The organism is Snodgrassella sp. W8135 (assembly GCF_016101225.1).
GTDB classification, from domain to species: Bacteria; Pseudomonadota; Gammaproteobacteria; order Burkholderiales; family Neisseriaceae; genus Snodgrassella; species Snodgrassella alvi.
In genome coordinates this window covers 57,672-980,417 of the sequence record NZ_JACFQX010000001.1, presented here as the reverse complement: position 1 = coordinate 980,417, position 922,746 = coordinate 57,672, and the positions used below count along the sequence as shown (strand labels likewise).

General features: G+C 41.2%; 806 protein-coding genes, 21 tRNA genes, 1 other RNA gene and 4 pseudogenes (2 of these 832 running past the window's edge). 362 read left to right on the top strand and 470 right to left on the bottom strand.

Annotated features, from left to right (window positions below; all coding sequences use genetic code 11):
• Positions 1-1,698, bottom strand: the 5' portion of a protein-coding gene (locus H3T75_RS04360) for a DNA internalization-related competence protein ComEC/Rec2 (protein ID WP_198211131.1). 570 nt of this gene lie to the left of the window's left edge; the window shows 1,698 of its 2,268 coding nt (coding positions 1-1,698); it begins with the start codon at positions 1,696-1,698; the stop codon falls past the left edge of the window.
• 430 nt (positions 1,699-2,128) lie between these two features.
• Between H3T75_RS04360 and H3T75_RS04355 the strand changes: the two genes are divergently transcribed.
• Entirely contained in the window at positions 2,129-2,845 is a 717-nt protein-coding gene (locus H3T75_RS04355) for a DUF502 domain-containing protein (RefSeq protein ID WP_025330720.1), read from the top strand.
• 71 nt (positions 2,846-2,916) lie between these two features.
• The gene (gene aspS, locus H3T75_RS04350) at positions 2,917-4,725 is read left to right on the top strand and encodes an aspartate--tRNA ligase (protein ID WP_198211280.1); all 1,809 of its coding nucleotides are present in this window, start codon (positions 2,917-2,919) and stop codon (positions 4,723-4,725) included.
• A gap of 91 nt (positions 4,726-4,816) precedes the next feature.
• Here aspS and trmA read toward each other — a convergent pair whose 3' ends face one another.
• A complete protein-coding gene (gene trmA / locus H3T75_RS04345; protein WP_110414213.1) occupies positions 4,817-5,908 on the bottom strand; it encodes a tRNA (uridine(54)-C5)-methyltransferase TrmA in 1,092 nt (363 codons plus the stop codon).
• Positions 5,909-5,943: 35 nt separating this feature from the next.
• A complete protein-coding gene (locus H3T75_RS04340) occupies positions 5,944-6,672 on the bottom strand; it encodes an SDR family NAD(P)-dependent oxidoreductase (RefSeq protein ID WP_198211130.1) in 729 nt (242 codons plus the stop codon).
• Positions 6,673-6,862: 190 nt separating this feature from the next.
• Here H3T75_RS04340 and bioB point away from each other — a divergent pair, with 190 nt between their 5' ends.
• Both bioB and tadA read left to right on the top strand, forming a co-directional pair.
• Positions 6,863-7,912 carry a biotin synthase BioB gene (gene bioB / locus H3T75_RS04335; protein WP_084586142.1) on the top strand — a complete coding sequence of 350 codons (1,050 nt, stop codon included), beginning with the start codon at positions 6,863-6,865 and terminating at the stop codon, positions 7,910-7,912.
• A 128-nt stretch (positions 7,913-8,040) separates the two neighbouring features.
• Positions 8,041-8,772, top strand: coding sequence for a tRNA adenosine(34) deaminase TadA (gene tadA / locus H3T75_RS04330; RefSeq protein WP_198211129.1), 732 nt, complete (start codon positions 8,041-8,043; stop codon positions 8,770-8,772).
• Between the two features lie 23 nt (positions 8,773-8,795).
• Here the strand turns inward: tadA and H3T75_RS04325 are convergent, their stop codons facing one another.
• The 6 genes from H3T75_RS04325 to lpxK all read right to left on the bottom strand — a co-directional run bounded on the left by H3T75_RS04325 (position 8,796) and on the right by lpxK (position 13,188).
• A complete protein-coding gene (locus H3T75_RS04325) occupies positions 8,796-9,572 on the bottom strand; it encodes a TSUP family transporter (protein WP_198211279.1) in 777 nt (258 codons plus the stop codon).
• Between the two features lie 9 nt (positions 9,573-9,581).
• Positions 9,582-10,112, bottom strand: coding sequence for a CNP1-like family protein (locus H3T75_RS04320; RefSeq protein ID WP_084551940.1), 531 nt, complete (start codon positions 10,110-10,112; stop codon positions 9,582-9,584).
• Between the two features lie 116 nt (positions 10,113-10,228).
• Positions 10,229-10,876, bottom strand: a complete 648-nt coding sequence (gene adk / locus H3T75_RS04315; RefSeq protein ID WP_037394928.1) for an adenylate kinase — start codon at positions 10,874-10,876, stop codon at positions 10,229-10,231.
• 49 nt (positions 10,877-10,925) lie between these two features.
• A complete protein-coding gene (kdsB, locus tag H3T75_RS04310; RefSeq protein ID WP_198211128.1) occupies positions 10,926-11,693 on the bottom strand; it encodes a 3-deoxy-manno-octulosonate cytidylyltransferase in 768 nt (255 codons plus the stop codon).
• Entirely contained in the window at positions 11,686-11,877 is a 192-nt protein-coding gene (locus H3T75_RS04305; protein ID WP_025330730.1) for a Trm112 family protein, read from the bottom strand. The genes kdsB and H3T75_RS04305 overlap by 8 nt, the downstream gene beginning before the upstream one ends.
• 273 nt (positions 11,878-12,150) lie before the next feature.
• Entirely contained in the window at positions 12,151-13,188 is a 1,038-nt protein-coding gene (gene lpxK / locus H3T75_RS04300; protein WP_198211127.1) for a tetraacyldisaccharide 4'-kinase, read from the bottom strand.
• A gap of 120 nt (positions 13,189-13,308) precedes the next feature.
• On the opposite strand from lpxK, the gene xseA reads away from it, so the two are divergent.
• Both xseA and H3T75_RS04290 read left to right on the top strand, forming a co-directional pair.
• On the top strand, positions 13,309-14,661 hold the full coding sequence (gene xseA / locus H3T75_RS04295; protein WP_198211126.1) for an exodeoxyribonuclease VII large subunit: 1,353 nt from the start codon (positions 13,309-13,311) through the stop codon (positions 14,659-14,661).
• 179 nt (positions 14,662-14,840) lie between these two features.
• A complete protein-coding gene (locus tag H3T75_RS04290; protein ID WP_198211125.1) occupies positions 14,841-15,710 on the top strand; it encodes a DUF4261 domain-containing protein in 870 nt (289 codons plus the stop codon).
• 204 nt (positions 15,711-15,914) lie between these two features.
• Here the strand turns inward: H3T75_RS04290 and H3T75_RS04285 are convergent, their stop codons facing one another.
• From H3T75_RS04285 to lepA, 8 genes are all read right to left on the bottom strand, one after another.
• A complete protein-coding gene (locus H3T75_RS04285; RefSeq protein WP_198211124.1) occupies positions 15,915-16,745 on the bottom strand; it encodes a murein L,D-transpeptidase family protein in 831 nt (276 codons plus the stop codon).
• Between the two features lie 74 nt (positions 16,746-16,819).
• A complete protein-coding gene (locus H3T75_RS04280; RefSeq protein WP_084551946.1) occupies positions 16,820-17,683 on the bottom strand; it encodes an ATP-binding protein in 864 nt (287 codons plus the stop codon).
• 30 nt (positions 17,684-17,713) lie between these two features.
• Positions 17,714-18,274, bottom strand: a complete 561-nt coding sequence (locus tag H3T75_RS04275) for a class I SAM-dependent methyltransferase (RefSeq protein WP_198211123.1) — start codon at positions 18,272-18,274, stop codon at positions 17,714-17,716.
• A gap of 192 nt (positions 18,275-18,466) precedes the next feature.
• Positions 18,467-19,390 (bottom strand): GTPase Era, encoded by a 924-nt coding sequence (gene era, locus H3T75_RS04270; RefSeq protein ID WP_198211122.1) that lies wholly within the window; start codon positions 19,388-19,390, stop codon positions 18,467-18,469.
• Between the two features lie 219 nt (positions 19,391-19,609).
• Positions 19,610-20,152, bottom strand: a complete 543-nt coding sequence (locus H3T75_RS04265) for a DUF2867 domain-containing protein (protein ID WP_144235879.1) — start codon at positions 20,150-20,152, stop codon at positions 19,610-19,612.
• Between the two features lie 42 nt (positions 20,153-20,194).
• The gene (rnc, locus tag H3T75_RS04260; RefSeq protein WP_078475618.1) at positions 20,195-20,920 is read right to left on the bottom strand and encodes a ribonuclease III; all 726 of its coding nucleotides are present in this window, start codon (positions 20,918-20,920) and stop codon (positions 20,195-20,197) included.
• Positions 20,921-20,997: 77 nt separating this feature from the next.
• Entirely contained in the window at positions 20,998-21,987 is a 990-nt protein-coding gene (lepB, locus tag H3T75_RS04255; RefSeq protein WP_198211121.1) for a signal peptidase I, read from the bottom strand.
• Positions 21,988-21,990: 3 nt separating this feature from the next.
• Positions 21,991-23,781, bottom strand: coding sequence for a translation elongation factor 4 (lepA, locus tag H3T75_RS04250; protein WP_037476315.1), 1,791 nt, complete (start codon positions 23,779-23,781; stop codon positions 21,991-21,993).
• A 421-nt stretch (positions 23,782-24,202) separates the two neighbouring features.
• On the opposite strand from lepA, the gene H3T75_RS04245 reads away from it, so the two are divergent.
• The 5 genes from H3T75_RS04245 to H3T75_RS04225 all read left to right on the top strand — a co-directional run bounded on the left by H3T75_RS04245 (position 24,203) and on the right by H3T75_RS04225 (position 29,522).
• Positions 24,203-25,333, top strand: coding sequence for a M14-type cytosolic carboxypeptidase (locus H3T75_RS04245; protein ID WP_100125536.1), 1,131 nt, complete (start codon positions 24,203-24,205; stop codon positions 25,331-25,333).
• A gap of 154 nt (positions 25,334-25,487) precedes the next feature.
• The gene (locus H3T75_RS04240) at positions 25,488-26,534 is read left to right on the top strand and encodes a lysozyme inhibitor LprI family protein (RefSeq protein WP_078475622.1); all 1,047 of its coding nucleotides are present in this window, start codon (positions 25,488-25,490) and stop codon (positions 26,532-26,534) included.
• A gap of 84 nt (positions 26,535-26,618) precedes the next feature.
• Entirely contained in the window at positions 26,619-27,689 is a 1,071-nt protein-coding gene (gene dinB, locus H3T75_RS04235) for a DNA polymerase IV (RefSeq protein WP_198211120.1), read from the top strand.
• Between the two features lie 143 nt (positions 27,690-27,832).
• Complete coding sequence (icd, locus tag H3T75_RS04230; RefSeq protein ID WP_198211119.1) at positions 27,833-29,071, top strand: NADP-dependent isocitrate dehydrogenase; 1,239 nt, start codon at positions 27,833-27,835, stop codon at positions 29,069-29,071.
• Positions 29,072-29,225: 154 nt separating this feature from the next.
• Positions 29,226-29,522, top strand: coding sequence for a CHY zinc finger protein (locus H3T75_RS04225; protein WP_037394973.1), 297 nt, complete (start codon positions 29,226-29,228; stop codon positions 29,520-29,522).
• 9 nt (positions 29,523-29,531) lie between these two features.
• On the opposite strand, the gene H3T75_RS04220 is transcribed toward H3T75_RS04225, so the two are convergent.
• From H3T75_RS04220 to ettA, 6 genes are all read right to left on the bottom strand, one after another.
• Positions 29,532-30,176 (bottom strand): toxin-antitoxin system YwqK family antitoxin, encoded by a 645-nt coding sequence (locus H3T75_RS04220; RefSeq protein WP_198211118.1) that lies wholly within the window; start codon positions 30,174-30,176, stop codon positions 29,532-29,534.
• A gap of 239 nt (positions 30,177-30,415) precedes the next feature.
• The gene (locus tag H3T75_RS04215; protein ID WP_198211117.1) at positions 30,416-31,762 is read right to left on the bottom strand and encodes an aldehyde dehydrogenase family protein; all 1,347 of its coding nucleotides are present in this window, start codon (positions 31,760-31,762) and stop codon (positions 30,416-30,418) included.
• Positions 31,763-31,874: 112 nt separating this feature from the next.
• The gene (locus H3T75_RS04210; protein ID WP_198211116.1) at positions 31,875-33,407 is read right to left on the bottom strand and encodes a peptidylprolyl isomerase; all 1,533 of its coding nucleotides are present in this window, start codon (positions 33,405-33,407) and stop codon (positions 31,875-31,877) included.
• Between the two features lie 153 nt (positions 33,408-33,560).
• Entirely contained in the window at positions 33,561-33,830 is a 270-nt protein-coding gene (locus H3T75_RS04205; protein ID WP_025330749.1) for an HU family DNA-binding protein, read from the bottom strand.
• 200 nt (positions 33,831-34,030) lie between these two features.
• Positions 34,031-36,475 (bottom strand): endopeptidase La, encoded by a 2,445-nt coding sequence (gene lon / locus H3T75_RS04200; protein ID WP_370570076.1) that lies wholly within the window; start codon positions 36,473-36,475, stop codon positions 34,031-34,033.
• Between the two features lie 195 nt (positions 36,476-36,670).
• Complete coding sequence (ettA, locus tag H3T75_RS04195) at positions 36,671-38,338, bottom strand: energy-dependent translational throttle protein EttA (protein ID WP_100126345.1); 1,668 nt, start codon at positions 38,336-38,338, stop codon at positions 36,671-36,673.
• 148 nt (positions 38,339-38,486) lie between these two features.
• Between ettA and H3T75_RS04190 the strand changes: the two genes are divergently transcribed.
• Together H3T75_RS04190 and mutL are read left to right on the top strand one after the other, a co-directional pair.
• Complete coding sequence (locus H3T75_RS04190; RefSeq protein WP_198211277.1) at positions 38,487-39,131, top strand: DedA family protein; 645 nt, start codon at positions 38,487-38,489, stop codon at positions 39,129-39,131.
• Positions 39,132-39,172: 41 nt separating this feature from the next.
• A complete protein-coding gene (gene mutL / locus H3T75_RS04185) occupies positions 39,173-41,095 on the top strand; it encodes a DNA mismatch repair endonuclease MutL (protein WP_100126344.1) in 1,923 nt (640 codons plus the stop codon).
• Between the two features lie 86 nt (positions 41,096-41,181).
• Here mutL and H3T75_RS04180 read toward each other — a convergent pair whose 3' ends face one another.
• The 12 genes from H3T75_RS04180 to ubiA all read right to left on the bottom strand — a co-directional run bounded on the left by H3T75_RS04180 (position 41,182) and on the right by ubiA (position 52,250).
• Positions 41,182-42,771 carry a YdgA family protein gene (locus H3T75_RS04180; RefSeq protein ID WP_084554117.1) on the bottom strand — a complete coding sequence of 530 codons (1,590 nt, stop codon included), beginning with the start codon at positions 42,769-42,771 and terminating at the stop codon, positions 41,182-41,184.
• A 140-nt stretch (positions 42,772-42,911) separates the two neighbouring features.
• Positions 42,912-43,718, bottom strand: a complete 807-nt coding sequence (locus H3T75_RS04175) for an RNA methyltransferase (protein WP_198211115.1) — start codon at positions 43,716-43,718, stop codon at positions 42,912-42,914.
• Positions 43,715-44,668 (bottom strand): tRNA-dihydrouridine synthase, encoded by a 954-nt coding sequence (locus H3T75_RS04170; RefSeq protein ID WP_198211114.1) that lies wholly within the window; start codon positions 44,666-44,668, stop codon positions 43,715-43,717. The genes H3T75_RS04175 and H3T75_RS04170 overlap by 4 nt, the downstream gene beginning before the upstream one ends.
• A 150-nt stretch (positions 44,669-44,818) precedes the next feature.
• The gene (locus H3T75_RS04165) at positions 44,819-45,568 is read right to left on the bottom strand and encodes a phosphate/phosphite/phosphonate ABC transporter substrate-binding protein (protein ID WP_025330757.1); all 750 of its coding nucleotides are present in this window, start codon (positions 45,566-45,568) and stop codon (positions 44,819-44,821) included.
• Positions 45,565-46,056: a PAS domain-containing protein gene (locus H3T75_RS04160; protein ID WP_232332590.1), complete on the bottom strand. Its 492-nt coding sequence runs from the start codon at positions 46,054-46,056 to the stop codon at positions 45,565-45,567. Before H3T75_RS04160 ends, H3T75_RS04165 begins: the two co-directional genes overlap by 4 nt.
• Positions 46,057-46,293: 237 nt before the next feature.
• On the bottom strand, positions 46,294-47,331 hold the full coding sequence (locus tag H3T75_RS04155) for a pseudouridine synthase (RefSeq protein ID WP_198211113.1): 1,038 nt from the start codon (positions 47,329-47,331) through the stop codon (positions 46,294-46,296).
• Positions 47,332-47,341: 10 nt separating this feature from the next.
• A complete protein-coding gene (locus tag H3T75_RS04150; RefSeq protein ID WP_198211276.1) occupies positions 47,342-47,932 on the bottom strand; it encodes an SMC-Scp complex subunit ScpB in 591 nt (196 codons plus the stop codon).
• Positions 47,933-47,985: 53 nt separating this feature from the next.
• The gene (gene ylqF, locus H3T75_RS04145; RefSeq protein WP_198211275.1) at positions 47,986-48,909 is read right to left on the bottom strand and encodes a ribosome biogenesis GTPase YlqF; all 924 of its coding nucleotides are present in this window, start codon (positions 48,907-48,909) and stop codon (positions 47,986-47,988) included.
• A gap of 89 nt (positions 48,910-48,998) precedes the next feature.
• Positions 48,999-49,859 carry an RNase adapter RapZ gene (gene rapZ, locus H3T75_RS04140; protein WP_078475638.1) on the bottom strand — a complete coding sequence of 287 codons (861 nt, stop codon included), beginning with the start codon at positions 49,857-49,859 and terminating at the stop codon, positions 48,999-49,001.
• Complete coding sequence (hprK, locus tag H3T75_RS04135) at positions 49,840-50,802, bottom strand: HPr(Ser) kinase/phosphatase (protein WP_025330762.1); 963 nt, start codon at positions 50,800-50,802, stop codon at positions 49,840-49,842. Before hprK ends, rapZ begins: the two co-directional genes overlap by 20 nt.
• Positions 50,803-50,814: 12 nt before the next feature.
• Entirely contained in the window at positions 50,815-51,270 is a 456-nt protein-coding gene (gene ptsN, locus H3T75_RS04130; RefSeq protein WP_100125658.1) for a PTS IIA-like nitrogen regulatory protein PtsN, read from the bottom strand.
• A 149-nt stretch (positions 51,271-51,419) separates the two neighbouring features.
• Positions 51,420-52,250 carry a 4-hydroxybenzoate octaprenyltransferase gene (gene ubiA, locus H3T75_RS04125; protein ID WP_198211274.1) on the bottom strand — a complete coding sequence of 277 codons (831 nt, stop codon included), beginning with the start codon at positions 52,248-52,250 and terminating at the stop codon, positions 51,420-51,422.
• 255 nt (positions 52,251-52,505) lie between these two features.
• On the opposite strand from ubiA, the gene H3T75_RS04120 reads away from it, so the two are divergent.
• Positions 52,506-52,973 carry a histidine phosphatase family protein gene (locus tag H3T75_RS04120; RefSeq protein ID WP_041881034.1) on the top strand — a complete coding sequence of 156 codons (468 nt, stop codon included), beginning with the start codon at positions 52,506-52,508 and terminating at the stop codon, positions 52,971-52,973.
• A 38-nt stretch (positions 52,974-53,011) separates the two neighbouring features.
• Positions 53,012-53,368 carry a YkvA family protein gene (locus H3T75_RS04115; RefSeq protein WP_198190077.1) on the top strand — a complete coding sequence of 119 codons (357 nt, stop codon included), beginning with the start codon at positions 53,012-53,014 and terminating at the stop codon, positions 53,366-53,368.
• A 19-nt stretch (positions 53,369-53,387) separates the two neighbouring features.
• Here the strand turns inward: H3T75_RS04115 and H3T75_RS04110 are convergent, their stop codons facing one another.
• From H3T75_RS04110 to H3T75_RS04075, 8 genes are all read right to left on the bottom strand, one after another.
• Positions 53,388-54,113: a glutamine amidotransferase gene (locus tag H3T75_RS04110; protein WP_198211112.1), complete on the bottom strand. Its 726-nt coding sequence runs from the start codon at positions 54,111-54,113 to the stop codon at positions 53,388-53,390.
• Between the two features lie 183 nt (positions 54,114-54,296).
• Complete coding sequence (locus H3T75_RS04105; RefSeq protein WP_025330768.1) at positions 54,297-55,889, bottom strand: bifunctional aspartate transaminase/aspartate 4-decarboxylase; 1,593 nt, start codon at positions 55,887-55,889, stop codon at positions 54,297-54,299.
• Between the two features lie 30 nt (positions 55,890-55,919).
• Positions 55,920-57,620, bottom strand: a complete 1,701-nt coding sequence (gene aspT, locus H3T75_RS04100) for an aspartate-alanine antiporter (protein WP_096765489.1) — start codon at positions 57,618-57,620, stop codon at positions 55,920-55,922.
• Positions 57,621-58,514: 894 nt separating this feature from the next.
• Positions 58,515-60,071 carry a patatin-like phospholipase family protein gene (locus tag H3T75_RS04095; protein WP_198211111.1) on the bottom strand — a complete coding sequence of 519 codons (1,557 nt, stop codon included), beginning with the start codon at positions 60,069-60,071 and terminating at the stop codon, positions 58,515-58,517.
• Positions 60,072-60,228: 157 nt separating this feature from the next.
• A complete protein-coding gene (locus tag H3T75_RS04090; protein WP_198211110.1) occupies positions 60,229-61,707 on the bottom strand; it encodes an efflux transporter outer membrane subunit in 1,479 nt (492 codons plus the stop codon).
• A gap of 31 nt (positions 61,708-61,738) precedes the next feature.
• Complete coding sequence (locus tag H3T75_RS04085) at positions 61,739-62,866, bottom strand: ABC transporter permease (protein WP_232339903.1); 1,128 nt, start codon at positions 62,864-62,866, stop codon at positions 61,739-61,741.
• Complete coding sequence (rbbA, locus tag H3T75_RS04080; protein ID WP_232339902.1) at positions 62,867-65,689, bottom strand: ribosome-associated ATPase/putative transporter RbbA; 2,823 nt, start codon at positions 65,687-65,689, stop codon at positions 62,867-62,869.
• Complete coding sequence (locus H3T75_RS04075; protein WP_198211109.1) at positions 65,673-66,671, bottom strand: HlyD family secretion protein; 999 nt, start codon at positions 66,669-66,671, stop codon at positions 65,673-65,675. Before H3T75_RS04075 ends, rbbA begins: the two co-directional genes overlap by 17 nt.
• 240 nt (positions 66,672-66,911) lie before the next feature.
• On the opposite strand from H3T75_RS04075, the gene H3T75_RS04070 reads away from it, so the two are divergent.
• The 14 genes and pseudogenes from H3T75_RS04070 to H3T75_RS11025 form a co-directional block, all read left to right on the top strand.
• The gene (locus H3T75_RS04070; RefSeq protein ID WP_198211108.1) at positions 66,912-67,769 is read left to right on the top strand and encodes a chorismate mutase; all 858 of its coding nucleotides are present in this window, start codon (positions 66,912-66,914) and stop codon (positions 67,767-67,769) included.
• A 389-nt stretch (positions 67,770-68,158) separates the two neighbouring features.
• Positions 68,159-69,883, top strand: a complete 1,725-nt coding sequence (gene ilvB, locus H3T75_RS04065; RefSeq protein ID WP_198211107.1) for a biosynthetic-type acetolactate synthase large subunit — start codon at positions 68,159-68,161, stop codon at positions 69,881-69,883.
• Between the two features lie 12 nt (positions 69,884-69,895).
• On the top strand, positions 69,896-70,387 hold the full coding sequence (ilvN, locus tag H3T75_RS04060) for an acetolactate synthase small subunit (RefSeq protein WP_025331818.1): 492 nt from the start codon (positions 69,896-69,898) through the stop codon (positions 70,385-70,387).
• Positions 70,388-70,473: 86 nt separating this feature from the next.
• Positions 70,474-71,490, top strand: a complete 1,017-nt coding sequence (ilvC, locus tag H3T75_RS04055; protein WP_025330776.1) for a ketol-acid reductoisomerase — start codon at positions 70,474-70,476, stop codon at positions 71,488-71,490.
• Positions 71,491-71,584: 94 nt separating this feature from the next.
• A complete protein-coding gene (locus tag H3T75_RS04050; RefSeq protein WP_198211106.1) occupies positions 71,585-72,925 on the top strand; it encodes an MFS transporter in 1,341 nt (446 codons plus the stop codon).
• Positions 72,926-73,061: 136 nt separating this feature from the next.
• Positions 73,062-73,508, top strand: coding sequence for an SsrA-binding protein SmpB (gene smpB / locus H3T75_RS04045; protein ID WP_025330778.1), 447 nt, complete (start codon positions 73,062-73,064; stop codon positions 73,506-73,508).
• 321 nt (positions 73,509-73,829) lie between these two features.
• Positions 73,830-74,087 carry a hypothetical protein gene (locus H3T75_RS04040; protein WP_084586369.1) on the top strand — a complete coding sequence of 86 codons (258 nt, stop codon included), beginning with the start codon at positions 73,830-73,832 and terminating at the stop codon, positions 74,085-74,087.
• Positions 74,088-74,194: 107 nt separating this feature from the next.
• Positions 74,195-74,710 carry a hypothetical protein gene (locus H3T75_RS04035; protein WP_198211105.1) on the top strand — a complete coding sequence of 172 codons (516 nt, stop codon included), beginning with the start codon at positions 74,195-74,197 and terminating at the stop codon, positions 74,708-74,710.
• 296 nt (positions 74,711-75,006) lie between these two features.
• Entirely contained in the window at positions 75,007-75,540 is a 534-nt protein-coding gene (locus tag H3T75_RS04030) for a hypothetical protein (RefSeq protein ID WP_198211104.1), read from the top strand.
• Positions 75,541-75,851: 311 nt separating this feature from the next.
• Positions 75,852-76,367, top strand: coding sequence for a hypothetical protein (locus H3T75_RS04025; RefSeq protein ID WP_198211103.1), 516 nt, complete (start codon positions 75,852-75,854; stop codon positions 76,365-76,367).
• A 156-nt stretch (positions 76,368-76,523) separates the two neighbouring features.
• Positions 76,524-77,090 (top strand): hypothetical protein, encoded by a 567-nt coding sequence (locus H3T75_RS04020; RefSeq protein WP_198211102.1) that lies wholly within the window; start codon positions 76,524-76,526, stop codon positions 77,088-77,090.
• Positions 77,091-77,273: 183 nt separating this feature from the next.
• The gene (guaA, locus tag H3T75_RS04015) at positions 77,274-78,839 is read left to right on the top strand and encodes a glutamine-hydrolyzing GMP synthase (protein ID WP_198211101.1); all 1,566 of its coding nucleotides are present in this window, start codon (positions 77,274-77,276) and stop codon (positions 78,837-78,839) included.
• A gap of 462 nt (positions 78,840-79,301) precedes the next feature.
• Positions 79,302-79,613, top strand: a pseudogene (locus H3T75_RS11030) (integrase domain-containing protein); the annotation flags it as partial.
• A gap of 90 nt (positions 79,614-79,703) precedes the next feature.
• Positions 79,704-79,853, top strand: a pseudogene (locus H3T75_RS11025) (helix-turn-helix transcriptional regulator); the annotation flags it as partial.
• Positions 79,854-79,964: 111 nt separating this feature from the next.
• On the opposite strand, the gene H3T75_RS04000 reads toward H3T75_RS11025, so the two are convergent.
• The 4 genes from H3T75_RS04000 to H3T75_RS03985 form a co-directional block, all read right to left on the bottom strand.
• Entirely contained in the window at positions 79,965-82,442 is a 2,478-nt protein-coding gene (locus tag H3T75_RS04000) for a DEAD/DEAH box helicase (RefSeq protein ID WP_198211100.1), read from the bottom strand.
• Positions 82,439-83,245: a hypothetical protein gene (locus H3T75_RS03995; protein ID WP_198211099.1), complete on the bottom strand. Its 807-nt coding sequence runs from the start codon at positions 83,243-83,245 to the stop codon at positions 82,439-82,441. The genes H3T75_RS04000 and H3T75_RS03995 overlap by 4 nt, the downstream gene beginning before the upstream one ends.
• Before the next feature lie 28 nt (positions 83,246-83,273).
• Complete coding sequence (locus tag H3T75_RS03990; RefSeq protein ID WP_198211098.1) at positions 83,274-83,948, bottom strand: JAB domain-containing protein; 675 nt, start codon at positions 83,946-83,948, stop codon at positions 83,274-83,276.
• A gap of 166 nt (positions 83,949-84,114) precedes the next feature.
• Positions 84,115-85,005, bottom strand: coding sequence for a LysR family transcriptional regulator (locus H3T75_RS03985; protein ID WP_198211097.1), 891 nt, complete (start codon positions 85,003-85,005; stop codon positions 84,115-84,117).
• A 242-nt stretch (positions 85,006-85,247) separates the two neighbouring features.
• Here H3T75_RS03985 and H3T75_RS03980 point away from each other — a divergent pair, with 242 nt between their 5' ends.
• A complete protein-coding gene (locus H3T75_RS03980) occupies positions 85,248-86,429 on the top strand; it encodes an MFS transporter (RefSeq protein ID WP_198211096.1) in 1,182 nt (393 codons plus the stop codon).
• Between the two features lie 150 nt (positions 86,430-86,579).
• Here H3T75_RS03980 and H3T75_RS03975 read toward each other — a convergent pair whose 3' ends face one another.
• The gene (locus tag H3T75_RS03975; protein ID WP_025330793.1) at positions 86,580-86,774 is read right to left on the bottom strand and encodes a CsbD family protein; all 195 of its coding nucleotides are present in this window, start codon (positions 86,772-86,774) and stop codon (positions 86,580-86,582) included.
• Between the two features lie 426 nt (positions 86,775-87,200).
• Between H3T75_RS03975 and H3T75_RS03970 the strand changes: the two genes are divergently transcribed.
• From H3T75_RS03970 to H3T75_RS03940, 7 genes are all read left to right on the top strand, one after another.
• The gene (locus H3T75_RS03970; RefSeq protein ID WP_198211095.1) at positions 87,201-89,567 is read left to right on the top strand and encodes a DUF2971 domain-containing protein; all 2,367 of its coding nucleotides are present in this window, start codon (positions 87,201-87,203) and stop codon (positions 89,565-89,567) included.
• Between the two features lie 171 nt (positions 89,568-89,738).
• The gene (gene dusA, locus H3T75_RS03965) at positions 89,739-90,812 is read left to right on the top strand and encodes a tRNA dihydrouridine(20/20a) synthase DusA (RefSeq protein ID WP_198211094.1); all 1,074 of its coding nucleotides are present in this window, start codon (positions 89,739-89,741) and stop codon (positions 90,810-90,812) included.
• A 36-nt stretch (positions 90,813-90,848) separates the two neighbouring features.
• Positions 90,849-91,643, top strand: coding sequence for a thymidylate synthase (locus H3T75_RS03960; RefSeq protein WP_198211093.1), 795 nt, complete (start codon positions 90,849-90,851; stop codon positions 91,641-91,643).
• Positions 91,644-91,648: 5 nt separating this feature from the next.
• On the top strand, positions 91,649-92,149 hold the full coding sequence (locus H3T75_RS03955) for a dihydrofolate reductase (protein ID WP_198211269.1): 501 nt from the start codon (positions 91,649-91,651) through the stop codon (positions 92,147-92,149).
• Positions 92,150-92,439: 290 nt separating this feature from the next.
• Positions 92,440-92,937, top strand: coding sequence for a thiol peroxidase (gene tpx / locus H3T75_RS03950; RefSeq protein WP_198211092.1), 498 nt, complete (start codon positions 92,440-92,442; stop codon positions 92,935-92,937).
• Positions 92,938-93,066: 129 nt separating this feature from the next.
• The gene (locus tag H3T75_RS03945) at positions 93,067-93,744 is read left to right on the top strand and encodes an epoxyqueuosine reductase QueH (protein WP_025330799.1); all 678 of its coding nucleotides are present in this window, start codon (positions 93,067-93,069) and stop codon (positions 93,742-93,744) included.
• 260 nt (positions 93,745-94,004) lie between these two features.
• Complete coding sequence (locus tag H3T75_RS03940) at positions 94,005-94,337, top strand: SMR family transporter (protein WP_084551132.1); 333 nt, start codon at positions 94,005-94,007, stop codon at positions 94,335-94,337.
• A 51-nt stretch (positions 94,338-94,388) separates the two neighbouring features.
• On the opposite strand, the gene hfq is transcribed toward H3T75_RS03940, so the two are convergent.
• The 15 genes from hfq to H3T75_RS03865 form a co-directional block, all read right to left on the bottom strand.
• Positions 94,389-94,637, bottom strand: a complete 249-nt coding sequence (gene hfq, locus H3T75_RS03935) for an RNA chaperone Hfq (RefSeq protein ID WP_025330801.1) — start codon at positions 94,635-94,637, stop codon at positions 94,389-94,391.
• Positions 94,638-94,722: 85 nt separating this feature from the next.
• Positions 94,723-96,174: a ribosome biogenesis GTPase Der gene (gene der / locus H3T75_RS03930; RefSeq protein ID WP_198211091.1), complete on the bottom strand. Its 1,452-nt coding sequence runs from the start codon at positions 96,172-96,174 to the stop codon at positions 94,723-94,725.
• Positions 96,175-96,309: 135 nt separating this feature from the next.
• Complete coding sequence (locus H3T75_RS03925; protein WP_041879496.1) at positions 96,310-96,936, bottom strand: tetratricopeptide repeat protein; 627 nt, start codon at positions 96,934-96,936, stop codon at positions 96,310-96,312.
• Positions 96,936-98,228, bottom strand: coding sequence for a histidine--tRNA ligase (gene hisS, locus H3T75_RS03920; RefSeq protein WP_198211090.1), 1,293 nt, complete (start codon positions 98,226-98,228; stop codon positions 96,936-96,938). The genes H3T75_RS03925 and hisS overlap by 1 nt, the downstream gene beginning before the upstream one ends.
• A gap of 67 nt (positions 98,229-98,295) precedes the next feature.
• Positions 98,296-99,564, bottom strand: a complete 1,269-nt coding sequence (gene ispG / locus H3T75_RS03915) for a flavodoxin-dependent (E)-4-hydroxy-3-methylbut-2-enyl-diphosphate synthase (RefSeq protein WP_078474907.1) — start codon at positions 99,562-99,564, stop codon at positions 98,296-98,298.
• Position 99,565: 1 nt separating this feature from the next.
• The gene (locus H3T75_RS03910) at positions 99,566-100,456 is read right to left on the bottom strand and encodes a RodZ domain-containing protein (protein ID WP_174830184.1); all 891 of its coding nucleotides are present in this window, start codon (positions 100,454-100,456) and stop codon (positions 99,566-99,568) included.
• Entirely contained in the window at positions 100,456-101,220 is a 765-nt protein-coding gene (gene pilW / locus H3T75_RS03905; RefSeq protein ID WP_041879487.1) for a type IV pilus biogenesis/stability protein PilW, read from the bottom strand. The genes H3T75_RS03910 and pilW overlap by 1 nt, the downstream gene beginning before the upstream one ends.
• A 4-nt stretch (positions 101,221-101,224) precedes the next feature.
• Positions 101,225-102,307: a 23S rRNA (adenine(2503)-C(2))-methyltransferase RlmN gene (rlmN, locus tag H3T75_RS03900; protein WP_041879482.1), complete on the bottom strand. Its 1,083-nt coding sequence runs from the start codon at positions 102,305-102,307 to the stop codon at positions 101,225-101,227.
• A 99-nt stretch (positions 102,308-102,406) separates the two neighbouring features.
• Positions 102,407-103,168: a hypothetical protein gene (locus tag H3T75_RS03895; protein ID WP_100125499.1), complete on the bottom strand. Its 762-nt coding sequence runs from the start codon at positions 103,166-103,168 to the stop codon at positions 102,407-102,409.
• A gap of 78 nt (positions 103,169-103,246) precedes the next feature.
• Positions 103,247-103,672: a nucleoside-diphosphate kinase gene (gene ndk, locus H3T75_RS03890; RefSeq protein ID WP_037395070.1), complete on the bottom strand. Its 426-nt coding sequence runs from the start codon at positions 103,670-103,672 to the stop codon at positions 103,247-103,249.
• An 88-nt stretch (positions 103,673-103,760) separates the two neighbouring features.
• A complete protein-coding gene (gene zapE, locus H3T75_RS03885; protein WP_037395072.1) occupies positions 103,761-104,921 on the bottom strand; it encodes a cell division protein ZapE in 1,161 nt (386 codons plus the stop codon).
• A 147-nt stretch (positions 104,922-105,068) separates the two neighbouring features.
• Positions 105,069-105,386, bottom strand: coding sequence for an integration host factor subunit beta (locus tag H3T75_RS03880; protein ID WP_037395076.1), 318 nt, complete (start codon positions 105,384-105,386; stop codon positions 105,069-105,071).
• 6 nt (positions 105,387-105,392) lie between these two features.
• Positions 105,393-107,078, bottom strand: a complete 1,686-nt coding sequence (gene rpsA, locus H3T75_RS03875; RefSeq protein WP_037395078.1) for a 30S ribosomal protein S1 — start codon at positions 107,076-107,078, stop codon at positions 105,393-105,395.
• A gap of 224 nt (positions 107,079-107,302) precedes the next feature.
• Positions 107,303-107,977 (bottom strand): (d)CMP kinase, encoded by a 675-nt coding sequence (gene cmk, locus H3T75_RS03870; RefSeq protein WP_084547713.1) that lies wholly within the window; start codon positions 107,975-107,977, stop codon positions 107,303-107,305.
• 173 nt (positions 107,978-108,150) lie between these two features.
• Positions 108,151-108,768: a hypothetical protein gene (locus tag H3T75_RS03865; protein ID WP_198211089.1), complete on the bottom strand. Its 618-nt coding sequence runs from the start codon at positions 108,766-108,768 to the stop codon at positions 108,151-108,153.
• 193 nt (positions 108,769-108,961) lie between these two features.
• Between H3T75_RS03865 and aroA the strand changes: the two genes are divergently transcribed.
• The 3 genes from aroA (at position 108,962) to H3T75_RS03850 (ending at position 112,878) form a co-directional block, all read left to right on the top strand.
• Positions 108,962-110,275 carry a 3-phosphoshikimate 1-carboxyvinyltransferase gene (gene aroA / locus H3T75_RS03860; protein ID WP_198211088.1) on the top strand — a complete coding sequence of 438 codons (1,314 nt, stop codon included), beginning with the start codon at positions 108,962-108,964 and terminating at the stop codon, positions 110,273-110,275.
• A gap of 80 nt (positions 110,276-110,355) precedes the next feature.
• Positions 110,356-111,396 (top strand): Holliday junction branch migration DNA helicase RuvB, encoded by a 1,041-nt coding sequence (ruvB, locus tag H3T75_RS03855; RefSeq protein WP_037395087.1) that lies wholly within the window; start codon positions 110,356-110,358, stop codon positions 111,394-111,396.
• A 93-nt stretch (positions 111,397-111,489) separates the two neighbouring features.
• Positions 111,490-112,878 carry a phosphomannomutase/phosphoglucomutase gene (locus H3T75_RS03850; RefSeq protein ID WP_198211087.1) on the top strand — a complete coding sequence of 463 codons (1,389 nt, stop codon included), beginning with the start codon at positions 111,490-111,492 and terminating at the stop codon, positions 112,876-112,878.
• 102 nt (positions 112,879-112,980) lie between these two features.
• On the opposite strand, the gene H3T75_RS03845 is transcribed toward H3T75_RS03850, so the two are convergent.
• The 3 genes from H3T75_RS03845 to H3T75_RS03835 form a co-directional block, all read right to left on the bottom strand.
• Positions 112,981-114,225 (bottom strand): MFS transporter, encoded by a 1,245-nt coding sequence (locus H3T75_RS03845; protein WP_198209166.1) that lies wholly within the window; start codon positions 114,223-114,225, stop codon positions 112,981-112,983.
• 742 nt (positions 114,226-114,967) lie between these two features.
• Complete coding sequence (trxA, locus tag H3T75_RS03840) at positions 114,968-115,297, bottom strand: thioredoxin TrxA (RefSeq protein WP_025330820.1); 330 nt, start codon at positions 115,295-115,297, stop codon at positions 114,968-114,970.
• 158 nt (positions 115,298-115,455) lie between these two features.
• Positions 115,456-116,640: an O-succinylhomoserine sulfhydrylase gene (locus H3T75_RS03835; RefSeq protein ID WP_198211086.1), complete on the bottom strand. Its 1,185-nt coding sequence runs from the start codon at positions 116,638-116,640 to the stop codon at positions 115,456-115,458.
• 210 nt (positions 116,641-116,850) lie between these two features.
• On the opposite strand from H3T75_RS03835, the gene yaaA (H3T75_RS03830) reads away from it, so the two are divergent.
• From yaaA (H3T75_RS03830) to H3T75_RS03820, 3 genes are all read left to right on the top strand, one after another.
• Complete coding sequence (gene yaaA / locus H3T75_RS03830) at positions 116,851-117,633, top strand: peroxide stress protein YaaA (RefSeq protein WP_198211085.1); 783 nt, start codon at positions 116,851-116,853, stop codon at positions 117,631-117,633.
• Positions 117,634-117,740: 107 nt separating this feature from the next.
• A tRNA-Ser gene (locus H3T75_RS03825) sits at positions 117,741-117,831 on the top strand.
• Between the two features lie 95 nt (positions 117,832-117,926).
• A complete protein-coding gene (locus H3T75_RS03820; protein WP_078474901.1) occupies positions 117,927-118,415 on the top strand; it encodes a DUF2321 domain-containing protein in 489 nt (162 codons plus the stop codon).
• 110 nt (positions 118,416-118,525) lie between these two features.
• On the opposite strand, the gene H3T75_RS03815 is transcribed toward H3T75_RS03820, so the two are convergent.
• The gene (locus tag H3T75_RS03815; RefSeq protein ID WP_078474902.1) at positions 118,526-118,735 is read right to left on the bottom strand and encodes a hypothetical protein; all 210 of its coding nucleotides are present in this window, start codon (positions 118,733-118,735) and stop codon (positions 118,526-118,528) included.
• Positions 118,736-120,096: 1,361 nt separating this feature from the next.
• Positions 120,097-120,399, bottom strand: coding sequence for a hypothetical protein (locus H3T75_RS03810; protein ID WP_100126317.1), 303 nt, complete (start codon positions 120,397-120,399; stop codon positions 120,097-120,099).
• A 798-nt stretch (positions 120,400-121,197) separates the two neighbouring features.
• On the opposite strand from H3T75_RS03810, the gene clpB reads away from it, so the two are divergent.
• From clpB to H3T75_RS03795, 3 genes are all read left to right on the top strand, one after another.
• A complete protein-coding gene (gene clpB / locus H3T75_RS03805) occupies positions 121,198-123,771 on the top strand; it encodes an ATP-dependent chaperone ClpB (RefSeq protein WP_025330826.1) in 2,574 nt (857 codons plus the stop codon).
• 177 nt (positions 123,772-123,948) lie between these two features.
• Positions 123,949-125,268, top strand: a complete 1,320-nt coding sequence (locus H3T75_RS03800) for a serine hydrolase (protein ID WP_198211084.1) — start codon at positions 123,949-123,951, stop codon at positions 125,266-125,268.
• A gap of 97 nt (positions 125,269-125,365) precedes the next feature.
• Complete coding sequence (locus tag H3T75_RS03795; RefSeq protein ID WP_078475785.1) at positions 125,366-125,839, top strand: CYTH domain-containing protein; 474 nt, start codon at positions 125,366-125,368, stop codon at positions 125,837-125,839.
• Positions 125,840-125,883: 44 nt separating this feature from the next.
• On the opposite strand, the gene prmB is transcribed toward H3T75_RS03795, so the two are convergent.
• From prmB to H3T75_RS03775, 4 genes are all read right to left on the bottom strand, one after another.
• On the bottom strand, positions 125,884-126,789 hold the full coding sequence (gene prmB, locus H3T75_RS03790) for a 50S ribosomal protein L3 N(5)-glutamine methyltransferase (RefSeq protein WP_198211083.1): 906 nt from the start codon (positions 126,787-126,789) through the stop codon (positions 125,884-125,886).
• A gap of 76 nt (positions 126,790-126,865) precedes the next feature.
• Positions 126,866-127,372, bottom strand: coding sequence for a type IV secretion protein Rhs (locus H3T75_RS03785; RefSeq protein WP_144235722.1), 507 nt, complete (start codon positions 127,370-127,372; stop codon positions 126,866-126,868).
• Positions 127,373-127,376: 4 nt separating this feature from the next.
• Complete coding sequence (locus H3T75_RS03780; protein ID WP_198211082.1) at positions 127,377-127,889, bottom strand: DUF2062 domain-containing protein; 513 nt, start codon at positions 127,887-127,889, stop codon at positions 127,377-127,379.
• 239 nt (positions 127,890-128,128) lie between these two features.
• Complete coding sequence (locus H3T75_RS03775) at positions 128,129-128,764, bottom strand: Smr/MutS family protein (RefSeq protein WP_232339901.1); 636 nt, start codon at positions 128,762-128,764, stop codon at positions 128,129-128,131.
• A 155-nt stretch (positions 128,765-128,919) separates the two neighbouring features.
• Between H3T75_RS03775 and ubiM the strand changes: the two genes are divergently transcribed.
• Positions 128,920-130,134, top strand: a complete 1,215-nt coding sequence (ubiM, locus tag H3T75_RS03770; RefSeq protein WP_174830195.1) for a 5-demethoxyubiquinol-8 5-hydroxylase UbiM — start codon at positions 128,920-128,922, stop codon at positions 130,132-130,134.
• 76 nt (positions 130,135-130,210) lie between these two features.
• Here ubiM and pyrF read toward each other — a convergent pair whose 3' ends face one another.
• From pyrF to H3T75_RS03755, 3 genes are all read right to left on the bottom strand, one after another.
• Entirely contained in the window at positions 130,211-130,939 is a 729-nt protein-coding gene (gene pyrF, locus H3T75_RS03765; protein ID WP_198211081.1) for an orotidine-5'-phosphate decarboxylase, read from the bottom strand.
• Positions 130,940-131,144: 205 nt separating this feature from the next.
• The gene (lapB, locus tag H3T75_RS03760; protein WP_084551214.1) at positions 131,145-132,329 is read right to left on the bottom strand and encodes a lipopolysaccharide assembly protein LapB; all 1,185 of its coding nucleotides are present in this window, start codon (positions 132,327-132,329) and stop codon (positions 131,145-131,147) included.
• 1 nt (position 132,330) lies between these two features.
• Positions 132,331-132,672 (bottom strand): lipopolysaccharide assembly LapA domain-containing protein, encoded by a 342-nt coding sequence (locus H3T75_RS03755; protein WP_198211080.1) that lies wholly within the window; start codon positions 132,670-132,672, stop codon positions 132,331-132,333.
• 330 nt (positions 132,673-133,002) lie between these two features.
• Between H3T75_RS03755 and H3T75_RS03750 the strand changes: the two genes are divergently transcribed.
• The 7 genes from H3T75_RS03750 to H3T75_RS03720 all read left to right on the top strand — a co-directional run bounded on the left by H3T75_RS03750 (position 133,003) and on the right by H3T75_RS03720 (position 138,874).
• Positions 133,003-133,926 carry a branched-chain amino acid transaminase gene (locus H3T75_RS03750; RefSeq protein WP_041879414.1) on the top strand — a complete coding sequence of 308 codons (924 nt, stop codon included), beginning with the start codon at positions 133,003-133,005 and terminating at the stop codon, positions 133,924-133,926.
• A gap of 92 nt (positions 133,927-134,018) precedes the next feature.
• Positions 134,019-134,210 carry a zinc-finger domain-containing protein gene (locus tag H3T75_RS03745; RefSeq protein WP_084565183.1) on the top strand — a complete coding sequence of 64 codons (192 nt, stop codon included), beginning with the start codon at positions 134,019-134,021 and terminating at the stop codon, positions 134,208-134,210.
• A gap of 133 nt (positions 134,211-134,343) precedes the next feature.
• Positions 134,344-135,300: a thioredoxin-disulfide reductase gene (trxB, locus tag H3T75_RS03740; RefSeq protein ID WP_174830202.1), complete on the top strand. Its 957-nt coding sequence runs from the start codon at positions 134,344-134,346 to the stop codon at positions 135,298-135,300.
• Between the two features lie 157 nt (positions 135,301-135,457).
• Positions 135,458-136,267, top strand: a complete 810-nt coding sequence (gene fabI, locus H3T75_RS03735) for an enoyl-ACP reductase FabI (RefSeq protein ID WP_198211079.1) — start codon at positions 135,458-135,460, stop codon at positions 136,265-136,267.
• Between the two features lie 267 nt (positions 136,268-136,534).
• Complete coding sequence (locus H3T75_RS03730; RefSeq protein ID WP_198211078.1) at positions 136,535-136,879, top strand: hypothetical protein; 345 nt, start codon at positions 136,535-136,537, stop codon at positions 136,877-136,879.
• A 269-nt stretch (positions 136,880-137,148) separates the two neighbouring features.
• Entirely contained in the window at positions 137,149-137,598 is a 450-nt protein-coding gene (gene mscL, locus H3T75_RS03725; protein WP_025330856.1) for a large conductance mechanosensitive channel protein MscL, read from the top strand.
• A gap of 214 nt (positions 137,599-137,812) precedes the next feature.
• A complete protein-coding gene (locus H3T75_RS03720) occupies positions 137,813-138,874 on the top strand; it encodes a hypothetical protein (protein WP_198211077.1) in 1,062 nt (353 codons plus the stop codon).
• A gap of 59 nt (positions 138,875-138,933) precedes the next feature.
• On the opposite strand, the gene H3T75_RS03715 is transcribed toward H3T75_RS03720, so the two are convergent.
• Positions 138,934-139,620: a glutathione S-transferase family protein gene (locus H3T75_RS03715; RefSeq protein WP_198211076.1), complete on the bottom strand. Its 687-nt coding sequence runs from the start codon at positions 139,618-139,620 to the stop codon at positions 138,934-138,936.
• Between the two features lie 176 nt (positions 139,621-139,796).
• Here H3T75_RS03715 and H3T75_RS03710 point away from each other — a divergent pair, with 176 nt between their 5' ends.
• The 5 genes from H3T75_RS03710 to H3T75_RS10950 all read left to right on the top strand — a co-directional run bounded on the left by H3T75_RS03710 (position 139,797) and on the right by H3T75_RS10950 (position 143,703).
• A complete protein-coding gene (locus H3T75_RS03710; RefSeq protein WP_198211075.1) occupies positions 139,797-140,645 on the top strand; it encodes a 23S rRNA (adenine(2030)-N(6))-methyltransferase RlmJ in 849 nt (282 codons plus the stop codon).
• Between the two features lie 281 nt (positions 140,646-140,926).
• The gene (locus H3T75_RS03705) at positions 140,927-141,907 is read left to right on the top strand and encodes a class 1 fructose-bisphosphatase (RefSeq protein ID WP_198211074.1); all 981 of its coding nucleotides are present in this window, start codon (positions 140,927-140,929) and stop codon (positions 141,905-141,907) included.
• Positions 141,908-141,960: 53 nt separating this feature from the next.
• Positions 141,961-142,452: a peptidylprolyl isomerase gene (locus tag H3T75_RS03700; RefSeq protein ID WP_110414278.1), complete on the top strand. Its 492-nt coding sequence runs from the start codon at positions 141,961-141,963 to the stop codon at positions 142,450-142,452.
• A gap of 463 nt (positions 142,453-142,915) precedes the next feature.
• Positions 142,916-143,347: a carboxymuconolactone decarboxylase family protein gene (locus H3T75_RS03695; RefSeq protein WP_037476433.1), complete on the top strand. Its 432-nt coding sequence runs from the start codon at positions 142,916-142,918 to the stop codon at positions 143,345-143,347.
• 227 nt (positions 143,348-143,574) lie between these two features.
• Positions 143,575-143,703: a hypothetical protein gene (locus tag H3T75_RS10950; RefSeq protein WP_255516528.1), complete on the top strand. Its 129-nt coding sequence runs from the start codon at positions 143,575-143,577 to the stop codon at positions 143,701-143,703.
• Between the two features lie 131 nt (positions 143,704-143,834).
• Here H3T75_RS10950 and H3T75_RS03690 read toward each other — a convergent pair whose 3' ends face one another.
• The 4 genes from H3T75_RS03690 to H3T75_RS03675 all read right to left on the bottom strand — a co-directional run bounded on the left by H3T75_RS03690 (position 143,835) and on the right by H3T75_RS03675 (position 149,477).
• Positions 143,835-144,326 (bottom strand): prokaryotic membrane lipolipid attachment site family protein, encoded by a 492-nt coding sequence (locus H3T75_RS03690; protein WP_084564387.1) that lies wholly within the window; start codon positions 144,324-144,326, stop codon positions 143,835-143,837.
• A gap of 173 nt (positions 144,327-144,499) precedes the next feature.
• Positions 144,500-145,432, bottom strand: coding sequence for a cysteine synthase A (gene cysK / locus H3T75_RS03685; protein WP_096765521.1), 933 nt, complete (start codon positions 145,430-145,432; stop codon positions 144,500-144,502).
• 326 nt (positions 145,433-145,758) lie between these two features.
• Positions 145,759-148,344, bottom strand: a complete 2,586-nt coding sequence (gene acnB / locus H3T75_RS03680; protein WP_084551246.1) for a bifunctional aconitate hydratase 2/2-methylisocitrate dehydratase — start codon at positions 148,342-148,344, stop codon at positions 145,759-145,761.
• 233 nt (positions 148,345-148,577) lie between these two features.
• Positions 148,578-149,477, bottom strand: coding sequence for a M48 family metallopeptidase (locus tag H3T75_RS03675; RefSeq protein ID WP_084551247.1), 900 nt, complete (start codon positions 149,475-149,477; stop codon positions 148,578-148,580).
• A gap of 364 nt (positions 149,478-149,841) precedes the next feature.
• Here H3T75_RS03675 and trkA point away from each other — a divergent pair, with 364 nt between their 5' ends.
• From trkA to H3T75_RS03655, 4 genes are all read left to right on the top strand, one after another.
• A complete protein-coding gene (trkA, locus tag H3T75_RS03670) occupies positions 149,842-151,239 on the top strand; it encodes a Trk system potassium transporter TrkA (RefSeq protein ID WP_084551249.1) in 1,398 nt (465 codons plus the stop codon).
• A 12-nt stretch (positions 151,240-151,251) separates the two neighbouring features.
• Positions 151,252-152,757 carry a TrkH family potassium uptake protein gene (locus tag H3T75_RS03665; RefSeq protein ID WP_025330868.1) on the top strand — a complete coding sequence of 502 codons (1,506 nt, stop codon included), beginning with the start codon at positions 151,252-151,254 and terminating at the stop codon, positions 152,755-152,757.
• 50 nt (positions 152,758-152,807) lie between these two features.
• Positions 152,808-154,676, top strand: coding sequence for a lytic transglycosylase domain-containing protein (locus H3T75_RS03660; RefSeq protein ID WP_198211267.1), 1,869 nt, complete (start codon positions 152,808-152,810; stop codon positions 154,674-154,676).
• Positions 154,677-154,783: 107 nt separating this feature from the next.
• Positions 154,784-155,326, top strand: a complete 543-nt coding sequence (locus tag H3T75_RS03655; protein WP_198211073.1) for an isochorismatase family protein — start codon at positions 154,784-154,786, stop codon at positions 155,324-155,326.
• A 138-nt stretch (positions 155,327-155,464) separates the two neighbouring features.
• Here the strand turns inward: H3T75_RS03655 and H3T75_RS03650 are convergent, their stop codons facing one another.
• Positions 155,465-155,935, bottom strand: a complete 471-nt coding sequence (locus H3T75_RS03650) for a universal stress protein (protein WP_198211072.1) — start codon at positions 155,933-155,935, stop codon at positions 155,465-155,467.
• Positions 155,936-156,037: 102 nt separating this feature from the next.
• Between H3T75_RS03650 and H3T75_RS03645 the strand changes: the two genes are divergently transcribed.
• From H3T75_RS03645 to H3T75_RS03620, 6 genes are all read left to right on the top strand, one after another.
• Positions 156,038-156,811: a ThiF family adenylyltransferase gene (locus H3T75_RS03645; RefSeq protein WP_198211266.1), complete on the top strand. Its 774-nt coding sequence runs from the start codon at positions 156,038-156,040 to the stop codon at positions 156,809-156,811.
• 8 nt (positions 156,812-156,819) lie between these two features.
• Entirely contained in the window at positions 156,820-157,653 is an 834-nt protein-coding gene (locus H3T75_RS03640; protein WP_198211265.1) for a ScpA family protein, read from the top strand.
• 58 nt (positions 157,654-157,711) lie between these two features.
• Complete coding sequence (locus H3T75_RS03635; RefSeq protein ID WP_198211071.1) at positions 157,712-158,191, top strand: PaaI family thioesterase; 480 nt, start codon at positions 157,712-157,714, stop codon at positions 158,189-158,191.
• Positions 158,188-158,625 (top strand): PaaI family thioesterase, encoded by a 438-nt coding sequence (locus H3T75_RS03630; protein WP_198211070.1) that lies wholly within the window; start codon positions 158,188-158,190, stop codon positions 158,623-158,625. Before H3T75_RS03635 ends, H3T75_RS03630 begins: the two co-directional genes overlap by 4 nt.
• Before the next feature lie 388 nt (positions 158,626-159,013).
• A complete protein-coding gene (gene pncB / locus H3T75_RS03625; protein ID WP_025330876.1) occupies positions 159,014-160,252 on the top strand; it encodes a nicotinate phosphoribosyltransferase in 1,239 nt (412 codons plus the stop codon).
• Positions 160,253-160,360: 108 nt separating this feature from the next.
• Positions 160,361-160,771 (top strand): RNA-binding S4 domain-containing protein, encoded by a 411-nt coding sequence (locus H3T75_RS03620; protein WP_198211069.1) that lies wholly within the window; start codon positions 160,361-160,363, stop codon positions 160,769-160,771.
• 77 nt (positions 160,772-160,848) lie between these two features.
• Here H3T75_RS03620 and H3T75_RS03615 read toward each other — a convergent pair whose 3' ends face one another.
• The 11 genes from H3T75_RS03615 to H3T75_RS03565 form a co-directional block, all read right to left on the bottom strand.
• Positions 160,849-161,409 (bottom strand): toll/interleukin-1 receptor domain-containing protein, encoded by a 561-nt coding sequence (locus tag H3T75_RS03615; RefSeq protein ID WP_037395175.1) that lies wholly within the window; start codon positions 161,407-161,409, stop codon positions 160,849-160,851.
• Positions 161,410-161,621: 212 nt separating this feature from the next.
• Positions 161,622-163,034 carry a dihydrolipoyl dehydrogenase gene (gene lpdA, locus H3T75_RS03610; RefSeq protein WP_198211068.1) on the bottom strand — a complete coding sequence of 471 codons (1,413 nt, stop codon included), beginning with the start codon at positions 163,032-163,034 and terminating at the stop codon, positions 161,622-161,624.
• A 151-nt stretch (positions 163,035-163,185) separates the two neighbouring features.
• Positions 163,186-164,403 carry a 2-oxoglutarate dehydrogenase complex dihydrolipoyllysine-residue succinyltransferase gene (gene odhB / locus H3T75_RS03605; protein ID WP_198211067.1) on the bottom strand — a complete coding sequence of 406 codons (1,218 nt, stop codon included), beginning with the start codon at positions 164,401-164,403 and terminating at the stop codon, positions 163,186-163,188.
• A gap of 65 nt (positions 164,404-164,468) precedes the next feature.
• Complete coding sequence (locus H3T75_RS03600) at positions 164,469-167,291, bottom strand: 2-oxoglutarate dehydrogenase E1 component (protein ID WP_037476466.1); 2,823 nt, start codon at positions 167,289-167,291, stop codon at positions 164,469-164,471.
• 187 nt (positions 167,292-167,478) lie between these two features.
• Positions 167,479-168,762 (bottom strand): citrate synthase, encoded by a 1,284-nt coding sequence (gene gltA / locus H3T75_RS03595; protein ID WP_198211066.1) that lies wholly within the window; start codon positions 168,760-168,762, stop codon positions 167,479-167,481.
• 78 nt (positions 168,763-168,840) lie between these two features.
• Positions 168,841-169,092 (bottom strand): succinate dehydrogenase assembly factor 2, encoded by a 252-nt coding sequence (locus tag H3T75_RS03590; protein WP_078475763.1) that lies wholly within the window; start codon positions 169,090-169,092, stop codon positions 168,841-168,843.
• Complete coding sequence (locus H3T75_RS03585; protein WP_025330883.1) at positions 169,092-169,796, bottom strand: succinate dehydrogenase iron-sulfur subunit; 705 nt, start codon at positions 169,794-169,796, stop codon at positions 169,092-169,094. Before H3T75_RS03585 ends, H3T75_RS03590 begins: the two co-directional genes overlap by 1 nt.
• A 12-nt stretch (positions 169,797-169,808) precedes the next feature.
• Positions 169,809-171,578, bottom strand: a complete 1,770-nt coding sequence (gene sdhA / locus H3T75_RS03580) for a succinate dehydrogenase flavoprotein subunit (protein ID WP_037395298.1) — start codon at positions 171,576-171,578, stop codon at positions 169,809-169,811.
• A gap of 2 nt (positions 171,579-171,580) precedes the next feature.
• On the bottom strand, positions 171,581-171,928 hold the full coding sequence (sdhD, locus tag H3T75_RS03575; protein ID WP_198211065.1) for a succinate dehydrogenase, hydrophobic membrane anchor protein: 348 nt from the start codon (positions 171,926-171,928) through the stop codon (positions 171,581-171,583).
• Entirely contained in the window at positions 171,925-172,305 is a 381-nt protein-coding gene (sdhC, locus tag H3T75_RS03570; protein ID WP_025330886.1) for a succinate dehydrogenase, cytochrome b556 subunit, read from the bottom strand. The genes sdhD and sdhC overlap by 4 nt, the downstream gene beginning before the upstream one ends.
• 141 nt (positions 172,306-172,446) lie before the next feature.
• Positions 172,447-173,211, bottom strand: coding sequence for a GntR family transcriptional regulator (locus tag H3T75_RS03565; protein ID WP_172338505.1), 765 nt, complete (start codon positions 173,209-173,211; stop codon positions 172,447-172,449).
• Between the two features lie 220 nt (positions 173,212-173,431).
• On the opposite strand from H3T75_RS03565, the gene H3T75_RS03560 reads away from it, so the two are divergent.
• The 4 genes from H3T75_RS03560 (at position 173,432) to argS (ending at position 178,482) form a co-directional block, all read left to right on the top strand.
• Entirely contained in the window at positions 173,432-174,409 is a 978-nt protein-coding gene (locus tag H3T75_RS03560) for a malate dehydrogenase (RefSeq protein ID WP_198211064.1), read from the top strand.
• Between the two features lie 336 nt (positions 174,410-174,745).
• Positions 174,746-175,885 carry a homoserine O-acetyltransferase gene (locus H3T75_RS03555; RefSeq protein WP_198211063.1) on the top strand — a complete coding sequence of 380 codons (1,140 nt, stop codon included), beginning with the start codon at positions 174,746-174,748 and terminating at the stop codon, positions 175,883-175,885.
• Positions 175,882-176,478 (top strand): methionine biosynthesis protein MetW, encoded by a 597-nt coding sequence (gene metW / locus H3T75_RS03550; protein WP_198211062.1) that lies wholly within the window; start codon positions 175,882-175,884, stop codon positions 176,476-176,478. Before H3T75_RS03555 ends, metW begins: the two co-directional genes overlap by 4 nt.
• 282 nt (positions 176,479-176,760) lie before the next feature.
• A complete protein-coding gene (gene argS / locus H3T75_RS03545; RefSeq protein ID WP_198211061.1) occupies positions 176,761-178,482 on the top strand; it encodes an arginine--tRNA ligase in 1,722 nt (573 codons plus the stop codon).
• Between the two features lie 547 nt (positions 178,483-179,029).
• Here argS and H3T75_RS03540 read toward each other — a convergent pair.
• The 4 genes from H3T75_RS03540 to H3T75_RS03525 all read right to left on the bottom strand — a co-directional run bounded on the left by H3T75_RS03540 (position 179,030) and on the right by H3T75_RS03525 (position 179,695).
• Positions 179,030-179,114 (bottom strand) — tRNA-Leu (locus H3T75_RS03540).
• 292 nt (positions 179,115-179,406) lie between these two features.
• A tRNA-Val gene (locus tag H3T75_RS03535) sits at positions 179,407-179,482 on the bottom strand.
• A gap of 28 nt (positions 179,483-179,510) precedes the next feature.
• Positions 179,511-179,587 (bottom strand) — tRNA-Asp (locus H3T75_RS03530).
• Between the two features lie 32 nt (positions 179,588-179,619).
• Positions 179,620-179,695: transfer RNA gene (locus tag H3T75_RS03525), tRNA-Val, on the bottom strand.
• Positions 179,696-180,574: 879 nt separating this feature from the next.
• On the opposite strand from H3T75_RS03525, the gene H3T75_RS03520 reads away from it, so the two are divergent.
• Together H3T75_RS03520 and H3T75_RS03515 are read left to right on the top strand one after the other, a co-directional pair.
• The gene (locus H3T75_RS03520) at positions 180,575-183,934 is read left to right on the top strand and encodes a PilC/PilY family type IV pilus protein (protein WP_198211060.1); all 3,360 of its coding nucleotides are present in this window, start codon (positions 180,575-180,577) and stop codon (positions 183,932-183,934) included.
• Positions 183,935-184,337: 403 nt separating this feature from the next.
• On the top strand, positions 184,338-187,766 hold the full coding sequence (locus tag H3T75_RS03515) for a PilC/PilY family type IV pilus protein (RefSeq protein ID WP_198211059.1): 3,429 nt from the start codon (positions 184,338-184,340) through the stop codon (positions 187,764-187,766).
• A 375-nt stretch (positions 187,767-188,141) separates the two neighbouring features.
• Here H3T75_RS03515 and ribA read toward each other — a convergent pair whose 3' ends face one another.
• Together ribA and H3T75_RS03505 are read right to left on the bottom strand one after the other, a co-directional pair.
• Complete coding sequence (ribA, locus tag H3T75_RS03510; protein ID WP_110414290.1) at positions 188,142-188,765, bottom strand: GTP cyclohydrolase II; 624 nt, start codon at positions 188,763-188,765, stop codon at positions 188,142-188,144.
• 5 nt (positions 188,766-188,770) lie between these two features.
• Entirely contained in the window at positions 188,771-189,475 is a 705-nt protein-coding gene (locus H3T75_RS03505; RefSeq protein WP_198211058.1) for a hypothetical protein, read from the bottom strand.
• A gap of 307 nt (positions 189,476-189,782) precedes the next feature.
• Here H3T75_RS03505 and H3T75_RS03500 point away from each other — a divergent pair, with 307 nt between their 5' ends.
• The 6 genes from H3T75_RS03500 (at position 189,783) to H3T75_RS03475 (ending at position 198,597) form a co-directional block, all read left to right on the top strand.
• Complete coding sequence (locus H3T75_RS03500) at positions 189,783-189,965, top strand: hypothetical protein (protein WP_084586340.1); 183 nt, start codon at positions 189,783-189,785, stop codon at positions 189,963-189,965.
• A gap of 783 nt (positions 189,966-190,748) precedes the next feature.
• Positions 190,749-191,978 carry an SLC13 family permease gene (locus H3T75_RS03495; protein ID WP_198211057.1) on the top strand — a complete coding sequence of 410 codons (1,230 nt, stop codon included), beginning with the start codon at positions 190,749-190,751 and terminating at the stop codon, positions 191,976-191,978.
• A gap of 338 nt (positions 191,979-192,316) precedes the next feature.
• Positions 192,317-193,630, top strand: coding sequence for an SLC13 family permease (locus H3T75_RS03490; RefSeq protein ID WP_198211056.1), 1,314 nt, complete (start codon positions 192,317-192,319; stop codon positions 193,628-193,630).
• Between the two features lie 253 nt (positions 193,631-193,883).
• Positions 193,884-195,122, top strand: coding sequence for a multifunctional CCA addition/repair protein (locus H3T75_RS03485; RefSeq protein WP_198211055.1), 1,239 nt, complete (start codon positions 193,884-193,886; stop codon positions 195,120-195,122).
• Positions 195,123-195,124: 2 nt separating this feature from the next.
• Positions 195,125-197,689 (top strand): [protein-PII] uridylyltransferase, encoded by a 2,565-nt coding sequence (glnD, locus tag H3T75_RS03480; protein WP_198211054.1) that lies wholly within the window; start codon positions 195,125-195,127, stop codon positions 197,687-197,689.
• Between the two features lie 23 nt (positions 197,690-197,712).
• Positions 197,713-198,597: an NAD(P)H-hydrate dehydratase gene (locus H3T75_RS03475; protein WP_198211053.1), complete on the top strand. Its 885-nt coding sequence runs from the start codon at positions 197,713-197,715 to the stop codon at positions 198,595-198,597.
• A 70-nt stretch (positions 198,598-198,667) separates the two neighbouring features.
• Here the strand turns inward: H3T75_RS03475 and H3T75_RS03470 are convergent, their stop codons facing one another.
• From H3T75_RS03470 to H3T75_RS03460, 3 genes are read right to left on the bottom strand one after another with little or no spacing between them, the layout of a single operon-like run.
• Complete coding sequence (locus tag H3T75_RS03470) at positions 198,668-199,366, bottom strand: aspartate/glutamate racemase family protein (RefSeq protein ID WP_041880825.1); 699 nt, start codon at positions 199,364-199,366, stop codon at positions 198,668-198,670.
• 25 nt (positions 199,367-199,391) lie between these two features.
• Complete coding sequence (locus tag H3T75_RS03465) at positions 199,392-200,045, bottom strand: HAD family hydrolase (RefSeq protein WP_174830260.1); 654 nt, start codon at positions 200,043-200,045, stop codon at positions 199,392-199,394.
• Positions 200,046-200,089: 44 nt separating this feature from the next.
• Positions 200,090-201,097 carry a cation diffusion facilitator family transporter gene (locus H3T75_RS03460; RefSeq protein ID WP_174830261.1) on the bottom strand — a complete coding sequence of 336 codons (1,008 nt, stop codon included), beginning with the start codon at positions 201,095-201,097 and terminating at the stop codon, positions 200,090-200,092.
• A gap of 701 nt (positions 201,098-201,798) precedes the next feature.
• Between H3T75_RS03460 and H3T75_RS03455 the strand changes: the two genes are divergently transcribed.
• From H3T75_RS03455 to H3T75_RS03445, 3 genes are read left to right on the top strand one after another with little or no spacing between them, the layout of a single operon-like run.
• Complete coding sequence (locus H3T75_RS03455) at positions 201,799-203,304, top strand: MBOAT family protein (protein WP_084564195.1); 1,506 nt, start codon at positions 201,799-201,801, stop codon at positions 203,302-203,304.
• The gene (locus tag H3T75_RS03450) at positions 203,291-204,502 is read left to right on the top strand and encodes an SGNH family hydrolase (RefSeq protein WP_078475743.1); all 1,212 of its coding nucleotides are present in this window, start codon (positions 203,291-203,293) and stop codon (positions 204,500-204,502) included. Before H3T75_RS03455 ends, H3T75_RS03450 begins: the two co-directional genes overlap by 14 nt.
• A gap of 37 nt (positions 204,503-204,539) precedes the next feature.
• The gene (locus H3T75_RS03445) at positions 204,540-205,655 is read left to right on the top strand and encodes an SGNH/GDSL hydrolase family protein (protein ID WP_172397125.1); all 1,116 of its coding nucleotides are present in this window, start codon (positions 204,540-204,542) and stop codon (positions 205,653-205,655) included.
• Between the two features lie 73 nt (positions 205,656-205,728).
• Here the strand turns inward: H3T75_RS03445 and nfsA are convergent, their stop codons facing one another.
• Both nfsA and wrbA read right to left on the bottom strand, forming a co-directional pair.
• Positions 205,729-206,469, bottom strand: coding sequence for an oxygen-insensitive NADPH nitroreductase (gene nfsA, locus H3T75_RS03440; RefSeq protein ID WP_110414299.1), 741 nt, complete (start codon positions 206,467-206,469; stop codon positions 205,729-205,731).
• Between the two features lie 20 nt (positions 206,470-206,489).
• On the bottom strand, positions 206,490-207,089 hold the full coding sequence (wrbA, locus tag H3T75_RS03435; RefSeq protein ID WP_078475740.1) for an NAD(P)H:quinone oxidoreductase: 600 nt from the start codon (positions 207,087-207,089) through the stop codon (positions 206,490-206,492).
• A gap of 126 nt (positions 207,090-207,215) precedes the next feature.
• Between wrbA and H3T75_RS03430 the strand changes: the two genes are divergently transcribed.
• The 5 genes from H3T75_RS03430 (at position 207,216) to H3T75_RS03410 (ending at position 214,281) form a co-directional block, all read left to right on the top strand.
• Positions 207,216-208,442, top strand: coding sequence for a YihY family inner membrane protein (locus H3T75_RS03430; RefSeq protein WP_198211052.1), 1,227 nt, complete (start codon positions 207,216-207,218; stop codon positions 208,440-208,442).
• A 79-nt stretch (positions 208,443-208,521) separates the two neighbouring features.
• Positions 208,522-209,853 carry a LysM peptidoglycan-binding domain-containing M23 family metallopeptidase gene (locus H3T75_RS03425; RefSeq protein WP_198211051.1) on the top strand — a complete coding sequence of 444 codons (1,332 nt, stop codon included), beginning with the start codon at positions 208,522-208,524 and terminating at the stop codon, positions 209,851-209,853.
• A gap of 75 nt (positions 209,854-209,928) precedes the next feature.
• A complete protein-coding gene (xth, locus tag H3T75_RS03420; RefSeq protein ID WP_198211050.1) occupies positions 209,929-210,693 on the top strand; it encodes an exodeoxyribonuclease III in 765 nt (254 codons plus the stop codon).
• On the top strand, positions 210,693-211,808 hold the full coding sequence (locus H3T75_RS03415; RefSeq protein ID WP_198211049.1) for an anhydro-N-acetylmuramic acid kinase: 1,116 nt from the start codon (positions 210,693-210,695) through the stop codon (positions 211,806-211,808). The genes xth and H3T75_RS03415 overlap by 1 nt, the downstream gene beginning before the upstream one ends.
• 112 nt (positions 211,809-211,920) lie before the next feature.
• Positions 211,921-214,281: a DNA translocase FtsK gene (locus tag H3T75_RS03410; protein WP_198211048.1), complete on the top strand. Its 2,361-nt coding sequence runs from the start codon at positions 211,921-211,923 to the stop codon at positions 214,279-214,281.
• 216 nt (positions 214,282-214,497) lie between these two features.
• Here the strand turns inward: H3T75_RS03410 and H3T75_RS03405 are convergent, their stop codons facing one another.
• Both H3T75_RS03405 and lgt read right to left on the bottom strand, forming a co-directional pair.
• Entirely contained in the window at positions 214,498-215,226 is a 729-nt protein-coding gene (locus H3T75_RS03405; protein WP_198211047.1) for a S24 family peptidase, read from the bottom strand.
• A 114-nt stretch (positions 215,227-215,340) separates the two neighbouring features.
• Positions 215,341-216,192, bottom strand: coding sequence for a prolipoprotein diacylglyceryl transferase (lgt, locus tag H3T75_RS03400; protein WP_084550189.1), 852 nt, complete (start codon positions 216,190-216,192; stop codon positions 215,341-215,343).
• 307 nt (positions 216,193-216,499) lie between these two features.
• On the opposite strand from lgt, the gene hmpA reads away from it, so the two are divergent.
• Together hmpA and H3T75_RS03390 are read left to right on the top strand one after the other, a co-directional pair.
• Positions 216,500-217,717, top strand: coding sequence for an NO-inducible flavohemoprotein (gene hmpA / locus H3T75_RS03395; protein WP_198211046.1), 1,218 nt, complete (start codon positions 216,500-216,502; stop codon positions 217,715-217,717).
• A gap of 87 nt (positions 217,718-217,804) precedes the next feature.
• A complete protein-coding gene (locus H3T75_RS03390) occupies positions 217,805-218,254 on the top strand; it encodes an Rrf2 family transcriptional regulator (protein WP_084562594.1) in 450 nt (149 codons plus the stop codon).
• A 41-nt stretch (positions 218,255-218,295) separates the two neighbouring features.
• On the opposite strand, the gene H3T75_RS03385 is transcribed toward H3T75_RS03390, so the two are convergent.
• The 4 genes from H3T75_RS03385 to H3T75_RS03370 form a co-directional block, all read right to left on the bottom strand.
• Positions 218,296-219,483 carry an LD-carboxypeptidase gene (locus H3T75_RS03385; RefSeq protein WP_198211045.1) on the bottom strand — a complete coding sequence of 396 codons (1,188 nt, stop codon included), beginning with the start codon at positions 219,481-219,483 and terminating at the stop codon, positions 218,296-218,298.
• Between the two features lie 217 nt (positions 219,484-219,700).
• Positions 219,701-221,143, bottom strand: a complete 1,443-nt coding sequence (locus tag H3T75_RS03380) for an aminoacyl-histidine dipeptidase (RefSeq protein ID WP_198211044.1) — start codon at positions 221,141-221,143, stop codon at positions 219,701-219,703.
• Positions 221,144-221,215: 72 nt separating this feature from the next.
• Positions 221,216-221,953, bottom strand: coding sequence for a bifunctional demethylmenaquinone methyltransferase/2-methoxy-6-polyprenyl-1,4-benzoquinol methylase UbiE (gene ubiE, locus H3T75_RS03375; RefSeq protein WP_198211043.1), 738 nt, complete (start codon positions 221,951-221,953; stop codon positions 221,216-221,218).
• A 69-nt stretch (positions 221,954-222,022) separates the two neighbouring features.
• Positions 222,023-222,409: a gamma-butyrobetaine hydroxylase-like domain-containing protein gene (locus H3T75_RS03370; RefSeq protein ID WP_232346179.1), complete on the bottom strand. Its 387-nt coding sequence runs from the start codon at positions 222,407-222,409 to the stop codon at positions 222,023-222,025.
• Positions 222,410-222,553: 144 nt separating this feature from the next.
• On the opposite strand from H3T75_RS03370, the gene nadE reads away from it, so the two are divergent.
• Positions 222,554-223,345, top strand: coding sequence for an NAD(+) synthase (gene nadE / locus H3T75_RS03365; protein WP_198211042.1), 792 nt, complete (start codon positions 222,554-222,556; stop codon positions 223,343-223,345).
• Between the two features lie 147 nt (positions 223,346-223,492).
• On the opposite strand, the gene H3T75_RS03360 is transcribed toward nadE, so the two are convergent.
• The gene (locus H3T75_RS03360) at positions 223,493-225,211 is read right to left on the bottom strand and encodes a proline--tRNA ligase (RefSeq protein ID WP_198211041.1); all 1,719 of its coding nucleotides are present in this window, start codon (positions 225,209-225,211) and stop codon (positions 223,493-223,495) included.
• Between the two features lie 124 nt (positions 225,212-225,335).
• Between H3T75_RS03360 and hemG the strand changes: the two genes are divergently transcribed.
• Complete coding sequence (gene hemG, locus H3T75_RS03355) at positions 225,336-225,893, top strand: menaquinone-dependent protoporphyrinogen IX dehydrogenase (RefSeq protein ID WP_198211040.1); 558 nt, start codon at positions 225,336-225,338, stop codon at positions 225,891-225,893.
• A gap of 760 nt (positions 225,894-226,653) precedes the next feature.
• Positions 226,654-229,422 (top strand): calcium-binding protein, encoded by a 2,769-nt coding sequence (locus H3T75_RS03350; RefSeq protein ID WP_198211039.1) that lies wholly within the window; start codon positions 226,654-226,656, stop codon positions 229,420-229,422.
• A 227-nt stretch (positions 229,423-229,649) separates the two neighbouring features.
• Here H3T75_RS03350 and H3T75_RS03345 read toward each other — a convergent pair whose 3' ends face one another.
• Positions 229,650-230,855: an acetate kinase gene (locus tag H3T75_RS03345; RefSeq protein ID WP_198211038.1), complete on the bottom strand. Its 1,206-nt coding sequence runs from the start codon at positions 230,853-230,855 to the stop codon at positions 229,650-229,652.
• Between the two features lie 55 nt (positions 230,856-230,910).
• Entirely contained in the window at positions 230,911-231,438 is a 528-nt protein-coding gene (locus tag H3T75_RS03340) for a C40 family peptidase (protein ID WP_084547271.1), read from the bottom strand.
• 340 nt (positions 231,439-231,778) lie between these two features.
• On the opposite strand from H3T75_RS03340, the gene H3T75_RS03335 reads away from it, so the two are divergent.
• Positions 231,779-232,948, top strand: coding sequence for a nitronate monooxygenase family protein (locus tag H3T75_RS03335; protein ID WP_025330929.1), 1,170 nt, complete (start codon positions 231,779-231,781; stop codon positions 232,946-232,948).
• A gap of 153 nt (positions 232,949-233,101) precedes the next feature.
• Complete coding sequence (gene dapC / locus H3T75_RS03330; protein ID WP_198211037.1) at positions 233,102-234,289, top strand: succinyldiaminopimelate transaminase; 1,188 nt, start codon at positions 233,102-233,104, stop codon at positions 234,287-234,289.
• A gap of 104 nt (positions 234,290-234,393) precedes the next feature.
• Here the strand turns inward: dapC and H3T75_RS03325 are convergent, their stop codons facing one another.
• Positions 234,394-235,266: a YicC/YloC family endoribonuclease gene (locus H3T75_RS03325; protein WP_037392972.1), complete on the bottom strand. Its 873-nt coding sequence runs from the start codon at positions 235,264-235,266 to the stop codon at positions 234,394-234,396.
• 162 nt (positions 235,267-235,428) lie between these two features.
• Here H3T75_RS03325 and rph point away from each other — a divergent pair, with 162 nt between their 5' ends.
• The 8 genes from rph to xerD all read left to right on the top strand — a co-directional run bounded on the left by rph (position 235,429) and on the right by xerD (position 242,182).
• Positions 235,429-236,166, top strand: a complete 738-nt coding sequence (gene rph / locus H3T75_RS03320; RefSeq protein ID WP_198211036.1) for a ribonuclease PH — start codon at positions 235,429-235,431, stop codon at positions 236,164-236,166.
• Between the two features lie 203 nt (positions 236,167-236,369).
• Positions 236,370-237,611, top strand: a complete 1,242-nt coding sequence (locus H3T75_RS03315; RefSeq protein WP_025330933.1) for an aspartate kinase — start codon at positions 236,370-236,372, stop codon at positions 237,609-237,611.
• Between the two features lie 109 nt (positions 237,612-237,720).
• Positions 237,721-238,653 (top strand): tRNA 2-thiocytidine(32) synthetase TtcA, encoded by a 933-nt coding sequence (gene ttcA / locus H3T75_RS03310; RefSeq protein ID WP_084563865.1) that lies wholly within the window; start codon positions 237,721-237,723, stop codon positions 238,651-238,653.
• An 8-nt stretch (positions 238,654-238,661) separates the two neighbouring features.
• Positions 238,662-239,900 carry an MFS transporter gene (locus H3T75_RS03305; RefSeq protein ID WP_037392964.1) on the top strand — a complete coding sequence of 413 codons (1,239 nt, stop codon included), beginning with the start codon at positions 238,662-238,664 and terminating at the stop codon, positions 239,898-239,900.
• Between the two features lie 71 nt (positions 239,901-239,971).
• A complete protein-coding gene (locus tag H3T75_RS03300; protein ID WP_084547264.1) occupies positions 239,972-240,355 on the top strand; it encodes a hypothetical protein in 384 nt (127 codons plus the stop codon).
• Positions 240,356-240,391: 36 nt separating this feature from the next.
• A complete protein-coding gene (locus H3T75_RS03295) occupies positions 240,392-240,838 on the top strand; it encodes a peroxiredoxin (RefSeq protein WP_025330937.1) in 447 nt (148 codons plus the stop codon).
• Positions 240,831-241,289, top strand: coding sequence for a methylated-DNA--[protein]-cysteine S-methyltransferase (locus H3T75_RS03290; protein WP_198211035.1), 459 nt, complete (start codon positions 240,831-240,833; stop codon positions 241,287-241,289). Before H3T75_RS03295 ends, H3T75_RS03290 begins: the two co-directional genes overlap by 8 nt.
• Complete coding sequence (xerD, locus tag H3T75_RS03285) at positions 241,283-242,182, top strand: site-specific tyrosine recombinase XerD (RefSeq protein WP_084563861.1); 900 nt, start codon at positions 241,283-241,285, stop codon at positions 242,180-242,182. The genes H3T75_RS03290 and xerD overlap by 7 nt, the downstream gene beginning before the upstream one ends.
• A gap of 325 nt (positions 242,183-242,507) precedes the next feature.
• Here the strand turns inward: xerD and H3T75_RS03280 are convergent, their stop codons facing one another.
• Entirely contained in the window at positions 242,508-242,726 is a 219-nt protein-coding gene (locus H3T75_RS03280; protein WP_037392948.1) for a hypothetical protein, read from the bottom strand.
• A complete protein-coding gene (locus H3T75_RS03275) occupies positions 242,716-242,931 on the bottom strand; it encodes a DUF4177 domain-containing protein (protein WP_037392945.1) in 216 nt (71 codons plus the stop codon). The genes H3T75_RS03280 and H3T75_RS03275 overlap by 11 nt, the downstream gene beginning before the upstream one ends.
• A gap of 292 nt (positions 242,932-243,223) precedes the next feature.
• Here H3T75_RS03275 and H3T75_RS03270 point away from each other — a divergent pair, with 292 nt between their 5' ends.
• Positions 243,224-244,471 (top strand): hypothetical protein, encoded by a 1,248-nt coding sequence (locus H3T75_RS03270; protein WP_198211033.1) that lies wholly within the window; start codon positions 243,224-243,226, stop codon positions 244,469-244,471.
• Between the two features lie 303 nt (positions 244,472-244,774).
• Complete coding sequence (locus H3T75_RS03265; protein ID WP_198211031.1) at positions 244,775-246,001, top strand: hypothetical protein; 1,227 nt, start codon at positions 244,775-244,777, stop codon at positions 245,999-246,001.
• Positions 246,002-246,452: 451 nt separating this feature from the next.
• Here the strand turns inward: H3T75_RS03265 and tssH are convergent, their stop codons facing one another.
• The 9 genes from tssH to recO all read right to left on the bottom strand — a co-directional run bounded on the left by tssH (position 246,453) and on the right by recO (position 257,044).
• Positions 246,453-249,143: a type VI secretion system ATPase TssH gene (gene tssH / locus H3T75_RS03260; RefSeq protein WP_084563853.1), complete on the bottom strand. Its 2,691-nt coding sequence runs from the start codon at positions 249,141-249,143 to the stop codon at positions 246,453-246,455.
• Positions 249,144-249,204: 61 nt separating this feature from the next.
• The gene (locus tag H3T75_RS03255) at positions 249,205-249,690 is read right to left on the bottom strand and encodes an Hcp family type VI secretion system effector (protein ID WP_037392137.1); all 486 of its coding nucleotides are present in this window, start codon (positions 249,688-249,690) and stop codon (positions 249,205-249,207) included.
• A gap of 34 nt (positions 249,691-249,724) precedes the next feature.
• On the bottom strand, positions 249,725-251,335 hold the full coding sequence (locus H3T75_RS03250; RefSeq protein WP_078474410.1) for an OmpA family protein: 1,611 nt from the start codon (positions 251,333-251,335) through the stop codon (positions 249,725-249,727).
• A gap of 8 nt (positions 251,336-251,343) precedes the next feature.
• Positions 251,344-251,985 carry a DotU family type IV/VI secretion system protein gene (locus H3T75_RS03245; protein WP_171991476.1) on the bottom strand — a complete coding sequence of 214 codons (642 nt, stop codon included), beginning with the start codon at positions 251,983-251,985 and terminating at the stop codon, positions 251,344-251,346.
• The gene (gene tssK, locus H3T75_RS03240; RefSeq protein WP_110414315.1) at positions 251,975-253,318 is read right to left on the bottom strand and encodes a type VI secretion system baseplate subunit TssK; all 1,344 of its coding nucleotides are present in this window, start codon (positions 253,316-253,318) and stop codon (positions 251,975-251,977) included. Before tssK ends, H3T75_RS03245 begins: the two co-directional genes overlap by 11 nt.
• A 27-nt stretch (positions 253,319-253,345) precedes the next feature.
• Entirely contained in the window at positions 253,346-253,609 is a 264-nt protein-coding gene (locus tag H3T75_RS03235) for a PAAR domain-containing protein (protein ID WP_025330949.1), read from the bottom strand.
• A 64-nt stretch (positions 253,610-253,673) separates the two neighbouring features.
• Entirely contained in the window at positions 253,674-255,206 is a 1,533-nt protein-coding gene (gene tssC, locus H3T75_RS03230; protein ID WP_037392136.1) for a type VI secretion system contractile sheath large subunit, read from the bottom strand.
• Between the two features lie 21 nt (positions 255,207-255,227).
• A complete protein-coding gene (gene tssB, locus H3T75_RS03225; protein WP_025330951.1) occupies positions 255,228-255,731 on the bottom strand; it encodes a type VI secretion system contractile sheath small subunit in 504 nt (167 codons plus the stop codon).
• Between the two features lie 581 nt (positions 255,732-256,312).
• Positions 256,313-257,044 carry a DNA repair protein RecO gene (recO, locus tag H3T75_RS03220; protein WP_198211029.1) on the bottom strand — a complete coding sequence of 244 codons (732 nt, stop codon included), beginning with the start codon at positions 257,042-257,044 and terminating at the stop codon, positions 256,313-256,315.
• 179 nt (positions 257,045-257,223) lie between these two features.
• Here recO and yegQ point away from each other — a divergent pair, with 179 nt between their 5' ends.
• Positions 257,224-258,591, top strand: a complete 1,368-nt coding sequence (yegQ, locus tag H3T75_RS03215) for a tRNA 5-hydroxyuridine modification protein YegQ (protein ID WP_198211027.1) — start codon at positions 257,224-257,226, stop codon at positions 258,589-258,591.
• Positions 258,592-258,663: 72 nt separating this feature from the next.
• Here yegQ and hemH read toward each other — a convergent pair whose 3' ends face one another.
• Positions 258,664-259,671, bottom strand: coding sequence for a ferrochelatase (gene hemH, locus H3T75_RS03210; RefSeq protein WP_198211025.1), 1,008 nt, complete (start codon positions 259,669-259,671; stop codon positions 258,664-258,666).
• Positions 259,672-259,884: 213 nt separating this feature from the next.
• A complete protein-coding gene (thiE, locus tag H3T75_RS03205; protein ID WP_198211023.1) occupies positions 259,885-260,511 on the bottom strand; it encodes a thiamine phosphate synthase in 627 nt (208 codons plus the stop codon).
• 117 nt (positions 260,512-260,628) lie between these two features.
• Here thiE and H3T75_RS03200 point away from each other — a divergent pair, with 117 nt between their 5' ends.
• The 6 genes from H3T75_RS03200 to H3T75_RS03175 all read left to right on the top strand — a co-directional run bounded on the left by H3T75_RS03200 (position 260,629) and on the right by H3T75_RS03175 (position 266,863).
• A complete protein-coding gene (locus H3T75_RS03200; RefSeq protein ID WP_084553439.1) occupies positions 260,629-262,224 on the top strand; it encodes an inorganic phosphate transporter in 1,596 nt (531 codons plus the stop codon).
• A 302-nt stretch (positions 262,225-262,526) separates the two neighbouring features.
• Positions 262,527-263,504 (top strand): bile acid:sodium symporter family protein, encoded by a 978-nt coding sequence (locus H3T75_RS03195; RefSeq protein ID WP_025330957.1) that lies wholly within the window; start codon positions 262,527-262,529, stop codon positions 263,502-263,504.
• A 753-nt stretch (positions 263,505-264,257) separates the two neighbouring features.
• Positions 264,258-264,665: a hypothetical protein gene (locus H3T75_RS03190; protein WP_198211021.1), complete on the top strand. Its 408-nt coding sequence runs from the start codon at positions 264,258-264,260 to the stop codon at positions 264,663-264,665.
• A 48-nt stretch (positions 264,666-264,713) separates the two neighbouring features.
• Positions 264,714-265,403 carry a polymer-forming cytoskeletal protein gene (locus H3T75_RS03185; protein ID WP_198211019.1) on the top strand — a complete coding sequence of 230 codons (690 nt, stop codon included), beginning with the start codon at positions 264,714-264,716 and terminating at the stop codon, positions 265,401-265,403.
• Positions 265,404-265,464: 61 nt separating this feature from the next.
• Entirely contained in the window at positions 265,465-265,917 is a 453-nt protein-coding gene (locus H3T75_RS03180) for a hypothetical protein (protein WP_198211018.1), read from the top strand.
• A gap of 109 nt (positions 265,918-266,026) precedes the next feature.
• Positions 266,027-266,863: a hypothetical protein gene (locus H3T75_RS03175; protein WP_198211016.1), complete on the top strand. Its 837-nt coding sequence runs from the start codon at positions 266,027-266,029 to the stop codon at positions 266,861-266,863.
• Positions 266,864-267,067: 204 nt separating this feature from the next.
• Here the strand turns inward: H3T75_RS03175 and H3T75_RS03170 are convergent, their stop codons facing one another.
• From H3T75_RS03170 to H3T75_RS02970, 41 genes are all read right to left on the bottom strand, one after another.
• The gene (locus H3T75_RS03170; RefSeq protein WP_198211014.1) at positions 267,068-267,403 is read right to left on the bottom strand and encodes a hypothetical protein; all 336 of its coding nucleotides are present in this window, start codon (positions 267,401-267,403) and stop codon (positions 267,068-267,070) included.
• On the bottom strand, positions 267,403-267,843 hold the full coding sequence (locus tag H3T75_RS03165; RefSeq protein WP_198211012.1) for a M15 family metallopeptidase: 441 nt from the start codon (positions 267,841-267,843) through the stop codon (positions 267,403-267,405). Before H3T75_RS03165 ends, H3T75_RS03170 begins: the two co-directional genes overlap by 1 nt.
• Positions 267,844-268,360: 517 nt before the next feature.
• Complete coding sequence (locus H3T75_RS03160; RefSeq protein ID WP_041880597.1) at positions 268,361-268,693, bottom strand: hypothetical protein; 333 nt, start codon at positions 268,691-268,693, stop codon at positions 268,361-268,363.
• On the bottom strand, positions 268,693-269,169 hold the full coding sequence (locus H3T75_RS03155) for a hypothetical protein (protein ID WP_198211011.1): 477 nt from the start codon (positions 269,167-269,169) through the stop codon (positions 268,693-268,695). The genes H3T75_RS03160 and H3T75_RS03155 overlap by 1 nt, the downstream gene beginning before the upstream one ends.
• Positions 269,170-269,234: 65 nt before the next feature.
• Complete coding sequence (locus tag H3T75_RS03150) at positions 269,235-270,272, bottom strand: hypothetical protein (protein ID WP_198211009.1); 1,038 nt, start codon at positions 270,270-270,272, stop codon at positions 269,235-269,237.
• Positions 270,269-270,838: a hypothetical protein gene (locus H3T75_RS03145; protein ID WP_198211007.1), complete on the bottom strand. Its 570-nt coding sequence runs from the start codon at positions 270,836-270,838 to the stop codon at positions 270,269-270,271. The genes H3T75_RS03150 and H3T75_RS03145 overlap by 4 nt, the downstream gene beginning before the upstream one ends.
• Before the next feature lie 66 nt (positions 270,839-270,904).
• Positions 270,905-271,468 carry a hypothetical protein gene (locus H3T75_RS03140; protein ID WP_198211005.1) on the bottom strand — a complete coding sequence of 188 codons (564 nt, stop codon included), beginning with the start codon at positions 271,466-271,468 and terminating at the stop codon, positions 270,905-270,907.
• A 97-nt stretch (positions 271,469-271,565) separates the two neighbouring features.
• Positions 271,566-275,033: a tape measure protein gene (locus H3T75_RS03135; protein WP_198211003.1), complete on the bottom strand. Its 3,468-nt coding sequence runs from the start codon at positions 275,031-275,033 to the stop codon at positions 271,566-271,568.
• A gap of 139 nt (positions 275,034-275,172) precedes the next feature.
• Positions 275,173-275,373 carry a hypothetical protein gene (locus tag H3T75_RS03130; protein WP_198211001.1) on the bottom strand — a complete coding sequence of 67 codons (201 nt, stop codon included), beginning with the start codon at positions 275,371-275,373 and terminating at the stop codon, positions 275,173-275,175.
• Between the two features lie 68 nt (positions 275,374-275,441).
• Positions 275,442-275,726 (bottom strand): HigA family addiction module antitoxin, encoded by a 285-nt coding sequence (locus H3T75_RS03125; RefSeq protein ID WP_078474829.1) that lies wholly within the window; start codon positions 275,724-275,726, stop codon positions 275,442-275,444.
• Positions 275,727-275,738: 12 nt separating this feature from the next.
• Positions 275,739-276,017 carry a type II toxin-antitoxin system RelE/ParE family toxin gene (locus H3T75_RS03120; RefSeq protein ID WP_198211000.1) on the bottom strand — a complete coding sequence of 93 codons (279 nt, stop codon included), beginning with the start codon at positions 276,015-276,017 and terminating at the stop codon, positions 275,739-275,741.
• Between the two features lie 97 nt (positions 276,018-276,114).
• Positions 276,115-276,861 (bottom strand): antA/AntB antirepressor family protein, encoded by a 747-nt coding sequence (locus H3T75_RS03115; protein ID WP_198210999.1) that lies wholly within the window; start codon positions 276,859-276,861, stop codon positions 276,115-276,117.
• A 665-nt stretch (positions 276,862-277,526) separates the two neighbouring features.
• A complete protein-coding gene (locus H3T75_RS03110; RefSeq protein WP_198210998.1) occupies positions 277,527-278,324 on the bottom strand; it encodes a J domain-containing protein in 798 nt (265 codons plus the stop codon).
• 86 nt (positions 278,325-278,410) lie between these two features.
• Positions 278,411-279,919, bottom strand: coding sequence for a hypothetical protein (locus tag H3T75_RS03105; protein WP_198210997.1), 1,509 nt, complete (start codon positions 279,917-279,919; stop codon positions 278,411-278,413).
• A 1-nt stretch (position 279,920) separates the two neighbouring features.
• Positions 279,921-282,056 carry a hypothetical protein gene (locus H3T75_RS03100; protein ID WP_198210996.1) on the bottom strand — a complete coding sequence of 712 codons (2,136 nt, stop codon included), beginning with the start codon at positions 282,054-282,056 and terminating at the stop codon, positions 279,921-279,923.
• Positions 282,057-282,058: 2 nt separating this feature from the next.
• Positions 282,059-282,640 carry a hypothetical protein gene (locus H3T75_RS03095; RefSeq protein ID WP_198210995.1) on the bottom strand — a complete coding sequence of 194 codons (582 nt, stop codon included), beginning with the start codon at positions 282,638-282,640 and terminating at the stop codon, positions 282,059-282,061.
• Positions 282,641-282,895: 255 nt separating this feature from the next.
• Positions 282,896-283,111 carry a hypothetical protein gene (locus tag H3T75_RS03090; RefSeq protein WP_198210994.1) on the bottom strand — a complete coding sequence of 72 codons (216 nt, stop codon included), beginning with the start codon at positions 283,109-283,111 and terminating at the stop codon, positions 282,896-282,898.
• 11 nt (positions 283,112-283,122) lie between these two features.
• Positions 283,123-283,473 (bottom strand): hypothetical protein, encoded by a 351-nt coding sequence (locus tag H3T75_RS03085; protein WP_198210992.1) that lies wholly within the window; start codon positions 283,471-283,473, stop codon positions 283,123-283,125.
• 41 nt (positions 283,474-283,514) lie between these two features.
• Positions 283,515-284,063: a hypothetical protein gene (locus tag H3T75_RS03080; RefSeq protein ID WP_198210990.1), complete on the bottom strand. Its 549-nt coding sequence runs from the start codon at positions 284,061-284,063 to the stop codon at positions 283,515-283,517.
• A 2-nt stretch (positions 284,064-284,065) separates the two neighbouring features.
• Entirely contained in the window at positions 284,066-284,449 is a 384-nt protein-coding gene (locus H3T75_RS03075) for a phage tail terminator-like protein (RefSeq protein WP_198210989.1), read from the bottom strand.
• A gap of 2 nt (positions 284,450-284,451) precedes the next feature.
• Positions 284,452-284,907: a hypothetical protein gene (locus H3T75_RS03070; protein WP_198210987.1), complete on the bottom strand. Its 456-nt coding sequence runs from the start codon at positions 284,905-284,907 to the stop codon at positions 284,452-284,454.
• Positions 284,904-285,260 carry a hypothetical protein gene (locus tag H3T75_RS03065; protein WP_084551476.1) on the bottom strand — a complete coding sequence of 119 codons (357 nt, stop codon included), beginning with the start codon at positions 285,258-285,260 and terminating at the stop codon, positions 284,904-284,906. The genes H3T75_RS03070 and H3T75_RS03065 overlap by 4 nt, the downstream gene beginning before the upstream one ends.
• A 1-nt stretch (position 285,261) precedes the next feature.
• Positions 285,262-285,672, bottom strand: a complete 411-nt coding sequence (locus tag H3T75_RS03060; protein WP_078474842.1) for a DnaT-like ssDNA-binding protein — start codon at positions 285,670-285,672, stop codon at positions 285,262-285,264.
• Positions 285,653-286,030 (bottom strand): hypothetical protein, encoded by a 378-nt coding sequence (locus H3T75_RS03055; RefSeq protein ID WP_198210986.1) that lies wholly within the window; start codon positions 286,028-286,030, stop codon positions 285,653-285,655. The genes H3T75_RS03060 and H3T75_RS03055 overlap by 20 nt, the downstream gene beginning before the upstream one ends.
• A 10-nt stretch (positions 286,031-286,040) precedes the next feature.
• Positions 286,041-287,015, bottom strand: a complete 975-nt coding sequence (locus H3T75_RS03050) for a major capsid protein (RefSeq protein WP_078474844.1) — start codon at positions 287,013-287,015, stop codon at positions 286,041-286,043.
• Positions 287,016-287,030: 15 nt separating this feature from the next.
• A complete protein-coding gene (locus H3T75_RS03045; protein WP_198210984.1) occupies positions 287,031-287,801 on the bottom strand; it encodes a DUF6651 domain-containing protein in 771 nt (256 codons plus the stop codon).
• Between the two features lie 44 nt (positions 287,802-287,845).
• Complete coding sequence (locus H3T75_RS03040) at positions 287,846-288,799, bottom strand: hypothetical protein (protein WP_198210982.1); 954 nt, start codon at positions 288,797-288,799, stop codon at positions 287,846-287,848.
• The gene (locus H3T75_RS03035) at positions 288,771-290,177 is read right to left on the bottom strand and encodes a DUF4055 domain-containing protein (protein ID WP_198210979.1); all 1,407 of its coding nucleotides are present in this window, start codon (positions 290,175-290,177) and stop codon (positions 288,771-288,773) included. The genes H3T75_RS03040 and H3T75_RS03035 overlap by 29 nt, the downstream gene beginning before the upstream one ends.
• A 4-nt stretch (positions 290,178-290,181) precedes the next feature.
• Complete coding sequence (locus H3T75_RS03030) at positions 290,182-291,468, bottom strand: terminase large subunit domain-containing protein (protein ID WP_198210978.1); 1,287 nt, start codon at positions 291,466-291,468, stop codon at positions 290,182-290,184.
• The gene (locus H3T75_RS03025) at positions 291,443-291,904 is read right to left on the bottom strand and encodes a helix-turn-helix domain-containing protein (protein WP_198210976.1); all 462 of its coding nucleotides are present in this window, start codon (positions 291,902-291,904) and stop codon (positions 291,443-291,445) included. The genes H3T75_RS03030 and H3T75_RS03025 overlap by 26 nt, the downstream gene beginning before the upstream one ends.
• Before the next feature lie 240 nt (positions 291,905-292,144).
• A complete protein-coding gene (locus tag H3T75_RS03020) occupies positions 292,145-292,642 on the bottom strand; it encodes a hypothetical protein (RefSeq protein ID WP_198210975.1) in 498 nt (165 codons plus the stop codon).
• Positions 292,643-292,814: 172 nt separating this feature from the next.
• Positions 292,815-293,339 (bottom strand): hypothetical protein, encoded by a 525-nt coding sequence (locus tag H3T75_RS03015; RefSeq protein WP_198210973.1) that lies wholly within the window; start codon positions 293,337-293,339, stop codon positions 292,815-292,817.
• 10 nt (positions 293,340-293,349) lie between these two features.
• On the bottom strand, positions 293,350-293,643 hold the full coding sequence (locus H3T75_RS03010; protein WP_198210971.1) for a DUF1364 domain-containing protein: 294 nt from the start codon (positions 293,641-293,643) through the stop codon (positions 293,350-293,352).
• 2 nt (positions 293,644-293,645) lie between these two features.
• Entirely contained in the window at positions 293,646-294,245 is a 600-nt protein-coding gene (locus H3T75_RS03005) for a DUF1367 family protein (RefSeq protein ID WP_198210970.1), read from the bottom strand.
• Positions 294,246-294,247: 2 nt separating this feature from the next.
• A complete protein-coding gene (locus H3T75_RS03000) occupies positions 294,248-294,595 on the bottom strand; it encodes a DUF1064 domain-containing protein (RefSeq protein ID WP_198210968.1) in 348 nt (115 codons plus the stop codon).
• Complete coding sequence (locus H3T75_RS02995) at positions 294,525-294,875, bottom strand: hypothetical protein (protein WP_084551488.1); 351 nt, start codon at positions 294,873-294,875, stop codon at positions 294,525-294,527. Before H3T75_RS02995 ends, H3T75_RS03000 begins: the two co-directional genes overlap by 71 nt.
• The gene (locus H3T75_RS02990) at positions 294,868-295,128 is read right to left on the bottom strand and encodes a hypothetical protein (RefSeq protein ID WP_198210966.1); all 261 of its coding nucleotides are present in this window, start codon (positions 295,126-295,128) and stop codon (positions 294,868-294,870) included. The genes H3T75_RS02995 and H3T75_RS02990 overlap by 8 nt, the downstream gene beginning before the upstream one ends.
• A complete protein-coding gene (locus H3T75_RS02985) occupies positions 295,121-295,936 on the bottom strand; it encodes an ATP-binding protein (RefSeq protein WP_198210965.1) in 816 nt (271 codons plus the stop codon). Before H3T75_RS02985 ends, H3T75_RS02990 begins: the two co-directional genes overlap by 8 nt.
• Positions 295,927-296,820 (bottom strand): hypothetical protein, encoded by an 894-nt coding sequence (locus H3T75_RS02980; protein ID WP_198210964.1) that lies wholly within the window; start codon positions 296,818-296,820, stop codon positions 295,927-295,929. Before H3T75_RS02980 ends, H3T75_RS02985 begins: the two co-directional genes overlap by 10 nt.
• Positions 296,821-296,877: 57 nt before the next feature.
• Positions 296,878-297,087 (bottom strand): helix-turn-helix domain-containing protein, encoded by a 210-nt coding sequence (locus H3T75_RS02975; protein WP_198210963.1) that lies wholly within the window; start codon positions 297,085-297,087, stop codon positions 296,878-296,880.
• Between the two features lie 12 nt (positions 297,088-297,099).
• Positions 297,100-297,321 (bottom strand): YdaS family helix-turn-helix protein, encoded by a 222-nt coding sequence (locus tag H3T75_RS02970; protein WP_100125409.1) that lies wholly within the window; start codon positions 297,319-297,321, stop codon positions 297,100-297,102.
• Positions 297,322-297,446: 125 nt separating this feature from the next.
• On the opposite strand from H3T75_RS02970, the gene H3T75_RS02965 reads away from it, so the two are divergent.
• From H3T75_RS02965 to H3T75_RS02895, 15 genes are all read left to right on the top strand, one after another.
• Positions 297,447-298,217: a helix-turn-helix transcriptional regulator gene (locus tag H3T75_RS02965; protein ID WP_198210962.1), complete on the top strand. Its 771-nt coding sequence runs from the start codon at positions 297,447-297,449 to the stop codon at positions 298,215-298,217.
• A gap of 110 nt (positions 298,218-298,327) precedes the next feature.
• Entirely contained in the window at positions 298,328-299,065 is a 738-nt protein-coding gene (locus tag H3T75_RS02960; protein ID WP_198210961.1) for a helix-turn-helix transcriptional regulator, read from the top strand.
• Positions 299,066-299,515: 450 nt separating this feature from the next.
• Positions 299,516-299,866 carry a hypothetical protein gene (locus H3T75_RS02955; protein ID WP_198210960.1) on the top strand — a complete coding sequence of 117 codons (351 nt, stop codon included), beginning with the start codon at positions 299,516-299,518 and terminating at the stop codon, positions 299,864-299,866.
• Positions 299,867-300,006: 140 nt separating this feature from the next.
• Positions 300,007-300,663 (top strand): hypothetical protein, encoded by a 657-nt coding sequence (locus H3T75_RS02950; protein WP_198210959.1) that lies wholly within the window; start codon positions 300,007-300,009, stop codon positions 300,661-300,663.
• Between the two features lie 138 nt (positions 300,664-300,801).
• Complete coding sequence (locus tag H3T75_RS02945) at positions 300,802-301,119, top strand: hypothetical protein (protein ID WP_198210958.1); 318 nt, start codon at positions 300,802-300,804, stop codon at positions 301,117-301,119.
• Positions 301,120-301,156: 37 nt separating this feature from the next.
• A complete protein-coding gene (locus tag H3T75_RS02940) occupies positions 301,157-301,387 on the top strand; it encodes a hypothetical protein (RefSeq protein ID WP_084548104.1) in 231 nt (76 codons plus the stop codon).
• A 66-nt stretch (positions 301,388-301,453) separates the two neighbouring features.
• A complete protein-coding gene (locus tag H3T75_RS02935) occupies positions 301,454-302,338 on the top strand; it encodes a recombinase RecT (protein WP_198210957.1) in 885 nt (294 codons plus the stop codon).
• Position 302,339: 1 nt separating this feature from the next.
• Complete coding sequence (locus H3T75_RS02930; RefSeq protein WP_198210956.1) at positions 302,340-302,987, top strand: translocation protein TolB precursor; 648 nt, start codon at positions 302,340-302,342, stop codon at positions 302,985-302,987.
• Positions 302,988-302,999: 12 nt separating this feature from the next.
• On the top strand, positions 303,000-303,467 hold the full coding sequence (locus H3T75_RS02925; protein ID WP_198210955.1) for a single-stranded DNA-binding protein: 468 nt from the start codon (positions 303,000-303,002) through the stop codon (positions 303,465-303,467).
• Between the two features lie 63 nt (positions 303,468-303,530).
• Complete coding sequence (locus H3T75_RS02920) at positions 303,531-304,190, top strand: hypothetical protein (RefSeq protein WP_198210954.1); 660 nt, start codon at positions 303,531-303,533, stop codon at positions 304,188-304,190.
• A gap of 39 nt (positions 304,191-304,229) precedes the next feature.
• The gene (locus H3T75_RS02915; RefSeq protein ID WP_198210953.1) at positions 304,230-304,370 is read left to right on the top strand and encodes a hypothetical protein; all 141 of its coding nucleotides are present in this window, start codon (positions 304,230-304,232) and stop codon (positions 304,368-304,370) included.
• 53 nt (positions 304,371-304,423) lie between these two features.
• A complete protein-coding gene (locus H3T75_RS02910) occupies positions 304,424-305,152 on the top strand; it encodes a site-specific DNA-methyltransferase (protein WP_198210952.1) in 729 nt (242 codons plus the stop codon).
• 63 nt (positions 305,153-305,215) lie between these two features.
• Positions 305,216-305,785: a hypothetical protein gene (locus H3T75_RS02905; RefSeq protein WP_198210951.1), complete on the top strand. Its 570-nt coding sequence runs from the start codon at positions 305,216-305,218 to the stop codon at positions 305,783-305,785.
• Between the two features lie 34 nt (positions 305,786-305,819).
• On the top strand, positions 305,820-306,275 hold the full coding sequence (locus tag H3T75_RS02900; RefSeq protein WP_198210950.1) for a hypothetical protein: 456 nt from the start codon (positions 305,820-305,822) through the stop codon (positions 306,273-306,275).
• 74 nt (positions 306,276-306,349) lie between these two features.
• Entirely contained in the window at positions 306,350-306,619 is a 270-nt protein-coding gene (locus H3T75_RS02895) for a hypothetical protein (protein WP_198210949.1), read from the top strand.
• On the opposite strand, the gene H3T75_RS02890 is transcribed toward H3T75_RS02895, so the two are convergent.
• Positions 306,608-307,597: a tyrosine-type recombinase/integrase gene (locus tag H3T75_RS02890; RefSeq protein WP_198210948.1), complete on the bottom strand. Its 990-nt coding sequence runs from the start codon at positions 307,595-307,597 to the stop codon at positions 306,608-306,610. The two genes, H3T75_RS02895 and H3T75_RS02890, sit on opposite strands and share 12 nt — an antisense overlap.
• Positions 307,598-307,732: 135 nt before the next feature.
• Positions 307,733-307,808: transfer RNA gene (locus H3T75_RS02885), tRNA-Thr, on the bottom strand.
• 568 nt (positions 307,809-308,376) lie between these two features.
• Here H3T75_RS02885 and H3T75_RS02880 point away from each other — a divergent pair.
• Entirely contained in the window at positions 308,377-308,892 is a 516-nt protein-coding gene (locus H3T75_RS02880) for an RNA polymerase sigma factor (protein ID WP_198210947.1), read from the top strand.
• A 99-nt stretch (positions 308,893-308,991) separates the two neighbouring features.
• Complete coding sequence (locus H3T75_RS02875) at positions 308,992-309,324, top strand: carboxymuconolactone decarboxylase family protein (RefSeq protein ID WP_084562332.1); 333 nt, start codon at positions 308,992-308,994, stop codon at positions 309,322-309,324.
• Between the two features lie 166 nt (positions 309,325-309,490).
• Here H3T75_RS02875 and H3T75_RS02870 read toward each other — a convergent pair whose 3' ends face one another.
• Complete coding sequence (locus tag H3T75_RS02870) at positions 309,491-310,426, bottom strand: hypothetical protein (protein ID WP_198210946.1); 936 nt, start codon at positions 310,424-310,426, stop codon at positions 309,491-309,493.
• A 142-nt stretch (positions 310,427-310,568) separates the two neighbouring features.
• On the opposite strand from H3T75_RS02870, the gene H3T75_RS02865 reads away from it, so the two are divergent.
• Positions 310,569-310,820 (top strand): hypothetical protein, encoded by a 252-nt coding sequence (locus tag H3T75_RS02865; protein WP_078474237.1) that lies wholly within the window; start codon positions 310,569-310,571, stop codon positions 310,818-310,820.
• 77 nt (positions 310,821-310,897) lie between these two features.
• On the opposite strand, the gene H3T75_RS02860 is transcribed toward H3T75_RS02865, so the two are convergent.
• Positions 310,898-312,553 (bottom strand): electron transfer flavoprotein-ubiquinone oxidoreductase, encoded by a 1,656-nt coding sequence (locus H3T75_RS02860; protein WP_198210945.1) that lies wholly within the window; start codon positions 312,551-312,553, stop codon positions 310,898-310,900.
• A 1,068-nt stretch (positions 312,554-313,621) separates the two neighbouring features.
• Here H3T75_RS02860 and H3T75_RS02855 point away from each other — a divergent pair.
• Entirely contained in the window at positions 313,622-313,837 is a 216-nt protein-coding gene (locus H3T75_RS02855) for a hypothetical protein (protein WP_025330962.1), read from the top strand.
• A 108-nt stretch (positions 313,838-313,945) separates the two neighbouring features.
• Here the strand turns inward: H3T75_RS02855 and H3T75_RS02850 are convergent, their stop codons facing one another.
• The 10 genes from H3T75_RS02850 to gshA form a co-directional block, all read right to left on the bottom strand.
• Positions 313,946-314,500: a hypothetical protein gene (locus tag H3T75_RS02850; RefSeq protein WP_198210944.1), complete on the bottom strand. Its 555-nt coding sequence runs from the start codon at positions 314,498-314,500 to the stop codon at positions 313,946-313,948.
• Complete coding sequence (locus H3T75_RS02845; protein WP_198210943.1) at positions 314,500-315,153, bottom strand: DUF484 family protein; 654 nt, start codon at positions 315,151-315,153, stop codon at positions 314,500-314,502. The genes H3T75_RS02850 and H3T75_RS02845 overlap by 1 nt, the downstream gene beginning before the upstream one ends.
• Positions 315,150-316,007 carry a diaminopimelate epimerase gene (gene dapF, locus H3T75_RS02840; protein ID WP_198210942.1) on the bottom strand — a complete coding sequence of 286 codons (858 nt, stop codon included), beginning with the start codon at positions 316,005-316,007 and terminating at the stop codon, positions 315,150-315,152. The genes H3T75_RS02845 and dapF overlap by 4 nt, the downstream gene beginning before the upstream one ends.
• Before the next feature lie 294 nt (positions 316,008-316,301).
• Entirely contained in the window at positions 316,302-317,219 is a 918-nt protein-coding gene (locus tag H3T75_RS02835; RefSeq protein ID WP_084548016.1) for a LysR family transcriptional regulator, read from the bottom strand.
• 27 nt (positions 317,220-317,246) lie between these two features.
• Entirely contained in the window at positions 317,247-318,179 is a 933-nt protein-coding gene (locus tag H3T75_RS02830; protein WP_174830305.1) for a DMT family transporter, read from the bottom strand.
• Positions 318,180-318,341: 162 nt separating this feature from the next.
• The gene (locus H3T75_RS02825; RefSeq protein ID WP_198210941.1) at positions 318,342-319,268 is read right to left on the bottom strand and encodes an AEC family transporter; all 927 of its coding nucleotides are present in this window, start codon (positions 319,266-319,268) and stop codon (positions 318,342-318,344) included.
• Positions 319,269-319,415: 147 nt separating this feature from the next.
• The gene (locus H3T75_RS02820) at positions 319,416-319,823 is read right to left on the bottom strand and encodes a diacylglycerol kinase (RefSeq protein ID WP_174830307.1); all 408 of its coding nucleotides are present in this window, start codon (positions 319,821-319,823) and stop codon (positions 319,416-319,418) included.
• Positions 319,824-319,873: 50 nt separating this feature from the next.
• The gene (gene gshB / locus H3T75_RS02815) at positions 319,874-320,845 is read right to left on the bottom strand and encodes a glutathione synthase (protein WP_198210940.1); all 972 of its coding nucleotides are present in this window, start codon (positions 320,843-320,845) and stop codon (positions 319,874-319,876) included.
• 70 nt (positions 320,846-320,915) lie between these two features.
• Positions 320,916-321,926, bottom strand: a complete 1,011-nt coding sequence (gene trpS / locus H3T75_RS02810; RefSeq protein WP_198210939.1) for a tryptophan--tRNA ligase — start codon at positions 321,924-321,926, stop codon at positions 320,916-320,918.
• Between the two features lie 94 nt (positions 321,927-322,020).
• Positions 322,021-323,379 (bottom strand): glutamate--cysteine ligase, encoded by a 1,359-nt coding sequence (gene gshA, locus H3T75_RS02805; protein ID WP_084548020.1) that lies wholly within the window; start codon positions 323,377-323,379, stop codon positions 322,021-322,023.
• Between the two features lie 606 nt (positions 323,380-323,985).
• Here gshA and leuC point away from each other — a divergent pair.
• From leuC to H3T75_RS02745, 12 genes are all read left to right on the top strand, one after another.
• A complete protein-coding gene (gene leuC / locus H3T75_RS02800; protein WP_025330973.1) occupies positions 323,986-325,392 on the top strand; it encodes a 3-isopropylmalate dehydratase large subunit in 1,407 nt (468 codons plus the stop codon).
• Between the two features lie 95 nt (positions 325,393-325,487).
• The gene (locus tag H3T75_RS02795; RefSeq protein WP_078474712.1) at positions 325,488-325,613 is read left to right on the top strand and encodes an entericidin A/B family lipoprotein; all 126 of its coding nucleotides are present in this window, start codon (positions 325,488-325,490) and stop codon (positions 325,611-325,613) included.
• An 18-nt stretch (positions 325,614-325,631) separates the two neighbouring features.
• On the top strand, positions 325,632-325,772 hold the full coding sequence (locus H3T75_RS02790; RefSeq protein WP_051506459.1) for an entericidin A/B family lipoprotein: 141 nt from the start codon (positions 325,632-325,634) through the stop codon (positions 325,770-325,772).
• A gap of 66 nt (positions 325,773-325,838) precedes the next feature.
• Positions 325,839-326,480, top strand: coding sequence for a 3-isopropylmalate dehydratase small subunit (gene leuD / locus H3T75_RS02785; RefSeq protein ID WP_174830315.1), 642 nt, complete (start codon positions 325,839-325,841; stop codon positions 326,478-326,480).
• A gap of 91 nt (positions 326,481-326,571) precedes the next feature.
• Positions 326,572-327,642 (top strand): 3-isopropylmalate dehydrogenase, encoded by a 1,071-nt coding sequence (leuB, locus tag H3T75_RS02780; protein ID WP_037392326.1) that lies wholly within the window; start codon positions 326,572-326,574, stop codon positions 327,640-327,642.
• 108 nt (positions 327,643-327,750) lie between these two features.
• Positions 327,751-329,088 carry a paraquat-inducible protein A gene (locus H3T75_RS02775; protein WP_174830317.1) on the top strand — a complete coding sequence of 446 codons (1,338 nt, stop codon included), beginning with the start codon at positions 327,751-327,753 and terminating at the stop codon, positions 329,086-329,088.
• A complete protein-coding gene (pqiB, locus tag H3T75_RS02770; RefSeq protein WP_084551011.1) occupies positions 329,075-330,712 on the top strand; it encodes an intermembrane transport protein PqiB in 1,638 nt (545 codons plus the stop codon). The genes H3T75_RS02775 and pqiB overlap by 14 nt, the downstream gene beginning before the upstream one ends.
• On the top strand, positions 330,712-331,248 hold the full coding sequence (locus H3T75_RS02765; protein ID WP_025330978.1) for a membrane integrity-associated transporter subunit PqiC: 537 nt from the start codon (positions 330,712-330,714) through the stop codon (positions 331,246-331,248). Before pqiB ends, H3T75_RS02765 begins: the two co-directional genes overlap by 1 nt.
• Positions 331,249-331,649: 401 nt before the next feature.
• Positions 331,650-331,904, top strand: coding sequence for a hypothetical protein (locus tag H3T75_RS02760; RefSeq protein ID WP_198210938.1), 255 nt, complete (start codon positions 331,650-331,652; stop codon positions 331,902-331,904).
• A gap of 253 nt (positions 331,905-332,157) precedes the next feature.
• The gene (gene aroC, locus H3T75_RS02755; protein ID WP_025330980.1) at positions 332,158-333,273 is read left to right on the top strand and encodes a chorismate synthase; all 1,116 of its coding nucleotides are present in this window, start codon (positions 332,158-332,160) and stop codon (positions 333,271-333,273) included.
• 101 nt (positions 333,274-333,374) lie between these two features.
• Positions 333,375-333,812, top strand: coding sequence for a ProQ/FINO family protein (locus tag H3T75_RS02750; protein WP_025330981.1), 438 nt, complete (start codon positions 333,375-333,377; stop codon positions 333,810-333,812).
• 44 nt (positions 333,813-333,856) lie between these two features.
• Positions 333,857-334,624 carry a TatD family hydrolase gene (locus H3T75_RS02745; protein WP_198210937.1) on the top strand — a complete coding sequence of 256 codons (768 nt, stop codon included), beginning with the start codon at positions 333,857-333,859 and terminating at the stop codon, positions 334,622-334,624.
• A gap of 207 nt (positions 334,625-334,831) precedes the next feature.
• Here H3T75_RS02745 and H3T75_RS02740 read toward each other — a convergent pair whose 3' ends face one another.
• A complete protein-coding gene (locus tag H3T75_RS02740) occupies positions 334,832-336,811 on the bottom strand; it encodes a ligand-gated channel protein (protein ID WP_198210936.1) in 1,980 nt (659 codons plus the stop codon).
• A gap of 303 nt (positions 336,812-337,114) precedes the next feature.
• A tRNA-Ser gene (locus tag H3T75_RS02735) sits at positions 337,115-337,207 on the bottom strand.
• A 459-nt stretch (positions 337,208-337,666) separates the two neighbouring features.
• On the opposite strand from H3T75_RS02735, the gene eno reads away from it, so the two are divergent.
• The 3 genes from eno (at position 337,667) to H3T75_RS02720 (ending at position 339,969) form a co-directional block, all read left to right on the top strand.
• A complete protein-coding gene (gene eno / locus H3T75_RS02730; protein WP_198210935.1) occupies positions 337,667-338,950 on the top strand; it encodes a phosphopyruvate hydratase in 1,284 nt (427 codons plus the stop codon).
• Positions 338,951-338,980: 30 nt separating this feature from the next.
• Positions 338,981-339,301: a cell division protein FtsB gene (gene ftsB, locus H3T75_RS02725; protein WP_078474718.1), complete on the top strand. Its 321-nt coding sequence runs from the start codon at positions 338,981-338,983 to the stop codon at positions 339,299-339,301.
• Positions 339,302-339,591: 290 nt separating this feature from the next.
• Entirely contained in the window at positions 339,592-339,969 is a 378-nt protein-coding gene (locus tag H3T75_RS02720; protein WP_198209008.1) for an STAS/SEC14 domain-containing protein, read from the top strand.
• 78 nt (positions 339,970-340,047) lie between these two features.
• On the opposite strand, the gene H3T75_RS02715 is transcribed toward H3T75_RS02720, so the two are convergent.
• The gene (locus H3T75_RS02715; RefSeq protein ID WP_198209006.1) at positions 340,048-340,740 is read right to left on the bottom strand and encodes an alpha/beta fold hydrolase; all 693 of its coding nucleotides are present in this window, start codon (positions 340,738-340,740) and stop codon (positions 340,048-340,050) included.
• A 217-nt stretch (positions 340,741-340,957) separates the two neighbouring features.
• Between H3T75_RS02715 and H3T75_RS02710 the strand changes: the two genes are divergently transcribed.
• Positions 340,958-341,443, top strand: coding sequence for a YbhB/YbcL family Raf kinase inhibitor-like protein (locus tag H3T75_RS02710; RefSeq protein WP_198209003.1), 486 nt, complete (start codon positions 340,958-340,960; stop codon positions 341,441-341,443).
• Between the two features lie 77 nt (positions 341,444-341,520).
• Here H3T75_RS02710 and rbfA read toward each other — a convergent pair whose 3' ends face one another.
• From rbfA to rimP, 4 genes are all read right to left on the bottom strand, one after another.
• Positions 341,521-341,892, bottom strand: coding sequence for a 30S ribosome-binding factor RbfA (gene rbfA / locus H3T75_RS02705; RefSeq protein WP_025330989.1), 372 nt, complete (start codon positions 341,890-341,892; stop codon positions 341,521-341,523).
• Between the two features lie 80 nt (positions 341,893-341,972).
• On the bottom strand, positions 341,973-344,894 hold the full coding sequence (infB, locus tag H3T75_RS02700) for a translation initiation factor IF-2 (RefSeq protein ID WP_198210934.1): 2,922 nt from the start codon (positions 344,892-344,894) through the stop codon (positions 341,973-341,975).
• A gap of 10 nt (positions 344,895-344,904) precedes the next feature.
• Complete coding sequence (gene nusA, locus H3T75_RS02695) at positions 344,905-346,392, bottom strand: transcription termination factor NusA (RefSeq protein ID WP_174833690.1); 1,488 nt, start codon at positions 346,390-346,392, stop codon at positions 344,905-344,907.
• Between the two features lie 47 nt (positions 346,393-346,439).
• Complete coding sequence (gene rimP / locus H3T75_RS02690) at positions 346,440-346,922, bottom strand: ribosome maturation factor RimP (protein WP_084585112.1); 483 nt, start codon at positions 346,920-346,922, stop codon at positions 346,440-346,442.
• A 441-nt stretch (positions 346,923-347,363) separates the two neighbouring features.
• Between rimP and H3T75_RS02685 the strand changes: the two genes are divergently transcribed.
• From H3T75_RS02685 to H3T75_RS02670, 4 genes are all read left to right on the top strand, one after another.
• Positions 347,364-349,235: a potassium transporter Kup gene (locus tag H3T75_RS02685; protein ID WP_084551045.1), complete on the top strand. Its 1,872-nt coding sequence runs from the start codon at positions 347,364-347,366 to the stop codon at positions 349,233-349,235.
• A 31-nt stretch (positions 349,236-349,266) separates the two neighbouring features.
• The gene (gene argC / locus H3T75_RS02680; RefSeq protein ID WP_144363189.1) at positions 349,267-350,313 is read left to right on the top strand and encodes an N-acetyl-gamma-glutamyl-phosphate reductase; all 1,047 of its coding nucleotides are present in this window, start codon (positions 349,267-349,269) and stop codon (positions 350,311-350,313) included.
• A 54-nt stretch (positions 350,314-350,367) separates the two neighbouring features.
• Positions 350,368-350,715, top strand: a complete 348-nt coding sequence (gene erpA / locus H3T75_RS02675) for an iron-sulfur cluster insertion protein ErpA (RefSeq protein WP_025330995.1) — start codon at positions 350,368-350,370, stop codon at positions 350,713-350,715.
• Between the two features lie 293 nt (positions 350,716-351,008).
• On the top strand, positions 351,009-352,529 hold the full coding sequence (locus H3T75_RS02670) for a catalase (protein ID WP_084551049.1): 1,521 nt from the start codon (positions 351,009-351,011) through the stop codon (positions 352,527-352,529).
• 357 nt (positions 352,530-352,886) lie between these two features.
• Here the strand turns inward: H3T75_RS02670 and H3T75_RS10995 are convergent, their stop codons facing one another.
• The 3 genes from H3T75_RS10995 to H3T75_RS02655 all read right to left on the bottom strand — a co-directional run bounded on the left by H3T75_RS10995 (position 352,887) and on the right by H3T75_RS02655 (position 367,032).
• Positions 352,887-363,050, bottom strand: coding sequence for a calcium-binding protein (locus tag H3T75_RS10995; RefSeq protein WP_198210933.1), 10,164 nt, complete (start codon positions 363,048-363,050; stop codon positions 352,887-352,889).
• 14 nt (positions 363,051-363,064) lie between these two features.
• The gene (locus tag H3T75_RS02660) at positions 363,065-363,883 is read right to left on the bottom strand and encodes a hypothetical protein (RefSeq protein WP_198210932.1); all 819 of its coding nucleotides are present in this window, start codon (positions 363,881-363,883) and stop codon (positions 363,065-363,067) included.
• A gap of 482 nt (positions 363,884-364,365) precedes the next feature.
• Complete coding sequence (locus tag H3T75_RS02655) at positions 364,366-367,032, bottom strand: calcium-binding protein (RefSeq protein WP_198210931.1); 2,667 nt, start codon at positions 367,030-367,032, stop codon at positions 364,366-364,368.
• A 484-nt stretch (positions 367,033-367,516) separates the two neighbouring features.
• On the opposite strand from H3T75_RS02655, the gene H3T75_RS02650 reads away from it, so the two are divergent.
• The 3 genes from H3T75_RS02650 to H3T75_RS02640 are packed head-to-tail and all read left to right on the top strand — an operon-like array spanning position 367,517 to position 372,463.
• A complete protein-coding gene (locus H3T75_RS02650) occupies positions 367,517-369,682 on the top strand; it encodes a type I secretion system permease/ATPase (protein ID WP_198210930.1) in 2,166 nt (721 codons plus the stop codon).
• 34 nt (positions 369,683-369,716) lie between these two features.
• Complete coding sequence (locus tag H3T75_RS02645) at positions 369,717-371,144, top strand: HlyD family type I secretion periplasmic adaptor subunit (protein WP_041879887.1); 1,428 nt, start codon at positions 369,717-369,719, stop codon at positions 371,142-371,144.
• Positions 371,144-372,463, top strand: a complete 1,320-nt coding sequence (locus tag H3T75_RS02640) for a TolC family protein (protein ID WP_198189981.1) — start codon at positions 371,144-371,146, stop codon at positions 372,461-372,463. The genes H3T75_RS02645 and H3T75_RS02640 overlap by 1 nt, the downstream gene beginning before the upstream one ends.
• A 647-nt stretch (positions 372,464-373,110) precedes the next feature.
• Here the strand turns inward: H3T75_RS02640 and lptG are convergent.
• Both lptG and lptF read right to left on the bottom strand, forming a co-directional pair.
• Positions 373,111-374,199 carry an LPS export ABC transporter permease LptG gene (gene lptG, locus H3T75_RS02635; protein WP_041879814.1) on the bottom strand — a complete coding sequence of 363 codons (1,089 nt, stop codon included), beginning with the start codon at positions 374,197-374,199 and terminating at the stop codon, positions 373,111-373,113.
• The gene (gene lptF, locus H3T75_RS02630; protein ID WP_041879817.1) at positions 374,199-375,308 is read right to left on the bottom strand and encodes an LPS export ABC transporter permease LptF; all 1,110 of its coding nucleotides are present in this window, start codon (positions 375,306-375,308) and stop codon (positions 374,199-374,201) included. The genes lptG and lptF overlap by 1 nt, the downstream gene beginning before the upstream one ends.
• Positions 375,309-375,442: 134 nt before the next feature.
• On the opposite strand from lptF, the gene H3T75_RS02625 reads away from it, so the two are divergent.
• Both H3T75_RS02625 and H3T75_RS02620 read left to right on the top strand, forming a co-directional pair.
• Positions 375,443-376,852 carry a leucyl aminopeptidase gene (locus H3T75_RS02625; protein ID WP_084549837.1) on the top strand — a complete coding sequence of 470 codons (1,410 nt, stop codon included), beginning with the start codon at positions 375,443-375,445 and terminating at the stop codon, positions 376,850-376,852.
• 10 nt (positions 376,853-376,862) lie between these two features.
• The gene (locus H3T75_RS02620) at positions 376,863-377,306 is read left to right on the top strand and encodes a DNA polymerase III subunit chi (protein WP_084549839.1); all 444 of its coding nucleotides are present in this window, start codon (positions 376,863-376,865) and stop codon (positions 377,304-377,306) included.
• A gap of 56 nt (positions 377,307-377,362) precedes the next feature.
• Here H3T75_RS02620 and rfbD read toward each other — a convergent pair whose 3' ends face one another.
• The 5 genes from rfbD to H3T75_RS02595 all read right to left on the bottom strand — a co-directional run bounded on the left by rfbD (position 377,363) and on the right by H3T75_RS02595 (position 381,569).
• Complete coding sequence (gene rfbD, locus H3T75_RS02615; RefSeq protein WP_084549840.1) at positions 377,363-378,223, bottom strand: dTDP-4-dehydrorhamnose reductase; 861 nt, start codon at positions 378,221-378,223, stop codon at positions 377,363-377,365.
• Between the two features lie 174 nt (positions 378,224-378,397).
• Complete coding sequence (ribD, locus tag H3T75_RS02610; RefSeq protein WP_198210929.1) at positions 378,398-379,540, bottom strand: bifunctional diaminohydroxyphosphoribosylaminopyrimidine deaminase/5-amino-6-(5-phosphoribosylamino)uracil reductase RibD; 1,143 nt, start codon at positions 379,538-379,540, stop codon at positions 378,398-378,400.
• 3 nt (positions 379,541-379,543) lie between these two features.
• Positions 379,544-380,131 (bottom strand): cytochrome C, encoded by a 588-nt coding sequence (locus H3T75_RS02605; RefSeq protein WP_198210928.1) that lies wholly within the window; start codon positions 380,129-380,131, stop codon positions 379,544-379,546.
• Between the two features lie 105 nt (positions 380,132-380,236).
• Positions 380,237-380,692: a transcriptional regulator NrdR gene (nrdR, locus tag H3T75_RS02600; protein ID WP_025331013.1), complete on the bottom strand. Its 456-nt coding sequence runs from the start codon at positions 380,690-380,692 to the stop codon at positions 380,237-380,239.
• 388 nt (positions 380,693-381,080) lie between these two features.
• Complete coding sequence (locus H3T75_RS02595; protein WP_025331014.1) at positions 381,081-381,569, bottom strand: GNAT family N-acetyltransferase; 489 nt, start codon at positions 381,567-381,569, stop codon at positions 381,081-381,083.
• Between the two features lie 146 nt (positions 381,570-381,715).
• Between H3T75_RS02595 and msrAB the strand changes: the two are divergent.
• The 8 genes and pseudogenes from msrAB to H3T75_RS02555 all read left to right on the top strand — a co-directional run.
• A pseudogene (gene msrAB, locus H3T75_RS02590) lies at positions 381,716-382,708 on the top strand (bifunctional peptide-methionine (S)-S-oxide reductase MsrA/peptide-methionine (R)-S-oxide reductase MsrB); the annotation flags it as partial.
• Positions 382,709-382,946: 238 nt separating this feature from the next.
• On the top strand, positions 382,947-383,519 hold the full coding sequence (pgsA, locus tag H3T75_RS02585; RefSeq protein ID WP_025331015.1) for a CDP-diacylglycerol--glycerol-3-phosphate 3-phosphatidyltransferase: 573 nt from the start codon (positions 382,947-382,949) through the stop codon (positions 383,517-383,519).
• A gap of 107 nt (positions 383,520-383,626) precedes the next feature.
• Positions 383,627-383,702 (top strand) — tRNA-Gly (locus tag H3T75_RS02580).
• A gap of 32 nt (positions 383,703-383,734) precedes the next feature.
• A tRNA-Gly gene (locus H3T75_RS02575) sits at positions 383,735-383,810 on the top strand.
• Positions 383,811-383,841: 31 nt separating this feature from the next.
• A tRNA-Gly gene (locus H3T75_RS02570) sits at positions 383,842-383,917 on the top strand.
• Between the two features lie 44 nt (positions 383,918-383,961).
• Positions 383,962-384,035, top strand: a tRNA-Cys gene (locus tag H3T75_RS02565).
• 19 nt (positions 384,036-384,054) lie between these two features.
• A tRNA-Cys gene (locus tag H3T75_RS02560) sits at positions 384,055-384,129 on the top strand.
• A 42-nt stretch (positions 384,130-384,171) separates the two neighbouring features.
• Positions 384,172-384,262, top strand: a tRNA-Leu gene (locus H3T75_RS02555).
• A 617-nt stretch (positions 384,263-384,879) separates the two neighbouring features.
• Here the strand turns inward: H3T75_RS02555 and H3T75_RS02550 are convergent.
• The 3 genes from H3T75_RS02550 to H3T75_RS02540 form a co-directional block, all read right to left on the bottom strand.
• Entirely contained in the window at positions 384,880-386,043 is a 1,164-nt protein-coding gene (locus H3T75_RS02550) for an FAD-dependent monooxygenase (RefSeq protein WP_084549850.1), read from the bottom strand.
• Between the two features lie 36 nt (positions 386,044-386,079).
• Entirely contained in the window at positions 386,080-387,261 is a 1,182-nt protein-coding gene (locus H3T75_RS02545) for an FAD-dependent monooxygenase (protein ID WP_084549852.1), read from the bottom strand.
• Between the two features lie 302 nt (positions 387,262-387,563).
• Entirely contained in the window at positions 387,564-388,751 is a 1,188-nt protein-coding gene (locus H3T75_RS02540) for an MFS transporter (RefSeq protein ID WP_198210927.1), read from the bottom strand.
• A gap of 633 nt (positions 388,752-389,384) precedes the next feature.
• Between H3T75_RS02540 and H3T75_RS02535 the strand changes: the two genes are divergently transcribed.
• The 6 genes from H3T75_RS02535 (at position 389,385) to H3T75_RS02510 (ending at position 395,158) form a co-directional block, all read left to right on the top strand.
• Positions 389,385-389,867 carry an Lrp/AsnC family transcriptional regulator gene (locus tag H3T75_RS02535; protein WP_025331019.1) on the top strand — a complete coding sequence of 161 codons (483 nt, stop codon included), beginning with the start codon at positions 389,385-389,387 and terminating at the stop codon, positions 389,865-389,867.
• Between the two features lie 103 nt (positions 389,868-389,970).
• On the top strand, positions 389,971-390,546 hold the full coding sequence (locus H3T75_RS02530) for a DUF1415 domain-containing protein (RefSeq protein ID WP_198210926.1): 576 nt from the start codon (positions 389,971-389,973) through the stop codon (positions 390,544-390,546).
• A gap of 162 nt (positions 390,547-390,708) precedes the next feature.
• A complete protein-coding gene (locus tag H3T75_RS02525) occupies positions 390,709-392,166 on the top strand; it encodes a sodium:proton antiporter (RefSeq protein WP_198210925.1) in 1,458 nt (485 codons plus the stop codon).
• A 36-nt stretch (positions 392,167-392,202) separates the two neighbouring features.
• On the top strand, positions 392,203-392,901 hold the full coding sequence (locus tag H3T75_RS02520) for a 16S rRNA pseudouridine(516) synthase (protein WP_025331021.1): 699 nt from the start codon (positions 392,203-392,205) through the stop codon (positions 392,899-392,901).
• A 1-nt stretch (position 392,902) separates the two neighbouring features.
• A complete protein-coding gene (locus H3T75_RS02515; protein ID WP_084552871.1) occupies positions 392,903-393,544 on the top strand; it encodes a trimeric intracellular cation channel family protein in 642 nt (213 codons plus the stop codon).
• A 498-nt stretch (positions 393,545-394,042) separates the two neighbouring features.
• Positions 394,043-395,158 (top strand): Tim44 domain-containing protein, encoded by a 1,116-nt coding sequence (locus H3T75_RS02510; protein WP_198210924.1) that lies wholly within the window; start codon positions 394,043-394,045, stop codon positions 395,156-395,158.
• 76 nt (positions 395,159-395,234) lie between these two features.
• Here H3T75_RS02510 and H3T75_RS02505 read toward each other — a convergent pair whose 3' ends face one another.
• The 13 genes from H3T75_RS02505 to H3T75_RS02445 form a co-directional block, all read right to left on the bottom strand.
• The gene (locus tag H3T75_RS02505; RefSeq protein ID WP_198210923.1) at positions 395,235-397,331 is read right to left on the bottom strand and encodes a TonB-dependent receptor; all 2,097 of its coding nucleotides are present in this window, start codon (positions 397,329-397,331) and stop codon (positions 395,235-395,237) included.
• A 265-nt stretch (positions 397,332-397,596) separates the two neighbouring features.
• On the bottom strand, positions 397,597-399,090 hold the full coding sequence (gene cls, locus H3T75_RS02500; protein WP_198210922.1) for a cardiolipin synthase: 1,494 nt from the start codon (positions 399,088-399,090) through the stop codon (positions 397,597-397,599).
• Between the two features lie 202 nt (positions 399,091-399,292).
• Entirely contained in the window at positions 399,293-400,357 is a 1,065-nt protein-coding gene (hemE, locus tag H3T75_RS02495) for a uroporphyrinogen decarboxylase (protein WP_198210921.1), read from the bottom strand.
• Positions 400,358-400,417: 60 nt separating this feature from the next.
• Positions 400,418-401,620 carry a heme biosynthesis HemY N-terminal domain-containing protein gene (locus H3T75_RS02490; protein WP_198210920.1) on the bottom strand — a complete coding sequence of 401 codons (1,203 nt, stop codon included), beginning with the start codon at positions 401,618-401,620 and terminating at the stop codon, positions 400,418-400,420.
• Complete coding sequence (locus H3T75_RS02485) at positions 401,617-402,996, bottom strand: uroporphyrinogen-III C-methyltransferase (protein WP_232339900.1); 1,380 nt, start codon at positions 402,994-402,996, stop codon at positions 401,617-401,619. The genes H3T75_RS02490 and H3T75_RS02485 overlap by 4 nt, the downstream gene beginning before the upstream one ends.
• Positions 402,997-403,052: 56 nt before the next feature.
• Positions 403,053-403,781: a uroporphyrinogen-III synthase gene (locus H3T75_RS02480; RefSeq protein WP_198210919.1), complete on the bottom strand. Its 729-nt coding sequence runs from the start codon at positions 403,779-403,781 to the stop codon at positions 403,053-403,055.
• Positions 403,778-404,710 carry a hydroxymethylbilane synthase gene (gene hemC / locus H3T75_RS02475; protein ID WP_198210918.1) on the bottom strand — a complete coding sequence of 311 codons (933 nt, stop codon included), beginning with the start codon at positions 404,708-404,710 and terminating at the stop codon, positions 403,778-403,780. The genes H3T75_RS02480 and hemC overlap by 4 nt, the downstream gene beginning before the upstream one ends.
• Before the next feature lie 78 nt (positions 404,711-404,788).
• A complete protein-coding gene (locus tag H3T75_RS02470; protein WP_198210917.1) occupies positions 404,789-405,505 on the bottom strand; it encodes an NAD-dependent deacylase in 717 nt (238 codons plus the stop codon).
• A gap of 11 nt (positions 405,506-405,516) precedes the next feature.
• Complete coding sequence (locus H3T75_RS02465; protein WP_198210916.1) at positions 405,517-406,704, bottom strand: acetylornithine/succinyldiaminopimelate transaminase; 1,188 nt, start codon at positions 406,702-406,704, stop codon at positions 405,517-405,519.
• Positions 406,705-407,050: 346 nt separating this feature from the next.
• A complete protein-coding gene (gene htpX, locus H3T75_RS02460; RefSeq protein WP_198208968.1) occupies positions 407,051-407,905 on the bottom strand; it encodes a protease HtpX in 855 nt (284 codons plus the stop codon).
• 221 nt (positions 407,906-408,126) lie between these two features.
• Complete coding sequence (locus tag H3T75_RS02455; protein ID WP_370570077.1) at positions 408,127-409,386, bottom strand: glutamate-5-semialdehyde dehydrogenase; 1,260 nt, start codon at positions 409,384-409,386, stop codon at positions 408,127-408,129.
• A gap of 161 nt (positions 409,387-409,547) precedes the next feature.
• Positions 409,548-410,474 carry a polyphosphate kinase 2 gene (gene ppk2, locus H3T75_RS02450; protein WP_025331034.1) on the bottom strand — a complete coding sequence of 309 codons (927 nt, stop codon included), beginning with the start codon at positions 410,472-410,474 and terminating at the stop codon, positions 409,548-409,550.
• A 340-nt stretch (positions 410,475-410,814) separates the two neighbouring features.
• The gene (locus tag H3T75_RS02445) at positions 410,815-413,163 is read right to left on the bottom strand and encodes a penicillin-binding protein 1A (RefSeq protein ID WP_198210915.1); all 2,349 of its coding nucleotides are present in this window, start codon (positions 413,161-413,163) and stop codon (positions 410,815-410,817) included.
• Between the two features lie 180 nt (positions 413,164-413,343).
• On the opposite strand from H3T75_RS02445, the gene pilM reads away from it, so the two are divergent.
• From pilM to H3T75_RS02400, 9 genes are all read left to right on the top strand, one after another.
• Complete coding sequence (gene pilM / locus H3T75_RS02440; RefSeq protein ID WP_198210914.1) at positions 413,344-414,390, top strand: type IV pilus assembly protein PilM; 1,047 nt, start codon at positions 413,344-413,346, stop codon at positions 414,388-414,390.
• Between the two features lies 1 nt (position 414,391).
• On the top strand, positions 414,392-415,039 hold the full coding sequence (locus tag H3T75_RS02435; protein WP_084584936.1) for a PilN domain-containing protein: 648 nt from the start codon (positions 414,392-414,394) through the stop codon (positions 415,037-415,039).
• 14 nt (positions 415,040-415,053) lie between these two features.
• Complete coding sequence (locus tag H3T75_RS02430) at positions 415,054-415,704, top strand: type 4a pilus biogenesis protein PilO (RefSeq protein ID WP_084547399.1); 651 nt, start codon at positions 415,054-415,056, stop codon at positions 415,702-415,704.
• Positions 415,705-415,755: 51 nt separating this feature from the next.
• Complete coding sequence (locus tag H3T75_RS02425) at positions 415,756-416,295, top strand: pilus assembly protein PilP (RefSeq protein ID WP_198210913.1); 540 nt, start codon at positions 415,756-415,758, stop codon at positions 416,293-416,295.
• A gap of 36 nt (positions 416,296-416,331) precedes the next feature.
• Positions 416,332-418,515: a type IV pilus secretin PilQ gene (gene pilQ / locus H3T75_RS02420; RefSeq protein WP_198210912.1), complete on the top strand. Its 2,184-nt coding sequence runs from the start codon at positions 416,332-416,334 to the stop codon at positions 418,513-418,515.
• A 239-nt stretch (positions 418,516-418,754) separates the two neighbouring features.
• Positions 418,755-419,306 (top strand): shikimate kinase, encoded by a 552-nt coding sequence (locus tag H3T75_RS02415; RefSeq protein ID WP_198210911.1) that lies wholly within the window; start codon positions 418,755-418,757, stop codon positions 419,304-419,306.
• 6 nt (positions 419,307-419,312) lie between these two features.
• Positions 419,313-420,395: a 3-dehydroquinate synthase gene (gene aroB / locus H3T75_RS02410; protein ID WP_198210910.1), complete on the top strand. Its 1,083-nt coding sequence runs from the start codon at positions 419,313-419,315 to the stop codon at positions 420,393-420,395.
• A 61-nt stretch (positions 420,396-420,456) separates the two neighbouring features.
• On the top strand, positions 420,457-421,164 hold the full coding sequence (gene trmB, locus H3T75_RS02405; protein WP_198210909.1) for a tRNA (guanosine(46)-N7)-methyltransferase TrmB: 708 nt from the start codon (positions 420,457-420,459) through the stop codon (positions 421,162-421,164).
• 108 nt (positions 421,165-421,272) lie between these two features.
• Entirely contained in the window at positions 421,273-422,466 is a 1,194-nt protein-coding gene (locus tag H3T75_RS02400) for an amino acid aminotransferase (protein WP_198210908.1), read from the top strand.
• Positions 422,467-422,564: 98 nt separating this feature from the next.
• Here H3T75_RS02400 and H3T75_RS02395 read toward each other — a convergent pair whose 3' ends face one another.
• From H3T75_RS02395 to H3T75_RS02385, 3 genes are all read right to left on the bottom strand, one after another.
• Entirely contained in the window at positions 422,565-423,140 is a 576-nt protein-coding gene (locus H3T75_RS02395) for an HdeD family acid-resistance protein (protein WP_198208952.1), read from the bottom strand.
• Positions 423,141-423,212: 72 nt separating this feature from the next.
• Positions 423,213-423,710, bottom strand: coding sequence for a DUF3465 domain-containing protein (locus H3T75_RS02390; protein ID WP_198189962.1), 498 nt, complete (start codon positions 423,708-423,710; stop codon positions 423,213-423,215).
• Positions 423,711-423,856: 146 nt separating this feature from the next.
• Positions 423,857-425,482: a CTP synthase gene (locus tag H3T75_RS02385; RefSeq protein ID WP_041880419.1), complete on the bottom strand. Its 1,626-nt coding sequence runs from the start codon at positions 425,480-425,482 to the stop codon at positions 423,857-423,859.
• A gap of 157 nt (positions 425,483-425,639) precedes the next feature.
• Between H3T75_RS02385 and gmk the strand changes: the two genes are divergently transcribed.
• The 10 genes from gmk to cueO all read left to right on the top strand — a co-directional run bounded on the left by gmk (position 425,640) and on the right by cueO (position 441,444).
• Positions 425,640-426,251 (top strand): guanylate kinase, encoded by a 612-nt coding sequence (gene gmk, locus H3T75_RS02380; protein ID WP_198210907.1) that lies wholly within the window; start codon positions 425,640-425,642, stop codon positions 426,249-426,251.
• 50 nt (positions 426,252-426,301) lie between these two features.
• Positions 426,302-426,505 (top strand): DNA-directed RNA polymerase subunit omega, encoded by a 204-nt coding sequence (gene rpoZ / locus H3T75_RS02375; protein ID WP_025331049.1) that lies wholly within the window; start codon positions 426,302-426,304, stop codon positions 426,503-426,505.
• A gap of 15 nt (positions 426,506-426,520) precedes the next feature.
• Positions 426,521-429,049 (top strand): bifunctional (p)ppGpp synthetase/guanosine-3',5'-bis(diphosphate) 3'-pyrophosphohydrolase, encoded by a 2,529-nt coding sequence (locus H3T75_RS02370; protein WP_198210906.1) that lies wholly within the window; start codon positions 426,521-426,523, stop codon positions 429,047-429,049.
• A 276-nt stretch (positions 429,050-429,325) separates the two neighbouring features.
• Entirely contained in the window at positions 429,326-429,538 is a 213-nt protein-coding gene (rpsU, locus tag H3T75_RS02365; protein WP_025331051.1) for a 30S ribosomal protein S21, read from the top strand.
• A 173-nt stretch (positions 429,539-429,711) separates the two neighbouring features.
• Entirely contained in the window at positions 429,712-430,155 is a 444-nt protein-coding gene (locus H3T75_RS02360) for a GatB/YqeY domain-containing protein (RefSeq protein WP_025331052.1), read from the top strand.
• Between the two features lie 82 nt (positions 430,156-430,237).
• On the top strand, positions 430,238-432,022 hold the full coding sequence (dnaG, locus tag H3T75_RS02355; protein ID WP_198210905.1) for a DNA primase: 1,785 nt from the start codon (positions 430,238-430,240) through the stop codon (positions 432,020-432,022).
• 60 nt (positions 432,023-432,082) lie between these two features.
• Positions 432,083-434,038 (top strand): RNA polymerase sigma factor RpoD, encoded by a 1,956-nt coding sequence (gene rpoD / locus H3T75_RS02350; protein ID WP_084547389.1) that lies wholly within the window; start codon positions 432,083-432,085, stop codon positions 434,036-434,038.
• 101 nt (positions 434,039-434,139) lie between these two features.
• A tRNA-Ile gene (locus H3T75_RS02345) sits at positions 434,140-434,215 on the top strand.
• Between the two features lie 971 nt (positions 434,216-435,186).
• A complete protein-coding gene (locus H3T75_RS02340) occupies positions 435,187-439,722 on the top strand; it encodes an autotransporter outer membrane beta-barrel domain-containing protein (RefSeq protein ID WP_198211262.1) in 4,536 nt (1,511 codons plus the stop codon).
• Positions 439,723-439,893: 171 nt separating this feature from the next.
• Entirely contained in the window at positions 439,894-441,444 is a 1,551-nt protein-coding gene (cueO, locus tag H3T75_RS02335; protein WP_198210904.1) for a multicopper oxidase CueO, read from the top strand.
• A 266-nt stretch (positions 441,445-441,710) separates the two neighbouring features.
• On the opposite strand, the gene ahpF is transcribed toward cueO, so the two are convergent.
• Both ahpF and ahpC read right to left on the bottom strand, forming a co-directional pair.
• Entirely contained in the window at positions 441,711-443,279 is a 1,569-nt protein-coding gene (gene ahpF, locus H3T75_RS02330; RefSeq protein WP_198210903.1) for an alkyl hydroperoxide reductase subunit F, read from the bottom strand.
• A gap of 158 nt (positions 443,280-443,437) precedes the next feature.
• Complete coding sequence (gene ahpC, locus H3T75_RS02325; RefSeq protein ID WP_198210902.1) at positions 443,438-444,004, bottom strand: alkyl hydroperoxide reductase subunit C; 567 nt, start codon at positions 444,002-444,004, stop codon at positions 443,438-443,440.
• Positions 444,005-444,437: 433 nt separating this feature from the next.
• Between ahpC and H3T75_RS02320 the strand changes: the two genes are divergently transcribed.
• Positions 444,438-445,037, top strand: coding sequence for a DUF2238 domain-containing protein (locus H3T75_RS02320; RefSeq protein WP_198210901.1), 600 nt, complete (start codon positions 444,438-444,440; stop codon positions 445,035-445,037).
• A 122-nt stretch (positions 445,038-445,159) separates the two neighbouring features.
• Here H3T75_RS02320 and H3T75_RS02315 read toward each other — a convergent pair whose 3' ends face one another.
• The 4 genes from H3T75_RS02315 to H3T75_RS02300 form a co-directional block, all read right to left on the bottom strand.
• Positions 445,160-445,447: a hypothetical protein gene (locus tag H3T75_RS02315; RefSeq protein ID WP_025331060.1), complete on the bottom strand. Its 288-nt coding sequence runs from the start codon at positions 445,445-445,447 to the stop codon at positions 445,160-445,162.
• A gap of 510 nt (positions 445,448-445,957) precedes the next feature.
• Positions 445,958-446,407: a ClpXP protease specificity-enhancing factor gene (locus H3T75_RS02310; RefSeq protein WP_198210900.1), complete on the bottom strand. Its 450-nt coding sequence runs from the start codon at positions 446,405-446,407 to the stop codon at positions 445,958-445,960.
• Positions 446,408-446,431: 24 nt separating this feature from the next.
• On the bottom strand, positions 446,432-447,037 hold the full coding sequence (locus H3T75_RS02305; RefSeq protein ID WP_025331062.1) for a glutathione S-transferase N-terminal domain-containing protein: 606 nt from the start codon (positions 447,035-447,037) through the stop codon (positions 446,432-446,434).
• 158 nt (positions 447,038-447,195) lie between these two features.
• The gene (locus H3T75_RS02300; protein WP_198210899.1) at positions 447,196-447,948 is read right to left on the bottom strand and encodes a Nif3-like dinuclear metal center hexameric protein; all 753 of its coding nucleotides are present in this window, start codon (positions 447,946-447,948) and stop codon (positions 447,196-447,198) included.
• Between the two features lie 274 nt (positions 447,949-448,222).
• Here H3T75_RS02300 and H3T75_RS02295 point away from each other — a divergent pair, with 274 nt between their 5' ends.
• Positions 448,223-449,059, top strand: a complete 837-nt coding sequence (locus H3T75_RS02295) for a hypothetical protein (RefSeq protein WP_198210898.1) — start codon at positions 448,223-448,225, stop codon at positions 449,057-449,059.
• A 153-nt stretch (positions 449,060-449,212) separates the two neighbouring features.
• On the opposite strand, the gene carB is transcribed toward H3T75_RS02295, so the two are convergent.
• The 4 genes from carB to guaB form a co-directional block, all read right to left on the bottom strand.
• Positions 449,213-452,434, bottom strand: coding sequence for a carbamoyl-phosphate synthase large subunit (carB, locus tag H3T75_RS02290; RefSeq protein WP_198210897.1), 3,222 nt, complete (start codon positions 452,432-452,434; stop codon positions 449,213-449,215).
• A gap of 72 nt (positions 452,435-452,506) precedes the next feature.
• Positions 452,507-453,187 carry a leucine efflux protein LeuE gene (gene leuE, locus H3T75_RS02285; RefSeq protein WP_198208925.1) on the bottom strand — a complete coding sequence of 227 codons (681 nt, stop codon included), beginning with the start codon at positions 453,185-453,187 and terminating at the stop codon, positions 452,507-452,509.
• Positions 453,188-453,244: 57 nt separating this feature from the next.
• A complete protein-coding gene (carA, locus tag H3T75_RS02280) occupies positions 453,245-454,378 on the bottom strand; it encodes a glutamine-hydrolyzing carbamoyl-phosphate synthase small subunit (RefSeq protein WP_198210896.1) in 1,134 nt (377 codons plus the stop codon).
• A gap of 307 nt (positions 454,379-454,685) precedes the next feature.
• Positions 454,686-456,146, bottom strand: coding sequence for an IMP dehydrogenase (gene guaB / locus H3T75_RS02275; RefSeq protein ID WP_198210895.1), 1,461 nt, complete (start codon positions 456,144-456,146; stop codon positions 454,686-454,688).
• Between the two features lie 182 nt (positions 456,147-456,328).
• Here guaB and H3T75_RS02270 point away from each other — a divergent pair, with 182 nt between their 5' ends.
• From H3T75_RS02270 to H3T75_RS02260, 3 genes are all read left to right on the top strand, one after another.
• Positions 456,329-456,775, top strand: coding sequence for a DUF4124 domain-containing protein (locus tag H3T75_RS02270; protein WP_078474736.1), 447 nt, complete (start codon positions 456,329-456,331; stop codon positions 456,773-456,775).
• Positions 456,776-456,879: 104 nt separating this feature from the next.
• Positions 456,880-458,742: an excinuclease ABC subunit UvrC gene (gene uvrC / locus H3T75_RS02265; RefSeq protein ID WP_198210894.1), complete on the top strand. Its 1,863-nt coding sequence runs from the start codon at positions 456,880-456,882 to the stop codon at positions 458,740-458,742.
• A 2,447-nt stretch (positions 458,743-461,189) separates the two neighbouring features.
• Positions 461,190-461,984 carry an N-acetylmuramoyl-L-alanine amidase gene (locus H3T75_RS02260; protein ID WP_198210893.1) on the top strand — a complete coding sequence of 265 codons (795 nt, stop codon included), beginning with the start codon at positions 461,190-461,192 and terminating at the stop codon, positions 461,982-461,984.
• A gap of 129 nt (positions 461,985-462,113) precedes the next feature.
• Here the strand turns inward: H3T75_RS02260 and H3T75_RS02255 are convergent, their stop codons facing one another.
• Positions 462,114-464,324 carry a bifunctional (p)ppGpp synthetase/guanosine-3',5'-bis(diphosphate) 3'-pyrophosphohydrolase gene (locus H3T75_RS02255; protein ID WP_084586664.1) on the bottom strand — a complete coding sequence of 737 codons (2,211 nt, stop codon included), beginning with the start codon at positions 464,322-464,324 and terminating at the stop codon, positions 462,114-462,116.
• A gap of 195 nt (positions 464,325-464,519) precedes the next feature.
• On the opposite strand from H3T75_RS02255, the gene H3T75_RS02250 reads away from it, so the two are divergent.
• Complete coding sequence (locus H3T75_RS02250; protein WP_025331077.1) at positions 464,520-465,086, top strand: adenine phosphoribosyltransferase; 567 nt, start codon at positions 464,520-464,522, stop codon at positions 465,084-465,086.
• An 81-nt stretch (positions 465,087-465,167) separates the two neighbouring features.
• Here H3T75_RS02250 and kdsA read toward each other — a convergent pair whose 3' ends face one another.
• The gene (gene kdsA / locus H3T75_RS02245; protein WP_198211261.1) at positions 465,168-466,007 is read right to left on the bottom strand and encodes a 3-deoxy-8-phosphooctulonate synthase; all 840 of its coding nucleotides are present in this window, start codon (positions 466,005-466,007) and stop codon (positions 465,168-465,170) included.
• A 296-nt stretch (positions 466,008-466,303) separates the two neighbouring features.
• Here kdsA and H3T75_RS02240 point away from each other — a divergent pair, with 296 nt between their 5' ends.
• From H3T75_RS02240 to H3T75_RS02205, 8 genes are all read left to right on the top strand, one after another.
• A complete protein-coding gene (locus tag H3T75_RS02240; RefSeq protein ID WP_370570080.1) occupies positions 466,304-468,184 on the top strand; it encodes an autotransporter assembly complex family protein in 1,881 nt (626 codons plus the stop codon).
• Complete coding sequence (locus H3T75_RS02235) at positions 468,184-472,077, top strand: translocation/assembly module TamB domain-containing protein (RefSeq protein ID WP_198210892.1); 3,894 nt, start codon at positions 468,184-468,186, stop codon at positions 472,075-472,077. Before H3T75_RS02240 ends, H3T75_RS02235 begins: the two co-directional genes overlap by 1 nt.
• A gap of 149 nt (positions 472,078-472,226) precedes the next feature.
• Positions 472,227-472,676: a DUF3592 domain-containing protein gene (locus tag H3T75_RS02230; RefSeq protein WP_110414381.1), complete on the top strand. Its 450-nt coding sequence runs from the start codon at positions 472,227-472,229 to the stop codon at positions 472,674-472,676.
• 154 nt (positions 472,677-472,830) lie between these two features.
• The gene (locus tag H3T75_RS02225) at positions 472,831-473,028 is read left to right on the top strand and encodes a hypothetical protein (RefSeq protein ID WP_084584843.1); all 198 of its coding nucleotides are present in this window, start codon (positions 472,831-472,833) and stop codon (positions 473,026-473,028) included.
• 150 nt (positions 473,029-473,178) lie between these two features.
• Positions 473,179-473,646 carry a DUF3592 domain-containing protein gene (locus H3T75_RS02220; protein ID WP_037394511.1) on the top strand — a complete coding sequence of 156 codons (468 nt, stop codon included), beginning with the start codon at positions 473,179-473,181 and terminating at the stop codon, positions 473,644-473,646.
• Positions 473,647-474,228: 582 nt separating this feature from the next.
• Positions 474,229-474,681, top strand: a complete 453-nt coding sequence (locus tag H3T75_RS02215) for a hypothetical protein (RefSeq protein WP_084565354.1) — start codon at positions 474,229-474,231, stop codon at positions 474,679-474,681.
• A gap of 572 nt (positions 474,682-475,253) precedes the next feature.
• Positions 475,254-476,111, top strand: coding sequence for a LysR family transcriptional regulator (locus tag H3T75_RS02210; RefSeq protein WP_025331085.1), 858 nt, complete (start codon positions 475,254-475,256; stop codon positions 476,109-476,111).
• Positions 476,112-476,142: 31 nt separating this feature from the next.
• Positions 476,143-477,411 carry a glycerate kinase gene (locus H3T75_RS02205; protein WP_198210891.1) on the top strand — a complete coding sequence of 423 codons (1,269 nt, stop codon included), beginning with the start codon at positions 476,143-476,145 and terminating at the stop codon, positions 477,409-477,411.
• Positions 477,412-477,512: 101 nt separating this feature from the next.
• On the opposite strand, the gene H3T75_RS02200 is transcribed toward H3T75_RS02205, so the two are convergent.
• From H3T75_RS02200 to H3T75_RS02165, 9 genes are all read right to left on the bottom strand, one after another.
• The gene (locus H3T75_RS02200; protein WP_198210890.1) at positions 477,513-477,755 is read right to left on the bottom strand and encodes a helix-hairpin-helix domain-containing protein; all 243 of its coding nucleotides are present in this window, start codon (positions 477,753-477,755) and stop codon (positions 477,513-477,515) included.
• 222 nt (positions 477,756-477,977) lie between these two features.
• Positions 477,978-480,668, bottom strand: coding sequence for a magnesium-translocating P-type ATPase (mgtA, locus tag H3T75_RS02195; RefSeq protein ID WP_232339895.1), 2,691 nt, complete (start codon positions 480,666-480,668; stop codon positions 477,978-477,980).
• A 439-nt stretch (positions 480,669-481,107) separates the two neighbouring features.
• Positions 481,108-482,181: an A/G-specific adenine glycosylase gene (mutY, locus tag H3T75_RS02190; protein ID WP_198210888.1), complete on the bottom strand. Its 1,074-nt coding sequence runs from the start codon at positions 482,179-482,181 to the stop codon at positions 481,108-481,110.
• 269 nt (positions 482,182-482,450) lie between these two features.
• Complete coding sequence (locus tag H3T75_RS02185; RefSeq protein WP_198210887.1) at positions 482,451-483,845, bottom strand: tetratricopeptide repeat protein; 1,395 nt, start codon at positions 483,843-483,845, stop codon at positions 482,451-482,453.
• Between the two features lie 175 nt (positions 483,846-484,020).
• Positions 484,021-485,211 (bottom strand): SEL1-like repeat protein, encoded by a 1,191-nt coding sequence (locus tag H3T75_RS02180; protein WP_198210886.1) that lies wholly within the window; start codon positions 485,209-485,211, stop codon positions 484,021-484,023.
• 164 nt (positions 485,212-485,375) lie between these two features.
• Positions 485,376-486,899 (bottom strand): SEL1-like repeat protein, encoded by a 1,524-nt coding sequence (locus tag H3T75_RS02175; protein WP_198210885.1) that lies wholly within the window; start codon positions 486,897-486,899, stop codon positions 485,376-485,378.
• A 312-nt stretch (positions 486,900-487,211) separates the two neighbouring features.
• On the bottom strand, positions 487,212-490,217 hold the full coding sequence (locus H3T75_RS02170; protein WP_198210884.1) for a tetratricopeptide repeat protein: 3,006 nt from the start codon (positions 490,215-490,217) through the stop codon (positions 487,212-487,214).
• Between the two features lie 65 nt (positions 490,218-490,282).
• On the bottom strand, positions 490,283-490,411 hold the full coding sequence (locus H3T75_RS10945; protein ID WP_255517918.1) for a hypothetical protein: 129 nt from the start codon (positions 490,409-490,411) through the stop codon (positions 490,283-490,285).
• A gap of 38 nt (positions 490,412-490,449) precedes the next feature.
• Positions 490,450-491,523: a tetratricopeptide repeat protein gene (locus tag H3T75_RS02165; protein ID WP_198210883.1), complete on the bottom strand. Its 1,074-nt coding sequence runs from the start codon at positions 491,521-491,523 to the stop codon at positions 490,450-490,452.
• 350 nt (positions 491,524-491,873) lie between these two features.
• On the opposite strand from H3T75_RS02165, the gene H3T75_RS02160 reads away from it, so the two are divergent.
• Positions 491,874-492,932, top strand: coding sequence for a bifunctional transcriptional activator/DNA repair enzyme AdaA (locus H3T75_RS02160; protein WP_025331094.1), 1,059 nt, complete (start codon positions 491,874-491,876; stop codon positions 492,930-492,932).
• Positions 492,933-493,055: 123 nt separating this feature from the next.
• Here the strand turns inward: H3T75_RS02160 and H3T75_RS02155 are convergent, their stop codons facing one another.
• Positions 493,056-493,340, bottom strand: coding sequence for a YciI family protein (locus H3T75_RS02155; protein WP_037391720.1), 285 nt, complete (start codon positions 493,338-493,340; stop codon positions 493,056-493,058).
• A 202-nt stretch (positions 493,341-493,542) separates the two neighbouring features.
• On the opposite strand from H3T75_RS02155, the gene H3T75_RS02150 reads away from it, so the two are divergent.
• The 6 genes from H3T75_RS02150 (at position 493,543) to H3T75_RS02125 (ending at position 501,420) form a co-directional block, all read left to right on the top strand.
• Positions 493,543-494,700 (top strand): class I SAM-dependent RNA methyltransferase, encoded by a 1,158-nt coding sequence (locus tag H3T75_RS02150; protein WP_198210882.1) that lies wholly within the window; start codon positions 493,543-493,545, stop codon positions 494,698-494,700.
• On the top strand, positions 494,697-495,443 hold the full coding sequence (locus H3T75_RS02145) for a pseudouridine synthase (RefSeq protein WP_198210881.1): 747 nt from the start codon (positions 494,697-494,699) through the stop codon (positions 495,441-495,443). Before H3T75_RS02150 ends, H3T75_RS02145 begins: the two co-directional genes overlap by 4 nt.
• A 113-nt stretch (positions 495,444-495,556) precedes the next feature.
• Positions 495,557-496,219, top strand: a complete 663-nt coding sequence (locus H3T75_RS02140; protein ID WP_025331098.1) for a CsgG/HfaB family protein — start codon at positions 495,557-495,559, stop codon at positions 496,217-496,219.
• A gap of 32 nt (positions 496,220-496,251) precedes the next feature.
• A complete protein-coding gene (locus H3T75_RS02135; protein WP_041880789.1) occupies positions 496,252-496,608 on the top strand; it encodes a DUF4810 domain-containing protein in 357 nt (118 codons plus the stop codon).
• Positions 496,608-497,294 carry a GNA1162 family protein gene (locus H3T75_RS02130; protein ID WP_198210880.1) on the top strand — a complete coding sequence of 229 codons (687 nt, stop codon included), beginning with the start codon at positions 496,608-496,610 and terminating at the stop codon, positions 497,292-497,294. Before H3T75_RS02135 ends, H3T75_RS02130 begins: the two co-directional genes overlap by 1 nt.
• A 295-nt stretch (positions 497,295-497,589) precedes the next feature.
• The gene (locus tag H3T75_RS02125) at positions 497,590-501,420 is read left to right on the top strand and encodes a DUF3683 domain-containing protein (protein ID WP_198210879.1); all 3,831 of its coding nucleotides are present in this window, start codon (positions 497,590-497,592) and stop codon (positions 501,418-501,420) included.
• A gap of 143 nt (positions 501,421-501,563) precedes the next feature.
• Here the strand turns inward: H3T75_RS02125 and H3T75_RS02120 are convergent, their stop codons facing one another.
• The 7 genes from H3T75_RS02120 to H3T75_RS02090 form a co-directional block, all read right to left on the bottom strand.
• On the bottom strand, positions 501,564-505,175 hold the full coding sequence (locus tag H3T75_RS02120; protein WP_198210878.1) for an SIR2 family protein: 3,612 nt from the start codon (positions 505,173-505,175) through the stop codon (positions 501,564-501,566).
• 837 nt (positions 505,176-506,012) lie between these two features.
• Positions 506,013-507,242: an MFS transporter gene (locus H3T75_RS02115; protein ID WP_084551995.1), complete on the bottom strand. Its 1,230-nt coding sequence runs from the start codon at positions 507,240-507,242 to the stop codon at positions 506,013-506,015.
• 28 nt (positions 507,243-507,270) lie between these two features.
• Complete coding sequence (locus tag H3T75_RS02110; RefSeq protein WP_198210877.1) at positions 507,271-508,488, bottom strand: MFS transporter; 1,218 nt, start codon at positions 508,486-508,488, stop codon at positions 507,271-507,273.
• A 144-nt stretch (positions 508,489-508,632) separates the two neighbouring features.
• A complete protein-coding gene (locus tag H3T75_RS02105; RefSeq protein WP_198210876.1) occupies positions 508,633-510,390 on the bottom strand; it encodes an ABC transporter ATP-binding protein in 1,758 nt (585 codons plus the stop codon).
• A complete protein-coding gene (locus H3T75_RS02100) occupies positions 510,390-512,141 on the bottom strand; it encodes an ABC transporter ATP-binding protein (RefSeq protein WP_198210875.1) in 1,752 nt (583 codons plus the stop codon). The genes H3T75_RS02105 and H3T75_RS02100 overlap by 1 nt, the downstream gene beginning before the upstream one ends.
• 284 nt (positions 512,142-512,425) lie before the next feature.
• Positions 512,426-514,636 carry a cation-translocating P-type ATPase gene (locus tag H3T75_RS02095; protein ID WP_198210874.1) on the bottom strand — a complete coding sequence of 737 codons (2,211 nt, stop codon included), beginning with the start codon at positions 514,634-514,636 and terminating at the stop codon, positions 512,426-512,428.
• Between the two features lie 38 nt (positions 514,637-514,674).
• Positions 514,675-514,881 carry a heavy-metal-associated domain-containing protein gene (locus tag H3T75_RS02090; RefSeq protein WP_198210873.1) on the bottom strand — a complete coding sequence of 69 codons (207 nt, stop codon included), beginning with the start codon at positions 514,879-514,881 and terminating at the stop codon, positions 514,675-514,677.
• Between the two features lie 110 nt (positions 514,882-514,991).
• Here H3T75_RS02090 and H3T75_RS02085 point away from each other — a divergent pair, with 110 nt between their 5' ends.
• The 3 genes from H3T75_RS02085 to waaA all read left to right on the top strand — a co-directional run bounded on the left by H3T75_RS02085 (position 514,992) and on the right by waaA (position 520,429).
• The gene (locus H3T75_RS02085) at positions 514,992-515,399 is read left to right on the top strand and encodes a MerR family DNA-binding protein (RefSeq protein ID WP_025331111.1); all 408 of its coding nucleotides are present in this window, start codon (positions 514,992-514,994) and stop codon (positions 515,397-515,399) included.
• 125 nt (positions 515,400-515,524) lie between these two features.
• Entirely contained in the window at positions 515,525-519,004 is a 3,480-nt protein-coding gene (gene smc / locus H3T75_RS02080) for a chromosome segregation protein SMC (RefSeq protein WP_198210872.1), read from the top strand.
• 135 nt (positions 519,005-519,139) lie between these two features.
• Positions 519,140-520,429 (top strand): lipid IV(A) 3-deoxy-D-manno-octulosonic acid transferase, encoded by a 1,290-nt coding sequence (gene waaA, locus H3T75_RS02075; RefSeq protein ID WP_198210871.1) that lies wholly within the window; start codon positions 519,140-519,142, stop codon positions 520,427-520,429.
• 186 nt (positions 520,430-520,615) lie between these two features.
• Here the strand turns inward: waaA and H3T75_RS02070 are convergent, their stop codons facing one another.
• From H3T75_RS02070 to H3T75_RS02050, 5 genes are all read right to left on the bottom strand, one after another.
• Complete coding sequence (locus H3T75_RS02070) at positions 520,616-521,605, bottom strand: sulfatase-like hydrolase/transferase (protein ID WP_198210870.1); 990 nt, start codon at positions 521,603-521,605, stop codon at positions 520,616-520,618.
• Between the two features lie 524 nt (positions 521,606-522,129).
• The gene (locus tag H3T75_RS02065; protein WP_084552005.1) at positions 522,130-522,591 is read right to left on the bottom strand and encodes a pilin; all 462 of its coding nucleotides are present in this window, start codon (positions 522,589-522,591) and stop codon (positions 522,130-522,132) included.
• 147 nt (positions 522,592-522,738) lie between these two features.
• Positions 522,739-523,200: a pilin gene (locus H3T75_RS02060; protein ID WP_198210869.1), complete on the bottom strand. Its 462-nt coding sequence runs from the start codon at positions 523,198-523,200 to the stop codon at positions 522,739-522,741.
• A gap of 150 nt (positions 523,201-523,350) precedes the next feature.
• Positions 523,351-523,800, bottom strand: a complete 450-nt coding sequence (locus tag H3T75_RS02055) for a pilin (protein WP_096765601.1) — start codon at positions 523,798-523,800, stop codon at positions 523,351-523,353.
• Between the two features lie 281 nt (positions 523,801-524,081).
• Complete coding sequence (locus H3T75_RS02050; protein ID WP_198210868.1) at positions 524,082-524,885, bottom strand: hypothetical protein; 804 nt, start codon at positions 524,883-524,885, stop codon at positions 524,082-524,084.
• Positions 524,886-525,255: 370 nt separating this feature from the next.
• Here H3T75_RS02050 and H3T75_RS02045 point away from each other — a divergent pair, with 370 nt between their 5' ends.
• The 9 genes from H3T75_RS02045 (at position 525,256) to hrpA (ending at position 537,998) form a co-directional block, all read left to right on the top strand.
• Positions 525,256-527,484, top strand: coding sequence for a FepA family TonB-dependent siderophore receptor (locus tag H3T75_RS02045; RefSeq protein WP_198210867.1), 2,229 nt, complete (start codon positions 525,256-525,258; stop codon positions 527,482-527,484).
• Between the two features lie 315 nt (positions 527,485-527,799).
• Entirely contained in the window at positions 527,800-528,741 is a 942-nt protein-coding gene (locus H3T75_RS02040) for an alpha/beta hydrolase (protein ID WP_198210866.1), read from the top strand.
• Position 528,742: 1 nt separating this feature from the next.
• The gene (locus H3T75_RS02035; protein ID WP_198210865.1) at positions 528,743-529,549 is read left to right on the top strand and encodes a siderophore-interacting protein; all 807 of its coding nucleotides are present in this window, start codon (positions 528,743-528,745) and stop codon (positions 529,547-529,549) included.
• An 81-nt stretch (positions 529,550-529,630) separates the two neighbouring features.
• On the top strand, positions 529,631-530,599 hold the full coding sequence (locus H3T75_RS02030; RefSeq protein WP_084552010.1) for a siderophore ABC transporter substrate-binding protein: 969 nt from the start codon (positions 529,631-529,633) through the stop codon (positions 530,597-530,599).
• Between the two features lie 91 nt (positions 530,600-530,690).
• Complete coding sequence (locus H3T75_RS02025; RefSeq protein WP_025331123.1) at positions 530,691-531,659, top strand: ABC transporter permease; 969 nt, start codon at positions 530,691-530,693, stop codon at positions 531,657-531,659.
• Positions 531,660-531,666: 7 nt separating this feature from the next.
• Complete coding sequence (locus H3T75_RS02020; protein WP_198211259.1) at positions 531,667-532,623, top strand: iron chelate uptake ABC transporter family permease subunit; 957 nt, start codon at positions 531,667-531,669, stop codon at positions 532,621-532,623.
• A gap of 60 nt (positions 532,624-532,683) precedes the next feature.
• The gene (locus H3T75_RS02015) at positions 532,684-533,442 is read left to right on the top strand and encodes an ABC transporter ATP-binding protein (protein ID WP_084565380.1); all 759 of its coding nucleotides are present in this window, start codon (positions 532,684-532,686) and stop codon (positions 533,440-533,442) included.
• A gap of 11 nt (positions 533,443-533,453) precedes the next feature.
• Positions 533,454-533,693 carry a hypothetical protein gene (locus tag H3T75_RS02010; protein WP_078475161.1) on the top strand — a complete coding sequence of 80 codons (240 nt, stop codon included), beginning with the start codon at positions 533,454-533,456 and terminating at the stop codon, positions 533,691-533,693.
• Between the two features lie 282 nt (positions 533,694-533,975).
• Positions 533,976-537,998, top strand: coding sequence for an ATP-dependent RNA helicase HrpA (gene hrpA, locus H3T75_RS02005; RefSeq protein ID WP_198210864.1), 4,023 nt, complete (start codon positions 533,976-533,978; stop codon positions 537,996-537,998).
• 83 nt (positions 537,999-538,081) lie between these two features.
• Here the strand turns inward: hrpA and H3T75_RS02000 are convergent, their stop codons facing one another.
• The 4 genes from H3T75_RS02000 to H3T75_RS01985 form a co-directional block, all read right to left on the bottom strand.
• Complete coding sequence (locus H3T75_RS02000; protein ID WP_078475159.1) at positions 538,082-538,501, bottom strand: hypothetical protein; 420 nt, start codon at positions 538,499-538,501, stop codon at positions 538,082-538,084.
• Complete coding sequence (locus tag H3T75_RS01995; protein ID WP_078475158.1) at positions 538,488-539,189, bottom strand: phosphoadenosine phosphosulfate reductase; 702 nt, start codon at positions 539,187-539,189, stop codon at positions 538,488-538,490. Before H3T75_RS01995 ends, H3T75_RS02000 begins: the two co-directional genes overlap by 14 nt.
• 743 nt (positions 539,190-539,932) lie before the next feature.
• Positions 539,933-540,400, bottom strand: a complete 468-nt coding sequence (locus tag H3T75_RS01990) for a YcxB family protein (protein WP_078475157.1) — start codon at positions 540,398-540,400, stop codon at positions 539,933-539,935.
• Between the two features lie 242 nt (positions 540,401-540,642).
• Positions 540,643-543,720, bottom strand: coding sequence for a S8 family serine peptidase (locus H3T75_RS01985; protein WP_198210863.1), 3,078 nt, complete (start codon positions 543,718-543,720; stop codon positions 540,643-540,645).
• A 619-nt stretch (positions 543,721-544,339) separates the two neighbouring features.
• Between H3T75_RS01985 and H3T75_RS01980 the strand changes: the two genes are divergently transcribed.
• Both H3T75_RS01980 and H3T75_RS01975 read left to right on the top strand, forming a co-directional pair.
• A complete protein-coding gene (locus H3T75_RS01980; RefSeq protein WP_025331132.1) occupies positions 544,340-544,921 on the top strand; it encodes a bacterioferritin in 582 nt (193 codons plus the stop codon).
• 305 nt (positions 544,922-545,226) lie between these two features.
• Positions 545,227-546,297, top strand: a complete 1,071-nt coding sequence (locus H3T75_RS01975) for a zinc-dependent alcohol dehydrogenase family protein (protein WP_198210862.1) — start codon at positions 545,227-545,229, stop codon at positions 546,295-546,297.
• Positions 546,298-546,477: 180 nt separating this feature from the next.
• Here the strand turns inward: H3T75_RS01975 and purF are convergent, their stop codons facing one another.
• From purF to H3T75_RS01945, 6 genes are all read right to left on the bottom strand, one after another.
• A complete protein-coding gene (gene purF, locus H3T75_RS01970; protein ID WP_198210861.1) occupies positions 546,478-548,013 on the bottom strand; it encodes an amidophosphoribosyltransferase in 1,536 nt (511 codons plus the stop codon).
• Between the two features lie 85 nt (positions 548,014-548,098).
• Positions 548,099-548,596, bottom strand: a complete 498-nt coding sequence (locus H3T75_RS01965; RefSeq protein ID WP_174832029.1) for a CvpA family protein — start codon at positions 548,594-548,596, stop codon at positions 548,099-548,101.
• A 14-nt stretch (positions 548,597-548,610) separates the two neighbouring features.
• Complete coding sequence (locus H3T75_RS01960; RefSeq protein WP_198210860.1) at positions 548,611-549,780, bottom strand: SPOR domain-containing protein; 1,170 nt, start codon at positions 549,778-549,780, stop codon at positions 548,611-548,613.
• A 43-nt stretch (positions 549,781-549,823) separates the two neighbouring features.
• A complete protein-coding gene (folC, locus tag H3T75_RS01955; RefSeq protein ID WP_198210859.1) occupies positions 549,824-551,128 on the bottom strand; it encodes a bifunctional tetrahydrofolate synthase/dihydrofolate synthase in 1,305 nt (434 codons plus the stop codon).
• A 4-nt stretch (positions 551,129-551,132) separates the two neighbouring features.
• Positions 551,133-551,618: a protein YgfX gene (locus H3T75_RS01950; protein ID WP_198210858.1), complete on the bottom strand. Its 486-nt coding sequence runs from the start codon at positions 551,616-551,618 to the stop codon at positions 551,133-551,135.
• Between the two features lie 6 nt (positions 551,619-551,624).
• The gene (locus H3T75_RS01945) at positions 551,625-551,984 is read right to left on the bottom strand and encodes a hypothetical protein (RefSeq protein WP_078475149.1); all 360 of its coding nucleotides are present in this window, start codon (positions 551,982-551,984) and stop codon (positions 551,625-551,627) included.
• Positions 551,985-552,113: 129 nt separating this feature from the next.
• Between H3T75_RS01945 and H3T75_RS01940 the strand changes: the two genes are divergently transcribed.
• The 5 genes from H3T75_RS01940 (at position 552,114) to H3T75_RS01920 (ending at position 557,563) form a co-directional block, all read left to right on the top strand.
• A complete protein-coding gene (locus H3T75_RS01940) occupies positions 552,114-553,520 on the top strand; it encodes an FAD-binding oxidoreductase (RefSeq protein ID WP_198210857.1) in 1,407 nt (468 codons plus the stop codon).
• A gap of 31 nt (positions 553,521-553,551) precedes the next feature.
• Positions 553,552-553,986, top strand: coding sequence for a ribonuclease HI (gene rnhA, locus H3T75_RS01935; protein ID WP_078475184.1), 435 nt, complete (start codon positions 553,552-553,554; stop codon positions 553,984-553,986).
• Positions 553,987-554,434: 448 nt separating this feature from the next.
• Positions 554,435-554,896, top strand: a complete 462-nt coding sequence (locus tag H3T75_RS01930) for a hypothetical protein (protein ID WP_198210856.1) — start codon at positions 554,435-554,437, stop codon at positions 554,894-554,896.
• A 259-nt stretch (positions 554,897-555,155) separates the two neighbouring features.
• Entirely contained in the window at positions 555,156-556,034 is an 879-nt protein-coding gene (locus H3T75_RS01925; protein WP_370570134.1) for an SDR family NAD(P)-dependent oxidoreductase, read from the top strand.
• On the top strand, positions 556,034-557,563 hold the full coding sequence (locus H3T75_RS01920; RefSeq protein ID WP_232339889.1) for a class I adenylate-forming enzyme family protein: 1,530 nt from the start codon (positions 556,034-556,036) through the stop codon (positions 557,561-557,563). The genes H3T75_RS01925 and H3T75_RS01920 overlap by 1 nt, the downstream gene beginning before the upstream one ends.
• A gap of 50 nt (positions 557,564-557,613) precedes the next feature.
• Here H3T75_RS01920 and H3T75_RS01915 read toward each other — a convergent pair whose 3' ends face one another.
• A complete protein-coding gene (locus H3T75_RS01915) occupies positions 557,614-558,495 on the bottom strand; it encodes a LysR family transcriptional regulator (RefSeq protein ID WP_198210853.1) in 882 nt (293 codons plus the stop codon).
• A gap of 140 nt (positions 558,496-558,635) precedes the next feature.
• Between H3T75_RS01915 and H3T75_RS01910 the strand changes: the two genes are divergently transcribed.
• Positions 558,636-559,910 (top strand): MFS transporter, encoded by a 1,275-nt coding sequence (locus H3T75_RS01910; RefSeq protein WP_198210852.1) that lies wholly within the window; start codon positions 558,636-558,638, stop codon positions 559,908-559,910.
• Between the two features lie 628 nt (positions 559,911-560,538).
• Here H3T75_RS01910 and groL read toward each other — a convergent pair.
• The 5 genes from groL to H3T75_RS01885 all read right to left on the bottom strand — a co-directional run bounded on the left by groL (position 560,539) and on the right by H3T75_RS01885 (position 565,959).
• Positions 560,539-562,185, bottom strand: a complete 1,647-nt coding sequence (groL, locus tag H3T75_RS01905) for a chaperonin GroEL (protein ID WP_078475142.1) — start codon at positions 562,183-562,185, stop codon at positions 560,539-560,541.
• A 61-nt stretch (positions 562,186-562,246) separates the two neighbouring features.
• The gene (gene groES / locus H3T75_RS01900) at positions 562,247-562,534 is read right to left on the bottom strand and encodes a co-chaperone GroES (protein ID WP_025331149.1); all 288 of its coding nucleotides are present in this window, start codon (positions 562,532-562,534) and stop codon (positions 562,247-562,249) included.
• 497 nt (positions 562,535-563,031) lie between these two features.
• Complete coding sequence (locus H3T75_RS01895; RefSeq protein WP_198210851.1) at positions 563,032-563,628, bottom strand: sigma-70 family RNA polymerase sigma factor; 597 nt, start codon at positions 563,626-563,628, stop codon at positions 563,032-563,034.
• 80 nt (positions 563,629-563,708) lie between these two features.
• The gene (tilS, locus tag H3T75_RS01890) at positions 563,709-565,022 is read right to left on the bottom strand and encodes a tRNA lysidine(34) synthetase TilS (RefSeq protein ID WP_198210850.1); all 1,314 of its coding nucleotides are present in this window, start codon (positions 565,020-565,022) and stop codon (positions 563,709-563,711) included.
• Complete coding sequence (locus H3T75_RS01885; protein WP_025331152.1) at positions 565,000-565,959, bottom strand: acetyl-CoA carboxylase carboxyltransferase subunit alpha; 960 nt, start codon at positions 565,957-565,959, stop codon at positions 565,000-565,002. The genes tilS and H3T75_RS01885 overlap by 23 nt, the downstream gene beginning before the upstream one ends.
• A gap of 405 nt (positions 565,960-566,364) precedes the next feature.
• Here H3T75_RS01885 and rpsP point away from each other — a divergent pair, with 405 nt between their 5' ends.
• From rpsP to purM, 5 genes are all read left to right on the top strand, one after another.
• The gene (rpsP, locus tag H3T75_RS01880; RefSeq protein ID WP_025331153.1) at positions 566,365-566,613 is read left to right on the top strand and encodes a 30S ribosomal protein S16; all 249 of its coding nucleotides are present in this window, start codon (positions 566,365-566,367) and stop codon (positions 566,611-566,613) included.
• A 16-nt stretch (positions 566,614-566,629) separates the two neighbouring features.
• Positions 566,630-567,142 carry a ribosome maturation factor RimM gene (gene rimM, locus H3T75_RS01875; protein WP_078475139.1) on the top strand — a complete coding sequence of 171 codons (513 nt, stop codon included), beginning with the start codon at positions 566,630-566,632 and terminating at the stop codon, positions 567,140-567,142.
• Positions 567,142-567,888, top strand: a complete 747-nt coding sequence (gene trmD, locus H3T75_RS01870) for a tRNA (guanosine(37)-N1)-methyltransferase TrmD (protein ID WP_198210849.1) — start codon at positions 567,142-567,144, stop codon at positions 567,886-567,888. Before rimM ends, trmD begins: the two co-directional genes overlap by 1 nt.
• A 13-nt stretch (positions 567,889-567,901) precedes the next feature.
• Positions 567,902-568,267 (top strand): 50S ribosomal protein L19, encoded by a 366-nt coding sequence (rplS, locus tag H3T75_RS01865; RefSeq protein WP_025331156.1) that lies wholly within the window; start codon positions 567,902-567,904, stop codon positions 568,265-568,267.
• Positions 568,268-568,649: 382 nt separating this feature from the next.
• Positions 568,650-569,684, top strand: a complete 1,035-nt coding sequence (gene purM / locus H3T75_RS01860) for a phosphoribosylformylglycinamidine cyclo-ligase (protein ID WP_084552028.1) — start codon at positions 568,650-568,652, stop codon at positions 569,682-569,684.
• A 142-nt stretch (positions 569,685-569,826) separates the two neighbouring features.
• On the opposite strand, the gene H3T75_RS01855 is transcribed toward purM, so the two are convergent.
• From H3T75_RS01855 to H3T75_RS01835, 5 genes are all read right to left on the bottom strand, one after another.
• The gene (locus H3T75_RS01855; RefSeq protein WP_025331158.1) at positions 569,827-570,009 is read right to left on the bottom strand and encodes a hypothetical protein; all 183 of its coding nucleotides are present in this window, start codon (positions 570,007-570,009) and stop codon (positions 569,827-569,829) included.
• A gap of 266 nt (positions 570,010-570,275) precedes the next feature.
• A complete protein-coding gene (locus H3T75_RS01850) occupies positions 570,276-570,911 on the bottom strand; it encodes an alpha/beta hydrolase (protein ID WP_110414423.1) in 636 nt (211 codons plus the stop codon).
• A 5-nt stretch (positions 570,912-570,916) separates the two neighbouring features.
• Positions 570,917-571,252, bottom strand: a complete 336-nt coding sequence (locus tag H3T75_RS01845) for a ferredoxin (RefSeq protein WP_110414424.1) — start codon at positions 571,250-571,252, stop codon at positions 570,917-570,919.
• A gap of 64 nt (positions 571,253-571,316) precedes the next feature.
• Positions 571,317-572,114: a polyamine aminopropyltransferase gene (locus tag H3T75_RS01840; RefSeq protein ID WP_110414425.1), complete on the bottom strand. Its 798-nt coding sequence runs from the start codon at positions 572,112-572,114 to the stop codon at positions 571,317-571,319.
• A gap of 578 nt (positions 572,115-572,692) precedes the next feature.
• On the bottom strand, positions 572,693-573,556 hold the full coding sequence (locus H3T75_RS01835; protein ID WP_198211258.1) for a phosphoribosylaminoimidazolesuccinocarboxamide synthase: 864 nt from the start codon (positions 573,554-573,556) through the stop codon (positions 572,693-572,695).
• Positions 573,557-573,778: 222 nt separating this feature from the next.
• Between H3T75_RS01835 and H3T75_RS01830 the strand changes: the two genes are divergently transcribed.
• The 3 genes from H3T75_RS01830 (at position 573,779) to H3T75_RS01820 (ending at position 574,880) form a co-directional block, all read left to right on the top strand.
• The gene (locus H3T75_RS01830) at positions 573,779-574,093 is read left to right on the top strand and encodes a YqjD family protein (protein WP_025331163.1); all 315 of its coding nucleotides are present in this window, start codon (positions 573,779-573,781) and stop codon (positions 574,091-574,093) included.
• A gap of 86 nt (positions 574,094-574,179) precedes the next feature.
• Positions 574,180-574,596 (top strand): phage holin family protein, encoded by a 417-nt coding sequence (locus tag H3T75_RS01825; protein WP_198186292.1) that lies wholly within the window; start codon positions 574,180-574,182, stop codon positions 574,594-574,596.
• Positions 574,593-574,880: a hypothetical protein gene (locus tag H3T75_RS01820; protein ID WP_078475131.1), complete on the top strand. Its 288-nt coding sequence runs from the start codon at positions 574,593-574,595 to the stop codon at positions 574,878-574,880. The genes H3T75_RS01825 and H3T75_RS01820 overlap by 4 nt, the downstream gene beginning before the upstream one ends.
• Before the next feature lie 73 nt (positions 574,881-574,953).
• On the opposite strand, the gene dapD is transcribed toward H3T75_RS01820, so the two are convergent.
• The 3 genes from dapD to fur are packed head-to-tail and all read right to left on the bottom strand — an operon-like array spanning position 574,954 to position 577,033.
• On the bottom strand, positions 574,954-575,772 hold the full coding sequence (dapD, locus tag H3T75_RS01815) for a 2,3,4,5-tetrahydropyridine-2,6-dicarboxylate N-succinyltransferase (protein ID WP_037475846.1): 819 nt from the start codon (positions 575,770-575,772) through the stop codon (positions 574,954-574,956).
• 23 nt (positions 575,773-575,795) lie between these two features.
• A complete protein-coding gene (gene aat, locus H3T75_RS01810) occupies positions 575,796-576,569 on the bottom strand; it encodes a leucyl/phenylalanyl-tRNA--protein transferase (protein ID WP_198210848.1) in 774 nt (257 codons plus the stop codon).
• Between the two features lie 29 nt (positions 576,570-576,598).
• Complete coding sequence (gene fur / locus H3T75_RS01805) at positions 576,599-577,033, bottom strand: ferric iron uptake transcriptional regulator (protein ID WP_025331168.1); 435 nt, start codon at positions 577,031-577,033, stop codon at positions 576,599-576,601.
• 129 nt (positions 577,034-577,162) lie between these two features.
• On the opposite strand from fur, the gene H3T75_RS01800 reads away from it, so the two are divergent.
• Together H3T75_RS01800 and dapB are read left to right on the top strand one after the other, a co-directional pair.
• On the top strand, positions 577,163-577,522 hold the full coding sequence (locus H3T75_RS01800; protein ID WP_025331169.1) for an outer membrane protein assembly factor BamE: 360 nt from the start codon (positions 577,163-577,165) through the stop codon (positions 577,520-577,522).
• A 3-nt stretch (positions 577,523-577,525) separates the two neighbouring features.
• The gene (gene dapB, locus H3T75_RS01795; protein WP_198210847.1) at positions 577,526-578,338 is read left to right on the top strand and encodes a 4-hydroxy-tetrahydrodipicolinate reductase; all 813 of its coding nucleotides are present in this window, start codon (positions 577,526-577,528) and stop codon (positions 578,336-578,338) included.
• Positions 578,339-578,518: 180 nt separating this feature from the next.
• On the opposite strand, the gene H3T75_RS01790 is transcribed toward dapB, so the two are convergent.
• Positions 578,519-578,848: a four-helix bundle copper-binding protein gene (locus tag H3T75_RS01790; protein WP_025331171.1), complete on the bottom strand. Its 330-nt coding sequence runs from the start codon at positions 578,846-578,848 to the stop codon at positions 578,519-578,521.
• A 449-nt stretch (positions 578,849-579,297) separates the two neighbouring features.
• Between H3T75_RS01790 and H3T75_RS01785 the strand changes: the two genes are divergently transcribed.
• Positions 579,298-579,570 carry a DksA/TraR family C4-type zinc finger protein gene (locus H3T75_RS01785; protein ID WP_084565404.1) on the top strand — a complete coding sequence of 91 codons (273 nt, stop codon included), beginning with the start codon at positions 579,298-579,300 and terminating at the stop codon, positions 579,568-579,570.
• Positions 579,571-579,793: 223 nt separating this feature from the next.
• Here the strand turns inward: H3T75_RS01785 and H3T75_RS01780 are convergent, their stop codons facing one another.
• On the bottom strand, positions 579,794-580,555 hold the full coding sequence (locus tag H3T75_RS01780) for a S24 family peptidase (protein ID WP_198210846.1): 762 nt from the start codon (positions 580,553-580,555) through the stop codon (positions 579,794-579,796).
• 1,281 nt (positions 580,556-581,836) lie between these two features.
• Positions 581,837-582,322: a cyclic pyranopterin monophosphate synthase MoaC gene (moaC, locus tag H3T75_RS01775; protein ID WP_084586124.1), complete on the bottom strand. Its 486-nt coding sequence runs from the start codon at positions 582,320-582,322 to the stop codon at positions 581,837-581,839.
• 71 nt (positions 582,323-582,393) lie between these two features.
• On the opposite strand from moaC, the gene mog reads away from it, so the two are divergent.
• Positions 582,394-582,969: a molybdopterin adenylyltransferase gene (gene mog, locus H3T75_RS01770; protein ID WP_198210845.1), complete on the top strand. Its 576-nt coding sequence runs from the start codon at positions 582,394-582,396 to the stop codon at positions 582,967-582,969.
• 213 nt (positions 582,970-583,182) lie between these two features.
• Here the strand turns inward: mog and pntB are convergent, their stop codons facing one another.
• From pntB to queA, 6 genes are all read right to left on the bottom strand, one after another.
• Positions 583,183-584,562 (bottom strand): Re/Si-specific NAD(P)(+) transhydrogenase subunit beta, encoded by a 1,380-nt coding sequence (pntB, locus tag H3T75_RS01765; protein WP_198210844.1) that lies wholly within the window; start codon positions 584,560-584,562, stop codon positions 583,183-583,185.
• A 12-nt stretch (positions 584,563-584,574) separates the two neighbouring features.
• Positions 584,575-586,110 (bottom strand): Re/Si-specific NAD(P)(+) transhydrogenase subunit alpha, encoded by a 1,536-nt coding sequence (locus H3T75_RS01760; RefSeq protein ID WP_198210843.1) that lies wholly within the window; start codon positions 586,108-586,110, stop codon positions 584,575-584,577.
• 346 nt (positions 586,111-586,456) lie between these two features.
• Positions 586,457-587,398 carry a siderophore ABC transporter substrate-binding protein gene (locus H3T75_RS01755; protein WP_198210842.1) on the bottom strand — a complete coding sequence of 314 codons (942 nt, stop codon included), beginning with the start codon at positions 587,396-587,398 and terminating at the stop codon, positions 586,457-586,459.
• 142 nt (positions 587,399-587,540) lie between these two features.
• Positions 587,541-587,858: a quaternary ammonium compound efflux SMR transporter SugE gene (gene sugE, locus H3T75_RS01750; protein ID WP_198186298.1), complete on the bottom strand. Its 318-nt coding sequence runs from the start codon at positions 587,856-587,858 to the stop codon at positions 587,541-587,543.
• Between the two features lie 239 nt (positions 587,859-588,097).
• The gene (gene gloA, locus H3T75_RS01745; RefSeq protein ID WP_078475657.1) at positions 588,098-588,484 is read right to left on the bottom strand and encodes a lactoylglutathione lyase; all 387 of its coding nucleotides are present in this window, start codon (positions 588,482-588,484) and stop codon (positions 588,098-588,100) included.
• Positions 588,485-588,501: 17 nt separating this feature from the next.
• Positions 588,502-589,542, bottom strand: a complete 1,041-nt coding sequence (gene queA / locus H3T75_RS01740) for a tRNA preQ1(34) S-adenosylmethionine ribosyltransferase-isomerase QueA (RefSeq protein ID WP_198210841.1) — start codon at positions 589,540-589,542, stop codon at positions 588,502-588,504.
• Positions 589,543-589,795: 253 nt separating this feature from the next.
• On the opposite strand from queA, the gene aroQ reads away from it, so the two are divergent.
• The 9 genes from aroQ to ppk1 all read left to right on the top strand — a co-directional run bounded on the left by aroQ (position 589,796) and on the right by ppk1 (position 598,508).
• Complete coding sequence (aroQ, locus tag H3T75_RS01735; protein WP_025331182.1) at positions 589,796-590,254, top strand: type II 3-dehydroquinate dehydratase; 459 nt, start codon at positions 589,796-589,798, stop codon at positions 590,252-590,254.
• 41 nt (positions 590,255-590,295) lie between these two features.
• Positions 590,296-590,757: an acetyl-CoA carboxylase biotin carboxyl carrier protein gene (accB, locus tag H3T75_RS01730; RefSeq protein WP_025331183.1), complete on the top strand. Its 462-nt coding sequence runs from the start codon at positions 590,296-590,298 to the stop codon at positions 590,755-590,757.
• A gap of 45 nt (positions 590,758-590,802) precedes the next feature.
• Positions 590,803-592,161 (top strand): acetyl-CoA carboxylase biotin carboxylase subunit, encoded by a 1,359-nt coding sequence (gene accC, locus H3T75_RS01725; RefSeq protein ID WP_084586118.1) that lies wholly within the window; start codon positions 590,803-590,805, stop codon positions 592,159-592,161.
• Positions 592,162-592,252: 91 nt separating this feature from the next.
• A complete protein-coding gene (prmA, locus tag H3T75_RS01720) occupies positions 592,253-593,149 on the top strand; it encodes a 50S ribosomal protein L11 methyltransferase (RefSeq protein WP_084547908.1) in 897 nt (298 codons plus the stop codon).
• 121 nt (positions 593,150-593,270) lie between these two features.
• A complete protein-coding gene (locus tag H3T75_RS01715) occupies positions 593,271-594,071 on the top strand; it encodes a hypothetical protein (RefSeq protein ID WP_084565486.1) in 801 nt (266 codons plus the stop codon).
• Positions 594,068-595,405, top strand: a complete 1,338-nt coding sequence (gene argA, locus H3T75_RS01710) for an amino-acid N-acetyltransferase (RefSeq protein WP_198210840.1) — start codon at positions 594,068-594,070, stop codon at positions 595,403-595,405. The genes H3T75_RS01715 and argA overlap by 4 nt, the downstream gene beginning before the upstream one ends.
• 62 nt (positions 595,406-595,467) lie before the next feature.
• Entirely contained in the window at positions 595,468-595,740 is a 273-nt protein-coding gene (locus H3T75_RS01705; protein WP_025331188.1) for an oxidative damage protection protein, read from the top strand.
• A gap of 6 nt (positions 595,741-595,746) precedes the next feature.
• Positions 595,747-596,361 (top strand): serine acetyltransferase, encoded by a 615-nt coding sequence (locus H3T75_RS01700; protein ID WP_198210839.1) that lies wholly within the window; start codon positions 595,747-595,749, stop codon positions 596,359-596,361.
• A gap of 86 nt (positions 596,362-596,447) precedes the next feature.
• Positions 596,448-598,508: a polyphosphate kinase 1 gene (ppk1, locus tag H3T75_RS01695; RefSeq protein ID WP_110414440.1), complete on the top strand. Its 2,061-nt coding sequence runs from the start codon at positions 596,448-596,450 to the stop codon at positions 598,506-598,508.
• A 145-nt stretch (positions 598,509-598,653) separates the two neighbouring features.
• Here ppk1 and dut read toward each other — a convergent pair whose 3' ends face one another.
• Positions 598,654-599,115, bottom strand: a complete 462-nt coding sequence (gene dut / locus H3T75_RS01690; protein WP_174830522.1) for a dUTP diphosphatase — start codon at positions 599,113-599,115, stop codon at positions 598,654-598,656.
• 82 nt (positions 599,116-599,197) lie between these two features.
• Entirely contained in the window at positions 599,198-600,379 is a 1,182-nt protein-coding gene (gene coaBC / locus H3T75_RS01685; protein ID WP_174830588.1) for a bifunctional phosphopantothenoylcysteine decarboxylase/phosphopantothenate--cysteine ligase CoaBC, read from the bottom strand.
• Positions 600,380-600,918: 539 nt separating this feature from the next.
• Here coaBC and H3T75_RS01680 point away from each other — a divergent pair.
• The 5 genes from H3T75_RS01680 to H3T75_RS01660 all read left to right on the top strand — a co-directional run bounded on the left by H3T75_RS01680 (position 600,919) and on the right by H3T75_RS01660 (position 606,156).
• Entirely contained in the window at positions 600,919-602,049 is a 1,131-nt protein-coding gene (locus H3T75_RS01680) for an ABC transporter ATP-binding protein (protein WP_025331193.1), read from the top strand.
• A gap of 19 nt (positions 602,050-602,068) precedes the next feature.
• Positions 602,069-603,037 carry an ABC transporter permease subunit gene (locus H3T75_RS01675; RefSeq protein WP_084565490.1) on the top strand — a complete coding sequence of 323 codons (969 nt, stop codon included), beginning with the start codon at positions 602,069-602,071 and terminating at the stop codon, positions 603,035-603,037.
• Positions 603,030-603,911 (top strand): ABC transporter permease subunit, encoded by an 882-nt coding sequence (locus tag H3T75_RS01670; RefSeq protein ID WP_025331195.1) that lies wholly within the window; start codon positions 603,030-603,032, stop codon positions 603,909-603,911. The genes H3T75_RS01675 and H3T75_RS01670 overlap by 8 nt, the downstream gene beginning before the upstream one ends.
• 78 nt (positions 603,912-603,989) lie before the next feature.
• Positions 603,990-605,306, top strand: a complete 1,317-nt coding sequence (locus tag H3T75_RS01665; protein WP_232339886.1) for an FAD-binding oxidoreductase — start codon at positions 603,990-603,992, stop codon at positions 605,304-605,306.
• A gap of 67 nt (positions 605,307-605,373) precedes the next feature.
• Complete coding sequence (locus H3T75_RS01660; RefSeq protein WP_198210838.1) at positions 605,374-606,156, top strand: hypothetical protein; 783 nt, start codon at positions 605,374-605,376, stop codon at positions 606,154-606,156.
• A 125-nt stretch (positions 606,157-606,281) separates the two neighbouring features.
• On the opposite strand, the gene fnr is transcribed toward H3T75_RS01660, so the two are convergent.
• The gene (gene fnr / locus H3T75_RS01655; protein WP_025331198.1) at positions 606,282-607,022 is read right to left on the bottom strand and encodes a fumarate/nitrate reduction transcriptional regulator Fnr; all 741 of its coding nucleotides are present in this window, start codon (positions 607,020-607,022) and stop codon (positions 606,282-606,284) included.
• 263 nt (positions 607,023-607,285) lie between these two features.
• Between fnr and hemN the strand changes: the two genes are divergently transcribed.
• Both hemN and H3T75_RS01645 read left to right on the top strand, forming a co-directional pair.
• Positions 607,286-608,671 (top strand): oxygen-independent coproporphyrinogen III oxidase, encoded by a 1,386-nt coding sequence (gene hemN / locus H3T75_RS01650; protein ID WP_174830527.1) that lies wholly within the window; start codon positions 607,286-607,288, stop codon positions 608,669-608,671.
• 465 nt (positions 608,672-609,136) lie between these two features.
• Positions 609,137-609,772, top strand: coding sequence for a CoA pyrophosphatase (locus tag H3T75_RS01645; RefSeq protein ID WP_198210837.1), 636 nt, complete (start codon positions 609,137-609,139; stop codon positions 609,770-609,772).
• Here H3T75_RS01645 and H3T75_RS01640 read toward each other — a convergent pair.
• Positions 609,761-610,381 (bottom strand): NAD(P)H-hydrate epimerase, encoded by a 621-nt coding sequence (locus H3T75_RS01640; protein WP_198210836.1) that lies wholly within the window; start codon positions 610,379-610,381, stop codon positions 609,761-609,763. The genes H3T75_RS01645 and H3T75_RS01640 overlap by 12 nt on opposite strands.
• Positions 610,382-610,414: 33 nt before the next feature.
• Positions 610,415-610,774, bottom strand: coding sequence for a dihydroneopterin aldolase (gene folB, locus H3T75_RS01635; RefSeq protein WP_198210835.1), 360 nt, complete (start codon positions 610,772-610,774; stop codon positions 610,415-610,417).
• Between the two features lie 58 nt (positions 610,775-610,832).
• Here folB and plsY point away from each other — a divergent pair, with 58 nt between their 5' ends.
• Positions 610,833-611,435, top strand: coding sequence for a glycerol-3-phosphate 1-O-acyltransferase PlsY (gene plsY / locus H3T75_RS01630; RefSeq protein WP_110414447.1), 603 nt, complete (start codon positions 610,833-610,835; stop codon positions 611,433-611,435).
• 70 nt (positions 611,436-611,505) lie between these two features.
• On the opposite strand, the gene H3T75_RS01625 is transcribed toward plsY, so the two are convergent.
• The 6 genes from H3T75_RS01625 to H3T75_RS01600 all read right to left on the bottom strand — a co-directional run bounded on the left by H3T75_RS01625 (position 611,506) and on the right by H3T75_RS01600 (position 618,749).
• On the bottom strand, positions 611,506-612,180 hold the full coding sequence (locus H3T75_RS01625) for a DedA family protein (protein WP_084587147.1): 675 nt from the start codon (positions 612,178-612,180) through the stop codon (positions 611,506-611,508).
• A gap of 37 nt (positions 612,181-612,217) precedes the next feature.
• On the bottom strand, positions 612,218-613,561 hold the full coding sequence (gene glmM / locus H3T75_RS01620) for a phosphoglucosamine mutase (RefSeq protein ID WP_037475785.1): 1,344 nt from the start codon (positions 613,559-613,561) through the stop codon (positions 612,218-612,220).
• 182 nt (positions 613,562-613,743) lie between these two features.
• Positions 613,744-614,604 (bottom strand): dihydropteroate synthase, encoded by an 861-nt coding sequence (folP, locus tag H3T75_RS01615; protein WP_198210834.1) that lies wholly within the window; start codon positions 614,602-614,604, stop codon positions 613,744-613,746.
• Positions 614,605-615,353: 749 nt separating this feature from the next.
• A complete protein-coding gene (ftsH, locus tag H3T75_RS01610; protein WP_198210833.1) occupies positions 615,354-617,396 on the bottom strand; it encodes an ATP-dependent zinc metalloprotease FtsH in 2,043 nt (680 codons plus the stop codon).
• 86 nt (positions 617,397-617,482) lie between these two features.
• Positions 617,483-618,103 (bottom strand): RlmE family RNA methyltransferase, encoded by a 621-nt coding sequence (locus tag H3T75_RS01605; protein WP_041880460.1) that lies wholly within the window; start codon positions 618,101-618,103, stop codon positions 617,483-617,485.
• Positions 618,104-618,281: 178 nt separating this feature from the next.
• A complete protein-coding gene (locus tag H3T75_RS01600) occupies positions 618,282-618,749 on the bottom strand; it encodes a hypothetical protein (protein ID WP_198210832.1) in 468 nt (155 codons plus the stop codon).
• Positions 618,750-619,134: 385 nt separating this feature from the next.
• Between H3T75_RS01600 and yhbY the strand changes: the two genes are divergently transcribed.
• Entirely contained in the window at positions 619,135-619,425 is a 291-nt protein-coding gene (yhbY, locus tag H3T75_RS01595) for a ribosome assembly RNA-binding protein YhbY (protein ID WP_041881436.1), read from the top strand.
• 86 nt (positions 619,426-619,511) lie between these two features.
• Here yhbY and greA read toward each other — a convergent pair whose 3' ends face one another.
• A complete protein-coding gene (greA, locus tag H3T75_RS01590) occupies positions 619,512-619,988 on the bottom strand; it encodes a transcription elongation factor GreA (protein ID WP_084586105.1) in 477 nt (158 codons plus the stop codon).
• A 644-nt stretch (positions 619,989-620,632) separates the two neighbouring features.
• Between greA and H3T75_RS01585 the strand changes: the two genes are divergently transcribed.
• Positions 620,633-621,067, top strand: a complete 435-nt coding sequence (locus tag H3T75_RS01585) for a hypothetical protein (protein WP_198189887.1) — start codon at positions 620,633-620,635, stop codon at positions 621,065-621,067.
• 252 nt (positions 621,068-621,319) lie between these two features.
• Here the strand turns inward: H3T75_RS01585 and H3T75_RS01580 are convergent, their stop codons facing one another.
• The 12 genes from H3T75_RS01580 to H3T75_RS01525 form a co-directional block, all read right to left on the bottom strand.
• Positions 621,320-621,853 carry a single-stranded DNA-binding protein gene (locus tag H3T75_RS01580; protein WP_100115512.1) on the bottom strand — a complete coding sequence of 178 codons (534 nt, stop codon included), beginning with the start codon at positions 621,851-621,853 and terminating at the stop codon, positions 621,320-621,322.
• An 84-nt stretch (positions 621,854-621,937) separates the two neighbouring features.
• Positions 621,938-622,561, bottom strand: coding sequence for a lytic transglycosylase domain-containing protein (locus H3T75_RS01575; protein WP_174830534.1), 624 nt, complete (start codon positions 622,559-622,561; stop codon positions 621,938-621,940).
• Between the two features lie 222 nt (positions 622,562-622,783).
• Positions 622,784-623,146 carry a VacJ gene (locus tag H3T75_RS01570; RefSeq protein ID WP_084547258.1) on the bottom strand — a complete coding sequence of 121 codons (363 nt, stop codon included), beginning with the start codon at positions 623,144-623,146 and terminating at the stop codon, positions 622,784-622,786.
• A 78-nt stretch (positions 623,147-623,224) separates the two neighbouring features.
• A complete protein-coding gene (locus H3T75_RS01565) occupies positions 623,225-624,145 on the bottom strand; it encodes a VacJ family lipoprotein (RefSeq protein ID WP_174830536.1) in 921 nt (306 codons plus the stop codon).
• Entirely contained in the window at positions 624,142-624,426 is a 285-nt protein-coding gene (locus H3T75_RS01560; protein ID WP_025331218.1) for a lipid asymmetry maintenance protein MlaB, read from the bottom strand. Before H3T75_RS01560 ends, H3T75_RS01565 begins: the two co-directional genes overlap by 4 nt.
• 2 nt (positions 624,427-624,428) lie before the next feature.
• A complete protein-coding gene (locus H3T75_RS01555) occupies positions 624,429-625,025 on the bottom strand; it encodes a phospholipid-binding protein MlaC (RefSeq protein WP_025331219.1) in 597 nt (198 codons plus the stop codon).
• 57 nt (positions 625,026-625,082) lie between these two features.
• On the bottom strand, positions 625,083-625,592 hold the full coding sequence (gene mlaD, locus H3T75_RS01550; protein WP_174830538.1) for an outer membrane lipid asymmetry maintenance protein MlaD: 510 nt from the start codon (positions 625,590-625,592) through the stop codon (positions 625,083-625,085).
• Between the two features lie 24 nt (positions 625,593-625,616).
• On the bottom strand, positions 625,617-626,393 hold the full coding sequence (gene mlaE, locus H3T75_RS01545) for a lipid asymmetry maintenance ABC transporter permease subunit MlaE (RefSeq protein ID WP_078475685.1): 777 nt from the start codon (positions 626,391-626,393) through the stop codon (positions 625,617-625,619).
• The gene (locus H3T75_RS01540) at positions 626,393-627,193 is read right to left on the bottom strand and encodes an ABC transporter ATP-binding protein (RefSeq protein ID WP_084553059.1); all 801 of its coding nucleotides are present in this window, start codon (positions 627,191-627,193) and stop codon (positions 626,393-626,395) included. Before H3T75_RS01540 ends, mlaE begins: the two co-directional genes overlap by 1 nt.
• Positions 627,194-627,268: 75 nt before the next feature.
• Positions 627,269-628,261, bottom strand: coding sequence for a 4-hydroxythreonine-4-phosphate dehydrogenase PdxA (pdxA, locus tag H3T75_RS01535; RefSeq protein WP_084553060.1), 993 nt, complete (start codon positions 628,259-628,261; stop codon positions 627,269-627,271).
• 135 nt (positions 628,262-628,396) lie between these two features.
• On the bottom strand, positions 628,397-629,356 hold the full coding sequence (locus H3T75_RS01530; protein WP_084552063.1) for a peptidylprolyl isomerase: 960 nt from the start codon (positions 629,354-629,356) through the stop codon (positions 628,397-628,399).
• Positions 629,356-631,692: an LPS-assembly protein LptD gene (locus tag H3T75_RS01525; RefSeq protein WP_174830539.1), complete on the bottom strand. Its 2,337-nt coding sequence runs from the start codon at positions 631,690-631,692 to the stop codon at positions 629,356-629,358. Before H3T75_RS01525 ends, H3T75_RS01530 begins: the two co-directional genes overlap by 1 nt.
• Before the next feature lie 59 nt (positions 631,693-631,751).
• Between H3T75_RS01525 and amgK the strand changes: the two genes are divergently transcribed.
• Positions 631,752-632,756, top strand: coding sequence for an N-acetylmuramate/N-acetylglucosamine kinase AmgK (amgK, locus tag H3T75_RS01520; RefSeq protein ID WP_084565505.1), 1,005 nt, complete (start codon positions 631,752-631,754; stop codon positions 632,754-632,756).
• A gap of 70 nt (positions 632,757-632,826) precedes the next feature.
• Here amgK and H3T75_RS01515 read toward each other — a convergent pair whose 3' ends face one another.
• From H3T75_RS01515 to mraZ, 20 genes are all read right to left on the bottom strand, one after another.
• The gene (locus tag H3T75_RS01515) at positions 632,827-633,804 is read right to left on the bottom strand and encodes a hypothetical protein (protein WP_174830540.1); all 978 of its coding nucleotides are present in this window, start codon (positions 633,802-633,804) and stop codon (positions 632,827-632,829) included.
• Between the two features lie 69 nt (positions 633,805-633,873).
• Positions 633,874-634,635, bottom strand: coding sequence for a class I SAM-dependent methyltransferase (locus H3T75_RS01510; protein WP_198210831.1), 762 nt, complete (start codon positions 634,633-634,635; stop codon positions 633,874-633,876).
• Positions 634,635-636,119, bottom strand: a complete 1,485-nt coding sequence (locus H3T75_RS01505; protein WP_174830542.1) for a sigma-54 dependent transcriptional regulator — start codon at positions 636,117-636,119, stop codon at positions 634,635-634,637. The genes H3T75_RS01510 and H3T75_RS01505 overlap by 1 nt, the downstream gene beginning before the upstream one ends.
• The gene (locus H3T75_RS01500) at positions 636,112-637,686 is read right to left on the bottom strand and encodes a nitrogen regulation protein NR(II) (RefSeq protein ID WP_025331230.1); all 1,575 of its coding nucleotides are present in this window, start codon (positions 637,684-637,686) and stop codon (positions 636,112-636,114) included. The genes H3T75_RS01505 and H3T75_RS01500 overlap by 8 nt, the downstream gene beginning before the upstream one ends.
• Before the next feature lie 6 nt (positions 637,687-637,692).
• The gene (gene parC, locus H3T75_RS01495) at positions 637,693-640,011 is read right to left on the bottom strand and encodes a DNA topoisomerase IV subunit A (protein ID WP_198210830.1); all 2,319 of its coding nucleotides are present in this window, start codon (positions 640,009-640,011) and stop codon (positions 637,693-637,695) included.
• A gap of 344 nt (positions 640,012-640,355) precedes the next feature.
• On the bottom strand, positions 640,356-641,534 hold the full coding sequence (gene ftsZ, locus H3T75_RS01490; RefSeq protein ID WP_084552070.1) for a cell division protein FtsZ: 1,179 nt from the start codon (positions 641,532-641,534) through the stop codon (positions 640,356-640,358).
• Positions 641,535-641,648: 114 nt separating this feature from the next.
• The gene (gene ftsA / locus H3T75_RS01485; protein ID WP_025331233.1) at positions 641,649-642,884 is read right to left on the bottom strand and encodes a cell division protein FtsA; all 1,236 of its coding nucleotides are present in this window, start codon (positions 642,882-642,884) and stop codon (positions 641,649-641,651) included.
• Positions 642,885-642,926: 42 nt separating this feature from the next.
• Positions 642,927-643,703 (bottom strand): cell division protein FtsQ/DivIB, encoded by a 777-nt coding sequence (locus tag H3T75_RS01480; RefSeq protein ID WP_174830544.1) that lies wholly within the window; start codon positions 643,701-643,703, stop codon positions 642,927-642,929.
• Positions 643,687-644,598, bottom strand: a complete 912-nt coding sequence (locus tag H3T75_RS01475; protein ID WP_174830545.1) for a D-alanine--D-alanine ligase — start codon at positions 644,596-644,598, stop codon at positions 643,687-643,689. Before H3T75_RS01475 ends, H3T75_RS01480 begins: the two co-directional genes overlap by 17 nt.
• A 65-nt stretch (positions 644,599-644,663) precedes the next feature.
• Positions 644,664-646,076, bottom strand: coding sequence for a UDP-N-acetylmuramate--L-alanine ligase (gene murC, locus H3T75_RS01470; RefSeq protein WP_232336187.1), 1,413 nt, complete (start codon positions 646,074-646,076; stop codon positions 644,664-644,666).
• A 77-nt stretch (positions 646,077-646,153) separates the two neighbouring features.
• On the bottom strand, positions 646,154-647,221 hold the full coding sequence (gene murG / locus H3T75_RS01465; protein ID WP_078475694.1) for an undecaprenyldiphospho-muramoylpentapeptide beta-N-acetylglucosaminyltransferase: 1,068 nt from the start codon (positions 647,219-647,221) through the stop codon (positions 646,154-646,156).
• 37 nt (positions 647,222-647,258) lie between these two features.
• Positions 647,259-648,413: a putative lipid II flippase FtsW gene (gene ftsW / locus H3T75_RS01460; protein WP_078475695.1), complete on the bottom strand. Its 1,155-nt coding sequence runs from the start codon at positions 648,411-648,413 to the stop codon at positions 647,259-647,261.
• Positions 648,410-649,756, bottom strand: coding sequence for a UDP-N-acetylmuramoyl-L-alanine--D-glutamate ligase (gene murD / locus H3T75_RS01455; RefSeq protein ID WP_198211256.1), 1,347 nt, complete (start codon positions 649,754-649,756; stop codon positions 648,410-648,412). The genes ftsW and murD overlap by 4 nt, the downstream gene beginning before the upstream one ends.
• A 64-nt stretch (positions 649,757-649,820) precedes the next feature.
• A complete protein-coding gene (gene mraY / locus H3T75_RS01450; RefSeq protein WP_025331240.1) occupies positions 649,821-650,906 on the bottom strand; it encodes a phospho-N-acetylmuramoyl-pentapeptide-transferase in 1,086 nt (361 codons plus the stop codon).
• Positions 650,907-651,056: 150 nt separating this feature from the next.
• The gene (gene murF / locus H3T75_RS01445; protein WP_198210829.1) at positions 651,057-652,415 is read right to left on the bottom strand and encodes a UDP-N-acetylmuramoyl-tripeptide--D-alanyl-D-alanine ligase; all 1,359 of its coding nucleotides are present in this window, start codon (positions 652,413-652,415) and stop codon (positions 651,057-651,059) included.
• A gap of 22 nt (positions 652,416-652,437) precedes the next feature.
• Positions 652,438-653,916 (bottom strand): UDP-N-acetylmuramoyl-L-alanyl-D-glutamate--2,6-diaminopimelate ligase, encoded by a 1,479-nt coding sequence (locus tag H3T75_RS01440; protein ID WP_198210828.1) that lies wholly within the window; start codon positions 653,914-653,916, stop codon positions 652,438-652,440.
• 76 nt (positions 653,917-653,992) lie between these two features.
• Positions 653,993-655,735, bottom strand: coding sequence for a penicillin-binding protein 2 (locus H3T75_RS01435; RefSeq protein WP_084552074.1), 1,743 nt, complete (start codon positions 655,733-655,735; stop codon positions 653,993-653,995).
• Between the two features lie 66 nt (positions 655,736-655,801).
• On the bottom strand, positions 655,802-656,077 hold the full coding sequence (gene ftsL / locus H3T75_RS01430; RefSeq protein WP_084552075.1) for a cell division protein FtsL: 276 nt from the start codon (positions 656,075-656,077) through the stop codon (positions 655,802-655,804).
• 24 nt (positions 656,078-656,101) lie between these two features.
• Entirely contained in the window at positions 656,102-657,046 is a 945-nt protein-coding gene (gene rsmH / locus H3T75_RS01425) for a 16S rRNA (cytosine(1402)-N(4))-methyltransferase RsmH (protein ID WP_198210827.1), read from the bottom strand.
• On the bottom strand, positions 657,043-657,498 hold the full coding sequence (gene mraZ / locus H3T75_RS01420; protein WP_025331245.1) for a division/cell wall cluster transcriptional repressor MraZ: 456 nt from the start codon (positions 657,496-657,498) through the stop codon (positions 657,043-657,045). Before mraZ ends, rsmH begins: the two co-directional genes overlap by 4 nt.
• 253 nt (positions 657,499-657,751) lie before the next feature.
• Between mraZ and H3T75_RS01415 the strand changes: the two genes are divergently transcribed.
• Both H3T75_RS01415 and H3T75_RS01410 read left to right on the top strand, forming a co-directional pair.
• Positions 657,752-658,936, top strand: a complete 1,185-nt coding sequence (locus tag H3T75_RS01415) for a class I SAM-dependent methyltransferase (protein ID WP_370570078.1) — start codon at positions 657,752-657,754, stop codon at positions 658,934-658,936.
• 244 nt (positions 658,937-659,180) lie between these two features.
• Positions 659,181-660,218, top strand: coding sequence for an NADH:flavin oxidoreductase/NADH oxidase (locus H3T75_RS01410; RefSeq protein ID WP_198210826.1), 1,038 nt, complete (start codon positions 659,181-659,183; stop codon positions 660,216-660,218).
• A 67-nt stretch (positions 660,219-660,285) separates the two neighbouring features.
• Here the strand turns inward: H3T75_RS01410 and ybaK are convergent, their stop codons facing one another.
• Complete coding sequence (gene ybaK / locus H3T75_RS01405) at positions 660,286-660,774, bottom strand: Cys-tRNA(Pro) deacylase (RefSeq protein ID WP_198210825.1); 489 nt, start codon at positions 660,772-660,774, stop codon at positions 660,286-660,288.
• 259 nt (positions 660,775-661,033) lie between these two features.
• Here ybaK and H3T75_RS01400 point away from each other — a divergent pair, with 259 nt between their 5' ends.
• Positions 661,034-661,393, top strand: coding sequence for a RidA family protein (locus tag H3T75_RS01400; protein WP_198210824.1), 360 nt, complete (start codon positions 661,034-661,036; stop codon positions 661,391-661,393).
• 52 nt (positions 661,394-661,445) lie between these two features.
• Here H3T75_RS01400 and argJ read toward each other — a convergent pair whose 3' ends face one another.
• From argJ to H3T75_RS01370, 6 genes are all read right to left on the bottom strand, one after another.
• Positions 661,446-662,663 carry a bifunctional glutamate N-acetyltransferase/amino-acid acetyltransferase ArgJ gene (gene argJ / locus H3T75_RS01395; protein ID WP_198210823.1) on the bottom strand — a complete coding sequence of 406 codons (1,218 nt, stop codon included), beginning with the start codon at positions 662,661-662,663 and terminating at the stop codon, positions 661,446-661,448.
• Positions 662,664-662,721: 58 nt separating this feature from the next.
• Positions 662,722-663,504: a CDP-diacylglycerol--serine O-phosphatidyltransferase gene (pssA, locus tag H3T75_RS01390; protein ID WP_041878862.1), complete on the bottom strand. Its 783-nt coding sequence runs from the start codon at positions 663,502-663,504 to the stop codon at positions 662,722-662,724.
• A gap of 27 nt (positions 663,505-663,531) precedes the next feature.
• The gene (hflX, locus tag H3T75_RS01385) at positions 663,532-664,710 is read right to left on the bottom strand and encodes a GTPase HflX (RefSeq protein ID WP_198210822.1); all 1,179 of its coding nucleotides are present in this window, start codon (positions 664,708-664,710) and stop codon (positions 663,532-663,534) included.
• Between the two features lie 74 nt (positions 664,711-664,784).
• Positions 664,785-665,546, bottom strand: a complete 762-nt coding sequence (locus H3T75_RS01380; RefSeq protein WP_198210821.1) for a phosphatidylserine decarboxylase — start codon at positions 665,544-665,546, stop codon at positions 664,785-664,787.
• 237 nt (positions 665,547-665,783) lie between these two features.
• Positions 665,784-667,313 carry a ubiquinone biosynthesis regulatory protein kinase UbiB gene (ubiB, locus tag H3T75_RS01375; protein ID WP_198210820.1) on the bottom strand — a complete coding sequence of 510 codons (1,530 nt, stop codon included), beginning with the start codon at positions 667,311-667,313 and terminating at the stop codon, positions 665,784-665,786.
• Between the two features lie 86 nt (positions 667,314-667,399).
• Positions 667,400-667,909, bottom strand: coding sequence for a HugZ family protein (locus H3T75_RS01370; protein WP_025331254.1), 510 nt, complete (start codon positions 667,907-667,909; stop codon positions 667,400-667,402).
• A gap of 322 nt (positions 667,910-668,231) precedes the next feature.
• Here H3T75_RS01370 and H3T75_RS01365 point away from each other — a divergent pair, with 322 nt between their 5' ends.
• Complete coding sequence (locus H3T75_RS01365; RefSeq protein ID WP_198210819.1) at positions 668,232-668,786, top strand: hypothetical protein; 555 nt, start codon at positions 668,232-668,234, stop codon at positions 668,784-668,786.
• Positions 668,787-668,874: 88 nt separating this feature from the next.
• On the opposite strand, the gene obgE is transcribed toward H3T75_RS01365, so the two are convergent.
• The 3 genes from obgE to rplU form a co-directional block, all read right to left on the bottom strand.
• On the bottom strand, positions 668,875-670,008 hold the full coding sequence (gene obgE / locus H3T75_RS01360; protein WP_198210818.1) for a GTPase ObgE: 1,134 nt from the start codon (positions 670,006-670,008) through the stop codon (positions 668,875-668,877).
• Between the two features lie 176 nt (positions 670,009-670,184).
• Positions 670,185-670,457 (bottom strand): 50S ribosomal protein L27, encoded by a 273-nt coding sequence (gene rpmA / locus H3T75_RS01355; protein ID WP_025331257.1) that lies wholly within the window; start codon positions 670,455-670,457, stop codon positions 670,185-670,187.
• A 20-nt stretch (positions 670,458-670,477) separates the two neighbouring features.
• Positions 670,478-670,786 carry a 50S ribosomal protein L21 gene (gene rplU / locus H3T75_RS01350; protein WP_025331258.1) on the bottom strand — a complete coding sequence of 103 codons (309 nt, stop codon included), beginning with the start codon at positions 670,784-670,786 and terminating at the stop codon, positions 670,478-670,480.
• A gap of 192 nt (positions 670,787-670,978) precedes the next feature.
• Between rplU and H3T75_RS01345 the strand changes: the two genes are divergently transcribed.
• The 4 genes from H3T75_RS01345 to H3T75_RS11020 all read left to right on the top strand — a co-directional run bounded on the left by H3T75_RS01345 (position 670,979) and on the right by H3T75_RS11020 (position 674,789).
• Positions 670,979-671,434, top strand: a complete 456-nt coding sequence (locus H3T75_RS01345) for a serine hydrolase (RefSeq protein WP_198210817.1) — start codon at positions 670,979-670,981, stop codon at positions 671,432-671,434.
• A gap of 360 nt (positions 671,435-671,794) precedes the next feature.
• The gene (locus H3T75_RS01340) at positions 671,795-672,769 is read left to right on the top strand and encodes a polyprenyl synthetase family protein (RefSeq protein ID WP_198210816.1); all 975 of its coding nucleotides are present in this window, start codon (positions 671,795-671,797) and stop codon (positions 672,767-672,769) included.
• 48 nt (positions 672,770-672,817) lie between these two features.
• Positions 672,818-672,892 (top strand) — tRNA-Arg (locus H3T75_RS01335).
• A gap of 310 nt (positions 672,893-673,202) precedes the next feature.
• A complete protein-coding gene (locus tag H3T75_RS11020) occupies positions 673,203-674,789 on the top strand; it encodes a phosphoethanolamine transferase (protein ID WP_198210815.1) in 1,587 nt (528 codons plus the stop codon).
• Positions 674,790-675,211: 422 nt separating this feature from the next.
• On the opposite strand, the gene H3T75_RS01325 is transcribed toward H3T75_RS11020, so the two are convergent.
• From H3T75_RS01325 to H3T75_RS01310, 4 genes are all read right to left on the bottom strand, one after another.
• Positions 675,212-676,267 carry a nucleoid-associated protein gene (locus H3T75_RS01325; RefSeq protein ID WP_198210814.1) on the bottom strand — a complete coding sequence of 352 codons (1,056 nt, stop codon included), beginning with the start codon at positions 676,265-676,267 and terminating at the stop codon, positions 675,212-675,214.
• Positions 676,268-676,325: 58 nt separating this feature from the next.
• The gene (locus H3T75_RS01320; RefSeq protein ID WP_198210813.1) at positions 676,326-677,489 is read right to left on the bottom strand and encodes a sugar transporter; all 1,164 of its coding nucleotides are present in this window, start codon (positions 677,487-677,489) and stop codon (positions 676,326-676,328) included.
• A 435-nt stretch (positions 677,490-677,924) separates the two neighbouring features.
• The gene (locus H3T75_RS01315; RefSeq protein WP_198210812.1) at positions 677,925-678,068 is read right to left on the bottom strand and encodes a hypothetical protein; all 144 of its coding nucleotides are present in this window, start codon (positions 678,066-678,068) and stop codon (positions 677,925-677,927) included.
• 80 nt (positions 678,069-678,148) lie between these two features.
• A complete protein-coding gene (locus H3T75_RS01310) occupies positions 678,149-679,999 on the bottom strand; it encodes an NACHT domain-containing NTPase (RefSeq protein ID WP_198210811.1) in 1,851 nt (616 codons plus the stop codon).
• 193 nt (positions 680,000-680,192) lie between these two features.
• Here H3T75_RS01310 and H3T75_RS01305 point away from each other — a divergent pair, with 193 nt between their 5' ends.
• Positions 680,193-681,890 (top strand): formate--tetrahydrofolate ligase, encoded by a 1,698-nt coding sequence (locus H3T75_RS01305; protein ID WP_198210810.1) that lies wholly within the window; start codon positions 680,193-680,195, stop codon positions 681,888-681,890.
• Positions 681,891-682,395: 505 nt separating this feature from the next.
• Here the strand turns inward: H3T75_RS01305 and tal are convergent.
• Positions 682,396-683,451 carry a transaldolase gene (gene tal / locus H3T75_RS01300; RefSeq protein WP_198210809.1) on the bottom strand — a complete coding sequence of 352 codons (1,056 nt, stop codon included), beginning with the start codon at positions 683,449-683,451 and terminating at the stop codon, positions 682,396-682,398.
• 206 nt (positions 683,452-683,657) lie between these two features.
• Here tal and H3T75_RS01295 point away from each other — a divergent pair, with 206 nt between their 5' ends.
• From H3T75_RS01295 to H3T75_RS01260, 8 genes are all read left to right on the top strand, one after another.
• Positions 683,658-684,632 carry a KpsF/GutQ family sugar-phosphate isomerase gene (locus H3T75_RS01295; protein ID WP_198210808.1) on the top strand — a complete coding sequence of 325 codons (975 nt, stop codon included), beginning with the start codon at positions 683,658-683,660 and terminating at the stop codon, positions 684,630-684,632.
• 41 nt (positions 684,633-684,673) lie between these two features.
• Positions 684,674-685,207: an HAD family hydrolase gene (locus tag H3T75_RS01290; RefSeq protein ID WP_198211254.1), complete on the top strand. Its 534-nt coding sequence runs from the start codon at positions 684,674-684,676 to the stop codon at positions 685,205-685,207.
• Positions 685,204-685,788 carry an LPS export ABC transporter periplasmic protein LptC gene (gene lptC / locus H3T75_RS01285; protein ID WP_084547647.1) on the top strand — a complete coding sequence of 195 codons (585 nt, stop codon included), beginning with the start codon at positions 685,204-685,206 and terminating at the stop codon, positions 685,786-685,788. Before H3T75_RS01290 ends, lptC begins: the two co-directional genes overlap by 4 nt.
• A complete protein-coding gene (gene lptA / locus H3T75_RS01280; protein ID WP_084565533.1) occupies positions 685,769-686,272 on the top strand; it encodes a lipopolysaccharide transport periplasmic protein LptA in 504 nt (167 codons plus the stop codon). The genes lptC and lptA overlap by 20 nt, the downstream gene beginning before the upstream one ends.
• A 9-nt stretch (positions 686,273-686,281) precedes the next feature.
• Positions 686,282-687,025 carry an LPS export ABC transporter ATP-binding protein gene (gene lptB / locus H3T75_RS01275; protein ID WP_110414528.1) on the top strand — a complete coding sequence of 248 codons (744 nt, stop codon included), beginning with the start codon at positions 686,282-686,284 and terminating at the stop codon, positions 687,023-687,025.
• 6 nt (positions 687,026-687,031) lie between these two features.
• A complete protein-coding gene (gene rpoN / locus H3T75_RS01270) occupies positions 687,032-688,408 on the top strand; it encodes an RNA polymerase factor sigma-54 (protein ID WP_198210807.1) in 1,377 nt (458 codons plus the stop codon).
• A gap of 64 nt (positions 688,409-688,472) precedes the next feature.
• Positions 688,473-688,811, top strand: a complete 339-nt coding sequence (hpf, locus tag H3T75_RS01265; protein WP_084552097.1) for a ribosome hibernation-promoting factor, HPF/YfiA family — start codon at positions 688,473-688,475, stop codon at positions 688,809-688,811.
• 191 nt (positions 688,812-689,002) lie between these two features.
• A complete protein-coding gene (locus H3T75_RS01260; RefSeq protein WP_198210806.1) occupies positions 689,003-689,206 on the top strand; it encodes a glycine zipper 2TM domain-containing protein in 204 nt (67 codons plus the stop codon).
• Between the two features lie 63 nt (positions 689,207-689,269).
• On the opposite strand, the gene H3T75_RS01255 is transcribed toward H3T75_RS01260, so the two are convergent.
• On the bottom strand, positions 689,270-690,835 hold the full coding sequence (locus tag H3T75_RS01255; RefSeq protein WP_025331277.1) for a TerC family protein: 1,566 nt from the start codon (positions 690,833-690,835) through the stop codon (positions 689,270-689,272).
• A gap of 274 nt (positions 690,836-691,109) precedes the next feature.
• Here H3T75_RS01255 and yihA point away from each other — a divergent pair, with 274 nt between their 5' ends.
• Positions 691,110-691,757: a ribosome biogenesis GTP-binding protein YihA/YsxC gene (gene yihA / locus H3T75_RS01250; protein WP_198210805.1), complete on the top strand. Its 648-nt coding sequence runs from the start codon at positions 691,110-691,112 to the stop codon at positions 691,755-691,757.
• A 134-nt stretch (positions 691,758-691,891) separates the two neighbouring features.
• Here yihA and H3T75_RS01245 read toward each other — a convergent pair whose 3' ends face one another.
• From H3T75_RS01245 to hisB, 13 genes and pseudogenes are all read right to left on the bottom strand, one after another.
• On the bottom strand, positions 691,892-693,322 hold the full coding sequence (locus H3T75_RS01245) for a cell wall metabolism sensor histidine kinase WalK (protein ID WP_084552099.1): 1,431 nt from the start codon (positions 693,320-693,322) through the stop codon (positions 691,892-691,894).
• A 42-nt stretch (positions 693,323-693,364) separates the two neighbouring features.
• Positions 693,365-694,048 (bottom strand): response regulator transcription factor, encoded by a 684-nt coding sequence (locus H3T75_RS01240; protein WP_084552100.1) that lies wholly within the window; start codon positions 694,046-694,048, stop codon positions 693,365-693,367.
• A 162-nt stretch (positions 694,049-694,210) separates the two neighbouring features.
• A complete protein-coding gene (locus tag H3T75_RS01235) occupies positions 694,211-696,019 on the bottom strand; it encodes a PglL family O-oligosaccharyltransferase (protein ID WP_198210804.1) in 1,809 nt (602 codons plus the stop codon).
• Positions 696,020-696,130: 111 nt separating this feature from the next.
• Positions 696,131-696,898 (bottom strand): twin-arginine translocase subunit TatC, encoded by a 768-nt coding sequence (gene tatC / locus H3T75_RS01230; RefSeq protein ID WP_025331282.1) that lies wholly within the window; start codon positions 696,896-696,898, stop codon positions 696,131-696,133.
• Between the two features lie 13 nt (positions 696,899-696,911).
• Positions 696,912-697,388, bottom strand: a complete 477-nt coding sequence (gene tatB, locus H3T75_RS01225; protein ID WP_084585739.1) for a Sec-independent protein translocase protein TatB — start codon at positions 697,386-697,388, stop codon at positions 696,912-696,914.
• 9 nt (positions 697,389-697,397) lie between these two features.
• Entirely contained in the window at positions 697,398-697,598 is a 201-nt protein-coding gene (tatA, locus tag H3T75_RS01220) for a Sec-independent protein translocase subunit TatA (protein WP_084585738.1), read from the bottom strand.
• An 84-nt stretch (positions 697,599-697,682) separates the two neighbouring features.
• The gene (locus tag H3T75_RS01215; RefSeq protein WP_232339882.1) at positions 697,683-698,030 is read right to left on the bottom strand and encodes a phosphoribosyl-ATP diphosphatase; all 348 of its coding nucleotides are present in this window, start codon (positions 698,028-698,030) and stop codon (positions 697,683-697,685) included.
• Between the two features lie 12 nt (positions 698,031-698,042).
• Positions 698,043-698,459, bottom strand: coding sequence for a phosphoribosyl-AMP cyclohydrolase (gene hisI, locus H3T75_RS01210; RefSeq protein ID WP_084565539.1), 417 nt, complete (start codon positions 698,457-698,459; stop codon positions 698,043-698,045).
• A 51-nt stretch (positions 698,460-698,510) separates the two neighbouring features.
• Complete coding sequence (hisF, locus tag H3T75_RS01205) at positions 698,511-699,278, bottom strand: imidazole glycerol phosphate synthase subunit HisF (RefSeq protein ID WP_025331287.1); 768 nt, start codon at positions 699,276-699,278, stop codon at positions 698,511-698,513.
• 34 nt (positions 699,279-699,312) lie between these two features.
• Positions 699,313-699,642, bottom strand: a complete 330-nt coding sequence (locus H3T75_RS01200; protein ID WP_025331288.1) for a hypothetical protein — start codon at positions 699,640-699,642, stop codon at positions 699,313-699,315.
• 147 nt (positions 699,643-699,789) lie between these two features.
• The gene (hisA, locus tag H3T75_RS01195) at positions 699,790-700,527 is read right to left on the bottom strand and encodes a 1-(5-phosphoribosyl)-5-[(5-phosphoribosylamino)methylideneamino]imidazole-4-carboxamide isomerase (protein ID WP_198210803.1); all 738 of its coding nucleotides are present in this window, start codon (positions 700,525-700,527) and stop codon (positions 699,790-699,792) included.
• A 49-nt stretch (positions 700,528-700,576) separates the two neighbouring features.
• Entirely contained in the window at positions 700,577-701,224 is a 648-nt protein-coding gene (gene hisH / locus H3T75_RS01190; RefSeq protein ID WP_198210802.1) for an imidazole glycerol phosphate synthase subunit HisH, read from the bottom strand.
• A 529-nt stretch (positions 701,225-701,753) separates the two neighbouring features.
• A pseudogene (gene hisB, locus H3T75_RS01185) lies at positions 701,754-702,344 on the bottom strand (imidazoleglycerol-phosphate dehydratase HisB); the annotation flags it as partial.
• Between the two features lie 242 nt (positions 702,345-702,586).
• Here hisB and H3T75_RS01180 point away from each other — a divergent pair.
• The 9 genes from H3T75_RS01180 (at position 702,587) to H3T75_RS01140 (ending at position 710,955) form a co-directional block, all read left to right on the top strand.
• Entirely contained in the window at positions 702,587-703,546 is a 960-nt protein-coding gene (locus H3T75_RS01180) for a PhoH family protein (RefSeq protein WP_041878921.1), read from the top strand.
• Positions 703,547-703,751: 205 nt separating this feature from the next.
• Complete coding sequence (locus H3T75_RS01175; RefSeq protein ID WP_198207177.1) at positions 703,752-704,594, top strand: SDR family NAD(P)-dependent oxidoreductase; 843 nt, start codon at positions 703,752-703,754, stop codon at positions 704,592-704,594.
• Positions 704,595-704,643: 49 nt separating this feature from the next.
• Positions 704,644-705,264, top strand: a complete 621-nt coding sequence (locus tag H3T75_RS01170) for a TetR/AcrR family transcriptional regulator (RefSeq protein ID WP_078475723.1) — start codon at positions 704,644-704,646, stop codon at positions 705,262-705,264.
• Between the two features lie 170 nt (positions 705,265-705,434).
• Positions 705,435-706,427 (top strand): MDR family oxidoreductase, encoded by a 993-nt coding sequence (locus H3T75_RS01165; RefSeq protein WP_078475724.1) that lies wholly within the window; start codon positions 705,435-705,437, stop codon positions 706,425-706,427.
• 158 nt (positions 706,428-706,585) lie between these two features.
• Positions 706,586-707,191, top strand: a complete 606-nt coding sequence (locus tag H3T75_RS01160; RefSeq protein WP_078475725.1) for a nucleoside triphosphate pyrophosphatase — start codon at positions 706,586-706,588, stop codon at positions 707,189-707,191.
• Between the two features lie 34 nt (positions 707,192-707,225).
• On the top strand, positions 707,226-707,468 hold the full coding sequence (locus tag H3T75_RS01155; RefSeq protein ID WP_078475726.1) for a hypothetical protein: 243 nt from the start codon (positions 707,226-707,228) through the stop codon (positions 707,466-707,468).
• 209 nt (positions 707,469-707,677) lie between these two features.
• Positions 707,678-708,301, top strand: coding sequence for a LexA family transcriptional regulator (locus H3T75_RS01150; protein ID WP_198186344.1), 624 nt, complete (start codon positions 707,678-707,680; stop codon positions 708,299-708,301).
• Positions 708,302-708,311: 10 nt separating this feature from the next.
• Positions 708,312-709,709 (top strand): 3'-5' exonuclease family protein, encoded by a 1,398-nt coding sequence (locus tag H3T75_RS01145; protein WP_198210801.1) that lies wholly within the window; start codon positions 708,312-708,314, stop codon positions 709,707-709,709.
• Positions 709,693-710,955, top strand: a complete 1,263-nt coding sequence (locus H3T75_RS01140) for a Y-family DNA polymerase (RefSeq protein WP_198210800.1) — start codon at positions 709,693-709,695, stop codon at positions 710,953-710,955. The genes H3T75_RS01145 and H3T75_RS01140 overlap by 17 nt, the downstream gene beginning before the upstream one ends.
• 478 nt (positions 710,956-711,433) lie before the next feature.
• On the opposite strand, the gene H3T75_RS01135 is transcribed toward H3T75_RS01140, so the two are convergent.
• Genes H3T75_RS01135 through H3T75_RS01115 form a run of 5 tightly spaced genes read right to left on the bottom strand, consistent with a single transcriptional unit; the run spans position 711,434 to position 721,094 of the window.
• Positions 711,434-713,326: an N-6 DNA methylase gene (locus tag H3T75_RS01135; protein WP_198210799.1), complete on the bottom strand. Its 1,893-nt coding sequence runs from the start codon at positions 713,324-713,326 to the stop codon at positions 711,434-711,436.
• Positions 713,316-715,064, bottom strand: a complete 1,749-nt coding sequence (locus H3T75_RS01130) for an AAA family ATPase (protein ID WP_198210798.1) — start codon at positions 715,062-715,064, stop codon at positions 713,316-713,318. Before H3T75_RS01130 ends, H3T75_RS01135 begins: the two co-directional genes overlap by 11 nt.
• Positions 715,065-715,070: 6 nt before the next feature.
• Positions 715,071-718,385 (bottom strand): DEAD/DEAH box helicase family protein, encoded by a 3,315-nt coding sequence (locus tag H3T75_RS01125; protein WP_198210797.1) that lies wholly within the window; start codon positions 718,383-718,385, stop codon positions 715,071-715,073.
• A 49-nt stretch (positions 718,386-718,434) separates the two neighbouring features.
• Entirely contained in the window at positions 718,435-719,598 is a 1,164-nt protein-coding gene (locus tag H3T75_RS01120; protein WP_198210796.1) for a restriction endonuclease subunit S, read from the bottom strand.
• Positions 719,595-721,094 carry a class I SAM-dependent DNA methyltransferase gene (locus H3T75_RS01115; RefSeq protein WP_198210795.1) on the bottom strand — a complete coding sequence of 500 codons (1,500 nt, stop codon included), beginning with the start codon at positions 721,092-721,094 and terminating at the stop codon, positions 719,595-719,597. Before H3T75_RS01115 ends, H3T75_RS01120 begins: the two co-directional genes overlap by 4 nt.
• A gap of 893 nt (positions 721,095-721,987) precedes the next feature.
• Between H3T75_RS01115 and H3T75_RS01110 the strand changes: the two genes are divergently transcribed.
• The 5 genes from H3T75_RS01110 (at position 721,988) to H3T75_RS01090 (ending at position 730,108) form a co-directional block, all read left to right on the top strand.
• Complete coding sequence (locus H3T75_RS01110) at positions 721,988-722,533, top strand: cysteine hydrolase family protein (protein WP_198210794.1); 546 nt, start codon at positions 721,988-721,990, stop codon at positions 722,531-722,533.
• A 600-nt stretch (positions 722,534-723,133) separates the two neighbouring features.
• Positions 723,134-724,585 (top strand): DUF3375 domain-containing protein, encoded by a 1,452-nt coding sequence (locus H3T75_RS01105; protein WP_198210793.1) that lies wholly within the window; start codon positions 723,134-723,136, stop codon positions 724,583-724,585.
• Positions 724,582-725,376: a DUF4194 domain-containing protein gene (locus H3T75_RS01100; protein ID WP_198210792.1), complete on the top strand. Its 795-nt coding sequence runs from the start codon at positions 724,582-724,584 to the stop codon at positions 725,374-725,376. The genes H3T75_RS01105 and H3T75_RS01100 overlap by 4 nt, the downstream gene beginning before the upstream one ends.
• Complete coding sequence (locus tag H3T75_RS01095) at positions 725,369-728,752, top strand: ATP-binding protein (RefSeq protein ID WP_198210791.1); 3,384 nt, start codon at positions 725,369-725,371, stop codon at positions 728,750-728,752. The genes H3T75_RS01100 and H3T75_RS01095 overlap by 8 nt, the downstream gene beginning before the upstream one ends.
• Positions 728,753-728,905: 153 nt before the next feature.
• Entirely contained in the window at positions 728,906-730,108 is a 1,203-nt protein-coding gene (locus tag H3T75_RS01090) for a DUF3322 domain-containing protein (RefSeq protein WP_198210790.1), read from the top strand.
• A 198-nt stretch (positions 730,109-730,306) separates the two neighbouring features.
• Here H3T75_RS01090 and H3T75_RS01085 read toward each other — a convergent pair.
• A tRNA-Lys gene (locus H3T75_RS01085) sits at positions 730,307-730,382 on the bottom strand.
• A 2-nt stretch (positions 730,383-730,384) separates the two neighbouring features.
• Positions 730,385-730,460 (bottom strand) — tRNA-Asn (locus H3T75_RS01080).
• 674 nt (positions 730,461-731,134) lie between these two features.
• On the opposite strand from H3T75_RS01080, the gene atoD reads away from it, so the two are divergent.
• The 6 genes from atoD (at position 731,135) to H3T75_RS01050 (ending at position 738,461) form a co-directional block, all read left to right on the top strand.
• The gene (gene atoD, locus H3T75_RS01075; RefSeq protein WP_025331310.1) at positions 731,135-731,791 is read left to right on the top strand and encodes an acetate CoA-transferase subunit alpha; all 657 of its coding nucleotides are present in this window, start codon (positions 731,135-731,137) and stop codon (positions 731,789-731,791) included.
• Between the two features lie 12 nt (positions 731,792-731,803).
• The gene (locus H3T75_RS01070; RefSeq protein WP_198210789.1) at positions 731,804-732,460 is read left to right on the top strand and encodes a 3-oxoacid CoA-transferase subunit B; all 657 of its coding nucleotides are present in this window, start codon (positions 731,804-731,806) and stop codon (positions 732,458-732,460) included.
• A 5-nt stretch (positions 732,461-732,465) separates the two neighbouring features.
• Positions 732,466-733,812: a TIGR00366 family protein gene (locus H3T75_RS01065; protein ID WP_025331312.1), complete on the top strand. Its 1,347-nt coding sequence runs from the start codon at positions 732,466-732,468 to the stop codon at positions 733,810-733,812.
• Between the two features lie 19 nt (positions 733,813-733,831).
• The gene (locus H3T75_RS01060) at positions 733,832-735,013 is read left to right on the top strand and encodes an acetyl-CoA C-acetyltransferase (protein WP_198210788.1); all 1,182 of its coding nucleotides are present in this window, start codon (positions 733,832-733,834) and stop codon (positions 735,011-735,013) included.
• A gap of 212 nt (positions 735,014-735,225) precedes the next feature.
• Complete coding sequence (atoS, locus tag H3T75_RS01055) at positions 735,226-737,046, top strand: two-component system sensor histidine kinase AtoS (protein ID WP_198210787.1); 1,821 nt, start codon at positions 735,226-735,228, stop codon at positions 737,044-737,046.
• Between the two features lie 20 nt (positions 737,047-737,066).
• Positions 737,067-738,461 (top strand): sigma 54-interacting transcriptional regulator, encoded by a 1,395-nt coding sequence (locus H3T75_RS01050; protein WP_041878951.1) that lies wholly within the window; start codon positions 737,067-737,069, stop codon positions 738,459-738,461.
• A gap of 285 nt (positions 738,462-738,746) precedes the next feature.
• Here H3T75_RS01050 and H3T75_RS01045 read toward each other — a convergent pair whose 3' ends face one another.
• Positions 738,747-739,532: an exodeoxyribonuclease III gene (locus H3T75_RS01045; RefSeq protein ID WP_198210786.1), complete on the bottom strand. Its 786-nt coding sequence runs from the start codon at positions 739,530-739,532 to the stop codon at positions 738,747-738,749.
• A 76-nt stretch (positions 739,533-739,608) separates the two neighbouring features.
• Here H3T75_RS01045 and pyrE point away from each other — a divergent pair, with 76 nt between their 5' ends.
• Positions 739,609-740,247: an orotate phosphoribosyltransferase gene (pyrE, locus tag H3T75_RS01040; RefSeq protein WP_198210785.1), complete on the top strand. Its 639-nt coding sequence runs from the start codon at positions 739,609-739,611 to the stop codon at positions 740,245-740,247.
• Positions 740,248-740,337: 90 nt separating this feature from the next.
• Positions 740,338-740,901, top strand: a complete 564-nt coding sequence (locus H3T75_RS01035) for a DedA family protein (protein ID WP_198210784.1) — start codon at positions 740,338-740,340, stop codon at positions 740,899-740,901.
• A gap of 178 nt (positions 740,902-741,079) precedes the next feature.
• On the opposite strand, the gene H3T75_RS01030 is transcribed toward H3T75_RS01035, so the two are convergent.
• From H3T75_RS01030 to H3T75_RS01020, 3 genes are all read right to left on the bottom strand, one after another.
• The gene (locus H3T75_RS01030; RefSeq protein ID WP_084565337.1) at positions 741,080-742,228 is read right to left on the bottom strand and encodes a porin; all 1,149 of its coding nucleotides are present in this window, start codon (positions 742,226-742,228) and stop codon (positions 741,080-741,082) included.
• Between the two features lie 879 nt (positions 742,229-743,107).
• Complete coding sequence (locus tag H3T75_RS01025; RefSeq protein ID WP_078475351.1) at positions 743,108-744,205, bottom strand: porin; 1,098 nt, start codon at positions 744,203-744,205, stop codon at positions 743,108-743,110.
• A gap of 518 nt (positions 744,206-744,723) precedes the next feature.
• Positions 744,724-747,483, bottom strand: coding sequence for an Rne/Rng family ribonuclease (locus H3T75_RS01020; protein ID WP_198210783.1), 2,760 nt, complete (start codon positions 747,481-747,483; stop codon positions 744,724-744,726).
• A gap of 565 nt (positions 747,484-748,048) precedes the next feature.
• Between H3T75_RS01020 and H3T75_RS01015 the strand changes: the two genes are divergently transcribed.
• Entirely contained in the window at positions 748,049-749,044 is a 996-nt protein-coding gene (locus H3T75_RS01015; protein WP_198210782.1) for an RluA family pseudouridine synthase, read from the top strand.
• A 32-nt stretch (positions 749,045-749,076) separates the two neighbouring features.
• Here the strand turns inward: H3T75_RS01015 and galU are convergent, their stop codons facing one another.
• Both galU and H3T75_RS01005 read right to left on the bottom strand, forming a co-directional pair.
• A complete protein-coding gene (gene galU, locus H3T75_RS01010; protein WP_198210781.1) occupies positions 749,077-749,958 on the bottom strand; it encodes a UTP--glucose-1-phosphate uridylyltransferase GalU in 882 nt (293 codons plus the stop codon).
• 169 nt (positions 749,959-750,127) lie between these two features.
• Complete coding sequence (locus H3T75_RS01005) at positions 750,128-751,777, bottom strand: dihydroxyacetone kinase subunit DhaK (protein WP_084565333.1); 1,650 nt, start codon at positions 751,775-751,777, stop codon at positions 750,128-750,130.
• Positions 751,778-752,221: 444 nt separating this feature from the next.
• On the opposite strand from H3T75_RS01005, the gene sppA reads away from it, so the two are divergent.
• The 4 genes from sppA to cysE all read left to right on the top strand — a co-directional run bounded on the left by sppA (position 752,222) and on the right by cysE (position 757,049).
• Positions 752,222-753,181, top strand: coding sequence for a signal peptide peptidase SppA (sppA, locus tag H3T75_RS01000; protein WP_198210780.1), 960 nt, complete (start codon positions 752,222-752,224; stop codon positions 753,179-753,181).
• A 259-nt stretch (positions 753,182-753,440) separates the two neighbouring features.
• Positions 753,441-754,511, top strand: coding sequence for a quinone-dependent dihydroorotate dehydrogenase (locus H3T75_RS00995; RefSeq protein ID WP_198210779.1), 1,071 nt, complete (start codon positions 753,441-753,443; stop codon positions 754,509-754,511).
• Positions 754,512-754,728: 217 nt separating this feature from the next.
• The gene (gene rng / locus H3T75_RS00990) at positions 754,729-756,225 is read left to right on the top strand and encodes a ribonuclease G (protein WP_198210778.1); all 1,497 of its coding nucleotides are present in this window, start codon (positions 754,729-754,731) and stop codon (positions 756,223-756,225) included.
• Positions 756,226-756,254: 29 nt separating this feature from the next.
• Complete coding sequence (cysE, locus tag H3T75_RS00985; RefSeq protein WP_198210777.1) at positions 756,255-757,049, top strand: serine O-acetyltransferase; 795 nt, start codon at positions 756,255-756,257, stop codon at positions 757,047-757,049.
• Positions 757,050-757,278: 229 nt separating this feature from the next.
• Here the strand turns inward: cysE and H3T75_RS00980 are convergent.
• Positions 757,279-757,355, bottom strand: a tRNA-Met gene (locus H3T75_RS00980).
• Positions 757,356-757,617: 262 nt separating this feature from the next.
• Between H3T75_RS00980 and ychF the strand changes: the two genes are divergently transcribed.
• The 3 genes from ychF to argG all read left to right on the top strand — a co-directional run bounded on the left by ychF (position 757,618) and on the right by argG (position 761,804).
• The gene (ychF, locus tag H3T75_RS00975; RefSeq protein ID WP_084551757.1) at positions 757,618-758,709 is read left to right on the top strand and encodes a redox-regulated ATPase YchF; all 1,092 of its coding nucleotides are present in this window, start codon (positions 757,618-757,620) and stop codon (positions 758,707-758,709) included.
• Between the two features lie 436 nt (positions 758,710-759,145).
• Complete coding sequence (tyrS, locus tag H3T75_RS00970) at positions 759,146-760,411, top strand: tyrosine--tRNA ligase (protein WP_037393053.1); 1,266 nt, start codon at positions 759,146-759,148, stop codon at positions 760,409-760,411.
• A gap of 40 nt (positions 760,412-760,451) precedes the next feature.
• Positions 760,452-761,804, top strand: coding sequence for an argininosuccinate synthase (argG, locus tag H3T75_RS00965; RefSeq protein ID WP_198210776.1), 1,353 nt, complete (start codon positions 760,452-760,454; stop codon positions 761,802-761,804).
• A gap of 426 nt (positions 761,805-762,230) precedes the next feature.
• Here argG and H3T75_RS00960 read toward each other — a convergent pair whose 3' ends face one another.
• Positions 762,231-763,361 carry a hypothetical protein gene (locus H3T75_RS00960; protein ID WP_198210775.1) on the bottom strand — a complete coding sequence of 377 codons (1,131 nt, stop codon included), beginning with the start codon at positions 763,359-763,361 and terminating at the stop codon, positions 762,231-762,233.
• A 539-nt stretch (positions 763,362-763,900) separates the two neighbouring features.
• Here H3T75_RS00960 and H3T75_RS00955 point away from each other — a divergent pair.
• Positions 763,901-764,578, top strand: coding sequence for a phytanoyl-CoA dioxygenase family protein (locus H3T75_RS00955; RefSeq protein ID WP_110414563.1), 678 nt, complete (start codon positions 763,901-763,903; stop codon positions 764,576-764,578).
• A gap of 217 nt (positions 764,579-764,795) precedes the next feature.
• On the opposite strand, the gene H3T75_RS00950 is transcribed toward H3T75_RS00955, so the two are convergent.
• Complete coding sequence (locus H3T75_RS00950) at positions 764,796-765,596, bottom strand: hypothetical protein (RefSeq protein ID WP_198210774.1); 801 nt, start codon at positions 765,594-765,596, stop codon at positions 764,796-764,798.
• Positions 765,597-766,003: 407 nt separating this feature from the next.
• A complete protein-coding gene (locus H3T75_RS00945; RefSeq protein WP_025331335.1) occupies positions 766,004-766,732 on the bottom strand; it encodes an OmpA family protein in 729 nt (242 codons plus the stop codon).
• A gap of 466 nt (positions 766,733-767,198) precedes the next feature.
• On the opposite strand from H3T75_RS00945, the gene H3T75_RS00940 reads away from it, so the two are divergent.
• On the top strand, positions 767,199-768,149 hold the full coding sequence (locus tag H3T75_RS00940; RefSeq protein WP_025331337.1) for a CysB family HTH-type transcriptional regulator: 951 nt from the start codon (positions 767,199-767,201) through the stop codon (positions 768,147-768,149).
• A 77-nt stretch (positions 768,150-768,226) separates the two neighbouring features.
• On the opposite strand, the gene fabG is transcribed toward H3T75_RS00940, so the two are convergent.
• The 8 genes from fabG to H3T75_RS00900 all read right to left on the bottom strand — a co-directional run bounded on the left by fabG (position 768,227) and on the right by H3T75_RS00900 (position 774,328).
• Positions 768,227-768,970: a 3-oxoacyl-ACP reductase FabG gene (gene fabG, locus H3T75_RS00935; protein WP_084553727.1), complete on the bottom strand. Its 744-nt coding sequence runs from the start codon at positions 768,968-768,970 to the stop codon at positions 768,227-768,229.
• Positions 768,971-768,980: 10 nt separating this feature from the next.
• Positions 768,981-769,925, bottom strand: a complete 945-nt coding sequence (gene fabD, locus H3T75_RS00930) for an ACP S-malonyltransferase (RefSeq protein WP_198210773.1) — start codon at positions 769,923-769,925, stop codon at positions 768,981-768,983.
• Between the two features lie 38 nt (positions 769,926-769,963).
• Complete coding sequence (locus H3T75_RS00925; protein ID WP_198210772.1) at positions 769,964-770,827, bottom strand: hypothetical protein; 864 nt, start codon at positions 770,825-770,827, stop codon at positions 769,964-769,966.
• A gap of 24 nt (positions 770,828-770,851) precedes the next feature.
• Complete coding sequence (locus H3T75_RS00920) at positions 770,852-771,814, bottom strand: beta-ketoacyl-ACP synthase III (protein WP_078475364.1); 963 nt, start codon at positions 771,812-771,814, stop codon at positions 770,852-770,854.
• A 78-nt stretch (positions 771,815-771,892) separates the two neighbouring features.
• A complete protein-coding gene (gene plsX / locus H3T75_RS00915) occupies positions 771,893-772,912 on the bottom strand; it encodes a phosphate acyltransferase PlsX (protein ID WP_078475421.1) in 1,020 nt (339 codons plus the stop codon).
• A gap of 9 nt (positions 772,913-772,921) precedes the next feature.
• Positions 772,922-773,449 (bottom strand): phosphoribosyltransferase, encoded by a 528-nt coding sequence (locus H3T75_RS00910; protein WP_025331342.1) that lies wholly within the window; start codon positions 773,447-773,449, stop codon positions 772,922-772,924.
• 163 nt (positions 773,450-773,612) lie between these two features.
• Entirely contained in the window at positions 773,613-773,792 is a 180-nt protein-coding gene (gene rpmF, locus H3T75_RS00905) for a 50S ribosomal protein L32 (protein ID WP_025331343.1), read from the bottom strand.
• A gap of 32 nt (positions 773,793-773,824) precedes the next feature.
• Positions 773,825-774,328, bottom strand: a complete 504-nt coding sequence (locus tag H3T75_RS00900; RefSeq protein WP_025331344.1) for a DUF177 domain-containing protein — start codon at positions 774,326-774,328, stop codon at positions 773,825-773,827.
• 51 nt (positions 774,329-774,379) lie between these two features.
• Between H3T75_RS00900 and H3T75_RS00895 the strand changes: the two genes are divergently transcribed.
• From H3T75_RS00895 to H3T75_RS00880, 4 genes are all read left to right on the top strand, one after another.
• A complete protein-coding gene (locus tag H3T75_RS00895; RefSeq protein WP_084551750.1) occupies positions 774,380-774,970 on the top strand; it encodes a nucleoside triphosphate pyrophosphatase in 591 nt (196 codons plus the stop codon).
• Positions 774,967-775,680, top strand: a complete 714-nt coding sequence (locus H3T75_RS00890) for an SAM-dependent methyltransferase (protein ID WP_078475365.1) — start codon at positions 774,967-774,969, stop codon at positions 775,678-775,680. Before H3T75_RS00895 ends, H3T75_RS00890 begins: the two co-directional genes overlap by 4 nt.
• An 82-nt stretch (positions 775,681-775,762) precedes the next feature.
• A tRNA-Pro gene (locus H3T75_RS00885) sits at positions 775,763-775,839 on the top strand.
• Between the two features lie 336 nt (positions 775,840-776,175).
• A complete protein-coding gene (locus H3T75_RS00880) occupies positions 776,176-777,462 on the top strand; it encodes a dicarboxylate/amino acid:cation symporter (RefSeq protein ID WP_025331347.1) in 1,287 nt (428 codons plus the stop codon).
• A 145-nt stretch (positions 777,463-777,607) separates the two neighbouring features.
• On the opposite strand, the gene metG is transcribed toward H3T75_RS00880, so the two are convergent.
• The 9 genes from metG to H3T75_RS00835 all read right to left on the bottom strand — a co-directional run bounded on the left by metG (position 777,608) and on the right by H3T75_RS00835 (position 788,256).
• Positions 777,608-779,665 carry a methionine--tRNA ligase gene (gene metG / locus H3T75_RS00875; RefSeq protein ID WP_084551749.1) on the bottom strand — a complete coding sequence of 686 codons (2,058 nt, stop codon included), beginning with the start codon at positions 779,663-779,665 and terminating at the stop codon, positions 777,608-777,610.
• Positions 779,666-779,765: 100 nt separating this feature from the next.
• Entirely contained in the window at positions 779,766-780,329 is a 564-nt protein-coding gene (locus H3T75_RS00870) for an SCP2 domain-containing protein (protein WP_198210771.1), read from the bottom strand.
• A complete protein-coding gene (locus H3T75_RS00865; protein ID WP_198210770.1) occupies positions 780,323-780,928 on the bottom strand; it encodes a TIGR00730 family Rossman fold protein in 606 nt (201 codons plus the stop codon). The genes H3T75_RS00870 and H3T75_RS00865 overlap by 7 nt, the downstream gene beginning before the upstream one ends.
• Positions 780,929-780,991: 63 nt before the next feature.
• Positions 780,992-782,068: a prephenate dehydratase gene (gene pheA, locus H3T75_RS00860; RefSeq protein WP_037393084.1), complete on the bottom strand. Its 1,077-nt coding sequence runs from the start codon at positions 782,066-782,068 to the stop codon at positions 780,992-780,994.
• A 70-nt stretch (positions 782,069-782,138) separates the two neighbouring features.
• Entirely contained in the window at positions 782,139-783,362 is a 1,224-nt protein-coding gene (locus H3T75_RS00855) for a multidrug effflux MFS transporter (protein ID WP_025331352.1), read from the bottom strand.
• A 35-nt stretch (positions 783,363-783,397) separates the two neighbouring features.
• Complete coding sequence (gene argF / locus H3T75_RS00850) at positions 783,398-784,396, bottom strand: ornithine carbamoyltransferase (protein ID WP_370570079.1); 999 nt, start codon at positions 784,394-784,396, stop codon at positions 783,398-783,400.
• A 10-nt stretch (positions 784,397-784,406) separates the two neighbouring features.
• Positions 784,407-785,564: a succinyl-diaminopimelate desuccinylase gene (dapE, locus tag H3T75_RS00845; protein ID WP_198210769.1), complete on the bottom strand. Its 1,158-nt coding sequence runs from the start codon at positions 785,562-785,564 to the stop codon at positions 784,407-784,409.
• Between the two features lie 119 nt (positions 785,565-785,683).
• On the bottom strand, positions 785,684-786,742 hold the full coding sequence (gene alr, locus H3T75_RS00840) for an alanine racemase (protein WP_198211252.1): 1,059 nt from the start codon (positions 786,740-786,742) through the stop codon (positions 785,684-785,686).
• 257 nt (positions 786,743-786,999) lie between these two features.
• Positions 787,000-788,256: a D-amino acid dehydrogenase gene (locus tag H3T75_RS00835; protein ID WP_110414571.1), complete on the bottom strand. Its 1,257-nt coding sequence runs from the start codon at positions 788,254-788,256 to the stop codon at positions 787,000-787,002.
• A gap of 177 nt (positions 788,257-788,433) precedes the next feature.
• Between H3T75_RS00835 and H3T75_RS00830 the strand changes: the two genes are divergently transcribed.
• Entirely contained in the window at positions 788,434-788,898 is a 465-nt protein-coding gene (locus tag H3T75_RS00830; RefSeq protein WP_025331357.1) for an Lrp/AsnC ligand binding domain-containing protein, read from the top strand.
• A gap of 47 nt (positions 788,899-788,945) precedes the next feature.
• On the opposite strand, the gene H3T75_RS00825 is transcribed toward H3T75_RS00830, so the two are convergent.
• A complete protein-coding gene (locus H3T75_RS00825; RefSeq protein ID WP_198210768.1) occupies positions 788,946-789,821 on the bottom strand; it encodes a LysR family transcriptional regulator in 876 nt (291 codons plus the stop codon).
• A gap of 122 nt (positions 789,822-789,943) precedes the next feature.
• Here H3T75_RS00825 and H3T75_RS00820 point away from each other — a divergent pair, with 122 nt between their 5' ends.
• The 4 genes from H3T75_RS00820 (at position 789,944) to H3T75_RS00805 (ending at position 793,373) form a co-directional block, all read left to right on the top strand.
• Positions 789,944-790,447 carry a phenolic acid decarboxylase gene (locus tag H3T75_RS00820; RefSeq protein ID WP_084548358.1) on the top strand — a complete coding sequence of 168 codons (504 nt, stop codon included), beginning with the start codon at positions 789,944-789,946 and terminating at the stop codon, positions 790,445-790,447.
• A gap of 277 nt (positions 790,448-790,724) precedes the next feature.
• On the top strand, positions 790,725-791,606 hold the full coding sequence (locus H3T75_RS00815) for a LysR family transcriptional regulator (protein ID WP_078475372.1): 882 nt from the start codon (positions 790,725-790,727) through the stop codon (positions 791,604-791,606).
• Between the two features lie 231 nt (positions 791,607-791,837).
• A complete protein-coding gene (locus H3T75_RS00810) occupies positions 791,838-793,046 on the top strand; it encodes an MFS transporter (RefSeq protein ID WP_198210767.1) in 1,209 nt (402 codons plus the stop codon).
• Positions 793,047-793,106: 60 nt separating this feature from the next.
• Complete coding sequence (locus tag H3T75_RS00805) at positions 793,107-793,373, top strand: hypothetical protein (RefSeq protein WP_198210766.1); 267 nt, start codon at positions 793,107-793,109, stop codon at positions 793,371-793,373.
• Positions 793,374-793,498: 125 nt separating this feature from the next.
• Here H3T75_RS00805 and H3T75_RS00800 read toward each other — a convergent pair whose 3' ends face one another.
• The 3 genes from H3T75_RS00800 to H3T75_RS00790 all read right to left on the bottom strand — a co-directional run bounded on the left by H3T75_RS00800 (position 793,499) and on the right by H3T75_RS00790 (position 796,212).
• Complete coding sequence (locus H3T75_RS00800) at positions 793,499-793,909, bottom strand: ACT domain-containing protein (protein ID WP_198207086.1); 411 nt, start codon at positions 793,907-793,909, stop codon at positions 793,499-793,501.
• 583 nt (positions 793,910-794,492) lie between these two features.
• On the bottom strand, positions 794,493-795,356 hold the full coding sequence (locus tag H3T75_RS00795) for a prephenate dehydrogenase/arogenate dehydrogenase family protein (protein WP_084551768.1): 864 nt from the start codon (positions 795,354-795,356) through the stop codon (positions 794,493-794,495).
• Between the two features lie 58 nt (positions 795,357-795,414).
• Complete coding sequence (locus H3T75_RS00790) at positions 795,415-796,212, bottom strand: 3'-5' exonuclease (RefSeq protein WP_198210765.1); 798 nt, start codon at positions 796,210-796,212, stop codon at positions 795,415-795,417.
• A gap of 299 nt (positions 796,213-796,511) precedes the next feature.
• On the opposite strand from H3T75_RS00790, the gene H3T75_RS00785 reads away from it, so the two are divergent.
• Complete coding sequence (locus H3T75_RS00785) at positions 796,512-797,366, top strand: DsbC family protein (RefSeq protein WP_025331366.1); 855 nt, start codon at positions 796,512-796,514, stop codon at positions 797,364-797,366.
• 219 nt (positions 797,367-797,585) lie between these two features.
• Positions 797,586-797,933: a DUF488 domain-containing protein gene (locus H3T75_RS00780; RefSeq protein WP_078475377.1), complete on the top strand. Its 348-nt coding sequence runs from the start codon at positions 797,586-797,588 to the stop codon at positions 797,931-797,933.
• A gap of 108 nt (positions 797,934-798,041) precedes the next feature.
• Here H3T75_RS00780 and accD read toward each other — a convergent pair whose 3' ends face one another.
• The 9 genes from accD to H3T75_RS00735 all read right to left on the bottom strand — a co-directional run bounded on the left by accD (position 798,042) and on the right by H3T75_RS00735 (position 809,222).
• Positions 798,042-798,914, bottom strand: a complete 873-nt coding sequence (gene accD / locus H3T75_RS00775) for an acetyl-CoA carboxylase, carboxyltransferase subunit beta (protein ID WP_025331368.1) — start codon at positions 798,912-798,914, stop codon at positions 798,042-798,044.
• A gap of 67 nt (positions 798,915-798,981) precedes the next feature.
• A complete protein-coding gene (trpA, locus tag H3T75_RS00770; protein ID WP_078475378.1) occupies positions 798,982-799,767 on the bottom strand; it encodes a tryptophan synthase subunit alpha in 786 nt (261 codons plus the stop codon).
• A gap of 156 nt (positions 799,768-799,923) precedes the next feature.
• Positions 799,924-801,285, bottom strand: a complete 1,362-nt coding sequence (locus tag H3T75_RS00765; protein WP_078475379.1) for a PFL family protein — start codon at positions 801,283-801,285, stop codon at positions 799,924-799,926.
• A gap of 9 nt (positions 801,286-801,294) precedes the next feature.
• Entirely contained in the window at positions 801,295-801,570 is a 276-nt protein-coding gene (locus tag H3T75_RS00760; RefSeq protein WP_025331370.1) for an ACT domain-containing protein, read from the bottom strand.
• Between the two features lie 89 nt (positions 801,571-801,659).
• On the bottom strand, positions 801,660-802,838 hold the full coding sequence (locus H3T75_RS00755) for an MFS transporter (RefSeq protein WP_198210764.1): 1,179 nt from the start codon (positions 802,836-802,838) through the stop codon (positions 801,660-801,662).
• Positions 802,839-802,856: 18 nt separating this feature from the next.
• Positions 802,857-804,059, bottom strand: coding sequence for a tryptophan synthase subunit beta (trpB, locus tag H3T75_RS00750; RefSeq protein ID WP_037393409.1), 1,203 nt, complete (start codon positions 804,057-804,059; stop codon positions 802,857-802,859).
• Positions 804,060-804,876: 817 nt separating this feature from the next.
• Positions 804,877-805,500: a phosphoribosylanthranilate isomerase gene (locus H3T75_RS00745; protein WP_198210763.1), complete on the bottom strand. Its 624-nt coding sequence runs from the start codon at positions 805,498-805,500 to the stop codon at positions 804,877-804,879.
• Between the two features lie 37 nt (positions 805,501-805,537).
• A complete protein-coding gene (gene truA / locus H3T75_RS00740) occupies positions 805,538-806,389 on the bottom strand; it encodes a tRNA pseudouridine(38-40) synthase TruA (protein WP_174830625.1) in 852 nt (283 codons plus the stop codon).
• Between the two features lie 469 nt (positions 806,390-806,858).
• Positions 806,859-809,222: a FimV/HubP family polar landmark protein gene (locus H3T75_RS00735; RefSeq protein WP_084551737.1), complete on the bottom strand. Its 2,364-nt coding sequence runs from the start codon at positions 809,220-809,222 to the stop codon at positions 806,859-806,861.
• Between the two features lie 442 nt (positions 809,223-809,664).
• On the opposite strand from H3T75_RS00735, the gene H3T75_RS00730 reads away from it, so the two are divergent.
• The 5 genes from H3T75_RS00730 to H3T75_RS00710 are packed head-to-tail and all read left to right on the top strand — an operon-like array spanning position 809,665 to position 812,485.
• Positions 809,665-810,201 (top strand): septation protein A, encoded by a 537-nt coding sequence (locus tag H3T75_RS00730; RefSeq protein WP_198208698.1) that lies wholly within the window; start codon positions 809,665-809,667, stop codon positions 810,199-810,201.
• Positions 810,201-810,494: a YciI family protein gene (locus H3T75_RS00725; protein WP_025331379.1), complete on the top strand. Its 294-nt coding sequence runs from the start codon at positions 810,201-810,203 to the stop codon at positions 810,492-810,494. Before H3T75_RS00730 ends, H3T75_RS00725 begins: the two co-directional genes overlap by 1 nt.
• The gene (locus H3T75_RS00720; RefSeq protein ID WP_084551735.1) at positions 810,487-810,762 is read left to right on the top strand and encodes a BolA family transcriptional regulator; all 276 of its coding nucleotides are present in this window, start codon (positions 810,487-810,489) and stop codon (positions 810,760-810,762) included. Before H3T75_RS00725 ends, H3T75_RS00720 begins: the two co-directional genes overlap by 8 nt.
• Positions 810,763-810,801: 39 nt before the next feature.
• Complete coding sequence (locus H3T75_RS00715; RefSeq protein ID WP_100125736.1) at positions 810,802-811,668, top strand: SurA N-terminal domain-containing protein; 867 nt, start codon at positions 810,802-810,804, stop codon at positions 811,666-811,668.
• Positions 811,669-811,723: 55 nt separating this feature from the next.
• The gene (locus H3T75_RS00710) at positions 811,724-812,485 is read left to right on the top strand and encodes a peptidyl-prolyl cis-trans isomerase (protein WP_025331382.1); all 762 of its coding nucleotides are present in this window, start codon (positions 811,724-811,726) and stop codon (positions 812,483-812,485) included.
• 97 nt (positions 812,486-812,582) lie between these two features.
• On the opposite strand, the gene H3T75_RS00705 is transcribed toward H3T75_RS00710, so the two are convergent.
• The 3 genes from H3T75_RS00705 to rlmD form a co-directional block, all read right to left on the bottom strand.
• The gene (locus H3T75_RS00705; protein ID WP_198210762.1) at positions 812,583-813,029 is read right to left on the bottom strand and encodes a GNAT family N-acetyltransferase; all 447 of its coding nucleotides are present in this window, start codon (positions 813,027-813,029) and stop codon (positions 812,583-812,585) included.
• Between the two features lie 315 nt (positions 813,030-813,344).
• On the bottom strand, positions 813,345-813,920 hold the full coding sequence (locus H3T75_RS00700; protein ID WP_084587169.1) for a YceI family protein: 576 nt from the start codon (positions 813,918-813,920) through the stop codon (positions 813,345-813,347).
• A gap of 166 nt (positions 813,921-814,086) precedes the next feature.
• Positions 814,087-815,400 carry a 23S rRNA (uracil(1939)-C(5))-methyltransferase RlmD gene (rlmD, locus tag H3T75_RS00695; RefSeq protein ID WP_198210761.1) on the bottom strand — a complete coding sequence of 438 codons (1,314 nt, stop codon included), beginning with the start codon at positions 815,398-815,400 and terminating at the stop codon, positions 814,087-814,089.
• A gap of 116 nt (positions 815,401-815,516) precedes the next feature.
• Here rlmD and H3T75_RS00690 point away from each other — a divergent pair, with 116 nt between their 5' ends.
• Positions 815,517-816,533, top strand: coding sequence for a L,D-transpeptidase (locus H3T75_RS00690; protein ID WP_078475389.1), 1,017 nt, complete (start codon positions 815,517-815,519; stop codon positions 816,531-816,533).
• A gap of 38 nt (positions 816,534-816,571) precedes the next feature.
• Here the strand turns inward: H3T75_RS00690 and H3T75_RS00685 are convergent, their stop codons facing one another.
• The 12 genes from H3T75_RS00685 to tpiA form a co-directional block, all read right to left on the bottom strand.
• Positions 816,572-816,880 (bottom strand): GIY-YIG nuclease family protein, encoded by a 309-nt coding sequence (locus H3T75_RS00685; protein WP_025331387.1) that lies wholly within the window; start codon positions 816,878-816,880, stop codon positions 816,572-816,574.
• Positions 816,881-817,203: 323 nt separating this feature from the next.
• Positions 817,204-820,650 carry a DNA polymerase III subunit alpha gene (dnaE, locus tag H3T75_RS00680; RefSeq protein WP_100125734.1) on the bottom strand — a complete coding sequence of 1,149 codons (3,447 nt, stop codon included), beginning with the start codon at positions 820,648-820,650 and terminating at the stop codon, positions 817,204-817,206.
• 456 nt (positions 820,651-821,106) lie between these two features.
• Positions 821,107-821,286: non-coding RNA, 6S RNA (gene ssrS, locus H3T75_RS00675), on the bottom strand.
• A gap of 6 nt (positions 821,287-821,292) precedes the next feature.
• Positions 821,293-821,595, bottom strand: a complete 303-nt coding sequence (locus tag H3T75_RS00670; protein WP_025331389.1) for a cell division protein ZapA — start codon at positions 821,593-821,595, stop codon at positions 821,293-821,295.
• Positions 821,588-821,920: a hypothetical protein gene (locus H3T75_RS00665; protein ID WP_037393362.1), complete on the bottom strand. Its 333-nt coding sequence runs from the start codon at positions 821,918-821,920 to the stop codon at positions 821,588-821,590. The genes H3T75_RS00670 and H3T75_RS00665 overlap by 8 nt, the downstream gene beginning before the upstream one ends.
• Positions 821,921-822,013: 93 nt before the next feature.
• The gene (locus H3T75_RS00660; protein WP_037393360.1) at positions 822,014-822,991 is read right to left on the bottom strand and encodes an NAD(P)H-dependent glycerol-3-phosphate dehydrogenase; all 978 of its coding nucleotides are present in this window, start codon (positions 822,989-822,991) and stop codon (positions 822,014-822,016) included.
• A 326-nt stretch (positions 822,992-823,317) separates the two neighbouring features.
• Positions 823,318-824,565 (bottom strand): beta-ketoacyl-ACP synthase II, encoded by a 1,248-nt coding sequence (gene fabF / locus H3T75_RS00655; protein WP_037393358.1) that lies wholly within the window; start codon positions 824,563-824,565, stop codon positions 823,318-823,320.
• Between the two features lie 95 nt (positions 824,566-824,660).
• On the bottom strand, positions 824,661-824,900 hold the full coding sequence (gene acpP, locus H3T75_RS00650) for an acyl carrier protein (RefSeq protein ID WP_025331393.1): 240 nt from the start codon (positions 824,898-824,900) through the stop codon (positions 824,661-824,663).
• 248 nt (positions 824,901-825,148) lie between these two features.
• Positions 825,149-827,173 carry a prolyl oligopeptidase family serine peptidase gene (locus H3T75_RS00645; protein ID WP_198210760.1) on the bottom strand — a complete coding sequence of 675 codons (2,025 nt, stop codon included), beginning with the start codon at positions 827,171-827,173 and terminating at the stop codon, positions 825,149-825,151.
• A 236-nt stretch (positions 827,174-827,409) separates the two neighbouring features.
• Positions 827,410-827,495: transfer RNA gene (locus H3T75_RS00640), tRNA-Leu, on the bottom strand.
• 19 nt (positions 827,496-827,514) lie between these two features.
• Positions 827,515-827,877 carry a preprotein translocase subunit SecG gene (secG, locus tag H3T75_RS00635; RefSeq protein ID WP_025331458.1) on the bottom strand — a complete coding sequence of 121 codons (363 nt, stop codon included), beginning with the start codon at positions 827,875-827,877 and terminating at the stop codon, positions 827,515-827,517.
• Between the two features lie 14 nt (positions 827,878-827,891).
• Entirely contained in the window at positions 827,892-828,647 is a 756-nt protein-coding gene (gene tpiA / locus H3T75_RS00630; RefSeq protein ID WP_084563470.1) for a triose-phosphate isomerase, read from the bottom strand.
• A 586-nt stretch (positions 828,648-829,233) separates the two neighbouring features.
• Here tpiA and H3T75_RS00625 point away from each other — a divergent pair.
• The 3 genes from H3T75_RS00625 (at position 829,234) to H3T75_RS00615 (ending at position 831,576) form a co-directional block, all read left to right on the top strand.
• Positions 829,234-829,890, top strand: a complete 657-nt coding sequence (locus tag H3T75_RS00625; RefSeq protein WP_084587176.1) for a protein-L-isoaspartate O-methyltransferase — start codon at positions 829,234-829,236, stop codon at positions 829,888-829,890.
• Between the two features lie 336 nt (positions 829,891-830,226).
• Complete coding sequence (locus H3T75_RS00620) at positions 830,227-830,454, top strand: ChaB family protein (RefSeq protein ID WP_025331461.1); 228 nt, start codon at positions 830,227-830,229, stop codon at positions 830,452-830,454.
• A gap of 798 nt (positions 830,455-831,252) precedes the next feature.
• A complete protein-coding gene (locus H3T75_RS00615) occupies positions 831,253-831,576 on the top strand; it encodes a rhodanese-like domain-containing protein (protein ID WP_198210759.1) in 324 nt (107 codons plus the stop codon).
• A gap of 95 nt (positions 831,577-831,671) precedes the next feature.
• Here the strand turns inward: H3T75_RS00615 and H3T75_RS00610 are convergent, their stop codons facing one another.
• Together H3T75_RS00610 and H3T75_RS00605 are read right to left on the bottom strand one after the other, a co-directional pair.
• Complete coding sequence (locus H3T75_RS00610; protein ID WP_198210758.1) at positions 831,672-832,565, bottom strand: DMT family transporter; 894 nt, start codon at positions 832,563-832,565, stop codon at positions 831,672-831,674.
• 313 nt (positions 832,566-832,878) lie between these two features.
• Positions 832,879-832,954 (bottom strand) — tRNA-Arg (locus H3T75_RS00605).
• A gap of 306 nt (positions 832,955-833,260) precedes the next feature.
• On the opposite strand from H3T75_RS00605, the gene H3T75_RS00600 reads away from it, so the two are divergent.
• The 4 genes from H3T75_RS00600 (at position 833,261) to ubiG (ending at position 838,586) form a co-directional block, all read left to right on the top strand.
• Positions 833,261-834,331 carry a metallophosphoesterase gene (locus H3T75_RS00600; protein ID WP_084585615.1) on the top strand — a complete coding sequence of 357 codons (1,071 nt, stop codon included), beginning with the start codon at positions 833,261-833,263 and terminating at the stop codon, positions 834,329-834,331.
• A gap of 310 nt (positions 834,332-834,641) precedes the next feature.
• Positions 834,642-836,054, top strand: a complete 1,413-nt coding sequence (locus H3T75_RS00595; RefSeq protein WP_219999562.1) for an amino acid permease — start codon at positions 834,642-834,644, stop codon at positions 836,052-836,054.
• Between the two features lie 112 nt (positions 836,055-836,166).
• The gene (locus H3T75_RS00590) at positions 836,167-837,831 is read left to right on the top strand and encodes a glycosyltransferase family 39 protein (protein WP_198210757.1); all 1,665 of its coding nucleotides are present in this window, start codon (positions 836,167-836,169) and stop codon (positions 837,829-837,831) included.
• 5 nt (positions 837,832-837,836) lie between these two features.
• The gene (gene ubiG / locus H3T75_RS00585; protein ID WP_110414587.1) at positions 837,837-838,586 is read left to right on the top strand and encodes a bifunctional 2-polyprenyl-6-hydroxyphenol methylase/3-demethylubiquinol 3-O-methyltransferase UbiG; all 750 of its coding nucleotides are present in this window, start codon (positions 837,837-837,839) and stop codon (positions 838,584-838,586) included.
• A gap of 75 nt (positions 838,587-838,661) precedes the next feature.
• Here ubiG and H3T75_RS00580 read toward each other — a convergent pair whose 3' ends face one another.
• The 3 genes from H3T75_RS00580 to H3T75_RS00570 are packed head-to-tail and all read right to left on the bottom strand — an operon-like array spanning position 838,662 to position 841,036.
• Entirely contained in the window at positions 838,662-839,099 is a 438-nt protein-coding gene (locus tag H3T75_RS00580; protein WP_084565289.1) for an SCP2 domain-containing protein, read from the bottom strand.
• On the bottom strand, positions 839,086-840,009 hold the full coding sequence (locus tag H3T75_RS00575) for a U32 family peptidase (RefSeq protein WP_198211251.1): 924 nt from the start codon (positions 840,007-840,009) through the stop codon (positions 839,086-839,088). The genes H3T75_RS00580 and H3T75_RS00575 overlap by 14 nt, the downstream gene beginning before the upstream one ends.
• Positions 840,010-840,025: 16 nt before the next feature.
• Complete coding sequence (locus H3T75_RS00570) at positions 840,026-841,036, bottom strand: peptidase U32 family protein (protein ID WP_078475417.1); 1,011 nt, start codon at positions 841,034-841,036, stop codon at positions 840,026-840,028.
• Between the two features lie 339 nt (positions 841,037-841,375).
• Between H3T75_RS00570 and H3T75_RS00565 the strand changes: the two genes are divergently transcribed.
• Positions 841,376-841,888, top strand: a complete 513-nt coding sequence (locus H3T75_RS00565) for a ClbS/DfsB family four-helix bundle protein (RefSeq protein WP_198210756.1) — start codon at positions 841,376-841,378, stop codon at positions 841,886-841,888.
• A gap of 1,127 nt (positions 841,889-843,015) precedes the next feature.
• Here H3T75_RS00565 and H3T75_RS00560 read toward each other — a convergent pair.
• The 11 genes from H3T75_RS00560 to H3T75_RS00510 form a co-directional block, all read right to left on the bottom strand.
• Positions 843,016-843,192: a hypothetical protein gene (locus tag H3T75_RS00560; protein ID WP_157785048.1), complete on the bottom strand. Its 177-nt coding sequence runs from the start codon at positions 843,190-843,192 to the stop codon at positions 843,016-843,018.
• A 26-nt stretch (positions 843,193-843,218) separates the two neighbouring features.
• Complete coding sequence (locus H3T75_RS00555; protein ID WP_198210755.1) at positions 843,219-852,470, bottom strand: hemagglutinin repeat-containing protein; 9,252 nt, start codon at positions 852,468-852,470, stop codon at positions 843,219-843,221.
• A gap of 272 nt (positions 852,471-852,742) precedes the next feature.
• Complete coding sequence (locus tag H3T75_RS00550; RefSeq protein ID WP_198210754.1) at positions 852,743-854,509, bottom strand: ShlB/FhaC/HecB family hemolysin secretion/activation protein; 1,767 nt, start codon at positions 854,507-854,509, stop codon at positions 852,743-852,745.
• A 993-nt stretch (positions 854,510-855,502) separates the two neighbouring features.
• Positions 855,503-855,922 (bottom strand): hypothetical protein, encoded by a 420-nt coding sequence (locus tag H3T75_RS00545; RefSeq protein ID WP_198210753.1) that lies wholly within the window; start codon positions 855,920-855,922, stop codon positions 855,503-855,505.
• A 44-nt stretch (positions 855,923-855,966) separates the two neighbouring features.
• Entirely contained in the window at positions 855,967-856,128 is a 162-nt protein-coding gene (locus H3T75_RS00540) for a hypothetical protein (RefSeq protein ID WP_172397377.1), read from the bottom strand.
• A 45-nt stretch (positions 856,129-856,173) separates the two neighbouring features.
• Complete coding sequence (locus tag H3T75_RS00535) at positions 856,174-856,404, bottom strand: hypothetical protein (protein WP_078474256.1); 231 nt, start codon at positions 856,402-856,404, stop codon at positions 856,174-856,176.
• 51 nt (positions 856,405-856,455) lie between these two features.
• Positions 856,456-856,776 (bottom strand): hypothetical protein, encoded by a 321-nt coding sequence (locus H3T75_RS00530; RefSeq protein ID WP_198210752.1) that lies wholly within the window; start codon positions 856,774-856,776, stop codon positions 856,456-856,458.
• Positions 856,777-857,140: 364 nt separating this feature from the next.
• Positions 857,141-857,404, bottom strand: coding sequence for a hypothetical protein (locus H3T75_RS00525; RefSeq protein ID WP_025331484.1), 264 nt, complete (start codon positions 857,402-857,404; stop codon positions 857,141-857,143).
• The gene (locus H3T75_RS00520; RefSeq protein WP_198210751.1) at positions 857,404-857,865 is read right to left on the bottom strand and encodes a hypothetical protein; all 462 of its coding nucleotides are present in this window, start codon (positions 857,863-857,865) and stop codon (positions 857,404-857,406) included. The genes H3T75_RS00525 and H3T75_RS00520 overlap by 1 nt, the downstream gene beginning before the upstream one ends.
• Before the next feature lie 26 nt (positions 857,866-857,891).
• Entirely contained in the window at positions 857,892-858,242 is a 351-nt protein-coding gene (locus H3T75_RS00515) for a hypothetical protein (RefSeq protein ID WP_198210750.1), read from the bottom strand.
• A complete protein-coding gene (locus H3T75_RS00510; RefSeq protein WP_198210749.1) occupies positions 858,243-858,494 on the bottom strand; it encodes a hypothetical protein in 252 nt (83 codons plus the stop codon).
• Between the two features lie 394 nt (positions 858,495-858,888).
• Between H3T75_RS00510 and H3T75_RS11015 the strand changes: the two genes are divergently transcribed.
• Positions 858,889-859,053: a SymE family type I addiction module toxin gene (locus H3T75_RS11015; protein WP_078474274.1), complete on the top strand. Its 165-nt coding sequence runs from the start codon at positions 858,889-858,891 to the stop codon at positions 859,051-859,053.
• 114 nt (positions 859,054-859,167) lie between these two features.
• On the opposite strand, the gene H3T75_RS00500 is transcribed toward H3T75_RS11015, so the two are convergent.
• Positions 859,168-859,584 (bottom strand): SMI1/KNR4 family protein, encoded by a 417-nt coding sequence (locus tag H3T75_RS00500; RefSeq protein ID WP_078474261.1) that lies wholly within the window; start codon positions 859,582-859,584, stop codon positions 859,168-859,170.
• Positions 859,585-859,714: 130 nt separating this feature from the next.
• Between H3T75_RS00500 and H3T75_RS11010 the strand changes: the two genes are divergently transcribed.
• Positions 859,715-859,879, top strand: a complete 165-nt coding sequence (locus H3T75_RS11010) for a SymE family type I addiction module toxin (protein ID WP_078474275.1) — start codon at positions 859,715-859,717, stop codon at positions 859,877-859,879.
• A gap of 65 nt (positions 859,880-859,944) precedes the next feature.
• Here H3T75_RS11010 and H3T75_RS00490 read toward each other — a convergent pair whose 3' ends face one another.
• From H3T75_RS00490 to H3T75_RS00480, 3 genes are all read right to left on the bottom strand, one after another.
• Positions 859,945-860,313 carry a hypothetical protein gene (locus H3T75_RS00490; RefSeq protein WP_025331488.1) on the bottom strand — a complete coding sequence of 123 codons (369 nt, stop codon included), beginning with the start codon at positions 860,311-860,313 and terminating at the stop codon, positions 859,945-859,947.
• A 268-nt stretch (positions 860,314-860,581) separates the two neighbouring features.
• Positions 860,582-860,998: a hypothetical protein gene (locus H3T75_RS00485; protein WP_078474262.1), complete on the bottom strand. Its 417-nt coding sequence runs from the start codon at positions 860,996-860,998 to the stop codon at positions 860,582-860,584.
• A 241-nt stretch (positions 860,999-861,239) separates the two neighbouring features.
• Positions 861,240-861,455 carry a hypothetical protein gene (locus tag H3T75_RS00480; protein ID WP_037474624.1) on the bottom strand — a complete coding sequence of 72 codons (216 nt, stop codon included), beginning with the start codon at positions 861,453-861,455 and terminating at the stop codon, positions 861,240-861,242.
• Between the two features lie 80 nt (positions 861,456-861,535).
• Between H3T75_RS00480 and H3T75_RS00475 the strand changes: the two genes are divergently transcribed.
• Both H3T75_RS00475 and H3T75_RS11005 read left to right on the top strand, forming a co-directional pair.
• Complete coding sequence (locus H3T75_RS00475; RefSeq protein WP_370570135.1) at positions 861,536-861,871, top strand: helix-turn-helix domain-containing protein; 336 nt, start codon at positions 861,536-861,538, stop codon at positions 861,869-861,871.
• A gap of 193 nt (positions 861,872-862,064) precedes the next feature.
• Positions 862,065-862,232 carry a SymE family type I addiction module toxin gene (locus H3T75_RS11005; RefSeq protein WP_198210747.1) on the top strand — a complete coding sequence of 56 codons (168 nt, stop codon included), beginning with the start codon at positions 862,065-862,067 and terminating at the stop codon, positions 862,230-862,232.
• A gap of 44 nt (positions 862,233-862,276) precedes the next feature.
• On the opposite strand, the gene H3T75_RS00465 is transcribed toward H3T75_RS11005, so the two are convergent.
• The 4 genes from H3T75_RS00465 to H3T75_RS00450 all read right to left on the bottom strand — a co-directional run bounded on the left by H3T75_RS00465 (position 862,277) and on the right by H3T75_RS00450 (position 864,329).
• Positions 862,277-862,759 (bottom strand): hypothetical protein, encoded by a 483-nt coding sequence (locus tag H3T75_RS00465; protein ID WP_034884800.1) that lies wholly within the window; start codon positions 862,757-862,759, stop codon positions 862,277-862,279.
• A gap of 12 nt (positions 862,760-862,771) precedes the next feature.
• Positions 862,772-863,194, bottom strand: a complete 423-nt coding sequence (locus H3T75_RS00460) for a hypothetical protein (RefSeq protein ID WP_198210746.1) — start codon at positions 863,192-863,194, stop codon at positions 862,772-862,774.
• Between the two features lie 502 nt (positions 863,195-863,696).
• Complete coding sequence (locus H3T75_RS00455; protein ID WP_025331481.1) at positions 863,697-863,987, bottom strand: hypothetical protein; 291 nt, start codon at positions 863,985-863,987, stop codon at positions 863,697-863,699.
• Positions 863,988-864,329 carry a hypothetical protein gene (locus H3T75_RS00450; protein ID WP_034884696.1) on the bottom strand — a complete coding sequence of 114 codons (342 nt, stop codon included), beginning with the start codon at positions 864,327-864,329 and terminating at the stop codon, positions 863,988-863,990. It abuts the gene before it with no gap.
• Positions 864,330-864,344: 15 nt separating this feature from the next.
• Here H3T75_RS00450 and H3T75_RS00445 point away from each other — a divergent pair, with 15 nt between their 5' ends.
• Positions 864,345-864,572, top strand: a complete 228-nt coding sequence (locus H3T75_RS00445) for a SymE family type I addiction module toxin (RefSeq protein WP_180214751.1) — start codon at positions 864,345-864,347, stop codon at positions 864,570-864,572.
• Between the two features lie 41 nt (positions 864,573-864,613).
• Here the strand turns inward: H3T75_RS00445 and H3T75_RS00440 are convergent, their stop codons facing one another.
• The 12 genes from H3T75_RS00440 to H3T75_RS00385 form a co-directional block, all read right to left on the bottom strand.
• On the bottom strand, positions 864,614-865,066 hold the full coding sequence (locus tag H3T75_RS00440) for a hypothetical protein (RefSeq protein WP_078474266.1): 453 nt from the start codon (positions 865,064-865,066) through the stop codon (positions 864,614-864,616).
• Positions 865,066-873,528 carry a hemagglutinin repeat-containing protein gene (locus H3T75_RS00435; protein ID WP_198210745.1) on the bottom strand — a complete coding sequence of 2,821 codons (8,463 nt, stop codon included), beginning with the start codon at positions 873,526-873,528 and terminating at the stop codon, positions 865,066-865,068. The genes H3T75_RS00440 and H3T75_RS00435 overlap by 1 nt, the downstream gene beginning before the upstream one ends.
• A 65-nt stretch (positions 873,529-873,593) precedes the next feature.
• Positions 873,594-875,366, bottom strand: a complete 1,773-nt coding sequence (locus H3T75_RS00430; RefSeq protein ID WP_198210744.1) for a ShlB/FhaC/HecB family hemolysin secretion/activation protein — start codon at positions 875,364-875,366, stop codon at positions 873,594-873,596.
• Positions 875,367-875,856: 490 nt separating this feature from the next.
• Positions 875,857-876,456: a nitroreductase family protein gene (locus H3T75_RS00425; protein WP_198210743.1), complete on the bottom strand. Its 600-nt coding sequence runs from the start codon at positions 876,454-876,456 to the stop codon at positions 875,857-875,859.
• 341 nt (positions 876,457-876,797) lie between these two features.
• Positions 876,798-877,100, bottom strand: a complete 303-nt coding sequence (locus H3T75_RS00420; protein WP_078475007.1) for an AzlD family protein — start codon at positions 877,098-877,100, stop codon at positions 876,798-876,800.
• Positions 877,093-877,731, bottom strand: a complete 639-nt coding sequence (locus tag H3T75_RS00415; protein WP_198211250.1) for an AzlC family ABC transporter permease — start codon at positions 877,729-877,731, stop codon at positions 877,093-877,095. The genes H3T75_RS00420 and H3T75_RS00415 overlap by 8 nt, the downstream gene beginning before the upstream one ends.
• Before the next feature lie 555 nt (positions 877,732-878,286).
• Positions 878,287-878,940 carry a YiiX/YebB-like N1pC/P60 family cysteine hydrolase gene (locus H3T75_RS00410; RefSeq protein ID WP_078475005.1) on the bottom strand — a complete coding sequence of 218 codons (654 nt, stop codon included), beginning with the start codon at positions 878,938-878,940 and terminating at the stop codon, positions 878,287-878,289.
• 100 nt (positions 878,941-879,040) lie between these two features.
• A complete protein-coding gene (locus H3T75_RS00405) occupies positions 879,041-879,499 on the bottom strand; it encodes a hypothetical protein (RefSeq protein ID WP_084564895.1) in 459 nt (152 codons plus the stop codon).
• Positions 879,500-879,643: 144 nt separating this feature from the next.
• Positions 879,644-880,483: a MurR/RpiR family transcriptional regulator gene (locus tag H3T75_RS00400; protein ID WP_084547476.1), complete on the bottom strand. Its 840-nt coding sequence runs from the start codon at positions 880,481-880,483 to the stop codon at positions 879,644-879,646.
• A 237-nt stretch (positions 880,484-880,720) separates the two neighbouring features.
• Positions 880,721-881,713, bottom strand: a complete 993-nt coding sequence (locus H3T75_RS00395) for a nucleoside hydrolase (protein WP_084564893.1) — start codon at positions 881,711-881,713, stop codon at positions 880,721-880,723.
• An 80-nt stretch (positions 881,714-881,793) separates the two neighbouring features.
• Positions 881,794-883,212, bottom strand: coding sequence for an MFS transporter (locus H3T75_RS00390; RefSeq protein WP_100125016.1), 1,419 nt, complete (start codon positions 883,210-883,212; stop codon positions 881,794-881,796).
• 49 nt (positions 883,213-883,261) lie between these two features.
• Positions 883,262-884,062: an inner membrane protein YpjD gene (locus H3T75_RS00385; RefSeq protein WP_037394291.1), complete on the bottom strand. Its 801-nt coding sequence runs from the start codon at positions 884,060-884,062 to the stop codon at positions 883,262-883,264.
• Positions 884,063-884,286: 224 nt separating this feature from the next.
• On the opposite strand from H3T75_RS00385, the gene ffh reads away from it, so the two are divergent.
• The 5 genes from ffh (at position 884,287) to hpaC (ending at position 890,569) form a co-directional block, all read left to right on the top strand.
• Positions 884,287-885,645: a signal recognition particle protein gene (ffh, locus tag H3T75_RS00380; RefSeq protein ID WP_198210742.1), complete on the top strand. Its 1,359-nt coding sequence runs from the start codon at positions 884,287-884,289 to the stop codon at positions 885,643-885,645.
• 191 nt (positions 885,646-885,836) lie between these two features.
• On the top strand, positions 885,837-886,001 hold the full coding sequence (locus H3T75_RS00375; RefSeq protein WP_198210741.1) for an SEC-C metal-binding domain-containing protein: 165 nt from the start codon (positions 885,837-885,839) through the stop codon (positions 885,999-886,001).
• A 419-nt stretch (positions 886,002-886,420) separates the two neighbouring features.
• Positions 886,421-889,267: a valine--tRNA ligase gene (locus tag H3T75_RS00370; RefSeq protein ID WP_084550083.1), complete on the top strand. Its 2,847-nt coding sequence runs from the start codon at positions 886,421-886,423 to the stop codon at positions 889,265-889,267.
• Positions 889,268-889,584: 317 nt separating this feature from the next.
• Positions 889,585-890,034: a homoprotocatechuate degradation operon regulator HpaR gene (gene hpaR, locus H3T75_RS00365; protein WP_078474998.1), complete on the top strand. Its 450-nt coding sequence runs from the start codon at positions 889,585-889,587 to the stop codon at positions 890,032-890,034.
• 4 nt (positions 890,035-890,038) lie between these two features.
• Complete coding sequence (gene hpaC / locus H3T75_RS00360; protein WP_198210740.1) at positions 890,039-890,569, top strand: 4-hydroxyphenylacetate 3-monooxygenase, reductase component; 531 nt, start codon at positions 890,039-890,041, stop codon at positions 890,567-890,569.
• A gap of 101 nt (positions 890,570-890,670) precedes the next feature.
• Here hpaC and fba read toward each other — a convergent pair whose 3' ends face one another.
• From fba to H3T75_RS00340, 4 genes are all read right to left on the bottom strand, one after another.
• Complete coding sequence (gene fba, locus H3T75_RS00355; protein WP_084586077.1) at positions 890,671-891,735, bottom strand: class II fructose-bisphosphate aldolase; 1,065 nt, start codon at positions 891,733-891,735, stop codon at positions 890,671-890,673.
• A 128-nt stretch (positions 891,736-891,863) separates the two neighbouring features.
• On the bottom strand, positions 891,864-892,799 hold the full coding sequence (locus tag H3T75_RS00350; RefSeq protein ID WP_198210739.1) for an ABC transporter ATP-binding protein: 936 nt from the start codon (positions 892,797-892,799) through the stop codon (positions 891,864-891,866).
• Positions 892,793-894,343, bottom strand: coding sequence for an iron ABC transporter permease (locus H3T75_RS00345; RefSeq protein ID WP_198210738.1), 1,551 nt, complete (start codon positions 894,341-894,343; stop codon positions 892,793-892,795). Before H3T75_RS00345 ends, H3T75_RS00350 begins: the two co-directional genes overlap by 7 nt.
• A 145-nt stretch (positions 894,344-894,488) precedes the next feature.
• A complete protein-coding gene (locus H3T75_RS00340) occupies positions 894,489-895,496 on the bottom strand; it encodes a thiamine ABC transporter substrate binding subunit (RefSeq protein ID WP_198210737.1) in 1,008 nt (335 codons plus the stop codon).
• A 97-nt stretch (positions 895,497-895,593) separates the two neighbouring features.
• Between H3T75_RS00340 and H3T75_RS00335 the strand changes: the two genes are divergently transcribed.
• The 6 genes from H3T75_RS00335 to H3T75_RS00310 all read left to right on the top strand — a co-directional run bounded on the left by H3T75_RS00335 (position 895,594) and on the right by H3T75_RS00310 (position 901,338).
• The gene (locus H3T75_RS00335) at positions 895,594-896,238 is read left to right on the top strand and encodes a pyrimidine 5'-nucleotidase (RefSeq protein ID WP_078474994.1); all 645 of its coding nucleotides are present in this window, start codon (positions 895,594-895,596) and stop codon (positions 896,236-896,238) included.
• A 72-nt stretch (positions 896,239-896,310) separates the two neighbouring features.
• Positions 896,311-896,580, top strand: a complete 270-nt coding sequence (locus H3T75_RS00330) for a hypothetical protein (protein ID WP_025331518.1) — start codon at positions 896,311-896,313, stop codon at positions 896,578-896,580.
• 81 nt (positions 896,581-896,661) lie between these two features.
• On the top strand, positions 896,662-898,032 hold the full coding sequence (gene glmU / locus H3T75_RS00325; protein WP_198210736.1) for a bifunctional UDP-N-acetylglucosamine diphosphorylase/glucosamine-1-phosphate N-acetyltransferase GlmU: 1,371 nt from the start codon (positions 896,662-896,664) through the stop codon (positions 898,030-898,032).
• Between the two features lie 325 nt (positions 898,033-898,357).
• On the top strand, positions 898,358-898,600 hold the full coding sequence (locus H3T75_RS00320) for a FeoA family protein (RefSeq protein WP_051506485.1): 243 nt from the start codon (positions 898,358-898,360) through the stop codon (positions 898,598-898,600).
• Positions 898,597-900,921 carry a Fe(2+) transporter permease subunit FeoB gene (feoB, locus tag H3T75_RS00315; protein WP_198210735.1) on the top strand — a complete coding sequence of 775 codons (2,325 nt, stop codon included), beginning with the start codon at positions 898,597-898,599 and terminating at the stop codon, positions 900,919-900,921. The genes H3T75_RS00320 and feoB overlap by 4 nt, the downstream gene beginning before the upstream one ends.
• Before the next feature lie 57 nt (positions 900,922-900,978).
• The gene (locus H3T75_RS00310; protein ID WP_084564873.1) at positions 900,979-901,338 is read left to right on the top strand and encodes a FeoC-like transcriptional regulator; all 360 of its coding nucleotides are present in this window, start codon (positions 900,979-900,981) and stop codon (positions 901,336-901,338) included.
• A 173-nt stretch (positions 901,339-901,511) separates the two neighbouring features.
• Here the strand turns inward: H3T75_RS00310 and H3T75_RS00305 are convergent, their stop codons facing one another.
• Positions 901,512-901,682 carry a hypothetical protein gene (locus H3T75_RS00305; protein WP_172397542.1) on the bottom strand — a complete coding sequence of 57 codons (171 nt, stop codon included), beginning with the start codon at positions 901,680-901,682 and terminating at the stop codon, positions 901,512-901,514.
• A 92-nt stretch (positions 901,683-901,774) separates the two neighbouring features.
• Between H3T75_RS00305 and glmS the strand changes: the two genes are divergently transcribed.
• Both glmS and H3T75_RS00295 read left to right on the top strand, forming a co-directional pair.
• Positions 901,775-903,616 (top strand): glutamine--fructose-6-phosphate transaminase (isomerizing), encoded by a 1,842-nt coding sequence (gene glmS, locus H3T75_RS00300; protein WP_084550106.1) that lies wholly within the window; start codon positions 901,775-901,777, stop codon positions 903,614-903,616.
• Between the two features lie 425 nt (positions 903,617-904,041).
• On the top strand, positions 904,042-905,547 hold the full coding sequence (locus H3T75_RS00295) for a glucosyltransferase domain-containing protein (protein ID WP_198210734.1): 1,506 nt from the start codon (positions 904,042-904,044) through the stop codon (positions 905,545-905,547).
• A gap of 54 nt (positions 905,548-905,601) precedes the next feature.
• Here H3T75_RS00295 and H3T75_RS00290 read toward each other — a convergent pair whose 3' ends face one another.
• Complete coding sequence (locus tag H3T75_RS00290; protein WP_198210733.1) at positions 905,602-906,684, bottom strand: ADP-ribosylglycohydrolase family protein; 1,083 nt, start codon at positions 906,682-906,684, stop codon at positions 905,602-905,604.
• 699 nt (positions 906,685-907,383) lie between these two features.
• Here H3T75_RS00290 and hutW point away from each other — a divergent pair.
• Genes hutW through H3T75_RS00275 form a run of 3 tightly spaced genes read left to right on the top strand, consistent with a single transcriptional unit; the run spans position 907,384 to position 909,965 of the window.
• The gene (hutW, locus tag H3T75_RS00285) at positions 907,384-908,766 is read left to right on the top strand and encodes a heme anaerobic degradation radical SAM methyltransferase ChuW/HutW (protein WP_198210732.1); all 1,383 of its coding nucleotides are present in this window, start codon (positions 907,384-907,386) and stop codon (positions 908,764-908,766) included.
• 40 nt (positions 908,767-908,806) lie between these two features.
• Positions 908,807-909,310, top strand: coding sequence for a heme utilization cystosolic carrier protein HutX (hutX, locus tag H3T75_RS00280; protein WP_198210731.1), 504 nt, complete (start codon positions 908,807-908,809; stop codon positions 909,308-909,310).
• A 10-nt stretch (positions 909,311-909,320) separates the two neighbouring features.
• Complete coding sequence (locus H3T75_RS00275; protein WP_084547273.1) at positions 909,321-909,965, top strand: NAD(P)H-binding protein; 645 nt, start codon at positions 909,321-909,323, stop codon at positions 909,963-909,965.
• A 118-nt stretch (positions 909,966-910,083) separates the two neighbouring features.
• On the opposite strand, the gene H3T75_RS00270 is transcribed toward H3T75_RS00275, so the two are convergent.
• From H3T75_RS00270 to H3T75_RS00260, 3 genes are all read right to left on the bottom strand, one after another.
• Positions 910,084-910,422 (bottom strand): zinc ribbon domain-containing protein YjdM, encoded by a 339-nt coding sequence (locus tag H3T75_RS00270; RefSeq protein WP_025331531.1) that lies wholly within the window; start codon positions 910,420-910,422, stop codon positions 910,084-910,086.
• Positions 910,423-910,542: 120 nt separating this feature from the next.
• Entirely contained in the window at positions 910,543-911,325 is a 783-nt protein-coding gene (gene yaaA / locus H3T75_RS00265; protein ID WP_198210730.1) for a peroxide stress protein YaaA, read from the bottom strand.
• Between the two features lie 331 nt (positions 911,326-911,656).
• Entirely contained in the window at positions 911,657-913,048 is a 1,392-nt protein-coding gene (locus tag H3T75_RS00260) for an NAD-dependent succinate-semialdehyde dehydrogenase (protein WP_025331533.1), read from the bottom strand.
• A 478-nt stretch (positions 913,049-913,526) separates the two neighbouring features.
• On the opposite strand from H3T75_RS00260, the gene H3T75_RS00255 reads away from it, so the two are divergent.
• Positions 913,527-914,078 carry a flavodoxin family protein gene (locus tag H3T75_RS00255; protein ID WP_025331534.1) on the top strand — a complete coding sequence of 184 codons (552 nt, stop codon included), beginning with the start codon at positions 913,527-913,529 and terminating at the stop codon, positions 914,076-914,078.
• Positions 914,079-914,180: 102 nt separating this feature from the next.
• Here H3T75_RS00255 and H3T75_RS00250 read toward each other — a convergent pair whose 3' ends face one another.
• Both H3T75_RS00250 and H3T75_RS00245 read right to left on the bottom strand, forming a co-directional pair.
• Complete coding sequence (locus tag H3T75_RS00250) at positions 914,181-915,158, bottom strand: TerC family protein (protein WP_084586011.1); 978 nt, start codon at positions 915,156-915,158, stop codon at positions 914,181-914,183.
• 498 nt (positions 915,159-915,656) lie between these two features.
• On the bottom strand, positions 915,657-916,133 hold the full coding sequence (locus tag H3T75_RS00245) for a hypothetical protein (protein WP_025331536.1): 477 nt from the start codon (positions 916,131-916,133) through the stop codon (positions 915,657-915,659).
• Between the two features lie 450 nt (positions 916,134-916,583).
• Between H3T75_RS00245 and H3T75_RS00240 the strand changes: the two genes are divergently transcribed.
• Complete coding sequence (locus tag H3T75_RS00240) at positions 916,584-917,546, top strand: urea transporter (protein WP_198210729.1); 963 nt, start codon at positions 916,584-916,586, stop codon at positions 917,544-917,546.
• Between the two features lie 353 nt (positions 917,547-917,899).
• Here H3T75_RS00240 and rpmE read toward each other — a convergent pair whose 3' ends face one another.
• Together rpmE and cysS are read right to left on the bottom strand one after the other, a co-directional pair.
• Positions 917,900-918,115, bottom strand: a complete 216-nt coding sequence (gene rpmE / locus H3T75_RS00235) for a 50S ribosomal protein L31 (protein WP_037394224.1) — start codon at positions 918,113-918,115, stop codon at positions 917,900-917,902.
• Between the two features lie 259 nt (positions 918,116-918,374).
• On the bottom strand, positions 918,375-919,784 hold the full coding sequence (gene cysS / locus H3T75_RS00230; protein WP_198210728.1) for a cysteine--tRNA ligase: 1,410 nt from the start codon (positions 919,782-919,784) through the stop codon (positions 918,375-918,377).
• A 317-nt stretch (positions 919,785-920,101) separates the two neighbouring features.
• Between cysS and H3T75_RS00225 the strand changes: the two genes are divergently transcribed.
• Complete coding sequence (locus tag H3T75_RS00225; protein WP_084547282.1) at positions 920,102-920,797, top strand: OmpA family protein; 696 nt, start codon at positions 920,102-920,104, stop codon at positions 920,795-920,797.
• Positions 920,798-920,928: 131 nt separating this feature from the next.
• On the opposite strand, the gene yidC is transcribed toward H3T75_RS00225, so the two are convergent.
• Positions 920,929-922,587 (bottom strand): membrane protein insertase YidC, encoded by a 1,659-nt coding sequence (gene yidC, locus H3T75_RS00220; RefSeq protein WP_198210727.1) that lies wholly within the window; start codon positions 922,585-922,587, stop codon positions 920,929-920,931.
• 19 nt (positions 922,588-922,606) lie between these two features.
• Positions 922,607-922,746 carry the 3' portion of a membrane protein insertion efficiency factor YidD gene (gene yidD / locus H3T75_RS00215; protein WP_084547360.1) on the bottom strand. 70 nt of this gene lie beyond the right edge of the window, so the window shows 140 of its 210 coding nt (coding positions 71-210); its start codon lies beyond the right edge, outside the window; the stop codon is at positions 922,607-922,609.

Below are 922,746 nucleotides of genomic sequence, written 5' to 3'. Positions count from 1 at the left end.
TACAGCACCCCCGTCATGATCAGCATCATTATGTGAGAGTACTAGCGTATCAAGTTGCCTGATACCGGCTGCGCGTAAATTAGGTAATAACACCGATTGCGCAGCATATGCTGTACCCGTATCAAATAATAATTCATGCCCGGCCGTACTAATGCTTACAGCCAGACCTTGCCCGACGTCCCATACTCTAACTAATGCTTCACCCTGAGCGGGACGTGGAGGCCGGTAACTAAGCATTAACAATAAAATTAGCAGGCATAGCGGACGCAGATGCCAGCCTCGGGGCAGCAACATAATTAAAACAGACATCATCGCCAGTAACCACATAGCCAATGGTGCATGTGCGGGATAATATTCCGGCGCATATTCGGCTATTGTGTACAGTATCTGCATAGTTTTTTCGGTAAGATATGCAGCAAAAGTACGCAAGAAATCTAACGGAACAATCATTGATAATAATGCTATTGGTACCAGAACCAGTGTGAACCAAGGAATGGCCAGAGCATTTACCAATGGCGACATGACAGGTACCGAACCAAAACAGAAAGCTACCAATACAACTGAAGCAAGTCCGGCAGCCCACTGTGCCTGCACTAACTGAAACAATTTAATTGTATGATTTACACCTTCTCCTGCCCACATCAGAACAGCAACTAACAAAAAAGAAAGCCAGAAACCAACACTAAGAACGGCCAGAGGGTCAAACAGCAATACAAGTGCTATCGTCAGCCACCAAATTTGAAATGCTCGCAAATACCCCCGCCGCCACGTCAGCGCCAGAATGATAATCATCAGCATACTTCGCTGGGTCGGCACGGCAAATCCGGCCAGAGCACTGTATACAATCGCAGTAATTACCGCTGCACCGCGTGTCAGTATCCATGGTTGTGAAATTTGAAAAGGGAGATATTGTAAGCATTTGCTGCACAGCCACGCGGCCAGCATGGCTAACATCCCTACATGTAAGCCAGAAATGCTGACCAGATGATTTAAACCCAAAGGACGGAATACCTGCCATGCCTCAGCCGGTAAAGCAGACTGTTCGCCAACAGTAAGTGCTTTTATTAATGCTACCCCCTGCGGGTATATCTGAGATTGTGTCTGCCATCGGGTACCACACCAGACACGCCAGCTTGTGAGCTTTTCTTTCCAGCCGGACGCAGCCGGAAGTGCTTTTCGCTGACCTTTTACCACTGTAGCCTGAGCGCTGATATGATTAGCCAGTGCCCATGCTTCACGATTGAAACCAACCTTATTAGCTTCACCGATTATAGCTCGCACTTTTGCTTTTATTTGCCATCGGCTGCCAGCCGGCCATTGTTGTTTTGAATAATCAGTCAGTAGCCATTGCTGTTGCCGGCCATCAGGTAATTTAACCTGTGCCACAAAACGACTGCGTTGCTGTTCATATTGCGGGATATCGCTTACAGTAAGCGTAATATTTTGCACACTTGCTTTATCAGTAAGTGGCCATTGATTTTGTAATAAATTATCCGTGCGCCATAATGCAAATATTATTCCGGCGCATAAAGCACAACCAAACAAAAAAACCTGCCAGCGCGTAAAAAATGCGAAGACTAACAAAATAAAAAAAGCATATATCCACGGTAAAATCGCTGGTGATGGCAGCAGATAAGAACCGCAAACACCCACTACCCACCACGGTAACCATCCACTGACTACGAGAGTTTTTGACATACAAGCTGCTGTTAATTTCAGATAAATATTTATTTGTAATTATCATAACCACATTATACTGAATAATTTAAAAATGTTATTGTAATTTTTTGGCCGTAAAGCTTTTAATACTAGATTTATAGAAATCTGAGATGATAATAACAGGACAGATAATCATGCATAAAATTAAATCAGGCAGATGAAAAATTTAATACTCGATTAACGGGTTTAATTCAGTCCTATTAAAATTATTAAATCCGGATAAGATGAAATTCCAATATGTTATTTTGAAAATATACAGTTATTTTGCCAATCTGAATTTTCAGTATCTGTACTGTTGAATTAAATTTAATTAATCTCAGTAATGCCGCTGTGAAAACAAATAAATATGGGTATAATATAAAGTTTGATAATTTTAAGCCGGCTTTAATTAAAAGGACTTAATCACACTATGGCACAACAGCCTGCCGAGGGCGGAAAACTGAAAAAATCATTAAAGAAATACATGCTCACTGGCGTGCTGGTATGGTTACCTATTATTGTAACAATCTGGGTAATCAGCTATATCATTGGCATGGCAGATCAGCTTGTCAACATTCTGCCTGCTCACTGGCAGCCACAGGCAATATTGGGATTCAAGATTCATGGTTTAGGCTTACTGTTTGCTATCATTGTTGTATTTTTCACTGGTTTACTGGCAGCAAATATGCTCGGACGCAGAATATTCGCTGCCTGGGATGCGTTGTGGGGGCGCATTCCTGTCGTAAAAAGTATTTATTCCGGAGTCAAAAAAGTTTCTGAATCTCTATTGTCAGATTCCCGGCAGTCGTTTAAAACACCCGTACTGGTACCCTTTCCTCAGCCAGATATCTGGACTATTGGATTCGTATCAGGTCACATACCGGATAAACTAGCATCCGCTTTACCGCACCATTCTGAAGAAGCTTCGTCAGATAATTATATTTCAGTATATGTGCCCACTACACCTAATCCGACAGGTGGTTACTATATTATGGTTAACAGTAAAGATGTCCGCGAAATTGATATGAGCGTGGATGATGCACTGAAATATGTTATTTCACTGGGTATGGTGCAGCCGGATGAACCACCACACAACCAGTCATTACAGGCTATTTTTTCTTTACACAAACCAGCCAAACCGCATTAATGCATGATTGGCCGGAAATGATATTCCTGAATGACACAATTAACCGTAATCATAGTAACAAAGGCATCAAAATGCGAACCAACTATTGTGGCTTAATTAATGAGCAATATCTCGACCAGACTGTTACCGTAAAAGGCTGGGTACATCGCCGCCGCGATCACGGCGGTGTAATATTCATTGACCTGCGCGACCGGGAAGGTATCGTACAGGTAGTGATTGACCCGGATACACCTGAAGCTTTTACCCTGGCTGACTCTGCCCGTAACGAATATGTACTGAGTATTACCGGTCGTGTACGTGCCCGTCCTGAAGGTACCAAAAACGATAAAATGATTTCCGGCGGTATTGAACTATTAGCCAAAGAAATTGACATACTCAATACTGCTGCCACCCCGCCATTTTTAATTGATGATGAATGCATCAGTGAAAATGTACGTCTGACTAACCGCGTAATCGATTTGCGCCGTCCGGTAATGCAAAATAATCTGCGACTGCGCTATCGTGTTGCTATGGCTGTTCGCCGCTATCTGGACAGTCAGGGATTTATAGACATCGAAACACCGATGTTAACCCGCTCTACTCCGGAAGGTGCACGGGACTATCTGGTACCCAGCCGTGTATTTCCGGGTGAATTCTTTGCGTTACCGCAGTCTCCGCAGCTATTCAAACAGCTACTGATGGTGGCAGGATTTGACCGCTATTACCAGATTGTAAAATGTTTCCGTGATGAAGACCTGCGTGCTGACCGTCAGCCGGAATTTACTCAGATAGACCTTGAAACTTCGTTTTTAAGTGAAAACGAAATCATGGATATCACTGAAAACATGGTTAAGCTGGTTTTTCAGGAAGCGCTGGCTGTAGACCTACCTGTTTTCCCGCGCATGAGCTGGCATGAGGCTATGTTCCTGTATGGTTCGGATAAACCGGATTTGCGTGTAAATCTGCAATTTACCGAATTAACCGATTTGATGAAAACGGAAGAGTTTAAAGTATTTCGTGCGGCCGCCGATATGAAAAACGGCCGTGTTGTTGCCTTACGTGTCCCTAATGGTGCTAGCCTGAGCCGCAAGGAAATAGATACCTATACAGAATTTGTTGGTATCTATGGTGCAAAAGGTTTGGCGTATATCAAAGTAAATGACATTAGCAAAGTAAATAATACAGAAGATAGCGGTTTGCAATCTCCGATTGTTAAATTCCTTTCTGATCGTGCTTTACAGTCTATTATTGAGAAAACCGGTGCACAAAATGGCGATATCATTTTCTTCGGTGCTGATAAAGCCAAAGTGGTTAATGAAGCTATTGGCGCGCTGCGCGTTAAAATTGGTCACGAGCATGGTGTTGCTAACGGCTATTTTGCTGACGAATGGCGTCCATTATGGGTAGTTGATTTCCCGATGTTCGAATATGATGAAGAAGAACATCGCTGGTCTGCTATGCATCATCCTTTTACTGCACCTAAGGCCGGTCATGAGGATTTACTGGTATCTGCACCGGATCAATGTATTGCCCGTGCTTATGATATGGTGCTAAATGGCTGGGAAATCGGTGGAGGCTCTATTCGTATTCATCGTGCAGATATTCAAGAGAAAGTATTTGCTGCACTGAAAATCACTCTGGAAGAGCAACAGAATAAATTCGGTTTTCTGCTGAACAACCTGAAATTCGGTGCTCCTCCGCATGGAGGTCTGGCGTTTGGTCTGGACCGACTGGTAACCCTGATGGCTGGTGCTGATTCAATTCGTGATGTTATCGCATTCCCGAAAACTCAGCGTTCGCAGGATTTACTGGTAGATGCACCAAATCATGTTGACGAAAAACAATTGCGTGAGCTTGGCCTGCGTTTACGTCAAAAAGTTCAGACTGAAGAGAAAAATTAATTTATTCTTTTGATAAAAAAACTGCCTGATAAAATTTATCAGGCAGTTTTTTTATCATTTAGGCAAAGTACTATTTATAAATTAAATTTAATCAGCGTCTCTTTAGCCAGACACCAGATTCAATATGCGGTGTGAAAGGAAACTGATCAAACATGGCGGCCTGTTTAACGCTATGAGTAGCTAATAATGTTTGCAGATTTTCGTGCAAAGTGACCGGATTACAGGATACATAAATAATGTTATCAAATTTCTGTAACAACTTAAGAGTGTCATGATCAATACCGGCTCTCGGAGGGTCCACAAAAACCGTACTGAACTGATAATCAGCCAGATTAATCTGCTCGCTGGCCAATCGCCGGAAAGTTCGGATGCCTGTAAATGCTTCTGTAAATTCTTCTGCTGAAAGTCGGGCTAATGCAATATTATTGATATGATTATTTTCAATATTCCAATGCGCTGCCTGTACAGAAGTTTTTGATACTTCTGTAGCCAGAACTTTGTGAAATTGGCGGGACAGCGGCAAAGTAAAATTACCATTGCCACAATAAAGCTCCAGTAGATCTCCGCCATTGATCGATTGAGCAACATCAACAGCCCAACCCAGCATTGACTGACAAACTTCTGCATTCGGCTGAGTAAAACCACCTTCAAACTGTTTATACTCAAAGATTTCATTATGAACTTTTAAGCGTTCAATAACATAATCGCGTTCCAGAACTACCTTCTGCCCACGGCTGCGTCCCAAGATCTGAATGTTCAGTTCACTAGTCAGCAATTTCGCCGACTGAGCCCAGACATCATCCAGTTTTTTATGATAAATCAGAGTAACCAGCGTATCGTCTGCCAGCGTTGTTAAAAATTCAACTTGAAATAAGCGTGCTTTTAACTCTTCACTGGCCTGTATTTTGCTCAGTAAAACTGGCATCAATGAGTTAATATTTTCATGAGCTATGGCAAAATCACGTATTTTACATACATTACCGGAACTGGCTTTTTCTCCCGGGGTAAACATAGCATAACTACATCTATCTCCTTCATGCCAGATACGAAATTCCGCACGCATCCGGTAATGAGAAGCCGGAGAAGTGAAAATCTGTATTGGCGGAAAAGCACAGTCTGCAAATAGTTGCTCCAGATAGTGCTGTTTATCAGATAATTGTTGCTGGTAAGTAATGCCGGTCATATAGTTATCAGCCAAAGCAAAAAGGGCTTATTATATCAAACCCCGTTCTGCTCCCGTACATCGCGCAGAATTTGCCGGCCATAATCATCTGCAGCAATCATATCCGCAATTCTTTTTGCAGTATCTTCAGCACTTTGCAACTGATTTTTATCCTTTAAGCCAATAAAATTTTGTACCAGGGGAAATTTATCAGCATCGGCAGAACGGATATTTTGCTGCATATTGGTATCAACAACGCCGGGAGCAATACTGGCAATACGTATATGCGGATGTTGTTCAGCCGCTACTACTGCTGCATGCTGATCCAGTGCCGCCTTAGTAGCTCCATATACGCTCCAGCCTGCTACCGGATGCCGTCCGGCACCACTACTGATATGTGCAATGCGAATTTCAGCTTTCGGAGCAGCGGCAATCACCGCATTAGTTAATAGTAATGGTGCAGTAGCATTTACGGTTACCGCTTTAATAATTGCATCACAATCCTGCTGGCCTATTATTGAATTCGGCTCTACCATACCAGCGTTGTTTATCAGAATAATTTCATTTTTATTTTCAAGACCACTTTGCCAGCTGGCTGACCGGATTAATGTCGCCATAGCATCAGCATCAGAAAAATCAATTGAATATTCCAGTAATTTTTCCGGCGGATTATCCCAGCCATGCCGTGATAGACCGACAACTTTGACTTCTTTGGTCAGGTAATATTCTGTGAGAGCCCGTCCCAAACCCCGGCTATGACCAGTAATAATTACACAACATTGCATATTAAATTCCCTTTTTCAAAAATTATCTGAGTTTCTAGCCAGATAGTAATCATACACTTTACTTATGCAGTAAAAAAATCAGATTTTAATTTGTTTAAATATAAACTTGATTTACGGAGAGATTGACTTTATTAAGTTAAGTATTATCATGCAATGTAAATTTTATGCCTGTTATTTAAAGGAAACTTTTATGTCGTTAAGTATTATTCGTCATGATTGGTCACTACCAGAGGTTATCAAATTATTTCAACTGCCATTTAATGATCTGATATTTAAAGCACAAACAATACACCGACAATTTTTTGATGCCAATAAAGTGCAAGTATCAACTTTACTATCCATAAAAACCGGTGCTTGTCCGGAAGACTGTAAATATTGTCCGCAATCAGTTCATTATGATACCGGTCTGGAAAAAGAAAAATTACTTGAAGTTCAAAAGGTAATTGAAAAAGCCAAGGCTGCAAAAGCAATCGGTTCAACACGTTTCTGTATGGGTGCTGCCTGGAAGCATCCCACTGCCAGAGATATGCCGTATGTTCTGGAGATGGTAAAAGGTGTTAAAGCACTGGGCATGGAAACCTGTATGACTTTGGGCAAATTATCACAGGATCAGGCTCATGCGTTATCTGAGGCCGGATTAGATTTCTATAATCATAATTTAGATACTTCACCCGAATTTTACGGAAACATCATTACCACCCGTACCTATGCGGAGCGTTTGCAAACATTGGCTTATGTCCGAGAAGCAGGCATTAAAATTTGCTCAGGCGGAATTCTTGGAATGGGTGAATCTTTAAAAGACAGAGCCAGTTTATTAATTCAACTGGCTAATTTAGATGAACATCCGGAAAGTGTTCCCATCAATAATCTGGTCAAGGTTAAAGGTACACCTTTAGCGAATGAACAGGATATTGAACCGTTTGATTTCATCAGAATGCTTGCAGTGGCCCGTATTATGATGCCTAAATCACATGTACGATTATCCGCAGGGCGTGAACAAATGAATGAGCAAATGCAGGCACTGGCTTTTTTAGCAGGAGCAAACTCTATATTTTATGGAGATAAATTGCTTACAACATCCAATCCTCAAGTTGAAAAAGATAATGCTTTATTTATTAAATTGGGTATAAGTCCCGAACAATGTGAGGATTATAGTGATGAGATACACCGGGCAGCTATTGTACAGGCAATTTCCGAGCAAACACAAAATAATATGTCTGGTAATATTAACGAAGCTTAGTAACTCAGTGTTGTTTAAACACGTTTGTACAGTAGAGTGATAATTCTATTATTTATTACATAAAAATTCCAAATGGCACAAACCTGTATTTATAGTAAGATACAATACAATAAATTTGCACTTTACTTATGAGCACGCCGTTAACAACGCCTCCGCTGGCACCTAAAACCATAGCTATTCTTAAACAACTTAATATACATTGCTTAGAAGATTTACATCTTCGCGGAGCGTTAACTGCGTTTTTACAATTTAAAAGTATGAGTACAGGCTGTACAGACAGTCTTTTGTGGCAATTTATTGCTCTAGTAGAAGATCGCTCAGTTCAGTCGTTTACATCTGAAGAAAAAGATTACTGGCGCAAGCAGCTTAAACTGCATCCGCCAGTAGCTGTCTTTCCATCTGAAAAAGTTATGCAGCAATGGATGCATCAGGCTCTGGGTGCAGCGCAACAGGCTTCTATACTGAATGAAGTGCCGGTTGGCGCTGTTGTAGTCTGTGAAAACACCTTGGTTGGTTATGGCTACAATCGCTGTATCGCTGATTGCAATATTAGCCATCATGCAGAAATTCAGGCATTAACGGCAGCCAGTAAAGCATTGGGAAATTACCGTCTGGAAAATTGTGATGTTTATATTACTCTCGAACCGTGCGCTATGTGTGCAAGCGCATTAATACAAGCACGAATCAGAAGAGTAATTTATGGAGCTAGTGAAACAAAAACCGGGGCAGCCGGCAGTGTGATTAATTTATTTACTAATCAACAGTTAAATAAACACACTGCAATCATTGGTGGTGTTCTGGCTAATGAATCTACCCAATTATTACAGGATTTTTTTCGGCGCAAGCGCAGCCAGGTATAAACCAATGCTGCTGCAATCATAAATTACAGTAAATCGTAGCCAAATTTACCAATCATAATACATAGCAGAATAATAAAAATTTTACGTATTAATTTGCTGCCGCCACGCATTGCTAATCCGGCACCGATGATCCCTCCGCTCAGATTAGCAATAGCCAAGGGAATCGCCCAATGCCAAACGACATACTGATGTGAAATAAAATATATCAGCGCGGCAATATTTGTCATGAGATTAATAACTTTAGAAGATGCTGTTGCGGTAATAAAGTCAAAGGCAAAAAAACGAACAAATATAAAAGCCAGTAAGCTGCCTGTACCGGGACCGAATATACCATCGTATAAACCAATTAAAGCACCCATTAACAGTCCAATAGTATACTCACGCCGAGTCAGCTGACTTTGGCGCTGAACCTGACCCAAATCCTTTTTCAAAAAGGTATAAATCGCCATAATGATTAAAATAACCAGAATAGACGGTTTCATCCATGCTGTGGGCAGATATTCCACAACATGAGTACCCAGATATGCAGAAGCAAATGCAAGTAAGGCAGCAGGTAATAGCATTGCCCATGGAACGGGTATACGTCGGGTATATCGCACAGCTGCTACCAAAGTACCACATGCAGAGGCAAATTTATTTACCCCAAAAATAATCAGTGAGAAGGTCTTCTCAGGTAGTATATTAAAAAGCCCGGGGATTTGTAACAACCCGCCACCACCGACAGCTGCATCCATTAAACCGGCACTGAATCCGATAATTAATAACCACCAGATATGAGAATCACTTAACCATTCCACGATATATCCCTACTAGCGCATGGCACGTGTGGTAATACGTTTAATTAACTCTTGCTGATTACGGGGTAACCCGTCTTCGCAGAAAGTCTGATACAGCACCGAACGCACTTTATCCAGTTGATTCAGGCTGGTACCGATTACTTTCCATTGACTATTGCGCGGCTGTATCCAGCGTTTATTCACATCGTCACCATATCCGAACACCTTCATGCGCCGTGTCGGGCAATGAATAGCTTCAGCAGTAAGGTTATTAATCCCCTGATCTGATTGCTGGTTCAGAATATAATGGATAGTACGGTCTGTATTGATTTGAATACTGTTCAGCATTAATTTTGGCTGGCCCTGATATGTCTGGCTGATATAAACATCAGCCCATTGCTCATTACCGGCCGGATACGCAGGCATAGGTACAGCCTGCTCTTCCCAAGGCTGATTTTCATCAGGCCCAATATAATGCTCGTTATATAAAGTTTCCCTGCGTGCCAGTGCACAAGCACAAACACCAAGAAGTAATACAGTCAATACGGTTTTGGTAACTTTCATACCATGCTCCGAAACCGGATATACAATCCGGCTTTATTCTGAAATACTGTTTATCATTTGTCATACAACAAAAAGCTGTCTGTAATCTTATGAGAACAGACAGCCGGATTCTGCCATCAAAGTTTTAAGGCGGCCAGAACCTGAGTTTTTACTGCTTCTACCGGTTGAGTTCCGTCTACACGGATATAGTCCGGTGCATTGGCATCATTCTGTTTACCATAGAAATCAATCAGTACTTCTGTTTGCTCGTGATACACCTGTAAACGTTTTTTAATGGTTTCTTCCTGATCATCATCACGCTGAATCAGTGGTTCACCGGTTTCATCATCAATATTGTTGACTCTTGGCGGATTGTAAACCAGATGATAAGTTCTGCCTGAAGCAAGATGGACACGGCGACCGGACAAACGTTCAATAATGACATCATCGGGTACGGCAATCTCTACTACAGCATCCAGATGCACACCCGCTTTTTCCATTGCTTCAGCCTGAGCCAGTGTACGCGGGAAACCATCAAATAAGAAACCATTAGCACAATCCGGCTGGGCAATACGCTCTTTTACCAGACCTATAATAATATCGTCACGAACCAGCCCGCCCGCATCCATAATTTTTTTGGCTTCAATGCCCAAAGGTGTGCCGGCTTTTACTGCTGCACGCAGCATGTCTCCGGTAGAAATCTGCGGTATGTTAAACGCAGCAGTAATAAACTGTGCCTGTGTGCCTTTTCCGGCACCCGGTGCACCTAATAATAAAACTTTCATTTCAACTCCTGAATATATCTGTGATTTGATTTAATATTATTACTAATATTTATTTTTTTACTTCTGTCCAGTTCGTGCGTACACGCTCCAGATCCGCAGCTGTATCCACACCCGCAGCCGGAGCATGCGGTGTGATTTGTACCGCAATATTGTAACCATGCCACAGTACGCGCAGCTGCTCAAGTGATTCAGCCTGTTCTAATGGTGATGGAGTCAAATCTGCATATTGGTGCAAAAATTGTACCCGATAACCATAAATGCCAATATGACGATATACCGGAATATTTGCCGGCATGACTTCAGTGCCGCTGCGCATTAATTCACGCGGCCATGGAATAGCCGCACGGCTAAAGTACAAGGCATTATTTTTGTTGTTTAATACAACTTTAACACAATTGGCATCTGTAAAATCTGTGTAATCAGTTAATAGATGTGCTGCTGTGGCCATTGGTGCTGAACTTTGCTGTAATTGTTCAGCTACAGCATTAATCAGCTCAGGTTCAATCAAAGGTTCATCACCCTGGACATTTACAACACAGTCTTCTCCAGCGAGATTCAGAATGCCGGCTGCTTCAGCCAGACGAGTTGTCCCGCTCTCATGCTCCGGAGCGGTTAAAACAGCTTCAATTCCATGAACCTGACATGCAGTCTGAATATCAGCATGATCTGTTGCCACAACTACTCTTCCGGCTTTGCTGGCAAGTGCACGCTCAGCTACCCTTACTACCATCGGTTTACCATGTATATCGGCTAAAGCCTTATTGGGTAAACGACTGGAGGATAGTCGTGCCGGAATCAGAACAACAAAATTACTCATGTGTCGCCGTACATTCTTCATCAGTTAAATTACGAGCTTCATTTACCAGCATATAGGGAATACCATCTTTTACCGGATAAGCCAGCCGTGATGCTTTACACCACAGTTCCTGCTGCTGTGCATGCCATTGCAGTTTTCCTTTACACTCGGGGCATACCAGTATATCCAGATATTTTTGATTCATTTTTAATCCTTAGTTTCGCAAAGGTGGCAAGCGAAGTTTATGGTTGTTGATTTAGCAGGTTTCCTGAATGCAGTAATACCAGTTAATAATTTATAAATATCGTCTTTGAATGACTTTACCATATATTAAAATGGCAATATAGAGGCTGCTTAATACAGAACCTGAAATCGTAGTCAGTTTGTATCGTCTTCCAACGATATACTGACAATTTATTGAAATTCTACCAGCAGCCGGAGTCCATGGCATCTTTTTCATTGCAGAAACGTATTTATTTTATTTAGAATGGTGTAAGTCTAATTTTAACTGAATCAATTCAGCTAACTCCGGGCAGATTTGTGCTGAAAGTGGTAAGACCCAAATATTATATTGCAAAGGTTTTTTCAGTTTGACTGCATCTTTTTCTGTAATAAATATTATTTCTGCATCAGGCCAGTCTTCGGGTTGAATGGTTGCATGATCATTCAGCGCAATGGTTTCTTTCAGATGAATACCCAGTATCTGTAATGCCTGAAAAAAACGTTGCGGTTGTCCGATACCTGCAATTGCCGCGCATTTTTTTTCTGAAAATTCATGGGCTTTTGCAGTCTGTTGCGGCTGATTTAAACAATAGAAATCGCCATAGTTCAATTGACTGAAACCACACCATTGTGTTTTTATTAAACTTAGTTGCTGTGCCTGCCGAACAGAATTCGCATCACCCTGACTGAATACTACCGCATCTGCTCCCTGTAGGCGCTCAACGGGTTCGCGCAATGGGCCATTAGGCAATATATCCAGTTTTTTTCCGATATCTGCAGCCGGAAATACTATAACTTCCATATCCCGGCAAAGTGCATAATGTTGTAAACCATCATCACTTAATAAAAGCTGTAAATCCGGATATGCATTTAACAATGCTCTGCCGGCAGCTTCACGAGTAGAAGCAACTGCAACCGGTGCCTGAGTTTGCTGAAACAGCATTAATGGTTCATCTCCGGCTTCTGCCGCGGTAGATTGGGCATGCAGAATAACCGTTTCTTTACTTAAACGCCCATAGCCTCGGCTGATGATACCAACCCTTATCTGCCGCTGCTGTAAGGTCTGTACCAGCGCAGCGACTAAAGGTGTTTTACCAACACCGCCAACATGAATGTTACCGATAACCACTACCGGACAAGGCAGTTTTTTAGTCGGCAAAATGCCCGATTTGTACAGCCAGCGCCGTAACAAAGCAATACTTTGAAATAATCGTGCAAGCGGCCACAGTAACAATACCAGCGCTATACGCGGATGCTGCCAGTGCTTTTGTATTAAACCGGCTAACCAGCCCATAACTCTGCCTATTAATTACAAAGCTGCACTATACCACGCTGTATATGCAGAACTGAACTATGATAAAAAAACGCCGTATAATATCTACAGAATAAAACCGCTCTGAATATGGTATCCATTATGTCTGATTTCTTTGCTCCGGCTGCTTTAAGTGTATCTGAACTCAATGCTTATGCCCGTCAATTGCTTGAAGACAATCTGATTGATTTATGGGTTGGCGGTGAAGTTTCTAATCTTACCCGTGCAGCCAGCGGTCATTTCTATTTTTCTTTAAAAGATGCCCGTGCACAAGTCAGATGTGTACTGTTTAAAGGTGTGGCACAGCAGCTGAGCCAGCCCTTACAGGAAGGTGATCATATAGAAGTGGCCGGAAAAATCAGTATTTACGAAGCACGGGGTGAGTTTCAGATTACCATTAATGCAGTGCGCCACAAAGGGCTAGGACAGTTATATGAAGCTTATGAGCGGCTGAAACAGCAGTTAACTGCCGAAGGTTTATTTTCAAAGGAACGCAAACGTCCGCTACCTGTTCATCCTAAAGTGGTCGGTGTAGTGACCAGTCTGGCCGCAGCAGCTTTACGCGATGTTGTAACAACCCTGCGCCGGCGCCATAGCGGTATCCGTGTTATTGTTTATCCGACAGCCGTACAGGGTGCAGGGAGTGAACATCAGATTGCTGCTGCTATTACCAGTGCCAATCAGCAGGCACTGGCTGATGTACTGATAATTTGCCGAGGAGGCGGCAGTATTGAGGATTTGTGGTCTTATAATGAAGAAATCGTCGTACGAACTGTAGCCGACAGCACAATTCCCACTGTGAGCGGTGTTGGTCATGAAACTGACTTTACCCTGACCGATTTTGCCTCAGATGTTCGCGCCCCGACACCGACGGCTGCTGCCGAATTAGTAAGCCCTGATATGGCGCAACTAAGACATAGTGTTACTCAATGGCAAAAGCGTATACACCAATTACTGGAACAACGTTATTATGATGCTTCACAAAAACTGGACTGGCTTGCTCGTCAGTTAAAGCACCCGCAGCAAAACTGGCAGCAACAGCAGCAGCAACTAAGGGATTTAGCACGTCTGTTACAAATTGGCATGCAGCGTCAGATCAGGCAGCATCGGCAAAATCTAATACAGCAACAACGCAGTCTGGAAAATACACGACCGCAAACTATTCATGCACTACAGGCACTTGAATACCGGAAACAACAATTACATCAAATCTGGCAAAATATTTTTATGCGCGCGCAACAACGGCTGCAGCAGCAGACATCTGTGTTACAGGCAGTCTCTCCTCTACAGATTCTAGCCAGAGGTTATAGCGTGGTCACTAATCAGCGCGGGCAGGTAATCCGCGATGCCAACAAATTAAAAACCGGCCAGTATCTTAATATTCGCTTTGCTTGCGGTGAACGTAGCGTACAGGTTGCTCCGCCGAAAATTCAGTCTGATTTATTTGATAATTAAGATATAAATTTTCAAATGTATTTCTATTCTATTGCGTAAATTGCTATCACTAAGAATTCGGTGATTAATTTTTTGTTGATTTAAATTCAGATTTTTAATTTAAAAATAAATTATTCTTTGAAATGTTATGTTAAATAAATTTTTGACAGGCAATTAACTTAATAAGAATAGGAATTTAAATGTCACTGTTTGCTCGTTTATTTGGTAAAAAATCTAAAGATACAGATACTACGGTAGCTGAAAATACAAATACTAAACAATCAATAGGATTAAGTGTAGTATTTAAAGGCTCTCTTAATTTTGATAAAGATAAATTATTAGATAAATTAAGATATCTGGATTCTTCAATAACAAATGTCAAATACGAAACCCCTGCCGGAGAGCTTGAACAAGGCGTTTTTGCTTTAATAAGTTGGGGAAAACACGTAGTTAAACTTATTGGGTTCAATGCGCCTTTTCCTGCTGATGCATTGGAAACTTGTGTTGAGCCAGCACATTATAGTCAGGATGTCAAAGATCAAGTTTGTAAAAATGATAGTCATGTAATTTTGTACTATACAGGACATGATGAAGATGTATTAGAACAATATTTAGCTTTATCCCGTCTGGCGGTATGTTTTGAAGAATTTAACGCATTAGCAGTTATTAATGAAAACGCTCATTCCTCATTGCCTATAAATGTTTTAAGTAACTTACTTAGTGATGAAGACAGTGCAAAGAGTTTATGCGATTGTTTACCGTTATTTTTCTGCGGGTTTGTTAAATATATTTTAGAAGACGTTAAAGGTGTCTGGATGCGCACTTACGGTGCTGATGTATTTGGATTGCCTGATTTTGCTGTATTAGCAAATAACCATGATGAAGGTTCTGACTATTTCGATATGTTTGGTAATATTTTATCCTATCTGCGTCAGAGCGGAGCAACTATGAATCCTGGGGATACAATGGAAATTGGCGATAATAAAATGTTGTCATTACGAGCTCCGCAGGAGGATGAATATTTTCTGAAAGATACAGGCAATGTTTTGGTTGTAGAAATCAGTAAATAGTTAAACAAATCAATAAATCATTCTTGAGCAGAAATTATCCATTATTAAATAATAAAAAACGACTTCTGATATTAAATTTGTTATCGGAAGTCGTTTTACATTTGGGTAAATTAAAAAATAACTGTTTGTTCAATCAGATATGCGAACACAATTAATTAATATTTTAAATATCACGATATCAGACAGTTACCTTACTGCTTCTGTTTATTTAATAACATAATGCTTATTGTGCACAGTAATATCAGCTACTCTGCGCTCTGACTGAAAAATATCATAAGCAGGCTTCAATTCTCTCCAGAAAGGCATATAAGCTGAGTTTTGAAACTTTTGCATATTTGATGCTGTCATTCTGAATGGAAAAATATGAATGGGTATTCGCTTCTGTCCGCTGTTTATAGCCTGATTAACAACAGCGTAGATTTGTTCTATTCCCTTGTCAGTCATTGCATAGCAACCGATGGACACACAGTTTCCATGAATCATGATAAAACTCCCTGTGTATCCATTGGCGCGGTCATAGGCATTCGGGTAGCCAATGTTAAAAGCAAGATGATAATTACTATTTGGTTTTAATAGATTTTTCTCAGTTGCGTAAAATCCTTCCGGACTTTTGCCATCCCCTTCGGCTTTTTTAGGTCCCAGACCACCTGAGTATGTACAGATATCCCATGTCCTGTATAGCTGATAATTGTTATTTTTATGTTTATACCATATTTCCAATATTCCCTCTTGTTTGAATATTCGCAGATAAATTTTATCACCACTAATAGGAGGAGAAACTGCTACAGCCGTATTTTTTACATCTATAGTTTTAATTTTCTGGTCAATAGTATAATTTCTAAAAAATAATGATACACTTGCAACTACCCCCGCAAATCCGATAACAATCATACAGATAGTCATTAATCTTCGAGATAGTGTCTTTACTTGATTTTTTTTATTAGCGAAAAAAGGATAAATAATTAAACCGATGCTTCCGATAAATATCAATATGGGAAGTAATATCATTAATTGTTCGCTAAATAATACAGACATAATTTGTTTCCATTGAGACCGGGTTATCCAGCAGTTAATCAGAAAACTGAATACAGAACAACCAATTGATTTAGCTATACAATTCTATCCTGAGGATTTCTTCCTGCCCAGTCGCATACAAACTGCCATGCTACTCTTCCTGAACGGCTGCCACGGCTCTGGCTCCAATTTAATGCTGCACGTCTTGCTGTTTCATCCAGATTCAGACCAGCTTCTTCCAGCCAGTTCTGTACAGCCTGTAAATATGCATTCTGATCAAATGGGTAAAAGCTTAGCCATAAACCAAAACGATCCGATAAAGATACTTTTTCTTCGACGGCTTCCTGAGGATGAACTTCTCCGCCATTACCTGTATGAGCCACATTGTCTGCCATATACTCAGGCATTAAATGCCGGCGGTTAGATGTAGCATATACCAGTACATTGTCACATCGCTGGGATAATCCGCCATCAAGGGTAGTTTTTAATGCTTTGTAAGCATCATCACCGTCTTCAAAAGATAAATCATCACAGAACAGAATGTATTTTTCCGGTCTGGCGGTTAGTAAAGAAAGTAAAGCAGGTAACGTTAACAAGTCACTTTTATCAACCTCAACCAGACGCAACCCCTGATCTGCATACTGATGCAGTAACGCCTTAACCAATGATGATTTTCCGGTACCACGTGCTCCTGTCATTAATACATTATTTGCCGGTCTGCCAGCAAGAAACTGTTCTGTATTACGTACCAGTTGTCGGCGCTGCTCATCAACAGCTGCCAGACAGTCCAGAGAAAAGGTATGCGGATTTGGTAAACTTTCCAGAATACCCTTGTTACCTAATTTATGCCAGCGGTAAGCAACTGCCGTCCAGTCAGGTTCCTGAGCCAATGGTGGCAAAATGGCATCCAGCCGCTGTAAAACAGTTGCAGCCAGATTGATAAATTCCTTACGTTTCATCTATTTCCCTTCAATTTCTATAGCTATGAATTATGAATGTTTTTGCAATATTAATGCAAAGGGTGCATCATTTATCCGGTTAATAAAAGCATATTTCAACACTGCTATCTGTTGTTGCGGTAAGCTTTGCGCCCATGTTTGTATTCTTTCCGCTTCAATTCTTCCCTCTTCATGACCCGGATATAAAACCGCAGCCAATACACCATTATCGGTAAGAAGGTTTAATCCGCTTTGCATCGCCTTAAGGGTTGTATTGACTTGGGTTGTACAGTTTTTATCTCCGCCAGGTAAGTATCCAAGGTTAAATATGATGGCACTAACCTTACTCTGAATATACTCACTCAGATGTTCATGTCCGGCTTGAATTAACTGTACCCGCTCACGATAACCGGCTTTTACCAGTCTGTTACTGGTAACGTCTAATGCACTAGCCTGTATATCAAAAGCGACTACTTTACCATGGGCACCGACGCATGAGGCCAGAAACAAAGTATCATGCCCGTTACCAGCAGTAGCATCAATGACTGTATCGCCAGCCTGTACAGTCTGCTGAATGTTTTTATGTACAAAATCCAGAATATTGAGAAGCATAAATTAATTTGTGCTATCTGATAATTAGATAGCCGCCAAGGCTATCTTTAAGATAAATAAGCATTAAGCATATCAGATTATATATTAACAAAATAAACAGGCATACTATGAATAGTAATTTTATTTATCTGTAATGCTGATACCAGAATAAAAATTGATACATATTAAGTTTAGGATTACCAGACTCTTACCTCACATTCCTAATTCACGCAAAAAGCGAATGTCATCAGCCCAGCCGGATTTTACTTTTACCCAAACCTTTAAAAAAACTTTTGTTTCAAACAATTTTTCCATATCCAGTCTGGCTTCAGTAGATATCTTTTTCAGTTTTTCCCCGCCTTTACCAATTAAAATGCCCTTTTGGCTTTCCTTATCTACCAGAACTGCAATATAAATCCGGTAAAGTCCGTCTTCCTCGGTAAACTGTTCTACTTCGACATTCATAGCGTAAGGTAATTCTTCACCAAGATAACGAAACAGTTTCTCCCGCACAATTTCCATAGCAAGAAATCTTGCCGATTTGTCTGTCACCATATCTTCAGGATAGAGCGGAATACTTATTGGCAGCATGGGCTTGAGAATATGCACAAGCTGAGCCACGCCCAGTCCGTGCTTTGCACTCACCAGAGCAACCTGAGTGAATTTATATGCCTGCTGTACTTCATCAATAAAGTTCTGCAGTACACTTTGGTCTTTTGCCTTAGCCTTATCGACCTTATTAATTACCAGCACTACCGGAATATGTGCAGGTAATTGTTGCAGTACTTCTCTGTCTGCATCCGAAAAGCGCAATGCTTCAATCACAAATACAATAACATCCACACCGGCAACAGCCTCAGTAACATTCTGATTGAGACGGTCATTAAGTGCATTGCGGTGATAAGTCTGAAAACCGGGGGTATCTACAAATATCAGCTGTGCTTCATTATCGGTATAAATACCATTAACTTTATGGCGAGTAGTCTGAGCTTTTTTACTGGTGATACTGATTTTCTGACCAATAAGGTGGTTCATTAATGTGGATTTTCCCACATTAGGCCGGCCAACAATTGCAACAAACCCGCAGCGAAAATTTTCTGACTGAGGTGGATAATTGTAACTGGATACTTCAGACATACATTCTTTCTTAAATGATACAAATAACCATAAAATGGTTGATAATAAGCTGAATTATTTCAAAACAAATAAAATCAATTTTGCTAAATAACACATTGCAGATACCAATTATAAACTACTAAATTACCTGAATATATACAGTTTTATTCGACCGATTTCAGAGAAACGGAGTCATTCTCACTGAGTGAATACTTTAAGTAACAAAAGACCTCAGAGTGATTAAACAATGTTTTCAAATAGTTTATTTACAATAAACGGATGAAATTTACTAACCGGCATCATATATAACCGTCCCAAAAAATTATGATTTTTTACTGAAGCGATCAGATAAAGCATTTTTTTATCCGGCTGCTGGGTATTATCAGTAATACGCAGGCAAAGACAAACATCTAAATGAGAATCTTTAATCACTAAAGTAAGTTTATCAGCAGTATTTTCAGTAATAGTAAAGAAATGGGCTGCGTTTGTTTCACCGGATTGAATCCTCTCTTCATCCAGATAAGTAAATCCCTCTATAGTACGTATGCCAGCAGGTCTAACTATATTATCTCTGATTTTAAATAATATTCTTAGCCATTCAGGCTGACGTGATGTCATCATTTTATATGCTTCAAAAGCTGTAATATTTTTACCGATTTCTTTTTTCTGACAATCAAGATAGTCCGGTTTATCCGTAATCAGGCTAACACACTCGGGTAATTCATTCAGTATTTCAGAAATTGATTTTGTTTTTCCCATTATTTCCCCTTTATTGTAAGACAATAAGTAATAACAATATGGCACCTTCAATGTATTGTAACTTATTTATTTTTTTCTAGGTTTAGCTGCCGGAAACTGCTTTTCTAACCAAACAAGAGCTGTTTGTGCGGTTTGTTGTTCTGCTTCACGCCGGCTGTGTCCGGCTGCTTCAGTCTGAAAGCCGGTTTCTCCTAAATCACATTGCACTACAAATTGTAAATCATGAACATCGCCAATCTGATCTACAATCCGATATTTTGGCAATGGCATATGTCGTGCCTGCAAGGCTTCCTGCAGACGTGTTTTTGCATCTTTTCCACTATTCTGAGGATTAATATTACGGATGCGGTCTGCGTATAAATGTCTTACCACAGTCTCAGCAGTATTAAAATCTGCGTCAAAGCTCACTGCGGCAAATAATGCTTCCATAGCATCGGCCAGTATAGATGGCCGCCGGAAGCCACCGCTTTTTAACTCACCAGTACCCAGCAATAAAGCGTCTCCGATTTTTAGTTCAGTTGCAATCTGAGCCAGTGTTTCCTGATTAACCAGATTCGCCCGCATTCGTGAAAGTTCACCCTCTGTCAGGCGCGGAAATGCATTAAACAGCATTTTGGCTACAGAATAATTTAAAATTGAATCACCAACAAATTCAAAACGTTCATTGTGTAATGCACTGTAACTGCGGTGAGTTAAAGCCTGCAGCAATAAATCAGACTGCTTAAATTGATAGCCAAGCTTTTGTTGTACATATTTCAAAGCATTTTCATGGCGTACATCAGTTTTTCTCATTTAACCGTCTTTGATAATAAATAACCATAATTATATAAACAAAGCGCAAGAAAAAATCTTGCGCCCGGTATCAGATATTACTGAATCTTCGTACCGATTCGTTTCATATCACCCATATTCAGCCATACCAGAAAGGCTTTACCTACAACAAGCTTATCATCTACAAAGCCCCAATAACGGCTATCTTCACTATTGTCGCGATTGTCACCCATCATGAAGTATTTTCCTGCAGGAACGGTACAACTAAACCCGCTGCCATCAGTATCATAGTTACACAATTCCCGATCTGGAAAATCAGTATGTACTGCTTGCAGAATAACGGGGGGTTGCTGAGGCATTTTCAGTATCTGAATCGATTTATTACCAAGCTGTTCGGTTACCTGCTGAGCCTGCATATTGATATTTCCATACTGAGGAACCTGTTCGGAATAATTATAAATTTTCTGCTCATCAGTATCAGTGATTACTTTACCGTTGATTGACAGGATTTTATCCTTGTATGTAATAACATCACCCGGCAGACCGATTACCCGTTTAATATAATTTATACGTGTATCTCGGGGGTAATTGAATACGATTACATCACCACGCTCTACTTTGTTTACTGGAATAAGTACATTATTCAGAATTGGCAAACGGATACCGTAAGTAAATTTATTTACCAGAATAAAATCACCGGTAATCAGCCCCGGACGCATAGAGCTGGATGGAATCTGAAAAGGCTCAGCTAAAAAAGTGCGCAGAATAAATACCACCAGAATAATCGGGAAAAAACCACTCATGTAATCAGTAAAGTGATTATTATCTACATGCCCCGGATTTTTTTTCTTCTGGCCACGATGAATAATCCAGGCTATTCCGGTAAACAATACAAAAATCAGCAAAACTGCGGTAAAACTCATTTTGTATGACAATACACCAAATGCACCAACCAAAATCAGCAAATACCCCCATTGTAATGCTCCGCTCCATTCCCCATTTTCTTCACGCTTTTTTGAGCTTTTCAAAAATAGAACTATCCCCAGCACCAGAAGGATTGCTGCGCCTATAATCATCGTGTTTGACATTTATTAATCTCCAACCTGTAAAATCGCCAGAAAGGCAGATTGCGGAATTTCTACATTACCCACCTGTTTCATACGTTTTTTACCGGCTTTTTGTTTTTCCAATAATTTTTTCTTACGGGTAATATCGCCGCCATAACATTTAGCCAGCACATTTTTGCGCAGTGCTTTTACGTTTTCACGAGCAATAATTTTACCGCCGATTGCCGCCTGAACAGCAATATCAAACATTTGTCTCGGAATCAGCTCACGCATTTTAGCTACCAGCTCTCTGCCGCGATGAACTGAATTACTGCGATGAACAATCAGACTGAGCGCATCGACTTTTTCACTGTTAACCAGAATATCCAGTTTAACCAGATCTGCAGCCCTGAATTCGAGAAACTCATAATCAAGCGAAGCATAGCCGCGTGAAGTTGATTTCAGCTTATCAAAGAAATCCATCACAACTTCATTCATTGGCATTTCATAAGTCAGCATTACCTGCCGACCCATGTATTGCATATTTCTCTGAACACCGCGCTTCTGATTACACAATGTCATTACCGCACCGACATATTCCTGAGGCAATAATATAGTTGCCGTGATAATAGGTTCATAAATTGCTTCAAGTGTACCGATATCAGGTAATTTAGACGGGTTTTCAATCTCTAAGCGTTCACCGCTTTTCATCAGTATTTCATATACCACCGTTGGAGCAGTGGTAATCAGATCCATATTAAATTCTCGTTCAAGCCTTTCCTGGACAATTTCCAGATGTAGCAGACCAAGAAAACCACAACGAAAACCGAATCCCAGTGCCTGTGAAACTTCCGGTTCGAATTTCAATGCAGCATCATTGAGCTGTAATTTTTCCAGAGCTTCACGTAATGCATCGTAATCGTGACTCTCAACAGGGTATAAACCGGCAAACACCTGCGGCTGCACTTCTTTAAAACCGGGTAAAGGTTCGCTGGCCGGCTCCCGCGCCAGGGTAATCGTATCACCTACTTTAGCCGAACCAAGCTCTTTGACACCGGTAATTAAAAAGCCTACATCACCGGCTTTTAATTCCTGCTTCTGCACAGATTTGGGTGTAAATATACCCAATTGTTCTACCTGTGTTTCGGCTCCTGTGGCCATGAAACGAACTTTATCTTTCAGACGTACCGTTCCATCGACCATGCGTATCAGCATTACTACGCCAACGTAATTATCGAACCATGAATCAATGATTAACGCTTTTAACGGTGCATCAATTTTACCATTAGGTGCCGGTACTTTTTTTACAATCTCTTCCAGCACATCCTCAATACCGATGCCGCTTTTAGCAGAACAGCGTACAGCATCAATGGCCTCAATTCCGATAATATCTTCTATTTCTTCTATAACCCGCTCAGGCTCCGCTGAAGGTAAATCAATCTTATTTAGAACGGGTAAAACCTCTACCCCCAGGTCAATAGCTGTATAGCAATTGGCTACGGTCTGAGCTTCTACCCCCTGTGATGCATCTACCACCAGTAATGCACCTTCACAGGCAGAAAGAGAACGGGATACCTCATAGGAAAAGTCCACATGCCCCGGGGTGTCAATCAGATTAAGCTGATAAACCTGCCCGTCACGAGCTTTATACTGTAAAGCTGCAGTTTGAGCTTTAATTGTAATACCGCGCTCTTTTTCAATATCCATGGAATCGAGTACCTGTGCACTCATTTCCCGATTTTCAAGACCGCCACAATACTGAATAAAACGATCAGCCAGTGTCGACTTCCCATGGTCAATATGGGCGATAATAGAGAAATTGCGTATATTGTTCATGTAAGCCAATAATTCAAATTAATTCAGACAGCAACATTCTGGTAAATCAATACCAGAAAACCAGAAAATAACTGCTTATTTTAGCGGAATGTACTGTAGTGCGCCCAAGAATTTATAATAATTCAGAAAAGCTTTTAATTTTCAAACATTAGAGCTTAAAAGCTTTCATTAAATACATCATTCAGGGCAAAGTGCTAATAAGTTAACGGATTTTTAAATAATCACACCTTAAGCAGATATTTTAATGTTCAAATTAAATTTTAAACTCATAAAATAAATTTTAAGCGGTACAAAAATTATTTATTAGCAAAGCGATACTATATTATCCTGCCATAAATTTTATCTGACAAACATAGAAAGTCACTGCCAGAAAGACTACAATATCTTTAACTCAGTTGTTTATTTCAATGAAAGTAGTTGTATGCTAAAAATCAGCACTCAGTTTGATGGTGGTAATATTGAGATTGTCGATGCCAGTGATCCGGCTAATATCCAGCTCAAATTACCTAAAGACAATGCGGCCGAATTTCGGCAATGGTTTTATTTCCGTGTACAGGGTGTTGCCTATCAGAATATTCGCCTGAACTTCATTAATACAACTGAATCCGCTTACCCGGAAGGTTGGGAAGATTATCAGGCAATGTGCTCTTATGATCGCATCAACTGGTTTCGTGTTCCTACAACTTTCGAAAACGACATATTAACTATTTCTCATACTCCGTTATCCAATAGTATTTACTATGCCTACTTCGAACCTTATTCATATGAACAGCATCTGAATTTACTAGGTGACAGCCAGAGCAGCGGCTTATGCCAGATAGAAGATTTAGGCAGCACTATTCAGGGACGTGATATTAATCTGCTGACAATTGGCAATCAGGTTGCCAGCGATTTGAAAATCTGGGTGATTGCGCGTCAGCATCCTGGCGAAACGATGGCTGAATGGTTTATTGAAGGTCTGTTAGGCAGATTATTAGATCATCAGGATCCGACAGCACGTGCTTTGCTGGATCAGGCTACATTTTATATTGTTCCGAATATGAACCCTGATGGATCCGTACTCGGTAATTTGCGTACTAATGCTGCCGGAGCAAATCTCAATCGCGAATGGTTACAGCCCAGCATGCAAAACAGTCCGGAAGTTTATCTGGTACGTGAAAAAATGCATGAAACAGGAGTGGATTTATTCCTGGATATTCATGGCGATGAATCTATTCCTTATGTATTTCTTTCAGGTAATGAGGGAATTCCTTCCTTCGATGACAGGCTGCATTCGTTACAGGAAATGTTCAAACAGGCCTTTCTGGTAGCAAGTCCGGATTTTCAGGATAAATATGGTTATGAAAAAGATGAACCGGGTAAAGCCAATCTGAATATTGCTACTGCATATATTGGCGAAACCTTTAATTGTTTAGCTTATACACTTGAAATGCCATTTAAAGACAATAATCAATGGCCGGATGACGATTTTGGCTGGAACGGCCAGCGTTCTCTGCGTTTGGGGGAAGCAATTTTAAGCCCGATTTACTCTATACTGGATAGTTTGCGTTAAATCAGTCATATTGTTTTCAAAGCCTGAGAGATATTTCAGGCTTTTTGTATTTTTGAGTAAAATCAAATGATTAATAATTACATACGCAGCATAATAAAGATGCATTATTTGTAATCAAGTTGTCTTTTATCCATTATCAATATAGGAAACAATCATGAAAAGAAGCATACTTGTATACAGCATCATCAGCATTATTTCTTTGGCAGCCTGTTCAAGGGATGATTCAGAAGCATCTAAAGCAAAGCTAAGCTGCAATAGTGAGCAGCTTCGCAGTCAGATTCAGCAAACCCTGCAGACAGGTATCAATAATAATGTTCATCAGTTTGCTCAAAATGACAGCCGTCAGTTTGTAGATGCAGATAAAGTAATCAATGCCAGCCATGAATTATCTGTAGCCGTGTCTGATGGCAAGCTGGATAAAGACAATAATGGTAATCCTGTTTGCAGCAGTGAGCTAAAAATTACCGTTCCCACTAATATTTGGCAGCAAATTCAGACAAATGCACCGTTGTTATTTGGTAAAACTGATTTTATTGCCCATCTGAATCAGCAGTTGCAAGGTAATGAAGTTACCCTGCATGATAATGTTTTTACTAAACCTATCCAATATGCACCTGTTTCAGACAAAACAAATGCTAATGCAGCATCTGTAACCAATTCCGCCAGCAAATTTGATCAGACAGGTATTCAAACCTTAAGTACTGTTTTAGGTAATGCACTATTACCCTATGGTATCAAGGATACAGTCATGATTGCCGGGCATATGTACAATCGTGCAGATGCTATCAAGCTGATCACTAATCCCAATGCCCAGGTTTTACCATTAGATCGCCTCAGCCCAGAAGCTCAGAAAGCAAGTGATATTCTTAACGGTCATTCTTTAGCAACAGAGAATAATAATCAGGCTGATAACAATCACATTATCCAAAACGATATAACTGCTGATCAGTTGCAGCAGGCACGGGATAATAACCGCAATGCCAATAGTGTTATTAATGCGAAATGGCATAATCTGAACGATACTGTTCGTAATACCTTGCAGCAGGAAGAACAGAAATGGATAGCCCAGAAAACCAGTCAGTGTCAGGCAAAAGCGGCTAAAGCCGCTTCGCCTGCTCAGGCGGAACTAATACGGCTGGAATGTGATACACTAATGACTAATGAACGTATTAAGTATCTTAACGGTTATAGCCTGCATTAATTCGTCATTATTAGTCTGGACATCAGTATTATTTTTTATATTACTGATGTCTGATCCTACATATTTAATAAATAAAGTATAAACATGTCGGATCGGAAAATCATTCATATTGATATGGACGCTTTTTATGCGTCAGTAGAGTTGCGCGATCGTCCCGAACTTCAAAGCAAACCTGTTGTTGTAGCATGGGATGGACCAAGGTCAGTAATTTGTGCTGCCTCGTATGCGGCTCGCAAATATGGATTACATTCTGCTATGGCTGTATCTACAGCTAAGCGATTATGCCCTCAGGCAATTTATATTACTCCGGATTTCAATAAATACCGTGTAGTATCACAGCATATTCACAGTATCTTTAGCCGCTATACACATCAAATTGAACCCTTATCTTTGGATGAGGCTTATCTCGATGTCACTAATTATCAGGGCAAACTGCCTTATGCCCGCGATATTGCCAGTGAAATACGCGCATCTATTCTGTCTGAAACCGGTTTGACCGCCTCCGCCGGTATTGCTCCTAACAAATTTCTGGCTAAAATTGCTTCTGACTGGCGCAAGCCAAACGGTCAGTTTGTTATAGCCCCTTCACAAGTAATGAATTTTTTGCAGAAATTACCATTAGGTAAAATTCCCGGAGTCGGTAAAGTAACTGAACAGAAAATGAATGCCTTAGGCTGGAAAACAGTCGGAGATTTAAGTCAGGTAAGCTTATCTGTTTTAGTGCATCATTTTGGTCGCTGGGGATACCGGCTGTTTGATCTAGCTCAGGGGCGTGATGACCGCGAAGTTACTCCTGAACGTAACCGCCAGCAGATATCTACGGAAATTACACTTATCGAAAATGAAAATCTGATTGAAATCGCCCGCCATCTGCCCGACCTGGCACAAACATTGGTAGAAACAATGCAGCAGAAACAGTTGCAGGGAAATTGTGTAACTTTAAAATTAAAAACTGCCGATTTTCAGATTCATACACGTTCGCAGACCTACTCTTCTCCTTTACCTGATGCTGCAGCTTTGATTGCTGCCGGGCAGGATTTACTCAAGCGGTTACCGGACAATGGCGAACAATTCCGTCTGATTGGTCTGGGTATCAGCCATTTCTATCAGCATGAATATCAGCCTGATTTATGGGCTTCTGAAAATGCATTCTAATGATATCTCCTTGAAACAATTTCGACTACATCGCACTACATTTTTCTGGCTTAAGTTAACAAAATAAAGGATAATGAGGCTGTCAGGCTGCAAGCGGGAGTAAGTAGCCCTTTATCAGAAAAAGTAACATCACAGGAGTTACCATGAGTCACATTAAAGTGCCGACAGAAGGTCATAAAATCGTTTCTGGCCAAGCTATTCCGAATGATCCAATCATTCCTTTTATTGAAGGGGATGGTATTGGTGTTGATATTACGCCAGTGATGAAAGACGTTATTGATGCAGCAGTAGCGAAAGCCTATAACGGCTCCAGAAAAATTGTCTGGATGGAAGTTTATGCCGGTGAAAAAGCCACTAAAGTTTATGGTGAAAATGTATGGTTACCGGAAGAAACACTGGAAGCCATTAAAGAATATAAAGTAGCAATCAAAGGACCGATGACTACACCGGTAGGCGGCGGTATCCGTTCACTGAATGTTGCCATTCGTCAGCAACTGGATTTATATCAGTGTGTACGTCCTGTACAGTATTTCAAAGGCGTACCTTCTCCGCTTAAAGATCCTAGTAAAGTTGACATGGTTATTTTCCGTGAGAACACTGAAGATATTTACGCAGGTATTGAATGGTTTGCAGAAACAGCAGATGCTAAAAAAATTATTAACTTCCTGCAAGGTGAAATGGGTGTTACCAAAATCCGCTTCCCTGAAACATCCAGCATTGGTATTAAGCCTGTTTCTAAAGAGGGTTCACAACGTCTGACCCGCGCAGCTATACGTTATGCTATTGATAATGACCGAGACAGTGTTACCATTGTTCATAAAGGTAACATCATGAAATTTACCGAAGGCGGATTCCGTGACTGGTCTTATGAAGTGGCTAAAAATGAATTTGGCGCAACTTTAATTGGTGATGGACCATGGTGCGAATTTAAAAATCCGAAAACCGGTAAAAATATCGTCATTAAAGATTGTATTGCTGATGCATTCCTGCAGCAGATTTTGCTGCGTCCGGCTGAATATGATGTGATTACGACACTGAATCTGAATGGTGACTACATTTCAGATGCTTTGGCCGCTCAGGTTGGTGGTATCGGTATTGCTCCGGGAGCCAATATCTCTGATGAATATGCCGTATTTGAAGCAACACATGGTACTGCACCTAAATATGCCGGTCAGGATAAAGTTAATCCGGGATCTATTATTCTGTCTGCCGAAATGATGTTACGGCATTTAGGCTGGAAAGAAGCTGCAGATTTGGTTATTACCTCAATTGAAAAAGCCATTGCCGACAAAATTGTCACCTATGATTTTGCTCGTATGATGGAAGGTGCAAAAGAAGTCTCCTGCTCAGATTTCGGTAAAGCTTTGATTGAACGTATGTAACTTTTCATATCTTGTATTCACAAAACCGAATCCTGAAACAGGATTCGGTTTTTTTATAAAATAAAATTTTTAATTCGTTCGATATATAAAGACAGTTATCTTTAAAAACATTTATGTTCAGATATAATGAATATTATCTGAAAAGTTGAAAACAATGATTTTAGGAATTCAAACCGACTCTTGCGGTCGCTGTGTACACTATCATAATGAAAATGATATCGCTGCCCTTCAATGTGCCCAGTGTAAACAATACTATGCCTGCTTTAAATGCCATGATTTGATGTGTGATCATACATTTGTAGCCATGACAACTGAAAATAGCCAACCGGTTATGTGTGGAAATTGCAAAACCCCCTTAACCTATAAACAGTATCAGCAATATCAGTGTCCGTTTTGTCAGGCTTCTTTTAATCCACGCTGTGCATTACATAAAGATATTTATTTTAAATAATATATATTATTAGTTATCATCAAGGTCAACAATTAGTCCGTCTTCATCCCATTCGGTTTTACGTACTAGTTCGTTCTTTTCAAATACAGATTCACTTTTTTTGGCACCTGAATCATACCAGGTTAGAACAACACCGCTGACTTTATTATCTATAATTGCAACATCAGAAATCAGATGTCCGCTGTTATCCCACGTAGTCATCGTTTTTACCACGCCTTGATGTACAGTCATATCCTGTTTTATCTGCCCGTTAGCGTACCAGCGCTGCCAGCGCCCTTCTGCTTTTCCGTTAACGAAATAAATTTCTCCGCGTTTATGGCCATTTTCATACCAGCTGCATGTTTTGCCATTCGGTAAACCGTTTTTCCAGCTTATTTCAATCGCAAGCCGGCCATTTGGATACCAGCTATGCCATTGTCCGACTGGTTTACCATTTTTATAATTGCCTTGTAGTTTCTTTTTACCATCCGAATACGAGAGCAGTAATACGCCTTCTTTCATAGCCGGAATTAACTGTTGTAATTGATCTATTGGTAAAGCATATTCAGCAGCGTATTTGTTTTTTTCAGGTTCAGAAATAATCTGTTCATTAACCTGATTGTTTTTTGATTGGTGAGAATTCTGATGATATTGAACCTTTGGCTGCTTATTCACAACCTGTTGGTTTATATCTGTATTGACAGTTTTATGCGCTTGGGACTTTATCTGCCATACAACTGTTATAAAAATCAAAAAAAGTATTATGGCAAGTACGAACCAGTAAAAGCGTCTGGCTACATACATAGTTTCTGTCCCTTTTTACTAAGTAGATTCATTATTTTATGCAATAAAAATTATATCTATAGATATTACATTCTTTTTCAAATAAATTATTGATTATATGAATGTATCAATTATTTTTGCCAGTAGGTTTTCACATTAACAAACTCATAAATACCAAATTCTGACAATTCGCGTCCGAATCCGGAATCTTTTACTCCACCAAAAGGCAGGCGTAAATCACTACTCGTATGTCGGTTAATAAATACACTACCGACATTTAAATGTTCTGCGAATTTCCATGCCTGTGAAGTGTTCTGCGTATAAATACTGGCTCCCAGACCAAAAGGATTATCATTAGCCAGCGTTAATGCATGATGATTATCACTGGCTCGCAGAATAATCGCTACTGGTCCAAATACTTCTTCATGATATACACGACAATCCGGATTGACTTTATCCAGAATAGTAGCTGGATAAAACCAGCCTTGTACATTTTCCGGGATTTTACCGCCAAGTAAGCATTGTGCACCCTGGGTTAGTGCATCCTGAACTTGCGCATGAACCAATGTACGTAAATCATTGCGATGCAGTGGTGCCAAAGTTGTGGATGGCAGCCATGGCTCCCCCATTTGCAGTTTTCGGCAGTGTTGCATAAAAACAGCCAGAAATTCATCAGCAATGTCATTATTTATAATCAGCCGTTTGGCCGCATTACATGACTGACCGGCATCGCGAAAGCGTGAATAACAAGCATCTGCCGCAGCCTGCTTAATATCCGCATCATTTAATACAATGAAGGCATTGCTTCCGCCCAGCTCCATAACACATTTGCGTAAATGGCTGCCGGCCAGTGCAGCCAGATATCGCCCGGTTTGGGTTGAACCGGTGAAAGCCAGTGCCTGTGTTTGAACAATAGCATATTCAATATCATCATTACTGAGCCAGACAAGTTGTAAAGGTAAATCATCCCCTATCAATTCAAACAGCATCTGGCTGATTTTGCCTACAGAAGGTGCCGGTTTCACCAGACAGGCATTTCCGGCACATAAAGCAGGAATAGCAAAGCGCAAAATCTGCCATACCGGATAATTCCATGGCATTACTGCCAATACTGTTCCTAGAGGCTCAAAACGTACCTGACTCAGGCTTGCCTGCGTGGCAATAGTTTTATGAGCAAGCAGCTCGGGCGCTAAATGTGCATAATAACGAATCAGAGCAATAGATTTACTGATTTCTGCTTCACATTCACGCAAACAGCGCCCTACTTCAATACAAATCTGATAGGCCAGTTCGGCTTGTGCTTGTTCCAGTCGCTGAGCAAACTCTAAAAGATAATGAGTGCGTGTTTGCACATTTTCACAGGCAAAATTACGTTGTTTACTGGACAGCTGCTGATACTGTAAATCGAATTCAGCTCTGGTCAGATTTTCACGGGTAAATAGAACTTCACCTGTAATGGCATGATAACTGGTATACAACTCAAAAATCCTTCAACTGCAAACGGTAAATCCATACGTATTGAATACAAGACAATATATGTCTGCAAAAAATATTGACCTTATAAAACTTATAAGGTCAATAATAATTTTATTATTCGTCAGCCGTATCCAGCTTTTGTACACCCTGCTTCACTTTATAGCGATTTTTTAACCATTGCAGATTAGCAACAGCAAGGTTTTGTGCCAGATTTTCGCTGATAATTTGCTTAGCCTGTGGCAAAACATTACCCATATCCTGAGGTGGTTTAATTGCATTAATTTTAACCAATACTGGATTTTGCTGATCAGTAAGTAAAATATATGCCGGTTTATTGTTTGCAGGTTTGGCTTTAATCCAAAGCTGGAAATCACCCTTAGACATCATCGCTACAGCTTGTTGTGGTGTAAGATCTGTACTTGGTGACCATGGCAGACTGGAAACATCACCTTTATTTAAATTTTCCAGAGCCTGCTTAGCTGATGCTGTCGCCAGCTTTTTGGCTTCCTCGGCAATGTAGTCCTGTTGTATCTGAGGTTTAATCTCTGCAAAAGATGCCTGATGTTCTTTACGTACATCCAGTGCACGTACCACCCAATATGTTCCGTTACCCAAATCAACTGGTTCAGAATTATATCGTTTTACCAGTACATCATTTCCAAATAAAACATCTTGCAACGCTTTAGGCATCCGATTGGCATTGGCTATATCGCGTGTTACCCAACCCTGATCTACCTTGTGAATTTGTAAACCGAGCTTATCATTAATCGGCTGTAATGTTTTTGGGTTATTAAATGCCAGATCACTGACAGTTTCTTTCATTTTCGCAACAACAGCTGCACCCTTACGAATCTGAATCTCTTGAGTTAATCGTGCTTTTACACTTTCCAATGAGGGTTTCGGAGCTGATGCGGAAGTCGGAATCTGATTATATGCTTCCTGTAGCTCAGCTTCACTGACTGTTTCCTTAGCGCCCAGCTCTGCAGCAGACAATTGTACAAATTCATATTTCACAGCCTGCGGCAGATAATAACGTTTTTTATTCGCTTCGTAATAAGCTTTTAGCTTGCTGTCATCAACAGCTACCTGACTGACAAATTTTGCTGCAGGAAAGGTAATTGTTTGAACCTGACGTGCAGATTGCAACAGATTAATCATTTGTCTGGCCTGTACGTCACTTACCAAATTACCGGCTTTCATAAGATTCAGCATAGTCTGCATAGCGTACTGTTTACGCATACCGTCTATTAGAGCTTCTTCTGTCATTCCTGACTGTTGTAAAAATGCGCGATATTTGGCTTCTACAAATTTTCCGTTTTCCTGAAAACTCGGATCAGATGCAATCACCTGTTTTATCTGGCTGATAGAAACATTAATATTCATATCATTAGCAGCCTGCTGAATATAAGCCTGATCACGCAGTGTTTCATAAGCAAGCTGTTTACTTACCGGATTACCAGATGCGTTCTGTAGACGCCGCTGAAAATCATTGACGTCGTTTATTTTAATTTTTATGTCACCTACTTTGCTGACATAATCAGAACCGGGAACAGCCAGTGAATAGCCACCTGCAAATACAAAACTTAGACAAATCGCGCCTAGAATAATCTGAGCCGGGGTTTTATATTTTTCTACAATATGAAACATGAGATTCAGTTAACTTTATTTAAAACAGACAGAACGATATTGTAACTTTTTTTATTAAGCTAAACCATGTTGATTAAAGAATTAATGCACAAAAGCGACAAACAATAAAAAAGGCGGGAAAATATCCCGCCCAGCTTGATTACAGAATTCAAATCAAAGAGCATCTTTCAGTGCTTTACCTGCACGGAACTTAGGAGTTTTGGCTGCTTTGATTTGCAATGGCTCGCCAGTTTTCGGGTTACGTCCGGCACGTGCAGCACGTTCACCAACATAAAATGTACCGAAACCCACTAAAGTTACAGTATCACCACTTTTCAGTGCTTTAGTAACAGAGCTAATCATACCGTCCAGAGCCTTTGCTGCAGAAGCTTTAGGTAAATCGGCTTCCTGAGCAATAGCTTCAATCAATTCAGACTTATTCACAATAAAGTCCCTTTCTGTTGTTATGTTCATATGATTTTCAGTTTCCGACCATTTCCTTTATGGCAAAAACTGAACAATACATTACGATTACTTTATAACAAGCCCAAATTCTTTATGTCAAGCGCCGACACATCTACATTGAGTTAAATCATGCCAAAAACAATGCCATTCACCATTAGTGTTGGTGAATGGCTGCATACTCAGTGTTTTACAGTTTTTGTTGTTGACTTAGGCGCCGATTTAGCTATTAAACTTTCTTCAGGTGTACTCTGCCACGGGCTGGGCGGATAAGCCAACCCCAGATTAAGTACTTCATCTATCCACTGTACCGGGTGAATAGTCAGCTGTTCACAGATGTTAGCCGGAATTTCTTCCAGATCTTTAACATTGTCTTTCGGAATCAGCACATGCTTTATTCCGCCGCGTAAAGCAGCTAGCAGCTTTTCTTTCAGCCCGCCAATTGGCAGAATTTCTCCTCGCAGAGTAATTTCGCCAGTCATGGCTACATCCGCACGTACCGGGATACCGGTGAAAGCAGAAACTAAAGCTAGAGTTATAGCACTACCCGCACTCGGACCATCTTTCGGCGTAGCACCTTCAGGAACATGAACGTGAATATCATTTTTTTCATAAAAATCAGGCTCGATACCCAGACTTTCAGCCCGTGAACGAACAACACTCCACGCAGCGCTGACAGATTCCTGCATCACATCACCCAGCTTACCGGTACGCAGAATATTGCCTTTACCACGAAATCTGCTGGCTTCAATCGTTAAAAGTTCACCACCCACTTCTGTCCAGGCTAATCCTGTTACCTGACCAATACGGTTTTCATTTTCCGCTACTCCATAATCAAAGCGACGGACACCAAGATAGTCATGTAAATTATCTGCATTAATTACAATCGTTTCTGGTTTTACTTTAGCTTTTTTACCTTTACTGGTATTTTCTGCTGCAACCGCTTGCTTCATTACTACTTTACGGCAAATTTTGGCTATTTCACGATCAAGTGAACGCACACCTGCTTCACGGGTGTAATAACGGATAATATCGCGTACAGCTGATTCCTCAATGCAGATTTCACCGTCGCGTACACCATTTTGCTTGATCTGTTTCGCTACCAGATATTTCATGGCAATATTGATTTTTTCGTCTTCGGTATAACCGGAAAGACGAATAATTTCCATACGGTCAAGTAGCGGAGACGGAATGTTCATACTATTAGAAGTAGCAATAAACATTACATCTGATAAATCAAATTCAACCTCTGCATAATGGTCAGAAAAAGAATGGTTTTGTTCAGGATCAAGCACTTCAAGTAAAGCACTGGCAGGATCACCCCTGAAATCATTACCTAATTTATCAATTTCATCGAGTAAAAACAGTGGGTTTTTAACACCAACCTTGGCCATGTTTTGCAGAATTTTACCGGGCATTGAGCCGATATAAGTTCGCCGGTGGCCGCGGATTTCACTCTCATCATGCACACCACCTAACGCCATACGAACATATTTTCGTCCGGTCGCTTTAGCAATGGATTCACCCAGTGATGTTTTACCTACACCCGGAGGGCCGACCAGACATAAAATAGGCCCCTTAAGCTGATTCATGCGTTTTTGCACTGCAAGATATTCAAGAATGCGTTCTTTAACTTTTTCGAGACCATAGTGGTCGGCATTCAGAATCATATCGGCTTTGCCAATATCTTTGCTTACCTTGGATTTCTTTTTCCACGGTAATTCAAGCAGCGTATCTATATAATTGCGAACAACAGTTGATTCAGCTGACATCGGAGGCATCATGCGCAATTTTTTGAATTCAGACAGACATTTTTCTTCTGCCTCTTTGCTCATACCAGCCTGACGAATCTGCGTTTCAAGATTAGCCAGATCATCATCTTCTTCACCCAGCTCTTTCTGAATCGCTTTTACCTGTTCATTCAGATAATATTCACGCTGCGACTTTTCCATTTGCCGCTTTACTCGCCCGCGAATACGTTTTTCTACCTGAAGGATATCCAGCTCAGACTCAAGCAAATGAAGTAAATGTTCCAGACGGGCAGTCACATTGGTCATAGCAAGGATTTGCTGACGCTGGTCAAGTTTCAGCTGCAAGTGGGCTGCAATAGTATCAGCCAGACGGCTAAGAGTATCGATACCGTTAATAGTAGTAATGACTTCTGCCGGAATTTTTTTATTCAATTTCGCCAGCTGTTCAAACTGGGATAATAAGGTACGACGTAATGCCTCATCATCATGTTTATCCTCTTCAATGGCATCCGTACATTTTTCTATATGAGCCTCAACATATGGCCCGCTTTCATCAATATACTGTACCTTAGCCCGGTACAGACCTTCCACAAGTACTTTAACCGTACCATCAGGTAATTTAAGCACTTGCAGAATACTGGCTACTGTGCCCATGTCATACATGTCTTCAGCATGTGGCTCATCAGTATCTGCGTTTTTTTGTGCCAGCAAAAATACCGGTTCATCATGCTCCATGGCAGCATCCAGAGCCGCTATGGATTTTTCACGTCCTACAAAAAGGGGCAATACCATATGCGGGTAAACGACAACATCACGCAAAGGCAACATTGCCATCGTGGTTGGCTGTAACGGAGCAGAATCATAAATTTCAGCCATGTAATGCCTCAATCTTTCCTGGAAATATGCAATTAAATTGGATGTTAAAATGGTGCTAAACCAGTTTTTTTCAAGTATTTCAAATATTGAATAATTATTGAAAAATTCTGTATCAAGAAGATTTATTTTAAAAAGAGAAATATTAGCCGGACAAATATATATAGCATCTGAATTTAATATGTCCGGCCAGACAAACTAGCGAATTACCGGTTTATAGCGAATGCGTTTGGGTTTTGCACCTTCTTCGCCCAGACGACGTTTTTTATCAGCTTCATACTCCTGATAATTGCCATCAAAAAATACCCATTTTGATTCGCCTTCAGCAGCCAGAATATGTGTGGCAATCCGGTCAAGAAACCAGCGATCATGTGAAACGACGAGTACGCTGCCGGCAAATTCCAGTAAGGCCTCTTCAAGTGCACGCAGAGTTTCCACATCCAGATCATTTGATGGTTCATCCAGCAGCAATACATTACCACCGGAAATTAAAGTTTTGGCCAGATGCAGACGTCCGCGCTCACCTCCGGATAGTTTTCCTACAATTTTACTCTGGTCACTGCCTTTAAAGTTGAATCTGCCCAGATAGGCTCGGGCAGGAATTTCAAATTGTCCTACCTGTAAAATATCATGCCCTTCTGCTATTTCATCAAATACGTTTTTATCATCATGCAGACCCTGGCGGCTCTGATCAACAATTGATAATTTTACTGTCTGACCAACCTTTACCTTACCTGTATCCGGCTGTTCCTGTCCGGTAATAAGTTTAAATAATGTAGATTTACCAGCTCCGTTTGGTCCGATAATTCCGACAATGGCACCAGGCGGAATTTTAAAACTTAAATCATCAATGAGTAATTTGTCACCAAAACTTTTGCTGACACGCTCAAACTCAATCACCTCATTACCCAGACGCTCGGCTACAGGAATAAATATTTCCTGAGTTTCATTACGTTTCTGATATTCGTAATTACTCATTTCTTCAAAACGCGCCAGACGCGCTTTAGATTTAGCCTGACGCCCGCGTGCATTCTGTCTTACCCACTCAAGCTCTTGCTTCATGGCTTTAATTCTTGCGGCCTCGGTTTTAGCTTCGTTCTCCAGTCGGGCTTCTTTTTGTTCCAGCCATGAACTATAGTTACCTTTCCATGGAATACCATGCCCACGGTCTAATTCCAGAATCCACTCTGCAGCGTTATCCAGAAAATAGCGGTCATGCGTAACAGCTACTACTGTACCCGGAAAACGAACCAGAAACTGTTCCAGCCATTCTACTGATTCTGCATCAAGGTGATTAGTCGGTTCATCCAGTAACAGCATATCCGGCTTACTTAATAGCAATTTACATAATGCAACTCTGCGTTTTTCCCCGCCGGATAAATTACCAATCCGTGCATCCCATTCTGGTAACCGCAGTGCATCAGCAGCAATTTCCAGCTGATGTTCTAAATTATCTCCGGCCCCTGCCGCGATAATAGCTTCCAGCCGTGCCTGCTCTTCGGCCAGCGCATCAAAATCAGCATCCGGTTCTGCATAAGCAGCATAGACTTCTTCCAGTTTTTTCTGTGCACCGGCTACATCCCCCAAACCGGATTCCACTTCTTCTCTTACTGTTTTATCAGCATCAAGCTGTGGCTCCTGTGGTAAATAGCCGATTTTGATACCACTCATTGGAATGGCTTCACCTTCAAATTCGGTATCCACTCCGGCCATAATTTTTAACACAGTGGATTTCCCAGCACCATTAAGTCCCAACAAACCAATTTTGGCACCGGGAAAGAAAGATAAAGAAATATCCTTGATAATCTGTTTTTGAGGCGGCACGGTTTTACTTACGCGCAGCATTGAGTATACATATTGGCTCATAGTGTATTCATCAGTGTAAATTAGTCAGAATCAGCCTGAAAGGAAGAGCTGATGATTATGATTTTAATTTTAGCATGCATATACCTGCTGTTTCCGAATGCTTTGCGTTAAAATACCACCATTTATTTCTTTGCTATCCTTCATGAATATAATCTCAACTCTGATAGATTTCATTTTACATATTGATCAGCACCTGCAATTTATTGTGACTCAATATGGAATATGGATTTATGTAATTCTGTTTGCTTTGATTTTTTGTGAAACTGGATTGGTAGTTACTCCGTTTCTGCCTGGGGATTCCTTGTTGTTTGCAGCCGGTGGAATCGCTGCTATAGGCGAGATGAATGTGCATTTTATGGTTGTGTTGTTACTGGCTGCCGCTATCATCGGTGATGCCGTAAATTTTTCAATCGGAAAAAAATTTGGTGCCCATCTGTTTGCAAATCCGCATTCGAAAATATTCAAACAAATTTATTTACACAAAACACAGGAATTTTATGCAAAGCATGGCGGCAAGACGATTATCATTGCCCGTTTTGTCCCAATAGTGCGTACATTCGCACCGTTTGTAGCCGGAATGGGACATATGCATTATGGTCATTTTATACGCTATAACTGTATTGGTGCTATCCTCTGGGTTGTGCTGTTTTCTTATGCCGGGTATTTTTTTGGTAATCTGCCATTTATTAAACAGAATCTTTCTCTGGCACTGATTATTATCATTGCTATTTCTCTATTGCCGGCTGTTATAGAAATACTGCGCCACAGATTTACAGCTTCAAAGCAAAATTAAATATTCTTTTCTGCTGTTAATAACGATATTACAGGCATGTTATGAGTCAGATACATGTATTACCCGATCATTTAATTAACCAGATAGCTGCCGGAGAAGTGATTGAACGTCCGGCCAATGCACTGAAAGAAATAATTGAAAACAGTCTGGATGCGGGAGCCAGCCATATTGATATTCAGCTGGAAGCCGGTGGTATCAAACGTTTGTCTGTTACTGATGATGGCCAGGGCATAGATAAGACAGATATTCCGCTAGCTTTACATCGTCATGCAACGAGTAAAATCAGTTCTCTGGAAGATCTGGAAAAGGTAGTAAGCATGGGTTTTCGTGGTGAAGGTCTGGCCAGTATTGCCTCAGTCAGCCGCCTGACTCTGACTAGTCGTACGGATTTGGATAATCACGCAACTCAAATTTACGCAGAAGACGGTAAACTCAGTGATGTTAAACCAGCTGCACATTCCACTGGAACGACTGTTGATGTAGTTGAACTTTTTTTCAACACACCGGCAAGGCGTCAGTTTCTTAAATCTCCTGCAACTGAGTTTGCTCATTGTCGTACCATGGTAGAACGTCTGGCACTGGCTCATCCTGAAGTAGCATTCAGTTTACAGCATAATAATAAAAATATACTTTCATTGCCTGCACAATCCCTGCAAGAGCGCTGCTCAGCCATTATGGGAGCAGATTTTACCGCTGCCAGCCTGAGTGTTGACGAAAAACTCAATGAAATGCGTTTACACGGACTCATTAGTAAACCCACTTTTACACATGGCAAAACCAGCCAGCAATATATTTTTGTCAATCAGCGATTTGTACGGGATAAAATTATTCTGCATGCAGTTAAACAGGCATATAACGATGTTTTACATCAGGCCTTAACACCTGCATTTATCCTGTTTCTTACCTTGCCGCCTACCGAAGTTGATGCAAATGTCCATCCAACCAAAACTGAAGTGCGTTTCCGCCAGGGTCAGGCTGTACATCAGCTTGTATTTCATACTTTGAATAAATGTCTGGCTTCTACGAATGCCAGCCATACCACCTCTGTATCCCAGCCGGAAACAGCACTCAAAGATATTATGCAAAAACAGCCGGCTGAAGTTCAACAAGTATTTGGTTCTAATAAAATCAATACTGCAATACAGTCTCCGGCACCATATCAGCGAAGCCATACACCGGTTCAGCGCAATCTGAGTTTAAAAGAATCACAGAGTGCTCTGAATACTTATGCTGAATTATATAAATCAGAACCAGTACTTGAAAACAATACAATCAGTATCTCACAATCAGCAGAAGTTGATAATGAACTGACCAGCTTGGAGCAAGTCCGCGGTATAAATTCTACTTATCAATCAGTACAGGCGAATGAAACGATAGTTCCCCCACTGGGATATGCTATTGCCCAGCTACTTGATATATATATTCTGGCACAAGCAGAAGACGCACTTATTCTGGTCGATATGCATGCTAGTGCCGAACGAGTAAATTATGAAAAAATGAAGCAACAGCGTGATGCAACGGGTAAAGTAAGTAGTCAGACATTACTGATTCCAATCCGCTTTAATGCCAGCCATGAAGAAATTGCCCTGGCAAATGAATATGCCGCTACTTTACAAGATTATGGTCTGGATATTTCGGTTGAAAATCATCAGCAATTGGTGGTGCATACCGTACCGGCTATGCTGGTAAAAAGCGATATTAAGCTGCTGGTACAGGAAGTTTTGGATGATTTAATGAAAATTGGCAGCAGCGAAGTCATCAGAGAACGGGAAAACCGCATTCTTTCCACTTTAGCCTGTCATGGTTCAGTACGTGCAGGACGTAAATTAACTTTACCGGAGATGAATGCATTACTGCGCGATATGGAAAATACAGAACGTGCTAATCAGTGTAATCATGGTCGCCCTACATGGGTAAAACTTCGCTTACAGGATTTGGATGCTTTATTTTTGAGAGGACAATAAATAATTATCTATACTAAAATTTGATATATGAATTAATAAAAAACCTCTTAATCAGCAAGATTAAGAGGTTTTTATACTAATGGTAGTTAGTGATTAGTGGCAGCTTGAGGGATAGAAGCAGTTTCAGATGCTGCCGGTAATTCAGCATAATCCGGCTCAGGTTCTGATTCGGTATTCCACATTTTGCCATTCAGATAAAGCTTGCCGCCCAATAATTTCAGATGAGTTTTAATAACCCCATTGTCGACCTGTATATAGCCTTTGGTCTGCATAGATTTAACCGCACTATCAATCATCAAGCGGATTGTCTGATCAATATCTTCAAGAGCTTCCGGCCCCCCTGCACTGGCATCTACAGTAAAAAAGGCACGCGCCTGACTGATGGCAAAATTTTCCATTACCGCCTGAGGAATGGCAAAGTCCATCTCTGACTCAGTTTTGTTCAGCATTAATCCAAACTGCTGCATATCAGAGGCAAGCAAATTTTTAAAACCAAGGCTGCCATGTATATCTATTAAGCCCTGCGGCATTTGCAATTTAAAACTGTTCAGTTTAATAAGCGGGTCATGAGTAAACAGTCCCTGCCCCTCATTACGCACAGCAGATACAATTGCTGCGCGAAGTTGCTCATTATTCAGATTCTGAGTTGATAACTGAGTAATTTTGTTGTTGATCGCCACCAGACTGGCTGCATCCAGATGTTCGGCAGATGCATCAATATCCAGTGGACCATAAACATCATTGCCATACTCTAATTTAGCAAAACCAAATTTACCATTACTATTAATCCACTGATCTTTTTCCTGGGTAGAAGTAGCCAGTTTCAGATCCTGAATGTTAATTTTGGCAGGAATACTGCTACCAGCCGGACTAATAAATGCACCTATCTGCAAATTTGTTACCAGATTAACCAATTGATCTAAACGGATACTGTTATCTGATACATCATTCCAGATAAATGTAATGTTTTTGATACTCAGATCACTATTACCTAAAGCCAGTGATGTTTTACCATGTTCTGTATGGCTGTTCAGCTTTAAATCCTGATAAGACGCATGTCCTTTAGTCGCCAGAATCACATCCAGACCGGGACTGACGGTATGGCTATCATAACTATTGAAATCTTTAGCATAATCAATTGTTGAATCCAGCCCCTGCCAATTGATTTTAATTCCGGATAACTCTTCATAATTGAATTTCGGAATTACTACGTGTATTTGTCCGCTTCCACTTAGATTAATAGTATTTTCAAGCTGTAGTGGCGCATTCTGACCAAAAAAACGATCAAGAATCTGTTTTGCCTGAGGCGTGAACTGTAGCTCAGTTTCTACATGAGCCCGTACAGGACGAATACTGCCGGCAAATAATCCATGATGTACATGATTAACCAAAGTAATCGGTTGTTGCAGTACCGTGCGTACATTATCCGGTAACTGTTGCTGTACACCGGCAAAAAAACTGGGTTTAAAGCGAATCTGCATAGTCTCTGTTGAGCTAAACCAGCCGCGTTCATAGTTCTGCTTTTCAATCAGCAGAAAAGAATTTTTGGCTAGTAAAGCACGCTGTTCGTCAAGACTTTGCTGGGCTTTAATACCCAGATAGTATGGCAAACCCAGTAAAATCAGTAATACAACCGCCACTAAGGCAGCAACAATCGTTACAATACGTTTATTCATGCTTGAAATATCTTATATATCTACGTTCTGCAAGATTAGCAGGATAACATCAAACAGAGCATTTGTCCGCCGGGTTTGCTGCTGATAACTGCCCTGGTTTCATTCCGGTATCTGCAAATCAGACCTGAAAAATAAAAATATTAATTGTTTGGTAGGGTGTTTACCAAAAGCCGCTGCCGCTGTTGTTCAAATAAACAAATAGTTGCAGCCATAGCCACGTTAAGTGATTCAGTCTGACCGGTCATGGGAATAATTACGCGTCTGGAAGCAGCTTGTAGCATTTTTGCACTCAGTCCGCTTCCTTCATTGCCGAATATCCAGCCGGCAGGTTCGTTCAGATTTAATGTATAAAGACTATGAGACTCAGGACTCAATACCGTAGCATACAACGGATAGGCATAATCTGTACACCAGGCTGTTAAATCGGAAACAGTCTGTATATTCAGATAGGCATGCGCGCCCATTGCTGCACGTAATACTTTAGGCGACCAGACATCAACACTATCTTTGCTCAGTACAATATTATGAACACCGGCAGCCAGAGCACTGCGTAAAATGGTACCGGTATTACCGGGATCCTGTACTCTTTCTAAAAGAATAACATCCTGAATATCTGATGCAGATACAACCTCCGGTAGCTTCACTATTGCTACAGGTTCTCTTGAATTAACTAAATCACTGATTTTATCCAGTAGATTGTTCGCAACCAGTACAACCTGATGTGCCGGAATTGTTGCAAGTAAATCAGAAATTTCCGGGGCATGAATACGCTGTTGCGGTAAATATAATGTCTGAATTAAATATCCAGCCTGAATGAATGTTTCAACCAGATGAACACCTTCCAGTACAGCAAGCTGATGCTGACGGCGGTAATGAGACTGAGCAATTAATTTGGACAAATGCTTCAGTTCATTATTACTGGCAGATTGTATAATTTTATAACTCATACAATATTCTGGCTTTCTTCTAATTGCTGATTAAGAACCTGACTGATTTGATTAACGGCTGTTAAAGTACGCAGCTGGGTAAATAACTTTCCTGCTTCAGGGTAATTTAATTTAAGCATGCCCAGCCATTGCTTTAGTCTGGATACCGGATAAGCAGAATCCTTGGCGACTTTATCACAGCAACTATTAAAAAAATCATCAATCCACGGCAGAATTTCTTGCCATGATAGAGCAGATATTATTTGCCCATGATTATAGGCAGCAATTTGCCGCGCCAGATCCGGACATTGAATTGCCCCGCGTCCCAGCATAACATCTGTACAATTACTAACAGCACGGATTTTCTGATAATCAGCCAGTGTAAATACATCACCATTAGCAATAACCGGAATACAAACTGTCTGATTAATACGTCCTATCCATTCCCAATGAGCGGGAGACCGATAACCTTCGATTTTTGTACGTGCATGTACTGTTAGCTGCTCTGCACCACCCTGTTCTATGGCCTGTGCACAATCCAGAGCCAGATCTTTATTTTCATAACCCAGACGCATTTTGGCACTCAGCATAATTTTATCTGGCAAGCTTTTGCGTACTTCGGCTACTATTTGTTCAATTTTATCCGGATACTGCAGGAGAACTGCACCACCCTGATGCTGGTTAACTGTAGGAGCCGGGCAACCAAAATTTAAATCAATATGTGTAGCCCCCAGTTCAACTACCTTTTGAGCATTCAGTGCCATATTTTCTGCATCGCTTCCTAATATCTGTACGGCTACAGCAGTACCAGCCTGAGTTTGATTATTATTTGTCAGTTCAGGCATATATTTCAGCCAGATAGAGCGACCATGAATGGTATGAGTTATGCGCACAAATTCAGTAACACAAACATCAAATCCGCCAATGCGTGTTAACAGATCGCGCATTGGCGCATCTATTAAACCCTGCATAGGCGCCAAAAATAATTTTGGTACAGTACTTTTAGTTTGCAAAATAATACAGCCCACACAAATTACAATTACTTAAATCAAAAAACAACGCAACTCGTTTTATAAACAAGTTGCGTCGACAATTATAAAATAAAATTGCTTTTAAAAGCTTTAATCGCGTAATGTTTCAATCAGATCAATTAATAATTCCACATCTTCTTTTTTCAATACTTCAAAGCCGTCATTTAAACCCAAGTCCTCCAGCAGCATTTCACCAGCCGGAGTATCATGCATAGTACTAAATGCATTCTGTAAGTTTTCCAGCATTTCTGCATTACGCGGATGCAATAAAATCAAATGATATAAATCATTGATTTTACTCTCAATTAAAAGATTTAAGCGACTTCGTGTAATAGCAGTCAGTTTATGATAGGCAGAGGACATAAATAAACCAATATTACCCTGATTCTGTATCAGTCCGCGGGCAACAGCTGCGAAAGATTCACTTTTAATCCATGTTAAATCTTTTTCTTCTATATCTACGGCTTCCAACAGTCGCAAAGCAATTAGTTTAACATCGTAATTCTCGGTACACAGAATTGACATACCGGGCTTGATATCGGCAAGTGATTTGATCTCACTGTCTGCACTACTGGCAATAACCATCTCATCAAAACAATTTACGGGCTTTACTACCGGCAAATAACCAAGTTCGCGAATGAGCTTGGAAGCATTGAACGGATTAGCATAGATAATATCAACATTATCCTTATCAATTTCCTGCTGTTCTTCTTCAGCATTGCTGGCCATTGATAAATGCACCGGTGCATCAATCAGCCGTTGCAGGCGAGTATTAAGAAAATGCCATCCGGCATAGTATTCAGGAGGAAAATCAGGGGCAATTAAAAAATTGATAGTCATGAGTTACCCCGCTCTTCTTTCATGAGGCCTTCATATAATGCCTGCATTTCTAATACTTTACTGCGGGAAGGTTTGCGTCGTACAGAGGTATAACCTTCAATAACACCATCGCGGATATTGGGTACTATCGTAGCGTAAACCCAGTAAAAACCACCGTCTTTACGCAGGTTTTTTACATAGCCATGCCATTTCTTTCCTTGCTCTACAGTATCCCACAAATCTTTATAAGCTACTTTGGGCATATCAGGATGGCGTAATATATAGTGCTCGGCACCCATCAGTTCATCGCGCGACCAGCCACTCATGTGTACAAACACTTCATTTGCATGAGTGATAATTCCCTTCAGATCAGTTCTGGAAGTAATCAGACAGCCATCAGGAAACTCTGTTTCTACATCAGTACAATATACCGTGCGTTTTACACCATCGTAATGTGTCAATTCAAATGTGCGGTGTTCGATTTCTGGCACTTTCATTGGTGAAATCATTATGACTCCATTTTCTTGAATGTGGACAACCAAGCAAATAATGCAAAAATTAATTTGCAATATATATTGCGCCGATTAGCAAAAGAACACAAAGCATTTAATCAGGTTGTGTAAAAAAAGACACTATTTATTGACACAAATCAATCAATATTCAACTTAATGTAAAAAAAAATATACACTGATTAATTAGATATAACATACAGTTGAGCCGTCTATCACCTCCAAAAAGCTCTATATTTACCGTTTCCTTGAGGACTCAGACTGATATAAACCAGCCCATTTCATAACATTGGCTACTTCAAATTCATTTAGTTCGTAATACTGACCACGTTTCAGCCTATTAGGTAAAGCAATCGGTCCGAAACGCACACGAACCAGACGGCTTACGGTCAGCCCCTGACTTTCAAATAAACGCCTTACCTCTCGGTTGCGCCCCTCTTTAATGATGATGTTGTACCATTTATTCGCTCCTTCGCCACCCTGTTCCCACAGATGCTGAGCCTGAGCAATACCATCTTCTAGTTCGACACCATTGAGCAAACTCTGTTTCTGTTCTTCACTCAGTTCACCCAGAACACGAACAGCATATTCGCGTTCTACTTCAAAACTCGGATGAGCAAACCGGTTAACCAGTTCGCCGGAAGTGGTTAATATCAATAACCCGCATGTATTGATATCTAGACGACCAATGGCTACCCAGCGACTGCTGGCTGTCTGAGGCAAGCGGTCAAATACACTGACTCTTCCCTGCGGATCATCACGGCTGACAATTTCACCTTCCTGTTTGTAATAAACCATAATGCGCGGCAAACGATCCGGCCATTTGATATTAATAGCAGAACCGCGCACACTGACTTCATCATCCGGCGTGATTTTGTCTCCCAATTGAGCCACTTTACCGTTAATACGTACCAGCCCCTGACTAATCCACTGCTCCATTTCCCGTCTTGAACCTGCGCCAGAAGCGGCAAGAGCTTTTTGCAGTCTTACAGGTTCCATTTTTTCCAGACTGATACGCTGTTCTTTCAACATCCGTGCCCGTTGCTGAATTTCTTGATTAGGCGTACGCTGCACCAGTTTTTTGGCACGCTGCACTTTCGTTTTTGTATTAGCTGTAATTACAGAACTATCCGCTTTACCACCAGTATTATTTTGCTGTCTGAGAGCTGATTTGGTCTTATTGCCGGAGTGCCGCCCGGAAACATGTTTATTGCTTTTACTGGCTACTCCGTCACGTATCTGACGTTTAGTTAATTTTTTCTTGGCTTGATTCATTCATATACTCCTATCTGTCTTCAGACAGTTCTTCTGCGGTAGACTGATCTACGGCAGGTTCATTTAAATCAGGTAAGACAAGTTCACCCAATTCTGTTAATGGTGGTAACTGGCTTAAATCTTCCAGCTGCAAATCACTCAGAAAGCCAGCTGTGGTAGCCCATAAATTTGGCCTTCCCAGGCTATCACGCTGTCCGATAATTTCTATCCAGCCTCGATCCTGTAATGTTTGTAAAACATTACTTGAGACAGCAACACCACGGATAGCCTCAATATCACTTCGCGTTACCGGCTGCTGGTAGGCAATGATGGCCAGTGTTTCCAGTACAGCCCGGGAATAACGGGGGGTGCGCTGAACATCCAGACTGGCCAAACGGGGATAGGCAGCATGAGTAACCTGAAAGCGCCAGCCCTCAGCACTATGCACCAGATTAAGTGCCCTTTCCTGCCAGCGTATTTGCAGTGCTTGCAGTATGCTGGTTAACTCATCTGATGATAAAGGCGGATCAGAAAGCGCAGACAAAATTTTTTCACTTAATGCTTCACTTTGGGTCAGCAATGCAGCTTCAATTAATGCTTCGATAGAAACAGATTGATTCATAGTCATATATTTCTATACTTAAATTGAAATCCGTTTTAAATAATCTATAAAGATTAACCTTTGCGCGCAGCTTTTCTGGCTGCCCGCTCTGCCTTAAGCTGTGCTTCATGCTGCTGACCTTTTTTCAACCAAACTGCCCACTGATTGGGCGTTTCCAATGTAATACGACCGATTAGTCCGTCACGAAAATCAGTCAGCAGGCGTTCAGCAGCTTTCTGGTAATCAATGCGCCCGCCACTTAATAATGCACCACGCTTTTTACCTACCCATTTTAACCATTGATCATCAAGCCAGTGAGGGCTTTCGCTCAGGTCAGCCTGATAGCGCTGTTGTAGTAACGGCAAATAATGCCGGCGCAGATAATCCAGTAATTCCAATGCTACCACCTCTTCATCCAGGGCATTACGACCCACAGCACCACTGGCAGCTAAATTATAACCGGCCTCCTCAACTATAATTTTCGGCCATAACATTCCGGGCGTGTCGTATAACCAAAAATCATCAGCCAGTATCAGCCGCTGTTCAGCCTTAGTAATACCCGGTTCATTACCGGTTTTGGCACTACGTTTACCCAGCATGCCATTAATCAGGGTAGATTTACCTACATTGGGAATACCGCAAATAAGCACTCTCAGTGGTCTGTCCAAACCGTGGCGGTTAGGAACCAGTGCGCGGCTGGCCGCAATAATTCTGTTAGCAGCCTGCTTTTCTGATGCATCCAGTGCCAACACATTAGTATTAGGCTGGGAACGGTAATCAGCCAGCCACAACTCTGTGCGCTCGGGATCAGCTAAGTCCTGCTTGTTCAGAATTTTCAATTTTGGTTTATTTCCAGACAGTTTTGCCAGCAAAGGATTGGCACTGGAGGCAGGCAGGCGGGCATCCAGCACTTCAATTACCATATCCACGCTCTTTATCCGTTCGGCAATGACTTTTTTGGCTTTGTTCATATGCCCGGGGTACCACTGAATAGCCATAAACTGTCCTTGTCTGAAATCAAAAATATCAAAACTGAAAACATTCAGGCAGCCTGACATCAGGCTGCCTGAATAACGCATAATGCGTATTATACCGTTTTTTCAGAATGATTACTTAATTCTAACTGTCTGTGCCGAATCAATACTGAATAAGCATTTAACCTGTTTGCCAGTGCTTCTACAATATAGACAGAACGATGCTGACCACCAGTACAGCCGATGCCAATATTAACATAACTGCGACTTTCTTTTTCCATTTGCGGTAACCAGCGCAATAGAAAACCGGATAAATCATTTATCATTTCTGCCATAACCGGCTGTCCGGAAAAAAATGTTCTTACAGGTTCATCTAGACCACTATACGGACGTAAGTGGAAATCGTAATAGGGATTAGGTAAAAAACGCACATCAAAAACGAAATCAAGACCGGCAGGTACACCAAATTTATAACCAAAAGACTCCAGAACAACACGCATTGGCGCTACCGGCAAGTGCAACCATTGCTGAATCTGACGGCGTAATTGCGGTACATTCAGTAATGAAGTATCTATTACATAAGCGTGGCTTTGCAAAGTGGACATGTATTGCTGTTCAGCAGAAACACTCTCACTTAATGTTTTATGTTCCCGTGCCAATGGATGGCTGCGGCGCGTTTCTGAAAACCGGCGCAATAAAACGGCTACAGAAGAAGTTAAAAACAGCAAATCTACCTGATGTCCCAGAGTACGTAACTGTGTGACCAGTTCCAATACATCTGCAGGGTTGAAGCGTGAACGGATATCTACGCTTACGCCAAGTTGTGCTACATGACTGGCTGCATAGTGTTCAATCAGACCGGGCAACAGTTTTACCGGTAAATTATCAACACAGACAAAGCCGACATCTTCCAGTAAACGTAAAGCAATGGATTTTCCGGAACCGGATAATCCGCTAATCAATACTATCCTCATGATTCACCGCATCCTCTTTCAGCATTGAATTATGACGATCCAGAAATTGCTTGGTACTGTCCTGACCACGCATTTGTAAAATAAAATTACTCACAGCAGCTTCTACCAGTACAGCCAGATTTCGACCCACTGCTACCGGCAGAGTAACACTGCGAATAGATACATTGAGAATGCTTTCAGTTTCACTTTTTATACTCAGACGGTCAATCCTTTGCATATGGGTATCATCGGCCAGTACCAGATTGATTATCAGCTGTAACTGCTTTTTGGGTCGTACAGCAGTTTCACCGAAAATTGCCCGTATATTCAAAACACCAAGACCGCGCACTTCAAGAAAATCTTTCAGCATAGCCGGACAGCGGCCTTCAAGTGTTTCCGGCCCGATACGGTATAACTCCACCGCATCATCTGCCACCAAGCCATGTCCGCGTGATATCAATTCCAGCGCCAGTTCGCTTTTACCCAGACCTGACTGACCGGTTATCAGCACACCAACTTCAAATACATCCAGAAATACACCGTATTTAACTGTAGAAGCTGCCAGCACTCTCTGCAGATAAATTCGCAAAACATCCATCAGAAAAGGGCTTTCTGTTTTGGATGTCAGCAAAGGAACATTATGCGTATGACAATAATCACGCAGCATATAGGGCACAGGTAAATCATTTGCAACTATGATCAGTGACATAGTCAAATCGAATAATTCATTAAGCGTGGTTTTGATTTCACCCGCTTCAATTTTATTCAGATACTCGACTTCTGCAATCCCGATTACCTGTACTTGATTGGGATGAATAAAATTCAAATGTCCTACCAGCGCCAGTACCGGCTTATCGGCGTCAATACTGATACGGTTATCCGCACCGGCTGTGCCGGCAGACCATGCAAGTTTCAGTTTTGTCTGATTGTCATGATATAAGCGCCGTACCGAAATACTGGGCATAGTAACGTTTCCTTATACCTGTTCTGCTATCAGTATTTCACGCACACTTTCGGCACTGGTAGCAGACAATAATGCATTGCGTACAGATTTTTGTGAAAATTTTCCGGCCAGTTCCGATAAAACATTCAAATGCTTGGTCGATGCATTTTCCGGTACCAATAATACAAATACCAGACTGACGGGTTGTTCATCCGGAGCGTCAAATGCGATGGGTGTCTGCAGACGGAAAAACGCACCTACCGTATCTTTTACTGCACCGGTACGCCCGTGCGGAATGGCTACACCCTTACCTAGTGCGGTTGAGCCCAGCTTTTCGCGTGCAAACAAACAATTAAATACATCTTCCTGCGACAAACCTGCCTCTTCGGATAATAATTGACCGGCTTCTTCAAACAGACGTTTCTTACTACTTACATTTAAATCAAGAACCACATGTGAAACCGGTAAAATATCCCCAATTAAACTCATGCTCATATTCAATTCCTATCAAACTGCACTGTACAGCCGGCTAATCCGGAAAGGGGACTAATTTACTTTGCTGATTCAGATGCAATTTATTTCAATACAATCAAATTACAAAATTATCTCTTATTTCTACCCGATAATGCATTCATCGTTCATGATTTGCCTATCCAGTAATGCAGAAGCAATCCAATAAACAGGATAAGACCAATCCGGTTATTACGAACAAATATGGTAAAGCATATTTTGCGGTCTCTCGTACGAATATTGAGCCACTGACAATACTGCAAAACAGATACAATTACCAGTGCCAGCCAGTACCAGATAGTGGCGTGAATCTGCCAGCCAGCCAGAATCATCAGCAGATCAAACCCTGCATGACACAACATAACAGCAGTAATATCGTGATTACCAAAAGTAATTGCAGATGTATGAATGCCGATTTTTAAATCATCTTCCTTATCTGCCATGGCATATATAGTGTCATAAGCTAAAGTCCACAATGTATTGGCAGCCAGTAAAATCCACGCAATCATCGGCACATGATTAGTTATCGCTGCAAACGCCATAGGTATCCCAAACGAAAATGCCAGACCAAGATATAACTGCGGTAATGGAAAAAAACGTTTAGTAAACGGATATGTCATGGCTAGAAATAGTGCGGGAATACTCATCAGCCAGGTAAGCCGATTCATAGGCAGCAAACAGAATGCAGATAAAATACACAATAGTAATGTCAGTATGAGCGCTTCTTTTTTACTTACCTTTTTTAAAGCAAAAGGTCGTTGACAGGTACGATCAACAGCACCGTCAAAATCGCGGTCTGCATAATCATTAATCACGCAACCGGCACTGCGCATTAAAAAAGTGCCGATTGTAAACAGCAGCACGATTAACCAGTCCGGATATCCGTCTGCAGCAATCCATAAAGCCCACCAGGTTGGCCATAACAGCAATAACGTACCAATCGGCCGGTCTATACGCATTAACTGTATATAGACTTGAAAGCGCTCAGCCAACTGCCCGTTTTTTTTATTTTGCAGTTTCCTTTCTACAGAAAATCGATTCACACCTGTCTTTCAATGTTAATGCTTGATTAAAAAATACAAAGATAGCCTCTGCCACATTGCCAGAACACTACTGATGCTACTACTATCAGAAAGAAGTCGGCAAACCAAATAATTGTAGCATAAGCATAACAGCTAACTGCACTCTGAAACCATAATCCAAAGGAGTAAGATATGGATTTAATTTTATGGCGTCATGCCGAGGCTGAAGACAGCCGCAATGATATGGCACGAAGATTAACAATTAAAGGTCAGCAGCAGGCAAAGTCCAGTGCTCAATGGTTGCATCAGCATTTACCGGATAACTTTCAAGTTTTCTGCTCAGAAGCAGTAAGAGCACAGCAAACTGCAGAATTTCTTAAACAGCCTTTGACTATTAATAAATTACTGAATCCTAACAGCCATCCGCTTAATCTCGCTACTTTTCTGCAACAGCAGAACGCTGCTTCTTCTGCACAGATATGGGTAGGTCATCAACCCTGGATAGGTCAGTTCTGCGCTTATTTGCTCAACGGCATCTGGTTACCGCAGCAATTCTGGTCAGTGAAAAAATCAGCTTTTTGGTGGTTTGATGTCCGTTTTTATCAACAGCGCCATCAGGCACGACTAAAAGTCGTTCTTTCACCCGCTGCTTTAAAATAAACCATACAGATATAATCAACAAATGAAAGCATATAGCGATGAGTTGGTTACATAAAAATGTCAATATCGGACATAATCAGTTCAATGAAAAAAGCTTTTTCACAAAGCTTAGTAAAAATACCTTAATTCTGGGTAAACCCGTAATGGTGCAGCTATACACCTTATATCTGCTTTTTAAATCAGCAGAAACACCGCTACGCAGTAAAATGCTGATATTGGGTGCCCTGCTCTATTTTCTCAGTCCTATAGATCTGATTCCCGATTTACTCGGACCAATAGGATTTACTGATGATATTGCGGTTATTACTATGGTATGCAGACAGCTGCAAAAAGCCATCACACCAGCACTTAAAGCTCAGGCTGAAACAGCTGTTTCCCGATTCTTTCACCGTTAAATCATATCTTTCTGCTAAGCTATTCAATATTATTTTGATATAGCCGCATCAGTTTATCCATAAAAATAAAAAGCTGCTGGTTCATAACAGAATAATCAAAAGATCTGATTTCCTCTGCTGACTGAATAAAAGGATAATCAGCTGCTTTCTCTAATTCAGATGCAGAAGCTGAAATTAATTTATCAATAGCTTTTGCATTCAGCTCCAGATGACACTGAAAACCGTATACCAACGGTGCATAACGGATAATCTGACGCGGACAACCTTTACTATAGGCAAGCACTTGTGCCTGTTCGGTCAGACCCGGCATATCACCATGCCAGTGTGCCACTAGCATTTCTTTATCAAAATGAGAGATAAGTTCATCAGCCATACCTGCTTGAGTTAAATAAATTGGAAAATAACCAATTTCTTTATTAGGACTGTGTTCATACATTCCGTTTAAAGCTTGCCCGATTAATTGGGCACCTAAACAAATACCAAGCACAGCCTTACCATCATTAATAGCATTGAGAATCAGACTTTGCTCTGCTTTAGTGTCGAAATAGGGACATTCCTCAATTGTCGTAACTGGTGATTGCGGCCCCCCCATAATAATCAGCATATCGAAACCGGCTTTAGATTCGGGTAATTTGTCGCCAAGATATACTCGTGAATGCGAAATCTGATAATCTCTGCTGAATGCCCATTCTTCACAAGCTGCAGCTTCTTCATAATCCTGATGAATAATAAAATGTACCCGCAATTTTATTCTCCTCATATACAATAAAATCAGAATGAACCGGTTAAACTATACGATTTTTTCAAGTAGATATCCAATTATATAAGGATCTCCATTCATCAGATTTTTGATTTAGGATACAGTCAAAGCAAATATAATAGCGCCGCACAAACAGTGCGGCGCTGATTTAAGCTAAGGTAAAATTAATTACTTGCTGGCTTTAAATTCTTCATGATATTCACAAGCCAGTTTATGCAGAGATGCACCAATAGCTTTGTACTGGTACTCATTCAGATTGGCTAATGAAACACGGCCGGATGGGTGACGTACGGCAAAACCTTTACCCGGTAACAATACTACGCCGGATTCATCCGCAATTCTGAACAGCAGTTCATTCGGATTTTTGGTTTTAACAACCCATTCAGCAAACTCATCACCATACAGCTGACGTGCAGTATCTTCCATATCAACCAGAGTGTAGTAATCCACACTGTTTTCATTAAACTCATGTTTAATGCCCAGCTGTTTGTACATGGCAGCACTGCGGTTGCGAATCAGAGCCATCAGAGCATCTTTATACTGTTTCTTGGTATCCATCATTTCGGCCAGAGAGAACAGTACCATCTGCACCTGCTGTGGTGTAGACAAACCGGCAGTATGATTCAGAGCAACAGCACGGCTGTCAGCAACCATACGGTCGATCAGTTTCAGTTTTTCCGGTTCCGGAGTAATAGACAGATAACGTTTGTGCAATACCTGACGTTCTTCTTCAGGCAGCTCAGCAATTTTCTTGTCCAGTACATTTTCTTTGGCCATGGCAATAACACCCAAGCGCCAGCCGGTAGCACCGAAGTATTTAGAGAAAGAGTACACTAAAATAGTGTTGTACGGGCACAGAGTAAACAGAGATTCAAAGTTCTCAGCAAATGTACCATATACGTCATCAGTCAGAATAATCAGATCAGGACGTTTTTTCACAATGTCAGCAATAATCTGCAGACTGCGATCATCCATTTTCACTGAAGGCGGATTGGATGGGTTAACCAGATAGAATGCCTTGATTGAAGGATCTTCCAGTTTGCGCAATTCGCTTTCAGGATACTGCCAGTCCAGTTTCGGATCAGCATTGATCAGAACTTCTTCCAGTTCATAATCGTTCAGTTCAGGAATTTCCAGATAGGGTGTGAAAATTGGTGCGCCCAGAGCAATTTTATCACCATGACGAATCAGACCATTCTGTTTCAGAGAACTGAAAATGTATGCCATAGCAGCAGTACCACCTTCAGTTGCAAACAGATCGATATCGTCATTAGACATCGTTTTAGCACCCATTTCTTCCAGAATATAGGTTTTAACGATTTCTTCAGACAAGCGCAGCATACGGTCAGGTACAGGATAATTGCAACCCAGAATACCTTCGGTCATTTCCAGCAGGAACTGATGCTGATTGTAGCCAAGCTGGTCACGTACATAGGACATGGCTTTGCTTAGAAAATCAACACCCGGTTTGTGGCGGTTACGACGGATAAAATCATCAAAACGTGCCATCAGATCATCTTTAAACGGCATACCACCGATATTCTGATCCAGGAAAGAGAAAGAAATTTCAGACTCTTCCGCAGCAAACAAACCTAATTCAAAAAAGGCATTGCGTGGTAAAGTAGCCAGAAAATTAGGGTTACCACGGCCGGCATTCAGCATCATCCGATCGTTGCGGCTCTGTGCCAGATCAATCAAGTGATTTTTCAACTCAAACGGGCTTAAATTAGCATATTTTTCAAAATCATGTTTTGAAGTCATAATAGTTTCCTCAAGAAGTTAAAGCACATATCAAACAAGAGCCACAATCAACGGACCTAACAATGTCAGGAACACATTGGCTAATGCATATGTAATGGCAAATGGAGTAGTCGGAATCGCATTGCCAGCTTTATCCAGAACTTCACCAAATGCAGGATTGGCACTGCGTGAACCGGCCAAGGCACCTGCAAATACAGCTGCATTGTCATAACGGAGCACATAGCGACCAAAGAAAATAGCCAGAATCATCGGAACCAGAGTAACCACCACACCAATCAGGAACAGAGTCAGACCATGTTCTCTAATAGTGGTAATTGCCTGTAAACCTGATTGCAGACCCACAACAGATACGAAGCCGGCCAAACCGAAATCCTTCATAAACTGAGAAGCCGCAGCAGGCATATTGCCGAATGTCTGTTTACGGGCACGCAGCCAGCCAAAGAAAAGACCGGATAACAATGCACCACCACCGGCACCAAGCGTAATCGGAATATTGCCGATACGAATTACCACCCAGCCGATAATCAGACCAAGTACTACGCCCAGACCGTGATAAGCCCAGTCGGTTTTACTATTAACCGTAATAGGTGCACCGATAATATGTACAACACGGTTAATATCACTGGTAGAACCGTAAATGGTCATTACATCGCCCAGTTTGAACTCTGTATCAGGTGTCAGATCTATTTTTTCACCATTGCGATGTAGTTCAATCAGGTAGATACCATGCTGAATTTCAAAGTCTTTATCGCTCATATGAACTTTGGAACGAATTTCAGCCATGGTTTTATTCGCATACTCAGGGTTGCGAAAAACCACATTTTTAGTATCAACAATGACTTCCAGACCCGGCTCGGCATCCAGTTCACGGCCGAATAAAGTGCTGACAGAAGTCACAGCTTCACGACGACCAACAATCAGGATGATGTCTTCCCGTTTCAGAATCGTAGACGGAGTGCAGTCAATCAGATTACCGTGACGTTTAATGCGTTCGATAGTTATACCCAGATTTTCTAATTCAATATCTTTGATAGATTTCTGAATATCATGTTCAACCACATAGATACGTCCCACCATCTGCGTAATTGCCATCCCCTGATTACCTTCCAGTGCCATAGCACCTTTCAGTTGTTCAGCTTCAGCAGCTACCGCATCATCGCGAATATCCCGACCCATGATTTTCGGTAACACATTCATACAAATTATGATTGCGCCCAAAGAACCAAAGATATATGTCACCGCATAACCAATAGCTACATTAGCCTGTAACTGTTGTAACTGATCGGCAGGCAGACCCATATGTGTCAGAGCATCAGCAGCCGTACCCAGAATTGCTGACTGGGTTAAACCACCGGCAGCCAGACCAGCGGCCAGACCTTTATCTAGATGGAACAGGCGTGCCATAATCATTACCGTAATAAAGCCGGTAATGGCGATAAACAATGCCAGAAAAATTTCACGCAGAGTTTTTACACCAAGTGAACGGAAAAACTGAGGACCGCTTTCATAACCCACAGCGTAAATAAATAAAGTAAACAGCAATGCCTTAAGACCAGAATCAATGTGAACATTGAGCAGGCTCAAAACCACTGCCACCAGCAGGGAACCGGCAACCCCGCCGAGCTGGAACTTACCGAAGCGTATATTGCCCAGCAAATAACCCAGACTTAACGACAGAAACATCAGAATAACCGGTGATTCCTGAATATTAGTCAATACCCAATTCAACATATGTCTACCTTCTCCTGAAAGAACGTAGGCTAGTGTGCGCTCGTGCGCTTTTAATTTTTGTCTAAATATTCATATGTACGAAAATTAATGATAATTTTGGTATTTTGTTAACAACATTGGCATTTAATTAATCCAATTAATCGCGTTTAATTACTATGTAAGAATAATTTCACATTCATGCACCAATACTGTTTTTTGCTTTTTTCAACTGATTTTAAAGAGAAAAGTTAAGATTTTGTTCAGAATTTTTTATTAATATATTAATATAATTTAGAACTATAATATCTATATTGAATAAAATTTATTAAATAATCTGTTATTCTTATATCTTACTAGCCAATAAAATAATTTATTTCTAATTGAATATATTTAGTCAAAATGCATATTTAATTATTAAACTATATAAACTATTTTTCAATACGATTGATAATCTCTAACATATTGAAATGATAATAAGAATCCTGTTTAACAACTCCGCTAAACAGTCAGATTTCTGTTGCCATTTCACAACAAATCATCTATTTTTTCTAAAAAAAATGATATTAAAATTAACACAAATTGCTAATTAAAATATCCATTCCAAATTATAACTAATTAAAACCATTTAACTACATAAAGTTTACATAATTATTTTTTGATTTCTCAAATTTGAATTTTGGCAGATGGTTTTATTGATAAGGGTTTACTTCATTGACATTTATACCAATAACTCTTTAATACTTAAAATAAATCAATTCAGACAAGAATTTTAGCCTGACATATACACGCTATATCTGATAAGAGCCTGAGTATTTCCAGAAATGAATATAAAAAAAGCCTGAATAATTTTCTTTCAGGCTCTTTTCAAACAATCAAACAGATAAAAGTATCTGCTTCACTATACAATAAAATTTTTCAGCGTAATAAAGGTAATGATTCAGTATTGATAAAATTAACCACATTACTCAAATTATTTTGAGGATTATCTTCTGCATTCGGTTGATCTGTAGCATCTGCTGAATCATCACCATCATCAGATTCTTCATCATATAAACTAAATGCCTTTGTATCAGTATCGGATGAATCTACACCAATATCTTTAATCAGCCGATGATATTCGGCAGACTGGGCTAATAGCTCTTTCGCAGCTTTACGCAAATTATTCACTTCACTGCGTGCCAGATAAAACGTTGTTGGTATATGAATTACTTTATCCCTTAAAGGGGAAGAAGGTAAATCCAGTAAATTCACACTTATATAATATACCCGCGGTGTACCCTCACTACGATTTTCATTCCACCAGTCTACATATTTCTGAAATTGATGCTGAGTATCTTCTGAATACTTCTCAATCGGAATACTGGTTAAAGCTCTCACTACTTCAGTAGTTCCGGGAACACTGGCGCTACTGTCAATTTCATTTTTGCGCTGTGTCTGGGCGTTGACATTAATAATGATAATTTTATGAATATTCGCTGATTCCAGCTGGTCATACAAAGTTTCATTACTATATAACTCAGTTGTGTCCAGCAAACTGCGTAATCCGAGATTATCCGTTAATCCACCATCCAGTAAATGAATATAAGGTCTTTTCTGACTATCCTGATATTGCTTGAGATTATTACGATAAGCTGTACGTGTCTGAGCACGGAAAGCTGTCGTGCCGGTAGCATCAGCATTATTACTATCAACCAGATTATCTGGTAACTGATAATGGCAATTACCGCCATTGTTATTCAGAGTTACCGGTGCAAAAACCAGTGGCACAGCACTGGATGCCGCTACGGCACGGGAAATGGGTAATTTAGTTAAATCAATGCAGAGTAAATCAAAATACTCCTGCGTAAAATCCAGCCGGCTGCCTAAACTCATATCAGTAGCACTAATTACCACAAACGGCCCCTTACGTTTATTATTTAAATCCTCATAAGTAGCGCCATGATATAAATGTAAATCCAGCTGTTCCTGTAACAAATCACCGCGGCCAAATTCCGGTGAAGCCAGCCGCGACCAGTTAGCCATCGAAAAAACCTGACCAACTAACATTTTCTGCAAATTTAAATTGAGAAAATTTTGCTCAAATTTCGGTATTGTATCGGCTCCGTGTAATCCAAAATAAGTAGCTAAAACTGAGCCTCCGGATATACCATAAACCACATCAACCGTATCAAGCAGACTTACCTGTTTACCGTCAATTTTTACTTGCTGCTTTTTCAGAGATTCCAGAACCCCATAACCAAACGCAGCTGCACGGGTTCCGCCACCGGAAAGCATCACAATACCGATTACATCGTCTATTTTCTTCGCATCATTGTTTAACAATGCATGTTGTATACGATAACCCTCCTGTTCATCAATATGATCAATTGTGTCTATAGGCTGATATTGCAGTGTAGAACAGGCACTCAGGCTCAATACGGCAATCAGTATCAGCAGGTACCATCTAACAGATCTCGTAATACTTAGCGGCATTACAGCTCCCGGAGCGGAAAATATCAGGATACCTGATATATTTTGATTAATTAATAATTGCTATTATCATGTAATCTATCAGTGTACCATTACTGCCACTTATTCATACAAACAGAAAATTAAACGATAACATAATTTTCAGCTTAATTATCTTAAATCAGTTTTCATCAGTAATTTGCCAGCCACCGCCTAATGCCTTATACAGATTAACCAGATTACGTGCCTCTTCCAGTTTGCCCTGAATTTGCTGATCATCCAGATCCTCGGCATTCAGGCGTGCCCGTAAACTGCGGTCCAGGGTCATATCGCCATAGCGAAACAGTTTTTCAGCCGCACCAGCCTGACTGGCAGCCTGCATTTGAGCCTCATGCATTAACCGGTTTTGTTTATTCAGACTAAATTGCATCTGATATGCACTATCTACTTCAGCCAGAGCCTGTAAAATCATCTGGTCATATCCGGCAATAGCTGCCTGTAACTGAGCATCAGCCCGCTCAATATTATGTTTGATTCTGCCTGCAGTAAACACAGGAATAGTCATGCTTGCATTCAGCAAACCGGCCGTATTTTTTAAATATGAAGTACTGCTGTCTAAATGTATTTGTCCGGTCTGCCATAAAAAATTAAGCGAAAATCGTGGCAGACGGTCAGCTTTAGCACTGGCTAAACCGGCACTCATCGCTTTCACCAGATTTTCCTGAGTGCGGATATCCGGTCTCCGGGTAATGAGATCCAGTGGAACCTGTCCCGCCGGAGCAGAAGGTAAATGCTGAAAAATATCCAAAGACGCAGGCGCAACCACAAATCCTTGCGAAGACTGACCGGTCAATACTGCTATATTGCGCTGATAAACATCAGCCTGTGCCTGATAAGTAGCAATTTTTGCCTGCATAGCTGAAAGTTTTGCCGCAACTTCTCTGACATCATAAGCCGATGCCTGACCTGCACGAAAACGCCCTTCCGTATATCGCTGCAATTGCTTAAGAGTAGCAACACTGTGCTCTCCTACTTTTACCCGTTGCTGCATCGCACGCATTTTCAGATAATTATCGGCAATTTCACTGCCAAGCATCATCTGCGCACCATGCCAGCGTTCTGTTTCGCTCAGACTCAGATAATGCATTTCATCAGCATCACTGCGTTTTTGTCCGAATACATCCGGCTCCCAGCTGGCAGTAAAACCTGCCTGAACCGTATTACCATGAACATGCCGGCGATTATTACCCAGAGGCGAACCAGTTGCTTGCAAGTAATCCTTTGCATTACCAATTGCTGGTAAATTTAAATCTTTAAGTGAATTATCACCATTGTAACGATGCAATCCTCCGCTACTTTCTACACCTGCCTGCGGTCCTAAATCAGACTCAGCCATAGCAGCACTGGCTCGTGCTGCAAGCATATTTGCTTTCATTTTGGCTAGATTCCGGTTATTTTTTAATCCGGTTTCGATTAACTCATTCAGCACCGGATCCGGCCAGCTTTGCCACCAGCGGCTGATATCAGCTGAGCCGCGTGCTGCCACATTCTGATCAAACTGCTTTGGCATTCCGACAGTAGATTTCACCTGAATATCAGTTCTGCTGCAACCTGCCACCAATCCTAAAGCCAATAATATAGACAACCATATTTTATTCATCACCATACTTCCCTAAAATCCGGTGTAAGCATCAGGAATGCTGTGCCAGCATGCCACGAAATCGCGATAGCGCCAGAGCCAGAAACAACACACCCATTATGCTCATCATCAAAATTTTCGGCCAGACAATATCCAGACCGGCATTGCGAAAGAGCACATCCTGACTAAACTGAGTAAATTGAGTTTCCGGTGAAAACCAAGTTATATACTGAAAAACTGCCGGCATACTTTCCAATGGCGATTCAGAGCCCGAAAGTAAACGCATTACCACATAAATCGGCAAACATAACAAACCAAACTGCGGCATGGTAGGAGCCAGCGTTGCAAACCAGATACCCAGAGACGCCACAGAAAACAAATAAATAAACATGCCCATACTAAATAAAAATATTGAGCCGTTTATCGGGATATGCAGCCAGCCCTGAATAACCAGCCATAAAGACAGCAGAGAAGCAATTGAGATAACCGCACCATTAGCAAAAATCTTGGCCATCACAATTTCACTGGGTCGTACCGGCATAACCAGCAACTGTTCAATCGTACCATGCTCTTTCTCACGGATTACCGCGGCACCGACCAGAATAATCGCCAGTAAAGTAAGATTGGATACCACATTCATCGTAGCGATAAACCATGAGGATTCACCATTGGGATTAAACTGAATATTTAACACCGGCGTAACCGGAGATAACTTCACTGCAGACTGCTGATGTAAAAAAGAACGTGTCTGTGCATCAATTATCTGGCTTAAATAATTAAAACCTATACCAGCCTGAGTTACTGACGTTGCATCAGCCAGCACCTGAATGGTAGGAGACCGTCCTGCGACCACATCGCGTTCAAAATTGGCCGGAATATCCAGTACAAAGACATAATCACCTTTATCCATAGCCGCATCAATTTCTTCACGCTTTACTTCTACCGGCTGTTTAAAATAAGGTTCCAGCAAAGAATCACGAATTTGGTAAGACAAAACACTGTGATCAGCATCCATAATGGCAACTGAAGCATGGCGCACTTCGGTAGTAATACTGGTTGCAACTGAGTAAATGGCTAAAGACAGCACGACTACCATTAATGCAATTAAAACCACATCACTCAGCAGGCTTTTCAGCTCCTTTACACTCAGCACCCATACATTTTTAAACCATTGCAGCATCTATACCTCCTGCTTCTTCAGTAAGCAGCCGGCCAGAAAAACGTATACCAGACAAAATACCATTAATATCAAGTAATAATTAATAAAGTCCAGAAAGCCTAAGCCTTTAGTAAAACCGCCTAAACTGATTAACTGATACCATGCAGTCGGGAAGCTCCAGCCAAACCAATAATTAACCCCGCTGAGTGTAGACAGCGGATACAGCAGACCGGAAAAATTCAGCGCTGGAATTAATGATAAGATTGCCGAACCGAAAATGGCAGCCACCTGCGACTTTACAAAGCTGGAAATCAATAAACCGAAAGCTGTCGCTGCAAATATCAATGCCAGTGCACCCAGACTCATCGCCAGAAAACTGCCACGCACCGGCACACCCAATGCCACTACGGCCAGCCATACAAGAATCAGATAGCTGAGAAAAGAAACAAAAACATACGGAAGCTGTTTACCAATCAGAAACTGTCTAACCGATGCGGGGGAAGTATACAAATTAGTAATTGAACCGATTTCCCGTTCTCTGACTACCCCGAGAGCTGTCATCATTACCGGTATCAGCATCATTGCCATCATAATCATACCCGGGGTGATTGCAAAAATACTTTTAAAATCCTGATTATAAACATAGCGCGGCGCGATCTGCGCAGCCGGCTTTAGAGAGATCGGCAAACCTGTTTCAGTCCATTTCATCGCAGTATAGTTATTTAGTGTCGATAAAATAAAACTTTTAATATTTTCTGCCATAAACGGCATCGTACCATCAACATAAAAGCCCACTTCCGGCTTATTACCACGCAACAGATCACGACCAAAATGCGGCGGGATATCAATCACCATTCTGGCATTGGAAACCTTAAGCGTATTATCAATCTCAGCAGCACTGTGAAGATTGCCAGTGAAAGTAAAATAACGTGAACCTTGAAATTGCTCAATCAAAGCACGACTTTCTACCGTCTGGTCTCGATCTATTACCGCAAATTTCACATGCTCAACATCAAAAGATACTGACCATGCAGCCATCATCATTAACACCACCGGTCCGAACAGAGCAAAGAATAAACGAATCTTATCCCGCAGTAATTCCTTGCCTTCGCGTACAGCAAATGTCCATATAGTCTGTAGCCAGTAAGCCAGGCTATCCACATCCGTTGTTTTACCCGAAGATTGACCAAATCCGTTTTCATGCGCGGTGTTTGCGGTTTCTTTTGTATCAGAGGCAGATACCTGAGATTTAGGCTGATTTTTATCTACAGCCTCCTGCAAATAATCAATAAATGCAGTTTCAAGATCATCTGTATCCTTACTTTCACATAGTTCTTCTGGTGTCCCGATAGCCAGAACCCGTCCCTGATGCATGAATGATATCCGGTCACAGCGCTCTGCTTCATTCATGAAATGCGTAGAGACAAAAATAGTAGTGCGATGATTTCGCGACAAATTTAGCAGATGATGCCAGAACATATCTCTGGCCACCGGATCAACCCCGGATGTCGGCTCATCTAGAATTAATACCTGAGGATGATGCAGACAGGCTGCTGCCAGCTGCAAACGCTGTCTGATACCCAGCGGCATTTCACTAGGCTGAATGTCTGCAAATTCAAACAGATCAAATTCCTGTAAAGACTGCTGAACAGAAGAATCAATCTGGGCAGCATCCATACGGTATAATCGGGCTGAAAGTACAAGATTCTGTCGTACCGTTAACTCTTCATATAAAGAAAACGACTGCGACATATAACCGATTTTCATCCGAGTCGTCATATCATTGGCATTAACCGTATGACCTAACAGCTCAGCAGAACCGGAGCTGGCATCCAGCAGCCCCGTCAGCATTTTCATGGTTGTTGATTTACCACAGCCATTCGAACCAAGAAAACCAAAAATCTCGCCCCGCTCAATCCTGAAACTAACATTATTAACGGCAATAAAATCACCAAAACGTTTGGTTAAATCCTTTGCCTCAATCGCCGGTGGAGAGTCTTTATCAGGAACAAACGGCGTTAGTTGCAGACTGCCCGATTTATTCTGCTTATTTTCAGGCAAAAGTTTGACATAAGCCTGTTCCAGCGTATCCGTATGAGTATCATCCAAAACCTGCTGAGTGGGCGCATTGACAATCAGATGACCATTATCCATTGCCAGCAGATATTCAAAGCGTTTCGCTTCATCAAAATATGCCGTGGCTACAATCACAGTCATATCCGGGTTTTCTGTCCGCAATTCATCAATCAACTGCCAGAACTGCCGACGGGATAACGGATCCACTCCGGTAGTTGGTTCATCCAGAATCAGTAATTCCGGATTGTGCACCAGCGCACAGCATAAACTTAATTTCTGTTTCATTCCACCGGAAAGCTTACCTGCCGGCCGGTCAGCAAAAGGTGATAATCCTGTCGCCTGCAACAAACGCGCAATACGTTCGTGACGCATACGTCCATGTAAGCCGAATAAACGAGCATGAAAATCAACATTTTCATTAACCGACAAAGTAGGATAAAGATTCTGACCAAGTCCTTGCGGCATAAACGCAATCCGATGGCTTAGCGACTGCCGGCTATGCTTGTCCGCCATACTGTCGCCAAATACCAGTATCTCGCCCTGCTGAATAATTTTTACACCGGCAATCAAAGACAGCAAAGTAGACTTACCTACCCCGTCCGGACCAATCAGACCCACCGTTGCACAGCGCCGGATTTGCAATGATACATCCTGCAATGCCTTCGTCTGACGGTACTGATGAAAAACATGGCGTAAATCTACAGCCCATTCTTCTCCTGTTACAGCCTGCTCTCTGGCCGTACTATCCATATCAGGCACCTTTGGCATATTGTTTTATACTGGGTAAATTTACCTGCCATTGCTGCGGCCATGCTTTATTGTTATCAAAACGGATATATCCATTACCTGTCAGCCCGCCCTTAAGCAGTCCACTGTATTTCAATGCAATCTCAGGCGGAATTTTCAGCTTAACCTTATACATCAGCTTTTGCCGTTCATTCTGAGTTTCTACAAACTTAGGCGTAAACTGAGCATTGGAATCAATAAAATCCACCTTAGCCGGCCAGACTGCACTCATTCCGTCCAGAACAATCCTTGCTTCATCTCCAAGCTTTAATTTTCCAATAGTATCTGTGGGTAAATACACCGACAGCGTCACATCAGACGGATCAAGTAATGACACAACTTTATTACCTTCACCCAGTACATTACCGGCCTCGGCAATACGATACTCTACACGCCCGGCTTTAGGCGCACGTATCAGCATATCGTTATTAGCAGAAGAAGTAGCATTAATCTGAGCCTGAGCCTGTTGTACTGCTGCCAGAGCCTCAGCGCGGGCTGCCTGAGCAGATTTAACTCTGGCTATTGCAGCATCACGTTCAGCCAGTCTCCGGCGTAATTCAGGTGAAGAAACCAGTTCATCTGATTTAAGCTGACGCGCATTATCCAGATCCATTTGAGCAACCTTATGTATCTGCTGCTGAGCGGCAATTTCTGCCTCTGCTTTAGAGACATTTTCCTGTGCACGCTTTTTATCAGCACGGGCAGCATCCAGCTTGCTACTGGTCTGATCAGATGAAAGCTCAGCCAGAACCTGATCTTTAGCGACTACATCACCTTCATCCACTTTCATTTCAATGACACGACCAGCATATAAAGTAGCCACATCCAGCCGTTTGAGTTCCATACGGCCATTACCGCCAGCAAAACCATCAGGTAAATCAGTATGGCTGCGCATATTAATCCACACTGCCAGTCCAGCTAATACCAATACCACCAACACAAACAACAGTTTTTTTGTTTTCATTTATTTTTCCCTGAACAAACTGTTTTATTGGTTCCGCATCACGAAACTCGCCATATCTTGCTCACACAATTTAACACATAAAATATCCATTCATTTCATCAATAACAATAGTTTACTATTACTGTTACATATTTGCGAAAATTGCGCCAAGCAAATTCTGAGTGCTAAACAACTAATTGCCACTTGTCAGCATTCTGTTTTTTTCTGACAATCAGAATACTGTTTTCAAGGAATCCGGATATGATTATCGTAATGCAGCGTCAGGCAACCGAAACACAGATCAGCAATGTCATCAGTTTTATCCGTGGACGCGGATTGCACGAACATTTATCCCGTGGCGCAGAACGCACCATCATCGGTGCTGTTGGTGATGAAAGAGTCTTCGAACCACGCGAACTAGAAGCACTTGCCGGCGTTGAAAAAGCCATGCGCATACTACAGGACTGGCGCATCATCAGCCGTGAAACTCAGCCCGAGGATACAGTTATCACCGTACGAGGACAGAACTTTGGCGGCAACCATTTTTATATAGTCGACAGCATGAGCGGCACCCGGCTTCCGCAAAGAGCTAATGTCTTTATCGATCCTTTTTATCAGGCATTTTCACCCTATTCGACAGTGCCGCAAACCAATATCAGCATGCAACAACAAATTAAGCAGGCACATGCAGCCAATAAACCCGTCTGGCTGCGTATCAGGGATGTGCGCCAGCTAGAACCGGCTTTACAGGCAGAAGCAGATATTATTTATCTGGGCGGAGAGTTAATGTCTAATCGCACCCTCCTTAACGAAGTAGGCTGTCTGAATATTCCGGTTGTACTCTGCAAAGACAAACATCATCAGGTAGATGAATGGTTGATTGCAGCTGAGCATATTGCCTTAAAGGGCAATCATCATCTGATGCTGGGTGAAGCAGGTACATTAAGTCTGGAGCGAAACGCTCCTTACCGGCTTGATGTAGAAGCCATTGTTAAAGCCAGACAGATTACTCATTTGCCCATTGTGGCCAATATTTCCCGCCTCGCTCATGCCTATATGGACAGTGCAACACTTATGCAACTGGCACAAGCTGCAGGAGCTCATATTGTCATACATTAACTGGACAATAAGTCCAAAACTAATAAATTTACAAAAACATATATTATTTATAAATTTAGACAAATTTAATCATTTATAATGTTAAATTTGTCTAAAACAAGTATAATATTGCGCAAAATATAAAATCTTTAGCATAAAATAAATTAATATAATCATATAACTAGCATTCTTTTCAAAATTAGCGCTTGCTTAACATCTATACCTGTTTTATCGTAAACACTCATTTAGCTAACCCAAACCTGCTATTCCGACTACCGGATGCAGAGCCAATAGATCATCACAATAAGTATATTCGCGTACCCTAAACCGCCGTTTACACTTATTAATCTTACCGGATGAAGATGCATTGGCAATGTATCAGTCGGACTACTAGAACATAAGAGGTTGATATGCAACTTTCAGGTGCACAAATACTCGTGCAGAGTCTTAAAGCCGAGAATGTAGAATATGTTTTCGGATATCCCGGCGGAGCAGTTCTCGAAATCTACGACGCCATCTTTCAATTAAAAAAATTCCGCCATATACTTGTCCGTCATGAGCAGGCTGCAGTTCATGCTGCTGATGCATACTCACGCGCCAGCAACGGAGAAAAAATCGGAGTCGCTCTGGTAACATCTGGTCCGGGTGCTACCAATGCCATAACCGGCATAGCCACCGCCAATTCCGATTCTGTCCCGCTCGTAGTCATATCCGGTCAGGTTGGCTCACCTGCTATCGGTACTGATGCCTTTCAGGAAGTCGATACTGTCGGCATTAGCCGCCCGTGTGTAAAACATAATTTTCTGGTTACCCACGTAAGTGAGCTGGCAGAAACAGTTAAAAAAGCCTTTCAGATTGCGCGTACCGGCCGACCCGGTGTAGTAGTGATTGATGTGCCTAAAGATGTGACCCAGGCAATGGCGAAATTCAGCTACCCGCAGGAAGACATCAATATCCGCTCCTACCAGCCCGTTACACAGGGACATACAGGTCAGATAAAAAAAGCAGCACAAGTGATGGCTGCAGCTAAACGACCAATTGTACTGTACGGCGGAGGCGTAATTCTGGGTAATGCCAGCAACATCCTTACCGATTTTATTCAGTCCACCGGTACACCCTGTGTCTCTACCCTGATGGGATTAGGCGCATTTCCTGCCACCAACCGTCAGTTTCTTGGCATGGTAGGTATGCATGGCAGCTACGAAGCTAATATTGCTTTACAAAATGCCGACGTAGTACTCGCTGTTGGTGCCCGTTTTGATGATCGTGTTATTTCTGTACCCGATAAATTCACTGACGATGGTAAAAAAATCATCCATATTGATATCGACCCATCCAGCATTGCCAAACGCGTAAAAGTAGACGTACCCATTGTTGGTGATGTTAAAAACGTTCTGGCTGATTTACTGGCCCTGTGGCAGAAGCAGAATCTGAACTTTAACAGTAATGCACTGGACAGATGGTGGAAAAACATCGAAAACTGGCGCAGCCGTAACAGCCTCTGGTTTGAAAGTTCAGATGAAATTATCAAACCTCAGCAAGTAATCCAGACACTGGCAAAACTGACCGACAACAATGCCCTCATCACATCGGATGTCGGTCAGCACCAGATGTTTACAGCACAATACTATCCATTCGTACGCCCGCGCCAGTGGCTCAACTCCGGCGGGCTGGGCACAATGGGCGTCGGATTACCTTATGCTATGGGTGCTAAACTGGCTAAACCGGAAGAAGACGTATTCTGTATTACCGGTGAAGGTTCTATACAAATGAATATCCAGGAACTTTCCACTTGTTATCAGTATCGTCTGCCGATTAAAGTGATCAATCTTAATAACGGCTTCCTTGGCATGGTTCGTCAGTGGCAGGAACTCTATTATGACAACCGCTATTCTGAAACCTATATGGAATCATTGCCTGACTTTGTCAAACTGGCTGAAGCCTATGGGCATGTTGGCATCAGAGTGGAAAAAGCAGCCGACATCGAAGGTGCACTGAAAGAAGCCATTGCACTCAAAGACAGACTGGTATTCATGGATTTCATTACCGACCGTACTCAGAATGTCTATCCCATGGTAGGCAATGGTAAAGGTCTGGATGAAATGGTATTACCGCCACATATGAGAGAAGAATAGCCGGAGCACATCATGAGACATATTTTATCCATTCTGATGGAAAATCAGGCCGGAGCCATGAGCCGTATTGTCGGTCTGTTTTCAGCCCGTGCTTACAATATCGATTCCCTGTCCGTATCTCCAACAGAAGACAAAACCCTGTCACGAATGACAATTGTCACCAGCGGTGATAACAAAGTAATGGAACAGATAACCAAGCAGCTTAATAAACTGATAGAAGTTATCAAAGTTATCGATCTGAACGATAGCAACTACGTTGAACGTGAATTAATGCTGGTTAAGCTGCGTGCTACCGGCAAGGATCGCGATGAAATACTGCGTCTGACCGATATCTTCCGCGGACACATCATTGATGTAACCGACAAAACCTATACAGTAGAAATCACCGGCACCAGCAGCAAACTAGATGCCTTTCTGGATACTGTGGGCAAAACACTTATTCTGGAAACCGTACGTACCGGTGCAGCAGGCATAGGTCGCGGCGAACGCATGTTACGTATTTAAGCCGGACATTTTTAAAGCATTATCCGACCTAAAAACATATTAAAACCCTGATTTTAAAATCAACACATTAAATTGAAGGAATAGCAATGCAAGTTTATTACGATAAAGACGCAGATCTCTCATTAATCAAAGGCAAAACCGTAGCCATCATCGGTTATGGCTCACAAGGTCATGCTCACGCTGCCAACCTGAAAGATTCAGGTGTAAACGTAATCGTCGGGCTGCGCAAAAGCGGTAATTCCTGGCATAAAGCAGTAAATGCCGGTCATGACGTACGGGAAGTTGCAGAAGCCACAAAAGCAGCCGACGTAGTGATGATTCTGACACCTGACGAATTTCAGCCGGCAGTTTATCAGAATGAAATCGCGCCTAATCTGAAAGACAATGCCACAGTAGCTTTTGCTCATGGTTTTAATATTCATTACAACCAGATTATTCCGGCCAAAAATCTTGACGTAGTGATGATTGCACCCAAAGGCCCTGGTCACACAGTACGCAGTGAATTCCTGAAAGGCGGTGGTGTGCCCAGCCTGATTGCAGTACATCAGGATGCAACCGGTCGTGCCCGCGACATCGCTTTATCCTATGCTGCCGCCAATGGCGGTACCAAAGGCGGCGTGATTCAGACAACCTTCAAAGAAGAAACTGAAACCGACCTTTTCGGCGAACAGGCCGTATTGTGCGGCGGGCTGGTTGAATTAATCAAAACCGGTTTTGAAACACTGGTAGAAGCAGGCTATGCTCCGGAAATGGCTTATTTTGAATGTTTGCACGAAATGAAACTGATCGTAGATTTAATCTACGAAGGCGGTATTGCAAACATGAACTACTCCATTTCCAATAATGCTGAATACGGCGAATACTTCACCGGCCCTCAAGTCGTAAATGAACATTCACGTCAGGCTATGCGCGAGGCATTAAAACGCATTCAGAATGGTGACTATGCCAAATCATTTATCGTAGAAGGTGCAACCAACTATCCATCAATGACTGCCCGCCGTCGTCAGAATGCTGATCATCCTATCGAAATCATTGGCAACCAGTTACGCAGCATGATGCCATGGATTGCCAAAAACAAACTGGTTGATCAGGATAAAAACTAATATAGCTGCTTAAGTCTGTTTGTAACAAAGCAAAAAGCTTGTGTATGCATTTTCATATACAAGCTTTTTTTAAACCCCGAATTCAAGAAAGAATATGACTACTCCACCCGCTCCGCAGTCTGAATCTGCAAACAAAATTACTCAGAACTCCCCTACCAAAGTAGCGATTGCCAGCCTCGTAGGTACAGCCGTAGAGTTTTACGACTTCTACATATACGGGCTTGCTGCTGCACTCGTATTAAGCGACCTGTTTTTTCCAACCAAGGATCGGGCAATTGCCATCATGTCCTCATTTCTTACTTTTGGAATAGCCTTTGTTGCCCGCCCTATTGGTGCCGGATTATTCGGACATTTTGGCGATAAAGTTGGCCGTAAAACCACCCTGATAGCATCATTACTGATAATGGGTATCAGTACAACCCTGATCGGTGTTCTGCCGACATATCAGCAGGCAGGTATTATTGCACCGGTTTGTTTATGCGTCCTGCGCTTTTGTCAGGGTCTTGGCTTAGGTGGTGAATGGGGCGGAGCCGCTTTACTGGCTACCGAAAATGCGCCCAGAGGTAAACGTGCTCTTTTTGCTATGTTTCCGCAAATTGGGCCTCCTATTGGATTCATTACTGCCAGCCTGATTTTCATTGTTTTATCCAAAAATCTTGATAATGCACAAATGATGTCGTGGGGCTGGCGTATCCCATTTTTACTGAGCATTGTTCTGGTTGGTCTGGGTATGTATGTTCGCATGTCCATTATTGAAAGTAATGCTTTTCGTACCATGGTTGCCAGACAGAGTGCTGTAAAAATCCCTCTGACTGACACTGTACGCAAACATTACAATCAGCTTATTTTAGGCTCTTTGGCCGCCACGTCGTGCTTTACTCTATTCTTTTTAACAACCGTATTTTCTTTGCAATATGCTACTACAAAGCATGAATGGCAAAATACAGCATTATTTAATAAAATTGAGTATTTATCCATTCTCATGGGTGCTATTGTATTTATGGCAGTCGGCTCCCCGATATCTGCATGGCTTTCAGACAGAATCGGTCGTCGCCCGGTATTTCTGATTGGTGGTATAGCCACAATCATAATCGGTTTCTTTTTTGGCGACTTAATCAATTCTTCCAGTGCCATTACAGCTGCCATTTTCTTATCCTCTGCACTGTTTATAATGGGTATCTTGTGGACACCTTTAGCGGCATTCTTACCAGAAATATTCCCTACCAACGTAAGATATACCGGTGCAGCTATCTCCTTCAGCTTTGGCGGTATTCTGGGCGGATCACTTACCCCATTTGCTGCAGCATGGATAGTTAAAACATATGGTTTACAGGGTACAGTATATATAGGATGGTTTCTGATTACCGCCTGTATACTTAGTATGATTGCAGTACTACTGCTACCAGAAACACATAAACAGGAAATTGAAAATTAAAACAGATAAAAAACCGATTTAACCAATCGGTTTTTTATCTTAGCGATTAATTCACATTAGTGTTAGCTTAATCTGTTTCCATAATAAATCTTTCTGCTAAAATACACATAAAAATACTATGTAGCAGATATCTAAAATGAGCATTATCAACAATAAAAAAGCATTTCACGATTACTTTATCGAAGAACAGATAGAAGCCGGAATTGTTCTTGAAGGCTGGGAAGTAAAGGCTATTCGTGCCGGACGAGTACAAATCAAAGAAAGCTATATCCAATGGAAAAAAGGTGCTTTTTATCTGGTTGGCAGTCACATTACTGCTTTACCCACCGCTTCCAATCATGTAAAACCCGATCCCGTACGGCAGCGAAAACTATTACTGAAACAATCAGAAATCAACAAACTGATAGGCAAAGTAGAACGCAGTGGTTATACCCTTGTGCCTGTTAACATGCATTACAGCCATGGTTATGTAAAAATCGATATGGGGTTAGCCAAAGGTAAAAAGCAGCATGACAAGCGCCAAAGCAGCAAAGAAAAAGACTGGAATCGTGAGAAACAACGCCTGCTTAAACAGACACGCTAAATCCTGGCAAATATTAATAATAAAACGGGAAATTAAATTCATTAATTTCCCGTATAAATAAAAAAATTAAACTAATTAAAGCATTTCTTTTTATCTGGTAAAATAATACAGCTAATAAACTCCAGAAAATCATATTTCATATAAACCAAATTAAATTAATCATAATCTATTATTAAATCAGTATTTTATATATCATCCTTTAACATCCATTCTTAATATAATAAATAGTTAAATTTAACTAGACATAAAAAAGTTAAATTATGTTAAACTTGTATTACTGTATCAATACAGGCAAGCATTATTAACAATACAGGGTGTGTAATGATGAAGAAAATCGGTCTGCTATCAATAATTTTATTGCTAAACGGCTGTATGACATTAAACGGAGATTACCGTCTCGTTGCATTGGATGAAAATGGTAACGACCTGGCACCTAAAGTACAAATGCTGGCTCAAGGAACAGGAATTTATCGCTCAAAAATTGTACTATGTAAGGCATTTCCTAAAGCCACAGTCCGGATTTACGACATCAGGACAAATGAAGAACTAAAAGGAAAAAGTCCGCGAAAATGCCGGTAAACATGAATTATTAAATAAATATTTTATTTACCATCAGACTCCATACTTAATTTAAGAAAACTGTTTATTCAAATTTTATGAATGGCCGACCACAAGATTTTAAAATCATGCATGAATGGTATTGTTGTTCAAGAGCCTATGCATTTATTTATTTATATTTTGGATCTGTAGGTGCTTATATTTGTTTTTTGTACCTAATGAATATATTATTTAAATGTCCAAACTTTAGCATAATAACAGTTTTACTTGCAGCAATTAGTACACTTTTTTTATGGAAACTCTTTAAAACTAAAAGAAATAATATTAAACAGGTTTACTTCACATCAAAAGACATTTATATAGAAGATAAAAAAATTGATATATCTTATCTTGAATCTGTTACATTGATTGAACAACCATACCCTAGTTTAAATAAAGCTCTATTTACGTTCTGCATAAAATTTACCAAAAACCCAGTAATTAAAGATGATGTATATTTTTACATGGCATTTGGTAATAGGCTATTTGAATGGAATGAAGATTATGACTATCAAAACCGCTTTATTACTATTCTGGAAACTATAGCAAAAGAACGAAGAGAGCTACTAAAAAACTCTGGTAAAGCATCTAATATATCTGAATGACAAGTTATTCATGCTGGTAGAATCTGAATAAGGAAAATAATATCTACCAACATATTTTTATTTAAAAATCAAATCACATAATCACTTTACTCATTGCATCTAATCATATAAAAATTGCTCCTGTGCACTTTAAATCACGTTGAATTTTATAATTTCACCAGACAAAAAAGTTAAATTATGTTAAAATAGTATTGCTACATCAATATAAGCAAACACCCTTACTAACATTCCATACCTGATTTAAGAAAACTGTATATTCAAATTTTATGAATGACCGATCCCAATATTTAAAAATCATGAAAGAATGGCATTGTTGTTCAAGATATCATGCATTTATTCATTTGTATTTTGGAGCTACGGGTGCTTATATTTGCCTTATGTACCTGTTAAATATAATATTAAAAGATCAACAGTTAAATATATTATTTGAAGATCAGATTTTAAACACATTAGTAGCTTTACTTGCAGCAATAAGTACTTTTTTTTTCTGGAAACTTTTTAAAGCTAAAAGAAAAAAAATTAAACAGGTTTATTTCACACCAAAAGCAATTTATATAGAAAACAAAAAAATAGATATATCTTATCTTAAATCAATTACATTTATTAAACTTAAATACCCTACTTATAATAGAGGGTCTACATTTAAGTTCTGCATAAGATTTACTGAAAACCGGGTAATTAAAGAAGATATATATTTTTACATGGAATTCGGTAAGCCATTTCGATGGAAGTATCAGGATTATAATTTTGAAGACTGTTTCATCACTATTCTGGAAGATTTAGCAAAAGAAAGAAGAGAGCTACTAAAAGATTCCGGTAAAGCGATCTAATTTTACTGAGAAAATAAGTTATTCATGCAGGTAGATTCTGAATAAGGAAAATAATATCCACCAACATATTTTTTAACTTATAAATCAATCCATATTACTAATTTACCTATTGCATCTAACCACATAAAAAACGCTCCTATACACTTTAAATCACATTGAATTTAATAATTTAACCAGATACAAAAAAGTTAAATTGTGTTAAAATTGTATAGCTCCATCAATATAAGCAAGCACTACTAACATTCCATACCTAATTTAAGAAAACTGAGTACTTAAATTTTATGAATGACCGATCCAGATATTTACAACTCATGCAAGAATGGCATTGTTGTTCAAATGATTATGCATATATTTATTTGTTTTTTACAGCTTTAAGTGCTTATGTTTGTTTTATATATCTATCAAATATATCATTTAAAGATCAAGATTTTTTTATCATATCAATAGCTTTATTTACAGCAGTAGTGACTTTTATTTTCTGGAAACTCTATAAAACCCAAAGAAAAAATATTAAACAAATTAATTTCTCATTAAAAGCAATTTATATAGAAGAAAAAAAAATAGACATCTGTTATCTTAAATCAATTACGTTTATTAATCATGTCTACTCTCCATATAAAGGGTCTACATGTAAATTCTGCATAAAATTTACTGAAAATCCAATAATTAAAGAAGAAATATATTTTTACATGGCATTTGGTAAATCATTTCAACGAAGATATCAGTATTATAACTTTGAAGACCGTTTTATCACTATACTGGAAACTTTAGCAAAAGAAAGAAGAGAGTTACTAAAAGATTCCGGTAAAGCAATCAAATATTTCTGAATAACAAATTATTCATGCTGGTAGAATCTGAATAAGAAAAATAATATCTACCAACATATTTTACTTAAAAATCAAACCACTTTACCTATTGCATCAAACTTTATAAAAATCTATCCTGTAAATTTTAAATCATGCAGAATCCCGGAAAGAGATTTTATGAATGACCAAGCACAAAATTTAAAAGTCATGCAAGAATGGAGAAGTGAATCTAAAAAATTTACCTCTAATAAACTTTTTGCACATATTAATTATTTCGTTTACTTTATTTATTTTTGTGCTTATTTGATTCCTTTCGTCTTTGGGCAATACTTTTGGTTTTGGTCAACAATACTTCTATTTGTAGTAATCCCTGCAGTTATTAAATTCAAAAAAACTAATGAATTAATTAAAAAGGTTCTTTTCACACCAGATGCAGTCTATGTAGAAAATGAAAAAATAGATATATCTTATCTGGAATCTATTGCATTTGTTCAGCATATAATCAAAGCTAATCCATTAATCTCCAGCGAGAATTATCCTGACAATATAAAAGCCTTTGAATTTGTTATGACATTTAATAAAAACTCAAACATAAAAGAAGATATACACTTTTATATACAATTTAGTGACGGAATTGAAGAAAATATCGCTGATTACGATTATCAAAACAACTTTATCAATATTCTGAAATCTTTTGCAAAAGAAAAAAGAGACTCATTAAAATGTGTGAGTACAGCAATATAACCACTAATATTCTGAGCAGATAACCTAAAATACAATCATATATCAATTTATTAAATATCTTTATCCAAACCTGATGTCTGGTTTTCAAAAACTGTTTTTTCCAGAACAAAGCACTTGCAGAAATAAAACCGGAAAAGTGTTAAAATAACTGGCTTCATACATAAAACCTGTCAAGAGCCTAGCATGAATCAGGATAAAATATTAATTCTCGATTTTGGTTCACAAGTAACCCAGCTTATCGCCCGACGCGTACGTGAAGCTCATGTTTATTGTGAATTACATTCATTTGACATGCCTATTGAAGATATCAAGGCATTCGCCCCTAAAGGCATTATCCTGTCCGGTGGTCCCAATTCAGTTTATGAATCAGACTATCAGGCTAACCCGGAAATACTCAATCTTGGTATACCCATTCTTGGCATCTGTTATGGCATGCAATGGCTGGCACATACCATGGGCGGCGAAGTCAGCGGTGGCGATCAGCGCGAATTCGGTTATGCTCAGGTACATACAGAAGATAGCCAGTTTACCAATGGCATTTTTGATAACCAGCCTAACACACTGGATGTGTGGATGAGCCATGGCGATAAAGTAAGCAAACTGCCAGAAGGATTTAAAAGTATCGGTCATACACCAAGCTGTCCGTATGCCATCATTGAAAACTCGCACAAGCACTTTTACGGAGTTCAGTTTCATCCTGAAGTTACCCATACCAAACAGGGACGTGAACTAATCAACCGCTTTGTACTTGATATCTGTCAGGCCAAACCCAGCTGGACTATGCCTAACTATATCGAAGAAGCCATTATCAAAATTCGCGAACAGGTTGGTTCCGATGAAGTTATTCTTGGCCTTTCCGGCGGAGTAGATTCATCCGTAGCTGCTGCACTGATTCATCGCGCCATTGGCGACCAGCTCACCTGCGTATTCGTAGATCATGGTCTGTTACGCTATCAGGAAGCGCAAATGGTCATGGATATGTTCGGCAAAAACCTTGGCGTCAATGTGATTCACGTTGATGCCTCGGCCGATTTTCTCACCAAACTTGCTGGTGAAACCGATCCTGAACGTAAACGTAAAATCATCGGAGCCGAATTTGTCGAAGTCTTTCAGCAAGAAGCCGGCAAACGTCAAAATGCAAAATGGCTGGCACAAGGCACCATCTACCCTGATGTAATCGAAAGCGCCGGTGCTAAAACCAAAAAAGCACATGCCATTAAAAGCCACCATAATGTTGGTGGTCTGCCCGAAACCCTTAATCTGCAATTGCTGGAACCACTGCGTGATTTGTTCAAAGATGAAGTACGCGAACTGGGCGTTGCACTGGGATTACCTCGTGATATGGTTTACCGTCACCCCTTCCCCGGTCCTGGCCTGGGCGTGCGGATTCTGGGTGAAGTAAAACGCGAATACGCCGATCTACTGCGCCGTGCCGACCATATATTCATTGAAGAGTTGCGTAATACCTGCGATGAAGACGGTGTATCCTGGTATGATAAAACCAGCCAGGCTTTTGCTGTATTCCTGCCGGTAAAATCCGTAGGTGTAATGGGAGACGGTCGCTCCTATGAATACGTAGTAGCCCTGCGAGCAGTAATTACCAGCGATTTCATGACAGCACACTGGGCCCACCTGCCTTACGACCTGCTCGGTCGTGTTTCCAATCGCATCATCAACGAAGTACGCGGCATTAACCGTGTCGTTTACGATGTCAGCGGCAAACCGCCAGCCACTATTGAGTGGGAATAGAAATTTAGTTTTTATTAACTCCTAATATTCTTCCTTAAAACCAGTTATATCAATAGATTAGCTGGTTTTATTTGTTAAAGCTTGATAATATCCACTACTATTTTTTATCGTAAATTAAACGGTAAAAAACTTAATATGTTCAGAAAATGCCAATATTATTATTTCTGTGCCTTTGTTGAAGTGAAAAATTTGGATAATACCTTCTTCTTACCGATTCTTCTTTTATCAGTAGTTATATATTGGGATTGATTGTCGATAGCAAAAAAGGAAATAAAGTTGCTATTACCGATAAACAGTTTCAAGTGGCTTACCACAAACATTCCAGAAATCTCCTGCATTAGTCGGTACTGTTTGAAATTACCAGAGTATTAGGCTAAATGTAGATGAAGTACAAAGTTTTCAATCATAAAAAACTGGCAAACAGCACCTATTAATTAAGCTGCCTTATTCAAAGTATTTTTTGGCATTAAAAGTGGTAGACCTAGAGAAACAACGAGATTAGACAGAACTAGAGTAATTAATGCTGTTAACAATACTTTAGCGATCGCTGAAGAACAAAATGAGAAGTTAATTAATAAACCAACTTTAAAACAGGCAATGACTTATTGGGATAATCATTGTAGTGCTATAGGGTTAACAGATAAATTAAAATCTCACAGTTTATGGTATACATTTACTCAGGATTTAATGCAATATTACAAAGCTAAAAGGGATTCAGAAAAGGAAGTCATGGCTATGGTTTCTATGGACTTAGGTCATAGTGATGGAAGATGACGCTATATTAAGCTGGTTTATGGCAATACAGGAGAAGAACAATGAGCAAAATTTTAGTCCGTATAACTAAAATAATGGAAAAAAACAGGCTTAAAGAGAGCCACTATCTATTTACATATCAAGCAAAATACCTTCCCTAAGCAGTTCAAGATAGGTCAACGAGCCGTTGCCTGGTTAGATAGTGATATTGATGCCTGGATTGATGAACATTTGGCTAAAATGGAGGTAGACTGTAAATAGCTAATTAATTAGTTAGATTTAGATTGTAAAAAAGTAGTGCTACAGTTTGTAGTACTACTTCTTGAAATATTTATAACTATTATTTGCTATGTTTATTATTATAGTATACATCTATTTGGTATGAAGTCCTGCCTCAAAAATAATAAATGATCCTTCATTATTTATTTGCATTTTATCTATTACTGTTTTTTTGATATATATATTATTATTATCTTCTATAACTAAATATTCAAAATAATTTTCTGATAACATTAGATCTGATAAAGATAAACTAAATCCATTTTTTATTAATTCAATCCTTATTGGATCATCAGTGCCATATTTTATTTTTTTAAAGAAATTATCATCAATTAAACCAAATTCATATAATATGTCGACAAACTTAAATATATTATTATCTAAAAAATCCTCTTCTTCCTTTATTCTTAATATAGCTAAATTAATTTTTTCTTTTTCTGTTTTAATTTTAATATCTGTATAATTTTGTATATGTTCAGGCATGTCATTTAGTGCCATATCGCCCCATTTTCCTACATAAACAATGGTATTCTCTACAGGCAAATTATTCCAATAATATAGCATTCTTTGTACCATTTCATTCATGGATAATCTTTCTATTTTCCAATCAATAAGCATTGCATAGAAAGTTTGAGCAGCTGTTTTTTTTAGCCGAGATAATAATCCTTTCTTTTCATTTTTTTCTATCTCCTCAAAAAAAATGCTTTCAGATATAAAGCAGTCTACAATTACTTTTAATAAAGTATTAGAGTCTTTAATAGGTTGGCTAAAGTCAGTAGTAAATTTATCTAATTTATCTTGTATGATTGATTCTTTATCAAAAATATCTATTTCTTGTACATCATGAGAAAATAATAAATATCCAATTTTAGTTGTTGCATATTTTTCTTTATAGTTGTCGATAATGCCATTTTCTACATTTTCAAGTTGAGAAATTGTTTTTTTAAATTGAAATTTATTCATATCGGTTATTTTAGTATTAAGTAATAGCTCATTTTTTACATCATCTTTTTGAGTTTTTTGGACACTCATTACATTTTCTACAAAGTTCTCTAGATTAGCATTAGATCTAACAAATCCTTCAGAGCCAACAACATAAATTTTAGGTGCCAATTTCTTGATCGATTCGTCAGAAATTGTACCGAAAACCTCACTAAATCTATTCACTCGCCCAATTAAATTTTTGAATTGTGATGGTGATAGTTGGTGTTTTCCCTTCTGATTACTTAATAAAAACAATGTATCTATTGGTAAATTAACACCCTCAAGTAAAGTAGAACTAGAAACTAAGTATTTTAAATTTTCCGAATAATTAAAAAGATTCTCTATATATAATCTAATCGTATCCGGAACAGAGCCATGATGGTATACAACCCCTTTTTCTAGACAATCTATTAATAGATATTGTCCATTAATATTTTTTGCTAACTCTTTACATGCTTCCTGTAGAATAGGGCAATTAATTACAGGTAAGGTTTTAGCAAAATCAACAGCAAATTCTTGTAATTTTTTAGGTGAATTTACATATATTATATTTTTAGAAGTAGAAGCCTGAGTAATCAAATCAACATGATTTTTATATTCTGAAGGGTAATTAAAAAATTGATTTAAAAATTGATCATAAAAAAAACTACATTCTTTTCTTTCTCTAAAATCAATTAAATATAAACATTCTGATTTTACATACTCATCAATTTTAAAATATTCAGCTTTATATTGAGTATAACGTAATTTTAAGTTATTAACATTGACTAAAAAGGGAGTTAAAAACTTAAAGGCAACATTTATATTACGATGCTCTAATATACAAATAGCTGAAGCTAATAATCTGCTTCTTGGATCGTCATCTAATAAATTATGAGCCTCATCAATAAATACAATATCAAATGAAAACTCTGGGTTAGAATTTAATAACCTATATAATCTCTCTTGAGTTAACACAAAAACAGCAGAACTTTCATCATTAACATTATACATTTCATGATGGATAACAATTTTTTTAATCCAAGTTATATTCTCGTTAAGGATTCTTTTCCTAGTTTGGGCTAATAGTGCTTTAGTAGGAACAATAATACATATTTTCCTATTATTATTTTGTTTTAGTGATTTTAATATTAATTCTGATTTTCCATAAGATGTAGGTGCTATAATAGCAAGAGAATTTTTTTCTTTTTCCTTGAAGAAATTATTCAATAAAAATTGTTGTTCAGTAAATACAATATTATTGTTTTTGAAAGTATCTATATGACTCTGAATAAATGTATTAAAAAATGAATTCTCATAATTATTTAATTCATTAATTAAATTTGCTACAGGCATTAAACCATTATTTAATGCTAACTCATAGATTGGTTTATAGTCTTTAGTCTCTATGCTATATAATAAGGCTATTCTATATCCTAATCTTTGAAGATTTTCATCTTCATGGTTAATAAGTACAATCGCGATTGAAAGTAGCTTCACTTTTTCTTCATCTGTGATGCTTTTTTCTAATAATAGTTTTTTGTATAGATCTGAAAAAGAGGTGTGTTTTAATCGATTAATCGTAAGCTGTTTTGCTGGTGTCTTCATTTTGATTCACCTGTAAAAAAATCTACAACTTTTTTATAAGTATTTTTTTGAATTGATAATACAATTAATTTTTTAAATTCATTTTGTCTTTCTTGATTTTCTGAAAATTCTTTTGGAATTGATTGATCAATAGGGTTTTTTACATTTTCAAATAAAACTGATACTAAAATTACATTATTATCTTTACTATTAGATTCGTTTTTAGATATTAATACAATTTCTTCTTCCAATATCTCTTCTATGACCTTTTTATAGTCTTTATTATCCTCAATAGCTATTTTTGCAGAATTTATTGCATTATCCCAAAATGTCTGCTCTTGCTCATTTAATCGTTTTTTTAAATCATAAAAAGCTGCGCTTAATAAAGCTTTTGTCGTTTCATTACAACATTTACTTTGATGTAGCTCCCCTGCTTTTACTTCTGTAATCCAAACTTCTTTTAAATTGTTCTCATACAATAAAACATCAAATCCTTTTCTAATACTTTTTTCTTCCATATTAAAATAAGGAGAAATTGTTTGGAATTTTGGAAATAATTCCAATATAAGTATGTGTACTAAAAGCTCCCCTATCATACCTTTTTTAGTTTCAATAGATTTACTATTAAAACGATCCATAAAATTTTTTAGTGTTGTTTTATAGTTATAAGCTCTAGATAAATTATTAGCTTTTGCTGCACCATAACAAACAGTAGTTAAATGTAGTCTAATTATTTCCTTAAATTCATCAGAAAAATTATATATATAGCATGCAGCATAATTATCTTTATGAATAAAATTAATGCCATCTATTTGCTTGCACACTTTAAAGACTCCTTTCTAAAATTTTGTATTATTTATCAATTAATTTAAATTTTCTTATAATTTTTTCTACCTGACTTTTACTTATATTCATAATATTTGCAATGGTCTCAACTGAAACATTTTTTTCTAATAAAGCATGAATTAAAGCTTCCTTTTGTGCTCGTTCAGCTTTAAGCATATCTTTAGTAGCTTTCATGCTATCCTTAGCAATCTTCTTCTCTTCCTTCCTAATCTGCTCAATCACCTGATAAGTCGGGACATAGGTAAGACTTTTCTCTAAATCATCCATAATGCCCATGCTTCTGAAACTTTCATAGGCTTCTGTGCTGATGATAAGATGATCAACGAGTGCAATATTAAGAATACGGCCTACCTGGATAAGACGATCAGTGATATCTAAATCTGCCTTGGAAGGAGCTAAGCGTCCAGTCGGATGATTGTGAATAGCAATAACACGTGTCGCATTTTTCATAACCGCAACACGATATACATTCATGGGCTCTATATTCACAGCCTTTACTGAACCTAAAGCAATTAATTCGATATAGAGGATATATCCTGCTTCGTTCATGCCGATAATCCAGAAATGCTCTTTTTCTTTGTCTATCTTATTTTCACGAAGAAGTACGCGTTGCATGATGCTGAATACATCATCTGAACCTTCTATATAACGCTTATCGTTTTTGCCAAGTTTAATATCCATACATCGTTTATAGTTAAGAGCATTAACCTAAAATATAACATAGTTTACTCATTATTATAAGTAAACAGCATTTGCTAAACCAATGATATATTGTTTGTATTTTTGCATATTAATTGATTAATTTAATGAGTTGTGAAGAAATAAATCTGTTGTCTGGATAGGCCGCTCAACCAAGCCGAGTTTTATTTTCTTGCACTAAATTACTCAGAAAATCAGCTACCACTCTTATTCTTCCTGAGTTAGTAAGGTCGGAGTGGATGACTAGCCAAATGGGTTGATTGCAGCCAATATCGTTGCGAACACAATTCAGATTTTTGGTTAAAGCAATAAAATTCGGTAAGACACCCATTCCGATACCTGCTTCAACTGCACTGATATGTGCAGACATGCTGCCGGCTGTCAGACAACAGGTTTTGCCACGGCTGTTTTTTTCTATCCACTTTGCTGCCGGCAAGTTCTGGTGTGTTTCCGGCCAGCCGATAAAATCAGCGTTTTTTAACATTGTTTCTTCTTTGTTTAGCGGTTTGCGCTGTAAATAGCTTTCAGAGGCATACAAACCAAAACCAAGCTCGCCTAATCGGCGGATGGTTACTTTACCCTGCTCCGGGCGAACCAGACGCAAGGCCATATCAGCGTCTCTTCTTTGCAGATTGATAGTTGATACTCCGGTAACCAGTTCCAAGGTTAAATCAGGATGTGCTGAATACAGCTTGGGTAAAGCCGGAATAATAAGATGATCAGCCAGCCCCTGAGCCGTAGCCAAACGCACGTGCCCGCTAACTCCGGCATTGACTCCGGTAGCCATGGCATCAAACGCGTGTCCGGCCTGTTCCAGTATTTCTGCCTGCGAAACCAGTATTCTGCCTTCATCTGTCAGCTTATAACCTTGCTGATCGCGGATAAATAACCGATATCCCAGTACTTCTTCCATACGTTCCAGACGGCGGTAAGTTGTAGCAATGCCAAGTTTTAATATCTTTGCAGCACCACTCAATGTGCCTTCACGTACGATTGCCAGAAATACTTTAGTATCATCCCAGCATAGTTTTTTGTTCATATTTGATTTCCGATTCTGGAAAACCAGTTACCAGATTTAGCTATATATCAGTCTATTTTCGCAAAGTATACTGAATTAACGCTGCTTTCACCAAGCTGATAACTGTGTTTAAAAGCAGATTTATAACAACTCAATACAATCTGTTTTCAGCCGGCTGTGAACAATTGCCGACCTTTTAGGTTCGTATATCGGGTCAAATTCTATCTGTTTGAAAAATTGATTACAAAAGAGGAAATGATTTAGTGAATAATTCAGAAAATAAGACACAATGGCGTAACTGGATGGCTGTTTGCATGCTTGCAATAGCGTCATTTATTGTGGTGAGTACCGAGCTGGCACCGATTGGTATGTTATCCGCTATAGCCTCATCTTTGGGACAAAACAGCAGCACTACCGGTTTGGTTGTGACTTTGTATGCATGGCTGGGGGCTGTTGCTGCCCTTGTTTCAGTTACTACATTCAGCCATCTGCCTCGTAAACCAGTAGTGATTGTATTAATGTTGCTGATGGCTGCATCGAATGGTATTGCGGCTATTAGTGAGCATTTTTCTGTACTTTTAATCGCTCGTCTGGCCGGTGCAGTTGCGCATGGTGCATTCTGGGCGATGGCGGGCACTATGGGGGCGCAACTGGTATCAGACAAATATACCGGCAGAGCCACAGCAATTATATTCAGCGGTGTTTCGATAGCCAGTATACTTGGTGTTCCCTTTATTAACTGGATTAGCAGCACTATTGGCTGGCGTTTATCTTTTTTATTGCTGAGCGTATTAGCCATAATTACCGCAATTATTCTTGCTTTTACCCTGCCGGCTGTATCCGGTACTTCCCGAATGGGGCGAAAACAATTTTCAGCAATTCTTCAGATTAAGCAGTTACGCCAAGTTTATCTGATTGCTACTGCTGCCATCATCGCCCATTTTGCCGCTTTTACCTATATTGAAGTATTTATGGCCGAAGAAATGGCTATTTCTGCCAACTGGATTGCTGTTTGTCTGTTTGTATTCGGTATAGCCGGTGTAGCTGGTAATCTGTTATGTGGTCTGTTTATAGACAGATATCTGAAAAGTATACTTGGTGCAGGCTTAGTGCTGATTTGTGGCAGTCTGATTCTACTGAGTGCAGTCTTGTCACATAATCCAATCATGCTGATGGTATTGGTGTTTGCGTGGGGTTTAGGTGTAGCCATATTATTTGTTGGTATTCAGGCATGGGTAATCCGGCTGGCTGGAAACGATAACGCTTTACCCGCCTCTGCTATTTATGCAGCTATTTTTAATGGAGCCGTAGGGATTGGGGCGATTATCGGAGCAGGAATTATTGATTTCCGCAATATGAAAATGCTTTATTTAATTGCCTCTTTGATCACTTTATTCAGCCTGTTGCAGTTACTAATCAGTAAAACGATGCATAAGCCGGTATAGTAAAACCAATATATTTCACTTATATATTTTTATATCTAATACCGCCAACTCAGAAAAATTTAAGCTGTAGCTAATTTGTCTGATTTAAAAGAAATATAAACTCAAATCAAAGACCGCTGAAATAAGCGGCCTTATTCACATATTTCAGAATTAATCCTGAAATTTTTTCTTGATTGAATCTACTGCACCATCTATGGCATTAGCCACATCATGCACAGCTTCTTTCACGCCGCCAACGGCCTTATCTACCATTCCTTCAGACTGTGTTTTAGTATCACCCACTACTTTACCCACATTCTGTTTTACTTCGCCTTTGGCTTTATCTACAAATCCATTATCGCTCATAACCATCTCCATTCTGTATGTCTACTGCATGCAACAGTATTCAATTAAACACAAGTAAATTCTTATCCTTCAATAATTTATCTTAGAGAGACAATTAGCGGTAAGCAATGGAAAACACCAATATTTGCAGCTAATTACATATAAAAATAATTAATTGGTTAATCTTGCAGTTCATTAACTCAATATCAATTTATTTACAATTTTCTTTATCTATTAATAAAAATCTATCTGGTTAAATACATCTGTAAATAGTTTTGTTTTTTTATGATATTAAGTTTAATTTTTGTTATTATTAGTTAAGTTGTAAATTAATAAATTTGTTTCTTTTTCGACAAAGTTAAAATTTTATTTTATTTGATTACTATCAGATAATGTTACGAACAGCATACAAATTAATTGCTTAGCCATAAATAAACAGGAATAGTAATGGAAGAAAAAGATATTGATCAGCGAATCGAAGAATTAAATAAAATAACCCGTGAAGATGGTAATGAAATATATGCTCAATCTCAGTTTAATTTAGGATGCGCTTATCTTTATACTATAAACGATTACGCTAAGGCTGAAACATTTTTTTTAAATATCAATAGAGAAGACAATCCTCAATTGTATGCTCTAGCTCAATTAAATTTAGGAAAAATATATCATAATATAAAACACGATTATGATAAGGCTATAGCTTTTTATTCAAATATCAATAGAGAAGACTATCTTAAAATTTATGCTGAGGCTCAATTAAGTTTAGGAAGTATATATAATAATATAAAACACGATTATGATAAGGCTGAAGCCGTTCTTTTAAATATCAGTAAGGAAGATAATCCTGAATGTTTTGCTATAGCTCAATCCATTTTAGGAGATATATATCATAATATAAAACACGATTATGATAAGGCTGAAGCCGTTCTTTTAAATATCAATAAGGAAAATAATCCTGAACTTTATGCTAAAGCTCAGTTTAATTTAGGAAATCTATATCTTAATATAAAACATGATTTTGATAAGGCTGAAGCCGTTCTTTTAAATATCAATAAGGAAGATAATCCAGAAGTTTATGCTTTAGCTCAGTTTAAATTAGGAGATATATATTTTAATATAAAACACGATTATGATAAGGTTGAATCCTTTCTTTTAAATATCACTAAAGAAGACAATCCTGAGATCTATATTCAAGCCCAGTTTAATTTAGGAAATGTATATCTTAATATAAAACACGATTTTGATAAGGCCGAAAAATTTTTTTTAAATATCACTAAAGATGACAGTCCTGAAGCTTATGCTAGAGCTCAATTAAGACTAGGAAATATATATTTTGATATTACACAAAATTTTGATAAGGCTGAAAAATATTTTTTAAACATCGCACAAGAAGACAATCCTAAAGCTTATGCTTGTGCTCAGTTTAATTTAGGCTGTTGTTATGACAGAAAACACAATTACAAAAAAGCTAAATCCTGTTATCACAATGTTTCTAAAAAAGATTTTCTTAATGCGTATGTTCAAGCTAAGTTCGAATTAGGCAAAATATATATTAGTAAAACTTTTAAAAATTTCCCTGAAGCTAAAAAATGCTTTTTTGAAGCTGCCAAAACAGCTACTTATTCTAATTGTTATCCATATTATTATATTTGTGCTCAATTTATTTTAAAATTAAAACAAAATAATTCCAGTCTTATTTCAAATAAGATGAAATTTGCAAAGCTTAATGAAACAATCTTTGCTAAAATTAAAAATATATGTAATTTGACCAATGATATAAAATATAATTTATTAGTTTTTAATTTATTTGATAATAATGAACAAGAACGACGGGTCGCTCATTATACCAAGCCAGCTGTATTATTTAGTCTGCTGAAAGGAAAAAATCCCAGTAAATTCCGGCTTAATATTGTAGATTTTATGAATGATCCCAGTGAAAATCAGGTATTAACCAGTTGGCTGAATATCAGCAATCATCCGGATAATGAAATTAAAAGCTTTTTAGCCAGTTTTTCATTTAATCATAACTGTCTAAATCAATTTCGTTTATACGGTAATGAAGATAACATCACTGGTTCCGGTGTCAGTATTGCTTTTAATAAAAATTTTTTTGGTCTGGATACAGAACGAAGTATCAATAACAAAATAATCTCATTACACAGTATAAAATCTATCAAATCGTTCGAAAATAAACAAGTAAAATTTGAAACTGAGCAAATCGAGATTAAAAGTGCAAATACTCTTCATCCTTTGCCTTTATACCGTTGCCTGTATTTTGATCCAGAAACAGGATATTTAGCGTTAGCCAAACGCAATAAACAATCCTTTTATCTGGAAAACAAAAATGAAAAAACAGCAAGAGTTATTGATAGTGAATGGGATGAATATATTAATTCATTAAATGAATCTGATAAAATTAGTAAAATTCGTGCTAAATTAAAAGACATACGAAATTTGATTGAAGAACTTTCGAATAATCCCGAGTTAAAAAAAATCTCCAATCTGCATGAACTACTTAGTCTGGCAGTTTTACCCATTTCCTGCCTGATAAAACATGCTGCTTTTGAAGATGAAGATGAGTGCCGGATGATTTATATTACCCATATCGCAGATGATAATATTGTTGAACCGCAGGATTACCAGTCTGCTAACAGTTTGTATGTCGAATATACGCATGTAGAAGAATATATTGATAATATTTATCTGGGTCCACAATGCAAGATGCAGCATAAAATATGGCTGCAAAATCATTTTAAAAAGAAACAGCGTAAAAGAGAAATCAAGCTGATTAAATCTGAAATGCCGCTGCGCTGATTCAGGCTAAAACAGCAGGATTAATTAAAATATCAGCTTTACTGCTATTGCTAAACTGTTAGTTTGGTTATCCCATGTATAATCTGCCTGTATCATAAATTTAACCGACTAAATACCGGCCGGAAATATCCGTTCGGTATTTCTTTGGCGGTGTTATATGAGTGCCGGATTATGCAGGAACATAAACAGTTAATTGCCGCAGAATATTCAGCCGGGAGTGATGCACACCAGCTCCGGCAAAATGCTAAACCGAAAAGAACTTTATCCGTAGCGCCGATGCTGGACTGGACAGACAGGCATTACCGCTATATGGCCAGACTGATTAGCAGAAATGCGTGGCTGTATACAGAGATGATTAATGCTAATGCAATCATCCATGGCAACAGTGACAGATTACTAGCCTATCATCCGCAGGAGCAACCTGTTGCTTTGCAGCTGGGCGGCAGTGAGCCGGCAGTTCTGGCACAGGCTGCTAAAATTGCTTCCGGTTATGATTATGATGAAATTAATCTTAACTGCGGCTGCCCCAGCCCGCGGGTACAGCAAGGCGCTTTTGGTGCATGTCTGATGCGTGAAGTTGAACTGGTAGTACAATGCTTAAATGCTATGCAGGAAGCGGTGAATATTCCGATAACGATTAAGCATCGCATCGGTCTGGATAAGGAAACAGCGTATCAGCCTCTGGCTGATTTTGTCGGTACGCTACGTGAAAAAACTGCCTGCCGTATTTTTGTTGTTCATGCACGCAATGCATGGCTGGATGGGTTATCGCCGAAAGATAACCGTGATATACCGCCTTTACGTTATGATTATGTTTATCGTCTGAAACAAGAATTTCCTGATCTGGAAATTATTCTTAATGGCGGGGTTACTGATAATGCACAAATTCACCGGCATTTACAGCATGTTGACGGGGTAATGGTCGGACGTGAGGCTTATCATAATCCGATGCTGATGCGCAGCTGGGATGCTGAATTTTACGCCAGTCACCAGCCGGCTGTTGAATATGAAGATCTGGTTAATCAGTTACTTGACTACGCTCACCGGCAGCTGGCTAATCCGGCTATTTCATTGCGCCATATGGCTCGGCACTATCTGGGGCTGATGCATGGTTTACCCGGTGCGCGCCAGTGGCGGAGGATGCTGTCTGATGCTTCGTTATTAAAAAATAACAATGCCAGCCTGATTGCGGAAGCATGGCAGGCGGTAAAAGAAGGTGCCGCAAACCAGTCTGAGTTGATTTAAGTTACAATTAGGTCGTTTTTATTTGGATAAATCCGCATGCAACAGTATCTTGACTTAATGCAACACGTTTTAGACCGTGGCACAGATAAAGCAGACCGTACCGGTACGGGTACGCGCTCGGTTTTTGGCTATCAGATGCGTTTTAATCTGGCTGATGGCTTTCCTGTGCTGACTACTAAAAAGCTGCATTTACGTTCAATTATTTATGAGTTACTCTGGTTTCTGCGCGGCGATACTAATATCGGCTATTTGCATGAACATAATGTTTCTATCTGGGATGAATGGGCAGATGCTGATGGTAATCTGGGGCCGGTATACGGCTATCAGTGGCGCAGCTGGCCGGCACCGGATGGCCGCCATATCGACCAGATCAGTAATCTGCTGAAACAGATTAAACACAATCCCGACAGCCGCCGCCTGATTGTTTCTGCATGGAATCCGGCACTGGTAGATGAGATGGCCTTACCGCCCTGCCATGCCCTGTTTCAGTTCTATGTGGTTGAAGGCAAGCTTTCCTGTCAGCTTTATCAGCGCAGTGCTGATATTTTTCTGGGTGTGCCTTTTAATATTGCCAGCTATGCTCTGCTTACGATGATGATTGCTCAGGTATGTGATTTAGAGCCGGGGGAATTTATTCATACGCTGGGTGATGCTCATTTATATAGTAATCATTTTGAACAGGCTAAACTGCAATTAAGCCGCACACCGAAAAAACTGCCGCAAATGCATCTGAATCCTGAAGTAAAAGATCTGTTTTCTTTTCAGTTTGAAGATTTTACGCTTACTGACTATCATCCGGATGCCCATATTAAAGCACCAGTAGCTGTATGAATACTCTGAATAAAATTACACTGATTGCCGCTCTTTCAGATAATAACTGTATTGGCGAAAATAACCGTATTCCCTGGCATGTACCCGAAGACTTTGAATTTTTTAAAAGTTACACTATGGGCAAGCCGGTTGTTATGGGACGTAAAACCTGGGAGTCGCTGCCCAGAAAACCGCTTCCAGGCCGCGCCAATTATGTTATCAGCCGGCAGGATGCGCAGACATTCAGCGGAGCAATTTTGTGTAACAGTGTTGAAGATGCGCTCAGGCAATTAGCCGGTTGCCCTGAAATTATTATTATGGGCGGAGCACAAATTTATACTCAGGCGATGCCTCTGGCTACCGATTTGCGGTTAACCAGAATTCATGTTGATGTTGCCGGAGATACTTTTTTTCCGGCAATTGACACGGATATCTGGCAGCAAACTGAAAGCAGCAGTCATGTAAGCAGTAAAAATAATATTGCTTATGATTTACAGCATTATGTACGCCAGTCTGGTGTTGAGTAAGTTTTATTGCGCAAGCCCGTTTGTATTCAGTCCGATTGCTCTGAAATCAGAGACTGCAATGCAGACTGGCTGATTGATGATGATGTAAATTTTCTCAGTAGTATTTTCTAAGATTTACTTTTTCTTTAAATTGTCGGGAAAATGTTGGTTTTCTGCGTTTATGCAGGCGCTATATTTGTCTGCTATTTACTGCATATAATCAGCATAGATAATCTTTGACAGTTCCCTGCCAATCCCCCACAATAAGTCTGCACATTGTTAATCAAATTAAACATCAGAAGGATGCAGTCATGAGTACAGTAACTCTGCAAGGTACCGCTGTTGAAGTCAGTGGTCAGTTTCCAAAAACAGGCAGTACAGCACCAGCTTTTACGCTGACTGATGCCGGTTTAAATGAATTATCGCTTACCGATTTTGCCGGTAAACGTAAAGTACTGAATATTTTCCCTAGTGTAGATACGGGTGTTTGTGCTGCATCTGTACGCCATTTTAATGCAGCTGCGGCCAATCTTTCTAATACTGTTGTGTTGTGTATTTCTGCCGATTTGCCATTTGCACAGGCTCGCTTTTGTGGTGCAGAGGGGTTGGATCAGGTAAAAACTCTGTCAACATTCCGTCATCCTGAATTTAAGGAAAACTACGGGGTTAAACTGAACAGCGGTGCTTTAGCCGGCTTATGTGCCCGTGCGGTTATTGTGCTGGATGAAAATAATCTGGTTTTATACAGTCAGTTAGTGGCTGAAATTACGACAGAACCGGATTATGAGCAGGCATTAGCCGCTCTTTAAAATGGCTTTTTTATACAAGCGTTCAGATATCTGAACGCTTTTTTTCTTTCGGGCTATGTCGTTGCGCTGGCAGCTTTGTTAAAATCTACTGATAAAGATATTTAACTAGAATAACAGGAAATCACATCAATGAACCCACAAAAACTGACTACCGATATACAGCGCCCGAAATTAACTCCTCCCAACGGGGAAAATAAAGTATTGCTTCACTCTTGCTGTGCGCCCTGCTCTGGTGAGGTTATGGAAGCAATGCTGGCCTCTGGTATTGATTATACGATTTACTTCTATAATCCTAATATTCACCCGAAAAAAGAATATGAAATCCGCAAGGATGAAAACAAGGCATTTGCGGAAAAATTCAATATTCCTTTTATTGATGCTGATTATGATATGGACAACTGGTTTGAACGCGCTAAAGGGATGGAGTTTGAACCGGAACGCGGCATTCGCTGTACTATGTGTTTTGATATGCGCTTTGAACGCACAGCATTGTACGCATATGAAAACGGTTTTTCGGTTATTACTAGCTCATTAGGGATTTCCCGCTGGAAAAATATGCAGCAAATAAACGATTGCGGCAAACGTGCGGCAGAAAAATATCCTAATCTTGTTTACTGGGATTATAACTGGCGTAAAGGGGGCGGTAGTCAGCGTATGATTGAGATTAGTAAACGTGAGCAGTTTTATCAGCAGGAATACTGTGGCTGTGCTTATTCTTTACGTGACAGCAATGCCTGGCGGCGTGAGCATGGCAGAGAAAGCATTAAAATTGGTACGAAATTTTATGGTACTGAAGAAAAGGCTTAAGTATTTTTGCTAATCATTGGTTGTATTCTGAGTCACTTCATCAGTATTACTATCTAAAAGCGGATTCAGACTTGAATCCGTTTTTATATGGGAAAGTGTTCAGGTTAAATTTTCAGGAATGGCTTCATTTTCATTCAAGCTGTTATTGAAAATTTTGGGTTGAACATTATGTAAAACTCGATAAATTTGTACTCAGTTTATACCAACCATACGTAATATAGCTGCACAAGGAAAATAATGCAGTAACGAGAAGGATAAACATGAATCAATGGATTTTTCTTTCCATCGCTATACTGGCTGAGATATTTGCAACCAGTATGCTTAAGCTGAGTAATGGTTTTACCCGGCTGATGCCCAGTATTTGTTCTGTTCTGGGCTATATTATTTCGTTTTATTCGCTTGCACAAACTCTGAAAACTATGCCTGTAGGCATTGCTTATGCAGTGTGGTCCGGTGTGGGCATTGTTTGTGTGTCAGTCATAGCCTGGATCAAATTCGGACAAAAGCTGGATATGCCGGCAATTATTGGCATCGGTCTGATACTGGTGGGTGTTATTGTGATTAATCTGTTTTCCAAATCGATGACTCATTAGCAAAAAAAACCGTGGAAATCCACGGCTTTTTGCTAATGCAGTATGACTGTATTATTCTGCTGATGCAGGTTTCGGTTCATGCTGCAAGCTTACTGCACGTGCAGGCACAATTGTGGAAATCGCATGTTTGTATACCATTTGTGTTACTGAAGTATTACGTAAAAGTACAACATACTGGTCAAATGATTCCACCTGACCCTGTAGTTTAATACCGTTTACCAGATAAATTGAAACTGGCACATACTCTTTTCGCAGTGCATTCAAGAAAGGATCTTGTAACATTTGTCCTTTGGCGCTCATTTGGCTACTCCTGTTTTTTTGATTATGTTATCGCTTAGCTGCACCTGCGTACAGCGATTTAGAAAGCAGTGTCAATGCTATCACATTAATGGGCATTTGTTTTCTTTGAACTGACTTTATTTTTACGCTTTACCTGCTTTTTCGATTGTTTTATCTGTTCACGCTTGGCAATCCGGTTACTTAGTTTGACACGACGCAATGGCTGCGCTGGTTTGCTGTCATTTTCCTGATATGGATTCTCGCTTACATTATATTGAATACGTAAAGGTGTACCCTGTAAATGAAATGCTTTGCGAAATGTTTGTGTCAGATATCGGGTATAAGCATCACTGATATGCTGTAAGGCATTACCATGTATGACTATAACTGGCGGATTCATGCCGCCCTGATGGGCATAACGCATTTTAGGGCGAATTAAGCCGGCGCGCGGAGGTTGCTGTCGTTCCAGCGCACTTTGTAATACGCGGGTAATTTTCGGGGTAGGCAGTTTAATCATTGCAGCATCATAGGCTGCCTGAATTGAACTGAAGAGCCCGTCAATTCCTTTTTCTTTCAATGCCGAAATATAATGAAATTTAGCAAAATCAAGAAAATACAGTTTACGTGCTATATCACGCTTAACCTGTTGCTTGCGCTCTTCGGTTATTCCGTCCCATTTATTTACTGCAACAACTAAAGCACGACCAGCTTCCAAAGCAAAGCCGGCAATAGTTGCATCCTGATCGGCTATATCCTGTTGTGCATCGAGTACCAGTACAGCTACGTTAGCCGCTTCGATAGCCTGCATTGCTTTAATAACGGAAAACTTCTCAATAGCGTCATCTACTTTGCCACGACGACGTACTCCGGCAGTATCGATAATGGTAAAAGGTTTGTCGTTACGCTCGAAATCTATGTGAATTGAGTCACGTGTGGTACCGGCCATGTCAAAAGCAATAACCCGCTCCTCACCCAAGATTGCGTTAACCAAAGTTGATTTGCCGACATTCGGCCGACCAATAACTGCAAAAACCGGATGATGACTGTTTACCGGTTCCTCTTCTTCGGGAAAGTCTTCCAGTACAGTTTCTATCAGTCCGTACACGCCGTCGCCATGCGCTCCTGAGATAACGACAGGCTCTCCCAGACTTAATTCATAAAACTCTGCTGCCAGAATCGGTCTGTTAGCACCCTCACCTTTATTCACTGCCAGATATACAGGCTGGGAACTCTGGCGCAAATGGTTGGCGATAATCTGATCCTGTGGTGTCAGACCAGTACGTCCGTCTACCAGAAAGATAACTGCATCCGCCTCATCTACGGCTTGCAGAGTATGGCGAGCCATTTCATATAAGATACCGCTATCTACTACCGGCTCAAAACCACCGGTATCAACAACTAGATAAGGTTTACTTCCCACTCTGCCATGCCCGTAATGCCGGTCGCGGGTTAGGCCGGGTAAATCGGCAACCAGTGCATCACGTGTACGAGTCAGGCGGTTAAATAATGTTGATTTGCCTACATTCGGGCGACCAACCAGAACAATCGTTGGTTTCATATTCATTCTTTCAGATAATTTCTATTGCTTTAAAACAGCAATAGCCTGCCAGCGGCAAGCTTTTCAGTACAACTGATAAACCTGAAATTCCGGCCGGAAAAACTGGCAGGAATTTCAGGTTTTATTAAGCATTGATTAACTCAAACTGCTTATTTTCATTTGGATGACTTCACGTTGTACTGAATCTTTTGATAATAAATTCAAAGCTTGCTGGTAGGCAGCAACGGCTTCGGTATTTTTCTTTTGCGCCTGTAAAACATCACCTTTGGTTTCAAGCAGAACCGGCTTTAATTCATTGGTTACTTTTACATCCAGCGCCTGTAATGCTTCATTGTATTTACCTTGCTGTAAATATACGGTAGCCAGCCGCTGCGCAACGATTGTTTGCAATAAGTCATCATGCTGTCTGGCTTTAACCCATTGCAAATGGCGGATGGCTTCATCATATTTACCATCATCAAATGCTGAACCGGCCATCATCAGTGTAGCCTGAGTTGCATTCATGGTATCAGGATATTTTTCCTGTAATTGTACAAGTGCCTTTTTACTTTCAGTTAAATTATTGGCACTAGCCTGAGAAATAAATGTATCAAATACTTCTGCTGCTTTTTCATTATTACTGCGTAAATGACTTTGATACAACACATAACCCAGATATGCCAATGACAATATAACCAGTATAGCAAAAATCCAGCGTCCCCAGCGTTGCCAGAAATATTTGAAATTTGCAACTTCCTGTTCATCCTGAATATGTACAACCATTATGCTTTCTTCCATTGTTGGATTAACTGTAAAGCTGCTTTGGCAGCAACAGTCTGTTGTTCATGAGTACTCAAATTCTTAAGCGTTAGTGTATTGTTTAATTGCTCTTCCTGAGCAACGATTACTGCTATTGCAGCACCACTGGCATCAGCTTTTTTCAACTGGGCTTTCAGACTCTGATCACCACAGTGTAAATAAACATTCAAACCTGCTGCACGTAATAATGCGGCATGCTGCATGGCAATCAGACTGCTTCCTTCTCCCTGATGCATGATATATACATCAGGCGCATTGTTAATATGCAGTTTGCCAAATTCCTGTACAAGCAGTAATAGACGTTCAATACCCAATGCAAAGCCAATAGCCGGCGCTGGTTTACCGCCAAGCTCCTCAATCAGCCCGTTGTAACGACCGCCACCACATACAGTTGCCTGTGCGCCAAGTTTAGTTGTCGTCCATTCAAATACGGTCAGATTATAGTAGTCCAGACCACGAACCAGACGCGGGTTTTCTACATATGTGATACCCAGCCCGTCCAGCATATTCTTTAAAGTATTATAGTGTGCAAGTGATTCTGCACCCAGATAATCTATAAGACGTGGCGCAGCATTTGCCATTGCCTGTAAATCGGGATTTTTAGTATCCAGCACACGTAACGGATTAGTATGCATACGACGCCGGCTATCCTCATCCAGAATGGCTTCATGCTGTTGTAAATAAGCAATTAGTGCAGTACGGTGAGCAGTACGTTCCTGCTGATTACCCAGAGTATTTAATTCAAGTGTGAGGTATTCCCGAATACCAAGCCGTTCCCAGAGATTAGCAGTCATGGCAATCAGCTCGGTATCTGCATCAGGGCCGTTAAATCCTAATGCCTCAACACCAACCTGATGGAACTGACGATACCGCCCTTTTTGTGGGCGCTCCCGTCGGAACATCGGCCCCATATACCATAATTTTTGCGGACTATTATAAAGTAAGTTGTGCTCAACAACTGCACGCAGACAGGAGGCTGTACCTTCCGGCCGCAGGCTCAGGCTCAGTTTGTCGTTGGAATCGGCAAATGTATACATTTCTTTGCCCACAACATCGGTTTCTTCTCCGATTGAACGTACAAACAAACCAGTTTGCTCAACAACCGGTGTACGAATCTGGTTGTAACCAAAACTGCGTGTCCATGCAACCACTACGTCTTCAAACGCCTGCCAGAGTGCAGATGTCAGTTTAAAATCTTTCTGCTCTACTGGCAGTAAATCATTCATGCCCTTAACGGCCTGGATTTTCTGACCCATATTAATTAATTTGTATATCCCTATTAAACTATATTAGCTGGCTGACAGCTATAACAGTATATTTATCTTATAAAGCCGTAATCGGAATCACTTTCGCTGTTTCCCGCTTTTTACCCTGCTCACCATAATTGGTCTGAATATATTCTTCCACCAAGGCCAGAAACTCTTCAGCCATATGCTCGCCTTTTAAGGTAGTTTTGCGCTCGCCATCCACATATACAGGAGCAACAGGTGTTTCACCCGTACCAGGCAAAGATATGCCAATGTCAGCGAGTTTACTTTCACCAGGCCCGTTAACAACACAACCCATAACCGCTACATTCAGATTTTCCACGCCCGGGTATTGCAGCCGCCATACTGGCATTTTTTCACGCAAATACTGCTGAATATCCCGCGCCAGTTCCTGAAACACGGTACTGGTTGTACGTCCGCATCCGGGACATGCTGTTACCAGCGGCGTAAAAGAACGCAATCCCATGGTTTGCAGGATTTCCTGAGCAACCACTACTTCCTGCGTCCGTGCACTTCCCGGCTCAGGAGTAAGCGATACTCTAATGGTATCACCTATACCCTGTTGCAATAAAATAGCCAAAGCCGCAGTAGACGCTACGATACCTTTACTCCCCATTCCTGCTTCGGTTAAACCAAGATGCAGCGGATACATACAACGGGAAGCAAGATTATGATAAACCTCTATTAAATCCTGTACATTAGATACTTTACAAGACAATATAATCCGGTCAGCCGGTAAACCAAGACTTTCTGCCTTTTGCGCAGATTCCAGTGCAGAAACAATCAATGCTTCTTTCATAACTGTTTCTGCAGGCTGAGGAGTTGCTAAAGCCAGATTATTGTCCATCATGCGCTTTGCAAGAGCCTGATCCAGCGAACCCCAGTTTACTCCGATGCGAACAGCTTTATCGTGCTCTGCTGCTGTATGAATCATGAAAGCAAATTTTTCATCGCCCTTCACACCTTTACCCACATTACCCGGGTTAATCCGGTATTTTGAAAGTGCTGTCGCACAATCTGGATAATCTTTAAGCAGGCGATCGCCATTAAAATGAAAATCGCCAACTAAGGGGACATTACAGCCCATGTCATTCAGACGCTGGCGAATTTCAGATACTCTGGCCGCCGCCTGAGGTGAGTTAACTGTAATTCGAACCAGTTCAGAACCGGCATCTGCCAGTGCTTTTACCTGAATGGCTGTTTGTTCAGCATCAGCAGTATCAGTGTTAGTCATAGACTGTACTCTGACGGGTGCTTCAGATCCGATAACTACATGATCAATTTTTACTTGATAGGTTTTCCTTCGTACTCCAGCCAAGGTCATTTCAATTTCCACCTACCGTCATTGCTGCGGTTCTTTTCTTGTTTTGTTCAATAGCGATATCTTTGCCGGCAAACCGGATACTGGCACCAGGGGTATAACCAAGTATTACTTTGTACGGAGCAGCTCCGCTAAACTGATGTGTACTACCGGGATCTACCACCTGACTGATGAGCAGCTTGCCATTTTTATCACTTACCTGTAACCAGCCTCTGTTTTCAAGTTTTATTACCAATGTATCTGAAGTTGATACAGCAGGCTGAGAAACTTGTGTATCTGTAGTATTGCTTGTACTAGCAGACTGACTGGCGGCAGTAACTTCGGTAACAGTCTGGGAACCGGTGTGTTCATTGTCCGTCATTGGTACAACACGAATATTACTGGCAGCGATATCACTAATAGAAGCTGTTTGCACAGATACTTCCTGACCCGCCGTAGCAGTTTGTCTGGCATTTTCAGATGTAGATTTAGTCTGCCATGCATATACCACTGCACTGATTAAAATTACTACCAATACAACAATCAGCCAGCGTGGAAAATGACGACGCTGCGGCTTACCTTTAAAATCAAGATCCGCAGAAACGACTTTATTATTGTCTGAAGTTGACAAATGACTGGCAGCAGGAAAAATCTGCTGAAAATATTGCTTCAGTTCTTTTTCATCTACTTCGAGCAAACGGGCATATGAGCTTAAAAAGCCTTTGATGAATACAGCTTCTGGCAAACCTTTATAGCTACCGCTTTCCATTGCCTCAATTTGCCGCGCCGGCAGTTTTAGACGTTCGGCAACTTCACCTACAGACAGTCCTTTCTGTTTTCGTGCCTGTGAAAGTAATGTTCCCAGAGTAACTGCTGCATTTGGGCCGGACTCGGGGTTTTTGGTTTGCTCATTCATCAGAATTTTCCTGTAGAAACCTGCTCTAACTCAGCAGAATAAGGGAAATTATTACGCAGTTGTGCTTCATATTCGTAAGCGGCCTGCATATTACCCAAAGATCTTGCAATTCTCCACCCCAATAATAAATCATCAGCAGATAAGTTATTTATCTGACTCTGATACTGCTTAAACAGATAATTGGCATCCGAAGCATTACCTGCCAGCAAATTATTACGAGCCATTTCTTTCTTTGCAGCAATAAAATTCGGATTAGCTGCCAAAGATCGTTCAAAATAGCTGTTAGCCAGCTGATACTGCCCCATTCGGCTACTGCAAATACCTTTATTGAACTGGGCAATTTCCGGTGTAGGATAAGTCGGATCAGCCAAAGCTTTATCAAAATAAGCTAATGATGCATTCGGCTTTTTCAAAACATCACACACAAACCAGCCATAGTTATTATTTACTTCTGCACTATCTGATGCTAATGACAAAGCACGCTGAAAACTCTCTTCTGCTTTTGCCGGTTCTTTTAAATACTGCCATATCTGAGCGCGTATCAACCATGCATCAAGTGAACTACTATTATTTTTTATCGCTTCATCAATTGCTTCAACAGCCTGACGGTAATTTTGATTTTTCAAATACTCTACCGCCAGCTGAGTTTTAATCTGTGCTACCTCTCTGGCTCGCTGTGCCGCTGTCGGTTTTTTGTTCATAGTCTGAGTAGCACAGGCTGATAATACCAGTGCACATAATAGAGTTAACCCCAATTTTTTCATCGAATCATCCCTGTACAAGTTGCCACTTTTGTTGTCGCTGCGTTTTATCTTTTACTTTTCCCGCAAGCTGACCACATGCTGCATCAATATCATCACCACGGGTTTTTCTGACTGTTACTACAAAACCTGCTTCCTGCAAAATTTCACGAAATACACGGATCCGTTCATTTGTTGAACGTTCAAACCCCGAATTTGCAAACGGATTAAACGGTATCAGATTAAATTTACACGGCACATCTTTAACCAGAGCGATTAATTCACGCGCATGTTCGGGAGCATCATTAATGCCTTTCAGCATAATATACTCAAAGGTAATAAAATCACGCGGTGCTTTTACCAAGTAACGCTGACATGCAGCCATTAACTGGTTAAGCGGATATTTCTTATTCAATGGAATGAGTTTATCACGCACCTGATCGTTAGAAGCATGCAGTGAAATAGCTAATGCTACAGGCATAACTTCTTTCAGGCGATCCATCTGGGGTACCATACCCGAAGTAGATACAGTTACACGACGACGTGATAAACCATAGCCGTGGTCATCCAGCATGATACTTAATGCTGTCACCACATTATCAAAATTGGCTAATGGCTCGCCCATTCCCATCATAACCACATTGGAAATTACTCTTTCATCCTTAGGCGTAACACCAAGGGCTTTGTTAGCCCACCATAACTGCCCGATAATCTCTGCTGTGGTCAGATTGCGGTTAAAACCCTGTCTGCCGGTAGAGCAAAACATGCATTCCAATGCACAGCCTATTTGCGAAGAAATACATAACGTACCTCTGGTATCTTCCGGTATAAAAACCGTTTCCACACCATTACCAGTACCAACATCAAGCAACCATTTGCATGTACCATCAGCTGACTTTTGCTCAATCAGTAAATCCGGTACTTTCACTTCAGCATTATCCAGTAATTTATGACGCAAAGATTTAGCCAGATCAGTCATATCTGTAAAATCGGCTATCCCGCCTAAGTGCATCCAGCGCATCACTTGTCTGGCACGAAAAGGCTTCTCTCCCATCTGAGCAAAATGGGCAGTTAAACCGGGTAAGTCAAAATTTAGCAAATTGGTTTTCATCAGGGTAATACATTAAGTAAGCAATAAATAGTAATAACTGGTTTTCAGTCATTCTATTATGCTGATAATACAACTTTATTCAACAATCTATACAATTCTTTAATTTTTACCAGACAGATAATGCCATATTTTTTTCAGTGGTGTTTCCGTTTTCTTTTTCTGAACAATGACATTAAATAAACGACGATAGTGGTTTGGAGGACAAGTCAAAACTTCAGTAGCATGCCATCCGTCGGAAGTATTTTTAAATAAAAAACTGCTGTTATCGCGGATATCAAAACCTTCCACCGTTTCAAAATCACTGATATCAGGATTCGTTTTATCTGTTTTTTTACCGCCAAGAGCTAAAATAGAACCGCCCCACTCAATTTCCCAGTCGGCTGAAGTATTGAAATAAAAAATGTGTGTACCGATTTTATCAAGACTATCACAGTGAGGTGAAACTTCAGAACCAGTTTCACCTACATGCCATGCGTAACGAATAGTATATTCATTAAGATTCAAATAACGATTTAAAAATTCTAGATAAGGCTCCGATGTTTGTACCTCACGTACAAATTCCTGCCATACATTCGGCAACTGCTCAATTTTGGTTACACCAAGTCCGGCCTGATCATTTTTATGATAGATAGATTTTTCAAATGCCAGATAGTATCGATTATGAGGCCGCTGCCCGCTTTTTCCGCGCGGTCTGTTCACATGCTTTTCAAATAGATCCAGACTGGGAAAATTGTTATACAATTCATTAAATGCTTCGGGTAATAATATTTCTTTAAACAAATGATTTGGAAATGGTTTGGTTTCATTAAATTTCTGAACCGGAAGCGATTTCAAAACAGATAAATTAAAAAAATCAGACATTTTATTTCTCCTACTTGTATTTATACAAATTAGTCCACCTGTACAGGTGGACTAAGTTCAGTAAATTTATTTACAGTATTAACGAGCGCATAGCTCATCGGCTGCAAAAAAATATGCAATTTCAATAGCTGCATTTTCAAGGCTATCTGAGCCATGAACAGCATTGGCATCAATTGAATCAGCGAAATCAGCACGAATTGTGCCTGCAGCGGCTTCTTTAGGGTTAGTTGCACCCATTAATTCTCGATTCTTGGCGACTGCATTTTCACCTTCCAGCACCTGAATCATCACTGGTCCGCTAATCATAAAACTTACCAGATCTGCAAAAAACGGACGTTCCTTATGAACAGCATAAAAACCTTCAGCCTCAGCTTGAGACAAATGTTTCATTTTAGCAGCAATAATTTTCAGCCCGTTATTTTCAAAACGGCTGTAAATCTGTCCGATAACGTTTTTAGCAACTGCATCAGGTTTAACAATAGATAATGTGCGCTCGATAGTCATATTTGTTTCCATAAATATTGAATATACTAATTTTTTGCCGCAAAATTGCTTCAAAAAACATATCTTGTCATTTTAACAAAATTCAGTCTTATTTAATATCTTTTCCTATACTTGCATTTTCACTATCAAGTGTTAAATGAGGTAAGGTTAAATATTCTTCTGAACGCATTTCTGTAAGACGGCTGGCTGTACGAGTAAACTCGTTGGCGAAATCGCCGTCTGTATAGATATCGTCTATAGCGACCTCGCAACTGGCACATAGCTTGATACGATAATCATATAAAACATCAATTAACCAGGTAAGCCGCCGTGCTTCAGCCATCTGACCAGATCCCATTTTGGGTATGTCTGACAAAATTAATACGCGAAATTTTTTTGCCAGTTCCAGATAATCATTTTGTGAGCGCGGACCACAGCATAATGTATTGAAGTCGAACCAGATTGTTGTATCAGAAATTGCTTTGTACGGTAATTTACGCCCAAGTATTTCAATTTCTCCGCCAGTAATTTCCTGTTCACCATTAATTTTGTGAAATAACTCTGTTAATTTTTGTTCACTACTTGCATCTGCTGGTATATAGAATATATCTGCGGGCTTTAATGTACGCATTCGATAATCTTCACCGCCATCTACATTTAAAATAGTCAGCTCTTTTTCAATTAGTGCAATAGTAGGCAAAAAGCTGGAACGATTCTGACCTTGCGGATAGAGCTCAGACGGAGCATAATTGGACGTAGCCACCATAACCACACCCTGCTCAAATAAGCCCTCAAGTAATCTTCCCAGAATCATGGCATCAGCAATATCACTGACATGAAATTCATCAAAACACAACACTCTTACTTCACGAGCAATATCCTGTGCGACTGCACTTAATGGATTAGTCTGACTATGATGATCTTTTAATCGTCCCTGTACTTCTGCCATAAAAGCATGGAAATGTACCCTGCGTTTGCGCCGATATGGTAAACATCCAAAAAAAACATCCATTAAAAAACTTTTGCCACGCCCGACTCCGCCATACATATACAAACCTTTTGGTGCGCGCGGCGAACGCAGACTGCGCCCGAGAAAGCGGTTTCGTTTACGTTTGAACATCATCAACTCTGTCCAGAGTCTGTCCAGTTGTTTAATTGCACGTAACTGAGCTGCATCATGTATAAATCCGGGTTGCTGTTCTGCAGCCTGATACCAAGTAAGAGGACTTTGATTATTAAATTCGGGAGCAACAAAGACTGATGTGGTCATATAATTGATTTCTTCTGGATGTCAGAATTGTATTTAGCAAAAGTTAAAAGACGTAACCTTAGCACACCTACTTAACATCCGACCACCATAAAATAAAAATACGCCGCAGAAACTGCGGCGTTAACGTCTATCTAAAATAAAACAGAATTATTTATCTTTAGATACGAGAGCTTTGTCAACACGTTCACGTAATTCCTTACCAGGTTTGAAGTGCGGTACATATTTTTCCGGTACTGACACCTTTTCACCTGTTTTAGGATTACGTCCAACACGAGCTGGACGGTGATTTAAATCAAAGCTACCAAATCCACGAATTTCAATTCGCTGACCTTTAGCTAAAGCTCGAGTCATCGTATCAACAAGAATCTTAATACTTTGCTCAACGTCCTTAGCATTTAATACAGTACTATCATTATTAGCAGTATATAATTCCGCCAGGCGAATCATTAATTCCGACTTCGTCATAACCGCTTATTCGCTTTCACCAGATAATTTAGCTTTTAACAAATCACCCAGGCTGGTAGTACCGGCTGAAGCATTGTTGTTAGTAGACAACGAACGCATAGCAGCACTGCTTTCCTGAGCATCCTTAGCTTTAATAGACAGATTGATATTGCGATTTTTACGATCTACCGTAGTAATCACAGCTTCAACATCATCGCCTTCTTTCAGGACATTGCGAATATCCTCAACACGATCATTTGAAACTTCTGATGCGCGCAGATAGCCTTCAACATCATCAGCCAATGCAATAACAGCACCTTTAGCATCCAGTGATTTCACTTTACCGGTTACGATGCTGCCTTTGTCATTTACGCTGACATAGTTGCTGAACGGATCGCCAGCCAGCTGTTTTACACCCAGAGAAATACGTTCTTTTTCAACATCAATGGCCAGAACCACAGCTTCAACTTCTTCACCTTTCTTGAACTGACGTACAGCTTCTTCGCCACCGTCTGTCCATGACAGATCAGAAAGATGAACCAGACCATCGATACCGCCGGGCAAGCCGACAAATACACCAAAGTCAGTAATGGATTTCACAACGCCTTTGATTTTATCGCCTTTTTCATGGTTGGATTCGAATTCCTGCCATGGGTTAGCCTGACATTGTTTCATACCCAGAGAGATGCGGCGACGATCTTCATCAATTTCAAGAATCATCACTTCTACTTCATCACCCATCTGAACTACTTTGCTTGGATGAACATTCTTATTAGTCCAGTCCATTTCAGAAACGTGTACCAGACCTTCGATGCCTTGTTCGATTTCCACAAATGCACCATAATCAGTCAGATTGGTAACTTTACCAAACAGACGGGTACCCTGCGGATAACGACGAGCCAGACCATTCCACGGATCTTCACCCAGCTGTTTCAGGCCCAGAGAAACGCGGCTGCGTTCCTGATCAAATTTCAATACTTTAGCTTCAACTTCCTGACCAACTTCCAGCACTTCGCTTGGATGTTTAACACGGCGCCATGCCAGATCAGTAATATGCAACAGACCGTCGATACCACCCAGATCAACGAAAGCACCGTAATCGGTAATGTTTTTCACAATACCTTTCACTACTGAACCTTCTTTCAGGTTTTCCAGCAAGGCTTTGCGTTCTTCACCAAGAGTTTCTTCCAGAACAGCACGGCGTGAAACCACAACATTGTTACGGCGTTTATCCAGTTTGATTACTTTGAATTCAATTTCCTTGCCTTCAAAGTGAGAAGTATCTTTAACCGGACGTACATCAACCAGTGAACCAGGCAGGAATGCGCGGATGCTGTTAATCATCACAGTCAGACCGCCTTTGACTTTACCATTAATCACACCAGACAGAATTTCACCATTTTCCATGGCTTCTTCCAGCTTGATCCAGTCAGCAGCACGTTTGGCTTTTTCACGTGACAGCTTGGTTTCACCAAAACCGTTTTCCACAGATTCAATAGTTACGGTGACAAAATCGCCAACCTTAACTTCAATCTCGCCCGCTGCATTTTTGAACTCGCTCACATCAATCAGAGATTCTGACTTCAGACCGGCATTCACAGTGACGAAATTATTGTCTATGGCAACAACTTCTGCGGTGATGACTTCGCCGGGATTCATCTCTTGCAAGGTGAAACTTTCTTCCAGCAACTGGGCAAAATTTTCCATAGTCATATATTTATGTTCTCAAACAGGTATCGTCAGGGGATACAAAAGTTAGTTAATCAAAACCGGCACACCCTGACTGTGCCAGTCAAATCATATAATTACTGCCAGCCTCTATTACAAGCCTGTCAGTATAAAAACATGTAAAACAATTATTTAGTACAAAATTCAAACATTTTCAAATATTGAAATACTAAGAATGTTAGTACAAAAAGTTTAATTATAACCTAATTTTAGATTTTTCGATACCAATCAAGTACTTTTTTCACACTTTCTTCAATATTAAGAGAGGAAGTGTCTAAAATTTTTGCATCACTGACTGGCTTAAGCGGTGCCACTGTACGCTGACGGTCCGCCTGATCACGTTTTTCAATATCAGTAAGAATTTGCACAAAATCCGGACCATCAATAGCTAGACCTAACTGCAAAGCCCGCCGCTGCGCCCGTACTTGTGCACTGGCTGTAAGAAATATTTTGAGTTCGGCTTGCGGAAATACAACAGAAGCCATATCCCTTCCGTCAGCAACCAGTCCTCTTGAAGTTAAAAAATCTCGCTGACGTTGTAACAATGCAGTCCGCACTTCAGGCAATGCCGCAATAGCAGATGCACCCATGCCAATACTTTCTGTCCGTATAGCTGAAGTTACATCCTCATCATTCAGAATAATCGAATCATTCTTGAAAACTACCGGAAGCTCTTGTGCAAGAGCAGCCACTTCATGTTCGTTATGCCAGCTTATATTCTGTTGCTGGGCATATAGTGCAGTTAACCGATAAAGTGCCCCGGAATCCAGATAATCTCTGGACAAAATAGCCGCCACCCTTGCTGCTACTGTTCCTTTTCCAGATGCACTGGGACCATCAATTGCAATTACCTTTAATCGCGGTTCTGATTGTATTGCAACCATATTAGTACCTTTTAACAAGCTCTTTTCAGCCTTATAGATTGTCCTGAATTATATTTATATATCAGAAAATTCGTTCTAAACACAAACTGATATCATTTATATCAAAAACTAATGAGCCATCAGACTGGTTAGCAAACTCTGATGGCTCAATTTTTATCTGTATCAATGAAATATTACACCTTAACCTGCTTTAAAGATCTTTTCATCTGCATAATTGTTCGCCATTGCAATACTGCAGAGACAGTAAATAATGCAAGCATGAACGGACATTCATACAATTCTTCAAGCATATCATCATAAACCGGATTTAACAAAATAAACTGTGCAATCCAGCGTCCACGCTCAATTGCATCAGCCAGCAGAAAGCCGGCTGCAGCCAAAAGGAAATTCCATACAGGAAATGGTTGATGGTAATAATACTGAATTCCTGCACGCAGCCGCGGCCACAGCAACATTAAAATCAGACCTAAAATCAGTACAGCAGCAATTCCATGATACACAGCATGAGAATATCCGGAAAAAGTTTGCCTGCCCCAGTTCTGATCACGACCCAGCAATACCAGCCACCATAATGATGCCCAGAGCCAGAATGCTTTCTCTTTTCCTTTTAAACCACTGCATAAAGTTGAAAGTAAAGTAAATAAAAAACAAAATAGCAGAAAAATGGTTTGTGTATTTTCTACATAGGATACCCAGTCAGAATTGATATGTAATTGCTGAACAAAAGGAACAGCCAGTATCATTAATAACCAAACTGTACTGGATTTAGACCAGCGCCAATCAAAATTCATATTTATACTTACTAAATTAATATATTAATATATTTGCTATTATAACCAATATTACTGCTGCTCACCTGAATTATACTCCTTCATGGTTCCAGATTTTATGTATATTTATCCTGTTTGCGATTGATATGCATATCCCACAGTACAATTAACTGATAAACTTTCAATCAAATACTTCAAATTTACCAATTTATACATGAAGACCTTGCATTTAAAAGCCTGTACCTGTCATCCTGCCAGTATTAATCTGCCCGGCTCCAAAAGTATCAGCAACCGCACCTTACTCCTTGCTGCATTGGCGGATAATGTCAGTGAAATTTATGATTTACTTGATTCAGATGACACCCGCTATATGCTGGAAGCACTGAAAACACTTGGCATTAGAATTGAACATCTTCCCGTAGACAGTACTAACTCTGGTTTAAATATCAGAATATATGGTTGTCAGGGTAACTTTCCTAAACAGAAAGCCGATTTATTTCTTGGTAATGCAGGTACTGCATTCAGACCATTAACAGCAGTACTGGCGATAACAGGCGGTGAATATTATTTACATGGTGTAAATCGTATGCATGAACGTCCTATCGGCGATTTGGTTAATGCATTGCGAATGACAGGCGCCGAGATTGAGTATAAAGGACAAAACGGCTTTCCGCCATTACAAATTCATGAAATCCGGCAACAGAATACTGATCATATTAGTGTTAAAGGTAATGTTTCCAGCCAGTTTTTAACTGCATTACTCATTGCTCTACCATTAACAGGTAAAAAGTATACTATCGAAGTTACAGGTGAATTAATTTCTAAACCTTATATCGCAATTACTCTGAATCTGCTCAAACAGTTTGGAGTAGACGTTGAACATGATCATTATCAGACATTCAGACTGAATGCAGGACAACGTTACCATGCTCCGGCTCAAATTTATGTGGAAGGAGATGCATCCAGTGCTTCCTACTTTCTTGCTGCCGGCTTAATTTCAGGAAAACCTATTCGTGTCAATGGCATAGACAATCAAAGTATTCAAGGTGATGTAGCATTTGTGCAAGAGCTTGAAAAAATCGGAGCAACTGTACACTGGGGTAAACAATTTATTGAAATATCCCGTGCCCCACATCAGAACATTCTGCCTTTTGATATTGATGCTAATAATATCCCTGACGCAGCTATGACACTGGCTATCGTCGCTCTTGCCAGCAAAAGTACCTGTCATATTCGCAATATTGCCAGCTGGCGTGTTAAAGAAACTGATCGAATCAATGCCATGGCTTGCGAATTACGTAAACTAGGTGCCACAGTATTAGAGACTGAAGACAGCATCAGTATTACACCACCGGCAAAATTACATTCAGATATTCATATTAGCACTTATGATGACCACAGAATGGCCATGTGTTTTTCACTTATCAGTTTACTAGGAACACCTGTTTATATTGATGATCCGCAGTGTGTCAATAAGACCTTCCCAGAATATTTTCAGGTTTTTGCCAGCATGTGCACACCTGTTTAAAATCATAACTTTACTTAGTCTGTTTTCTATTTACTCAGGTTTCAGTTCAATATTGATATAATTTATTTTTTTATTTACTCATGTTACAAACAGACCAACTATCAGGCGCACAGCCACAACGCGTCATCAGCCCGCAGACAGCTTCAGCACAGGAAGAGCTACTCGAACGAGCTCTGCGTCCGCGTGCGTTATCAGATTATATAGGTCAGCACAAATCCAAAGAGCAGCTTTCAATATTCATTCAGGCAGCAAAAATACGGCACGAAGCTCTGGATCATACTTTATTGTTTGGTCCTCCGGGACTTGGTAAAACCACTCTGGCACATATTATTGCTCATGAACTTGGCGTCAATTTACGTCAGACATCGGGACCTGTACTCGAACGCGCAGGCGATCTGGCCGCACTGCTTACCAATCTGGAACCGCATGATGTACTTTTCATTGATGAAATTCACCGGCTGAATCCTGTAGTAGAAGAGATATTGTATCCGGCACTTGAAGATTATCAGCTGGATATCATGATTGGTGAAGGACCCGCTGCGCGTTCAGTTAAAATCGATCTTCCGCCATTTACTCTGGTCGGAGCAACTACACGCGCCGGCATGTTAACAAACCCATTGCGAGATCGTTTCGGTATAGTTTCACGTCTGGAATTTTATAATAATGCAGATTTAACTACGATTGTGAGCCGATCGGCTCAGCTTCTGCAACTCAAAATTGATAATACCGGAGCGGCAGAAATAGCCAAACGCAGTCGCGGCACACCGCGTATCGCTAATCGTCTGCTCAGACGTGTACGAGATTATGCAGAAGTAAAACATCAGGGTGAAATAAATGCCGTTACAGCAGATGCAGCCTTAAAAATGCTGGATATTGACCAGTCCGGACTGGATGTTATGGACTGTAAATATCTGGAAGCAATTTTATATAAATTTTCAGGCGGACCTGTCGGCTTGGATAATATTGCCGCGGCAATTGGTGAATCAACTGATACCATCGAAGATGTTATCGAGCCCTATTTAATTCAGCAAGGATTCTTACAGCGCACGCCGCGAGGACGCATGGCCACTGAATTAAGTTATAGTCATTTTGGTTTACCCACACCCGGCAATAAAGCTTAATTGTTGCACCAATATTCCGGTTTTATCTTCAAATACCAATAAAATATAAACATACCTCGATCCAAATACAGGAACAAACAAGGAAAAAAACACATGAATACCAAACAGATAGATGCCGGCATATTCAAAGCATATGATATCCGCGGCATCGTAGATGTTTCACTGAATAAAGATACTGCCGAACTGATTGGCCGTGCTATTGCCACAATAGCCCTCAGCAAAGGAGTTGATCAGATTGCAATAGGACGTGACGGCCGTTTGTCCGGTCCGATTCTGGCAACAAGTCTGATTCAGGGCATCACTGCCTGTGGTATCAATGTAATCGATATAGGTATGGTTGCCACACCAATGCTGTATTTTGCAGCTGTTAAACATTGCCAAGGTAGCGGCATCATGATTACAGGCAGTCACAATCCGCCTGACTATAATGGTTTTAAAATGATGCTGGCGGGTACTACTCTGGCTGGAGATGATATTCAGGCTTTACGTAAAATTATCGAATCCGACGAGCTTACCGCTCAATCTGAACATACTGGTAATGTTGTTTCCTTACCTATTGCATCAGAATATATTAATTATATAACTAATCATGTTCAGCTCCAGCGACCAATGAAAATTGTTATTGATGCCGGAAACGGTGTGGCTGGAGCCTATGCCGGCGATTTATATCGCGCTCTGGGCTGTGAAGTACAGGAATTATTTTGCGAAGTAGATGGCAATTTTCCCAATCATCATCCTGACCCGGCTAAACCCGCCAATTTACAGGATTTAATTCAGGTATTGCAAAAAAGCGATGCCGAAATCGGACTAGCTTTTGATGGAGATGGTGACCGTCTTGGTGTTGTAACAAAAGATGGACGGATTATCTATCCTGACCGTCAGCTAATGCTTTTTGCTGCTGATGTTCTCGCACGCAATCCGCAAGCAAAAATTATCTATGATGTAAAATCCACCAGATTATTAAAACCCTGGATTGAACAGCATGGCGGTGAAGCTATCATGAGCAAAACTGGTCACAGTTTTATCAAAGCAGCAATCAAAGAACACAATGCATTATTAGCTGGTGAAATGAGTGGTCACGTATTCTTCAAAGAACGCTGGCTAGGCTTTGACGATGGATTATATGCCGGCGCACGTATGCTGGAAATTTTATCCAGACATAAGAATCCTTCTGCTGTTTTGAATGATTTACCTGAAGGAGTTTCTACACCAGAACTGAATATTGCTGTTCCGGCCGGACAAACCGGACATGAAATTATTTCCAGTCTGGCACAAAATGCACAATTTGAAAACGAGATTGAGCGCATCACTATAGACGGACTGCGTGTGGAATTTAAAGATGGATTCGGCCTGATGAGAGCTTCCAATACCACTCCTGTATTAGTATTACGTTTTGAAGCTGATAATCAGCAAGCTTTAGCCAATATTATCGCTCAGTTCAAAGCAGTTATTGCTCAAAATCCGGACTTAAACTGGGACTGAATTTACTTCAACCCAATAATTTTCTGACTTAAAATATAAAAGTAAACGGCTACTAAAGTAGCCGTTTTAATTTTAAAGCCGATTATTATATCCGCTCAAACATTATTTTTTAGCCTGACTGCCGGTTTCACGAACAAACATTGTCATGATAAATGCCAGAATCAAACCACCTACAAAAACATAGTCTGCAGTTTGGAAAACTTTCAAATTCAGCTGACCTTCTGCTTTTGTCAGATGGTCAATCAGAATATTAAACATATTGGTCATAATTGCACTAATCACAAATACGAAAAAGTTAATCACACCAGTAGCTGTACCTTTAACTTCATCAGGATTCACTTCTTTAATCATTGTATAAGGGATCATTGCTGCACCGGATGCAATACCGAATAATAAACCCATCACAAAAGGCGGCATAACATCAGGCAAGTAAACAATAAAACCACCAGTAATGCCCATAGCAATAAGGCTACCCATCACAACTGGTTTACGGCGACCAATTACATCAGATAAATAACCTAAAATCGGACAGCCAATTACCCAGCCTAGCGGAACCATTGCCAAACGTAAGGCTATGTCATCTTTAGCAATCAGTCCGTCCTGTAAAAACTGATTTCCCCATGCAATATTACCAACATTGGTAGGCAGGAACATCATGGCACCGATGAAAGCACAAATGTAAGACTGTGGATTTTTCAATACCACAATATAAGGATGGCTTAAACCACTCCAGTCAATTTTACCTTCACGAGTACGTGGTGTAGATAACACTGAACCAAAGAAAACTACAACCAGTATACCAGCAGCCACTATCCAGAACATCTGCCATGTCAGCACCTGATTTTTAATAATCGGCGATACAACAGCTTGTCCCATAAATCCGCCAAGCATACCGAAACACTGAGTCATACCGACAGCAGTTGCCAGCCATTTTTTCGGAAAACCGCGTGTGGCCAGAAATACCGCGCTGGTAAAAGCAAGCCCGGAGCCTGCACCTTGCAGGAATCGACCGAATTGAGCAGTAATAACTGTTCCGGAACAGAATAGTACGCAACCAATAGCAACTAAAATAATACCCAACGAGGCAGTAAAACGCGGCCCGATACGATCCAGCATCACACCTGATACCAGCGCAAAGAAAGCATATGAATAAAAATACAGACCGATAATGCCAGCCATTTCAACTTTAGAAATATGCAAAGTGTCTATAATTTCAGCCTGCATAATACTTGGGGCCGAGCGCAATGCATATTGTACAAAATAAAAAATGGCACAAATAAACCAGGCAATTATAAACGTTTTATTTAATGCACTGGATTGATCAGCATTTGGTGGAGAAACTGACATATTGGATTTATGATTCATAGCGTACTCGCTTTCGTTTAATTCCGAATGAAATATCACAAAATCATTCTAACAAAACCCGTGTTACGTACACAATAAAGTTCCCAAATACTTAAAATAAGAAAAAATATAATTAAATTACATTAATTTAAACAAAAAAATAAAACATTAATCAAACTTAAGCATTATTAGAACAATATTATGCTTTCAAAATGTCAAATTAATAAAATATTCTGTTCAATTTTACAAATATAACTATATTTCACTAATTATCGGATTTTTGATTTACACCATATTTACACAGGACACAAAAAACATCATAGCATGAACAAAAGTATTAAATGAAGTTTTATAAACACAATTTTAATTAAGCTCAAGATTAATACATAAACAAATATTTTATGAATTATAAATATTGATAGCGATAGTATTATATGTTTTGGTGATGGATTAATTATTATTTAAATTCAATAAATAATAAAATTATAAGACATTTTAAATATTTTTATATTAATCTAGTAAAAAACTTTATTATAAGAATATTTATTCAGTTTATACAAATAAACTTGCAGTTAATGGATTTGAGAAAATTTTGAAAAACCTGCCAGCTACAAAATAATAGATAAATACAAATAATAAAAAATTATGCTTTTGAAAGACTGAATCATATTAAGCTATTTATCTGGCTTATATATGATTTAGTCTTTCAAAAGCACGAAATAATTCTTAATTTAGTTAGAAATTATTAAATAGATGCATTGATAAATGCTTCCAGTTGTCCTTTATTCAAAGCTCCAACTTTTGTAGCAATACTGGCACCATCTTTAAATATCATTAATGTGGGTATACCACGAACATTAAATTTAGCAGGAGTATCCTGATTCTCATCTACATTAAGTTTTACAATTTTCAGCTTACCTTGATAAGCCGAAGCCAATTCGTCCAGAATTGGCGCAATCATTTTGCACGGCCCACACCATGGAGCCCAGAAATCCAGTAGTACCGGCACATTCGCCTGCAAAACTTCTTTATCGAAATTGCCATCACCTACATGAACAATTAAATCGCTACTCATTATGGTTTCCTTTTATTATCGGGTTTCTATATAAAATATAGCTAATCAGCTATCAATGCAATAGTAAAATAAAACTAACTGATTACATGATGATTAGATACCAAGTACACAAAACACTAATAGCTGTTTAAACTAATCTGAATATTATTTTAAATATATCAAATATTTATCTTACTTAATGCATTAGCTAAATCAGCTTTCAAATCAGAGGCATGTTCCAAACCGACAGATAAGCGAATCAGTCCGGGCTGAATTCCGGCTTCCAGCTTGGCTTCCGGAGGCATACGGCCATGTGTAGTCGTCCATGGATGAGTGACAGTTGATTTAACATCGCCCAGATTTCCGGTTTTACTAAACAGAGTTAACATATCAATTACCTGCCAGGCAGCTTTTTCACCACCTTTGACCTCAAAAGCTACAACAATTCCGCCACCTTGTTGTTGCTTCTGCACCAGTGATTTCTGCGGGTGATTAGACAGACCAGTATAATGTACTGTTATTACCCGTGGTTGCGTTGAAAGGAACTGAGCTACTTCCAGCGCATTAGCACACTGCTTTTCCATGCGGATATACAAAGTCTCCAAACCACTTAGGAGTATCCATGCATTAAAAGGTGACAATACTTCGCCGGTAGTACGGACATGTAAAAAAATTTCGTTTACCAATGCAGCACTGCCGCAGATAACTCCCCCCATTACACGCCCATGACCATCAATCGCTTTAGTAGCAGACTCGACTGATAAATCTGCCCCCAGTCGCAACGGCTGTTGCAAAGCCGGCGATAAAAAACTGTTATCAACAACCAGTATAGCCTGATTATTATGTGCAATTTCTGCAAGTTTAGTAATATCAGCCAGTTCATTCAGTGGATTAGACGGCGTTTCAACAAAAAGCATTCTGGTATTAGGACGGATAGCGGACCGCCATTCAGTAATATCAGTCTGACTTACCAGTGTCACTTCAATCCCAAAACGTGGCAAAATATTATTCAGTAATCCAATCGTGGTTCCAAACAAACTTTTACTGGCTACCAAATGATCGCCAGCTTTTAACAGAGCAAGAAAAGTAGCATTGATTGCAGCCATTCCTGTAGACGTTGCCAGACCAGCCTCTCCCTGTTCGAGCTGAGCCACCCTTGCCTGAAACGCCGCAACAGTAGGATTATTAGTACGTGTATAAGTATAACCCTGTGTAGAACCGGCAAATAAAGATGCGCCAGTTTCTGCATTTTCAAACATAAAACTACTGGTCAGAAACAGTGCAGAATTGTGTTCATTATAGGGAGTTTGTTCCTTAGCACCCCGGATGGCGATAGTTTCAGGATGCAATTGTAAAGTAGACATGATTGTTTAATTTATCTATAAATATTGAGTAAAGAATTGTGCCGCTTTTTTTATAATTGTGCAAATAACCGGCTTTTATAAATAAAGAATACTATATTCTTTATTTTAAGCCTCATACATCAAGCAAATAGCAACACCTCAGTATATGTTTATCATACATTTTGATAAATTATATATATTGGGAAAAATAATTGAAAGCAAGGATAAAAAATGTATTTTGTCATTTCACCTGCAAAAAAATTAAATGAATCAGTAGAGATTCCTACAAAAAAGTATACGCAAGCTAAACTTTTGGATCAGGCACAACAACTAATGCCATTACTACAACAACTGGCTCCCCACGAAATTGCTACTCTTATGAGTATCTCCGATAAACTCGCTTTACAAAATGCCGAACGTTATCAGAACTGGCAGCCCCCTTTTACACCTGAAAACGCCAAACAGGCTTTATATCTTTTTAATGGTGATGTTTATGAAGGCTTGGATGCGCTGCATTTAACTGAATCTGCATTAGATTATTTGCAACAACATATGTCTATCCTGTCAGGTTTATATGGTGTTCTTAAACCTTTAGATTTAATTCAGCCCTACCGTTTAGAAATGAGTATTAAACTTAAAAATGCTCGCGGCAAAGATTTATATACTTTCTGGGGAGACATCATTACCAACACCATTGAACAGAATATACAGTCAGAAGAATATAAAGTACTTATTAATCTCGCGTCACAAGAATATTTCAAAGCAATAAATACTAAAAAAATATCTGTACCTGTTATTGCACCTGTTTTTAAAGATCAAAAAAACGGTAAATATAAAATTATCAGCTTTTATGCCAAGCGTGCGCGAGGGTTGTTTATGCGCTTCGCGGCAGAAAATCAGTTAACAGATCCGGAACAGTTAAAAGAATTCGATTATGATGGCTATTATTATGATAAAGCCTCATCCAGTGAATCAGAGTGGGTATTCCTGCGTGATGAAAACAGCCATCACTAAATTTAATCAAAAATAAAATGAACGATTTAACCAGAAATTCGCTGTTTGCTTATACAAAACACTTGGCAAATCCGTATTAATCGTCTATTATGCGCATCTTCAAAGACGGAAGCGTGGCAGAGCGGTTTAATGCAACGGTCTTGAAAACCGTCGAGGGTTGATAGCCCTCCGTGAGTTCGAATCTCACCGCTTCCGCCAAATAATAAATAAAATAAACAATTAACTAATTAATGTTAGTTTTATCTCCCACATAAAAACCTACAACGAAGCGGACATTGCCGAAAAGGGAAGATATGGATACGTATCGAGTCGCTCAGATCTGTTTGAACGGCCATGTTGTAACAACCACCGCAGATGTACAGCCCGAACGTCAAGAAGCATTTTGTTCGAAGTGTGGCGAAGCGACCATCACTCAATGTCCAAATTGCAGCGCATCTATTCGGGGCAAATTTGAATATGAACGCGTAGTAGTAGTCGGGTTCGACGCCTTCTATAAACCTCCGGCGTTCTGCCACAACTGCGGTAAAGCGTTTCCTTGGACTGAACGAAAGATCGCAAGCGCCGTTGAGTTGGTCGAAGTTGGGGCGGATCTATCCCCCGAAGAAATGCAACAATTCCGTTCCGACTTGACAGAGCTAACGAAAGACAGTCCGAAAACGCAAGTTGCGTCGCTTCGCTTCAACAAGGTAATGGGCAAGGCCGGAAAATCCATCGCATCCGGTGTTCGAAATATTATTGTAGACGTTCTGAGCGAAGCAGCCAAGAAAGCGATTTGGGGCTGAACAGCCGCAGCTAGACAAAAAAAGCCCGGCATGAAGGTCGGGCATAGTCTTTCTGATACTGTGAATTCACATACGAACGCACTTCAAAGCTTTTGAAATAAACGCCTATTTTATAAGCTGCTGTAAATGTTGCCGATAGCCTTGTTGACTTTCGGTATAAATTCCCCAAGCGCGATGCTGTCTGTCATGCGCTTGTGGACGTCTGAAACCCAACGTTCCATCGTATCGTAACAAAGCTTCGAACGGGTTTCGGCATTGAAGCCCACAATGAAGCTGGGCGGATGGAAGATGACGGCGGCAACATCCTTGCTTTCGAGCATCGCCCGCCGTACACACCTTCGTCGAACCGTCTGCTTGCATCGCCCGTTCGCGGCTATACTCCGAATTTCGCTTTCATGGCTGGCGCGCGGTGACACGTTTTCGTGCTTACGCAGTCGACAATGAACGTGCTGATTTCGCGGTAAAATAAAGATGGTTGCGCCTTCACTTCTCAACCTACCTTACCAAGTATTGTTTCTAGCGCTCTCTTCCATGCGGCGAGGTTGTCATCTTCGCAGTATTCCATCGCTTTTGCATAATCCAAGATGGTTTCGATGCACCCGTGAAGGTAGTTCTCTCTTTAATCTTTGTCTGCCATATAGATTTAAGCACGGTGATAACATCGGACTTCATAATATTTTTACGATAGGTTCGACAGTAATCGGTTAAGCGTAGGTTTGAAGCTTCGATTTCCATTGCATGCGTAATTGGGTTCGCGCGAATCGTTCACAATCACGACTAGGGCGCATTCGCGGAACGTCTTTACCTTCGATTAATGAATGCGCAAGGCTTCGCAGTCTTGTTTCTCTGTTCGATGGGTCGATATACCGCTCCAAACTTATTTACAAAGTTAGCAGGTCTTGTCGCGAGCTTCGATCAACGAAACTTCAGGTTAACTGACTAGTCGTTCTCCCTACCGATGCACTATAGACTTGCCATTGTCTTTCTATCATGTCCGTCAGCTACGCGCACCACTTATACCCAGAATCTCCCAACGATGCGCAGAGGCAGTCTTTCTGCACCGTTTACGGCATGCCGTCCTATGCTAATCAACTTTAACAGACTAAATAATTATAAAACGGATATATTACTACGATAATTTTATTCAAATTTCATTTATCTAGCTTAAAGTCGAAGATAAAAAATAAAATACTGCATTGAATTACACATTAAAAAGGAAAGTAGATTGTAAAAAAGCTAAGATAAAGACTGATAAGCCTTAAGCAAAACCTTTAACCTGCTGATCACAGTTATTTCCAAAATATTAGAATATTTTATAAGAATAAGTCTAAGTAAATTGCATAATGAAATAAATAATTTTTACCACTCATTTCACTATTCTTGGTTGGCAATATTTCTGCCAATTATCAAAAAAATTTTTGATATTAATGCTTTAATGGTATAAATAGCAGAAAACTGCATAGACTGTCTTAGCTAGAAAATATTAGTAGAAATGACTACTCTATACGAAAGATTATCTACTTATAAAAAAACTAAATTCTTATTATAGTTTTTAAAAGATACAGCAAATAATTGTGATATGTAAAATAAAAGTTTTGCGTCGATATCATGAAACTTTTATTTTACAATTTTAACATACATATCATAGACATATTTTTTATACTCTACCATGTGAAACTAATTAACTATTCCCGAAATCATGATGCTTGATTCGCTGATAGTTATACCAGTTTGTTTGATTTGACATCAAATTAGGTTGATTTTGTTGTAGTTCAGTATATTTGGAATTACCATCTTTCAGCTCGGGATTATCTTCAGTACTACTGGATCCTGAAGATAAACTTGTCTGAACATGTTGCTGAAACTCCATTTTCCGGGCTTTTTTATCCAGCATTGATATATGAATTTCTGTATCATAAATGCTTTTCAGTTCGAGCAATTTTTGATAAGTAGCAATCAACTCTTTATTATCAGGAGTTCGCATGATTTGCCCTTCAAGAAATTCACGGCATTTATTAAACTCTTCAGTTCTCATGGCTCATATATTAAAAAAATCTCAATATCTAAATTTTACACCATTTACAGAAATTAGCATTGAGAAATTGAATTAATATTTAAGTTATTCAGATATTATTAATCTAAATATCTGATATTACATTCGTTAAAAAATTTATCTTTATTCTCACAAATACGGGAATAGAGAAATTTAAAATTCTGAATCAAAATTTCAAGTACTTTTTTCTCAAAATATTAGAGATATAAGCAAAGCAATTGCACAAAAATTAATCACGCTTAAATTGGATTGATTCACCTTGTTTTTTTATAGTTATCCACAGATATACTCACAAAAATTGTGAAATTCTGAAGGAATTTAAAATGATAATAAAGGCTGAATAATAAAAATAACCAATCATATATATATGTTTTTAAAACAATTTTACTTCATTAAGTAAATTGAAAAAGTAAAACAACATAATTGAAATTCAAGTTCAGTAGCTCCAGACGTTTTGAATTAAAAGCATCCTGACAAACGCTCACAATTTCTATTTGTATAAATTTTGTTTCAATAATATTGATGATGCACTATAAAATTATACAAAGTAGGAAATTGAGACTTGAATTCTTCAATAAACATAAATAAAAAATATTAAATATATTTAGGTTGATTTTTTATAAATCAATAATTTAAATCTAATCAAAATATTTATCCATACTGGTACTTGACATTAATTTTCTGATACCAATATATCTGTTAATGAAAATATAACTAAAGGAAATTTTGATGAGATTCGATAAGCTTACCGCAAAGTTTCAGCAAGCTTTACAAGATGCACAAAGTCTTGCTTTAGGACAGGATGCTGGTTATCTGGAAGCCGTATTTATATTGAAGGCTTTAATGAATGATAATGATAGTGGCTGTGCTGCTTTACTTACCCAGGCTGGTGCAAATGTTGCACAGGTTAAACAGCAGGTTGACTCTACTATTAATGGTTTACCCAGAGTATCCGGTCAGGGTGGTGAAATCTTACCCAGTACTGAATTGCAGCACATTCTCAATCTGATGGATAAAGCTGCTATTAAACGTAATGATGCTTATATTGCCAGCGAGTTGTTTTTGCTTGGTGCTGTTCAGGAAAACGGACAATGCGGACGTATTCTGAAACAGGCTGGTGTTACAGAAGATAAATTGAATTCGGCTATAGATGCCGTTCGCGGAGGCGCAAGTGTGGATAATCCTAACGCAGAAGATCAACGTGAAGCATTGAAAAAATATACAACCGACCTGACTGAAAAAGCACGTTCGGGTAAGCTGGATCCCGTAATCGGGCGAGATGATGAAATCCGGCGCACTATTCTGGTGCTTGAACGGCGTACTAAAAACAACCCTGTACTTATCGGTGAACCGGGTGTAGGTAAAACTGCCATTGTTGAAGGTTTGGCTCAACGAATTGTGAATAATGAAGTTCCGGATTCTTTGCGAAATAAGCGTTTGCTTTTGCTGGATCTGGCTAGTTTGATTGCCGGTGCAAAATTCCGGGGTGAATTTGAAGAACGTCTCAAAGCAGTACTTAATGATCTGGCTAAAGACGAAGGCAATACCATTATTTTTATTGATGAAATACATACACTGGTAGGAGCTGGTAAAGCCGATGGTGCTATGGATGCAGGTAATATGCTCAAGCCGGCTCTTGCGCGGGGTGAATTGCATTGCATCGGTGCGACAACATTGGATGAGTATCGTCAATATATTGAAAAAGACCCTGCTCTGGAACGCCGTTTCCAGAAAGTACTGGTAAAAGAACCAACAGTTGAAGATACCATTGCCATTTTACGTGGCTTACAGGAACGCTATGAAATCTATCATGGCGTAGAAATCACTGATCCGGCAATAGTAGCTGCTGCTGAATTATCTAATCGTTATATTACCGACCGTTTTTTACCAGATAAAGCCATTGACCTGATTGATGAGGCCGCATCATTAATTAAAGTTGAAAGCCAGTCTATGCCTGAAAGTATGGACAAACTTAAACGCCGTGAAATACAACTGGAAATTGAACGCGCATCTTTAGTGAAAGAAGATGATGAAGCCAGCAAAAAGCGTCTGGCACTGCTGGATGAAGAGCTGGATAATGTTAAGCGTGAGTTTGCTGATCTGGATGAAATCTGGAAAGCGGAACGAGCCAAAGCTCAAGGCAGCGTTACAATTAAAGAGCAGATTGATCAGCTAAAAGTTAAGATGGATGCGCTTAAACGTAATGGTAAATGGGAAGAAGTGGCCAAGCTCCAGTATGAAGAATTACCCCGGCTTGAATCCCAGTTACAGGCTGCTGACAACGGGCAACAGAATAATCAGCCTAACAAGCTGTTACGCACTAAAGTAGGCTCAGAAGAAATTGCTGAAATTGTTTCGCGCATGACCGGTATTCCGGTATCCAAAATGATGGCTGGTGAACGGGAAAAACTATTGAGAATTGAAGAAGTATTGCATGAACGTGTAGTAGGACAGGATGAAGCTGTACGCGCTGTAGCAGATGCAATCCGCCGCTCACGCTCCGGTTTATCAGACCCGAATAAACCCTATGGCAGCTTTTTGTTCCTTGGCCCCACCGGTGTGGGGAAAACAGAGTTGTGTAAAACTCTGGCAAGCTTTTTGTTTGATAGCGAAACCCATCTGATTCGGGTAGATATGTCGGAATATATGGAAAAACATTCCGTTGCGCGCTTAATTGGTGCGCCTCCCGGCTATGTTGGTTATGAAGAAGGTGGTTTTTTAACTGAGCAGGTACGCCGCAATCCTTATAGTGTGGTTTTGCTGGATGAAGTTGAAAAAGCTCATCCGGATGTATTCAACATTTTGTTACAAGTTTTGGATGATGGTCGTTTAACTGACGGTCAGGGACGTACAGTTGATTTCAAAAATACGGTTATCGTTATGACTTCCAATATTGGCAGTCAGGAAATTCAGAAAATGGAAAGCGATGATTATGCTGCGATTAAGGCAGTAGTAATGGATGAAGTTAAACAATACTTCCGCCCTGAACTAATTAACCGTATTGATGAAGTTGTTGTATTCCATAGTCTTAACCAATCCAATATTCGTGCTATCGCTAATATCCAGCTTGCCGGTCTGCGTCAGCGTCTGGAAAAAATGGATTTACATTTACAGGTTGATGATGCCGCTTTGGATGTACTGGCTAAGGTGGGATTTGATCCGGTCTATGGCGCACGTCCTCTGAAACGGGCCATTCAGACTGAAATCGAAAATCCACTGGCTAAAGAATTACTGGCTGGAGACTATGCTCCTAACAGTACAATTATGTTAACGGCTCAGGATGGTATTTTGACTTTTGCCTGATTATCAATTGAGAAACCTGCTTTACAGCAGGTTTCTTTTTAATTTCAAATCAGCTTTATATATTTATTTTATATAATTAATAAACCAAAATCATTGAAATTATCACTTTAAATATTGGTGGCATTTATAAGCTTATAAGATACCTGATAATAATTTAGATGATATACAGAATATTTTATGAAAATGATAAATAAAACTTTTAAAACTGCTTTATTAACTCTGTGTTTAACTACCAGTTTTAACATTCATGCAGCAACTACGCCAAATAGCTGTAAATCATTAGGTCTCAACAATTGCCCTACTCCATTGGACAAAAAATTACCGGATGTCAAAAACATGTTAAGCTGGAATCAGCAACAACGGGCAATTGGCTTTCGTAATGACTATCGCTCTTATCCCGGTGATGTTTTTCACGCTGCTCATGGCCTGCCACTGCCCAGAGCGCCTCAAAATCTGTCTAATGTAAATTATCAGATTCACGGTCAGTCATATCTGCTAAAAAATTATTTAAAGCGTAATAATGTAACCGGAATGATGGTAATTAAAGATGGCAAAGTAGTATGGGATTATTACGCCAATGGTAATAATCCTACTACACTCTGGACATCACGCTCAGTGGGTAAATCGGTGGTTTCTACACTAGTAGGTATTGCTCTGAAAGAAGGTAAAATCAAATCACTGAATGATGAGATAGTTAAATATAATCCTGATGTGCGGGGAACAGCATGGGAGCACGTGACGATTCGTCAATTGCTTCAGCATACTTCTGGTGTGAACTGGAACGAAGATTACACTGATCCGAAATCAGATTTTTCACAACTTACTCAATGTGAGGCCAATCCTAATACTTATACCTGCGTTAACAGTCTGGTAAAAGCACCCGGCCGCAAATCATATGCTAAGCCCGGTAAAGCATGGTCTTATTCATCCGGTGGTGCATGGCTGCTAGGAGACACACTGGAAAAAGCAACTGGTGAAAGTATTGCCCGATATCTACAGAATAAAATATGGCAACCATTCGGTATGAGCAAAGATGGTGTGTGGCACAGTTATACTGTGGGACAACATGATGTGGGTGCACACGGATTTAATGCTACGCTTGAAGACTGGGGTAAATTTGGCCTCTTCGTAATGAATAATGGTACGCTGCCAGATGGCAGGCAGATTTTACCTAAAAACTGGGTTAAAGATTCCCGTAACTGGAATCAGGCGAAAAATTCAGTCAGCAAACTGCATCCGGAAGGAAGTTATGGCTATGAATGGTGGAATAATAGTGTACCGGCTACTGTAAATGATGTTTCTCCAAAAACAGGGCTGAACAGTCAGGACAGCATGTGGGCTTTAGGAATTTACGGACAGATTATTATGGTTAATCAGAAACAGAAGCTGGTTATTGTACAATGGTCTACCTGGCCTAAAGCAGAGCCCTCTTTTCTGGAACAGCCACTGGAAGCATCTTTAATGTTTAATGCAATTGCTAACAGACTTGCATCATAACTGTTATTATTCAGCCTGACACAAATCTGTGCACCAGTTTACTACCAAACAGTTTCTGGTGCTTTTTGGCATATAGGTTGATTCACAAGATTTTATTATGGCACAGGAAATTGAACGTAAATTTCTGGTAGTAGGCAATGCGTGGCGGAATCTGGCATCAGCTAAGCATCTTTGTCAGGGCTATTTATCGACGGTTAAAGAACGAACCGTACGTATCCGTATTTGTGATGATAAAGCATGGATAACGATTAAAAGCACAAATCGTGGCATTACTCGTACTGAATTTGAATACTCAATTCCGGTTGCAGATGCCAGACATATGCTCACTCATATGGCAGAGCAGCCAATAATTGAAAAATACCGTTACCGCATACCTTTAAATGGACTTATCTGGGAAATTGATGAATTTTTAGGTGTGAATCAAGGCCTGATTGTGGCTGAAGTTGAATTAAACCACACTGATGAGCATATTATTTTTCCAGACTGGATAGGACAGGAAGTATCGGATGATCCCAGATATTACAATAATAATCTGGTCAGAAAGCCTTTTACATCGTGGCATAAGTCTTAATTTGCGGACTTCTGAACAATCTAACCAGATATATCACAGTTAATCTATGCTTCACCTAACAATTGTTCGCGTGTCAGCAAAAAGACAAAACCATCTCCGCCACTGGTAGGCATCCAGGTAAATGGCAATTCCGGAAATGCCTGCTCCAGTACTTCGCGATTATGCCCGATTTCAACCAGCAATACCCCTTTTGGGTTAAGATATCTGGCAGCCTGCTGAATAATCAGCCGAGTAGCATCCAGACCATCAATCCCGCTGCCTAATGCCAGTTCTGGCTCATGCAGATACTCTTCTGGCAATTGTGCGACTGATTCGGCATCAACGTAGGGCGGATTTGACACGATTAAATCATAAGTTGTATCAATACCGGTAAACAGGTCGGTATGAATCAGATTGATTCGATCCTCTAATCCATAGTCTTCAATATTCATACCTGCTACCTCAAGCGCATCAAGACTGATATCTACTGCATCAATCATCGCATCCGGATAAATGTGCGCCATCTGAATAGCCAGTGCACCGCTGCCCGTGCATAAATCCAGTGCTCTGTGTACCAGTTCATCATATTCAATCCATGGATGAAGCGGTGCACCTAAAAGCTCATAAATAAATGAACGCGGCACAATTACTCTTTCATCAACATAAAATTCATATGCACCTTGCCATGCCTGATGGGTAAGATAAGCCACTGGTATGCGTTCACTGGTACGGCGCTGAACAAGCTGTAGCAGCAGTGACTTTTCTGTGTCGAGCAAACGGGCATCAAGGAACGGCTCTAATGTGTCCAGTGGCAAATGTAAGGTATGTAAAATCAGGTAGGCAGCTTCATCATAGGCATTATCATTTCCATGACCAAAAAATAATTCTGCCTCTTGAAACTGACTCACAGTAAAGCGTAAAAAATCACGTACAGTTTGCAGTTGCTGCGCTGCTGCTTCAAATACAGACATGTATCACTCCGGCAATAAAACAAGTGTGGATTATAACAGTTAAGAGTTATCTAAAATAACCGGCCAAAGCCGGCTGTTAATAATGCGGTAACAGACTACGATTATCCGGATGTCTGATAAGCGGTTTAAGCAAGCGACGAAAATCCACTAGAGAGTGCTGATACCGTTTATCACCGCTCAATGCCAGAAAATAATGCTGTACTATATTCGCCTGTTGCTCCATATTCAGCTGATTAAGGCTGATAATTGTTTCCGGAGGCGGATACCGGTAGGCACGAGCCTGATAGTAGCCTGCTTTAAGTGCAAGACAAACTCCGGCAAATAAAATTGGAAAACCATGCTGGCTTTGCCAGACATGCATAAGCTCATGCATCAGCCAGCCTTGCATACTCAAATCTAACTGAGTAAAATCATCAACATAATATGCCGCCGGAAAAATAATATGATTTCCGCACGTTATGGCAGCATGCGGATGTACTAGCCACCATGCATCACATACTATCTGCACTTTTGTCCAGTCTGCTGCATTACCCAGAAACTTTCTGACCAACCTCAACTCGTTATCCGTTAATGATCTTTGCATGTCTTTATTTCTGAATGGTGGTCACATGTCTGCGTGCAAACCACTGCCAGCCATTCCAGACCACAATATATCCGAGGGTTGCGAGTATCATGCCCAATACTGGCACACCCAAAAGTAAAGGCTTACCAAACTGAATCAGCCATTGCCATAATTCAGTCCCGAGATGACCTAATTTAAACTCTGGCAGTTCAGGCATGGCTTTGCCCCACTGACCATATAATAAGCCCTCACCAATCTGATAAGCACAGTAATATAAGGGTATATAAGTTAGCGGATTCGTATACAGTGTAGTTAAAAGTGCCACGGGTAAATGTGTGCGTACCACATAAGCCACTATCAGAGCGGTAAGCATTTGGGTAGGTCCGGGCATGAGACCACAAAACATGCCAACAGCTACAGCAGAGGCAGCACGTTCTCGATTGAGCTGCCAGTAGTATGGCCTGTCAAACCAGCGTGCAAATGGTTTAAACCATGGAGACGAAAATAATGATGCCTGTGTTGGCATTTTTTGCCGCATATACTGAATCCATTTGGTCAGGCTACTGTTTATCATCTTGCCGAGACCAATTTTGAAAATTACCAATACAGATTTTCATACTAAAAAAAACATAACCTAATTTTTTAATTATAAATCAAACAAAAAATCAGAAACTTGCGATGATAATAACTCAATACTAATATCCGGTTTAACCTGATTCTGTTGATTTTCACTTTTATTTTATGCTGAGGGGTTAAGACAGGTACTTAAATACAAATTTATTCCCGTTCAAACGCACGATGCTTCTTTTTAACCAGCACATATACTGCACCGTCATTACGCTCATTTGGCTGGGCATAAGCCAGCACTTCAGGGTGCGCCATTAACCAGCGGCGTACAAGTGTTTTCAATACAGGCTGATAATCCTTTGATCCCAGTCCACTGCCATGGACTATTTCACCTACTACTCCATATTGCTGAATATAATCAATAAATTCATTCAATACTTCCTGAGCTTCATCCTGACGATAGCCATGTAAATCTACATAAGCTACGATAGGCCATTGCTTCGCCTGCAAACGCTTAATATCAGCCGTACCGCGACCATTTTTACTGAACACTGGCGGTGCAGTATCATTCTGATTTTCACCAACATAAAAATAGCTGCTTTCATCTATTGATTCTTCCTGACGGGTTCGCAATTTAATCGGGCTGGTATCACGCGGATGCTGAAACTGATTTCTTGCCTTTAATGGCGTAATATCTTTTCCGATCGCTTCAGCAAAATTGACATCTGTCTGGCGCTTTTGTACTTCTTTTGCCTGCTGCTCTTCTGCCAGACGTTTCGCTTTAGCCTGTTTACCCAGTTGCTGCAATTGATCCTGAAATGAGTTTTTAACCATTTGTATAATCATTCATATATAAATCCTATTACCATGATTTTAACAGAGCAATAATTTAAGGGTTAAGCTTGACGTTTATTAACTTTCTTTCAAACGGATATAGGATTCAAGCTCATTTTCAGTTATTCTAACGCTGTATTGAATATATTCATTCAGGAATGGATTTTATGGCAGCAAATAATGTGTCTTCACACTCAGATAAAGAAACTGATGTCATTATCGTCGGAGCCGGACCTGCTGGTTTAAGTCTGGCACGCGCTTTAGCTCCATCAGGGCTTTCAATTACTGTAGTTGAAAAACAGGAAATGGCTGTACTGGCGCACCCGCCTTTTGATGGCAGGGAAATTGCTCTGACACATTATTCAAAGGAATTAATGCAGCAGTTAGATATGTGGGACAAAATTGCACCAGATGAAATTTATCCTTTGCGTGATGCTAAAGTAATTAACGGCTATTCTAACTATCAGCTCCATTTTGAACAGCCAACAATGGCTCGCGGCAAACCGGCCAATACACTGGGTTTTTTAATCAGTAATCATAATATCCGGCGTGCTGCATACGAAGCAGTCAAAGCCTTTAATAATGTAAATATTATTACTGGCCATAGTATTATTGATGTAAAAAATGATCATGCAAATCAAATTGAAGCCAAGCTGGATGATGGCCGGCTAATCAAAGGGAAATTACTTGTTGCTGCCGATAGCCGTTTTTCCAACACACGCCGCCAGTTGGGTGTTTCGGCTCAGATTCATGACTTCGGGCGTACAGTAATTGTTTTCCGAATGCAGCATACATTGAGTAATCAGCATACTGCACTGGAGTGTTTCCATTACGGGCGTACTCTTGCTCTGCTGCCACTTGAAGAAAATCTCACTAATTGTGTTGTTACTATTAATAATGAACATGCAGGAGACATTCTAGCCATGTCTCCTGCTGAGTTGGCCGCAGATATTACCCAACAGCTCAAAGGTAAACTAGGTGAGATGCATTTGGTTAGCACTGTTCATCATTACCCGCTTGTCGGCGTCCATGCCAATGCATTTTATGCTCAGCGCAGTGCGCTTATTGGAGATGTGGCAGTTGGTATGCACCCAGTAACAGCTCATGGTTTTAATCTTGGACTAAGCGGAGTAGGCATATTGTCCAAACTGATTAACGAAGCCGTCTCTAAAGGAAAAGATATTGGCAGTCAGACATTACTGGCTCAATACCAGAGACAGCATATGCCTCATACCCGGATTCTGTATCACGGAACTAACGCTATGGTGTCTTTATTTACTAACGACAGCCACCCTGCCCGACTGATGCGTTCACTGGTATTGCGTATCAGCAATAATCTGCCTCCGGTGAAAAAACTGATTAGCAAACAGCTAACCGGATAATCCAATTTATACAACCAATAAAATAGCTGCTAACTGTATATGTGTTAGCAGCTATTTTTTATCAAAATTTTTTTACTTAAATCAGACCGTTATTAATTTGTTGTAATAGCTCAATCGAGTTCTGGCTTTGCGTTACCGGTCTGCCCATTACCAGATAGCTGCTGCCTGCTGCTAAAGCTGCTTTTGGAGTCATAATGCGCCGCTGATCATCCGTAATTGAATTTTGTAATCTGATACCGGGCGTAACCAGTAAAAAATCCTGCCCGAGCTGTCCGCGTAATAAAGATGCTTCCTGAGCAGAACAAACCACGCCATCAAGACCAGATTGCCGGGTTAATTCAGCCAGACGAATAACTGTTTCATCTATAGATGAGTTTATACCGGTTTCTGCCAGTTCATTCTGAGTCATACTGGTTAATACCGTTACTGCAATTAATAATGGCGGCTGGCTGCAATTACTAACAGCTTCAGCAGCAGCTTCCATCATTCTTCGGCCGCCCGATGCATGCATATCTACCATCCACACTCCCATATCAGCAGCCACTTTACAGGCAGAGGCTACAGTATTGGGAATATCATGGTATTTTAAATCAAGAAAAATCCGATAGCCTTGTAATACAAGCTGCTCAACCAGATAGCGACCAGTAGCAGTAAATAGTTCTTTACCTATTTTAAGCTGGCACAAATCCGGGTCCAACTGACGAACAAAATCCAGCGTTGTTTCAGCATTGGCAAAATCCAATGCCACAATAACAGGTTTAGCTTTCTGATTCATAAAAGTAGTATCAAGCATCAATGGATTCATATTCTGCAAGTCATCATTCAATATTGTCTTTAAAAATACACATATATGTATATTGCTAAAGACTTATTCATAGAAATAATTTAATTATGATAATAAACTCTAATTTAATATCATATTATTTTTAAAAATCATCTGTAACTGATTGTGTGCAGAATTTCTGTACATCAGAGCAAATATTCAGCAACTGATAAGATTTATCAGCCAACTACACATCAATACGATTTGGCGTAAATGTTTCCCATTTATTACAAGCCGGACAATGCCAGAAGAATACCTGAGATTTAAAATGACAATGGCGGCAACGGTACATCACAGATTTTTGCATCTGCATGCCCACTACTGAACGCATCATATCAACTTCGGCTTTCCACTTCGAACTGATAGTATTTTGTAAAACGCCGAGTAAACGGTAAGTTCCAGTCAGAGTAGGCTTACGCCGCACCAGATCAATAACAATTTCGGTAGCTCGGTCTTCACCATATACAGGTAAAGACTTTTCATATATCACACCAGATAAATCCAGCTGCGGAAACGTCTGAGCAAAACCAATCAGAACTTCCAAACCGTCTGCTGCTTTATTCATACCATCATAGGCATCATATAAACGTTCACCCACCAGACTGAGGTATTCATAATTCTGTTTTTCAATAGCGCTATAAGCATCTACAGCAGCCTGAAAATTTTGTTGTTTCAGTTCAACATCACCCAGAATCATATTAGCCCGGCTGCATTTGCGATTGACCGCCAGAGCCTGAAAAATATATTCACGTGCTTTATTGTACTCAGACTGATACAAAGCCAATTGAGCTAGCTCACAATAAAACTGAGCAATTTCAAATTGATAAGTCTGGTCTCCGGTACTGAGTTCTTCTGCCAGCTTAATGGCTTTTTCCCAGTCCCGATCCTGCTGATAAATATTCAGCAATATCTGCCGTGCCTGTCTGGCTTTACTGCCATCAAGCAAACCAACCAGAATCTGCTCAGCACGGTCTACCAGACCGGCAGCCTGATAATCCTGTCCAAGCTCGAAAGCGACAATATCACGACGTTCTGCGATAGTTTCCGGCAGCTCCAGTAATTTCTGATGTAAAGCGATGGCCTTATCATTTTCACCACGCTGACGGTACAACTTCCCTAATGTCAGATGCAGCTCATACGTGCTTTGACGGGCATCATTTTGCTGATCGACAACCTCAGCCAGTTCACGTACTGCAACCGCACTTTTATTCTCAGCCAGAGCATCCAGACTTTTATAAAATCCTTCCGGAATGGCTTTCGCCTGTTTCAGCACAGCCCGCATATCTACCCGGGCAGCAAACCAGCCCATAGCAAAAAATACAGGTAACAAAATAACCGGTGCCAGCCACATCCAGAAATCGTTACTATCCATATTAATTGTTTACTTTCTTCTGATCAGAATTACCGGATTGTGACTGAGTAGCAGTAGTGGCAAGATTTTCAGTATGTACTGCCTGAGCGGCTGCCTTAATTTGTTTATCAAGCTTAGCCTGTAACTGACTGACCTGACTGCGCAGACGTAATAACCGCCCAAACATGGCAAACACACCAAAAACAGCACCAATAATAAAAAATATCAGTAACAGGACAATTAATGGCAAATTGACAGTTTGTCCGGGTAAATAATTGAATGCAGTCATTTGTGTATTGCTTACAGCAAGCAGCAACAATATCAGCAACACCACTATTTTTATTAATGCATAAATAATTTTCATACTTATTCACCTTACACTGTACTGTTTTCTGAAGGTTTAATCAGACGTCAGATACAAGCCGGATTATTGAGGAAGCAACACAGTTTAAACGATTTCACGCCTTTTTAGCAAAAACCGCACTCTGCTTTCAGCATTGGCAAGCAAAACAGGCAGTGATAATATTTACTTTTACATAAAGTAACAGCGGCTATCGGCTAAAGATAAGACCAACAGCTGTTGTTACCATTATTTTTTTGTACTGCCTAGTCACCAATCCTGCCTTGCCCTATCCATTGCAACACAGGGTTCCGGCCACCGCAGCTTAATGTCTTATTTTGGAGAAGTTTTATTATGTCTATGGCCGACCAAGACGGTTTTATCTGGTTTAATGGTAATCTTGTTGAGTGGAGAAATGCTCAAACTCATGTTTTAACTCATACATTGCATTATGGTATGGGGGTTTTCGAAGGCGTACGTGCTTATGAAACGCAAAACGGAACAGCCATTTTCCGTTTACAGGATCATACTAAACGTCTGTTTAACTCCGCCAAAATTACTGGCATGCATCTGCCATTCACAATGGAAGAAATCAATCAGGCTCACATTGAAGTAGTTAAAGCCAACAAACTGGCTTCCTGCTATTTTCGACCTATGGCTTTTTATGGTTCAAACAAACTGGGTGTAGCTCCAGATCAAAATGATGTACAGGTAATTGTGGCTGCCTGGCCATGGGGAGCCTATCTTGGCGAAGAAGGTATGCAAAAGGGTATTCGCGTGCAAATCAGCTCGTTCACCCGTCATCACCCAAATATCACCATGATTAAAGCCAAAGCCAATGGCAACTACATGAATTCTATTATGGCTAATACCGAAGCTACCCGTAATGGCTATGATGAAGCAATAATGCTGGATTCAAACGGTTTTGTTGCTGAAGGATCCGGGGAAAATATATTTATCGTCAATGATGGCAAACTTTATACACCGGCTCTGGATGCAGCTTTGGATGGGATTACCCGGCGTACAGTAATGGCTATCGCAGCTGATATGAATTTAACCGTTACTGAAAAGCATATTACCCGGGATGAAGTTTATTGCGCAGACGAAGTATTCTTTACAGGCACGGCAGCTGAAGTAACACCTATCCGTGAAGTTGACGGTCGCGTAATTGGTTGTGGCTCCCGCGGTACGTTGACTACAGAGATTCAGCAGCGTTATTTTGACATTGTTCATGGCAAAAATACCAAATATGAATCCTGGCTGACTTATATCATTTAATTATCTGAATAAAAGGCCTGATTACAACATTATTTGCTGTAATCAGGCCTGTTTTGTATGATTAGCTCTCAGCTCAACCAAGGGAAATAATTATGAGTAATACTACCCAATCAGTTACAACCATTACACCGCATGATTTACCATTGATATGTACCGGCCCGGAACATGAAACATGGAATGGCCATCCCCGAGTATTTTTACCCATTCAATCTAACAGTAGTATTGAATGCCCCTATTGTGGCAAACAATATCATCTGGATGGTATTGCTGACAGTCATCACTAACTTTTTCAGACGTGCACTTAACCAATAACTACTCTATTAAATCGAAATTGGAGAATTTAATTCTTTTTTGATATTGTGGTACAGTTACCTCCATTTATCCTACCTAGTATTGCCCACATAATAAGGAAATGTCATGAGCGAACTCACACACAGCCGATTAATTATCCTTGGTTCCGGACCAGCCGGTTATACAGCTGCAGTTTATGCAGCCCGTGCAGGTTTGAAACCTACACTGATTACCGGTATGGCACAGGGTGGTCAGTTGATGACAACAACCGAAGTGGATAACTGGCCGGCTGATGTCAATGGTGTGCAAGGTCCTGAACTGATGCAGCGTTTTCTGGAACATGCCGAACGCTTTGGTACCAATATGATTTTTGACCATATCAATCAGGTGAATTTACAGCAGCGCCCGTTTACTCTTATTGGTGATATGGGAAGTTACAGCTGTGATGCATTAATCATTGCAACAGGTGCTTCTGCCAAGTACCTGGGATTACCCAGTGAAGAAACTTTTGCCGGCAGAGGCGTTTCCGCGTGTGCCACCTGTGACGGCTTTTTCTACAAAGATCAGGATATAGCTGTTGTCGGCGGGGGTAATACTGCGATTGAAGAAGCTTTGTATCTGGCAAATATCGCACGTACCGTTACCCTGATACATCGTCGTGACAACTTTCGTGCTGAAAAAATCATGATTGACAGATTACTGGAGCGGGTAAAAGAAGGCAAAATCATTCTTAAGCTTAATGCTACCGTTGATGAAATTCTTGGTGATGATAAAGGAGTAAACTCAGTACGCATCAATTATGCCGATAATGAAAGTGAAATTCTGGCAGTAACCGGCATATTCATTGCTATTGGCCATCAGCCCAACACCGAAATTTTCAAAGGTCAGCTGGATATGGATGCAACAGGTTATCTCATTACCAAAGGTGGTAATGATGGCAACGTCGGCGCAACAAATATTCCCGGCGTATTTGCCGCAGGAGATGTGAAAGACCACATATACCGTCAGGCTATTACCAGCGCTGCATCAGGCTGTCAGGCTGCACTGGATGCAGACCATTATTTATCCGGATTAACTGAATAATTTTTTAGTTATATTTAGTTATATATTGACCGGCTGAATGTCATCACATCAGCCGGTTTTAAAGTTTCTACTCTAGCGCTATATTTCGCGTAAAAGTAAATATTAGTTATAATGCGACCTTTAAGCTAAACACAAATCACGTTCAAGGATAATAATTATGGGCTTTTTGCAAGGCAAAAAAATCCTCATCACCGGTATGATTTCTGAACGCTCTATTGCCTATGGCATTGCCAAAGCCTGTCGTGAACAGGGAGCAGAACTGGCTTTCACCTATGTTGTAGACAAACTCGAAGACCGGATACGCAAAATGGCTGCCGAACTGGGTTCAGAACTGGTATATCGCTGTGATGTACAAAGTGATGATGAAATCAGCCAGTTGTTTTCTGATTTGGGGAAAAGCTGGTCACAGCTTGATGGTCTGGTCCATGCTATTGCTTTTGCACCAAAAGAAGCCTTAAACGGGGATTTTCTGGATAGTATTACACGCGAAGCATTTATGACGGCTCATGAAGTGTCTGCTTATAGCTTGCCTGCACTGGCTAAAGCTGCCCGTCCGTTAATGAGTGGCCATAACAGCTCTATTCTTGCCCTGACCTATCTTGGTGCAGTACGTGCCATACCTAACTATAATGTAATGGGTATGGCTAAAGCATCATTGGAAGCAGGTATCCGCTTCACAGCAGCCTGCCTCGGAGAGGAAGGAATTCGATGCAATGGTATTTCAGCAGGCCCGATTAAAACTCTTGCTGCTTCAGGCATTGCCAATTTCGGCCGTTTGCTGGCTCATGTGTCTGCACAAAATCCTATTCGTCGTAATATCACTATTGATGAAGTTGGAAATACTGCTGCTTTCCTGTTATCAGATCTGGCTTCAGGTATCACAGGCGAAATCACATATGTTGATGGCGGTTACAGTATCAATGCTCTGGGCGTACCGGAAGATCTGGTAAGTACTCATAACAGCTAAATTGTAAATAGTTTTATTAATACAAACTTAATTTAGAGTATATAAAATATTATGTATCAGCTGTTTTGATATAAAACTCAGTATATGCAAAGCCAAACTTTTTTCGGGTTTGGCTTTTGTAATTTAAGCTTTGAATCACTAAAGTCTATTTATCAATAATAATTTCTAATAATTTTATTATTTCTATTTATAATGGCAACAGAGCTGATGCCAGATGTAACTCCTCTCATCCCGACAATTCATTCGTGTATAAAATTCAAAAATATAATGAAGAAAACCATACTTTTTTTAATTTTATTATATTCAGCACTGGTACAGGCTGAATTTATTCATCCGATGGATTACGATGGTTCTCTGGAACAGAAAAAAGCAGTAAAACAATTTATTAAACAGCAGGTACAGCATGATTATTGTCAGGAATTAAATATCTGTAATGCATCTGCTCTGCGTAAAATGGAAAAGAAAAATTTCCGGGCATTTATGAAGGCAACGCATGCAACTGACAGAAAAGTCATGGATGAAGCGATTGACCATTGTATGCATTATATGGATATGTGCGAATATTCTATTATTGAACTTAAATATTCAGATATTAAGAAATCTGAATATTAAACCAAGCTAATAAACAAAACCTGACTTGCTTTATTATGCTACTAATCTGGTTAGCAAACTGTATATAAAGTAATCAGATTAACAATTTAAGTTGAAGCTATCTGTTTTAATTATCCTATTCTCTTTAGCCAACTTAATTTATTCTTAATTAAGTTATATCTTTTATTATTTTTACATTGAATAACTTAGCTCTGGTATGACTGCCTGCTTTATCGCGCTACTATGAAAAAGCCAAATACTTGATTTTCAGGCCAACTATGGAGGCAAACATGAAATTTATTGAACAGTTTAAAGCTTTTTTATTACGAGGCAATGTCATTGATCTGGCTGTCGGTATGGTAGTGGGTACTGCTTTTACTAATATGGTGAAATCACTGGTAGATAATGTCATTATGCCACCAATTGGTCTGCTGATTGGCGGGGTAGATTTTTCCAATTTATTTATTACTTTACGCAGTGGTTCTAAATATCCGGGCCCGTATGAAACACTGGGTGCGGCACAGGCTGCTGGTGCGGTAACACTCAATATTGGTTTATTCATCAATACTGTTATTAGTTTAGTAATCATTGGATTTGCGATTTTTTTGGTTGTCAAAGGAATCGACAAACTGCATAAAAGCCCTGCACCAAAAGCCACCACAAAACAGTGCCCTCAATGCTGTACAGATATTCCAATTCAGGCAAAACGCTGCCCGAACTGCACATCTGAGTTAAATTAATTTAAAACATTATTATGTTTTAAATCGTGGTGTACACTACAAGTTATCAAACAAAATCTGAGTTTTTGAGACGATTGATAAAAGCTACAAATTGTATGTAGCTTTTTTTGCGCCAGCGAATTATATATATTTTCAGGCAGGCAATGGATAAGTGTGCGTATTAAATATTTACTCAATATGTCACAGAAAATAATTTAAACTAACAGGAATAACAATGCAAAATAGCCCGACTCCGTTTTATAACCCTTTATTAAGCTATGAAGATAATTATCATCAAGGGCCTTTCGGTGATTTCAGAAATTTAAATGTATCTGCTGATATTCAAAGCCAGCCTGAGCGTTTTCTGAATATGGAGGTTAATTTACCTTTTGGTATTCCTGCCGGCCCTTTGTTAAATGCAAATTTTATTCGGGCTGCATTTAAGCATGGTTTTGATTTATGTGTTTATAAAACTGTCCGAAGCCGAGCTCAGGCCAGCCACCCGTTGCCTAATGTTCTATCTATTCATCCTGCCGGTAAGCTTTCTGCTAATGTGGATACTGTTCTGGCTGATAATCAGTACACTCAGCCTTTATCTATAACAAATTCTTTTGGCGTACCTTCTTATAATCCGGATATCTGGCAGGCTGATATGGCAGAAGCAATTCAGGCTGCGCAGAAAGGCCAATATGTTATCGGCAGCTTTCAGGGAACACCGGGTAATGAATCCAGTATAGAAAAAGATTATGCCCGAACGGCCGTTCTAGTAAATGAAACAAAGGCACCGATACTGGAAGCTAATTTAAGCTGTCCGAATGAAGGGGTAAATAAATTATTGTGCTTTGATTTTGACAAAGTGGAGCGGATAGCTAAAGAAATTAAAAATGCTGTTCCGGATAAACCTTTGTTTCTGAAACTAGCGTATTTTGCAGATGATAATGCTATCTTCCCCTTATTAAGTAAGCTGGACGGAGTAGTTGACGGCTACAGTACTATAAATACGTTATCAGCCAGACCGGTTGATGCAGATGGTAAACCTGCTTTAGGTACAGACCGACCTACCGGTGGTGTTTGTGGTGATGCCATCCGCTGGGCCGGATTAGAAATGGTAGAACGTCTGGCCAGATTAAGAGCCCGTCTGCAAAACCATTTTGCGATTATTGGTGTTGGCGGTGTAAGCTGTACTGAACATTATCAGGCTTACCGTGCCGCCGGAGCTGATGCTGTGATGAGTGCTACTGGTGCCATGTGGAATTCGCAGCTGGCTATAGAAATTAAGAAAAGTCTGAATAAATAATATAAAAGCAGACAGCCGGAAGTTGATCAGGCTGTCTGCTTTATATGTTCAGAATTTTTTCATCGCTTTATGCGATAAGGTTCATCCATAGCAATAAAATCTTTTTCTTCAAGCGCCTGAGCAATCCATGCTGCTACCGCTTCATTGGCACATAATGCATTTATATAATCAGTCAGGATTGCTGAAGTATGAATTTGGAAACCTTTTAATCTTAAACACATGGGTGCATAAAAAGCATCGGCAATACTGAATTTACCAAACAGAAACGGCCCTTGAGATACAGCCAGAAATGATGACAAATGCTGATCAAGGAAATCAATTTCTTGTTTTACATTGGGAAAATCCCGCAGGATAATCTGGCCGGTTTCAGGCAGCACTGCCTCAATATTCATGGGTAAATGCCGGCGTATATGATTGTAACCATTATGCATTTTAGCCACTATACTTCTGGCTCTGGCACGAGCTTTATAGTCTTGCGGCCATAATGCCAGTTCCGGATGTTGCTCAGCCAGATATTCACAAATTGCCAGAGAATCACTGACAATCAGATCATCATCTGTTAATACAGGCACGGTACCATAAGGATTGAGCGGCAGTATGGTTTGTTTAAAAACCGAATCGGGTGCAAAACTGTCAAAGCGTACCAGATGCTCAGTAAAATCTATCTGAAAATGCTTCATGACTACCCATGGCCGCATTGACCAGGTAGAATAATTTTTATTGCCGATATAAAGTGTGTAATTCATTCGCTTTTCTCTTTTAGTAGACAATTGATTAAGCATAGTATCAGCTTAATCTTATGTAATCTAGCTCAAGGAAAAGATAAATCAGAAAAGTGCTTTAATACAGATTTTTTTGCCCGTGCCGGTAAATTCGGTACAATAACAGGCTAAATTAATCAGTCCTACAGCAGTTATTGCACATGCTCAGCTATCGCCATGCTTTTCACTCCGGTAATCATGCCGACATTCTTAAACATTATTGTCTGATGACAGTACTGGAATATTTCAAACTGAAAGACAAACCTTTTTGTTATATTGATACTCATGCAGGTGCAGGACTGTATAATCTAATCAGTAAAGAAGCTCAGAAGGTTGGTGAATACAGGGAGGGAATCGGGCGGCTTCTAGCTGCAACTAATCTGGATAATAGTTTAGAACAATTCCGTAATGCTGTTGTCTCCTGCCTGCCAGATGATACAAATCTTTATTGCGGTTCTCCATGGCTGGCTCAGGCTCTGGCTCGCGAACAGGATCGTCTGCGCCTGTTTGAATTACATCCCGCAGATGCAGAATTATTGCGTAATAATATGCGTAATATTAAACAGCCAAACCGTGCTCAAGTGTTTTGCGATGATGGCTTTAAAGGTCTGCTATCTATGCTACCCCCGCCAAGCCGGCGTGCAGTCGTATTAATTGATCCGCCATATGAATTAAAGCAAGATTATCAACAGGTAACAGACACGCTGAAAACTGCCCTGAAAAAATTTGCCAGTGGCTGTTATCTGGTATGGTATCCATGTCTGAGCCGTGGTGAAAGTCTGAAATTACCCCAAAATCTGCAAAAACTGGCTCCCGATAATTTTGTTCAGGCAGAATTGTATGTACACGTACCACGCCCGGATGGTTTTGGCATGCACGGCAGTGGTATGTTTATTATCAATCCGCCGTACACATTGCCCGGGATACTGGAAAAGGTATTACCGGCAATGACTCGGCTACTGGCTCAGGATGACAGCGCACATTTCGTTCTTAACTCTGTGATTGCCTGAATATAAATAAAGTATGGTTAGCAGAGTCTGTTATTCAGTCTGGAAAAGTTAAAGCTATTCTTCTGTTAGCTTTCATGAGTAGTGTATCCGGCCTGTAATAAATAAATCAAGAAGATCGGATTAAAGTGGAAATCCGCAATCATTATCGCTGAATAACTTCATTGATTTTCTGAAAAAAATCATTCAAAGATAAATAAAATCTAATGTATATAGTGATTAAACGAGCTGAATAATACTTAAGAAATGTATAATAACAGTGAGTTTTAAAAGGGAGTATTCGCATGTCTGTTTTACTGTCTGATTATCTGCAACAGCAGCAGCAAAAATATGCTGTTACATCGAATTTGCCTGATGTGATTACAAGCATTAGTCAGGCCTGTCTACACATTAATCGTGAAATACGCATGGGCGCTCTGGATAATATTCTGGGCAGTGCTCATACTGGTAATATACAAGGTGAAGAGCAGAAAAAACTGGATGTTTTATCCAATCAGATTATGATTGATACCCTCTCTGCTAATCCGGCTATTGCCGGACTGGCCAGCGAGGAAGAGGATTCATTTGTTACAGCCAGTCAGAATGGACAGTTTCTGGTGTTATTCGACCCACTGGATGGAAGTTCCAATATTGATGTGAACATATCAATCGGGACTATTTTTTCGGTATTGGCTAAGCCGGATGGTGCGCTTACTACAGAAAGCTTTTTACAATCCGGCCGGCTACAGCTTGCCAGTGGTTATGTGCTGTACGGACCGCAAACCATTCTGGTACTGACATTGAAACATGGTATTGCCATGTTTACTCTGAATGAACATAACCAGTTTCAACTGACTCAGGAAAATCCGCAGATACCAGTATCTACAGCTGAATTTGCTATTAATATGTCTAATCAGCGCCACTGGCAGCCAGCTATGCAAAATTATATTGCTCAGTTGCTGGCAGGTAAAAGTGGCCGTCGCGGAAAAGACTATAATATGCGCTGGGTGGCATCGATGGTAGCCGAGGTGCACCGGATTCTTATTCGCGGCGGTATCTTTACTTATCCGCAGGATAATCGCAATCCTGATAAACCTGGTAAGCTACGCTTAATGTATGAAGCAAATCCTATGAGTTTACTGGTTGAGCAAGCTCAAGGGGCTGCTACAAACACCCGTCAGAACATTCTTGATATTCAGCCAGAAGGCCTGCATCAGCGTGTAGCCGTTGTACTTGGCAGCAAGGAAGAAGTAGACTACGTTACTGCTATGCATAATGCAGACTAACCGTTGCAGATCATTCTGCAATTTTTTTATTTTACTCCCCTCAGGAGATTTTAATGATTAAATTAACTACGAATTTTGGTGTTATCGGTATTGAGCTTAACCATGAGAAAGCACCCAAAACCGCTGAAAATTTCGAACGCTATGTTCGTGAAGGCTTTTATGATGGCACCATTTTTCACCGGGTTATCGATAATTTTATGATTCAGGGTGGCGGCTTTGATAAAGATATGCAACAAAAACCCACTCATGAACCGATTGAAAATGAAGCCAATAATGGTTTGAAAAATGATCGCTATACTATTGCAATGGCTCGTACCATGCAGCCTCATTCAGCCAGCGCACAATTTTTCATCAATGTAAAAGATAATGATTTTCTGAACCATACTAAACCGGATTTACACGGCTGGGGATATGCTGTATTTGGTAAGGTAGTTGAAGGACAGGATGTAGTTGATAAGATTAAAGGCGTCAAAACCGGTAATCATGGCCCGCATCAGGATGTACCAGTTGAAAATGTGATTATTGAAAAAGCTGAAATTGTTTAAATAACATTAAAATAAATGCATTAGATAATCCTGATGCATTTTAAAACAGCAATTAACTGCTTTTTTAACTCTTTTTTGTATAATTAATGAAGTCTTCATAAGCAAAATTTTTCGGCAATGAAAAATTTTGCTAAAGATTTACTTCAATAATTAAAATACAAGGAAGACTTAATGAATATAGTAACTTTCAAACTTAAAAAACGGTTGGAAGAATTACTGGCTAAATTTGAAGAACATAATAAATTTTTAGATTAATATTTTGCTAAAATAAGTTAATAGCATCAGGTCCTTTAGACAATAAAACTGGTGCTATTATTAACGTAAAGAACAAAATCATTAATATTGCAAATATATTAATATTATTTGTGGTAAGAATGATGATTAATTTTAATGTTATAGTTAGTTATGCCGCTGCATTATTAATATATTTAGCAGACAATAATGATAATAAGGAGATGAGAACATGAAAAATCTTAGAATGAAATATTTTGACTTATCGCCAGAACTCATGAGTGGTTTTAGAGCCGTGAAAGTCGCCCTTGAGAAAAGCGTTGTTGAACAGAATCTTATTGAGTTGGTCTATCTCAGAGTTTCTCAAATTAATGGATGTGCATATTGCCTGAATCTACATACAAATTCCTTGCTAAAAGCTGGTGAAACGCAGCGCCGCATATCTGAAGTGGCCGGATGGCGTGTTAGTGATCAATTTTCTAAAAAAGAACAAGCGGCATTGAACTGGGCAGAACAGTTAACGCTAATATCGACAAGCCACGCCGATGATGAGTCGTTTGAGTTATTAAAAAATTTCTTCAATGATACAGAGATATCTGACCTTACATTTGCAATATCGCTGATGAATGGAATGAACAGACTTGCCATTTCTATGCGGCAATGAGGTGCATTATGGGCAATGTTGAATAGTTGACTTAAGTAAGGTGTAGGTTATTTAGGAATCAGAGTTTAGGTGCTGGTAATTTCTTTTTTAAGGCCTTAAGTACTTATCCAAATAGTGATGCAGACTATAACTATCTTGAAAAAGAATTTATTATACCTAAGGGAAGGACTACAAAAGCTTTTCATTAAATTTTTATATAAAGTCATTAAAAGCGTTGCGGCATAGTAATGAGTGATTCACTTGAAGAAGCGAAAAACATTATGAAGTCAGATCCATTCTGTGTTTATGATCTTGTTGATTTAGAATTTACTTTATTTCAAGCTGCTAAAATCCCGCCTAACTTATTAAGTAATTAAGTCCATATTTTCACAGCAGGCAGTCTTGTTAAAGGCTGCTTTTTTATGCTATCAAAGAAACTGTATCTATGAATAAAACAATACCCTGCTAAACTATTTTGGCAGGGTATTTAGCTATAACATTAAATGATTTATTGAAGTGGCTTCATATTCATCACTTCCATCAGGAAGTTGGTGAATGCCGGATTAGCCGGTTTGGAGCGCATTACCGGCCAACGCTGCTGCCAGCCTGATAAAGCATTCTGAATATAAGCTTTTGATTGTGCTGTATCGATTGAACCTTGCTGACTTTCAACCACACTGCGTAAATAAATGGCATACATGTCATCATCTACCATGTTATGCCCTACCTGAGCAATGCGAAACTGATCCAGTAATTGTGCAGCCTGAACTTTGGTCATGCTTCCCTGTGAAACCTGAAAGCTCAGGCGGGTAGCTTCATCACGGATTCGTGCCACATCAGACCAATGACTGCTGGCTAAATGAAATTCGTTACTTCCAGTACCATCTACCACCTGTACTGGTTTAACTTCTTTATTATTCTTAGCCGTTAAAGGGTTTTTAACAGATGAACAACCACCCAAAAAGGCTGCAACGACACATAATGCTAATGTTTTTTTCATCATTTGTTTACTCAGTATATTGCTTGAAAATATTGCTTAAAACAAAATTAAAAGCCAGCTAGCTTAAGCGTGTGGCTGTACATATATCGTTTACAATTGTAACACAGCCATGACTGTAATAAAAAACCGAACCAGTTGTTTTCTGGTTCGGCATTATTCAGGCAAATAAATTATCAGGCTAGATCTGCAAATAGTGGTGTAGAAAGATAACGCTCACCATAAGAAGGAATTAAAACTACAATCAGTTTATTTTTGTTTTCCGGTTTAGCTGCAAGCTGCAGGCCTGCCCATACAGCAGCACCGGAAGATATACCGACCAGAATACCTTCTTTAGATGCCATGGCACGTGCAGTATCAAAACAAACATCGTTCGGCACTTCAATAATACCATCATATATTTCGGTATTCAGAGTTTTGGGAATGAAACCTGCGCCAATACCCTGAATCGGGTGCGGCCCCTTGCAACCACCGGACAATACCGGAGAAGCTTCAGGTTCAACTGCATAAATTTCTACTTCAGGTTTCTTCTCTTTCAATACTTCACCTACCCCGGTTATGGTACCTCCTGTACCGACACCGGCTACGAAAATATCGATTTTGCCATCGGTATCATGCCATATTTCCTGTGCAGTAGTTTCACGGTGAATCTCCGGATTAGCCGGATTTTCAAACTGTTGCGGCATAAAATATTTTTTCGGGTCTGAATCAACGAAAGCCTGTGCACGGGCAATGGCACCAGACATGCCTTCTGCTCCGGGCGTTAATACCAGCTCAGCGCCAAAAGCACGCAATAACATGCGCCGTTCTTTACTCATTGTTTCCGGCATGGTAATAATCAGTTTATATCCGCGTGCAGCGCAAACCATGGCCAGCCCAATACCGGTATTACCGCTTGTCGGTTCTACAATCACTGTATCAGAATGAATTTTACCGGCCTTTTCTGCAGCATCAATCATACTGGCTGCTATTCTATCCTTAACACTATTGCCCGGATTAAAAAATTCCAGTTTGACTACAACTTTACCCGGTAAACCCGCACTTAGACGATTCAACTGTACCAGTGGTGTATTACCAATTAAATCGGTGATGCTAGAGGCGATATTCATTTATTATCCTTCGTCATGAGAAACTATCTTTGTTATCTTAGATGAAAATTATGACCAGCCTAAATAATTTATATGCGGATAGATACAATTAATATTTATATAGGCGTACTAAATATATATGATATAGGCTTAAAATATTAATATTATTGCTAAAATGCTAGCAATTATTATAACAGTAATCTGAAAAATTATTTAATCTTAACATTTTGAAAACTACTCAATTAGAAAGCTTATGCAGGTTTGATATTGTCATAAAAATTTCAGCCAATAAAAAAGCTGCCGTCACCAGCAGCCTTTTGTACAGCAATCAGTATATATGTTACATCTTAGGCATCCACTTTAGCCGCTACATCTACATATTCCTGAATTTCATTGAAGTTCATATAACGATAAATTTCAATACCTTTATCATTGATAATGGCGATATTTTCGCGATATTCATCGATATTCGGAATATGTCCCAGTTTTGAACAGATGGCTGCCAGTTCGGCTGAGCTTAGATATACCTTGGTATTTTTACCCAGTCGGTTCGGAAAATTACGGGTAGAGGTTGAAACGACAGTTGATCCCTCTCTTGCCTGTGCCTGATTACCCATACATAAAGAACAGCCCGGCATTTCCATACGCGCACCTACCCGGCCAAGAATACCGTAATACCCTTCATCAGACAGTTCTTTAGCATCCATCTTGGTAGGAGGAGCTACCCACAGCCGGACTGGCAGATCAGATTTACCATCCAGTAATGCAGAGGCGGCACGATAATGACCAATATTTGTCATGCATGAGCCGATAAATACTTCATCGATATGGGTACCGGCCACGTCAGACAAGGTTTTCACATCATCCGGATCATTCGGGCAAGCCAGAATAGGCTCTTTAATCTCATCCATATTGATATCAATAATGGCAGCATATTCTGCATCAGCATCAGCTTCAAGTAATTTCGGTTCTGCCAGCCACTGCTCCATTTTTTCAATACGGCGTTTCAGTGTGCGTGCATCCTGATAACCATTGGCAATCATGTTTTTCAGCAATACGATATTGGATTTGAGATACTCCTCAATAGGTTCTTTGTGCAGTTTTACCGTACAGCCGGCAGCTGAACGCTCAGCAGAAGCATCTGTGAGCTCAAAGGCCTGCTCAACTTTCAAATCCGGTAAACCTTCGATTTCCAAAATTCGGCCAGAGAAAATATTCTTTTTACCTGCCTTGGCAACGGTAAGTAACCCCTCTTTAATAGCCTGCAAGGGAATAGCATTAACCAAATCACGCAAAGTAATACCCGGCTGCATTTTACCGGAGAAGCGTACCAGTACTGACTCCGGCATATCCAGCGGCATAACACCGGTTGCAGCAGCAAAAGCTACCAGACCGGAACCAGCGGGGAATGAAATACCCAACGGAAAGCGTGTATGTGAATCACCACCAGTACCTACCATATCGGGTAGCAGCATGCGGTTTAGCCAAGAATGAATAATGCCGTCGCCCGGACGTAGTGCCACACCACCGCGTGAAGACATGAATACCGGCAATTCTTTATGGGTTTTAACATCAACCGGTTTCGGATAAGCGGCGGTATGGCAGAAAGATTGCATCACCAAATCCGCACTAAATCCCAGACAGGCCAGATCTTTCAGCTCATCACGGGTCATAGGACCTGTAGTATCCTGTGAACCGACTGTGGTCATACGTGGTTCACAATAAGTACCCGGGCGAATACCCTGACCTTCCGGCAAACCACAAGCGCGGCCAACCATTTTTTGTGCCAGAGTAAAGCCGGCAGTGCTTGGCGCCGGAGACTGTGGCAAGCGGAAAACTTCTGAATGCCCCAGATTTAATGCATCTCTGGCTTTAGCAGTCAGACTACGACCAATAATCAGATTAATACGGCCACCCGCCTGAACTTCATCCAGAATTACCTGTGATTTCAATTCAAATTCAGCAACTGTTTCGCCGTTTTTAATAATTTTGCCTTCATAAGGCAAAATATCAACTACATCGCCCATTTCCAATTTGGATACATCAACTTCTATAGGCAATGCACCTGAGTCTTCCTGTGTGTTGAAGAAAATCGGAGCAATTTTGCCACCAAGACATACGCCGCCGAAGCGTTTATTCGGTACATAAGGGATATTTTTACCGGTATGCCAGATTACGGAATTTGTTGCTGATTTACGTGACGAACCTGTACCAACTACATCACCTACATAGGCAACCAGATTACCTTTGGCTTTCAGCTCAGCCAGTTGTCTGATTGGTCCCACCTCACCCGGTTTATCGGGTTGAATACCTTCACGCGGATTTTTAAGCATAGCCAGTGCATGCAAAGGAATATCCGGACGGCTCCACGCATCAGGTGCAGGTGATAAATCATCGGTATTGGTTTCACCTACTACTTTAAATACTGTGACCGTGATTTTTTCCGGAACTTTTTCACGCGCAGTAAACCATTCTGCATTAGCCCATGATTCAATGACTTCCTTTGCATACTGATTACCAGCACGCATTTTTTCTTCTACATCGTGGAATGCATCAAACATCAGTAAGGTATGTTTTAAGGCATTGGCTGCAGTAGAAGCCAATTCTTCATTATCAAGAAATTCTATTAAAGGCTGGACGTTATATCCACCCAGCATGGTACCCAGCAATTCAACAGCGAAAGTCGGTGTAATTAACGGACTGGTAACAGTTTTCTCTGCAACTGCGCCCAGAAAGGATGCTTTTACTTTAGATGCATCATCTACACCCGGCGGTACACGATGCGACAGCAGCTCAACCAGAAATTTTTCTTCTCCTTTGGGAGGATTTTTCAGCAATTCAACCAACTCTTCTGTTTGCTTAGCTGTAAGCGGCAATGGCGGAATACCCAGTGCTTCGCGTTCAGCAGCGGCTGCGCGGTAGGCTTCTAACATCTTGAATGTCCTTAATGTAATGGTTTTTTAAATTTTTCTTGTAAATTTATTATGCATTCCCAATGCAATAATATGAATGATAACCGAAAACAGGGACGATTGAAACAATTTGTAGTCGAATGTAGTCAGGATAAGAAAATGTAAAGATTAAAATAAAAGCAGCCTCAGACAGGCTGCTGAAAATAATATAGGACAGAATTTAATCTGAAGAAATCAATCTTATTTATTTAAATTCAGGAACGACTTTTCTTTTTAGTGGTTCCTTTTCGCGCACCACTTCCCTGTGTGTTTTTACTTTGACTAATCCCGGTTTTTTGCATTGTCAGATTATTTTGTTTTGCCTGCTCATAAACAGGTAATACCTCTGGCAGCATTTTCTTCAGTGCATTAATACGGGCATCATTGCTCGGGTGAGTAGAGAGTAAGCTTGTGCCACGGTTATTACCCATAACTTTATTCATTTTTTCCCATACCGTAATGGCTGCATGCGGATCATATCCAGCCTGTGCCATTAGTTTCAGCCCGCCGGCATCTGCCAGACTTTCCTGATGACGTGAGAAAGGCAGAGTCAGCCCAAACTGATTTAAAACATCTTTATAAATGCCTACATTGTTGGCACTGGCACCTGTTTTTGACTGTAAGGCAGAACTACCTATTTCAAGAGCAACACTAGTCAGAATTTGCTGACCGGCAGCTTTTTTGCTGTGCTCCTGAAGAGCATGCGTCATTTCGTGACCAATAATTGCCGCAATTTCATCATCACTCAGATTCAGACGATTAACAATACCGGTATAAACCACCATTTTTCCACCCGGCATTGCAAAGGCATTTGGTATTTCACTATTAATTACATTAAGCTGCCAGTCAAATGGTACGCCTGTCTGATTAGCTTCATTAGCATAAGGTACTAATCGCTGAAATATTGTATGTACACGCTTCGCAACAGGAGTATTGGTTTCAATTTCACCTTTGGCTTTAGCCTCCCCCATCATCTGAGTATAACTTTTGGCAGCAGCGGCATTTAATGTCTGAGTATCATAACCCATTACTTCTGCAACCTGAGCGCAACCACTCAAAGCCATTAAAACAGATGCCAAAGTAATTAATTTCGGTTTAAGCCTGATTAAATTCATAATTTATCCAAGTATAAAAGTAAATTGAAAATTAACACTTCTAAATGCCTTACATTTAGCTAAAAATGTAATAATGGGTTTTATTGTATTGTATTACATTAATTTACATATGATTAATTTAACTTAATAATACATTGAAGTATTCCATACTGCAATTTTCAACCGCCATCCGTGTTCGTCTGAATTATTATTAATACATAGATTCAATTATTTAAATATTATTCTTATCAGTTTTAAATCTATTTGGATTTTCTGCTATCTTTAATATTCAATTAACATAAGTGTCGTAGTTTTACACCAATATTTCCACCATTCAGCACAAAGGCTACAATAAAGAAGGTACCACTGAGGTGATGTAAATAACGTGAAAATCCTGATACTCGGTTGCGGGCAGGTTGGTTCAACTATCGCCAGTAATCTGGCCAGAATGACCAATAATGATGTCACTATTATTGATATCAATGAGAGTGCCTTGCAGCAAATTAACCAGCGCCTTGATGTACAAACGATTGTAGGTAATGGTGCCTGGCCTTCTGTATTATCGGCAGCCGGTGCACAGGATGCAGACATGATATTAGCATTAACTCAAAACGATGAAACCAATATGGCAGCCTGCCGGATTGCTTATGCTTTATTCAATACACCTAACCGTATAGCCCGGATTCGCTACAGCGATTTTGTTGAATTCGAAACCGGTAATAATAATTATAAAACCAGTCTGGATTTATTCAACATCACTGAAGCCATTAGTCCGGAGCAACTGGTAACAGAGCAAATTGTCAATTTATTACTACATTCCAGTGCGCTGCAAATTCTGCGATTTGCACACGATAAAATTCGTTTACTGGTAATTCGTGCTCAGAATGGCGGTATGCTGGTCAATCAGCCTATCAGTAACCTGAAACAGCATTTGGAAGAAGGTGTAGATTGTCAGATTTGTGCTATCTACCGCAATAATCATCTGCTCGTTCCCACCGGAAGTACAGTCATACAGGAAGATGATGAGGTTTTTGTTCTTACACCCACAGCCTATCTTGAAAACATCATGCGTGAGCTGCGCCCGATTAACAAACGCACTCGCAGGATTATGATTGCCGGTGGCGGAAATATTGGCTATCGTGTTGCCAGACAACTGGAAACTCAGCTGGATATCAAGATTATTGAACGGAAACAAAACCGTGCCGAATGGCTGGCGGAAAACCTGAACAATACTCTTGTGCTGGTAGGCAATGGATCAGACGAAAGTCTGCTGGAAAACGAATATATCGATGAAATAGATGTGTTCTGTGCACTTACTAATGATGATGAAAATAATATCATGTCGGCAATGCTGGCTAAAAATCTCGGTGCGAAAAGAGTAATGGCGATTATTAATCGCTCCAGCTACGTTGATTTATTGCAGGGAAGTGCCATTGATATTGTGATATCTCCGCATTTAATTACGATTGGTTCTATCCTGACTCATGTACATTTGGGCGATATTATGGCAGTTTATCCGCTACGCCGCGGTTCTGCAGAAGCGATTGAAGTAGTGCTGCACGGAGATCGCCATACATCTAAGTTAATCGGACGCACCATGACTCAACTGCGCCTACCCGCTGGTTGTTATTTTGGTGCAGTCATACGCAATGAAAAATTAATTATGTATCATCAGGATACAGTTCTCGCAGATGGAGATCATGTTATATTTTTTATCGCTCGGCGTAAGGCTGTTCAGGATCTGGAAAAAATGATTCAGGTCAAACTGGGCTTTTTTGCTTAAGGCTGCCAGACTATGAGCCATTTTACCAATCGCTTTGTTTTGCATCACAAGGAATCAGGTTTTCTAAATAAAATTGCGCCTACGGCACATATTGTGGCTAAAACCGGTTTTCTGTTTTCCTTGTTACTGCTTGCTCCGACGATTGTTTCTTTAATCTATATGGATCATGTGTTTCCAGCCTTTGCTTTTACTGCCGGCATTTGCATGAGTGTATGTGTAGTAGCATGGTTATTAACCATGCGCTATAACCGTGAATTGCGACCGCGTGATGGTTATACACTGGTATTTATGCTGTGGATTGGCTTTGCGCTGATCGCCTGTCTGCCCTTTTATATTTATTTACCCGGACTAGGCTTTACTAACGCCTATTTTGAAGCTATTTCAGGGCTGACTACTACCGGTGCTACCATTATTACCAGTCTGGATTCACTTGCGCCATCATTGAATTTCTGGCGACACATGCTTAACTGGCTGGGTGGCATGGGTATTATTGTACTGGCTGTTGCGGTGATGCCAATGCTAGGAGTAGGAGGTACACAGCTATTTAAAGCAGAAATACCCGGTGTAAATAAAGACAGTAAGATGGCACCGCGTATTTCTGAAACGGCTAAACGTTTATGGGGTGTCTATGTTTTATTTACTATAGTCGCTTTACTGGCGTTGCGTCTGGCCGGAATGAGCTGGTTCGATGCGGTCTGTCATGCCATGTCCGCTTTTTCACTGGGCGGATTTTCTACCCACGACAACAGTATTTCCTATTTTCATTCCGTTCCGATTGAAATAATTCTTAGTATTGCTACCTTATTAGGCGCAATCAATTTCAGTAATCATTTTAATGCATTACAGAAAGGCTCATTACGTTATTACTGGCGTGATGAAGAGGTAAGAGTTTTATTATGTGTACTCTTATTCAGCATTGTCGGTATCAGCCTGTATCTGTGGTGGCATAGCTTTTATTCTTTTTCAGAAGCATTTCGCTACACCAGTTTCAATCTGATTTCAATCGGGCTGGCAAACGGTTACTCAAATACCGATTTTGCTAAATGGCCTTTAATTGCTTCATTATGGATGTTTTTTCTGTCCAATATACTGTCTAATGGCGGTTCAGCCGGTGGTGGTATTAAAACGGTACGAGCTATTGTATTATTTAAATTCAGTCTGAGAGAAATGCTGCTGATGCTGCATCCAAATGCTGTCAGTATGGTTAAAATAAACGGCAGCAACATTCCTGACCGGCGTGCACTGACAGTAATGGCATTTGTATTTGTATATGTGCTGACTATTATTTTATTCAGCTTTGCACTGATGATCAGCGGACTGGATTTTCTGTCTGCACTTACCGCTGCCATAAGTTGTATTACTAATGCCGGCCCCGGACTGGGTGCTGTAGGACCGGCCAATAATTTTGCTTTTCTTTCAGACATTCAAAAGTGGTTATGTATTATGATTATGCTACTTGGCCGTCTGGAAATTTTTACTGTTTTTATACTCTTTACGCCAGCTTACTGGAAAAAATAAATTACATTATGAGAAAAAGTGAAGGAAAAAAATTGATAAAACATTTAATGATGCTGAAATCAAAATTATTAGTTCAACGGCATCGTCTGATTTCTGGTACTGTGCTTTTAATAACAGCATGCAGCAATCAGCATGAAGTAGCTGTCCAGCCAATCAATACTAATACAGGTAATGCGGTTCTGCCGGGGACTCAGGCTAGCGAAACACCAGATAAAATTATTAGCAGCTTCCAGCAATATCAGATTGCCCTTAAGGCAGTTAAAGACGGAGATGATGTTTTACCTGCTCAATTCCTGGCCCGTCAGCCGGACAGTGCAATGAGTAACAGTATTCGTAATAACTGGTTACAGCAATTGGGAAAAAGGGGAAACTGGGCTGTTTTTCGTCAGCAATATGCTTTACTGAATAAAAATGCCCGTGATATGGAAACCCGTTGCTATGCGGTACAAGGTGGTATAGAAAGTGATTCCAGCCTGATCGCTAGTCTGAGTCAGGAAACGGGTAATCTGCCGACAGGATGTAATCGCCTGCTTGTACAAGCTGCTGCCAGCCAGCAAATTAATGCACAAAATGGCTGGCGGCGTGTACGTTATCTGCTTGCACTGAATCAAATTACAAATGCACGTAATCTGGCTCAGGCTTTGGGCAGTCCTTTACCTGATCCGTTGAATGCCAGCGCAGGAAACAGTCAGGGCGCACAGGAAGCTTTGTTATATCAGGTAACCAGTAAAGAAAACCGCAGTAAAGACAGTGCTGCAAACACATTAATGCAAATATCAGCCAGTCTGACTAAAGAACAAATCGGTTTTGGCTGGGGGCAATTGGGATTGGCTCAGGCTTATAGTTTGAATTCAGTAAATGCACTGACATATTTCGACCGTGCCGATCCGGCTCAGATGAATAATGAAATGTGGGAATGGTATGCCCGTTCTGCGCTGCGTTTACAACGCTGGCAGAAACTGAATAATATTATTCGCAGCATGCCGGAAGCTTTGCAGCAACAAGTTACATGGCAGTACTGGCTGGCACGCAGCTACCGTACTTTAGGGCAAAATAATCAGGCACGGGAAATATTCGAACAAACTGCCAAACGCGGACACAACTTTTACTCTCTGCTTGCAAAAGAAGCACTCGGAAACAAAGCAAGTGTTCAAAACACTGTTGCTAAAAGCAGCCAGCAAATTCAAAGCAAAATAGCAACCGATGGCAATATTGACCGCTCCCTGACTTTATTTAAAACTGCACAGGCTGAAAACAACTGGACAATGCGGCGTCAGGCTCAGCAGGAATGGCGCTATGCGACACGTAATTTCAATGATGACACCTTAATTGCTGCCGCAACATTAGCCGAAAACAATGGTTTTTATGAAATGAGTATCTATAGTGCAGACCGGGCTGATAACCAGCTTAATTATGAATTGCGCTATCCGGCACCATTTAAAGAACTGACTGTTCCGTTTGCTCAGCAAGTCGGCATAGATCCTGCCTGGGTGTATGGCTTAATCCGGCAGGAAAGCCGTTTTATGATAGGTGCACGATCCAGTGTTGGCGCGACCGGACTGATGCAGGTCATGCCGGCTACAGCCCGTGATATAGCCAAACGTCTGGGCATGGACAGCAGTGAGCTGTATACCATGAGCGGAAACATTCGAATGGGTACATGGTATATGAGTAGCGTACGTAAACAATTTGCCGATGAAGTACTGGCTACAGCCGGCTACAATGCCGGCCCCGGACGTGCTCGTCGCTGGCAGGCCAATACGCCTCTTGAAGGAGCAATTTATGCGGAAACGATACCTTTTGATGAAACGCGAACTTATGTTAAAAATGTAATGGCCAATACCACTTATTACGCCAATCTGTTTGGTGAACCCAGAACCACCCTGACAGAACGCATGGGTACCGTCCCCGCCCGCTAGTACAGCCAGTGAGCATCATTGCTCTGATTAACCTGTGTTTACCTTAAGCTACATATAAATACTGCATAATTTACATGCAGATTATTTAACCTTTCTGAAAGCACATTATGTTGTTAGACAGTAAACGTTCCGCAGTATTAATGATTGATTTACAAACCCGCCTGTTGCCTGCTTTAAACAACACAGAAGAATTGCTGGCCAATAATATCTGGCTGGCCAGTCTGGCGCATGATATGGCGATTCCTACCTTAATCAGCGAACATTGTGTCGATAAAATCGGTGCCACTCGTGAAGAAATCATCACTGCTGCACCACAAGCAAGAATCGTCCAGAAACAAAGTTTTTCTGTATATGCTGCCAGTGTGCTGAATGAAGACAGCCTGCAACAGGCTAACCAGATCATCATATCCGGCATTGAAGCTCATATCTGTGTGCTGCAGACAGCTCTGGATCTGCGCGCACATGGCTATGAGGTTTTTGTGGTTGCTGATGCCGTCAGCTCTCGCAAACCGGAAGACGTTAAATTAGGTCTGGCACGAATGCAGGCGGCCGGTTGTGAAATTGTCAGCCGTGAAATGATTGCATTTGAATGGCTGGGTAGTGCCAATAACCCGCTATTCAGAGACATTCATAAAAAATATATTCGCTAAATTTGCCAGAATACTTTTTAAGTTATTGTGCGGTTAATGCAAATCAGACAAATAGCTAAAAAGCTGAACCCGATTTAATACGGATTCAGCTTTATTTTTCAGCTGTGACTTTATACTTAATGTAGAAAATCAAACTATTTAACCTTCATTTTTGGATTCACTGCGAATAATCAGTAACGGCAGATTGGTTTCACGCATGACAGTTTCGGCAAAACTACCCATTAACAAATGCATCAGACCACTGCGTCCGTGAGTACCGAGAATAATCAGATCACTGCCATGCCCGTCAGCGTAATCAACAAGCATCTGAGCCATTTCTCTTGCCCCTTTATTGGCAATCAGCAAATGCCGGTGAACTTTATGTTCCGGTAAGGCTGCTTTTGCTTTTTCGATTGCTGCATCCAGTACAGTATTGCCTTCTGACAACGCAGCAGCTTCATAACTTTCATGCTGGAGAAACTCAGGAGCCAAAGCCATATATTCAGTCGGATTGGCAACATTCACAACAGTTAATTCTGCATCCTCACCCTTAGCCAGACCAATAGCATGATCTAAAGCATTTTCCGAAGTATGGCTGCCATCTACCGCTACCAGTAAATGTCTATACATGAAACCCTCCTATCTTTTTAGCAATTCGAATCACTTGGCAGATACAGTATAATACCACTACCTGTACAAAACAGCTTTACGGATTTAATTCACGTGTCGCAAATACTCACTTTTTCTGCAAATTTTCAACGTCGCTTCGGCGGCATTGCCAGATTGTACGGTGAAGATTGTCTTCAGCGTTTTGCCTCGGCTCATGTTTGTATAGTTGGAGTGGGCGGCGTCGGCTCATGGGCAGTAGAAGCTCTGGCACGAAGTGGTATTGGTTATCTAACCCTGATTGATCTGGATAATGTAGCCGAATCAAATATCAATCGCCAGCTTCCGGCCTTAATCAGCCTGATTGGCAAGCCCAAAGTCGAAGCTCTGGCCGAACGTATTGCTGATATTAATCCAGATTGTCAGATTAACTGCATTGAAGATTTTGTGGAAGCAGATAATATCGAACATATATTCAGCCGGCCGTTTGATTTCGTAATAGATGCTATTGATCAGGTACGCGTAAAAGCGGCTATGGCTGCATTTTTTACCTCCCGAAACCAGCCTTTTATTGTTTCCGGTGGAGCAGGCGGACAAAAAGATGCCGGTTTGATTCAATGCGCTGATTTAAGCAGAGTAACCCATGACCGCATGCTGGCAAATATGCGTTATACATTACGTAAACACTATGGTTTTAGCCGTCAGCCGGCAGATAAAATGCACATCCCCTGCATTTATTCCAGCGAGACTATAACTCTGCCTCAGTCCGGTATCTGCCTAACAGAACAAACTGCTCCGCAAGGTCTTTCCTGCGCCGGTTATGGTGCCTCTATGGTAGTAACAGCCAGCTTCGGTTTGCGCTGTGCTCAGGCTTGTCTGGAATATCTGTGCAAACACTGAACCATAACATGAGTAAAGAAAGTATAGCGGATAAAACCGTTGCTATGCTTTTCGGGCAGCCTGTTACCGAAATTCCACAGGATCTGTTTATTCCCCCGGATGCACTTCAAGTGGTATTACAAAGCTTTGAAGGTCCGCTGGATTTATTACTGTATCTGATTCGTAAGCAAAATATTGATGTACTGGATATTCCTATGCTTACTGTTACTGAGCAGTATCTATCCTATATTCATCAGATGCAACAGCATGAGCTGGATTTAACCGCTGAATATTTGCTAATGGCTGCGGTGCTGATTGAAATTAAAACCCGTTTACTTCTCCCTGCTCCGCCCGCCAGCGAAGAAGAAGTAGCCGATCCGCGTGCTGAATTGGTACGCCGTCTGCTTGCCTATGAGCAGATGAAGCTGGCTGCAGCCGGTCTGGATGCTTTACCCCGTGCCGGACGTGATTTCGGCTGGGCATGGTTACCAGTTGAACTGGTAGCCGTGATGCAACCACCGCATGTACAAGTAGCTGATTTATCCCAGGCATGGCTGGCGATTCTTGCCCGCTCTCAGCACAATCGTAGCCATAATGTGGTCAAAGAAACAGTATCAGTACGCGCTCAGATGACCGTTGTCCTGCGCTTCCTGCAAACCCGGCAGCACTGTTATTTCACAGAACTCTTTAAGCATAACGACAGTATGGCATTGGTTGTCACCACCTTCATAGCATTACTGGAACTGGCCAAAGAAGGGCTTGTATTTATTACCCAGCATAGTACCGGAGATCCGATCTCTATCCAGACTGCCGGTATCGAATCCGGCAACAATCAAGAATTGATTAATAAACCAGCATTCTAGTGACAATAACTGTAAAAAACCCTAATATAACAGTTAATATTCCAATCAGGATAATCTTATGCCTGCTAACCCTGTATTATTTCAAACTCTGTTTAATCATTACTTAAATATTCCGCATTGCCGCTGGTTAAAAATCTACGGTGACAGTAGTTATGATGAACCTGTTATTTCGGTAGACTGGCGCGACGAATTGCTGGAAAGTCCGAAAACCGGCAATATTCATGGCGGCGTTATTACTACTCTGGTAGATATGGCTTCCGCCTGTACATTAGCAGCATTGTTTCAACAGTTTGAAACAACTGCTACACTGGATATGCGCATAGATTATCTGATGCAGCCAGTGCCTGATCAGCCTATACATGTACGTGCACACTGTTACCGGCAGGAAGGTTCAATTGCCTTTATCCGCAGCCATTGCTTTCAAAATGATGAAACCCGGCCATTTGCACTGGGAATGTCTACTTTTATTCATAACCCATTAACCCAAGCAGAACAGCAAGCATTACAGGCGTATCTGCAACAGGAGCAGGCAAAATGAACCCAACAATTTTTCAACCGGATGAACAGCTGACTATTCAAGCTCATCAGCGCATACCGTACTGTGCAGCAATCAATCTGCAAATTGGTACGGATAGTCTTAATAAACGTCTGTACAGTTTGCCTTTTGCCAGACAAAATATTGGTAACATTTTCCTGCCTGCACTGCATGGGGGTCTGATTGGCGGCTTTTTACAGAGTTGTATCAGCTTATATCTGATGGAACAGCAAAACCTGCAACAATCTGCCCAGATTATTGACTACTCAACGGATTATTTATTAAGCGGTAAGCCTGTAGACAGTTATGCACAATGTGAAATTATGCATGCCGGAAAGCGCATTTCACATGTTACTGCAACTATGTGGCAGGCTCAGTCAGATAAACCCATTGCTTTTGCACGAGCACATCTGCAAATGCCAGCAATTGCTAACTGATAAAAAGCTTTTCAAAAGTAAACAGTATTAAATCTCGGCTGAACATGAAATGAAGCTCAATCCCAGTTTAAGCAAATCCAAAGCAGATCAGAAACAATACTGATAGTAAATTATATTCAAGCAACGCAACTGTAATAATAAATCATGTTACAGTTATTCAAACGAACTGCACAGCAGCCGGGTAAAGATTACAACTATGCTGATAAAACCCATTTCTCAAATGGAAACAGAAGCGGAAAGTTTAGCCCCGAATAAATGAGGATTGTTAAATGAATGAGCTCAAATTTTGAAATGCGGATAAAAATTCTGTAACAATTCTGAAACAGAATTCAGTACATATATTTCCGCATAGTACATATTAATTACTTTTATGAATTGCTCCAGCAATATGACCATAGATACCAACCGTCCGCCCATTATTCAGTCTTTACTGGATACAGATTTATATAAATTCACTATGCTTCAGGTAGTATTGCATCAATTCCCTCAGGCAACCGGTGTCTATGAGTTTCGTTGCCGTAACAATCATGAAACAGCCTACCCGCTTGGTGAAATTTTAGAAGAACTTGACTGGGAGCTTGACCGACTATGCCAGATGAAATTCACTGAAGATGAATTGCAATATTTGCGCAGCCTGCGCTTTATTAAAAGTGATTTCGTCGATTATATGGAGCTGTTTCAACTAAAACGGCGTTTTATCAAAACATCTGTAGATGATAATCAATACCTGAATATCCGTATTGAAGGGCCGATTATTCAGGCAATGTTTTTCGAAATATTTGTGCTGTCTATTGTTAATGAATTGTACTTTCATCGGCTGGAATCTCCGGAAATACTGGCAGAGGGAGAGCGTCGTCTGCAAGCAAAGGCCGAACTGATTCATCACTATGCTAATGAACAGCACCATTACAACTCTCCTTTTGTTGTTTCCGATTTTGGTACCCGGAGGCGTTATCGTTATTCATGGCAAAAACATGTGATTAAAACCCTTCATGAGGCGGCTCCTGGCGTTTTCAGAGGAACCAGCAACGTACATATCGCCAAAGAACTCAATCTGATTCCGATTGGCACTATGGCTCATGAATTTTTGCAGGCTTTTCAGGCTTTAGATGTCCGATTACGTGATTTTCAGAAAGCGGCACTGGAAGCCTGGGTACATGAGTATCGTGGTGATTTGGGTATTGCCTTAACAGATGTAGTCGGCATGGATGCATTTTTGTGTGATTTCGATCTGTATTTTGCCAAATTATTTGATGGACTGCGCCACGATAGCGGTGATCCGTATATCTGGGGTGAAAAAGCCTATGCCCATTATCAGAAACTCAAAATAGATACCCGTACCAAAATGCTGACTTTCAGCGACAGTCTGGATTTACAACGCGCGTGGGACTTATATATTCATTTTAACAGCCGTTTCAAAACCAGCTTTGGTATCGGTACCAATTTTACCAATGATATGGGCTTAACCCCATTGAATATCGTATTAAAACTTGTTGAATGTAATGGCCAGTCTGTGGCCAAAATATCGGATTCGCCAGGTAAAACCATGACAGACAACAGCACTTTTCTGGCTTATTTACGTCAGGTTTTCAATATAACCGACAAAATTTCTGTTAAACCGGATTAAACTTATACATTTCGCGCAAAATCTGCTTTAAATAAGCTAAATTATTTAATCCAACAATTATCAGCAACTAAAATAAATAAAGATTACAAGCAGGAATATATAAATTACATGAATAAAAGCAACAATATCAGCACAGTAGCAATGCGTCTGGATAAATGGCTTTGGGCTGCAAGATTCTTTAAAACCCGCGCACTGGCACAAAAACACATTGAACTGGGACGGGTACAGGTCAACGGCGCCAAAGTCAAAAACAGTAAGAATATTCAGATTGGTGATACCATTGATTTAACTCTAAATTCTCTTCCTTACAAAATTCAGGTAAAACGATTAAATCATATGCGCCGCCCTGCTCCTGAAGCCCGTTTACTTTATAGCGAAGACAACAACAGCATCGCTAAGCGTGAAGAGATTAAGGCTTTAAATCAGGCAAGTCAGATAACTGCTGCATATCCGGACGGCAGACCCACCAAACGTGATCGCAGAGCACTTGATAAAATAAAAAAACACTGGCAGGAATAAATCCTTAACCTTAATAAGTAAGAATATTCAGATTCTAAAATACATTAAAATTTATAACGATTAAAAATAATTATATTTTAATCATTTAGCATATAATTATTCGGACTGAGATGGCTATTTTTAACAAAATTATTTTTCTTTAAGGCTTTAGATACCATTTCTTTATTTAGCGGTACATGCAACACAGGAACTTGCGATTTCAATTGTTTGAATAAGGGTAATTTATTTATAAAATAATGTACCTTAAAACTCATGTCTTTTTTCCCCTCTACCATCATAAGTTTTTTATCCTGTATATCTGCATACAGCACAATAACCGGTAATTTCAGATATCCTATACCATACTCCAATTCTTCTTTTACCCCTCTGGACTGAAAAGTATTTTCACTCAAAAACAAAATTATATTATCAGCTTTGTCCAGACGCTCTTTAATACGAGGTTTTAACACACTGTCCCAGTCGCTACCGTCACGGACATCATATTTTTTATGATGTATATCATTAAAAGGAAAAAGTTCATCCTTAAATTTCCATGTTCTTAACTGATTATAATAATAATAGTCCTTTTGAGCTAAAGCACCCGCAGATAACTCATTGAACGGTTCTTCAACATGAAAAATACTGTAATTATGCGCCATATTTCTTCCCTGATTTAGTTTTTTCTAATGAATAAAATAGCAATATTACAGATATTACAATAAAACAAAACAAAAACCTACAAAAATAATTATATAATACAAATAGATAGGACAAATAAATAGTACAAATAGATAAAAAAGCAATACACAATAATCCACTAAAAAACCCGTATCCTCACGGATACGGGCTATTTTTGGACAATATTTAAAACTTATTTAACTGAAGATGCTGCTTCATGAGTCACTTCAGATAAAGTAGGATGAGCGTGAACAATTCGGGTAATATCTTCGCTGGAAGCTTTGAAATCCATTGCCATAACGGCTTCGGCAATCAGTTCTGATGCAACAGGTCCAATAATATGCACACCCAGTACACGATCAGTATCTGCATCAGCCAGAATTTTCACAAATCCCTTAGCCTGACCCATACCCAGGGCGCGGCCGTTGGCAGCAAAGCTGGACTGACCTTTTTTGTATTTTACACCGGCAGCTTTTAGCTGTTCTTCGGTCTGGCCAACCCATGCAATTTCCGGATGAGTATACATAGCCGCAGGAATAGTGTTCATATCTACAAAAGGTTTCTGACCGGCAATTCGTTCAGCCACAGCAACGCCTTCAGCGGAAGCTTTATGCGCCAGCATCGGACCACGAACCACGTCACCAATTGCCCAGACGTTTGGCAAACTGGTGCGGCATTCATCATCAACAACAATAAAGCCACGTTCATCTTTTTGCAGACCAACAGCTTCAGCATTCAGACCGTTAGTATTGGGAACACGACCGATAGCAATAACCAGTTTATCAAAAGTTTCAGTTTTTTCTTCACCGTCAACTGTATATTTAACAGTGACATTGTTTTCACCTTTAACAATTTCTTTAACCATTACGCCAAGGTGAATATTAAGACCTTGTTCTTTAGTGAAAATTTTGAAAGCTTCCTTCGCTACCTGCTGATCAGCTGCAGCAAGGAAGGACGGCATTGCTTCCAGAATAGTCACCTCAGAACCGAGACGATTCCAAACTGAACCCATTTCAAGCCCGATAACACCGGAACCAATCATGCCCAGTTTAGCCGGTACCGCTTCAAGATTCAGTGCACCTTCATTATCCAGTACATTAACATTGTCAATTTCAGTTAAAGGCAGCGGGCGAGGTAAAGATCCTGTCGCCACAATTACATGTTTGGCAGTTATCTGTTGCTTGTTACCATTAGTATCAACTTCAATCTGCCATAAACCATCAGCCTGCCCTTGCAGAGAACCCCGGCCAAAAATACTTTCTACTTTATCTTTTTTAAACAGAAAACCAATACCATTAGTCAGTTTACTTACAATGGCATCTTTACGTTCAATCATTTTTCTGGCATCAAAGCCTTTAACCTGAACATCAATACCATGTTCGGCAAATTCAGTTTGCGCTGCATGGTAATTTTCACTGGTCTGTAATAAAGCTTTAGAAGGAATACAGCCAACATTCAGACAGGTACCGCCCAATGCCGGTGCATCACCCTGTTTATTCAAGCCGGCATCAATACAAGCAGTTTTAAAACCCAGTTCAGCAGCACGAATAGCAGCGACATAGCCGCCAGGACCTGCACCAATTACCACAACGTCAAATTGAGACATTAAAATTCCTTTCAATCATAAATATATCTGACTGATAAAATAAACCGTAATGCGGCACAAACGTCATTTGATAATGTGTGGCTGCCATCATTACGGTTGTTATTATTGCCTGCCAGATAAAAATACTAACTATAGCAGCCAGTTTATTTGCTTACAGTTCAAGCAGCAGACGGGCAGGATCTTCAAGAGCATCCTTAATTGCTACCAGAGTCAGTACGGCTTCACGGCCATCAATCAAACGGTGGTCGTAAGAAAGAGCCAGATACATCATCGGACGTACAACAACCTGACCATTTTCTACTACAGCACGTTCTTTAGTAGCATGCATGCCTAAAATAGCAGATTGAGGCGGATTAATAATCGGTGTAGACATCATAGAACCGAAAGTCCCGCCATTAGTAATACTGAAGGTACCACCAGTCAGGTCTTCAAGTGCCAGCTTGCCGTCTTTGGCTTTAACTGCATAATCATGAATAGCCTGTTCGATATCGGCAATACTCATCTGATCTGCATCACGCAGAATCGGTACTACCAAACCGCGCGGGCTGCCAATCGCGATACCAATATCAAAATAACCATGATATACAACATCAGTACCATCAATAGAAGCATTAACAACCGGATATTTTTTCAATGCGGCAACAGCTGCTTTAACAAAGAAAGACATAAAGCCCAGTTTAACACCATACTCTTTCTGGAACTGTTCTTTATAACGGTTACGTAAATCCATAACCGGTTTCATGTTCACTTCATTAAATGTTGTCAGAATAGCATTTTCGTGCTGTGACTGTAATAAGCGCTCAGCAACACGAGAACGCAGACGTGACATAGGTACACGCTGTTCCACACGTTCGCCGGCTGTAGAAGGTGCAGAGGCTTTGCTGGTTGCCATAACCGGAGCAGTAGCCAAAGCTGAAGCAGCAGCGGTAACATCCTCTTTAAGTACACGTCCGTCACGGCCTGAACCCTGAATATTAGCAGTATTCACACCTTTTTCTGCAGCCAGTTTGGCAGCAGCAGGCATGGCAACACCAGCCTGAGACTGATTAGCCGGAGCGGCAGTCTGAGTTGCAGCAGCTGCCGGAGCAGTTTCAACAGCGGCCGCTGCCGGAGCTGCGGCTTCAGCAGTAGCTGAAGTATCAATTTTTGCCAGTAACTGACCGGCAGTTACGGTAGCACCATCTGCTTCAATGATTTCAACCAGTTTACCTGCCTGCTGAGCCGGTAATTCAAGTACCACTTTATCTGTTTCCAGGTCAATCAGGTTTTCGTCACGCTGTACGAAATCACCCACTTTTTTATTCCAGGTCATCAGGGTCGCTTCGGTCACACTTTCCGGAAGCATAGGAACGGTTACATCAATAATCATGGATTACTCCTAAAAAAGGGTATCGGCCACCACTACAGTGGCCAGTTATTCATAACAGATTCGGATTACTTTAAGTCCAACGCATCATCAACCAGCTGTTTAAGCTGGGCAACGTGTTTACTCATGTAACCCACTGCTGGTGAGGCACTAGCCGGACGGCCTGCAAAAATAACCTTTTGCTTGCTACCAGCAATCTTTTCAATGCGATGACGAATCTGGAACCAGGCACCCTGATTTCTCGGTTCTTCCTGAGCCCAAAGAATTTCAGTTGCATTAGGATAACGGCTCAGTTCAGCAGCTAGCTGTTCGTACGGGAACGGATATAACTGTTCTACGCGGATAATCGCAATGTCTTTACCCAGATCACGTTCAAGACGTGCTTTATTGATATCGTAGTAAACCTGTCCGGCACACAAAATCACACGCTTAACACTATTTTCATTACCTTCAACCTGATCGCCGATAACCGGGCGGAAAGTGTGGCCTTCAGTAAAGTCACTGAGCTGGCTCATGGATTCATTAAAGCGCAGCAGACGTTTAGACATGAAGATTACCAGTGGTTTACGGTATGGACGTAATACCTGTCGGCGCAACAGATGGAACATCTGAGAAGCCTCAGACGGCATTACAACCTGAATATTTTCTTCAGAGCATAATTGCAGCCAGCGTTCCAGACGACCAGAAGAGTGTTCCGGCCCCTGACCATCATAGCCATGCGGCAGAATCACCGTCAGACCGCATAAACGTCCCCATTTGGTTTCACCGGAAGTGACAAACTGGTCAATGGCAACCTGAGCACCATTGGCAAAATCGCCAAACTGCCCTTCCCAGATAACCAGCTGGTCTGGCGCACTGCAGGCAAATCCGTATTCATAAGCCAATACAGCTTCTTCATTCAGAATAGAATCAATTACTAAGAAAGAAGCCTGATTTTCGCTCAGATTACGCAATGGTACATAAGCACCGGCATCACTTTTTTCACGTTTCTGATCGTGCAGTACTGCATGACGGTGTGAGAAAGTACCACGACCGGAGTCCTCGCCGGAAATGCGTACACCATTACCATTAGTCACCAGACTGGCATAAGCCAAAGTTTCTGCCATACCCCAGTCTACCGGCTGCGTACCTTCTGCCATCGCCATACGACTGGCCAGCATTTTTTTCACCGTATTATGCGGAGTAAACCCTTCCGGCAATGCAGTAAATTTTTCAGCAAGACGTTTAATATCGGCAGCAGGAATACCGGTTTCAACCGGATGATTCCAGTGGGTACCCATATAAGGTGTCCAGTCTACTGCATACTTATGGTTATAATCAGTCAGAGTAGTCTGCTCAACATGCTCACCTTTATCCAGTGCATCACGGTAAGCCTGAATCAGCCCTTCAGCCTGTTCTTTGGTAATAACATTTTCACTCACCAGACGATCAGAATACAGAGAACGGGTGCCCGGATGCTGATGAATTTTGTTATACATCATTGGCTGAGTCAGCATCGGATCATCACCTTCGTTGTGACCCAATTTACGGAAGCAGACAATATCCACCACCACGTCTTTACCGAAAGACTTACGGTAATCCATTGCCAGACCCATTACATAGCTCACTGCTTCAGGATCATCACCGTTCACATGGAAAATCGGCGCATCTACCATTTTAGCCAGATCTGTGCAGTAAACCGTAGAACGGGTATCACGTAAATCAGAAGTCGTAAAACCAATCTGATTATTGATGACAATATGGATAGTACCGCCAGTAGTATAGCCGCGGGTTTGTGATAGATTGAAATTAGCCTGATTGACACCCAGACCAATAAATGCAGAATCACCATGAATCAATACCGGCAATACCGCATTACGACCAGATTCACCACGGCGTTTCTGCCGCGCACGTACTGCCCCTTCGACAACAGGGTTAACAATTTCCAGATGAGAAGGATTGAAAGCTAGTGAAACGTGTAAAGGACCGTTACCGGTAGCCAGATCAGAAGTGAAACCCATATGGTATTTCACATCACCACTTGGCAGAGTAGTTGTATATTTACCTTCAAATTCGCTGAATAAATCACGGGGTTCTTTACCCAGAATATTTACCAGCACATTCAGGCGGCCGCGATGGGCCATACCAATCATAACTTCTTCAACACCCTGACTACCACAGTGCTGAATCAGATAATCAAGGGCGACAATTGTACTTTCACCACCTTCAAGCGAAAAGCGTTTCTGACCGACATAACGGGTGTGCAAATAGCGTTCAAGCGTTTCAGCCGCAGTCAGCTGCTTCAGAATGCGACGTTTATGCTCAGGCGTATAACTGGAAACTGATAAATCTTTTTCCACTCGCTCCTGCACCCAGTTGCGTTCATCCGGCCGGGTAATGTGCATATACTCCACACCCACGGTGCCGCAATAAGTCTGATCCAGGCGGTTAATAATTTCAGATAAAGGCAGTTTAGGACTGCTTCCAAAATCGCTACCGGTATAAAATTTAGTAGACATATCTGCTGCAGTCAGCCCGTATTGTGCCGGGTCAAGTTCAGCCAGATATTCTTTAGGACGGCGTTTTAACGGATCCAGATTTGCATTACGCGCACCGAGAATACGATAAGCGTTCATCAGATTTAATACTGATACCTGCTTTTGCAATACATTTAAATCAACACTACCCTGAGTAGCAGCATGCTGTCTGGACAGATTAACAAAAGATTCCTGAATCGGTAATTGCGGTATATCCTTGGCAACATAGCCCGGTAATGCAGCTACTTTGTCAAAATAATCTTTCCAGTATTCGTCAACTGAATCACGATCCTTTAGGTAGCTCTCGTAAAGCTCCTCAATGTAAGGAGCATTGGCACCATATAAATAAGAAAGATTGGTTTGTTCTTCCATCATGGTAAAAATCCTTTTTACCTCAAACTAATAAAACAGGAATATCACTATCCCCTACCAATAAAGAATCGATTGCCGATTCCAGATTACCGCATATCAACATACCGATTCCAGATCACCACGCATAAGCATGGTGATGAAGCATCAGTATGCTTCAGGCAGCAATAAAGCTGCCTGAATACATAAATAACTAGCGTTTATCCACCGGGAGATAATCGCGCCGACCGGATCCTGTATACAGCTGACGCGGGCGACCGATTTTCTGATTCGGATCAGCTATCATTTCGTGCCAGTGTGATACCCAGCCTACTGTACGTGCCAGTGCAAACAGCACGGTAAACATAGTTACCGGAATACCTAAAGCACTCAGCACAATACCGGAGTAAAAATCCACGTTCGGATAAAGCTTGCGTTCAACAAAATAAGGATCTTCAAGCGCAATTTTTTCCAGAGCCATTGCCAGCTTGAATTTAGGGCTATCATGCAATCCCAGTTCTTTTAACACTTCATCACATGTCTGCTTCATGATTTTGGCACGCGGATCCATATTTTTGTACACGCGATGTCCAAAACCCATCAGACGATAACGCTTTTCTTTAACTCCCTGCATAAATTCTTCAACGCGGGACACATCACCAATTTCATCCAGCATTTTCAATACTGCTTCATTGGCACCACCATGCGCAGGTCCCCACAGGCAGGCAATACCGGCAGCAATACATGCAAACGGATTTGCCCCGGAAGAGCCGGCAATGCGTACTGTAGAAGTAGATGCATTCTGCTCATGATCCGCATGCAAAATGAAAATCCGGTCTAAAGCACGTTCCAGCACAGGATTAACAACATAATCCTCAGTTGGTTTAGCAAACATCATATGCAGGAAATTACCGGTATAAGTCAGATTGTTCCGCGGATAATTAAATGGCAATCCTTTTGAGTAGCGGTAACACATAGCTGCGAGAGTCGGAATCTTGGCAATCATACGGTATTCCGCAATTCGGCGGTGTTCAGGATTATTGATATCCAGACTGTCCTGATAGAATGCAGCCAGTGCACCTACCACCCCAACCATCATTGACATCGGATGAGCATCACGACGAAAACCCCTGAAAAACCAGGTTAATTGTTCATGCACCATATTATGGCGCAAAACACCCAGTTCAAATTTCTGTTTTTCGACTGCATCAGGTAATTCACCATATATGAGCAGATAGCATGTTTCCAGATAATCACTGTGTTCAGCCAGCTGCTCAATAGGATATCCCCGATAATATAACTGCCCCTTTTCACCATCAATGAAAGTGATTTTGGATTCGCAGGATGCGGTTGAAGTAAACCCGGGATCAAACATAAATGTCCCGGTTTCACCATACAGTTTACGAATGTCCACTACATCCGGACCCAAACTGCCAGACAAAACCGGCATCTCAAAAGGCTCTTGCCCCTCAATGCTCAGTATAGCTTTCTTAGTCATCTCCAACTCCTTAATTTTCAATTTTTCTATTTAAATAAACTAAACTTAAATACGTTAACAAAAGCCAGGTATTTACAGCTACTGAGCCTGCCTGATTTTAGCCAGAACAGACTCAAATTCAGAGTCAGTACAACCCTCAGACTGATTGATTAACGCCAGAATTTCCGGATCAGGCAAATCCATTAACGCCACAAACACAGCTAACTCTTCGTTAGATAACTGATCAAAAGCATGTGTCATAAACCGACCAAGAATAATATCCAGTTCCAGTAAACCGCGTCGGGTTAGCCAGCGTATGCGACGTTTGGCATTATCATCAAAATCCTGCATCAGATAGCTCTTCTCAACATTAAATCTTTAATCTTACCGATAGCACGTGTCGGATTCAGATGTTTAGGGCAAACATCCACACAGTTCATGATCGTATGACAACGGAACAGACGGTAAGGATCATTCAGATTGTCCAGACGTTCATTGGTGCGCGTATCACGAGTATCAGCAATAAAGCGGTAAGCATTCAGCAAACCTGAAGGACCAACAAATTTGTCAGGATTCCACCAGAAAGAGGGACATGAAGTAGAACAGCAGGCACACAGAATACATTCATATAAACCATCCAGCTCTTTACGCTCAGCCTGTGACTGCAGACGTTCACGTGTCGGAGCAGCTGTATCATTGATCACATAGGGTTTAATTGAATGATATTGATTGAAGAACTGAGTAAAATCGACAATCAGGTCACGGATAACCGGCAAAGCAGGTAACGGTTTTAACACTATCGGCTGTTTCAGACTGCGAATATCGGTCAGACATGCCAGACCATTTTTACCATTAATATTCATACCATCAGAACCGCAAATACCTTCGCGGCAGGAACGGCGGAATGACAAACTGTCATCCTGCGCTTTAAGTTTAATCAGCGCATCCAACAGCTTTACATCAGTCGGTTCAATTTCGAGTTCATAATCTTTCATGTACGGCTTATCATCCACATCGGGATTATAGCGGTACACCTGGAAGCGGATTTTTTCCATCTTGATAGTTCCTTAGTAAACGCGTTCAGCTGGTTTTATGTATTCCACACTCAGAGGTTTAGTGTGTACTGGTTTATATTCCAGATGCTGATCTTCAGCGTAGTACAATGTGTGTTTCATCCAGTTTTCATCATCACGATTCGGATGATCATCGGAAGCATGTGCTCCGCGTGATTCTTTGCGTGCCTCAGCAGAAACCAGGGTCGCCTGAGCCACTTCAATCAGATTATCCAGCTCCAGCGCTTCCAGCCGCGCAGTATTCCAAACCTTACTCTTATCATGAATCTGGGTTTTGGCTACACGTTCGGCAATTTCATTGATTTTCTCAATTCCTTCTTTCAGCAGAGCATCTGTACGGAATACCCCAGCATGTGACTGTACACACCGCTGCAAATCATTACGCACTTCAGATACCTCTTCACCATTAGTCTGATTTTCCAGACGGCTCAGACGTGCAAGTGTTTTCTCACCAACATCTGCCGGCAACTCACGATGTGCTACCTGCTTTTTGATGTAGTCAATCATATGATCGCCGGCTGCTTTCCCGAACACCACAAGGTCAAGTAAAGAATTAGTACCCAGACGGTTTGCACCATGCACTGAAGCACATGCACATTCACCTGCTGCATAGAAACCAGGAACCGGAGCTTCCAGATCATCACCTTTGGCCATTACCACCTGACCATGATAATTAGTAGGAATACCGCCCATCATATAGTGGCAGGTCGGAACCACCGGAATCGGATCTTTAATTGGATCCACACCGGCAAATTGAATGGAAATCTCGCGGATACCTGGCAGTTTTTCCATAATTTTTTCTGCGCCAAGATGGTCCACTTTCAGCAGTACATGGTCTTTATTTTTACCTACACCACGGCCTTCATGAATTTCAATAGCCATTGCACGGGACACCACATCACGACAGGCCAGATCTTTTACAGTTGGCGCATAACGTTCCATAAAACGCTCGCCTTCACTGTTGAGCAGAATACCGCCTTCACCACGCACACCTTCAGTAATCAGCACCCCGGCACCCGCCACACCAGTAGGATGGAATTGCCAGAACTCCATGTCTTCCAGAGGAATGCCTGCACGGGCAGCCATACCCAGACCATCACCAGTATTCATATAGGCATTGGTAGAAGAAGCATAGATACGTCCGGCACCGCCAGTAGCAAAAAGTACAGCCTTTGCATGCAAAATAAAAACTTCACCCGTTTCCATTTCCATTGCAATAACCCCGATTACCACACCTTCTGAATCCCGAATCAGATCCAGAGCAGCCCATTCCACAAAAAACTGAGTTTCTGCATGCACATTTTGCTGATATAAGGTATGCAGCATTGCATGGCCGGTACGGTCTGCCACTGCACAGGCACGTTCTACAGCACGTTTACCAAATTCAGCAGTATGTCCGCCAAACGGGCGCTGATAAATTTTGCCGGATTCAACTCGATCAAACGGCATACCCATATGTTCAAGTTCAACTACAGCATCAGGAGCGCGGCGTGTCATGAATTCAATTGCATCCTGATCACCCAGCCAGTCGGAACCTTTAACGGTATCGTACATATGCCAGTTCCAATGATCTTCCTGTACATTACCCAGCGAAGCAGAAATCCCACCCTGGGCGGCTACCGTATGAGAACGGGTTGGAAAAACCTTAGAAAGCACTACTGTATTTAAACCTGCTTTAGATAATTGCAGAGCGGCACGAAGCCCTGCACCACCGCCGCCTACGATTACGGCATCAAAACGACGTACCGGCAAACTCTTGGGCATATTCATGCTACCCCCCAAATCACTTTAACAGAATAAATCAGACAGCCAACCAACCACAGGATAGTGGCAACATGCAAAAACAGGCGCAAACCTGCTGGTTTGATATAGTCCATCCACAAATCACGTATACCAACCCATGCATGCAATACCAGTGCCAGCACAAAAATCTGTGTTATCAGATGAACCCACGTCTGAGCAAAGAAACACTGCCATTCCTGATAACTATGCGGTAAACAGATAATCATAATTAAAAACAAGACTGAGTACACCAGCATGATTACTGCCGTGATACGCTGCATAATCCAATCGCGCAGACCATAGTGCGCGCCGGCTAATTTACGATCAATCATGATAACAAGCACGCTCCATAAATAATAACGGACAATACAATTGCACAAATAACCACCGCTTTAGCCGAAGCGCGTGCCGTTTTTAGTTCTGTGCCTTTATGAATATCCATAAACAAAAAACGTACACCGGCCAGACTGTGGTAAACATATGCCAGCAAAAGAACAAAAAGAATGCACTTCACCAAAGGATGATGCACAAGCTCCTGATAAGTATTGAACGCAGATTCATGAGAAAGCGTACCTGAAAACAGCCATAAAAACAGCGGAATACAGATAAATAGCGCGATACCACTAAAACGATGAAAAATAGACACAAGACCCGGAATGGGTAATCGTATCTTTTGTATATCCAGATACACTGGCCTTTCTTTTTGCATCGGTAACTCCTCTTGTATTATTAGAAGATATAAACTCAAACCCAGCGGCCAAAGCCGCACCCAACCGAAATTTACTGCAATTGACCCAGTTTTTAACAAACAGGTAACATTACTACACACCAATTATTTACAATACCGGTATCAGTACTCAGCAGAGCTACCATTTAATTGCAAAGACTGATTTCCAAGTTGTAAATAACGCCGGCGCCATTCATAAGGAACACCGTCGACACTTTGGCTCAAACGCCCGATACAAAGGGCATGCGAAGCCATATCTGCCTTCAACAGTCTGGCAATCTCAGGACGCAAAACTGTCTGCCAAAGCCATTGTCGCGCAGTATCCATCAAAACATCATACTCAAGCAACAAAAAAGCATAAAAACTACGGCGGCGGCGCATAAAACGTACATTTAAATCCTGCAATAACGCAACAGGTAAAAATAATTCATCTACCGCCACTTCAATATAACCGGTACGCCATAGCAGCATAATTTTCCATACCGGTTCTGCGATTTTTATACCTAACTGCATAGCAGTTTCTTCATCCGCAACAGCAACAGTGACACTCAAAACTTCAGCTACCGGCCAAACCTGCTCAGTTTTAGCCTGTTGCAATACCGGAATTTCAGTAAAAGGATAATATCCCCAGTCCCAGTTTTGCTGGGTAACAAAGGTTCCTACCCCTTGATAACGCTGTAAAATACCCCGCGCTGCCAGTTCACTCAAACCTTTACGCACAGTTCCCTGACTTACATTCCACTGCCTGGCCAGATCCCATTCACTGGGCAAAGGCTGACCAGGCTTGAAATCACCATCAGCAAGCAAATGAAAAACCCGCTGCATTACAGACTGGTATAAAGGAATGTGTCTTTTAAGCGAACTGATTTTAAATCTATTGTACGACATTTCAAACTCATGTAAATAAAGTCTTATATAAGACATAAGATAACACAGAAAAACTCACTTAATATTCTCAAAAAAGCATCAATCTATTACTTCAATTAATTTAATTTTGAAAATAATTTTGCTATCATACAGCCCAAATTCTTGTAGTACAGACATATTAAATACCTTTAAGACAAGAAAAAATATTTATAGTCGTGTTTTTATTTTAAGAGGATATGTTATGAAAAAACCTGTACGCATTGCCGTGACGGGTGCTACCGGTCAGATTGGTTATGCTTTACTGTTCCGGATTGCCAGCGGTGACATGCTGGGAGCTGATACTCCGGTTATCCTGCAATTGCTTGATTTGCCTCAGTCGCAAACTGCTGCCCAGGGGGTAATGATGGAATTACAGGACTGTGCATTTCCCTTGCTTACCGATATGTTTGCAACTCATGATCCAGAATTGGCATTCAAAGATGCAGATATAGCTATCCTCGTCGGTGCACGTCCGCGCAGTAAAGGTATGGAACGCAGCGACTTATTACAGGCCAATGCCGAAATCTTCAAAACACAAGGTGCAGCACTGAATAAAGTAGCCAGCCGCGATGTTAAAGTCCTTGTTGTTGGTAATCCTGCCAATACCAATGCTTATATCGCCATGAAGTCTGCCCCTGATTTACCGGCGAAAAATTTTACCGCACTGATGCGCCTGGATCAGAATCGCGCACTTAGTCAGCTGGCAGAAAAAATTAATAAACCAGTAAGCAAAATAAAACAACTGTGCGTGTGGGGAAATCACAGTCCTACCATGTACACTGATTACCGCTTTGCTCAGATAGATAATCAAAACGTAGCAGAAATGATTAATGATCAGGACTGGTATGTAAAAGAGTATTTGCCTAAAGTAGGCAAACGCGGATCAGCTATCATTGAAGCACGAGGTCTGTCTTCTGCTGCCAGTGCCGCCAATGCAATTATTGATCAGATTCATGACTGGGTAATCGGCAGTAATGGAGAATGGGTTACTATGGGCGTACCCTCAGACGGTTCTTATGGCATCCCGGAAGAAATAATATTCGGCTTTCCCATGACTTGTGAAAATGGCGAGTACACTATTGTTCAGGATTTACCTATTGATGAATTCAGTCAGCAGCGTATTAATCAGACATTGGCTGAACTTGAAGAAGAAAAAGCAGAAGTGAGCAGCTTACTTTAAATACTGAAAATATCTCTGGCCGGCCTGAAACATCAGACCGGCTTTTTTATCACCAGTTTGTATTAATGCTGATTAATACAAAACAGATTTCAATACAAATATCAGCAATATTAGCGAACTAATTACTATCAACACCAGCGCCAGACAGTTTACCCAGTATCCGAGCGTCTGTTTTTGCTGCCTTCCGAGTAAATACTTAAGCAAAACACCCAATAACATTACAAAAAGAAACAGACGCAACAAACGGCCTATCATTTATTTTCCAAAACAAGTTATATCTGTGCAAACCAGACAAAGTCGTTATAATGCCAGTTTTCTATTCTTTTAACTAATCCTATGAAAGAAATAGACAGCATTGGCATTGTAACCCCGCAAAAGTGGTCTTTTGACAGCCCGCTCACCCTGCAAAACGGTTGTATTCTGCCCCGGTTTGAATTAATGATTGAAACCTACGGCACACTTAATGCAGACAAAAGTAATGCGGTATTAATATGTCATGCCCTGTCAGGAAATCACCATGTAGCGGGTTACCATAGTAAAAATGATAAACACCCCGGCTGGTGGGATAATATGATTGGTCCCGGAAAGCCGGTTGATACCAATCGTTTTTTTGTTGTCGGCTTAAATAATCTGGGTGGCTGTCACGGCAGCACCGGGCCGTTGAGTATCAATCCGGACACCGGAAAAGCTTACGGTGCTGATTTTCCGATGGTAACTGTAAAAGACTGGGTAGAAAGTCAGTCTATGCTGGCCGACCGCTTCGGCATTGATAAATGGGCTGCGGTTATGGGCGGAAGTCTGGGTGGAATGCAGGCACTACAATGGGCAATCGACAAACCGCAACGCCTGAGACATGCATTGATTATTGCCTCAGCTCCACGATTATCTACCCAAAATATTGCCTTTAATGATGTAGCCAGACAAGCCATTCTTACCGATCCCGATTTTTGTCAGGGACAATACGCGCAACAGCAGAAAATTCCACGACGAGGTTTGCGTATCGCTCGCATGATGGGACACATTACCTATCTGGCAGAAGACGGATTGGGTAAAAAATTCGGGCGCCAGATGCGACAACCAAACTACCAGTATGATTACAACGTTGAATTTGAAGTTGAATCCTATCTTCGCTATCAGGGCGATAAATTCGCTGAAGTGTTCGATGCCAATAGCTATTTACTGATGACAAAAGCACTTGATTATTTTGATCCGGCGCGTGATTATGATGGTAATCTGGTAGCCGCAGTATCGGCAATTCAGGCCAGAATACTGATAGCCAGCTTCAGCAGCGACTGGCGTTTTTCACCCAGACGCTCACAGGAATTACTGGATGCTTTGGTAGCAGCCAACAAACCCGTGCAATATATTGCTCTTAAATCAGCTCACGGACATGATGCCTTTTTAATGGAAGATGCTGATTATCAGACGGCTATCCGCATTTATTTCAACAATATTGCCACTGAACTAACACAATGAACATATCATCAGTACCACTACGTGATGACCTGCAATTGATTTTCGACTGGATTACACCCAATAGTCGTGTACTGGATTTAGGCTGCGGAGACGGAGAACTGCTAGCCGCACTAGTCAAACACAAAAATTGTCAGGGATATGGATTAGAAATTAATACCAATAGCGTATTAGCTGCTATGCAACGTGGCATCAACGTAATACAGGCGGATCTGGAAGCCGGCTTGCAACATTTTAATGATAACAGCTTTGATATCATCGTTTTGAGCCAAACCATTCAGTCTATGCAAAATACGGAAAACATCCTGCAGGAAATGAAACGAGTCGCCGCAGAAGCTATTGTCACCTTTCCCAATTTCGGCTACTGGCGCAACCGCCTGCAAATCGCACTGGGCGGACATATGCCGGTATCCGAACGCATGCCCTATCAATGGTATAACACCCCGAACATTCATTGGTGCACCCTTCAGGATTTTGATAAATTATGTGCCAAAAATCATTTAAAAATTTTGCAACGTGCGGTGATGAGTGGAAATAAACGCATTTCTCTTTGGCCAAACTTGCTTGGTAGTCTGGCCTTTTATCGCGTAGGCTAATCATCACACAGTTAAAGTATACCGGCTGGTATCAGGTATACTTTAACAACATTATCCATTTACACACTAAAAACACACAACTCATATCCAACATAAATCAGCTAATCTGATTGATAATTACCAATCCATTTATCTATATAGTATTCTTATATAGCCACAAAAAAATTTTCTTAACTAATTTAGGCAATATTCCCGTCAAGTCTGTTTATTCATTGTGCTGCGCTAATGCGATTTACGCTTATTTATGCGAAAATTAGCCATTTTCCTATTTATTAGATCAACATGAAATTACATCAACTAGTTGCAGCTGAAGTTGAACAAGCATTCAGTGCAAACGGGCTCACAGACCAGCCAATTATTCTGCAACCAGCCAAAAATCGTGACTTTGGCGATTATCAGATTAACGGCGTCATGGGTGCCGCCAAAAAAACCAGACAAAACCCTCGCGAACTGGCACAAAAAGTTGCCAATGCATTACAGCAGAACTCACTGATTGCCATGGCAGAAGTTGCCGGCCCTGGTTTTATTAACTTAAAACTTCGCCCTGAAAAACTGGCACAATATATTAAGGACTCATTACAGGATGAGCATCTGGGTATTGCCAGAAACAGCAAGCCACAAACAATAGTTATAGATTACTCCTCACCCAATCTGGCTAAAGAAATGCACGTAGGTCATTTACGCTCCAGCATCATAGGAGACAGCCTCAACCGGGTACTTACTTTTCTCGGACATAAAGTTATTGCCCAAAATCATGTAGGTGACTGGGGCACACAATTTGGTATGCTGGTCGCCTACCTGATAGAACAACAGCAAAACGGGCATGCAGATCTCGAACTGGCGGATTTAGAACAATTCTATCGTAATGCCAAAGTACGCTTTGATGAAGATAAAAACTTTGCCGACACAGCACGTGATTACGTAGTTAAACTTCAAAGCGGAGATGCCAGCGTACTGGCATTGTGGCAACAGTTTGTACAGACCTCTTTGCAACATGCTCAGGCGGTCTATAAAAAACTTGGCCTAAAACTCTTACCAGCCGATGTAACCGGCGAGTCATTTTACAATGACCAATTACAATCAACAGTGAATGAACTTCTTGCCAAAGGTATTGCCGTTAACAGTGATGGCACTAAAGTTGTTTTTCTGGATGAATTTAAAAATCAGGATAATGAACCGGCAGCATTTATTATTCAGAAAAAAGATGGCGGATTCCTGTATGCCAGCACCGATTTAGCCTGCCTGCGTTACCGGATCAACACCTTGCACGGCAACAGATTGTTATATGTTGTGGATGCGCGCCAAAGCCTGCACTTTGATGAATTATTTATAGTTGCCCGTAAAGCCGGCTGGCTGCCTGATACCGTGCATGCGGAACATGTACCTTTCGGTACCATGATGGGTAAAGACGGCAAACCGTTTAAAACCCGTAGCGGTGACACAGTAAAATTAATGGATTTACTAAACGAAGCTGTAACACGTGCATCTGCTCTGGTTGCTAGCAAAAATCCTGAACTGAGCGCCGATGAAATCGCGCATATAGGTGAAGTCGTAGGCATAGGAGCCGTAAAATATGCAGATTTAAGCAAAAATCGTACCAGTGATTACATATTCGACTGGGACAGCATGCTCTCTTTCGAAGGTAATACTGCTCCTTACTTACAATATGCCTATACTCGTGTACAAAGTGTTTTTCGCAAAGCAGGTACCTGGGATAACAATGCTGCGATCACTCTGAACGAAGCCATGGAACAGCAACTGGCTGTAGAATTACTTAAATTTGAAGATGTTCTGAATAGTGTTGCCAATACCTCTTATCCGCACTATCTCGCCGCTTATCTGTATCAGATTGCTACCCTGTTCAGCCGCTTTTATGAAGCCTGCCCGATACTGAAAGCAGACGAAGCTACTCGCAATAGCCGGTTGCAACTTACCAGCCTTACCGGCAAAACCTTGCAACAGGGTCTGGCATTATTAGGCATAGATACACTTGAAACTATGTAACTAAAAACAAACATATCAGCAAAATAAAAATGCACTATTTAAATTTACACAATGGTGCATTTTTTATTTCAACTGACAAATAAGCTCAAAATCAGTCAGATAACATCTACAATATACTGTTTTTTACCTATTGATAAATATCATTTATCCGTAAATCATACCTTACGCATAAACTATATATCTGCATAAATACCTGTCAATAAAAGCTTACAACAGAATATATAGAATTAATTTAACTACGAATTCAGGTAAATTCGAATATCCTACCAAAGATAATTATACTTAAAATACAAAATTGAAAGCAGATAAAACAAATTTCTAAATAGTTTTTAGTCAGGATCAGGCCGATTACTTTAAAAATAATAAAAAATATACTGAGTATTTTTTAACTGCATCTGAATATAGAGACTCCAATATATAAAAGTACCTAAACTCAGTACGAATCTACTGCCAAAACAGTCATTTATACAAGTTACCAAATGCAAAAAAGGTATTGTCACGAATTCGTCACAATACCTTAATAATTCTTTGTTTCCAAAATATTTAATGGTGCGGATAAAGAGACTCGAACTCTTACGCCTTTCAGCGCCAGAACCTAAATCTGGTGCGTCTACCAATTTCGCCATATCCGCAATCAATCAGTAAAAGATTGAGCGATGAATTATAGGTTAGTTTGCAAATTGTGCCAAGTGAAATATCTTAAGCATATACAGACAGATGCAAATGAGCTGTGAATAAGCATAAATACCGTGAAGTTTCTTATTGCCCAATGCCAAGTAATAATAGTCTGAACATCACAAACTGATGATCGGCTATGCATGCCACCAGCACAGATAGTTTGATTATATACAAAAAACAGCAAACAAATAGCTCACTAACAACTAAGAGTTTAATCAAATTAGAAATCAGAAGAGAAAAATATATTGGTGGGTGATGACGGAGTCGAACCGCCGACATTCTGCTTGTAAGGCAGACGCTCTACCAACTGAGCTAATCACCCGTAAGAGAGAAAACAGCAAATATGAAATTGGCGCGGCGGACGGGGCTCGAACCCGCGACCCCCGGCGTGACAGGCCGGTACTCTAACCAACTGAGCTACCACCGCGCAAGTTTTATGCAACGCATAAAACAGAAAACTGGTGGGTGATGACGGAGTCGAACCGCCGACATTCTGCTTGTAAGGCAGACGCTCTACCAACTGAGCTAATCACCCTGTGCTGTCGAGGCGCGTATTTAATCACAGAGTAAGAAACACAGCAAGCCCTTTTTATCGCAATGTTGCACATTTTTTTTAGTTTACTGTTTTTTAAATTTAAATTTTAGGGTACTTGAAACTTGTTATTGATTATCCAATAGCAGGGGTTGGATACTCAGTTTAATTCAGACATTCAATATATAAAATTCTGCTCCTTTTTCTAATATCTCTATATTGAAAGTAGAAAATGATATTCTATATACCTGCAAAACAAACCAAAGCATATAGAACTTTTGTTATATCAAACAATACTTTCATACTCACTTAAAATTAAAAAAATATCTAAAACCAAATACAATATTTACAGCAATAAACACTTATTATCATCTTCTAAGCAATAAAATTGCTAAAAATCTATAAAATTAATTTTAAAATAAATTATTCACATTGAAATAATGATTTTAAATATTTATTAAATAAAAATAAAAAATTATTTATATAAAATTAAATAGCAATTTATAATAATAAAAATAGATAAAGAGCAATAATTAAGAATTTTACGCTAATTTATCAGCATAAACTAATCAAAGTTAATCAATCTTCTTCTAAAATAAACTATAGATTTTAATTTTTCAGATTTAAACTTTAATAGCATAAAATTGCTAAATAAGTTATTTAGCATATTAATGCCGTCGGTATTGAATCAGAAACATGACAGAGATTTTTCCTGAGTAACTATCACCGGAAAGTTAAATATAACCCTCTATTTGAATCTTTATATTTTATCTGACAATCAGCTGCACATTCATATTTTATTTTCTGTCTGTCACATAAAAAGCTTAATTGCCTAAGAATTTACTAAAAGTAAGCAACAGAAGCTACTGAACAAGGAATTCCATGAAAAAACAAAAAGATAAATTCCAAATTACCGGAACAAAACACATCACATCCGGTCGAACTTTGTGCCGCACAGTCCTGGGCCTTTTTAATCTTTTTGCTATTCCGTCAGCTTTGGCTGCGGCAAATATCTTTGCTGATATTCCGCTGCATCTGCAAAGTAAATCCATTACTACTTCGTCATATAGCGTTAAACCCAATGTTACCTTTTACATTGATGATTCAGGCAGTATGTCTATGAACATCGTACCGATTACCTATAAATGTCGGGTGAGTAAATGGATTCCCAATCCGGATGGTAAAGGGGGCAAATGGCCGCCATTTGGTAGTTATGAATACGGATTTACAAAAAAACCCAAAAATACCTCAGAAGTCAGATATAGCTGTGATACCTACCGGCGTATTGATTCCGTTAAAGAAGTACTGACAGATATCATCAAAAAATATCATGAAGATATGTACTTTGCATTTCGCCCGATGTGCGGCACCGGTGACCAGAAAAAATTCAATAAATTTTATGACACTTCTGATCCGGCCAATTATGAAAGCATGCTAAATAACATCAAAAAACTGGAAACACCATGCGACACCCCCACTACACGCCAGTTTCCTGTTATTGCGCGCAATCTGGTAATAAACAAACTGAAATATCGCTGCCAAAAATCTTATATTATTTTGCTAAGTGATGGTGAAGCTGATAATACATATTCTATTTCAGATAAAAATTTCACCAAAAATACAGATTCACGCTACGATAGCTACTTTGATCGGGATTTTGAAACTAATAACGATCGCTTAAATTTTCTTGCCCGCAATCACAATACCAATAAACCACTGCGTCTGAAATACTATACAGACAGGCTCAATAACTATAACTTTGGTGACTACATCTACACCAGTGATTACTATAGCTCAACCGGTAAATCCATTAATGCCTCACCAGTGCGGAAAAAAACTGATGATGCGGGTCAGCCGTGGAATGAAGTTGATCCAAAAACAAAAAAACGTTTTCGCCAAACTGCACAAACATTCACCATCGGAGTAGGACTCGGGCAGCGCAATACAAACGAAGCCAAAATCGCCATTCCTTATCTGGAAAATGCCGCAACGCCAAGTGGCGAATACAATGAGACAACCAACCCTGACGGACGTTTCTTTAACGCAAATTCCCGTGATGAAATTATCAGCGCTTTTGAAAAAATATTTAAAACCATCAAAGGAGAAATGACCGCATCAACCATTCAGACTACTACAACAGCTCCGACTGTAGCCATTTCCAATACCAACCAGGGTAATCTGTCGATTACCGCCAAGGTTGAAACCGGTTCATGGAGCAGCAGGATTTGTATTTACGATATCAATACCAAAAATAACAGCAGCTCATGCCCGATGCGGCCTACATACAGCAACCGGCAATTATTGCTTAATGATGGTAAATATACACATCTCTTTAACGAAAGCCTTAACAGCTTTAATAACAGCACATTTAAAATCAGCAACAATAATAAAAATCGTAATGAATGGCACGATGGCTTACTAGCATGGCTAAACCGTTCACTTACTGCTGATACTCAGAAAAAAAATGAATTTGTATTGGATTATCGTACCCGTCGCTCGCTGCCAGACTTCGGGAATACGCGGGATTTAGGAGATATTATAGATAATCCGATTCTTACAGCCGGCAATATAGAAAATAACCGCCAGCGGTATCTGATTACATCAGCTAATGACGGAATGGTCTATGTTTTCCGCTCGAGTAATAATTCCAAATTTCCTTATGATTTAAAATTTAATTACATGCCAATGGGGATTGAAAGGCAGAGTAATGACGGTTCTGATCTGGTTGCTCACTATTACAAGGATTTAACCAGCAAAAAATATGGTGTTAATGATAATTTTCCTCATCGTTTCCTGCTTAACGGAGGCATGGCGGTACAGCAAACAGATGGCAGCAACGGGCGACCACAGCAGATATTTATGGTTTCAACCCTCGGGCAAGCGGGACGAGGCGCATTTGCCATCAATATCGGCGGAAACGACATTATTACCGGCAGACCATTAGCCGGAGACAACATGCAGTCATCCCGCTGGTATGAAGATGTTTTCCTGTTCCAAACACCTAAAGGAAAAGACAATCAGTTTGGTTATACTATCGGTTCACCTGCCATTGCAAGAGTGCGGGTCAATTCAAATATTAATGCCTCAGATTCATCTATTACAGACCATATACGTCAGGCTGCATTTATCAGCAATGGCTATAACTACTCCCCCTCTCTGGCTCTGGATATCGCTGCCAAACCCTCACCTGAATCAGCTTTATATATTTACGACATACTGGGAATAGATGTAGGCACCCAGGCCTATATTCATACCGGCAGCAAAAAAGGAGATTTAATCGCCAAACTGGTTGCTCCTAATGGCAGCGGCGGTCTTTCCAGCCCGACAGTTATCGATATAGACGGAGACGGCGTAGCTGATATTGTCTATGCGGGTGATTATCAGGGTAATTTGTATCGGTTTGACTTACGTGCTCCTAATCCGTCAAATTGGAAAGTGTATAAAATCTTTACTGCTGATGGTCCCATCACTTCAGCACCCGGGGTATTTCTTCTTAAAGCAAAAGGAGCACAGCATACAAATAGCGAAATACCAACAGCAATTGTTATTTTTGGCACAGGCAGCGATATTTATCAGTCAGACCTGACAAATAAAGATCAGCAAAGTGTATATGGCATTTATGACGATCTGAGCCAGCAGGAAGTGCACGAAATCAGCAAAATCAGTCTGGTAAAACAAGAATTTATCCAAGCCGGCAATTACCGTTTACTGAGTAACTATCCGCTAAACCCGGCAGTTCATCGAGGCTGGTATTTTAATCTCAAAGAAAACACCGGTGAGCGCATTGTATCCAAACCGGTAATTGTTTCTTATGCTGGCGCAGTCCTATCGCGCACTTATAATGTAGAAAAAGAAAATAAACTGCCTGATCCGTGCAAAATTACTTCTGTCGTCCAGCGCAACTCCGTTACCACCGGTAAAATTCAGTTTAATGTAAAAACCGGGGGCGCATTACAAAGCACAGATCCGAACTTTGTATTTGATGAAGCAGCGCCGGCAGGCAGTAGCGTGAATACGGAAGGACCTTTTGGTTTTACCGTTTCAGGCAATAATAATATCGATATCGGCGGCTCATATACCCAGAAACCATTAACTGAAAAATCTCCTCCGGTAGAAAACTGCTCGCGTGCCGCCGTGATAGCAGCGACAACAGACGGGAATAAATTAACTATTAACGTCCCGCGCTGCCCGGTCAGAATTTACCGGATTTCATGGCGTGAAATAAAAGAAGGTTATCTTTAACCAAACTTATATTAATTACAACTTTTAATTAATTTTAATTTATTTTGCCGGTTAAACTATATAGTTTAACCGGCATTTTTATGACAAATATACATAAATACCAATAAATTCGGTTTAAACAGAAAAATTTCCTTTTATGAAGCCAAATAAATTTATATTTTTTATATAAATTTTACTTTTTAAATATATAAATAATTATATAAAACCAGTTAAGAAAAACATTATACATATAAACCACAGATTTCATTACACAATGAAATACATTTCAATTTTATTGACTTAAAGATTATTTTTACTTATATTATCAAACAATTTAACATTAAAATTTGTACGCTGATTTCAGCGAAATTTAATTTTCGCCAGAATCTATCCAAAATCTATTTTCAGCTTAGCAAGGTAAAGCATGAATACTGCGATTAAAAATAACAGGAAAACCAGATTTCCTAAAGGTAAAAAAGTTTTAGTTTCAGCTGTTACTGGAGCCTTAGGTATTTTTATGGCACCATATACTTATGCTACAGCAAATTCTTTCGCGGATACGCCATTACGACTTCAGCAAAAATCTATTACTCAGGAAGCTTACAACGTAAAGCCTAATATTGCTTTATTTATTGATGATTCTTCTAGTATGACGAAAGGATTAGTAAATAATCCGTCTATAAAACCAGCTAAAAAACGCTATTTTTATAAATGTATTCAAGGAACAGCGAAATCTTTATGGGACGGCAGACCTGGCTGGAAATTGAATTTAACTTTCGATCAAAAAGAAGCACTTCTTGCTAAAAAAGAAGGATGGGATTGTAAGAGATACAAAAGAATAGATGCGGCTAAAGAAATTCTTAATACTATAGTTACCGACAATCGGGATAAAATGTATTTCGCATTACGTCCTTTATGTAGCGAAACAAACAAATGGAATAATAGTTTTCATGATACTTCTAATCCATCAGAATTTAAAAAAATGATTGAGGAAATAAATAAGTTAAAAGCGCCATGCGGTACCCCAACTACTCGACAGTTCCCTGTAGTTGCAAGAAATCTGGTTATGAATCAATTGAAATACCGTTGTCAGAAATCTTATATTATCCTCTTAAGTGATGGTCTGGCTACTGCTGACTATTCAGCTTCAGATAAAAACTTTACTAACAAACCAAACAAAGATTTAGATGAATTTTTTGACAAAAACTTCGCTACAAGTGATGAGAGAGATACTTTTTTTAGAAAAAGAGATGCGCCTCAGATGATAGACAGACTGGGTTTTTATACAGATAAATTAGCAGACCCAAAAGCTCATACAGACACTGGAAAGCCAGATGGAATTCCAGTTGGTTTTGGTCCGTATATATATAGCGAAGATTATTATTCAGGAAGTGGTGGTACTATAACGCCGGGGATTTCAAAGTATTTGCGCACAACTGATGATGCAGGCAAACCGTGGAATTCAATAGATAATATTACAAAGAAACCCTTCTATCAAATTGCTGAAACATATACTATCGGATTTGCACTTGCTAACATCGATCCGGATGATAATATAAAAGATGATGATAGAGATGATCGTGCTTATTTCTATCTCGAAAATGGTGCAACACCAAAAGGACTTCATCCTAAAGGTAATTTCTTTAACGCAAATTCTAGAGATGAAATCATAGAGGCGTTTAAAACTATTTTTGACAAAATTAATGGGGAAGTAAAAACTAATGCAATTAATGTAACGACAAATGCTCCAAGTATGGGTATTTCAAGCTCATCAACAAATGATCTGGGCATTACAGCTAAAATTGAAACCGGTAACTGGAGTAGCCAGATTTGCATACATGATTTAACTAATAAAAATTCAAAAGACAAAGGACAAACAGTCGATAAAAATGATTGTAAAGTGCAACCATCTTTTACTAATAGAAAGCTATTAATTAATAATGGCAAGACTACTTATTTATATTCAAATCTGACACCAGATCAAGGCCTGGATAATAACTCATTTGAAATTAGTACGAATGCTGATAAAAATAAAAAAGAATGGCTTGATGGTCTGCTCACTTGGTTGAGCCGTGCCAAAGAAGATAAAGACATTTATCAGGATGGCTTCACTTTAAATTATCGTCAGCGACCGGATAATGCCCGTAATATGGGTGATATTATTGATAATACTATTGTAACAGCAGGCGGAATTGAGTTTAATAAACAGAAATATCTCGTCACTTCGGCTAATGATGGAATGGTATATGTTTTCCGTGCAGCAGATAATTCGAATCATCCGTATGATCTTAAATTTAATTATATGCCAATGTCTATTGAACGGGACAGTAGTGATGGAAGTGATATAGTTGGTCACTATTATAAGGATATGCTAGATAATGATTATGGTAAAGATTCTAAACATCCTCACAGATATCTATTAAACGGGGGGATCGTAGTAAGAGAAACCTCCGACAGAGAAGACAAACCAGGCGTAAACCAAATATTTATGGTATCAACAATGGGACAGGCAGGGCGCGGAGCATTTGCTATTAATATTGGCGGACAGGATATCGTTACTGGTAACAATATTGCTGCAGATAATATTGGCAGTGCGAGCTGGTATAACAATGTATCGCTGTTTCAGACACCAAGCGGTGCAAATAATCAGTTCGGCTATACTATTGGTAAGCCGGCGATTGCGAGAATAAGGGTTAACAGAGATACAAATGCATCAGATACAACAATAACAGACCATCTTCGTCAAACAGCTTTAATCAGTAGTGGTTATAACTCTAAAGATTCTAATGATGAATCCGCATTGTATATCTATGATGCATTAGGTGTTGATGTAGGCGTAGAGAGTTATCAAATAACAGGTGATCCTAAAGGTACACTAATCAGTAAAATGATTGCATCAAAAGATGGTGGCGGATTGTCCAGCCCTACAGCTGTGGACATCAATAGTGACGGGATTACCGACCTTGCATATGCTGGTGATTATAAAGGGAATCTTTATAGATTTGATTTCAGAAATCCGAATCCAAACAAATGGACTGTAAAAAAGATTTTTTCAGCTAATGCACCTATAACGGTTGCTCCGGCTGTCTATCGAGCTGCCGAAAACCTGAAAGATCCCTTAGCAAAAAACAAACTGGTCATTGTATTTGGAACAGGAAGTGATATTTATCCGTCTGATCGTGATAGTTTGCAGCAACAAACCATGTATGGAATTTACGATAATTACAACGAACAAACAAATATGTTAATTAACAAAAGTTCGTTAGTGCAACAGGTTATGACATATAAGGATGATTATAGTTATCTGACCAACAAACCTTTTTCATCAGAAAAAGATAAGGGCTGGTATTTTAACCTGAATAAAGACGGAGAACGCGTAACAGAGTCAGTACAAAAATTAATAACAACAGGTATTGTAATGACAAGATCATACTCCGTTAGCCAAAATGGTAAATTGAATGATCCTTGTGAAGATTCAACAATGGTTGAAAAAACAAATCTTGTTAGTCGTCTTACTCAGTTTAATGCACTTACAGGCGGAGCATTAACCGAAAACGACGCACACATTGTAGTAAACTCAGACTTTTCACTTGCTAACAGTTCTAAAATGGATGAAGCTATTGGAATGATGGTTTCAAATACAAATGATGGATTTGTTGATGCTTTGGATGCCGGAGGTTCGGGTAAAGAGGAAGATCCTAAAAAGCGAAGACAACCAAATAATTGTTTTCGAAAAAAACCTTTTGGGATGAATGATAAAGGTGAAATATTTGAGATTCAGGGGGTTGTTATGTGTCCCGTCAGTATCAATCGTTTATCATGGAGAGAAATTAAAACTGGTTATTTAAGCTAGGAATATTCATAAACTTCATCTGAACATAAACATTACACTCATCCCCTGAAATTTTATCTGTACAAAATTTCAGGGGATAATTTCTTATTTATGAGTTGATACCGACGAGTTGATTGTATTTGGTGATATCACCAGATGTGAATCAAAGAGTAATAACAGAATGATATGCTACATTCAAAAATAATTCAGATTGTGATTCACATGATATTTGAAGCTGTTGAAAACGTTCGGCTGCAATTTTTGCCTTTATTTCATTTTCCGGCATACAATTGCAGTTTTCACAGTAACTGTTTTCTAAGATTTTAAATTTAATCCATAATACTTAACTAATTGCAAAAATATTATGGAGAACATCCTCGATGTCATTTAATCAGATTAATCCGCAAAATGTCCGAGTTTTTCCATTTTGGTATGCAGATAATGCCGGTTTTCAGGATTTTGTCCGACATGTAAGGGAACACGATTAGTTACATGAATACCCAGTGCTTTTAGTGTATCGACTTTCTGCGGATTATTGGTCATTAACTGTACAGACTGTATGCCAAGATGATCAAGAATGTGTTTGGCCAAAGAAAAATCACGGGCATCGATGGGTAAATTCAAAGCAAGATTTGCTTCTACGGTATCCAGCCCTTCATCCTGAAGTTTGTAAGCCCGGATTTTATTCAGTAAGCCTATACCCCGGCCTTCCTGACGTAAATAAATAATTACACCTTTTCCTGCCTCCTGTACTGCTTTCATCGCAGCTTCAAGCTGGGGTCCGCAATCACAGCGTTTGGAAAATAAAGCATCACCGGTAAGACATTCAGAATGAATTCGTCCGAGTATATCTTCTCCTGTAGAAATATCACCTACGGTAAGAGCAATGTGTTCCTGCCTGTTGCGTACATCTTCAAATCCGTGCATGGTAAATTCACCCCATTGCGTTGGTAAACGGCAGGAAGCAATAAAGCGTACAGGACTATTATCTTGTATGTGGTTTTGATATATTTTTGACATAATATTTATCCCTTGGTATGTGTTGTGGCAGCGTTATGCAAATTATGCATCAGTGGTGTAATTACCATTGCCAGGGCAATCCAGTCGATAAGTTCCGTATCGGAAATGGCATCTTGCTGCTGATGAGCGGCAAACAATACACCCAGTACTTGCCCTTCTTCACCAGTAACAGGAACAGCCAGCTGTGAAGCCCCGCTTTGTTCTCCTGTCAGACTGCTGTCATTAATCCACATTTGTACATTATTTATCTGGTTCAGCCAGCCAGTAGAAGCTGTACGTGCAAACAAATACTGATTTACCTGCTGCTGATCGCAGTTTATTACAGCGGGAAAATGATACCCGCGTGCCAGTAGCCGGCATAACTTCCCTGTTTCATTATTTCCTTCATATAAATATAAAGCAAATACATCATTATGATGCCGGCTTGCTATTGAATCGAAAGCCAGATATAGCTGGCGCAAGGTATATGCACTGTTCTCATTGGCTGTAAATAAGTCTGCCGGATGAATCTGGTATAGTGAATCTGGACTTAAATTGAATTTACGAGCCAGACTAAATCCGTTTTCTTCATACCATAGCACAGACATATCGATTTCTGCCTGAGCAAGCTCCAGTACAGATTGCGCAACCAGCATTGCCATCCGGACTTCCTGCTCTGGTAATTTTAATCCTTGCGTTTGCAGGTAATCACGCACCTGAGCGCATGTCATACACTTCCTTACTTTTTTCTTTGCAAACAGGTATTGTAACCGAAAACGATGCAGATACCGGATAGCAAAAGCTCAGGCATCTTAAAGCAATTTATATTTTTTATTCATTTTATCCGGTATAAGCAGAACCGACATTATTATGGCAGTATTAGCACTAAGCAATTTACTTTTCATTACCTTAATGGAATTTACTGTGTTAATTTAATTCTGGCTAATTAAATTATAGTTAAGTACTTGTATTATTTAAAATTTAAAAGAATAATAAAGCTACCGTAGATTCACGGTAATTATTGAAAAGGAGTTGTATATGAGCAATCTGAAACCCGGCGATAACTCCGGAACCAATGGCGGGATTTATCAGGAAGTTGATCAGCATGGCCATGAGCTGGATAATTTTGCCACGATTAAAGACCATGAAAAAGCACCTCCAACCCAGCATCCGGGTAATACCTGGAAATTAAAAAACAGGACTCCTGACGGTAAACATTAAATATTTTCTGCTATTAAGCTGTCTGAATACATATATGTATTTTTTCGGATAAACTATATTTACAGCTTGTATCAATGTAATCAGGCAGCTTTCTTTTATTTAATCCTGATCATGTTACTTGATTAGAAAAATCAGTCTTATATCAATTGATATTATTTGCCGCTTTTTTCAGAAAAAAAATCTTACAACAGTACGAATTGATGGAATACTTTGATATTAATCTGTTTATTTTGTTTTATCAAAGTTCCATCTGAATCATCAAATCTTCTTTGAATATCAAGCTATTTTTATTCTCTGATTCAATATTTCCGCTTAAAACAGACAAACTAAACTGGTTTTGCTCCGAATCCGGATAAACGTTCAGCATAAATATGCAACACCGAAACTGATGTACTTTATTTTATTTTTATGCTTAGTTTATGTTTTTTATTAATAAATATTAATATCCGGTTTCAAATACTATCTGAATCAAAATTTAATTTTTAAGTTTGTCTGATAAATTACTTTACTTTACGGCTGTACAGATATTTAAAACCTATATTAACTATAAGCATCAATATTGTTTTTATCATTATTATTTTGGCTGGATAAAGCTAATTAATAGAGAACAATATTTGTTATGGATAATAGTTATAAAGTTAAAGAAAAAATAATATATTGTTCACATACATCGAAGGTATTAATCCATGAAGAAACACAGTACATGATTAATCTGATCCATTAAAACTTAAACATTTTAAATATTTAATTTATTAAATAAAATTATAAATTACGGATTTTTTTATGACTTTTCCACAAATACTATCTTTGGTATTGCTGGTACTGATATTGGTATTATCAATCTGGCGGCATGTAAATATAGGCTTACTGGGTTTTTGTGCAGCCGCAGTAATGGTTACAGCAACACAATTCTATGCGGTAACTGGTTCAGCGACAACACCAGGCTCGGCACTCCTACTGACTTCTAAATCAGTATTCGAGCATTTTCCGGGTTCAATCGTTACTTTACTCATTGGTGTATCGCTGCTTTTTGGGCATTTCGAACGCAGCGGAAGTCTGAGCTGGCTAACGGATAAAGTATATAAGGCAATTGGTGAACATACTTTACTGATTCCGTGGGTTGGCTACATGATTGGTTTGTTTATTTCTACAGCCGGCGCTTTTTCTACTGCGACAATTACATTACTGGTACCGGTTATTGCGGCTTTAGGCAGACGTATGCCAAAAATATTCTTCATCAGTGAAGTCGCTGCAATTGTGGGCGCCAATACTTGTGCTTTATCTCCGATTAATCCGGTAGGTACGGTTATTCGTGACTCTGCAAATCATGCCCAGGTCAATTTTAACGGATGGCTGTTATGGTTACTGGGCACAATAGTTAGTGTCAGTACTGTATTGGTATTGCAAATAATTTTTAGTCCTAGTCGCATGCAGGACAGTACGAATGGAAAAAAACCGGCTCGTGGTCTGGCTTTACTGAAACCTGTTGCCATTGATAATAATGATAAAGGACAACTGAATCCTGCCTATGCAATTTGCTCAACATTATCTGTATTGCTCTTTATCACTCTGGTGGTATTTGCAGGTACTGACGTGGGATTAACAGCAATTTCTCTGGCTGTATTATTGCTGTTATTGTTTCCGGAATATAGTAAAAATTTAGCCAGAAATATCCCCTGGAATGCTGTGGTAGTAATCAGTGGTTTACTGGTGTTTATTGGTACGATGATGTCGGTACATACCATGGATGCATTAGAGAACCGTTTACTTGGTATGACTACCAATCAGATAATTTTATTATTCATTATTAGGTATTTAACTACCAGTCTGAGTAATGTTGAATCTTCTACTATTGGTGTGATCAGTCTGATGACACCTATGATTTTTACGATATTCGGCGGTTCAGCGCATATGTCGCTGATTCTGGCTGCCTGTGTAGTGCTAACCATTGCTTTTTTCATTGTTCCGATTATTCCGGGGTTAACAATGATTTTGCCGGCAGTGATGCTTTAGCTTTAAGTTAAATGCTGCCGTTTGGCTTCTGTTAAGGCCGGTTACAGGATTCTCATCGCTGTACTGTATATAGATATCTGAATTCAGACTAACAGATCTATTCTCTTTGATTTAACATTAAAAAAGATATCTTATACTTTACTTTACATAAAAAGTGATTTTTTATATTATTTTATAAAGAATATATATTTTTTAAATCTAATTATATGACAATTTAATGATATCCGTATATTAGCTGCAGGCTGAAGAGTTCTCTGAATCCGAAATAAATACAAATGTTATTTATTGTGCGATTTTCAGCATATTCATTCTGAAACAATAACCATTCAGGACACTTTATGAACTTACCACAAATTTTATCGCTTATATTACTGGTTGTGATTTTGGTTCTGGCAGTCTGGCGACATGTCAATATTGGTCTTTTAGGTTTTAGTGCTGCGGCGATAATGGTTATGGCGACAACTGCAATTGCTGATGGTTCTGATACAAATACAGTCTTAAGCAGCAAGGATGTACTCAGTCATTTTCCCGGAGCCATTGTAACGCTGTTAATCGGTGTGTCCTTACTTTTTGCTCATCTGGAAAAAAGCGGTGGCTTAAGCTGGTTTACAGATCAGATTTACGCAAAAATGGGGCATCGCACTAATATTGTTCCTTGGATTGGCTATTTTATCGGATTTGCGATTTCGACAGCCGGTGCCTTTTCTACGGCATCGATAACGTTGCTGGTTCCGGTTATTGCTGCTTTAGGCAGAAAACATCCCAGATTATTTTTCATCTGTGAAATGGCAGCAATTATTGGTGCCAATACTGGTGCACTTTCACCTATTAATCCTACTGGTCAGGTTATTCTGGATGCAGCAAAAAAAGCACATGTTGAGTATAGTCCGTGGCTGGTCTGGTTTCTGGGAATGTTAATCAGTTTTGTGCTGGTTATTGCCCTGCAAATTGTATTTCAGGATAAAAGAGTAGTCGAAACAAGTGATTCTAAAGCGCCTGAAAAAGGCTTTGTACTGCTGAAACCAATTAAACAGGAAAATGGTGATAACCATCAGTTACAGCCATTTTATGCAATCTGTTCTACTATTGCGGTATTGATTTTTCTGATATTAGTGATATTTGCTAAAGCCAATGTCGGTCTGACTGCTCTGACGCTGGCAGTAATTATGATGCTGTTTTTTACGCAGCAAAGTAAAGATTTTGTGAAAAAAATCCCATGGAATGCTGTAGTGGTTATTAGTGGTCTGCTGGTTTTCATCGATACCATGATGCAGGTAGATACAATGAAAGCGGTAGAGCAAGGTCTGCTCAGTATGACCAGCAGTAAAATTGCTTTATTGTTTATGCTCGCTTACCTGACTACGTTCCTGAGTAATGTGGAGTCCTCTACTTTAGGTGTTATCAGCCTGATGATTCCGATGGTATTTACGATTTTTGGCGATTCTCCGCAAATTTCTTTGATTCTGACTGCCTGTGCGGCACCAGCTATGCTCAGTGTCGTTAATCCGATTCATATTGCCGGTACTCTGGTGGTAAGTGTGACCGAAGAAAAACAGCAGGAAATGATGTTTAAACGTTTACTGATTATTGCCTTTGCTACAGTACCGTTTTTTCCCGGGCTGGCTATGATTGTTCCGGCGCTGATGATGTAATATCAATATTATTTAAAAACGCTCCGCTTTAAAGCAGAGCGTTTTATATTTCTGCACAGCAGATATTTATCTGCCTGTTAAATATTCTTTAAGATGGTTTGGATTCAGCCTGCTTTTTTCCAAAGGCTGTTTTGCTTATTAATGCTGGCTGATGGAACTGCCAGCTGCATGTTTGCAAAAAACCAGTTAACAAGCTGATTGGACTACGGCACAATGATCATCTGTTTTCTGTTAATACTTTTTTATATTTTATATGCAAATTTATTTGGTTGGTGGTGCAGTAAGAGACAAGTATCTGCAGCGGCCGGTGGTCGACCGCGACTGGGTAGTGGTTGGCGCAGATGCAAAAAAAATGCTGGAAGCCGGGTATCAGCCCGTAGGCAAGGATTTTCCGGTATTTCTGCATCCGCAAACTCATGAAGAATATGCGCTCGCACGTACCGAACGTAAAGTATCTGCCGGTTACAATGGCTTTACTTTTCATGCAGCGGCAGATGTGACGCTGGAGCAGGATTTACAACGACGCGATTTAACCATTAATGCTATGGCCGAAGATGCATCGGGTAATCTGATTGATCCATATAACGGGCTGGCTGATTTACGCTGCGGTATATTACGTCATGTCAGCCCTGCTTTTGCAGAAGACCCGGTACGTATCTTGCGCATTGCCCGATTTGCAGCGCGTTATGGATTTAAAGTAGCCGATGAAACTATGGCACTGATGTGCCGGATGGTAAATAATGGTGAGGTAAATGCTCTGGTTGCCGAACGGGTATGGCAGGAACTGGCTAAAGGGCTGATGGAAAAGAATCCGCGGCTGATGATAGACGTTTTACGTGCCTGCGGTGCGCTGAAAGTAATTTTACCAGAGGTTGATGCGTTATTCGGCGTACCGCAACGCGCTGATTTTCACCCTGAAATAGATACCGGTGAGCATACTTTACTGTGTCTGCAATATGCTGCTGAAAATGATTATTCACTGGAAGAACGTTATGCTGCTCTCACTCATGATCTAGGCAAAGCACTGACTCCGGTAGATAAATTACCACGCCACCCCGGACATGATTATGCCGGAATAAAACCCGTAGAAGCGGTAAACCGGCGCTGGCAGGTACCCAAAGCCTGTGCGCAATTGGCATTACTGGTATGTGAATATCATATCAGGTTACATAGTGTCAGCCAGCTTAAACCCAAAACGGCTCTGGATATTCTGAAAAAAACCGATGCACTACGCCGTCCGGATCGATTCAGACAGATTTTGCGTGTATGCCTCGCTGATATACGCGGACGCCTCAGATTTGAACATCAACCATATCCTCAGCAACAGCACTGGCTAAATTTACAGTCTGCGGCAATGGCAATTGATGCAGCATCAATTGCCCGGACAGTGGCTGAACCGCAGCAGATAGCTCAGGCAATTGATCAGGCAAGGCTGAATCAGATTCGCCCGATACAGAACGCATATCGTCAATCTCAATCACACGGCTATTAATTATGTCATCTTCAGCACTTATTACTCAGTTGTCGGACAAGCTACACAAGCACAAACAACAAGCGGCAGAAATATACCGGCAGCGCAGGCATCCGTTTGTCTATTTTCGCCAGCATACCGGAATAATTGCTGATGTGCTGTCCACACTGTGGCAGGAATTGTTTGCCGGCGAAGAAATGTGTCTGCTGGCAATAGGTGGATTCGGACGCGGCGAAATGTATCCGTATTCGGATATGGATATTGCTATTGTCAGCAGAAATCCGATTGATGACGATATTCAGCAAAAAATTGGTGCTTTTATTCAAATATTATGGGATATCCATTTACAGCCCGCCCCTAAGGTGGGAACAATTAATGAGTTATGTGAAAGTGCCCGGGTTGATTTAACGGGTGATTCAGCCTTACTGGAAAGCCGGTATTTATGCGGCCGGCAGGATCTGGCTGCTGAATTGATTCATCAGCTTGATTTACAGCGGGATGTGGCTGCTTTTATCGAAGGTAAAATACTGGAACAGCGGCAACGATATACTAAAGCAGCCGGTGAAGCCAGTCTGCTGGAAGCCAATGTAAAAACTACTCAGGGCGGTTTACGCGATATTCATACTTTATTGTGGCTGGCAAAAGTTCAGGGATTACCCCCTCAGATTCATCAGCTGATGAAAAATGCTATTCTGAACCGAACTGAAGCCAGGCTGTTACTGAGCTGCCAGAAACAGCTGGCCAGAATCCGTATTGAGCTGCATCTGACTGCCAGACGGGCTGAAGACAGATTGATTTTTGATTTACAAACTCAGGTAGCACAGAATCTTGGCTATCGCGATGATGCAAATTCCCGGGCCAGTGAAAAACTAATGCATGATTTTTATCGTGCACTAAAAGGCGTGAAACAACTCAGTGGTATTCTGGTACCTATGCTGCGCGACCGCGTCTATGCTTCTCTGCCGCGTGTAGTGGTTAATCTGGATCAGCATTATTATCAGGTAGGTAATATGCTGGCAGTGCATAATCTTGAACTTTTCTCGCAACAGCCTGAGCATATATTTACCATTTTACGTGTTGCTCAGGAACACAATGACATAATTGGTCTGGCACCAAAAACCCTGCGTGTATGGTGGGCGGCTGCACACCAGCTGGTGAATGAAGAGTTTTATCAGAATCCGGCAAATCGCGAATGCTTTGCCGGATTCTTCAAACACGGGGAGGGCCTGACTCATTTATTGCGCTTCATTAATCTGTATGGTGTGCTCGGCCGGTATTTGCCGGCATGGGGAAAAATAGTCGGTCTGCTGCAACATGATTTATTTCATATTTATCCGGTAGATGATCATATTTTAATGGTGGTACGCAATATGCGGCGTCTGGCTATGGAACAGCACAGCCATGAACTGCCTTTTGCCGCAACATTAATGCATACTTTTGCACGCAAACATATTTTGTATATGGCTGCACTGTTTCATGATATTGCCAAAGGCCGTGGTGGTGACCATGCACAAAAAGGCGTAGCCGATGCCCGCTCCTTTGCCGAAGATCATTTTCTGGATAGTGAAGAAAGCGATTTACTGGCGTGGCTGGTAGAACAGCATCTGCTGATGTCAATGACAGCACAGAAAGAAGATATTCAGGACCCTGAAGTGATTACCCGATTCAGCAAACAGGTTAAAACTGTTGAACGGCTCACTGCTTTATACCTGCTGACCGTAGCAGATATCCGGGGCACCAATCCGAAAATCTGGAATTCATGGAAAGCCAGTTTGCTGGAAAATTTATATAAAGCCACGCTGCATCAGCTCAATGGTAAACAAAGTAACCGGCACACGACTATTCTTGACCGCCGGCAACAGGCAATGCATGAGTTAAATCAATATCACATCAGCGAATCACAGCAGCGCCAATTGTGGCATATTCTCGGTCAGGCTTATTTTGCCCGCCATGAGTGGCAGGATATTTTATGGCATTTATCAAAAATTATTAATTACGAACAGCAGGCTCAGGCACACAGCCAGATGCTGCCAGATAATGATACCTTGAAGGTGATGGTTTATATGCCTAACCGCCCGAAACTCTTCACTGAGCTGGCTTCGGTTTTCAGTGAAGCAGGGATGAACATTCTGACTGCCCGCGCCTATATCACCGAACACAACTTTATTCTGGATACTTTTATTCTGCAATTTCCGCCGAATCTCAACCCGAATGATTATCTGACCATCCAGAATAAAACCGAGCTGGCGCTTAATCAGTTTGTAAATGGTAATTTGCCGATGTCTGCGAGTAATCCGGCCAGTCTGAGCCGACGTAGCCGTCATATTCCGATTGCACCGCGAATCAGTATTGATGAAGAAGATAATCCCGGCTGGTACAGCTTGCACATTATTACAGCAAACCGGCGTTTTTTACTTGCCAACATTGCTGCTGTTTTATCCGATTTAAATATCAGTATTCGCTTTGCCAAAATCACTACTCTGGATGAACGGGTAGAAGACAGTTTTCTGGTATATGCACCTCAACTGGCCGACACTCAACAGCAATTGCAGCTTAAAAATGCCCTTCTGGATCAATTACTGCGCTAAGCAATGATAACGGGAAACAGGTAATGAACAGTTTTCAGATTGATAAAAATATTCTCAGCCAGTGGCAACGGCAGGCAAACAGACAGTATCCTGCATTATGTCAGCAACGTCCATCTCAGAGCCATAAGGGTACGTTTGGCACGCTGGGTATTCTGGGTGGTTCAGAAGGCATGGCCGGTTCGATTATTCTGGCCGGAATAGCTGCACTGCATTGTGGCTGCGGTAAAGTATGGCTTGGTTTTCAGCAACCAATATTACCAATGCCAATACTAAGCCAGCAGCCAGAAATTATGTTAAATACCGCTGAACGGCTTTTACACCGTTCCGATATTACCGCATGGGTGATTGGCTGTGGTCTGAGTACCTCAACTACGGCACTGGCAACACTGACTGAATGTCTGCAACAGAAACATATGATGGTAGTCGATGCCGATGCACTGAATTTACTTGCTCAGCAGCCTGCTTTACTGACTGGCAGGCAAAATAATCAAAATGTTGTTTTAACGCCGCATCCGGGAGAAGCTGCACGCTTACTGCAATGCAGTATTAATGAAATTCAGAATAACCGTTATCAGGCCGCACGCCAGCTGGCGCAAAAATATTCAGCATGGATAGTTTTAAAAGGTCATCAGAGTCTGGTTGTTTCACCTCACGGCCAGATACAGCAAAATGAAACCGGCAATCCGGGACTGGCAACAGCAGGTAGCGGTGATGTCTTAGCCGGCATCATCGGCAGTTTGCTGGCTCAGCAAATCCCACCGGAGCAGGCAGTATCAGCCGGAGTATGGTTACATGGTGCTGCGGCAGATATTCTTGCTGCCAATGATACCGGTCCTATAGGTTTATGCGCCGGTGAAATAGCTACAGCTGCACGCTGGCTGCGCAACCGTTTAACAGAATCTATCTGAAAAACAAAACAGATGGTTAGATAGCCATCTGTTTTATCCGTTTATCCGCTTTTAGATTTCGGAAACTGCATTATTTATCTGTTAAAGCCCAGTCTACTGCTGCAGTAGCATGAATTGCCGTAGTATCAAATACCGGTACCGGACTGTCATCCTGCGAAACCAGTAACATAATTTCGGTACAGCCAAGAATGATGGCTTGAGCACCCTTATCAGCCAGACGCCGGATAATCTGGCGGTACTGCTGGCGTGATTCTTCACGTATGATACCTGATACCAGCTCTTCATAAATAATTTTATGTACTGTCTGACAATCTTTATCATCAGGAATCAATACCTCTAAACCAAATTTTTCTGTAAGCCGGCCTTTATAAAAATCCTGCTTCATGGTGAATTCGGTACCCAGTAAGCCAACTTTTTGCAGCTTCTGGCTGCAAATTTGCTTAGCTGTTGCATCAGCGATATGCAGCAAAGGTATTGTTATACTATTCTGTACCTGTTCAGCCATACGATGCATGGTATTGGTACAAATTACAATACACTGTGCTCCGCCCTGCTCCAGCTGTCGTGCTGCTGTACACATATTTTCAGCCAGTTCACCCCATCGTCCCTGATGCTGCAAAGCTTCGATTTCGGCAAAATCTACAGATAACATGATGCTGCGGGCTGAATGCGTACCACCAAGACGCTCACGTACTTGTTCATTAATCATGCGGTAATATTCAGCAGAACTTTCCCAGCTCATGCCACCGAGCAACCCAATGGTTTTCATGTTTTCCCCTTGTTCGTTTAAAAAATTATTTACTTAATAGCTGAAGAATTTCTTTTGGCTGCTCAACAATATAATCGGCTGGCCATTGCGATATGTTATCTTCTGCACCGATATATCCCCAGTTCGCCAGCACTGTAATCATGCCGGCATTACGTCCTGCCTGCATATCACGCTCTGCATCACCGATATACAGGCAGTTTTCGGGAGCTACGCCAATGTGACGGCAGGCATAGAACATGGGTTCGGTACTGGGTTTCGGCGCACTGGTGGTATCTCCGCTTACGATTACAGCCGGTTCAATACTGCATCCGAGTTTTGGTACCAGACGGTCAGTAAAAACATGCGGCTTATTGGTAATAATCCCCCAGGCTATGTTCTGTTCGGCCAGTTTTTCTAATAACTCATTGATGCCGCCAAATAAAACTGTCTGATCAGTAAAATGCAGTTCATACTCAGCCATAAAATCCTGCCTCAAAGCTGCAAACGCAGGATTATCAGGCTGCATACCTGTACCGAGTTTAATCAGTCCTGCTGCACCATGGCTGGCAACCGGACGAATCTCTGCCATAGTTTTAGGCGGTAAATTCTGCTTTTTCAGCACATTATTAAGGGCTATCCCTAAGTCTGGCGCCGTATCGGCCAGGGTACCGTCCAGATCAAATAACACAGCTTTAATCATGATTTTCTACCTGAAATATGGTCTGATAATCTGATTATATTGTATTAATGAACATGCTGACCGGCAACAGAAGGAATACAGCATAAAAGATTATTGCTGTGTTTATGTGCTGCGCTTTCTGTCTGCACTGTAACATGATGTATATCATGTTTGAGCAATACTTCTGCAAGCTCATTAACCAGTTTCTCTGCTTCCGTTATCGTTAATGTACCATCAACAACAATATGGCAGGATAAAGCATTCATATTGCTGGTAATGGTCCATGCATGTAAATCATGTACTGCTTTAATTCCCGGCATATCCTGAATCACTCTGCCCAGCTGCTCCAGCTCAATTGTATCCGGTGTGCCTTCCATCAGAATACGCAAAGTGGTTTTCAGGATTCCGATTCCACTGTAAGCAATCAGGCAGGCTACCACTATACTTGCTACCGGGTCAGCCCAGCGCCAGCCAAACAGCATCATCAGTACAGCCGCGGCAATAGCACCCACCGAACCGAGTAAATCACCCAGTACGTGTAAAAACGCCCCACGCATGTTTACATTATGTTCTGTTTCACTACTGCTGTGCATATACCAGGCAATAATAATATTTACCAGTAAACCAATCGTACTGATAACCAGCATGCCCCGGGTAGCAATATCCGGCGGATTAACAAAACGACCTATGGCTTCATAAACAATCATGACTGCAATTACCATTAGCGCCAGACCATTTACTGCCGCCGCAATAATTTCAAAGCGTTTATAACCAAAGGTCTGCCGACCGTTTACCGGTCGCTCACTCAGGTGAAATGCGATTAACGACAGTGCCAGTGCCAGTGCATCCGAAAACATATGACCAGCATCCGACAGCAGTGCCAGACTATTGGTTAACCAGCCGCCAATAATCTCTACCACCATATATGCACCGATAATCAGCAGTGAAATACTTAAAACTTTTTTATCTGCACTATGTGCACCAAGGTGATGATGGTGATGATGAGTTTCATCATGTTTATGCTCATGTGTATGGTTATGGTCGTGGTCGTGGTCGTGGTCGTGGTCGTGCATAGTATTCCTTTAAATATTGTCTGATACCATTTAATACGTTAAACCCTGACATATGGTAAAAGTCAAATGTGAATATCAGCAGATTTCAGCTCAGATCATTCTGGAATCCATAGTTAATATTTATATACATACCGGCAATAAATTTTTTACATAATTTGATAATAGCAGAAAACACAGAAATTTTGCCGGTGTTTACTCTGGCTTCGTGCGGAGAAATATTGATATCAGCAAAAGCAGTAAATATTTTTAATATGTTTATTATTTAAATAATAAATTTTTATTTATTAATTTCCTTACATTGTTTCACATATCAAGGTAAAATACTTGTATGTACAAGTCATGTTCAGTGAGCTACTGAATCATTAATAGACTTGAGAATTGACAGCCAATTCAGATTAAGCGAAAAGAATACATATTCCGGTTTGCAGTGTTTATATTTTATGAATATGTATTTTTCATTCACACTGAGAATACTTGTTTATTCTGGTAATGTGAGATTTTTTGTAAGCTTATTCATAATACCGGATCATTGATTGATTATATGCTTTTACAAAACAAATATTGTATGCATATATTAGCTGCCGGAAATAATCCGGATTTAAGCATAAACATGAATTAACTGATTCTCAACTGTTGCTTTTCTTATTATTTATGTTTGGCATGGTTTAACAATCACTACTTTCTGACTGTTTATCTGTTTCATGTTTAGTTTTATATCTATTGAATTCGGCCTTTCATTTATTGTCTTTTTCTGTCTTTACTGGCTGTTGGGCAGCAAACCGAAACTGCAAAATCTGCTTTTACTGTGCACCAGTTATCTGATTGTTTATTTGTGCGGAAAAATACAGGCACTAATTGCATTACTGCTATTTACGGTATTTATTTATGCCACATCTGTACGAATAGTTCATGCCGCTAAACCCAGAATATGGCTGATAACTGCAATCATATGCACTATTCTGAATCTGGCATTATGGAAGTATTTTGATTTTTTCCGCACCTCTGTCAGCTATGGCCTGGAAAGTTTGAAACTGAGTTCCGACTGGCTGTCGGGTATCATATTACCGCTGGGACTGTCCTACTACTCATTTCAGGCCATCAGCTATCTGGTTTCGCTTTATCAGGAGCGATGTCACAATCAGCCTGCCGGTAAAGTTTTTACATTACCGGGTCTGGCCCTGCATCTGGCTTTTTTCCCTACTATTACTGCAGGCCCGATTGCACGCGCCTACGATGCACGCGGGTTAACGGATATATATAAACAGCCCTGCGGCATGGCAACACAAATCTATACTCCGCAACGCCGCAGAATTCTGGCACCTACTCTGGCATTGTGTCTGATTGTAATGGCTTTAATGAAAAACTGGTGGCTGTCCGGCTGGATTGCCGACAACTGGGTAGATCCGGTATTTGCCAATCCCATGCAATATCATAGTCTGGAAATACTGGCTGCCATATATGGCTATACTGTTCAGCTGTTTTTTAATTTTTCCGGTTACAGTGACCTGATGATTGCGATGGGGCTGCTACTGGGATTTCGCCTTCCGGTAAATTTCCGCACACCATTACTGGCACACAATATCCGCGAATTCTGGCTGCGCTGGCACATCAGCTTATCAACCTGGATACGGGATTATATTTATATTCCATTGGGCGGCGGCCGACATGGAATGGCTCGCACTCAGCTTAACCTGCTGATAGCGATGGCATTATCCGGAATCTGGCACGGGACAGGCTGGCATTTTTTAATCTGGGGCTTATTGCATGCAGCCGGGATGATCTTGCTTAATCTGGGCGACTGGCTGTACAGTCGTCTGCGTCATTGTGAATTGAATAAAGCTCGCGACGCTTTGAGTAAAAGTAGCCGGCCAGCTAAAATTGTCAGCATAGTTGTGACTATACATTTTGTATGTTTTTGTTTTATTTTTTTCCGCGCACCTACACTTAACGATGCTATGCTTTTGTTACACGCATTGCTTTACAACAATATTAATGTACCTCTGAGTACCAATCCGTTTTATTTTTTTAGTTTGTTATTGCTGGCATGGACACTGTATCCATTTCTGGCAAAATTTACCAATATGTTATACAAGCGCGCGGATTCTTTGCCACGATACCGTCTGATTCTTCCTTTATTACTGTTAGTGGTTCTGGTATTAATCTGTGCGCCGGCTGGTATTCCGGGATTTATCTATGCCAATTTCTAAATATCGCCGCGTGCCTTCTTACCGCAAAAAGGGAAGTAAAAAAAAGTTTTCCCAGTTCAGGGAAATAACAGATGTTAGTGTAAAAACCATCACGACCGTACCTATTGTCGTTGCAAGTGAAGAAACAGAAACCAGAGAGCGCCCAAAGAAAAGTAATAAACAACAATTTCGTTTTGTTTTACTATTCTTTCTCATCACTGCAACTATTTCACTTTGGCTGATGCAAAATTCTGTCATCGCCTATTATCAGCAAACTTACCACAGCAATAGTATTTTAACGAACCTGAAACAGCAGACATGGTGGCAAACAGGCAGCCATGCCGGCGAAACACTTAATAACGGTGTCAGCCAGCTTAATCAGTATATCAAGTCTGCTAACCTCAGCATCATCACTGCTTTTAATGATAATTATGCCTATACGGACAGCTATAAAGCCAAATTGCAGCAACAACTAAAACTTGCACAGGAACAGCATCGGTTAGCCCAGAAAAAAGCAGCAAAAGAAAATGATATGAAAGCAGCCTTTACGCTTATAGCTGCTGATGAAGTGTTTTTTGCCGGTGATTCATTAATGCAGGGAGTGGCACCGCATGTGCAAAAATGGCTCAGTGATGTTTATGGTATTAAAACCATTAACCTGAGCAAACAGAGTACCGGATTAACCTATCCGAGCTTTTTTAACTGGCCGCAAACTATTGCAAATACGCTGGATAATAATCCGCATATCAAAATACTGGTTATGTTTCTTGGTCCTAATGATCCATGGGATATTCCTGATCCGCATAACGGCAGCAGATTTGTCAGCTTCGCATCTCCTCAATGGGAAAGTATTTACCGCAACCACATCAAAACGATTATGGATAGTGCTCGACAGCATCAGGTCACCGTTTTGTGGCTGACTCCGCCAAGTATGAGAAAACAGAAATTGAATGAGCAAATGATTTATCTGCGTCAGATTACAGCCGATGAAGTAAGCAAAAATCATGGATATGTCGTAGATACCCGCGCAATGCTGGGTAGTAATGGTGATCAATTTTATGATACGGTAACGCAAACCGATGGAAAAAAAATTAAAACCCGCAGTTCAGACGGGATTCATTTTACTGTGACCGGGCAAAAAATTATTGCCCAAAATATTTTTAACCGCTTTAACCTGCCAGCACAAACTATGGATAACGATTCAACAAATGTACAGTAAAAAACATTTTGTCATTTTAAGTTGCTGCCTGTCGATCATGGCCTGTTCAGCAGATCCGGTTCCGGCAAAATCTGGCCGCAAACAGGTATCAGCATCTTCGCAGAATAATCATGCTGCTCAGATAGCCCAGGCATTACAGAAAAAAAGCATCAATATAGTACAAATCGGTGATTCACATACAGCAGCGGATTACCTTACTGATGCTGCCCGTATGTATTTACAGCAGCAATTAGGCAATGGCGGTCCCGGCTGGGCTATGCCGACTCAGTTTCCGGGTTTACGTCTGGCGCGTTTTACCTATCAGAATCAGGGCTGGCAGGCTATCTCCAGCCGTACCGATACCAGCCAGAATTATGCACTTGGCGGTTTGGTAGCTGTTCCTTCTGTGGGGGCTGTGATGACCATCAAAACACGTGGAGAGCCCGAAGCCGAACAAACGGTTACCGTCACTATCCGTCAGGGACCGAATGATGAAGATTTAACGATTACCGACAGTAATGGTAAACAGATTGAACTTGGCGCACAACCCAAAGACAATCAATGGCATTTCAGTCAGTTTAATGCACGTTTTCCGATTACCGTTACCGCCGGTATGAATTTTCAGACAGCCATAGGCGGCTGGTGGGTACGTAATCAAAACCGTCAGGGTGTGGTATTTTCTGCTCTGGGAATTAATGGAGCCCAGCTTACTCAGTGGCAACGCTGGAATACTCAGGCATGGCAGCAGGAGTTGAATGTTATTGCTCCTGACCTGATTATTCTTGCCTACGGTACCAACGAAGCCTATAACGGAGTTGAGATTGAAACCGTTAGACAAAATCTGATTGAAACTATTAACCGCATTCGTGCGGCCTCACCCAACAGCGCCATTATGATTCTTGGTGCACCGGAAAGCCTGAAAAGTACAGCCGGCTCATGCGGCGTACGACCGGAAAAACTCACTGAATTACAGGAAATGCAAAAAGAAGTGGCACAAAGCCAGCAGGTATTTTTCTGGGACTGGCAGGCTGTAATGGGTGGTGAATGCAGTATGAAACCATGGATTAATCAGGGACTGGCCCGCAATGATGGTGTTCACTTTACCTCAAAAGGTTATCAGCGACTTGGTCAGGCACTGGGTGAAAGTATTTTATCCATGCGTCAGCAGCGGTAATTCTACATTTAAATAAAAAACCGGTTCTGCGGGTAATTATCCTGCAAAACCGGTTATTTTTTATTCAGTCTGTTTAACGTTTCGCCAGCCCCTGCTGATGCAAAAATGGCAGAATCTGCGGACGTAAAGGCTGAGAAAAATTGTTAGTCACAGCCTTACTCCAGTTCAGATCCAGACCACTGCGCTCTTTATAATAAGCAGTGAGCTGTTCATCATAAGCAGCCAGTTTGGCTGCATCAAGTGCCTTATAGCGGTTTTCACTCACCAGTGTTTCCAGAGGGAGACGGGGACGATACATCGGATCCTGAGCCGGATGCCCGATACACATGCCGAACAGCGGAAAAGTTAATGGCGGCAACGCCAGTATTTCTGCCGCACGGACGACATTATTACGCAGAGAACCAATATACACACCGCCCAAGCCCATTGATTCAGCTGCCAGAAGACAGTTTTGTGCCATGATACCGGCATCCACAGCACCGAGAATTAATCCTTCAGTCCAGTCCAGCTGGGCTTCAGGAAAAGCCTGCCTGTGTTTTGTGTAATCAATACAAAATACCCAGAATTCTGCAGCAGTACGTACGTATTTCTGATTGGCTGCAACTTCACATAAAGCCGCACGTTTTTCTGCATCTGTGACGCGAATAATCTGGGTACTCTGCATAAAACTGGATGAAGAAGCAGCACGACCGGCCTCCCAGATCGCTTCACGCTGCTCATCCGTTAAAGCTTCTTCAGTAAATTTACGGATGGAGCGATGACGGTAAATAGTCGGTAAAGTAGCTTCACTCTTTAGATTGGTGTGGTAACTCATGATTATTCCTGATATTAATTTTAGCGTTTCAGACGCAGCGCCAGTTCAGCCAGCCGCTTACCCTGCGCAAACGCCAGTGCCTCTTCTTCAGCACTCAATTGGGTATTATTATTATGACCAGCCACATGGCTGGCACCGTAAGGTGTTCCGCCACTATGGGTACCATTAAGCTGTGGTTCACTGAACGGAATACCGCACAACAGCATCCCGTGATGCAAAAGCGGAGTCATCATACTTAAAAGCGTACTTTCCTGACCACCATGCAAACTGGTGGTACTGGTAAATACACAGGCTGGTTTGCCAATCAGACTTCCCGCCAGCCACAGGCTGCTGGTACTGTCGAGAAAATATTTAACCGGTGCAGCACAATTTCCAAACCTTGTCGGGCTGCCCAGAGCAAGCGCTGCACAGTTCTGAACTTCATCCAGAGTAACATAAGGCGCTCCTTCATCCGGAATCTCCGCTGCTGTTGCTTCACATACAGCCGATACTTTCGGTACAGTGCGTAACAAAGCTTCACACCCTTCCACACTGTCTGCACCTCGAGCCAGTGCCAGTGCCAGATTACGGGTACTGCCTGACAGGCTGTAATACACCACCAGAATAGGTAAATCGGCCATATACTGCTCCTTGAAGATTGTCTGAAAGCTATTATTGTGCCGTAAGTGTCATAAATTGACCAGCCTGCACGGAAAGTCTGCGCCGTCTGCTCTTTTTGGTTACAATCAGCCATGTGAGGAGTCGCCATGAATATACAATTATTTAAAAGCAAATATTTACAGCAGCGCCTGCCACAGTTTTTATTGTTTGTTGCGCATAACTATCAGCGCTGCAAGCTGCCGCTTATTGCCGCCAGCCTGACATTTACTACGCTGCTGGCACTGGTACCGTTTTTTACCATTACTGTTATTGTCATTAACGCGTTTCCCATGTTTGCAGATATGGCCACACGCTTTAATCAGTTTCTGACCCATATTATTGTACCGGCAGCCGGTGCCGATTCTGTCGGTGACTATCTGTATGACTTCCGAGATAAAGCCAGCGGATTAACTGCTGTCGGTATCAGTTTTATGATTATTACCTCACTGATGCTGATACAGACAATTGAGCATGCATTTAATCAAATCTGGCAGGCACGAGATCAGCGACCACTATGGATTCGTATTCTGATTTACTGGGCACTGCTAACCCTCGGACCGGTAGTGCTGGGGATGAGCCTGTCTTTTATTAATTTATTATCTAATCCGGCCAATATGGCCAATCAGATACCGTTTTACAGCACACTTTTTAAAATTATCACCAATCTGGCGCTATTCACCATTTTATTGTTTTTATTATATAAACTGGTACCATTTTGTTTTGTTCAATGGCAGCATGCTCTGCTGGGTGCTTTCATCACAGCAGTAGGGCTGGATTTATTGCGGCGCGGCTTTGCTATTTTTGTTACCTATTTCGGCAATTATCAGAAAGTATATGGTGCATTTGCAGCAATACCGGTTTTTTTAATCTGGCTGAATTTATTATGGTTGCTGTTACTTGCCGGTGCTGTACTTACCTCTTCTTTGCCCTACTGGCATCAGGACAGATTTCGCCATCTGCGTCAGTATCAGCCATTTGAAAATGCACTTGATCTGTTGTATCAACTGGTAACAGCTCAGCAACAAGGACAGGCTGTCAAATCCTGTCTGTTGCAGCAAAAGCTCGGAATCAGTGATAAACATTTAGACCAGATACTTTCTAAACTCGAAAAGCAGCATTATATTGCTTACTGTACTGACGGCTGGATATTGCAAAAAGATCCGGATAAAATCATGCTGTCAGATTTGTATCAACTATTTATTTATCAGCCTAATCACAATTCAGCCGTAGCTACTTCCGTAAACACCCTGCTACAGCCATGTTTACAGCAACTGAATATCAGTCTGTCCCGATGGGCAAGACAACTACAACAGCAAACACAAAATCAATCATAAAAATTATTCTGACACTGGTAATTTCAGATAAATAGTTTTACATTTACCTGTTTTAGGATGGATTGCCCGATACACAACCATGTCCCTGTTAACTCAATCATCAGCCTTGTTTAAGCAGTTCAAACAGAAAATAGCCGCCAAACCAAAACTCTGGTGTGGTATTGCCGTGGCAATCGTATTGCTTCTGATTATACTGGTTGTACTCATATCCGGCCGTAAACACAATTCAGATCGTTATCAGCCAAAGCATATAACACTTAAACTGGCACCGGTTAACATTAAAACCCAGGCGCCTGTACAGAATTTCTGGCGGGACGAAATCGTCCAGCCCGGCGATACGATTAACATGGTACTAAGCCGCTTTGGTATCAGTGCAGATGAAATTCAGCGCATTACCAGTCTTAACATCATCAAAAATAAGGTACAGCATTTACAGGTCAATCAGGTTTTCAGTATCCGTACGGATAACAATGGCCTCCTCACCGATATTCAATTTTTTAATGATGATGATAATGGCGAAAAAAATCTTGTGGCACTGAAAAAAACCAGTAATAACTGGAATGCCGATATCAGCGCAGTGGATACTGAAACCCTGCCGACATTTAAAGCCGTTGTCGTTAAAACCTCTGCACGCGGAGCACTGGCACAAGCTGGTATTCCGGTAGAAATCAGAGAATCACTGCGTGAAATTTTCAAAGACAAAATTGATATTAACTCGCTGCAAAGTGGCGATACTATCCGCCTGATTTACGACAGCCTGTATTATCGCGGTCAGGAACTGGCAACAGGTGATATACGCGCAGCAGAATTCAGCCACAATGGCAATATTTATCATGCCTATTATTACGATACCGGTAATGATGGTAACGGCCAGTACTATGATGTAAACGGTAAACCTTTGCGCAAAGGATTTTCCAGTGTACCTGTCGATGGTGCACGGATTTCTTCTCCCTTTGGTACACGTTTTCATCCGATACTGCAAACTCTGCGCATGCACAGCGGTATCGATTATGCGGTTGCCAGCGGAACACCCATACATGCCCCATCGGATGGTACTGTAGAAAGCTTTGGTATCAAAGGGGGCTATGGCAATGCAGTTGTGCTGCGGCACAACGACAGCATGCAAACCCTGTACGGACACATGAGTGCCTTTGCTAATCTAAGTGTTGGTCAGCATGTACAGGCTGGTGATATTATCGGATATGTAGGCAGTACCGGCGTTTCTACCGGCCCGCACCTGCATTACGAAGTCCGGATTAACGGACAGCCGGTAAATCCGACCAGCGTTGCCCTGCCGACCCGTACACTGAATGCTCGTGAACTGGCTGACTTCAAAAAGAAACAGCATCACTGGGATAAGCAGTTATCCAGCTTTCGTAATCTGAATGTTACCATTGCCCAGCTGGATTAACTGTTAGCAGTATCTGCTCTGGAACTCACCAAACTTTACGCATACAATACCCGTTTTGCTGAAACAGAATCCATTATGAAAATTGCCACCTGGAATGTCAACTCCCTCAATGTGCGTCTGCCGCATACGCTGCGCTGGCTCGAAGAAAACCAGCCGGATATACTGGCTTTGCAGGAACTGAAACTTGAGCAGGATAAATTCCCGGAAACTGATTTTACCCAAATTGGCTATCATGCAGCATGGAACGGGCAAAAAACCTATAATGGCGTTGCCATACTCAGCAGACAGCCTCTTGAGGACGTAACAGTTGATATCCACGAATTGAATGAACCGCAAAAACGTATTATTGCGGCAACGGTTAATGATGTCAGAATTATCTGTGCTTATTGCGTCAATGGTGAGGCTGTAGGCAGCGAAAAATTTGCCTATAAAGAGCGTTGGTTTGCGGCACTGAATAACTATATCAACACTGAGCTGACACAACATCCCAAAACCATATTACTGGGCGATTTTAATATCGCACCACACGATACAGATGTTTATGACCCGGTAAAATGGCAGGACAAAGTATTGTGTACAGCACAGGAACGCAGCTGGTTTCAGCAGTTGCTGAATCTGGGATTAACAGACAGTCTGTATTATCTTTACCCGGACAGCACAAACTATACATGGTGGGATTATCGTATGAATATGTTTAAACGCAAACTTGGTTTACGCATAGATCATATACTGATCAGCAATGCATTATTGCCGGCTTTGCGTGAAGTACAGATAGACAGCGAAGCCCGCGGCTGGGAACGCCCCAGTGATCATGCACCGGTAATGGCTACTTTCGCCTGATGAACAGCACACCTTCTTTTCAATACTATATCGGCCTGATGTCAGGCACCAGCATGGATGGTATTGATGCCGTACTGACCAAACTTTCCGGTACTCAATGGCTGGGTGTCTGTGCACATGCATTCGTCGCCTACCCGGAAACACTCAGGCAGCAGCTATTATCATTACAAATACCACAGCAGAACGAACTGGCACAGGCAGCCATACTGGCACAGCAGCTGGCACGCCTGAATGCGCAGGCTGTCAGTACAGTGCTCAGTACAGCACAAACCGAAGCACGAGCCGTGACAGCACTGGGCTGTCACGGTCAGACCATACGTCATGTACCGGAACAGCATTACAGTATTCAGCTAATGGACTGGGCACTACTGACCGAACTTACCGGTATCACAACAGTAGGTGATTTTCGCAGCCGCGATCTGGCTGCCGGTGGTCAGGGTGCGCCATTGGTACCGGCCTTCCATCAGGCAGTTTTTGCTGATGAAAAGCAATGCCGTGTGGTTCTGAATCTGGGCGGCATTGCCAATATCAGTGTTTTGCAACCACACCAGCAGGCATTCGGCTTTGATACCGGTCCGGCCAATATGCTGATGGATGCATGGGTACAGCAAAACTGGCAGCAGGAATTTGATTTTAACGGCATACTGGCCGCACAAGGCCGGACAATTGAGCCATTGCTGCAAGCCATGCTCAGCCATGCCTATTTCAGCCAGCCTTACCCCAAAAGCACCGGCCGTGATTTATTCAGTTTCGATTGGCTCAGCCAGTATCTTAACGGACAGGAAAATCCCGCAGATGTATTACGCACTCTGCTTGAACTAACCGCACACAGTGCAGTAAACGCCATTATAAATGCCGCACCTGATGCCGGCAGCGTATATGCATGTGGCGGTGGGGCGCAAAATCTGCTTCTGATGCAAACACTGGCACAGCAACTTGATTTACACCGGATATCTCTATACAGCACCGATACTTTACAACTTCCGGCACAACTGGTTGAGGCTTCTGCCTTTGCCTGGCTGGCGGCATGCTGGTATCAGCGTCAGCCTGTAGCCACTCATTATGCTACGGGTGCTCATGGCGCACGTATTCCCGGCTGCGGTTACTGGGTTTGATACTCCGCAAAAAACCGTTAAATCCTGTTACTAATATCAGATACAGAGCCTGACAGAACGTATAATAACCAGTTAATTTCTGATAAAAATACCAAATTAAGCTGCAACATTTATGGCCACAACACGAAAAAAAACTGCTCCGAGCAAGCAGTTACCGAAAAAACTCAAACCACAGGAAATCAGCAAACCCAGACAGCCATGGTTAATGAACCTCATTAATGATATTTTCTGGTTGCTGGCACTGATGATTACCCTGTTTGTCATACTGTCATTAGCCAGCTTTGATATGGCTGATCCGGCATGGTCGCGCGGTATTGCACAAATTAATAAAACTCATAATCTGGCTGGTCTTACCGGAGCATGGCTGTCTGATATCGGCTACTATATTTTCGGTTTATCTGTCTGGTGGTTAATTATTGCTGCCATTATCGCCCTGTATAAAAGCTTTCGTCCGCTCAATGCACGCTCTCTTAACACCAGTGTTGACAGTAAACCCTACAGCAGCTGGCTGGCTCTGAGTGGTTTAACTGTACTTCTGGTTTTCAGCCCTACTCTAGAAAATCTGGTATTTACCAGTATGCTTGAGAATGCTCTGCCTATTGGTGCGGGAGGTTTAACCGGGCAGAGTTTCGGAAAACTGTTACATCAGTTCTTCGGTATGACCGGTGGTCTGATTATCAGTATATTTATGATGCTGATCGGACTGTCAATGTTATTGCAGGTATCGTGGTTAACCGTAATCGAAAAACTTGGTGCACAGTTTGAATGGTTCTGGTGCAAATTACTGCGCCGGCCGCAGCGGTTAATTACTGAATTTCCTAACAACAAAACCGTCCGGCGTGTAGTCAAACAGGCCAAAAATATTACAGCAAAAAATATCGAACCGCCCGAGCTTACCACCAGCAACCGTAAAACCGTGGCTGTACGTACAGAAGTACCCGTCGCACAGGATTTAACAGAACCGGCACCGGTATCTGAACCTATAGCAAAAAGTGATAATGGTCTGATTCATTTACCGGATACAGAATTACTCAGCAAACCCTCCGGTCAGCCTGCTGTGGTTAACAGCGAGCTTTTGCAGCAAACGGCTGCACACATCGAATCCCGATTGAAAGAATTCGGTGTTGAAGTAGAAGTGACCAGTGCCACTACCGGCCCGGTTATTACCCGCTATGAAATCGAGCCAGCACAAGGAGTGAAAGGCAGCCAGATAGTCAATCTTAATAAAGATCTGGCCCGCTCCCTTTCAGTACAAAGCGTGCGTGTTGTAGAAACCATCGCCGGTAAAACCACGATGGGTATTGAGCTGCCTAATGAAGAACGCCAAAACGTTCTGCTGTCAGAAATACTGGGCGCAAAAATCTTTCATGAAGCCGCTGATAAATTAACCATGGCTATGGGGAAAGATATTGCCGGTGCACCCGTGATTGCCAGCCTGGCGAAAATGCCGCATTTACTGGTTGCCGGTACTACCGGCTCTGGTAAATCTGTCGGTGTTAACTGCATGATTCTGTCGATTTTATACAAAGCACAGCCGGACGAAGTGCGCTTTATCATGGTAGACCCGAAAATGCTGGAATTAAGTGTATACGACGGCATTCCGCATTTGCTTGCTCCAGTGGTTACCGATATGAAAGAGGCAGCTCAGGCACTCAACTGGTGTGTTACCGAAATGGAAAAACGTTACCGGCTGTTAGCGCATGTCGGAGTACGCAACATTACCGGCTTTAATGACAAAGTAGCAGCTGCTAAAGCAGCATCAACGCCACTGGTTAACCCATTCAGTACTAATCCGGACGATCCGGAGCCACTGGATAAACTGCCTTATATCGTTGTTGTTATTGATGAGCTGGCTGACCTGATGATGGTAGAAGGCAAAAAAGTAGAACAGCAGATTGCCCGGCTGGCACAAAAAGCCCGTGCTGCCGGTATCCACCTGATACTGGCAACACAGCGCCCGAGTGTTGATGTGATTACCGGACTGATTAAAGCCAATATTCCCACCCGGCTTTCATTTCAGGTATCCAGTAAAATTGACAGCCGTACCATTCTGGATCAGATGGGTGCTGAAAACCTGCTGGGCAAAGGTGATATGTTGTTTTTACCGCCCGGTCAGGCAGAACCTACCCGTCTGCATGGTGCATTTGTCTCCGATGATGAAGTTCATGCCATCGTTAACTTCATTAAACAGCAGGCTCCTGCCCAATACGTAGAAGGCTTATTATCAGGAGAGGCTGCTCAGACCAATGTTAATCAGGTTAATCCGAACGCCAACAGTGACGAATTATTCGACCAGGCGGTAGCCTTTGTACTGGAAACCCGTAAAACATCTATTTCATCTTTACAACGCCATCTGCGCATTGGTTACAACCGTGCAGCAAATCTGATGGAAGCACTCGAAGCCGCAGGTATCGTTTCACCAGCCGAGCTGGGCGGCAGCCGGCGGATTCTGGCACACAAAGACAGCCTGTAAAGATTAATTACCTTTCTGTGTGTGGGGGGATATCTTTTAAAGCTGTACACTGCAAATAAAAAAACGGCTGAAATATCTGAAATACAGGCAGTTTAGCCGTTTTTTCTGCGCTTAAATTTAAGTTTTTCTTTTATCTCAAAATAGGTAAAAATTGTACATTCTTTAAAATATTTTAAATATAATTTATAACATATTTAAACATATTTAAACGTATAGTTAAATTTTTCTACAAAACCATTCAACGCGTTCCACAATTTCAATTTTATTTTCCAAGTTTTTTAAATTAATTGTAAACGGGTCATAGGCTTTATTCTCAGATTTAACTGATAATTTATCATCAGGGAGCAGCTGAGTACGTTTAACAATTAACTCATCACCAATTCTTAAAACATATAAACCAGTTGCCGGTTGATTCCTTGAATGATTAATTAGTAATTTATCACCATCATAGAGTAAATCAGCCATTGAATCACCCTGGACGGTTATTACTGATAAATCACGTGGATTTGCATACAAAAAATTGATTACCCAACTTCGGCGAAAAGCCATTGTCGGGACAGGCTCATCATCATTTGATATAAATTTATAACTTAATGCGGTTTTAATATCATATTCTGGAATAAAAACAAAATCATCAATATCTACACGTTTTCCTGAAACATCGACAGTTGATTTTGTTACTTGAATATTGCTTGTATTTGATTCCTGTGTATTTTTAAATTTTTTACCCTCTCCCGTTGCTAGCCAAGCAATATTTACATTGGCTGCATCAGCAAGTCGTATTAAATTTGTTCTAGATGGATCAGATTCTCCCCGTAGCCATCTAAATACTGATGATGCAGTTACTCCAGCCTTTTTAGCCACAACATTGGGATTGCCTAATAGCTCAACTATTTCATTTATGCGCTGGGCAAATATCATATTATCTTCGTAAAAGTTTTTCATTTCTTCTTTTTCGTAAAATATATTAGTACAAAAACACCGTAAAACATGTCTGCCAATAATTAAAGCCGCAATAAATATATTTTATTGCGGCTTTAACAGCTTTATAAATTTAGTTTAAGCTGCTTTTTTACAAGTATAAGCGAATCCGACTGCGCCAATCACAATCATCGGCAGACTGAGCCATTGCCCCATAGACATATGCATCGCCAGCAAACCAAGAAAGTCATCAGGTTCACGCGCAAACTCAACAATAAACCTGAATACACCGTAGCCAAGTAAAAACAGCATAGATGCCTGCCCCAGCGGACGAGGTTTTTTGGTAAACAGCCACATAATCACAAACAGCACAATTCCTTCAAGCATAAATTCATACAACTGTGAAGGATGGCGCGGCAGCATCTGAAATTTTTCCCATACCGGCAGCCATTTTTGCGGATCCTGCATTACCAGCGCCACATCATCATCATGCGCGTGCGGAAAACCCATCGCCCAGAAAGCATCAGCACTGGTAACACGTCCCCACAGCTCGCCGTTAATGAAATTACCGATACGGCCGCATGCCAGTCCGAGCGGTATCAGCGGCGCCACAAAATCGGCTACTGCCCAGAATTTAATCTTGTGTTTGCGGGCAAACAGCAACATGGCGACCAGCACTCCGATAAAGCCGCCATGAAACGACATACCACCCTGCCAGATTTTTAGAATATCCAGCGGATGACTGAAATAGTACGCAGACTGATAAAACAACACATAGCCCAGACGCCCGCCCAGTATCACACCGAATACACCCCAGGTAAATAAATCTTCCAGCAATTCATTGGTAAATATGGTCTGTCCGCTTTTAATCCGTCTGCGTCCCAGCCAGATAAACAAACAAAAACCAACAATATAACTTAATGCGTACCAGCGAATGGCCAGAGGACCCAGATGTATCAGTACTGGATCAAAATTCGGATGGATCATCATAAATTTAGCATTCCTCAGATATCCTGCTTATTTCATCAATCACAACAGCCAGTCACCCTATTCTGGATAACAGCCGGAATGACCAGAAATACCACAACCAAAATAGCAGACAGTTTAACTCATATTAGCCAATCTATGCGCCACTTTCCACATTTCATCCCTTGATAGCAATACCGAACAGATTGAAATAGAAAAATTATTCATTTAACTGATTCAGTATTTGTTGACAGCCGTTATTAAGCAGCCTAATATAAAATATGTATTTTATATACATATTAAATTACATAAAATTTTCGGGAGAACAATCATGCAACTTACTACCAGACAAATTGAACTGGTTCAGTCTACTATTCCAACCCTAAAGGAACACGGCGTTGAACTAACCCGATACTTTTACAACAGGATGCTCACCAATAACCCCGACCTGAAAGAAATATTTAACCTTGGCAACCAGCGCAATGATGCGCAACCACATGCACTGGCCAGTGCAGTACTGGCTTATGCTCAAAACATTACCAAATTACAGAACCTCGGCGATGCAGTTAGTCAGATCGCTCACCGGCATGTCAGTCTGGATATTCAGCCGGATCAATATCCAATTGTTGGTACTAATCTGCTGCACTCCATCAGTGAAGTATTGAACGTCCCTATGGAAAGCGAACTGATAGAAGCATGGACTGCCGCTTATCAGCAACTGGCCGACATACTTATTACCACAGAAGCAAATCTATACAACAAACAAAATAAAACTGAAGGCGGCTGGAATGGTTGGAAAAAATTTAAAATAGTTGATAAGCAGATTGAAAGCAGCGAGATTACCTCTTTTTATCTGCAACCGGCAGACAATAGTCCGCTGCCGGAGTATAAGCCCGGTCAGTATATTTCCGTTCGGGTTATGGTACCTCAGCTAGGCATCCGGCAACCGCGTCAGTACTCACTTTCCGATAGCAATCACCCGAACTATTTCCGCATCAGCGTCAAAAAAGAAATTGGTGACCAACAACATGCTGAAGGTTATGTGTCTACAACTCTGCATGAGCATTACCAGATCGGTGATGAACTGGAAGTAACCAACCCGACAGGTACTTTTATACTGCACCATCCGCATAAAAATACTGTTCTGATTAGCGCAGGTGTTGGTATCACACCCATGATTGCTATTCTGAATACCCTTGCTGCAGAAAAAAATCCGCATCAGCATATCAGTTTTATTCATGCCTGCCGCAACAGTAATGTACTGGCAATGCACCAGCATATCACCGAATTGCAGCAAAGCATGCCTAACCTGCACAGCTATCTGGCCTGTGAAAACCCGGGTAAAGAATTAGCAGCAGATAAAATTGGTCGTCTGAATTTATCCGAACTGGACAGCTCACTACTGCCTGCTGATGCAGACTATTATATTTGCGGCCCGATAGAGTTTATGCATACACAATATCAGGCTCTGCGTGATTTACAAATACCACAAAACCAGATTTTCATGGAATTGTTTGGTACAGGCGGATTCAGCCAGCTGGCAGCATAATAACCATTTTGAAATTATTTAAACGAAATCTTTTCATGGCAGCTGAAAACAGGCAAAATTGACCTTCCATTAGTCTGACAGTCTGCCATGCAATTAAACCGTTTTACCGATTTAGGCTTACGCGTATTATTAGCTTTACAATACCTGCCTGAGAACAAACTTTCTACCGTAGAAAGTCTGGCCAGACAGCTCAGCGTATCTAAAAATCATCTGGTAAAAATTGTATATTTCATGGCACAGAGCGGCTGGATTGATTCCTTTAAGGGCAGAAAAGGCGGTATAAAACTGGCTGCCTCCAGCTATCAGCTCAAACTGGGTGATATTGTTCAGGCACTGGAACTAGCCTCATCAGAGACCCCTCATTTAATTAACTGCCGGCAACCCCCATGCTCAATGGCAGAGTTTTGCTATCTTCCCCGACTATTCAGCGAAGCGCAGCAAGCCTTTTATCATTCCCTGAACCGCTATACCCTCAGTCAACTCAAGGCTCCGGCTGACAATCAGGCAATTATCAAATGGCTGGAGCAGCCAGAATAAATCAGCTGAAAACTCAAGCTGACAAATTACTGCCAGAATAATTACATCGTATCTTCGGTTTCAGATGAAGAATCATTAGCAGGCGCAGTAGATCCGTTAAGTAGTCCCTCAACGGCAGGCGGTTGCGGAAGCAGCGTATTTAAAGCCAGTACAGAAGGATTCAAAACCGGATAATCACTGAAATCAATCTGATAACCACCATTATTGGTAGAATACAAACTTGCTTTGGCGCCCAGGGGAAAGGTAACCTTATCGGTAATATGCCCGAAAGGAAATCCAGTTAGTACCGGAACCTTTGTCAGCCTTGCCATCGTCTGAATCACAGAATTCAAAGTATAACTACTGTCATAGACATCACGAATCGAGCCCATACGGAAATTACCCAGAATAATTGCCTGCTGTCGTGCAAGTACTCCGCTCAGATACAATGTCTGAAGCATGCGTTCTATCCGGTATGGCTGTTCACCCACATCTTCAATAAACAAAATACCGCCATTCACCTGTGGCATAAATTGAGAGCCGGCGAGCGCAGACAACACACTCAGATTGCCTCCCCACAAAATACCCTCAGCCCGTATTTGATAATTCTGCATATCGGCAACTGTAACCGACATTTTCGGATTACAGCTGTTCTCAATAAAAGAACGGGTGGTAAATAAACTTATCTGTGGTTTGCCAAACTCGCTATACAGCATTGGTCCGGCAAAGCTGCACATTTTCCCCTGAGCCAGCAATGCCAGTTGCACAGCAGTAACATCACTGTAGCCATACAGTAATGTGCCCTGCTCACGCATTCTTGCACCCAGAGAAGACCAGTTAACCAGAGGCAGAATACGCATCGCCCCGTATCCGCCACGCAGCCCCATCAGCACCTTCGGTACAGGTACCCGGCCGATAGCAACATCCTGCAAATCTGCAGCGCGCTCAGCATCACTGCCGGAAAAACGCTGATAGCGACGCATAAACGCCTGCTGATTACTCACGGCAAAACCGGCTATAGCCAGACGCTGGGCTGCCAGCTCACTCCGGCTGACACTTTCACCAAATCCGGAACAGGCAAAAATACGCATAGTATTAAGATTATTATTGGTTTGCACAGGTACTTTAGGTGTTGATGCTGTTTTGACGTCAGGCTTCGGATTGCTGCGACAAGCCTGCAACAGACCGGCACCTGCAAAAGCAGCGCCGGCACGCAGAAAATTACGACGGCTATTTTGTTGAGTATCCATAAAACTCACTTCCTGATCCGGCAGATTGTCCGGACAAAAATATATGGGCCATTGTAAAAGTAATTCATTCTGATTAACAATAGTCAGAACCAAAATTATTTATGCCGGTACAAACCGGCTAAGGCTTACTATATCCCTGTTTACAAAGAATAGCAGCAAAAAAATAGCAAAAAGGCATGTCACTGCCATGCCTTTTCAGTACCAACCGACAACCTGATTACTGCCGTGGCGGTATAGATTTGAGTAAATCCAGCAAAACAGACCAGCATTCAGCCACAGCTTTAATTTCTACCCGCTCTTTAGGAGAATGTGCTGCACGTATTGTCGGTCCGAATGACACCATATCCAGATGAGGTGCTTTACCACTGAGAATCCCGCATTCCAGTCCGGCATGAATAATCTGCAACGGTGGCTGTTTACCATAGTGACGGGCAAAAATAGTGCTGGTTAGTTTCAGTAAAGGAGAGTCTGCATTCGGTGCCCAGCCCGGATAATCTGCTGTTAACTCCAGATTTACCCCGGCCATCCGCGCCAATGCAGCCAGACGTAAACTGAACTCATCTTTAGGTGTTTCCAGAAGCGAACGCATCAGACAATGTATCAGTAAACCATCGGTTCCGGTTTTCACTTCCCCCATATTAGAAGAAGTTTCCACAATCCCCTTAAACTGCTCACTCATGCGCATTACACCATTGGGCACAGCCAGCAGCAAATCAAGCGCTTTCTGAGTACTTTCCAAAGTAGCGGCCTGAGTCAGATCCTCTGCCGGTAAAACTTCAATATCCAACTGTGTTTCTTCTGCCCATTCTGCAGCAATAACAGCAGCAATTGGTGCAACAGCTGCACGAGCTGTATCAGCGTCCAGACCAATCACAGCCTGAGCCTCACGTGTGATTACATTGCGCAGCTCGCCACCCTGCCATGAACCCAGAGCAAAAGGTATCTGTGCATACAGACCAGACAGCACTCGTGCCAGCAATACATTGGCATTGGCATGATTTTTATCAATATCCACGCCCGAATGACCACCGCGTAAACCGGACACCCGAACAGTACATGCAGACAGCTTACCGGCTTGCCAGTTCAGAGGTAAGGTCATACTGGCATCACGACCACCTGCACAACCAATAAAAATCTCACCCGCTTCTTCGGTATCAAGATTAATCAGATAGGGCATCTGCAACCAATCGGCACTTAGCGCTTCTGCTCCGCCCATACCAATTTCTTCTTCAACCGTAACAATCAGGGTTAATTCAGGATGCGCAATACCTTCACTGAATATTACTGCCAGCCCCATAGCCAGACCGATACCATTATCAGCACCGAGGGTCGTGTCATTAGCCCAAACCCAGCCATCTTTAATCTGGGTCTGCACCGGATCACGCTGAAAATCATGCTGCGAATCAGCACCTTTTTGTGCCACCATATCCATATGCGCCTGAATGGCTACCGGCACACAATTTTCCATACCTGGTGTGGCAGGTTTGCAAATACGCAAATTTCCCTTAGCATCAATATCTGTTTTCAGACCATGTTCTTGTGCTGCCTTAACCAGCATTTCCCGCACAGTCTGTTCATGAAATGTCGGACGCGGTACCGCACACAAACGCGCAAACCACTGCCATACCAGCTGCGGCTGTAATTGTTCAATTTCACTCATAACATTATCCAGTCACATATAAAACAAATCAGGCCACCATATGGCAGCCTGAACACAGTGTCAACTGACAAACTAAAACTTAATCCCTTTATGCAAAGCCACCACGCCAGCGGTTAAATTATGATAATTCACACTATCAAATCCTACATCCAGCATCATTTTTCTTAACGTTTCCTGATCAGGATGCATACGGATTGATTCTGCCAGATACTGATAGCTGTCTGCATCTTTAGCAATCAGCTTACCCATCAGCGGCAGCATCTTAAATGAATATAAATCATAAACCGGCTTGAGCGGCTTGAATACATGCGAAAATTCCAGCACCAGCAAAGTACCGCCGGGTTGTAAAACGCGATACATTTCAGCCAGTGCCACTTCTTTATGCGTCATATTACGCAAACCAAACGATACCGACACCAGATTAAAATAATTATCCGGAAAAGGCAGTTTTTCTGCATCACACAGCGCCACCGGCAATGCCAGCCCTTCATTAAGTAAACGATCCCGGCCCACTGTCAGCATAGAAGAATTAATATCAGTAAGCCAGACTTCACCGCTACGTCCTACCCGTCTGGCCCAGCCGCGCGACAAATCACCTGAACCACCGGCAATATCCAGTACCTTATCGCCTTTACGTACCGGAGCTGTGGTAATGGTAAAGTGCTTCCAGATCCGGTGTAAACCGCCGGACATCACATCATTCATCACATCATAGTTTTTGGCCACCGAATGGAATACACCGGCAACACGACCCGCTTTTTCATCTTCATCAACAGTTTGATAACCAAAATGAGTTTTGTGATCGCTCATACCACACTTTCAGAATTAAATATTGCCCAAATAAACTTATCCGGCTGCCTGCATCCGAATAACCGCAAATCAGTCGGGGTCACGGCTGGCGCCGGCAAGAAGTAACTGCTTTTCATAACCAGCCCAGAGTTCTGCCTGACGAACAGCCAGATCATACAAATAATCCCAGTCGTACAACCCTGTATCATGTCCGTCTGAAAATGCAATACGCAAAGCATAATTACCAACCTGAGACAAAGCAGTAATCGTTACATCACGCTTACCTGTCTGTAATACTTCCTGCCCCGCTGCGTGGCCGCGCACTTCAGCACTGGGTGAAAATACCCGCAGAAACTCAGCCTCAAGCTCATATGTTTTTGCTCCGTAGACCAGCCGTAATCTCTGCCGGTTCTGACTTAAGCGGATTTCAGCTGGCACCATATCCTGCATATAACTATTTTTTCCGTCACAAGACATTAACAAACTATACCTATTCTAACCTAATATACCACTTACTGCCCAATCAGATTACATACATAAGCCGGCAGCAACAGACCCTTTGCAAGGCAAAGCTTAAAGAAGTATATTAATCCTGCTCAATAATCAGCGAAAGAATACACCATGCAAACAACAGCCATCATTGAATATATTGTTAACTGGTTACGTGATTATGCCACTAAGGCAAAATGCAAAGGTTTTGTTGTAGGCGTTTCCGGCGGTATCGATTCTGCCGTAGTCTCAACTCTTGCCGCCAGAACAGGCTTGCCCACATTAGTACTGGAACTGCCTATTCATCAGAAAGTTAATCAGATAGCACGGGCACAGGAGCATATTCGTCAGCTGAAAAGCCGTTATAACAACATAGAAGAACACTGGGTAGACCTTACCCGCACCTTTGATTCATTTACCATGGCGGTAGACATTGGTGACAATAAAGATGAACAAACCCAGCTGGCACTGGCCAATGCACGCAGCCGCCTGCGCATGATTGCACTATATTACTACGCTCAGGAACGCGGCCTGCTTGTGGTCGGAACCGGTAATAAAGTAGAAGATTTCGGCGTCGGGTTCTTTACCAAATACGGCGATGGCGGTGTAGATCTCAGCCCGATTGCCGATCTGCTTAAAAGTCAGGTATATACACTGGCTGAAGAGCTGAACATAGATCAGAATATTATTGATGCTCCGCCTACGGATGGATTATGGGATGCGGATAAAACCGATGAAGAGCAGATTGGTGCAACCTATCCTGAGCTCGAATGGGCAATGAGTGTCTACGATACCCATAAAATAGACGATTTTACCGGCCGCGAGCGCGAAGTATTTGCTATTTATGAACGTTATCATCGTGCCATGCAGCATAAAATCAACCCGATTCCGGTATGCAAGATTCCGGGCGAATTACTTAAATAATAGAAAAAACCAGATTGCAAAATCTGGTTTTTTATTCAGTAATCTCTAAACTGCAACCATAATTACATTATCAAACCAGATTATTATTTTTAAAAATAATCAGCCAAAACCAGACGCACAACGTCCGGTCTGTACACATTTGAAATATTAATTATGGCTGAATAAAGCACAAATATGCGGCACTACTGCATCAACGGCCAGCTCAGTAGCTTCAGTATCCCTGCGTGCCTGATACTCTACCTTACCCTCTTTCAGACCACGGTCACCAATCACAATCCGGTGCGGAATACCAATTAGCTCAGAATCATGCAGTAATACACCGGAACGTTCATCACGATCATCCAGCAGCACATCTATTCCGGCCTGCTGCAATTGCGCATACAAATTATCTGCGGCAGCTTTTACATCAGCTGACTTTTTATAATTCATCGGCACAATCACCACCGTAAACGGTGCCATAGCTTCGGTCCAGATAATACCGCGTTCATCATTATTCTGTTCAATTGCCGCAGCAATCACACGCGTAATCCCGATACCATAACACCCCATTTCCAGCACAACATTTTTACCGTTCTGATCCAGAACAGTAGCCTGCATAGCTTCAGAATACTTAGTCCGTAACTGGAATACATGGCCAACCTCAATTCCGCGAGCCAGCTTCAGACTTCCGGTTCCGCATGGACTAGGATCACCGGCGATTACTTCGCGTAAATCAGCAAATTCCGGTTCTGCTGCATCACGGCCAAAATTAAAGCCTGTGTAATGATGATCGTCTTCATTAGCACCAATTACCCAGTCTGCAGATTTTGCAGTAGCAAAATCGGCGTATACCTTACCCTTAAAGCCCACAGGACCAAGCGAACCACCATGTGCGCCATTGAAAGCTGCTTCAATAGCTGCCACAGAAGCCATAGTTAACGGTGCTTTTACTCCTGCCAGCTTCTCAGCCTTGATTTCATTCAAAAGATGATCTCCGCGAACCAGCAGCAATACTACCGTTCCCTCTTCTTCACCCTCAACAACCAGCGATTTCAGAGTCTGCTCAACCGGAATATTTAAAAATGCTACTAAATCTTCAATACTGCGTACATTCGGCGTGTGAACTTTGCTTAAAGCCTGCCCTGCACTCCGGCGCTCTCCTGATAATGGCAAAGTAGCAGCCAGCTCAACATTAGCTGCATAGTCAGATGTATCACTATAGGCAATAACATCCTCACCACTTTCCGCCAGAACCTGAAACTCATGCGAACCCGTTCCGCCAATACTGCCGGTATCTGCTGCCACAGGACGATAATCCAGTCCCAGCCGGTCAAAAACGCGGCAATAGGCATCAAACATATCCCGATAAGTCTGTTGCAATGATTCAAATGAAGTATGGAATGAATAAGCATCTTTCATAACAAACTCACGGGCACGCATTACCCCGAACCGTGGCCGTACCTCATCCCTGAATTTAGTCTGAATATGATAAAAATTCAGTGGCAACTGCTTGTAGCTGCGAATTTCACTGCGCACAATATCCGTAATTACTTCCTCACAAGTCGGCCCCATACAGAACTCACGTTCGTGACGATCAGTAATACGCAATAATTCCTTACCATAAAATGCCCAGCGACCGCTTTCCTGCCACAATTCAGCCGGCTGAACTACCGGCATCAGCAATTCAATCGAACCGGCACGATTCATCTCTTCCCGCACAATATGTTCAACCTTGCGCAGTACCCGTAACCCCATCGGCATCCATGTATACAATCCGCTGGCCAGACGCCGGATCATCCCGGTACGCAGCATAAGCTTATGGCTGGCCAACTCCGCTTCGGCCGGAGCCTCTTTTAATGTTGAAATATAAAACTGACTGGCTTTCATATATATCTCCAAAAACAGCCGCCATTGTACCAGCCTCCGCGTAGTAAAAAAGCCAATATCTTGTACCTGAATAAACAAAATCAGCTTTAAATAATTACCCTGAGTAAAAACCGGCAGACGTGATATGATAAGTCTTATTTATCTGAATCCGTGCACCATGAAATATCTGCTTGTATACAGCAGCCGTTTTGGCTATACCCTTAAAATTGCCCAGACACTTGAAGCGCAATGGACTGCTGCCGGTATCACGGTTGATATGGTTAATCTGGCAGATGAGCCGTTTATTCAGCAGGGAGAATACGATAAAATTATTATTGGTGCCTCTATCCGGTACGGACACTACGCTTCTCAGCTGGCACCCTGGATAGAACGCCATCAGCAAATCCTCAACAACACCCCAAGTGCCTTTTTCAGCGTCAGCATACTGGCAAACAAACCTCATCGCAGTACACCGCAAACACATACCTACACACGTAAATTTTTTACCAAAAGCCCATGGCGCCCTCAGTTAATTGGAATTTTTGCCGGAGAGCTGCACTATGCCAAATACAACCTGCTCGACCGCTACATGATGCGTCTGGTTATGAAACTGAATAAAGGTGAAACCCATCTGGATGCCCATATTGAATATACCGACTGGCAAAAGGTACGGAATTTCGGTGAAGAAGTACTCAAGTTATAAAACATTACAATAGCATTATCCACAAAAAATTGATATCCGTTTCGATCAGCTTAACACTCATATTCTTATAAGTATTTATATAAATACTAATATTTGCTTTATCTAAATCTAATCTTTTAATTAAAAGACTATAAATAATGGATTATAAAAATCTCAGTATTATGAAATTTAAATTTAATACTGATTACTAATTCACTATTTTTAATAATATCATTTTTTATATATAAAATTTAATTTTAAATTATTTTCATGTAAAAAATCTCAAATAAATATTTTTTAGAACTTAATATTTAATCGGTATTATTTAGACAATTGAATTATATTTATACGTTCTGACATTATATTGATTTTATATTTAAATATTTTTAATGTATTAAAAATATTTTACCTAAATGTTTTAAAGTAAATTTCCTTATATTTAGATATAGTAACAGTAGAAAATTTAAAAACAAAATTCATAAATATATAAATCAACCTATCTTTTTATGGTTATCAATACACAATTAAATATGAACCTGAAACAATATCAAAGTAAATAAAAATACAACAGTTTTAAACAGATACAGACAAAATATAAATCAAAATATATAATTATAAATTAATAAATTTTAATATATAAATATTATAGTTTATTATCTACCGCAACAAATTAGTAAATTATTAATATTTATATTTAAAAAAAACATATTATTTAAATTATAAAATATTTACATACAAATAATTTTAATATTTATTTTTGAAAACCTATATGGAGCTAGAAATGATTAAAACTGTTAAAAAAATACAAACCGGGAGCGACTGGACAAAAGATCGCTATGTTTTCCAGCCGGGTCATGGACAGAGCATCATACAAGATAAAGGTAATGAATATGATGTATCTCAGTACAATGATCTTATTTTTCAGCAGGCTAAAGCAGCTAATGCTATTTTCACTCGTTCCGGTAATGATCTGGTAATCAAAGCATATGGTGCAACAGATGCTGTTATCCTGCCGGATTATTTTAACACTGATAATGCTGATAGCCGTGCTTTCAATTTTATCTTTGCCGATAAAGTTTTATATCGCAATGATATCGCAGCGATGACATTCACACTGGATGGCACTAATGGCGATGATGTCCTGCATGGGTGGGATAGTAACGATATTATTAATGGCGGAGCTGGTAATGATATTCTGTATGGCGGAAACGGCGACGATACTCTTAACGGAGGTACCGGTAACGACAAACTATATGGCGGCAATGGTAACGATATTCTTAATGGCGGCGATGGCGACGACTATATCGTTGGCGAACATGGTGATAATGTACTTATAGGCGGCAACGGTAACGATATTCTGCTTGGTAGTGATGATGGCTATGATGTCCTGATTGGCGGGACTGGTAATGATGTTCTGGCTGGTGGTGAAGGTAAAGACCTTTATATCTTTCAGACAGGCCACGGTAATGACATTATCTACGATAAAAGCTCGTCCTCTGATAGTAATAGTTATAATGATGTTAAGTTTGAAAAAGCCTTTGCTGCAGATGCCAGATTCAGCCGTTCTGGAAACGATTTAGTCATACAGGCTTATGGCAATAATGATTCAGTTACTCTTAGCGATTTCTTTATCACTCATAACTCATATACACGTTCATTTAATTTTATCTTTGAAGATAAAACATTAACTGCAGTCGATATTGCAAAAATGACATTTATCATAAATGGTACTAACGGTGATGATGAACTGCAGGGATGGGACAGCAACGATATCATTAATGGCGGACTGGGTAATGACAGGCTGTACGGCGGATATGGAAATGATATTCTTAACGGCGGCGATGGAAATGACTTTCTTAGCGGTGATAATGGTAATGACTATTTAGATGGCGGAAACGGTGACGATTATATCGATGGCGGAGATGGAAATGACATTCTTATCGGCGGTAATGGTAACGATACGCTGATTGGCAATACCGGATATGACATTCTTGACGGTGGTACAGGTAATGATATTCTAAATGGCGGTGATTGGGAAAAAGATCGTTATATTTTTCAGTCAGGACACGGTCAGGACATTATTAATGATAAAGGTTATGAAGACAGAAATCATGAAAAGTACAACGATGTTGTATTTGAAAATGCGTTCATCAAAGATGCCATTTTCAGCCGTTCAGGAAATAATTTAATTATCAGAGCTTATGGTAATCAGGATTCGGTTACTCTTACAGACTTCTTTAAACCAGATAGTACAGACACACGCGCTTTTAACTTTATCTTTGCGGATATCACTCTTCCGGCGGAAGCAATTGCCCAGATGACATTGGTTCTGAATGGTACTGATGGTAATGATGTACTACATGGCTGGGATAGTAACGATATTATTAATGGCGGGCTGGGTGATGATATTCTGTATGGCGGTAACGGCGACGATATACTCAACGGCGAAGCCGGCAATGACAAGCTATACGGCGGCAATGGTAACGATATTCTTAATGGCGGCGACGGTGACGATTACCTGGAAGACACCCAGGGAGATAATATTTTTATTGGCGGCAATGGTAACGATATCCTGCTGGGAGGAGACGGCTACGATGTTATGATTGGTGGTACTGGTAATGATGTTATGGCTGGCGGTGAAGGAAAAGACCTCTATATCTTTCAGACAGGTCACGGTAATGACATTATCAATGATAAAAGCTTATCTTCCGATTGCAATAACTATAATGATGTTAAATTTGAAAAAGCTTTTGCTGCTGATGCCAGATTCAGCCGTTCAGGAAACAATTTAGTCATACAGGCTTATGGCAATAATGATTCAGTTACTCTTACTGATTTCTTCATCTCCGGTTATGCAAATACACGTGCATTTAATTTTATCTTTGAAGATAAAACAATAACTACAATTGATATTGCAAAAATGACATTTGTACTAGAGGGTACTGATAATGATGATGTACTTACCGGCTGGGACAGTAATGATATTATCAATGGTAAAAAAGGAAATGATATTCTTTATGGCGGTAAGGGCAACGATTACATTTATGGAGGACAGGGTAACGATACCCTTTATGGTGAAGAAGGTAATGATTCACTTTTTGGAGAAGAAGGTTACGATATACTGAATGGCGGTGCCGGCGATGATTATCTTTTCGGCGGTAACTTTGAAAAAGATTTATATGTTTTCAACGCTAATCATGGCAGAGATGTTGTTGAAGATATAGCAATAAACCGACAACAAGGCGATATTCTTGCCTTCAAAGACTATAGCAGCAGAGAATTATGGTTTAGTCAAAACGGAAATGATTTAATTATCGGTCATATCGGTACTTCTGATCAGGTTACTGTAAAAAGCTGGTTTGTTTCTGAATATAACCGTCAGTATAGTATAACCACTGCTGATGGTAAGGAAATTTATGCTTCACAAGTTGAACAGTTAGTAAATGCCATGTCGAGTTTTACTGCGAGTACTCATGATATTGCCACGACAGATAATCAAAAAATGCAATTTAATCAGCAGGCAATTATTTCTTCATATTGGGGAAATTAATTTATAAATAGTTATTTATTTATAATATCTGCTTCTCAAGGAATCCATCTTACGGATTCCTTTTTCATTATTAGTTGATATCTGATTTTATATTTTTTATGAAATATTAAAGTATTTATTTAAATAAATAAAATGTTATACAAAAACAGGCTTTGTAATCATACAAAGCCTGTTTTAAAAGTCTTAAGAATATCTCACAGTTATTTCACTGTTTCGAATTCATTTCTTTACACACGCATCCCTGTTAAACGGGCAGTATCCTGAGCAATCATCAGCTCTTCATTAGTCGGAATAACCAAAACTGCTGCTTTACTGTCTTTTGTGCTAATTACTCCCGGTGTACCGAAGCAGGCTTCCATATTGGCATCATGATCCAGAATCATGCCAAATACATTCAGATAATTAACTACTTTTTCGCGCATTGTAGTTGAGTTTTCACCAATACCACCGGTAAATACCAATGCATCCAGATTGCCGCAGGCAACCATCATACCGCCCACATATTTAGCCAGACGGTAGGCAAATACATCCAGAGCCAGCTCGGCACCTTTGTGTCCGTTGGCAGCAGCTTCTTCCAGCATACGGCAATCGTTGGAAAGATTGGATAAACCCAGCATACCGCTTTCTTTGTTCAGCATTTCGGTAATTTCATCAATGCTCATTTTGGCATTCGCGGCCAGGAAAGAGAAAATACTCGGATCGATATCGCCGCAACGGGTACCCATTACCAGACCTTCCAGCGGAGTCAGCCCCATGCTGGTATCCTGTGAACGACCGTTTTTAACAGCGGTAATAGAGGCACCATTACCCAGATGAGCAATCACCATGCTCATTTCATTAATATCACGGCGCAAAAATGCTGCGGTTTCCTGAGCAACATAACGGTAGCTGGTACCATGCGCACCATAACGGCGTACACCGTAACGGGTATACAGTGTTGACGGAATAGCATAATGATAAGCATGCGGTGGCATAGTCTGATGGAATGCTGTATCAAATACTGCTACCTGCGGCAGCTCAGGAAACGCCTGCTGTGCTGCCTGAATGCCCAGAATATGAGCAGGATTATGCAACGGAGCCAGTACAATACAGGCTTCAATATCACGCATTACTTCAGGAGTAATCACTGTAGACTGGGTAAATCGTTCGCCGCCATGTACGACACGATGGCCGATAGCTTTGACACGGTCATATAAGCCCAGATCTTTTAACTGTTCCAGCAAAGCCATTACAGCTGCAACGTGATCATGATTGCCGGTTAAAGCGTGTTTATGTTTTTCACCATTGATTTTAAAGGTGATGAAAGCATCAGTATTACCTACTTTTTCAGCCAGACAGCTCATTAAAACTTCTTTTTCGGCTAAATCCATTACTGCGGCTTTTACTGAAGAACTGCCACAGTTAAGTACCAATACTAAATCCTGCTCACTCATGTTGTTGTCCTGTTATATCGTGATTATTAAATTCAAAATGAATAATTAATTTTATTCAGCGGGCAAACAGCGTGCGTGCACCTGTAAAACGCTGGCTAAAATAGGGCTGGTCCAGTCTGGCCGTGCGAATAACACCACTGCTGGAAGGCGCATGAATAAATTCACCGTTGCCAATATACAGCCCCATATGTGAATAAGCCTGTCCCGAAGTGTTGAAAAACACCAAATCCCCAACCTGCAAATCTTTTGTGCGGATCGGGGCGGAAACAGCTGCTATATCACGTGCGGTACGAGGCAGATTTACCTGCAATGCCTGCTGGTAAACATATTGCACCATACCACTGCAATCAAATCCGCTACCCCGGCTACTGCCGCCATAACGGTAGGGTGTACCTATCAGACTCATGCTATGCAACAGCAATTCCTGACTCCCTGCCTGATGACTGACTTTAGTAATTCGAATAGGAGCCAGACGGGGTTGAGTACCAGACTGAACTATTTTTCGACTACTGCTTCTGCAGGCAGAAAGAAATAAAACAAGCGCACCTAAAACAGCACGCCGCTGTGCATTACATGTAACCATTAGTTATTTGCCCTGTTGTGATTACCTGAATCATGCTTACTCAGTGAATATAACATGAGTTGGTAATAATTGCTCTAAGCATTAAGGCTTAAATGACAATCATTACATTAACTAACCTTGTCGTACAAATCATACAAATTTTACCATTTTGAGAAAGCCATATCGCTCTGAGAAGTTTTAATCTCTTGACAGTGTCCTTGCGCAAGAATAGAGTAGAAGCACTAATTGATAAAAGCCAGCTGAATTAAAATGCTTTCCAACGTTTTTTACTGTAATTACAGGCTTTTATTCGAAGCAATACTTTAAAGCATCGCTTACTAAACAAAATACAGGAAGCAATATGCAGGAATTTGCACCACTAGTTATTCGCAATCATCATCTCATTCCGATTGTTCAGGGCGGTATGGGCGTAGGTGTTTCCGCCTCAAGTCTGGCCAGTGCAGTAGCGCGGGAAAATGGGGTAGGAACGATTGCAAGCGTGGATTTACGTCATTTGCATCCCGATTTACTTGAGCAGTCCAAAGAAAATCCTACACAGGAAAAATACGATACCTTAAACAGGATTGCACTTGATCGTGAAATCAAATCCGCACTTGCCCAGTCTGAAGGACGCGGAATGATCGCCGTTAATGTAATGAAAGCGGTTAAAGACCATCATGCTATGGTACAGCAGGCTTGTGAATCCGGTGCACATGCAATTGTAATGGGAGCCGGTCTGCCGCTGGACTTGCCGGATATGACTGAAAATTTTCCTGATGTTGCTTTGCTGCCTATTTTGTCGGAATCACGCGGTATTGGTATTGTGCTTAAACGCTGGATGAAAAAGAACCGTCTGCCTGATGCAATTGTAATCGAACATCCCGCCCATGCTGCCGGGCATCTTGGTGCAGCTACTGTTGCCGGTGTTAATGATGAACGTTTTGAATTTAAACGGGTACTGACTGAAACATTCGAATTATTTAAAAAACTTGATCTGGAACGGGAAAAAATTCCTTTGATCATTGCTGGCGGGATGGCTAATTTTCAGAAAATCACTGTAGCCTTACAAGAATGGGGTGCAGCTGCTGTACAAATCGGTACAGCATTTGCTGTAACTCAGGAAGGTGATGCTCATATCAATTTCAAAAAAACTCTCGCCGGTGCCGAAGGCGAACAAATTGTAGAATTCATGTCGGTAGCAGGCTTGCCGGCACGTGGCGTCAAAACTAAATTTCTGGATAGCTATCTGAAACGTGAAAGCGTATTACAGGCTAATGCCAAAGCAGACCCGCGGCGCTGTACGCAGGGGATTAACTGTTTGTCTGTATGCGGTTTACGTGATGGTCTCGAAAAAGTCGGACAATTCTGTATTGATCTGAAACTTGCTGCAGCCTGGCGCGGAGAAACCGATAAAGGTTTATTTTTCCGTGGTAAAGATCCGCTGCCATTCGGTTCAGCGATGCGCACTGTTAAAGAAACCATTGAATATTTACTTACCGGCGAAATTCAGGCTGTCCAGAAATCTGCCTGAAATTGCTGAACAATTTCATAAGCCACATGCATACATGTGGCTTTTTATTTGTCTGTAACCGGTATTTTTCGGAGCTAAAAATGAATACTTACTGCCGCAGTAATTTGAATGGTGGTAGTATCAAAGCATTTACAATAATTTGTATTTACGATTATGAATCCGAAACTGGAATTGTTACAGCCCTATCCTTTTGCCAGATTACGTAAATTAATGGATGGTCTGGAACCACCGGCTGATCTCCAGCCTATATCATTACATATTGGTGAACCCAAACACCCTACCCCGTCGGTTTTAACTGATGCACTGATTCAGCATCTGGACGGACTTGCAGCCTATCCGGTTACTGCCGGCATTCCTGAACTTCGTCAGGCTTGTGCTCAATGGCTTATGCGCCGCTACTCAGGAGTAAAAATTAATCCTGATACTGAAGTATTACCCGTGTTGGGCAGCCGGGAAGCATTATTTGCATTTACCCAAACCATCATTGACAGCAGTACTGAATATCAGCCCGTAGTTGTCAGCCCGAACCCCTTTTATCAGATATATGAAGGTTCAGCCTTGCTGGCTGGTGCGCGGGTAGAATATGTCAATTGCCGCGCTCCGCATTTTATGCCGCAATGGCAGGAAATCGATCAGAATACATGGCCAAAGGTACAATTGGTTTTCGTTTGTTCTCCGGGCAACCCCAGTGGCGCGGTAATGAATCTGGACGAATGGAAAAAACTATTTGCCTTACAGGACAAATACGGATTTGTGATTGCGTCAGATGAATGCTATTCAGAAATTTACTTTGAGGATGATAATAAGCCACTGGGTGCATTACAGGCGGCTACTCAGTTAGGCCGGTCATTCGACCGTCTAATTATGTTTACCAGCCTGTCAAAACGTTCTAATGCACCCGGTCTGCGTTCCGGTTTTGTAGCAGGTGACAATAAACTACTGGCTGATTTTCTGCTCTACCGCACCTATCATGGCAGTGCCATGAGTCTGCCCACACAATACGCCAGTATTGCAGCATGGAATGATGAAGAACACGTCATTGCCAATCGTAATCTGTATCGGGAAAAATTTGATAAAGTAATTCCGATATTACAGCAAAAATTTGCTCTGCATAAACCTGATGCTTCATTCTATCTGTGGCTGAATGTTCCCGATTGTGATGATTTAGCCTTTACACAGAAATTATGGCAAAAAGCAGCGATTCGTGTATTACCGGGACGTTATCTTGCCCGTAATACACCATACGGTAACTCCGGAGCAGGCTTTGTGCGAATCGCACTGGTATCCAGTGTCGAAGAATGTGTTGAAGCCGCCAATCGTATGGTCAAACTGGTTTTTTAGAATTGGTTTCAAACAGATACTGGAATTAAAACAAAACCAGAATTGCCGGCTTCAATTTTAAAAGCAATTCTGGTTTTTAATAGTATGGTATAAACAGCTATTGTTTATTCTACGTTCTGTACCTGTTCGCGCATTTGTTCAATCAGTACTTTAAGCCCTACTGATGCCTGTGTACATTCAATGGCTATCGCTTTACTGCCAAGCGTATTGGCTTCGCGATTTAGTTCCTGCATCAGAAAATCCAGACGTTTACCCACGCTGCCGCGATGTTCTTCTATCAGACGTCGTGCTTCAGCTATGTGCGTATTTAAACGATTCAGTTCTTCATCTACATCGGCTTTTTGCATAAACAATGCGAATTCCTGTTTCAGGCGCTCTGCATCTACCTGAGCCACTGCTTCGCGCAAACGGGCTTCAGCCTTATTCATATAGTCCTGCAATAATTGCGGGAACAACTGCTGCATAGCTGCCACGATATCTGTCATATCATTCAGACGATCCAGCAAATGCTGCTGCAGTTTTTCACCTTCACGAGCCCGCGCTGCTTTAAATTCGGTGAGTACTTGTCCCAGTAAAGTCAGTACACCGTTATGTAATATTTCCTCGTCCTCCGTTGGCGCCACAATAACACCGTGGAAATGCAAAATATCTGCAACAGTTAATTTGCCTAAATCTTTATACTTGCGACGCAACTGTTGATTAAATGATGCCAGTTGTTCTACCAGTTTATGATTAACCGGTAAATCATCAGTACTTTCGCTAGGCAGAGTTTGAATCTGAATACGGCATTCCAGTTTACCCCGTGCCACCTGAGAACTGATTAATTCACGCATCTTACCTTCAAACGGACGTAATTCTTCTGCAATTTTAAACTGGATATCCAGATAACGATGATTAACTGCTCTGAGCTCAACATTAATTTGGCGATTTCCACATTGTTCTGAAGCATTTGCATAGCCAGTCATACTGTATAACATATATATTTTCCTTAAACCGTTTATTCCTGCCGGGTTATATTCAAACTGGCAATTAAATCAAGTATAACGAAAACGGCTTAATCCATAAAAGGTTTAATTGATATGAATCGCAACACACTGGTTATATAATTCTGCATTCATCTCCCGACAAAGTCTCTAAATATGAAAAACACACCTCTATCCAATCGTTCCGGACGTGCTGACGATGAGCCACGTCATCTTAGTATCGTGCCTGATTTCCTCGCACAGGCAGACGGTTCTGTACTGATTTGCTGCGGTAATACTAAAGTAATTTGCACAGCAACTATTGATGAAAATGTACCAGGCTTTTTAAAAGATCAGGGTCGTGGCTGGGTAACAGCAGAATATGGCATGCTGCCCGCCTCTGCCAATGGCCGTATGCGCCGCGAAGCAGTAGCAGGAAAGCAATCGGGGAGAACTCAGGAAATTCAGCGCCTGATTGGCCGTTCCTTACGGGCAGTCGTAGATTTAGAAAAACTGGGTAGCCGCCAGATACTGATTGACTGTGATGTTATACAGGCCGACGGAGGCACACGCACCGCCAGCATCAGCGGCGCTTTTGTTGCTCTTGCTCTGGCAGTCAGAAAATTACTGGAAAAAGGGCTGATCAGAGAAAATCCGATTCGTGAAGCTGTAGCTGCTATCTCTGTCGGCATGATTGACGGTAACCTCCTGCTCGATTTGGATTATCCGGAAGATTCATCCTGTGATGCGGATATTAATGTAGTGATGACCGCCTCACAGCAGCTGGTTGAAATTCAGGGTACAGCCGAAGGAGCTACTTTCAGTATCGGTCAGTTAAATGATTTAATTACTTTGGCACAAAAAGGAATTAAACAAATTCTTGCTGCTCAGCAACAAGCACTGGCTGAAAATTAATTCACAAAAATACAATCACCTATTTTCCGAATTTAAACATTATTTAAAACAAGCTGCCTGAACCTGACAAAATACTAACTCAGCAGCTTGTTTTTGCATGATAAAAATGCTAAAAAGAATGTCCGACAGGATATTTAAGCAGGCAGAGTTAACACAACCTGTCCTTTTTTGACATTATAACAACCCGGAAAGCAAGCAGTATTATGGCGTTAATCGTACAGAAATACGGCGGTACATCAGTTGGAACAGTTGAACGTATAAAAAATGTAGCTCGTCGTGTAGCACAAGCCAGAGCCAATGGTGATGATGTAGTAGTGGTTGTATCCGCTATGAGCGGAGAAACCAACCGTTTGGTTGCACTGGCACATGAAATTCAGGAAAAGCCCAATCCGCGTGAACTGGACGTTGTTTTATCAACGGGTGAACAGGTCACTATAGGTCTGCTTGCCATGGCTTTGCACAGCATTGGCGTAGACGCAAAGAGCTATACAGGCTGGCAGGTAGCCGTTAAAACCGATTGTGCTCATACCAAAGCACGCATTGATGCGATCGATGAGATACGCATCCGCACAGATCTCAATGCCGGTAAAGTTGTTATCATAGCCGGTTTTCAGGGTGTTAATGCCAACAATGATATTACCACACTGGGTCGCGGCGGTTCGGATACCTCAGCAGTAGCACTGGCAGCAGCACTGAAAGCAGACGAATGCCAGATCTATACTGATGTGGATGGCGTATACACCACCGACCCGCGTGTCGTACCGGAAGCGCGTCGTCTCAATACCATTTCATTTGAAGAAATGCTGGAACTGGCCAGTCTGGGCAGTAAAGTATTACAAATCCGCTCAGTAGAGTTTGCCGGTAAATATAAAGTGCGGCTGCGCGTATTAAGCAGTCTGGAAAACAGCGGTAATGGCACATTAATCACATTTGAAGAGGATCAGAATATGATGGAACATGCGGCAGTATCCGGTATTGCTTTTGATAAAAATCAGGCACGAATTAATGTGCGCGGGGTACCGGATACGCCGGGAATGGCTTCACTGATACTGGGAGCTGTCGCCGATGCCAATATTGAAGTGGATATGATTATTCAGAATGTCGGCTCAGCAGGAACCACAGACTTTTCCTTTACCGTACCACGCAGCGATTATCAGAATACGCTGGATATTCTTCATGAAGTGCAGAAAACAATAGGAGCTCGTGAAGTCTGCGGCGATGATACCGTATGTAAAGTATCAATAGTCGGCATGGGCATGCGTTCACATGTTGGCATTGCTTCTACCATGTTCCGTACTCTGGCTAAAGAAAATATCAATATCCAGATGATTTCTACTTCTGAAATCAAAGTGTCCGTGTTAATTGATGAAAAATATCTGGAGCTGGCCACCCGTGTACTGCACCAAGTGTTTGAGCTTGATAAAGAACCAGTAAAAAAAGGCTGAAAACTCCTTTTTAATTCATGTAAAAATTAACACAGGCCGGCTAAGTCACATCAGCCGGCCTTTAATTATTGTACAATTGCAGGTATTTGCATAAATTAGTGCTGTATCCATGTCTCATACACCAAAACGCGAATACGAAAACAATAAACTGATTAAAAGACTTCGTCATCAGGTTGGCTCTGCTATTAATGATTTTCAGATGATTGAAGACGGCGACAAAATCATGGTTTGCCTTTCCGGTGGTAAAGACAGCTATGCATTATTGGACATCCTGCTCAGATTACAAAAATCTGCACCAGTACAATTTGAAATTCTTGCAGTTAATCTCGACCAGAAACAACCGGGTTTTCCTGCACATATACTGCCGGATTATCTGCAAAGTCTTGGCGTTCCGTTTCAAATTATTGAAGAAGACACCTATAGCGTAGTCAAACGGGTAATAGATGAAGGCAAAACTACCTGTGGCCTGTGCAGCCGTTTGCGACGCGGTATTTTATACCGGGTAGCCAAAGAAAATAACTGTACCAAAATTGCTTTAGGTCACCATCGCGATGATATTCTGGAAACCCTGTTTCTGAACATGTTTTACGGAGGCAAACTTAAAGCCATGCCGCCCAAACTACTGTCAGATAACGGTGAGCATATCATCATCAGACCATTAGCCTATGTTAAAGAAAAAGATCTGATCCGGTATGCACAAATGCTGGAATTTCCAATTATTCCATGCAACCTGTGCGGCTCACAGCCCAATCTGCAACGGCAGGTTATCAAAGACATGCTCCGGCAATGGGACAAACAGTTTCCCGGGCGCATTGAATCCATGTTTTCGGCCATGCAAAACATCGTACCCTCGCATCTGGCTGATTATCATTTATTCAATTTTGCCGGCTTGCAACGTGGACAACAACTACCACATGGCGGCGATATTGCCTTTGACCGTGAACATTTTTCTCCAATTACAACACCAGCACAGACCGGTGATATTAATCAGCCTGCCGGTGCAGGCAAAACTGTTATTAACATTTTAGATTCTCGATTGTAAGTCCCCTTATGAAACAACCAAGAAAAAAATTAACTCCTGCAAAAGCTATGGTTGCCGCTATCAGTGGCTATGCCATGGATGGTTTTGACCTGCTGATACTCGGTTTTATGCTCAGCGCCATCAGTGCTGATCTCGGACTGAATACTTCTCAGGCAGGTTCACTGGTAACATGGACATTAATCGGTTCTGTTATCGGCGGTATCGTTTTCGGACATTTAAGTGATCGCTTCGGCCGGATACGCATGTTATCGCTAACCATTCTCATGTTTGCCGTTTTTACTGGTCTGTGTGCGGTTGCACAAGGTTATTACGACCTGCTTATTTACCGGGCTCTGGCCGGTATGGGGCTGGGCGGAGAGTTCGGTATCGGTATGGCTATGATTGCAGAAGTATGGCCTGCATCAAAACGTAATCGCGCATCAGCCTTCGTCGGTATCGGCTGGCAGCTGGGCGTACTGGCGGCTACCTTTATTACACCATTTCTGCTTCAGCATATCGGCTGGCGCGGCATGTTTGTCGTAGGATTATTTCCGGCTATTGTATCCTACTTTATTCGTCATGATACCAATGAACCGGAACAATTTACCCGCGAACATAAAGCAAATGGTGAGTTGTCATTTTCTGCGCGTCTTAAATTACTGGTTAAAGACCGTCAGACAGCTAAAACCAGTCTGGGTATATTTATTCTTTGCGCTGTACAAAATTTCGGTTATTACGGTTTAATGATCTGGATGCCCAGTTATCTTGCCAAAAAACTGGGATTCAGCCTTACAGATTCCGGCAACTGGACTGCGGTCACCGTTATTGGCATGATTATCGGTATCTGGCTGTTCGGTTTTCTGGCCGACCATTTTGCCCGCTGGAAAATCTTTCTGATTTACCAGATTGGTTCTTTTATCATGGTGGCACAATATGCACAGTTGCAGGACCCCACTGCATTACTGATATGCGGTGCCATTATGGGCTTATTTGTCAATGGCATGATTGGCGGCTATGGAGCACTGATTTCTGATAACTTCCCCCCGCATGTGCGTGCAACTGCCCAGAATGTATTATTTAATCTGGGTCGTGGCATTGGCGGATTAGGGCCGCTGGTTATCGGTTTTCTGGTTAAAGAATGGTCATTTTATGTTGCCTTATGTTTGCTGGCATCTATTTACCTTCTGGACATCATTGCCACTTTATGGCTGCTTCCCAAACACAATAATACCCCGTCCAATGATGATAATCTTGGTGTTATAGGCTGATTTATTATTCTTTCAGTGCAGATATATATCTCTGCACTGATTTTTTTACCATTAGGCCATGAGTAGAAATTATGACAACATTTACTAAAGTAATTTTATATACCGGAAGTGATGGTTTTGCCCGCTTCAAAGAAGAAAAAATTGAATTAAACGAAGGTAATGAAAAAAGCCAGTTATCACCTTGGTTTAATGCAGAAGGGTTACAATTACGTTACAGTCCGGTGGGTTTTAAAAGTGATTTTCACTGCACTGGTAAACCACAATGGCTGATAGTATTACAAGGAGTGATGGAAATCGGACTGCGCGATGGTAGTACCCGCCGCTTTAGTGCCGGAGAACATTTTTATTCTGCCGACACTTTACCTGAAGGCATTACCTTCGATTCAAATATTCATGGACACTGCAGCCGTCTAATTGGCGATGTTCCTCTGATTACTGCTTTTATTCGCGATTAATCCAAGGTAATCAATATATACAAAGGAAAATAAATAATGTCTCAATCTATGCTGTTTACACTTCCGGATACCGAAGGCAATAACTTTAATATTGCAGAACATTTACCAGCTGTGGTTTATTTCTATCCGAAAGACAGCACACCAGGCTGTACAACCGAAGCACAGGAATTCAGTGCTTTACTGCCCCAATTCAAACAACTGGGTTACCACGTGATTGGTATTTCCCGTGATAGTATGAAAAGCCATCATAATTTTATCTGCAAATATGAACTCAACGTTACCCTGCTTTCAGACAGTGAAGAAACAGTATGCAGACAATTTGATGTACTTAAAGAGAAAAACATGTATGGTAAAAAAGTATTCGGTATTGAAAGAAGTACCTTTATCCTGAATCAGGACGGGCAAATTACACAGGAGTGGCGTAAAGTTAAAGCGGCCGGTCACGCCCAGATCGTATTAAATACACTACAACAGCATGCCTAGTTACTCATATCAAGCGCCCTGCTGCTCGTTAATACTGGAATTCAGTCCTGAGCAAAAATTAAAGGCTATCCACTGGCAAACACCCTTTTCCGAAGCCTTACCTAACCTAACTGGATTCTGGGCAAAACAGCTTGACTCCTATTTTAATGGCAGCCTGCAAAAATTTAACTATCCTCCTTCCACTGATGGCACTGCATTTCAGCAAAAAGTCTGGCAGGTTATTGCCGATATCCCCTATGGTCAGATTGCCACTTACGGAGATATCGCGCGTGTGCTAAACAGTTCACCCAGAGCCGTAGGTCAGGCCTGTGGTAAAAACCCGTTACCAATTATTATTCCTTGTCATCGGGTTGTATCAGCCAGTGGTCTGGGAGGGTTCAGCCTCAGTATCAATGCTTTTGAACTAAATATAAAGCGTTGGCTGCTTAAACACGAAGGAGCAACATGGTAAATGATACTTTACCGGCAGAACTACTCGAACCAATCGAGTCGTTGCTCGAACATCTTTGGCTTAGCGAGCAGCTGGCATTCAATACACTGGAAAGTTACCGGCGGGATTTGAATAAAATTGCTCGTCGCATACAAGCCGAACATCTGAACTGGCTGAATGTAGATCCCTTGTCACTTGCATCTGCTGTATTTATCCCTAGTGAAAAACCATCTTCACAGGCACGGGCATTATCAGCCTGTAAACGTCTGTTCAGTTGGATGCATGAATATAACCGCCGTCAGGATATACCTACCGAACAGCTGCAAATGCCTAAAAAAGGGCAATACTTGCCGGATATTATTTCCGAAACACAGATAGATGCTCTATTAGCAGCCCCGGATACCAAAACCTTTCTGGGTCTGCGTGATAAAGCCTTACTGGAACTTATGTACGCTACTGGATTGAGAGTTAGCGAAGCTGTTAACTTACGAATCAATGAAATCGATTTACAAAACGGCCTGTTAAGTACCATCGGAAAAGGAAATAAACAGCGTATGGTTCCATTAGGGGAAGAAGCAACCGACTGGCTGGAAAATTACTTTACGGATGCCCGCCCTGCTTTACTTAAAGGACATGCTTGTGATGCAGTATTTGTCAGTCAGAAAAAAACAGCCATCACTCGGCAGTTGGCTTGGATGATTGTGACCAAATATGCTACTGTAGCCGGCATTCATCATCTTAGCCCGCATGGTTTGCGTCATGCTTTTGCTACGCATCTTGTGAATCATGGTGCAGATTTACGTGTAGTGCAATTGCTTCTGGGACACGCTGATATCGGCACAACACAAATTTACACACATGTTGCCAATGAACGCCTAAAACAGATTGTGCATCAGCATCATCCGCGCGGATAAAAAATTATTTGTTTATTCTGCTATGTTTAGAGTAAGAGATTATAAATCTTGAAATTTTGTTATTATTTTTTTGAAGATGTAATAAAAACCTGTTCACAACTTGATATATGCTGCACAAATGAATAATACCTTATAAACTTTATCAAATTAAATGACAAAGTTATTCAATCATAAAACAAAAATATCAACCATTTAGAAAAAAGATAAACCAAGTGAAATAATAAATTACCTAATATTTATACTTAATTTAAAAAATTCGAAATCATTTAAATTTTTAACTAGTTTATTTAATATTAAACTTGGATTTTCAAGTACAAAATAAATATTATTCTAAATAATTTTTATCTTTTAGCTTTTTATCTGAGTTCAACTGATCAAGAACCACGGCTATCGCCAACAAAGCAAAGAATAAAATTGCTAAAGATATAGATATTTTTAGAAAAAATTCAGCAGAAAAAATATCCCACCATAATTCCAGTATCAGTAAAGCACACCAGAATATGAAAATATAAAGGCATCCTAATCCGGCTTTTTTAACCAACATCTCTCTCCATTACTAATAAATAAGCTTCTCTTCTCCACAATAAAAAAAGACGACGCATATCTTTTTCCATTGTTACTACACGCCATCCTTCTTTAGCATTTCGGTTTAAGAAATCTGAAAATTTTACAGGATTTGCATTTGCCGCGCCCAGAAACATAGAAGCCAGAGCACCTTCCTGATAAATAACAACTTTATATTCTTTCATAAAAACTCCAAAATTTAAACTCAAATTTATAAAAAAATAATATGAATTATAAATTATTTTTCTCAATAAAACAATTTTTAATTTATATTTACTATCATAAATTTAATTTATTTTTGCAATAACTTTTTTAAAATGGTTTTAACAGATGTTCAGCTTAAAACCTTGAAATAGACAATGTTCTCGTTTTAATATCTGATTAGAATTGTAATTTGTTAATTTTTTCTGGTCATTTTATTACAATTAAAATACAATTATTAACAATATACTTTGCTTATTGAACTAAGGGACTCTTATGAGATTGAAATTTACAAAAATAATATTAATGCTGGCTGTTGCCGGTATGATTTCGGCATGTGGTAATAAAACTGAAAAATCCCCTGACAAAATGGTGCGCACTGGTATTCAGCGCATTATGACAGAAGACAATCAGTTTAATTTTAGTGGTTCTTATCAGACAGAATTTATTATTCAAAATAATGAGAATAAAAGTCCTTCAGAAATAACTGAACCAACAATTGCATCTGAAGTTTCTGCATCTGAAGTTTCTGCATCAGAAGTTTCTGCATCAGAAGTTTCTGCATCAGAAGCCTCTGTATCAGAAGAGTATGATGATACTCCAGAATTAACAGAGTATCACCGCAAAGAAATGGATTTGTACAACAAATCTTTAGGGCAATTTTTAGGACAATTCGGTAAATCTTTTTCCGTACCTTTCACTGGTGCTGTAGATATGAAAAAAGGGGTGATGGAAGTGATTCCTGAAGTCCGTTATGAAGATAAAAACGTACTGATTTCTTTTAAATTTCCTACCTATTTAGATTTTAATAATTTGTCCTTATATCTCGATGGTTCTGCAATTACCCATTTGTCAGACATTATGCCTTACAATAAAATGGTAGTTGGTGATAAATATATACAATTCACTGTACCGCAGGATAAAGCACAACACTTACCTGTTGCAGATTTATTAAAAAGCTTACCTAAATCAGTAGATGACGGTTATGCATCAATTGATCCCAGTGCATTCAAAAAAGTAAATGTCGACGAATTTGGAAAAACACTGGAAGCAAAATATCAGGTTAATCTGAATACAGACTATGCTTCAAGCCTTAAATCTGATACTGTAACTCTGCAAAGTCTTTCTAAGGCTCTAAAAGAGACAGCAGCCAAGGCTGATCAGAATAATAAATATAAACCTGAAGATTACGCTATGCTAGAAAATATAATTGATGGTTTGGCTTCAATTTATTCTGATAGTAATAATGCTTTTGCAGACACTCCTATGGGTGCTCATATGAAGCAGCTCAAAAATCAATCTAATCTAATAGTAGTTAATTTCTACTTTGATTCAAAAGGTCGCATTATAGGTATTCGCATTAAGACTGATATTCCAATGGCAATAACAGGTAGGGAAGAGCCAAAAGGAACAATCAGAATAGATTATAAATTTCGGATGGATTACACCGGAAGCCCTAAATTCACCATGCAGCCTACACCACAAAACTCAATCAATATGGGATCTCGTCTTGGTTGGTACTGATTAATTTTCTTATCTGATTTATAGATTTTTTAGCCAGTATGTTTTACATACTGGCTTTTTCCATTAATAAGTTATTTATTACATGTTATTTCAAAACATAAATCCAGACAGAATTAATCCCAACAGATATATTCTGGCTGATTTTTTATAATTATTGTTATAACAACTATTTTATTCATTTGATATATACCAAACTGTCTGCAAATACAGATACCATTAATTTTACTATCTATATATTTGCAATTAAAATACAATAATTAATAATTTGATTTGTTAATTTGATTTTAAAGGGACTCATGTTTTATGCGGTTAAATTTTAAAAAATTAATATTAACAATGGCTGTAGCCGGGATAGTTTCAGCATGCAGCCACATAAATGACAATTCGCCGGATAAAATGGTGCGGACTGGTGTCCAGCAAATGATTTTAAAAGATAACCGCTTGAACTTCAGTGGTTCTTTTCAAGGAGAATATCATATTAATCCTAATACAAACAATGAAGATGAAATTTCTTCTGATACATCTGAAATAAACAAAACTAATGAAACACATAACAATCTTCTAAATACTGCATCAAAATCACTACCTCAAACAGAAGCAGATGATGATGATGATGATGAATCAAAACCAAAAAATTCTTTGGCACCTTTTTTTGAGCAATTCAGTCAATCCTTTTCAGTACCCTTTACTGGCGCTATAGATATCCGAAAAGGGCAAATGGAAATAATTCCGGAAATTCGTTATGAAAACAAAAATGTACTGGTTTCTTTTAAATTTCCCACCTATATAGACTTCAAAAATCTATCTCTATACGCAGATGTTTCTGCTATTACACATTTGCTAGATAAAATACCTCATACAAGAATGGTAATTGGTGACAAATATTTACAATTAGCTGTACCAAAATCTCAAATAAAAAACATGCCTTTATCCGATCTGTTAAAAAGCTTACCAAAATCAATTGATGATGGTTATGCAGCAATTGATCGCGATGCATTCAAAAAAGTAAACGTTGATGAGTATGGAAAAACACTGAAAGCAAAGTATCAGGTTAATCTGAATGTAGACTACGCTTTAATGCAGAAAATTGATAATACAATGCTTGAAAGCCTTTCAAAGGCTTTAAAAGAGGCTGCAGACAAAGCTGATCAGAATAGTAAATATAAACCTGAGGATTATGCTGCATTACAAAATATAATTGACGAATTCACTTCTACTTTTAATTCTTATTTTTTTGATGAACATGATTCTGATGACAGCGGTGTTTTTAAAAATCCCTATTTTAGTGTTATAAAGCAATTCAAAAATAATCAAATCCCCATACAATATAATTATTATTTTGATTTAAAAGGAAGAATTATAGGCATCCGTGAACAGCTAGCATTTCCTAAGGAGGTGGAGAGTATAGATGGAACAGTAAAAATAGATACCAAAATCCACCTAAAATACACAACAAACCCTAAATTTACTATGCAGCCACCTACGCCGCAGAATTCAATTAATATAATGTCTCGACCTGAACTCAATTAATTAAAATTCAATTTATCAGTTTCAAGTATTTTTAGCCAGTATACTAAAACTTACTGGCTATTTTATATTGATAATTTTTTTCTGAATGTTATGTCAAAAATGGATAAAGACTGAATTAATCACGCAGGGTATACTTTAACTATTTTCTATTGTTATTCATAATAAACTACTCTACACGTTTAATATATAAAAACCGTCTGCAAATACTGATGCCCAGATGGCTCTAGTACACATTTTGGCAAATATAAATTCATATATTTACAAACAAAGTATAAGCAAAGAATCTGGGTAATTTTAATTCAAACACAATTTTTATTCGGTAATAATTCAATCTGTGGCTGATTAGTTTTAAAGTATGGCCAAATTAAAACTAATATGCTGATATATAAATAGCAAAAAGGACATATACTTATTTAAGTCTGCCCTTTTTACTATGTTCAGTGATTAACAGTTATATTGGCTGATTTTCGCTATTTGTTTCAGCTGCCACCTCTTTCATTGGTTCATCACTCAATGTAATGACTACGCCCTGCTCACCCAAATTAAGCTGGATATAGGCACTATTCTGGCCTTGCTGCTTTTCCAGCAATAATTGTCTGGCCAGTTCGGGGACAATTTGCTGCTGCAACATCTGTTCAAAATAGCGTACGCCCAAATCATGACCGGCTGTTGTTTGCGCCAGCGCCTCTACCAGTGTATTACTATACTCACAGATAACAGCAAATTGAGCTGCAATTTTGGCTGCAATGCGGTCTAGTTGCTGACGGATAATAATCTGCATATCGTCAGCTGATAACGGACGAAAAGCCAGTACATTCATACGCCCGAGCAAAGCAGGAGCAAGAACTTCCCGGATGGGCTGATCGACCAGTTCCAGTCGGGTTGGTAAATCGGCATCAGGAGCATTTTGTAAAGCTTCGCTGCCTAGATTGGATGTCATCAGCAGAATGGTGTTTTTGAAGTTGATGATGCGCCCTTCTCCGTCTCGCATAACACCCTGGTCAAATACCTGATAGAAAATATTAAGCACATCCGGATGGGCTTTTTCTATTTCATCCAGCAGTACTACAGAATAAGGACGCTTACGTACTGCTTCAGTCAGGACTCCGCCTTTGCCATAGCCCACATATCCCGGAGGCGCACCTTTAAGCTGAGCTACTGTATGTGATTCCTGATATTCAGACATATTGATGGTGATCATTGTGTCTTCACTACCAAAAAGTGATTTGGCCAGTGCTTTGGCTGTTCTGGTTTTGCCAACGCCAGATGTACCTGTTAGCAGGAATACACCAAGTGGTTTGTTGGGTTCGCCAAGTCCGGCTTTCTGGGTACGAATATGATTAACAATACTACTAACGCTGTCTTCCTGACCAATTACCTCACTGTTAAGTTGCTCAGATAAAGTCATCAGACGTTCAATTTCATCATCCAGCATGCGACCGGCAGGAATGCCTGTCCATTCACTAATTACACTGGCAATGACTTGCTGATCTACATCTAGGCTAATATTTTGCTGCAATTGCTGAAAAGACTGATTATGTGTATGCAGATTGCTTTCATGCTCATCTTTTGTACGCGCATCCAGTACTGCCTGAGCAGCTTCCTGCTCCTGAACAAATTTTTGTTTTTCTTCTTCTATTTCCTGATCTAATTGCTGTAACTGCTGCCGGCACTGCTCCATTCTTTCGTTATCTATCTGGTGTCCGAGAAGAATATCCTGTTGCAGACGGTCGATTTCTTCTTGAAGCGCGCTGTGCAGGGAGATTTTTTTAATAAGATTCAGTGGTAATGTTTGCATACCAAGTCTAACTTTAGCTGCAGCGGTATCCAGTAAATCGATGGCTTTATCAGGAAGCTGACGATCCGGTAAATACCGACGTGACAATGTAACAGCGGCTTTAATCGCATCATCTTTGATATGTACCTGATGATGTTCTGCATAGAGTTTAGCAATACCGCGCAGCATCTGACAGGCTTTTTCATCATCCGGTTCATCTACTTTTACCGGCTGAAAACGGCGCTCAAGAGCAGCATCGGTTTCAAAATATTGTTTGTATTCAGACCAGGTTGTTGCTGCGATTGTACGCAACTGACCACGGGCAAGTGCAGGTTTGAGTAAGTTGGCTGCATCAGACCCTCCGGCCTGATTACCGGCACCAATAATGGTATGAGCTTCATCTATAAACAGGATGGTTGGTTCGGAAGCATGCTGAATGGCTTCGATTACCGTTTTCAGGCGCTGCTCAAATTCACCTTTCAAGCCGGAACCTGCCTGTAAAAGCCCCATATCAAGAGCAAGAATATGGGTATTTTTCAGATGGCTGCCCACTTCGTCATTGGCGATTTTCAATGCCAGCCCTTCAACAAGTGCTGTTTTACCTACTCCCGGTTCACCTACCAATATTGGATTATTTTTACGTCGTCTGCTCAAAATATCTTCTATTTGGCTGATTTCTTCATCCCGTCCGAAAATTGCATCAATATATCCGTCTCTGGCTCTTTGAGTAAGATCGATGGTAAAACGTGACAAGGCTTCCTGTTCTGCCGGCGATTGTTTATCCTGTAAATTACTGGTATTAAGTATATTCTGTGTGGCTGGTGTTTCAGCAGGTTCTGCTGCTTTACTATCGGTATCTATTCTCTTGGTGAAGATCGCATCATTGTCTGTGTTTGCTTCAACTGAGTATTTATCAAGCCATCGTCCTGCTTCAGCCAGTTGTCCTGCTCTGAATATCAGTAACTGCCATAAATCTGTAAGTGTGAAGATGCTAGGAATTTTCTGGATAGCTTCAAGCAAATGCAATGAGCGGACTTCTTCCTGTCCGTGTTCAATAGATGCCAGCATCCATGCCTGCTCTATCCATTTAAGTAATGCGCGTGAAAGCTCAGGTTTCTGGGGTACTCGCTGCCAGGGCAATTTATCCAGTCCGGCCAGCAAATCATCCCACAACCGGTTGATGTTGATTTCGTTCTGGCGTAATAAGAGATTCAGGTCATTATTATCTGTTTCAAGTAATTTGACGAGAAAATGTTCAGGCAATATTTCATGATGACCACGGCTTAAACAGAAGTTAGCAGCCTCATTCAGTGCCCGTGCACAATTTTCATTGAGTTTTCTTAATAATTGCATTGAATCTTTCATTACGGCTCCGACTAAATACTTAAAAAGGCGCACAGATGCGTGCGCCTTGAGTTAATTAAAATTAACGGTTCTCAACCCAGCTGTCGGAATGAACAATATTGCCATCCTTGTAAGCCCAGGTGATTTTTTCGTAACGCAATTCCACTTCTTCAAGATGGTTATAGCGTTCTTTACTGGTTTCTTTAATGTTGTGCATTTTAGGACGCACAGCCACTACTTTCACATTTTCAAGCAGGGTGTTGAAATATTCTTTCTCCTGACCTGCATCGTCAATGCGATACCATTTAAATTCTAGAGATTTAAGGTTCTGACCATTGGTTACTGCTTTGTAAAGATATGGTGAAGAAGCATCATATTCTTTTACAAAAGAAATAGGTTTGTGTACACGAGTACCTGTCAGTTTACCGGTATTGCCGTCAGTAGGAATATAAACTTCGTGATCGAATGCCAATACTTCTACTGTGCCTTCACGATTCTGTACAGTTACAGAGCCTTTAACCTCTGAACCACCGTCATCCTTGATCCATAAGTAAGCAGGAATTGCCATATGAATATCCTTTAATTAGTTAATAAATATTACATTAGTCGGTATGATTCATATCAACCAAGGTAATTTCGACACGACGATTTTTACTACGCCCTTGCGGGTCGTCGTTGGTTGCTATGGGTTTACTATCCCCATATCCCTGTACAGTAAAATGGTCTTCCGGAAAGGTGGATGCACTCACTAGCCAGTCACGTACAGCTTCAGCTCTGTGAAATGACAGAGTTTTATTGCTGGCGGCATTTCCGGTGTTATCGGTATGACCATCTATTAGTACTCTTTTATTCGGGTTTGCCTGTACCCAGGTTAAAACCCCTTGTAAAACCAGTTTCGCATCCGCTTTAAGCTGACTCTGACCCACGTCAAACAATGCTGTGGTATCTAAACGGATAATTTGTTTTTTCTGCTTCTCTATCTGGAAAGAATTTATGTCTTTATTGATAACTGGTAATAATTCAGTAGCATGATATAAACCAAATCCCATTCTTCTGGGCTCACCGAATGTCTTATAATCCTGTAAGGTCTGCTGAATGATTTTTAAATTTTTAATACTATCTATACGTTCATTTTCAAGGTGCTGAGGTATTGCTATATATTGCTGATGAGCAGCAATAACTTCCTGCAGCCATTTTTTATTTTGAACAAACGAATACTCGGTACCAATGAGAATGAACATCAGGAAACAGTCAATTGCGTAGCACAGATATTTTGCACCTTTACTTAAATAATGCTGACGTACAAAGCTATTCTCAATAACCGGAAAATTTTTCAGACCGTTAACTGTAAAAACATGAGTCGGACTAACAAATCCTGTTTTTTCAATTTCAAATTTACGCCAGCCTGCTTGCTGATTAGTATTGAAACTGTTTAACCAGACACATGACATCATATACAGAGAATAACGATATGATTTTTCCGGTAACAAATTTTTAATCACATATTTACTAAGCCATTGCTGATTCAGATAAAGTGTGGATGTAGTTGTATAGTCCAGATGTTCCGGCTGTCGGGCATTCAATGCTGCTCTGCTATCCAATTGTTTTTGTAAACAGGAAAAGTACTCTTGCACATCTGTACGCTCCCTGCACAAATGGTTACTATTGTTTTCAGGCCAGTAATCAAGATTTTCATTAAGCAGATCGGTATGGATACCCAATGTCAGCGGTAGGCAGCGTTTGTATGAAGCCTGAATAGTTTCGATTTCTTGCCGCCATTGTGAAATACGCTGCTCTAATGCTGCCACATGAGGATATTTATCTGGATTAAGTATCAGAAATATACCGTTAGCTATTTTATTCTGTTCATCCAGATTCTGATAAATGCTGATTAACTGCGCACAGTCTTCTACCCTGATCCACATTGAATCACGCAACAGTCTCCAACGTTCAGAAGATTCTATCCAATCAGATATATCATCGCCTGCTACGAGAATGATGCGCTGGGATTTAGGTATATTGTACAGACTTGCTGCACTTTGCTTACGAAACCAAAATTGATTCTGATACCACAGAAATCCACATGCCAGTACTATGAGTATACTCAAGCATATTTTGATTACCCAGTATATATCCCAAATTTGCCAGATAAAATATAGCGACAGGCAAACAATCCAGACAAGCAGTAATGTGTAATAAATGCGTTTACTCATTTGGTACCTTATCCAATACTGGCAACCAGATTACTGAGATATTTATTCAGCACCAGATATATAACCACAGTGAACACCAGAAAAGCTAAACACCAGCTCACTGTCGAAAAAGAACGTATAGTAATCGGGCGCAATCTTCGATTAGTCTGAAGTGAAGGAATGATTATTTCAGGCAAATGCGAATCAATTTTGGTAATGAGTTCATTACGAGCATGTGTTTCTTCAAATAAATATTTACCATTAAATCCAAGAGCAAATACCAGCTGCCAAACACTTAAAAGCCAGAATGACGGATCCGGTTTATGCAATTCAGTTTGAATATCTTCAAATAATTGTATACCAGCATCATACTCACCAAATTGGGATACCTGTAACGGGCTGTTTTCCCAAATTGATTTACTTTTGCTATCTAAAAAGCGTAAGGCAAGCTCATCAACAAGTGCAAACAATGCATACTTTATCTGTTTTCGCTCATGCTCAGGCAGGTGATTTTCACTCAGTTTCTGATCAAACTCTGAAACAAAATGAATAGCAAGCAACTGCACTTCATCCATATCCTGAATGGCATGCCCTAAACTTAACCGCGTTACAAATAAAATATAATTACGTAAATTTTCCCGTACGTAATCTGGAATTTCGTTATTCTTCATTTGGCACCGCATATAATTCGATATTTAATCCATCAAATGAATTAGGTGAATAAATACAGCATGATCTGGCTGCTATCATGGCTTTAAAGCCCGGGTGCGACTTATCTAATGCAAAATAGGTAGCTTCTGAACGCATGGGTAATGCGCTGGGTAAACGCTGCATCATTCTTAATGGAATACCATTGGATGCTGACGGCAGAATTCGCTCAACATCATCAGGTGAACCAATCTTACATAGTTTCGGAAAGCGTTCCTGAAGTTCATATAACGGAACACTGGCACGAACAGAAATATAGTAATCTGTGTTTTCATCCAAACGTGCATCTAACAGATGACCAATCCAGCGGGTATTACCAACTTTTTCAAGATCCACCAGTACCAGTACTGTAGGTATAACTGTATCCAGCAGCTCTATAAGCATTTCATTTAACCGGATGAATGTTGTACCTAAATTAAACGGATCATATTGCGGTATGTCTTTGATACTGGATTCAATTGAAAACGACAGCAGACTTCCAACCAAACGTGCCAGTAAGATGTAGTAGTTTTCTGGTGCAATATTTTTATGTGTTTGTAACAGCACCATTTCCGGTATAGACTGATTGAGTATGTTCAGCAGCCAAAATAATGAAATATCGGATACAAGAAAGTCTGCTGATTGCTGATTACGTTCTTTTCGTAATGAACCAAGACGCTGACTTTTATTAAGCAGAATTTGTATCTGTCTTGACAGCATCTCCATTAGAAAAATATTGCTGCCAATAAAGAATACTGGCGGTATATATTGTGCATCAAGCTGCCAGATATTATTTTGATTTTTAATCAGACGAAGAATAGGTATTGCCAAAAAATTCTGACGGTTCTCATGAGAGAATTTCAGGCTGAAATTCAATCTTTTTTCTGCAATTTCTGTTTGCTGGCTACCGTAAAGATCAGTAACCGAAACAAACTGTTTAGAAAATCGTAGTGGTGCATTACTGCTGTTTTCAAGCAGATTACTGCCTACGGTATTTAGTTCTGGTAATGTTAAATATACTGTTGTTTCGAGTATGTCATCCGGTAGTTGTGACAAATCACGGGCAGGCGGCAGAAACTGCATCTGCTGTGAATCAAACCAAGTACCATCCTGAAATGATACTGCACAATCCGATAATTTAAGCTTTTTCAGAGTGAGACTATTAGTGTCTATTTCCATACGCATTACGCCCCATGGCATAATTCGCGTACACTGCATTATGCTAAAGGCATTTGCCTGTTGCAGTAATTCCTGTTGCTGGAAAATTTGTGGCAGCAGTAAGGTACCTTCGTACCAAATCGGATTGATGATTTTCAACTTACAACCTGTTCTAAATTAGATAGATTATTCACATTTAGCTAATGATTGTTTGGATAACAATCGAGCACCACAGCTGGTTTTCATGTTTTCGAGAACCATAAGACGCCCCTTTACTGTTAGCTTGGGATCACCTTCTACAATGTAATGAGTACCACTACATTTCGGACAACTAACTTTATCGCCTTTACGTGCTACCGGTCTTCCTTCAATTTTTGCGATAGGATCACCTTCAAGTACTACCCCACCATGTGTAGTGGTATCTCCCTTACAAATAATAGCGCGTGACATTTAGCAATCCTTTATGGTTATCTACCGATAGGGAACTATCGGTAGATTTTTCGCTTATACCGGATTATTTTTTAGCTTTTGGCATTTGAGATACTAATGAAAGATTAATATCCATACCTTCAATCTGGAAGTGCGGAATGACAAATAGTTTAATTTTGAAGAAACCCGGATTATCTTCAATATCTTCTACTACCACTTTTGCCTGACGTAACGGATGTGAAGCCTGCAGCTCATCACTTGGATCAGTCATTTCTGTAACCAGATTCTGTATCCAGTTATTCATTTCCACTTCCAGAACACGCCGGTCTTTTGTCATACCGATATTTTCGCGCTGAATCAGTTTCAGATAATGAGCCAGACGTGACAGCAGGAAAATATAAGGAAGACGTGAATTGATACGGCTATTGGCTGTCGCCTCTTTAGTATCGTACAGGGCTGGTTTTTGTGTTGAATTTGCAGAGAAGAAACATGCAAAATCATGATTTTTGTAGAACGATAATGGCACAAAACCCAGATTGGCAAATTCAAATTCCCGTGTTTCAGGAATTAATACTTCCGTCGGAATTTTCATTTGTGCGCCGGAACCCAGATCATATAAATGAATCGGCAGATTTTCAATCAGTCCGCCGGCCTGCGGGCCACGAATCTGAACACACCAGCCATTTTTAATAAAGCTTCTTACCATGTTGGCTGCAAATGCAAAGGTGGCATTAGCCCACAAATAACGATTGTGATCAGGGCCTTTAACTTCTTCACTGTAATTGAAACTCCGTACCGGTACTGTTTCACTGCCATAAGGCAAACGTGCCAGAAAGCGCGGTAGAGTAAGACCGATATAGCGGGCATCATCAGTATTGCGGAAGCTGTTCCATTTGATGTATTCAGCACGGTCAAAGTAGTTGCCGATATCTTTGATTGAGGCAACCTCTTCCATTGTTTCTTTACCAAAGAATTGAGGGCCTACAGAACCAATAAATGGCATATGTGCAGCAGCGGAAACTTTTGAAATATTTCTGAGCAGCTCAATGTCCTGAGGGGAGCGGTCAAATTCATAAGCCGAAATGATTGAGGCAAAAGGCTGTCCGCCCGGGGTGTCATATTCGTTAATGTAAGTATGGCTATACAGACCGCTTTGGATGACTTCCGGTGAGTCTTCAAAATCGCGAATCAGAGCATCTTTTGAAACATCAAGTACATCAATTTTGACATTTTGACGGAAATCGGTACGGTCAACTAAGAATTTCAGACCACGCCATGTACCTTCAATTGCCTGAAATTCAGGATGGTGAAGAATATTGTCTAACTGATTGCTGATTAATTTGTCCAGCTTGGCAATATGGAAATCCAGTAAGGATTTATCCAATCTGTCTACAGTTTGGGCACTGTCCTGAATCATTTTCAGGAATACGTTTATCGCTACTGAGATACGTTCATTGGTAGCAGATTCAGATAATGCTGTATTATTGGTGTAATGGTCAAAAGTCGGAGCTGTAGAGACGGTATTCAGATTTATTTTATCAAATAATGATTCATAAACAGACTGTTGAACAGCATTTCCCTTTTTAACGGAACCAGCATTCTGCACATTTTTTTGCATACTTATTTTCCTCTGCGGTATTTATTCTTTAGAAATGATCGGTGAGATTGCTTCAAGTTCTTTGCGCAACTCATCAGAAAGGTTTTTGTCCTGCAGAATTTTTTCCAGTTCTTTACGTAAAACTGCATTGTCCAGAATATTGGACTTCAAATCTCTCAGCAGATTTCGCATAGCTAGCAACGATTTCAGTTCAGGTACTTGCTGAACAATCTGTTCAGGATGAAAATCTTTCATTGATTTGAATTCAAGATTCACAGGAATTTCGGAATTATCATCAGCCAGAGCATTTGGAACAGACAGTTTTACGGCTGGATTCATTTCAGCAAGCACTGCATCAAAGTTGTTTTTATTAATTGAAACTTTTTCACGTTCTGCCAGCGGAGTATCGCTTTCTTTGAAGCTGAAATCGCCAGCCACTAATAAACGCAAAGGTAATTCAACTTGTTTTTTAGCACCTCCTGTATGTAAATCCAGTTTAATATTGACACGTGCTGGTGGTACTTCGTTCTGAAAACTTTCTGACATGATTACTCCTTGTTGAAATTTGAATACTGATAACAGATCAGAGTCATTACATTACTGCGTTTTGATACGGAATATATAGCAAAATGAAAATTTTCAATAAATTTTGTTTTAAAAATTTAATAATAATTAAGTTACAACAGCTTTAAATTAATTGGAAGTTAAATTAAATTTTATTCTGCCTATATATACATGTTTTAACTTATTTTGACTTATTTTGGTTACCAAGTAAATAATTTTATAAAATTTAATGCTATATTGATTACAAAAATCATTTCATCTGTCGTTTATTAACCAATTTTTTTCATAAATTTTATCTATGAAAAAAATTTGTTAAATATTAGCCATAATAAATATTAAATTTTTAAAAATTATTGTAAAGATTTCTTTTATTGGATATATGTAAATAATTATTTTTTAAATGAAATATAATTTTCAGCTGATAATGTTCTGAACATTTTTTATTCAATTTAACCAAAAAAATATAATTATTTTATTGATCATAAAATAAAATTTTATAGAAAAAAACTATAATCTAATTGTGAATTCATTTTTTTTATTTTTCAAACCAGGTTTCTTTATTCCTATACGGTATATTGCTGCAATTGTTTTAATACACGCCGGCTAAGTATACCTTCAGGCAGACGAAAATCCAGAAGCATACGTGTCAGCCTTATGGCCTCGGTATGCCATTCAGGCTGTTCAGCTAGTGAGCGGTTATTTAATGCATTCAGAGTGTGTCCGTGAACAACAATACCATTTTCCTGCGCTGACATCTGTGCCTGCATCAATAAAACAGGGGCATGTTCGGCACGCAGCCAGTAGCGTTCATGATTAATGATCTCCTTCCCCTGACTATCCTGACTAATATCAGGAGCAATACCTAAAGCACGCAGTAATGACCACTCAAAATAACGCAGTGCAGATAAGTGTTCGCCGTTTGAAATATGTTGTAGTACGGTATGTAGTGCCGCGTGAATATCAGGTAACGGATCTTCCCGGGCTGTTAGTTTTAATACCAGCTCATTTACATACATGGCACTGAATAACGCCTGATTCTGAGGCTGAGGCCAGCCGCCTATCCATTCTGCCCGGTGCAGAGTTTTCAATTCATTATTCCCATACCAGGATAGCTGTAGTGGCACAAAAGGAACGAGTACACCTCGCAATTCACTTTGCCGGCGCCTCGCACTGCGCGCCAGCATCACTACTCTGCCATAATCCCGGGAAAATACTTCAATTTGCAGACTGCTTTCACTCCATGGACGGGAGGTAAGCAAGAAAGCAGGTTGATGATTGATGCGATTATTAGACATAGCCGTTTTATGTCAGATGTGGATTTTTCAATTATAGCCGGTTATGGCATGCAATTGACCATATACAGGAAAAAGCGGATAATTCTATTAACAATATAGACTATATTTTTCAGGCAGCCGGCTATTTTAAAGCCGGCTGCCTGAATGTATTCGAAATAATCAGGAAAGTTTAAATACCCATGAAAGCACCAGAATTATTATTGCCCGCTGGTGGACTGGAGCGGATGCGCACAGCCTTTGATTATGGCGCAGATGCTGTTTATGCCGGCACGCCGCGTTATTCTCTGCGCGCACGTAATAATGAATTTGCACATCTGCCAGTACTGGAACAGGGTATTACTGAAGCACATGCACGCGGAAAGAAATTTTTTCTGGCCAGTAATATTTTGCCACATAACGCAAAATTGAAAACTTACCTGGCCGATATGGAACCGATTATTGCTATGCAGCCAGACGCGCTGATTATGGCTGATCCGGGTCTTATTATGAAAGTGCGTGAAAAATGGCCGGAAATACCGATTCATTTATCCGTTCAGGCTAATACCACCAATGCATGGGGGGTACAGTTCTGGCAAAGTATCGGCATAGAACGTATTATTCTGTCGCGCGAACTCAGTATTAATGAAATTGCCGAAATCAGGCAGCAATGCCCGGATATTGAGCTGGAAGTATTCGTTCACGGAGCTTTGTGTATTGCCTATTCAGGCCGCTGCCTACTTTCCGGTTATTTTAATCATCGTGATCCTAATCAGGGTACTTGTACTAATGCTTGTCGCTGGGATTATAAAGTACATAATACGGCTGATAGCGACAGTGGCGATGCTCAATTATTACCCGATTTTGACTTTAATCAGGCGAAAAGTCTGGCTGATAATGCATTATATGGCTTAAATGACCAGCAACGTCACCCGCTGGCAAATAAAGTCTATCTGATTGAAGAAGCAAACCGGCCTGGTGATATGATGCCCATAATGGAAGATGAGCATGGCACCTATATCATGAATTCCAAAGATTTACGCGCGGTAGAACAAGTCGCCAAACTGGCAGAAATCGGTGCAGATTCTTTAAAAGTAGAAGGCCGGACTAAATCAGTCTATTACGTAGCCCGGGCAGCACAGGTATACCGGCGTGCTATTGATGATGCAGTTGCAGGTAAACCTTTTGATTATAGCTTACTGGCAGAACTCGAAGGATTGGCCAACCGGGGTTATACCACTGGTTTTCTGGAACGGCATCAGACACAAGAGTACCAGAATTACCTTTCTGGGCATTCTTTATCAAAACAAAGTCAGTATGTAGGCAAAGTTACGGCTGTTGATTCTGAAGGATGGGCAACCATTGAGGTAAAAAATAAATTCAGCCTTGGTGACCAGCTGGAAATTATTCATCCGAGCGGTAATCAGATTATCCGCCTTGAAGCAATGACACGTAAGGGCTATCCGGTAGAAGTGGCTTCCGGAAACGGAATTGAAGTAAAAATTCCACAGATGCTTGGCAAAGATAATGCACTGATTGCACGCATTATTCCCCAGGCAGAAGCTAATTAAATTAGCTTCTGAAAAAGCCATAGTGATATTACACTATGGCTTTTTTATTATCCGTTTCTATATTTGTGTAATTTACAGCCAGCCTTGTAAATGCTGCGTCACAAGCGGAGCCAGTATTTCAACCCATTCATGCTCACTATTCATACAGGGAATATACTGAAACTGTTTTCCGCCATGCGCCAGAAAGTCTGCTTTACCACGAATATTGATTTCTTCAAGTGTTTCCAGACAATCAGTAACAAAACCCGGACATACGACATCAAGTCTACTGATTCCGGCCTGAGGAAGCTGGATAAGCAAATCCTGAGTACTTGGTCCGACCCAGGGTGCATAGCCAAAACGGCTCTGAAATGCCAGCCGATATTCATCTGATTGCAGCCCAAGCTCTTCAGTAAGTAAACAGGTCGTGGTTTTACAATGCTCAACATAACTATCGCCAGCCTGATGCTGAGCCTCTGGTATACCATGAAAGCTTATTAATAAACACTGTCCTCTGCCATGCTTTTGCCAGTATGTCTGAATATGTCTGGCCAGTGTTTTTATATAATTGTTATCTGCATAAAAGCCTGTGATACTTCGTACTGCCATTTGTACACGTTGCTTAAGCATTACCCGCCAAACCTGATCCAGTGCAGCACCACTACTGGAACCCGCATATTGCGGATACAACGGCAACACCAGTAAATTCTGCACGCCAAGCTGTTTCATTTCTTGCATAACATCAATTACGCTGGGCTGTCCGTAGGTCATAGCAAAACGAGTAATAACACTGTCTGGCATAGTACTGGCTAAAGAAGCGCTAAGTAGTTGTGTTCCAGTCAATAAAGGGGAACCGGCTTCCTGCCAGATGGTGCTGTACGCGTGGGCACTTTTACGTCCGCGAACAGGCAAAATAATCCCGCGTAATATTAACTGCCATAAAAAACGCGGTAATTCGACTACACGCTGGTCGGATAAAAATTCGCGTAAATACGGTCGTACAGCCTGAGGTGTAGGTGCAGCAGGTGTACCAAGATTCAGCAATAAAACACCAATTGCCGGTTTAGAAGTTTTTGGTTCAGAAAGAAAAATTTTTGACATAATTTTTGGCAGCAATCGATTATCAGTCAATCAGATAAAAGTGCTGCGAGTATAGCCTATATCCTCTGCTTGTTAGCAATTTCACCAGTTAAAACTTTACTGACATCAGGCATTACCTCTGCAACAGACCTAATACAGCGATTATTTGTGCTCTAACTAATCCCTGCTCACCCAGATAAAACTACTTTAGTTTACAGACAGACTGGTAAATCTTTATTTATCCCAAAGCGCCTGAAAGGCTTTTACTACTTTTTCAGGATCAGCTGATTCAGTAACAGCACGAACTACAGCCAGAGAGCTTACGCCGGTAGCCAGTACATCGCGTGCATTATTTAAATCAATTCCACCAATAGCAACTGTAGGTGTATTTCCGGCTTGAATCACGTATTGCTTTAATTTGTCCAGTCCCTGAGGTTCAGTAGGCATAGTTTTGGTTGTAGTAGGAAAAATTGCCCCGCAGGCTACATAGCTTGGCTTTACTGCTAATGCTTTACTCAGTTCCGCTGGTGAATGTGTACTTACCCCCAGCCTTAACTCTGAATTCTGAATCATTACTAAATCAGCACTGTCCAGATCTTCCTGTCCGAGATGCACCCCATACGCACCGCAATCTACAGCTTCCCACCAGAAATCATTGATAAATAGTTGTGTAGGTGTATCTTTTGCATAAGCGACACTGCGTTGAATTTCACGGTACAATGCTGAACCAATCAGAGTTTTATTACGCAGCTGCACAGTATTGGCCCCTGCATCGACCATCCGCGCTACCCAATCCGCAGTAGGAACAACAGCATAGAATTTCAGCGGAGCAACTATAGGTAAAAACGAATTTGCATACATAAAATATTCCTTTTGAAATAAAAATCTTTATAATGATAGTTTTTTCACGCAGCACTGCATACACACAATAATGTTTGCAGATGTCTGTACTGAATTTTCCACTTTTACAAATATATTATGGCCTCAGACGCATCCTCTGTTCGCTCTCCCCTGATCACCCGGGTTAATTATACTTTTGCTGCATTATTATTCGGCACAATTGCATACTTTATTTATTGGGGGCTTGGATATACCAACCATCATTCTCCATTATTATTTGTTATTGCCACTCTGTTTGGCGCCTTCATGGCATTTAACATCGGTGGCAATGACGTTGCCAACTCCTTTGGTACCAGTGTAGGCGCCGGAACCCTTACAATACCGCAGGCATTGGGTATAGCGGCTGTTTTTGAGGTTTCTGGTGCGGTTATTGCCGGCGGCGAAGTAACAAAAACAATTCGTCACGGCATTATAGACCTTGGTGCCATGCATTTAACACCTTCACAATGCATTAATGTCATGCTGGCAGCATTACTGGCGGCGGCAATCTGGTTGTTAATTGCTTCCAAAAAAGGTTTACCGGTTTCAACAACACATTCTCTGATAGGCGGACTGGTGGGTGGCGGATTGTGTCTAGGCTATTTGATAACGGGTAATGGCAGCGCTTTGGATTTAATTCAATGGAACAAAATGGGAGAAATTGGTCTGTCCTGGATTATCTCGCCTGTTTTAGGAGGTGCCTTTTCTTATATCCTGTTCAGCCAGATAAAAAAGCATGTACTGGACTACAACGACCGAATGGTTATAGCACTGAAAGAAATTAAGCAGGAAAAAAAAGCATATAAAGAAAAACACAAAATCTGGTTTGAAAAACTAAGTGAAACCGAAAAAATTCGCATTTCCTCTGCTATAGCCCGTGACGCCGAAAATTACAGTGATCCTGATTATAGCGTCGAAGAGCTCGAATCAGATTACTATAAAGGTCTGGCAGATATCGAAAGCCGTAAAAACAACATCGACGCATTTAAGGCACTACATAGCTGGGTACCCTTAATTTCAGCCTGTGGCGGCATGATGATTACCGCTATGATGTTATTTAAAGGGCTGACTAATCTGCATCTTGGTTTATCTGTGATTACCAATTTCCTGTTAATCATCATGATTGGCGCATTAATCTGGATGGCCACATTCATTTACGCCAAAACCTTAAGGCGCAAAGATTTAAGCAAATCAACCTTTCTGATGTTCAGCTGGATGCAGGTATTTACGGCTGCCGGCTTTGCTTTTAGTCACGGCGCTAATGATATTTCCAATGCGGTTGGCCCGTTTGCCGCCATTATGGATATTATCCGTACCGGTGATATTGGTATAGATGCCAATGCCATGATTCCGGCTCCAGTGATGATAACATTTGGTGTGGCACTGATTGTTGGTTTATGGTTTATTGGCAAGGAAGTCATCCAGACTGTTGGTACCAATCTGGCCAAAATGCATCCTGCATCCGGCTTCACAGCAGAGCTTTCCTCTGCAGCTATTGTGATGCTGGCTACACTGATGGGGCTGCCGGTATCCAGTACACATATTCTGGTTGGTGCCGTTCTGGGTATCGGACTGGTTAATCGTAATGCTAACTGGAAATTGATGAAACCAATTGCACTGGCCTGGGTGATTACCCTGCCCTCTGCTGCAGTTTTATCTGTATTGATATTTTTGGGACTCAACTCATTTTTTTAAATTAACAATTATCTTAATAAAACCGGATAAATATGCTTATCCGGTTTTATTATGACTAAAGCGATTGTCTAAAGTAAATTTTCAAAGATTTTATAAAATAAATTTACCCTGATTTGAATGACACTACAAATAGTCGTTATTAAATTTCTTTTAATACTTTTTTTCCAGATTTCTTAAATTTAAAAAGTAATTTTAAAATCAGATTAAATTTTTTTAACTTAATCACCGGCTGTTTTTTTCTGAACCATTTAAGCTAAAATGATGACTTTTGTTACAAACTCAGCATAAACTGGTTGTTGCCAATGAATAACCTGCTTAAAAAATTTTATATAGATCCCTTTTTGCTGGCAATGCTGACTGTTGTAGGTACTGCTACTGTTTTGCCTTGTCAGGGCAGCACAAAAACATTCTTTAGCTATCTGACCACAGTTGCCATTGCCTTACTATTTTTTATGCATGGTGCAAAGCTATCACGGCAGGCGATTACAGAAGGTATCAGACACTGGCGATTACATTTAGTTGTATTTTGCAGCACATTTATTTTATTTCCGCTAATCGGTTTAGGTTTGCGTATTCTGGTTCCCCACTGGCTCTCTCCCGAACTGTATCTGGGCTTTCTGTATTTGTGCGCATTACCGGCTACAGTACAGTCCGCAATTGCTTTTACTTCTGTTGCCGGCGGAAATGTTGCAGCAGCAGTATGTAGTGCATCTGCTTCCAGCATTCTGGGCGTTTTCCTGTCACCTGTACTGGTTGGTCTAATGATGCCCACCAGTGGCAATAGTGTCGACACAACAGCTGCTATCGAATCGATTTTATTACAACTAATGCTGCCATTTGTTTTAGGCCATTTGGCCAGGCCATTAATTGCAAATTGGATTCATAAACATAAAGTATGGATAAACCGTACTGACCGGGGCTCGATTCTTTTAGTCGTTTATGTAGCATTCAGTGATGCTGTTGTTGAAGGACTATGGCACAAAGTTAATCTAGGCTCAATTGGTATGATTGTGATTCTGAGTCTATTGATTCTGTTTCTGGTTATCAGCATTAATACACTGGTTGCCCGTTCATTGGGCTTTAACCGTGCTGATGAAATTACTATTGTCTTTTGCGGTTCCAAGAAAAGTCTGGCAAATGGCGTACCCATGGCCAATGTACTCTTTCCTGCCAGCATAGTAGGCATTATGTTATTACCACTGATGATTTTTCATCAGTTACAACTAATGATCTGTGCAGTGTTGGCGCAACGCTATGCACGTTTGAATAAAACGGAATAGATTACCTTCGAGTGTAGGTTTTATTTCTAATAAAGCTTGCTATTTGGTTTTTTATAATCTCTATATCATAGTGCCAGCAATAAGATTTGCTGGCACTTAATCTATTTACATCAAATCACTCAATAATGCTGCAAATATGGTATTTACTTGATTTTGATACAATGGCATAAATCAAAAATATAGGTATACCATAAGCTGAAACAATTAGATTTAAAAGTAGCTGCTGTGAATAGACTGGTAGTCACGAGTTAGGGACAAAATATTTGTAATTAATTGATTTATTTTATCTTATGGTGCCAGTAATATGCAATGCGGCTATTTTACACAAAGCGCATTATATCGCCAAATATCGCCACAAGTCCCGTATTTACTGGCTTTCCGCTTAATTTCAGAAAACACATAAAACAACATATTAATACATATTAAATTAATTTTGTGTCACAAAACTGTCACACAATAAGAACCTTTTAAATGACACTTATATATACCATATATATAGTATATACGCTCATGAATCGATAGTACCAGATGTATAAACTGAGAAGTTCACAAAATTCAGTTATGGTGGATAGCACCACAACTGAATCAAATTATCAGAATTCAACCGTTATGGAGATCGAAACGGTTGAAAAATGTACAAACTAATCTGCCAATTACTAAAACAGATAATACCAGTTTAATTAACTAAACCTGATTAACTAACCCAAGCCAGCTAACCGCTGGCTTTTTTATTGAAGCAAAAAGGAGTGAAACATGGAAAACGAGCTGATAATTACCCGTGACATCGTTGAAAAGTATGAGAATAAATTCATTGAAAATGATGATCGTAAATTTGTTGTTGATACATTTAATGAGGTTTTCCCTCATGGTGCGAAAATCTCAGAAATACCAAAATTAATACCAGAACTAGAAGAGGACTATTCACATTTTGTAGATTGGCTGTTACAACAAGTACCTCCCACAGATACACCTGTAGTGGTTGATACATTACAAGATAGTATTGTTCATAATGGGGATCTTATTGTTAAAGGTGATGTAATTATTGATGACAATTCAGAATTTTCGATTTATATAAAAGGAAAAATTAAATTTGAAGGGAAACTAGAGATTAATACCAACCGAATACCTATATATGTCAACATCAATAAATCAGATACATAGTATAGAAGAAGCCAGCCAAAACGCTGGCTTTATTATTGGAGAATAAAAATGGAAGCTAAAGAAAAACAGTTAATAGTTACCGAGAAGTGGCTTGAAAAAAATGGTGCTCGTAAAGATGAGCTTCAAACTTTTAAAAAGCATTTCCCTAATGGCGGAGAAGCTTTAGAAATACTAAAGCAATGCGAAGAGTTAGATTATAGATATTTTGGAGAATGGTTGGTAGATCACTTACCTCCCACTTATCCACCTTTAGTGCTTAATACTTTAATAGATAGTCTTTTCTACCCCAATGATATACATATTAAAGGCGATGTTTCTATTCAAAAGTTTATTCACATCAAAGGTATTCTTAAGATAGATGGGAAATTAACAGTCAATAAACAGCAAAGCGTCCTCGCCGCCTTTGTGAATGCTGATGAGATTGACGTTAGTGGAGGAGCAGATATTCACGCACGAATTAAAGCTAATTCTATTAGCATGAGTGATTATGCTTTTATTAACGGGGATACTGTAGCTAATAGTATAAGCTTGCGTGATTCTGTTGATATTTTAGGAAATGCTAAAGCTAAGGTTATTAATTTCAAGGGCGGTTATATCGCTGGTGATGTTGATGCCGATGAAATTATCAACGATGGCGGATTGATTGGGGGAGACGTTAACACTATCAAAATTCAAAATATCAATGGTGGCAGGGTCGCCGGAAAGATTACTTATAAGCGTTCTGATGAACATAAATAAAGCCGGCTAACCGCTGGCTTTTTAATTAAGGTTTATAACCTGCAATAAAAAGGAATTCGAAATGACTGGACAAGTTAATTATTTAGTAGAGGCTCCTGAGTTAGGGCAAGAATATTATGTTTTGTGTATTAAGCCAAAACCCTTTTACGTATTATACGAGTGGAAAGGTTCGGTTTTTGAAAAAGAACGACTTGCCACGCATAGACTTTATCCAACTAAAAAAGATGTTGAAAGGGCTGCTGAATTCGTAAAGAACTTCTACATATCGCATAAAGAACAATTAAACTATTTGAGATCTGAACCTGAGCCCGGAACCGAAGTATGGTATGGCTATGGTAGCAATTCGAAAGACATCGAATCTGCAAATTTTGACCCTAAAAATACTTTTCACCAAGGCTTATTAGAGACCTTCCAACTTTATGGAACTCGTGAGGACTTAATAAAAGACATGAATCTAATAACCGAAGCCTTTAGAAGAGGAATACAAAAAAGCTCACTGAACAGTGGGCTTTAATTTTAAGGAGATTAATTAACATGACAGATAAGCAAGATACTGAAAAATACCTATTTAAAGCCAGCTAAAAATAGCTGGCTTTGTTGTATTTGGTTTTAAGGAGGTTTATATGAGCCATTTTATAGTTTTAGTTATTGGCGAAAATCCAGAAGAACAATTACAGGGTTATCATGAATTTGAAAGCACTGGCACAGATGATCAGTATGTTAAAAATGTTGATATTACAAAAACTGTTTTATCTTATGCAGAAGATTGTGACCTTACCCTTGGTTTAGAGGAGTATGGTTTAAAGAATCAAGTAATTGAATCTAAATTAGAGCTTGACATAATGTTTAAGCATAAATATGGGTATGCTCTTGTACAAGACGGGAAACTAATTGAAGCAATTCAACGTACTAATCCTAATGCAAAGTGGGATTGGTATAGACCTGAATGCGGTTTTTTATTAAAAAATGGATTTATAGCTTCTAAAGCATTAAAAAAGGACATAGATTTTGAAACCAAAATTACTAATGCACGTCTTGAAGCACAAAAAGAATACGATAAATTTCAAATTTTATTATCTTCTAATAATTTAAAATTTCCTAAGACTTGGGAAGAATGTCTAGCAGAATCTCAAACTTATGGAGAGGCAAAGGAATTTTATTCTAAACAAGCAGCAGTTGAAATATTTAACAAACACAAGTTCAAATTTAAAGGACATTATTATAAGTGTCCTTTTAGTTATTTTGGAAAATCAAAAGAAGATTTTATTGAACGTGAAAGGTATCAGGGAGTTGTAACTTTTGCTGTTGTTAAAGATTCTCAATGGTTTTCTAGACGTGAAAATTTATGGGTTTCTACGCCTAATGACATATCAAGAGAAGATTGGAATGCTAAATTCTGGGAATTAGTTAATAGTGTACCCGATGATACAATGTTTAGTTTGTATAATTGCCATATTTAAATTGTTTCAAAAATCAGAAATGACTAAAAAGCCAGCAATTAGCTGGCTTTATCTCACTTAATCGCGTTTACTAGCGCGCTATGCCGTCTTGCGCAGTCGTTATACTTGCCCACTACCCCAACAGCCCAAGGCAAAACATCTGCGCCTGTAGCCCCGTTTAAAGGGCTTAACTCAGGACATGGTGCTGTCAGGTTAGCCGGCAGACTAACGACTGCTGATTGCTTCGTTAATGATGTGCACCCCGGAAGCGTCCAGACAAACATTAGTATAGACAGGCACCCTAACAATTTTTGTAACCTGTGTTTGACGTTCATTTTGTTTCACCTCACTTACTTCTTTCTGTTTTTCATAGTCGGCACTGGCTTTATTGAGTGCCGCCTGTTGTCTGGCTGTTTCAGCCTGCTGCTTTTTCTGCATTACCTCTATACCGGCGTTATAGCCTTTCGTGTATTGTTTACGCCCGATTGCGGTAATAATGAACAGCAGCATGAGAATCACCAGAATCCGTACGCTAACGCTTACGTAATCAATCTCTTTCATTACGCCACCTCAAAATGCGGTAAATCCTTGCTTTTCTGCCAGTTGCCGCCCCAGTTGATTTTCACACCCAATTCCTTAGCTGCCTGTTGCATAGCCTCATTAATTGCTGCGAATTTCTTCGGGTCGTTATCTTTCATATTGATAGGGTACGGATAAATATCCACTGCGCACCCTTTTGCGTGCTTACTCGCCAGCGGTGTATTTACCCAAGTCACTTTCCTTTCATTTGGCCGCGCGTATTTCGGATCAACTCCCTTTTTCACGCATTCATTAGCAGTACGCCCTTTACCGTAATTGATGAAACACTGTTCCTTGCTTCTTTTCCCTTCAATGACGGTAAAATCCTGCTGAGAGATTTCAATAGCTCGCTTAACGACCTTAACCAGATTGGCATCAACATCGCGTAAATTGTTTAAAGAACGACTGCCTAGTTTGTACATATCTAACCTTTCACGAATAAAAAAGCAGCCATAACGGCTGCTGTGTATTGACTATTTAAATTTATTTACATATTATTAAATCATGTTTCCCCTTTAATACTTTTAAAGCCCTCAAATACTCCACCGTGTTGAGGGTATTTTTTTGCCATTCATACATTGGGCGAAGTTGGCCTTTACCATCAATATATTCAACCAATCCAAAATTGGATTGGATAAAAGAATCAGGTATTTGTACTGTACTATTCTTAAAAAAAGCCGGCATTTAGCCGGCTTGAATCTGTTACACAATCAAATTACTATGAACATTAGACACTAAAACAGGGTGGTACCCAAATCGTCCATATTTACTCCTAACTATTTGATAATTATAAATTTAGGGTGGTACCCAAGCCTATGCATCATAGCGATTGATTATGTAACAGAATCAAGTTAGCCCACCAGCCGGCATGATTGAATATTTATATAATTCAAATATTTATCTTGTAAAAACGACTAAAAAAGCCATGTAGCCGGCACCCTATTTCTGCTTATCATCTGTATCACCGATTATCTTTTCCGCCCTGTTACACACAGCATTAATCAGTTTTTTAGCCAGCTTAGGCGCTGTTGCTTTGAATGCGTCTAACAGAGATTTAGAAGCCATTCCGGCAAATACACCGGCACCGGCAAACAGCCACGGGTGATCCTGTGTAAAGAAATACTCTGTTACTGCAGCCGAAAAAACCATGCCTATAATGATGAATGTCACAGTGAGCATTACCCCATAGCGTCGATAATCAGACACCACCAGCGAGCCGAGAAAGCCGCCGGCAAGGGCGAAACAGTTGGACAGTGTAAAAACTTCATTCATTATTTCCCGCCTTTTTTATCTTCTGCCTGTTGCGTGTTTTTAATCAGATTTCTGCCGGCCAGCGCGCATATGATGGCAATCAGCGGATAGGTAGTCATGCCTGTGGACAGAGGCGGATAGGCGGCGATAAACGTTCCAGATATTACAAACCAAATCAACGCCGACCACAGCAGGCAGCACCCGGATAAAATATTGCTGCGGCTGGAATGACAAAAGGCAGTAAATAACTGCCCGATAGCAACCACAATTAAAATGGTCACAAACACCTTAGGATATAAATGCGGGAATTTGCCGTATAGATCCTCCTTAATTATCTCGTTACCATGCAGGCCGAACACCAGCGCAAAACCCAGCATAGCGAATCCGTTCAGTACTTCGATTATTCGCGTGCCGGTACCGAACAGCCAGTTTTGCAGTCTGTCCGGTAAAAACCGGAAGTCCAGTAACCAATAAAACCATTTAATCACTTTTGTCATGAAATATTTACTCCATAAAAAAGCTGCCCGCAGGCAGCCTGTATTGTTTAAATCACTGATCAAAATTATCCGTTCGGCAATGGTCTCTCTTTACCGCTGTCCCCGCTGTCCGGGTCTGGCGGCGGCGGGTAAATCACATTATTACCATCGCCATTGTTACCGCCGTTACCGATGCTGCCGTTATCGTTACCGTTGTTATCTCCGTTACCGTTGTTATCTCCGTTACCGTTGCCACTGCCCGGGTTTGGCGGCACTTCGGGCGCAATCACATTAATAAACATCTTCATCAGTTCGCCGCCGGTTTCAAATTCAGTGAAGGGCGTGCCAATATCTTCGCTATCATCGTATTTGTCCAGAATGGCGCCGAACTCCTCGCCGCTTAGCGGGCTTTTAAATACCTGCACATCACAGACAGCCCCGTTAAACGGGTAAATTTTCGCGTCTTCATAATAGGCCATCTCCCAGTTTGTGAGACTGAATATCCAGAATTGATCAAATTGCTGCAGCGGCAAGATGTTCACTTCTTCATACTCGCCATTGACATATACACCAGCCAACCCTGCATCGGCATTGCTGCAAAAATTAAACCCGATACTCGCCCACTGGTCGCTGTCATTGATGTAAATGCCGGTTTCAGTTTTCCTGATGTTGTCCTCATCATTCAGCACCATGTAATAGGTGATGATCTGGTAATTTTTAACCGCAATCATTAGCTTTTCACTGTTGCGGCCTTTCTGGCCGTACAGCACACACAGCAGCATTGAGCTATCCGGAAATTGTCCCGGCTTAATACGCATGGTTAGCGCGTTGCCAAACAGTCCGGAGGCATTGACTGAGTCATCAGATGGGTAATTATCATCATTGCGGTAGCTGTTAAGCAGCAATGCGTTTTGATTATCAATGATTTTATATATTCCCTCTGTCTGCTCGATATCGTCGTATGCCAGCAGATTCCGCCCGGTCAGCCGGTCAGTCCAGACGCGGTTATTATCATATTCGGCAGCGGTAAACGGCAGAACGGTTACCGGTTCAGGTTTAACTACCCCTAGTGGCAGGTAATACCGCCAGCCATGATGGGCATAGATTTTCACAAATACGCTCATATTTCCCTCGCTAAGCGGCTGGCATTCAGGAATGCCGGTAATTCGTCGATAGTGTCAATGCCTTTAAACTCCAGCAGCATTTCGTCGCCGTCTTTCATGTTGACAATCACAACCGGCAAGTCTTCGGATTCATCTGTAACGGGCAGTAATACCTGATTGCGTCCGTTCAGTGCGTCAATTTTCAGTGCGTTTAATTGGTCGTTAATTGCGGCTTCACGCTCAATAACAATCGTTCCGCCATCGTTACCAAAGCTGGCTGCGGTCGCCGCACACAGTACCTGCGTGCCTGCCGGCCATGCGCTGCATGCGGTACCTTCCATTCCAGCACGCCAGATGGATAATTCACCGCCGTTGTTGCAGATGTCTATCAGTTCATAGCTTGTCCCGTCCATGCTCTGTAAGGTCAGGCGCATGTAATGCTCAGGGCTGGACTGGTTGTAACAGCGTGGCAATATGGCGGTTATTTTTTTGGTTGCGCTTTCATCTAAGACTAACCGGGTAAGTTGTTTATCCTCGCCCAGTACTTCTAGCAGCGATGCATTAAAGTTGTTGATATAGTGTTTCATGTTTGTACCAAAACAATATTATCTGCCTCTTTTAACAGATTCAGATTACCTGTGGATATTGAGTATTTATAACGTTCCTGTATGTGCAATTGTTTCAGTGATCGTGGCATTCAAACTAAGGCTAACGCTTGGATCTGAGCGATCACTGCGCGCAGTGCTGCTTGCATTGTTTATTCTGAAATAAACAGGAATGGATTTACCTCCTTTAAGCTGTTCTCCTAATTGCAAAGCAGCTCCTGCTGTACCCTTGTCTAATCCGTCACGTGTTAGTGCCATCTTGATGTCGTTTGGCTGAAATTTCTCGCCCAGATTGACAAAGGTTACCCTGCCGGAGCTGCACTTGGTGTTTGGGACAGTACTCCATTCCGGCTCAATGCTGCTGGTGCGGTCATTATCTAATACCTGATACATACAACCATTAGCTATAGTCGGCTCAACGATATTTCCGAAGCTGTAAAAGTAGTTAGGCTGCCATTTTTTTAAGCGGCTGCTGAGTATAAGCATAATCTGCTCGTCTGATACCGGTCTCAGCGTTTCGTAACTGTACGGGCTGCCGAAATACAGCCGGAACTCGGTTTTACCTGCTCCGTTAAAATCGAGCTGATAAGAATCGTTTGCTGTGATTGTCATCTGCTCGTCCCTGTAAAAGGTGAAAGACATTTTTAATCCTCATAAAAAAACCGGCCTGCCGACCGGTGTACTTATACTTGTTTGAAAAGGCATTAAATCAAGCCAGATTTTTTGCCAGATCTGCTATCATATTTTCGAAAAAGTGACGCAATGCTTTTGTAAAATTTGGATTAGCCAGCACTTCTCCTATAATCTTTTTGCCGTTATAAGAAAAATCTATTTTCAGCGTTTCTACTGATCCGGATTTCTGTTTGGTTTCTGGTGTTCTGCCACTGGTTTCAGAAGCCATCTTGTTACTAACAAACAGATTCTGCGCTTCAATTTTTGAGGCCTGCATAAGCTCAAACATTTTCCCTTTGGCATCCCCTTTCCCGTCAATTTTTAACCCGGCAAGTCCCAGATCTTTATTGAAATCAGGCAAATTCAGCTTGCCCACAGTCAGGTTATCAACTTGCTCCTTACCGGTAAAAAAGCCGATTGCGCTACTGTCTTTTTCTTCCTGCCGTTTTTTATCCCATTCTGCCTCCTCTCTGGCGCGGGCTTCTTTGCTGAACATACTGATATTCCCGACTGATTTTGCTGTTTCAGTTAAAGAAACAGCCGCTGTATCTAATTTTTCAGCGGCTTTACGGGTCTTGTCCTGCAACTGTTTATCGCGCTCTATCTGGTCAAGATAATACTTAGCCATATTCAATTGCTCAGATGTCGCGCCCTGCTTTTTCAGGTCATAAAGCTGTTTCTGAGTATCATTCATTCCAAGCTTAGCCACCTGATCACTCAAACTTGTTAGTGTCTGTGTAATCTGTAACTGCGCCTGGAGCTGCTCTACTACCTTGTTAGTAGCCTGAGCCTGGCGAATTGTTTCTGCTGATGCATTTTTAACAGCGAGCTGAAAAGCAATTAATCCATCCTTGCCACCTGATACTTCCGCTGCCAGTTCCGCAGCCTTAGTCTTCATGTCTTGTATGTATTTAGTGTTTTCTTCGCGGTTTTTCTGCTCAGCCTCTAACGCCTTTTGATGATCATATAGCTTTTTGGTATCTTCAACCTTTGCTTTTGCTGCTTCTACTTCAACCGCTGTGGCACCTTTCCGCGCCATTGTTTCCAAGGCTATTTGCTGCTTAGAGATTTCAATTTCCTCAGATGTCTTACCAAAGTTTTTAACTGTTTCAGCAATTCTGGTATGTGCTTCGGTTATTGATTGGCTAAGCTCACCTATTTCAAGCTTGGTGGCTGCCGCTTTAGCTCTGGCTGTATACTCTTCAGCAGCTTTAATTGCTTCTGCATTTTGGGTTTTGGATTTAAACTGCTCCAACAACCTATCAGCATTTTCTCTAGCTAATTGCTCTTTAGATTTTCCAAGCTCATTTGCGGCTTTTTCTGTGTTTTTAGCCAGTTTTTGCAAGTTATCCTTTATATCAACAGCCTCTTTACTCAGATCTGCTGTTTTTGGGTCTTTCTGTTTGGCTTCATATTCCTTTCGTTGCTGCTCCTTTTCTTTGGCTGCATTTTCTTCTTCATCTGTTTTCAATCTAAATAAGCCGCTAAGATGAAATTTACCAGCCGCATTATGTAACAAATCATATAAACGGGTACCTAACGTATCAACATCATTTGTAAGCCATCCAACTTTTCTTAAAAGGCTATCAAATGTATTGCTAAGCGTATTATGCGGGTCTTGATCATTAAGTAATGCATTTATAGACTTGCCGGCTTCATATACTGAAAAAGTTGCAGCAGCCGCAACGCTTGCAACCGTTGCAAACCCACCAATAGCAGTTGCACGCAATGCCGTAATAGCTACTCCTAACTGTTTTACACTATCTTTTATAGATAAAATATTCTGAACAGCAGCACTACTTTTTATTGCACCAAGTGAAGCAGCATATACACCATTAGCCTGCGCAGCTTTTGTTGCTACACTGGCCTGTAACACCAGTGATGCAGTAAAGGCAGCCACTTCGGCAGTAGTAGCCAGCAGATATGCCGCAAGTTTTAGTCCCAGAAAGCCAACTACCGCCGTAGCAATTAAATCAATGTTATTGGCAACAGCCTGCAAAGCAGTCGTTAATATCTTAGCGGCACCGGTTGCTTCACCACTTCCCCCTATAAACATGGTTAACTGCGTTTTGATGTTTTGCAATGCCTGATCAATTGTACGGCTGGTTTTCGAAAAATCAGACTGAATCTGTGTAGATTGCTTCAGGATAGCATCAGCAAGCTGCTGTGATGTAATCTTGCCACTGCTGCCCAATGTTTTTAAAGCACCGACAGATACACCCATGCCTTTAGCAATTGCCATCGCCAAGCCGGGTGCCTGTTCAAGAACAGAGTTAAGCTCTTCGCCGCTTAATCTGCCAGACGCCATAGCCTGCCCTAACTGGATAAGGGCATTTTCCTGAGACTGGGCACTGCCGCCACCGATTACCATAGCCTTACTAACAAGATCAGTAATAGTGAGCAGCTTCTCACCTGATAAGCCGGTCTGATCAGTAGCCTGTGCCAATCGCTGATAAATAGCTGCGGTAGCGTCCAGATTCTGTCCTGTACTGCTTGAAATACGCGCTAATTCAGCCCTCACTTCTTTTAACTGTTTTTCTGAGTTAGTAACCAGCTTGATACGATTAGTCAAAGTGGTATAGGCATCCATCATGCCTTTAACTTCATTTATACTAAAGGCACCGATGGCATATTTAGCAATACTGGAAAAGGCATTCTTCAATTCAGGAGCTGTTGCTTTTACCTTATCTAATTCGCCTTTCAGCTTTTCTACTTCTCCGCGTACATGCTTTACTTCCTTAGCACTTCCGGGAACAAGCCCTATACTGGCCATCTCTTTAGATGATACTTTTAATTGTGTAACTTCTTTCTGTAACGCTTGCAGATTCTGCGTCCATTTACTGGTAACAGCAGCATTTTGCTCAGCAGCGGCAGTCATTTTTTCAATATTTGTGTCGGCCTTTTCCTGCGATTGCAACCAGTTTTTAGTGATGGTGTTTAAAGCTTTAAATTTTTGGTTATATGCCGAAAATGCTTTAGTTGCTAAATTAACTTTGGTAGTTGCCTGATCAAGCAGGTTAAGTACCTTTGTATGCTCAGTTACAAAACCGGCAGAATCGCCCATTTTGATATTTACAGCCAAATCAGTTTTGATTTTAAGGTCGTCTTTAAGTTTATTAATCTCGCTACGAAACTGTTCGACCGTACCTAGTGAGGCTGTAGCGACACTAACACCAGCAAAAGCCTCAAAGGCTGATTTTGCCTGCAAAACGCTTTTACTCAGGCGTTTATATTTTTCAGATACCTTGCTTAGGCTGGTGTTACTTTTATTTAGAGCGGCAGCAGTCACATCAGTAAAAGATGCCAAACTGCTTTGATTCTTGGTTAGTCGTTTTGTCTCTACTGAAGCAGTATTGATTTTTTTTGCGTAGCCGCTCACAGTCTGCTTTATCTGATCAAACTTTATATTTAGCTGATCTGATAACTTAATTAAACGCGACTGTTCACTAGCAAACTGCACATCATCTATACGTATTACTGCGGTTAATTCTGCAATATCAGACATGATAAGCTCCAATAAAAAAGCAGCCCGAAGGCTGCAATAGAAAAGCCAGCGCATGGCTGGCTTAATTTAATTGATTCGAATTACTTTTGAGCTAAATGGAATCTTTCTCTTCTTCTTTATGAGAATTATTATTCATAATTTATAATTTCAAGTCCTTTATTGCATGGTTGAAATCATCGCCTATTGTTTTCATATCATTTCGTAAGGATTGAGCATCCTCACTAAATCCATCCAACTGATCATTTGTACTAAATATTTTATATGATTTAACTTGGGCTGCTGGAAATATATCAAAGGCGGAACTCATACCGGCAATAAATGATTTAACTATCATTTTCATACCCGTCTCCATAATCATTAGAATAATGAACAACAAAACGCCAGCATATATGTGCCGGCTTGAATTTATTAGATGGATAATGCTGTATTCAGTGGAACCACATCCGCATGTGATTTTTGACTAGCTTTCCATAAATCATAATTTACCTGCATATTGAGCCAGAATTGCGGGCTGGTATTCAATAAGATGGATAACCTTACTGCCATATCCGCACTAATTCCGGTTTTCCCGTTAATGATTCTAGAGAGAGCTGCCCGCGTTACTCCTAAATGTTTAGCGGCTGTACTAATGCTGGTATCACCTAAATATTCTTTTAATACTTCACCTGCATGGCAAGGATTGTGCATACTCATACGCTTAACCTCCTAATGATAATCTTGGTAATCTAATATTTCAGCGTCATTTCCATTAAATTTAAAAGTTAACCGCCAATTACCGTTTACAGTAACCGCCCAATGTCCCTGCAAATTGCCTTTTAACTGGTGCAATTTCCAACTAGGCGCATTCATATCTTGAGGCTGTGCAGCAGCATCCAGAGCAGTTAATAAAACCCTTAACTTGGTGCTATGTGCAGCCTGAATGCCTGCTTTGCTTCCTGTACGATAAAATTGCTCAAGTCCTTTGTGATTAAAACTTTTTATCATAGCTGCCTCTATAGTGTATAGTATAAGTATACACAAAGCTCAGATATTTTGCTATAAATAAAACCACTCTTTGGAGTGGTTTTATTGTGTAATACAATCAAATAATAAGCTTATTAATTGCACCTGTATTCAAACATATATAGTCTTTTAAACTCTTAACCTCGGCTATCTGATTATTCCTTACAACTAATAACCAGCGTCCGTTTTGATTGATACTGGGTAATACAGGCAGGTTATCGATTGGATTAACGACGCCGCCTAATAGTTCAATTGCCTCATCAAAATCTTTGGCTAAAATATCCTGATATCTATATACATTAAATCTAGTATAGAGTTTTTTATACACGGAATGAAATGTATTGGCGGTTTCGGCAACGTTATCAAGTACAGCTTGTCTAATCAAATATTGCTGCCGTTTATTCAATGTTGGATAGCGACCGTCCGGTTTACTGTTCTGGTTGCTGGTGTCTATATTTTGCGTTTCAGCAAATCTTTCACGCTCACATTGAATAAAATATTTTCGTACCTGACGACCGATTTCGGTTTTCTCAACCATCGCCAGTTCTTTAGCCATGTCTAAAATTAGATGGTATTCAATTTTATTTTGCCCACCTCGTTTAGAATTATTTCCATTAGATGAATTACTTAGTTCGCTCACCAATTTTGGTGAGCGAATAAAATCTACACCTTCAGCGAATCCGTACTCTTCAATTCTTCCTTTAATCCATGTTGCAAACTTACGCCCAACCTGCAAAGCTTTATGCAAATCACGCGCATTACAAAGGAGTTCGGTTTGAGTATTAAAACTGCCAGAAAAGACAGGGACTAAAAAAGAAGTGTTCATGATAGATTCCTTGTTAATATCTTGAAATTAACCCAAAAGGGGGGCCGAGAGGTTCAAAGACCTTAACAAGTAGGCTGGAATTATTCCCCTTGCGGGTATTGTATTCTTCACCCTCTCGGCCATAAAGGAATCAAATGCCAATTGGATTAGTAGACATTGATAGAATCATGGACACAAAAAAATCACACTGACGGGGTGATTACCGCTTGTTAAAGGCTTTGAAACCTCGAATTCAATATTGCCAAGTCTCAACCAGTTTGTCAATTAGTACTTCTATCCTCACTATGAATAATTTTGATTTCCCTGTTTTGGGATATCAAAATACAGATTCATTGAGTCCCCAAATGGGGAAGCGAATAAAATATTGATTTTAAATATATATATAATATCAATAAGACTGCCTTTTCCTGAATTTTTCGATTTCGGGGAAATTAATATATAGCCCTGATTTTCGACCAATCGATTATCTAATTGTGCTGATAATCTCAGGCAATCTCCACGCAATTATAATCATCAGAATAATTAACGCAGCCGTCCACATGGTTTTGCGCAATTCTTTGGGCGTGAAATTAATAGCTTTCATATACACTCTTTGAATAAAAAAACCACTCCGAAGAGTGGTTTGCAATTAATAAATTTAAATAACTGGTTTTAAGATTAAATTATCAACTCAACATTGCTATTTGTGTAATTACCATCAAAACAATAAAGAACCATATAATCACTGCAAATATTATATCTATAACAGATTTTTTTTCGTAAACAATTTTAGGGCTATTGGGAATAGTATTGTTAGGAGTTAATTTTATTTTCAAACATTTTGCTGCCAGTTTTTTCTGCTCAGTTGTACCACATAGCTTAAAACCGCTTTTAATCTTTCTTAAAGTGTAAAAATTACAATATTGCAGGCACAATACTACGTTGAATATAAATGCCATCATAAATATTCCAAACACACCGAGCATTATGCCTGTTAATATAGCAAGTACAGTATACAACCCTAAGCACATTAGAAATCCAATAAAATCTCCAATCAATAAAGGTGTAAAACCACCTATTATAAGAGGGAAAAAACTTTGACCAACAAATGTTAATCTTACCTCCCCGGCATTTTCATTATAGATAGGTATTGCTTTTGAATTCAGAGCTAATAACGGTTTTTTTAAACTAAGCTCATTTAATGCATTTTCTTCAATAGCACTATCTTCCTCTACCGCTTGAGTAAATGGCTTATCCTTTGTTTTCGGTTTAGTTAATTTCTCCAACACCTCAGGGCATTCAGCAAATAGCTGCGCATTGTATTTTTTGCGCGCCTCAGGATCTAATAGGGTATTTTTACATAGTTTCAAATCATCCAGAGAAATAAGCTGAAGCTGAGCCATCTGCCGCATTGCCTTTACTATTTCTGTCTCTGTTGCAGTTGGCTCAACTCCCAAAAGCGCATATAAATTAACAAACGCCATTGCCGTTATCCTTCAATTTTAATGTGCAAAGAATAACATAAACCCGTTTCAAAATTAATGATAATTTACACAGGCATGCATCATATTCAGGCAGGATTATTCGAGGCAGAATCAATCAAAATATACTCATTGTGCCGGATATCCCAAATCTTACCCGTTAAAGCGCAATGGAGCCGGAAGCCGTCTGCATTCAATGTTAGCGCATATAAATTCCCGTTCTTATCCTGCATATTTAATCCGCTTAAATCATTCAAGCCAGTTGGTAACAGATCTGGCGTCACCGGGTGCATAGGAATAAATTTTGCATTAACCGGATCAAATTTCATGTCAATAATGCCTTTGTCCGGGTAAACATCCAGACTCCACAGATGGGTTATTCCGTCGCCTTTAATGGTAGTAAATAGCTGGTAGTCTTTATCAGTGGTCGGATTCCCGTCCTCGTCGTACTTATCACGCCAGTACAGGCTGATATCCTTGCCGCCGATGAACTGCTGCACACCATCGGATTTTTCAAAACAATGGATAAAGTGATCAGCAAATTTCACCTGTGTTGCATTGCCGGCATTCACATCGTCCATTGAGTTAAGGCCGGCACTTTTCAGGGCGTAATCGCTGATTAAATCCACGCCTATGGCTAAGTCGTCCGCACATTTCCAGCGCGAATCGTATAAGCCTAGCGGCTCCGGCGCGATGCCCCAGTATGCTTCGTCTGCAGAAAGTGACTGGTCAATAACGGCACAGTAAGTCAGCGGTTCACTGGCGCACGTCCATTTATAATACTGTTCAACCTCATCTCTGCGCGGAATTTTTTTCCCCTCGCGTTCCTCAGTAGAATCAATTATCTGTTTTGCTTTACTGTCCCAGCTGCTTATTTCGAATTCTGTTTGGTCACCATAACGGAAATACAGTTCAGCCCACGACGAATCGTTGTATTGATTGGCTGCGGTCAGGTAACTGCAAAAGTAGTTATTGATTTCCTCAACGGCTCGCTTGTACTGCTCTGGGCTTTTTTTCAATAGCCCTGAAGACAAAGGGACGGTGCTAAAAAATGCCGGCGCATTTAATTCGTTCTGCGTCAGCATTTTATAAACTGTATCCTCAAGTGTAGACAGGTCGTAGTAAGCCCGTAATATGAGTATTTTATGTTTCGGGTGCAACGGACAAGTTAATAAATCAAACGGCGGCCACCATGTCCTTACAGATATCGGCGCATCATATTCATTAACCAGCCGCTTAAGCGTTGCCCGGTACTGATTTTTTAACTGCAATTTGTACCATGTATTATGGCTAAAATGACTAATCTTACTGTCCGGACATATCTCCGCGGCAGGATCAAGAAAAACCCGAAACTGGCGTCCGGTATTGATGTCAAATAAACCATCTATAATCTGTGCGTTTTCTGTAGATGGCTTGCCGGCATCATCAAAGCTCAGTAAATCCGTACTTTTCAGACAGGCTTTACCCTCCTTTTGCTTAGCCGGCATTTTAGACAAACCCGCACCACCCAGTACGCGCGGACGTTGGTCCAGCTTTTCGTATTTGGGCGTAAGTCCTAATACTTTTTTTAAATTATCCAGAAGCTGCTTATTGCTCATACTAATAACACCTTATAGATACATGAATATCATTATTGGGCACAGTTACTTCGTAATCCGTTACGCCAGCGTCAATTTCTGCTGTATCGGTACTCGCCTGCTCGATATCCTCAGTTTGAACACGAAATGCATAGCCGCGCTTTACCGGTCGGTCGTAATAATAAAAACCGGTTTCATAACGCACATAACCCTGGCAGCGATAAAGCTTAAATGATGATTTCCCTGAGCCAATTGAATCGCCGCCTGCAGGCTTGTCCGGCTGGTTTGTTTCAGTCTCATCAGGATTTTTGTCACTATCCGGATCATTCTCAATAATCTTCACACCAAAAGGCACCACATAATCATTAAGGACGATATAAGGGTTATAAGTGGACAAAGGTAATTCAGGACGTGGCGGAGGATTAGGCGTTAAGGTTAAATTGCTGGTATTACTAAGCGGATTAATAAAACATGCGCCTGTGATTTCTGTTTCGCTAGTTAAGAATAAAAAATCCATCTTATGCGTATAACTTTTAACCTTAACATTACCCTTAAACCTGTCTGTATTAACAAAAATGGTATTATCAAGGCTAATTGCCGGTGCGAACTTAGTAATTAAATTAAGCTCATTATGCCGGTGTGATTCCAGTATCTTTGTATATGCAACATGATAAATAACCTGCATTGCACGTGCATATTCATCAGGAATAATATTATCGACATTAATGGTGTAATCACCGTTTGCCTGGCTGGTCCCCATTGGTCTGAAATATTTCTTTTCATTCCCCCAGTTTTTGGCAATCTTGTCTTTATCGGCATCCTGCTTAATCGTGAAGCTTAATTTTTCCTTTTTTACACCATGCAACTGAATTGATGGTGTATTAGTGATCACAAACTGATACTTTTCATCAATCCCCTGTTTCCAGCGACGCATAGCCGTCCAGCTCGCACGCATAGCATATAAATCACCTTTTGCCGTGGTTTTTGCAACCTGCACAACGTTAACAATAGGGTTGCCGTTTGCGTCTTTATCACCGGTTGGCTGGTACTGATATTCATAATCAGCCGCACTGAAATAGGTTGTCCCATACCAACCGCTTGGCGGCGTACCTTTTGCCCCGAAATTACCTACCAGCCACCCGCCACCGGTTGCGGCACTGTAAACATCATCATATTTAGGCGGTGGTCCTTCATGGCGGACATTTTTGATGTAATCAATATCATTCTGAAAACCGCAATAAATGTACTCAAAATAATTCTCACGATGAAACAAGCGGTCAAACTGATGGTGTACTTCTATCTCAACACGATTGACTAACGATGTTGCGCCACCCAGCTTAAAGCTAACCTGCCGCTCATAACAATCGCAATTAGTTAACGTCCAGTCTGCTTTAGCTTTAGGCAGCCATCCGGTTAAAACTGCCTGCCCGCGCGCATCAAAGTCAAAAGACGCAGGAACAGTACTTAGTCTGTCTGTGAGTTCAGCATTAAGTGTTTCATAGTTTGATAACTCCCCGAAAACACTTTCACACCAGTAACCGATTTTACGGATAGTATCTGTGCCCAGTTTTTCGATTGAACTGCTGCGGTCGTTGCTTGCCGTTAATGTCCTTGTGTATTTCAGAAAATCAATATCAGGCGTATCCACAATCCCCGTAAACAAGGGATAAAAATATTTATTGTTCTGAATATAAATCGTTATCGGCTGGTTATAGTAAAGATACATATCCACTTCGCCGCATTCTTCTTTAAGATATAAAGTAGCTTTGGCAGATTCACCCTCGGTATAGTTGATTTCACAACTGCGCATTAGTTTGCACGGATCTATCTCATCACCGTTGATATACACCTTTACCGCATAATTCTGATAATCCAGCCCGATCGACTGCAAGCCATTCATAGGCGCAAATGAGACGTCTCCGGCAACCGTTTGCGCCAACCCCAGCAACATACCGTCAACTTCATAATTAACAACTTGCGCCAGCGGTAACCTGCTTTCCGTTTCATGCTCATCAATAACAGACTGAGACAACGCCAGCAACATGCCCGTTTCCTCGCGCGATTCCACAGACTGCCCTAGTGCCAGCAGCAGCACTGATTCGCCGTCTGCCGTATCTGTTGCCAGTACTGCATGGCTCAAAGCTGAATTATTTAACATGATTAAATTGCCTGTTTGCTAAATCGAAGCTTATTTGTACCAATATAAATACACGGATCTGTACTGTCGTTGCGTACGTCCGTAAAACGGTTAGTTAGGCGCATATAAATTGCAACCGGTGAGCCGCCCTGCAAACTTTTGCCAAGACTAACACCGGAACCGGCATCTGCTTTATCCAGCCCGGCTCTGTTTAATGCCAGCCGCACATCACTGGGTACAAACTTTGCACCGTAATGAGTAAACTGCGCCGTTCCGGAATTAATCGTAGTGCCGACGTGCCCTACACCCCATTCCGGCTCGCCGTCACCGCTGGTGCCCGGTGTTGTGCATTTGTACATAAAACCGTTTGAAACAGTTGGCTCAATAATCTCTCCAGCTTTGTAGTATTTTCTTGGCTTCCACTTCTCAAGCATACTTACCGGTGTAAGGGTAATAGGCGCATCTGTAACTGATACCACCGTTTCCTGAGCATCATTACTGCCATAATACAAAACTATATCCACTGATCCTGTGCCATTGTAAGTAACAGGATACGGACTGGTTGCCTCTGATGTCATTTCAGGATCTAGCCAGAATGTAAACATATTCACCATTTCTCATTAGGACATTTCTGATTAGTTAAAGCCGCTTTAGCAATAACATAACAATTACATTTGCCGCACCTGTCGCCTTTTGTAGCAGGAGTTCCAAGCGGCACAATAGAATGAAACCGCTTTAAATCAGTACAATTGCCGCAAATTTCCAGGCGTTCACGATAATTCGCAACAAATGTACTGATTTTATTTCTTGCTGTTATAAAAGCACTTGGTGCTGGCTTTTTTCCGCAGCAACTCATTTTTTTAACCGCTTTCTTGACCCATCATTTCTTTAGCCAGTTCGGCACGTTCTTTTGCACTCAGTTTTATAACCTGTTTGCGCTCATACTCTTTGCGCCAATCTTCATTCTGGGTTAGGTTATAAGCAATCTGGCTTAATATCTCGCTTTTCGGCCATGTTGCTACTACGAATAACGGCGTATGCAGCTCACGCGATAACGCTAACAGTATTCTTCGCATGGGCTGTTCCATTATTTTTTTGCTTCTGAATCAATACTCCCGTCGGATAAAGATTTTTCGCCCTGAATGTTTCTTGCTATCGCCATAATGAGTTCTGATGGCAACTTCAGGACATCTTCAACACTCTGGAAAACCGGTTCGCCATCTTCATTTACTACCATCAAACGGACTAAATGCGCCGACAATACAGCGTTGTTAACAGAATCGTTTTTATGGTGCGATAAAATCACATCGTAATACTCAACCAGATCCTGTCCAGACATTTCGGTTTTTAAATCAACACTTCCATAGTTATCTATTTGAACTGTTTTAATGCTGGGTTTTGCAAATTTACTCCAGTCAATTTTCAGGGCATTCTTCATTTTTAATCTCCATTAAAAAAGCCGCTTAAAGCGGCTGCGGTTTATTTGGTTTTTTGGGATTTACTAGGGTTTTCGGGTGTTTCTGGTGTTTCAGGGATATTTGGTGTTTCCGGTGTATAGTTTTCTGTTGTCCACCCAGCATCGGCAACGGTTGATAATTCCAATGAGCCCCCTAAAACCTCCCCAACTTTACTATTCCAGCTCGGATTGACTTCCTTTTGACAGAAAAAAGTGCAGACATCCGCATCTATTGCTTCTGCATTAGGGTCGCAGTAAATCACCCTCACCTTTAACAGACTATTGACTAACGCGTTCATGTAAGCCGCTAAAGCTGGCTGTCTGGGGTCAAAACGCTTTAAGTTAATGGATAACGTGCCATTGTCTTTAGCTCCCGCCATAAATGATTTTGTACCTTTAGCTGCCTGACAAAAGTCTGTCGTGTCGTGCTTATCAGTTTTGCCATCTTTAAAATCATAGCTGTCATGACCGCAAAGCTGGATATTCTCACCATATTCCTGTTTCTTCGAATCATAAAAAGAGAATTGCATTACTAATCCGTCGGACGGAATTGCGCGTGCTAATGTCGCCATATTTACTCCGTAATTGTTTGATAGCGGATACTTACATTGACCATGTAATGCGTTGCAGTAGTCATTCCTTGTGAGCGGCTCACTGTTGATGTAAGCAATCCGTCAAATCGTTTATTAAAGAAAAAACCATGCAGTGCATCTGCATAGTTTTCCGCCATCGCTCTGCCTGTTCCCGCCGGTGTATAAACGTTGATACTAAAAATGCCACTGTAAATTTCAGTGGCATCAAGCGTGTCTATAATGGTCGGCTTAGGCAGATTTTTGGCTATAAAAAAAGCCCCTTTAGGGGGAACCTCAGGGACTTGGTTGTCATAGTAGACTGGTGGCGCGTTGGGTAAGGCGGCAAGCCGCTGCTCCAATGCGTTACTGATATGATTAAATAGCATTATTATTCGTCTTTCTTCGCCTCAGCAATTCGTTGTACCGTCTGCTGCCATCCGGCAACTGTAAGACGGAAAAAGCCCTGCGGTGCCTGAGTAGAGTAACCGTTAACCGTTTTGCCTGTCGGAACTTTAGGCGGGTTAGGATATAGCCCGTACTCCAGCACGCGGATATAGGGCAAATTGCTGAACAAATAATAATAGGCAGGATGGGATTTACCGCTTTTCAGGCGCGACAGTAATTGTCTGGCTTCCGCTAAATTGCCCTTACTGGTGTCTTTGGTTGTTTTACCGCTGCACTGATCCGCTTCAACAAACCAGTTAGATTTAGCCTGCCCTGTATCCTCAGGTGTGGCATCAACCATTTGCTGCTGCAAATCCAGTACAGCTTCTGAAACAATATTATCAGCCTTATTGCGCGCCTTATTCAGCATTGCCTCTATTTGAGAAGCAAACGAATTCATTGACGTACCTGCAATTTATAAATTACATCAATATTAGCAGGGCTTACACGCTCAATACTGATTAAACGCATTTCCATATCGTTAACCAGTACACCATCTCCGATAACTGGTGTGGTGGCTATGTTTTCCAACAATACCACCATATCACCAGTCAAAATGCGCATGCCGTCAATTTCATTGTTACTGTAATGAAAAGCGCAGCCATAGCCGGTATAAGTCTCTATTGCCTGCTGATTACTGCCTGTAGCAGGATCATACTGCTCACCAGTCTTTCGCTTGATAGTAATAAGCTGCCCGAACTCTTTTAACAGATCAGCGGCAATAATCCCAAGTTCTTTATAATCGAAAGCCATATCACCCCCGATAAACCGGTATCTGGTTAAAGCTGCTTTTAATATAAGGCGCAAGTAATGCATCTACATATTCAAAGCGTACACCAGTACTGTCACTGTAAGTAACTGAGATATCCGCCACTGTTACTGCCCGCCGTTTTTGCTCACCGTTATCAAACAGCCCGTTTTTTAACGCCAGCTCACAAACGGCTTTATATACCGGCTCAATAACAGCCTCGTCTCCTGCCCGCATCTTCCGATTCAGGTCATTGCGCAAACGGTAACAGGCATCTATGTAATCTGAGGCAGCAACAAGCCGCAATTCCTTTTGGCTTATCTCCAATGCTGCCCACTCCGCCTGTGACGGGCGAATAGAATGATAAGCGTCCGCCCGCTCTATGCTGACATAGCTATCACTCGGCACCCTGATCATTTTGCTCACCATCGCCCGCATTTTGCGATTGCGTATGCTGCTGATACAAAGCTAACAGTTCGGCTTTCTTAGCTGCCTGCGGTATTTCTACACCCAGTTTCAGCAAGGCTTCGTTCAGCTCTTTAACCGTATTGGGCGTACTGCTTCCCTCTGCATTCTTGCCGGTATCACTTACAGCTTCGTCCTGCTTTACAAATTGTTTGTAAGGCTCCGGCACCTCTCCGGCTGCTTCATCGCATAGCTCTATACTATCCCCGTCACGATACATACTGACATCACGTACAAGATAGCCTTTGCCCTCAACTTCCTGTACTTTTGCCGGGTCTAAGCCATACATAAAATATAGTTTTTTAGCCACAATTTGCCCCTTAAATATATGTGCGGCTTAGTTTAGCCAGCACACCGGCAGTATTTTTAACACTAGCGGGTACTTGTATCCAGTTGGTGCCAGTTGCAAGCGCAAGATTCGTCGGGGAGGCACCGCCTTTAGTAATATCCCATTTATAACCTTTAACAGCTACGTTATACGACCATTCGGATTGATGCATAACGCCTAGATTTTCCCTGCCAAGAAGATCTTGTATTGCTGATTTATAGTCTGCGTTATCACTTACTACAATACCGCTTTCGGTTAAGCCTAAGGTGTTATAACCTGTTATGGATTCGCGATCATCCGGATTTGTGGCCGTTACCAGCGATGGGCTATCGGTCACAATAAATATACGTCCTGCTACATCTTTGGTGATATTTACTGTTCCATATGAGAATAATCTTTCAGAATTATTTAAAGCATGATTGAGTAAATCTGAGGCACAAGCCGAATGCATAACCCATACTTTAATCGCGCTTTCACGATCGCCAAATAATGCGGCTGTATTGGGTAGTGCAGCAGCATTGACTTCATCTTCTCGTATTGCTTTTGGATTATTCTGAATAGCCGCCACAGCACACATAATGCCAGTATTCAGCATATCAGCCAGACGTGCCTTGCCTAATTGTTCGCCTAGTACTATAGCTGCATCAGTCGGGTTCTGCTGAATCCATGTATATTGACTTGGTGTATATTCAACAGGCGGTGTGCCTGCCGCTACTTTAATGCTGTTTTCTGTTGTCTGGGTTAAACGGACAGAGTTTACTGCTCCGTCTCCATAGACATTGCGCCGTCGAATAAGATCAGCAACACCTTTGAAGCTGGATTTAATATCCTCATCACCACTGGACGGTCGATTAATTAACGTTATCGTCCCTTGCGAGGCTTCATTGAATTGGTTGATATCCTGAGCCACCGTTTCTGTCATCGCGGTGTAGGTTTCACTATTAAAAACTTCAAGATCAAATGGCATAAAAACTCCTTATCATTAGTTATTTGCTGCTTTAGTCTGGATAAATAAGCGTCGCTCCTCTGGTGTTTTGCATTCTGCATAAGTGGCTGGTAAGCCTTTTGCTGCTGCATTACCTGAGGTTGTCCCGCCTCCGGTTGCCTGATTGCCTCGCAAAATACTGTCTTTGTTTTTGTAATTGCCCACCAGAATTTCGAGAGCCTCATCAAAGGCAGCAGGTTCGCCAGGATTGATCTGGCTGTAAATTTCATTACCGTTATTGTCTTTAGCGATAATCCTGCCATCGTCTGTCACGTTGAAATTTTTGCCGAAAGCAGCCTGAGCAATATCAGCAGGTATAGCGAGCCTGTCTTTAATGAAAGTTGAACGGGCAAAGCTGCCGCCTATCTTTTCATCATAAAGCTGCTGCTTTATTGTTTCCATTGCCTTATTTGCTTCCTCAATCTTGGCATTTGCCGCCTTATTGATTTCTGCCTTAACGCGCTCCACCTCACCAGCATCAATCAGTTTTTTGCTATCAAGGTTATTACACGTTTCGATAGCTTTCCGCGCGGCTTCCGGGTCTTCAATGCCATCAAACTGCCTGAGCTTTTGTTCGGCCGCCTCTTTAGCTTCTCTGTGGGTTTTGGCCTCTTTGCAAAGCTCTGAGATTTTGTTGTTAGCCTGATTTACATCATATGGAATTTCCTTTCCGTCTTCGTTCACATAAACCGGTTTCCCGTCTTGCACGACAGCATGACCGGCATCATCAAGTTTTAACTGCAAAGGCATTTTTTCTCCTGTTCGCATAAAAAAAGACCGCCTGAGCGGTCCGGGTGTTAAATAAAAAACTACTACTGATACTTTTCTCTTAATTCGTTAAGGGTCATAGGCTGTAAGCCGCCGTTTTTAACGATATCGGTGACATTCACCTCACCTGTTTTCAGCATTTTGCCGATCCCTTTCCCAAATTGCTCCTGTAATTGAGTTAAGGAACGGGAATTAATCCATTTTTCACCTGTCATTCCGTCGAATTCTGCCTGTAAATCGGTTAACGGCAGCACACTGCTGCGACACCTGCAATGCAAAGGCGGAAGCTGAAAAATCTGATCATGCCCGATAGGTTGTTTATCTTTGTCCCATATTAAATGGTTACGACTAAAACAAATTGCTGATGTCCTTTCGTCAATTATTGAATAATGCTGCCATCCTTTCACCTTGCTATTAATACGACCAAAGGCATAAATAATCTGATTTCTGATTGCCCCGGCCGCTGTGGGTACTGTAGCCTTAATCCAGTTATTAGCCTTTTTGAAAACGCCAGCCAGATCAGGTATCAGTCCATCAACTGCACCAGTTCTGATCTGGCGTTTAATTGTGCTAAATAATTGCGCTTTCTGTGCTGTAAATGTTTCTTTCAGGGTTAGCCCGCCCAATAAAATACCAGCCGTTAGGCTGGTTATCTGCGCATCTGAGAGATGTTTAATTCCGCTATTGTCATCCGTAACTGATATAAATAAACGTGGCAGATAGCTGGCTTCATTGTCGCCTATGTCGTTTATCGTCTGCTGTATTTGTTCTTCACAACTACTGTAAAAATCATCAATAGCCAGTTCGATTTGTTTCAGCAACTGCTTTAACTGCGTTTTATTTAGCGCAGTTAAATCAACACCAGCGATCAGGACTTCAATATTTCTCTCTAACTGCCCAATCTGCCTCTGTAAGTCATTTTCAAGCCCTGTTTCAACACGGATCACATCAAGCTGGCGTGTTATCAGCTCATTTGCTATCTGCTGGTTGGGTGTCATCGCTAAAATCCATTTGAGGCGCGTTTATAGCGTCCTGTTCAGCTTCTAAGCGCTTCTTTTCTTCTTCCCAGTCTGCCTGATTGGAAATAACCCCGCGCCGCTTAGCCTCTTCAAAAACGGTCTGTCTGCTAACGATATCATTGGTATTTAATGTGATAACCACATTCATACCCTCAACAGTATCATCAGTCTCTAAATTGCCGCTAATTTCAACGTGGCTCTGTTCATTACTGCTTAGCCACTTAGACATCATATTCAACGCACTGTCTATCGCGCTTTCAAATAAATTCGCGTAATGTCGCAGCAGGCTGATTTCCTTGCTTTGCTCCTCTTTTGCCTGTGAATCGGTCATAGCCAGCTTGGTACGGGTTAACAGCTTGGCACCGGCAACTTTCATATCAGATTCAATTCGGTCTAACCCTGTCCAGCCTGCTTCAGCAGCACGCCCGCTATGCTCAATATAGCCTATCTGCTCATCTGTTCCCAATTGCAGCATGGTGCCAACACCTGAGGTGAGTTCGGATACCTCACGGTCACCTGAATAATACATGAGCGGTACGCTGATAAAGTGCAGCAGATAATCCTGATCACTGCGTGCCTGCCAATGGCGTATATTTAACTCTGCCAGATTTTCTAAAACCGGCTTACCTGCAAAAAAACCTATGCGTTCTGGTGTAAAAGCAACCACCGGTACATAATCCAGCGGTTTACCGCCTATTCTCAGCTCTTTCTCAGAATGCAGTGCCCAGCCGTTTTCCCCGTTCCGGTAAACAGTGACCTTACCCGGTGTCATAACAGTAATTTGTTCCGTTATCTTCTCGCCGAAAGCACCATCAGGCTCTAATACAGCCGACCGGTAACGGAACTGTGTACATACCTCTGTGTTCTGTCTGATTTCACTACGCCAGCCTAATACACTATTAAAGGGTACATGCGTGACATATGGCCGCAAACCTAGCCGCTTAACATCTGCAACAGTGTAGTTATCATCAGCAGGCGGATAGTCGACAACTACATAACTGACACCATGCGCCATCGCGTCATAAAACCATTTAGAGCAAAACACATCAATATTGTTATTTTTTAAATCAAAGTTTACTAAATACTCTTTTAAGCTATCGGCAACCTTTTCGACAATCAACGGCTTGGCAAATGTTCTGCCCACCATCTGCGCCACTGTTTGCTCGTAAGCCGGATATAACACAGACATTTTTAAACGCCGCTTATATTTTTCGTCACTTTCGGCTTCTTCTTTTGGCAAAAACCTTGCCCCGGCACGACGCATAGCCTGAGTGCCGCCTAATAAAGCGTTAATCTTTTCATTAACGCCATGCATATGCCGGACTATTTCGGATTTAAAATCTGGGTTATTACTCATATAACTATATCCTGAGATCATGCCGGCCATGTGCCGGTTTCTGTATAGGGTACAAACGCGCAATTGGGTACGTGCCGGCATCTATCACATGGTCAATACCGCTGGATTTATCAGGCGCACCGTTTTTGTCATAAGCCTGCTGCTCTAACGCCTCTGTAAAACGCGGGCATTTTTGCGGATTAACAAACATGCGCCTTTCTTTATTTGCATTCAGCAGCATGGCATTGGTCGCATTAATCCGGTCCTTAACGGCTGGGTTAGATTTCCCGACCCTGACGGATAACCCAGCTTTTTTGATTATCGACAAATCAGATTTTGAATAATCTTTGCTACTGGTGTTCTGCCCGCTGGCGTCTGGATAAATATCAATCTGATGGTTCGGATACTTCGCTTTAATTAAATTGCACATTTCCGGCGTGTCACGCACATCAACCAGTTCATCAACTGCATACGGAATCCCGTTGCGCAAAACGTAAACAACTGCGGCCATTTTCAGTACATTAAAGTCCATGCCTATATGCAATCGTTCGCCCTCTTTTATCGTCGCAGTAGTACTGTTTGCCTCTCTGTCAAAGCAGTTATAAACCGCACCAGATGTTAAATTGACGAATTGCCCGTTTAAATACGCTTTAATTAGTTCAGGCGGATAGCTGGCATATAGCGAGGAAATATAATCATCAGGCAGATTGGCGGCGTTATCGAAAGTGCTTGCCTGTATTAACCCGTAGAACTGTGCTAGCTCCGGCTTTTCTCTGATATCTTTAACAAACCGCTCATAAACAAAGCGAAAACCCTCTGGTGTAGTGGTTACATCTATGCCATTTGTTAAGCCGGGTATCTTATAACGCAGACGGGCAATTGTTTTATTCCAGATCTGGAGGGCTTTTTCTTTTTTAAGCGTATCCAGCTCATCAACTAAAGCATGTCCGATTTTAAAGCCGACAATTGTGTCTGGCTTATCCATTGAGCGGCATATTGTTGTGCCGCGATAGATGCTGGTCCCAGCTTCATAAAAATCGACCTCTTTATTAGCATACTTAATATCAGCCCTAAGCCCCCATTGAGACGCCACCTCTTCTATAGTAGGAAAAAAAATATCTCTGATCTGCGGGTATGTCGGAGCAAAATAACCTTGGTTTACTTTAGGGAACTGCCAGAAACGCGCGCACATTGCAGATCCGCCAACCCATGTTTTCCCTCCACCAAAGCCAGAAACAAACGCCCTGAATTTCTTATTTAGGTTATAGAATCTGAATTGAGGAATATTAAGTGTCGGTGTGATCGTTGTCATTGTTTGCCCCTGCATCCACTGTTTGCACGACAATTTGTACCGGTACCGCCTCCTGCACTGAATTTTCGACCGTAGGCTTATCTCGCCATAGTTCAGGCTGTCTGTTCTTTAACCAGAATATCTGGGCGGTAGGATCAGGAGGGATGTGTTTTTTAGTTACGCGCTTAACCTTTTTCTTGCCATCATCGCGCACCTCTACTTCCGTTACTTCCATGCCCATAGCTCTTTTAAACAGCGATTCTGCCACCTGAGCATCCGCGACAACCTTGCCGCTTTTTATGGACTTGCAAAATTCAGGATATTTCTGCTTCCATCTATTAATCGTGCTTTCGTTTACATCAAAAAAATCGGCTAGCTGCTTATCAGTAAAACCCAACAGACACAGTTTGCGCGCCTGTTCGGCATACTCTTGCCTGTAGTCTGTTGGTCTTGCCATGTTATTAATTCCTTATTCCTTTGTTATCCTTTATATCGCCATGATTTTGTGTATCGATATCCAATAAAAAAGCCCACGCGAGCGCGTAGACTTGTCTCTTTTTGCCGGTTAATATGCATACACCAACAAAAAGCGGATTAGCTATCAACCAATCCGCTATAAATAAATATCATATGTAATATAAGTAATTTGCTACTAAACCCAACAAAAACCAGCCTTTTTGGCTGGTTATATTAAAAATTAGTCACTCTCTGCTGTTATGAGGAGCTCAACTTCTATCAATTCTAAATCTTCATCTTCATCTTCATCTAAATCTTCATCTTTCTTTTTCTTTTTCTCAAATATTCGGGTTAAACTATAGTCCGACACACTAAAAGATAGTTTCCCACCTGGTATGCGTCTAAGCAATTTGTTTATTGCATTGACTTTCTCGTCTATAGGCGCACCGAAAGTACCATATTTTTCAAAAGAATACTTAAGTGTTATGGTATAAGCTTCTTCCCATTTATAATGGGAAGAAATTTCTGGCTTAGTATCTAAGTCGTACCAATCATGAGTTACAAAAGGTAAATCAGGACGTCCGGAATCAATTAATTTAACATCATGATAATTAAGTGTACGACTTCGTTTCTCTTTGTGCCGGCTTAGAAAAGAAGATATAAACAATCCCATCTTCTTGCATTTATATTGGGTACCCTGTTCGAGCATTCTATCGTATTCACTTGCTGTTAAAGTCATTTTAATTACCTCTTTCTCTCGAACTCGACATTATGCTGATAATTAAAAGCCCAACTTTAGAAGGCTAGTTAATATGTATATCGAATCTCGCGAATAAGGTTTATATATCTTTATCTAACGTCTTATCCGAAACATAGCATAATTATAAATTTTCACTCCCGCTTTTTCAATGCTAAAAGCTTGAATATTCCAAATTTTTACCTAATTTAACTAAAACATCCTCCATTCCAACCTCTAGCTTATCTATACAGTCACAATGCAGCTTGTTAATGATGGTTTTAACATGGGATAACTTCCTATTCAGTCTCTGCGCCCCCCAGTCGAATTTATCCTGTAGCTGTATATAGGTTTTATTCTTGGTAAAAAGGTATTCCAGCAAGGTATCGCACTCTAACGGCTGAATATATGAATCTCTGGCTAATACGTAGTTTGTTAAATCAATAATACCGGACAGGTTATAGCCATATTCTGCATTAATCAGCGTCCATTCAATATCATTTAAAATACGTTCTACACGGGTTAACAGCATAGAGCTGTTTGCATGCATATCATGCTGGCTTAGCCCTGATTTACTTCTGTCGACTACGCCTCTGGATTTAATCCATTCCTCAATGCGCGCTGAATTACTTTTACCCATGATTAGCGTATTTTTTATGAAAAACACTTCACACAGCATGTGATCTATTGATTCATACATTATTCAGCTCCTAAGCTATTTGTATCAAATGCTGGCTGTTTAGTAGCAGTTGCGTCCTCAGTACGCCCTCTGCGTGGTACAGGTGTGCGGTTTCTTTATCCAGTATCGTTGTTCTTCTATCCGCCTCATTATGGCAGGCACTGCATGCGTATGCGCCTAATAGATCACTGGGTTTAATTCCGGTACCGCAACTACCTGCCAGCCTATAATGAGCAAAAACCACTGTTTCAGAGTTACCGTTACAAATACCGGGCATGCGTACCTGACATTGCTGCCCTCGTGCTGATCGGGTGATTTTGCTCATGATTAATTCCCTAAAGATAAAAGCTGATCAATAGCCTGCTGCGCCTCATCTTCACTAGAGAAGCGGTTGCATAAAATCATGTTCCAGCAAACAGTGAAACAGGCTTTATAAAAGGCGTTAAACTGGTCCTGATCCATACTGGCAAAACTGATTGATTTAGGTTCTTTCACTACGCCTGCTGGTGTTAAGCGATAATTAAAATATCCGGCTTCGATAGTTAGCCAGCGACGAAATGAATCAATGTCTTTGTCTATAACCGGTAGTTTTTCGGCGCGCTTTTTAGCCAGTAAGTTAAGTGCTTCCTCTGCGGCTTTAACAATAATGCCTTTATTACCGGCGAACTTATCCAGCCTCTTAGCTACCCACAGCACCACATCCCGTTCTTTAGGGCTGATAACTCCGCCTGCCGGTTGCCAGTAATCAAAAGCAAAAGGCAGTAAGCCGCCAAAGAATAAACGGTGATGAGGCAGACTGCGGTCTTTTTGTCTTGTTACTTGTATCTTTACCGGTTGGCCCACTTTAAATCCTTTGAGGCTATCGGCATCAATTGCTGTAACTGGTCGCAAGCTGTTATCAACTGCCTTAACTGCTACTAATTCCATGATTAAAATTCCTCAATGCTCCAGCCTCCGCCGTTCTTCTTGGACCGGCGTTTTACCGCAATAAATTTAAGCGGGTACATATCAGCGGCTACTTTGATTTTTACCCTTGCATCATCCTGCCAGAAGCCCTTTACTTCATGCATTTCCATAGTGCCGTCACTGCGCATGACGCAATAATCCGGTGTGTAAAAGGTGTTATCTGCCAGCCTGAGTTTTACGCCTTCAAACCGGTACCAGCTTATTGATCCGTCCTGCATGGCCGGCTTTAATACTTCAAGCTCATATGCCTGCTCTGTTTTGTTTTTTTGTCCGGTTTTTAATTTTCCCAGTGCGTAAAAATTTTTTGACATCTTTTCTCCAGTATTTGTTTTTCCAGTTTCTTAAGCCACGCAGCTTTGCTTCAATGTCATCCGGGCTTATATCGATTTCTGCGAGGGCACAGACTTCTTGAAAACCTCTACTCCTGAAATAGCCCATTTCCAGCCTGACCGCCCTATCCAGATCTCTGGAATCGCCTATAGCTTCAGTAGCGTCCTGCAATGCCTGAATAATGACCATTCCCCATAAGGCTCTGCATGCGTGATATTGTTCATAAGGGGATTCAACATAATCATCTGGCTGCTTATCCATGCTGCCTCCTGACATACTTACTCGGCTTATTATTTCGGGCTTCCCACTCTTCGCGCTTTATTCTCAGATCTTCGGCTATAGGCTCAAATTTGTTGTTTGCACACTCTCTGTGACCGGGAAAATAACGCCATTTTTCATCATGAGCACAAATGCCAAATCCGAGTTCCGACATTTCGTGGGGGATATATTCGCCTTTATTATTTTTTTCTCTCAGTATCCAGTTACGGCAAGCTATACAGGTATTTTCAGACACGATGTGATCCCCAGTGAAAAACAAGCACTTCTCCGCCGCCCTCTTTTAACCGGTCAAAGATTCGCTGACCAAGTGCTTCTCTGACCTGTGCCTGATTAAGGTTACTGATAACAATGGTTGATTTCATGTTCTGATAACGGGCATTAAAAACATCAAACAACGCACGGCTTTCTGCGTCTGAGCCGGATTGAATACCTACCTCGTCAACTATCAGCAGGTCGTAATTTCCAAAGGCTTCGATAACTTCCGTTTCTGAATATTTGGCGTTATAGCCTTTCGATTCTCTGACCAGTCTATTAATTTCTGAAACACTGGTGAATCTTGCTGTACCGCAATATTTTTTAATGACATGTGAAGCCACCGCACAGGCAAGATGAGATTTTCCGGTGCCTGTATCTCCAATCATTACGATGCAGCGTCCAGAATGCTCCTGAGATGGTTTAAATTCCTCAGAAAAGGCAACAACACGGTTGAATACCTCTTCTTGCTTAGCGTTACCTTCGCTCAATTGATAATTATCGAACGTTTTGTCTTGAAAACGTTTTGGAATACCGGAATTGCCTAGAAGCTCATCAATCCGCCTGCTTTTACGTTTTTCCTCTGCTTCCTTCAGCTTCTTATTTTCAGCTTTAATTCGCCGCTCTTCGCTATCACGTTCGCAATCAGGGCACTTAGTTATCCTGCCGTTCTTGTATGTTGTTTGTATATATTCGCCATGAATGCTGCATAGGGCTGTATTTTTCCCAGTCTCAACAAACTGCGGGAAATTAGTTACAATTCCGCCTACATGTGTTAAACCTACAGCCATGCCTGTACTCCTCCCTCTGTATGCTCCGGAATTTCTTTAACGCTAGGCTTAGGGTTGTTTTTAACGCTTGGATCGCTTGATTTATTTTTATTACGATTTGCATACCATTCAGCAATAAATGCTCGCCAGTTGTTTTCTATGCATACTCGAATAGCAGCCTCAAGCGTTATTCCTGCTTTATTTGCTTCCCTTTTGTTCCCATCCATAGCCGTTTTAGTGAGAGCTGCCTTTTTTGTTTCGCGTACAACAAGATAATCTTTGGCAACCTGTTCATCTATGCCTTCAGCCAAGAGTAGCTTCATGCCTTCATTCCAATTTTGCTGATTTATGGCCTTTTTGGCCTTTTTGGCTGTTTCGGGTTTTTCGGGTTTGTTTATATTTTTATTATTATTATTCTTTTCTTTGTTAGAAGTATTAGTATTTATTAATACACAGGGATTTTCCCCGTTTGGAATTTTCCCCGTCGGGGATTTTCCCTGTCGGGGATTTTCCCTATTGGGGATTTCCCCGATTTGGGTTTTTGCCTCTTCGGGATTTTCCCGATTTGGGTTTTCGACTAAACCATTATTGGCTGTCTCGCTGTTTGCAATCTGCGGAGTATCGTAAACAAAATAATCAACCTCACCAGTCGATCTGCGTTTCATGACTACATAGCCGGCCTCTTTTAACTCTTTCAGCATTGCGTACAAAGCATCTGCTTTTGAATGTTTCCGGCAGCCTTTAGTTTCATTTTCCAGAGCTTTAACAATTACTGACCAGTCATCCGGTTTTGAAAGTAAAGTACACAACAAACCTCTGGCATCAAAAGATAATTTACCGGGCTGAAAAATTATATTACCAACCACCGTAAATTTATCCTCACGCTTTGTTCTAATTACAGCCATAACTCACCTCTGCTGCTTCTGCATCTTGGGACATTAATTTAATACTCATATTTCACCTTAATTTAAGCTAACCAGCGAATAACGGGCGTATCGTTTCCCTGATATGTCATCTTTTATGATTAATGAATTGATGACATAGCCTTTCTGTCGTAAATCGTAGATACGCGCACCCAGTCTCAGGCAATTGAATTTGCGCAAGGCTTCTAAGGGCGTTAAAGCGTGACCCGCCTGTAGGTATTTCAGGATTTGTTCTGATTGGGAATCCATTATTAATCCTTTTTAATCAGCTAATTCAGGCCAGAACTTGGCGTAATCTAACGGGCGCAAATCTTTTCTTGTCACTAGTCCACTGGTGTATTTCTCAATGATTACAGCCTGTTTAGGAGGAACTGCCTTTCTTCCGTTTGCTATCATCGTTATAAATCCAGGGCTTTTATTTAAAGCTCTCGCCATCTTGCTACTTCGACCACGTTCTTTGGAAAGATAGGTTTTAAGTTCCATTTATATACCTCATAGTCTAATACAAATATACTTTAGATTAAAATAATAATGAATTTTTTAAAGAAAGTAAACTAAAGGTTTAAATAAAAGAAAGATAACTTATAGATGTTTATCAATGGTAAACAATGTATAATTTACCCTTTGGATTAAATGGATTACCAATGGATAATAGAACTAAACGACTTTTATATTTAATTGAAAGGGATTTCGGGGGGAGCCAGACTAAATTTGCAAAAGCAATAAATAGATCAAATGCTCAAGTAAATGCTCTAGTAAAAGAACGCAAGCCAATTGGAGATGCATTGGCGTTAAATATTGAGAGAACACTTGAACTTGGTATCGGCTGGTTTGATATTCCTATAACAAAAATCAATGACCAAGAAACACAAATTAAAAATGCAGGTGATTCAAACAATATAAATAATATTCAGTCGTCTATCGGATTAATTGAATCAGCTGATGCAACTATCCCGTTAAATAAAAATGAAGTTGAATTACCCTTTTATACTGACATTCGACTTAAAGCTAATAATGGCTTTGCAGAAGATATTCAGAATTACAACAATCAAAAATTGCGGTTTTCGCGTCTTGCACTTAGTAAAAATAATATTAATCCGTCGTATGCTATTTGTATTTTAGCAGATGGTAACAGTATGGAGCCTGCAATTCCTAATGGCGCGACTGTTGGTATAAATTGTGAGGATAAAATTCTTCGCGATGATATGCTGTATGCTATAAATCATAATGGACTTTTGAAAATTAGAATTTTAAGAAAAAAATCCAGTAACAGTGTTTTACTCCAAAGTTACAACACTAACGCTTATCCTGATGAAGAAGTTAACTTGGAAGATATCAGCATAATTGGCCGTATTTTTTGGTGGTCTGCATTTATTTAGTTAATTGTTATTAATTTTTGTATCACCTCGAAAATAAACTTATTGTATACATATTTTCACTGTATTAGTTTTTATACTCCGCTTTCAGGCATGATTTTGAAAGCAATTCAATGAAAACAATACAGGAAACATATGCAGAGCGACTGGAAATGCTGGTGCAAAGATACGGGCAAACTAAGTTGGCAGAGGTTATTAATTCACACGCAGTATTAATACAGGATTGGATCAACAATTTTAAAACTGATGACGAAGAAAGAATCTCATGGTCTCAGGCAACAAAGGCTCTAAGAAAAATTGAAGAGCTATTGGGACTAGAACGTGGATGGTTTGACCAGCCAGTAAAAGAGGGGGAATTTATTAACTTCCCCATTCTCTCAGGACTAAGCAAAGAATCACCTTATCAAATCCGGCAAAAGCATGAGGCAGAAGAACTCGTACAATTTCGGTTACTAGACGTTGAAAAACACTTACTCAATAAAATATCGGACATCAACCAGGACAGTATCAAATGTCTAGACATCAATCGTAACTGGGCGGTAACTCATCTAGGGTTAAAACTAGATGACATTGCCCTTGTTACGGTTTTTGGCGATAACATGTTCCCTACACTAAATGAAAGCGATGTTTTATTTGTAGATACTTCAGTAAAAGAATTTATAAATGATGGCGTATATCTGTTATCAGGTTCATCAAATATCAGGATAAGAAGATTACAAATGGTTTTCGACGAAATACATATTATTAATGATAATGATAAATACTCAAGTCAAAAAATAGCAGTTAAAGATAAAGCAAATTTGCAAGTATTAGCTAAAGTAAAAAGGGTTTGGTCTTTACGCCGCTTCTAAAATATTTTTCTTTCAAAAAAGTGCACCCTAAAAGGTTGCACTTTTTTTATATGTATTAAAAAATAAACCTAAAAATATTTTTCTTAAAAATCAACTGAATATTAATTAATTTGTGAAAAATCCACCACAGTATTTTCTTAAATAGTAGCAAATCTGGTACAAACCAATGTAAAAATTTAAACCTTTAGACTATTTTTTTATTGCACTTTTATTTACCTTAGGTATAATTAAACCATCGAACAAACACAGACACCGATGACCTCAGTATGAAAAAGAACTGGGGAAAGGAAGCAAAAGGAAATACAGGCAAGGTCGCCACGCTTCATAAGTTGATAGCAAAATGTATTGTTTATTGATCTTTTTAATGAGTTTAAAAATCGTAGCGCATTCAATTAGTAAATTGAGTGCGTTTTAGTTTTTGAGCTTATAAAAATCAAAGGAGTAAGAAAAATGTTTCATGTTTATAGGAATGAAAATACCACAAACCCAGAACCTGTCGGATACCATGATTTGATAGCGTATGAGGAAGCCTTGCAAAGAGCAAGTGACACAGCCGAAGAAAAGAAACAAGAAATACTGGAAGAGCTTGAAGACGATAATCTGATAGATGTTGCAGCGGAAGCTTATGGTGAATTGTATCGTACAAAATATTCTAATGAAGCGGACAAGATTATAAATGAAATAGTTAAGGCGCTTGTATTGGGCTGCCATAAAGATATGACAGTAAGACAGCTATTAAGCCATCTTTCATTAGAAGCAGAAAAAATAGTAACTGATTATATTTTAACGCATGCTAATTAAACCAAAAACCTGCCAAAACGCCGGCTTTTTAATTAAGGTTTATAAACTGCAATAAAAAGGAATTTAAGATGAGTAATCAAAAGAAGAGGAATACAAAAAGCTCATTAAATAGTGCGCTTTAATTTTTAGGAAAACTAATTATGACTAAGAAATTTAAATCCTTAAAAAATGCTCCAAAAATTGGTCAAACATACTACCTTTTAACTCCTAATGGAGGTTCCTGCTTTTATATGGAACTTACATGGGAAGGCGAGATTAATGAATACCGTTGGCTAAAATCTCATAGAGTTTATGCAACCGAAAAAGCCGTTAAACGCGCTGCTAAATTCATAAAGCGTTTCATTACATCCCACAAAGAACAATTAAAGTATCTTACGTCTGAACCTCAGCCGGGAACTATAGTCTGGTATGGTATTGATATGGATGGCGATACGGAGGATTCCATAAGTACGCCCTTTGTTCCAAAAGATGGAGAACTTCAATTATTATTAAAACTAGGTTTACTTTATAATAATTCAGATATGGTTAAAGAAGCCTCAAAAATAATAACAAAAACTTTGGCTAAAGAGCAGAAAAGACTTAAATATAAATTTTTAACGGAGGCTCCGGAGCCTGGGACCCTTGTTTATTACCCGGAGTTTATTCTTGAATCTAGTGTTAATGAGTTGGAGTGGGACCCCAATTTCCCTACTAATGTTCGCTATTTAAAACTTGGATTAATTTTTTCTAAAAAGAAACACGCGTTACGCGCCAGTATAGATATGCTAAAACAAATTAACCCTACGATTCCTAAATGATTAAAGCCCACTGAACAGTGGGCTTTAATTTTGAACTTAGGCTAATCAATCCAAGCACATTTAAACAAGTGTGCTTGTGTGGATTAGTAGACATAGCCAGCAATTAGCTGGCTTTTTTATTAGCTATAGAGGTGATATATGTTTGCTGTATATGGAAAATCATTACAAAAAGAAAGAACCAGAAAGTATAGATGTTGCCAATACAAAATATCAGATGAAACAGCAATGCGGGCGTTTAAGAAAGATACTGGGGCGTATAAGATATCTCCAAAGTTTTCATCTGAAGAACAGTGTTTAGAGTTTATTGAATTAGCAAAATCGAACCCAGAGGTCAGGTGTTTATACATTGCTAAATTAGACAGAGTGAAAAACGAAAAAGGCCAAGTCATTATCAATGAAAAAACAGACAAACCAAAAATGAAATACTTCCGATTTAAAGATATTCCTACTCAATAAATTAAACCATGTAACAGCAACAACGAGGGAGTTGTACATGATTAAAAATTCTATAACTGCATTTATTGCAGTTTTTTTAATGTCTGCTTCTCTTTCAGTATCCCCTGCTTTGTCTGATAAGGAGCAATTAGAGATGCAGCGCAGTTATACAGCAAGACAAATGCAGCAGAAAGAATACCAGGCAGATCTGGAAGTAAAACGGTTAGCTGATGCATATGCGCGTATGAGTGATAGCGAACGCATGAAAGGTGATGCAGAGCTTAAATAATTTTAAGTGATAGTTGTTGACATTCCTGCCCAGCTAAATAGCTGGTTTTTTATTGGAGAATTAATAATGAGTAATAATCCTGCTGTACAAAAAGCAATTAACATCAAGGCATTTCTGCAACTGCCTGCCACACAGAAAAAAATACAAGAGCTGGTAGATAAAAACTCTGCAAGCTTTGCAACATCAATCATGCAGATTGTTAACAGTAATCCAATGCTGCTTAATGCCGAGCCTATGTCAATTTTCAATGCAGCATGTATGGCCGCAACGCTTAACCTGCCAATTAATAATAATCTCGGTTTTGCGTACTTGGTACCTTATAAGAACTCTAAAACAGGACACGTTGAAGCCCAGTTCCAATTGGGTTACAAGGGATTTATTCAGCTTGCGCAGCGTTCCGGGCAATTTGAACGACTGGTATCTCTTCCTGTTTATAAGGATCAGTTGATAGAAAAAGATCTTATCAAAGGATTCAAATTTAACTGGTCGATTGATCCGGACGAAAAAGAACAGCCAATCGGGTTTTATGCTTACTTCAAGCTAATCAACGGCTTTACTGCTGAGCTGTATATGTCAAGAGAACAAATTGACAAGCATGCCAAACGTTACAGCCAGTCATACAGAAAAAATTCCGGAGTGTGGGCTGATAATTACGAGCAAATGGCTTTAAAAACAGTAACCAAATTACTGTTATCAAGACAAGCACCCTTGTCTATTGAAATGCAAAAAGCTGTTTTAACTGATCAGTCTGTAATTGAAAATGTAACTGAAGAAAACTTTGACTATCTGGACAATCAAACTGGCGTCCTTGACCTGTCAATGCCGGTAGATGATGAATTAATGAAAAAAATCATTGATAACATCACGACCGGAGAGATTGAAAAAGATGAAGTCCTAAACGGTAAATATGAATTTACACCTGAACAACGGGCAATTATTGAGGAGCTTTAATATGGGAAATTTAAAAATACGGTGCTCAATGATTAGCCAGATCATTGGCGATAGCAGAACTAAAAGCAGTCCGCTTTCAGATACGGCTAAATCCTGTTTAATGAATTTAGCCAAAGAATCTTTATTCGACTTTACTAAATTCCAAGGCAGTAAGGAAACGGAAAAGGGAAAGCTACTTGAAAATACGGCAATTCAGGCAAGCGGGCTGCATCGCTGTAAAAAATATACAAAAAATGAGACGCGCTTAGAAAATGACTGGATTACCGGTGAATGTGATATTTATGACCCTAAAGAACGTTTAATTATTGATACAAAATGTTCTTGGGATATAGGCACTCACCCGTTTTTTATTGAAGAAGCGCACAAAAAGGCAGAAAAAGCAGGATATATCTATCAGATGCAGGGTTATATGTGGCTATTTGATTGTGATAAAGCTGATATAGATTTTTGGCTATTCCCCTGCCCTGAAAATCTGCTGGGCACTTACGATAATCCGGCCATGTTGATTGATGCGGTTGAAGATATTCCTATTGCTAAGAGGTTAACAACGGTTACGGTAACAAGAGATGAAAAAATAATCGAAAAGATTAAAGAAAAAGTAGAAATTTGCCAGGAATATTATGACTCGCTGCTAAAACAGGTCGCGTAAAAGGATTTCATTATGTCTGTTAATAAAGTAATTCTAATTGGTCGCCTTGGGCGCGACCCTGAAACACGATATATGCCCAATGGCGACGCTATAACGAATTTCTCGCTAGCTACTGATGAGCAGTGGCGTGACCGTAATGGAGAGCGCCAGACACGTACTGAATGGCATAATATTACTCTGTTTGGTAAATTGGGCGAAATAGCCGGTCAGTATTTACGTAAAGGTAGCCAGGTGTTTATTGAAGGCAAAATTCAGAGCCGTAAATATACTGGTAAAGATGGTATCGAACGCATGGCATACGATATTATCGGCAATGAAATGAAAATGCTGGGTAATCGTAATGATGGTTCTGATTCTGGCAATAATAACGCTGCACCGCCTACATCGAACCCACCGCCAGCGGCACCACGCCGGCAGCCACCTCAACAAACACCAACAACCCCACCAATAGATGATATCGATGACGATATTCCGTTCTAACTTGATAAAGATTCTACTTTCAAGCCACAAACTAAATAGTGGCTTTTATTTTGGAGAATTAAAATGGATACTGAACTTGAATATATATGTTTACGGTCATCTTACCCTGTTGGTCAAGCCTATTATCGTTTAGATTTAACCAATAAACTTGGTTACGATGAAATTATATGGCTTAACTCCCCAGAAAATCTCCGAGACGCATCTCTGAATGTTGTATTTTCTGAAATAAGAGAAGTACAACAGACTCAAATGTTAATTATTAATTCTCTTTATTCAAACAAAGAGAAATTTAATTTTATAACAGAGGAACCGCAAGATGGAGAATACGTCTGGGTTAGTGACCTTTTCTATGAGGGTTTTGCGAGCTTCTTTGAATATGATTCAAGTTGGGATACGACTAAACAAGCATTTAAAAATCATATTTTATTTACAACCGCAGATGGAGCAGCTAAAGCCACTAAGAGCATAATACAAATTCTAAGGAGAGAGGCAGCAAGAAAGCGTTTTAAACCTCTTACTAAAACACCACCAAATGGGACTATCGTATTTGTGGCCGATGTTCTGGCGGAAGAAGGTTGGACATTCATTATTTATAAAGATATAGAGATATGTAACCGTTTGCTAAAAGCTGGGCTTTTATTTTCTACTGCGGAAGGAGCTAAACTGGCAACTACAGCAATGAGGCAATTAATTAACCCGGTAGTACCCGAATTTACAAGTTAAGCCCACTAAACAGTGGGCTTTAATTTTAAGGAGATTATTTTGAGTACAAATAACTTTGAAAATCAGATTTTCCCTCGTAAGTCCAAAAATGGGCGCACGCAAATTGATGGGGCTCATCATTTTGATGACCCCCTACTAATACCAGGCACGACGAAAAAACCTGAACCAGATAAACAATAACTAGCCAGCTAATTGCTGGCTTTTTAATTAAGTAATTAGATGATGAAAATCCTATGAGATTATTTAACGGCGACTGCCTAAATGAGTTACAGCACCTACCAGATGCCAGTATTGATTTAATCATTGCCGATCCACCTTACGGCATTACTAATTGCGAATGGGATAAGGTGATCCCATTTAAACGTTTGTGGAAAGAGTTACACAGAGTAGCAAAAGATTCTGCAGCCATCGTAATTTTTGGGATTGAACCTTTTTCAAGTCATTTAAGGGTTAGTAACCTAGATTACTATCGGTACGACTTGATTTATGAAAAACCATCTGCAACAGGATTTCTTAATGCAAACAGACAACCAATGCGTGCGCATGAAAATATTTCTGTATTTTATAGGAAACAGCCTACATACAATCCGCAAAAAACAAGCGGACATATAAGAAAAGTATGTAGTAGAAATTCGGCAAATAGCAATCTTTACGGAAAAGCGGAAAAGGCCGTCAAATATGATTCCACAGAAAGATATCCGCGCAGTGTCTTAGTTTTTTCAAGTGACAAACAAACCAATGCACTACATCCAACACAAAAGCCTATTGAGCTATTACAGTATTTAATCAAAACCTTCTCCAATCCCGGTGATACTGTCTTGGATTTTACTATGGGATCAGGAAGTACAGGTGCTGCTGCTTTGATGCTAGATAGGGATTTTGTTGGAATTGAACAAGATCCCCGTTTTTTTAAAACTGCAGAGAAATGGCTTAATAGCATATGCAATTTTGAATTAGTTTAAACCAAATACGAAATAAAAAAGCCAGCATATGCTGGCTTTTTAACATCTATCCTGGAGTAAACAATGGAAAACAGTAATCAAACTAAGATATTTTTTAGATTAGCTCTATCTGAGAAATTTTATCATTCCTTTGAACAGTGCTTGCGAAGAGGTATAGATTTAGGTTATCTCTGTAGAGGACATGAGAAAAAGAGTTCATGTGAAATTGTTATTCTAGCAGTTGAATTAACTAAAATTACAGATTTTGAATATAAATTTCCAATTGATAGAATATTCAAAGAAATAGATAAGCGTTTACGGGATAAGAAAGCACTTATTGAAGGCAATTTTGCAATTAGCAATCATTACAATGGTTACTTAAATAAAGGTTTTGTTGCGCCGATATGGTCACTTGTTGAAAATGGTATCAGTAAGAAAGAAGAAGCGGAGCTACAAAAACTCCTGGATTCAATTATTGACAAATATACTAAAAACAATATTTGGTACCCAAATAACAAAATTAAAGCAAGTATAACAATTACCAAACAGGAAGAAGATGATTTCCAAAGACACAATAAACTCAGTGAACGTTTAACCGATTGGGTAAACCAGTTGCTTAACAATCAATCACAACCATTAAACGCCACTGAATAGTGGCTTTTTACATATATAGCATGGAGTAAAAACAATGGAAAGAAATAGGCAAACTGTTATCTTATTCAGAACAAAAAATACTACTTTTACTTATGACACATTATACGATTATGTATCTGATTCAGAAGCCGGGAATATTCTTGAGGCTGTTGAATTCGATGGATTTACAAAATTCCCTCTCTCAGCCACTGATATTATTGATAAAGCAGACAGGTATTTATATGAAGAGGGTTACATTGATGAAGATGATTACTATACAGGGTGCGTAACCCCAGAAGCAATGGAAGTATTGCAAAAAGTCTTAGACTTAATAGCTAAAAACCACAACAACGGCAATTTGCTCATAAATGGACGTACTATACATACTCCAATAATCATAGTGCAAGAAGATATAGATTACTTTAATGAAACAAAAAAACTTAGTGAACGTTTAAGAGAATGGCTTAAGCAAGTACATAAAAGCAGTCAAGAAAATACCCTAGTCGCTTAAAGCGGCTTTTTTAATTAAACATTATTAATGAACACGTCCCAGCAATAGCTGGTTTTTTATTAGCAGGTGACAAAATGCAAACTACACAAAATGATATAAGTGACTTTTATACTACACTTTTAAACAAGATAGACATGCTCATTAATGCCCAGAATGATAATAGCAACTTATGGGACGCAGGGAGATGTGCACAATTTTTTTCCTGTTCAGTTGGTAACTTCAAAAGCCGCATTGCCTGTAAACCTGATTTTCCGCCACCTGTTAAAGTTAATAAAACCGCCCACTCTCTATGGATTCCAACAGAGGTAAAGGCTTATGCTAAGCGTAAACAATTAATCAAGTAAATCTGCCAGATTAGCGGCGTCAGGGGCATAATATGTATTAAGCAGAATCTTTATATCTCTATGCCCGGAAATTTTGGCTAAATCCATTACATTAACCTTTTTCGACATTCTGGTTAATGCCTCGCGCCGAGAATCATGAAAATGTAAATCTGAAATTCCGCAAGAATCACGGGCGCGCCGGAATAGCGTACTTAATGAATCAGCATCTAGGTCAAACACAGATAGCAAATTAACAGATTTAAGTTGATAAAGTAGCTTTATTGCTTTTTTGGATAGCGGAACATCGCGAGAATAACCATTCTTTGTTAATTCCAAATGTGCAACTCGTCGATTAAAATCTATATCTTCCCAGCCTAGATTGCATAACTCACCTGCGCGCATAGCTGTTTCAATTGCAAACAAGAAAGCCAATGCAACACGCTGCTTTTTTAATTTTGGCGGCGTATCTTCGTCATACATGCACCACATACAGATACGGTTTATTTCTTCCTCTGTTGGTCGCCGTGTGCGTGGCTTGTTTGAGGGTGGACGAGTTATTTTAGTTGCTGGATTATCATTGATCAGATTCCATTCTCTCATCGCATATTTAAATACACTAGAAATAGTGGTTAATTCGCGAGTAACACTAGAAGATTGGATCTGTTTCAGACGATCATCACGCCATTGGGCAACATGAACAGGCATAAGCTCCGAAGCAAGGACATTAGCTAAATCTGTTTTTAAAACTAAATTAAGTCTGATTGTCTCGCTTTTATGTCCGCGCTTTAATGGTGTTACTTCTTGCAGATAGCGTCTGATGAGGTCGCCGACTGTAATATTTTTAGGAGTAAGTCCTAGGCGGCGGTTATTAATATCTGCTTCAGCTTGCGCCGCCCACTCTCGCGCCTCCGCTTTAGAAGCAAACGTTTTGGTTATTTCTTTGCCTTTAAGGCGAACACGTGCCGTAAAATTTTGCCCACGTTTGAAGATAGAAGCCATAGGATTAAAGAAACTGAATTAGGAGGGCGTACCATAACCCAAATCAGTGACATTTAAAAGTTGCTATATAAAAATAGGGTATTGTCACAAATTTGTCACAAAACCCTTGTAAGCCATTATTTCTAATAATATATATGGTGCCAGTAATAGGAATCGAACCTACGACCTTCGCGTTACGAGTGCGCTGCTCTACCAACTGAGCTATACTGGCTTCCAATTCAGAATAGTCTGAATGGCGCGCAGTATAGCATAATCGCTCTATACTCACCATTGCTATCCAATTTTATTTATTTGTTAATATAATAGTTTTGACCATAAATATAATATCTGTTTAATTGAGCCTCAAGTTATTTCTGCGCTTTATACCTGAAATTTTTAATAGGTTTTCTAATAATTGAATTGAATATTAAAAATATTCAGATTTTATCTAAAATAATTTATATTTTATTTTCTTCTTCGAGATTAATTTTTGTATCTCAATAAATTAATAGAAGATTTAAAAATTGATTTAGCCACATTTCGGTCAAACCACATAATCAATTATCTTCTCTTAAATTTATTTTTAATCAGATATTTATAAAAAAATTTTAATAATCAATGTTCTTTCAATATTAGATTTTTCCAATTCAGTCTGACTAATAAACTTTGTTCTACAAATTTAATCAAATATTTTGAATCCATTCTGTATATTTAGCACTCTATTCAGATGTGTTGATAAAAATAGATATTTATTCAGGTTTATGCAGCATTAATTTTAAGCCGAAAGCAGTGGATAAAAAATGAAACAAAACAAAGAACAACTTATTAAATATGCCTGTCTGGGTGATACACATGCACTTAATCAGTTATTGTTAGTATGTCAGCCAGACATCAGAAGATTTGCCAGACGAACATGTTCCACAACAGAAGATGTTGAAGATGCTGTGCAGTTCACATTATGGCAGTTACATAGAAAAATCGGTACGCTGAAAACAATCTCTTCTTTTACAAGTTGGTTATTTCGAATTATAGAACGAGAATGTTATCGTTTATTTAAAGTCAGACAATCCAAAAACATTGAAGCCCGGGCAGATATTGATAAGCTGTCTGCATCTTCTGCAGATATCGATCTTAAAATAGATCTAACTAATGCAATTATTTCTTTACCTTTGATTTACCGGCAGGTGTTGATTTTGCGGGATATTCAGGAGTACTCCACGCCGGAAGTTGCTGAAAAGCTTGGCATCACAGTTGAGGCAGTTAAAAGTCGCTTACACCGTGCCAGATTAATGGTAAAAGAAAAAATTAATTTATAAAAATTTAAATTCAATAATTTATAGACAACATAATAGCTTTGTTCTTTTCGTAAAGAATTTATCAGGAATGTTAGTTTTAATTTTAAACTGGGAGATAAAATGACTAATCAATATCAATCAAGCAATGATTTTAAATACACTGCTGCATTATTAAAATATGCACCCGAAGAAACACAGGCATTTATAGATTTTGACCATAAAACCATCAAACGCAGAGAAGGAAATATTCCGATAAAAACAAGAGAGTTAATTGCTTTAGCCGTAGCACTGACTACGCAATGCGCATATTGTATTGATGTTCATATTAAAGGAGCAAAACAAGCAGGAGTAAGTGAAGAAGAATTAGCAGAATTAATTTCAATTTCAGCTTCTGTAAAAGCAGGCGCAACCATGGCACATGGTTTGCTGGCAATGCGTTTATTTGAGCAATAAAATAGTTGATTTAGTAAAACAATAATAAATACTTATGTATATACCTTGTAGGAGCAGCTATTTAAATTTTCTGGATTTGTAACTAGATTATTAAACTGAGTACACTCGAATGGCTAGTGTACTCAGTTACATTATCAATAAATATTAGATTAAAGCAAGGCCTGAGTTAGCGTTGTTTTTTCTTAAAATTATTCATAACCTGTGTCAGATTATGTTGCAGTACATCCTCTACTGCTCCGGGTACTTCGGCCATTAATTCACGCTGTAATGTGGTTACCAGACCGGCCGTATGCTTTTGTACTGCAACACGAACCATACCGGCTAATACATCAGTAAGATGCGGACGTAATTTTTCAGTTAACTGTTGCAGTAAAGCCTGCTCGGAAATACAGGTTACTGCCCTGTTAGCTGTACCTCGCGGTTCTATGACATGCATATGTACATGAATGATCGGCTGGCCATTATCGCTGGTAGCAGAAAGCTCATCTTCTGTATTTTGCCGGCTTACTTCTGTTGGTATAACAGTAGACTGTTTGCCTTTTAGCTGGATAGTACAGCTTGAAGGCAGATTTTCATCAACAGGAGCGCTTTGTAAACAGTTTTGTGCGGCCAGCCAGTCTTCCTGAATCAGCAAGGCTGTATCATTTAATGCAGACTCCTGCTTTTGCGCTTCTAGTGTACTTTGCTGCTGCCATTGTTTCAGATAAGCCCGATAAACCCGCTCACGCTGTACTGGATCAAGTAAAACTTCAGCAGGCTGGGATGTGGATACCGTTTTAGGCTCTGGCTCAGGTTGTCTGTTACGATTTTTTATCGGATTGGTAACTATCGGAGGCACATTGAAATCATGCGGACGTCTTCTGGTTTTAGGTATAGATAACGGCGGTGCATCTGATATGACTTCTTCCCGACGGTTTGACCGGCTATCTTGCTTTTTTTTGTGCTGGCGCAACTGCTCAAGACTGCGCTCCCATTCGGGCATAGTCTCTGTAGTCATTTTTGCAGAGCTGACAGTTGAATTAGCGACAGATTGCTGTTCAGGCAGATCATCACTCAAAGTAAAAACAAATTGATTTTGTTGTTCATACTGATTTTTCACCATGCCCCCACTTCTGATCAGTCCGGTATATTTTAACTGGCTGTGCATATTTTTATGTAAGCCATATCTGAGTAATTATAGCAACTTTTATAGGTTAAAATGCTAAAATAAACTACATAGTGTTCAATTAAATTAGGAATAACACATGAGTACCATTGAACAGCGAATAGAGTTTCTGGAAGAAAGCAACGAGGCTCTGATTATGCAAAACCGGGTGCTGGCCACCGCAATTAAAGGTCTGCTGCGTGCGCTGCCTGCAGACATAGCTGAGTTGGCTACTGAGTCCATACGCGCGGCTTTTGATAATGAAATTGCGGAATTACAGTATGAGGAAAATCCGCAAGTAGAATTATTTCACGATGCCACTTATGCATTTTTTCACGAACGTGAACATTAAACCTAAACAGGCTGGCAATAGTATAATTGCCAGCCTGTTTAATTAAATAGATTCTGTTAAAATAAATTATTATTTTCTTACATCTCTGCATAATTGGGTCCGCTTCCACCCTCAGGACAAACCCAGTTAATATTCTGCTCAGGATCTTTAATATCACAGGTTTTGCAATGCACGCAGTTTTGCGCATTAATCTGTAAATGCGGTTCACCGGCCTGATCTACAATTTCATAAACACCAGCCGGACAATAGCGTGTTTCCGGACTGGCATATTCACGATAATTGACCGATATCGCCAGCTCAGGATTATTCAATTTTAAATGTACGGGTTGATTCTCATCATGGCTGATACTGGCAAGATAAACACTACTCGTACGGTCAAAGGTTAATTTACCATCAGCCTTGGGATAATCAATAGGCCGGCATGCTTGTGCTTTGCGTAAAGATGCATAATCCGGACTTCTATGACGTAGCGTCCACGGTGCCTTACCTCTGAAAATATATTCTTCAAGTCCGCTATAGGCCAGACCGCCAAACAGCCCCCATTTAAATGATGGCCGGATGTTTCGTACTTTATGTAACTCATGATACAGCCAGCTGTTTCGAAACACTTCACTATATTTCACTGCTTCAGTATTACTATCATCACTGACATGTTCCTCTTTTAATACCTCAGCAATAGCTTCTGCTGCCAGCATACCTGACTTCATTGCCGCATGAATGCCTTTGATTCGGGGAACATTCAGAAAACCGGCAGTATCTCCGACAAGCACGCCACCCGGAAAAGTCAGTTTGGGCAAACTTTGCAACCCACCTTCGCTTAATGCACGGGCCCCATAAGCAATACGGGTACCACTCTCAAGCACCTCCCGGATAGCCGGATGGGTTTTATAGCGCTGCATTTCAGAAAATGGTGACATATACGGATTCTGATAATCCAGTCCGACCACAAACCCGACAGCAACTTTGTTATCATTTAAGTGATAAAGAAACGAACCACCATAAGTTTTCCGGTCTAGCGGCCAGCCAATTGAATGAATGACGGTGCCCGGTTTGGATTTTTCCGGGGCAATAGACCACAATTCTTTGATACCAATTCCATAAGTCTGATTCTGACAATCTTTATCCAGCTGAAACTGCCGGATTAAAGTTTTGGTAAGCGAGCCCCGACATCCTTCTGCAAATATAGTTTGTTTTGCCAGTAACGCCATTCCCTGCTGATAATTACTTCCCGGTTGTCCGTCTTTATTCAGTCCCATATCACCGGTAGCAATTCCGCGTACGGAACCATCAGGATGATAAAGAACTTCTGCAGCTGCAAAACCAGGATAAATCTCTACTCCCATTTCCTCAGCCTGCTGTGCCAGCCAGCGACAAAACAACCCCAGACTAATAATATAATTACCATGATTATTAAAGCTGGACGGAGTAAGTAAACGATAAGCTTTTTTTTCAGTCAGAAACAGCAGCCGGTCTTCTTTAACTGCACAGGTTAAAGGTGCGCCTTTTTCTTGCCAGTTTTCAATCAGTTCAGATAATGAACGCGGGTCAATGACGGCTCCTGAAAGAATATGCGACCCCACTTCAGAACCTTTATCGACAATGCATACACTAATGTCACGTTGCTCTTTAGCTGCAAGTTGTTTTAATCGTATGGAAGCAGCTAATCCAGACGGTCCGGCACCAACAATCACTACATCATAATGCATGCTTTCACGTTCTATGGATTCTGTCATGGTCGATTTCCTGCATTGAAACAATGATAACTAAATCTACGGCAGACATAAACAATATACATATACCGTATAATAAAAACTGGCATTATATCGAACAATGACTAGATATATCGACTACACTGATTAACGAATTTATATATTAATTTAGTAATCAAGCAGATAAAATATTATATATAGAATTAATTTCGAACACTTTTGATCAAATAATAAATATTGATGAAAGCAGGTAAATTAAACTTACCCGTAATTACCACTATCTTATAAAAGTATTTAATGTAAATTTTGTTGATTTGGAAGCCGATTTTCACTCTACTTAAAAAAGTTTAAACGACTTACATCATTGCTAACTATTAATACTTCACAATAAAAACCGTAAAAACTATAAATATAACAGCAAGAAATTAATCAGCACTTCAAGCCTTCAAGAAGGAATCAAAATATATCTGTTATCAGATATGCTTTTCAACAATCTATGTAAATTATCCATCGTAGAATTACAGTCACAACGATATTAATAATTTATATTTAAATAAAAAAATATAAATATTATATAGTTATGTATAAATTAAACCCTTCAGTAAAATATAGCTGATTTTTTCTATTACTTTTCATCAAATATCACCACTGTTAGTAAATGCTAATCAGATATTGAGTATATAAAACAACAAACATGTAAATTTGTTGTAAAAAAGCAACTTTTCCGATTACTAATAATTTAATCACATAATTACTTTTTAATAACAATATTGTTGCCTAATATTTATTTTTATTAAAATTTATCAATACTTTATATTTTAAATTACAACACCTTTCTATGGGCGCGTGTAGAAGTAAATACACTATCAATCCATGTTTTCGACTATATAGACTATATACATGTATCAAAGAAACTACTTATTTAACGAAAATACACACTTGGCTGATTGCATTAGTTTGCAAGGCGGGGCATAATTCGCTTTGCACAAGTTATGCGCACTATAGCTGTTTATTGACGAATGATATAGTGTGCAAAAACTGGATTTCCATCACTAAAGTAATACTTTTTGATACAAGTTAAGGTACATAATCATGAAAAAATCTTTATTAGTTGCTGCAGCTCTGATGTCTTTGTTCTTGGCTGCCTGCAATGATAAAAATGAAACTCCAGCTGCGTCTGCTGCATCTGAAGTTTCTGCTCCTGCTACAGCTTCTGAAGCAGCTCCGGCTTCTGAACCTGCTCCAGCTCCGGCATCTGAAGTTTCTGCTCCTGCTGTAGCTTCTGAAGCTTCTGCTGCTTCTAACTAAGCACAAGAAATCAAAAAAGCCAGACTGGAAAGTCTGGCTTTTTTGTTGCTTAATCGTATCGAGTAATATAATAAAGTTATTCAAGCAACTTGTATTGATTAAAATTTTTTACAGTTTGCCTCTGAAACTCATCATCAAATATAACAACTGTTCAAATAAACAGAAAAATAATACAGTTCGTACACTCCAGAGAGGTTTTTCAGTTTCTGTACTGCGTAAAAATAGCAGAAGCATTATTATCCACTGACTTCCTATCCAGAAAACCGGTTGCCAGACAAACATCTGGAATAAAGTGACCAGTAATGGAATTTGCAGGATAACATTTTTCACTAAGCATAATACCAAAACCAAACAAACAGCCAACGCACTAAACTGTAACCAGCCACCATACAGCAACGCAGTTAAATATGCACTTTGTTTCAGCTGATCGCGCCGATGCAGAGCAAAACATGAACCAAGCAAGATATACACTGGCATCAAATACAGATTTAGTGGCTTAAATAAATCAGCAATACCCGGTAATATCAGACTACTCATCGCGGCCAGAATGATCCAGAGTACCAGTGAAACAACCAACCAGCCATAAATCCGGTATTTACAGCATTGCCAGACAAATACTCCTGCATATGCCAATACTACTGCATAACTGATTAGCGTACCCATTAACGCACCAGTTTCAACAAACGTGCAAGCACAGCCGCCATATTATCTGCTATAGCAGCGACCCATTCAGTAGACATATCGGGAGAAAAATGTGCATCATCTTCATGTCCAATCACCAGAATAGCCAGCGTCTGCCCTTTCCAGCGTAAAGGTAATTGCAAAAAGCTTTCCAGTCGAGGTTGTTCAGGCAATAACTCCAGTAAAGCAGCAACCGGTAAAGCGCCACAAGCTGGAGCAGTTAATTTTTTACCAATAACCTTAAATTTCTCATTCACATGTAAATTTACAGGTACACGAACATTTTTAGGAATATCCGTAGTGATGATTAGTGCATGATAAGGTAAAGTAAATTCATTGTTTAATCCATCGCTGATGGCCCGTTGCCATTGTGCCAGAGTATTGACGATAAGCAGACGCTGAGTAAACGCCATAAATTTAGCCATTAATGTATGGTTAGCATCAGCATCGCCTAGCATTTGAATAAGCTGTGAGGCCATTTTTTCAGTCTTCTGCTGCATTACCTGCATTTTGCCCTGTTGAAATGACAATATTTTGCTTTCAATCGGGCGCAGATTAAATTCAGCAGCATGTTCGTATAACCACTGTGGCTGTGCATGTAAAAATTTTAGTACTTCAGCTTCCTTAATACTCATAAGTAATTTATCTCTCCTTCAAATACAGTCTCTGCCGGCCCGGTCATCCAGACATGCGCATCAGGTTTCTGCTGCCAGCTTATTGATAGCTGCCCGCCGGGTAAATTCACCTGTACCGGTTTATCATCACCCAGTAAGCCCAGACTGATTCCGGCCACAACCGCAGCACAGGCACCGGTACCGCATGCCTGTGTTTCTCCGACACCTCGTTCAAACACACGCAAATAAATCTCTCGTGGCGCTTTTATCTGCATAAATCCGACATTAACCCGCTGAGGAAACTGTCTGTGACTTTCAATGGCTGCACCAAGCCGGTGCACGGGCGCATGATTAATATCTTCTACAACCACCACTGCATGCGGATTACCCATATTGATACAGGTCACACTAACGGTATCAGCTCCGACAACCAGTTCATGGCTGATACTCTTGGCATCATTTTCATCAACAGCCGCAAAGGGAATCTGTTCCGGTGCAAACAGCGGTATACCCATATCCACTGTTACCAGCCCATCTTCATTCAATCGCGGCACAATTACTCCACCGGCAGTTTCTACCACAATCTGTTTTTTGCTGGTTAATCCTTTATCATAAACAAAACGGGCGAAGCAGCGTGCACCATTACCACATTGCTCTACTTCGGAGCCATCTGCATTAAAAATACGATAACGAAAATCAGCGTTCGGTGTCTGCGGTGCTTCAATCAGCAGAAGCTGATCAAATCCCACCCCTGTATGGCGCTGAGCCCATGCAGCGATTGGTGCTGTATCCGGATAAAATTTCTGGCTAATTCCGTCTATCACCATGAAATCATTACCCAAACCATGCATTTTAGTAAATTTTAGTTTAGTCATATGCCATTCAGTCTGTCATCACAACTGGTTTAAGCAGCTATGATACCGATTTATCACTGTAACGATAAGTTCTGCACTGAACTAATTAGCAAATATCTTTATCCGGAAAAAATACAATTATCTTGAAAACAGGCGTTACTGATCACTAAATCAGCTATTTTATTTACAATTAACCTGAATAGCCCGATTATTTTGCCGGCAAGAGAAAATAGCAGCAAAAGATTTTGTCAATTTATCAAACAGAACCTATTCAGATAAATAAATCTGTTTATATAAATTATGCAGAAAGATTGATTATTTTATTTGTTTACTGAAATAATCAATAAAAACTTGTAGTTTTGCCGAATTTTTATTGCTTTGCGGATAAAGAAAACAAAACTCCCATTGATTATCCTGAGAACATTCCGGTAATATTTCGACCAGCTTGCCGGATTGTAACTCTTCCTGAACAGCAAATCGAAAAAGCTGAACAATACCATTGCCATTAATGGCCAGAAATTTTGTTGCCAGCATACTGTCAAATACGTGTATCTGATCAGTTCCATTACTGTGTGCTGTGCTTTTATCTATATATTTCCATGAAAATTTTTTATTATTCTGGCTGATACTGAAATTGATACACTTATGATTTTGAATATCAGCCGGTTCATATATTATATTATTCTCAGACAAATATTCAGGACTGGCAAACAAACCGGATGTGGCACAATATAATTTCCTTTTAACTAAAAATGGTTCCAGTCTGGTATCCGGCTGAATCAGTCTTACAGCAATATCATAAGTTTCCGTTACAAAGTCAATATTGCGGTTTGTTACATGAAAGTCAAGCTTAAGCTGCGGATACTGTGCACAAAAGCATTTTACATAAGGTATTATTTTATAATTAAAAAAAGTTTCCGGAACGCTTATTTTCAATTTACCGGAAATTGCCTCTTTGTTTACTTTCAGTGCCTTTTCGGTACTGATTAATGACTCCAGAACTTCAGTACATTTTGTATAATAAATTCGTCCTTCTGGCGTTAATTTTGTTTTACGGGTATTGCGACTAAATAATTCAACCCCTATTCTTTCCTCAAGCCGCTTAATTGAACGACTGACTGCTGCCGGGGTAATATTCAGATATTGTGCAGCTGTAGAAAAATTTTCATTTTCAGCAGCCGTCAAAAACAATTCAAGACTAGCTATATGCATGCTTTTTAAACGTTTTTTCATTCTGATAATGCTTTAAATCATTTGAATCTAATCATTAGTCTGTTGATTATTTCGCATAAAAATATTATTTAGCACCAACGCGACCAAAGTTATAGCCATACCGCACATTTCCACTACAGAAATTTTATGCCCCTGAAAAATTCCGATAACAGACGAAATAACCGGTACCAGATTAACAAACAAAATACCATTAACTGCACCCAGACCTTTAATACCGGCATTCCAGCTAATGATAACCAGCGCAGTGATAATCAGTATAAAAATATCCAGTCTGCTTGCTAATATGGCTTTCATTTCCGGTCTGCCGGCATATCCCAGCAAAGTCGCAATCATAGTTATTGCTATGATGGTTAACATTCCTAATGAAGAGCTCAGAGCGGTTATACGCAATGCACTCCAATCATATTTTGAAATCATCGTATTGGCAAAATAAGTATATATTACCCAGCAAACAGTTGCTGTGAGTAATAATATGTCGCCGATAAAACTTGATGAGGCAAGTAAATGGTTAAAATTTCCATCGGTAATCACCAGAACAATGCCAGTAAAAGCCAATAGCATGCAGATGATTGTGCGAAAATCCGGCAAAATGCGATGAATTATTGAAAATAAAATCAGGGATAATAAAGGCATTAAAGCCAGAATAATCGTTGCATGTTCGGCTGATGAGAATCCTATACCGATAAATGTAAAAAAATTCAATCCGGCAAAACCGACGCTACCGAAAAACCAAAGCTGCAAAGTTTTATTTTCTGTCCGAAAACTCTGTTTTCCTTCCTGAATAATCAATACCAGACTAACCAGCAGGGCACCAGGCACATAGCGAATACAGGTAAGATAATAACCATCAATACCAGAAGAAACAGCATGTTTTGAGGCAGGATACATAATTCCCCAGCCTGCAACCGTGATTAATAAATACAAGATACTTTGATAATTTTGCAGCTGACTGACTTTCATATCATTAAACCTGATTCAGTATTAAATTTTTTATTTTTATAGCAGTTCTCAGGTAAAAGTGCATTACAGCAGCCGTAATAACAGTTATTACATCAGGTAATAACTGTTATTAAATACAGATATCTCAACCAGAAGCATTTGTAAGAATTTTATTTATATTATTTATAAATGCATAACCGGGGGCTGAACCAGCATCAGAACAACAGGCAAAGTAATTAAACTTAAAACCGTGCTGATAAAGGTAGCTGTAGATACAAGCTGTGGTCTGGTATTGAACTGGACAGCCAGTAATGTAGTGTTAGCCGCGGTAGGCATTGCCGCCAGCACTATAAGCACTTTTTTAGCCATTAGATCTATTGGCATAAAATATACAAGCAGCATTGCCCACAGAGGTGAAATCAGTAATCGGATAACCAGCGCAAAACTGATTTTGGCTGTTTCAATCTGCCTGATATGCAATGTAGCCAGCTGCATGCCCAGAATCAGCATAATTACCGGAATAGATGAATCCCCGATCATACCCACTGCCAGCATAATTTCCTTACTTAAAGGAATATGCAGTAATTGAAATATTAATCCGAACAATGCGCCATAAATAATCGGCATTCGTAAGACTTTTTTCAGTACGGTATTCTGGCTAATACCATCAACATCGCTACTGCCTTTAGCTGCATAATAAGTGCCGATGGTGCTCATAATAAATTGCTGTAATACCATCAGAATAACAGCAATATCAAAACCGGCACTACCAAAAAATACCAGAATTACCGGAGTGCCATAATTACCGTTATTCATAAAGCATGAAGCCAGAATCAGAGCACAATTATCCTGATTTTTATAATGACAAAATGCCGACCAGAGATAAACCAGTATAATCAGCCCGACACACAATGCCAGAACATAAAAAGCATAATAAACATAAGCACTAGTTAGCGGGTGATTAAAGAAAGTTTTGAAAGCCAGAAAGGGAGACAGAATATACAAAGACATTTTTGATAAACCGGCAATATCAAATTTCAATGTCTTCTGAGCGATAAAACCCGTGACGAAAATACCAAATACCGGTAATAAAATCAGCAAAAAATGCATTGTCTGCCCTTTCCTTCTCAGTATATCTGCCAGATATGTATATATTCTGCTATATGAAGAAAATGTAAATAGTTTGGCAATATTTTTCAGAATCAGGCTGTCATTATTATGTAATTATTCTGCCCTTATCCTAAATTTAATTGTGACTTAAAACCAGTTTACAAAATAGTCACTCCACAATGCCATTGACCATAATACAGCCAGCAATAGCATGGTTAACAATTGAGCGGCTGAAGCCGTATCTTTGGCTCGCTTTGCCAGAGGATGCTTTTCCAGCGAAGTGTGATCTACCGCAGCTTCAATAGCAGTATTAAATAATTCCACAATCCAGCTTAAAAACGATGCCATGATTAATACCATTCGTGTCAGGCTACCAAAATCCAGCACAAATACAAGTACAATCAATACGCTATTTAATGCCAGCAGCTGGCGAAAAGCCGATTCACTGCAAGCAGCCTTCAAACCCGCCAGAGAATAACCATAGGCATTGAATATACGGCGTAAGCCCTTTTTACCTTTAATCGATGTTGCAAACGATTGATTATTTTCAGGCATGATCAAATATTATCCTCGTTATATTGAATTTTTAATTGAGTTTTTAAGTATTAAACCGGAGAGCCATATAAGCGGGCGGCTTCTTCCACTGCATCAGCAAAAAGTGCCGGTACATTACAATCAGTTTGACTGGTAATTTCCTGAAAACCCGTCGGGCTGGTTACATTAATTTCAGTGAGGTAATCACCAATAACATCCAGACCGGCAAGTAAAATCCCTCTGCGTACCAGTTCCGGAGCAAGTGTTTCTGCAATCTGCTGATCTCGTTCACTCAATGGCTGAGCCACACCCTTTCCTCCGGCAGCCAGATTTCCGCGCGTTTCACCCTGCTGCGGAATACGAGCCAGCGCATACGGAACGACTTTTCCGCCAATAACCAATATACGTTTATCACCATGCACAATTTCCGGAATATAACGTTGCGCCATGATAGTTCGACTATCCAGATGCATCAGCATTTCCAGAATACTGCCGATATTGGGATCACTTAGCGTCAAACGAAAGATACCCATTCCTCCCATACCATCCAGAGGCTTAATAATAATGTCATGATGCCGGGTTAAAAATTCACGTATATCTGCAGCGCGGGTAGTAACCAGTGTTGGTGCGGTAAGCTCAGGAAAATTCAGAATAGCCAGTTTTTCATTAAAATCACGCATAGCCTGACCACTGTTATATACATGCGCACCCTGATTAGCAGCCAGTGTCAGCAAATGAGTAGCGTACAGATACTGCATATCAAAAGGCGGATCTGTACGCATGATTACTGCATCAAAACTATTTAAGGTATATTGCTGCTGAGATAAAACATTAAACCATGCATGGTCATATTTATCTTTTGCTTCAATAAAATCAAATACATCTACCTTTGCTGTCACATACTCATTTTGCACACTCAAGTCACCGGCTAAGGTGTGAAACAATTTCCAGCCCCGCTGAGACATTTCGCGCATCATGGCATAAGTCGTATCTTTATAAGTCTTGAAACTCGCCATCGGGTCTGCAATAAATAAGATTTTCATTGAATTTACCTGTTAGAATTTTTATCCGGCCGGGATAAAATTATTCCCATCCGGATAATTACCACGCTATTTATTTGAGTGAGCGGATACCCACAGCTTCACGTACCGCTTCCAGCAAAGGTTTTGCTGTCTGACTTGCTTTTACTGCTCCAGCCTGCAAAATATCCTCAATTAAGGATGGTTGTGCGTTAAGCTGCTCGAAACGTTCACGTTTTTCAGCCAGTTCTTCATTAATTTTTGCAGCCAGAATTTTTTTAGCCTCACCCCAGGCCAGCCCGTCAGCCAGCATCTGAGTAAACTGTAAAGTTTCTGCCGGAGTCGAAAATGCTTTATAAATATCAAACAGCGGACTTTCATCCGGTTGTTTGGCTTCACCGGGTTCTTTCAGATTGGTAACAATTTTATTAACAGCTTTCTGCAACTTTTTTTCAGACTCAAACAATGGAATGGTATTGCCATAACTTTTGCTCATTTTCCGGCCGTCCAGCCCTACCAGAGTTTCAACGTTGTCATCAATTTGAGCTTCCGGTAACGTAAATAACGGTTTATAACGATGATTAAATCGTCCGGCAATATCACGCGCCATTTCAAGATGCTGAATCTGATCACGCCCTACCGGTACTTTATCCGCATTAAACATCAGTATATCCGCGCTCATCAGCATCGGATAACAGAACAGCCCCATTTCAACTCCGTGATCCGGATCTTCCTGCCCTTTTTCTGCATTTTCCTGTACCGCAGCTTTATAGGCATGTGCCCGGTTCATCAAACCTTTGGCTGTATTACAGGTAAGTATCCAGTTCAATTCCATTACTTCAGGAATATCCGTCTGACGGTAAAAAGTTGTCCGTTCCGGATCAAGACCGCAGGCAAGCCAGGTTGCTGCTACTGCTTTGGTAGATTCATGTACTTTTTCAGGTTCATGACATTTAATCAGCGCATGATAATCAGATAAAAACAGAAAAGATTCTACTTCTGAGTTCATACTTGCTTGTATTGCTGGACGAATTGCCCCTACATAATTACCCAGGTGCGGAATTCCGCTTGGCGTTACACCAGTTAAAACACGAATTTTTTTCATTATAGGCACTTACTTTAAAAATAAATTTTTATTAATACTGAAGCCGGTTATCATACTTTGATATTCAGCGAATCATATAATCGATCCGGATAAATTAAACCGCCGGTTCAGACATATTTTCCAACTCAATGGCAGCGGCCAGAAGTGACAGTCTGGCCAGCACTCCGTAAACATATAAGCGGATACTTTCGCAATCTCTGGCCTGAGTGACATTTTCTGTTTGCGGTATGCCCAGCTGTTCCCATGGTTTAAATTCCCGTTTACTGGCTGCTTCTTCAGCACTCTGAGTATCCAGAGAAGCAATATTGCATTGTAATGGTACAAAATGCATACCAACTGCATTCAGATTTTCATCCGGTCCGCGATCCTGATGTACCCGGTAAAAACCACCAATGACAAACCGGTCCATCATATATACCACTGGCTCGGCTGTTGCGCCATTCAGCGTTTCATAAGTATAAATTCCTTCCTGTACAATTACTTCGCTTACTTCCAGGCCCTCTTTGATTTTAGCCATTTTATTGCGTTTTTTACGATTTAAACCGCGTACTTCTTCAGCAGAATGCACACTCATGACACCCATACCATAAGTACCGGCATCGGCTTTAACAATAACAAATGGTTTATCCTGAATACCTAATTCATCGTATTTGTGCTGAATACGCTGCAATAATCTTTCGACAGTTTCAGCCAGCCGGTTTTCTCCTTCATGACTGGTAAAATCCAGACCACTGCATACTTCGAAGTAAGGATTAATTGTCCACTCATCTATACCTACTAATTGTGCAAACTCAGAAGCTACCTGATTATAGGCCTGAAAATGTGTACTTTTACGCCTTGTAGTCCACCCTGCTTTTAACGGAGGCAATAATGTTTGCTCCAAACCCTGCAATATTTCCGGCACACCGCCAGATAAATCATTATTCAGGAGAATCATGCAAGGGGTGAAACCGTCGGCCAGCTGTAAAAGATTGCCCTGTCGCTGTACCGGTTCCAGCGTAATGTGATCACCCAGCGCTGTTTCCAGCGTGGTAACCTCTGTAATCTCAGGATTCAGGGTTCCGATACGAACATCTAATCCGACATGGCGCAAGATAGAATACAGCGCATAGACATTTTGTAAATAAAAAGTGTTGCGCGTATGATTTTCGGGGATCAGTAAAACTGATTGTGCATCTGCACAGGCACGTTCTACGGCATCCTGTGCTGCTACTGATGCCAGCGGAAGAAAAACGGGATTCAGATTATTAAATCCTCCCGGAAACAGATTCATATCTATGCTGGCTAATTTATATCCGCTGTTACGAATATCCACAGAACCGTAAAAAGGAGCGTGGTGATGTCGCCATTGAGCACGAAACCATGATTCAATCTGTGTTTGACTGGCTAAAATTGCACGTTCAAAATCCTGCAATTCTTCACGATGCGCTGAGGCTACATCAGGTAAACTCATATTTCATTCCTTTCTACATTCATACCCAGCATTTTTGCTGCACATGCGGTATTCTATATAATTTTGCCGGTTCAGAGGGTATTCTTTTTAAGTTTGGCTCAACTAAAGGTTTTATTTTCAGACAGATTCAAGCAGGCAACCATAAATATAAACCAAACCAGTCACAAGAATATAACACAATGAAAATATTATTTTTTTAATATAAAAATTTAGATATCAACAGATAAACTATCCTTTGTACATACTTTTTTCTGATTACTACCGAATATATAAACACATATTATTAAGTTAACACAGATATCTAGATAAAAGCATCGCTTACTATTATTTGAAAAAGTGCCAGCCAGCTTGAAACCAATAACTTCTAATCTTTATAGAGCAGAAACTATTATCTACAGTCTTTACCACACATGATTCAGATTAACCAGCTCAAATCAAATGATTTATAGAGAATTTAAACATACAATTAGACATTTAGTCTAAAATATTCGATAATTTTATTTATTTTAGTCCAAAAATTTATTTTTTAGACAAAATACTTGTAAAACCACCTTAACAGTATTAAGATGCATCACACATAAAACATAACAAAACAAAGCTACTACAATGAATGCACAAACCTTGTATGAAAAACTGTGGAATAGCCATATTGTCCAAGAACAGGCTGATGGTACAGTTTTACTTTATATTGACCGCCATCTTGTACATGAAGTAACCAGTCCGCAGGCTTTTGAGGGACTGAAACTTGCTCACCGTCCGCTCTGGCGTGAACAAAGCATTGTGGCCACTGCTGACCATAACACACCGACCGATCACTGGGACGAAGGAATTACTGACCCGATATCCAAACTTCAGGTCAATACACTGGATAAAAATATTCGCGAATTCGGTGTAGAGAAATATTATCCGTTTAAAAATATCAATCAGGGTATTGTGCATGTTGTCGGACCTGAACAGGGAGCAACTTTACCTGGGATGACTGTAGTATGCGGTGATTCACACACCTCTACACATGGTGCATTCGGCGCACTTGCTCATGGTATTGGCACATCAGAAGTAGAGCACGTGATGGCAACACAGTGTATTACTGCGAAAAAATCAAAAACCATGCTGATTAAAATTGATGGCGCCCTAAAAACAGGTATCACAGCCAAAGATATTGCTTTATATATTATCGGGCAAATTGGTACAGCCGGCGGTACAGGCTATGCAATCGAATTTGGCGGCGAGACTATACGTAATCTTTCTATGGAAGGTCGCATGACCTTATGCAACATGGCCATAGAGGCCGGTGCCCGCTCTGGTTTGGTTGCCGTCGACCAGACAACTATTGATTATATTAAAGACCGTCATTTTGCACCTCAGGGTGAGCTGTGGGATCAGGCTGTCAGCTACTGGCATACTTTAGTATCCGATGAAGGCGCACATTTTGATAAAACCTACCACTTTAATGCTGCTGATATAGAACCACAGGTAACATGGGGAACATCACCCGAAATGGTGATTGCAGTCAATCAGCAAGTACCAGACCCGGCTGCTGAAACTGATCCAGTTAAACGGGAAGGTATGCAGCGCGCACTGCAATATATGGGATTAACAGCCGGTACCCCAGTTAACGAGATTCCGGTAGATGTTGTTTTTATTGGTTCCTGTACAAACGGACGAATTGAAGACCTACGCATTGCTGCCAGTGTCGCAGAAGGACATCACAAAGCAGATAATGTAAAAAGGGTATTGATTGTACCCGGTTCCGGTCTGGTTAAGCAGCAGGCAGAAGCAGAAGGACTGGATAAAATCTTTACAGCAGCCGGATTTGAGTGGCGTGAACCAGGTTGCTCAATGTGTCTGGCCATGAATGCAGACCGTTTACAGCCGCAGGAGCGCTGTGCCTCAACGTCTAACCGGAATTTTGAAGGCAGACAGGGTAACGGCGGACGTACTCATCTGGTTAGTCCGGCGATGGCAGCGGCTGCTGCCATTACCGGACATTTTACCGATGTGCGACAGATATAAAGTGAATAACTTGCAGTTTTAATCCAGCAAGTGCATGATAAGCATGTAGTTCTGATTGAATTTGTTAATATTTATCTTTGTTGAAGGAGTACGGTATGAAAAAAATGTTGTTAATTGCTGCAATGGTTATGGCCGTAGTTACTGGTTGCCACACAATTCACGGCGTGGGACAGGATGTCAAAGCTGGTGGTCAACATTTATCCAATGCTGCCAACAGATAACAATACAAGGATAAGATCATGAAAAAATTAATGCTTTTAAGTCTTGCTATTGTTGGTTTTCTGGCCGGTTGTCATACTGTTTCCGGTGTAGGCCGCGATATTTCTGCCGGCGGTCAGGCTGTAAGTAATGCTTCTGACAACGTACGCTCAGAAATGTAACTGCATGCAAGCCCGCAAGGGCTTGCATAAAATTCAATCATAAACTATAAAATACTGAAATACCGCATGAAATCTTTTACCACTCTTACTGCACTCGTAGCGCCTCTTGACCGCGCTAATGTAGATACTGATGCAATCATTCCCAAACAATTTCTTAAATCCATTAAACGCAGCGGCTTCGGGCCGAATGCATTTGATGAATGGCGTTATCTGGATCATGGTGAGCCAGGTATGGATAACAGTAAACGTCCGCTAAATCCAGACTTTGTGCTTAATCAGCCACGTTATCAGGGCGCGCATATTCTGCTCACACGGAAAAACTTCGGTTGCGGCTCCAGCCGTGAGCACGCTCCCTGGGCTCTGGATGATTATGGATTCCGTGCCATTATTGCACCTTCTTTTGCTGATATCTTTTTCAATAACTGCTACAAAAATGGTTTATTACCTATCGTTCTGCCTGAAGAAACTGTTGATCTCCTATTTCACGATGTGACAGCTCATGAAGGTTATCAGCTAAATATTAATCTGCCGGAACAAACTGTTAACACGCCAGACGGAAAACATTATCATTTTGAGATTACTGAACACCGCAAACACTGTCTGCTTAACGGTCTGGATGAAATCGGACTGACATTACAACATGCTGATGCTATCAAAGCATATGAAAATAAACATAAGCAACAACAACCATGGCTGTATCAGCTCTGACTGAATCAGAAATTTTCAATCATTTATAATCTGAAAAACTAACTGATAACTCAAAATTATCAGTCATTAATCGATAAGCAGAAAGAATAAAATGAGCAAACATATTGCTATTCTTCCCGGTGACGGTATCGGACCGGAAATCATCGGACAAACTGTACGCGTTCTGGACAAACTGATTGCAGAGGGGCTGGATGCAGATTATCAGTATGCACCATTGGGAGGAGCAGCCTATGATGAATACGGACATCCCTACCCTGAATTTACTCAGAATATCTGTCGTCAGGCAGATGCAGTATTGCTTGGCGCAGTTGGCGGCCCTCAATACGATAAACTGGAACGTTCGTTACGTCCCGAACGCGGTCTGCTAGCCATACGCAAAGACCTCAATCTTTTTGGCAATCTGCGTCCGGCAATTCTCTATCCAGAGCTGGCCAATGCTTCTACATTAAAACCGGAAGTAGTTTCCGGACTGAATATTCTTATCGTGCGTGAATTAACCGGCGATATTTATTTTGGTGAACCGCGCGGAATTCATACACTAGCTAACGGTGAACGCGAAGGTATCAACACCATGCGTTACAGTGAGAGTGAAATTCGCCGTATCGGTAAAATTGCGTTTGAAGCAGCACAAAAACGCAACAAAAAACTTTGTTCCGTCGATAAAGCCAATGTATTGGAAACAACAGAATTATGGCGTGAAATCATTACAGAAATGAGTAAAGATTATCCTGATGTCAGCGTTAGCCATATGTACGTAGACAACGCCGCCATGCAACTGGTAAAAGCACCTAAGCAGTTTGACGTTATCGTAACAGGCAATATCTTTGGTGATATTCTTTCTGATCAGGCTTCAATGCTTTCCGGCTCTATTGGTATGCTGCCCTCCGCTTCTCTCAATGAAACCGGTAAGGGCATGTATGAACCCTCACATGGTTCTGCTCCTGATATTGCCGGTCAGAATCTGGCTAATCCACTGGCTACTATACTTTCTTTAGCGATGCTTTTACGTTACAGCCTGAATAACGAAGATGCAGCTCAGCGAATCGAAGCAGCTGTAGGCAAAGTGCTGGCACAAGGTTTGCGGACAAGTGATATATTTGAAGAAGGTTGTACGCGTATTTCATGCAGCCAGATGGGTGATGCCGTACTTGCTGCGTTATAAGATAATTGCACATTATCATTAAATTACGTATATTGAACTTAACAGAGAATTTATATCTCTGTTAAGTTATTTTTTATATAGCTATTTTTATAATTGAAATTTGATATCTTGAGCTACCGTTCCACACAACAGGCGCAAACTTCATTAACTGACTTGCCAGATGGCAGCCTGCCGGCACATCATGTTGGCTGCCCCTGCTGTGGTCTTTCTCTGTCTATTCCTTCGCTGACTCCCGGCGAATATGCTCATTGCCCCCGTTGCAGGCAGCATCTGGTTCGAATTGAACATCATCCACTGGATACGCCAACAGCTTATGCTATTGCTTCATTAATTATCATGTTAATTGTGTATACACAGTTATACATGAGCATAGATTTACTTGGCATACATGTAGAGCTAACTATTCCGTATATGGTTGAGACACTGGCCCAGCAGGATTATTCTTTGCTGGCGGAAGTCATGTTCCTGTTAACTTTTGGTTCGCCGGTACTGTTTCTGTTATTGTGTCTGTACGTATACACAGGTTTGCGCTACCGGCAGATATTACCCGGTATGCTATACGCTACCCGTACACTGGTTCGTCTGCGCCACTGGATTATGGTCGATGTATTTTATATTGCCACACTGGTAGCTTATATTAAAATCAGTGGTATGGCACAAATTCATTTCGGACTTGCTTTCTGGCTGATGATGGTACTGGCCATTTTACTTATCCGCACTTCTCAGGGTGTACCTGAACACTGGATTTTTTATCAGATACAGCGCCTTACCGGCAATGATCCTGTTTTACAGAACAATAGTGCTGATACCCTCAACTGTAATTATTGTCTTTTTGAGCAACCAGCCAGCCTGAATGTATGCAGCGTCTGCGGTTCGTATCTGAGCCGCCGTAAACCGTTAAGTCTGAGCATTAGTATGGCCTTTCTGCTGGCAGCCATTATTTTCTATATACCGGCTAATTTATTGCCGATGATGATTACCCGCTCGCCGGGCACCAATCTTTCTAGTACCATTCTTGATGGTATAGAATACATGTGGAATGATGGTGACGTTTTAATTGCAGTTGTTATATTCAGTGCCAGTATGGCCATTCCCATATTGAAAATTATTTCTATGCTGGTTCTACTGTATTCTGCTGCTTACCGGCCATTAATGTCTGCACACAAATTAACCATACTCTACCGTATTACCGAATCAATCGGGCGCTGGTCAATGATTGATATATTTGTCGTTATCATTCTCATGTCGGCATTTTCCACACCACTGGCTAATGTAACCCCAGGTGCTGCCACCATTTACTTTTGTGCAGTTGTCATCCTGACCATGGTTTCTGCACTGAGTTTCGACCCGCGTTTACTCTGGGATGAAGCAGTACAACAAAGAAAACACCATAAACCTCATTATAAAAACAGCAGTAAAAGGCATTCTCATCATGAGCCAATCTGATAATCAGACGCCGCAGGCAACTGCCACAGTAAAACGTAATCCACCCTTTAACGTACTGGTGTGGATTATTCCGGTGCTGGCATTATTAACCGGGGCATGGCTGCTTTTTCAGCATCTGCGCCATACAGGGCCGGAAATTACTTTGTATATAAAAGACGCGGACGGGATTGAAATTAACACGACTACCATTAAAGTCATGAACGTCACCGTCGGTAAAGTTACTGCAATCAGAATCAGCCCAGATGAAAAAGGCGTACAAATCAAAGCGCAGATGACAGCTGACGTCAAAAATATGCTACGTAAAGACACTCAGTTCTGGATTGTTAAACCACGCATAGATCAGAGTGGTATTACCGGCCTGAATACCTTAGTTTCCGGTTCATATATCGCTTTTACTCCGGGGCACAGCAAAGAAAGAGCAGAAACATTTACAGTTGCTGATTTACCTCCGGTCACTGCCATATCGCAAAGTGGTATACGTTTGCGTCTGAAAGGCCACAGTGACAAGCTGCTTAATCCGGGCAGCCCGGTACTTTACGGAGATATCAGTGCCGGACAAATTGAAAAAGCCTATTTTGACCCTAAAGACAACAGTGTACATTATCAGGTCTACATCAATAGTCCGTATGACAGTCTGATAGGCGACAAAGTTAAATTCTGGCTGCAGACCGGCCTGCAGATTACTGCTTCTGGCGGCGGTGTACATATTGATTCTGCGCCCATACCCGCACTGCTCTCGGGTGCAATCGTATTCAAAACCATGTTTGAAGGTAAAGGCAATCCTGTTGCCAACAACACTGAATTTACTCTCTACAATAGCGAACGGGAGCTGGATAACCTGCCGACAAACCGTGCTCAATACTATGTTGTATTCTTCCAGCAGTCTGTACGCGGACTCAGCGTTGGTGCTCCGGTAGAATATCAGGGTATTAATATCGGTTCTGTTGCAGATGTACCTTACTTTGCCCCGAATGACAGCCATAAACTCTTCCAGCATGGCTGGATACCAGTACGTTTACGTATTGAGCCGGGACGTATGGAAATAAATGCTGGCAAACAAGATGATAAAATCTGGCAGCAGCAAATCCAGCAGGCACTTAATCTGGGGTTATCTGCATCTCTGGAAAAAGACAATCTGATTACTGGTAATCAGTATATTAGTTTATCTCAGGCGCAAGCGGGAGAATCACTGTTTAAACCAGTAGCACAATATCAGGGATATACCGTTATCAGCAGCACCCATACCGGACTTGATATGATCCAGAATCAATTGACTGCACTATTAGCCAAAATGAATAAGCTGCCTATAGAAAACACCATGAAACAGCTGGATATGACACTGGCGCAATTAAAAACGACTCTGGCCAGTGCAGACCGCTTGTTATCACAAAATAAAACTCAGCAACTACCTGCTGAGCTGGCGGCTACTCTGAAAGAATTACGGACTACATTACAAGGTGTATCCAGCACCTCACCTCTATATGGTGATATTCAGCAAACCCTGAAAAGTATTGACAGTACCCTGAAAGATGCACAGCCAACACTGAAAACCCTGAAACAACAACCCAATGCCCTGATTTTTAATCGTCGCGGGCATGATCCGGAACCAAAAGGAGCCAGATAATGAAAATTTTGTTACCACTTGTCTGTGCTGTCAGTCTGACGCTTGGTGCATGTGCCGGTAATCCGATTACCTACTATCAGCTACCCGGCAGTAACTATCAATTACCGGCCGGCAGCCAGAGAATTCCGGTACAACTCAAAGTGGTACTGGCTGAGCGCCTTAATCAGGGGAATTTAGTTTATCAGGACAGTCCGACAACTCTGCACTTTGCCCAGCAGCATCTATGGGCTGATGATCTTGGCGATGAAATTAGTCAGACACTGGCCAATGAACTTAATAAACAAAGTATTCGCTATCTGTTTACTCCTGAAAATAAAACTAAAACCACACTAACTGTATATATACAGTCTTTTCAAGGTAGCTATGATGGTTATATCTACATCAGTGGTTACAGCAGCTGGCAGGGTATTAATAATGAACAAGGTCAGAACTTTAATGTCCGGCTACCTCAGCAAGGCAATGGCTACAATAATATGGTTAATGCTCTGGCTCAAGGACTCAGTAATGTAGCCAAAAGCATTGCTCCATATAATTAATTATTGCAATACTAACCAGGATCGCAGTTTGGCCTAATAAGCACATTTGACAATTTTTTTCTAAACGGGACATACCGTTACCAATTCAAGTGCATAAGATGGCAATTCAGTAAATGAAAATGCAGATGAGATGAGCTATGATGGGGAATTTATCAATACCCCATCATTTATAATAATAAAAAATTATTCTTTTAATGCCATATTTAATAAATATAGATAAAACAATAATATAAATCAGTAAAAATATTGATATTCTCTATATTAATAATGATACTTTCAGCTAAATGATTTTTTATTCTATACTCTCCAGATAACAAAATTACACTAATGACACCATAAATTAATTCGCCAGATAACCAGAAAGATTTATAATAAAACAATATTTCTATCCGAAGAGAATTATGAGATTAAAACTCGTTTCCCTTATTGCTTTACTTCTAGTTGGAGCATGCAGTATTGACATGCCTTCTAATGTGGCAGTCGGTATTGGTGGTGGCAATCACAATTTTGGTCTTGGTACGACAATTAACTTTCCGATTAGAACCAAGCCCGTACCATCAGAACCACCCGTTATAGCCGGTACAGAACCATCCGGCCAGCCTGAAAAACCGGCAGCAAAAACAACCGATCAGAAAAAACAGCCTATCAATAAATAAAAATATTACATTTGATTCATTATTAAATTTTACTATCCATTTAACATATTTTTTACTTATCAGGCTTATCACATCCTTATTTCTGTTGATAAGAGACAAAAATTTCTGGTAAAAAAGGTAAATTTATAACCATATCAAAGCATCTGCGCCAAAAACAAACGAACTGCCAGACAAATTATGCCTAAACCGTATAAACCATGCTAAACTCAACAGCAAAATTATTTCTGATACTGAAAATGTAAGAGTAAAACTTATGGCCGGCAATACTTTCGGACAAATCCTTACTGTTACCACCTTTGGTGAAAGCCACGGTGCTGCAATTGGTTGTATCATAGACGGGTGTCCGCCGGGACTGGCTTTAAATGAGGCCGATATTCAGCATGATCTGAACAGACGTAAACCCGGTACCAGCCGCCATGTTACTCAGCGTCGTGAAGCAGATATTGTCGAAATTCTTTCCGGCGTATTTGAAGGAAAAACCACCGGCACACCGATAGCTTTATTAATCAGAAATACTGATCAGCGCAGTAAAGATTATAGTGATATTGCTCAGAGTTTCCGCCCCGGACATGCGGACTACACATATTGGCATAAATACGGTATCAGAGATTATCGCGGCGGCGGACGTAGCTCAGCTCGTGAAACAGCTGCCCGGGTAGCAGCAGGCGCAGTAGCCAGAAAATGGTTACGTCAGCATTTTAATACTGAAATAATTGCCCATATCACCCAGATTGGTGAAAAAAATATCTCTTTTGAAGATTATGCCTATATAAACAATAATCCTTTTTTTGTCGCCAATAAAAGCCAGATTCAAGAACTGGAACAATATATGGATAGCATACGTAAAGCATGTGATTCCATCGGAGCCAAACTGCATGTTACTGCTCGTCATGTTCCGGTCGGACTGGGTGAACCGGTTTTCGATCGTCTTGATGCCGATATAGCTCATGCCATGATGGGCATTAACGCAGTTAAAGGCGTAGAAATAGGTGCAGGTTTTGAATGTATACGCCAAAAAGGTAGTGAACATGGAGATGAGCTGACACCTGAAGGATTTAGATCTAATAATGCCGGCGGTATATTAGGAGGCATCAGCAGTGGTCAGGACATACACATTAATCTGGCCATTAAACCTACCAGCAGCATTGCCACACCTCGTCATTCAATAGATATTCATGGCAAGCCGGTTCTACTATCGACCCAAGGTCGTCACGATCCTTGTGTCGGACTGCGCGCAGCGCCAATTGCCGAAGCAATGCTTGCTTTGGTTCTCATGGATCATGCTTTACGCCAGCGTGCACAAAATGCTGATATTCACGTAGATACACCTGATATTGCTCATTATTTATCTGATGAAGCTAATATCTGAATATTTTTTATAGCCATAACTGCAAAGTTATCATCTGTATCAATGATTTAATTCATTATTATTTCATTGAAATGGCCATAAACCCACAAGGAAGTAACTTTATGAGTCAAGAAACCGCTTTGGGTGCAGCCCTGAAATCAGCTGTACAGACCATGAGCAAAAAAAAGCAAACTGATATGATTGCCGAACATATCTATCGCAAATATGATGTATTTAAGCATTTTAAACCATTGGCAATCGGCATTGATCAGGATTTAATTACTGCATTACCACAATATGATCCTGCTCTTATAGCACGCGTTCTGGCCAATCACTGCCGCCGGCCGCGATATATCAAATCTCTGGCACGCGGAGGAAAGCGTTTTGATTTGAATAACCGCTTTAAAGGTGAAGTTTCACCAGAAGAGCAGGCTATTGCTAAACAACATCCCTCTATGCAGACAGCAAAACCGGCATCAGCAACTGAAGTCGCAGAAACCCCCTCTGCAAAAGCTGAAACTGATCATAGCAGTAGCAGCGAAGAATCATCACAGAACTGATACCAGCAGATACACGAGCCCTCAAGCTCGTGTTTTTTATTCTCATGCTATTTGACAGCCACTGCCATCTCAATCACAGCCCCCTGACAGAAAATTTAACCCAAGTACTGCAACAGGCTGCTGATAAACATATTGGTCATTTTCTCGTACCCGCTACCAGTCCTGCTGACTGGCTGACAACCACCGAACTTCAAGAAGCTTATTCTTGCATATATGCGGCAATAGGCATTCATCCCTGGTATATCAACAGTCACAATGATTCTGCACTCAATCAACTCGAATCATTACTACATACACATCCAGATATTATGATGGGAGAAATTGGTCTGGATTTTGCACGAATAAATAACACAGCAGACAAAAATTTGCAGATTAACTGTTTTGAAGCCCAACTAAGAATGGCCAAATCTCTGCAGCGTCCTGTCATTATTCATAACGTCCATGCTACCGATGCTTGCATACACAGTATTAAACGTTGCCAATTTACTTTTGGCGGGATTGCTCATGCCTTTTCCGGCAGTATGGAAGAAGCACAGGCTTGGATTAAGCATGGTTTTTTTATTGGTGTTGGTTCTTTATTATTACGAACACAGGCAAAAAAAATTCGGCACATTGCCGAAAAGCTACCTTTACAACATATAGTAATCGAAACTGATGCACCTTATATGTCTCCTCTGCCGCATCAGAATAACACTCCTGATAATTTACGCCAGATTGCTGAAATCATAGCCGGCTTGCGCAATAGTCACTGGCAGGATATAGCTTCCATTACTAGCAAAAATACGTTTCAAGTTATTTCACAAAAAACTTAGTCTCAGTATTATTTATTAACTGAAAGAATCATTGGTGAAAGGCATGAATAACACTAGAATGTTTTTTGCTTAGTACTCATATACAGAAATTTAAATAACTATTCATCATTAGGAATCTGCCAGCTTTCAATAATTGAAAGCTGGCAGATTTATACTTTTTCAAAAATTAATAATAAGAAATTATTTTGAAACAGCAATAACTTCGGATTAGAAATTAACTTGTGCACTGATACTATAACGGCGCCCATCCAGAGTACGACCATAATCTTTCTGATCAACTCTTTTATCAAATATATTATAAATACCGCCACTTAAAATCAGATCTTTTTTCGGTTTAAATACCAATCCTGTATCTACAAAACCATATGATGGCTTACCAATTGCCATTGAGGTCCGTGACAGATAATCTGAAGTTCTGCTGCGGAAATTCCATCTGGCCCATGTAGATAATTTTTCCGTCGCATTCCAGTTAAGCGTGGTATTAAACATATTTTTCGGCATTTCATTTAATGGCTTACCACTAAACTGACCACTCTTCTGCTCACTATGTGTATAGGTATAATTCGCAGACCAGTCTACTTTTGGTGTAATTTTCCAGCCAAATGTTGCTTCTATACCGCGTAAAACTGCTTTATCCACATTTTCGCGCTGACTGATAAAGTCAAAATACTCATTACGCCAAGAACAGGCATTTGAACCGGCCTTACCCTGACAGGTACGTACTTCCGTTATTTTGTTTTTAAACTTTGTATAATAAGTAGTTAAACCAGCAGAAAGATTACGGTTATTATCCCAGTTGAAACTGATTTCGAAATTATCTGATTTTTCCGGTTTCAGATTTGAGTTACCTATAATAATACCATTAGAATATCCACCACCGGTTACCTGCCCCCAGCCATCTGATGCTGCACGCAGTGCAGGTGCTTTATAACCACGGGAATAACCACCCTTTATTGTCCATTCTTTATTAGGCGTCCATACACCATAAAACTTTGGAGTGATCTCAGAACCATAATTTTCATCATGATCCAGTCGTGCTGCACCAGTCAGTGCAAATGTTGGTACGATACGCCATTCATCCTGTCCGAAAACTGCCCAAGAATCACGCTCCAGATGAGTTAACCGCCGCCCGTTAATAACAAGCTGGTTACCAGTATCATTCAGTTCTTCCCGTTGCCATCTGCCGCCGATGCTCAAAGTATGTTTATTCAGGCGAAACTGAGTCTGGGTATTAAAAATAGTATTTTTTTCATGCATATCACGTGATGGATTATCATTTTCCTCACGCTGAACATATGTCTGAGTATCAATTTTATCGTAGTAGCCACGATGAGTAATACTATACTGATTGCGATCATACAGCGTGTAATCATCTGTAGGTTTTACACCCCTGCGCGGTGCTGTATCAATTGTTTTACCTACTTTACCATTGCGATTCTGTAAACTTCGGTTTAATTCAAAATCAATTGTATTTTTATCATCCGGTGTCCAGGACAGAACCAGATCACCGTTGCGCATACGCTGTTCTTTATAGCCGCCGATAAATTTATCTTCATCGCGGTGAGAATATCCTGCATTAACACGGATACCTAATTTATCCTGAATTAACGGACCGGAAACATAAACGCTGCTTTGCAGAGTATTACCGCTATTACTATGCTGTTGTATAGTAGCATCTGCCTTAATTGAACCAGTCCAGTCAGCAGCTGTTTTTTTGGTAATGATATTAATCACCCCACCCATTGCATCGGATCCATATAAAGCTGAAGCAGGACCACGAATCACCTCAATCCTCTGAATCGCTGAAATTGGTGGCATCCAGCCCTGCTCAATTCCCGGACCATCGGAATTAGGACGAACCCCGCGCGAATTGACCCGTTTGCCATCTATCAGCAACATAGTATAAGCACCCGACATCCCACGGATACTGATATCTTTCGTACTGCCACCACCGGTTACTACCACTCCTGGTATATCCAGCAAAGCATCAGTGACATCGTGATATTCCTTAGTTTCGAGTTCTTTGGCATTAATCACAGTAATTGATGCTGCTGCATTTTTTGCCTGTTGTTTAAATCCCGAAGCTGTTACCACTACATCATCCAGTACTGCTTCTGCAGCATATAACGGAGATATTAAAGTTGAGAGTAATGCCAGTGAAAACGAATGGTGAACCAGTTTACGCATAATGAAGACGGACCTCTGACGAATTTATTTTAATAAAATTTAAATAAATTATTTAGTTAAATTCATTTAAATGATAATAGTAATCATTATATAATTTAACATAAATATACCTAAAAAGCATCAGATTTATTGACAAAATATAAAAAAGAATACCATTTGAGTTGGCGTAGGTATTATGTCATGGCAAGTAATGACATAACTAAATGATTTGAAAATAAGATTTACCAATAGCGATACATACTCTCATTTTAAAACCAGTAAATAAAAAATCCCTGAAATTTAATTCAGGGATTTTTTGTAATATGGCGGAGAGTAAGGGATTCGAACCCTTGATACAGGTTTTGCCCGTATACTCCCTTAGCAGGGGAGCGCCTTCGACCACTCGGCCAACTCTCCGTAGAGAAGTTGCGAACTATACCTAATCAACTCTTAACTGTCAAACAAAAATATACAAAAAAAACTCCGAAATGATGCCCTATTTGCTAACACTATAGCAGTAAACAACATTTTCTTTACGCCTATAAACCACCGATGGATACAAATCTGAGCTATACTAAAATTCAGATCTCAGATAAAGTTGATATATAGCCACCATAAGTTCCTGAGAGTTTTAGCTGATTCTCCAAAGCACCTTTAACAGAAATCAATTTGTTTACTTTATATAATAAACATATGCTACCTGATTGTTCTATTTAATTTACTGCTCAAAAAATCAAGTGTAAATTACCCTTTTCTCATACTCAGCCTCCGGTATAATACAAAGTTTAACCATCTGGTCAACCCGATGACTGGCAAAATTATTGTTTGTAGTCTTTATCGCATAACAATATAAAATTTAAAATTCTGGAGACTTGCATGAGTGCAATTATTGACATCTTTGCGCGTGAAATACTGGATTCACGCGGTAACCCGACAGTTGAATGTGATGTTCTGCTTGAATCTGGGGTAATGGGCAGAGCTGCCGTGCCTTCCGGCGCGTCTACCGGTGAAAAAGAAGCACTGGAACTGCGTGACGGCGATAAACAGCGGTATTTGGGCAAAGGTGTATTACAGGCTGTAGAGAATGTTAATAATGAAATTGCACAGGCACTTATCGGCATTGATGCCAGTGAACAAAGCTATATCGACCAGATTATGATTGATCTGGACGGTACTGATAATAAAGGTCGCCTTGGAGCCAATGCTACGCTGGCAGTTTCACTGGCAGTTGCCCGTGCTGCAGCAGAAGATGCCGGTTTGCCACTATATCGTTATATAGGCGGTGCCGGGCCAATGTCCATGCCTGTTCCGATGATGAATGTTATCAATGGCGGTGCACATGCCAATAATAGCCTTGATATTCAGGAATTCATGATTATGCCGGTGGGCGCAGAATCTTTTCGTCAGGCATTGCGCTGTGGTGCTGAAGTATTTCACCATCTGAAAAAATTATGTAATGATAAAGGTATGTCTACCAGTGTTGGTGATGAAGGCGGTTTTGCGCCAGATTTAGCCAGTCATGAAGAAGCCATTCAGCTGATTCTGTCTGCTGTAGAGGCAGCAGGCTATATTCCGGGCAAAGATATCGTACTGGCTCTGGATTGCGCTTCCAGTGAGTTTTACAAAAACGGGCATTATGAATTAACTGCAGAAAATCTGAGCCTGACCAGTGCCGAGTTTGCTGACTACCTGACTGACCTTGTTAACAAATACCCTATTGTGTCTATTGAAGACGGTATGAGCGAGCACGACTGGGAAGGCTGGAAACTTCTGACAGAACGTCTGGGTAAAAAAGTACAGCTGGTTGGTGATGATCTGTTTGTTACCAATCCGGCTATTTTAAGCGAAGGTATAACCCAGGGTCTGGCTAACTCACTTCTGGTTAAGGTCAATCAGATTGGTACATTGTCCGAGACACTTAAAGCGGTAGATTTAGCCAAACGCTTTGGCTATACCAGTGTAATGAGCCATCGCTCCGGCGAAACCGAAGACAGCACCATAGCTGATCTGGCTGTAGGTATAAACTGCATGCAAATTAAAACTGGTTCACTTTCACGCTCTGATCGTATTGCGAAATATAATCAGTTGCTGCGAATTGAAGAAGAACTTGGTTCTGCAGCCTACTATCCCGGTAAAAAAGCTTTTTATCAGCTTAGCTAATTCTGATATGGAATATTATAGGCAAATAAAATGAAGTGGGTAACCTGGGTACTGTTATTTGCATTGGCCGGTTTACAATACGACTTGTGGATGGGGCATGGCGGCTGGCACGATATGTGGAATCTGGAGAACAACGTCATAAATCAGAATGCCAGTAATGAAACCCTGATACAGCGTAATCGTGCTCTTACCGCCGAAATTAAAGATCTTGCCGATGGAAAAGATGCAATAAATGAAATGGCCCGGGATAAACTGGGTTATATACAGGATGGCGAAGTTTTCTATCGTTTTGTACCTTCAGGCACACTTGTAACTACTACAAGTAATCAGAATAATATTCCTCAAAGATAAAAAACACTTTGGCATTACCAAACCAGCAGTTTTTAGTACTAAAAACTGCTGGTTTTATCTTATAGCAATAAATTGCAATATATTCTATTTCCGACAGATGATTTAATTTGACTAACAAAATCCATCAACCTATAGCTTGGTTGTATCAATACCACAGCTTTTAAAATTTTCTAATCAATATCAGAATAGACTTAAAAGAATCATAGCCAATGTATTAATCAATTAGTATGATATTTTAAAATCTGCTGAATCAGCTAAGATAAATTGTTCAGGGCATTAAAGGCAAATATATGATTTCTATCCATCAGAAAAGTTACGGTTTAGACGTTGTACTATACAATGAATTTACACTGGAAGACTTTCATCAGCTGGAAAAAGCTTTGTTAAAAGCCATTGAACACATTCATTTACCTAATTTGTTACTTGATCTAAGCCAGATGAAAGATTTCACTATAGATATGGCTTTAGAACATCTCAGATTTCTTCGTCAGCATGCTCATGATTTTGGTCGCACGGCTATTGTCGTTGACGATATTTGGATTCGTATAGGTATACGTCTTGCTAATTTACTAACTTTGCAACGACCCAGATATTTTAGTGATACAGCTACAGCACAAAAATGGCTGGAACAGAATACACAGAATTCAAATGTCATACGCAATAATTAACCGCTTGATTTATCAGTAAGCATGCTTAATATATTTACCTGATAAAACCAGGAATTTTTTTAATTAAATTTAATTACATCAAAGCTGATTGAGCCAGCAGAATATCGTTTCAGCTAATATTTCCGGTTGCTCCAGTGGCAACATATGCCCGCTATTTTCAATTATTTTCAGACTAGCCTGAGGTATAAATTCCTGCAACTCCTTAGCTTCATCGATAGAGCGCATCTGATCCTGCGCAGCAGCAATAATCAAAGTCGGGCAGGAAATTTTCTGACCTGTCGGAGTTTTACGGTTTAGCAAAGATTGTCTGCTTAACACATCAAAACCCAAACGTTCACTCATCTGCCGGATTCTGCTAATCATCTCTTGATTATTTTGATTATCAGGTCGCAACGTCTGAATTATAGCTTTATGCCCCAAACCACGAAAATTTAAATGCTGCTGAATTTGTAAAGTATTTTGTTTTGCTGCATATTGCTGTGGTGTATCCTCACGCAATGAAGTAGCAATTAAGACAAGGGCGGCAACCCGCTGCGGATACTGGGCGGCCAGTGTTCTTGCAACATAGCCGCCAAGCGAAAAACCAATGAGCACAAAACGTTCAGGAGCTGAAACAGCAATATTTTCTGCCATAGCAGCAATACTGTCTCCGTTTGCCAGTGATGCACATAATACCGGCTGGGATTCAGCCAAATTAGCTTTCATATCATCCCATAATGTTTCATCCAGCATAAAACCAGGAATGCATACCCAAGGTAATATTTCTTTCATCTTGATAATCTCAATAGAGCAAATCACTGGCCTGATATTCTATAACAGTTTATCAATCAGCCAAATTAATGTTTGCAATTATTTTGCTACCAATCTAAAACCCTTTTAACTGATTTCATTATTATTTATTATTCTTACATTGCGTTGACTTAATTAACCTTATCCAGCAAAATTAAATCACCACATATCTTATCTTCTAATGACATTGAGAAATATAATGCCAAATACATTTACTTTAACCAGTCCTGAATTCAAAAACGGCGACACTGTTGATTCCTCTTATCAAAGTGATCGTGACAACCAGTCTCCTGCTTTAATTTGGGAAAATGCGCCAGCCGAAACCAAAAGTTTTGCAATTCAATGCCATGATCCTGATGCGCCTACAGGAGGTGCAGGCTGGTGGCATTGGATGGCTATTAATCTGCCAAAAGACTTAACTGAACTGAAAAGAAATGCTGGTGCAGAAGGAGGGCAGAATTTACCTGCCGGAACACGTCAGCTACGTAACGAGACCGGAACTTTAGGTTACTCGGGTTTTTATCCGCCAGTAGGTCATCCGCCCCATCGTTATATTTTTACTGTTTATGCTCTGAATACCGATAAAATTGATTTACCCGAGGATGCAACTACTAGTTATGCGGGTTTTGTAGTGAATAGTCATGCCATTGCCAAAGCCTCAGTAATGGTTCACTATGGTCGCTAAATTCATAATATAAATCAGGTTAAATAATATAAAAAGAGGTTGTCCAAGATTGGACAACCTCTTTTTTTAAGCTTGATTTAATCTTCAACCGGTTTTTCTTTAGACACTTTATCAATCAAATGCGAAATACTCATACCTCGTTCAAGCGAGTCATCATAAATGAACGTCAGCTCAGGTGTACGGAATAAAGTTATTCGACGAGCCAGTTCGCTACGCAAATAACCCTTAGCATGTTCCAGTGCTTCTTCGGTTACAGCACGGGTACTGTCATCCAGCACAGTGTAATAAATAGTAGCATGACTATAATCGCGGGTTACTTCTACTTCATTAATTGTAATAAAACCGGCACGCGGATCTTTGAGACCAACACGCACAAGTTCGGCCAGTTCACGCATAATCTGCTCTTTGACACGATCCTGACGAGCATAACCACGCTGAGGTTTACGCATAATCATTCCTTTCTGTGATCAGGCCAGTAAATTCAGGCAGCCGGAAGCTTCTCTGGCTGCCTGTTATACCCTAAATCATTTTAAAGCTTACGTGCAACTTCAACCACTTCAAAGACTTCCAGCTGATCACCTTCCATAATTTCATTGAAGTTTTTCAGCATCAGACCACATTCGAAGCCTTGACGTACTTCCTTAACATCATCCTTAAAGCGTTTTAACGAAGCCAGTTCACCTGTATGCACAACCACATTATTACGGATTAACCGAACATGAGAATCACGTTTGATTAAACCATCAGTTACCATACAGCCAGCGATATTACCCACTTTTGATACGTTAATAACCTGACGGATTTCTACTGTACCAATCACATTTTCTTTTTGCTCTGGTGCTAGCATACCGCTTAAAGCTGCCTTCACATCATCAATAGCATCATAAATGATATTGTAATATCGAATCTCAATACCCTCATGTTCAGCCAGTTTACGTGCAGTGGCATCAGCACGTACATTAAAGCCGATGATAACTGCGCCCGAGGCGATAGCCAGATTCACATCAGATTCTGTCACACCACCTACACCACTATGCAATACATCAACCCGTACTTCATTAGTAGACAGTTTACGTAAACTACCTGCTAAGGCCTCATAAGAACCCTGAACATCTGCTTTAATAATGATCGGCAAACTTTGCGCCTGATTTTCACCCATGTTGTTAAACATGTTTTCCAGTTTGGCGGCCTGCTGTTTAGCCAGTCGTACATCACGATATTTACCCTGACGGAACAGAGCAATTTCACGTGCTTTTTTCTCATCGGTCAGTACAATAAAATCTTCACCGGCATTAGGTACGTCTGACAAGCCCAGGATTTCTACCGGGATAGATGGACCAGCATCAGTAATGGTTTTGCCGTTCTCATCTACCATGGCACGTACACGACCAAAAGTCGTACCGGCAAGCACAACATCACCTTTACGCAATGTACCGCTTTGTACCAGCAAGGTTGCTACCGCACCACGCCCTTTATCCAGACGTGACTCGACAACAATACCTTTAGCAGCTGAATCTACAGGTGCTTTCAGCTCCAGAACATCTGCTTCCAGCAATACTGCTTCCAGCAATGCATCAATATTGGTGCCCTGTTTGGCCGAAACATCAATAAACTGTACATCACCACCCCATGAATCAGGGATGACTTCATGTGCTGTTAGTTCCTGACGAATACGTTCAGGATTGGCACCTTCTTTATCAATTTTATTTACAGCCACCACTAAAGGTACTTTTGCAGCTTTAGCATGTGCAATGGCTTCAATAGTCTGAGGCATTACTCCATCATCAGCGGCCACCACCAGAATCACAATATCGGTAGCCTGCGCACCGCGGGCACGCATAGCAGTAAATGCTTCATGACCCGGTGTATCCAGGAATGTAATTACACCGCGCGGTGTTTCCACATGATAGGCACCAATATGCTGTGTAATACCACCTGCTTCACCCTGCACAACACGGGCACGGCGAATATAGTCCAGTAAGGATGTTTTACCATGATCTACATGCCCCATCACAGTAACTACCGGCGGACGGGGTAATTTTTCAGCCTCAGTAACGGTAGTATCTTCATCCAGAAAGGCTTCAGGATCATCAGCTGCAGCAGCCTTACCAATATGCCCCATTTCTTCTACTACAATCAGAGCAGTTTCCTGATCCAGTGACTGGTTGATGGTCACCATCATACCCATCTTCATCAGGGTTTTAATCACTTCTGCAGCCTTAACAGCCATTTTGTGTGCGAGCTCAGCAGCTGTGATGGTTTCCGGCACCAGCACTTCATGAACTACAGGTTCAGTAGGTGCCTGGAAGGCATGCTGATTCGGTTCCAATTTAAGCTGTTTCTTACCACCTTTTTTACCACCTCGTCTGCTGCTGCGCCCCTCTTCTGAGTTAGTCGCATCTGCCGAGCGCCGGTTTTTACCACCGCGCGCTGATTTACCTTTTGGCATATCGTCTTCACGCTGATGACGCTGCTCATCTTTTTTACGCCGGCCTGTTGATTCAGACACGTTTTCTGCTGCTTTCGGTGCATTACTGCTCACCGGTTTTTTCTCAGTTGGCTTAGCCGAACGCACTTCAGCAGTTTTCTGCTCACTAACTGCTTTACTTTCTTCCTTAGCCTGCTGTTTAGCTGCTTCGCGCCGTGCCTGACGTTCCTGTTTTTGTTTCAGTAACATTTCACGATGAGCGCGCATAGCTTCAGCACGTCTGGCTTCTTCATCACGCTGAGCCTGCTCTTCAGGACTGATAATCGGCTTGGCTGCTTCAGCCTTAAGTGCAGCCAAATCAATTTTTTTCGCATTCCGGTTACGGTTGTTGCGCTTGGATTTAGGCTGCTCGGTTTTGTCTGCTGCCGGTTTTTTATCAGCAGGTACTTCTGCAGGCTGAGCTGCTGCTTTCTGTTGCTGTTTCACTTCCTGTTTTACCACTTCTGTCTGCACAGACTCCACTTTAGGTTTCTGTTCGGTTTTACTGGCAGCCGCTGCTGCTTTCAGACGCGCTGCTTCTGCAGCCGCTGCCGCAGCAGATTCTTCTCTGCGTCGCGCTTCGGCCTGTTCTTCAGCAGTCTTTCTTGCCTGTTCTTCAGTCTCAGTATCTGCTGTTTTCACCGGTTCGGATTCAGGCTGGGGAAGATTTTGTTTTTCTTCTGTTTGTCTGTTTTCCTGTTCTTCCGGCGGTACAGCAATACGGCGCCGGCGGCGGGTTTCAACTTCAACACCGCCAACAGTACTTTTTTCAGCTGGTTTTTTACGATTCAGTGTGATAGTACCAGCAGACTGACTACCATTAGCCTGCTTTAAATAAACCAGCAACTGTTTCTTGTCTGCAGCTGTCAGTTTATCCGACGCTGCCTGTTTATGTACTCCGGCTTCGGCTAACTGTTCCAGCAACCTTGAAGTTGATAAATGCAGTTCCGAGGCAAATTGTTCTACAGTTATTTGATTACTCATTCGCGTACCCTCATACTTCGTCAAACCAGTGGGCGCGTGCTGCCATCACCACTTTCTTGGCGGTTTCCTCATCAATGCCTGTAATTTCAATCAGTTCATCTACTGACAATTCGGCCAGATCATCACGGGTTTTAATTCCTTCATTGGCCAGATCATGCAGCATTTCCTGATCAACACCTTCCAGATTTTTCAAATCTTCGTCCATGTGCTCTAACTGCTCTTCAGAGGCAATGGCCAGGGTTAAAATGGCATCACGGGCACGATTACGCAATTCTTCTACCGTACTTTCATCAAAACCCTCAATTTCCAGCATTTCCTGAACAGGAACATAAGCCACTTCTTCCAGGCTGGTAAAACCTTCCTGAACCAAGACCTCAGCAACATTTTCATCAACACCCAGGTTATTGATAAACAGTTCACGTATGGCTTTATCTTCAGCCTCATGGCGTTCCTGAGCCTCATCCACAGTCATGATGTTCAGCTGCCAACCTGTTAGTTCGGCTGCCAGACGTACATTCTGTCCGCCACGCCCGATTGCCAGGGCCAGCTGATCTTCTGCCACAATCACATCAACAGAATGATGATCTTCATCTATCAGAATGCGAGTTACTTCGGCCGGACTCAGTGCATTAATCACAAACTGTGCAGTTTCTGGTGACCACAGCACAACATCAATACGCTCACCTGCTAACTCTTCGGTTACTGCATTGACACGCGAACCGCGTACGCCAATACAGGTACCCTGCGGATCAATACGTGCATCATTGGATTTCACAGCAATTTTGGCACGTAAACCCGGATCACGGGTTACTTCCTTGATTTCCAGCAAGCCGTCTTCAATTTCCGGCACTTCCATTTCGAACAGTTTTAACAGGAATTCACGCGAAGTACGTGTCAGAATAACCTGACTGCGGTTACCAATCTGATCTACCCTTAAAAACAAAGCCCGTACTCTGTCACCATTACGGAAGTTTTCGCGCGGAATCATCTGATCCCGCGGCAACAGTGCTTCCAGACGACCAATTTCCACGATTGCACCGTGTCGTTCCACACGTTTAATCGTACCCAGAACAAGGCTATCCTTACGCTGCAAAAATTCGTTTAAAATCTGTTCACGTTCTGCATCGCGAATGCGCTGCAAAATAACCTGTTTGGCTGTCTGTGCGCCGATCCGGCCAAATTCCACATTTTCGATCGGTTCTTCGTAATACTCACCAATCTGCAGGGTAGTTCCTGGAATTTCTTCCTGAATTTCTTCAATGGTTTTTTGAATATCAGGATAGGTATAATCCTCATCAGCCACAATCAGCCAGCGACGAAAACTACTATAATCGCCGGTATTGCGGTTAATCACTACCCGAACATCCATATTTTCACGCTCAGTTTTTTTCTTTGCCGCACTGGCCAGAGCAAATTCCAGCGCGCTGAATACTACTTCTGTATCTACATTTTTTTCACTCGCCAAAGCTTCGGCCAGTAGTAAAATTTCACGACTCATTTAATTCTCCTTGTAAGCCTTTGCTTACAAAAATATGAAATTTCAATTTAAAAATCAAATTCTGGTTTTAAACGTGCTTTATCAATATTCTGCCATTCTATTAAAACTGTCTTACCGGCTGCCACAGCAGCACGTTTGGCCCGACGCGCTTCATTAATTTCTTCCAGCGTAATACTGATTAAATCGTTTTCATCAATACCATTAATCCGGCCAATAAAATTCTTTTGCCCGTCTATAGGCAAACGTGTCTTAATCTTGGCCAGTTGCCCGGTAAAACGCGTAAAATCTGCCGGTTTGGTTAAAGGACGGTCTAAGCCCGGGCTGGAAATTTCCAGACGCTGATAATCCACATCCTCTACAGCCAATACCCGGCTTAAATGATTACTGACCGCAACACAATCATCCAGGGAAATACCGCCTTCTGCCTTATCAATAAAGACGCGTAAATCCCCCTGAGCAGTCAGCTCATAATTAACCAGCTCATAGCCCAGACCCGGCAAAGTTTTTTCTAAAATGCCCTGAATATCCATCTGTGCTCCATAAAAACAAAAAAATGGCCTTAGGGCCATTTCTCAATAATTCGAAAAATTTCTTTATTTTAACTCATTGTTGAAAAAAAAGAAACCACCTGCCATTATTCAAATTTAAAATTAATACCGATTAGCACAAACATATCAATTAATTGCGTCATCGGCACTGTATAATCACTGTCTGAAATCAGTCATAATAATTAACATTATGTAAATTTTTCATAACAAATTATGAAATAATGTCAACAATTTACCGTTTCGTTCAGATATACTGATAAATGATGCATCTGCATCATATCCAAAAGCACAAAATTAATATGAATTAATTATAAGTTGCTATGACTATTGAATAAAAAACTAAAGAAACTCACACTTAAGGGATTGGCTAAAGTTGACGTTAAGACTAAACTGCACTCCCCTATAATCACTAGAGGTAAATAAATGCGTAAACAGTTTTCTGCCAATACCGCAATGACACTGGCTGCATTGGGTATTGTTTACGGTGACATTGGAACCAGTCCTCTGTATGCCTTAAAAGAAAGCTTCCGCGCTTCTACAATCGCTCCCACACAAACTAATGTACTGGGCTTTGTTTCTTTGATTGTATGGTCATTACTCCTGATCGTTACTCTGAAATATGTTCTGTTTATTCTGCGAGCCGATAATAATGGTGAAGGCGGCGTTGTTGTACTGATGCAGCAGGCAATGCAGCATCTTAAGGGTAAACCTGTATGGATTGTGATGATGATGGGGCTTACCGGCACCGCCCTTTTTTACGGTGATGCCATGATTACGCCGGCCGTATCGGTTTTATCCGCTGCAGAAGGGTTAACGGTAATCAGTGAAAACTTCCGCCCTTATGTTATGCCTATAGCATTGATTATCCTGTTCGGACTTTTTTTCATTCAAAAAAAAGGTACACACAAAATCGGTACACTGTTTGGTCCGGTTATGCTGATATGGTTTAGTGCTATTGCACTGATAGGCCTGTATCAGATAGTTCAGGCTCCGAAAATTATTCTTGCTTTCAGCCCTTTCTATGCAATTAATTTTGCCATTAATCATGGCTGGGACGGTTTTATCGGGCTAGGCTGCGTTGTACTGGCTGTAACCGGTGCAGAAGCCCTCTATGCCGATATGGGACATTTTGGTCGTAAACCAATCCAGACAGCATGGATAAAAATTGTTTTACCTAGTCTGATTATCAATTATCTGGGTCAGGGTGCCCTGATTCTGCATAATCCGAATGCAATTAATAACCCGTTTTTTCTCAGCGCACCGCACTGGCTATTGATTCCATTAATTATTCTGGCTACTTTTGCAACTATTATTGCCAGTCAGGCCGTTATTGCCGGAGCTTACTCGCTTACCCGTCAGGCAATACAGCTTGGCTTTGCCCCACGCATGAATATTATCCATACCAATAATGAAGAAGTTGGTCAGATTTACCTGCCGCTGGTTAACTGGCTGTTACTGGTAGCAGTCACATTAGTAGTACTGGCTTTTCACGATTCAGAACATCTGGCTTCAGCTTACGGTATTGCAGTTACGGGTACCATGGTTATTACCTCATGTCTGTTCTGCGTAGTAATGATTAAAAACTGGCGCTGGCCAATCCCGCTTGCCTTACTGCTTACTTCGGTTTTTCTGTGTTTTGATCTGGTTTTCTTCAGCAGTAACCTGCTAAAACTAATTCATGGCGGCTGGTTCCCGGTAATGGTAGCCCTGATTGTGGTTACATTATTCTCAACATGGCGTCGCGGACAGGCACAATTGCTACAGGCACAGCAAAATCAGGAATTTTCATTGGATAATTTTGTTGAAAACCTGCACGACTACCCGCCTCAGATTGTTTCCGGCAATGCAGTATTCATGGTTTCCGACCCGTTCAGCATTCCACGAGCACTCCTGCATAATCTGAAACACAATAAAGTACTGCATAGCTATAATGTATTGCTCAGCGTCAAAACCAAAGAAATACCCTATGTAGCCGATAATGACCGTATTGCCATGAAACAGATTGGTCACCGCTTTACCAGAGTCATCGCCAATTATGGTTTTCAGGAAACAGCCAATATCACCCATATTCTGAAATTGATGGCTGAACAAGGAATTAAACTTGATACCATGGATACCTCTTTTTTTCTGTCACACGACAGCATTGTTGTTGCCGCCAAAACCAAACATGGCAATATGGGGCGGTTACGTGCACGCCTTTTCAAATGGTTATATAAAAACAGTGCTTCAGCCGGTAATTACTATCATATACCGGCTAACCGCGTCGTCGAACTCGGCGCTCAGGTCGTGATTTAACTACACAGCAATTGCAAAAAATTCATGAGAGATCCATATGAGCATTAAAATCGGCATAGTCGGAGCCACAGGTTATACTGGTGTAGAACTATTACGTTTACTGGCACAGCATCCGGAAGCTGAAATCATCACCGTTACCAGCCGCAGCACTACCGGAACAACGCTAAGCGATTATTTTCCAAGTTTGCGCGGCATCTATGATCATTTGATTTTCCAACATCCCGATCAGGCCGACTTAAGTAAATGTGACTTAGTATTTTTTGCAACACCTAACGGTGTAGCCATGCATGAGGCTCCAATATTACTGACACAGGGAGTTAAAGTAATCGACCTGTCTGCAGATTACCGTATCAAAGATGTAGCAGTCTGGCAAAAATGGTATCCGTTTACTCATGCCAGCCCCGAATGGATCGCAAAAGCTGTTTATGGTTTGGCGGAACTGAACCGTACTGCCATTACTCAGGCGCAGCTGGTAGCCAATCCGGGCTGCTATCCGACTTGTGTCAGCCTGCCTTTATTACCGTTATTGCAGCAACAATGTCTGATTCATGACATGCCGCTTATTGCCGATTGTAAATCAGGAGTATCTGGTGCAGGTCGCAAAGCAAATACCGGTAACCTGTTCGCAGAATGCAGCGATAATTTCAAAGCTTATGGTATCAGCGGACACAGACATTTACCGGAAATCAGGCAAACACTGAATCTTTTACAACCTAATTCAGGTAACAGTCTGGTGTTTGTACCTCATCTGACGCCCTTGATTCGCGGCATGCATGCCACCATATATATTCAGGTAAAAGAAGGTTGCAACCCATATCAGTTGATTGCCGATTATTATCAATCCAGCCCGTTTGTTGATGTCATGCCTGCTGGCAGCACACCTGAAACCCGCTCAGTCCGCGGAGCAAATCTCTGCCGCATCAGTATACAACCTGCGCCGCAGAATAATACCTGGATTATTCTTTCTGTAATTGATAATCTGGTAAAAGGTGCAGCCGGACAAGCTGTACAGAATATGAATATCATGTTCGGGCTTGATGAAAAAAGCGGATTAAATCTTATTCCCCTCTTGCCATAACCGGTCAGCAGGATAGACAATCAAGTATGCACATATTATTAAAAGGACTACACCATGTCAGAAACCGATATTGAAACACCGATTATCTTTACTGAAAGCTGTTGTACCAAAGTAAAAGATTTAATTGCAGAAGAAAACAATCCGGACCTGAAACTGCGCGTATTTGTAACAGGGGGAGGATGCTCAGGTTTCCAGTACGGTTTTACTTTTGATGAAATCGTTAATGATGATGATTTTGAAATCCAGAAAGATGGCTTAACATTTCTGATCGATCCAATGAGTTATCAGTATCTGGTTGGTGCTGAAATCGATTATTCTGAAAGTCTGCACGGTTCACAATTTGTTATCCGTAACCCTAATGCAACTACCACCTGTGGCTGTGGCTCGTCTTTCTCTGTTTAAGTGAATCGACTATATAGCAAGATTTCTTTACTCAAACAACTGAATTAATTTTCTAAACCAGCCAAAGCAGGCTGGTTTATTTATGGGCAACAACCAGCGATAACCAAAAATTGTTCACTTTAAAACTCAATACATTAAAAATTTCACACAATATTAAAAAATAATTTCCATTTACAATAAAACATAAAATAACAAAATATTAACATCATATTTTATTCAAAAGCCTATAATCATCCGGGTAGCCGAAAGCAGTAAAGGCCTTTTTTAATAACAAATTAACAAGGAGCTTTACCATGAACCATGATATAAAAAAATGCCCGGTAACCCATCTCACAACAGATCAGGGGGCGCCTGTATCTGATAATCAGAATAGTCTCACAGCCGGACCACGCGGTCCTTTACTGGCTCAGGATTTATGGCTGAACGAAAGACTGGCCAATTTTGTCCGCGAAGTTATCCCTGAACGCCGGATGCATGCAAAAGGCTCAGGTGCATTTGGTACTTTCACAGTTACCCACGATATAACCCAATATACATGTGCCAAACTATTCAGCCAGATTGGCAAAAAAACCGAAATGTTTGTACGCTTTTCTGAAGTAGCAGCTGAACGCGGTGGTGGCGATGCTGAGCGCGATATCCGCGGCTTTGCCATGCGCTTTTATACCGAGCAGGGCAATTGGGATCTGGTAGGCAATAATACACCTGTATTTTTTCTGCGTGATCCGCGTAAATTTCCAGACCTTAATAAAGCCGTCAAACGTGACCCCCGTACCAATCTGCGCAGCCCTACTTATAACTGGGACTACTGGACTTTACTGCCGGAATCATTTCATCAGGTAACCATTACCATGTCCGACAGAGGCATACCGGCTAGTTACCGGCATATGCATGGTTTCGGTTCACATACATTTAGTTTCATTAACGCTAATAAAGAACGCTTCTGGGTTAAATTTCACTTCCGCACTCAACAGGGAATTAAAAACCTTACCGATGAAGAGGCCGCCACTATTATGGGACAAGATCGCGACAGTCATCAGCGCGATCTTTACAATGCTATCGAATCCGGTAATTTTCCTAAATGGACAATGTACATCCAAATCATGCCGGAAACCGATGCAGAAAAAGTACCCTATCATCCGTTTGATTTATCTAAAGTATGGCCGCATGGTGATTATCCGCTTATCGAGGTGGGCGAATTTGAACTAAACCGCAACCCGGATAATTATTATCTTGACGTTGAACAGGCTGCTTTCGCTCCTAGTAATCTGGTACCGGGAATCAGCGTTTCTCCTGACAAAGTATTACAGGCACGCCTGTATAATTACGCAGACGCTGCCCGCTACCGTGTAGGGGTCAATCATCATCAGATACCGGTTAATAAAGCACGCTGTCCCGTTTTCAGTAACCATCGTGATGGTACAACCCGGGTAGATGACAATTATGGAAGTCTGCCCCATTACGAGCCTAACAGCTTCCATCAATGGCAGGAACAGCCTGAATATCGCGAACCTCCGCTTAAAATACATGGTGATGCTGATTTCTGGAATTTCCACGAAGACGATAATGACTATTTCAGCCAACCCCGCGCCTTATTTAACTTAATGAATGATAACCAGAAGCAGGTACTGTTTGAAAACACAGCACGAGCTATGGGTGATGCACCTGACTTTATCAAATACAGACATATTCGTAACTGCAATGCCTGCCATCCGGACTATGGTACAGGCGTAGCCAAAGCACTGGGCATGACAGTAGAAGCAGCCATAGCAGCACGCAGCAGTGACCCGGCACAGGGATGCGCTGTTCTGATTTAAACTTAATCATTAATTGATATAAATCCTTAAACAATAACGTTTAAGGATTTTTATATAGAAATATATTTCTGTTAGATAATTTATTAAAACTAAAATCTTTATTAATCCGGATTCATAAACAACTAAAACATTAAAATATTTTAATATTTAAAATTTATAATATTAATTACCTGAATTTCTTTGATGACTATTCATCGATCATCAACTTATTTCAAACCTTCAAATTCTGCATTAAATTAACATTTAACTTTATTCTGAACTTTTCATAGATAATCTCATGCACAATAAAAAATACCCGTAATCAGTAATTACGGGTATTTTATTACCTGGACTTAATTAATGAATAAACCAATTTATTTAATAAGCAGGGGGGCTTGTTAAATGCATAGATTGCTGTATCGGCCCCACCGAATTTAATCTATCATCAATAGCGGGAGTAAATCCTGCCATGGCTGAAAGTAAATTCTGAATCTGTGCTGAAGGATCATTACTATTATTAGAAACAAATTTACCTTTAAGTGGTGAGTTATCTGCCAAATCACTGGAAGCAATATTCCGTAGATTAACAATATCATTTCCATTTTTAGCTTTAGTTACACCAAAAGAAGGATTTTTCTTCATATCTTCATAGGTAACGCTTTTATCTTCAAACACAAAATTAAAAGCTCGGCTATTTTTATTTTTAGTATCAAAATAATCAGGTAAGGTCACTGAATCTGCTGATCCATATGCATAAATGACTAAATCATTACCAGAACGGATAAATTCAGCATCGGCCAGACTAGCACCTTTAAACACCAAATCATTACGCTGATGCTGATATTTTTTACCCATATTTCCTAAATCATTCACCACATCCTGACCATGTCCGGCTTCAAATTCATAACAATCATTCTCCCAGTTACCACCATTTAAAATGTCATTACCAGCTCCTCCAATCAGAACATCGTTTCCTGAACCTCCATTCAGAATATCATTACCAGCTCCTCCTTTTAGTATATCTTTTCCATCCCATCCGTAAATAGTATTATTCTTGTCATCTGTACATTGAATGATAGGATAAGAAGAAAGATTGTAATCATAAATAGTTTTATCATCAAATATAAAGTTAAATTCTCTACTATATTGGTTATTGAAATCAAAATAATCAGGTAAAGTTACTGAATCTTCTGAACCGTAAGCCTGAATAATCAAATTATTTTCAGATCGAATAAATACAACTTCTGCTGATTGCGCACCTTTAAATACTAAATCATTAAAACCATATTTCCCATAGCCTCCACCTAAATCATTAACTATATCATGTCCGTGACCAGCTTCGAATTCATAGCGATCTTTATTTCTATCTCCACCACTTAATATATCATTACCAGCTCCGCCAATAAGAATATCAGTGAAGCGTCCCCCATTAAGAATATCGTCACCGTCTCCCCCATTCAGAATACTTCTACCTGTCCCTCCATACAATATATCGTTACCATCCCCTCCATACAGTGTATCGTCACCATTCTCTCCATACAGTATATCGTTACCATTCCCTCCATATAGTATATCGTTACCATCTCCTCCATACAGTGTATCGTCACCATTCTCTCCATACAGTATATCGTTACCATTCCCTCCATATAGTATATCGTTACCATCTCCCCCTTTTAAAATATCTTTTCCATCCCATCCAAAAATAGTATTGTCTTTTTCACTTCCACTTTGATTGAAAGTATATCGTTCTTTAATATCTTTACCTATAATAGTTTCATCTTCAAAGATAAAATTAAATGATCTATATTCATTATAGCTACTAGAATCTCCCTTAAAATAGCCCCACAAAGTAACCGAATCATCACCTCCATATGCCCGGATAACTAAATGATCTCCGGAACGGGTAAATTCCGCTTCTGTCAGCTTTGCTCCTTTGAATACTAAATCATTATTATCTTTATCATAATTTATTTTGCCGTGACTTCCCATATCATCAATAAAATCATTCCCGTGCCCCGCTTCAAACTCATAACGATCTTTATGACCATCCCCTCCGCATAAATGATCATTTCCTGTACCTCCAATCAAAATATCGTATCCCAGTCCGCCTCTTATGAAGTCATTACCGTTTCCACCGTTAAGAATATCTTTTCCATCTGATCCGTACAGACTATCGTCCTCATCACTTCCGATACAAGTAAAAATATAATTATCAGTAATATACTCATACGTTATAGTCATATCTTCAAATATATAATTAAATGAGCGGTAGTAGCTGCCTTCGGAACCGAAATAGTTTAAGATCGTCACAGAATCTTCTGATCCATATGCTTGTATAACCAGATTTTCTCCAGAGTGGAAAAATTGGGCATCAGAAAAATTAGCTCCTTTAAACACTACATTATTACGTTTAGATATTTCTTCAATATAACCTTCATCATTAATTACATCATGACCATGCCCAACTTCAAATTCATAACAGTCTTTACCCCAGCCTCCGTTCAGACTATCGTTACCAGTTCCTCCGTTTAGTATATCGTTTCCGTCTCCGCCAACTAAAATATCATTACCATCGTTACCATAAAGGATGTCGTTACCTTCGTTTCCATTCAGGATATCATTACCTTTTCCTCCATTCAGAACATCATCTTTATTACTTCCTAACAAAGGATATTCATAAAGATCTTCATATGCAATACTTCGATCATCAAATATGAAGTTAAACTCTCTGCTCCCATAGCTATTAGTAACAAAATAGTCAGGGAGAGTCACCGAATCTGCTGCACCATATGCCTGAATAATCAGATCTTTTCCGTTAACACAAAGGAACTTCGTATCTGCCAGTTTAGCGCCTTTGAATATCAGATCATTACGTTGACTTTTTGAATTAATATCTTGCTTGCCTTTATCATAAACTATATCTGATCCATGCCCGGCTTCAAACTCATAACGATCTTTTTCCTCGTCTCCTCCGTATAGCTTATCGTCTCCTGTGCCGCCGATAAGAACATCATTACCGGCACCGCCATAAATACAGTCGTTACCGGCACCGCCAATCAATGTATCGTTACCGTCTGCGCCATAAAGCTTGTCATTGCCTTTACCGCCATCAAATACCGTGTCTTCATTACCGTAAACATGAAGTTCGTCATCACCATCAGTACCGGTTTGGGTTAATTTTTTAACATCCTGCACATTTAACTGGGTACCATCAGCAAATTCAATGAAATCAACCTTATGATTTCCTTCGTCATCATTCCAGAAATAATTCTTAACAGTAATACTGTTATCGCCCTGACAGGTTCTGATAACCAGATCATCACCGGTACGCCGGAAAATTAAATCAGCCTGAGTGATGCTATCGGTAAAGCGGATAATATCTTCACGGTTATCGGATGAATCATCGTTATTGATAAAATCGTTGCCGAAATTGCTGCCAAATATATAAATATCGGAACCGGCACCTCCTTCCAGATAGTCGTTTCCTGTGCCGCCTGTCAGTACATCATTACCGGCACCACCATAAATACGATCGTTACCATCACCGCCAATCAATGTATCGTTACCGTCTGCTCCATAAAGCTTGTCATCGCCTTTACCGCCATCAAATACCGTGTCTTCATTACCGTAGGCATAAAGTTGGTCATCACCATCAGTACCGGTTTGAGTTAATTTTTTAACATCCTGCACATTTAACCGGGTACCATCAGCAAATTCAATGAAATCAACCTTATGATTTCCTTCGTCATCATTCCGGAAATATTTCTGAACAGTAATACTGTTATCGCCCTGACAGGTTCTGATAACTAGATCATCACCGGTACGCCGGAAAATTAAATCAGCCTGAGTGATGCTATCGGTAAAACGGATAATATCTTCACGATTACCAGATGAATCATCGTTATTAATTTTATCATGGCCGAAATTGCTGCCGAACATATAAATATCGGAACCGGCACCTCCTTCCAGATAGTCGTTTCCTGTGCCGCCGGTCAGAACGTCATTACCGGCACCACCATAAATACGATCGTTACCATCACCACCAATCAATGTATCGTTACCGTCTGCGCCATAAAGCCTGTCATTGCCTTTACCACCATCAAATACTGTGTCTTCATTACTGTAAGCATAAAGCTCGTCATCACCATCAGTACCGGTCTGGGTTAATTTTTTAATATCCTGCACATTTAACCGGGTACCATCTGCAAACTCAATGAAATCAACCTGATAATTTCCTTTTGCTTCATTCTGAAAATAATTCTGAACAGTAATGCTGTTATCATCCTGACGGGTTCTGATAACAAGATTATTGCCGGTACGCCGGAAAATTAAATCAGCCTGACTGATATTATCGGTAAAGCGGATAATATCTTCGTGATTACCGGATGAATCATAGTTATTAATAACATCATGACCGAAATTGCTGCCGAATATATAAATATCGGAACCGGAACCACCTTTCAGATAGTCGTTTCCTGTGCCGCCGGTCAGAACATCATTACCGGCACCACCATAAATTTGATCGTTACCGTCACCACCAATCAATGTATCGTTACCGTCTGCGCCATAAAGCTTGTCATCGCCTTTACCGCCATTAAATACCGTGTCTTCATTACTGTAAGCATAAAGTTCGTCATCACCATCAGTACTGGCTTGGACTAATTTTTTTATATCCTGAACACTTAACCGGGCACCATTAGAAAATTCAATGAAATCAATCTGATAATTTCCTTTTGCTTCATTCCAGAAATAGCTCTCAACAGTAATACAGTTATCGCCCTGACGGGTTCTGATAACCAGATTATTGCCGGTACGCCGGAAGATTAAATCAGCCTTACGGGTACTATCGGTAAAGCGGATAATATCTTTACGATTATCGGATGAATCATTGTTTCTGATATAATCGTTGCCGAAATTGCCACCGAATATGTAAATATCGGAACCGGCACCTCCTTCCAGATAGTCGTTTCCTGTGCCGCCGGTCAGAACATCATTACCGGCACCACCAAAAATACTATCGTTACCGTCGCCGCCAATCAATGTATCATTACCGTCTGCACCATAAATCCCGTCATTACCTTTACCGCCATCAAATACCGTGTCTTCATTACCGTAAGCATAAAGTTGGTCATCACCATCAGTACCGGTTTGGGTTAATTTTTTAATATCCTGCACATTTAACCGGGAACCATCAGCAAACTCAATAAAATCAACCTGATATCTTCCTCCTTTCACCTTATTCCAGAAATGGTCCTCAACAGTAATGCTGTTATCCCCCTGACGGGTTCTGATAACCAGATCATCACCGGTACGCCGGAAAATTAAATCAGCCTGAGTGATATTATCGGTAAAGCGGATAATATCTTCATGGTTACCGGATAAATCATTGTTATTAATTTTATCATGGCCGAAATTGCTGCCGAATATATAAATATCGGAACCGGAACCACCTTCCAGATAGTCATTTCCTGTGCCGCCGGTCAGAACATCATTACCGGCACCACCATAAATACGGTCGTTACCGTCGCCGCCAATCAATGTATCATTACCATTTGCACCAAATAGTGAATCATTACCGAGACCACCATTAAGTACGGTGTCTTCATTACTGTAAGCATAAAGCTCGTCATCACCATCAGTACCAGTCTGGGTTAATTTTTTAATATCCTGCACATTTAACCGGGTACCATCAGCAAATTCAATGAAATCAACCCGATAATTTCCTTTTGCTTCATTCTGAAAATAATTCTGAACAGTAATGCTGTTATAGCCCTGACGGTTTTTGATAACCAGATCATTGCCGGTACGCCGGAAAATTAAATCAGCCTGAGTGATATTATCGGTAAAGCGGATAATATCTTCGCGATTACCGGATGAATCATAGTTATTAATAACATCATGACCGAAATTGCTGCCGAATATATAAATATCGGAACCGGCACCACCTTCCAGATAGTCGTTTCCTGTACCGCCGGTCAGTACATCATTACCGGCACCACCATAAATACTATCGTTACCGTCACCGCCAATCAATGTATCGTTACCGTCTGCGCCATAAAGCTTGTCATTGCCTTTCCCGCCATTAAATATTGTGTCTTCATTACCGTAGGCATAAAGCTCGTCATCACCATCAGTTCCGGTTTGATTAAGAGCACGAATATCTGAAATATCCAGCTGGCTGCCATCTGAGAATTTAATATAGTCTAGCTGATTTTCACCAGAAGCACGGAAGAAGTTGATAATTTGTAATGAATCAGCTGAATTTTTAGCCACAATATAAAAATCCAAACCCTTGCGATAATAGATAAAATCATCTTTTATCCAATTTTTGAAGTATACAGTATTAATATCTTTACCTGAGGGATTGAATTCGAGTAACTTGTCGTTGCCAAAATTTTTGTCGAAGATGAACAGATCTGAGCCTTCACCACCTTCCAGATAGTCGTTTCCTGTGCCGCCGGTCAGAACATCATTACCGGCACCACCATAAATATGATCGTTACCGTCACCGCCAATCAATGTATCATTACCATTTGCACCAAATAGTGAATCATTACCGAGACCACCATTAAGTACGGTGTCTTCATTACCGTAGGCATAAAGCTCGTCATCACCATCAGTTCCGGTTTGATTAAAAGCACGAATATCTGAAATATCCAGCTGGCTGCCATCTGAGAATTTAATATAGTCTAGCTGATTTTCACCAGAAGCACGGAAGAAGTTGATAATTTGTAATGAATCAGCTGAATTTTTAGCCACAATATAAAAATCCAAACCCTTGCGATAATAGATAAAATCATCTTTTATCCAATTATTAAAGTATACAGTATTAATATCTTTACCTGAGCGATTGAATTCGAGTAACTTGTCGTTGCCAAAATTTTTGTCGAAGATGAACAGATCTGAGCCTTCACCACCTTCCAGATAGTCGTTTCCTGTGCCGCCTGTCAGTACATCATTACCGGCACCACCATAAATACGGTCGTTACCGTCGCCGCCAATCAATGTATCATTACCATTTGCACCAAATAGTGAATCATTACCGAGACCACCATTAAGTACGGTGTCTTCATTACTGTAAGCATAAAGCTCGTCATCACCATCAGTACCAGTCTGGGTTAATTTTTTAATATCCTGCACATTTAACCGGGTACCATCAGCAAATTCAATGAAATCAACCCGATAATTTCCTTTTGCTTCATTCTGAAAATAATTCTGAACAGTAATGCTGTTATCGTCCTGACGGGTTCTGATAACCAGATCATTGCCGGTACGCCGGAAAATTAAATCAGCCTGACTGATATTATCGGTAAAGCGGATAATATCTTCGCGATTACCGGATGAATCATAGTTATTAATAACATCATGACCGAAATTGCTGCCGAATATATAAATATCATTACCGGCACCACCATAAATACGATCGTTACCGTCACCGCCAATCAATGTATCATTACCGTTTGCACCATAAAGCTGGTCATTGCCTTTCCCGCCATTCAGATATGTATCTTTTGTACCATATGCATACAACTCATCATCACCATCAGTTCCGGTTTGAGTAAGGGTACGAATATCTGAAATATCCAGCTGGCTGCCATCTGAGAATTTAATATAGTCTAGCTGATTTTCACCAGAAGCACGGAAGAAGTTGATAATTTGTAATGAATCAGCTGAATTTTTAGCCACAATATAAAAATCCAAACCCTTGCGATAATAGATAAAATCATCTTTTATCCAATTTTTGAAGTATACAGTATTAATATCTTTACCTGAGCGATTGAATTCGAGTAACTTGTCGTTGCCAAAATTTTTGTCGAAGATGAACAGATCTGAGCCTTCACCACCTTCCAGATAATCATTACCGGTACCACCAATAATAATATCATCGCCATCCCCGCCATAAAGAATATCATTGCCGGCACCACCGATTAATTCATCATTACCAGCACCGCCATCAAGGTTATCATTACCATCTCCACCGTCAAGCAGGTCATCCCCGCCATGACCTTTCAAAGTATCATTGCCAGCAAGACCTATCAGCGAATCATTTGATTCATAACCATGAATAATATCGTTATTATCTGTCGCCTGTAACAATAATGCTTTGATTTCCTCTACTTTAAGCTGTTTTCCATCAGCAAATTCAATCAGATCAATTTCATATCCGCCGTGACCATCTTTAATGAAGAAATTTTCTATTTTAATTTGATCGGTAGTATTTCTGATTTTCAGGAATAAATCATTACCTTCGCGAACAAACATCACTTCACTTCTTAAAATACCGTCAGTAAAACGTATCTTATCTGTTTTATCTGTACCGGTATCATGATTGTGAATAACATCCTGACCGAATCCGCGTGCAAATTCATAAATATCTGAGCCAGCACCTCCATCCAGATCATCGTTACCTATTCCGCCGATAAGAATATCATTTCCGGCACCACCTTTAATAATATCTCTGCCATCACCCAGAAGATTGGTACCAATCAGAATATCGTCGCCATCACTGCCTGAGCGTACACTCAGTTTATCCTGCGCCGTCTGCCCCAGATGATTACACCATTGTTCATATACACCATAAGTTTTAGCATAATCAATATACTGATTTAAAAGATTAAATCCTTCCGGCCAGAAACCATCGTACTGATAGGCAAGAAATTCTCCTAAGTCAACAAAAGCTTTTTCCGGATTATGCTGGAAAACCTGATTGAAAACCGCAGTAGTATCTGAAAAATCTAAAGATATCTGATCATTTTCATATTTAAAAGCTAACTTCTCCAGATATGGTTTCAGACGTGTCTGGAACAACAAACTTTCATACAGGCTATCACGGATACTGTTATAAGTATCATCAATAGTATCCAGAAGTTTCTGACGCTGCTTTGCGGTACCCGCATAAAACAATTTAGAAGATTCACCTGTAAAAGCATTCAGAATGTTCAGTTTATTGCTGTAAGTATCAAATTTTTTGAGCCATTCAGGATCTACAACTTTCAAGCCACCTTCTTGTGAAGGTGTAAAACCTGAACCGCCAGTATTTGAGCTACCTCTTATCCAGTCTGTACCCAGAGAATATTTAGCATTCTCATCAAACTGAGGATCGGATTTTGCCCATTCCAGCAATAAGTTATCTAGTAAAGACAATTGTCCGGCTCGCGTTTCTGTATTCGAATAAGTATTTAAAAGCTCGGCGAGTTTATCTGAAAGCGCTGCTGCATCGCGTAAGTCACGTACCCGGCCTGTACCTTTTAAATTCGGTGCCTGTTTTTGCTGTTCTGTCAGTTTAACTTCTTCGGTATACTCGCTGAAAACTGGCTTATGCTCAAAATTGACATCACCCATTTCATGGGTACGTCCGTCTGTAGTTTCATAACTTCCGCTTTGCGCTAAAGTATTGCCGTTACCCAGATTAGTATTTGTATTTTTATTAGCCAGATTCAGTGCTTTAACACCAACTTGTTCCAGTGTAAACAATTCATTAGTCTGGCAGATACCGTCCTGATTCAGATCCCGCCATACACGTAACTGATTGAAATGTTTATCCTGCGCATCTACTCGACCATCACCATTACTGTCAAATTCACGTAATGCAGCATAACCGTCTTTTGCTTTAGTGCCGTCAGCCAGCAATGTACTGTCACCAAACAGTTCAGTACCGTCATTAATGATACCGTCACCATTACGGTCAACAACCAGCAGACCGTCATCAGCCTTTACCCAGCCTGTAGCCGTGCGGATACCATCTCCGTCATGATCGAAGAGAGCCCCAATTAATTTTCTGGAACCAACTGTTTCTATACCATCTCCGTCAAGATCCAGTACAAGAGGATCATAGATATAATACTTACCGTCACGATTCAAATTTAACCATTCTCTAATACTTTCACATATCCAGTTTCCGAAATTAAGAGGATCTAGTAGTAAATGACCAGCCCCAAAAAGAGCATTCTTTAGAGTATTTAAAAGACCACCTAAATCAAAAGCATCTGGGCTGAATTTTAAATTATGCCAGTCCAGTGCACCACCGGGCCAATCTGCAAGTGTTAACGAATCCGGATCAAATCGGGTAAACCCCTGTGCATCTGATTTCAAAATTCCGTCTAATGAAACTTTCCCCGACGCTACTATATTATTCAGCATTGCATCAGCCATTTCATTAGAAAATTGATTATATTTATCAGCATTATACTTCGCCAGATTCGAGCGCATAATCAGATCAGTAGCAACGCGCAAAGCTGTATCGGTAATACTACCACATATTCCACCGGCTTTTCCGCGGCTATTAGTGGCTATTGCCACGTCTAACCAATTACTTAAGCCTACACCGTCCGGATTACCCTGCGGTATAGTTGATTTTAAATATTCATAGGCTTTGGAATAATCTGCATCCTCACCATTAGCCAGTTTCTTATTAATATCATCTAAAATAGATGCTAATTCATTTTTTTGAGCTTCAGTTAAATCATAAGAATTTTTTTCCAATTCATATTCCTGCAATGATAAATATCCCTGAAAGCCTTGGCCTTTAATAAAACAGTTCATAAATCTCTCTCTAATTAATCAATTACTTTGCTATGTTGATGAATATAATCTAGAATATTATTATTATTATTAACAAAACCTTGGACAATTTCCGGATGATCAAGTAAGCTTTCATTGTGCTTATATATTTGAATTAATCCATCAGCAAAATAGTTCTGGCTTACTGATGGTTTATGTTTTCCATGCAGAAATCTTGAAGAATATACAGTGTAAGCAACACTAAACTCTTCATCCAAAACAGAATAAATATCAATTTGATGCGGAAAAGCATCGTATTCATCCTTAACATCAAATGGCCAGAAATCAATTCTTAAATCTTGTTGATTGGTTTCGGATTTATTAACAAACATAGTTTGTTTTCCTGAAATACCAATATAATACAATTCCTGATTATTTTTCTTTTCTTTTAATCGGAATCGGTAATTTTCCCGTTTGAACCAATGATTTCCATATTCCAGTTTTTCTGCTTTTATGTTGCGATATAACGGCGCAAAACTAAGACCTACAACAGGCTTAGAAAAATCAGGACATCGATGAATTGCTTCTTCATCATTGGGAAAACCTGATAAAGTGGGTAAGGCAAATATAACTGCAGCTGCCTTTTGCTCGACAATACCATCAATAATTTTATTCTTTATACTAAAGCCAAACATGCATCGCGGCAGGGTAATCTCCAGTTTTTTACCTGATACTTTTGATGGAATGCGCACAGTAATCTCTGTAGTGTCTGTCATTATCTGTTGGTCCTCCAATTTTTTAATTGTTTCCTGTTCACTGCTGCCATTAAAACAGCCGGTTAAGTATAAAAGCAGTATACAAAGCCAATATTTCATCTCTTTCCTTGTACTGTCTGATTTAAATATTTATTTTAAATTTCCTTATTTTAATAAAATTTACCTTAAAATAACATTTAATCAGATAAATAGCAAAAATTTTATTCAATAAAATATTACGCATTTAAAACTTTAAATTGAAATAATTTTTCCTATTTTATCTGAATATAATATTTAATATAATTTGAATATTTATAAAGCATAAAATTGCAAAAATAAGATTTTATTTTTGATTAACCAATTTATAGTAAATAAAAATTATCTGTTTATTTAAATTTCAGACAGGCATTTTTTCAAATTCACAGCTATCTTAATTATTATATTTATTAATAATATAATAATAAAAATTAATTTTTACCCAAAACACTTTGATACATAAATATTTAAAATAACAACACCTATTTCAATAATGTCTTGTAAGATAATCTTTGATTTACAATAATCAAAGATTATCTTAATTAGTTTTATTAATTAAATTTCAATTATTTGTCAAAACTGGTTGCAATATTACCCAGTAATCTGTTTTGTTCTAATAATTCACACATTTGCACATCATCTATTGCATTTGTATTTAATCCTGCCATTGCATTAACAAGCTGTTGAACTTGTTGAGTGACCAGAGGATGACCGGTTATGTCATTATGATTTACATTATTTCCAGTATAAAAATAGTAATCACCATCTTTATTTTTATTTCGTTCAAAAACAGCAAAAAGTTCAGATAATGTAATTAGTTGATTTTTAAAAATAAACTTATCTATTCCAGCATAATTTCCAGCATTTTTAGAAAGACAACCTCTTATTTCAATAGAATCACCTAAATTATAACCTAGAAGAAACAATGAATCTCCCTCTTTTCTGAATACAACTTCATTTACATTCACATCTGTAAATATTATCGTATCTTCTTTACTATTTTTATCTTGTAACAACACATTTCCATCAATAAGTAAATCTCTTCCATGACCTTTTGAAAATATATATATGTCATCACCACCACTACCGGAAAGAAAATCATCTCCAGCTCCGCCTACAAATATATTTTTTCCATCATCTGCTCTTAAATCATCATTACCCGTTCCTCCTATTAATGTATTATCTCCTCCATAAGCTTGTAAAATGTCATTTCCATTACCACCAACTAAAACATCATTATATTTTCCGCCACTGAGAATATCATCTCCATCTTCTCCGAATAATATTGCTCTGCCTGTATCAAGCGAAATACTATCATTGCCGGCAGTACCATGTAATACCATTCCATCTTTCTGGAACTGCTCTAGGGTAATTGTCTTATCTTTAAATACAAAATTTTCTATAGCTTTACTTCCAGTCGAATTAAAAAAATCTCGTATTTCAACTGAATCTCCCGTGTTATAGCCATAAATAAACAGTGTATTTCCATCTTTGTAAAATTTCACTTCATCAAAATTGACATCTAAAAACTGGATCGTATCTGCTTCACCCGCTTCGTCAATTATCAGATCTTTACCATGTCCTTTGGCGAAGACATAGGTGTCATTACCCTCTCCTCCATATAAGGTATCATTTCCAGCACCCCCTAGCAGAGTATCATCTCCTTTATATCCGTAAAGGGTATCATTACCAGCCCCACCATCAAGTATGTCATTTGCGTTATCATTCTGGCTGGCACTAAGTGTATCGTTACCATCTCCGCCATGCAGTATCCCTTTGCCTTTTGGTATATAGATACTGTCATTTCCTGATGTTCCGTACAGTTCCATTCCTTCCTTCTGAAGCTGTTCTAACGTAACTGTTCTATCTTTGAATATAAAATTTTCTATAGCTTTACTTCCAGTCGAATTAAAAAAATCTCGTATTTCAACTGAATCTCCCGTGTTATAGCCATAAATAAACAGTGTATTTCCATCTTTGTAAAATTTCACTTCATCAAAATTGACATCTAAAAACTGGATCGTATCTGCTTCACCCGCTTCGTCAATTATCAGATCTTTACCATGTCCTTTGGCGAAGACATAGGTGTCATTACCCTCTCCTCCATATAAGGTATCATTTCCAGCACCCCCTAGCAGAGTATCATCTCCTTTATATCCGTAAAGGGTATCATTACCAGCCCCACCATCCAGTATGTCATTTGCGTTATCATTCTGGCTGGCACTAAGTGTATCGTTACCATCTCCGCCATGCAGTATCCCTTTGCCTTTTGGTATATAGATACTGTCATTTCCTGATGTTCCGTACAGTTCCATTCCTTCCTTCTGAAGCTGTTCTAACGTAACTGTTCTATCTTTGAATATAAAATTTTCTATAGCTTTACTTCCAGTCGAATTAAAAAAATCTCGTATTTCAACTGAATCTCCCGTGTTATAGCCATAAATAAACAGTGTATTTCCATCTTTGTAAAATTTCACTTCATCAAAATTGACATCTAAAAAATGAATCGTATCTGATTCTCCTGCACTGTCAGAAATATAATCTTTACCATGTCCTTTGGCAAAGACATAGGTATCGTTACCCTCTCCTCCATATAAATTATCATCCCCTGTACCTCCTATCAGAGTATCATCTCCTTTATATCCATAAAGGGTATCATTACCAGCCCCACCATCCAGTATGTCATTTGCGTTATCATGCTGGCTGGCACTAAGTGTATCGTTACCATCTCCGCCATGCAGTATCCCTTTGCCTTTTGGTATATAAATACTGTCATTTCCTGATGTTCCATACAACTCCATTCCTTCTTTCTGAAGCTGCTCTAATGTAACTGTTCTATCTTTGAATACAAAATTCTCTATTGAATAATTTACCCAGCCATTAAAGAAACCTTTTATTTCTACTGAATCTCCTTCGTTATAACCATAAATAATCAGGTTATCTCCATTTTTCCTGAACTTAATTTCATCGAAATTGATATCTAAAAACTGAATCGTATCTGATTCTCCTGCACTGTCAGAAATATAATCTTTACCATGTCCTTTGGCAAAGACATAGGTATCATTACCCTCTCCTCCATATAAATTATCATTTCCAGCACCTCCTATCAGAGTATCATCCTGACTTGTTCCTGATAAAACATCATCTTTATCACTTCCTTCAATTAGGTTCACATTATCTGAAAATATTGAGCTCGTATTCTGATATTGGTATTCTTTTATTAACGCATTCATATAGCTAATCCTTAATTAAAAAAAATTAATACAAAAGTTAAATTTAATATTTGCATTCTAATAATTAATTTCTATTTATATAAAATCCCCCCTTTACTTTATAAACAAAACAATAAATACAACTCTACATTTAACTTCTTAAATAAAATAATCTGAATATCATTTTTTTATATTAATAAGGACTAAAATACTAGTTCGTATTTTAAAAAATATTTTTATCTGAACTTAGTTATTTTTTTATATTATATTAAGATAAACAAAATCTGATTTAAAACAGACTACTAAAATTCTAGATTAATATCAACAAGATTTTACAATATATAGTATCAGGTCAAATAAATATAAATTTTATTCATATATATATATTAAATTTGATCCAATATAATTAAGTACTAAACAATAAAATCATATTGTTTCTTTTGAGTATATTTTTGTTATTATTTATGTTAATTTGTCATCTTAAATTAAGATATTTTTAATACATATGTCATTATCACCTGAGTCTCTGCCTTCAAAATCTGATTCTTTAAAAAAATCAGATAGTTTTCAAAAACCCAATATAGCGGTTACTGCACTGGTACTTATTGCTCATTTTCATGGTCTGGCAGTTAATCCTGCCGATATTACCCATAAATATGCTGAAAAAGGGGATTTAAACAGTGAGCAATGGCTACTGGCAGCCAAAGAACTGGGATTAAAAGCCAGGCTGGTAAAGCATAATGTTGAACGTCTGCATCTTGTAGCTTTGCCTGCAGTTATTTGGCGGGATGACGGACAGCATTTTGTTCTGGCTAGAATAGATGGTGATCGCTATTTAATTCAGGATCTTGAACAGGGTAAACCGGTTATCCTTACGAAAGAAGAATTTACCCAACGCTATTCTGGACAGCTTATATTGGTTACTTCCCGTGCATCAATACTTGGTCAACTGGCCAAGTTTGATTTCACATGGTTTATTCCGGCAGTTATCAAATACCGGCGTATCTTTCTGGAAGTACTGGTTGTATCCGTTTTTATTCAGCTTTTTGCACTTGTTACACCTATGTTTTTTCAGGTGGTAATGGATAAAGTTCTGGTTCACCGCAGCTTTTCAACACTTGATGTTATTACTATTGCATTGCTGGTGATCATTATTTTTGATGTCGTGCTAAGCGGATTACGTACATATATATTTGCTCATACCACATCACGTATTGATGTTGAATTAGGCGCACGATTATTCAGACATCTGTTAAGTCTTCCTCTCGCTTATTTTGAGCATCGCCGAGTGGGAGATACTGTTGCACGGGTGCGTGAACTGGAACAAATCCGAAATTTCCTAACAGGACAGGCATTAACTTCTGTTCTGGACTTATGTTTTTCTTTTATCTTCTTGCTGGTTATGTGGTTTTATAGTGGCTGGCTAACATTGGTAGTTGTTATCTCCCTGCCCTGCTATGCCATCTGGTCTGCAACAATCAGCCCGATTTTGCGTGCTCGTTTGAATGAAAAATTTGCCCGCAATGCCGATAATCAGTCTTTTCTGGTTGAATCAGTCACTGCTATCGGTACCATTAAAGCAATGGCTGTTGAACCTCAGATGACCAGACGCTGGGATCAGCAACTGGCCGCTTATGTCAATTCCGGTTTTCGTGTTGCCCGGCTGGCTACTATCGGACAACAAGGTGTACAGTTTATTCAAAAACTGGTTACAGTTGTTACATTATGGCTTGGTGCGCATCTGGTGATTAAGGGTGATCTGACTGTGGGTCAGTTAATTGCATTTAATATGCTTGCAGGACAAGTTGCAGCTCCAGTTATCCGACTGGCACAACTATGGCAGGATTTCCAGCAAGTGGGAATATCGGTATCACGGTTAGGAGATATTCTGAATACTCCGACGGAAAATCCAACTTCGCGCATGGCTCTCCCCAATATTAAAGGACAAATTGAATTTGAAAAAATTTCTTTTCGCTACCGGCCTGATGGTGCAGAAATATTACGAGATCTGAGTTTAAATATCCGGCCCGGAGAAATTCTGGGAATTGTCGGTCGTTCTGGTTCAGGTAAATCCACTCTGACCAAGCTGGTACAGCGTTTATATACACCGGAGCGGGGGCGGGTTTTAGTTGATGGTAATGATCTGGCACTGGCTGACCCGGCGTGGTTACGGCGTCAGGTAGGTGTGGTGCTTCAGGAAAATGTTCTGCTCAATCAGAGTATCCGTGCCAATATTGCTCTTGCTGATCCGGGCATGCCGCTGGAAAGAGTGATGTATGCTGCTAAAATGGCCGGCGCACATGAATTTATCATGGAGTTGCCGGAAGGATATGACACTATAGTTGGAGAACAGGGCGCTGGCCTTTCAGGAGGTCAAAGACAACGAGTAGCAATTGCCCGGGCTCTGGTAGGCAATCCGCGTATTTTGATTCTTGATGAAGCAACCAGTGCTCTGGATTATGAATCCGAACGAGCTATTATGAAAAATATGCAGGCTATCTGCAAAGGACGTACTGTACTGATTATTGCACATCGTCTGTCTACAGTGCGTATGGCCAATCGTATTATAGCCATGGACAAAGGCTGCATAGTAGAACAAGGTACTCATCAGGAGTTACTGGAAAAACCAAATGGTTATTATCGCTATTTATATCAACTGCAAAACAGCTGACATTAAATTCAAAATAAGAAAATAAGATATGGGCATTCGCTTTCAAGCTTTTAAAGATTTTTTACAACGATATAGCACGGTCTGGAAAAATGTCTGGGCGATACGTTTTCAATTGGATCCGCCTAAACGAGATGAAGACGAACGTGCTTTTTTACCGGCGCATCTTGAATTAACTGAAACACCTGTTTCTGCCGCACCTAAATGGACGGCAAGGCTGATTATTCTGTTTGCCGTGCTGGCACTATTATGGGCATTAATTGGCAAACTGGATATTGTTGCTGTAGCAATGGGTAAAACTACCCCAGGCGGACGCAGTAAAGTTATCCAGCCGCTTGAAACATCTGTTGTCGATAAAGTTGCAGTCAAAAATGGTGATCATGTAAAAAGCGGACAAGTATTAGTTCAGCTAAGTGGTATTGGTTCTGACAGTGATTATGCTCAGTCAGAAAAATCCTTGCAGGCCGCACGTTTAAATAAATTACGTCTGGAAGCGGTTATTCGTGCTGTTGATACACATCAACCTCCTGTATTGGATCATGAACTAGCAACAAAATGGCAGTTGACTCCTGATCAGATTATGGAAGCACAATCATTAGCTATAAATCAGTTCCAAACATGGTTTACTCAGGATGCCCAATTGCAGACTGTATTGCGAGAACATCAGGCACAGTTACAGGGAACCCAGTCACAGGTAAGTAAACTTGAACAAACTACAGCCATTGAGCAACGTCGTACAGCTGATTATAAGGACTTACTGGCACAAAATTTTGTATCCAAACATGCTTATTACGAGCAGGAAAGCAAGTTTATTCAAAATAAAAATGACTTAGCCAGCCAGCGTAGTCAGCTTCGTCAAATTCAGGAAAGCATACGCGAAGCTGAGCAAAACAGACTGTTACAGACTAATACCCTTAGACGCGATACACTCGATCAATTGCGTCAGGCCAATGAACAAATTCAACAACTAACAGAAGCAACTGATAAAGCGTTACAGCGCAAACAATTAATGACATTGAAATCACCTGTCGACGGTACGGTGCAGCAACTGGCCACACATACTATAGGCGGTGTCGTTACAGCTGCTCAGCAAATTATGGTTATCGTGCCGGATCAGGATCAGATGGAAATCGAAGCACTTGTTCCAAATAAAGATATCGGTTTTGTTAAAGCAGGACAAAGTGCCATTATTAAAATTGAGTCATTTCCCTATACTCGCTACGGATACCTGACCGGTAAAGTAAAAAATGTAAGCTTTGATGCAATTGAAGATGAAAAGTTGGGCCTGGTTTTTGCTGCTACTATTGTTCTGGACAGAAATTATCTGATGATAGATGGTAAAAAAGTGAATTTAACAGCCGGTATGAATGTAACCGCAGAAATTAAAACCGGGAAGCGTCGCGTTATCACCTATTTGTTAAGCCCGCTGCAAACTAAAGTTGATGAAAGTATGCGAGAACGCTGATGCAAAAATATACTTTTACTATTTGGAAAGCTTTCTGTATTTGTATTGGATACAGTGTTATTTCTGCTCCTGTACAGGCATTCGATTTATTTGATGCCTGGCAGGCTGCAATAAACTATTCTGCAGATTTTTCAGCAGCCCAAAGTGAACGCGATGCTCAAAAAGAACAACTGGCACAAACACGTGCTGCTCTGCTCCCGCAGGTAAATGGCAATTATATCTATCAGAAGCAGCCCCCCTCTCTATCTAGTACAACCCAGACTCATGGCTGGAATGTTCAGGCAAGTCAGGCTCTGTTTGATAAAACTAAATGGGCACAATACCAGCAAGGTAAAATTACTGCCAATATGGCTGACTGGCAATTGGAGAATGTAAAAGAAGATTTGCTATTTAATGTTGCTAAGGCTTATTTTCAGGTCTTACTCGTTGAAGATAAACTGGTTTCAATTGAAAAAGAAAAAGAAGCCTATGCAATGCAAATCAGACAGTCCAAAGCTCTATTCGAAAAAGGTGCAGCCACCATTTTGGATACAAACGAAGCTCAGGCTGGGTATGAAGCAGCGCGTGCAAAAAAAGTTAGTGCAATGACCGATCTGCTGGTAGCTCAAAATAATCTGGCTAATATCACCGGCCTTGATCCGAAGAAAATTAAACGTTTAAGACATACAGATTTTGGCGACTTACTGGGCAAAACAAGCAAAGCAGATTGGATAAATACAGCACAAACAAATAATCCAGAATGGCAGCAGCAAAAGCTGGCTTTAGAAAATGCTAAACAAGCTTATATCGCAGCTAAAGCAGAAAACTGGCCGAAGTTAACGATTAATGGCGGTTATCAGGACAATCATCAGATTCAACAATTTTATGGTTTGGATCATGGTACTCGCAGTAAAGGCGGGATTGTTACAGTCCAGCTTTCAATGCCTTTATTTACTGGTGGATTAATCCACAGTAAAATTAAAGAAGCAGCTGCAAAAGAGCAACAAAATAAATTTTTATTAATTGCTACTGAACGTAAAATTGAACTTAATGTTAATCAGGCTTATCAGACTACATTAGGCAATCTTTATCAGATTCAGGCACAGCAACAATTATTAAAAGCGAATTCTGTAAAACTAGAAGCTACCCAATTAGGTCGTAAAGTAGGTATACGCAGTAATCTGGATGAATTACAGGCTTTACAGGCTAAGGCTGATGCTGAGCAAAAATTAGCCGAAGCACAGTATGGTTATATAACAACGTATATTCAGCTTCTGCAAAGCGCAGGGATTTTGACTCAACCCGCAGAACAAAAAAAATTACATAAATTGCTGTATTAGGTAATTCTATTCATTTAAATAATTATAATTATTTTAAATATTGATTTAACATCAATTAATCTTATTAAGTACCTTAGATTAAGTAGCTATCAATTTCTCTGATATTTTATTGATAGCTACTTAAGAAAAATTTGTTACTTTATTTGAATTTTCATTTTTATGTTAAATCAATTTTTATTTAAATAAAAAATATTATTTAATTTTTAGAGTTTCCTAAAATTTAATATATTGAATTAAAATCGCAATCATTTAAATTATCTATTAATTGTTGAGTCAATTCTTTACAGGCGATAATCTTTTATTTTCGATTATAAATAAAGCAAAAATCTCAAATTCACTAAAGCTATTTTCAGGTATGGTAACTTTTTACAAAATGGTAAATATAAATATAATTTCCTCATTTGCTTAGAATTTTTATATGTGAAATAAACTCACTATAACCAAATTTTTTACCGTCAATTATTTGCTGAAATTCTATTGAATAATATTTAGAAACTAATTCATCAATATTTTTCTTAGCAATTAATAAATTGTTTAATGAGACTTACCATAAAAACAATATCCATTTAATTTTCTTATTGAAATTAGTAACTATCACTTAACATTTTACGGTTCAGGCGTATAAAGTTTAAATACAAAAATGGATATTAACGTTTTTCCTGTCTTCGAATCAGATAAACAGCCAGACACAGAAAAAGAAGTGTAGGCAAAAATGCAGCAATTATAGTCGGCACTCCATATAACTGACTGGTAAATCCAAACAACCTTCCGGAAAAATGAAATAATAGTCCTAAACATATTCCATAGAATAGTTTCAAACCCATATTCCCATGCCGGTTTTGTTGAGGCGTAAATGCCAGCGCTACCAAAGCCATAACCATACACGCCAATGGATAGGCAATCTTTCTCCACCAGGCAAGTTCGTAGCGTGTTGTCTGTTGATGATTATGCTTCAGATGCTTGATATAAGTTGAAAGTGCTATAGCTGACATTTGTTCTGGTGCTACCAGCAATATATTGAGAAGCTGGTGATTAACAGACATTTTCCAATCCAGATTTTCAATATGATTTACAGATATCTGATTTTTTCCCAATAGTGACTGATCTACCTGATTCAAATGCCATTTAGATTTTTTACCTTCAGTAGAATGAACATCCACTTTAGCACTGAAAGCATGTAAAGTTTCAGTCAGTTGAAAATTTTCATCATGTCGATAAATATTGATATCTCTTAAGCTGCCATCCGGAAGCATTTCAGCTACGTTTACAATGTCTTTTCCTTGTTTTAACCATATACCACTGTCCCCGGCACTGATGCTGTTCTGACGTGCATGTAATTGATACTGTTCTGCATAAGGACCTATTCTAGGTACGACATATTCACCAAGCAGCGCAGCAATGACTGCAAAGAATAGTCCAAATTGCAGCATCATACTAATAATGTTAGACAAACTGATTCCGGATGTTCTGATTACAGTAAATTCACTATTGCTGGCCATTTGACTAAGGCAAACAAGACCACCAACCAGTACAGCCAGAGGCATAAGCTCATAAGCATGTGTCGGAATCAGCATAAGAACATAATACAGCATTTTATCGGCAGTATAACGTCCGTCACCAACATGGCTGATTTCACCCATAATATCGAAAAAACTGTATAAGCTTACCAGTGCCAATAATGCATATAAAGTATAAACAGTCATTTGGCTGATGACAAAACGATTAAGCAAACGCATCAGGACCGTCCTCCCAGTAATGATGTAAACGCTGTTTTAAAAGAAGCTGATGGGAAGTCACGCCAGCGTAATAAGAATAGAAACAGCATAAACATCATTAGATGCATTGGAAATATGCCTAACCAGAAAGGTATACGACCATTTTCTACCAGATCTCGCAAAAAGGTCAGGCCATTTTGATAAATTAAAAATACTGCAATTGCAATAAGAATATTGTATGTATGTCCGGTACGGGGATTAAAATAAGATAATGGTAAAGCCATTAAAGCAAGTAAAATAACACTAATCGGTAATGATAAGCGCCACATTAGTTCTGCTTTGTAAATGGGTTTGTTACTGGCAAATAATGCAGAAGTAGGAATAGTATGCCGGTTCTGTTTTGGATCAATAACGGTTGTATTAACACTGATAATCAGTGTCATTTTATCAAAAGAAGCTCTTTGATAATCAGCCTGTCCAGGCTTTCCATAGTAGCGAAAACCGTCTTCAAGAGTAAGAATACGTTTCTCTCCATCCTGTTTAAATTCGCCTTTTTTCGCAAAAATCGAACTTTCCTTGCCATTTTTTTCTTTTTCACGAACAAAAAGATTACTGGCACGACCGCTATCAGGGTCAAATGTTTCAATGAAATAAACTCGCGGATGGCTTTTGCCAATTTCTTTGAATACCCCGGGTTCCAGTAATGACATTTCCTGTTTTTGTTTCAGTATCTCCGCAAACTCACGGCTGCGCCACTCTGCCCAAGGCTGAATGAGCATGGAAACTATTGCCACCAAAACTGCAAACGGAATAGCGAATTTCATTAAAGGAATAATCCAGTTTCTTAATGATAAGCCACTGGATAGCCAGATCACCATTTCGCTATCACGCCAATAACGTGTAAGTACCGTGATGATACTGATGTAAGCTGTCAGAATAAGCAGTACAGGTGTCAGGCCAATTGTCCAGAATCCAATTAACGCAGACACTGCATCAATGGCTACACGGCCACTGGCGGCACGACCCAGCAGATTGATTGCCTGTGTAGCTACCAGTACTACCAATAAGATCACGAATATGCCTACGGCAGTCCATGATAATTCTTTAATAAATTGGCGTTGATAAATCATAAGATAATTAAACACATTTGCGACTGTCCTTACTTTAGCGGCAGCCTGCGTTACAATAAGTGCATCCGGTTCTGCTTAAACGCATGATTCGTACAGAATATATATAATGCCCTTATAAAATAGGATAGGAAAATATGGAATTTAGCATAAATGCGGAACAATTGCAGCCGCAAAACAACAGTTCTTTACTATTTGTGTATTGCAAAGAAAGCAAACCAGAACAACATCTGGCTAATACTTTGTTAACTCAATTACAACAGCAGCAAAAGGATTTTATTGCGACACACACCGTAAAAGATGAATTTTTACAGGCTTTAGCTGTAGTAAATATCGATAAAGATGATTATGCCAGTATCCAGAAACTGGCCGCAAAAGCTGCCAGCTGGTCCAAAGAGCAATCATCACTCAATATAGATTTAAGCAAATTACCGGAAATACTTGCCCAGAAATGGGTACAGGCTTTTACAATTGCTGTTGGCGAAGCGGTCTATTGCTTTGATAAATTCAAAAAAGATTCTAAGCCAGTTTTACTTGAAAAAATCAATTATCAAACTGTTCATCCTATCAATAACCACCTTAGCAAGGCCGAAGCTATCATCTATGGTATGAATATCTGTAAAGACTTAGGCAATGCACCGGGAAATATCTGTACTCCGGCCTATTTGGCTTCTTCTGCTGCCAAGATTGCCAATGATTTAGGTGCCAGTGCAAGAATCATAAACGAAACCGAAATACAGGAAATGGGTATGAATGCTTTACTGTCTGTTGCACAGGGAAGCACGGCCGGAGCTTATCTTATTGAATTGCAATATCATGGAGCTTCGAACACCGAAGATAAGCCGGTAGTTTTGGTTGGCAAAGGTATTACTTTTGATTCTGGTGGTATTTCTCTTAAACCGGGTGCTGCCATGGATGAAATGAAATTTGATATGTGTGGTGCGGCTTCGGTTATTGGTACTTTTGCAGCTGCAGTAAAACTCAAACTACCATTAAACCTCGTTGCAATAATCCCAACTTGTGAAAATATGCCTTCAGGCAATGCTGTTAAACCAGGCGATATTGTTCAGGCTATGAATGGTTTAAATATTGAGGTTTTAAACACTGATGCAGAAGGCAGACTAATATTATGTGATGCACTTACCTATGCTGAACGCTTCCAGCCTAAAGCAGTAATCGATGTTGCTACCCTTACTGGTGCCTGTATCATCGCTTTAGGACATGTTGCACAAGGTGTATTAGGTAACAATCAGCAATTAATCGATCAGTTATTACAGGCAGCAGACAGTATTAATGATAAAACATGGCAACTACCATTATTTGAGGAATACAAAGAACAATTAAAATCCAACTTTGCTGATTTACAAAATATTGGCGGTCGTCCTGCGGGAACGATTACGGCTGCTGCTTTTCTCTCATACTTTACTGAATCTTACTGCTGGGCACATCTTGATATTGCCGGTACGGCATGGAATTCCGGCAATAATAAAGGTGCGACAGGTCGTCCTGTTCCGCTTCTGCTTGAGTATCTGATTCAGCAATCCTGAGAAAAAAGATATGGCCACAACTACTTTTTATACTCACATTACTGACCCCGTTTCATTTACATGCCGGCTGACGCAAAAGGTATTTAAAAGTGGTTCAAATATTTTGATTTGGTGTGATGATGTAAGCCGTGTTAATCAACTGGATCATGCTTTATGGTCATTTCAACCTGCAAGTTTTATTCCACATGAAATCTGGTCGCCACAACAGGTTCAACCAATTGGTTTACAAGCAGTATTACTGGCTTATGGCGAGGATTTACCAGTAATAGAAAAAGATTATGTTGTTATTAATCTGGCGGATGCTTACTGGTGTAATGCCCCCCGGAAACCAGAGCGAGTATTAGAACTGGTAAGTAATGATCTGGATGAAATTGCAGCTGCACGGCAACGTTTTCGCACTTATCGGAGTGCCGGATTTAAAGTTGAGCATTTTGATATGCGTATGCAAAACTAAAAGTAGCAGTTATCAAAAAAGCGGGTTATCAGTTAACCCGCTTTCTTTTATGATTTTTATCTCATCAATTTTTCAACAATATGTGCTAAAGGTGTATCAGTAACCGGTTGCGGAAGCATATTTTGCAAGGTACGGCTATCCAGAATACCAAACTCAGGTCTTCTAGCAGCTGACTGGTAATCAGCTGTGGCAATACGCTCTACCTTAACCTGATTATACCTTTCGTCAATTTTTGCCGCTTCAGTAAATATACGCTGAGCAAATTCTGCCCAACTCATCTGCTGACTTCCCGCAAAATGTAATAAACCGCGCGGAGAATGAGGTAATGCTGCAAGGCGTATAATGGTTTCAGCCAAGTCACCGGCATAGGTAGGACAACCAATCTGATCATCAACAACCCGAATATTGGGTGTTTCCAATCCTTTTTGTAACATAATTTTCACAAAATTATGTCCGTATTCACTATATACCCATGAAGTACGAATAACCACAGCATCTACATGAGCATTTAAAGCCAACAGTTCACCCGCCAGTTTACTATGCCCATATACATTCAAAGGGTTAGGTGCCATATTTTCCGTGAGAATGACATGATGATGACCATCAAATACCTGCTCAGTCGATATATGAATCAGACGTGCACCAATGGAATGCGCAGCCTGAGCCAGATTCAGTGTTCCTGTTGCATTTACAGCAAAAGCTCTGTCTATATCTGCTTCCGCAGCATCAACTTTGGTATACCCTGCCGCATTAATAATCACATCCGGTTCAAAAGTTTTCACCATATTAAGCACATTATGTGCATCAGTAATATTCAGTGTCTGAGAATCACTGGCAATCAGCTCCCAGCTTTCCGGTAATCTGTCTCTTAAACAGCTACCTACCTGACCTTTTGAACCTGTTAATAAAATACGCATGGCGAAACCTTTTATTTTAAATTGCCAATAGAAAAATGAATATATTTACAACGATAATGTTAAATCACGTTTAAAAATTATGCTTACATAAAATAAGCTTATTGTTACATATTGAAAGTTTATTTTCAGCACTAAACATTTTTACTCATAAGAATTGATTAGATATGCAGCTAACTATGCATCTGAAGCAGCTTTACCTACTAACCATTCGGCACTTTCACGATGACGCAATAACCAGCGACAGTCCTGACCTAAAACTTTTACATCAACAGTCTGCCATTTCTGCTCTGTTAAAGCATTTGGATTTTCCGATATTTCAATAGCATTGCGCGCATTAGCTCCGAGTATTTTGGGAGCCTGATAGTAAATGATTTCATCAACTGCATCAGCTGTCAGCAATGCTGAATTCAATATAGAACCTGCCTCCACCAATATCGAACCAATATCACGTTTAGCCAGAATTGCCCAAAGTTTTTGTAAATCAATCTGCCCTCGCAAATTTGCAGGTACTGTAAGAATAGAAACATGCGGATAAGATGCAAAAATGGCTTTTTTAGCGCTATCTGTGACAGTAGTAATGATCAGTGTAGGACTTTTAGTGTCCTGAATTACCTGATATTCAGGTGTAAGACGTAAGCGGCTATCCAGAATAATACGCAACGGTTGTCTTAATGTCGAAAAACGACGTACATTTAACAGAGGATCATCTGCCAATATAGTATTAACACCAGTTAATATGGCACAACTTTCAGCACGTAATGTCTGCACATCATCACGCGCTGCCTCTCCAGTAATCCACTGGCTTAAACCATTACTTAGAGCTGTCTTACTATCCAGACTAGCTGCTATCTTCAATCTGATATAAGGTTTATTTCTTTCCTGTCTGGATAAAAAACCAGAATTCAGTTCACGCGCCTGTTGTGCAAACAAACCACTGTCGACTTGTATACCTGCCTTTTGCAGCATGTGTAACCCATTACCTTTTACCAATGGATTTGGATCGCTCATAGCAACAACAACACGCTTAATATGAGCATCAATCAATGCCTGAGCACATGGTCCTGTCCGGCCTGTATGACTGCATGGTTCCAAGGTTACATAGGCAGTAGCAGCCTTTGCCAGATATCCGGCCTGATGTAATGCGTGTATTTCCGCATGAGGCTGTCCTGCACAGACATGAAATCCCTGACCCACAATTTGTTCGCCATGAGTAATAACACAGCCTACTCGCGGGTTAGGACTGGTAGAAAACCGCCCTTGCCAAGCTAGCTCAAGGGCGGTTTGCATAAATTTCGCATCAAGCTCAGAAAAGCTCATTTTTTAATTATTCTGTACATTTATGGTTTTTAAAGTACCAGCAAGTGCATTATAGTCGGCACTCTCACTGCTGGCGCATACTGAATAAAGATTATTATCCACAATCAGTGCAACACAGCTTTCATTTAGCAATGTACCATTTTGCTGATGACTGAAACGATAATTCATACGGTTTACAGTAGCAACACCTACTTTGATATTACTGATACTACTATTATGCTCGAGACTGTCAGCCAGATTTTTAAAATATTCATCTGGTTTAATTTTTAATGTACCTAAGTTATTTACTGCCAAAGTGATATTACTACTGTCATCATGCTGTAATAAAGTAAGATTATTTAATTCTGCCGGATCTACCCAGTCTGTTGCACTATCCAGTACATCAGCAAAATCTCCGTCTACTACTATACTGAGTTTACTGTCTTTACTGGTCAGAGTTTGAGTAGCAGCAGGTTCATCAGCAGATGCAGCACTATTACTGGCAGTCTGAGTATCGCTTGCATCCATAGTTACAGAAGTATCCTGTTTGGTACAAGCAGATAAGCCCAATAAAAATAGTATTACACACAACCCTATACGAGATTTCAACATGATATATTTAAGCTTTCATGACAAGGCATAATAGTTACAAAGTATAACAAGAATTAGCGCCGAATGCAGCGAACAAAACAACACTCTTCTCAAGGGCTGATATGACTAATTCGTATTTTTTAAAGTAGCAATTAATTGAGTAAACTCCGAAACATCGTGAAAACTTTTATATACAGAAGCAAAGCGCACATAAGCAACTTCATCCAGCTTAGCCAGTAAACTCAAGACCATATCTCCTATCATCTGACTGGGAACTTCTTTAACCCCCATGTGATAAAGATTAGTTTCTATTTCTGCCACTGCATTTTCAATACTTTCCCGATCCATTGGCCGTTTATGTAATGCCCTGCTGATACTGGTATACAATTTAGCCGGATCAAACAAAACTTTTTCTCCGGTACGTTTGATAATTAATGGCATCCGCATTTCAACTACTTCGAACGTACTAAACCGACAATCACAAGCCAGACAGCGACGACGTCGGCGAATACTATTATTACCCTCGCTCAGACGTGTATCAATTACCTGTGTATTGTTATGCTGGCAAAAAGGACATTTCATATAAATACAAAATAAATATTAAACTGAATAGCTATTGTGGCAGGCAGTACCACTGCTGGCAAGCTTCTTTGTTCTGTAAATTCAAATGATTTAATCAATTATAGATAACTTATCCACCTGTACACAAAATTCAGCGCAAAACTTTAGGTAAAATATGGGGATAACTACAATATAATATTGATTTATATTGATTATTTTTTATTGATTAAAAAATAGGCACATTATAATTATTGGATAATCCAACACACTCAAAAAAAGAGAAATAGAAATTTACTATCAACAATTTAGTTAAACAAACAATTTATAAAAATAAATTTAATAATTATTCAAACCATTAATTTTAAATTTTCATTTTCTGTATTAAGTATTAAATATTGTTTATAGCACATCACTCAATTAAATATTTGCGCATCAGTAAGCAGTTAACGGTAACTTCACGATTGAGTGGCAATGCACATTCACCTAATGAAGTATAACCATTAATTTCATAAAATTTTACGGAATTAAGCGATGCATAGAGCTTCAGCATACCCAGCCCTGCACGACTGGCAACATCTTCAGCACGCTGCAACAAAGCAGTTCCCAAACCCTGATTATGTACGAAAGGATGGATATATAAAGCATCCAGTTGAGCTTCTACTAAATCCATCTGAAAAAAGCCTTGTATATGGCCTTTATAATCAACCACCCATAAAGCTTTATTAGCATCTGCCAGCGTATGCAAATAGCTTTGTATATTTAATAATGACAACCATGCTTTCAATACTGTTTCATCATATTTACGTGCACAGGTATACTGAACAGCATAGCGATGAGCATTATAAATATCTTCACAGTCTTCCGGTCTCGCAGGACGTAAATAAGTAATAATACTCATATGATCTTTAACCAATATGACAATGCATCAATTTATCAAAATAAGTCAGAGATTTTATATCACTTAAACATAATTAAGCAAAACAACATCTTTTATTCAACACATGCTGGTGTTAGCATGTACAAATAAACCACACAAATATATGGAATAACATCATGAATCTAAAAACTATTTATTTAGCTGGCGGCTGCTTCTGGGGTATGGAAGGCTATTTTAAGCGTTTAAATGGCGTGATTGAAACCGAGGCCGGATATGCCAACGGTCATACTGATAATCCAAGCTATGAAGAAGTATGCAATCAAGACACAGGCCATGCTGAAACGATAAAGGTTAAATATGATGCAGATATCATCTCTTTAACTGATATCCTGCGGCATTTTTTCCGGATTGTAGACCCTACTACCCTAAATCGTCAGGCACACGATACAGGCACCCAGTACCGCAGCGGTATTTACTATACAGATCCGGCTGACCATGATGTCATTCAGGCAATGATTAAAGCTGAACAAGGGCGTTATACTGCACCTATCGTAGTAGAAGACTTGCCTTTACAACAATTTTTCCCCGCTGAAGAATATCATCAGGATTATCTGGACAAAAATCCACAAGGCTACTGTCATATTGATTTACGAAAAGCCCGAGAGCCTCTGCCTGAATTGCCACCATCGCAGACTTCCACAACATTATATGATGCAAATGCTTTCCACAAACCTGATGCAGCCACTTTACACCAGCAACTGAGTGAAGAAGCTTATCAAATTACTCAGAATGCAGGCACTGAGCGTCCGTATAGTCATCCGTATGATGAACTGTTTGTCCCTGGGATTTATGTAGATATTGTCAGTGGAGAGCCACTTTTCAGCTCACGGGATAAATTTAATTCCGGTTGCGGCTGGCCGGCATTCAGTCAGCCAATACAATCCGAAGCAGTGAGTAAACATGAAGATAACAGTCATGGCATGCAGCGAACAGAAGTGCGTAGTCAGCATGCAGACTCACATTTAGGACATGTATTTAAAGATGGTCCACAAGATCGCGGTGGATTACGTTATTGCATCAACGGAGCAAGTTTACGGTTTATTCCCTATGAAGAGATGGATGCAGCCGGCTATGCTGCCTATAAAGACATGGTGAAGTAACTTCCTCAGCATCGGACAGGATATATAAACTATCTTTGCTGTCCGATGCTGTAGTTTCCAATAGTATAAATTACTATCAAAACATAACTAATAATTAAATATTTAAATAAAAATATAAAATTATCACAACAATTTATCCCGAGATACATTCATTAATCAATAATAAAAAATCACCTTAAAGCGCTCAAAGCGGTATCATATAAGCAACCAAATCATAACTTGTCAGGGACACCCCGTTATGCCATGGAATTTTCCGATATTGCTCACTTGGTTGCGTATCCTTATCATTCCAATATTTACTTTATTATTTTATTTGCCAGCAGACTGGATTAGTGATCGCCAGATCATTAACTGGCTTGCAGCAGGCTTTTTTGCCGTAGCTGCAATAACTGACTGGTTTGATGGTTATCTGGCACGTCGTTGGAAACAAACATCTAATTTTGGTGCTTTTCTTGACCCGGTTGCGGATAAACTAATGGTAGCTGTTGCTCTGATATTACTTGTAGCAACCGGCCGCACCTATGCCATATTTGCCATGATTATCATCGGTCGTGAAATTACCATTTCTGCTTTACGGGAATGGATGGCTCAGCTTGGCAAACGAAATAGTGTTGCCGTAGCCAAATTGGGAAAATTTAAAACCGCGGCACAAATGGCAGCTATTTTTCTTTTACTACTCACTTCCCCACCATTAGCAGAACCCAATTTGTTATGGATATTTGGAAATATTCTTATGCTTATAGCCTGTATCCTTACTATCTGGTCAATGCTGTATTATTTAAAGATGGCAACGAAAGAATTTAAATCCTAAAAAATCATAGTGAAAGCAAAAAATACTTCATCAGATGTATTAATAATCTTGACACATTTTTTTTCATCGATATAATGTTGCTTCTTCATTCAGTACGAATGAACAACGCGGGAATAGCTCAGTTGGTAGAGCGCAACCTTGCCAAGGTTGAGGTCGCGAGTTCGAGACTCGTTTCCCGCTCCAAAAAAACATGCTCACATGTATAAAGTGAATTTGCGGGAATAGCTCAGTTGGTAGAGCGCAACCTTGCCAAGGTTGAGGTCGCGAGTTCGAGACTCGTTTCCCGCTCCAAAAAACATGCTCACATGTATAAAGTGAATTTGCGGGAATAGCTCAGTTGGTAGAGCGCAACCTTGCCAAGGTTGAGGTCGCGAGTTCGAGACTCGTTTCCCGCTCCAAGTTTGATGTATTAGTTGCTCTACCCGATTGAGTAAATATATAAGGCGGGATGGCAGAGTGGTCATGCAGCGGACTGCAAATCCGTGTACGCCGGTTCGATTCCGACTCCCGCCTCCAGATTATATTAGAGTTTCATGGCGGGGTGGCAGAGTGACTATGCCACAGTGTGCAAAGCTGTGCAGGCCGGTTTAAATCCGTGCCCCCGCCTCCATACAGCACACAAATATGCACAAAAGTGCATTAAAAACTACCCGCCCGGGTGGTGAAATTGGTAGACACAACGGACTTAAAATCCGTCGGCTCTTAAAACGGCCGTGCCGGTTCGATTCCGGCTCCGGGCACCATTTATTGAATCCAGATACACTTAAATGTATCTGGATTCATTACATTTATATTTTAAGAAATACACACTTGTATATTTTGCTTCTTCAACTGCTCTGTGACATACAAACATTAAATTGATACCTGAAATTCTATTGATGATTTTCTACCTCTTACATATACTCCTATACATAAAGAACATGCTCTAACATATTTTATAAAATTTAGAAAAGCAGTAATCAAACTATACTTAGTATTTTTAATAACCATGCATTTTAAAAAACATGAATTTAAAGCTGGGTGAAGTGTATAGAACTTTAAAACAGGCACTGAATTCGAAGTAGCTAATACCTTAGGCATGCGCAGCCAATAGCAAAACTGATAAAGAACTACAGAGATAAAAAGCCAGCAAATTTATCAAATTTATATTGGTAACAATGAAATTAGCGAAATTCCAATGTTAGATAAATGTTTTATTCAATACTACTATCGTATAAAGCAAAATTTTTCATACAAATCTATATTCTCAATTATGATTAGCTATAAATTGAAATATAAATTGAGAATATAAAAATAATTTCATTATTGCTTAATCCAGTCATTATTACTCTATCTTTAGCAACAAATCTTTATTATTAAATCATAAACCCATTGCTTCCCGAATCATTCTTTTTTTAATTAAGCTTGAATAATTCACCAGATTCAATCCCTGATTACGAACCCAGCCAATGGCAGGAAAATAGTCATTGGCAAATAATTTGAATAAACCATCACAACTATATTGCATCAGCCGTACTGCTAATAATCTTGATCGCTGATACTGTCTGAGAATAGACCACGTACCCGAATCACTGGCATTTGTCAGTAAGTTACTGAGACATTGCACATCTGCAAAACCCAGATTTACGCCTTGTCCGGCCAATGGATGAATAGTATGAGCTGCATCCCCAATCAGAGCAATTCTTTGGCTAACAATTTTTTTAGGCTGTCGCATTATCAGGTCAAAGTTGAACACAGAAGTGGTTAGTGTTAGTTCACCTAACTTTTGATTACCTGCCAAAGCAACTTCCCGTACAAAACTTTCTTTATCCAGCTTCGTCAGACTTTCTGGGTCAGATGTCGACCATACGATAGAAATCTGCTGCTGTGGTAAAGGTAAATAAGCAAGAATATCACTACCACGAAACCACTGATAAGCACATCCATTATGTGGTTTTTCCGTGTTGAAATTAGCAACAATACCTTGTTGCTGATATGGAGAAGCGGTTACTTCAATGCCAACCTGCTCACGCAACCAAGAATTAGCTCCATCCGCACCAACAACTAGCTGACTGCAATAGGTTTGACCATTTTCCAGAGTTATCTTTGCCGACCATACATCGGTAATCACCGATTGAGGACAACTACTGATTATTGCTATCCCCTCTTGCTCCAATGCTAGCCACAATTTTGCCAGTAAATAGCGGTTTTCAACCATAGAATTTAAACAAGGTACATTTACACTGGAGGCGTCAAAACTAATGCATCCATTACCATCACCATAAACTTCCATATGGCTTACTTTTTGTACTCTTTCTTCCGGCCAAACGCCTAAACTATTTAAAAATTGCTGATTAGTCGGACTAATGGCATAAATACGGGCATCCCAAGACTGAGAGAGACTGAGCAAATCTGTTTGAGGTGGCTTTTTTTCAATGATAAGAATCTTTTTACCTTGCTGTTGTAAAGCTAAAGCCAAAGTTGCACCAACCAACCCTCCCCCTAGAATAATGACATCAAAATCATATTGTGTGTTCATGCTCATTTTGCTTTCCATATTGTTTAAACAATAGTATTTATTCTAGATATCGGGATGCGGAGTTACTCCAAAAACCAGTTGTCTGATAAACTTATGCTTCAAAGCAGGCACTGATCCCAAAATACTCATACCCATACTTTGTCCATATGCCAGCCCACTATGAGCATGATCAAACAGTTGTACCAGAATATGCGTAAAGCCTACAACTGCACGAGCATCATAAGCACGTATTCGTGCATATTTTCCGGCTAAAGAATTATCATTAAGAGTAATCTTATCTGTCTTACCAAATATTGCACTTAACATTTCGGCATCACGAACACCGAGATTCAATCCTTGTGCAGCAACCGGATGCATAGTTTGGGCGGCATTTCCAATGCAAATTACTCTCTGACTATATACCTGGTTAAGCTGACGTAATTTCAACGGAAAAGTTGCCGGAGTTCCCATTTGCTCTAAATGACCTAATCGTTCTCCCATTACAGACTGTAACTGCTGATTAAATTTTTCTACATTCCACTGCTCTCGTTGCAGTGCTTCTTCATGAGTACATGTCCAGACCAGTCGAAAATCATTTCTATAAGGTAATAAAGCAAGTGGTCCATTTTCAGTAAAACGTTCATAGGCAATAGCATGATTGCCTGCCTCGAACTTTAGAGTATTAACTAAAGCCAGCTGCCGGTAATCATGAGTGTGTACTTTTATATTCGGCAAGCCGGCAGCCAGTTCACCTCCTTCTGCCAGAATCAGCCATTGTGCAGTTAAGTTAAGCCTTCGTTGCTGATAAAAACACTGTGCTGAAGCCCAATGAGTTGTACTTTGTACCTGTTCAACAGTTGTTTGCCATTGCACAGGTACATTATTTTTTTGTAATGCTGTTTCACAAGCCTGTAATAATCTGACGTAATCAATCGTCGCTCCAAGATAAGGTAATCCTATATCCTGTGCTGACATCAGTACACGACCAAAATGATGCTGCCGTGAAACATGTACCTGCCGGATAAAAGTCAAAATTTCATCAGGCAGATATATTCCGGCCTGCCGGAAAGTCTGGATACTATGATATGACAAAGCAAGAGTACGCTGATCATTCAGATTACTGTCAGCAGCTCTGGCCTCCAGTAATAAAACCGATTGATTCTGCTGTTTTAACAACAAAGCAGTAAGCATGCCAACAGGGCCTGCACCGATAATAATAAACGGATAATGTGATAATGGCTGCATAAGCAGTACTCTTAATCAAGACAGTCAAATTCTAACGTAATTTATCCATATAGAAACATAAATCTTATTTACCTGTCAGATTAAATAAAATTCTGGCTAAATTAATATGTAATTCTTTTTTCAAGCACTAAAGTTCAACTCCACCTTCTTCAGCCTGATAATAAAATAAATATTACTCTTTTACTTAATAGTTTATAAATTGATAAAATTTATTTCGACAGACACAATTATTAGATCAAAAAAATATGCAAAATAAAACACCATTGTAAAAATGGTGCTTTATATGGTTTCAATGTTTCTGTTTATGCTTTTTTTCGCATCAACACACCACCAATCAGTATTGCCAACAACTGTACACTAATTAGTACAACAGCAGTCATAAACCACCCTCCACTCTCAAAGGCATGACCACATAATAATGAGCCGGCAAAACCGCCTGCATAATAGCACATGTAATACAGACCGGAAGCCAGTGAACGGCCTTCTGTTACATTGGCAGAGATATAGGTAATAGTAGACGATTGAGTAATAAAAATACCGCTACTCATAATAGCCAGTGCCAGTACAATAACCCATAACGGATGCATCAGGGTTATCAGCACACCAAAAATGGATAAACTCATAGCTATTAATACAGTTAGATTGGTACCAAATTTGACAATTAACCGAGCTGATAATGGAGTAATAATCATACCAATCAGATATACGGCAAAAATATTAGCTAATTGTGAACTGCTTAGATTATATGGCGGCTGATCAAGATACAAATTGATATAGGTAAAACAACCAACCAGAGAAAACAGAACACAAAAACCCAATGCACAAGCTGCAAGAATATACCGGTTATGTAAATGATGCCATAAGGTTATTAATGCTGTTGAAATCTGTGGTTTAGCCTCGAATTTTTGCGATGCAGGAAGATTTTTCCATACCAGAACCGCTCCAGATATACTGATAATACCCATTATTAAGAAAGCATGACGCCAGCCCATAAAGTCTGTGAGGTATCCCATCAGAAACCGGCCAAGGAAACCACCCAATACCGTACCAGAAACATAAAAGCTCATCAGTTTGATACGTGTATTACCAGAAAATTCTTCACCTAAATAAGCCAGTAAAACGACAGTTATGCCGGGTACTGCAACACCCTGAGCAAAGCGCAACCACCATAGCCAATTGATACTGTGCACAAAAGACAATGCTAAAGTAGGAATAGCAATAAAAAAAACCGAACCTACAATAAAAGCTTTGCGTCCGAAAGCATCTGAAATCATTCCTAAAAACGGAGACGTTAATGCGACAGCCAAAATTGTCGCTCCTACAGTTGAACCTATTGCAGCAGCACTGGCATGGAACTCCTGCATCAATACAGGTAACACTGACTGAATAGCGTAAACCTGAATAAAAGCCAGAGCACCGGTAATCAGCACTGTTATAATTAAGGCCAGATTCAGTTTTGGAGTGATTGAAGGTGTAAGTGGTTTACTCATTATAATGCAAACTATTTATTAGAATTATCTGAATAACATATAATAATTAATCTGATTATTTCAAATAATGGTTAAACAAAATATTTTAAAATTTGTTATATTATGTATTTTATTTATTATACCTCTCAATGTAATTATAGCTTTTCAGATTTGCAGTAATTTAAACTTCTGGATAATATCACTTTATTCTTTATATAGTTATTATTAATTATTAATTTCTTAAAAAATAAACCGTTAATAAATTGAGTTTATACGCTTACAAAAATATGAATAAATATTACCTATATAAAAATATTTATATCAATCAACTAATTAAACAATATCATTTTATTTATTGCATTTAATGGTTATTATCCGTGTAAACTTCAATTAGCAATAATATACAGATATTACAACTTTAAACTGAATAATATATTTCAAGAAAGTAGAATAGTATCAACATTTTTTATAGTAATAAGGGAATTAGATATTTAAAAAGCATTTGGAATAACTAGTATTAATTTTAAATTAATGTCAAAATAAAATAAATTTGTGTAATTAAGTGCAATCTTATAAATTGTATAAACTTCAACTTTAATTTATTATCGCCGCCTGTTTCATCGCTGCGACAATAATCCTCAGGATCCTTGTATCATGGCAATAAGTTTTTTAGATAAAACCGACCTGAAAATCCTGCAAGTTTTACAAGATAATGGTCGTCTTACTAATGTTGAGCTATCCGAGCGAGTAGCTTTATCACCATCGCCATGTCTGCGCCGGTTAAAGCAGCTTGAAGAATCGGGGATTATTCGCCGTTATGCAGCTCTTCTGGACCCTTATCATGTAGAACTGGGTTTGCAGGCATTTATTCGGGTTAGAGTTAATAAAAGTAAACAATCCCGTGATGAGTTTACTCTTGCTGTTCAAAGCTGGCCTCAGGTGCTTAATTGTTTTGCACTCACCGGGGAGTCTGATTACATTCTTCAGGCTTTTTTCTCAGATATGAATGCTTTTTCGCACTTCGTACTGGAAACTTTACTGGCAACTCCGGGAGTGGAAGATGCCAAATCCAGCTTTGTACTGAAAGAGATTAAAACAACTACTTCGTTACCGCTGGAACATTTAAATGTAGGCTAAAAAACTCAAAATTAGTTTTAATAAACTAATAGTAAAGAATGTTTTAATTGTTTAAGAATTCATGCTACGCTTGAGCGTCTGTTATCTACATAGATAAATACATATGTCTGTCATTTATAATCAGGATGAAGAAATTATTGCTATTTGCCGCCACTGGCTGGAACAGGCAGTAATCGGACTTAATCTTTGCCCTTTTGCCAGAAAACCTTACAATTTAAAAAGATTGCGGTTTAGCATAAGCCATGCCAGACATCTTGATGCATTTCTGGAATTCATAGAGCAGGAAATTCAGTTGTTGTTACAAACGCCGGCACACGAAACAGAAACCACTTTAATTGTCGAACCTTCATTATTTACAGATTTTGAGACGTTTCTGGATACTGTAACTTTAGCAGAAGATGTACTTCAGGAGATTGGAGCAAATGGCATCATACAAATAGCCCCTTTTCATCCTGAATTTCAGTTTGCTGATGAACCTAAGGATGATATCAGTAACTATACTAATCGCAGTCCCTATCCTATTTTACACTTGATACGTGAAAGTAGTATTGATCAAGCGATTGCGGCATTTCCTGATGCTGCAACCATATATGAACGTAACAAAGCATTGTTACGGGAAATGGGAATGGAAGGCTGGACAAAATTAGCAATCGAATACCCGTTGCAAAAATCAAAATAAATTAATCTTAAACTTCATATCAAATTATAAAATTCGAATCTTTCCTCTGAACTATCATGCTAAATCTTTTATTAATAGCTCACTTTTTATCGAGTTTACTTTTTAACACCATACGAAATTATTGTTAAAATCTCTATTTGCTTAAATAGTAAACTATCAAGAATGACGCCAGTTAACCCTTCTGTTGAACAGTTTGCCTTTTCTTTATTAAAGCAAGGCAATCGAATACTGCAATTAATATTTTTATTTATCGTTAGTTTATTACCATTTCCTGTACTGGCTGCCGGCTTACCTGCCCATGAATTGAGTTTATGGTGGTGCTTTCCTTTTATCGGTTTGCTTTTGTCTATAGCTTTGTGTCCGATATTGATACCTAAAACATGGCATAGTCATAGTGGAAAAATTATCGGTGTATGGTGTGCTGCATTTCTGATACCTCTGAGCTGCTACTATAATGTTTCAGCTGGTTTATCTATTACCATACATGCATTGTTACAGGAATATATTCCATTTATGCTTTTACTACTGGCTTTATATACACTTTCCGGTGGTATTCTTATTCAGCATAATGGTAATGGCAGTGTAAAACTCAATGTACTGATTCTGGCAGCAGGTACACTTCTGGCCGGAATCATGGGTACAACTGGTGCTGCCATGCTATTTATCCACCCTTTATTGCGGGCCAATGCTCAGCGACGCCATCGAACTCATCTTGTGGTATTTTTTATTTTTCTAGTGGCCAATATCGGTGGCGGATTAACCCCGCTTGGAGACCCGCCATTATTTCTGGGTTTTCTGAAAGGTGTTGGTTTTCAGTGGACATTCGTTCACATGCTTTTACCCGTAATTATCAATACTCTGATTTTACTATTTATTTTCTTTTGTATTGATTACTATTTATGGCAACGTGAAATTATTACCAATGATAAAGTTCAGAACAGTATTTCTTCATGGTCTATTCAGGGTAAAGCCAACTTATTGTTATTATTTGCAGTTACTGGAGTAATATTGGTTTCTGGATTATGTAAAAATTTACCGGTATGGAATATTTACGGAATTGAAACCAGTTTAGTTGCATGGATACGTGATGGTTTACTGCTCATCATTACTTTATGCTCGCTAAAATTAACACCAACGAAATTACGCAGACAAAATGACTTTAACTGGGCACCTATGGTTGAAGTAGGTAAATTATTTATCGGAATTTTCATAACTATTGCTCCTGTAATGGCTATATTACAACTCGGACAGTCAGGAAGTTTCCGAATACTGATAAATTTAATTGAGCAAAATGGAGAACCAGTAAATACTCTCTATTTCTGGCTAAGTGGTTTATTATCCGGCTTCCTGGATAATGCGCCTACCTATCTGGTGTTTTTCAATCTTGCAGGAGGTGATGGGGCTTTACTAATGCAACATTTACCTTCTACATTAATGGCGGTTTCTATGGGTTCAGTATTCATGGGGGCACTCAGTTATATTGGTAATGCTCCTAATCTCATGGTTAAATCTATTGCCGAGCAACACCGAATTACTATGCCAAGCTTTTTTGGCTACATGGGTTGGTCTGTTACTCTGCTTATTCCGGTTTTTTTACTGGATACTTTATTGTTTTTTTAACTTATCGGAATGCCGGCCATTAAGGTTTACTTAGTTATGCAATTATTGAAATACCTGCAAGCACAAGGTTTGGGCAGTCGCAAGCAATGTCAGGCATTAATTGACGACGATGCCGTACGAATTAATGATACGCTCTGTAATCATGCTCAAATGGATATCGACCCGAAAGCGGTAAGCAGTTTATATATTGATGACGTGAGTCTGATTCCAGTACCTCTTCCTTATTTTTATATTCTGCTCAATAAACCCGCTGATTATGAAACTTCGCATAAACCACAATTTTATCCGAGTGTTTTTAGTTTATTACCAGAGCCATTGCGTCATCTGGACATGCAGGCTGTAGGCAGGTTGGATGCAGATACAACCGGCGTATTAATCCTGACTAACGATGGTCAGTTTAATCACCGTTGCACGTCACCAAAACATAAACTTCCAAAAATTTATCGTGTTAGTTTGAAGCATGCTGCAGACGAAAAACTATGTATTATTTTAAAAAACGGGGTCTTGTTACACGATGATAACGAAACGGTAACTGCACAGGCCGCTGAGTTAATTGATCCGCATACCTTACAGCTTACCATTACTTCAGGTAAATACCACCAGGTAAAACGGATGATAGCTGCAGCCGGCAATCGTGTTACTGCCTTGCATCGCAGTGCTTTCGGACTATGGCAGACTGAAGATTTACCTGCTGGCGGATGGCGTTTTTTTCAACCTGAGTCCGGCTTAATGTAACATGCTTAATACAGATATTATTTTCCAACTAATCAATATTATCGGAACAGTCGCTTTTGCCGTATCAGGTTATCTGGTTGGTTTTCGCAAAAGACTTGATATTCTCGGGGTGGTCATTGTAGCTTTACTTACTGCGGTAGGCGGCGGCATGATGCGTGATGCATTGGTCGGTCATATTCCTATGATTTTTAAAAGTAATACAGCATTGTGGACTATTTTTATTACATTAGTAATATCATGGGTGTGCCATTTACAATATCATCGTCATCGTGTACTTGCGGTATGGTTTGTTGTTGCAGATGCTCTTGGGCTGGCAGCATTCAGTCTGACTGGTGCACAAGTTGGTCTGGATCTTGAATTAAACTGGTTTGGTGTAATTACACTGGCATTTGTAACAGCTGTAGGTGGTGGGATACTGCGCGACATACTGGTAAACGAAGTACCCATTATTTTACGTAGTGATATTTACGGTACCATTGCTATTCTACTTGGCTTACTTCTGTGCCTGCTGGATCACTGGAAAATGGTTACACCATTAAGTATTAATTTGCTGTTTATTGGTGGTGTACTCAGCCGTTTACTCGCTTATCATTACAACATTACCCTGCCGGGATTTCAAAAGAAGAAAAATTACAAAATATAACAAAACTACAAGAACTTTCGCTGCAAAAAACAGTCTAAGTCATTAAGATGATGTTCATACGCAGTTACAAGCGTATAAATTAAAGATTTAAAATGGTTTTTCAGTATTCTCTTGTCGAAACATTATTTTGGCCCTCTGCTGCTTCTCCCCTTGGCACAGAGGGTTCTTTTTATCCGCAATTTTTATCAGTCATTTCTACCGATAGAAGAAGCTATTTTGTATATTTATAAATACAAACAAAATATTAGTTCTGATAAATTATCACTATTTTATTAATCTTCTTCTGAACTCATACTATGATTTAATGATAAATATTTTGATAACCCAATATGACTATCATTCTTTCATGCGCTACAATGCCGTCTTTTATTCGCAAAAGCAACCATAAAACCGTAAAAGAGATTAAATAATAACCATTTCTTTGCTTGAAATATTATTTTTCAGCGCTATGTACGGTAAAGTTAGTTTTAATATTATAGATAAGAAAGTATCCAAGTGATGGAAAATAGAAAATTACGTTATATTGCTTCTGCAGTTATTCTCAGCCTGACACTGAGTCCACTGGCTGAAGCCAAACGAGTTGGCGGTGGCGGTAACCGTGGAATGTCCCGCTCAAGTTACTCCAGCTCTTATTCTGGCTCATCCTACCAATCCAATCGCGGCAACTATGCAAACTCTTCTTCCAGCCGACTTGGCGGTGGCAATAATGCAGGTATGTCACGTTCCTACTCTAACTCCGGACGTAATGATTATCGCTCTGATAATCAGAACAATTATTCTGGTCAGACACAGCCGCGCGGTAGCAATACCGGTCGGGTAATTGGTGCGGGTGTAGCTGGTGCCGCTATTGGGGCACTTGCAGGTCATGCAATGGCTAATCATAACCAGCAACAAACCAATGCACCTGTGACAAATGCTGATGGTAATTATAGTGAGAATGCTACTGATAGTAATAATGCAGCCGCTACTCAATCTACCAATTCTGATCAGCCACAGGTACAGCAACAATCACAACCGGAACCTAAAAGTGGCTTTAGCTGGTTATGGTTACTTATTATTGTATTTGGTGGTGTTTATCTTTACCGTCGTTTTGCCGCTAAAAGGAATAATCAGTCAAATATACCTTATGCCGGAAATACCAAGCCTAATAATTTCACTTCATTAAACAATAATTGCAACAGTAGTAGTACCAATATTTTCGGACAAAATATTGGAAGCAATAATAATTTAATGACAAACAATTTATCTGGCATGGCAGACGGAAGTAATCTAGACGCATTTCTGCGTTTCGCACGCCAACGTTTTAATCATGTTCAGTCAATGAACAATGCCTCAAATCTGGAAGAAATCCGCCGTTACTTTACTTCAGATATGTTCGCAGATATCCGTAATGATATTATAAATAATCATGAAACTGCTGAATTCAGTAATCTTAATGCCGAACTGGTAGATAGCACTCAGGAAAATGGTCAGTATATTGCCAGTGTACGTTTTAGTGGATTAGTGAGTGAAGAGCTGGGTAGTGCACAGCAACCATTCAGTGAAGTATGGCATTTTGTTAAACCTATGGGTAGTCAGCAGGATTGGCTGATTGCAGGTATACAGCAGGATTAATTCTCACTTGCACATATTTAACTAGCAATTATATTTAAATATTAAAAAGCACTGAAATATCAGTGCTTTTTTTCAATCAAAACATTTTACGAATATTAATTCCGGTACTGAATGTACGTTTAGGTGATGGTTCAAAATATCGCTCATTACTATCATTGACAATCACAGATCCAGCATAACGGCGATTAAATATATTATCTATACGTGCATAGCTGCTTACTGTCCAGCCGCGATGAACCCATTCATAGCCGATATTCGCTGAAGCAAGAGCATAAGCAGGTGCATAATCACTGTTGCTGTCATTAACATATATTTTATCCATATAACGGATATCCATACCCCCCTGCCACCCTTGCTTAGGTTGCCATTGAAATCCTAAATAAAACTGGTTTTGAGCAACCCCCGGAATTTTATTACCTTTGCTAACAGCGGCTGCTTTACCTTGTGCTGCTATATCACTATCAAACTTTGCATCCACATAGGAATAACTCGCCTGAACTTGTAAATCCTGCCACAACTTCTTTTGCCAAGCTAATTCACTACCATATCTTTTCGTCCGGTCAGCATTACGAAACGTACTTCTGCCGCCAGATGAAACTGCTGAAACAATATCATTGTGAGTTTCAGTATGAAAAATTGTAGCTGTCAGTTGGCCCCACGGCTGTTCAAATTTTAGTCCTGCTTCGACTGTATCATTGCTAGAAGGCTTAAGATTACGATTAAAACCAGCCTGTCCATCCGGTCTGTATGCCATTTCAGTAAATGTCGGTGTTTCAAAACCTTTACCATAAGCAACATAGGCTGCTACCTGATTACTGAAGTTCCAGCCTAGTGAAATATCGGGCAACAGTTTATGGTATCGCATAGTACTACTATCATCACCATTAGCCAGATAATGATCACGTGTTCTGAAATGCACATTGCTATAGCGTAACCCGCCATCCAAATGCCATTCAGGTAAAAATTTCCACGAAAACTGAATATAAGGATCTAAATTCCATAAGGTATTATCCTCATCACGACGTAATTTTCCTTTAATCCCTAAATGCGCACCATCAAAATTATTATAGCCCTGTCGTTCCTCATTTTCCTTATCAAACGCCACACCTCCAATCAAAGTTAGATTAGGTATTGTATTTGTATTCAGCCAGCGAATATCGGTTCCATAATAATGACGGGTAAAATCGATAACACCTCCGGCATGTTTAGGAGCTGTCTGAGCTTTGACCGGAATTGACTGGTACTGCACAACGTGACGCCGGCCAGCATACGCCATAGCATATAAACTGTTATGTTCATTGATTGATTTATCCCACGTCAGACCGGTCTGACTCTGGTCAATTTCTTTACGCATATTATAATCTCTGACATTCTGAGCTACCTGACGCGGATTTTCTTGCCACTGTTTACGTGTCAGTCCTCCGGGATCAGCAGCACGGATACGAACCTGATTAAGTACCCAATTCAATGTACTGCCATCATTTAAATCCCAAGTAAATTTTGCGTTATTGAGGACTTTTCTTGCGTCGCTATGTTCCCTGTAACCATTGGTATCAAAGTAACTTGAACTTATATTATATGCCGGTAAACTCGCCGCTTTACTTCCGCCTTGTAACTGAAATGAAGTTTGCTGCTTAGCAAAACGCGCTGTGTTAAAACCAACACTGACACTCGGATTACCTGTACCCTCACGGGTTGTCGCGAGAATAGTTCCTCCAGAAGAGTTACCATATAAAGAAGAAAAAGGTCCGCCAAGTACCTCAATTTTCTCCAGAGAATTTAAATCAATATTGGATGTCTGCCCCTGTCCATCAGGCATAGAAGACGGAATTCCATCAACATAAATCCTGATTCCGCGAACGCCGAATGTCGAACGGGCACCAAAACCTCTCATGGATATTTGCATATCCTGAGCATAATTTTCTCTTTCGAGAGCTTGTAAACCCGGAATAGCTTTCAAAGCGTCAGAGATATTAGTTTTAGGCGTATTTTTGAGTGTATTTGCATTTACAGTATAAACAGAAGCTGTAGTATCCAGCCATTTTGAATTAGTGCGTAAAGCAGTGACTTCGATATCCGGCAAATCTGCTTCATCATTTTTATCATTGGCATAAGCCATAAATGGCAGTGCTGTCAGTGACAGAGCTAATATTTTCAGATGTGTATGTATCATAACTACTATTCTTAAAATTAAAAATATTAATATAAAATTATTATAAAATTAACCAATCGTGACAGATAACACTTATGAATATTTACTGTCAATAAACTATTAAATATATGGCTTGTAGATTAATTTATATTTTCCTAAACATAATATTATCTTATTAATATTTTAAAACATCACATTCTGAAAATACTTTTTTCAACGCTGATAGAAAAATAATCAGGTAAAAAAACTGCCAGTTTTCAGCCGGCAGCTTTTTCATTATTAAAATTTATAACAACGGACCAACCAGACGCACTGTATTCTCCACCAGCCCCCACCACTTTGAACGAGCCTGCCATGTTTTCAGTTCGATATATTCACAAGCTTTCAAATAAGTGCTCTGTAACGCCACTACTGTTTCAGTCATACCTTCATCATAAATAGCCAGACTAATTTCCATATTGAGATAAAAACTGCGCATATCCATATTTACAGTGCCAAACAAAGTGTAATCACTATCTACAGTTAAAGTTTTAGCATGTAACAGCCCACCCTTAAACAAAGCAATTTTCACCCCAGCCTGTAATAGTCTTGGATAATATGCACGTGAAGCATATTTCACCAGCATTGAATCCACTGCTTCTGGTACTATCAGAGTTACATCCACTCCCCTGGTAGCAGCTGTAGTTAAAGCCAGCAGCAAAGCATCATCCGGAACAAAATAAGGCGTCGTAATAATAATACGTCTTGTAGCGGCATGAATTGCATTAACAATAGTGTCGTAAATAACCGGACTGCCTTGCTCAGGTGCTGAAGGAATCACCTGAACCACTACACCACTTTGTTCCTGTTGTGCAACTTGCAGATTATGCATGAGCGCCTGTTTACCGTAACTGTCTACCCATTGCTGCACCTGCATTAAATTAGATTCAGTTTCTACTGCCATATCACCGGCAAATACTGCTGCCAGAGGTTGTACCAGACTTCCTTCACAACGCATCATCACATCAACCCATTCTCCGACACCGGCATTTTTTTTGAAAAAACGAGGGTCGACCAGATTAAAACTGCCGGTATAGCCAATTTTCTGATCTATAACCGCAATTTTACGATGGTTACGCAAATCTGCGCGTACAAGAAAAGTGCGCCATAATTGAACGGGTAAAGCTTCAGTCAATGTAATACCTGCATTGCGTAAACGCTGAGGCCAGTCACTACGCCAGAATTTTACACTACCAATACTGTCAACCAGCATACTGGTAACCACACCCCGTTGTGCTGCTGCAATGGCATCATTCAGCAGTTCAATAATTTCTCCCTGCGGATCAACAATATAAAAAGCCAGTAAACAGCTTGTTTTCGCATGCTGAATATCATACCGAATGGCAGCAATGATTTCTTCATCATTGGTAAGAAGCTTTAAGTGATTGTATTCGGTAGCCTCAAATCCGGTTTTATCGGCTGCAATCAAACTGATACCATGATAACGTTCATTCAGACCACTACAAGCATGCTGATTGAAATTATGCAGATATTTATTACTGAATCCCTGATAAAATTTCACCAGTTCATTCTGACGACGTAGCCGGCGTGAACCCAGCCTGGGTTCGCCAATTAACAAGTAGCCTACAGCCCCGACTAAAGGAAAAGCCATTAACATCAGAATCCAAGCAACGGAAACTCCCGTATTACGCTGATGATATAACACTCTCACTACCAGAACAGTAACCACAATCACATGTAATACAACAAGAATTTCAGCCCAGGGTATATCATGTAACATATAAGTAAACCAATTATTTAATGTCTAGAATATAGTAGATTATAAATGGATAAATAATCTATATAATGAATAGAGATAAATATCAGATAAAAAATTCTGGCAGGTACAGAAAACTAAATCTGTGACTGCCAGAAATAGCAAGTAATTATTCACATCAATTATTTGTTTCAGAATTGATTGATATTCTCTGAAATACAAATAATTAATTCTGATGATATTCTGCAGAAATGCGATGTACCGCATCTACTGCACATTTCACCATTTCCGGATTAGTATATTGATTGATACCATGACCCAGATTAAATACATGTCCGCTGCCAGCTCCGTAAGCAGCAAGTAAACGCTTAACTTCGTCTGTAATACTTTCTGAATCACCAAATAGAGCCAGCGGGTCAAGATTCCCCTGTAATGCCACCTGCTGTCCGACCAACTGACGTGCCTGCTGTAAATTGACAGTCCAATCCACACCTAACGCATCAGCACCCAGTGCAGCTAATTGTTCCAGCCACTGGCCACCGCCTTTAGTAAATATAATGATTGGTACCCGACGACCATCTGCTTCACGCTGTAAGCCTGAAATGACCTGTTGCAGATAGCGTAAATCAAACTCCTGAAAAGCTTTATCGCTGAGAATTCCGCCCCATGTATCAAAAATCTGTACGGCCTGTGCACCTGCAGCTATCTGTTCATTCAAATAAGCAGTTACAGTCTGCGCATTAATATCCAGTATCCGGTGTAACAATTGCGGTCGCTGATAAAGCATGGTTTTCAATAAACGAAAATCCCGACTGCCTTCTCCTTCAACCATATAACAGGCTAGTGTAAACGGACTACCAGAAAAACCAATTAACGGTACACGACCGTTCAAAGCATTACGTATACTATGAACAGCATCGAACACATAGCGCAAACGGTTCATATCAGGAACCTGTAAACGTGTCACATCGTTTTCATGCTGCAACGGATGAGTAAATTTAGGTCCTTCACCTTCGACAAAATGCAAACCGAGCCCCATTGCATCCGGTACAGTGAGAATATCGGAAAACAAGATAGCCGCATCCAGTGCAAAACGCTCCAATGGCTGAAGAGTCACCTCTGTAGCCAGCTCTGGATTATGACAAAGTTCAAGAAAACTGCCGGCTTTCGCTCTTGTTTCTCTGTACTCCGGTAAATAGCGTCCAGCCTGTCTCATTAACCATACCGGCGTATATTCAACCGGCTGCTTTAGTAAAGCACGTAAAAAAGTATCGTTATGTAAAACTGCCATAATTAACCTCAGGCAGTTAGTACATACAGTACCAACTGCCTGTTAAATAAAAACTAAAAATTACAACTCATCATTATTACCAATTGTGGCCAGAATTTCATTACGCTGCTGCTCGGCTGCCTCGCTCTGACCGGATTGCTCCAGTACTTTAGCTAATAACAATCTGGTTACATTATTATTACTGACCTGCAAACTGGCTTCGAGATAAGTCTTTGCCTTTCCCCACAGTTGTTGCTGATAACTTAACTCACCCATCAATAATAGTAAGTCCGGGTCTTGCGGATTTTGTTGTAACCACTTATCAACGGTTACCATATTTTTTTGCTGTTCTTTACTGCTTAGATATTGATTGGCCTGATTAAATGCAGGTAATAGTGAAGCATCATGAGTGCGCGGATAATATTTTTTTACCCATTTCAATGCCTGAGTATACATACCTAGCTGAAGATATTTTTCTGCAATATTTGCACTAAGTGTACTTTCACGTTCATCTACCGGAATCAGATTAAGACTGCTTTTCAGCTCACCCGGCTCTTTAACATTTGCCAGTAACTGCCGATAAGCCCAGTATTGGTAATTATTCTGTTCGCTTTCGCTTAACGCTCCTGCGCGGCTTAATTTATCAACTGCTTCCAAAACACCCTGAGCATCATGCTTTTCCCAGTCATATCGTAACTGCAGCTTAACAAGCTGGGTTAAATTCGGATTGATTTTGGCTGCTGCTTCCAGTGCACTTCTGGCTTGCTGATCATTGTGCTGTGATAAAGCTGATTGGGCCAGAAGCAAATAGCGGGAAAGCTGCTGTTTTTCCGGCAACTTTGCAATTTCATCTAAATAACGGTCTCGTGTTGTACTGTCATCCATCTGATCAGCACTGTGCGCAGCCAGTAATAAGGCCAGAGCACGACTGTGCTGCCCCTGTTTATTACGTAAGACCCGCTCAGCCTCACGCTCAGCAAACTGATAGCGACCTTCAAAGTAGGCTAAACCAGCATGATTTAATGCTGTTTCAACCTGATGGCGCTGATGATTGATACGCCAGTGATGCCAGTGACCGGGTAAATGCACAAAACCCATAACAATGCGTAAAAATATATACAACAGCACTACCGTTAGCAGCACAAGACCAATAAACAGCTGCAGATTGATACGTATCAGAGTTTGCTCAACTACAATATACACATCACCACTGTAATATTTCGCACCCAGTACGACACCCACTGCAACAATAAACAGAACAATCAACCATAATAGAGATCTCATAATGAATGGTCTCCCTGTCTGGAAGATGACGCTGCAGAAGCATTATTACTGTTTATAGGGCTAGCCTGTTGTTGTTCGGTATGTACCGGTACATTGCTGGCAGATGATGCACTTAAATCCGGCAACGCCGTTGACATATCCATTCCAGACTGATTCTGGTATTCACGTACAGCAGCCAGGCTGGCTGACAGACTATTGTCCTGACTAGTTTGCACGTTAAGTGTCTTTAACTGAGTTAATTCTTTCAGCCACGACTGCGTTGCTGCCGAACCACCGTCAAAATATTGCTTAACAGCAGTTTCTGCACCATTTAAATCAGCAACATAGACTTCTCCGCGACGCTGAATCAGAGCAATACGTGCATCCAGCAATCGCAGCCGCAGATTTTCACGTACAAAATATATCTGTTCAGGCGACATTAGCATTGAATCATTGTGATTAATGTGACGCACTTCTACCATACTGCGTAAAGAGTGCAAAGTATTTTGCCATGTACGCTGCCACCATGAAGCATTTGGATTTACCGGTGTATTACTTGTCACTCCGGGCTGTAACTGACTTTCAACTACTAACGGCAGACCTGCTATAGCAGACTCAAGACGATTCAGACGCAATGAAACACTGGCAACATCCAGATAAGGCCTGTTTTTCAGATTTTCCAAATCAGTGCTTATAGCCTTTTTGATAGGCAGTAGTTGCGGCTGGTCAAAGCGGGATAGCCGGCCATCCAGACTTTCAAGTACATTTACTGCAACAGGAACATTACCGGAAATCAGCAACTGCTGAGAGGCAAGATTCAATGTAGCTTCTATTTCATCAACCAGCCAGTCAGTGCGATTTTTTACCAGCTCCTGATAGGCACGGGTAAGCCGGTCTACATTATCACCCTGAGTTTTCTGTTGGGTTTGAATTTCCTGCAACTGACGGCTTAACTCATCAATGCGTGTCAGGCTGGTTTCTATCGAAACAGCTGTTTTGCTGGCACTAATCCCGGCATTGTCGATTTTCTGATCAAATTGTAGCTGCTGGTTTTTAAGCTGATTCTGTCCTTCAACAAATAAAAACCCACTGGCTCCCAGAGCCAGTAATGATAATACCAGTGCGCCCAGAGCAATTCCCTTACCTGAGCCGGATTGCGACTGTTTTACCGGAGATGGCTGAACAGGAATACTAGATGCAGAAGCATCTGATACTGTGTTGTTTTTTTGGGAATTCATAGTTTGATGTGTCGTGTTTTGATCTTTATTGGTAGCTTCAGTAACCGCAGAAGTAGCCGATTCGGGCGGAGCACTAACTTCGCCTTGTTTACTCACCAGCAATGGCTGCTTTTCCTGTTCAGGAGGCTGGCCAGCCTGTGCATTCTGTTGTTCACTCATTCGGTATACTCCCTACTTTATATAATAGGTTAACAGCACTACTGAAGAAAATATCATCAGGTGCTGCGTGAATGCAAAAGTGCCAGTCCGCGACATAAGTCCGGAACATGAAGTGTCTGGACACCATATCCGGTTAACGCAGCATCTATGCGCGGATGGTGAACTAAGTATAACAAGCTTTTGCTAACTGCGTACAAATCCGGAGGTAATTGAGTAAACCACGCCCGGACTGCGGCAGTTGTCGTCATATACACTGCCTTCAAATTTCCCTGTTCGGCCTGTGTTGAAATAATTGACCAGTTTATAGGTACCGGATTTCGCTGATATACTTCTGCTACCTCAATTTGCCATCCTAGTTGATGCAGTTGCTTAATCAGCCAGTCGCGGCCACCTATACCTCTAATCAATAGCAATTTACCTTTACGCTGCTGCCATACAGGCAAATGTAAAACTGCTTCACTATCATGTCCGTTTTCCGGATAAACAATCTGTTTAAATCCATAAGCGGATAATGCCGATGCCGTAGCAGCACCCACTGCCACATGTATTAATTTATCAGAACGTGAAACATAATTTGCAGCAATATGTACGGCACTTGGGCTAACCCAGAAAATAATATTCTGACTCTGGCTTTGACCAGATAGCCGGTTTAAAGCCGCTGATTGTGTCTGTAATTGCAGATATTCAAGTAAAATAGGTTGCCAGCCATAACGAATGCAACAGTCTATATCGGCAGTGGCTGCCAGCTGCGGACGCATTAGCACCAGACATGGTAAAGTATTCATCGGGTAGATAAAACATCATTAATTAACTGCTGCGCACCTTGATCAGCTAACTGCTGTGCAACCATCAGACCCAGCTGCTCTGCTTCACTAATATTTGCCTTTTCACTGGCTCGCAACACTGTTACACCATCTGCAGATGCCACTAAACCACGTAACTCAAGCATGCCGGATTTCTCAGTACAATACGCTGCCAGCGGTACCTGACAGCTACCACCAAGTACACGTGCCAGAGTGCGTTCTGCAGTAACACACGCTGCTGTAACAGAATGGTGTAATGGTTGCAATAAAGTTAGTAAGTCCTCACGATGAGCGGCAACCTCTATAGCCAGCGCCCCCTGACCAGCAGCCGGCAGCAATATTTCTGGAGATAATATACACTGAATTCGCTGCTCTAAACCCAGTCGCTCAAGACCGGCTGCAGCAAGAATAATTGCAGCATATTCCTGTCTGTCAAGTTTATCCAGACGTGTTTGCACATTACCCCGCAGAGGCTTTACCTGCAAATCAGGATACAGCAACCTAATCTGAGCTTCCCGACGCAGACTTGAAGTTCCGACTATGGCATTAGCCGGTAAATCAGCCAAACAGCTAAACTGATGAGAAACAAATGCATCAAACGGATTAGCCCGCTCAGTTATTGCTGCCAAGATAAAGCCATCCGGCAGTTGCATAGGAACATCTTTAAGAGAGTGCACAGCAATATCTGCTGTTCCCTTTTGCAAGGCTAACTCAAGCTCTTTTATAAATAATCCCTTACCACCTATTTTGGATAAAGACTGATGCAATATCTGATCACCCCGGGTTGTCATACCCTGAATTTCAACAGATAACCCCGGATATGCAGTCTGAAGACATTGCTGTACATAATGAGCCTGCCACATAGCTAAAGTGCTCTCGCGGCTGGCAATGACTAAATCATTTTTTGTCATATTAATTTACAAGAATCAAGAAAATCAGAACAGAAATTTTAGCACTAACTAAAATTTGATTTTGATATAACACCCGTATCAGCAGAATAAAGAATGTGCTTCAGGACGTTGCAGTAATTCATTAACCAGACCAGATACACCAGCCTGAGCCGGTGCGCGAATAATCTGTACATTTTGCAAGCCATCAATCGGCTGGGGATCAACAAGGTAAATTTCAGCGTTCGGTGGTATATACTGGATTAGACCAGCGGCCGGATAAACCTGCAAGGAAGTGCCAATGATAATTGCAATATCAGCTGAACGCATCACTTGTATAGCCTGTTCAATCATAGGCACCGCCTCACCAAACCAGACAATATGCGGCCTCATCGGAAAACCATTAACATCAACATCTGTTACTTTCTGATCCCCCGGGCAATCCACAATATAATTTTCATCAACACAGCTTCTGGCTTTTAATAACTCACCATGTAAATGTAAAACATGAGTACTTCCGGCTCGCTCATGCAAATCATCTACATTTTGAGTAATTATATCTACATCATAACCATCTTCCAGACGTTTCAGAGCAACATGAGCAGAATTAGGTTCGGTTTTTAGCAGCTGACGTCTCAGGTGATTATAAAAATTAAGCACATATAATGGCTGACGCTTAAATGCCTCCGGTGTTGCCACATCCTCTACACGTTCACCCTCCCACAAACCTCCCTGATTACGAAAAGTCTGTAAACCGCTTTCAACACTAATACCGGATCCGGTTAATACAACAATATGCTGTCTGTTTGAGTTGGGCATAAATTCCATCATCAGATATGTATAAAAGCCGTAATCGCTGCTTTCAGTCGTTGTAATCCTGCCTGTAAATCAGCATCACTCAATAACAAACTCGGAGCCAGACGCAAGACATTATTACCGGCAACCAAAACCAGCAAACCATGTTGTAAAGCCAATTGCATTAACTGAGCAGCCTTTCCGGAATATGCCTCAGACATAACACAGCCAAGTAGTAATCCCTGACCCCTTACCTGAGAAAATACACCAGTTGATTCAGCAAGTTCCTGCAAACCTGCCTGTAATTTTTTCCCTTGCTGAAGCACATTCTGCATTGTTTCCGGTGTATTAATAATATCAAATGCAGCACAGCCGACGGCACAGGCCAACGGATTACCACCAAAAGTACTGCCATGGCTGCCCGGTGTAAAACTGTTTCCTATCTGAGCTTTGGTCAGCATTGCACCAATAGGAATACCACAACCCAAAGCTTTGGCGCTGGAAACTATATCCGGCTGAACATCATAATATTGATGGGCAAACAGCTTTCCCGTCCGCCCCATACCTGTTTGTACTTCATCAAAAATCAATAAAGCCTGATGCCGGTCACAAGCCTCTCTGGCTGCCTGCAAAAATTCTTCACTTGCCGGCAATACTCCGCTTTCCCCCTGAATAGGTTCAATGACAACTGCACAGGTTTTATCGTTAACAGCTGCCCGAACGGCTGAGGAATCATTAAACGGAATATGTTTAATTCCGGTAGGTAAAGGTGCAAAATCATTACTGTATTTAGGTTGCCCGCCTACTGATACCGTAAACAAAGTACGTCCATGAAATCCGTTTACACAAGCTATAATTTCATGTTTTTCAGTTCCGGCAAAATGATCTCGTGCATACTTGCGAGCCAGCTTGAAAGCAGCCTCATTGGCTTCTGCTCCGGAATTACAGAAAAATACTTGCTCAGCAAAGGTATTTTCTACGAGTCTTTTTGCCAAATCCTGTGCCGGCTGTGTTGTATAAATATTAGAAATATGCCACAGCTTGTGTGCCTGTGCAGTCAGTGCCTGAATTAACGCAGGATGGCAATGCCCCAGTGCATTAACAGCAATACCGCCGGCTAAATCTATATATTCCTGATCATTATCATCCCACACCCGACTGCCCTGTGCATGATCCGGCAGTATAGGTGCAAAAGTAAAATTCGGGGTTAAGTAGTTGTGCATTTTTCTCTCTATTTATTATAAAAACATAATTTGATTTGTAAAATTATATATTGTTACAGCAATCATGAATTAAAGTCTGATGAATTAAAATATAGCCACAAAACAACTAAATTTTGTATAAGCAATGCAAGATTACCACTTAGATAATAATAAATTCAAATATGTATGCTATTTAATCAAAATATATCAATATCTTTTGCCGCTTAATAATTAAATTTGAAATTCTTTTCACTAAAACAGATACAAGCACAATCCATTAATTAACTTGGAGTTTTAAAAATCAGTCTTGATTAAAATTCAGATTTGTCAGATTGACAAAATAAAAACTACTTCAATCATATTAATATCACATCTGACGTAAGCGATTAATCCTGTTATCCAGTGTCGGATGAGTACTGAAAATCGTATCAGCAGTTTCACTGGCAATTCCGAAAGCCAGCATATCAGCAGGTAAATGACTGGTTTCACCTTTTAATCTTTGCAAGGCAGCTATCATTTTAGGCGCACCTACCAGACGAGCCGCTCCTTCATCTGCACGGTATTCACGCTGACGGCTAAACCACATAACTATCAAACTTGCCAGAAAACCGAATACTGTCTGTAAAATCATGCTTACCAGATAATAAGTACCATGAGAAACCTCACCATTTTCTTTTCTGGCTATAACATCAGCAATACGGTTAGCCCAGAAAAAAACAAAAGTATTAACCACTCCCTGCAACAATGTCATTGTCACCATATCTCCATTGCCAATATGAGCCATTTCATGAGCAAGCACAGCTTCTACTTCATCCTGCGACATGTTATGCAGCAGACCAGTACTTACTGCCACCAGTGAGCTGTTACGTGTAGCTCCGGTAGCAAAAGCATTAGATTCAGGAGAATCATAAATAGCCACCTCGGGCATAGCAATATTCCACTGACTGGCCAGACTGGCAACTGTATTTAACAGCCATGCTTCAGCTGCTGTTTGCGGCTGACCGATAATTCGTCCATTTACTGAATTAAGTGCCAGCGTTTTGGACATTATTAAAGAAATAATAGAACCGGTAAAACCAACAACAGCAGCCAGTAATAACAAAATACCATTGCCATTACTATAAATATTAATACCTAAAAGTGCACAAAGAATATTCAGAACAACATTAATAACAATGATGACTGCAAGATTGGTAGCAATAAACAATACAATACGTTTCACATTATGCCCTTTTAATTTCTGTAAAAATTCATCAGTACAATAATATCAGTGACATAAAAAATAATAATATTCAGTTTTCATTTAATCTGAAAACTGATATTTTATTTATAAGTTCATAAATCAATTATTTAATAGTTTTCGAAATCAAAACCTAAAATTATAATAATAAACATATAATGACATACACGTATATGCTTAAATAATATTATAGCGCTGAAATTTCAAAAACGTACTTGCCCCTGCCCCATAACGATCCATTTCTGACTGGTTAAACCATATAAACCCACCGGACCGCGTACATGGACTTTGTCAGTAGAAATTCCAATTTCTGCGCCTAAGCCATATTCATACCCATCAGCGAAACGAGTTGACGCATTCACCATAACACTGGATGAATCTACCATACGCAGGAATAACTGTGCATGAGATAAATCATTTGTAATAATACTGTCTGTATGATGGCTACCATAATAATTAATATGACTGATGGCTTCACTGACATCATTGACTACTTTTATTGAAAGAACCGGAGCCAGATACTCAGTTGACCAATCAATTTCTGAAGCTGGAATAATATCATTATGCAAAATTTTCTGAGTAAGTTGACAGCCTCGTAACTCAACACCTTTTTCTGAATATTTTTGTTGAAGTACAGGTAATAACTCTGCTGCACGACTAACATGAACCAGCAAAGTTTCCATAGTATTGCACGTGCCGTAACGCGATGTTTTAGCATTTACAGCAATATTAATCGCCATTTCTGCTTCTGCAGAAGCATCAATATACACATGACATATACCGTCCAAATGTTTGATAACCGGTATACGTGCTTTTTCATTTACCCGCTGCACCAGACCTTTACCGCCCCGCGGAATAATTACATCAATATATTCAGATAAACCCACCAGTATATCTACACCGGCACGATCAGTATCAGTCAGCAGATTAACAGCAGTTTCCGGTAAGCCGGCTTGCTTTAATGATGATGTAATGACCGAAGCGATTGCTTTATTAGTATTGATTGCTTCGCTGCCACCCCGTAACACGCAACTGTTACCTGCTTTCAGGCATAATATGGCTGCGTCCAGAGTGACATTCGGACGGGATTCATAAATCATACCTATTACACCTAACGGCACACGCATTTTACCGAGCGTAATGCCATTAGGCAGCACACGAAACTCATCCATTTCACCCACAGGATCCGCTAATGCAGCAACCTGATGTACACCATCAATCATTGCCGCAACTCTGCTTTCAGTAAGTTGCAACCGATCAAGTAAAGCAGTATCTATTCCCTCTTTTCGTGCTGCACTTATATCAGTTTCATTGGCAGCAAGAATCCTATTTCGTTCAGCAGACAGACCCGATGCAATAAATGACAATAACTGATTTTTCTGTGCAGTAGATGCCATATTAAGAGCATAACAAGCATCTTTGGCTGCTTTAGCCATTTCAGTAATATACTTGGTTAATTCCACACAAATCTACTTTCTACAAAGACAACACAAAAATCATTCGTATTCTCATATAAAATCACACAAGATACATTTACCCAACTAAAATAACCCTTGCATACCCATTAAAAATTATATGATATGTTAATTAAATCCTCTTTCGAAATCGACTTACAGTGACACAATTAATCAATATGCGTATCTGTTGAATCTTTAAACTGGGTCTGAGGTTTTAATACAATCAAATTATCTACAGCACCTATTGCAGCAATATCCTTGCCCGGATAATCAAGTTCAGTGAGGAAATGGCGTATACAATTAAGTCGTGCGCGTTTTTTATCGTCAGATTTGATTACTGTCCATGGTGCATCGCCGGTATGAGTATGGAAAAACATATCGTTTTTAGCTTCGGTATAATCATCCCAGCGATCCAGAGACTGAATATCAACAGGAGAAAGTTTCCAGTGCTTTAAAGGATCATCACGCCGTGAAATAAAACGACGTAACTGCTCTTCACGGGAAACAGAAAACCAAAATTTAAACAAATAAATACCACTATTTACCAGCATACGCTCCAATTCCGGAGTCTGGCGCATAAACTGCAAATATTCATGAGGCTGACAAAAACCCATTACACGTTCCACACCGGCACGGTTATACCAGGAGCGATCGAAAAATACCATTTCACCGCTTGTAGGCAAGCGCTCAATATAACGCTGAAAATACCATTGACCCTTTTCAGTCTCAGTAGGCTTTTCAAGAGCCACTACCCGTGCGCCACGAGGATTAAGATGCTCCATAAAGCGTTTAATTGTTCCTCCCTTACCCGCTGCGTCTCTTCCTTCGAATAAGGATACAATTTTCTGACCCGACTCCTTAACCCAGTTTTGCACTTTCAAGAGTTCAATTTGCAATTTGGCTTTTTCTCGTTCATATGTTGAACGTCTCATTCGAGTACGATAAGGATAATTTGAAGGTAAAGGTGCTGTAGATGAATCTTCATCAGTATGCCTGCCTTCCAATACACTTCTCTCAAAAACTTTCAATCTTGCTTCTTTATCATTCGTACTAATTTCATCAGACTGCTCAGTCTGAGATTGTTGCTCACTCATATTGTTCCTTTCTTCTTAAACCAAAATCAGGCATAAAACTTATTTTAAAAATTGTGATAATTTGTTGAAACATTGTAACTCAATGTTATGCAACAACACCAAACAATATGACAAATTTAAAACAAACAATCGATATAATTTTTATATATTTATAGACATGCTATCCCCAAATTCAAATTTATATATTTAGAAATAGATTTTACACATTGAATTTTAAGAACATTATTAATTAATTAAATATTAATCATTTAATATATTTATATTTCAATAGTTAATAAAAAAATGGACAATCCGAATGATTGCCCATTTTAGTAAATTACAATTTTATTAATACAAAATTTTAAAATAATGAGTCTAACTGACTATTAGTACCAGATTGCGGGACAACTGGTACTTCTCCGGCATCATCAGCATCACCACTTTTACCATTCGTTTTAGCTGTTACCGGTCCGTCAGCACGATTATCCAATGGTAAATCAGGATTAGTTGTCTGATGTTCTTTAAGAAAATATTCTCCGGATTTCTGAATAATACCGACCGGAACAGGTGTATTCACAATAGGTTTGCCTTTTAATGCATAACGCATATATTCCAGCCATACCGGTACAGCAATTGTACCCCCAAAGGCTGAACGCCCCATACTGCGAGGACGATCATACCCTATATAAACTGCACTAACGATGTTCGGATTAAAGCCTACGAACCAAGCATCCTTATTATCATTAGTTGTACCTGTTTTACCTGCAATATCGCTACGCCCGAGTGCATGTGCACTATAAGCTGTACCATGATTAACTACATCCATCATCATGTGATATAAAATGAATGCATTGCGCGGATCAATAGCCTGTGGCGCATTTTGCTTAGCAACTAATGGCTGCATTTGCGCACGCAGGTTACCACGACTGTCATAAATCCGGTCAATGACATAATTGGAAACTTTAAAACCACCATTAGCAAAAATAGCATAACCTTCAGCCATCTGCATTGGCGTTACCTCACCACTGCCAAGTGCCATGGATAGACTATTCGGAATCTGATCCAGACGAAAACCAAAATGCTGGACATATTGTCTGGCATAGTCAACACCCATAGCCATCAGTATACGGATTGAAACCATATTTTTGGATGCAGTTAAAGCCTGACGTAACGTGATAAACCCAGCATAACGACCGTCTGAGTTTTTAGGTGTCCAAGCACGCCCGCCGGCACCCATTCCCGGCATAACAATCGGAGCATCATTTACCACCGTCGCCGGCGTGAAGCCTTTAGCAATAGCTGCTGAATAAATAAAAGGCTTAAAAGAAGAACCAGGCTGACGTTTGGCCTGAGTCGCACGGTTAAAACTTCGACGATAAAAATCATAACCACCTACCAAAGCTTTTACAGCTCCAGTCTGAGCATCCAGAGCAACAATCGCCCCCTGAAGCTCAGGCTGCTGTACAATTCGATAGCTCTTACCATCACCTCGTACATGTACTACTGAGCCGACACGTACGGCTGCGTCATCCAGTTTCGCATTATTAATGGTTCGTTTAATCCAGTTATAACTACTACCGCTAATTCTGCTTTCACCTACACCGCCTATGTACACCACAATTGAATTTGAACCAAGTTCAGTTACTACAGCCGGCAACATACTATCTACAGCAGAACGATTTGCCAGATACTGTTCTATCTGCTCATCACGAATATCTTCCGGAATTTTACTCAGGTCAAAAAATCCTTCCGCCCCACGATAAGCCGAACCCCTATCAAAATTATTCAATGTTTTACGCAATGCTTCTGTTGCTACAGCCTGATCCTGTGAATTGACTGTTGTATAAACGCGAAATCCCTGCGTATAGGCTGCATCACCATATTTTTCATACATTTGCTGGCGAACCATTTCAGCAACATAGAGTGCATTCTGATCTATAGGTTGCTGATAATGAACGTAATTTAATGGTTCTGCAAAAGCAGCATCAGCCTGAGCAGGTGTAATTTTGCCCATTTCCACCATATTATTGAGGATATAACGCTGGCGCATTTTAGCCCGTTGCGGATTTACAACAGGATTAAAGGTGGAAGGAGCCTTAGGTAAACCAGCCAAAATTGTTGCTTCTGCCAAGTCCAGTTTTTGTACTGGTTTATTAAAATAAACCAGAGAAGCAGCAGCAAACCCATAAGCACGCTGCCCCAGATAAATCTGATTAAAATAAAGCTCAAGAATCTGATCTTTACTTAATTTCTGTTCAATCTTGTAAGCAAGAAGCGCTTCATTGAATTTACGCGTATAGGTGCGCTCATTAGTCAGATAAAAATTACGTGCTACCTGCTGAGTAATCGTACTGGCACCAGATTGCACACCGCCAGTTAGATTTGTAATCAAAGCACGGGTTACACCAATAAAATCGACTCCGCCATGATCATAAAAACGTTTATCTTCAGCGGCTACCACTGCATCTTTCAGCACCTGAGGAAAGTCATTGATTCTTGTAAAAGCACGTTTTTCCTCTCCAAACTGCCCCAGCAGTTTATTATCGGCTGAATAAATTGTAAGCGGCAGTTTGGGTTGATAATGCGTTACTGCTTCCAGAGAAGGCAGCTTCGGATAAGTAACCATAATCGCTACTGCCAGCAAACCGACAGCAAAAAGCGCCAGCCCGGCAAGCAAACCTACGGTTGAAAGTAATAATTTTCTAATCATAATCAACTAATTTTCATTTAAGGCTGCGAAATATATCCAAAATAAAGTAAACTTTGGTCTTAAATTTGTTAGCAACACAGAACAGTAATTTTCAACACCCGACATTACCCGTTTGATAAACAGACAGAAAGCCCTTTCATGAAACTGAATAATTTCAAAATAAATTCAAAGAATAAGAAGGTGGCCACAACATCCTCGAGACAAAGTCTTGGTATCAGTATTACTGATAAAAGCATTAATATGGTGCTATTAAATGCACGCAGTTTAAATCAATTTCGTCTCGAAAAATACGTTGTTGTCCCTCTACCAAAAAATATTGTAGGTAATGGCAGTATAGAAAATCATGAAGAACTTGTTGCTTACCTACAACAGGCAAAACAAAAACTACAAAGTAATTGCCGGAATATTACAGCGGCAATTTCACAAAAGCAGGTGTCAGTCCAATTCCTCGACCGTGATCTGGATACAGAGTATACCGAAGAAGAACAAATTATGGCTGAACTGAGTCAATATGACTCTCTGGATGAAGTCAGTTATGATTATCAGAAGATTGATGCAAACGATCAGGGGAAAGAATGTCTGTTGCTGGTTAATGGTAAGCGGGAAGATGTAAACATACTGATGGATGTCTATACTGATGCCGGAATAATACCCAGCCAGATGGATGTAGATTTAATGGCTTTAATGAATAGTGCCATCACCTGGATCAATTTCAGACAACCGGAACTTACCAATAAATGTGTTGCTGTCTTCAACATTGATTACAGTGAAACCCAGGCAATTATCATGTGCCATGGTAAATTACTCTACAAACAGGAAATTAATCTTGGCTATGATCATTTAATGCAGTCTTTAAGACGCAACTATCAGTTAACCGAAGAGGAAGCATGGATCATGCTTTATAATCCTTCCAAACCTGAAGATTACAATACAGCCGTGGCACAGCCGTTCCAGCAACAGTTTATTCAGGAAATACAGAGGGTATTGCAGTTTTACTTTACTTCAGCCAGTCAGGAAAACGAAATTGATGAAATCCTGATTTTCGGCTACGGCAACAAAGGTGCTAATGAATTTACTGAAAGTATTATTCAGCAGACACGAATACCTGCACAGCAAATCAACCCTGTATTACTGGCACAGCCAAGTGATAACATCCCACAGGCGAAACTACTTCAAGACAGCAGTTTATTAACCGTTCCATTTGGTCTGGCTATAAGAGGATTATAAGATGTTACCTTTATTAAAAATTAACCTGCTGCCTTACCGTGAAGCATTACAAGCCAAGCAAAAAAAGCAATTTCAGACATTATTAGCCGGAGCTGCTCTAATTGGGTTCGGTCTAGCTTTCCTCGGCTATCTGGCTGTTGAAAGTAGAGTAAGCAGCCAGGAAAGCCGTAATCTGGTGTTAGAGAACGGTATTAAAAAACTGGATTCAGAAATAGCAGAAATTTCCAAGCTGCAGGAAGAACGTAAGAACTTTATCGCGCGACAGGAAAAAGTTGAAGAACTATCAAACAAACGATTTGAAGCTGCGCGTATACTGGATACATTAAATACTGTAGCACCTTTGGGATTGTACATAACCAGTATTGAAGCTCAAAATTCCTCTACCTATATAGTCAATGGTAAAGCATTCAGTGATGCTAAAACTGCTGCATTTATGAATGCAATACCGGGACAATTATTCAGCACTCCGGAATTACTCAATATTAAACGGGTAAATAATGTACAAGAATTCAGTATTCGTATTCCTCTGAATAGCAACATTGGGCAACCATATGACATGACTCAGGCAAATCAGAATACTAATCCAATCTCAACAGATACTGCAGATCAAAATGAGTCAGCGTCTGATGCAGCAGCCGCATCAAACTGAAGGAGTAGTTGAACATGGCAAAAAATATTGACTTGAAAGCAATTGATTTAAACTCCTTACCTCAGCAAAGTAAACCTGTACAATTAGGTATTGCCGGAGCAATCATTGTTATTATTCTAATTCTCGCCTACTTCTTTGTTTACAGTGGTTTAAATGGACAAATCAGCCAGCTGCGTGAGGAAGAGGAAAAACTGAAACAGACATATACAGAAAAAAGCCGACAGGCTGCTCATCTTGATGCTTTAAAAGCAGAACTAGACTCTATTAATGGTTCATTTAATATATTATTAAAGCAGCTGCCAACTCAGGCTGAAATTCCGAATCTGATTCAGGAATTACATGAATGCGCAACCAAAAACGGACTGAATATGGACAGTGTAACACCTGCCCAGGTCCAAAATACTGAATCAGATAATCAAACTGACAAAAAATCTGAACAGCAGGTAATTCAGACATTACCTTATAACATCACCCTAACAGGAAATTACAATCAGATTAGTCAGTTTCTCCGCGATGTAGGAAAATTATCACGAATCGTAACGTTGAACTCAATTGTTATTAAACGGAATGAAAAAGATAATACGCTTACTTTGAACGCGGTTGCCAATACCTATAAAGCGCTAACCGATGCAGAAATAAAAGAACAGAACAATGATAAAAAATAAGCCTAGTTTCTGCAAAACAGTACTTTATAACATATATGCAACGGATAAATTATGAATAAATATTTACTTTTTCTTGGTCTTTTCGCATTAGGTGCCTGTTCTTCAGCAAATGAAGATTTACATGAATGGATGCAAAATACCAGACAGCAGGTAAAAACTCAGAATGTTAAACCTAATGAAACCAAGTTAAATATTCAGCCTACTTATACGCCACCTGTACAACCAAAACTAAATATTTTTGATCCGGCAAGATTTAAAGCCGGGGTTCAGGGTTCGAATGCACCAGATTTAAACCGGCCTAAACAAATTCTGGAAAATTTTTCATTAGATGAATTACATTACGTTGGATTGATAAAGGGTGTAGGTAAAGCTCCTTCCGCATTTATTGCTGTAAACGGACATGTATATACCGTTAATGTGGGAAATTATCTCGGACAAAGTTTCGGACGTATTACGGCAATAACGCAAGATGAAATTGTTATTTCAGAATTAGTTGAAGATTCGTACGGTAACTGGACAACACATCGTGCCAGCTTACCTTTACAGGCTGCAGACAGCACCTCCACGGAAACATCCGAACAAGACGACTGATACAAGTAACCCATTTAAGAATAAAAGGTACCAATTATGAAAATGAAAACCATATCTATTTTATCCACTCTGGGTCTGGGTTTACTGAGTCAGAGTATAATGGCAGGAAATATTACTGCTATTAATGTTGGTGCACTGCAAAATCAACAACGATTGATAAAAATTCATTTTGATAAAGACCCAGCACTACCACGGGGTTTTACAACCGAAAATCCTGCACGTATCGCCCTAGATTTTGCAAGTACCGGTTTAACCGTACCGCAGAATCTGCTTAAATTTGATGATTCTGTATTACAGCAGATTGAAGCTGGTCAGACAGCTGACCGAACACGCATCATGCTTTCACTATCAAAAGCAGCACAATATAATGCAACCATAAAAGGTAATGAAGTCTGGGTTTATGTACAAGACCCGCTTCCGGTTAAAAACAAAGCAAAAAATAAACAAGCTTCTGTTCCTACCGATTCTGCTCCGGTATTCAATGCACCTTATCCGGCACCTAATATAACTGAACAAGTAGTTAACCGTCAGACTTCCAGTGTAGCTGATAATGCTTACAATGTTGCTGATCCGGTTCCGGTTAATGTAGATTTTCAAAAAGGTAAAAACGGTAATGGTGTGGTTTCCATTATCGGATTGAATGGCAAAGCACAGCCAACCATTAAAAGTAACGCTGCGACTCTTACTTTAACCTATAAAAATGTTCCCTTATTAACTGAACAGCAACGTAACTTAGATGTTACCGATTTCAGTACACCGGTACGAGCCATACGTTTACGCAGAATCGGTAACGACACTGAAGTTAGCATTCAGATGCAGGGTGACTGGGACTATACTCAAATGACAAGTGGCAATAATCTTGTCCTGCAGATTTCACGCAAATTTGATGTAGAAAATAAGGGAATACAAGCTAATAATAAATCATTTAAAGGTAAACGCGTATCTCTGGATTTTCAGGATATTGATGTCCGCACTATTTTACAAATTCTGGCAAAAGAATCTGGCATGAATATCGTCGCCAGTGACAGCGTTCAAGGCAAAATGACCATTTCATTGAAAGATGTTCCCTGGGATCAGGCTCTGAATCTGGTTATGGAAACACGAAATCTTGATATGCGTCGTGAAGGAAATGTTATCAACATTGCTCCGCGTGATGAATTCATGTCCAGAGATACTGCCTCTCTTGAACAACAAAGGAAACTGGATGATTTAGGTCCGTTAATTTCTCAGACATTCCAGCTTAAATACCGCAGTGTAGAGGATTTTAAGAAAATATTGCATTTGTCAGATGACGGTAGCTCAAGCGATAGTAAAAGTATTCTGAGCCCTCGTGGTAGTGCCTTACTCGATCCGGCAACTAACACTTTAATTATCACTGATATTAGTAGTGTAATTAAAAAATTTGAAAAACTGATAGCTCAGGTTGATATTTCTTCTCAGCAAGTATTAATTGAAGCAAGAATTGTTGAAACTACAGATAGTTTTGCGCGTGAATTAGGTACCAAGTTCGGTTATACTAGAGGAACTACCCATACTGATATTGGCGGTACAGTTTCTCTTCAGGATGATAGTAAAGGTACGACCCGTAATCCGAATTTTGAACTTGGATTTCCAAATATTAATCTGGGTGTAACTAATCCTACTTCCGTTGTATCCTGGGTACATAAATTTGCTTCAGGTGCGTTAGCTTTGGAACTTTCAGCATCGCAGGCTCAAGGTAAAACCAAAATTATTTCTTCACCCCGTGTATTAACTCAGGACCGTAAAGAAGCCAAAATTGAATCAGGTTATGAAGTTCCGTACCAGGAAGCTACTTCAAGTGGCGCTACCTCAACCAGTTTCAAAGATGCTGTCTTGGGGTTGAAAGTAACACCACAGATTACTCCTGACGGCAATATCATTATGACATTGAATGTACAGAATGATCGTCCGATTGCCTGTTCAAATGTCGCACCGGATGTACTTCGTTCAGGCGATATCTGTATGCAAAAACGCAATGTTGTTACCCAGACCATGATTGAAAATGGTGGAACATTAATCATTGGTGGCATTTACAATGAAAATAATGAAAATAGTATAGATAAAATACCTTTATTAGGTGATATTCCGGGCATTGGTAATTTGTTTAAACACAGAAAGAATACCCAGCAACGTAATGAATTACTTGTTTTCATTACACCTCGGGTAGTTGATTCTTCTAGCGCACCTTTGAAATATTAATTAACCTTTTCACCAAAAACTTAGCCAGCCTGTAAAACAGGCTGGCTTTTTAATTATTAAATATCTACAAGGAAAAAAACATTTATTAAAGTTATATTTTCTATTTATCAAATATAACTACTTTTCTCGCTATTATTTTTTAAAGTTAGAAAAACAGAAATATACTCATTTACAGATTATGCTATTCATCAAGTATCTGCATCAGTTTACTAATGCATAAACTACGGCTCTCAGTTACAATGACAGACATGGATAATATAGCTGGCAATCTGATTCTGATCGGTTTGATGGGAGCAGGTAAAACTACTCTTGGTAAACAACTGGCAACAAAATTACATCGCGATTTTTATGATAGCGATCAAGTAATATGTGAACGTACTGGCGTATCTATTCCCACTATTTTTGAAGTTGAAGGAGAAGCCGGTTTTCGGTTTCGGGAAGCAGCAATTATCAGCGAGCTGGTGCAGCAAAAAAATATTGTTATTGCCACTGGTGGCGGTACTATTTTACAAATCGAAAACCGACTTAAACTGCAACAAAATGGTCACGTTGTTTATCTACATGCACAACCAGAAATACTGTTAAGCAGAATTCAGCACGACAAAAACCGACCACTACTTCAAGTTTCTGATCCTCTGGCAAAATTGCAAGAACTATATACTGTACGTGATCCTATCTATCGTGCAACAGCCCATACCATAATAGATGTAGACAGTCCTTATAGCTCCAAGACGATTAATCGATTAATTAAATTATTACGATGCCCCTCTCAACAACTCTCTCTTTTATAACCCATCATGTATACCCTTTCTGTTGCAACTGCTTCACACCAGTACCCGATATTTATTGGCAGTGATCTACTGAAATCCGCACAAAATATTCTTGCTCCTTATTTAAATCATAAGATTGCCATTGTTACCAATGTAACCGTTGCTGAATTGTATCTACCTCAGTGGCAGCAAATCATGAATCAGGCAGGTTATGATTATTTCAGTATTATTCTGCCAGACGGAGAACGGTATAAAAATTGGGAAACTCTCAATTTAATTTATGATGGTCTGATGCAAAACCGTGCAGAACGCCAAACCACCTTATTGGCTTTAGGAGGAGGTGTAATTGGCGATATGGTTGGTTTTGCCGCTGCGACCTATCAGCGCGGCGCACCTTTTATCCAGATTCCTACAACACTGCTCAGTCAGGTAGATTCATCAGTTGGCGGTAAAACAGCAATCAATCATCCTTTAGGAAAAAATATGATTGGAGCGTTTTATCAGCCCCAAGCCGTATTTATTGACTTAAACAGTTTGCAAACATTACCAGAACGCGAGTTTTCTGCCGGTTTAGCAGAAGTAATCAAATATGCCGTATTAGGTGATATTGAATTTCTTCAATGGTTGGAAAATAACATCACCGCATTAATGGCACAGAATCCGTCAATACTGGCTGAAGCCGTTTATCGTTGCTGTCAGATGAAAGCTGAAATTGTTGGTGCCGATGAAAAAGAAGCCGGTATCCGTGCTTATTTAAATCTGGGACATACATTCGGCCATGCCATCGAAGCAGAAATGGGTTATGGTAATTGGCTGCATGGAGAAGCTGTGGCTGCCGGTACAGTACTTGCCTGCCGTTTATCTGAGCAACTGGGTTATTTGAACAAAAAAGATACGGAGCGTGTTATTGCATTATTAAATCAGGCCAGGCTACCCGTTCTCCCTCCGGCGATGTCACTTAAGGCATGGCTTGGACATATGAGCCATGATAAAAAAGTAATTGATGGAAAATTACGTTTTGTTGCACTCAAACAACTTGGGCAGGCAATGATAGCTGATGATATTGTAACCGAAACACTAGCTACAACCCTGAAACCCTATATCTTGTGAAGCATGTTAGAATCTGGGCCTAATTCCATCATCGACTTTTACATTAAACACAAGATAAAGTATGACTAATCAATCCGATCTCCAGGCGGAAAATAATCACGATCATAAACGCAGCATCCGCAGTTTTGTTCTTCGTCAAGGCCATATGACAGCTGCCCAGCAACGCGCCATTGATACTCAATGGCCACTTTTTGGTATTGATTTTAACCAAAATCAAATTGATTTAGATACCATTTTCAATCGTCCTTCACCGAAAATTCTAGAAATTGGCTTTGGGATGGGAGTAGCAACAGCTGCAATTGCCCAAAACCTGCCTGAGTGTGATTTTCTGGCTATTGATGTACACGGCCCGGGCGTAGGTAATCTGCTAAAGCTGATTCAGGAACAAAATATTCAGAATATACGGGTGATGCGCCACGATGCGGTGGAAGTCGTCAATTACATGCTCCATGATAATAGTTTGCATGGGATTCATATTTTCTTTCCTGATCCATGGCATAAAAAACGCCATAATAAACGACGTCTGATTCAGATACCTTTTATTGCCCAATTACTTCCCAAACTGAAGCAAAACGGCTATATCCATTTGGCTACCGACTGGCAGGAATATGCCGATCAGATGCTTGAAGTGTTATCCAACTTCCCTAAATTACAAAATACTGCTGATAATTTTACTGCCACTCCGGCCTACCGGCCGGAAACTAAATTTGAAGCACGCGGAAAACGTCTGGGACACGGTGTGTGGGATTTGATTTTTGTAAAAAAATAACATCAAGAATTAATAAAAAGTAAAGACATTTAAGGTACAATCAACCTGATTGCATTGCGGCAATTCTTTTTTCTGTTAAATAATATTGCTGTCTTCTAAGGAACTGAGATGTTTCAGAATGTCGAATACTATCCGGGCGATCCCATTCTGGGTCTGATGGATCAATACAAACAAGATTCACGTAATCAGAAAGTAAATTTGGGTGTTGGCGTTTATTATGATGATACCGGCCATGTCCCGGTACTGGAATGCGTTAGCACCGTAGAATCGCAACTGGTTAAAGAAAATTTACCACATGATTACCTGCCTATGGACGGACTGCCCAGTTATCGCCAGGCCTGCCAGAAATTATTACTTGGCAGTGAACATGAAGCTATTAAAAGTGCACGAGTTGCTACCATTGCCGGCCTTGGTGGTTCTGGTGCACTGCGCGTCGGTGCTGAATTTATTCACCGCTGGTTTCCTCAGGCAAAAGTTTATGTCAGCAATCCTACCTGGGGTAACCACATCAGTATTTTTGAGGGTGCAGGCATAGAAGTACTAAAATACCCCTACTATGATCCTGAAACAATTGGCATTAAATTCACAGAATTAAAACAATTCCTTCAGCAACTGGATGCAGGCAATATTATTTTGTTACATCCATGCTGCCATAATCCCACCGGTGTAGACCCAAGCCAAGAACAATGGGATGAGCTGCTTGAGATTATCAAACAAAAACAGCTTATCCCTTTTATGGATATAGCATATCAGGGCTTTGGTGACGATATAGAAACCGATACCTATGCTATTCGTAAAGCTGTTGATTTAGGCTTATGTGTTTATATCAGCAACTCTTTTTCTAAAAATCTTTCAATGTACGGCGAGCGAGTGGGTGGTCTGAGTATTGTCTGCCCGACAGCTGAAGAAGCCCGTCTTGTACAAAGTCAGCTTAAATTTACTGTACGCCGTTTATATTCAAGCCCTCCTGCTCACGGCGGTCATGTCGTTGACCGTGTAATGAACAATAGTCAGTTATTCAAGCAGTGGGAACAGGAAGTCTATATGATGCGCGATCGTATTCGCGCTATGCGCAGCCGTTTGCATGAAGTCTTACAAGCAAAATTCCCAGAGCGCGATTTCAGCTATTTTGTAAAACAACGGGGTATGTTCAGCTTCACTGGTCTGAATCCGCAGCAGGTTGAACGTCTGAAAAGCGAATTTGGTGTATATATGGTTGAAAATGGTCGTATGTGCATGGCTGGATTAAATAGCAGTAATATAGAATACGTAGCCAATGCAATGGTTGCTGTATTAAAGTAATTAGTGTCTGAACAATGAAACTGGCTGATTATTAATTAATCAGCCAGTTTCATTGTTTGTATTACCAACACAATAAATTCAATTACAAAATAAATTTTTTAATTGGTTGGATGGATAGCAAACCGGCGTAACCGGAAAGCCAATGCAATATTCATGACACCAAATAATGCTGCATAAACACCAATTACCCAAGTTAATGCTATACCGCCCTGCACTGGATCAATTAACAGAATAATACCCACCAAAACCGATAAGATACCGGCAATAATCATCCACCATTCACCCTGAATAGTCTTGCGTAAACGTATTGCAGTTATAATTTGGAATATACCGGATATCAAAGCCCAAGCAGCAATAAATGTAATTAAAACCAGCCAGGTAATTCCCGGAACAAAAAATGTCAGGATACCGGCCAGAATACTTACAATACCCCAAATCAGCATTAACCACCAATCCTGATGACTTTTTCGACCATTAATAGAAATGATTACGCCCATTACACCATCTATTAAAGCATAAACACCGAAGAATATAACCATGACCATTATAGTTATGAATGGATAGAACCACGTTAGCAATCCAAAAATCAATGCAGCAATCCCACGTAAAAGTACTATCCACCAATTTTTTGAAAGTAAATTAGCTAACGGACTGCGAAATGTAAAATTATTCACAATATTTCCTTTAATTAAATGTCCATTTCTAAATGATAAAATATTAATGGATAAGATATCAATAAACGATTGCTATTGATAACGCTTATTTTTATATAACAGCCAGCCATCATGATGACGATGCTTTGGATCATGATGTGTCCAATGGACTAATCCGCCACGGTTGTTACTGATATACTCACCTGAAAAGCCAACTGTGTCTTCACGCTGCAAATCATTCAGCCTCGGCGCTATATCAATATTATGCACTATTAAAACAGTACTATCTGTGCCTGTACGCAGTATAAAACGCTGATGACGACTGCCTTTATTATCATCAGGTAATGTTTTAATAACTTTACCTTCTCCATATACCTGTACTTTATCAAGATTTTCTTTTTGAGCTTGCTCAATCGACACACTTTCCTTTGGATTACTTGCAACAGGTGCAGCAGTAAAACTATGTCGCATAGATTTAAAAGAATTAATTACCTGTTCCTGTGCCTGACTTTTTGGCCGCTCGTCTGTTGTGCTTTGCAACCACAACCATAATCCCAGTGCCACAATAACCAGTAAAATAACTTTCTTCATAAGTAAAAATTTTGATGTGCAGTTAGTAACAATTTAATTCATCATACAAAATGTAATCAGTGATAGCAAAATTAATGTTGATATAAATAAAAAATCAGGCTATCCGGAAATCCGGATAGCCTGATTCTAATAAAAACTATAATAATTTATTTTTTATAAGCTAATGCTGCTTTAATAAAGGCTGTAAACAAAGGATGGCCATTTTTTGGTGTTGAAGTAAACTCAGGATGAAACTGGCAAGCGAAAAACCAAGGGTGATTCGGTAATTCAATTGTTTCAACCAAATGCTCATGCCCGGTAGATACACCACCAATAACCAAACCAGCCTGTTCTAACTGTGGCACATAATAGTTATTAACTTCATAACGATGACGATGACGCTCGCGAATCAACTCATTACCATAAATGTTTCTCGCCAATGAGCCGTCAGCCAGTTTAACTTCTTGTGCGCCTAAACGCATCGTACCGCCAAGATTAGTATTAATATCGCGCTTTTCAATCTGCCCGTCTCTATCCTGCCACTCACTAATCAAAGCAACAACAGGATGCTGGGTTTTCAGATCAAATTCAGTTGAATTGGCTCCATCCAGATTAGCCACATCACGTGCATATTCAATCAGCGCGATTTGCATGCCCAGACAGATACCCAGATAAGGAATTTGCTTTTCACGCGCATAACGAACAGCAGCGATTTTTCCTTCAACACCACGCGTACCGAAACCACCGGGAACCAGTATGGCATCCATATCTTCTAAGCAGGCCGTTCCTTCTGTTTCCAGAGCTTCACTATCTATATAATGAATATCTACTTCAGTTTCGGTCTGAATACCGGCATGCTTTAAAGCTTCCGACAAAGATTTATATGATTCAGTTAAATCGACATATTTGCCGACCATGGCAATTTTTACTTTGTGTTTCGGATGCTGTACTAAATAAACAATCTTATTCCATGCAGTCAGATCGGCCTGCTGAACATTCAGTTGCAGCTGCTCACAGATAATATTGTCAATACCCTGATCATGAAGCATTGCCGGCACTTCATAAATGCTATTAACATCATAACAGCTTATAACCGCACGCTCTTCAACATTACAGAACAAAGCGATCTTACGTTTTTCTTCTTCCGGCATCGGCCGGTCCATACGGCAGATAAGCACATCCGGCTGAATGCCGATTTCACGTAATTCTTTAACGGAATGCTGAGTCGGTTTGGTTTTTATCTCACCTGCGGCCGCAATATACGGTACATAGGAAAGATGAACAAAAAGGGTATTGGTTCGTCCCTGCTGGCTGCGCATTTGTCTGATGGCTTCCAGAAAAGGCAAAGACTCAATATCACCTACCGTACCCCCGATTTCGACAATCGCCACATCGAAACCGGCAGCACCTTCATGAATTTTGCGTTTGATTTCATCAGTAATGTGGGGAATAACCTGAACAGTGCCCCCCAGATAATCACCACGGCGTTCTTTATGAATTACACTTTCATACACCTGGCCGGATGTAAAATTATTACGCTTTTGCATCGTAGCATCAATAAAGCGCTCGTAATGCCCGAGATCCAGATCTGTTTCAGCACCATCATCAGTAACAAATACTTCCCCATGCTGAAAAGGACTCATTGTACCCGGATCAACATTAATATACGGATCCAGTTTGAGCATGGTTACTTTTAAACCACGGGATTCTAAAATAGCAGCAGTAGACGCAGCGGCAATGCCTTTACCCAGTGAAGAGACCACACCGCCAGTTACAAAAATAAACTTGGTCATGACAATCAGCAGGAAATTGAATTAAGCATTTTAGCCGAAAATAGCATGAAATGAAAGATACTGCCCAGTCGCATAAAGAGTAAGAATATTATCTCCAGATTGGCGCAATAATCACGGTTGTGGCATAATTAATCACCGTAACCGCTAAATTTTTATTATGTTGCAATCTGGACATATTTTCATTGTTTCCGCCGCTTCCGGAACAGGCAAAACCACTCTGGTTTCACGTCTGAGTGCCTGTCAGCCTGATATCCGTATTTCTATCTCCCACACCACCAGAATGCCGCGAGATGGAGAGCAGAATGGCATTCATTACCATTTTGTCAGCCGTGATGAATTTGAGCAAATGATTGCTGCCAATGCTTTCATAGAACATGCAAATGTCTATGGTAATTATTATGGCACCAGTTTAAAAGCTGTTGAGTCATTATCAAAACAGGGCTATAACGTTATTCTGGAAATAGATGTGCAGGGTGCTGAACAGATCCGCCGTTTATTACCGGAAGCCACCAGCATTTTTATTCTGCCTCCGTCAATGGCTGAACTGAACGAACGTCTGCGAAACAGAGGCACGGATAGTGAAGATGTAATAGCCTACCGGCTGGAAAAATCACGTGAAGAAATAGAGCAAAGCCTTTTATTCGATTTTGTGATTGTTAATGAAGAGATTACACAGGCAGAAAATGACCTGCTGGCGATTATTCGCTCGGTTGGCTTGCGTGCCAAAGCACAAAGCCAGACTATTATACAAATTTTATCTGAAAAATAATTTATTTACCTTTTATTACTTATCCTGATATCAGGAATGGAACTCAGATTATGGCTCGTATCACTGTAGAAGATTGTATCGGACGTATTCCGAATCATTTTGACCTGACCATGATAGCTGCCTTGCGCGCCCGTCAGCTTGCCAACGGCGCTACTGCACTGGTCGAAGAAGATCATGATAAACCGACTGTCATTGCCTTGCGCGAAATTGCCGGCGGACAAATCGGAACAGAATTACTTAACCAGCAAAAATAATACAGGCAAACAGCCATGTACCCCCCCAGCGTGCCTTATAAACCACCAGTAAATCAATGGCGGGATAATCTTTTCGCACATACAGAATATCTGAATAAACAGGAACGCTGGAAATTGCTGGAACAGGCATGCGCCTATATATATTCTCTTGCAGACAAAACTGGCAAAACTGCATTACTGAAACGCAGTTTTGCCATTACTACATCTCTTGCCCAAAATCTGCACAGAGTACAAGCTCTTGCTGCCGTTTTAATCAAAATTGCTTTTGAAGATTTAGGTACTTCAGATTCTCATCTTCCAAGTCATGCATTAGGACAGGTGGGGATGAAAATTTTAAACGAAATTAATACCTCAGCATATACCGATATTGCTTCACAACTCAAATGCTGCGAGCAGCAAATAGAGAACAGCTATCATGCCATTATTAACGAGGCACAGAATAAATTATTGCACACCGCTTCTTACCTCGGAAAAGATGATCTGCAATTACTTGGCAAAGCCTGTGAATTCGGTGCAACTGCACATCAGGGACAGTTTCGCAATAGTGGTCTGCCCTATATTACCCACCCCATAGCGGTGGCGACACAACTGGCTGAATGGCATGTAGACATTCAGGCTTTATGCGCTGGTGTATTACACGACGTACTGGAAGATACCGGTACCACCAAAGAAGAAATTATTGCCGTATTCGGAGAAACCATAGCCAATATGGTTGACGGTCTATCGAAACTGGAAAAACTGGAATATAACAGCCAGCAGGAAGCACAGGCTGAAAGTTTCCGCAAGCTTATTATGGCAATGACACAGGACGTACGGGTGATCATTGTCAAGCTGTCAGACCGGCTGCACAATATGCGCACGCTGTCAGCAAAAAAACCAGCCAGCCGAAGACGTATTGCTCAGGAAACTATGGAAATCTATGCGCAGCTGGCTAATCGCATCGGATTAAACCATGTTTACCGCGAATTACAGGACCTGGCATTCAAGCATTTGTATCCGCATCGCTATGAAGTACTCGCCAAAGCTATTCAGTCATCCCGGCGTAACCGGCGTGACGTGGTAGGAAAAGTACTGCGCGCATTCAGTCAGCGTCTGGTTAGTGCCAATATCGAGGCACAGGTAAGAGGCCGGGAAAAAAATCTTTATAGCATATATGAAAAAATGCGCCAGAAAAATCTCCATTTTGCCGACGTAATGGATATATATGCATTCAGAGTTATCGTTAATAATATACCAGCCTGCTATACTGCTCTAGGTGTATTGCATAATCTTTACAAGCCCAAGCCGGGAAGAATTAAAGATTATATTGCCATCCCTAAAAATAATGGTTACCAAAGTCTGCACACCATACTGGTAGGTCCGTATGGTCTGCCAATTGAAGTACAGATTCGTACACATGAAATGGATACCATTGCCGAACGGGGTATAGCCAGTTACTGGATGCACAAAGATGGTGAGCAGAATAGCTTTGATCAGGCTCAGATGCGTACTAATCAATGGCTGCAAAGCATACTTGATATTCAGGCGCATAGTGCCAATGCCATTGAATTCTTTGAACATGTAAAAACCGATCTGTTTCCAAACGAGGTATACGTTTTCACTCCCAAAGGCAAAATCATTACCTTACCGGAAGGTGCAACACCGGTGGATTTTGCTTATGCAGTCCACACTGGTATTGGTAATCGCACTGTTTCAGCACGTATTAATCACAATCTTATGCCATTACGCACCCGACTGCACACTGGTGATACAGTAGAAATCATTACCTCCAGCAATGGTCATCCTACCCCGGCATGGCTTGATTTTGCCGTTTCCAGCCATGCACGCAGTGCCATTCGCAGCCAGATTAAAAAAATGAATCGCTCAGATGCTATCCGTCTGGGTGAGAAATTATTACAAAAAGCACTCTCCAACCTGTTACCGGAAAACGTTTTACTTTCAGACAGCCTGAAAGATAAATATCTGGCCGATTTACAACAGAAAAATACTTCCTTTGAAAATATCCTGTGCGAAGTTGGTATGGGATTGTTGCAACCGGTTTCCATAGCTATGCACATCGCAGAGCTGGCCGGAGAACACTTTAACAACACCATTAAACTGGCACCCATTAATCTTACCGGCAATGAATCTACCCATATTCATCTGGCCAAATGCTGCCACCCTATTCCCGGTGATACTATTAAAGCCTTATTAATCAAAGATCAGGGAATCATTATTCATCGTGACACTTGCAATACCATTCTGAAAACAGATCCTGAACTTCAGCTTGATGCTAACTGGGATATTATGCAGGCAAGCAACTATCAAACAACACTGTGTCTGAATGCAATCGACAGTCATGGCTTACTGGCCACTATTGCTCAGGCTATTTCCTCCAATGGCGGAGATATCAAGTCGGTTGAAACAACATCGAAAAAACTTGAAGGCATTGAGGGATTTATCGAATTTCGCTTTGTTTTACAGGTAAAAGATCTAGACCAGCTGAACCAGATTACACGAGATCTGCACTCTGTACCTCAGATTCGCCGCGTAAACCGCGTCTGAACAATCTTTCCTGATAAATATTCATATATATCCGTTAAATATCATCTTGACGAACCATATTTAATCAGACATAATTCTGCCTTATTTTTAAAATAAACCTATGTCTGTTATTCCTTTGTTTATTACAGATATAGCCATTATTTACACCTTAGGAGGTGATGTTGTAAACGGTTATGCGGTACCGTAAACACCGCCCTAGCCCTAAGTGGCAATATTTAAATATTTAGCTGATTAATATAGTAATCAGCATCAGAACTCATTTATTCAGGAAAAAACATGCCTTCTGTACGTGTAAAAGAAAATGAACCTTTTGAAGTTGCGATGCGTCGCTTTAAACGCTCTGTTGAAAAAACCGGTCTGATGACCGAACTGCGTGCTCGTGAAGCTTACGAAAAACCAACTACTGAACGTAAACGTAAAAAAGCAGCAGCCGTAAAACGTTTACAGAAACGCTTGCGCAGCCAGCAATTGCCACCAAAATTCTATTAATTGGTAGCTCCGGTTTATCATTTTCTGGTAACCGGAAATAAATACAATTGAAAACAATACCGCAGGCTATTGCTTGCGGTATTTGCATTTTACAGAAATAACTATCTGAAGCACCGCAATTTTAGCAGTATCATACTAAACTAATTTAATTTTTATTTATTGCGAGCATTATTATGAGCCTGAAACAACAACTGCAAGAAGATATGAAAACTGCCTTGCGCAATCATGATTCAGCTACCCTGTCTACCATTCGAATGGCGCTGGCTGCAATAAAACAGATCGAAGTAGATGAACGAATCGAAGTAGACGATACACGCTTCACGGCCATTATTAGCAAAATGGTTAAACAGCGCAAAGAGTCTGTACGCATGTATACCGAGGCTGGCAGAACCGATCTAGCAGAAAAAGAACAGTCAGAAATCGATCTGCTGCAGAATTATCTGCCCAAAATGCTCGACGAAGCTGAAATTGACGCTGCAATTAAAGAAGCCATAACCAGCACAGGCGCTGCGCAGCCAAGTGATATGGGTAAAGTTATGGGTGTACTGAAAAAAACACTGGCCGGTAAAGCTGACATGAGTGAAGTCAGCAAAAAAATCAAACAGCTTTTGAACTAAAAGTTTTCTGCATTAACCATAACAGCAGATCAGAAAGACCGTTTTCCAATCTTTCATATTGAAGATAGCAGGCATAGTTGGCATGATTCCCAGTGAATTTATTGACGAATTATTAAATAAAATTGATGTCGTCGATGTAATTGAAGAGTTTGTACCGTTAAAAAAAAGCGGTGCCAACTACATGGCCTGCTGCCCTTTTCACAAAGAAAAATCTCCTTCTTTTTCTGTCAGCCCCAGCAAACAGTTTTATCATTGCTTTGGCTGCGGCGTACATGGTTCAGCCATTGGCTTTATCATGGAATATCAAGGATTAAGCTTTCAGGAAGCTGTGCAATTTCTGGCCGACCGGATCGGAATGACCGTACCCAGACAGATCGGCAACAACAACTCACAGGTACATAAAGCTCTTAAACAGCAACAGCAGACACTGGAACAAACCACAGCTGATGCCGCCACCTTTTACCAGCAACAACTTAAAACCTCGCCAAATGCTCAGAATTACTTACAGCAGCGCGGGCTGAGCGATGAAATCATTCTTCATTATGGTTTGGGCTATGCACCTGATGACTGGCAGGCACTGGCAAAGGTATTCCAGCCCTATCCAAGCAATGCACTGGTAAACAGCGGTATGGTCATCACCAAAGACGACCGCCATTACGACCGTTTCCGTAACCGTATTATGTTTCCAATCCGCAGCAGCCGCGGTCAGATTATCGGGTTTGGTGCGCGCATTCTGGATTCAGGCGAACCTAAATATCTTAATTCACCTGAAACTCCCTTGTTTGATAAAGGGCATAATCTGTATGGCCTGTATGAAGCACGTGCTGCCATTAAAGAAGCACAGCGTGTACTGGTAGTAGAAGGTTATATGGACGTAGTTGCCCTGGCACAGTTTGGTCTGGGCTATGCAGTAGCCGCACTCGGTACAGCCACCACCGCCGAACATGTGCGCTTACTGATGCGGCAAAGCGATCATATCTATTTTTGCTTTGACGGCGACAGTGCTGGTAAAAAAGCAGCCTGGCGGGCTTTAGAAAATGCCTTACCGCAGTTAAAAGACGACAAAATTTTACACTTTCTGTTCTTACCGGCCGAACACGATCCTGACAGTTATGTACGCAGCTATGGATTAAAACCATTTGAAGATGCATTACTCAATCAGAGTCTGCCGCTATCAGCTTATTTCTGGCAGGTACTGACAGAAAATATTGATATGGATACACAGGAAGGCAAAGCGGAGCTGATTAAAACCGCCAGTCCTTTACTGGCGCAAATCAAAGCACCGGCACTTTCTTTTCTGCTGCGTCAGGAACTTAGCCGAAAAGTAGGTATTGATGAACACAATCTGGCACAACTGCTCGGGCAGGAACTACCCAGACCTCAGACTATCAGACAGAAAAGTTATCAATTACCCCGCAACACTTTCCGGCAACCGCCAGTCATGTCATTAGTGCAAAAGCAGATACGCGCGCTATTGATAAATCCGCAATGGGCCGTATATATAGAACTACCAGAATATCTGGACCTGCACGGCGATTATGCATGCCTCGCCGCGCTGGCTGAACGTATTCAAGCCTCCGTTACCCCGTTAAACAGTGGTGCCGTGCTGGAACTGATGCGTAATACTGAATTTGAACCCGTTATCTGGCAGATTATTCATGATTATATGGACTCACCGGATGTCATGCAGCCAGGCAATGAAGATGACTGCACCACATTCAGACAGGGTATGCAAAAATTACTGGACAACCTTAAAACACAGCAGATTGATGCGTTGAAGCGCAAACTCCAGCATGAGCGACTAAGTGCCGACGAAAAACAGTTACTACTGCTACTTTTAAGTCCGTCCAAAATGCCGTCAGTATAAACCGGCGGTTATTGTAAACGCTTGCAGCGACAAAGTCGTTGTGAATACATCGAGTAAAATATGGCAAACTCCACACCTAAGAAATCCACTATTGATACCAGTCAGGAACAGGATGATACTCGCCCGTTAACCGCAGAAGAACAGCGTGCCCGCCTGCGCCAGCTGATTATTCAGGGTAAAGAGCGTGGTTATATTACCTACGCCGAAATCAATGATGCCCTGCCCGACGAAATGTCTGACGCCGATCAGATTGACAACATTGTATCGATGATCTCCGGTCTGGGTATTCAGGTTACAGAAGAAGCTCCTGATGCTGAAAGTCTGCTCATGGGCGACAACACCGCCAACATGACCGATGACGATGCAGTAGCAGAAGCAGAAGCAGCACTATCCAATGCCGACAACGAATTCGGACGCACCACCGATCCGGTACGCATGTACATGCGTGAAATGGGACAGGTAGATCTGCTGACCCGTGAAGATGAAATCATCATCGCCAAAAAAATCGAAAATGCCCTGCGTAACATGATTCAGGCCATTTCCGCATGTCCGGGATCAGTAGCAGAAATACTTGCTCTGATTGATGCCGTGCGCAAAGATGAAATCAAAGTAGACGAAATAGTCGAAGCCATTGTCGACCCGCATGAAGAGCTGCTGGATGAACTGGGCATTGGTCTGGATACCAAAAACGAAGACACCGAAATTACTGATGACAGTGATGACAGTGTAGACGTTGATGATGAAGAAAATGATGAAGAGAGTGCAGCACTGGCCGCTTCAGCCAACCTTGAAGAACTGCGCCAGAAAACACTCGAACATTTCGATGGTATTCAAAGTCTGTACGATACCATGGTTGCCACCTTACAGGAAAAAGGCAGTCACCATGCCGATTACCTGAAATTACAGCAGGAAATTGCCGAACAACTGCTACAGGTGCGTTTCGCTACCCGTCAGATTGAAAGCCTGTGCGACAATCTGCGTATGCGCGTTAATCAGGTAAGACAGCTTGAACGCGAGATTCGCGATATTGCCCTGAACCGCGTCCACATGGAACGCGACTATTTTATTAAAAGCTTTACCAATCGTACTACCGACCTGGGCTGGGTAGATGAAGAACTCTCCCTGAACCGCGTATGGAATGAAGCATTGCGCCGTTTTCAGTATGCCATTATCGAAAAACAGACCGAACTGGCCAATCTGGAGCAGTCTGCCCAGATCTCACTGGATGAGCTTAAACAGATTAACAAGAACATGGTGAAAAGCGAGCAGGAAACTGCCGCAGCCAAACAGGAAATGATTCAGGCCAACCTGCGTCTGGTGATTTCCATTGCCAAAAAATACACCAACCGCGGTCTGCAATTTCTCGACCTGATTCAGGAAGGTAACATCGGCCTGATGAAAGCCGTAGACAAATTTGAATATCGCCGCGGCTATAAATTTTCCACCTATGCCACATGGTGGATTCGTCAGGCGATTACCCGCTCTATCGCCGATCAGGCGCGTACCATCCGTATTCCGGTACATATGATTGAGACCATCAACAAAATGAACCGCATCTCCCGCCAGTATCTGCAGGAAAACGGCGAAGAAGCTGATTCTGCCAAACTGGCTGAACTGATGGAAATGCCGGAAGACAAAATCCGCAAAATCATGAAAATTGCTAAAGAGCCTATTTCAATGGAAACTCCGATTGGTGACGATGATGATTCTCATCTGGGCGACTTTATCGAAGACGCCAACAACGTCGCACCGGCAGATGCAGCCATGTATTCCAGTCTGCGCGAAGTTACCAAAGATGTACTCGAAAGCCTGACTCCGCGCGAAGCCAAGGTACTGCGCATGCGCTTCGGTATCGATATGAATACCGATCACACTCTTGAGGAAGTGGGTAAACAGTTTGATGTTACCCGTGAGCGCATCCGTCAGATTGAAGCAAAAGCCCTGCGCAAACTGCGCCACCCTACCCGCTCTGACCGACTGAAAAGCTTTCTTGATAGTGACGAAAACAAACAATAAACATTTTTTAGTTTAAAACCAGAATCATCCGCCAGGAGCGGATGATTTTTTATGTAAAACCTTGCAATACCCATCCGTATTGGTTACAATACGCAGCTTACGGGTCTGTAGCTCAGGGGTTAGAGCAGGGGACTCATAATCCCTTGGTCGTGGGTTCGAACCCCACTGGACCCACCAGATAACCCATAAAATCCTGTATCAGAAAACAGAGTTTTTATCAAAAAAGCCGCTTTTAGCGGCTTTTTTATTGCTTATTAAAATAATCTGCATAAATAATAAATACTATAATTTTTATTATACAGGCACAAATTTTCATTCAATACTCACTGAAAACACACTTTGTAAAAACCCTGAGCTAAAAATTATATTTATAATATTCTGCAAACAATATTTTAAACTATAGCTACTAAATAATTATTTAATTATGCTTTTTATCATCTGTATAGCTGAATGTATTTCAGGCCGGATGATACATTTACATTAAAACAGTAACTTTCATTTAACATTTAATTATCATAAAAAAGCCGTTGGTTAATTATTCTGTATAACAGTCTCATTTCTCAGTATTTAGCTTTGGCAAATGAACTAATCATATTTTAAAAATATGCATAAAAATAATAAATATTAGAATAAAATCCTTTTTACATGCATATAGTTGCACAATTAATACACTTATTTCTGATTTTTATATTTTTTTTAATTATCCATAAATCTCACGTCAGTACTGGCTTTAAAACCGGTAATATTAGTTAATCATAAAACACAAAAACTAATAAATAACAAAAACTTTTATTAACATTTATAATCCTACCCGTAACATCCAGCGTTATCATTCTGGAAAATATTAGTTTATGAAATATAAAACCTGCTTCTTTACACATCAGAATATCATATAGCATATTTGCTTTGTATTTTTATGAAAACACTTATTTTTCTAAAATATTTTAATCAACTTTCCGGAACTGCTATCTGCTAATGTTGTTATCATAAAGTTAACCTTATTTAAATAGGATATAACATATCTTCTATAATTATTTTGTATAGGATTATTTTTATTTGTTAATTAGCAATTAACGTGCAAATAAAACAAATTTGTAAATTTATAGCTATTGTATATTTTTAAATACCTGCATAATCAAGGAAAACTGATGAATAACATTTATAAATCCAAATGGAGTGAAGCAACACAGACATGGGTAGCCTGCTCGGAGCTGGTACGTGGTAAAACTAAAAATAACTGTGTCAAAATCGCTGCAACTATTGCCCTTGCTTTAACCAGTTTAGGCTCATATGCTGCTGATACTCCCTGTGACATTAACGCAGGAAATAGTGTTGTAGCTTCAGGAACTACATGTTCTTTACCAGACGGAACAAAATATACTGAAATTTCTGGATCAGGCGCCACTTTAGACGGTGGAAGTATTGAAGCCATAGGGAGTGCCGGGAGTAAAACCAAAAAAACAATTGGCTTAGATGGGCAATCAGAACTTCATGCTACAAATGTAATAACTACAAGTAGAGTTTCAAAACCGAATAACAATGCTTTAGCTATTACAGGCAACTCAACAGTAAGAATTGATAATGATCTGACCGCAACTAGTAAGGGGAGCGCTGCAGATATAATTTCGAATTCTGATAGATCTGAATTAAGCGTTGGACACAATATAACAATTAAAGACGATAATAGTGCGGGTTTTTATACTGGTATAAAAAATCATGATAATAGTAAAATACTTGCTAAAAATGGAAAAATTGAAATAACTTCAGAAAATGACAATAATGGACGCTCAATAGAAAATGACAATAGTATTATTGAAGCCGGCAGTATATCTATAACTCAAGGGAGTAAGAATTACGCAATTTATCAAACTGCAACAGAAGATAACGAAGAAAACTCATATATAAAGATTACCAATGATTTAACAATTAACTCCGGAAGTATTCCTGAGGGAAATTCAACAGTTACAATCGAAGGCGGATCTATAGAAGTCGGAGGTAAAACTAACATTACAACTCATGTTGATACATCAGAAGATATCGAAGACCCTAAAAAAATCTCTGCTATTTCTATTACAAACGGAAAATATACAGCTAAAGGTGGAGCTAATATTAACATTAAAGATAATGATGAAGGAAACTTTAAAGATGCTGCAGGAGTCATCATTGGAAACAAAGGAACTTTTGAAAATAGTGGTACTCTAACGGTAAATGATGGTGCCAATACTGTAATTGCTACTGATTTAGAATCAGGTGAAGAAGCAACTTTTACAAACAACGCAGGCGGGACTACAACGAGTCGTCACGCTGATACAATTGTTCATAATTCATCTGGAATATTAACAGTAAACAATGATGGGAAATTAATTTCTGAATCTGATAAAGATTCAGTTTTAAAAAATAATAAAAATGGTGAGATTGTTGTTAACAATAATAATGCCAGCTCTGTTATTAATGGTAATATTACTAATACTAAGGATGGTAATATTACTTTGGATAACAAGGGTACTGTTAATAGTACTATTACCAATCAGAATACTGGTGCTATTAAAATTACCAATGACAATACCCTTGTTGGTTCTATCACCAATACCGGTTATAAAGTAAATAAAAATGATCCTGATAATATCTGGATTGATAACAATAAAAATTTAAACGGCAATATTGATAATGATGGCAATGGTAGCATTGTTGTTAAAAATAATACAGCCAGCTCTGTTATAAACGGTAATATTACTAATACTAAGGATGGTAATATTACTCTGGATAACAAGGGTACCTTTGACGGCTATATCAAAAATAAAGGTACAGGCGGGATCTCTTTAAACAATAAAAATACCGTTAGCGGCTATATCGAAAATAATGGTACAGGCGGGATATCCTTGACCAATAACGGTACCATTAATGGCTCTATCACCAATACCGGTTCTAAAGTAAATAAAAATGATCCTGATAATATCTGGATTGATAACAATAAAAATTTAAACAGCACTATTGAAAATCGCGATGGTAGTATTGTTGTTAACAACAATGAAGAAGGCTCTTCTTTTACCGGCGATATTTATAATAACACTGGTGAGATTACTGTTAACAACAATGCAAAAACTTCTACTATTAAGGGTGATATTACTAATATAAACGGTAGGGTTAATATCGAAAACAGCGGTGAGGCTAATTACTCTAAAATTACTAATTCCGGTGGTCATCTTAACATTGATAATATGCATGAAGGCGATTTTCAAGGTAACATTGATAATGATGCAACCGGTACCGGCTTCATTAATATTACCAATAGTGGAAATACCTTTAACGGCACTATTACCAATCAGAATACTGGTACTATTAGTATTACTAATGACAAAACCTTTAACAGCACTATCACCAATACCGGTGATAAAGGTACTGGCGACTATAATATTAAGATCACCAACAATAAGGAGTTAACTAGCTCTATCGAAAATAAGGGAACAGGCAGTATCTATATTGGCAATACCAAAGATACCGGCCGTATAACCGGTAATATTACTAATAACAATACCGGTACTATCATCTTAAACAATGATGGTAAGATAGCCAGCGATATTCTTAATGGAGCCGCTGGTGCTATCAATATTACCAATAACGGTACCCTTGACGGCTCTATCACAAATACTGGTGATATTACTAATACTGGTGCTGCTAATATCACCATTACGAATCAGGATGAAGCTGTATTAAACAGCAATATTAATAATGATGGTTCCGGATCCATTATATTTACTAACAATGGTGATGTAGATGCTAATGTAGTTAATAATAATCCCAGTGTAAGGATTAACGATACTAGTCTGAGACAAATTCAGAATACTGGTAATGGCAAAATTACTATTATCAATAATAAAACTTTGAACAGACCAATCAGCAATACTAGTGGTGGTATTATTGATATAACCAATAACAGTAGTATGGAAACGGATATAACCAATAATACTGAAAGCAGTGAAGGCGGAATTACATTTAAAAATAAACAGGAATTCAAAGGTAAGCTGATTAACGCTAACTCAGGATCTATTTCTGCCACAAATACCGGAACCTTTACCGGCGTGACAACAAATTCCGGTTCGGGGATATTAGATCTGGATAATCAGGGTATCTGGAACAATACCGGAAACTCTGTATTAACAAAGCTGGAAAACAAAACTGGGACAATTATATTTCCGCAAGTATCTGAAGTTAATGCCGGAGACAAAGACCAGTACCATACTATCACTGTTAATGGTAACTATACCGGTGGCGGTTTGATGCGTGTTAATACTGTATGGAATAAGGATGGCACTTCTTATAGCGACCGCGTTGATATTCATGGCGATGTAGACGGTGCCGCTACAACAGTGCAAACATTAAACGGTATCTATGGCGATGTGACCCTGAAAGAGATACCTATTCATTCTGCAGTTGTGGTGCATGTAGCCGGTAAGAGTAGCGGCAATGATTTTACCGGTTCCGCTCCGACTACCAATGCCGGTGAAGCTCAGCTTAAAAAAATAGATACTACTTCAGGGACAGATTATGCATGGACATTAACTGCACAAAATAAAACACCTGAACCGACTAATCCTGGTGTGTCTGGACCTACTGATCCTAATGTGTCCGGACCTACTGCTCCTGATAAGCCTATTTTGCCAGCACCACCTATAACAGAAGTACCAATTTATGCAGAACCGGTTTCCGGTTATGTGCAGATGCCTACAGCAGATATGGAACTTGGCTTTACCACGATTGGTACATTACATGAGCGGCGCGGGGAAAACCAGACTTACAATATCACAGGCTCGAATAATACTGCTCTTGGTGGTGATCAGCAGCAGACATGGGGCAGAGTTCTGGTTAAACATCTGGATAAAGATGGTAAAAAACGTCTGGATACCGCTGGTAATCAATCTGTATTACAGATTGGTCATGATTTTATTCTGGATGAAAATGAGAAAACCGGAACACGGCGGCATATTGGTGGCTATGTAGCTTATGGCCATAATGAAAATGATTTCCGCGATGAGTACCGTGCTAAGAATGGTTATATTGTTGATGACCACTACACAGGTAAAGGCCGTACCGATGCAGTAAGTGTTGGCGGTTATGGTACCTTCTACGGCAATAATGGCGGTTATGTAGATCTTGTTGGCCAGGTAACTTATTTGCGCAATAAATACAATGCCCGTTCGAACGAATCTGTACATCAAAACGGCTGGGGCGCAGCTTTATCAGCTGAAACAGGTAAATCATTTATTGTTTATGGAAATAACTGGTTTGTAGAGCCGCAGGCTCAGCTGGTATACCAGTATCTATCTCTGGATGATTTTAATGACAGAATCCGCCATGTTGACCAGCATGATCCGTCTGCACTGCGCGGTCGTGTAGGTATGCGTTTCGGCTATAATGGTGATACCCGTGATAATCTGCCGTCATCCTCTTTCTATGGTATCGCGAATATCTGGCATGATTTCGTTAATCCGAAATCAGTTGATATTGGTCGTGACAGTCTGAAAGAAGAGTATGCGAAAACCTGGGGCGAACTCGGTCTGGGTATTCAGTTGCCAATCACCCGTCAAAGTGATTTCTACAGCGATATCCGTTACGAGAAAAACTTTGGCAGTGATAAACGCAAAGGCTTTAAAGGTACTATGGGTTATAAATATACCTGGTTATAATGCATTATCCGGCAGTAGCCATATGGTTACTGCTGCTTTCTGCAGGGCACAGCATTTAATGCTGTGCCCTGTTTCCGTTTAAATATTCTTTGGTTTTCTTTTCAGCAAAACAGGCTTGACATTCAACTTAGGTGAAGGTTTAAGCTGTTCTTTTTCTTCATAAGAATCATTATGCACAGAAGAGACTTCCTCAGATATTCGGCCATGGTAAGCGCCGCAGCTACGCTACCGCTTTCTGCTTATGCTCTGAATACTCTGGATTTACCGGTACTGGCTATTCCGCCATTATTAGATACCGGTAAAGATAACAGGATTCAGCTCACTATTCAGCAGGGCACCAGCCGTTTTGGCAATTATCAGACGCAGACATGGGGCTATAATGGTGCTTTGCTTGGTCCTGCTATACGTATTTACCGGGGCAAACCGGTACAGATAAAACTGCAAAACCAATTAACTGAAGCCACAACAGTACACTGGCATGGTCTGGAAGTACCGGGTGAAGCAGATGGCGGACCTCAGGCCTGTATACCAGCCGGACAAGCACGAGTAATTGAATTTACCTCAAGCCAGCCTGCTGCAACATGTTGGTTTCATCCGCACCAGCATGGGCAGACCGGCCGTCAGGTGGCAATGGGGCTGGCAGGTTTGCTGTTGCTGGAAGATACTGTCAGTACTGGGCTGCCTATCCCCAAAAACTGGGGATTAGATGATATTCCTCTGATCGTACAGGATAAAAAATTTAATACAGCCGGACAAATTGATTATCAGCTTGATGTTATGAGTGCTGCCATAGGCTGGTTTGGAGATACTCTGCTGTGTAATGGTCAGATATATCCTCAGCATAACGCGCCGCGTGGCTGGTTGCGATTACGTCTGCTTAATGGCTGTAATGCCAGAACACTGAATTTTGCCTGTAGTGATGGCCGCCCTTTATATGTTATTGCCAGTGACGGTGGCTTTCTGCCTCAGCCGGTAACGGTGTCCAGCCTGTCGGTATTGCCCGGTGAACGTTTTGAAGTAATGGTTGACACCAGTAACGGTAAAGCATTTGATTTGCTTACTTTACCGGTAAAACAGATGGGCATGAATCTGCCGCCTTTTGATCAGCCCTGCCCGATAGTTCGTGTGTCTGTACTTTCTTCGCGTAATGATGCATCTTTACCCGATCAGCTTACCAGCTCTCTGCCTGTATTACCGGCTCTGTCTCAGCTTGTACACCGCCATTTTCAGCTGTCTATGGATCCTGAGCTGGACAGTATGGGTATGCAGGCTTTACAGCAACTGGCAGGAAAATCAGCTATGCCAATGGAGCATATGTCTATGCATCAGTCTCATATGGAAATGATGCATAATATGCACACGGATAAAAACGCATTAGATTTAATGCATGCCAACATGATTAACGGACAGACTTTTGATATGAATAAGCCGGCATTTGCCGCCAGTAAAGGGAAATATGAGTGCTGGGAAATATCCGGTTTAGGCGATATGATGCTGCACCCGTTTCATATTCATGGTACTCAGTTTCGCATTCTTAATGAAAACGGACAATCGCCTGCTGCTCATCGCTCAGGCTGGAAAGATACGGTACGGGTAGAAGGTGGTGTAAGTAAAGTATTGGTTAAATTCAACCACAGTGCGCCAGCCAGTTTTCCTTACATGGCTCATTGCCACATACTGGAACATGAAGATACGGGGATGATGCTGGGGTTTACTGTCTGAATATACGCTCGTTATAAGTTGAATTTTTTCAGATATTTAAAAACTGAAGCTAATAATACTTATGGATTAATAAAACGTTAAATTAGCTGCGCCAATAAATATTTTTCCATAAGCCGAATTAGCATAAACAATGAAATTCTGGCATGAAAATATATAATTTTTTCAAAAATATTCCATAAGTGTCATCGTATCAGGTCTGTAAATATCCCGATAAAAATATAAACCACTCAAAACGATTGGTTTTGAGTGGTTTCTTATGTCAGTTATTAATTAGCTGCACTGGTACGAATCAAATAATCAAAAGCACTTAATGCCGCTTTAGCACCTTCACCGGCAGCAATAATAATCTGCTTATAAGGTACGTTTGTACAGTCACCGGCGGCAAAAACACCCGGCACACTGGTTTTACCAAAAGCATCAATTGCAATCTCGTGCATTGGCTCAGTTAAGTCTACTGTACCTTGCAAAAATCCGGTATTTGGTAATAAACCAATCTGAACAAAAATACCTTCCAATGCCAGATGATGTTCTGTATTGCTTACCCGGTCCAGATAGTTCAGGCCATTAACTTTGCCATTTTCGCCGGTTACCTCGGTAGTCTGAGCGTTCATAATAATCTGAACATTAGGCAGACTATGCAATTTTTGCTGTAATACTTCATCAGCACGCATTTTGTCGGAAAATTCCAGCAAAGTAACATGTTTAACAACGCCAGCCAGATCAATGGCAGCTTCTGCACCGGAATTACCACCACCAATTACGGCTACATCTTTGCCTTTAAATAACGGGCCATCACAATGCGGACAATAAGTCACACCTTTCGTACGGTATTCCTGCTCACCGGGCACATTCATTGAGCGCCAGTGTGCACCTGTAGACAGAATAACTGTACGCGATTTTAAAACAGCACCACTTTCTGTATGTACCTCAATCAGTCCGCCTGTAGTTTTAGCCGGTACCAGCGCACTGACTCTTTGCAAATTCATAATATCGACATCATAACTGCGTACGTGGCTTTCCAAATCATGGGCAAAACGCGGACCGTCGGTACGTAAAACAGATATATAATTTTCAATATCCAGCGTGTCCAGAACCTGACCACCAAAACGTTCGGCCACAATACCGGTACGAATACCTTTACGTGCTGCATAAACAGCGGCAGCAGCACCGGCAGGTCCCCCGCCCACAATCAGCACGTCAAACGGTGCTTTTGCATTCAGTTCATCAACTGCCGCACTGGCAGCATTGCTGTCCAGTTTAGCAACAATTTCTGCCAGTTCCATTCTGCCCTGACCAAATGGTTCACCATTCAGAAAAACTGCCGGCACACCCATAATCTGTTTTGCTTCAATTTCTTCCTGAAACAATGCTCCGTCAATAGCTGTATGGCTGATATTCGGATTGAGAATAGACATCAGATTCAATGCCTGTATAACATCCGGACAATTGTGACAGGTAATAGAATAATAAGTTTCGAAGTGATAACTACCCTGCAAATTTTTAATTTGTTGCTGTAATGATTCTGCTTCTTTAGATGGATGACCGCCCACCTGCAATAAAGCCAGTACCAGTGAACTGAATTCATGCCCCATCGGATTACCGGCAAAAACCAGTCCTGTATGAGTACCAGGATTAGTGATCTCAAAAGATGGCTTACGTTCAGACTGACCATCAGTACGCAGACTGACTTTATCGCTTAACGCCTCTACTTCCTGTAACAGTGCCAGCATGTCGCGAGCACCTTTACTTTCGTCCAGCGTAGCAATAATTTCAACCGGTCTGGTTACATATTCAAGATAAGCTTTTAGTTGGTTTTTCAAAGTGTCGTCTAACATTTTACTGCTCCATTACATTAATAAAAATAAACTATAGATATTCTGTTTTTGATAGCCTGTATTTTTGTTTTAGTAAAAAGCCCGGATACCGCAGCCGGTATTCGGGCTGAATGACTGTTTATTTAACAGTAAGTTTCTGATGTGTGTATTTAAGTGTGTTAGATTTTACCAACCAGTTCCAGAGAAGGAGCCAGAGTTTTTTCGCCTTCTTTCCATTTAGCAGGACAAACTTCACCCGGATGAGAAGCAACATATTGTGCAGCTTTAACTTTACGTACCAGATCTGAAGCTTCACGACCGATACCTTCAGCAGTTACTTCCACACACTGGATAATACCCTGCGGGTCAACCAGGAATGTAGCACGGTCGGCAGAACCCTGACCTTCACGCAATACACCAAAATTTGTTGCCAGGGTAGCATTGCGGTCACCCAGCATAAAGTATTTAATTTTGGCAATTGTTTCAGAAGCATCGTGCCATGCTTTATGAGTAAAATGAGTATCAGTAGAAACAGAGTAAACTTCTACGCCCAGTTTCTGCAATTCTTCATAGTGGTCAGCCAGATCACCTAATTCAGTAGGACAAACAAAAGTAAAATCTGCCGGATAGAAAAAGAATACAGACCATTTACCTTTTACGTCAGCATCACTGATGTCTACAAATTTACCATTATGAAAGGCAGTGGTATTGAACGGTTTGATTTCAGTGTTAACATTAGCAACCATGAAATATCTCCTTGAATGTACAGGTTGAATTAATCGATGGATGTATAGTACACAAATTTACTCAATAAATATAATCAAATGATTTTATGTAATCGATAGTTTTTATTTTTCATAAAAAACAATGTATTATATTTTCAGGATTATAAAAATAACTTACAAACCAGATAAATACACTAAATTCATATATAAAAACTATTATAAACAGCCATTAGCTGTATGGGAGTTACTCTGCCAAAATCTAAAATTGCTGTAACTAAACCGGTCACAGCTTGTATGCTGCACATTACTGATATTTGCCCTGTGCATTTATCAAGATTAATATACAGATTATCATAAAAAAGAAGTCAAATTAAGATTGATACCGGCAAAAAATTTTTTCACTTTTTAGTTTCAGTTTAATTCTGCTACTGAATATTTGCAGGTGATGTATGGTATGAAAACGCATATTCTGCAATTGATAATATTTACACTGGTACTCATATGGTCTGCTTATCAGCCGCATGACTACCCTACCTGGTGGCTTGAAGTTTTTCCGGCATTGCTGGGATTGATACTTCTTGTATTCACCTATTCCCGTTTTCGTTTCAGTCAGCTTATGTACTGGGTAGTTTTAATTCATGCAGTTATTTTACTGATTGGCGGACATTACACTTATGCCGAAGAGCCGGTATTTAATTATCTACGCGGTGTATTTGGCTGGTCACGTAATAATTACGATAAGCTTGGACATTTTTTTCAAGGTTTTTCACCAGCTATTATAGCCAGTGAATTACTATGGAGATTACGAATTGTACGCTACCATGGCTGGGTGATATTTTTGAGTGGTTGTGTCTGCATGACGATTAGCGCCATATACGAATTGTTTGAGTGGCTGGTAGCAATACTGAGTAATCAGGAAGCTGTCACTTTTCTTGGCACACAGGGCGATGTATGGGATACACAGAAAGATATGCTTTGGTGTCTGATAGGTTGCAGCACCATGCTTATCTATCTTTATTTTAGTAAACGGCACTTACGGAGACCATCACGTTAAAAACGCAGGTAGTTACCATTACAAGTAAAAATCAGATCGGATCCAACTGACAACAGCAAAGTATCTGATTAGTCTTGCATGGCAGCTTTGACTAAAGCTGCCATCTCTTAACGCTCAGGTAATCAGGCGGAAACAGATTGTGTTTTTTCCAGTTTGATTTTCAATTCTTTGATATCTTCTTCAAATATCATAATTACGCCCAGATAGGCCATACCAAACATCATAGCCGTAATGAATGAACTGGCAATTGCCATGGTATTCATCCATACCAACCCTACAGCAAATACCAGAAAACACAAAGCAAATATAACATTAAAATAGAACTTTACTCTTTTAAATTTTTGCTCTTTGTGTGCAAGCTGTACACTTAGTTCATTACTGTTTGTTGCAAATTCAGCAGTTTGGTTCATGTGTTCAAACTCCAGTAAATGTAAAGCTAATGAATATTATTGTAATGTCAAATTACAAAACATGGCTATTTTAACCGGTATTACACTTGTAATGAAGTACTATTTTAACAATTGGATATAAGAGAATAACCCAGAAAAAATTCTGTTAACACCTATTTAATGAGATATACATTTGCAAAATTATCAATTTATTTATATGACATATTGTAAATATTTTTAATTTATAACTAATATTCAAATATATATATAGTTTTAAAACTGCATAGCCTCAAAAATTTTATTTACTGTCTGTTCAGATTACGGCTAATTTTTCATCTAATTTATATATACTTATTAGCTATAAGAAATGATTTATTTGTTACACTTTATTAAGTATAAATTGAATAAAATGTTATCAGTATGAATCTTAAAAAATCAAAAGGGCTGAAACCATCAGTCAGTTTCAGCCCTGTTTATCAATAAACAAATTACTTCTTATTTGCTAAGAAGATATTCTATTAATAACAATCGTTATTTAACTATCTTCAAACCTTTTTTCGCACCAGATTTATTACTGTCGTCTGCAGGTAAACTCTCTGGCACAGAAGGCTGGCTTTCAGATAGGGTGTTATCCTCGCCTGCTGTCGGGTGTTCACTGTTTTCAGTAAGAGGTTCTACATCAAACCCCATGCCGTCACCAGTTTCTCTGGCAAAAAGACTGATTACATGGCCAACCGGAATCCATATATCATGGGAAACGCCACCAAAACGGGCAGAAAAACTAACCCATTCATTATCTATATTCAGATTATGTGCGGCTACAGGCCCGATATTAAGCACAATTTCATTGTCTTTTACATACTGAAGCGGTACCTGAGTTTTATCATTTACCCATACTGCAATATGCGGTGTATAACCACTATCCAGCGCCCAATCATACAGTGCTCGCAGAATATACGGTTTGGTGTTCAGCTTGCTCATTGTCCTCCCCTTTGTCAGGATAATTTAACGACGCATCGCTTTCTCGGCAGGTGTTAAGGCATCAATAAACGCTTCACGCTGAAAAATACGTTCCGCATATTTAAGCAATGGCGCAGCTGATTTTGGCAGCTTAATATCATAGTGATCCAGACGCCACAAAAGCGGAGCCAGCGCCACATCAATCATGGAGAAATCATCGCCGATAATATATTTGTTTTTAGTAAATGCAGGAGCCAGCATTGTTAAGCCCTGAGTAATGGCTTCGCGGGCTTTGTTCATTTCCTTATTACTTGATTCAGGATTTTCCAGTACCAGTACATGACTGAACAGTTCTTTTTCCAGACGATATAAAACAAGACGACCACGACCACGCATAATCGGGTCTGCCGGCATTAGCTGCGGATGCGGAAAACGCTCATCAATATATTCATTAATAATATTGGATTCATACAAAATCAAGTCACGTTCAACCAGAACAGGAACCTGATTATAGGGATTCATCACAGCCAGATCTTCCGGCTTATTGAAAACGTCTACATCTTTAATTTCAAAATCCATGCCTTTTTCATAAAGCACAAAGCTGCAACGCTGACTAAACGGGCAAGTGATACCCGCATATAATGTCATCATAATTAGTTTCCCAGAATTACTGTATAATCAATACAGTGTGGTGTTTAAAAATAATTCAATTATAGACAAATGACTCTATTTTTACCAGAAAAATAGCTTAAGTTTATGTTTATTAAAATTTTTATTATATAAATTACCACCAATCACACAAAATTCATTTAAGCCGGATTAGGCTCGTCAAAAAACTGCTGAGTAATCCCGAATTCACTGGCTAATGCACGAGCAAGTGCCTGAATACCATATCTTTCGGTAGCATGATGCCCTGCCGCGATGAATACCACTCCGCATTCCTGCGCCAGATGGTATTGCGGTTCGGATATTTCACCTGTAATAAATGCATCAACCCCGGCATCAATAGCCTGCTGAAAAAAACTCTGGCCGCCGCCGGTACACCAGGCCAGCCTGCGTACTGGTTGTTGTTTATCGGCACATAGCAATATGGGTTTGTGATTCAGGCCTAGCTCAATCTCCTGAGCCAGCTGTTCTGCAGTTTGCTCATAGGTTAAATCACCGTACTGAATTAAATTCTGTTCACCGCCACAGCCGGTAATCTGCCAGCCTAAATGCTGAGCCAGTTGCACATTATTCCCCCAGCGCGGATGCGCATCCAGCGGTAAATGATAGCCAGCCAGATTAATATTATTGGCTAATAATGTCTGAATACGGCGTTTTTTCCAGCCTGTAATCACAGCCGCTTCATTTTTCCAGAACATACCATGATGAACCAGCAGCATATCTGCCTGCTGCTTTACGGCAAAATCAATAGCAGCCTGACTGGCAGTGACAGCACAAACAATAGTGCTAACTTCATCCCTGCCTTCTATCTGTAACCCATTCGGGCTGAAATCGCGAAACTGAGCAACCGCCAGCTCCTGAGCGCACCAGTCTAAAATTTCTTTTCTGAAAGCCATAAATTTCCTTTAATCGTGCAAGATATAGCAGTCTGCATTGTTAATACATAGCTTTATTCTTATTACAATAAAATCATTATACTAACAAGTACAGGGAGAAAGCTGAAAATGTCTGAATACAGCTGAGTGAATATGAAATTATAAAAAATCATTATCTTTAAATAAAAATATTTATATGCTTTGTGATTAACTAAATAAATGTTATTTTATGTTAATTTTTATTAAAATGATGTAGTATTAAATTTAAAAGCTCGCAGATTTTTGGAATATCAAAATGAAAATATTGCTTTTGTTATTAATTTTAAGTTTAAGCGGATGTCTTAACAGCAACAATGATAGCGAACAGGACAAAATTAAAAAATTGGAGGAACAACGGATAATAACAGACACTACAGAGATTACTGTGCGCATTCCATCAAAAGTATCAGGTAAAAAACTGGAGATTACCCTGCCGCGCTGCATGTTTGGTTTTAGTATAAAAAATAAAATTATTGATGGTATAGTCGAGCAAAAGGCAGCAGCAATTATATTTGCCTTACCTACTTTATCAGGTTTTCCCAATAATGAAGAAGCAATTCATCGATGTCCTGATTTTTCTAAGCCTGTTGTAGGCCTCAGTTTTGCACCGTTATATCGCAATATAAAAGCAGAAAAACTGGAATATGGAAATCATTGGTTCAAACGGGAAAATTACCGATTCCGATTAAAAGAAAAGAAAAATAATCAGGAATTGTATTATATGGGTATTTCAGGAAAACAAACTATGTTTGTTAATAAATCCGAAACCAACCAACAAGATTTAAGAATTGATTTCTGGCCATTTGATGTTAAGGATGAATACAATGCTTTTCCGCATCAAATTGATATTTATTCTGTTTTAGATAAAGAGTTTAGTGTTGCTTACACTGTATATTCCTCGAGATTTCTACATGGGAAATATAAACCACCAGTAAGCCAGAACTATTTTGCTGATGGATTAATTCAAATATATAAGCACAATGAAAGCTTACTTGATCATCCGGAAATTCAACTGGGTTTCATTCAAAATAATAACCGTATTCTGGATTATATCCATCAGCACAGTAAGGTAGTTACAGACCAGAATCATTAAGAATAGCCATATTTAATCTTGCTGATATTTGATTACAGAAAAAACTAAAACTATTAATTTCTCACCATTTAAAATTAATTTTTCAATATATTATTAAGATAAAAAGCTGCCGGTTGCTAATTATGCAACCGGCAGCTTTTTATCTTGAAATAATTAGTTTTGCAGAGCTGTTTTTATGCGCTGATGTAAATTCTGAATACTGTAAACATCAGTACGGGATAAACGGCTTACACCCTCGCTCATCGCTAAAGCACCTGCGATGGTGGTATATAAAGGTATACGCATATTCAGTGCACTACGGCGGATTGAATGGCTGTCTTTAATAGACTGTACATCACTGCTGACAGTATTAACAACCAGAGCAATCTCACCGTTTTTAATGGCATCAACAATATGCGGGCGCCCTTCAGTTACCTTATTCACCACTTGCACATTGATTCCGTGCTCAGCCAGAAAAGCTGCTGTCCCGCGGGTGGCACACAGTCCGTAACCGAGCGACTGAAAATTGGTTGCCACCTGAACAACAGCAGGTTTGTCTTCATTACGTACAGCCAGAAACACTTTGCCAATAGTCGGCATATGCTCACCCGCTCCAAGCTGGGCTTTCAAATATGCTTCGGCAAATGTTTCACCAACACCCATTACTTCACCGGTAGAACGCATTTCCGGCCCGAGAATGGTATCTACGCCGGGAAATTTAATGAAAGGAAATACGGCTTCCTTAACTGCAAAAAATTCAGGAATAACTTCTTGTGTGTAGCCCTGTTCGGCCAATGAGATACCGGCCATAACCCTTGCTCCAATTTTAGCAAGAGACACACTTGTGGCTTTAGATACAAATGGAACAGTACGTGAAGCACGCGGATTAACTTCAAGTACGTAAACGATATCATCCTGTACCGCAAACTGCACATTCATCAGACCAACTACATCTAAAGCCATTGCCATGGCTGCTGTCTGACGACGAATTTCATTCTGAATAGCTTCACTTAGCGAATAAGGCGGAATGGAACATGCTGAATCGCCACTATGGACACCTGCCTGTTCCACATGCTGCATGATGCCGCCGATAACCACCTGTTTACCATCACATATACAATCTACATCTACTTCAATAGCGTGGCTGAGAAAGTAATCAAGCAATACCGGGCTATCATTGGATACTTGTACAGCTTCGCGCATATAGGTTTGTAATTCATTGGCTGAATGCACTACCTGCATAGCTCGTCCGCCAAGTACATAAGATGGACGTACTACTAGCGGATAGCCAACTTCTTCAGCCAGTTGCAGTGCCTCTGCCTCGGTACGTGCTGTACGGTTTTCCGGTTGACGCAATCCCAGTTTATGTAGAATCTGCTGAAAACGCTCACGGTCTTCTGCTGCATCAATGGCATCGGCAGAGGTGCCGATAATATTAACACCATTAGCTACCAGTTCATTAGCCAGTTTTAAAGGCGTCTGACCGCCATAATGCACAATGAGACCGTCTGGCTGTTCGGTATGACAGATTTCCAGTACGTCTTCAAGGGTTAGCGGCTCGAAATACAATCTGTCAGAAGTATCATAATCTGTCGAAACGGTTTCAGGATTACAGTTCACCATAATGGTTTCAAAACCGGATTCGCGCAATGCTAATGCAGCATGTACACAGCAATAATCAAACTCAATACCCTGACCGATACGATTTGGTCCGCCACCAAGAATCATAATTTTTTTACGCTGTGTCGGTTCCGCTTCGCATTCTTCTTCATAAGTTGAGTACAGATAGGCAGTATCGGTAGCAAATTCAGCTGCACAGGTATCTACGCGTTTAAAAACCGGATGCAGATTCATGGCATAACGATGCTGTCTGACACTGGCTTCATCCTGATTAAGCAATTGCGCCAGCCGTTTATCAGCAAAACCTTTGCGTTTGAGTTTACGTAGATAATTGTAATCGATATCTTCCAGTCTGATCGCTGTCAGTTTCTGTTCTTCGCTAACCAGATCAGCAATCTGTGCCAGAAACCACGGATCAATAGCACAAATTGTATAGATTTCCTCTAATGAAAAGCCGGCACGAAATGCATCAGCGACATACAGTATCCGTTCAGGACCGGGATTAGCCAGTTCACGCTGAATGGCTGCACGGTCACTGATGCGGCAATCAAAGCCGCTCAGACCAACCTCCAGACCGCGCAGAGCTTTATGGACAGACTCCTGAAATGTACGGCCGATAGCCATTACTTCCCCGACTGATTTCATCTGTGTCGTCAGGCGATCATCTGCGGACGGAAATTTTTCAAAGGCAAAACGGGGAACTTTGGTTACCACATAATCAATGGAAGGCTCAAAGGAAGCTGGTGTGCGTCCGCCGGTTATATCATTTTGCAATTCATTCAGTGTATAGCCTATTGCCAGCTTAGCTGCGATTTTGGCAATCGGAAAACCGGTAGCTTTAGAAGCCAGAGCAGAAGAACGGCTGACACGCGGATTCATTTCAATCACAATCATTTCGCCGTTTTGCGGATTAACGGCAAACTGCACATTAGAGCCACCGGTATCCACACCGATTTCACGCAGCACTGCCAGAGAGGCATCACGCATCAGCTGATATTCTTTATCCGTCAGTGTTTGTGCCGGAGCTACTGTAATCGAATCACCGGTATGTACGCCGCACGGATCAAAATTTTCTATTGAACAGATAATAATGCAATTGTCGGCACGGTCACGCACCACTTCCATTTCATATTCTTTCCAACCCAGTACAGACTGTTCGACCAGTAATTCATGAGTAGGTGAAGCATCGAAACCACGTTCACAAATAGTAATAAATTCATCTTTATTGTAGGCAATACCGCCGCCACTACCGCCCATGGTGAAAGACGGGCGAATTAATGCAGGAAATCCAACCTGCGCCTGTGCCTCCAGTGCCTGCTCCATGCTATGGCAAATAAAGGATTTCGGGGTATGCAGACCAATTTTATTCATTGCTTCTTTAAAACGGCCGCGGTCTTCTGCTTTATCAATTGCATCTTCGGATGCACCAATCAGCTCTACCTGATATTTTTTCAGAATACCGTTATGCGCCAGATCAAGAGCACAGTTCAGTGCCGTTTGTCCGCCCATCGTTGGTAAAATGGCATCGGGACGTTCTTTTTCAATAATTTTTGCCACTGTCTGCCACATAATCGGCTCAATGTAAGTAACATCAGCCATATCCGGATCTGTCATAATCGTAGCCGGATTGGAATTAACCAGAATGACTTTATAGCCCTCTTCACGCAATGCCTTGCATGCCTGAGCTCCAGAGTAGTCAAACTCACATGCCTGACCAATTACAATAGGACCGGCACCAATAATTAGGATAGATTTTAAGTCTGTGCGCTTAGGCATACTGATACCTTTATCAAAAATTATCTGTTAATTTAGCGGTACGGCAAGATTGATTTTCTGACAGTCAATCGGTCATTTGATACTTGCCGTCCATAATTTCAGTGCAAACGCAATAAACATCAGCCCGATTGTGGCTACTGCCCCGGCAGCCAGACGCTGATAGTGACGAAACCACTTGACCAGCGATAAACCACTGAATATCAGTACGCTTAGATAAGTCAGGCTGAAAATTTGCAAAATAATAGCCAGCAGTAGAAAACTATATGCCGGGTGTGAGTAATGCGGATCAACAAACTGAACAAAAAAAGCCAGAAAAAACAAAATTGCTTTCGGGTTTAACAAACTGAGCAGCAAAGCATGCTGAAAGAAATGACGTGCCGGAAGCGGTTTACTGGCTGCTGCCGGCTCACACAATGATTGTCTGAAAACATCTGCAGCAGCATTCTGACGTCTGTTCCATTGCTTAAGAGCTGAACGCAGCAACTGCCAGCCCAGATAAAACAAATACAAACCACCGACCAGTTTCAGTATTAAAAACAATGCAGGTATGGTTTTGATAATTGATGTTGCACCTGAAGCTGAAAGCAACATCAAAATACTGTCACCCAGAAATATTCCGGCAACCGCACAATAAGCAGCCCGTGCTCCATATTTTCCGGCCATGGCCAGACAATACATTGAATTTGGTCCCGGCAGCAGAACTATTGCTATGGCACCGACAATATACGTTCCCAGATCAGTAATACCAAACATGGGGGTTCCTGTACTTTTTTACTATTCTCAATAAATGTAGTTCGTAATATCACGCAATTAATTTTTATTTGCCGCTTGCATATGTTCGATAAAGCGGTCAAAAAGGTAGGCAACGTCGTGCGGGCCCGGACTGGCTTCCGGATGTCCCTGAAATGAAAAAGCCGGCTGACTGGTCATGCTAATACCCTGTAGTGAACCGTCAAACAGCGATTTATGAGTAATACGAACATTTTCCGGTAAAGTATCTGCATCTACTTCAAAACCATGATTCTGACTGGTAATCACAACCCGGCCGGTATCCATATCCTGTACCGGATGATTGGCTCCGTGATGACCAAAAGGCATTTTGCGGGTTTTCGCCCCTAAAGCCAGACCAAGCAGCTGATGTCCCAGACAAATACCGAATAGCGGAAGTTTATGTGCCAGAATTTCCTGCACAGCTTTAATGGCATAATCACAAGATTCCGGATCACCCGGCCCGTTAGACAAAAATACGCCGTCAGGATTCAATGCCAGTACTTCAGCTGCCGGTGTAGTAGCAGGAACCACAGTCAGACGGCAGCCGCGTTCACTCAGCATACGCAAAATATTGGTTTTTACCCCGAAATCGTAGGCAACCACATGATATCTGGCTTCTTGCGGTTGAACATAACCCTGCCCCAGCTGCCATTCACCCTGAGTAAATTCATATTTTGCAGAACAGCTTACTTTCCGTGCCAAATCTTTTCCGGCCATGCTGCCAAAAGCACGTGCCATTTCCAGAGCCTGTTCTTTATTTGCATCAGCGCCAGTCAGAATACAGCCGGCCTGTGAACCTTTATCCCGCAGCAAACGGGTAAGGCGTCGGGTATCAATATCTGCGATTGCCACAGTATGCTGACGTTTCAGATAATCAGACAGGCTTTCTTGCGCACGAAAATTACTGTGCAATAAAGGTAAGTCGCGAATAATTAACCCGGAAGCATAAATTTGTTTACTCTCAGTGTCTTCACTGTTGATACCGGTATTGCCGATATGCGGATAAGTAAGAGTCACCATCTGCTGAGTATAAGACGGATCAGTGAGGATTTCCTGATAGCCAGTCATGCTGGTATTGAAGACTACTTCACCAACTGCCTGCCCGGCTGCACCAATGCTGACACCATGAAATACGGAACCGTCAGCCAACACCAGAATTGCACTTGTAGTCATGGATGAGTCCTGTGTATTTAATAGACCGTCAATAACGACAATCTGTTTTTTATGGATTAATAATCGTGCTTCCAGTTACCAGTTGCAGGCAAAAAAAAACACGCTACTTCACGCAAAAAGCGTGAGCTACGTGCTTGATTATGGCAGAGACATAAAATCCGACACTGCCATGAAAGCAATGCATTTTAGCTAATCTTCTCTACTTTGGCAATGCAGATATTACTAAATAAAAAAGAAAATTTTTATTAATCTGCTGAGCAGCCCGCCGGCTGCCCATTAGACTGACTGCAAATTTTACAACACTATTTTAGCGTACATGATAATTCGGCGCTTCTTTGGTGATTTGCACATCGTGTACATGCGACTCACTCATACCCGCTGCGGTAATTTCAACAAATTCTGCCTTATCATGCATCTCATGAATGGTTTTACAGCCCAGATAGCCCATACTGGAGCGTAATCCGCCTACGAGCTGATGGATAATCTGGCTGATTGGTCCTTTATAAGGTACCCGTCCCTCAATGCCCTCCGGCACATATTTATCAGCGCTGGAGACATTATCCTGAAAATAGCGGTCAGATGAGCCCTGGCTCATGGCACCCATTGAGCCCATACCGCGATAGGATTTATAAGAGCGTCCCTGATAAAGCTCGATTTCGCCCGGTGCTTCTTCAGTACCGGCGAACATACCGCCGAGCATTACCGCAGAGGCGCCGGCTGCCAGTGCTTTAGCCAGATCACCTGAAAAGCGTATACCACCGTCAGCAATCAGCGGCACGCCGGTACCGGCAAGTTCTGCAGCCACATTATGAATAGCGGTTAACTGCGGCACACCTACACCGGCTACTATACGGGTTGTACAGATAGAACCTGGCCCAATGCCAACTTTAACTGCATCCGCTCCGGCTGCAACCAGATCACGCGCAGCAGCTGCTGTTGCTATATTACCGCCAATGACATCTACATCCGGATAATGCTGTTTTACCCAGCGTACACGTTCTATTACACCCTGACTATGTCCATGTGCTGTATCCACCACCAGCACATCTACTCCGGCCTGTACCAGTGCAGCTACCCGCTCGTCTGTGTCTTTTCCGACTCCTACTGCAGCACCTACTCTCAGTCGTCCTTCACTGTCTTTATTGGCATTAGGAAAAGCTGTGTTTTTTAATATGTCTTTTACTGTAATCAGACCTTTCAGTGCCCAGTCTTCATTCACTACCAGCACACGCTCAATTTTATGTGTATGCATTAATTCACGGGCATCATCGATACTGGTAGTTTCACTTACCGTAACCAGACGCTCACGCGGGGTCATAATACTGGATACTTTTTGCTGCAGATTACGTTCAAAACGTAAATCCCGGTTAGTAACCAAACCAACAACTTTGCCATTTTCCAGTACCGGTAAGCTGGAAACTTTGTATTTACGCCCGGGACCGATTAAATCGCCAATCAGCGTGTCAGGTGTAATGGTTACCGGATCCTTGACCACACCACTTTCATATCGTTTAACATTGGCTACGGCACGTGCCTGCCGTTCAACACTCATGTTTTTGTGAATAATGCCAATACCGCCTTCCTGAGCCATGGAAATAGCCAGCCTAGCCTCAGTAACCGTATCCATCGCCGCTGATACCAGGGGTAAATTCAGATTAATCCGGCGGGTAAGCGGAGTTTTCAGAATAACGTCGCGCGGTAGTACTTCAGAATGAGCAGGTACGAGTAGCACGTCGTCAAAAGTGTAAGCTTTTTCGACTATACGCATTTTAGGGCTTCTTTTTAGAGGATGAGAAGAAATTTAGATAAGGGAATTGGCGGGTAATTTTAACAAATATACGACACACTCGCAAAATATACTTTTACATAAACCGGTCAATTGGCAAACATTGGTTTTTTTTATCGTATAATAGTCAAAACATATATTTTCAAACCCAAGGAAAAGTAAACATGCGTCACAAAATACTGAAAATGTCACTGGCAATGGTACTGATGGGCAGCACATTAATAGCAGGTGCTGTGGAGGTATATACATGGCGTGATAACAAAGGCGTAAATGAATACTCAGACACCCCAGTAAATCTTTCACCTGCTAAAACTCAGCGTTTTAATGTGCGCACACAGGTTGCCACGCCTGTGGCAGCACCTCAGCCTAATGCTGAAGCCAGTTCTGATTCAATAACAGAACAGCAGGCAAAACTTAACCGTAAAATTGAAGAACATAACAAGCTGACAGATGAGCGGAACAAAAAAATTGAAGAACAAAACAAGAAAAACCGTGAAGCCGCCTGCAAAACTTCGAAGATGAACCGCCAAATGGCTGACAGTCTGCGCACCAATAATCGCGATGCGCTGATTAAACGTTATGATGAAGACGTACAACTAAATTGTAAATAAACTTTTACTCTTGACTATTTTACTCCTTATCCATAAGTTGTTTACGCAGCTTATGGACTTTTTTATGGCTGCATACATAGTTGTTAACCAGATATACCATTACTATGACCAATACCACAGCCACATCATCCAGCAATGCTGACAGTAATAAATTTGATATAGCCCTGTTTCTTAAAAACCTGCCTTTAGTGCCGGGTGTATACCGCATGCTCGATGCAAATGATAAAGTATTATATGTAGGCAAAGCAGTGAATCTGAAACGTCGTGTCAGCAGCTACTTTCAGAAAACCAATTTATCGCCCCGGATTCAGCTTATGGTGAAACAAGTGGCGCGAATTGAAATTACAGCCACTCATTCAGAAACAGAAGCATTGATTCTGGAAAATAACTTTATCAAGGCATTATCGCCGAAATACAATATTCTGTTCCGGGATGATAAAAGCTATCCTTATCTGATGCTGAGTGGGCATCAGTTCCCGCAAATGGCGTATTACCGTGGCAATCTGAAAAAAAATAACCAGTATTTCGGTCCTTATCCTAATGGCTATGCGGTACGTAATAGCATCCAGACATTACAGAAAGTATTCAGACTGCGTACTTGTGAAGATAGTGTATTTGAACATCGCGACCGTGCCTGCCTGCTTTACCAGATTAAGCGTTGTTCTGGGCCATGTACAGGGCATATCACAGTTGAAGATTATCAGAGCAGTGTTAAAGCTGCGATCAGCTTTCTGCACGGAAAAACCAGTGAGCTGACTGCTTCTTTGCATACCAAAATGCAACATGCTGCTGAACAGCTGGATTTTGAAACGGCAGCACAGGTGCGAGATCAAATTCAGGCACTGGGACTAATGCAGTCTCAGCAATTTATCGACAGCAAACAGGCTCGTCACAATGACATTGATATCCTTGCGTTGGCTGAAGAAAATGATATTGTATGTATTCACTGGGTTAGCATTCGCGGCGGCCGGCATGTCGGGGATAAAAACTTTTTTCCAGATACCCGCTACCGTGTTACTGAAAAACTCAATCACTATGGAGAGGCATTTGTTGCACAACACTATCTGGGTAAAAATAAGCCGGATATAATCATCAGTAATTTTCAACTGCCCAAAAGTCTGTGTGAAGCACTGAATAACGAAAACGGTAAACAGATTCAGTTTATTCATAAAACTGTAGGTGAACGGCGCGTATGGCTGAATATGGCGGAACGCAATGCACATATGGCGATTGAACAGCATCGTTTACAGCAGCATAGCCAGCAACACAGGATTGAAGCACTGGCTCAACTGCTTGATATGGATGCAGAAAATCTCAACCGGATTGAATGTTTTGATATCAGCCATACTCAGGGCGAGGCTACTATTGCTTCATGTGTCGTATATGAAGATGAAGCCATGCAGCCTGCTAAATATCGTCGCTATAATATTACAACCGCAAAGGCCGGTGATGATTATGCCGCCATGCGCGAAGTATTAACCCGTCGCTACGGACGACTGGCAGATAATGATGACAGTATCGGTGCGTGGCCGGATCTGGTGCTCATAGACGGAGGTATAGGTCAGGTGCATATGGCTCTGGATGTATGGCAGGAGCTGGGTATTCATATTCCGATAGTCGGTATTGCCAAAGGTCCGGAACGAAAAGCCGGTCTGGAAGAACTGATTATTCCGCATCAGCAGCGCAATATCCGGATAGAACCGCACAATCCTGCCCTGCATTTGTTACAAACTGTCCGGGATGAATCCCACCGCTTTGCCATTACCGGCCATCGGCAGAAACGTGCCAAAGCAAGAGTCACTTCTTCACTCAACGACATACCGGGTATTGGCAGCAAGAGGCGTCAGGCACTATTAACCCGTTTTGGGGGGTTACGCGGCGTGGTTGCCGCCAGTGTGCATGATTTAAGTCAGACGGAAGGTATTAGCCTTGCTCTGGCCGAAAAGATATATGATGCTTTACATTAATACTAATAAATTAATCTGATTACTATCAGTTATATTAATATTACCAATAAACAATACCGGAATATTCAGAAATTTTATTTACAATACTGAATATACAATTATGGAATGCCTGAAACATTGCTGCCTGTGTTAAATATCATCTTTAGATAATACCGGGTATTTTCAGAAATTTGTCAAAACAATATTTATCTCTTCATCAGACTACATACTGATGAATGGAAACCAGAAATACCGTATATCATTAATAATTTACAATAATAGCACCAGCTTACAGGCAGTGTACAGAAGACAGAAAATCTTTAATCAGAATCCAGCTAAAATATTTGTTTTTCTTTACATTAAAAAGAATACATAAATATAATTATCTTTGAATTTATTAAAGGATATAATAAAATGACAGAAATAGTTCAAATTTCTTTGCATAAAAAATTATCTAGAAATTTTTTAATATTATTTGTCAGTTATTTCATATTTATACTGTGTTCAGTTGGAGCACTCTTATTTTATTTTTATGATGAATGTGAACGATCAGGCGCAAGTTTCTTTTTAGGTTTAATAGCACTGATTAATTTTTTTGTTTTTTTATTTTCTATAGTTATTAAGGCTTTAAAAGCAATTTTTTCCCGGACTGAAAATAAACAATCACTTTCATTTAACTTTTTACTAATCAATTTTACACTATTTCTTATTACCTTTTTTATCAGTATTTTGGGTTATAGATTATTAAGTATCTATTATAATCAAACAGATATTGTTTTAATTAATATTCTCTGCTGCTCTTTTTGTATCTTTATCTGTTTTTTAATTTTATTTTTCGCCAAAATAATCAAATAGCTTTTCTTACGTTCAGCTTAATGATAAAAATTTTAACTAATTAATTCCGGAAAAAAGCAGATGAACTTCACTCAATACTTACTGCAAAATAAATATGATGACTTGTATCGCTATATATTTAATTATGAACCAATATACTTATTCCGTGTTCCATTATTTATAACATCAGTACCAAATGCAGCATTTTAATCAGAAATGTAATAGCCCGAGCCAGAATTAATTTTTAAACAGTCATTCATAATATACAAACAGCTAGTGATAAATCTGAATATTTTAATGAGTTCAGCAGCAGATAATATTATTTTCCAGTCGCTGTAATTTAAGGCAATTATGATAACTGACTCATCAATATAATGATCAATTGTATATATGATTTAAATCAAACCACAACATTTAAATATATTTAATTTAAAAAATTTATATATAATAAAATAATTTTTATTGACAATAAAATTTAAATATGATTCAGCATTACTTAAATCGCAGAAAATTGATCAGATTTTTAATTAACTATTTAATATTTACAATAGTTTTTTTCATTATACTCGAACTCCCTAGCGGTTTTAGAGATATTAATGAATTTTTTACACAAGAGTCAGTTTTGGGTCTGATGGAAATAACTTTCATTCTCTTTTTATACTTCTTTTTTTTGTTCAAAACGACTAAAACTATTTTCATTCGCAACAGCAAAAATCAATCATCTTCTTTTAAATCTTTATTTTTTAAATTAGCACTTAACATTGGTTTAATTTTGCTATTTCACTTTGTTGTTTATTTATTAGGTATCGACAGAGATTTAGCGTACACTATTTATGGTTTAATGATATATTTCATTTTATATTGCTGGGCAGTCAGTTTTTTTATACTAATAAATATAAAAATCATAAAATATTTTTTACGGGCAGAAAAAAATGTTCAGATTTCTTCTTATAGACTTGTATCCGAAGATTTATTTATGTTTTTAACTAGTTACTCATTAGTTATAATCTGCATGATTGGATTTTACTATTCTATTGGTGATTATACTTACCAATTCAAGCTTTTGTTTGGAATCGGAAAATTAAACTTAATTCTGCTCGGAATTAATTTTTTAACTTTTATATTGATTATATCTGTTTCTACTATTAAACCTGTAAAATATATTTTTTTTAATATTGAAAATAGTGAATCCTTTTCATTTAATTCTTTACTTATAGGATCCGGATTATCTCTAATAAACTGCCTCTTTTTGTTTTTTATTAACGGTATATTATTTTTTATAGAATCTTCACAACTTATACAACTTGTTTTCATTTCAGGTGAAATTTTCTGCTTGTGTATCTTTATTCGTTTTTTTATTTTACTTCTCGCTAAAATAATTCAATTATCTTTCTCTTTCTTAACCGGGATGAGAGATTTTAAATAAATTAATACAGAATAAATAACAAAATATTTATATCTTTATAATAATTAAAAATTTTCATCTAAAATATTATAATTAAACTATTATTTTCATGAATAAAGTATTGCTTAATAAAAAATAAACTATATAATTTATTTACCTAACTTCTTTAGCTTAGGTTATTAATTTAAATTATAAAAAATCTTAAAAGCATATAAAAGGAGAAAATAATATGTATAACATTGACTACAATAGCTATCGCTCTATAAACAGTTTTAATCAGCGCGTACGTTTTTTAATATTGCATTATACTGCTGAAAATTTTGCTGATTCGATCAAATCACTCACCGGTCCAAATACGAGTATTCATTATCTGATTCCAGATGAAGCAGAAGCAAGCTATCAGGCAGCCGGCTTTAAAGAGCTGCGTATTTTTAATCTGGTGGCAGAAACAGACCGGGCTTGGCATGCAGGTGTCAGTAGCTGGCAAGGTCGTAGTAATCTGAATGATACTTCCATAGGTATAGAAGTTGTTAATCTGGCTACCGATAATAACGGTATATTTACTTTTCCATCCTATGGAGTAAATCAGATTAAAGCGCTCAAACAACTAGCTCTGAATATTCTCCAGCGTTATCCGGACATTACGCCAACTCATGTTATTGGCCATTCAGATATCGCACCACAACGCAAAAGTGATCCGGGTGCGGCCTTTCCATGGAAAGAACTGTACAAAGCTGGAATTGGCGCCTGGTTTGATACAAAAACCAAATTAAATTATCTAATCCAATTCACAAAGCAAGGGATACCTGATAATGCAACCATTTTAAAACAATTAAATCGTTATGGTTACGATATCACCGGTGCTGACGCTGATGCTGATGCTGATGCTGATGCTGAACAATTCAACAAACTGATACGTGCTTTTCAACTGCATTTCCGTCCGACAGACTATAGCGGAAGAGTGGATTGCGAAACGGTTGCTATCTTATACGCTTTAATTGAAAAATATTTTCCGGAGGCATAAAACTCTCTTACTTAAAAGAAATAGATATTAAGCAGTTTGAACAAGCCACGAACATAGGTACAAAGTCCGTGGCTTGTTCAGATAAATGATAAATAAGCTGATAATTTATCCGCAGCGGATAGCAATTGCTTATAAACGGGTTACTGAGAGTACACCTTTAACATCGCTCAGGTGGCTAAGTACCCGGGGTAAATCATTTACCTGTTGTACTTCAACAGTAAATCGCAACTGAGCTTCCATATCACGTGATAACGTCTGTACCGCAGTAACATTAAGCCGGTTGCGTGCCAGTGTTTCAGAAATATCGCGTAATAATCCACTGCGGTCTCTGGCACGAATTTCGATATCAATAGCAAAAACCTGCCCGGCTGAATCACTTGCCCAGGATGCAGGTAATACTTTATCCGGAGAAATCTGAGCCAGATATTGAAACGAAGAACAATTGCTGCGATGGATTGAGATACCACGTTCCCGTGTTACAAAACCAATAATTTTGTCTCCGAATGCCGGTTTGCAGCATTTAGCCAGTGTCGTAAATAAACCAGCCTCACCATCAACGAGAACACCACCAAAATTTTTCTTGATTTTACTGCGTTTGACTAAATGGTTTTCTGTTACCGGTGCTTCCGGTTTTTCCAGTAAAGTATCGACTGCTTTCTGAATCATGCGGCCGGAAACTTCACCATGCCCCATAGACAGATAAAAATCATCTGCACTGGAAAATCCCAGAGCTTCAGCCAGTTTATGAATATTTGGCTGCACCTGCATTTTTACTAACTGTTTTTCCAGTGCAGCACGTCCTGATTCCCGTATGGATTCACCGTTCTGCTGCCGAATAAACGCACGAATCTTACTAATGGCTTTATTACTTTTTACCCATCCGTCATGCAGCCAGTTAACCGATGGTTTACCTTCACGTGCAGTAATAATTTCAACCCGCTGACCATTCTCCAATGGTGTGGATAACGGGACAATCTGCCCGTCTACTTTGGCACCGCGACAACGGTTACCTATATCTGTATGTAATGCATAGGCAAAATCAATCGGAGTGGCACCAGCCGGTAAAGAGAATACTTTGCCATGCGGAGACAGAACATAAATAGTGTCGTTAAACAGTTCTGTCTGGAAAGCACGTGACAGATCTTCACGGCTACTATCGTTTTCGGCGATATTTTCGCGCCAGTCGAGCAACTGACGTAACCATGCTATTTTATGTTCATAGGCTTCATTACCCTTGCCACCCTCTTTATAGCGCCAGTGCGCGGCCACACCAAACTCTGCATAACGATGCATATCAAAAGTTCGAATCTGGATTTCCACGCCTTTGTCTTCAGGTCCGACGACAACAGTATGCAAACTTTGATAATCATTGGGCTTGGGATGAGCAATATAGTCATCAAACTCACCCGGTATAGGTTGCCATAAGCTGTGTACAATCCCCAGAGTGGCATAACAGTCTGCTACTGTATCCACCAGAATGCGTACTGCCCGTATATCATACAAACCATCAAAGCTCAGTTTCTTTTTTACCATTTTACGGTAAATGGAATAGATATGCTTTGGTCGTCCGGCCACTTCAAAATGCATATTCAGGCGGCTCAGTTGCTGTCTGAGGGTATCAACAAAATGTTCAATATAGTCCAGACGCTCAGTACGCTTTTCATCCAGCAGACGGGCAATTTTCTTATATTCATCCGGATTCTGATAACGAAAACTTAAATCCTCAAGCTGCCATTTCAGCTGCCATACACCCAGACGATTGGCCAGAGGGGCAAAAACTGTCATGGTTTCTTTAGCTACGTCTTTTTTTAATTTTTCGTCGGTGACTTTACTCAGGTAGCTCATGGTCTGGGCGCGCATAGCCAGTTTAATCAGTACGACCCGGATATCCGATACCATCGCCAGTAACATCTGTCGCATTGCTTCAGCCTGCTGCTGCCGTTCCTCCTGTGTAGCCAGAGGGCTGATGCTGACAAAATAAGTAAGCTTCTGTACCTGATACAAACCAGCAACCAGCTGCATTACACTGTCACCACATTCTTCTTTAACAATATTTTTCCAGTCAGTGACATAATTGGGCAGACAGCTCAGCATTGTGGCGGCAACAGCATCGGCCATCAAATCCATATCTGCTACCGATTTAGCAGCAGCCATTAAATTGATATACAGATCTTCACCGGCAAAGGTTACCGCGTCTTTCGGATAGCTGTTATTTACCAAACTCTGGGCATGCCGGAGCATTACTCCCATCGCCGCTGGTAAGGTGGCAATATAATCATCTAACCAGACACACGGTAAGCATGGATTGGTGACAAGAGCTTGATCAGGCGTGCTAACCATGTTATCAACCTGTTGATTTGTGTAAATTATGGCGACCATTTTACCAAAACAGACCATTTTATGCTTCATATTAGGCTGTAGAAAAACAGGAATAGTGCTATTATGCGCAACTTTCGCATACACTATATGCAAATAACTTCGCTCGTCCCGCGTTTATAGCTTTCGCATATAGTCTTTATTTTTAAAGGATTTATAATGCAGACTCATCCCGAAGTCATAGGTGTTGACGCGCTGGCCGAAAAAATTCGCAAAATTCCGAACTGGCCGCAGGAAGGAATTTTATTTCACGACATTACTCCGGTATTACAAAGCCCGCAGTACTTCCGTCTGCTGGTAGATTTAATGGTTTACCGGTATATGGATCAGAAAATTGATGTTGTAGCCGGTCTGGATGCACGCGGTTTTATTATCGGTGCTGCTCTTGCCTATCAGCTGAATGTCGGTTTTGTTCCTATCCGTAAAAAAGGCAAGCTTCCTTTTACTACTATTGCGGAAAGTTACGAACTGGAATACGGACATGCAACCATCGAAATGCACACTGATGCGGTAAAACCGGGTACTCGTGTGCTGCTGGTAGATGATCTGGTTGCCACCGGAGGTACGATGAATGCCGGTGTAAAATTGATTCGTAAACTGGGTGCTGAAGTAGTAGAGGCAGCTGCAATTATCGAATTTACTGATTTGCCCGGCGGCAAAAAAATTCGAGATGAAGGAGTACCATTATTTACGCTGTACCAGAATTCCGGTTCTGTTGAGCAATAAAATCCTTCTGGTTGAATTTTTACCTGATAAATAAAAAAGCAGAGCAAAACGCTCTGCTTTTTTATGCAAGAACATATTTATTTAATTAATATCCAGTACCGGCATGGTTTTTACCAGCTCATCCACAGCTTTAACCTGAGCAAGAAATGGTTCGAGCAAATCCAAAGGTAAAGCGCTGGGACCATCGCAACGTGCCTTATCCGGATCAGGATGTGATTCAAGAAATAAACCGGCCAGCCGGGTAGCCATACCGGCTAATGCCAGATCCAGTACCTGACTACGACGCCCGCCTGATGCTGCGGCATCAGCCTGACGTTGCTGCAATGCATGGGTTACATCAAAAATAACCGGCAAATCAGCACAAACTTTTTTCATCACACCAAAACCCAGCATATCAACTACCAGATTATCATAACCAAAGCTGCTGCCACGCTCACACAGAATAAGCTGCTGATTGCCGGCTTCATAAAACTTTTCAACAATATTCTTCATCTGGTGCGGGCTTAGGAACTGAGGTTTTTTGATATTAATTACTTTACCGGTTTGTGCCAGTGCCACCACTAAATCAGTCTGACGGGCTAAAAACGCCGGCAACTGCAATACATCGGCAACCTCTGCTACCGGTGCAGCCTGATAGGGTTCATGTACATCGGTAATTACCGGCACACCAAATTCCTGTTTAACCGCAGCAAAAATTTTCATTCCCTCTTCCAGCCCTACTCCGCGATAGGAATGAATGGAAGAGCGGTTGGCTTTATCGAATGAGGCCTTAAAAACCAGCGGAATGCCCAGTTTACGGGTAACCTCTGCATAATGTGCACATGTGCGCATTGTTAAATCCAGATTTTCCAGTACATTCAGACCACCAAACAGTACAAACGGTAAATGGTTGGCTACTTCAATATTGCCTACATGAATAATTCCGGCCACAATTAATCCTCAGTAAATTCGGGTGAATGGATAACACAATCCATATTAACCTAAATCATTTATTCTACAAAAATGTCAGACATTCGTCCAAGTCAGTAAACAGCTTTGATGATTTAACATTTCACTAAACCTGTTATCATGACTTTAAATTTGTTTGTACATTAATATAGAATATCTGTGTCATTCAAGGCATAGGATGAAATTTCAGTTTCACGCTACAATAGCAGACATAAACAGACTGCAAAAACTGACATATGTTTTAACTTTCTGAAACAGGACTGATTTTGGTGTATTTCACGCAGAAGCGCTTGCAATGGCTGTTTTTAAGTATGTTACTGTCGTCCATTACCTCTATGGTGTGGGCTGTGAGCCTGCCAGCAGACAGTGATGATACCGATGATGATGTTCCGCCACCCAAAACCGGCCTGCTGCATAGATTACTGCACGGACAGGAACCTGAGGAAAAAAAACAACCTCAGAGACCAAAAAGTCCTCGAGTTCCTGTTATCATAGATATTAATAGCTCAGCCTTAAAAAAACTGATTAATGATCACCTGCCCCTGATTACTCAACAATTGATTGAAGATCTGGACGATGAGCAGCTCAGTTTCCTGGCAGAAGAAGCACCTCAGCAAACACAAACCATGCTGGAAACTCAGGGATACTTTAATGCTGAAGTTAATCTGGAGAAACAAAGTAATAGTTACATTATCCATATAAAGCCCGGCCCGCTGACCCGTATTGAAAATGTCGACGTTTCTCTGATTGGTGATGTAACCAGTGATGATAATCTGACCAACTATTACAAAACTGCTATTGATAACTGGGTGCTGCCTGTAGGTGACTCGTTTACTCAGAGTAACTGGTCTGCAAGTAAATCTTCTGTCCTCAGCGCTATTGTGCGCAAAAAATACCCGCTGGCAACCATTAGCGCCAGCCGTGCGACTATTGATCCGCAAAAAAATAAGGCGGATCTGTCCCTCACAATTGACAGTAAGCAGGCTGTATACTTTGGTGATATTCACGTTAGCGGAAATGAACGATATCCTGTTTCAATCGTCACCGGTATGGCCAGTTTTGCTTCCGGCTCTCCCTATGATCTGGACAAACTTCTGGACTATCAGCAGGCACTGGAACAGGACAGCCATTATGGTAATGCCGTAGTCAGTGCAGATTTCGACCATATGGAAAATAATCAGGTGCCGGTTCTGGTGAAAGTCAGTGAAATGCGCCGCCAGAAGCTGACCTTTGGTTTACGTTATGACACCAAAAACGGCCCGGGTTTTCGTGGTGGGTATGACCACTATAATGTTTTTCATAAAGGTTTTGTCGGTTCAACCTTGCTGGATACAGACCGCTATGAAACTACTTTCGGTTTAGGTCTGAGCCAGCCGCGTGACAATCGCGGTCACTACTGGACCAGCAATCTTAACTATACCTACTCTACTGTCCAGCATCTAGAAAGCCGCGCTTTATCCAGCGGGATGTGGAAAGTTCGAGACCGTGACGGAATTGATTCGCGGATCGGGATTGAATACGTTACTGAAAGCAGCAAAATTGAAAACGGACCTAATCTTGGACACAGCTATGCCACCATGGTGACAGCTTCATGGAAACGTCAGAACATAGAAACCCAGCTGCGACCGGCTAATGGTTATTATCTGGAAGGTAAGGTCGGTACCACTCTGGGCAAACTAATTTCGTCGGCATCCATGCAAAGAGTTACAGCCAGTGGCGGCTACTATTTCACCCCTGAAAATAAAAAATACGGAACATGGTTTTTACGCAGCCAGATTGGCTATGTACATACCGGTGATGCAGTAAACGTACCTTCTGTGCTGATGTTCCGTGCCGGCGGCGCCAATAGCGTACGTGGTTATGAAATAGACAGTATCGGTATTAAAAGCTCACATAATTCAGTGTTACCTAACCGTACGCTGGCTGTAGCCAGTGTTGAATACCAGATTCCAGTGTATAAAGATTTTTCTCTGGCGCTTTTTCATGATGCCGGTTCGGTATCGAAAAACTTCAGCGACATGCAATGGCGTCATGGCAGCGGATTCGGAGTACGCTGGTTTAATCCGGTTGCCCCGTTTGCCTTTGATATAGCCTATGGCCATCATGATGAAAAATGGCGCTGGTCTATCAGTTTGGGAACTAAATTCTAATGGCTGAAACCACTATCAACTCAGGCGAAACACCAGTTCCCGCCACGCCGCCTTCCGTACCCCCGCGTAAACCACGCTGGAAATCATGGCTGAAAACCAGTCTGTATTCTCTGCTGGCTTTGTTTATTATTATTGTGGCACTATTATGCTGGCTGATTGGTACCGAATCCGGTCTGCGTTTTGGTGTACATACTGTCCCGAAATGGTTTGGTGTGCACATCCAGACAAAAAATCTGACTGGTAGTATCTGGCGCGGGTTTTCCGGCACAGATATTCACGTCAGCCATCGCGATTTTGACTTATCCATAGATAAAGTACGTCTTGACTGGAACAATCGTGAATTATGGCGACGTCGCTTCCACGTACGGCTGCTCGATGTTGGTAAAATTAATTATACAGACCATAGTGTACCCAAACCCAAGCCCGTTCCTACCCTACCCAACAGCATCAGCCTGCCATTACAAGTTATTATTGATAACATTCAGCTTGGTGGATTCACACTGGGTAAAAAAGAAACGCCAGTTTTACTTGCCAGCCAGGCCAGCTACACTTTTGACTATCACAAACATCAGCTTATTCTCAGTGAGCTGAATACACCATGGCAGAACATTCACGGCAATGCAGCTATTACTACTCAGACACCCTTTATACTGAGCGGACAGCTGAACGGTAGCGGCACTCTTGATAAAACTGCGGTTGAAAGTGCTGCACTCATCAAAGGCAGTCTGCAACAGCCAGATATATTTGCCCGCCTGGACGGCGGAAATATTCATTTCCGTACCCATGCCATCATCAGACCGTATGCACTGCAACTCAATCATAAAATCATCAGCCTGAATCTTCAAAGCCGCCATATTAATCCGGCTGCTTTTAATGCAAACTTACCATTTGCCGATCTCAATCTCAATTTAGATCTGGCACCCGTAAACAACGGCAAAAGCCAGCTTGCCGGACATATTAAGCTAGGGAATGAACAGCCACTGGCCTATAACGATGCTAAACATGGCGGTTTACCTGTACGCAGTATTGAAGGTGACATTAACATCGATAATAACGGCAAACTTATCTTACCGGCATTAACCACACGTCTGCTTCAGCAGGGACAAATCATCACCCGCGGAAATATCGATAGTGCATCCAGACAACTCGATATCAACAGCCAATTATTACGTATTTACGCCAGCGATGCTCTGGCTACACCACTACCCGGTTCACTTAATGGTCATATTCGTGTATCCGGTAGTTTCAACGGCCTGATTACCCAATGGCTTCTGTCCAGTGAGAAAGGCAACAGCGAAGGTTCGATTCAGATTATTACTGATGAACAGAAACATCAGCAAACACTGATACTCGATAAACTGAACATCACCCCCAATGGCGGGGGTAGCTTTAACGCCAAAGGCAGTCTGGCACTGTATCAGAATAAAGCAATCCAGCTGGCCATCAACAGCAACAATTTTAATCCCGCCAAAGTTAATTCAGATTTTCCGGCTGGCAGTATCAACGGACATATCAACGTTAACGGACAATTGGCACAACAACCTGCCATTCAGGCAGATATGCTCTGGCATAATAGCATTCTTTCCGGTGCACCTCTTTCAGGTAAAGCCGTCATCCGCTATCGTAATCAGCATCTGGAACAGGCCAGCATTAACCTGAATGCCGGCCCGAACCGGATAGCTACCAATGGCAGTTTTGGTAAAAAAGGTGACAAGCTCAATCTTGATATCAATGCACCCAATCTGGGATTATTCGGATTAGGCATGAAAGGTTTACTCAGCACCAAAGGTTTTATCGCCGGAGAACCCAAAAAAATTACAGCAAATCTTACTGGTGCGGCACGCAACCTGCAAATTGCTCAACTACTTAACATTAATCAGCTGGATTTTAAACTTGTTGGTTCACCTGATATTAATCAGCCATTACTGGTTAACCTGAATGCAGATCATATCAGCATCGCCGGCAGCACCAGCGAAAAACCCACGATCATTAACAGTACCGACATCAAAATCAATGGCCGCGGCAGCCAGCATCAGCTTCAGGGTAGCAGTAATCTGACTCTGGATGGCAAAGCTTACCATTTTAATCTCAGTGCGCATGGTGGTCTGGACCAGCATTATCAGTGGCGCGGGCGAGTTAATGCTCTGGATATAAGTGGCGCACTTAATTTGAAACTGCTCAATCCTATTCAGCTTGAGGCCGGAACCGAGCATGTCAGCATGCAAAATGCACGCTGGGCTGCATTGAACGGTAACTTAACTCTGAATAATCTGAACTGGGATAAAAATAAAGGTCTGATTACCCGTGGTTCAGCCAGCAATCTGGCTTTGCACGAATTACACAACGTCATAGAATTACCCGTTGAGCAAAACCTGATCATTGGTGGTGACTGGAACTTCAGTTACAGTCGCCACATGCAGGGCTATCTGAAACTATACCAGCAGGGCGGTGACATTACCCTGCCACAGCATCAGCAGAAACTTGGCTTACAAAATGTACGTCTGGATGCACAATTCCAGAACGGTCATATCAATAATCATCTGAGTGGTATTACCCGTTATGGAACTACAGATGCCACACTGGTTATTACTCCTGACAATAACGGCAAAGTCAGTACTGCCCCCATCAGCGGACGTATAAAACTTGATAGCCCTGATCTGAGCACTATTCGCAATCTTCTACCCATTGGTATGCAGCTTAAGGGCAATATGCATGCCGAAGCCGGCATCAGCGGACATCTGAATGAACCTCTGCTTAATGGTACGCTTACCGGTAATAACCTTTACTACCGAGATCAGGCCAACGGCACTATTCTTGAAAACGGCAACCTTAAAAGCCACTTTCAGGGGCGGCGCTGGTTAATTGACAATCTTAGTTTTGCGCGCCGTGACGGAACTATTAAACTCAGTGGCGTAGTAGATATGACCAAACTCACTCCAGATATTAACGTTACTGCCCACTTTGACCATTACAATATTTTTGATCAGATAAACCGTCGCCTTACCATAAGCGGAAATACTCAGCTACTGTATACTATTGCACACGGAATTGTTCTGAACGGCAAACTAAAAGTCGATAAAGGTCTCTTTGGTATGCAAAAATCAGGAATGCCACAGTTAGATGACGATGTTGTCGTACTGGGTCGCGAAAAGACAGCAGAACAGCAACGCCCTACACCTATCCGGCTCAATCTCGATTTAGACATGAATGATGCTTTCCGTTTCAGTGCTGAAGGGATTGACGTTCTGCTTGGCGGTCAGCTTACTGCTACTGCCAATCCGGGCAGCACGGTTCAAATTGTTGGTACAGTAAACGTTGTTCGCGGACAATACAAAGCTTACGGACAGGATCTGGTTATTCAGCATGGGAGTACCATTTCTTTCGTAGGTCCGATGGATAATCCCAATTTAAAAATACGTGCCAAACGCCGTTATTCACAAGTTGGTGCGGGTGTTGAAGCACTCGGACGGCTGGATAGCCCGCGTATTAATCTGATAGCCAATGAAGCCATGAGTGAAAAAGACAAACTATCGTGGCTGATACTCAATCGTCCCAGTAGCGGCAGCGCCGGTGACGAAGCCGCCATTGCAGCTGCGGCCAGTGCCTGGCTTGCCGGAGGCCTGAATGACAAGCTTGGTTTACTTGACGAAATCGGCCTTACCAGCCAGCAAACCCGAAATAGTCAGACTGGCGAAATGAATCCTGCAGAACAGGCCATCACAATCGGCAAACATCTGTCTAACAATCTTTATATCAGCTATCTGTATGGAATTGAAAGTGCGACCCAGACCGTCAGCATTACCTATCAGATTAGCCGTGCACTGCAAAGCATTGTGCGCGTAGGTACCGGATCGGCCGGAGGTGAAATCCGCTATACCCACCGTTTTGATTAAATCATCACTGATAAAAATGTTCAGAGTACACAACCTGCACATGGTTTAAAATACTCTGAACATTTTATATATTGCTTTAATTATAAAAATAAATAAATTATATTATTTAATTAATTTTATATGTAAATATTTGTTATAATAATTTTATTATGGAAAAAATAGAAAAAATACTCTTGTCAGTGGCTGCCATAGTTTTTAGCGTTTCGATTATAGGTTTAACTCTATCCGATGCGAAATTTATTTTCGGGCTTGCCAGACACGGAAAAGAAACATTAGCTACGGTAATAGATACCAAATCCCAAGACGAAGGACGTGGGATAGTCCTCCATATACTGACAGTAGAATACACCGACAACTATAATAAAACCTATATCAAAAATGATATTAAAACCTATAAAAACTTAAATCCTGGCGATAAAATTACAATTATTTATAATAAATTTTCTCCTCAGGTAGCCGATATCAAAGGCAACCATAACCGTAAAAATAATTTTTCTGCAGAACTATTCGCCTCCTTTATGATTATCATTGCTGCAATTTATTATTATCAGGAATTTAAATTCAATCCAAATTATTGGAAATTTAAAAAAAGATATTAGTATCAGTTTTAGATAAAAAAATAGTGTATTGAATTTACTAACGAGAAACAATATCTTTTTTACTGAATAATTATTTCCTTTAAAGAAACAGAATGAACACATTACAAAATGTGTAGGTTTTTGGTTACCTAGTAGAGACAGAGCAGCTTTACTAATGAATCCTGCAGAACAGGTCATCACAATCGACAAACATCTGTCTAATAATCTTTATATCTGTTATCTGTATGGAATTGAAAGTGCGACCCAGATCATCAGCATCATCTATCAGATTAGCCGTGCACTGCAAAGCATTGTGTGCATAGGTACCGGATCGGCCGGAGGTGAAATCCGCTATACCCGCCGTTTCGATTAAGTCATCACTGATAAAAATGTTCAGAGTTCACAACCGGCACATGGTTTAAAATACTCTGAACATTTTATATACTACTTGAATTGTAAAAATAAATAAATTATATTAGTACAATGAATTTTATATATAAATATCTGTTATTAGCTCCTTATTATGAAAAAAATAAACAAAATAATAATAATATCCTGCTATATCAGCTTTATAGTCCTTACCGCACTATATATGGCTGTAACTTTCTCCGATGCGAAAATTATTTTCGGACTTGCCAGACATGGGGAAGAAACATTAGCTACGATAGTAACTAGCGAATCCTATGTCTATAGAAATCGTGAATATTATTTAGTAACAGCCGAATTTACTGATAAATATAATAAAACTTATATTACAAATACTATCAAAACCGAAAATAGCTTGAAGCCTGGCGATAAAATTACAATTATTTATAATAAATTTTCTCCTCAAGTTGCCGATCGCAAAGACAACAGTTTGCGCAAAAAGAAATTTAATATAAATTTATATATTTGCTTTATTTTTATTATTCTTACAATTCAAGGGTATCAGGAATTCAAATCCAGTCCAAATTTTTGGAGATCCAAAAGAAAATATAAGCATAAGCTTTAAGTAAAAATTTAATACAAAATAAATAATCTTTTTTCTAAAGATATTAGCTTATATTCTTGAAAAAAATCCAATCTATTCCAATTTAACTTTTATCAGACATAATTCCAAGTTTATAATAATTATTTCAGCAGATACATAAAATTATTACTGACACCTGTGTCTACTGAAAATGCCAATTAAGTAACAATCTGCAATTATTTAAACCTATTTTCTGTCTTAAAACGACCAACAACAGTAAACCACTCAGCCCGCACAAACAGACCCGTTAGCAACAGAAAATTTTCTAATCATTCCAGCATATCAGCAACACCTATTATCGAAATGCTATTGATCCAGTCTCGTCAGTTATAAAAATCGCCATTATCAGAATATTGTGCGCATAGGTACCGGATCAGCCGGAATGAAATTCGTTATATCCGCCGTTTTGATTAAGTCATCACTGATAAAGATGTTCAGAGCACACAACCGACACATGGTGTGAAATACTCTGAACATTCTATATATTGCTTGAATTGTAAAAATAAATAAATTATATTATTTAATTAATTTAATATGTAAATATTTATTATTATTCTTTATATTATGAGTAAAATAGAAAAAATACTTTTGTTAGTGGTTGCCATATTTTTTAGCTTTGAGATTATAGGTACAACTTTATATGATGCAAAATTACTTTTCATACTTTCCAGATACAGTGAAGAAACATTCGCTACGGTAATTGATTCCAAAGAATCTATCTTTTCCTCAAGAAAAACTGGGGAAGTCTATATACTGACAGTTATATATACCGACAAATACAATAAAACTTATATTACAAATATTCGTAGCGATTATCACTTATCTCCTGGTAATACAATTAAAATTATCTATAGTAAATTTTTTCCTAAAGTAGCAGATATCAAAGGCAATCATAGCCGTAAATTTGAGTTTTATTGTTATTTATTTTTATCTTTTATGATTATTATTACTGCAATTTATTATTATCGAAAATCTAAATCAACTCTGGATTATTGGAAATCTAAAAAAAGATATTAGCATCAGTTTTAAATAAAAAAATTTAGTACAAAATAAATAATCTTTTTTCTAATGAAATTGACATATATTCCTAAAAAATCCAATCCATTCCAATTAAACCTTTATAACTCTTATCAGACATAAATCCAGGTTTATAATAATTATTTCAGCAGATACATAAAATTATCGCTAGCACCGGCATCTGCTTAAAATGCCATTTAAGTAACAATCTGCAATTATTGAAACCGATTTTCCGTCTTAAAAATGACCACCGCCGGCAACAGAATACTTCCCAATCATTCCTGCATACCGGCAACACTTATTATCAAAAATAACACTATTGATCCATTCCCGTCAGTCATTGAAAATCGCCGCTATAAAAATTTTGCCGTGGCATGCTGTATGTATAAAAAAGCTACGACTATACGTAGTAACCCCAAAGCAAACTCAGCCCCCATAGTATGAATCTTATCTATCTCAAACATAGTAATTTCTGCCATTCATTCATAAAAAACATGAAAATAGTGTATTGAATTTACTAAAAAGAAACGATATCATTTTTATTAAATAATTATTTCCTTTCAAGAAACAGAATGGACACATTACAAAGCATGTGGGTTTTCCGTTACGTAGTAGAGTTAGGCAGCTTCACTAAAGCAGCTGAATTTATGGATATTTCTACTGCGATGGCCAGTAAACACCTGCATCATCTGGAAAAAAACATTCAGGCTAAACTACTCAACCGTACCAGCCGTCGCATCAGCCTTACCGAAGCCGGACAGGAATACTATCATCGCTGTGTAGAAGCACTGGATACACTTACCGAAGCCAAACGTGTTGCACAGGCTGGTACGGTCAAACCGCAGGGCTTACTTAAAATTACCGCTCCTAACTGGTGTGCTTCACGCCAGTTTGGTGAAATTCTATCAGAATACCGGCAGCAATTTCCGGAAGTAAGTTTATCCATCAACCTGGACAGCCGGCGTACCGATCTGGTTGCAGAGGGTATCGATCTTGCTTTACGTGTCACCAATAACCCTGAACCCAATCTCATTGTTAAACCCATTACCCGCATTGATTTTTTATGGGTAGCCAGCCCGAAATATCTGCAAAAATACGGCATGCCGCATACTGTAGCAGACCTGAAACAGCATTATGGTCTGTTACCACAATACGTTCATCTTGATTTACCGCTTATTCCTGCCTGTACCAGTAACAGTGCTCTGCTAATACACAAGATGGCGCTTAATCATATGGGACTGGCATACTTGCCTGAATGGATGGTGAGAGAAGATATACAACAAAAACGTTTAGAAATCATCGAACACATCGCTTGTCCGGAAAGCCATACACTGTATGCAGCCTATATGAATCGTGAATTTCTCAGCGCTAAAGTGCGTAGTTTTATTGATTTTCTGGCAGAAAAATTTGAAACTACTAAAAACCGCTAAAATCCAATATAAAGTCTAAGGGGAAAACAGTATGCTCAGCCACGACAATGCCATCAGCTTTTTACAGCAATTATTTCGCTATACGATCGAAGAAGCCAGTCCGGTAAATAAAATGAGTAACTGGTTACCACAGACCAATCCATGCGGACGAGTGATAGTTGTCGGTGCAGGCAAAGCTGCTGCTGCCATGGCGGCTGAATGGGAAAGAATCTGGCCGCAAGACTATCCGCCATTATCCGGTGTCGTTGTTACCCGCTACGGACACACTACCCCTACAAAACATATCAAAGTACTCGAAGCCAGTCATCCCCTGCCGGACTCTGCCGGACAGACTGCTGCTCAGGCCTTACTTAATGCTGTTAGCGGATTAAATCCGCAGGATCAGGTTTATTATCTCGTTTCAGGTGGCGCTTCCGCTCTGACCACACTGCCTGTTAGCAGCATCACACTGGCTGATAAGCAATATATTAACCGCCAGTTACTTAGTAATGGTGTTCCCATAGACGCCATGAATACACTGCGGAAACATCTTTCCCGCATCAAAGGCGGTCGACTGGCTGCCGCAGCAGCACCAGCACATATCACCACTCTGGCTATTTCAGATGTAGTTGGTGATGATATCAGTACCATAGGCTCCGGCGCAGGTGTGCCCGATCCTACCACCCTGGCTGATATTAAACGTATTGTTAATCAATACCAAATCGACCTCCCCGCAAGTGTTATCACCTATTTAAACAAAGCTGATGCAGAAACACCTAAAAATCTTCCAAACAGCAGTGCTCACATAATTATTAACCCTGATCAGGTATTTACTGCCGTGCAAAATTGGGCAATCAATCAGGAAGTTGAAGTACTGTATCTGGGAGACCGTATAGGTGGCGAAGCACGGGAGGTGGCTCAGGTGATGGCTGGAATCGCACTGTTTCAGCAAAACCGGCATCAACGCAGTAAACCTTTGCTGATTCTCAGCGGTGGAGAAACCACTGTTACCCTGAACCGGCAACAAGGACGCGGCGGTCGTAACACTGAATTTTTACTGGCACTGGCTATTGCTCTGAATGGAGCAAATAATATTTATGCACTGGCAGCCGATACAGATGGTATTGATGGCAGCGAAGATAATGCCGGAGCATGGCTAACACCTGATACATTACTCCGTGCTGAACAGGCCGGAATATCAGCACAAGACATGCTGAATAATCATAATGCATATAATTTTTTTAGCACAACCGGACAACTACTGGTGACAACCCCGACATTAACCAATATCAATGACTTTCGTGCGATCTTAGTGCTGTAAATTAAATAATAATAAAAACTAACCTGATAAATTGTTGTTAATAAATAATATATTTTTATCAGACATACAGTAGTTAATTGCTCTAAACTATACAGATTTACTCATTTCTGAATTTTTCCGCGCGCAAAATCTACTGCCATAGTGACAGCTGCTTTGGCTTGCGGACTATTTTTCCAGCAGCTGCTGCCAACCAGACTGGCTGCCTGCTCAGTGATATCCTGCGGGTTTGCAAGGGCAAGCTTATCCAATGAATCAATACCCATCTGCTCCAGACGCATAATTACCTTTTCTCCTATCCCTTTTACAGTAAGCAAAGCCGCTTTTTCAGTTTCAGTAAATGCCATTTATTTCCCTTTTATGAATATAATAACTTCAATATGATTTAAAATACTATAAATATCAGTTATAAAGCAAACTGAAAAATAATCAGATTCAATCTTAAAACAGTCAGTTCTTAATACTCATTTTGATAAAAGTATTCAGGCAATAAAATCAGTATTTAGCTTGTCCCTGTCTGATTCAGACCTGAAAAAAGCGAGTACTCAACTCGCTTTTTTACATAATATTCAGAACCATTGTCCGAAACGGCGAATATACCAGCGTTTCACTATCTGAGTCACAATACAGTAACAACCCAGTGTCAGTACCAGCCAGGGGAAATATTGCCATGGCAGCGGTACCAACCCGATCCAGCTGCTAATCGGCGAAAACGGAATATAAATACCAATAGCCATAATTAACCCTGTCATCAGCAATACCGGTAAAGCAGCGGTACTTTGTACAAACGGTATTCTGCGGGTACGCAGCATATGTACTACCAGAGTCTGTGACAATAAACCTTCTACAAACCAGCCGGAATGAAACAAATTCTGCACTTCCGGCGCATTAGCATGGAACACAAACCACATCAGCGCAAAAGTACTGATATCAAATATAGAGGAAATAGGACCGATAAACAGCATAAAACGGCTGATATTGGATACATCCCATTTACGCGGTTTACGCAAAAATTCCTCATCCATTTTATCCCATGGCAATGATAGCTGAGAAAAATCATACAGAAGATTCTGAATCAGTAACTGAATAGCCAGCATAGGCAGAAATGGCAGGAACGCACTGGCAAACAATACTGAAAACACATTGCCAAAATTAGAGCTGGCAGTCATATTCAGATATTTAATAATATTGCCAAAGGTTTCACGTCCTTTGATTACCCCCTCTTCCAATACCATCAGACTTTTTTCCAGCAAAATAATATCAGCCGATTCTTTGGCAATATCAGTAGCCGTATCCACAGAAATACCGACATCGGCATCGCGCAGAGCCGGAGCATCATTGATACCGTCACCAAGAAAACCGACTGTATGTCCATTTTCCTGAAGCAGACGAATAATGCGTGATTTCTGTAATGGTGTCAGTTTGGCGAATACAGTGTGTTTTTCCAGCAGAGGTTTCAGCACCTCATCACTTAGAGCCTCAATTTCACTACCTAGTAAAGGCTGTCCGGCTTCAATTCCTACTTCATAACAAATTTTACGAGTAACAATCGCATTATCACCAGTTAAAACCTTAACAGCCACACCATTTTCACTCAGAGCAGCAATAGCCTGTGCAGCACTGTCTTTCGGCGGGTCTAGAAAAGTCAGAAAGCCGAACAGAGTAAGCTCAGTTTCATCAGCAACTGCATATTGTGCTTTTTGGGCTTCAGCAGTAATGTATTTTTTACCAATTGCCAGTACCCGGAAGCCTTCCTTATTATAGCTTTCAGCTAAAGCCAGCAATTGTTCCCGTCGAGCTGCATCTAATGGCCGATATTCTCCGTGCTCATAAACACAGCTGGAAATAGACAGCATTTCTTCCACTGCGCCCTTACAAATCAGCACATGGCGCTGTTCCTCATCCTGTAAAACCACAGATAAACGCCGGCGAATAAAATCAAACGGTAATTCATCAATTTTATGATAGCCGCCATCGCTGATACCTGCCCTGTTTTCAGGCTCCTGTGCAAAACGCACAATGGCTTTATCCATCAGATTTTTCATACCGCTCTGATAGGAACTGTTTAACCAGGCCAGTTGCAAAACTTCACTATCATTATTGCCATGAATATTCGTGTAATGCTCAAGAATAATTTTATCCTGAGTTAATGTACCGGTTTTATCTGTACATAAAATATCCATTGAACCGAAATTCTGAATAGCACTCAGGCGTTTTACCACTACCTTACGCCGTGCCATGGCCATAGCACCTTTAGCCAGATTGGCACTGACAATCATGGGCAGCATCTCAGGAGTCAGCCCGACAGCAACAGCAAGTGCAAACAGGGCAGCATCACCCCAGTCTCCCTTAGTGAAGCCATTAATCAGCAACACCACCGGTACCAGAACCAGCATAAAACGAATCAGCAGATGGCTTACACTGTTTACACCGCGATCAAACGCAGTCTGGCTGCGTGTACCGACAATGGATTTGGCCAGAGAGCCAAAATAGGTATCATTTCCTGTTGCCACAACCACAGCTTTAGCCGTACCACTGACAATATTAGTACCCATAAAGCAGATGTTTTCTGCATCCAGCGGATCAGCTGATAATGGCTGCTCTTCAATAGCTAGCGAGCTATTCATGCCAAGAGTATCAGATTTCTCTACCGGAATAGACTCACCGGTCAGTACGGCCTGACTGATAAACAAATCACGTGATTCAATCAGACGCACATCAGCCGGTACCATATCGCCGGCAGATAACAAAATAATATCTCCCGGTACTACTTCTTTAATCGGTACTTCAAGCTGTTCTGCATTGATATCTCTATGGCTGCGGCGCACTACTGTAGCAGTGGTGCTGATCATAGATTTCAGCGCCTGTGCAGCCTTATTGGAACGATATTCCTGCCAGAAACTGAGTACACCACTGAGCAGAACCATTACCAGAATTATTGTAATACCGCTCACACTGGTTTCTTCGCCATTATGCAAAGGAATCAGATAATCAGTGAAAAAGCTTACCAAAGCCAGCGCCAGTAAAACAAAAATAAACGGATTTTTAAAGGCTAGTAATAATTGCAGCCAGACTGATGGTGCTTTATCGTGCACTACATCATTATTGCCAAAACTGATCAGTCTTTCTTTAACATCCTGTTCAGTCAGACCATTTAAACTGGTCTGTAAATTAGACAGCGTACGGTCAAGACTATTGCGGGACTCCAGCACAGCCTTGATTACTACTGGTTGAGAAATGATTTTTTTGAATTTTTTCATAAACAGTACCTCACCGACCATGATATTTCCCGGTCGGCAGATACTGTTAACCCGGAAACATCAACGGCCTTGTTGCAGTTGTTGTTTTAATAAAATAAACGGTCGACTCGAATCTTCTTCCATTGTTTTATTCCCGGTTAAATAATCAGATACTTAATACATAGAATTAAGCACACCTTACTGAAACAACAGCTTTCCCTTCTTTATTCTGTCTGAATAACTAAAACATCTGAAAGACAGCAATATTTCAGCAAGATAGCGTTTATACATATTTGTGATGTCAGTGTCAATTATATTTACGCTATACAAATTAAAAAACAATATTATTCACAATATATAATATTAATAACGATAATATGCACATAAAACAGACAAATTTAAAAATAAATATACGCAGCAAAATAGCGGTTAAAAATATGCTATTAACATAATAATCAAATTAAAAAAGACTGCTCTGTTTTACGTTCAGATAATCATATAACGGTTTAGGGATACCATATGCATTCAGATTATTGGCTGATACCCATTCACCAGTTATTGCACAAGATGCAGCATCCTGCCCGGTATTTATCTGGGCAACAAAAGGCAGAATATACAATTGACGATGAGTTAAACGATGACTGAATTCAATACCTTCAGTTAAATCTTCAGCAGTACAACCAAACTTTGCAGCAAGTTTATACAAATCATCCAGACTGTCTGCACATGGTACACACCATAAACCACCCCATATTCCTTTTGCAGGACGTTTATGTAAAAATATCGCACCATCGCAGTTACGTAAAACCAGCCAATATAACGATAAATTTTTTACACTTACAGCTTTTTTCTTACGCGGTAATTCAGCAATACGGTTCTGGGCATATGCCTGACACAGATCGTTCATCGGACATGAACAGCATATTGGCTTACTGCGCTTACATACCGTTGCTCCCAAATCCATCAACCCCTGAATATAAGCCGGCATATCTGCTGCATTAAGTGGCAGCAAAGCTTCTGCTTTGCGCCAAAGCTGATCTTCAAAAGCTTTATTCGCAATATCACCGTCCAGAGCAAAAACTCGGCACAATACCCGCTTTACATTACCATCCAGAATGGTTTCGCGTGCATCAAAGCAAAATGCAGCAATCGCTGCTGCCGTACTGCGACCTACACCACATAAAGTTTGTAATTCCACACGACTGTGTGGAAAATTTCCTGAAAATTCAGATATAACTTGTCTGGCAGCCTTATGCAAATTGCGTGCACGACTGTAGTAGCCCAGCCCTTGCCACAGACCCAGCACTTTATCTTCATCAGCCGCCGCCAGTGCCCGGACATCAGGAAATGCAGCCAAAAAGCGCGGATAATAATCAAGTACCGTGGACACCTGCGTTTGCTGCAACATAATTTCCGATAACCATACCTTATATGGTTCACGACACTGCCATGGCAGACCATGCCGGCCATGCTGACGCTGCCAGCTTACCAGGCGAGGAGCAAACTCCGCCTCCTGCACTGCTTGTTTATTCATAACACCCTAATTTAACATAAAAAAATCATGATCAGCCTGAATAATTCAGGTAATAAACTAATATGGGTAATTATAGACATAAAACAAGAATCTGCTTTAGAAAAGCAAAATTATTTCATAATCATAAACAGAGAAATATTATCAATAGTGTTAAATTTCATGATATAAAATTTAAATAACAGTGACTACTTATTAAAATCTACTGTAAAAAAATTTCAGAATTCATAGTTTTAAAATGAAAAATAATATCCATGATAACCAATATGGTTTTATTTCAATTGATTGTATATTTCACAAGCTTCCTGATTACCATTTTTACAGCTCTTACCGAATAATTCTTTAGCTATCCGTTTATTTTGTTTGACACCGGTACCATTCAAAAACATATAGACCAGATTATACTGAGCATCTGCATTTTCCTGTTTAGCCGCCAGCTGATAATATTTGGCTGCTTTTGCAAAGTCCTGTTTCACTCCTTCACCATTCTCATACATATTAGCTAAGCTATTTTGTGAGAACGAATCTCCCTGGTCGGCAGCCAATTGGTAGTATTTTAATGATTTTATATAATCTTGTTTAACACCCTCTCCCTCACTATACAAATACCCCAAATGAGCCTGAGCACCAATTTTTCCCTGATCTGCCGCTAATTGAAAATATTTGACAGCCTCTTCATAATTCTGTTTTATCTCTGTACCTTTGAAATACATTAATCCCATATTATATTGTGCAGCTGCCAATCCCTTTTTAGCAGCAAGACGATAACACTGAGCAGCTCTCTGATAATCTTGTTCAATACCCTTACCATTAAACAACATCAGCCCTAAATTATAGATAGCGTAAGAATACCCTTTTTTGGCTGCCAGTTTATAATATTTAACTGATTTAGAATAATCAGCCGGGACAATCTGACCAAACTCATAAATTACGCCCAGATTATATTGTGCAATTGCATTACCCTGATCAGCCGCTAATTTATAATATTTAATAGCTTCGGTATCATTTTGTTCAATACCACCATAGCCATATCTGTAATATGCACCAAGATTAAATAGTGCTTCCGGACTGTTCTTTAAAGCTGCAATATGAAAGTACTTTAAGGCTTGTTTGTGATTCTGTTTGACGCCTGAACCTTCGCTATACATCATACCCAGATTAGTCAGAGCATCGGCATGTCCTTGTTTAGCAGCCAGTTGATAATACTTAAATGCCTGCGCAAAATTTTGTTCTACCCCTATACCATTATAGTAAACATATCCTAAATGAAACTGTGCATTTATATTTCCTCTATCAGAGGCTAGCTGATAATAATATATAGCTTTATCATAATCCTGCTGAAGACTATTACCTTTTTCATACATGTTTGCCAGACTGAGCAAAGCATCTTCATTCCCTTGTTCAGCAGATAACCGACAATAATAAAATGCCTTTGTAAAATCCTGTTTTACTCCTTCTCCATAGTAATACATCACGCCTAAATTATATTGAGCACCACTATCACCTTGTTCAGATGCTAACTTAAAATAGTTAAAAGCATTAATATAATTCTGCTCAACGCCTGCACCCTTGTAATACATTAATCCAATAGTAAATTGGGCATTAACATCTCCTTTTTTTGCCGCTTCCAGAACACATAAAAAATTATCTGAACTTTTTGTTTCCATCTTCTTATTATTCCTTTTACAGTAAGCTTTTAAACTTTTTCAGAATATTTTTATCTGCAAATATAAACAACCTCAACCATAGAGATCAATAATAAAAAAGTTATATAGCATTCAGACATCATCAAAGATTTTTGTACTACTTTTTTATAAATTTTCTGAAAATACTTTTATTTCTTTATTCCAAAACCATTTTCTTCATAAGCTCCATATTATGCTGAGCTCCAGAGTGTCCTTGTTCTGCCGCCAGATTAAAGTACTCATATGCCTCTGCATAATTTTGCTCTGCTCCTTCACCATTTATATACATAAAACCCAGAGCAAATTGTGCATCACTATTTCCTTGTTCCGCAGCTGGCTTATAATATTCAAGACTTTTAATGAAGCTTTGTTCTACACCTTTACCATAATAATACATACTACCTGCATAATATTGAGCAATAGGATTCCCTTGCTCAGCGGCAGCCAGATAATACTCAAATGCTTTTGCATAATTCTGTTCTACACCATCACCGTTTTCATATAAAATACCTAAATTAATTTGTGCATCACTATTTCCCTGTTCTGCAGCCAGCTTATAATATTTATATGCCTCCGCATAATCCTGAGCAACACCTTCACCAGTTTTATAAATATATCCTAAAGTAAATTGTGCCTTACTATTACCCTGTTGCGCTGCTAACTGATAGTATTCAATACTTTTAGTATAATTTTGTTCTACGCCTTTTCCATAGTAATATAAATTAGCTAAGTTATACTGGGCAGTAACATCTCCTTGCGCAGCTGCAGCTGAATAATACTCAACCGCCTTTTCATAATTTTGCTCTACACCATAGCCGTTGTAATATAAAAATCCTAATTTACTTTGGGCAATATCAACTCCCTGTGCAGCTGCAGCCAAATAATACTCAGCTGCCTTTTCATAATCCTGCTCTACACCATAACCATCTTCATACAATATACCTAAATTACTCTGAGCATTTGCATTTCCCTGTGCAGCTGCAGCTGAATAATACTTAGCTGCCTTTTCATAATTCTGCTCTACACCATAACCATCACTATACAATATACCCAGATTACATTGAGCGGAAGCATCCCCCTGTGCAGCTGCAGCCGCATAATATTCAGCTGCCTTTTCATAATTCTGCTCTACGCCATAGCCCTCGCTATACAATAAACCTAAATTGAATTGTGCATCGATATTTCCTTGTTCGGCAGCCAATTTATAGTATTTATATGCTTCTACATAATTTTGCTCTGTTCCTTCTCCATCCTCATACATAGCACCCAGAGCAAATTGTGCATTCGCATTTCCCTTTCGAGCCGCTTCCAGAGTACTTAAAAATTTATCTGATTTTTTAGTTTCCATCTTCTTATTATTCCTTTTACAGTAAGCTTTTAAACTTTTTCAGAATATTTTTATCTGCAAATATAAATAACCTCAATCATAGAGATCAATAATAAAAAAGTTATATAGCATTCAGACACAAAGATTTTTGTACTACTTTTTTTATAAATTTTCTGAAAATACTTTTATTTCTTTATTCCAAAACCATTTTCTTGCATAAGCTCCAGATTATGCTGAGCTCCAGAGTGTCCTTGTTCTGCCGCCAGCTTATAGTATTTATATGCCTTTGTATAATTTTGCTCCGTTCCTTCACCATCCTCATACATAAGACCAAGAGCAAATTGTGCATCACTATCTCCCTGTTCCGCAGCTAGCTTATAATATTCAATACTTTTAATATAGCTTTGTTCTACACCTCTACCATAATAGTACATACTACCTGCATAATATTGAGCGATAGGATTTCCTTGCTCAGCGGCAGCCAGATAATACCTAAATGCTTTTTTATAATTCTTTTCTACACCATCACCGTTTTCATATAAAATACCTAAATTAATTTGTGCATCAATATTTCCCTGTTCAGCAGCCAGTCTATAGTATTTATATGCTTCAGTATAATCTTGTGCTGTCCCCTCTCCATCTCTGTACATATTACCCAGATGAAATTGCACATCACTATCACCTTGTTGCACAGCTAATCGATAATACTTAATTGCTTTTGCATAATTCTGTTCTACACCCTTACCCTCATAATACAAAGTGCCTAAATTGATTTGTGCCCTAATATTTCCTTGTTCAGCAGCCAGCTTAAAGTATTTATATGCTTCTGCATAATTTTGCTCTGTTCCCTTACCCTTCTCATACATGATACCCAAAGTAAATTGGGCATCACTATTTCCCTGTTCCGCAGCTGACTTATAATATTCAATACTTTTAATGAAGCTTTGTTCTACACCTTTACCATAATAATACATACTACCTGCATAATATTGAGCGCTAGGATTTCCTTGCCCAGCGGCAGCCTGATAACACTCAAATGCTTTTGCATAATTCTTTTCTACACCATCACCGTTTTGATATAAAATACCTAAATTAACTTGTGCATCACTATTTCCCTGCTTGGCAGCCAGCTTATAGTATTTATATGCTTCTGCATAATTTTGCTCTGTTCCCTTACCTTTCTCATACATGATACCCAGAGTAAATTGAGCATCACTGTCACCCTGTTGCGCAGCCAACTGACAATACTCAAAGCTTTTAGTGTAATTTTGTTCTGTACCTTTACCGAAATAATACAAATCACCTAAGTTATACTGAGCAATAGCATCTCCCTGCTTAGCCGCAGCTGCATAACATTCAAATGCTTTTGCATAATCCTGTTCTACACCATCACCATTTTCATACAATAGACCTAAATTATACTGAGCAATAGCATCTCCCTGTGCAGCTGCAGCTGCATAATATTCAGCTGCCTTTTCATAATTCTGCTCTACTCCATAACTCTCACTATAAAATAAACCTAAATTGACTTGTGCTCCAATGTTTCCCTGTTCGGCAGCCAGCCTATAGTATTTATATGCCTCTGCATAATTTTGTTCTGTTTCTTCTCCGTTCTCATACATAAAACCCAGGTTAAATTGGGCATCCGCATCTCCTTTTTGAGCCGCTTCCAGAGTACTTAAAAATTTATCTGATTTTTTTGTTTCCATATACTTATTATTCCTTTTACAAGATTGCTTTTAAAATATTCTCAATTTATTGTATTTATAAAATACAGATAAACCTAAACGCTGATACCAATAACAAAAATAGTCATCATTTTGTATATCATTAGCAATCATTCTTAATATTTGTATTGAGTATAAACAGTGAATATAAAAAATCTGCTTTTAAAATATCGGATTTCAGACTTTTTTTAAATATCATTAATCATCGAATTAATTCTATTTAATTTTCAATCATACTTTAATACAGTAATGTTTATTCAGCCTGAATACTACGCTTTATTTCTTCCATCAGTTTTAGATTAATCGCTGATAAAATCTACGTGTCCCCGGTTTTTTGTATACCGCGCTTCTTTTGATCAGTTGCCGGGCAATGCGTTTATTTTTTTTCACACTCTGACCATCGGCATACATTATTCCTAAATTGTGCCATGCCTCTGTTTCACCTCGTTTTGCTGCCAAACAAAAGTAATATACTGCTTTCATATAATTCTGCCGTACACCATTTCCTGAGAGAAACATAAGTCCTAACTTATTTAGTGCTCCACTATGTCCTTTTCTGGCGGCTGAATAAAAATAATCCCTTGCTATTTTAAAATTTTGTTTTATACCCTTACCTTCAGCATACATGCATCCCAGTTCATTCTCGGCATTAACATGCTTTTGCGTAGATGCTTGTAAATAATATTTATAAGCATTAATCTTACTCAGTTTTACTCCAAGACCTTTACAATACATCAAACCTAGTTGATATTGTGATTCACTATAGTCTTGTTGCGCAGCTAACTGATGATATTCAAAACTTTTGTTGTAATTTTTTTTTACACCTTTACCATAGCAATATAAATTACCTAAATTACTCTGGGCAACAGCATGTCCCTGTGTAGCTGCTGCTAAATAATACTCTGCTGCCTTTTCATAATTCTGCTCTACACCATAGCCATTTTCATACAATACACCTAAATTACACTGAGCATTTGCATTTCCCTGTACTGCTGCAGCTGAATAATACTCTGCTGCTTTTTCATAATTCTGCTCTCCACCATAGCCATCTTCATACAATATGCCTAAATTATATTGGGCAGAAGCATATCCCTGTGCTGCTGCAGCTGAATAATACTCTGCTGCCTTTTCATAATTCTGCTCTACACCATAGCCATCTTTATACAATATGCCTAAATTACTCTGACCAGCAGCACATCCCTGTTCAGCTGAAGCTGAATAATACTCTGCTGCCTTTTCATAATTCTGTTCTACACCATCACCATCTTCATACAATATACCTAAATTACACTGGGCAGCAGCATCTCCCTGTTCTGCTGCGGCCGAATAATACTCTGCTGCCTTTTCATAATTCTGCTCTACACCATCGCCATTGTGATATAAAAATCCTAAATTACATTGGGCAGCAGCATGTCCCTGTGCTGCTGCAGCTGAATAATATTCTGCCGCCCTTTCATAGCTCTGATCTACACCATCGCCCTTTTCATAGTATAAACCCAAATTAAATTGGGCATTACTATCCCCCTGTTGCGCAGCTAATTTATAATACTCAGCCGCTTTTTCATAGTTCTGCTCTACACCATAACCATTTTCATATAATCTACCTAAATTACACTGGGCAACAGCATCTCCCTGTTCAGCTGCAGCCGAATAATATTCAACCGCCTTTTCACAGCTCTGATCTACACCATCGCCCGTTTCATACAATACACCTAAATTACACTGAGCATTTGCATGTCCCTGTTCAGCTGCTGCTGAATAATACTCTGCTGCCTTTTCATAATTCTGCTCTACACCATCACCATTTTCATACAATATACCTAAATTACACTGGGCATTAGCATATCCCTGTTCAGCTGCAGTTGAATAATATTCAGCTGCCTTTTCATAATTCTGCTCTACACCATCACCATTTTCATACAATCTACCTAAATTACACTGGGCAGCAGCATGTCCCTGTGCTGCTGCAGCTGAATAATACTCTGCTGCCTTTTCATAATTCTGCTCTACACTATCGCCCGTTTCATAGCATACGCCCAAATTAAATTGGGCAGCAGCATCTCCCTGTGCAGCTGCTGCTGAATAATATTCAACTGCCTTTTCATAGCTCTGATCTACACCCTCGCCCTTTTCATAGCATACACCCAAATTAAATTGGGCAGCAGCATCTCCCTGTGCAGCTGCAGCCAAATAATACTCAACCGCCTTTTCATAATTCTGCTCTACACCATAACCATCTTCATACAATCTACCTAATTTATACTGGGCACCAGCATGTTCCTGTTCAGCTGCAGCTGAATAATATTCAGCTGCCTTTTCATAATTCTGCTCTACACCATCGCCCGTTTCATAGCATAAACCCAAATTAAATTGGGCCCTACTATCCCCCTGTTGCGCAGCTAATTTATAGTATTCAAAACTTTTAGTGTAATTTTGTTCTACACCTTTTCCAAAGTAAAATAAATTACCTAAATTACACTGGGCATTTGCATTTCCCTGTTCTGCCGCAGCTAAATAATACTCAGCCGCTTTTTCATAATCCTGCTCTACACCATAACTTTCAGCATACATAACACCCAGAGCAAATTGAGCATAACTATTACCCTGTTGTGCAGCTAAGCGATAATATTCAATACTTTTAATATAATTCCGCTTTATACCTTTTCCGTAAAAATACATATTACCCAGATAATACTGAGATGTAGCATCTCCTTGCTCAGCTGCAACTGAATAATACTCAGCCGCTTTTTCATAATCCTGTTCTACACCTTTACCCTCATAATACATAGTGCCTAAATTGACTTGTGCATCGATATTTCCCTGTTCAGCAGCCAATTTATAGTATTTATATGCCTCTGCATAATCCTGAGCAACCACCTTTCCAACATCATAAATATATCCTAAAGTGCATAGTGCTTCACTAATACCTTGTTGCGCGGCTAATTTATAATATTCAAAGCTTTTAGTGTAATTTTGTTTTGTACCGTAACAATACAAATTACCTAAAAAATACTGTGCAGTAGCATCTCCCTGAGCTGCTGCCGCTGAATAATATGCAAATGCCTTTTCATAATTCTTTTCTACACCTAAGCCGTATTCATACAGATAACCCAATTTGATTTGTGCATCGATATTTCCCTGTTCGGCAGCCAACTTATAGTATTTATATGCCTCTGTATAATCCTGCTCCGTTCCATCTCCATCTTCACACATACCACCCAGAGCAAATTGGGCATCCGCATCTCCTTTTTGAGCCGCTTCCAAAGTACTTAAAAACTTATCTGATTTTTTTGTGTCCATCTTCTCATTACTCATTTTGCAATATCGCTTTTAACTATAAATATTTTATTTTCTATACTAAGTTTTTATAAAATCTTTAAAAATACATCTATTTTTACTCCAGAATTATTTTTATGAATTAGCCCCAGAAAATGCTGAGCCTCAGGAGGTTCTTGCATGACTGCCTGCTGAAAATAATTCTCAGCTTTAGCCATATCCTGAACGACACTTTTACCAACAAAATAAATACAACCTAAAACAAATTGTGCTTCTCTAGATAATGCTCAATATCTTGAATATTATCTTGTTTCAGACTTTTACCATAACAGTACATTTTATCTAAATTAGATAGGGAAAAAATATCTCTTTGTTCAACACCAACTGAATAAGATTCAAAGATTTTTTTGTAATCTTGGTTTACGCCATTGTCGTTTTTATACATAAAATCTAATTCGTTTTGTGCAGAAATATCGCCCGATTCTACTGCCCGCTGGAAATAATTCGCCGCTTTAACAAAATCCTGAGCAACACCCTCACCTGTTTTATAAATACGTCCTAAAATATATAAGGCAGAACTATCACCCTGATCAGCGGCTAACTGATAATATTTAATTGCTTTAATGTAATCTTTTTCTCCTCCCACACCGTAGTAATAAAAATTACCTAAATTAAATTGTGCTGACTCATTCCCCTGCTCGGCAGCCAGCTGATAATATTTACAGCTTTCAGAATAATTTTGCTCTACTCCCTCACCATTCTCATACATAATAGCCAGATCATATTGGGCATCTCTATTGCCTTGTTGCGCAGCTAACTGTAAATATTCAAAACTTTTAGCGTAATTCAGCTCTGTACCTTCACCGCAATAATATAAACAACCTAAATAATACTGTGCGGTAGCATCTCCTTGAGCTGCTGCCGCTGAATAATATTCAAATGCCTTTTCATAATCCTGTTCTACACCTAAGCCGTATTTATACAGATAACCCAATCTGACTTGTGCTTTAGCCTCTCCCTGTTCAGCACCCAACAGATATTCTTTATATCCCTCTTGAAGATTTTTTAAAGCGACTGCATGAAGTTCATATGATTTTTCACGATCCGGTTCTACACCCTGACCATCATAATACATAACACTTAATTCGACTTGTGCATCAATATTTCCCTGCTCAGCAGCCTGCTGATAATATTTGAATGCTTGTTCATAATCTTGTGCGACTCCTATACCATGTTTATACATACCACCCAGAGCAAATTGTGCATCCGCATCTCCTTTTTGAGCCGCTTCCAGAGTACTTAAAAACTTATCTGATTTTTTTGTTTCCATCTTTTCATTACTCATTTTGCAAAATCGATTTATATTATTTTCACAATATTTTTATTTTAAGTTACAAAGAGATTAAATCATACAATCTAATAATTCAAATTATAAAAATAGTTATCCATTTTTCGGTTGTTATTGTCAGCATTAATTTTTAATATCTTTTTATTTACTGCTACATCAGCAGAAACTACATCGGAGCAAATTTAGCTATGCTCATTCCAGAACCTAATTACATAATCTTTTAACTTTAAATAAGCCTAATGAAATTATGCATAAAAAGTAATTTAACTACACCATTGCAGGCAGATGAATTGGTTTACAGTGTTCACAAAATACAGGAAAGTATATTTTAAATGCCAGTTACAGAGATAAATGAAATCAAAAAATACTATCAGGCCTTACTCACAAAAGATCAAAGTTATGTTGGTATTTTTTATGCAGGTGTGAAAACCACCTCAATATTTTGTATCGCAACATGCAGAGCAAAAAAGCCTAAATTAGAAAACACAGAATTTTTTTATACAGTCAAAGAAGCTCTGAATGCAGGTTACCGCCCATGTAAAATTTGCCGACCGACTGAAAATGCCAATGAGGCACCCGAACAGATTATTAATGCCATAAAAATGATTACTCAGAATCCGAAGATAAAAATTTCTGATTCCGTATTAAGAGCACATGAAATCAGTCCGGAAATTGTTCGCCGCTGGTTTAAAAAAAATTATGGAATTACTTTTCAGGCATATCAGAGAATGTACCGGATTAATCAGGCATATCAGGAATTGAAAACCGGTAAAAAAATAATAGATGTCGCTTTCGATAATGGTTATGGATCATTAAGCGGCTTTGGCTATATCTATAAAAAAATTGCTAAAAACTCACCATCCAGCCATTTAAACAACAACATCATACTTATTAACCGGCTGACCACGCCTATAGGTCCGATGTTTGTCTGCGCCACGCAACAGGGAGTCTGTTTGCTGGAATTCGTCGACCGGCGGATGTTAGAAACAGAGTTTAAACAATTACAGCAATTACTGAATGCTACAATTATTTTTGGTGAAAATGAACATATCATTCAGACCAGAATTCAAATTAAGGAATATTTTGAAGGAAAACGAAAATATTTTTCTATTCCACTACATACTCCCGGCACTGATTTTCAACAGGCAGTATGGAATTGTCTCAAACAGATCCCCTACGGAGAACTCACTACCTATAAACAACAGGCAGAAAAACTACATAATCCTCAGGCAGTCCGGGCTGTAGCCAATGCCAATGGTTTTAATCGTATTGCTATTATTATCCCCTGTCACAGAGTAATCGGCTCCAATGGTAAATTAACCGGCTACGGCGGTGGGCTGGAACGTAAAAAATGGCTGATTGACCATGAAAAAAGTAATCTTAAATCATAAAATTGTTTACACATCAGGCTAATATAAAACCAGTAATGCTATTTGAGCGTCAGCATAATGATGATTTACCGTTTATCTGCCTGTAACACAAAAAACAAGTAAACATCATTCTGAAAATATTTTTTAAATAAACGCTTCAAAACCTGATGCATATTTTGTCGGTATAAATTCAATCAGTTCATATTCGGCAATCTGATGAATGTAAAACGGATCTTTAACCATAATTGACTGTGCCGATTCTTTACTGGCCGCCCGGCACAGAATAACTCCGCCGATGCGCGGTACCTGCCGTCCAGAAGCAATAAAATCACCACTATCATAGTGTTCCTGCAAATAATTCAGATGAGCAGGCAAATATTTTTCTACTTCTTCTATCGACTTCAAATAATGCAGTTTAAAAATAAACATGGTATTTATCCCCGATTAATTAAACATATACAGACTTCTTGTCTCTTTTCATCTTAAGGTTATCTTCACGCTTAATCACTCAAATTTGCAAGCCCGAAAACATAAACAATAGTCAGCACATAAACTTCAATATTACAATCATACTATTTATACATGCGCAAACCAATTTAGCATGTCCTATCTTCTTTAAATAAAGTACTGCATGAATTCATATTCTCTTTTCGTAAGCTGTCCGCGCGGGCTAGAAACCATATTAAATCAGGAACTGGTTACCCTGGGCTGTGAGCAAATTCATAATCGTGACGGCGGTATCGCACTTACAGGTGATTTAGCCAGCGTATACAAAATTAATCTGCACAGCCGTGTAGCCAGCCGGGTACTTATCCGTCTGATTACCGGCCACTTTCGCAACGAAAACGAAATTTATCAACTGGCCCGGAAAATCTGCTGGCCTGAATGGTTTGACGTAGATAAAAATTTCAAAATTCATATCGAAGGCAAACAGGCACAAATCAACAGCCTTAATTTTGCTGCCCTCAAAGTAAAAGATGCTATCTGCGATGTATTTCGCGATAAAACCGGCCGCCGCCCCAGTATAGAAAAATTTCGTCCGGATATCCGCATTCATGTCTTTATTGAGAAAAACGAAATATCTGTTTATCTAGACAGCAGTGGTGAAGCCTTATTCAAACGTGGCTACCGCAGTGACACCGGTGAGGCACCATTACGTGAAAATCTGGCAGCCGGTTTACTGTTACTGGTCGGCTATAACGGCAGCCAGCCCTTCATGGATCCTTTTTGCGGCAGTGGTACCCTTGCCATTGAAGCCGCACTGATTACTACCGGCACAGCACCCGGGCTGGAACGTGTTTTCGGCTTTGAAAAGCTGAATAATTATAATGATAATTTATGGCAGCAGCTGCGTCGCGCTGCTCAGGCAGCCATACACCAGCCATCTGCACCGATTTTCGGAGCAGATATTGATAGCAGGCTAATCAGACTGGCTCAGGACAACGCCCGCTATGCCGGTATGGAGCAATATATTCAATGGCAGGTAACTGATGCTCTGGATACCCGTCCGAACGGAAAAAACGGCATCATGATAAGCAATCCGCCTTATGGTGTCCGCCTTTCTGAAATTCAGCTCTTACACGCTTTATATCCTCAATTAGGCAGCTGGCTGAAACAACATTTTGCCGGCTGGCTGATCGGTATGTTCAGCGCCGACCGTGATATGCCCAAACTGATGCGTTTGTCACCAAAACGTAAAATCCCATTGTTTAACGGTAATCTGGATTGCCGCCTGTTCCTGCTGGATATGGTAGCCGGTTCTAATCGACAAAAAGAGCATAAAGCATGACAACTACAGAACAAAACGAAGCTCAGCGTCTGTCAAAGCGCATGGCGCAACTGGGTTTATGCTCACGCCGTGAAGCAGACAGCTATATTGAAAAAGGCTGGGTAAAAGTTAATGGTAAAACCGCCGTACTTGGACAAAAAGTTCTTAATAGTGATCGCATCGACCTCGACCGGCAGGCGCACCGTCAGCAAGCCGAACGCGTTACCATTATACTGAATAAACCAGTAGGTTTTGTCAGCGCGCAGCCGGAAAAAGGTTATCGTGCAGCCGTTGAGCTGATTACCGAAGCCAACCACTGGCAGGAAGACAAAAGCCGGATTCAGTTTCAGCCGGAGCATACACGCCATCTGGCGCCGGCCGGCCGTCTGGATATCGATTCAGTAGGCTTGCTGGTACTCACTCAGGACGGGCGTATTGCCAAACAGCTGATCGGTGAACACAGTGGTATCGAAAAAGAATATCTCGTACGCGTAACCGGCAAACTGAGTGAAAGCGGTCTGGCGCTGCTGAACCACGGATTAAGTCTTGACGGTGAAAAACTGCGGCCGGCTAAAGTCAGCTGGCAAAATCAGGATCAGCTGCGCTTTATACTTAAACAAGGTAAAAAACGCCAAATCAGGCGCATGTGTGAACTGGTAGGCTTACGTGTAACCGGTCTGAAACGGGTACGCATGGGTAAAATCAAACTGGGTGCCCTGCCACCGGGGCAATGGCGTTATTTAAGCCCGCAGGAAAAATTCTGATACTCTGCATCCTGAACGGATATAAATTATATTTAATTGAAAATACTAATAATATCTTTTAACATCAATATTTTCCCAGATACAAGCTGAAGAAATAATATATGCAGCTCAATATGAAAAAAATTTATCTTACCCTGCTGAGTGCCAGCCTGCTATCCGCTTGTGCAACAGAAACATCACAAGTAATCAACACTCCCAAAGTAGCCACTTATCAGCAAGCATATAACGGCATAAAAACTCAGCTGGCTGTAGGGAAGTTTGACAGCCGTGGTAATCTGGGCGGCGGTATTTTCAGCAACAGCAATAATCAGCTTACCAGTCAGGCGAAAACCATTCTGATGACTGATTTACAGCAAACAGGTCGTTTTATTGTTCTGGATCGTACTAATCTGGACGAAATCCGTAATGAAGCCAATATCAACGGTATGCAACAAAAGCTCAAGGGCGCGCGCTACATTGTAACTGGTGATATTTCAGAATTCGGACGTAAAACTATAGGTGATGAACAATTATTCGGCATTCTTGGTCAGGGAAAAACTCAGGTAGCCTATGCCAAAGTTACCCTTAACATCATTGATGTGCAAACAGCAGAAATCGTTTATTCAAGTCAGGGTGCCGGAGAATTCAAACTTTCCACACGCGAAATACTCGGTACCGGCGGCTATGCCAGCTATGACGGAACCCTTAACGGAAAAGTGCTTGATTTAGCCATTCGAGAAGCAGTAAACAATCTGGTTAATGGCATTGAATCAGGACAATGGAATCCTCAGCCTTAACATAAAACCTTTCTGCACACATCAAATCCGAAATGAAAAAAATAATAACAACCGCCATCGCGACCCTGATACTTGCTGTATGCGCTCATCAGAGTCAGTCTGCCACACTTTACTACTGGGGTGATTATCACAAACTGCAATATCAGGCACTGGACGGTAAAGCCTCACTGGAAGAACAGATTGCCGGTATGGAAAAATATTTTATTGATGCCGCCAATCATCACAGTAAGCCGGCACCGGGAGCCCATGCACATCTGGGGATGCTGTATGCACAGGCCGGCAACCGCGCCGGTGCTAAAGCTCAGTTTGAAAAAGAAAAAGCCGCTTTTCCCGAATCAGCAACTTATATGAACTTCCTGTTAAAAAATATTGACAAAGATAAATCATAATGCGCTTTTTCAAATTACTGCTTTCTCTGGCGGTTACTACTTTACTTTTCGCCTGTTCCACCTCTCATTACCAGCCACAGCCGCATGATTACAGCAAATTCCGGCAAAGTGATCCGCATTCTATTCTGGTATTACTGCCCACCAGCTCCTCAGTTGATACAAAAGCACCATATGCTGTATTGGCTCAGACAACACAACCATTAGCTGAATCAGGTTATTATGTTTTTCCTGTAGCTCTGGTTAATGAAACATTTAAAGACAATGGTCTGAATGATGGAGCTGAAATTCAGGCAATAGACATAAACAAAATCAGACAGATTTACAATCCTGATGCCATCCTCTACTTAAACGTAAAAGACTATGGCACAAAATACAAACTAATCAGCAGCGTTACCACAGTTACCGTAGAAGCCAAACTGATAGATGCTAAAAACGGTTCGATTATCTGGAGCGGAGAAAAAAATATCACTATAGATTCCAGTAATAATAGCAACAATGATATTTTTTCACTGATAGTCAATGCCGTGATTACACAGATTTCAAATAAAGTCTCCGATAAAGCTTATATCGTTGCCGGTGCAGTAGATACCGGTTTACTGTCAGCTGAGGAAACTAATGGCATACTCTTCGGACCTTACAACCCCGGATATAAAAAACCGGTTATCCCCGTTGAATCTGTAAATTAACTTACCTCTCTCAATAAAAGCATCTTTACAGACTTACATGCCAATCAATCATTCTGCATTTAAACTGTAAGTACCCAAAAGCCGGAAAGCATCCGGCCAAATAATAAAATGCACCTTTAAAAACGGGTACATGAAACAAAATACCATCAAACCAGCAGATTTTTCCATTGCCATTACCACTGTTTTCACCTAAATTGTTATTAGACAAAACTGCGAAAAGTAAAGTAAACAGTTAAAATAACCAATTTACAGCCTTACCAATTTAACGCCAGCAGAGCGGAACGGAACACGTTTAATGAGCACACAAGCCAGTCAGCGTATACGCGAAATCCCTTATAACTACACCTCTTATTCCGACAGAGAAATAGTCATTCGCCTGCTCGGCAGCCATTCATGGGATTTATTGCAACAACTGCGCGAGCAAAGACGAACCGGTCGCTCAGCACGAATGCTGTTTGAAATACTCGGAGATATCTGGGCAGTTATCCGCAATCCTTACCTGATTGACGACCTGCTCGAACACCAGCACCGCCAGCAGGCACTGGTTAAAGAAATGCGCCATCGCCTCAGCGAAATTCAGAAACGGCGCGACAACAACCAGATGGTCGAGCAGCTGATAAAAAGCACAGAGCAGGCCATCAGCGATTTTGACAGCAGCTTTGGTAAAACCCGCAGCAAACGCGAACAGGTATTCAACCGCCTGCGTAAAATCACCCACAAAGACAACATTATGTTCGATGGGCTGGCGCGCGTTAGCCACGTTACCGATGCTACCGACTGGCGTGTTGAATACCCTTTTGTAGTTATCAACCCGGATCACGAAAAAGAAGTTGCACCGCTTGTACGCGCTTTAATTGAGCTGGAGCTCACCATCATTCCGCGCGGCGGCGGTACCGGCTATACCGGTGGTGCTATTCCAATGGACGCCATGAGCGCCGTAATCAATACCGAAAAACTCGACCAGTATAGCCCGGTTGCCTTACAGCAACTGCCCGGGCTGGAAGGCACTTATCCGGTAATTACCTGCGGTGCCGGAGTGGTTACCCGCCGTGTAGAAGAAGCGGCCAGTGCTGCCGGCTGGGTTTTTGCCGTAGACCCGACATCTGCCGATGCCTGCTGTATCGGCGGCAACGTAGCCATGAATGCCGGCGGTAAAAAAGCCGTATTATGGGGTACCACTCTGGATAATCTGGCGTGGTGGAAAATGGTCAACCCGCAGGGGCAATGGCTGAAAATAGAACGTGTACGCCATAATTTCGGCAAAATCCACGACGAAACCACCGCCATATTTGACATACATACCCTTGATAAAGACGGCTACAGCATTCTTAAAACCGAGCGTCTCGAAGTACCCGGACAGCGTTTCCGCAAAGTAGGTCTGGGTAAAGACGTTACCGATAAATTCCTTGCTGGCGTACCGGGCGTGCAGAAAGAAGGCACAGATGGCATCATCACCTCTGCTGCTTTCGTTTTACACCGCATGCCCAAATACACCCGTACCATCTGTATGGAGTTTTTCGGCACCGTAGCCAATGCCACCCCGTCCATCGTCGAAGTGCGCAACTACATGCTTAACCATAAAACCGTCAAACTGGCGGGGCTGGAGCATCTCGACTGGCGCTACGTGCGCGCCGTAGGTTACGCCACCAAGGCCGCCGGCAAAGGCCGCCCGAAAATGGTATTACTGGCCGACATCGTTTCAGATGATGAAAATGAAGTACAGGCAGCAGCAGCTCATATCGTGCGGCTGGCCAACGCCCGCTGCGGCGAAGGCTTTATCGCCGTTACCCCTGAAGCACGCAAAACTTTCTGGCTCGACCGCTCACGTACGGCCGCCATCGCCCGCCATACCAACGCGTTTAAAATCAATGAAGACGTTGTGATACCTCTTGAACAGCTTGGCAGCTATTCCGACGGTATCGAACGCATCAACATTGAGCTGTCGATTCAGAACAAACTTGCCCTGTGCGCGGCCATCATCGAATATCTGCAAACCAAACTGCCGGTAGATAAACTCGATACCGACCTTTCCAGCGCCGAGCTGCTCGGCTCTCGCAAACAGCATGCCCTTGATTACATCACCGGTATTCAGACCCGCTGGACATGGCTGCTCAACCATCTCGACACACCACTGGCCGACTATATGCAGCAGTTTCCGCAAAAACTCGAAGACAACGAACCGGCTGGCGACCAGAGCTGCTTTATCGCCATGCGTGATTTTCATCTGCGCGTATCCATCAAACGCGACATCATGCAGCCACTGGCCGAAATATTCAGCGGCAAAACCGATACCCTGATACTGGAAAAACTCGACGAAATTCACCGCCATATCATCCGCGGCCGTGTCTTCGTTGCCCTGCATATGCATGCCGGTGACGGCAATGTCCATACCAACATTCCGGTTAATTCCGACGACTACGACATGCTGCAAACTGCTCATCATGCCGTAGACCGCATCATGGCACTGGCGCGCAGCCTTAACGGCGTTATTTCCGGTGAGCACGGCATCGGCATTACCAAAATCGACTACCTGACACAGGCAGAAATGCAGCCCTACTGGGATTACAAACAGCAGGTAGACCCGCACGGCCATTTTAACCGCGGCAAACTGATGCCCGGTGCCAACCTCGACAAAGCCTATACTCCCTCATTTGAGCTGCTGGGCGTAGAATCCCTGATTATGGAACAGTCCGAGCTGGGTAAAATTGCCCACTCCATCAAAGACTGTCTGCGCTGCGGCAAATGTAAACCCGTGTGCAGTACCCATGTACCGCGCGCTAACCTGCTGTACTCACCGCGCAATAAAATTCTGGGTGTCGGTCTGCTTACCGAAGCCTTCCTGTACGAAGAACAAACCCGCCGCGGCGTTTCCCTGAAACATTTTGATGAACTGAACAGCGTGGCCGATCACTGTACCGTGTGCCACCGCTGCATAAAACCCTGTCCGGTAAAAATCGACTTTGGCGACGTCACCGTAGCCATGCGCAACTACCTGCGCAAAGCCGGTAAAAAGAAATTCAATCCTACCGTCTATATGGGCATGGCCTTTCTTAACGCCACCGACCCCAGAACCATCAAAGCCCTGCGTACAGGCGTCGTTAAAGCCGGCTTCAGACTGCAAAACTGGGGCTATGAAATGGGTAAGCACTTTAGCCTCGGCTGGCTGAAGCGCCAGAAAACCGCACCGCGTGCCACCACCGCCAAGCCGGAAATCCGCGAACAGGTAATACATTTTATTAACCGCCCTTTACCGCGCCACGTACCGATTAAAACAGCCCGTGCCCTGCTGAATATCGAAGACAGCACCACCGTACCAATTATCCGCAATCCGCAAATCAGCGATGAAGCCGAAGCTGTTTTCTACTTTCCCGGCTGCGGCTCCGAGCGACTGTTCAGCCAGATAGGTCTCGCTACTCAGGCCATGCTCTGGCATGTGGGCGTCCAAACCGTCTTACCGCCGGGCTATCTGTGCTGCGGCTACCCGCAAACTGCCGGCGGTAATAAAGACAAAGGCGATAAAATCACCATGGACAACCGCGTACTGTTCCATCGTGTAGCCAATACCCTGAACTATCTGGATATCAAAACCGTCGTCGTAAGCTGCGGAACCTGTTACGACCAGCTCAAAGATTATCACTTCGATAAAATTTTCCCCGGCTGCCGTATACTCGATATTCATGAATACCTGCTGGAAAAAGGCCTGAAACTGAACGGCGTAAAAGGCCGTCAGTACCTGTATCACGACCCCTGCCATACCCCGATTAAAACCACCCAGCCGATAAAAGTTGTGAATGAGCTGATGGGGCAGAACGTACCTCTGTCAGACCGCTGCTGCGGTGAATCCGGCATGTTTGCCGTCAGCCGGCCGGATATTGCCACACAGGTACGCTTCCGCAAACAGGAAGAAATCGAAAAAGGCAAAGCCAGGCTGCCTCAGGGCGAACCAGTAAAAATCCTCACCAGCTGCCCCGCCTGCCTGCAAGGCCTGAGCCGTTATACTGATGATGCAAATATCAAGGCTGATTATGTAGTAATTGAAATGGCCAAACATATACTGGGCGAAAACTGGCAGGATGAATTTGTGCAGAAAGCCAGTAACGGAGGGATTGAGCGGGTGTTACTGTAAATAGGATTAAAAAAAGGTTGCTACTTTACTAAGTAGCAACCTTTTTTATTAAGTCTGATTTCTATAGCTGAAAATTAAGCACTAAAATATAAATATTTTATTCATTGGCACTTTAATTAATATGGTTTAGCAGATTAATTTATTCATAATTTATAAAATTCATCAGTTTCGGCAAAACGCACCTCTGGCAATGCATCATTTTTAGCTTCTTCCAGAATATTTTGTAACTCTGTAATCGGTTGACTACTTCGTTTCAGAATATCCCGTGCTAGTTTCACACATCTAGCTCGAATAAAAGAAATTTTGCTTACTTCGTAATTATTACCATCAATAAAATTTATATAATTACACTCATGATAAATTTCTGGTAAATTTTCAATTAAAATATTGATATCATCATCAGTTAGCCAGTTTTGATTCAGCATTTCATTGATAACTGGTAATATATTTACTATACCAATTAATTTTACTGACTCTATATGATTAATCAATTTTTTAATTAACGGACGTATCACTTCTCTATCTGATAGATTCTTTCCCCATTCGAGAATTGCATTAGCGGCATCCGCAACTTTTAACTCATCTTTGCTTTTCAAACTTTTTTTAATAAAATTAATAATCTTTTCCTGCCATTGCAAATTATTTAAAACAAAAGGAATAAATGTTCTAATCCCATAGTATGAAAAATAATTTTTAATATAGAAATTATAAAATTTTTCAAAATTACTCTGATTTAAAAATTTTTCAGGAAAATATTGCACCAAATAATACAAAATATGACTTATTGATATTGTTTTTTTCTTTACATCCCGATTTTTAATATCTAACCTTTTATTTATATCTACATCTTGTCCTATATCATATTCCTGAGCCGTAAAATAATCGAAATAATTCATTATTTTTTTAATCTCAGGTATTAATTCTTTTTTTTGCCATGAAAGTGTATTAAGTAATGTCTTGAGAAAACTAAAATCATCAGAAGGAGGTACAGTAAATACTTTATCTATAATTAAACTGTATACTTGTTCCATATTTTTTTCAGGTGGCAAATTTAGCAAAACATCGAGATAAAGGTTATTTTTATCAAGTAAATTTTGATAATCAGAATTTTTGTCATATAAATTTAGAATTAATTGTTTTTTTTCATGTTCATAAAGAAATTTTTTATTAATCAAAGGAAGAATACGATTTACTATTTTAAAATTGATTTCAGATTGATAGTTTATACTTTTAATAAGTCCATCAATTACATAATCAAGTTTTTTATCAGTTTTACGTTTTCCGGGATACTGAATTATTGGATTCAACCCTTCATCCTGTACAGGAAACTGTAATGCATCTGTAAGAAGTTCATGGTGTTGCTTAATAGGAATACTTTGCAATGAATAATTTAATAAATCAGTTATTGATTTTGTAAACTCTGGAAATATATATCCTTTACTTTTACCTAAATTTAAAGCTAATTTATAATATTTTATTGCTTCTTCCGATGAAAGCCGAATCTGAAATCTGGCCAAAACTTTAATAAATATTATTATACGGTCGATATAATATTCTATTTTGGTGTTAGTATCAAATTCATTATCTACTTTATTCCGCCAATACATTACTGCTTTGTAACAGTTTTTGACAATTTTATTTACCTGATCATCAGGTAATTGAGCAATTGTTATTCTATTAAATACTTTGTTTAATTGGTCAAATTTATCGATATCACCAATTTGTGTTAGTAATAAAAGTTTTTTCCAATAATCTGTTTCAATAAATTTAGCTATATCAATAGCAATATTTATATTATTCCTATTATTTGCCCATTGAACAGGTAAACCAACAATGTTAGAAATATTATCAAACAAAATTGCCGGGGAAATATTCATAAAATATAAAAACTCTTTTCTTAAAAAATTCTCTTTCAATTTCCCAGGATTAAAAGATGCTTCAACAATGGGTTCTTTTTGAAATTCAATATACTCTGATATATTTTCTCTTAGGGAATATATTATGTCATATGGATTACAATTCTGCTGACTATATTTTGAGATAGAGAAATCTGGCTCTTTGAGATAATAAACCACAAAATCTTTTATGCTTTTATGCATATGAGCCCATGCTAATCTTGATAAAATAAAAATTGAATTTCTTTCATTACGATAGTCTAGTGCAAGTTCTGTATAAGCTTCTTCAATTAAATCGGCACTTTCTTTATGACGAAACATTTCCGATAATATAAATGCTTTTCTTAGTTTCCAGATTGAATCTTTCCCCTGAATTCTATCTACTAATTCTTCCATCAACGAATAATTTAATTCATCCCGCGCTACAAGAACTCGATGGTAATAAAGTTCAACAATTCCTTGATTCAAATATTTACCATGTTCTGTTAAAATTTTAGTAGTTTTATCTATAATTTCTTGCTGGTCAGAATTTTCTTTTGTGAACCGAGTACTTTTAAGTAAATACAAAGCTATTTCTAATTGCTGTTTTACAGATAAACCACTATTAACATTAGGTTCACAGATTGCCAATAACATTTTTTGGAAATCTGAGTTGATATTATAATAAAAAATGATCCCATATCTCCAAACTAATTCATATAGCAGCTTGTTTTTCATTGTATATTCTAATTCAGGAATCAAATCTTCAAACATAAGACAACGCATTAATTGATAAAATATTTGAATCCTTAATGAATTTGGACAAATAATCCATTTCGGATATGATTCTCTATCCTTAATTAAAGCGGAAAGTATATTATCCGGTTTTATTAATTCTTCTGACTCTGTTAATTCTATTAATTCTATTTCTATTTCTTCTTCCTTTATTTTAGTAAAAATATATTGCATGCTAATCTTCTCAAAATGTTCAGGAGACCAATCCCAGACTTTCTTTACCTTTAAATTTGACAATTGTGTTAAAAACGATTCAATTGCCGTTTTATGCCTTAAATCTTCATCATCGATATCCTTAACAAGCTCAAATAAATCAATAGGTGCTACATTCAAACTTTCCAGATACTTACGTTTAGCAGAAGATAAATTCAATGCTCCTACCAGATAAATACGTCGCGCATTGCTTTGAAGATTATCCCTTACCCAGCCTATCCATTGGAGAAAATTCGGATCATCACCGGAAAAGCCTATCAGGCATAATTCGTTTTCTACAAACACCTGCCGGACAAAATTAACAAAAATGCCGTATTTCTGCGGATAATGACGGTAATCTTCCTGGGTAAAAATCAAATCGCTACTGAGATTAATTGTGCCATGTAATTTTACAATGCGGGGAGAATGACAACAGGCTAAATCCTCCTGTTTATTGACTACATCATAGATAGGTTCATGTATATCTCTGGCCGCACGTTCCAGCAATGTGTCCCAGTTTGTGGTTAATACTTCAGTCCAGGGTAAGGTTAATAACTGCTGATAAAGCTCTGCCGGCTGCCATATTTCATCATCAATTTCATTTTTCAATAAATCATACAGTGTCTGCTTACCAAAGTAATCCTGATACATTTGTGCCAGACGTAAAGCATCTGTATGCTCCTCCTCTCCAAGTTCTTCAGCAATTTTTTTAGCCAAATTTGCCCAGATTGGCATTTTCTTATTGATATCCTGTGTAGTAGCAGCACTGCGGCTAAAGCCCGCACCAACCATAATGGCTACCCCATGACCATCATCTTCACTCTGCCACAATGCCTGTGCCAGCTTTTGAATTAAGGGATAATCAGTTATTTTGGTAATATCTCTTTCGGTCATAGTCTGTTTCCCCCCTGAGAAATCAATTAATACATTGAGAAACCATGTTGGACATTTTCTGTTAAGTGAATTTACTGCTAGTTCAGCAAAATAGCTGCTGTAAATTTCAAAACTGACTTAATCAAACAAACACGGCTTATCTATAGTGTAATCAGCATCAATAAAGTATAATTTTACTCTAAAAAACACTGTTATAGCTGTTCATATCCCTATTCCGGCTGCTTGAATTTAATATGGGTTAGCGGAAGATAAAAAATAATTTCCAGCTTGCATAAACAAGCTTAGTTTAAAAAAATTAAGCGTCGCAATCAAACTGGTTATTAGTAAAAATCCTCGGTGTTATACTAAAATCCTGATTAACATCCGCTTAAAAATCATCATTATAGTTAAATACTGCCTTATGCAATAATTTAAGCAACTGATGCTTTGGCAGTATTAATCTTCTGCTGGTTTCCAGCTTAACTATATTTTGATTTAATGTCTGGATTAATCGACCCATTTCTGGAATTAACGATGACATGGGGCTGCTCATATGCCCTGAATACGTTCGGTTTGCTCAATGAGAGCAAATAGGAATGATAGTATTTTTTACATTATCAATATAGGATTCGATACTTGCGGGCGTTTCAGAAATGATTAAAGTCGAAAAGATATTATCTGACTCTTCTTTATTATAAGAGTTAGCCACATCTTTTTGCTCAGTAAATTTCCTAATACGCTAAATAATTTATTGCTGCAAATAAGTAACAGACGGTTCAAATAATTTTTTTGATAGAAAAATTTTGTTAATTGAATGTCATCGTGTTACTTAATGTTTTAATAGCTATAGTGTTAATGCTAATCGGACTGATTCTGGACGACTCTGGTTGCCAAAAATGCGGCAAAAAAAGCGATCACAACAGAACCAGTGATTATGACAAAATATCCCCACTTTTGAGCAAAATAAAAACTTAAGGATGCAACAATTAAATCAAAGCCCCACAAAATTGCCATCTGAGCATTGGTGGCTGTAGTCGGTGCTACACTACTGGCAGCATTATCCAAAATAATGGTATGTAGGCAGGTACGAACAAACTGCAAACTAACAAAGTACGGGAAAAATGAAAAATAAACTAACAAGGCATTATTATGACCAAGCGAGATAGGGATAAATGACAATAAACAGCAAGCATAGAATATAATAGAAAACGACAAGCTTTGTTTCCGGGTCAATTTTCTAAGCTGACGATTACCAACGCAAACAGTTATCACCAAAATCATCGTACCGAATAATTTTAGCAAAAGGGCAGTATTAGCTAACGACCAGCCACTATCAAGCAGCGCTAGAGGCATCAGATTATAAGAGGGAGAAATGCCAAAAGGGATAATAACCAGCAAAGCACACCAGCTTTTCTTTCCCTTCCAGACTGAAACAATATTTTTCCAATAATTTTTGTCAGTAGTCTCAGAAATACGACTGTTTTTACTGAACTTATACTCATTAAAAAACCATATTTGCCTCCATGGAAATAAAAATGCCAAAAACCCAGAGAGAAAAATTATGCAGACACTCCAGCTTGTGTAAGAATATAGCACCAACACAATGGCCCCACCGATAATATTGCCGTACATAAAACCGCTAACATCTAGACTAGCAATAAGATCTCTCTCATGCTCTTCAGAAATGTTGCTGGTTAAGTTTGCCAACGCCAAATCTTGCGTGAGGATAATAAATGAAAAAAATAAAATGGCCAACAAAACTAATAAATAATTATTAACCGGATCAATAAAAGCAATCGCAAATAAACCCAATATCATCAAAAATTGCGCAATCAACAGCCAGTTCCGATAATGGCCTGAAGATGTTTTTAAATATTTATCAATAAACGGCGCCCATAACACTTTAAAGCTAAGTGGCAAAGACATGAGTGGAATAAGGCTTAATTTATCCAGCGCAATACCTTTATTGCGTAAAATTAAAAACAAACCACTAGCCAAAAATCCAGAGCCAATATACCTCGTGTAATATAAAGTAAAAAATAATTTCTGAATCTGTTTGGGGATGTTTTTGATCTCTTTATGGGACATTTTAATACAAACCTCAACGTGACAAAGATTAATTATGTCCAGCGGTTGCTATTTTTAATCCTTTAGAGAGCGGGATTAAGCATATCAATACCAGGATTGCAGAAAAAATAAATGGGTAACCATCGCTATTTGGTAAGGGTTGATTAACCGTAAAGTAATACATACTGGTAGCACAAACTGGCCCTAATACAGCCCAAAAACTGGTAATAGACGATAATGCCCCCATTAGCTGCCCTTGCTCAGAATCAGCAACCTGCGACGAAAAAATACTTACCATGGAGGAGTTACTGATGCTTGAAAAACTATAAATCATCATCGCCATATATATCGCTAAAATACTATTGGAAAGAGCAATACATATCAACCCCAGCGCAAATAAAATGAAACCTAACAGAGGAATCTGACGATCGCTTAGTACATAGCGGACCAGCTTAAGCAAAACTGTTTGGGCAAATAAGCCACCGACCCCAAGGATAACAAAAGAGGTTGCAATTTGACTATCATTCCATGTAAAACGATATTTTGTAAAAAACGGCCACAGAGTAATAGAGAACTGCGTCGCAAACATAAAAATAATTTGCACAATAAACAGATGAAATAAACCTTTATACTTAAGAAAATAGGCTACCGAAGAGAACGGATTATCAACTTTGAATGCTCTTCTCTTGTCTTTAGGCAGCGTCTCCTTAAATAAGAAAATAACACACAGTAACCCCAGCAAGCTAAAAATGTCGGCAACATAAAAAGGAACTCTTATCCCTGGCTGAACAACAACTGCTGAGATAGCCGGTCCGATAACTAAGCCCAAACTCATTACACCAAAAATAAACCCATAATTCTGCATTTTACTTTTTTCATCGCTCATATCCGCGACACTTGCCAAAGAAACAATGACGGAAGAGCCGGCAATACCAGCGATAATTCGGGCTAGAAATAAAAGATTCAGATTTTGGCTAATCGCATATAAAAAATAATCGAGGGTGAATGCCGTGAAGCAAATAATTAAAATTGGCTTGCGACCAAATTTATCGGAAATAGCCCCCATTACTGGCGCAAAAATAAACTGCATAATACCAAAAGTCGCCAGCAGCCACCCACCAATAAGCGCATTATCTGCGACACTCTCGTGAGTTACCGATTCCAGCAAAGAGGGAATAATCGGGTAGATAAGAAATAAACCAATCTGGTCTAAAAAAACGGTTATCAACAAGCAAATAAACGATAAAGACAAGGTCTTCTTTTGCATACCAACCTCACAATAACAATTTACTGAAAGATTTACTACCCAATTTCAAAGATGCAGAGTAAACGACTAAGAATGTTGCAACACATTAAGCTGTCTATACTGCTTAATTCACAATGGGCAATAACATTAATGTGGCAGATGGAGTTAGTTTTGCTGAAGATGCCAAAACTCCTTATAAATCCCATTTTGTTGCAATAACTGCTGATGAGTACCACTTTCCACTATTTCGCCTTTATCAATTACTACAATTTGCTTAGCTCCGATGATAGTTGAAAGCCGATGGGCTATAACTAATACTGTTTTCCCTTGTACGAGCTTATTAATCACCTTTTGCACTGCCAGTTCATTCTGAGTATCGAGTGCAGCAGTTGGCTCATCGAGGATAAGAATAGGCGCGTTTTTCAAAATGGCTCTGGCAATAGAGATACGCTGCCTTTCCCCACCAGAGAGACTTTTGCCAATATCATTCAGTTGTGTTTGATAACCGTCGGGGAAATTCTGGATAAATTCATGGCAATTTGCCTGTTTACAAACTTCGATGACTTCCTCGTCGCTAGCGGATAATTTTGCCATTCTGATGTTATTAATAATGGTATCCTGAAACAAATAAACATCCTGAAATACGACAGAGACTAGACTCATTAACTGCCTCTGAGACATATCTCGTATATCAATACCACCGATTTTAATACTGCCTGATATTACATCAGCAAACCGGAGAATAAGCTTGGTTATTGTAGTTTTACCGCAGCCACTGGCACCGACCAGAGCGGTTAATGCTTTTTCCGGAATATGAAGGGATATATTCTTAAGTACGTACTTGTCCTGACCCCGGTACGAAAAGTTAACTCGTTCAAATTCAATATTATAGTGCTCAGGCATAATCTCTGCCTTTTTTTCAGGTAATGACGGTGCATTCAACAATTCCTGCAATTTTTCATACCCTATAACCAATGATTCAAGCATCGATGACATTTGTACAAAAAAGTTTAATACATCTGTGGAACGGGCAACGATTAATAACACGCAGGCTAGCAAGAGGTAAGAAATGGTTGCAGCATTCACCAAATACGCACCTAACGAGATGATAAGGATTAAACCAGCTTGAATCACGATGGTTATAATTAAATTAGGTTTTTCCCCTTTTTTCGTGCCAATGCGCAGTATATTTGCCACATCTGTTGTTACCTTAACAAACTCTGTCATCTTTTCTTCGGTTTGGCCTGTCGATTTTAATACATCAAGTCCTTGTACAAACTCGACAGCTTCACCTTTTAATTTTGCATTGGCTTCTGCCAGAATGCTAAAACCTCTGCGATAGGCCTTCCTGCGCCACAGATAGAGTGGAATTGCCATTGGAAAAACCAAGAGCATCATCAAAGAAAGTTGCCAGCTGTAAAATAACAAGGCAATTGCAGCTGACAGTGGTATAACCACGCCGGTAATGATGATATTGAGTAGCATAAATGTAAATACTGCCGCTTCATTTACGCTTTGCATCATAAGGTGATTTATTTCGCCAGATCTAAACTGACTTAAATAATCTAAGGAAATATTACGTAACTTATTGCCTAATTTTTCCCTTAGCTCGGTAACGGCTAAGGTCGAATAACCATCCGCATCATAGCGTTCACAAAGCACCTTAAAAATAAAACTACCCGCCAGTAGAACAACGACAATAATTAAATGAGTGAGTATTGCAGTAATATTTTTGGCTTCTAGCGCAGCAAATAAGGGATATAGTAAAACCAACGAAACGCCAAACAGACAAGAGGAAATCACAGTATAAATCAGACTGCGGATCAATATTTTCTTTTGCTTACCTGCCGCATTGATTAAGCCAGTATACGTTGTCAGCAATGATTTTGTTGTGCGTGTGTGTGTATTAATATACTCTTTCATCACTTTTCTCCATCAGCCAAATTATTGACTGGAATCGACCAACTTTTTGCTTTGTTATACTCTTGCCACAACAATTTATAGTCACTAGAATTTTCGATTAAATCATTATGTGTCCCATGAGTTTTAATCATCCCTTTATCCAATAATATTATTTGGTCGGCATTGACAATCGTCGATAAGCGGTGAGTTACCATAATGACAGTTTTATTTCTATCAATTAAACGGTTAAAGGCTTTTAACAACAAAGCTTCATTTCGGGCATCAGAAAAAGCCGTCGGTTCATCTAAAATAACGATTGGTCGATTTTGCAGAAAAACCCGGGCAATGGTGATTCTCTGTTTCTGACCACCTGATAATAGCTGCCCTCTTTCTCCTGCCAGAGTGTTATACTGTTCAGGAAGTGTCAGAATAAAGTCGTGAATTTCAGCTTTTTTGGCGGCTTCAATAACGTCATCGTCAGAGATACCGTTTAACCCATAGCGTATGTTATCTGCGATCGAACACGAGAATAAAAAGTTATCCTGAAAGACAAATGAGATTCTCGACATAAGATCAGCGTATTCAATATCTTTTATATTCACGCCACCTAAAGTTATCGTTCCAGAGGTTGTATCAAGAAAGCGAGGAATGAGATTAGCCAGCGTTGTCTTGCCAGAACCAGATGTACCTATAAGAACAGTAAATGAATTTTCAGGAATTCTGATATTGATATTGGATAAAACAGTGCCAGCATTCTGGTAAGAAAACCCAACGTTTTTAAAAATAATCTCATTATTGTCAGGTAATAGCGGATTGGAGGGAGCCTTTAAAATTGGCAGATTTTCAACTTCAAATATCCTTTCTATTGCTGCCTTTGACTTTTGTAATATCTGAAACAGGCTCATCACAGGATAAACACTTTCTGCAATACCGATCGCCAGCAATAAAAAACAGAATGTCGTGATAAAAGAGATTTGGTCATTTAGCTGGGCTATGCTCAATCCAACAACTAATATGATACTCATCGGCATAGCAGAGAAAAGGCTGCGGGCAATTTTTGTAGACAATCGCATAGATTGCAACCAATGAAAGACCACCTGACTATAATTTTCCAGCGCTTTTTGATATTGACCGAATGCCCCCTCCCCGGCATCAAATGTTCTTACCGCACTCATTCCCTGAATATATTCAATGATTTTACTGTTGATTTGAATAGTTGCGTTGTTATAGCTTTCCTTTAAAAGCTTAGCTTTTTTCATAATAAAACTCAGCAGCAGAAAAGTAATTAAAGTGATTGCAAATACAATACTTGCAAAGACCCAATTAAAGATAAATAAAACGAGTAAGGTAAAAATTGGGGTAACGAATGCCTCAGCTTTTAAAGGCGGAGCATCAGCCACAAAAGCATGTAATTCTTTAATATCATCAATTAATGTTTTAACAAGATTCCCACTGCCCATGTTTCTAACCGTTTCAATTGGCAATTGATTGATTTTTTTGATAAGCCTGGTTCGTAATATTTCTTCTAGTTCAAATGCCGCATAGTGAGATTTATCATGGGCATAAGTTCTCAGCGTATAAAAAAGAATGCTCAGCACAAGCAGAGAGAGAATGGGCAGTCCCGGGAAGACACTGGCATCCAACATTAATTGGTACAGAACCCAGATCAACATTAGCCAGATACTCAGTTTAAGCACCTGAGCAATTGATGCCAAAAATATAGAATAAGATACTTTATTCTTTACTGGCAGAAATATATCCGTATGATTCATAATTAAGTTTCTCCTTAGCCCATATCTATCATGCAATAAGAAAATCCGAATAGAAAAAAAGCTGTTTTCTTCTGATTATTCGTTAAGTTATGATTCTTTTAAATCATATATCCGGCAATTGATTATCATCTGATAAATTATTTACAATCAGACAGATAAAAAAAATACATTGCCAAAGTAGACTACTACTACTTTAGTTGCAGATTTATTGGTAGGGTTAAGAAACTGATATTTTTATTGTTATACAAGAAGCGATTTATCTGCCTGCACAGAAAATTTATTATTCAGTCTAGCCTGCTTTTTCGCAGTCGTAAAGCATTAAGCAATACTGAAATCGAGCTCATCGCCATTGCCGCGCCGGCGATTACCGGGCTGAGCCAGCCAATTGCAGCCAGCGGGATACCGAGAATATTATAGAAAAAAGCAAAAAACAGGTTTTGTTTAACAACGCGTACAGTAGCGTGAGCCAGAGCCAGGGCATCGGCTACCTGAGTCACCGAATGGCGCATCAGCGTAGCTGAAGCAGTATTGGTGGCCACATCTGCACCGCCATACATGGCAAAGCTGACATCCGCCGCGGCCAGTGCCGGCGCATCGTTGATACCATCGCCGACCATCGCTACTACCTTGCCCTGCTGCATCAGCGCTCTCACCGCTTCGGCCTTGGCACGCGGATTCATTTCTGCCTGATAATAGCTGATACCCAGTTGTTTGGCAATGTATTCAACTACACTGTGCTGGTCACCGCTCATAATATGAATATCAATATTTTGCTGCTGTAAGCGTTTAATTGCACTGGCAGTGTCTTCTTTTAAGGCATCAGCAATAGCAAATGCACCTGCTATTTCATTATTAATAGCGACAACCACAATACTGGCAATCTGCCAGATTTCCTGCTGCTGTAATTGCCCGGGTATGCTGAAACCGCACCATGCAGGATTGCCGACTTTTACCGTGCCATAACCGTCTACCTGCGCCTGTGTACCCTGCCCGATTTCGCTGTGGCTATTGCTGGCGGTCAGTACCGGCAGGTTTTGCTGTTCAGCAGCCTGAATCACTGCTTGCGCCAGCGGATGAGTGGTGAGCCGTTCAGCGGCAGCAGCCAGTTGCAGAATGGTTTGCGCATCATACTGACAAGCGGGATTTCGCCACTGAGCAACAATCTGGGGGTTGCCTTGAGTAAGGGTACCGGTTTTATCCAGTACAACCGTATTGACCTGACTGGTACGCTCAAGTGAGGCTGCATCTTTAAACCATACTCCGTACCGCGCCGAGCGCCCCATACCCACCATCATCGCGGCCGGTGTGGCCAGCCCCAGCGCACACGGACAGGCAATTACCAGTACGGCTACGCCACGGGTCACTGCTTCATTAAAATCACCACCAAACCACCAGTTCAGAATAAAAGTTAATACGGCTATGGCAACTACAGCAGGCACAAACACCATGGATACTTTATCAGCCAGCCGTGCAATCGGTGCTTTACTGCCCTGTGCCTGCGCCAGCGCCTGCATCATGTCACCCAGCAGAGTCTGACTGCCAAGGGTCTGTGCCTGATAGGTGATACTGCCGTTGCTCAGTAATGCACCGGCAAGTACTTTATCACCAGCCTGTTTCAGTAATGGTTTAGATTCACCGGTGAGATAGCTTTCATCACACCATGCTTCACCACTGTGCACGATGCCATCGGCAGCGATGCGGTTGCCGGCATTGGTTTGCAGGATGTCACCTTTCTGTATCTGGCTGAGCGGTACTTCCTGCCAGCCGTTGTCTGTTTGTCTGCGCACCATTTTCGGGGTCAGTTGCAGCAGCATGCTCATGCTGTTAAGGCTTTGCTTTTTAGTCCGCTGTTCCAGATATTTGCCCAGCGAAACAAAGGCAATTACCATCACGCTGGCTTCGAAATAGATATACTGATGCGCATCATGCTGATGATTAAACAGCATGATACTAGAATAGAGCCAGATAGCGACCGTGCCCAGAGACACGAGTACATCCATATTGGCTACGCCGCCTTGCAGGGATTTAATCGCACTATTGTAAAACGGCCACGCCAGACCAAGCTGGATAATCGAAGCGAGAACAAACTGCCACCATGGCGGCAGCATCCAGTGCTGTCCCAGCAGCATGCCCAGCATACCGATTACAAAAGGCAGAGCAATGATCCAGATAACTGCCAGACGCCACGGTATCGCTGTCGTTTTATGCTCCTCATTCTGCATTTCAGCCAGTGCTTCTATACTGGCGCTGGTTACGGCTGCGGCTTTAAATCCGGTTTTTGCCACTATCTGAACTATATCGTCTGTACTCAGCAGCTTACTGTCAAAACAGGTTTGTAATTCATCACTGGCAAAGTTAACATCGGCAGCAATAATCCCCTGCTGCCGGCGCAATACTTTTTCTATGCGGTTGGCACAGGCCTGACAGTCCATGCCCTCAATGGCAAAGCGCGCTGTTTCGGCTGTATTGCCGTTGGTGTGCTGAGTTTGTTCCATGGTTCTGTCCTTCTGTTGTCCAGCCGCATATCTCAGGATTAAACTACATCAAAACCGGCAGCTTCAACCGCGGCTTTGAGGGTATCTACGTTAGTAAGGCTGTCGTCAAAGCCAATATCGGCAATACCGGTTGTAAAATTAACCGCCACAGTTTCCACACCCGGGCTGCCCTGTAGTGCTGATGTCACACTTTTGGCACAACCTTCGCAGGTCATGCCGTCAATTTTAAACTGAACCATTTGCATTTCTGTCTCCTTATGGATTCGGGTTTAATAAAAAGTAGATAAAGTACAGCTTAAACCTTAACACTGTGATAGAGTCAAGCTTTACATATGCAAATTCAGATTTTAATCTTATGAATATCAGTGCCGCAGAAAAATTAACCGGTTTATCCAGTAAAACCATCCGTGATTATGAGGCTGCCGGACTGATTCAGCCTGTACGCCAGAGTAACGGCTATCGCGATTACAGTGAAGCCGATATTGCCACACTGTGCTTTATCAGACATGCCCGCGAAGTAGATTTTTCGCTGGCGCAGATTGCCCAGCTGCTTGCATTACGTAACAATCCGCAGCGCACCAGTGCTGATGTGAAAGCACTGGCAGGCGAGCACATACAGCGTCTTAACCAGAAAATTAATGATTTATCCAGCATGAAAGAGACACTGGAAAACTGGTACAACCGCTGTGGCGGAGATGCTTCACCACACTGTGCGATTATCGACGGACTGGATAAGCATGGTTATGCCGGTAATCACAGTTAAGCCGGCTCCGGTTTGTGTTATCCGTTCAGGACTGGCTGTTATTCATGGTAACTAAAACTGTCTTTTTACTTAAAACAGGCTAAAATAGTCGCTTTTCGGCACTTTTCCCGGGCTTTATTGTTGCTATGCGTCTAACCCATATTAAGCTTTCCGGCTTTAAATCCTTTGTTGATCCCACCACAATTGCGGTACCGGGCAGACTGGTAGCGGTAATCGGACCAAACGGCTGTGGCAAAAGCAATGTGATTGATGCTGTGCGCTGGGTGCTGGGAGAGGCTTCTGCCCGGCAGTTGCGCGGCGAAAGCATGCAGGACGTAATTTTTAACGGTGCCAATACCCGCCGGCCGGCACCGCGTGCCAGTGTCGAACTGGTATTTGACAATAGTGACGGCCAGCTTCAGGGAGCATGGGGACAATATGCCGAAGTGGCGATAAAACGCCAGCTGACCCGTCAGGGCGATTCTACTTATTTCATTAATAATCAGGTTGTGCGCCGCCGTGATATTACCGATTTGTTTCTCGGTACTGGCGTCGGTGCCCGCGGTTATGCCGTCATTGAGCAGGGAATGATTTCCCGCATCATTGAAGCACGGCCGGAAGAGCTGCGTGCCCATATCGAAGAAGCCGCCGGCGTGTCTAAATACAAAGAACGCCGCCGTGAAACTGAAAATCGTCTTGCCGATACCCGTGAACATTTACAGCGACTGGCCGATTTACAAAGCGAGCTGGATCGTCAGGTAGAAAAACTCAGGCGACAGGCAAATACCGCACAGCGCTATCAGGAACTGAAAACTCAGATAGCCGATAAACAGAATTTATTTGATTACAGTCAGTGGCAGCAGGCTCTGCATCAGGCAGACAGTGCCACAGCACTTTACCAGCAGCATGGCAATGCACAGGAATCACTGAAGCTGCAACTGGAAACACTGGAACAGCAATTACAGCAGCTGCGCGAACAGGAACAGCAACAGCAACAGCGAGTACGCGAAGCTGAAATGCAGCGAGCCAGTCTGCGCGAACAATGGGCACGGCTGGAAGAACAGATTCGCCACCGGCGCGACTGGCAGCAGCGTATTGCCCGAGAACAGACTCAGGCACAAACTGAGCTGCAACGCCTGCACAATGAAAATATTCAGCAACAGCAGCAACTGGAATCGGCCAGTTCAGAACTGGAAGAACAGCAATTACAGCGTGAAGAATGGGCTTTACAGGCCGCGGAACATGAAGCGCGCATGCCGGAACTGGAAGAACTGGCTCATCAGGGTGAGCGCACCCGTCAGAACCAGCAAAATGAGCTGGCACGTCTGGAACGTGAACTGGCCATCAAACAACAGCAGCACCAGCATGCGACAGCGGCCATTGCTCAATTACAGCAGCGCCGGCAGCGTCTGGAAGAAGAATTAACGCAACTGGCCTTACCGCAAAACGGAGAGCTGGAAACCGCCCGTGAGACAGCGGCAGAGCTGGAACAGATTGTAACTACACTGGAAGAGAACCTGCTGCAATATGAACAGCAGCGTGAAAGCGCACGGGAAGCGCTGCTTCTGGCTCAGCAGCAATACCGGCAACTGGACAAACAGCAGCTTACTCTTAGCGCGCAGGTAGAAGCGTTAACAGCCATGCTTCCGCAAGCTGAACGCAGCAGTACTGAAAAAGAAACCGATAGTAATATCCCCTTATTATGGCAACATTTGCAGGTTGCCAAAAAATGGCAGCATGCGACAACTGTTGTCCTCGGACACAGACTACAGGCACAGTATACCGAACAGCTGCAACCTGGAGATACTCTGCCAGAACACACAACCGTCTGGGTCAATCAGACAGCTGAAACCAACCAGCAAAAATGGGCAACAAATGCCCTTTTGCAGCATATAGAAGTTCAGGCTCCATTTTCCGAAGCCATACAATACTGGCTCGGACAGGTATTTTGTGCAGAAACACTAGAAGAGGCTTTGCTCGGGCAGACTGATTTACAGGCACAACAGCTTATTATTACTCCTGAAGGCCACTGCATAGATGCCATCAGTGTGACATTGTATGCTGAAGATAATGGCACCGGTCTGCTGCAACAGCAGCAGCAATTGCGCGAACAGCAACAGGCATTGCTAGCACTGGAACAACCTTTGCAGCAGGCTGCAGAAACCATGCAGCTGGCGCAGCGCAACCTTGAGAACACGGAAGAACGGTTGAATCAGTGTCAGCAACAGCTTAAACAGCAGCAACAGCGCTGGCAAACAGCCTCTGCTCAGGCTACTGAGTTACTGGCACGCACCAGTCAGGGGCAATTGCGGCAGGAACATATTCAGCAGGAAAGCGCACAAATCATCAGTGAGCTGGCACAACAACAGCATGTGCAGCAGCAAACGCAGGCTGATACTGAAAATCTTACACTTGCGGTAGAACAATTGCGTCCGCAATTACAAAATCATACTGCCAGCCAGCAAAACCAGCAGCAAACTTTGAAACAGAGCCAGCTGGCATTGCTGGAAGCGCGACGGCAGCAGGGTTTGGTAGAAATGGCTATAGTACGCCTGCAACAGCGGATTCAGACTGCCTCACAGGAACAGCAGCGTATTGCACGCGAAACCGAACGCTGGAAGGAACGTCAGAGCGAGCTTGCACTCGGGATTGCCGAGCAGGAAATGGAAGACGAACAAACCCTGCAAACTGAAGAACTGAATACCCAAATCGATGCAGCTACTGAACAGTGTACAACTGCACAGCAAGTGCTTGAGCAGCTCCAGCAGCAATTACAGCACATACAGCAACAGCAGCACAATCTCAACAGCCAGCTTCCGCAGTTACAGGCCGATACTCAGTCAGCTTTGCTACAGCAACAGGAAGCCTTACTGAATGCCAGACGTTTTCACGAAACTCTGCAACAGAATCAGGCTGATATGGAGGCATTAGCCGAACTGTTTAATCAGTCACAGCAGGCTGTACCGGAATTAAATCAGGAAATTGCGGCACTGGCACAGAAAATCAATGCACTGGGTGCGGTTAATCTGGCGGCATTACAGGAGCTGGAAGAAGCACATGAGCGCGCTGAGTATTATCAGACACAAACAGCGGATGTACAGGCGGCTATTGCGTTACTGGAAGAAGCCATCAGTACAATTGATGAAGAAACCAAAACCCGCTTTAAAACTACTTTTGATGCGGTAAACGAAAAAGTACAAAGCTACTTTCCTACCTTATTTGGTGGTGGTGAGGCCAGACTGGATATGGTCGGTGATGATTTACTCAGCGCCGGTGTATCCATTATGGCGCGCCCGCCGGGTAAGAAAAACAGCACTATTCATCTGCTTTCCGGCGGAGAAAAAGCCTTAACTGCCATGAGTCTGGTCTTTGCCCTGTTCAGCCTTAACCCTGCTCCGTTCTGTCTGCTGGATGAAGTAGATGCCCCGCTGGATGATGCCAATACCAGCCGTTTTTGCAATCTGGTTCAGCAAATGTCGGCACAGACTCAGTTCGTGTATATCTCCCATAACCGGCTGACGATGGAAATGGCCGAGCAGCTGGTAGGGGTAACCATGCAGGAAAAAGGTGTTTCGCGTATTGTTGAAGTCAATATCCGCCAGGCACTGGATATGGCTGAAGCTTAAGTGCGCAGATAACAGAATAGCACTAACCACACAACACAGCTTCTGCTTTTTCAACTCATGCTTGCTGAATCATTCCTGATAATCAGCTTTTTTTAATTTATAATTCTCTGCAACAGACCATTACAAGCAATACCTATGCTACTGAATTTTTTATACCAAATCTTATGGCAGATAGCACCCCCTTTTTTACGCAGGTATTTACGCCGGCGTGCTGCGCTGGCACCGGCATATGCGCATAACTGGTCTGAACGTTTCGGCAAACCTTATCCCGATCCGGTAAAACACGGCATCTGGGTTCATGTGGTTTCTGTTGGTGAAACACGCGCTTCATTACAATTTATCCGTGCGCTGCAAAAACATTTTCCGGATAAACCATTATTGATGACGCAAACCACGCCTACCGGTCGTGCCACGGTACAGCATTTTTTTCCTGAAGCACAATGCCGTTATCTGCCCTATGATAAAAAATCCTGGGTTAAACAATTTATCCGGGATCACCAGCCTGTATTCGGCGTATTAATGGAAACAGAAATCTGGCCGAATCTGATTAATGTCTGCGCCGACAATCAGATTCCGCTGTTTATGGCTAATGCACGCTTATCCGAAAAGTCTCTGCATGGTTATCTGAGAGTACGCTCACTGGTTGCACCGGCACTGGCCACGTTAACCGGCTGTTACGCCCAGACTGAGGCGGATGCTCAGCGGCTTAAACAAATCGGTGCTGCCAATATTCAGGTCTGTGGTAATACCAAATATGATATTACTCCGCCGGCAGAAATGGCTGTACTGGCACAAACATTCAGACAGCGTATTGGTAACAGACCGGTAGTTGTGTGCAGCAGTACCCGCTTTTACCACGGCACAGACGAAGCACAGTTACTGCTTGATGCATGGGCAAAACAAAAAACCGGCAATATCCTGCTGATTATCGTTCCGCGTCATACTGAGCGCTTTGAGCCAACTTATGAATATGCCGAAAAACTGAATTTTATTACCCAAAAACGCAGTGATAACCAGAATATCGCCGAACAGACTCAGGTCTGGATAGGTAATAGTATCGGCGAACTGTTTGCCTACTATGAATGTGCCGATATTGCCTTTGTAGGCGGAAGTCTGGTCGACAGCGGCTGCCATAATATTATCGAACCGATTGTGTGCAAGCTCCCTACTCTGTTTGGTCCTTCTACCTATAATTTTGCCGACGCCGCACCCAAAGCAATTGCCGCAGGAGCAGCCAGGCAAATTCAGTCTGCAGAAGACTGGGCAGCAACAACCCTGGCTTTGCTGGATGATTCACAGCAAAGAAAGCAGATGTCTGCCAGTGCACAAGCCTTTATTCGGCAGCATCAGGGAGCAAGTGAACGCATGGCACAAATCATTTATGATTGTCTGGCCAGCCATACCAATAAACCATCAGCTAGTTGAATTTTAAAAAAATCAGAGATTTAAAATTGAACTGAGAGCATAGAAAATCTTAGATAAATACTGATTTCTATTAATATTAATTAACAACTTTTATATTTGGCCGATAAACTGCATACTGAATTTTCTAAGCAAATAAAAAAGGCCGGACAATAGAAATTTGTCCGGCTTTTTTAATACTAGGCTACATTAATGTACACGTACATGAATGAATGGCACAGAATCTTCCTTAAAACTGTCCTTATATTTATCCAGAATAATTGGCGGACTATGATCACCAACAACCACTATGTCTGTGTCTTTAAAACCTCCGGCCTTAATTTCATTGGCAAGCACAGTAAAAAACTGATGCTGTAAATTCAGATTCCGGCATGCCTCCTGCCGGCCGTCAAATATCGGCTGTTTACAATCATAAGTATAATTACCAAGTATATCCTTTTCAGAATACGGATGATGAGTGTCGAGTGTCAGCCAATAGATAAATGATTTGTCCTGCGCAGCTTTATTTGCGGCAGACACATCATGCACAATATTATAGTCACAAGCGCCGGGAAATGAATGGCATTGTTTGATATTACTGAATTGCGGGAAAAAATGGGCGTTTTGCAGACCCATATGCGGATACCAGTCTTTACGGTCATACATTTTAGAATATGAACCATGAAAAGCCTGAACCAGATAACCTTCTTTTTGCAGGTGTATAGGAACACATTGTTTGAATTTATCAAACGGACCCAGAATAAAATTAGAACTTTTAGCTTTTAAATCACATAACTCACGCAGTTCTCCCATAATAGTACTGTGCAGTGCGGGATTTTCTCCCTGTGCAATTAACTGCACATTCGGAATATTCATTAACGGAGCATCAACAGACGGATTAACAGCTCCGTGTTCAGGTATAAACGTTCCCCACGACTCATTTAGAATGAACAATATTTTTTTAGGCGGATTCTGCATATCAATCTGCTTTTGCAATACACCGCCGTGCGGCCAGTCATAAAATTCCGGTTTAACCGTACCTCGCCAGAAAAATTCATGATTAAATTTCAGATTTTGAATCGTTTCATAATAACTTCCCCACCAGCCGGTTGTCTGATAACGATTGGATAGATTGACCCCGCGATAATCAAAGAAGAAAACTGCAAAAATCAGATACAGTAAGCCCAATGACCATATCATTCTGCCTGAACATAGCCGAACAATATATTTAAGTATGAGAAACAGACTTATTGCTAAATACAGAACAAATATTGCTATAAATAACCAGTATAATTTCGGGGCATGAGGAATAAAACGTAAAATCTCAATAAACTCGACAATATTATCATAATGATAAAATTGTTTAATCCAGTACAGAATATCAAATATATATACTACCGTGTATGCCAGAGCAAATAATATTAATGACCAGCGTCTGCGCAGGAATATTAAGGGCAAAATCCATATATACTCTAAAACAATAATATATCTTTCAGAGTAAACAAAAATATGAGCCAGCCAGAACAAACCATTGGTTATTAATAAATAAAGTAATAAAAAAATCCAAAATCGTAATGGAAAATAAAACTTTAACAGATTTGCTATTTTAATAATTGTTGGAAAATTCTTATCAAAACTCATACTTAATTCGTTTCATATGTATATATGCTTAATGAAAAAAAAAGCCGCTACCGCGGCTTTGTATGTATAGATTTCCTGAGTATTTAGATTGTGAATGCTTTAGGTATATATTTATCAGGCATATCTGAGCCTGCATTTTTCTTCAGTGAACCATTTTTCAATACATCTAATACTAATTTCTTACCAGCAATAGAAGCAGATACTTTAGTTCCGTTTACTGTATATGTAATTGTACAGCCTGTTGGAGCGTTAGCAGAAAGACTGCCGTCTTTAGCACTACCACCGATTTCTGCTTTACCGTATTTACCAGTTTGTTCGTCAATGGTGGCATCAAGTGCATTATTGTCACCTGACTTACAATTATTATTCTGCAAATTATCAATAATCTGAGTTTTCAGACCAGCAGCAAGGCTGGAAGCCTCTGAAGCCTGAGAACGGGCAATATAATCAGAGTAAGCAGGTACGGCAATTGCAGCAAGAATACCGATAATTGCAATTACAATCATCAATTCAATTAAAGTAAAACCTTTTTGGAATGCTTTCATATTATTCTCCATCTTACAAAACGGTTGAAAATTCATTAATACATCAATTTATATAATACTGGAGCAAATTTCATGCCAAGTTTTAAAATTTAATTATTTTTTAAATACAAAAATGTATCTGTAAGATAATATTTTGATTTTTAAATTTTAAATATTTAGAAATGCTCTTGGAATATATTTATTATTTATGGTTGAAGCATTATTTTTACGTAAGGATCCGTTTTTCAAAACATCCACTACCAATATTTTATTTGCAATAGCAGCAGAGACTTCTGTACTTTTTACTTTATAAGTAATTGTACATCCCGTAACCGAATTAGCCGAAGCACCTGATGATATTGATGCATTACCACCAATAGTAGCCGTACCGTATTTACCGGTCTGACTCACAACAGAATTGGTTCCCGAATCAAAACATGTATTATTTTGCAGGTTTTCAAAAATTTGTAATTTCAATACCCCTGCCATACTCGAAGCCTCACTAGCTTGCGTACGAGCTATATAATCATTATAAGCAGGAAGCGCTATAGCCGCCAGTACCCCGATTACAGCAATAACGATCATTAACTCAATTAAAGTAAAGCCTTTTTCTAATAGATATATTTTCATTGTCAGACGAAATCAGATATTTAAAGAAATGAAAGCAAAACACATACCATTTTCTTAAAATAACATGTATTTTCGAAAGAATATTAAATCTGTATTATCCAAAATTTTGTATACAGACTCATTTAAATTCAACAATGATGCTGCGGCTGATTAAATAACCAAAGCTTTAGGCAAATACTTTTGTTCTATAGTGCCGTTATTGAGTTTTAATGTTCCGTTCCTCAGTACATCCAATTCGAGATATTTATTTACCAGAACAAATGAAGCATTCTGCGAATATACCGTATATCGAATAGAACAGCCTGTTCTGGCAGTAGCAGAATGCTGAGCATTCACGACAGGAAATTCTGTCGTAATCTCTGCAATTCCGTATTTTCCTTTATAGCTATACTCTGATGGATTTTGTGCCCGGCATTTTTGGTTCTGTAAACTATCTAAAACCTGCGCTTTCAGGTTTCCTGCCAGATCTGCTGCTTCAGCAAGCTGAGCTTTTGCACTGTAATCCAGATAAGCGGGCACGGCAATGGCAGTCAGTATCCCTATTATTGCTATTGCAATCATTATTTCAATTAATGTAAAACCCTGGTGATGTAAACTCATGATGTTTTTAAATGTTTAAATTTGATTGATTTTCCGACTAATTTGCAAATGTAATATTCATTATTATATTTGATTATTCAATACAAAAATTTATTTATTTTGATTAAAAAATCAAATATGTACCTTTATTTCATAATAAATTGATTTATTTGTATATTTTTAATAAATTTTTTGACAAAATTTTTAAATTAAGTTTTTTATTACTAATAGTCAGACAATTATATCCGACGGATATAATTGTAAATCAGATAACTTTGTCCGGACTTACTTAATCTGGAAAATTACAGGTAATATTCCTGCATATACGCCCATACTGCTGCAAGCATAACCATCTGACTGGCCAGATTTCCGGTACCGGCTTCAGAATTAATATAATCAATCTGTTGCCGGGCGGCCCATACTGATAATGAACCATCATCACGAACAGTTTGATTATTCTGTAAAACGACATTGAAATTCCGGCCGGACAAAAACTCAAAAGCTCGCTGGCTGGTAACATAGAAAAAATCATGAGAATCTTTATCGGGGCTGACCGCTACCTGGCTCATCCCTTGCGCCATTGAGCCACCAGGCACATAGTTTCGTATGGATAATCCACTTGGATGATTATTATGCAAAGCAACAATCAATTTGGCGTGAATCATATACTGATTCAGAAAACTGTCGACCTCTTGAGTTAACTCTTCTCGTGCCTGAGCACAATTACCGCGCAGACATTTTAATGCGTTTTTCCGACCGGTTTCAGTAAAAATTCTATTTGGATCAAAGTGATAATTTACATCATTTGTTTGTATTCTGATTTCCCGGCTGCCACCATGGCGAAAATCCAGCAGACAGCCCTGCTGAATCTGGTTTAATGCCATTAATGCGGTCTGACGTGCAGTTTCTTCATTATCATGCACATGCACCCATACAATATGTTGCCATGGTTTACCTGTACAAGTCTGAGTCACCGGCAATAATTTTACTTGTCCGGTTGTATTAAAGGAATTTGAAACAGAATCTTCTGCTTGCGCAGGTAACACACCTGTAATCAATAACAATAAAAAAATATACTGAAAAATATAAAAAGTTGATTTTCTCATTTGGCTGATTATTTTCTGTTTTAATCTCAATTCTTTGTATGTATTTTTATTTTAATAAAGATATGCCTGTCAAATTACATTTTCTGCTGAATATCCAGCCTAAAACAAAATTTTCTGTCAATTTCTTTTAAATAAATTAATTTCTTAATTTATCAATATACATTTCTCATCATCTCACTGAATAGATTATTTGCCAAATGTGTCAAATTTTGTCACATTAAACTGAATTATGTAAGTACCGATAGTTATTATACTGATTAAGTATGAATTTGTATTTTTGTTTAATCAGTACGGTTTTAGTTGAAAATAATAATGGTATTCATTATTATTCGCAGATTTATCAATTTTTCTCTTTTCGTAGCTCAATAGTATGTCTGATCACCCTTTTCCTTCTTTTAAACTGGCATTGATTCCGTTCATTCTTTTTACCGGCAGCACTGTTTATGCTCAGGATAATACAGCAAAGCTGGACGATATTTACGTCACCGCCGAACAGCAGGTTAAACAGTCTCTCGGCGTTTCTAAACTTGATAGTCAGGATATTGAACGCAAAACACCGGTCAATGATATTTCTGAGCTGGTGCGTACGATGCCCGGCGTTAATCTGACTGGTAATACTGCTTCCGGTCAGCATGGAAATAAACGCCAGATTGATATTCGCGGAATGGGTCCGGAAAATACCTTAATACTGATTGACGGCCGGCCGGTTACTTCGCGCAACAGTGCACGCATGAGCTGGCGCGGTGAGCGTGACACCATTGGCGACAGCAATTGGGTACCGGCAGCAGAAATTCAATCAATTGAAGTTATTCGCGGACCAGCTGCCGCACGCTATGGTTCTGGTGCAGCTGGCGGTGTAGTGAACATTGTGACAAAAAAAGTCAGTAATGAGTTTCACGGTTCTATTAATGCGTTTATGAATTTGCCGGCAGATAAAGAAGAAGGCGATACACATCGTATCGGCTTTGATTTGTCCGGTCCGGTTATTAAAGATGTACTCGGCTTCCGCATATATGGCAATCTGAACAGTACTGATGCGGATTCACCATTCATTAATCAGCGTTCGAATGATAAAGGCAGCAAATCGCTGGCTGCCGGACAGGAAGGTCTGATTAATAAAGATATTGGCGGACGGCTGGCATGGCGCCTGTCTCCGGCACAAACTTTGACACTGGATACTACCTACAGCCGGCAGGGCAATCGTTATAACGGTGATGGTCCCAATAATGTACAGACTGATTACACCCAAAGTTTATATGGTAAGGAAACCCGCCGAGTATACCGCCAGAGTTTTGCACTGACTCATGAAGGTATATGGGATTGGGGCGACAGCAAGCTGGTAGCACAATACGATAAAACTACCAACAGCCACTGCTCTGAAGCGCTGTCAGGTGGTCCTGAAGGCTTGTGTCAGGATTTGGGCAGCAAAGATATTACTTATAAAGACAGTACACTGACAACAAAACGTCTGACGGGTGAAATACACTTTCCGTTTACATTAGGTATGTCCCACGTGGTGACTATGGGTGCAGAATATCAGCACGATAAACTGGATGATCCGGATGGTCTGCGCCGTATACCTCTTCCCGGGGCAGTTTATCCGGCTCCTGCCAACCACACACCGTCACTAAGCAGCTGGGCCGGCTATGTGGAAGACAATATCAGCCTGACCGACTATTTAAAACTGGTACCAATGCTGCGCTATGATCACAATAATAAAACGGGCGGCAATGTCAGCCCCGGAGTTAATCTGTCATGGCAACTTCATCCGAACTGGCTGATTAAAGGCGGAATAGCACGTGCCTACAAAGTTCCGAATCTGTACCAGAGTACAGACAGTTATATGCTGTACAGCAAAGGCAATGGTTGTGCCACCTCTTCCGGAAGCGGCCGTGGCTGCTATCTGATAGGTAACAGTAATCTCAAACCGGAAACCAGTATTAATAAAGAATTGGGTTTTGAATTTAATAAAAACGGTTATCTGGCTTCTCTGGCTTATTTCCGCAATGATTACAAAAATAAGATTGAAGCCGGCCGGCAGATTATATTCACGAATAGTACTGGCACGAACTCTCGCTCGGGCGGATATGACTATTTTGAATGGACCAATACCCGCAAAGCGCTGGTAGAAGGACTGGAAGGCAATTTAACCCTGCCTTTTTCAAGTAAATGGAAATGGGTAAACAATTTTACTTATATGTTTAATTCCAAAAATAAGGAAACCGGCAATCCTTTATCTGTCATCCCTAAATATACGATTAATTCGTCTCTGGCCTGGAATCCTGCTGAAAAATGGGACACATTACTTACCTATACTTACTATGGTCGCCAGAAACCGCGTACAGTACCGGTAAATCCTGTTGAGGCAGGTATCGGTAACGGAGGAAAAGGAACTACCGGTTTGAGCGGAGAAGAAATCGGCAGTTATGGTATCTGGGGTATTTCCGCCGGCTACGCTGTAAATAAAAATATTAATATCAGAGCCGGAATGTCAAATATATTCAATAAACGTATCTACGCCTCCACACTGCGCGGCACTGCGTATACATACAATGAACGCGGCAGAGCAGTATGGGGCAGTATGAAAGTTTCTTTCTGATACTTTCTGTGAACAGGCTGCTATTCGGGCAGCCTGTTTTTTATAAACAAATTATTTTTCACCGTGACTTATCCATCAATTTCAGTTACTATCATAAATAGTAATGATTATTGTTTACACGTAATGAGCAACTTTATTAAGTAAACAGACACAGGTTATTCAATCTGACTGTACTTTAACCAAACCACTTGATCCGGCAATATTTTTAACTGGTATTCGATTAATTTTACCATGCAGCAACAAAATCTTACCGCGCACCCGTCCTGTTGTCTCCATATGTTCTGTAACACCAATCAACTGACGGAAAGATTAAATATGCGCCAGATTATTATTTTTCTTTTATTGTTTTTTACGGCCTTAATCTTGCACAACACAGCCAAAGCTCAGCCTAATCTGAATGAACCAGCTAATTTTGCTGCATTAAAGCAATCAGACAGCGGCTATCTGTTTAATATGCTTGCGTTTACTTCTGCAGACGGACAGCGTCATTACCGGGTTTATATAGCAGCCCCCGACCGCAGAGCTCCTGCAGAGGGTTTTCCTGCTTTCTATATTCTGGACGGAAATGCTGCACTGGATTTTCTGACGCCGGAAAATATGCAGGCACTGTCCGCACAGCCTCAGCCTCCGGTGCTGGTACTGATTGGCTATGCCACAGATAAACGCTTTGATGCGCAGGCACGGACCTACGATTACACCATTGCGCCGGACAATGACAATACCGATCCTCTTGATTCAACCAGAATAAACGGCGGGGCTGATATATTTCTGGATTTAATTCAGAATGAAATTATGCCGGCAGTAAATCAACAGGTTCGGATTAATCCCAATGCACAAACTCTGTGGGGGCACTCTTACGGCGGGCTGATGGTTATGCATACTTTGTTTACTCAGCCTAATCTTTTTCAGCACTATATTGCTGCCGATCCGTCCGTCTGGTTACACGGCGATCTGTTACAGCAGGAAGCTGAAACCATGCTTAAACGTCAGGTGGCTTTTTCCGGCAGCAGTCTGTGGGTTTTAAGCAGCAAACTCAAAGCCGGTAAATTACCGAAAAATCCTCAGGCGGCCGCACGTATCCGTATACGCAATGAGCATACAGCCAGATATGCTGGTCTGATTAACAAACTCATTAACGAATTAGAGCAAAAAACTGATTTAACTATCAGATATGAGCATTATCCGCAGGAAAATCATGGCAGCCTGTTTGGCAAAAGCCTGCAACAGGCATTATTTTACCCAGTAATCAGGCAATAAAATGAATAAACGTTCTCTACATCAGGCTTATCTGACACGCGTTCAGGATATTATCGATCTGAGCCCGAATTTACGCCGGCTGGTTTTGCATAGTCCGGAGCTGACCGATTATCCGCATCAGTACAATGGTGCGCATATCAAAATATTTCTGGCACCGGATGGTCAGATAACACCGCAATTACCCCAGTTTTCCGGTCATGGTTTTAACTGGACTGAGCCGGATAATAAACCGATAGTGCGTACCTATACCATTCGCAATTATGATGCACAGACGTGTACGGTAAGTATTGATTTTGTCAAACACGGAGACACCGGACCCGCTTCATCTTTTGCCGAGCATGCTCAGGCTGGAGATATTCTTGGAATCTCTTCCCCCGGCGGGCCGAATCCGATGCTGAAAACAGCGACACGCTATTTATTTGCCGGTGATATTACAGCTCTTCCGGCAATTGAATCTCTGCTGGCAGATATTGCCGCAGATGCGGGCGGTGACGTTGTGCTGTTATTACCGCAGGCAGAAGATCTGCTAGCATCACTCCCGTTACCTGAAAAAATGCATCTGCATACCTTTTTTGGTGATTTGAGCCAGATTCCTGCTGTAGTAGAGCATATAAGCAGTTTTGCCCCGTTGAATGATGATGACTTTGCCTGGGTTGCCGGTGAAGCAGCACTGATTAAGCCACTGCGTGAATTGCTGCGTACACAGTGGCAATTACCGCCTCAGCGCCATTATGCCGTTCCCTACTGGCGTCAGGGAGAAAATGAAGAAAGTTATCATAAAGCACGGCACAGATTTATTGATAAATAGATATCTGCTCAAGAAAATTAACTTTAGCCTTGTTCAGGCGGTATAATTAATGCAAACGATAATGATAGGAAATACTGAAAAATGATTAAATCTTGCTGGAAACCTCTTGCTTTGTCTGTTTTAACTTTGTCTCTGCTTTCTGCCTGTGGCGAAAAAACCAATGAGAATCACACTGCCAGTAATGCTTCGTCTGCTGCTGCAACTACTGTTAACGGACCAACAGTGACAATAAATACTGCCCGCGGAGAAATAACCGTACCGGAGAATCCATCTAAAGTCGTGGTATTTGATATGGCTACACTGGATGATTTACAGGCATTGAAGGTGCCGGTTATCGGTGCCCCGAAAAAAGTGCTGGTACCGTATCTGCAGCAAACTCTGGAAACGGTAAACAATACCGGTACTTTATTTGAACCGGATATGGAAGCACTTAATGCGCTGAAACCACAGCTTATTATTATCGCTGGTCGTACCGCTCCGAAATATGATGAACTCGCGGCTCTTGCTCCCACTATCGATATGTCTGACAGCGGACAGGATTTAATTGGCGATGGCATGAAAATGCTTGATAGCTACGGTAAGCTGTTTAAGAAAGAAGCTGAAGCGAAAAAACTGCATGATGATATCCAGAATCTGCTTAATGAAACCCAGCAGGCAGCCAAAGGAAAAGGCACTGGTCTGATACTGATGGTTAATGCCGGCAAACTTTCAGCATTTGGTTCTTCCTCTCGCTTTGGCTGGATTCATACTCAGGTTGGCGTACCGGCTGCAGATACCAGCATTCCGGCTTCTCCGCATGGTCAGTCTGTCTCTTTCGAATACGTGCAGAAAATCAATCCGGACTGGTTATTCGTTATTGACCGTACTGCTGCCATCGGCGAAGAAGGTAAAACCGCTCAGGCTGTACTGAATAATGATCTGGTACGTCAGTCTAAAGCATGGAAAGAAGGTCACGTTATTTATCTGAGCAGTGCATCCTATCTGGCCGCAGGCGGCGTACAGCAAATGAAAACTGATCTGACCAATATTAAAGCGGCAATGTCACACTAAGCCGGAGTTTTATTCACGATAATCAGGTTGTGCTATGCTGCATAAATATGCAGTATTAGCGCGAATCTGTTGTCTGTATTTTTTCTGTCATATGCTTCGTTCCTCTCAGATTAATGCAATCAATTTTTTGCTGTTACCTATTTTATTGATTATCAGCATTAGTATTGGTGCAGCTTCTTTTCATTGGGGTGATCTGTTTATCAGTAATGATACCCGTTCTTTGCTCTTGTATAGCCGTTTACCCCGATCTCTGGCGATTATTCTCACCGGTGCCACACTGGCCGTAGCGGGTATGGTGTTACAGATAGTATTGCGCAATCGTTTTCTGGAACCGGGTATGGTTGGTGCTACCCAAAGTGCAGCACTTGGGGTATTACTGGTCTCCATCTGGTTGCCGCAGGCCAGTCAGCTGACCAAAATGAGCTGCGCCAGTCTGACTGCTTTGCTGGGGATGACGCTGTTTTTATTTTTATTTCGGCGTCTGCCTGCACACCGGCAACTGATGATTCCGCTAATCGGCATAATCTATGGCAGTATTATTGAAGCACTGGTGAATTTTATCGGTGTGGAAACCAATACCCTGCAATTGCTGGCGGTGTGGTTTGCCGGTGATTTTTCTGCAGTACTCGCCGGACGTTACGAATTGCTGTGGATTACCGGTCTGATGACATTAGTTATTTATTTTCTGGCTGACCGGCTTACCATTGCCGGACTGGGACAGAATATCAGCACCAGCCTCGGTATCAACTATGCACAAATGATGTGGATTTCCCTGATTACTGTAGCCATGATTACTGCCATTGTCGTGGTAACAGTCGGACAGATTCCTTTTATCGGGCTGGTAGTGCCTAATATTATTTCCCGGCTGGCAGGTGACCGTTTACGTCAGAATCTGCCCGCAGTTGCACTCCTGGGTGCCAACGCTCTGCTGATCTGTGACATTATCGGCCGCACTATCGACCCGCCTTATGAAATACCGGTGTCTCTGATTTTCGGTATCGTCGGAACCGTGATTTTCCTGTATTTGCTGTTTAGAAAGCCTTCTGTACATGCAGTTTAATTCCACTATGCCGTCACATCGCTCCGGTGCACGTTTTTTCGGTGTGCTCGGTATTCTGTTAATTATTGCCAGTATTCTGTTTATGACATATGGCGTTAAAGGAAGCTGGGATTTTGTACTGCAGCTGCGCGGTAAAAAGCTGCTGATGCTGCTTACTGTTGCCTACGCAGTTGGTGTATCCACTTTACTTTTCCAGACTCTGACCCATAACCCTATTCTTACACCGGGATTACTTGGCTACGATTCGCTTTATCTGTTACTGCAAACCATTACTTTGTTTGTATTCGGTGCAGTAGGATTCACCAGTATGAGTGTGCTGAGCAAATTTGTTATCGAAGCACCAATAATGATGGTTGCCTCGCTCCTGCTGTTTCGCACTTTAACCCGGAACAGTAACGGTGACTTGGCCCGACTGATACTTACCGGTATGATTTTCGGAGTCATGTTTCGCAGTTTCAATAGTCTGCTGCAACGCCTGATTGACCCTACTCTGTTTACGGTTGCTCAAACCAGCTATTTTGCCCAGTTTACCTCCGTGAATGTCACCATGCTGATTATCGGCATGAGTATCATGCTGTTCAGTACAGTCTGGATCTGGCGGATGCGCTATCAGCTCGATGTTCTTATGCTCGGACGTAATGCCTCTATAGCACTGGGTATTAACTATGGACGGCTGAGCCACAGCATTTTGTTATGGATTGCTCTGCTGGTTTCGGTTTCCACTGCACTGGTCGGTCCGGTCAGTTTTTTCGGTTTACTGATATGTGCACTGGTTAATACCTGCGCCCCCGATATGAAACATCAGCTGCGGCTGCCGTCAGCATTTCTGGTTGCGGCACTGGTACTGGTCAGCGGCCAGCTGATATTTGAGCAGCTGCTTGGTATGCAGGGCGTACTGAGTGCCGTTATTGAATTTTGCGGCGGCATTGTGTTTCTGTGGCTGGTATTAAAACGCAAACGCTAGGCTGCAACAGTAGCTTTTTTATCATCACCATTTTTTGCACCGATTTAACCTGACAGCATTATGATTACCATAAAAAATGTTAACCACCACATCAACGGTACACCCATTCTCCGCGATATTAATCTTGATATTCCAGATAAAAGCATTACTGCGCTGATTGGTCCCAATGGTGCAGGTAAATCTACATTGTTCTCGCTGATTGCCCGCCTGCAACCTTTACAGGAAGGCAATATCCATATTGATGAACTTGAAGTCAGCCACAGCAAATCAACTGCCATAGCCAGAAAACTGGCTATATTGTCGCAAGAGAACAACATACAGAGCCGTATTACCGTACGTGACTTATTACTGTTTGGCCGCTATCCGCATAATCAAGGACGCATCACAGCAGAAGACCAGCAAATTGTTGATCAGGCTTTACAGCGCTTTGAGCTGGAACCATTGCAACAGCGTTATCTTAGTGCACTTTCCGGCGGACAGCGCCAGCGCGCACTGGTAGCCATGACTTTCTGCCAGCAAACCAAACATGTTATTCTTGATGAACCGCTTAACAATCTGGATATGTATCATGCACGTGAGCTGATGCGTTTATTACACCAGCTGACCAGCGAACAGGGGCTGGCTACCATTATGGTGGTTCACGACATCAACATGGCAGCAGCCTATGCTGACCATATTGTTGCTCTTAAAGACGGGCAGATTGTTATGCAAGGTACACCAGAAGATATTATTACTGCAGACCATATTCAAACCATATTTAATCTGGATACAGAAGTTGTCAGCCATAAAGGGAAACCTCTTGTTATCCATCACTTCTAACAGGCTTTATTATGCAAAACAATAATACCCCCGGTTCACGCAAAATGACGGGGCTGATTACTGCCATGATTGCTTTGTTTGTCGTACTGGCTGCATGGTTTATCTGGCTGTTTTTGGGAGATGATGCTGCCGTACGGATGTCAATGGCACGGATTATGCTCATTTTTATGGGGCTAGTGTGTACTTTTCTGTTTGGCGTATTTATTATGATTGGCGCGAAAATCTGGCGCCGGCAACACACGCATCACTAAAAACACATAGATTCAAGGCCAAAAGCCAAACTGAAAGTTATGCTATTCTGCATAACTCAGTACCAGTGTGTTTATTAAAATAATTTTTCTGCTGCTTTCCGGCTCAGACTTAATAATTATTCCGCATAGCAATTAAAAATCTTTATTTTTATTATCTTGTTGTTCATTTATATCCTTATCTGATTCTGAGATATAAATCTGCCATGGAATGCCTGTAAAAAAGCAGTTTTGGCAGATTTGGTATAATACACACACTACTAATTTTCCGGCAATCTCTGTGCCATGTCTGTATACGAACTTAACCAAATCCTGAGTAAAGACCGCTATTACCTGTATCGAACCTGTAAAAATCCTGCCCCTTTCGGTGGCGAGGAAAAAGTAAACAGCCGTTACCAGCGCTCTCATCAGGCTTATCTGCAACGTCTGGCCGGACTGCCTGTACCCGAATACGATAACACTTTGCCTGTGCATGAAAGACGCGAAGAAATCAAGCAGGCAATCAGTCAGCATCAGGTCGTAATCGTTTGTGGTGAAACCGGTTCCGGTAAAACCACCCAGTTACCGAAAATCTGTCTTGAGCTAGGCCGAGGTGTAGCCGGACTGATTGGTCACACTCAGCCAAGGCGGCTGGCCGCACGCTCAGTAGCTGAACGAATTGCTGAAGAACTGCATAGCCGGATCGGACAGCATGTCGGCTATAAAGTGCGCTTCAATGACAAAACCGCGCCGGAAAGCTACATCAAGCTGATGACTGACGGCATTTTGCTGGCAGAAAGCCAGACTGACCGCTTTCTCAGTGCTTACGATACCATCATCATTGATGAAGCGCATGAACGCAGCCTGAACATTGATTTTCTGCTTGGTTATCTCAAACAACTGCTGCCACGGCGCCCGGACCTGAAAGTCATCATTACCTCAGCTACGATTGATGCCGAACGTTTTAGTAAACATTTCATACAGAACGGTGTAGCAGCACCGGTGATTGAAGTATCCGGACGTACCTATCCGGTAGAAGTACGTTACCGTCCGCTGCACACCACAGATGCAGACGAAGCTGAAATAGAAATCAATGATGCCATCGTCGATGCCGCAGATGAGCTGGCACGAGAAGGTGAAGGTGATATTCTGATTTTTCTGCCGGGTGAAAGAGAAATTCGCGAAGCAGCACATGCATTACAGCAATCACCTTTGCGTCGTAATGATGAGATTCTGCCTCTATTTGCACGCCTGTCAGCAGCCGAACAGCATAAAATCTTTCATCCCAATGGTCGTCAGCGGCGTATCGTACTGGCTACCAATGTTGCCGAAACCTCACTCACCGTACCCGGTATCCGTTATGTTATCGATACCGGACTGGCGCGGGTAAAACGCTATTCAGCCCGTGCTAAAGTCGAACAACTGCATATCGAACCTATCAGTCAGGCTGCGGCTCGTCAGCGCGCCGGCCGTTGCGGGCGCATTGCCGCCGGTATCTGTATACGCCTCTACAGCGAGCAGGATTTTAATCAGCGCCCTGCCTTTACAGATCCGGAAATTATCCGCAGTAATCTGGCGGCTGTAATCCTGCGCATGATCAGCCTGAAACTCGGCGATGTTAGTGCATTCCCCTTTCTCGAAGCACCTGACCAGCGCTATATCAATGATGGCTATCAGGTATTGCTCGAACTGGGCGCAGTAAATGAACATAATCAGCTAAGCAAACTTGGCGAACAAATGGCACGTCTGCCAGTAGACCCGCGTATCAGCCGCATGCTGCTGGCGGGGAAACGCTTGCAGTGCGTTGCCGAAATGCTGGTTATTGTGGCTGCACTGTCGATTCAGGATCCGCGTGAACGACCACTGGAAGCTCGCGAAGCTGCTGCCAAAGCACATGAACGTTTTAACGATAAGCAGTCGGATTTTCTCGCCTATCTGAATATCTGGGACTCCTATCAGCGCGAACGTGACAAAGGGTTATCCAATCGTCAGATGGTGCAGTGGTGTCATCAATATTTTCTTTCTCATCTGCGTATGCGCGAATGGCGCGAGCTACATCACCAGCTGGCACAAATTGCCATAGATATGGAACTTACCGATAAGGCCGGTGCTTACCGACAATTACCGGACAATCATCCCCAGCCAGCCATAACTGACATTAGTGATCAGGATTTATCCGCAAAACTCAAACAGCAGCAAATCGTCCGCCGGCAGCAGCGTCAGCAACGGCAACAGGCAAAAGAAGCCAGCTACGAACAAATTCACCGTGCTCTACTGACCGGACTAATAGCCAATGTCGGACTGAAAAGCCCCGAAGGCCACGACTATACCGGTGCACGAGGAATTCATTTTCACCTTTTTCCGGCATCCGCTCTGTTTAAAAGTAAGCCTAAATGGATTATTGCTGCAGAGCTAACCGAAACCTCACGACTATATGCCCGTGATGTCGGCAAGATTGAACCGGAATGGATTGAAAGCGAAGTACCTCATCTTCTGCGCTATCATTATTTTGAACCCCACTGGGAACAGAAACGCGGTGAAGTGGTGGCCAGTGAACGCATTACTCTTTATGGTCTCACTGTTCTGCCCCGCCGCCCGGTCGCCTATGGGCGCATCAATGCCAAAGAAGCACGCGAAATCTTTATTCGCAGTGCACTGGTAGCGCAGGAATGCGATCTTAAAGCAGCTTTTTTCCGGCATAACCATCAACTGATCGAAGAAATCACCGAACTGGAACATAAATCACGCCGGCAGGATGTACTGGTAGATGAAGAAGCACTGTTCAGTTTCTACGACCAGCGTCTGCCGGCAAATGTAGAAAACAAAGGCCGTATTCTGCCGCTGGCTGATATCCGTACCTTTGAAATGTGGCGTAAACAGGCTGAGGCAGAAAATCCGAAACTATTGTATCTGAGCCGTGACGACCTGATGCAACATGCAGCCAGTAATGTTACTGAAAGCCAGTTTCCGGAATACCTTGATACTACAGACGGTCGCTGTGCGCTCAGCTACCGTTTCGAACCCCATCATCCGTTTGACGGTGTCACTATAGCTGTGCCTCTGCCACTGCTTAACCGCATCAATGCATCCAGACTGGAATGGCTGGTTCCCGGCATGATTCGAGAAAAGCTGCAGTTACTGATAAAAGCTTTACCCAAACAAATTCGCCGGATCTGCGTGCCTGTACCTGATTTCATCACTACATTTCTCAGCAATCATCCCGATATCAATGCGCCTTTACTGCCTCAGCTGGCACATGCCATTGCCCGTCAGGCCGGAGACATGCGTCTGCTTAACCAGATAGACGTCGAACACTGGCAAACCCAGCAACTGCCGGCACATTGTTATTTCAATATTCAGGTGATTGATGACAGCGGTACAGAACTGGCCAGCGGTCGTGATCTTATTAGCCTGCAACAACAGCTCGGACAGGCGGCTGCGGTTACTTTCCGTGACAACAGCAATGAGTTTGAGCGAGATAACATTACCAGCTGGGATATAGGTAAACTACCGGAAAGCATCAAATTTGCCCGTGCTCAGCAACAGCTTACCGGCTATCTCGGCCTGCAACTGCAAAAAAACGGCAGTATTTCCCTGAGGCTGTTTGATACAGCGGCGGCTGCCGAACAGGCACACCGCAGCGGCGTACTTGCTCTGATGAGTCTGCAACTGAAAGAACAGGTTAAAGACCTGAATAAAGGTCTGCCCGACTTCACCCAAATCGCCATGCTGCTTAAACACCTGGGTACTGATACTTTGCGTGAAGACCTGACTCATGCCGTTCTGGATCGGGCTCTGATAGGTGAAGATGAACTGCCGCGTGATGAAAGAGCTTTTAAAGAACAGATAAAACGTGCCCGCAGCCGTTTACCGGCAGTTAAAGAAGCTGTTAATCAATATGCCCTGCAAACAGCGCAGGCTTATACTGAAGTCAGCAGCCATCTGGGTAAACACCCGTTAACCCCGCTTCTGCGTGAGCATCTGAACAGTCTGGTTTATCCGGGTTTTGCCAGTGCCACACCATGGCAGCAGTGGCCGCGTCTGCCGGTTTATCTGCAAGCCATGCTCAGGCGTATGGATAAATACGGCAGTAATCCGGCACGTGATAATGCGCGGGAAAACGACATTCAGGAACTTACTGATACCTGGCAAAAAAAAGTACAGCAATACCGGCAACAAAATCAGCCGGTACCTGCGGCCATTGCCGAATTCCGGTGGATGCTGGAAGAACTGCACGTCTCCCTGTTTGCTCAGGAGCTGAAAACACCCTATCCGGTTTCAGCAAAACGCCTGAGCAAAGAATGGGATAAACGCACGGCTATTTTATAAATGTACTCAATAAAATAGCTCTGTTCGGAAAAACAGAGCTGTTATCCCGTCCGTTTTACCGGCAGTTATGACACAGATTTCTATTACTTTTCATCTGCTAACTCCTGGAAATCTTTATCTATATAACCAGGCAAACGAAATCTCACTTTGACCGGGGGCAGATCAATACTCATTTTCTGTGCCAGTAACTGACCGTCAATATACTTATTTTCAAAAACCGGTACAGTTAATTCACCGAGAAAAACCATCAACTGTTCATAGGACTGAAAACAGACAGCACACCAGTATTCACTGTCAGTCACTCTTTGTCTGAGCTGCGCAGGCATTTTTTTAACCTGTTGAAACTCTTCTTTCAGCCCTCTCATCTGCTCTAATGCATCTGCATCTGTATTCCTGTCAGCATGCTTTGAACATGAAACCGGTTCGGATTTACCTCTCTGCCTTCCCCTGTTATAAACAGATTGTGCAGATACTTTAATTTTCATTGTTTTATCTTTTTCCATTAGCACATTCCCAGCGATAAATTTCTAAATCACACAGCGGAAAATACTCCAGAATTTTTCGGTAATCCTTCGGATAGAGTTCTTTAACAGGTAACAAAAAACGTAAATCCAGACTATCAAATGAGCAGCCAAACACCCTGTAATCACTTCCCAGCCTGATGTTATGCTGCTTAAAACAGCGGAGCAAATCCCCTTTTTTCCAGTCCCATACTGGATAATACTGACACTGACTCTTCACAATCGATCCGTGTCTCTGCATACTCAGGCGCTGTTTGGAACTATGTTCCACTCTGGTACCGTTCGCTACCGGGGTATTGGACGGTAAATTAAATTTTCTGCACATCATCCGGCGGATATCAGCAAAATCAAAATTCACCAAATTTGCCTTATCAATCACAGATATATTAGATGGTGGCTGAAAAACATGTGCACTGAGCATCTGATACAGTGCTGGATGCGGCAAACGGGTAATTTTGAAATTAAACTGGCGTTCATATAAATCAAGCTGTTCTTCTACAAATTCCAGCTCGGGCACCAGATACAAATAATAGGGATAAATCTCAGTAAAACTATCCCTGATTGCCAGATACGCAGCAACAGCATTCTTACCTGTGCTAAATGCCAGAATACTCTGACGATGATCACAGGCCATCTTCCGGACTGTTCTGGCCCCAGATAAAATAGCCATATTCGCAAAATTCCCTTATAAACCAACACTGCATAACTCAATTAGTATAGCTAAAATAAATTTAGATGCTCAACATGCTACAATCACCATAAACTATTAAAAAATATAAAAAATAGCTGCATACTCATTAAACCAGCAATAAAAAAGCATAACCAACCTTATTTAAATAAATTTATGTCTGGCATTCAGCTTATTATGCAAATAAATACCTAATGATATATCTGGTAAAGTTTTCGATTCCTGCTTCAACCTGCTTCTTGACACTAAAAGCTATTTCCTGGCACATATTGACAAGTCAACTTATATAAAAAAAATTAAATTAAAAATCAGTAATTTACAACATTAAACATTACATTAATTCCTGATTTAACATCATTCATAACCCAGCTTTAAAAATATTTATATAAATATCAAAACCATATTTAAAATATTTTGTATATTTCAGTAATAATAAGAAAATATTTGTAGACATAGATTAATATGACTGATATCATTAACACCTGAATATCTAAGCTATTTATTTCCCTGACCCGGTCATTTTGTTTATAAGCTTTTCTCCTACATTACGGCTTATAAATTTTTAATGACGGGTTCTTTTTTTATATAAATTCAGAAATCTATTTTACATTACTAAAATTTTATTCTTTTTCTATCTATTCTATTCTTCTCAATTCATTAAAAAACAGAATAAAAAACTTCCTCATAAATAACTGTTAATTTTAAGTAAATTATTTGTGGTTTTTTTACAAATTAATCAAATTTTTATACTTTTGCTTTTTTATATAGGTATTACAATTTTCGAAGCAGGCATCAAATTCATCTTTACTGCTAAAGTCTTTTCTATCCAAATATATTAAACGTCTGTATGATCTGATAGAGTTTTTTCTCTTTAAATACAAATAAATTCTATTGTGAAATTTAATTACTGAATAAAAATCCTGCCATTCAAAGCATGTCTTATTTCCCTTTTTTTCTTTTGTCAGGCACTCAGAAGTAATTTCAATAATATAATTGCCAAATCCTCCTATTTTTTCAAATTCATCCTTGATTTTAAATATCGGATAGAAAATAGTTATAATATTCAGAATTATCAGAGAAATTGTTATTCTATTTATATAAATATTATAAGCATCAATACCAATTACTATAATCAATATTGGAAGTGTCATAATAAAAGCATAAAAGGCTTTAGTATTTATTTTAATAATCATAGGATTAATCCGGTAAAAATAAATTTATAATTACTGATGTTTTACTTACCAGTATATAAATTTTTTTTAACGCCTGATTTTTCATTTTAGCCATTACATTATACATTTATTTGTTAACTTAACATCGACCATAAATCCTCAAGTCAGACAGCATTCTGTTAAATTAAAATTTTAATTTCTTAAAAAAAGAATTTTAGTTAACCTGAAATCCGGTTAATTATCCGTTTTACTACTTATCATAATCAGAAAGTGATTTTTAAGTTTGCCATCCCTGAATTACTGTGCCAGTGGCTACCATTTTCATACTGATACTGAATACCGGCTTTCAGATTACGGCTGATCTGTACATTTCCACCTACAGCAGCATTCCAGCGTGTTTTTGCTGAAGCCCATTTACCGGAACGTTCATTTCCGTGTATTCCGGCAAAACCTCCGCTCATTGCATATTCTCTGTCGCGAAAATCATGCTCAATACCCAGCAGTCCGAAAATATCAAACACAGTATCCCGTATACCAAAACGATATTGAGTAAGAATACTGGCCGAACCGGCTACAACACCTTTATTAAGCTTTCGGGCATATAAACCATAACCGTTTGCCCCGTCTTCACTAAAATGATTCTGTTGCAAATAATCATATCTCAGACCTAGCTGCGGTGTCAGAATCAATTGATTCAGATAAAACGCTTTACCTCCTTTAAAAGCCAGTTGCCATACGTTACCTTTGGCTTTTGCTCCTGTTGCTTCTGACGACTCACCCAGCCATATTCGCCGGTTGACATCATTGGAAAAACGGTTGTATCCAAAGCTGCCGGATATGTAGGCACCGTTCCATCGATTTGGCGCATAAAATGAACCAGCAATTAAACCATTGGTTTTAATATCAGCATTGCCATATTGTTCATTCCAGCCGGTATTTTGAAAAGTATAAGCCATCGCTGCAGATAATCCGTTACCAAATTTTTTACTGATACCGAATATACCGCTATTAGTATTCTGTTTTCCTCTGACAACAGTGGGATTCCAGCGATTCTGTGAATGATTAAATTCCATAATCACATTAACCTCATCAGAGTTATTCTGAATTGATGACATAAAGTCACTATTCAGTTTTCCTAATGTCAGAGTGCTGACCATATTAGCGTTACTGTAAACCGCACCGGATAAAGAATATAACGACCGCCTTAAACTCTGAGCGGACTGTACATTCTGAATTCTGGCCGCACCATCGAATAATTCTTTATCCTGTTCACTATATTGGTCTGCAGCGGGTATACCATCCAGCTGGCTGAAAGCCGTATCCACAGCTCTGGCAGCGGACTCTATTGCCGGATCGGCAATACTGCGGGTTAACAGACCATTATCCATAACAGCTTTTTGTGTAGAAATGCGGGTAATATCAAAATCTACATTATTGTCATCGTAAACCGTTTTACCATCTAGCAGAATTCCACCGGAAAATTCAGTTGAGTCAAATTCACCCAAGCGTTTCTGTGCATTAATAACAGCTACTTTTATCCCTGTCTGAGGCACAAAACTGGCTTTAAGCGCATCGAAATATAATCTACCGGCTAGACTGGCAGTACCATTGACAGTAGTTCGGCTACCAAGGCTGGTCTGAAAAGTACCCGCTGCCGTCTGGTTAAAACTACCATTAACAGTGGCATCCTGACTAATAAAAGTACCTGCATTATCTACTGAACCAGTGAAGCCTTTAACCAGATAAGCAGCATCTTTACCAATTTGCGTTGCAGACTGGCTACTGCCATTTACGGCCAGCGTACCGGAATTAATCTGCGTTTTACCCTGATAAGTATGATTACCCTGCAATATCAGTGTTCCAGTACCGTCTTTGATTAGCCCGCCTTGCCCGCTGATATCATTACTGAATACATAGCTGCCGTCGGTTACATTTGCTGAGAAATCACCGAAGGCAAATTGTGCCGGTCCGTTAACCGCCTTACCAATATTCAGCAGTCCCCAGCCATATACCGAATCTACACCTTTAGCGCCCAGGTCAGTGGCCGTCGTCAGTAATGTGGTTCGTAAATTATTATTGGTCATCCAGGGATATTTTTGTTTAACCAGTGCCGCAGCAGCAGTAACCTGCGGAGCAGAAAATGAAGTGCCCGTGATATAGGTTAGTGGCAATGCATTAATATCATCGCCGGGCTTTGCGTATAAATTAGCAATCTCATACTGATAATAAGCCACCATACACCAATTTTTAGTATCGCCGCATCTGTTGGAAGACTTTTGAATTGTATTATCGCTATTTACACCAGCAACAACGATCCAGCCTTTCTGCAATTCAGGTTCAATTAAAGGAAATAACGATTCAATACTGGGCTGACTTTGCCCGTCATTGGCAGCTGCCCAGATAAACAGCATATCATCCCGAACCAGAGAAACAAAACGACCGATATAGGATGCAGATTTATCAGCAGGATTATTTGCATTTAAATAAGCTTTAGCTACATTAGTGTACCATTGCTTATTACTATAATAATTAGCGCCATAACTGTTATTGACGATTTTCACGCCAGCCTTATCAAGCGCGTTAAACGAATCTATGGTAGCCAGTAAATTGATTAATCCCGGCCCACGGCTATCTGTTGCACTGGCTGAATAAATTTGCACCTCTGGAGCAATTCCAATTTTTTTACCCCTGACATCTTTACCAGCAATATTTAAAGCTACTGCATCACCATGCGGGTAAGCTTTACCATTATAAGGTGTCCCGAACTGTCCCAAATCAACAACATTGTCAGGTAAAGCCGGATGATTAACATCGACTGGCAAATCAACAATACCGACCTTCACCCCCTTACCATCAAGCCCCTGATCCCGTGCATCTTTCAGATTTAGTAGGTTAGCTTGTGTATTATCCTCACCGTATACACTGCGGGGATACTGGTTTTTACTCAACGGAACTTTTATTGCTGATTCGGTACTGTCCATTCTCGACGGATTGGATGAAGGAACAGGAATATTATCAGCCGGATCTATCGGAGTCGGATCAACCGGCTCATGTTTGTCTGGATCTGGATTAACTGGAGGAGGAGTAACCGGAGGAGGATTAATCGGAGGAGGATTAATCGGAGGAGGAGTAACCGGAGGAGGAGTAACTGGTGAAGGCACATTCGGTGTATTTTCTCCGTCTCCCGGTGTCTGGTTTCCGGTACCGGGATCGGTTCCGCCCGGTTTACCGCCAGTTTCCGTAGAATTAGAATGAACACCACTGCCACCGCCACCACATGCCGTTAAAGCAAATGAAACAGCAATCACTATGGATTTAAGCATTAAAGCTGAATGTTTCATACTGGCTGTTCCTTTATCTTAATTTGAAAAATAAATATAAAAATTTAAATTTCATTTTTATTAATATTTCTTGATAACCTTAATGAACATTGATTTGCTTATTCAGTTCGGGTTTAGCATTCAGGCATGATACATGGTCTAAATTGCTGATTTACTTGTCTATATATTTATTAACCAAATAAGATTTTTTTTATCTATTTTAATATTCCGTACTATTATGTATTTAATTTCAGATTGGTAAATTATAAATAAATATACCAAAAAAATAATTTATAGCTTTATTTACAATATGGATTTAAACCGGCGAAATACTGGCTCTGAAAGGCATTAAAGCAGTATCTTATTAAAAGAAATAAAATTTTTACGCATAAAGAATAATATTTTTTAAATTTTTTACTCATAAAACATAAATATATGCTTTATAAATTAATTATATTTGACTTGATATATTAAATATTTAGAAGAAAAAATTTAAATAAACAATATTCGATTAAATTCAGCTAATTATTACTTATATTAAAAATACTTTCATAGACAACAACTTATACAATCAGTTACCGTTATAAAAGGAACACAAGGCAACAAACCGTAACTTGTTTAGATAAATAAGGAGATAAGCATGAACAAACGCAAACCGCTAAAAAGAGATATTAAATTCAGCACCACTGAAGAATTAAGGGAAAATGCACGCAAAAATTATGAAGACGGACCGATTACTTCTACTTATGAGCTGGATGTAGAACGGGTAATCGAACTGCTTAATATAGCTTTGGCTTCAGAATGGGTATGTGTACTGCGTTATCTGCGACATTACTACATGGCAACCGGCCTGTTTATGGATGCCGTTAAAGAAGAATTTATGGAACATGCAGAGCAGGAACAAAAACATGCAGCTATGCTGGCTGAACGTATCACCCAGCTTGGCGGTGAACCGGATTTGAATCCGGATGTGTTTATTCAGCGTTCACCGACAGAATATATTGAGGGAGAAACTTTACGGGATATGGTAGAGTCAGATTTGATTGCAGAACGTATTGTGATTGATCTTTACCGGCAGGCCATTATGTATGTCAGCGATTATGACACCACTACTAAACGCATACTCGAACATATTCTTGCTGAAGAAGAAGATCATGCAGACGAATTATCCGACATGATGGAAGGTTTGGATGGCAAACCCGTATCGAAAAAAATAATTTAATAATTTAGTGATTTAACATAAAAATCCGTAGTTAGTCTGCGGATTTTTTCAGACTGCTTTTCCAGCCATTAGTGTATGTTTGAACTTTATATTTATTATTATTTCAAACTATCTATTATGACATAATTCTATTTATCTTTATAGCAATAAATCGCTCAAACTTGAGGCAGATTAATAATCAGATAAACCTTTTAAAGAAAATACTCAGGTAAATTGTGGTGTGAATCTCTTTGCACTACAATCATATTAAGAGGTTTCCAGAAAGATATCTGGATTATTTTTCAATAGTTTATGGAGTAAACAACATGAAAGCAATGGTGTACTACGGAGCAGGTGACATTCGTTTTGAAGAACGTGCTAAACCAGTTATTATCGAACCAACTGATGCAATCATTCGTTTAACCCGGACAACTATTTGCGGTACCGATCTGGGTATCTGGAAAGGAAAAAATCCAGAGATTGAACAAACCGCCATTCAAAAAGACGGTCAATTCAACGGTCGTATTCTCGGACATGAAGGGATTGGTATTATTGAAGAAACAGGCAGTGCAGTTAAAAATTTTAAAAAAGGCGATAAAGTCATTATTTCCTGTGTCAGCCGCTGTGGTACTTGTGAAAACTGTCAGAAACAGCTTTATGCACATTGCCAGAGTGGTGGCGGCTGGATTATGGGCTACATGATTGATGGTACTCAGGCTGAATACGTACGTACTCCCTTTGCAGATAATTCACTTTACCGATTACCGGCAAATTTAAATGAAGATGTGGCCGTTTTGTTGTCAGATGCCTTACCTACTGCACATGAAATCGGCGTGCAATATGGTGATGTTAAACCCGGCGATACAATAGCCATTGTCGGTGCCGGCCCGGTAGGAATGAGTTGTTTATTGACCGCACAACTATATTCTCCCTCCCAGATTATCATGATTGATATGGATGATAACCGCCTGCATATGGCAAAAGAGCTGGGTGCCACGCAAATCATTAATTCTGCCAGCGAAGACGCGGTGGCGCGTGTTTTGGAATACACAGGCGGCCGCGGAGTAGACTGCGCTATGGAAGCTGTAGGGCTTGAAGCCACATGGAATATCTGTCAGCGCGTGGTAAAAGAAGGCGGACACTTGGCTAACGTAGGTGTACATGGGCAATCAGTCAACTTTGAGCTGGAAAAACTCTGGATTAAAAATCTTACCATTACCACAGGTCTGGTTAATGCCAACACTACCGGCATGTTGCTGAAAACCTGTTGCTCAGGCAAACTGCCGATGGAAAAGCTGGCTACTCACCACTTCCACTTTAATGAACTGGAAAAAGCTTATGATGTCTTTAAGCATGCTGCAGATGAAAAAGCCATGAAAGTTATTATTGATTATTAAATACTGCCGAGCAGATAAAAGCTTTAATGAAATCTGCCCTACTAAATAAAGCAGCCATTAAGGCTGCTTTATTGATTACTGTCTGTTTATAAAATGATTATCTCTTTAAATCCGCTGAAAAATCGAATATTCAGCAATTCTGTTATTTATCCGATTCGCCGTAGAATTTAAAATATCAATTTATTCTTCTTCATCCTCATCTTCCTGCACGCTGACACTGTGTTCAATCAAACTGGGAACCACAAAAGAAGTGGCTAATGCATTTTTATTCTCAGAAAGATGTTGCAGATAAGCTTCATCAACATCACCCGTAATATAACGGCCGTCAAAGCAAGAACTGTCAAAACCTTCAATTTGCGGATTCAGCTTTAAAACTACCTCTTTCAAATCATCCAAATCCTGAAATACAACACCATCGGCACCAATTTCCGCAGCCACCTGCTCTGCATTACGCCGGTATGAAATCAATTCTTCCCGGGTTGGCATATCAATACCATAAACATTCGGAAACAATACAGCCGGTGCGGCGGAAGCAAAGTAAACTTTTATCGCTCCTGCCTCACGCACCATATCCACAATTTCCCGGCTGGTTGTCCCGCGTACAATAGAATCATCTACCAGCAGAACTTTTTTACCGCTAAACTCATAATTCATCGGATTAAGCTTTTGCCGCACAGATTTTTTTCGCACAGACTGTCCGGGCATAATAAATGTCCGACCGATATAACGATTTTTAAATAATCCTTCCCGGTAAGGCTTATTCAAATGCAGAGCCAGTTCCATAGCACTGGGACGGCTGGTGTCGGGTACAGGCATAATTACATCAATGTCTGCTAAATCCAGTGTCCGTTTTACCTTTTCTGCCAGTGTTACGCCCATATTCAGGCGAGCTTGATATACCGATACTCCATCAATGACTGAGTCTGGACGGGCAAAGTATACATATTCAAACAGACAGGGCATCAAATGTGGTTCCTGTGCGCACTGCTGTGAAAATAGCTGACCTTCATTACTGATAAATATAGCTTCACCGGGTGCCACATCCCGTACCAGCTCATAATCCAGACTTGGAAACACTACTGATTCAGAAGCAACGACATAATCTGTATGACCATTCTCTTCCCTTTTACCCAGACATAGAGGCCGAATACCGAACGGATCCCGAAAAGCCAGTAAACCATAGCCGGCAATCAATGCCACCACACCATACGCACCATGTACCCGTTTATGCAGTGCGGCCACAGCAGCAAAAATATCCGATAAAGCCAGCGCAGTACGATTACCAACCTGATTTTCCAGCTCTCGTGCCAGTACATTAAGTAGCACTTCAGAATCAGAGCGGGTATTTACATGGCGTAATTCAGTAAAACAGACATTTTTAAATAACTCCTCGGTATTGGTCAGATTACCATTATGTGCCAGCACAATTCCGAAAGGGGAATTTACATAAAAAGGTTGCGCTTCAGCACTGCAATTGGCATTTCCGGCTGTCGGGTAACGGACATGAGCAATACCAGCATTACCTATCAGTTCACGCATATTACGGGTACGGAATACATCACGTACCATACCGCGACCTTTATGCATGTGAAACATATTACCCTCAGCGGTAACAATTCCGGCAGCATCCTGTCCGCGATGTTGCAGCATCTGTAAACCATCATATAAAAGCTGATTTACCGGTTCATGTGCCACAATACCCAATACACCACACATTACTTTCTCCATTCAAGACAAATAAATACGCGCGTTTTTTGTTATTAAAAACGCGCGTTGTATTCGGTTACTTATATTCATGCTGTTATACCGATGGTGAATTCAGCTTATCAGCAAGAAAAGACGGCAGATAAGGCACCGCCACCATCGCCAGCCTTTCAAACATGCCTGCTGTAAATGAATCCCGCCACACAGGAGATTTCGGCAAATCAGTAAAAGAACATATCAGCACCACCAAAGTAACAATAATAATTCCTTTAATCGCACCGAAACAGGCGCCCAGCATACGGTTAACTCCGCCAAGCCCGATCGATTTCAATGCTGAAGTAATCACTGTGCGCATCAGGCGCTGGATAATCCACAAAACACCGAATACCATCACATATGATAATGAAACAGCCAGTGCCCGTGGCTGCATAGTCGTAAAAGCCATATCTGCCACAGGTGCGGCCAGCAGCCTGGCTCCGACAAATGCGACCACCCAGCATAACAGTGAAGCTATTTCGCCCACCAGCCCGCGCATCATAGCAACCAGGGTTGTTAACAATATCAGACCGAGAGCCAGCACATCAAAAAGGGTCATGCAATACCAACTTCCTATAAACCAATTACCAGTCCGTCCAGTCCTGCAGCATGCACTTTATCCAGATTTTGCAAAGCCTGACTGCGATTATTATAAACCTGGCTGCGTACCCGATACAGTGTGCCTTTACTAGTCTGACTTTTACTGATACTGGTAGTGACACCGGCAACAGCCAGCCTTTGCTGTACCAGATTAGCCTGCGCCTCAGTGGTATAGGCACCAATCTGAATTACAGTCCGTTCCACAGACGGTTTATTATTGCTACTGGTAGCATTGCCTCGATTCTGACCGGAAGCAGAATTTTTAGACACCGTACCGGCTGCTTTATTTTCCAATATCTGCTGCGGTGTCAGTTTACCGCCTGCCGTATTATTTGCCGGTTTTGCTGTCGATGCCGGTTTTACGGGTACTGAATTTTTATTTATTGGTTTAGGTGTTGCAGACACAGGTTTTTTTTCTGTATTAGCAACTTCGCTTCTGTTTTTTACTACAGGTGTAGTATCAACTGTACTGGCTGGTGTTTTATTCACCGGCTTTACTGTTACAGGTTCAGTTTTAGGGCGGTTACTGCTTACCGTATTAACAGGAACCTGTTTAGTTTTTTCTGTTGTTTCTACCGGAGTTCTGTTGATAACCGGTTTTGGTTTAACAACTGGTACTGCTTCACTATGTACTTGTTGTCTGTTATTTTTTTCAACAAACTTTCTTTCAGAAGACGGTTTGATACCTGCTGAATCAGTATCATTTGGCCGCCGCTCTGGCGGTACTGGTGTATTATTTATTTTAGCTGGCAAGACAGGTTTAGGATGTGTTGTTTCTTCACGCATTACAGGTCTGGATATACTGTTTTCCTGTTTATGTTCAGATACCGCAGATGCATTACCCGAACCGACAGTTGTATTCACCGAAGATGACCTTGCCGCCGTTACCGGTTCCAGTACTATAGCTGAAGCAGATTGTGCCTGCGCCACAACACTCGCCTGAGACACCATACCTGCTGTGCCGGAAGCTGTTTCTGACGAAGCAGTTCTGACTTCAAGCTGCGGTGCCGGTACAGACTGAGGCGTGCGACGGCTCAGCATAATAACCAGCAATATAGCAGCAATGACTACCATAATTAATGCACCTACCAAACGGCGCCTGTTGCGCCGTTTCAGCTGTTCATAATTTTCCTGTGCATTCATTAATCACTAACTCCTCTGACCTTATCGTTTCTATTTTCAGAATTTACCTTGAAGATAAATCTATTATTTCTGCTACTGTATGAAACGAACCAAATACAACAATTCTATCATTCTCACCGGCCTCTGATAAAGCAGCCTGATAAGCTTTCTTAACATCAGGATAAGCTGTCACAGCAGTAATATTATGCTGAATAAATTTTTCTTGTAAAGCCTGTACAGTCATACCGCGCGGCAAAGCAAGCGGAGCTATCAACCAGCAATCAAACTGATCTTTAATAATTTCCAAAACCGCATCAATGTCTTTATCAGCCAGCATACTGAATACAGCCATGCGTTTTTCTGCATAGGGTAAAGCAATTAAACTGCTGCGCAATGCCCTTGCTGCATGAGGGTTATGCCCCACATCCAGTACCGTAACCGGTCGTCCGGGTAACACCTGAAATCTTCCCGGATGGCGTACGCGCAACAAGCCGCGTTTAATTGCACCAATATCCAGAGGCAAACGTTCAGACAAACATTCCAGCACAGTTAATGCACAAGCCGCGTTACTAAGCTGAAAATTACCGCGCAATACTGGTATCGGTAAAGCATGACGGGCATGTTCACCTGTATATAAACTACTTTCTTGTGGATGAAAACGATACGACCACTGCTGCATTTCCATCTTATGGCAATCAAAATCTCGGCCAAACAAAAGTAAATCTGCTCCTACCTCTGCCGCATGCGATGACAGACTGTGCGGTACAGGAATTTGAGCACAAATTACAGGCTTTCCAGCACGCATAATGCCTGCTTTTTCAAATGCCACTTTTTCTACTGTATCACCAAGAAATGCCTCATGATCCAAATCAACACTGGTAATCACTGCCACATCGGCATCAAATATATTGACAGCATCCAGCCGCCCGCCCAGCCCTACTTCCAGTATCATTACGTCTACCTGCTGACGTATAAATACATCTACGGCAGCCAGCGTATTAAACTCAAAATAGGTTAACGGTATCTCAGCCCGTGCTGTCTGTATATGTTCAAACGCACTGACAATCAAATCATCAGCAACAGCTTCACCATTAATCGCAATACGTTCATTAAAACGTAACAAATGCGGACTGGTTAAGGTACCAACCCGATAACCGGCTTCATGATAAATCTGTGTCAGATAGGCACATACCGAACCCTTACCATTGGTTCCGCCAACAACAATCAGCGGACATACCGGCTTTAAACCCATCCGGTCACGAACAGCACCTACTCTGGCCAGCCCCATTTCAATTTCGCCGCCGACCACACCATTTTCCAGATGTTGCAGCCATGAAGACAAACCAGTTGCATGAAATTTTTCTGCCATTATTCTAATTCTTATCCTTCAGCCTGAGCCTGCGGATTACCTTATTCAAGATTGATTGCCTCAAAACCGATTGTGTATTGTTTGGCTGACACCAGCGTACCCATACTTGTAATCTTCGCCATGCCTGCGCATCGGTCATATCCGGTAGCAAAAGCTGGTATACGCAGCCGCGCGAAGTTTGCCAGTGTAAAGCCATCATATTTGCTCTGATAACAATACCACTGCAACACAGTTTAGCCGGTACAGCAGCTTTGCCCTGTGTAAATAGCAGTGAAGCCTGCCCCTGTGGACTGATTTCAATTTTTCTGACTCTGCTTTGCCGTAAGCCATAACCTGCCCGTAATGCAGATAATAACCATGCCAGCAGCCATACCAGACACAGCCAGCCTGTGCTGTAGAACACAATAGCCACTAGTGTCAGTACATGCATAATCACCGCCAGATATAAAGCACATCGGGATGGCTTCAGCCGCACAACACACGCCATCATCAGATACTAAACCTGTTCTTCACCATATACCGGAGATATATGTATATCTGTATCTACCAGATCCAGTACCATATCATGCACTTCTACTGTAAAAAAATTCCAGAACTGATCAATATCCAATACCGGCCACAGCTTACGCTCAACTTCCCATGCAGACAGCTCTGCCTCAAAAATCAGATTAAAACGTTCACCAATATAACCAATGACCTGTTCCGGGGTTTCAAATTCCGGTACCAGCAATGTAGTACAATTACTCTGGAGCTGTGACAAAGTTAACTCAGGCAAATCATCACTGGTACTTTTCAGCCAGTCGAGAAAAGCCTGAGCAGGTTTCAGCACAACAGCACTGCGATCAACAAAATACATGCCCTATCCTTACTAATATTACTGAATAACCATATTGTACTGTAAACATTCAACGATAGCGTATATTTACCGCCCCGCAATTTTTAATTACCGTACAATCAGCTTATAGTGTCTACAGAGTTAACTGCCATGCCTCACACCATTCATCTAGCCCGGTTTCAGCAAATCCTTACGCCTGATGAAATCCTCACTGACAATCAGCTTATCGAACCGTTTTGTACCGACCAGCGTGGCCGTTATCATGGACAGGCTTTTGCAGTATTACAACCGCATACTGTCAGCGCTGTACAGGAAATTATGCGCTATTGCCATCAGCAGCATATTCCTGTTACTCCACAAGGTGGAAATACAGGCTTGTGCGGCGGTGCTACACCGCATGCTTCTGTTGCCGGTAAAGGAATTATCCTTTCGTTAAGTAAACTTAACCGCATGCGCAAACTCAATCTGGCTGACAACACCATTACCGTAGAAGCCGGCATGATACTCGCTGAAGTACAGAAAATCGCTCAAACTGCCAATCGCTATTTTCCCCTGAGTCTGGCCAGTGAAGGCTCCTGTCAGATAGGCGGAAATATTGCCTGTAATGCCGGCGGTCTGAATGTAGTGCGTTATGGCACAATGCGTGATCTGGTACTGGGTCTGGAATATGTCCTGTCTGATGGCGAACTGGTCAGTCACCTGTATCCACTGCATAAAAACACCAGTGGCTATGAAATGCGTCAGCAAATCATTGGCAGTGAAGGCACACTGGCGATTATTACCGCTGCCACACTAAAACTGTTTGCTCCGCCGCAAAGTGTCTTAACAGCATGGATTGGCGTAGACAATATTCACTCTGCCACCAGTCTGTTAGCCGCACTGAAAAATCACTTTGCCGAGCGCCTGTCCAGCTTTGAACTGATCAGTCAGGCGGCTCTGAGTTTGTCAGCCAGCTATAGACAGTTACGCGAACCAACTCATGCGAGCTGGCATATTCTGGTAGAACTGAGCGATAGCCTGCCGGCACAAAATTTAACCGACCCCTTAATCAGCGTACTGGAACAGGGCAACTGGCTTAATACAGTTATTGCTCAGTCTGAAACAGAACGTCAGCATTTATGGAGTTTGCGTGAAAACATATCTGCGGCACAACGCAGTCTCGGAGCCAGTATTAAGCATGATATTGTCGTTCCGATTGAACATGTTGCTGACTTTGTCGAAAACTGCCAGCAACAACTGATTAAAACTTTTCCGCAAACCAAAACCATTTTATTCGGCCATCTCGGTGATGGCAGTCTGCATTACAACGTTTTTATTGTTGATATAATGAATAATGATGTTTATCAATATGAAGAAAACATCAATAAAGTCGTATATGAACAGGTATTAAACTACCATGGCAGTATAGCTGCCGAACATGGCATTGGTCAGTTAAAAAATCAGTGGCTGCCACGTGTTCGCAGTAATGCAGAAATCAAATGGATGCAGGCACAAAAGCATAACCTCGACCCCGAAGGTATCCTGAATCCCGGAAAAGTTTTACCTGTGCATACGTGATATAGTAAGCATTTTTAAATCAACTATGAATATGAGTGAAGTTACTCTGTATACCGACGGTGCCTGCAAAGGCAATCCCGGCGTGGGTGGCTGGGGGGCATTTTTACAATCCGGCAGCCACAGTAAAGAGCTTTTCGGCGGAGAGGCTAATACCACCAATAACCGCATGGAGCTCACAGCTGTAATTCAAGGACTTGCAGCATTAAAACGCCCGTGTATTGTTAACATCTACACAGATTCACAATATGTTAAAAACGGCATGCAGGAATGGATTCATAACTGGAAAGCACGCGGCTGGAAAACTGCCTCAAAACAGCCGGTAAAAAATGCTGAATTGTGGCAGGCACTGGACAGCGAAGTAAGTAAGCATCAGGTGCACTGGCACTGGGTTAAAGGTCATGCCGGACATCCGGGAAATGAAAAGGCTGATGAACTGGCTAATCGCGGCGTAGAACTGGTTAAATAAAGCTTTAATTTTGTATAAATTATTATCACCTACCCACTTCTCAGCTACCATAATAGTGCTATCATGCCTAGAAGCATACTGTTTGATAAGTTTTGGTATCGGCTTAGAGGAATTTAAAACTCAGCCTAAGCCGGCAGATGTGGGCTCGAAGAAATTTTCTGGAAAAACAGATTAATTTAATTAAACCTTTTTTTTATTTCATGCTAAAATATTCCAATATTATTGAAAAAACAATAGCACAACTGCAATGATTATTTATAATTAATCTATAAATACATGTATAAAATACCTAATTTTTCACCTAAAATATAACTCAGTATCTAGTTGAATTTTTTAAAATAAATCAAATTTCCATTTAAAATAATATATTAATTGAATTAAAAATATATTCAGTGTACCTGTATTTAATACAGTTTTAATCTCATTTGAGAAATATAATGGTGTGTGCATGATTAATTTTAATTTACAATCATATTATAAGAACATAGGCGGACTTATTTTTGAATTCGCCATACCCCCTAATAAAAAAGCCGTCTACAGTACTACATCTAAATACCTGACAGATGGTGCGTTCAGCTTTATTGAGGGCATTATATACCAGTATGTTCCTAAATACGGTGAATATGGGCATTGGGGAATCACCGAAGTTAATACAGAACAATGGCTACTTATAAAACCGGCACTATTAAGGCTTAAGACCAGGGTTGATCAAGCCCAGAATTTAAAAGAACTTAAAAGTGATTTATTTGATTTTCGTTTTGTCTGTATGCTAGAAGACGATTATTTAAAAGAAACGGCTCACAAGTTTTCCAAATCCAAACCTTTGCTTTCTCAGATGATTATTGATTTTATAGCCTGGATTGATGTAAATATACAAAAGTGTGGTTCATTCTATATTATGGGCATATAACTTTCTCACTTACTAAATCTATAAAGTTTATCAATTAAACTTGTAGCATTAATTTTTTATCCTATCTTTGGCAAGGTTTGTTTATCTTTTTGGAATATATGATATTCTAAGATGATTTACATTCCCGCTATTTATTCCGTCATGATGATAGCCTGCTTTATTGATCTATGCTTAGGACAGGATTTAACCAGACTAATTACTTAACATATGAAATTAAAATGATGACGTAACAAAAATAAATAACCTATTGATTTATTAATTGCTACCTTCATGCTGCTGTTTATATTATTTACAATTGAAATCCGTTGCTTTGATTAAACTGCTTAACTTTTTGCTGTTTTATGTACATAAACCTAATATCCGCCGTTTAACGCAGCGGTTAAAACATAAAACTATCATTATAACAGGCGCCAGTTATGGCATTGGTGAGTCGCTTTGTTATCTTTTGGCCGATATTGATTGCAACTTAATATTGGTTGCGCGCACAGTTGATAAACTGCGCGAATTAAAGCAACGGCTTACTATGAGCAAAGCTAAAATTGACATTTATGCAGCTGATTTGCGTGATCAGGAACAAATTGATGGATTCATAAAATATATACAAAATTTACCTGTTGACATATTTATTAATAATGCCGGTAAATCGATTTGTCGCCCGGTCATGCAATCCTTAGACCGCCCGCATGATTTTGAACGAACCATAAAATTAAACTACCTGACTCCGGTACAATTATGCCTTGCACTTATCCCCAAATTACAGCAAAGTAAAGGACATATCATTAACGTTTCGGCTGTCAATGTGTTGTTTGCGCCAACGGTGAATTGGTCAGCATATCAAGCCTCAAAAACGGCATTCGATCAATGGCTGCGTTCAGCAATGCCTGAATTACAAAACCGGCAAATCAAAGTATCGACAGCATATTTACCTTTAGTAAAAACAAGGATGATCGAGCCGACCAAAGCTTATCAGAACTTACCTGCATTACAGCCAAAGCAAGCTGCTACAATTATAAGTTATTTATTACAAACACAAAAACGCCAATATAAACCATGGTGGGCGATGATAGTGCAATTGGCCGGCGTCCTGTTTAATGGCATCTGGTTTAAATTAAATTGTTATTACATTAAGAGAAAATGATGATAAAAACAATCAAAGCGCTATACACCATTAAACTTTTGACTTTTAAAGGAATTTTTTATTTATTAATGAGTTTTCGTTCGGTTGGAATGAATTTAATGGCGTTGCTCTATGTACGTCAGAAGCTGAGCCCAGACCAAATCGCCATTAACGAAAATGACAATTGTATAAATTATCGTACACTTTATACGCAGTCACAGCATTTAGCCAAAAAATTAGCGGCGCATTGTGACATAAAACCGCATCAAAAAATAGCCATAATGGCAAGTAATCATACTATTATGATTCAAACTCTCTTTGCTATTGCCCGGCTAGGTGCAGATATTTACTTACTTAATACAGAACTATCAGCCCAGCAATTACAAAATATACAAGATGCAGTAAAATTTAATTGGATCATACATGATCCTCAAATTCCTATCTTAATTGATGTCAAATCATTACCAACAGATCATCCGGAGCAAATTTCCATTTACTCGCTCTTAAAGGATAAGATGCCCCCCTATTCCGGCAATCTTAAAGTTACCCATTTTAATAAACTTACTGTGTTAACCAGTGGTACAACAGGACGTTTTAAAATGGCAGGACGCAATAGTAAAGCACAAAATTTTATCAGTCCTTTTTATCAATTGTTGATGAAATTAAACCTGAGCAAATATAACAGAATCTATATAGCAACACCGATTTACCATGGTTTTGGTATTGCGACATTGTGTATGTCAGTACTATTAGGTGCCACTATATTTATCAATAAACGCTTTGATGCCGCCAAAGTTTGTCAACTTATTAACAAACATAACATTGAAGTTATCACCCTCGTTCCCTTAATGCTCAGTCGAATGATGAATTATTCTGTAACGCAGTTACGTAGTTTAAGATGCATCATCACCGGCGGCGCACCAATTGCTGTCACGCTGGTTCAACGAACAATTAATCAACTTGGTAAAGTGTTATTTAACTTATATGGCACATCGGAAGCTGGAATATGCCTGATTGCAACGCCGGATGATTTGATCACTCACCCATCAACTCTAGGTAAGCCTGTTAAAGGATTATCAGCCAAATTAATGAACAATGGCAAAGAGGATGCGATAAAAGGTGAACTCTATATCAAATGTGCGTGGTCCACTCAGGGCAAAAACTGGACAGCTACTGGTGATATAGTTCAAAAAGATAGTACAAATAATTATTATCTAAATGGCCGGGCTGATGACATGATAGTTTCAGGTGGTGAAAATGTTTACCCATTCGAACTCGAACAATGCTTAGTTAACCATCCTGACATTAACGACTTAGCCGTTATTAGTGTTAATGATGAGGAATTCGGACAGAGATTAGTGGCATTTGTGGTATTAGCAGCGCATACTGAACAAACCGAAGATACTTTAATAGACTGGTTAAAACCACAAATTGCACGTTACCAGATGCCAAAAAAAATATATATCATTGATGAATTGCCCATGACTCATATTGGCAAAGTTGACAGAAAACAACTTATCAATCGATATTATGAATTATCTAAGATCTGAGTTAGCGAAAACACCAGTATTGATAAGCATAATAATATTTTTTAAAATTTTTATTTTTCGAAAGCATTATCATTGCTTGTTACCCGCTCAACTAATCCTTTTATCGTATTTATAAAAGGATTTTTCTCCGATTTATAATACATAATATAATCAATATCTGGTAATGCCGGAAGTTTCAGGATATCGGTGTAATCAATAAATTTCTTAGACATTGACGATCTGTTCAGACAGCCTATACCTAATTGGGCCTCAATAGCAGACTGCATACCAATAACACTGGAAGCATAATGAGATAAATTATAAGATATTTTATTATTTTCTAATTTATCTATAGCTAATTTTTGTAATAAGCAGCCTTTTGGCAAAGTTATAATTGGCAGCGGATCAGATCCGGTTATACTAAGATCTTTCGAGCCAGCCCAGCAGAGCGGTTCATGCCCTACAACCATAAAATTATCATTATCGGGTAATCGCTGCCCGTTTAAATGAATAAATAAAGCGATATCATATTGTTCCAGAGTATGTTCAAGAAGCATTTTTGAACTGCTCTGAATTGAGACATTAAATTGAATATTCTGACATTGGTCACGTAGCCCTCTTAATACAGATGCTATCGTGGCAGGCATAAAATAATCTGTAATTGAAAGTGTCAGCTCATATACCGAATCATGGTTTCTAATATCATTTATGATATTATCATTTAAAGATAATATCTTTTTTGCATGCTTATACATTTTTTCACCAATAGCTGTCGGTTTCGCGCCGTATCTGCCACGATGTAGCAGTTGTGCATCGCAAAATACCTCAAGCTTTTGGATTTGCTCACTGATAGCCGATTGAGATTTAAATAAAATATTCGAAGCTTTTGTGTAGCTGCCCATTTCTATAATGACAACAAATGTGTGAAGAATTTCTAAATCAAGTTTTTCCATAGTGTAATCAGTCTTCATCGGTTAGTGTCATTAGATTTCTTCAATATATCGGATTTTCCGTTATAAATAAATCAAAAAATCCTGTTTTACAGATATAAAAAATTCTAGCTATTATTTTCTGGAAAAACAGGAGTTCATCAATGTCTTTAAATTCAAACAAATTGCCGGATAAAAATAAAAATTTTTTTTCTGATAACCATAAATGGAAAGTTTTATTTACAGGTGCATTCGCTAATACATGCTTTACCTTTGTTATCGGCGGTGTACCTGCAGCCTCCATTATTCTACGTAATGATTACCATATCCCAACATCTGTATTAGGGCTTTTAATGGGAATTGTAGGTTTTGGAATTGCTGTAAGTGAATTACCCTGGGGAATTGCCACCGATCGCTTCGGAGATCGGCCGATATTAATTGCAGGATTGTCTACGACTGCCATAGCTCTTTTCATCCTTGCTTATTTTGCAAGAATATCATCACATACTTCAATAAGTATCATTTTATGTGCCGGTTTACTAGTCGTCGGTCTTTTTGGGAGCAGTGTAAATGGTTCCAGTGGCAAAGCGATCATACAATGGTTTAAACCACAGCAACGCGGCTTAGCAATGAGTGTAAGGCAGGCAGCTGTACCACTTGGTTATGCATTAGGAGCATTATTCTACCCTTATATATCAATTCATTATGGATTCTCGACCACACTATTTATATCGGCATTTATTTGTATTCTGGCTGCATTATTCAGCTATCTATGGATTATTGATCCGGATAGTAAGAGTGAACACAAAACACCGGATATAACACAATCACTCAAAAATAAATCAACTCAGCCAATGAAATCATTGAGAGTGTGGCGCATTGTATTAGCTGTGGGTATTCTATGTGCGCCACAGTTTGCATTGATGACATTTTCAATGCTTTTCTTGCACGATTTTGCCGGATTAAGTATTGGATATATCAGTATCCTACTATTTTTCATACAAATCAGTTCAATACCAACACGTATCGGTAGTGGCTTTTATACAGATAAAAAGGGAAATAGAAAATTTTTTCTGAAAGCGGTTACAGCCCTGTCATTCATCTTATTCGCAGCCCTTACCGTATTTACTTATTTTTCATATAAATTCAATATACATCATTTTGCCTACTTTGTTAGTTTCATTATTCTTATATCTGGTATATCAATTTCTTCCTGGCATGGAATCGGATATACCGAACTGGCTACCGTTGCCGGACAAAAGAGTGTTGCAACCGTATTAGCAATGGTTAATACAGTAGTATATTTCATTCTGTTTGCAACTCCAGCCATAATTCCATGGCTATTACATCAATTCTCCTGGGTTGGCGTTTGGGCAGTCATGGCTGTTATTTGCGCAATAAGCTATTTCTTATTTGAGAATTCATCATCTGAAAAATAATTTTTTATTCATAGGTAGGAATGTACCAACCTGCTTTACTCTGCATAAAACAGACTGAATTTTTGGTTGGTGATTTTACCGATAAATTTAATTTATCAAATTTTGAATTGATTTATGAAGATTATTTTGAAAATAGCTAAACAGTTTTTAAGATTTGAAATTTCATTTTTCACTTCATGATAATCAATCATTTTATGATATGAGCTGAAATATTGATAAAAGTTTAATTTAACAATATTTTAGCCATATAACATTCTTATTGACTAAGATTTATTGAAAAAATCAAATCGAAATAAAGATATTTTCCACAGACGTAAAAAACTAATAGCTACATTAAAAGGTATAAAGCTTATAAATCTGCTTTAAACTAAAGCATAGTTAATACATAGAAAAATTAATAATAAGCAATTACTAACAAAAGAGGTGTGGCTAATACTGTACTTTTACACAATATCATCATCAACACATTTAACAGCAAAAGAATGGTTACTTTGTCTGATATGTGGGAGATAAAATCTGAAGCATCTGGCCATTATTATAGTTAAACCATTCAATATAAAAATAGTGAGCATAACACCAGTTATGCTCACTATTAGCTATATGTTGACTAGTTAGCCAGACACGACTATTACATCATGCCGCCCATGCCACCCATACCGCCCATGCCACCCATATCAGGAGCAGCAGGTTTATCTTCCGGTAATTCGGTAATCATGCAATCAGTAGTCAGCATCAGACCAGCGATAGAAGCAGCATGCTGCAAAGCAGTGCGGGTAACTTTAGCCGGATCCAGTACACCCATTTCCAGCATATCACCATACTCACCGGTACCAGCGTTATAGCCATAGTTACCAGAACCATTCAACACATTGTTGACTACAACGCTTGGTTCATCACCAGCATTGGCAACAATCTGGCGTAATGGTGCTTCAACTGCTTTCAGTACGATTTTCACCCCGGCTTCCTGATCGGCATTAGCACCTTTCAGGTCTTTAATCGCAGCACGGGCACGCAGCAGGGCAACACCACCACCGGCTACCACACCTTCTTCTACCGCAGCACGGGTAGCATGCAGGGCGTCATCCACGCGATCTTTTTTCTCTTTCATTTCAACTTCAGTAGCAGCACCAACTTTAATTACTGCCACACCGCCGGCCAATTTAGCCACGCGTTCCTGCAATTTTTCTTTATCGTAGTCGCTGGTAGCCACTTCGATCTGTTTGCGGATTTCAGCAACACGTGCTTCAACAGCAGCCTTGTCACCCAGTCCATCAATCACAGTAGTATTTTCTTTACCAACTTCTACACGTTTAGCCTGACCTAAATCTTCCAGAGTGGCTTTTTCCAGAGACAGACCAACTTCTTCAGCAATAACAGTACCACCGGTCAGGATAGCAATATCCTGCAACATGGCTTTACGACGGTCACCAAAGCCCGGAGCTTTAACAGCAACAGTTTTCAGGATACCGCGAATGTTGTTTACTACCAGAGTAGCCAGAGCTTCACCTTCAACATCCTCAGCAATAATCAGCAACGGACGGCTGGTTTTTGCCACTTGTTCCAGAACAGGCAGCAAATCGCGGATGTTAGAGATTTTTTTATCAAACAACAAAATATACGGGCTGTCCAGACCGGCAATCTGTTTTTCTACATCAGTAACAAAGTAAGGAGACAGGTAGCCACGGTCAAACTGCATACCTTTAACAACTTCTACTTCATTTTCCAGTGATTTGCCGTCTTCAACAGTGATCACGCCTTCTTTACCCACTTCATTCATGGCTTTGGCAATGATTTCACCGATAGATTCATCTGCATTAGCAGAAATAGAAGCAACCTGAGAAATTTCTTTAGACTTTTCCGGAACCGGTTTAGAAATATTTTTCAGTTCGGCAATAACAGCTTCAACAGCTTTATCGATACCGCGTTTCAAATCCATCGGATTCATACCGGCAGTAACGTATTTCATGCCTTCAGTAACAATAGCCTGAGCCAGAACAGTTGCCGTAGTGGTACCGTCACCAGCCACGTCATTGGTTTTAGAAGCAACTTCTTTAACCAGCTGTGCGCCCATATTTTCGAATTTGTCTTTCAATTCTACTTCTTTAGCAACAGACACACCGTCTTTAGTGATGTGTGGTCCGCCAAAGGCACGATCCAGCAGCACGTTACGACCTTTAGGGCCTAAAGTTACTTTTACTGCTTCAGCCAATACATTGACACCAGCAACCATTTTCTGACGGGCTTCGTCAGAGAATTTCACGTCTTTTGCTGCCATTTGCAACTCCTAATCTTTAATAATTAATTACGCAATAAAATTAAATTTCTGGATAAATAATTTATTCAACGATACCGAAAATATCTTCTTCGCGCATTACCAGCAACTCTTCACCGTCTACTTTAACAGTCTGGCCGCTGTATTTTCCGAAAATTACTTTATCGCCAACTTTAACATCCAGTTTCTGACGGTCACCGTTTTTCAGCAGTTTGCCATTACCTACGGCAATTATTTCACCCATATCAGGTTTTTCAGCAGCAGAACCGGGTAACACAATACCAGAAGCAGTTTTTTCTTCAGCTTCCAGACGTTTTACGACAACGCGGTCATTCAAAGGACGAATAGTCATATTATCTTCTCCACATCTTTAGTGCCCGAGGCACAGCAAAGTTGGTTAATACAAACCCGCATTTTCAGCGGGGCGTAAATATAAATTTATTCGTTACTTAAAGTAGGGCTGGCTCGCCGCAATTCAAGAGTAAGTGAAATAATTTTTTTCCTTACTCTTACAAATACTTAGCAAATTTGACAAATTATCTTAGTCATTACAGACAGATAGCTGCAATTACAAGCAAATCTCCTGCATCCCAGTTCGACCCGATAAATTAATTTGAGACAGAGCAAATATATTACCTCAGCCCGCCGGACAGATTCCGGACACAGGTAACACATCAAGAAAAAAGATAGTTTATCTGCTAATTACAGATAAACTGTTTTTTGCATAATATTAAGTATATATACCAGATTAAAATATAAGCAGTGAAATGCCAAATAATGCTGATTAACTTAATTACCAGAATTATTTTACCAAATTCTGAAAATCAGAATTTCAATTTACAGAGGGACTTATTTTCTTTCAAATCTGGTATCAATCTGGGCTGATAACGTTTCGCGGGCACGTGCAATACGTGAACGCACTGTACCTACCGGACAGCCTAATTCCTGAGCGATTTCTTCATAGGTCAGACCATTTATCTCTGATAAAATAATCGGCTGACGCAGATTGGCCGGCAATTGATTAATTGCTTCATCAACAGCATCAATCAGCTCACGATTAAGTAATAAATCCTCCGGAGTCTGATAATCTGACAAATGTTCCAGTACATCAGTTTCATCTCCGTCCTCATCCATAATCTCAGTAATCATTTGCGGTTCACGTCCGTAAACAGCTGCCATAGACTTAGCCGTATTCATACCGATACAGCAAAGCCACGTATAAAACTGACTTCCGGCACGAAATTGCGGCATAGCTTTATAAGCTTTAAGAAATGTTTCCTGTACCACATCCAGCGTTGTTTGCTCATCATGAGTAAAACGACGCAGAAAGTGTTTTAAACGACGCTGATACTTTCTGACCAGCAAACTAAAAATCTGAGCATCACCCTGCTGAGCCCTTCGCACCAACATCTGCTCTTCCACCTGCCGGGTAGAATCATCATGCATTTTGTTATCCTCTAGTCATTATTGTTGTTGCATCAATCAGCAGCTGAATCTGCGATAAATCTAGTATCTGCCTTAAAGTTTTACAGCCTTAGAGGCAAGTCCTCCATAATTGGCATCCATCCGTCAGTTATACCTCTGTCAATACTAACAGCAACATTAATAACAGCGATACACTGATTGTCTGAGTCACATAAAACCGGCCAGACAGCACGCATAAAAGGAGGGATCTTCCTTTCTTGTAATAATTTTCTAACTTTTTTTCTCCCTCCTCTCAGAACAATAGTATCTTCATTATCTGCCTGACGCACTCTCCACGCAGCATCAGTTTCCGCCAAACCAAAAGGATGCCGGTTCCATTGCAGATAACGGGCAGTAACCAGTTTCTGACTGGACACCGGTAACAATCCATACCAGTGCCACTGCCCGCTTACATCATACTTATCAATCCATAATCTGGAATCATAATAGACCACACGCGCATGCGGTAAAGCCCATTGTGCTCCATTTTTGCTTTCCATCAACTGTCGTGCAAATTCTGTTAGAGCCGCAGACGTAGACATTCCCAAACAATGCTTTTGCGCAAATAAACGCAATTGCTGCCGACGGCGTGATTCACTTAAATTACGCCATAACGGTATTTGAAATCCTTTTTGCTGCGCATGCAGCATAGTCCAGTCAGCTTCAGCTATTTCATTTAATAAGGACAGTTCATCCTGTAAACGTTCTACAGCCGCTTCTATCTGGCTATCCAGATGTGGCAGATGTTTGCGCCAGTATGGCAAACCGTCCAGACGCAGCCAGTTGCGTAAATAGGCACAATTACTATTACTGTCATCTTCAATATGTCCAAGTCCTGCGGCATCTGCATATGCCTTGAGCTGTTGCCGGGAAAAATGCAATAGCGGACGCCAGATAACAGTATGTTCAGTTAATGAACGTATCGCCGGCATAGCTGAAAGCGAACGTAAACCGCCACCGCGCAGAGCCCCCAAAAAAAAAGTTTCAATTTGATCATCTCTGTGATGCGCCAATACTACCGCATCAGCCTCACTATCAGCATAAACCTGATAACGTGCTTTACGCGCAGCGGCTTCCAATCCCTCTCCGGCCGCACGCACATCTACCCTGACCAGTTGCAGCGGAACTGACCACAATGCGCATAATTGCTCACAAAATGCAGCCCACTCATCCGCATATCTGCTCAAACCATGATGCACATGAATTGCAGATATCTGTATCGGCAGGCTATCACGCAACTGAGTCAGCGCATGTAACAATACCACTGAATCCAACCCACCGCTGAGACCCACTGCCAAAATACAACGGTCAGCCATAGAGGCTGACCATTGTTGTGCAATACTCTCACATAATTTACTTACCGCTGAACTGACCATAGCTCATCAGACGATCAAAACGCCGGCTTAGCAATGTCGACAACTGTTTGCCTTTAGCATCTTGCAGCTGACGGGTTAGCACCGATTTTACCCGTTGCATAATTTCCGGATAATTACGATGTGCTCCTCCCAGAGGTTCCTCAATCACAGTATCAATTAATTTCAAATCATGCAGGCGTTTGGCAGTAATCCCCAGAGCCTGAGCAGCTTCCGGAGCTTTTTCAGCGGTTTTCCATAGAATAGATGCACAACCTTCAGGTGAAATCACTGAATAAGTCGAAAATTGCAGCATATTGATGTAATCACCTACAGCGATTGCCAGAGCCCCGCCGGAACCGCCTTCACCAATCACTGTACAGATAACCGGTACACGCAGCCGTGCCAGCTCGTATAAATTACGGCCGATGGCTTCAGACTGTCCTCTTTCTTCCGCTCCGATGCCCGGATAAGCTCCCGGTGTATCAATAAAGGTTAGCAAAGGAATTTGAAATTTTTCTGCCAGCTTCATCAGACGCAGAGCTTTACGGTATCCTTCGGGCTTAGGCATACCAAAATTACGGCGAATTTTTTCCTTGGTATCACGGCCTTTCTGATGACCAATAACCATTACGCTTTCACCATTAAAGCGTGCCAAACCGCCAACAATGGCAGCATCGTCTGCAAACGCACGATCCCCGTGCAATTCTTCAAAATCTGTGCACAGAGCATCAATATAATCTAAGGTATACGGACGCTGTGCGTGACGGGATACCTGCGAAATTTGCACCGGCGTCAGTTTGGCAAAAAGATTTTTGGTTAAATCGTCGCTTTTCTTTTTCAGGCGCGCGATTTCTTCGGATATATCCACAGCCGATTCATCCTGTACAAAGCGCAATTCATCAATTTTCTGTACCAGTTCAGCTATAGGTTGTTCAAAATCCAAAAAAATCTGTTTCATTGTTAAAATATCCGCAAAAACATGTATCAGCTATGATACGCGAAGAAATGAAGCTATGCAGCCCTTATTAATAAAAACCTGATAGCACAATTATAGATTATAATAATAACAATATGATTTATAAAATATAATTATAAAAAAACATCTCTACAGCCACCTGCGCATCCGAATTACACTTTAGCGTTTTCTATCAATTTAAGCTGATATAGCAACAACTTAAACCACACGCCTCAGCAGCAATGCTAATTAAATAAACATCCAATAACAAGCAGATCCGAAACACTATATACGCAACAAATATGCATTAACAGCTTGCCAAGACTAGGAATTACCCACTAAAATTAGCGATTTTCTGTTATCTTGGCAGAATAAAATTACTTCGATTTTTTCACTAAGGAATACACTATGGTAGTTATCCGTTTGGCTCGCGGTGGTTCTAAACACCGTCCTTTCTATAACATTGTCGTAGCAGACTCACACAACCGCCGTGACGGCCGCTTTATCGAACGCGTTGGTTTTTATAATCCTGTTGCCAACGAGAAACAGGAACGCGTACGTCTGAGCGCAGACCGTCTGAACCACTGGATTGGTCAGGGCGCGCAATTAAGCGAAGCTGTTGCCAAGCTGGTTAAAGAACAAAAGGCTGCGGCCTGATTTAGCAGTAAAGCAAATGAATAGTACACAGCCACAATGGGTAGCAATGGGCTATATAAAAGGTGTGTTCGGAGTAAAAGGCTGGGTGAAAGTCCATTCTGATACTGAATATACTGATAGCCTGCTCGACTATCCGCAATGGCAGCTGAGTAAAGATGGCCAGATTAAAACTGTAAGCATAGCCGAAAGCAAAATCAGCGGCGATGAGTTACAGGTAAGATTTGACGGCATAACCGATCGTGACAGCGCAGCATTACTGCGCGGCTTTACCATCGAAATAGACCGCGCCAGCTTTGCCGAAACCGATGACAATGAGTATTACTGGACAGACCTGATCGGAATGCAGGTACATAACCGTACACAGGAAAATCTGGGTACTGTCAGTTCATTAATGCAAACCGGTGCGCATGACGTACTGGTAGTAGATGGTGCTTTTGGCCGTAAACTGATTCCTTTTGTCTCACAGTACATTGATGAAGTTAACTTGCCTCAACAGCAAATTGTTGTTGACTGGGGCAGTGATTACTGATGCACATTCAGGCCATTACTCTGTTTCCGGAAATGTTTACAGCCCTTACCGGCAGTGGCGTAACCGGTCGTGCATTACAAAAAGGTATATGGGAATTTGCTACCATTAATCCGCGCCAGTTCGCTGATAACCCGTTGGGTTATATTGATGACCGGCCGTTTGGTGGTGGTCCGGGAATGATTATGATGGCTCCGCCCTTACAGGCAGCCATTGATACAGCCAGACAGACTTGTCCCGAAGGACGGCTGATTTATATGAGTCCGCAGGGCAAGCCACTGAATCATGCACAGACAGCAAATCTGGCCAGAGAAAAAGCTTTGATTGTACTGTGCGGCCGCTATGAAGGTATTGATGAACGCATCCTGACCAGCAACGAAGTAACCGAAATCAGTATTGGTGATTTTGTGGTTTCCGGCGGTGAATTGCCGGCAATGATATTAATGGATGCAGTAATCCGTTTGTTACCCGGCACACTTGGCGATACACGCTCAGCAGTAGAAGATTCTTTTGCCAATGGTTTACTTGATTGCCCACACTACACCCGTCCTGTAGAATTTCGTCAGCAGACAGTTCCCGACGTTCTACGTAGCGGTAATCATGCTTTAATCGCACAGTGGCGATTAACTCAGGCGCTCAGGCGCACACTGACACGCCGTCCAGATTTACTGGTCGATCGTGAATTAACCCCAGAGGAATCCAGACTCTTGCAGACGATCAGACAAGAGGAACGGGATATCCCATTATAATAGGAAGCTTAATATGAACTTAATTCAACAATTAGAGCAAGAAGAAATCGCTCGCCTGAATAAAGAAATTCCGGCTTTTGCACCAGGTGATACCGTGGTTGTTTCTGTACGTGTTACTGAAGGTAGCCGTACCCGTTTACAGGCCTATGAAGGTATTGTAATCGCCCGTCGTAACCGTGGTCTGAACAGTAACTTCATCGTTCGTAAAATTTCCAGCGGTGAAGGTGTAGAACGTACATTCCAGTTATATTCTCCAGCCGTTGAAAAAATCGAAGTTAAACGTCGTGGTGATGTACGTCGCGCCAAACTGTACTACCTGCGTGGCTTAACCGGTAAAGCTGCCCGCATCCGTGAAAAACTGCCGGCTCGTAAAGCCTAAGCAGTATTTACAATTACTATTAGCTGCCTGTGGCAGAGCTAATACTCAGGCCGAATCATCAGATTCGGCCTTTTTCTTTATGTTTTCGGTCAAACTGGTAAAACAGAAAATGTCAGAGCTTTTAAATAGCATAAAATAATCAATAAATATTTATTGAAATAGTGTTATATAAAAAATACTGAATAGATAATTGAATTTTTAAAAATTAATTTCTCTGACAGAAATAATCCAAATCTGTGAATGCTAGCCACGCCTATCCTCTGCTCACAAACTCTAATAATTTACACACCGGCAAAAGGTGAAAAATGTTAAAATTATCCGGTTTTTGGTTTACTCCATCCTAATTTAACTTGCTTTGTCTTACCCAAAGGAAACACACCAAATGAGCCAGTCCCTGAGTTATCGTGATGCCGGTGTTGATATTAATGCTGGTGATTCTTTGGTTGAAAGAATTAAACCATTTGCTAAGCGTACCATGCGGCCTGAAGTATTAGGTGATTTGGGCGGATTTGGTGCTCTGGTTGAAATCAGCCAGAAATATCGCCACCCGGTACTGGTTTCTGGTACCGATGGTGTAGGTACCAAACTGAAACTGGCCTTTGAATGGGATCAGCACGACACCGTAGGCATTGATCTGGTAGCTATGAGTGTCAATGATATTCTGGTACAAGGGGCAGAACCATTATTCTTTCTGGATTATTTTGCCTGCGGCAAACTAGATGTTGAACGTGCCGCTGCTGTTATTAAAGGCATTGCAGCCGGTTGCGAACAGTCCGGGTGTGCACTGATTGGTGGTGAAACTGCAGAAATGCCGGGCATGTACCCCGATGGCGAATATGATCTGGCCGGCTTTGCAGTTGGCGTTGTAGAAAAAGAACAGGTAATTAACGGACGCAGCATTGTTGCAGGTGATGTTGTATTAGGTCTGGCTTCAAACGGTATTCACTCCAATGGCTACTCACTGGTTCGTAAAATTATCGAACGTGCCCAGCCTGAGCTTGACGCTGAATTTAATCAAGGTAAAACATTGCGCCAGGCAATCATTGCCCCGACCAGGCTTTATGTAAAACCTATTCTGGCGGCACTAAAGCAATTTACCATCAAAGGTATGGCTCATATTACCGGTGGCGGTATCAGTGAAAATGTACCCCGCATTCTTCCTGAAAACACCGTGGCCGCCATTGATTCTCAATCATGGCCATTACCCAAACTTTTTCAATGGCTGCAACAAGCTGGAAATGTAGAAATTCAGGAAATGTACCGCACTTTTAATTGCGGTATTGGTATGGTTTTGGTGGTGAGTGCAGAAGATGCAGATGCGATACAGAAATTTTTACAGCAACAAGGCGAAACTGTTTATCAGATAGGTCGTATTCGTTCTCGTCAAGGGGACGAACATCAAACCCAGATAAATTAAAGGATAATTTTAATAACTGATTTAAATTTATAAATTTTCAGGTTAAGAATATTTTCTTAGTAATATTATTAAATTTATAAACACAGGCAGCCATGTCTGGCTGCCTATTTACTATGTCATAATATATATTACAAATGATATATTAACGCCTGCAAATTTTTTTAGAAGCGCTGTAACTGCCATCATTACATACAAATTTTGTACCGGCACAATGGGAAATACCCCCTTTTTTACCAGAACATGGTTCACGACCTCTGGCATTAGCTGGGTTAAATACACTAAACATAAAAATAGCAGCACTAAAAGCTAAAACCCAATTTTTCATTGCTTCTCCTGTTATTTATCTTTAATAAGTAAATTTATTATAATTAAATAGTAAAATTAAATGCAATTTATGCATATATTAATATTTGATTTTAATCAAACATGTATATATTAAATATTAAAATCTATTTATGAAGATTAATTATTAATAAAATAATAGAATCAGTTAATTGAAATAATAATAGCTTATATTTTTTAAAAACTGTAATAATTAAATATAGCCTTTTGCCAACATCAGATAATTGCCGGCAAAAGGCATATCATCGTTTATTTCGTTAATAATGCCGGAAATAGCCTTTCAATCCATTGACGCAGTAAAATTAATTTGCCATGAAAAAAATGGCCGGAACCGGGTACAACCAATATGGGCAAGTCCTGCCCTTCAGCCCAGTTCAGACTGTTCTGCAACGGTACCACTTCATCTTTTTCACCATGAATCAGTAATGTAGTAGCAGGATTATAGGCACTGGGTGCATCGATAGTATACATACCTATAGCCGGACCCATCAGCAATAAGGCATCCGGCCTTGCTGTAAGCGCGCTGAACAAGGCTACATAGCCACCAAAAGAAAAACCGGATAATACCAGTTTACTAACTTCCGGATGCTGAGCACGGGCAAAGTCAACCACGGCAAGGCAGTCTGCCACTTCACCGCGACCATAATCATGCTCTCCTTCGCTATTACCAACGCCACGCAAATTAGGCAGATAACAGTGAAAACCCATTCCTGTAAGTGCTTTTGCTGCTGTCTGTACCACTTTATTGGTATTCAGCCCGCCTTGTAAAGGATTGGGATGATTAATTACAGCCACACCACAAGCAGTACCCTGCGCGGGTAAATAAATAGTTTCAAGCCGCCCTGCCGGCCCGTTAATCCAGATGTTCGGTTGTTGCTTCAGCATCAGATTTACTCATTACTTTCAGGTTTATCCACTAACAATCGGGTAACAACACGATCGTTTGCCAGTTCTTCATCCAATATTTCCTGCAGGTCACTTTCGTCTACATAGGTATACCAGCGCCCCTGCGGATAAAGCACCATAACCGGCCCTTCATCACACCGGCCAAGACAGCCGGCACTACTGATACGCAGCTTACCTACTCCCATCAGCCCCATGGCCTTAGCATGACCTTTGAGATAATCAACTGCATCTGCACCAACATCATCGTCTCCACAGCTCTGGCGACACGGATTATCTCGGCGATTGGTGCAGACAAAAAGATGTTTAGCATAATAACTCACGGGTTTTCCTTTATTCTTTGTTTCTGTTCACACCGGCAATATCCATTTTGCCAGTATGAAATATTTAATCATTAAATGTCAGCACACGATTGCTGTGTGATTGCTGAGCTTTAATTGAAGCCAGCATAGCAGGCAAATCCAGATTAAATTCAATTGCACGCTGTGCAGCCCGTTTTTTCAGTTTATCCCAGTCACGTACTGAAGGTGGCTGCTGAAAGGCCAGTACGGCAATATTGCCATGAGTTTCAGCCGGCACCATTAGTACTCTGTTGTCAAATACACTACGCAACCGGCGTACAAAAGTCTGAAACCGCTTGTCACCCTGCCACCAGTTAGTAACAAAGATGCCATGCTCACTCAGTGCCTGACGGCAATCCTCAAAAAAAGGTTCAGCAACCAGACTGTCAATAATCTGCTCACCATCAAAGCCATCAACCAGAATGATATCTGTATTTCCTCGCAGTATCTTGATGTATTCGGCACCGTCGTCTTCAATAATTTCGAATTTTTCGCCCTCAAATGGCAGCTCAAACATACTGCGGGCAATGCTGATAACCTGAGGGTTGATATCGACAGCAGTCTGACAGGTATCAGGCAGGTAAGCATCTATCCAGCGTGCAAATGAACCACCGCCCAAACCTATTTGGGTAATATGCCGGGGCATACTGTCGGCAAATAATAACCATGCCATCATAGCCCGGCTATACGATAGCACCAGTTCTGCCGGATCATCGACATTCATAGAACTTTGTATAGTAGACGTACCCAGATGGAGAGAGCGTATATTGCCTGACTCGGATATGCCTACTTCGGGTAACTCATAGTGCGCAGGACGTAAACGACGATAGGGGTGTTGTGGCATAGTAATTTCCGTCATCAGATAACAATAAAGTAGCAATTGGCCGGATGGCTAATATGCAGTCTGATAATATTCAATATCAGATTAGCAGTAAACCGTTTAAAAATAATATTAGCCTCACTGATAAGACTGGAATAAACAGCAAATACAGTGAGGCCAGTTGGTGGTGTATTATATAGTTATAACAGATTTTTTGTTTTATAAAGTAATATGTCACTTTTGATAGCAAATGGTTTATTGAATCAATTTTCTGGTACTGCAACCTATAAATCCGGTGTTTCCATTTGTATTGCTGAATCACAAACTACCTATCATGAGATTTGTAAAATATCCAAGAGGTAATTTAATAACTATCTGTGTTGTAAGATTTAACAAGTACAGATACAGAATAAGGTCAATAGACTGATTAGTGCTGTTATAAGCAAAATCACAAGCAAAGCACAATCAGATAATAGTGCTCTAAATCAGCAATAAAAGCAGGCAAACTATACCCGACTACTCAATATTCCTGTCGGAAAGAGTATGAGCTGATATACATAGGATGATACTGGCAGGACCGCTTGCCTGCCATTCATAATATTTTATGCTCCGGCAATCAGATGCAGGGCTTCTTCATATTTAGCCAGTGTTTTGGCAATTATGTCTGCCGGTATATGTGGTGCCGGTGGTTGTTTATTCCAACCGGACTCTAACAGCCAGTCACGGATAAACTGTTTATCGAATGAAGGCGGATTGCTACCAACCTGATAACTGTCTACAGACCAAAAACGGCTGGAATCCGGGGTAAGCACTTCATCCATAAGCGTCAAAACACCATTCTCATCCAAACCGAATTCAAATTTGGTATCGGCAATAATGATGCCTTTACTGCGTGCATAATCCACGGCTTCTGAATATAGCTTAATCGCCTTAGCACTTACCTGCTCTGACAGTTCTTTTCCCAACAGAGAAGCACATTGTGACAAACTGATATTTTCATCATGGTCGCCTACAGCAGCTTTACTCGAAGGAGTAAAAATTACCTCTGGTAACTGTTCAGCTTCCCGTAATCCGGCTGGCAATTTAATTCCGCAAACAGCTCCGGTTTGCTGGTAATCACGCCAGCCACTGCCAGAAAGATAACCGCGAACAATAGCTTCTATTTTCAACGGGCTTAATTTTTTTACCACAACTGCCCGTTTGGCAATTTCGTCAGCCTGCTGGCGTGGCAGCACATCATAAACTGTTTCACCAGTAAAATGGTTAGGCATAATATGTTGCAGTTTTTTAAACCAGAAATTGGATATCTGGGTAAGAATTTCGCCTTTTCCTGTTATAGGTTCAGGTAAAATTACATCAAAAGCCGATAAGCGGTCTGTAGCTACCATCAGCATGCGTTTCTCGTCAATTGCATACAAATCGCGTACTTTACCCGAATATATTTTTTCCAGCGCCAGCTCAGTCATCATCTACCTCTATTCAAGCGGTTAATCGCCAATATAATATACCTGTGCAAATCAATAACCTTGTGCTAAGGTAATCATTGTGCAACAAATGTTAGCAGCCAATGATTATTTTAACCGATATTGCAATACAACAGACAGTCTGTTTGCCGTACTGCAAGGGTTAAGCCGGTTGCTGATGTTAAATCGTAGATAAATTCCACGCCAATTGGAAGGAGAATTGCCATGGCTGATTTTGATTCACAAAAAAAAGATTTAATGAAAGAAGTACGTTCTGTACTGGATGAAGTTGAAGATTTATATGAAAACGCCGGCGACAACGGGTCTGATCAGGCTAAAGCATTGAAAGATCAGTTTCGTAAAAAACTAAGCAATACCAAATCCAAACTGTGCGATATCGAAAGTACACTGGCAGAAAAAGCCCGTGCTACAGCTGAACGCACTGATGAGCTGGTACATGAACAACCATACTATGCTATGGGTGTTGCTGCCGCAGTCGGCTTTCTTGCCGGTGTATTGCTGGGACGTTGCAGACACTAAACAACTTACGGCATAAGTTCATTCAGGCAATCTGGTCTGACAATCGGTTGCCTGAATATAATTTACTTTTTAACGGATAATATACCATGAGTATAGGCAATCTTGGTCGTGACCTGCGTCAGCTGAAAATCTGGCTGACTTATGGCACTGAGTTATTGTGGATTCGCTTACGTATGCTGCGCCTGGATGCGATTGTCCAGCTGCAAAGTATTATTGTACTGATGGTACTTGTTGTACTTGCCGGAGTAATGTTTTTTCTGGGATTTATCAGTTTATTATTCGGTCTGAATACTGTACTTTCCCCTCAGGCTAAAGTATGGGTATTTTTTGGTCTTGCCATTCTGTTTTTACTTTTGATTCTGCTTCTGACTATATTAATTATTAAATTGTTACGCAAGCAAAGCCAGTTTATGACAAAAACACTGGATGCAATGAGTGAAGATCTCAGCTATCTCAGACACACCGGCAAGCATGAAGCCAATGGAGAACACAGACGACCATGAGTAAATCTGATAAGCTGAATATCGCACAACAACGCGAATTGCTGGACATACAGGCACAAGGTACGAGATTAAAATTACTCGCAGAGCAGCTCAGGAATGGCGATAATACCCATAAATCACGTTTATGGCAGCGCTCGCTGAATATTGTGGATAAAATTCCGGCAGGAGGTTTGGCACTTAAGCTGGCGAACAAACCCAAACGCTGGCGCAATAAGCTGCTGGTGGGTGCAGTATTAACCGCGGCTACCCTGATAGCCAATAAAATTAGCCGCAATATACGTTAAAATACAACAGATAATAAAGATAAAGCCTCTTACCAGCAAATAAGAGGCTTTTATTTATAAAACCTGAATAAACTTAAATTCCACGCAGCAAATCATTAACACTGGTTTTAGCACGGGTTTTGGCATCTACCTTTTTGACAATTACTGCACAATACAGGCTATGGCTGCCATCTTTTGCCGGTAGACTGCCTGAAACCACAACAGAACCCGCTGGTACCCGACCATAAGTGATTTCACCGCTTTCACGGTCATAAATTTTAGTAGACTGACCAATAAATACACCCATCGAAATTACACTGCCCTCTTCGACAATTACCCCTTCAACAATTTCAGAACGGGCGCCGATAAAACAGTTATCTTCAATAATTGTTGGTGCTGCCTGTAAAGGTTCCAGTACACCACCTATGCCTACCCCGCCACTCAGGTGAACATGTTTACCAATCTGAGCACAGGAACCTACCGTTGCCCATGTATCAACCATCGTACCTTCATCAACAAATGCACCAATATTAACAAATGAAGGCATCAGTACTACATTTTTACCAATATGACTGCCGGCACGTACTACTGCACCCGGAACTGCACGGAAGCCTGCCTGCTGAAAATCTGCGCCAGTCCAGTTGGCAAATTTAGTAGGTACTTTATCAAAATAGCGATTGACTGCATCATCTGCCAGTACATTGTCACTAATCCGGAAAGACAGCAATACTGCTTTTTTGGCCCATTCATTTACCAGCCACTGATTACCCTGTTTTTCAGCCACACGCAGATGTCCGCTGTCCAGTTGCTGTAAAGTTTCAGCTACAGCTTCCTTTACTTCGGCAGTTACAGAAGCCGGAGTAATTTCAGCGCGGTTTTCAAAAGCAGTTTCAATTACTTGTTGTAAAGACATACAATATTCCTATAATCAATAATTCAGTTCCGGATTATCAAGGGTATAACACCATTATCTGCCAGTATCTGTGGTTTGAAAGAGTCTGGCTGTGTCAGTGAACGCGGATTAAACTTATGCAGACAAGCTGCAAATTCCGCATAAGGAATTTTACGGGCACCGAAGCTGGCTAAGTAGTCAGTGTAAACCTGACAATCTATCAGCGGTACGCCCTGTTGCTGCAAATAATGCACGGCATGCACAAAAGCTATTTTGGAAGCATCCGAAGCATGAGCAAACATGGATTCACCATAGAATATCTGCCCGATCAGCACGCCGTATAAGCCTCCAGCCAGAATCGTATTGCCACCTTTATCCCGATACCAGCATTCAAATGAACAAGCATACTGCTGCTGATGTAACGAGTAGTAAGCCTGCTGCATTTCTGCGTTCAGCCATGTACCGTTCTGCCTGGGGCGCGGCGTTTGGGCGCAGTTGGCAATCACTTGCCGGAAAGCATAGTTCATGGTCACGGCATAAGGCTTATTGCGCAGATTTTTCGCCAGAGAACGACTGACTTTCAGCTCTGCCGGAAATAGTACCATCCGCTGCGCAAAAGACCACCACATAATAGGCTCATCAGGTGAATACCAAGGGAAAACACCCTGCCGGTATGCAGCCAGTATTCGGGCAGGAGATAAATCGCCGCCAACAGCCACCAATCCGTCACGTTGTTGCTGTGCAGTTTCAATATCTGGAAAATCCAGATTATTCCTGCTCAGAACCGGAACACGTAAGCGGTATTCAGGCTGACTCATACTTGAATATCCTGCCCTTTATTTCAGTTTCACAGATATTTATTGTCAAACTGCTGGCACTCAGTGCATACACCATACATATATAAAGCATGGTCTACAATACGGTAACCGTTATCATCAGCAATCTTCTTTTGCAGCTTTTCAATTTCTTCACTGCAAAATTCAGTTACCTTACCGCATTTAATGCATACAAGATGATCATGATGACCGCCGCGATTTAATTCATATACGGCTTTACCGGTTTCAAAATGATGGCGTAACAGAATATTGGCCTGTTCAAACTGGGTAAGCACACGATAAATGGTGGCCACACCGATTTCCACGCCTTCATCAAGCAGGCGCCGGTATACATCTTCTGCACTCATATGCAGTTCAGGCTGGGCTTCAAATAGCTCCAGAATCTTCAGTCTGGGGCCAGTAACCTTTAAACCGTTATCTTTTAATTGAGCTACATTGCTATTCATGATGCTTATTTCACCACTAAGTAATAATACTCGCTATAATACGCACTTTTAAGGCAATTGCCCACTGGGTGTCATACAATGTCGCCATCGCCATTGCTAACTGTTTCGTCCCGGATCAGAGGTATCAGTATGAAAAAAATATACTGCCTGCTGGCAGTGGCCGTTCTAGGCCTGAGCGCATGCTCCACAGCAAAACTGACACAAATTCCGTCGTACAAACTGAAAATTATTCAGGGTAACGAGCTGGACCAGAATGTTGTGAACTCTTTACAGCCCGGTATGAGCCGTGAACAAGTACAAATGCTGCTTGGCACTCCTTTACTCCGTGATCCGTTTCATGCCAACCGCTGGGATTATCTGTTTGTTATAACCCGTGCCAATGAAATTCAGGAAGAGAAGAAGCTGACTCTTTACTTTGATGCCAACGGAAAACTGATACATGCCGAAGGTGATGCTTTAACTGCTCAGCCTGTACCTGTAACGGAGTAAAACATGTCTACATCACGTTTAAGAATTGCTGTAGCCGGTGCCAACGGGCGTATGGGCAGAGCTCTTATTCAAAGCATCAGTCAGCGCCAGGACTGTGTTCTGAGCGGCGCGCTGGAACACGACGCTTCCCCTGCTATCGGTCTAGATGCCGGGTTTGCCATCGGTCTGGAGCTGGGCGTTAGTATTTGTCACGACCCGGAAAAAGTACTGGACAATACCGATGTACTGATTGATTTCAGCAAACCGGAATCCACACTGAATAATCTGGCTATCTGTGAACGGCTTGGTGTCAATGATGTTATCGGCACTACCGGTTTCGATGAAACAGGTAAACAACGCATTGCCTCAGCCGCTGAAAAAATTGGCATTGTATTTGCCCCTAATTTCAGTGTAGGTGTCAACCTGACCTTTGCTCTGCTTAATACCGCTGCCCGGGTATTAAATGAAGGCTACGATATTGAAATTATCGAAGCTCATCATCGCCATAAAGTTGATGCTCCTTCCGGTACTGCTCTGCGCATGGGAGAAGTAATTGCCGATGCACTAGGTCGTGATTTAAAAACCTGTGCCGTTTACGGACGCGAAGGACATACCGGAGCGCGTAACCCGCAGACAATCGGCTTTTCAACTATCCGCGCTGGTGACATTGTCGGCGAACATACGGCATTGTTTGCTACTGATGGTGAACGCGTAGAAATCAGCCATAAAGCCTCCAGCCGTGCTACTTTCGCTAATGGTGCTGTCCGGGCGGCAGTGTGGCTGCGTCAGCACCCACATGGTTTGTTTGATATGCAGGATGTACTTGGTCTGAAATAAAGTTATCTGACAAACACAGTAAGCAGGGTTAGCTATTTATCTGGCTAACCCTGCTTATTTTAGACATTTTAGAGCCAAAAACGGTATAAAATTAATTATATTTTCAATAACATAACAACCATAAAAAAGCCATTGTCAGAAACAATGGCTTAAAAAATTTTGCAATACATACTTCATTATTTATGCAGCCATAGCCATACATTTATCCGCGCAGGCATTACAAGCTTCAGCGCAGCGCTGACAGTGATCCATTTTAAAACGACCACATTCCTGAGCACAGGCACGGCAAACTTCAGCACACAGCTGACACACCTGTACGATAAAAGCACTGTTCATGCACATAAAATTAACAGCCAGTGTGCACATTGCCGCACATTGCATATCCAGATGAATACACTTAGCCATCATTTTGACATCATCTTCCTGCAGACAGGCAGTAGAACAATATTGGCATAAAGCAATACAGCGGTTACAGGCTTCTATACATTCTTTAAACTTTTGGGCATCCATGGTTGATATCCTATTCAGCAATATTTTGATTTAACAAGAGAAATCAAAATCAGTCTATAAAACCATAGCGCATATTGCAATCCATTTACAGGTAAATAAAATTATGATTTAGATAGATTAATTTAAGTTTTATCCGAATCTGTATTTCATATGCCAAATAACAGGTGAAAATTGTTTATTCACGTAAGTAAGCAAAATATAATAGAAAAATAATTTCAGAATATAAATTTTTATTTTCTGATTAGCCATTCATAAAGCAGATTGATTACTTTCAAAGTAAAATATTAAAACCGTTTCAATGATTAACTTTATGTTTGATCATAAAAATCCAGTAATCCAGATTCGCCCCCTCTTTACATGATCAATAAATATCTATATTAATCAGTAATATATTGAAATAATACAATATAACTCCATATTAATAATCTATTATTTTGAAGGAGTTTATTATGGCCAGCGGCTGGGCATCAGATGATGCGGTAAATAAGCAGATTGAAAGCACAATAGAAGATGCCATCAATCATGTACGCCAGCAAATAGATACCGCAGATGAAAGCGCAGAATTTTGTGAAGAATGTGGCGAAACAATTCCTGTCGGGCGTCGTCAGGCTATTCAGGGCGTTCGTTTTTGTGTTCACTGTCAGGCCGAACGGGATAAGGAAATGCAGAAAACATTCAGTTTATATAACCGGCGTGGCAGCAAAGACAGTCAGTTACGCTAAATTCAGTATAAATAACACAATGAAAATACATTTGCCAATTTTGTATATTTGATTGAACAAAATAAATAGCAATGGATATTAAAAGTAAAAATAAAGCAGTTTGTCTGTTTTAATCCTCTTACAGAGTTTTTTACCGGTGATGATCTGTTTCTGTATTAATACCGCCATATAAATTGAGTCAGACAATAGCACCGCATTTCAATGCCGGAATTATCAGTACCAATCAGATTTTTCTGCAGTACCATTCTACTTTACCAATGATTTCAAAATTTTCCTCAGGATTATTCAGATCAATAGTAAATGCTTCGTATTCTTTATTAGCAGAAGTAACCAGTAATTGATTATTCGGTTTCAGCTGTGTACGCTTAACCTGTATATTATTTCCTATACGCAATACATACAGACCATCACCACCTTCTTTTTTATCATGATTAATCAGTACATGATCTCCGTGATTAAGTATTCCGGACATACTGTCATCTTTGATAATAAAGGTACTCAGTTTTTGCGGATCTACATTCAAGTTATTTTTCAGCCAGATACGATTAAATGCAAATGTGCATAAAGCATTACTCTCACTGGCATTGACTTCATATGAATTCTGCAAAGAATACTCTGGAATAAATGCATAATCTCCGGCATATATTTCATTTGAGCGGCCGGCATAATCACAACTGCTTTCACTGAGGTGAGCACCGGTATTCACAGATAAAGGATTGGACAGCGTTGCATAGCAATCTTTATGATTATTTTCTCTGTCCTTTTCAAATTTAGGTCCTTGACCTTTTGCCAACCATAATAGACTTACCTGTGCAGCATCAGCTATTTTAATTAAATTTTCGGCACCTGGTTCCGCACCATCTTTTACCCATTTAGATGCAGTCGGATAAGCAACCCCTACTCTTCTTGCTAATTCAGAAACACTTTTCAGAATATCTACTACTTCCTGCATTCTAGAGACAAAGCCGACGTTAAAATTTTCCATATGGGAATTACCTTCAAATAAAAAATATGTAAGGTCAAATTTAAAATATATTTGCAAACAATAATTTACAATTTTAAAATTATAAAAAAGCAACATTTTGGTACATTCTTTAAATTAAAACTTGCAAAATATAACTTTTACTATATAATTTAGTATGTAAATATATTAGGAGCATTAACTAATTACTTTAATATAATTAAATTTAACGTTAAAAATTTAACGTTAATGCTATACTATTAACTTACAGTATTGCATTTAATATTAAATAACGCACATTGGCTAAACATTCACTTTGCTTGCTTGGCACTGAATGAATAATACCATTTTGTCATGAGCAAGGAAATGCCAGAAAATGGGTGACTTCGTGTCTTTGTACTTTTTTTGTATAAAAAAATTGATCAAATAAAATAAAATATCACATTTTCTGAAACAATTGTTTAACCTAAAGCAATATTTTTCAAGTCATTATATGTGAATTTTTTGTTAAACATATAGTATTTTACTATTATTTCAAAATAAATACTCTTAAAATAAACCTTTATAAAAACCCTTTAAAACTTAATTTTTTATTAATTTTTAAATAAATTTCAATTAGTAAATTTATATTTATATTTCTAGTTATATATTTCCAATACTAAAATTTTTTTTATATACAAATAAAACTTTCAAAATTTTTTTGGAAAATTAATTTGTAAACAAAAACAGCAAATTCATTTATTTTTCATTGATTTTGATTATACTATTAAATTTTTTTATTATAACTAAAAAGTATATATAAAGTTAACACTTCATTTTTTATATTAATTTTTTAATGTGTAACTATAAATCAAGTTACAACCTACAAATGCATAGATAAATAACAGTGAAATCAAACGATTAACTCATTATCAGTATAAATTTGAAGATTCAGATAAGAGGAAATTTTTTATTCAGCGTTCTATTTAATCAACACGCTTTGTATTTAATAATAATTAAATTAGATACGAGAAGACAGGCGAAGCTTTCAAATAGCAGAGAATTAATTTAGGTGACTTACAGATATATTATTGGCTTTGCTGGATTTAATGATAATACTGATGCAATCCATCTGTAGCTGAATAGGATCTAAGACAATTTATCTTCAATGTTATAAACGGTCTGAGTACAGTTTATTACCATAGCTATTTTATTAATAGTAACTTTGCTTATTTAAAGTCACTGACAGAATATTTCTGAGACTAAATTGCTCAGGCAACTATTTTATTTTTCAGTGACTATTCGTTTATATTTATTTTAGCAGTATCAGGGCTGGCGATGCCAGGTACCGGACTCACCGCCCTCTTTGTGTTGCAGACAGATATTGCTGATAATCATACTGCGATCTACTGCTTTGAGCATATCATAAATAGTAAGCAACCCAACACTGGCAGCAGTTAATGCTTCCATTTCAACTCCGGTCTGCCCCGTATTTTCTGTTTGTACACAAATAGTAATACTGCGTTTTTTATCATCAAGACTGAAATCAACATTAACCCGGGTAAGTGCTATCGGATGGCATAAAGGTATTAAATTACTGGTTTGTTTAGATGCCTGTATTGCGGCAATCCGTGCAATACCGAGTACATCCCCTTTTTTACTGTCACCATTGCGTATTTTATTAAATGCAGTTTCATTGACACTGATAATACCAGTTGCAATGGCAATGCGCTTACTGTGCGGTTTGGCTCCCACATCTACCATATGAGCTTCGCCACGATTATTGAAATGAGTTAACTCGTCTGAATTCATCTTGCTTCACTGACAGGCTAAAGGGTCTATATTACAATAATTGTCTTTGTAATGCTGGATGAGCTCTGAAAATGGATACATTGTCTTTATTAAAAATTGGTCTGGTTTCTATCAGTGACCGGGCTTCTACTGGCGTCTACACGGATCAGGGTTTGCCTGAACTGAAAAAATGGTTACAGCGTGCGGTATTGAATCCTCTGGAATTTGTTGAGCACCTGATTCCCGATGAACAGCCACTGATTGAAAGTATTCTGACTCAGCTTGCCGACGAAGATGCCTGCCCTCTGATTCTGACTACCGGCGGCACCGGCCCCTATTTACGCGATGTAACTCCGGAAGCAACGCTGGCAGTAGCCGACCGGGTAATTCCGGGCTTTGGTGAATTAATGCGGCAAATTAGTCTGCATTTCACTCCTACTGCTATTTTATCGCGTCAGGTAGGGGTACTGCATGGCAATAGTCTTATTCTGAATTTACCCGGTAAACCATCTGCAATTGCAGAAACGCTGGGGGGCGTAAAAGATGAACAGGGAAAAACCCTGATACCGGGTATTTTTGCTTCAATACCTATTGCAGTAGATGCCGTTGGCGGCCCGCTTATCCGTACAGATTCCGATTTTTGTCCGGTAGTATTACCCAAGCGCTGATTGAATAATGCCTGATGTTCACAGACCAGTTAATTTGGCAATGGATTTGATTGGCGGAAAATGGGAAGGTGTGATTCTTTATTCAATAAATAACATTCTGTAATTTTTAGCAGATAGGATAATATCCAGATTTATTTTGAATTTCTTAAGATTTGTATTGATCGAGCTTGATAAAAAAACAGTCTGGTAAATGACCAGACTGTTTTTTCACTATTAAATATTTTTATCCACTTCATCCAGGGTAGCTTTGGCATCACCAAAACACATTCTGACATTTTCTTCATAAAACAGTGGATTATCTACACCTGCATAACCGGATTGCATCGAACGTTTAAATACAATCACGTTTTTGGCTTCCCAGACATGCAATACTGGCATACCGGCAATAGGACTATTCGGATCGGTTACTGCTGCCGGATTGACCGTATCATTGGCACCAATCACCAGTACCACATCAGTATCGCTGAAATCATCATTGATTTCGTCCATTTCCAGTACAATATCATAAGGTACTTTTGCTTCAGCCAGTAATACATTCATATGTCCGGGCAGGCGTCCGGCTACCGGATGAATCCCGAAGCGGACATTAATACCTTGCTGGCGCAGTTTGGCGGTAATACTAGCCACTGCATTTTGTGCATGAGCCACCGCCATACCGTATCCCGGCGTAATAATAACGCTATGTGCATTTTTCAGTGTATCTGCTACCTGCTCCGGTTTGATTTCCTGAACTTCGCCGGCTGGTACATTGTCACTGTTTGCGGCTACCGGCGCTGCGCCGAAACCACCGCCAATTACAGACAGAAATTTGCGATTCATCGCCTGACACATGATATATGACAAAATCGCACCGGACGAACCGACTAATGCACCGGTAACAATCAGTAAATCGTTATCAAGCATAAAACCGGCAGCGGCGGCAGCCCAGCCTGAATAAGAATTCAGCATGGAAATGACTACCGGCATATCAGCTCCGCCAATCGAAGCAACCAGATGATAACCGAATACCAGTGCAATCAGAGTCATGACAATCAGGGCAAAACCGGAACCGCCAACACCTACGAACCACAGCATCAGTAAAAATGACAATACCAGTGCGCCCAGATTGAGCAGGTGCCGGTGTGGCAGTTGCAGGGGGCTGCTGGCAATCTTACCATTCAGTTTTCCCCATGCTACTAATGAACCACTAAAGGTTACTGCACCAATAAATACCCCCAGAAATACTTCAACCAGATGGATGGTGAACATATCTGAGTCTACATCATGAGGGTCGATGTAGCTGTTGAAACCCACCAGTACGGCAGCTAATCCGACAAAGCTGTGCAGCATAGCAATCAGCTCCGGCATCTGGGTCATTTCCACTTTCTTAGCCTGTTGCAGACCCACTGCCCCACCAATAACCATGGCAATAATCACCCAGCCCAGACCGTGCGCATTTTCACTGAAAACCGTAGCAATCAGCGCAATAGCCATACCTGCTATGCCCATATAACAGCCACGTCTGGCACTTTCCTGCTGTGAGAGTCCGGCCAGACTCAGAATAAACAATACTGCAGCAACGATGTATGCAGCAGTTACGATACCTTGAGACATACCGTTTCCCCCTTATTTACGAAACATATTGAGCATACGGCGGGTAACAGCAAAGCCACCGAAGATATTAACGCTGACTATCGCTACTGCAATAAAGGCCAGCAACGATACGAAACCATGTCCCTGCCCGATTTGCAGCAATGCACCTACTACAATAATGCCCGATATGGCATTAGTTACCGACATTAACGGGGTATGCAGGGCGTGGTTCACGTTCCATACCACAAAGTAACCCACTACACAGGCAAGTACAAATACCATGAAGTGATTCAGAAAAGCCACCGGAGCAACCGCACCTATCCACAACATCAGTATGACTGCAATTGCTGCCCAGATGATTTTTTTGTTTGCTGATGCCGGCTGTGCTGTAGCAACAGGAGCAGGAGCTGCAACTTTCGGTTCTGCTTTTGGCGCGGCGGATACCTGAATCGGTGGTGGCGGATACATGCTGTTGCCTTCATGAGTAACAGTCATGTTACGGATAATCACATCTTCGAAGTTTAATGCCAGCTCACCATCCTTATTTGGTGTAAGCAGGCGTGCCAGATTAACCAGATTTGTGCCATAAAGTTGTGAAGACTGGCCGGCCAGACGGTTAGCCATATCGGTATAACCAATTATTTTCACCCCATTGGCGGTAGTAATAATTTTACCGGGTTCAGTATATTCGCAGTTACCGCCGGTAGCAGCGGCCAGATCCACGATCACCGAACCTTCACGCATACTGTCTACCATCTCCCGGGTAATCAGTTTGGGAGCAGGTTTTCCCGGAATCGCAGCAGTTGTAATGATAATGTCAACTTGTCTGGCCTGTTCGGCAAACAGTTTCATTTCTGCTTCAATATAAGCAGCACTCATGGTTTTAGCATAGCCGTCGCCACTACTGCTTTCTTCTTCCTGATAGTCCAGTTGCAGAAAGTTACCACCCATAGACTCAATCTGGTCAGCAACTTCAGGGCGGGTATCGAATGCATTAACCACAGCACCAAGCTGACGGGCTGTACCAATAGCGGCCAGACCAGCCACTCCTGCACCTATCACCAGCATTTCTGCCGGAGGAACTTTACCGGCAGCAGTAATCTGACCGGTAAAGAAACGGCCAAAGTTTTCAGCAGCTTCAATTACCGCCCGATAGCCACTGATATTAGCCATTGACGACAATGCATCCATTGCCTGTGCACGTGAAATCCGCGGTACCATGTCCATTGCCAGCACAGTAATTTTTTTCGCCTGTAACTGCTGTACCAGCTCTGACTGCTGCGCCGGCATGATGAAGCTAACCAGTATCGTACCGGACTGCATGGCGGCAATTTCTTCTTTATTCGGTGCATTTACCTTAAATATTAGCGGACACTGCCAGACAGTGCCTGCATCGGCCACTGTTGCGCCTGCTTCCTGATACAAACCGTCAGATAAGCTGGCTGCCTTACCGGCATCATGCTCAATAACAACTTCATGCCCCAATTTAATTAGCTGGGTAACGGTTTTCGGCGTAGCCGCTACTCTGGTTTCACCGGCAAGAGATTCGCGTGGAATACCTATCTTCATTCTTATTCCTTTCCGAGGAAGGTGCCGTAAAATAGTTTTAACTGTAAATACTTGTCTACTCTGATATATTTGGTCTGAGTTAATCAGCATAAACTGCCTGTCCAACCCATTACTATCAGAAGATAATATTTTCTGTTGTTTACAACCACTATATTATCGAAAACACAGCAATAAAACCTTTATTCAGGTCATTATTTGTGTCTGATTTAAAAAATTTAACAATTACATTTACATATAATATGTCTTTATCAATAATGTCTATTATCAGGATAGGCTATTATCTGTTTTCAACAAAAAAGCCAGCCATTAGTAATAACGGCTGGCTGTAATGTGACAGGAACAAAATTTAATTCATGCTGTTCAGCGGCCGGATAACTTCATCAATCTGACGGTTCAGACTTTCCAGCCCGTTGCCGGATAAATACCACAAGTCAGCACTAAGATTAACGATTTGCGTACCTGCATTCTGCATAACTTTATTATCAAAATAATCGCTGCGCATTGGTGTATTACCTATTGCTTTACTGCGGTCAACAACGTAAATAATATCCGGATGATATTGAGCAATAAACTGATTATCAACCATTATACGTGCCGGCCGGCCATTTTCAGCTTTATCCGGTACAGGCAGATCATTGGCATTTACAGCCCGTTTTACATGTAATTCATCGAAAATCAGCGCAGCATAGCTACCCTGATTCATCAGCATCACATTTCCGTCATTATGTAATACCACGATGGCTTTTTTACCGGATTGCTGCGCGAGCTGACGGGCTGCATTCATTTTTAAATCCAGTGCATTCAACTGCTCCTGCGCCAGTACTTCTTTGCCGGCAATTTTCCCCAGCAATCTGATCTGATTCTTGACCGCAGAATAATAATTTTCACCGGCATTAACTGAGTAATTGAGCGTAGGTGCAATGGCACTTAAATCTTTATAGAAATTATTCTGCCTTCCGCTCATGATTATCAGATCCGGACTGGCAGCTTTAATACCGGTAATATCCGGCTCTTTCATTTTGCCTGAATCCTGTACCTGTGCATTATGATATTGTTGCAGATAAGCCGGAATATTACTTACCGGCGCAGCAATAACTCGGTTGCCGGCACCCAGCGCATCCAGCGTATCTAAAGCACCGAAATCCATCACAACAATTTTTTGCGGTTGTACCGGTATCTTAATTTCTTCGCCAGCCTGAGTAAGGTTAATTGACGGTGCAGTGCTTTGACAGGCACTTAACCCCATCATCAGAGCCGATGCCACAGCCAGCGTTATTATTTTTTTCATAACTGAATTACCCCTTGAATTTTAAATTATTAAATAATGATAATTATTATCATTATTTAATATAAATGTCCAGCTTTGCAATACAATCCGGCTTAATATAAATTTAATAATCGGATGTTATAACTTGCCGGACAGTATGAATTTAGTGTGCGCCCAGTTTCAGACCAATAATACCGGCAATAATCAGTGTCAGGCTAATCAGACGCATGGCACCAGCCGGTTCTTTAAAAGCAATGATACCGACAATGGTTGCTCCAACAGCGCCAATACCAGTCCAGACTGCATAAGCTGTACCTACCGGCAATGAACGCATGGACTGTGCCAGCAGAAAAAAGCTGCCAACCAGAGCAGCTAATGTAATGATACTCGGGGTGAATTTAGTAAAATTCTGTGAATACTTAAGACCAATTGCCCAGACTATTTCAAGTATGCCGGCCAGCAATAATGACACCCAGGCCATAATGATTCCTGTTAAGGCTGATGCAGGCCGTCCTGCGTGAGAATCTACCGGTCGGGTCGTCCCGAACGGATGCATAAATAAGCATATGAATAATGGCATCATAATAGGCAGTCTGAATCAGCGTCAAGCAATCAAAACTCTATTGGAACAAAAACAGATGGCTATAGACCATCTGTCAGGATATTGATACTGATTGCAGTTCAGTCTGCCACAGTTATAATCAATATAATGCTGCGAACTTATTTCTTCTTCTGAATGAATTCAATTTTATAGCCATCAGGATCTTCCACAAATGCGATGACAGTAGTGCCATGCTGCATGGGTCCGGCCTCACGGGTTACACGACAGCCCTTGGCGCGCACAGCATCACAGGCAGCATAAGCATCATCTACCTCAATAGCAATATGTCCGTATCCTGTACCTAGATCATAAGTATGCGTATCCCAGTTATAGGTTAATTCCAGTACGGTACTGTCAGATTCTTCACCATAGCCGACAAAAGCCAGAGTAAAACGTCCGCCGGGAAAATCTTCCCGTCGCAGCAGTTTCATACCAAGCACATCCTGATAAAACGCCAGTGATTTATCCAGATCACCTACTCGCAGCATAGTATGCAACATTCTCATGTTATGTTCCTTATATCTTATTCTGTTTTTGTTTTTGCCAGATTACCCAGCAGCATGGCATCGCCATAACTGAAAAAGCGGTATCCGGCACCAATGGCATGCTGGTAAATGGCACGAATTTCATCATAACCGCTAAATGCGCTTACCAGCATGAGCAAAGTTGATTTAGGCAGGTGAAAATTGGTAATCATGCGGTCAATTACCTTAAACTCATAGCCCGGCGTAATAAAAATATTGGTATCGCCCTGGCCTGCCTGTAATTTTCCGCTGCGTACTGCAGACTCCAGTGCGCGAACTGCTGTTGTGCCTACCGCCCAGATTTTATTTCCTCGCGCCTGTGCCGCTTCAATCTCTGCTACAACTTCCTCACTCACGTCATACCATTCACTATGCATATGATGTTCAGCAATATTTTCTACCCGCACCGGCTGAAAGGTGCCTGCACCCACATGTAAAGTTACTTCGGTCAGGTGCACGCCTTTATCTCGCAATTGTTGCAAAATAGTATCGGTAAAGTGCAAACCGGCGGTAGGGGCAGCTACTGCTCCTTCATATTTAGCATAAATCGTCTGATAGCGTTCATCATCGTCATGATCAGCCGAACGGGTAATGTATGGAGGCAATGGTAAATGTCCATGCGCTTCCAGTTGCTCCCATACAGTTTTGTCGCCGGAAAAATGCAGTACAAATAACTCACCTTGTCGCGCCTGCATCTGTGCATGCAATCCGCCTTCGAAAATCAGTTCTGTACCCGGTTTGGGCGATTTAGATGAACGCACATGCGCCAGAGCAGTATGATTATTCAGCACTCGTTCAATCAGTGCTTCAATCTGACCGCCACTGGCTTTACGGCCAAAAAGGCGGGCTTTCATTACACGGGTATTGTTAAATACCAGAACATCACCGGCTGCCACATAATCTGCCAGCCGGATAAATTCACTGTCTGTCGGAGGCTGCCCGGGCAAAGCCACCAGCAGACGGCTACTGCCGCGCACAGCCGGAGGGTGCTGAGCAATCAGTTCCGGTGGCAAATCAAAATCAAAATCATTAATATGCATGTATATGTGCCCGAAAAAGGCAAAAGACGTATTATAAGCCGGCTTGCACAGACTGCGAAGCAGTAGCATATTACCCTTATCAGCCACAGTTTAAATATCCGGCTTATCAGTTTATTAAGCACGCAAAATAAGGCTGCCAGACTGTTATAGGGAAAACAGTTGTAGTTTATATAGTGAAATTTTTACGAAAATACTGGACATTTGCGCGCATTTTCGGCAAAAATGGCGCAATTTTGCGATAAACAATCAATATATGAGTGCCTCAATTCTGGTTTTAAACGGCCCCAATCTGAATCTTTTAGGGTTACGGGAGCCGCATATATATGGTCATACCACACTGGCAGACATTAATCAGAAACTGCTTGTACAGGCACAGGCAGCCGGCCTAACGCTGGAAACACTGCAAAGCAATGCCGAACATGTTCTGACAGAACGCATTCAGGCTGCATTAACTGATGATACCCGGTTTATTATTATTAATCCGGGTGCATTTACTCACACCAGCGTAGCCATTCGTGATGCTTTTGCAGCTGCCGGCAAACCATTTATTGAGATACACATTTCAAATGTACATGCACGCGAAGCGTTCCGGCGCCATTCCTATCTGTCCGATATTGCCATGGGGGTAATCTGTGGTCTGGGCGTATATGGTTACGAGGCAGCGTTACACCGCGCAATTGAATACATTCAAGAGACAGATCGCCAACACTAATACCTATTGCGATCAGGTCCAATCACACAAGGGTTCATAATATGGATTTACGTAAACTTAAAAAACTCATTGATTTGGTAGAAGAGTCAGGCATTGCTGAAATCGAAGTGACCGAAGGTGAGGAAAAGGTACGCATTACCCGCACTACTGCTGCTCAGCCAGTATATTCTGCACCAGTACAACAACAGCCGGCTGTTATGGCTGCACCAGCAGCAGTTCCGGCAGAAGCTGCTCCCGCAGCAGCCGTACCGGCAGCCGGTCCTGATCTGAGCAAAGCGATGAAATCACCGATGGTCGGAACTTTTTACCGGGCAGCAAGTCCGACTTCTGCACCGTTTGTTGAAGTGGGGCAAACCGTTAATGCCGGCGATACTCTGTGTATCATCGAAGCCATGAAACTGATGAATGAAATTGAAGCTGATCACAGTGGCGTGGTCAAAGAAATTCTCGTATCCAACGGGCAGCCTGTGGAGTTTGGTGAACCGCTGTTTATTATTGAGTAATCTTAATATCAGTCATAACTCCCCTTTTTTACAAGGTACTGCCTCATGTTAAAAAAAGTTCTTATTGCCAATCGTGGCGAAATTGCGCTGCGCATTCTGCGCGCCTGCCATGAAATGGGTATTGCAACCGTGGCTGTGCATTCAGAAGCCGACAGTGATGCTCTGCACGTCAAGCTGGCTGATGAATCTGTTTGTATTGGTCCGGCCAGTTCCGCCCAAAGTTACCTGAATATCCCTGCTCTGATTTCCGCTGCTGAAGTTACCGATGCTGATGCCATTCACCCCGGTTATGGATTTCTGGCAGAAAATGATGGTTTTGCAGAACAGGTGGAGCAGTCCGGTTTTGTTTTTATCGGTCCGCATCCGGAAACCATACGTCAGATGGGTGACAAAGTTTCTGCGAAAAAGGCGATGCAGGCAGCCGGTGTCCCCTGTGTACCCGGTTCAGATGGTGCATTACCGGAAGATCCGCAGGAAATTGAAAAAATCGGTGCTGCGGTAGGCTATCCGGTCATTATTAAAGCATCAGGCGGCGGCGGCGGTCGCGGTATGCGCGTAGTTGAAAAGGCTGAGGATTTACTGGCCGCAGTAGAAATGACCCGTACTGAAGCCGGGGCTGCTTTTGGTAATCCTGCCGTATATATGGAGCGCTATCTGCAGAAACCGCGCCATATTGAAATTCAGGTACTGTGTGATGAACATGGCAATGCCATTTATTTGGGTGAGCGTGACTGCTCTATGCAGCGCCGCCATCAGAAAGTCATTGAAGAAGCACCGGCACCATTTATCACTGCGGAAGAACGCGAACGTATTGGTACCGCGTGTGTAGCCGCATGTCAGCGCATCGGCTACCGTGGTGCAGGTACATTTGAATTTCTGTATGAAGATGGTGAGTTCTTCTTCATTGAAATGAATACCCGTGTGCAGGTTGAGCATGCTATTACTGAGCTGATTACCGGTGTGGATATTGTGCAGGAGCAAATCCGTGTAGCTTCCGGTCTGCCCTTATCCTACACTCAGGCAGATATCCGTTTACAAGGACATGCTTTTGAATGCCGGATTAATGCCGAAGACCCGTATACTTTTGTTCCCAGCCCCGGGCTGATTACCAGCTGCCACCAGCCCGGTGGTAACGGTGTGCGCATTGACAGCCATATTTATCAGGGCTATACCGTACCTCCTTATTACGATAGCATGATTGGTAAGGTGTGTACCCACGGGCGTGATCGTAATGAAGCTATTGCCAAAATGCGTGTTGCCCTGCAGGAGCTGGCCATCACCGGTATTAAAACCAATACCAACCTGCACCGTGATATTTTTGCTGATCCGGGTTTCATTCATGGTGGTGAAAGCATTCATTATCTTGAACAATGGTTACAAAAACACAAAGAATCACAAAAATAATTTACAATAAGCATACATTGCGCTTTTGTTTGCAGGCAGCCGCGGTGGCTGCCTGAAGTTTTATAAAACATCCAGTTACGGTAAAAAAGCCATGCACTACCAACAAGTTGTTATTACAGTTACACAAGATCAGGTGGATAAGCTATCCGATGCTCTGATTGAAAACGGCGCATTAAGTACAGCTATTGAAGATGCCAATGCCGGCAATGATAATGAACAGCCGATTTTTGGCGAACCTGATATGCCCACTGAACAGGTGTGGCAGCAAAGTAACATTGTGGCACTGTTTGATGAAAATACTGATATTGATTCCGTTGTCTCTACAGCGGCACAGGAATGTGCGATTGCCAAACCACAGTACTATCTTGAAACCATTCCTGAGCAAGACTGGGTACGCCTGACCCAGTCTCAGTTTGACCCGATTCAGATTTCTTCGCGCTTATGGATTACGCCATCATGGCATAACCAGCCAACTCAACCAGGGGTCATCAATCTGCAATTGGATCCGGGGCTGGCTTTCGGTACCGGGAGTCACCCCACTACCCGGCTGTGCCTGCAATGGCTGGATAAGCATGTGCGCAGTGGTGAAACTCTGCTGGATTATGGCTGTGGTTCAGGTATTCTGACGATTGCCGCACTGAAACTGGGTGTCGGCCGTGCCTGTGGTGTAGACATTGATCCGCAGGCAATCCGTGCCAGTCAGGATAATGCTGCACAAAATCAGGTTAGTGCTGAATTTTATCTTCCGGATAATTTGCCAGCCGGCCAGAAATTTGACATCGTTGTTGCAAATATTTTGGCTAATCCGTTACGCATGCTGGCTCAAATGCTGGCAGAACGTACCCGTACCGGTGGTGAAATTGTCCTGTCAGGTATTCTGGCAGAACAAACAGAAGAGCTCAGTGGAATATATCGTCAGTGGTTTGATTTGAACTCACCTAAAACACTGGACGGGTGGGTATGTATTAGTGGCCGTAAAAGAGCATAATTGTCCGGTTCTGCTATTTATCTGAAAATACCGGCATGACATGCTAATGCGATAACACGGCTATCTACTTCTGACAGTACTTAATTGCCTCCTTTTTAACTATTTGGTTTGCTGAAAAATCATGTCTAAAACAATTACTGTTATTTGTCCTAAATGCCATGCAGAAAATATCGTAGCAACACCGCCACGTGACGGAGGACGTGTTGTGTGTGAACAATGCCAGCACAGATTTACAGTTGTATCCAAAATCCGTACGAATAAAAATGTCACCCCGCCGGTCGGAAGCAAAAATAATACGGCAGCTTCCGGACAACAGGTACCCAGTGCCAGTGAAGTAATGGATTTACTGCAAAATGCTCTGAATTTAAATCAGACCAACAGCAGAAATGCCCAGAGTCAGATATTTACCAGTGCACCAACACCAAAAAATACTGCGGTTATTGATAAAAGACCGAATCTGAATACTTTATTAAATCAAGTAGCCAATAAAGTTGAAATCCGCGTGCCAACGATAATTGAACCGGAACCGGAACACTCGTCTGCGCCGCAGCCGCAGCTGGCCAGCAGTGAATTACTGCGCAACCCGCCACCTGTAGCAGAGCCGGTAAAAGAAGCTCCGCCAATAGTCAATACACCAGTCCATGTGCCTGAAGAAAACACCACCAGCATCTCCATGAACAGTAATGTGAATAACCTGAATAATCTTGTTTTTACCTTACTGCCTAATGACAATCCAAATCAGGCAGATGTACCATTGCTGCTTAATGATGCAATCGAAAAAACCGATGCCATCCATGCCAAAACCGAATTTTTACATCATCAGCAGGATAAACTGTCCAAAGAATTTAACTGGACTCTGGCAACCATTGTTGCGTTAACTGTACTGATGATGCAGTTATTTTATTTAATGGCAGTAAAATGAACATTCATGCAGGTAATCAACAAATTTTTAAAAGTAACCAGTTTGTTCACGATTTTCGTCAGGCCTCACCTTATATCCACCATCTGAATGGTAAAACGCTTGTTTTAGCAATTAGTAGCCATGTTTTGGTAAGCGACAAACTCGCAGCACTGGCCGCCGATATACTTTTATTAACCAGCCTCGGTATGAGGCTGGTTCTTATTCACGGGTGCAGCCAGTATATTCAGGCCATAGCTGGCAGTGATACTGCAATCAGCATAGATGAAAATCCTGTTACGAATAATGCTGCTCTGGAATTAGTCAAACAGGCTAGCGGAATTGCACGCTTCAATCTGGAAGCAGCACTATCTATGATACCTACACAGGTTATGGAGCACAGCACCCCAAACTTGCGTATTGCTGCCGGCAATTTCCTGCGCGCCAAGCCGCTGGGCGTAATTAACGGAACAGATATGGGCTACAGCGGCTGTGTTCGCAAAGTAGATTCGGCCGCTATCGAAGAGCGTCTGGCTCACAATCATCTGGTATTAATCAGCCCGATCGGCCATTCGCTTAGCGGTCAGTCATATCGTTTGCAGGTAAATGAAGTTGCACAAGCTGTGGCAGAAGCCATCAGCGCAGAAAAACTCATCTTTCTGGGCACACAGCAGGGTTTACTGGATGAACAGCAACAGACCATCAGTGAACTGAACTGTGTTGAAATTGCCAGTCTGCTGGCACAAAACACTGGAAGCAGACGCCAGACAGAGCTGTTACAGACAGCAGCACACGTACTTGAACACGGTGTTCAGCGGGTGCATGTACTGTCCGGCCTACAGGATGGCAGCCTGTTACAGGAATTATTTACCCGTGAAGGCAGCGGCACAGCCATGGCTAAAGCGCCTTTTATGCGTATCCGGCCGGCTGCTAATAAAGATATCGGTGATATCCTGCAACTGATTGCGCCACTGGAAGCAGCCGGTATTTTATTACCGCGCGACAGTGAATACATGGAAAACCATATTCATGAATTTTCTGTGCTGGAGCAGGATTGCTATGTTTATGGCTGTGTTGCTTTACATGTTTATCCTGAAGCAAATGCCGGTGAGCTGGCCTGTCTGATTGTTTCACCGAATGCCCGCGCCCGCGGCTACGGAGAATTGCTGCTGACTCATGTTATTAAACAGGCACAGCAATTACAGCTAAAAGAACTGTTTGCTCTGAGCACACATACTGGTGACTGGTTTGTCGAACGCGGATTTATCAGTGCTCACCTGGAACAGTTACCATTAGAGCGGCAGCAACAGTACACCAGTAACAAACGCCAGTCGAAAATATTTTGCCGCCAGCTTTAAACCAACTCCTGCAAAATCTTTTACAATCTGTATTTTTCCCTGAATGACACAAAGGAAAACACATGAGCCATATGGTGCATTGCGTTAAACTGGGCAAAGAAGCGCCCGGATTGAAATTTCCTCCATTTCCCAATGAACTTGGTAAACGCATATACAATAACGTATCACAGGAAGCCTGGGATGGCTGGTTACGTTATCAAACCATGATTATTAATGAAAACCGCCTTAGTCTGGCCGACCCCCGCGCCCGTCAGTACATTACTCAGCAAATGGAAAATTATTTCTTCGGCGAGGGTGCCGACCAAATCAGTGGTTATACACCGCCTCAGGAATAAAAACTAATGGCTGTTCGATTTCACAGAGACGAACAGCCTTTTATTTTCCCGACATCTTTGCACTGTTTTATGGTTATCCAGCTTATTAAAAGTGATTTGTTTCGTTATAGCGGCCGTACAGACTGGTCTAGTTTTATTCGTCATTATCTGTTTAACCGGGGGTTCCGCTTTACTTTCTGGCTCAGGCTGGCCTCCGTACCGGGAATATGGCGCAAAATTGCCTACCCCATGTATGCATGGCAAAAACGCCGCAGCGGTATCATTATCAGCCCGCGCACAGCAGTAGGTTATGGTTTGTACATTGGTCATGGCGGCCCGCTGATTATCAATAGCAGTGCCCGACTGGGTAATAATGTCAATCTTTCTCCCTACACAGTAATTGGCGCTAACAACGGCCCCGCAGCCTGTATCGGTAATAACGTCTACATCGGACCCAATTGTAATCTGATTGAAAATGTACAGATTGGTGACAATGCCACTATTGGCGCCGGCAGTGTTGTGACTAAAAATATTCCGGCAAATGCCACTGCTGCCGGCAATTACGCTAAAGTACTGAATTACCAGAATCCGGGACAATATATCCACAACCGCTGGCCGCCAGAAAATACAAATGAAGCTTGACCTGACAGCAAAACAGTGCCAATGTTAGTAACATTAACACCAGACTGACAAATTCTTACCCTTAATGACAGTTACAGGTATAGCCAATGTCCGAAATTCAGCCACATCTACTTTGCCGTGAACTTAGCCTGCTGGCTTTCAATCGTCGCGTTCTGGCACAGGCGCAGGATACACAGGTACCCTTACTCGAACGTTTACGGTTTTTATGTATCGTTTCTTCCAATCTGGATGAATTTTTTGAAGTAAGGATGGCATGGCTGCGGCGTACCCGTGAACTCTCACCACATATTCCTCTGGCCAATGGCGAACTACCGGATACAGTTATTGCCAATGTAACCGAAGAAGCTCACGCCATTATTGCCGAACAATACAGATTGTTTAACGATGAACTGATTCCGGCACTGCGTAGTGAAGGCATATCTTTTTATCCGCGCAGTGAATGGAGTGAGGCACAACGCCAGTGGGTGGCTGATTACTTCCGGCATGAATTGTTACCTATTCTGACCCCTATCGGGCTGGATCCTTCGCACCCTTTTCCGCGCTTACTGAATAAATCACTGAATTTTGCAGTAGAACTGGAAGGTAAAGATGCTTTTGGGCGTACCGGCGGCATGGCCATCGTTCAGGCTCCGCGTATTTTGCCAAGAGTACTGAAAATGCCTAAGGAATTATGTGACGGGCATGATGGTTTTGTATTTCTGTCGTCAATCCTGCATGCTCATGTGCATACACTCTTCACCGGAATGAGCGTTAAAGGCTGCTATCAGTTTCGCCTTACCCGCGACAGTGACCTAAGTGTTGATGAAGAAGATCTGGAAAATTTGCGCACGGCAATTGCCGGTGAATTACAGGGAAGACAATATGGAGATGGTGTCCGGCTGGAAGTAGCCGATAATTGTCCGGCACACGTTTACGATTTCCTGCTTAGCCATTTTCATCTGGGGCGCGATGAATTGTACCGGGTAAACGGTCCGGTAAATCTGGTACGACTAATGGCCGTACCGGATATGGTTGAACGCAATGATTTAAAATTTCCGCCATTTATTCCCGGCACACCGGCCATTCTGAATAAAAATCGCGATATGTTCAGCATCATCAGCCAGCGCGATATCTTACTCTATCATCCCTACCAGTCTTTCGAACCTACAGTTCGTCTGATTCAGCAGGCAGCTGATGACCCTCAGGTTATTGCGATAAAAATGACCATTTACCGTACTGGCAGTAACTCTGACCTGGTAAAAGCACTGATGAAAGCGGCACTGACAGGCAAACAGGTTACTGTGGTGGTTGAACTGATGGCCCGTTTTGATGAAGAAACCAATCTGAACTGGGCAGGTCAGCTTGAAGCTGCCGGTGCCCATGTCGTATACGGAGTCTTCGGTTATAAAGTTCATGCCAAAATGGCACTGATAGTTCGACGTGAAGACGGCAGGCTGAAACGCTACGCTCATGTCAGTACAGGTAATTATCATCAGGGCACCAGCCGTATTTATACTGATCTGGGTCTGATGACCTGCAATCAGGATATCAGCGTGGATGTTAATACCGTATTTATGGAAATCACCGGTCTGGGACAACCCAATAATCTGCATAAAATAGCGCAAAGCCCGTTTACTCTGCACAAAATGCTTCTCAACAGCATTAATAACGAAATTGAGCAGGCAAAAGCCGGCAAAACAGCTCGTATTATTGCTAAAATGAACGCACTGGTTGAGCCTTCTATTGTCGATGCCCTGTATGCAGCCAGTCAGGCCGGTGTACAAATTGAGCTAATAGTACGCGGAATATGTGTGTTACGTCCGGGTGTTAAAGGCTTATCAGAAAATATCCGGGTACGTTCTATAGTCGGCCGGCTGCTGGAACATGCGCGGGTATTTTATTTTGAAAATGGCGGTGATTCTAAACTATGGATATCCAGCGCCGACTGGATGGGGCGAAATCTGTTCCGTCGTGTAGAAATTTGTACACCGATTGAAACATCTGAGCTAAAACAACGTATAATCAAGGAAACTCTGATGCTTGCGCTGGCTGATAATCAGTGTGCATGGCTGATGCAGCCGGATGGTCAGTATGAGCGCATTAAACCAGCAGAGAAAGAGTCAATAACCAATATGCAGAATATGCTTATTGAGCGTTATCGCCAGTAATAATACTGGTTTCAAACCTAAAACTACCGAATGGCCGGTCAGAATGCTGAATTAATTGTGTAGTAAGCAGTTTTAGCCAGTGCCATGGCAAAAAAAGCAAGGTTATCCATCCGGATACCTTGCTTTTCATTTGAATACATAAAAATTACTGATGTCCAGTACTACCAAAACCGCCTTCTCCGCGGCTGGTTTGCGCAAATTCATCAACCACGGTAAAAGCTGCCTGCATAACCGGCACAATAATCATCTGAGCAATCCGTGCCAGAGGTTCAATCACATACGCTTCATGACTGCGATTCCACAACGATACTTTTAATTCTCCCTGATAATCCGAATCAATTAAACCAACCAGATTACCCAGTACAATCCCATGTTTATGCCCCAGACCGGAACGCGGCAATATCAGAGCTGCATATCCCGGATCAGCCAGATGTATGGCCAGTCCGGTCGGTAGCAGAAAGCTTTCTCCCGGCTGCAAAGTAACCGGTGCTTCAATACAGGCACGTAAATCCAGCCCGGCCGAACCAATCGTCGCATATTCAGGTAATTGTTCTGCCATTGACGGATGTAATATTTTAATTTGTACAGATAACTCAGAAGCACTCATAAAAACCAGTCTTTAAATAATAGATCATTAAAAATATCAGGACAGCACGCCCTTATAACACATCAGTAACAGCCTTTTACTGTCACGGCAATAATTGTGCCAGCCGTTCAACAATAGCCGCAGCCGTATCCGCTTTACTCATTTGCGGTAAAGCCGTTTCCTGCTCGTCATCAAGTAAAATTACCTGATTGGTCGTTTTACCCATAGCCAGACTCACATCATTAGCTACCAGTAACGGCACACCTTTTTTCAGCCGTTTAGCACGCGCATGTTCCAGAACATGCTCACTTTCTGCTGCAAAGCCAACACAGAAAGGAGCATCCGGCCGGCTGGCTACGGTTGCCAGTATATCGGCATTTTCAGTCAGTTCGATTATAGGAACAGCCTGTCCCGGCTGTTTTTTCAGTTTTTGTACACTGCGGTTTTTTACTTTGTAATCAGCCACTGCTGCTACAGAAATAAACACATCCTGCTGTGGCAACAAACGCTCGACTGCATTCAGCATAGAATCTGCGCTGACAGCCTGTTCAGTGTAAGCCAGCCCTGCTGCCATTGAGGTATTAATCTGTCCGTATATTAAAGATACACTTGCTCCGGCTGCACGGCAGGCTCGCGCCAGAGCCATACCCATCTGTCCGCTGGAAATATTGGTAATACCGCGTACCGGATCAATGGCTTCAAAGGTTGCCCCGGTTGTAATCAGCACACGTTTACCAGCCAGCACCGGCAGTGTCCAGACATCTGCTAGCAATTCCGCCAGTTCAGCCGCTTCCAGCATCCGTCCGCTGCCAGTTTCGCCGCAGGCCTGCTCACCAACTGCCGGTCCGAGTATTTTTATCTGATCCTGACGTAATAAAGCCAGATTGCGCTGATTAGCCGGATTATTCCACATCTGTACATTCATTGCCGGCGCAACAGCCAGCGGACAGGTACGGGCTGCTACCAGAGTTGTCAGCAGATTATCAGCCATTCCGTTCGCTATTTTCGCCAGCGTATTGGCAGAAGCCGGTGCAATCAGCATCACATCTGCCTGACGACTCAGATTGATATGAGCCATCCCGTTGCCGCCGGCAGCATCATGGGTATCCAGCAATACCGGTTCTCCGCTCAGTGCCTGAAAAGTAGTGGGACTGACAAAATCAGTAGCTGCCTGTGTCATCACAACATTAACCTGATGTCCTGCTTTTTTAAGCAGCCGCACCAGTTCACAACATTTATATGCAGCAATACCACCACAAATACCCAGCAACACCTTTTTCTTCATTACTTTTACATCCATCGTCATGACCGGCCGTAAACAGATATCTACCGAATTTTCATTTAACCCAGTCAGAAAAAAATAAAACAAACTATTTGATTATAAGGAAAATTTTTTGCACAATCCATTTATACTCATATTCACATTTTATAATTGAAATCAGTACAATCTCATTATCAGATACAACCGCTGAGTAGATCAGGTTTAAATGAATATAGCAGCCAATAATTACATGATACACTAGGCAATATTCAGCCTGCCAGACAGCATGTTCTCTGTCAGACCGTACTTTAGCTCAATCCTAACAAAATTTTATTCAATTTAAAAAGTACCGCTAAATCCCTGTTTACATACAAAGTTATACTCTAAGTGGAGAATTTAAACGTATTAACACTTAAATTTCATTGCCCCATACTAAATGCTTGCATACAATGCGTCCCCTAAAGCAGGAGCAGAATCGTTTTTGCACCGTTCTTTAAACATTACAGTAAACATCCATATGCCGAGCATTGGCTGGAACGATTTTTCTGGAGTAACCTTTAATTATGAGCGAAAACGCAATCACCAGACCCGGTGCCGATCCAGCACATTACTTACAGATTAAAGACATCGTCAAGACCTATGGCGATAATTACGCCGTAGACCATATTAATCTGACCATCAAAAAAAACGAAATATTCGCCTTGCTCGGCAGCTCCGGCAGCGGTAAATCGACTTTATTACGCATGCTCGCCGGTATGGAAACACCAACTCAGGGACAGATTATCCTTGATGGTGAAGATATTACTAAACTGCAACCCTACGACCGCCCTATCAATATGATGTTTCAGAGCTATGCCCTGTTTCCGCATATGACGGTCGAACAAAACATCGCTTTCGGATTAAAGCAGGATAAACTGCCCAAAGATGAAATCAGTGCGCGGGTAGAAGAAATGCTGCGTCTGGTACAAATGAGCAAATACGCCAAACGCAAACCACACCAGCTTTCCGGTGGTCAGCAGCAACGCGTTGCGCTGGCACGCAGTCTGGCAAAACGCCCTAAATTGCTATTACTGGATGAACCTCTGGGCGCTCTGGACAAAAAACTGCGCCAGCAAACTCAGCTGGAACTGGTGAATACTCTCGAAAAAGTGGGTGCTACCTGTATTATGGTTACTCATGATCAGGAAGAAGCCATGACAATGGCTTCACGTATTGCCATCATGTCGGACGGACAGTTGCAACAGGTTGGCACACCTTCTGATATTTACGACTATCCGAATAGCCGCTTTACAGCTGAATTCATGGGCGAAACCAATATTCTGGAAGGCAAAGTGACTGAAGACGGTGCCGACCATACCATTATTCACTGCCCAGAAATGCAGCAACTGGTTTATCTTGGTCACGGTATCAGCGGACCGGAAGATCAGAAAATCTGGCTGTCTATTCGTCCTGAAGATATCAACATCTATCGTGAGCAACCTCAGCAGGAATATAACTGGTCAGCCGGAATTGTCAAAGAAATTGCCTATCTCGGCAGCTTCGGTATTTTTCATATCCAGCTGCCTTCCGGCAAAATTATTAAAAGTCAGGTGTTATCCTCATACTGGGAACAATACAGCATTCCTATGCCCACATGGGAAGAAAAAGTTTACATCAGCTGGCCGGATAATCAGGTCAGTCCTCTGACCCATTAATTGGCGCGGGAGCTTAAACATGAACTGGTTTAACCGCCTCAAAGGCTTACGCCCGACACAGGGACTGGTTGTTGGCATTCCTTATATCTGGCTGCTGGTACTTTTCCTTATCCCATTTTTTATCGTACTTAAAATCAGCTTTGCCGAACAGGATATTGCTATCCCGCCCTATACTCCGCTGTATCATGTAGATGCTGAAATGGGACGAGTAAATATTTTGGTCAGCTACCAGAATTATGCCGACATTTTCAATGATTTCTGGCATTCTCTCGGACAAATGTTTATTGGCAATCTAGGCGATAATATTTACCTGCTGACTTACTGGTTATCAATTAAAACCGCTTTCACTACGACACTTATCTGTTTGCTGGCGGGTTATCCGATAGCCTATGCTATCGCCCGGGCTCCGGAAAGGATCCGTAACGGTCTGCTGCTTACCATTATGCTGCCTTTCTGGACATCATTTCTGCTGCGTGTATATGCATGGATGAGCCTGCTCGGCCATAACGGTATTATTAATACTTATCTGATCAAATGGGGACTCATCAACAACCCGATGAATATGCTATACAACTCATTCTCACTGAATCTGGTTATGGTATATACCTATCTGCCCTTTATGATTCTGCCTCTGTACACTCAGCTGGTAAAACTGGACAACCGCCTGCTGGAAGCCGCTGCCGATCTCGGTGCCGGTCCTATTAAAGCGTTTGTTTCCATTACTCTGCCACTATCCAAAGCCGGGATTATCTCCGGTTCGATGCTGGTCTTTATTCCGGCAGTTGGTGAGTTTGTGATACCCGAACTGATAGGCGGACCAAAAAATCTGATGATTGGTAAAGTACTGTGGCAGGCTTTCTTCGATCAGAATAACTGGCCGCTGGCGTCAGCAGTTGCTGTTATTATGGTGCTGTTACTGGTGATTCCGATTACCTTGTTCCATCGTTATGAAAACCGGGAAATTGAAGAAGGAGCCAGCCATGCATAAAAACATATCATCCTGGTTTCTCAGAGTAATGCTGTTTCTGGGGCTGGCATTTCTGTATATACCCTTGGTTGTCCTGATTATCTACTCATTCAACAATTCGCGACTGGTCACTGTCTGGGGAGGTTTTTCCACTCAGTGGTACAGTAAATTATTACAGAATGAACAGATACTTGATGCTGCGTGGCTTTCAGTACGCATTGCTCTGTGCTCGGCGGCAGCCGCAGTCATTCTGGGAACACTTGCCGGCTATGCACTAGCCCGCATCAAACGTTTCCGTGGTAATACCTTGTTTGCCGGTATGGTTTCTGCACCAATGGTTATGCCGGACATCATTACCGGTTTGTCCATGCTGCTGTTAATTATTCAGGTACAGATATTGCTGCAAAACAGTGTTTTTAGCTTTCTGTATTTTGAACGCGGCTTTTTTACTATCTGGCTTGGTCATACCACCCTGTGTATGGCCTATGTAACTGTTATTATCCGCTCACGTTTGTCTGAGCTTAATCAGTCACTGGAAGAAGCAGCCAAGGATCTTGGTGCGAGGCCATTAAAGGTATTTTTTCTGATTACACTGCCTTCAATTGCTCCGGCTATTGCATCCGGCTTTCTGCTGTCCATTACGCTGTCGCTGGATGATTTAGTCATTACATCATTCCTGTCCGGTCCGGGTTCTTCCACTTTACCAATGATTATATTTTCAAAAATCAAACTGGGGCTGGATCCGCAAATGAATGTACTGGCCACCATCATCATTGCACTGGTAGGTACATTGGTTATAGGTATTAATTACTTCATGATGCGGCAAAATACCCGACGTGAACGGGAAATGGCAGAAGCCTATCGTCAGAGCCAGTTACTTGAGGCTAACAAATAAAAATGCATACATGGCAGCTATCTGATTTCGGTTAGCTGCCAATTTTTCATCTTCATAATCAGTTTAATCATTGTAACTATGTCTACACACATGCCACCAGATACAGAACGCATTGACAGCTACTATACAGCCAGCTGTAATGACCACTACCACTATCCAAGTTTAACAGGTACTGTTGAAGTTGAAACCTGCATCATTGGTGGCGGACTGAGCGGAATCGGTACTGCATTGCCATTGGCACAGCAGCAGCATAGTGTAGCACTTATCGAAGCCGCCCGAATCGGTTATGGCGCCTCCGGCCGTAACGGCGGTCAGGTCATTTATGGTTACGCTGCTGAAATGAGCAATCTGGCCGGCATGATCGGACTGAAAAATGCACAAACACTCTGGCAGTGGAGCCGTGAAGCTGTCACTCTGATTGAACAACAGATTCAAACCTACCAAATCAGCTGTGACTGGCAACGCGGTTACGCTCATGCAGCCATCCGGCCGCGCCAGCTGCGTGTCTTAACTGAATGGGTGAAAGAAGCTGCCGAACACTATCATTTTCATGATTATGAAGTATGGAATTCCAATCAGCTGCAACAGCAACTGGCCAGTGAACGCTATACCGGCGCGATTTTTGACCATCAGGCCGGACATTTACATCCACTAAACTACTTACTTGGACTGGCTCGTGCAGCTGCCCGTGCGGGAGCATTGCTGTTTGAACATTCCCCTATGCTTTCGCTGGAAACATGGCAGCACGGATACCGGATTACCACGCCAAACGGGAATATCATTGCCAAAAACCTCGTGATTGCCGTCAATGCTTTTACCCGCAGCCTCCGACAGGCACCTATTAAGGCGCTCGAAGCCAAAATCCTGCCGGTAGGTACATACATGATTGCAACCCAGCCGCTTGGGGAACGTGGTCAGCAACTCATCAAAAATAACATGGCAGTATGTGATACCCGTTTTGTACTTGATTATTATCGCCTGAGTGCAGACAAACGTCTGTTATTCGGAGGTAAAGTCAATTATTCCGGTCGTGAACCCGGCCGGCAGCAACTCATTCAGAGTATGCGCCGTGATATGCTTAAAGTATTTCCACAGCTGGCTGATGCAGAAATTGATTATGCCTGGGGTGGTCTGGTTGATATCAGCATGAACCGCCTGCCCCATTTCGGGCGTCTTAACCCGCAACTCTATTTTTTACAAGGATTTTCAGGACATGGCGTGGCTGCTGCCGGTATGGGCGGGCAAATTATTGCTGAGGCAATCAGCGGCGATGACAGCCGCCTGTGCATGTTTGAAAAAATTATACATCACAACTTTCCCGGTGGCAGTTTACTGCGCCTTCCCATACAATGGGCAGGAACAGGTTATTACCGTCTAAAAGATTTATTACCTTAATTTTAAGAGTTATAAACTTAACTATAGTACAATCAATACCCGTTTTTGAATTCAAGCAACAGGCTTCATGACCGCTTCCGACTCTTCTGCCTTTTATCAGCATGCATTACAACAGTGCCTGTTCATACAAACCGGCCTGATGCAAAGCCATATACTGACTAACGGCGAAAAAGTATGGGTACGGCAAGCTGGTGCACGCAATAGTGCCTGGCGCTATCACTTATTAAAAATAGCTCAGAAAATAAGTGGTATTCACATGCTGCAACCTGTACCCAATTTGGGCGGAATACCTGCACTGCAAACCGAAGCATCCCGTCTGCGGGCTCTGGCCTCAGCAGGAGTGCGGGTTCCTGCCATTCTGGCGCAACAACCGGATGCTCTGATGATTAGTCATATTGGCAATCACAATCTAGAAAAAGAATGGAAACACTGTAAGCATCAGCCTGAACTTCTGTTGCAACGCTGGCAGCTTGGTCTTAACGCCATCGAAGATGTACATAAACGCAAGCAATACCTGAGTGAAACTTTTGCACGCAATATGATTTACATTAATCAGGACAGCATAGGCTTTATCGATTTCGAAGATGATCCTTTATCCGCGATGACATTAACGCAATGCCATTCCCGCGACTGGCTATGCTATCTGCACTCAGGTGCACGTTTAATGCAGGAATTCGGCGTAACTATTCAGGCTAAAGAATTATGGCATAGCGTACTGCATAATCAACCTAATGAAGTAAGTAGTATTGTCAACAAAAGCTTACATAAAATCCGCTGGATGCGTCATCTAAAGGCTAAATTTTATGGTAAAGATACACTTAAGCTTGCCGCGATGGCCGGATATGCCTGAAACAGCCCAGCTAACACAATCATGATCGATATTGCAAATTCAGGTATATAAAATAATTTTTCTCATCAAGCAAAAAAGCTGTAGCAACAATAACATGCTACAGCTTTTTTAAGCATTAACTGAATTCAGCTTGCAGCCCGCTGACAATGCATCACCATTTTCTGCAACATCCATGGTTCTAATAACTGAATATGCTTGTGCTCAACTTTTATCCAGCCTTCATGCTGAAATTTAGACAAAGTACGGCTTACTGTTTCCAGCTTTAGCCCCAGATAGCTGCCAATTTCTTCACGTGACATACGCAAAATAAAATCATTTGCAGCAAAACCACGAAAACTCAGACGATGAGATAAATTCACCAGAAACGCAGCCAGACGCTCTTCTGCACGCATATTACCCAGCATCAGCATCAGCTCCTGAGTACGCAGAATTTCCTGACTCATCAGACGATAAAAATGTATTTGTAATGAAGGCAAAATATTACCGGCATCTTCCATATTAGTGAATGGTAGCTCACATACCTCACTATCTTCCAGAGCTACTGCATCACAGCCATGAACATTATGACAAATACCGTCCAGCCCCAACAATTCACCTGACATAAAAAAACCAGTTACCTGATCTCGTCCGTCCCGGCTATTAACCATGGTTTTAAAAAAACCGGTTCGTATGGCAAATATTGCATCAAACGGTTCACCGGCACGAAACAGATACTCCCCTTTTTTTAAACGACGACTCTGACGAATAATCGCTCCTAAATCGGTTAGTTCCCGCTCTTTAAGCATTACCGGCATACAGAGAATATGCAAAGAACATTTTTCGCATAATTTCTGTACTATTTCACCCTGTTTATACAATCTAATCATAATATATTTAATAATTACTGATTACACTTTGCCCAGAACATCATATAAAAAACATATTGATATAAATCAATTTTTTAAAAACTATCCAATATAGTATTGTTATAGACAAAGTGAATTGAATTTCCTTCAGACCCTGATTTAATAAAAAAATTGGCTTATTATGTTTTCACTGCTTTACTTTACTGCCGGATGTATTCTACCATAAATAGTTATCACTCCTATCTATTTCACCAGACCAACACAAGAATAACCATCATTATCCAATGAACACACCACGCATCAACATAGAATTCGACCGTACCCTTATTGCTTCCTTACCGTCTTCCGGCCCGCGTTATACTTCCTACCCTACAGCAGACCGTTTTAATACTTCATTCACCGCAACTCAGTTACAAACTGCTTTACAGCAAAATATTGGTGACAAACCAGTCTCCCTGTACGTACATGTGCCTTTCTGCAATACCATCTGTTACTATTGCGGCTGTAATAAAATTATTACCAAAGATACCAGCCGTGCCGATATATATATCCGGTATCTGGATAAAGAAATGGCACTGCTGGCAAAAAACTGGCAGAGTAAACCGCTGCTGGCACAATTACATTTCGGCGGCGGTACACCAACCTTTCTGAATGATGACCAGCTCAGTCATATTTTTGCCAGTATCAGCCGCTACTTTACCCTGTCAGAACAGGGTGAATATTCAATTGAAATCGACCCGCGTAAAGTGACAGCTGAAACTGTAGCTCATCTGGGCAGACTCGGTTTTAACCGGATGAGCGTCGGTATTCAGGATTTCAATCCGGCGGTACAACAGGCCGTTAACCGCATCCAGAGCGAAGCTGAAACCCGGACAGTTATTGAGGCAGCCAGAGCTAATGGTTTTCACTCTGTCAGTGTCGACTTAATCTATGGCTTACCGCACCAGACTGAAGCCTCTATGCGCTGCACACTGGATCACGTACTGACTCTGCAGCCGGATCGCATTGCCATGTATCACTATGCACATCTGCCACATCTGTTCAAACCACAGCGGCGTATTGATACATCAGCCGTACCCAACAGCAGTGTTAAACTGGATATTCTGCAAAACACCGTTCAATATCTGTTACAGCAGGGCTATATCTTCATCGGCATGGATCATTTTGCCAAACCTGATGACGAACTGGCCATTGCCTTATCTGAAGGCCGCCTGCAACGCAATTTTCAGGGTTATTCAACCCATGCAGACTGTGACTTAATCGCCATCGGCGTATCCAGCATCGGCAAAATCAACAATATCTACAGCCAGAATGAAAAAGAACTGCCTGCCTACTATCAGGCTCTGGATGAAAACCGCCTGCCAGTTATGCGCGGCTACCAGCTTAATGCGGACGACTTACTGCGCCGGCGTGTAATTCAGGATTTGATGTGCCGCTTCCAGCTTAATTACATTGATTATAGCCATGCCATGCAGCAGCCTTTTCAAACTTACTTTGCTGCTGAGCAGTCTGATTTACAGCACCTGCAACAGCTTGGCTTGCTCAATCTTAGTGATCAGAATTTACAGGTTACACCCAAAGGGAGACTGCTGATTCGCAATATCGCCATGGTATTTGACTACTATTTGCGTCAGAAGCGCACCGAAGCCCAGTATTCACGTACATTATAATAATCAAACCGCAACAGTTACCATCGTTTTATCAGCAAGATAAATAACGTTGCCAAAATTAATAAATACTGCAACTGTCCTTCATCGCCATTTACTTAACTGCAAACCAATTTTACTGTTTTATACTTAAACCAGTTCCCACGGTAAATCACGCCGTTTATGAACTGGTTTTAACTTTTTCTCATTACGCAATTGCTGAGCAGCCCAACGTAAATCATATTGCCAGATATAAAGCATACTTCCGGATGCTTTCAACTCCTGCTCATATTTATCCCAGATATATTTACTGACATCCTTAGGCCAGCCAGATCCGCCTAAGTACTTCAGTGCTTCAATTACCCATAATTACATTATATCTCTGGTAACCACTGGTTAATCCTCCTTAAAATTATTCTGGTCATTTATGCCTGAACGATATATAAATTACTCAGTATCCTGAAAAAAGAACAGTCTGGCATCATTAAAATGTTTACTACACCTGATAAGCTGAAACAGTTTTTACATTACACATGCACCAGTACACTGCCCACTATACTTAATCAGCGTCAGGATGCATTACAGCATCTGCCCGTTAATTTTCGCTGCGCTGCGGTGCTGATGCCTGTTGACTGGAATCATGGTAACGCGCAAATCTGGCTTACTCAGCGCAGTCAGCAACTACGCCAGCACCGCGGGCAAATCGCTTTTCCCGGAGGCAAACTGGAAAATAATGAAAGCAGCATCAGTGCAGCATTTCGCGAAAGCGAAGAAGAAACCGGACTGATTCGTAATCAGTGGCAGCTGGTCGGAACCTTACCTCAATGCTATCTGCCCAGCGGTTTCAAAGTTGTTCCTGTTCTGGCCTGGAGCAATTCATCTCTATACTGGCAGCTCAACCCGTCAGAAGTCAGCGAAATATTCCCGGTACCCTTACCTGTTGTTCTGGATAGCAAGCTATACCAGGATAGTATTACTCAATATCAGCAACTTAAGCTTAAGGTATATCATTTACATTATCAAAACCGACATATCTGGGGAGCTACTGCATGCATGCTATTACACCTAGCTCAATGCTATCAGGTATGGAACAGGCAAAACCATCAATCAACACTAATCCAGTAAATCAATACGTACTATTTCTCCGCATAACTGTCTTACCTGCTCCAGACAATGTGCCGGTTTCAGGGCTTGAAAAGCATAAGTAAGCTGTGCCTGAAAACTTCCGGCAGCTATTTTTTCGCCATCGCCAGCCACACCACTGGGCATATCCAGCGCCACCTTAAACACATCTGCCTGAGAAACTGCTGCAAAACAACGTGCAATAGCCTGAGGCAACTCACCATGGAAACCAGTACCATAAACAGCATCCACAACCAGATGGACAGACGGCAGCACAGTATGCAATTGCGAAACATTAATACAATCTACAGTAACCGGCAGACATTTCCGGTTGGCTTCTGCAAGAGCTGATAATTGCTGTCCTTGTAAAAACATAATCGTTACCGGCCAGCCATGTAAAGACAATACTCGGGCCAGTACCAGCCCGTCACCTGCATTATTCCCTTTGCCACACAATATCAGTATATGCTGCGAGGAATGAAACCGACATAATAAATCCTTCGCTGCACGACTTCCTGCATGTTCCATCATTCGGGCATAACTCAAACCTTCCCGGTTCTGTGTATCTTCCCATGCTTTCATCTGTGCCACAGTCCAGACCGGCGTAGTCATATCGTGTCCTTTATCAGGAAAAACAGATTATTATCATACTTGGGTATTCCGGCGTTCAATCTGTACACCCACTTCCTTAATACCAGCAAGAATACCCGGCTTCACCACTTTCACCCGCACCCATAATGCCCTGTAACGGTTCAATATAAACTGAGCCACATACTCTGCCAGTGCTTCCAGTAACAAAAATTCCTGTTCAGCGAGTGCCTCACGCAAATCATCAGCCACTCTGGCATAGTGAATCGTATCGTCAATATTATCGCTTTGCGCCGCCTGCTGAAAATCTGTACCAATATCCACATCCAGCAACAGTGTTTGCTGTTGTTGCCGCTCCCACTGATATACCCCAATCAGCGTCTGCGCAGTCATGCCGTGTAAAAAGATAGTATCCATGTCCAACCTACTGAGCTAAAATGCAAACCCTCAGATTGTAGACTAAAGAAACCGCTTTATGGTCAATTACCTTGCAATTATCGGTGCCTATTTACTGGGCTCTCTGTCTTTTGCCGTTATTGTTTCACGCTGTATGGGTATGCCCGACCCGCACAGCTATGGTTCCGGCAATCCCGGTGCTACCAATGTTTTGCGTACAGGCAAAAAAAGTGCCGCTGCTCTTACACTGTTAGGCGATGCATTCAAAGGCTGGCTGGCCGTCTGGCTGGCAAAACACTATCAGACGGTCTGGCAACTGGACAGCAATACCATTGCCATAATTGCCGTAGTGGTTCTCATTGGCCACATGTGGCCGGTATTTTTCAAATTTAAAGGTGGTAAAGGCGTAGCTACTGCACTGGGTGTACTCCTGGCTTTATCATGGCCTACTGCACTTATTTGTGCAGCAGTATGGCTGATTATGGCCTTTGGTTTCAAAGTATCTTCACTGGCCGCATTAATAGCTACTCTGATCAGCCCGTTTGCTGCCTGGTGGTTTATGCCTCAGTTAAGCTGGGTAATTGCTGTTATAGTGATTGATATACTGGTTCTTTACCGGCATAAAAGCAATATCAAAAACCTGTTCAGCGGTCGTGAAGGTAAAATCGGCGAAACTAAATAATAAATTGACATAGCGACCATAAATAAAAAAGACAGTTTTCTCAACTGTCTTTTTCTTTATCTCGGGCGTATTACTTCAAATTTTGTTTTTGCTGCTTACGATTGCGCCTGCGCTGACGAATTTCAGCAATTTTACGTTTAAAAAACTGGATACGCTGACGCTTTTTCCACCAGTAATAGACTAGTGCCAGTGCACCAACGCCAATCACAACATACACAACTGCCTGGAACTGATGCACCTTATGCATCAGCCAATCAATATTTTCCGCACCATATTCACCCAGATACACCCACACAGGTACAGAAATCATTGCTGCCAGACCATCCATCAACAAAAATTTCGGTATAGAAACTTTCCCGCTGATCCCGGCGGTAATGTAAATCGGGGTACGCAAACCGGGCAGAAAACGGGCAATAAATAATACCCAGCTACCATATTTATCAAATTTATCCTGTACCTGAGCATAGCGCCTGGGCGTCATTACCCGCTGAACAAAACGAAATTTCAGAATACGATGACCAAATACGCGTCCGGCACTAAACATCATACCATCGCCTACCAGAACACCGGCCATACCTACCATAAACATGGTATGTACATGCGCATGTCCCAGTCCGGCTATAACACCACCGGCAACCAGCGTTACATCTTCCGGTATCGGCACACCAAAGCCGCAGGCAACCAATACCATAAATACCGCTGCATAGCCATACTCAGTAAAAAAAGCTTCCAGCAATGCAAACATAAAATGCCCGTTCTTCTTTTATTCCTGTCAGACAGATTTACTCTGCCAAACCTGTCTTAATTGCATTGGCAATTTTTTCAGCTGCCTGACGCGCAACTTCAGTCTGACGAGCTTCTACCATAACCCGCACCACCGGTTCTGTTCCTGACGGGCGAAGTACCACACGTCCATTATCTCCGAGCTGTTTCATCACCTCATCAGCTACCGGCGCCGCAATACTCTGCCAGTCCTGATCAGGCTCAATATGAACATTAATCATAGTTTGCGGAAAAGGCTGCCAGTCAGTAAGTATACTGGCTAAATCCTGCTGTAAAACCTGTAAGGCTGCAAAGACCTGTAAAGCTGCAATAATTCCATCACCGGTATTATGCTTATCCAGACAAACTATATGACCGGAAGCTTCTCCCCCTAGTGACCACTGATGCTGATGCAGCTGTTCCAGAACATAACGGTCGCCTACTTTAGCGCGGACAAAGTCAATGCCCAGCCGCTTAAACGCCAGCTCCATAGCAAGATTGGTCATAACCGTCCCCACTACACCGCCATCCAGACAGCCTGCTGCAGCACGAGCTTTAGCAATTACATAAATCAGCGCATCCCCATCATAGACTTTGCCGAATTTATCTACCATCATCAGCCTGTCGCCGTCACCATCCAGCGCAATACCATAATCGGCTTCATTCTGTAACACTGCTGCCTGTAGTGACTTAGTATATGTCGCACCGATTTTCAGATTGATATTATAACCATCCGGCTGATCGCCGATGCAGACCACATCTGCACCCAGCTCATGAAATACCTTAGGTGCCACAGCATAGGCCGCACCATTTGCCGTATCTACCACCAGCTTCAAACCGCGCAAATTCAAATGATTCGGAAAAGTAGATTTACAAAACTCTATATAACGGTCAACAGCACCATTTATGCGCCGTGCACGACCAAGCTCGCTGGAAGGGACAGTTTTTACCGGCTTTTCCAGCTCTGCTTCAATTTCCAGCTCCAGAATATCACTTAACTTGACTCCGCCTTCTGCAAAAAATTTAATACCATTATCATGATAAGCATTATGTGAAGCAGATATCATCACCCCGCAATCCAAACGCAGTGCACGAGTTAAATAAGCCACACCCGGTGTAGGTAATGGTCCGGTAAGCAGTACATTTACCCCTGCTGCTGTAAAGCCGGCTTCCATTGCTGCTTCTAGCATATAACCGGAAATTCTTGTATCTTTACCAATCAGCACAGTAGGCTGATGATCAGTTCCATGTTGTACCAGTACATGTCCGGCAGCATACGCTAATTTCAGTACAAATTCGGGGGTTACCGGAAACTTACCAACTTCACCACGCACCCCGTCAGTACCAAAATATTTTTTTGCCATCACCTGCTCCGACCGATTAATTCAAGACTATTATTGTAGAACAGGCATAGCTGTTCAGTCAGTAAATAAAATGTTATTTGAAAACTATCCGGTTCACAATAAATCTGAACCCGATTAAACTCTACTCAGATTACATAATAAAAACGCAGCCCGCGTCTGCTGACAATCTGCAACCTATCTTATTAAATACTTCCGCCCAGGGCCGCCCATACCTGTAAACCCTGACGTGTTTCACGTACATCATGTACCCGTATAATTGCTGCACCACGTGCCACTGCTGCTACTGCCGCCACCACACTTCCAACAACCCGTTGTCTTGGTTCAGTTTCATCAGTCAGTAAACCAATCATCGTTTTACGTGATACCCCAATCAGTACCGGACAACCCGCGGCCGCATGCCAGTCTGCAAAGTGCTGCATTAATGCAATATTATGCTGAAGACTCTTACCAAAACCAAAACCCGGATCTATTGTCAGACGCAAACGGTCAATCCCAGCCTGTTCACACACAGATACCCGTTGCTGCAAATACTGACCAACTTCAGTAACCACATCCTGATATTCAGGATTATGCTGCATATTTTCCGGCTGTCCCTGCATATGCATCAGACACACACCAATATTCTGCTGCTGCGCAAGTAAATCCACTGCACCAGCATCTTCCAGTGCCTGAATATCATTTATTCCGTCAGCCAGCTGCTGCTCAAGTAACTGACGCATTACCCAAGTGCGGCGTGTATCGACAGTTAATGGTACATTCCAGGTAACCAACTCTGTTAATACCGGCTCAATACGCTTCCACTCATCCTGAGGTGAAACAAAATCAGATCCGGGACGGGAGCTCTCTCCGCCAATATCCAGAATATCCGCCCCATCTTTTAATAACTGTTCTGCATGCTTTAATGCCAGAGTCAGAGAAGTACTGTAACTACCACCATCTGAAAATGAATCCGGCGTTAAATTGACGATTCCCATAATTTTCGGCTGCGCCAAATCAATTTGAAAACGCCCGCACTGCCAGTAATTTTGACCAGAATTATTCATACTCAATCATAATCCCTTAACATTTATCAAATAATCATACAGCCTGTATTTGTGGTTAAACCCATAATACTAGCAATAAATTCTGCTCAGCCAGATAAAGATATTTCTCTTCACATCTTGATTTTTTTATCCGCAAAGTACAAATTCAGACTCACTTAAAATAACAAAAACATAAAATCTATTAAAAATCGTTGCAAATCAAAAAATATTGAAATTAACAAAGATATATTGAACTACAACCAGAATTGCTATCAGAACTAAGACAGAATACCTTGATGTAAAATAAATTGATAAATCTCAAGATTTAAATACCCTGTCATTATCTGAGTTATATAAATAATCCAGACTCCAATATAACCATCATAATTGCTCTGATTTCACATTTATAACTGATAATAATGAAGAAATATTCAATTTATAAATTCACCTATTTTAAAGCCAGCCAAATTAATTAATGAAAGAATATTTGCCTCATGGGAAATATTGATTTACTACTTTCATGAATGAACCGTTTGGCTGAATTTATCACACCAGCTTTTACCAGTATTTTATCATTTACATAATACAGAATCTTCCTGCCTTAAATTACCATGCTTTTCAACAATTCAGATAAACCAAAATAGCATATACCTATATACCAGAATAACTATTTTCAATATTACTATTATATTTTGTGCCTCTTATTTTAAGATAAAACATAGAAAAAACGGCAGCTATTGCTGCCGTTAAAAATCATATAACTACATTAATTAGTCCTGTGATTTCTGTTCAGGTGCAGATGCTTTAGATTCAGTATTATCCACATCCTCAGCCACAGCATCAGCTTTAGTTTCAGATTGAGTTGCTCCATCCGCTTTAGCATCTGTTTCGGTTTCAGCTACCGCATCAGTCTTAGCTTCAGTTTCAGTCTCAGCTAACGGCTGCTCAGTATCGCCATCCTTAACTATATTTTCACTGAAATCTTTTGGCGGACTAGGCTGCTTACCGGCCATAATTTCCAGCACCTGATCACGGTCAATGGTTTCCCATTCAATCAGAGCCTTAGCCATGGTATGCATCTTATCGCGATTCTCATCCAGAATTTTATAAGCAATTTCATACTGCTCATCAAGGATGCGACGTACTTCAGCATCTACTTCCTGCATGGTTTTTTCAGAAATATTTTTCGATTGCGTTACAGAGCGCCCGAGAAACACTTCATTTTCATTTTCACCATATACTACAGGTCCCATTTTTTTGGACATACCATAACGGGTTACCATATCACGCGCAATCTGAGTAGCACGTTCAAAGTCATTAGAAGCGCCAGTAGACACACGACCAATAAACAACTGTTCAGCTATACGACCACCAAACAGAATTGAAATCTGATTAAGCATCTGATCTTCATACATACTGATGCGGTCACGTTCCGGCAGCTGCCAAGTCAGACCAAGAGCACGCCCGCGGGGCATAATCGTTACTTTATGTACCGGATCTGTAAAATCCAGTGTCTCAGCAACAACAGCGTGACCTGATTCATGATAAGCAGTGGCTTTTTTCTCATCCTCATGCATAACCATGGAGCGACGTTCAGGACCCATGTAAATCTTATCTTTAGCATCTTCAAAGTCACTCATGTCTACTTTGGTCTTATTCCGACGACCTGCAAACAGAGCAGCTTCATTTACCAGATTGGCTAAATCAGCACCGGAAAAACCAGGTGTACCACGTGCCAGCACAGGTAAATCCACTGATTTATCCAGAGGCACTTTGGCAGCATGTACTTTCAGAATCTGTTCACGTCCGCGGATATCCGGTAACGGTACCACTACCTGACGGTCAAAACGGCCTGGTCGCATCAGAGCAGGATCAAGCACATCCGGACGGTTGGTTGCCGCAATCACAATAACTGTTGTATTGCTTTCAAAACCATCCATCTCCACAAGCAGCTGATTCAGTGTTTGCTCACGTTCATCATTACCACCACCCAAACCGGCACCACGCTGGCGGCCTACCGCATCAATTTCATCGATAAAAATCAGACAGGGAGCGTTCTTTTTTGCCTGCTCAAACATATCGCGAACACGCGATGCGCCCACACCAACAAACATCTCTACAAAATCGGAACCGGAAATACTGAAAAACGGCACCTGAGCTTCGCCGGCAATCGCTTTAGCCAGTAAAGTTTTACCTGTACCCGGTCTGCCACACATCAGAATACCGCGCGGTACGCGCCCGCCAAGCGTCTGATAACGCTGTGGTGCCCGCAGATAATCCACAATTTCCTGCACTTCTTCCTTAGCCTCATCACAACCAGCTACATCAGCAAAGGTTGTTTTATTAGATTCTTTATCCAGTAATCGGGCACGGCTTTTACCAAAAGAAAAGGCACCACCCTTGCCTCCGCCGCCTTGTGTGGAGCGCATGAAATAAAAAAATACACCAATCAGCAACAGTATAGGTAATATGCTGATAAACATATTAGTCAAAATACCCGGTTTTTCTTCCGGAATCACATTAACCCGAATATTTTTCGCTATCAGATTACTAACAAAATTATTTTCCAGCGGTGTCGGTGCATTGGTAATGAAAGAAGATTTATCATGACGCTGGCCCTTCAGCTGCAGACCATTAATCACTGAACCTTCAATATTTACACTGGCAATCTCACCCTTGTTAACCTGCTGAATAAACTGAGAGTATTCAATTTGCTGTTTACTCTCTTTTTTCTCAGTAATGGCATTGAATGCGGCCATTAATACTAACGCCAGCACCAGCCAGACCAAAAGATTCTTTACGGTATTCCGCACTGTCAGAAACTCCTAAGGAGGTTAATTAATTGTTGTTCAGAATAGTTAATATAGCCAACTTCTTCATATAGCATTGGCTATAACTACTATTTTTTACCGCGACCAAGCAAATAAATTTCGCTCGAGCGGTCACGGGATGCTTTCGGCTTGCGAACCATTACCTGAGCAAAACAATCCTTCATAGCCTGCTGAAATTCTTGCAGACCTGCTCCCTGAAACACCTTCACCAGAAAATCACCACCCGGTTTGAGATGTGCCTGAGCAAACTCCAGACCCAATTCTGCCAGATAAAAACTGCGTGCCTGATCAGTAATGTTATTGCCAGACATATTGGGTGCCATATCACAAATTACAAGATCCAGTTCACAACCATCCAGCAAAGTTTCAAACTTTGCCAGCACGTCATTCTCGCGAAAATCACCCTGAATAAAACGTACACCCGTCACTGGTTCCATAGGCAGAATATCCAGTGCAAATACCTGTCCTGCCGCACCAGCTAGCCTGGCCGCAACCTGCGACCAGCTACCCGGAGCACTGCCAAGGTCAGCCACTACCGCACCCGGTCGTATCAGATGATCCTTATCATTGATTTCCAGCAACTTATAGGCTGCGCGTGCACGGTAGCCTTCTTTCTGAGCCAGATGAACATAATGATCGTTAACATGCTCGTTGAGCCATGCACTGGAAGATTTAGAGCGAACACCCATGATGCAAATTCTTGAAAAAATCACCACATTGTATCGTGAAATTGATGCAGAATACAGCATTTCCCCTTATATAAAAGATAAATTCATCAGCATAAATAATTTTATCCACCGGCTATACTCAGCAATTTATCAGACCTGTTCCTCAGGTTTTATTCCAAATCTTTTTTTGTAGTGTAAATTACTCATCTGAATAGATTGACATAGTGAAACACCAGCGCACATATCTGATAAATTGTTTCATTAGCTGCACCAGAATAAAAGCCATAAGAGCGCTCAGCAGCAGATAACCGGGGATTTCAATTCTGGTACTCAATGGCATAATAGTATCGGACGTAGCAACATATGTTGCCCATGTATTTCTATCATCATCCAGGTCAATAGTTTCAATCTCAATCAATTGAAGATGTGGCTCCTCTTTAAGTACCTTATAACTGAAGGAATAATTACCATCTGATGATTTATCCTGCCCACTGGGAAATTTGGCCAGAAATGACGTATTTTCCGGTTTAAAATCTTTATTAAAACTATAATTTACCTGAGTAAAAGTGCCATCAGGCCTAAATACCGCAACTTCAAAAGGAAAATGAGATTGGTTTTTGATGCTGCTCTTAGCGTACAGATGCGACACTAAAGGCAGACAAACCATGCACAACCCAAACCCTACAGCTAATCTGAAAATAAAGGTATCCAGAACTCTCAGTATGCCGAGACACAAAATCTGCGAAAATTTCATAATTATAATGACTTAACGGAAAAGATATTAATTTTTGCTAACTAATTAAAATAGAATAAATATTACCAAAAATAAACAAATATCACAGAAATTAAATATACCTGAATGTTTTATAAATTACTATTTTAATTAAAATAAGAAATACCTTATTAATATACTGATTTTGAATTTTTATTTTCAATACAAATATACAAGACCTCTCAACTATAAAAAATCGTCTGTCTCATTTAAAATAGCTCAACTCTGAATCTAACTTGAATAACAGGCTAATCAGATCGTAATTAATCCGGAAAGTAAAATGGCAACAGATAAATTAAACAGTAAAGAAAAAATGGCATTAAAAGCTCGTGCACATCAATTACATGCAGTAGTACTGATTGGTCAGCACGGACTGACTACTGAAGTAATCACCGAAACCAATCGTAATCTTGATGCACATGAACTGATTAAAGTACAGGTAGCAGGTGACGATCGTGCAGCGCGTATAGCCATTGCAGAAGAACTATGTAAAGCTACTCATGCCGAATTAATTCAGCATATTGGCAAACAACTAATATTATTCCGCCGCAAAGAGAATCCGGCAGAATAAATAAAAGCGATTCATTACATGAATCGCTTTTATTTTATCCGGCTAGTTACTGTAAAGCAGTAAACAATTTTTTAAATGCAGATAAATTAAATATAAAACACTTCAAGAATTTCATATTCGCGAACACCGCCCGGTGCCTGAACTTCTGCCACATCACCCTCTTCTTTACCAATCAGAGCACGTGCTATAGGTGAACCGACATAAATTTTAGCCTGTTTAATATCTGCCTCATCTTCACCCACAATCTGGTAACTCACTACTTCTTCGGTTTCTAGATCCTGCATTTTCACTGTAGCACCAAAAACCACCTTACCATCAGCATTGGTTTCTTTTGGATCAATAATATGCGCCAGGGAAAGCTTGTGCTCAATTTCAGCAATCCTGCCTTCAATAAAGCCCTGTTTTTCTTTAGCAGCTTCATATTCTGCATTTTCCGACAGATCGCCATGCGAACGTGCTTCAGCAATTGCTTCAATTACAGCCGGCCGAGCTACACTTTTAAGCTCTTGCAGCTCTTGTTTCAGCAAATTAGCACCAATTACGGTCAACGGAATTTTTTGCATCATATTTCTCCAAGATACCGCTGCAGAATGCATCAACGGTATTTCGTATTAATAACAAAAAGCAAGCCGCCCGATTTTGGCGGCTTGCGCTGTTCCATAGGTGCTATTTTAGCAGACCGGTATAAAATAGCAACGTTTATAACGACTATTTCATATAATAATCAGCCAATTTAATTTGCCATAATATTCATCATCAATACTGCGTCTTTGTATGTTCATTAATCTGATTAATCGAACCAATCATCGCCAGATTTATCTGAATACTAAACTTTATTTAAATATATTTAACAAAGATATATATATTTTAATTATTTTATTAATCTATGCCTCGGTTACCTAATCTTTTAGTTATTTCATAATATACAGTAAATCAATTCAGCTTTCTTTTATGAAGTTTAAAAGATTCAGTTTCGTCTGATAAGGAGAATTAACCAGATATAAATTTTTTGCTGAAATTTATCAGAACAAAATTACCATAAAGAATAATGCTACTAACTATTTAAAAAAATACATTAATTGGTTTTTGATAAAATACTCAACATCACTACGCTAATTAGATTTAAATTAGGCTATTAGTATATCCTTTTGCTCTCGCTTTATATCTAATTAAATAATCCCGTTTAAGAATCCAAAATTATTTCAATATGAATCTATTTAAAACAAATAAAAATTTTGTAGCTATGCTATTAGTAATATTGTTATCTGCCTGTAATAAAACCAAATCATTAGAAGAAAGCTATAAAACAGATACTCTGAATGTAAATACAGAATTTATTACTGAAAAGAATATAAATATTAACCAAATACAACAGATACCAGTTAATACTTTAGTATCAAAATACCCGCCATTAACAGATAGTACTTTTATTTTAGGCAAAGGAGATGGTGTGATTTCAGAATTCAGAATTAGTTTAAGAAATACATTTACAGAAAAAGAAATTGAAAACAGAGACATTATAATCAGAGAAGTAACGTGGTCTTGCAATCAAGATGAAAATTTAACTATCTGGTATGAGAAAAAACAGGATCAATGGGTTCTGGTAGACCATGTAATCTGGTATAAAGATGCTTTATTTTAAACATTTATTTAATCATTAAATATTAACTTATTATATAAATAATAGTCCTGACTATAACTTGAGAGCTAAGTTTAATTATTTTATCTGATTGACAGTTAATCAACATAAAAATAAATACTATCCAATCTAATTATTAATATTTCATTAAATAAAATACCTTTCAAAGATATTTCTCTGAAAGGTATAAAATTGATTAATAAAAATCATCAGGTTTTTATCAGCTTAAAGTAGATTCAATGTTATTCTTTGTTATTAGAACGGAATATCGTCATCAATATCATCTACCGGAGCAGGAGTAGGTGCCGGCCGTGGTGCCTGACGGCGCGGAGCAGCAGGTGGCGGACTGGAAGCAGCAGGTGCAGCATCATAACCGTCCTGATTATAGTTACCTCCCTGTGCATAGTTGGTTCCGCCATTCATCTGATCATAGCTATTACCTGAGCCGGAAGCACCATCATTGCGGCTACCCAGCATTTTCATTTCACTGCCGATAATATCGTATGCGGTGCGTTCGATACCATCTTTACCGGTATATTTACGGCTCTGAATCCTGCCTTCAATAAACACCTGACTGCCTTTACGCAAATACTGGCTGGCTATCTCACCCAATTTACCGAACAGAGTAATATTATGCCATTCAGTACGAGTCTGGCGTTCACCATTACGGTCACGCCACTGTTCATCAGTAGCTATGGAAAAATTGGTTATTGCATCTCCGCTGGGCATATATCGTGTTTCAGGATCACGACCCAGACGGCCAACCAGGATGACTTTATTAACAGACATGGTGGTTTCCTAATAATGAATACAGGCTGTCTAAGATGACAACCCATAATTAAAAGATTACAAATATCGCAGAATGCCAGGAATTCAGGCCCATTGCCAGTGCCGTTGCCAGGCATTGATAACAGCATTCGAGTAAGTACTACGCCCTAAGCTACCATTATAACGCGCCAGCGCTCTTACCATATTACCATTCTCACGATTTCGATAATAACGCAGGATAGTACATCCGTAACGTAAGTTAGTGCGAATATCGAATAAGTTATGTTCCGGACGACCAATTTGTTTTACCCAGAAAGGCATTACCTGCATTAAACCGCGGGCGCCTACTCCGGAGATAGCATATTGACGAAAACGGCTTTCTACTTCGATCAGACCAAGTATAACCTGTGTATCCAAACCAGCACGCATTGATTCATACTGAATATTGGTTAATAAACGTTTTCGTGCATAATCATCAGGAATATGTGAAGCAAGACGACCCGACATGGCATTTAGCCAGCGGCTGGCCTCTGAAGGCGAAGAAAAAATCAGGCGCGGAGGATTGGCATTATTAACTGCATTGCGCATGATCGAAGCAACATCATCAGAAAGGGTTTCTTCACGCTGTGCACCTGCCAGCACTATACGCGGCACAGCTATCCCCAGCAGGGAAGCACCGCCTGCCTGTAACAGCCGGCGTCGCGAGACAGATTTATTTCTGTACGGCATATAATTTAATTCCGTTTGTGTATTGTATACAAACTGATTGCAAGATTACGATAGGTAATTTTAATTGATTATATTAAATATAGTTAGATATTTTAAAGTTTATACAGTATTTTTTATGACAACATGAGTTTTTCAATCCACAGAATCCATATCAGACAACTGTTTTAAAGAAAAAAGCCAATATCAATATTGGCTTTTTTCATAATATAACAGCTGAACTGCTTAACTCAGAGCGATCGGTACAAAAGCTTCACGTGCCAGCTCTTCTTGTGCCAAATCAGTTACTACTGTGGAAAATTGTACACCAAACCAGTTTCTGAAATTTTCAAAGCTCAAATCAGGCCACAAGCTTTCATCCTCACACCAGTCAGCCAGTTCTGCTGCAAAGATATCCTCATAACGCTGTTCGATTTCAACCCACAAGCTATCTATATCTTCACTGGCGGAAGTCAGATAGGCATTGGCATCCTGTTGCAAAATATCCAGAGATAACTGTTCCAGATCAATATCAGGTAATTTTTGCAACCAGGCCCAGAATGGTTCAAGCGGAACAAGCAAAAATACACTGCGGTTAACTTCATACATAGTCTTATTCCTTGTTTTATACTGATCTGAATTTCAGTTTTCGGAATGATCTTTATTACTGTTATAAAATACTAACGTTTAATGCACATTCCAATAGGGCTGACTTGCTGAAACCGGAGATTCAGACAAGTTGTCGCCTGTAATTTTATCTGGTGTTGAATCAGCTGTTGCCGGAACATTATCATCTGATTCAGTTACTTTTTTAACAGTTTGACTTGATGATACAGAAGCCGGCTGGGTAACGGCATTATCGCTACCCGGAGCTACCAGATTATCTATATCGTCATCATCTTCATCATCTGCCGGAAACAGTGTGCCGCCTACCTGATTGTTACGCAATTTCATATATACATCACGCATGTATGTATAGCGATCCAGTGCAGCATCATTCAAGCTATCGGTTACATCCAGCAATGCTTCACGCGAGGCCACTCCATTCAGGCCGGTAAGACTCCAGCGTACAGCATCTTCCTTGAAAATAGCATTTTCTATGGGGAATATATCAGTAATGGTACTGCCGATACTATCACGTACTGTCGACGGACCCAAAAGAGGATAAACAAAGTAATTACTGTTTTTCCAACCCCATGAGGCAAAGGTATCACCAAGGGTATTTTTGTTGTTCGGAATCCGGCCTGCATCAGCAATATCCAGTAAACCGCCCAGGCCAAATGTAGTATTAATACCAACGCGCACGAAATCTGTACTGGCTTTCTCAATATCCAGTCGCAGCAGATTACTGCCAAAACTCACTACATCGCGCAAGTTATTGAAAAAGTTGTTGACGCCTGTACGCACAGGTGAAGGAGTGACTTTTCGGTAACCGCGGGCAACCGGTGTCATGATATAACGATCAAGATGATCATTAATATTGAACATCACCCGGTTATAACCCTCATACGGATCTTTATAAGTATAGGTCTGTTCTGCTGCCGCCCAGCCAGCCTGACTGAGCACAAGCAGTACACAGCCTGTTAGCAACTTTTTCTTACTACTCATTGTAATGATTCCTCTACACCGTAAAGTGCCATCAGGGTAATGAGTCCCGCCGGCACACCGGCGATGTGCAACATAAATTTCTGTCTGTGCGCCAGCCGCTTAGCCGCCACGAGTAATGCCACGCAGGCAGAATCGGCTTCGGTTACACCACTGACGTCCACTTTTTCTATTTGTCCGGTTTGGATATAGTCACAGAAACGTTTGAAATCGTTTTCTCCTACTGTACCCATAGTTACCTTGTCATGAATCATCAGGGTTTTACCCTGCACGTTGGTTTGCATGATTATTTACCGTTTTTGGCACGTAAATCCGCTACTAAACCATCTATGCCTTTCTGGCTGATAGTCTGATTAAACTGGTTGCGGTATACAGTCACCAGACTGGCACCTTCTACAGCTACATTGTAAATACGGTATATATTGCCTGCCTGATACAGGGTGTAATCCATACGTACTGGTTTACTGTTAGGTGTTGTAACATCTACACGCACAATGATTTCGCGTCCGCCCTTATTAACGACAGGATTACTGTATACATTTGCCTGAGCATTTTTAAATTTCAGCATAGTGCCGGAATAAGTACGGATTAACAGGGTTTTAAACTCCTGAGTTAATGCCTGCTGCTGTGCAGTACTGGCGGTACGCCACGGAGCACCTACCGCCAGTGCAGTCATGCGCTCAAAATCAAAATACGGAATAGCATAGTTTTCAGCCTGACGACGTACCTGATTATCATTTTTACCATTGGCTGAACTTAAAATATTCAATACCTGAGTAGCATTGTCTTTAAGCTGGCTTACTGCCTGCTGTGGTGAAGCAAATGCCATACTAATGCTCATAATCGCAATACTTACCGCCCCGAAAAATGAAGATTTATTCAGTTTCATTAATATATTCCTTTAATTAAATTAAATTTGTTTATCTACTGTTACTTTTACTTATTCACTCGCAGAAACAGCAGTATCTGTTTTTTTATTATCGCTTTTGGCATTACCCTCAGCAAAACTGGTCATAAATTTACCAATTAACTGTTCCAGCACCAAAGCTGAACTGGTAATAGTAATATTATCCCCATCGGCCAGATTATCCGGGTCGCCGCCTTGCTCCAGTCCGATATACTGGTCGCCAAGCAAACCTGAAGTCAGAATCTGCGCTGAAGTGTCAGTACTAAACTGGTACTGTTTATCAATTTTTAAAGTCACTTTAGCCCAGTAAGTTTTCGGATCAAGTACAATTTTGTCTACCCGGCCAACCACAACACCGGCTGCTTTGACAGGCGCCTGTGTTTTTAAACCGCCAATATCGCTGAACGAGGCCGATAAAGTATATGTAGGCTGGGAAGAGCCGATCCCATTACCGCCGGCTACCCGAAAAGATAAAAATAGAATTGCCACTATGCCTATTAAAACAAATAGACCAACCAGCATTTCCAGACTGTTTTTTTTCATATCATTACCTTGTTAATCTGCACCCTATTTGGTAAACATCAGAGCGGTCAGCATAAAATCCACTGCCAGAATAGTTAGTGAGCTGGATACAACAGTACGTGTATTGGCGCGCAAAATACCTTCTGATGTCGGTTTTGCATAAAAACCCTGATAAACAGCTATCAGAGTAACAACTACGCCAAATACCAATGATTTAATTAAACCATTTACAACATCATAGTAAAAATCAAGATTATTCTGCATTTGACCCCAGAATACGCCGTTATCCATGCCAAAATATTTTACGCCAATCAGATAAGCACCATAAACGCCGGCAACATTGAATATTGAAGCCAGTAAAGGCATGGAAAGTACACCTGCCCAGAAACGTGGTGCGATAACTCTCGCCACCGGATCAATAGCCATGACATTCATGGCTTCCAGTTGTTCAGTGGTTTTCATTAAACCTATTTCACTGGTCATTGCACCACCGGCACTGCTGGCAAACAGTATCGCAGCCAATACCGGACCAAGCTCGCGCAGCATGGCGGCAGCCACCATATAACCAAGAATATCTGCAGATTTAAATTTAGCCAGCTGTGTGTAGGCCTGTAACCCCAGTACCATTCCGACAAACAGTCCTGATACTGCGATAATGACAATAGAAAGAACACCGGAAAAATACATTTGCCGGATCATCAGGCGCGGACGGCGTAAAACTGTTCCGCTGCGCAGCAAGGCGGCAAGCAGAAATAATGCTGCCCGCCCCAGATGCTGGACAAAACTCAGGGTTTTTGCACCCAGTTGCTCGATTGCTTTCATCACGCGATGTCTAAATCCTGTTGTAAGGTGGTGGTAGCCGGATAACGAAATGCTACCGGGCCGTCTGCCTGACCATGAATAAACTGATTTATCCATGGTGAATCCAGTTCACGCATTTGTAGCGGTGAACCGGAAAAAATAATTTCACCGTGTGCCAGAAAAACCACATGGCTGGCAATATCCAGAGATTGCTGGATATCATGTGTCACCATTACACTGGTAGTTTGTAAGGCTTTATTGACCTTACTCACCAGACTGGCTATTACCCCGAGTGAAATCGGATCCAGGCCAGTAAATGGTTCATCATATAGCAATAATGCCGGATCAAGTGCAATTGTACGAGCCAGTGCTACTCGTCTTGCCATACCACCGGAAAGCTCGGATGGCATTAATTGCTCTACCCCGCGTAAACCAACTGCATTCAGTTTCATGACCACCAGATCATGTATCATGCTTTCCGGCAAATCAGTATGTTCCCGCATTGGAAAAGCAACATTATCGAATACTGATAAATCCGTAAACAAAGCACCAAACTGAAACAGTACGCCCATGTTACGGCGATGGTAATACAGTTCTTCGCGGCTGAATTCGGAAATATCACGACCATTGATCAATACCTGCCCCTGTTGTGCACTGATCTGACCGGTAATTAAACGCAACAAGGTTGTTTTACCACTTCCGGAACTACCCATAATAGCGGTAAAACTGCCCTGCTCCAGTTTAAAATTAATATTTTTTAAAATGGGTCGGTCGCCATAAGCGAAAACCACATTTTTCATTTCAATAAACGGCGTAGCCATATTGAGAATTCCCATGCCGTATAGCAACTTAGATTTTATGATGTCTGTTGGTATTTATCAAATACAAGTGCGTAATTACTGCCCTGCTTTCCAGTGCCTGCTCATATCCACTGCAGCATGAATTGCTGCAAATAAACTGCTGCTGGTTGCTTCACCAGTACCGGCAAGATTCAGCGCAGTACCATGATCCACTGAGGTGCGGATAAAAGGCAGTCCCAGAGTGATATTAACGCCCTCTCCAAAACTTGCATATTTTAATACCGGCAATCCCTGATCATGATACATAGCCAGAACAGCATCAGCCTGTTCAAGCATGAAAGGCTGAAACAGTGTATCTGCCGGAAATGGTCCGGTTATTTGCATACCTTTCTGTTGTAACTGGCTGATTACCGGAATAATAATATCATTTTCTTCATTTCCAAGATGACCGCCTTCACCAGCATGCGGATTGAGACCGGCAACCAGAATACGCGGCTGTATCAGCCCGAATTTTGTCTGCAAATCATGATGCAGAATAGTTAGTACTTCGGTTAATAATTCAAGTGTCAGGGTATCTGCTACTGCCCGCAGTGGTAAGTGAGTAGTGGCTAAAGCCACTCTCAGACCGCCACCGGTAAGCATCATTACTACTTGAGAAGTAGCACTTTTAGCAGCCAGATATTCCGTATGGCCGCTAAAAGCAATACCGCTATCGTTGATAATTCCTTTATGAACCGGAGCAGTGACTATAGCAGCAAATTCACCCTGTTCTATGCCAGTATATGCTCTGTCCAGTAATTGCAATACATAAGCAGCATTTTGTACGTTTAATTTTCCTGCCTGAACAGATACCTGAACTGGAATATGACAAACTTCCAGTACTCCGGATACAGGTTTGTTACTATCTGGCTGATAAGCCTGTATGGTAATTTTTTTATTCAGTTGTGCCGCACGCTGCTGCAATAATTGCATATCTCCCAATACCACAATGCGTTGCGGCCAGTCCTGGCTGGCCAGATCCAGACAGATATCTGGACCGATACCTGCCGGCTCTCCGCTAGTAACAGCAATAATTAACTGATTCTTCATAAAAATAAGCCAGAATTATAATGATATTTTTCACAGAAAAATCAATAAAAAATACTTTGCTATCAGAATATGCAAACTCGACATTTGGACACTGATACAGGCTGCACGCATTGCAGAAAAGTCGTTTTTATCCGGTTAATCCAAAGGACGAATACTGATATAGGCCTGATCATGTAACTGTTTCAGGAAATTCTGCAGTAGAATTTCGCGTTTTTCCTGCACCAGTACTGCACGCATCCCGTTACGCTGACGTTCTTGCGGGCTGTCATTGCTTCTGACAGCTACCAGACGGATTACGTGCCAGCCAAACTGAGTACGCACCGGCATGGATATCTGACCCGGCTGCAATGATTTCACCGCAGCTTCGAATGGCGGCACAGTCTCACCATCGATAATCCAGCCCAGATCTCCGCCATTTTGTGCACTGCCATCCTGAGAATACTGCCGTGCCAGCTGATCGAATGAGGCACCGGAACGTGCCTGCTGAGCAATCTGTTCAATCAGTTTTCGTGTGATATCGTTATCGTTTTTCAACAAAATATGTTGCACATGATAGGAATAGGCTGTAACCGGTGGCGGCAGAGGTCTTCCTTCCTGCTGGGCACGTGCAATAGCATCATCTACCTCTGCATCACTGACCTGACTTTTGCCCATTACTTCACTTTGTTCAATTTTCTGTGCCAGCAGGTTTTCCGTTATGGTGCGGCGCAGCTGATCTTCATTCACACCTTCTTTAGCAATGCGCTGAATCAGCTCTTTAACTGTCATATGGCGTTGTGAAGCAAACAGTTCAATTGCTTCGTTTACATCGGCATTAGTCAGGCGGATATTGGAGCGCCTGGCAGCTTGCACCAGTAAATCCTTACGTATCAGCTGTGCAAGTGCCTGCTCGTGTAAATCTGCATTACTGATATTTTGTCCTTTTGGTAACTGTGAACGCATCTGGGCTGCTACTAAGTCCAGCTCGCGACGTGTTATTACATCATCATTGACAACTGCCACAATGTTATCAACTGGTTTGATATCCAATGCCATTGCCGAAGGCAATACTACAGCCAGCATCGTTGCTGCCAGCCAGGAATGTATCTTTTTCATTAATGTTTTACCTCATAAGTATTGCTGTAACCGGGAATTTGTGAAGTGAGCTGATTGAGGGAACCATTTCCCATACCTGTCAGGTCACGCAACTGCAATTGGAATAATACGGCGGTTTTGCGTTTTTTGTAATCATCTGTATAGCGGGAACCTACCAGTCCGGCACTCCAGCAATGACACGGACTCTGGTACTCTATCCCTACTGTCTGATTCAGAGATGTACTACTATTAAAATCATAATCCTGCCGTGCGACCAGATAGTAATTACGGGTTAGCGGCCATTGAACACCGACATCTATTGTACGCATTTTGCCATAAACATCATCATATAAATTTTCATAACGACCATATTTATAGCGAACACTGATAGTTTTACCTGCATTCGGTGTATAGCGGATGCCAAAGTTATAACTTTCAGATGTTTTTAAATCCTGATTATAATGCCAGTTAGTTTCAGCTGTGATGTGCTCGCTCAGGGCAGCACGTCCAAAAGCCACCATATCAGAGCGTTTGCGTTCTTTATTTTTAGGCGTGTTGTCATTCAGTTTGACGTTATCATCACGGAAATAAAAGCGCTGACCAATACCGGCTGCGAAACGTTCAATACCGTTAGTACTATCATATATCCGAGATTGCAGTGCTGTTGTCATAAAATTAGCCGCATTGATTCTGTCCTGTCCTGAATAACGGTTTTCATGAAATAACTGATCATAGGTAAAACTGTTTTCAGCTGTATCAAACAAAGGCATATCATTCTGATTACGTCGCGGTATATAGGTATAAAACAGACGTGGTTCCAGTGTCTGAATATATCCCTTGTTTAATCGATTGTTTTTCCATAAACGCTCAAAGGTCACGCCTGAATCTACACTAAGTAAAGGTACGGCACGATCCATACTGCGGCTATCCTGATTATCCTGCCGGTTCATATCATAATGAGTGGCATGAAAACTCAGTTTTGGCCGAATATAACCCCAGTTATTGGAATAGTCAGCAGTAAATGTGGGCAATAACACCATGCGGGTACCATTGGGATATTTATGTATCCACCAGTCTTTATGACCAGTTTCCCTGCCCTCAAAACGGGTTGCTTCAGCATAGACATTGACTGCGTAATGATTACCAAAATAACGGTTCCACGTAGCAGATAAACGAGGTAAACGTGAATAAGGCTGATCCTTATATCCACTGATTGAGGCCAGTGTCTGATATTTTTGCACCATTAAACTGCCATCAAATGTCCCGCCCCATAAATCCCGGTGGTAATTCAGCCATGCCTGCCGGTTCAGATTAGAACTGCCATTATCTCCGCTCCAAAAATCACGCCGGTAATCATCATCTGAGACCTGATGATAGTCAATACCGCCGGTTAATCCCTTTGCCAGTCTCTGGGAATGGGTAAAATCAATTTCTGCACGATTTTTGTGACTGCTTTTCTGATCATTCGGCACCCAGTCAGCACTAATCTGCCCCTGATAAGTCGGCTGCAGGTAACGTAAATCACCGCCCAGCTGTATGCCACGGCTACTAATAAAATGCGGCCGGATAGTTGCATCATAATTAGGAGCCAGATTCAGATAATAAGGAGTCATTATTTCAAAACCGTCAGATCCTCCTTTAAGTGTAGGCGTCAGAAACCCGCTTTTACGATTGCCGTTTAACGGAAAATCGATCCATGGTGTGTAAAACAGAGGAACACCGCCAAATACCAGCGTTGCATTACGGGCTACCCCGACATTTTTATCATAATCCAGATCAATACTGCCTGAACGGATATACCAGCTGTCATCGCCCGGATTACAGGTGTTGAATTTAGCACTTTGCAGACGATAGCGATTTTTACCACCCATCTGTATCTCGTCCCCGACACCTTGCAGACGCCGGTTATCATTTTCCATTTCAAAGCGGCCGGCATCACCGACACCCGTACTTTTAGCCATGTCGTAAGTAACATGTTCACCGGTAACACGTCCCTTACCATTATCTAAAGTAAAGTGATCACCAGCTTTAACAATCTGGCTTTCCTGATCATAATCAGCCCAGTCTGAATTCAAAGTGACATCATTACGCTCAATAATGACACTCCCTTTTGCATGTACCTGAACCTGTGACTGCCCGTTGACATCGTCAGCCACAACCCGGGTAACATCAGTACCCGGATTAGCTTCACCGCTGCTTTGTACAGGTTTAACAAAATTTTTCGGACGCTGTGGCGCTGTACAAACATTTCCTTCGCCCATAGACAAAGGTGAGGCCGCAAGAACAAACCCGGGCAAAGTACAAAAAACCGTTGTTAAGGCCAGAGCTAATGGTTTTGGAGAGAATAAGTAGGACAAAGTATCACCTAAACGGCTTTGCCAGTTAAAATAGTGTTTATTTTAACCTGAAAAATGTCATGCAACGAGAATCTGAATTAAAAAAATGGTTTCATACCTGCTATCCGCAACAGGAATTTGTTCTTAGCTTTGCAGCTGCTGATGCTGATTTCCGACGCTATTTCCGCGCTACTTTTACTGACGACCGTACAGTAATCTGTATGGACGCCCCACCGGATAAAATGAGTATCCTGCCATATATTAAGGTACAAAAGCTTTTTCAGGCTCTTAATGTTCCCGAAATCTATCATCTGGATACACAGCAAGGATTTATGGCTCTGGAAGATTTTGGTAATACCCCTTATCTGGCCGCACTGCAACAAGATAAACGTACTGAAGTACACAAAGTATTGCTGCTGGAAGCCATTGATGAACTCATCAAACTACAACTTTCAAGCCAGCCGGAGCAACTACCATTATATGATGAAGCCGTACTAAAAAGGGAAATGCAACTTTTTCCTGAATGGTATGTTCAGAAAGAACTTGGTTTATCATTAACTGAGAAACAGCAACAGTTATGGCAGCAGACAGTTAACAATATATTACCGGTAATATTGTCACAGCCACTGGTCTATGTACATCGTGATTTTATTGTTCGAAACATCATGCTCACCCGTGACCGTCCTGGTATTCTTGATTTTCAGGATGCATTGTATGGTCCGATTACTTATGATTTAGTATCACTATTACGTGATGCATTTATCGAATGGGACGAAGAATTTATACTTGATATTGTCATTCGTTACTGGGAAAAAGCAAGAGCTGCCGGATTACCGGTACGTACCGATTTTGATCAGTTTTACCGTGATTTTGAATGGATGGGTGTACAGCGCCATCTGAAAGTTGCCGGTATCTTTGCCCGCTTATATTACCGCGATGGTAAAGATAAATATCGCGGTGAAATTCATCGCTTCCTGAAATATTTACGCAAAACCAGCCGCCGTTATGGTGAATTGCGCCCGCTACTGCAATTAATTACTGAATTAATTGGCTCAGAAGAAGTTCAGACAGGTTATACCTTCTGAATAAATCAAAATGATTAAATATCTGCCAGGAAATAATAAAGCTGCCTTAATTTCTAAGCAGCTTTATTATTTAATCTGCAGAAATATTAAATAAAAATTTTAGTTTCTGCCAAAATCCCATTACTGCATAATTATTTAACCGGTTATTTAAGTGCCATTCCTGTTGTTTCATTTGTTCAAGTAAATTGTGTAAATGTGATACTTCAGATTTCATTTCTTCATACTTTAGATTTATATAATTAAGCTCTCTTTTTAAATTTGCTTGTTCATTATCATTTAATAGCTGCTTATTTTCTAATTCACGCTTATATGCGTCTTCAAGAGAAATAATCTTATCCGTATAAAATTTATGATTCACCGGATCTGAACGTATTTTGCCATATACGTTTTTCTCAAAAATCTTCTTTAGTGAGAAATAATAATTTTCAACATCTGCAACTGTAAATTTTATTTCACCGCCAAACTCTGTCTCTAGTTTTAATTTTTTTGATATACTCACTTCAATGATCGGTATATGATTCTTTTCAAAAGAGTGTATTTTTTTAGAATAACAAGCATTAGTATAAACAACCTCTATAGCCAGACATCCTTTCCATTTTTCCTGTAATTCACACTCAGAAGAAAAATAGCCAACAAGGTCAGGATAATATTTTTCCTCATCTTGATCAAAATGCTTAAATCGAAGACACGGCTCAACTAAAAATTTTGAAAAATTTAAAATATATTTATTTTTATCAATAGTAAATTTAATTACAGGCATTTCCAGTAATATCACTGTCGCTGCAGAATGATAAATAGACTCTTTATTGTTTTCATCAATTTCGTCGGATTTATACCGAAAAAAGCCATGTTCAGTTGGAATTAACTCCAGACGATTAATTTCATCATATTCCGTTGAGTAAAACGTTAATTCCAGATATTTTTTAAAATTTTGTTCTTTTAATCTCAGAACATCCCAGATATAAAAAATTTTTGGTTGCAAAGATTGATTTTCGCAAATAAAACATTGATTTTTATCTTTAGCATATGCCCAGATTTTTCTAGCCATTTGTTATTCTCCCCTGTATTAAATTTAAATAAAATAATTCAGATTCACAAAATTGACTTCTTTTTAAAGCTACAAAGGCATATACCCGTCAAATCGCGTCGTTTTACCAAAATACTGAAATGCCGGTGTCTTTCCTGCTAAAACTGCCCCATTAGCCGGTCTTTTTACCACGACCCGTTTTCGGGCTAATTTCTGTGCTGCGAGTAATAAAGCCTGATCATTATCTATATCTGCATTACCCAGTAATTCATGAAAATAAGCCATTTCTTTTTTTACTGCCGCTGCTTTTTGCTTTTGCGGATACATCGGATCCAGATAGACCACATCAGGCAATGGTATCTGCTTTTGTTCCGCGTCCGGTAAAGTAATACTGCCATAATGCAGATGAATCTGCTTTGCTATATGCGCAGTCTGTTCATCAACCATCGCACGTTTCAGCCCATCCGCAAATAAAACATATACATAAGGATTCTGTTCAAATACCACAACTTCCAGTCCCAATGATGCTATTACAAAAGCGTCCCGACCTAAACCTCCGGTAGCATCCCAGACAAGCGGCCGGTTTTTGGCCTGAATAGCACGTGCCAGTAATTCTCCCCCGCCAAAAAGCCGCCGGTGTCGTGCAGTACCTTCTACAAAATCAACCCGCACGACCCCTTTTTGCCCGGCTTTAGCTAAAGCAAGACTGTCATTTTCGTATATCAGATATAATCCCTGTTCGGGTGGTTGTTGCTGATAACAGAGTTTTTTACTGGCCAGCAATTTCTGTAAAGGAGTGATCAGATCAGTTTTATCTGCTATCTGACCGGTTAAAATCAGAGGCTTTACCATCAGACAATCCCTAACCGTTCCATCCGGTAACGCATAGAACGAAAACTGATACCCAGTAACTTGGCGGCCTGTGTTCGGTTATATCGGGTTTGCGCCAAAGCCTGTTCCAGGATTTTTCTCTCTATTTCATCCAGATAATCCTGTATCTGAGTTTTTCCGAACTGGTAATCCTTAATTTCCTCATTACTATCTGCGGATAGATTACTGCCTGCATTCTCTGCAGATTCAGTACGCGGATTATCCAGCTGATAGCTATGAATCTGTAAATCATCTATATCAATAATATGATTTTTCGACAGTGCAATAGCACGTTCCAGAATATTCTCCAATTCACGGAAATTACCGGGATAACTGTATTGCAACAGTGCTTTTTTTGCTTCCGGTGTTAATGTCATGGTTTCATCATGCAAAATTCGTTGCAGTAAAACCCGAATTAACTGCGGTAAATCATCACGTAATTCACGTAATGGCGGCATGATAATAGATACAACATTCAAACGATAAAACAAGTCCTGACGAAACTGACCTGATTCAACCAGAGCATTTAAATCTTTATGAGTTGCACAGATAATACGGACATCAACCTGCTTTTCTTCCATTTCGCCAATCCGGCGTACAGCACGTTCCTGAATGGCCCGCAATAATTTAACCTGCATCGATAGTGGTAAATCAGCTACCTCATCCAGAAATAATGTTCCACCGTCCGCATGCTGGAAAAAACCGGCCCTGTCTGATTCTGCTCCGGTAAAACTGCCTTTTTTATAACCAAAAAACTCACTTTCCATCAATGCTTCAGGTATGGCACCACAATTTACAGCAACAAATGCCTTGTCTCTGCGTTCTGACTGTTCATGAATACTGCGCGCTGCCTGCTCTTTACCACTGCCTGATTCTCCGGCGATGTATACCGGCACGTTACTTTTAGCCAGCTTGCTGATCAACTGACGTACTTCTGTTATTAACGGAGAATTACCCAGTAAACGTTCACGTACCTGCTGTTCGTTAACCGTTGCGGAAGCATCTTCATTTTTTTGTTTATTTTCAGACTGTTTAAATGCGGTTACCATTTTATTATCTATTTCGGTTTCGGCAGTATTATTGATTGTAATAACAGATTTAACCAGAGTACGCAGCTGTGCCAGAGTAATGGGTTTTTGTAAGTAATCGAAAGCACCATTTTTCAGTGCCTGTACAGCCTGCGCTGCATTTCCGTAAGCGGTAATAACTGCAATCGGAATATCCAGATTATGAGCAGTGATATAATCAACAATCTCCAGCCCGGAGCCATCCGGCATACGCATATCCGTTAGCACCAGGGAGAAAGCATGCGTACGTAAAGCCTTTTTTGCCTCAGCTACGCCAGCGGCAGTTTTTACGGACAAACCCATTTTAATCAGGGTTAACTCCATTAAATCACGAATATCGGCTTCATCATCTATTATCAGTACCGGCTTTTCTAAGTCCATCTGATTATTATTATTCATCAACCATCCTTGGCAAGGTTAATTCAAATCCATTAACTTCAGGGCGATAAATTAACTGACCATGATTAGCCTGAGCCAGCTCGCGCGCCACATACAATCCAAGACCAGTGCCACTGGGTTCAGTCGTAAAAAATGGTTCAAACAATTGCAACTGATTTTCCGCACTGACACCAGCCCCATTATCAATTACAGTAATGGAAATTTCATTTTGCTCTTCTATGCAAAAAATAACACGAATAGCATTTTTATTCTGCAAACTATGACGCCATGCATTATTCATCAGATTCCATATAATCTGCTGCAAATGTACCGAATCACACCAGACGATTAAATCTCCTTTATCGGCTTGTAGTTCAATACAATTTACGGCCTGCTGCCTGATCAGTATAAATTCCTGCAAAAAGGCAGTCCAGAATACCCGCAAATCAATTGCCTGCTTATTTTTTTTATCCCGCTTGTTCAGCATACTGATATCTTCAAGCATTTTATCAATACGACTGATATTATTTTCTATAATATTAAACAGCCGCAGTCGTGTCGAATCATATTTTTCTTCCTGTAACAATTCATTGGCCTGTCTTATTGCAGACATCGGATTGCGAATTTCATGAGCCAGATTAGCCGTTAACTGGCCTAATGAGGCCAGTTTAATGGCCATAGCCTCCTTATCAATTTCAGTACGCGAACGCATTGATAACATCAGTAAAGGTGTATTTGCTTCCTGTAACAAGCGTGCATGCACCCTCATCGGCCAATTATTCAGTGTACAGTTTATTTCGAAAATATTTTTCTGTTCAGTATGCCAGTAATGCATAACCTGACGAAATAAAGCAGTTTGTTTATCAACCAGCAGCATCGGGAAATAATTCTGCGCCTTCCGGTTAATCAGCCACACCAGACCGCTTTCATCCAGTACAACTACCCCTTCCTGTACATAATTAAAAGCACGGTCGAGCAAATTCCGGTAACTGTCCAGCATTTTTGACTGCTGATCTTGCAAACTTTGTGAACGCGCCAGTAAAGTAGCGGCATAGGCAGTCAGACCGGCCACAAGAAAGACAGCGGCAATCAGCATGATGGCAATAATGCATATCCGCATACTGTGATTAGCAAAACCATTACGGCTTAGCTGCGTCCAGGTAATGATGACAATCAGTAAAGTTACATAACCGGCATAAATCATCGGATACCGGCCACGGCTGAACAAACAGGCCGAACCGACAAATGGCAGGAGTAAAATACCAAAACCGCTATCCACTCCTCCACCCATATTCATCAGCCAGGCTATCATGGTAATGTCTACAGCAGAATTAACATTTGGTAGTGCATCCGGCTGATTCTGCCAGCGTGGTACCAGCATGGAAAAGACAATCAGAATACCGTAGAGTGCTGCCCAGCTATACAGTTCAATTTTATTGAATATAGGTACAGCCAGACCGGGCTCATCCATGCTGCGGGTCAGCAAATAAAACGTCATAATTGAAAACAGCAGACTTATACGCGCAATATTCAGCAAAGCTGAAAGCCTGTCCAGATATTGCGGCCAGCCATTTATATACGTTTTCATACCGGCTTAGTTTCCGTTATCCAGATCACCATAGACGGCAACGATATCACCCGAAACGCTTAATTCCTTACCTTTATGTCCGCGTTTATTAAGAATATCCTGAACGCGTAAGGTTTCCTGATAGCGTCCGCCACGTTTTCCCTGAGTCTCCAGTTTAAATTCCGATTTATTTGTCAGAGTAAGATAAAGCAGTTTCTCATTAGCCGGTAAACTCATAATTTGCAGACCACGGCCTTTAGCCATCACTTTCAATTCATGTAATGGAAAGGCCAGCAGACGATTGGCACTGGAGATGGCAATAAGTTGAGTCTGCCCGTTTACAGACAGGCAGGCAGACGGTACAGGAAGCGGCGGCAGCAATGCCTCATCACTATTAACCGTCATAACAACTTTACCGTTTTTAGTACGGCTGACCATATCTTTAAATGCAACCACAAAACCATATCCGCCACTGTTACTCAGTACATAATGCTGTTGCGGCAAGGCACTGAGCATAGCTACAATTCTGGCACCTTTATCTAAATCAACCAATGAACCTGCAGGTACACCATCACCACGTCCACCCGGAATACTGGCAGCATCCACACTATAAGCTCGCCCGCGCGAATCAAGTAAAATTACCGGCCAGACTGTACGTCCCTCTACTGCCTGAAGCAGACCGTCACCTTCCTTGAAAGTAGTCTGGCTTAAATCCAGATTGTGTCCGACACGCGTTTTCAGCCAGCCCTTCTGTGACAATACCAGTGTAACTGGTTCATCTGCAGTCGTTCGGGTAAGCGTAGCCCGCTCTGCCGGCTGTATCAGTGTACGCCGGTCATCTCCATAGATTTTGGTATCAGACTCAATTTCTTTGATAATTAGTCGTTTTTTAGCTTTATCATCTTCCAGAAGGGTTGTTAACTGATCATGTTCCTGCTGTAGTTTATTCAGTTCTGTTTCCAGTTTAATCCATTCCAGTCTGGCCAGCTGGCGTAAACGGATTTCCAGAATATCATCCGCCTGTATCTCACTTAAACCGAATGCAGACATCAATTCATTTTTGGGTTCATCTGATTCACGGATAACCCTGATGACCTCATCAATATGAAGAAATGCCGTTTGCCGCCCATGTAAAATATGAATACGTTTTTCCACCTGTGCCAGGCGGTATTGCAAACGCCGGGTTACAGTAAGTATCCGAAAATCCAGCCATTCACGCAAAATCTGATATAAATTCTTTTGTGCCGGTTTATTATCCCGCCCCATCATAACCAGATTGACCGGCACATTCCCTTCCAGACTGGTTTGTGCCAGCAAAGTATTCATAAATTCTTCAGGTTGAAGACGACTGGATTTCGGTTCAAACACCAGACGCACCGGTGCCTGACTATCTGATTCATCACGCACCCGCTCAAGCAGTGATAGCATTAATGTGCGCGTATTCTGCTGTTCCTGAGTCAGATTTTTTTTACCAGCTTTCGGTTTGGGATTAGTCTGTTCTTCTATCTCAGCCAGAATTTTTTGCGCAGAAGTACCGGGAGGTAATTCTGTGACAATAGCCCGCCAGTGTCCGCGTGCCAGTTTTTCAATTTCATAACGTGCGCGTACACGTATACTGCCTTTACCCTGTGCATAAATTGCCTGAATATCCTCTGGTGCAGTAATAATCTGACCACCACCGGCAAAATCAGGACCGGGTAAATACTGCATTAAGGCTGCTGAATCCAGCTCAGGTTTTTTCAACAGAGCCACAACAGCTGCACTGACTTCGCGTAAATTATGTGAAGGAATTTCAGTTGCCAGACCTACTGCAATACCTGAGGCGCCATTAAGCAATATCATTGGCAGGCGTGCCGGTAATACAGAGGGTTCAGCAGAACTGGCATCATAATTGGGCACAAAATCCACAGTACCCATATCGATTTCCGATAACAGCAATTCAGCAATTGGTGCTAAGCGTGCTTCGGTATAGCGCATAGCTGCTGCGCTGTCACCATCACGTGAACCAAAATTGCCAATACCGTTAATCAGAGGGTAACGCAAGGTAAAATCCTGTGCCATCCGAACCATAGCATCATAAGCTGATGAATCACCATGCGGATGATATTTACCTAGTATCTCACCAACCACGCGGGCAGATTTTACCGGTTTGGCACCATGAGCCAGCCCCATATCTTTCATAGCATACAGAATGCGTCGCTGAACCGGCTTCTGCCCGTCAGCCACATCCGGTAATGCCCGCCCTTTTACCACACTCATGGCATAGGCAAGGTAAGCACGTTCTGCATACTGACCAAGTAACAGATGATCATCACTGCGGTCTGATTGTTGAATAGATTCACTCATACTTATTCTGACTTAATTAAATTCTTCTGTGGAACAGATTATCTAAGCTACCTATTGTAAAGGATTTTGCTTTTATACCCAAAACTACTGCTTCTGGTTTGATGAAATAACAGAACAGAAATTCATGTTATAAAAACCATTATCATTTCAGCTAAATATTGTTGGTTTTAATACAACACAAACTTTGCAGAAATTGCAATTTTTTCTAAAGAATAAACTTTTTTATCTAATTTTTTAAAAATTTTCTTATGCCGGCAATATATCGTATTTAAATTATATATTGATTTTAAAAATAAAAAAGCTGTCCGGAGCTCAGCCCGGACAGCTTTAATAACTTTAATCAATTAATCAGCTTGTCGGCGAATGACTGCCGGAATTTCGAAGTCATCCAGCACAGACTGATTTGAGAAATCAGCAGCAGCCAGATTCATCCCGCGTGCACTGCGTCCTGAACGTACCACACTTCCGATATCCGGATAGGCATCTTCAGTACCAGTGGCTTGTACGGTTTGCAAAACACGCAAACTGCTCGGTTGCTGGTGATGTAAAACTTTCTGTTCCTGCAATCCGGTAGCAATAATGGTTACGCGGATTTCGCCTTCTTCCATACTGTCATCTTCAGAAGTACCGTATTTCAGGGCGGCATCATCATGTGCATATTCATCAATCATGCACATAATTTCTTTGTATTCAGACATTTTCAGGCAGCCTGGTGCGGTAGTAATATTAACCAGCACACCCTGTGCGCCATCCAGAGTCACGTCGTCCAGAAGCGGGCTAGCAATAGCCTGTTCTGTAGCAATACGGGCACGGTCAACACCATGTGCACTGCCTGACCCCATCATGGCCATACCCATAATACTCATGACATTTTTCACATCGGCAAAATCCAGATTAATGATACCCGGATTAGTAATGACTTCAGCAATTCCGGCTACTGCATTACGCAATACATTGTCTGCCGCACGAAAAGCCTCACGCATACTTACATCTTCACCCAGTGCTGACATTAATTTGTCATTTGGAATCACAATGAGTGAATCAACGGTATTTTTAAGAATCTCAATCCCGTTATTAGCAACGTGAATACGTTTACCTTCATATTCAAACGGACGGGTAACAACAGCAACAGTCAGAATACCCATCTCTTTTGCTAGTTCTGCAACTACCGGAGCCGCACCTGTACCTGTACCCCCCCCCATACCAGTGGTGATAAACAGCATATTCGCTCCGCGAATAGCATCAGATAATGCTTCGCGGTCTTCCATTGCGGCGTTACGGCCAATTTCCGGATCGGCTCCTGCGCCGAGACCACGGGTGAGATTATTGCCCAGCTGAATGCGTTTAGATGCTTTACTGTTTTGTAAAGACTGTGCATCAGTATTGGCACTGATAAACTCAATACCGGCTACCGCATTTTCCACCATATTGTTAATAGCATTACAGCCACCACCGCCGATACCAATGACTTTGATAACTGCAGCACCGACTACCGTCTCCACAACATCATATACCAATTGCATTTATGTCTCCTGACAAAACCTATGCATAAACGTCATCTGCCCTTGTATAGCTATCATTATATAGACAGTTATATACAATGCGCAAAAGTTCTGTCATTTAATGTTTGAGTTTAGTTAAAAATTGTTCTTAAACCAAGTCTGTAATTTTTTAAGCCATGAATCTTTCGGTTCAGAAGCTGCTGCCACAGGCATGTCTGTTTTGTTTTCTTCTTCACAGGCAGACTGTAACAGACCAATAGCAGTAGCATAACGTGGATTGCGAATCCGTTCTGAGACACCACCCATTTCCTGCGGCACACCAATTCGGGCTGGTAGATTAAATACATCCTCTGCCAGCTCGACCATTCCAGGTAATAATGATGCTCCGCCGGTAAGAACTATGCCTGAAGTCAGCACATCCTCAGGAAAACCGGAACGGCGCAATTCATTTAGTGTCAGTTCCAGAATCTCTTCCACGCGCGGACCAATTACACTTGCAAGTGTCCGACGCGAAATCTGGCGCGGATTACGGTCACCCACACTGGGCACCTCAATCATATCATCAAGACCATCCATGGTTGCCAGTGCCACTCCATGATTGATTTTGATGTATTCAGCTGCACTGTGGGGTGTACGCAACGCTTGTGCCAGATCTTTGGTAATCAAATCCCCTGCCACCGGAATAACGGCTGTATGCCTGATAGCTCCGTTAGTATATACGGCAATATCTGTCGTGCCGCCGCCGATATCAATAACACAGACACCCAGATCTTTTTCATCTTCAGTCAGTACTGCCTGACCACTGGCCAGTGGCTGTAATATCATTTTATTGATTTGCAAACCACAGCGATTGACACACTTCTGGATATTCTGCATCGCTGTTACAGCACCGGTAATAATATGTATGCGCGTGTCCAGACGAACCCCGCTCATGCCAATGGGTTCACGCACACCCGGCTGATTATCAATAATAAATTCCTGTACCACTGTATGTAAAATATCGTGATCCGGCGGAATATTGACAGCTTTTGCCGTTTCAATTGCACGGTCAATATCAGCCTGACTGACTTCTCCGTCCTTGATTTTAACCACACCCTGTGAATTGAAACTGCGAATATGATTACCTGCAATACCAGTTGTTACACAGTCTACCTGTACATCAGCCATCATCTGCGCTTCTTCCATGGCCTGCTTGATTGCTTGTGCAGTGGTTTCAATGTTGGTCACCATACCTGCTTTCAAACCGCGCGACGGAGCCTGCCCTAAACCAACAATGTGGATTTCATTATCTTCCTGAACCTCACCAATAAGAGCGATTACTTTTGAAGTGCCGATATCCAGTGCACTGATGTATTTTTTACCTTTAACCATGGTCATCACTTTAAAATCAAATAATCAATCGGTCTGTCCGGATCAATCCAGATTTGCTTCATACTGATCCGCCACTTCAGATGCATTTACTGCTCTGGTACTTGCAGCTGAATTAGCCTTATTTTTGTACCGTAACGCAAAACCATCCGGATAACGCAAATCTACATAATCGATATTACTGGCCTGTTTCTGTAAAACCTGTGGCCATGCCCAGACAAAATGAGCCAAACGCTGTTCTACCTTTTCCCGCCCCAGTTTCAGGGTAATTCCGTTGCTTAAGGTCAGCTGCCAGGCAGAACGATTACTTAACTGCAACTGCTGAATATGCAGACCTGTTGATTGCAACAAATTTTCGAATGTTAACAAATGTACGGTCATGTAGCGAGCAGAACCGCTGCTTCCAACAAATACCGGCAGCTGCTCATGAATTACTGCATTAAATATCTGTCCGTCAGTATCCACCAGCTGCTGGTCATTCCAGCGTGCAACAGGGTCCCGCTCCCTAATGTCTAACTGTACCGTATCCGGCCAGATTCGTTTTACCTGTACTTTATATACCCAGGGTAGTTTAGCCAGTGCAGATTGTGCCGCACTCACATCCACAGTAAAAATATTACCCTGCAAATATTGTCTGCTGATTTGTTCAATTTCAGCCGACTGCAAATGCTTCAACGGATGTATTACCTGAATTTGCCGGACCGGAAAATATGGCGAATGCACCAGCCACGATCCGCCTGCTGCCAGCAGGCAGAACAATACACATACATATAACCACCGATAAAGCCGTTTTAAGGCTTGTGCATTATCCCAAAGTCGCATGACTTAAAATTTCAACACACAAATCTTCAAAACTCAAGCCAATTTCACGTGCAGCTTTAGGCACCAGACTGTGTCCGGTCATACCGGGTACAGTATTAACTTCCAGAATATAGATTGTACCGTCCGCATCACGCAGAAAATCTACTCGCCCCCAGCCCCGACCACCCAATGCTTTAAAAGCACGGGCTGTCAAATCACGCATATACTGCTCATCTGCCGGTGCCAGATCAGCCGGACACAAATACTCGGTATCATTGCGATGGTATTTAGCTTCATAATCATAAAACTCCGTTGCCGGTACGATGCGAATACTTGGCAATACCTGTTCACCAAGAATACCACATGTATATTCACCACCTTCGATGGCCCGTTCAGCCAGAATTTCACCATGGTACTGTTTCAGTTGCTGATAAACTTGTGCCAACTCACCAGCCTGCCTGATTTTCACCACACCCACACTACTGCCTTCTGCTGCAGGTTTAACAAATAAAGGTAAACCCAGCTCTTCTTCTACTGCAGCAAAATTACTATCATCATGCAGCACAATAAATGGTACGCAAGGCAAACCAACTCCCTGCCAGACTAGACGACTACGGAATTTATCCATACCCAGCGCACTGGCCGCAACACCACAACCGGTGTAAGGAATATCAAATGCTTCCAATGCCCCCTGTACGACTCCGTCTTCTCCATAAGAGCCATGCAGAATATTAAAAGCCCGGTCAAAGCCGGCACTAACCAGTTCAGACAATGGCCGCTCAGACGGATCAAATGCATGTGCATCTATACCACGGCTTTTCAATGCAGTAAGAATTGATGCACCACTAGCCAGTGAAACCTTACGCTCACTGGAGAAACCGCCCATCAGTACGGCAACTTTACCAAAATCACTCATTGTTTGTCATTAATCCTGTTTTTCTTTTAATAAGAACAGTATGTAAAATAATTAAACTGCTGTCATTATACTGCAGCAGACATTCCGGTAAGCATGGCAGGTACTTTGTTAATACTGCCGGCACCCATATTGAGCAAAACATCACCATCTTGCAAGACATTTAATAACGTGGGCGCCATTTCGTCTACGTTTGCTACATAAATCGGCTCAACTTTACCCAGCACTCTGATCGCACGCATTAATGCCTTACTGTCAGCCGCCACAATCGGGTCTTCACCAGCAGAATACACTTCCGTTAAAACCACGCCATCAGCTTTACTCAAAACCTGAACAAAATCTTCAAACAAGTCCCGTGTACGTGTATAGCGGTGTGGCTGGAATGCTACGACCAGACGACGCTGAGGGTAGGCTCCTCGTGCAGCAGCTATGGTTGCAGACATTTCAACAGGATGATGACCATAGTCATCAATTAGTAATGCTTCGCCACCATTCGGTAATGCAATCTCACCGTACTGCTGAAAACGGCGACCCACACCTGCAAAACTTTCCAGCCCAAGTTGAATTGCCGGTACTGAGACACCAATTTCCAGTGCAATCCCGATAACAGCCAGTGCATTCAGAACATTATGCCGCCCTGGCATATTGACCGTCACACTAAATGGTTTTATGCCTTTTTTACGCGTATGGACATCAAAATGCATTTGTGCACCATCGGCAACAATATTAGTTGCATATAAATCAGCATTTTCATCCAGACCATAGGTAACAAAAGGTTTCTGAATCAACGGTAAAATCTGACGCACATGCTCACTGTCAATACATAGAAAGGCTTTGCCGTAAAACGGCATGCGGTGCACAAAATCCACAAACGCCTGATGTAGTTTTTCTACATCATGATCATATGTATCCATATGATCGGTATCAATATTGGTAACGACCGTAAATAAAGGTGTCAGATATAAAAACGAAGCATCTGATTCATCTGCTTCAGCAACAATATATTCACCTTTACCCAGCTTGGCATTGGTTCCGGCTGCAGTTAACCGACCACCAATAACAAAAGTCGGATCCAGCCCCGCTGCTGCCAGTACAGAAGCAGTTAAACTGGTTGTTGTGGTTTTACCATGTGTACCGGCAATGGCAATACCGCGACCAAAGCGCATGATTTCAGCCAGCATCATGGCTCGCGGAATTACCGGAATTTTTTGTTCTTGCGCCGCTACCACTTCCGGATTATCTTTTTTAACGGCTGTTGATGTCACTACTACATCTGCACCAGTAATATTTTCAGCACTGTGTCCAGAACAAATATGCACTCCGATTGCCCGTAAATGCCGGGTTGCGGCATTATCAGCCAAATCAGATCCACTTATCTGATAACCTTCATTATGTAAAACTTCTGCAATACCGCACATACCGGTTCCGCCAATCCCTACAAAATGAATATGGCGGATACGGTCTTTCATGTTTTCTTTCATACTTTATAACTTTTCCTGCCAGTCTGAATTGTGATTGATAGCTCGTGTCTGAACAATTCATCCGGCTCAATCAAAATTTAACGGATACTCGCCAGCGCTGCTGCCGCAACCTTAGCCGCACTGTCAGGCTGAGCCAGCGCACGTGCTTTAATCGCCATGTCTAAACAGCGTTCGCGCGATAAATCGGCCAGCGTAGTCATTAATGTCTGCGTATTCAGATTCGTCTGCGGTAATAATATTGCCGCACCATCTTTAACCATAAACTGTGCATTAGCTGTCTGATGGTCATCTACCGCATGCGGATAAGGCACCAGAATTGCCCCGACTCCGGCAGCGGTTAATTCAGCAATTGTCAGTGCACCTGCCCGGCAAATCACCAAATCGGCGTTACGATAGGCTGATACCATATCTGTGATAAATTCAACACATTGCGCCTCTACTGCGCACTGAGCATAATTCTGCTGTAACTGTTCCAGTTTATTTCGTCCGGACTGATGCAGCAGTCGCGGACGCTGTTCAGCCGGTAACAAAGCCACAGCCTGCGGCACAATCTGATTCAATACATCAGCACCCAGACTTCCACCAACTACCAGAATATTCAGCTCACCATTTCTACCGTTAAAGCGCTGTTGCGGTGGTGGTAATGCAGCAATATCAGCACGTACCGGATTACCTACCAGTCCGTTTTCATTTGCGAATACTTGTGGAAATGCATACATTACCTGATTGGCAAAATGAGCCAGCACTTTATTAGATAAACCTGCAATCGCATTCTGTTCATGAACAATTAATGGTAAACCGCATAGCTTTGCGGCTATACCACCCGGAAAAGTAACAAAACCACCAAAACCGATGACTGCATCTACCTGATGCCTGCGAATAATCTGACGTGCTGCCGCAATGGTTTTTAATAAGGTAAAAGGTAGCATTAGCTTACGCTTTAGCCCGTTACCGCGTATTCCTTTGATTGCCAGGGTTTCCAGTGGTATGTCGTACTGCGGAACCAGACGGTTTTCCATCGCCCCGTCACTACCCAGCCAGATAATACGATGACCCTGTGCCTGTAATGCCTGAGCAACTGCAAGCGCAGGAAAAATATGACCGCCTGTTCCGCCGGCCATGACCATGAAAGTTTTTACACTCATTATTTTCCCGTCAAAACTATCAGAGTTCTGTGATTATTTATACTTTGAATCCACGCATCACACGCCGGTTCTCATAATCCACTCGCAACAGCAAACCCACACTGATTAAAATAATCATAACAGCTGAACCACCATATGACAGTAAAGGCAGAGTCAGCCCCTTAGTGGGTAACAGGCCGATATTCACACCAATATTAAAAAAGCTCTGAATACCCAGCCAGATACCAATACCCTTGGCGACGAAAGAACCATAAAATAATTCTAAATCGCGAGCCTGTTTACCAATGGAAAAAGCACGGACTACCAGCCAGATATAACAAAACATTAATACCAGAATACCGGCAAAACCGAATTCTTCTCCAATGACCGCAAGAATGAAATCCGTATGAGCCTCAGGTAAATAAAAACGTTTTTCCAGACTGGCTCCCAGTCCGACACCAAACCAGCCGCCGCGCCCGATTGCCATTAATGAATGCGTAAGCTGATAACCTTTACCCAGAGGATCTGCCCACGGATCAAGAAAGCCGGCTACACGTGCCATACGGTAAGGCTCAAACAGCACCAGCATAACCATGGCCAGCAAACCAAAACCTACTACGGCCATAAACCAGCGAAACGGTAAACCAGCCAGAAAAAGCAAGCCTACCGCAATAACAGAAACCACTACAAATGAACCAAAGTCCGGTTCCAGCATAATCAGCCCGAGACCAAGTCCTACCGGAATACCTGCAAACCAGACTTTTTTGAATTCTTTCAAGATTTCAGCACGTCTGGTAAAAAAACTGGATAAATACAAAATTATCGCCAGTTTAAAAACTTCGGTAGGCTGGATATTAACCATTCCTACATTAATCCAGCGTTTGGCACCGTTAATTTCTCTTCCCATTACCAGCACCAGAATCAGCAACACGATACTGAACAGCAATACCAGTGGTGTCAGCTTTTTCCATGTTCGCAAAGGAATACGTGCAGCCACACAACCAAGTACGCCGCCGCACAATAGAAAAATAGCCTGACGAATCAGATAAAAATAAGTACTGCCACCATCATGCTTTGCATATGCAATTGAGGCCGAGTAAACCATGATCAGGCTGAAACTGGCCATCAATACCACCATCCATAACAGTGACTGATCAAAAGTATATCCTCGTCGCAATAGCTTGCGATCCAGCAGACGTGATTCAGTAATCATACTGCGCTACCCTGCAATTGACGGACGCTGGCAATAAATACCTCACTGCGATGTGCATAACCCTTAAACATATCATAGCTGGCACAAGCCGGACTAAGCAGCACAATATCTCCCGGATGAGCCAGTTCAAAAGCACGTTCAGTAGCATGCGGCAAATCGTCATAGTACTCTACCGGATAGGAGGCTTGTCCGAGAACTGCTCCGAGCTGATGACCATCCACACCAATCAGTAAAACTGCACGTGCCTTATCCTGTAATGCGGCCTGCAACGGAGTAAAATCCTGACCTTTACCCTGTCCGCCAGCAATCAGCACAATAGGTTTATCCAGCCCGAGCAATGCAGCACAGGTAGCACCAACATTAGTACCTTTAGAATCATCAATAAATGTCACACCTTTCACTTCGGCTACTTTTTCCACACGATGCGGTAAGCCTTTGAAAGTGGATACATATTGAAGCAATTGTGCACGCGGCAAGCCAATGGCTTCACATAAAGCAAATGCAGCCAAAACATTGGCCGCATTATGTGTACCCTGTAAAGACAGAGCATCACAAGCCAGCAATGGTTCATTACCGGCACACAGCATATCTTTATTCAACCAGAAATCAGTATTATGCTGTAAAGAAAACCATTTCACCGGCCGGTTATTCCGTACCATAGCACGACAAAAAACATCATCGGCATTTAACACTTGTATGGCCTGGCCACGAAAAATCCGGTCTTTGCTATGCGCATAATCCAGAAAATCATCATAGCGATCCAGATGGTCTTCTGATACATTCAGTACTGTGGCAGCAGTCGCATTCAGGCAGGGAGTAGTCTCCAGCTGAAAACTCGATAATTCCAGAACCCAGACATCTGCTGCTTTACCTGCGCGCTCCAGATAGGCTTCCAGTACTGGGGTACCAATATTACCTGCCACCACTGTATCAAGTCCGCATCGCGCACATAAAAAACCCACCAGACTGGTAGTAGTGGTTTTACCGTTTGAACCGGTAATTGCAATAATTTTACTGTTACTGCTTTCAAGTAAATCAGCCAGAATAGCCACATCACCCAGTACGACACCGCCGGCACGTTTAAAATCAACAATAGCAGGCTGACGCTGACTGATTCCCGGGCTTAAAGCCAGAATATCAAACTGGTGCTGTTCAAACACTGTTGCTAGCTCTCCGGTATATACGGCAACCTGATGACGCTCAGTTAAAGACTGCAATTGTTCTGCATCAGGCCGGGCATCATAAATAGCTACATCAGCACCTGCCTGAGTTAAAAACTCCAGCATTGAAATTCCGGTACGCCCCAGCCCTGCAACTAAAACCTTTTGATTACGCCAGTCAATCATGGTTAAGTCCTACACTAAATTTAACCCAAATGTATATCGTCTGATCCTGCTTATCTGACTACTAACGGATTTTCAGGGAAGCTAAACCAACCAGTACCAGAATCATGGTAATAATCCAGAAACGTACTACAACCTGAGTTTCTTTCCAGCCTTTTTGTTCAAAATGATGATGAATTGGTGCCATCAGAAAAATACGTTTACGCCGTAATTTATATGAACCTACCTGCAGCATGACAGACATTGCCTCAACAACAAATAAGCCGCCCATAATTACCAGCACAATTTCCTGACGCACAATCACAGCTATCGTACCCAAAGCTGCACCTAAAGCCAGTGCACCGACATCTCCCATAAATACCTGTGCCGGATAAGCATTAAACCACAGGAATCCTAGACAAGAACCACAAATAGCAGCGCAGAAAATCATAACTTCATTCGCACCGGGGACATGCGGCAGCTGCAGATAATGAGCAAATTCAGCATGACCGCTGACATAAGCAAAAATTGACAGACCGGCAGCAACCAGCACAATAGGAAAAGCAGCCAGCCCGTCTAGTCCGTCAGTCAGATTTACTGCATTAGAAGTACCAACAATGACAAAATACGTCAGAATAACAAAACCAATGCCACCCAGCGGGTAAGTAATTTCCTTGAAAAAAGGAACAATAAAAGTATTTGTAGAGCTTAAGTGTGCCACATAAAACAGCACCAGACCGGCTACCAGAGCCACTACAGACTGCCAGATCATTTTAAATCTGGCTGAAACCCCGTGCGGATCTTTGTAAACTACCTTTTTCCAGTCATCATAAAAACCCAGAGCTCCGGTACTCAGCATAACCAGCAAAAGTATCCAGATATAAATGTTGGCCAGATTAGCCCATAATAATGTTGTAACAGTGATAGCCAGTAAAATAAGTGTACCGCCCATAGTTGGTGTACCGGTTTTCACCAGATGGGTTTTTGGTCCGTCATCGCGAACAGCCTGCCCTACTTTGAGCTGAGTTAATTTGCGAATCATCCACGGACCGAATGCCAGACTCAGCCCCATGGAAGTCAGTGCCGCCATTACGGCACGAAAAGTAGTATATTGAAATAAATGGAAACCATTTATCCAATAGTGAAAAATTTCTGCTAACCACAACAGCATGGTTGTTTTCCCTTGTCACAGCCAAAGCCATAACCGTTATTAAATAATTTATTGCTATATGAATGATGCATAATCATCCAGATAGCCTGAGCCGGATAAAAACGGCTATTTTAAGTCGTTCAGCACTACTTGACGAGAGTTAGCAATAATTTATTTCTGTGTTATTGCTTGTACTACATCTTCCATATGCATAAACCTTGAACCTTTTACCAGAATGGTAGCTGTCTGCTGATCCCATGCACGTAAATCATCAATTAGTTTGTTTCGATCCGTATAAAATGCATCTGGTACACCATAAGCTTCTGCTGCAAACCGCGCTTCGTCACCAATAAAAAATGCCGCATCAATACCGCGTGCCCGTATATAAGCACCTACCTCTGCATGCAGAGCAGAAGCATTATTGCCCAGCTCACCAATAGCACCCATCACAATAATTCGTGGCGCAGGAAAAGCCGCCAAAACATCGATAGCTGCCTTAAATGCATCTGGGTTAGCATTATAAGTGTCATCAATTACCAGAGCGCCATGCACACTGCGCTTTTGTTGCAATCTGCCTTTAGCATTCTCAAATGAATTCAGTCCCTGTAATGCCGCTAAGGGCAAACCGGCACCCAGAGCAAGTGCACAGGCGGCCACAGCATTATGTACCATATGCAATCCCGGAACCGGTATTTGTAAATTAACCACCCCTTGCGGGCTGGACAAATCAAAACAGATACTTAATGGCTGCAGTACAATATTGCTGGCATATACATCACCCTGTTCTGAACCAAAGCGGACACATTGCTTACCTTGCAAAGCTGAAATATAAATATCTGACTGACCATCATCAGTAGGAACAAAACCAGTTCCATTTGCATTCAGCCCCTGATAAATTTCACTTTTAGCGCGGGCAATATCAGCAACATCTGAAAAGCCGCAGCCGATATGAGCACGCAGTGCGTTATTAACCAGAGCATAGTCCGGTTTGGTCAGGCCGGTTAAATAACTCAGTTCACCGGTATGATTCATACCCATTTCAATCACAGCATAGCGATGCTGCGGCTTTAACTGTAATAATGTCAGCGGTAAACCAATATGATTATTAAAGTTACCGGCAGTAGCCAGAACCGCACTAGTACCTGCATGATGCCGCAAAATTGTAGCCAGCATTTCTTTTACCGTGGTTTTACCTGCTGAACCGGTAATACCAAACACTTGCAATGCCGGATTAACCTGCATTCGCCATGCCTGTGCCAGCTCTCCCAACGCTTTTCCTGTGTCTGCAACTACCAGACATTTCGCCTTATTTTGCCAGTCTGAGCGACTGACAATACACAACTGAGCTCCCTGAGCGAGCACTTCATCAACAAAATCATGACCATCAAAACGTTCACCCTTAATGGCCACAAATACATCACCCGGCTGAATCTGACGACTATCAATAACTACCCGTGTGACCGGCTGATTATTATCAGGTAACACTTGTCCAAAAGTCTGATAAATAAAATTAAGATCTAAATTTGACATATTATTAAGCAATTACAAAACTTTAGACTCGCTGTTGCAAAGCTGACCGTGCTATTTCAAAGTCTGAAAAATGCTGCTTCTGACCACCGATATCCTGATAGGTTTCATGACCTTTTCCTGCAATAAGAACAATATCGTCAACTACTGCATGATTTACAGCATAATTAATCGCAGCTTTGCGGTCTGCTTCTACCAGCACCGGTTCAGCAACAGCGGGCAAAATATCGTTAATAATTGCCTGCGGATTTTCTGTACGCGGATTATCGCTGGTTACGACAACATAATCCGCTCCTGCAGCGGCTGCGGCTCCCATTAATGGTCTTTTACCTGCATCACGGTCTCCGCCACAGCCAAAAACACACCACAAATGCGCTCCGTCAGGTTTAATTTCCTGCAAAGTCGATAATGCTTTTTCCAGTGCATCCGGTGTATGAGCATAATCAACCACCACTAGCGGCTGATTACTTCCCATCAAACAATCCATACGTCCGGTAGCAGGATTAATCTGCGGCCAGACAGCAATTACCTCATTAAAAGTAAAACCATTAGCACACAATACACCTATACAGGCTGCCAGATTCTGAGCATTAAACCGACCCAGTAAACGTGTATGTACTACTTCGTTTCCCCACGGCGTACGCAAATGCACCTGCATACCACTTGCTGAAGCTTGAAATTGACTAATATGAATATCTGCATCAGCATGAAAACCATAAGCCAGTACAGTTAACTGCGGACAATCACGGCATAAATCCTGCCATAACCGATAGCCGAACTCATCATCAATATTAATAATGGCGTGTTTCAGCCCCTGCCAGTAAAACAATGAAGCCTTGCAATCACCGTAACTTTGCATGCTATGATGATAATCCAGATGATCCCGGGTCAGATTGGTAAAAACAGCACTGGTAAAAGGGACACCAACGACACGGCTCTGATCCAGACCATGACTGGACACTTCCATGGCAACGGCTGCAGCATTATTTTCAGCAAAATCACGTAACCATGTCTGATTAGATACCGCATCCATAGTAGTATTGGCAGTATCATGCAGCTGTTGCCAGTATCCATTCCCTACCGTACCCATAATGGCACATTTTTTGCCAAGAATATCTGAAGCCTGCGCCAGCCATTGTGACACTGACGTTTTACCATTAGTTCCGGTCACTCCCCAGACACTCAGCTTTCTGCCCGGATAGTCATAACAGGCAGCAGCCACCAGTCCGGCACGCTGACGTAAATCTTTTACAGCCTCATTCGCTACTTTCCAGCCGGTCTGCCATACAAACTGACCATCATCATCCCAGAAAACAAATTCTGCACCATTATCAATTGCAGCCTGTATAAAATCACGACCGTCACTATACTCACCCTGACAGGCTACAAATACATCTCCGGGCTGTACCTTTCTGCTATCCACCCGCAGTGTACGGCCAGCAATCAGCCGACTTGTTTCAGCACTTAAATGATATTCAGGCAAAATTTTTTTCAGGGAAAACATAACACTGTCGATTCAAACATTTTTATCGGGTACAAACAGACAGACAATCTGTGCAAACACACAGATTGTCTTCAGATTAATGCGTTTCAGAATGTGGCGCGGATTTTACCGGTCTGCTCGGAGAAACACCAAGTACATTCAGAGTGCCAACCATTACATCATGGAATACCGGACCGGCAACCGGTCCCCCGTAATAACCATTAGTAGTAGGATTCTGAATATTGACTGCTACAATAACTCGCGGATTGTCTGCCGGTGCAAAGCCGATAAATGTAGCCATATGCTTGGAATCAGAATAGTGTCCGTCTACCAGCATTCGCGCAGTACCTGTTTTAGCGGCTACATCATACCCGTCAATTGCCCCCTGCAAACCGGTACCACCGGGCTGCGTTACAGCAATCATCATATGGCGTACTGCCTTTGCAGTCTTTGGCTGGATAATCTGCTCACCCTGCGGGGCACTGTTCAGCTTAAGAAAACTCACTGGCAGTAGCGCACCGTCATTGGTAAAGATAGTATATGCCCGTGCCAGCTGGAGCAGACTCATCTGTATACCATAACCAAAAGACATAGTAGCCTGCTCAATCGGCCGCCAGTTATGCCAGTCACGTACTACTCCCGGTGTTTCACCCGGAAAACCGGAATGCATCCGGTGGCCGAAACCGACAGAAGTATACATGTTGTACATTTCTTCGGGCGTAAACATTGCAGAAATTTTACTTGTACCAACATTAGATGATTTCTGAATAATGCCGCCCACATCCAGATAAGGATAATTATGCGTGTCCCGTACTGTCGCCGGTCCGATTTTATACGGTAAAGTATTAAAACCGCTGCCTGGTTTGATTTTTCCGCTATCCAGCCCTTTAGCAATGGTAAACGGTTTCATCGCACTACCCGGTTCAATCATATCAGTTACCGCACGGTTACGGCGTGCATCACTATCGGTGGCACCCGGATTATTAGGGTCATATCCCGGTGAATTTACCAGAGCAAGAATTTCTCCGGTTTTACCATCCAGAACCACAACTGAACCAGCTGATGCAGTGTGATACTGCATTGCTTTATTTAACGATTCATATGCAATTGACTGAATCCGCTGATCCAGAGACAGCACCATATTCGTACCATTCTGAGGAAGACGGTTACGCGGAGAATCCAGACTATCAACAATATTACCTTTATTGTCGCGCAAAACAACTTTAGCACCATCAATACCATGCAGACTGTCTTCACGCGATAATTCCAGTCCTTCCTGCCCTTTACCATCAATATTGGTAAAACCGATAATATGGGAAAAAATCGGTCCCATCGGATAATGGCGTTTACTTTCATGCTGAAAGGCAAGACCTTTAATATTCAGCGCAGCAACTTTTTCTGCAACCTCCGGCGACAATTGTCTTTTCAGATAAATGAAGTCTTTATTACGGCTAAGGCGGCTTTTAATGGTTGCCGCCGGTACATCAATTAATGCAGATAACTGTTGAATCTGAGTATCTGTCGGCATCTGCTCCATAGCAGAGGGCATAGCATATAAAGAGTCTGCGGGTGCACTGATGGCCAGTGCGGCTCCGTTGCGATCAGTAATTGTGCCCCGGGTAGCCGTGAGCGGCAGAGTACGGACAAAACGCTGATCACCCTGCTCTTTCAGAAATTCATGTTTCTCAGTCTGCAAGTAGATACCACGTCCGATTAGCATAGCAAAAGCTATAGCCAGAGCACCTAACACCAATACAATCCGCCCGTTAGTGGTTACAGGCTTAGCCTGTTTTACCTCACGGGGCAGCATGCGCGGCTTATAATCGTTTTTAATTAACATAGTAGTTTGTTCCACTGCCGGAAATACTGCCTGAAGCAGTACTCCATTATTCTCTGACCCGTCACATCACTGCTTAACCAAACGCGGCGCATCCAGCATCTGCGTTTCAGCCAATGACGGCGAATGCAAATTCTGCCGGGCTGAAGCATCCTGAATCAACTGATGATTAGATAACTTTGCCTGCGCTAACTTTAAGCGACTAAAGTCTTCGTTCAAAAGACTTTCCCCTTTTTGCGCTTTATCCAGCGCAATAAAAAACTGACGCGAACGATCCTGTACTGTTACAACAGCAAAAGCTGAAGCCAGTACCAATATAAGCAAAATAATGTTGATTTTATTCATAATTAATCAATCATTAATCTTAGTTTAATAACTGCGTTCGGCTACCCGTAATACCGCTGAACGGGCACGCGGATTTACTTCAATTTCTGCCGGAGCAGGTTTTTGCGCCTTGCCTATCAGGCGCAACGGCGGCTGCTCACGTTCTGCTTCTTTAACTACAGCCCAGCGCGGTAAAGGAGCCGGCTTGCTATGCTGCTGCATAAATCTTTTTACAATCCGGTCTTCCAGTGAATGAAATGAAATCACCGCCATCCGTCCACCGGCAACCAGACATTCCATCACTTGCGGAAGTACCACAGTTATTTCTTCCAGTTCACGGTTAATAAAGATGCGAATGGCCTGGAAAGTACGTGTGGCCGGATCCTGTCCGCGTTCACGAGTACGGACGACTTGTGCGACGAGGTGCGCCAGCTGGCCGGTTGTGGTAATCGGGCTTTGTTCCCGCTGCGCCACAATTGTCCGTGCAATCTGGCGACTAAACCGCTCTTCACCATAATTTTTAATTACCTCGTGTATATCCTGCTCTTCTGCCACAGCCAGCCATTGAGCTGCTGACTGTCCGCGCGTAGTATCCATACGCATATCCAGCGGTGCATCAAAGCGGAAGCTGAAACCGCGACCTGCATCATCAATCTGAGGAGAGGAAATACCCAGATCAAATAAGGCACCATTTATCCGGCTGATACCCAGCTGTTGTAACGACCGCTTTAATGCAGAAAAACCTTCATGTACAACCAGTACCCGTGCATCCTGCCTTGCCAGTTCCTGTGCTACAGCAATCGCCTGCGGATCCTTATCAAAAACAACCAGCCGCCCGTCTTTCCCAAGCTGAGACAGAATCAAACGCGAATGGCCGCCACGACCAAAAGTTCCGTCAACATACACGCCGGCCGGCTGTACCTGTAAACCGGCAACTGCTTCATTCAGTAAAACGGTAACATGACCGCCATTATTTATCTGTTCACTCATAATTGCAGTTGAGTCTTACCCAACTCTGCCGCCAGCATATCTTCATCCATATCCAGTGCAGCATTATTCTGCTCTTCCCATAGCGCCCTGCCCCACACTTCAATGCGGTTGGCACGACCCACAACATAAACTTCACGCTCAAAATTCACCAGACGACGCAAATGTGCCGGTAGCAATACTCTGCCGGCACTGTCTAAATCCAAAGTATCCGCATTATGCAACAGTAAATTCTGATAGGCCTGCAATACTCTGTTGCCTGCCACAGGAAGCTGTAACAGCTGAGCTTCCACACTGCGCCATGATGACTCGGGATACAGTAACAAATGTGTGCGCTTTTCCAGTGTGGCAACCAGTACCGGAGTGAAATGACGCGCCAGCAAATCACGAAACTTGGCCGGAATCGCCAGTCGTCCTTTACTGTCTATACTTAATTCATACGCGCCGCCAAACACTGTTCAGCTCCTATTCAATATAACGGGATTATCCCCCACTTCGCCACACCTTTACACACTTATTCACACTATAAGGCAATTTTGCATACAGGGTCAATGTAATCCAGTCAAATTCCGAAGCCGAATAAAAGTAATCTAAAATACAAAAATATATTTAAATCAAATCATTATTTTAATAATCATCCAATCCAGTCCCTATGTGCCTTTTCAGACACTTGACCAGGGTCAACATAAGCCAAAATCAGCGTTTATAATGACCATCTTCTTTACAATTTCCATCATCTATCCTATGGATAATTTACCCACTCCTGAAAATGCCGCATTAATCAGTTCGCAGAAATTATCTGAACTTATTCAGCAGAAAATCCGGCAGCAAAATAACTGGCTTTCTTTTGCCGACTACATGCAAATGGCACTGTATACGCCTGACTATGGTTATTACACCGGCGGAGCACAAAAATTCGGTCGTGATGGCGACTTTATTACTGCACCTGTTCTGACTCCTTTGTTCGGGCAGACGCTGGCGCATCAATTAGATGCACTATTGCCACAAACAGCAGGCAATATTTATGAATTCGGTGCAGGAACCGGTCATCTGGCAGCATCTGTATTGCCAGCTCTGCACAGCCAGCACTTTCAGCACTATTACATTATTGAACTTTCTGCAGAACTGGCGCAGCGTCAGAGAGAATATATTCAGACTCATGCACCTGATCAGATACATAAAGTTACACACCTGACTAAGTTACCTGAACAGTTTGACGGTATCCTGATAGGAAACGAAGTTCTGGATGCCATGCCTGTTCCGGTCTATCTCCGTCAGGCAAATCAGATAACAGAAATGGGCGTTAGCTGGCTGGATAACCAGTTTATCTGGCAGGATAAACCTGCTAGCAGCGCAGCAATACAACAGGTCATGGAAACTTTCCCTGATACAGCAGAACCTTATCAGTCTGAGCTGCATCCACAACAATATGCCTTTGTAGCAACACTGGCACAAAAGCTGAAACGCGGAGCAATGATATGGATTGATTATGGTTTTGACGCAGCACAGTATTATCATGTTCAGCGCCGTCAGGGTACGTTAATCGGCCACTACCGGCATCATACCGTCCATGATCCGTTCTTTTATCCCGGACTCACTGACTTAACCGCTCATGTTAATTTCACTCGTATTGCTGATGCCGGCATTGATAATCATCTGGACTTAATTGGTTATACCAATCAGGCAACATTTCTGCTTAATCTGGGTATAACCGAATTACTCGCAAAAATCGGCAAACCGGAAGAAAATGCATACATTCAGACTGCTTCAGCCTGTCATACCCTGCTGGATGCACATGAAATGGGCGAGTTATTTAAAGTCATCGCGTTTGGAAAAAATATTGACGTAGACTGGCAGGGATTCATGTATGGGGATTTGTGTCACAAATTATAGATAATTTAAATTACAAATAAGTTTTATTTGTAAGTAAATAATAATTAATTATGTTTATCAAACAAGATACTATTATATGATGGACTTGATGAAATATCTGCTGATAGCAAGCTGTATTTGCCTGTCAGATATCATTCAGAGAACTGGATAAGAAGTAATAAATCAATAAAAATAATCTGGATATTGTTTTTATTCATTACTTACTGCACCCAATCAGGAATCAGATAATCAAAAGGAACAATCAATGTCATTATTATTATCTCCTATAACCATTGGTAATTTAAATCTGAAAAACCGGGTAGTTATGGCACCAATGTGCATGTATGAAGTAAAAAAGGAAGACGGTATCGTTACACCTTTTCATTTTGCACATTATGGCGCACGTGCCATTGCCAATGTCGGTCTGATTATTATAGAAGCCACTGCCGTACAGCCGGACGGACGGATTACCAAACACGATTTAGGTTTATGGGATGATAGTCAGACAGAAAAATTCTCTCAGCTGGTTGATTCACTACATTATCTGAACAGCAAAGTAGGTGTGCAGCTGGCACATGCCGGACGCAAAGCTTCAGATGCATTGCAGCCGGTTGCACCCAGTGCTATTCCTTTTAATAGCAGCTCGAAAACGCCAAAAGCATTGAGTAAACCGGAAATCACACAAATCAAAGAAGATTTTATTGCTGCAGCCAGACGAGCCCAGCAAGCCGGTGTGGATGTAATTGAAATCCATGCTGCACATGGTTATCTAATCAGTGAATTTCTTTCACCGCTGAGCAACCAGCGTACCGATGAATATGGCGGTTCTTTAGTAAATCGTTATCGTTTGCTGCACGAAATTACTCTCGAAATGCGTACAGTATTTTCCGGTTCATTATGGGTACGCATGTCTCTATCCGACTATGATAAAACCGGTCAGCAAAACAGTATTGCCGACTGGCAGGAAATATGTCAGTGGCTAGAACGTGACGGCATAGATGTTATCGATGTATCCACCGGCGGTGTTATGGATTACGCTCCGGATATCCCGGTGCATGGCGGTTATCAGACACCTTTTGCGACTGCCATGAAGCAAGTAGTCAATATTCCGGTAGCGACCGTTGGCCTGCTGGATAGCCCTGATCTGGCTGAATATATTTTACAAACCGGTCAGGCAGATTTGATTATGGAAGGAAGGGTGTTATTACGTAATACCAACTGGTTAACCGAAGCAGCCCAGCAGCTGCATGATCATAATTATCAGCCTTTTAATAACTCTTATCAGCGCGGATTAATTAAATAAAAATTTTTATTAGCCGACAAACAAACAGGCCAGACTTTCACGTCTGACCTGTGTTCATTAGTCAATATTATTCCGTCTCTGTTGCCACATGCACTGATTGCGGCTGCAGGCAGGTCAGATATTCTGGCTGCATCTGTACCAGAAATCCACGCTTACCCCCATTAATATAAATCAATGGTAAAGAATAAATACTTTTTTCAACATACACCGGTAATCCGGCCTTGTTGCCAAAAGGACTGGTACCACCAACCAGATAACCAGTCCATTTATTAGCCTGCTGCGGGCTGGCTGGTTCTATATGCTTCATACCCAGCTCACGTGCCAGCTGACGGGTAGATATATGCCGATCGCCATGCATCAGCACAATCAAACCTTGCTTATGCTCATTTTGCAGCACAATGGTTTTAATCACTGCATGTTCGTCTACGCCCAGCGCTAATGCTGACTGTGCTGTTCCGCCATGCTCAACATAAGCATACTCACGCGGTTCAAACGGTATCTGGTGAGCACGCAAAAAACGGATAGCAGGAGTAACCGGAAATTTACTTTTACTCATCAATTATTCTCATCTACTCAGGCAAAGATAACGAATTATTATTTTACTACTTAGTGAAAATTGATGGTTATCATATAGCGATATCTCGATAGATTCAGAAGATAGTATTGATATAAAAAGGCATAGCTTATATTCTTTTGCTGTCTGTTTTTTCTTTTCAGGCCAGTATTGCCCGGCCACAAAATAAATTCTTGCATTAACAGATAACATTGTAGCTCAGGCTATTTTCACAAGAACCAGTATATGGGTATTGAATTCTATGAGTATTAAATTTTACGAGAGCGGTAACCGCCTGGCAGAAGCCACCATTTTTAACGGCCTGATATTTCTTGCTGGACAAGTTCCAACTAATGAAGATGCCGACATCACTGCGCAAACTGCCAATGTTCTGGCACAGATAGATACTATTCTGGAAGCATGTGACAGTGACAAGCAGCATATTTGTGAAGCAGTAATTTACCTGAGCAATATGCAGGAATATGAAGGTATGAATCAGGCATGGGATAACTGGGTTACACCGGGAAGAGCGCCGGCACGAGCCTGTATACAGGCTGCGCTGGCTAACCCAAACTGGAAAGTAGAAATCAAACTAACAGCTGTACAAAAAGAAATCCTTTAAAGCACTGAGCCCGCGTTAAACGCGGGTTCAGTAATTGCTGATTCAGTACAGCTTAGCTGCGATAATCGGCATTAATTGTCACATACTCTCTGGATAAATCACAGGTGTAAATCTTTGCCTGTGCTTCCGCACGTGCCAGATCAATAGTTACTGTAATTTCATTCTGTGCCATTACCTGCTGACCAGCCTCTTCTGTATAGCTGGCAGCCCGGCCTCCATTTTCTGCCACCAGCACTTCACCCAGATATACCTTAATTGCTGCCACATCCAAATCAGCAATACCTGCATAACCGATTGCGCACAAAATACGCCCCAGATTCGGGTCACTGGCATAAAAAGCTGTTTTTACTAATGGTGAACGGGCAACAGCATAGCCTACCTGTCTGGCCTCTGCTTCAGTCAAAGCATTGCGTACATCAATAGTAATAAACTTGGTTGCACCCTCACCGTCACGCACAATCGCCTGTGCCAGTTCCAGTGCCAGATCAGCCAGTACAGTTTTGACTGCTAAGTAATCCTTTCCGGCTACTGACTCTATCCGCCCCAGCTGAGACTTACCTGTAGCTACCACCACAAAACTGTCATTGGTAGAAGTATCTCCGTCAACAGTAATCGCATTAAAAGATGTGGCTGCCACTTCAGCTACCATTTGCTGCAACAATGGCTGGGCTATAGCCGCATCAGTAAACACAAATCCGAGCATAGTAGCCATATTCGGATGAATCATGCCGGAACCTTTGGCAATACCGGTGAAACGTACTTTATGCCCGTCAATATAAACTGTACGGCTGGCCATTTTAGGAACAGTATCCGTAGTCATAATGGCAGCAGCAGCCCGTGGCCAGTGTACAACTTTCACTTTCGGCAAAGCAGCCACAATTTTATCTACCGGCAAAGGTTCGAGAATCACACCGGTAGAAAACGGTAAAACCTCTGATGCACTGCAACCAATCTGCTGTGCTACCTTGTCACAAATCAACTGCGCATCATCCAGTCCTTGTTTGCCTGTACCGGCATTGGCATTACCTGTATTGATTACCAGTGCACGCACTCCGGCGTCTGTAGCCAGATGCTGTTTAGCAATCTGTACCGGTGCAGCACAAAAACGGTTTTGGGTAAATACAGCGCCGATGCTGTTTATCCCGTTAAGCACGATAAGCGTTAAATCATCGTGTTCCGGTTTTTTGATTCCGGCCTGTCCGACAAATACCTGCACGCCGTCAATGGCTAAAATCTGCTCATCACCAGGCACGGACAAATTAACTGCCATTACTATTCTCCTTTAATCAATATCAGCTTATTTTTTCAGCAATAGAAAGTGCTCATCATTATTCTGGCTGAAATTTGCGTTTAGTCAGCACGCGCCAGATAAACATCACATAACCGGACAAACTATAGAGCAGGAAAAAGGCAAACAGTACTACTGATGGTTCCCATGTCACTACCAGTAAGCCAATAACAGCCAGAATCATTACAAAAAAAGGTACTTTACGATAAGCATTGATTTCCTTGAATGACCAGAACGGTATCTGAACCACCATGGATAAACCGCCAAACAGAGTAATAATCAGGCATAGCCAGTCTACATGAGGTAAACCCTGAAAAGTATGGCTTACCCAGATTAAGCCGATTACCAGTGCAGCTGCCGTCGGGCTGGGAATTCCGATAAACCATTTCTTACTTACTTTACCAATCAAAGTATTGAACAATGCCAGCCGCAAGGCCGCACAGGCACAATAAATAAATGCTACCGAGTAACCGATTTTACCAAAATGAAATAACTGCCATTTATACGCAATCAAGGCAGGAGCCACCCCGAAACTTACCATATCAGCCAGACTGTCGAGCTGTTCACCAAAAGCACTCTGACTGTTAGTCAGACGGGCAACCCGTCCGTCCATACCATCCAGCAGCATAGAAATAAATACCGCAATCGCTGCAACTTCATAATGACCATGCATCGACTGTGTAATGGCATAAAAAGCGGCAAACAGCGCCGCCAGCGTAAATGCATTAGGCAGCAAGTAAATACTGTTATCTCGCAGCCGGCGGCGCCGGTTCGGACGATGGGGGCGATTTGGTTTAATTACATCATTTTTTTCTTGAGTCATATTCAGCTAAATCCTCAACAGGCAATATTAATACTCATCCTGTTTATTATGTTGTGCATATTTCATACCTGCCATTTCTATCATAGCTGTACGTAAATCATCCAGTCCGCTGCCATCCTGTACCGATATATAAACAGCCTGCGGACGACCATGTATATCACGCACAATCCCCTGCATTTTTTGTTCAGCAGGCAATTTATCAATTTTATTATAAATAATCAGCTGCGGTATGTTTTCTGCATCAATTTCCTGTAATACCGTATTCACAGCATCTATTTGCCGCTCAAATTCCGGATGGGTAATATCTACCACATGCAGCAGCACATCAGCCAGCGCAGTTTCCTCCAGTGTCGCCGCAAAAGCAGCTACCAGTCCGTGCGGTAAATCGCGAATAAAACCCACTGTATCGGATAATAAAACACTGGTCTGGTCATTCAGATACAAACGGCGCACTGTATTATCCAGGGTGGCAAACAGCTGGTCTTCTGCCATGACCTGAGCTTTGGTTAAACGGTTAAACAGACTGGATTTGCCTACATTGGTATAGCCCACCAGCGCAAAGGCCGGCAGTGTACCCTGATACCGGCTTTTACGCTGAGTTGCCCGCTGCCGGCGCACCTGCTGCAATTGCTGACGCAGACGGGTAATTTTCTGCCTGATCAGACGGCGGTCAGTCTCCAGACGTGTCTCACCCGGGCCGCGTAAACCAATACCGCCTCTCTGGCTCTGCAAATGACCATAACCACGCACCAGCCGGCTGGATAAATGAACCAGCTGAGCAAGCTCCACCTGCAAGCGCCCCTCCTGACTTTGTGCACGACGGGCAAATATAGCGAGAATCAAGCCAACCCGATCTAATACCCTGCACTGGAGCAGCCTTTCAAGATTACGCTCCTGCGTAGGCGTCAGCGCATGGTTAAAGACCACCAGATCAATTCCGGCTTCAGCTACTGTTTGTGCCAGTTCTTCTGCTTTGCCTTTACCCACAAACAATGCACTGTCCGGCTGCTGACGTTTACACGGAACAACTTCCACTAAATCTGCTCCGGTAGCACGTACCAGCTCCTCAGCTTCAGCCAGTGCCGACTCAAACAATACTGTCCGGCGCCCGGCAGCAACCGGAAAATCCTTATCCAGCAATACCCCTACCAGCAGCACCCGCTCTGGCTGCTGCTCAGATAAATTGGTCTTATCGAATCTGCTCATCATTTACCGGTTTGAACGACAACAGGCTGCCTGACCTTATAAAGGGCAAACAGCCTGTAAACAATTAATAGCCTTTATTCCTGAGACACTACATGCCGTGCGGCAGCTGCTGCCCGATTAGCAGCTTCTGTGACCAGATCTGCATGTTCTTCAGTATTACTTTGCGGTTCAGCACTGATATCAGGAGCCTGCAATGGCAAAGTTGCCAGTACTGTACTGCTGGCACTGACCTTATCACCAATAGCCACCAGCGCAGTAGCATCTTCCGGCAAATAAACATCTACCCGCGAACCAAAGCGGATAAAACCATAGCGGTCACCGCGATGTAATAAATCATGTGCATTAACGTAGCACAGAATACGCCGTGCTACCAGACCTGCAACCTGTACAAATGTTACCGGCCGGCCGGTTTTGGTTACCGCAAGAACTGCATTACGTTCATTTTGTGCACTGGCTTTATCCAGCGCAGCGTTCAGAAAGCTGCCTTTAAAATAATCTACACGCTCTACTTTGCCATCAATAGGGCTGCGGTTAGAATGCACATTGAATACATTCATAAATACACTGATTTTAAGAGCATTCACACCACGGTACGGATCGGTAGTTTTTTCCACAACCACAATACGTCCGTCTGCCGGACTCAGCACATCTTCGGGATTTGCAGGAATATCACGGGCAGGATCACGAAAAAACTGCACCACAAATGCTGTCAGCACCCATAAAGGCAGCGACCACCATCCGCACCAGAAAAAAGTTAATATGCTCAGCACCAGGCTGCCAATAATAAACGGCCAGCCTTCCTTAGCAATCAAAGGATAAGGATACACACGCGACACAAGGCTACTCCTTTACAGATGAGATACTGCGGATGAACCGCGAGCTAAAACAATGACAAAATTATAACCCGAAATCCGTACCTTAAAGCACCGCATATAACTATAAGCAGATTTCAGCATAAGAACAATATAAAAACAGTACAATTATTAACCAAAGACCAGCTGAACCATAACGGTTACCATCTCAGCACCGCAAGCTGATACCCGACAACTTCACATTGAAAACACAGTTAAATTTTATTTAAAGAGAAAAACTGCCAGCATCACCAGAGCAATTACCGCTAGCCAGAAATTCTGCTGCCGCTGTGTACGCAGCAGATGAATATAGGCATCACGCCATTCAAGCTGACGCTTTTCATCTACAAGGGCATTAAGTTTACGCGGCAGTGCAGGCAGCATTTGCGCCCAGTCCGGTGCTTCCTGCTTTAGCGTTTTCCATAGCGCTTTCAGACCAATCTGGTTATGCATCCAGCGGGTCAGAAACGGTTTGGCAGTTGCCCATAAATCCAGCTGAGGATCCAGCTGTCTTCCCAGTCCCTCTATATTAAGTAATGTTTTTTGCAGCAGCACCAGCTGCGGCTGAATTTCCACATTAAAACGACGACTGGTTTCAAACAACCGCATCAGCACCATACCAAAAGAAATTTCTGCCAGCGGTTTATTGAAAATCGGTTCACATACAGCACGCACTGTTGCTTCCAGCTCCTCCACTCGCGTATCTGCCGGTACCCAGCCGGATTCCACATGCGCAGTGGCCACCCGATGATAATCACGATTGAAAAACGCCAGAAAATTAATTGCCAGATAGCGCTTATCATAATCTGTTAACGTGCCGACAATACCAAAATCCAGTGCAATATACCTGCCGTCATCTGCGACCATAATATTGCCCGGATGCATATCCGCATGGAAAAAACCGTTGTCAAATACCTGAGTAAAGAATATTTCTACCCCATAGCGTGCCAGCTGGTGCAAATCTATATTCTTTTCACGCAACTTATCGGTACTGGCAACCGGAGTACCGTCCATCCATTCAATTGTCAGCACCCGACGCGCACAATAATTATAGTAAACAGCCGGAATAATCAGCATAGTGCTTTTACTGAACTGCCGCCCGAGCAGGCTGGCATTAGCGGCTTCCCGCATCAGATCAAGCTCATCATGCAGATAATTCTTAAACTCTGCGACTACTTCGCGTGGCTTTAAGCGTTTGCCATCTGCAAACAGCCATTCTACCCAGCGCGCTCCTACAGCCATCAGTGCTAAATCCTGATCAATAACCGGCGCGATGTCAGGACGAAGAACTTTTACTGCAACCTTTTGACCGATACCACCGGCCTCATTGAATAAATAGGCTTCATGAACCTGAGCGATAGACGCACTGGCTACCGGCTGCGGATTAAAGCGGGCGTAAATTTCTGCCAGCGGCCTGCCCAGCTCAGTTTCAATCACCCGGATTGCCACATCACTGGCAAACGGCGGCACCCTGTCCTGCAGTAAGGCCAGCTCACGCGCATAATCAGCAGGGATTAAATCCGGCCGAGTGGATAATACCTGACCAAATTTAACAAAAATCGGTCCCAGACTTTCCAAAGCCAGACGCAACCGTACCGCTGCATCCAGCTGCCGGTATTTGCGTCCGCGCGGCAGTAAACGTATCAGCCTTTGCAGCCATGACGGATGTACATGCTGCTGAACCAGATCCAGCAGACCATATACATACACCGTATGGATAATTACCCAAATTCGTTTAGGCCAACACCACATGCACGCAGCTCCGGTTTGTCCGAATAAAACGACTATTGTACGGGATTTTAACCACCTTTACCGAGCAATCGCTGCGCACAGCGACATCACACTGTTTTAGCATTCTTTTCAGTCAGCTGTATTGCTCCATCAACCTTACCCGGCATAAAGACATAAGCGCGGCCGAAGCCAGTTACAAGGCGAGCCTTTTCTAGTTGCAGACGAAACAGCATGAAATCCGGCAATTCAGACAGCACATCTACTGTATTGCCTAGTTTTGTTTTCATTGCTTGCAAAGCGGCAATGCCATCAGCTGTGTTTTTTTCAATTACCGTAACCGATACCGTATAATTCAGCCGGGCACGGGCAAAAATATTGCGTGCCGAAGCTTCATCTTCAATCAGCATCACACTGGCCTGCTCCTGTTGCTGCAAATTCTGTGTATGCGGTGCCAGACCGGATAGTAAGATATACAGACAACCATCATATTCAGCAAAAGGCGCATAGCTTGCCTGAGGGGTACCATCCTGTGCTACCGTAGCCAGAACCAGAGAATTTAATTGCTGTAAACGTGTTACAGCAGCCTGAAGCTCAGCGACATTCTGTTGCTCACTCATACACTCATTCCTGTATCAGATTAACAATAACCAAAATTAATGATAATAATTTCCATCTGAAAATTCAAATTCCATTTGACCGTCATACCATTATTTATCATCGGCGAGGCATCATTATCAAACACACCGGACACAGAAAAAAAGATGAACACAAATAAATCATCAAATCAGAATGCCATTAAAATCAATAAAATCGGCAATGATTTACCTGTATCAGAGTATTAATAACAATATAATAAGCTTTCACAGGCCAAAAATTAGGTAAAATTACCTTTCAGCCATTATTCAGGCTGAATTTAATCAATCAGCAGTGGTTAGTTACATGAGTACTCAGCATAATCCGGCAGCCAGTAAGCCTCAGAAACGTTCCGGTCAGTTTAAACAGCGACTGCTTAAACTGATTTTATTTTGCGGCTTCTTTATCTTATTTATTTTCCTGCTTGCCGGTCAGGACAGCAGAACTGTGGCCAATCACAAACCATGGCACCCCGATCTGACTATTGCAGCCTTTGAACCGGACGGCTCTTTTCTTGCCCTGCCCTATTCTTACGTTCAGCAGCACACACTGGTCAATACCACTTTTCTGGCTAAAAAGCCTGACGGCAGCAAACAGAAAAATGATAACGATACCTTTAGTTATAAAGTTATTGAACAAAACGCACAACAACAGCTGATACGAACCAGCCTGCGTACATCACGCAGCATTACCATTGCCACCTATCAGGCTACCGCCGGCACAGTCACACCGATAAAATCAACGGTATATGCAATAGACCAGATATCAATGGCTGCCGTTCTGGCATTAGTCAGCGTCTTGCTCCTGCAATTGATATATCGCTTTATTCGCCGACGTACTGTCAAAAATAAGGCAAACTAATTTCTTAGTACCATCAATTTTCTGATTCATTCCAATACAAAAAAGCCACCTGTAACAGGTGGCTACATCAATTATCCGAATAGCATAATTATTCCGGCTGTATCAACCCGTTTGTAGTCGGCACTTCCGCCACAACAGGTTGTTCAGCCTGCTGTTTTGCCAGTAATTCATGCTTCACATCCAAATAACGCTGTATGGTCTGCACCAGCTCCTGCGTACCCTCACGTGCCAGTGCACTGATTTGAAATACCCGCGGGGTTGTCAGATCAAATTCAAACTGATCATCCGGTTGCGGGTGATCCCAGCCAATATCTGCCAGAAACTGAGCCACACGTTCGGCACGCTCATCATCAGCCAGCATATCAATTTTATTCAACACCAGCCAACGCGGCTTATCGTGCAAAGCCTCATCATAACGGCGTAACTCTTCAATAATCGCCAGCGCCTCTGCTGCCGGTTCCACACCTTCATCGAAAGGAGCCAGATCCACCACATGCAGCAGCAAACCGGTACGCGACAAATGTTTCAGAAACCGGTGCCCCAAACCGGCACCTTCAGCAGCACCTTCAATCAAACCTGGGATATCAGCCATAACAAAACTGTGATTGTCATCACTGCGTACTACCCCCAGATTAGGATGCAGCGTTGTAAACGGATAATCAGCCACTTTTGGCCGTGCAGCCGAAACTGCACTAATCAGCGTAGATTTCCCCGCATTCGGCATACCGAGCAAACCCACATCCGCCAGTACTTTCAGCTCCAGCAATAAACTGCGTGCTTCACCCTCTTCACCGGGTGTAGCCTGCTTAGGAGCACGGTTTACTGATGATTTAAAATGAATATTACCTAAGCCGCCCTTACCGCCTTTAGCCAGACATACCCTCTGACCATGATGAGTTAAATCCGCCACAACCTGTTCCGTATCAACATCACGAATCAGCGTACCTACCGGCATTCTCAACTCAATATCATCAGCCCCGCGACCATAACGGTCTGAACCATGACCTTTTTCACCGTTTTTGGCCTGATAGCGTTTAACAAAACGATATTCCACCAGAGTATTAATATTTTCATCGGCTACAGCCCAAACACTGCCGCCTCTGCCGCCATCACCGCCATCGGGGCCGCCCTTAGGCACAAATTTTTCGCGGCGGAAGCTGGCCACACCATTGCCGCCGCGGCCGGCAACTACCTCGATTTTTGCTTCATCAATAAACTTCATATCATTCTCAGTTTGCAATATTTATGCCGGGCAACCAGTCTCAGTAATACCCTTGTGAACACCTCATAGCATGATTATAGCCAAAGTACAGAATATCTGTGCTGCCTCTTCACACCGGCTGACCTGATAACAAAAAAGCCCTGCCAGACAAGGCAGGGCTTAACATCAGTAGAAACTTACTCGTCTGCGCCGGTATACGGACGCACACTTACGGTTTTACGGTTCAGCGCGCCCTTAACGGCAAATTCCACATAACCATCCACTTTAGCGAACAGAGTGTGGTCTTTACCCATACCTACATTTTCACCTGCGTGAAAACGGGTACCGCGCTGACGAACAATAATTGAACCAGCCGGAATCAGCTCATTACCAAAGGCTTTAACGCCCAGGCGTTTGGCTTCTGAATCACGACCGTTGCGGGAGCTACCGCCTGCTTTTTTGTGTGCCATTCTGTTATTCCTTCACTCAATTAGGCAATCGCCACGATTTCAATCTGGGTAAAATTCTGGCGGTGACCCTGACGTTTCTGATAGTGTTTACGACGACGCATTTTGAAAATACGTACTTTATCGTGACGGCCATGTGCAACCACTTTAGCGGTTACTTTAGCGCCCTCAATAAAAGGCGTGCCCACTTTCACCGCTTCACCGTCAGCAATCATCAAAACTTCATTCAGTTCGATCTGGCTGTCGAGTTCTGCTGGTATCTGTTCTACTTTTAATTTTTCGCCAACGGCAACTTTATATTGTTTACCGCCGGTTTTTACGACCGCGTACATACTCAACTCCAATAGGAATTCAATTAAAAAACAAAAATTAAATTTCCGCAAAAAACGGAATTCGCGATTATATCAACGCATGATTTTACTGTCAAAACAATAATAAATATCTCATGATATATATAGCTCAGGCTAGTTAAGTCAGTTAAAAATTAAGCCCTTCCGAGAGCTATTTATAGTGTCGCCGGGCATATGCAAGACCCGTTACATTCACAGACTAGTCACAGCCAAAGCAAGCCCGCTCAAACTATGGCATTAGATGGCGTATTAACTGCTGTCACTCAACAATCATTAGAGGAAATAATCAAAAACAGCATAACCATTCCCTTAAATATGACAAATACCGTTTTTACCTTACCGGATAATCACCAACCGGTTACTCACTATCATGATGCTTTATCGCAGCCATTACCCATGCCAAACCCTTATTGCATGCAATTAGATGAATCTTGGAATAACAGGATTTTGTCCTATAATCCGAAACGCATATTTAATCCTGAAGCCTATCATTCAGGCGGTTCCGGCATGATTAGTAATGCACCTGATTTTATGCAATTTATTTTAGCATTAACTTCTTTAAGTAATGCTTTAAGTTCCGGTAAATTAATGGATAAAATGGCGAAGTACTACATAACTGATTTAGATTAATAATTTACCATACCCAGACTTGAGCTGAATTATTCAGTGTCATAAAATTTGCTCTCCGGTCTACCGTACAAACACACAAAAATACTTTACAAGTATTGCAGCATAACTGTTAACCAGCTGCCGGATATACTACCATTTCTGACGGATGCACTGTTTTGAGCATAGAATTTCTGTTCCGGCCTGTGTATACATCAGCATAATTTACCTGACTGATTCACAATTGCATCTTTATTAACCCAATCTAACTTTTCTCATTTCCCAAATGAATTTCAAGTATAATAATACACAAAAGTGCCCGGCAGTTTCGGGGACACATGGCTAAAACACATCATCATTACCAGTTGCAGAAACACTAAACACATGCTTGAGAACCTGCCTTATTTCCAGAAACACCTGCCTGAAGACTTAAACCGTGTTAATGCGGTAATCAACCGTGCTGTTGAATCCGAAGTTGTCCTGATTTCACAAATAGGCCAGTATATTATCAGTGCCGGTGGTAAACGCCTGCGCCCGATAATTACCATCCTTGCCGGCAAAGCTCTGGGCTATACAGAAGACCCGCTTTTTTCACTGGCCGCCATGGTGGAATTTATCCATACCTCCACATTGCTGCACGACGATGTAGTGGATGAAAGCGACCTGCGCCGCGGCCGGGAAACTGCGAATAATCTGTTTGGCAATGCCGCTGCTGTACTGGTGGGCGATTTTCTCTACACACGAGCCTTCCAGCTGATGGTTGGCTCCGGCAGCCTGCGTATTCTCGAAGTGATGGCAGAAGCCACCAATATCATTGCTGAAGGTGAAGTCATGCAGCTGATGAATATTGGTAATATTGATGTCACTGAAGAACAGTATTTACAGGTAATCGAATACAAAACCGCCAAACTCTTTCAGGCAGCGGCACAGGTAGGTGCCATACTTGCCAAGGCTACAGAACAACAGGAACTGGCTTTAAAAAATTACGGTACATATCTGGGTTCAGCTTTCCAGATTATCGATGATGTACTGGATTATGCCGGTGATGTAGAAACCATTGGTAAAAATGTCGGCGACGATCTGGCTGAGGGCAAACCTACCCTGCCGCTAATTTATCTGCTTAATCAGGGCAGTGCTGCGGCCAAGGCCGATGTACGCCATGCTCTGGAACACGCCGACCGCAGCTATTTCAACAAAATTCACGATCACGTAATCAACTCTGATGCACTGGCTTATTGCACTATGCAGGCAAAAAAAGCCGTAGATGCCGCAATTAACTGCCTGAATGAGTTACCGGTTAATGAAACCACCCAGGCTATGCGAGATTTAGCCTTGGCATCTTTAGCCCGAATCTCTTAAAATAGCGGGCTATGGCAGATTCCAGCCATAGCCCTGTTTTTAAAAAGTCTCGCCGTAGTTCAACGGATAGAACACATGCCTCCTAAGCGTGCGATACAGGTTCGATTCCTGTCGGCGGGACCAAAGAATTGTTATTTATACATCTTAGATGATATAGACACATTAAAAAATATCATCTCTACTCTGTGTTTATATATATTATCAATGTACTATTTACAAGTCGCTTATTAATAAATGGATTATTATTCATTTAAAACTGGAGAACTATACCTAAAACTTTATTATAATATGATAAAAGAATTTATCATTAAGAACTAATATTAACAGCTTAGCGAAATCAAATATTAATTTCATAATACAAATCAATAAACTATTTAAGCACATAGCAAAATTTCTTACCTAGCTGCTTTAAATAAATAATTGGGGTATGTGAGTGATAACCAGAAAAACAGCCTTAGTTTTATTACCTATTTTATATATTATATCCACTTTAGCTCTTGTATATGGTTTAGGTTATTACTATGATTTTGATCATACAGTTATTTCTACTGGTTTATTATTTTTAGGTTGTTACATATTAAGTTCGGCAAATAAATTTACTCTAATAAGTCTGTTAGTTACGTTTTCCGCATTATCATTTTATTTTCCTACAGGGATAAATTACGGCAAACCAACAGCTGATTTATTAATGCCACTATTACAAACTAATAAACTTGAAATTATTGGTTATCTCATGGCTGTTAAACAGCAAATTTTAATTACTGTAGTATTTATATTTATTCAAGGTTTAATTTATTATTTAAATAAAATAATAAAAACACAAAAAATTAAGAAAAATAAAACTTCACAATTTGTCTCAATAATGAGCTTTATATTCTTTTATATAATAACTTTACTCGGCATTTCTTATCAGCACCTGGAAGTAAATAATAGCGCATTTTTAAAAAATGTCATATCTGCATATCAAGAAATAAATTCAATACATGAAGAAATGAAAAAATATATTGGCAGTAATAATAACAATATACGGGTAAGTCGGTTAAATGAAGATGATAATACAGAAATATTTTTAGTCGTAATCGGTGAATCTGTACGAAAAGATTATTTATCCGTATATGGCTACCCTCTCAATACTACTCCTTTTTTAAATACAGCTAATGGAATTTTTATTGATGGATTAGTGGCTACTGGTCCGAATACAGAACAATCCTTAACTAGAACTTTATTTAAAGCTTATCCTGAGAAAAATAAGATTGACTGGGAAATTAATTTCGTTTCCTTAGCAAAAAAATCCGGGTATGAGACTTACTGGGTTAGCAATCAGGGCACAAGTGAATATGGAGATAATATTTTTTCTGCATTAGCTGGTACAACTGATAAATCCAAATTTTTAAAAAAAGGTCCATACTATACTAGCTTTAATGATGATGATCATATGTTACCCATTGTTTCGGAAGTAATAAACAAAAACAGTAACAAAAAAGTAGTTTTTGTGCATATGATGGGCTCTCATGAACCAATATGCTCGCAAATTAATGATTTTAAATCAAATTTTAAATTGAATAATCAAGCTGGCTGCTATGTGGCAAGCATTGAAAAATTAGATTTATTTATAAAAAAACTTACAGAACTTATGAAAGGAAAAAAATATAAATTAATGTATTTTTCAGATCACGGATTATCGGTTGAACCAGATCGTATTTTTCATGATCTGGGTGGTTTATTACAAGAATACCAAGTACCATTGTTTTATTTAGCTCCGGATGAAAAAAAACATATTCTGGTAAAAAAAGTGATTAGCGGATTAAATCTAATTGATTTGTACTCTACTTTCATTAATATAAAAACAAATATAACGAATGAAAATTATACCTTCCATTATGCTGATAAACTTCCGGATAACTCAAATCCAATTATTTACTGGAAAAAATACAGACGTTTTTCTGATTTAGTAAAAAATCAGCCTCCCATAACTGATATTGAAGTTGATTCGGCTAGTGTAAATATAAAACATCAATAATAAATAAGTTCCATTCACGGATGTATTAATATCGCTAATTATTTAGTTATACAGTCATAGGAGTTTATTGATTAAAAATTTTAAATAAATTTATTCTGCTATAAAAATAGCTGTATTTTCTGCTAGATTCGAAGATTTATATTACAGAAACCAGCTTTTGTTTTCATTGGCTAGAAACCACTTTCTGCATAGACTTATATTAAGTTGCAGGCTGATAAGAGTAAAATCACTCTTACTACAATAAATTTTTTAATAATTTTATCAATATACTTATTTCACGCTTAGTAATATTTTTGGTAAACAAATTTTTATTAGAGAGTTATTCTCTTTGTAAACAAACACGATAAGTCTGACATTATTTTGTCAGACTTATCGTCATTCTATTTTGCAGACAATCCAAAATACTGAATAAGTTAGGTTTACTATTTTTCCTGCTGGTAATAAATTTTATAAAACTTACGCCCGTCTTCATCCCGCCCTTTTTCAATCATATCTTTACCGCCATGAATATAGATATGAAAATTTTTATCCAGCTTCACCACGCTTTTAAAATATTTCTCCTGCTTTTTTACCGCTTTGGGAGAAATAGCAAAGCTTTTAACCTGTTCTAATTGATTTTCCTGAGCATAATTCTGGCTGAAATCCTGATATTGCTGAATCAGATCATCATTTGCAAAAACCCGCTGCTCAAATTCCTGCAAATCAAACTGCTCATTATTTTTAAAGTAATCAACAGACCTATTCAGCAAACCGATTTTTTCTGATTTACTCGCCTCATCATCAGTATCCATGGTCTGAGCAATAAATTGCTTGGCTGTTTCCATAATCTGAGTAGTCTGATGATATTCATTATTAACAGGTCTGATACTTAAAAAATCTTCAGTCCAGTATTTGGCCTCTGCATGTTTGTTGGTATTATCTACAACAGCAACCAGATAGCCCTGCTCTGAATGCAGATTAAAAATCAGACAGCCTTTATCCAGTTTCTGAATGCTTAATCCTTCAATATCAGCTAAATCATAACCATTCTGCCGGTCTTCAACTTTCAGAATTCTCTGCTTATTTTCTGATTTAAAAATACCAATACAATCCACTACTTCATCATCTACCGTACAGTCCGCAAGATAAAATACACCCAATTCACCGGGCTTAATTTGCGGATGATTACTTTTTTCATACAGATAACGCCCCATATTTTTAGACTGATTAATAAAATCATCAATATCTGTATGCTCAAACATGGCTTTGATAATGGTATAAACCGGATTGAGCTCTAAATCAGGAAAAAAATGAAACTGATACAACTCATCAAATTTAAAATTGGAAGTAATCAATTTATTAAGTATTTCTTCCACATTTTCATAATTACTTAATTTATCACACAGCCGCACACCATCCGCAGTACTTTTATTGCCAATACCGTGTATGATTAATCTACTAATTTTTCCAAGAACAAATTTCGGCATAGATTCAAACATTCTTATAATCAATAAACAAAATTAATAAGCGCTGGTTATACCTGCGCTTATTTGCTTTTTACCAAGCTTTTCTGGATAACAAGAAAAAAAGTATTAACGCGAGGAGAACAAAAATAGCACCAACCAATCCAATATAATGAGTTGACAGTTTCACTAATACCTGGCTGCCGACAAAGGCTCCTCCACCGATACCTATATTATAAATGCCTGAATAAACAGATGTGGCAATGTCAGTCGCATCAGGGGCTGCATCGATCACTTTACTTTGCATTACCATACCAATAATGGTAATGGCTAATCCCCATATCACGCCTTGTATCATCGCGGTGTAGAGACTAAAGGAGCTAAAATAGAGTGATAATAAGCACGCCATCAATAATATTACGGGGACAACTAATATCGCTGTCGGATATTTACTTGCGTATCGAGTAAAAATAACACTACCAATCATGCCCGAAAATCCAATAACCAATAAGAGATGGACAACAACTTCCTGACTGAATCCGCCCACTTTCATCATAAATGGCGTGATGTATGTATAGGCAGTAAAATGTCCTGTGATAATAATAGCTGTTAATAAGTAAATATTGAGTAAGGCCGGTCGTTTTAACACTTTTGGCAGATTTTTGATTGAAATGGTATTAATACTGGGGACTTTAGGAAGTAAGTAAATCAATAAAACTAAAATACCAAAAGCAATGCCACCAATACATAAAAACGTGACACGCCAACCGACTAATTCCCCTATTTTGGTACCAATAGGAATTCCGAGCACCGTTGCCATTGATGTGCCAACTACGATAAAACTCATTGCTTTGGCTTTTTTGCCATTCGGCGCCAATTGAACAGCTAAAGGCGTGGTAATAGCCCAAAATACAGCATGTGCACAAGCGATACCAATACGAGCTGTCATTAAGCTATAAAAATTCCAGGCAAAGCCAGCTAATATATGACTGCCAATAAATAAACAAAACAGCAAAATAAGGAGTTTGCGACGCTCCATTCTGGATGTTAATACGGTTAAGGGTAAGGATAGTAATGATACTGCCCATGCATATATGGTTAATAACAACCCTGCATGAGCGACATCCATCGAAAAGCTTTCTGCAATATTAGGCAGTAAACCAACCGGTACAAATTCGGTGGTATTGAAAATAAATCCGGCAAAAGCTAAACAAAGAATCGACGACCATATCTGAGAGCGCTTTTTAGCATTGTTCATGATTTTACTTAACGACGGGATAAATTAATTGTTGGTAATTATAACTGGAGATTATCCATTAACAGCTTAATTGGTATGCTAGCATTAACGCCAGCAATCAACTTATCAATTAATTAAAATTCAGTAATTTATCCTAGTCACTTAGTAATACATGATTCATTAAAATTGTTGGAAACAAATTTTGTTGTCAATAACTATTGAATCAATACAGGAATTAACAAAATACTTAAACCTAATAAGGTTAGCAGTGTTTAACTGTAAAATATTTCCTTAATTTAATATTCCTCATTTCACTATCTGGATTAGCAAGATTATATTTGTCTACATGATGATTTGAGCTCTTAGTCAATTTTATACTATGATCCATCCAAGCAAATAACTCACCACAACTTTTTCCTACTACTTAATCTAAACTAACTTGTTGATATTTCAGTTCTACCTTAAACTCAGCGTAATCAACTTTTTCATTTTCTTATCACCATCAATCAGACCAATTAGTTTAGTAAGCCTTTTTTGAAAATAATGGTAAAAATCTTCATCTAATAGTTTTTGACGACGTTGTTGTTCAAATTCTGACATAATTATTTCATCTCCTAAATTTATTTTTTATTCGGTTTTTTCTGCTTAAAAGTTTATCCTGAAATAATATTTTACAAATTTCAGTTTTTAAAAATTATTTCATCAATTATTGAACGCTGTTTTGTTATTCTGGATAATATATCATCATAATAATCATTTAAACCTTTCTTTATAAGCTGAGCGTATTTAGTACAGTTAAGTTCAATTAATGTTTTTCTGTCTAATCTAATTATAATCACTTGATCTGTATTATTTCTATTTGTAATTTTTTTTATACATGAATTATTATTACTAATAACTTTTAATATATCATCACTTGATAAATTAAGAGAATAATTAAACATAAGATTTCTATATTTGATGTCAACATTGCTCAGAATGAAATAATTTAATTTTCTTTCTTTATCATCTATATCAGATATCAATAATAAAGAATCAGGAAAAATTGATAAATAAAAATTATCATTTTTAAAGTATATACTTAATGAGTCATTGAATTGTTTAAAAATCTTCTCCGGTTTATTTTCTGCATCAATGCTTTCAAAATATTCATTCAATATTGTTAATTTTTTTAATATATACTCTGTTTCAAAATAATCATGATCCATATCATCAATCATCGCGATAAGATTTGCTTTTACTAATGAAAAAAGACCATCAATATTATCCAACTTGTTTTCTAATTCTAATTTTCTGTCATTCACAATAAACTTAGCAAAGAAATATTCCTGAAATGAACGATGGATAAATTCAAAAAAATTACCATCCTGTAAAAGTAAAGATACTGAATGTACAAAATCATATCGAATATCATTACCTTTACATATTTTATCTGAACTCAGCGTTTTTGAAGCCAAATCTATAAATTTATCAATTTCTTGCAAACTAAATCTATATTTTTTTTTCTGATAAGTTATTGCACAAAAATACATAAAAATTTTTTCTAAGTTCTCATGGGATAGTTTGCTTTTTAATGGCCGGTGAAATCGCCCTTTTGACGCATCGTGTTCTTTAATCAGAACCTGAAAACATTTTTCATAGAAAATATGTCTTTTAGCTGGAATATCGCCATATTCATTAAATGTCAGTAGCATCATTGATGCTAATAAAGGATTTGAGAGAAATTCTTCATGCTCGTCAAATTTATCTTCCGTTAAAAACTCAAGAAAATCTGTTTTTCTTTCTTCAGCAAAATCAATTTTTTTAATAAATGATTGGCATTGGTGATAATCAAAAGGAAGCAGATGCGCAATATAAAAATTTTCCCACGTTGTGAATTCATTCGGGCGGCTTGTCACTACAAAGGGGCAATCCGGGTATTTTAAAGTTAATCTGATTATTTCCTCTTGAATATTGCTTTGCTGAGATTCACTAATTTCATCTAAACCATCAATTAAAAAATAAAATAAGCCTTTTTTCAAACCATATGTAAATTGTTCTTGGGTAAAACTGTCTGAATAGGTCAAGATAGATTGATATATGTAATCAAATAATGTTTGAGTACCTGATGATATACTTCTTAATTCAACAAAAATGGGATAAAAATTGGTCTGATTATCAATTAATTCTTTATAAATTTTTTTTAGAAAAATTGTTTTACCATTTCCCGCATAGCCTGAAATAATAGTTCTGTGTAAATCTGTGGCTATTGATGATTTTATCACATTTTCTTCTAAAACATCGTCATCTACTTCAAATTGCAGTGGCTCGTAAACTTTATCCAGTTCTGTAAGTCTATCCCGTTTCAGTAAGGTATGCACATAAGCACATCTTTGGTAATTTGCTTTTATATATTCAGGCAGCCCTTTATTTAGTTTCATTTCAAGATTTTGATACTTAGCAATACAATATTTAGTAGCTTTTTTTGACATAGCGATTAAAAATTTCGTTATGTTTGAATCCATTTCTTGAGTAAACAGGTCTTTATCCATAATTTATATGTTTATTTAATTTATATTTAAGATATTAATATTATATATTATTTAACATTGAGAAAAATCTAAGCTTTTTAACAGAAATGCGCTATATCTGAAATTAAAATAAATGCTATTTGTTTTCCATTTAAAATACAGCAATAATACTCTGTTTACAAAAACTGACTTATTCAATTTCTAAGGATTTTTTATGTCTACCCTACTCTCCATCACCGAAATTGCCCGCAACAGCAGCATTCCCGAACAATACCTTATCCCTTACGGCCGTGAAGTAGCCAAAGTAGATTTAAAGGTGATTCAGCCGGATAGCAAACAGGGCAAGCTGGTGCTGGTGTCGGCTATTACGCCGACACCGCTGGGAGAAGGTAAAACAGTAACCACTATCGGGCTGAGTCAGGGGCTGAATTTTATCGGTAAGAAAGCGATTGCCTGTATCCGCCAGCCCAGTCTGGGGCCGGTATTCGGGGTAAAAGGTGGGGCAGCCGGCGGAGGTAAAGCACAGGTTTTGCCGATGGAAAAGCTGAATCTGCATTTAACCGGTGATATTCACGCTATTACAGCGGCTCATGATCTGGCTTCTGCGGCACTGGATGCACGCTTATACCATGAAGAACATCTGGGCGAGGAGTTTACGGCACAAACCAAGCTGCCGCGGCTGAATATTGATAAAAACCGGATTGTCTGGAAACGGGTAATCGACCACAACGACCGTGCATTACGCCGGATTAAAGTAGGTGTGGGCGGTGGTGTTAATGGTGTGGAGCGTGAAGACGGGTTTGAGATTTCTGCTGCGTCCGAATTAATGGCGATTCTGGCTCTGGCGACGGATTTACAGGATATGCGCCAGCGTATCGGGCGGATTATTCTGGCTTATGATACTCAGGGCAATCCGGTTACGGCAGAAAAACTTCAGGTAGCCGGTGCGATGACGGTGTTACTGAAAGATGCGATTAATCCGAATCTGATGCAGACGGCAGAACAGACCCCTGTACTGATTCATGCAGGACCGTTTGCCAATATTGCTCATGGTAATTCTTCGGTGCTGGCGGATATGGTCGGCCTGCAAGTGGCGGATTATGTGGTAACAGAAGCTGGTTTCGGCTCTGATATGGGCATGGAGAAATTCTTTAATATTAAATATCGCCAGACAGGTGTGGCGCCTTCATGCGTTGTATTGGTAGCCACGGTACGCAGTCTGAAATCGAATAGCGGCCGGTTTAATATTAAGCCGGGTCAGCCATTACCGGCAGAAGTTACTCAGTGTAATGTTGAGCTGCTGGCTGAAGGCAGTGCTAATCTGGGCTGGCACATTCAGAATGCGAAAAGCTATGGCCTGCCTGTGATTGTGGCTATTAATCGCTTCCCGTACGACCATCAGGAAGAGTTGGATTTTGTACGCCAGTATGCGCTGGAACACGGTGCCTATGCATGTGAAATCAGTGATGCGTTTACTCAGGGTGGTGCGGGTACTCAGGCTCTGGCTCAGCATGTGGTCGCTGCCTGCAATCAAGAAAATTCGGTTACTCTGCCCTATGCTGACAATATGCCGCTGCCGGAAAAAATTCAGACCATGGTGAAGAAATACGGCGCGCGTCAGGCTAACCTGTCGGCACAGGCTTTGCAGAATATTGAAGAAATCAAGCAACTTAAGCTTGATCATTTACCGTTATGCATGGTTAAAACACCATTATCTATCAGTGCAGACCCGAATCTGAAAAATGTTCCGACAGATTTTGATGTTGAAATTGCCCGTTTACAAGTATCGGCCGGTGCGGGCTTTATCCGTGTATATGCGGGTAATGTGATGACTATGCCAGGGCTGGGTACTCTGCCTGCTTATCAACAGATTGATATTGATGCTGAAGGCAATATTGTCGGTTTACATTAAAATTTAACAGAGCCGCCGGTCGGTTGCCGGCTGAGTGACAATTCATGTTTATGCCACAAGAGTTTTGTGCTTTTGTGGCATTTTTATGTATATTAGTCTGAATTCAGCAGCAACAAACATCTGAGCCTTGGATAAAGATTATGGCTTATGGCCAAAAGCTGGCTGCAATACCGATTTTAAGGTTAAGATTAATTTAAGCGCGGCTTATATGGTATTGTTCTGAATGTTATTTATGTTTGGATTATAAATTATAGTTAGCATTATTAATTTTAAAGTTTAAATCATTAAATATAAATTTAAACATTAATTCATTTATCTATACTTTAAATTATCAAGTGTGATTTATCATTTAAATTAATATTTTTTAAGTTTTATATTACAAATGTATTTTCAATATGCTTTTTTTAATCTAAAATTATAAAAGCTTACCGATTATTCTGATTAGTCTAACCGGTAAGCCACAATTCAGATTTCCGTATGTCTTGTTGTGTTTTATTTATTCCGTTTAAGCCAGAGGTTGCAGTAACGCATCGAATGCATCCACAAACTGTTGTAAGCCTTCTTGCTGCAAGCGCACTGCGAGGGATTCAAGATTAATACCCAGCTTCTGAATTTCAATCAGTACGTTTTTAGCCTGCTGTACATCCTGTGTCAGTGTGGTATCGGCATGTCCATGATCGATAAAGGCATTAAGCGTGTTGGTGGGTACAGTATTAATGGTGTCAGCACCAATAATATTTTCTACATAGCAAACATCGGAATACGCTGGATTTTTAGTCCCTGTGGATGCCCAGAGCAAACGCAGTGGTGCAGCCTGCTGTGCTGCCAGATCGGTAAATTCACGGCTCTGGATAAATTCCTGCCATTCAGCATAAGCTGTTTTGGCCAGTGCAATGGCAGTTTTACCCTGCAAAGATTCCGGCAGAGTAATGTCCAGAGCACTGTCAATGCGGGACAGGAAAAAGCTGGCGACTACCTGAATACGGTTAACCGGCAGATTTTGCGCAAGACGCTGGCGAATGCCGGCAGCATGTGCCTGCCATGCTTTGCTAAGCTGGGTTTTAGAAAACAACAGGGTCAGGTTAACATTAATGCCCTGTGCAACCAGTGTGGTTAATGCCTGTATTCCGCTGTCTGTTGCTGGTACTTTTATCATGACATTGGGTCGGTTAAGAACTTCCCATAGTCGCTGGGCTTCGGTAACGGTAGCCTGAGCATCATCGGCCAGATCTGGCGCCACTTCAAGGCTGACAAATCCGGCTTTACCCTGACTGCGTTCATACAAGGACAGACAGACATCACATGCAGCCTGTACATCGGCCACGGCCAGTTGTTCATAACGCTGTTTGGGAGACAGCGGCTGTTGTTTTAGCTGGTTAATATCATTCTGGTAAAGTGTATCGCTGGCAAAGGCTTTTTGAAAAATGGCCGGATTGGAAGTCACGCCACTGATACCCGCCTCAAGCATGTGTGCCAGTTCACCCGACTGAATCAGGTTCCTGGAAAGATTATCCAGCCAGATTTGCTGCCCTAATGTATTGACTTGTGCTAATACGGCCATATTATTTCCTTATAGTAAATATACGTTAGATATGTTTTATTAAGGTTAATCAATCGATTAAACTGGTTATCCATGAATTATGGATTACTCTAACGAGGATGGTGTAATTTGACAAGTTCCGAAGCAAACAAAATAACCGGTATCAGGTTATAATCCGGTTAAATTTATTGTGTTTTCGTTTGCTTATTATTACTGCTGATGATGTTATGAATTTACAGGATAAATATTTAGGCTGGGGTAAAGAAGTTTTTGCTATTGAAGAGCAGTCGATACGTGAAGTTGCCAATAGTCTGGATGAGCATTTTGCTGAGGCGGTAACCACAATTCTCGACTGCTGCGGACGGGTGATTATCACCGGTATGGGCAAAAGCGGTCATATCGGGCGTAAGATTGCCGCTTCGATGGCGTCTACCGGCACACCGACTTATTTTGTACATCCGGCTGAAGCAGGACACGGCGATCTGGGTATGATTGTTGATGGCGATGTGCTGATAGCATTATCCAATTCTGGTGAAAGCGAGGAAATTCTGGCACTGATACCGGCCATCAAACGTAAGCATGTGCAGCTGATCTGTATAACTGGTAAAACCAGTTCAAGCATGGCAAAACATGCGGATATCCATTTATGCGCTCATGTATCACAGGAGGCCTGTCCGTTAGGGCTGGCTCCAACATCCAGTACGACGGCGGTAATGGTATTGGGCGATGCGCTGACGGTGGCACTGCTGCGTGCACGCCAGTTTACCCCTGAAGATTTTGCACTGAGCCACCCTGCCGGCAGTCTGGGTAAACGCTTGTTGTTAACGGTGGCTGATGTTATGCATGGCGGCAAAGATATGCCTCTGGTACAGGAAGATACGCCTTTGCGTGAAGCCATTGTTACTATGAGTGAAAAAGGTCTGGGAATGCTGCTGGTAGTCAATACTGCCGGAGAGCTGTGCGGTTTATTTACAGACGGTGATTTACGCCGTTTATTTCAGAATAACCGGGAATTAAAGGAATGGCTGATGGCCGATGTAATGGGACATGCACCTAAAACCATCACTGCCGACCGACTGGCGACGGAAGCCCTGAAAATCATGCAGGAAAGTCATGTAAACGGACTGGCAGTAATTGATGCAAATAATCGTCCGGTTGGTGCGCTGAATATGCATGATTTATTACAGGCACGGATTGTTTAAATGCATGAGAATGTTATGACTGAGGAATGCCGATGAATACGATGATGTCTGCCAGTGCGATGGTTGAAGCTGCCCGGAAAATCAGGCTGTTTATTATGGATGTAGACGGCGTACTGACTGACGGTCGTATTTTTATCCGTGATAACGGCGAGGAAATCAAATCATTCCATACACTTGACGGCCACGGATTGAAGATGTTGCACCGCCACGGCATTCAAACGGCAATTATTACCGGACGCGACGCACCCTCTGTCGGTATCCGGGTACAGCAGCTTGGCATCGGACATTATTTCAAAGGTATTTCAGATAAACGCAGCTGTTATCGGCAATTATTACAGCAGCTTGGTTTAGATGAGCAGCAATGTGCTTATATCGGCGATGATATCGTAGACTTATCGGTTATGAAACATTGCGGGCTGGCAGTTGCAGTACCCGGTTCTCATCCTTTGGTGTTACAGCATGCTGATTATATTACCCGTGCGCCCGGCGGAGCCGGTGCAGTACGTGAAGTCTGTGATTTATTACTGGATGCACAGGGCTTTCTGGCTCAGGATATGGCGGAGTATCTGGCATGAATGTGATTCGCAGCCGCAGTAACTGGGCATTTCCGCTGATTCTGGCAGTAGCCCTAGGCGGCATAAGCTTCTGGCTAGATCGGATTACTGATATCAAGACAGTGGAAGTTCCTCTGAATCCGAAAGAGCCTAAATATGTGATTAATTTAATCGACGGTGAACGGTATGATGAGCACGGCCAGTTAAGTGAAACCATTCACGCCACTGCTGCCCGGCAGTTTCCGCAGCAAACTGTTATTTATATTGATAATCCCAATATGGGATTATATAAAAACGGTGCTGAACTTTATCGTATTAAGGCCAATACCGGACAGTACTATACCGACAGCCGCAAGGTAGATTTACTGGGACAGGTAGTCTGGCACAAAAATCCGGTGGGAAATGAACCGGCAGGACAGCTGGAAACCAGTGTATTACATGTTGATACACAAACTCAGGTAATCAAAACTGATGCACAGGTTTCTTACCAGTATGGTATATCTCACGGTACATCACAAGGTTTCGAATACGACAAACAACGCGGCTTTCTGAATTTACCCGCACGCGTAAAGGCGATTATTTATGACCCGCACTCTCATTAACGGCAAAATTTTAGCAGTCTTTTGTCTGCTTGCCGGCAGTATGCATGCATGGGCACTGGAAAGTGACCGGCAGCAACCTATTCAGATTGAAGCCGATCAAGGCTCTCTGGATAAACAGAATCAGACAACCGTATTTACCGGTAATGTAAAAATGCGGCAGGGCAGTATGTATATGAATGCAGCTCGTATCACTGCGCATAAGGATAATTCTGGTAACCAGACAATTATTGCTGATGGTAAGCCTGCTACGTTTGGACAGCAGCTGGAAAAAGACGGCATGGTAACCGGTCACGGAGATAATGTACATTATGAAAGCCTGAGCGGTATTGTTACGATTACCGGTAATGCTCAGGTAAACCGTGGTGGTGATATGGCACGCGGTGCGGTAATTGTTTATAACACCAATACTGAGGTTTATACCGTTAAAAGCGCGCCTAAAGGCCGGGTACACGTTATTATCCAACCGCAACAGAAAAAGAAATAATCCATACTCATGAATGTAATGCCTAATGTGCCGCCAAGCCAGCTTCGTGTCAGCGGTCTGCAAAAAAGTTTTAAACAGCGTCAGGTAGTTAATGATGTCGCACTGGAAGTCAACAGTGGCGAGGTAATCGGTCTGCTTGGCCCGAATGGTGCCGGTAAAACTACCAGCTTCTATATGATTGTAGGTCTGATTGCAGCTGATGGTGGCAGTATTATGCTTGATAATCGAGAAATTACTCACCGTCCGATTTATGAACGTGCACGACTTGGTTTAGGTTATCTGCCTCAGGAAGCTTCGATTTTTCGTAAAATGACAGTAGCCCAGAATATCAAAGCTATTCTGGAAATTAACTATCCACCCGAAAAACGAGCCGAACAGCTGGAGCTGCTGCTGGCCGACCTGCATATTGAGCACCTGCGCAATAACACTGCACAGTCTTTATCCGGCGGCGAACGCCGTAGAGCTGAAATTGCACGGGTTCTGGCCATGAACCCGCGCTTCATTCTGCTCGATGAACCATTTGCCGGCGTTGATCCGATTGCAGTGATCGATATTCAGAATCTGATTTCTTTCCTGAAACAGCGTGGTATCGGCACACTAATTACTGACCATAATGTACGTGAAACCCTGCGCATCTGTGACCGTGCATATATTATTAATCAGGGTAGTGTACTGGCTTCCGGAGTACCGGAAGAGCTGGTTAATAATGAACAGGTACGCGCTGTTTATCTGGGTGAGCATTTCGAGTATTAACTGCTTATGCAAAGGCCAGCTACTCATCTCCGACTCAGTCTTACAACCCGCCTTAGTCCGAAGCTGCAACAATCGCTACAGGTGTTGCAGCTGTCTACGCTGGAATTACAGGAACTGGTAGCCGGCTGGCTGGCGGATAACCCTTTTCTTGAGGAAGTAGAAAATACATCTGAAGACAGCTTTTCCGATACTCAGTATGTACAGCCGCCACAGCTGGGTATTATGCAAGACGAAAGTGATATCTGGGACACGCTGGCCGACAATCCTGATATGTATGAATTGCTACGCCGGCAGGTATGTGAATACAATCTGGATGACGTTACGGCAGCACAGGTGTATTTTCTGATAGAGAATCTGAATGAGCAGGGTTATCTGGACAGCAGTTTAACTGATCTGGTAGAAAATGCACCGCTGGAATGGCGGCTGGACGAAACAGAGCTGGCACAGGCGCTGACGATTCTGCAGCAGTTTGAGCCTACTGGTGTTGGTGCTCGGAATTTACAGGAATCTCTGTTACTGCAACTGGATAATCTGTCTGCTGAATCTGTCGATAATGATGAAATTCATACCTGCGCGCGCTTACTGATTAGCAAACACTTTGGTCAATGGCTGAGTACCCATCAGTTCAGACAACTTTGTCGGCAACTGCCCCAGTTTTCTGCAAACACACTTGAAGCAGCCTGTAAACTCATTAGCGCACTGAATCCTTATCCCTGTTACGGATTACCTGATCGTAATGGTATTCTGTCTGTACGCCCTGATATGGAAGTTTATATCAATAAGAGTGGCAAATGGCAGATACGCCTTTTGCATGATACTTTTCCTCAGCTGAGAATAGAACCCGGTGTCGAAGAGTGGATAGAGCAAAAAAGCACAGAAATGGATAGTATGTGTAAAAACAAATGGCAGGAAGCACAAACGTGTCTTCACAGCCTGCAGATGCGTAAAACCACTCTGCAACGATTGGGCGAATGGATTTTGCAGCAACAGCAGGATTTTTTCAATTTTGGTTCTCTGGCGCTGGCTCCCTTAACCATTAAAGAAACAGCTCAGGCTCTTGAACTGGCAGAGAGTACTGTTTCACGGGCAATCAATCAAAAATACCTGACCTGTTCACAAGGTGTTTTTCCTCTGCGCTATTTTTTCAACCAGTCTGTTGCAGCAATGGATGATGGAACAGGTAACAGTCAGACAGCAATTAAATCACTGCTGCAAAGTATAATTAACGGAGAAGACCCGCAACATCCCTATTCTGATACACATTTGGTAAATCAGCTGGCTAAGCAGGGTATTAATCTGGCCCGGCGCACAGTTGCAAAATATCGTGAGGACTTGAAAATTCCTCCGGCGCACCAACGTAAAGTAAAGTACACTAATCATTAATTTTCAGTTAACTTCCATAAAATTTATCCTGTTTTTTCCTAAACCCTTTAAAAAGGATCAGGCTATGAATCTTAAATTTATCGGACAGAATCTTGATGTTACCGCAGCTCTGAAAGACTACACACTGAATAAGCTGGAGCGCATTATCCGTCATGCCGATCAGGTCATCAGCGCAACTGTTACTTTCTCTGTATTTAAAGTACAGAAAAAAGCTGAAATTGATTTGCATCTTTCCGGTAAAGATATCCATATTGAATGTCTGGATAATGATATGTATGCTGCTATCGATTGTCTGATGGATAAACTGGACAGGGCTGTGATTAAATATAAACAAAAAAGGCAGCCTTCACATCAGACACCGGAAATATGTACTGATACGGATACTGCTACTGAACTTGAATAATCAGCAGATATTTTGAATATTTCTCTAAAATACATTTGTGATTTTGATTGCAGTTTTTTACTAAACTGCTTTGCTAAAGGTATATAATTAACTTTGAAATAATATTTTATTTGTAGTTAAATAGTTTATAGGTAATATATAAATATTAATTAACACGCAATTCTTTATTCAGAATAGAAAGAGGTATTAACATGAAATCAAGTCTAAAAACACTGGCTTTAATAGCTGCAGTATCTGCTTCTCTCTCTGCCTGTGCTGATATGACCCCGGCTCAGCGTAATACTGCTGCCGGTGTAGTAGTAGGAGGTGTGGCCGGTAATCTGTTAGGTAAAGACACCGGTGCTACATTAGGCGGTGCTGCGCTGGGTGGCGTTATCGGTAGCCAGATTCAATAATCAAATTAGTTAACGAAAAAAGCCTGCTGTTATCAGCAGGCTTTTTTATGGCTATCAATTGGATTATTCAGATTCCGGCTGTTCAATTTTGCTGATACGTACCCGTTCCAGACGGTGCCCGTCTTTGTTCAATACTTCAAAACGGTAACCGGCATAATCGATGGTATCTCCGACATCCGGAATATCTTGCATTTCTTCCATAATTAATCCGGCTACAGTATGGTACTCAGCGTCTTCCGGTAAAGTAGGCAAATGCAGGTGCTGAGCCAGAATGGCATACTCAAGACTGCCGTCTACAGTAACGCTATGATCGGCATTTTGCTGGATACTGGGTGCGTCGGCACGCTCATACTCTTCTGGGAAATCACCGGCAATGGTTTCCATTAAATCTTTCATGCTGACCAGTCCGAGTACAGCGCCAAATTCATCAACTACCAGCGCAATATCAGCACTTCGCGAACGAAACAACTCCATAGCATCTAGTACGGTGCTGCTGTCCGGTAAGACCAGTGGTTGCCGTAATGCAGCCTGAATATTTAATTGCTCTCCGCTTAATAACTGGTTAAGTAAATCTTTTTTATTTACAAATCCCAGTGGCTCATCAATTCCGGCTTTTCCTACTACTACCAGTCGTGAAAATGGTGTGCTTTGTAATTGTTGGCACTGCTGCTCACGTGGCTGAGATAAATCCAGACGTTCAATATCACTGCGCGGTGTCATGACACCCATTATCGGACGTTCGGCCAGAGTAAGCACGCTGCGAATCATGGATTTTTCATTTTCTTCAAAATGTTCGTCATCATCAGTTTGCGTACCATTTTTAGCCAGCTCTTTTTCACGCAGTCCCATCATACCCAGCACGCTGTCAGCGGTACGGTAACGCCAAGAGCGACCAATCATATCGTTACGACGGGTATTCCGGGTAGAAATCTGATTAAATATCTCGATCAGAATAGAGAAAGCAATAGCGGCATACAGATAACCCTTAGGTATTTCAAAGTGTAAACCTTCAGCAATCAGGCTGAACCCTATCATGAGTAAAAAGCCCAGACACAGCATCACTACTGTAGGATGGCGATTTACAAACTCTGTCAATGGTCCGCTTGCCCAAATCATCATTGCCATAGCAATAATCACGGCCAGCATTGCCACTGTAATGTGTTGCACCATGGCGACAGCGGTAATGACTGAATCAAGTGAAAATACCGCGTCAAGCACGACAATTTGTAATACCACACTCCAGAAACTGGCATAAACGGAGACATTGGTAATTGAAGCCATAGCAGTATGCCCTTCCAGCCGTTCATGCAACTCAGTTGTTGCCTTATAGAGCAGGAAGAGTCCGCCGCCAAACATAATCAGATCTTTAACTGAAATGGCAAAACCGCTGATATGTACAAAGGGCTTGGTCAGGGTAATGATAAAAGACATCAGTGCCAGCATCAGAATGCGGATCAGCACTGCCAGAGACAAACCAGCTATACGGGCATGGTCGCGCTTTTTCGGACTGGCTTTATTCGCCAGTATGGCTACAAATACAAGATTATCGATACCCAGAACGATTTCAAGAATTATCAGGGTAATCAGCCCTACCCATGTGGCCGGTTCTCCTAACCAGCTAAAATCCATTTTCTTTTCCTATGCGTTAAATACAAACAGGCAGCCTGCTACATGAGCAAGGCTGCCTTAAATCAGAGAAAAAACACGTCTACATGCACGATACAACTGCTCGAGACCTCGTCTTCCATCTGAAAGTTTCCTTAAAATAATCTTAAATGCAGTTTAGCAGCATAAAACAAAAAATCAAGTACCCCGCCTGAAAGCGAGCATTTACATAAACAGCTGAATCCGGACTGGGCTCAAAATATGGTATGCTATCACCTTACTATTTTTTTAATTACTCATGAATCTGTTTCGTCACGCCCGTTTTTATACTACCGTTAATCATCTGAAAGACCTGCCCGCAACCAGTGCAGAAATTGCTTTTGTCGGTCGCAGCAATGCGGGTAAATCAAGCGCAATCAATACACTGACTAATCATACTCGTCTGGCTTATGTATCCAAAACTCCAGGCCGTACCCAGCACATTAATTTTTTTGAACTGACTAATGGCGGGTTTATGGTGGATTTACCCGGTTATGGTTACGCTCAGGTACCTGAGGCAATCCGCAGACACTGGGTGACACTGCTGGGCGATTACCTACAAACACGCAAGCAACTGATCGGACTGATTCTGATTATGGATGCCCGCCACCCGCTTAAAGAGCTGGATAAACAGATGCTTGATTTTTTTGCGGTAACTCGGCGTCCTGTCCATATTCTGCTCTCTAAAGCAGATAAATTATCAAAAAACGATCAAATTAAAACCTTGTCCAGTGTTAAAAAAGCACTTCAACCTTACATTGCCCGCCAGCAAGTTACGGTACAACTGTTCTCCAGCCTGAAAAAGCAAGGTATAGATGAGGTCAATCAAATTGCCACTGATTGGTTTACCCAGCAAACTAACCTGATAACAGACGCGGAAAAACCAGACCAGAGAACCACAGATTAATAGTTATCTGTCGTACTATACATCTGCCAGACTAAAACCATATTGATATTGAAATTTAAATAGTAGCAGTTTACATACAACTACAACGTATTCTTCAGCGAGAACCTGCCAGCCGGATAAGAGCATAAATAACTTTATCGGCTGGCTACAGGCAACTGATTTTTATTTTTCTGGCGGTTCCTGTTTCTGCTCGGCGTAAATTTAGGCAGTAAAAAATGCATACTTAAACCCTTGGGTTGTTGATTATCTGCATAAATTTTGCCATGGTGACGATCAATGATGTGTTTGGTTAACGCCAATCCTAAACCTGTACCCGGTTTATTAGCACTGCTGTCTGCACGATAAAAAGCAGTAAAAATATGCGGTAACTGATTTTCTGCTACACCAGGACCATTGTCACTGATATCAACCTGCCATTGCTGTTTACCACCCTCATGCAGATAAACCTTAATTTCACTGCCATCAGGGCTGTAATTAATGGCATTACGCACAACATTATCAAAAGCCCGATATAAATAGCTTTCATTGGCTTTTACCATAGCTGTATCAGGAATATCACACTGCCATGATAAAGTCTGCTGATGCTGCATGGCTATGGCCTGATTGTCTTCCACGATTTGCTTGATTAGTGGCACCAAAGACAGGGGCTCCAGCGTAATAGGCAAATCAGAAGTTTCCAGCCGTGACAAGGTAAGCAGTTCACCTACCAGTAAATCCATACGTCCCAGTTCACTTTCCAGACGCTGCAAGTGTTGTTCCTGTTTTTGTGGTTGTACGTGAATCAAACCAATAATCGCTTGCATGCGTGCCAGCGGAGAGCGCATTTCATGTGATACATGGTGCAGCAGGTGACGCTCTTTTTCCACAAGCTTCTGCAGTTTATCTGCCATATTGTCAAACTGCACAGCCAGAGAATACAGTTCATCACGACGTTCTGATAGCTGATGAGAAACACGGGTCTGCAAATTCCCGTGAGCCAGACGATCCATCCCGCGCCACAATACGCGGATTGGCTGAGTAATGTTATTAGCCAATATATAGGCTGTTAATAAACCTACTATAATAATAAAGCTGAGAATGATAAATTCGTGCCAGACTGGTGCAATGGGTAAACCAGGAATAAAAAACGGGCTCGGCGGACGTGGAGTACGTTCATGGTTCCAGCCGCGAATCATGAAGAGATATTCTTCACCCAGTGAATTATAGGCAATCTGTACGAGTTTTGAGTGCGGATGTGACAAAGCGAACTCATGTGCTTTATCAATATCCTCAGGATCAATAGGGCGCCCTAGTATGTCATTTTTATTGTCACCGGTAATAACATACAGGTTTTCACCACCCGGACTATTCCCCCATTCAACCAGTTGTTCACGTATACCGGCATCACCACGTGCCTGAAACGCATTCATGGTGCTGCTCAGCAGATTTTCTTCAAAATTGCGCTGTTGTTTAAACCGTGTTTCGGCTAAAGTATTTTGTACCAGCCAGAATGAAGAACTGGCCACAAAAATGGCACAAACAATTACAGCACAAAAAGTAGCAAAGATACGGGGAAACAGTTTCATAAATCAGAACAGGCTGTTTATCAACAGCCTGTATCCACTGGTTCAGTTTTTTACAAACAGGTAGCCAAGACCACGCACAGTCTGAATCAGACTGGCATTGCCCAGCTTATGACGAATACTGGATATATGAACGTCGATACTGCGATCAAATTTAGCCAGCTTCCGGTCTAGTGCTTCCAGAGACAGTGTTTCTTTGCTAACTACCTGTCCGGCATGACGCATCAGCACTTCCAGCAGATTGAATTCGGTACTGGTCAGCTCCAGTGGTTCTTCTTCAATAGTAACCTGACGTTTAGCCGGATAAAGTACTACACCACTGGCTGAAATACTGTTCGGAATGCCATTCTGGTCATTGTCATGACTTTGATGTGTACGGCGGAGAATAGCATTGATACGAGCCAGCAATTCACGCGGCTGACAAGGTTTCGGCACATAGTCATCCGCACCCATTTCCAAACCGATAATGCGATCAATATCATCACCTTTGGCGGTTAGCATAATAATCGGAATCTTGCTTTGAACCCGTACCGTTTTCAATACATCCAGACCGTTCATTTTCGGCATCATGGAATCCAGAACCACTACATCATACTGACCGGTTAAAATTTCTTTAACACCGGCTTCACCATCAGCAACGCGGCTGACTTCCAGACCTTCTGCTGTCAGATATTCAGTGAGCAGTTCAGTCAACAAATTATCATCATCAATTAATAATACGCGATTCATATCATCCTCCTAAATGGAAGTGCGTTGTCTGTATTGACTACAGACGAATTTACTATATTTACACTTTGTATCTTAACATGTAGGTTGAGATTATCTTTACAATAACAAGGCTTTTGCTCATTTTTTCATTAAAAAGCACTATGTTAAATATTTGTCTGAACTCTATAAACAATTCACTTTCTGCATGCTTTGCTGCTGATATTTCAGGCAATCTTGTTGCAATTGTGGTATTACTACCACGGCCTTAGGCTGCTGTTTAAATCTGCTTATAAAACCAGGAACAAGTACAGGATAATAATGACTTACATGGCTGAACCACTCTTTAGCCTCATTATTCTGATGTGCTTGCTCTAAGTAAAATCCGCGCATGAAAGTGTTGCTATACGGGCGATACCGTCCGGCAAGCAATGCAGCCTGTTTACCCCATAAAGGTAAAAAAGAATCAGTAACATTCAACTTTTCGATAATTGCCATGTCTACATAATAACGAAGAAAGTACATTTGATTACGCAAATCATGCATACGGCTTACTTGTTCAGCCTGGGGCAGATTACGTTCAGCACGCACTTTTAAAAAACGCTGATAGTTCATCATTTGCCACAGAAGCAGAACCATCGAAATCAATACCACTATGGCGCAAAACTGATTTACACGGCCGGACGCCGGACGGCAAAACCGTTTCAAGTCTTCCTGTGATACAGGCGTTAATGCCACAAACAAAACAAACACAGCAAGAAAATAGCTGTACCACAGCGGATATTCCAGCATGCTGTGGCATAAAGACACCAGAATCATACTGATCAGCACAATTGATGCCGGATTAAATCCTTTACGTAAATGAGGCCAGATAACCCATAAAAAGCAGGCACTGACAATTAGCAGTCCGACTATGCCTGTTTCAGCCAGTAATTGTAGTACCAGATTATGACAATGAGTAAACAGCACAGTATTTTCATACTGACGAAAACCATTCGGATAAACATCTGCAATAGCAAAGCCCTGATATGAATAACTGCCCCAGCCATAACCAAACCACGGAGCGCTTTGAAATATCAGCCAGGCCTTATGCCACTCCATTTGTCTGCCAGACCGGGCAAATCCACCCTGTTCCAGCCGTGCTGTTCCGGATTGAAAATTGATATGCAGCAACATGTCAAATAATGGGCTTAATATCAGCTGAAACAGCAATACCAGACCTATGGCAATACCCAGCATCAGCAACAGGCGATTCGCTGCAGAGCCGGCACGCCAGCGCCAGAAAAATAGTGACAGTCCTATTACCAGCACATAGACAACAATCGTCCGTGAACCTATCAGTCCCATAATGCCGGTAAACCAGATTAATAAAACCCATACCAGCCAGTTAGGCAGACGTCGCTGTTCCCATAAAAAGCACAGTGCCAGCACGCCCCACATCAGATAATGCCCGAGATGATTGCGCTGTGCCAGCTGACCATAGATGTAATGATTACCCGGACCGCGCAATATTCCCGGTATCCGGCCTGCAATATCAGCAAACTGCATTACACATACGATTGACTGCAGTAATACACCCAGCACAAGAGCCATCGCCAGAATAGTGACAGCCTGAGTCTGGCCTATGCGAATCACCCATGCCCGTGCAGCCCATGCGAGCAAAGCCATTACTACAAATACCAGAGCAGTCAGATCAGACTGGCTGATATAAGTAAGATGCATAACTCTTGCCTGTAGCATCAGCAAAAAAGCGAGCAATAGCAGACTGATACAGGCAGGAGGAAATGAAAACTGAGTTTTGCGTGTCAGTACCGTTAATCCAGTCAGACAAAGAGCAAAAAATAACGTCCCGGCTTCCAGATAAAAGCTTGACAGCGTACCTACCCGCCAACTCGACATAAATGGCACAATGCATAAAGTCAGCATCCCCAGCCACCATATCAGTGTGGACAGACGGCAAATACTCGGACACGAATCAATTTGTGACTGATTCATACAACTCTCCAACGAATAACATCATTAGCCGGCTTATATTATTTATTAAACAGGCTGCCTGAAAATTCTCAGGCAGCCTGTTATTTCAGTAAAAAAGCAAAAGTGACAAAACTATTCTCTTCCCGAGTGGACTGTTAAAGCAGTCTTTTTGTTACTACTACCCCAACAGCGACACACCAGAATTCCTACTTCATAAAGAAGAATCAGCGGTATAGCAAGTAATGTTTGCGACAGCACATCCGGTGGAGTCACTACGGCAGCTACAACAAAAGCACCTACCACCACATAGGCACGGGCTTTTTTCAATTGCTGAACAGACACTACTCCGATTCTGTTTAACAGAATCACCAGTACAGGCACTTCAAATGTTACTCCGAATGCTACAAACATACCTAGAATAAAAGACAAATATTTATCTATATCAGTTGCCATACTGACACCGACAGGAATAACACCGGTAAGAAAACGGAAAATAACCGGAAAAACCAGATAGTAGGCAAATGCCATACCTAAAGCAAATAATAAAACACTGGCAATCAGTAATGGCAGTATCAGACGTTTCTCATGTCTGTACAAACCCGGTGCCACAAAAGCCCAGATTTGATACAGTGTATGTGGAAGTGTCAAAAGAAATGCTGCCATTAGTGTTACTTTTAACGGAACAAAAAACGGGGCAATCACTTCTGTGGCAATCATATGCTGACCTGCCGGAAGATTCGCCATTAATGGTTCAGCTACAAAAGTATAAATTTTTTGCGCAAAGGGCACCAAAACTGCAAAGCACAGCAGCAGAATTCCCAGAATCCACATCAAGCGGCGACGCAATTCCAGCAAATGATCAATCAGCGTCAATTCAGTATTTTCTTCAACCTGCTTCACAATCGGTTATCCATCAATGTCGGCGTACCCGCAGTTTAGGAGTAATGCTGTGCCGCGGTCGCATATCCCGCCGGCGTTGCAAAGCCTGCCGGCGTAACGATACCCGATGCAGCAACGGTGCTTCCCTTACCGGCAAATGATAATCTTGTGACGACCCAGAGAACTCAGGTGTACTGTCTGTTTCAGCCTGCTGTTCCTCTTTAGAGAGCTGACGTTTAAGTGCATCTACTTCACCGCGGATACTATGCACATTGGCATTGATATCATGCTCAAAAGAACGGGCTGCGGCTTCAATGCTGTCACGCGCCTGCCTGAATTCTGCCACGCCGGCCTGCTGACTCAGTTCGGTTTTAACATTGTTAATGAAATTCTGAATGCGCCCGACCCAGAGACCGGCACTGCGTGCTACCTTGGGTAGTCGCTCCGGTCCGAGTACAACCAGAGCCACAGCAGCAATCAGTAAAATTTCACCAAACCCCAAACCAAACATAAATGCTTTCTACACTTTGCTGTCGTCTTTATTATGTTCGATTACATCATCATTTTTTGCGCTTTCCCGGTCACTTTCGTTCAGTCCCTGCTTAAAATCGTGTACAGCTCCGCCCAGATCTTTACCAAGATTACGTAATTTTTTGGTGCCAAAAATCAGTACAACAATCAGTAATACCAAAGCCCAATGCCAAATTGAAAAACTGCCCATGATGTTATCCTTTACTTCAACTGCCTAAAAAAACATGCGCCTGCTGTTTACTCACAGCTGCGCATATTTAAAATTCCATTGTAATTACTGTGGCTGGCGACTGGCTTTTTCAGTCAGACCAGACACATTTTGCCGCTGCTGCAATTCCTGCAATACATCTTCAACCCGAATCTGATGATAAGTTAATAACACCATCGTATGAAACCAGACATCAGCAACTTCTTTAACTAAATGCTGTTTATCTCCGTCTTTGGATGCCATTAATACTTCACCGGCTTCCTCAATAACTTTTTTCAGGATTTTATCTTCACCGGCATGTAATAACTGAGAAACATAAGAAGTTTGCGGTGAAGCTTCACGTCTGCTGTCCAGCACATCAGCCAGTTCAGTTAATACTCTGGAAAAATCTGCTTTTTCCGGCATTTGTGTCATCCTGCTTCCTCTTTAATCAGTATGTGTGTGTCCTTTGTCAGGACATGTATATATTTCATTTTCATTTTTGATAACCGGATCAGTGCTCTGCCAGTCACCATCATGATAAACACGATAAAAACAGCTGGCATGTCCGGTATGACAGGCAATACCTCCGGACTGCTCAACCAGCAACACCAGTGCATCACCGTCGCAATCCAGCCGCATTTCATATACCTTTTGCGTATGCCCGGACTGTTCACCTTTCATCCATTGCTGCTGGCGTGACCGGCTGTAATAATGAGCCAGACCAGTACTTACTGTCTGACGCAAAGCTTCGGCATTCATCCATGCCACCATAAGAACGCGCTGAGTATGCCTGTCCTGCACCACCGCGCAAACCAGACCTTTATCATCCCACTTTATCGCATCCAGAAGCGTATCAAACACTGCAATTGTCCTTATTTTCAGGTAAACATACAACCATTATCGGCAGCCAGATTAGATACGCATCTCAATACCGGCCTGTTTCATGGCTATCTTGGCATCCTGAATACGTACTTCACCAAAGTGAAAAATACTGGCAGCCAGTACAGCATCAGCATGACCTTCCTGAACACCTTCTATCAAATGTTCAATATTGCCCACACCTCCTGATGCAACAACAGGAACCGACACAGCATCACTTACAGCCCGGGTTAACGGTAAATTAAACCCTGCACGGGTACCATCACGATCCATACTGGTCAGCAAAATTTCACCGGCTCCGCGTAAGGCCATATCCTGTGCCCAGGCTACTGCATCGAGTCCGGTGTGTCGGCGTCCGCCATGAGTAAAAACCTCCCAGCAGGTATTCTCGGCATTGACTGCTTTAGCATCTACCGCCACAACAATTGCCTGATTACCGAAAAATGCACTGGCTTCACTAACCAGTTCAGGATTGGTCACTGCTGCGGTATTAATTGATACCTTATCAGCACCGGCATTAAGTAAGCGGCGCACGTCTTCAACACTGCGTACGCCGCCCCCTACTGTCAGCGGAATAAACACTCGGCTGGCTACCGCTTCAATAACATGTAAAATCGTATCACGATTATCCGAACTGGCAGTAATATCCAGAAAAGTCAGCTCGTCAGCACCTTCATCATTATAACGCTGTGCTACCTCAACCGGACTACCGGCATCACGCAAAGAAACAAAATTAATTCCCTTAACTACTCGCCCGTTATCAACATCCAGACAGGGAATAATACGTTTGGCTAAAGCCATAATAATGCCATCTTTCTCTGCTACTGAGCAGCAATCATTTACCTAGCCACTGCGCAACCAGAGCAAAAATATGATTCTGATAAAAATAGTAAACAATACCCACAACTAATGTATAAATCACGGCACTGGTAGTACTTACAGCAATAATATCAAAGAGCCATATGACAATGAATACAAATACCCATTGTGCTATCCATCCTACTAACCAGACATTGTTAACTTCCGGCCATGCATGTTCTATGATGCTGCTGAATACCATCATCGCCATCGTAAATATACTGGCCTGAAAAAAAGTCTGTCTCGGGCGGTTCATTGTAAACAATAGCCATAAAACTATTACTACCGCACCTAAGATGCTAACCATAAACGTCCTCCCTGATTACCTGTACAGTTACAGTCCAAAAATCATATTGGCTATCGGTATTAATCGAGTCCTATATGATTATTATTAATTTATACAAAATCAGATTATCAGAAAATATTCTGATACAAGCACTGTCAGCAAAATTTATTACTTATACTGATCAGCCATCCGCTGTGCTGCGGCCAGATCAAGTGAACCTTCATAAATCGCGCGTCCTACAATAGCTCCGGTAACACCCTGCTCGGCTACGGCACATAAAGCTTCCACATCTTTCATACTGCTCACCCCGCCGGATGCAATAACCGGCACAGAAGCTGCCTGTGCCAGCTTGACTGTGGCGTCAATATTCACACCACTCATCATTCCGTCACGACCAATATCAGTGTAAATAATACTGTTAACACCATCATCCGCAAACTGTCTGGCTAGCTCAGTAACATGGATATCTGTCACTTTTGCCCAGCCATCAATGGCAACCATGCCATCTCTAGCATCCAGCCCCACAATAATTTGTCTGGGGAAAGCTGCACATGCCTGACGCACAAATTCGGGATTATTCACAGCTGCTGTACCAATAATGACAAAACTCAGTCCTAGCTGCAGATATTGTTCAATTGTATGCAAATCACGAATGCCACCGCCAAGCTGTACAGGCACATTATCCGCTACCTGTTCAAGTATCGCTTTGATGGCGGTCATATTTTCTGGTTTTCCAGCAAAAGCACCATCCAGATCAACTAAATGCAAACGACGCGCACCCTGCTGACACCAGTGCACAGCCATCTGTGCAGGCTCATCAGAAAATACAGTGGCTTTTTCCATCAGCCCCTGTTGAAGACGTACACACTGTCCGCCTTTTAAATCAATTGCCGGAATCAATAACATATTAAATTCAAATATACTGACGAGTTAAACACCGGTACCTTTACTTCAATTAAAACGTACCATCCCACCGCAAAAAATTACCCAGCAGCTGCAAACCGGCCGCATGGCTTTTTTCAGTATGAAACTGCGTAGCAAAAACATTATCTCTGCCTACTATACAGGCAAAATTACCGGCATAATCAGCCGTACCCAGAATAATTGACGGATCCTCTGGTCGCAGATAATAACTATGAACAAAATAAAACCATTCATCCTGAGCCACACCGGCAAATAAAGGATGCTCTTGCATCTGATGTACACGGTTCCAGCCCATATGCGGTATTTTCAGTGGTCTGCCATCAGTACTTAATGCAGCCTGAAAATGCGGTACCGTACCCTGAAACCAACCTAATCCGGCCGTATTACCCTCTTCGCTACATTCAAACAGCAATTGCGCACCAACACAGATACCAAAAAACGGTTTGCGCCGCAATCCGTCTTCCAGCGCATCAGCCAATCCGCTCTGCTGTAAAGCAGCCATACAGTCCGGCATAGCCCCCTGACCAGGAAAAATAATTTTATCAGCCTGATATACCTCATCCGGTTCGGTTGTCAGAATAACTTCAGCCTGCATCTGCTGTAACTGGTTTGCTGCCTGTACAGATTTCAGCACTGAATGCAGATTTCCCATACCATAATTGACAATGGCTACTTTCATCTTCATATCTTTATAAAATCAACTGAACATACCTGCAGCAAAAGTTTATCCGGAGTCCGGTTATCACTAACGGGCTGCCTGCAAAGAAACAGCTTGTTATCATACATGAACACCGGATAGCTGAAAATCTGAAACTGGCAGATTATGATACCTAGCCATAATCTTGCTAAAAAAACGCATATTTATCAGCAATTATGCTGATTATTTCCATATTATCCATCAGAATTTTATTATCCGGTGACTGATTTCATTTATTTTTATCCGTTAAATTCAATGACAGCTAACCGTAAAAAAATAATCCTAAAGATATAAATAACCGGCATATTCATCAGCAATTTGTTGTACAAGCCGATAGAAACTGTAATCAATCACTTCAAATACAATATAACGTATATAAGACAGCCATCAGTAATTGTGATTTGCAAAATAAATTATTGCAGATGGTTTCATAATTACTCGTACAGACCGACATAAATAAATTTATCCGCCAATGTATACACACCAGCGGATTAGAATCTATACAAAACCATTATGCAGTCAGCGTACCTTTCGTCGACGGCATCACCCCTGCCATTCGCTCATCCTGAGTAACAGCCATTCGCAAAGCACGACCGAAGGCTTTAAAAATCGTTTCTGCCTGATGATGAGCATTCAAACCACGCAAATTATCAATGTGCAAAGTCATCATGGCATGATTCACTAAACCATGAAAAAATTCACTGAACAAATCCACATCAAACCGGCCGATTAACGCCCGGGTAAACTCTACGTTATACACCAGACCGGGGCGACCGGATAAATCCAGCACCACCCTGCTCAAAGACTCGTCCAGCGGCACATAACTATGACCATAACGCGTAATACCGCATTTATCACCCAGTGCCTGTTTTAACGCCTGTCCCAGCGCAATGCCAATATCTTCAACAGTATGATGATCATCAATATGCAGATCTCCGCGACAACGGATATCCAGATCAATCAACCCATGACGGGCAATCTGATCAAGCATATGCTCCAGAAAAGGCACTCCGGTATCAAAATTTCCTACACCGGTGCCATCAAGATTAATACTTATTTGTATTTTTGTTTCACTGGTATTACGCGTAATTGTCGCAGTTCGCATGCAATGTTCCATTTCAGAATTATTTATATATGCAGTAGTATAAATTGCCTGCAGCATTTCTCCACCACACCTACAATCTATATCAACTCATTTCTGCCGGCAAGGTCAGCCGGTGTTTTCTTTAAGCAAACACAAAAAACACTTTTATCAGATAAAATATTATCAAATCATCCTCTCTTGCTTTCGATCAGCCTGACTACATATTAAAATCAATATTTATCTTTTTATTTATTGTAATTATGAGTCAAACCAGCCATTATCAGTTACATCAGATAGACAATATTTCTCTGCAACGCCTGTGCGGCGTATTAGACCAGCACATTATCAGCCTGGGCAAAGCTCTGGATCTTGAAATTACCCGTCGTTTTGACCATTTTACCTTAAGCGGAGAACATATCAGTCAAGGAGTGAAAGCATTGGAGAATCTGGCCAGCATAGCGCGTGAGCGCGATATCAGCGATAGTGACATCCATTTAGCTGCGGTAGAAGCCAAAACCACCACCCAGGAAAATTCAGACTACCATGAACCCAAAGTCTGGACACTGCGCACCCGCCGCGGCAACATCAGCGGGCGCACCCCGCGTCAGAACGGTTATATACAGGCATTATTAAAACATGATGTCGTATTTGGTCTGGGACCTGCCGGTACCGGTAAAACCTATCTTGCTGTCGCCGCCGCAGTAGATGCCATTGAAAAACATCAGGTAGAACGTATCGTACTGGTTCGTCCAGCTGTAGAGGCCGGGGAAAAACTCGGATTTCTGCCGGGCGATCTGGCACAAAAAGTCGATCCGTATCTGCGTCCCCTGTATGACGCCCTTTATGACCTGATGGGCTTTGACCGTGTGACCAAACTACTGGAAAAAGGGCTGATTGAAATCGCACCTTTAGCCTATATGCGCGGACGCACACTTAACGGGGCTTATATTATTCTGGACGAAGCCCAGAATACCACACCGGAACAAATGAAAATGTTCCTGACCCGTATCGGCTTCGGAGCCAAAGCAGTGATTACCGGTGACATCAGCCAGATCGACTTACCTAAAAATATCAAAAGCGGTCTGAAAGATGCGCGTGAAAAACTCAGCAACATTGAGGGGATTTATTTTCACGTGTTCACCAGCGAAGACGTAGTACGCCATCCGTTAGTACAGAAAATTGTCGACGCTTATGATGAAGCAGCTGAAAAAGAACAGTAATCTTTTAATTAACGATTAAACAAAGCACGCTGATAACGCAATAAAATACTTTGATTACCGGCAGAAGCTGCATATTCCGCACAGACAGGAAAATGATATTTTACCGTCTGCTGCTATCAGCATAACTGTCAAACAACCCGGACATATCCATTTTCCGGCATGTTAAACTACATACGGTAAATAAATTCTAACCAACATAAATATGATGAAAACTATTCTGATCACAGGCTGTTCCAGTGGTATCGGGTATGCAACCGCTCAGCTTCTGCGACAAGACAACTGGCGCGTTTATACAAGCTGCCGTCGGGCAGAAGATGTAGAGCGCTTACGTTCAGAAGGTTTTCACAGTCTGCAACTGGATATTACCAATGATGAACAGATACAGGCAGCTATCGAAACCGTAATAGCTGAATTCGGTCACCTTGATGCTTTATTTTGCAATGCCGGTTATGGACAGACAGGTGCAGCCGAGGATCTTTGCCGGGCAGCCTTACAGGAACAGTTTAATACCAACGTATTCGGCACATGGCAATGCATCAACGCAGCAATGAAAATTTTCCGGCGTCAGCAGTATGGTCGTATTCTGGTAAATTCCAGCATACTGGGCTATGCAGCCATGCCATGGCGCAGTGCTTATACCAGCAGTAAATTTGCACTTGAAGGACTTTGTGATACATTGCGTCATGAAACTCATGCCAGTGGTATTTATATCAGCCTGCTTGAGCCCGGACCGATCACCAGTCGCTTTCGTCCCAATGCACTGATTAAATTCAAACAATATATAGATGTTGAAAACAGCGTGCATCGTGCCGCCTATCAGGCACAGCTCAACCGCCTGCAGGCAGCCGGTTCTGTCGCACCATTTACACTGACTGCCGAACAATGCGCCCAGGTCTGCGCCCGTGCACTCAATGCCAGCAAACCTAAAGCACGTTACCCGGTTACCGTACCGGCACACCTCTTCTGGTATCTGAAAAAATTCCTGCCCATCAGCTGTCTGGACTGGCTATGTCGCACTGCCGTCAGAAAACAGGGAAAATCAAACTGACCCCTGCCACAGCCATTTGTTCCAACCAGCCCGCAAAAATCTTATAACAATGACAGAATTATTCAGTACACCCTCATTATCCCGCAAAGGTAATAACACCAGAATCGCCCTTATCCGCAGCGGCGTAGCAGCCATGACCACACACGGCTACATCAGTGCCAATATTGAAAGCATACTGAAACAGGTAGGCGTACCCAAAGGTTCTTTTTATCACTATTTCAAGAGTAAAGAAGAGTTTGGCATAGCCATACTCGAATACTACGACCACTTTTTTACTGAAAAACTGGAACAACATTTATTAAACCAGAATATCTCTTCCGCACTGGCCAGAATTAATGCATTCTGCACAGATGCCAAAACCAGCATGGCCAAATATCATTTCAACAGAGGTTGTCTGGTGGGTGAGCTAATGCAGGATGAATCTCTTCTGCCACAAAATTATCCTGCTTTACTCAATAATATCCTGCACAACTGGCAGGAAAAAATAGCCTGCTGTTTGCAGCTGGCGCAACAGCAGCAAGAAATCAGTTCACAAACAGACTGCACAAAACTGGCTTACTTCTTCTGGCTTGGCTGGGAAGGTGCAGTCAGCCGTGCCAAATTACTCAAAAATGCAACGCCGCTGGATATCTTTACCGAACAGTTTTTTAATCTGATAAAAAACCATTAGTCAGCTTCCAATATCTGTTGCCAGCCATAATTAATGACACTCTACTTAACTGAAATTTAATCAAAATCCCTTATACTTGGATAGATTCGGCAATAATTACTTACAACTAGACAACCGGTCTATAATAAAAATAAACCATTCGTCTAGTTAACTGCAACAGGAATATCATCATGCTATCCAAAGCCATACTCTTAGAAAAAAATCAGACTGAATTTTCCTGCAACATCCAAAATATTAGTGAAGACACCCTGTTGCAACAATCAGGTGATACCCTGATTGAGGTGCAGTATTCAAGTTTGAATTATAAAGATGCCCTGGCTATTACCAACAGCGGACCTGTGGTACGGCAGTGGCCGATGATTCCCGGTATAGATGGTGTCGGAACCGTTATTAGCACCAGCAGTAAGCATTTCAAAGCCGGAGATAAAGTGATTTTAAATGGCTGGGGCTGTGGAGAAACCCACTGGGGCTGCATGAGCCAGCGTGCTTTTCTCAATGCAGAATGGCTTATCCCCCTACCCGCAGGCATAACTGCCCGACAGTCCATGATTATCGGAACCGCCGGATATACAGCAGCCTTGTGTGTACAACGTATAATCGAGCATGGCATTACCCCAAAACAGGGTAATATTCTGGTTACCGGAGCCACCGGCGGTGTCGGATCAGTGGCGATTATGTTACTCATCCGGCTGGGCTATACCATTACCGCAGCTACCAGCAAAATCAACGATACAGATTATCTGCAGCAACTAGGTGTGCAGCATATTATCGACAGCAAAACCTTGTCTGATACAGGCAAACCATTACAAAAGGAACAATGGTCGGCAGCCATTGACGTGCTTGGTTCTCATAGCCTGGCTAATATCTGCGCACAAATCCGGTATGGTGGCATTGTTACTGCCTGTGGGTTGGCACAGGGTATGGATTTTCCGGCCACAGTTGCGCCATTTATTTTGCGAGGTATCACTCTAGCAGGTATTGATAGCGTCATGGCATCACGAGCAAAACGTATTGCAGCCTGGGATTTTCTTGCCAGACATCTGGACATTCAGCAATTAGAAAATATCGCGCATACCATATCGCTGAATCAGTGTCGCGACATTGCAGAAGATATCATTAGTGGTAAAATCCGAGGACGATTTATTGTCGACGTAAACCATTAAACCGATAATAGTAAACCTAATCTGCTGCCGGATATGACTTGCAGCTAACAAATATCCGGCATAATCTTTTATTATATCGTTAACAAGCAACATGCTAACTTAAAGCAATACTAAAATAACCGTAGTCAATTTCAACCATACATAATCATCCTGTATCAATGAATCCGCTAACCGTCTATCTTGCATCAGGCAGCCCGCGCCGGCATGAAATCCTCATTAATCTTGGCTACCATGTATTGCGGCTAAATGCAGAGATCGATGAGACCCCCTATCCAGATGAAAACGCCACAGATTATGTTCAGCGCATGGCAAGCATGAAAAACCGTGCAGCACTCAATGCCTGGCAGCAAAGCAAACAACAGCCACCAGAATTTCCCCTTATCAGCGCCGATACCACCGTCAGCCTGAATAATCTGATTCTCGGCAAACCGGAAAATATCAACGATGCAACTCGCATGCTTAAACTGCTGTCAGGACAACAACATCATGTCCATACAGCAGTCTGCATCTATTGGCAAAACCAAACCTTTCAGACCCTGCAAACCAGTATAGTCAGTTTTGCCGCCTTAAATGATGAACAGATTGCCGCTTATATTGCTACCGGTGAGCCATTGGATAAAGCCGGAGCTTACGGTATTCAAGGGCTGGGCGGAATGCTGGTCGAGCATATCAGCGGCAGCTTCACCGGCATCATGGGTTTGCCTGTATACGAAACTACTCAGCTGCTCACCCAATGTGGCTGTACACCACTTACCCGATCATAATAAGCAGAATTAAATCAGCATCCGTACAACTACCATGAAAATTCCTCTTCCACTATTCACTCTTACACTTATCTGCCTGACAGCCTGTTCACATAATGAGAGCACACACAGCGTCAGTGAAGCTGCGGCTATCACCGCTTCGGATATCCAAAGTACCCATCTGGAAACCACCACTACCCTGGACCGGATTGCAGATGAAATAAACTCAGCCAGTAACGCTTCAGGCTCAAACAGCCATCCGGCCCGTTCTGCCTCCCTGCCTGCACAACATCAGTAAACTTATTGTGTGCCATCACAATTTATCTGCATTCGATAGCATCAATACAAACCAATTCAAAACTATAAAATAAGTTAGCTTTGATTAGTATGAGTAATATCCGACAGCATAACAGATAAAAAACAAACCATTACCAGCCATCCGCAGCAGGCATAATTGACGCAGAAAAATCAAAAATCTACCATTCTTGATTAAATAACTTAATCAAGATGAGCACAATTGTGGTTGATACAGCAGCAAAACACAATCAGCATGGCGGCGTAAGAGCCGGCGCCGGACGCAAAGCCAGAATTGCCGGACCCAAAATAGTCAAACGCATTCCCGTCAGCCTGATACCGGCAGTAGAACACCTGATGAATCAGCTGGCTGTTACCCCGCTGCGACCGGCACAGCATCTGCCTGCCGACTACTGGAAAATAGCCGACAACCTCACGCGGCTCAACATTCCCTTAGCCACCGAAACCATTCCCGCCGGCTTTCCCAGCCCGGCAGAACCCTATATCAGCGATTATCTGGATTTCAACCAGTACCTGATAAAAAATCAGGCTGCCACCATTGCCGTACGCTGCGGTGGTGATTCTATGCAGGATGCTGGCATCAGCCGTAACGATTTGCTTATCATCGACCGCTCCCTCACACCCAAACACCGTGATATCGTCATGGCCGATTTAGGTAATGAATTTACCATCAAACGACTGCACAAACTGGATAACAACCGCATCGAACTACACTCCGAAAACAGCAGCCAATCTTATCCCAATTTCAGCTTAAAAGAAGGCGACACCCTTGCCATCGTCGGCGTCGTAACCTACGTTATCAAACACATCCGCTAACCCAGAAACCATGTTTTCAGATCAGCAACTTGCCTTTGTCGATATCGAAACTACCGGCGGACGCACCACCAGCGACCGTATTACCGAAATCGCGGTTATTTACACAGAAGCCGGACAGCAGCAGCCACAAACTTTTCATACCCTGCTTAATCCCGATACCAGCATTCCGCATTTTATTCAATCTCTTACCGGCATCAGCAATAAAATGGTAGAAAAAGCACCTTATTTCGATAATGAAATTGCCGACCGGCTGGCAGCCATCTTCAAAGAGCGAATCTTTATAGCGCACAATGTGCGTTTTGATTACGGCTTCATCAAAGCGGCTTTTAAACGTCTGGGCAGAACATTCAACCCGCAGCAACTGTGCACCGTTAAACTATCGCGTCTGCTTTATCCTGAACACAAACATCACGGACTGGACAAAATTATTGCCCGCCATAACATCGACATGCAAAACCGTCACCGGGCCTTTGCCGATGCCCGGGCTATCTACGACTTCTGGCAGCAGCTCAGACACAACTTTCCCGCGAACATCCTGCATCAGGCCTGTAAAACCATCATGCAGCGCCCCAGCCTGCCCGCTCACCTGCACAGCGATGTTCTGGACAACATCAGCGACGATTACGGCGTGTACCTTATTTATGGTGACAACGACATTCCTCTGTATATTGGCAAAAGCAAGCAAGTTAAAACCCGCCTGATGAGCCATTTCAGTCAAGACGTGCACAACAGCAAAGAAATGAGCCTGTCACAGCAAGCCAGAAAAATCGACATTATCCCCTGTAGCGGCGAACTGGACGCCTTGCTCACCGAATCAGCCCAGATTAAACAGCGCCAACCCATCCTCAACCGCCGCCTGCGCCGCCAGAAAGACCTGTTCAGCTTCCGGCTGAATACCAATACTAACGGATACAACACCCTGAGCATTGTACCCATGCACCACGTTCAGCTTAACCGCGAACAGCACTATTACGGCTTGTTTCACAGCAAAAGCGATGCACAGAAAAGCATTAAAAACATCATCAGCAACACCGATCTGTGTCTGCAAACTCTGGGAATCGAGAAAGGCAGCAATAACCGCCCCTGCTTCCGCCATCAGTTGCATCAGTGCAGTGGTGCCTGCATCAACAAAATTACCGCCGACATGCACAACCTCAAACTTGCACTGGTCTTACAGAAACTTAAACTGGCTGCATGGCCGTTTAGTAGTTACGCCTATATAAAAGAACAGCACAAATACCACATCTTTCACCACTGGATTTATCTGGGCAGTGCCAGCAATACCGACGAACTGCAAACCCTGCTCAATCAGCCGCAAGGACAGCTTGATCGCGACATCTATCAAATCATCCGTCAGCATAAACATCTGCTGCAAACCCTGAATCCAGCCCATGTTTGCCCTGATTGACGGCAATAACTTCTATTGCTCCTGCGAAAGAGTCTATCGCCCCGAACTCAGGCAGCAACCCGTTATCGTACTGAGCAATAACGATGGCTGCGTCATTTCCCGCTCCAATGAAGCCAAAGACATGGGCATCAGAATGGGCGTACCTTACTTTCAGATTCAGCACCTCGTTCGGCAAGACAAACTAATCGTCTTCTCGTCCAACTACGAGCTGTATGCCGACCTGTCGCGACGCATGATGAGCACCATCGCCTCACTGGTACCGGCCATTGAAATCTACTCAATCGACGAATGCTTTGCCAGCCTGCACGGTCTGAACAACCTGCATCAGCTCGGCCACAATATCCGCTCCCGTATCCAGCAGTGGGTTGGCATCCCCACCTGCGTTGGCATTGCCCCTACCCGTACACTAGCTAAGTTTTGTAACCATCTGGCCAAACGCCACCGCCATCACTTCAATGGCGTTGTTGTCTGGACAGACTGGAATCAGAATATCAGACAACGAGCCCTTGCCAGCGAGCCGGTTACCGAAATCTGGGGTATCGGCCGCAGAATCGGTCACAAACTCGCCGCCCAAGGCATTCACACCGCTCTGGATTTCATCAATGCCCATACCCCAACCTTAAGAAAACAATTTGGTGTTGTACTCGAACGTACCCAGCGGGAAATGCAGGGAATTCCCTGTAGCGAACTCATCACAGAAGAAGCCGGTCGCCAGAATATCGTCCGTAGCCGCAGCTTCGGCAACATGGTCACCAATCTTGACGGTTTACAGGCGGCCGTCAGCCATCACATTACCGCCGGAGCAGCCAAACTGCGCGAACAAAACAGTCAGGCACATATCATTGGTGTATTTATCTACACCAACCGTTTTCGCCACGACCTGCCGCAATACAACGGCTACCAAATTACCAAACTGCCTCAGGCCAGTAACGACACACTCACCCTCAACCACATTGCCTGGCACCTGTTAAACAGCATCTACCGTTCCGGCTACGAATATAAAAAATGTGGAATTGAACTGAGTGGCATCGAACCAGTGCACACCTTCCGGCAGTTAGATTTACTCTGCCACAGCCAGCACAATCACCGCCCTGAACTAATGAGAGCATGGGACAACATCACCAGCCGCTACGGCCGCAGCAGCATCCGGCTTGGCAGCGAACTGCAATCCGGCAACTGGCTTATGACCCGAACTCAGCTAAGCAATTGCATTACAACCAGATTTAAAGAAATATTAACTATATAAATACTTTACATATACTATCTATAACCAAGATCGTTTTTTAGAGAATAGGTTTTCAGTGCAGATTAGGATTTATAGGTGATTAAATCAGTTAATGTTGTTTATGATGGAACTTATCGTTTAAAAGATAGACCTGATGATATGCTAGAACTCTATGAAAGTTTTGAGAATGCCATCTTAACTCTATCACCTGATTTAGAAATATCATCTAAACAATTATAGTTAGTTTTTAAACAAGGCAAAAATATATCCACTTACAAATAAATCGTTAAAAATATGAATTAATGCAAAAAAGCCTCGATGGTCGCAAAAATTTGATTAAAGAAGTCTCAAATGTAGAACAATGATAACTAAGAGATTATGAATTAACTGTAAGTGACGCAAAGAATTTAGAATATATCCTAAGCTTAGTAAAGCAGTTATAATAAAAAATATACTATTCCATGTAACTATTTCCTAAAATTAGTCTTTACTTAAATCATTAAATTTTAAGAAGTAAATTAAATAAATCTGATTTTATATTTTCTTTATCATTCATAATTTTCTTTAGCAATAAATCATGTTCTTCTAACACATCTTCTAAATCATTCAACCATTTATTTAATTCAATTTGAGCTTCTAAAGGCGGAAGATTAATTTCAACATTTTTTATTTTTTCAATAGTAATATATTGCTGTGCCGTTCCGACAGCTAATCCACGCAAGTCAGATATTGAAAGAACTTTTGCCAAATATGGTGTATAAACTTCGTTTTGTTGGATGTTTTTCATGATAACTGCATTACTTGTAACCCACGCATCACCTTTAAAATACCTAACATTGCCACATAGTGCACCTATTTTACCTATAATAATCATTTCCCCTGATATCATAAAATCATTGTAATATCCAATTTTCCCATTACCTCCAAATACAGGGTAATTACCACTTTTTAATAAATCTTGCTTAGGTAGTAAAGTGCCTGTTTTTAAATCAGTAATATCATCTAACTTAAATTTATTAAAATTATACTTAGAATGATTAGTATTTATTATCTTCTCTAATTTAATAATTTTTTGTTTGATATTAATATATTTATCAATTATCTGTTGATTACTTGTTATTAATTGATCTATATTGATTTTTGGCTTACTCAATACACCATATTGTGGTAAGCGATCGTTTCTTTCAAGTAAGTTATAAGGTGCTTTTAATTCGTTAATATCTACTAGCCATGAGTTTTCTGAGCTCTGTTTAAGTGTAAATAGTTGTAAGAAATCCTCGAAGTGTTCAAATTTGATACTATTGAAACGTGTATATCTCACGTCATGATTTAAAGTATAGACCCAAACCTTTTTAGTTGGAGTATTACGATTAAAAAATAAAATACAGCTTTTTACTGCTGTATAGGGAAGCATGGCGCCGGATGGTATTGAAAGAACACAATCAATATTAAAGTTATGAAATAACTCTTCTTTTAACTTTAAACATTGAGTATTTCCATCCTTAAAAAAGCGTTCTGGTAGTATTACAGCAGCTTTTCCACCATCTGCTAGAGAGTCCATAATATGTTTTAAAAAATAATACTCTATAAAATGTCCATAATTTTTATATCTATTATTATTGGAAAAACCATTAATTCTACCAAAAGGTGGATTGCTTATTATAATATCATGTTTACTTTGCGAATAATCATATAGCATAATGCTATCACAATTAGATATGGTGAAGTTTGCTTCTTTATTAATTAATAAATTTACTAAAGAAATTATACAGGGAAGTGATGAATTATCTTGCCCTATAAGCTTATAACCTGCTTTTTTATTATTTCTTTTAATATAGTTTGCTGATTCAATTAAGAATCCGGCGGTACCACAAGCTGGGTCGTATATTGAATTAGGATTTTCGGGGTTTAATATTCTTACAATAATATCAGCTAAAACTCTGGGTGTATAAAATTCACCCGCGCTTCCGGTTTCCCTTATCATAAGCTCAATTAAGCTATGGTAAGCTTCGGCATAAAAATAGAACTCATCTAAACATTCGATAGTAAGTATTTTATTATAGAGTATTCTGATAGTTTGAGAATCTATTTTACTAAAAAGAAAAGTTAAAGAGTAAAGAAGATTGCTTTCAAGTAAGTCTAACGCTACAATATTTTCGTAGTAAAGAACACGATTAATTAATTCACGAAGATTTTGCTTCGCATTTGTTTCCTTACCAAAAAAAATACTACCTAACCTTGTATCATCATTTCTTGCATCCAGAAAGAGATGTGCGTAGTGTACAAATAACATTAAAGAGATTATTTCAACAGCTTGTTCTGTATTTCTAATTTCTCTCTCTTGCTTAAGTACAGTAAGCAAATCTTCAAATAGTTGAAACTTATTTTCCATTACATTTTTCTTCTAAAAAATTATACATATTTTCAATGTCTGCACTGATTTCACTGGATGGTATTTCATTGATATAGGACTGAAGTTTCTCAGCATCTAAACCCACCCCCGTAGTATCAATCAATTTTGTCATATAATCTTTAACCTTCAATCGTCGGATTCCATCATTGTCGCCAGGCTCATTTTCTTTGAGGTGATAATCCAAAGCTAAACTACCATTATTAACTTTTTCTAATAATTTATATTTAGTTAATGCTGTGTAAGATAATAGGTAGTTTTTTATTTCTCTGTGCTGCCAGGCAAGTAAAAATATTTTTATATTATTGTTTGTTTCAAGGGTCTTTATTTGTTTTTTAAATTTCTCCCCCATCACTACAACTCCTGTTTGGTCATCAATTTCTATAGCGGCTTCATCTTTATCACAGATTAAGAAGATAACTCTGGTAGCTCTACTATTTCTAGGTTTATGAGATAAAAATGAACTAACCCAATCAAATTTAGCTTTACCAAACTCCTCTGTTATACTGCCATAACTGGAAGATTTTTTAAACGACTGGATACTTAATAATTTGTCAGTATCTAAACCTTTTCTTGCGGCCAGTTGGCGAAAAATTTCCCAATCGTTATAGTCGTCCATCAGCACAATATGTTCCAGCTTAGAGCAAATATCAAACTGAACGGATTCCATCCAAGAAAGTACAGATAACCTATCAATAATTGCTTTGACTTTGTTATTTTCTTGTATTAATCCTCTTTCCACAACTTTTAAATTTTCAATACGATGTTTAGGAAAGGTGATAGAGTCAAGTAAATGGGTAGTTGTCCATGCATTGCCTTCAATCTTATGCAAAGTCTCCCATAAGTTTTCTATATTTTTATAATGTAAGTGTGAGTCAACTTCATCTAACAGAAATAAAGTATTACTACTATCAAATAGATCAATTAAAGCATATAAGAATAAGAGTTGATATTCTCCATCACTGACATCATTCAGCTCAATACCTTCTCTAAAAATTAACTCCATAGAAGGCTTTACAATAAAGTAATCATTATCAGCAGCTTGCGTAAAGAAGGTAATTACAGAGTCAAAAAACTCATCCTCTGCATCTTTAAATGAGGGATTATAAAAATTATTATTCGATAAAGTGATAGTACGTGCTTCAAGAGGGTGATCAAAATCATAATCACTATCAACAATGGTATTTATAAAGCTTTCTAATGTTCTGTGATAAGCAGAGTCGCGTAGTGTATCATTGTCACCTTCAGCCTGTTTTTCTAATGCCATTTGTACCCTGTTAACATAGGCTTGATTAACTTGGACAGTTACTTTTAGCGTAGAGATTAAATCCTCCTTACCATTTTCTGATATAGTGATATAGTCATTCTTTAATAAAAAGCTTCGAACCTTACCTTGCTCTTTTGTAATAGTGGCAATGAAAATAAGTAATTTAGACCATGTCTTGTCATAATAGCAACAGTCTAATCTAAGACCTCGATTAGCTTGTCGTTCTTTTGCCAAGTAGCTTGAAAAGTAAGCAGAATATTTTTCATTTTGTCCTGAAGAAAAACAAACAACTTTCATCTCTGGGACACAATTATGTTGTAAACGGTTTTGAAAAATCGATTGTAATATAGAAGATTTTCCCGCCCCGTTCTCTCCAATTAATGCAGTTATACTCTCAAAATTTATATCTTGCTCATTATCATAAAGTTTATTTTTAGGTAGTTTTATTTGCATCGTATACTAACTCGCAACAATAACTGAGTGTAAAGTATTAACATATTTTGAAATAAAGGCTACATTATCGCCAAACACTTCCTGCCAGTCATAGCTGTCAAAAGGTGACTCATTGATCAATATATCAGTAGTGATATCACCATTTTCATTCACATAATTTATAATGGTTTTTAAATACTCTTGCTGTTGTGAATTAAGCTGATTATCGGATAAAAACTGACTAAAACGTTTTTCAGCGGCTTGTTTATCCAAACCAACAATAGAACGTATAAAGGCAGCTACATTACCGCCCGCTAGAGTATTAAAAGTAAATTTATTATATTCCTCTCTTGTTCCAAGTTCGTTCCATAATACTTTTTCAAGTTCAACAGTATCAGCACGAGTAATAGGCTCAAGATTACGTATTTTTTGAATAACGGGATTCCAGGAGTTTTCAATTAAATAATCGATAACACGTTGTTTGTAAGTTTTCACAGAAAATAAGCTTTCTGTTTCACCTATATATTCAATAAAGTCTTCAATATCTACATTAAATGTTTGACCATTAGCATCGTCCTTTAAATGCTTTATTAAATCACGCAACTCAACACGCACATGTTCAAGTTTATCCAGTTCTAGTGTTTGCCAGAAACTATCCGTTAATACCTCTTTAATAATTGCGATTTTCTCTTTTATCTCTTTAATAGTACCTTTCTCATAGAGTGCCTGTACTAAATCGATGACACTCTTTTGGCTTTTACTTGCCTTTTTAGACTTATTCAATAAACTCAATTGAATATTAAATAGTAATAAATCAAATTTCTTGGCACTTTCATCTTCTTGGGTAGGGCTTAATATAGGAGCAATATAGGTTTTTAACTCATTAAGGTCTAACAGAGAAAGATACTGCCAGCTATCAGCCAACCTAAACTTATCAACATATAAACGGTTTTTTCTTACATTAATATGATTTGGATTAAGCGTTTCAATCTGCCCTTTCAATTCGGTTTTTAATGCATCATGCAATTGCCTTGCATATTCATCCTCTTGATATTTAGTGGATTGCAACTCAAAAGCAATTTCGGATTTTAAGCAAAAAATTCTATCTGTCAGCGATTGCGTGGCTTTTGCATTAGCACCCTGTGGATTAAGGCTAAAAAACTCAAAGTTTTGGCAATAATCAAAGATATAAAACTCTTCTTTATCTGCACCTGTGCCGAAGATATCAGGGGATAGCCGAGTGCCGCGGCCAATCATCTGCATAAATTTAATCTTGGATTTTACTTCTTTAAAAAAGACTAAATTCAATAAATCAGGAATATCAACACCTGTATCCAGCATATCCACAGATATAGCTATCTGTGGGTCTTTATCTCTCACTTCGAAACGTTCAATCAGGTTCTGTGCATAATTAACCGAATAATCAATTAATACACAAAACTCAGCACCGTATTGCGGGTACAATTTTTCAAAGCGTTCAACGATTTGTTTGGCATGTTTGTGGTTGTAGGCAAAGATTATGGTTTTACCAATACGCTCACCGCTTTGTACCTTTAAGCCATTACTCATTAAATCTTGCAATACTTTATCAATAGTATTGTCATTAAAGATATAGTTAAACATTTCTCTATTAGCAATATCACGTTTATAGTCTTCATCTTCTATATCGTGAATAGTAGTTTCGTATTCCCATACTTTTTCTAGCTGATCTTTTTCGTCTTGGCTTAAGTCATCATACTTTATACCTTGTCGCAAATGCTGAGAATGCCTTTTAAAGCCCTTATAAGGAACAAGATATTTATCAGCAATGGCCTCTTCTAATTCATAACTAAAATTTGGAATGCCTTGCTCAGCCTCAAACACTTGATAGGTACTGCGATCTATATCTTCCCTGGGGGTAGCGGTTAAACCTAACAATAACGAATCAAAATAATCAAAGATAGCACCAAAGCGTCCAAAAATAGAACGATGTGCCTCATCAACAATTATTAAATCAAATCGCCCAATAGATAACGCTTTAGCATCACTATCTATATGCTTAATCATCGTATGGTAGGTAGAAAACATAATACGTGCATTAAGGTCGCGTTTTTTATTAGTATGGTCAGATAAAATGCAAGTAGTTACAGAGGGCAAAAGCTTAGTAAAGTTTTTATGTGCTTGTTTAACAAGTGCAGTACGGTCAGCTAAGAAAAGCACATTTTTAATCCAGTCATTATGTGTGAGTAACTTAACCAGTGAAATTGCTACCCGCGTTTTGCCTGTCCCTGTAGCCATAACTAATAAAGCGCGGCGACGCTTTCTATTAAAATGCTCACGTACCACAGTAATCGCCTGTTTCTGATAAGCCCTATTAGTAATTTCATCTTTTATAGCAGGATCAGTAGGATCGGTTATATCCTTACGCTCTTTACGCTGAATAAGTAGCTCAAGCTCATCAATAGTGTGAAAACCAAACACTAATCTAGAGGGATAACCTAAGCCGTCTATCAGATGAGTTTCATAACCATTGCTACAATAAATAACAGGACACACGCCATATTTTTTTTCTAAACAATCTGCATAAAGCGTAGCTTGATGCTTACCTACAGACACGCTCTTACTGGTCTTTTTGGCTTCAATTAAGGCTAAAGGAACACCATTACGACCAAATAACACATAATCTACATGGCCTTCTCCTGAATTACTTGGCATACCTTCTACAAAAATTTCAATACAGGCTTTACTAGGCGTTATAATATTTTTCTTTGCTAAAACTTCCCAACCAGCTTCACGCAATTGTTGGTCAATATAGAAACTGCGTGTTTCCGCTTCGGTAAAATATTGGGGATTTTTAGCATTAAGCGTACCGTATTCTGCTATTTGTTCACGATATTTATGAATAACCTTTTTTTTGGGTTCTACAAAGGTTGCCGATGCTTTACTAATACTGCCTTTATTTTCTATAAGGAGTGTTTTATCAAAAGTCACCACATCAGTAACTTCACCGAGTTTTACTAATACGGCACTGACAAAACTATGCAAATTTAATAAAGCAAATAATGACTCTTTCGCCGTAACCTTTTCTAAATGAGCAGCATTATTACCAGCTCGGCGAATATAATGCAAAGCAACCATTAACTCATTATCATTAATAAAACGACGAAAGTCTTCATTATCTACTAATTCAAATAGACTACTACGTTTAGGGATAGCCCAATTATGTAGAATATAAATGATTTTAACGGTATATTCTAAGGCAAATCTTGCATTAAGCGCTGATTGCTTAGGGTCGCTTTTTTGATTTACTTCAGCTTCATGACAGTAGTTATATAACACTGCAAAATCAGATAATGTACTCAAAAAATCAAAGTTCCGTTTCATAATTAGGACGCTCACCTAACGAATTTAGTTAATTAAAATATTTATCCATCGTGTAATCAAATAGAAGTTGTGTATCTGTGATTGATTGATTAATTAATGCTTTTTGTTGCTCTATGGCTTCTATTTTTTCAGCAAATTGATTTTGGAGAGAAATAGGAGGAAGTATAATAGGAAAATTTTTCATTATAGTTGTATTCAAGTTAGGTTGTGTTCCGTCTGGAGCAGAAGCCCTGAGATAATCAGTTTGAACATTAATTAATTTCAGCAAAAAAATCTCATTAAGTGTTTCAGATATTTTATTAAATGCTAACCATCCATCATGGATACAACCGTCAAAAGTAATTATCCTAGCAAATCCTAAAGAAACTCCACAGTTTGCAAATATAAGGCTTCCTGCTGGTATTAAACGGCTTTTCTTAACACCATCGCTAATAATATGCTCCTGAGTGGAGTGTAAATATATATTATTTCCCTTACTAGCATCACCTATTTTTATCCAGGGAATATTCCCTCCTAAATAATTAGAGATTGGTCGAGGAGAGCCCCCTCTTACAATATTGCACAAATCCCCTAATTTTTTTCTTTCCCACTTTATCTCATTCTCTACAGGATCACCAAACATATCATAAAAAGTAGCTTGAGCAAGTTTATCCAGTTCTGCAAACTGTTCTTTCTTTTTGGTAATAATATCGCTTAGTGTATCTAGTTCTTTTACTATTTGTTCTTGGATAGGAAGAGGAGGAGTAGGAATAATAAAATTTTTTAACCATCCAGTATTCAAATTTTTTATTGCAATTCCTTGAATATTACTTAGAACTTGTGAATAAAATAAATCTGACTTCATCCAATACTTTAAATAATAATTACAAAGGATATTGCTGTCCTTTATTCTCATATATCCTAAACTTACAAATGTACAAAACGAAATATCTGTTTCTATAACATGAGGATATCCTATAGTTCCCACTCGTCCGAATAGTACATCCCCTTTTTGAGGTTTAGCTCCATTTGGGGCTTTTTCAAACTCCTCTTTACTAATAAATTTTGTAGAATTAAAAGATATTTCTCCATTTGTAATATTCTTGACTGATAAAAAAGGAATGCCTGATGTTGTATAAGATGGAGTATGTGTAAATCCAAGACCAATATCTACTAGCTCCTCTATTTTTTGATATGAAAAATTTTCATTCATTCTTTAGTTAACCTTTCATAGTTAGTAATGGCTTGATCTATTTCATTTTGTAGCATTTTAATACGAGCTAATACTATTTCAGGTTTTTCATATTCTACTTTTTCTCGTTCAACTTTTTTATATTTATTAACCGTTAAATCATATCCATTAGCCACTATTTCATCTTTAGGTACAAAAAAAGATTGCTCTTTACGAGTACGATTAGCTTCATTTTCTAAACTATTATAACGAGCAATAATATCAGGAATATCATTGGTTTCTATTGGGCTGCGTTTATCATCTAAACTATAGCCATCAGCACGCATATCATAGAACCAAACTTTATCGGTACCACCTGCATTGGTTTTAGTAAAAATTAAAATAGCAGTAGATACGCCTGAATAGGGCTTAAATACGCCTGATGGCATAGAAATAATAGCTTCAAGTTGCTGGTTATCTACTAACTCTTTACGAATGGCTAAATGTGCTTTACTGCTACCAAATAATACACCATCAGGCACAACAGAAGCACAACGCCCACCTGATTTTAAAATACGGGTAAATAAACTCAAAAAAAGTAGTTCGGTTTTTTTAGTTTTGGCAATAGTTAATAAGCTATTATCTACCACTTCATAATCAAGGCTACCTGTAAATGGTGGATTAGCTAATACCAGTGAATAAAGATTTTTATCTTGATTATCTTCGGAGAGGGAATCTTGATAGTTAATATTCGGATTATCTACCCCATGTAACATCATATTCATGGCACCAATACGTAACATGGTTTGATCAGTATCAAAACCATGGAACATAGTGTTTTTATAATGCTCAGCATTTTCTTTTCTGGCTAATTCCTTTTTATAATGCTCGCTAATATACGCGGCTGACTCAACAATAAAGCCTGCTGAACCCATTGCAGGATCACAAATATTATCCTCAATAGTGGGCTTCATTAGCTGCACCATCATACGAATAATATGACGAGGAGTCCGAAATTGACCATTAGTACCACTAGCTGCCATTTTCCCTAAAATATATTCATAGACATCGCCCATAGTATCTTTATCATTCATGTCGAGGTTATCGATACCATCTACAATTTTGGATAAAGTCCGTTCGTTAGGAATCATAAAAATGGCATTAGCCATATAGCGACTAAAAGCGCTATCTTTACCTGTACCTAGAGTTTTAATAAACACAAATACATCATTGCGAACGATATTAAACATATTTGTGGCATTAAAATTTTTGAATTTGTGCCATCGTAAATCTTCATAGGGAAGCGTTTGTTCTGTCTCTGGGTTTTGCCAGGATTCACCATTTTTAAAAATAGGGGCTTTAATCGTGCCTCCTAGTGCCTGAGCATTTGCTTCTCTTTTGAGCTGACTGTCATCCAGCATTTTTATGAAAAATAGATAAGTCATTTGCTCCAATACAGCAATAGAGCTAGTTAACCCTGCACTCCAAAACGTATCCCAAATACTATCAATTTGACTCTTATGGTCGCCTGTAATCATCTATATACCAATTAATATATTATTTATCTTTCATTCTAGAAGAAAAAATCAATTAACTAAAGAGTTAATTGTTAATCTCTTACTTCAATAGTTTTTATTACTATTTTTTTATGCTGAGATATTGATTTAACCTATTAAAAATAATCACATTTTATATTAAACTACAATAGCTTTTATATATCTTCTCCTGCCATTCTCAGGCACCAAAGCCATATAAGTAAGAACTATACTTCTTTTTCAGTATAACTTTGTTTGATGTAGTATTGAATCATATCCTGAGCTACAGCATACTCAAATCATGAAAAGCCTTACAAGATAAGGCATTTAGGAAAATTATTGAAAGGCTGTATATCTTAATAAATAGCCATAGACATTGAAATTTTTTGTGAATTTTTTAATGTTTAACTGATAGTGTTCTCAAACAAAGAATCACTCTCTATTAATGCATCTCCTAATCTAACTCAGAATTAATTCTGAGTTAGATTAGGAAAGAGAAAATGAACTAAACGTAAATACAATAGAAAACATCAAGAGGCCTAAGCAAGTATAAACAAAACTACGTATCAGTTTGTATATACAGATAAGTACAAGATGTACTTATTTAAAAAATAATTTACTTTAAATTTGTACTTAAATTAAGTATTTTTAGGTAGTTTTCAATTATTTCATATCGATTATAAAAACATATAATCATTTGTTTTTTTATGTTATTTAAGAAATTCAGGATGTCTATAGTTTAAGCATTGGATCGGGCACGAGATTCGAACTCGCAAATTCAACCTTGACTAAAAAAATTTTATAAACACCAATAGACACAATAAAATAAAATTAGTTTAACTTATGATTTATAATTCACAAAACTCAGACAACAATAACAATTTGATAAATGACATATGAAAGCACTTATTTCAATCGACTATACCAACGACTTTATTGCCACAGACGGAGCACTGACAACCGGTCAGGCGGGACAAGCCATAGAAAACAAAATGGTAAATCTGACCAGAACGTTTATTGAGCAGAAAGATTTTGTGGTATTTGCAATTGATGCGCACGAACCTGATGATAAGTACCATCCGGAAAATAAATTATTTCCGCCGCATAATATCATAGGTACCCACGGTCAGAATCTCTTCGGTTCATTGAAACAGCTCTACATAGCCAATCAAACCAATCCGCAAGTTTACTGGATGAATAAACACCACTACTCTGCATTCAGCGGAACAGATCTGGATTTACGCCTGCGTGAAAGAAATATTACCGAAATACATTTAACCGGTGTATGTACTGATATCTGCGTATTACATACAGCAGTTGATGCATATAACCTTAATTATCAGATTGTCGTGCATCAGCATGCTGTTGCCAGCTTTGACCCGGTAGGACATTCATGGGCATTAAAGCACTTTCAGAATACTTTAGGAGCTACCATAATCTGATTATTTACAAAAGATATGACATTGAAACTAAACAACTCATTTCCAATTTTGACTAATTATTTTTCCCTGTAAAAACTATACCTATTTAAAAATATAGTTTTCAGCTATAACCACCCTACTTTTGTTTAATCTGTACTGAAATCACAAATTATACAAAAATAAATGATTAATTAATACAGATGAAACTTTCTACACATCACAGTAAAATATCGGAAATCTACTACATAAACAAAACCACTTGAGCAAAACTCTTTACATAGAACCATTCAGAGAAGAATTCTATAATGACATATAGTAATATCAATTCTAATTATCTGTAAAAATTAAAATCATAACAATATCGATATAATAAATAACAAATCAATAATTGGTAAATAAGCCCATAATATAATTTAGTGCTTAAATTAGTAATTAAAATAAAAATTAATATATAAAATAAATTTTTTATTAAAACTATATTTACTTTAACAATCATTCCTGAATTCGTTGTAAAAAAGTAAATAATCACCTAAATAATCAGTTTTAGATATTCTAAATATATGCTTTATACTTAAAATAAAGTTAATATTTAGATTTCCATTAGAGTATAAAAACTAGGTAATGAACTTTTCACATTCACTAGCAAAATATAGGCGACTTTATGAAGAAAACAAGGTCTGGAAATTACTTAGAGCAACTACAGCGCCTCTCATTTTAGCTTTTATTGAGCAAGTATTTTCGTCTGGACAAAACGAAATATCCTATAGTCAGGCTCGCATTTTATTAGATGCAGAGTTGGAAAAAAATCACTGGTATGCCGATACACCAGCAGCTATTTATATTAATCAATGGGTCAAAGATGGCTGGTTACGTGAGATGGACAATAAATTGACCAAAACAGATACATGCGAAATTGCATTACGTTTTTGTCAAAGCTTTGATGAGCGTAACATAAACACCAGTGCTTCACATCTACGTATTGTACAAGAGGCTGTTAGAGAACTGGTTATCGCATTAAACGAAAATCCTGAAGAAAGAATTGCCTTACTTAATCAACGTAAAGCTGAGCTGGAAAAAGAAATTACAATCATACAAACTAAAGGTATCAATACATTATCTGACCAACAACGAAGAGAAAGATTGAGAGAAATCTATCAACTTGCTTCAGTATTAACCAATGATTTTCGCTATGTCGAAGATGAGATTCGCCGTCTGGATCAAGAAATTCGCATCAAAATGATAGAGAAAGATAATAATCGCGGAGAAGTATTGCAAGCAACTATGGATCAAGAAGCTTTACTTGCTCAAAGCGATGCAGGTAGTGCATTTGAAAGTTTTTTTCAGCTGCTTTGTGATTCAAACCGCTCAACCGAATTCAAAGAACAACTAGATATTATTCTTAACCAAATTTCAGACAACTATTTACAACCACGACAACGAAAATTTCTCAAACGTCTATTACAGGAGCTCACTCAAGAAAGTGAACATATATTTCAAATTCGTCGTCGAACAGAAGAAAATTTGAAAACTTACATAAAAAGTGGCGCAGCACAGGAAAAAAGAACTGTTGATCGACTCATAACACAACTTGAACAGTTAGCAGTTAATTTCAGTAAAAATAATATTAACCTTAAACAAGCTACCAACTTAATTTTACCTACTGGTAATATCGAAATTAACTCTCCCGATTCAATATGCTTAAAAGAACCAATCGCTGCAATACAAATAACCGACATCACTGAGCATACAAATTCAGTAGTCCCGAGTGAAACAGTATTAACTTTATTAGATACCATCCAAATTAAAGAAGTAGCTGATTCAATCTATCATAATCTTTGTACCTTTGGACCATTAACTATAGCTGGCCTAGTTGAAAAAAAACCAATTAATTTTGGACTAGAAGAATTAGTAGCCTATTTAAGAATTGCGCAACATATTCAAGCAACTGACTTAAATGAAAAAGAGTCTATTATTATTCAAGATAAGCAGGGTATTCAAATCAAAGCTACCCTACCTAAATATTTACTCAGTGCCTCACTTTTTCCCGACAATTTGGAAGAGCTTTCTTTATGAACGAAGAAAAAAATAATAAATCAACATCAGGTGGTGAATTTTTTGATCAATTTTGTGCAAAAATGGTTACTAGTGATCCAATTAGTCCAACAATTGATGAGTCTATTCATAACCAAGTAGAAATTGAAACAACACAATCATCATTATTACAATCTGATAATAATCCTCAACCAGAGTCCAACTTACTTCCCAAAGAAGCCAAACATGCTTTAGTAGCTCTGCTCAAAAATGGTGTTATTTTAGCTTCACAAAAAAATAATCTTTTTTCTATTATCAGTCATTACCATGTTCAAATTGATTCTTACTTAGCCAATATATATCTAAAATTAATATTAGATCCAACTACAGGGGTAGCTTACGTAGCTCAGATGAGTGAAACATTAGAAGAAAATGATGAAATATCACCATTAATTCATAGGCGACAACTGACAGTTCACGACACATTGATATTACTTGTTTTACGTAAATACTTTCAGGACCGAGAAACAGTCGGTGAAAGTAAAATAATTATTAGTTTTGAGCATATTGAAGAACTTTTAAAACCTTTTGCACCCATAACAAATCATTCAACCATCGAAAGGAAAAGCCTTAATGCGGCATTAAACCGCATGAAAGAACGCCATATCCTTGCTAACGTACGTGGCAGTAATGACCGTTATGAAATTACACCTATCATCCGTTATGTTGTGAATGCTAACTTTTTGGAAAACATGCTTTTAGAATATAAAAAACTAAGTGAAAAAGTGCAATCAGATAAAGCAGATACAGTGAAAGAAGAATCAAATGAATAAATCCATAATTGATAATGAGCCATTTAACGATGGTCAAATTCGCTTAAATGAACTTTCTGTATATAACTGGGGATCATTTCATGGTTTGCATACGGCCAAAATTGATCCTATCGGTACATTGGTTACTGGAGATAATGGTTCAGGTAAAACCACATTTATTGATGGATTAATGGCATTACTGCTGCCTGCTGGACGTGCTAGTTTCAACGTTGCTGCAGCTCAAGGAGATAGTAAAGATAGAACATTACTTTCCTATATGCGCGGTAATTTCGGTTCAGCACATGACGGCAGCAAAACAAAAGTAAAAAGCAAGCGAGACCAATCAGTTATTACTGGTCTACGAGCCTGTTACAAGGCTGACAATGGTAATTACATTACACTAGCAGTATTATTTTGGGCTACTCCAACAGCAACATCTTCTGCAGATATTTATCGTCACTATGTTATTGCTAATCGTAATCTTCAACTTAAAGAATTACTAGAACATTTTAAAGATGGTGAGCGACGTACTCTTAAACAGTATTTAAGTAATGATGCAACCATTGTTTATTCAAATAACATTTTTGATGACTATCAAGCAATGTATCGTAAACTGCTACATATTGATAATAAAAATGCTCCAGCCCTATTATCCCGAGCTTTGGGTTTGAAAAAAATCGATGATTTAACAACCCTTATTCGTGAATTAGTACTTGAATCAAGCCAAATTAAAGAAGAAGCTCGTAATGTTGTAAAAGAATTTTCGGCCTTAGAAGCTACTCATAACGAGCTAATTGATGTCAAAAAACAATATATACATTTGGGTCAATTACCTGAACACAATCAAGCTTATATTAAATGTATACAAACATTGGATAAACTTGAACAAGAAAAAAATGGATTAATTCCTTATTTTGGTAAACTAAAAAGTAAACTGTATACAAATAAGCTTCAAGAATTACAACAAAAAATTGATTTTTTACAGCAACAAATTAACGAACAAGAACAAAATAAGCTAAATATAAATCGACAGATTGAATCATATCATGCCGCTTATCTAAAAGCTGGCGGCGATAGTATTGAGTCTTTAAAAAGAGAACTTGTAAAAGCAAAAGAAGACTATAGCCGCATAAACCAACAAGCATCAATATATCAACGGGAAACCAAAACATTAGGTCTAAATTCAGAACTAATTCAGATAAATTTTGAAAATAATCAAAAAAAGGCAACAGACAAACTACAAAATCTGGATCAGAATAAAGAAAATGCACTAGTTAATTTTGCTCAAATCCGTGCCCAATTAAACAACTTAATGAGTGAATATCATCAGACCGAAGAACAAATTAACCTAATAAAGCTAAGGCCTGATTCTAATATTGCATTCAGATTTCAGCAACTACGCGACGAAATGATCACAGATTTAAATTTAACAATTGAACAATGTCGCTTTATTGGTGAATTAATTAATGTCAAAGAAGGCGAAAATATCTGGCAAGGAGCAATAGAAAGAGCATTAGGTGGACTTAGGACCACAATGATAGTCCCTTATAATGTTTTCTCACAGGTAACACGCTGGTTAAATACTCGTCATACAGGCCTACATGTTAGGGTACAAGTTGTACCAGAATCATTTCAAAAATTGAAGTCACAAATCGAATTTAAACCTGAAGGCTATTTACACAAGTTGATTTGGCGTGATCATCCTTATCGCGACTGGTTAAAGAAACATTTGGAGCGTTTCGATTTAACTTGTGTAGATTCTACTGAACAGTTAGATAAAACCCCTTTTTCCATAACACAGGCTGGTTTAGTTCATCTGGAAAAGGGGCGTTTTGAAAAAAAAGACCAAAATAAAATCAATGATAAAAAATCTTGGCAACTTGGATTTTCTAATAAAGCCCGATTAGCAATATTAGAACAGGAGTTATCTTCTTTAACAGAAGATATTGCAAAACAAAATACGCTTACTCAGAAAAAGCGTAATGATTTGCAAGTTATTGAACAGGAAATAGAACTATGGAAAAATTTACAAAAATATAGCTGGGAAAGTATCAATTTACCAAGGTGTAAAGCTGAAGTTGATAGCATCCAAAAAAAATTGACAGAGTTACAAAATGGTGATGACTTAGAACAAGCTGAATTACGTTGGAAAGAGGCTAAAAACGCTTATGAAAATTTACAAGATGAAATTATAAAGTTATACGAAGAACAAGGTGGTTACAATACTCAAAAAGACAATTTAAACGTATTGCTTCATCAGGCACGAAAAGATTCAGAGCAAGGAATTGAACACGATGTAAGATTAATGTTAAATCATCGTATTGGACAATACAAAGATGATACTTTGCCATTAGTAATAGAACAACAAGATTTTTATTACAAACAAATTGACGAATCTCTGAAGAAAACAAATCAAAAAAAAGAAAATATAGGAAAAGAGTTAGTTAAAATCATGTCTTCTTTCCAACAACAATGGCCTATTATTGCTAATGATTGGATTCCAGACATTTCTTATATTGAAGATTATATCAATCACCTATTCAAATTGGAGCAAGAAGGATTGCCTCAGTTACAAGAACGCTTTAAAGAACGTTTAAATAAACATGCAACTGAATCATTAGCAAGAATTCAGCAACAATTAGAGGCTGAAAAAGATGAAATTAGAGAACGTATTCAGGTAATTAATACAGTATTAAAACGTACGGAATTCAGAAAAAATACTTACCTAAAATTAAATACCAAAATTGAACAATATACAAATGTAATAGAATTTTCAAAATTACTTAAAAATGCTCTAAGCTTATTTACTAGTGACGACCACGAACGACGATTTAATATATTAAAAGAAATAGTCTCACAACTGGATAAAGCCAGCAATCTTGCAGCACATACATTAGAAAGCCTACGTCTACTTGACCCTCGTTATCAGATGTCTTTTTTTGCTGAAGAACTAGATAATCAAACTGGAGCTGTTATAGATGTGCTTGAATCTTCTAGTGGTAAATCAGGTGGTGAAAAAGAATCATTTGCAGGCACTATTGTTGCAGCTAGTCTCGCCTACGCACTTACACCAGATGGATATGATAAACCCGTATATTGCACAGTATTTTTAGACGAAGCATTTTCTAATACAGCTGAGTCAGTTAGTCGGAGGGTACTGCGCGTATTTAAAGCATTGCATATACACGTTAATTTAATTACACCATATAAAAACCTTAATCTAGCACGTGAAACAGCTCGTTCCCTGCTTATTGCTGAGCGAAACCAACAAACACATGAAAGTAGCTTAAGTGAAGTAACATGGGAAGAAATAGACGCCCAACGTGAGTTAATTAAAAATTCTGAAATTATGAAACAAGCCAAATCTCTTGGTATTGAGATCACTTCAACGCAATAATTATGGATTTGATATTATGTATTATAGTGTAATCTAAATATGCATTAAGAAAGTTTCTTTTCTATTCTCTAAATACGCATAAATGTTATTAAATAATCTCAATATGAGTATAACAATCTTGATTAGAGTGATGTACATAATAATAAACTGCTTATGACAAAATTAAATGAAAATTGGGGCAAACTACCCGATGAGGTTTACAGTCATATTAAAAAGCTAGAATGGGATAAACAAAAGAATCTCAAAGAGCGTTTAATGCATAAACGAAAGTTTCCAATTGAAATATCTCTAGGCACACCAACTGGTGACCAGATACTTGATAATATGATGTATTTTAAAAATTTTATTAATCAATGGAAAGATTTTCCACAACAGCATTGGATAAAGTGGCAAGATAAAAAATACAATACTTTAGGTTTACAACGCATTCCTGTAACCTTAATTCTTAATAATCTGAAAGAACTATTTGAATTTCTAGGGCCTGATATTGAAAAAAGAATTGAAAAGCTAAGCAAGATAATTGAACCATTAACGACATACGACCAACGCTTTTATCCAATTTTAATTCAACATTTATCAATAGTTGAACAATTAACTCCTCAGGAATCAATTAACATTACTAGTTTATTACAGCAACTTACTCCAAATATGGGGAAAGGCTTATATTTGCGTTCCTTACCTTTGAAAGGTATTGATACCAAGTTTTTAGAAAATAATAAAATCCTGGTGAGTGCTTTACTTGATGTTCTCTATAACAATGCAATTACACAAGCTGGTAATTTATTGAAATGGCTAGGATGTTTAGACAATCCCAAAGGCTGGTTAATAGTTAAGCCATTATGCAAAAAAACACAAGAATCTTTAGCTGGCTTGCCTATCTTACAAATGGATCAGCATACCCTAACCCATTATGAATTACCCGCCAACAACATTTTAGTAGTAGAAAATATTCAATCTGGTTTATCTCTACCAGAATTACCTGATACGATTGCTGTTATTGGTGGCGGTAATAATGTGAATTGGCTTAGTGCACAATGGTTAAAAAATAAAAGAGTAGCGTACTGGGGAGATATTGATAGCTGGGGATTAAAAATATTAAGTCTATCAAAAACCTTATGTCCTCATATTCAAACACTTATGATGGATGAAGAAACATTAAAATTATATAAAAACAATATGGTAACTGAATCAGAATCTTATTCTGATATTCCTGTAAACTTAGACTCATCAGAAAAAGATTTATTTATTGTTTTACAATCCAATAAATACAATGCTAACCGATTAGAACAGGAAAAATTACCAAATGATTATATCCAAAAAAAATTAAAAGAGTGGAAAAATAATCAAAATTTTTAATTAGCAATTATTAAAATTTAAGCTCTATTATAAAAATAAATATCATAACATTTTAAAATTAAAGCTTTCACCTTCGAACACTCACCTAGATTTTTAAAATATATATTACATTTTCTAATGTAAAAAAACCGTACCAAATAATTATTGGTACGGTTTTATCATTATATTTATCAGTTAAAACAGCCTGATAAAGAAATCTGGTGGGTCGTGAGCGATTCGAACGCTCGACCAACGGATTAAAAGTCCGCTGCTCTACCGACTGAGCTAACGACCCTTTGGCTCCCCGACCAGGGCTCGAACCTGGGACCTGCGGATTAACAGTCCGTCGCTCTACCGACTGAGCTATCAGGGAAAGGAAGAGCGCATTATAGGGGTCGATATTAAACTCGTCAAGCCTTTTTAGCCATTTTAAGCCTCAAAAACTGCCTAATAAATACAAATCATTGGTAGTTCTATATTTTTAATTGTAAATATGGTTGTATAGCTTAAATTCTATTTGCTTTTATACTCTAATAAACGTATTCAGGTTCTGTGCTTATCAGTTCAGATCAGAAAATTAATAAAATATATTATGGCTTATTCACGCCAAACAGATACTATATAGTTTTTCCTTGTACAAATTTCTTTATCGGATTTTTCCTGAAGAATTTATGATAAAAATAAACTGAAAGTATTTTTATCAATATAGAATTATTTATCCAATAAATCATAATATTAATTATTTTCCTGGATTATTCTGATACTTTATTTTCTTGTCTGCTGGTGTAACTAAAATCAATGTAACTTCTTACATATCATTAATGTCAAATAAATAATGAATACTTAATCGTGCAATTTTTTTTGCACGCAAGTGCAATTTTCTGCGCCAAGTTTATTCAAAACCCTTTTGTCATATAAAATTTATTTTTATAAATCAATATTTTATTATTTTATTTTCATTATTCCAATCTGGTATACAAATTGCAATAGCAAAGTGGCTTGCTTTTAAGCATAGATGAATTTTTAACGTGTAACAAGGAGCCGTTGATGCAAACAAAATTAATCACTACCGATAAAATCCGGGATTTTCTTAAAGACGGTATGACGATTATGTTTGGCGGTTTTATGGGGTGTGGTACGCCGTCAAAGATTGTGAATGCAATTCTGGAATCGGGTATTAAGGATATAACACTTATCGGAAATGATACAGCTTTTGTAGACACTGGTGTCGGACCGCTGATTAACAATAATCAGGTCAGAAAAGTGATTACTTCCCATATTGGCACCAATCGTGAAACAGGCAGAAGAATGATTGCCGGTGAGATGGAAGTTGAGCTGGTACCTCAGGGTACGCTGGCTGAACGGATTCGCTGCGGCGGTGCCGGACTGGGCGGAGTTTTAACACCTACTGGAGTCGGTACGATTGTTGCTGAAGGCAAGAAAGTTTTATCAGTTAATAATCGTGAGTATTTACTTGAGCTGCCAATCCGTGCTGATTTAGCCATCATTCATGCGCATAAGGCTGATTACAACGGTAATCTGGTCTATCAGTATGCTGCACGTAATTTTAATCCGCTGATTGCTACCGCTGCTGACACGGTGATTGCTCAGGCTGATGAACTGGTAGAAGTCGGCCAGATACATCCTGATGCGGTGATGACACCGGCAGCATTAGTTGATTTTATGGTTAGCACTAACGATTAAGGAATAAAGACAATGGATAAAAAAGAATTAATTGCTCGCCGTGTTGCTCAGGAATTACGTAACGGGGATGTTGTTAATCTGGGGATTGGTTTACCAACTCAGGTGGTGAATTACTTGCCTGAAGGTATCAATATTACGCTGCAATCAGAAAATGGCTTTCTGGGGCTGGGGCCTAAAACAGTTGATAAACCGAATATTGTTAATGCAGGCGGTCAGCCTTGCGGCATTGTTCCCGGTGCGGCGATGTTTGATAGTGCATTTTCTTTTATGCTGATTCGCGGCGGTCATGTCGATGCCTGTGTGCTTGGCGGACTGGAAGTTGACCAGCATGCCAATCTGGCTAACTGGATGGTACCGGGAAAAATGGTACCGGGTATGGGCGGTGCTATGGATCTGGTTACAGGTGCGAAAAAAGTAATTATTGCCATGGAACACTGTACTAAAACCGGCGAACCGAAAATATTGCCGGAATGCACTTTACCGCTTACTGCAAAAGGTAAAGTCAGCATGGTTATTACTGAGCTGGCTGTATTTGAATTTATAAACGGTCAAATGTATCTGATTGAAACCGCTGAGGGTGTGGATGTTGATACTGTAAAAGCGCATACCACAGCAGAGTTTATTGTTGCGGATAATCTGAAAACGATGTCCATTGCTACAGGGGCATAAGTTTTATGATTTCACGTTTATCCAGACATACGACTAATCTGGTCAGTAAATATCTGCCTGACCCGCTGATATTTGCTTTACTGCTTACTTTTATCATTTTTTTCATGGCCTGGGGATTAACTGATTCACAGCCTCTGGGTCTGATAAAAATGTGGGGGGACGGCTTCTGGAATTTGCTGGCCTTTGGTATGCAGATGGCTCTGATTGTGGTTACCGGCCATGCCTTAGCCAGCTCACCCCCGGTGAAATCTGTTCTGGTGTCTATTGCCTCTCTGGCCAAAACTCCTACACAGGCAGCCATGCTGGTTACTTTTGTCGGCTGCATTGCCTGTATTTTAAACTGGGGGTTTGGTCTGGTTGTAGGTGCCATGCTGGCAAAGGAAGTGGCCAGACAGGTTAAGAATGTGGATTATGGCTTACTGATCGCCTGTGCTTATATTGCTTTTATGACATGGGGTGGCGGTTTGTCCGGATCAATGCCTTTAATGGCGGCAACTCCGGGGAATCCTGTTGCACACTTTATGATTAGTGACGCTAATCCGCAGGGTATTGTGCCGATTTCTCAGACCATGTTTTCAGCCAGTAATATTTTTATTACTTCTATGCTGATTATCTGTTTACCTCTTCTGGTCCGGTTTATGGTCAGAACTGACGGTAAGGTGAATGTGGTTAATCCTGAGCTGCTGGCACCGGAACCTGATTTTCAGCGTAAGCTTGACCGGAAAACAGCTACCATAGCTGAAAAAATGGAAGAAAGTAAGCTGCTTTCTTTGCTGGTAGGTGCTCTGGGTATCAGTTATCTGCTGATTTACTTCTATCATAATGGTTTTAATATCACCATTAATACCGTTAACTTGATCTTCCTGACTGCCGGTGTTTTGTTACACCGTACACCTATGGCGTACATGCGGGCTGTCTCCAATGCAGCCAGAAGCACAGCCGGTATTATCATTCAGTTTCCGTTTTATGCGGGTATTCAGCTGATGATGGAACATTCCGGTCTGGGTGGTCTTATCACTGAATTTTTCATCAATATTGCCAGTAAGGATACCTTCCCTATCTGGACGTTCTTCAGCTCCGGCATTATTAATTTTGCCGTACCGTCAGGTGGCGGCCACTGGGTTATTCAAGGCCCATTCGTGATTCCTGCCGCACAGGCTCTGGGTGCTGATTTAGGTAAATCTACGATGGCAATTGCCTACGGCGAACAATGGATGAATATGCTGCAACCATTCTGGGCATTACCTGCACTGGCTATTGCCGGTCTCGGGGTGCGTGACATTATGGGATATTGTATGACAGCGCTGATATTCACTACGCCGATATTCCTGATTGGTCTGTACTTTTTCTAGTTAAAAAAGGGAGTTTATTATGACAAAAATTGTAATCGTCAGTGCTGCACGCACCGCCATCGGCAGTTTTAATGGTTCACTAGCCTCTGTCAGTGCCATTAATTTGGGGAAAGTCGTTATTGACGAAGCTTTAAAACGTGCTGCACTGGATGCCGGTGCGGTAAATGAAGTGATTATGGGTAATGTGCTTCAGGCCGGACTGGGACAGAATCCTGCCCGGCAGGCTGCACTGAATGCGGGTATTCCCAGCAGCGTACCGGCTTTTACTGTAAATAAGGTATGCGGCAGCGGACTTAAATCAATCGTACTGGCCACACAAAGTATTTTAACCGGTGACAATGATATTGTTGTCGCCGGCGGTATGGAAAATATGTCTCAGGCACCCTATCTGCTTGGCAGTAAAGCCCGCTGGGGACTGAAAATGGGTAATACCGAACTGTACGATACCATGGTGAATGACGGATTAACCTGTGCTACCAATCATTACCATATGGGAATTACGGCAGAAAATATTGCTGAACAGTATTCTATCAGCCGAGAGGAACAGGACAAACTGGCACTGCGTTCTCAAAAGCTGGCTACGGAAGCTAATAACAATGGTGACTTTGAAGCAGAAATTGTTCCGGTTACCATCAGCTCACGCAAGGGCGATATTATCTTCAAACAGGATGAATATCCCAAAGCAGACAGCACTGCGGAAGGTCTGGCAAAACTCAGACCGGCGTTTAAAAAAGACGGTACAGTGACTGCAGGTAATTCTTCCGGTATTAATGATGGTGCCGCTGCTCTTGTGCTGATGTCAGAAACCAGAGCAAAAGAATTAGGCTTAAAACCACTGGCATATATTCGCAGCTATGCTTCTGGCGGCGTCGATCCGAGCATAATGGGAATGGGTCCGGTACCGGCAACCCGGCTGGCTTTACAAAAAGCAGCACTGCAACTGTCTGATATCGATTTAATCGAAGCAAATGAAGCTTTTGCTGCTCAATTCCTCGGTGTCGGACGCGAGCTGAATTTTGACATGGACAAAACCAATATTCATGGTGGTGCCATTGCCCTGGGTCATCCTATTGGCGCCAGCGGTGCGCGTATTCTGGTTACCCTGCTTTATTCTATGCTTCATCGTGATAAACAGCTGGGTCTGGCAACATTATGCATTGGCGGCGGACAAGGTACGGCTGTTATTCTGGAACGCTGTTAATGATAATCCGGTCAAACTAAGAGTTATGTCTGGTTAACAGACATATGATTAGGTTAATCAGTCAGGTGGTAATGAATTTATCCGATATCGCCTGACTTGTTAATTTGCATAATTCATCTGATAATCTAAAATTAATTCAGATAAATATTTTGGCTGTGTATCAGCCGGATATTAAAAATATTTTATTGATAATTATGGATATTTGAGCACTTATGAACACCAGTTTTCTTCAGCGCCTATATCCGGAACGAATCAGTGCCCGTATCTTTTTACTGGTGACCTTCCTATCCTGTTTTTCAATTTTTGTCTGTGCCGTTCTAATTGATAAAGAAGGGCGCGAACTTCTCAGACAGGAAAAAAGCCATAAACTTTATGCCATTACCAAAACTCTGGATTTGCTTTTAGGTGATGCTTACCAGCAAGTGGATAAAAGCCTGCCCCGAACACAACAAATTACCCAGCTTAATCAGTATCTCTCTCCTAAAATCGAACCGCTGCTGAAAGACATGCCGAATATTGCAGCCGGTTATTATCATAAACAATTAGATGCCATTGTATTGTATGCCCCACAGTCAGCCTATGGTGTGAATGTTGGTAAATCTATTCCGGCTGAGCATAAAGGGCGTGAAGTCATGACCAGCGGCCGACATATGATTGAAACCGGCCAGCAAGTCCGCGGCAATATCATGAATGCCATGACTCCTATTGTGCGCAATAATCAGATAATCGGCTATATCTGGGCTAATGAAACTTTAGATGACATTGAAAAACAGGCGTTTGTATTTGATAAAAATGTCATTATTATCAGCCTGATCTGTATGCTGAGCTGTATCTGTATTGCTTCTGTTTTATCCAGAAAACTGAATACTGATATCAATATAATCAAACAGGGGCTGGAAAAACTCCCCTTCTCGCTGGACAGGCGTCTGCCGGTTATACGCGGTGAGCTGAATGAAATTGTCAGTGGAATTAACAGTCTGGCCGAAAAGCTCAGAAAAACCAAAACCATCAACGAGCTGATTCTGGAAAACACACTGGATGCGGTTATTACTGTGGATAATAATGGCTTTATTACCATGTTAAATCCGGCTGCAGAAAAAATCACCGGCTATCAGCTGGAACAAGTCCTTGGCCGGCCATATTCAACCATAGTTGATGATAAAAATTTTCAAAGTCCTTTACTGGATACTTTATATAATGGTATCGATCATGTCGGTGTGGAAGTAGATTTCCCGGTTGCCCGGCAAATTATCCGAATCTCAGCCAGCACCAGCCATCTGAAAGATTATCAGGGCAATATTATTGGTGCTGTTGTTATTTTTAAAGATATTACCGAACGGGAAGAGGTAGAAAAGTTAATCCAGCAAACCGAACGCCTGGTGGCACTGGGCGAGCTGATGGCAGGCATTGCCCATGAGATCCGCAATCCGCTGGCTGCAGTACGCGGTTTTGTGCAATATCTGCAAAATGATTTACCCCGTGCTGAGCAAAATGAATATCTTGAGATTATTCTGAAAGAAGTGGATTCGATTAATCAGGTTATCCAGCAGTTACTTGATTTCTCAGTACCCTCAAAAAATTATTATGTTTCGGTGCAATTAAACGACCTGATTAATGAAGTGCTGGTACTGGTTAATTCATCTCACCGCTCAAATAACATCGTCCTGACTCTTTCATTAGCCAGCCAGTTACCGCCATTGTATCTGGATAAAGAATTAATCAAACAGGCAATACTGAATTTATTAATCAATGCCATCCAGGCAGTCAGTGATCAGGGCAACATTGAAATCTCTACATTAATGTCTGCTAACCAAAAGTATCAGTTAATCCGGATAAAGGATGATGGTGAAGGCATTAAAAGCGAAATAATGGATAAAATCTTTACACCATTTTTTACCACTAAAATTTCTGGTACCGGACTGGGTCTGGCCATGGTAGAGAAAATAGTTTCCTCACATAAAGGGCAAATTAGCATTAAAAATAATGAGCACAGCAATGGTGTTACGGTTGAAGTAGCACTTCCCGTTAACTGATACACAATAATCCGGAATTTATGTCAGAAAAAATCTTAATTGTCGAAGATGAATTAAATCTGCGCAAACTGTTATCTATTTTTTTATCACAGGAACATTATCAGGTTATTGCTGTTGATAATGCAGAAGACGCTATTGAAACCTTAGAACAGCAGCCGGTTGATTTAATTTTAATGGATAATCGCCTGCCTCAGATGAGCGGGCTGGAAGCACTAAAAATAATTAAACAGAACTATACGGATATATCCATCATCCTTATGACCGCCTATGCCGGTGTGGATACGGCGGTAGAAGCATTAAAACTCGGTGCAATTGATTATATTGTTAAACCCTTTGACCTGAATGAACTCAAAGCACTAATAAAACGTACTCTGGAGTTGAGCAAAGCTAAAAAAGAGGGAATGGATTTATCGCCGAAAATAGAATTATTCAGCTCGGATAATAAGGGTCATATTCTGACTAACAGCCCGAATATGATGGAACTGTGCCGCAATATTGCCAAAATTTCACAAACCAAAACCACCGTATTGATTACTGGTGAAAGCGGTACGGGTAAAGAATTAGTCGCCAAAACCATTCATTATTACAGTACCCGCTCAACCGGCCCGTTTATCAAAGTAAACTGCGGTGCATTACCGGAAACCTTGCTGGAAAGTACTTTGTTCGGACATGAAAAAGGATCATTTACCGGAGCTTATCAACGCCAGATTGGTTTATTTGAGCGTGCACACCAAGGGACACTTTTTCTGGATGAAGTAGCTGAAATGTCAACCAATCTTCAGGTTAAGCTTCTGAGGGTAATCCAGGAAAGAGAATTCGAACCAATCGGTGGCAGCAGATTAATTAAAACTGATTTCAGGCTGATTGCCGCTACCAATCGCAGCCTTCAGGATATGATCAGCACTGGTGAATTCCGCGAAGATTTATTCTACAGACTGAACGTAATGGAATTAAGCTTACCACCCTTACGTGACCGGAAAAATGATGTCATGCTGCTGGCGCGCTATTTTGCCAATCAGTTTTGCCATGAAAATAATAAGGAGTTACTGGATTTTTCGATTAGTGCGGTAGAAGTACTTAATCAATACCCATGGCCGGGCAATGTGCGTGAATTGTCTAATGCCATCGAACATGCAGTAGTCATGTCCAACGGACTGTTTATCTATCCGCAAGATTTGCCCGCACAAATTATTGCTCATAAAAAAACACCTGATTTTCATCCTGATTTTAGTGAAGATGAACAGCTTGGTGCTACCTTAAAAGAAAAAGTCAAAATTTATGAAAAAGAATTAATCATTAATGAATTGAGGCTGAATAACGGTCACCGGGAAAATACCGCCCGCTCTCTAGGCGTCAGCAAAAGAACATTATTATATAAAATGCAGGAATACGAGATTGTAGAGACCATTAATTAAATCACATTAACTCAGTTCTATGAATACTTGTTACTGATATTCTCATATTTATTACCACGGCAAATATCAGTCTGCTATCAGACAATCAATATACAGGCGTTTACTGAACGCTTTACATGTATGCAATTAATGTAGTGATGGGAAATAGAATTTATCATAAGCGGATAGAGCATGCAGCCCTACCCGCTTCTGCCTATTCACTGGTAGCCGGATTAAATATATTACTGGTTACGCAAGCTACTTGCTGATCAGATTGTTATATATGACAGCCGAAAACCAATTGCATTACTTCGAGCACTTTATTTGATAGTCATAATCAACAATCAAAGGCGCATGATCAGAAAATTTTTCTTCTTTATAGATCGTAGCAGTTTGTGCACAGGCAGCCAGTGCTGGCGTAGCCATCTGATAATCAATACGCCAGCCTACATCTTTGGCATAAGCCTGCCCGCGATTGCTCCACCAGGTATAACCGGGAATCTCAGGATACAGCGTACGCCAGATATCTACCCAGCCAAGCTCATTGATAATCTGGCTCAGCCATTCACGCTCTTCCGGCAAAAAACCGGAATTTTTCAGATTGCCGCGCCAGTTTTTTAAATCAATATTCTGGTGCGCTATATTCCAGTCGCCACAGATTACGATATCGCGCTGTAAGGCTTGTAATTCGCGCAGAACCGGTAAAAATTTATCCAGAAAACAGAATTTAGCCTGCTGTCGCCCTTCCGAACTGCTTCCAGACGGCAAATACACAGAGATAACACTGAGCTTGCCAAAATCAGCACGTACATAGCGGCCTTCATGATCAAAATCTTCCCATCCTAAGCCGATTTGCACATCATCAGGCTGCTGTTTACTGTAAATTGCCACACCACTATAGCCGCGTTTCACTGCGGTATGCCACGCACCATACATACCCAGCGGATGCTTCATCTGCTCAGTCATATCCGCTTCCTGGGCTTTTAATTCCTGAACACATACAATATCAGCCTGTGCCTGCGCCAGATAATCAATAAAACCCTTACTGGTAGCTGAACGTATTCCGTTTACATTGGCTGAAATAATGCGCATCCGCATGTCCTTTCGATTAATGATAAAATTTACATCTTAAAATTTTTAATCTGCCATTTTACCATTAAGGATCATTATGTCTGATTTCCGTCAGGATTTTCTGCACTTCGCTCTGCAACAGCATGTTTTAAAATTTGGCCAGTTCACAACCAAAGCCGGCAGACAATCACCTTATTTTTTCAATGCCGGACTGTTTAACGATGGCTATAGTATTCTGCAACTGGCACGTTTTTATGCACGCTCGATTCTTGCCAGCGGTATTGAATTTGATATGCTGTTCGGACCGGCCTATAAAGGCATTATTCTGGCCGCAGCAACAGCCATGATGCTGGCGAAAGAAGGGCGTAATGTACCATATGCCTATAACCGTAAAGAAGCAAAAGACCATGGCGAAGGTGGCGTACTGGTTGGTGCACCGCTTAAAGGTCGTGTACTGATTATAGACGATGTTATTTCAGCCGGTACTTCCGTACGTGAATCGGTTGCCATCATCCAGCGTGAAGGCGCGGTTACTGCAGGTGTAGCCATTGCACTTGACCGCATGGAAAAAGGTCAGGGAAATCAATCCGCCGTTCAGGAAGTCGAACAACAGTATCAAATACCGGTAACGGCCATTGCCACATTGGAAGATTTACTGCTGTTATTAGAAAATGATTCAACTCTGGCTGATTATCGCCAGCCGGTAGCTGATTACCGTCGGCAATATGGCGTGTAAATTTTGTCTGGTTCTGGCAAAACAGATTGCCAGAACGGTTCAAACAACCTTATGTTAAACAAATGATTTCTTTCTAACCCGATTAAACAGATGAATGTTGAGCAATTACTGAATCACTATGGCTATCTGGCCATATTTATCGGCAGCATTCTTGAAGGTGAAACCATACTGACCCTGGCCGGCTTTTTCGTACACAAAGGCTATTTATTATTTGTGCCTTCAATCCTGTGTGCGGCAGCCGGCGGGATGCTGGGTGACCAGATATGTTTTTTGCTCGGCCGTTATTACGGTAAACACCTATTGCAGCATTTCCCTAAACTGGATCCGATGGTAGCCAAAACCGATCGTTTGCTGTGTAAGCACAGCTCTATCATTATTATCGGGGTACGCTTTATGTATGGTTTGCGTATTGCCGGCCCGATTGCCATCGGTATGAGTAAAGTAACATTCCATCGGTTTCTGTTATTTAATGCATTGGGCGCTTTACTCTGGGCAACCATTATCGTTAGTTTTGGTTATCTGTTCGGACAATCAGCTCAATGGCTGTTTGCAGAGTTTCAACAATATACGAAACTGCTCTTTGTTGTTATTCTGATAGTAGCTGTATTTGCTTGGCTGATATACTGGTATATCAAACGGCATCGTAATAAATAAAACTGAAACCAAAACAGCTTTTAAGCAAAATCAGTAATTAAATAATTATGCAAATCTAATTGCAGATACAAAATACAGATGTATTTTATTTCACTAATTAACTGGTTGGATTTACCGGATATAAAAAATAAACCCCGCTGCTGCGGGGTTTATTCTAAAATCAGCTAACAAAGCCTGATTAGAAAGTATGTTTCAGACCAACACCAAATGCAGTAGTTTTATTTTTACCTCTGCTTTCGTTCAGTTCATTGTAGCCGTTACCCTCACGCAACCAGCCAGCCTGTACATTAGCAGTAGTATGTTTAGAGAAATCATAATCAGCACCTAATACGATCTGATCGTATTTGGTATTTTTCATTTTATCGCCATCCAACTTAATGTCCCAGCCATGGGCATAAGTGAATTTCGGAAAAATATTACCAAAGTGGTAACCAACAGTCAGAGCCGCTTCCTGTCCCTGATTATCCCAGGTTACATTATGATCACCAACATTCATGGTGATTAAGTTACCCTGCTCATTTACGCCCACAGGAATAGAAGCACCTTTTAAACCATTGAAATAAGAACTGGTATTTTTGGTATATTGGTAACCTACACCTACAAACAGATTATTAGCATCATAGCCGCCTTCAACGCGATGTACCTGACCGTCTTTTAATTTAGTGTTACCGGATTCAGTCATTATAGCTGCTGAATTTTTCAGATAATCGAAGCCATATTTTGCAAAATATCCGGCATTGCGATAATTCAGACCGATACTGTATTTATCGCCGGCACCCATACCATAATCATACTCACTGTTCCGATCCCCACCATTTACATTATCACGAGGAGAGTATAATGCATTAAATTTGAAACCAGCCCATTCCGGAGAATCGTAAGCAATACCTACATAACGCTGACCGGTACGGGTAAATTTACCTAAACCCAGCACTTCATTGTTGTATTCCCATGGATCTACTGTATCCATATTAGCCTTCATCTGATTACTAATGCGACCAGCACGAACAGTACCGAATTCAGACTGAAAACCAATGAAAGAATCACGATTAGCCCAGCCATCAGCTTTACCATTACTGTTACCCAGATGGATAGCAGACTCAACCTGCCAGATAGCTTTCAGACCATTACCTAAATCTTCAGAACCCTTGAAACCGATGCGTGAACCATAATCAGCTATACCATTCTGGTACGGACCACGGCTGTCACCACTGGTTTTAGTAGAAGATACTTCATAGCCTGCTTTCATTTGGCCGTATAAAACAACATCTGCCATAGCAACAACCGGCAAAGTGGTCAAAGCCAAAGCAATCAGGTTTTTTTTCATTACTGTATTCCTAGTCTCAACGTCAAAAATACAAACCTCAAAAACCAAATGAAGAGCTTTTGAAGTTTTACATCAATCGCCATTACGACGAGTGTGCGGAATATACTGGTCGGGTAATAAAAAAGCAAACCACTGATTCTAATTATTGATTCAGGTAATTTTCCTCATTAAAGAATAGGTAAAATAAATATTAGAAATGTATTTAAATGCTGATAATATTCTTAGATACTATAATAATAGTAACTAAAAAAAACACTAATTGACTTTAATAAATATTAAAAATACATTTTTTATATTTCAGAAAAGAATTGTACAGAAAAGTCATTTACAACAACCGGAGAATTAATTTATAAATATCCTTGACCGGAACCACAATACTTATAAACCATTTTTTTATGGTATTCAGTTAAACCAGTACTATTAAGATAAATATCAATATTCTTAAATGGTTTGTTTTTTTGAATTCTTATTAATTTCTGAACTTCTTTACAAATAATTCTTGAATTCAAATGATAATTTATACCGGTATATGCTCATTACTATGTAATAATTCAGTAATATCAATATTTATATTTTTTATAAAAATAATAATTTCTATTTAGTTGTTTCTGTATCAATAATTTATCAGAGTATTTCCATACATATTTGTCTAGAAATGATTTATTCGGATATAACATTAATCATTAGGTTTCGATGTATTCGTATTGAAATTCTGAAAGGAATACCGAGAATGAAATGTAGAAGAACCAGCTGTTAAATAATTTGGGATAGCATTTTATTTATATTGTTAAAAAATTAATCCCTGACTGAAGAACAAACTAAACTATTCTTCAATCAGGGATTAGACTCAAATACTAATCAGTAAGAGTTAAATACTAATTAGAATGTGTGTTTCAGACCAACACCGACAGCGGTAGTTTTGTCTTTACCAAGATCTTCGCCGTTACCTTCACGCAACCAGCCTGCCTGTACGTTAGCAGTAGTACGTTTAGAGAAGTCATAATCAGCACCTAACACAACCTGATCGTATTTGGTGTTTTTCTGTTTGTCACCGTTAATTTTTACATTCCAGCCATGAGCATAGGAAATTTTCGGGAAAATATTACCAAAGTGATAACCAACAGTCAGAGCTGCTTCCTGTCCCTGGTTGTCCCAAGTTAAATTGTGGTCACCAATGCTACCAACACTTGCTTCTTTTAAACCTCTGTAGTATGAAGTAGTGTTTTTAGTGTACTGATATCCAACACCTACAAACCAATTATTGGCATCATAACCACCTTCAACACGGTGTACCTGACCATCTTTCAGATCTGTTGTCAGATCATCATCTACTTTAACAGCAGAATTTTTCAGGTAGTCAAAACCGTATTTAGCATACCAGCCAGAGTTTTGGTAGTTCAAACCAAGGCTGTATTTCTCACCAGTACCGATACCAGCTTCGTACTCAGCAGGACGATCACCACCGTTTACATTATCACGCGGAGAGTACAATAAGTTGAAGCTGAAGCCAGCCCATTCCGGAGAATCGTATGCAATACCTACATAACGGGCATCAGTACGGGTGAATTTACCCAGACCCAATGCTTCATTGTTGTATTCCCATGCATCAACAATGTCCATATTAGCATTGATCTGGTTGCTGATACGACCGGCGCGAACAGTACCGTATTTAGTTGCCAGACCTAAGAAAGAGTCACGGTTAGCCCAACCATCAGATCCGCCATTGCTATTACCCAAATGAATGCGGGATTCAACCTGCCAAATAGCTTTCAGACCGTTACCCAGGTCTTCAGAACCTTTGAAACCGATACGTGAACCGTAGTCACCAATACCATTCTGGTAAGGACCGCGGGTTTCACCACTGGTTTTAGTAGAAGAAACTTCATAGCCTGCTTTCATTTGGCCATACAAAACAACCTCAGCCATAGCGGCAACCGGCAAAGTGGTCAAAGCCAAAGCAATCAGGGTTTTTTTCATTGCTGTATTCCTTTTCTATGTCGAAAAAACAAACTTCAAAAACCTAATGAAGAGCTTTTAAAGTTTTGCATTAATCGCCGCATTAGCGATTTCATGGCTGTCAATATAATGCTTTAGTTGCAAAAAAACAAATTCATTTGCAAACACACAACACTTTTGACCAATCCTGCTGCGGCAAATAATAGGTAAATAACAATATTTTCAATTATATTCAATGAATTATATATAAAATAATCCATTAAAATAAAATATTTTCAGTTTTTAAAAGTGTTGCACTTTTTCAACACAATAACTGAATTAAATAATCAGTCTGAGCAGCTATTGTATCAGAGGTAACTTATTGTCACCTGTGCAAAATACGTTCCAATAACTGCTTAATTGGTTACCAGTATTATATAAATTAATAAGTAATTTATAAATATCATTCTTAATTCAGCATGATATTTTCTCAGAAGCGCTGATGGTATTCATACAAACGAAATACTAATCATTTAGCTACCAAAAGCGCGCACATCTGTCTATGCTCTGGTTTCAACCTGCTCCAAGGCCGCCGGTGTCACAGCAGCATCTGCCTTGCTAAGCATAATATCTTTACGCCGCAGTTTAGGCTGCTCCGGAACCGACTCTGCATCTTTACCGGTTAAAACTATCTTATCCGCACTGGTCTCAACCAGTATCAGCCCGCCTTGTTCAGCAATACGGCACAAACTGTTATCTGCATCTGTGCTGGTAATCATTATTTCAGGCTCAGTTGTAATCGCCTCTTGAGTCTGAATAATAGTTTCAGTACCAACAATATCTGCTTTATCAACGGCAGATAATTGCTGTTCAGTTTCTAACTGCGCCAGCACATGTGTAATAGCCAGCTTTGCCTGTGCGACTGCATTTTGCACGATTACATCATGAGTTTCACTCAACGTATTCGGTTGCGTTGAATAAATACTAATACGATTAATATCTTTTTCAGGATTGAGTACATGCTCAGTAGTTAACTGTATTTGTGCAGTAATAGCGGCAATATCAATATTTCGACTTATTTTTCTGGCAGAAACAATGTAATTGCGTTTTTTCTTACCATTCTGTCGACGGCTATTTTTATCATGCCGTGCTTTATGCCGTTCATTTTTCGATCCGGTATCTGTCAGAGTAATAATCAGAGGATCTCCGGCCTGAGTTTCGTCAACCGGATTAATTATATTAGCATGTTGCACAGGCATTTCATTTTTGCCTGATGTCCGCTGACGACGTCTGCGCGAGGTATTCTGCTCCTGTTTAAAAGTATTTTGTTCCTGAACTGAATCAGCTACTGTATCTGCCTGTGCCGTTGCATATCTGTCAGCACGCTTTTCTTCACGCCGGTTACGATTCTCACTGGCTGACCGATTAGCTATTTCCGGATCAGTTGATACTTTATTGTTATTGGTACTATTACCTTTGGCGGCTGAATCAGTATTTTTAGCCAACCGGCCGGCACGTGCCTGACGGCGTTCTTGTGTTTGGGATTTCTGATTTTTTTTCTGATGCGTGGTTTTGAAGGTTTTTTCTGCCACCGCACGATCTACCGTGGCAGATTCAACCGGTTTTCCACCCAGCAGATTACCCAGCCAGCCAGTCAGTTTTTTCCACATACCTGCTGATTCAGTTTTACCTGTAGCAGTTTTCTCAATAACCGGAGCAGGCTGAGTATGATGAATTCCTTTAACAGCAGCCTCTGGCTTAATTGGTTTATTCTGACCAATAGAAAAAGGCAGTTCACCAATATTTTCCGGTTCCTGTACCTGATGGTAGCTGGGAACGGTATTTTCTTCCACATTATCGGTACGTACACGGGTCACGCTGTAATGCGGATTTTCCAGATGAATATTCGGAATCAGCAATACACATACATCCAGACGTTCTTCCAGACCGAACAGTTCAGCACGTTTTTCATTCAGCAGAAAAGTAGCCACATCCACCGGTACCTGTACCCGTACTTCAGCGGTGTTATCTTTCATTGACTCTTCCTGAATGATGCGCAGGATGTGTAATGCAGTTGATTCAATACTGCGGATAAAACCAGTGCCGGCACAGCGCGGACAAATGGTATGACTGCTTTCTCCCAATGATGGTTTCAGGCGCTGTCTGGATAATTCCATTAAACCAAAGCGGGACAATTTAGCCATTTGTACCCGGGCACGGTCTTTTTTCAGCGCTTCACGCAGGGTAATTTCTACATCACGCTGATTTTTACTGTTCTCCATATCAATGAAGTCAATAACCACCAGTCCGCCCAGGTCACGCACACGCATCTGCCGTGCAACCTCTTCAGCAGCCTCCATATTGGTTTTGAAAGCGGTATCTTCAATATCCGCACCACGGGTTGCTCTGGCAGAGTTAACATCTATGGATACCAATGCTTCGGTGTGGTCGATAACTATAGCACCACCGGATGGCAAAGCAACTTCACGCGAAAACGCAGACTCAATCTGCTGCTCTATCTGAAAACGGGAAAACAGCGGAATATGATCGGTATAATGCCGCAACCGGTTAATATAGGCGGGCATCACATAAGACATAAACTCACGAATCTGATCATATACTTCCTGAGAGTCAATCAGGATTTCCCCGATATCCGGCTGGAAATAATCGCGAATGGCACGAATAAGTAAGGAACTTTCCATAAACAACAGGTAAGGCTCACTATGCTGCTGCGCCGCCTGCTCAATTGCCCGCCACAATTGAATCAGATAATTAAGATCCCACTGTAATTCTTCGGTACTGCGACCAATACCGGCTGTACGTGCAATCAGGCTCATTCCGCGCGGTGTATCAAGCTCACTCATTGCCTGCTTGAGCTCCTGCCGGTCTTCTCCTTCAATACGACGGGAAACACCGCCGCCACGCGGATTGTTCGGCATCAGTACCAGATAGCGTCCGGCCAGACTGATAAAAGTGGTCAGAGCTGCGCCTTTATTACCGCGCTCATCTTTTTCCACCTGTACAATGACTTCTATACCTTCTGAAAGTACATCCTGAATCCGGACACGGCCACCTTCATAATTCTGAAAATAGCTGCGTGAGATTTCTTTAAATGGTAAGAAACCATGACGGTCTGTGCCATAGTCTACAAAACATGCTTCCAGAGAAGGTTCGATACGGGTGATGACACCTTTATAGATATTGCCTTTACGCTGTTCTTTCCCCAGCGTTTCGATGTCAAGGTCAAGCAGACTTTGTCCATCCACAATAGCCACACGCAGCTCTTCAGCCTGTGTAGCATTGAATAACATTCGTTTCATGAAAACCTCGTTGTGTGCACTGACGAGGCGTTGTAATTAGTATTTGACACCCATAGCCTTGCCCGATTAAGTCATTCGCGGCAAACTAAACAGGCTTTCATCATAAAGAAGGTGTAAAGATCATATCCGCCATTCAGCATCATAATTCCTGCTAAACAGGGTGTGTCCGGTATCCGATCAGTATGGATTGGACACTTAACTGGGGTAGCCATTCTTCTGTTATTCTGTCAGGTGCTCGGGCACATTAGCGGCTGCGTTTTCAGGTTTTGTCCTGCCTGATCACGTCTGAAGCCGTGGCTTGCCACCTGATGGAGTCAAACTTAATCACTAACCCTTGCTGCTGACGGCTGGTCAGCAACACGGGGAAATACGCCTGCAACAGTGCGTTTTTCCGGTAAATACGTTAACATTTCATTATTTACAGCCAAATTGCGCTTTCAGGCACTTTTTCAGCTTCGGGCAAAATGCGGCCATTTTTAGTTCAGTTCAGTCTGCCAACACGATATTTGGCCATGACCACTGATGACTTTTATTTATTTATAAAAGCTTACGGATTATAAGCAATATGACGGTTTTAAGCAAAGATTCAGTGCAGTTTTTATCTGTCTGTGCAGAAAGTGTCGGTCAGAGACTGGATAATTATTTAATACGGGAATTAAAAGGAGTACCGAAAAGTCATATTCAGCGCATTATTCGTAGCGGAGAAGTCCGGCTGAACAAAAAACGCTGTAAAGGAACAGACCGGATTCAGGTCAATGATGAGATCCGTTTACCTCCTATTCGCATTGCAGCCAGACACGCATCCGCAACAACTCTGGCTATTCCGGCTCAGGAATTTACGGTTGTGTATGAAGATGATGTATTACTTGTGATTAACAAACCAGCCGGTATTGCTGTACATGGCGGCAGTGGTATTAGCTTTGGCGTCATTGAGCAGCTGCGCCGCGCCCGCCCTGAATCCCGTTATCTGGAGCTGGTTCACCGGCTGGATAAGGATACCAGCGGTTTGCTGATGATAGCCAAAAAACGCAGTGCTTTGGTCAAACTGCATGAATCAATCCGCCAGAATCATCCGCATAAAGTGTACCTAGCCCTGGCCATTGGCAACTGGCCGGAAAATATACGGCAAGTTAAACTTCCGCTGCTGAAATATACCGGCGCACAAGGGGAAAAAATGGTACGTATCGCCGGCAATACCCAGGAAGGACAACGGGCACATACGCAGTTCCGGATACTGCAACGTTATGCAGGCGAGCAATTACACCATATGGGCATCAGAGCATTAACACTTATGGAAGCAACACTTAAAACTGGCCGCACCCACCAGATACGTGTTCATATGCAATCACAGTTATGCCCTATTGCCGGAGATGAGCGTTATGGTGATTATCAGATAAATAAGCGCCTGCAAAAAGCCGGGCTGAAAAGAATGTTTTTACATGCTGCTGAATTAACGCTGGCTCATCCGGTTAGTGGCGATATTTTACAGCTTACCGCTCCTTTACCGGATGATCTGCAACTATTCCTGAATCATTTGCCAAAAACACCTGGCAAAATGTAAACGATGTTTATATCTATCTGTATCTGCCTGTATCAAAATGCTTGCTGCTGCAGCCATTGTCTGAGTGCGGTACCACATTGATTGTGACGCAGACTATATTCAATGAAAGTTTTCATATAGCCAAGTTTGTTACCGCAATCATGTGAATAACCCTGAATCACAAAAGCATCTACAGCTTCCTGCTGCATCAGGGCGGCGATGGCATCAGTAAGCTGAATCTCGCCTCCTGCACCGGGCAGTGTTTTTTCCAGCTTAGACCAGATACCGGCTGAAAGTACATAACGGCCAACCACAGCCAGATCAGACGGAGCCTGTTCTGTTGAAGGTTTTTCGACAATGGCACTCATCCTGATGCTGTTTCCGGAGTCAGCCTGCTGACCATTACAATTAACAATACCGTATTTATTCACTTCACTCATCGGTACACGTTCAACCATAATCTGGCTGCGCTGTGTAGTCCGGAACTGTTTTAGCATTGCAGCCAGATTATCTGTAGCCAGATTACAGGCTTTTTCATCTATCAGCATATCTGGCAGTAAAACAGCAAATGGTTCATCACCAATAACTGAACGAGCACACAGCATTGCATGACCCAAACCTTTAGCTTCACTTTGACGGACTTGTATTATTTGCATTCCACGAGGTAATACATTTCGGATTTCATCCAATAATGTCATTTTACCCTTGTTCTGCAACTGTGTTTCCAACTCAAATGCTGTATCAAAGTGGTTTTCAATTGCCGCTTTAAATGCATGGTTAACCAGAACAATTTCATTAATTCCTGCAGCAGCACATTCCTGAACGATATATTGAATTAATGGCTTATCGGCCACAGTCAGCATTTCTTTTGGAATAGCTTTTGTGGCTGGTAACATACGTGTACCTAATCCTGCTACAGGAATTACTGCTTTCATCTAATTCTATCCTATTAAAATAGTATAAATATATTATTTAAAATAATATTATTTTAAAACAAAAAATTACTAGCTTAATTTAACATAAAATATGTCATAGATATTACCCGTTTATTATTCAGAATCAAAATTAATTTATGAGTAATATCTAAACACTTTAACTTTCATCTTACAGCTTAATCTGTAACTTACCCAGTGCAGTAAACACCTCAGCTACTGCCACTGCCCCCGGATCAGGCACTCCGGCGAGATTTTGCTGATTAACGTAAGATGAACGCCCTGCTCCGGCTTTATGCATCCCAGCAGTTTTTTCTGCTCCCTCTCTAGCTGCCTGTATGGCGGCAGAAAAATTCCGGTTCTGCCATACATCTAACGCCGGTTGTAATGCGTCAATCAGAGTTCGGTCACCTATATCTGCACCACCATAATGTTTCATTTGTGCCAGCCCGTTTAATAATGCATCTACGAGCGTACCGCCTGTCTGTAATTTCTGACCGGCTGCGGTGAAAAAAATCGACATCAATACTCCGCTTGAACCACCCATAACAACAGACAGTCGCTCGCCAATGCACAACAACAGTTGAGGCAAATCATTTAACGGTAGGTGTTTTTGTGCCAGCTGCGAGGCTATAGCATGAGCAGCATGAGCAAATGTACTTCCAGTATCGCCATCACCTACTTTTGCATCCAGAGCATTAAGCTGATTTTCCAGCCGGATCAAAGTATCAGTAATGACAGTAATATATTCTGCTATCCGGGCATTTTCGGATGGAATATAAACTGACTGTTTATATTCAGTTTCACATACTACGGTTTTTAGTGGCTGTAAAACTACGGGTTTCTGCCATCCCTGTGTTTCTACGGGCGCATTAAGTGCCTTACTAAAGTAATCGTTCAGCTTAAGCAAGGAAAGTGAAAAACCTTTCATATCCAAGGAAGTTACCAGTGATGCAGGACCAATCAGTAAATCTGTCTGTTTACTAATAGCTGAATGCGCTAACTCACGTGTCAGTACGGCCATTTCTAGCGCAGACACACCGCCCAGATTATTAATTAAAACAGCAAAACGGCCTGCCCCGGCTGACTTTGATAATGCCTGAACCAGTGTATCGATCAGTATTTTGCTATTGTGTGTATCCTCTACTGAAGCACCCGGTTCGCCATGAATACCCAGACCAAGTTCGACCTGTCCGGCTTTAATTCGTCTTTCTTCTGTATAGTCCGGTAAATTACAGGTTTGCATGGCTACACCTAAGCTATACAGATTGTCACAGGTTTGCTGTGCTATCTCGCGTACCTGAGATAAGGATTTACCTTCCTCTGCCGCATAACCTGCTATCTTATGCACCAGTACTGTACCGGCAATACCGCGGGGTTGTCTGTTTTCCGGCAGAGAAATATCATCTGCAACAATAACCATCTCCACATTTATCCCATGACTTTTAGCCTTTTCCGCCGCCAGTCCGAAATTCAGCCGGTCTCCGGTATAATTTTTGACGATTAACAAACAACCCTGTTCTCCCGTTACTGCCATAATTGCGCTAAATACCGCATCGACGCTGGGCGAAGCAAATAAATCTCCGCACACTGCTGCAGTTAACATACCTTTGCCAACAAAACCGGCATGTGCGGGCTCATGACCGGAACCACCGCCGGAAATAACTGCTACTTTGCTTTTATCCCAGTCATTACGCATCACTACCCGAATTGCCGGGTCCGTATCCAGCCTGACAAGGTTACCTTCAGGTGCGGAAATAATTAAACCCTCAATCGCCTCATTAACCAGTTGTTTACGGTCGTTAAAAAAGAATCTGGACATGATTTTCCAAGTTTTAATTACAAAATGACAAACATGAATGATGCTGAATACAGACTAAGCACATTAAACGGACTAATCGATTTCATCCTTCGAATATACAGGTATCAGTACCAACAGACTCAGCTTCAGTTTCGATACAATGTTTAAATTTATCTATAAAATACAGTACCGGATGTAGTACAACAACTTCCTTTATTCTATTGTTTCAGCTTACTAACTATCGTCTGATTTAACTTGCTCCGGTTAATAGCTGCGCTATTATAATTTAGACACTCATACAGATAAAGCTTGACCCGAATTCTTAAACAATAAGAACATAGACAAATATTAATTCAGATATAATTAGATTCTGGTTTAATTTCAGATATAAACCACTTTACACAATCAACAGAGCTGACAGAAACAGAATAGACTGACACAGACTAACAGCAGAGAATAAAGCAAATGACAATCAAAATTAATGGATCAGGGTCGACAAATGGCAATCCTGAAAAAAATAGCAGCTGGGAACGCAATATGCTGGAGAAGCTGTTACTTGAAGTATACCGCGAACAACGGCGCAATCGAATCTGGCGCTGGGTCTGGCGATTACTCTGGCTGTGCATTATTATTTTTATCATTACAGCAGCGATGGGAAGTTCAATACCCAATAGCCCGCACACAGCGGTCATTGATCTGAGTGGTGTGATCAGCAGCGAGAATAATCAGGCAGAATTATTACGTAAAAGCCTTAAAACAGCTTATGGGAATAAAAATGTTAAAGGCATTATCATTCGTGCCAACAGTCCGGGCGGTTCACCGGTCATTTCCAGTATTGCCTATGAAGAAATCCGACATCTGAAAGCAAAACATCCGAAGATACCTTTATATGTTGTAACTGAGGATATGTGCGCCTCCGGATGTTATTATATTGCCAGTGCCGCAGATAAAATTTATGCAGATCCGTCCAGCCTTGTCGGCAGTATCGGTGTTATTGGCAGCAGTTTTGATTTTACAGGTCTGATCAACAAACTTGGAATTAAACGTCGGGTAAAAATAGCCGGCAACAATAAAGACATGGGTGATCCATTTGTGCCGGAAACCCCGGAACAGGCAGAAATCTGGCAACAAATGCTAAGCAGTATTCATAAGCAATTCATTCAGGCGGTGCAGCAGGGGCGTGGTGACCGATTAAAAGTTGCTGATAATCCGGACATATTCAGCGGTCGTGCTTATACCGGTGAAGAAGCTAAAGCAGTCGGACTAGTAGATGATTTTGGCAATATTTACACAGTTGCCCGCGATGTTATTAAAGCTCCGGAACTGATAGATTACACTGCTGAAACCAACTGGAAGCGCTTCGGTCGAAGCGTAGGCAGCACATTACAGCAAAATATTCAGGGAATGGCTGATAAACCATGGTGATATCTGTCAATAACCACACTAATTAACAGATATTCTGATTATTATGCCCGTTTATGCTTTCTGCTCTAAATTACAGAACCATAAACGGGTATATTGTTATATATCATCAGATGAAGAGGCTATTGTTATAAAACATAAAATATTTATCGGCAGCAACTAAATAATTTATTCACCTACACATACCGAATTTGATTATTTTCCACCCGAATTGATAGTGTTGTTGGTTATAATATTTCTTCCTTTTTCAATCATCAATATCATGTATCCTATTATTAAACCATTGCTATTCAGACTGGATCCTGAAAAAGCCCATTACCTGACATTAAAATCGCTGCAATGGTTACATCGTTATCATTGTGGTTTTTTACTGGGATGCAAACCAAGCTTCTCATTCATGCAGAAAAATACTAATGGTATTTTTCCTGACAACAATATTAACAATACCACAACACTGATGGGACTAACGCTCCCCAATCCTGTAGGACTGGCTGCCGGTCTGGATAAAAATGGTGAATATATTGATGCACTTGCTATGCTGGGATTTGGTTTTATAGAAGTAGGCACTGTGACACCACTACCTCAGGCAGGCAATCCTAAGCCGCGGTTATTCAGATTACCAAAGCAACAGGCAATTATTAATCGTATGGGCTTTAACAATTATGGTATTGATACTTTAATCAATAATATTGCAAATAGTAGGTATCGCGGTATATTGGGGATTAATATTGGCAAAAATGCTGCCACACCGATTGAAAAAGCAGTGGATGATTATCTGATTTGTCTGGAAAAAGCCTATCCGCATGCCAGTTATGTCACTGTTAATATTTCTTCACCCAACACACGTGATTTACGCAGTCTGCAAAGTGCCGGAGAGCTGGACAGATTATTAAACCACCTGAAAAACCGTCAGGCCCAGCTGGCTACTCAGCAAAGCCGCTATGTGCCTATTGCCATCAAAATTGCTCCCGATCTGGATGAAGAGCAAATTGAAGCTATTGCAGAGGTTGCATTGAATACTCAAATAGACGGAATTATTGCCACCAATACTACTATAGACAAAACTCCTTTGGGTACACATAAATTTGCTCAGGAAACTGGCGGTTTGTCTGGTCATCCCGTACAGACACAGAGTAATTACGTTCTGAATCAGTTATCCGCACACATTAATTCGCAAATTCCGCTTATCGGTGTAGGTGGCATTACGACTGGTACAGATGCAGCAGAAAAAATCCGTCTTGGTGCCTCCGCCATTCAGTTGTATTCAGGTCTGATTTTTCGAGGTCCCCAGTTAGTTGCCGAATGTATCAAGAGCTGCTCACAGTTAAAATAATGTATCCACTATTACAGTAAATACTACAAATTTAAGTTTTATATTTATTTGCAGACTACTTTGCCAGACAACTGTATGCAACTGCGTTTGGCAGGAAACTCTTGCCTGCGCTATGATGTCAATCGCACTATATAAACAGACCAGATTACTTTGTACAGTTTTTATCTGTACAGATGGAGACTGCACAAAGTGATTTGATTAAATTGAAAGCTCCATCATGCATAACAGCGACATATCGCTGCCGAAGGATATTCAGCGGCCGGCTGAAACGGTACTGGTAAATATTACTCCGCAAGAAACCAGAGTAGCCGTAATGGAAGAAAATACGTTGTGTGAAATTCATATTGAACGTAATTGCGGCCATGGTCTGGTAGGCAATATTTATCTAGGTGTAGTGCGCCGTGTATTACCCGGTATGCAAAGCGCCTTTATTGATATCGGACTGGAACGTGCCGCTTTTCTGCATATTGTTGATGTACTCGAGCAGCGTCAGCAACCAGAACAGATTCAGCGTATTGAACACACGCTGCATGAAGGACAATCAATTGTTGTACAGGTCATCAAAGACCCGATTAATACTAAAGGTGCACGTCTGTCTACGCAGATATCACTGGCAGGCCGTTTTCTCGTATATCTGCCTCAGGATGAGCATATCGGCATCTCACAGCGTATTGAAGACGAAGAGGAACGCAACCAGTTACGTGAACGGCTGGAAAATCTGTTACCGGCGGATGCTGCCCATGGCTATATTATCCGCACCAGTGCCGAAAATGCGACTGATGCAGAATTGCAGGCTGATATCAATTATCTGACCAAGCGATGGCAGCATATTCAGCAACTATCAAAAACCTGCCCGCCTGAAACATTACTGTATCAGGATTTACCCCTGAGTTTACGTGTATTGCGTGATATGTACAGTGACAATATCAATCAGATTATTGTGGACTCAACCAGCCACTATCAACGCATGCACGAATTTGCCACGAATTATTCTCAGGGTGCGCTGGATAAATTGCAATTATTTCAGGATGATTGTCCGTTATTTGAAAAATACAATATCGAAGCCAAAATTAACCGCTCCTTGCAACCACGGGTGAATCTGGATTTTGGCGGCTATATCATTATTGAGCCGACAGAAGCTATGACCACCATTGATGTAAATACCGGTGGTTTTGTCGGTGCACGCAATTTTGAAGAAACTATCTTTAAAACCAATCTGGAAGCCTGCCATGTGATTGCACGTGAACTGCGTTTACGCAATCTGGGAGGGATTATCATTATTGATTTTATCGATATGACCAACGAAACACACCAGCAGGAAATTCTGACCGAGCTGGCACAAGCGCTGGCCTACGACCGTACCCGCGTTACACTTAACGGTTTTACCAGTTTAGGTCTGGTAGAGCTAACACGCAAACGTACCCGGGAAAATCTAACCCAGATACTGTGTGAACCCTGCCCTGTCTGTCAGGGGCGCGGTCGCATCAAAACAGCACAAACTATGTGCTATGAAATTTTGCGTGAAATAGTGTGCGAATCACGTCGTCCTGATCTTAAGCAATTGCGCATACTGGCCTCTCCCAGCGTCATAGATTTGTTTTTGGATGAGGAAGCCGATTCTTTGAAAATGCTAAGTGATTTTATTGGCAAGCCGATTGCTCTGGCAGTAGAAACCACTTACACTCAGGAACAATATGATATTGTGATTCAATAAATTTAATCTGCAAACGAGAAATTAAACATATGAATTTACCTGATGCTGCTCAGGCTGAAAACCTGTGGCAAACCATTCGTCATGAAACTGAAATAGCAGCCAGCAATGAACCTATACTGGCCAGCTTTCTGCACTTGAGCGTATTACGTCATAAAAATTTTGCCCGCATGCTGGCCTTCCATCTATCTACCAAAATGTCCAGTGCTGTAATGGATGCGCGGGCATTATTCGAGATTTATCTGGAGGCCTTACATCAGGATACTTCTATTATTCATGCAGCCATGGCAGATATTGTTGCCTATTATGAACGCGATCCGGCCTGTGAAACCTATAGTTTACCATTATTGTATTACAAAGGTTTTCACGCCATACAGACCCATCGCATTAACCACTGGCTCTGGCAGCAGAATCGCCATACTCTGGCTTATTTTTTGCAGAATCGTGCTTCCGAAGTATTAGGAGTTGATATTCATCCTGCTGCTTCAATGGGCTATGGAATTATGATTGACCATGGTACGGGTGTGGTGATTGGCGAAACAGCGGTGCTGGGTAATAATATTTCGCTGTTACATGGTGTTACTCTGGGTGGGTCCGGTAAACAGAGCGGTGACAGGCATCCGAAAATCAGTGACGGCGTCATGATCGGAGCCAATGCCTCTGTACTAGGCAATATTCGTGTACATACCTGCGCCAAAGTAGGTGCCGGCAGTGTCGTAGTTAATGATGTTCCGGAATATTCGACAGTAGTAGGCGTACCTGCGCGCGTTATTAGCAAAACAGATAATCATGAAAGTCCTGCTCAGGAAATGGATCAAAGAATTTAATCCGGATAACCAAAGCCTGCAATAGTTAATATTAACCGAAAAATTCAATATAAATCCATATTTAAGATGACAGGCAGCTAAATAAACAACTGCCTGTATTTTACAGTTGACTAATAAATCCGGAAAATATCTGCGCAGAAAACTGTCAGGACAATCAAATTATATGCTATACGCATAAAATTACATAGATAATAAAAAACGCAAACTCAACCAGAGCTTGCGATTTATTTGGTGGCGAATCAGGGATTCGAACCCCGGACACAAGGATTATGATTCCTCTGCTCTAACCGACTGAGCTAATTCGCCGTATCTCATTTCAAGAGAGACGCAATTATACGATATTTTTCTGCTTATGCAAGTACTCAAAAAGAAAAATTTTTTATTTTATTGTTTTTATAAATTATTTTATATGACTTCAATCCATATGGTATTTATCTGGCGTTTAAAGAGCGATAAATGCGTATTTAAAGGAGAATAACACAGAGTTTTACTGGTTTGGCACAGGTATCTGCATGCTTTATGATACAATTCAGCCATTTTTAAATATCGCCTGTTTTCAAGGAATATCATGAGTTTGAAATGTGGCATTGTGGGTTTGCCCAATGTAGGCAAATCTACCCTGTTTAACGCCCTTACCCAGTCTGGTATTGAAGCTGCCAATTATCCTTTCTGTACTATTGAGCCTAATGTCGGTATTGTTGAAGTGCCGGATGATCGCATGGAAGAGCTGGCTAAAATCGTTAATCCCAAACGAACCCAGCCGGCCATCGTTGAATTTGTCGATATTGCCGGGCTGGTAGCCGGAGCCAGTAAAGGCGAAGGTCTGGGTAATCAGTTTCTCGCTAATATCCGTGAAACTGATGCCATCGTAAACGTTGTGCGCTGCTTTGATGATGATAACATTGTGCATGTTTCCGGAAAGGTAGATCCGATTTCGGATATTGAAGTCATTGGTACTGAGCTGGCACTTGCAGATTTGGCCAGTGTAGAAAAAACCATCATACGCGAAAACAAGAAAGCCAAATCCGGTGATAAAGAAGCACAAAAACTGGTGGCTATTCTGGAACGCTTACAACAACATTTGCTTGAAGGTAAACCCGTACGTTCAGCGGGACTCGATCAGGATGAGCTAACACTGATTAAACCTTTATGTCTGCTTACTGTAAAACCGGCAATGTACGTAGCCAACGTAGCTGAAGACGGATTTGATAACAACCCGCATCTGGAACGCCTACAACAACTGGCGGCACAGGAAAATGCACCTGTTGTTGCACTATGTGCAGCAATGGAAAGCGAAATTGCCGATCTGGATGAGGCTGATAAAGCCGAATTTCTGCAAGAAATGGGTTTAAAAGAACCAGGGCTGAATCGCCTGATTCGCGCCGGCTACGACTTACTCGGTTTGCAAACCTATTTTACTGCCGGCGTTCAGGAAGTCAGAGCATGGACCATCCATAAAGGCGATACAGCCCCTCAGGCTGCCGGTGTTATTCATACCGATTTTGAACGTGGTTTTATCCGTGCTCAGGTTATTGCTTACGAAGATTTCATTGCCTGCGGAGGTGAAGCCAAAGCTAAAGAAGCCGGTAAAATGCGTGCTGAAGGCAAGGAATACATTGTAAATGATGGCGATGTAATTCATTTCCTGTTTAACGTATAACCGTTAATTTCTCTAAACCAGCTATATTCCCATCCGGAATGTGGCTGGTTTATGCATTCCGGTTAATAATAAATTTATTTTTTAGCCTGACATATCGAATCCTCTCAGTTCAGTTATCTAAACCATCTGCCGGCAACCAATAAATATCAGCTTTGATATTGCTTATCCAATGGATATTACCGTGTCTATTGATAAACAGAAACTGATAAAGTATTTCCGGCCACTATCAAACTAATGAATTATCAATTTATTACAACCACAAATGCAGCAATAAACAAATCGTGTAAAATAATGCATCATTATTAGGCGGTAAAACAGACTAATCAGCCAAAACCAGCAAAAATATGATATTTGCTATTTTGTTTTTATGTACAGTCTGAGCCAGACAAACTTAATTTTAGCCAATTTATTTAATTTGAAAGAACAAAATCCAACCATGACCAGCGTTGTTCACGACTTACAGCAACGAGGCCTGATAGCTCAAACCACTGATGCTCAGGCTCTTGATACGTTATTAAACGAAAAGAAAATTACTCTGTACTGTGGTTTCGACCCGACAGCCGACAGTCTGCATATCGGTCACCTGTTACCTATCCTAGTTTTACGCCGCTTTCAACTGGCCGGACATACACCAATTGCGCTGGTAGGAGGTGCTACCGGTATGATTGGTGATCCGAGCTTCAAGGCACAGGAACGTTCGCTCAACACTTTAGAAACCGTGCAGGACTGGGTAGCCAAGATACGCGCGCAGCTACAACCATTCCTTAGCTTCAGTGGTGACAATGCCGCCATTATGGCAAATAATTTTGACTGGTTCGGCAGCATGAATTGTCTGGATTTTCTGCGTGATATCGGCAAACATTTTTCTGTAAATGCCATGCTGAACAAAGAATCAGTAAAACAGCGTCTAAGCCGTGATGATGTAGGTATTTCATTTACTGAATTTGCCTATGCTCTGCTTCAAGGTTACGATTTTGCTGAACTGTATCGCCGCCACGGTGCCGTATTGCAAATCGGCGGTTCGGATCAGTGGGGTAATATCACCGGAGGGATTGACCTCTCCCGCCGGCTGCATCAGGCTACCGTTTATGGTTTGACACTGCCACTGGTGACTAAAGCTGACGGAACTAAATTTGGTAAAACCGAAGGTGGTGCAGTCTGGCTGAGTGCAGAAAAAACCTCTCCTTACCAGTTCTATCAGTTCTGGTTAAAAGTTGCTGATGCGGATGTATATAAATTCCTAAAATATTTTACTTTCCTCAGTGTGGCAGAGATAGAGGCCATTGAAGCCAGCGATCAGGCCAGTGGCAGTAAGCCACAGGCACAGCGCATTCTGGCAGAGGAAATGACCCGCCTGATTCATGGTGAAGAAGCTCTGGCTGCAGCACAGCGTATTTCTGCCAGCCTGTTTGCCGAAGATCAGAGTGCACTTACCGAAAGTGATTTTCAGCAATTATCTCTGGATGGCTTACCTGCATTTCCGGTTACTGAATCCATCAATATCGTGCAGGCCTTAACTACTGCGTCACTGGCCAAATCCAATAATGAAGCACGTGGCTTTATCAGTCAGGGAGCAGTCATGGTTAACGGGCAAAAAATTGACAGTGCTGATTACGTATTCAGTAGCGATGACAAACGTTTCGGGCACTACACCATTTTGCGGCGCGGTAAACGCAACCATGCACTACTGGTATGGCAATAAATTTTCATATTTTGCAAATACATCACTCAAGGGAGTTAATATGAGTAACCACAGCACTATTCTGCAACACCTGCCCGTTGGCGAAAAAGTTGGCATTGCTTTTTCCGGCGGGCTGGATACCTCTACAGCATTACTCTGGATGAAACTGAAAGGCGCTTTACCTTATGCCTATACAGCTAATCTGGGACAGCCTGATGAAGATGATTATGATGCAATTCCGCAAAAAGCACTTGAATACGGAGCTCAAAAAGCCCGTCTGATTGATTGTCGCACACAGCTGGCGCATGAAGGTATTGCTGCAATACAAAGCGGAGCATTTCACGTACATACGGGTGGTATGCCTTATTTTAATACTACCCCGCTGGGACGGGCCGTTACCGGCACAATGCTGGTAGCCGCAATGAAAGAAGATGATGTACATATATGGGGTGATGGTTCCACCTATAAAGGCAATGATATTGAACGCTTCTATCGCTACGGGCTGTTAACCAATCCGGCTTTACGCATCTACAAGCCATGGCTGGATCAACAGTTTATTGATGAGCTGGGCGGACGGCATGAAATGTCTGAATTTCTGATTGCTCAGGGTTTTGACTATAAAATGTCTGTTGAAAAAGCCTACTCAACCGACTCCAATATGCTCGGTGCTACCCATGAAGCTAAAGATCTGGAAATGCTTAATAGCAGCATGAAAATCGTACAGCCTATTATGGGCGTGGCTTTCTGGGATGAACAGGTAACCATTCCGGCTGAAGAAGTAAGTGTGCGGTTTGTAGAAGGTGTACCGGTAGCTTTAAATGGTGTTGAATACCATGATCCGGTAGAGCTGATTCTGGAAGCCAACCGTATTGGCGGCCGGCATGGTCTTGGCATGACAGACCAGATTGAAAATCGTATTATTGAGGCTAAATCACGCGGTATTTATGAAGCACCGGCAATGGCACTACTGCATATTGCCTATGAACGCCTGCTTACCGGCATCCATAACGAGGATACGATTGAACAGTACCGTATTAATGGTCTGCGTCTGGGCAGACTGCTGTATCAGGGACGCTGGTTTGATTCACAGGCACTTATGCTGCGTGAAACTGCGCAACGCTGGGTAGCCAAAGCCATTACCGGTGAAGTTACGTTGGAATTACGCCGCGGTAACGATTACTCTATTCTCAATACCGAATCATCCAATCTTACTTATCAGCCGGAGCGGTTAAGCATGGAAAAAGTAGATAATGCTGCCTTTTCTCCTGCCGACCGCATCGGCCAGCTTACCATGCGTAATCTAGATATTATCGATACCCGCAACAAATTAGGTATATATACTCAGAGCGGGCTATTATCAGTAAGTCAGGATGCACTGCTACCTCAGTTAACTGATAAAAAAGATATCTTATAAAAATCTATCATTTCTAGAACCGGATAATACTAATTTATTATCCGGTTTTTTATTTACTCACATAATAAATTGCAACAATAAATAATACGATTTAATTATTTATCAAAGAACAAACCGTATCTATAGTAGCCCCGGCTGTACCAGAATCAGTATATGCTAAATGATTAGCAGGTAGTAAAATCCATGCTTCTTCAATATTATCTCCCTCTCTGAGATACCGCGATCTGTGTTCCTTACTGTTAATTTCTTTTTTACTATAGCTTGTTCCGCTAATTCCTACTTGTCGCGAAACAGCTTCAACCAACCCATCAGGCTTTTTATATTGTTATAAGAAAGAATATTTGTTAATTTATCCTTTTATTGGAATGAGAAGAAATATAGAATTTTTCAAAGATAACTAATAGAAAAATAAAACTATTGATATCTTTATTTTTCTACCCAACTTAAATATTGTGACCAGCCCGGATCAAATTCGCACTCAATTTTAATTGAAAGGGTTCTATACTGATATGCCAGATGTTGTGCCAATGCGATAGCTGATTGTTTATCCTGCACATGCCATAACATGGTTCGTACGCCCTGATAAAATGTATTTTGACAATGAATGCCCTGTTTATTAAATCGTAGAGCCGGATTAATAGTATCTTCTAGCTCATAAACCAGAGATAAATTTTCCTTACTATCCACATCGGCTGTTATAGTTAAAGCATAGCAATAATTGAAATCACCTACCAATACATCGGCTGTCTCATTTCTTTGCACAAGTCTTTTGTTATCAGGATCATTTTGATCACTGATTTCAAATACATTCCATCTATCTTCTTTATCAGAAAAAGGAAAAATACCTGTATGCCTTAATTTATCTTGCCATAACTGATCAAACACCGTTACAAATTCATTAAGAGGTACAGCGGTTACCTCTTTAGGAATTTCTAAAAAGTTGACACACCCGATTTTAATAGCAAAATCATATTCTCCTAATGCATGATCAAGCAAGATAAATGCAGTCGACTGGGCGATTTGCTTCATCTCTTCAGGAATAGTTTTACCAAACGCAATTTCCAAAGAGACTTTACGATATTCTTCATGATGATAAATCAATAAATCAGCCGGGTTCAATGAAAAAGAATGATCATGATGCGTTATAGAGAATGCATCCAAATTTTCAACCCGCGTCCTAAATGCTTCTATTTCAAAAAAATTCAGATCCGGTGCCTGTTTAACGATTCGTATCACCAGCTCAAACTGCTCAATTCGGCCTTCAGCCGTAAAAATTATTTTATGATTTTTTATATCTCCTCGTGTAAGCTCAGCAATAACATTTAATTGATTATCTATTAAAAGATTATTGAGATTTTCCATGATAGAGATTGGCTCTAGCGTATTAAATGTCTGCTCAGATGCTTTTACCTGTGTCCAGAATGTTTGAATAGCGAGAGATATCTTATCTTGAGCGATTGGTTTATCTTGTACTGATTGAATATCAGAATTTGATTTTTTTCTCCAGAATTTTTTAAAAAACATAAAGCTTCCCCTTAATTGATTGATAAAAACCATACCAAATAAGTTCCTGAGTATAAGTTAAAAATTGGTCATATTTTTCTTTTATCATAATTTTTATGATATACATCAGGTTATAAATAAATTTTCATTTATACAATATCTTAATGATGAATGATAGTTTATAACATCTATAAATCATATACTTAACTGAATTCAATTCACAAACGAGCAAAAAATACAGATAAATTCAAGTTTTGTAGCCATATGAAGACATAAACACATATTTTGACAGGCTTAGCACTACCAATCTTTGACATGACAGCATAAAAACTTGATATAGTGTCTAGGGCTATTTTATGAGATACAGAAATTAATCAATTTAATTTTATTAAGAAAAAAATTGACTAATGTAAGGAGTATATATTCTGCTTACCTTGAAAAACTATAGTATAGATAAATATTACAAATAAATCATTTTAAATAAATAATGGAAAATATCAATATATTATCCTATAAATAGGATCTACCTAATCCTAATAAAATTAGAAGATATTAATATTAATTCAGATAAACAGATACAAACGGAAAATATAATGAAGATATATGATTGTTTTGAACAGAATGGTTATGCTGTTATTAATGATTTAATTACTCCTCAGCAACTAACAGATATAGAACAACAATTAGAACAGATTAATTTAACTACTGCCGGCAGTCGTGAGCTTCTGACACAACCATGGTGTCAGATACTTGCTAACAATTTGAAAAATAATACTCAGCTTACTTCCTTGCTCCCAATAAACCCGGTGGCAATCCAATGCACATTATTCAAAAAATCAGCCGATAAAAACTGGCTGGTACCTTTACATCAGGATTTAAGCATAGCAGTCAGACATCAGTTTTCTGATACTCAGTTTACCGGCTGGTCACATAAACAAAATATGTTATTTGTACAACCACCGGCACAATATATGCAGCAACTGGTAGCTGTGAGGCTACACATAGATGATTGCCAGCACGAGCATGGTCCGCTTAAAGTAGTTGCCGGTACTCATCAGTATGGAAGAATCAATGAATCAACGCTACCACAGCTTCGAGACCAAAAAGGCGAGCAAGAATGCACCCTGTCTAAAGGAGGAGCTGTTATCATGCGACCACTTATTGTGCATTCTTCGTCAAAAGCTATTCAGACTAATGGCAGACGTGTACTACACTTTTTATATGCGCCCGGAGATTTGGCTGAAATTATTCCTTTTCAATTCTGTATTTGATTCTCTCAACACAACTACTCAGGATTCAGATATAACTCATTTCAAAACGAATACTATTAATTTTTATAATAAATTTAATCTATTGAAAGCAAAAAATACATATTTATTATTAATAAATTAATTCAAACATGTTTTAATTTACCTAATTTATTTAATCAATAATTTAATCATATCCTGCTGTTTGATACATTAGGCAGATATCTGAAGTTTATCAATATCAGATATCTGCCAGGGAACAATTGCGCTGCCATAAAGAGGTTTTACAACGTAAATGACCAATATACTGTAATGGATATACTGGTACAACTGAAGGGATATCACCGGCACGCATATGCAATAAATCCCCGGGAGCAACCCATTCAGCCGGCGTTTTGGTTAAAGGCAATCCTGCATAATTATAGGCAGCGACAACCAGTTGCGAACAAAAGTAACGGTCTGAAGAAAAAGGCGTTACCTGTAGTACTACAGCCATGGTATTCAGGCACAAATGGCGAAAAGCTCGCGGAATAACTGGCAATTCACACACTTTACGGGTAACTGTATAAGGTGTCTGCTTGATAATCCCCATATAATTATATTTCCCGCCAGCCTCTGCTCTGGCAAATTCACGGATTTTTTCAGCCTGTAAATCATTTAGCTGCGGATGGCGATAAACGGCCAGTAACGGACTTTCATCAACGCTTTCAGCCAGAGACATAATATGCACACCACCACCCACGGCTTCTGCTATTTCTCCATCTCCTAAATACAGAAATGCATGGCTAACCGAAGTATTACCAAACAAGCGCAAAACACGGGAGTTGAGACTGGAGTCGGCAGAAAATAAAATATCACCGCTTTGTAAATCCATCGGCTGAACCAATACTACTCCTGTCTGTGGCGCAGTATTTTGTCGCTGAAATTTTACTGATACATGTTTTTTTTCACCCGAAACATTAGGGACTCGCTGAAACTGTGCGGTACAGGCAAAAAGTAAATTACAGCATAAAATTAAAAACAGGAATTTAAAAAATTTCATAGATGAAATGATTTTATATTTTACTGAATACTTATCATTAAATAGATTTAATGTTTACTTAGTTATATATGAATATGCCATTTTTATTTATATACTATTTACATATTCGAAAAACCGTTACTAATAGAAATAATGAACAAATAATTCATATCAATCATATTTTATTTTTACCAACATGCATATTAACACTTTATTAATAATTATTCACTTATCTGAAAATATTTTAAAGTAATACAATTCTGATGATTTTAAATTGATACCAGATCATCCAACCTATTATTGTCAAATATAACTATCAATTTTCTATACAAAGGATATTACAGGTATTCTGATTTCCTTAAAATTTTTATTGGCATAAAAAAACCCTGCTTTAAGCAGGGTTTTTCATCAATATAAAATTAGAAAAATTATCTAACTTTTTTAGCTACCTGAGTGCGGATTTTCACATCTACACGGCGATCAGGTGCAATACATTCGATTAAAGCAGTACGTTTCTTAGCAGCTGAAACTTTCTTGCCTAATTTAGCAACTTCACGCTGACAAGTTTCAGTCATGCGGGCTTCAGATTTACCCAAGCCGACTGCTGAAATTTTCCCAGCAGGAACACCTTTAGAAACCAGATACTGAGCAACAGTATTAGCACGACGATCAGACAAAGTCTGATTATAAGCATCTGAACCTTTAAAGTCGGTATGACCTTCAACACGTACAACCTGTACGCTGCTGTCTGCCAGACGGGTAGCCAACTGATCCAGAGTATCGATCGCTTCAGGACGCAGGGTAAATTTATCAAAGCCAAACAGGAAGTTAGCAGACAAAGATACTGTTTCATCAACAAATTTAGGTGCTTCTGGAGCAGCCTGTGCAATTGGGTGACCACAATTGTTACCCAGAGTTGGTTCTTGATCGTTGTTGAAACGGTTTTTCACACATTCAGGTGTACCATCGGCACCATTTTCGCGGGTGACGATAATTTCGCCAGTTCCTTTTTCAGGAGCAGAACTGGTAGTATAGCCATTGTAAGCACCAGCAGGTTCACCGGTCCAGTCGGCACCCGGTACAACACCATTGGCAAAAGCGGCAGTTGAAGCAGCCATAGCAACGATCAATGCGCTCAATTTTAGCTGTTTGGTCATGTTATTCCCTCATCAAAAAATTTGTTATGTGCTGATTCAGCCTGAAATTCGTCTGATCAATACACAAATACCATTTACAGGCCGCTCAAACCGGGCGGGTAGCTTGGTAAATCAAGTCTATACTATAAAAAACCGCAGCATAAACTGTCAATATGCAAACTACCAAGGCGAAGCTGCTAGACGACCCGCTTCCTAACTGTGCATCATGCCTAAAAAATAGCTTTGTGTCACTTATTTACAACTAAATTCACGCGTTTACCCTAATTAAGTTGCATGAAAACAACAAGCAAGCTTCTATTTTCTTAAGGGTCTGCTACAGGTGGATTAACGTGTAAAAATGTTAAGCTTAGAGTGAAAGTGTTCCATGTCAGAATGGGTAAATTGAGTTATGATGCAGATAAAGAAGCTTTTTTGTTGTATTTGAGCGACAGTTAAAAACTCCAAACCTAAAAGGGGCTGAAATAATATGAAGCTGCAACAGTTACGTTATGCAGTTGAAGTTTATCGTCAGAATCTGAATGTTTCAGAAGCAGCGGAAGTACTGTTTACTTCTCAGCCTGGTATTTCCAAGCAAATACGCATGCTGGAAGAAGAACTGGGCGTACGGTTATTTATTCGTCATGGAAAACGCATGGTTGCAGTGACAGCTCCGGGCAAAATTGTTCTGGAAACTGCCGAGCGGATTTTACGTGAAGTACAGAATATTAAAAGTATTGGTACAGAATTTGCCGACCAGAATATTGGATCCCTGACCATTGCCACCACACATACATTGGCCCGATATGCTCTGCCAAAAATTATCTCAGCGTTTGTTGAATGTTATCCGCAGGTACAGCTGAGCATCCATACAGCCAGCCCTAAAGCCATTAGTCATATGGTACTGGAGGGAGAAGTAGATTTTGCCATTGGTATGGAAATGGAAAGTGAGCATCCTGAATTACGCAAATTGAGCTGTAAAGCCTGGAATCGCAGTATCGTAGTTCCTGATAATCATCCTTTGCTTGATTTAAAGCGGCCATTACGGCTCGAAGACATAACAGCTTATCCGCTCATCACTTATGATATTGCTTTCGCTGAACAATCTAAAATCGCCCGTGCTTTTACTCAGGAAGGCTATCAGTTACCCAGAGTTAAACTGGCTTCAGCCGATACGGATGTCATTAAAACTTATGTTGCTCAGGGACTGGGTATCGGATTGCTGGCCACCATGGCTTTTGACAGTAAACAAGATGAAGGTTTACAACAGATTAGTGCAGAACATCTGTTTGAACCTTCCTTTATCCAGATAATACTCAGACAAGATGTTTATCTGCGTGGTTTTGGCTATGAGTTTCTGGCCTTATTCGCTCCTGGGTTAACACGGTCGCGGATTGAATCTGCCCTGTATTCTTCTTACGAAGAAGATTTTTCAATTTAATAGTATTTATCCCCGATACAAAACAAAGCCATTTTTATCAGATGATAAAAATGGCTTTGTAAATACTTTAACTGATATCAGGGCATCAGCATTCCGCCGTTCACATGCAGCGTCTGTCCGGTAATGTAACGAGCTTCTTCACTGGCCAGAAACAAAACTGCGGCGGCCACATCTTCTACAGTTCCAAAATGATTCAATGCCGTTTGCCCAGCAAAAAAATCACGCTGCTCTTGCGGTAAAACTTTTGTCATATCGGTTTCGATAAAACCAGGAGCTACACAATTTACGGTAATCCCGCGCGAGCCCACTTCTCGCGCCATTGATTTACTGAATCCGACTAATCCGGCCTTGGCAGCAGCATAATTAGCCTGACCGGCATTACCGATAAAACCAACTACAGAAGTTACATTGATAATCCGACCCCAGCGTGCTTTCATCATACTGCGAGTGACTGCTTTGCTGGCACGGAAAGCAGATTTCAGATTAATTTGCATGATTTCATCCCATTCTGATTCTTTCATGCGCATCAGCAAATTATCACGGGTAATACCGGCATTATTAATCAGTATGGCAATATTACCGATATTACTTTCAATGTCGGCAATCAGATTTTCAATACTGTTTTCTTCAGCGATACGTAATTCCCGCCCTTCTCCGCCAAAATCAGCCAGTGCTTCATTGATGCTAGTCACACCTGCAGCAGAAGTGGCTGTACCAATTACTTTAGCACCTTTTTCTGCCAGAAAACGGGCAATAGCGGCGCCAATTCCACGGGTAGCACCAGTTACCAGCGCAATTTTACCTGTTAAATCCTGATTCATAACTTATTCCTTAGCTATCAACATGTGCAGCAATAAAACTTTCTATGCTTTGCACACTGGTTAATGCAACGCAACTGGCGCTCTTATCAATCCGTTTAGCCAGTCCGGCCAGCACTTTACCCGGACCGCATTCAGCAAATTCTGTTATTCCGTCAGCTACCAGTTTGCTTACTGTTTCAGTCCAGCGCACAGGTGAATATAACTGCTGTACCAGAGCCTGTTTAATTGTTTCTGGTTCTGAATGCACCGCAACATCAACATTATGCAATACCGGAATTTGTGGCTTTGAAATATTGATCTGCTCCATGGCCGCTGCCAGTTTGGTTGCAGCTGGTTTCATCAGACAGCAGTGTGAAGGCACGGATACTGGTAACGGCAGTGCACGCTTGGCACCGGCCGCTTTAGCCAGCTCACAGGCACGATTAATGGCAACAGCAGTTCCGGCAATCACTACCTGACCGGGTGAGTTATAATTTACGGCTTCGGCCACTGTACCGGATAATTCATTTTGTGCCTGTAAACATACCTGACGCACGATATCATCATCCAGTCCCAGTATTGCGGCCATGGCACCCTCTCCGGCTGGTACAGCTTCCTGCATTAATTGTGCACGCAGACGAACCAGTTTCACAGCATCATGAAATGCTAGGCTGCCGGCAGCGACCAGCGCAGTGTATTCTCCTAAACTGTGCCCGGCCAGCATCACAGGTAACTGACCATGCAATTGCTGATATACACGCCATGTAGCAATACCGGCAGTCAGCATCAGGGGCTGAGTATTAACGGTTTCGTTCAGGGCTGTGCTGTCTTCCCCGTTCATCAATGTCCATAAATCCTGATTAAGTGCTTCTGATGCCTGTTCAAATATTTCTTTAACAACTGGCATATCATTAAAGCCGGACATCATATTGAGACTTTGTGACCCCTGTCCGGGAAAGAAAAAAGCAATACTCATGATCTTCCTTGAATTGAATAAAACTAATGTCCGGACATTTATTGTGCCGGAGGCTGATTGGTCTGTAATGGCTGTTCGTGGTGCAGAAACATTTTGGCACCTGCCGGGGCACCTATTGCGTAAGCAAGATTAGCTTCCAGTGACTGGGCAAAAGGCCCCTGATAGATTTTGTTACCCATATGGGTCAGGTTAGAGCGTGCATCAACATAAATCTTACCGCCTAACTGATTCCATAAGCGGCAAAAACTAAAATCTTCAGATAAATAACGCTTCGTCACCGGATCAACAAGACAATCGTAAAAGCGATAGTGATATCCCCTATCAGTAACACCGATAGAATCAGGCTGATATTGCAACTCAGGATAAGCTTCCATCAGACGGATAAATACTTCCCGCTTGATAACCATAAATCCGGTCGGCGCCTCTGGCAGCTCAATAAAGCCTTCATCATCTACCTGTACATGCACCTCATGATTAGTATCTGCCTTACTGATATTGATGGTATAGCGAGTATAAGTGGCATTAAACTGCTGCTGGGTCATATGCTCAGGAATACCTTCGTCCGGCCATGACTCACGCTTAAGCGGATAAACACCTGCAACAATATCGCGATCTGCCAGCAGCAGACGCTGAAAAGCTTCCGGTGAAAAACCGATATCAGTATCAATCCAGCATAAGTGCGTCCATTCCGGATGCGACAGAAATTCTGCAACACAGTTATTCCGTGCACGGGTAATCAGACTTTCACCCTGATGCATAAATACCTGTATTGGAAAACCTGCACTGGTATGCGCAGCAACTAAAGCCAGCAATGACTGTACATAATTACCAAAATACCGCCCGTCATGACTGGGCGACATAACAACCGGATACATATTGGCTAACGCAGATTGAGATAGCATAATCCGATCCTGATAGGAACAATATTAATATTTTAAGGTAACCGCACCCCAGGCAAAGCCACCTCCGATACCTTCAAGCAACAAGGTCTGGCCGCGCTTAATCCGACCGGATTTAATTCCTTCATCCAGTGCCAGCGGAATAGAGGCAGCAGAAGTATTGCCCTGCTCAGCAAGGGTAACAATAACTTTATCCATTGATACACCGAGATGGCGTGCAGTAGATTCGATAATGCGCAGATTAGCCTGATGCGGAATAATCCAGTCTATATCAGACGGCTGTAAACCGGATTGATCAATGACTTCTTTTGCAATATTGGCCAGTGCTTTTACTGCAAACTTATAGACAGCCTGCCCGTCCATATACAGATAGGGTGAACCTTCAATTTTTCCTGCTGCAATTTTTCCCGGTGTTTGCAGAATATGACTGTAATTACCATCAGCCTGTAATTTGGTATGGATGATACCGCCTTCCTGTTCGGAAGCACCCAGAATAACTGCACCGGCACCGTCCCCAAACAACACACAGGTACGCCGGTCATTCCAGTCAAGCAGACGACTGAATGTTTCCGCGCCGATAACCAGTGCCTTACTGGCCATGCCACTTTTAATATAAGCATTGGCAGTAGCCATTGCATACATGAATCCAGCACAGACTGCCTGAACATCAAATGCCGGACAGCCGGAAATACCCAACTTATTCTGCACAATACAGGCAGTAGCAGGAAATGTCATATCCGCAGTTGAGGTAGCCACAATAATGAGATCAATTTCATTTGCTTCAATGCCTGCATCGGCCAGCGCAATCTGCGCTGCAGAAACAGCCATATCACTGGTCTGTTCATTTTCTGCGGCAATATGACGCGCTTTGATACCGGTACGCGTTGCAATCCACTCATCCGAGGTATCAACAAATTTGCTCAGGTCATCATTAGTCAGGCGGCGTGCAGGCAGGTAACTGCCTGTACCCAGAATATGGGCATTCAGCATGGCATAGTCTTTAATTTATGGCAAAGGGCATATTTTAAACAAAGTCATTTGACTTGTCTGCCTTTGCAACAAAGTGATTTATTCTTCCATAACAGCCAGCTGACGTGCAACACCGGCCTGAATTTTTGTAATTGAATCTGCTTTAATGGCTTTATAAGCTTCCTGCAGGGCAAAACAGAAACCTGTAGCATCCGTACCGCCATGGCTTTTAATTACGACACCACGTAATCCCAGAAAAATAGCACCATTAAAACGCCGCGGATCAAGACGCCGCTTAAACCCCTTTAATGTTGGTAATGCAATTAATGCGGCCAGTTTATTAAACCAGCTGCGGGTAAACTCTTCTTTAACAACTGAACCGGCAAATTTCACCGCTCCTTCGATACTTTTGAGCATTGCATTACCGGTAAAACCATCAACTACCAGCACATCAACTTCAGCTGTAAAAATAGAATTACCTTCAACATTACCGACAAAATTCAGATCACTGCGTCGTAAAAGCTGATGAGTTTCTTTAGCAGCTGCATTACCCTTGATGTCTTCAGTACCGACATTGAGTAAGCCTACTCTTGGTTGCGTATTTTCAGGAAACAGTGCCGCTACCTGCTGGCTACCAACAATAGCAAACTGCAAAAGCTGGGTGCTGCTGCAATCGACGTTGGCACCCAGATCCAGCACAAGTGTCATATGATTATTGCGGCCGGGCAGGAATTTAGCAATTGCCGGACGATCAACACCATCAATGGTTTTCAATACAAAGCGGGCAGTTGCCATCAGTGCTCCGGTATTGCCGGCCGATACAGCTGCCTGTGCCAGACCTTCTTTAATCTGGTTGATGGCCACACGCATCGAAGAATCTTTTTTATTCTTGAGCGCAGAAGTCGGTTCTTCATCCATGCCTACCACTTCACTGGCCGGACAAATGGTAATCCGCTCCATGGAAGCATTAGCTTTATTTAATGCATTTCTGATTTTGGCTTCATCACCAACCAGAATCAGTGCAGCGTCAGTTTGCTGCTGTAAAAATGTCAGCGCCCCCGGAATGGTTATATCCAGACCGAAATCGCCGCCCATGGCATCTACAGCAATGGTTTTCAGGGTCATAGATCATGCCTCTGATGTAGCTTGGGCTGCAACATGCTCATAGTGCTCATCAATATCAAGCGCATCCCAAGGATAGTTAATCCACCAGTCATCAACCTGTATAGCACTATAAAAAGGTAAATCTGCCGGCAATACCCCCTTTTTGGGCTTGCGCTTTTCATGCAGTACTGCTACCCCAAGATGCTGGAATCCTTCATGCTGTAATTCGCGAATACAGTATTCGAGCGTAGCCCGGCTGTCATCCACTTCATCAACAATCAGTAGTTTTTTGTTTTTTAATTTTTCGTCAAAACCATTGGTCCACTGTATTTTCTGCGGCTGGTCAGTCGGGCAGTCGTTAACGTCATAATAAGACAAAGTAACGGTATATACAGGAATATTCAAAAAACTACGCAATATACGTGCCGGAATAAATCCACCACCACCGATAGCGATCATTGCATCAAATGAATGCTCTGATTTCTGAATTTTTTCTGCCAGCTGTTTAATGGCACGATGTATGTCTTCGTAGTTATACCAGATTTTTTTCATGGGAAACCCGAGTCAGTGTAAAGCAGGCCATTGAGGCTGCCGGGAAAGTGGAAGCAGTTTATTTTAGCAGGATAATTACCCTGCTAATATTGGATACAAAAAAGCCAGTGATTGCAGATGCAATGTCTGGCTTTCATACGTATTGAATAATCAAAGGTGTAAATTATTCACCTTTGGCTTTGACTACCTTACGTCCGCGGTACATACCGTTTGGAGAGATGTGGTGACGCAAATGTACTTCACCGGTAGTGGTATCAGTAGAAACCTGTACAGCGGTCAGACCATCGTGTGAACGGTGCATACCACGTTTTGAAGGTGATTTTTTGTTTTGTTGAACTGCCATGTTAAAGCTCCTGGGTAATGTAAGTTAATTCGTTAGTGGCCGCTTTTCAGTCCTGCCAGTCTGGCAAAAGGATTACCTGAGTCTTGATTGGTTTGGGTTGCCAGAGTGTGATCACAGTCTTCATGTCGCGGTGCAACCGGAATAGCCATTAAAATCTGGTCTTCCAGCAGTGCAGCAAGATTATATTCTGCACTCCATACCGCGCCTTCAAGTGTTTCATCAGCGGCCATGGCCTCGTCCAGCAACTGTTCGCTGGTAAACAGCACCACATGCGACTGGTCATTCAGCGCCCAGGAAACTGCCTGTAAACAGCGCTGACACACCAGTTCCAGCTGACCTTCCACACTGATGTCGAGAAAAGGACGCTGCCAGCGGTCAATACCACCGCAAACCTGATACTGGATAATGCCTTCGCGTTGCGCTAAAAGTTCATGCGACCAAACCCGCCGGTCAAGCGCCTGAAGCTGCAATTGACCGCTGCGTTGCTGCTGTTCACGTGTGAACGTGGCCGTATCAATCAAAATAGGGTCTAACATAAACGGCGGATGATATAATTTAAACTTTATAATGTCAATGAGTTCGCACTTATGCCAAGAGAGAAAAAGTTGATTCTGGCTTCCAGCTCCCGTTTTCGCCAGCAACAACTTCAGCAGTTAAACATCCCTTTTGACGCGGTTAAACCTGATTTTGATGAAACGCCACTTTCTGCTGAAACCGCACCACAAACAGCGTTGCGTTTGGCCAGCGGCAAAGCATACTCTCTAGCCAGTCTTTATCCGGATGCTCTGATTATCGGTTGCGATCAGGTTGCGCTATGTCGCGAGCAGCAACTGGGCAAACCACTAACCGTAACAAAAGCACAACAGATGTTACACTATTTGAGTGGTCAGCAAGTGATATTTTACAGTGCACTTACGGTACTGAACGCTGCTGAAAACCGCCTGCATCAGCATATTGATGAAACACGCGTCATGATGCGTTCACTGACTGAGGCGCAGATTAAGCATTATCTGAGTCGTGAACCGGATGCTGTACATTGTGCCGGCGCGGCAAAAAGTGAAGGATTAGGCGCTTTACTAATTAAACGCATCGAAAGCACCGATCCGAATGCACTGATTGGTTTACCGGTTTTTCGTCTGGTGGATTTTCTGCTGGCAGAAGGAATGAATATTTTATGAGCAGTCCTGTACTCTATCTGATCCCGACACCGCTGGGAAATGCGGATACACCGTGTCTGCTTGCGCATGAACAAAAATGCATTGTTAACCTGACTGACTTCGTTGTTGAAGCAGAAAAAACAGCACGGGCTCATTTAAAAGCCTTCGGTGTGCAAACACCGATTCGTGAGCTGAATCTGTGCACTTTGAATGAACATACTCCTGAGCGGGATATTGCTAAGTTATTACAACCTTTGCAGGCCGGTCGCAGTATGGGATTACTCAGCGAAGCCGGCTGTCCGGCTGTTGCAGACCCGGGAGCCCAACTGGTGGCACTGGCACATCAGGCCGGGTTTACTGTCATGCCGCTCGTGGGACCGTCCAGTATCATGCTGGCTCTGATGGCTTCTGGCGCCAACGGACAGTGTTTTGCTTTCAAGGGTTATCTGCCTGCTGAAAAAAACGCACGTATTGAATGTTTGCATACTCTGGAAAAGCGCTCACGACAGGAAAATGAAACTCAGCTTTTTATTGAAACGCCTTACCGTAATGATGCTTTACTGGCTGATGCCATAGCGACTTTACATTCTGAAACCCGTTTGTGTATTGCCGCAGATTTAACTATGCCGACCCAAACTATTATTAGTCAGAATATTGCAGCATGGCGAAAAATGCCGGCATTGCCACCGCTGAAAAAAAGACCATGTCTGTTCGTTGTTTATGCCGGATAATTGTAACTGATATTTTTTGAAATTAATTTGCGCTTCACTCTTGTCAATGTCTTCGCCGCTGCCTATAATGCACAACTTCTTTCGGAGTGTAGCGCAGCCCGGTAGCGCACCTCGTTCGGGACGAGGGGGTCGAAGGTTCGAATCCTTTCACTCCGACCATATTTTAAAAACCGTCTGCTTATTTCAAGCAGACGGTTTTTTTATAACTAAAATAAATTTATTTTGAATGAAATTATCTTAAATTAAATAATATAAATTATTTTTTACTTCAAAAACACGATAGAAAATTATCGTCAATTCCTAATACAACCATCTATTTTTCTATAAAAAATTTTCTTATCATACATCCTTTTGTCTCATGGTTCTTATTTAGTAATTAATAATGCTTTTCTGTTAAGTTATGTAGGCTTTATAATCAGCCAATTATGTTACATCCTACTACATAATAACGTTAAAAAACTGTAGCCTTTAAACACAACCCATTGAAAGGTAAACATGTTACCACTCGAAATTGAGGAAATGAATCCGCCACCGAAAAAACAGCGCTGGTATCAGATCCTATATGTACAGGTAATTATTGCCATTATTATTGGTATCTTACTTGGCAACTTTTTCCCTACTGTTGGCGAAAGCATGAAACCTTTAGGTGATGCTTTCATCAAATTAGTGAAAATGATCATCTCCCCAGTTATTTTTCTTACCGTGGTAACCGGCATCGCCGAGATGACCAATATGAAAACCATGGGGCGGGTCGCCGGCAAGGCTATGGTTTACTTTCTTACTTTCTCTACTCTGGCACTGGCTATCGGGCTGGTCGTGGCCAATATTGCCCAGCCGGGACATGGTCTGAATATTGACCCGAGCTCACTGCAAAGTGCCAAGGTAAACGAATATGTGCAGAAGTCCCATGAATCCAGCCTGACCGGCTTTCTGATGGATATTATTCCGACTACTGCCATGAGCCCGCTAACCAATGGCAATATTCTGCAAACTCTGTTTATTGCTATTCTGTTTGGTATCTCACTGGCACTGATTGGAGAAAAAGCCCGCCCGCTAATTAATATTTTTCAGGATTTATCGGCGCCCGTTTTCAAAATGGTATCTATTCTGATGCGTGCAGCCCCGATAGGTGCATTTGGCGCCATGGCTTTTACCATAGGTAAATACGGTATTAGTTCTATTGGTAATCTGCTCTATTTGATTCTGACTTTTTATATTTCTTCCGTTCTGTTTATTCTGATTGTTCTGGGTGCTGTAGCCCGTTATAACGGTTTTTCGATTATCAAGCTGGTCAAATACATTAAGGAAGAACTGTTACTAGTACTGGGTACAAGCTCATCTGAAGCCGCCCTGCCCACACTGATGCAGAAAATGGAAAAAGCCGGCTGCAAGAAATCAATTGTCGGATTGGTAGTACCCACCGGTTATTCGTTTAATCTGGACGGTACCAATATTTACATGACTATGGCGGCATTATTTATTGCACAAGCATGTAATATTGATCTGACACTGGAACAGCAAATATTGCTGTTACTGGTTGCCATGCTAAGTTCAAAAGGTGCCGCAGGTGTAACAGGAGCAGGATTTATCACTCTGGCTGCAACCTTATCGGTAGTACCTTCTGTGCCGGTGGAAGGAATGGCGCTGATTCTGGGTATTGACCGATTCATGTCTGAGTGTCGTGCTCTGACTAATCTGGTAGGTAATGCCTGTGCCACTATTGTGGTTGCGCGCTGGGAAAAAAGCCTTGATGAAGAGCGTTTACATGAAGTACTGAAATAAGCACTTCATACAACTTAAAATTCTGCTTACAGAAATCTGATTTCCTTATACCAGGTGATGAGATTAACCATCTCATCACTTTTTTGATTCATAAATAAAAAACCAGACCAGCAATATTAGCTGGTCTGGTTTTTCAGCAAGATAATCAGCCGACTTTCATACCCGGTTCAGCCCCACTATCCACATCCAGTAAAAATAGTTTGCCATTACCGGCAGCTGAAGTAATCATTCCTTCAGACATGCCAAATTTTGCCATTTTACGCGGCGCAAAATTGGCTACCACAATGACCATTCTTCCGGCCAGTTTTTCCGGTTCAGGATAGCTGGCGGCAATACCAGAGAATATTGTGCGCTGCTCAAAACCGAGATCAAGCTGAAATTTGAGCAGTTTGCTACTGCCTTTGACTTTTTCGCACGTCAACACTTTGGCAACACGCATATCGATTTTCATAAAGTCATCAAATGAAGCCGTATCTGCCACAGGCTCATACTTTGTTTCAGCAGCAGCCTCAACTGCCTGAATATTCTGCTGATTCGCTGCAATCAAATCATCAATCTGTTTCTGTTCCACTCGGTGCATCAGATGCTGATATGCATTGATATGATGACCGGCAGGTAATAAGGTCGTACTATCAGCCCAGCTTAATGGCACCACATTCAGAAAAGCGGCTGCTTCTGCAGCAAGCTTCGGCAATACTGGTGACATATATACGGTCAGAATACGGAAAGCATTAATCAGTTCACTGCATACTTGCTGTAAACGTGCCTCCTGTCCTTCCTGTCGCGCTAGCTCCCATGGTTTGTTGGCATCGACATACTCATTGACCACATCAGCTAATGCCATGATTTCACGTAAGGCGCGCGCATACTCACGTGCTTCAAAGCTGGCAGCAATATTTTCACTTTGCGCCTGTAGCTGTGGTAACAGCTCGCTGTTGCTAACATCAGCCAGTGTTCCCTGAAAGCGTTTGCTGATGAATCCGGCAGCACGTGCGGCGATATTTATGTATTTACCAACCAAATCACTATTAACCCGGGCGATAAAATCATTCAGATTTAAATCCAGATCTTCAATTCTGCTATTGAGTTTGGCTGCAAAATAATAACGCAGCCATTCGGGATTCAGTCGCTGCTCAAGATAGGAACGGGCTGTGATAAAAGTACCGCGTGATTTGGACATTTTCTGTCCGTCTACCGTGAGAAAACCGTGTGCAAATATGCCTGTTGGTGCCCGCAGATTGGCGTATTGCAAAGTAGCCGGCCAGAATAATGCATGAAAATATAAAATATCCTTACCGATGAAATGATACATTTCGGTATCAGTATCTGCACAGAACCACTGATCAAAATCAATGCCCAGACGTTCACACAGGTTTTTAAATGATGCCATGTAGCCGATAGGTGCATCCAGCCACACATAAAAATATTTACCGGGAGCATCCGGAATCTCAAAGCCGAAATAAGGCGCATCACGACTGATATCCCAGTCACTCAGGCTATCATTCTGCAACCATTCATTCATTTTATTCAGGGCTTCTGCCTGCAAATGCGGCTGCTCACGACCATTTTTCAGCCGGGTGCTGCCGGCAGTCCACTGTTTCAGATAATCCGCACATTCTCCGAGTTTAAAGAAGAAATGCTCAGATTCTTTCAGCACAGGAGTGGCGCCGGAAATAGCAGAATACGGCTTAATCAGTTCGGTAGGACTATAAGTAGTGCCGCATACTTCACAATTATCACCATACTGATCCTGTGCATGACATTTCGGACATTCACCTTTAACAAAACGATCGGGCAGAAACAGATTTTTTTCCGGATCAAATAATTGCTCAATAGTACGGCTTTCAATTTTTCCATTGGCTTTTAAAGCCAGATAAATGCTGCGTGATAAAGCTTCATTTTCAGGTGAGTGCGTACTGTAATAATTATCATAGCCAATACCAAAGCCGGTAAAATCGGCCAGATGATTCTGACGTACCTGAGTAATCATTTCTTCCGGTGTTATTCCCTGTTTCTGTGCCGCCAGCATGACCGGCGTACCATGCGTATCGTCTGCACAGACGTAATAGCATTCATGTCCGCGGGCTTTCTGGAAACGCACCCAGATATCAGTCTGAATATGTTCAACCATATGTCCCAGATGAATATTACCGTTTGCATAGGGCAAGGCTGAAGTAACCAGTATTTTGCGTTGTTTTGTCATGATTGATGTATCGTTAGAATCTAGTAAAAATCGTTGAAATTATACCAGAGCCGTTTCTCTGCTACAGTAACGGCTCATAAACCACTCACGTGCCGGAATATTAGTCAGTTTTCTGCTGCAAGCGGGAAATTCGGGCGGCCAGTCGGGCTGTATCATCACGTAATGTCTCGACCTGAGCAGAAAAACGTTGTAATTGCTTCTGCCCGACCACAATCGCATCACTTTCCTGTGCATAATCTGCGACCTGTGCTGCAATATTCTGACCAATAGCGCAGCCTTGCTGATAGAGACTCTCCAGTTCCAGCGCCACCTTTCCGCCCACAGCATCACCAAGCAGTCTGGCCAGATCGTCACGCCAGTCATACTGCAATGCCTGTATAAGCGGCAAAATCGCCATACCAAAAGTACGGTCACCAGTAATTTGTACGTCACCCACTCCCGGCTGTACACCACTGAGCATTTTAGTCAGAGCTGTCGGAGCGATAATAATGGTGGTTTCAGCTTCGGCAGAATCTTCCTGCCAGAATCCTTGATCATCAATGCGCCCTTTAAGAGTCAGCATAGGCAACACCAGCGCTACAACCCGTTGCCGGTATTGCTGCCAGCGCACTTTAAGTTCCACATTCTGCTGGATAAGGTGATTAAGTACAGCTAAGGTCAGCATAAAGTTTCTCTGGTTTGCTGCGCCCATTGCGGAGTAACCCATTTAACTGCATCACGCGGCTGCCAGAGGCGCATTTGTTCCAGCAGCTCCGCTGGTTTGGCGGACTGACAAAGTAAATCCATGTTTTCCGGCGGCATAAAACCGGCAGTGACTGTATTTTGCAGCATTTGAATTAAGGGATCAAAGAAACCGGCTACATTCAGAATTCCTATCGGATGGGGATGCAGTTTCAGCTGAGCTTGTGAGAGAACTTCAAACAGTTCTTCATAAGTTCCCAGTCCGCCTGGCATGGCAATAAAGCCGTTAGCCAGTTCAATCATTTTATTTTTGCGCTCGGTCATATTGGTGGTTTCATACAATTCGGTTAACCCCGGATGCGCACCTTCCAGATTTTTCAAAAAACTCGGAATAACACCAATAACTTCACCACCATGTTCCAGTACAGCAGTAGCAATCGTACCCATCAGACCAATATTGCCACCACCATAAACCAGACGGTATCCCTGCTGAGCCATTTCCCGTCCCAGCTGCTGAGCTGCGTCAAAATAAGCTTTGTTCTGCCCCAGATTAGAACCACAATATACAACAATATTTTTCATATTTGTTTTATCTCCATGCCAGCAGTCAATGGTATCTGCTTTAGATAAATATTAACTTTGCATTTAAATCACAGCCTGTGGATAAGAACCAATTATTTTCAGAAAAGCTGAACGCTGTTGCAAGACAGCCAATGCAGCTGCCACATCCTCATTCTGCTGATGACCTTCGATATCGATAAAAAACACATATTCCCACAAACCACCGCGGCTGGGGCGACTTTCTAGTTTTGTCATAGATACCTGATGATCTGCAAAAGGCTGAAGTAAATCATGCATGGCACCAGCTTTATTGGGCGCAGCCACAACCAGTGACGTTTTATCTTTACCGCTGCTGGTCGTAATATTCCGCCCTAATACCAGAAAACGGGTAGTATTATTTGGTTCGTCTTCGATATTCTGAGCCAGTATCTGCAACTGATAGTAATCGGCAGCCATCAGTGAGGCAATGGCTGCTGCACTACTGTCTGCGGCAGCCAGTCGTGCTGCTTCTGCATTACTGGCAACAGCTATCCGGGCTACCTGCTCCGGCAGGTTTTTATCCAGCCAGTTCCGGCATTGTGATAGTGCCTGAGCATGTGCATAAACCTTAGTGATATCCTGTTGCGATGCTACAGCACGCAGTAGCTGATGATGAATGCGCAGATTGACTTCACCACAGGCTTTTAAAGGTGTGGTTAACAGCAGGTCGAGACTGCGCCCCACCGACCCCTCAGTAGAGTTTTCGACAGGTGTAACCACATAATCGGCCTGCTGTGCTTCGACCAGACGGAAACATTCATCAATTGAAGTACACGGATGTGTCTGTGCAGCCTGACCGAAATGTTTAATAGCAGCCTGTTCGGTAAATGTACCCTTAGGTCCGAGATAAGCGACAGTTAACGGTCGTTCCAGTGCCAGACATTCACTCATAATCGCCCGCTGTAAACGTGCAACTGCCTGACCGGACAATGGTCCCGGATTTTGTTCCTGAATCCGGCGTAAAACGACTGCTTCACGTTCAGGACGGTACACTATGCCCTCACCCTTTAACGTACCAATGGCCTGAGCATGAGTAGCTCGCTGGTTTAACAAACGCAGAATTTCACTGTCAATCCGGTCTATAGCATCGCGGTGTGGTTTGAGTTTATCGTTATCAGACATAATTAGTAGTGTTATTAATAGTTTATTCAGAAAAACAAGAAAAAGGCAGCCTACTGCGGGCTGCCCGTTATTATTTATGTTTTTTTTGCCATGCGGTATGTGATAAAGCCCATAATAATACGGCACCACAACTGGTGGAAATCAGCATCATTGTCGGCATCACATGTGTCGAACCATTATGCAGCAGTGTAGTCAGCCAGCCTACAGTAGCGGCAATCAGAAACTGCATTGTTCCCAGTACAGCATTGGCACTGCCACCAATTTTACGAAAATAGCTCATGAAACACGCCTGAGTATTGGAACCAATCAAACCCTGTGAACCAATTGAAAACATAATCAGCAACAGTAACAGGAAGAAAGGCGGACGATCCATACTCCATACCACAATGGTTAATAATAAATTACAGCTTAACTGCAACAGCACACCGCCAAGCAAAATGTTGCGAGCCGGCGTAGTACGCAGACGATAGGCTGTTACCCGGTTAAACAGCATCATAGTAATCACATTGGCACCAAAGGCCCATGAATACTGATGCGGGCTAAGACCATATATATTCATGTACAAAAAGGAAGATTCAGTCAGAAATACAAACATAGCTGCAAAAGCAGCAGTTTGGAAAAACATGAATCCCAACGCTTCGCGTTCATGAAAAACCACTGAAAAATTTTCTTTTATCTTGCGAAAAACTTTGCTATCCAATGGCTGAATATCCATTTTAACCTGTGGCATAAACCGCCATACACAAATCAGTACGGCCAGAGCATATACCAGCAGAAATATAAAGATAACCCGCCAGCCGCCAAGAGCAGCCAGTGCTGTACCCAGCATGGGCGCAGCCAGTGGTGCAGCCAGAGTAATAATACCAATGGTGGCAAACATTTTCGCGGCTTCATTGCCATGAAAGAAATCACGTACAGTTGCACCAACTGTAACAGTGGCCATACCGCCGCCCAGTGCCTGAATCCAGCGCCAGAACAGCAATTCTCCGGCTGAGTGAATAAAGACAATAGCAATAGCTGACACCAGATAGACACTCAGACCAATCATAGCAATGATTTTGCGCCCCTTAATATCGGATATTGCCCCCCCAAGCAATTGTCCGAGCGCAACACCAAACATGAAACTGGCCAGACTGCGTTCAATCTGATCAATCGGTGCGTGTAAAGAAGTCGCCATTTCCGGTACAGAAGATAAATAAATATCTGTGGAAAACGGCATAATAGCCACCATCACTGACAACAATAATGCCAGATAATGCGGATTAATAGGTAACTGATTGGGGGATGTTTTCATAACCATTCTTTCCATTTACTACAGGCCTGCCCCGGTCAGGTAGTTAATAATGCTACCAATACTGCTTTAATGGTATGCATCCGGTTTTCTGCCTGTTCAAAAACAATAGAAGCAACACTTTCAAATACTTCTTCACTTACTTCGGCACCATCCAGAGAAAACTCATCAAAAAGCCACTGTCCTACCTGAGTATCGCGGTTATGAATTGCCGGCAGACAATGCATGAATTTCACTTCAGGATTATTGCTGGCAGCCATCAGACGTGCATCAACGCGGTAAGGTCTGAGCTGCTCAATCCGTTCTTTCCAGGTTTCTTTCGCTTCTCCCATTGATACCCAGACATCGGTATGAATAAAATCAGCCTGATCAACAGCTGCGGCTGCATCTTCAGTTAATGTAATCCGTGCACCGGTCTGCTTTGCAATTGAGCGGCACTGTTCTACCAGAGCGTCATTCGGCCAGAAAGCCCGCGGTGCACCAATACGTACATCCATACCCATTTTGGCACCGGCAACCAGCAAAGAATTACCCATGTTGTAACGAGCATCACCCACATAAGCATAGGCAATCTGATTCAAAGGCTTTTTGCTGTTTTCCTTCATAGTAAGCAAATCGGCAAGCATTTGCGTCGGATGGTATTCATTGGTCAGACCATTAATCACCGGGACACTGGCATATTCAGCCAGTTGCTCAACAATTTCCTGTCCGTAACCACGATACTCAATCGCGTCATACATGCGCCCCAGAACCCGTGCAGTATCACTGATACTTTCTTTATGCCCGATCTGGCTGCCACTGCTGTCCAGATAAGTCACATGTGCACCCTGATCATGCGCAGCCACTTCAAAAGCACAACGGGTACGGGTAGATGTTTTTTCAAATATCAGAGCAATATTTTTACCAGTCAGACGCGGCTGCTCCGCTGCATTTTTCTTTTCAGCTTTCAGGCTGGTGGCCAGATCAAGCAGCGTCTGAATTTCTGCCGGCGTATAATCCAGCAGTTTTAAAAAATGTTTCTGTTTCAGCATCCCCATTAGTTTCTCCTTATGCAGTATGAGTAAAATCAGCCTGTGTCAGCTGTTGCAGCATATTCTCATAAATAGCCGATAACTGAGCTATTGCGGCAATATCCACACACTCATCTATCTGATGAATCGTGGCATTAACCGGCCCTAGTTCTATTAATTCGCTGGCGATAGCCTTAATAAAGCGACCGTCTGACGTACCGCCCGTGGTAGATAATTGAGCATTCACACCACAAACACGCTCAATGGCAGCCTGTGCTACTGTAGTCAGACGTCCTGCAGCGGTCAGGAACGGTTCTCCGGACAAAGCCCACTGCAAATCATAGTTTAAATTATGTTTATCCAGAATGGCATGTACCTGCCGGCGCAGACTTTCTGCTGTCGATTCCGTTGAGAACCGGAAATTAAACTGTACGGTAAGCTCTCCGGGAATCACATTAGTAGCCCCCGTACCGGCGTGAATATTGGAAATCTGAAATCCGGTAGGCGGAAAATAAGTATTTCCGTCATCCCAGTGCGTGGCAGTTAGCTCAGCCAGTGCCGCAGCAGCCAGATGTACCGGATTGGCAGCCAGATGAGGATAAGCGATGTGTCCCTGACGTCCGTGCACCTGCAGCGTACCCGACAAAGAACCACGTCGTCCGTTTTTTATCATGTCACCCAGTGTATCAACTGCCGTAGGCTCACCCACAATGCAGTAATCAATATGCTCTCCCCGCTCTTTTAAAACTTCGACCACACGTTTGGTACCATCGTGTCCGTCACCCTCTTCATCAGAAGTAATCAGTAAAGCCAGACGCAACGGCAATTCAGGTTGCTGAGCCAGCAAGCGTTCGCAAGCGGTCACAAAAGCTGCAATACTGCTTTTCATATCGGCAGCACCACGCCCATACAGGTATCCATCACGCTCTGCAGGTGTAAACGGAGGCGAAGTCCAGCGACTTTCATCGCCGGTCGGTACTACATCAGTATGTCCGGCGAAACAAACCAGCGGCCCCTGCCGACCGTAAACGGCATAAAAATTATCCGTTTCCCCGAATCTGAAGGTTTCAATATTGAATCCCAGTGCTGTCAGACGGCTCATCAGCAGCGGCTGACAACCATGATCATCCGGCGTGACAGATGGCTGTGCTATCAAATCTTTGGCCAGTTTCAGTGTTTCTATTTCCATTATCATAAACTCAAAAAAAATAACTTCAGGCAGCTTGAAAGGCTGCCTGAGAACATATTACATCTTTATAAACCAATTTTTCTGTCTTGCCAAACATTTACCCAATAATTGACAATCCATACCATTTATTCATACACCATTTCAGCACGTTTAACATTACACAGCAGCTCATAGGAAATGGTTCCGGCGGCGGCGGCTACTTCATTTACATTAACAACATCACCCCATAATTCCACTTCACTGCCGAGTGACTGCCGGTGGTCATCCAGTTGAACTGTCATCATATCCATGGAAACCCGACCGAGAACACAACTGCGTACCCCGTCAATTGCCACCGGTGTGCCTGTTGCCGCACGGCGCGGATAGCCGTCTGCATAGCCGCAGGCCACCAGCCCGACACGGGTTGAACGGGTAGTGACATAACTGGCACCATAACCAATCGGTTCTCCCATCTGCAAAACCCGTTCTCCGAATACTTTACTTACCAGCCTCATTACCGGCTTGAAACGGCTATCAGCACCACCCATCGGCGAAATACCATAAAGTGCCAGCCCCGCCCGTCCCCAGCCGCACTGTGTTTGCGGATAAGCCATTATGCCAGATGAATTAGCCAGACTTACCTCACCGGGCAAATTGGCACAGGTCAGCTCAAAAGTACGAATCTGTTCAGCCGTCATGGTTTTCATCGGCTCATCTGCACAAGCAAAATGGGTCATTTTCACCACATCAGCAACCTTACTGCTTTGAATCAGAGCCTGATAGGCAGGTGCATAATCATGAGGGAAAAAGCCGGTTCGGTGCATACCGGAATCCATTTTCAGCCATACTGTTACCGGTTTCTGCCAGTCATAATCCAGTAAGCTTTCCAGCTGCCATAAATTACCTACTACAGGCCACAACTGGTAACGGTCTGCCAGCGCATATTCTTCAGCAGCAAAAACCCCTTCCAGCATGATGATCGGTAATTGTATACCTGCTTCACGCAACTGCACTGCCTCACTGATACAGGCTACCGCAAAACCATCAGCTATATCAGCCAGTGCCTGCGCGCAGCGTACAGCGCCATGTCCATAAGCATTGGCCTTAACCACGGCCAGCATTTTGCCGCCGCCATGCATCTGCTTTAAAGCCAGAAAATTATCACGCAAGTGATTCAAACGAATCTGCGCAACTAACGGACGCATCATTGCTCCCCTGTTATCCTGATTATCAAATTTCATTATTTAAGTAAAGCCGCCATGCAGCAACAGCTTTCAGTAATAAAATTTTATCATTATCTCTATCTGAATTTCATATATCACCATAACTGCCAGCCGTATCAGATAAATTAATAATATATTAATATTATGATAAAAAATTTTACCGTTTCTGTCTGCCCTGACAAACGGGACAAAATAAGTGCCGATAAGAGCAAAATTTACCCTAACCGTTCTGAACTTGCTTAAACATAACGAGCCAGCGATAAATCACTGGTTTCAATTTCCGGTTTAACACCACTAATCAAATCAGCCAGAATTTTTCCCGAACCCAGCCCCATTGTCCAGCCCAGCGTACCGTGTCCGGTATTGATAGACAGATTCACAAAACGGCTGGCGCCAATGATCGGCGTACTGTCCGGTGTCATCGGGCGCAGACCGCTCCAGAAAAAAGCTTCCGAAGTCCGGCAGCTATCCGGAAATAAATCATTCACCACCAAATCCAGTGTTGCTTTACGTTTGGGGTTCAGATGAATACGATAACCAGACAACTCAGCCATACCACCGGCACGAATACGTTTATCAAAACGCGTTACTGCCACTTTATAAGTTTCATCAATCACAGTAGAAACCGGTGCTTTTGCTTCATCGGTAATCGGAATAGTGAGTGAGTAACCTTTAACCGGATATACCGGCAAATTAATACCCAGCCCGCTCAGCATACTGCGACTAAAACAGCCTAGAGCACAAACATAATGGTCGGCAGTAAAGTACTGACCATTGGCCATAACACCCTTAATACTGCATTTATCCTGCTGTATTTCAGTAATAGCATGTCTGTAGAGGAATTTTACACCGAGATCTTCACATTTTCTGGCCAGCTCAGTAGTAAATAAATGGCAGTCACCCGTGCCGTCCTGTGGTAAATACAGGGCGCCGGCCAGCTTTCCGGTCATATGTGCCAGCGCGGGCTCATAATGGACACATTCGGCAACACTGCTGAGCTCCTGTAAAGGCACACCGAATTCCTGTAAAACAGCCACATCGGAACGGGAATCGATAACCTCTTTTTCTGTACGGAAAATCTGTAAGGTACCTTTGCTGCGGCCTTCAAACTGAATATTTTCTTCTGCCTGCAATTGCTGTAACATCGCACGGCTGTACTCAGAAATCCGCACCATGCGTTCTTTATTAGTAGCATAGCTTCGGGCATTACAATTACGGTACATCTGCCAGAGCCATTGCAGCTGAAACAGACTGCCATCAGGACGAAACAGCAAAGGGGAATGTTCTTTAAACAGCCATTTCCATGCTTTGGCCGGAATATTGGGTGCTGCCCACGGAGTGGTATAACCATATGATAATTGACCGGCATTGGCAAAACTGGTTTCCATTGCGGCCTGATCAGCGCGCTCCAGCACAGTGACTTCATGTCCTGCTTTAGCCAGATACCATGCAGTACTTACCCCCACAATACCGGCTCCCATAATCAGCACTTTCATAATATCCTCTCTCTGGTAATTAACCGGAATAACCTATTGGTTTAACCACAAATTTCACAAATATATTAATTCAGTTACTTTCCCTAGTGTAAACAAAGCCTGATAGTGAATTTCACTTTATTTAAACAAAAAAATGGTGTATTTTAATAAATACTCACATTCATACTATCAAAAACCATGCACCCTATAGATAAAGTGGACATGAAAATCTTGTCCCTGCTTCAGAAAAATGCCCGGATGACCATGACCGAGCTGGCCGATAAGGTTGGTCTTTCCACCACACCTGTTACCGAACGGGTACGGCGGCTGGAGCGGGAAAATATTATTACCGGCTATCACGCCCGCCTCAATCCTCGTGCCCTGAATCAGAGCCTGCTGGTATTTGTTGAAATCAAACTGCGCTCTAAATCCGGCAATATTTTTGAAGACTTCCGGCGTGAAGTTCTGACTATTCCGCATGTGCTAGAATGTCATCTGATTTCCGGCGAATACGACTACCTGATAAAAGTTCGCCTGCCAAATATGCACGCTTACCGCAATATGCTGGGTAACATTCTGTTACAGTTGCCCGCGGCGGCTGAAAGCCGCAGTTATGTTGTTATGGAAGAAGTGAAGGAAGAACAGATGTTGCATCTGGAATAAATCTTCGGCTGCATTATGTCCGGTACCATTACAACGCAGCTGTATACTTATTCAGCATCCTGAATATACTTTACCAGCAATGCAGTTTCATCATCCAGCTGTTCTTCTTCCTGATTGAGAAATAAATAAACCGGTGTTGCACGGCACATACCCTGGCGCAATGGCAATAATTTTAATTCTCCGCAGGCCAGTTGATTTTTAATCCGTTCTTCCGGCAGCCAGCCATAACCCACTCCCTGACTGACTGCCTCAATAGCTGTTTCAATCGTGGTGAATGTCCAGTTTTCAGATGCAGTAATCTGCCTGTAAGGCAGTTGCTGTTGTTCACGACTAACAATTTCAATCAGCGGATAACGCATCAGAACATCCTGACTCAATGGTGCCGGTAAATCCAGTAAAGGGTGCGAATGCCGCACAACTGCTACAAAATTCACCTCCAGCAATAACTTACCCTGCCTCATCATCTCAGCACTTGGGGTGATAATATAAACATCCGCCTGCCGCTGTTGTAAAACAGCACAACTTTCACTGCGCAATACTTCTGTGAGATGTATCTGAGTAGACGGATAAGCCTGCTGAAAACAACGCAATGCTGAAAACAGGCGATCTTTAGGAAAAATACTGTCTACTACCAAGTCTAATCTTGCCCGCTCACCGCGTTTCAGAGCCCGGGAACGATTTTCCAGCGCTTCAAATCCCTGCAACAGTGGTAATGCCTGTGCCAGCAACTGCTGTCCGGATGCCGTCAGTTCTGCACGACGGCCGACTATAGTTAATAGCGTTACCCCCAGACGCTCCTGCATCAGCGTCAGCTGATAACTTAGCGAAGACTGGCTGCGATTAAAAGCTTGAGCAGCACGGGCAAAACTGCCGTAACTGACTACGGCCTGCAATAACTGCCATTGCTCCAGCGTTGTTTTCATTACTTAATCAATCGAAATTTTGGAACAGTTTAAACCAATATTAGCGTTATTCATCAGATAAATACAGGTTTACACTTCATTTGTTTTTATTCAGATTAACTTCAATTCAAAAGGTGAAAAAAATGCCTGCATTTGATACTGCCGATTTAAGTAACATTCTTGGTAAACATCTGGTTTATACCTACGACAATGGCTGGAACTACGAAGTTTATGTTAAAAATGCCACCACTATCGATTATCGTATTCATAGCGGTCTGGTGGGTAACCGCTGGGTAAAAGATCAGAAAGTTTATCTGGTACGCGTAGCAGCCGGCGTATATAAAATTTCATGGACAGAACCTACCGGTACAGATGTCAGCCTGATTATCAATCTGGAAGACAAATTATTTCACGGCACCATCTTTTTCCCGCGCTGGGTAATGAATAATCCCGAACATACTGTTTGTTTCCAGAACGAGCATATTGCACAAATGGAAGCCTATCGTGAAGCGGGCCCGGTTTATCCGACAGAAGTTATTGACGAATTTGCTACCATTACTTTTATTGAAGATTGCGGCGAAAATGATGAAAACGTTATTAACTGTCCGGCCAGCGAATTACCGGCAGACTTTCCGCATCACCATTAAGTACTTATCCTGAACCACAGGGCAGACAATAAATTGTCTGCCCTGTTCTGTTTATTTGGCAAAAACCCCTGTTTTTAAATACAAAAAGATAACTATAGTAGCGTTAACACTTAGCATGGTTATTTTTTACTGACCGGTAAAATTATATGTATGGTCTGCATTTTAACTATACATAACTCTACATTCGAACTGTACATAAAAACAACATGCCTCTTTCCTATAACTTAATTATTGTTATACTTTTTAAGCATAAAAAATAGTTGTATGTGAGGTCATTTTGGATATTAAAGTATTACGTTATTTTTTAGCTCTTGCTAGAGAGGAAAGTATCACTGCGGCTGCTGAGTATTTACATCTGACTCAGCCAACATTATCTCGTCAACTGGCTGAATTAGAGCAAGAATTGGGTAAAACCTTATTTATTCGAGGCAGTCGTAAAATTACCTTAACCGATGAAGGTATGCGTTTACGCAAACGTGCTGAAGAAATTTTAGAATTAGTGCAAAAAACTGAATTAGAGTTTCAAACCTCAGCTGAGGAAATCAGTGGCGATATCTATATTGGCTGTGGTGAAACCCATGCCATGGGATTAATTGCTGAGGTTGTTAAGGCATTACAACACGACTATCCGCAAATTCATGTGCATATTTATAGTGGTGATGCTGATGAAGTAACAGAACGTATCGATAAAGGCTTACTCGATTTTGGATTATTAATTGGTGTGGAAAATATCAGCAAATATGAGTCGTTACTATTGCCCGAAAAAGATACTTGGGGGGTGTTAATGCGTAAAGATAGTCCACTTGCGCATCAAGATGTGATTAGACCTAGCGATTTATGGAACTTGCCACTTATTATCTCTAAACAGAAAGAAGTCGATATCCGAATTACGCGCTGGTTAAAACGTGATTTAGATAAACTCAATGTGATTGGCTCATATAACCTACTTTACAATGCCTCACTTATGGTTGAAAAAAGCATGGGTTATGCATTAAGTATTGATAAGCTGATTAACACGACTGGTAATAGTCATCTTTGTTTTAAACCTTTAGAGCCACAATTAACGGTTGATATTCACATAGTTTGGAAACGTTATCAAATTTTTTCAAAAGCTGCTGAAATCGGTTTACAGCGAATGAAACAGGCTTTTTCTCAATAAATCCCTCTGAATATAGAAGTGAGCAAAATGATCCTCCTATTTTGCTGAGCTTATTCTTATAACTTCTTTTTATTTATATTAATGACATTAAATACAGCTTATACCCATGCTTTTAAAGCATAAATAACCATAAAATATAAGTAATTTACATATCTTTAGCTGCTATTTAGACTATGACCCATTCAACAACCATTCAATTCATTCGTCTTTAATAGAATAATGGGATTAACCATGTCAGATAACACATTAAATTCCCCAAGTACGGCGTATTGGGGAGCAATATTCTCGCTATTTATCGGGGTAACAAGTTTGATTACCGCGGAATTTATTCCCGTTAGCTTATTAACACCTATCGCACAAGATTTCAATATTACTGAAGGTCAAGCAGGCCAAAGCGTCACAATGGTGGGGATTTTTGCAGTAGTCACCAGTCTGGTTCTCGCACCCATGACCCAAAATATTAATCGTCGGGTAGTATTACTCACTTTTTCTATTTTATTAGTATTATCCAATTTGTTCATTGCTGTTGCGCCTAATTATTTCATTATGCTGATTGGTCGAGCGCTATTAGGGATTTGTGTTGGCGGATTTTGGTCAATGGCATCTGCTGTAGTATTACAATTAGCGCCGAATAAAGATATTCCTCGGGCATTAAGTATTGTCTATGCCGGAGTGTCGGTTGCAACGATTATTTCACTGCCTCTTGCCAGTTATTTAGGTCATTTAGTCGGTTGGCGTAATGTGTTTTTTATTGCTGCGGCATTAAGTTTTATCGCGCTAGTTTGGCAACGGCTTACCCTACCATCTTTACCGCCGCGTGAAAGCAGTAATTTTAAAAATATGTTTGCCCTATTTAAGCAAAGTTGGTGTTTTCTTGGCATTATCGGGACAATTTTTAGTTATGGAGGTTATCACCTCTTTTTTACTTATCTGCGACCGTTTTTAGAGCACAATTTAGCACTACAAGCCGGTCCGTTAACCCTTATTTTATTGGTGTTTGGTATCGCTAATTGCATCGGAACCTTTGTTGCGGGTTTATTACTTGGCCGATTTTTTAGACCTGTGATGATCGCCATTCATTTAGTCTTAGCCGCTATAGCCATGCTCTTATTTATTAAATATAGGTTTTTAAGTTCTGATAATGTGACTATGGATACTACATTAGTGATTGCTTGGGGATTTGTGTTTGGATTTATCCCTGTTGGTTGGTCAACGTGGATCACTCGAACGCTTGCTGATAAAGCTGAACTGGTTGGTGGATTATCGGTTGCCGCGATTCAATTTTCCATTGGTTTAGCGGCTGGTGTTGGTGGAATGACCTTTGACCAATTAGGGTTTAGTGGCATTTTTATCACGGCTACGATTATTTGTATTATGGGTGCCATCATTACCGCCTTGTGTTTTAGTTTATATAAAAAAGCAACAGGCAATCTTGCTTAATCAATCTCATATAGATAAAAAGGATCACAAATAAAATTCAAGTTGACGGCTTTAGTGTTTATGCTAACTTTTGTACAAACAACACTTGCGAACACGGCAGAAGTGGCTATGCAACATTTTCCAAATCTATCAACAGTGAGTCAGGCATTACAACCTTTAGTCTCTGGCGCCCCCCTTTGGAATGATCATCCTAAAATTAATGCCGAATGGCATCAATGGGTCGATACGATTGCTGCCCAAACTTTAAAAACACTCCCTACGTTAAAAGAACGAATGCAAGTCAGTGTTACAGCTATGCAGCTTGGTTACGTACTGATAAGACCCTGAATACCTGTACTTGGTTTTACCAAAGCATAGAAACAATCAAAATTATTTTCTTTCTCCGCTTAACAAAACCACCAACGCTGTTATTGAACATCATCATTCATAGTTTTATCTATTGCATAAGCTGACTATGATGCCTGACCCAGATTATTCAGAATAACCAAAGCCTGCTGCACATCATCATCAGCTACAAAAATATGATCATGATAATAACCGGCTATAACATTACAACTGATATTCTGTTGTGCCAGTGCATGCGCAAAAGCAGCTGTCAGCCCGACAGCAGCCAGCGAAGAATGCACCATTAATGTAATCCAGCCGGCAATATATTCATAATTCAGCTGATACTCATCAGCAACTGCCTGCGGTAAAACCAGCGTAGTACCCTCGTTTTCCTGCATAATCGCCACAGCAGCGGTCAGCAATGCTGGTGCAGGCTGCTGTACAGTACAAAATACATATTTGCCCGGATTATGCTGCGGTGAAGCAGATTGCAGCAAAATTTGCAGATTACTTTCACCAGAGATATTAGCGTCCATATCAAAGTATCCTCAGAAACAATCAAACCGGTCATTTAATGACTAAACTGGTCAAAAGAGTTTATCCTTGCATTAATTCTATTTGCATGACAGCACCCAATACCTTTGATTATCAGTAATCATATCTGTCTGGTAAATTCACTTACTCAGGCCGTAATGAACAATTCTGTCACCGAAGCTGAAAGCAACTAAACATCAGGCTATATTTACTCCAGCCATCAAAAAAATATTAATACACACCATCTGCTTTAAAATTCCATTAGCATAAAGAAAAAAAGATAAAAAAATGCGCACACGATTAAGTGTGCGCCAAGTCTACAAAGGAGAAATAGAGGAGAAACTGTTAAACCAACTAGGAGCTGATTTAACGAAGCGAATTATGCCTCAACTACGCATGCATAGCAAGTCATATTTTGTATTAATTCGACAAAATATAGTTATTTTAATTAAAAATACCGCAAAATTCATTAACTGCACATATCTTTTCCCGCAAACAGCATAAAAAAACACTTTATCTAACCATAACTTAGCCCAAACCAAACCGTCGTCAGACAACATCACCGCTGACTTCGGTTCATGAACACTAATTATGCCAGTCTTCGCGTATTTTCTGTGCTTTTGCAAAAAAAGCAGTCAATTTTTGTGCATCTCCTTGTTGCAGACAGTCCTGTAAATATGCCAGTTCATGCTGTTGCTGCTGGAGTAAACCAGCCAGTACCTGACGATTAGCCAGACAGATATCTGTCCAAATCTGCGGATTACTGGCTGCAATGCGGGTAAAATCCCGAAACCCGCTGCCGGCAAATTGCAACAATTCATCGGCATTTGCTGCTTCGGCCAACTGGTGCACATATGCATAAGCCAGCATATGCGGTAAATGACTGACAGCGGCAAAAATTGCATCATGTCGTGCCGCATCCAGATGATAAATCTGCGCTTGCACAGCCTGCCACATAGCAACAACTGTGTGTAATGCAGCTTCATCCTGCTGTTCATGAGCGCAAACAATACATTTTTTTCCGGCAAATAAACCAAACTGCGCCGCCAGTGCACCATGCCGGTCTGAACCGGCAATCGGGTGAGCGGCCACACAGCGCGGATAATGATGCGGTAATTCAGCAGCAAAGGCTTTTAATGCCAGCTGCTTGGTACTGCCCACATCAGTAACAATACAATGTTCAGATAAATAAGGAACTAGCTGACGGCAAATTGCCGGTAAAGTATTCACCGGAGTGGCTATCAGCACCATATCGGCTTCTGCCACACTCTCTGCATTGATCTGCGTATAGGTATAATCAACTACCCGCCGTTCCAGTGCACGAGTCAGATTATCGGCATCGATATCAATACCGGCTACTTCAGCAACCAGTCCGGCACGTTTTAAATCCAGTGCCAGCGAACCGCCAATCAGCCCCACGCCGACCAGCACCAGCCTGCGCATATTCATCTCAGAAAACATCTCATACAAATCATCATTTCAGTTTTCGGCTTATTTATTTTGATAATCAGACCGATCTGCCCCATGCACTCAGAAATTCCTGCCAGTGTGCTGCCTGTTGCGTACTCAGATAACCTTTAAGACAACGGATTTCCTGCTCATATTCGTCTGCATCCAGAAAACCGCGTAACAGATTAAAGCGCAGATACATTAAATAAGTATTGGCTGCATCGGTTTCGCAATAATGCCTGATCTGTGCCAGTTCACCCTGCTGATAAGCTGCCCAGACTTTACTACCGTCCATACCCAGTTTTCCCGGAAAACCGCATAGTTTGGCCATATCATCCAGAGGTACACAGGCACGGGACTGGTATAAAGCCAGTAAATCCATTAAATCACAATGGCGTGCATGATAGCGGCTGATATAGTTATTCCACTTAAAATCTCGGCTGTCGCCAAAATCACCCTCGCCCATATCCCAGTAGCGTGCCGCACTGATGCCATAAATCAAAGCACGATAATGTAAAACTGGTAAATCAAAGCCACCGCCGTTCCAGCTCACCAGCTGAGGTGTATGGGTTTCAATCAGCTCAAAAAAACGCGCAATTAAAGTTTCTTCGCTGTCTTCCGGTGTTCCGATGCTGCCCACATGAATTTTATCCGTACCCCAGCGCATACAGCAGGAAATAGCCACTACCTGCTGCAAATGCAGCTGCATAAAATCGTTACCGGTTTTGGCTCGTCGCTGCTGCAAGACAAATTCCACCACATCAGCATCACTGACCTCTGCCGGCAAATGATTCAGAACACGAATGCCGGCTACATCCGGCACAGTTTCTATGTCGAAAGCCAAAATCGGAGTCATAGCAAGAATTCACATTAATTATCGGATAAGTATTGTGGCATGAAGCCACTGGCTGCGCCAGCCGTTTAACTACAAAACAACATTACACTTATAACATGATTGCTTTATACTAACGCGTAGCCGGACAGGCCTTGCATAAAAGCAGATAAAACAGACTATAGATTTCGTTGTTTTCAGCTAGTCTGGCGTTCTGCCGGATTTATCCTGTTTAGCGATAAAATAGCAAAACTTCCCACTTGGATACTTTTATGCCTTTCTCAGTCAGGGCATACATTAACAGACAGAAAAAGAATTTCAATATGAAAAAATCTTATCTATGGCAATGGCTTGCACCCCTACTGGCCATACCGCTAATTGCTTCATGCGACGGTACACCTGTACATAATATTGATTCTGCGGCAAAGTCGGCCTCAGGTAGTACAACTGCATCTGTATCAGCAGCCAATAATGTAACTGACGCGGGTCGCCCGGCTGATGCGGAAATCAGTAAAAAAATAAATGCCAATCTGGCCAGTAAAATGAGCAAAATGCTCAAGGGTTCTGAATTAAATATACAGGGTGTATATACCACACCGTTACAAGGTATTTATGAAGTAGTAATTACCGGCAATCAGATTATTTATACTGATGAAAATGCTGCCTATGTTATGATTGGTAATCTAATTGATCTGGAACACCGGAAAAATCTTACCGAACAGCGAGTCAGCGATATGTCCAAAATAGACTTTAAAGAATTGCCATTAGAAAAAGCAATTAAAGAGGTTCGCGGTAATGGTCAGAGAGTAATGGCTGTATTCTCCGATCCTGACTGTCCGTTCTGTAAAAAACTCGAAGAAGAAATTGCCCAGATAGACAATATTACTGTCTATACTTTCCTGATGCCGGTACCTGATTTACATCCGAACGCACAGAAAAAGGCTGTGCAGATATGGTGTCAGAAAGAGCGTACAACCGCATGGACTCAGTGGATGCGCAAGGGCAAAGAACCTGCTGCTGTTGCCAATTGTGATAATCCGGTAGCTGACATCATAAAACTGGGCAATAAATATGGCTTTGATGGCACACCTACCTTGGTTTTCCCGAATGGTAAAACCATTTCCGGGCTAATGCTTAAAAATGAATTAGAGCAGGAACTGAATAAAAATCAGAAATAGCATTATTCATAGAAAAAAGCAGCCGCACCGGCTGCTTTTTAATTTTCTGTTACGATACACAATACTGATTATTACATTGGAACCATGACACCGGCCGATATTGATTATTAGTTTTTTACCACATCAGCCTACCCATCCTGCCACAGGTACACTGCCATGCTTGCCGATACAGATATTGAAAATTATGATTGATAATTTATAGAGTTAAGATCAATCGCCATGTATAACATTCAACGTGTATATACCTATCAGCATCAGCAGCCGGCAGTATTAATAGACCGCCTGTGGCCACGGGGTATCAGTAAAATCAGACTAAGCGGAGTTGAGTGGATTAAAGCTGTTGCCCCGTCCGGTCCACTCAGAAAATGGCTGCACCAGAATCCTGAAAATCATTATCAGGAATTTTGCCGGCTGTATCAGCAGGAACTCAGCCTGCCACAACAACAGGAAGCATTGCGCACACTGAAGCAACTGCATGAGCAGCATCAGCAACTATGGCTGCTCACGGCAGCCAAAGATATTGCTCACAGCCATGTACCGGTATTACTGGCACAATTACAGGCATAGCTCAAAATTAACTGATGTATCCTTTTAGTCTCTATCAATAAAAATGCCCTGAAAAACATATCAGGGCATTTTTATAACCATTATTCGATTATACAGATACAAACTGTATCAGGCGGCATCCGCACTGGCTTCTGAGCGTAACAAACCAATCAATCGAACAATTCGATCTTTTAATTCACGCCGGTCAACAATCTGATCGATTGCCCCTTTATCCAGTAAAAACTCCGAACGCTGGAAGCCTTCCGGTAAAGTTTCACGTACAGTTTGTTCAATCACCCGCGGACCGGCAAATCCAACCAGAGCATTCGGCTCAGCCAGAACAACATCACCGATAAACGCAAAGCTGGCAGACACACCGCCCATAGTCGGATTGGTTAATACTGATATGAAAGGCAGTGATTTATCAGCAAGCAAATGTAATGAAGCACAGGTTTTAGCCATTTGCATTAATGAATTGAGACCTTCCTGCATGCGTGCACCACCTGAAGCAGCCACACAGATAAAGGTACAGTTATGTTTTACCGCCTCACGTACGCCGCGAACAAAGCGCTCACCCACAACAGAACCCATTGAACCGCCGATAAAGTTGAATTCAAAAGCGGCCACAACCACAGGTACACCATTCATGGTTCCGCGTACCACCAGCAGCGCATCATCTTCCTGCGTCAGCTTACGGGCAGCACTTAAGCGGTCAGTATATTTTTTGCTGTCACGGAATTTGAGAATATCAACTGGTTTAATGTCTTTACCAATTTCATACTGTTTGGTTTCATCCAGCATCATACTGATACGTTCCCGTGCTGACACCGGATTATGATATCCGCACTTCGGGCACACTTCCATATTCTTTTTCAAATCCGTGGCATATAAAGTTGCCGCACAGGACGGACATTTCTGCCACAATCCCTCAGGGATACCTGCGGATTTAACCGCTGCATCTTTCTTAATCTTAGGCGGCAGGATTTTATCTAACCAACTCATTCTTTTATTCCCGGTTATTGCCGGCAGCCGGAACAGGCCGCCATACAGAATTAGGATGTTACACAGATTATTCCAGAGCCTGTCTGAGCTCGGCGACAACAGGAGCCAGAGCTTCGGCCTCATGACCAGTATGCTCGGCTATTGTCTGCACAAAGCGGCTGCCAACGATTACGGCATCCGCTACTGCTCCGATACGGCGGGCACTGTCGGCATCGCGAATACCAAAACCCACACCGATAGGCACCTGTATAAACTGGCGTAAATGATCAATTTTACGCGAAACTTCGGCCGTATCCAACTGTGATGAACCGGTCACTCCCTTAAGTGATACATAGTAAACAAAACCACTGGCCTTACTGCCAATCAGTTTAATCCGCTCATCTGTGGTAGTAGGGGCAATCAGAAAAATGCAGTCCAGCCCGTATTTCCTGAGCTGCTCATGCAAATCATCAATCGTTTCGGCCGGACAGTCTACTGTCAGCACACCATCCGCACCAGCCTGTGCGGCAGCGCTGGCAAAACGTTCATAACCCATATGATAAACCGGATTCAGATAACCCATGAGCACCACTGGTGTCGTCTGATTTTCCTGCCGGAACTGTCTGACCACCTGAAATATATCATTCAGAGACACATTCTGGCGTAAAGCACGCTCGGCAGCTGACTGAATCACCGGTCCGTCGGCCATCGGATCAGAGAAAGGCACACCCAGTTCAATAATATCTGTACCATTGGCTACCAGCGTTTTCATCAGCTGTACTGTTGTAGCCAGATCCGGATCACCACAAGTAATATACGATACCAGAGCAGTCCGTCCATGCAGCTGCTCAAACGTATGTTGAATTCTACTCATTATGTTCTCAACTCATTTCCGAACACTTTAGCAGTGTATTGATTCAGCCAGCCATCATCCTGCCGCTCCCTGCGGACAGCCAGATTTTATCTGCCTGCAACACTGCCAGTGCTGATTATCATAGCCTGCATCATACCATGCGGTACAGCACACCCCTTAATTTTTCATTGACTGCACCGGTGCCGGTACTCTTCCGCCACGATTAATAAATACCTCACAGGAACCGGATTTCACCGGCATAACCGGAGCTCGACCGAGTAAACCGCCAAACTCTACGTAATCACCGACATCCTTACCGGTAACCGGAATCACCCGCACGGCTGTAGTTTTGCTATTAATCAGGCCGATAGCAGCTTCATCAGCAATAATTCCCGCCAATGTACTGGCTGGGGTATCGCCCGGTACAGCAATCATATCCAGCCCGACCGAACACACCGCCGTCATAGCTTCCAGTTTATCCAGCGTCAACACACCGGCTTCTACCGCTGCTATCATACCTTCATCTTCAGATACCGGAATAAACGCACCACTTAATCCGCCTACTGCGCTGGAAGCCATCATACCGCCCTTTTTCACAGCATCATTCAGTAATGCCAGCGCCGCAGTCGTGCCGTGCGTTCCGCAGACACTCAACCCCATCGCTTCCAGAATCCGGGCAACACTGTCCCCCACTGCCGGAGTAGGTGCCAGAGATAAATCCAGAATACCGAACGGAATACCCAGCATTTTACTGGCTTCATGGCCGATCAGTTCACCCACACGAGTAATCTTGAATGCGGTTTTTTTCACCAGCTCGGCAACTTCGGTCAAGGACAGCCCTTGTGTATTCTGCAACGCAGCACATACCACGCCCGGTCCGGATACACCGACATTAATGACGCAGTCCGCTTCTCCCGCACCATGAAAGGCACCGGCCATAAACGGGTTATCTTCCACTGCATTACAAAAAACTACCAGTTTGGCACAGCCAAAACCTTCCGGCGTAATTGCCGCAGTCTGGCGGATGGTTTCGCCCATCAGCCGTACAGCATCCATATTAATGCCGGCACGGGTAGAACCGATATTTACTGAGCTGCATACGACATCTGTGCAGGCCATAGCCTCAGGAATTGATCGGATTAATATCTCATCAGCAGCACTCATTCCTTTGTGCACTAATGCAGAAAAACCGCCGATAAACGAAATACCAATGGCTTTTGCCGCTTTATCCAGTGTCTGTGCTATCGATACATAAGAATCAGCACCGGTGGCAGCACCAATCTGAGCAATAGGTGTTACAGCAACGCGCTGATTTACAATTGGTACACCATATTTAGCCGACAGCTCAGTTGCCGTCTGTACCAGATTTTTACCGACACGGGTAATCTTGGCATAAATTTTTTCATTCAGGCGCTTGATATCTGTATCAATACAATCATGCAAATCAATGCCAATAGTTATCGTACGCACATCGAAATGCTGGTCGGATACCATTCGTACAGTTTCCAGAATTTCATTATTCTGAATAGAAAAAGACATAAATAACTCCTAAATCCGGTGCATGGCATTAAACAATGCTTCATCCTGCACACGGATGTGCAATCCCCGTTTTTCGCCTTCACTATCCAGAAATTTACTGAACTCTAAGCGCGGTAAAGTACATTTTTCCGCATCCAGCAAAATAATCATAGTGAAATAATCATCCATTAACTGCTGACTGATATTCACAATACTAACCTGATGCTCTGCCAGCAGCGTGGCTACCTCAGCAACTATACCAATACGGTCTTTACCAATCACTGTCATCACAGCATGATTAGACATAAATAATCCTATTCACAATAATAATTATTACCAACCACAGAAACTAATCCGTCGCCAGCCGGCAGCCAGATCAGTTCAGCAGCACAGATTTAAGATATACGTTCACATTTAAAGAATAATGCACACAGTAAAATCAGTGTTGCCACTCCTCCGCCCAGCAACGAAACCCCGTTCCAGCCATAATGTGCATAAGCCATAGCAGAAGCAAGTGAGCCGAGTACACCACCGATAAAATACATACTCATATAACCGGAAGTAATCCGACCTTTGAGCGCCGGATCAGAACGATAAATCAGCGACTGGTTACTGATATGTAATGCCTGAATCGCAAAATCCAGCAAAATTACCCCGCCGATCAATGCCCATAAATGCACCCCTCCGGCATACAATAGTGACCAGCTAAGCAAAAACAGTAAGGCACAAACTATTGTCATCGCATAAGTGTGGCCTTTATCCGCAGCCCAGCCCCCTACATTGGAACCAAATATCCCCAGCGCACCAAATAAACCAAATAAACCAATTGTACTCAAACTGAAATGATAAGGCGCATGGCTAAGCAATAACGTCAATGGTGTCCACAACACTGAAAATAAACAGAAATCCAGCGCCCCGAGCACACCACGCTGCCGCAATAACGGTGTACGCCATAATAACGACCAAACCGATACCAGCGTTTTCCAGTAACCCAGCGTACTGTGTTCACGCTGTACATGAGGCAGTTTGCATTGCAAAATCAGTGCCATTAACAGCAGCATTGCCGCACTGAGGATATATACTGTACGCCAGCCCCACCAATGGGCAACCATACCGGAAAAAGTACGTGACAACAGAATACCCAGTAACAGCCCGCTCATCAGCGTACCGATTACCCGCCCGCGCTGTTCGGGTTCCGACAGACTGGCGGCCAGCGGCATCAGCACCTGAGCCACGGTACAAAAGGCGCCAACCATTACCAGACCGGCAATAAACAGCCATAAATCAGGAGCAAATGCTATCAGCAGCGCACTGATACCCACTACAACATACAGCGATACAATCAGCTTTTTGTTATCAAGCAAATCACCTAGCGGTACCAGAAAAATCAGCCCCAGCGCATAAGCAAGCTGTGTCAGCGTAATCAGCATGCCGCTACTGGCAACATTCATACCGAAATAGCGTGCAGTTACTTCTATCAGCGGAAAGACAAAATAATTACTGGCTACGGCCAGACCGATGGCCAGAGCCATCATAAAAATCTGACCGGAAGACAGTTTAATACTCTTATTCATACATACAACAAATATTTACTACAGACTAATTCCGTCCAGCCGGGCAACCGTATTAATATCTTTGTCCCCCCGGCCGGACAGATTCACCAGAATGACTTCATCCGGACTCATTTTCGGTGCATTGGCTACTGCCCATGCCAGCGCATGGCTGGATTCAAGTGCAGGAATAATACCTTCCTTATGACACAGCAAATGAAACGCTTCCATAGCAGCTTCATCACCCATGGCTTCGTACTCAACCCGGCCAATATCATGCAGCAGACCATGCTCCGGACCCACACCGGGATAATCCAGACCGGCGGAAACAGAATGAGTATTCATCACCTGTCCGTTTTCGTCCTGCATCAGATAACCCCGGAATCCGTGTAATACCCCCATCGGGCTGTGCGAGCTGATAGGCGCGGCATGCTGGGAACCGGATAAGCCCAGACCACCTGCCTCAACCCCTACCAGACGAGTTTCAGTCACATTAATATAAGGATAAAACAGACCAATCGCATTCGAACCGCCGCCGACACAGGCTACTGCTACATCAGGCTGACGACCGATGGCTTCCTGCATCTGCTGTATTGCTTCATTTCCGATAACACACTGAAAATCCCGCACCATTTCCGGATAAGGCATCGGACCGGCTGAGGTACCAATAATATAATAGGTATCATCCACCCGTGCCACCCACTCACGCAATGCTTCATTCATGGCATCTTTCAGCGTACATGAGCCGGAATCCACCCCAACCACCTGAGCACCAAGCAGCTTCATCCGGTATACATTCGGTGCCTGACGGCGGATATCCTCAGTACCCATAAATACCGTACATTCCAGACCAAAACGCGCGGCTACCGTAGCAGAGGCCACACCATGCTGACCAGCACCGGTTTCAGCGATAACGCGCTTTTTACCCATTCGCTGCGCAAGTAAAGCCTGACCGATCGTGTTGTTAATTTTATGTGCACCGGTATGATTTAAATCTTCCCGTTTCAGATAAATCTGCGCTCCGCCCAGATAGTCAGACAAGCGCCGTGCATAGTAAACCGGACTGGGGCGGCCTACATAATATTTTAAATCCTCATGATACTGTGCCCAGAATGCCGGATCAGCTTTCGCTTCATAATAAACCTGTTTTAATTCAGCCAAAGCTGCAATCAGTGTTTCCGATACAAACAGCCCGCCGTGCTCACCAAAAAAACCCTGTTCGTCAGGATAGTGATAATTTTCCATATTTTTTTCCATTGAGCGACAATTTACCCGCAAAGTAAAACTATCCGGTCATATTATCACCTTTTAAATCCATTATCCCGTTATCCATACTTAATCCGGAATAAATAAAAGAGTTCTGCTTCTGTGTTAATAAAAAATCCCGATATCACCAATATAAACCCTGCTATCCAGAAAGATATCAGCATACCGCGGCAGAACAGCATAAATGCTTTGTATCAGACAATACAATATTAAAAACGAAAACCAATAAAAAATACAGGTTGTTAAATTCATAAATAAGCGCTGTTTCAAATAACAACATGAACTTGATTACATGCTTATTGATATAGCTGTCATTATTTAAAAGCCCAATCTTAATAAAACCAATATCGGCTGTCTGATAATCTAGCACCAACATCGAGACATTACTTCCAATAAAAATCTGGAAAAATAGAATCACGATACAAAATTTTCTTTTATTTTTCTGTTTTAAAACAGAAAAATAAATCAGTCGTACTGGTTAGTATTATTTTTATCGGGTCTGTTATGATGATCTGTCAATAAAACGTAAAATAGCCAGTTTCAGCACCAGAATATCCACAAGTTCAATCATTTCAGCCATATTTGTTTGAGTACAAAAATAATATTCAAACAGGATGATTTCACTCTCCGGCTTTTCATCTTCAAAACCAGAACCGCACTTTCCTTATAAATATATTTTTATTGCTCAGTAATAAACTGAATAAAAATCAGACTTGCGGATATTGCTTTTAGTTCCTATGCAATAATAAATACCGCATAAAAATTCTTATTTTTTATTATAAAATCAGATTATTACTTATTCAGAAAACTGATTAACTGCCGCCATCAGAGCCCGCATTTTTTGCTCATCTTTAATTCCGGGCGATGCTTCCACACCACTGGATACATCAATAGCCATAGCTTTGCTTTGTCTGATAGCCAAAGCAATATTTTCCGGTTTCAGACCACCAGAAAGTATCCATGGAATATCCAGCCTGTCAGGCAGCATCTGCCAGTCAAAAGTCTGACCTGTACCGCCATACTGCCCGGCAACAGCTGCATCAAACAGCAAAGAACGGGCATCTGTATATGTAGCTGCCGCAGCTTCAATATCAGCTGTTTCACCTACTCTTATTGCCTTAATATACGGACGCTGAAACTGACGGCAGAATTCAGCATTTTCATCCCCGTGAAATTGCAGAACATCCAGAGGCACATACCTCAGCACTTCCTGTACTTCAGTTGTAGCAGCATTAACAAACAACCCGACTATTGTTACAAACGGAGGTATACACTGAGTAATTGCCTGCGCCTGCTCAATAGAAACACAGCGTTTACTGCCAGAAAAAAATATCAGTCCGATTGCATCTGCCCCAAGCTGGGCAGCGAGTATTGCATCTTCAGCGCGGGTCATCCCGCAAATCTTGCTTCGAATTTTCATCCTCTGCCCCTTTAGAAACTTGCCCGCAATATTGGCATTAATCCAGATATGGCCACAGCCATACGGGTAAAGCAGCTGTTTCCACACCCCATTGCTGCGGATAATCAATACCGGTCAGATATAATCCGTCCGGCATAAATGTTGGTGGTGCCAGCCGCCGGTTTCTGGCTGCCAGCAATTGAGCAAAGCCGGCCACACTCAATTTACCTGCACCCACATACACCAAAGCACCAACAATATTACGTACCATATTGTGTAAAAACGCACTGCCATAAAAATCGATCGCCATTAATTCCGGGCTGCCGACAAGGTTTAGTTTATATAAAGTTTTTACCGGTGATTTAGCCTGACAGTCACTGGAGCGGAAACTGGAAAAATCATGTTCTCCCACCAGCATTGCCGCAGCTTCACGCATTAGCGCCATATTCAGCGGATAGTGAGTCCAGCCGACACGGCTACGCAGTTGCGGCATACGTACCCTGCTGGATTCAAGCATATAACGATAACGTCGCCCGAATGCGTCAAAACGGGCATGAAATTCAGCGGCTACCGGTTGTGCTTTGATAATACGAATATTTTTATCCATCGCTGTATTCGTACCGCGCAACCATGCTTCGGCACTTCGCAGCGCACTCGTATCAAAATGTACCACCTGCCCCGTTGCATGAACACCGGCATCGGTACGTCCTGCTACCACAACATTGATTTGTTCAGCAGCAATGGAACTCAAAGCATCTTCCAGAACCGACTGAATAGTATACAAACCATCCGGCTGCTTTTGCCAACCATGAAAGGCACGCCCATCATAAGCCAAAGTTAATGCCCAGCGCTGTACAGGCAAACCACCTTCATGCGTAATCACCTGATTTTCTTCTCTGTTAGCAACCATGCCTGTTTCTAATCCAAATAAATCACATCAACCACATCCATTATTATCGCATAGCCGTTAACTGCCTTCATATTTGAAACCTATATAATTACTCATAGCAAAGCAGCAATAAAAAATTGCCTGGTAATAAATCGCTTACATCATTAATAGTCCAGTCAAATCAGAATATATATTAGTTCAGAATGATTTTATCTGACGACAAAACCCGCTTCTACGCGCCATTACGCACCACTACCCTATTTCTTAACAATTCTATTCAGCTTGTTTCATAAGCTGATACACCTTAAATGCAAACTTATAAACCGCAATAAAATCAATTAATAACTGAAATTTATATGCGTAATATATTAAAAAATACGGCAATTTTACAGCAAATAAAATAGCCGAATTCCATAAACAGAATTCGACCATTTTAGTGTTTCAGATACAGAAATTAAAGCAACTGACAATTCAACCAAAATAAGGCGAATTAGCCACCTAATTGCTGTAACAGATTTTGTGCCTCTGCCAGTATCGCGCCATTAGCTTCATCAACCAATTCACGCAACGTTTGACGAGCAGTAACTGCATCATCCATTTCCAGATACATTTTTGCCAGTTCCAGCTTTGCTTGTAATGGAATAGCCTGCTGTTCAGGAGTCAGAGGTTTATCAACCTGCTCAGGTTTGGCTGATTGTTCCAGCCAGTCCTGCCCACCATCACCGGTAGCAAATGAAGAGGTCGGCCTTGTTGGTGCAGTAGTTGCATTAACAGCTGGTGCCGGTTTAGAGTTATCGTCTTCAAGCGCAAAGTCCATGGACGGAATATCAATCTCTTCCGTGTCGGCCTCAGGAACAACAATGGGTTGATTGTCGGAATCATCACTTACTCCTAGTGAATCCCAATCAATATCTGTGGAAATGGCATCATCTTCTGCTGCAAATGCATGCTGATCATGCGGAGCCAAAGTCTGCTCAATAGAGGAATGCACTTCTTCAAGGGCAGAAGTATCCTGTTTAGATTCATCATCAAATTTAAAGTCTTCATCCCACTGCAAATCAGCCAGAGAATTTAATGAGTCATCTTCTGCTGCTGCCGGTTTAGACTGTTGTTCGGGCTGAACCGCATCCAAATCAGAGCTAAAGGATATATCTGACGGTTGTAAATCATTACTGTCTGATGATGCGTTATCCTGTAACACAAAATCCTGATGTGCTTCAGCCTGAGATTCATCCGGGTGTTGCTCTTCCGCAACTACCCATTCAAAATCCGTATTGTCTGCCACCTCTTGCTGAGGTTCTGTAACAGCCGGTTGTTCATGCGAAGTCAGAACTTCGGGCTGTTCAGTTGCATCAATCTGATCCAGCCATGATAAATCGTCATTACTATCCAGCTCAGCAGATGACGGTGCAGCCGTATCTGCGCTAGTTGCAGGTGTATTATCAGTGAAATTGAAATTCAGCCAGTCAGTATCGTCTTCTTCCTGCTTGGCTTCTGTTACTTTTTTATCAGGTACCTGTGATACAGGCTCTGAATGTACTTCCTTAGCAGGAGCAGATTTATTATCTGCCTGAGCCGGTTTATCCGATGCAGCGGCATCATTCAGCCACGACCAATCGTCGTCATCTGCAGCAGCATTGGCTGTAGTCGTTACTGCTGTAGCAGCCGCAGCTGTTTTAGCTGTAGTAGCTGGTACAGATGTAGACTGACTGACTACAGAAGGTTCAGTCTCAAATACCACATCATCATCTTCATCATCAGAAGAATAATCTTCATCATACTCAGTACTGTATTCTATGCTGTTGCGTTTTCTGCTTCGTTGCCAGAGTAAGGCAGCAATCAACAGAACACCGGCCAAACCGGCCAGAGCATATGGCCACCATGAAGGCAGCATGGATTCTTCAGCCGGTTCTTCTGCAGGCTGAACAGGTTGTGTATTAACTTTAGGCTGTACAGGTACTGCCTTCACCACAGATGCCGCACTTGCAGCCGGAGCTGAAGCCTGTGCAACTTCTGAAGCCTGAATAGTGGCTGAAGCCTGAGCAGGAACTGAAGACGCTGCTGATGTTTCTGCTTTAACAGTGTTTTCTTTAGTTTGAGCTTCCGACGCAGCCGTATCTCTGGTATTAGCGGCTACTTTGGGATTGTCTTTTTCTTTTGTTACCGCCGGTGTTGTATTTTGTGTCACTTCCGGTTTTACAGCTGTTTTAAGTGGTACTTTGGATAATTTTTTCAGCTGTGAAGTAGAAGGAATATTCAGACTAATATTGCGATACATCAAATCAGGATTACCGTTACGAAAAGCATTCGGGTTAGCAACCTGTATAGCATGCATGGTCTGCTCTAAACTCAGTCCCTGCGGCCGTACCTTACGCGCAACATCCATCAAGGTTTCATTATTATCGACATTATATTTCACTACCGCATTTTCGGAAGCAAGGCCGTTTTGCAGTGCGACAGTAGCTCGTGCTGCAGATTTTTCTCTTGCAGAACGCACTGGTGCAGAATGTACAGATTTAGGATGTTTGCCGGTTGCTTTATTTTTTCCAGCCGAATGATGGCGTTCAGGTGGATCCAGCAACGCAGTATACTGCCGCCCCTGACTACCGGCAGCAAGACTGAAAGTCAGCATCGGATCATGCACAGGTTTACTGGAGCGCAAATGAATTACGGCATTTTGTCCTTGTGCTGTTACACGCACCTGTAACGGAGCTCCGGAAACAGCAGGTCGCCCGTGCAATGCTGCTTTGGCTTCATCACCAGTTACCACAATACTACCTGAGAACGGCTCTCCCAGCGCCGAATTAACCTGTAAGCTACCCAGACCTGCCCATGCAGGTGCACTGGCCAACATACATAAAGACAGTGCGATGATCTTTAAATTATTTGCGTTTTTCAATCCCGTACCCTCACCGGTAATGCACCAATGCCGTCAAGCGTGTGCCTATTCATATGAAAATTTCTACAAGTATACTTAAATAAATGCAATTGGCGTTTAACTTTCACTAAACCTGTTTTTATATTATCTCACGCTATAATAGCTTTTGCGACACTTTAATGCCAAGTTACCTGTACCTGATTTGCTTTCTAACTGTATTTATCTGTGGACATTTTCATACGAACCACACTCAGGAAGGCCTGAAACCAATATACAACAACTGATACAACAACTGTTAAATTTTGTTTAATACCTTGCTTTAACACGTGCCAAGTGTAAAAACTCAGGGTATCATGGCATCTATCTGTCACCTTTAATTTAACCCGTAACCGGAAAATAAAGATATTCAGTCCTGATAATGAAAGCTGCATTTGAATTTTTGGTAGTTATTCTTTTCTTTGCTACCTATGCCTTAACTAAAAATATTATCCTTGCCACCGAAGTAGCCGTCGCAGCAGGTATTATTCAGGCTGTGTGGTGCCTGTTTAAATACCGGCGCCTGCAAACGATGCAGTGGGTAAGTCTGTCACTGGTCGTCATACTGGGCGGAGCGACTATAATTTCAAAAAATGCGTACTTCATTAAGTGTAAGCCGACCGTCCTGTTCTGGGTTATGTCGGCAGGTCTGCTGATTTCACACCTGTGCGGCAAAAATGTTCTGAAAAGTACCATTGGAAAAGAAATCAGTATGCCTGAACCTGCATGGCGTAAACTAACCTATATCTGGGTTATATTCCTGCTGGCACTGGGTACACTTAATCTCTGGGTTGCTTACACCTTTACCGAACCACAATGGGTTAATTTCAAACTCTTTGGCAGTACCACAATATTATTTTTATTTCTTGTTGGACAAACAGTATATATTAGTCAGTATACTAAAAAGGATGAGTTGTAATGCTGTTTATGCTAATGGCCACTGATGCCGATAACAGTCACGAAGCGCGTATGCAAGCACGGCCAAAACATTTGGCGCGTTTAGAAGAACTAAAGGCACAAAACCGTTTGGTTCTGGCAGGCCCCAATCCCCTCCCGGACGATGACAGCCATTTTTCCGGCAGTCTGATTGTTGCCGAATTTGAATCTCTGGACGAAGCGCAAGCATGGGCCGAACAGGATCCTTACGTTGATGCCGGAGTATTTGAAGAAATTCTCATCCGCCCTTTTAAAAAAATTCTGCCAAATGACTGATATTCAGACTATTATTCAAACACGTCTGCAAATACTGGCTCCGCAGCAACTGGAACTGACCGATGACAGTCATTTACATGCAGGACATAAAGGTCACGGTGGTGGCGGACATTACAGCCTGCTGATTGTCAGCGATGCTTTTATCGGTTTATCACGTTTAGCCCGACAGCGTAAGATCCATCAATTACTTGAAGATTTATTCAGAACAAATACCATTCATGCTTTAAGCATCAGGGCATGCACAAACATTGAATATTTAACCAGATAATAATTTACTTTATCTACTTAAACTAAAAGAGAGTGAACCATGAAAAAACAATTTATTGCTGCTGCCATTATGTTTGGATTAACCGGTATTGCTGCTGCCCAGACAGTAGTCACTGTTAACGGAACCAAAATTGACAGCAAAGAAGTCGATAACCAGGTAGCCATACTGGTACAGGAAAGCCAGAATCAGATTCAGGATTCCCCTGAATTGCGTAAAAATATTACCAACCGCCTGATTACCCGAATTTTGCTGATTCAGGCTGCAAAAAACCAGAATCTGGATAAAGATCCTGAATACTTGAAAGCTTTAAGTCAGGCTGAAGCTGAAGCCAAACGTCTGGGCGATGATAAAAAACCGGGTTTCAAAGAAGAATGGTCTTTCTTTAAAGACAATCTGCTGACTCAAGCCTATCTGGCCAACGTGGCAAAAAACAATCCGGTAAAACCTCAGGATGTAAGTAACGCATACAACGACATGGTCAAATATTACAGCGGCACACAGGAAGTACAATTAGGTGAAATCATTACCCGTGATGCAGATACTGCAAATAAAGCCATTGCTCAGTTAAAAGCGAATAAAAACTTTAGCACTGTAGCTAAAGAATACACTATTGATCCTGCCGGTCGCGAAAACGGAGGCATTCCTAAAGGTTACGTTGCCATTAAAGATTTACAGGAAAGTGCCACTTCGGTCTATAACGCAATTAAAGACCTGAAAAAAGGTCAGTACACTGCCACACCGGTACAGGGTAACAGCAATATATATGCTATATTCTATGTAAACGATAAGCGCAATGTTAAACTGCCGAGTCAGAAAGAAATGACCCCTGTTCTGTCACGCCGTCTGCAAAGCGCTTTAATAGCACAGGCAATTGATCAGCTTTATAAAAATGCAACAATCAAATAATAATTTAACTCTGGTTTGATTGATTAATCAGAAGATAAAATAAGGAATACTCAACATGAAAAAAAGCATTCCTTGGCTGGCTGGGCTGAGTATCATGGCAGCCGGGCTCGCTTTTGCTGATGCGCCCAAAATTGACAGCCAGCGTATTAACGTTATGCTGAAACAGATTGAGCGTCAGATGCAGACTCAGCCAGATGCTCCGGCACCGGATAAGGCAGAAATTCAGAAAGAAATCACCTTGCGCCTGCAATCAGCTGAAATATTAAAAGCTGAAGCTATTAAGGCCGGGCTTGATAAACAACCTGATACTCAGGCTGCATGGCAAAATGTACAGGCACAATTTTATGCTGCCCAGTATGTGGATTATCTGGCTGCCAAAACTGAAATTAACGACAGTGATTTGCGCCGGCAATATGAACAAGTGAGTCAGGAAATCAATTTACTGCCAATTGTTTTTCCAAGCAAAGAAGCGGCTGAAGAAGGCTTAACTAAACTGAAAAAAGGTTTGGCTTACGAAACCCTGTATAAACAGGTTAATCCGGAAGCTCCTGCCAGCAACTGGATGAACCCGCAACAGTTGCCGCCTGAATTTGCTCAGTTAGCTTCTCAGCTGAAAAATGGTCAGATATCACCTAATGTCATCAACATTGATGGTCATTTTTTTCTGCTGAAAGTAGCCGGTATGCGTCAGGCTCCTAACGCACCTGCATTTAATCAGATTAAAGAGCAATTGCGTGAACAGGCCAAACAGCAAAAGGTACAGGAACAAATTAATCAGCTTTTACAAAAAAATGGTATTAGTCTGAATGATCAATAAGTTTTGCTGAAAAATAAAACCGGTACAATCGTACCGGTTTTTTCTATTGCCAGAATATTAATCACTGCGATAAACAAGTTCTAATAACCGACTCTGTTCAGCCCGTCGCTTTTTTTGGCTGATACAGCATTTGTACGTAAGGGATTCCATTAGAAATATAGGGCGTTCCCTGTATCTGAAAATCATGCCGCTGATAAAATTTAAGTACTCGCCGGTCAGCCTCAATTTTAACCGGATATTCAGCATAATGATTTTTTGCGTAATGCAGAATGAGCTTAACCAGCTGATCACCCAATCCGGTACCGCGTACCGTTGGATGTATCACAAACCGTCCAAAAGTAAAGTGAACACCAGCCAGAAACATTCGTGCATATGCCAGTATCTGCCCGTCCCGCTGATAATAAACATGTTTAGCCTGCAAATCCCAATCATCCAGCTCAGGATAAATACGTTGTTGTTCTACTATGAAAGTATCGATACGCAAGCGAGCAATATGAAAAAAATCGTGTGATGAAATTTCATTAAATTTTTTGATACACCACATAACGATTTCCACCTTTTACATTAAGAACGAATATCTGATTATTCACACCATAACTCTAATCATAATATTAACAAAGTACCAATATCAAATCTTTGAATCAATATTTCAGCTTTATAACAGTTTCTAGCTTAAAATCCGCTCTGTGATCTAATATTATTTTCAATAGAAGCAACCCTTTTAATCAAAATGCCCTCGGTTAAGTATTACAAATCCAGTATATTAAATACCTAACCGGCTAAAAACTGAATATTGTGCATAGCATAAACGGATCATCTGCTATTAAAACAGATAATCCGAGCAAATTACCCAGTTAGTTTACTGTCTGGCTGCTTCAATCTGAATATTAATTTTAACATACCGGCTGGCTGGTATGGCCGTCAGATATTCATCGATCCCCCATTGTGAGCGATCAATAATAGCCTCAAAATCACCGCCGCATACCTGAGACTGAGTCATAGGGCTTTTATAACAATTAAATTTAGTTGCCCGTAATGTCACAGGATGAGTTCGTCCAACCATAGTCAGCTGGCCGCGTAATGCTCTGACCTTGCCTTGCTTATCAAAAATCCAGTCCTGTGAAGAAAAACGCAGATTCGGATACTTTGCCGCATTAAAAAAAGCTTCGCTTTGCAGGTGTTTCGTGAACTCACTGCGACCAGTATCCAGAGTACTGAGCGGGATGGTTATATCTACAGAGCCAGTTTTCGCACCTGCATCATATTGAAGTTCACCATTAAGATTATAAAAACCACCCACATTACTGGAGGTTGCAAAGTGATCAAGTGTAAAACGGGCATTGGCATGCAAAGGATCGATTTTATAATTTGCAGCTACAGCCGGCACGGTTATTCCCAGCAACGCTGCCATCAAAATACTGGCCAATTTATTCATGAAGAAACACCTCTAAACATTTGTCTGACAGCAACAATATTAACGTGAATAACCAGATAACAACATCTCGAAGAGTAAAAATATTGTTTCTTATCATGAAATAATTACAGGATATTCATCTACTTTTAACTAAACAGATAATTTTACCTGTTTCATTATTATTGTGTTACCAGTCAAATACAGCGATCGACTCCACATGTGCAGTTTGCGCAAACAGATTCATAATACCGCCGGCACGATAACGGTAACCGCGCTTAACGAGTAAACCTGCGTCTCGTGCCAGAGTAGCCGGATCGCAGGAAATATAAACTATCCGGCGTGGTAACAGCCGTTCTTCAATTTCATTTAAAGACTGTATCAATGCCTGAGCACCTGCACGTGGCGGATCAAGCAACCATTTATGCGCATAACCCAGCTCACGCAGACGCTGCGCACTCATAGCAAAAAGATCAGCCTGCTGAAAACGTACAAGTTTGACCAAACCATTATGCCTGGCATTACGCGCAGCACGCTGACACATGGCAGCAACACCCTCAATACCCAGCACCTCTGCCTGCATCCGTGCAATCGGTAAACTAAAATTCCCTAAACCACAAAACCAGTCAATAATCCGCTCGCCGGCACATGGCTGCAACCATTGCATTGCCCGCTGTACCATAAGCGCATTAGTCACATGATTAACCTGAGTAAAATCTTCAGGTTGATATGGAATCTCAATTTGATATTCAGGCAGACGATAAGCAAGAACCGAAGTCGCAGATGAAGATATTAAAGTGGTTTTATTACCTTTTTGTAACCAGCACTGCCACACATAACCGCTTTGCTGCTGTAACTGTTGCAGCAAACCATCAATCTGCATACGCTTGGCCTGATTTAACTCATCAGCCTGTATAGTGAGTGCGATAGCATCATTACCCTGATGCAGCATAATGCCCTTAACCGTATTTGCAGACCAGTTTTGTAAAAAAAGCTTAATTGGTTTTAAAGCTTTCGACATTACCTCAGGTAATACCAGACAATAATCAATATCTATAATTGCATGGCTTTGTCTGGCCTGAAAACCCAGCTTTAACCGGCCTTTATCATAGACTGCACGTAATCGCACTCGTTGGCGATAATGCCATGCTAAGCCATAAACAGGCGGCATCAGTTCATCAGGCAGAACCTTACCCAGACGCCGCATCTGACTTAGCCATGCACGCTGTTTTAGTGCCACCTGAGCAGTAAACTCAATATGCTGGCTGTTACAACCACCACAATGAGCATAATAATCACAAGGCGGTTGTACACGAGCATTAGCCGGCATCAGTATTCGGCTAATCCTACCTTCAGTATAGGATTTTTTTATCCGCACCGGCTGCCATTCTACTAATTCACCCGGTAATGCCTCATCAATAAATACCGCCTTACCGTCTACCCGGGCAACGCCGCGCCCTTCCTGATTCCAGTCTGTAATTTGTGCTGTAAATCGTTGTTCCAAGCTATAACCTCAAGCTAGAAATGAACTTAAATAAATTTAATTGTATTTAATTTCTCACATTACAGACAAATTACGTTATGATTATATCCATATTGCCATACTGGATTTTAAGAATAATGTTAAAACCAATACTTTATGCAGTGGCCACTACCCTTATCTCCACTGGTGTATATGCTGCCATTCCCATGCCTGATTACGCAGTACCCAGTCAGGGACAGCAAGTTATCCTGAATGTTCCGCAACTGCGGCTATTTCTGTTTCAGGACGGAAAATTAATTAAAACTTATCCGATAACTGTAGGTAAAGCCAGCACACAAACACCGCTGGGTGAATACAAAATTGGTGCCAAAGTATCTAATCCTACATGGAGTGTTCCGCGCAGTATTCAAAAAGAAATGGCGGCAAGCGGTAAAGCCGTACAAAAATCTGTACCACCCGGCCCGAATAACCCGCTTGGTCCCGTATTTGTCCGTCTCGGTGAACCGCGGCTGGGGCTTGGCATTCATGGTACCAATGTACCCAGCAGCGTACCTGGTGTACGCAGTCATGGCTGTGTGCGTTTACGCAGCCCGAATGCACTGGATTTTGCCGCAACAGTACAAAGCGGTGCTGATGCTGCCGTCATTTACCAGCAGGTATCAGTTAACACAGATGAACAAAATGATATCTGGATTGCCGTTTATCGCGATCCTTATAATAAACGAAACCTGAACAGAAAGCTCTTAAACCAGAGTATCAGTTCATGGGCAGAACAGCATCAGCTTCGGGTTGACCAGCAACGTTTAAACAATGCTCTGGGCAAACCGGCCAATACTTTGATTTGTCTTACCTGCAGTACGGGCAAAACCAAAGTTAGCGGCAATCTGAGCTCACTACAGTGGACAAGCGGTAAAGGTGAAACTGTAGAATTCAAAAACGTTAATCCAGACAATATCAATTCTAAACAGGAAATCACACCGGAAGGCAGTAGTATTGAAGTAGATGAGGACACGGACGAAACACCTAAGCAACAAAATATTACTCCGTTACATCCAACCACCACACCTGCAAAAAAACAACCCACATCAGTAAAGAAGGTTCCAATTACTACCATTCCTGCCTCATCCGATGAGGGTTTTGATTCTCTGATGTAACATCGGACTAGCAGTTTAACTGATATATAAACTCAGTTTTAAGGAAGATAATTTTCCAGCAATTGCCATAAAACTGCCTTGTCTGAAGATTTAAGCCGCTTCAGCCGATATTCACATCGTGCTGCAGCGGCTTTAGTAATGTTCCGGCAAATCAGACGCATCTCAAGTGGCGGATACATGCGTGTATATCTTGCCCCCTTACCCGCATAATGCGCCTGCCAGCGCTTTAACGGCCGATTAGTTATCCCGCAATAAAATGTATCATTAGCACAGTATAAAAAATAGACAGCCCAATCAGCATCTGTCTGAGGTAAGGGTGGTAATGCATTCAGAACAGATGCAGACAAAATCAGCTTCATAGTTCAGTATAAACCGCAATCTCGGACTGATTGAAATTCAGTTATTCCAAACTCCGGTAAAAATTATGATATACAGCGTGTTAATAATAAACACACTTAATTCACAGCAATAAAATAATATGATTTTAAGCAAAAACCGATAATTTCAAATTTTACAGATACTGAATACAGGCCGAACACCTGGCCGCGCTTCGCCGATGTCCTTAAACATTTACCAATAACACATAAAATTTAAAATAATTATTTTTATCATACACTCAGACAAGAGAGTACTTATCGTACATAAATACGCTCAATTTTTCGGTTTACACTCAGAAACTCACCTGTACCGCCTCATCGCCTAGCAAGGTATACAGTTCATCAAATAAGGTAGCCTCAGGCTTGATAAGCCAGTTTCTATCCGCACGCAATTCACCATATGCCTGCTGATGCCGGCAGCAAAATTTCAGTGGCACATGAGCCTGCTGTTCACGGTATGGTTCCAGTAATCTGGCCAATTGTCCGACAGGAGTATCTGCAGTAATGTGTAAATGCAGACTGCGTGCATAGCGGGCGCTGGCTTGCGCCAGCGTGAATGCATCATCAGCAGTGATACGTAATCCGTCACCGCCATTGTATTCATCAACAGCAACCTTACATTCCATAATCAATACCTGATCTGCTTTCAGGCTGGCTCCGTATTCTTCCAGTGCCTGCCCCGCTACTACAACTTCCTGTTTAGCGGTACCATCCTCAAGCTGCACCACAGCAAATTTACCGCGTTTTCCCATAATATAGCGGACACCGGTAACAAAACCGGCTACTTTCTGCTTATTATTAGATGGTTTCAGTGTTGCCAGTTTGCTGCTAACCAGTGCACGTACTTTATCAGCATATGGTTCGAACGGATGGCCGGAAAAATAAAAACCCATTGCCTGTTTCTCTTCAGCCAGCTTTACCGCCAGTGACCATGGTGCTACCTTTTCCATTTGTAAAGGCTCTATAGCATCTTCAACCATATCAAACAGCCCGCCCTGATTCGCATTGGCAGCCACCTGCTCAGCATTCTCCATCGCCAGACCGATATTGGCCAGCAACTGAGCCCGATTCGGATTCAATTCATCAAAGGCACCGGCGCGTACCAAAGCCTCAATCGTACGGCGATTCAGATGTTGGCGATCTACTCGCTGACAAAAATCGAATAAATCTGTAAATGCACCACCTGTTTCGCGCGCACGTACAATGGCCTCTACGGCACCTTCGCCAGTTCCCTTAATTGCTCCAAGTGCATAACGAATCTGCTTTTTATTATTCGGAGTAAACCGGTAAAAGGATTCATTAATACTCGGTGGCAGGAAAGTAATCCCGTTTTCAATACCATCATCAACAAAAATTTTCAGCTGATCCGTATTAGTCAATTCACTGGACATCGTACCGGCCAGATACTCAGCCAGATAATGACATTTGAGCCATGCAGTTTGATAAGACACCAGAGCATAAGCTGCAGCATGCGATTTATTGAAACCATAGCCGGCAAACTTTTCCATATAATTGAAAATTTCATTGGCCGTTTGCTTATCTATGCCTTTTTCAGCGGCACCAGCCTCAAAAATGGCACGATGCTTCACCATTTCCTCAACTTTTTTCTTACCCATGGCACGACGCAGCAAATCGGCACCACCCAGTGTATAGCCACCGCAAACCTGTGCCGCCTGCATTACCTGTTCCTGATAAACCATCACCCCGTAAGTAGAATTTAATACCGGTTCAAGATTGGGATGCAGATACTCTACTTTTTCCTCACCATGCATACGCCGGATAAAATCCGGAATCAGATCCATCGGCCCCGGACGATACAGAGCCACAAACGCAATAATTTCTTCAAATTTGGTCGGACGTGCTGTCACCAGCATCTTTTTCATACCCACCGACTCAAACTGGAATACTGCTGTTGTATTACCTCTGGCAAAAATACTGGCATACGTCTCTGCATCGTCCAGCGGAATATGATTAACATCAACCTTCTGACCAGTGGTTTCCAGAATAAATTTTTGCGTCATTTCGATGATGGTTAAGTTGCGCAGTCCGAGAAAGTCGAATTTCACCAAACCAATCTGCTCAACATCATCCTTATCAAACATCGAAACCGGAGACGCATCATCACCGCTTGCCTGATAAATCGGGCAAAAATCGGCAATTTTTCCCGGAGCCATCAACACCCCGCCTGCATGCATACCCAAACCGCGCGTCAGATCTTCCAGTTTCAGCGCCAGCGTCATTAGCTCTTCAGCTTCTTCTTCCTGCAATAGTTGCCGGATTTGCGGTTCTGCTTCCATTGCTTTTGTCAGGCTGAGTGGTTTATTTGCTTCAACCGGTATCAGTTTGGACAAACGGTCACACAAACCAAACGGTAAATCCAGCACACGCCCGACATCGCGTACCACAGATTTCGACGACATCGTACCGAAAGTGACAATCTGACTGACCGCAGGCACACCATACTTATGGCGTACATACTGGATAACCCGACCACGGTTTTCCTGACAAAAATCGATATCAAAGTCTGGCATTGATACCCGTTCCGGGTTCAGAAAACGTTCGAACAGCAGGTTATAACGCAACGGGTCCAAATCAGTAATTTTCAATGAATACGCCACTAGCGAACCGGCACCGGAACCACGTCCCGGACCTACCGGACAGCCATTTTGCTTAGCCCAGTTAATAAAGTCCTGCACAATCAGAAAATAACCGGGAAACTGCATCTGAATAATAATTCCCAGTTCATAATCCAGTCGCTGCTGATATTCCGGCATTTTCTGTGCCCGTTCTGCTTCATCCGGATACAGAAATGCCATGCGCTCACGTAATCCTTCATTACTCAGCTGAACCAGCAGATCGTCCAGCGTCATCCCTTCCGGTGTCGGAAAAAGCGGCAAATAGTTTTTCCCCAGTGTCAGCGTTAGATTACAGCGTTGAGCTATAGCCACCGTATTAGATAAAGCTTCAGGTATGTCGGCAAAACGTGCCGCCATCTCTTCAGGCGTAACAAAATACTGACTAGGCATAAAATCATGCGGACGGCGTTTATCAGCCAGTACATATCCGCTAGCAATGCAGACCCGGGCTTCATGTGCCTGAAAATCATCAGTATCCATAAACTGTACCGGATGGGTTGCCACCACGGCTATCTGATGCTCAGCCGCCAGTGCCACACTACCGGCTACCACAGCTTCCCATTCCGGCCGCTCAGGTAAACGCTGCACTTCCAGATAAAAACCATCACCAAACCATTGCCGGTATTTAATTAAAGCTTGTGCAGCCTGCTCAGGTTTCTGTGACAGTAAAGCCTGACCAATTTCACCATACTGTGCTCCGGATAAACAGATTAAGCCAGTATTATCTCCTTCTGCCAGCCACTGCTGACGTACTATTGCCTGATGCGGATTGCGGTCTTCACCCACATAAGCATTTGTCAGTAACTCATTCAGACGTAAATAACCTGCATGATTTTTGACCACAAGCATCAGGCGAAAAGGCTTGTCCGGCTGTTCCGGATTCTCCAGACGCACATCTACCGCCATAATCGGCTTGATTCCCGCATTACGGCATGCCTTATAAAATTTCACCATGCCAAATACATTCATCAGGTCGCTGATACCTAATGCAGGTATTCCCAAAGTACTGGCGCGTTTAACTGCCTCTTTTATCCGTACAATACCGTCTTCAATAGAAAATTCGGTATGCAGACGCAATGGAACATAGGAAAAATTTTTGGACATAGTACTTTTCATACCAGAACAATTATTATCTGGTTTATCCGAAATAAAAAGAGAGAAAACCGGCCGGCTAAACTTTCAGCTTTCTAAGCAATATACTGAAAATTACAAATAACAGCATTCAGTGTGTCGGCCAGTGCACAAGCACATTATTACAGCGTTAATTTTACCTGATTTGTTCAAGTGAACAGCAATAATCTAGGTTAAAAACTGGCTAGTTGATTATTCAGCAGCAGTAAAGTGGGTAGTAATATAAATATACAGACCAAAAAGCATTAATTCATACTTTTACAGTTGAAAGAAATATATCCGGCCACCAAACTACCTATAAACCTTTGTCATTTAACTGAGTCGCCAGAACTTGGAAATTCAGCAAGTGCTACGCAGCTAACCGATACATACGGCAAATCGGCTAATGAAAACAGGCTGCCTGAATCATCAGACAGCCTGTTTATGAAAGTTTCCCCCGCAGGTGCCGGTTTGGACGCCATCCGCTTGAACCTTGAGGACAAGGCTGGCAGTATCGAATGGCTTCGGGTTCATTCACAGGGAATGCTCACGCCCACCATTACCCAACCGCCAAAAAAGCGAATTATTGGTTCAAAGGAATATATGTCCTTACGAACACCGCAGGGGAAGAAAACTTTATTTTACCACAAGTGTGAGTGTACTTTCACACAACTGTATCATATCCTGCATTTTACGCTCATAATCGCCAATTGCCAAATTTCCGTGCACGGTCAGTTTAAGCAGATCGTGAGCCAGATTAAGCGCGGCCATAATTACAATTTTATCTGTTTCAACAATTCTTCCGGAACTCTGAATAGCAGTAATTTTTTCATTCAGCATTTTTACTGCCTGCATCAACGTTTCGTGTTCACTTCTGGGCGTGCCTATATTAAAAGGACGACCAAGAATTTCCACACGAACCTGTTGAATTTCATCCATTTAAATCCTCCTGCATTTGAGGTAGCCGTTGCAGCAGCCGCAGCAGCTCATCACTGGATGCTTTCACTACCGAAGTAGTGCGGTTCTTTTCAGCAATCAGCCCGTCAATAGTAGTTTGCATGCTTTCCTGTAAATGAAATTTTTCCTTCTCATGCTGACTACGTATCCGTTCACGTTCTAACTGAAAATCTTCATTTTGTTTGTGTAACTGTTCTTTTGCAGTTGCCAGCTGCTGAGTCAGCTGATGTTTTTCTGCCAAAAGAGAATTGAATTGTATTACCAGCCGCTTAACACTATCTTCCAGTTGTTCTAATTGATTTTCCATTCCCTACCCGCTTCCGTCCTTAATTAATGCAGCATGAATTACCTGATTTCTCAGTACTGCTAATCCGGTTTTTTTCGTTATAACAAATAATTATTATTCCGCTTTAGGCGCTCTTTCCATCAGAATTTCTGCCATTGCCTGTACCTCAGTACGACCATGAAACAGCTGTTTCAGGATATTGGCAATCGGCATATCAACCCCCAGTGAATCCGCCTGCCTGCAAACCTCTTCTACAGTATATACACCTTCGGCGACATGTCCAAGTTCAGTTAATGCTTCAGGCAGTGATTTACCCTCTGCCAGCAATAAACCTACCCGGCGATTACGCGACAGTGATCCCGTACAGGTAAGAATCAAATCCCCCATACCGGACAAACCCATTAACGTTGTAGCCTGACCACCCAGAGCATGATTCAGGCGCGATATTTCTGCCATACCCCGTGTCATTAATGCCACTCTGGCATTAATCCCGTAGTGCAGACCGTCAGCAATCCCCGTTGCAATAGCCATGACATTCTTTACTGCCCCGCCTACTGCCGCCCCAATCACATCAGCATTCGCATATAAGCGCAGAACAGTATTATTCAGCGTAGCCGCCAGAGACTGAATCCAGGCAAAATTTTCCGATGCCAGCGTAACAGCACAAGGTAACTGCTGAGCCAGTTCCTGTGCAAAACTTGGTCCGGACAGCACACCGATGCAGTTATTCTCGGGCATAACCTCTGCCAGTACCTGCTGCGGTAACAAGCCGGTTTGCTGTTCAAATCCTTTACAGGCTGCAATAACAGGTACGTCACCCATACCGGCCTCAACCAGCTTCCGGGCACTTTCCCGCAAAGCAGATACCGGTGTGGCAATAATGATTAAATCTGCCGGCGCAAATGCATCAACAGCAGAAAGATTTTCTGGCAGAACAAAATCAGGCAGATACCGTTTGTTTACCCGCTCCTGCTGTAATTGCTGCACATGCCGGATATTGTGTGTCCATAACCAGACCTTGTGTGCATGCAGAGCAAAGTGAATGGCAAGAGCCGTTCCCCACGCTCCTGCACCCAGCACACCAATATTCATGTCAAATATTCCCTTTAACAAACTATCAGCAAATAACTGCCCTGTTTCTCAATACTTTCAGAAGCCAGATAACTTACAAATACGGCATTTCATTCATTACCGGCACAAACAGCTTTAACGAAACATATTGTATCCAAAAACTCAGACTCAGGCTGCCTGAAATACCATACCAAATTAGCAGAATACAGCTGAGTCACATCATGCACCAGTCTGCAAAGAGCGCTCCGGGCATTAATCCGCTCAATTCAATCATAGCTGCATGAATAGAAAAACACAGGCTGCCTGTCGTCAGACAACCTGTGCTCATAAAATACATTTAAAAATGATTAATCCTCAAAGCGTTTAAACGCCAGTGAACCATTCGTACCACCAAAACCAAACGAATTGGAAATAGCTGCACGAATCGGCAAATCACGCGCCTCATTGGCGCAATAATCCAGATCACATCCCGCTTCAGTATCCTGTTCAAAGATATTGATTGTTGGCGGAGATTTTTGGGTATGAATAGCCATTACTGTATATACCGCTTCCACACCACCAGCACCGCCCAGCAGATGGCCGGTCATGGATTTAGTTGAATTCACAACCAGTTTTTTAGCATGCTCACCCAAAGCCAGTTTTAATGCATTGGTTTCATTTACATCACCCAGCGGGGTCGATGTACCATGAGCATTTACATAATCAATATCTTCAGGGTTTAAACCACCGTCTTTCAGAGCACGGGTCACACCCAGTGCCGGCCCTTCAGTATTGGGCGCAGTAATATGATATGCATCTGAACTCATACCAAAACCTACCAGTTCAGCATAGATTCTGGCACCGCGTTTACGTGCATGCTCATATTCCTCCAGCACCATTACCCCGGCACCTTCACCCATCACAAAGCCGTCACGCTGTTTATCCCATGGTCTGGATGCTGTAGCCGGATCATCATTGCGGGTTGATAATGCTTTCATTGCAGCAAAACCACCTACACCCAGCTCACAAATAGCCGCCTCTGCCCCGCCGGCTATCATAATATCTGCATCACCATACTTAATCAGACGTGCTGAATCACCAATACTGTGCGCACCGGTGGTACAGGCTGAAACCATACCATAGCTCGGTCCCTGATAGCCTTTAAGAATAGTAACATGACCGGAAATCAGATTAATCAGAGAACTGGGAATGAAAAACGGATTAATTTTACGTGCCCCATGTTCCACAACAGTCCGTGCCGTTGCTTCAATCGCAGGTAATCCACCGATACCGGCACCGATATTCACCCCTACCCGGGTTTTATCCAGCCCCGGTATGTCATCCAGTCCGGCATCTGCAATTGCCTGCATCGCAGCAGCTACACCAAAATGAATAAACGAATCCATTCTGCGTGCTTCTTTTGCGCTGATGTACTGAGTTACATCAAAATTCTTAACTTCACCGGCAATCTGGCAAACTAAAGACGAAGCATCAAAATGGGTAATAGTGCCAATGCCGCTTTTACCTGCAAGTAGATTTTGCCATGCTGTGGTTACATCATTACCCACAGGAGATACCTGACCCAGGCCGGTAATGACTACTCTTTTTTTACTCATAATTTTGCTCGTAAGAAAAAAACCTCTACCGAATCAGACGAAAAGTGCGCCTTATTTCGACAGAGGAATTTGAATTTGACCAACACTACACGGAATTAATTCAAGTGAGCGCCAACAAAGTCGATAGCTTGTTGTACGGTAGTAATTTTTTCAGCTTCTTCGTCCGGAATTTCGCAACCAAAAGCTTCTTCCAGAGCCATTACCAATTCAACGGTGTCCAGTGAGTCAGCACCCAGATCTTCCTGGAAAGAAGATTCATTTTTTACTTCAGCTTCACTCACGCCTAATTGTTCTGCAACAATCTTTTTCACACGTTGTTCGATATTATTATCCATTGACTGATCTTTCTTTTCTTTGCCCGGCAGTAAGTGCGGACAGGGTTAATTGAATAAATCAACTTTTTTAGTTGTTGATATTATTGTACCTAATAAAAATAGAGTTTTCCATTTAAATTGTTTTTTGCCGTCTTTTCCGTGGTTTTCAGTGATTTTCACCGCACTTTTACTTATCACCCAAGTACAAATTTAACAGCAAGCGGCAGCCATATTAGCACAGCCTGATTTTTTGCGACAAGCAATATGATTTATATTGAATCATTATTAACAATAGTTTTATATAAAAAATTCATAATCAGAGCCAGCTCCGCTGCTGTATTTTCCTGTGTTCCGCCACCGGCATGCCCGCCAGTATCAGGTGCTGCCAGCCATACCCGCTGCTTCAGCTGCCGCAGACGCGCATAGAATTTCAGTGCATGTGCCGGATGCACACGATCATCGTGCCGGTTAGTAGTAATCAATGCCGGCGGATAGTGTTGCAAATCACCCAAATTATGATAAGGAGAAAGCAGCTTTAATGCTGGTCTTTCCAAAGAATTTTCAGGATTTCCGTATTCATCAATCCACGAAGAACCTGCTGAAAGATAAGGGTAACGCAACATATCTGTCAGTGGCACTTCGCAGACCAATGCCCCCATACTCTGCGGCTCACGGCAGAAAGCAGACGCTACTACCAGACCACCATTACTACCGCCCTGTATCGCTGTATGTGCTGCCACAGCTCGATGATGTTTATATAAATCATGCAGCACAGCCAGCAAATCACCAACACTGATATGTTTATTAATCCCTTGAGCAGCCTGATGCCATAATGGTCCGAATTCACCTCCGCCACGGACATTTGCCAGCACAAAAGCATAGCCTCTGGCCAGCCAGTGCCTGCCAATACTGCCCAGATAATACGGCAGTTGCGGCATAGCGAAACCACCATACACATAAACAATCGTTGGCGTATCCTCACCGATTTGTTTACCAACATGAAAATAAGGAATAAATGTGCCATCAGCTGCAACTGCATTAAATTGCCGCACCTGCATTCCTTGCGGATTAAATTGCCGTGGCTGGCGGCGCATAACACACAACTCACCCAGATGTATATCCAGCGTATATAAAGTCAGAGGCTCAAGAAAATTACTGATAGCCAGATACACCACATCACCGCCCCACGGCTGATCAGTAATTTCCAGTGCACCTTCCGGCAAATTCGGCAAAGTAATTTCCTGCCAGCGGCTATCTGCAAAATGCCACGCCAGCAAACGGCTATGCACATTATCCAGTATGGACACCAGCACAAACCGTCGTGTAGTTTCAATATTTTCAATAGCCTGAGTTTCAGTTGGTAAAAAAATCAGCTCAGCCGCACCAAGCTCACCTTTGTGCAACTTCACTGCCACCAGACTGCCTGCCGGATAGGATTTATTTGCCCGCTGCCAGTCACTGCGTAACTGCACCAGCAATTGCCCGTACAGATAACCCATCAATTCACAATCATCCGGCAATCCCAGCGGCTTAACACTAAAATCAGCCAGTACCTGATAATACTGTTTGTGATAAAACCCTTCTGCTGCTTCAAGTAAATCAATCGGTGCGCCCTGGCTATCCAGATAACGCCAGGCATTAACCATCATGCCTTCTGCGGCCATTTCCAGTATCGGCAGTGCTTCTGCAAAAGATTGTCCGCGGCGCATCAGCCACACTTGTCTGGGATAACCCGCCTGCGTTAACTGCCGCTCATCCCAGGCCGGACATACCCATACGCTTTCAGTATCACGCCAGCTAATAATGCTTTTACTGAGCGGAAAATGAAAACCGCCTTCGACAACTTTACGCTCAGCCAGATTAAATTCAATTGTATAAGCAGCATCAGATCCGCCCGCACTCAGACTGATTAATACATGCTCCGGTGCCTGCACATAATGAGCCACTCCCTGTAAGTACACATCATCGTTAAGCAGAGAATCAAAATCAGCTACTGAAAACAAAATTTTCCATTCAGGCAAGCCTGCACGATAACTGGCCGCAGAACATACCCTGTACACACCCTTCGGAAATTCCGCTGACTGATAAAAATGATACATATGTGCACGGTGTTCCTGACAAAAAGGAATTTGCTGCTCATCCTGCAACATTGTCACAATATCATCACGCACCGCTGTATATTCATCACTCGATGCAAACTCAGCCTGAGCAGCTGCATCTGCCTGCTGAATAAAAGACTGAGTTAGTTCACTATCCAGGTCTTCAAAATGCACAAAAGGATCAGCATCTGTCATCTTTATTTTTCCAATAATTTATATCTTTTAATCCATATAACACTTCTGATATAGCAGACTGTTTATCTGGCCGGACGAATCAGACGGTATACAGATATAAATATAAACAAATAGGGCAGCCCAGACAGGCTGCCCTATTATTTAAATAAAATCAACAATATAATTTCATTATGCTTTTTACTAGCCACACACATTCGTATATACGATGTACAAAATATAAATTGTTAATTTTTATATGGTGCCGACAACGAGAATCGAACTCGTACGACCTGAGGTCACCACCCCCTCAAGATGGCGTGTCTACCAATTTCACCATGTCGGCAATTAACTGTAAAAAATGTTTATTCCGGTATCAGCGGTTTTTGTGCCGGTTTCGCCGGTACGGCTGGCGCACTGGCAGGTGTGGCTGCCGGTACTACTACCTGTTGCTTCGGTTTCACATTACTAAAATCCAGCCCGCTGTGCCGGTGTGTGGAAATATAGCCTAAAGCTAAACAGGTAACAAAGAATACAGTAGCAGCAATTGCTGTGCTGCGACTGAGGAAATTTGCATTGCCGGCTGCACCAAAAACACCCTGAGCACTACCGGAACCAAATGCCGCGCCCGCATCAGCACCTTTGCCCTGCTGCATCAGCACCAGCACAATAACACTCAGCGCCGCGAAAATATTCACGATTAAAATAAGGGTTTTAAATGCTTCCATGATATCAACTTTTATCAAGCAGGCGCATATGCAGCCTGAATAATAGCGGCAAAACTGTCAGCCTGCAATGAGGCACCGCCAACCAAAGCACCGTCAACATGTGACACAGCCAGAATTTCAGCCGCGTTGCCCGCATTGACACTACCGCCATAAAGGACGCGGATTTTAACATCTTTACCACATAAAGACAAGATTTGCCGGTAAATTAACTCATGCATGGCGGCAATCTGTTCTGTAACCGGAACTTTCCCCGTCCCTATTGCCCATACCGGCTCATATGCCACCGCTACTTCACTCAGATCTGCCTCTGCCAGCAATGACAACTGTGCAGCTACTACCTGCTCTTCCTGTCCGGCTTCCCGTTCGGCAAGTGTTTCGCCTACACACAAAATAGGCAGCAATCCTGCTGCAATACTGTTCTGCATCTTTTCCAGCAGAATAGTATTATCTTCCTGAAAATACTGTCTGCGCTCCGAATGTCCGACCAGCACAAACTGCGCTCCGACATCAGCCAGCATCTGTGCACTTACTTCACCGGTAAAAGCTCCATTAACAGCAAACCGGCTGACATCTTCCGCGCCTACAGCCAGTGCTGTATTGGCAGCAAATTCTTTGATACCGGCAAGATAAACATTCGGGGCGGCAATACCACAATATACCTGTGCCGCAGCCGCGTTTACAGGTTGAAGCAATCCTTGCAGCAGCGTGCGGTTAGCTGCATTACTGCCATTCATTTTCCAATTACCTATTACCCACTTTTGCTGCCACATATATTTTCCCTTAAGACAAATAACATGCCAAACCTGAGCGTATGGCTATGACAGAAAGCTATTATTCATGCCATAAATTAGCTTCAGCTTTAAAATGGCGGCATTGTAACGGAAAATTACCATTTGTGCCTTGTCATTACTCAGAATTAAGCACATGTTTAACTGCAACTATATACATTTAACCCAAGGTAAATATTGTCTTAACTTGATCAAAATAATTCTGTTGACCAGATTTATTCTTTATATCTTCTAATAGAAAGAAAATAATAGAAAACAGCCATAAGAAAATCTACTTATCTGCAAAAAAACAGATAAAAACAAATTAAAAACAATTATCTTATATCGTATTGAATAAATAGCCGTATGATTTTTTCCATGCCAGAAAAAGCATCAGACATGATTCTGTCTGACTACCTGTAATCTGAACAGCAGAATTGATTAACCAATACCCTACTGCCGTACCGTAAATAGTTTTATAATTCACTTAAACTATATTCGTATACAATAGCCTAATAACAGAGCATATTGCTTTCTAAACCACTTACTATTCCACCCGCCCGGCGGGTATCAGCATTTCGGAGCAGACATGGATTTCAATAACGCCCGCTATAACATGGTTGAGCAGCAAATCCGTCCTTGGGACGTATTAGATTTTGATTTACTGGATGTCCTGTCCGACATTCCGCGTGAACGTTTTGTCCTGCCTCAGCAGCAGGAAGTAGCCTATACAGATCAGGCACTCGGGCTGGCTAACGGTGGCAAAATGCTTGAACCCAAAGTCGTAGCCAGAATGATTCAGGCACTGAAACTTAATCTGACCGATACCGTAGTAGAAATCGGCACAGGCTCCGGCTATGCTACAGCCATACTGGCAAAAATGGCCGGTAAAGTAATCAGTGTTGATATTGATGCTGAACAGCAACAGCGCGCCCAGTTAATACTTAGCGATATGGACTATACTAATATCAGCTATAAAACCTGTGATGGCTTGGCGGACAAACTCCCCGGCGCACCGTTCAGTGCCATTTATGTTGGCGGTTCATTACCCAAACTACCTGATTTATTACTGGATCAGCTGGCAGAGGATGGGCGCATGGTTGCTATTATCGGTGAAGCGCCGGTAATGCGTGCTATTTTATTTGAACGTCAGAATAATCAGCTTAGAGAAACTGTTTTATTTGAAACTGTAGCACCAGCTCTACATAGCTTAGAAATACCTGCACCAAGTCAGTTTAAATTCTGAACAAACTTTAATTCAAAATAAGCAGCGCAATTTATCATTTTGAAAATTGTGCTGTTATCAGAAAATTCTTTTTTTAAGACAATATACACCTGACAGGCTATCAATAATCATCCGCAAACTTTAATTAATATCAGTATTTAACAGATAAATTTATTTTTTATTTTTTTGTCTGATACTACTTTAAATAGCAATCCCGGCAACCATAAGCCAGTATATTGAAAAACAGCAACACATTGTTTTAAAAACTGTAAAATAAAAAAGATATTCCGAAATTTCGAATACTTATTTCATTGCTCTGGTAATATTTAAAATAATTTTATCTTCAGGAGCAGAATCATGCCTTATCAAACCCGCGCAGACTTACCGGCAGCAGTAAAACAGGCATTGCCTGAACATGCACAGGATATTTTCAAAGAAGCTTTTAATCACGCAATTCAGGAATATCAGGATCCGAAAAAACGCCGTGATAACAGTGATGCCGAAACCATTGCATATAAAGTTGCGTGGGCGGCAGTAGAAAAAACTTACCATAAAGGTAAAGATGGCAAGTGGCAGCCTAAATAATCTTTGTGATTGCCTTAATACCAACCACCAGCAATAATCTGTAAGAGTAAACGACAAAAAAGCAACGCAAACCTGTATTTAAGGCAATCAATTTGTTGACTCTATTTTAATTACACTGTGGGGATGCAGGTGTAAGTCTCTTTTCCAAAGCATAGCGTGTATCTCAAATGATAATTATGAGAACACATTTCTTTTAACACCCTGCCCGCCAGACTTTTTCCTGCTAGATGAAGCACTAATCAATATTACATTTCATGTATCAAACCAAAACCTGCTTTGGTTTTATCCTCTTTCAGTTATCGTCTGATTACTATCAACCATCACTAGAACAAAATATAGTGATTATATATATGCCATTTGACAAAACATTGTCGTAATTAGCGCGGTACAGACCTTACTTTCCTCTAAAACCGCATACTGTGACAGTGAATTTCTCATTAGAAATAGGACATACTAAAAAGTCAGACAGAATAAACTAAAAAGAGATAAAACCATGATGGAGTTTCAAGATAGTTTTGTCAGAAACTTTCAAATGAAGATTTTTATCACCATCTTAGCGAGAGCTTTAAATTATGAATGCTGACTCAGTTTAAGACAAAAAACAAACGGAAGATTTTTGATTAAGCAATATAATTATAACAATCTAAACGCTTAAATTACTCTTCCTATAGTAAGAGAATACATTGAGGTAGATAACTTATCCAATTTTATGGTTGAATACGTACGAGTAGAATTTGAGGAATAAATCAGTTTCTATAATTTAAACCATAAATGACATTTCACAAATCAGTTTATAATATGAGTATCCAAACATTGAACGCTGTCCAATTGCAGCAATGGCAACAGCAAAATCAGGATTTTGTCTTACTCGACGTTCGGGAAGATAATGAAGTTCAGTATACAGCCATACCTGGCTCTATACACATTCCGATGAATATGATTCCGTTACGCCAGAATGAATTACCGGATGATAAACCCATCGTCTTATATTGCCACCTTGGTATGCGCAGCATGCAGGTAGCTTTATATCTGCAGGAAGCCGGCTTTGAAAATCTCTATAATCTCAACGGCGGTATCAATGCATGGTCACATGAAGTAGATGCAAGTGTACCAACCTATTAATTATCAGCATTGACAATTTAAATTGAAAAGCTCCTTAATTCATGGAGCTTTTTTTGGCACAGTAAAATTTTAATTATTATCAGAATACATAGTAATTACTGCTTTTTACTCCTCTTACCCTGTGATAATACCACACCACTTAGTGTCAGCAATGTACCCACAGCAGCAATTAAGTTAAATGGTTCTTTCAAAATAATTACTGCACTGATTATTGTAATAACAGGTACTAAATAAATATAAATACTGATTTTAACAGCCCCGACTAACTTAACCGCATAATTCCATGAAACAAAGCAGATTGCAGAAGCACCTACTCCTAGAAACAGGATATTAAGCATATTAACCGGCTTGTAAAAACGTACCAGTCCCCATTCAAAATTAAATAAATACAATGCAGGCAACATCAGAATCAAGCCATAAAAAAAGAAGCGTCTGGTCAGTAAAATAATATTGCAATCAAAACTGCTGCTTTTTTTGGTTAAAATCGAATAGCCAGCCCAGAACAGACAGGCTACAACTGCCAGAAAATCACCGAGCGGATTCAGAGAAAGAACAAACTTACCATTAAAGCTAATTAAGACCACACCAAAAACTGCCAGCAGACAGCCAATATAAAAACGCAGAGAAGGTGTTTCTGCTTTTAAAAAGAACATCGCTAAAATGGCGGTAAATACCGGAGCCAGACTGGCGATTACCCCCACGTTAGAAGCTGTTGTATAAGTTAATGCAATATTCTCACATAAAAAATAGCAGGTGACTCCACAAAAACCGGCAGCCATAAACAAAAGCTCTTTCCTGATGCCCTGCCAGCTCAAAAAATGAGGAGCCAGAACCCATAGTGTAAAGTAACCCAGCATAAATCGGAAAAATAGAATTTCTATAGGTTTGAATTCTGTCAGTAAAACCTTGGTGGAAATATAGGTTGTTCCCCAGATCAATATCGTAAACAGCGCAATCAAATGCCCCTGGGCTTTTTTTGACACTAGCATGAAAAATCTCTCTATTTATACAAATCAAATACCATCAGAATTTTTTTATCCAAAACAGTTTGAACTTTTATTGATATTAAATTAAATAATTAATAAATTTTTTCCGGTAAGGCAAATGGTTCATAATGTATTACTCAATGTCTTTGTAACAATATGATAGATAATTATGAATACATTATGATAGCAACAATTATAATTTGATGATTAAAGAATGTAATAGGTTATTTAAAATCAAATATCTTTATCAACAAAAATAATTGATACACATAAAATTTAAGGGCTTTTAGCAAAACTAAAAGCCCTTAAAAAATTCTGGTGCACCCAACAGGGATCGAACCTGTGACCTCCGGCTTCGGAAACCGACACTCTTCCAACTGAGCTATGGATGCTGATAAATATTAAGAGTGGCAGATTTTAGCCCAAATCAGACAATTTGGCAAAAGCAATCTATACCCATATAACATAAAAATTATCCTCCTCCTGTTTCTAAAAAGCAACCATATGAAATTAAATATTTTATTCATATTTTTATTCAAACTGGTAATAATCACACAAAATGAGAGATTAATTGCAGTAAATTTGGCATACGTAAAATTTTTGTGCTATGTTTAATAACTTTGGTGCATTAAATTTTGTTTTATAACAAAGAAATATCCCTACAGACAGCTGTCAGGTCTGTTTAACAGGCCACATATATGTATTCTGATTCATGCTCATTTATACGTCCTCTTCCTGCCAGTACTGCACTGGATGTTATTGGTGATGTGCATGGCGAGTGGGAAGCTTTACAGCAATTATTGCATTTTCTCGGTTATGATGAGAACGGACGGCATAAACATGGCAGAAAACTGGTGTTTGTCGGCGATTTATGTGATCGCGGACCGGATAGTCCGGCTGTACTCGACTGGGTAATTCAAGCAGTCGCAGCTGAAAATGCATTTACCATTATTGGCAATCATGAACTGAATTTATTGATTGATGATCCTAAAGACGGTTCGGGCTGGTATTTTGACAACCGTCCGCAGGACGAAACACGTTTTGCACCATGGCAGCATTATCCGAAAGACAAGCGCAGGCAACTACAGGAAACCATGGCACAATGGCCATTGATTCTGCAACGCGACGATTTACGCATTGTTCATGCCGCATGGCTGCCGGACAGCATTGATAAACTGATTCATTGTGGCGAAAAATCTCTGAGTAAACAGTATCACTACTGGGAGAACCGTTTTTTTGATGATTTTCGTCAGACTGAATGGTACGAATCTTATATACAGGAAACACAGCAGCTAAAAACAGAACTGGAAGATGAAAACTACACCATGCCATTTCAGCCCGGTGTTGCTCATTATGATTTATTACGTAGCTGCCATAATCCTATACGTGCACTGACCAGCGGTATTCAGGCTTTAACTCAGCAGCCATTTTATATAAACGGCCGCTGGCGATTTACGGTAAGAAAGCCGTGGTGGCAGCAATATACTGATCCGGTGGCGGTAATTATCGGGCATTACTGGCGCAGCTGGTATGGCACAGCAGGAGTAGCCGAACATCGCAAAGATCTGTTTCCCGAACCGCCAACTCACTGGCTGGGTAAGCAGCAACAGGTATTCTGTGTGGATTTTTCCATAGGTGCCCGCTGGCGTGAGCGCAAAAATGCCATCTTACCGGCAGACAGCCGGATGCATCTGGCCGCATTGCGCTGGCCGGAAAATCTCATCATGTTAAATAGTGGTAAATACTGCCCTGCTCAACGCAATCGCTGAATAATCCTGCCAGTCAACAATACATTTGTTATAATGAACGTTTTTACAGCAAAACAGTATATGCAAAAAGGATAATAACTCCGGCAAATGCTGTTTATACATTAATCTGCAATCCACTTTGGTATAGCACACTGGACATTGTTTCAGATGGTGCCGTTGCATCATTATGCCGGTATCAGAGTAATGAATGTATGCCGGATACTGCCATACATTCATGTATACCAGAGATTATTTACTCAATACCAGAATGACAGACGCCAACTCCTCTTCCAATCAAGTTAAACGCCATCTGAAAACCCGCCATCTGTCAATGATTGCCATTGGCGGCAGTATTGGTACGGGATTATTCATGGCCAGCGGCAGTGCCATTCACGATGCCGGGCCGGGAGGTGCACTGCTCGCCTATATGGCTATCGGGGTTATGGTGTATTTCCTGATGACCTCGCTCGGGGAAATGGCAACTTATCTGCCTACCTCCGGTTCCTTCTCTACCTATGCCGCCCGTTTTGTGGATCCGTCACTGGGATTTGCATTGGGCTGGAATTACTGGTTTAACTGGGTGATTACCGTTGCAGCCGATATTTCCATAGCTTCATTGGTCATTACCTACTGGGAACCATTGCGCTTTATGCCGGCATGGAGCTGGAGCCTACTGTTTTTTGCTCTCGTGTTTCTGCTGAATATTTTATCTGTACGAGCCTACGGCGAATCAGAATACTGGTTTGCTCTGATTAAAGTAGTTACGGTAATTGTGTTTCTGGGCGTGGGTGTACTGACTATTTTCGGTATTCTTGGCGGCCAGTATATAGGCTTAAGTAATTTCACTATCGGCGACGCACCAATTCTCGGACATGGCTGGTCGGGCGGATTTTTTACCGTACTCGGTGTATTTCTGATTGCCGGTTTCTCATTTCAGGGAACAGAACTTATCGGTATTACTGCCGGTGAGTCAGAAAATCCGCAGGAAAGTATTCCCAAAGCAATCAAACAGGTATTCTGGCGCATTCTGATTTTTTATATTCTGGCCATGCTGGTAATTGGTCTGCTTATTCCTTATAACAGCGATGCTCTGCTTGGTGCAGATGTGGATCAGGTTGCAAAATCGCCCTTTACACTGGTATTTGAGCGTGCCGGTCTGGCTTTTGCCGCAGCCATAATGAACACTGTGATTCTGACTTCTATTCTTTCTGCCGGCAATTCCGGTCTTTATGCATCTACCCGTATGTTGTATGCAATGGGTAAAGACGGCATGGCTCACCGCACTTTTGCTGAAGTAAACCGTCGCGGTGTACCTGTGCTGGCACTGCTGGCGACAGCAATTGTCGTACTGGCTATTTTCCTGCTGGAAAGTGTCGATGAAGGTGCATACGAATACATTGTTGCGGCATCCGGTCTTACCGGTTTTATTGCCTGGCTGGGTATTGCCATCAGCCACTATCGTTTCCGGCGTGCTTTTGTACGGCAAGGTAATGATGTGAATTCTCTGGTTTATCGTGCTAAATGGTTCCCGTTCGGTCCCATTTTGGCGCTTTTACTGTGTATTCTGGTGATAATCGGACAGGACAGCCAGTTACTATTGCATGGTGATTTTAAATGGCAGCGCTTTGCCATCACCTATATGGGGCTGCCGGTATTCGCAGCATTCTATCTGTATCACAAGTTACGCTACCATACTCGCAAAGTACCTCTTGATAAGGTGAATCTCAGCAAACATATCGATTAAAACCGGTATTTACATTAATCATACAGACTACAGGCAGCCACAACTGGCTGCCTGCTGCATTTTCAGCTAACATTAAGCCCGTTTACTTATTATTTATTGCAGTCAGAATCACATGCTTACCTATACCCCCGCAAAATCCGGCAGTTCACCTCAGATGAACAAAAAACGTTCATGGCTGCTGCTGTTACTGGTATTTGTGTGGCTGTGGCCGGGTGTACTGCATCATGATTTATGGACACCGGGTGAACCTTATCTGTTTACTACCGTCAGTCAGTGGCAAACTTCAAACTGGGCAGTTCCGACTATTTTTGGTGAGATAAACTGGGAAGCTTCTCCGTTATATACATGGCTGGCAGTCTTATGTCAGCACTTATTCAGCCCGAAACGGATGGATGTCTATGAAGCCACCCGCCTTACCAATGTTATCCTTATAGTACTCACGTTTTCCTGTATTGGCGGTTCCGCACGCGAATTTCTCGGGCGTGGCTATGGCCGGATTGCGGTACTGATTTTATTAGGATGTACCGGTCTGCTGATTCCGGCACACTTTATTAACGACAGCATGATTCTCTGTCTTGGTGCATCCATGTGCTGGTATGGTTTTGCGCTGGCGGAACGACGTATTATGATGGCCAGCATGATGCTCGGCGGCGGTCTGGCAGTTCTGTCTTTAACCGGCAGTTTACTTTGGCCGCTATTGCTGATTCTGATCGCATTCAGCCTGCTGCTGCATTCGAAATGGCAAAGCAGGCGCTACCATCTGGTATTACTCATCTCCTTGCTCTGTGCTTTACCGCTGATGCTGATCTGGCCACTGGCCTTACATCAGACTGCTGCCAATATATTCAATTTGTGGTGGCAATACCATGCCCTCGCACCATTCGGCGGTTTCCGCCATTTTGAGGCACATTTCTCACTTGGGTATTACCTGAAAAATCTTATCTGGTTTGCTTTTCCTGCATGGCCATTAGCCATCTGGACAGCTACACGCTGTAAACTGAACAATCTGCGCTGGGGTATTCTCGGTATTATCTGGCTGAGCCTGTCTCTGCTTGTATTTGCTCTGCTGCCACAGCAATATCAGGATTTATTAGTATTTCTCCTGCCACCGCTGGCTGTATTAGGAGCAGCACAGCTGGATGCCCTGCGTCGCAACGCCATAGCATTTCTCAACTGGTTCGGCATTATGGCTTTCGGCTTTCTGGCTGTATTTCTCTGGCTGGGCTTTATTGCCATGAATTACGGCTGGCCGGCCAAACTGGCCGAACGGGCAGTTTATTTCAGCCCGTACTACCGCTACGATGTAAACTACTTTCCGGTAATTGTTGCCTGCGTACTGACACCATTATGGCTATGGGCCATTACCCGACAGCATATCCGCGGCAGACAGGCAGTCACTAACTGGGCTGCCGGCGTATTACTGGTGTGGTCTCTGCTGCTTACTCTGTTCTTACCATGGCTGGATGCAGCCAAATCCGCCCGGCCGGTTGTCCAGCAAATGCAAAACAGTCTGAGCGAAGAACAACAACAGGCTTTTATTAATATGCATGACTGCATCAGTGTTAACCAGAATAGCTTTAGCATGCGTATTGCATGGCAGCAATATAGCTGGATTCCTCTGCTGCCGGATAATCCGCACTGTAACTATCGTCTGATCAGCAGAGACTCCAAAACCACTCCGCCGCCTGAATGGCATGAAATCTGGTCTGGTGCCCGTCCGCGTGAAAAAAACAACATCATCGCCTTGTGGGTTAAATCCACTGCAACAAAGGAATAACAATTATGAATACTCCAGTAGAGCAACAAACCAGTCTGCCGGCCACACCCGCCAACGTCGATGCCGGCGAAATCGACAAATTCAGCCAGCTGGCACATAAGTGGTGGGATAAAGAGAGCGAGTTTAAACCTCTGCATGACATTAATCCCTTGCGGCTCAGTTTTATTGATAGTTATGCCCGGCTGGCCGGTAAAGATGTACTGGATGTAGGCTGTGGCGGCGGAATTCTGAGTGAAGCCATGGCAAAAGCCGGTGCCAGTAGCGTTACTGGTATCGATTTAGCCAAAAAATCCCTGAAAATCGCCCAGTTACACGCTATGCAGGAACATGTCGGCAACGTAAGCTACCGTATGGTCAGTGTAGAAGATTTAGCCGCAGAAATGCCGGCCGGCTTCGGAGCAGTTATCTGTATGGAGATGCTGGAACATGTACCCGATCCGGGCAGTGTAGTGCATGCTTGCGCACAATTAGTCCAACCTGGCGGCGTAGTTTGTTTTTCCACTATCAACCGCAATATCAAATCATATATGCAAGCCATCATTGCAGCAGAATACATCTTGCAACTGATGCCGCACGGCACCCATGATCATCGCAAATTCATCACGCCGGCAGAACTGGCACGCCTGTGTCGTCAGGCTGGTCTGGAATGGCTGGGTAGCAGTGGCTTTACCTACAACCCGTTAACCAGACGCTATCACCTTACCGACAGTCTGGATGTCAATTACATGATTGCCTGCCGCCGTCCTTTAGATTAATAACAGCCTGTTTAAAAAGCCGGTATCATAACCAGATACCGGCTACTGTAACTGTTCCTGAATCACAGCCTGTAGCTACTGCCCTACCAGTGACTTCATAACAGGAACAGTCGACCAGTCAATACTGTCGAGCAGATTTTTTACCACCAATCCCAGTTCTGTATCACCCTCGATTTTCAGCCGGCGATTGAAAAACAGCGTATCCGGATCTTCCTGCCGCAACAGCATCTTCATAAAATCGGCGGTATTGGCACTCAGACACAAATCCACCACACCAACAGCATCAGCAGCCATAAATCGTTCGTTACTGGCACTAAAACATAAATCCAGCCCCAAATCTGATACTACAATCCGGAAATGACGTCCGGCCAGCAAAGACATATCTGCCAGTAATATCTCTCTTCTGAGTAACTGATTTAAGGTATTAACCAATACCCATGCCGGTGGTTTTGCCGGCAGTACTGAAATTATCTTTTTCAAAAATACCGGCATTACTTTATCAGGCACCTGCATGTATCATCCCTTCGCATTGATTGATTCCGGCTTTACCATGCCAGTAACCATCCACCAGTACATCACCTGCATGCATTTTGAGCTCAGATAAAGCAGAAGTTGCCTTTTTTGCTCCGTCCAGAACCTGCTGATGCAATTCAATCACTTCCGCCATATACTCTTTTTGCGGAGAAATTCTTAAATATTTCACACCAATAGCCATTAGCTGCTGATAACTGGCGAGTAAAGAATGATAGCCGGCAGACATTGTCTGAATCCCGTTAATAGTCAGAAAAGCCTGTTTTTCGCGTGTATTCAGCAGCAGACCATCAGCATGTTCCAGACATTTAAATTCACAACTGTCTTTTTTCAGATTGTAATGCCGTGCGGTAAAACAGCGTGAAGAATAAGCCAACGGCAATTTTCCCCAGCCAAATACCTCACAGGTCATATCCGGCACTGCCGCAATCATCTTGGCCAGCCGGTCTGCGCCAAGCTCAACCGGAGCAATCCAGCGATAAGCCCCCAGCGACTGCATCAATGTCAGCGTCTGCTCGTTATAAATATTCAGTGCCTGCCCCGCAACAAAAGGAATTCCCTTTGCATGCAGCAGCCTCACCGCAGCAAGATCATTAGCCTCTACCTGAAAATCAGCTTGTTCCACCAGTTTACGCAGCCGCTTTAAATCAGATTCACTCTCCAGCAGCACCTGTGAAGATAAAATCACCTCATGCCCGCTGTCTGCCACATCATGAGCCAAATCAATCCAGTCGGCTACTTTCAGCTCCTGCCGGCGGGAACATACCGTCTCACCCATATAAACCGTTTTTAGTGGTTGCTCAGTTATCTGCCGGTAAAAATCCACAATCTGCTGCTTATGCCAGAAAAACAGAATCGGCCCTAACGATAAAGCCAGTTTACCCTGTTGCATCATCTACATTCCCTTATCATTTCCACGGCCGGTTATAAGCACCCAGCGTTACCTGCTGGCCTTCTGAGACTTTGGCCAGTGCCTGCTGCCACAACGGATTAACACTAAACTGTTCCGGACTTTGTATTGCCATATCCAGAGCCTGCCGTAATACCTTAGTGACCTGAGCTGTATAGGCCGGACTGCGCTGCCTGCCTTCCACTTTAATCGCCGCCACACCGATTTCCAGCAATTGCGGCAAAATTTCTATAACATTCAGACTGGTTGGTTCTTCCAGCGCATAATATGTTTCCTGATTTACCTGAAACCGCCCTTTGCATAAAGTCGGATAACCGGCCGGCTCATCCACACCATACCGGTCAATCAGAATATTATTCAGCCGCGCATCCATCCCGTTGTTATGCTGCTCCCAGCGAACATATTTTGCCGGTGAACACACACCGAAGGTATTAGGCGACTCTCCCGTCACATAACTTGAAAGCAGACAGCGTCCCTCTACCATCACACACAAACTGCCAAACCCGAACACCTCAATTTCCACAGAAGTATGTTTAATTACCTGTTCCACCTGAGGTAAGGTCAGCACCCGCGGCAATACCACCCGTTTGATACCAAACAGCTCCTGAGCCAGATTAATCGCCTCATAATTCGTAGCCGACCCCTGTACCGACATATGCAATGCCAGCTGAGGATGTGTTTTTCGCGCGTAAGCCAGCATCCCCAGATCAGCCAGAATAACCGCATCCACGCCCAGCTCAGCCGCTGTATCCACAGCCTGCTGCCATTTCAGTACATCGCCGGCCTGTGCATAAGTATTAATTGCCATCAGCACCTTACGCCCGTACTGATGTGCATAAGCAATTCCCTCAGCGGCTGACTTATAGTCAAAATTCAGACCGGCAAAATTGCGTGCATTAGTTGCATCCTTCAGCCCCATATAAACCGTATCCGCTCCATGGTCTACTGCCATTTTCAGCGCCGGTAAATTACCTGCCGGGCACACCAGTTCAGGTATTTTCCTACTCATCTGTTTTCACCAACCCCATAAATAAAAACATCAATCAGCAGGTATCAATACCTGCACAAATGCAGGATTAAAACATTTAATACAATCGAATTTATTGACAATAAACAAGCAAAAATTAAATCAAAATATTTTTAATATTTATTTAACCAATAGATACATAAATAAATAAAAAGTTTAATAAAAATAACAATGAACATAAGAATGATTGTCTAAATAAGCTGCCTTTTGCCGTAGTTTTATTTTCCGAATCACCATAGCACTTCCATTTATCTGCCATAAAATATGTTATGCTGTACCACATAGTTTATATAGTTAATGTCTGAAGGTAGGGAGAACCAAATGGCAATACCTGAATCTAAACAGGAACTAATTGAAGCAATTAACAAAAACTATACACTACTGACCAAAAAGCTGGCTGCTGTACCTGAACAGAGAGCCTATCTGCCTCTGATGGAAGGCCATGCTAAAGGTACAATGATGAGCGCTGCACAGCTTGTGTCTTATTTAATTGGCTGGGGAGAACTGGTGCTGTCATGGCATAAACAGGAACAGTCAGGGCAGAAAATTGCCTTTCCGGAAGCAGGATATAAATGGAATCAACTGGGATTACTGGCACAGAAATTTTATCGTGATTATCAGGACATCACCGACTTCAAACAGCTACTCTCTCTTCTGGAGACCAACAAAAAGAATCTGATTTCACTTATTGATAGCTTTAGTAATGAAGAGCTGTATGGCTCACCCTGGCATGAAAAATACACACGCGGACGCATGATTCAGTTTAATACCTCCTCCCCTTATAAAAATGCCACAGGACGATTGAATAAATTGTTGAAACAAATTGCCGAATAAGCTTATTTATTTTTAAAATTTATCAAAATATTCATATAGGTTAAATTATATCATCTTAGCTTATTTTTATGATATAAGAATATTATTAGCTTTAATGTCAATATTCTTATTTTATTTACGCAAAACAGTTATTATTTTAATAGAGTTTCTTTTAATTTCCTCAGTCATTTAACTTTTATTCTTAGCTATTTTTAATAATGATCAAAATATTATCCTGTAAAACTACCATGAATTATAAATTTCAACTATTTTCTGAATAAATAATTAAATTAAATTCAGGACTGATATATCAGACTATCAATACTTACATTATTAATTTTTACCTTTTGTTTTGAACTAAAATTTCAATTGTTGCTGTTGCATTACAAAGTAAGTTGCATATGTAGGTATTCCGCGTTTTTCATACACAGAACAAACATGTTGTTCATCATTTAAATTGTTTTATTACTGCTCTCTCTGCATATTCACTATTCTGCAAGTTTATTACACGGCAATCGCTCAGACATACGCCGATACCGACAAATATAAGTAAACAGATTTTAGCAATTCACTTCTGCCTAAGTTTCTTTTCTTCAAATACAAAATAGCGTTTGCCATTAATTTCATGAATCAGTATCTGCATGGTACTGATTATTTTTTGCGTTATCCGGCCGGAGATAACTTCTAAAGCAGAATTATTAACAGCAACATACAAATTACCGTAGGCTGATTACAGATTTTATTCTGCTACATTTCTAAAGACGGTTCTTAGTCACGGTAAATATCTGGATTAGAAGCTACTACTGTATTCCCATATATAGTTTTGTGGAAATCCCAGATACGGATCACTTTACTACAATTACAGACCGGAGCTGCTACTCCTGTACCGAGGGCTTTCTGTAACAAATTGCACGCATTATCTTTTTGCTAAATTTCTAGCATACTTTTTTGAATCCTTCAGTATTCTTAAATTCATTATGGTTATGCGAGGCATCATTACTGTCTTTTTTCTCAGCCTCGCATCTGTTCATTGATATCCTTTCAATAATCATGCTCAGTTAGTTTATCGGAAATGTTTTTTAATTACAAAATCCGGATAGCCTTTCCTTATTTGTACAATTTTTCAGAATTTTTTATATATCAGCAAATTATAAACCATGCTGATGTGGTGTAACTCGATTTTCTGTCATATCACGATACAGAATTTTTAAATCCAGATTATCGCTCCTTAAATCTCTTACACCACAGATCACATCAGATTCCTGTTGTTGTACATTGGTATGGCCAATAGCATCTATCTTCTGATAGCCCCGGAAACATAACAAATCTTTTAAGTTTCATTGTTATATTCCTAATATATTCCTAATTGGTATAATACCTTTAACAATTTTGAGTTCAGTACCCCGCCGAAATCAACTCCATCAAAAAACACATTATCATAGGAAACATTATTCTTTATTTCTCCGGTTTTCTTGTCAACTACTGTTTTGGGCGATTTTAAGGCATTGGTCAGATTTTCTTTACGTATTTTATCGGCTGCCGACTTTAATGTATTTTGTGTAATAGCTTTCTCTGGATTAATGGTCAGTATATCGACTACTGTATCCAGTAAGCGCCGCTGATATTGCAATTTATAAATTTCTTCATACAGTGCAGTTTTCTTTTCTTCAGATGTTTCTTTTTTGATTTTTTCCCTCAGCTCTGCCTGTTGAGAATCGATATAAGAGTTAATTAACTTATGGCTGTTCTGACGGAATTCTTTATTAACTTCTACCTGAATATTTAATTCATTAAGTACTTTTTCCTTATCAAAGTTGTTAGCCAGATAACCGGCCTTATCGGCATAATCTTCGCTGCTGGTGTCAGTGTGAATAGCGGCTATGGCCTCTGCTGAGGTTTTATCGGAATTCTGCTGCTGAGCTGCCTCATCGGTAATGACGATATTTTTGGTATTAATACCACTAAGTGTAGTACTGCTGTCGTGACCACTGTCATGCCCCTCTCCGGATGAGTAGCTGCCGGTAAGCTTCTTAGGGGAATTCAGATTCAAACTGCCACTGACATCAATACCGTTACTGCTACCACTGTAATCGCTGTAATTTTTGATGTCACTGCTGGTAAGACTGCCGGTAATCAAGCTGTTTTTACCTTCTGCTTCTGCGGCACTGGCAGAGGTGATGATCGCCCCTTTCAGATCTGTATTGCCTTTAACTTTAATCTGATAGCCATTATTTCCGGCCATGATGCCGCTCTGTTCGGTTACACTGGCATAATCTGCCTTGATTTTGTTATCACTATAGCCGGCTGAACCGGTTGGAATGAAGTTTGTGTCTACATTTATTTGTCCGCTGACATTCTGCTGTTTACTCTGATATTCCGCTTTGTCCTGAAGGCTGGCTATGTTCAGCTCGGCTGCATCTATGCTCACGCCTTTACCGATTACTTGCGCACCTATGATATTGGTGGCGCCGCCACTGCTAAGGCTGGTATTGCTACTGCTGCTGCCGACATGACTATTACGATTGCTTGTCCCTTGTCCTTCGCCACCACCTTTACCCAGATTGACCCCGCCAGTAATACCCAGAGATGTACCACTGGAGCCCAAACTGGCAGACACTCCGGCATTCCAGCCACTGGATTTATTGCTGCTGCTCTCATTGTGGCTTTGTTCGGCTGCGCGCAGATTAATTTGATTATCTGCCTGTAAATGGGTGCCTTTGTTGCCTGCCACATCTGATCCGATGATGTTGATATTGGAATCTTTGCCTGCTCCGGTTGCCAGCAGATTGACTGTTCCTCCGGCATTAATCCGGCTGGCTGAGGCCACCTTATCTTCTGTGTGATTCTCCAAACGGGACTTCTGCTGACCAAATGTTATGCCGACATTAACATCCTTAGGCTTTTTGGGATTACTGATAATATCACTGGCTGCTTTATATGTGTCCATTCCAGCATTAAAGACAGCTAAGGCATTAACACGATCATATTTACTTTTATTTATACGCCCAATTGCATCTTTGGCTTTTTTGACAGAACCACCCTTAGAACTATTTACACTTACTGTAACACCACTTTGCTTCATAGTGTGCACATAATCAGTGCTGTACTGATCCTGAGCTGCCAGCACATTAATTTGTTTAGCCACAACAGCCACATTACCTTCAGTGGAAGCAACAGTACTGCCGCTTTGCGTATAATGATTACCGGCAATAATTGTGGTATCACCTTTCAGACTACCAACATTGCTGCCGCTATGGATAAGGGAATTTCCGGCAATGTCATCGGTTTGTTTCTGACTGCCGATAAAGATACCAGAACCTCCGCTCTTCATCAGACCGGATTTTTTTCTGGCATGATATTCCTGTTCCTGATACTGATTTTCTGCCGCCTCGATTTTAATATCACGACCGGCATGTAATACTGTCTGATTATCTGCAATAACATTGCTGCCGCGGATACTAATATCCTGTTCACTGCCGATACTGACATTACTACCAGTAATAGTACTACCTACTGCTTCATCATTATGTTTCTGATATTTATCTATGCTTTTTTTAGTGGACAAAATTCCTTTTGTTTTATTGTAATGAGCTTCATCCAGATCCGTTTTTGCCCTGCCCTCGGTAATGTTAACTCCTTCCTTACCATAAATATTAATATCACCATTAATACTGTTAATATCACTCTGCCGGATATTAACTTTGTTGCCATTTAATGAAACATTACCATCAGCAACAATCTGAGTACCGCTTTCATTTTTATGATCCAGCGCCAGATGGTTTCTGTCACTGAGTTCACCATATCCGGAGTGGCTTGCTGTCTGAACTGTACCCAGATTAACACTTCCGTTACTGCTGGCCAGCTGAGTCAGTCCGTTGGTTGCTGTATTCACAATATTGGCACCATGAAAATTCAGATCCTCTGCACTATTAACCGCCAGAATTCCATCTTTACTGCCTGTTACATATAGTCCTGCCACACGATCAATCACGGTACCGCCATTGCGCTCATCACCGTGCGTTGCAGTGGTAGTGTTAACATTTATACGTTGTGCCTGCATGCCAAGCACATTCTGTGCCTGAACGGTACCGCCATTAATATCAATATTATCAGTTGCATTAAGCAGCACATTTTGCCCGCTAATCAGACCACTGTTACTAAGATTATGTGCACCCAAATCTACAATTCTGCGACCGGCCACTGTTCCCTGATTATTAATATCCTTATTAGTATGCAGACTGATATTATCAGCACTGATTAATGCACCGGCTGTATTCAGATCTCCGTCGCGTACCATCAGATATACCTGCGGAACCAGTACGGTTTGCTGACTTCCATCAGGCATGGTTACAGTCTGACTTACCATCCAGACAATATCACTGGTCAGGCGCGCTATCTGATCGGCACTCAGAGCAACTCCTGGTACCAGTCCCATAGTTTTTGCCATACTTATGCCGGCATCCATTAATGCCTTATATTCATCTTCATCACTGTCATATCCTGCAAGGCGGCGATAACCGGTTAACCGATCTATTTGTTCATTAATCAGTCTTTGTTCGTAATAACCGTCCCCTAAGCGCTTCTGTATTTTTTCCGGATCCTGACCTAGAGCTTCTAACAAATAATTGCTACTAAGCCATTTATTTTTATTGGTAAATGCTGGATCGGTTTCAACTAAATAACCTTTATTATCCGGATCAATATGATACAAACTATTATTAGGTAATTTATTATTCAGGCTGGTAAGTGTTTTAATATTGGGTACATTTGCACTATCAGTTTTATTATCACCTACATGCTGATTATTGGCTGACATGTTGTGATCGTCTGAATTATCAGCATTGACATTATCTTTAACTGAATTATTGCTTGTAACATTGTCTGTATCTGTATGCTTACTATTGGAACTGCCAATAGATGTACTACCCGTATGTACACTTCCTGCATTCTCTATGTTACTGGTATTATTATTTACTCCAATAATGGTATTGTCCTTAAAATCAACTTCCGTGTGTTGCTGGATAATGCTGACAGGTTGTTCAAGATCAATAGTCGTGGTTGTGGTCTCGTTTATCTTACCTCTTTCTTCTCTTTTATAGATATCATGCTGGAACACCCAGCCACTTTTACCTTTTTTATATCCGCCTACTGTACCAGTATCAACAACACGCTGCTGACCTTTACTTTCAATATTATCCAGCTGTAACGAATCTGCACCAGTCAGACTACCGCCTACCAGAATCCGGCTGTTATTATTTTCCCAATGGTTGCCGCTTATATTTAAGTTACCGCCAATAATAATTTCACCCGGACTGCTTTCACTGACACGTTGTTTATAAGTTTTGCGATTGAAATCCCACCATGTGATACCGGTTTTTTCCGCTCTGGCCATAGGACGGCCATCATTAAAATAAAATTCAGAATGTTGTTTTTTAATCTTTCGTTCATTAAAATGCCCGTCCACTCCCTCTGTCCATTTCTCTGTCTGGCCGGGGAATAAATACTGTTGAATATGCTGCTCAGGATTTGCCAGATATTCTTCAAGAGTGAAATGATTATTCAGATTACGTAATTCATTTACGGCAATATTTCCATTTCCTTTTGCCTCAATACGCGCACTGCTGTTTATCAGACTATCAGCCATTCCGGAAGCATGATATTGTTTGTCCAGCTTTCCGCCAATAGCAAGATCACCTTCACTGAGTAAATAGCCCTGCTCCTTATTAACTATATCTCTGGCACCTATATCCAGTTGCTGGCGTGCAGCAATAATTGCTGCCTTAGTCTCATTACCCGTTATTTCTTCTCGATTTAACAGACTGCCGGTACCTATCGCTACATGGTCTCCGTAAATGCGTCCGGTTCCAACGTTATCTACAAGGTTTCCAGCCTGAATCAGAGTCAGACCATTACTGTTTATCAGACCTCGGTTAATTACACTGTCCTGCACATTTAATTCTGTATGCTTATTACTCTGAATAGTACCGGCTGCCTGATTATCTATCCGGCTGGCATCAATAATAACACTATCACCGATAACATTATGATTATTAATTATTTTGCCATTACTATGCAATTTCAGACCAGCATTAGCACTTATATTCCCGTTAATATTAAAATCATCTGTTAAATCTATAGATGCATCATGACCGGCAGCTATACCGGCATCGTCAGTACTGGCATAATCCAGTTTTTTTGCCTGTAAATTTAAATCATTTCCGGCAAGAATTTTACCGTTTTTGGTATTATCAATTTCCAAAGTATTATGCAGCTGATCATGAATATTTACATTATCTGCGCTACTGATTTGTCCATACTGATTAAGCAGTTTCTGATTGATTTGTGCATTTAGCTGCTTATTGGCGCGGATGTTACCAGCAGTGTTATCGATACTGTCTGCAGTGAGATCAATACTGTCTGCATCTATACTGCCATTATTGCTGTTATCCAGTGTCGATGCTTGAATTACTGCACCTTTACCAGCCTGAATCTGACCGTTTGCGCTGTTATTCAATACCAGATTGCCTGGCCCATCAGCATTTAGCAGTAATTCTTCATTACTTACAATATTTCCGCCTGTGTTATCCAACTTTTCGTCAATCTGCGCCTTTAACTGTTTACCTGCCTGAATGATACCTTCTGATTTATTCTCAACGCGGGCTGCTTTCAGATTCAGATTCTTCTCACTGCTTATTATTCCTTTATTATTATTTTTAATACTTTCCGTATTTAGATAGGCATCTTTACCGGCTATGATTTTTCCGCCGTTACTGTTATCAACAGCCAAATGGCTTTCGCCTTCACTGTTGAGCAATACATCTCCGCCACTGCCAAATTCTCCGCCCTGATTATTCAGACTATTGCTAATCTGTGCCTTTAACTGCTGATTTGTCCGGATAGCTCCGGCAGCATTGTTTACACTGTCTGCTGTCAGATCAATACTGTCTGCATCTATGCTGCCATTATTGCTGTTATCCAGTGTTGATGCTTGAATTACAGCCTCTTTGCCCGACTGAATCACACCATTTGTACTGTTGTTTAAACTTACCGATGCCTTAAGATGCAGATTTTCACTGCTTATTATCCCTTTATTATTATTTTTAATACTTTCCGTATTTAGATAGGCATCTTTACCGGCTATGATTTTTCCGCCGTTACTGTTATCAACAGCCAAATGGCTTTCGCCTTCACTGTTGAGCAACACATCTCCGCCACTACCAAATTTTCCGCCATGATTATTCAGACTATTGCTAATCTGTGCCTTTAACTGCTGATTTGTCCGTATAGCTCCGGCAGCATTGTTTACACTATCTGCTGTCAGATCAATACTGTCTGCATCTATGCTGCCATTATTGCTGTTATCCAGTGTCGATGCTTGAATTACAGCCTCTTTGCCCGACTGAATCACACCATTTGCACTGTTGTTTAAACTTACCGATGCCTTAAGATGCAGATTTTCACTGCTTATTATCCCTTTATTATTATTTTTAATACTTTCCGTATTTAGATAGGCATCTTTACCGGCTATGATTTTTCCGCCGTTACTGTTATCAACAGCCATATGGCTTTCGCCTTCACTGTTGAGCAACACATCTCCGCCACTACCAAATTCTCCGCCCTGATTATTCAGGCTGCTGCCAATCTGTGCCTTTAATCTCTGGTTTGTCCGTATCGCTCCAGCTGCATTGTTTACACTGTCTGCTGTCAGATCAATACTGTCTGCATCTATGCTGCCATTATTGCTGTTATCCAGTGTCGATGCTTGAATTACTGCCTCTTTGCTCGACTGAATCACACCATTTCCACTGTTGTTTATACTTACTGATGCCTTAAGATGCAGATTTTCACTGCTTATTATCCCTTTATTATTATTTTTAATACTTTCCGTATTCAGATAGGCATCTTTACCGGCTATGATTTTTCCGCCGTCACTGTTATCAACAGCCAGATGGCTTTCACCTTCACTGTTGAGCAACACATCTCCGCCACTACCGAATTCTCCGCCCTGATTATTCAGGCTGCTGCCAATTTGTGCCTTTAATCTCTGGTTTGTCCGGATAGCTCCAGCTGCATTGTTTACACTGTCTGCTGTCAGATCAATACTGCCTGCATCTATGCTTCCATCATTACTATTATCCAGTGTCGATGCATGAATTACTGCTCCTTTACCAGCTTGAATCTTGCCATTTGCGCTGTTATTCAATACCAGATTGCTGGGCCCATCAGCATTTAGCAGTAATTCTTCATTACTTGCAATATTTCCTCCCATATTATTCAGCTTTTCGTCAATTTGCGCCTTTAACTGTTTACCTGCCTGAATAACACCCCCTGCCGTATTCTCTGCGCGTGCTGCTTTCAGATTCAAATTCTCACTGCTTATTATTCCTTTATTATTATTTTTAATACTTTCTGTATTCAGATAGGCATTTTTATTCGCTATGATTTTTCCGCCGTCACTGTTATCAACACTCAGACGGCTTTCGCCTTCACTGTTGAGTAATATATCTTCGCCACTGCCGAATTCTCCGCCCTGATTATTCAGACTACTGCCAATCTGTGCATTAAGCTGCTGATTGGTACGAATCGCTCCCTTACTATTATCAACAATATCGGCTTTTAATATCAGACTATTACTATCAATACTGCCCTGCCGGTTATTCAGGTTATTCGTATTCAGTTTAAGAGATGCACCGGACTGAATTTTTCCGTCCAGACTGTTATTTATATTTCCACTCTGTATACTTAGCTGTTCCTGAGCCGCAATCAAACCATTATCACTGTTATCCAGCTGGGCACTATCTATATCAATATTCTTTACCGACTGTAATTTGCCTTTTCTGTTATCCAGTTTGCCACTTTTTGCCGATAATAATTCTGTTGTAGTAATTTCACCCTGATGATTATCAATGCTATTGGTATTAATTAATGCCTGCCGAGCACTGAGCTTACCTTGATAATTATCAAATATTTCACCACTTACCGTTAATTTATTCAGATTCAGACTGCCATGATTATTCAGACCAGTCTTCGAGGTTAAATCAATACCACCATTGGCAATAATCTGACCATTATCATTAATTATTTCCTGATTACCGATAATTTGTCCGGTTTCAAATTGTGTTTTATGCGTATTAACAGCAGAGACTGTTTGTCCGCTACCGGCGGCTGTAGTAGGAGGAGTAACAGGTTCTGCCGGTTCTGGTTTATGTTCCGGTACAGACGGAGCTGGCTTATCTTTCTCTGGTGCATAACCAATCAGGCCATTATTACGATTATCCAGCTTATTCATATCCAGCGCTAAACCTTGAGTACCGGTCTGAATAATTTTCCCGTTCTGATTATGAATATTATCTGCAATAATATCTATCCGGCCGGCATTAATTTCTCCCTGATTATGCAGTTTTTGCTGTCGGATATTGATTTCATCCGCAGTAGTCAGTAAACCACTGTTTTCTAACTGCTCACTATGAACCAGCATTTTTCCCTGACTTGAAACTGTTCCACTATTCGTTACTCTGTCAGCATTGAGGGAAACACTGGCAATATCAGCACCAGAAGATTTCTGATCAGAAACGACAATACTGCCGCTATTGCTCAGGTAACCATTAGCATCTATGCTTAAATTACCATTACCGGCATAAATCTGCCCCGCATTATTAACACCAACGCCTTTATCAGTACTAACCAGTACAATCTTACCGGCATACATACCACCCAGTTTGCCTGCATCGATAGCTACTAAAGGTTTATTCTCTGCAGAGGTCAGTACAGACTCAGTTATATTTCCCTGTGCATCTGTATTATTGCTTCCTGCTGTAATATTCAGATTATTTGCCCAGATACCCGCATTAATCTGTGCGGCCTGCGATAGAATGCGTGTATATTCACTGCTTCCAGTATCCAGACCGTCTCCACCGATACTGATATTACCCTGTCGGACTTCAAACCCATCTAAATTACCATTCTTGATTAGCGGTTTACCTGTAGTCAGCGTTACTCCCGCTGCATTAATAAATCCGCTGCCATTCACATTTATCCCCGCCGGATTGGCTATAATTACTTCTGCACGCCGACCGGCAACTTCTATATAGCCATTCAGCTGGCTTGGATTGGTACTATTAATCTGATTAACAATAACTCTGGCTTCACCTTTACTCAGCCACGGATTGGCCTGTATCCAGCCAGCAAGTCTGGTTTCCGTATTTTTTCGGCTATTATTTAAAATAGCGCCTTTGTTATCTACATCCATCTGCCGGAACTGATTAATTGAAACTCCGCCTTTAGTAGGTGTTCGAATATTAATTTGCGGTGTTCCATTCGCTGTTTGCAAAATGGTCGGCTGCTGATTTTTCGGTGCAGAAGTATCAGCATGAATCGAACCTGCTCGGCTGGAATCAATAACCAGAGTGCATAAACCGAAACCCAGCAGAATAGACCAAGCCAGAACAGGCAAACCTGCAATCTTGATTGTGCTATTCATTATTGCGGTACTACCGGCAGTACTGTCTGCAGTACTTTTTCCTTCACGAATAGTATTTTCCGCAACAGCCATCATTTGCCCGCGTTTTTTATTGAAAATTACCTTAAAAAGATTCTTATTCATTTTCCTGCCCTTTGAAGAGTATATTTAATTAAAATTTCTCAAAACCAACTGGAATATTGTCTTAATATTTATTCAGAAAAAGCCAAATATTAAATAAATTTATTCAGATTAAAATCAAACGTATATCAGCAGAATAAAATTCTAATAATGACAAAAAAATAATTATTAATTGATCGATTATTCGTAATTTTTCCGGTAACTCTATTATTCATCATGCAATCCTCTTTATTTCATAATCAACGCTATATTTTGAATAAATTTGTATTACAGCTCTAAAGTGAATAATTCAGATTAAATCCGAATGTAGTTTTGTCTGTACGGAAATGCTGCGGTTTATAAATCGGCTTTCCCATAAATACGTCGTAATACCAGTTCCCGCCAGCCTTTATTTGACCTTTAAAACCCAGTACCGTACCCGCCAGCGTCTTTCCTAACTGCATTTCACTTGTTCTTCCCGTTATATGCCCTACGTCAATCCCCGCATATACCTGATGACCCGGTAAGTACTGCCAGTTCAGATTGTTATTCCAGTACCAGCCCTGCTCTCCCATCAGAGTGAGCTCTCCGTCAAATCCCCGCACAGTGTAGCGCCCGCCTATTGATACTTGATCCTGAGTAATTAACGGGGTTTTATTCCACTGCCCGTGAAACGAGGTGTCATAGCTAAAGTTATATTTTCCTACCCTGAACGGCTTCATCAGTGAAGCATCCAGTGTGATTATTTCCATCCGCGAGGTGCCTTCACCGAATTCTTCTTCTGCTGCCCGTAAACTGTGGTCTGCACCGGTTCCGCGTTTATAACCTGCACTCAGATTTAGTATGGCATTTCCTAAATATTCCTGATGATTCAGCCCTATAGCCCAGCCTGCCGTATGCCTTCTCTGTACTTCGATTTCAGCATCGTCTATATAGTTATGAGATTTACGCCGCCATATTCTGGCACTTACATCAATTTTACGGTGGCTGTTACGATATATCATTCGGGTTATCCCCAAATCTGTATTTTCACTGCTGCCGTTATAATCATAATTCTGGTCATAACCGGCTATAGCCTGATGATAGCGGTAATAATTCTGGTTAAAGGCTATCAGCCAGTTTCCTACCGGCACTGAATAATGGAGGGAATAGCCATGTGTACCGCTGCCGGTACGATTACCATCAATATCTACTGTACTGTCTTTACTACCCAGATCATGATTATAGTTCACATAAAACAGATCACTTAAACCTAACGGATTATCAACAGATAAAGTTACACCGCCCTGATAACGTCCGGTAGCATGACTGCCTGAGTCATCTGCATTAAAACTAATCCGTACCGGTACTTTACGCTGCGACCATGAAACAACCACATCACTTTCGTTCGGTGCTTCGGCCGGCACTATCTGAATATCCGCCTCTACTGTCGGTACGCGTTTCAGGTTTTCCAGTCCTTGTTCTAATTCTCGCAGATTCAATATGTCACCAGATCTAGCCGGAAATTCATTCTGAATACGACGAATACGATTTACATGTGTCTGATCAGCATTATCAAGGTTATAACGAATTTCATGAATTCGTCCCGGAATAACTGTCAATACCAGCTCACCGCTACTTAAATCCTGCGGGCTGGCCAGAATGCGCGTAGTAGTATATCCCCTGTCTATTACTGCATTCTGCGCCAATGTCATAATATAATTGATGCCATTGCTACCCAGACACAATCCCGGTTTGAATTTACTCTGATTAATAGCTTTATTTAATGCAAATTGAAACCGCTGTGCCTGATCACCATTTAACTTGATGCTTCTGATGGCAAAACATGGTTTTTCATCCTGAGGTAAACCGTTAACCGTACCTTCAATTTGCGGAGGCTGTAATCGCACATTGACTTCAGGCTGCATTTTTTCCTGAAATTGTTTCAGCCTTTGCTGTTCGCGAATAATCTGCTGCTGCTCAATATCTGCCGGATTAGCCGGACCTGACGATGGTGCAGCATACGTCTGATATATTACCCCGTTAACTAGACTTAAAAAAAATAGGTATTTACTGATATTCATAACATTACCTACAAATTATTATTTTAATTAATAATATAATACATAAATTAACTAAACAAATTATTTAACTGATTTATTTATAATAAAATTATTTTATTATGAAAATTTAATTCAGGTATTTACAGAAAAAATATTTATATACATTAATTTTATATAAATATTTCAATATATTAAATTAAAAAATATTATATATGAATATATCAAGCTATTATAGTTTTCTTTTTCGGGATTCAGGTCAGATATTCAAAAATTAGAATTAAATTCTTGTTTTAAAACAAATTAAACATAAATTTAATTTAATTAACAATTTTTGTTGTAAATTTGGTTTATTTTCCTTAAATTAAATATATTTAATTAATTTTAAAATAAATATAAATTAGATACTCAAATAAATACATTAGATAATCTTTCACTTTTCAGTTAGAAATTCTCAAATTTTTCTCATGTTTTAATTAATATGGTTAATCATAATATTAATCTTAAATGATTAATTCATAACTTAGTCAATGGTGCTAATTTCATAAAATTTATCAGGTGAGTATTTTTTCTTAGTCATAATTTCACTTCAATATGATCTATTTTTTATAATACATGCTTTCACTAAAAATACCAATTAATAGAAAATACCGTTTCTATAATTATTTTTATCTGTATTATTATGATAATGTCACATTAAGATATAAATATGGGCTGATATTATCAGGCTAGCAACACTTACATGACTTTTTTACCTTTTGCTCTTAGCTCTTCATCATGTTTTTTGTTACATTCCAGCCCAGGTTCCATATGATAGTAGTCCCTCGTTCAGTTTTGTTATAAGAAACTTTATTCTGTGAAAATCTGATTTCATCAGGATTTATTACGGTCATTCCTTTTCCAGCAAGACCGACCGATTATCTGACTTGCTATGCATATCTGGAAAATAATAAAAGCTCTCCGTTGCTTAGGCGGGAAGCTTCATTACTCATCTACCGGATAAAGCTCTTTAATATATTATTCAACAAAAGGCTTTAACTCCTCCACAAGATAGATTTCTTTTCGCTGTACTAGATAAGCATCGTCATAAATTACTCTGGCTTCAAGAATCTTAGCTAGTATGTAAGTAACCAATACTGAAAATTTTCGGTTTTTCTCTCCACGATAGATTACTCCTGACATAATTGGTAAATCAGCTTCTGACTCATCTCTAACTTCTGGTTCAAAGTAAGAAAAATTACTCCAGCATACATTATCGTTACTATGATCCTGAATAATTATAAAACCATGAGATAAATCTAAATCACTATTATTTAAAACCCCAATAGAAATCATTCTTGTATCAATTAATAGCTCTTTCAGATTACTAACTAATCCTTTAACTATTTTATCGAAAGAAGAAGTTTCTTTAATTGGAAACATGATTTCATTAGTCATTATTTACTTCCGCCTTTTGATATTGAGCTGCCAGTTACATTTAACTAACCATCTTGAGTTTTAATATAAATATTACTTACAGTACCTTCTTTTGTAATATTGCATACAGGTGATCCTGGTTTAAAATGATTAATTATTTCATTCATACTCACACCTGTTTTAGAAGCATCTATATATAAATCACCTTTATATCCTTGCTTGGCCATATCCTTAGCACCATCAGTAATGTTTCGTCGGACCGCATGAATGCTTTACCCTTGAACTTCTTTCAATTGAACAGGAACCCCATCAAGCCAACCATCAATACTAGGATTGTTTGCTTTTTCTGCTCCTTTAAAAGTACCACCTTTATATTTCACCATATCTGATGTTTGTTGATATTCATGTGGCTCAAGTGCATTTTTAATAACGGAACCTTGTTTATCTGGTAGTAAAGCGGATAACTCAGAAGCAGCATTTCCAGCTTGTCCCGCTCCACTCATCCTCTTTCCAGCGATAAAAATAATCCCCACTAATTAGGCGGGGATTATTGATCACCACCATTTTGGATACGCTATAAAAGCATTTAATATATTATCCCTATCGTCTAAATCGATCCTTTCGTAGCCTTCAGATTTAGATATATTTTCATTAATGTCTTTTTTAAGAGAAATCCAACACATCTTATTCTTTTTAATGTCTATTTCTAGTTTGAAATTATCATTCATATCCTTAAATACTGCGAATTTAGATAATTGTAGGTCTTTAATGAAAGAATCAAAAACATTACATTCAAACCAAGCTTCTGACACATTTTTTAGCTCGAAACCACTTTTTTCAATATCAATCGAAATATACAATTTTAATGAAGGCAAATGCTCATCTATTTCAATTGTGTCTATAGAAATTTTATTGGATTATTAATTAAGATATCCATTAGTACGCTATCATATATCGTACATGGGTAATTGTTGGTAACTCACCACTGATCTAGGTGGTTTAAACTCCAATTGCCACCCATTGACAGTAACTCTATCATTATAAGGAATATTATTTTTAGTAGCGTTATTTACAGCTGACTGAAAACTTCTTAACTGTTCTTGGCTTGTTAATTTTACAGACTCTGGAGTAAGCTCATAATCATAACAATAGAGTAAGGTAAATTATTTATTCAACTTGCTATATAAGTCTGAAAGATAATAATTAGAATCTCTAATAGTTAAGTAGGAATCATTCTTATTATGATATTTTAGTCATTATATTTTTGATAATAGGTTCAACAGATTGTTCTAACTTTTCACTATCTATCGTATAACGATTTAATTCAATTTGATTTTCTGCATCAAATAGCAATTCTCTTAACCATTTTTCTTCTAATGCCAGTATCTGATGCTCAGCTTCATAAATACTAGATTGTATTTCATCCAAACTAATTTTTTTATTTAAATAAGAATCACATTTTTTTTTAAGATTATTAATAACATCTGGATATATCCAATTCATCACTTTTCACTCCTTCTGAGAATGGTCACTACAATTTTACTATTCCTTTCGGTAACAACACCTACATCACCACTCCAATATACAGTCCTTTTTACACCATTAACCATTGAACTGGTTTTTGTTCCAGTTTGTATAGTGTGCTCTACAATATTAGGAGAAATGTAACGACCAGCTCCAACTGTACCGGCAGGGAATCCTAACCATGATGGTTGCATCCTATCAACCGCATGTTGTGAATATAATCTGTTTCCAATCGACACATATTGCTTACCATCAATAGTCTTTTTGGGGTAGTTTTGCCAAGAATTCCATTCCAGAGAATTACCATTCATTCCCTTTCCAACTTTACCACCGCTCAGCCATTCATCATAGATGCGCAACAGGGGCTGTTGATTATCAGGATTGAGAAGCCTATCTAAAATAAAGTAATATAGATCTGTCCTTGATAATATCAATCCCATGATTAAATCAAAGACAGATCAATTAATCATCTTATTAATGTTGAAAATTCAGTAGAAATAAAAGGTTGTAATCTTATTTCAACCTTTGTTCTTGTATCCTCTAGTACAACTTCAGTCGTTAGGTACTCACCATCAACATCTTTTTCTATCTTAAAGTATCCCACACCTTCCATTAGATTGTGCGCTATTTTTTTCTGTTTAAACTCTATAATTGTTTGTATCCAACCTCCAGTTGCACTAAACGAAAAAAGTATAGACATTTCATTTTTATCAGTATATTTGTATGCAAAGTGTAAATCCTCTGTATTCTGAAAAATAGGTTCTCCCTCAAAAAAAGCTAACAAATCTATTTCATCTGGAAAAGATTGAATAAACATTTATTTTTTTCCTTCTTTTGGAATTGTTGTTACAAATCTACGCGAACCATCTAGCATAATTTTAAATGACGTTTGTATTACAGCGCCTTTACCTGATGGACCCATTAAGAAAGATTCTCTAACTTCAAAACACTGAGAATTTTTTTTGTAATTATTAATAACATTACCTCTTGTATTTACTGTTTTATTAAAGTGTTCAATTAAAATAGCTGTACCGGATTCATTAGTCTGTAGCCCAAGCCGTTTCATCATTTGGGATAATTGAGTTGAACGAGCAGTATTATGATCTCCGCTATTTACTTTGCCATAAAGATAATCAAATTTTTTTTGGATCTATTTCAAGCTTCGTCCCCTTTCTAGCATTAGATACTGGAAGACGCACAAGACCAAGCTACCAAGTCAAGATTAAAAGACCATGAGTTTTTAAACCTATTTCAAAAGATTGAGAAGCTACCAGAAGAAAACAAACCGTGATTAAGAGATTTTTAGATGCCTTTTAACCAAGAATCAGACTAAATTACTGACTAAATAAGAATAATAAAACAATAAGTAAGCAGCAATAATAGGCGGCAACCTGCTACCACTGCTAACCACAACTAACTTCACAGGAGTTAACTATGGCTAAGGCACTGCAACCCACCGAACGATTTTACACCATTGGTTAACACCCCAAGCCATAGGATCCAACCCCAGACCGCAACTACCTATTAAAGGCTGCTGGCTAGAAGCCTTTGGCTTTACCATCGGTCAGCCAGTCATCATCGATGCGCAACATGGGCTGTTTATTATTAGGATTGAGGGGCAAGACTAGAAAGTGAAAATAAAATCCCAGTTCAAAATTGGGATCTTAGGTTTTCAAAATTGATCAACCTGTCAGAATAAAAAATTCCAGACTTCATATTTATTTTGGGCTTGTTTGCGATATTTAATTTTCATTAATCCATACTTGTTCAACCCAATCTGAAAGATCTTCCCAAGTATCATTACTATAGCCATCTAACGTCCAATATCGTACTGTATCATTTGGTGTTAAACAATAATAACTTCCATTATCTTCACATATTGGTAACCAGTCTTCTGGTAGACCTTGCTCCCTAGCTTCATTAAGCACTGTCGATAATTCAGATGGATATTTTTTATCTCTTGTTACTAGTAATAATTCTATTGTACCGTAGAAAATATTACTGGCTTCTTTGAGAAGCTTTCTATATTCAGTTGAAAAGCTGAAATTAATATTTTTTTCATAATCATCAAGCAAGTTATCATCAGGAAGAGGGACATTTATTACCTCTCCATTTGATAACTCTTTTAACTGATTAATAACTTTATCCAATTTATTCATTAGTATCCTCTCTTATTTGACGTATTAAGCAAGTAACGCAGCAGTAACAGGCGGCAACCTGCTACCACTGCTAACCAAAACTAACCTTACAGGAGTTAACTATGGCTAAGGCACTGCAACCCACCGAACGATTTTACACCATTGGTTAACACCCCAAGCCATAGGCCCCAACACCAGACCGCAACTACCTATTAAAGGCTGCTGGCTAGAAGCCTTTGGCTTTACCACTGGTCAGTCATTCATCATCGATGCGCAACATGGGCTGTTTATTATCAGGATTGAAGGGCTGAGCTAAGAGGTAAAACAATATCCTCGCGAGTTAAGGCGGGGATTGCTATACAACAGGCTAGGATCTTATATTTAACTGTGATTGATATATAGAGCAACAGGTTTTGCCGGTACGGTAATTTCCCATCCCATGATGAGTAATATCGCCATAGCCATTTCTCTCATATTTTTCCACTCAGCACATTGACAAAGCGCATCGTTGTTCCAGTATTGGATGTTAGGTGCTCCACTTATAGATAACATATAATCATCTAACTGTTTAATTGCCAATTTTTGCTCAGACGTGAAAGAAGATGCGACCAAAGGATCGTTTAATTCATCTAAAGCCATTTCCCACTCAACAGCCAGCTCGTCCGCAACGTTCACAAAATCAGGAAATAAACTTTTCTGTACTTCACAAGGCTGCGCTATCGCCTGAGTTATCCATTTAATCTTATTCATTTTCTATTCCTTTGGTTTATTAATAATTGTCGCTTTCTCTCCCGCACTTGGCTTGTTCCAATCGACGCATATTGCTTACCGTAAATAGTCTTTTTGGGGTAGTTTTGCCAAAAATTCCATTCAGAGAATTACCATTCATTCCCTTTCCTGCTTTACCACCGGTCAGCCAGTCATCATTGATGCACAGCAAGGATTGCTGATTATCAGGATTGATGGGCTGAGATAAAAGGTAAAACAAAATCCCCACAGGTGAGGTGTGGATTATTCATTAGTAGATGGTTTCACACTGTATGCTAGATAGTTTTATATTTCTCAAAAAAACACTCATTTTTTTTAGATACCAATTAAAATCTGGAATATCTTCCCCAGATAAATACTGACGATTTATTGACAGTGACATAGATAAATAGTTAGGGTAAATTAATAAATTACCCCCTGATTCATTATCATAAACCATCACTATACCGACTTTATCCATAATATTATGAGAGTTTATAAACTCGTCTAAATTGAACAGATTCATGTCTGTATTCAACCAGTCATAATCTTCGATATCATTTGACGATAGATAAGTAACCATATTTTGATAATAAATATTCCAGCCACTATTTATCAGGCACTTTAATATCTCTTTAGGAGAATATTCTTGTGCAAAATTTATATCTATGCTGACTTGCATTCCCATATTAATATTCCTTAAAAGGTATGTTCTTTGATGTTAACCAGTCTTTAACATGCTGAGGGATAGGTGTATTAGAATGCACTTCAAAAGACGCACCATTTTGCTTGGCAATTCTCGCATGAGATCCCACATCGGATTTAAATTTTTCAAATCCTTTACTACCTGCCTGAGCACGATCTTGCCAATAGCGCCCTGATTTAGCTTCATACCAGATTGAATTATTTGGACCATAAGCGCCACCAAACTATCGTCCTTGATTTTTAAAGCTACCTTTACCACCTAAAGTTTGATGCAAATAATTTTCAAAATCCTTACCGATAAGTCCTTGAGCACTCGTCATCCCCTTTTCAGTATTTGATTTAGCAGCTTTTGCTTTAGGATGCTGTTTTTGCTGTATTACATAATATCTATTTTTTATCAAACCTATTTCGTTATTGGTTAGATTCCTTCTTTTTTTCATGCTCAGTGCATGTATAACTGTTTCAACACTGACTCCTTAGTTGAGTAATGCATCAACTTGCTGTTGTATTATATTAACTTATCCTATGTAGCTTTCAGCAATTTCATATTGAAAAACCCTTATGGCTGCCTAAACAGCATAAGCTGACGCAGCCACAGATGGCCGATAAGGTCGGTATACATTTAACTCAGGTTCGCCGCTATGAAGCCGGCGAAGCCCAACCCTCTTTAGATATCTTAAAGAAGATTGCCACCACCTTTAATGTGACCACCGACTGGCTGATATTTGAGGAAGGTGAACGGGAGCTACAGGACGAGCTTAAGCTTAAGTTTGAGGCGGTTAAACAGATGACCGCTGACGAGCAGAAGTCAGTAAAAGAGATTTTAGACGCCATGATTTTAAAGCATCAGGCTTAAGCAGTTGATTGGTTAAAACAGGGCAGCTAAAGAAGAAGTAAAAGCTAATGCAGTAAACAATAGCGCAGCATTAAGGTGCTCGAACACCTTAACACTGCTAACCACAACTAACTATCGAGGAGTTAACTATGGCTAAGACACATTCTAAGCTAAAATTAACCACAGGAAAAGCACCTGCACTACAACCCACTGAGTGATTTTATACCGTCGGTTATGTGCCACAAGGCGAAATCGCAACCCCAGACCACAACTGACCATCAAGGGGCGCTGGCTGGAGCAGATAGGCTTTTATGTTGGTTGTACAGTTATCATTAAAGTTAAGCAAAATAAACTTATTATTAAACTAACAAGCAAGTTTTAAAAAACAATAAAAGATCCTCACACAAATTAGGTGGGGATTGATACTTATTCAACGGGCTCTAATGAAACAGCCATTTCTAATACTATATCTAAGTAAGCTTTTTCGCCATTATGATTTCGCCGTTTCAGTTCATCATATGCGTAAATAATTTCAACTTTAGCCCCTTTTTGAAAAAGCTTTTTATCCTTGTAATTAATATAGTTATAAATGCTTTCTTCAACTTCGGAACCATCATCTAATAGTAAACTAAAAGCATTATCTACAGAAGAAGGATCTTGACCTGCCACATAGGTTCTAGTTATTACTCCCGACACGTGCAGTAAAGGCATTTTTCCTTGTTTAATACTATTCCACCATTCTTTAGAACCAAAAAGGCCATTTGTACCTTTTAAACCCATATTTGGTCTCGACTTATCGAGCGTGAGTGACTGTGTCATTACAATTTGCTCAGGATTATCTTTTAACTCTTCAGATAAAAGATAAACTAATTTCATAGGAACTTTTGAATTTTCTAACTTTAATAACATATTTCTTACCTTTTATTTTACTTTTTCAAAATGGACAATATTTTTATTAAAAATCTCTATGCCTTTACCTTGCCCAAGTTGGGTTGTCATTTGCCCTCCTTCCACTTTGAATCGAGTATTCGTATTCATCCATTTTCCTGTTTGAGTAGACATATTAGGGAATTGTGTACTTGCTGGTTTGTTTGCTGAAATCCCAATTTTTTCAAGCTGAGAAAACGTCCCTGGTTTAACTACTATTTTAACCGTAATGCCGTTATACTTTGATGAATATTTTAATACTGGTGAAACAGAAGTTTCAGTCGTTGCTGGCATTATACCTGTTCGCTCAAATTGCTTAAACTGTTCTGGTGACATAGTTCTATAAACAATTTCATTTCCATAAGCATCATATTGTTGTACTGGACTAAGTGGATTTTTAGATTGAGTTACTGGCACTCCAATCCCTTCCCTTGCAACCTGTGTAGGTCCCGCCGTTCCCTTTCCAGCATTCGATTTCCTGAAAACTGGTTAATCTGACCTATGCGGTGATACTCTGACCACTTTGTTGATGGTTGATGTATTGAGACAAACATATCTTATGGTGGAAATTATAACTACTGTCACCCATACGTATTATTTTGTCTCCTGCTACGGCTAACTCTCTGCCCACATGAGTAAGACCATCGTCAGAAGTAGATATATCGCCCTTCGTCTGAATGGGTTTGTTCAAGAGGTTTAATGTAGAGCAAATTACTAACTGATTCAATATGGGATTTTTAATTAAAAAAATCATACTTAGCAAAAAGATGACGGATATCATTAATAACATATTATTTTCTTATATCTTCCTCAGTAACCCAGACAAGCTACACACCCAGTTTTGAAACTGAAACTCATGTTTATTTCTTGTACATTCTAGGAAAATATTAGATCCCAGTAATGTAAAGGGATCTAGTTGCTAGGATTGATATATTACGTCGTAATTATTACCTAATTCTATTTGTAATTTTTCTTGTAAACATTTCCCTTTTTCTTTAAAGGCTATTTCTTCATTAATAGTTTTAAATCCAGATTCTAACGGGTTATCTGAATTCAACGTTTTATCATAGTCATCTGACCACTTATTTAACTCATTTTTGAGAGAATCACTGATTAGTAAGGAATCAGGATCAATATTTCCAACTTCATTATCCGAATCAATCCACAATGGATAACATTCATAATCAGCCATTAATTTTATTTTCTTCATTTACTTACTCCCCGCAGGATTTGCTCCAACAATAAAACCATTACTTCCAGTTGTAACAGCTATTCTTTGTTTTTGTCCATTAATCGTAATTTCATAAATTGGTCGTCCTGTTCCTTTTCCTTGATAACCAATAATCTTTCCTTTGGATACAGTGTCTATAACTACATTAGGTATTTGTGATTCTGAAACCCCTATTTTTGCAAAATCACTGGCATGACGTTCTACAATATGTTGGAGCCCTGCCGATGAATTACCTGTCTCAAGAAAAACTATTTTACCATCAGCTAATTTTTCAACTTTCAAAATATTTTCAGGTGAGAATTTAACGCCATTCTTAGACATTTCTTCCAGATATTGTTGATTTATCGTCCCCTTTCCAGCATTACCAAAACCCGAACGGTAAAACCCCGACCGAAGCGCAGCTTAACGGTTGGCTACAGCCCTAATGGCGGGCAACCTAACCCCAGACCGCAACTGACCATTAAGGGGCGCTGGCTGGAGCAGATAGGCTTTTATGCCGGGCTGCCCGTGGTCATTAAAGTTGAGCAGAACAAGCTGATTATTGAACTTGCGATACAGATCTAAAAAATAATAAAAGATCCCCGCGGCTTAGGCGGGGATCTTCATTACTCATCTACTGGATAGAGCTCTTTTATGTATTGTTCAACAAAGGGCTTTAATTCATCTACAGGATAGACTTCTTTTCGCTGTACTAGATAAGCATCGTCATAAATTACTCTGGCCTCGAGTGCTTTGGCTAATATATACCCTATTACTACAGAAAATTTTAATTCATTTTCTCCTCGGGTTTTTATACCCACCATAATAGGCAAATCGATTTCAGCTTCATCTCTAAATTCAGGTTGAAAATAATGAAAAGTTATCCAACAAAAATATCCATACTGATGGTCTTGTATATTTACAAATTTATCTGATAGATCAATACCTTTGCTTGCAGATAGTCCGACAGATAACTGCCTTATTGGTAACGAATATACCTTAAAACCATCAACTATAATATCCAATAATTCTTCAAAAGAAGGTGTTTCTTTAATTGGGAACATAAATTCATTGGCCATTACTTACTCCCTCCCTTTGTAATTGAACCACCGGTGACATTTAACCAACCGTCCTGAGTTTTGATATATATATTATTTACCGTACCTTCTTTAGTAATGTTGGATACTGGAGAACCGGGTTTAAAGTGATTGATCATTTCATTCATACTGACACCTGTTTTAGAGGCATCTATATATAAATCACCTTTATAGCCTGCTTTTGCCATATCATTTGCCCCGCCAACAATATTCTTTCGTATTGAGTGGATACTTTGACCCTGAACTTCTTTTAATTGCACAGGAACCCCATTTAACCAACCATCAATACCAGCTTGGCTTTTCTCAGTAGCTCCTTTAAACGTTCCACCTTTGTACCCAACAATATCTAAGGCTTGTTTGTACTCATGATCAAGAAGCTCATTTCTAATTACCGAACCTTGTTTACCCGGTGGTAAAGCGGGTAACTCAGAAGCAGCATTTCCAGCTTGTCCCGCTCCACTCGTCCCCTTTCCAGCTTTTGCTTTAGAACCCTGCTTTTGCATCATTACAGAATATCTATTTTTTATCAAACCTATTTCGTCATTGGTTAGTCTCCTTCCTTTTTTCATGCTCAGTGCACGTATAACTGTTTCAACACTAACTCCTGAGTTGAGTAATGTATCAACTTGCTGTTGCATTATACTAACTGACCCTATGTAGCTCCCAGCAATTTGATATTGGAATACTCTTATGGCTATCTGTTCGTCAGAAGCTCCAGAGCGTTTCATTTTTTTGACTAGATTTAACATTGTAATTTGGTTGAAATCTGCATTGCCAATTACGCTCGCTGGTATCCATTCATTTGCATTTAAATCAAATATGCGTGAACCAAACCTACGCTGACTTTCTCCAGCCCCCCTCATCATTTTATTAGCATAGCTTGTCAATAATATTTTGGATTCTTCTTCTGTTATTTGTCCTGTCATATACAAATTCAATATGATTTTATTTGCTTCATCAGAGGCCTTTAAATATTCTTTTTCAACCTGAATCCTGCACTGATCTGTTTTGCATGCATCATATTTTCTTTGATAATCATCCGCACTTTGTACACCTGCTTTTTTCAGTTTTTCATTTAATATTTTTTCCTGAGTGTTAAGTTTACTTTCCCCCTTACTGTTACGAAGTGCATTATTATCAACCGCCGTATGCCCGGCCTGATTCCCCTGTGCCACATCAGCCATGCTGCCGCCTACTGCCGCTCCTGTTGCTGCTCCAGCCAACCCTATGATTGATGAAACCGTGGCTTTTTCATCTGCAGTTAAATCTTTTGATTCCTTGCCATACAGCCATTTCGATACTACCGGCGCCAGAGCTTCTGTTCCTGCCGCAGCCAGTCCGCCAGCCAGTGCATTATTTCCTCCTGCTGCCGCTACTGCTGCTCCTACTACTGCGTGCGCCACCAGATGCGCAGTGCTGCCTTCTGCATCTTTTCCTTTAAAGTACTGCCCTATCTGATATGAAACTATCGGGCTGGCTGTGGCTGCCACTATCCCTCCTATGCTGTTAGTCGGGGCGGACAGGCCTGCTCCTATCGCATTTAACAGTAATCCGCCGGCATTCCACTGCGACAGTTCTTTTTCATATTTTTCACGTTCTTCCGGACTCAGTGCTGTATTTTTCAGTTTTTCTTTGAGGGCATCTTTTTTACTGTTTATTATGGCAGAGGCTGTCTGCATGTTATCGCTGAATTCCTGACTGATTTCACGCTGTAAATCCAGCTCTTTCTGTACCTTATCTTTATCAAAGTTATTATGCAGATATCCGGCCTTATCAGCATAATCTTCGCTGCTGATATCAGTATGGATGGCTGCTATGGTTTCTGCTACGGTTTTGCCGGTTTTCTGCTGCTGCACTACTTCATCAGTGATGATGATATTGCCGGTATTAATACCACTGTGGGTAATACTACTGGTATGACCACTGTCACTACCATAGCCAACCGTTCCTTTGACGTTGCTGACACTCTCGCCTGTTTGGTTGTTTATGCTGGAATTATCCCAGCCTCCGTGATAGTTACCACTGGCACCTATTCCAATACTGCTACCACTGTAATCGCTGTGATTTTTGATGTCACTGCTGGTAAGACTGCCGGTAACCAGGCTGTTTTTACCTGCTGCTTCTGCGGCACTGGCAGAGGTGATGATGGCTCCTTTCAGATCTGTATTGCCTTTGATTTTAATCTGATAGCCGTCATCTCCGGCTATGATGCCGCTTTGTTCGGTTACTCCGGCATAATCGGCTTTGATTTTGCTCTTGCTGTAGCTGGCCGATCCCGATGCACCGTAGCCTACAGTAACCTGCCCGCTGATATTCTCCTGTTTACTGTCATATTTAGCTTTGTCCTGCAGGCTGGCTATGTTCAGCTCGGCTGCATCTATACTCACGCCTTTACCAATTACCTGTGCACCTATGATGTTGGTAGCACCGCCACTGCTGAGACTGGTACTGCCGCTGCTGCTGCCAACATGGCTGTTCCGGTAGCTGGTTTCGTCTCCGTTACCATGGCCTTTACCCAGATTGCCCCCGGCTGTAACACCCAGAGATGTGCCACCAGAGCCATAGCTGATAGCCACTCCGGCATTCCAACCGCTGGATTTATTACTGCTGCGCTCGCTGTGGCTTTGTTCGGCTGCAAGCAGGTTAATTTCGTTATCTGCCTGTAAATGGGTGCCTTTGCTGCCTGCCACATCTGATCCGATGATGTTGATATTAGAGTCTTTGCCTGCGCCCGTTGCCAGTAAATTGACTGTTCCGCCGGCATTAATCCGGCTGGCAGAGGCCACGGTATCTTTTGTGTGATTTTCACTGCGACTCTTCTGCTGACCGATGGTTATGCTGACACTGACATTTTGGTCTGCTGATTGATCGCTGCCAAGTTTATTCAAAGCTTCGCCTGCTTTGTAGGTATCCATACCGGCATTGAAGGCAGCCATGGCATTGACGCGGTCATTTTTACTTTTACCTACGCGGTTAATGGCAGTATTTGCAGTCTGGATGGCATTCACCACAGGTACGTTGACAGCAACGGTGAGTCCGCTCTTTTCAAAAGTATGAATATTGTCTCGTTTATGTTCATCCTGCGCAGCTGCAATATTTATATCTTTAGCCGCTATGGTTACATTGCCTGCAGGTGCGCTCACGCTGCTGCCGGTCTGGTTGTAGTGATTATCTGCAATGATAATGGTATCTCCGTACAGGCTGCCGATGCTGCTGCCGCTGTGTACAAGAGATTTACTGGTGGTATCGTCAGTTTCTTTCTGTTTACCGATAGTGAAGCCGATACCGCCGCTGCCCATCAGACCGGATTTAGTATCTTTGCGATACTGACGATCAGCATAATGATTTTCTGCTGCGCTGATGCTGATATCGTTACCCGCCTGCATAATGGTACCGAAATCAGAGATGACGTTGCTACCACGGATATTGATGTCTTTATCACTGCTGATGTTGATTAAAGCTCCGGTAATATTACTGGATACAGCTTCATCATGGTCGGCCTGATACTGATCAAGACTGGTTTTTTTCGACAACAGCCCGCTGGATTTAATATATGTAGAATGATCCATCTCAGTTTGCTGGCGTCCTTCGCTGATATTAACGCCGTTTTTACCATAAAGGTTGATATTACCCTGCAGGCTGTTGATGTCACCCTGCCTGATATTGAGTTGCTCTCCGGAAAGTATGTTAATGTCGCCGATGGCATTGATGCTGGTACCGATTTCATTCTGATAACGGTTTATCCAGTGATTTTTATCGCTGCGGCTGCCTGAAGCCATATTGGTTGCAGTGGTCACTGTATTAAGATCGATACTGCCCTCTCCGGAGCTAAGCTGAGTAATGCCATTCTCAGCTGTATTGGTAATGCCGGCACCGTGACTGGTAATACCGTGTATACCGGCCACACTAAGAACACTGTCTTTTTCACCAGTGACATATAATCCGGCGGTGCGGTCAATAATGGTGCCGCCATTATGTTCATCTCCATAGCTGACGGTAGTACTGCTGAGGTTGATTTTATCGGCTTTCAGACTAAGCAGATCTTTACCTGTGGCCACTCCGCCATTAAAGTCAATGTTCTCTTTGGCAGTGAGACCAACTTTACTGCCACTGATAGTACCGCTGTTGCTGATATTCTGTGCACCGATACTGGTAATATTCTGACCGGCTATGGTGCCCTGATTATTTATATTACCGCTATTTTGCAGGTTAATATTGCGGGCACTGATGAGACTGCCGTTGTCATTGACATCTCCGCTGTGAACCATCAGGTACACTTTGGGTACAAGTACTGTCTGCTGGCTGCCATCTGCCAGAGTGACGGTCTGGCTGACCATCCACACGATGTTACTAGTCAGTTGTGCCATTTGCTCAGGGCTCAGGTCTATTCCCGGTGTCAGGTTAAATTTCTGTGCATATGCGATACCGGCATTCATCAGTGCTTTATATTGCTCTTCATTATTGCTGTAACCTTCGAGATAACGGTAACCGGTCAGTTTAGCTATCTGCTCGTTAATCAGCCGCTGTTCATAGTAGCCGTCACCAAGCCGTTTTTGCATATTCTCGGGATTCTGCCCCAGAGCGCTGAGCATATAATCACTGCCCAGCCATTTTCTCATGTTGGTAAAGGCCGGATCGGTTTCTACCAGATAGCCGCTATTGTCCGGACTGATATGATAAAGGCTGTTGTTAGGCAGTTTGGTAGTGTAATCACTGAGGGTCTGTATGTTCTGGTTGTGACTGTTTAACTGTGTCTGTGCTTTATCTTGCTGCTGTAGCTGGTTATTGTTTTGAACCTGCTCTGCATGTGCCTGATTGGTTCCTGTGCTGGTGTGTTGCTGCACTACACTGACCGGAGTCTCAAATTCATGGCTGCTGATGATAGTTTTGTTATACGAGGTTTCTCCATTCGTTTTAATTTTTCCCTTTGACAGTTTTTTATTCACATATTTATAGCCACCCTCTTTTCCATGCTCTTCTACTCGCTGCCGGCCTTTGGTTTCTTTGTTCTCCAGATTCAGATTATCTGTACTCTGCAAGGTGCCACCAACGATAATATGGCTGTTGTCATTCAGCCAGTGTTCACCACTGACGGTCAAATCTCCGCCTATAATAATTTCTCCGGGCTGAGTTTCAGTTACTTTCTGTTTATAAATATCACGCTTGAAATCCCACCAGTGCAGTTTTGATACTGAATATTTTTTCCATACTTTCTTGCTTTTATCATTAAAGGTAAAACTGATTTTTTTTCTTTCTTCTTTATATTTACCGTCTACACCATCTACCCAGATTTCAGGGTTACCTTTCTCCTGATACTGATGAATTTTCTTACTGCTCTCCAGATATTCTTCTACGCTAAAGTGGTTATTTTGATTTTTCAATTGTTTAACTGCAATATTGCCATTACCCTGCGCTTCTATCCGTGCACTGCTGTTAGTGAGGCTTTCTGCCATACCGCTGGCCTGATGCTGCTCATTCAGAATGCCTCCGATAGCAATATCACCTTCGCTGGATAACAGAGCATGCTCTTGATTTATGATATTGGAAGCACCAATATCCAGACGGTTTCTGGCTGCTACCACTGCCGCTTTGGTTTCGGTACCGGTGTTTTCTTCCTGATTAAACAAGTTATGAGTACCGATAGCCACATGATTACCATAAATACGGCCGGTACCGATGTTGTTGATGCTGCTGCCCGACTGTATCAGTGTAGTACCGTTACTATTGAGCAGGCCGCGATTAGTAATGCTGTCAGCTGCGTTCAGTTCGGTATGGCTGTTGCTCTGAATAATCCCATTGGTCTGGTTACTGATGTTCGCCGCTTTGATAATTACGCTATTGCCGCCGGTTACGGTATGGCTATTACTGATATTTCCCTGACTGCTGATACTCAGGTTATGACCGGCACTCAGATCTGTATCAATGCTGAAATCATCAATCAGTGCAATATCTGCATCATTCCCGGCAGCAATAGTACTTTGGTTGTTGAGATTTTTGGCATGCAGACTAAGATTCTGTCCGGCAATAATCCGGCCATTATCGCTATTATCCACATGGAGATTATTGCCACTGTTATCAGTGCCGTTACCGCTAATTGATATGTCTTTAAGAGCGCTTATCTGCCCCTGCTGATTAACGAGAGACTGGTTAATTACGGCATCGATTTTTTCATTGGCACGTATAACGCCTTGTCTGTTATTCAGATTATTACTGCTAATCCGGATGGATTCTGCATCTATTGAACCCTGCTGATTGTTTAATTCACTACTGTATATATCTGCCTGTTTACCGGCACTGATTTTACCATTGCTGTTTTCTATGCTTTTAGCATAAATAGTCAGCTGACCATTACTGCCAATTTGTCCGTCACGATTATCTGCCTGATTTTGTATCTTCAGTTGCTGATCAGCTATGCTGCGGACAGCACCCTGCCGGTTATTCAGATTTGCTGCATCTATCCTCAGGCTGTTACTGTCTATCGCTCCGCTGCTGTTGTTCAGACTGTCTGTTTCCAGCTCTGTCTGACCGCCGCTCCACAACTGCCCGGCATTGCTGTTATCAATGTAGCTGCTGCTATTAAGCTGCAATTTGTTCTGGGCTGCTATTACGCCGCTATTGCTGTTATCTGTTTCTGCGCTGTTAATTTCTATCTGTCCGGCTGACTGGATACGACCATGGCGGTTATCCAGTACTTTTCCTGCGTACTGTAACTGCTCGCTGCCGCTGATTTCACCCTGCCGGTTATCCAGCCGGTCAGTTTTGATTTGTGCCTGTCTGACAATCAGTTTGCCCTGAGTATTATCCAGCAAATCTCCGCTTACCTGAAGGTGATTCAGATGCAGATTAGCATGGTTACTCAATCCGTTATGAGCATTAAGATCGATGCCGCCGTTACCTGTAATCTGCCCGTTATCATTGATAATTTCCTGCCGGCTGATGATTTGTCCGGCTGCAAACTGTTTAGGCTGGCTGAGCGCAGGTTTGGTCTGACCTGTTGCTGTTGCACTGCTTGGCGGATTGGTATTACTGTCTGACGGTTCTCCGGTGTTAGCCGGTTTGTCAGGGGCTGGTTCTGTGCTGCTTTCTGCTGGTGCATAGCCAATCAGACCGTTGTTTTCGTTGCTTAGTTTATCTGTTTCCAGACTCAACGCCTGCAAACCGCTCTGGATAATTTTGCCGTTACGGTTATGAAGGCTGTCACTGATGATGTCCAGACGGCCGCCGTTGATTTCTCCCTGATTATCCAGTTGTTGCCGGTTACGGATATTCAGTTCGTCAGCACTGGTAATTAAACCACTGTTGTCCAGCTGCCGGCTCTGTAATTGCAGTTTACCCAGGCTGGAGACAGTACCGCTGTTGCTGATACTGTCAGCTTTGATGGCGGCTGCGGCACTATCTGCGCCGACACTGCTCTTATCAGCAGCAACGATGCTGCCGCTGTTACTCAGTTTGCCATCGGCACTAATCTGTACGCCACCTGCCCCGGCAAATATCTGACCGGCATTATTAATGCCGACACCTTTGTCGTTGCTGACGAGTGTGATTTTACCTGCGTACATACCGGCCAGTTTGCTACTGTCTATGGCTACCCGGTTCTGGGCTGAGTTCTCAGCCGGATAGCTGGGCGTAATTGCTCCCTGCGAAGTAATATCGTTGCTGCCGGCAATAATATTGAGATTATTTGCCCAGATGCCGGCATTGATTTGAGCAGCTTTGGTCAGGATATTGGTGTAATCACTACCCCGGCTATCCAGCCCCTGTCCGTTGATGCTGATATTGCCTTCACGTACCTGAAAACCATCCAGACTACCATTATTGAGTATGGGTTTGCCGGTAGTCAGTGTTACACCGGCAGCATTAATAAAGCCGCCTCCGTTAACATTGATTCCGGCGGGGTTTGCCATGATAACTTCGGCACGTTTACCGGCTACTTCGATGTAGCCGTTAATCCGGCTGGGATTGCTGCTATTAATCTGGTTAACGATGACTCTGGCTTCGCCTCTGGCCAGCCAGGGATTGCCCTGTACCCAACCAGCCTGCTGTGTCTGAATGCTTTTTCGGCTATTGTTGAGAATAGCACCTTTTTGATTTACATCCAGCTGCCGGTACTGATTGACGGACACGCCGCCTTTACTTGGAGTCTGAATATTTACCTGTGGTACACCATTGGCAGTTTGTAATATGGTGGGCTGCTGATTCTTAGGTGCAGATGTATCTGCGTGAATGTCGGCCGCTATGGCTCCGTTACCGGTCAGTACGCATAAGCCCAGTCCTAACAGGATAGAGCCGGTGATTAATGGCAGTTTAGCCAGCAGGCTGCCGGTAATGCTGTTACTGCTGCTGCGGTCGGCTGTGCTTTTACCTTCGCGAGTGGTGTTTTCTGCTACGGCTACCAGCATGCCTCTTTTTTTATTGAATATGATTTTATAACGGTTTTTATTCATGATTGATCCTCTTAAATCTGGCTTTATATCTTTAATTCATAGCCATTTTTTGTTTCTTTAACAATTTACATTGAATAATTAAGACTGAAGCCTACATTGGTTCTGTCCGTACGGAAGTATTGCGGTTTGTATATTGGTTTACCGGCAAAGATGTCGTAATACCATTGTCCGCCGGCTTTGATTTGTCCTTTAAAGCCGATAACTGCTCCAGCCAGTGTTTTTCCCAGCTGCATTTCAGTTGACGGCCCGGAAACGTGGCCGACATCAAGTCCGAGATATACCTGATGGCGGCCTTTGTATTGCCAGTTCAGGTTATTATTCCAATACCAGCCGCGCTCACCCATCAAGGTAACTTCGCCATCAAAACCACGCACGGTGTAACGGCCGCCAATGGAAAGCTGATCCTGGGTAATTAATGGTGTTTTGTTCCACTGTCCGTGAAAGGAGCTGTCATAGCTTAACTGCTGATTACCCAGCGTGAACGGCCACAATAAACCGGCATCTACGGTAATGATTTTCATGCGTGAAGTACCTTCACCAAATTCTTCTTCAGGTGCACGCAAACTGTTATCCGCGCCAGTACCACGCTTGTAGCCCAGCCCCAGATTGACGACGGCATTACCGATATATTCCTGATGATTCAGATTGACAGCCCAGCCTGCAGTATGACGCTGCTGAACTTCAATTTCGGCATCGTTAATAAAATTATGCGATTCGCGTTTCCATACCTTAGCGGTAACATCGATTTTGCGATGGCTGTTGCGGTAAAGCATACGGGTTAAACCCAGATCGGTATTGTCACTGTTACCACTGTAATCATAGTTTTCGTTATAACCTGCTATTGCCTGATGATAGCGGTAATGATTGCGGTTGAAGGCAATCTGCCAGTTACCGAAAGGAACTGAGTAATGCAGGGCATAGCCGTGTGTACCACTGCCGGTACGATTGCCATCACTGTCAAAATAGCTGTCTTTGCTACCCAGATCATGATTGTAGTTGATGTAGAATAAATCACTTAATCCAAGAGGATTATCTACCGATAGAGTGACACCTCCCTGATAACGTCCGGTTGAATGACTGCCGGAATCGTCTATATTGAAACTTAAACGCATTGGCACGGTACGCTGTGACCAGCTTATTACTATATCACTCTGATTGGGCTCGTCTGCCGGCACAATCTGAATATCGGCTTCAGCAGTCGGAACCCGGCGAAGGTTTTCAAGCCCTTGCTCCAATGCACGTAAATTCAGAATATCACCAGCCCTGACCGGAAATTCATTCTGAATATGGCGAATACGACTAACATGTCTGGAAGCAGAATCATCCAGATTATAACGAATAGCATGAACCCGTCCGGCAATAACACTCAGCTGTAATTGCCCGCTATTAATATCTTGCGGACTGGCCAGAATACGGGTAGTGGTATAGCCACGTTCTATAACGGCATTTTGCGCCAGAATCATAATCTGATTTATCGCTTTTCCGCCCAGACACATACCGGGCGTAAACTGACTCTGACGAAGAGCTTTTTTCAGGGCAAACTGAAAATGACCTGCATCTTCTCCGACCAGACGGATGTCCTGGATAGCAAAACAGGGAGTTTCATCTGTTATCAGTTTACCTGTTCCAGACAGATTTTCTTCCGCAGGCTGCAAATGTACGTTTACATCAGGCTGCATTTGCTGCCGGAATTGCTGCTGACGCTGCTGCTCGCGTATAATTTGCTGCTGTTGTTTCTTATCTATCTGTTCAGCCGCTTCGTTCATTGATGCAGCATTGGCTTGTAACAGACTTATCCCTAATAGATTTAACAATAAAACTGGTTTTTTTATACGCATTTATGCTTAATGAATGTTAATACTAGTTAATTTTAACGTTATTTAAAGTTAATTACAACTTTAAATATTCTATTATCATTTACATAAATATACTTAATAAATTTAGTAGTAACAGTATTTTTTATAGAAACTTGCATTAAATCGATATTAAATATTATATAAATATATGTTTTAAAATAATTTTTTTAATTTAATTAAAATTAATGAATTATATAAAAGTTTTCAGATATAAAAATTATATCAAAATACAGTATTAGCTTTTTTTATGTTTAAATTTATATTTAATTATCAATATTAAATTAATTTATTTAAAATCTTAAAATTTTATTTTTTAATTATAATAAAAAAGCAATATTAGTTCTTATTGTTCAAAAAGGGCTAAAATTATCATTCCAAAGCGGAAAATCGATAAAAATCTGACCGGATCAGAGATATTCTGATCCGGCCGGCAGCATTTCAGAATTCATTTTATGCAGATATCTTATCTGATTCAGTAAAATACTTTAAATCGTTCCGTATCATCAATAAAGCTTTTTTCAGGGAAAGGTGCTTCATTGGAACCAAAAGGCATCATGGCACGCAGCTTCCAGCTTTCCGGTATATGCCATTCTTTAGCAGCTGCCGCATCCGGCAAAGGGTTATAGTGTTGCAGGCTGGCGCCGATGCCAGCATTTGCCAGAGCAGACCAGACTGCAAACTGGGCAATACCGCTTCCCTGTTCCGACCAGACAGGAAACTGCTCAGCATAGTTGGGATATTGCTGTTGCAGGCTGGTGATGATTTGCTGATCTTCATAAAATAATATGGTACCGACACCAGCCGCAAAACTATTAATTTTGGCCTCTGTGGGGGCAAATTTGTCTGCAGGTACTATGATACGCAATTCATTCATGACAATATGCCAGAATTTTTCACTTTGCTGACCAAACAGGATTACAGCACGTGAACTTTGCGAATTAAAAGCTGACGGAGACAGTTTAATGGCTTCTTCTATTAAAGCAGTTATTTCTTCCTGTGCCTGAGTAATATTCCTGCCGAGTGCATACTGGGTACGACGTTTTTCAATGGCTTCTATTAATGTATTATTCATGTTCTTTCCTTTATCATTATGCAATTAAATTAATAAATTAACTCCAACATACATTGATATACTAGCGGAAAAATTTACATCTACCCAGCCCTGCTTATCAGTACAAAAATTATTCATTTAAGATATTAATAAATTTTATTTTCTTAAAGAACAGAACATAACAAGCAAAATAAATCGGAATTGATGATAATTGCGCCGGTTTGAAGTCGTTGTTACACAGGATTTCCTTACAGGAATTGATTTTTTATTTCCATGAAATGCCAGATTTGCGCTATCAAACAGACTGTTTTTAATATATTTTTAGAAATTATTACTGTTATTGGGTCAGGAATATGCGGTATTTAGCTGAGCAGATAGTGACGCAGAAAAGCCGTAATAGCGATACTGAACACCACTGTTGGTAACAATGAAAATCGCCACGCCAGTAATATTGTGATGATAACGGCTAAAAGATTAGCCGGATTGGTTGTGGCAAAGGCAGGAGCGATTACAGCAATCAGAACACAGCCGGGGATGGATTCAAGAACTTTAGTCAGGCGCGGACTAAGCTCACGATTGCGTAATAACAGATAACCACTGATTCGGGTGATGTAAGTAACTACCGCCATGGACAGAATAGTGAGTAAAGCTGATAAATCAATCATACGCTGCCATGATAAAAGCTACAGTTAAGCCGGATATTGTACCCAGTAATACATACCATGCACCAGGCAGGAAAAGATAGCCGGCAATCGCCGCCAGCAGGCTCACCAGCCATGGAATAGCTGCAGTAAAACCTTTCCACATTCCTTTGAGTAAAACCAGAAATACTGCCACAAAGGCCATATCAAAACCGTAATGAGTAACATCGCCAATAACCGGTCCGATAAGTGCACCCACAGTTGTGAATCCGACCCAGACGACATACAGACCTATGCTGGCACCAAGATAAAAATAATAGCTGAATTTCTGCTTTGGTGAGTTTTTCGCATCAGTAAATGCCAGTGCCCAGCTTTCGTCACACATTAAAAGCAGTGCAGATAATACTTTTCGTCTGGGCAGATCTTTTAGATAAGGTGTCAGTGCCGCACTCATCAGAATATGGCGACTGTTTACCAGTAGTGTCATTAAAGCAATTAAGATTAAATGCGGGGGTGAAGTCCACAAATTAACCGCTACAAATTCGGAACCACCGGCAAAGTTTACCGCAGTAAGCAGTGAAATTTCACCGGTACGCATTCCTTTTTGAATTGCCTGCGCACCTAACACCAATGAAAACGGAATAAAACTCAGCATAACCGGCAAAGCGGTAATCAACCCTCTTTTAAATTCCTGTCCTGATTGTAATACGGCAGACGATGACACTGTTTAGTGCTTTCAGGTGTAAATTGAGTGTTGTGTATTATAAAGAGGATATTTACACAACGTAAACATAAAATACCAATATAGATAATGAAATACAGCTTAAGCGGGTGAACTCGGTACAAATAAATAATTTTATGCAATAATAATATTCTATTTCTGAATTTTTTATGCAAGTTAATTACAATTCGATTATTTTATCTATTCGCTTTTCTATTCTATTAATAAAATGATGCTGAATTGATATATAAATTTCTTTCTTTAAAAATACATTTGTCATTTTGCTAATCATAAATATAAGACAGCTAACTCGGTATAAAATTTTTTGATGCTATTAGTTTTCATTATTCAGGAATAGTACGGATATCTGTATTAATCCGTTTATCTGACTCGTGATTAGTGATTGGTTAATTTGGTATGTGCCGGATAAAGTTTAGTTTCTATAATGAAACAGACCAGCATAATTAATGTCGGTCTGTTGGTTAATAACTAATAGTAATGAACAATATCAATTAAATCAGAGCGGGACATATCGCCCGGATTATTTCCAGGCTGACCCTCAGGTATCGGAATACCCATTTTCTGGAAATGTTTTACCCAGTAATCAGGAAATTCACCAGTATCTTTAGACTTAAAGGTCATTGCGCGTAATGGGAATACTTCCTGCCCGTTGTTGGCTTCCTTGAATATCTGATAAATCAGCTCAGAACAGTAATACTGATCGTTGGTGATATCAAAGGCATCATCGTATTTTTTACCTACTTTTTGCTGTGCATAAATCAGAGCAGAAGGAATCAGTGCCTGATAAGGTGCTTTCAATCTGCCCACTACTGCTCGCGGCTGACATTTTTTTTTGGGATGCAGATATGTTTTCAGTGATGTGATACGGACTTCAGGAGTGGTGGCTTCAATAACAAAATACTGATTTGGGTTTTTCTGCCAGACAATTCCAACATGAGTAAAATTGTATCCGGCCAGACCACTGGTAGCAGCCTTAATGGCACTATTCATACCGCCGTCACAATTTTCCAGAAAAATAAGATCACCATTTTGTGGTTTAAAGGATTTTTGGGCATAGACATTCAGGCTGAAAAATAAACTGCACACCAGAGCCAGCAATAAACGGATAGTTTTTTTATTCATGTACAAACCATATCTTATTAGTAAATAATGATTAATTATACTGCATATACATTGATTAACCAGTTTTTATAGAATTTAGGCTGTAAAGTACGCTTTTAAATCAATCGGTATTTTTACCAAGCTTGCGCTGGAAAATACGGTAGCTGGCTGCAAATGCAGCAATAGCCGCACCAATCAGCGCACCACCGATAAACATGGAAACTAAATCAACAGTTTTGCCCACATCCAGACTGTCCAGTATCTGTTTAGAACTCAGTTTCTGGCTGCCCGGACTGCTCATGCCTTCAATCATATGGCGATTATTACATTTGGGTAGCAAGACATTCTGATCAGCAGCCTGTGGAAATGTTTGTCTGACTGCTGTTTCACACTGCTGAATCTGTGCCGGCGTAACCAGATTAAACCAGCCGCCGATATACAGCCCTCCGGCAAGCAGACAAATAGCAATAATGCCTACCAGAATGGCAGAGCCTCTTTTCTGCTGCGTAGCCGCTTCTGAATTTTTAACCTTTTTCTGCTGTTCGGTCTGACGTTTAATTTGACGGGTTTTGTTACTCACTAGCGCTCATTTCGTTGTAATAATTTAAGATAAATACCGTGCCTGAGGGGACAATGCAAACCCGCTGACAACCGGCAGAAACTTCATACAGGTAATCATATTGGCTGATAGTGAATCATACTAAAAGCTGTTTTTCTGCTGAAATTAGTGTTGTAAAAATTTCAGCTTAACTCCTGCCTTGGTTTTTGCCAGCATTTCGCTTACATTTTCGCCCAGATGCAAGGCCAGGCCGATAGTCAGCATATCAACTACCATCAGCTGTAGCAGACGGGAAATCATCGGGGTATATTTTTCGCTGTCTTCAGGGGTAACAACACTAATGACACAGTCACAGGCTTGTGCGACGGGTGATCCGGCACGGGTAAGAGCAATTACTTTGGCGCCGTTACCCTTGGCAATTTTAATTGCATCAAGTAAATCTCGTGAAGAACCTGAATGCGAAATAACAACCAGCACATCTTGTGGTGACAATACGGCAGCAGCCATCAGTTGTACATGACTATCGGTATAGGCAACTGTAGACAAACCAAAACGGAAAAGTTTGTGCTGAGCATCCATTGCGACAATACCTGAATTGCCTGCCCCATAGAATTCTATACGGCGCGCTTTGGCCATCAGCCTGACTGCGGTTTCCAAGTCAGCCGCATTAAGAGATTTACGGCTGCCAAGCACTGTGGCTGCGGTACTGGCTATAACTTTATTCAGCACGTCCTGCATAGAATCTGTGCTGTTAAGCTCTTCATGGACATATGGCATGCCGTCATGACCGATACTGGCAGAAAGATTAAGTTTAAATTCAGGCAACCCGCTATAGCCCATGCTGCGGCAAAAACGGATAACCGTAGGCTGGCTGACACGTGCCTCTTTAGCAATATTGGCTACAGCTGCGTGTACAAACCACTTAGTCTGCGCCAGTACACATTCAGCCACCCGACGTTCTGCTGAAGATAATTCAGGTAATTTCTGACTGATTTTGGCTAACATTATGCTCTCCTGTTTTGTTGTCGCCACAAAACAGGAAGAGAAATATTGATAATTAATTTATACATGGTAAACCTGCTAATTTCTCTTGTATTGCGTGCCTATGCTAACACTGAAATAAACAAATGCAATATTCTGATGCGGATTATCGTTATCATGATGGTTATTAAAACCATAAATATTTATTATAGCGGTATTAGAACAGATTTTTGTTATTACTGTAAGATATTCTGATATTTTCTAGCAGCGATACTGACCTAATGCATTAAATATAATTTCAAGTAAACGCTGATTATCTACCTGCTCCATTACATTAACAGGCTGATGACTGACCGGCGGCATACCAACAGTCAGTCTGAGTGCACCCTCTTTCCAGCGACGGCTGCTGGCACGGGTACAGTCACGCGCAGTGGATACATCAACAATATAAGGCGAGCTGGTAACAACGCTTTCATCAATCAGCTTGGCGACACACAATACATCATGAATCCAGCAACCAGCCAGCTGGCGTGTCTGAATAGAATAGTCCATCCACGGACGTGATGTACGGACAATAAAATCTGCAAGCGGATTGGCAAAGCTCTGAAGTTTATCCAGATCCTGATGGGTTAGCAGTGTCTGTGTAGTTACGTCCAGCGGTGCAAGGGTAATATTGGCTCCACTTTCGATAACAATTTTGGCTGCTTCAGGATCAACAGCGAAGTTGGTGTCCTTAAGGTAGCTGTCCAGCTGAAATACACCACCCATGATGACAATTTCGGCAACAGACCGGGCAAAATCGGGATAAAGCTGGATGGTATGGGCAATATTGGTTAACGGACCAATAGCCACCACGGTAATTTCACCGGGGTTATTACACACCAGTTCACCAATTGCCTGAGCTGCATGTGGCGCACTGTGATCATTTAATGGCGGCAGCGGTGGCAGATTGTCCCATAAAGACAATAATCCCTGTTTGCGTACATTATTATCCAGTTGTTCACGCCATGGGGCAGCCGGTTCAAGTAATGCCTGAGCAGCTCCTTTTACTACCGGGATGCTTTGATTCAATTCCTGCATTAATTGGTGCGCTACCTGAAAACCGGTATCCCGTGGTGTATTACCAGCTACAATGGTAATCAATTCCAGTTTAATTGAATCTGCAGCCAGTGCCAGCGCCAGTGCCAGCCCGTCATCTACATTCGCACCTGCAATACCATTGCCGGGATCACAGTCAATTACGATACGCTTCATAAATATTTACCTGTGCTTCAATTACAACGGAGTCAGTAACTGACTCCGTTATTAGTGATTCTATCAATTTGTTAAAGCAGTTAAATAGCGTCTTCTACTGCATTCAGGTCGCGCCCGCGAGTTTCCGGAGCATAGAATGTAGTTATAAAGCCAATGCCTGCCATTGCTGCAAAATAAATTGCAATCGGCCACCATATCTTGTAATGATCCAGCAATGCTGTGGCAACTAATGGCGCAATACCACCTGACATGATACCTCCGATCTCTTTGGCCAGAGCCATTTTAGAGTAACGATTACGCACCCCGAACAGTTCTACCCCATAGGCTGCCTGTACACCAAAAATACCCAGTGACGCCAGACACATACCAATAACAATAATACTGGCTACGATAAAAGGATCTCGTGTTTCCAGAAACATATAAGCCGGAACAGCATACAGCATCAGCAGAAAACAGAACCAGCGGTAAACAATACGGCGGCCAAACCTGTCGGATAACCAGCCGGCAAACGGAATCACAAAAAAGCCTAACAAAGACGCAACAAATACCGCAGAAGTCGCAACGTTTTCATTCATTTTTAGAGATTTGACAACATAGCCGATAACAAATGTCTGCGCCAGGTAAGATGGGCCATTTTCACCAATACGTAAGCCCAGCATAACAAAAAATGCTTTGTTACCTGCCAGAAATGCTTTAACACGTGCCAGAAAGGGAATGCTTTCATCTGTTTCAGTAACTTGTGAAACTGATATTTCAGTTTTTTGCACCTGAGATTGTTTAACTTCATTTTGTTCCTGCTCGAATACCGGAGTTTCCCGTAAATGGCGGCGAATAAGAGTAGCAGCAAGAGCAATCAGTGCACTGAGAATAAAAGGTATCCGCCAACCCCAGCTGGCTACATCTTCTTTATTCAGCATTAACACCAGCAGCCAGACAGACGAAGCGACCAGCGTACCACTGTTGGAACCGATACCGATAATCGAAGCAATCAGACCGCGGTGTTTGGGTGGTGCATATTCTCCCAGCACTACTGTAGCGCCGGAAAGTTCGGCACCGGCTCCGAAACCCTGCATAAAACGCAGTACAACTAGAAGAACTGGTGCCCATATCCCGATAGTGGCATAGCTAGGAATAAAACCAATCAGTGTGGTGGAAATGCCCATCAGAGCAATAGTAGTTACCAGTACAAATTTACGTCCTTTAAGGTCGCCAAGACGGCCAAAAAATATGGCACCGATCGGGCGAGCAACAAAGCCGACTGAATAAGTGGTAAAACTGTACAGAAGAGCAATTGTGTACGTTTTTCCCGGAAAAAATACATCTCCGAATACCAGCCCTGCGGCCAGACTGTATAAAGCAAAATCCACATACTCCATGGTGGTTCCGAGCCAGCAGGAAAGTGTTGCTCTAACAAATTCCCGTCGTCCTTCAGGTGTGGCTAAACGCTGTTCAGCTGCGCTCTGCTTCGAGCTGTCAACTGACGATTGTAAGTCACTCATTCAAATATCCTATGGTTACAAATCAGGGTGAAACTAGTTACAAAAAAGATTAAAACAAAATTTCCAGCACAAATTTGCTGCCAAAATAAGCCAGCATCAGGCTGACAAATGACACAATAACCCACCATGCCACTTTTTTCCCGCGCCATGCCTGCATATGATGTCTGAGCAGGATAACCAGATAGATTATCCATGACAGCACGCCGAATACCGTTTTGTGGTTAAAACGTGCCGGCTCACCAAATACAGCTTCGGAAAATACTGTGCCGCTGACAGCCGCTATAGTCAGCAGCACAAAACCCGCCTGCAGGCCTTGAAACATTAATTTTTCAATAGCCAGCAAAGGCGGCAGGAATGATTGCTGCGGAACAGTTTTACGCCGGTGCAGATAATGATTGCGTACCAGCATGAGCACAGCCAGCAGGGTTGTAATGCCAAAGAGGGCATAAGCCAGCAATGCCGACAAAACATGTATCATGAATGCTGTGTTGTGCATCGGGTAAGCAATAGCCTGCCCGGGCAGCAGTAAGGCAATCAACAGTACGAGTGCCGAACAGGGAAACAGCGCCAGCTGTAATCCCTGCAGGCGATAGCGAAAACTGCCTACCCAATACAGCATTACCATTAACCAGGTAATCAGATTGAGTGCCTGACCGAACCCCACCAGCAGTACATGCTGCTGCAACATTGGCTGCCAAACAACAAAGGTATGCAGCAGCAATATCAGCAGTAGCAGTGACTGCTCACCTCGCAACGGATAAGGCACATCAGTATGACGTTGCCAGAACCGCCATGCCAGTACAGAAAGCACGACATAAGCAAGAATAAGCACCAGCAGCAATAAGCTCATGATTTTTCCGCAGCAATAGCGCGCCAAAAATTGGCGCGCGTAGTGTAAAATAGGTATTTATTATTGCTATGCCGGCTAAAAAATACAGGCAGGTATAGCAACGGGGTGCCATTTTATAACCAAATTGCTACTTATCATACCTATTTATTGTGCGAATTGACTGGCAACAGGCAATTTTCACCGAACATATACAGGCTGCTTACAATTAGCCGGAGATGGTTTCGATGTTAGACAATCTATCAGATCGCTTTAGTAAAATCGCGAAAACTCTGCGCGGACAGGCGCGTTTGAGTGAAGACAATATCAAAGATGCCCTGCGTGAAGTACGTATGGCATTACTCGAAGCAGACGTTGCCCTGCCAGTTGTAAAAACGTTTATGGCTTCGGTAAAAGAACGTGCAGTCGGGCAGGAAGTCATTGGCAGTCTCACACCCGGGCAGGCTTTTGTTGGTGTGGTAAACGATGCCCTTACCGAACTGATGGGCACAGAAAACAGCAGTCTGAATCTGGCTGCAGTTCCACCAGCCGTGATTCTGATGGCAGGTTTGCAGGGTGCAGGTAAAACCACCACGGTAGGCAAACTGGCCAGGCTGCTGAAAAATGAGCAGAAGAAAAAAGTCCTGGTAGTTTCTGCCGACGTATACCGTCCGGCAGCAATTGAGCAGTTAAAACTACTGGCACAGCAGGTTGAAGTGGACTTTTTCCCCTCACACGAAGGTGAACAGCCGGTGACCATTGCATTGAATGCTCTGGATCATGCCAAAAAACATTTTTATGATGTACTGATGGTGGATACTGCCGGCCGGCTGGCTATTGACCAGAAAATGATGGATGAAATCCGGCAGATACATGCAGCGATTAATCCGGTAGAAACTCTGTTTGTAGTAGATGCCATGCAGGGTCAGGATGCCGTAAATACAGCACAGGCTTTTAATGATACGCTGCCTCTGACAGGTGTGGTATTAACCAAAATGGATGGCGATGCCCGTGGGGGTGCCGCTTTGTCTGTACGCCATGTAACCGGCAAACCGATTAAATTTATTGGTGTAGGTGAAAAAATCAACGGGCTGGAACCGTTTTATCCGGATCGTCTGGCTTCGCGCATTCTCGGCATGGGGGATGTACTTTCACTGATTGAAGATGTACAAAAAGGCATTGATGAAAAAACCGCGCAGCAGATGGCAAAAAAACTGCATAAAGGCAAAGGTTTTGACCTGAATGACTTTAAAGCACAAATTCAGCAGATGCGTAAAATGGGTGGAATTGAATCCATTATGTCTAAGCTGCCAGGCGATATGGGACAAATGGCCAAACAGGTGCCGGAAGGCACGGCAGAAAAAGCCATGAGTCGTGTGGAAGCTATCATTAACTCGATGACAGCCAAAGAACGTGCCAATCCGCTGCTGATTAAAGCCAGCCGTAAACGCCGCATTGCCAATGGTTCCGGTGTTACCGTACAGGAAGTGAATAAAATGCTCAAACAATTTGAGCAGTCGCAAAAAATGATGAAATCATTTACTAAAGGCGGTATGGGCAAACTGATGCGTCTGGCCAAAGGCATGAAAGGTATATTACCGCAATAATCCAAGTCTTCAATACGCTGCCTGAATTCATATTCAGGCAGCTTTTTATTATCTGCTATCTCCTGAAGATAGCTTATGATAAGCATCCGGTATGGATAATTTTATATTTTTACAGTAAAATATTCCGAGCAATTTATGATTGCTGTTTAATTATATTATCTTAAGAAGGAGTACGATAATGCGCAAATTTAATGATAAAGGCTTTTTTTGAGCCAACCAGCAAACGCCGCAGAGGTTTCCCGTCAGAAACCAACGTTAAACGCGGACTAATAAGAATTGTTCATGGTGACAAAGTTCTGCATGAAAAGCTGGGGCGCAATGATCCCTGTCCATGCAACTCCGGCCGCAGCTTTTAAGAAGTGTTGTCTGAAAACCGGCTGCTTTCGATGGCAGCAACAGGCATGACTACTTCCGCTAATGTCTGCCAGTAATCACTGCTACTGAATTAATCCACTTTTAATTACTTCCCCCTGTATTCTACGCATACCGGGGGATAATTGATTGGGCTTCTGCACAGTTTTATCCCGCCTACACAGATAATAAACAGGTAAAGCAGCAGAAATATATATTTATTAGTTAATTATCCGCCTGTACTCATAATTTTTATGACATTTGCTTAATAATTAATCGTTTATTCGACTCAACCTCTATTTTGAAAATAAGACTGTTTACTTTGATATCCGGATTCTGACAAAAGCGCATCGTCTTAAACCATGCCTCAGCGCATGGGTTATAATCAGAATCTTATTTTTTGATTTTTTTCCAATTCGTAACCATGTTAAACACCCAATATTCTCCGAGTGAAATCGAAACCCGTTTATATCAGCAATGGGAACAACGCGGCTATTTTGCACCGTCACTGGATTTAAGCAAACCTTCTTTCGCTATTCAGCTGCCACCGCCTAATGTAACTGGCACCCTGCATATGGGGCATGCATTTAACCAGACCATTATGGATGGCCTTACCCGTTATCACCGCATGAAAGGTGAAAATGTGTGCTGGATTCCCGGCTCTGACCATGCCGGTATTGCTACGCAGATTGTGGTGGAACGCCAGCTGGCGGTAGAAAACATTACCCGCCATGATTTAGGCCGGGAAGCATTTATTGCCAAAATCTGGGACTGGAAAAAATTCTCCGGCGGCACCATTACCGAACAGATGCGCCGTGTCGGCTGCTCTGTAGACTGGAGCCGTGAATATTTCACAATGGACGATGTGCGTGCCGAAGTGGTTACCGAAGTATTTGTACGCCTGTTTGAGCAGGGTCTGATTTATCGCGGTAAACGGCTGGTAAACTGGGATCCGGTACTGGGTACAGCTGTATCAGATCTGGAAGTGGAAAATATCGAAGAAAACGGTCATATGTGGCATATCCGTTATCCGCTGGCCGATGATCCGGACAACGCTCTGATTGTTGCCACTACCCGTCCGGAAACTTTGCTGGGTGACGTAGCCGTAGCCGTACATCCCGATGATGAACGTTATGCCGGTTTCATCGGAAAACAGTTGGTACTGCCATTATCTGGCCGCACTATTCCGGTGATTGCTGATGAATATGTAGATAAAGATTTCGGTACCGGCTGCGTTAAAATCACACCGGCTCACGATTTTAATGACTATGAAGTGGGTAAACGTCATCAGACTGCACTGATTAATGTACTCAGTCTGGATGCCAGAATACTACCGCAGGCAGAAGTATTTGATTTTCAGGGTCAGGCTCAGGCTGGTATTACGTTACCGGCACAATATGCCGGACTGGATCGTTTTGCTGCACGCAAACAGATGGTCGCAGACCTTGAAGCTCAGGGTTTACTGGTAAAAGTGGAAGAACACAAACTGATGACACCTAAAGGTGACCGTACCGGCAGTGTAATCGAACCAATGCTGACCAGTCAGTGGTTTGTGGCTATGACCCGCAGTGCTGATAATAATGTTGCCAATCCCGAACCGGAATCAGAGTTTAAAGGTAAAACCCTGACTGAAAAATGTATTCATGCAGTGGAAAGCGGACAAGTACGCTTTATTCCGGAAAACTGGGTTAATACTTATAACCAGTGGATGAACAATATTCAGGACTGGTGTATCTCCCGCCAGTTGTGGTGGGGTCACCAGATTCCGGCATGGTACGATCAGAACGGCCGCGTTTATGTAGCGCGTAATGAAGCCGAAGCACAGGCACAGGCGGGTGAAGATGCGGTTCTGACCCGTGACGAAGATGTACTGGACACTTGGTTTTCTTCAGCTCTGGTGCCGTTTTCTACACTTGGCTGGCCGGAAAAAACACCGGAATTGCAGGCATTCCTACCTTCTCAAGTATTGGTAACCGGTTATGAAATTATTTTCTTCTGGGTAGCACGCATGATTATGATGACTACCCACTTCACCGGCAAAGTACCTTTTCATGATGTATATATTCATGGCATGGTGCGTGACCATGAAGGTAAGAAGATGTCCAAATCTGAAGGCAATGTCATTGACCCGGTGGATTTGATTGACGGTATCGATCTGGAAAACCTGCTGGTTAAACGTACTACCGGTTTGCGCCGTCCGGAAAAAGCGCCGCAGGTAATTAAAGCGACACAAAAACTATTTCCTGACGGCATTCCGGTATTCGGTGCTGATGCTCTGCGCTTCACTATGGCCAGCTATGCTAGCCTGGGCCGCAGTATCAATTTCGATTTCAAACGTGCTGAAGGCTATCGTAATTTCTGCAATAAATTGTGGAATGCCAGCCGTTTTGTGCTGATGAATATTGAAAATCACGATTGCGGGCAGGATGAAAGTCTGCCGCTAAGTTACAGCTTTGTTGATAAATGGCTGCTGACCCGTTTGCAGCAAACCATTTCGGCAGTAAGTGAAGCACTGGACACCTACCGTTTTGATATGGCTGCTCAGACCTTATATGAATTCATCTGGAATGAATACTGTGACTGGTATGTAGAACTGGCCAAAACTCAGTTGCAACGTGGTGATGAAGCACAGCAGCGCGCAACACGGCGCACACTGGTACGCGTTCTGGAAGTAGTACTGCGCCTGTTGCATCCGATTATGCCGTTTATCACTGAAGAACTGTGGCAGACCATTGCACCACTGGCTAACGCAAAACATACTGACAGCATCATGCTGGCCACATGGCCGCAGGCTGACAGCAGTCTGAATAATGCTAATGCGGTAAATCAGATGCATTATTTGCAGGAGCTGGTTAATTCAGTACGCAATTTGCGTGGTGAAATGGCGCTGGCGATGAGTGTAAAAGTGCCTTTGCTGGTTGAAAGCAATACCGATCTGGGTGAAATTCTTCCATATCTGCCACTGATGGCACGTCTGAGTGAAGCCAGACAGGTAACTCATTTGCCAGAAAGTGATGATGCACCGGTAGCAGTATGTCAGGGTGCGCGCCTGATGCTGAAAGTCGAAGTGGATAAAGCTGCTGAAACGGCACGACTGCAAAAAGAAGCAGAAAAACTACAGAAAAATATCGATAAAATTGAAGCAAAGCTGGCCAAACCCGGCTATACCGACAAGGCACCTGCGCATCTGGTAGAAAAAGACCGTACCGAACTGGCTCAACTACAGGACAGAATGTCTAAAATTGCTTTACAGTTACAAAAATACAATTAATTAATTACAAATTATTTCTTCTCAACCACCAAACCACAGATACAGGTAGCAGCCGGATAAATCCGGCGATCACTTTTATGTATTAGGATTGGTGGTTTCTTTTTTTAATTTCAAAAATATTGCAATAATCAACTAAAAAATAATTTTTTATTCTAAAACAAGCTATTAATTAAATACAATGTACTTGTTTTGTAATTTATTTACACATAATTATTCAAATTTATAATAATATTATGTAAAATTCGTAAAAAATAACTTTTTAGCTTTATATTTAATAGTTATATGAACCGGATATACTGAAAGATTGGAGCAAACAGGTGATTAATACATCTAAATACTCGTCCCTCAACATTGTCTTGATTCAGGCTCGTGAAGCATTATTATCTCATTTTCGCCCGATGCTGAATGATATCGGTATCACTGATCAGCAATGGCGTATTACCCGTTTACTGGCAGAAAATGGTATCATGGATTTTCAGGATTTAGCTAAACAGGCATGCATTCTTCGCCCAAGCCTGACTGGTATCCTGACAAGACTGGAAAAACTGGATTATGTAGTCCGTCTTAAACCATCCAATGATCAGCGACGGGTTTTTCTTAAGCTGACCCCGGCCGGAGAAAAATTGTATGAAGATTTGTGTCGTTCAGTAGATGCACGGTACAAAGTACTGGAACAGCGTTATACTCAGGAAAAATTACATCAACTGGGCAATATGCTGAAAGAATTTACCAATATTGCTGTCGATAAAGAAGAACCAGAAACTTAATAAAATGAATCAACCACCGTCAGCCGTAGCTTTACAATATCGTGAAGCGATGTCAAAAGTTGCCGCAGCAGTACATGTTATTACCACCAAAGGTTCAGCCGGCCGTTATGGCATCACCCTTACCGCAGTCACATCGGTAACAGATACACCTCCTACCTTATTATTATGCATTAACCGTAACGCCCGTATTCAACCGGTTCTCCGCGCCAACGGGCGTTTATGTGTTAACGTTCTGGCTTCATCTCAGCAGGATGTAGCGGAGCATTTTGCCGGAATAACATCTGTTCCGGTAACCGAACGTTTTCTGCAAAACGACTGGCAAAATCATCACCACTCCGCCCAGCCTCAGTTAGTAGGAGCACTGGCACATTTGCACGGTCACATTGTCGATAGCCATGATATGGGCAGCCACAGCGTATTTTATGTAGCAGTTGAGCACATAAATATTAATTCACAGGAAAATCAGGGATTACTCTATTTTCAGCGCCGGTTTACTCAGACTGCCATACCATTTTGTGAAGCAGACTGTGTCTGAATCGATTTTCCTGCCACACCGGCAGATAAACTAAAAAAACAGGATATAAACAACAATGGACTGTCCTTTTCCGGACAGTCCATTACTACATGTAAAAATACTTATTTTACAATCTGTACCAGTTCGCCGGCTGCGTAACGATTTGCCATTTTTTCCAAAGAAATTGGTTTAATCTGGCTCGCATGACCGGCAGCTCCAAAGGCCACATAACGATCAATACAAACCTGCTTCATGGCTTTAATGGTTTCAGTAAAGTATTTACGCGGATCAAATTCTGCCGGATGTGTAGCGAGAAAACGACGGATGGCGCCTGTGCTGGCCAGACGCAAATCTGTATCAATATTAACCTTGCGTACACCGTATTTAATACCTTCGACAATTTCTTCTACCGGCACACCATAAGTTTCCGGAATATTGCCGCCAAATTCGTTAATCACCTGCAACCATTCCTGCGGTACTGAGCTGGAACCATGCATAACCAGATGGGTATTAGGTAAACGTTCATGAATTTCACGGATGCGGTCGATACGCAGTACTTCCCCTGTCGGCTTACGGGTAAATTTATAGGCGCCATGGCTGGTACCAATAGCAATGGCCAGAGCGTCAACACCCGTATCCTGTACAAAACGCGCTGCCTCATCCACACTGGTAAGCATCTGTTCATGGCTGAGTTTACCTGCCGCACCCACACCATCTTCCTCACCGGCATCTCCGGTTTCCAGATTACCCAGACAGCCGATTTCACCCTCTACTGATACACCGCAGGCATGTGCCATATAGACAGTTTTGCGAGTGACATCTGCATTGTATTCATAAGTGGAAGGTGTTTTGGCATCACTCAGCAACGAACCATCCATCATTACTGATGAAAAGCCCAGCTGAATTGAACGCTGACATACTTCCGGTGATGCACCATGATCCTGATGCATCACAACCGGAATATGCGGAAATTCTTCAATAGCAGCCAGAATAAGGTGTCGCAAAAACGGGGCACCGGCATATTTGCGTGCACCGGCACTGGCCTGCACAATCACCGGAGCGTTAACTTCATCGGCCGCTTCCATAATCGCACGCATTTGTTCAAGATTATTGACATTAAACGCCGGCAGACCATAACTGTTTTCCGCAGCATGGTCGAGCAGTTGGCGCATAGAAACTAAAGCCATGAGGTTCTCCGTGTGTACTTGCAATAATTGGTAAAAAAATCGGCGCAATTATACCACTATGCACCGTTTTTGTAGGCATGAGCATGCATTCTTCGACTAATTCAGTTTACCGCCAAACAGACACTGTATTACTGAAAGAAAACAATTTGTTGATGCTGTACCGTTAATGGCAGCCAGTCTCCTGCCTGCACAGCATAATGCAGCGGCAGCCACCAGCGTAATATTCCGTATTGCGGATGCAGCAACTGTACATCATATGATCTGGCTGTTAAACATACTTCTGTTACCTGCACCTGTAATCCGTTTTCAGGATCATATTGCAGAGCGTTTTGCGGAATGTAACAAACATCGCTGACATTATCACAACCCAGTAAACGCGCAGCCCATGCATCAGCCGGTCGTGCCAGCAGTTGTGCAGCAGTACCCTGTTGTATCCAGCAGCCATGCCTGAGCAAACAAATACGATCAGCCAGCGCAAAAGCCTCCAGCGGGCTGTGAGTAACCAGTACAGCCGGACATTTTTGCTGACGCAATAAACGCACAGTTAATTGCTGCAAACTGGCGCGCAATGTTGTATCCAGTGCTGAAAATGGTTCGTCCAGCAACAATGCCTGCGGTTGCAGAACAAGTGCTCTGGCCAGTGCCACCCGCTGTTGCTCTCCGCCGGATAATGCATCTACCTGCCGGGCAGCTGCTTCAGACAGCCCCACCTCGGCAAGCATTTGCATGGCCTGCTGTTGTGCTTGCGGTTTGCTTACTCCGTGCATACGCAGTCCGAAAGCCACGTTTTGCCACACATTCAGATGCGGCAATAAAGCATAATCCTGAAACATCAGCCCGATACGGCGCTGTTCCGGCAATAAAAAAGTTATATTTTCTTCGTTAATAAAAATATTGCCGCTATCAGGTTGTACCAGACCGGCTGCCATATTCAGCAAAGTTGATTTACCGCTGCCGCTTTCTCCCAGTACCGCTACCAGCTGACCGTCGGCCACCTCCAGACTTAAATCCGCGGCAACAACTTTATCGGAAAATTTTTTATTAATGTGTTGCCAGCTCAGCATAGATGCGTTTCCTTTTTGTCCTTACTCCATTCCACTAACGCAAAAATCAGTATGGTCAGCATCATCAGCAGTAAGGTCAGCACCATTGCACGGTCATAATTATCCCGTCCGGCGGTACTCAGATAATGATAGATCAGTGTAGTCAGCGTCTGCCATTCCGGCCGCGACAGAAACAGCGTAGCCGCAAACTCACCGATACAGGTAGCCGCAGCCAGCGCCAGCCCGCGCTGCAAAGCCGGTCGTAACAGGGGTACAATAACATACAGCAATACTTGCATACGGCCGGCACCGAGTGTACGCGCAGCCTGTGTATAACTGTCAGGCAAACTGTCCCATGCGGCCAGTACATCCTTGGTAATAAACGGATAAGCCAGCAGCGCATACGTACATATCAGCATACTTAATGATGCTGTCCAGCCGGGATAACACAACAACAGCCCGAATGACACACACACCGGTGATGCCATAAATGGTAAAAATGTCAGACTGCGCACCCACATCAGCCGCTTTGCCAGCGCAGCATGCAAAAAACCCAGCAGTAATGCCAGCATGATTGCCATTAAAGTAAAGCTTAAAGTATTCAGTACTGCCTGCCATGTTGTACTTTCCAGTAATACCAGCCATGAACTGCCAGCCAGCAAAGCACGCCAGCACACAGCCAGCAGCGGCAGCGCACAACATCCCAGCAACAGCAGCAAAGCCATTACCAGTCCGGCTTTCTGCCCGGTTGTCGGCAATTGCGGCGGCAACATCTGTATCACTGCCTTTTGAGCCGAATATCTACTCAGAACCGCATATATAATACCGGACAGAAAAGTTGTGGCCAGTACCCACAACACCAGCACACCTGCCTGTGCCATATCCAGCTCATAAGCTATCAGCTGATAAATCTGTACTTCCAGCGTAATGTAATGTTCACCGCCAAGCAATAAAGCCAGACCAAATCCGGAAAAACAATACAAAAACACCAGACACATACCACCGGCCAGCCATGGCAGCATCTGCGGAATTTCAATCCTGACAAAGCGCTGCCATGTTCCGGCACCCAGTGTCTGCGCCGCATACATACGTGTTGCCGGTACCTGACACAAACCCTGATAGCCGGCACGTACCATTACCGGCAGATTAAAAAATACATTACCGTATAACAATAACCATGGCGTACCTTCCCAGCCGCGCCACAATAAACCCTGTGCTCCAAACAATGCCAGAATACCCACACCGGCTACTAATGTGGGGATTACAAACGGCAGCATCAGCAAACGCAGTACCCAGTTTCGACCGCTAAACTGCAAACGGGTAACCGTCCATGCTACCGGTACACCCAGCAACAACGTCAGCACGCTGCTGATAGCAGCCTGTGAAGCTGTCCAGCCCAGTAAGCGACGCATATATTCGTCCTGCCACACCATACGGAAACTGTCTGCATCCGTTTGTTGCAGCATTGCCCGCAATGGTAACAGCACCACAGCCAGCAAAAAAAACAGCGGCAGTAATGAGAACAGCCCCGGCAGCAATTTTTGCCCGAAACTGACAACTTTCATCCCAATACCGTTTACATCTTTATTTACCAGACGATTACCTCAGATTCAGTATTTATATAACCAAACAGGGCATATCCATGCCCTGTTTTTATTTTTTACTCCGGCCGCAATAAACAGCCGCATGGCGACAGTACAGGTTATCTGTTCAGCGCTGCACTACCTTTACCCATTGTTTAACCCAGCTTTGCTGCTTAGCTGCCATATCAGCCATACTTGGCTGCGTTACTGTAGTCGGAATTTTTACATGAGCATATACCGGTGGCAAAGACACACCTTTTACAGCCGGATAAACCCACATGGATGTCGGAATGGCATTCTGTACCTGATTGCTTTGCAGATATTGCACCAGTTTAGCGGCCAGTGCAGGCTGACTGGCATGATTCAGTACCGCAGCACCTTCTATATGACGGAACACTGCCCCTTTAAAGCGTAAATCGGCAGTTGGCGGTGTTTTGTATTTACCCTTACCATAATAAACTTCTGCTATCGGACTGGAAGCATAGCTTACCACCATCGGCCGGCTGCCTCCGTTCAAGGTAAATTCAGTGTAATAGGCCTCACTCCAGCCTTTAGTCACTTTTACACCATTCTGGCGCATTTTAGCCCACCATTGCCAGGTGCCCTGCTCTCCTAAGCCGCCAATATTCGCCAGCAGAAAACCCAGTCCCACACTGGAAGTGGCCGGGCTGGGCACGACGAGTAAATCGCGGTAAGCCGGGCTTGTCAGTTCTTCCAGCGAGCGCGGCACAGCTTTGCCATGTTTCTGAAACCATGCCTTATCATAATTAATCGTAATATAGCCGTAATCCACTGCCAGAGCCTGCGGCAGAGAAACATTAACCGGACGGCCGGACGGCTGCGCCTGAGCAAACAGTTTAAACTGCTGAGCCTTGGCAATATTACTGTTATCCAGACCATATACTGCATCAGCAATTGGTTTAGCACGAGTTAAAATCAGCTTGTTGAGCATTTCATTTCCGCTACCGACTTTAATCACAGTCAGTTTCACATTATTATCATGCTCAAACTGAGCCAGAACATTTTTAGGTAAAGCAAATGAATCATGTACAGCCAGACGTACCTCTGTCTGTGCCTGTGCAACCATACTGAATAACAGACACAGCACTCCGATTAACCACTTACCTGCTTTCATTCCGGTCTCCTGCCATTAAAATCATTAGGTATTCTTCATATACAATCATACCCGTTTTAGACGTTTATAGTAAAAATCTGACGCCATCTTACAAATCATGACAACTCATTACTGGCTATTTGACCTCGACAATACCCTGCATCAGGCTGATGCAGGCATATTCGGTATTATCAATCAGCACATGACAGCCTATATAGCCACCACCCTGAATATCGACGATATTGCCGCTTCCCGGCTGCGTCAGCAGTACTGGCAGGATTATGGCGCCACACTGGCCGGACTGCAAAAACACCATCCGGAAATCAATCTTCAGGAATTTCTGCTGGCGTGTCATCCGCTGGAACAAATTTTGCCTCTGTTGCAGCCTATGCCGCAAATACAGCATACTCTGACCCATTTGCCCGGCTATAAAGTCGTTTTTTCCAATGGTCCCAGCCATTATGTACAGGCACTGATCAATACCATGCAAATTGAATCTCATTTCCATGCCCTGTTTGGTACTGATAATGTACAAATGCTTTACAAACCTCATCCGCATGCTTACCACAGCCTGTGCCTACAGCTGCATATCCGCCCTGAGCAATGCATTATGGTAGACGATAGCCTGTCCAATCTGAAAACAGCACATACACTGGGCATGCGAACAGTATGGTTCGGAACACACAGTCATCCGGCTGCCGGAATCGATGCTGCTGTACCGGATATGCACAGTCTGCTACAGATTGCCCCGTCTCTGTTATAAAGCAACTATACGCAGGCACACAAATTCTCTACAATATCCCTGTACAAACGACTAACCTCAAAGGACAACACCATGCGTGCCGGAATCTGTTTAATTTGCGGTCTACTGGCCATCAGTGGCTGCACATGGGAAACCTATCAGGATGCCAGCGGACAGACAAAACTGCGCCAGAAATATGAACCGGGTACACGTGTGGTTTATCAGGATGGCACTTACTCACATAATATGCGCTATAACAGCATGCGCCCCGAACCGCACGTGATGAAACCCACTGTAGGGGATGCAGACGAAAAATTACCGGCACACACACACTGGTCAGATTCAAACAGTAGTGCCGAATAATCCAGATACATCAGTACAGGGCTGCCGGAATCATGCCAGATAACCGACAGCCCGTTTTCACATCTTAATATATACAAATTTATGGCTAATTCACCCTTAAATATCGTCATCCTTGCAGCCGGCAAAGGTACCCGGATGTATTCACGCCTGCCCAAAGTTCTGCATGAAATCGGCGGCATCAGCATGCTGGAACGCGTTATTAACACCGCACAAAGTCTGCATCCGGACAATATCACCGTCGTTATTGGTCACGGCAAAGAGCTGGTACGGGAGCGAATTCAGGCAGACGTGTGCTGGGTGGAACAAGACCAGCAACTGGGTACCGGCCATGCAGTCAAAATGGCTCTGCCATATTTATCCGACAGCGGACGGACTCTGATTCTGTATGGTGATGTACCTCTTATCGATCAGCAAACACTGGAAGAATTACTCAGCACCGCCGGTAAAGACGTAGGATTACTGACCGACGTTCTCGATAATCCGTCCGGCTATGGCCGCATCATCCGTCAACATGGCAATGTTGTCGCCATTGTCGAAGAAAAAGATGCCAGCGCAGAAGAAAAAGCCATTTGCGAAACCAATACCGGTATCTTTGTACTGCCCAATTGTCAGCTGACCCAATGGCTCAATGCGTTGCAAAATAACAATAGTCAGCAAGAATACTACCTGACTGATGTCATTGCACTGGCCCGGCAGGACAATATTCCCGTTCATCCGCTGCAAGTGCGTGCATCATGGCTGGCAGCCGGCGTTAATAACAAACTGCAACTGGCACAGCTGGAGCGCATCCTGCAACAGCAGCAGGCTACGGCACTGCTTCAGGCTGGCGTAACCCTGCGTGACCCTGCCCGTTTCGACTTACGCGGACAGCTAACCCACGGACAAGACGTAATAATCGACATTAATGTCATTCTGGAAGGGAGTGTAGATCTCGGTGACAACGTTTCCATTGGTGCCAATTGTGTGATTAAAAACGCCACCATCGGCTCCGGTACCATCATTCACCCCAATTCCCATCTGGAAAACTGCAATATTGGCAGCGATGCCCGGGTTGGTCCGTTTGCACGCCTGCGACCGCAGGCACAGATTGGTGACGCAGTGCATATCGGTAATTTTGTCGAAGTTAAAAACAGCACCATTGGCTATGGCAGCAAAGCCAATCATCTTACCTATCTGGGCGATGCCACTATTGGCGAAAACAGCAACATTGGCGCCGGTACCATTACCTGTAATTATGACGGAGTTAACAAATACCGTACTACCATTGGTAATCATGTCCGCATCGGTTCCGGCAATATGCTTATTGCGCCCATCACCATAGGTGACCGTGCCACTACCGGTGCCGGCAGTACTCTGAGCAGGAACTGTCCGCCAGACAAACTGACACTGTCACGCAGTCGCCAGACAACTTTGTCAGAATGGCAGCGACCAGAAAAAAACAACGAGAAATAATCTCTTTATCAGCCCGCCAGTGCTATTCTGCCTGCCGGGCTGATTATCTTATTCACTAATCTTTCCTGCCTTTACATCTGTTTCACCAAACCCGCCATACTTTAATCAAAAGCATTACATATCTGCGTTTAAAAAATACACAAACTAATTATAATTCGCAAAATAATCACTTTATTCACTATATTCTTCACAAAAGAACTAAACAAAGCATTTTCTCTTAGCCATTCATACAAGCAAATTAACAGGCAAAAGTAATATCATGTACAATAAAAATGATTCCCAATAATAACAAAGACACCTTACCTACTACTGAAGGTCAACCGCAGTGCCAATACTTACTCTTGATCAACTACCGTTTGGTCAGCCGGCAGTTATAACCCGACTGTTGCCCGAATCTCTGCCTTTCCGCCGGCGTCTGTTAGCCATGGGCATTACGCCCGGCAGCCACGTTACCGTAATCCGTACAGCACCATTAGGCGATCCACTGGAAATCAAAACCCGCGGATTTTACCTATGCCTGCGGCGCAGTGAAGCACAAGCCATCGGCGTAGTTGAGGCAACACAATGAAAATAGCATTAATCGGCAATCCCAATAGCGGCAAAAGTACGCTTTTCAATGCACTTACCGGTTCACGCCAGCAGGTAGGAAACTGGCCCGGGGTAACTGTAGAACGCAAAACCGGCAGTATCCAGATAAACCAGCAACAGGTAGAAATCATCGACCTGCCCGGTACCTATGCCATAGAAAATCTCGACATAGCTGCTTCTCAGGATGAAATGATTGCGCGTGAGTTTGTTCTCAATGAACCAGACAGCCTGATCATCAACATTATCGACGCCACTAATCTGCAACGCAGTCTGTACCTGACTTTCCAGTTGCTCGATCTCAAACGGCCGATGCTGGTCGTTCTCAACATGATCGATGCCTTGCATAACATAGGGGAAAATATCAACATCAGCACACTAAGCAAACAGCTTGGCTGTCCGGTTATCCCCATTTCCGCTGCACGAAAAACCGGAATACCGCAACTTAAACAGGCAATTGCACAGGCCATCACCACCCCTGTAGCAGCCCATCCCGAGCTGGATACTCTTGGTAGCAAACAAAGCACCATTATCCGCAACTATCTGGCTCAGCTTCCGGCCGATAGTGCCGTACACCAGCTCGACCAGTGGGCGCTGATCGAATTATTACTTAAACAGAACCCCGTTTCTCTTACTGAAACCGAAAAACATATCCTGCAACAATGCCGTGATGCCTTGTCTGACTGGTGTAACCATGAAATCGACGTTGCCCTTGCCAGCGCCCGTTATGACGCCATAGATAAGCTAAGCCGCTCTGCAATTGAAAAGCCGCGTGAAGCAAATCTGTCCTTATCCGATAAAATTGACCGTATTACCCTGGGCCGCTATACCGGCATCCCGTTTTTTCTGTTGGTCATGTACCTGATGTTTATGGTAGCGGTTAAATTCGGCTCTGTATTTATCGATTTCTTCGACATCCTCTTTGGCACCATATTTGTCGATGGCTTCTCCGCCCTGCTCACCAAACTCGGCTCTCCCGAGTGGCTGATTGCTATTCTGGCCAACGGAATCGGTAGTGGTATTCAAACAGTGGCCACATTCATTCCGGTTATTGCAGCCATGTTTCTGTGCCTGTCATTTCTCGAAGATTCCGGCTATCTGGCGCGTGCCGCAATGGTAGTCGATCGCGGCATGCGTGCCATTGGCCTGCCGGGCAAAGCCTTTGTTCCTATGCTGGTCGGCTTCGGCTGTGGTGTACCTGCCATTATGGGTACCCGCACACTGGACTGTGCCCGTGACCGTCTCATGTCTATCAGCATGATACCTTTTATGTCCTGTGGTGCCAGACTGCCGGTTTACACCCTGTTTGCTGTTTTGTTTTTTCCTGAAAACGCCTCAACCGTGGTTTTTATCCTTTATCTGCTCGGTATCGGTGTTGCCATTCTTACCGGTATTATTCTCAAACACACCCTGCTGCCCGGCGACATTACCCCTTTTATTATGGAAATGCCCGCTTATCGTTTGCCTACATTGCGCGGCATGCTTTACCTGACATGGTCACGTCTGAAAGGATTTATTTTCCGTGCCGGACAGGCCATCGTACTCATGGTAACCATTCTCAGCCTGCTTAACTCACTGGGTAGCGACGGCTCATTCGGCCACAATGACAGCAGCCAGTCTGTACTGTCGGTTTCCAGTCAGAAAATTACCCCGGTATTCACGCCTATGGGTATCAATGAACAAAACTGGCCGGCTACGGTAGGTATATTTACCGGTATCTTTGCCAAAGAAGCCGTCATTGCCACCCTCAACTCCCTGTACTCTATGAAAGCGGAAGAGGATGGCGGAGAAGAAACCTTTAATTTTCAGGCCAGTGTCATCAAAGCCCTGAACACCATACCAGCCAACTTAAACGAACTGGCCGGTTCCTTTCTCGATCCTCTGGGGTTTAGTGCGCTGAATCAGAGTGCTGACAGCGTACAGCAGGATATGGACATGACCGGACGCACAGTAACCAAACTGGAAACCTCCTTCGACAGTAGTGCCGCCGCAATGGCCTATCTCATATTCATCCTGCTATATACACCGTGTGCGGCTGCGCTAGGTACCATTTACCGCGAAGCCGGCGGACGCTGGATGCTGTTTGTAGCCGGCTGGACATTCTTTACCGGCTGGAGCTGTGCCACCATTTACTACCAGTACCACCAGCTTAGTCACAGTACCAGCGCCGCATACTGGATTGGCGGAGTAGCCTGTCTGTTTATTCTTGTTGTTTGCAGCATGAAATTTATCGGCAGCCGGCGTCAGACTTGCCAGATAACCATGAAAAACTGCCCGCACAGCAAAAGCAGCTGCTGTCACTGAGTAATCAGGCATTTTTACTAATTACCAAAACTTATTTACCTGAACAGATAGTGATATTTGCAAAATCATCACTATCTGTTTGCATTCAGTTATCCAGACAGCGGGAACAAACCATCAGCCAACCCAGATAAAGGACTACCGGATATGCTTATCACTGCCATTCGTGACTACCTTATCACTATCGGACAAGCCAGCCTGCAGGATTTATCCCGCCATTTTCAGGTACAGGAAAGTGCCATGGAGCAAATGCTTAATTTTTGGCTCAGAAAAGGGATCATCCGCCAGATAGGTCCTTACCAGCCTTCCTGTCAGCAAAGTAAATGCAGCGACTGCTTTATTTGTCCTGAAGGTGCCAGAAAAATTTATCAGGCCGTCACCGGCACGGACAGAACCATTCCGATTACCCGCTTAGCCTGAACCAGCAAAAATTTTAAATCTGACTTACCTGGATGCAGAACTGTCTTTTCAGGTGAAAACACATTAACAATTTGCCGGCATAAATCAATACCACCAACATATCCCTAAACCAGATACTTAATGATACTCACAGAACAAATGAATAAAATATCTGATATATAAAGATAATTTATCTACCCAACATCATCCTGAAAACCATTAGCATAAACATATCTGTCTGTTTGTACAGCAGGCTGTAAACAAAGTTTACTGTACAAATCCGCCGTTTCCATTACAATCTTCATTTCAAATAAAACTGAAACAGCATCATCAGGCAGACGATACACAAAAACTGGAATCAACACGGCATAACCCGCAAACCGCAATAGCCGCATTCCAGCCAGGTAAAAAAACCGTAATTGCATTGCAACCCATGCCTGTTGAAAAAGGATAAACCATGTGTGGCATAGTTGGCGCCATTCGCGCACAGAATAACGTAGTAGAATTTCTTACCAGCGGCTTGGAACGGCTGGAATACCGCGGATATGACTCTTCCGGCATTGCCGTATGGACACCGGACGGTATTGAGCGCGTACGCCGTGTCGGCCGCGTTAAATTTATGGAAGAAGCCGCTCAGGCTGCCGGACTCAAAGGCAGACTGGGTATTGGTCACACCCGCTGGGCAACACACGGTGGTGTTACCGAACCCAACGCCCATCCGCATATTTCTAACAATATGATTGCCATTGTTCATAATGGCATTATCGAAAACTTTGAAAGTGAGCGCAGCCGGCTACAGGCACTGGGTTACGAATTCACATCCCAAACCGATACAGAAGTCATCGCTCACAGCATCCATTACGAATACACCCACACCAGCACCGGCAACCTGTTTCAGGCGGTACAAACTGCCTGCAAACGTTTTCAGGGTGCCTATGCCATCGGCGTGATTGCCAGAGACAATCCCGATAAACTTGTGGCTGCGCGTATGGGCTGTCCGCTGTTAGTGGCACTGGGTGAAAATGAAAGCTTTATCGCTTCCGATGTTTCCGCCGTTATTGCTTATACCCGTCGTGTTGTCTTCCTCGAAGATGGCGACCTTGTTCAGCTATCCACACAAGGCATTGATATTCTGCTCGACAAACACAATCAGCCGGCAGAACGTGAAATCAAAATGTCTGAACTGTCCTTAGCTTCGCTCGAACTGGGGTTGTACAGCCATTTCATGCAAAAAGAAATTCACGAACAGCCCAAAGCCATCACCGACACCGCCGAAGTATTTCTGGTAGGCGGCTTTGAGCCGGAAAACTTTGGCGCCAGTGCTGCCGGCATCTTTAAGCGAATCCGTAACATTAAAATTCTTGCCTGCGGTACCTCCTACTACTCCGCACTCACTGCACGTTACTGGCTGGAAGCCATTGCGCAAATACCGACAGACGTCGAAATTGCCAGTGAATACCGCTACCGCAAAGTTATTGCCGATCCGGAACAGCTGGTCATCACGATTTCTCAGTCCGGTGAAACACTTGATACCATGGAAGCACTTAAATATGCCCAGTCACTGGGCATGCAGCACAGCCTTTCTATTTGCAATGTAATGGAATCGGCTCTGCCGCGCGAAAGTGAACTGGTACTGTATACCCGCGCCGGTGCCGAAATCGGTGTAGCCTCTACCAAAGCCTTTACGACTCAGCTTGTGGCATTGTTCGGACTGGCGGTAACACTGGGCAAAATGCGCGGACTGGTTACCCCTGAAGAAGAAGAGCAATATACCAATGAGCTGCGCCTGCTTCCCGGCAGCGTGCAGCATGTACTTAATCTCGAACCGCAAATTGCCGGCTGGGCAAATCAGTTTGCCGCTAAAAATAACGTACTGTTTCTAGGCCGCGGCATTCATTACCCCATCGCCCTTGAAGGCGCTCTGAAACTTAAAGAGATTACCTATATTCATGCCGAAGCTTATCCGGCCGGTGAGCTTAAGCACGGCCCGCTGGCACTGGTAGATCAGAATATGCCTGTAGTGGTGATTGCGCCTAATGACAGCCTGCTCGAGAAAGTCAAAGCCAATATGCAGGAAGTAGCCGCACGCGGCGGTGAGCTCTTTGTATTCACCGATCTGGACAGCGAATTCAGCGCCGATGAAGGCGTACACGTTATCCGTACCCCGCGCCATATGGGCGTACTTTCCCCGATTGTACACACCATACCGGTACAGCTACTGGCCTACCACACCGCACTGGCCCGCGGCACTGATGTAGATAAACCAAGAAATCTGGCGAAATCGGTGACTGTAGAATAAATAGCTTGTGAACGCTTTTTAATTCTTAAACGCCCTGTTGAAGAACAACAGGGCGTTTAATTTTCCTTAAATTAAAATATATTAAAATAAAACCTGAGCCACTTAATATCCTAATTAATCTGCATTTTCATTGAATAATCAGCGTTTTTATTACATATAATTATTTAAAATCTAATACCAGCTTTATTTATTATATTTTTAGCATAAAACCTCAAATCAACTTTATATTTTGTTTTTTACTTTAAAAATAGTTTTTATTAGCTTCAATCTGCTTATATAGAGTAACTGATTAAATCAAATTGAATTATAATTTCTCCATAGAAAAGAAAGCTCCGGTTTATTCAAGATTCTATGTCAGCGACAAATATTCCGGAGAAATATAGATTATTAAACAACAAGCTTTACCTTAATAAGGGTGACATTGAATGCAAATTTTTCAGCCAGACCAGAATAATAAAAACCAGATTGCCGTATTTTCTTTTTTGTCCGCATTGATTATCTATATTTTTATTTTCGGCTTTGAGCTTACTCATTTTTCTTTGTCTATAGATGAAGAATTCAATAACAACATTTTGCATACTGTCGCAATTGGCAGATGGGGACATGCCTTATTGAAAGCCAGTATTTATCCGGAACCTTTTATCCCCTTTTTCACTGAAATTCTGACGTTTATTTTATTGGCCGCTTCGTGCACGGTAATTGTCAAAATATTTTGTTTAAATCTGAATCAATCGCTTTTCTTTGTGGTTTTATATGCCTCATCTGTACAGTTTGCCTATCAGTTACAGTTTCTAAACCAGTGTGACACACTGGCCACAGCAATATTACTGTCATCTGTTGCCGTATACTTGATTGTCAGAAAAAATTCCTTTCTGCATACCGTAATTTTTCCGGCCTTTCTGATCTGTTATTCAATAGCTATTTATCAATCATTAATCTTTTTCCCATATTCATTGCTGATTGCATATTTATTAATCGATGAGGTCAGAGGTACAGAAAATACCCGGCATTTAAAAATGATAGCTGCATTATGTATTTCCTCAGTTATCGGATTAATACTGTATTTTGCACTGGGAAAATTAATTCTCACTTATTATCATCTGCAGACTGAATCTTATTTAAGCGATCTTGTTACCTGGTTTAATGAATCCCCCGGACAAAGCTTACACAAGATTAGACGTTCTATAGAGCGTTATTTCACTTTAAAAGCTCCATATGGATTAAATACTTTTTTAATTGCGTTTGTATTTTTAATTTTGCCACTCCTACATCCGTTAAAAAGAAAAGCCAGATATGGGTTTTATGTACTTTTAAGTATTCTGACTTTATTCTGTATGAATATTATTGTCGGCAAAGGCTTACCGCCCAGAACGATGACCAGTTTTGCCGTATTCTTTGCCTCTGCAGGATTGATTGGTTTTATTATTATTCGAAAAAATAAATATTTATGGGCGGTGGCCGCTTTTTCATTTTTATATGGTATGGCCTGTTCCAGTAACCTATTTTATACAGACTATATTGCCTACAATAAAGATTATCGGCTGGCTTCATTTATTGCCAGTGATATCGCCAAAGAAATAAAAGTATCTCCGGATGCCCCTGTCAAAGTATATTTCTTTGGTGCGATGGATATTAAACGCGTAAACAGACCAAATAATTCAGATATGTTTGGTGCTTCATTTCTTAACTGGGATAGTGGTAATTCCGGAAGAATATCTGCATTTATGAATAAAGCCGAAATTGCCACTATCATTCCCGCATCCTATGATGATATTAAATCTGATTTAAATACCGTTTATGCCGCACCTGTGTGGCCACAGAAAGGCAGTATTTTCCGGATAAAAGATGTGGTAGTAGTAAAACTCGGACAAAACGTAGGTTATTGCCCGAACGGCGTTAAGGAAAACACCATACCGAAACAGTGTTTATAAAATCATCGGCCTGTTTTTATCTGTTTAATGGTTCAGCAATAAAGTATTTATTGCCTAATACGGCGGTAACATTCGTCTGAAACCATGCAACATGATTATGCAGAAAAAAAGTATATTTCTGCATAATAAGAAAACATATGGTGGCTGTTTCAGACTGATAATCTGTTTCGGATGATGTTTTCTGTCAGCGAGTGCCACCGAGAGTTTGCGCAGATAGTCCACACTCATTGGCCATTCTTTCACACCTTGCAGCCATTGTTCTGGAATACCTGCTTCGCCCGCATAAATACCGGCAAGAGCGCCGGCAATGGCTGCCGTGGTATCAGTATCCCCGCCCGCATGTATTAATGCACTGACGGTTTGTTCGTAATCACCATAATAGCGCAGCCATGCATAGATAACAGCAGGCACGGTATTGTTAATATAGCCAGTAATCCCTTTTTTTTCCAGTTTCAGCGCCAGCAGATAATCATGCAATTGAGCCTGCTGCTTAAGTTTCTGCTGAGCCAGTTGCAAGTGACTGATAAGCTGCTCTCCGCTTAGCGCAGGCATAATCTCAGCAAAGAAACTGTCAGCAGACACCTCAGACTGCTGCCGGCTGGCATAGCCGGCAGCCATGGCAATCACCCATGCGCCTTCTTCAGCACGCGGATCAGTATGAGTTATGATGGTAGCTGCATGAATGCATTCACGCATGATGTCTGGATTACCGGCAAAAAACCAGCCTATAACCGGTGCACGCATAGCCGCTCCGTTACCGGCAGAATTATTACCGCTTTTAGCCGGATTTATACCCAGACACAATTTCAGGCAGGCTTTTAAAGTAGCCATACCCAAACCGGCCGGCATGGTCAGAAACCATCGCCTCATGCCTCTGCCCAGCCGGCCACTAAAATCCTTCGGATTCAGCTTACAGCTCAGCAGACATTGTGCCACCATCGCTGCATGCTCAGTATCATCACTGCATAACCCTATTCTCCCCCATGGAGTGACAATCAGGCTGTGCTGAATTTTATCGCCAAACATACGTCTGGCTCGCTTAGGAGCAATACCCTCACGAGCCAGCCCTATTGCATCACCAACTGCGGTACCAATAAGCAATCCGGTAATCTGCCGGACAGACTGGGTTTGTTGCATAATTTATTTCCGGTGGATGAATAATAAATTTACAAATGTTAACTATACAGTATTTTCTTTATTAATTCCTGTTTTAACTGTTCAGATTATCAAATTTTTATTTATTTTCAGAATATTCAATAATAATCCTCAGCCATAAAGATAACCTGCTGCCAAAAATAATTTAGCCGGAAAATTTATTTTCAGATTTTCTGTGGCAACTATCAGATATTATTTTTTACATTGAAGATCTAACCTGATTTCAGTTTAATGATTGATCATCATAGATTTTTTAGTAAATTATGCCAATATGTTTTAAAAATAATTTATTTTGCTGCCAATTAAATATATAGTCAGAATACAGCGTTTATATAATTACCATTTAATTAATACAATTAATTCAAAAATCAGAACTTTAATAAATATTGATTTTTATAAATTCAGTTTTAAGCTTATCAAGCTTTAATTCAGACAGATAAATTTATCCACACTACCATCTGATTCAGCCGTATTCTTTTAATCATTGATAGATGAATTCCAGCACGCATAAAATAGTTTTTGCACAATTATTCTACAGAATAAACATTTCTATTGGCATATTCATGTCTGTTGATATGTATCAATAAACAGGATATTGTTAAGTATACATGGTCATAAAACCATTGCCACATGATAATAATTATTATTTAATTCTTGCAGCTTTCAATTTATGTCTGTGTTATGAAATCATTGGATTTAAGCCGTTATTATGCTGCATGTTCTGGTTTACCGTTTCAGGATCGCTGGGCTGTCATGCCATTACGCGCAAGTATGCCACTGGCTGCGGAAGATATCGAAAAGCAATGGCAACAATTACAGCAAACTGAACTTACCGGTAATAAAAGGCTGATTTATATTCATATCCCCTTTTGTGATACTCACTGCCAGTTTTGTGGCTTTTACCAGAATTTGCTGCGCAAATTTGATACTGAAGCATATATTGATGCTTTACTAACCGAAATCACTCTGGAAATCAACAATCCGGCATTACAGTCTGCACCCATTCATGCGATTTATTTCGGAGGTGGTACACCATCCGCTCTGCCCGCCGGTCAGCTAGCTCGGGTAATCAGCTTACTGAAACAGTCTTTACCTCTTGCACCTGATTGTGAAATTACTATTGAAGGACGAATTTCTGATTTCGATGAGGCACGTACAGATAGTTATATAGAAGCAGGTGCAAACCGGTTTTCAATCGGTATTCAGACTTTCGATACCAATATTCGTCAGAAGCTCGGACGCTTATCCAAACGTGAACAGATTATAGAAACATTTGAACGGATTGCCGCTAAAGACAGTGTAGCACTGGTGTGCGATCTGATGTTTGGATTGCCCGGGCAGACACCTCAGAGCTGGCAGACAGACTTAGAACTTGCTGCCGGTCTGCCGCTGGATGGTGTGGATTTGTATGCTCTAAATCTGCTTTCTTCCACACCGCTGGCTAAGCGGGTGGAAAACGGCCAACTTGAATTACCTTCAGTAGCGGATAAATGTCATTTTTATTTACAGGGTGAAGCTTTTTTACGCCGGCAGGGCTGGATGCAGCTAAGTAACAGCCATTGGGCTAAAACCACACGTGAACGAAATTTATATAATCTGCTAATTAAGCAGGGTGCTGATTTCTTTGCATTTGGCTCCGGTGCCGGTGGCCGGCTGGGCGGTCAGTCATTTATGCTGCAACGCGATCTGGCTGAGTACTACACACGGCTGAAACAAGGCAAAAAACCATTGATGATGCTTACCGGCCAATCTTTACTAGGAGAATGGTTATATCAGCTTCAGGCCGGTATAGAACAGGGTCGGGTTGATTTAGCTGCACTGACAACACAGGCTCACTTATTGGATCCGTTACTGGAACAATGGCAGCAGGCGGGTTTACTCGTCAATGATGCACGCTGTCTGTTGCTAACCCCATCAGGCCGTTTCTGGTCGAGCAATCTGTTACAGGCTTTGCAGCAATTACTATTGTCTTTGAATAATCCGGAACATCTTGAGCGACAGGAAAAAATGATGCAGATGCGCCAAAGCGGAAAATCCGCGCCAGGGCATACCACTGCTCCGTAATATCTCAGCGTCAAAACAGTTTTAATTTAAGGAAATAAAAATGACTGAACAGTCTGCAAGTAATAATCTTAAACTTTTCATGCAAAGTAACCCGGAAGGTACGCTGGAACAGATTGCCCGGCAATATCAGACTAGTTTAACAGCAGTAATTGAAGCCATGCCTGATGCAGTGCTGACAGACGGAAGTCAATTTGATACTGTATGGCAGGAAGTGCTTACATGGGGTGAAATTACTTTTCTGGTTCACACTCCGGATATTATTGCTGAATTTTCCGGTGAACTGCCAGCTGGAAAATATGGTGCCGGTTATTTTAATTTGCAGCATAAGCAAGCATTCGGCGGGCATATCCGGGTAGAAAACTGTGCACATATCGCTTTTGTTGAGCGCAGTTTTATGCATATGGCTACTGCGGGAATTATTTTTCTGAACCGTCAGGGTGAAGCTATGTTTAAAATTTTTGTCGGACGTGATGAACAAAGACAATTAAAAGCACAGCAATTAGATAAATTCAGAATTCTGGCTCAACGTTTCCGTCCGGACTAAGGAAAAACTGATGAAAACGCTATTATTGTTCGGGGTGAGCCCTAAAAAAGGCACCGGCTATCAGGTATTACAGCTGGCATTACAGCAATCATCTGAATGGCGCTGCGCGGCACTGGTACGCGATGCCGCTTTTGCCGCTGAATTAAACCGGCAGGGTGTGCAGACTGTGGTTGGTGATGCTACCGATGAATCCAGTGTCAAAGAAATATGCCGGCTTGCCGGCACCAATACCATAATTGTCTCTACTCTGGGCGGATCAGCTGGCGCACATTATCTGGCTCAGCGCCTGATTATTGATACAGCTGAACAAGCTGGTATCTCCCGGATGCTGCTGGTTACCTCTCTGGGCTGCGGCGACTCATGGCATACTATGTCTGAACGCGCAAAAACTGCTTTCGGGCATGCTGTACGGGAAAAATCTCTGGCAGAGGTATGGCTGCAAACCAGTAAGCTGAATTATGAAATTCTGCGTCCGGGCGGTTTGTCTAATGGTGACGTTACTGGCACAGGTAAATGTTTTTATCAGCAGGAGGTACATGGTTTTATTCATCGTACTGAACTGGCTAATGTCATTATGCAAAGAATCAGTGCCAGTGTTCTGGACAACCGTATCTATGCGGTTGTTGACCCGGGATTAACTTCTGACAATAATTAGAGCATATTGGTGCCTGTATGTGGATAACTTAGTTATCCACAGATCAAAACCCACCCTGTCTGCAATTATAAACTGGCAGACAGGGTGGGTTTTGTGTACGTATCTCTTTGAAAAAATATCAGGCCTTTTTCACAAAGCACGCTTTAAGCATGATTTTCATGCCGTCAATTTTGCAATCAATTTCATGATCGCCTTCAACCAGACGAATACCTTTAGCTTTGGCACCTTTTTTCAGAACAGTGCTACTACCTTTAAGCTTAAGGTCTTTAATCAGAATAACGTCGTCACCAGTCGACAACGGATTACCGTTACTGTCTTTAACGTCAAGCTCTTGTGATGAACCGGTATTGCTGGCAGCATCCCATTCGTGTCCGCATTCCAGGCAGACAGTAAAGCTACCATCAAAATAATTCTGTTCGCTGGCACATTGCGGGCAGATTGGGGTTGATTCAGACATGGTTACACCTTTGCGATGGTAAAAGCGGCGATTGTACCTAATTTTGCTACAAGTACCATATTTTTATGTACTTACTCTGCTTTTTTTGCAGCTTTTGCACAGCTATACTGAATAATATGCCTAATTACGGTATTGCTGAGCTGTTTTTTCTGAACGTTTGAACACCAGTTCATCCTCACTTGATTCATGTGCAACAAACTGATAACCATGCTCATTGAATTCATGCAGCATTTTAGGTGAGTGCAGTTTATTGCATACAATAAAGCGAGTCATCAATCCCATGGCTTCTTTCGCATAAGCATTAACATTCATGTATTTACCCGCTTTTTCATCCAGAAAAACCGGTTTAATTACCTGTGCTTTAAGTTTATCCTTATCTATTGCTTTGAAATAATTATCAAAAGCTAAATCAATGATGGTTTCAGTTTCGATTTGATTCAAATGGCTGGTCAGGGTTTCATGCCAGAAATGATACAAATTAATACCTTTAGGATTCTCCAGACGTACATTCATACTCAGGCGGTAGGGCTGGATTAAATCCAGCGAACGCAATATGCCGTACAAACCGGAAAGAATACATACAGCGGTTTGCATATAATCCAGTTCATGCAGGGATAAATCACTGACTTTCAGGCTGGTGTAAATATCACCACTATAGGCAAAAATCGCCTGTAAAGCATTATCAGGGGTAAATGGCGTATGCCAGTCCTGAAAACGCTGCTGATTAAGCTCAGCCAGATGCGGGCTGATGTGCATCAATTCCTCCAGCTGTTTCACACTTAGCTGACGGCAATAATGTACTAACTGTTCGCTCTGTTTAAGAAACTGTGGCTGAGTATACTTTTCACTCAGGCGCGGATTAGCAAAATCCTGACTGGTGGGTGCAGCGATAATGGTTAACATACGGCCTCCTGTTCAATCACTGGTACACATTTATGCTCATCATGGTGAAATAAAATATTATTATCAATCAGATAATGCATAAAAACTCGATATCACCACTTTACCTGAGAAAATATTGTCAGCAGAACACAATAGCCCGAATTTAGCATAATGCTACATATATATTACATTTCAGTAACGTATATGTCTCTCCAGGTAAACACTTTACTGAACCGAAAAACAGATTGCTAACCACAATGGAGAAAATAAAGAAAAAATTAATTTACTGACGGCCGGAAATAAAAAAACAGGGCTGCACACTGTCAGCCCTGTTTTGCTTTATTTGCTCTGCTTAGAATTCACCGTCAATATCGGCAATACTTACCAGTTTAGCATTAACAAATTCTTTTAAGCCCAAATCCAGTAATTCACGTCCGAATCCGGAACGTTTCACACCACCGAAAGGTAAATCAGCTTTTACCATGGTTGGATGATTAATAAATACCATACCGGTATCAATCTGCTGAGCCAGCTGTGCACCGCGTTCTTCGTCAGCAGTAAAGATAGATCCGCCCAATCCGTACGGGCTATCGTTAGCAATCTCGATAGCGTGTGCTGCATCTTTAGCACGGTAAATTGAAGAAACCGGACCAAAGAATTCCCAGTGACGTGCCGGATTATCCGGCTGAATATTGGTCAGAATAACCGGCCGGAAGAAACAGCCCTGAGCAGGCATATCCAGCGGGATTTCCTCAGCGTGCGCACCAAGCTTAACTGCTTCATCCAGCTGCTGCTGTAAACCAGTAACGGCTGAACGTGAAGACAGCGGAGCCAGTGTTGTGGCTGCATCCATCGGATCACCCATGCGCAATTGCTGCACACCCTGACGATACAAACTCAGGAAACGGTCGTATACACCATCTTCTACAATAATACGCTTGGCACTGACACATACCTGACCGGCATTCCAGTGACGTCCGAAGACAGCCCATTTAGCTGCTTTTTCGATATCTGCGTCATTAAGTACGATGAACGCATCTGCACCACCCAGTTCGAGTGTACATTTTTTCACTGCGGCTCCGGCCTGAGCGGCAACAATGGCACCGGCACTTTCAGAGCCAGTCAGCGCTACACCGCGTACACGCGGATCTGCAATGATTTTGGCCAGTTGAGCATGAGTTGGATAGAGATTCTGGAAAGCACCGGCCATTAAACCGGCCTGAAGGAACATCGCCTCCATTTTCGCTGCACACTGAGGTACATTAGAAGCATGTTTCAGCACAATCACATTACCGGCAGCCAGTTGCGGGGCTGCAATACGTGCTATCTGGTAATAAGGGAAATTCCATGGCTCAACAGCCAGAATAATACCCTGCGGAGCAAATTCAATACGGGCACGATTACCTTTATTGGATGTAACCGGTAACACTTCCGGCTGAAGCTGCCGTTCAGCATTAACTGCATAATACTCAAGAATCTGTGCTGACAGTTCCGTTTCTGCTTTAGCTTCACTAAACAGTTTACCCATTTCCAGCGTGAGTAAACTGGCATATTCTTCAATATTAGCCCGCAGAATATCCGCAGCGTTTTGCAGAATACGCGCACGCTGGGCAAATGTAGTAGTTTTCCACTGATGGAAAGCGGCATCAGCATGATTTAATGCTGCTTCCAGCTCAATATCGGTAGTATCAGAAAATGCCTTTACCTGTTGCTCGGTATAAGGATTGGTACTAGCGTACGCCATATAATTACCTCTCATGAGTAAAAGTTACACCACGGTTACTGCCCTGTTGGCTATTTTTGGTGTGCCGCCGGTACGGGCAGGTTCTGAAACAATTACAGTGTTTACTATGAAGAAATGGTTGTGTGCCTGATGTGTGCTGCCGCTGTTAATTATCTTTTGTAAGCCTGATACAGGCTACCGGCAACATTAATTTTCCTGTCTGTTATCACTTTAGCATGATTATGTATTAATTGAGTTTAACAATAATTTACCACAACAGCAAGCGTACCGTAAACTAACAAATTCCAGCATGCTGTCTTAGTGCATTAGTGTATTAGCTAAATACCATAGCAACTGGTATGTGTAAGGATAATAATGCATCACTCAATAATTTCTTCGCAGGCAATAATCGAAATTTTTGTTTCCTGAAACTCTCTTGCAGTAGCAGCACAGCACGCATAAACTGTTTTAACATTTAATCATTCATAAGGATGTACAAATGAGTAAACTGGCGATAGTGGTTTTTTCCGGTTACGGCCATACTCGTAAAATAGCTGAAGCAGCTGCTGCAGATACCGATGCAGTACTGGTTGAAATTGATGCTAATGGTGATCTGGACAATGATCAGTGGCAACAGCTTCACGACGCCAAAGGGATTATTTTTGCCGCACCTACTTATATGGGCAATGTACCCTGGCAATTCAAAAAATTTGCTGATGCCACTTCAGGACTGTGGGCAGAGCGCGCATGGCAAAATAAAGTATTTGGCGGATTTACCAATAGTGCCAGTTTTAACGGTGACAAACAGGTTACGCTTCTCTGGATGCAGACACTGGCCGCACAGCACGGCGGTATCTGGGTAAGTCTGGGACTGTTACCGGCCAATAACAAAGAAGCAGACCGTAATGATATTAATGTACTCGGAGGCTCTGGAGGAGCGCTGATACAAACACCGGCAGATGCCAGCGTAGATGAAATTCCGCGCGGCGATATTGAAACCGTTAAAATCTACGTAGCACGGGTAAGCGAAATCATCAATAAATTAGCTTAATCGTTTTTAAGCTAATTTCGAATTTCAGCCCGTTATCTGTTTTTGCCGGTTAATGGCAGTAACAGATAACAGGCTGTTTAAATAAATATCACCTATTATTAATTAAGCTGATGGTTGTTGTCTGGTTTTCCACCATGAAGCAAGTATAGCAATCATTAAAGCACTAAACACGACAGTCAGTGAAGCAAAAGAAGGAATATGCCACCATTTGGCCACCAGCATTTTGCCGCCAATAAAAGTTAAAACCACAGCCAGCCCGTATTTGAGATAGATAAATTTTTCTACTACATTGGCGAGTAAAAAATACATCGCACGCAGCCCCAGTACCGCAAAGATATTGGAAGTAAAAACAATAAATGGGTCAGTGGTGACGGCAAATACTGCCGGAATACTGTCAACAGCAAAAACAACATCACTTAATTCAATCACAATCAAAGTAAGCAGCAAAGGAGTTGCCATACGCTGACCGTTTTCAACGGTAAAGAATTTTTCCCGGTTTAACTGCCCGCTAACACGCATATGCCGGTGCAGCCAGCCTATCAGCGGATTATCGGCCAGACCTTTATCTTCCGTCTTTTCAGGCAGCATCAGCTTAATCCCGCTATAAAGCAGGAATACACCAAACAGATACAATACCCATTCAAAACGGCTGACCAGTACTGCACCCAGAGCCACCATAATGGCGCGTAGTACAATAGCGCCCAGTACACCGTAAAGCAAAACACGATGCTGGTACTCAGCCGGCACTTTGAAATAACCGAATATCAGAATAAATACAAAGATATTATCGACTGAGAGTGATTTTTCCAAAACATAACCTGTCAGAAAATCCATCACCGAATCTGCTGCTATAGCCGGACCGGCGGCAGGATTATGTGCCAGCTCAAAATACAGCCAGGCAGCAAATCCGAGAGAGACAGTAATCCAGACTGTTGTCCATAGTAGAGCTTCTTTGGTACTAACCCGATGCACTCCCTCTTTTTTCAATGTAAGCATATCAATTGCAATCATCACAATGACAATCACGATAAATACGCCATAGAATAAAGGTGTACCGACAGAATTCAGCTGTAGCTGCATAAGTTTTTCCTGCTAAATATTTTTATCATAAAAAATCTGGTAACCATACCAGTTATCAGAATCAGCAGTCAGGTAAATGGCTTTATACCGGCTGCTATTCGAACAATAGCATATTCGGCAGAAAAGATAATCCCCCTGCTGATAATTGTTTTAAGCAGATTCTGCATTCCGCCTCTGCCAGGAATTAAGAGAAGATATTCAGAATTATTTTTAGCGGAATAGATAATCTATACCGTACATGATTTTCTGATAGCTAAATATAATAATTCAGTCTGGTTATAAGATTACAAAGCCAGCTTTACTATTTTTCATATCCGGATATAAATTAGTCTGCTGGCAATTTATGTTTTTTGATTTTCGTATCCGGCCTGTTTTCCGGTACTGAACCTTTTAAAACTATAAAACCGGCAAAGTTTAAATAATTAATGATGAATAATAAAAGAAAAACAGGGCTGAACACCCTGTTATGATGATTACTTTCACATTATCTGTTTCAATTTATTTAGCATCACAATCAGATGGTACTAAATGTACACTAAATAATTCTTTATCTTCATCTTTAAAATAATAATGATGATTAATGCCATCCGGAAATGAATTTCTTAATTTCACGAGATCAGGATCTCTATTTTCACAATATTTATTTTTTAAGTTATCACTAGTCATTTTCTGAACATTAGATGATGAGAAATTTTTTTTATTTCCTGTTACTACATATTTATAATCTACTACATTATTTCCAATAGTGAGATCGACCAGCTGGGTAGTTGAGGAAACTCTCATAGGCAGTTGCCGTTTAAGCTCGCTAAAGTAGCTCTGAATAGTATCATCATCTAATTTATTGTTATCAGACTTACTAGCATCTGACTGTACTGCCTCACTACCTGCTTTATTTGGCTCTGCCTGCTTCGAGTTACCACACCCAAAAAGTATCATGCTCAGGGATAATAACAACACTGTTTTCAAAATTTTCATATTTATTTCCATATCTAATACTGGGAATTATTATTATTACAAAAAAATAAATTAACTTACAATATTTAGTATTTTTTATTACTTAATATTCAGGTTTATTCTTTATTCATTAGATATAAATCAAACTTATCTGATTTGCTTAGTTTTATAAATTTCATATGAAATTCGTTTTAATTATTCCAGATTATATTTGAAATATTATTCAGTAGATTGTTCAATAGCAGCATTACATCCGTGTAATTTTTGTTATAGACAAACTCCCTGATATATATATCTATTACTTCTTACAGGTTGTATTTCACCTAAATAGATACGGGATAATTACATTTTTATACTTCTGCAACCCAACTATCGCTTATTCTCTTTTATAATCATTCTAATATTCATAGTTACCGCTGCTGATAGTAATTTATTTGTTCAGCTAAAGTAAAAATAAAAAGGAGAAATCAGATGAACACAGCCTCAGTACGTCAGTACTGGCATCAGTTAACCAGTACCAATCATCTTTGTCAGTTTATTGATGTTATCCTGCGCAGCTACGGACAGGTTATGTTGCAAAACAATCCTGTTTCCGGGCTAATCTTTTCAATAGGCATACTATTTGGCAGTTACAGTGCCGGTAAGCCACAAACTGCTCTGGCCTGCTTACTTGCTGTAGTCTGTGCCAATGCAATAGCTTACATGTACCAGCTTAACCGCAAAGCCTGGCTGCAAGGAATTTATGGTTTCAATGCCTGTCTGATTGGTATCGCCTTATCTGTTTTCTGCGAAAATTCACTGTATTTATGGCTAAGTATCATACTTGCTGCCATATTATCAGTATTTATTACACAAGCATTCAGCTCAATATTACAGCAATGGTACTTACCCTGTCTGACAATACCATTTGTGTTGATTACATGGCTGTATCTGTTGGCTACACCATCATTCTCAGTACTGATACGCGAACCGTCTACGGAATTATCTGCACAGATTTCAAGTTTTAATCTTCTGCATCTAATACCGGATAGTATACTGGGCATTGCCGAAGTATTTTTATTTAACAGCACGCTGGTAGGTGTCATTTTTCTGGCGGGACTGGCAGTCAATTCAATCAGAATGGCTATCTATGCACTGGCCAGTTCTTTACTGGCCATCGGTATTGCACTGTTATATGGCAGTCAGATAGAAATGATCTCTCTCGGCCTCTATTCTTTTAATGCAATCCTGACAGCTATCACACTGGCTACTTTCAGTAATAATCAGGATTTTAAAACCATTATTTATATTGTCTTCGGTATTATCTTTACTGTTCTTACTCAGGCCGCATTAGCCACAATACTGAAGCCGTTTGCCATACCTGTATTAACCTTACCTTTTGTACTAGTAAGCTGGTTATGGTTATTAACCAATCAAACTTTAAGCCAGCGTTAGCATTTATCGATTTTATATATTGAATAAAAGAAAAATAAGAAAAATTTGTATTTTTCAGATTTTAAAATTGGATAGGTAACAGAAAACAGCGATCCCGGTAAAACAAGATTAAATCAATGCTTTTTACTAACTATGAATCAGAAAATGCAAATTCACAATTTTGCGCGGAACTATCAAGAAAGAGTTTCGTAATATGAAAGGTAAATGTATACCCGCTTGAAATAATCAAACCAGTAAAATATTCAAATTTTTTGGCTATTTTTGCTACTGTATTGAACACAACATCAGATTATCTGATAAAAAAGACTGCCCTGGTGGCAGTCTTTTTCGGTGCAACATGTTGCAAATAAGAATTAACGTTTGAACATATTGCCGTATTTCTGATTGAACTTATCCACACGACCGGTAGAGTCAACGATTTTCTGTTTACCTGTGTAGAAAGGGTGACAGGCAGAACATACTTCGATATTGAAAGTATCTTTTTCCATTGCGGATTTAGTTACAAAAGTGTTACCGCAAGAGCAAGTCACGGTTATATCATGGTAGTTCGGTTGAATACTGTTATTCATAATATCGTCCTTGGTTGGCGGGCACAGGGGTTGTGCCTGTACCTCTTGAAACGGATGTTCAGAATCGGGTAATTATACTCGCATGAATAAGATTTTCAAGTGAATCAGTATATAGCAGCTACTCTTCTTCACAGCTAAAACGATATGAAACGACCAGATTCCTCACATCCCACTATTTAAGTCTGACATTGCTGTCAAGACCATAATGCATTACAAAAACACACCCGGTCTGAGACTTAAGGCTGTGCTGTATACAAATTCAGGCACGACGCCAGCTAGTCCCGCCGGCACCATCTTCCAATACAATACCGGCTGCCATAAGCTCATCACGAATCCGGTCAGATTCAGCCCAGTTACGTTCTGCACGAGCCTGCTGCCGTGCAGCTATCAGCGCTTCTATAGCTGCGTTATCCAGACCCTGAACCGTTTCCCCCACTTCTCCCTGAAGAAAAGCAGCCGGATCACGTTGTAACAAGCCCAGTAAACCTGCCAGCCCTTTCAGACATCCTGCCAGTTTGGCGTCATGTGTTTTATTAATTTCATTAGCCAGCTCAAACAATACTGCTACAGCTTCAACTGTAGCAAAGTCATCATTCATGGCTGCATAAAAACGGCGCGTGTAATCATTTAAGTCAGCATGTACTGCCACTTCTGCGGCAGCTGTATTTTTAAGTGCCGTATATAAGCGGGTTAATGCACCTTTTGCATCATTCAGATGAGCATCCGAATAGTTCAAAGGGCTGCGATAATGTGCACGCAAAATAAAAAACCGCACAACTTCAGCATCGTATTTTTGCAACACTTCGCGGATAGTGAAGAAATTTCCAAGTGATTTAGACATTTTTTCATTATCCACACGAATAAATCCATTATGTAACCAATATTTAACATGGCTGGCAAAATGATTATGCTCTTCACAGCACCCGTTTTTTTCCGCACCGCAACTCTGAGCAATTTCATTTTCATGATGAGGAAACTGTAAATCAGCACCACCTCCATGAATATCAAAATTTTTACCCAGTAGTGCTTTACTCATGGCAGAACATTCAATATGCCACCCCGGGCGTCCTCTGCCCCACGGGCTGTCCCATGCCGGCTCATGCGGCTTGGCTGATTTCCACAACACAAAATCCAACGGATCCCGTTTATGTCCGTCAACATCAACCCGTTCTCCGGCACGCAAATCATCCAGACTTTTCCCGCTTAACTGACCGTATTGCGGATACTCGCGTACCGCATAAAAAACATCGCCATTATCCGCCATATAAGCCTTATTATTGGCAATGATATCTTCAATCATAGCAATCATTTGCGGGATATATTGCGTGGCTCTCGGTTCGTGGTCTGGCGGCAGTACACCCAAAGCGGCTGCATCTTCGTGCATGGCCTGAATATAGTAATCGGTAAGCTCAGTAATACTAATCCCGCGTTCATTGGCACGGCCAATGATTTTATCGTCTATATCAGTAATATTACGTACATAATCAAGCTGATAACCCAATTCCCGCAACCAGCGCGCCACCAGATCAAATACAATCATTACTCTGGCATGACCAAGATGGCAATAATCATAAACAGTCATACCACACACATACATACGCACCTGGTGCGGATTAATCGGTGTAAATTCTTGTTTGCTTCTGGTTAAAGTGTTATACAAGCTGAGCATGTCGTTTCCAAATGGCTAAAATGGTAGCACTGTACTAAGGTAATTAGTTTGTATGAGGTTAAACTGGTTGTTTTCAAGATATAACCAGCTTAAAAAGTTAATTATAGTAGCCTGAACGGTACTATAGCCAACAATTATTATGGTCTAAAGCAGTTTTCAACCAAAAATTTATCTTTTTATCATATAGATATAACCATTTTTCTTTTCAGTACATCATATTGCCAAAAAAGCATGACTCTTGCTTTTCTACTATAGAAAGCATAAAACAGAAACTGTGAAAAGCATAATCAAGCTTATATTCAAGAGAAGGAGTAAGTATGACTATTATGAAACCACTGGCTGCACTTGCAGCTGCTACCGCCCTTGCTTTAACCGGCTGTGTTACCGATCCGTCTACCGGTCAGTCTCATGCCAGTAAAACAGCAGTATATGGTTTAAGTGGCGCTGCCGTATGCGGCATTGTCGGCGCGATTACTCATAACAGCCGCGGTGCACGTAATGCAGCACTTGGTTGCGGTGCTATCGGAGCCGGTATTGGCGCTTATATGGATTATCAGGAAAAACTGTTACGCCAGAAACTGGCTAATACCAATGTCGAAGTTCAGCGTGAGGGTAATCAGATCAAACTGACTATGCCTGAAAATGTGACATTTGCAACCAATAGTTCAGATTTAAGTGGCGCGGCTACCTCTTCTCTGTCATCGGTGGCTGAAGTACTGGCTAAATATGTAGATACTACCATCACTATTGCCGGATACACTGATAGCACAGGTAATGACAGTATTAACATCCCGTTATCACAGCGCCGTGCACAATCAGTTTCAAATTTCCTGACTTCCCGTGGTGTTGCTTATAACCGTATCAGCGCTAACGGATACGGATCTGCCAATCCTATTGCCAGCAATGCAACTGTTGAAGGACGCGCACAAAACCGCCGTGTGGAAATCCGGTTAAATCCGGTACAGCAGGCTCAGACTACAACCACTCAGCAAACTACAACCTATGTTCAGTAATTACTGAATATGCCTGATTGATTACTACAGCAGCTTCTGCGGTCAGACAATTAAAATTTGGTATATATATTCAATCAAGCTGCAAATAAAAAAAGCACTTCAACATGAAGTGCTTTTTTTCAGACTGTATTTTATATATCCAGTGAGCGATGCAGTTTAGCCTGCCGCTCAATACGCTTATTGATAAACCATTGCTGAGCCAGAGTCAGAATATTATTCGTCAACCAGTAGAGAACCAGCCCTGCCGGGAAGAAGAAAAACATTACTGAAAAGGCAACTGGCATGATTTTCATCATTTTCGCCTGAACCGGATCAGTTGGCGGCGGATTCATAAATGTTTGCAGATACATAGTCAGTGCCATGAGCACAGGCAGAATAAAGTAAGGATCCTGACGGCCTAAATCAGTAATCCAGCCAATCCATGGAGCTCCGCGCAATTCTACCGAAGCAAACAATGCCCAATACAAACCAATAAATACCGGAATCTGCAGCAACATAGGCAGACAACCGCCAACAGGATTGATTTTTTCCTTTTTATACAGCGACATCATTTCCTGCTGCATACGCATACGGTCATCACCGTACTGATCTTTCAATGCCTGCAAACGCGGAGCCACAGCACGCATCTTGGCCATCGATTTATATGAAGCATGTGTCAGCGGAAACAGAATTGCTTTGACAGTAAGAGTAAGCAGAATAATCGCCCAGCCCCAGTTTTGTACCAGACTGTGCCACCAGTTCAGCAGCCAGAATAAAGGAGAAGAAAACAACGATACTTTGCCGTAGTCTTTAATCATCTGCAAATGATCAGCTACTTTAGTAATGACAGAATAAATCTGCGGACCGGCATACAGGGAGATACCGAAACTGCCAGTGGAGTTAGCACCAATATCTTTCAACGGTACTCGTACGCCGGCAGAATACAGACTATCACTGCGTTTTCTGATATCTATCTGGCAGTCACTGGTACCACAAACACTGTTACCTTCTTTCGGCTGCAGAATCCAGGTAGTCATAAAATAATGCTGGGTCATACCAATCCAGCCGGTATTGGTTTTACGCTGATAATCTGCCTGATCACGACCAGAGGTATAATCACTGTCAAGATCTTTAAAGGCTACTTTTTCAAATTTACCATTCGGGGTATACAGTACCGGACCAGTATAGGTGTGATCGAAATAGCCTGTACCTTCAGGTTCCTTATCATCCCGCAGTACCCGGTAAGCTACATCCATTTGTAATGGCTGAGCATTGTGATTGGCAATTTCATAGCGCAGCCCGATCAGGTAACTGCCTTTAGTAAACGTATAAATTTTACTAACCTGTACACCGTTTTGTTCGGCAGCGGTCAGACGCACATCCAGTTTGTCACCATTAAGCGTGTACTGCTTTTGCGCAGCTGTAAATGTCAGGTCTTTAAACTGATAATCACCCTGACGGTTTAATAATATCGACTGGGCAACATACTGATGGCCATTTGCACCATTATCCAGCAATACAAAAGGCTTGCTGGCATCACTGGTAGCCTTGTATTTATTGAGAGTTAGCTGGCGTAAATCGCCGCTTTTTTCATCAATAACAGCCTTAACAGTATCAGTAGTCACTGTTACCGGCTCCGTTTTATTCAGGGCACTCTCGGCAACAACACCAGTAGAAGAAGTATTGCCGTTACTGGTGGATGATGTTTGTTGTGCAGCTGGCTGTTTTTCGGGTTGCGGGTATAATTTTTCCCAACCCAGCAAAATCGCCATGGTCAGCACAAAAAATATCAATAATCGTTTGAAATCCATAGTGTATTCCGTCTACTCGCTAAGGAAGAGGGTCATGACCGCAACCACCCCATGGATGACAGCGGCAAATACGCTTTATCGCCAGCCAGCTACCTTTCATTACCCCGTATTTTTGCAGCGCCAGTACGGCATATTGCGAACAGGTCGGGTTGTAGCGGC

What these genes read in the sequence shown, in the direction of transcription:
- H3T75_RS04355 (WP_025330720.1), top strand. Translation starts at nt 2,129, where the DNA reads ATGGCACAACAGCCTGCCGAGGGCGGAAAACTGAAAAAATCATTAAAG.
- aspS (WP_198211280.1), top strand. Translation starts at nt 2,917, where the DNA reads ATGCGAACCAACTATTGTGGCTTAATTAATGAGCAATATCTCGACCAG.
- trmA (WP_110414213.1), bottom strand. Translation starts at nt 5,908, where the DNA reads ATGACCGGCATTACTTACCAGCAACAATTATCTGATAAACAGCACTAT.
- H3T75_RS04340 (WP_198211130.1), bottom strand. Translation starts at nt 6,672, where the DNA reads ATGCAATGTTGTGTAATTATTACTGGTCATAGCCGGGGTTTGGGACGG.
- bioB (WP_084586142.1), top strand. Translation starts at nt 6,863, where the DNA reads ATGTCGTTAAGTATTATTCGTCATGATTGGTCACTACCAGAGGTTATC.
- tadA (WP_198211129.1), top strand. Translation starts at nt 8,041, where the DNA reads ATGAGCACGCCGTTAACAACGCCTCCGCTGGCACCTAAAACCATAGCT.
- H3T75_RS04320 (WP_084551940.1), bottom strand. Translation starts at nt 10,112, where the DNA reads ATGAAAGTTACCAAAACCGTATTGACTGTATTACTTCTTGGTGTTTGT.
- adk (WP_037394928.1), bottom strand. Translation starts at nt 10,876, where the DNA reads ATGAAAGTTTTATTATTAGGTGCACCGGGTGCCGGAAAAGGCACACAG.
- kdsB (WP_198211128.1), bottom strand. Translation starts at nt 11,693, where the DNA reads ATGAGTAATTTTGTTGTTCTGATTCCGGCACGACTATCCTCCAGTCGT.
- H3T75_RS04305 (WP_025330730.1), bottom strand. Translation starts at nt 11,877, where the DNA reads ATGAATCAAAAATATCTGGATATACTGGTATGCCCCGAGTGTAAAGGA.
- lpxK (WP_198211127.1), bottom strand. Translation starts at nt 13,188, where the DNA reads ATGGGCTGGTTAGCCGGTTTAATACAAAAGCACTGGCAGCATCCGCGT.
- xseA (WP_198211126.1), top strand. Translation starts at nt 13,309, where the DNA reads ATGTCTGATTTCTTTGCTCCGGCTGCTTTAAGTGTATCTGAACTCAAT.
- H3T75_RS04290 (WP_198211125.1), top strand. Translation starts at nt 14,841, where the DNA reads ATGTCACTGTTTGCTCGTTTATTTGGTAAAAAATCTAAAGATACAGAT.
- H3T75_RS04285 (WP_198211124.1), bottom strand. Translation starts at nt 16,745, where the DNA reads ATGTCTGTATTATTTAGCGAACAATTAATGATATTACTTCCCATATTG.
- H3T75_RS04280 (WP_084551946.1), bottom strand. Translation starts at nt 17,683, where the DNA reads ATGAAACGTAAGGAATTTATCAATCTGGCTGCAACTGTTTTACAGCGG.
- H3T75_RS04275 (WP_198211123.1), bottom strand. Translation starts at nt 18,274, where the DNA reads ATGCTTCTCAATATTCTGGATTTTGTACATAAAAACATTCAGCAGACT.
- era (WP_198211122.1), bottom strand. Translation starts at nt 19,390, where the DNA reads ATGTCTGAAGTATCCAGTTACAATTATCCACCTCAGTCAGAAAATTTT.
- rnc (WP_078475618.1), bottom strand. Translation starts at nt 20,920, where the DNA reads ATGAGAAAAACTGATGTACGCCATGAAAATGCTTTGAAATATGTACAA.
- lepB (WP_198211121.1), bottom strand. Translation starts at nt 21,987, where the DNA reads ATGTCAAACACGATGATTATAGGCGCAGCAATCCTTCTGGTGCTGGGG.
- lepA (WP_037476315.1), bottom strand. Translation starts at nt 23,781, where the DNA reads ATGAACAATATACGCAATTTCTCTATTATCGCCCATATTGACCATGGG.
- H3T75_RS04245 (WP_100125536.1), top strand. Translation starts at nt 24,203, where the DNA reads ATGCTAAAAATCAGCACTCAGTTTGATGGTGGTAATATTGAGATTGTC.
- H3T75_RS04240 (WP_078475622.1), top strand. Translation starts at nt 25,488, where the DNA reads ATGAAAAGAAGCATACTTGTATACAGCATCATCAGCATTATTTCTTTG.
- dinB (WP_198211120.1), top strand. Translation starts at nt 26,619, where the DNA reads ATGTCGGATCGGAAAATCATTCATATTGATATGGACGCTTTTTATGCG.
- icd (WP_198211119.1), top strand. Translation starts at nt 27,833, where the DNA reads ATGAGTCACATTAAAGTGCCGACAGAAGGTCATAAAATCGTTTCTGGC.
- H3T75_RS04225 (WP_037394973.1), top strand. Translation starts at nt 29,226, where the DNA reads ATGATTTTAGGAATTCAAACCGACTCTTGCGGTCGCTGTGTACACTAT.
- H3T75_RS04210 (WP_198211116.1), bottom strand. Translation starts at nt 33,407, where the DNA reads ATGTTTCATATTGTAGAAAAATATAAAACCCCGGCTCAGATTATTCTA.
- lon (WP_370570076.1), bottom strand. Translation starts at nt 36,475, where the DNA reads ATGGCTGAAATTTATGATTCTGCTCCGTTACAGCCAACCACGATGGCA.
- ettA (WP_100126345.1), bottom strand. Translation starts at nt 38,338, where the DNA reads ATGAGCCAATATGTATACTCAATGCTGCGCGTAAGTAAAACCGTGCCG.
- mutL (WP_100126344.1), top strand. Translation starts at nt 39,173, where the DNA reads ATGAGTCAGATACATGTATTACCCGATCATTTAATTAACCAGATAGCT.
- H3T75_RS04180 (WP_084554117.1), bottom strand. Translation starts at nt 42,771, where the DNA reads ATGAATAAACGTATTGTAACGATTGTTGCTGCCTTAGTGGCGGTTGTA.
- H3T75_RS04175 (WP_198211115.1), bottom strand. Translation starts at nt 43,718, where the DNA reads ATGAGTTATAAAATTATACAATCTGCCAGTAATAATGAACTGAAGCAT.
- H3T75_RS04170 (WP_198211114.1), bottom strand. Translation starts at nt 44,668, where the DNA reads ATGCAGGGTTTAATAGATGCGCCAATGCGCGATCTGTTAACACGCATT.
- H3T75_RS04165 (WP_025330757.1), bottom strand. Translation starts at nt 45,568, where the DNA reads ATGACTATCAATTTTTTAATTGCCCCTGATTTTCCTCCTGAATACTAT.
- H3T75_RS04160 (WP_232332590.1), bottom strand. Translation starts at nt 46,056, where the DNA reads ATGATTTCACCAATGAAAGTGCCAGAAATCGAACACCGCACATTTGAA.
- H3T75_RS04155 (WP_198211113.1), bottom strand. Translation starts at nt 47,331, where the DNA reads ATGAATCAAGCCAAGAAAAAATTAACTAAACGTCAGATACGTGACGGA.
- H3T75_RS04150 (WP_198211276.1), bottom strand. Translation starts at nt 47,932, where the DNA reads ATGAATCAATCTGTTTCTATCGAAGCATTAATTGAAGCTGCATTGCTG.
- ylqF (WP_198211275.1), bottom strand. Translation starts at nt 48,909, where the DNA reads ATGGCTATTCAGTGGTACCCCGGGCATATGAACAAAGCCAAAAAAGTC.
- rapZ (WP_078475638.1), bottom strand. Translation starts at nt 49,859, where the DNA reads ATGAGGATAGTATTGATTAGCGGATTATCCGGTTCCGGAAAATCCATT.
- hprK (WP_025330762.1), bottom strand. Translation starts at nt 50,802, where the DNA reads ATGCCCAGTATTTCGGTACGGCGCTTATATCATGACAATCAGACAAAA.
- ptsN (WP_100125658.1), bottom strand. Translation starts at nt 51,270, where the DNA reads ATGAGTTTAATTGGGGATATTTTACCGGTTTCACATGTGGTTCTTGAT.
- ubiA (WP_198211274.1), bottom strand. Translation starts at nt 52,250, where the DNA reads ATGCGTATAGACCGGCCGATTGGTACGTTATTGCTGTTATGGCCAACC.
- H3T75_RS04120 (WP_041881034.1), top strand. Translation starts at nt 52,506, where the DNA reads ATGGATTTAATTTTATGGCGTCATGCCGAGGCTGAAGACAGCCGCAAT.
- H3T75_RS04115 (WP_198190077.1), top strand. Translation starts at nt 53,012, where the DNA reads ATGAGTTGGTTACATAAAAATGTCAATATCGGACATAATCAGTTCAAT.
- H3T75_RS04105 (WP_025330768.1), bottom strand. Translation starts at nt 55,889, where the DNA reads ATGACTTCAAAACATGATTTTGAAAAATATGCTAATTTAAGCCCGTTT.
- aspT (WP_096765489.1), bottom strand. Translation starts at nt 57,620, where the DNA reads ATGTTGAATTGGGTATTGACTAATATTCAGGAATCACCGGTTATTCTG.
- H3T75_RS04095 (WP_198211111.1), bottom strand. Translation starts at nt 60,071, where the DNA reads ATGCCGCTAAGTATTACGAGATCTGTTAGATGGTACCTGCTGATACTG.
- H3T75_RS04090 (WP_198211110.1), bottom strand. Translation starts at nt 61,707, where the DNA reads ATGAATAAAATATGGTTGTCTATATTATTGGCTTTAGGATTGGTGGCA.
- H3T75_RS04085 (WP_232339903.1), bottom strand. Translation starts at nt 62,866, where the DNA reads ATGCTGCAATGGTTTAAAAATGTATGGGTGCTGAGTGTAAAGGAGCTG.
- rbbA (WP_232339902.1), bottom strand. Translation starts at nt 65,689, where the DNA reads ATGCCAAAGGTGCCTGATATGGATAGTACGGCCAGAGAGCAGGCTGTA.
- H3T75_RS04075 (WP_198211109.1), bottom strand. Translation starts at nt 66,671, where the DNA reads ATGAAAACAAAAAAACTGTTGTTTGTGTTGGTGGTATTGGTATTAGCT.
- H3T75_RS04070 (WP_198211108.1), top strand. Translation starts at nt 66,912, where the DNA reads ATGATTATCGTAATGCAGCGTCAGGCAACCGAAACACAGATCAGCAAT.
- ilvB (WP_198211107.1), top strand. Translation starts at nt 68,159, where the DNA reads ATGCAACTTTCAGGTGCACAAATACTCGTGCAGAGTCTTAAAGCCGAG.
- ilvN (WP_025331818.1), top strand. Translation starts at nt 69,896, where the DNA reads ATGAGACATATTTTATCCATTCTGATGGAAAATCAGGCCGGAGCCATG.
- ilvC (WP_025330776.1), top strand. Translation starts at nt 70,474, where the DNA reads ATGCAAGTTTATTACGATAAAGACGCAGATCTCTCATTAATCAAAGGC.
- H3T75_RS04050 (WP_198211106.1), top strand. Translation starts at nt 71,585, where the DNA reads ATGACTACTCCACCCGCTCCGCAGTCTGAATCTGCAAACAAAATTACT.
- smpB (WP_025330778.1), top strand. Translation starts at nt 73,062, where the DNA reads ATGAGCATTATCAACAATAAAAAAGCATTTCACGATTACTTTATCGAA.
- H3T75_RS04040 (WP_084586369.1), top strand. Translation starts at nt 73,830, where the DNA reads ATGATGAAGAAAATCGGTCTGCTATCAATAATTTTATTGCTAAACGGC.
- H3T75_RS04035 (WP_198211105.1), top strand. Translation starts at nt 74,195, where the DNA reads ATGCATGAATGGTATTGTTGTTCAAGAGCCTATGCATTTATTTATTTA.
- H3T75_RS04030 (WP_198211104.1), top strand. Translation starts at nt 75,007, where the DNA reads ATGAAAGAATGGCATTGTTGTTCAAGATATCATGCATTTATTCATTTG.
- H3T75_RS04025 (WP_198211103.1), top strand. Translation starts at nt 75,852, where the DNA reads ATGCAAGAATGGCATTGTTGTTCAAATGATTATGCATATATTTATTTG.
- H3T75_RS04020 (WP_198211102.1), top strand. Translation starts at nt 76,524, where the DNA reads ATGAATGACCAAGCACAAAATTTAAAAGTCATGCAAGAATGGAGAAGT.
- guaA (WP_198211101.1), top strand. Translation starts at nt 77,274, where the DNA reads ATGAATCAGGATAAAATATTAATTCTCGATTTTGGTTCACAAGTAACC.
- H3T75_RS04000 (WP_198211100.1), bottom strand. Translation starts at nt 82,442, where the DNA reads ATGAAGACACCAGCAAAACAGCTTACGATTAATCGATTAAAACACACC.
- H3T75_RS03990 (WP_198211098.1), bottom strand. Translation starts at nt 83,948, where the DNA reads ATGGATATTAAACTTGGCAAAAACGATAAGCGTTATATAGAAGGTTCA.
- H3T75_RS03985 (WP_198211097.1), bottom strand. Translation starts at nt 85,005, where the DNA reads ATGAACAAAAAACTATGCTGGGATGATACTAAAGTATTTCTGGCAATC.
- H3T75_RS03975 (WP_025330793.1), bottom strand. Translation starts at nt 86,774, where the DNA reads ATGAGCGATAATGGATTTGTAGATAAAGCCAAAGGCGAAGTAAAACAG.
- H3T75_RS03970 (WP_198211095.1), top strand. Translation starts at nt 87,201, where the DNA reads ATGGAAGAAAAAGATATTGATCAGCGAATCGAAGAATTAAATAAAATA.
- dusA (WP_198211094.1), top strand. Translation starts at nt 89,739, where the DNA reads ATGCAGGAACATAAACAGTTAATTGCCGCAGAATATTCAGCCGGGAGT.
- H3T75_RS03960 (WP_198211093.1), top strand. Translation starts at nt 90,849, where the DNA reads ATGCAACAGTATCTTGACTTAATGCAACACGTTTTAGACCGTGGCACA.
- tpx (WP_198211092.1), top strand. Translation starts at nt 92,440, where the DNA reads ATGAGTACAGTAACTCTGCAAGGTACCGCTGTTGAAGTCAGTGGTCAG.
- H3T75_RS03945 (WP_025330799.1), top strand. Translation starts at nt 93,067, where the DNA reads ATGAACCCACAAAAACTGACTACCGATATACAGCGCCCGAAATTAACT.
- H3T75_RS03940 (WP_084551132.1), top strand. Translation starts at nt 94,005, where the DNA reads ATGAATCAATGGATTTTTCTTTCCATCGCTATACTGGCTGAGATATTT.
- hfq (WP_025330801.1), bottom strand. Translation starts at nt 94,637, where the DNA reads ATGAGCGCCAAAGGACAAATGTTACAAGATCCTTTCTTGAATGCACTG.
- der (WP_198211091.1), bottom strand. Translation starts at nt 96,174, where the DNA reads ATGAAACCAACGATTGTTCTGGTTGGTCGCCCGAATGTAGGCAAATCA.
- H3T75_RS03925 (WP_041879496.1), bottom strand. Translation starts at nt 96,936, where the DNA reads ATGGTTGTACATATTCAGGATGAACAGGAAGTTGCAAATTTCAAATAT.
- hisS (WP_198211090.1), bottom strand. Translation starts at nt 98,228, where the DNA reads ATGGGTCAGAAAATCCAGGCCGTTAAGGGCATGAATGATTTACTGCCA.
- ispG (WP_078474907.1), bottom strand. Translation starts at nt 99,564, where the DNA reads ATGACCTTGGCTGGAGTACGAAGGAAAACCTATCAAGTAAAAATTGAT.
- H3T75_RS03910 (WP_174830184.1), bottom strand. Translation starts at nt 100,456, where the DNA reads ATGAATGAGCAAACCAAAAACCCCGAGTCCGGCCCAAATGCAGCAGTT.
- pilW (WP_041879487.1), bottom strand. Translation starts at nt 101,220, where the DNA reads ATGAAAAAATTGGGGTTAACTCTATTATGTGCACTGGTATTATCAGCC.
- rlmN (WP_041879482.1), bottom strand. Translation starts at nt 102,307, where the DNA reads ATGAAAACCAATTTGCTAAATTTTGACTTACCCGGTTTAACTGCCCAT.
- H3T75_RS03895 (WP_100125499.1), bottom strand. Translation starts at nt 103,168, where the DNA reads ATGTCTGATTTTTTTAATTTATCTGTTTTGAAATCGCTTCCGGTTCAG.
- ndk (WP_037395070.1), bottom strand. Translation starts at nt 103,672, where the DNA reads ATGACTATCGAGCGCACATTATCTATTGTTAAACCTGATGCAGTTGCT.
- zapE (WP_037395072.1), bottom strand. Translation starts at nt 104,921, where the DNA reads ATGACCACATCAGTCTTTGTTGCTCCCGAATTTAATAATCAAAGTCCT.
- H3T75_RS03880 (WP_037395076.1), bottom strand. Translation starts at nt 105,386, where the DNA reads ATGACGAAGTCGGAATTAATGATTCGCCTGGCGGAATTATATACTGCT.
- rpsA (WP_037395078.1), bottom strand. Translation starts at nt 107,078, where the DNA reads ATGACTATGGAAAATTTTGCCCAGTTGCTGGAAGAAAGTTTCACCTTG.
- cmk (WP_084547713.1), bottom strand. Translation starts at nt 107,977, where the DNA reads ATGGTTGCAATACAATCAGAACCGCGATTAAAGGTAATTGCAATTGAT.
- H3T75_RS03865 (WP_198211089.1), bottom strand. Translation starts at nt 108,768, where the DNA reads ATGAATTTTGATTGGCGCTGGTCTAAATCCAGTACAGTTTGGTTATTA.
- aroA (WP_198211088.1), top strand. Translation starts at nt 108,962, where the DNA reads ATGAAGACCTTGCATTTAAAAGCCTGTACCTGTCATCCTGCCAGTATT.
- ruvB (WP_037395087.1), top strand. Translation starts at nt 110,356, where the DNA reads ATGTTACAAACAGACCAACTATCAGGCGCACAGCCACAACGCGTCATC.
- H3T75_RS03850 (WP_198211087.1), top strand. Translation starts at nt 111,490, where the DNA reads ATGAATACCAAACAGATAGATGCCGGCATATTCAAAGCATATGATATC.
- H3T75_RS03845 (WP_198209166.1), bottom strand. Translation starts at nt 114,225, where the DNA reads ATGTCAGTTTCTCCACCAAATGCTGATCAATCCAGTGCATTAAATAAA.
- trxA (WP_025330820.1), bottom strand. Translation starts at nt 115,297, where the DNA reads ATGAGTAGCGATTTAATTGTTCATGTAGGTGATGGCAATTTCGATAAA.
- H3T75_RS03835 (WP_198211086.1), bottom strand. Translation starts at nt 116,640, where the DNA reads ATGTCTACTTTACAATTGCATCCTGAAACTATCGCCATCCGGGGTGCT.
- yaaA (WP_198211085.1), top strand. Translation starts at nt 116,851, where the DNA reads ATGTATTTTGTCATTTCACCTGCAAAAAAATTAAATGAATCAGTAGAG.
- H3T75_RS03820 (WP_078474901.1), top strand. Translation starts at nt 117,927, where the DNA reads ATGGATACGTATCGAGTCGCTCAGATCTGTTTGAACGGCCATGTTGTA.
- H3T75_RS03815 (WP_078474902.1), bottom strand. Translation starts at nt 118,735, where the DNA reads ATGCTCGAAAGCAAGGATGTTGCCGCCGTCATCTTCCATCCGCCCAGC.
- H3T75_RS03810 (WP_100126317.1), bottom strand. Translation starts at nt 120,399, where the DNA reads ATGCGAACTCCTGATAATAAAGAGTTGATTGCTACTTATCAAAAATTG.
- clpB (WP_025330826.1), top strand. Translation starts at nt 121,198, where the DNA reads ATGAGATTCGATAAGCTTACCGCAAAGTTTCAGCAAGCTTTACAAGAT.
- H3T75_RS03800 (WP_198211084.1), top strand. Translation starts at nt 123,949, where the DNA reads ATGAAAATGATAAATAAAACTTTTAAAACTGCTTTATTAACTCTGTGT.
- H3T75_RS03795 (WP_078475785.1), top strand. Translation starts at nt 125,366, where the DNA reads ATGGCACAGGAAATTGAACGTAAATTTCTGGTAGTAGGCAATGCGTGG.
- prmB (WP_198211083.1), bottom strand. Translation starts at nt 126,789, where the DNA reads ATGTCTGTATTTGAAGCAGCAGCGCAGCAACTGCAAACTGTACGTGAT.
- H3T75_RS03785 (WP_144235722.1), bottom strand. Translation starts at nt 127,372, where the DNA reads ATGCAAAGATCATTAACGGATAACGAGTTGAGGTTGGTCAGAAAGTTT.
- H3T75_RS03780 (WP_198211082.1), bottom strand. Translation starts at nt 127,889, where the DNA reads ATGCGGCAAAAAATGCCAACACAGGCATCATTATTTTCGTCTCCATGG.
- H3T75_RS03775 (WP_232339901.1), bottom strand. Translation starts at nt 128,764, where the DNA reads ATGATTATACAAATGGTTAAAAACTCATTTCAGGATCAATTGCAGCAA.
- ubiM (WP_174830195.1), top strand. Translation starts at nt 128,920, where the DNA reads ATGGCAGCAAATAATGTGTCTTCACACTCAGATAAAGAAACTGATGTC.
- pyrF (WP_198211081.1), bottom strand. Translation starts at nt 130,939, where the DNA reads ATGAATCCATTGATGCTTGATACTACTTTTATGAATCAGAAAGCTAAA.
- lapB (WP_084551214.1), bottom strand. Translation starts at nt 132,329, where the DNA reads ATGGATAGTAACGATTTCTGGATGTGGCTGGCACCGGTTATTTTGTTA.
- H3T75_RS03755 (WP_198211080.1), bottom strand. Translation starts at nt 132,672, where the DNA reads ATGAAAATTATTTATGCATTAATAAAAATAGTGGTGTTGCTGATATTG.
- H3T75_RS03750 (WP_041879414.1), top strand. Translation starts at nt 133,003, where the DNA reads ATGTCTATGGCCGACCAAGACGGTTTTATCTGGTTTAATGGTAATCTT.
- H3T75_RS03745 (WP_084565183.1), top strand. Translation starts at nt 134,019, where the DNA reads ATGAGTAATACTACCCAATCAGTTACAACCATTACACCGCATGATTTA.
- trxB (WP_174830202.1), top strand. Translation starts at nt 134,344, where the DNA reads ATGAGCGAACTCACACACAGCCGATTAATTATCCTTGGTTCCGGACCA.
- fabI (WP_198211079.1), top strand. Translation starts at nt 135,458, where the DNA reads ATGGGCTTTTTGCAAGGCAAAAAAATCCTCATCACCGGTATGATTTCT.
- H3T75_RS03730 (WP_198211078.1), top strand. Translation starts at nt 136,535, where the DNA reads ATGAAGAAAACCATACTTTTTTTAATTTTATTATATTCAGCACTGGTA.
- mscL (WP_025330856.1), top strand. Translation starts at nt 137,149, where the DNA reads ATGAAATTTATTGAACAGTTTAAAGCTTTTTTATTACGAGGCAATGTC.
- H3T75_RS03720 (WP_198211077.1), top strand. Translation starts at nt 137,813, where the DNA reads ATGCAAAATAGCCCGACTCCGTTTTATAACCCTTTATTAAGCTATGAA.
- H3T75_RS03715 (WP_198211076.1), bottom strand. Translation starts at nt 139,620, where the DNA reads ATGAATTACACACTTTATATCGGCAATAAAAATTATTCTACCTGGTCA.
- H3T75_RS03710 (WP_198211075.1), top strand. Translation starts at nt 139,797, where the DNA reads ATGCTCAGCTATCGCCATGCTTTTCACTCCGGTAATCATGCCGACATT.
- H3T75_RS03705 (WP_198211074.1), top strand. Translation starts at nt 140,927, where the DNA reads ATGTCTGTTTTACTGTCTGATTATCTGCAACAGCAGCAGCAAAAATAT.
- H3T75_RS03700 (WP_110414278.1), top strand. Translation starts at nt 141,961, where the DNA reads ATGATTAAATTAACTACGAATTTTGGTGTTATCGGTATTGAGCTTAAC.
- H3T75_RS03695 (WP_037476433.1), top strand. Translation starts at nt 142,916, where the DNA reads ATGAAAAATCTTAGAATGAAATATTTTGACTTATCGCCAGAACTCATG.
- H3T75_RS10950 (WP_255516528.1), top strand. Translation starts at nt 143,575, where the DNA reads ATGAGTGATTCACTTGAAGAAGCGAAAAACATTATGAAGTCAGATCCA.
- H3T75_RS03690 (WP_084564387.1), bottom strand. Translation starts at nt 144,326, where the DNA reads ATGAAAAAAACATTAGCATTATGTGTCGTTGCAGCCTTTTTGGGTGGT.
- cysK (WP_096765521.1), bottom strand. Translation starts at nt 145,432, where the DNA reads ATGAATATCGCCTCTAGCATCACCGATTTAATTGGTAATACACCACTG.
- acnB (WP_084551246.1), bottom strand. Translation starts at nt 148,344, where the DNA reads ATGTTAGAAGCCTACCGCGCAGCCGCTGCTGAACGCGAAGCACTGGGT.
- H3T75_RS03675 (WP_084551247.1), bottom strand. Translation starts at nt 149,477, where the DNA reads ATGAATTTAATCAGGCTTAAACCGAAATTAATTACTTTGGCATCTGTT.
- H3T75_RS03665 (WP_025330868.1), top strand. Translation starts at nt 151,252, where the DNA reads ATGAGCCATTTTACCAATCGCTTTGTTTTGCATCACAAGGAATCAGGT.
- H3T75_RS03660 (WP_198211267.1), top strand. Translation starts at nt 152,808, where the DNA reads ATGCTGAAATCAAAATTATTAGTTCAACGGCATCGTCTGATTTCTGGT.
- H3T75_RS03655 (WP_198211073.1), top strand. Translation starts at nt 154,784, where the DNA reads ATGTTGTTAGACAGTAAACGTTCCGCAGTATTAATGATTGATTTACAA.
- H3T75_RS03650 (WP_198211072.1), bottom strand. Translation starts at nt 155,935, where the DNA reads ATGTATAGACATTTACTGGTAGCGGTAGATGGCAGCCATACTTCGGAA.
- H3T75_RS03640 (WP_198211265.1), top strand. Translation starts at nt 156,820, where the DNA reads ATGAGTAAAGAAAGTATAGCGGATAAAACCGTTGCTATGCTTTTCGGG.
- H3T75_RS03635 (WP_198211071.1), top strand. Translation starts at nt 157,712, where the DNA reads ATGCCTGCTAACCCTGTATTATTTCAAACTCTGTTTAATCATTACTTA.
- H3T75_RS03630 (WP_198211070.1), top strand. Translation starts at nt 158,188, where the DNA reads ATGAACCCAACAATTTTTCAACCGGATGAACAGCTGACTATTCAAGCT.
- pncB (WP_025330876.1), top strand. Translation starts at nt 159,014, where the DNA reads ATGACCATAGATACCAACCGTCCGCCCATTATTCAGTCTTTACTGGAT.
- H3T75_RS03620 (WP_198211069.1), top strand. Translation starts at nt 160,361, where the DNA reads ATGAATAAAAGCAACAATATCAGCACAGTAGCAATGCGTCTGGATAAA.
- H3T75_RS03615 (WP_037395175.1), bottom strand. Translation starts at nt 161,409, where the DNA reads ATGGCGCATAATTACAGTATTTTTCATGTTGAAGAACCGTTCAATGAG.
- lpdA (WP_198211068.1), bottom strand. Translation starts at nt 163,034, where the DNA reads ATGTCTCAATTTGACGTTGTGGTAATTGGTGCAGGTCCTGGCGGCTAT.
- odhB (WP_198211067.1), bottom strand. Translation starts at nt 164,403, where the DNA reads ATGATTATTGATGTAACCGTTCCTATGCTTCCGGAAAGTGTGACCGAA.
- H3T75_RS03600 (WP_037476466.1), bottom strand. Translation starts at nt 167,291, where the DNA reads ATGATGGAAGAACAAACCAATCTTTCTTATTTATATGGTGCCAATGCT.
- gltA (WP_198211066.1), bottom strand. Translation starts at nt 168,762, where the DNA reads ATGACTAAGAAAGCTATACTGAGCATTGAGGGGCAAGAGCCTTTTGAG.
- H3T75_RS03590 (WP_078475763.1), bottom strand. Translation starts at nt 169,092, where the DNA reads ATGCAGGATTTTGATGATAATGCCAAACGTCGCATACGCTGGCTAACC.
- H3T75_RS03585 (WP_025330883.1), bottom strand. Translation starts at nt 169,796, where the DNA reads ATGGAAAAAATCCGCTTCCAGGTGTACCGCTATAATCCCGATGTGGAT.
- sdhA (WP_037395298.1), bottom strand. Translation starts at nt 171,578, where the DNA reads ATGCCCAAGAGTTTGCCGGTACGTCGTTTTGATGCCGTAATCGTAGGC.
- sdhD (WP_198211065.1), bottom strand. Translation starts at nt 171,928, where the DNA reads ATGATTGATCGTAAATTAGCCGGCGCGCACTATGGTCTGCGCGATTGG.
- sdhC (WP_025330886.1), bottom strand. Translation starts at nt 172,305, where the DNA reads ATGCAAAAAGAAAGGCCAGTGTATCTGGATATACAAAAGATACGATTA.
- H3T75_RS03565 (WP_172338505.1), bottom strand. Translation starts at nt 173,211, where the DNA reads ATGTCGTACAATAGATTTAAAATCAGTTCGCTTAAAAGACACATTCCT.
- H3T75_RS03560 (WP_198211064.1), top strand. Translation starts at nt 173,432, where the DNA reads ATGAAAAAACCTGTACGCATTGCCGTGACGGGTGCTACCGGTCAGATT.
- H3T75_RS03555 (WP_198211063.1), top strand. Translation starts at nt 174,746, where the DNA reads ATGAAAGAAATAGACAGCATTGGCATTGTAACCCCGCAAAAGTGGTCT.
- metW (WP_198211062.1), top strand. Translation starts at nt 175,882, where the DNA reads ATGAACATATCATCAGTACCACTACGTGATGACCTGCAATTGATTTTC.
- argS (WP_198211061.1), top strand. Translation starts at nt 176,761, where the DNA reads ATGAAATTACATCAACTAGTTGCAGCTGAAGTTGAACAAGCATTCAGT.
- H3T75_RS03520 (WP_198211060.1), top strand. Translation starts at nt 180,575, where the DNA reads ATGAAAAAACAAAAAGATAAATTCCAAATTACCGGAACAAAACACATC.
- H3T75_RS03515 (WP_198211059.1), top strand. Translation starts at nt 184,338, where the DNA reads ATGAATACTGCGATTAAAAATAACAGGAAAACCAGATTTCCTAAAGGT.
- ribA (WP_110414290.1), bottom strand. Translation starts at nt 188,765, where the DNA reads ATGTCAAAAATATATCAAAACCACATACAAGATAATAGTCCTGTACGC.
- H3T75_RS03505 (WP_198211058.1), bottom strand. Translation starts at nt 189,475, where the DNA reads ATGACATGCGCTCAGGTGCGTGATTACCTGCAAACGCAAGGATTAAAA.
- H3T75_RS03500 (WP_084586340.1), top strand. Translation starts at nt 189,783, where the DNA reads ATGAGCAATCTGAAACCCGGCGATAACTCCGGAACCAATGGCGGGATT.
- H3T75_RS03495 (WP_198211057.1), top strand. Translation starts at nt 190,749, where the DNA reads ATGACTTTTCCACAAATACTATCTTTGGTATTGCTGGTACTGATATTG.
- H3T75_RS03490 (WP_198211056.1), top strand. Translation starts at nt 192,317, where the DNA reads ATGAACTTACCACAAATTTTATCGCTTATATTACTGGTTGTGATTTTG.
- H3T75_RS03485 (WP_198211055.1), top strand. Translation starts at nt 193,884, where the DNA reads ATGCAAATTTATTTGGTTGGTGGTGCAGTAAGAGACAAGTATCTGCAG.
- glnD (WP_198211054.1), top strand. Translation starts at nt 195,125, where the DNA reads ATGTCATCTTCAGCACTTATTACTCAGTTGTCGGACAAGCTACACAAG.
- H3T75_RS03475 (WP_198211053.1), top strand. Translation starts at nt 197,713, where the DNA reads ATGAACAGTTTTCAGATTGATAAAAATATTCTCAGCCAGTGGCAACGG.
- H3T75_RS03470 (WP_041880825.1), bottom strand. Translation starts at nt 199,366, where the DNA reads ATGAAAACCATTGGGTTGCTCGGTGGCATGAGCTGGGAAAGTTCTGCT.
- H3T75_RS03465 (WP_174830260.1), bottom strand. Translation starts at nt 200,045, where the DNA reads ATGATTAAAGCTGTGTTATTTGATCTGGACGGTACCCTGGCCGATACG.
- H3T75_RS03460 (WP_174830261.1), bottom strand. Translation starts at nt 201,097, where the DNA reads ATGCACGACCACGACCACGACCACGACCACGACCATAACCATACACAT.
- H3T75_RS03455 (WP_084564195.1), top strand. Translation starts at nt 201,799, where the DNA reads ATGTTTAGTTTTATATCTATTGAATTCGGCCTTTCATTTATTGTCTTT.
- H3T75_RS03450 (WP_078475743.1), top strand. Translation starts at nt 203,291, where the DNA reads ATGCCAATTTCTAAATATCGCCGCGTGCCTTCTTACCGCAAAAAGGGA.
- H3T75_RS03445 (WP_172397125.1), top strand. Translation starts at nt 204,540, where the DNA reads ATGGCCTGTTCAGCAGATCCGGTTCCGGCAAAATCTGGCCGCAAACAG.
- nfsA (WP_110414299.1), bottom strand. Translation starts at nt 206,469, where the DNA reads ATGAGTTACCACACCAATCTAAAGAGTGAAGCTACTTTACCGACTATT.
- wrbA (WP_078475740.1), bottom strand. Translation starts at nt 207,089, where the DNA reads ATGGCCGATTTACCTATTCTGGTGGTGTATTACAGCCTGTCAGGCAGT.
- H3T75_RS03430 (WP_198211052.1), top strand. Translation starts at nt 207,216, where the DNA reads ATGAATATACAATTATTTAAAAGCAAATATTTACAGCAGCGCCTGCCA.
- H3T75_RS03425 (WP_198211051.1), top strand. Translation starts at nt 208,522, where the DNA reads ATGTCCCTGTTAACTCAATCATCAGCCTTGTTTAAGCAGTTCAAACAG.
- xth (WP_198211050.1), top strand. Translation starts at nt 209,929, where the DNA reads ATGAAAATTGCCACCTGGAATGTCAACTCCCTCAATGTGCGTCTGCCG.
- H3T75_RS03415 (WP_198211049.1), top strand. Translation starts at nt 210,693, where the DNA reads ATGAACAGCACACCTTCTTTTCAATACTATATCGGCCTGATGTCAGGC.
- H3T75_RS03410 (WP_198211048.1), top strand. Translation starts at nt 211,921, where the DNA reads ATGGCCACAACACGAAAAAAAACTGCTCCGAGCAAGCAGTTACCGAAA.
- H3T75_RS03405 (WP_198211047.1), bottom strand. Translation starts at nt 215,226, where the DNA reads ATGAAAAACTTTTACGAAGATAATATGATATTTGCCCAGCGCATAAAT.
- lgt (WP_084550189.1), bottom strand. Translation starts at nt 216,192, where the DNA reads ATGATGATCCATCCGAATTTTGATCCAGTACTGATACATCTGGGTCCT.
- hmpA (WP_198211046.1), top strand. Translation starts at nt 216,500, where the DNA reads ATGCAACTTACTACCAGACAAATTGAACTGGTTCAGTCTACTATTCCA.
- H3T75_RS03390 (WP_084562594.1), top strand. Translation starts at nt 217,805, where the DNA reads ATGCAATTAAACCGTTTTACCGATTTAGGCTTACGCGTATTATTAGCT.
- H3T75_RS03385 (WP_198211045.1), bottom strand. Translation starts at nt 219,483, where the DNA reads ATGGATACTCAACAAAATAGCCGTCGTAATTTTCTGCGTGCCGGCGCT.
- H3T75_RS03380 (WP_198211044.1), bottom strand. Translation starts at nt 221,143, where the DNA reads ATGAGTGAAATTGAACAATTACAGCCGCAGCTGGTATGGCAGTGGTTT.
- ubiE (WP_198211043.1), bottom strand. Translation starts at nt 221,953, where the DNA reads ATGAGCGATCACAAAACTCATTTTGGTTATCAAACTGTTGATGAAGAT.
- H3T75_RS03370 (WP_232346179.1), bottom strand. Translation starts at nt 222,409, where the DNA reads ATGTCTTGTGACGGAAAAAATAGTTATATGCAGGATATGGTGCCAGCT.
- nadE (WP_198211042.1), top strand. Translation starts at nt 222,554, where the DNA reads ATGCAAACAACAGCCATCATTGAATATATTGTTAACTGGTTACGTGAT.
- H3T75_RS03360 (WP_198211041.1), bottom strand. Translation starts at nt 225,211, where the DNA reads ATGAAAGCCAGTCAGTTTTATATTTCAACATTAAAAGAGGCTCCGGCC.
- hemG (WP_198211040.1), top strand. Translation starts at nt 225,336, where the DNA reads ATGATAAGTCTTATTTATCTGAATCCGTGCACCATGAAATATCTGCTT.
- H3T75_RS03350 (WP_198211039.1), top strand. Translation starts at nt 226,654, where the DNA reads ATGATTAAAACTGTTAAAAAAATACAAACCGGGAGCGACTGGACAAAA.
- H3T75_RS03345 (WP_198211038.1), bottom strand. Translation starts at nt 230,855, where the DNA reads ATGAGTGAGCAGGATTTAGTATTGGTACTTAACTGTGGCAGTTCTTCA.
- H3T75_RS03340 (WP_084547271.1), bottom strand. Translation starts at nt 231,438, where the DNA reads ATGGTTACATGTAATGCACAGCGGCGTGCTGTTTTAGGTGCGCTTGTT.
- H3T75_RS03335 (WP_025330929.1), top strand. Translation starts at nt 231,779, where the DNA reads ATGCAGGAATTTGCACCACTAGTTATTCGCAATCATCATCTCATTCCG.
- dapC (WP_198211037.1), top strand. Translation starts at nt 233,102, where the DNA reads ATGAATCCGAAACTGGAATTGTTACAGCCCTATCCTTTTGCCAGATTA.
- H3T75_RS03325 (WP_037392972.1), bottom strand. Translation starts at nt 235,266, where the DNA reads ATGTTATACAGTATGACTGGCTATGCAAATGCTTCAGAACAATGTGGA.
- rph (WP_198211036.1), top strand. Translation starts at nt 235,429, where the DNA reads ATGAAAAACACACCTCTATCCAATCGTTCCGGACGTGCTGACGATGAG.
- H3T75_RS03315 (WP_025330933.1), top strand. Translation starts at nt 236,370, where the DNA reads ATGGCGTTAATCGTACAGAAATACGGCGGTACATCAGTTGGAACAGTT.
- ttcA (WP_084563865.1), top strand. Translation starts at nt 237,721, where the DNA reads ATGTCTCATACACCAAAACGCGAATACGAAAACAATAAACTGATTAAA.
- H3T75_RS03305 (WP_037392964.1), top strand. Translation starts at nt 238,662, where the DNA reads ATGAAACAACCAAGAAAAAAATTAACTCCTGCAAAAGCTATGGTTGCC.
- H3T75_RS03300 (WP_084547264.1), top strand. Translation starts at nt 239,972, where the DNA reads ATGACAACATTTACTAAAGTAATTTTATATACCGGAAGTGATGGTTTT.
- H3T75_RS03295 (WP_025330937.1), top strand. Translation starts at nt 240,392, where the DNA reads ATGTCTCAATCTATGCTGTTTACACTTCCGGATACCGAAGGCAATAAC.
- H3T75_RS03290 (WP_198211035.1), top strand. Translation starts at nt 240,831, where the DNA reads ATGCCTAGTTACTCATATCAAGCGCCCTGCTGCTCGTTAATACTGGAA.
- xerD (WP_084563861.1), top strand. Translation starts at nt 241,283, where the DNA reads ATGGTAAATGATACTTTACCGGCAGAACTACTCGAACCAATCGAGTCG.
- H3T75_RS03280 (WP_037392948.1), bottom strand. Translation starts at nt 242,726, where the DNA reads ATGTTGGTTAAAAAAGCCGGATTAGGATGCCTTTATATTTTCATATTC.
- H3T75_RS03275 (WP_037392945.1), bottom strand. Translation starts at nt 242,931, where the DNA reads ATGAAAGAATATAAAGTTGTTATTTATCAGGAAGGTGCTCTGGCTTCT.
- H3T75_RS03270 (WP_198211033.1), top strand. Translation starts at nt 243,224, where the DNA reads ATGAGATTGAAATTTACAAAAATAATATTAATGCTGGCTGTTGCCGGT.
- H3T75_RS03265 (WP_198211031.1), top strand. Translation starts at nt 244,775, where the DNA reads ATGCGGTTAAATTTTAAAAAATTAATATTAACAATGGCTGTAGCCGGG.
- tssH (WP_084563853.1), bottom strand. Translation starts at nt 249,143, where the DNA reads ATGAAAGATTCAATGCAATTATTAAGAAAACTCAATGAAAATTGTGCA.
- H3T75_RS03255 (WP_037392137.1), bottom strand. Translation starts at nt 249,690, where the DNA reads ATGGCAATTCCTGCTTACTTATGGATCAAGGATGACGGTGGTTCAGAG.
- H3T75_RS03250 (WP_078474410.1), bottom strand. Translation starts at nt 251,335, where the DNA reads ATGAGTAAACGCATTTATTACACATTACTGCTTGTCTGGATTGTTTGC.
- H3T75_RS03245 (WP_171991476.1), bottom strand. Translation starts at nt 251,985, where the DNA reads ATGAAGAATAACGAAATTCCAGATTACGTACGGGAAAATTTACGTAAT.
- H3T75_RS03235 (WP_025330949.1), bottom strand. Translation starts at nt 253,609, where the DNA reads ATGTCACGCGCTATTATTTGTAAGGGAGATACCACTACACATGGTGGG.
- tssC (WP_037392136.1), bottom strand. Translation starts at nt 255,206, where the DNA reads ATGCAAAAAAATGTGCAGAATGCTGGTTCCGTTAAAAAGGGAAATGCT.
- tssB (WP_025330951.1), bottom strand. Translation starts at nt 255,731, where the DNA reads ATGTCAGAAAGTTTTCAGAACGAAGTACCACCAGCACGTGTCAATATT.
- recO (WP_198211029.1), bottom strand. Translation starts at nt 257,044, where the DNA reads ATGTCTAATAATCGCATCAATCATCAACCTGCTTTCTTGCTTACCTCC.
- yegQ (WP_198211027.1), top strand. Translation starts at nt 257,224, where the DNA reads ATGAAAGCACCAGAATTATTATTGCCCGCTGGTGGACTGGAGCGGATG.
- hemH (WP_198211025.1), bottom strand. Translation starts at nt 259,671, where the DNA reads ATGTCAAAAATTTTTCTTTCTGAACCAAAAACTTCTAAACCGGCAATT.
- thiE (WP_198211023.1), bottom strand. Translation starts at nt 260,511, where the DNA reads ATGTATGCAAATTCGTTTTTACCTATAGTTGCTCCGCTGAAATTCTAT.
- H3T75_RS03200 (WP_084553439.1), top strand. Translation starts at nt 260,629, where the DNA reads ATGGCCTCAGACGCATCCTCTGTTCGCTCTCCCCTGATCACCCGGGTT.
- H3T75_RS03195 (WP_025330957.1), top strand. Translation starts at nt 262,527, where the DNA reads ATGAATAACCTGCTTAAAAAATTTTATATAGATCCCTTTTTGCTGGCA.
- H3T75_RS03190 (WP_198211021.1), top strand. Translation starts at nt 264,258, where the DNA reads ATGGAAAACGAGCTGATAATTACCCGTGACATCGTTGAAAAGTATGAG.
- H3T75_RS03185 (WP_198211019.1), top strand. Translation starts at nt 264,714, where the DNA reads ATGGAAGCTAAAGAAAAACAGTTAATAGTTACCGAGAAGTGGCTTGAA.
- H3T75_RS03180 (WP_198211018.1), top strand. Translation starts at nt 265,465, where the DNA reads ATGACTGGACAAGTTAATTATTTAGTAGAGGCTCCTGAGTTAGGGCAA.
- H3T75_RS03175 (WP_198211016.1), top strand. Translation starts at nt 266,027, where the DNA reads ATGAGCCATTTTATAGTTTTAGTTATTGGCGAAAATCCAGAAGAACAA.
- H3T75_RS03170 (WP_198211014.1), bottom strand. Translation starts at nt 267,403, where the DNA reads ATGAAAGAGATTGATTACGTAAGCGTTAGCGTACGGATTCTGGTGATT.
- H3T75_RS03165 (WP_198211012.1), bottom strand. Translation starts at nt 267,843, where the DNA reads ATGTACAAACTAGGCAGTCGTTCTTTAAACAATTTACGCGATGTTGAT.
- H3T75_RS03160 (WP_041880597.1), bottom strand. Translation starts at nt 268,693, where the DNA reads ATGAATGAAGTTTTTACACTGTCCAACTGTTTCGCCCTTGCCGGCGGC.
- H3T75_RS03155 (WP_198211011.1), bottom strand. Translation starts at nt 269,169, where the DNA reads ATGACAAAAGTGATTAAATGGTTTTATTGGTTACTGGACTTCCGGTTT.
- H3T75_RS03150 (WP_198211009.1), bottom strand. Translation starts at nt 270,272, where the DNA reads ATGAGCGTATTTGTGAAAATCTATGCCCATCATGGCTGGCGGTATTAC.
- H3T75_RS03145 (WP_198211007.1), bottom strand. Translation starts at nt 270,838, where the DNA reads ATGAAACACTATATCAACAACTTTAATGCATCGCTGCTAGAAGTACTG.
- H3T75_RS03140 (WP_198211005.1), bottom strand. Translation starts at nt 271,468, where the DNA reads ATGACAATCACAGCAAACGATTCTTATCAGCTCGATTTTAACGGAGCA.
- H3T75_RS03135 (WP_198211003.1), bottom strand. Translation starts at nt 275,033, where the DNA reads ATGTCTGATATTGCAGAATTAACCGCAGTAATACGTATAGATGATGTG.
- H3T75_RS03130 (WP_198211001.1), bottom strand. Translation starts at nt 275,373, where the DNA reads ATGAAAATGATAGTTAAATCATTTATTGCCGGTATGAGTTCCGCCTTT.
- H3T75_RS03125 (WP_078474829.1), bottom strand. Translation starts at nt 275,726, where the DNA reads ATGAGTATGCACAATCCTTGCCATGCAGGTGAAGTATTAAAAGAATAT.
- H3T75_RS03120 (WP_198211000.1), bottom strand. Translation starts at nt 276,017, where the DNA reads ATGATAAAAAGTTTTAATCACAAAGGACTTGAGCAATTTTATCGTACA.
- H3T75_RS03115 (WP_198210999.1), bottom strand. Translation starts at nt 276,861, where the DNA reads ATGAACACTTCTTTTTTAGTCCCTGTCTTTTCTGGCAGTTTTAATACT.
- H3T75_RS03110 (WP_198210998.1), bottom strand. Translation starts at nt 278,324, where the DNA reads ATGGCGTTTGTTAATTTATATGCGCTTTTGGGAGTTGAGCCAACTGCA.
- H3T75_RS03105 (WP_198210997.1), bottom strand. Translation starts at nt 279,919, where the DNA reads ATGAGCAATAAGCAGCTTCTGGATAATTTAAAAAAAGTATTAGGACTT.
- H3T75_RS03100 (WP_198210996.1), bottom strand. Translation starts at nt 282,056, where the DNA reads ATGTTAAATAATTCAGCTTTGAGCCATGCAGTACTGGCAACAGATACG.
- H3T75_RS03095 (WP_198210995.1), bottom strand. Translation starts at nt 282,640, where the DNA reads ATGTTTACATTCTGGCTAGATCCTGAAATGACATCAGAGGCAACCAGT.
- H3T75_RS03090 (WP_198210994.1), bottom strand. Translation starts at nt 283,111, where the DNA reads ATGCGAAGAATACTGTTAGCGTTATCGCGTGAGCTGCATACGCCGTTA.
- H3T75_RS03085 (WP_198210992.1), bottom strand. Translation starts at nt 283,473, where the DNA reads ATGAAGAATGCCCTGAAAATTGACTGGAGTAAATTTGCAAAACCCAGC.
- H3T75_RS03080 (WP_198210990.1), bottom strand. Translation starts at nt 284,063, where the DNA reads ATGGCGACATTAGCACGCGCAATTCCGTCCGACGGATTAGTAATGCAA.
- H3T75_RS03075 (WP_198210989.1), bottom strand. Translation starts at nt 284,449, where the DNA reads ATGCTATTTAATCATATCAGTAACGCATTGGAGCAGCGGCTTGCCGCC.
- H3T75_RS03070 (WP_198210987.1), bottom strand. Translation starts at nt 284,907, where the DNA reads ATGAATTCGTTTGCTTCTCAAATAGAGGCAATGCTGAATAAGGCGCGC.
- H3T75_RS03065 (WP_084551476.1), bottom strand. Translation starts at nt 285,260, where the DNA reads ATGGCTTTCGATTATAAAGAACTTGGGATTATTGCCGCTGATCTGTTA.
- H3T75_RS03060 (WP_078474842.1), bottom strand. Translation starts at nt 285,672, where the DNA reads ATGATCAGGGTGCCGAGTGATAGCTATGTCAGCATAGAGCGGGCGGAC.
- H3T75_RS03050 (WP_078474844.1), bottom strand. Translation starts at nt 287,015, where the DNA reads ATGCCATTTGATCTTGAAGTTTTTAATAGTGAAACCTACACCGCGATG.
- H3T75_RS03045 (WP_198210984.1), bottom strand. Translation starts at nt 287,801, where the DNA reads ATGCGAACAGGAGAAAAAATGCCTTTGCAGTTAAAACTTGATGATGCC.
- H3T75_RS03040 (WP_198210982.1), bottom strand. Translation starts at nt 288,799, where the DNA reads ATGACACCCAACCAGCAGATAGCAAATGAGCTGATAACACGCCAGCTT.
- H3T75_RS03035 (WP_198210979.1), bottom strand. Translation starts at nt 290,177, where the DNA reads ATGAGTAATAACCCAGATTTTAAATCCGAAATAGTCCGGCATATGCAT.
- H3T75_RS03030 (WP_198210978.1), bottom strand. Translation starts at nt 291,468, where the DNA reads ATGACAACGATCACACCGACACTTAATATTCCTCAATTCAGATTCTAT.
- H3T75_RS03025 (WP_198210976.1), bottom strand. Translation starts at nt 291,904, where the DNA reads ATGGCAAGACCAACAGACTACAGGCAAGAGTATGCCGAACAGGCGCGC.
- H3T75_RS03020 (WP_198210975.1), bottom strand. Translation starts at nt 292,642, where the DNA reads ATGACTTTAACAGCAAGTGAATACGATAGAATGCTCGAACAGGGTACC.
- H3T75_RS03015 (WP_198210973.1), bottom strand. Translation starts at nt 293,339, where the DNA reads ATGTATGAATCAATAGATCACATGCTGTGTGAAGTGTTTTTCATAAAA.
- H3T75_RS03010 (WP_198210971.1), bottom strand. Translation starts at nt 293,643, where the DNA reads ATGAGCAAAATCACCCGATCAGCACGAGGGCAGCAATGTCAGGTACGC.
- H3T75_RS03005 (WP_198210970.1), bottom strand. Translation starts at nt 294,245, where the DNA reads ATGGAATTAGTAGCAGTTAAGGCAGTTGATAACAGCTTGCGACCAGTT.
- H3T75_RS03000 (WP_198210968.1), bottom strand. Translation starts at nt 294,595, where the DNA reads ATGTCAAAAAATTTTTACGCACTGGGAAAATTAAAAACCGGACAAAAA.
- H3T75_RS02995 (WP_084551488.1), bottom strand. Translation starts at nt 294,875, where the DNA reads ATGGATAAGCAGCCAGATGATTATGTTGAATCCCCTTATGAACAATAT.
- H3T75_RS02985 (WP_198210965.1), bottom strand. Translation starts at nt 295,936, where the DNA reads ATGGCTGTAGGTTTAACACATGTAGGCGGAATTGTAACTAATTTCCCG.
- H3T75_RS02980 (WP_198210964.1), bottom strand. Translation starts at nt 296,820, where the DNA reads ATGGCTGTAATTAGAACAAAGCGTGAGGATAAATTTACGGTGGTTGGT.
- H3T75_RS02975 (WP_198210963.1), bottom strand. Translation starts at nt 297,087, where the DNA reads ATGGATTCCCAATCAGAACAAATCCTGAAATACCTACAGGCGGGTCAC.
- H3T75_RS02970 (WP_100125409.1), bottom strand. Translation starts at nt 297,321, where the DNA reads ATGGAACTTAAAACCTATCTTTCCAAAGAACGTGGTCGAAGTAGCAAG.
- H3T75_RS02965 (WP_198210962.1), top strand. Translation starts at nt 297,447, where the DNA reads ATGTATAATTTACCCTTTGGATTAAATGGATTACCAATGGATAATAGA.
- H3T75_RS02960 (WP_198210961.1), top strand. Translation starts at nt 298,328, where the DNA reads ATGAAAACAATACAGGAAACATATGCAGAGCGACTGGAAATGCTGGTG.
- H3T75_RS02955 (WP_198210960.1), top strand. Translation starts at nt 299,516, where the DNA reads ATGTTTCATGTTTATAGGAATGAAAATACCACAAACCCAGAACCTGTC.
- H3T75_RS02950 (WP_198210959.1), top strand. Translation starts at nt 300,007, where the DNA reads ATGACTAAGAAATTTAAATCCTTAAAAAATGCTCCAAAAATTGGTCAA.
- H3T75_RS02945 (WP_198210958.1), top strand. Translation starts at nt 300,802, where the DNA reads ATGTTTGCTGTATATGGAAAATCATTACAAAAAGAAAGAACCAGAAAG.
- H3T75_RS02940 (WP_084548104.1), top strand. Translation starts at nt 301,157, where the DNA reads ATGATTAAAAATTCTATAACTGCATTTATTGCAGTTTTTTTAATGTCT.
- H3T75_RS02935 (WP_198210957.1), top strand. Translation starts at nt 301,454, where the DNA reads ATGAGTAATAATCCTGCTGTACAAAAAGCAATTAACATCAAGGCATTT.
- H3T75_RS02930 (WP_198210956.1), top strand. Translation starts at nt 302,340, where the DNA reads ATGGGAAATTTAAAAATACGGTGCTCAATGATTAGCCAGATCATTGGC.
- H3T75_RS02925 (WP_198210955.1), top strand. Translation starts at nt 303,000, where the DNA reads ATGTCTGTTAATAAAGTAATTCTAATTGGTCGCCTTGGGCGCGACCCT.
- H3T75_RS02920 (WP_198210954.1), top strand. Translation starts at nt 303,531, where the DNA reads ATGGATACTGAACTTGAATATATATGTTTACGGTCATCTTACCCTGTT.
- H3T75_RS02910 (WP_198210952.1), top strand. Translation starts at nt 304,424, where the DNA reads ATGAGATTATTTAACGGCGACTGCCTAAATGAGTTACAGCACCTACCA.
- H3T75_RS02905 (WP_198210951.1), top strand. Translation starts at nt 305,216, where the DNA reads ATGGAAAACAGTAATCAAACTAAGATATTTTTTAGATTAGCTCTATCT.
- H3T75_RS02900 (WP_198210950.1), top strand. Translation starts at nt 305,820, where the DNA reads ATGGAAAGAAATAGGCAAACTGTTATCTTATTCAGAACAAAAAATACT.
- H3T75_RS02895 (WP_198210949.1), top strand. Translation starts at nt 306,350, where the DNA reads ATGCAAACTACACAAAATGATATAAGTGACTTTTATACTACACTTTTA.
- H3T75_RS02890 (WP_198210948.1), bottom strand. Translation starts at nt 307,597, where the DNA reads ATGGCTTCTATCTTCAAACGTGGGCAAAATTTTACGGCACGTGTTCGC.
- H3T75_RS02880 (WP_198210947.1), top strand. Translation starts at nt 308,377, where the DNA reads ATGAAACAAAACAAAGAACAACTTATTAAATATGCCTGTCTGGGTGAT.
- H3T75_RS02875 (WP_084562332.1), top strand. Translation starts at nt 308,992, where the DNA reads ATGACTAATCAATATCAATCAAGCAATGATTTTAAATACACTGCTGCA.
- H3T75_RS02870 (WP_198210946.1), bottom strand. Translation starts at nt 310,426, where the DNA reads ATGGTGAAAAATCAGTATGAACAACAAAATCAATTTGTTTTTACTTTG.
- H3T75_RS02865 (WP_078474237.1), top strand. Translation starts at nt 310,569, where the DNA reads ATGAGTACCATTGAACAGCGAATAGAGTTTCTGGAAGAAAGCAACGAG.
- H3T75_RS02860 (WP_198210945.1), bottom strand. Translation starts at nt 312,553, where the DNA reads ATGACAGAATCCATAGAACGTGAAAGCATGCATTATGATGTAGTGATT.
- H3T75_RS02855 (WP_025330962.1), top strand. Translation starts at nt 313,622, where the DNA reads ATGAAAAAATCTTTATTAGTTGCTGCAGCTCTGATGTCTTTGTTCTTG.
- H3T75_RS02850 (WP_198210944.1), bottom strand. Translation starts at nt 314,500, where the DNA reads ATGGGTACGCTAATCAGTTATGCAGTAGTATTGGCATATGCAGGAGTA.
- H3T75_RS02845 (WP_198210943.1), bottom strand. Translation starts at nt 315,153, where the DNA reads ATGAGTATTAAGGAAGCTGAAGTACTAAAATTTTTACATGCACAGCCA.
- dapF (WP_198210942.1), bottom strand. Translation starts at nt 316,007, where the DNA reads ATGACTAAACTAAAATTTACTAAAATGCATGGTTTGGGTAATGATTTC.
- H3T75_RS02835 (WP_084548016.1), bottom strand. Translation starts at nt 317,219, where the DNA reads ATGAAAAAACGTTTAAAAAGCATGCATATAGCTAGTCTTGAATTGTTT.
- H3T75_RS02830 (WP_174830305.1), bottom strand. Translation starts at nt 318,179, where the DNA reads ATGAAAGTCAGTCAGCTGCAAAATTATCAAAGTATCTTGTATTTATTA.
- H3T75_RS02825 (WP_198210941.1), bottom strand. Translation starts at nt 319,268, where the DNA reads ATGCATTTTTTGCTGATTTTATTACCGGTATTTGGTATTTTCGTCACG.
- H3T75_RS02820 (WP_174830307.1), bottom strand. Translation starts at nt 319,823, where the DNA reads ATGCCTGAAAATAATCAATCGTTTGCAACATCGATTAAAGGTAAAAAG.
- gshB (WP_198210940.1), bottom strand. Translation starts at nt 320,845, where the DNA reads ATGAAAATCTTATTTATTGCAGACCCGATGGCGAGTTTCAAGACTTAT.
- trpS (WP_198210939.1), bottom strand. Translation starts at nt 321,926, where the DNA reads ATGAAAAAAATTCGTGTTTTAACTGGTGTAACGCCAAGCGGAATTCCG.
- gshA (WP_084548020.1), bottom strand. Translation starts at nt 323,379, where the DNA reads ATGAGTTTACCTGATGTAGCCTCAGCGCATCGTGAAGAATTGCAGGAT.
- leuC (WP_025330973.1), top strand. Translation starts at nt 323,986, where the DNA reads ATGAATGCACAAACCTTGTATGAAAAACTGTGGAATAGCCATATTGTC.
- H3T75_RS02795 (WP_078474712.1), top strand. Translation starts at nt 325,488, where the DNA reads ATGAAAAAAATGTTGTTAATTGCTGCAATGGTTATGGCCGTAGTTACT.
- H3T75_RS02790 (WP_051506459.1), top strand. Translation starts at nt 325,632, where the DNA reads ATGAAAAAATTAATGCTTTTAAGTCTTGCTATTGTTGGTTTTCTGGCC.
- leuD (WP_174830315.1), top strand. Translation starts at nt 325,839, where the DNA reads ATGAAATCTTTTACCACTCTTACTGCACTCGTAGCGCCTCTTGACCGC.
- leuB (WP_037392326.1), top strand. Translation starts at nt 326,572, where the DNA reads ATGAGCAAACATATTGCTATTCTTCCCGGTGACGGTATCGGACCGGAA.
- pqiB (WP_084551011.1), top strand. Translation starts at nt 329,075, where the DNA reads ATGAGCCAATCTGATAATCAGACGCCGCAGGCAACTGCCACAGTAAAA.
- H3T75_RS02765 (WP_025330978.1), top strand. Translation starts at nt 330,712, where the DNA reads ATGAAAATTTTGTTACCACTTGTCTGTGCTGTCAGTCTGACGCTTGGT.
- H3T75_RS02760 (WP_198210938.1), top strand. Translation starts at nt 331,650, where the DNA reads ATGAGATTAAAACTCGTTTCCCTTATTGCTTTACTTCTAGTTGGAGCA.
- aroC (WP_025330980.1), top strand. Translation starts at nt 332,158, where the DNA reads ATGGCCGGCAATACTTTCGGACAAATCCTTACTGTTACCACCTTTGGT.
- H3T75_RS02750 (WP_025330981.1), top strand. Translation starts at nt 333,375, where the DNA reads ATGAGTCAAGAAACCGCTTTGGGTGCAGCCCTGAAATCAGCTGTACAG.
- H3T75_RS02745 (WP_198210937.1), top strand. Translation starts at nt 333,857, where the DNA reads ATGCTATTTGACAGCCACTGCCATCTCAATCACAGCCCCCTGACAGAA.
- H3T75_RS02740 (WP_198210936.1), bottom strand. Translation starts at nt 336,811, where the DNA reads ATGCGTAAACTGGTTCACCATTCGTTTTCACTGGCATTACTCTCAACT.
- eno (WP_198210935.1), top strand. Translation starts at nt 337,667, where the DNA reads ATGAGTGCAATTATTGACATCTTTGCGCGTGAAATACTGGATTCACGC.
- ftsB (WP_078474718.1), top strand. Translation starts at nt 338,981, where the DNA reads ATGAAGTGGGTAACCTGGGTACTGTTATTTGCATTGGCCGGTTTACAA.
- H3T75_RS02720 (WP_198209008.1), top strand. Translation starts at nt 339,592, where the DNA reads ATGATTTCTATCCATCAGAAAAGTTACGGTTTAGACGTTGTACTATAC.
- H3T75_RS02715 (WP_198209006.1), bottom strand. Translation starts at nt 340,740, where the DNA reads ATGAAAGAAATATTACCTTGGGTATGCATTCCTGGTTTTATGCTGGAT.
- H3T75_RS02710 (WP_198209003.1), top strand. Translation starts at nt 340,958, where the DNA reads ATGCCAAATACATTTACTTTAACCAGTCCTGAATTCAAAAACGGCGAC.
- rbfA (WP_025330989.1), bottom strand. Translation starts at nt 341,892, where the DNA reads ATGCGTAAACCTCAGCGTGGTTATGCTCGTCAGGATCGTGTCAAAGAG.
- infB (WP_198210934.1), bottom strand. Translation starts at nt 344,894, where the DNA reads ATGAGTAATCAAATAACTGTAGAACAATTTGCCTCGGAACTGCATTTA.
- nusA (WP_174833690.1), bottom strand. Translation starts at nt 346,392, where the DNA reads ATGAGTCGTGAAATTTTACTACTGGCCGAAGCTTTGGCGAGTGAAAAA.
- rimP (WP_084585112.1), bottom strand. Translation starts at nt 346,922, where the DNA reads ATGGATATTCAGGGCATTTTAGAAAAAACTTTGCCGGGTCTGGGCTAT.
- H3T75_RS02685 (WP_084551045.1), top strand. Translation starts at nt 347,364, where the DNA reads ATGCGTAAACAGTTTTCTGCCAATACCGCAATGACACTGGCTGCATTG.
- erpA (WP_025330995.1), top strand. Translation starts at nt 350,368, where the DNA reads ATGTCAGAAACCGATATTGAAACACCGATTATCTTTACTGAAAGCTGT.
- H3T75_RS02670 (WP_084551049.1), top strand. Translation starts at nt 351,009, where the DNA reads ATGAACCATGATATAAAAAAATGCCCGGTAACCCATCTCACAACAGAT.
- H3T75_RS10995 (WP_198210933.1), bottom strand. Translation starts at nt 363,050, where the DNA reads ATGAACTGTTTTATTAAAGGCCAAGGCTTTCAGGGATATTTATCATTG.
- H3T75_RS02660 (WP_198210932.1), bottom strand. Translation starts at nt 363,883, where the DNA reads ATGAAATATTGGCTTTGTATACTGCTTTTATACTTAACCGGCTGTTTT.
- H3T75_RS02655 (WP_198210931.1), bottom strand. Translation starts at nt 367,032, where the DNA reads ATGAATGCGTTAATAAAAGAATACCAATATCAGAATACGAGCTCAATA.
- H3T75_RS02650 (WP_198210930.1), top strand. Translation starts at nt 367,517, where the DNA reads ATGTCATTATCACCTGAGTCTCTGCCTTCAAAATCTGATTCTTTAAAA.
- H3T75_RS02640 (WP_198189981.1), top strand. Translation starts at nt 371,144, where the DNA reads ATGCAAAAATATACTTTTACTATTTGGAAAGCTTTCTGTATTTGTATT.
- lptG (WP_041879814.1), bottom strand. Translation starts at nt 374,199, where the DNA reads ATGCGTTTGCTTAATCGTTTTGTCATCAGCCAAATGACTGTTTATACT.
- lptF (WP_041879817.1), bottom strand. Translation starts at nt 375,308, where the DNA reads ATGATTTATCAACGCCAATTTATTAAAGAATTATCATGGACTGCCGTA.
- H3T75_RS02625 (WP_084549837.1), top strand. Translation starts at nt 375,443, where the DNA reads ATGGAATTTAGCATAAATGCGGAACAATTGCAGCCGCAAAACAACAGT.
- H3T75_RS02620 (WP_084549839.1), top strand. Translation starts at nt 376,863, where the DNA reads ATGGCCACAACTACTTTTTATACTCACATTACTGACCCCGTTTCATTT.
- rfbD (WP_084549840.1), bottom strand. Translation starts at nt 378,223, where the DNA reads ATGCGTATTTTATTAACAGGTTCAAAAGGTCAGGTAGGTAGCTGTTTA.
- ribD (WP_198210929.1), bottom strand. Translation starts at nt 379,540, where the DNA reads ATGAGCTTTTCTGAGCTTGATGCGAAATTTATGCAAACCGCCCTTGAG.
- H3T75_RS02605 (WP_198210928.1), bottom strand. Translation starts at nt 380,131, where the DNA reads ATGTTGAAATCTCGTATAGGGTTGTGTGTAATACTATTTTTATTGGGC.
- nrdR (WP_025331013.1), bottom strand. Translation starts at nt 380,692, where the DNA reads ATGAAATGTCCTTTTTGCCAGCATAACAATACACAGGTAATTGATACA.
- H3T75_RS02595 (WP_025331014.1), bottom strand. Translation starts at nt 381,569, where the DNA reads ATGAGTATTATTACTTATTTACGTCCTGCGAGACCGGAAGACTGTGAA.
- pgsA (WP_025331015.1), top strand. Translation starts at nt 382,947, where the DNA reads ATGCCATGGAATTTTCCGATATTGCTCACTTGGTTGCGTATCCTTATC.
- H3T75_RS02550 (WP_084549850.1), bottom strand. Translation starts at nt 386,043, where the DNA reads ATGAGCATGAACACACAATATGATTTTGATGTCATTATTCTAGGGGGA.
- H3T75_RS02545 (WP_084549852.1), bottom strand. Translation starts at nt 387,261, where the DNA reads ATGCAGCCATTATCACATTATCCGTTTATTATTATCGGTGCAGGCCCT.
- H3T75_RS02540 (WP_198210927.1), bottom strand. Translation starts at nt 388,751, where the DNA reads ATGAGTAAACCACTTACACCTTCAATCACTCCAAAACTGAATCTGGCC.
- H3T75_RS02535 (WP_025331019.1), top strand. Translation starts at nt 389,385, where the DNA reads ATGGCAATAAGTTTTTTAGATAAAACCGACCTGAAAATCCTGCAAGTT.
- H3T75_RS02530 (WP_198210926.1), top strand. Translation starts at nt 389,971, where the DNA reads ATGTCTGTCATTTATAATCAGGATGAAGAAATTATTGCTATTTGCCGC.
- H3T75_RS02525 (WP_198210925.1), top strand. Translation starts at nt 390,709, where the DNA reads ATGACGCCAGTTAACCCTTCTGTTGAACAGTTTGCCTTTTCTTTATTA.
- H3T75_RS02520 (WP_025331021.1), top strand. Translation starts at nt 392,203, where the DNA reads ATGCAATTATTGAAATACCTGCAAGCACAAGGTTTGGGCAGTCGCAAG.
- H3T75_RS02515 (WP_084552871.1), top strand. Translation starts at nt 392,903, where the DNA reads ATGCTTAATACAGATATTATTTTCCAACTAATCAATATTATCGGAACA.
- H3T75_RS02510 (WP_198210924.1), top strand. Translation starts at nt 394,043, where the DNA reads ATGGAAAATAGAAAATTACGTTATATTGCTTCTGCAGTTATTCTCAGC.
- H3T75_RS02505 (WP_198210923.1), bottom strand. Translation starts at nt 397,331, where the DNA reads ATGATACATACACATCTGAAAATATTAGCTCTGTCACTGACAGCACTG.
- cls (WP_198210922.1), bottom strand. Translation starts at nt 399,090, where the DNA reads ATGTTACATGATATACCCTGGGCTGAAATTCTTGTTGTATTACATGTG.
- hemE (WP_198210921.1), bottom strand. Translation starts at nt 400,357, where the DNA reads ATGGCAGTTTTACATAACGATACTTTTTTACGTGCTTTACTAAAGCAG.
- H3T75_RS02490 (WP_198210920.1), bottom strand. Translation starts at nt 401,620, where the DNA reads ATGAGATCTCTATTATGGTTGATTGTTCTGTTTATTGTTGCAGTGGGT.
- H3T75_RS02485 (WP_232339900.1), bottom strand. Translation starts at nt 402,996, where the DNA reads ATGAGTGAACAACAGAATGCACAGGCTGGCCAGCCTCCTGAACAGGAA.
- H3T75_RS02480 (WP_198210919.1), bottom strand. Translation starts at nt 403,781, where the DNA reads ATGAATACTTTACCATGTCTGGTGCTAATGCGTCCGCAGCTGGCAGCC.
- hemC (WP_198210918.1), bottom strand. Translation starts at nt 404,710, where the DNA reads ATGACAAAAAATGATTTAGTCATTGCCAGCCGCGAGAGCACTTTAGCT.
- H3T75_RS02470 (WP_198210917.1), bottom strand. Translation starts at nt 405,505, where the DNA reads ATGCCCAACTCAAACAGACAGCATATTGTTGTATTAACCGGATCCGGT.
- H3T75_RS02465 (WP_198210916.1), bottom strand. Translation starts at nt 406,704, where the DNA reads ATGCACAACTACTTAACCCCGAATTTTACTTTTGCACCTATACTGCCG.
- ppk2 (WP_025331034.1), bottom strand. Translation starts at nt 410,474, where the DNA reads ATGAGTGAGCAACAATCTCAGACTGAGCAGTCTGATGAAATTAGTACG.
- H3T75_RS02445 (WP_198210915.1), bottom strand. Translation starts at nt 413,163, where the DNA reads ATGATTAGAAAATTATTACTTTCAACCGTAGGTTTGCTTGCCGGGCTG.
- H3T75_RS02435 (WP_084584936.1), top strand. Translation starts at nt 414,392, where the DNA reads ATGTTACCTTTATTAAAAATTAACCTGCTGCCTTACCGTGAAGCATTA.
- H3T75_RS02430 (WP_084547399.1), top strand. Translation starts at nt 415,054, where the DNA reads ATGGCAAAAAATATTGACTTGAAAGCAATTGATTTAAACTCCTTACCT.
- H3T75_RS02425 (WP_198210913.1), top strand. Translation starts at nt 415,756, where the DNA reads ATGAATAAATATTTACTTTTTCTTGGTCTTTTCGCATTAGGTGCCTGT.
- pilQ (WP_198210912.1), top strand. Translation starts at nt 416,332, where the DNA reads ATGAAAATGAAAACCATATCTATTTTATCCACTCTGGGTCTGGGTTTA.
- H3T75_RS02415 (WP_198210911.1), top strand. Translation starts at nt 418,755, where the DNA reads ATGACAGACATGGATAATATAGCTGGCAATCTGATTCTGATCGGTTTG.
- aroB (WP_198210910.1), top strand. Translation starts at nt 419,313, where the DNA reads ATGTATACCCTTTCTGTTGCAACTGCTTCACACCAGTACCCGATATTT.
- trmB (WP_198210909.1), top strand. Translation starts at nt 420,457, where the DNA reads ATGACTAATCAATCCGATCTCCAGGCGGAAAATAATCACGATCATAAA.
- H3T75_RS02400 (WP_198210908.1), top strand. Translation starts at nt 421,273, where the DNA reads ATGTTTCAGAATGTCGAATACTATCCGGGCGATCCCATTCTGGGTCTG.
- H3T75_RS02390 (WP_198189962.1), bottom strand. Translation starts at nt 423,710, where the DNA reads ATGAAGAAAGTTATTTTACTGGTTATTGTGGCACTGGGATTATGGTTG.
- H3T75_RS02385 (WP_041880419.1), bottom strand. Translation starts at nt 425,482, where the DNA reads ATGACCAAGTTTATTTTTGTAACTGGCGGTGTGGTCTCTTCACTGGGT.
- gmk (WP_198210907.1), top strand. Translation starts at nt 425,640, where the DNA reads ATGTTGCAATCTGGACATATTTTCATTGTTTCCGCCGCTTCCGGAACA.
- rpoZ (WP_025331049.1), top strand. Translation starts at nt 426,302, where the DNA reads ATGGCTCGTATCACTGTAGAAGATTGTATCGGACGTATTCCGAATCAT.
- H3T75_RS02370 (WP_198210906.1), top strand. Translation starts at nt 426,521, where the DNA reads ATGTACCCCCCCAGCGTGCCTTATAAACCACCAGTAAATCAATGGCGG.
- rpsU (WP_025331051.1), top strand. Translation starts at nt 429,326, where the DNA reads ATGCCTTCTGTACGTGTAAAAGAAAATGAACCTTTTGAAGTTGCGATG.
- H3T75_RS02360 (WP_025331052.1), top strand. Translation starts at nt 429,712, where the DNA reads ATGAGCCTGAAACAACAACTGCAAGAAGATATGAAAACTGCCTTGCGC.
- dnaG (WP_198210905.1), top strand. Translation starts at nt 430,238, where the DNA reads ATGATTCCCAGTGAATTTATTGACGAATTATTAAATAAAATTGATGTC.
- rpoD (WP_084547389.1), top strand. Translation starts at nt 432,083, where the DNA reads ATGGCAAACTCCACACCTAAGAAATCCACTATTGATACCAGTCAGGAA.
- H3T75_RS02340 (WP_198211262.1), top strand. Translation starts at nt 435,187, where the DNA reads ATGAATAACATTTATAAATCCAAATGGAGTGAAGCAACACAGACATGG.
- cueO (WP_198210904.1), top strand. Translation starts at nt 439,894, where the DNA reads ATGCACAGAAGAGACTTCCTCAGATATTCGGCCATGGTAAGCGCCGCA.
- ahpF (WP_198210903.1), bottom strand. Translation starts at nt 443,279, where the DNA reads ATGTTAGACGACACTTTGAAAAACCAACTAAAAGCTTATCTTGAATAT.
- ahpC (WP_198210902.1), bottom strand. Translation starts at nt 444,004, where the DNA reads ATGGTTGCTAATGTTAACACTGAAATCAAACCGTTCAATACCACTGCC.
- H3T75_RS02320 (WP_198210901.1), top strand. Translation starts at nt 444,438, where the DNA reads ATGAAAACGCATATTCTGCAATTGATAATATTTACACTGGTACTCATA.
- H3T75_RS02315 (WP_025331060.1), bottom strand. Translation starts at nt 445,447, where the DNA reads ATGAACCAAACTGCTGAATTTGCAACAAACAGTAATGAACTAAGTGTA.
- H3T75_RS02310 (WP_198210900.1), bottom strand. Translation starts at nt 446,407, where the DNA reads ATGAGCAAGCTGAACACCAAACCGTATATTCTGCGAGCACTGTATGAT.
- H3T75_RS02305 (WP_025331062.1), bottom strand. Translation starts at nt 447,037, where the DNA reads ATGATGACATTATATGCGGGTATCACTTGCCCGTTTAGTCAGCGTTGC.
- H3T75_RS02300 (WP_198210899.1), bottom strand. Translation starts at nt 447,948, where the DNA reads ATGGCTTTCAGAAAAGAAATTTTAGACTGGTGCGCTCAGGAGCTGGCG.
- H3T75_RS02295 (WP_198210898.1), top strand. Translation starts at nt 448,223, where the DNA reads ATGAAAATATTGCTTTTGTTATTAATTTTAAGTTTAAGCGGATGTCTT.
- carB (WP_198210897.1), bottom strand. Translation starts at nt 452,434, where the DNA reads ATGCCTAAGCGCACAGACTTAAAATCTATCCTAATTATTGGTGCCGGT.
- leuE (WP_198208925.1), bottom strand. Translation starts at nt 453,187, where the DNA reads ATGTTTGGTATTACTGATCTGGGAACGTATATTGTCGGTGCCATAGCA.
- carA (WP_198210896.1), bottom strand. Translation starts at nt 454,378, where the DNA reads ATGACTACAAGTGCAATTCTGGTGTTGGCTGACGGTTCCGTATTTCAT.
- guaB (WP_198210895.1), bottom strand. Translation starts at nt 456,146, where the DNA reads ATGCGTATAGTCGAAAAAGCTTACACTTTTGACGACGTGCTACTCGTA.
- H3T75_RS02270 (WP_078474736.1), top strand. Translation starts at nt 456,329, where the DNA reads ATGCGTCACAAAATACTGAAAATGTCACTGGCAATGGTACTGATGGGC.
- uvrC (WP_198210894.1), top strand. Translation starts at nt 456,880, where the DNA reads ATGACCAATACCACAGCCACATCATCCAGCAATGCTGACAGTAATAAA.
- H3T75_RS02260 (WP_198210893.1), top strand. Translation starts at nt 461,190, where the DNA reads ATGTATAACATTGACTACAATAGCTATCGCTCTATAAACAGTTTTAAT.
- H3T75_RS02255 (WP_084586664.1), bottom strand. Translation starts at nt 464,324, where the DNA reads ATGGTTAGCACGCCTGATCAAGCTCTTGTCACCAATCCATGCTTACCG.
- H3T75_RS02250 (WP_025331077.1), top strand. Translation starts at nt 464,520, where the DNA reads ATGCAGACTCATCCCGAAGTCATAGGTGTTGACGCGCTGGCCGAAAAA.
- H3T75_RS02235 (WP_198210892.1), top strand. Translation starts at nt 468,184, where the DNA reads ATGGCTGAAACCACTATCAACTCAGGCGAAACACCAGTTCCCGCCACG.
- H3T75_RS02230 (WP_110414381.1), top strand. Translation starts at nt 472,227, where the DNA reads ATGGAAAAAATAGAAAAAATACTCTTGTCAGTGGCTGCCATAGTTTTT.
- H3T75_RS02225 (WP_084584843.1), top strand. Translation starts at nt 472,831, where the DNA reads ATGAATCCTGCAGAACAGGTCATCACAATCGACAAACATCTGTCTAAT.
- H3T75_RS02220 (WP_037394511.1), top strand. Translation starts at nt 473,179, where the DNA reads ATGAAAAAAATAAACAAAATAATAATAATATCCTGCTATATCAGCTTT.
- H3T75_RS02215 (WP_084565354.1), top strand. Translation starts at nt 474,229, where the DNA reads ATGAGTAAAATAGAAAAAATACTTTTGTTAGTGGTTGCCATATTTTTT.
- H3T75_RS02210 (WP_025331085.1), top strand. Translation starts at nt 475,254, where the DNA reads ATGGACACATTACAAAGCATGTGGGTTTTCCGTTACGTAGTAGAGTTA.
- H3T75_RS02205 (WP_198210891.1), top strand. Translation starts at nt 476,143, where the DNA reads ATGCTCAGCCACGACAATGCCATCAGCTTTTTACAGCAATTATTTCGC.
- H3T75_RS02200 (WP_198210890.1), bottom strand. Translation starts at nt 477,755, where the DNA reads ATGGCATTTACTGAAACTGAAAAAGCGGCTTTGCTTACTGTAAAAGGG.
- mgtA (WP_232339895.1), bottom strand. Translation starts at nt 480,668, where the DNA reads ATGAAAAAATTCAAAAAAATCATTTCTCAACCAGTAGTAATCAAGGCT.
- mutY (WP_198210888.1), bottom strand. Translation starts at nt 482,181, where the DNA reads ATGAATAAACAAGCAGTGCAGGAGGCGGAGTTTGCTCCTCGCCTGGTA.
- H3T75_RS02185 (WP_198210887.1), bottom strand. Translation starts at nt 483,845, where the DNA reads ATGGAAACAAAAAGTTCAGATAATTTTTTATGTGTTCTGGAAGCGGCA.
- H3T75_RS02180 (WP_198210886.1), bottom strand. Translation starts at nt 485,211, where the DNA reads ATGGAAACTAAAAAATCAGATAAATTTTTAAGTACTCTGGAAGCGGCT.
- H3T75_RS02175 (WP_198210885.1), bottom strand. Translation starts at nt 486,899, where the DNA reads ATGGAAACAAAAAAATCAGATAAATTTTTAAGTACTCTGGAAGCGGCT.
- H3T75_RS02170 (WP_198210884.1), bottom strand. Translation starts at nt 490,217, where the DNA reads ATGGACACAAAAAAATCAGATAAGTTTTTAAGTACTTTGGAAGCGGCT.
- H3T75_RS10945 (WP_255517918.1), bottom strand. Translation starts at nt 490,411, where the DNA reads ATGGCTAAAGCTGAGAATTATTTTCAGCAGGCAGTCATGCAAGAACCT.
- H3T75_RS02165 (WP_198210883.1), bottom strand. Translation starts at nt 491,523, where the DNA reads ATGGAAACAAAAAAATCAGATAAGTTTTTAAGTACTCTGGAAGCGGCT.
- H3T75_RS02160 (WP_025331094.1), top strand. Translation starts at nt 491,874, where the DNA reads ATGCCAGTTACAGAGATAAATGAAATCAAAAAATACTATCAGGCCTTA.
- H3T75_RS02155 (WP_037391720.1), bottom strand. Translation starts at nt 493,340, where the DNA reads ATGTTTATTTTTAAACTGCATTATTTGAAGTCGATAGAAGAAGTAGAA.
- H3T75_RS02150 (WP_198210882.1), top strand. Translation starts at nt 493,543, where the DNA reads ATGAATTCATATTCTCTTTTCGTAAGCTGTCCGCGCGGGCTAGAAACC.
- H3T75_RS02145 (WP_198210881.1), top strand. Translation starts at nt 494,697, where the DNA reads ATGACAACTACAGAACAAAACGAAGCTCAGCGTCTGTCAAAGCGCATG.
- H3T75_RS02140 (WP_025331098.1), top strand. Translation starts at nt 495,557, where the DNA reads ATGAAAAAAATTTATCTTACCCTGCTGAGTGCCAGCCTGCTATCCGCT.
- H3T75_RS02135 (WP_041880789.1), top strand. Translation starts at nt 496,252, where the DNA reads ATGAAAAAAATAATAACAACCGCCATCGCGACCCTGATACTTGCTGTA.
- H3T75_RS02130 (WP_198210880.1), top strand. Translation starts at nt 496,608, where the DNA reads ATGCGCTTTTTCAAATTACTGCTTTCTCTGGCGGTTACTACTTTACTT.
- H3T75_RS02125 (WP_198210879.1), top strand. Translation starts at nt 497,590, where the DNA reads ATGAGCACACAAGCCAGTCAGCGTATACGCGAAATCCCTTATAACTAC.
- H3T75_RS02120 (WP_198210878.1), bottom strand. Translation starts at nt 505,175, where the DNA reads ATGACCGAAAGAGATATTACCAAAATAACTGATTATCCCTTAATTCAA.
- H3T75_RS02115 (WP_084551995.1), bottom strand. Translation starts at nt 507,242, where the DNA reads ATGTCCCATAAAGAGATCAAAAACATCCCCAAACAGATTCAGAAATTA.
- H3T75_RS02110 (WP_198210877.1), bottom strand. Translation starts at nt 508,488, where the DNA reads ATGCAAAAGAAGACCTTGTCTTTATCGTTTATTTGCTTGTTGATAACC.
- H3T75_RS02105 (WP_198210876.1), bottom strand. Translation starts at nt 510,390, where the DNA reads ATGAAAGAGTATATTAATACACACACACGCACAACAAAATCATTGCTG.
- H3T75_RS02100 (WP_198210875.1), bottom strand. Translation starts at nt 512,141, where the DNA reads ATGAATCATACGGATATATTTCTGCCAGTAAAGAATAAAGTATCTTAT.
- H3T75_RS02095 (WP_198210874.1), bottom strand. Translation starts at nt 514,636, where the DNA reads ATGGAACAAACTCAGCACACCAACGGCAATACAGCCGAAACAGCGCGC.
- H3T75_RS02090 (WP_198210873.1), bottom strand. Translation starts at nt 514,881, where the DNA reads ATGCAAATGGTTCAGTTTAAAATTGACGGCATGACCTGCGAAGGTTGT.
- H3T75_RS02085 (WP_025331111.1), top strand. Translation starts at nt 514,992, where the DNA reads ATGAATATCAGTGCCGCAGAAAAATTAACCGGTTTATCCAGTAAAACC.
- smc (WP_198210872.1), top strand. Translation starts at nt 515,525, where the DNA reads ATGCGTCTAACCCATATTAAGCTTTCCGGCTTTAAATCCTTTGTTGAT.
- waaA (WP_198210871.1), top strand. Translation starts at nt 519,140, where the DNA reads ATGCTACTGAATTTTTTATACCAAATCTTATGGCAGATAGCACCCCCT.
- H3T75_RS02070 (WP_198210870.1), bottom strand. Translation starts at nt 521,605, where the DNA reads ATGATATGGTCATTGGGCTTACTGTATCTGATTTTTGCAGTTTTCTTC.
- H3T75_RS02065 (WP_084552005.1), bottom strand. Translation starts at nt 522,591, where the DNA reads ATGAAAGCATTCCAAAAAGGTTTTACTTTAATTGAATTGATGATTGTA.
- H3T75_RS02060 (WP_198210869.1), bottom strand. Translation starts at nt 523,200, where the DNA reads ATGAAAATATATCTATTAGAAAAAGGCTTTACTTTAATTGAGTTAATG.
- H3T75_RS02055 (WP_096765601.1), bottom strand. Translation starts at nt 523,800, where the DNA reads ATGAGTTTACATCACCAGGGTTTTACATTAATTGAAATAATGATTGCA.
- H3T75_RS02050 (WP_198210868.1), bottom strand. Translation starts at nt 524,885, where the DNA reads ATGAGAAAATCAACTTTTTATATTTTTCAGTATATTTTTTTATTGTTA.
- H3T75_RS02045 (WP_198210867.1), top strand. Translation starts at nt 525,256, where the DNA reads ATGTCTGATCACCCTTTTCCTTCTTTTAAACTGGCATTGATTCCGTTC.
- H3T75_RS02040 (WP_198210866.1), top strand. Translation starts at nt 527,800, where the DNA reads ATGCGCCAGATTATTATTTTTCTTTTATTGTTTTTTACGGCCTTAATC.
- H3T75_RS02035 (WP_198210865.1), top strand. Translation starts at nt 528,743, where the DNA reads ATGAATAAACGTTCTCTACATCAGGCTTATCTGACACGCGTTCAGGAT.
- H3T75_RS02030 (WP_084552010.1), top strand. Translation starts at nt 529,631, where the DNA reads ATGATTAAATCTTGCTGGAAACCTCTTGCTTTGTCTGTTTTAACTTTG.
- H3T75_RS02025 (WP_025331123.1), top strand. Translation starts at nt 530,691, where the DNA reads ATGCTTCGTTCCTCTCAGATTAATGCAATCAATTTTTTGCTGTTACCT.
- H3T75_RS02020 (WP_198211259.1), top strand. Translation starts at nt 531,667, where the DNA reads ATGCCGTCACATCGCTCCGGTGCACGTTTTTTCGGTGTGCTCGGTATT.
- H3T75_RS02015 (WP_084565380.1), top strand. Translation starts at nt 532,684, where the DNA reads ATGATTACCATAAAAAATGTTAACCACCACATCAACGGTACACCCATT.
- H3T75_RS02010 (WP_078475161.1), top strand. Translation starts at nt 533,454, where the DNA reads ATGCAAAACAATAATACCCCCGGTTCACGCAAAATGACGGGGCTGATT.
- hrpA (WP_198210864.1), top strand. Translation starts at nt 533,976, where the DNA reads ATGTCTGTATACGAACTTAACCAAATCCTGAGTAAAGACCGCTATTAC.
- H3T75_RS02000 (WP_078475159.1), bottom strand. Translation starts at nt 538,501, where the DNA reads ATGGAAAAAGATAAAACAATGAAAATTAAAGTATCTGCACAATCTGTT.
- H3T75_RS01995 (WP_078475158.1), bottom strand. Translation starts at nt 539,189, where the DNA reads ATGGCTATTTTATCTGGGGCCAGAACAGTCCGGAAGATGGCCTGTGAT.
- H3T75_RS01990 (WP_078475157.1), bottom strand. Translation starts at nt 540,400, where the DNA reads ATGATTATTAAAATAAATACTAAAGCCTTTTATGCTTTTATTATGACA.
- H3T75_RS01985 (WP_198210863.1), bottom strand. Translation starts at nt 543,720, where the DNA reads ATGAAACATTCAGCTTTAATGCTTAAATCCATAGTGATTGCTGTTTCA.
- H3T75_RS01980 (WP_025331132.1), top strand. Translation starts at nt 544,340, where the DNA reads ATGAACAAACGCAAACCGCTAAAAAGAGATATTAAATTCAGCACCACT.
- H3T75_RS01975 (WP_198210862.1), top strand. Translation starts at nt 545,227, where the DNA reads ATGAAAGCAATGGTGTACTACGGAGCAGGTGACATTCGTTTTGAAGAA.
- purF (WP_198210861.1), bottom strand. Translation starts at nt 548,013, where the DNA reads ATGTGTGGTGTATTGGGTATTGTGGCACATGAACCGGTAAATCAGCTT.
- H3T75_RS01965 (WP_174832029.1), bottom strand. Translation starts at nt 548,596, where the DNA reads ATGACCCTTTTTGATGTGCTGGCTCTCGGTCTGATATTGTTAACAACC.
- H3T75_RS01960 (WP_198210860.1), bottom strand. Translation starts at nt 549,780, where the DNA reads ATGAATGCACAGGAAAATTATGAACAGCTGAAACGGCGCAACAGGCGC.
- folC (WP_198210859.1), bottom strand. Translation starts at nt 551,128, where the DNA reads ATGGCAGAAAAATTTCATGCAACTGGTTTGTCTTCATGGCTGCAACAT.
- H3T75_RS01950 (WP_198210858.1), bottom strand. Translation starts at nt 551,618, where the DNA reads ATGATGGCGTGTGTTGTGCGGCTGAAGCCATCCCGATGTGCTTTATAT.
- H3T75_RS01945 (WP_078475149.1), bottom strand. Translation starts at nt 551,984, where the DNA reads ATGTATTTTGTTGATCGCAGTGCTGTTGTGCTGAAACCTGCTCAGGCT.
- H3T75_RS01940 (WP_198210857.1), top strand. Translation starts at nt 552,114, where the DNA reads ATGCCTCACACCATTCATCTAGCCCGGTTTCAGCAAATCCTTACGCCT.
- rnhA (WP_078475184.1), top strand. Translation starts at nt 553,552, where the DNA reads ATGAGTGAAGTTACTCTGTATACCGACGGTGCCTGCAAAGGCAATCCC.
- H3T75_RS01930 (WP_198210856.1), top strand. Translation starts at nt 554,435, where the DNA reads ATGATTAATTTTAATTTACAATCATATTATAAGAACATAGGCGGACTT.
- H3T75_RS01920 (WP_232339889.1), top strand. Translation starts at nt 556,034, where the DNA reads ATGATAAAAACAATCAAAGCGCTATACACCATTAAACTTTTGACTTTT.
- H3T75_RS01915 (WP_198210853.1), bottom strand. Translation starts at nt 558,495, where the DNA reads ATGGAAAAACTTGATTTAGAAATTCTTCACACATTTGTTGTCATTATA.
- H3T75_RS01910 (WP_198210852.1), top strand. Translation starts at nt 558,636, where the DNA reads ATGTCTTTAAATTCAAACAAATTGCCGGATAAAAATAAAAATTTTTTT.
- groL (WP_078475142.1), bottom strand. Translation starts at nt 562,185, where the DNA reads ATGGCAGCAAAAGACGTGAAATTCTCTGACGAAGCCCGTCAGAAAATG.
- groES (WP_025331149.1), bottom strand. Translation starts at nt 562,534, where the DNA reads ATGACTATTCGTCCTTTGAATGACCGCGTTGTCGTAAAACGTCTGGAA.
- H3T75_RS01895 (WP_198210851.1), bottom strand. Translation starts at nt 563,628, where the DNA reads ATGCATGATGATTCTACCCGGCAGGTGGAAGAGCAGATGTTGGTGCGA.
- tilS (WP_198210850.1), bottom strand. Translation starts at nt 565,022, where the DNA reads ATGGTCAGTTCAGCGGTAAGTAAATTATGTGAGAGTATTGCACAACAA.
- H3T75_RS01885 (WP_025331152.1), bottom strand. Translation starts at nt 565,959, where the DNA reads ATGAAACAGATTTTTTTGGATTTTGAACAACCTATAGCTGAACTGGTA.
- rpsP (WP_025331153.1), top strand. Translation starts at nt 566,365, where the DNA reads ATGGTAGTTATCCGTTTGGCTCGCGGTGGTTCTAAACACCGTCCTTTC.
- rimM (WP_078475139.1), top strand. Translation starts at nt 566,630, where the DNA reads ATGAATAGTACACAGCCACAATGGGTAGCAATGGGCTATATAAAAGGT.
- trmD (WP_198210849.1), top strand. Translation starts at nt 567,142, where the DNA reads ATGCACATTCAGGCCATTACTCTGTTTCCGGAAATGTTTACAGCCCTT.
- rplS (WP_025331156.1), top strand. Translation starts at nt 567,902, where the DNA reads ATGAACTTAATTCAACAATTAGAGCAAGAAGAAATCGCTCGCCTGAAT.
- purM (WP_084552028.1), top strand. Translation starts at nt 568,650, where the DNA reads ATGAGCCAGTCCCTGAGTTATCGTGATGCCGGTGTTGATATTAATGCT.
- H3T75_RS01855 (WP_025331158.1), bottom strand. Translation starts at nt 570,009, where the DNA reads ATGAAAAATTGGGTTTTAGCTTTTAGTGCTGCTATTTTTATGTTTAGT.
- H3T75_RS01850 (WP_110414423.1), bottom strand. Translation starts at nt 570,911, where the DNA reads ATGCTGAAGCAACAACCGAACATCTGGATTAACGGGCCGGCAGGGCGG.
- H3T75_RS01840 (WP_110414425.1), bottom strand. Translation starts at nt 572,114, where the DNA reads ATGCCACAACACCCCTATCGTCGTTTACGTCCTGCGCACTATGAGTTA.
- H3T75_RS01835 (WP_198211258.1), bottom strand. Translation starts at nt 573,556, where the DNA reads ATGACTGAGCTGGCGCTGGAAAAAATATATTCGGGTAAAGTACGCGAT.
- H3T75_RS01830 (WP_025331163.1), top strand. Translation starts at nt 573,779, where the DNA reads ATGGCTGATTTTGATTCACAAAAAAAAGATTTAATGAAAGAAGTACGT.
- H3T75_RS01825 (WP_198186292.1), top strand. Translation starts at nt 574,180, where the DNA reads ATGAGTATAGGCAATCTTGGTCGTGACCTGCGTCAGCTGAAAATCTGG.
- H3T75_RS01820 (WP_078475131.1), top strand. Translation starts at nt 574,593, where the DNA reads ATGAGTAAATCTGATAAGCTGAATATCGCACAACAACGCGAATTGCTG.
- dapD (WP_037475846.1), bottom strand. Translation starts at nt 575,772, where the DNA reads ATGTCTTTACAACAAGTAATTGAAACTGCTTTTGAAAACCGCGCTGAA.
- aat (WP_198210848.1), bottom strand. Translation starts at nt 576,569, where the DNA reads ATGAGTCAGCCTGAATACCGCTTACGTGTTCCGGTTCTGAGCAGGAAT.
- fur (WP_025331168.1), bottom strand. Translation starts at nt 577,033, where the DNA reads ATGAATAGCAATGTAGCTCAATTAAAAGATAACGGTTTAAAGGTTACT.
- H3T75_RS01800 (WP_025331169.1), top strand. Translation starts at nt 577,163, where the DNA reads ATGAAAAAAATATACTGCCTGCTGGCAGTGGCCGTTCTAGGCCTGAGC.
- dapB (WP_198210847.1), top strand. Translation starts at nt 577,526, where the DNA reads ATGTCTACATCACGTTTAAGAATTGCTGTAGCCGGTGCCAACGGGCGT.
- H3T75_RS01790 (WP_025331171.1), bottom strand. Translation starts at nt 578,848, where the DNA reads ATGGATGCCCAAAAGTTTAAAGAATGTATAGAAGCCTGTAACCGCTGT.
- H3T75_RS01785 (WP_084565404.1), top strand. Translation starts at nt 579,298, where the DNA reads ATGGCCAGCGGCTGGGCATCAGATGATGCGGTAAATAAGCAGATTGAA.
- H3T75_RS01780 (WP_198210846.1), bottom strand. Translation starts at nt 580,555, where the DNA reads ATGGAAAATTTTAACGTCGGCTTTGTCTCTAGAATGCAGGAAGTAGTA.
- moaC (WP_084586124.1), bottom strand. Translation starts at nt 582,322, where the DNA reads ATGAATTCAGACGAGTTAACTCATTTCAATAATCGTGGCGAAGCTCAT.
- mog (WP_198210845.1), top strand. Translation starts at nt 582,394, where the DNA reads ATGGATACATTGTCTTTATTAAAAATTGGTCTGGTTTCTATCAGTGAC.
- pntB (WP_198210844.1), bottom strand. Translation starts at nt 584,562, where the DNA reads ATGTCTCAAGGTATCGTAACTGCTGCATACATCGTTGCTGCAGTATTG.
- H3T75_RS01760 (WP_198210843.1), bottom strand. Translation starts at nt 586,110, where the DNA reads ATGAAGATAGGTATTCCACGCGAATCTCTTGCCGGTGAAACCAGAGTA.
- H3T75_RS01755 (WP_198210842.1), bottom strand. Translation starts at nt 587,398, where the DNA reads ATGAAAAAAATAATAACGCTGGCTGTGGCATCGGCTCTGATGATGGGG.
- sugE (WP_198186298.1), bottom strand. Translation starts at nt 587,858, where the DNA reads ATGGCCTGGGTGTCATTATTGCTGGCCGGCATACTTGAAATAGTCTGG.
- gloA (WP_078475657.1), bottom strand. Translation starts at nt 588,484, where the DNA reads ATGAGAATGTTGCATACTATGCTGCGAGTAGGTGATCTGGATAAATCA.
- queA (WP_198210841.1), bottom strand. Translation starts at nt 589,542, where the DNA reads ATGCATATTAATGATTTTGATTTTGATTTGCCACCGGAACTGATTGCT.
- aroQ (WP_025331182.1), top strand. Translation starts at nt 589,796, where the DNA reads ATGAGTGCCTCAATTCTGGTTTTAAACGGCCCCAATCTGAATCTTTTA.
- accB (WP_025331183.1), top strand. Translation starts at nt 590,296, where the DNA reads ATGGATTTACGTAAACTTAAAAAACTCATTGATTTGGTAGAAGAGTCA.
- accC (WP_084586118.1), top strand. Translation starts at nt 590,803, where the DNA reads ATGTTAAAAAAAGTTCTTATTGCCAATCGTGGCGAAATTGCGCTGCGC.
- prmA (WP_084547908.1), top strand. Translation starts at nt 592,253, where the DNA reads ATGCACTACCAACAAGTTGTTATTACAGTTACACAAGATCAGGTGGAT.
- H3T75_RS01715 (WP_084565486.1), top strand. Translation starts at nt 593,271, where the DNA reads ATGTCTAAAACAATTACTGTTATTTGTCCTAAATGCCATGCAGAAAAT.
- argA (WP_198210840.1), top strand. Translation starts at nt 594,068, where the DNA reads ATGAACATTCATGCAGGTAATCAACAAATTTTTAAAAGTAACCAGTTT.
- H3T75_RS01705 (WP_025331188.1), top strand. Translation starts at nt 595,468, where the DNA reads ATGAGCCATATGGTGCATTGCGTTAAACTGGGCAAAGAAGCGCCCGGA.
- H3T75_RS01700 (WP_198210839.1), top strand. Translation starts at nt 595,747, where the DNA reads ATGGCTGTTCGATTTCACAGAGACGAACAGCCTTTTATTTTCCCGACA.
- ppk1 (WP_110414440.1), top strand. Translation starts at nt 596,448, where the DNA reads ATGTCCGAAATTCAGCCACATCTACTTTGCCGTGAACTTAGCCTGCTG.
- dut (WP_174830522.1), bottom strand. Translation starts at nt 599,115, where the DNA reads ATGAGTGCTTCTGAGTTATCTGTACAAATTAAAATATTACATCCGTCA.
- coaBC (WP_174830588.1), bottom strand. Translation starts at nt 600,379, where the DNA reads ATGAAGAAAAAGGTGTTGCTGGGTATTTGTGGTGGTATTGCTGCATAT.
- H3T75_RS01680 (WP_025331193.1), top strand. Translation starts at nt 600,919, where the DNA reads ATGAGCGAAAACGCAATCACCAGACCCGGTGCCGATCCAGCACATTAC.
- H3T75_RS01675 (WP_084565490.1), top strand. Translation starts at nt 602,069, where the DNA reads ATGAACTGGTTTAACCGCCTCAAAGGCTTACGCCCGACACAGGGACTG.
- H3T75_RS01670 (WP_025331195.1), top strand. Translation starts at nt 603,030, where the DNA reads ATGCATAAAAACATATCATCCTGGTTTCTCAGAGTAATGCTGTTTCTG.
- H3T75_RS01665 (WP_232339886.1), top strand. Translation starts at nt 603,990, where the DNA reads ATGTCTACACACATGCCACCAGATACAGAACGCATTGACAGCTACTAT.
- H3T75_RS01660 (WP_198210838.1), top strand. Translation starts at nt 605,374, where the DNA reads ATGACCGCTTCCGACTCTTCTGCCTTTTATCAGCATGCATTACAACAG.
- fnr (WP_025331198.1), bottom strand. Translation starts at nt 607,022, where the DNA reads ATGATTAGATTGTATAAACAGGGTGAAATAGTACAGAAATTATGCGAA.
- hemN (WP_174830527.1), top strand. Translation starts at nt 607,286, where the DNA reads ATGAACACACCACGCATCAACATAGAATTCGACCGTACCCTTATTGCT.
- H3T75_RS01645 (WP_198210837.1), top strand. Translation starts at nt 609,137, where the DNA reads ATGTTTACTACACCTGATAAGCTGAAACAGTTTTTACATTACACATGC.
- H3T75_RS01640 (WP_198210836.1), bottom strand. Translation starts at nt 610,381, where the DNA reads ATGACTACGCCGGTCTGGACTGTGGCACAGATGAAAGCATGGGAAGAT.
- folB (WP_198210835.1), bottom strand. Translation starts at nt 610,774, where the DNA reads ATGGATACTATCTTTTTACACGGCATGACTGCGCAGACGCTGATTGGG.
- plsY (WP_110414447.1), top strand. Translation starts at nt 610,833, where the DNA reads ATGGTCAATTACCTTGCAATTATCGGTGCCTATTTACTGGGCTCTCTG.
- H3T75_RS01625 (WP_084587147.1), bottom strand. Translation starts at nt 612,180, where the DNA reads ATGTTTGCATTGCTGGAAGCTTTTTTTACTGAGTATGGCTATGCAGCG.
- glmM (WP_037475785.1), bottom strand. Translation starts at nt 613,561, where the DNA reads ATGGCAAAAAAATATTTTGGTACTGACGGGGTGCGTGGTGAAGTTGGT.
- folP (WP_198210834.1), bottom strand. Translation starts at nt 614,604, where the DNA reads ATGAATAATTCTGGTCAAAATTACTGGCAGTGCGGGCGTTTTCAAATT.
- H3T75_RS01605 (WP_041880460.1), bottom strand. Translation starts at nt 618,103, where the DNA reads ATGGGTGTTCGCTCTAAATCTTCCAGTGCATGGCTCAACGAGCATGTT.
- H3T75_RS01600 (WP_198210832.1), bottom strand. Translation starts at nt 618,749, where the DNA reads ATGGTTTGTCTGCCTTTAGTGTCGCATCTGTACGCTAAGAGCAGCATC.
- yhbY (WP_041881436.1), top strand. Translation starts at nt 619,135, where the DNA reads ATGGCAACAGATAAATTAAACAGTAAAGAAAAAATGGCATTAAAAGCT.
- greA (WP_084586105.1), bottom strand. Translation starts at nt 619,988, where the DNA reads ATGCAAAAAATTCCGTTGACCGTAATTGGTGCTAATTTGCTGAAACAA.
- H3T75_RS01585 (WP_198189887.1), top strand. Translation starts at nt 620,633, where the DNA reads ATGAATCTATTTAAAACAAATAAAAATTTTGTAGCTATGCTATTAGTA.
- H3T75_RS01580 (WP_100115512.1), bottom strand. Translation starts at nt 621,853, where the DNA reads ATGTCTGTTAATAAAGTCATCCTGGTTGGCCGTCTGGGTCGTGATCCT.
- H3T75_RS01575 (WP_174830534.1), bottom strand. Translation starts at nt 622,561, where the DNA reads ATGCCGTACAGAAATAAATCTGTCTCGCGACGCCGGCTGTTACAGGCA.
- H3T75_RS01570 (WP_084547258.1), bottom strand. Translation starts at nt 623,146, where the DNA reads ATGTATGAAGTTAACCGCAGTGTATTTTTGCTTGTTCCGCTTGAACCA.
- H3T75_RS01565 (WP_174830536.1), bottom strand. Translation starts at nt 624,145, where the DNA reads ATGAGTAGTAAGAAAAAGTTGCTAACAGGCTGTGTACTGCTTGTGCTC.
- H3T75_RS01560 (WP_025331218.1), bottom strand. Translation starts at nt 624,426, where the DNA reads ATGCAAACCAACGTGCAGGGTAAAACCCTGATGATTCATGACAAGGTA.
- mlaD (WP_174830538.1), bottom strand. Translation starts at nt 625,592, where the DNA reads ATGAAAAAAAACAGTCTGGAAATGCTGGTTGGTCTATTTGTTTTAATA.
- mlaE (WP_078475685.1), bottom strand. Translation starts at nt 626,393, where the DNA reads ATGAAAGCAATCGAGCAACTGGGTGCAAAAACCCTGAGTTTTGTCCAG.
- H3T75_RS01540 (WP_084553059.1), bottom strand. Translation starts at nt 627,193, where the DNA reads ATGGCTACGCCGTTTATTGAAATGAAAAATGTGGTTTTCGCTTATGGC.
- pdxA (WP_084553060.1), bottom strand. Translation starts at nt 628,261, where the DNA reads ATGAAGAATCAGTTAATTATTGCTGTTACTAGCGGAGAGCCGGCAGGT.
- H3T75_RS01530 (WP_084552063.1), bottom strand. Translation starts at nt 629,356, where the DNA reads ATGAAAAAGATACATTCCTGGCTGGCAGCAACGATGCTGGCTGTAGTA.
- amgK (WP_084565505.1), top strand. Translation starts at nt 631,752, where the DNA reads ATGCAACGAGAATCTGAATTAAAAAAATGGTTTCATACCTGCTATCCG.
- H3T75_RS01515 (WP_174830540.1), bottom strand. Translation starts at nt 633,804, where the DNA reads ATGGCTAGAAAAATCTGGGCATATGCTAAAGATAAAAATCAATGTTTT.
- H3T75_RS01510 (WP_198210831.1), bottom strand. Translation starts at nt 634,635, where the DNA reads ATGGTAAAGCCTCTGATTTTAACCGGTCAGATAGCAGATAAAACTGAT.
- H3T75_RS01505 (WP_174830542.1), bottom strand. Translation starts at nt 636,119, where the DNA reads ATGAATAATAATAATCAGATGGACTTAGAAAAGCCGGTACTGATAATA.
- H3T75_RS01500 (WP_025331230.1), bottom strand. Translation starts at nt 637,686, where the DNA reads ATGAAAACGTATATAAATGGCTGGCCGCAATATCTGGACAGGCTTTCA.
- parC (WP_198210830.1), bottom strand. Translation starts at nt 640,011, where the DNA reads ATGAGTGAATCTATTCAACAATCAGACCGCAGTGATGATCATCTGTTA.
- ftsZ (WP_084552070.1), bottom strand. Translation starts at nt 641,534, where the DNA reads ATGCAATTGGTATATGATGTTGTGGAGACGGTAGTCGGTGCTGCAGTT.
- ftsA (WP_025331233.1), bottom strand. Translation starts at nt 642,884, where the DNA reads ATGGTTAAAGGTAAAAAATACATCAGTGCACTGGATATCGGCACTTCA.
- H3T75_RS01480 (WP_174830544.1), bottom strand. Translation starts at nt 643,703, where the DNA reads ATGCGACTTTGGGATAATGCACAAGCCTTAAAACGGCTTTATCGGTGG.
- H3T75_RS01475 (WP_174830545.1), bottom strand. Translation starts at nt 644,598, where the DNA reads ATGAGTGATTTTGGTAAAGTTGCCGTACTGATGGGCGGTTTCTCCAGT.
- murC (WP_232336187.1), bottom strand. Translation starts at nt 646,076, where the DNA reads ATGAAAGAAAACATGAAAGACCGTATCCGCCATATTCATTTTGTAGGG.
- murG (WP_078475694.1), bottom strand. Translation starts at nt 647,221, where the DNA reads ATGAGTGTAAAAACTTTCATGGTCATGGCCGGCGGAACAGGCGGTCAT.
- ftsW (WP_078475695.1), bottom strand. Translation starts at nt 648,413, where the DNA reads ATGATTACTGAATCACGTCTGCTGGATCGCAAGCTATTGCGACGAGGA.
- mraY (WP_025331240.1), bottom strand. Translation starts at nt 650,906, where the DNA reads ATGCTGTTGTGGTTAGCAGAAATTTTTCACTATTGGATAAATGGTTTC.
- murF (WP_198210829.1), bottom strand. Translation starts at nt 652,415, where the DNA reads ATGTCAAATTTAGATCTTAATTTTATTTATCAGACTTTTGGACAAGTG.
- H3T75_RS01440 (WP_198210828.1), bottom strand. Translation starts at nt 653,916, where the DNA reads ATGTTTTCCCTGAAAAAAATTTTGCCTGAATATCATTTAAGTGCTGAA.
- H3T75_RS01435 (WP_084552074.1), bottom strand. Translation starts at nt 655,735, where the DNA reads ATGTTAATTAAAAACGATTATAAGCCGCGCATGCTGCCCCGTGAGGTA.
- ftsL (WP_084552075.1), bottom strand. Translation starts at nt 656,077, where the DNA reads ATGAATAAAATCAACATTATTTTGCTTATATTGGTACTGGCTTCAGCT.
- rsmH (WP_198210827.1), bottom strand. Translation starts at nt 657,046, where the DNA reads ATGAGTGAACAGATAAATAATGGCGGTCATGTTACCGTTTTACTGAAT.
- H3T75_RS01415 (WP_370570078.1), top strand. Translation starts at nt 657,752, where the DNA reads ATGACCATCTTCTTTACAATTTCCATCATCTATCCTATGGATAATTTA.
- H3T75_RS01410 (WP_198210826.1), top strand. Translation starts at nt 659,181, where the DNA reads ATGTCATTATTATTATCTCCTATAACCATTGGTAATTTAAATCTGAAA.
- ybaK (WP_198210825.1), bottom strand. Translation starts at nt 660,774, where the DNA reads ATGAGTAAAAGTAAATTTCCGGTTACTCCTGCTATCCGTTTTTTGCGT.
- H3T75_RS01400 (WP_198210824.1), top strand. Translation starts at nt 661,034, where the DNA reads ATGAGTATTAAATTTTACGAGAGCGGTAACCGCCTGGCAGAAGCCACC.
- argJ (WP_198210823.1), bottom strand. Translation starts at nt 662,663, where the DNA reads ATGGCAGTTAATTTGTCCGTGCCTGGTGATGAGCAGATTTTAGCCATT.
- pssA (WP_041878862.1), bottom strand. Translation starts at nt 663,504, where the DNA reads ATGACTCAAGAAAAAAATGATGTAATTAAACCAAATCGCCCCCATCGT.
- hflX (WP_198210822.1), bottom strand. Translation starts at nt 664,710, where the DNA reads ATGAGCAGATTCGATAAGACCAATTTATCTGAGCAGCAGCCAGAGCGG.
- ubiB (WP_198210820.1), bottom strand. Translation starts at nt 667,313, where the DNA reads ATGTGGTGTTGGCCTAAACGAATTTGGGTAATTATCCATACGGTGTAT.
- H3T75_RS01370 (WP_025331254.1), bottom strand. Translation starts at nt 667,909, where the DNA reads ATGAGTGAGCAACAGAATGTCGCTGAGCTTCAGGCTGCTGTAACACGT.
- H3T75_RS01365 (WP_198210819.1), top strand. Translation starts at nt 668,232, where the DNA reads ATGAGTACTCAGCATAATCCGGCAGCCAGTAAGCCTCAGAAACGTTCC.
- obgE (WP_198210818.1), bottom strand. Translation starts at nt 670,008, where the DNA reads ATGAAGTTTATTGATGAAGCAAAAATCGAGGTAGTTGCCGGCCGCGGC.
- rpmA (WP_025331257.1), bottom strand. Translation starts at nt 670,457, where the DNA reads ATGGCACACAAAAAAGCAGGCGGTAGCTCCCGCAACGGTCGTGATTCA.
- rplU (WP_025331258.1), bottom strand. Translation starts at nt 670,786, where the DNA reads ATGTACGCGGTCGTAAAAACCGGCGGTAAACAATATAAAGTTGCCGTT.
- H3T75_RS01345 (WP_198210817.1), top strand. Translation starts at nt 670,979, where the DNA reads ATGCAAGACCCGTTACATTCACAGACTAGTCACAGCCAAAGCAAGCCC.
- H3T75_RS01340 (WP_198210816.1), top strand. Translation starts at nt 671,795, where the DNA reads ATGCTTGAGAACCTGCCTTATTTCCAGAAACACCTGCCTGAAGACTTA.
- H3T75_RS01325 (WP_198210814.1), bottom strand. Translation starts at nt 676,267, where the DNA reads ATGTTTGAATCTATGCCGAAATTTGTTCTTGGAAAAATTAGTAGATTA.
- H3T75_RS01320 (WP_198210813.1), bottom strand. Translation starts at nt 677,489, where the DNA reads ATGAACAATGCTAAAAAGCGCTCTCAGATATGGTCGTCGATTCTTTGT.
- H3T75_RS01315 (WP_198210812.1), bottom strand. Translation starts at nt 678,068, where the DNA reads ATGTCAGAATTTGAACAACAACGTCGTCAAAAACTATTAGATGAAGAT.
- H3T75_RS01310 (WP_198210811.1), bottom strand. Translation starts at nt 679,999, where the DNA reads ATGGATAAAGACCTGTTTACTCAAGAAATGGATTCAAACATAACGAAA.
- H3T75_RS01305 (WP_198210810.1), top strand. Translation starts at nt 680,193, where the DNA reads ATGTCTACCCTACTCTCCATCACCGAAATTGCCCGCAACAGCAGCATT.
- tal (WP_198210809.1), bottom strand. Translation starts at nt 683,451, where the DNA reads ATGGCCGTATTAGCACAAGTCAATACATTAGGGCAGCAAATCTGGCTG.
- H3T75_RS01295 (WP_198210808.1), top strand. Translation starts at nt 683,658, where the DNA reads ATGAATTTACAGGATAAATATTTAGGCTGGGGTAAAGAAGTTTTTGCT.
- H3T75_RS01290 (WP_198211254.1), top strand. Translation starts at nt 684,674, where the DNA reads ATGATGTCTGCCAGTGCGATGGTTGAAGCTGCCCGGAAAATCAGGCTG.
- lptC (WP_084547647.1), top strand. Translation starts at nt 685,204, where the DNA reads ATGAATGTGATTCGCAGCCGCAGTAACTGGGCATTTCCGCTGATTCTG.
- lptA (WP_084565533.1), top strand. Translation starts at nt 685,769, where the DNA reads ATGACCCGCACTCTCATTAACGGCAAAATTTTAGCAGTCTTTTGTCTG.
- lptB (WP_110414528.1), top strand. Translation starts at nt 686,282, where the DNA reads ATGAATGTAATGCCTAATGTGCCGCCAAGCCAGCTTCGTGTCAGCGGT.
- rpoN (WP_198210807.1), top strand. Translation starts at nt 687,032, where the DNA reads ATGCAAAGGCCAGCTACTCATCTCCGACTCAGTCTTACAACCCGCCTT.
- hpf (WP_084552097.1), top strand. Translation starts at nt 688,473, where the DNA reads ATGAATCTTAAATTTATCGGACAGAATCTTGATGTTACCGCAGCTCTG.
- H3T75_RS01260 (WP_198210806.1), top strand. Translation starts at nt 689,003, where the DNA reads ATGAAATCAAGTCTAAAAACACTGGCTTTAATAGCTGCAGTATCTGCT.
- H3T75_RS01255 (WP_025331277.1), bottom strand. Translation starts at nt 690,835, where the DNA reads ATGGATTTTAGCTGGTTAGGAGAACCGGCCACATGGGTAGGGCTGATT.
- yihA (WP_198210805.1), top strand. Translation starts at nt 691,110, where the DNA reads ATGAATCTGTTTCGTCACGCCCGTTTTTATACTACCGTTAATCATCTG.
- H3T75_RS01245 (WP_084552099.1), bottom strand. Translation starts at nt 693,322, where the DNA reads ATGAAACTGTTTCCCCGTATCTTTGCTACTTTTTGTGCTGTAATTGTT.
- H3T75_RS01240 (WP_084552100.1), bottom strand. Translation starts at nt 694,048, where the DNA reads ATGAATCGCGTATTATTAATTGATGATGATAATTTGTTGACTGAACTG.
- H3T75_RS01235 (WP_198210804.1), bottom strand. Translation starts at nt 696,019, where the DNA reads ATGAATCAGTCACAAATTGATTCGTGTCCGAGTATTTGCCGTCTGTCC.
- tatB (WP_084585739.1), bottom strand. Translation starts at nt 697,388, where the DNA reads ATGTTTGGTTTGGGGTTTGGTGAAATTTTACTGATTGCTGCTGTGGCT.
- tatA (WP_084585738.1), bottom strand. Translation starts at nt 697,598, where the DNA reads ATGGGCAGTTTTTCAATTTGGCATTGGGCTTTGGTATTACTGATTGTT.
- H3T75_RS01215 (WP_232339882.1), bottom strand. Translation starts at nt 698,030, where the DNA reads ATGACACAAATGCCGGAAAAAGCAGATTTTTCCAGAGTATTAACTGAA.
- hisF (WP_025331287.1), bottom strand. Translation starts at nt 699,278, where the DNA reads ATGGCTTTAGCCAAACGTATTATTCCCTGTCTGGATGTTGATAACGGG.
- H3T75_RS01200 (WP_025331288.1), bottom strand. Translation starts at nt 699,642, where the DNA reads ATGGTTAGCATCTTAGGTGCGGTAGTAATAGTTTTATGGCTATTGTTT.
- hisA (WP_198210803.1), bottom strand. Translation starts at nt 700,527, where the DNA reads ATGTTATTGATTCCGGCAATTGATTTAAAAGGCGGACAGTGTGTACGT.
- hisH (WP_198210802.1), bottom strand. Translation starts at nt 701,224, where the DNA reads ATGAAAGTAGCCATTGTCAATTATGGTATGGGAAATCTGCATTCAGTG.
- H3T75_RS01180 (WP_041878921.1), top strand. Translation starts at nt 702,587, where the DNA reads ATGAGTCAAACCAGCCATTATCAGTTACATCAGATAGACAATATTTCT.
- H3T75_RS01175 (WP_198207177.1), top strand. Translation starts at nt 703,752, where the DNA reads ATGAAAACTATTCTGATCACAGGCTGTTCCAGTGGTATCGGGTATGCA.
- H3T75_RS01170 (WP_078475723.1), top strand. Translation starts at nt 704,644, where the DNA reads ATGACAGAATTATTCAGTACACCCTCATTATCCCGCAAAGGTAATAAC.
- H3T75_RS01165 (WP_078475724.1), top strand. Translation starts at nt 705,435, where the DNA reads ATGCTATCCAAAGCCATACTCTTAGAAAAAAATCAGACTGAATTTTCC.
- H3T75_RS01160 (WP_078475725.1), top strand. Translation starts at nt 706,586, where the DNA reads ATGAATCCGCTAACCGTCTATCTTGCATCAGGCAGCCCGCGCCGGCAT.
- H3T75_RS01155 (WP_078475726.1), top strand. Translation starts at nt 707,226, where the DNA reads ATGAAAATTCCTCTTCCACTATTCACTCTTACACTTATCTGCCTGACA.
- H3T75_RS01150 (WP_198186344.1), top strand. Translation starts at nt 707,678, where the DNA reads ATGAGCACAATTGTGGTTGATACAGCAGCAAAACACAATCAGCATGGC.
- H3T75_RS01145 (WP_198210801.1), top strand. Translation starts at nt 708,312, where the DNA reads ATGTTTTCAGATCAGCAACTTGCCTTTGTCGATATCGAAACTACCGGC.
- H3T75_RS01140 (WP_198210800.1), top strand. Translation starts at nt 709,693, where the DNA reads ATGTTTGCCCTGATTGACGGCAATAACTTCTATTGCTCCTGCGAAAGA.
- H3T75_RS01135 (WP_198210799.1), bottom strand. Translation starts at nt 713,326, where the DNA reads ATGGAAAATAAGTTTCAACTATTTGAAGATTTGCTTACTGTACTTAAG.
- H3T75_RS01130 (WP_198210798.1), bottom strand. Translation starts at nt 715,064, where the DNA reads ATGCAAATAAAACTACCTAAAAATAAACTTTATGATAATGAGCAAGAT.
- H3T75_RS01120 (WP_198210796.1), bottom strand. Translation starts at nt 719,598, where the DNA reads ATGAATGAAAATTTTTCATATCAAAAAATAGAGGAGCTAGTAGATATT.
- H3T75_RS01115 (WP_198210795.1), bottom strand. Translation starts at nt 721,094, where the DNA reads ATGATTACAGGCGACCATAAGAGTCAAATTGATAGTATTTGGGATACG.
- H3T75_RS01110 (WP_198210794.1), top strand. Translation starts at nt 721,988, where the DNA reads ATGAAAGCACTTATTTCAATCGACTATACCAACGACTTTATTGCCACA.
- H3T75_RS01105 (WP_198210793.1), top strand. Translation starts at nt 723,134, where the DNA reads ATGAACTTTTCACATTCACTAGCAAAATATAGGCGACTTTATGAAGAA.
- H3T75_RS01100 (WP_198210792.1), top strand. Translation starts at nt 724,582, where the DNA reads ATGAACGAAGAAAAAAATAATAAATCAACATCAGGTGGTGAATTTTTT.
- H3T75_RS01095 (WP_198210791.1), top strand. Translation starts at nt 725,369, where the DNA reads ATGAATAAATCCATAATTGATAATGAGCCATTTAACGATGGTCAAATT.
- H3T75_RS01090 (WP_198210790.1), top strand. Translation starts at nt 728,906, where the DNA reads ATGACAAAATTAAATGAAAATTGGGGCAAACTACCCGATGAGGTTTAC.
- atoD (WP_025331310.1), top strand. Translation starts at nt 731,135, where the DNA reads ATGCAAACAAAATTAATCACTACCGATAAAATCCGGGATTTTCTTAAA.
- H3T75_RS01070 (WP_198210789.1), top strand. Translation starts at nt 731,804, where the DNA reads ATGGATAAAAAAGAATTAATTGCTCGCCGTGTTGCTCAGGAATTACGT.
- H3T75_RS01065 (WP_025331312.1), top strand. Translation starts at nt 732,466, where the DNA reads ATGATTTCACGTTTATCCAGACATACGACTAATCTGGTCAGTAAATAT.
- H3T75_RS01060 (WP_198210788.1), top strand. Translation starts at nt 733,832, where the DNA reads ATGACAAAAATTGTAATCGTCAGTGCTGCACGCACCGCCATCGGCAGT.
- atoS (WP_198210787.1), top strand. Translation starts at nt 735,226, where the DNA reads ATGAACACCAGTTTTCTTCAGCGCCTATATCCGGAACGAATCAGTGCC.
- H3T75_RS01050 (WP_041878951.1), top strand. Translation starts at nt 737,067, where the DNA reads ATGTCAGAAAAAATCTTAATTGTCGAAGATGAATTAAATCTGCGCAAA.
- H3T75_RS01045 (WP_198210786.1), bottom strand. Translation starts at nt 739,532, where the DNA reads ATGCGCATTATTTCAGCCAATGTAAACGGAATACGTTCAGCTACCAGT.
- pyrE (WP_198210785.1), top strand. Translation starts at nt 739,609, where the DNA reads ATGTCTGATTTCCGTCAGGATTTTCTGCACTTCGCTCTGCAACAGCAT.
- H3T75_RS01035 (WP_198210784.1), top strand. Translation starts at nt 740,338, where the DNA reads ATGAATGTTGAGCAATTACTGAATCACTATGGCTATCTGGCCATATTT.
- H3T75_RS01030 (WP_084565337.1), bottom strand. Translation starts at nt 742,228, where the DNA reads ATGAAAAAAAACCTGATTGCTTTGGCTTTGACCACTTTGCCGGTTGTT.
- H3T75_RS01025 (WP_078475351.1), bottom strand. Translation starts at nt 744,205, where the DNA reads ATGAAAAAAACCCTGATTGCTTTGGCTTTGACCACTTTGCCGGTTGCC.
- H3T75_RS01020 (WP_198210783.1), bottom strand. Translation starts at nt 747,483, where the DNA reads ATGAAACGAATGTTATTCAATGCTACACAGGCTGAAGAGCTGCGTGTG.
- H3T75_RS01015 (WP_198210782.1), top strand. Translation starts at nt 748,049, where the DNA reads ATGACGGTTTTAAGCAAAGATTCAGTGCAGTTTTTATCTGTCTGTGCA.
- galU (WP_198210781.1), bottom strand. Translation starts at nt 749,958, where the DNA reads ATGAAAGCAGTAATTCCTGTAGCAGGATTAGGTACACGTATGTTACCA.
- H3T75_RS01005 (WP_084565333.1), bottom strand. Translation starts at nt 751,777, where the DNA reads ATGTCCAGATTCTTTTTTAACGACCGTAAACAACTGGTTAATGAGGCG.
- sppA (WP_198210780.1), top strand. Translation starts at nt 752,222, where the DNA reads ATGACAATCAAAATTAATGGATCAGGGTCGACAAATGGCAATCCTGAA.
- H3T75_RS00995 (WP_198210779.1), top strand. Translation starts at nt 753,441, where the DNA reads ATGTATCCTATTATTAAACCATTGCTATTCAGACTGGATCCTGAAAAA.
- rng (WP_198210778.1), top strand. Translation starts at nt 754,729, where the DNA reads ATGCATAACAGCGACATATCGCTGCCGAAGGATATTCAGCGGCCGGCT.
- cysE (WP_198210777.1), top strand. Translation starts at nt 756,255, where the DNA reads ATGAATTTACCTGATGCTGCTCAGGCTGAAAACCTGTGGCAAACCATT.
- ychF (WP_084551757.1), top strand. Translation starts at nt 757,618, where the DNA reads ATGAGTTTGAAATGTGGCATTGTGGGTTTGCCCAATGTAGGCAAATCT.
- tyrS (WP_037393053.1), top strand. Translation starts at nt 759,146, where the DNA reads ATGACCAGCGTTGTTCACGACTTACAGCAACGAGGCCTGATAGCTCAA.
- argG (WP_198210776.1), top strand. Translation starts at nt 760,452, where the DNA reads ATGAGTAACCACAGCACTATTCTGCAACACCTGCCCGTTGGCGAAAAA.
- H3T75_RS00960 (WP_198210775.1), bottom strand. Translation starts at nt 763,361, where the DNA reads ATGGTTTTTATCAATCAATTAAGGGGAAGCTTTATGTTTTTTAAAAAA.
- H3T75_RS00955 (WP_110414563.1), top strand. Translation starts at nt 763,901, where the DNA reads ATGAAGATATATGATTGTTTTGAACAGAATGGTTATGCTGTTATTAAT.
- H3T75_RS00950 (WP_198210774.1), bottom strand. Translation starts at nt 765,596, where the DNA reads ATGAAATTTTTTAAATTCCTGTTTTTAATTTTATGCTGTAATTTACTT.
- H3T75_RS00945 (WP_025331335.1), bottom strand. Translation starts at nt 766,732, where the DNA reads ATGACCAAACAGCTAAAATTGAGCGCATTGATCGTTGCTATGGCTGCT.
- H3T75_RS00940 (WP_025331337.1), top strand. Translation starts at nt 767,199, where the DNA reads ATGAAGCTGCAACAGTTACGTTATGCAGTTGAAGTTTATCGTCAGAAT.
- fabG (WP_084553727.1), bottom strand. Translation starts at nt 768,970, where the DNA reads ATGAATCAGGATTTAACAGGTAAAATTGCGCTGGTAACTGGTGCTACC.
- fabD (WP_198210773.1), bottom strand. Translation starts at nt 769,925, where the DNA reads ATGAGTATTGCTTTTTTCTTTCCCGGACAGGGGTCACAAAGTCTCAAT.
- H3T75_RS00925 (WP_198210772.1), bottom strand. Translation starts at nt 770,827, where the DNA reads ATGCTATCTCAATCTGCGTTAGCCAATATGTATCCGGTTGTTATGTCG.
- H3T75_RS00920 (WP_078475364.1), bottom strand. Translation starts at nt 771,814, where the DNA reads ATGCTGAATGCCCATATTCTGGGTACAGGCAGTTACCTGCCTGCACGC.
- H3T75_RS00910 (WP_025331342.1), bottom strand. Translation starts at nt 773,449, where the DNA reads ATGAAAAAAATCTGGTATAACTACGAAGACATACATCGTGCCATTAAA.
- rpmF (WP_025331343.1), bottom strand. Translation starts at nt 773,792, where the DNA reads ATGGCAGTTCAACAAAACAAAAAATCACCTTCAAAACGTGGTATGCAC.
- H3T75_RS00900 (WP_025331344.1), bottom strand. Translation starts at nt 774,328, where the DNA reads ATGTTAGACCCTATTTTGATTGATACGGCCACGTTCACACGTGAACAG.
- H3T75_RS00895 (WP_084551750.1), top strand. Translation starts at nt 774,380, where the DNA reads ATGCCAAGAGAGAAAAAGTTGATTCTGGCTTCCAGCTCCCGTTTTCGC.
- H3T75_RS00890 (WP_078475365.1), top strand. Translation starts at nt 774,967, where the DNA reads ATGAGCAGTCCTGTACTCTATCTGATCCCGACACCGCTGGGAAATGCG.
- H3T75_RS00880 (WP_025331347.1), top strand. Translation starts at nt 776,176, where the DNA reads ATGTTACCACTCGAAATTGAGGAAATGAATCCGCCACCGAAAAAACAG.
- metG (WP_084551749.1), bottom strand. Translation starts at nt 779,665, where the DNA reads ATGACAAAACAACGCAAAATACTGGTTACTTCAGCCTTGCCCTATGCA.
- H3T75_RS00870 (WP_198210771.1), bottom strand. Translation starts at nt 780,329, where the DNA reads ATGCTGACCTTAGCTGTACTTAATCACCTTATCCAGCAGAATGTGGAA.
- H3T75_RS00865 (WP_198210770.1), bottom strand. Translation starts at nt 780,928, where the DNA reads ATGAAAAATATTGTTGTATATTGTGGTTCTAATCTGGGGCAGAACAAA.
- pheA (WP_037393084.1), bottom strand. Translation starts at nt 782,068, where the DNA reads ATGTCTGATAACGATAAACTCAAACCACACCGCGATGCTATAGACCGG.
- H3T75_RS00855 (WP_025331352.1), bottom strand. Translation starts at nt 783,362, where the DNA reads ATGAAAACATCCCCCAATCAGTTACCTATTAATCCGCATTATCTGGCA.
- argF (WP_370570079.1), bottom strand. Translation starts at nt 784,396, where the DNA reads ATGGGGATGCTGAAACAGAAACATTTTTTAAAACTGCTGGATTATACG.
- dapE (WP_198210769.1), bottom strand. Translation starts at nt 785,564, where the DNA reads ATGATAATGGAAATAGAAACACTGAAACTGGCCAAAGATTTGATAGCA.
- alr (WP_198211252.1), bottom strand. Translation starts at nt 786,742, where the DNA reads ATGCGTCCGTTAGTTGCGCAGATTCGTTTGAATCACTTGCGTGATAAT.
- H3T75_RS00835 (WP_110414571.1), bottom strand. Translation starts at nt 788,256, where the DNA reads ATGAAAGTGCTGATTATGGGAGCCGGTATTGTGGGGGTAAGTACTGCA.
- H3T75_RS00830 (WP_025331357.1), top strand. Translation starts at nt 788,434, where the DNA reads ATGCACCCTATAGATAAAGTGGACATGAAAATCTTGTCCCTGCTTCAG.
- H3T75_RS00825 (WP_198210768.1), bottom strand. Translation starts at nt 789,821, where the DNA reads ATGAAAACAACGCTGGAGCAATGGCAGTTATTGCAGGCCGTAGTCAGT.
- H3T75_RS00820 (WP_084548358.1), top strand. Translation starts at nt 789,944, where the DNA reads ATGCCTGCATTTGATACTGCCGATTTAAGTAACATTCTTGGTAAACAT.
- H3T75_RS00810 (WP_198210767.1), top strand. Translation starts at nt 791,838, where the DNA reads ATGTCAGATAACACATTAAATTCCCCAAGTACGGCGTATTGGGGAGCA.
- H3T75_RS00805 (WP_198210766.1), top strand. Translation starts at nt 793,107, where the DNA reads ATGCTAACTTTTGTACAAACAACACTTGCGAACACGGCAGAAGTGGCT.
- H3T75_RS00800 (WP_198207086.1), bottom strand. Translation starts at nt 793,909, where the DNA reads ATGGACGCTAATATCTCTGGTGAAAGTAATCTGCAAATTTTGCTGCAA.
- H3T75_RS00795 (WP_084551768.1), bottom strand. Translation starts at nt 795,356, where the DNA reads ATGAATATGCGCAGGCTGGTGCTGGTCGGCGTGGGGCTGATTGGCGGT.
- H3T75_RS00790 (WP_198210765.1), bottom strand. Translation starts at nt 796,212, where the DNA reads ATGACTCCGATTTTGGCTTTCGACATAGAAACTGTGCCGGATGTAGCC.
- H3T75_RS00785 (WP_025331366.1), top strand. Translation starts at nt 796,512, where the DNA reads ATGAAAAAATCTTATCTATGGCAATGGCTTGCACCCCTACTGGCCATA.
- H3T75_RS00780 (WP_078475377.1), top strand. Translation starts at nt 797,586, where the DNA reads ATGTATAACATTCAACGTGTATATACCTATCAGCATCAGCAGCCGGCA.
- accD (WP_025331368.1), bottom strand. Translation starts at nt 798,914, where the DNA reads ATGAGTTGGTTAGATAAAATCCTGCCGCCTAAGATTAAGAAAGATGCA.
- trpA (WP_078475378.1), bottom strand. Translation starts at nt 799,767, where the DNA reads ATGAGTAGAATTCAACATACGTTTGAGCAGCTGCATGGACGGACTGCT.
- H3T75_RS00765 (WP_078475379.1), bottom strand. Translation starts at nt 801,285, where the DNA reads ATGTCTTTTTCTATTCAGAATAATGAAATTCTGGAAACTGTACGAATG.
- H3T75_RS00760 (WP_025331370.1), bottom strand. Translation starts at nt 801,570, where the DNA reads ATGTCTAATCATGCTGTGATGACAGTGATTGGTAAAGACCGTATTGGT.
- H3T75_RS00755 (WP_198210764.1), bottom strand. Translation starts at nt 802,838, where the DNA reads ATGAATAAGAGTATTAAACTGTCTTCCGGTCAGATTTTTATGATGGCT.
- trpB (WP_037393409.1), bottom strand. Translation starts at nt 804,059, where the DNA reads ATGGAAAATTATCACTATCCTGACGAACAGGGTTTTTTTGGTGAGCAC.
- H3T75_RS00745 (WP_198210763.1), bottom strand. Translation starts at nt 805,500, where the DNA reads ATGAAAATTCGAAGCAAGATTTGCGGGATGACCCGCGCTGAAGATGCA.
- truA (WP_174830625.1), bottom strand. Translation starts at nt 806,389, where the DNA reads ATGGTTGCTAACAGAGAAGAAAATCAGGTGATTACGCATGAAGGTGGT.
- H3T75_RS00735 (WP_084551737.1), bottom strand. Translation starts at nt 809,222, where the DNA reads ATGTTGGCCAGTGCACCTGCATGGGCAGGTCTGGGTAGCTTACAGGTT.
- H3T75_RS00730 (WP_198208698.1), top strand. Translation starts at nt 809,665, where the DNA reads ATGAAAGCTGCATTTGAATTTTTGGTAGTTATTCTTTTCTTTGCTACC.
- H3T75_RS00725 (WP_025331379.1), top strand. Translation starts at nt 810,201, where the DNA reads ATGCTGTTTATGCTAATGGCCACTGATGCCGATAACAGTCACGAAGCG.
- H3T75_RS00720 (WP_084551735.1), top strand. Translation starts at nt 810,487, where the DNA reads ATGACTGATATTCAGACTATTATTCAAACACGTCTGCAAATACTGGCT.
- H3T75_RS00715 (WP_100125736.1), top strand. Translation starts at nt 810,802, where the DNA reads ATGAAAAAACAATTTATTGCTGCTGCCATTATGTTTGGATTAACCGGT.
- H3T75_RS00710 (WP_025331382.1), top strand. Translation starts at nt 811,724, where the DNA reads ATGAAAAAAAGCATTCCTTGGCTGGCTGGGCTGAGTATCATGGCAGCC.
- H3T75_RS00705 (WP_198210762.1), bottom strand. Translation starts at nt 813,029, where the DNA reads ATGTGGTGTATCAAAAAATTTAATGAAATTTCATCACACGATTTTTTT.
- H3T75_RS00700 (WP_084587169.1), bottom strand. Translation starts at nt 813,920, where the DNA reads ATGAATAAATTGGCCAGTATTTTGATGGCAGCGTTGCTGGGAATAACC.
- H3T75_RS00690 (WP_078475389.1), top strand. Translation starts at nt 815,517, where the DNA reads ATGTTAAAACCAATACTTTATGCAGTGGCCACTACCCTTATCTCCACT.
- dnaE (WP_100125734.1), bottom strand. Translation starts at nt 820,650, where the DNA reads ATGTCCAAAAATTTTTCCTATGTTCCATTGCGTCTGCATACCGAATTT.
- H3T75_RS00670 (WP_025331389.1), bottom strand. Translation starts at nt 821,595, where the DNA reads ATGGATGAAATTCAACAGGTTCGTGTGGAAATTCTTGGTCGTCCTTTT.
- H3T75_RS00665 (WP_037393362.1), bottom strand. Translation starts at nt 821,920, where the DNA reads ATGGAAAATCAATTAGAACAACTGGAAGATAGTGTTAAGCGGCTGGTA.
- H3T75_RS00660 (WP_037393360.1), bottom strand. Translation starts at nt 822,991, where the DNA reads ATGAATATTGGTGTGCTGGGTGCAGGAGCGTGGGGAACGGCTCTTGCC.
- fabF (WP_037393358.1), bottom strand. Translation starts at nt 824,565, where the DNA reads ATGAGTAAAAAAAGAGTAGTCATTACCGGCCTGGGTCAGGTATCTCCT.
- acpP (WP_025331393.1), bottom strand. Translation starts at nt 824,900, where the DNA reads ATGGATAATAATATCGAACAACGTGTGAAAAAGATTGTTGCAGAACAA.
- H3T75_RS00645 (WP_198210760.1), bottom strand. Translation starts at nt 827,173, where the DNA reads ATGACAGATGCTGATCCTTTTGTGCATTTTGAAGACCTGGATAGTGAA.
- secG (WP_025331458.1), bottom strand. Translation starts at nt 827,877, where the DNA reads ATGGAAGCATTTAAAACCCTTATTTTAATCGTGAATATTTTCGCGGCG.
- tpiA (WP_084563470.1), bottom strand. Translation starts at nt 828,647, where the DNA reads ATGTGGCAGCAAAAGTGGGTAATAGGTAATTGGAAAATGAATGGCAGT.
- H3T75_RS00625 (WP_084587176.1), top strand. Translation starts at nt 829,234, where the DNA reads ATGGATTTCAATAACGCCCGCTATAACATGGTTGAGCAGCAAATCCGT.
- H3T75_RS00620 (WP_025331461.1), top strand. Translation starts at nt 830,227, where the DNA reads ATGCCTTATCAAACCCGCGCAGACTTACCGGCAGCAGTAAAACAGGCA.
- H3T75_RS00615 (WP_198210759.1), top strand. Translation starts at nt 831,253, where the DNA reads ATGAGTATCCAAACATTGAACGCTGTCCAATTGCAGCAATGGCAACAG.
- H3T75_RS00610 (WP_198210758.1), bottom strand. Translation starts at nt 832,565, where the DNA reads ATGCTAGTGTCAAAAAAAGCCCAGGGGCATTTGATTGCGCTGTTTACG.
- H3T75_RS00600 (WP_084585615.1), top strand. Translation starts at nt 833,261, where the DNA reads ATGTATTCTGATTCATGCTCATTTATACGTCCTCTTCCTGCCAGTACT.
- H3T75_RS00595 (WP_219999562.1), top strand. Translation starts at nt 834,642, where the DNA reads ATGATTGCCATTGGCGGCAGTATTGGTACGGGATTATTCATGGCCAGC.
- H3T75_RS00590 (WP_198210757.1), top strand. Translation starts at nt 836,167, where the DNA reads ATGCTTACCTATACCCCCGCAAAATCCGGCAGTTCACCTCAGATGAAC.
- ubiG (WP_110414587.1), top strand. Translation starts at nt 837,837, where the DNA reads ATGAATACTCCAGTAGAGCAACAAACCAGTCTGCCGGCCACACCCGCC.
- H3T75_RS00580 (WP_084565289.1), bottom strand. Translation starts at nt 839,099, where the DNA reads ATGCAGGTGCCTGATAAAGTAATGCCGGTATTTTTGAAAAAGATAATT.
- H3T75_RS00575 (WP_198211251.1), bottom strand. Translation starts at nt 840,009, where the DNA reads ATGCAACAGGGTAAACTGGCTTTATCGTTAGGGCCGATTCTGTTTTTC.
- H3T75_RS00570 (WP_078475417.1), bottom strand. Translation starts at nt 841,036, where the DNA reads ATGAGTAGGAAAATACCTGAACTGGTGTGCCCGGCAGGTAATTTACCG.
- H3T75_RS00565 (WP_198210756.1), top strand. Translation starts at nt 841,376, where the DNA reads ATGGCAATACCTGAATCTAAACAGGAACTAATTGAAGCAATTAACAAA.
- H3T75_RS00555 (WP_198210755.1), bottom strand. Translation starts at nt 852,470, where the DNA reads ATGAATAAGAATCTTTTTAAGGTAATTTTCAATAAAAAACGCGGGCAA.
- H3T75_RS00550 (WP_198210754.1), bottom strand. Translation starts at nt 854,509, where the DNA reads ATGAATATCAGTAAATACCTATTTTTTTTAAGTCTAGTTAACGGGGTA.
- H3T75_RS00545 (WP_198210753.1), bottom strand. Translation starts at nt 855,922, where the DNA reads ATGACTAATGAAATCATGTTTCCAATTAAAGAAACTTCTTCTTTCGAT.
- H3T75_RS00540 (WP_172397377.1), bottom strand. Translation starts at nt 856,128, where the DNA reads ATGGCCAAGCAAGGATATAAAGGTGATTTATATATAGATGCTTCTAAA.
- H3T75_RS00535 (WP_078474256.1), bottom strand. Translation starts at nt 856,404, where the DNA reads ATGAGTGGAGCGGGACAAGCTGGAAATGCTGCTTCTGAGTTATCCGCT.
- H3T75_RS00525 (WP_025331484.1), bottom strand. Translation starts at nt 857,404, where the DNA reads ATGAATTGGATATATCCAGATGTTATTAATAATCTTAAAAAAAAATGT.
- H3T75_RS00520 (WP_198210751.1), bottom strand. Translation starts at nt 857,865, where the DNA reads ATGGGATTGATATTATCAAGGACAGATCTATATTACTTTATTTTAGAT.
- H3T75_RS00515 (WP_198210750.1), bottom strand. Translation starts at nt 858,242, where the DNA reads ATGTTTATTCAATCTTTTCCAGATGAAATAGATTTGTTAGCTTTTTTT.
- H3T75_RS00510 (WP_198210749.1), bottom strand. Translation starts at nt 858,494, where the DNA reads ATGATGAAACGGCTTGGGCTACAGACTAATGAATCCGGTACAGCTATT.
- H3T75_RS00500 (WP_078474261.1), bottom strand. Translation starts at nt 859,584, where the DNA reads ATGAATAAATTGGATAAAGTTATTAATCAGTTAAAAGAGTTATCAAAT.
- H3T75_RS00490 (WP_025331488.1), bottom strand. Translation starts at nt 860,313, where the DNA reads ATGAATAAGATTAAATGGATAACTCAGGCGATAGCGCAGCCTTGTGAA.
- H3T75_RS00485 (WP_078474262.1), bottom strand. Translation starts at nt 860,998, where the DNA reads ATGGGAATGCAAGTCAGCATAGATATAAATTTTGCACAAGAATATTCT.
- H3T75_RS00480 (WP_037474624.1), bottom strand. Translation starts at nt 861,455, where the DNA reads ATGAAAAAAAGAAGGAATCTAACCAATAACGAAATAGGTTTGATAAAA.
- H3T75_RS00465 (WP_034884800.1), bottom strand. Translation starts at nt 862,759, where the DNA reads ATGTTATTAAAGTTAGAAAATTCAAAAGTTCCTATGAAATTAGTTTAT.
- H3T75_RS00455 (WP_025331481.1), bottom strand. Translation starts at nt 863,987, where the DNA reads ATGAAGAAAATAAAATTAATGGCTGATTATGAATGTTATCCATTGTGG.
- H3T75_RS00450 (WP_034884696.1), bottom strand. Translation starts at nt 864,329, where the DNA reads ATGTCTAAGAATGGCGTTAAATTCTCACCTGAAAATATTTTGAAAGTT.
- H3T75_RS00440 (WP_078474266.1), bottom strand. Translation starts at nt 865,066, where the DNA reads ATGGCCAATGAATTTATGTTCCCAATTAAAGAAACACCTTCTTTTGAA.
- H3T75_RS00435 (WP_198210745.1), bottom strand. Translation starts at nt 873,528, where the DNA reads ATGAATAAAAACCGTTATAAAATCATATTCAATAAAAAAAGAGGCATG.
- H3T75_RS00430 (WP_198210744.1), bottom strand. Translation starts at nt 875,366, where the DNA reads ATGCGTATAAAAAAACCAGTTTTATTGTTAAATCTATTAGGGATAAGT.
- H3T75_RS00425 (WP_198210743.1), bottom strand. Translation starts at nt 876,456, where the DNA reads ATGAATAATACATTAATAGAAGCCATTGAAAAACGTCGTACCCAGTAT.
- H3T75_RS00420 (WP_078475007.1), bottom strand. Translation starts at nt 877,100, where the DNA reads ATGATTGATTTATCAGCTTTACTCACTATTCTGTCCATGGCGGTAGTT.
- H3T75_RS00415 (WP_198211250.1), bottom strand. Translation starts at nt 877,731, where the DNA reads ATGCTGAGTTTTATTCCGTTTTCATTGGTGTTAGGTGCGCAGGCAATT.
- H3T75_RS00410 (WP_078475005.1), bottom strand. Translation starts at nt 878,940, where the DNA reads ATGAATAAAAAAACTATCCGTTTATTGCTGGCTCTGGTGTGCAGTTTA.
- H3T75_RS00400 (WP_084547476.1), bottom strand. Translation starts at nt 880,483, where the DNA reads ATGTTAGCCAAAATCAGTCAGAAATTACCTGAATTATCTTCAGCAGAA.
- H3T75_RS00395 (WP_084564893.1), bottom strand. Translation starts at nt 881,713, where the DNA reads ATGAAGCGTATCGTAATTGACTGTGATCCCGGCAATGGTATTGCAGGT.
- H3T75_RS00390 (WP_100125016.1), bottom strand. Translation starts at nt 883,212, where the DNA reads ATGAGTGACTTACAATCGTCAGTTGACAGCTCGAAGCAGAGCGCAGCT.
- H3T75_RS00385 (WP_037394291.1), bottom strand. Translation starts at nt 884,062, where the DNA reads ATGAGCTTATTGCTGCTGGTGCTTATTCTTGCTTATGTCGTGCTTTCT.
- ffh (WP_198210742.1), top strand. Translation starts at nt 884,287, where the DNA reads ATGTTAGACAATCTATCAGATCGCTTTAGTAAAATCGCGAAAACTCTG.
- H3T75_RS00375 (WP_198210741.1), top strand. Translation starts at nt 885,837, where the DNA reads ATGATAAAGGCTTTTTTTGAGCCAACCAGCAAACGCCGCAGAGGTTTC.
- H3T75_RS00370 (WP_084550083.1), top strand. Translation starts at nt 886,421, where the DNA reads ATGTTAAACACCCAATATTCTCCGAGTGAAATCGAAACCCGTTTATAT.
- hpaC (WP_198210740.1), top strand. Translation starts at nt 890,039, where the DNA reads ATGAATCAACCACCGTCAGCCGTAGCTTTACAATATCGTGAAGCGATG.
- fba (WP_084586077.1), bottom strand. Translation starts at nt 891,735, where the DNA reads ATGGCTTTAGTTTCTATGCGCCAACTGCTCGACCATGCTGCGGAAAAC.
- H3T75_RS00350 (WP_198210739.1), bottom strand. Translation starts at nt 892,799, where the DNA reads ATGCTGAGCTGGCAACACATTAATAAAAAATTTTCCGATAAAGTTGTT.
- H3T75_RS00345 (WP_198210738.1), bottom strand. Translation starts at nt 894,343, where the DNA reads ATGAAAGTTGTCAGTTTCGGGCAAAAATTGCTGCCGGGGCTGTTCTCA.
- H3T75_RS00340 (WP_198210737.1), bottom strand. Translation starts at nt 895,496, where the DNA reads ATGAAAGCAGGTAAGTGGTTAATCGGAGTGCTGTGTCTGTTATTCAGT.
- H3T75_RS00335 (WP_078474994.1), top strand. Translation starts at nt 895,594, where the DNA reads ATGACAACTCATTACTGGCTATTTGACCTCGACAATACCCTGCATCAG.
- H3T75_RS00330 (WP_025331518.1), top strand. Translation starts at nt 896,311, where the DNA reads ATGCGTGCCGGAATCTGTTTAATTTGCGGTCTACTGGCCATCAGTGGC.
- glmU (WP_198210736.1), top strand. Translation starts at nt 896,662, where the DNA reads ATGGCTAATTCACCCTTAAATATCGTCATCCTTGCAGCCGGCAAAGGT.
- feoB (WP_198210735.1), top strand. Translation starts at nt 898,597, where the DNA reads ATGAAAATAGCATTAATCGGCAATCCCAATAGCGGCAAAAGTACGCTT.
- glmS (WP_084550106.1), top strand. Translation starts at nt 901,775, where the DNA reads ATGTGTGGCATAGTTGGCGCCATTCGCGCACAGAATAACGTAGTAGAA.
- H3T75_RS00295 (WP_198210734.1), top strand. Translation starts at nt 904,042, where the DNA reads ATGCAAATTTTTCAGCCAGACCAGAATAATAAAAACCAGATTGCCGTA.
- H3T75_RS00290 (WP_198210733.1), bottom strand. Translation starts at nt 906,684, where the DNA reads ATGCAACAAACCCAGTCTGTCCGGCAGATTACCGGATTGCTTATTGGT.
- hutW (WP_198210732.1), top strand. Translation starts at nt 907,384, where the DNA reads ATGAAATCATTGGATTTAAGCCGTTATTATGCTGCATGTTCTGGTTTA.
- hutX (WP_198210731.1), top strand. Translation starts at nt 908,807, where the DNA reads ATGACTGAACAGTCTGCAAGTAATAATCTTAAACTTTTCATGCAAAGT.
- H3T75_RS00275 (WP_084547273.1), top strand. Translation starts at nt 909,321, where the DNA reads ATGAAAACGCTATTATTGTTCGGGGTGAGCCCTAAAAAAGGCACCGGC.
- H3T75_RS00270 (WP_025331531.1), bottom strand. Translation starts at nt 910,422, where the DNA reads ATGTCTGAATCAACCCCAATCTGCCCGCAATGTGCCAGCGAACAGAAT.
- yaaA (WP_198210730.1), bottom strand. Translation starts at nt 911,325, where the DNA reads ATGTTAACCATTATCGCTGCACCCACCAGTCAGGATTTTGCTAATCCG.
- H3T75_RS00260 (WP_025331533.1), bottom strand. Translation starts at nt 913,048, where the DNA reads ATGGCGTACGCTAGTACCAATCCTTATACCGAGCAACAGGTAAAGGCA.
- H3T75_RS00255 (WP_025331534.1), top strand. Translation starts at nt 913,527, where the DNA reads ATGAGTAAACTGGCGATAGTGGTTTTTTCCGGTTACGGCCATACTCGT.
- H3T75_RS00250 (WP_084586011.1), bottom strand. Translation starts at nt 915,158, where the DNA reads ATGCAGCTACAGCTGAATTCTGTCGGTACACCTTTATTCTATGGCGTA.
- H3T75_RS00245 (WP_025331536.1), bottom strand. Translation starts at nt 916,133, where the DNA reads ATGAAAATTTTGAAAACAGTGTTGTTATTATCCCTGAGCATGATACTT.
- H3T75_RS00240 (WP_198210729.1), top strand. Translation starts at nt 916,584, where the DNA reads ATGAACACAGCCTCAGTACGTCAGTACTGGCATCAGTTAACCAGTACC.
- rpmE (WP_037394224.1), bottom strand. Translation starts at nt 918,115, where the DNA reads ATGAATAACAGTATTCAACCGAACTACCATGATATAACCGTGACTTGC.
- cysS (WP_198210728.1), bottom strand. Translation starts at nt 919,784, where the DNA reads ATGCTCAGCTTGTATAACACTTTAACCAGAAGCAAACAAGAATTTACA.
- H3T75_RS00225 (WP_084547282.1), top strand. Translation starts at nt 920,102, where the DNA reads ATGACTATTATGAAACCACTGGCTGCACTTGCAGCTGCTACCGCCCTT.
- yidC (WP_198210727.1), bottom strand. Translation starts at nt 922,587, where the DNA reads ATGGATTTCAAACGATTATTGATATTTTTTGTGCTGACCATGGCGATT.